Source organism: Nordella sp. HKS 07 (genome assembly GCF_011046735.1).
Taxonomy (GTDB): domain Bacteria; phylum Pseudomonadota; class Alphaproteobacteria; order Rhizobiales; family Aestuariivirgaceae; genus Taklimakanibacter.
Genome location: NZ_CP049258.1, coordinates 2424778 through 3333769, shown reverse-complemented (window position 1 = coordinate 3333769; position 908992 = coordinate 2424778). Strand labels below are relative to the sequence as shown.

General features: G+C 62.2%; 833 protein-coding genes, 5 tRNA genes and 28 pseudogenes (2 of these 866 running past the window's edge). 410 read left to right on the top strand and 456 right to left on the bottom strand.

The window, feature by feature from the left end:
* The 4 genes from G5V57_RS15620 to G5V57_RS15605 form a co-directional block, all read left to right on the top strand.
* A protein-coding gene (locus tag G5V57_RS15620) for a LuxR C-terminal-related transcriptional regulator (RefSeq protein ID WP_165168481.1) crosses the window boundary here: on the top strand, positions 1-102 show its end. 747 nt of this gene lie to the left of the window's left edge; the window shows 102 of its 849 coding nt (coding positions 748-849); its start codon lies off the left edge, out of view; the stop codon is at positions 100-102.
* Positions 103-320: 218 nt separating this feature from the next.
* Positions 321-1040: a ferric reductase-like transmembrane domain-containing protein gene (locus G5V57_RS15615; RefSeq protein ID WP_165168479.1), complete on the top strand. Its 720-nt coding sequence runs from the start codon at positions 321-323 to the stop codon at positions 1038-1040.
* A 62-nt stretch (positions 1041-1102) separates the two neighbouring features.
* Complete coding sequence (locus G5V57_RS15610) at positions 1103-1300, top strand: hypothetical protein (protein WP_165168477.1); 198 nt, start codon at positions 1103-1105, stop codon at positions 1298-1300.
* A 346-nt stretch (positions 1301-1646) separates the two neighbouring features.
* Positions 1647-3185, top strand: a complete 1539-nt coding sequence (locus G5V57_RS15605; protein ID WP_165174137.1) for a trimethylamine methyltransferase family protein — start codon at positions 1647-1649, stop codon at positions 3183-3185.
* Positions 3186-3281: 96 nt separating this feature from the next.
* Here G5V57_RS15605 and G5V57_RS15600 read toward each other — a convergent pair whose 3' ends face one another.
* Entirely contained in the window at positions 3282-4121 is an 840-nt protein-coding gene (locus G5V57_RS15600) for a DNA polymerase beta superfamily protein (RefSeq protein WP_246737641.1), read from the bottom strand.
* 244 nt (positions 4122-4365) lie between these two features.
* Between G5V57_RS15600 and G5V57_RS15595 the strand changes: the two genes are divergently transcribed.
* Positions 4366-5313, top strand: coding sequence for a glycine/sarcosine/betaine reductase selenoprotein B family protein (locus G5V57_RS15595; protein ID WP_165168475.1), 948 nt, complete (start codon positions 4366-4368; stop codon positions 5311-5313).
* A 439-nt stretch (positions 5314-5752) separates the two neighbouring features.
* Entirely contained in the window at positions 5753-6262 is a 510-nt protein-coding gene (locus G5V57_RS15590; RefSeq protein ID WP_165168473.1) for a DUF4142 domain-containing protein, read from the top strand.
* A gap of 144 nt (positions 6263-6406) precedes the next feature.
* Here the strand turns inward: G5V57_RS15590 and G5V57_RS34850 are convergent, their stop codons facing one another.
* Positions 6407-6586, bottom strand: coding sequence for a MarC family protein (locus G5V57_RS34850; RefSeq protein WP_256378672.1), 180 nt, complete (start codon positions 6584-6586; stop codon positions 6407-6409).
* Between the two features lie 124 nt (positions 6587-6710).
* Positions 6711-7067, bottom strand: a pseudogene (locus G5V57_RS34845) (MarC family protein); the annotation flags it as partial.
* A gap of 742 nt (positions 7068-7809) precedes the next feature.
* Between G5V57_RS34845 and G5V57_RS15580 the strand changes: the two are divergent.
* The 4 genes from G5V57_RS15580 to G5V57_RS15565 all read left to right on the top strand — a co-directional run bounded on the left by G5V57_RS15580 (position 7810) and on the right by G5V57_RS15565 (position 13728).
* On the top strand, positions 7810-10110 hold the full coding sequence (locus G5V57_RS15580) for a tetratricopeptide repeat protein (protein ID WP_165168471.1): 2301 nt from the start codon (positions 7810-7812) through the stop codon (positions 10108-10110).
* Between the two features lie 264 nt (positions 10111-10374).
* Positions 10375-10806, top strand: coding sequence for a DUF2721 domain-containing protein (locus G5V57_RS15575; RefSeq protein WP_246737640.1), 432 nt, complete (start codon positions 10375-10377; stop codon positions 10804-10806).
* 377 nt (positions 10807-11183) lie between these two features.
* Entirely contained in the window at positions 11184-12209 is a 1026-nt protein-coding gene (locus G5V57_RS15570; RefSeq protein WP_165168469.1) for a transporter, read from the top strand.
* Positions 12210-12264: 55 nt separating this feature from the next.
* Complete coding sequence (locus tag G5V57_RS15565; protein WP_165168467.1) at positions 12265-13728, top strand: arylsulfatase; 1464 nt, start codon at positions 12265-12267, stop codon at positions 13726-13728.
* A 278-nt stretch (positions 13729-14006) separates the two neighbouring features.
* Here G5V57_RS15565 and G5V57_RS15560 read toward each other — a convergent pair whose 3' ends face one another.
* Positions 14007-14303: a hypothetical protein gene (locus G5V57_RS15560; protein WP_165168465.1), complete on the bottom strand. Its 297-nt coding sequence runs from the start codon at positions 14301-14303 to the stop codon at positions 14007-14009.
* Between G5V57_RS15560 and G5V57_RS15555 the strand changes: the two genes are divergently transcribed.
* Positions 14302-15207, top strand: coding sequence for a hypothetical protein (locus G5V57_RS15555; protein ID WP_165168463.1), 906 nt, complete (start codon positions 14302-14304; stop codon positions 15205-15207). The two genes, G5V57_RS15560 and G5V57_RS15555, sit on opposite strands and share 2 nt — an antisense overlap.
* A gap of 170 nt (positions 15208-15377) precedes the next feature.
* A complete protein-coding gene (locus G5V57_RS15550) occupies positions 15378-17837 on the top strand; it encodes an arylsulfatase (protein WP_165168461.1) in 2460 nt (819 codons plus the stop codon).
* Between the two features lie 205 nt (positions 17838-18042).
* Here the strand turns inward: G5V57_RS15550 and G5V57_RS15545 are convergent, their stop codons facing one another.
* Entirely contained in the window at positions 18043-19539 is a 1497-nt protein-coding gene (locus tag G5V57_RS15545; protein ID WP_165168459.1) for an arylsulfatase, read from the bottom strand.
* A gap of 609 nt (positions 19540-20148) precedes the next feature.
* On the opposite strand from G5V57_RS15545, the gene G5V57_RS15540 reads away from it, so the two are divergent.
* The gene (locus G5V57_RS15540; protein WP_165168457.1) at positions 20149-20553 is read left to right on the top strand and encodes a hypothetical protein; all 405 of its coding nucleotides are present in this window, start codon (positions 20149-20151) and stop codon (positions 20551-20553) included.
* 369 nt (positions 20554-20922) lie between these two features.
* On the opposite strand, the gene G5V57_RS15535 is transcribed toward G5V57_RS15540, so the two are convergent.
* Complete coding sequence (locus G5V57_RS15535) at positions 20923-21366, bottom strand: cupin domain-containing protein (RefSeq protein ID WP_165168455.1); 444 nt, start codon at positions 21364-21366, stop codon at positions 20923-20925.
* Between the two features lie 125 nt (positions 21367-21491).
* Here G5V57_RS15535 and G5V57_RS15530 point away from each other — a divergent pair, with 125 nt between their 5' ends.
* The 3 genes from G5V57_RS15530 to G5V57_RS15520 all read left to right on the top strand — a co-directional run bounded on the left by G5V57_RS15530 (position 21492) and on the right by G5V57_RS15520 (position 26408).
* A complete protein-coding gene (locus G5V57_RS15530; RefSeq protein WP_165168453.1) occupies positions 21492-23033 on the top strand; it encodes a winged helix-turn-helix domain-containing protein in 1542 nt (513 codons plus the stop codon).
* A gap of 114 nt (positions 23034-23147) precedes the next feature.
* Positions 23148-24179 carry an IS110 family transposase gene (locus G5V57_RS15525; RefSeq protein WP_165165892.1) on the top strand — a complete coding sequence of 344 codons (1032 nt, stop codon included), beginning with the start codon at positions 23148-23150 and terminating at the stop codon, positions 24177-24179.
* A 489-nt stretch (positions 24180-24668) separates the two neighbouring features.
* On the top strand, positions 24669-26408 hold the full coding sequence (locus G5V57_RS15520; RefSeq protein WP_165168451.1) for an adenylate/guanylate cyclase domain-containing protein: 1740 nt from the start codon (positions 24669-24671) through the stop codon (positions 26406-26408).
* 5 nt (positions 26409-26413) lie between these two features.
* On the opposite strand, the gene G5V57_RS15515 is transcribed toward G5V57_RS15520, so the two are convergent.
* Positions 26414-26833 (bottom strand): DUF4440 domain-containing protein, encoded by a 420-nt coding sequence (locus G5V57_RS15515; protein WP_165168449.1) that lies wholly within the window; start codon positions 26831-26833, stop codon positions 26414-26416.
* 227 nt (positions 26834-27060) lie between these two features.
* Positions 27061-28461 (bottom strand): FAD-binding oxidoreductase, encoded by a 1401-nt coding sequence (locus G5V57_RS15510; protein ID WP_165168447.1) that lies wholly within the window; start codon positions 28459-28461, stop codon positions 27061-27063.
* A 107-nt stretch (positions 28462-28568) separates the two neighbouring features.
* Between G5V57_RS15510 and G5V57_RS15505 the strand changes: the two genes are divergently transcribed.
* From G5V57_RS15505 to G5V57_RS15485, 5 genes are all read left to right on the top strand, one after another.
* Complete coding sequence (locus G5V57_RS15505) at positions 28569-29210, top strand: TetR/AcrR family transcriptional regulator (RefSeq protein ID WP_165168445.1); 642 nt, start codon at positions 28569-28571, stop codon at positions 29208-29210.
* Between the two features lie 394 nt (positions 29211-29604).
* Positions 29605-29928, top strand: coding sequence for a hypothetical protein (locus G5V57_RS15500; protein WP_165168443.1), 324 nt, complete (start codon positions 29605-29607; stop codon positions 29926-29928).
* A gap of 705 nt (positions 29929-30633) precedes the next feature.
* Positions 30634-31113 carry a type VI secretion system tube protein Hcp gene (locus G5V57_RS15495; RefSeq protein WP_165168441.1) on the top strand — a complete coding sequence of 160 codons (480 nt, stop codon included), beginning with the start codon at positions 30634-30636 and terminating at the stop codon, positions 31111-31113.
* 42 nt (positions 31114-31155) lie between these two features.
* The gene (locus G5V57_RS15490) at positions 31156-32541 is read left to right on the top strand and encodes a tetratricopeptide repeat protein (protein ID WP_165168439.1); all 1386 of its coding nucleotides are present in this window, start codon (positions 31156-31158) and stop codon (positions 32539-32541) included.
* 134 nt (positions 32542-32675) lie between these two features.
* The gene (locus tag G5V57_RS15485) at positions 32676-35003 is read left to right on the top strand and encodes a molybdopterin-dependent oxidoreductase (protein WP_371744793.1); all 2328 of its coding nucleotides are present in this window, start codon (positions 32676-32678) and stop codon (positions 35001-35003) included.
* Between the two features lie 449 nt (positions 35004-35452).
* Here the strand turns inward: G5V57_RS15485 and G5V57_RS15480 are convergent, their stop codons facing one another.
* Positions 35453-35869 carry an ester cyclase gene (locus tag G5V57_RS15480; protein ID WP_165168436.1) on the bottom strand — a complete coding sequence of 139 codons (417 nt, stop codon included), beginning with the start codon at positions 35867-35869 and terminating at the stop codon, positions 35453-35455.
* A gap of 513 nt (positions 35870-36382) precedes the next feature.
* Positions 36383-36487, bottom strand: a pseudogene (locus G5V57_RS35255) (adenylate/guanylate cyclase domain-containing protein); the annotation flags it as partial.
* A gap of 211 nt (positions 36488-36698) precedes the next feature.
* Between G5V57_RS35255 and G5V57_RS15475 the strand changes: the two are divergent.
* Both G5V57_RS15475 and G5V57_RS15470 read left to right on the top strand, forming a co-directional pair.
* Complete coding sequence (locus tag G5V57_RS15475; RefSeq protein ID WP_165168434.1) at positions 36699-37394, top strand: NADPH-dependent F420 reductase; 696 nt, start codon at positions 36699-36701, stop codon at positions 37392-37394.
* 134 nt (positions 37395-37528) lie between these two features.
* Positions 37529-39259, top strand: a complete 1731-nt coding sequence (locus tag G5V57_RS15470) for an adenylate/guanylate cyclase domain-containing protein (RefSeq protein WP_165168432.1) — start codon at positions 37529-37531, stop codon at positions 39257-39259.
* 107 nt (positions 39260-39366) lie between these two features.
* On the opposite strand, the gene G5V57_RS15465 is transcribed toward G5V57_RS15470, so the two are convergent.
* Together G5V57_RS15465 and G5V57_RS15460 are read right to left on the bottom strand one after the other, a co-directional pair.
* On the bottom strand, positions 39367-39540 hold the full coding sequence (locus G5V57_RS15465) for a hypothetical protein (RefSeq protein WP_165168430.1): 174 nt from the start codon (positions 39538-39540) through the stop codon (positions 39367-39369).
* Between the two features lie 385 nt (positions 39541-39925).
* Positions 39926-40423, bottom strand: a complete 498-nt coding sequence (locus tag G5V57_RS15460) for a sugar O-acetyltransferase (RefSeq protein ID WP_246737638.1) — start codon at positions 40421-40423, stop codon at positions 39926-39928.
* A gap of 405 nt (positions 40424-40828) precedes the next feature.
* Between G5V57_RS15460 and G5V57_RS15455 the strand changes: the two genes are divergently transcribed.
* From G5V57_RS15455 to G5V57_RS15445, 3 genes are all read left to right on the top strand, one after another.
* Positions 40829-41650, top strand: a complete 822-nt coding sequence (locus G5V57_RS15455) for a trans-aconitate 2-methyltransferase (RefSeq protein WP_165168428.1) — start codon at positions 40829-40831, stop codon at positions 41648-41650.
* Between the two features lie 256 nt (positions 41651-41906).
* Complete coding sequence (locus G5V57_RS15450; protein WP_165168427.1) at positions 41907-43655, top strand: adenylate/guanylate cyclase domain-containing protein; 1749 nt, start codon at positions 41907-41909, stop codon at positions 43653-43655.
* 280 nt (positions 43656-43935) lie between these two features.
* On the top strand, positions 43936-45828 hold the full coding sequence (locus G5V57_RS15445) for an adenylate/guanylate cyclase domain-containing protein (protein WP_165168425.1): 1893 nt from the start codon (positions 43936-43938) through the stop codon (positions 45826-45828).
* A 333-nt stretch (positions 45829-46161) separates the two neighbouring features.
* On the opposite strand, the pseudogene G5V57_RS15440 reads toward G5V57_RS15445, so the two are convergent.
* Positions 46162-47362: pseudogene (locus G5V57_RS15440) on the bottom strand (pyridoxal phosphate-dependent aminotransferase).
* Positions 47363-47434: 72 nt separating this feature from the next.
* Positions 47435-47863 carry a large conductance mechanosensitive channel protein MscL gene (gene mscL, locus G5V57_RS15435; RefSeq protein WP_165174133.1) on the bottom strand — a complete coding sequence of 143 codons (429 nt, stop codon included), beginning with the start codon at positions 47861-47863 and terminating at the stop codon, positions 47435-47437.
* A 331-nt stretch (positions 47864-48194) separates the two neighbouring features.
* Between mscL and G5V57_RS15430 the strand changes: the two genes are divergently transcribed.
* The gene (locus G5V57_RS15430; protein ID WP_371744791.1) at positions 48195-51125 is read left to right on the top strand and encodes a PAS-domain containing protein; all 2931 of its coding nucleotides are present in this window, start codon (positions 48195-48197) and stop codon (positions 51123-51125) included.
* The gene (locus G5V57_RS35250; protein ID WP_371744790.1) at positions 51091-51744 is read left to right on the top strand and encodes a hybrid sensor histidine kinase/response regulator; all 654 of its coding nucleotides are present in this window, start codon (positions 51091-51093) and stop codon (positions 51742-51744) included. The genes G5V57_RS15430 and G5V57_RS35250 overlap by 35 nt, the downstream gene beginning before the upstream one ends.
* On the opposite strand, the gene G5V57_RS15425 is transcribed toward G5V57_RS35250, so the two are convergent.
* On the bottom strand, positions 51745-52401 hold the full coding sequence (locus G5V57_RS15425) for a response regulator transcription factor (protein ID WP_165168423.1): 657 nt from the start codon (positions 52399-52401) through the stop codon (positions 51745-51747).
* Positions 52402-52494: 93 nt separating this feature from the next.
* Between G5V57_RS15425 and pip the strand changes: the two genes are divergently transcribed.
* The gene (gene pip, locus G5V57_RS15420; protein WP_165168421.1) at positions 52495-53445 is read left to right on the top strand and encodes a prolyl aminopeptidase; all 951 of its coding nucleotides are present in this window, start codon (positions 52495-52497) and stop codon (positions 53443-53445) included.
* Positions 53446-53773: 328 nt separating this feature from the next.
* On the opposite strand, the gene G5V57_RS15415 is transcribed toward pip, so the two are convergent.
* Positions 53774-54175, bottom strand: a complete 402-nt coding sequence (locus tag G5V57_RS15415; protein ID WP_165168420.1) for a hypothetical protein — start codon at positions 54173-54175, stop codon at positions 53774-53776.
* A 118-nt stretch (positions 54176-54293) separates the two neighbouring features.
* Between G5V57_RS15415 and G5V57_RS15410 the strand changes: the two genes are divergently transcribed.
* The 3 genes from G5V57_RS15410 (at position 54294) to G5V57_RS15400 (ending at position 57319) form a co-directional block, all read left to right on the top strand.
* Positions 54294-55454, top strand: coding sequence for a DNA recombination protein RmuC (locus G5V57_RS15410; protein WP_165168419.1), 1161 nt, complete (start codon positions 54294-54296; stop codon positions 55452-55454).
* Positions 55455-56196: 742 nt separating this feature from the next.
* Positions 56197-56952 carry an IS5 family transposase gene (locus G5V57_RS15405; protein ID WP_371744825.1) on the top strand — a complete coding sequence of 252 codons (756 nt, stop codon included), beginning with the start codon at positions 56197-56199 and terminating at the stop codon, positions 56950-56952.
* A gap of 52 nt (positions 56953-57004) precedes the next feature.
* Entirely contained in the window at positions 57005-57319 is a 315-nt protein-coding gene (locus G5V57_RS15400) for an EthD family reductase (protein WP_065775243.1), read from the top strand.
* Positions 57320-57561: 242 nt separating this feature from the next.
* Here the strand turns inward: G5V57_RS15400 and G5V57_RS15395 are convergent, their stop codons facing one another.
* On the bottom strand, positions 57562-59142 hold the full coding sequence (locus tag G5V57_RS15395) for an MFS transporter (protein WP_165168416.1): 1581 nt from the start codon (positions 59140-59142) through the stop codon (positions 57562-57564).
* 86 nt (positions 59143-59228) lie between these two features.
* Between G5V57_RS15395 and G5V57_RS15390 the strand changes: the two genes are divergently transcribed.
* Entirely contained in the window at positions 59229-60020 is a 792-nt protein-coding gene (locus tag G5V57_RS15390) for a helix-turn-helix transcriptional regulator (RefSeq protein ID WP_165168414.1), read from the top strand.
* A 362-nt stretch (positions 60021-60382) separates the two neighbouring features.
* Here G5V57_RS15390 and G5V57_RS15385 read toward each other — a convergent pair whose 3' ends face one another.
* From G5V57_RS15385 to G5V57_RS15375, 3 genes are read right to left on the bottom strand one after another with little or no spacing between them, the layout of a single operon-like run.
* Entirely contained in the window at positions 60383-61903 is a 1521-nt protein-coding gene (locus tag G5V57_RS15385) for a DHA2 family efflux MFS transporter permease subunit (RefSeq protein ID WP_165168412.1), read from the bottom strand.
* A 40-nt stretch (positions 61904-61943) separates the two neighbouring features.
* Positions 61944-63092: an HlyD family secretion protein gene (locus tag G5V57_RS15380; protein ID WP_165168410.1), complete on the bottom strand. Its 1149-nt coding sequence runs from the start codon at positions 63090-63092 to the stop codon at positions 61944-61946.
* The gene (locus G5V57_RS15375) at positions 63079-63552 is read right to left on the bottom strand and encodes a MarR family winged helix-turn-helix transcriptional regulator (RefSeq protein WP_165168408.1); all 474 of its coding nucleotides are present in this window, start codon (positions 63550-63552) and stop codon (positions 63079-63081) included. The genes G5V57_RS15380 and G5V57_RS15375 overlap by 14 nt, the downstream gene beginning before the upstream one ends.
* 336 nt (positions 63553-63888) lie before the next feature.
* On the opposite strand from G5V57_RS15375, the gene gap reads away from it, so the two are divergent.
* The 5 genes from gap to G5V57_RS15355 all read left to right on the top strand — a co-directional run bounded on the left by gap (position 63889) and on the right by G5V57_RS15355 (position 68364).
* A complete protein-coding gene (gap, locus tag G5V57_RS15370; protein WP_165168406.1) occupies positions 63889-64896 on the top strand; it encodes a type I glyceraldehyde-3-phosphate dehydrogenase in 1008 nt (335 codons plus the stop codon).
* Between the two features lie 2 nt (positions 64897-64898).
* Complete coding sequence (gene rpe / locus G5V57_RS15365) at positions 64899-65573, top strand: ribulose-phosphate 3-epimerase (RefSeq protein ID WP_165168404.1); 675 nt, start codon at positions 64899-64901, stop codon at positions 65571-65573.
* Between the two features lie 109 nt (positions 65574-65682).
* Positions 65683-66909: a propanediol/glycerol family dehydratase large subunit gene (locus G5V57_RS34390; protein ID WP_246737637.1), complete on the top strand. Its 1227-nt coding sequence runs from the start codon at positions 65683-65685 to the stop codon at positions 66907-66909.
* A 7-nt stretch (positions 66910-66916) separates the two neighbouring features.
* Complete coding sequence (locus G5V57_RS34385; protein WP_246737636.1) at positions 66917-67948, top strand: propanediol/glycerol family dehydratase large subunit; 1032 nt, start codon at positions 66917-66919, stop codon at positions 67946-67948.
* Positions 67945-68364 carry a diol dehydratase small subunit gene (locus tag G5V57_RS15355; RefSeq protein WP_165168402.1) on the top strand — a complete coding sequence of 140 codons (420 nt, stop codon included), beginning with the start codon at positions 67945-67947 and terminating at the stop codon, positions 68362-68364. The genes G5V57_RS34385 and G5V57_RS15355 overlap by 4 nt, the downstream gene beginning before the upstream one ends.
* Here the strand turns inward: G5V57_RS15355 and G5V57_RS15350 are convergent.
* From G5V57_RS15350 to G5V57_RS15295, 12 genes are all read right to left on the bottom strand, one after another.
* Positions 68358-68843: a hypothetical protein gene (locus tag G5V57_RS15350; RefSeq protein WP_165168400.1), complete on the bottom strand. Its 486-nt coding sequence runs from the start codon at positions 68841-68843 to the stop codon at positions 68358-68360. The two genes, G5V57_RS15355 and G5V57_RS15350, sit on opposite strands and share 7 nt — an antisense overlap.
* A gap of 71 nt (positions 68844-68914) precedes the next feature.
* Positions 68915-69451: an NADPH-dependent FMN reductase gene (locus G5V57_RS15345; protein WP_165168399.1), complete on the bottom strand. Its 537-nt coding sequence runs from the start codon at positions 69449-69451 to the stop codon at positions 68915-68917.
* Positions 69452-69776: 325 nt separating this feature from the next.
* Positions 69777-71336 (bottom strand): alkaline phosphatase family protein, encoded by a 1560-nt coding sequence (locus tag G5V57_RS15340; RefSeq protein ID WP_165168398.1) that lies wholly within the window; start codon positions 71334-71336, stop codon positions 69777-69779.
* Positions 71333-72358 carry an ABC transporter ATP-binding protein gene (locus G5V57_RS15335; RefSeq protein ID WP_165168397.1) on the bottom strand — a complete coding sequence of 342 codons (1026 nt, stop codon included), beginning with the start codon at positions 72356-72358 and terminating at the stop codon, positions 71333-71335. Before G5V57_RS15335 ends, G5V57_RS15340 begins: the two co-directional genes overlap by 4 nt.
* Positions 72355-73146 (bottom strand): ABC transporter permease, encoded by a 792-nt coding sequence (locus G5V57_RS15330; RefSeq protein ID WP_165168396.1) that lies wholly within the window; start codon positions 73144-73146, stop codon positions 72355-72357. The genes G5V57_RS15335 and G5V57_RS15330 overlap by 4 nt, the downstream gene beginning before the upstream one ends.
* A gap of 6 nt (positions 73147-73152) precedes the next feature.
* The gene (locus G5V57_RS15325; RefSeq protein WP_165168395.1) at positions 73153-73995 is read right to left on the bottom strand and encodes an ABC transporter permease subunit; all 843 of its coding nucleotides are present in this window, start codon (positions 73993-73995) and stop codon (positions 73153-73155) included.
* Between the two features lie 133 nt (positions 73996-74128).
* The gene (locus G5V57_RS15320; RefSeq protein WP_165168394.1) at positions 74129-75187 is read right to left on the bottom strand and encodes an ABC transporter substrate-binding protein; all 1059 of its coding nucleotides are present in this window, start codon (positions 75185-75187) and stop codon (positions 74129-74131) included.
* Positions 75188-75607: 420 nt separating this feature from the next.
* Positions 75608-76390, bottom strand: a complete 783-nt coding sequence (locus G5V57_RS15315; protein ID WP_165168393.1) for a DeoR/GlpR family DNA-binding transcription regulator — start codon at positions 76388-76390, stop codon at positions 75608-75610.
* Between the two features lie 139 nt (positions 76391-76529).
* Entirely contained in the window at positions 76530-77351 is an 822-nt protein-coding gene (locus tag G5V57_RS15310; protein ID WP_206530270.1) for an ABC transporter permease, read from the bottom strand.
* Positions 77348-78208, bottom strand: coding sequence for an ABC transporter permease (locus tag G5V57_RS15305; protein ID WP_165168392.1), 861 nt, complete (start codon positions 78206-78208; stop codon positions 77348-77350). The genes G5V57_RS15310 and G5V57_RS15305 overlap by 4 nt, the downstream gene beginning before the upstream one ends.
* Positions 78205-79290 (bottom strand): ABC transporter ATP-binding protein, encoded by a 1086-nt coding sequence (locus G5V57_RS15300; RefSeq protein WP_165168391.1) that lies wholly within the window; start codon positions 79288-79290, stop codon positions 78205-78207. Before G5V57_RS15300 ends, G5V57_RS15305 begins: the two co-directional genes overlap by 4 nt.
* 31 nt (positions 79291-79321) lie before the next feature.
* On the bottom strand, positions 79322-80503 hold the full coding sequence (locus G5V57_RS15295; protein WP_165168390.1) for a PotD/PotF family extracellular solute-binding protein: 1182 nt from the start codon (positions 80501-80503) through the stop codon (positions 79322-79324).
* A gap of 140 nt (positions 80504-80643) precedes the next feature.
* Here G5V57_RS15295 and G5V57_RS15290 point away from each other — a divergent pair, with 140 nt between their 5' ends.
* Genes G5V57_RS15290 through G5V57_RS15275 form a run of 4 tightly spaced genes read left to right on the top strand, consistent with a single transcriptional unit; the run spans position 80644 to position 84873 of the window.
* Entirely contained in the window at positions 80644-81405 is a 762-nt protein-coding gene (locus tag G5V57_RS15290; protein ID WP_165168389.1) for a DeoR/GlpR family DNA-binding transcription regulator, read from the top strand.
* Between the two features lie 32 nt (positions 81406-81437).
* Positions 81438-82100 (top strand): class II aldolase/adducin family protein, encoded by a 663-nt coding sequence (locus tag G5V57_RS15285; RefSeq protein ID WP_206530269.1) that lies wholly within the window; start codon positions 81438-81440, stop codon positions 82098-82100.
* Between the two features lie 2 nt (positions 82101-82102).
* Positions 82103-83566, top strand: coding sequence for an FGGY-family carbohydrate kinase (locus G5V57_RS15280; protein ID WP_165168388.1), 1464 nt, complete (start codon positions 82103-82105; stop codon positions 83564-83566).
* 5 nt (positions 83567-83571) lie between these two features.
* Complete coding sequence (locus tag G5V57_RS15275; RefSeq protein ID WP_165168387.1) at positions 83572-84873, top strand: sn-glycerol-1-phosphate dehydrogenase; 1302 nt, start codon at positions 83572-83574, stop codon at positions 84871-84873.
* Positions 84874-84984: 111 nt separating this feature from the next.
* Here the strand turns inward: G5V57_RS15275 and G5V57_RS15270 are convergent, their stop codons facing one another.
* Positions 84985-86403 (bottom strand): deoxyribodipyrimidine photo-lyase, encoded by a 1419-nt coding sequence (locus tag G5V57_RS15270; RefSeq protein ID WP_165168386.1) that lies wholly within the window; start codon positions 86401-86403, stop codon positions 84985-84987.
* Positions 86404-86518: 115 nt separating this feature from the next.
* Here G5V57_RS15270 and G5V57_RS15265 point away from each other — a divergent pair, with 115 nt between their 5' ends.
* Together G5V57_RS15265 and G5V57_RS15260 are read left to right on the top strand one after the other, a co-directional pair.
* Positions 86519-87490 carry an MBL fold metallo-hydrolase gene (locus tag G5V57_RS15265; RefSeq protein ID WP_206530268.1) on the top strand — a complete coding sequence of 324 codons (972 nt, stop codon included), beginning with the start codon at positions 86519-86521 and terminating at the stop codon, positions 87488-87490.
* 98 nt (positions 87491-87588) lie between these two features.
* On the top strand, positions 87589-89109 hold the full coding sequence (locus G5V57_RS15260; protein WP_165168385.1) for a tetratricopeptide repeat protein: 1521 nt from the start codon (positions 87589-87591) through the stop codon (positions 89107-89109).
* A 156-nt stretch (positions 89110-89265) separates the two neighbouring features.
* On the opposite strand, the gene G5V57_RS15255 is transcribed toward G5V57_RS15260, so the two are convergent.
* The 6 genes and pseudogenes from G5V57_RS15255 to G5V57_RS15230 all read right to left on the bottom strand — a co-directional run bounded on the left by G5V57_RS15255 (position 89266) and on the right by G5V57_RS15230 (position 97792).
* Positions 89266-90906 (bottom strand): ABC transporter ATP-binding protein, encoded by a 1641-nt coding sequence (locus tag G5V57_RS15255; protein WP_165168384.1) that lies wholly within the window; start codon positions 90904-90906, stop codon positions 89266-89268.
* A complete protein-coding gene (locus G5V57_RS15250; RefSeq protein ID WP_165168383.1) occupies positions 90896-91795 on the bottom strand; it encodes an ABC transporter permease in 900 nt (299 codons plus the stop codon). The genes G5V57_RS15255 and G5V57_RS15250 overlap by 11 nt, the downstream gene beginning before the upstream one ends.
* Positions 91792-92760, bottom strand: a complete 969-nt coding sequence (locus G5V57_RS15245; protein ID WP_165168382.1) for an ABC transporter permease — start codon at positions 92758-92760, stop codon at positions 91792-91794. Before G5V57_RS15245 ends, G5V57_RS15250 begins: the two co-directional genes overlap by 4 nt.
* Positions 92761-92816: 56 nt before the next feature.
* Positions 92817-94418 carry an ABC transporter substrate-binding protein gene (locus G5V57_RS15240; protein WP_165168381.1) on the bottom strand — a complete coding sequence of 534 codons (1602 nt, stop codon included), beginning with the start codon at positions 94416-94418 and terminating at the stop codon, positions 92817-92819.
* 675 nt (positions 94419-95093) lie between these two features.
* The gene (locus tag G5V57_RS15235) at positions 95094-96668 is read right to left on the bottom strand and encodes a cisplatin damage response ATP-dependent DNA ligase (RefSeq protein WP_165168380.1); all 1575 of its coding nucleotides are present in this window, start codon (positions 96666-96668) and stop codon (positions 95094-95096) included.
* A gap of 115 nt (positions 96669-96783) precedes the next feature.
* Positions 96784-97792: pseudogene (locus G5V57_RS15230) on the bottom strand (ligase-associated DNA damage response exonuclease).
* A gap of 384 nt (positions 97793-98176) precedes the next feature.
* Between G5V57_RS15230 and G5V57_RS15225 the strand changes: the two are divergent.
* The 4 genes from G5V57_RS15225 (at position 98177) to G5V57_RS15210 (ending at position 101082) form a co-directional block, all read left to right on the top strand.
* Positions 98177-99250 carry a GNAT family N-acetyltransferase gene (locus tag G5V57_RS15225; RefSeq protein WP_165168378.1) on the top strand — a complete coding sequence of 358 codons (1074 nt, stop codon included), beginning with the start codon at positions 98177-98179 and terminating at the stop codon, positions 99248-99250.
* 439 nt (positions 99251-99689) lie between these two features.
* The gene (locus tag G5V57_RS15220) at positions 99690-100205 is read left to right on the top strand and encodes a ParB/Srx family N-terminal domain-containing protein (RefSeq protein WP_165168376.1); all 516 of its coding nucleotides are present in this window, start codon (positions 99690-99692) and stop codon (positions 100203-100205) included.
* Positions 100202-100483 (top strand): hypothetical protein, encoded by a 282-nt coding sequence (locus tag G5V57_RS15215; protein WP_165168374.1) that lies wholly within the window; start codon positions 100202-100204, stop codon positions 100481-100483. Before G5V57_RS15220 ends, G5V57_RS15215 begins: the two co-directional genes overlap by 4 nt.
* Positions 100480-101082: a DUF5681 domain-containing protein gene (locus tag G5V57_RS15210; RefSeq protein ID WP_165165505.1), complete on the top strand. Its 603-nt coding sequence runs from the start codon at positions 100480-100482 to the stop codon at positions 101080-101082. The genes G5V57_RS15215 and G5V57_RS15210 overlap by 4 nt, the downstream gene beginning before the upstream one ends.
* 43 nt (positions 101083-101125) lie before the next feature.
* On the opposite strand, the gene G5V57_RS15205 is transcribed toward G5V57_RS15210, so the two are convergent.
* From G5V57_RS15205 to G5V57_RS15160, 10 genes and pseudogenes are all read right to left on the bottom strand, one after another.
* Positions 101126-102994, bottom strand: coding sequence for a tetratricopeptide repeat protein (locus tag G5V57_RS15205; RefSeq protein WP_165168372.1), 1869 nt, complete (start codon positions 102992-102994; stop codon positions 101126-101128).
* Between the two features lie 284 nt (positions 102995-103278).
* A complete protein-coding gene (gene phoB, locus G5V57_RS15200) occupies positions 103279-103977 on the bottom strand; it encodes a phosphate regulon transcriptional regulator PhoB (protein ID WP_165168370.1) in 699 nt (232 codons plus the stop codon).
* A complete protein-coding gene (phoU, locus tag G5V57_RS15195) occupies positions 103977-104693 on the bottom strand; it encodes a phosphate signaling complex protein PhoU (protein ID WP_165168368.1) in 717 nt (238 codons plus the stop codon). Before phoU ends, phoB begins: the two co-directional genes overlap by 1 nt.
* 17 nt (positions 104694-104710) lie before the next feature.
* Positions 104711-105445 (bottom strand): annotated as a pseudogene (pstB, locus tag G5V57_RS15190) (phosphate ABC transporter ATP-binding protein PstB); the annotation flags it as partial.
* A gap of 101 nt (positions 105446-105546) precedes the next feature.
* Positions 105547-107076, bottom strand: coding sequence for a phosphate ABC transporter permease PstA (gene pstA / locus G5V57_RS15185; RefSeq protein WP_165168364.1), 1530 nt, complete (start codon positions 107074-107076; stop codon positions 105547-105549).
* The gene (pstC, locus tag G5V57_RS15180; RefSeq protein WP_165168362.1) at positions 107069-108442 is read right to left on the bottom strand and encodes a phosphate ABC transporter permease subunit PstC; all 1374 of its coding nucleotides are present in this window, start codon (positions 108440-108442) and stop codon (positions 107069-107071) included. Before pstC ends, pstA begins: the two co-directional genes overlap by 8 nt.
* Positions 108442-108702: a hypothetical protein gene (locus G5V57_RS15175; RefSeq protein ID WP_165168360.1), complete on the bottom strand. Its 261-nt coding sequence runs from the start codon at positions 108700-108702 to the stop codon at positions 108442-108444. The genes pstC and G5V57_RS15175 overlap by 1 nt, the downstream gene beginning before the upstream one ends.
* 110 nt (positions 108703-108812) lie before the next feature.
* The gene (locus G5V57_RS15170) at positions 108813-109850 is read right to left on the bottom strand and encodes a PstS family phosphate ABC transporter substrate-binding protein (RefSeq protein WP_165168358.1); all 1038 of its coding nucleotides are present in this window, start codon (positions 109848-109850) and stop codon (positions 108813-108815) included.
* Positions 109851-109960: 110 nt separating this feature from the next.
* A complete protein-coding gene (locus G5V57_RS15165; RefSeq protein ID WP_246737635.1) occupies positions 109961-111049 on the bottom strand; it encodes an ATP-binding protein in 1089 nt (362 codons plus the stop codon).
* Positions 111050-111197: 148 nt separating this feature from the next.
* Positions 111198-111737 (bottom strand): L,D-transpeptidase, encoded by a 540-nt coding sequence (locus G5V57_RS15160; protein ID WP_246737634.1) that lies wholly within the window; start codon positions 111735-111737, stop codon positions 111198-111200.
* Positions 111738-111884: 147 nt separating this feature from the next.
* Between G5V57_RS15160 and G5V57_RS15155 the strand changes: the two genes are divergently transcribed.
* From G5V57_RS15155 to G5V57_RS15140, 4 genes and pseudogenes are all read left to right on the top strand, one after another.
* Positions 111885-113900 (top strand): CocE/NonD family hydrolase, encoded by a 2016-nt coding sequence (locus G5V57_RS15155; RefSeq protein ID WP_165168354.1) that lies wholly within the window; start codon positions 111885-111887, stop codon positions 113898-113900.
* Positions 113867-114290: pseudogene (locus G5V57_RS15150) on the top strand (VOC family protein). The gene G5V57_RS15155 and the pseudogene G5V57_RS15150 overlap by 34 nt, the downstream one beginning before the upstream one ends.
* The gene (locus tag G5V57_RS15145) at positions 114287-114709 is read left to right on the top strand and encodes an NUDIX domain-containing protein (protein WP_165168352.1); all 423 of its coding nucleotides are present in this window, start codon (positions 114287-114289) and stop codon (positions 114707-114709) included. Before G5V57_RS15150 ends, G5V57_RS15145 begins: the two are co-directional and overlap by 4 nt.
* On the top strand, positions 114706-115449 hold the full coding sequence (locus G5V57_RS15140; RefSeq protein ID WP_165168350.1) for an SDR family oxidoreductase: 744 nt from the start codon (positions 114706-114708) through the stop codon (positions 115447-115449). The genes G5V57_RS15145 and G5V57_RS15140 overlap by 4 nt, the downstream gene beginning before the upstream one ends.
* A gap of 45 nt (positions 115450-115494) precedes the next feature.
* On the opposite strand, the gene G5V57_RS15135 is transcribed toward G5V57_RS15140, so the two are convergent.
* Together G5V57_RS15135 and G5V57_RS15130 are read right to left on the bottom strand one after the other, a co-directional pair.
* Positions 115495-117258: an adenylate/guanylate cyclase domain-containing protein gene (locus G5V57_RS15135; protein ID WP_246737633.1), complete on the bottom strand. Its 1764-nt coding sequence runs from the start codon at positions 117256-117258 to the stop codon at positions 115495-115497.
* A 125-nt stretch (positions 117259-117383) separates the two neighbouring features.
* The gene (locus G5V57_RS15130) at positions 117384-117914 is read right to left on the bottom strand and encodes a GcrA family cell cycle regulator (RefSeq protein ID WP_165168348.1); all 531 of its coding nucleotides are present in this window, start codon (positions 117912-117914) and stop codon (positions 117384-117386) included.
* Between the two features lie 386 nt (positions 117915-118300).
* Between G5V57_RS15130 and G5V57_RS15125 the strand changes: the two genes are divergently transcribed.
* From G5V57_RS15125 to G5V57_RS15115, 3 genes are all read left to right on the top strand, one after another.
* The gene (locus G5V57_RS15125) at positions 118301-119497 is read left to right on the top strand and encodes an aspartate aminotransferase family protein (protein WP_206530309.1); all 1197 of its coding nucleotides are present in this window, start codon (positions 118301-118303) and stop codon (positions 119495-119497) included.
* 10 nt (positions 119498-119507) lie between these two features.
* A complete protein-coding gene (argF, locus tag G5V57_RS15120; RefSeq protein ID WP_165168344.1) occupies positions 119508-120443 on the top strand; it encodes an ornithine carbamoyltransferase in 936 nt (311 codons plus the stop codon).
* 68 nt (positions 120444-120511) lie between these two features.
* Positions 120512-121465, top strand: coding sequence for an Hsp33 family molecular chaperone (locus G5V57_RS15115; RefSeq protein ID WP_165168342.1), 954 nt, complete (start codon positions 120512-120514; stop codon positions 121463-121465).
* 25 nt (positions 121466-121490) lie between these two features.
* On the opposite strand, the pseudogene G5V57_RS15110 reads toward G5V57_RS15115, so the two are convergent.
* The 3 genes and pseudogenes from G5V57_RS15110 to apaG all read right to left on the bottom strand — a co-directional run.
* Positions 121491-121892: pseudogene (locus G5V57_RS15110) on the bottom strand (YccF domain-containing protein); the annotation flags it as partial.
* A gap of 289 nt (positions 121893-122181) precedes the next feature.
* Positions 122182-123342, bottom strand: coding sequence for an acetylornithine deacetylase (argE, locus tag G5V57_RS15105; protein ID WP_165168338.1), 1161 nt, complete (start codon positions 123340-123342; stop codon positions 122182-122184).
* Between the two features lie 6 nt (positions 123343-123348).
* Positions 123349-123741: a Co2+/Mg2+ efflux protein ApaG gene (apaG, locus tag G5V57_RS15100; RefSeq protein WP_165168336.1), complete on the bottom strand. Its 393-nt coding sequence runs from the start codon at positions 123739-123741 to the stop codon at positions 123349-123351.
* An 85-nt stretch (positions 123742-123826) separates the two neighbouring features.
* On the opposite strand from apaG, the gene G5V57_RS15095 reads away from it, so the two are divergent.
* Positions 123827-124951, top strand: a complete 1125-nt coding sequence (locus G5V57_RS15095) for a 2'-deoxycytidine 5'-triphosphate deaminase (protein WP_165168334.1) — start codon at positions 123827-123829, stop codon at positions 124949-124951.
* A gap of 41 nt (positions 124952-124992) precedes the next feature.
* Here the strand turns inward: G5V57_RS15095 and G5V57_RS15090 are convergent, their stop codons facing one another.
* Positions 124993-127188 carry a mechanosensitive ion channel family protein gene (locus G5V57_RS15090; RefSeq protein ID WP_246737632.1) on the bottom strand — a complete coding sequence of 732 codons (2196 nt, stop codon included), beginning with the start codon at positions 127186-127188 and terminating at the stop codon, positions 124993-124995.
* Positions 127189-127448: 260 nt separating this feature from the next.
* Here G5V57_RS15090 and G5V57_RS15085 point away from each other — a divergent pair, with 260 nt between their 5' ends.
* From G5V57_RS15085 to G5V57_RS15045, 9 genes are all read left to right on the top strand, one after another.
* A complete protein-coding gene (locus tag G5V57_RS15085) occupies positions 127449-128642 on the top strand; it encodes a patatin-like phospholipase family protein (protein ID WP_165168332.1) in 1194 nt (397 codons plus the stop codon).
* Positions 128643-128890: 248 nt separating this feature from the next.
* Positions 128891-129562 carry a CBS domain-containing protein gene (locus G5V57_RS15080; protein ID WP_165168330.1) on the top strand — a complete coding sequence of 224 codons (672 nt, stop codon included), beginning with the start codon at positions 128891-128893 and terminating at the stop codon, positions 129560-129562.
* Between the two features lie 101 nt (positions 129563-129663).
* A tRNA-Gly gene (locus G5V57_RS15075) sits at positions 129664-129738 on the top strand.
* A 388-nt stretch (positions 129739-130126) separates the two neighbouring features.
* Positions 130127-130585 (top strand): host attachment protein, encoded by a 459-nt coding sequence (locus G5V57_RS15070; RefSeq protein ID WP_165168328.1) that lies wholly within the window; start codon positions 130127-130129, stop codon positions 130583-130585.
* A 235-nt stretch (positions 130586-130820) separates the two neighbouring features.
* On the top strand, positions 130821-131165 hold the full coding sequence (locus tag G5V57_RS15065) for a hypothetical protein (protein ID WP_165168326.1): 345 nt from the start codon (positions 130821-130823) through the stop codon (positions 131163-131165).
* Between the two features lie 19 nt (positions 131166-131184).
* The gene (locus G5V57_RS15060; RefSeq protein WP_165168324.1) at positions 131185-131634 is read left to right on the top strand and encodes a helix-turn-helix domain-containing protein; all 450 of its coding nucleotides are present in this window, start codon (positions 131185-131187) and stop codon (positions 131632-131634) included.
* A 7-nt stretch (positions 131635-131641) separates the two neighbouring features.
* Positions 131642-132145 (top strand): hypothetical protein, encoded by a 504-nt coding sequence (locus G5V57_RS15055; RefSeq protein WP_165168322.1) that lies wholly within the window; start codon positions 131642-131644, stop codon positions 132143-132145.
* Positions 132127-132825 (top strand): CBS domain-containing protein, encoded by a 699-nt coding sequence (locus G5V57_RS15050; RefSeq protein ID WP_165168320.1) that lies wholly within the window; start codon positions 132127-132129, stop codon positions 132823-132825. Before G5V57_RS15055 ends, G5V57_RS15050 begins: the two co-directional genes overlap by 19 nt.
* 553 nt (positions 132826-133378) lie before the next feature.
* Positions 133379-134221 carry a universal stress protein gene (locus G5V57_RS15045; RefSeq protein ID WP_165168318.1) on the top strand — a complete coding sequence of 281 codons (843 nt, stop codon included), beginning with the start codon at positions 133379-133381 and terminating at the stop codon, positions 134219-134221.
* On the opposite strand, the gene G5V57_RS15040 is transcribed toward G5V57_RS15045, so the two are convergent.
* Positions 134213-134383 carry a hypothetical protein gene (locus G5V57_RS15040; protein ID WP_165168316.1) on the bottom strand — a complete coding sequence of 57 codons (171 nt, stop codon included), beginning with the start codon at positions 134381-134383 and terminating at the stop codon, positions 134213-134215. The genes G5V57_RS15045 and G5V57_RS15040 overlap by 9 nt on opposite strands.
* 50 nt (positions 134384-134433) lie before the next feature.
* On the opposite strand from G5V57_RS15040, the gene G5V57_RS15035 reads away from it, so the two are divergent.
* Positions 134434-134961 carry an Hsp20/alpha crystallin family protein gene (locus G5V57_RS15035; protein WP_165168314.1) on the top strand — a complete coding sequence of 176 codons (528 nt, stop codon included), beginning with the start codon at positions 134434-134436 and terminating at the stop codon, positions 134959-134961.
* Between the two features lie 343 nt (positions 134962-135304).
* Positions 135305-136072: a trypsin-like peptidase domain-containing protein gene (locus G5V57_RS15030; protein WP_165168312.1), complete on the top strand. Its 768-nt coding sequence runs from the start codon at positions 135305-135307 to the stop codon at positions 136070-136072.
* 99 nt (positions 136073-136171) lie between these two features.
* Here G5V57_RS15030 and G5V57_RS15025 read toward each other — a convergent pair whose 3' ends face one another.
* Both G5V57_RS15025 and G5V57_RS34380 read right to left on the bottom strand, forming a co-directional pair.
* Entirely contained in the window at positions 136172-136804 is a 633-nt protein-coding gene (locus G5V57_RS15025) for a LysR substrate-binding domain-containing protein (RefSeq protein WP_246737631.1), read from the bottom strand.
* A 125-nt stretch (positions 136805-136929) separates the two neighbouring features.
* Positions 136930-137007: pseudogene (locus tag G5V57_RS34380) on the bottom strand (hypothetical protein); the annotation flags it as partial.
* A gap of 113 nt (positions 137008-137120) precedes the next feature.
* Between G5V57_RS34380 and G5V57_RS15020 the strand changes: the two are divergent.
* Together G5V57_RS15020 and nikR are read left to right on the top strand one after the other, a co-directional pair.
* On the top strand, positions 137121-137741 hold the full coding sequence (locus G5V57_RS15020; protein WP_165168310.1) for a 5-formyltetrahydrofolate cyclo-ligase: 621 nt from the start codon (positions 137121-137123) through the stop codon (positions 137739-137741).
* A 78-nt stretch (positions 137742-137819) separates the two neighbouring features.
* Positions 137820-138287 carry a nickel-responsive transcriptional regulator NikR gene (nikR, locus tag G5V57_RS15015; protein ID WP_165168309.1) on the top strand — a complete coding sequence of 156 codons (468 nt, stop codon included), beginning with the start codon at positions 137820-137822 and terminating at the stop codon, positions 138285-138287.
* Here nikR and nikE read toward each other — a convergent pair.
* The 16 genes and pseudogenes from nikE to G5V57_RS14935 all read right to left on the bottom strand — a co-directional run bounded on the left by nikE (position 138280) and on the right by G5V57_RS14935 (position 157921).
* The gene (gene nikE, locus G5V57_RS15010) at positions 138280-139866 is read right to left on the bottom strand and encodes a nickel import ATP-binding protein NikE (protein ID WP_165168308.1); all 1587 of its coding nucleotides are present in this window, start codon (positions 139864-139866) and stop codon (positions 138280-138282) included. The two genes, nikR and nikE, sit on opposite strands and share 8 nt — an antisense overlap.
* A complete protein-coding gene (nikC, locus tag G5V57_RS15005) occupies positions 139866-140735 on the bottom strand; it encodes a nickel ABC transporter permease subunit NikC (RefSeq protein ID WP_165168307.1) in 870 nt (289 codons plus the stop codon). Before nikC ends, nikE begins: the two co-directional genes overlap by 1 nt.
* A complete protein-coding gene (gene nikB / locus G5V57_RS15000; RefSeq protein WP_165168305.1) occupies positions 140732-141676 on the bottom strand; it encodes a nickel ABC transporter permease subunit NikB in 945 nt (314 codons plus the stop codon). The genes nikC and nikB overlap by 4 nt, the downstream gene beginning before the upstream one ends.
* Positions 141677-141687: 11 nt before the next feature.
* On the bottom strand, positions 141688-143253 hold the full coding sequence (gene nikA, locus G5V57_RS14995; RefSeq protein WP_165168303.1) for a nickel ABC transporter substrate-binding protein: 1566 nt from the start codon (positions 143251-143253) through the stop codon (positions 141688-141690).
* Positions 143254-143349: 96 nt separating this feature from the next.
* The gene (locus G5V57_RS14990; protein WP_165168301.1) at positions 143350-146094 is read right to left on the bottom strand and encodes a WD40 repeat domain-containing protein; all 2745 of its coding nucleotides are present in this window, start codon (positions 146092-146094) and stop codon (positions 143350-143352) included.
* Between the two features lie 33 nt (positions 146095-146127).
* Positions 146128-146451, bottom strand: coding sequence for a hypothetical protein (locus G5V57_RS14985; RefSeq protein WP_165168299.1), 324 nt, complete (start codon positions 146449-146451; stop codon positions 146128-146130).
* 13 nt (positions 146452-146464) lie between these two features.
* A complete protein-coding gene (locus G5V57_RS14980) occupies positions 146465-146809 on the bottom strand; it encodes a hypothetical protein (protein ID WP_165168297.1) in 345 nt (114 codons plus the stop codon).
* 73 nt (positions 146810-146882) lie between these two features.
* Positions 146883-148043 (bottom strand): hypothetical protein, encoded by a 1161-nt coding sequence (locus G5V57_RS14975; protein WP_165168295.1) that lies wholly within the window; start codon positions 148041-148043, stop codon positions 146883-146885.
* 74 nt (positions 148044-148117) lie between these two features.
* Positions 148118-149143, bottom strand: a complete 1026-nt coding sequence (locus tag G5V57_RS14970) for an ABC transporter ATP-binding protein (RefSeq protein WP_165168293.1) — start codon at positions 149141-149143, stop codon at positions 148118-148120.
* Positions 149140-150117, bottom strand: coding sequence for an ABC transporter ATP-binding protein (locus G5V57_RS14965; protein WP_165168291.1), 978 nt, complete (start codon positions 150115-150117; stop codon positions 149140-149142). The genes G5V57_RS14970 and G5V57_RS14965 overlap by 4 nt, the downstream gene beginning before the upstream one ends.
* Positions 150114-150995, bottom strand: a complete 882-nt coding sequence (ddpC, locus tag G5V57_RS14960; RefSeq protein ID WP_165168289.1) for a D,D-dipeptide ABC transporter permease — start codon at positions 150993-150995, stop codon at positions 150114-150116. Before ddpC ends, G5V57_RS14965 begins: the two co-directional genes overlap by 4 nt.
* The gene (locus tag G5V57_RS14955; protein WP_165168287.1) at positions 150995-152011 is read right to left on the bottom strand and encodes an ABC transporter permease; all 1017 of its coding nucleotides are present in this window, start codon (positions 152009-152011) and stop codon (positions 150995-150997) included. The genes ddpC and G5V57_RS14955 overlap by 1 nt, the downstream gene beginning before the upstream one ends.
* Positions 152012-152038: 27 nt before the next feature.
* Positions 152039-153595, bottom strand: coding sequence for an ABC transporter substrate-binding protein (locus tag G5V57_RS14950; RefSeq protein ID WP_165168285.1), 1557 nt, complete (start codon positions 153593-153595; stop codon positions 152039-152041).
* Positions 153596-153722: 127 nt separating this feature from the next.
* Complete coding sequence (locus tag G5V57_RS14945) at positions 153723-155336, bottom strand: serine hydrolase (RefSeq protein ID WP_165168283.1); 1614 nt, start codon at positions 155334-155336, stop codon at positions 153723-153725.
* A gap of 21 nt (positions 155337-155357) precedes the next feature.
* On the bottom strand, positions 155358-156821 hold the full coding sequence (locus G5V57_RS14940; protein ID WP_165168281.1) for a M81 family metallopeptidase: 1464 nt from the start codon (positions 156819-156821) through the stop codon (positions 155358-155360).
* A gap of 19 nt (positions 156822-156840) precedes the next feature.
* Positions 156841-157921, bottom strand: a pseudogene (locus G5V57_RS14935) (NAD(P)/FAD-dependent oxidoreductase).
* A 199-nt stretch (positions 157922-158120) separates the two neighbouring features.
* Between G5V57_RS14935 and G5V57_RS14930 the strand changes: the two are divergent.
* Positions 158121-158729: a helix-turn-helix domain-containing protein gene (locus G5V57_RS14930; RefSeq protein WP_165168279.1), complete on the top strand. Its 609-nt coding sequence runs from the start codon at positions 158121-158123 to the stop codon at positions 158727-158729.
* A gap of 18 nt (positions 158730-158747) precedes the next feature.
* Here G5V57_RS14930 and G5V57_RS14925 read toward each other — a convergent pair whose 3' ends face one another.
* A complete protein-coding gene (locus G5V57_RS14925) occupies positions 158748-159641 on the bottom strand; it encodes a LysR family transcriptional regulator (protein WP_165168277.1) in 894 nt (297 codons plus the stop codon).
* 101 nt (positions 159642-159742) lie between these two features.
* On the opposite strand from G5V57_RS14925, the gene G5V57_RS14920 reads away from it, so the two are divergent.
* Positions 159743-161242 carry a CoA-acylating methylmalonate-semialdehyde dehydrogenase gene (locus G5V57_RS14920; protein WP_165168275.1) on the top strand — a complete coding sequence of 500 codons (1500 nt, stop codon included), beginning with the start codon at positions 159743-159745 and terminating at the stop codon, positions 161240-161242.
* An 82-nt stretch (positions 161243-161324) separates the two neighbouring features.
* Here the strand turns inward: G5V57_RS14920 and G5V57_RS14915 are convergent, their stop codons facing one another.
* A complete protein-coding gene (locus G5V57_RS14915) occupies positions 161325-162359 on the bottom strand; it encodes a DUF1254 domain-containing protein (RefSeq protein ID WP_165168273.1) in 1035 nt (344 codons plus the stop codon).
* Between the two features lie 375 nt (positions 162360-162734).
* On the bottom strand, positions 162735-162938 hold the full coding sequence (locus tag G5V57_RS14910) for a hypothetical protein (RefSeq protein WP_165168271.1): 204 nt from the start codon (positions 162936-162938) through the stop codon (positions 162735-162737).
* Between the two features lie 186 nt (positions 162939-163124).
* Here G5V57_RS14910 and G5V57_RS14905 point away from each other — a divergent pair, with 186 nt between their 5' ends.
* From G5V57_RS14905 to G5V57_RS14885, 5 genes are all read left to right on the top strand, one after another.
* Positions 163125-163622 carry a hemerythrin domain-containing protein gene (locus G5V57_RS14905; RefSeq protein WP_165168269.1) on the top strand — a complete coding sequence of 166 codons (498 nt, stop codon included), beginning with the start codon at positions 163125-163127 and terminating at the stop codon, positions 163620-163622.
* Positions 163623-163746: 124 nt separating this feature from the next.
* On the top strand, positions 163747-164184 hold the full coding sequence (locus G5V57_RS14900) for a host attachment protein (protein WP_165168267.1): 438 nt from the start codon (positions 163747-163749) through the stop codon (positions 164182-164184).
* A complete protein-coding gene (locus tag G5V57_RS14895; RefSeq protein WP_165168265.1) occupies positions 164174-164584 on the top strand; it encodes a hypothetical protein in 411 nt (136 codons plus the stop codon). The genes G5V57_RS14900 and G5V57_RS14895 overlap by 11 nt, the downstream gene beginning before the upstream one ends.
* 41 nt (positions 164585-164625) lie before the next feature.
* Complete coding sequence (locus G5V57_RS14890) at positions 164626-166149, top strand: bifunctional aminoglycoside phosphotransferase/ATP-binding protein (RefSeq protein WP_246737629.1); 1524 nt, start codon at positions 164626-164628, stop codon at positions 166147-166149.
* A gap of 205 nt (positions 166150-166354) precedes the next feature.
* Complete coding sequence (locus G5V57_RS14885) at positions 166355-167197, top strand: universal stress protein (protein WP_165168261.1); 843 nt, start codon at positions 166355-166357, stop codon at positions 167195-167197.
* A gap of 49 nt (positions 167198-167246) precedes the next feature.
* On the opposite strand, the gene G5V57_RS14880 is transcribed toward G5V57_RS14885, so the two are convergent.
* From G5V57_RS14880 to G5V57_RS14870, 3 genes are all read right to left on the bottom strand, one after another.
* On the bottom strand, positions 167247-167570 hold the full coding sequence (locus G5V57_RS14880; RefSeq protein WP_165168259.1) for a cytochrome c: 324 nt from the start codon (positions 167568-167570) through the stop codon (positions 167247-167249).
* A 25-nt stretch (positions 167571-167595) separates the two neighbouring features.
* A complete protein-coding gene (locus tag G5V57_RS14875) occupies positions 167596-168009 on the bottom strand; it encodes a universal stress protein (RefSeq protein WP_165168257.1) in 414 nt (137 codons plus the stop codon).
* 359 nt (positions 168010-168368) lie between these two features.
* On the bottom strand, positions 168369-170153 hold the full coding sequence (locus tag G5V57_RS14870; RefSeq protein ID WP_165168255.1) for a glycosyltransferase: 1785 nt from the start codon (positions 170151-170153) through the stop codon (positions 168369-168371).
* Between the two features lie 255 nt (positions 170154-170408).
* On the opposite strand from G5V57_RS14870, the gene G5V57_RS14865 reads away from it, so the two are divergent.
* The 3 genes from G5V57_RS14865 to G5V57_RS14855 are packed head-to-tail and all read left to right on the top strand — an operon-like array spanning position 170409 to position 173056.
* A complete protein-coding gene (locus G5V57_RS14865; protein WP_165168253.1) occupies positions 170409-171173 on the top strand; it encodes a YbaY family lipoprotein in 765 nt (254 codons plus the stop codon).
* 11 nt (positions 171174-171184) lie between these two features.
* The gene (locus G5V57_RS14860; protein WP_165168251.1) at positions 171185-172126 is read left to right on the top strand and encodes an alpha/beta hydrolase; all 942 of its coding nucleotides are present in this window, start codon (positions 171185-171187) and stop codon (positions 172124-172126) included.
* 42 nt (positions 172127-172168) lie between these two features.
* Complete coding sequence (locus tag G5V57_RS14855; RefSeq protein WP_165168249.1) at positions 172169-173056, top strand: transporter substrate-binding domain-containing protein; 888 nt, start codon at positions 172169-172171, stop codon at positions 173054-173056.
* Here the strand turns inward: G5V57_RS14855 and G5V57_RS14850 are convergent.
* Positions 173032-174111 (bottom strand): quinone-dependent dihydroorotate dehydrogenase, encoded by a 1080-nt coding sequence (locus tag G5V57_RS14850; protein ID WP_165168247.1) that lies wholly within the window; start codon positions 174109-174111, stop codon positions 173032-173034. The two genes, G5V57_RS14855 and G5V57_RS14850, sit on opposite strands and share 25 nt — an antisense overlap.
* Entirely contained in the window at positions 174108-174452 is a 345-nt protein-coding gene (locus G5V57_RS14845) for a DUF952 domain-containing protein (protein WP_165168245.1), read from the bottom strand. Before G5V57_RS14845 ends, G5V57_RS14850 begins: the two co-directional genes overlap by 4 nt.
* Positions 174453-174620: 168 nt before the next feature.
* Here G5V57_RS14845 and G5V57_RS14840 point away from each other — a divergent pair.
* Positions 174621-175257, top strand: a pseudogene (locus G5V57_RS14840) (helix-turn-helix transcriptional regulator).
* Between the two features lie 110 nt (positions 175258-175367).
* On the opposite strand, the gene G5V57_RS14835 reads toward G5V57_RS14840, so the two are convergent.
* From G5V57_RS14835 to G5V57_RS14780, 12 genes are all read right to left on the bottom strand, one after another.
* A complete protein-coding gene (locus G5V57_RS14835; protein WP_165168243.1) occupies positions 175368-177011 on the bottom strand; it encodes a lysine--tRNA ligase in 1644 nt (547 codons plus the stop codon).
* Between the two features lie 85 nt (positions 177012-177096).
* Positions 177097-178131, bottom strand: coding sequence for an aldo/keto reductase (locus G5V57_RS14830; RefSeq protein WP_165174121.1), 1035 nt, complete (start codon positions 178129-178131; stop codon positions 177097-177099).
* Between the two features lie 214 nt (positions 178132-178345).
* A complete protein-coding gene (locus tag G5V57_RS14825; protein WP_165168241.1) occupies positions 178346-179209 on the bottom strand; it encodes a dienelactone hydrolase family protein in 864 nt (287 codons plus the stop codon).
* A gap of 234 nt (positions 179210-179443) precedes the next feature.
* Positions 179444-179965 (bottom strand): RidA family protein, encoded by a 522-nt coding sequence (locus tag G5V57_RS14820; protein ID WP_165168240.1) that lies wholly within the window; start codon positions 179963-179965, stop codon positions 179444-179446.
* Between the two features lie 18 nt (positions 179966-179983).
* Entirely contained in the window at positions 179984-181243 is a 1260-nt protein-coding gene (locus G5V57_RS14815) for a D-amino acid dehydrogenase (protein WP_165168238.1), read from the bottom strand.
* 27 nt (positions 181244-181270) lie between these two features.
* Positions 181271-182422 carry a DSD1 family PLP-dependent enzyme gene (locus tag G5V57_RS14810; protein WP_165168237.1) on the bottom strand — a complete coding sequence of 384 codons (1152 nt, stop codon included), beginning with the start codon at positions 182420-182422 and terminating at the stop codon, positions 181271-181273.
* The gene (locus G5V57_RS14805) at positions 182415-184382 is read right to left on the bottom strand and encodes a hypothetical protein (RefSeq protein WP_165168236.1); all 1968 of its coding nucleotides are present in this window, start codon (positions 184380-184382) and stop codon (positions 182415-182417) included. The genes G5V57_RS14810 and G5V57_RS14805 overlap by 8 nt, the downstream gene beginning before the upstream one ends.
* Positions 184372-185664, bottom strand: coding sequence for a DUF4038 domain-containing protein (locus tag G5V57_RS14800; protein ID WP_165168235.1), 1293 nt, complete (start codon positions 185662-185664; stop codon positions 184372-184374). The genes G5V57_RS14805 and G5V57_RS14800 overlap by 11 nt, the downstream gene beginning before the upstream one ends.
* Positions 185665-185726: 62 nt before the next feature.
* Positions 185727-186824 carry an ABC transporter ATP-binding protein gene (locus tag G5V57_RS14795; RefSeq protein WP_256378671.1) on the bottom strand — a complete coding sequence of 366 codons (1098 nt, stop codon included), beginning with the start codon at positions 186822-186824 and terminating at the stop codon, positions 185727-185729.
* A 10-nt stretch (positions 186825-186834) separates the two neighbouring features.
* Positions 186835-187707, bottom strand: coding sequence for a carbohydrate ABC transporter permease (locus G5V57_RS14790; protein ID WP_165168234.1), 873 nt, complete (start codon positions 187705-187707; stop codon positions 186835-186837).
* Entirely contained in the window at positions 187707-188663 is a 957-nt protein-coding gene (locus G5V57_RS14785) for a carbohydrate ABC transporter permease (protein ID WP_165168233.1), read from the bottom strand. Before G5V57_RS14785 ends, G5V57_RS14790 begins: the two co-directional genes overlap by 1 nt.
* Before the next feature lie 17 nt (positions 188664-188680).
* Positions 188681-190021: an extracellular solute-binding protein gene (locus tag G5V57_RS14780; protein WP_165168232.1), complete on the bottom strand. Its 1341-nt coding sequence runs from the start codon at positions 190019-190021 to the stop codon at positions 188681-188683.
* Between the two features lie 236 nt (positions 190022-190257).
* Here G5V57_RS14780 and G5V57_RS14775 point away from each other — a divergent pair, with 236 nt between their 5' ends.
* Positions 190258-191676, top strand: a complete 1419-nt coding sequence (locus G5V57_RS14775; RefSeq protein ID WP_165168231.1) for a PLP-dependent aminotransferase family protein — start codon at positions 190258-190260, stop codon at positions 191674-191676.
* Between the two features lie 21 nt (positions 191677-191697).
* On the opposite strand, the gene G5V57_RS14770 is transcribed toward G5V57_RS14775, so the two are convergent.
* Positions 191698-192105 (bottom strand): RidA family protein, encoded by a 408-nt coding sequence (locus G5V57_RS14770; protein ID WP_165168230.1) that lies wholly within the window; start codon positions 192103-192105, stop codon positions 191698-191700.
* A gap of 255 nt (positions 192106-192360) precedes the next feature.
* Between G5V57_RS14770 and dctP the strand changes: the two genes are divergently transcribed.
* From dctP to G5V57_RS14755, 3 genes are all read left to right on the top strand, one after another.
* Entirely contained in the window at positions 192361-193386 is a 1026-nt protein-coding gene (gene dctP, locus G5V57_RS14765; RefSeq protein ID WP_165168229.1) for a TRAP transporter substrate-binding protein DctP, read from the top strand.
* A 95-nt stretch (positions 193387-193481) separates the two neighbouring features.
* Complete coding sequence (locus G5V57_RS14760; RefSeq protein WP_165168228.1) at positions 193482-193922, top strand: TRAP transporter small permease; 441 nt, start codon at positions 193482-193484, stop codon at positions 193920-193922.
* A 12-nt stretch (positions 193923-193934) separates the two neighbouring features.
* The gene (locus G5V57_RS14755; protein WP_165168227.1) at positions 193935-195242 is read left to right on the top strand and encodes a TRAP transporter large permease; all 1308 of its coding nucleotides are present in this window, start codon (positions 193935-193937) and stop codon (positions 195240-195242) included.
* 13 nt (positions 195243-195255) lie between these two features.
* Here G5V57_RS14755 and G5V57_RS14750 read toward each other — a convergent pair whose 3' ends face one another.
* Positions 195256-196041 carry a PhzF family phenazine biosynthesis protein gene (locus G5V57_RS14750; protein WP_165168226.1) on the bottom strand — a complete coding sequence of 262 codons (786 nt, stop codon included), beginning with the start codon at positions 196039-196041 and terminating at the stop codon, positions 195256-195258.
* Between the two features lie 195 nt (positions 196042-196236).
* Here G5V57_RS14750 and G5V57_RS14745 point away from each other — a divergent pair, with 195 nt between their 5' ends.
* The 10 genes from G5V57_RS14745 to G5V57_RS14700 all read left to right on the top strand — a co-directional run bounded on the left by G5V57_RS14745 (position 196237) and on the right by G5V57_RS14700 (position 207662).
* Positions 196237-197784 (top strand): ABC transporter substrate-binding protein, encoded by a 1548-nt coding sequence (locus G5V57_RS14745; protein WP_165168225.1) that lies wholly within the window; start codon positions 196237-196239, stop codon positions 197782-197784.
* 33 nt (positions 197785-197817) lie between these two features.
* Positions 197818-198756, top strand: a complete 939-nt coding sequence (locus G5V57_RS14740) for an ABC transporter permease (protein ID WP_165168224.1) — start codon at positions 197818-197820, stop codon at positions 198754-198756.
* Positions 198753-199634 carry an ABC transporter permease gene (locus G5V57_RS14735; RefSeq protein WP_165168223.1) on the top strand — a complete coding sequence of 294 codons (882 nt, stop codon included), beginning with the start codon at positions 198753-198755 and terminating at the stop codon, positions 199632-199634. Before G5V57_RS14740 ends, G5V57_RS14735 begins: the two co-directional genes overlap by 4 nt.
* Positions 199631-200611, top strand: coding sequence for an ABC transporter ATP-binding protein (locus G5V57_RS14730; RefSeq protein WP_206530266.1), 981 nt, complete (start codon positions 199631-199633; stop codon positions 200609-200611). The genes G5V57_RS14735 and G5V57_RS14730 overlap by 4 nt, the downstream gene beginning before the upstream one ends.
* Before the next feature lie 8 nt (positions 200612-200619).
* The gene (locus G5V57_RS14725; RefSeq protein WP_165168222.1) at positions 200620-201633 is read left to right on the top strand and encodes an ABC transporter ATP-binding protein; all 1014 of its coding nucleotides are present in this window, start codon (positions 200620-200622) and stop codon (positions 201631-201633) included.
* Positions 201634-201642: 9 nt separating this feature from the next.
* Entirely contained in the window at positions 201643-202086 is a 444-nt protein-coding gene (locus G5V57_RS14720) for a hypothetical protein (protein WP_165168221.1), read from the top strand.
* A gap of 11 nt (positions 202087-202097) precedes the next feature.
* A complete protein-coding gene (locus G5V57_RS14715; RefSeq protein WP_165168220.1) occupies positions 202098-202874 on the top strand; it encodes an SDR family NAD(P)-dependent oxidoreductase in 777 nt (258 codons plus the stop codon).
* A 231-nt stretch (positions 202875-203105) separates the two neighbouring features.
* Positions 203106-205934 carry an ATP-dependent DNA helicase gene (locus tag G5V57_RS14710; protein ID WP_165168219.1) on the top strand — a complete coding sequence of 943 codons (2829 nt, stop codon included), beginning with the start codon at positions 203106-203108 and terminating at the stop codon, positions 205932-205934.
* Positions 205931-206512 carry a methylated-DNA--[protein]-cysteine S-methyltransferase gene (locus G5V57_RS14705; protein WP_165168218.1) on the top strand — a complete coding sequence of 194 codons (582 nt, stop codon included), beginning with the start codon at positions 205931-205933 and terminating at the stop codon, positions 206510-206512. The genes G5V57_RS14710 and G5V57_RS14705 overlap by 4 nt, the downstream gene beginning before the upstream one ends.
* A gap of 16 nt (positions 206513-206528) precedes the next feature.
* On the top strand, positions 206529-207662 hold the full coding sequence (locus G5V57_RS14700) for an amidohydrolase/deacetylase family metallohydrolase (RefSeq protein WP_165168217.1): 1134 nt from the start codon (positions 206529-206531) through the stop codon (positions 207660-207662).
* A gap of 39 nt (positions 207663-207701) precedes the next feature.
* Here the strand turns inward: G5V57_RS14700 and G5V57_RS14695 are convergent, their stop codons facing one another.
* Together G5V57_RS14695 and G5V57_RS14690 are read right to left on the bottom strand one after the other, a co-directional pair.
* Positions 207702-208517 carry a hypothetical protein gene (locus G5V57_RS14695; protein WP_165168216.1) on the bottom strand — a complete coding sequence of 272 codons (816 nt, stop codon included), beginning with the start codon at positions 208515-208517 and terminating at the stop codon, positions 207702-207704.
* A gap of 12 nt (positions 208518-208529) precedes the next feature.
* Positions 208530-210080 (bottom strand): annotated as a pseudogene (locus tag G5V57_RS14690) (amidohydrolase).
* A 461-nt stretch (positions 210081-210541) separates the two neighbouring features.
* Between G5V57_RS14690 and G5V57_RS14685 the strand changes: the two are divergent.
* The 4 genes from G5V57_RS14685 to G5V57_RS14670 all read left to right on the top strand — a co-directional run bounded on the left by G5V57_RS14685 (position 210542) and on the right by G5V57_RS14670 (position 213370).
* Positions 210542-211666: a linear amide C-N hydrolase gene (locus G5V57_RS14685; protein ID WP_165168215.1), complete on the top strand. Its 1125-nt coding sequence runs from the start codon at positions 210542-210544 to the stop codon at positions 211664-211666.
* A gap of 176 nt (positions 211667-211842) precedes the next feature.
* A complete protein-coding gene (locus G5V57_RS14680) occupies positions 211843-212757 on the top strand; it encodes a hypothetical protein (protein ID WP_165168214.1) in 915 nt (304 codons plus the stop codon).
* Positions 212679-212858 carry a helix-turn-helix domain-containing protein gene (locus G5V57_RS35245; protein ID WP_371744824.1) on the top strand — a complete coding sequence of 60 codons (180 nt, stop codon included), beginning with the start codon at positions 212679-212681 and terminating at the stop codon, positions 212856-212858. Before G5V57_RS14680 ends, G5V57_RS35245 begins: the two co-directional genes overlap by 79 nt.
* Before the next feature lie 98 nt (positions 212859-212956).
* The gene (locus tag G5V57_RS14670) at positions 212957-213370 is read left to right on the top strand and encodes a tellurite resistance TerB family protein (RefSeq protein WP_165168213.1); all 414 of its coding nucleotides are present in this window, start codon (positions 212957-212959) and stop codon (positions 213368-213370) included.
* A gap of 3 nt (positions 213371-213373) precedes the next feature.
* Here G5V57_RS14670 and G5V57_RS14665 read toward each other — a convergent pair whose 3' ends face one another.
* Positions 213374-214699: an MATE family efflux transporter gene (locus G5V57_RS14665; protein WP_165168212.1), complete on the bottom strand. Its 1326-nt coding sequence runs from the start codon at positions 214697-214699 to the stop codon at positions 213374-213376.
* 107 nt (positions 214700-214806) lie between these two features.
* Here G5V57_RS14665 and G5V57_RS14660 point away from each other — a divergent pair, with 107 nt between their 5' ends.
* Positions 214807-217296 (top strand): ligase-associated DNA damage response DEXH box helicase, encoded by a 2490-nt coding sequence (locus tag G5V57_RS14660; protein ID WP_165168211.1) that lies wholly within the window; start codon positions 214807-214809, stop codon positions 217294-217296.
* A complete protein-coding gene (gene pdeM, locus G5V57_RS14655) occupies positions 217289-217972 on the top strand; it encodes a ligase-associated DNA damage response endonuclease PdeM (protein ID WP_165168210.1) in 684 nt (227 codons plus the stop codon). The genes G5V57_RS14660 and pdeM overlap by 8 nt, the downstream gene beginning before the upstream one ends.
* On the opposite strand, the gene G5V57_RS14650 is transcribed toward pdeM, so the two are convergent.
* Complete coding sequence (locus G5V57_RS14650; protein ID WP_165168209.1) at positions 217965-218402, bottom strand: DUF3429 family protein; 438 nt, start codon at positions 218400-218402, stop codon at positions 217965-217967. The two genes, pdeM and G5V57_RS14650, sit on opposite strands and share 8 nt — an antisense overlap.
* Before the next feature lie 198 nt (positions 218403-218600).
* A complete protein-coding gene (locus G5V57_RS14645) occupies positions 218601-221765 on the bottom strand; it encodes an SEL1-like repeat protein (RefSeq protein WP_165168208.1) in 3165 nt (1054 codons plus the stop codon).
* Positions 221766-222072: 307 nt separating this feature from the next.
* On the opposite strand from G5V57_RS14645, the gene G5V57_RS14640 reads away from it, so the two are divergent.
* Positions 222073-222525, top strand: coding sequence for a MerR family DNA-binding transcriptional regulator (locus tag G5V57_RS14640; protein ID WP_165168207.1), 453 nt, complete (start codon positions 222073-222075; stop codon positions 222523-222525).
* A gap of 114 nt (positions 222526-222639) precedes the next feature.
* A complete protein-coding gene (gene nudC, locus G5V57_RS14635) occupies positions 222640-223509 on the top strand; it encodes an NAD(+) diphosphatase (protein WP_165168206.1) in 870 nt (289 codons plus the stop codon).
* A gap of 4 nt (positions 223510-223513) precedes the next feature.
* Here nudC and G5V57_RS14630 read toward each other — a convergent pair whose 3' ends face one another.
* Together G5V57_RS14630 and G5V57_RS14625 are read right to left on the bottom strand one after the other, a co-directional pair.
* Complete coding sequence (locus G5V57_RS14630) at positions 223514-224380, bottom strand: prephenate dehydratase (RefSeq protein ID WP_165168205.1); 867 nt, start codon at positions 224378-224380, stop codon at positions 223514-223516.
* Positions 224381-224394: 14 nt separating this feature from the next.
* Positions 224395-225147, bottom strand: coding sequence for a 3-deoxy-manno-octulosonate cytidylyltransferase (locus tag G5V57_RS14625; RefSeq protein WP_165168204.1), 753 nt, complete (start codon positions 225145-225147; stop codon positions 224395-224397).
* A 124-nt stretch (positions 225148-225271) separates the two neighbouring features.
* Between G5V57_RS14625 and G5V57_RS14620 the strand changes: the two genes are divergently transcribed.
* The 7 genes from G5V57_RS14620 (at position 225272) to G5V57_RS14590 (ending at position 234601) form a co-directional block, all read left to right on the top strand.
* Positions 225272-225814: a cytochrome c family protein gene (locus tag G5V57_RS14620; protein ID WP_165168203.1), complete on the top strand. Its 543-nt coding sequence runs from the start codon at positions 225272-225274 to the stop codon at positions 225812-225814.
* A gap of 296 nt (positions 225815-226110) precedes the next feature.
* Positions 226111-227988, top strand: coding sequence for an extracellular solute-binding protein (locus G5V57_RS14615; protein ID WP_165168202.1), 1878 nt, complete (start codon positions 226111-226113; stop codon positions 227986-227988).
* Positions 227985-229799 carry an extracellular solute-binding protein gene (locus tag G5V57_RS14610; protein WP_165168201.1) on the top strand — a complete coding sequence of 605 codons (1815 nt, stop codon included), beginning with the start codon at positions 227985-227987 and terminating at the stop codon, positions 229797-229799. Before G5V57_RS14615 ends, G5V57_RS14610 begins: the two co-directional genes overlap by 4 nt.
* A gap of 10 nt (positions 229800-229809) precedes the next feature.
* Entirely contained in the window at positions 229810-230922 is a 1113-nt protein-coding gene (locus tag G5V57_RS14605) for a microcin C ABC transporter permease YejB (protein ID WP_165168200.1), read from the top strand.
* 3 nt (positions 230923-230925) lie between these two features.
* The gene (locus G5V57_RS14600) at positions 230926-232029 is read left to right on the top strand and encodes an ABC transporter permease (RefSeq protein ID WP_165168199.1); all 1104 of its coding nucleotides are present in this window, start codon (positions 230926-230928) and stop codon (positions 232027-232029) included.
* On the top strand, positions 232026-233654 hold the full coding sequence (locus G5V57_RS14595; RefSeq protein ID WP_165168198.1) for an ABC transporter ATP-binding protein: 1629 nt from the start codon (positions 232026-232028) through the stop codon (positions 233652-233654). Before G5V57_RS14600 ends, G5V57_RS14595 begins: the two co-directional genes overlap by 4 nt.
* 2 nt (positions 233655-233656) lie before the next feature.
* Positions 233657-234601 (top strand): glyoxylate/hydroxypyruvate reductase A, encoded by a 945-nt coding sequence (locus G5V57_RS14590; protein ID WP_165168197.1) that lies wholly within the window; start codon positions 233657-233659, stop codon positions 234599-234601.
* 728 nt (positions 234602-235329) lie between these two features.
* On the opposite strand, the gene G5V57_RS14585 is transcribed toward G5V57_RS14590, so the two are convergent.
* From G5V57_RS14585 to G5V57_RS14575, 3 genes are all read right to left on the bottom strand, one after another.
* A complete protein-coding gene (locus G5V57_RS14585; protein ID WP_165168196.1) occupies positions 235330-236175 on the bottom strand; it encodes a C40 family peptidase in 846 nt (281 codons plus the stop codon).
* Between the two features lie 11 nt (positions 236176-236186).
* Positions 236187-236531 (bottom strand): MarR family transcriptional regulator, encoded by a 345-nt coding sequence (locus G5V57_RS14580; RefSeq protein WP_165168195.1) that lies wholly within the window; start codon positions 236529-236531, stop codon positions 236187-236189.
* A 78-nt stretch (positions 236532-236609) separates the two neighbouring features.
* Positions 236610-238004 carry a M17 family metallopeptidase gene (locus G5V57_RS14575; RefSeq protein WP_165168194.1) on the bottom strand — a complete coding sequence of 465 codons (1395 nt, stop codon included), beginning with the start codon at positions 238002-238004 and terminating at the stop codon, positions 236610-236612.
* Positions 238005-238213: 209 nt separating this feature from the next.
* Between G5V57_RS14575 and G5V57_RS14570 the strand changes: the two genes are divergently transcribed.
* Complete coding sequence (locus G5V57_RS14570; protein WP_165168193.1) at positions 238214-238972, top strand: tetratricopeptide repeat protein; 759 nt, start codon at positions 238214-238216, stop codon at positions 238970-238972.
* Between the two features lie 45 nt (positions 238973-239017).
* On the opposite strand, the gene G5V57_RS14565 is transcribed toward G5V57_RS14570, so the two are convergent.
* The 9 genes from G5V57_RS14565 to G5V57_RS14525 form a co-directional block, all read right to left on the bottom strand.
* Positions 239018-239983 carry a type II secretion system F family protein gene (locus G5V57_RS14565; protein WP_165168192.1) on the bottom strand — a complete coding sequence of 322 codons (966 nt, stop codon included), beginning with the start codon at positions 239981-239983 and terminating at the stop codon, positions 239018-239020.
* 17 nt (positions 239984-240000) lie between these two features.
* Positions 240001-241008 (bottom strand): type II secretion system F family protein, encoded by a 1008-nt coding sequence (locus G5V57_RS14560; RefSeq protein WP_165168191.1) that lies wholly within the window; start codon positions 241006-241008, stop codon positions 240001-240003.
* Positions 241009-241050: 42 nt separating this feature from the next.
* The gene (locus tag G5V57_RS14555) at positions 241051-242574 is read right to left on the bottom strand and encodes a CpaF family protein (protein WP_206530265.1); all 1524 of its coding nucleotides are present in this window, start codon (positions 242572-242574) and stop codon (positions 241051-241053) included.
* Positions 242574-243827 carry a CtpF protein gene (locus G5V57_RS14550; RefSeq protein ID WP_165168190.1) on the bottom strand — a complete coding sequence of 418 codons (1254 nt, stop codon included), beginning with the start codon at positions 243825-243827 and terminating at the stop codon, positions 242574-242576. The genes G5V57_RS14555 and G5V57_RS14550 overlap by 1 nt, the downstream gene beginning before the upstream one ends.
* 22 nt (positions 243828-243849) lie before the next feature.
* Positions 243850-244290 (bottom strand): CpaD family pilus assembly lipoprotein, encoded by a 441-nt coding sequence (locus G5V57_RS14545; protein ID WP_165168189.1) that lies wholly within the window; start codon positions 244288-244290, stop codon positions 243850-243852.
* 14 nt (positions 244291-244304) lie between these two features.
* On the bottom strand, positions 244305-245735 hold the full coding sequence (locus G5V57_RS14540; RefSeq protein ID WP_165168188.1) for a type II and III secretion system protein family protein: 1431 nt from the start codon (positions 245733-245735) through the stop codon (positions 244305-244307).
* Between the two features lie 18 nt (positions 245736-245753).
* Positions 245754-246575, bottom strand: a complete 822-nt coding sequence (cpaB, locus tag G5V57_RS14535; RefSeq protein ID WP_165168187.1) for a Flp pilus assembly protein CpaB — start codon at positions 246573-246575, stop codon at positions 245754-245756.
* A gap of 104 nt (positions 246576-246679) precedes the next feature.
* Complete coding sequence (locus G5V57_RS14530) at positions 246680-247180, bottom strand: prepilin peptidase (RefSeq protein ID WP_165168186.1); 501 nt, start codon at positions 247178-247180, stop codon at positions 246680-246682.
* A gap of 226 nt (positions 247181-247406) precedes the next feature.
* Positions 247407-247580 carry a Flp family type IVb pilin gene (locus tag G5V57_RS14525; protein ID WP_165168185.1) on the bottom strand — a complete coding sequence of 58 codons (174 nt, stop codon included), beginning with the start codon at positions 247578-247580 and terminating at the stop codon, positions 247407-247409.
* Positions 247581-248224: 644 nt separating this feature from the next.
* Between G5V57_RS14525 and G5V57_RS14520 the strand changes: the two genes are divergently transcribed.
* Positions 248225-248314, top strand: a tRNA-Ser gene (locus G5V57_RS14520).
* 279 nt (positions 248315-248593) lie between these two features.
* Here the strand turns inward: G5V57_RS14520 and G5V57_RS34375 are convergent.
* The gene (locus G5V57_RS34375) at positions 248594-248722 is read right to left on the bottom strand and encodes a hypothetical protein (protein WP_246737693.1); all 129 of its coding nucleotides are present in this window, start codon (positions 248720-248722) and stop codon (positions 248594-248596) included.
* A 200-nt stretch (positions 248723-248922) separates the two neighbouring features.
* Here G5V57_RS34375 and G5V57_RS14510 point away from each other — a divergent pair, with 200 nt between their 5' ends.
* Together G5V57_RS14510 and G5V57_RS14505 are read left to right on the top strand one after the other, a co-directional pair.
* Positions 248923-249858 (top strand): ABC transporter ATP-binding protein, encoded by a 936-nt coding sequence (locus G5V57_RS14510; RefSeq protein ID WP_165168184.1) that lies wholly within the window; start codon positions 248923-248925, stop codon positions 249856-249858.
* Positions 249842-250654 carry an ATP-binding cassette domain-containing protein gene (locus tag G5V57_RS14505; RefSeq protein ID WP_165168183.1) on the top strand — a complete coding sequence of 271 codons (813 nt, stop codon included), beginning with the start codon at positions 249842-249844 and terminating at the stop codon, positions 250652-250654. Before G5V57_RS14510 ends, G5V57_RS14505 begins: the two co-directional genes overlap by 17 nt.
* A 42-nt stretch (positions 250655-250696) precedes the next feature.
* On the opposite strand, the pseudogene G5V57_RS14500 reads toward G5V57_RS14505, so the two are convergent.
* Positions 250697-251211, bottom strand: a pseudogene (locus G5V57_RS14500) (UDP-glucose 6-dehydrogenase); the annotation flags it as partial.
* Positions 251212-251369: 158 nt separating this feature from the next.
* The gene (locus tag G5V57_RS14495; protein ID WP_165168182.1) at positions 251370-252632 is read right to left on the bottom strand and encodes a DegT/DnrJ/EryC1/StrS family aminotransferase; all 1263 of its coding nucleotides are present in this window, start codon (positions 252630-252632) and stop codon (positions 251370-251372) included.
* 867 nt (positions 252633-253499) lie between these two features.
* Here G5V57_RS14495 and G5V57_RS35240 point away from each other — a divergent pair.
* Positions 253500-254114: a DUF922 domain-containing protein gene (locus G5V57_RS35240; protein WP_165168181.1), complete on the top strand. Its 615-nt coding sequence runs from the start codon at positions 253500-253502 to the stop codon at positions 254112-254114.
* On the opposite strand, the gene G5V57_RS14485 is transcribed toward G5V57_RS35240, so the two are convergent.
* Positions 254030-254224 carry a hypothetical protein gene (locus G5V57_RS14485; RefSeq protein ID WP_165165504.1) on the bottom strand — a complete coding sequence of 65 codons (195 nt, stop codon included), beginning with the start codon at positions 254222-254224 and terminating at the stop codon, positions 254030-254032. The genes G5V57_RS35240 and G5V57_RS14485 overlap by 85 nt on opposite strands.
* Positions 254225-255056: 832 nt before the next feature.
* Between G5V57_RS14485 and G5V57_RS14480 the strand changes: the two genes are divergently transcribed.
* Complete coding sequence (locus tag G5V57_RS14480) at positions 255057-256004, top strand: NAD-dependent epimerase/dehydratase family protein (protein WP_165168180.1); 948 nt, start codon at positions 255057-255059, stop codon at positions 256002-256004.
* A 4-nt stretch (positions 256005-256008) separates the two neighbouring features.
* On the opposite strand, the gene G5V57_RS14475 is transcribed toward G5V57_RS14480, so the two are convergent.
* Positions 256009-259149 (bottom strand): methyltransferase domain-containing protein, encoded by a 3141-nt coding sequence (locus G5V57_RS14475; protein WP_165168179.1) that lies wholly within the window; start codon positions 259147-259149, stop codon positions 256009-256011.
* Between the two features lie 143 nt (positions 259150-259292).
* Here G5V57_RS14475 and G5V57_RS14470 point away from each other — a divergent pair, with 143 nt between their 5' ends.
* The 3 genes from G5V57_RS14470 to G5V57_RS14460 all read left to right on the top strand — a co-directional run bounded on the left by G5V57_RS14470 (position 259293) and on the right by G5V57_RS14460 (position 262654).
* Positions 259293-259688 carry a hypothetical protein gene (locus tag G5V57_RS14470; RefSeq protein WP_165168178.1) on the top strand — a complete coding sequence of 132 codons (396 nt, stop codon included), beginning with the start codon at positions 259293-259295 and terminating at the stop codon, positions 259686-259688.
* Between the two features lie 278 nt (positions 259689-259966).
* Positions 259967-261886, top strand: a complete 1920-nt coding sequence (locus tag G5V57_RS14465) for a hypothetical protein (RefSeq protein ID WP_165168177.1) — start codon at positions 259967-259969, stop codon at positions 261884-261886.
* Positions 261887-261922: 36 nt separating this feature from the next.
* Positions 261923-262654 carry a glycosyltransferase gene (locus G5V57_RS14460; RefSeq protein WP_246737627.1) on the top strand — a complete coding sequence of 244 codons (732 nt, stop codon included), beginning with the start codon at positions 261923-261925 and terminating at the stop codon, positions 262652-262654.
* Positions 262655-262858: 204 nt separating this feature from the next.
* On the opposite strand, the gene G5V57_RS14455 is transcribed toward G5V57_RS14460, so the two are convergent.
* The 8 genes from G5V57_RS14455 to G5V57_RS14420 all read right to left on the bottom strand — a co-directional run bounded on the left by G5V57_RS14455 (position 262859) and on the right by G5V57_RS14420 (position 270224).
* Positions 262859-263554, bottom strand: a complete 696-nt coding sequence (locus tag G5V57_RS14455; RefSeq protein ID WP_165168175.1) for a methyltransferase domain-containing protein — start codon at positions 263552-263554, stop codon at positions 262859-262861.
* 780 nt (positions 263555-264334) lie between these two features.
* Positions 264335-264793, bottom strand: a complete 459-nt coding sequence (locus tag G5V57_RS14450) for a hypothetical protein (RefSeq protein WP_165168174.1) — start codon at positions 264791-264793, stop codon at positions 264335-264337.
* 90 nt (positions 264794-264883) lie between these two features.
* A complete protein-coding gene (rfbB, locus tag G5V57_RS14445; RefSeq protein WP_165168173.1) occupies positions 264884-265945 on the bottom strand; it encodes a dTDP-glucose 4,6-dehydratase in 1062 nt (353 codons plus the stop codon).
* A complete protein-coding gene (rfbD, locus tag G5V57_RS14440; RefSeq protein WP_165168172.1) occupies positions 265938-266795 on the bottom strand; it encodes a dTDP-4-dehydrorhamnose reductase in 858 nt (285 codons plus the stop codon). Before rfbD ends, rfbB begins: the two co-directional genes overlap by 8 nt.
* A complete protein-coding gene (gene rfbC / locus G5V57_RS14435; protein ID WP_165168171.1) occupies positions 266792-267337 on the bottom strand; it encodes a dTDP-4-dehydrorhamnose 3,5-epimerase in 546 nt (181 codons plus the stop codon). The genes rfbD and rfbC overlap by 4 nt, the downstream gene beginning before the upstream one ends.
* Complete coding sequence (gene rfbA / locus G5V57_RS14430) at positions 267334-268215, bottom strand: glucose-1-phosphate thymidylyltransferase RfbA (protein ID WP_165168170.1); 882 nt, start codon at positions 268213-268215, stop codon at positions 267334-267336. Before rfbA ends, rfbC begins: the two co-directional genes overlap by 4 nt.
* Positions 268216-268744: 529 nt before the next feature.
* Positions 268745-269737 carry a glycosyltransferase family 2 protein gene (locus tag G5V57_RS14425; protein ID WP_165168169.1) on the bottom strand — a complete coding sequence of 331 codons (993 nt, stop codon included), beginning with the start codon at positions 269735-269737 and terminating at the stop codon, positions 268745-268747.
* 190 nt (positions 269738-269927) lie between these two features.
* On the bottom strand, positions 269928-270224 hold the full coding sequence (locus tag G5V57_RS14420; protein WP_165168168.1) for a glycosyltransferase family 2 protein: 297 nt from the start codon (positions 270222-270224) through the stop codon (positions 269928-269930).
* A gap of 656 nt (positions 270225-270880) precedes the next feature.
* Here G5V57_RS14420 and G5V57_RS14415 point away from each other — a divergent pair.
* Positions 270881-271312, top strand: a pseudogene (locus tag G5V57_RS14415) (glycosyltransferase family 2 protein); the annotation flags it as partial.
* Between the two features lie 398 nt (positions 271313-271710).
* Here the strand turns inward: G5V57_RS14415 and G5V57_RS14410 are convergent.
* A pseudogene (locus G5V57_RS14410) lies at positions 271711-271829 on the bottom strand (IS5/IS1182 family transposase); the annotation flags it as partial.
* Positions 271830-271891: 62 nt separating this feature from the next.
* Between G5V57_RS14410 and G5V57_RS35235 the strand changes: the two are divergent.
* The 4 genes and pseudogenes from G5V57_RS35235 to G5V57_RS35230 all read left to right on the top strand — a co-directional run.
* A pseudogene (locus tag G5V57_RS35235) lies at positions 271892-272050 on the top strand (hypothetical protein); the annotation flags it as partial.
* 31 nt (positions 272051-272081) lie between these two features.
* A complete protein-coding gene (locus G5V57_RS34365; protein ID WP_246737626.1) occupies positions 272082-272381 on the top strand; it encodes a hypothetical protein in 300 nt (99 codons plus the stop codon).
* 310 nt (positions 272382-272691) lie between these two features.
* The gene (locus tag G5V57_RS14400; RefSeq protein ID WP_165168167.1) at positions 272692-273615 is read left to right on the top strand and encodes a sugar nucleotide-binding protein; all 924 of its coding nucleotides are present in this window, start codon (positions 272692-272694) and stop codon (positions 273613-273615) included.
* Positions 273616-273940: 325 nt separating this feature from the next.
* Positions 273941-274033, top strand: a complete 93-nt coding sequence (locus G5V57_RS35230) for a GlsB/YeaQ/YmgE family stress response membrane protein (RefSeq protein WP_371744823.1) — start codon at positions 273941-273943, stop codon at positions 274031-274033.
* An 86-nt stretch (positions 274034-274119) separates the two neighbouring features.
* On the opposite strand, the pseudogene G5V57_RS14395 reads toward G5V57_RS35230, so the two are convergent.
* Positions 274120-274518 (bottom strand): annotated as a pseudogene (locus G5V57_RS14395) (transposase); the annotation flags it as partial.
* A 513-nt stretch (positions 274519-275031) separates the two neighbouring features.
* Here G5V57_RS14395 and G5V57_RS14390 point away from each other — a divergent pair.
* The 3 genes from G5V57_RS14390 (at position 275032) to lptB (G5V57_RS14385) (ending at position 279310) form a co-directional block, all read left to right on the top strand.
* A complete protein-coding gene (locus G5V57_RS14390; RefSeq protein WP_165168166.1) occupies positions 275032-277182 on the top strand; it encodes an LPS-assembly protein LptD in 2151 nt (716 codons plus the stop codon).
* A 101-nt stretch (positions 277183-277283) separates the two neighbouring features.
* Positions 277284-277412, top strand: a complete 129-nt coding sequence (locus G5V57_RS34840) for a hypothetical protein (RefSeq protein ID WP_256378669.1) — start codon at positions 277284-277286, stop codon at positions 277410-277412.
* Positions 277413-278488: 1076 nt separating this feature from the next.
* Positions 278489-279310 (top strand): LPS export ABC transporter ATP-binding protein, encoded by an 822-nt coding sequence (gene lptB, locus G5V57_RS14385; RefSeq protein WP_246737625.1) that lies wholly within the window; start codon positions 278489-278491, stop codon positions 279308-279310.
* Between the two features lie 381 nt (positions 279311-279691).
* On the opposite strand, the gene G5V57_RS34835 is transcribed toward lptB (G5V57_RS14385), so the two are convergent.
* Positions 279692-279820, bottom strand: coding sequence for a hypothetical protein (locus G5V57_RS34835; protein WP_256378668.1), 129 nt, complete (start codon positions 279818-279820; stop codon positions 279692-279694).
* Between the two features lie 2278 nt (positions 279821-282098).
* On the opposite strand from G5V57_RS34835, the gene G5V57_RS14380 reads away from it, so the two are divergent.
* Positions 282099-282716, top strand: a complete 618-nt coding sequence (locus tag G5V57_RS14380; protein ID WP_165168164.1) for a recombinase family protein — start codon at positions 282099-282101, stop codon at positions 282714-282716.
* A 656-nt stretch (positions 282717-283372) separates the two neighbouring features.
* On the opposite strand, the gene G5V57_RS14375 is transcribed toward G5V57_RS14380, so the two are convergent.
* The 7 genes from G5V57_RS14375 to G5V57_RS35225 form a co-directional block, all read right to left on the bottom strand.
* Positions 283373-283996, bottom strand: coding sequence for a hypothetical protein (locus tag G5V57_RS14375; protein WP_165168163.1), 624 nt, complete (start codon positions 283994-283996; stop codon positions 283373-283375).
* A gap of 227 nt (positions 283997-284223) precedes the next feature.
* Positions 284224-284934 carry a hypothetical protein gene (locus G5V57_RS14370; RefSeq protein WP_165168162.1) on the bottom strand — a complete coding sequence of 237 codons (711 nt, stop codon included), beginning with the start codon at positions 284932-284934 and terminating at the stop codon, positions 284224-284226.
* Positions 284934-285329: a hypothetical protein gene (locus G5V57_RS14365; RefSeq protein ID WP_165168161.1), complete on the bottom strand. Its 396-nt coding sequence runs from the start codon at positions 285327-285329 to the stop codon at positions 284934-284936. The genes G5V57_RS14370 and G5V57_RS14365 overlap by 1 nt, the downstream gene beginning before the upstream one ends.
* Positions 285330-285641 (bottom strand): hypothetical protein, encoded by a 312-nt coding sequence (locus G5V57_RS14360; RefSeq protein WP_165168160.1) that lies wholly within the window; start codon positions 285639-285641, stop codon positions 285330-285332.
* 223 nt (positions 285642-285864) lie between these two features.
* Positions 285865-286077: an excisionase family DNA-binding protein gene (locus G5V57_RS14355; RefSeq protein ID WP_165168159.1), complete on the bottom strand. Its 213-nt coding sequence runs from the start codon at positions 286075-286077 to the stop codon at positions 285865-285867.
* A gap of 713 nt (positions 286078-286790) precedes the next feature.
* Entirely contained in the window at positions 286791-287678 is an 888-nt protein-coding gene (locus G5V57_RS14350) for a tyrosine-type recombinase/integrase (RefSeq protein ID WP_371744787.1), read from the bottom strand.
* Positions 287588-288019: an integrase arm-type DNA-binding domain-containing protein gene (locus G5V57_RS35225; protein WP_371744786.1), complete on the bottom strand. Its 432-nt coding sequence runs from the start codon at positions 288017-288019 to the stop codon at positions 287588-287590. Before G5V57_RS35225 ends, G5V57_RS14350 begins: the two co-directional genes overlap by 91 nt.
* A 626-nt stretch (positions 288020-288645) precedes the next feature.
* Here G5V57_RS35225 and G5V57_RS14345 point away from each other — a divergent pair.
* Positions 288646-289350: an outer membrane protein gene (locus G5V57_RS14345; RefSeq protein WP_165168158.1), complete on the top strand. Its 705-nt coding sequence runs from the start codon at positions 288646-288648 to the stop codon at positions 289348-289350.
* Between the two features lie 232 nt (positions 289351-289582).
* Positions 289583-290419, top strand: a complete 837-nt coding sequence (locus G5V57_RS14340) for a FecR domain-containing protein (protein WP_165168157.1) — start codon at positions 289583-289585, stop codon at positions 290417-290419.
* Positions 290420-290552: 133 nt separating this feature from the next.
* Here G5V57_RS14340 and G5V57_RS14335 read toward each other — a convergent pair whose 3' ends face one another.
* The 3 genes from G5V57_RS14335 to G5V57_RS14325 form a co-directional block, all read right to left on the bottom strand.
* Positions 290553-291002, bottom strand: a complete 450-nt coding sequence (locus tag G5V57_RS14335) for a hypothetical protein (protein WP_165168156.1) — start codon at positions 291000-291002, stop codon at positions 290553-290555.
* Positions 291003-291254: 252 nt separating this feature from the next.
* Positions 291255-292055 (bottom strand): class I SAM-dependent methyltransferase, encoded by an 801-nt coding sequence (locus G5V57_RS14330; RefSeq protein WP_165168155.1) that lies wholly within the window; start codon positions 292053-292055, stop codon positions 291255-291257.
* Positions 292056-292094: 39 nt separating this feature from the next.
* Positions 292095-294209, bottom strand: a complete 2115-nt coding sequence (locus G5V57_RS14325; protein ID WP_165168154.1) for a glycosyltransferase family 2 protein — start codon at positions 294207-294209, stop codon at positions 292095-292097.
* A 273-nt stretch (positions 294210-294482) separates the two neighbouring features.
* Between G5V57_RS14325 and G5V57_RS14320 the strand changes: the two genes are divergently transcribed.
* The 4 genes from G5V57_RS14320 to G5V57_RS14305 all read left to right on the top strand — a co-directional run bounded on the left by G5V57_RS14320 (position 294483) and on the right by G5V57_RS14305 (position 296878).
* A complete protein-coding gene (locus tag G5V57_RS14320; protein WP_165168153.1) occupies positions 294483-294683 on the top strand; it encodes a hypothetical protein in 201 nt (66 codons plus the stop codon).
* Between the two features lie 107 nt (positions 294684-294790).
* On the top strand, positions 294791-295174 hold the full coding sequence (locus G5V57_RS14315) for a cupin domain-containing protein (RefSeq protein ID WP_165168152.1): 384 nt from the start codon (positions 294791-294793) through the stop codon (positions 295172-295174).
* Positions 295175-295599: 425 nt separating this feature from the next.
* Complete coding sequence (locus G5V57_RS14310; RefSeq protein WP_165168151.1) at positions 295600-296082, top strand: DUF992 domain-containing protein; 483 nt, start codon at positions 295600-295602, stop codon at positions 296080-296082.
* 61 nt (positions 296083-296143) lie between these two features.
* A complete protein-coding gene (locus G5V57_RS14305) occupies positions 296144-296878 on the top strand; it encodes a pentapeptide repeat-containing protein (protein WP_165168150.1) in 735 nt (244 codons plus the stop codon).
* Positions 296879-296881: 3 nt separating this feature from the next.
* Here the strand turns inward: G5V57_RS14305 and G5V57_RS14300 are convergent, their stop codons facing one another.
* The 3 genes and pseudogenes from G5V57_RS14300 to G5V57_RS14290 all read right to left on the bottom strand — a co-directional run bounded on the left by G5V57_RS14300 (position 296882) and on the right by G5V57_RS14290 (position 302253).
* Positions 296882-297877 carry an adenosine kinase gene (locus tag G5V57_RS14300; RefSeq protein WP_165168149.1) on the bottom strand — a complete coding sequence of 332 codons (996 nt, stop codon included), beginning with the start codon at positions 297875-297877 and terminating at the stop codon, positions 296882-296884.
* Between the two features lie 81 nt (positions 297878-297958).
* Positions 297959-301146: pseudogene (locus tag G5V57_RS14295) on the bottom strand (efflux RND transporter permease subunit).
* A 15-nt stretch (positions 301147-301161) separates the two neighbouring features.
* The gene (locus tag G5V57_RS14290) at positions 301162-302253 is read right to left on the bottom strand and encodes an efflux RND transporter periplasmic adaptor subunit (protein ID WP_165168148.1); all 1092 of its coding nucleotides are present in this window, start codon (positions 302251-302253) and stop codon (positions 301162-301164) included.
* A 153-nt stretch (positions 302254-302406) separates the two neighbouring features.
* On the opposite strand from G5V57_RS14290, the gene G5V57_RS14285 reads away from it, so the two are divergent.
* Positions 302407-303069, top strand: a complete 663-nt coding sequence (locus tag G5V57_RS14285) for an EI24 domain-containing protein (protein WP_165168147.1) — start codon at positions 302407-302409, stop codon at positions 303067-303069.
* On the opposite strand, the gene nth is transcribed toward G5V57_RS14285, so the two are convergent.
* Positions 303041-303697, bottom strand: coding sequence for an endonuclease III (nth, locus tag G5V57_RS14280; protein ID WP_165168146.1), 657 nt, complete (start codon positions 303695-303697; stop codon positions 303041-303043). The two genes, G5V57_RS14285 and nth, sit on opposite strands and share 29 nt — an antisense overlap.
* A gap of 157 nt (positions 303698-303854) precedes the next feature.
* Between nth and G5V57_RS14275 the strand changes: the two genes are divergently transcribed.
* Entirely contained in the window at positions 303855-304331 is a 477-nt protein-coding gene (locus tag G5V57_RS14275) for a DUF2244 domain-containing protein (protein ID WP_165168145.1), read from the top strand.
* 76 nt (positions 304332-304407) lie between these two features.
* Entirely contained in the window at positions 304408-305277 is an 870-nt protein-coding gene (locus G5V57_RS14270) for a bifunctional helix-turn-helix domain-containing protein/methylated-DNA--[protein]-cysteine S-methyltransferase (protein ID WP_165168144.1), read from the top strand.
* A 6-nt stretch (positions 305278-305283) separates the two neighbouring features.
* Here G5V57_RS14270 and G5V57_RS14265 read toward each other — a convergent pair whose 3' ends face one another.
* From G5V57_RS14265 to G5V57_RS14250, 4 genes are read right to left on the bottom strand one after another with little or no spacing between them, the layout of a single operon-like run.
* The gene (locus G5V57_RS14265; RefSeq protein WP_165168143.1) at positions 305284-305901 is read right to left on the bottom strand and encodes a 2,3-bisphosphoglycerate-dependent phosphoglycerate mutase; all 618 of its coding nucleotides are present in this window, start codon (positions 305899-305901) and stop codon (positions 305284-305286) included.
* A 3-nt stretch (positions 305902-305904) separates the two neighbouring features.
* Positions 305905-306705, bottom strand: coding sequence for a 4-hydroxy-tetrahydrodipicolinate reductase (gene dapB, locus G5V57_RS14260; protein ID WP_165168142.1), 801 nt, complete (start codon positions 306703-306705; stop codon positions 305905-305907).
* Positions 306702-306995, bottom strand: coding sequence for a DUF1330 domain-containing protein (locus G5V57_RS14255; protein ID WP_165168141.1), 294 nt, complete (start codon positions 306993-306995; stop codon positions 306702-306704). The genes dapB and G5V57_RS14255 overlap by 4 nt, the downstream gene beginning before the upstream one ends.
* The gene (locus G5V57_RS14250; RefSeq protein ID WP_165168140.1) at positions 306995-307282 is read right to left on the bottom strand and encodes a DUF1330 domain-containing protein; all 288 of its coding nucleotides are present in this window, start codon (positions 307280-307282) and stop codon (positions 306995-306997) included. Before G5V57_RS14250 ends, G5V57_RS14255 begins: the two co-directional genes overlap by 1 nt.
* A gap of 170 nt (positions 307283-307452) precedes the next feature.
* On the opposite strand from G5V57_RS14250, the gene G5V57_RS14245 reads away from it, so the two are divergent.
* Complete coding sequence (locus G5V57_RS14245) at positions 307453-308220, top strand: potassium channel family protein (protein ID WP_165168139.1); 768 nt, start codon at positions 307453-307455, stop codon at positions 308218-308220.
* 17 nt (positions 308221-308237) lie between these two features.
* On the opposite strand, the gene nhaA is transcribed toward G5V57_RS14245, so the two are convergent.
* From nhaA to dnaK, 3 genes are all read right to left on the bottom strand, one after another.
* Positions 308238-310076 (bottom strand): Na+/H+ antiporter NhaA, encoded by a 1839-nt coding sequence (gene nhaA / locus G5V57_RS14240; RefSeq protein ID WP_165168138.1) that lies wholly within the window; start codon positions 310074-310076, stop codon positions 308238-308240.
* 208 nt (positions 310077-310284) lie between these two features.
* A complete protein-coding gene (dnaJ, locus tag G5V57_RS14235; RefSeq protein WP_165168137.1) occupies positions 310285-311442 on the bottom strand; it encodes a molecular chaperone DnaJ in 1158 nt (385 codons plus the stop codon).
* Positions 311443-311551: 109 nt separating this feature from the next.
* Positions 311552-313483, bottom strand: a complete 1932-nt coding sequence (dnaK, locus tag G5V57_RS14230) for a molecular chaperone DnaK (protein WP_165168136.1) — start codon at positions 313481-313483, stop codon at positions 311552-311554.
* Positions 313484-313759: 276 nt separating this feature from the next.
* Between dnaK and G5V57_RS14225 the strand changes: the two genes are divergently transcribed.
* Positions 313760-314362, top strand: coding sequence for an alpha-ketoglutarate-dependent dioxygenase AlkB (locus G5V57_RS14225; protein ID WP_165168135.1), 603 nt, complete (start codon positions 313760-313762; stop codon positions 314360-314362).
* A gap of 150 nt (positions 314363-314512) precedes the next feature.
* On the opposite strand, the gene fabI is transcribed toward G5V57_RS14225, so the two are convergent.
* From fabI to fabA, 3 genes are all read right to left on the bottom strand, one after another.
* Positions 314513-315331: an enoyl-ACP reductase FabI gene (gene fabI, locus G5V57_RS14220; RefSeq protein ID WP_165168134.1), complete on the bottom strand. Its 819-nt coding sequence runs from the start codon at positions 315329-315331 to the stop codon at positions 314513-314515.
* 90 nt (positions 315332-315421) lie between these two features.
* Positions 315422-316639: a beta-ketoacyl-ACP synthase I gene (gene fabB / locus G5V57_RS14215; RefSeq protein ID WP_165168133.1), complete on the bottom strand. Its 1218-nt coding sequence runs from the start codon at positions 316637-316639 to the stop codon at positions 315422-315424.
* 18 nt (positions 316640-316657) lie between these two features.
* A complete protein-coding gene (gene fabA / locus G5V57_RS14210; protein WP_165168132.1) occupies positions 316658-317173 on the bottom strand; it encodes a 3-hydroxyacyl-[acyl-carrier-protein] dehydratase FabA in 516 nt (171 codons plus the stop codon).
* 171 nt (positions 317174-317344) lie between these two features.
* Here fabA and irrA point away from each other — a divergent pair, with 171 nt between their 5' ends.
* The 7 genes from irrA to G5V57_RS14175 all read left to right on the top strand — a co-directional run bounded on the left by irrA (position 317345) and on the right by G5V57_RS14175 (position 324905).
* Complete coding sequence (irrA, locus tag G5V57_RS14205; RefSeq protein WP_165168131.1) at positions 317345-317755, top strand: iron response transcriptional regulator IrrA; 411 nt, start codon at positions 317345-317347, stop codon at positions 317753-317755.
* Between the two features lie 195 nt (positions 317756-317950).
* Positions 317951-319216, top strand: coding sequence for a M24 family metallopeptidase (locus G5V57_RS14200; RefSeq protein ID WP_165168130.1), 1266 nt, complete (start codon positions 317951-317953; stop codon positions 319214-319216).
* Positions 319217-319307: 91 nt separating this feature from the next.
* A complete protein-coding gene (locus tag G5V57_RS14195) occupies positions 319308-320975 on the top strand; it encodes a peptide ABC transporter substrate-binding protein (RefSeq protein WP_165168129.1) in 1668 nt (555 codons plus the stop codon).
* Between the two features lie 89 nt (positions 320976-321064).
* Positions 321065-321979 (top strand): ABC transporter permease, encoded by a 915-nt coding sequence (locus G5V57_RS14190; protein ID WP_165168128.1) that lies wholly within the window; start codon positions 321065-321067, stop codon positions 321977-321979.
* Between the two features lie 12 nt (positions 321980-321991).
* Positions 321992-322906 carry an ABC transporter permease gene (locus G5V57_RS14185; RefSeq protein WP_165168127.1) on the top strand — a complete coding sequence of 305 codons (915 nt, stop codon included), beginning with the start codon at positions 321992-321994 and terminating at the stop codon, positions 322904-322906.
* 2 nt (positions 322907-322908) lie between these two features.
* Positions 322909-323937 (top strand): ABC transporter ATP-binding protein, encoded by a 1029-nt coding sequence (locus G5V57_RS14180; RefSeq protein WP_165168126.1) that lies wholly within the window; start codon positions 322909-322911, stop codon positions 323935-323937.
* Positions 323934-324905 (top strand): ABC transporter ATP-binding protein, encoded by a 972-nt coding sequence (locus G5V57_RS14175; protein WP_165168125.1) that lies wholly within the window; start codon positions 323934-323936, stop codon positions 324903-324905. The genes G5V57_RS14180 and G5V57_RS14175 overlap by 4 nt, the downstream gene beginning before the upstream one ends.
* A gap of 89 nt (positions 324906-324994) precedes the next feature.
* Here G5V57_RS14175 and G5V57_RS14170 read toward each other — a convergent pair whose 3' ends face one another.
* The 3 genes from G5V57_RS14170 to G5V57_RS14160 form a co-directional block, all read right to left on the bottom strand.
* On the bottom strand, positions 324995-325756 hold the full coding sequence (locus tag G5V57_RS14170) for a glutamine amidotransferase (RefSeq protein ID WP_165168124.1): 762 nt from the start codon (positions 325754-325756) through the stop codon (positions 324995-324997).
* Positions 325757-325864: 108 nt separating this feature from the next.
* Positions 325865-326869, bottom strand: coding sequence for a LacI family DNA-binding transcriptional regulator (locus G5V57_RS14165; protein ID WP_165174109.1), 1005 nt, complete (start codon positions 326867-326869; stop codon positions 325865-325867).
* Positions 326870-327038: 169 nt separating this feature from the next.
* The gene (locus tag G5V57_RS14160; protein ID WP_165168123.1) at positions 327039-327653 is read right to left on the bottom strand and encodes an SH3 domain-containing protein; all 615 of its coding nucleotides are present in this window, start codon (positions 327651-327653) and stop codon (positions 327039-327041) included.
* A gap of 182 nt (positions 327654-327835) precedes the next feature.
* Between G5V57_RS14160 and G5V57_RS14155 the strand changes: the two genes are divergently transcribed.
* Both G5V57_RS14155 and G5V57_RS14150 read left to right on the top strand, forming a co-directional pair.
* Positions 327836-328825 carry a D-glycerate dehydrogenase gene (locus G5V57_RS14155; protein WP_165168122.1) on the top strand — a complete coding sequence of 330 codons (990 nt, stop codon included), beginning with the start codon at positions 327836-327838 and terminating at the stop codon, positions 328823-328825.
* A gap of 46 nt (positions 328826-328871) precedes the next feature.
* A complete protein-coding gene (locus tag G5V57_RS14150) occupies positions 328872-329531 on the top strand; it encodes a LysE family translocator (RefSeq protein WP_165168121.1) in 660 nt (219 codons plus the stop codon).
* A 7-nt stretch (positions 329532-329538) separates the two neighbouring features.
* On the opposite strand, the gene G5V57_RS14145 is transcribed toward G5V57_RS14150, so the two are convergent.
* The 9 genes from G5V57_RS14145 to G5V57_RS14105 all read right to left on the bottom strand — a co-directional run bounded on the left by G5V57_RS14145 (position 329539) and on the right by G5V57_RS14105 (position 338482).
* Positions 329539-330525, bottom strand: coding sequence for a hemolysin family protein (locus G5V57_RS14145; protein WP_165168120.1), 987 nt, complete (start codon positions 330523-330525; stop codon positions 329539-329541).
* A complete protein-coding gene (ybeY, locus tag G5V57_RS14140; RefSeq protein WP_165168119.1) occupies positions 330522-330989 on the bottom strand; it encodes an rRNA maturation RNase YbeY in 468 nt (155 codons plus the stop codon). The genes G5V57_RS14145 and ybeY overlap by 4 nt, the downstream gene beginning before the upstream one ends.
* Positions 330986-331963, bottom strand: a complete 978-nt coding sequence (locus G5V57_RS14135) for a PhoH family protein (protein ID WP_165168118.1) — start codon at positions 331961-331963, stop codon at positions 330986-330988. Before G5V57_RS14135 ends, ybeY begins: the two co-directional genes overlap by 4 nt.
* A gap of 101 nt (positions 331964-332064) precedes the next feature.
* Entirely contained in the window at positions 332065-333396 is a 1332-nt protein-coding gene (gene miaB / locus G5V57_RS14130; protein WP_256378667.1) for a tRNA (N6-isopentenyl adenosine(37)-C2)-methylthiotransferase MiaB, read from the bottom strand.
* Between the two features lie 74 nt (positions 333397-333470).
* Positions 333471-334241 carry a 1-acyl-sn-glycerol-3-phosphate acyltransferase gene (locus G5V57_RS14125; RefSeq protein ID WP_165168117.1) on the bottom strand — a complete coding sequence of 257 codons (771 nt, stop codon included), beginning with the start codon at positions 334239-334241 and terminating at the stop codon, positions 333471-333473.
* Positions 334238-335341, bottom strand: a complete 1104-nt coding sequence (gene tsaB / locus G5V57_RS33960) for a tRNA (adenosine(37)-N6)-threonylcarbamoyltransferase complex dimerization subunit type 1 TsaB (protein ID WP_206530264.1) — start codon at positions 335339-335341, stop codon at positions 334238-334240. The genes G5V57_RS14125 and tsaB overlap by 4 nt, the downstream gene beginning before the upstream one ends.
* Before the next feature lie 66 nt (positions 335342-335407).
* Positions 335408-335965, bottom strand: a complete 558-nt coding sequence (locus G5V57_RS14115; protein WP_165168116.1) for a NifU family protein — start codon at positions 335963-335965, stop codon at positions 335408-335410.
* A gap of 129 nt (positions 335966-336094) precedes the next feature.
* The gene (gene trpS, locus G5V57_RS14110) at positions 336095-337132 is read right to left on the bottom strand and encodes a tryptophan--tRNA ligase (protein WP_165168115.1); all 1038 of its coding nucleotides are present in this window, start codon (positions 337130-337132) and stop codon (positions 336095-336097) included.
* A 252-nt stretch (positions 337133-337384) separates the two neighbouring features.
* Positions 337385-338482, bottom strand: coding sequence for a DUF937 domain-containing protein (locus G5V57_RS14105; RefSeq protein ID WP_165168114.1), 1098 nt, complete (start codon positions 338480-338482; stop codon positions 337385-337387).
* Between the two features lie 226 nt (positions 338483-338708).
* Between G5V57_RS14105 and G5V57_RS14100 the strand changes: the two genes are divergently transcribed.
* The gene (locus tag G5V57_RS14100) at positions 338709-339248 is read left to right on the top strand and encodes a GNAT family N-acetyltransferase (protein WP_165168113.1); all 540 of its coding nucleotides are present in this window, start codon (positions 338709-338711) and stop codon (positions 339246-339248) included.
* Here G5V57_RS14100 and murJ read toward each other — a convergent pair.
* From murJ to mutS, 3 genes are all read right to left on the bottom strand, one after another.
* Positions 339217-340782 carry a murein biosynthesis integral membrane protein MurJ gene (murJ, locus tag G5V57_RS14095; protein ID WP_165168112.1) on the bottom strand — a complete coding sequence of 522 codons (1566 nt, stop codon included), beginning with the start codon at positions 340780-340782 and terminating at the stop codon, positions 339217-339219. The two genes, G5V57_RS14100 and murJ, sit on opposite strands and share 32 nt — an antisense overlap.
* 104 nt (positions 340783-340886) lie before the next feature.
* Entirely contained in the window at positions 340887-343631 is a 2745-nt protein-coding gene (locus tag G5V57_RS14090) for a [protein-PII] uridylyltransferase (protein ID WP_165168111.1), read from the bottom strand.
* Positions 343628-346324: a DNA mismatch repair protein MutS gene (mutS, locus tag G5V57_RS14085; RefSeq protein ID WP_371744784.1), complete on the bottom strand. Its 2697-nt coding sequence runs from the start codon at positions 346322-346324 to the stop codon at positions 343628-343630. The genes G5V57_RS14090 and mutS overlap by 4 nt, the downstream gene beginning before the upstream one ends.
* 285 nt (positions 346325-346609) lie before the next feature.
* On the opposite strand from mutS, the gene G5V57_RS14080 reads away from it, so the two are divergent.
* Positions 346610-348886 carry an NADP-dependent malic enzyme gene (locus tag G5V57_RS14080; protein WP_165168109.1) on the top strand — a complete coding sequence of 759 codons (2277 nt, stop codon included), beginning with the start codon at positions 346610-346612 and terminating at the stop codon, positions 348884-348886.
* A gap of 58 nt (positions 348887-348944) precedes the next feature.
* On the opposite strand, the gene G5V57_RS14075 is transcribed toward G5V57_RS14080, so the two are convergent.
* The 3 genes from G5V57_RS14075 to G5V57_RS14065 all read right to left on the bottom strand — a co-directional run bounded on the left by G5V57_RS14075 (position 348945) and on the right by G5V57_RS14065 (position 352493).
* Entirely contained in the window at positions 348945-349763 is an 819-nt protein-coding gene (locus G5V57_RS14075) for a GNAT family N-acetyltransferase (RefSeq protein ID WP_305849389.1), read from the bottom strand.
* 190 nt (positions 349764-349953) lie between these two features.
* Complete coding sequence (locus G5V57_RS14070; RefSeq protein WP_165168107.1) at positions 349954-351816, bottom strand: ATP-binding protein; 1863 nt, start codon at positions 351814-351816, stop codon at positions 349954-349956.
* Positions 351817-352043: 227 nt separating this feature from the next.
* Positions 352044-352493 carry an Lrp/AsnC family transcriptional regulator gene (locus tag G5V57_RS14065; RefSeq protein ID WP_246737692.1) on the bottom strand — a complete coding sequence of 150 codons (450 nt, stop codon included), beginning with the start codon at positions 352491-352493 and terminating at the stop codon, positions 352044-352046.
* Positions 352494-352595: 102 nt separating this feature from the next.
* Here G5V57_RS14065 and G5V57_RS14060 point away from each other — a divergent pair, with 102 nt between their 5' ends.
* The 5 genes from G5V57_RS14060 to G5V57_RS14040 all read left to right on the top strand — a co-directional run bounded on the left by G5V57_RS14060 (position 352596) and on the right by G5V57_RS14040 (position 358199).
* A complete protein-coding gene (locus G5V57_RS14060; protein ID WP_165168105.1) occupies positions 352596-353465 on the top strand; it encodes a DMT family transporter in 870 nt (289 codons plus the stop codon).
* A 182-nt stretch (positions 353466-353647) separates the two neighbouring features.
* Positions 353648-354325, top strand: coding sequence for a hypothetical protein (locus tag G5V57_RS14055; protein ID WP_165168104.1), 678 nt, complete (start codon positions 353648-353650; stop codon positions 354323-354325).
* Complete coding sequence (locus G5V57_RS14050; RefSeq protein ID WP_165168103.1) at positions 354322-356256, top strand: hypothetical protein; 1935 nt, start codon at positions 354322-354324, stop codon at positions 356254-356256. Before G5V57_RS14055 ends, G5V57_RS14050 begins: the two co-directional genes overlap by 4 nt.
* A gap of 2 nt (positions 356257-356258) precedes the next feature.
* A complete protein-coding gene (locus G5V57_RS14045) occupies positions 356259-356507 on the top strand; it encodes a hypothetical protein (protein WP_165168102.1) in 249 nt (82 codons plus the stop codon).
* Between the two features lie 12 nt (positions 356508-356519).
* Positions 356520-358199: a hypothetical protein gene (locus G5V57_RS14040; RefSeq protein ID WP_165168101.1), complete on the top strand. Its 1680-nt coding sequence runs from the start codon at positions 356520-356522 to the stop codon at positions 358197-358199.
* 448 nt (positions 358200-358647) lie between these two features.
* Here the strand turns inward: G5V57_RS14040 and G5V57_RS14035 are convergent, their stop codons facing one another.
* The 3 genes from G5V57_RS14035 to G5V57_RS14025 form a co-directional block, all read right to left on the bottom strand.
* Positions 358648-359184 carry a hypothetical protein gene (locus G5V57_RS14035; RefSeq protein ID WP_165168100.1) on the bottom strand — a complete coding sequence of 179 codons (537 nt, stop codon included), beginning with the start codon at positions 359182-359184 and terminating at the stop codon, positions 358648-358650.
* 280 nt (positions 359185-359464) lie between these two features.
* A complete protein-coding gene (locus G5V57_RS14030; RefSeq protein ID WP_165168099.1) occupies positions 359465-360997 on the bottom strand; it encodes a YifB family Mg chelatase-like AAA ATPase in 1533 nt (510 codons plus the stop codon).
* Positions 360998-361205: 208 nt separating this feature from the next.
* Positions 361206-361445 carry a hypothetical protein gene (locus tag G5V57_RS14025; protein ID WP_165168098.1) on the bottom strand — a complete coding sequence of 80 codons (240 nt, stop codon included), beginning with the start codon at positions 361443-361445 and terminating at the stop codon, positions 361206-361208.
* A gap of 295 nt (positions 361446-361740) precedes the next feature.
* Here G5V57_RS14025 and G5V57_RS14020 point away from each other — a divergent pair, with 295 nt between their 5' ends.
* From G5V57_RS14020 to G5V57_RS35220, 7 genes are all read left to right on the top strand, one after another.
* Positions 361741-362418, top strand: a complete 678-nt coding sequence (locus G5V57_RS14020; protein ID WP_165168097.1) for a winged helix-turn-helix domain-containing protein — start codon at positions 361741-361743, stop codon at positions 362416-362418.
* Entirely contained in the window at positions 362405-363778 is a 1374-nt protein-coding gene (locus G5V57_RS14015; RefSeq protein ID WP_165168096.1) for a sensor histidine kinase KdpD, read from the top strand. The genes G5V57_RS14020 and G5V57_RS14015 overlap by 14 nt, the downstream gene beginning before the upstream one ends.
* A 102-nt stretch (positions 363779-363880) precedes the next feature.
* Complete coding sequence (locus G5V57_RS14010; RefSeq protein ID WP_165168095.1) at positions 363881-364483, top strand: hypothetical protein; 603 nt, start codon at positions 363881-363883, stop codon at positions 364481-364483.
* 1 nt (position 364484) lies between these two features.
* Positions 364485-365147, top strand: coding sequence for an ABC transporter ATP-binding protein (locus G5V57_RS14005; protein WP_165168094.1), 663 nt, complete (start codon positions 364485-364487; stop codon positions 365145-365147).
* Positions 365140-365811 (top strand): ABC transporter ATP-binding protein, encoded by a 672-nt coding sequence (locus G5V57_RS14000; RefSeq protein WP_165168093.1) that lies wholly within the window; start codon positions 365140-365142, stop codon positions 365809-365811. The genes G5V57_RS14005 and G5V57_RS14000 overlap by 8 nt, the downstream gene beginning before the upstream one ends.
* The gene (locus tag G5V57_RS13995) at positions 365808-368462 is read left to right on the top strand and encodes an ABC transporter permease (protein ID WP_165168092.1); all 2655 of its coding nucleotides are present in this window, start codon (positions 365808-365810) and stop codon (positions 368460-368462) included. The genes G5V57_RS14000 and G5V57_RS13995 overlap by 4 nt, the downstream gene beginning before the upstream one ends.
* Before the next feature lie 55 nt (positions 368463-368517).
* Positions 368518-369408 (top strand): S9 family peptidase, encoded by an 891-nt coding sequence (locus tag G5V57_RS35220; protein WP_165168091.1) that lies wholly within the window; start codon positions 368518-368520, stop codon positions 369406-369408.
* Here G5V57_RS35220 and gshB read toward each other — a convergent pair.
* The 3 genes from gshB to rsmI are packed head-to-tail and all read right to left on the bottom strand — an operon-like array spanning position 369311 to position 371433.
* The gene (gene gshB / locus G5V57_RS13985; protein ID WP_165168090.1) at positions 369311-370255 is read right to left on the bottom strand and encodes a glutathione synthase; all 945 of its coding nucleotides are present in this window, start codon (positions 370253-370255) and stop codon (positions 369311-369313) included. The genes G5V57_RS35220 and gshB overlap by 98 nt on opposite strands.
* Position 370256: 1 nt before the next feature.
* Positions 370257-370637 (bottom strand): YraN family protein, encoded by a 381-nt coding sequence (locus G5V57_RS13980; RefSeq protein ID WP_165168089.1) that lies wholly within the window; start codon positions 370635-370637, stop codon positions 370257-370259.
* Complete coding sequence (rsmI, locus tag G5V57_RS13975) at positions 370597-371433, bottom strand: 16S rRNA (cytidine(1402)-2'-O)-methyltransferase (RefSeq protein WP_165168088.1); 837 nt, start codon at positions 371431-371433, stop codon at positions 370597-370599. The genes G5V57_RS13980 and rsmI overlap by 41 nt, the downstream gene beginning before the upstream one ends.
* Before the next feature lie 218 nt (positions 371434-371651).
* Here rsmI and G5V57_RS13970 point away from each other — a divergent pair, with 218 nt between their 5' ends.
* Together G5V57_RS13970 and G5V57_RS13965 are read left to right on the top strand one after the other, a co-directional pair.
* Complete coding sequence (locus G5V57_RS13970) at positions 371652-372731, top strand: penicillin-binding protein activator (protein WP_165168087.1); 1080 nt, start codon at positions 371652-371654, stop codon at positions 372729-372731.
* A gap of 442 nt (positions 372732-373173) precedes the next feature.
* Positions 373174-373863, top strand: a complete 690-nt coding sequence (locus G5V57_RS13965; RefSeq protein WP_165168086.1) for an outer membrane protein — start codon at positions 373174-373176, stop codon at positions 373861-373863.
* A gap of 383 nt (positions 373864-374246) precedes the next feature.
* On the opposite strand, the gene hemW is transcribed toward G5V57_RS13965, so the two are convergent.
* The 4 genes and pseudogenes from hemW to rph form a co-directional block, all read right to left on the bottom strand.
* Entirely contained in the window at positions 374247-375392 is a 1146-nt protein-coding gene (gene hemW / locus G5V57_RS13960; RefSeq protein WP_165168085.1) for a radical SAM family heme chaperone HemW, read from the bottom strand.
* Entirely contained in the window at positions 375379-375984 is a 606-nt protein-coding gene (gene rdgB, locus G5V57_RS34350; RefSeq protein ID WP_371744822.1) for an RdgB/HAM1 family non-canonical purine NTP pyrophosphatase, read from the bottom strand. Before rdgB ends, hemW begins: the two co-directional genes overlap by 14 nt.
* Positions 375985-376077: 93 nt before the next feature.
* A pseudogene (locus tag G5V57_RS34345) lies at positions 376078-376443 on the bottom strand (VOC family protein); the annotation flags it as partial.
* On the bottom strand, positions 376440-377153 hold the full coding sequence (rph, locus tag G5V57_RS13950) for a ribonuclease PH (protein WP_165174103.1): 714 nt from the start codon (positions 377151-377153) through the stop codon (positions 376440-376442). The gene rph and the pseudogene G5V57_RS34345, both read right to left, overlap by 4 nt.
* Positions 377154-377401: 248 nt before the next feature.
* Between rph and hrcA the strand changes: the two genes are divergently transcribed.
* The gene (gene hrcA / locus G5V57_RS13945; RefSeq protein ID WP_165168083.1) at positions 377402-378493 is read left to right on the top strand and encodes a heat-inducible transcriptional repressor HrcA; all 1092 of its coding nucleotides are present in this window, start codon (positions 377402-377404) and stop codon (positions 378491-378493) included.
* A complete protein-coding gene (locus G5V57_RS13940; RefSeq protein ID WP_165168082.1) occupies positions 378490-378897 on the top strand; it encodes a GFA family protein in 408 nt (135 codons plus the stop codon). The genes hrcA and G5V57_RS13940 overlap by 4 nt, the downstream gene beginning before the upstream one ends.
* On the opposite strand, the gene G5V57_RS13935 is transcribed toward G5V57_RS13940, so the two are convergent.
* On the bottom strand, positions 378894-379571 hold the full coding sequence (locus tag G5V57_RS13935; protein WP_206530262.1) for a glutathione S-transferase family protein: 678 nt from the start codon (positions 379569-379571) through the stop codon (positions 378894-378896). The genes G5V57_RS13940 and G5V57_RS13935 overlap by 4 nt on opposite strands.
* Before the next feature lie 150 nt (positions 379572-379721).
* Between G5V57_RS13935 and grpE the strand changes: the two genes are divergently transcribed.
* Both grpE and G5V57_RS13925 read left to right on the top strand, forming a co-directional pair.
* A complete protein-coding gene (gene grpE, locus G5V57_RS13930) occupies positions 379722-380294 on the top strand; it encodes a nucleotide exchange factor GrpE (RefSeq protein WP_165168080.1) in 573 nt (190 codons plus the stop codon).
* A gap of 738 nt (positions 380295-381032) precedes the next feature.
* Positions 381033-381272 (top strand): YdcH family protein, encoded by a 240-nt coding sequence (locus tag G5V57_RS13925; RefSeq protein WP_165168079.1) that lies wholly within the window; start codon positions 381033-381035, stop codon positions 381270-381272.
* Between the two features lie 81 nt (positions 381273-381353).
* On the opposite strand, the gene G5V57_RS13920 is transcribed toward G5V57_RS13925, so the two are convergent.
* From G5V57_RS13920 to G5V57_RS13895, 6 genes are read right to left on the bottom strand one after another with little or no spacing between them, the layout of a single operon-like run.
* Positions 381354-382157, bottom strand: coding sequence for a molybdopterin-synthase adenylyltransferase MoeB (locus G5V57_RS13920; RefSeq protein ID WP_165168078.1), 804 nt, complete (start codon positions 382155-382157; stop codon positions 381354-381356).
* The gene (dut, locus tag G5V57_RS13915; RefSeq protein ID WP_165168077.1) at positions 382157-382597 is read right to left on the bottom strand and encodes a dUTP diphosphatase; all 441 of its coding nucleotides are present in this window, start codon (positions 382595-382597) and stop codon (positions 382157-382159) included. The genes G5V57_RS13920 and dut overlap by 1 nt, the downstream gene beginning before the upstream one ends.
* Entirely contained in the window at positions 382594-383838 is a 1245-nt protein-coding gene (gene coaBC, locus G5V57_RS13910; protein ID WP_371744783.1) for a bifunctional phosphopantothenoylcysteine decarboxylase/phosphopantothenate--cysteine ligase CoaBC, read from the bottom strand. The genes dut and coaBC overlap by 4 nt, the downstream gene beginning before the upstream one ends.
* Before the next feature lie 36 nt (positions 383839-383874).
* Positions 383875-385437 carry a 2-polyprenylphenol 6-hydroxylase gene (gene ubiB / locus G5V57_RS13905; RefSeq protein ID WP_165168076.1) on the bottom strand — a complete coding sequence of 521 codons (1563 nt, stop codon included), beginning with the start codon at positions 385435-385437 and terminating at the stop codon, positions 383875-383877.
* Complete coding sequence (gene ubiE / locus G5V57_RS13900) at positions 385437-386201, bottom strand: bifunctional demethylmenaquinone methyltransferase/2-methoxy-6-polyprenyl-1,4-benzoquinol methylase UbiE (protein ID WP_165168075.1); 765 nt, start codon at positions 386199-386201, stop codon at positions 385437-385439. The genes ubiB and ubiE overlap by 1 nt, the downstream gene beginning before the upstream one ends.
* Positions 386202-386257: 56 nt before the next feature.
* A complete protein-coding gene (locus G5V57_RS13895) occupies positions 386258-387148 on the bottom strand; it encodes a LysR family transcriptional regulator (RefSeq protein ID WP_165168074.1) in 891 nt (296 codons plus the stop codon).
* A 427-nt stretch (positions 387149-387575) separates the two neighbouring features.
* Between G5V57_RS13895 and ampC the strand changes: the two genes are divergently transcribed.
* From ampC to G5V57_RS13880, 3 genes are all read left to right on the top strand, one after another.
* Positions 387576-388748, top strand: coding sequence for a class C beta-lactamase (gene ampC, locus G5V57_RS13890; RefSeq protein ID WP_165168073.1), 1173 nt, complete (start codon positions 387576-387578; stop codon positions 388746-388748).
* A gap of 132 nt (positions 388749-388880) precedes the next feature.
* Positions 388881-389774, top strand: a complete 894-nt coding sequence (gene mutM, locus G5V57_RS13885) for a bifunctional DNA-formamidopyrimidine glycosylase/DNA-(apurinic or apyrimidinic site) lyase (protein WP_165168072.1) — start codon at positions 388881-388883, stop codon at positions 389772-389774.
* Between the two features lie 42 nt (positions 389775-389816).
* Positions 389817-390590, top strand: a complete 774-nt coding sequence (locus G5V57_RS13880; RefSeq protein WP_165168071.1) for an enoyl-CoA hydratase — start codon at positions 389817-389819, stop codon at positions 390588-390590.
* On the opposite strand, the gene G5V57_RS13875 is transcribed toward G5V57_RS13880, so the two are convergent.
* From G5V57_RS13875 to G5V57_RS35210, 3 genes and pseudogenes are all read right to left on the bottom strand, one after another.
* The gene (locus G5V57_RS13875; RefSeq protein WP_165168070.1) at positions 390577-391329 is read right to left on the bottom strand and encodes a sulfite exporter TauE/SafE family protein; all 753 of its coding nucleotides are present in this window, start codon (positions 391327-391329) and stop codon (positions 390577-390579) included. The genes G5V57_RS13880 and G5V57_RS13875 overlap by 14 nt on opposite strands.
* A gap of 18 nt (positions 391330-391347) precedes the next feature.
* On the bottom strand, positions 391348-391695 hold the full coding sequence (locus G5V57_RS35215; protein WP_371744821.1) for an Hsp70 family protein: 348 nt from the start codon (positions 391693-391695) through the stop codon (positions 391348-391350).
* Positions 391696-391999: 304 nt separating this feature from the next.
* A pseudogene (locus G5V57_RS35210) lies at positions 392000-392473 on the bottom strand (Hsp70 family protein); the annotation flags it as partial.
* 405 nt (positions 392474-392878) lie between these two features.
* On the opposite strand from G5V57_RS35210, the gene G5V57_RS13865 reads away from it, so the two are divergent.
* From G5V57_RS13865 to G5V57_RS13815, 11 genes are all read left to right on the top strand, one after another.
* Positions 392879-393589: a hypothetical protein gene (locus tag G5V57_RS13865; RefSeq protein ID WP_165168069.1), complete on the top strand. Its 711-nt coding sequence runs from the start codon at positions 392879-392881 to the stop codon at positions 393587-393589.
* A 129-nt stretch (positions 393590-393718) separates the two neighbouring features.
* Positions 393719-393982, top strand: coding sequence for a 30S ribosomal protein S20 (gene rpsT / locus G5V57_RS13860; RefSeq protein ID WP_165168068.1), 264 nt, complete (start codon positions 393719-393721; stop codon positions 393980-393982).
* A gap of 615 nt (positions 393983-394597) precedes the next feature.
* Complete coding sequence (gene dnaA / locus G5V57_RS13855; RefSeq protein ID WP_165168067.1) at positions 394598-396037, top strand: chromosomal replication initiator protein DnaA; 1440 nt, start codon at positions 394598-394600, stop codon at positions 396035-396037.
* Between the two features lie 139 nt (positions 396038-396176).
* Positions 396177-397289, top strand: a complete 1113-nt coding sequence (dnaN, locus tag G5V57_RS13850) for a DNA polymerase III subunit beta (protein ID WP_165168066.1) — start codon at positions 396177-396179, stop codon at positions 397287-397289.
* Positions 397290-397538: 249 nt separating this feature from the next.
* Positions 397539-398678, top strand: coding sequence for a DNA replication/repair protein RecF (gene recF, locus G5V57_RS13845; RefSeq protein WP_165168065.1), 1140 nt, complete (start codon positions 397539-397541; stop codon positions 398676-398678).
* Positions 398678-401104, top strand: coding sequence for a DNA topoisomerase (ATP-hydrolyzing) subunit B (gyrB, locus tag G5V57_RS13840; protein ID WP_165168064.1), 2427 nt, complete (start codon positions 398678-398680; stop codon positions 401102-401104). Before recF ends, gyrB begins: the two co-directional genes overlap by 1 nt.
* 407 nt (positions 401105-401511) lie before the next feature.
* Positions 401512-403230: a 30S ribosomal protein S1 gene (rpsA, locus tag G5V57_RS13835; protein WP_165168063.1), complete on the top strand. Its 1719-nt coding sequence runs from the start codon at positions 401512-401514 to the stop codon at positions 403228-403230.
* A gap of 271 nt (positions 403231-403501) precedes the next feature.
* The gene (gene sppA, locus G5V57_RS13830; protein ID WP_165168062.1) at positions 403502-404452 is read left to right on the top strand and encodes a signal peptide peptidase SppA; all 951 of its coding nucleotides are present in this window, start codon (positions 403502-403504) and stop codon (positions 404450-404452) included.
* 21 nt (positions 404453-404473) lie between these two features.
* Positions 404474-404761: an integration host factor subunit beta gene (gene ihfB, locus G5V57_RS13825; RefSeq protein WP_165168061.1), complete on the top strand. Its 288-nt coding sequence runs from the start codon at positions 404474-404476 to the stop codon at positions 404759-404761.
* Positions 404758-405096 (top strand): lipopolysaccharide assembly protein LapA domain-containing protein, encoded by a 339-nt coding sequence (locus G5V57_RS13820; protein WP_165168060.1) that lies wholly within the window; start codon positions 404758-404760, stop codon positions 405094-405096. The genes ihfB and G5V57_RS13820 overlap by 4 nt, the downstream gene beginning before the upstream one ends.
* Positions 405093-406013: an ornithine cyclodeaminase family protein gene (locus tag G5V57_RS13815; protein ID WP_165168059.1), complete on the top strand. Its 921-nt coding sequence runs from the start codon at positions 405093-405095 to the stop codon at positions 406011-406013. Before G5V57_RS13820 ends, G5V57_RS13815 begins: the two co-directional genes overlap by 4 nt.
* Before the next feature lie 60 nt (positions 406014-406073).
* Here G5V57_RS13815 and G5V57_RS13810 read toward each other — a convergent pair whose 3' ends face one another.
* From G5V57_RS13810 to G5V57_RS13790, 5 genes are all read right to left on the bottom strand, one after another.
* Positions 406074-406757 (bottom strand): fumarylacetoacetate hydrolase family protein, encoded by a 684-nt coding sequence (locus G5V57_RS13810; RefSeq protein ID WP_165168058.1) that lies wholly within the window; start codon positions 406755-406757, stop codon positions 406074-406076.
* 30 nt (positions 406758-406787) lie between these two features.
* Complete coding sequence (locus tag G5V57_RS13805) at positions 406788-407543, bottom strand: ABC transporter permease (RefSeq protein ID WP_165168057.1); 756 nt, start codon at positions 407541-407543, stop codon at positions 406788-406790.
* A gap of 10 nt (positions 407544-407553) precedes the next feature.
* The gene (locus G5V57_RS13800; protein WP_165168056.1) at positions 407554-408348 is read right to left on the bottom strand and encodes an ABC transporter ATP-binding protein; all 795 of its coding nucleotides are present in this window, start codon (positions 408346-408348) and stop codon (positions 407554-407556) included.
* On the bottom strand, positions 408345-409157 hold the full coding sequence (locus G5V57_RS13795; protein ID WP_165168055.1) for an ABC transporter permease: 813 nt from the start codon (positions 409155-409157) through the stop codon (positions 408345-408347). Before G5V57_RS13795 ends, G5V57_RS13800 begins: the two co-directional genes overlap by 4 nt.
* 94 nt (positions 409158-409251) lie before the next feature.
* Positions 409252-410235, bottom strand: a complete 984-nt coding sequence (locus G5V57_RS13790; RefSeq protein ID WP_206530261.1) for an ABC transporter substrate-binding protein — start codon at positions 410233-410235, stop codon at positions 409252-409254.
* Between the two features lie 197 nt (positions 410236-410432).
* Between G5V57_RS13790 and G5V57_RS13785 the strand changes: the two genes are divergently transcribed.
* The 7 genes from G5V57_RS13785 (at position 410433) to G5V57_RS13755 (ending at position 417399) form a co-directional block, all read left to right on the top strand.
* Positions 410433-411116 carry a FadR/GntR family transcriptional regulator gene (locus G5V57_RS13785; RefSeq protein ID WP_165168054.1) on the top strand — a complete coding sequence of 228 codons (684 nt, stop codon included), beginning with the start codon at positions 410433-410435 and terminating at the stop codon, positions 411114-411116.
* A 307-nt stretch (positions 411117-411423) separates the two neighbouring features.
* Positions 411424-412134, top strand: a complete 711-nt coding sequence (gene pyrF, locus G5V57_RS13780; protein WP_165168053.1) for an orotidine-5'-phosphate decarboxylase — start codon at positions 411424-411426, stop codon at positions 412132-412134.
* Positions 412124-412774, top strand: a complete 651-nt coding sequence (locus G5V57_RS13775) for a phosphoribosylanthranilate isomerase (RefSeq protein WP_165168052.1) — start codon at positions 412124-412126, stop codon at positions 412772-412774. Before pyrF ends, G5V57_RS13775 begins: the two co-directional genes overlap by 11 nt.
* Positions 412775-412838: 64 nt before the next feature.
* Positions 412839-414056 carry a tryptophan synthase subunit beta gene (gene trpB, locus G5V57_RS13770; protein ID WP_165168051.1) on the top strand — a complete coding sequence of 406 codons (1218 nt, stop codon included), beginning with the start codon at positions 412839-412841 and terminating at the stop codon, positions 414054-414056.
* A complete protein-coding gene (gene trpA, locus G5V57_RS13765; protein ID WP_165168050.1) occupies positions 414053-414871 on the top strand; it encodes a tryptophan synthase subunit alpha in 819 nt (272 codons plus the stop codon). The genes trpB and trpA overlap by 4 nt, the downstream gene beginning before the upstream one ends.
* 277 nt (positions 414872-415148) lie before the next feature.
* Complete coding sequence (gene accD, locus G5V57_RS13760) at positions 415149-416054, top strand: acetyl-CoA carboxylase, carboxyltransferase subunit beta (protein ID WP_165168049.1); 906 nt, start codon at positions 415149-415151, stop codon at positions 416052-416054.
* A gap of 4 nt (positions 416055-416058) precedes the next feature.
* Positions 416059-417399, top strand: a complete 1341-nt coding sequence (locus tag G5V57_RS13755; protein ID WP_165168048.1) for a folylpolyglutamate synthase/dihydrofolate synthase family protein — start codon at positions 416059-416061, stop codon at positions 417397-417399.
* A gap of 30 nt (positions 417400-417429) precedes the next feature.
* Here the strand turns inward: G5V57_RS13755 and G5V57_RS13750 are convergent, their stop codons facing one another.
* The 4 genes from G5V57_RS13750 to G5V57_RS13735 form a co-directional block, all read right to left on the bottom strand.
* Positions 417430-418230, bottom strand: a complete 801-nt coding sequence (locus G5V57_RS13750) for a transporter (RefSeq protein WP_165168047.1) — start codon at positions 418228-418230, stop codon at positions 417430-417432.
* 55 nt (positions 418231-418285) lie between these two features.
* The gene (locus G5V57_RS13745) at positions 418286-419101 is read right to left on the bottom strand and encodes a phosphatase PAP2 family protein (protein ID WP_165168046.1); all 816 of its coding nucleotides are present in this window, start codon (positions 419099-419101) and stop codon (positions 418286-418288) included.
* Between the two features lie 72 nt (positions 419102-419173).
* On the bottom strand, positions 419174-420385 hold the full coding sequence (locus tag G5V57_RS13740; RefSeq protein WP_165168045.1) for a hypothetical protein: 1212 nt from the start codon (positions 420383-420385) through the stop codon (positions 419174-419176).
* Positions 420386-420499: 114 nt separating this feature from the next.
* On the bottom strand, positions 420500-421531 hold the full coding sequence (locus tag G5V57_RS13735) for a DUF1254 domain-containing protein (RefSeq protein WP_165168044.1): 1032 nt from the start codon (positions 421529-421531) through the stop codon (positions 420500-420502).
* 244 nt (positions 421532-421775) lie between these two features.
* Between G5V57_RS13735 and G5V57_RS13730 the strand changes: the two genes are divergently transcribed.
* The 5 genes from G5V57_RS13730 (at position 421776) to G5V57_RS13710 (ending at position 425801) form a co-directional block, all read left to right on the top strand.
* On the top strand, positions 421776-422453 hold the full coding sequence (locus tag G5V57_RS13730) for a Crp/Fnr family transcriptional regulator (protein WP_246737622.1): 678 nt from the start codon (positions 421776-421778) through the stop codon (positions 422451-422453).
* Between the two features lie 160 nt (positions 422454-422613).
* Positions 422614-423381, top strand: a complete 768-nt coding sequence (locus G5V57_RS13725; RefSeq protein ID WP_165168042.1) for an MFS transporter — start codon at positions 422614-422616, stop codon at positions 423379-423381.
* Between the two features lie 373 nt (positions 423382-423754).
* Positions 423755-424486 carry a DUF2092 domain-containing protein gene (locus G5V57_RS13720; RefSeq protein ID WP_246737621.1) on the top strand — a complete coding sequence of 244 codons (732 nt, stop codon included), beginning with the start codon at positions 423755-423757 and terminating at the stop codon, positions 424484-424486.
* Complete coding sequence (locus G5V57_RS13715) at positions 424483-424809, top strand: hypothetical protein (RefSeq protein ID WP_371744820.1); 327 nt, start codon at positions 424483-424485, stop codon at positions 424807-424809. The genes G5V57_RS13720 and G5V57_RS13715 overlap by 4 nt, the downstream gene beginning before the upstream one ends.
* Before the next feature lie 206 nt (positions 424810-425015).
* A complete protein-coding gene (locus tag G5V57_RS13710; RefSeq protein WP_371744782.1) occupies positions 425016-425801 on the top strand; it encodes a hypothetical protein in 786 nt (261 codons plus the stop codon).
* Positions 425802-425961: 160 nt separating this feature from the next.
* Here the strand turns inward: G5V57_RS13710 and G5V57_RS13705 are convergent, their stop codons facing one another.
* On the bottom strand, positions 425962-426342 hold the full coding sequence (locus G5V57_RS13705) for a hypothetical protein (protein ID WP_165165503.1): 381 nt from the start codon (positions 426340-426342) through the stop codon (positions 425962-425964).
* 539 nt (positions 426343-426881) lie between these two features.
* Between G5V57_RS13705 and G5V57_RS13700 the strand changes: the two genes are divergently transcribed.
* Positions 426882-428057 (top strand): serine protease, encoded by a 1176-nt coding sequence (locus G5V57_RS13700; protein WP_165168040.1) that lies wholly within the window; start codon positions 426882-426884, stop codon positions 428055-428057.
* Positions 428058-428248: 191 nt separating this feature from the next.
* Here G5V57_RS13700 and G5V57_RS13695 read toward each other — a convergent pair whose 3' ends face one another.
* The 13 genes from G5V57_RS13695 to G5V57_RS13635 all read right to left on the bottom strand — a co-directional run bounded on the left by G5V57_RS13695 (position 428249) and on the right by G5V57_RS13635 (position 446555).
* Entirely contained in the window at positions 428249-429115 is an 867-nt protein-coding gene (locus G5V57_RS13695) for an alpha/beta fold hydrolase (RefSeq protein WP_165168039.1), read from the bottom strand.
* Between the two features lie 322 nt (positions 429116-429437).
* Positions 429438-429761 carry a thioredoxin TrxA gene (gene trxA / locus G5V57_RS13690; RefSeq protein ID WP_165168038.1) on the bottom strand — a complete coding sequence of 108 codons (324 nt, stop codon included), beginning with the start codon at positions 429759-429761 and terminating at the stop codon, positions 429438-429440.
* Between the two features lie 188 nt (positions 429762-429949).
* Positions 429950-433285 carry a double-strand break repair helicase AddA gene (addA, locus tag G5V57_RS13685; RefSeq protein WP_165168037.1) on the bottom strand — a complete coding sequence of 1112 codons (3336 nt, stop codon included), beginning with the start codon at positions 433283-433285 and terminating at the stop codon, positions 429950-429952.
* Positions 433282-436281 (bottom strand): double-strand break repair protein AddB, encoded by a 3000-nt coding sequence (addB, locus tag G5V57_RS13680; RefSeq protein ID WP_165168036.1) that lies wholly within the window; start codon positions 436279-436281, stop codon positions 433282-433284. Before addB ends, addA begins: the two co-directional genes overlap by 4 nt.
* 12 nt (positions 436282-436293) lie before the next feature.
* Positions 436294-437007: a nucleotidyltransferase family protein gene (locus tag G5V57_RS13675; RefSeq protein ID WP_165168035.1), complete on the bottom strand. Its 714-nt coding sequence runs from the start codon at positions 437005-437007 to the stop codon at positions 436294-436296.
* The gene (gene tsaE / locus G5V57_RS13670) at positions 437004-438521 is read right to left on the bottom strand and encodes a tRNA (adenosine(37)-N6)-threonylcarbamoyltransferase complex ATPase subunit type 1 TsaE (RefSeq protein WP_165168034.1); all 1518 of its coding nucleotides are present in this window, start codon (positions 438519-438521) and stop codon (positions 437004-437006) included. The genes G5V57_RS13675 and tsaE overlap by 4 nt, the downstream gene beginning before the upstream one ends.
* Positions 438522-438544: 23 nt before the next feature.
* On the bottom strand, positions 438545-441040 hold the full coding sequence (locus G5V57_RS13665; RefSeq protein WP_165168033.1) for a PAS domain-containing sensor histidine kinase: 2496 nt from the start codon (positions 441038-441040) through the stop codon (positions 438545-438547).
* A 163-nt stretch (positions 441041-441203) separates the two neighbouring features.
* Positions 441204-442607 (bottom strand): adenosylhomocysteinase, encoded by a 1404-nt coding sequence (gene ahcY, locus G5V57_RS13660; protein ID WP_165168032.1) that lies wholly within the window; start codon positions 442605-442607, stop codon positions 441204-441206.
* A gap of 86 nt (positions 442608-442693) precedes the next feature.
* Positions 442694-442969 carry an HPr family phosphocarrier protein gene (locus G5V57_RS13655; protein WP_165168031.1) on the bottom strand — a complete coding sequence of 92 codons (276 nt, stop codon included), beginning with the start codon at positions 442967-442969 and terminating at the stop codon, positions 442694-442696.
* Positions 442970-443368 carry a PTS sugar transporter subunit IIA gene (locus G5V57_RS13650; protein ID WP_165168030.1) on the bottom strand — a complete coding sequence of 133 codons (399 nt, stop codon included), beginning with the start codon at positions 443366-443368 and terminating at the stop codon, positions 442970-442972. It lies immediately after the preceding gene.
* 212 nt (positions 443369-443580) lie between these two features.
* On the bottom strand, positions 443581-444039 hold the full coding sequence (locus G5V57_RS13645) for an HPr kinase/phosphorylase (RefSeq protein WP_165168029.1): 459 nt from the start codon (positions 444037-444039) through the stop codon (positions 443581-443583).
* Complete coding sequence (locus tag G5V57_RS13640) at positions 444032-445837, bottom strand: sensor histidine kinase (RefSeq protein WP_165168028.1); 1806 nt, start codon at positions 445835-445837, stop codon at positions 444032-444034. The genes G5V57_RS13645 and G5V57_RS13640 overlap by 8 nt, the downstream gene beginning before the upstream one ends.
* Before the next feature lie 19 nt (positions 445838-445856).
* On the bottom strand, positions 445857-446555 hold the full coding sequence (locus G5V57_RS13635; protein WP_165168027.1) for a response regulator transcription factor: 699 nt from the start codon (positions 446553-446555) through the stop codon (positions 445857-445859).
* A gap of 113 nt (positions 446556-446668) precedes the next feature.
* Here G5V57_RS13635 and G5V57_RS13630 point away from each other — a divergent pair, with 113 nt between their 5' ends.
* On the top strand, positions 446669-447397 hold the full coding sequence (locus G5V57_RS13630) for a HugZ family protein (RefSeq protein ID WP_165168026.1): 729 nt from the start codon (positions 446669-446671) through the stop codon (positions 447395-447397).
* A gap of 128 nt (positions 447398-447525) precedes the next feature.
* A complete protein-coding gene (locus G5V57_RS13625; protein WP_165168025.1) occupies positions 447526-449121 on the top strand; it encodes a phosphoenolpyruvate carboxykinase in 1596 nt (531 codons plus the stop codon).
* A gap of 59 nt (positions 449122-449180) precedes the next feature.
* Here G5V57_RS13625 and G5V57_RS13620 read toward each other — a convergent pair whose 3' ends face one another.
* Positions 449181-449762: a MarR family winged helix-turn-helix transcriptional regulator gene (locus G5V57_RS13620; RefSeq protein WP_165168024.1), complete on the bottom strand. Its 582-nt coding sequence runs from the start codon at positions 449760-449762 to the stop codon at positions 449181-449183.
* A 311-nt stretch (positions 449763-450073) separates the two neighbouring features.
* Between G5V57_RS13620 and G5V57_RS13615 the strand changes: the two genes are divergently transcribed.
* Positions 450074-452215, top strand: a complete 2142-nt coding sequence (locus G5V57_RS13615; protein ID WP_165168023.1) for a transglycosylase domain-containing protein — start codon at positions 450074-450076, stop codon at positions 452213-452215.
* Between the two features lie 20 nt (positions 452216-452235).
* Here the strand turns inward: G5V57_RS13615 and G5V57_RS13610 are convergent, their stop codons facing one another.
* The 11 genes from G5V57_RS13610 to zwf form a co-directional block, all read right to left on the bottom strand.
* Entirely contained in the window at positions 452236-452748 is a 513-nt protein-coding gene (locus G5V57_RS13610) for an META domain-containing protein (protein WP_165168022.1), read from the bottom strand.
* Between the two features lie 69 nt (positions 452749-452817).
* Positions 452818-453597 (bottom strand): M48 family metallopeptidase, encoded by a 780-nt coding sequence (locus G5V57_RS13605; protein WP_246737619.1) that lies wholly within the window; start codon positions 453595-453597, stop codon positions 452818-452820.
* A gap of 102 nt (positions 453598-453699) precedes the next feature.
* Complete coding sequence (locus G5V57_RS13600; protein ID WP_165168021.1) at positions 453700-454932, bottom strand: polyhydroxyalkanoate depolymerase; 1233 nt, start codon at positions 454930-454932, stop codon at positions 453700-453702.
* Between the two features lie 176 nt (positions 454933-455108).
* Entirely contained in the window at positions 455109-455711 is a 603-nt protein-coding gene (locus G5V57_RS13595; protein ID WP_165168020.1) for an SCO family protein, read from the bottom strand.
* 67 nt (positions 455712-455778) lie between these two features.
* Entirely contained in the window at positions 455779-456234 is a 456-nt protein-coding gene (locus tag G5V57_RS13590) for an RbsD/FucU family protein (RefSeq protein ID WP_165168019.1), read from the bottom strand.
* A gap of 62 nt (positions 456235-456296) precedes the next feature.
* Positions 456297-458675, bottom strand: a complete 2379-nt coding sequence (locus G5V57_RS13585) for an aldehyde dehydrogenase family protein (RefSeq protein WP_165168018.1) — start codon at positions 458673-458675, stop codon at positions 456297-456299.
* Between the two features lie 3 nt (positions 458676-458678).
* Positions 458679-459671, bottom strand: coding sequence for a deoxyribose-phosphate aldolase (gene deoC / locus G5V57_RS13580; protein ID WP_165168017.1), 993 nt, complete (start codon positions 459669-459671; stop codon positions 458679-458681).
* A 50-nt stretch (positions 459672-459721) separates the two neighbouring features.
* The gene (gene eda, locus G5V57_RS13575; protein WP_165168016.1) at positions 459722-460360 is read right to left on the bottom strand and encodes a bifunctional 4-hydroxy-2-oxoglutarate aldolase/2-dehydro-3-deoxy-phosphogluconate aldolase; all 639 of its coding nucleotides are present in this window, start codon (positions 460358-460360) and stop codon (positions 459722-459724) included.
* Positions 460360-462180, bottom strand: coding sequence for a phosphogluconate dehydratase (edd, locus tag G5V57_RS13570; protein ID WP_165168015.1), 1821 nt, complete (start codon positions 462178-462180; stop codon positions 460360-460362). The genes eda and edd overlap by 1 nt, the downstream gene beginning before the upstream one ends.
* A 29-nt stretch (positions 462181-462209) precedes the next feature.
* Positions 462210-462866 carry a 6-phosphogluconolactonase gene (gene pgl, locus G5V57_RS13565; RefSeq protein ID WP_165168014.1) on the bottom strand — a complete coding sequence of 219 codons (657 nt, stop codon included), beginning with the start codon at positions 462864-462866 and terminating at the stop codon, positions 462210-462212.
* A complete protein-coding gene (gene zwf / locus G5V57_RS13560; protein WP_165168013.1) occupies positions 462863-464344 on the bottom strand; it encodes a glucose-6-phosphate dehydrogenase in 1482 nt (493 codons plus the stop codon). Before zwf ends, pgl begins: the two co-directional genes overlap by 4 nt.
* A 112-nt stretch (positions 464345-464456) precedes the next feature.
* Here zwf and hrpB point away from each other — a divergent pair, with 112 nt between their 5' ends.
* The 3 genes from hrpB (at position 464457) to G5V57_RS13545 (ending at position 468686) form a co-directional block, all read left to right on the top strand.
* Complete coding sequence (gene hrpB, locus G5V57_RS13555) at positions 464457-466919, top strand: ATP-dependent helicase HrpB (RefSeq protein WP_165168012.1); 2463 nt, start codon at positions 464457-464459, stop codon at positions 466917-466919.
* A gap of 82 nt (positions 466920-467001) precedes the next feature.
* Positions 467002-467928: an ABC transporter ATP-binding protein gene (locus G5V57_RS13550; RefSeq protein WP_165168011.1), complete on the top strand. Its 927-nt coding sequence runs from the start codon at positions 467002-467004 to the stop codon at positions 467926-467928.
* On the top strand, positions 467925-468686 hold the full coding sequence (locus G5V57_RS13545) for an ABC transporter permease (RefSeq protein WP_165168010.1): 762 nt from the start codon (positions 467925-467927) through the stop codon (positions 468684-468686). The genes G5V57_RS13550 and G5V57_RS13545 overlap by 4 nt, the downstream gene beginning before the upstream one ends.
* Positions 468687-469071: 385 nt before the next feature.
* On the opposite strand, the gene G5V57_RS13535 is transcribed toward G5V57_RS13545, so the two are convergent.
* From G5V57_RS13535 to G5V57_RS13490, 10 genes are all read right to left on the bottom strand, one after another.
* A complete protein-coding gene (locus G5V57_RS13535; RefSeq protein ID WP_165168009.1) occupies positions 469072-469269 on the bottom strand; it encodes a type II toxin-antitoxin system VapB family antitoxin in 198 nt (65 codons plus the stop codon).
* Positions 469270-469419: 150 nt separating this feature from the next.
* Positions 469420-469833 (bottom strand): hypothetical protein, encoded by a 414-nt coding sequence (locus tag G5V57_RS13530; RefSeq protein ID WP_246737618.1) that lies wholly within the window; start codon positions 469831-469833, stop codon positions 469420-469422.
* A 402-nt stretch (positions 469834-470235) separates the two neighbouring features.
* A complete protein-coding gene (locus G5V57_RS13525; RefSeq protein WP_165168008.1) occupies positions 470236-471417 on the bottom strand; it encodes a phosphopentomutase in 1182 nt (393 codons plus the stop codon).
* 5 nt (positions 471418-471422) lie between these two features.
* Positions 471423-472733, bottom strand: coding sequence for a thymidine phosphorylase (gene deoA / locus G5V57_RS13520; protein ID WP_165168007.1), 1311 nt, complete (start codon positions 472731-472733; stop codon positions 471423-471425).
* Positions 472733-473530 carry a purine-nucleoside phosphorylase gene (locus G5V57_RS13515; RefSeq protein WP_165168006.1) on the bottom strand — a complete coding sequence of 266 codons (798 nt, stop codon included), beginning with the start codon at positions 473528-473530 and terminating at the stop codon, positions 472733-472735. Before G5V57_RS13515 ends, deoA begins: the two co-directional genes overlap by 1 nt.
* Entirely contained in the window at positions 473527-473928 is a 402-nt protein-coding gene (locus G5V57_RS13510) for a cytidine deaminase (protein ID WP_165168005.1), read from the bottom strand. The genes G5V57_RS13515 and G5V57_RS13510 overlap by 4 nt, the downstream gene beginning before the upstream one ends.
* Position 473929: 1 nt before the next feature.
* Positions 473930-474901, bottom strand: a complete 972-nt coding sequence (locus G5V57_RS13505) for an ABC transporter permease (protein WP_165168004.1) — start codon at positions 474899-474901, stop codon at positions 473930-473932.
* Positions 474902-475055: 154 nt separating this feature from the next.
* Complete coding sequence (locus G5V57_RS13500) at positions 475056-476168, bottom strand: ABC transporter permease (RefSeq protein WP_165168003.1); 1113 nt, start codon at positions 476166-476168, stop codon at positions 475056-475058.
* Positions 476165-477673 carry an ABC transporter ATP-binding protein gene (locus G5V57_RS13495; RefSeq protein WP_165174093.1) on the bottom strand — a complete coding sequence of 503 codons (1509 nt, stop codon included), beginning with the start codon at positions 477671-477673 and terminating at the stop codon, positions 476165-476167. The genes G5V57_RS13500 and G5V57_RS13495 overlap by 4 nt, the downstream gene beginning before the upstream one ends.
* A gap of 31 nt (positions 477674-477704) precedes the next feature.
* Entirely contained in the window at positions 477705-478697 is a 993-nt protein-coding gene (locus tag G5V57_RS13490) for a BMP family protein (protein ID WP_371744819.1), read from the bottom strand.
* 268 nt (positions 478698-478965) lie between these two features.
* On the opposite strand from G5V57_RS13490, the gene G5V57_RS13485 reads away from it, so the two are divergent.
* Together G5V57_RS13485 and G5V57_RS13480 are read left to right on the top strand one after the other, a co-directional pair.
* Positions 478966-479391: an Hsp20 family protein gene (locus tag G5V57_RS13485; RefSeq protein WP_165168001.1), complete on the top strand. Its 426-nt coding sequence runs from the start codon at positions 478966-478968 to the stop codon at positions 479389-479391.
* Positions 479392-479394: 3 nt separating this feature from the next.
* On the top strand, positions 479395-479661 hold the full coding sequence (locus tag G5V57_RS13480) for a DUF1150 family protein (protein WP_165168000.1): 267 nt from the start codon (positions 479395-479397) through the stop codon (positions 479659-479661).
* A gap of 209 nt (positions 479662-479870) precedes the next feature.
* Here the strand turns inward: G5V57_RS13480 and ptsN are convergent, their stop codons facing one another.
* The 8 genes from ptsN to G5V57_RS13440 all read right to left on the bottom strand — a co-directional run bounded on the left by ptsN (position 479871) and on the right by G5V57_RS13440 (position 485887).
* Positions 479871-480338 (bottom strand): PTS IIA-like nitrogen regulatory protein PtsN, encoded by a 468-nt coding sequence (gene ptsN, locus G5V57_RS13475; RefSeq protein WP_165167999.1) that lies wholly within the window; start codon positions 480336-480338, stop codon positions 479871-479873.
* A 43-nt stretch (positions 480339-480381) separates the two neighbouring features.
* Positions 480382-480963 carry a ribosome hibernation-promoting factor, HPF/YfiA family gene (hpf, locus tag G5V57_RS13470; RefSeq protein ID WP_165167998.1) on the bottom strand — a complete coding sequence of 194 codons (582 nt, stop codon included), beginning with the start codon at positions 480961-480963 and terminating at the stop codon, positions 480382-480384.
* Positions 480964-481159: 196 nt separating this feature from the next.
* Entirely contained in the window at positions 481160-482665 is a 1506-nt protein-coding gene (gene rpoN, locus G5V57_RS13465) for an RNA polymerase factor sigma-54 (protein WP_165167997.1), read from the bottom strand.
* Positions 482666-483055: 390 nt separating this feature from the next.
* Positions 483056-483877: an LPS export ABC transporter ATP-binding protein gene (gene lptB, locus G5V57_RS13460; protein WP_246737617.1), complete on the bottom strand. Its 822-nt coding sequence runs from the start codon at positions 483875-483877 to the stop codon at positions 483056-483058.
* A gap of 60 nt (positions 483878-483937) precedes the next feature.
* A complete protein-coding gene (locus G5V57_RS13455; RefSeq protein ID WP_165167995.1) occupies positions 483938-484459 on the bottom strand; it encodes an LptA/OstA family protein in 522 nt (173 codons plus the stop codon).
* Entirely contained in the window at positions 484456-485103 is a 648-nt protein-coding gene (lptC, locus tag G5V57_RS13450) for an LPS export ABC transporter periplasmic protein LptC (protein ID WP_165167994.1), read from the bottom strand. The genes G5V57_RS13455 and lptC overlap by 4 nt, the downstream gene beginning before the upstream one ends.
* Positions 485087-485698 (bottom strand): ribonuclease D, encoded by a 612-nt coding sequence (locus G5V57_RS13445; RefSeq protein WP_165167993.1) that lies wholly within the window; start codon positions 485696-485698, stop codon positions 485087-485089. The genes lptC and G5V57_RS13445 overlap by 17 nt, the downstream gene beginning before the upstream one ends.
* Before the next feature lie 104 nt (positions 485699-485802).
* Positions 485803-485887, bottom strand: a tRNA-Leu gene (locus G5V57_RS13440).
* A 132-nt stretch (positions 485888-486019) separates the two neighbouring features.
* Between G5V57_RS13440 and G5V57_RS13435 the strand changes: the two genes are divergently transcribed.
* Complete coding sequence (locus G5V57_RS13435; protein ID WP_165167992.1) at positions 486020-487018, top strand: complex I NDUFA9 subunit family protein; 999 nt, start codon at positions 486020-486022, stop codon at positions 487016-487018.
* Between the two features lie 173 nt (positions 487019-487191).
* On the opposite strand, the gene G5V57_RS13430 is transcribed toward G5V57_RS13435, so the two are convergent.
* Positions 487192-488016, bottom strand: a complete 825-nt coding sequence (locus G5V57_RS13430) for an undecaprenyl-diphosphate phosphatase (protein ID WP_165167991.1) — start codon at positions 488014-488016, stop codon at positions 487192-487194.
* A gap of 184 nt (positions 488017-488200) precedes the next feature.
* Here G5V57_RS13430 and G5V57_RS13425 point away from each other — a divergent pair, with 184 nt between their 5' ends.
* The 4 genes from G5V57_RS13425 to G5V57_RS13410 all read left to right on the top strand — a co-directional run bounded on the left by G5V57_RS13425 (position 488201) and on the right by G5V57_RS13410 (position 491805).
* Positions 488201-488884, top strand: coding sequence for a glutathione S-transferase family protein (locus tag G5V57_RS13425; protein ID WP_165167990.1), 684 nt, complete (start codon positions 488201-488203; stop codon positions 488882-488884).
* Positions 488885-488961: 77 nt separating this feature from the next.
* Positions 488962-490074: a tRNA epoxyqueuosine(34) reductase QueG gene (queG, locus tag G5V57_RS13420; RefSeq protein WP_165167989.1), complete on the top strand. Its 1113-nt coding sequence runs from the start codon at positions 488962-488964 to the stop codon at positions 490072-490074.
* 1 nt (position 490075) lies between these two features.
* Positions 490076-490906 (top strand): SDR family oxidoreductase, encoded by an 831-nt coding sequence (locus tag G5V57_RS13415; RefSeq protein WP_165167988.1) that lies wholly within the window; start codon positions 490076-490078, stop codon positions 490904-490906.
* 119 nt (positions 490907-491025) lie between these two features.
* Complete coding sequence (locus G5V57_RS13410; protein WP_165167987.1) at positions 491026-491805, top strand: sulfite exporter TauE/SafE family protein; 780 nt, start codon at positions 491026-491028, stop codon at positions 491803-491805.
* On the opposite strand, the gene G5V57_RS13405 is transcribed toward G5V57_RS13410, so the two are convergent.
* On the bottom strand, positions 491783-492586 hold the full coding sequence (locus tag G5V57_RS13405; RefSeq protein ID WP_165167986.1) for a carboxylesterase: 804 nt from the start codon (positions 492584-492586) through the stop codon (positions 491783-491785). The two genes, G5V57_RS13410 and G5V57_RS13405, sit on opposite strands and share 23 nt — an antisense overlap.
* A 116-nt stretch (positions 492587-492702) precedes the next feature.
* On the opposite strand from G5V57_RS13405, the gene infC reads away from it, so the two are divergent.
* Positions 492703-493260: a translation initiation factor IF-3 gene (infC, locus tag G5V57_RS13400; RefSeq protein WP_165174092.1), complete on the top strand. Its 558-nt coding sequence runs from the start codon at positions 492703-492705 to the stop codon at positions 493258-493260.
* 187 nt (positions 493261-493447) lie between these two features.
* Positions 493448-494404: a DMT family transporter gene (locus G5V57_RS13395; protein WP_165167985.1), complete on the top strand. Its 957-nt coding sequence runs from the start codon at positions 493448-493450 to the stop codon at positions 494402-494404.
* Between the two features lie 3 nt (positions 494405-494407).
* Here G5V57_RS13395 and G5V57_RS13390 read toward each other — a convergent pair whose 3' ends face one another.
* Positions 494408-495040 carry a LysE family translocator gene (locus G5V57_RS13390; RefSeq protein ID WP_165167984.1) on the bottom strand — a complete coding sequence of 211 codons (633 nt, stop codon included), beginning with the start codon at positions 495038-495040 and terminating at the stop codon, positions 494408-494410.
* A 243-nt stretch (positions 495041-495283) separates the two neighbouring features.
* On the opposite strand from G5V57_RS13390, the gene G5V57_RS13385 reads away from it, so the two are divergent.
* Positions 495284-495976, top strand: a complete 693-nt coding sequence (locus G5V57_RS13385) for a YafY family protein (RefSeq protein ID WP_165167983.1) — start codon at positions 495284-495286, stop codon at positions 495974-495976.
* Between the two features lie 123 nt (positions 495977-496099).
* Here G5V57_RS13385 and G5V57_RS13380 read toward each other — a convergent pair whose 3' ends face one another.
* Together G5V57_RS13380 and G5V57_RS13375 are read right to left on the bottom strand one after the other, a co-directional pair.
* The gene (locus G5V57_RS13380) at positions 496100-496801 is read right to left on the bottom strand and encodes an SDR family NAD(P)-dependent oxidoreductase (protein ID WP_165167982.1); all 702 of its coding nucleotides are present in this window, start codon (positions 496799-496801) and stop codon (positions 496100-496102) included.
* Positions 496802-496818: 17 nt separating this feature from the next.
* Complete coding sequence (locus G5V57_RS13375) at positions 496819-498825, bottom strand: acyltransferase family protein (RefSeq protein ID WP_165167981.1); 2007 nt, start codon at positions 498823-498825, stop codon at positions 496819-496821.
* 233 nt (positions 498826-499058) lie between these two features.
* Here G5V57_RS13375 and rpmI point away from each other — a divergent pair, with 233 nt between their 5' ends.
* From rpmI to pheT, 4 genes are all read left to right on the top strand, one after another.
* Positions 499059-499250, top strand: coding sequence for a 50S ribosomal protein L35 (gene rpmI, locus G5V57_RS13370; protein ID WP_371744781.1), 192 nt, complete (start codon positions 499059-499061; stop codon positions 499248-499250).
* 22 nt (positions 499251-499272) lie between these two features.
* Positions 499273-499626, top strand: a complete 354-nt coding sequence (rplT, locus tag G5V57_RS13365) for a 50S ribosomal protein L20 (RefSeq protein ID WP_165167979.1) — start codon at positions 499273-499275, stop codon at positions 499624-499626.
* Positions 499627-499717: 91 nt separating this feature from the next.
* On the top strand, positions 499718-500788 hold the full coding sequence (pheS, locus tag G5V57_RS13360) for a phenylalanine--tRNA ligase subunit alpha (protein ID WP_165167978.1): 1071 nt from the start codon (positions 499718-499720) through the stop codon (positions 500786-500788).
* Positions 500788-503196, top strand: a complete 2409-nt coding sequence (pheT, locus tag G5V57_RS13355) for a phenylalanine--tRNA ligase subunit beta (protein ID WP_165167977.1) — start codon at positions 500788-500790, stop codon at positions 503194-503196. The genes pheS and pheT overlap by 1 nt, the downstream gene beginning before the upstream one ends.
* A 441-nt stretch (positions 503197-503637) precedes the next feature.
* Here the strand turns inward: pheT and G5V57_RS13350 are convergent, their stop codons facing one another.
* From G5V57_RS13350 to mbfA, 3 genes are all read right to left on the bottom strand, one after another.
* On the bottom strand, positions 503638-503961 hold the full coding sequence (locus tag G5V57_RS13350) for a low molecular weight protein tyrosine phosphatase family protein (RefSeq protein ID WP_165174091.1): 324 nt from the start codon (positions 503959-503961) through the stop codon (positions 503638-503640).
* Positions 503958-505106 (bottom strand): AAA family ATPase, encoded by a 1149-nt coding sequence (locus G5V57_RS13345; RefSeq protein ID WP_165167976.1) that lies wholly within the window; start codon positions 505104-505106, stop codon positions 503958-503960. The genes G5V57_RS13350 and G5V57_RS13345 overlap by 4 nt, the downstream gene beginning before the upstream one ends.
* A 71-nt stretch (positions 505107-505177) precedes the next feature.
* Positions 505178-506134 (bottom strand): iron exporter MbfA, encoded by a 957-nt coding sequence (gene mbfA, locus G5V57_RS13340; protein WP_165167975.1) that lies wholly within the window; start codon positions 506132-506134, stop codon positions 505178-505180.
* Between the two features lie 100 nt (positions 506135-506234).
* Here mbfA and lepA point away from each other — a divergent pair, with 100 nt between their 5' ends.
* Positions 506235-508037 (top strand): translation elongation factor 4, encoded by a 1803-nt coding sequence (lepA, locus tag G5V57_RS13335; RefSeq protein WP_165167974.1) that lies wholly within the window; start codon positions 506235-506237, stop codon positions 508035-508037.
* Positions 508038-508115: 78 nt separating this feature from the next.
* Positions 508116-508793, top strand: a complete 678-nt coding sequence (locus G5V57_RS13330) for a lytic transglycosylase domain-containing protein (RefSeq protein ID WP_165167973.1) — start codon at positions 508116-508118, stop codon at positions 508791-508793.
* A gap of 1 nt (position 508794) precedes the next feature.
* Here G5V57_RS13330 and G5V57_RS13325 read toward each other — a convergent pair whose 3' ends face one another.
* Positions 508795-509790 carry an NAD(P)-dependent oxidoreductase gene (locus G5V57_RS13325; protein WP_165167972.1) on the bottom strand — a complete coding sequence of 332 codons (996 nt, stop codon included), beginning with the start codon at positions 509788-509790 and terminating at the stop codon, positions 508795-508797.
* A gap of 157 nt (positions 509791-509947) precedes the next feature.
* On the opposite strand from G5V57_RS13325, the gene G5V57_RS13320 reads away from it, so the two are divergent.
* Positions 509948-510556 (top strand): TetR/AcrR family transcriptional regulator, encoded by a 609-nt coding sequence (locus G5V57_RS13320; RefSeq protein ID WP_371744818.1) that lies wholly within the window; start codon positions 509948-509950, stop codon positions 510554-510556.
* Here the strand turns inward: G5V57_RS13320 and G5V57_RS13315 are convergent.
* From G5V57_RS13315 to choX, 5 genes and pseudogenes are all read right to left on the bottom strand, one after another.
* Positions 510522-511403, bottom strand: coding sequence for a DMT family transporter (locus G5V57_RS13315; RefSeq protein ID WP_165167971.1), 882 nt, complete (start codon positions 511401-511403; stop codon positions 510522-510524). The genes G5V57_RS13320 and G5V57_RS13315 overlap by 35 nt on opposite strands.
* A gap of 73 nt (positions 511404-511476) precedes the next feature.
* A pseudogene (locus G5V57_RS13310) lies at positions 511477-512272 on the bottom strand (AraC family ligand binding domain-containing protein).
* Positions 512272-513465: a choline ABC transporter ATP-binding protein gene (gene choV, locus G5V57_RS13305; protein ID WP_165167970.1), complete on the bottom strand. Its 1194-nt coding sequence runs from the start codon at positions 513463-513465 to the stop codon at positions 512272-512274. The pseudogene G5V57_RS13310 and the gene choV overlap by 1 nt, the downstream one beginning before the upstream one ends.
* Positions 513462-514316: a choline ABC transporter permease subunit gene (choW, locus tag G5V57_RS13300; RefSeq protein WP_165167969.1), complete on the bottom strand. Its 855-nt coding sequence runs from the start codon at positions 514314-514316 to the stop codon at positions 513462-513464. Before choW ends, choV begins: the two co-directional genes overlap by 4 nt.
* Positions 514317-514424: 108 nt before the next feature.
* A complete protein-coding gene (choX, locus tag G5V57_RS13295) occupies positions 514425-515309 on the bottom strand; it encodes a choline ABC transporter substrate-binding protein (protein ID WP_165174089.1) in 885 nt (294 codons plus the stop codon).
* 291 nt (positions 515310-515600) lie between these two features.
* Here choX and betI point away from each other — a divergent pair, with 291 nt between their 5' ends.
* Together betI and G5V57_RS13285 are read left to right on the top strand one after the other, a co-directional pair.
* Positions 515601-516179 carry a transcriptional regulator BetI gene (gene betI, locus G5V57_RS13290; protein ID WP_256378666.1) on the top strand — a complete coding sequence of 193 codons (579 nt, stop codon included), beginning with the start codon at positions 515601-515603 and terminating at the stop codon, positions 516177-516179.
* A gap of 23 nt (positions 516180-516202) precedes the next feature.
* Positions 516203-517192: a Gfo/Idh/MocA family protein gene (locus G5V57_RS13285; RefSeq protein ID WP_165167967.1), complete on the top strand. Its 990-nt coding sequence runs from the start codon at positions 516203-516205 to the stop codon at positions 517190-517192.
* A gap of 80 nt (positions 517193-517272) precedes the next feature.
* On the opposite strand, the gene G5V57_RS13280 is transcribed toward G5V57_RS13285, so the two are convergent.
* From G5V57_RS13280 to G5V57_RS13245, 8 genes and pseudogenes are all read right to left on the bottom strand, one after another.
* Positions 517273-517668 carry a cupin domain-containing protein gene (locus tag G5V57_RS13280; RefSeq protein ID WP_165167966.1) on the bottom strand — a complete coding sequence of 132 codons (396 nt, stop codon included), beginning with the start codon at positions 517666-517668 and terminating at the stop codon, positions 517273-517275.
* A 32-nt stretch (positions 517669-517700) separates the two neighbouring features.
* Positions 517701-518612 (bottom strand): ROK family protein, encoded by a 912-nt coding sequence (locus G5V57_RS13275; protein WP_165167965.1) that lies wholly within the window; start codon positions 518610-518612, stop codon positions 517701-517703.
* Positions 518587-518913: pseudogene (locus G5V57_RS13270) on the bottom strand (phosphomannose isomerase type II C-terminal cupin domain); the annotation flags it as partial. The pseudogene G5V57_RS13270 and the gene G5V57_RS13275, both read right to left, overlap by 26 nt.
* 24 nt (positions 518914-518937) lie before the next feature.
* Positions 518938-520545: a GMC family oxidoreductase gene (locus tag G5V57_RS13265; RefSeq protein ID WP_165167963.1), complete on the bottom strand. Its 1608-nt coding sequence runs from the start codon at positions 520543-520545 to the stop codon at positions 518938-518940.
* Position 520546: 1 nt separating this feature from the next.
* A complete protein-coding gene (locus G5V57_RS13260; protein WP_165167962.1) occupies positions 520547-521662 on the bottom strand; it encodes an ABC transporter ATP-binding protein in 1116 nt (371 codons plus the stop codon).
* 3 nt (positions 521663-521665) lie between these two features.
* A complete protein-coding gene (locus G5V57_RS13255; protein WP_165167961.1) occupies positions 521666-522547 on the bottom strand; it encodes a carbohydrate ABC transporter permease in 882 nt (293 codons plus the stop codon).
* On the bottom strand, positions 522544-523464 hold the full coding sequence (locus tag G5V57_RS13250) for a carbohydrate ABC transporter permease (RefSeq protein WP_246737616.1): 921 nt from the start codon (positions 523462-523464) through the stop codon (positions 522544-522546). The genes G5V57_RS13255 and G5V57_RS13250 overlap by 4 nt, the downstream gene beginning before the upstream one ends.
* Before the next feature lie 220 nt (positions 523465-523684).
* Positions 523685-524926 (bottom strand): ABC transporter substrate-binding protein, encoded by a 1242-nt coding sequence (locus tag G5V57_RS13245; RefSeq protein ID WP_165167960.1) that lies wholly within the window; start codon positions 524924-524926, stop codon positions 523685-523687.
* 346 nt (positions 524927-525272) lie between these two features.
* On the opposite strand from G5V57_RS13245, the gene G5V57_RS13240 reads away from it, so the two are divergent.
* From G5V57_RS13240 to G5V57_RS13195, 11 genes are all read left to right on the top strand, one after another.
* Positions 525273-526325: a LacI family DNA-binding transcriptional regulator gene (locus G5V57_RS13240; RefSeq protein ID WP_165167959.1), complete on the top strand. Its 1053-nt coding sequence runs from the start codon at positions 525273-525275 to the stop codon at positions 526323-526325.
* 121 nt (positions 526326-526446) lie between these two features.
* Positions 526447-527178, top strand: a complete 732-nt coding sequence (locus tag G5V57_RS13235; RefSeq protein WP_165167958.1) for a FadR/GntR family transcriptional regulator — start codon at positions 526447-526449, stop codon at positions 527176-527178.
* A 47-nt stretch (positions 527179-527225) separates the two neighbouring features.
* Entirely contained in the window at positions 527226-528734 is a 1509-nt protein-coding gene (locus tag G5V57_RS13230; RefSeq protein ID WP_165167957.1) for an ABC transporter substrate-binding protein, read from the top strand.
* Positions 528735-528795: 61 nt separating this feature from the next.
* Positions 528796-529743 carry an ABC transporter permease gene (locus G5V57_RS13225; protein WP_165167956.1) on the top strand — a complete coding sequence of 316 codons (948 nt, stop codon included), beginning with the start codon at positions 528796-528798 and terminating at the stop codon, positions 529741-529743.
* On the top strand, positions 529740-530618 hold the full coding sequence (locus G5V57_RS13220; protein ID WP_246737615.1) for an ABC transporter permease: 879 nt from the start codon (positions 529740-529742) through the stop codon (positions 530616-530618). Before G5V57_RS13225 ends, G5V57_RS13220 begins: the two co-directional genes overlap by 4 nt.
* A 13-nt stretch (positions 530619-530631) precedes the next feature.
* Complete coding sequence (locus G5V57_RS13215) at positions 530632-532413, top strand: gamma-glutamyltransferase family protein (RefSeq protein WP_165167955.1); 1782 nt, start codon at positions 530632-530634, stop codon at positions 532411-532413.
* 2 nt (positions 532414-532415) lie between these two features.
* Entirely contained in the window at positions 532416-534272 is a 1857-nt protein-coding gene (locus G5V57_RS13210; RefSeq protein ID WP_165167954.1) for an ABC transporter ATP-binding protein, read from the top strand.
* Positions 534273-534615: 343 nt separating this feature from the next.
* Entirely contained in the window at positions 534616-535467 is an 852-nt protein-coding gene (locus G5V57_RS13205) for an SDR family oxidoreductase (RefSeq protein WP_165167953.1), read from the top strand.
* Between the two features lie 246 nt (positions 535468-535713).
* Positions 535714-536763, top strand: a complete 1050-nt coding sequence (locus G5V57_RS13200) for a hypothetical protein (protein ID WP_165167952.1) — start codon at positions 535714-535716, stop codon at positions 536761-536763.
* Positions 536742-536984 carry a DUF3592 domain-containing protein gene (locus G5V57_RS35205; RefSeq protein ID WP_371744780.1) on the top strand — a complete coding sequence of 81 codons (243 nt, stop codon included), beginning with the start codon at positions 536742-536744 and terminating at the stop codon, positions 536982-536984. Before G5V57_RS13200 ends, G5V57_RS35205 begins: the two co-directional genes overlap by 22 nt.
* A gap of 284 nt (positions 536985-537268) precedes the next feature.
* Positions 537269-539029: an adenylate/guanylate cyclase domain-containing protein gene (locus G5V57_RS13195; protein ID WP_165167951.1), complete on the top strand. Its 1761-nt coding sequence runs from the start codon at positions 537269-537271 to the stop codon at positions 539027-539029.
* A gap of 210 nt (positions 539030-539239) precedes the next feature.
* On the opposite strand, the gene G5V57_RS13190 is transcribed toward G5V57_RS13195, so the two are convergent.
* Positions 539240-540340, bottom strand: a complete 1101-nt coding sequence (locus G5V57_RS13190; RefSeq protein ID WP_165167950.1) for an IS630 family transposase — start codon at positions 540338-540340, stop codon at positions 539240-539242.
* A gap of 436 nt (positions 540341-540776) precedes the next feature.
* Here G5V57_RS13190 and G5V57_RS13185 point away from each other — a divergent pair, with 436 nt between their 5' ends.
* A complete protein-coding gene (locus tag G5V57_RS13185; RefSeq protein WP_165174086.1) occupies positions 540777-542426 on the top strand; it encodes an adenylate/guanylate cyclase domain-containing protein in 1650 nt (549 codons plus the stop codon).
* 33 nt (positions 542427-542459) lie between these two features.
* On the opposite strand, the gene G5V57_RS13180 is transcribed toward G5V57_RS13185, so the two are convergent.
* Positions 542460-543269, bottom strand: a complete 810-nt coding sequence (locus G5V57_RS13180; RefSeq protein ID WP_165167949.1) for an aldo/keto reductase — start codon at positions 543267-543269, stop codon at positions 542460-542462.
* A gap of 235 nt (positions 543270-543504) precedes the next feature.
* Here G5V57_RS13180 and G5V57_RS13175 point away from each other — a divergent pair, with 235 nt between their 5' ends.
* Positions 543505-543978: an SRPBCC family protein gene (locus tag G5V57_RS13175; protein WP_246737614.1), complete on the top strand. Its 474-nt coding sequence runs from the start codon at positions 543505-543507 to the stop codon at positions 543976-543978.
* Between the two features lies 1 nt (position 543979).
* Here G5V57_RS13175 and G5V57_RS13170 read toward each other — a convergent pair whose 3' ends face one another.
* Both G5V57_RS13170 and G5V57_RS13165 read right to left on the bottom strand, forming a co-directional pair.
* The gene (locus G5V57_RS13170; protein WP_165167947.1) at positions 543980-544951 is read right to left on the bottom strand and encodes a helix-turn-helix domain-containing protein; all 972 of its coding nucleotides are present in this window, start codon (positions 544949-544951) and stop codon (positions 543980-543982) included.
* Positions 544952-544980: 29 nt separating this feature from the next.
* Positions 544981-545307 carry a DUF1330 domain-containing protein gene (locus G5V57_RS13165; protein WP_165167946.1) on the bottom strand — a complete coding sequence of 109 codons (327 nt, stop codon included), beginning with the start codon at positions 545305-545307 and terminating at the stop codon, positions 544981-544983.
* Between the two features lie 185 nt (positions 545308-545492).
* Here G5V57_RS13165 and G5V57_RS13160 point away from each other — a divergent pair, with 185 nt between their 5' ends.
* The 15 genes from G5V57_RS13160 (at position 545493) to G5V57_RS13090 (ending at position 560474) form a co-directional block, all read left to right on the top strand.
* Positions 545493-546188 carry a helix-turn-helix domain-containing protein gene (locus tag G5V57_RS13160; RefSeq protein ID WP_165174084.1) on the top strand — a complete coding sequence of 232 codons (696 nt, stop codon included), beginning with the start codon at positions 545493-545495 and terminating at the stop codon, positions 546186-546188.
* A 133-nt stretch (positions 546189-546321) separates the two neighbouring features.
* The gene (locus G5V57_RS13155) at positions 546322-547272 is read left to right on the top strand and encodes a carbohydrate kinase (RefSeq protein ID WP_165167945.1); all 951 of its coding nucleotides are present in this window, start codon (positions 546322-546324) and stop codon (positions 547270-547272) included.
* A 3-nt stretch (positions 547273-547275) separates the two neighbouring features.
* Positions 547276-548907, top strand: coding sequence for a glucose-6-phosphate isomerase (pgi, locus tag G5V57_RS13150; RefSeq protein WP_165167944.1), 1632 nt, complete (start codon positions 547276-547278; stop codon positions 548905-548907).
* 49 nt (positions 548908-548956) lie between these two features.
* On the top strand, positions 548957-549808 hold the full coding sequence (locus G5V57_RS13145; RefSeq protein WP_165167943.1) for an ABC transporter permease: 852 nt from the start codon (positions 548957-548959) through the stop codon (positions 549806-549808).
* Positions 549808-550728 carry an ABC transporter permease gene (locus G5V57_RS13140; RefSeq protein WP_165167942.1) on the top strand — a complete coding sequence of 307 codons (921 nt, stop codon included), beginning with the start codon at positions 549808-549810 and terminating at the stop codon, positions 550726-550728. Before G5V57_RS13145 ends, G5V57_RS13140 begins: the two co-directional genes overlap by 1 nt.
* A 49-nt stretch (positions 550729-550777) precedes the next feature.
* Entirely contained in the window at positions 550778-552397 is a 1620-nt protein-coding gene (locus G5V57_RS13135; protein ID WP_165167941.1) for an ABC transporter substrate-binding protein, read from the top strand.
* Between the two features lie 202 nt (positions 552398-552599).
* Entirely contained in the window at positions 552600-553532 is a 933-nt protein-coding gene (locus G5V57_RS13130; RefSeq protein WP_165167940.1) for an acetamidase/formamidase family protein, read from the top strand.
* Positions 553529-554503 carry an ABC transporter ATP-binding protein gene (locus G5V57_RS13125; RefSeq protein ID WP_165167939.1) on the top strand — a complete coding sequence of 325 codons (975 nt, stop codon included), beginning with the start codon at positions 553529-553531 and terminating at the stop codon, positions 554501-554503. The genes G5V57_RS13130 and G5V57_RS13125 overlap by 4 nt, the downstream gene beginning before the upstream one ends.
* Entirely contained in the window at positions 554500-555465 is a 966-nt protein-coding gene (locus G5V57_RS13120; RefSeq protein WP_165167938.1) for an ABC transporter ATP-binding protein, read from the top strand. Before G5V57_RS13125 ends, G5V57_RS13120 begins: the two co-directional genes overlap by 4 nt.
* A gap of 222 nt (positions 555466-555687) precedes the next feature.
* The gene (locus G5V57_RS13115) at positions 555688-556137 is read left to right on the top strand and encodes an Rrf2 family transcriptional regulator (RefSeq protein WP_165167937.1); all 450 of its coding nucleotides are present in this window, start codon (positions 555688-555690) and stop codon (positions 556135-556137) included.
* Positions 556138-556261: 124 nt separating this feature from the next.
* Positions 556262-556450, top strand: a complete 189-nt coding sequence (locus tag G5V57_RS13110; RefSeq protein WP_165167936.1) for a hypothetical protein — start codon at positions 556262-556264, stop codon at positions 556448-556450.
* 122 nt (positions 556451-556572) lie between these two features.
* On the top strand, positions 556573-557574 hold the full coding sequence (locus tag G5V57_RS13105) for a sulfate ABC transporter substrate-binding protein (protein WP_165167935.1): 1002 nt from the start codon (positions 556573-556575) through the stop codon (positions 557572-557574).
* Positions 557575-557851: 277 nt separating this feature from the next.
* A complete protein-coding gene (gene cysT, locus G5V57_RS13100; protein ID WP_165174082.1) occupies positions 557852-558622 on the top strand; it encodes a sulfate ABC transporter permease subunit CysT in 771 nt (256 codons plus the stop codon).
* 5 nt (positions 558623-558627) lie between these two features.
* Positions 558628-559437: a sulfate ABC transporter permease subunit CysW gene (gene cysW, locus G5V57_RS13095; protein ID WP_165167934.1), complete on the top strand. Its 810-nt coding sequence runs from the start codon at positions 558628-558630 to the stop codon at positions 559435-559437.
* A complete protein-coding gene (locus G5V57_RS13090; protein WP_165167933.1) occupies positions 559434-560474 on the top strand; it encodes a sulfate/molybdate ABC transporter ATP-binding protein in 1041 nt (346 codons plus the stop codon). Before cysW ends, G5V57_RS13090 begins: the two co-directional genes overlap by 4 nt.
* A 172-nt stretch (positions 560475-560646) precedes the next feature.
* Here the strand turns inward: G5V57_RS13090 and G5V57_RS13085 are convergent, their stop codons facing one another.
* The 7 genes from G5V57_RS13085 to G5V57_RS13055 all read right to left on the bottom strand — a co-directional run bounded on the left by G5V57_RS13085 (position 560647) and on the right by G5V57_RS13055 (position 567927).
* The gene (locus G5V57_RS13085; RefSeq protein WP_165167932.1) at positions 560647-561768 is read right to left on the bottom strand and encodes a DUF1513 domain-containing protein; all 1122 of its coding nucleotides are present in this window, start codon (positions 561766-561768) and stop codon (positions 560647-560649) included.
* Positions 561758-562777 (bottom strand): imelysin family protein, encoded by a 1020-nt coding sequence (locus tag G5V57_RS13080; RefSeq protein WP_165167931.1) that lies wholly within the window; start codon positions 562775-562777, stop codon positions 561758-561760. Before G5V57_RS13080 ends, G5V57_RS13085 begins: the two co-directional genes overlap by 11 nt.
* Entirely contained in the window at positions 562777-563991 is a 1215-nt protein-coding gene (locus G5V57_RS13075; RefSeq protein WP_165167930.1) for a di-heme oxidoredictase family protein, read from the bottom strand. The genes G5V57_RS13080 and G5V57_RS13075 overlap by 1 nt, the downstream gene beginning before the upstream one ends.
* Positions 563992-564092: 101 nt before the next feature.
* Positions 564093-565547 carry a multicopper oxidase family protein gene (locus G5V57_RS13070; protein WP_165167929.1) on the bottom strand — a complete coding sequence of 485 codons (1455 nt, stop codon included), beginning with the start codon at positions 565545-565547 and terminating at the stop codon, positions 564093-564095.
* A 63-nt stretch (positions 565548-565610) separates the two neighbouring features.
* Positions 565611-566096 (bottom strand): bacterioferritin, encoded by a 486-nt coding sequence (bfr, locus tag G5V57_RS13065; RefSeq protein WP_165167928.1) that lies wholly within the window; start codon positions 566094-566096, stop codon positions 565611-565613.
* A gap of 269 nt (positions 566097-566365) precedes the next feature.
* Positions 566366-566638 carry a transposase gene (locus G5V57_RS13060; protein WP_165167927.1) on the bottom strand — a complete coding sequence of 91 codons (273 nt, stop codon included), beginning with the start codon at positions 566636-566638 and terminating at the stop codon, positions 566366-566368.
* Positions 566639-566649: 11 nt separating this feature from the next.
* The gene (locus G5V57_RS13055; protein ID WP_165167926.1) at positions 566650-567927 is read right to left on the bottom strand and encodes an imelysin family protein; all 1278 of its coding nucleotides are present in this window, start codon (positions 567925-567927) and stop codon (positions 566650-566652) included.
* A 435-nt stretch (positions 567928-568362) separates the two neighbouring features.
* Here G5V57_RS13055 and G5V57_RS13050 point away from each other — a divergent pair, with 435 nt between their 5' ends.
* Positions 568363-569289, top strand: coding sequence for a sugar kinase (locus G5V57_RS13050; RefSeq protein WP_165167925.1), 927 nt, complete (start codon positions 568363-568365; stop codon positions 569287-569289).
* Positions 569290-569340: 51 nt separating this feature from the next.
* Here G5V57_RS13050 and G5V57_RS13045 read toward each other — a convergent pair whose 3' ends face one another.
* Positions 569341-570255 carry a 2-dehydro-3-deoxygalactonokinase gene (locus G5V57_RS13045; protein ID WP_165167924.1) on the bottom strand — a complete coding sequence of 305 codons (915 nt, stop codon included), beginning with the start codon at positions 570253-570255 and terminating at the stop codon, positions 569341-569343.
* 95 nt (positions 570256-570350) lie between these two features.
* Between G5V57_RS13045 and G5V57_RS13040 the strand changes: the two genes are divergently transcribed.
* The 6 genes from G5V57_RS13040 to G5V57_RS13015 all read left to right on the top strand — a co-directional run bounded on the left by G5V57_RS13040 (position 570351) and on the right by G5V57_RS13015 (position 576837).
* Positions 570351-571136 carry a FadR/GntR family transcriptional regulator gene (locus G5V57_RS13040; RefSeq protein WP_165167923.1) on the top strand — a complete coding sequence of 262 codons (786 nt, stop codon included), beginning with the start codon at positions 570351-570353 and terminating at the stop codon, positions 571134-571136.
* 103 nt (positions 571137-571239) lie between these two features.
* The gene (locus tag G5V57_RS13035; protein ID WP_165167922.1) at positions 571240-572250 is read left to right on the top strand and encodes an ABC transporter substrate-binding protein; all 1011 of its coding nucleotides are present in this window, start codon (positions 571240-571242) and stop codon (positions 572248-572250) included.
* A gap of 125 nt (positions 572251-572375) precedes the next feature.
* Positions 572376-573833, top strand: coding sequence for a sugar ABC transporter ATP-binding protein (locus tag G5V57_RS13030; RefSeq protein ID WP_165167921.1), 1458 nt, complete (start codon positions 572376-572378; stop codon positions 573831-573833).
* A gap of 190 nt (positions 573834-574023) precedes the next feature.
* Positions 574024-574965, top strand: a complete 942-nt coding sequence (locus G5V57_RS13025; protein ID WP_165167920.1) for an ABC transporter permease — start codon at positions 574024-574026, stop codon at positions 574963-574965.
* Entirely contained in the window at positions 574962-575912 is a 951-nt protein-coding gene (locus tag G5V57_RS13020) for an ABC transporter permease (protein WP_165167919.1), read from the top strand. Before G5V57_RS13025 ends, G5V57_RS13020 begins: the two co-directional genes overlap by 4 nt.
* Complete coding sequence (locus G5V57_RS13015; RefSeq protein WP_371744777.1) at positions 575884-576837, top strand: NAD(P)-dependent oxidoreductase; 954 nt, start codon at positions 575884-575886, stop codon at positions 576835-576837. The genes G5V57_RS13020 and G5V57_RS13015 overlap by 29 nt, the downstream gene beginning before the upstream one ends.
* A 137-nt stretch (positions 576838-576974) precedes the next feature.
* Here G5V57_RS13015 and G5V57_RS13010 read toward each other — a convergent pair whose 3' ends face one another.
* Positions 576975-577952, bottom strand: a complete 978-nt coding sequence (locus G5V57_RS13010; protein ID WP_165167917.1) for a CoA ester lyase — start codon at positions 577950-577952, stop codon at positions 576975-576977.
* 336 nt (positions 577953-578288) lie between these two features.
* Entirely contained in the window at positions 578289-578927 is a 639-nt protein-coding gene (locus G5V57_RS13005; protein WP_165167916.1) for a response regulator transcription factor, read from the bottom strand.
* Positions 578928-579110: 183 nt separating this feature from the next.
* Here G5V57_RS13005 and G5V57_RS13000 point away from each other — a divergent pair, with 183 nt between their 5' ends.
* Genes G5V57_RS13000 through sucD form a run of 3 tightly spaced genes read left to right on the top strand, consistent with a single transcriptional unit; the run spans position 579111 to position 582378 of the window.
* On the top strand, positions 579111-580301 hold the full coding sequence (locus tag G5V57_RS13000; RefSeq protein ID WP_165167915.1) for an aminotransferase class V-fold PLP-dependent enzyme: 1191 nt from the start codon (positions 579111-579113) through the stop codon (positions 580299-580301).
* 2 nt (positions 580302-580303) lie between these two features.
* Positions 580304-581491 carry a malate--CoA ligase subunit beta gene (locus tag G5V57_RS12995; RefSeq protein ID WP_165167914.1) on the top strand — a complete coding sequence of 396 codons (1188 nt, stop codon included), beginning with the start codon at positions 580304-580306 and terminating at the stop codon, positions 581489-581491.
* On the top strand, positions 581488-582378 hold the full coding sequence (gene sucD, locus G5V57_RS12990) for a succinate--CoA ligase subunit alpha (protein ID WP_165167913.1): 891 nt from the start codon (positions 581488-581490) through the stop codon (positions 582376-582378). Before G5V57_RS12995 ends, sucD begins: the two co-directional genes overlap by 4 nt.
* A gap of 193 nt (positions 582379-582571) precedes the next feature.
* Here the strand turns inward: sucD and G5V57_RS12985 are convergent, their stop codons facing one another.
* The 3 genes from G5V57_RS12985 to hppD form a co-directional block, all read right to left on the bottom strand.
* Positions 582572-583039: a PIN domain-containing protein gene (locus tag G5V57_RS12985; RefSeq protein ID WP_165167912.1), complete on the bottom strand. Its 468-nt coding sequence runs from the start codon at positions 583037-583039 to the stop codon at positions 582572-582574.
* The gene (locus G5V57_RS12980; RefSeq protein ID WP_165167911.1) at positions 583036-583281 is read right to left on the bottom strand and encodes a type II toxin-antitoxin system Phd/YefM family antitoxin; all 246 of its coding nucleotides are present in this window, start codon (positions 583279-583281) and stop codon (positions 583036-583038) included. Before G5V57_RS12980 ends, G5V57_RS12985 begins: the two co-directional genes overlap by 4 nt.
* An 81-nt stretch (positions 583282-583362) precedes the next feature.
* Positions 583363-584475 carry a 4-hydroxyphenylpyruvate dioxygenase gene (gene hppD / locus G5V57_RS12975; RefSeq protein WP_165174080.1) on the bottom strand — a complete coding sequence of 371 codons (1113 nt, stop codon included), beginning with the start codon at positions 584473-584475 and terminating at the stop codon, positions 583363-583365.
* Positions 584476-584584: 109 nt separating this feature from the next.
* Between hppD and G5V57_RS12970 the strand changes: the two genes are divergently transcribed.
* Positions 584585-585037, top strand: coding sequence for an Lrp/AsnC family transcriptional regulator (locus G5V57_RS12970; RefSeq protein ID WP_165167910.1), 453 nt, complete (start codon positions 584585-584587; stop codon positions 585035-585037).
* Between the two features lie 78 nt (positions 585038-585115).
* A complete protein-coding gene (locus G5V57_RS12965; protein WP_165167909.1) occupies positions 585116-586078 on the top strand; it encodes a phosphatase PAP2 family protein in 963 nt (320 codons plus the stop codon).
* A 131-nt stretch (positions 586079-586209) separates the two neighbouring features.
* On the opposite strand, the gene G5V57_RS12960 is transcribed toward G5V57_RS12965, so the two are convergent.
* A complete protein-coding gene (locus G5V57_RS12960; RefSeq protein WP_165167908.1) occupies positions 586210-587058 on the bottom strand; it encodes a methyltransferase domain-containing protein in 849 nt (282 codons plus the stop codon).
* 628 nt (positions 587059-587686) lie between these two features.
* The gene (locus G5V57_RS12955) at positions 587687-588718 is read right to left on the bottom strand and encodes an IS110 family transposase (RefSeq protein ID WP_165165892.1); all 1032 of its coding nucleotides are present in this window, start codon (positions 588716-588718) and stop codon (positions 587687-587689) included.
* A gap of 227 nt (positions 588719-588945) precedes the next feature.
* On the opposite strand from G5V57_RS12955, the gene G5V57_RS12950 reads away from it, so the two are divergent.
* The 3 genes and pseudogenes from G5V57_RS12950 to G5V57_RS12940 all read left to right on the top strand — a co-directional run bounded on the left by G5V57_RS12950 (position 588946) and on the right by G5V57_RS12940 (position 591805).
* Positions 588946-590163, top strand: coding sequence for an epoxide hydrolase family protein (locus G5V57_RS12950; protein ID WP_165167907.1), 1218 nt, complete (start codon positions 588946-588948; stop codon positions 590161-590163).
* A 338-nt stretch (positions 590164-590501) separates the two neighbouring features.
* A complete protein-coding gene (locus G5V57_RS12945; RefSeq protein ID WP_165167906.1) occupies positions 590502-591080 on the top strand; it encodes a VOC family protein in 579 nt (192 codons plus the stop codon).
* Between the two features lie 36 nt (positions 591081-591116).
* Positions 591117-591805: pseudogene (locus G5V57_RS12940) on the top strand (glutathione S-transferase family protein).
* A gap of 556 nt (positions 591806-592361) precedes the next feature.
* Here the strand turns inward: G5V57_RS12940 and G5V57_RS12935 are convergent.
* The 3 genes from G5V57_RS12935 to G5V57_RS12925 all read right to left on the bottom strand — a co-directional run bounded on the left by G5V57_RS12935 (position 592362) and on the right by G5V57_RS12925 (position 594548).
* Positions 592362-593330, bottom strand: a complete 969-nt coding sequence (locus tag G5V57_RS12935; RefSeq protein WP_165167905.1) for a DedA family protein/thiosulfate sulfurtransferase GlpE — start codon at positions 593328-593330, stop codon at positions 592362-592364.
* Positions 593331-593463: 133 nt separating this feature from the next.
* The gene (maiA, locus tag G5V57_RS12930) at positions 593464-594102 is read right to left on the bottom strand and encodes a maleylacetoacetate isomerase (protein ID WP_165167904.1); all 639 of its coding nucleotides are present in this window, start codon (positions 594100-594102) and stop codon (positions 593464-593466) included.
* Positions 594099-594548 carry a MarR family winged helix-turn-helix transcriptional regulator gene (locus G5V57_RS12925; RefSeq protein WP_165167903.1) on the bottom strand — a complete coding sequence of 150 codons (450 nt, stop codon included), beginning with the start codon at positions 594546-594548 and terminating at the stop codon, positions 594099-594101. The genes maiA and G5V57_RS12925 overlap by 4 nt, the downstream gene beginning before the upstream one ends.
* Before the next feature lie 97 nt (positions 594549-594645).
* On the opposite strand from G5V57_RS12925, the gene hmgA reads away from it, so the two are divergent.
* Positions 594646-595956, top strand: a complete 1311-nt coding sequence (gene hmgA / locus G5V57_RS12920) for a homogentisate 1,2-dioxygenase (RefSeq protein ID WP_165167902.1) — start codon at positions 594646-594648, stop codon at positions 595954-595956.
* Positions 595953-597005 carry a fumarylacetoacetate hydrolase family protein gene (locus G5V57_RS12915; RefSeq protein WP_165167901.1) on the top strand — a complete coding sequence of 351 codons (1053 nt, stop codon included), beginning with the start codon at positions 595953-595955 and terminating at the stop codon, positions 597003-597005. The genes hmgA and G5V57_RS12915 overlap by 4 nt, the downstream gene beginning before the upstream one ends.
* A 110-nt stretch (positions 597006-597115) precedes the next feature.
* Here the strand turns inward: G5V57_RS12915 and G5V57_RS12910 are convergent, their stop codons facing one another.
* From G5V57_RS12910 to G5V57_RS12840, 15 genes and pseudogenes are all read right to left on the bottom strand, one after another.
* Complete coding sequence (locus G5V57_RS12910; protein ID WP_165167900.1) at positions 597116-598087, bottom strand: substrate-binding domain-containing protein; 972 nt, start codon at positions 598085-598087, stop codon at positions 597116-597118.
* A 14-nt stretch (positions 598088-598101) separates the two neighbouring features.
* Complete coding sequence (locus tag G5V57_RS12905) at positions 598102-599397, bottom strand: ABC transporter permease (protein ID WP_165167899.1); 1296 nt, start codon at positions 599395-599397, stop codon at positions 598102-598104.
* On the bottom strand, positions 599394-600989 hold the full coding sequence (locus G5V57_RS12900) for a sugar ABC transporter ATP-binding protein (protein WP_165167898.1): 1596 nt from the start codon (positions 600987-600989) through the stop codon (positions 599394-599396). The genes G5V57_RS12905 and G5V57_RS12900 overlap by 4 nt, the downstream gene beginning before the upstream one ends.
* 515 nt (positions 600990-601504) lie before the next feature.
* Positions 601505-602494, bottom strand: a complete 990-nt coding sequence (gene dhaK, locus G5V57_RS12895; protein WP_165167897.1) for a dihydroxyacetone kinase subunit DhaK — start codon at positions 602492-602494, stop codon at positions 601505-601507.
* The gene (locus tag G5V57_RS12890) at positions 602491-602925 is read right to left on the bottom strand and encodes a hypothetical protein (RefSeq protein WP_165167896.1); all 435 of its coding nucleotides are present in this window, start codon (positions 602923-602925) and stop codon (positions 602491-602493) included. Before G5V57_RS12890 ends, dhaK begins: the two co-directional genes overlap by 4 nt.
* Positions 602925-604517 carry a phosphoenolpyruvate--protein phosphotransferase gene (ptsP, locus tag G5V57_RS12885; protein WP_165167895.1) on the bottom strand — a complete coding sequence of 531 codons (1593 nt, stop codon included), beginning with the start codon at positions 604515-604517 and terminating at the stop codon, positions 602925-602927. The genes G5V57_RS12890 and ptsP overlap by 1 nt, the downstream gene beginning before the upstream one ends.
* Positions 604501-604803 (bottom strand): HPr family phosphocarrier protein, encoded by a 303-nt coding sequence (locus G5V57_RS12880; RefSeq protein WP_165167894.1) that lies wholly within the window; start codon positions 604801-604803, stop codon positions 604501-604503. Before G5V57_RS12880 ends, ptsP begins: the two co-directional genes overlap by 17 nt.
* On the bottom strand, positions 604800-605192 hold the full coding sequence (dhaM, locus tag G5V57_RS12875; RefSeq protein ID WP_165167893.1) for a dihydroxyacetone kinase phosphoryl donor subunit DhaM: 393 nt from the start codon (positions 605190-605192) through the stop codon (positions 604800-604802). Before dhaM ends, G5V57_RS12880 begins: the two co-directional genes overlap by 4 nt.
* Positions 605189-605791 (bottom strand): dihydroxyacetone kinase subunit DhaL, encoded by a 603-nt coding sequence (gene dhaL / locus G5V57_RS12870; protein ID WP_165167892.1) that lies wholly within the window; start codon positions 605789-605791, stop codon positions 605189-605191. The genes dhaM and dhaL overlap by 4 nt, the downstream gene beginning before the upstream one ends.
* A complete protein-coding gene (locus G5V57_RS12865; protein ID WP_165167891.1) occupies positions 605788-606804 on the bottom strand; it encodes an ABC transporter ATP-binding protein in 1017 nt (338 codons plus the stop codon). Before G5V57_RS12865 ends, dhaL begins: the two co-directional genes overlap by 4 nt.
* 236 nt (positions 606805-607040) lie before the next feature.
* Entirely contained in the window at positions 607041-608129 is a 1089-nt protein-coding gene (locus G5V57_RS12860) for an ABC transporter ATP-binding protein (protein WP_165167890.1), read from the bottom strand.
* Between the two features lie 239 nt (positions 608130-608368).
* Complete coding sequence (locus tag G5V57_RS12855; protein WP_165167889.1) at positions 608369-608557, bottom strand: hypothetical protein; 189 nt, start codon at positions 608555-608557, stop codon at positions 608369-608371.
* Positions 608554-609509: pseudogene (locus tag G5V57_RS12850) on the bottom strand (carbohydrate ABC transporter permease). Before G5V57_RS12850 ends, G5V57_RS12855 begins: the two are co-directional and overlap by 4 nt.
* Positions 609506-610405: a carbohydrate ABC transporter permease gene (locus G5V57_RS12845; RefSeq protein WP_246737688.1), complete on the bottom strand. Its 900-nt coding sequence runs from the start codon at positions 610403-610405 to the stop codon at positions 609506-609508. The pseudogene G5V57_RS12850 and the gene G5V57_RS12845 overlap by 4 nt, the downstream one beginning before the upstream one ends.
* Before the next feature lie 262 nt (positions 610406-610667).
* Positions 610668-611990, bottom strand: a complete 1323-nt coding sequence (locus tag G5V57_RS12840) for an ABC transporter substrate-binding protein (RefSeq protein WP_165174078.1) — start codon at positions 611988-611990, stop codon at positions 610668-610670.
* A 536-nt stretch (positions 611991-612526) separates the two neighbouring features.
* Here G5V57_RS12840 and G5V57_RS12835 point away from each other — a divergent pair.
* Complete coding sequence (locus G5V57_RS12835) at positions 612527-612844, top strand: hypothetical protein (RefSeq protein WP_165167887.1); 318 nt, start codon at positions 612527-612529, stop codon at positions 612842-612844.
* On the opposite strand, the gene G5V57_RS12830 is transcribed toward G5V57_RS12835, so the two are convergent.
* Positions 612834-613139: a hypothetical protein gene (locus G5V57_RS12830; RefSeq protein WP_246737612.1), complete on the bottom strand. Its 306-nt coding sequence runs from the start codon at positions 613137-613139 to the stop codon at positions 612834-612836. The genes G5V57_RS12835 and G5V57_RS12830 overlap by 11 nt on opposite strands.
* A 15-nt stretch (positions 613140-613154) precedes the next feature.
* On the bottom strand, positions 613155-614564 hold the full coding sequence (locus G5V57_RS12825; protein ID WP_165167885.1) for an amidohydrolase family protein: 1410 nt from the start codon (positions 614562-614564) through the stop codon (positions 613155-613157).
* A gap of 504 nt (positions 614565-615068) precedes the next feature.
* Here G5V57_RS12825 and G5V57_RS12820 point away from each other — a divergent pair.
* The 3 genes from G5V57_RS12820 to G5V57_RS12810 are packed head-to-tail and all read left to right on the top strand — an operon-like array spanning position 615069 to position 616409.
* Positions 615069-615347: a hypothetical protein gene (locus G5V57_RS12820; RefSeq protein WP_165167884.1), complete on the top strand. Its 279-nt coding sequence runs from the start codon at positions 615069-615071 to the stop codon at positions 615345-615347.
* Positions 615344-616099 (top strand): gamma-glutamylcyclotransferase, encoded by a 756-nt coding sequence (locus tag G5V57_RS12815; protein ID WP_246737611.1) that lies wholly within the window; start codon positions 615344-615346, stop codon positions 616097-616099. The genes G5V57_RS12820 and G5V57_RS12815 overlap by 4 nt, the downstream gene beginning before the upstream one ends.
* Positions 616089-616409 (top strand): hypothetical protein, encoded by a 321-nt coding sequence (locus G5V57_RS12810; protein WP_165167883.1) that lies wholly within the window; start codon positions 616089-616091, stop codon positions 616407-616409. Before G5V57_RS12815 ends, G5V57_RS12810 begins: the two co-directional genes overlap by 11 nt.
* A gap of 128 nt (positions 616410-616537) precedes the next feature.
* Here G5V57_RS12810 and G5V57_RS12805 read toward each other — a convergent pair whose 3' ends face one another.
* Positions 616538-617035 carry a DUF5681 domain-containing protein gene (locus G5V57_RS12805; RefSeq protein ID WP_165167882.1) on the bottom strand — a complete coding sequence of 166 codons (498 nt, stop codon included), beginning with the start codon at positions 617033-617035 and terminating at the stop codon, positions 616538-616540.
* A 314-nt stretch (positions 617036-617349) separates the two neighbouring features.
* Here G5V57_RS12805 and G5V57_RS12800 point away from each other — a divergent pair, with 314 nt between their 5' ends.
* From G5V57_RS12800 to G5V57_RS12790, 3 genes are read left to right on the top strand one after another with little or no spacing between them, the layout of a single operon-like run.
* Complete coding sequence (locus G5V57_RS12800) at positions 617350-618522, top strand: ROK family transcriptional regulator (RefSeq protein WP_165167881.1); 1173 nt, start codon at positions 617350-617352, stop codon at positions 618520-618522.
* Positions 618519-619307, top strand: a complete 789-nt coding sequence (locus G5V57_RS12795) for an ATP-binding cassette domain-containing protein (RefSeq protein WP_165167880.1) — start codon at positions 618519-618521, stop codon at positions 619305-619307. The genes G5V57_RS12800 and G5V57_RS12795 overlap by 4 nt, the downstream gene beginning before the upstream one ends.
* Positions 619308-619329: 22 nt before the next feature.
* On the top strand, positions 619330-620373 hold the full coding sequence (locus G5V57_RS12790; RefSeq protein ID WP_165167879.1) for a sugar ABC transporter substrate-binding protein: 1044 nt from the start codon (positions 619330-619332) through the stop codon (positions 620371-620373).
* A 248-nt stretch (positions 620374-620621) separates the two neighbouring features.
* Here the strand turns inward: G5V57_RS12790 and G5V57_RS34340 are convergent, their stop codons facing one another.
* Positions 620622-620975, bottom strand: coding sequence for a hypothetical protein (locus tag G5V57_RS34340; protein WP_246737610.1), 354 nt, complete (start codon positions 620973-620975; stop codon positions 620622-620624).
* Here G5V57_RS34340 and G5V57_RS12785 point away from each other — a divergent pair.
* From G5V57_RS12785 to denD, 4 genes are all read left to right on the top strand, one after another.
* Positions 620956-621636, top strand: a complete 681-nt coding sequence (locus tag G5V57_RS12785) for an ABC transporter permease (protein ID WP_246737609.1) — start codon at positions 620956-620958, stop codon at positions 621634-621636. The two genes, G5V57_RS34340 and G5V57_RS12785, sit on opposite strands and share 20 nt — an antisense overlap.
* Positions 621633-622403: an SDR family oxidoreductase gene (locus G5V57_RS12780; RefSeq protein ID WP_165167878.1), complete on the top strand. Its 771-nt coding sequence runs from the start codon at positions 621633-621635 to the stop codon at positions 622401-622403. Before G5V57_RS12785 ends, G5V57_RS12780 begins: the two co-directional genes overlap by 4 nt.
* Before the next feature lie 152 nt (positions 622404-622555).
* Positions 622556-623338 carry an SDR family NAD(P)-dependent oxidoreductase gene (locus tag G5V57_RS12775; RefSeq protein WP_165167877.1) on the top strand — a complete coding sequence of 261 codons (783 nt, stop codon included), beginning with the start codon at positions 622556-622558 and terminating at the stop codon, positions 623336-623338.
* Between the two features lie 36 nt (positions 623339-623374).
* Positions 623375-624346: a D-erythronate dehydrogenase gene (gene denD, locus G5V57_RS12770; RefSeq protein WP_165167876.1), complete on the top strand. Its 972-nt coding sequence runs from the start codon at positions 623375-623377 to the stop codon at positions 624344-624346.
* A 465-nt stretch (positions 624347-624811) separates the two neighbouring features.
* On the opposite strand, the gene hutX is transcribed toward denD, so the two are convergent.
* Entirely contained in the window at positions 624812-625324 is a 513-nt protein-coding gene (gene hutX / locus G5V57_RS12765) for a heme utilization cystosolic carrier protein HutX (RefSeq protein ID WP_165167875.1), read from the bottom strand.
* Positions 625321-625665, bottom strand: a complete 345-nt coding sequence (locus G5V57_RS12760; RefSeq protein ID WP_165167874.1) for an antibiotic biosynthesis monooxygenase — start codon at positions 625663-625665, stop codon at positions 625321-625323. Before G5V57_RS12760 ends, hutX begins: the two co-directional genes overlap by 4 nt.
* A 302-nt stretch (positions 625666-625967) precedes the next feature.
* Here G5V57_RS12760 and G5V57_RS12755 point away from each other — a divergent pair, with 302 nt between their 5' ends.
* From G5V57_RS12755 to G5V57_RS12740, 5 genes are read left to right on the top strand one after another with little or no spacing between them, the layout of a single operon-like run.
* Positions 625968-626165 (top strand): hemin uptake protein HemP, encoded by a 198-nt coding sequence (locus G5V57_RS12755; RefSeq protein ID WP_165167873.1) that lies wholly within the window; start codon positions 625968-625970, stop codon positions 626163-626165.
* 11 nt (positions 626166-626176) lie between these two features.
* Positions 626177-627079 (top strand): hemin ABC transporter substrate-binding protein, encoded by a 903-nt coding sequence (locus tag G5V57_RS12750; protein ID WP_165167872.1) that lies wholly within the window; start codon positions 626177-626179, stop codon positions 627077-627079.
* The gene (locus tag G5V57_RS35200; RefSeq protein WP_371744775.1) at positions 627076-627459 is read left to right on the top strand and encodes a hypothetical protein; all 384 of its coding nucleotides are present in this window, start codon (positions 627076-627078) and stop codon (positions 627457-627459) included. The genes G5V57_RS12750 and G5V57_RS35200 overlap by 4 nt, the downstream gene beginning before the upstream one ends.
* The gene (locus tag G5V57_RS12745; RefSeq protein WP_371744817.1) at positions 627359-628147 is read left to right on the top strand and encodes a FecCD family ABC transporter permease; all 789 of its coding nucleotides are present in this window, start codon (positions 627359-627361) and stop codon (positions 628145-628147) included. The genes G5V57_RS35200 and G5V57_RS12745 overlap by 101 nt, the downstream gene beginning before the upstream one ends.
* Positions 628147-628935: a heme ABC transporter ATP-binding protein gene (locus G5V57_RS12740; RefSeq protein WP_165167871.1), complete on the top strand. Its 789-nt coding sequence runs from the start codon at positions 628147-628149 to the stop codon at positions 628933-628935. The genes G5V57_RS12745 and G5V57_RS12740 overlap by 1 nt, the downstream gene beginning before the upstream one ends.
* Before the next feature lie 204 nt (positions 628936-629139).
* Here G5V57_RS12740 and G5V57_RS12735 read toward each other — a convergent pair whose 3' ends face one another.
* From G5V57_RS12735 to G5V57_RS12710, 6 genes are read right to left on the bottom strand one after another with little or no spacing between them, the layout of a single operon-like run.
* Entirely contained in the window at positions 629140-631410 is a 2271-nt protein-coding gene (locus tag G5V57_RS12735) for a N,N-dimethylformamidase beta subunit family domain-containing protein (protein ID WP_165167870.1), read from the bottom strand.
* Positions 631411-631428: 18 nt separating this feature from the next.
* Positions 631429-631752, bottom strand: coding sequence for a hypothetical protein (locus tag G5V57_RS12730; RefSeq protein ID WP_165167869.1), 324 nt, complete (start codon positions 631750-631752; stop codon positions 631429-631431).
* Between the two features lie 2 nt (positions 631753-631754).
* Positions 631755-632426, bottom strand: coding sequence for an HAD family phosphatase (locus G5V57_RS12725; protein ID WP_246737608.1), 672 nt, complete (start codon positions 632424-632426; stop codon positions 631755-631757).
* Positions 632423-633931, bottom strand: coding sequence for an FGGY-family carbohydrate kinase (locus G5V57_RS12720; RefSeq protein ID WP_165167868.1), 1509 nt, complete (start codon positions 633929-633931; stop codon positions 632423-632425). The genes G5V57_RS12725 and G5V57_RS12720 overlap by 4 nt, the downstream gene beginning before the upstream one ends.
* A gap of 13 nt (positions 633932-633944) precedes the next feature.
* Positions 633945-634745, bottom strand: coding sequence for a BtpA/SgcQ family protein (locus G5V57_RS12715; RefSeq protein ID WP_165167867.1), 801 nt, complete (start codon positions 634743-634745; stop codon positions 633945-633947).
* A gap of 32 nt (positions 634746-634777) precedes the next feature.
* Entirely contained in the window at positions 634778-635638 is an 861-nt protein-coding gene (locus G5V57_RS12710) for a DeoR/GlpR family DNA-binding transcription regulator (protein ID WP_165167866.1), read from the bottom strand.
* 147 nt (positions 635639-635785) lie between these two features.
* On the opposite strand from G5V57_RS12710, the gene G5V57_RS12705 reads away from it, so the two are divergent.
* Complete coding sequence (locus G5V57_RS12705) at positions 635786-636574, top strand: SDR family NAD(P)-dependent oxidoreductase (RefSeq protein WP_165174072.1); 789 nt, start codon at positions 635786-635788, stop codon at positions 636572-636574.
* Positions 636575-636583: 9 nt separating this feature from the next.
* Here G5V57_RS12705 and G5V57_RS12700 read toward each other — a convergent pair whose 3' ends face one another.
* Entirely contained in the window at positions 636584-637795 is a 1212-nt protein-coding gene (locus G5V57_RS12700) for an ROK family transcriptional regulator (protein WP_246737606.1), read from the bottom strand.
* A 270-nt stretch (positions 637796-638065) separates the two neighbouring features.
* Here G5V57_RS12700 and G5V57_RS12695 point away from each other — a divergent pair, with 270 nt between their 5' ends.
* Genes G5V57_RS12695 through G5V57_RS12675 form a run of 5 tightly spaced genes read left to right on the top strand, consistent with a single transcriptional unit; the run spans position 638066 to position 643515 of the window.
* Positions 638066-639502 (top strand): extracellular solute-binding protein, encoded by a 1437-nt coding sequence (locus G5V57_RS12695; RefSeq protein ID WP_165167864.1) that lies wholly within the window; start codon positions 638066-638068, stop codon positions 639500-639502.
* Positions 639503-639559: 57 nt separating this feature from the next.
* A complete protein-coding gene (locus G5V57_RS12690; RefSeq protein WP_165167863.1) occupies positions 639560-640468 on the top strand; it encodes a carbohydrate ABC transporter permease in 909 nt (302 codons plus the stop codon).
* Positions 640468-641301 carry a carbohydrate ABC transporter permease gene (locus G5V57_RS12685; RefSeq protein WP_165167862.1) on the top strand — a complete coding sequence of 278 codons (834 nt, stop codon included), beginning with the start codon at positions 640468-640470 and terminating at the stop codon, positions 641299-641301. The genes G5V57_RS12690 and G5V57_RS12685 overlap by 1 nt, the downstream gene beginning before the upstream one ends.
* Position 641302: 1 nt before the next feature.
* Positions 641303-642364, top strand: coding sequence for a Gfo/Idh/MocA family protein (locus G5V57_RS12680; RefSeq protein ID WP_165167861.1), 1062 nt, complete (start codon positions 641303-641305; stop codon positions 642362-642364).
* Positions 642364-643515, top strand: coding sequence for an ABC transporter ATP-binding protein (locus G5V57_RS12675; protein WP_165167860.1), 1152 nt, complete (start codon positions 642364-642366; stop codon positions 643513-643515). The genes G5V57_RS12680 and G5V57_RS12675 overlap by 1 nt, the downstream gene beginning before the upstream one ends.
* A 32-nt stretch (positions 643516-643547) precedes the next feature.
* On the opposite strand, the gene G5V57_RS12670 is transcribed toward G5V57_RS12675, so the two are convergent.
* Genes G5V57_RS12670 through G5V57_RS12660 form a run of 3 tightly spaced genes read right to left on the bottom strand, consistent with a single transcriptional unit; the run spans position 643548 to position 645753 of the window.
* Positions 643548-643967 carry an OsmC family protein gene (locus G5V57_RS12670; RefSeq protein WP_165167859.1) on the bottom strand — a complete coding sequence of 140 codons (420 nt, stop codon included), beginning with the start codon at positions 643965-643967 and terminating at the stop codon, positions 643548-643550.
* 44 nt (positions 643968-644011) lie between these two features.
* Entirely contained in the window at positions 644012-644899 is an 888-nt protein-coding gene (locus G5V57_RS12665; RefSeq protein WP_165167858.1) for an ROK family protein, read from the bottom strand.
* On the bottom strand, positions 644896-645753 hold the full coding sequence (locus tag G5V57_RS12660) for a cupin domain-containing protein (protein WP_165167857.1): 858 nt from the start codon (positions 645751-645753) through the stop codon (positions 644896-644898). The genes G5V57_RS12665 and G5V57_RS12660 overlap by 4 nt, the downstream gene beginning before the upstream one ends.
* Before the next feature lie 60 nt (positions 645754-645813).
* Between G5V57_RS12660 and G5V57_RS12655 the strand changes: the two genes are divergently transcribed.
* Complete coding sequence (locus tag G5V57_RS12655) at positions 645814-646443, top strand: TetR/AcrR family transcriptional regulator (protein ID WP_165167856.1); 630 nt, start codon at positions 645814-645816, stop codon at positions 646441-646443.
* 7 nt (positions 646444-646450) lie between these two features.
* On the opposite strand, the gene G5V57_RS12650 is transcribed toward G5V57_RS12655, so the two are convergent.
* On the bottom strand, positions 646451-647341 hold the full coding sequence (locus tag G5V57_RS12650; RefSeq protein ID WP_165167855.1) for a LysR substrate-binding domain-containing protein: 891 nt from the start codon (positions 647339-647341) through the stop codon (positions 646451-646453).
* A 114-nt stretch (positions 647342-647455) separates the two neighbouring features.
* Here G5V57_RS12650 and G5V57_RS12645 point away from each other — a divergent pair, with 114 nt between their 5' ends.
* Positions 647456-647644 carry a hypothetical protein gene (locus G5V57_RS12645; protein ID WP_165167854.1) on the top strand — a complete coding sequence of 63 codons (189 nt, stop codon included), beginning with the start codon at positions 647456-647458 and terminating at the stop codon, positions 647642-647644.
* A 159-nt stretch (positions 647645-647803) separates the two neighbouring features.
* Here G5V57_RS12645 and G5V57_RS12640 read toward each other — a convergent pair whose 3' ends face one another.
* The 5 genes from G5V57_RS12640 to G5V57_RS12620 form a co-directional block, all read right to left on the bottom strand.
* Positions 647804-648247, bottom strand: coding sequence for a transglycosylase SLT domain-containing protein (locus G5V57_RS12640; RefSeq protein WP_165167853.1), 444 nt, complete (start codon positions 648245-648247; stop codon positions 647804-647806).
* Between the two features lie 90 nt (positions 648248-648337).
* Entirely contained in the window at positions 648338-649285 is a 948-nt protein-coding gene (locus G5V57_RS12635) for a branched-chain amino acid ABC transporter permease (RefSeq protein WP_165167852.1), read from the bottom strand.
* The gene (locus G5V57_RS12630) at positions 649285-650190 is read right to left on the bottom strand and encodes a branched-chain amino acid ABC transporter permease (RefSeq protein ID WP_165167851.1); all 906 of its coding nucleotides are present in this window, start codon (positions 650188-650190) and stop codon (positions 649285-649287) included. The genes G5V57_RS12635 and G5V57_RS12630 overlap by 1 nt, the downstream gene beginning before the upstream one ends.
* The gene (locus G5V57_RS12625) at positions 650187-650924 is read right to left on the bottom strand and encodes an ABC transporter ATP-binding protein (protein WP_165167850.1); all 738 of its coding nucleotides are present in this window, start codon (positions 650922-650924) and stop codon (positions 650187-650189) included. Before G5V57_RS12625 ends, G5V57_RS12630 begins: the two co-directional genes overlap by 4 nt.
* Positions 650921-651679, bottom strand: a complete 759-nt coding sequence (locus G5V57_RS12620; RefSeq protein ID WP_165167849.1) for an ABC transporter ATP-binding protein — start codon at positions 651677-651679, stop codon at positions 650921-650923. Before G5V57_RS12620 ends, G5V57_RS12625 begins: the two co-directional genes overlap by 4 nt.
* Positions 651680-651798: 119 nt before the next feature.
* On the opposite strand from G5V57_RS12620, the gene G5V57_RS12615 reads away from it, so the two are divergent.
* The 12 genes from G5V57_RS12615 (at position 651799) to G5V57_RS12560 (ending at position 664870) form a co-directional block, all read left to right on the top strand.
* Positions 651799-652158 carry a TIGR04076 family protein gene (locus G5V57_RS12615; RefSeq protein ID WP_165167848.1) on the top strand — a complete coding sequence of 120 codons (360 nt, stop codon included), beginning with the start codon at positions 651799-651801 and terminating at the stop codon, positions 652156-652158.
* Positions 652159-652160: 2 nt separating this feature from the next.
* Positions 652161-653213, top strand: a complete 1053-nt coding sequence (locus G5V57_RS12610; protein ID WP_165167847.1) for an aldo/keto reductase — start codon at positions 652161-652163, stop codon at positions 653211-653213.
* A complete protein-coding gene (locus G5V57_RS12605) occupies positions 653210-653605 on the top strand; it encodes a DUF4440 domain-containing protein (protein ID WP_165167846.1) in 396 nt (131 codons plus the stop codon). Before G5V57_RS12610 ends, G5V57_RS12605 begins: the two co-directional genes overlap by 4 nt.
* Before the next feature lie 39 nt (positions 653606-653644).
* Positions 653645-654907 (top strand): ABC transporter substrate-binding protein, encoded by a 1263-nt coding sequence (locus G5V57_RS12600; protein WP_165167845.1) that lies wholly within the window; start codon positions 653645-653647, stop codon positions 654905-654907.
* A 197-nt stretch (positions 654908-655104) separates the two neighbouring features.
* Positions 655105-656559, top strand: a complete 1455-nt coding sequence (locus G5V57_RS12595) for an aldo/keto reductase (RefSeq protein WP_165167844.1) — start codon at positions 655105-655107, stop codon at positions 656557-656559.
* Entirely contained in the window at positions 656556-658574 is a 2019-nt protein-coding gene (locus G5V57_RS12590; protein ID WP_165167843.1) for a CocE/NonD family hydrolase, read from the top strand. The genes G5V57_RS12595 and G5V57_RS12590 overlap by 4 nt, the downstream gene beginning before the upstream one ends.
* Positions 658575-658620: 46 nt before the next feature.
* The gene (locus G5V57_RS12585) at positions 658621-659193 is read left to right on the top strand and encodes an NADPH-dependent FMN reductase (RefSeq protein ID WP_165167842.1); all 573 of its coding nucleotides are present in this window, start codon (positions 658621-658623) and stop codon (positions 659191-659193) included.
* A gap of 184 nt (positions 659194-659377) precedes the next feature.
* Entirely contained in the window at positions 659378-660937 is a 1560-nt protein-coding gene (locus tag G5V57_RS12580) for an ABC transporter substrate-binding protein (protein WP_165167841.1), read from the top strand.
* A 205-nt stretch (positions 660938-661142) separates the two neighbouring features.
* Positions 661143-662087: an ABC transporter permease gene (locus G5V57_RS12575; RefSeq protein ID WP_165167840.1), complete on the top strand. Its 945-nt coding sequence runs from the start codon at positions 661143-661145 to the stop codon at positions 662085-662087.
* Positions 662068-662934, top strand: a complete 867-nt coding sequence (locus tag G5V57_RS12570) for an ABC transporter permease (RefSeq protein ID WP_246737604.1) — start codon at positions 662068-662070, stop codon at positions 662932-662934. The genes G5V57_RS12575 and G5V57_RS12570 overlap by 20 nt, the downstream gene beginning before the upstream one ends.
* Positions 662931-663905: an ABC transporter ATP-binding protein gene (locus G5V57_RS12565; RefSeq protein ID WP_165167839.1), complete on the top strand. Its 975-nt coding sequence runs from the start codon at positions 662931-662933 to the stop codon at positions 663903-663905. The genes G5V57_RS12570 and G5V57_RS12565 overlap by 4 nt, the downstream gene beginning before the upstream one ends.
* Positions 663902-664870, top strand: coding sequence for an ABC transporter ATP-binding protein (locus tag G5V57_RS12560; RefSeq protein ID WP_165167838.1), 969 nt, complete (start codon positions 663902-663904; stop codon positions 664868-664870). The genes G5V57_RS12565 and G5V57_RS12560 overlap by 4 nt, the downstream gene beginning before the upstream one ends.
* A 28-nt stretch (positions 664871-664898) precedes the next feature.
* Here G5V57_RS12560 and G5V57_RS12555 read toward each other — a convergent pair whose 3' ends face one another.
* Entirely contained in the window at positions 664899-666095 is a 1197-nt protein-coding gene (locus G5V57_RS12555; RefSeq protein WP_165167837.1) for an alpha/beta fold hydrolase, read from the bottom strand.
* A gap of 249 nt (positions 666096-666344) precedes the next feature.
* Here G5V57_RS12555 and G5V57_RS12550 point away from each other — a divergent pair, with 249 nt between their 5' ends.
* The gene (locus G5V57_RS12550) at positions 666345-667820 is read left to right on the top strand and encodes a class I adenylate-forming enzyme family protein (RefSeq protein ID WP_165167836.1); all 1476 of its coding nucleotides are present in this window, start codon (positions 666345-666347) and stop codon (positions 667818-667820) included.
* Here the strand turns inward: G5V57_RS12550 and G5V57_RS12545 are convergent.
* From G5V57_RS12545 to G5V57_RS12535, 3 genes are read right to left on the bottom strand one after another with little or no spacing between them, the layout of a single operon-like run.
* Positions 667765-669636 carry a TRAP transporter fused permease subunit gene (locus G5V57_RS12545; protein WP_165167835.1) on the bottom strand — a complete coding sequence of 624 codons (1872 nt, stop codon included), beginning with the start codon at positions 669634-669636 and terminating at the stop codon, positions 667765-667767. The two genes, G5V57_RS12550 and G5V57_RS12545, sit on opposite strands and share 56 nt — an antisense overlap.
* A gap of 13 nt (positions 669637-669649) precedes the next feature.
* Positions 669650-670636, bottom strand: a complete 987-nt coding sequence (locus tag G5V57_RS12540) for a TAXI family TRAP transporter solute-binding subunit (protein WP_165167834.1) — start codon at positions 670634-670636, stop codon at positions 669650-669652.
* A gap of 14 nt (positions 670637-670650) precedes the next feature.
* On the bottom strand, positions 670651-671304 hold the full coding sequence (locus G5V57_RS12535) for an outer membrane protein (protein ID WP_165167833.1): 654 nt from the start codon (positions 671302-671304) through the stop codon (positions 670651-670653).
* Between the two features lie 187 nt (positions 671305-671491).
* Here G5V57_RS12535 and G5V57_RS12530 point away from each other — a divergent pair, with 187 nt between their 5' ends.
* Positions 671492-672229, top strand: a complete 738-nt coding sequence (locus G5V57_RS12530; RefSeq protein ID WP_165167832.1) for a FadR/GntR family transcriptional regulator — start codon at positions 671492-671494, stop codon at positions 672227-672229.
* Positions 672230-672238: 9 nt separating this feature from the next.
* Here G5V57_RS12530 and G5V57_RS12525 read toward each other — a convergent pair whose 3' ends face one another.
* The 3 genes from G5V57_RS12525 to G5V57_RS12515 form a co-directional block, all read right to left on the bottom strand.
* Positions 672239-673012 carry an SDR family NAD(P)-dependent oxidoreductase gene (locus G5V57_RS12525; protein WP_165167831.1) on the bottom strand — a complete coding sequence of 258 codons (774 nt, stop codon included), beginning with the start codon at positions 673010-673012 and terminating at the stop codon, positions 672239-672241.
* Between the two features lie 120 nt (positions 673013-673132).
* Positions 673133-674071, bottom strand: coding sequence for a dihydrodipicolinate synthase family protein (locus G5V57_RS12520; protein ID WP_165167830.1), 939 nt, complete (start codon positions 674069-674071; stop codon positions 673133-673135).
* Positions 674072-674221: 150 nt separating this feature from the next.
* The gene (locus G5V57_RS12515; protein ID WP_165167829.1) at positions 674222-675901 is read right to left on the bottom strand and encodes a GMC family oxidoreductase; all 1680 of its coding nucleotides are present in this window, start codon (positions 675899-675901) and stop codon (positions 674222-674224) included.
* Here G5V57_RS12515 and G5V57_RS12510 point away from each other — a divergent pair.
* Complete coding sequence (locus G5V57_RS12510) at positions 675894-676997, top strand: mandelate racemase/muconate lactonizing enzyme family protein (protein WP_165167828.1); 1104 nt, start codon at positions 675894-675896, stop codon at positions 676995-676997. The genes G5V57_RS12515 and G5V57_RS12510 overlap by 8 nt on opposite strands.
* 613 nt (positions 676998-677610) lie before the next feature.
* Here the strand turns inward: G5V57_RS12510 and G5V57_RS12505 are convergent.
* Positions 677611-678270: a GntR family transcriptional regulator gene (locus tag G5V57_RS12505; RefSeq protein ID WP_165167827.1), complete on the bottom strand. Its 660-nt coding sequence runs from the start codon at positions 678268-678270 to the stop codon at positions 677611-677613.
* A 174-nt stretch (positions 678271-678444) separates the two neighbouring features.
* Between G5V57_RS12505 and G5V57_RS12500 the strand changes: the two genes are divergently transcribed.
* From G5V57_RS12500 to G5V57_RS12450, 11 genes are all read left to right on the top strand, one after another.
* Positions 678445-679284 carry an ABC transporter substrate-binding protein gene (locus G5V57_RS12500; RefSeq protein WP_165167826.1) on the top strand — a complete coding sequence of 280 codons (840 nt, stop codon included), beginning with the start codon at positions 678445-678447 and terminating at the stop codon, positions 679282-679284.
* A gap of 194 nt (positions 679285-679478) precedes the next feature.
* Positions 679479-680144, top strand: a complete 666-nt coding sequence (locus tag G5V57_RS12495) for an amino acid ABC transporter permease (RefSeq protein ID WP_165167825.1) — start codon at positions 679479-679481, stop codon at positions 680142-680144.
* On the top strand, positions 680141-680800 hold the full coding sequence (locus G5V57_RS12490) for an amino acid ABC transporter permease (RefSeq protein WP_165167824.1): 660 nt from the start codon (positions 680141-680143) through the stop codon (positions 680798-680800). The genes G5V57_RS12495 and G5V57_RS12490 overlap by 4 nt, the downstream gene beginning before the upstream one ends.
* A complete protein-coding gene (locus G5V57_RS12485; protein ID WP_165167823.1) occupies positions 680797-681555 on the top strand; it encodes an amino acid ABC transporter ATP-binding protein in 759 nt (252 codons plus the stop codon). The genes G5V57_RS12490 and G5V57_RS12485 overlap by 4 nt, the downstream gene beginning before the upstream one ends.
* A 14-nt stretch (positions 681556-681569) precedes the next feature.
* Positions 681570-682691 carry a mandelate racemase/muconate lactonizing enzyme family protein gene (locus tag G5V57_RS12480; RefSeq protein WP_165167822.1) on the top strand — a complete coding sequence of 374 codons (1122 nt, stop codon included), beginning with the start codon at positions 681570-681572 and terminating at the stop codon, positions 682689-682691.
* Positions 682692-682693: 2 nt separating this feature from the next.
* Positions 682694-683458: an SDR family NAD(P)-dependent oxidoreductase gene (locus G5V57_RS12475; RefSeq protein WP_165167821.1), complete on the top strand. Its 765-nt coding sequence runs from the start codon at positions 682694-682696 to the stop codon at positions 683456-683458.
* A gap of 114 nt (positions 683459-683572) precedes the next feature.
* Positions 683573-684562 carry an acetamidase/formamidase family protein gene (locus G5V57_RS12470; protein ID WP_165167820.1) on the top strand — a complete coding sequence of 330 codons (990 nt, stop codon included), beginning with the start codon at positions 683573-683575 and terminating at the stop codon, positions 684560-684562.
* 209 nt (positions 684563-684771) lie between these two features.
* A complete protein-coding gene (locus tag G5V57_RS12465) occupies positions 684772-685470 on the top strand; it encodes a response regulator (RefSeq protein WP_165167819.1) in 699 nt (232 codons plus the stop codon).
* A 161-nt stretch (positions 685471-685631) separates the two neighbouring features.
* The gene (locus G5V57_RS12460; RefSeq protein ID WP_206530256.1) at positions 685632-687206 is read left to right on the top strand and encodes a gamma-glutamyltransferase family protein; all 1575 of its coding nucleotides are present in this window, start codon (positions 685632-685634) and stop codon (positions 687204-687206) included.
* A 2-nt stretch (positions 687207-687208) separates the two neighbouring features.
* Positions 687209-688726 carry an acyl--CoA ligase gene (locus G5V57_RS12455; protein ID WP_165167818.1) on the top strand — a complete coding sequence of 506 codons (1518 nt, stop codon included), beginning with the start codon at positions 687209-687211 and terminating at the stop codon, positions 688724-688726.
* A complete protein-coding gene (locus G5V57_RS12450) occupies positions 688726-689709 on the top strand; it encodes a 2-dehydropantoate 2-reductase (RefSeq protein WP_165167817.1) in 984 nt (327 codons plus the stop codon). The genes G5V57_RS12455 and G5V57_RS12450 overlap by 1 nt, the downstream gene beginning before the upstream one ends.
* Here G5V57_RS12450 and G5V57_RS12445 read toward each other — a convergent pair.
* From G5V57_RS12445 to G5V57_RS12410, 8 genes are read right to left on the bottom strand one after another with little or no spacing between them, the layout of a single operon-like run.
* Positions 689694-690581, bottom strand: coding sequence for an amidohydrolase (locus tag G5V57_RS12445; protein WP_165167816.1), 888 nt, complete (start codon positions 690579-690581; stop codon positions 689694-689696). The two genes, G5V57_RS12450 and G5V57_RS12445, sit on opposite strands and share 16 nt — an antisense overlap.
* The gene (locus G5V57_RS12440) at positions 690578-691681 is read right to left on the bottom strand and encodes a VWA domain-containing protein (protein WP_165167815.1); all 1104 of its coding nucleotides are present in this window, start codon (positions 691679-691681) and stop codon (positions 690578-690580) included. The genes G5V57_RS12445 and G5V57_RS12440 overlap by 4 nt, the downstream gene beginning before the upstream one ends.
* Complete coding sequence (locus tag G5V57_RS12435; protein WP_246737603.1) at positions 691678-692544, bottom strand: MoxR family ATPase; 867 nt, start codon at positions 692542-692544, stop codon at positions 691678-691680. Before G5V57_RS12435 ends, G5V57_RS12440 begins: the two co-directional genes overlap by 4 nt.
* Positions 692537-692845, bottom strand: a complete 309-nt coding sequence (locus G5V57_RS12430; protein WP_165167813.1) for an EthD family reductase — start codon at positions 692843-692845, stop codon at positions 692537-692539. The genes G5V57_RS12435 and G5V57_RS12430 overlap by 8 nt, the downstream gene beginning before the upstream one ends.
* Before the next feature lie 27 nt (positions 692846-692872).
* Positions 692873-693874, bottom strand: coding sequence for a xanthine dehydrogenase family protein molybdopterin-binding subunit (locus G5V57_RS34830; protein WP_165167812.1), 1002 nt, complete (start codon positions 693872-693874; stop codon positions 692873-692875).
* A gap of 1 nt (position 693875) precedes the next feature.
* On the bottom strand, positions 693876-695243 hold the full coding sequence (locus tag G5V57_RS34825; RefSeq protein ID WP_165167811.1) for a xanthine dehydrogenase family protein molybdopterin-binding subunit: 1368 nt from the start codon (positions 695241-695243) through the stop codon (positions 693876-693878).
* An 11-nt stretch (positions 695244-695254) separates the two neighbouring features.
* Entirely contained in the window at positions 695255-695746 is a 492-nt protein-coding gene (locus G5V57_RS12415) for a (2Fe-2S)-binding protein (RefSeq protein WP_165167810.1), read from the bottom strand.
* A 12-nt stretch (positions 695747-695758) separates the two neighbouring features.
* The gene (locus G5V57_RS12410; protein ID WP_165167809.1) at positions 695759-696562 is read right to left on the bottom strand and encodes a xanthine dehydrogenase family protein subunit M; all 804 of its coding nucleotides are present in this window, start codon (positions 696560-696562) and stop codon (positions 695759-695761) included.
* A 104-nt stretch (positions 696563-696666) separates the two neighbouring features.
* Between G5V57_RS12410 and G5V57_RS12405 the strand changes: the two genes are divergently transcribed.
* Complete coding sequence (locus G5V57_RS12405) at positions 696667-697308, top strand: GntR family transcriptional regulator (protein WP_165167808.1); 642 nt, start codon at positions 696667-696669, stop codon at positions 697306-697308.
* A 4-nt stretch (positions 697309-697312) separates the two neighbouring features.
* Here the strand turns inward: G5V57_RS12405 and mgrA are convergent, their stop codons facing one another.
* The 4 genes from mgrA to G5V57_RS12385 all read right to left on the bottom strand — a co-directional run bounded on the left by mgrA (position 697313) and on the right by G5V57_RS12385 (position 702357).
* Positions 697313-698341, bottom strand: a complete 1029-nt coding sequence (mgrA, locus tag G5V57_RS12400) for an L-glyceraldehyde 3-phosphate reductase (RefSeq protein WP_165167807.1) — start codon at positions 698339-698341, stop codon at positions 697313-697315.
* Between the two features lie 178 nt (positions 698342-698519).
* A complete protein-coding gene (locus tag G5V57_RS12395; RefSeq protein WP_165167806.1) occupies positions 698520-699722 on the bottom strand; it encodes a sugar ABC transporter permease in 1203 nt (400 codons plus the stop codon).
* Positions 699715-701253 carry a sugar ABC transporter ATP-binding protein gene (locus G5V57_RS12390; RefSeq protein ID WP_165167805.1) on the bottom strand — a complete coding sequence of 513 codons (1539 nt, stop codon included), beginning with the start codon at positions 701251-701253 and terminating at the stop codon, positions 699715-699717. Before G5V57_RS12390 ends, G5V57_RS12395 begins: the two co-directional genes overlap by 8 nt.
* Before the next feature lie 36 nt (positions 701254-701289).
* Positions 701290-702357 (bottom strand): substrate-binding domain-containing protein, encoded by a 1068-nt coding sequence (locus G5V57_RS12385; protein WP_165167804.1) that lies wholly within the window; start codon positions 702355-702357, stop codon positions 701290-701292.
* Between the two features lie 179 nt (positions 702358-702536).
* Here G5V57_RS12385 and G5V57_RS12380 point away from each other — a divergent pair, with 179 nt between their 5' ends.
* Entirely contained in the window at positions 702537-703568 is a 1032-nt protein-coding gene (locus tag G5V57_RS12380; RefSeq protein WP_165167803.1) for a LacI family DNA-binding transcriptional regulator, read from the top strand.
* Positions 703569-703648: 80 nt separating this feature from the next.
* Here G5V57_RS12380 and G5V57_RS12375 read toward each other — a convergent pair whose 3' ends face one another.
* Positions 703649-704536: an alpha/beta hydrolase gene (locus tag G5V57_RS12375; protein ID WP_206530255.1), complete on the bottom strand. Its 888-nt coding sequence runs from the start codon at positions 704534-704536 to the stop codon at positions 703649-703651.
* A 266-nt stretch (positions 704537-704802) separates the two neighbouring features.
* Positions 704803-707199 carry a transketolase gene (locus tag G5V57_RS12370; RefSeq protein WP_165167802.1) on the bottom strand — a complete coding sequence of 799 codons (2397 nt, stop codon included), beginning with the start codon at positions 707197-707199 and terminating at the stop codon, positions 704803-704805.
* 131 nt (positions 707200-707330) lie between these two features.
* On the opposite strand from G5V57_RS12370, the gene G5V57_RS12365 reads away from it, so the two are divergent.
* The 5 genes from G5V57_RS12365 to G5V57_RS12345 all read left to right on the top strand — a co-directional run bounded on the left by G5V57_RS12365 (position 707331) and on the right by G5V57_RS12345 (position 712693).
* On the top strand, positions 707331-707792 hold the full coding sequence (locus G5V57_RS12365; protein ID WP_165167801.1) for an Lrp/AsnC family transcriptional regulator: 462 nt from the start codon (positions 707331-707333) through the stop codon (positions 707790-707792).
* Between the two features lie 19 nt (positions 707793-707811).
* Positions 707812-709545: an L-arabinonate dehydratase gene (araD, locus tag G5V57_RS12360; RefSeq protein ID WP_371744816.1), complete on the top strand. Its 1734-nt coding sequence runs from the start codon at positions 707812-707814 to the stop codon at positions 709543-709545.
* Positions 709546-709632: 87 nt separating this feature from the next.
* Positions 709633-710322: a L,D-transpeptidase gene (locus G5V57_RS12355; RefSeq protein WP_165167799.1), complete on the top strand. Its 690-nt coding sequence runs from the start codon at positions 709633-709635 to the stop codon at positions 710320-710322.
* A 21-nt stretch (positions 710323-710343) separates the two neighbouring features.
* A complete protein-coding gene (locus tag G5V57_RS12350; protein WP_165167798.1) occupies positions 710344-710871 on the top strand; it encodes an OmpA family protein in 528 nt (175 codons plus the stop codon).
* Between the two features lie 346 nt (positions 710872-711217).
* Positions 711218-712693 carry an aspartate aminotransferase family protein gene (locus G5V57_RS12345; protein WP_206530307.1) on the top strand — a complete coding sequence of 492 codons (1476 nt, stop codon included), beginning with the start codon at positions 711218-711220 and terminating at the stop codon, positions 712691-712693.
* A gap of 4 nt (positions 712694-712697) precedes the next feature.
* On the opposite strand, the gene G5V57_RS12340 is transcribed toward G5V57_RS12345, so the two are convergent.
* The gene (locus tag G5V57_RS12340; RefSeq protein ID WP_165167797.1) at positions 712698-714158 is read right to left on the bottom strand and encodes an ATP-binding protein; all 1461 of its coding nucleotides are present in this window, start codon (positions 714156-714158) and stop codon (positions 712698-712700) included.
* Positions 714155-714874, bottom strand: coding sequence for a response regulator (locus G5V57_RS12335; protein ID WP_165167796.1), 720 nt, complete (start codon positions 714872-714874; stop codon positions 714155-714157). The genes G5V57_RS12340 and G5V57_RS12335 overlap by 4 nt, the downstream gene beginning before the upstream one ends.
* A 178-nt stretch (positions 714875-715052) precedes the next feature.
* Here G5V57_RS12335 and G5V57_RS12330 point away from each other — a divergent pair, with 178 nt between their 5' ends.
* Positions 715053-715724: an adenylate/guanylate cyclase domain-containing protein gene (locus tag G5V57_RS12330; protein ID WP_165167795.1), complete on the top strand. Its 672-nt coding sequence runs from the start codon at positions 715053-715055 to the stop codon at positions 715722-715724.
* A gap of 315 nt (positions 715725-716039) precedes the next feature.
* On the opposite strand, the gene G5V57_RS12325 is transcribed toward G5V57_RS12330, so the two are convergent.
* From G5V57_RS12325 to G5V57_RS12310, 4 genes are all read right to left on the bottom strand, one after another.
* Complete coding sequence (locus tag G5V57_RS12325; RefSeq protein WP_165167794.1) at positions 716040-717566, bottom strand: PLP-dependent aminotransferase family protein; 1527 nt, start codon at positions 717564-717566, stop codon at positions 716040-716042.
* A 481-nt stretch (positions 717567-718047) separates the two neighbouring features.
* Positions 718048-719040: an AraD1 family protein gene (gene araD1 / locus G5V57_RS12320; RefSeq protein ID WP_165167793.1), complete on the bottom strand. Its 993-nt coding sequence runs from the start codon at positions 719038-719040 to the stop codon at positions 718048-718050.
* A gap of 447 nt (positions 719041-719487) precedes the next feature.
* Positions 719488-719844: a hypothetical protein gene (locus G5V57_RS12315; protein WP_165167792.1), complete on the bottom strand. Its 357-nt coding sequence runs from the start codon at positions 719842-719844 to the stop codon at positions 719488-719490.
* 201 nt (positions 719845-720045) lie between these two features.
* Positions 720046-721272 carry an MFS transporter gene (locus G5V57_RS12310; protein WP_165167791.1) on the bottom strand — a complete coding sequence of 409 codons (1227 nt, stop codon included), beginning with the start codon at positions 721270-721272 and terminating at the stop codon, positions 720046-720048.
* A gap of 71 nt (positions 721273-721343) precedes the next feature.
* Between G5V57_RS12310 and G5V57_RS12305 the strand changes: the two genes are divergently transcribed.
* The 8 genes and pseudogenes from G5V57_RS12305 to G5V57_RS12270 all read left to right on the top strand — a co-directional run bounded on the left by G5V57_RS12305 (position 721344) and on the right by G5V57_RS12270 (position 728974).
* The gene (locus tag G5V57_RS12305; RefSeq protein WP_165167790.1) at positions 721344-722300 is read left to right on the top strand and encodes an AraC family transcriptional regulator; all 957 of its coding nucleotides are present in this window, start codon (positions 721344-721346) and stop codon (positions 722298-722300) included.
* Positions 722301-722402: 102 nt separating this feature from the next.
* Positions 722403-722819: a ParB/Srx family N-terminal domain-containing protein gene (locus G5V57_RS12300; protein WP_165167789.1), complete on the top strand. Its 417-nt coding sequence runs from the start codon at positions 722403-722405 to the stop codon at positions 722817-722819.
* A 283-nt stretch (positions 722820-723102) separates the two neighbouring features.
* Positions 723103-724581, top strand: coding sequence for an ABC transporter substrate-binding protein (locus tag G5V57_RS12295; RefSeq protein ID WP_165167788.1), 1479 nt, complete (start codon positions 723103-723105; stop codon positions 724579-724581).
* Between the two features lie 79 nt (positions 724582-724660).
* Positions 724661-725092, top strand: a complete 432-nt coding sequence (locus G5V57_RS12290; protein ID WP_256378664.1) for an endonuclease domain-containing protein — start codon at positions 724661-724663, stop codon at positions 725090-725092.
* 225 nt (positions 725093-725317) lie between these two features.
* Positions 725318-725539 (top strand): annotated as a pseudogene (locus tag G5V57_RS12285) (DUF559 domain-containing protein); the annotation flags it as partial.
* The gene (locus G5V57_RS12280; RefSeq protein ID WP_165167787.1) at positions 725536-726675 is read left to right on the top strand and encodes a carbohydrate ABC transporter permease; all 1140 of its coding nucleotides are present in this window, start codon (positions 725536-725538) and stop codon (positions 726673-726675) included. The pseudogene G5V57_RS12285 and the gene G5V57_RS12280, both read left to right, overlap by 4 nt.
* On the top strand, positions 726672-727721 hold the full coding sequence (locus tag G5V57_RS12275) for a carbohydrate ABC transporter permease (RefSeq protein WP_165167786.1): 1050 nt from the start codon (positions 726672-726674) through the stop codon (positions 727719-727721). Before G5V57_RS12280 ends, G5V57_RS12275 begins: the two co-directional genes overlap by 4 nt.
* 200 nt (positions 727722-727921) lie before the next feature.
* Positions 727922-728974 (top strand): ABC transporter ATP-binding protein, encoded by a 1053-nt coding sequence (locus G5V57_RS12270; protein ID WP_165167785.1) that lies wholly within the window; start codon positions 727922-727924, stop codon positions 728972-728974.
* On the opposite strand, the gene G5V57_RS12265 is transcribed toward G5V57_RS12270, so the two are convergent.
* The 7 genes from G5V57_RS12265 to G5V57_RS12235 form a co-directional block, all read right to left on the bottom strand.
* Complete coding sequence (locus G5V57_RS12265; protein WP_165167784.1) at positions 728964-729767, bottom strand: FadR/GntR family transcriptional regulator; 804 nt, start codon at positions 729765-729767, stop codon at positions 728964-728966. The two genes, G5V57_RS12270 and G5V57_RS12265, sit on opposite strands and share 11 nt — an antisense overlap.
* Before the next feature lie 363 nt (positions 729768-730130).
* Entirely contained in the window at positions 730131-730520 is a 390-nt protein-coding gene (locus tag G5V57_RS12260) for a RidA family protein (protein WP_165167783.1), read from the bottom strand.
* 104 nt (positions 730521-730624) lie between these two features.
* Entirely contained in the window at positions 730625-731599 is a 975-nt protein-coding gene (locus tag G5V57_RS12255) for a TRAP transporter substrate-binding protein (protein ID WP_165167782.1), read from the bottom strand.
* Between the two features lie 111 nt (positions 731600-731710).
* Positions 731711-732982 carry a TRAP transporter large permease gene (locus G5V57_RS12250; protein WP_165167781.1) on the bottom strand — a complete coding sequence of 424 codons (1272 nt, stop codon included), beginning with the start codon at positions 732980-732982 and terminating at the stop codon, positions 731711-731713.
* Positions 732979-733584 carry a TRAP transporter small permease gene (locus G5V57_RS12245; RefSeq protein WP_165167780.1) on the bottom strand — a complete coding sequence of 202 codons (606 nt, stop codon included), beginning with the start codon at positions 733582-733584 and terminating at the stop codon, positions 732979-732981. Before G5V57_RS12245 ends, G5V57_RS12250 begins: the two co-directional genes overlap by 4 nt.
* A gap of 121 nt (positions 733585-733705) precedes the next feature.
* Positions 733706-733936: a hypothetical protein gene (locus G5V57_RS12240; protein WP_165167779.1), complete on the bottom strand. Its 231-nt coding sequence runs from the start codon at positions 733934-733936 to the stop codon at positions 733706-733708.
* A 100-nt stretch (positions 733937-734036) separates the two neighbouring features.
* The gene (locus tag G5V57_RS12235) at positions 734037-734975 is read right to left on the bottom strand and encodes a bifunctional enoyl-CoA hydratase/phosphate acetyltransferase (protein ID WP_165167778.1); all 939 of its coding nucleotides are present in this window, start codon (positions 734973-734975) and stop codon (positions 734037-734039) included.
* Positions 734976-735174: 199 nt separating this feature from the next.
* Between G5V57_RS12235 and G5V57_RS12230 the strand changes: the two genes are divergently transcribed.
* Positions 735175-736221 (top strand): IS5 family transposase, encoded by a 1047-nt coding sequence (locus G5V57_RS12230; RefSeq protein ID WP_165167114.1) that lies wholly within the window; start codon positions 735175-735177, stop codon positions 736219-736221.
* Between the two features lie 250 nt (positions 736222-736471).
* Here the strand turns inward: G5V57_RS12230 and G5V57_RS12225 are convergent, their stop codons facing one another.
* Positions 736472-736648 carry a hypothetical protein gene (locus G5V57_RS12225; protein ID WP_165167777.1) on the bottom strand — a complete coding sequence of 59 codons (177 nt, stop codon included), beginning with the start codon at positions 736646-736648 and terminating at the stop codon, positions 736472-736474.
* A gap of 199 nt (positions 736649-736847) precedes the next feature.
* Here G5V57_RS12225 and G5V57_RS12220 point away from each other — a divergent pair, with 199 nt between their 5' ends.
* A complete protein-coding gene (locus tag G5V57_RS12220) occupies positions 736848-738728 on the top strand; it encodes a tetratricopeptide repeat protein (RefSeq protein ID WP_371744773.1) in 1881 nt (626 codons plus the stop codon).
* A gap of 4 nt (positions 738729-738732) precedes the next feature.
* On the opposite strand, the gene G5V57_RS12215 is transcribed toward G5V57_RS12220, so the two are convergent.
* Genes G5V57_RS12215 through G5V57_RS12195 form a run of 5 tightly spaced genes read right to left on the bottom strand, consistent with a single transcriptional unit; the run spans position 738733 to position 742903 of the window.
* A complete protein-coding gene (locus tag G5V57_RS12215; RefSeq protein WP_165167776.1) occupies positions 738733-739503 on the bottom strand; it encodes an ABC transporter ATP-binding protein in 771 nt (256 codons plus the stop codon).
* Positions 739500-740537 carry an iron ABC transporter permease gene (locus tag G5V57_RS12210; protein WP_305849388.1) on the bottom strand — a complete coding sequence of 346 codons (1038 nt, stop codon included), beginning with the start codon at positions 740535-740537 and terminating at the stop codon, positions 739500-739502. The genes G5V57_RS12215 and G5V57_RS12210 overlap by 4 nt, the downstream gene beginning before the upstream one ends.
* On the bottom strand, positions 740534-741205 hold the full coding sequence (locus tag G5V57_RS12205; RefSeq protein ID WP_165167775.1) for a hypothetical protein: 672 nt from the start codon (positions 741203-741205) through the stop codon (positions 740534-740536). The genes G5V57_RS12210 and G5V57_RS12205 overlap by 4 nt, the downstream gene beginning before the upstream one ends.
* The gene (locus G5V57_RS12200) at positions 741195-741821 is read right to left on the bottom strand and encodes a hypothetical protein (RefSeq protein ID WP_165167774.1); all 627 of its coding nucleotides are present in this window, start codon (positions 741819-741821) and stop codon (positions 741195-741197) included. Before G5V57_RS12200 ends, G5V57_RS12205 begins: the two co-directional genes overlap by 11 nt.
* 5 nt (positions 741822-741826) lie before the next feature.
* The gene (locus G5V57_RS12195; protein WP_165167773.1) at positions 741827-742903 is read right to left on the bottom strand and encodes an ABC transporter substrate-binding protein; all 1077 of its coding nucleotides are present in this window, start codon (positions 742901-742903) and stop codon (positions 741827-741829) included.
* A 149-nt stretch (positions 742904-743052) separates the two neighbouring features.
* On the opposite strand from G5V57_RS12195, the gene G5V57_RS12190 reads away from it, so the two are divergent.
* Positions 743053-743601, top strand: coding sequence for a gamma-glutamylcyclotransferase family protein (locus G5V57_RS12190; protein ID WP_165167772.1), 549 nt, complete (start codon positions 743053-743055; stop codon positions 743599-743601).
* A gap of 1 nt (position 743602) precedes the next feature.
* Here G5V57_RS12190 and G5V57_RS12185 read toward each other — a convergent pair whose 3' ends face one another.
* From G5V57_RS12185 to G5V57_RS12175, 3 genes are read right to left on the bottom strand one after another with little or no spacing between them, the layout of a single operon-like run.
* Positions 743603-744292 (bottom strand): gamma-glutamylcyclotransferase, encoded by a 690-nt coding sequence (locus G5V57_RS12185; protein ID WP_165167771.1) that lies wholly within the window; start codon positions 744290-744292, stop codon positions 743603-743605.
* 8 nt (positions 744293-744300) lie between these two features.
* Positions 744301-744570, bottom strand: a complete 270-nt coding sequence (locus G5V57_RS12180; protein WP_165167770.1) for a hypothetical protein — start codon at positions 744568-744570, stop codon at positions 744301-744303.
* On the bottom strand, positions 744567-745805 hold the full coding sequence (locus G5V57_RS12175) for an FAD-dependent monooxygenase (protein ID WP_165167769.1): 1239 nt from the start codon (positions 745803-745805) through the stop codon (positions 744567-744569). The genes G5V57_RS12180 and G5V57_RS12175 overlap by 4 nt, the downstream gene beginning before the upstream one ends.
* Positions 745806-746647: 842 nt before the next feature.
* Here G5V57_RS12175 and G5V57_RS12170 point away from each other — a divergent pair.
* Entirely contained in the window at positions 746648-747661 is a 1014-nt protein-coding gene (locus tag G5V57_RS12170; protein WP_165167768.1) for an AraC family transcriptional regulator, read from the top strand.
* A 66-nt stretch (positions 747662-747727) separates the two neighbouring features.
* Here G5V57_RS12170 and fghA read toward each other — a convergent pair whose 3' ends face one another.
* On the bottom strand, positions 747728-748573 hold the full coding sequence (fghA, locus tag G5V57_RS12165) for an S-formylglutathione hydrolase (RefSeq protein WP_165174054.1): 846 nt from the start codon (positions 748571-748573) through the stop codon (positions 747728-747730).
* A gap of 391 nt (positions 748574-748964) precedes the next feature.
* Here fghA and G5V57_RS12160 point away from each other — a divergent pair, with 391 nt between their 5' ends.
* The 6 genes from G5V57_RS12160 to G5V57_RS12135 all read left to right on the top strand — a co-directional run bounded on the left by G5V57_RS12160 (position 748965) and on the right by G5V57_RS12135 (position 754989).
* A complete protein-coding gene (locus G5V57_RS12160) occupies positions 748965-750074 on the top strand; it encodes an S-(hydroxymethyl)glutathione dehydrogenase/class III alcohol dehydrogenase (RefSeq protein ID WP_165167767.1) in 1110 nt (369 codons plus the stop codon).
* A gap of 37 nt (positions 750075-750111) precedes the next feature.
* Positions 750112-750684 (top strand): S-(hydroxymethyl)glutathione synthase, encoded by a 573-nt coding sequence (gene gfa / locus G5V57_RS12155; RefSeq protein ID WP_165167766.1) that lies wholly within the window; start codon positions 750112-750114, stop codon positions 750682-750684.
* 449 nt (positions 750685-751133) lie between these two features.
* Positions 751134-753017: a methanol/ethanol family PQQ-dependent dehydrogenase gene (locus G5V57_RS12150; protein ID WP_165167765.1), complete on the top strand. Its 1884-nt coding sequence runs from the start codon at positions 751134-751136 to the stop codon at positions 753015-753017.
* A 98-nt stretch (positions 753018-753115) separates the two neighbouring features.
* Complete coding sequence (locus G5V57_RS12145; protein ID WP_165167764.1) at positions 753116-753622, top strand: c-type cytochrome, methanol metabolism-related; 507 nt, start codon at positions 753116-753118, stop codon at positions 753620-753622.
* Complete coding sequence (locus tag G5V57_RS12140; RefSeq protein WP_165167763.1) at positions 753610-754455, top strand: substrate-binding domain-containing protein; 846 nt, start codon at positions 753610-753612, stop codon at positions 754453-754455. Before G5V57_RS12145 ends, G5V57_RS12140 begins: the two co-directional genes overlap by 13 nt.
* 276 nt (positions 754456-754731) lie before the next feature.
* Entirely contained in the window at positions 754732-754989 is a 258-nt protein-coding gene (locus G5V57_RS12135) for a hypothetical protein (RefSeq protein WP_165167762.1), read from the top strand.
* A gap of 86 nt (positions 754990-755075) precedes the next feature.
* Here the strand turns inward: G5V57_RS12135 and G5V57_RS12130 are convergent, their stop codons facing one another.
* The 15 genes and pseudogenes from G5V57_RS12130 to G5V57_RS12055 form a co-directional block, all read right to left on the bottom strand.
* Entirely contained in the window at positions 755076-755696 is a 621-nt protein-coding gene (locus G5V57_RS12130) for a hypothetical protein (RefSeq protein ID WP_246737601.1), read from the bottom strand.
* Complete coding sequence (locus G5V57_RS12125; RefSeq protein WP_165167761.1) at positions 755693-756553, bottom strand: ABC transporter permease; 861 nt, start codon at positions 756551-756553, stop codon at positions 755693-755695. The genes G5V57_RS12130 and G5V57_RS12125 overlap by 4 nt, the downstream gene beginning before the upstream one ends.
* On the bottom strand, positions 756550-757323 hold the full coding sequence (locus G5V57_RS12120) for an ABC transporter ATP-binding protein (RefSeq protein ID WP_165174050.1): 774 nt from the start codon (positions 757321-757323) through the stop codon (positions 756550-756552). Before G5V57_RS12120 ends, G5V57_RS12125 begins: the two co-directional genes overlap by 4 nt.
* A 28-nt stretch (positions 757324-757351) precedes the next feature.
* Entirely contained in the window at positions 757352-758320 is a 969-nt protein-coding gene (locus tag G5V57_RS12115; RefSeq protein ID WP_206530254.1) for a PQQ-dependent catabolism-associated beta-propeller protein, read from the bottom strand.
* 20 nt (positions 758321-758340) lie between these two features.
* On the bottom strand, positions 758341-759543 hold the full coding sequence (locus tag G5V57_RS12110) for an ABC transporter substrate-binding protein (protein ID WP_165167760.1): 1203 nt from the start codon (positions 759541-759543) through the stop codon (positions 758341-758343).
* Between the two features lie 49 nt (positions 759544-759592).
* On the bottom strand, positions 759593-759925 hold the full coding sequence (locus G5V57_RS12105; RefSeq protein WP_246737686.1) for a hypothetical protein: 333 nt from the start codon (positions 759923-759925) through the stop codon (positions 759593-759595).
* Between the two features lie 2 nt (positions 759926-759927).
* A complete protein-coding gene (gene pqqE, locus G5V57_RS12100; RefSeq protein WP_165167758.1) occupies positions 759928-761058 on the bottom strand; it encodes a pyrroloquinoline quinone biosynthesis protein PqqE in 1131 nt (376 codons plus the stop codon).
* Positions 761055-762076 (bottom strand): annotated as a pseudogene (pqqC, locus tag G5V57_RS12090) (pyrroloquinoline-quinone synthase PqqC). The gene pqqE and the pseudogene pqqC overlap by 4 nt, the downstream one beginning before the upstream one ends.
* A pseudogene (pqqB, locus tag G5V57_RS12085) lies at positions 762073-762977 on the bottom strand (pyrroloquinoline quinone biosynthesis protein PqqB). The pseudogenes pqqC and pqqB overlap by 4 nt, the downstream one beginning before the upstream one ends.
* A gap of 37 nt (positions 762978-763014) precedes the next feature.
* Positions 763015-763092: a pyrroloquinoline quinone precursor peptide PqqA gene (gene pqqA, locus G5V57_RS35195; protein WP_119272414.1), complete on the bottom strand. Its 78-nt coding sequence runs from the start codon at positions 763090-763092 to the stop codon at positions 763015-763017.
* Positions 763093-763286: 194 nt separating this feature from the next.
* Entirely contained in the window at positions 763287-764639 is a 1353-nt protein-coding gene (locus G5V57_RS12075; protein WP_165167754.1) for a sorbosone dehydrogenase family protein, read from the bottom strand.
* A gap of 458 nt (positions 764640-765097) precedes the next feature.
* Positions 765098-765259, bottom strand: coding sequence for a hypothetical protein (locus G5V57_RS12070; protein ID WP_165167753.1), 162 nt, complete (start codon positions 765257-765259; stop codon positions 765098-765100).
* An 84-nt stretch (positions 765260-765343) separates the two neighbouring features.
* On the bottom strand, positions 765344-766444 hold the full coding sequence (locus G5V57_RS12065) for an AI-2E family transporter (RefSeq protein WP_165167752.1): 1101 nt from the start codon (positions 766442-766444) through the stop codon (positions 765344-765346).
* Between the two features lie 234 nt (positions 766445-766678).
* On the bottom strand, positions 766679-767071 hold the full coding sequence (locus tag G5V57_RS12060; RefSeq protein WP_165167751.1) for a hypothetical protein: 393 nt from the start codon (positions 767069-767071) through the stop codon (positions 766679-766681).
* Positions 767072-767240: 169 nt separating this feature from the next.
* The gene (locus tag G5V57_RS12055) at positions 767241-767492 is read right to left on the bottom strand and encodes a hypothetical protein (RefSeq protein ID WP_165167750.1); all 252 of its coding nucleotides are present in this window, start codon (positions 767490-767492) and stop codon (positions 767241-767243) included.
* Between the two features lie 752 nt (positions 767493-768244).
* Between G5V57_RS12055 and G5V57_RS12050 the strand changes: the two genes are divergently transcribed.
* The 3 genes from G5V57_RS12050 to G5V57_RS12040 are packed head-to-tail and all read left to right on the top strand — an operon-like array spanning position 768245 to position 770666.
* Complete coding sequence (locus tag G5V57_RS12050; RefSeq protein ID WP_165167749.1) at positions 768245-769525, top strand: DNA methyltransferase; 1281 nt, start codon at positions 768245-768247, stop codon at positions 769523-769525.
* Complete coding sequence (locus tag G5V57_RS12045) at positions 769522-770088, top strand: DUF5681 domain-containing protein (protein WP_165167748.1); 567 nt, start codon at positions 769522-769524, stop codon at positions 770086-770088. The genes G5V57_RS12050 and G5V57_RS12045 overlap by 4 nt, the downstream gene beginning before the upstream one ends.
* Positions 770085-770666: a DUF5681 domain-containing protein gene (locus tag G5V57_RS12040; RefSeq protein ID WP_165167747.1), complete on the top strand. Its 582-nt coding sequence runs from the start codon at positions 770085-770087 to the stop codon at positions 770664-770666. Before G5V57_RS12045 ends, G5V57_RS12040 begins: the two co-directional genes overlap by 4 nt.
* Positions 770667-771094: 428 nt before the next feature.
* Here G5V57_RS12040 and G5V57_RS12035 read toward each other — a convergent pair whose 3' ends face one another.
* From G5V57_RS12035 to G5V57_RS12025, 3 genes are read right to left on the bottom strand one after another with little or no spacing between them, the layout of a single operon-like run.
* On the bottom strand, positions 771095-771490 hold the full coding sequence (locus G5V57_RS12035; protein ID WP_165167746.1) for an Hsp20/alpha crystallin family protein: 396 nt from the start codon (positions 771488-771490) through the stop codon (positions 771095-771097).
* A gap of 31 nt (positions 771491-771521) precedes the next feature.
* Positions 771522-771815, bottom strand: a complete 294-nt coding sequence (locus G5V57_RS12030) for a helix-turn-helix domain-containing protein (RefSeq protein ID WP_165167745.1) — start codon at positions 771813-771815, stop codon at positions 771522-771524.
* Positions 771793-772797, bottom strand: a complete 1005-nt coding sequence (locus G5V57_RS12025; RefSeq protein ID WP_165167744.1) for an ABC transporter ATP-binding protein — start codon at positions 772795-772797, stop codon at positions 771793-771795. The genes G5V57_RS12030 and G5V57_RS12025 overlap by 23 nt, the downstream gene beginning before the upstream one ends.
* 123 nt (positions 772798-772920) lie before the next feature.
* Between G5V57_RS12025 and G5V57_RS12020 the strand changes: the two genes are divergently transcribed.
* The 17 genes from G5V57_RS12020 to G5V57_RS11940 all read left to right on the top strand — a co-directional run bounded on the left by G5V57_RS12020 (position 772921) and on the right by G5V57_RS11940 (position 786793).
* Positions 772921-773607 (top strand): pentapeptide repeat-containing protein, encoded by a 687-nt coding sequence (locus tag G5V57_RS12020; protein ID WP_165167743.1) that lies wholly within the window; start codon positions 772921-772923, stop codon positions 773605-773607.
* Positions 773608-774275: 668 nt separating this feature from the next.
* Positions 774276-775526, top strand: a complete 1251-nt coding sequence (locus G5V57_RS12015; protein WP_165167742.1) for an OmpP1/FadL family transporter — start codon at positions 774276-774278, stop codon at positions 775524-775526.
* A gap of 555 nt (positions 775527-776081) precedes the next feature.
* Complete coding sequence (locus tag G5V57_RS12010; protein WP_165167741.1) at positions 776082-776555, top strand: host attachment protein; 474 nt, start codon at positions 776082-776084, stop codon at positions 776553-776555.
* An 11-nt stretch (positions 776556-776566) separates the two neighbouring features.
* Positions 776567-776977, top strand: a complete 411-nt coding sequence (locus G5V57_RS12005) for a hypothetical protein (protein ID WP_165167740.1) — start codon at positions 776567-776569, stop codon at positions 776975-776977.
* A gap of 24 nt (positions 776978-777001) precedes the next feature.
* Complete coding sequence (locus G5V57_RS12000) at positions 777002-777976, top strand: zinc-dependent alcohol dehydrogenase family protein (RefSeq protein ID WP_165167739.1); 975 nt, start codon at positions 777002-777004, stop codon at positions 777974-777976.
* A 15-nt stretch (positions 777977-777991) separates the two neighbouring features.
* The gene (locus G5V57_RS11995) at positions 777992-778699 is read left to right on the top strand and encodes a DUF1003 domain-containing protein (protein ID WP_246737599.1); all 708 of its coding nucleotides are present in this window, start codon (positions 777992-777994) and stop codon (positions 778697-778699) included.
* 101 nt (positions 778700-778800) lie between these two features.
* Positions 778801-779331, top strand: coding sequence for a hypothetical protein (locus G5V57_RS11990; RefSeq protein ID WP_165167737.1), 531 nt, complete (start codon positions 778801-778803; stop codon positions 779329-779331).
* Complete coding sequence (locus tag G5V57_RS11985; RefSeq protein WP_165167736.1) at positions 779279-779647, top strand: universal stress protein; 369 nt, start codon at positions 779279-779281, stop codon at positions 779645-779647. Before G5V57_RS11990 ends, G5V57_RS11985 begins: the two co-directional genes overlap by 53 nt.
* A gap of 77 nt (positions 779648-779724) precedes the next feature.
* A complete protein-coding gene (locus G5V57_RS11980; RefSeq protein WP_165167735.1) occupies positions 779725-781284 on the top strand; it encodes a PAS domain S-box protein in 1560 nt (519 codons plus the stop codon).
* Between the two features lie 76 nt (positions 781285-781360).
* Positions 781361-781621: a hypothetical protein gene (locus tag G5V57_RS11975; RefSeq protein ID WP_165167734.1), complete on the top strand. Its 261-nt coding sequence runs from the start codon at positions 781361-781363 to the stop codon at positions 781619-781621.
* Between the two features lie 533 nt (positions 781622-782154).
* Complete coding sequence (locus tag G5V57_RS11970) at positions 782155-782865, top strand: helix-turn-helix domain-containing protein (RefSeq protein WP_165167733.1); 711 nt, start codon at positions 782155-782157, stop codon at positions 782863-782865.
* Complete coding sequence (locus tag G5V57_RS11965; RefSeq protein ID WP_165167732.1) at positions 782862-783371, top strand: hypothetical protein; 510 nt, start codon at positions 782862-782864, stop codon at positions 783369-783371. The genes G5V57_RS11970 and G5V57_RS11965 overlap by 4 nt, the downstream gene beginning before the upstream one ends.
* A complete protein-coding gene (locus G5V57_RS11960) occupies positions 783353-783526 on the top strand; it encodes a hypothetical protein (protein WP_165167731.1) in 174 nt (57 codons plus the stop codon). The genes G5V57_RS11965 and G5V57_RS11960 overlap by 19 nt, the downstream gene beginning before the upstream one ends.
* Before the next feature lie 78 nt (positions 783527-783604).
* Positions 783605-784447: a universal stress protein gene (locus G5V57_RS11955; protein ID WP_165167730.1), complete on the top strand. Its 843-nt coding sequence runs from the start codon at positions 783605-783607 to the stop codon at positions 784445-784447.
* Between the two features lie 393 nt (positions 784448-784840).
* A complete protein-coding gene (locus tag G5V57_RS11950) occupies positions 784841-785386 on the top strand; it encodes a hypothetical protein (protein WP_165167729.1) in 546 nt (181 codons plus the stop codon).
* Positions 785387-785498: 112 nt separating this feature from the next.
* Positions 785499-786026 (top strand): Hsp20/alpha crystallin family protein, encoded by a 528-nt coding sequence (locus G5V57_RS11945; protein ID WP_165167728.1) that lies wholly within the window; start codon positions 785499-785501, stop codon positions 786024-786026.
* 293 nt (positions 786027-786319) lie between these two features.
* Positions 786320-786793, top strand: coding sequence for a hypothetical protein (locus tag G5V57_RS11940; RefSeq protein ID WP_165167727.1), 474 nt, complete (start codon positions 786320-786322; stop codon positions 786791-786793).
* Positions 786794-786914: 121 nt separating this feature from the next.
* Here G5V57_RS11940 and G5V57_RS11935 read toward each other — a convergent pair whose 3' ends face one another.
* The 5 genes from G5V57_RS11935 to groL all read right to left on the bottom strand — a co-directional run bounded on the left by G5V57_RS11935 (position 786915) and on the right by groL (position 792911).
* Positions 786915-787430: a hypothetical protein gene (locus G5V57_RS11935; protein ID WP_165167726.1), complete on the bottom strand. Its 516-nt coding sequence runs from the start codon at positions 787428-787430 to the stop codon at positions 786915-786917.
* Between the two features lie 324 nt (positions 787431-787754).
* Positions 787755-789494, bottom strand: a complete 1740-nt coding sequence (locus tag G5V57_RS11930) for an ABC transporter ATP-binding protein/permease (protein WP_165167725.1) — start codon at positions 789492-789494, stop codon at positions 787755-787757.
* A 438-nt stretch (positions 789495-789932) separates the two neighbouring features.
* Positions 789933-790772: a universal stress protein gene (locus tag G5V57_RS11925; RefSeq protein ID WP_165167724.1), complete on the bottom strand. Its 840-nt coding sequence runs from the start codon at positions 790770-790772 to the stop codon at positions 789933-789935.
* 91 nt (positions 790773-790863) lie between these two features.
* Complete coding sequence (locus tag G5V57_RS11920; RefSeq protein WP_165167723.1) at positions 790864-791121, bottom strand: ChaB family protein; 258 nt, start codon at positions 791119-791121, stop codon at positions 790864-790866.
* 167 nt (positions 791122-791288) lie between these two features.
* Positions 791289-792911, bottom strand: a complete 1623-nt coding sequence (gene groL / locus G5V57_RS11915; protein WP_165167722.1) for a chaperonin GroEL — start codon at positions 792909-792911, stop codon at positions 791289-791291.
* Between the two features lie 1178 nt (positions 792912-794089).
* Between groL and G5V57_RS11910 the strand changes: the two genes are divergently transcribed.
* The 5 genes from G5V57_RS11910 to G5V57_RS11890 all read left to right on the top strand — a co-directional run bounded on the left by G5V57_RS11910 (position 794090) and on the right by G5V57_RS11890 (position 801143).
* A complete protein-coding gene (locus G5V57_RS11910) occupies positions 794090-794869 on the top strand; it encodes a universal stress protein (protein WP_165167721.1) in 780 nt (259 codons plus the stop codon).
* A gap of 40 nt (positions 794870-794909) precedes the next feature.
* Positions 794910-796910 (top strand): protein-L-isoaspartate(D-aspartate) O-methyltransferase, encoded by a 2001-nt coding sequence (locus G5V57_RS11905; protein WP_165167720.1) that lies wholly within the window; start codon positions 794910-794912, stop codon positions 796908-796910.
* Positions 796910-797815, top strand: a complete 906-nt coding sequence (locus G5V57_RS11900) for a hypothetical protein (RefSeq protein ID WP_165167719.1) — start codon at positions 796910-796912, stop codon at positions 797813-797815. Before G5V57_RS11905 ends, G5V57_RS11900 begins: the two co-directional genes overlap by 1 nt.
* A gap of 1151 nt (positions 797816-798966) precedes the next feature.
* Positions 798967-799944 (top strand): NAD(P)-dependent oxidoreductase, encoded by a 978-nt coding sequence (locus tag G5V57_RS11895; protein WP_165167718.1) that lies wholly within the window; start codon positions 798967-798969, stop codon positions 799942-799944.
* A 77-nt stretch (positions 799945-800021) separates the two neighbouring features.
* On the top strand, positions 800022-801143 hold the full coding sequence (locus G5V57_RS11890; RefSeq protein ID WP_165167717.1) for a DegT/DnrJ/EryC1/StrS aminotransferase family protein: 1122 nt from the start codon (positions 800022-800024) through the stop codon (positions 801141-801143).
* A gap of 1 nt (position 801144) precedes the next feature.
* On the opposite strand, the pseudogene G5V57_RS11885 reads toward G5V57_RS11890, so the two are convergent.
* Together G5V57_RS11885 and G5V57_RS11880 are read right to left on the bottom strand one after the other, a co-directional pair.
* Positions 801145-801495: pseudogene (locus G5V57_RS11885) on the bottom strand (IS5/IS1182 family transposase); the annotation flags it as partial.
* Between the two features lie 210 nt (positions 801496-801705).
* Complete coding sequence (locus tag G5V57_RS11880) at positions 801706-802554, bottom strand: sulfotransferase (RefSeq protein WP_165167716.1); 849 nt, start codon at positions 802552-802554, stop codon at positions 801706-801708.
* Between the two features lie 648 nt (positions 802555-803202).
* On the opposite strand from G5V57_RS11880, the gene G5V57_RS11875 reads away from it, so the two are divergent.
* The 3 genes from G5V57_RS11875 (at position 803203) to G5V57_RS11865 (ending at position 805738) form a co-directional block, all read left to right on the top strand.
* Positions 803203-803562, top strand: a complete 360-nt coding sequence (locus tag G5V57_RS11875; RefSeq protein ID WP_371744772.1) for a DUF1214 domain-containing protein — start codon at positions 803203-803205, stop codon at positions 803560-803562.
* A gap of 245 nt (positions 803563-803807) precedes the next feature.
* Positions 803808-804050, top strand: a complete 243-nt coding sequence (locus G5V57_RS11870) for a DUF3489 domain-containing protein (RefSeq protein ID WP_246737598.1) — start codon at positions 803808-803810, stop codon at positions 804048-804050.
* Entirely contained in the window at positions 804047-805738 is a 1692-nt protein-coding gene (locus tag G5V57_RS11865) for a recombinase family protein (protein WP_371744769.1), read from the top strand. Before G5V57_RS11870 ends, G5V57_RS11865 begins: the two co-directional genes overlap by 4 nt.
* Positions 805739-806014: 276 nt before the next feature.
* On the opposite strand, the gene G5V57_RS11860 is transcribed toward G5V57_RS11865, so the two are convergent.
* Together G5V57_RS11860 and G5V57_RS11855 are read right to left on the bottom strand one after the other, a co-directional pair.
* Positions 806015-806090 (bottom strand) — tRNA-Ala (locus tag G5V57_RS11860).
* Between the two features lie 223 nt (positions 806091-806313).
* Positions 806314-806742 carry a TIGR02300 family protein gene (locus G5V57_RS11855; protein ID WP_165167714.1) on the bottom strand — a complete coding sequence of 143 codons (429 nt, stop codon included), beginning with the start codon at positions 806740-806742 and terminating at the stop codon, positions 806314-806316.
* Between the two features lie 150 nt (positions 806743-806892).
* On the opposite strand from G5V57_RS11855, the gene aroA reads away from it, so the two are divergent.
* Both aroA and cmk read left to right on the top strand, forming a co-directional pair.
* The gene (gene aroA / locus G5V57_RS11850; protein WP_165167713.1) at positions 806893-808227 is read left to right on the top strand and encodes a 3-phosphoshikimate 1-carboxyvinyltransferase; all 1335 of its coding nucleotides are present in this window, start codon (positions 806893-806895) and stop codon (positions 808225-808227) included.
* On the top strand, positions 808224-808850 hold the full coding sequence (gene cmk, locus G5V57_RS11845; protein ID WP_165167712.1) for a (d)CMP kinase: 627 nt from the start codon (positions 808224-808226) through the stop codon (positions 808848-808850). Before aroA ends, cmk begins: the two co-directional genes overlap by 4 nt.
* Before the next feature lie 7 nt (positions 808851-808857).
* On the opposite strand, the gene G5V57_RS33955 is transcribed toward cmk, so the two are convergent.
* Positions 808858-809682 carry a lysozyme inhibitor LprI family protein gene (locus G5V57_RS33955; protein WP_206530253.1) on the bottom strand — a complete coding sequence of 275 codons (825 nt, stop codon included), beginning with the start codon at positions 809680-809682 and terminating at the stop codon, positions 808858-808860.
* Positions 809683-809953: 271 nt separating this feature from the next.
* On the opposite strand from G5V57_RS33955, the gene G5V57_RS11835 reads away from it, so the two are divergent.
* From G5V57_RS11835 to G5V57_RS11810, 6 genes are all read left to right on the top strand, one after another.
* Positions 809954-811159 (top strand): Tm-1-like ATP-binding domain-containing protein, encoded by a 1206-nt coding sequence (locus tag G5V57_RS11835; RefSeq protein WP_165167711.1) that lies wholly within the window; start codon positions 809954-809956, stop codon positions 811157-811159.
* Positions 811156-811989, top strand: coding sequence for a phosphoenolpyruvate hydrolase family protein (locus G5V57_RS11830; protein ID WP_165167710.1), 834 nt, complete (start codon positions 811156-811158; stop codon positions 811987-811989). Before G5V57_RS11835 ends, G5V57_RS11830 begins: the two co-directional genes overlap by 4 nt.
* 87 nt (positions 811990-812076) lie before the next feature.
* Positions 812077-812538, top strand: coding sequence for a pilus assembly protein N-terminal domain-containing protein (locus G5V57_RS11825; RefSeq protein WP_165167709.1), 462 nt, complete (start codon positions 812077-812079; stop codon positions 812536-812538).
* 117 nt (positions 812539-812655) lie between these two features.
* A complete protein-coding gene (locus G5V57_RS11820) occupies positions 812656-813189 on the top strand; it encodes a TadE/TadG family type IV pilus assembly protein (protein WP_165167708.1) in 534 nt (177 codons plus the stop codon).
* Between the two features lie 4 nt (positions 813190-813193).
* Positions 813194-813757, top strand: a complete 564-nt coding sequence (locus G5V57_RS11815; protein ID WP_165167707.1) for a TadE/TadG family type IV pilus assembly protein — start codon at positions 813194-813196, stop codon at positions 813755-813757.
* A 56-nt stretch (positions 813758-813813) separates the two neighbouring features.
* Entirely contained in the window at positions 813814-814656 is an 843-nt protein-coding gene (locus tag G5V57_RS11810) for a DMT family transporter (protein ID WP_165167706.1), read from the top strand.
* A 462-nt stretch (positions 814657-815118) separates the two neighbouring features.
* Here G5V57_RS11810 and G5V57_RS11805 read toward each other — a convergent pair whose 3' ends face one another.
* Both G5V57_RS11805 and G5V57_RS11800 read right to left on the bottom strand, forming a co-directional pair.
* Entirely contained in the window at positions 815119-816285 is a 1167-nt protein-coding gene (locus tag G5V57_RS11805) for a pyridoxal phosphate-dependent aminotransferase (RefSeq protein WP_165167705.1), read from the bottom strand.
* Positions 816286-816475: 190 nt separating this feature from the next.
* Positions 816476-817342: an NAD(P)-dependent oxidoreductase gene (locus tag G5V57_RS11800; protein WP_165167704.1), complete on the bottom strand. Its 867-nt coding sequence runs from the start codon at positions 817340-817342 to the stop codon at positions 816476-816478.
* Between the two features lie 72 nt (positions 817343-817414).
* Here G5V57_RS11800 and G5V57_RS11795 point away from each other — a divergent pair, with 72 nt between their 5' ends.
* Positions 817415-818854 (top strand): aldehyde dehydrogenase family protein, encoded by a 1440-nt coding sequence (locus G5V57_RS11795; RefSeq protein WP_165167703.1) that lies wholly within the window; start codon positions 817415-817417, stop codon positions 818852-818854.
* A 33-nt stretch (positions 818855-818887) separates the two neighbouring features.
* Here the strand turns inward: G5V57_RS11795 and G5V57_RS11790 are convergent, their stop codons facing one another.
* Entirely contained in the window at positions 818888-819592 is a 705-nt protein-coding gene (locus G5V57_RS11790) for a fumarylacetoacetate hydrolase family protein (protein WP_165167702.1), read from the bottom strand.
* Positions 819593-819606: 14 nt separating this feature from the next.
* The gene (locus tag G5V57_RS11785; protein ID WP_165167701.1) at positions 819607-819759 is read right to left on the bottom strand and encodes a hypothetical protein; all 153 of its coding nucleotides are present in this window, start codon (positions 819757-819759) and stop codon (positions 819607-819609) included.
* Positions 819760-819831: 72 nt separating this feature from the next.
* On the opposite strand from G5V57_RS11785, the gene G5V57_RS11780 reads away from it, so the two are divergent.
* Positions 819832-820197 carry a VOC family protein gene (locus G5V57_RS11780; RefSeq protein WP_165167700.1) on the top strand — a complete coding sequence of 122 codons (366 nt, stop codon included), beginning with the start codon at positions 819832-819834 and terminating at the stop codon, positions 820195-820197.
* 67 nt (positions 820198-820264) lie between these two features.
* A complete protein-coding gene (locus tag G5V57_RS11775; RefSeq protein ID WP_165167699.1) occupies positions 820265-820675 on the top strand; it encodes a GFA family protein in 411 nt (136 codons plus the stop codon).
* A 44-nt stretch (positions 820676-820719) separates the two neighbouring features.
* On the opposite strand, the gene G5V57_RS11770 is transcribed toward G5V57_RS11775, so the two are convergent.
* The 7 genes from G5V57_RS11770 to G5V57_RS11740 form a co-directional block, all read right to left on the bottom strand.
* Positions 820720-821889: a Gfo/Idh/MocA family protein gene (locus G5V57_RS11770; RefSeq protein WP_165167698.1), complete on the bottom strand. Its 1170-nt coding sequence runs from the start codon at positions 821887-821889 to the stop codon at positions 820720-820722.
* A gap of 67 nt (positions 821890-821956) precedes the next feature.
* Positions 821957-822349 carry an endonuclease domain-containing protein gene (locus G5V57_RS11765; protein WP_246737597.1) on the bottom strand — a complete coding sequence of 131 codons (393 nt, stop codon included), beginning with the start codon at positions 822347-822349 and terminating at the stop codon, positions 821957-821959.
* Between the two features lie 55 nt (positions 822350-822404).
* Positions 822405-823460 (bottom strand): sugar phosphate isomerase/epimerase, encoded by a 1056-nt coding sequence (locus G5V57_RS11760; RefSeq protein ID WP_165167697.1) that lies wholly within the window; start codon positions 823458-823460, stop codon positions 822405-822407.
* A 68-nt stretch (positions 823461-823528) separates the two neighbouring features.
* The gene (gene xylA, locus G5V57_RS11755; RefSeq protein ID WP_165167696.1) at positions 823529-824842 is read right to left on the bottom strand and encodes a xylose isomerase; all 1314 of its coding nucleotides are present in this window, start codon (positions 824840-824842) and stop codon (positions 823529-823531) included.
* Positions 824839-826296: a xylulokinase gene (xylB, locus tag G5V57_RS11750; RefSeq protein ID WP_165167695.1), complete on the bottom strand. Its 1458-nt coding sequence runs from the start codon at positions 826294-826296 to the stop codon at positions 824839-824841. The genes xylA and xylB overlap by 4 nt, the downstream gene beginning before the upstream one ends.
* Before the next feature lie 11 nt (positions 826297-826307).
* Positions 826308-827333 carry a LacI family DNA-binding transcriptional regulator gene (locus G5V57_RS11745; protein ID WP_165167694.1) on the bottom strand — a complete coding sequence of 342 codons (1026 nt, stop codon included), beginning with the start codon at positions 827331-827333 and terminating at the stop codon, positions 826308-826310.
* Between the two features lie 81 nt (positions 827334-827414).
* Positions 827415-828359 carry a glucokinase gene (locus G5V57_RS11740; protein ID WP_165167693.1) on the bottom strand — a complete coding sequence of 315 codons (945 nt, stop codon included), beginning with the start codon at positions 828357-828359 and terminating at the stop codon, positions 827415-827417.
* Positions 828360-828488: 129 nt separating this feature from the next.
* Between G5V57_RS11740 and G5V57_RS11735 the strand changes: the two genes are divergently transcribed.
* From G5V57_RS11735 to G5V57_RS11715, 5 genes are all read left to right on the top strand, one after another.
* Positions 828489-829496 carry a BMP family protein gene (locus G5V57_RS11735; protein ID WP_165167692.1) on the top strand — a complete coding sequence of 336 codons (1008 nt, stop codon included), beginning with the start codon at positions 828489-828491 and terminating at the stop codon, positions 829494-829496.
* Between the two features lie 240 nt (positions 829497-829736).
* Complete coding sequence (locus G5V57_RS11730; RefSeq protein WP_165167691.1) at positions 829737-831257, top strand: ABC transporter ATP-binding protein; 1521 nt, start codon at positions 829737-829739, stop codon at positions 831255-831257.
* Entirely contained in the window at positions 831247-832296 is a 1050-nt protein-coding gene (locus G5V57_RS11725) for an ABC transporter permease (protein ID WP_165167690.1), read from the top strand. Before G5V57_RS11730 ends, G5V57_RS11725 begins: the two co-directional genes overlap by 11 nt.
* 8 nt (positions 832297-832304) lie before the next feature.
* Complete coding sequence (locus tag G5V57_RS11720; protein WP_165167689.1) at positions 832305-833246, top strand: ABC transporter permease; 942 nt, start codon at positions 832305-832307, stop codon at positions 833244-833246.
* A gap of 98 nt (positions 833247-833344) precedes the next feature.
* On the top strand, positions 833345-834220 hold the full coding sequence (locus tag G5V57_RS11715) for an SMP-30/gluconolactonase/LRE family protein (protein WP_165167688.1): 876 nt from the start codon (positions 833345-833347) through the stop codon (positions 834218-834220).
* Positions 834221-834266: 46 nt separating this feature from the next.
* Here G5V57_RS11715 and G5V57_RS11710 read toward each other — a convergent pair whose 3' ends face one another.
* Positions 834267-835103 carry an N-acyl homoserine lactonase family protein gene (locus G5V57_RS11710; RefSeq protein WP_246737596.1) on the bottom strand — a complete coding sequence of 279 codons (837 nt, stop codon included), beginning with the start codon at positions 835101-835103 and terminating at the stop codon, positions 834267-834269.
* Between the two features lie 135 nt (positions 835104-835238).
* Between G5V57_RS11710 and G5V57_RS11705 the strand changes: the two genes are divergently transcribed.
* Positions 835239-836114 (top strand): AraC family transcriptional regulator, encoded by an 876-nt coding sequence (locus G5V57_RS11705; RefSeq protein WP_165167687.1) that lies wholly within the window; start codon positions 835239-835241, stop codon positions 836112-836114.
* Positions 836115-836188: 74 nt separating this feature from the next.
* Here G5V57_RS11705 and prmB read toward each other — a convergent pair whose 3' ends face one another.
* Complete coding sequence (prmB, locus tag G5V57_RS11700; protein ID WP_165167686.1) at positions 836189-837097, bottom strand: 50S ribosomal protein L3 N(5)-glutamine methyltransferase; 909 nt, start codon at positions 837095-837097, stop codon at positions 836189-836191.
* 147 nt (positions 837098-837244) lie between these two features.
* On the opposite strand from prmB, the gene G5V57_RS11695 reads away from it, so the two are divergent.
* Positions 837245-839041, top strand: a complete 1797-nt coding sequence (locus G5V57_RS11695; RefSeq protein ID WP_165167685.1) for an IlvD/Edd family dehydratase — start codon at positions 837245-837247, stop codon at positions 839039-839041.
* Complete coding sequence (locus G5V57_RS11690; protein ID WP_165167684.1) at positions 839041-840042, top strand: aldose epimerase family protein; 1002 nt, start codon at positions 839041-839043, stop codon at positions 840040-840042. The genes G5V57_RS11695 and G5V57_RS11690 overlap by 1 nt, the downstream gene beginning before the upstream one ends.
* A gap of 156 nt (positions 840043-840198) precedes the next feature.
* Here the strand turns inward: G5V57_RS11690 and G5V57_RS11685 are convergent, their stop codons facing one another.
* Positions 840199-840951, bottom strand: a complete 753-nt coding sequence (locus tag G5V57_RS11685) for an SDR family NAD(P)-dependent oxidoreductase (protein ID WP_165167683.1) — start codon at positions 840949-840951, stop codon at positions 840199-840201.
* A gap of 94 nt (positions 840952-841045) precedes the next feature.
* Between G5V57_RS11685 and G5V57_RS11680 the strand changes: the two genes are divergently transcribed.
* A complete protein-coding gene (locus G5V57_RS11680) occupies positions 841046-841612 on the top strand; it encodes a DinB family protein (protein ID WP_165167682.1) in 567 nt (188 codons plus the stop codon).
* A gap of 69 nt (positions 841613-841681) precedes the next feature.
* Here the strand turns inward: G5V57_RS11680 and polA are convergent, their stop codons facing one another.
* Both polA and G5V57_RS11670 read right to left on the bottom strand, forming a co-directional pair.
* The gene (polA, locus tag G5V57_RS11675; protein WP_165167681.1) at positions 841682-844621 is read right to left on the bottom strand and encodes a DNA polymerase I; all 2940 of its coding nucleotides are present in this window, start codon (positions 844619-844621) and stop codon (positions 841682-841684) included.
* A gap of 23 nt (positions 844622-844644) precedes the next feature.
* Positions 844645-845709 (bottom strand): acyltransferase family protein, encoded by a 1065-nt coding sequence (locus G5V57_RS11670; protein ID WP_165167680.1) that lies wholly within the window; start codon positions 845707-845709, stop codon positions 844645-844647.
* A 247-nt stretch (positions 845710-845956) separates the two neighbouring features.
* Here G5V57_RS11670 and G5V57_RS11665 point away from each other — a divergent pair, with 247 nt between their 5' ends.
* Positions 845957-846496, top strand: coding sequence for a GNAT family N-acetyltransferase (locus G5V57_RS11665; protein WP_165167679.1), 540 nt, complete (start codon positions 845957-845959; stop codon positions 846494-846496).
* On the opposite strand, the gene G5V57_RS11660 is transcribed toward G5V57_RS11665, so the two are convergent.
* Genes G5V57_RS11660 through G5V57_RS11640 form a run of 5 tightly spaced genes read right to left on the bottom strand, consistent with a single transcriptional unit; the run spans position 846469 to position 853454 of the window.
* Positions 846469-847185, bottom strand: coding sequence for a hypothetical protein (locus G5V57_RS11660; protein WP_165167678.1), 717 nt, complete (start codon positions 847183-847185; stop codon positions 846469-846471). The two genes, G5V57_RS11665 and G5V57_RS11660, sit on opposite strands and share 28 nt — an antisense overlap.
* 22 nt (positions 847186-847207) lie before the next feature.
* Entirely contained in the window at positions 847208-848407 is a 1200-nt protein-coding gene (locus G5V57_RS11655; RefSeq protein WP_165167677.1) for a hypothetical protein, read from the bottom strand.
* Entirely contained in the window at positions 848404-849159 is a 756-nt protein-coding gene (locus G5V57_RS11650) for a TfuA-like protein (RefSeq protein ID WP_165167676.1), read from the bottom strand. Before G5V57_RS11650 ends, G5V57_RS11655 begins: the two co-directional genes overlap by 4 nt.
* Positions 849160-849163: 4 nt before the next feature.
* Entirely contained in the window at positions 849164-850303 is a 1140-nt protein-coding gene (locus G5V57_RS11645) for a YcaO-like family protein (RefSeq protein WP_165167675.1), read from the bottom strand.
* A complete protein-coding gene (locus G5V57_RS11640) occupies positions 850290-853454 on the bottom strand; it encodes an AAA family ATPase (RefSeq protein WP_165167674.1) in 3165 nt (1054 codons plus the stop codon). Before G5V57_RS11640 ends, G5V57_RS11645 begins: the two co-directional genes overlap by 14 nt.
* A gap of 616 nt (positions 853455-854070) precedes the next feature.
* Between G5V57_RS11640 and G5V57_RS11635 the strand changes: the two genes are divergently transcribed.
* A tRNA-Arg gene (locus G5V57_RS11635) sits at positions 854071-854147 on the top strand.
* Positions 854148-854614: 467 nt separating this feature from the next.
* Here G5V57_RS11635 and G5V57_RS11630 read toward each other — a convergent pair.
* Positions 854615-855565 (bottom strand): hypothetical protein, encoded by a 951-nt coding sequence (locus G5V57_RS11630; RefSeq protein ID WP_206530252.1) that lies wholly within the window; start codon positions 855563-855565, stop codon positions 854615-854617.
* A 226-nt stretch (positions 855566-855791) separates the two neighbouring features.
* Between G5V57_RS11630 and G5V57_RS11625 the strand changes: the two genes are divergently transcribed.
* Positions 855792-856103, top strand: coding sequence for a very short patch repair endonuclease (locus tag G5V57_RS11625; protein WP_165167670.1), 312 nt, complete (start codon positions 855792-855794; stop codon positions 856101-856103).
* Between the two features lie 325 nt (positions 856104-856428).
* On the opposite strand, the gene G5V57_RS35190 is transcribed toward G5V57_RS11625, so the two are convergent.
* Both G5V57_RS35190 and G5V57_RS11620 read right to left on the bottom strand, forming a co-directional pair.
* Positions 856429-856671 carry a hypothetical protein gene (locus G5V57_RS35190; protein ID WP_371744815.1) on the bottom strand — a complete coding sequence of 81 codons (243 nt, stop codon included), beginning with the start codon at positions 856669-856671 and terminating at the stop codon, positions 856429-856431.
* Complete coding sequence (locus G5V57_RS11620) at positions 856554-857093, bottom strand: hypothetical protein (RefSeq protein ID WP_246737595.1); 540 nt, start codon at positions 857091-857093, stop codon at positions 856554-856556. Before G5V57_RS11620 ends, G5V57_RS35190 begins: the two co-directional genes overlap by 118 nt.
* 138 nt (positions 857094-857231) lie before the next feature.
* Here G5V57_RS11620 and G5V57_RS11615 point away from each other — a divergent pair, with 138 nt between their 5' ends.
* Positions 857232-860678, top strand: a complete 3447-nt coding sequence (locus G5V57_RS11615) for an AAA domain-containing protein (protein WP_165167668.1) — start codon at positions 857232-857234, stop codon at positions 860676-860678.
* A 493-nt stretch (positions 860679-861171) separates the two neighbouring features.
* Here the strand turns inward: G5V57_RS11615 and G5V57_RS11610 are convergent, their stop codons facing one another.
* The gene (locus tag G5V57_RS11610) at positions 861172-864642 is read right to left on the bottom strand and encodes an autotransporter outer membrane beta-barrel domain-containing protein (RefSeq protein WP_165167666.1); all 3471 of its coding nucleotides are present in this window, start codon (positions 864640-864642) and stop codon (positions 861172-861174) included.
* Between the two features lie 399 nt (positions 864643-865041).
* Here G5V57_RS11610 and G5V57_RS11605 point away from each other — a divergent pair, with 399 nt between their 5' ends.
* Complete coding sequence (locus G5V57_RS11605; RefSeq protein WP_165167664.1) at positions 865042-866253, top strand: ATP-binding protein; 1212 nt, start codon at positions 865042-865044, stop codon at positions 866251-866253.
* A gap of 97 nt (positions 866254-866350) precedes the next feature.
* Here G5V57_RS11605 and G5V57_RS11600 read toward each other — a convergent pair whose 3' ends face one another.
* From G5V57_RS11600 to G5V57_RS11585, 4 genes are read right to left on the bottom strand one after another with little or no spacing between them, the layout of a single operon-like run.
* Positions 866351-866794 carry an SRPBCC domain-containing protein gene (locus tag G5V57_RS11600; RefSeq protein WP_165167663.1) on the bottom strand — a complete coding sequence of 148 codons (444 nt, stop codon included), beginning with the start codon at positions 866792-866794 and terminating at the stop codon, positions 866351-866353.
* 27 nt (positions 866795-866821) lie between these two features.
* On the bottom strand, positions 866822-867292 hold the full coding sequence (locus tag G5V57_RS11595; protein WP_206530358.1) for a DUF1801 domain-containing protein: 471 nt from the start codon (positions 867290-867292) through the stop codon (positions 866822-866824).
* A 2-nt stretch (positions 867293-867294) separates the two neighbouring features.
* On the bottom strand, positions 867295-867522 hold the full coding sequence (locus G5V57_RS11590) for a hypothetical protein (RefSeq protein ID WP_165167660.1): 228 nt from the start codon (positions 867520-867522) through the stop codon (positions 867295-867297).
* Entirely contained in the window at positions 867519-867839 is a 321-nt protein-coding gene (locus tag G5V57_RS11585) for a helix-turn-helix transcriptional regulator (protein ID WP_165167658.1), read from the bottom strand. Before G5V57_RS11585 ends, G5V57_RS11590 begins: the two co-directional genes overlap by 4 nt.
* A 110-nt stretch (positions 867840-867949) precedes the next feature.
* On the opposite strand from G5V57_RS11585, the gene G5V57_RS11580 reads away from it, so the two are divergent.
* The 8 genes from G5V57_RS11580 to G5V57_RS11545 all read left to right on the top strand — a co-directional run bounded on the left by G5V57_RS11580 (position 867950) and on the right by G5V57_RS11545 (position 875049).
* Complete coding sequence (locus tag G5V57_RS11580) at positions 867950-868285, top strand: helix-turn-helix transcriptional regulator (protein WP_165167656.1); 336 nt, start codon at positions 867950-867952, stop codon at positions 868283-868285.
* Positions 868282-868728: an SRPBCC domain-containing protein gene (locus tag G5V57_RS11575; RefSeq protein WP_165167655.1), complete on the top strand. Its 447-nt coding sequence runs from the start codon at positions 868282-868284 to the stop codon at positions 868726-868728. Before G5V57_RS11580 ends, G5V57_RS11575 begins: the two co-directional genes overlap by 4 nt.
* On the top strand, positions 868725-869594 hold the full coding sequence (locus tag G5V57_RS11570; RefSeq protein ID WP_165167653.1) for an alpha/beta hydrolase: 870 nt from the start codon (positions 868725-868727) through the stop codon (positions 869592-869594). Before G5V57_RS11575 ends, G5V57_RS11570 begins: the two co-directional genes overlap by 4 nt.
* 134 nt (positions 869595-869728) lie before the next feature.
* Entirely contained in the window at positions 869729-870751 is a 1023-nt protein-coding gene (locus G5V57_RS11565; RefSeq protein WP_165167652.1) for an LLM class flavin-dependent oxidoreductase, read from the top strand.
* A 405-nt stretch (positions 870752-871156) separates the two neighbouring features.
* Entirely contained in the window at positions 871157-871954 is a 798-nt protein-coding gene (locus tag G5V57_RS11560) for an ATP-binding cassette domain-containing protein (protein WP_206530250.1), read from the top strand.
* Positions 871951-873093, top strand: coding sequence for an ABC transporter permease (locus tag G5V57_RS11555; RefSeq protein WP_206530249.1), 1143 nt, complete (start codon positions 871951-871953; stop codon positions 873091-873093). Before G5V57_RS11560 ends, G5V57_RS11555 begins: the two co-directional genes overlap by 4 nt.
* Positions 873094-873153: 60 nt before the next feature.
* Entirely contained in the window at positions 873154-874143 is a 990-nt protein-coding gene (locus G5V57_RS11550; protein ID WP_165167650.1) for a substrate-binding domain-containing protein, read from the top strand.
* A 159-nt stretch (positions 874144-874302) separates the two neighbouring features.
* Positions 874303-875049, top strand: coding sequence for a 2'-5' RNA ligase family protein (locus tag G5V57_RS11545; RefSeq protein ID WP_246737594.1), 747 nt, complete (start codon positions 874303-874305; stop codon positions 875047-875049).
* Between the two features lie 80 nt (positions 875050-875129).
* Here the strand turns inward: G5V57_RS11545 and G5V57_RS11540 are convergent, their stop codons facing one another.
* The 4 genes from G5V57_RS11540 to G5V57_RS11525 form a co-directional block, all read right to left on the bottom strand.
* Positions 875130-876431, bottom strand: coding sequence for an MFS transporter (locus G5V57_RS11540; RefSeq protein WP_165167648.1), 1302 nt, complete (start codon positions 876429-876431; stop codon positions 875130-875132).
* Positions 876432-876585: 154 nt separating this feature from the next.
* Complete coding sequence (locus G5V57_RS11535; RefSeq protein WP_165167647.1) at positions 876586-877704, bottom strand: SGNH/GDSL hydrolase family protein; 1119 nt, start codon at positions 877702-877704, stop codon at positions 876586-876588.
* Between the two features lie 138 nt (positions 877705-877842).
* Positions 877843-878373, bottom strand: coding sequence for an SRPBCC family protein (locus G5V57_RS11530; RefSeq protein WP_165167645.1), 531 nt, complete (start codon positions 878371-878373; stop codon positions 877843-877845).
* On the bottom strand, positions 878374-878685 hold the full coding sequence (locus G5V57_RS11525) for a helix-turn-helix transcriptional regulator (protein WP_165167644.1): 312 nt from the start codon (positions 878683-878685) through the stop codon (positions 878374-878376).
* Positions 878686-878852: 167 nt separating this feature from the next.
* Here G5V57_RS11525 and G5V57_RS11520 point away from each other — a divergent pair, with 167 nt between their 5' ends.
* Positions 878853-879116 (top strand): hypothetical protein, encoded by a 264-nt coding sequence (locus tag G5V57_RS11520; protein ID WP_165167642.1) that lies wholly within the window; start codon positions 878853-878855, stop codon positions 879114-879116.
* 26 nt (positions 879117-879142) lie between these two features.
* Here the strand turns inward: G5V57_RS11520 and G5V57_RS11515 are convergent, their stop codons facing one another.
* The 8 genes from G5V57_RS11515 to G5V57_RS11480 are packed head-to-tail and all read right to left on the bottom strand — an operon-like array spanning position 879143 to position 886190.
* A complete protein-coding gene (locus G5V57_RS11515) occupies positions 879143-879877 on the bottom strand; it encodes a GNAT family N-acetyltransferase (protein ID WP_165167640.1) in 735 nt (244 codons plus the stop codon).
* Positions 879878-879919: 42 nt separating this feature from the next.
* Complete coding sequence (locus G5V57_RS11510; RefSeq protein ID WP_165167638.1) at positions 879920-880846, bottom strand: cation diffusion facilitator family transporter; 927 nt, start codon at positions 880844-880846, stop codon at positions 879920-879922.
* Entirely contained in the window at positions 880840-881724 is an 885-nt protein-coding gene (locus tag G5V57_RS11505) for a transporter substrate-binding domain-containing protein (protein ID WP_165167637.1), read from the bottom strand. Before G5V57_RS11505 ends, G5V57_RS11510 begins: the two co-directional genes overlap by 7 nt.
* A gap of 34 nt (positions 881725-881758) precedes the next feature.
* The gene (locus tag G5V57_RS11500; RefSeq protein ID WP_165167635.1) at positions 881759-882490 is read right to left on the bottom strand and encodes an amino acid ABC transporter ATP-binding protein; all 732 of its coding nucleotides are present in this window, start codon (positions 882488-882490) and stop codon (positions 881759-881761) included.
* Positions 882477-883127 carry an amino acid ABC transporter permease gene (locus tag G5V57_RS11495; protein ID WP_165167633.1) on the bottom strand — a complete coding sequence of 217 codons (651 nt, stop codon included), beginning with the start codon at positions 883125-883127 and terminating at the stop codon, positions 882477-882479. The genes G5V57_RS11500 and G5V57_RS11495 overlap by 14 nt, the downstream gene beginning before the upstream one ends.
* Positions 883124-883795, bottom strand: a complete 672-nt coding sequence (locus G5V57_RS11490; protein ID WP_165167632.1) for an amino acid ABC transporter permease — start codon at positions 883793-883795, stop codon at positions 883124-883126. Before G5V57_RS11490 ends, G5V57_RS11495 begins: the two co-directional genes overlap by 4 nt.
* 44 nt (positions 883796-883839) lie before the next feature.
* Positions 883840-884994 (bottom strand): Xaa-Pro peptidase family protein, encoded by a 1155-nt coding sequence (locus G5V57_RS11485; RefSeq protein WP_165167631.1) that lies wholly within the window; start codon positions 884992-884994, stop codon positions 883840-883842.
* Positions 884994-886190, bottom strand: a complete 1197-nt coding sequence (locus tag G5V57_RS11480) for a RidA family protein (protein WP_165167629.1) — start codon at positions 886188-886190, stop codon at positions 884994-884996. Before G5V57_RS11480 ends, G5V57_RS11485 begins: the two co-directional genes overlap by 1 nt.
* A 95-nt stretch (positions 886191-886285) precedes the next feature.
* On the opposite strand from G5V57_RS11480, the gene G5V57_RS11475 reads away from it, so the two are divergent.
* Positions 886286-886885: a TetR/AcrR family transcriptional regulator gene (locus G5V57_RS11475; protein WP_165167628.1), complete on the top strand. Its 600-nt coding sequence runs from the start codon at positions 886286-886288 to the stop codon at positions 886883-886885.
* 26 nt (positions 886886-886911) lie between these two features.
* Positions 886912-887406 (top strand): DUF1772 domain-containing protein, encoded by a 495-nt coding sequence (locus G5V57_RS11470; protein WP_206530248.1) that lies wholly within the window; start codon positions 886912-886914, stop codon positions 887404-887406.
* Between the two features lie 12 nt (positions 887407-887418).
* Here G5V57_RS11470 and G5V57_RS11465 read toward each other — a convergent pair whose 3' ends face one another.
* The 3 genes from G5V57_RS11465 to G5V57_RS11455 all read right to left on the bottom strand — a co-directional run bounded on the left by G5V57_RS11465 (position 887419) and on the right by G5V57_RS11455 (position 890448).
* Positions 887419-887643: a hypothetical protein gene (locus G5V57_RS11465; RefSeq protein ID WP_165167627.1), complete on the bottom strand. Its 225-nt coding sequence runs from the start codon at positions 887641-887643 to the stop codon at positions 887419-887421.
* Between the two features lie 193 nt (positions 887644-887836).
* Positions 887837-888460: a cupin domain-containing protein gene (locus G5V57_RS11460; RefSeq protein ID WP_165167626.1), complete on the bottom strand. Its 624-nt coding sequence runs from the start codon at positions 888458-888460 to the stop codon at positions 887837-887839.
* A gap of 347 nt (positions 888461-888807) precedes the next feature.
* On the bottom strand, positions 888808-890448 hold the full coding sequence (locus G5V57_RS11455) for an amidohydrolase (RefSeq protein WP_165167624.1): 1641 nt from the start codon (positions 890446-890448) through the stop codon (positions 888808-888810).
* Between the two features lie 399 nt (positions 890449-890847).
* Between G5V57_RS11455 and G5V57_RS11450 the strand changes: the two genes are divergently transcribed.
* Both G5V57_RS11450 and G5V57_RS11445 read left to right on the top strand, forming a co-directional pair.
* Positions 890848-891945, top strand: a complete 1098-nt coding sequence (locus G5V57_RS11450; RefSeq protein ID WP_165167623.1) for a TRAP transporter substrate-binding protein — start codon at positions 890848-890850, stop codon at positions 891943-891945.
* A gap of 258 nt (positions 891946-892203) precedes the next feature.
* Positions 892204-893301: a TRAP transporter substrate-binding protein gene (locus tag G5V57_RS11445; RefSeq protein WP_165167622.1), complete on the top strand. Its 1098-nt coding sequence runs from the start codon at positions 892204-892206 to the stop codon at positions 893299-893301.
* A gap of 72 nt (positions 893302-893373) precedes the next feature.
* Here G5V57_RS11445 and G5V57_RS11440 read toward each other — a convergent pair whose 3' ends face one another.
* From G5V57_RS11440 to G5V57_RS11430, 3 genes are read right to left on the bottom strand one after another with little or no spacing between them, the layout of a single operon-like run.
* Complete coding sequence (locus G5V57_RS11440) at positions 893374-894414, bottom strand: methyltransferase (protein ID WP_165167621.1); 1041 nt, start codon at positions 894412-894414, stop codon at positions 893374-893376.
* Positions 894415-894470: 56 nt separating this feature from the next.
* Entirely contained in the window at positions 894471-896405 is a 1935-nt protein-coding gene (locus G5V57_RS11435; protein ID WP_165167620.1) for a TRAP transporter large permease subunit, read from the bottom strand.
* A gap of 15 nt (positions 896406-896420) precedes the next feature.
* On the bottom strand, positions 896421-896969 hold the full coding sequence (locus G5V57_RS11430; RefSeq protein ID WP_165174032.1) for a TRAP transporter small permease subunit: 549 nt from the start codon (positions 896967-896969) through the stop codon (positions 896421-896423).
* A 184-nt stretch (positions 896970-897153) separates the two neighbouring features.
* On the opposite strand from G5V57_RS11430, the gene G5V57_RS11425 reads away from it, so the two are divergent.
* Entirely contained in the window at positions 897154-897624 is a 471-nt protein-coding gene (locus G5V57_RS11425; protein ID WP_165167619.1) for an MmcB family DNA repair protein, read from the top strand.
* On the opposite strand, the gene G5V57_RS11420 is transcribed toward G5V57_RS11425, so the two are convergent.
* The 6 genes and pseudogenes from G5V57_RS11420 to htpX form a co-directional block, all read right to left on the bottom strand.
* Complete coding sequence (locus G5V57_RS11420) at positions 897617-898162, bottom strand: ActR/PrrA/RegA family redox response regulator transcription factor (RefSeq protein WP_165167617.1); 546 nt, start codon at positions 898160-898162, stop codon at positions 897617-897619. The two genes, G5V57_RS11425 and G5V57_RS11420, sit on opposite strands and share 8 nt — an antisense overlap.
* A gap of 67 nt (positions 898163-898229) precedes the next feature.
* Entirely contained in the window at positions 898230-899606 is a 1377-nt protein-coding gene (locus G5V57_RS11415) for an ActS/PrrB/RegB family redox-sensitive histidine kinase (RefSeq protein ID WP_165167616.1), read from the bottom strand.
* Positions 899607-899858: 252 nt separating this feature from the next.
* Positions 899859-901443: pseudogene (gene purH, locus G5V57_RS11410) on the bottom strand (bifunctional phosphoribosylaminoimidazolecarboxamide formyltransferase/IMP cyclohydrolase).
* A 325-nt stretch (positions 901444-901768) separates the two neighbouring features.
* Positions 901769-903349: a heparinase II/III family protein gene (locus G5V57_RS11405; protein WP_165167615.1), complete on the bottom strand. Its 1581-nt coding sequence runs from the start codon at positions 903347-903349 to the stop codon at positions 901769-901771.
* 207 nt (positions 903350-903556) lie between these two features.
* Entirely contained in the window at positions 903557-904867 is a 1311-nt protein-coding gene (locus G5V57_RS11400) for an RsmB/NOP family class I SAM-dependent RNA methyltransferase (RefSeq protein ID WP_165167613.1), read from the bottom strand.
* Entirely contained in the window at positions 904858-905772 is a 915-nt protein-coding gene (gene htpX / locus G5V57_RS11395) for a zinc metalloprotease HtpX (protein ID WP_165167611.1), read from the bottom strand. The genes G5V57_RS11400 and htpX overlap by 10 nt, the downstream gene beginning before the upstream one ends.
* 68 nt (positions 905773-905840) lie before the next feature.
* Between htpX and G5V57_RS11390 the strand changes: the two genes are divergently transcribed.
* Entirely contained in the window at positions 905841-906029 is a 189-nt protein-coding gene (locus G5V57_RS11390; protein ID WP_206530247.1) for a DUF1674 domain-containing protein, read from the top strand.
* Here the strand turns inward: G5V57_RS11390 and gluQRS are convergent.
* Positions 906026-906874, bottom strand: a complete 849-nt coding sequence (gene gluQRS / locus G5V57_RS11385; protein ID WP_165167607.1) for a tRNA glutamyl-Q(34) synthetase GluQRS — start codon at positions 906872-906874, stop codon at positions 906026-906028. The genes G5V57_RS11390 and gluQRS overlap by 4 nt on opposite strands.
* 38 nt (positions 906875-906912) lie before the next feature.
* Here gluQRS and G5V57_RS11380 point away from each other — a divergent pair, with 38 nt between their 5' ends.
* A complete protein-coding gene (locus G5V57_RS11380; RefSeq protein WP_165167606.1) occupies positions 906913-907557 on the top strand; it encodes a DNA-3-methyladenine glycosylase in 645 nt (214 codons plus the stop codon).
* A gap of 50 nt (positions 907558-907607) precedes the next feature.
* Positions 907608-908192, top strand: coding sequence for an HNH endonuclease (locus G5V57_RS11375; protein WP_165167604.1), 585 nt, complete (start codon positions 907608-907610; stop codon positions 908190-908192).
* Between the two features lie 206 nt (positions 908193-908398).
* On the opposite strand, the gene G5V57_RS11370 is transcribed toward G5V57_RS11375, so the two are convergent.
* Entirely contained in the window at positions 908399-908860 is a 462-nt protein-coding gene (locus G5V57_RS11370; protein WP_165167603.1) for a disulfide bond formation protein B, read from the bottom strand.
* Between the two features lie 30 nt (positions 908861-908890).
* Positions 908891-908992: the 3' end of a YqaA family protein gene (locus G5V57_RS11365; RefSeq protein WP_165167602.1), read on the bottom strand. The gene runs 507 nt beyond the window's last position; 102 of the gene's 609 nt are visible here — the last part of the coding sequence; its start codon lies beyond the right edge, outside the window; it ends in the stop codon at positions 908891-908893.

Below are 908992 nucleotides of genomic sequence, written 5' to 3'. Positions count from 1 at the left end.
TATTTGAAACTCGGTATCGGTTCGCAGGGGGAATTGTTCTCGCGCTTCGTCGCCTCGATCCCGCGCGGGCTCGGCCCCGACGACGAGGGCGTCGCTGAATGACACCGGCAGATGTCCCATTCATCAAGTGAAATCAAGGAACTGTGATGATGGGTTCGCCGGGAACCGGCGTATTCAGGCAGCCCGCAACATCCAGAACCGACCCTAGCGCGGGATGCGAAAAAGTGGATACCGGTTTTTCGCGAGAATCCCGCGCTAACCACTAGAATCGATCACGTTTATCGATTCGATCCAAACTCATCGTGATCTAAGGACCTTCAATGCATCTGGGCTTTCTTCTGCGCTCCGCTCCCTGGCGCCATATCCTCGCCATCGTCCTCGCCGCCTTGCTCGTGTATCTGTTCGGCGCCGTTCACGGCCAGTGGAGCCCCATGCACAGATGGAACCGGGCGACGGCGGATGCGTCCCTGCTCCTCTTGACACTGACGATGGCGATCGGTCCGGCGGCGCGCCTTCTGACCCGGCTGCGTCTGCTGGTTCCGCTGCGCCGCGAGTTCGGCATTTATGCCGTGCTTCTGGCGCTGATCCACACGCTGATCATATTCGACGGCTGGCTGGAATGGGATCTCGCGCGTCTCGTCGGGCTGGCATTCCATCCCGATCTCGCCCGCTATGTCATGATCGAGCATGGCTTCGGACTGGCCAATATTATCGGCCTTGCCGCGCTCCTCTATGGGTTGGTTCTCGCAATGACCTCCGCCGACCGCGCGGTGCGGTTCCTGGGCGCCGCCACCTGGAAGTTCGTCCAGAGTGCCGCCTATGTGCTATGGGCGCTTGTTCTGGCGCATACGGCGTATTTCCTCTTCATCCATTTCCTCCATTTTCACCGGCAGACACCCGACGCAAACCCACTTCAGATTTGGTTTGCCGGGCTTGTTGTGCTCGTTCTCGTGCTCAGGATCGCCGCTTCCATCCTGACCTGGCGCCGGCGCCAAGGGTCGCCCGGACCGGGAGAAACCCGGATGAGTCCGGTCGGATGATCGATGAATTGCACCAAGGGACCCCTGCCTTGGCCTACTCAGCATATCGATTGATGAAGGGAATGGCGGTTTCGCTGGTCGCCTTCGGCATGCTCGGCACTGTGGCGGCGCTATGGGAGAATCCGCTCTTCATCCGGATGACGCCCGTCGGAGGCTGGGAGATCGGACTGTTGGGAATGCTCTCGCTGCTTCTCGGCGTCTATACGGTTGTCAGGCGTCCGGCATGCTCGCTTCGTGCGGCGGGCGTCGGCGGAACATAGGGCTTTCTCGGTGTCGCATGTTCGGTCTGCAATAAACTGCTCCTTCTCGCCTTCGGCGCGGATGTTCTGCTCACCTATTATGAACCGGTCCGCCTCTATGTCACCCTTGCCGGCATCGTGCTTCTGGGATTGGCCGTCCTGCGCGAATGGCGCCGCGGCGCCGGGCAGGCGGGAACCGCCGGACCGGATGCCGAGAGCACGGCGCTGTCCTCTTCCTCCTCCTGATCTATACCGCTCACGGGGCGGTAAGTGCGGATTCGCGTCGTTTTGCGGAAGACAGACCGGCGCGGGCGGCGTTAGGCTCCATCCCATGGAAAACACCCGCCCCGCCATCGACACGCATGAAATGTCCAAGCAGGTCTCGGCCCAGGGACGGCGTAGCGGCGGGCGCGAAGGCCGGCGAAGCTTGCGCGCCCGGGCGATGCCGTCTTTCCCGGCGCTCACCCGCAATATTCCCGTCTATGAGATCGTGCCCGCCGAGGCGATCGAGCTCATCCATGAGGAGTCGCTGAAGATCCTCGAAGAGGTGGGCTGCGAGTTCCGCGATGCCGAAGCGATCGCCATGTGGACGCGCGCCGGCGCCGATGTGCGCGACACGCGGGTGCGCATCGACCGCGCCTTGCTCATGGGGCTCGTCAGCCAGATCCCGCCTGAATTCACCCAGCATGCGCGCAATCCGGAGCGCTCGGTGACCATCGGTGGCAAGAATTCGGTCTTCGTGCCGATGTATGGCGCGCCCTATGTGCGCGATCTCGACAATCAGCGTCGCTACGGCTCGCTCGCCGACCTCAACAACTTCCACAAGCTCGCCTATATGTCGCCGACGCTTCACTCCTCGAGCTCGATCATCTGCGAGCCGATGGAGGTCGCGGTGCCGAAGCGGCATCTCCATATCATCCATTCGGCGCTCAAATATTCGGACAAGCCCTTCATGGGCATTGTCACCGCCAAGGAGCGGGCCGAGGATGTCATGAAGATGGCGGGCATCGTCTTCGGCGACGATTTCGTGCGCGACAATACCGTCGTCGTGTCGATCACCAACTGCAATTCGCCCCTGGTGTGGGACGCGACCATGCTCGATGCGCTGAAGGTCTATGCGGCGCATAACCAGCCCTGCATCCTGGCGCCTTTCGCGCTGTGCGGCGCCTCGACATCGGCCTCCTCCGTCGGTGCCGTCGCGCAGGTCAATGCCGAGGCGCTGGCCGGCCTCGCCTTTACCCAGCTGGTGCGCCCGGGAAGCCCACAGCTCTACGGCCAGTTCATGGTGACGGTCGACATGAAATCGGGCGCCCCCATGGGCGGCACGCCGGAAGCGGCGCAGATGATGTACCTGATGGGTGCGCTGGCGCGGAAATATAACCTGCCCTGGCGCACATCCGGCTTCCATGTCGGCTCCAAGCTCAATGACGCGCAGGCCGGCTATGAGGCGAACATGCTGATGCATGCCGCCATTCTGTCCGGAGCTCATTATATCTGGCATGTGGCCGGTTGGCTCGAGGCGGGCCTGTGCGCCGGCTATTCGAAATTCGTCACCGATACCGAGCAGCTCGCCTCCTGGTACAAATATGGGCAAGGCGTGTCCTTCGCCGATTTCAAGGACGCGATGCAGGCAGTGCGCGAAGTAGGCCCCGCCGGCCATTTTCTCGGCACCCAGCATACGCTCGAGCATTTCGAAAGCGCCTTCTTCATGCCGACGCTCATGGACTTCAATTCCTTCGAGCAATGGTCGGCCGAAGGGGCCAAGGACCACGACCAGCGCGGGCGCGAGAAAGCGCGCGCGATGCTCGCCCAATATGAAGAGCCGAAGCTCGACGAGGCGGTCGAGGAAGCGCTCAACGATTTCATCGCCAGGCGCGAAGCGGAACTCCCCAACAGCGTGAATTAGAGCATCGGACCGAAAAGTGCGTGCGGTTTTCGGGTAAGCCGATGCGCAATAAAGGAGATAGAGCGCCGGACCGATTCTACGAGAGCGTCCGGCGCTCTAGCCCCGGATCGTCGCCTGGAAAAAGGCCTCGACGCGCTCGCGGCGCTCGGGTTCTATGTCGTGACGCAGACGCGGAAAAACTTTCCGTGCCTCCTCGTACTCGGCATCGATGAAGGTCAGGACCGGCTCGGGCATCGGTCCCGATCCCAGCTCGCGCGTGACCGCCTTGCGGACCATGAGCTCGGCTACGATCTCGACCACCGAAGGCGGCACATCACAATGGTGCAGCAAAGTCGGAAAATGCATCGGCGCTACCGCCTCCTGCGGATGGTGGCGCAGCCAGCGCAGCGCAGCGGCCGGCCGCAGCGCGTAGAATATCTTCTTCTGCGCCACGATCCGGCCGTCGCCGAAAAGCTTGCGCCGCTGATCTTCACCGAGATGCAGATAGTGGCGGGCGATGAGACGCCGGTCGGCGACTTCGTGAGCGAGATTGAGGAACGCGTCGCGGAAGCCGGCATCGACGCCATAGGCGATCGGCGATTTGAGCCATTCGACGATGACGGCATTGCCCTTCAAGAGAAGCTTGAGCGCCTTGCCGAGGTCCCAGCCATTGACATCGAGCACACCGTCCATTTCCGTCTCGATGACGTCGCGGCGTTGCCAAAGGGACAGGTAATGCTGGATCGGCCGGACGAAGACGAAGCGGCAATCATAATCGCTGTCGGGCGAGGGAAAGCCCCAGGCCCGGCTGCCGCTCTCGATCGCGAGCGGTATCGTCACCTGATGATCGCGCGCTATATCGGCAAGCCGCGCGTCGATCCGCGCGACCACCGTTTCATCCATGCCCGCATCGACAGTCCTCAGCCTCTCACCGTTGGCCATTTGCGCCCCGCTCATTAGCGCGCATCCCGGCGAAGTGGAATCACTTCGCCGAAGAGGATCCGCGCCAGATCAATATTCTGGAGCAAATCCTTGACGCCAAAGTCTTCAACTTTGGCGGGATTTGCTTAGCGCGCATCCCGGCGAAGTGGAATCACTTCGCCGAAAAGGATTCGCGCCAGATCAATATTCTGGAGCAAATCCTTGACGCCAAAGTCTTCAACTTCGGCGGGATTTGCTCTAGAATGGCAAGGTCCCTATCATGACGGATGCCCTGCGAACAGGTGAGCGCACAGAAGTCTTCGGCTTCGCCGAGGTGAGCGATATCCCCATTCCCTATCTCGCCAGGACCCGCAGCTATTATTCGGCGCTGGGTTACGGCGCGCCCTATCAATGGGCGCATTACGCGCACGTACCTTTCACGCCCCTCGCCAAGCCGCTCGGCGAATGCCGCATCGCGCTCATCACCACGGCCGCCCCCTATAAGCCGGACAAGGGCGACCAGGGACCGGGCGCTCCCTACAATGCGGCGGCGAAATTCTACCAGGTCTATTCCGGCGACACGGCCGTGGATCACGATCTGCGCATCTCGCACATCGCCATAGATCGCGCCCACACGACGGCCGAGGATCAGGGCAGCTATTTCCCGCTCGGGGCGATGCGGAGGGCGCTGAAGCAGGGCCGCATCGGCGCGCTCACCCGGCGGTTTCACGGCGCGCCGACCAATCGCAGCCATCGCACGACGATAGAGACGGATTGTCCGGAAATCGTCCGGCACTGCCGCGAGGACCGCGCCGACGCGGCGATCCTGGTACCCAATTGTCCTGTCTGCCATCAGACGGTGAGCCTTGCCGCGCGGGCGCTGGAAGAAGCCGGCGTCGCAACGGTCATCATGGGCGCGGCCAAGGACATTGTCGAATATGTCGGCGTGCCGCGCTTCCTGTTCTCCGATTTCCCGCTCGGCAATTCCGCCGGACGCCCCGGGGACGAGGCATCGCAGGACATGACGCTGGATCTGGCCGTGCAGCTGCTCGCGGCCGCGCCGGCGGCGCGCACCACCGTGCAGTCGCCCTTGCGCTGGAGCGCCTCGGCGGCGTGGAAACTCGATTACTGCAATATCGACAGGCTCTCGCCCGAGGAGATCACGCGACGGCGCGCCGCTTTCGATGCGCAGAAAGCCGTCGCCAAGGCGCTGCGGCAGCCGGATTAGATGTCTTCGTGAAAAATGGGCGGGGGCAGACGGGCGCAACCATTGACCAGCCTGCCCCCTGGTGCGGAGAGGGCGGAACCCCCGAGCACCTGAGTTGCGCAATCGTCGCTTGAGGAGATGGGAGGAACCCCAATGACCATATTGCGATGCAATAACCCTAGCAACCGTCGTGCCAGATCTATAGAGACAAACAGATTTTGTCTATATCATTGAAATTACTTATAAAAAGATGTCGGACAAATCTTGCTCGCTCACTTTGGCTAGTCATCCCCTGCCCGTCCATTGTGCAGCGCAGCGCCTTTTCGGGCAGCACCGGTCGTGCCTGCGGAATTTTTGATCAGACCGGTTTCGGCCTGCCCGCGCAAGGCGGCGAGAGCGCGATGGAACCTAGACGGCTGGGAAAACTTGATGATGGGTCATCCATGCTGAGGACTTGGCCATGAACCGACAGGACTTTCTTCGCGCGACAGCGCTGACGTCACTCACTGCCATAAGCTTTTACTACAATTCCTGGCCGGCTGCGGCCGGTGTGCCCTCGCCGGCTGAATTTGTCGAAAAGGCAGGTATAGCGGGCAACTTCGAAATTCTCTCGAGTGAACTGATGCTCGGTTCAACCAACCCGGAAATCAAACCCTTCGCACAAAAAATGATTTCCGACCACAAAGCGGCTGCGGAAGAACTGAAAGCAGCTGCGGGCGGCAAATACCCTGTGCCCGACAATCTCGACAAAAAACATCGCGAGCTGATCCACAAGCTTAAAGCCGCCGACAACCGAGAGGAAACCTACGTCAAGATGCAGGTCAAGGCGCATCAAGAGGCTGTCGAGCTGTTTGGCAAGTACATCAAAGAGGGAAGTGATGCGGAACTTCAGGCCTTTGCGGCCAAGACTTTGCCTACTCTGCAAATGCATCTCGATATGATCGAGAAGATCAGTTCACAGAGTAGCTAGCGATATCCCGGATTGTAAATTCGCTGCGGTTGCCTGACCAGTCCGTGAAGCCATGAATCTGCCGGCGGACGGCTCCCCCGAGTCCGTTATGCACGGATGGCGGCCAAATTCCGCGGCGCCGCGAAATGACGCGATGGGCCAGATTTAGTGTAATGATTTAAGCCCGTGCAATTCCAGGGCTTCTATCACTCCATCGAAGATCAGGCCGACTCCTATCGCGGAAACAAAGACTCCGACAATGCGAGTAGTCGCATCGATGCCCATGGGTCCTATGCGCCGCGTCAACCTCTCCGCATAGGCCAGGCAGAGGTAGGTGACTGCCATAGTCGCCACAATCGCTGCCGAAATTGCGACAAGGGAACCGATTTCGGACGTGGAAATCCTTGATTATCGAAGTCATTCCGATGATCGTGGCGATCCCCCCTGGTCCGAACATGAGCGGCATCGCGAGGGGAACAAAGGCGATGTTGGCGTCTCCTGCGTTTGCGCCGGACATGTCCAAGTCGCCGCCCGACTTTTTGGGCATGAACAGCTCAAAACCAATCTTCATCAGAATGATTCCGCCGACGATGCGAAGCATGCTGAGCGGAACGCCAAATAGCCGAAGGATGAATGCGCCGAAAATGAAGAAGAAGAAGAAGCAGAGTAATAGCGAATATAGGCAGGCCTTCCAGGCCACTGCGCGATGTGTCGCCTCATCTTTGCCGACCAACAGCTTAAGGTAGACGGGGAGGACTTCGAGCGGATTGATGATCGCGAGCAAGGTCGTGAACGTTCCCACGAATAGTGATAGCTCGCGTCCCATCGGTTCGGTCCCTCCTACTGCGCTGTGCGATGAGTGTCCAAGTAGCAGAAGATACGGACAGAATAAAGGTTGGACCGGCAATCAGTTGTTACCGGCCGGCGACACGATACGGGAAACTTGATCGTATAGGCGAGATTCTGGACCGCTCGGAGCAATGCGCGTTGCTACCTAAGGAATGGACTTGCTAGCAGTGGTGAGAGATGGCGCCCGTGGCGGATACAAACATGGCACGCTTTGCCTCGTCTGCAGCGAAGAGGTGACTCCTCCGCTCAACAAGCCGGCGACTAGCGCAAAGAACACGATGCTGAAGAGCTCGAGTCTGCGAATAATCTCCGTCTCCCTTACCATCTCCTCTAGCCACGCGTCTGTGGCACGACTGCAGCTGCTGGAAACGAGGAGTAACAAGGGCCGTCGACCAATTCATCAGCTACCCCCGCGAAGGCGTTGGCGATGGTCACGCCGAGATCCTGGAAGCCTCCTCAGTGCAGGACGTGACTCTTTCAAGCTACAGCTATTTGACGCCGGTGCAGGATGAAGGTAACGTTCCCGAGCGTCGAGCCAGCGACATCTCATGTCGGAACGGGGGATGAGAGGTCGTAAGACGGCTTGGATGGATCATGACTCGTCTGAACTACAACATGATCCCGATGGAACGGCTTATGGAACAGCACGGTTGAGATAGGTCATCACTGCTATCGTTTCACCGCCGATTCCGACTCGCGGCGCAAAAAGATCATTCGGCATGTTATCACTCAAGAATGGCAAAACAGTCTCGCGTGAACAGGATAGCAAGTCCCTCGGCCGCCACTGTCCTGCCCTGCTTGGCGCCCTCATCCTTTGCCTCCTTGCGCTTGCATCGCCGAACAGCTGCATTGCCGCAGAGAACGAGTATGTGGGGAGCGCTGTATGTGCCGGATGTCACGAGGCCCAGCACAAGGCATGGAGAAATTCACATCATGGGTGGGCGCTGCGCGAGGCGACGCCGGACAATGTCATCGGCGATTTCAATGATGCGGCATTCACCCACAAGAACGTCACCTCCCGCTTCGTCCGCAAGGATAATAAATTTTTCGTGGAGACCGATGGGCCTGATGGACAACTGGCGACGTACGAAGTGCGCTTTACCGTCGGAATCGCGCCACTTCAACAGTATCTGGTCGAGACCGACAAGGGGCGCCTGCAGGTCCTCGACATCGCTTGGGATGCCGAAAGAAAGACCTGGTATCACCTCTATCCATCGGCGGATGTTTCTGCCGGCAACGGTCTGCACTGGACCGGAAGCTACAAGAACTGGCAAAGCCGCTGCGCCGAGTGCCACCAGACTGGGTTTGTCAAAGGTTACGACCCGCAAACCAAGAGCTATCAGAGCCGCTGGGCAGAGCTTACCATCTCATGCGAGTCCTGCCATGGGAGTGCCAAGGCTCATGTAAAGTGGGCGAATGCCCCTGCCCGTGCGGGCAAGCCTGATCCATGGCACGATTCCCTGAAGCTCGGCGCAGGTCAGCAGACCAGCGAGCTCAGGGTGTGCGGTCCATGCCATGCCAGACGCGCCGCCTTTACGGGCGACAGCCCCCCACCCGGAGAGATCCTGAGCGACCACTACAATCTGGCACTCCTTTCACCCGGTCTCTATTTCGATGATGGTCAGCAGCAGGACGAGGTCTATGTCCTGGGCTCCTTCCTGCAATCGAAGATGATGGCGAAAGGCGTCACGTGCTCAAATTGCCATGAACCACACGGTGCAAAGCTCGTGGCGGATGGCAATGCGATCTGCACGCAGTGCCACAGTGAAGCGGGGCGCCAGGAGTTTCCAACTCTTACCAAGGCGAACTACGACACGCCCGCCCATTATCACCACAAGGAGGGCACAGAAGCCGCGCGGTGTGTGAGCTGTCACATGCTGGAGCGAACCTATATGGGCATCGATAAGCGGCGCGATCACTTCTTCCGCCGGCCGGACCCGCTCCAGTCAAAGGCGGCGGGGGCACCCGACGTCTGCACGGGCTGTCATGGGGACAAGACGCCCGATTGGGCAGCTCAGCAGATCGGATCCTGGTTTCCCCATCCCGATCACGCCTGGCAGGACCGCTCGGCCTTCCTGACATTTGACCGGGAAGTTACGCAGAGGTCGGTGGCGGCACTCGCGGACTATGCCCTCAAGCTGGACAATCCGCCAGTCGCGCGCGCGACCGCGCTCGAGAGAATAAGTGGCTACGCGGATGCAGCGCTCGTTGACAAGCTTGCATCGCTTTTCTCGGATCAGAGCGAGATCGTGCGCGCGGCGGCAATCCCTTCTGCGCGTGCGGCAGATCCGGACAGGCGGCTTTCGATCCTCAAGCCGCTGCTCAGCGATCCCGTGCGGAGCGTGCGTCAAGCGGCGGCAGCGGAGCTTGCCGGCGAATCCGACGCGATCACGGACGCAGAGACGCGGACCGCGTTCGAACGCGCTTTGAGTGAATATCGCGCGGCCCGGGAAGCTCTCGCCGATACGCCGGAAAGTCAGATGGCGCTCGCAGGACTGGCGTTGTCTTTGCGCGACTGGGCTGCGGCGGAGGCATCCTTCAGCGAGGCTGTCCGCCTCGACGCGCAGATCGTGGGCGCCTGGGTTATGCTTGCGCGGCTTCGTTCGGCGCTCGGCGATGATGCCGGCGCACGCAGCTATCTCGAGGCCGGTCTTGCCAAGTCTCCTAAAAGCATCGAATTGCTGCTGGCCCGCGCCGAGGCTGAGATCCGAATCGGCAACGACGCTAAAGCCATCGACTGGTACCGCCGCATCGTAGCCATCGAGCCTTCCCAGATAAATGCGCTGGAAGGGCTTGCGGTTTCGGCCCTGCGTGTGCGCAACGCTGGTCTCGCCCAGGATGCAGCGAATACGCTGCGGAACCTCGATCCACCCCAGGCTGAAGCGCTGGTGGTATCGGCAATTGTCGCCTATACGCTTGGTGATCGCAGGCGCGTGGTAGAGGATGCCAAACGAGCGCGCGCTCTGAACCCCTCCGTTACCTTACCTGCGGAGATTGAACAGATCCTCACACAGCCTTGACCTATTCCCCTGGTCGACTGCGAAAGCTCCTGCCGAGCCCGATAGCGCAAAAAGTACCCCGTTTCCGAGGCGCCCTTCTTATCAGTGAATGCCGACGATACGCAGAACCAACAGCACCAGAGGCAAGCGCGTTGCGAGCAACGGTGCCCCAGTGGACCCGTTCCAGCGTGACTAGTGTCAGGATTCAATTTTGACTCGAATCTGGTCGCCTTCCGGATAGAATCACATGAAATCAAACCCCGGTGGGAGGCGCATAACATGGCCTTGACGATTGAGCCCGGATCGATCGATCACCTGTCGCAGGTGATTGGTCATGTGGTGGCGCCGGCCTTTCTACTCGGCGCGGTTGCGAGCTTCATCTCCGTCCTGACGACGCGGATGAGCGGGGTTGTCGACCGCATACGCAGCATCAACGACGTCCCCGATGAGGGTCATCCCAAATCGCGGCTTAAGGCCGATCTGCCGCGCCTGCGGCGGCGGGCGGCGCTGCTCCACCGAGCGATTTTCCTGGCGATCAACAGCGGCATTGTCGCGGCAATTCTAATCATTGCCGCTTTCGCATTTGCATTGGCGGGGAGGTCCCATGCATGGACCGCCGCTATTCTCTTTATCTTTTCCTTGGGGCTGCTCTGCGCTTCGCTTGTGGTGTTCGCCCTGGAAGTCAAAATAGGGCTCGACGAGCATGATCACTATTAGCACGGAGATAGCGGGGAAAACCGCCCAACGCAGCATCTTCGTCGTTGTTCATCACAGAGTCGTCACTAGCATTTTCTACCGGATTCCTCCGGAGGCTGCCCGATCGTTTATGACGATTATTTAATCGTCGCTCAGGACGCGCCTGCAGTCTATTGCCCTTGAGGACATTGCCGAAGGAGGGAAAAGGCGGTATTTTTTTGGGTCGGAGGGGTACGATTGTTGATGCAAGCCGTGCCAGAACATTGCTTGCGGCAATCAGCCCCCACGCGGAAGAAAGCCCACGCGACATTCTGAGGACGCCGTGTTGGTACGCAGCCTGCACTGCACGGGTCGTGTGTTTGTCGAGTTGAGCTTCGGCACAAGCGAAGGTCCAGACAATGGCCTGGCGCAATTCGACAAGGCGACATGCAGCGGCGCTCCGTTGGCGCACAGCGGGGAGGACTGGAGTCGGTCGGCTCGCGGTCTCGATTTCGCTCGTCGCCCTGGCAACAACCAGCCAGACCGCGCGTGCGGACGAGGGTGGTGTCAGCTTCTGGGTACCGGGGCAGTATGCGAGCTTCGCCGCCGTCGCGCCGACCCCTGGGTTTTCCCTGCCGATGTTGTCCTACTATTATTCGGGCAATGCAGACGGGGACGTGGAGCTGGACCGCGGTCACACAGTGAGCTTCGGCGTCGATGCCGATTTCTTCGGCCAGTTCATCGCACCGACCTATACCCCGGATACGACCATCGTGGGCGCGCGCCCGAGCTTTTCAGTCACGTTCTTCCCCGGCTGGAACCAGACGTCCGCCGACGTCAGAGTGGGGCCGCTGTCCGCGAGCCGGACCGACGAAATCACCGGCTTTGGCGATCTCTATCCCACCGCACAGCTCTTCTGGAACCAGGGCGTGCACAACTGGATGGCCTATGTCACCGGCGGTATCCCGGTCGGCGACTATGACCCCGACCGGCTCGCCAATCTCGGGATGGGCCACGCCGCGATCGATGCGGGTGGCGCCTACACCTATCTCAATACCGAGACCGGCTGGGAGTTCTCGGCGACCGCCGGCCTGACCTACAACTTCGAGAACCCCGATACCGACTACACCAGCGGCATCGATTCGCATCTGGATGTCGGCACATCGCGCTTCCTGAACGAGCAGCTCTTCGTCGGCGCCGTCGGCTATGCCTATGTGCAGCTGACGCCCGACGAAGGACAGCGGGCCGCACTCGGCGACTTCGAGAGCCGCACCTTCGCGCTCGGTCCGCAGGTCGGGTACAATTTCACGATGGACGAGGTGCCGATCTACACCAACCTGCGCGGCTACTACGAGTTCGACGTCGAGAACCGGACCGAAGGTGGCAGCGTGTTCCTGACCATCGATCTGCCGATCTCGGCACTGGCGAAGGCGAAGGACCAATAATCCTGTAGCTTCGACCTCGCTGGACTGGCTGAAAGCGCTGCAAACATGGGAGGCGATGATGCAACTACGCGAGCGCCTATGCACCCTTGGTTGCGCCCTGATCGGCGCAACGACGCTGGCCGCGCTTCCGGCGCTGGCGCAGGTAAAGAAGCCCAACGTCGTGTTCTTTCTGGTGGACAACGTCGGCTGGGGAAACTTCGGGGCTTACGGCGGCACGATACCCACGCCGCGCATCGACGCGCTCGCCAGGGAGGGCATCCGCTTCAACAACTACAATGTCGAGGTGCAGTGCACCCCTTCGCGCGCGGCCATCCTCACCGGACGGCATCCGGTGCGCTCAGGAACCTCCTCCGTCCCATTTCCCGGGCAGGGCAAAGCCGGATTAGCGCCGTGGGAATACACCATCGCCGAGCTGCTTTCCGACGCTGGCTATGACACCGCCCTTTATGGCAAGTGGCATTGTGGCAACACCCAGGGGCGGCTGCCGAACGACCAGGGCTTCGACGAGTGGTGGGGCATCGAGAACAGCTGGGACGAGGCGGGCTATACCGCCTGGCCGCAGTTCAAGGACACCGGCGTGCCGGTGCCCATGATCTGGGAGGGGGTCAAGGGCAAGCCGTCGACGCCGGCGATGCCGCTTGACCTAGCGGTGCGGCCGATCGTCGACGAGAAGTACATCATCCCGAAGACCGTCGACTACATCAAGCGCGAGGCAAAAGCAGACAAGCCATTCTTCGTCTATGTGGGCTATTCCGAGATGCACATGCCGGTCATGGTGAACCCGACCTTCGGCACCGAGACTGAGCGTAGCAGGGTATTTGAGGACGTCATTGCCGAAATGGACTACCGCGTCGGTCAGGTGCTGGATGCCGTAAAGGAAGCAGGCGTCGAGGACAACACGATCTTCATCTTCAGCAGCGACAACGCCAGCGGCGGGGCGCTCCCGCAAACCGGGCCGGGTTCGAACGGACCCTGGCGCGGCGACTTCTTCTACACGCCGTTCGAGGGCAGCATGCGGGTGCCTGCGGTGATCCGCTGGCCGGGTAAGGTCTCGGCTGGTGTCGTCACGCAAGAGATGCTGGGGGCGGTGGACTGGCTGCCGACGCTGGCGGGGATGGTGGGTGCGTCGAGTCGAGTGCCCAAGGACCGACCGATCGACGGCGTCGACGCTTCAGCCTTCATGCTGGGAAAAAGCGACACCACGGGGCGCGACAGCTACATGTTCTTCGGCAATGACGGCGAGCTGATGTCGATCAAATGGAAGTCTATCAAGACGGTGTTCCGCTACGCGGTTAACAGTCCCGATCCCGCCATCCAAAGTGGCTATATCAAGCCGCAGCTTCCCATGATGTACGACTTGAGCAGCGATCCGCACGAGGACAACAATCTGTTTTACACCGATCTGACCAACGGCGCGCTGCTGGCGCCCGACTTCAAGCTCATCGAGGAATATGAACGGAGCATCAAGGAATACCCCAACATCAAGGTCGGCGAGGATTTCACGGGCTATAAGAAATGAGTACCCGATCAGGCCACCCGCCATGCTCCGGGCGGATGGCGCCGTCGACGTGCAAAAAGTTGTCTCCATGGCCACGGGGCTGAAGGACATCGAGGAGCCCTTCCCTGCCCGGCGGCACCAGGAGGGGACGCTGCTGGATCCGCACTCGCCGATGCGCTGGCTCTTTTACGCCACTTTCGGCAGGCCGAACGCTGATGGCAAGATTGAGAAATGGGTCGACGTGGTCCGCTCGGTCGAGCCGGCCCCCCAACGGTCCCGCAGGGCACCAAGTGCAATACTCATCGATGCTCCCCCACATCAAAGGAGCTATCAAAATGCCAACGAATCAACTGAACCTTATCGCGGAATCCGGTGCCGGCAAGCTGTACGACACCGGCGACAAGGCGATCTTCGTCTGCCGGCTTAAGGGCGACTGGCGCGAAATGGGCAAGCAATATGGCACCTTCGCCAAAGACAAGGTCCAGCCGCTGTGGGACCATTGCGTCAAGCCGGTGCTCGACAAGGGCTGGATGACCGAAGCCGTGGCGCGCGCCACGTTCGGCACCCGTGTGTTCAGAATCCTCCTCGGCGCGCATGCAGGCTTTCTACAATGGCGTCTCCGATGCGATGGGCTGGCCGGTCGACAAGGTCGTGCTGCTGGACCAGTCCGGCTTCCTGGACGTCTACCAGGCCAAGATCCACTCCTTCGCGGGATGCTCGTCGCTGTTCTGCTGGGGTGATGCAACCAGGGACGGCCATACCTACACCGCGCGCAACCTCGACTGGTTCAAGGCGTTTTGCGACTTCCCCCTCTTCTTCACCGTCTTCAACCCGACCGACGGCACCAACAAGGTCGCCAATATGAACTGGGCCGGCTGGATATATGCCCAGAGCATCCTCAACGACAAGGGCGTTTACACCGACGTGCACGATGGCACGTCCATGGGCGGCCAGGTCATCTCGGTTGACCGCCCCTCCTTTGCCAACACCATGTTCGATTGGCTGGTGGAATCCTCCAGCGCCCAAGCCATCGGTACCCGTTTCGGTGGGGCGCGGACGGACATGCCGCTCATCTGGGGGATCGCGGACAAGAGCGGCAATTGCTTTTCCTTCGAGACCGCGCTCTATGCCAACATGCGCGTGGATCCGACCGCGTCCTACCTCGGCGTGGTCAACACCTTCCTGAGCCCGAACTGGGGAATCCACATTCGCGACACCGCCAGCAACTCGCTGACCCGGCTCAAGAATGTGCGCGAGCGGGCGGCCGAGGCGCTTGGCAAGATCGACGCCGCGAAGATGATGGAGATCTTCGACCTGACGCTGTTCACCGACGACGGATTGTTCAGGGAGAGGGGTGGCCCCACCAAACCGACCGTGCAGGACATTGACCTCACGAACTACCAGATCGTCACCGATCTCAATGCGTTGCAGGTCTGGCTGAAGATCCCGCAAGAGGGGGACTGGCGCCTTATCGATCTCAAAACGTTGTTCGCCGGGTGAGGAGCGGGATCGTGGTGCGGGAGTAATAACAAAGCGAAAGGGAAGAGTGAGGCAATTACCTACTTTTCATTTGGTTTTCCTCGACGGTGTCGTAGAGTCCCGTGCCTTCGCTGAACACGCATGAGCCGTCACTCACTCCAATCCTGAGGCAGGAAACACAGGAGGGCATCATGAATTCGCGTAAGCTGCTTTTCTCATATCTGATTGCGTCCGGGCTCTGCAGCGTCGCGGCCCACGCGCAAACGATTACCGGCACGCCGGGCTCGCCCGACGCAACGACGACGATTGATGGGCGATACCTGCCCCCACAGCCGCCACCGTTCGGCGGCGTGATCAATCTCGAGGCGACGAAGTCCACGCCCTATTGGCCGCCCCAGGTGGTGCCGCCCAAGGGTGCTCCCAACATCCTCCTCATCATGACCGACGATCAGGGCTATGGCGTTTCAGGCACGTTCGGCGGCGTCATCCCGACGCCGACAATGGATCGCATAGCGCAAATGGGGCTTCGCTATACTCAGTTTCATTCGACCGCGCTTTGCTCGCCGACGCGGGCCGCGCTGATCACCGGACGCAACCACCACTCGGTCGGCTTCGGCATCATTTCCGAGCAATCCACCGGCTATCCCGGCTATGACAGCGTCATCGGCGTCGACAGTGCCACCATCGGCACGATCCTCAAGCAAAACGGCTACGCGACATCCTGGTTTGGCAAGAACCACAACACCCCGAGCTACCAGTACAGTTCAGCCGGGCCATTCGACCAATGGCCGATCGGCATGGGGTTCGACTATTTTTACGGCTTCATGGGCGGCGAGACCGACCAGTGGACGCCCTATCTTTATCAGAACATGACGCAGATTTTCCCCTGGGTCGGAAAGTCCAACTACAACCTCACCACCGATCTGGCGGACGAAGCGATCCGTCATTTGCGGCAACTCAACTCAGCCGCGCCCGACAAGCCGTTCTTCCTCTATTATGTCCCAGGCGGCACCCATTCGCCGCACCAGCCAACCAAGGAGTGGATCGACAAGTTCAAGGGCAAGTTCGACATGGGTTGGAACGCCCTGCGCGACCAGATCTTCGCCAACCAGAAACGGCTCGGTGTGATCCCCGCGAACACCCAACTGACGCCATGGCCGGATGATCTGAAGAAGTGGGACACGCTGACCGCTGACGAGAAGCGATTGTTCGCGCATCAAGCGGAAGTGTTCGGCGCCTATGCGGCCTACACCGACCATGAGATTGGCCGCGTCATCCAGGAGGTCGAGGATGAGGGAAAACTCGACAACACTCTGATCATCTATATCAGCGGCGATAACGGCACCAGCGCGGAAGGCACCACGGTCGGCACGCCAAACCAGATGACCGCCTATAACGGCATTCTCGATCTTCCCATCGCGGAACAGTTGAAGGCCTATGACGCCTGGGGCCTCCCCCCAACCTATCCGCACATGTCGGTCGCATGGTCATGGGCGTTTGACACGCCGTTCAAATGGACCAAGCAGGTGGCGTCGCATTTCGGCGGCACCCGCCAGGGTATGGTCATCGCATGGCCAAACCACATCAAGGATGCGGGCGGGATCCGCACGCAGTTTCACCACATGATCGACATCGTGCCGACCATCCTGGAGGTGACCGGCATCCCGGCGCCTCTGGTTGTCAACGGCATTGCGCAAAAACCCATCGAGGGGGTGAGCATGGCCTACACCTTCGACAAGGCCAACGCCAACGCTCCCTCGAAACGCACCACGCAATATTTCGAGATGTTCGCGAACCGCGCGATCTATCATGATGGCTGGATCGCGGCGACGACCCCGCCTGCCCCACCCTGGCTCCTCGGTACCGTCAAGCTCCCCGAAGATGTCATCAACGGCTATAAATGGGAGCTCTACAACCTCAACGAGGACTATTCGGAGAACAACGACCTCGCCGCGAAAATGCCCGACAAGCTGCGCGAGTTGCAGCAGCTTTTCCTGGTGGAGGCGGAGAAATACAATGTCTTCCCTCTCGACAACTCCGTCCTGCCACGCATCATCGCGCCACGGCCCAGCGCGACAGCAGGGCGAACCCTCTTCACCTACCCGGGCGAGGTGTCCGGGCTACCCGTCAGTGACGCCCCCAGCATCCTGAACAAGTCTTACACCATAACCGCCGATGTGGATGTTCCCCAGGGCGGTGCGGAGGGAATGATCACCACTTTGGGCGGCCGCTTCGGTGGTTATGGCCTCTATCTGCTCAAGGGCAAGCCGGTGTTCCTCTATAATGCCCTCGACCTTGAACGCTTTCGCTGGGAAGGGCAGGACGCGCTGGCACCGGGCAAGCACACCATCGTTTTCGACTTCACCTACGACGGCCCGGGCTTCGGAAAGGGCGGCACCGGCGTGCTGAAGGTGGACGGCAAGGACGTTGCAAACCACAAAATCCCACACACCGTGCCCTTCATCATGTCAATCGACGAAACCTTCGACGTGGGCGTCGATACCCGCACTCCGGTCGACGATGGTGACTACAGCGTGCCTTTCCCCTTCACCGGAAAGCTCGACAAGGTTGCCTTCAAGCTGGGGCCAACACAGCTCGGAGCAAATGATCAAGCTATTATCCGTAGTCAGCTCGCCAAAGCGAACAACTAGGCTGCGCACTGATGAGGCGTCCTCGAAGCCGGCATAGCAGAGATGCTCGCGATGTCCGCGAGCGCGGGATGCGAAAAAGTGGGCACCGGTTTTTCGCATCCCGCGCTAGAATATTAGAAACGATCACGTTTATGAGTTTGGATTGACTCAATCCAAACTCATCGTGATCTAGTGACCCGAAGCGGACGACGGTGCTGTGGCCCGCTCAGTCACGCGCCCGGAATACCGTGATGTTGGGCGCGGGCGGATTGGGGTATTTCTTGACCGATGCAAGGTATTCCTCGACCACCTTGAATGCGGGCTCCCCTGCCCAGCCAAATAGGCCGCCGACCACGAGGTCCTCGTGCGGGTCCATTTCGACGTTGTAGACGAGGGGGTAGCCAGCGAGCGGCGCGCTGGCTGAAAAGAGGCCGGGTTGGCGCTGCGGACCGATCCCGGTTGGATGGACGTCGGTGAAGTAGATGCGCCACTGCTTCCAGCGCGCTGCGACCAGGTCGCCGCCGATGAAACTGAGCAGGCTCTCGCGGTGCCCCATCGGGCTCTCGCCCAGCAGCACGTCATACTGATCGATGCCGTCGATCGGCCGGTCGGTCGGCAGGGAGCCGCCAACGATGTGGGCGAAGGTGGGCAGGAAGTCCATGATCGAGAACATCGCGTACGACGTGGTATCCGGCTTTACCTTGCCGGGCCAACGGATGATCGCGGCGGTGCGGATCGCCCCTTCGGTCACCTCGCCCAACTCGCCGCGATACGGGCCTGCATTGCCCATGTCGGGCGTGCCCTCGTTGCCGAACTCCCGCGCCGTCTCGCCATACGGTCCGTTGTCGGAGGCAAAGACGACGACGGTGTTGTCCTCGATGCCGAGTTCCTTGAGCGTGTCGAGAATTTGCCCGACGTGATGGTCGCCCTCCATCAGCTTGTCGCCGTAATTGCCAATCCGCGACTTCCCCTTAAACTCCGCCGAGGGCAGGTTCGGCACGTGCCCCATGGAGAACGGCAGGTAGAGGAAGAATGGCTTTCCGGCCTTTTTCTGCCGCCGCATGAAGTCGATCGACTTGTCGGTCAACTCGTTGTCGATCTCGGCGCGCACCGCCGGTGTGAAGGGCTTCACGGTCCGCAGTGGCCCGCCGGCCGTCGCCTCGACGATCTGGGGACCCTTTGCCAGGAGTTCCGCGGGCGGCACCGGGATCGAGTGCGTCAGCTCCATCGTGCTGACATACGTCGCCGAGTCCCAGGAGATGTCCGGCGGAATGCCGTAGAACTCATCGAATCCATGCGCCGTCGGCAGGCTTTGCGGGTCGACGCCGAGATGCCACTTCCCAAATATTGCCGTTTCGTAACCGGCATCCTTGAACAGCTGCCCCATCGTGAACGCCTTAGCGGGCAGTGTGGAGGGCGTGCCCGGGAGGATGATCAGCGACAAGCCGTTGCGGATCGAGTACTGCCCGGTCATCAGCGCGGCTCGTGACGGCGAGCAGGCCGGTTCAACCAGAAACTGCGTCAGCCGCAGCCCCTCTCGGGCCAATTGGTCGAGGCGCGGCGTCGGCGCGCCCCGAAGCTCTCCACCGCCATAGGAGCCGAGGTCGCCATACCCCATATTGTCGGCGAGAATGAAGACGACGTTCGGCTTCTGCTCCTGCTGGGCGACGCCTGACGTTGCCGCAGCGATCAACATGAGTGCTGCCAAAGTGGGTCCACGCATGATTGAATCTCCCAGTTGCCGCATTCGGCGCGCAAAGCAGGTGAGTTCGAATTGGCCGACTATATACCCACGTCCGTTCCGCTTCTACAGCTGAACAGCACACTACAACTTCGAAACGCCGCCACCGGAAGTCAGCGGGGACGGAACCATCACACCCTACCCACCCACCGACACGCGGACCACGACCGTGCTTGGAGGACAGTCGGCTTCAAGAGCATGATCCGGAAAGGTTCAAAGCGGTTTTCCGAAAAGATCATGCGCAAACGAGAAGATAAAGCGTGATGGCGATGCTGCTGCTCGACCTCGGTAGCGAATGACCCGAAGCGGACGCTGGCTACAGCATCGGACCGAAAAGTGCGAAGCGGTTTTCGGATAATCCGATGCACAAATCAAAGAGCTAGAGCGCCGGACCGATTCCATGTGAGCGTCCGGCACTCTAGCTAGGTTGTAGGGCCTGCTGGCGATCGCATCGCGCTGCCCTCATCGATTTTGGGTAGCCGTTGGGCGACAGGATGTTGTGGCACGAGTTGCTGCATGGGTATTGCCAGTTGACGGTTTTCGCGCCACCATCTGCCCTGATTGAATATCCGGGGCACAGGGAGGGAATTCATGCGTTACTTAATTTGTGCCAGTCTATCTCTCATTATTTCGACCTCAGTGGCATCGGCCGCCGATTTAACCGGCGATCAAATCAAAGAAAAGCTCATCGGGCATACACTCAAATGGAAGGCAGAAAAATACAAGGTTAGTGGCGTCACCAAATACAACGCTGACGGAACTGCAACATCCAATATGGACGGAAAGCCCGAAGTGGCCGGAACTTGGCGCATCAAAGGCAACAACCTTTGCGACAAATTCGGAAAGCAGAAAGAGTCTTGCACTACGCGGATCGACCAAATAGACGATAAGGTTTTTATGTGGAGCCGTACCAAGCTGTGTCGATCATTGTCGATTAGCTGTCCATTGATTATGCCTTGGCCCCCATCGCAAAGGCGCTCAGTAAATCTGGAATGAGGTAGCCGACAAGCTCTAATGAGAGCGAAGAAAGCCCGCATCATCACCGTCATACCGTGAAAGCCGCGTCAGCTCTGGCCGCAGTCGCTGGGTTAGTATCAGGTGTCGCTCAGGATCGATAACCAAGGTGAAGCCTTGCCTCGACGACTTGCGCCCGCCGAAGTCTCCAAGCGAAGATATGCCAAAGCAAATTATGGAAGGCGTCAGTCAGCTCGAGCAGATGCAATGGCAGCGTGCACTCTTGCCCCGAGCGGAGCTTTGGAATTGACTAATTCAATGTCCGAGTCTGACCCAGAGCAGACATTGATCAGCGTGACTGTCCCACAGAGGAACTCCCGGCGGGGTCAGCGATTGATTAAGATGTGAATGTCAAGGCACCTTTCGGTCCATCTCTGGACGTAAAACCAGGCTTTCCTGGGCAGTGGCTTCATTGCGCGAGCCCATAAACACGGCGGGATGCACGCCTCGGTTCACCGCAACGTGCAGCATGTTTGCAGGAATGAAGATATAATCTCCCGGCCGCACCATGTCGCGATACTGAAGTTGATCGCCAGTCCACAATTCCATTTCATCGCCGCTGAGCATGTAAAGCGCGGTTTCATGATGCTCATGCACATGCGCCCACGTTCGTTTTCCTGGCGGCAGCGTGATCATCCCAAGCCAAAGCGATTTTGAGCCGACCGTTTCCGCGCTTACTCCGGGCTCGTAATCGCTACCTTGTTCTGCGCGGTACCCCGCACCGCTCTTGACGACCAATGCTTTATGGGGAGCAGTGACTGAATTGTCGGCCTTAGTAGCCTCAAGGATAGTCATGGCAAGCTCCTGTACTATGCGTCGGAGGCGCATAAGCTCACCGGAGGGTACTCAAAAGTCTTGAATCCAAGACCGAAATGCTCCGAAATGTTCCGAAATCTTACGAAAATCACCGGTCTCGAAACATGTCTACCGATTTCGCCTTCGGCCCGTTCGTCCTTGACACGCGGCGCGGACAGCTTCTCCGCGAGGGGCTGCCGGTATCCGTCAGCAGCAAAGGGCTGCGCCTGTTGGAAGCGTTTCTTGCGTCATCCGGTCGAGTCCTCACGAAAGCTGAGCTCATGCAAGAAGCATGGGGTGACGCCGCGATTGAGGAAAGTAACCTCTCGGTCCAGATCGCGGCGCTCAGGAAGCAGCTTGGGCCGACGCCCGCTGGCGGCGAGTGGATTGCAACAATTCCACGTGTCGGATATCGTTTCGTCGGGCTTCCTGTGCACGGTCTGGCAGGAGCTGGCGATACGAGCAAGACCCCGCCTGCGGAGCGTCAGCACAGACCGTCAATTGCCGTGCTGCCTTTTGCCAATCTGAGCGGCGACAAAGAACAAGAATACCTCGCCGACGGTATCACCGAAGACATCATTACAGCCTTGACGCGTTTTCGCTGGTTCTTCGTCATCGCGCGCAACTCAAGCTTCGCCTACAAGTACAAGTCGCTTGACGCAAAGCAGATCGCACAAGAACTTGGCGTACAGTATCTGCTCGAGGGAAGTGTGCGAAAGTCAGGCCAGCAAATTCGTATATCCGCACAACTCATCGAGGCCACATCAGGCCAACACATCTGGGCTGAGCGCTATGACCTCGAACTGACTGAGGTTTTTGCTATTCAAGACGCAATTGCAGAGCGCGTGGCAGGTGCTATCGAACCGGAGCTGCTCAGGACTGAAGGGGCGCAGGCAGCGGCTCGACACACCGGCAATATCACGGTTTGGGACCTGGTCCGTCGCGGGACCTGGCACTTCCATCAGGTGACACGTGACAACCATCTGAAAGCCCGAGAACTATTTCGGCAAGCCTGCAAACTCGATCCCGAACTTCCCGAGGCTCATCTTTGGCTTGGGCGAGTGAGTGCCGGAGTGGTCCCGTATGGCTGGTCCGACAACCCTGTCGCTGATTTGCAGGAGGGCCTGGAGGCGGCCCTAAAGGCGGTGCGTCTTGACGAACGAAACCCCTATACGCACTACGCACTTGCAATCGTCAGTGTGTATTCGGAGCGGCTTGAGCAGGCGATCAGAGCCGCTCGAAAGGCCATCGAAATCAGTCCCAGCTTTGCATTGGGCCATTGCGTTTTGGGGATGGCGTTTCTTTTCAGCGGTCGTGCAGCGGAGGCGACTGCGCCGCTCGAATATGGGCTACGGCTGAGCCCATACGATCCACAGAACTTTGTGTGGTTCAATATTCTTGCACTCGCGCGCCTTTTCTCTGGACGTGGGGAAGCCGCGCTTGAAGCTGCCGCACGTGCCTTACAGGTTCGGCCCAATTGGTCGACCAGTCTGGAAGTTCTCGTCTACTGTTATGCTGCGCTCGATAAATGGGACGAAGCACGCCGCTGCGCGCAACAGATGGCCAGCGTTGCAAAACAACCCGGCGACGTACTAGCCCCCCTTAGGGCTCACAACCCGGCATGGACAGAGCAGATGAGCAGCGCGCTTCGTCGGGCAAATATTTAATAGCCGACGCAAATCGCCTGTCCGCTTATGATGCTGTGGACGGCTCCTCCACCTGGTGCGCAAGTGCCATAGGATTGGTGGCCAAAAGGTGACCACGATTCGGAGGAGCTCGATATGCAAGCGGTGACGACAATCGGTTTCGACATTGCGAAGTCTGTTTTCCAGGTTCACGGCATTGACGCAGACGGCCAGGGGGTTATTCGCCAGCGTCTCAAGCGGTCACGGGTTCTCGGTTTCTTCAGGAAGCTTTCGCCTTGTGTGGTTGGTATCGAGGCATGCGCGTCCTCGCACCACTGGTCGCGCGAGTTGCAGGCACTCGGGCACACGGTTCGATTGATGCCGCCGGCCTATGTGAAGCCGTATGTGAAACGCCAGAAGAACGATGCGGCCGATGCCGAGGCCATTTGCGAGGCGGTGCAGCGGCCAAGCATGCGGTTCGTGCCGACCAAGACACCCGACCAGCAAGCCTGTCTGATGCTCCACCGTACGCGGCATCTGTTCATTCGCCAGCAGACTGCGCTGATCAATGCGATCCGCGCCCACCTTGCCGAGTTTGGCATTGTCGCACCAGTCGGCCGCAATGGCGTCGAGAAGCTGCTCGATGTGGTTGCCGATCCCGACGATGGACGCGTGCCCGAGATTGCGCGCGAGTGCCTGGAGGCACTGGGCCGTCAACTATGGCAGCTGAAGCGGCAGATCCTGACGTTCGACCAGCATATCAACGCCTGGCATCGCTCAAACGAGACCAGCCGTCGGCTCGACGAACTCCCCGGGGTCGGTCCGGCGCTGGCAACCGCGCTGGTCGCCAGTATTCCCGATCCGAGGGCGTTTCGCTCGGGACGCGACTTCTCAGCCTGGATTGGGCTGGTGCCGAAGCAGAACTCCAGTGGAGGCAGGGAGAGGCTTGGCAATATCACCAAACAGGGCGATCGATACCTGCGCTCGCTGTTCTGTGCTGGCGCGTTGGCGGTGATCCGATACGCGAAAATCCACGGCACCAAGCATCGGCCATGGCTTGCCAAGCTGCTGGAGCGGCGGCCGACAAAGGTGGCCGCGATCGCGTTCGCCAACAAGATTGCCCGCATGGCCTGGGCGATGATGGCCAAGGGCGAGCGTTACAGGGAACCCGTCGCGCTGGCTCGCTAGGGCACGGCGACTTTGGACGAGATCGCGCCGGCAACGGCGTGATGTGAAGGCTGGAAAGGACTGACAGCAGGTAACGCAGAACCGGTCGATCCGGCGATCAGGACAACCCACATGGGCCACAGCATTGTCGAATGCGAGCTTTTGACCGGGACCTGATCCGCGGAAGGCATTATGGCCAGCGGCCCTATGAGCCGCGCTCAAAGGCCGAACACATGGCTGCTACGACCAGCGCTGCGACATGCAAAAGAACCTTGACAGCCCGGAGCCGTCCACACATGGCCCTTCGCGTCATCGTGCTGCGCTGCGAAAATTGGCCGCTATCGGGGGCAAAGCTGACATGGCCGGACTTGCGGCTGGCTCGGCCCGGTCGCGAATGACCCGAAGCGGACAGTGCCCCCAAGCGCCTTGACGGCGAAGGAGCAAGAGGAGAAGCTAACCTTGTAAAATCAGACAGTTGCCTGGCGGTCGGAGGGTTCGCCGGAGGCTTATATGACACGACAAGAGCGAAAGCTTGCCGCGATCCTGGCAGCAGATGTTGCCGGATACTCTCGCTTGATGGCCGCGGATGAAGCCGGAACACTCGTTCGGCTAAATGGCTTACGTGCAGATCTGATCAATCCCAAGATCGCACAATATCAAGGGCGAGTGGTGGGGTCCGCTGGTGACAGTTTGTTGATTGAGTTCGGGAGCGCTGTTGATGCCGTGCAATGCGCAGTCGAAACCCAGGAGTGGATCGCGCTACGCAACACAGAGTGGCCCGACCACAATCGTATGGTATTCCGCATTGGGATCAATCTAGGAGACGTCATTTCTGATGGTGGGACGATTTATGGCGATGCTGTTAACTTGGCAGCTCGCCTGGAAAAGCTGGCGGCGCCCGGTACTGTCGTTGTCGGGCGCAGCATCTATGATCAGGTCAAAAGCAAGCTTCCATACGCATTCGTCGACCTAGGTGAACAACTCTTCAAAAATATTGCCGAGCCGGTGCGCGCCTTTGAGGTCGCGCCGGCAGAGCAGCTTAACACACCCTTGCCGACCTCTGATAATCTGCCCCTTCCGGCGAAGCCCTCTGTCGCGGTGCTTCCTTTCAACAACATGTCTTCCGATCCGGAACAAGAATATTTTTCGGACGGGATCACGGAGGACATCATTGCCGAACTCAGTCGTAACCCCAGCCTCTTTGTCATCGCTCGCAATTCTTCATTTGTGTTCAAGGGGCGCGCCGTGGATATCGCTGAGGTCGGGCGGAAGCTGGGAGTACGCTATGTCGTTGAGGGCAGTGTTCGGAGAGCTGGCAAACGCATTCGAATTACGGCCCAATTGATCGAGGCTTCCTCGGGCAACCATGTGTGGGCCGAACGCTATGATCGCGATCTCGATGATTTATTTGCTGTTCAGGATGAAGTTACCGATCAAATCGTCTGGGCACTTGCCGGGCGGGTCGGCGCCGCTGAAATCGATCGTTCTAAACGAGAGAAGCGGGGGCGCCTCGATGCCTACGATACACTTTTGCGCGGGATAGAGGCCTTTCACCGCTTCTCCGAAAAGGACAATGCAAATGCGATTCAGCATTTTGAGTCGGCCATAGAGCTGGACCCGACCTCAGCTAGAGCTTATGCATGGTTGGCAGAGGCGAATGGCTACGCATCTGTGTTCGCGGCCGACGCCTCGCGTCGGGTCCTATCTCTTCAAGCCGCTCAACGATCTATCGAATTGGGCGAGGCAAGTGGACACGCCGAGGCTATAATAGCTAGCAATTGTCGGTGGAACGGGGATTTCGAAGCCGCCGAAGCTCATTTGAACCGTGCCATTGTGCTCGGGCCGCGAAATCCTTACGTGCTTGCTTGGATGGGATATTTTCGGCTTTGGCAAGGCCGAACGGTCGAAGCTCGAGATATTGGGGAGCGCCTTCGCCGGCTCGATCCACTCGATCCGGGTTGGGTTCATGAACTCCTTGCCTGTGCCTATTACTTGCTCAGCGACTACGCGGCCTCGCTAGAATCATTCCGGAGGTGGCGAAACAATGAGCACTACCGTGGCCTCGCCAATCTCACTGCATGTCTCGGTAAACTTGGGCGGATCGACGATGCTATCGTCGCTTGGCGGAAATGCATCGCTGCGAGACCAGGCTTCACAATCGAAGAATACAAAATGGGGTCGCCATATCTGCGGAAGGAGGATTTGGAACATTGGCTCGATGGTCTAAACAGGGCAGGTATCTTGGAGTGATGAACTCACTCCTTAAGTTGTAGGCCGCCCAAGGTGGTTATGTGCATTCGGACAATCTTCCAAATATCATTCCGCCGATACCAGACATTAGTTTCACAATACGATCGATCCCACTCGGCGCCATCGGCTGCCCGAAACCGCTGCCGCCACTCGAAACTTGTTGTCGCGGCATCACCTAGGGCGCTGATCACGATGTCATCTGCGGGCGGAAGATCAATTGATAGAGGACCGCCGCCGACTTCTAAAACTGCCAGCCACCACTTCCGCAAATCAGGCAACGTCGTCCGCTCCCCGACAGCGAAGATAACGGCATCATTCCAGTAATACGACAAATACAGTTCGGGCTCTCTACGCAGCCAATCTTCGCCCCTCCTCCTGTGAAGTTCGCGTACCTCAGCGATGATGGCAAGCTCTTCCGCGTTCATCTGGCCTCCATGTCGACCAATGCTCGGTCATCTGGAGAGAACATACTGTTTCCCAGGTTCGATAGCCAATCTGGTTATGATCTCATGTCCGGTATTGGCCTCAAGGCGACATCCCAGCTATCAAATACGATGCCCGGTTTTGAGGGGAAAGCTGCCGTGCAGCGGACATGGTCATGAAGTCCGAATCTGACCCAAAGCGTACATGAGGCCGGCGTCCGCTCCATTGCCTATACGATTTTTCCGGGATTCATGATGCCGTTCGGGTCCAGCGCATTCTTGATCGCACGCATGGCTTCGATAGCGCTACTGCCATGCTCCGCTTCCAGGAAATGCTTCTTGCCTTGGCCGATACCGTGCTCACCGGTGCAGGTGCCCTCCATAGCAAGCGCACGTTCTGCGATACGCTCAATGAACGCCTGAGTGCGAGCGACTTCATCGGCGTCTTCCATCATTACCAAGACGGACGCATGAAAATTTCCGTCACCCGCATGTCCAACGATTGGCGCAACAAGACCGCTTGCTTCAATGTCTCGTTTCGTCTCGGTGACGCATTCCGCCAAGCGTGAAATAGGCACGCAGACGTCAGTCGCAACGGTCCTTGCGCCAAGGCGGAAAGATGAATTTGCCCAAAAAACGTCATGACGAGCCTGCCAAAGGCGTGTCCGCTCTTCAAGGCTTGTAGCCCATTGGAAGCTACTGCCATCATAGTCGCGTGCAACCTCGCCGAAACACTCAGCTTGCTCGGCGACGCTGGCGTCCGATCCGTGAAATTCAAGGAACAGCATCGGTGTTTCCGGCATGCTGAGCTTTGAATATGCGTTGAATGAGCGAATCTGAACTTCATCGAGAAGTTCGACGCGCGCGACAGGGATACCTACTTGAATTGCAGCTATGGCGGCGCCGCAGGCAGCCTGGACCGAAGGGAATGCACAAACACCGGCCGAAATCGCTTCCGGAATCGCATGAAGCTTCAGTGTCATCTCGGTAATAACGCCAAGTGTACCCTCTGCACCGACAATTAGGCGAGTTAGGTCGTATCCAGCCGATGACTTTCGTGCCCGCCTGGACGTGGTCATGACCTCACCGCTCGCAAGCACAACCACCAGCGCGAGGACATTATCCTTCATGGTCCCGTAGCGAACGGCGGTCGTTCCTGAGGCGCGCGTCGAGGCCATTCCACCAAGCGAGGCGTCCGCTCCCGGATCAACGGGAAAGAACAATCCCTGATCCCGCAGATGCTCATTGAGCCGCTTTCGCGTAATACCGGGCTGAACGACACAATCAAAGTCCTCTGCGTGCACTTCTAGGACCTGGTTCATATCCTTCAAGTCGATGGAGACACCCCCAAACGGCGCATTGACGTGGCCCTCGAAGGAGGTGCCGGCACCGAACGGAATAATCGGAACGAAGTGACGAGCGCAAATTTGAACGATCTGCTGAACCTCAGCGGAGGACTGCGGGTAGATGACCGCGTCCGGCGGCTCGGAGACGATCCAAGTGGTGGTATTGCCATGCTGTTGACGGACAGGTTGTGAGGTTACCAGCCGATTGCCGAATGTTGCGGCTAGTTCTGCAATGGCTTGCGCGCGCGCGGCGGGTGCAAGGCGCGACCGTGTCGTCTCGTTCATAGGAATATTCCTGACCTGAACAAGCAGCGTCACGTTCTACCAGAGGCCTCGGCGGTCGAATTGTAAACTCACTAGTCGGTATACATAGGATTGGCTTAATGTAAGGCATGCCCAGATCCGCAGAGCGCACCCGGCGACAAATTCTCGACGCAGCCTATGAGCTCTTCTACCGGAAGGGGTTTAGCCGCGTCGGGGTCGACGAGGTCGCTGCTTTCGCAGGTTTGACCAAGCGTACATTCTACTACCACTTCACCAGCAAGGATGAACTGCTTGGATCAGTGCTGGCCTTGCATAGCGAGCTGTCATTGGCGCGCATCCGGAAGTATGAGGACCGTTATTCTGGAAGCGCTGACGAAATAATAGACGTCCTCTTCTCCGAGCTCGCCAGGTGGTCGGCGAAGCCCGGTTGGGCGGGAGCCGGATTCACCCGCATCGTTATGGAACTGGCCGACCTCCCCGGCCATCCGGCTCGGGCGATTGCTCATCGCCACAAAGCAGCTGTGGAAGCGTGGTGGGCAAGTCTTCTTGAAAATGCGGGCATCTCGGCCCCTCTGGAACGGGCGCGCGAAGTCGTACTCCTTATGGAGGGAGCGACAGCGTTGATCCTCATTCATGGTGATCGAACCTACGCCAAGGCCGCGTGCCAGGCCGCAAAGAAACTTGCTGGCGAATCTTCGCCGACCGCATCCACCTGCACGTGCCGGCATGCCAGCTCACGGAGATCGAGGAGTAGTGCGAAGCGATCTTGAGAAATAGGAACTCAACTGAAGACCCACTTCGTCCCCGTAGTCTTCTATCGGCCCTAAGGCGACATCCGAGCTGCCAATTGCTATGCCCGGTTTTGAGGAGAAAGCCGCCGTACAGTGGACATGGCCATGAAGTCCGAATCTGACCCCTAGCCGACCTCAGGTGGCCGTGATGCGAACCTTCAGTCGAAAACGCAAAGCAGGCTTCCTTGAGGCCGTCTTCCTGTTACCAGTCAATGCGACCGTCGACCTTTCCGGACAGGCTTTCGATATCCCCGCCAACTAGACTAGCGCATCGACCTATCAGGGCAGGCTCCAAAAGTGATAAAATGGCGACGCTGCGGCATGGGGCACCACCGTTCCCGACCTGACTCAGTATCATCTCAGGGAGGTGATTATGTCTGTTCCCTTTATCATGCAGGGCAATTTATCGCCTGTGCGGAATCTATTTGTCTGTTTGGCTCTATTGTACAGCGCAGCGAGCATCTATGCGGCCGAGCCGCAGAGATGGTGCACTGATGCCGGTGGTCAGCGGGCTGAGCTGGTCTTCGCCGATGACGGGCCTCCTATCATTAAGATCAAGGATAAAGTCACGGAACGTCTTGATGAGGCGACATGGCGTGGGCATGTCATCTTCGGGACCATGGACTATGAACTCGGCGAGATGTCCTACGAAGACCAGAAGGTGGTAATCTATGACGACCGCGTATTCTGGCCCTAGTGTCCCGAATCCGAAGTTCGCCACAGCCAGCGGGAACACCCGAGCGAACTTCGGATTCGGAAGGACACTAGAAAACTCAATGATTCTAGTGTGCTTTTGAACGTGAAGTTCCTGTCGGTGCTACCCGCCTGATATCAGGAACTTCGCGTTCAGCACACTAGCTCTCGTGAACGCCCCGGCTGGTCATAGGCATTCTGGAGTCGTAGTTCAGCGCGTTGGCCGCCTTGGCGATGGCTTGTAGGGCAATCCCCAATATGCTGCACCGCATGAGTCGGCTTCTGGTCCATCGCATCGTCTCGCCGCACTGCAAAAATCAATCGCTGTCGGGGCATAGCTGACATGGCCAACCTTACCGCTGGTTCGACCCGGTAGCGAATGACCCAAAACGGACATTGCTCCTCCTTAGGAATCGGCGCTCGGTTGTCTGCCACTTCTCGTTCGCTGCCCAGTGGCAAAGTGCTAGGCTGTGTATATCGCACATGGCGTGTTCCCAGGAGAACCACGAAACGGCGCGAAGCCCAAATCACCACCGCCACGGCCGACGCCGATTTGTAAGGGATCGTGAAATCTGTCTCCCTGTCTTTATGTCACAGGTTTGCTGCCGCCACAGGAAATCTCTACGCCCGAAGGCCTTGACTCCCAAAAAATCGAGGTCTCTACTCCTCAGGTGGCTTTTGTGGCGTGTCTGAGCGTTGAGGTGACCAGATGGCATCAGACATCTTTGCAAAGATCGGGGACATCAAAGGGGAATCCCTAGATGTCAAACACAAAGACGAAATCGAGGTGCTGTCGTTCTCCTGGGGTGTCGCAAATACCGGGAACATTGGCACCGGCGGTGGCGGCGGCGCCGGCAGGGCGACCTTCCAGGATCTCTCCATCGTTCACAAAATCGACAAGGCGACTCCGAGGCTGCTGGAGGCGTGCGCGACGGGCGGGCATTTGAAGGACGCCACCATCACACAGCGCAGAGCGGGCAAAGGCCAGCAGGAGTACCTCATCATCAAGATGAACGACGTCATCATCACCGGTGTCGCGCTCGGCGACACCAGCGACGACACGGGATCGGAGACCGTTAGTCTGGCGTTTGCCAAGGTCGATTTCGAGTACAGGCCGCAACGGGCAGACGGGTCCCTCGATGCGGGGATTCACTTCAAGTTCGACATCAAAGCCCACAAAGGCGGCTAGTGTGCTGAACGCGACGTTGGAGGAAACCTGCCTGGACAGGTCATGGAGCCGTCAGAATCATTGACGCGTGAGTTGTCGCTCGAGGAGGCGGTCTCGTTCGCGATCCTTCTGCAGAAAAACCAGCAGTTCGACGAGGCCCACGCAATGTACCGCCGGGTGCTCGAGACAGCGCCTGATCATCCACGTGCGTTGCACTACGCCGGCGTGCTCGCGCATCAACGAGGACGGAACGACGAAGCCCTCACGCTCATCGAGCGGAGCCTCGCGCTCGTGCCCGATAATGCGGACTGGTTCAGCAACCTCGGCATCGTCTTCCAATCGGACGATAGGCTGGACTCCGCCATCGACTCGTACCAGCGTGCGATCGCCATCGATCCGAGCCACGCGAACGCCCACAACAATCTAGGAGTGGTCCTGCGGGCGACCGGACAGTCGGTCGAGGCGGAAGCAGCGTATCGCGCAGCCATCCGATTGAATCCCGAACATATCGACGCGTACACCAATCTGGGCATTCTGCTCAACGGGTTGAAGCGCACTGAAGAAGCCGCGGTGTGTTACTGCAAAGTCATCACGCTCAGACCAAAGCACCGCGAAGCGCGAAAACTGCTGGCCCTGGCGCACTGCACGCTGGGCCAGATCTGTGAGGCGGTAAAAATCTACGGAGAATGGCTCGAAGAAGAACCAGGGGATCCGATTGCGCGGCATATGTTGGCGGCCTGCACAGGTCGAGATGTGCCCGAACGCGCATCAAATGAATTTGTCGAGACAACCTTTGACGGTTTTGCATCGAGCTTCGAATCGAAGCTTGGGAGGCTGTCGTATCGTGCGCCATCGCTCGTCGCGGCAACTCTGGAAGAGTCCGGCATTGAGCCTTCGCATCGCCTTGACGTGCTGGACGCGGGATGTGGAACGGGACTCTGCGGCGCAATCATCGCGCCTTTTGCACGCCGGTTGGTCGGCGTGGATCTGTCCGAAGGGATGCTGGCACACGCTAAGGACAAGAACATCTACCACGCACTAATGAAAGCTGAGTTGACCGAGTACCTGCGCGACAACAGTCAAACCTTCGACCTGATCGTGTCGGCCGACACGCTCGTGTATTTCGGCGACCTGAAAGGCGTCATCGCGGCGACCGCAGGAGCATTGCGCCCAAGCGGGCTCTTCGTGTTCACGCTCGAACACGCGGTCGGAGACAGCGCGGGTGTCAACTATCGCCTTGAGCCACACGGGCGTTACAGTCATGCCCAGGCTTACGTCGAGCAGTTGCTCAACCTCTTCGGCCTGCAGTCGAAAGTCATCCAGGCCGAATTACGCATGGAAGCAGGCGCGCCAGTGCAGGGCCTGGTGATTCGTGCGGCGAAGTCTGCGGCTGGCTCGCCGGGTAGCCCAATCCGGCCATCACTAACAACCCGCGTTGACTCTTCTTGAGGGTAATGATTTTCTCGATCTTTGAGGTGCCATGTCGATCCGAGATAACTTACGGCGCCTCTTTGACCATTGGACGGCGGTTTAGCCCAAGAGCCAGAATGCGAGGCTACTGATTGGCAATAAAAGTTTGAGTCTTGTCGGAGGCGAGTTTGTTTCCTGTCCCAAAGCGAAGGATCCTGTCGACCCACTGGGGCACATATGTCGCGGTATCTGAGGGTAGTGAGTTAGTGGGGCTGGGTCCATTTGAGGGTGATCCGGCGCCGTCCCCAATCGCGCGTTCGATTATCGATGCGATGCATAGTCCGGCCCGAATATTGCGACCGATGGTCAGATCTTCATTTCTCGAGAAAAGACACAAAGCTGGCGGTGAGCTTCGTGGCCGCGAACCGTTCGTCGCGGTCAGTTGGCCGGTCGCAATTGCCTTAGTCGCCAATGAGCTCGACCGGGTCCGCTTGGCCCACGGAAACTCTGCGATTTTCGGAGGCTCATACGGGTGGGCGAGTGCGGGCCGGTTTCACCATGCCCAAAGTCAGATCCATCGCTTTCTCAATATCATAGGGGGTTATACCCGCTCCGTGAACAGTTACAGTTTTGGCGCCGCAGAAGTCATTCTTCCTCACGTCATAGGAGACCATCGTGGATTGTTCACGGAGCTGACGACGTGGCAGACAATAGCCAAGCACTCGGAGCTCGTAGTCGCGTTCGGCGGTCTCTCAAGCAAGAACGCACAGATCAATGCCGGGGGGCTTCGTCGGCACGGCCTCACTGAGAATCTAGAGCGTCTGCGGCAGTCTGGGGTCGACATCCTGTCTGTAAGTCCTATCCGCGATGATACGGATCCGGCATGCAACGTAGCCTGGTTGCCGATCAAGCCGACGACCGATGTTGCTCTCATGCTGGCAATCGCCCACGTCCTGATCGCCGAGGATAGACACGACATGACTTTTCTGGAGCGCTACACCGCTGGTTTTCCGGCTTTCCGCGCTTACGTGATGGGTGAGAGCGACCAAATGGCCAAGACGCCAGAATGGGCCTCGCCAATCTGCGCAGTCCCGCCGGCCACTATTCGGGACCTTGCTCGGCGCATGAGTAGTCGCCGGACGCTCTTGACGATGTCGTGGTCGCTCCAACGGGCCGAACATGGCGAACAGCCCTACTGGATGCTGATCACGCTGGCCGCGATGCTTGGACAAATCGGTTTGCCGGGAGGCGGCTTTGGGTTTGGGTACGGTTCAGTTGACGGCGTCGGCAACGCTGCGCAGAGCATCAAGTGGCCATCTTTGCCACAGGGGCGCAACCCGGTAGAGACGTTCATCCCAGTTGCGCGCCTAGCGGACATGCTGCTTTCTCCGGGCGGCGCGTGCGACTACAATGGCCAGACACTGACTTATCCTGATATTCGTCTGATCTATTGGGCTGGTGGCAATCCGTTTCATCATCATCAGGATCTCAATCGGTTGCTAAGGGCATGGAAGCGCCCTGAGACTGTCATCGCTCACGAGATGTTCTGGAATGGTCTCGCCCGCCATAGCGACATCGTGTTACCCGTGACACTCCAGATTGAGCGGAATGACATCACATGCTCCCCGCGAGATCGGGCACTGATCGCCTCCCATAAGTTGGTTGAGCCTCCCGGCGAGGCCCGTGACGACCATTGGATATTCGCAAGCTTGGCACGTGAATTGAGCCTCGAAAGCCTCTTCACTGAAGACCGTGACGAGGAGGGTTGGCTGCGTCATCTGTACGACTTGATAGTACGTGAAAATATCCGGTCTGACATGACGCTGCCCGATTTCGACGAATTTTGGATGAACGGCATGGTATTGTTTCCCGAAGAGACGAGCTCGCCACCATTACTCCAGGCATTCAGGTCCGACCCTGCGGCCCACCCTCTCTCCACGCCGTCAGGGCTCATCGAGATCTATTCAGAGCGGGTCGCTAGTTTCTGCTACACAAACTGTCTTGGGCACCCGGTTTGGATGCAGCCGAACGAGTGGCTGGGAGCGTCCACGACAAAGCGCACCCTGCATCTTCTTTCAAATCAGCCCAAGACGAAACTTCATAGCCAGCTCGATCACGGGATCAATTCTCGTGAGTCCAAGATACAGCAGCGCGAGCCGATCCGCATGCATCCTTTGGATGCCGCATCGCGTGGCATTTCCGACGGAGCGGTCGTCCGGGTGTTCAACGAGCGTGGTGCTTGCCTGGCCGGTGCCCGCCTGTCGACGGAAGTGATGCCAGGTGTTGTGCAGCTTTCGACCGGCGCATGGTACGATCCATTGATGCCAGGTTCACCTGGAAGTTTGGACAAGCATGGAAACCCGAATCTTCTGACTCAAGATCGCGGCACGTCCAGTTTGGCTCAGGGTTGCAGTGCCAATTCCTGCCTTGTCGAAGTGGAATTGTTCGTCGACGATCTTCCTCGCATTACTTGTTACGATGCACCCGATATCACCCAATAGAGCATCGGCCCGAAAAGTGCGCGCGGTTTTCGGGAAAGCCGATGCGCAATATCAAAGAGATAGAGCGGGCTGACTCCACCCTCGTACCAAAGGTCGAATTTGCGAAAGAGAAAGCTGTCGGCCAAGTTATTGGGGATCCTGCTGCTGATCATCAATCATAATAGGCGAACCAGGCAAACAGTGGATCGTAGCGCCACCGACAATCGCGACGCCGTCGAGCACCAAATCTCTAACGTTTCTTTCGTCGGTCGAAGTTCCGCTCATGGCCCTTCGCGTCATTTCGCTGCCCTGCGGGAATTGGACGCTATCGGCGCATAGCTGACATGGCTGGACTTGCGCTGGCTCGATTCGGCCGCGAATGACCCAAAGCGGTCATGGACCGTTAGACCCGGTATCATGCACCTCACTGAGGCAAGTAACGCCGTCGTCGGTTCGCGCACGTTAACGCATTACGCCCAGCCGAGCGCCTTCATGGCGAGACCTGCGTGCCAGATTTTCTGCATGTGCTTGATCTTGTCGCCATCGAACTGCATGACATAGACATAGTCCGTAGCCACTTTCTTGCCTGTCGGCGGAACCGGTCCGCCGTGGCCGGTATGCGTGGCATGGAAGACGGCATAGGCCGAGACATTGCGCCGCTTCTCGTCGGTGGCAAAGGACACGACCTCATAGTGACCGTCGGGCATGAAGCCAAGCAGACCCTTCATCCAATCACAGTACTGCTGCAGGCTCTTTACGTCGGCGAGCGGCTCGGCTTGCGCGGCGAATGTCGCTTCTGGCGTGCAATAGGCCTTGCACCCCTCCCAGCCCATACCGGTCTCACAGGCGACGAAGAACTTGTCCGCGATTTCGGTGATCAATGCCACGTCAGGAGTCTCCTTTGACAATCAATACCGCTGTTTGATGATCTGCCGAGAGTGGCTGCGCTCCACCTTGGAAGCCTAGCACAACTGAACGCGTCCTCGCAAAAACAGATCTCTATTCGCCCAGCGACAGGCGGCCGAAATTCATGGTGGGCGAGCAGATGCCGCTTACTCTCCCCGCCTAGTGTGCTGAACGCGAAGCTCCTGATATCAGGCGGCTTGCGCCGACAGGAACTTCGCGTTCAAAAGCACACTAGAATCATTAGATTCACTAGTGTCCTTCCGAATCCGAAGTTCGCTCGGATGGTCCCGCTGGCTGTGGCGAACTTCGGATTCGGGACACTAGCCCACTAGCCCATATTGTGCCGGAACAGCAGGTTTCCAGTGTAGCGCTTACCCTGTTACAGTATCACTTATGGAGGACCATCTTAGCAGAGACAATTGATCGAGGAGCCGGAGCAATGAGCACGAGCCCACTACGCGCGGCGGTCGCTGGCGGCGGCTATTGCAAAGCGGGGCCGCCCGAATGATCTCCAACCGCCGCGTCGCCGCGACATTAACGCCATCACCGTAGATGGTGTCACCTTCGACAATAGCATCGCCGAAATTGCCAATGCCTACAGCATCGGACCGAAAAGTGCGAAGCGGTTTTCGGATAATCCGATGCGCAAATCAAAGAGTTAGAGCGCCGGACCGATTCCATGTGAGCGTCCGACGCTGTAGAGGACCCAAAGGCGAACGCCGTCCCGCGGATGTGATCGGCAAGATGAACCGGTAAGCGGCTAAATGACAAAAACGCGAATCCAACGGTAGCTCGAATTGGAGAAAAGCAATGAAGATTGGCATCATCGGAGCCGGGCAGATCGGCGGCACACTAACCCGTCGCTTCACGGCGTTGGGACACGAGGTTTTCGTAGCCAACTCGCGCGGCCCCGAAACGCTCTCCGATCTGGCCGCCGAAACCGGCGCCACTGCCGTATCGGCCCCCGAAGCCGGTCGCGGCGTGGACCTCATCGTGGTCACCATTCCAATGAAGAATATCCCGGACCTCCCAGCCGGTTTGTTCGCCGATACGCCGGAACATGTGGTCGTCGTCGATACTGGCAACTACTACCCGCGCCAACGCGATGGCCGCATCGAAGCGATCGAGGCGGGCATGGCGGAGAGCCAGTGGGTCGCGCAGCAACTGGGTCGCCCGGTGATCAAGGCGTTCAATAACATCTACGCCCGACACCTCCTGGAGATGGGCCGACCTAAAGGCACGACCGGGCGCATCGCTTTGCCTGTTTCCGGTGACGACGAGGCAGCCAAGGCGATCGTGCTGAAGCTCGTCGATGAACTGGGCTTTGACGGCGTCGACGCTGGGGGACTGAAGGAGTCCTGGCGGCAGCAGCCCGGCACGCCAGTCTATGCCAAGGATTTCGACGCAGAAGGTGTGCGGCGTGCTCTGTCCGAAGCCAGCAAAGAGCGCACTCCGGAATGGCGCGGGACGGCAAATAGCCCCGGTAGCTTCACCGCGCCCAATTGAGGCGCCGCCCTGACGCGGTTTGCTGCCGCCTCCGGAAGCCGATGACGCGATTGACCCGGAGCAGACTCGCAATTCCGTGGTCCCGGGTCTAGGATTTCGCGATCGTAACGCCGCGGTTACCTAGGCAACGCCCGATGGAACGCCGCCTTGCTGCTATCCTGGCCGCTGACATAGCGGGCTATAGCCGCCTCATGGGCGGGGACGAGGAAGGCACGCTCAAGACGCTGAACCTCTATCGCAGCGTGATGACCGATCTGATCGCGGAGCATCAAGGGCGCGTCGTCAATACTGTCGGCGACAGCCTGTTGGCCGAATTCGGCAGTGCTGTGCTGGCCGTACGCTCCGCCGTCGCGGTGCAACGGGCGCTCGATCGGCGCAATGCCGATCTTGACGAGGCGCGACGCATGCATTTCCGCATCGGCATCAATGTTGGCGATGTCATGGTCCAGGGTGCGGATATTATGGGCGACGGCGTCAACATCGCCGCTCGTCTGGAGCAGATGGCCGAACCGGGCGGCATCATGGTGTCGGGGACGGTCTGGGAGCAGATCGAAGGAAAGCTCTCATTTCCGTGCAGGTTTGTGGGCGAGCAGACCGCGAAGAATATCGCCCGCCCGGTGCGCACCTACCGGATAGCCTGGGAACAGCCGGACATGGAAGGCGGACGTCTGTGCAGCCCGCCCGCTGCGCCGCCGTCCGACAAGCCATCCATTGCCGTTATCCCTTTTGTCAACATGAGCGGAGACCCCGAGCAGGAATACTTCAGCGACGGCATCACGGACGACATTATCAATGCGCTTTCGCGCTTCCGGACGCTGTTCGTGATAGCCCGGCACTCTTCGTTTCAATTGCGCGACAAAGCCATCGGGACAGTCGAGGCGGCGTGCCGGCTCGGCGCCAGGTACATCGTCGAGGGGAGCCTGCGCAAGCACGATGGTCGAGTCAGAATCAATGTTCAGCTTGTGGACGCAGCCGCCAACAGCAATCTCTGGTCAGACTGCTACGATCGCGAACTGAAGGATGTATTCGCCATTCAAGATGAGGTCACACGGATCATCGTATCACGGCTCGTGGGAAGACTGGAATCTGCGGAGTTGACGCGCGCCCGGCATCGGCCGACAGAAAATCTCCAGGTTTATGAGTGCCTCCATCGCGCCATTTCGCTGATGGGCGCCACCGGCGACAGCAAAAACGAAACAGTTCAAGCGCTGTTGCTAAGGGCGATTTCGCTCGACCCGAACTGCGCCCGCGCCCATGCAGAGTTGACCTTGACCTACGTCTTCGACTGGCTACGCAGCGATGCCCTCGAGGATCTGGACAAGGCGTTTGATGCAGCGAGGGCAGCATTGACCGCCGATGATCAAGACAACCGGGGCCATCTTGCCTTCGGTTTCGCCTGCATGCACCGGCGCCTGTTCCAGCAGGCGCAGGACCATTACGAGCTGGCTTTGGCGCTTAATCCCAATGACTCCGAAGCCATCGCCAATATGGGCGAACTCCTGAATTACAGAGGAAAACCGGAGGAAGCGATCGACTGTATCAAGCAGGCGATGCGTCTCAACCCCTTACATCCGGAATATTATTGGAATGACTTGGCTGGGGCATATTACAATTGTCACCGTTACCGCGATGCCATCGCTGCGCGCCTACGAATGCTGCAGCCGTTTTATGCGCACGACATATGTTTGGCGGCCTGTTACGGCCAACTCGGCGATACCGCCCATGCCAAGCAGCATGCTGAAATAGTTCTAATGAACATCCCGGATTTTTCGGCGCGAGGTTTCGTTGCCGGTGAACCTTTCGAGAGAGAAGCGGATCAATTGCATTTGCTCGAAGGCCTGCACAAGGCGGGACTGCCAAATTGAAGTTTGTGGCGACTTGCGGTTCGGTTCGCACCAGTACCGAATGACCCGGACCGGACTCACATTCAAAGCAGACGTCCGGCGGGAGCCGCCGCGCCGTACGGATCTACTTACCGCGCCCACAGGAAGAGCAGCAGCACCAAGGCCACCGACATGCAGACCACCAGCGCGGTGACAAGGCCTCGACTCGGGCGCGGGCGGTTGTGCGGTGCGGGATCAATCTGCGGAAAATCGGCGCCGGCATGGTTGAAGGCGTCGAAGCGGGAACGCTCGGGGCTGTCCATCGGTTCAACATCCGGTGAGGGTAGATCGGTATGGCAGCGATGTCGGCAGGCGCCTCACACGCCGCCGCCATCTCACCACACAGCGCAGAAACCGCTACATGGTGAGGGCCGAGATTACCAACCAGCCGCCGAGGCGGCAAGCTGAGCTTTCCGTGGCTAGATATTTGCCGAAAGAGCCGCTGGAGCGCCCCGATGACCTGCAATAGTTGGCGGACGGACTGCGCAAGGCGGGCTCCCGGAATGACAGTACTGATGTCCGGAATTGGCCCTAAGGCGACATCCCAGCTACCAAATGCGATGCCCGGTTTTGAGGGGAAAGCTGCCGTATCGCGGACATGGCCATAAGTCCAAGTCTGACCCATAGCGGATCATAGGCTGGGGCACATCAGATCGGCCGTGCCGGATTGCCCACCACACGCACACCGGGAGCCACATCGCGTGTGACGACCGCGCCGGCGCCGACGATAGCACCCTCCCCCACCGTTACGCCCGGCAGAAGGATCGCACCGCCACCTATCCATACATCCTCACCGATGCTCACCGGCAACGCTCGCTCCAAGCCGCGGCGTCGCTCGTCGAGTCCGTGGGCATGGTCGGCGCAGTAGATCTGCACTGCTGGTCCCAGCATCGTCCGCCGTCCGATCCGGACGGGCGCAGTGTCGAGAACAACGCAGTCCGCGTTTATGTACACCCCGTCGCCAAGTGCGAGGTTCCGGCCGTAGGCGACGTGGAAGGGAGCCTCAAGGAAAACCCCCTCACCGATAGCGGCGAAAAGCGCCGCGAGCTCGGGCGCACAGGGACCACGCAGTGCGGGGTCCATGGTGGTGTGACTCCAGCAGGCCTGCCGCGCCGTATCGCGCAGCGCCTCGAGCTCGGGCGTCATGCAGGAATACCAACGTCCGTCGGCCACTTCGGCCAACGCCGCGGGCGGCGGATGGATGGCTGTTATGTGCGCTGTCACTTGGCGGTGACGCGGCCCCCTACCGGGCGGGTTGCTCATGGAGAGACTGTAGCCGAAGAAGATCGCCGCCGGGTACAAATCTCTTCGCTCTGCCGCCGCCGAATTGGAAATGTCCGATTGTGGCCCTAAGGCGACATCCCAGCTATCAATTGCGATGCCCGGTCCTGAGGGGAAAGCTGCCGTACAGCGGACATAGTCATGAAGTCCGAGCCTGACCCACAGTAGACATGATGGGCCTGCCGGCGGTATGGGCACGTGGATCGCCAAGCACTTAGCGCAGCCGTATATTGACACGCTTATCCAGCTAACCGCGGGGGGAGAACAGCCATGACAAATCCAGCCTACGTGCTCGGCCATTCGGCATTCGAGCTGGAACGCTTGGCTCGCCAGGAACGCCTGATCGGACCATCGACACGGGATTACTTCCTAGCTGCCGGCATCGCACCGGGCATGCGGGTGCTCGACGTCGGCAGCGGGACCGGCGTCGTTGCCTTCCTTGCGGCGGAGCTGGTCGGACCGTCTGGAGAAGTGATCGGAACCGACTTGTCGCCAACCGCCGTGGCGAGGGCAAGCGACGCGGCGGTGGCCCGTGCGCTTCGACAGGTGTCTTTCCACGAGGGCAATCCGGCCGAGATGACCTTCGGACGGCCGTTCGATGCCATCGTCGGCCGCTATGTCCTGCTGTTCCAAGCCGACGCGAGCGAGATGCTGCACCGGCTCGCCAAGCAGCTGCGTCCCGGAGGCATCATCGTCTTTCACGAGCCGGATTGGAGCTTCGTACGCTCCGATCCAGTGGCGCCGACCTATGACCGCTCTTGCCGGTGGATCATCCAGTCTTTCGATCGCGCTAACACGAGCACGAATATGAGCGCGAAGCTGCACCGCGCCTTCGTGGGCGCCGGCCTTCCCCCGCCGACTATGCGGATGCAGACCGTCATCGGCGATGCCAACACCGCCGCGGAGTGGTTGCGGGCAGTTGCCGATCTCGCCATCGTGCTGGCGCCAACGATGGAGCGGCAAGGTGTGGCTACCTCGGCCGAAATCGCTAGCGACACTCTCGCCGACCGCATTGTCCAGGAGGTAGCGGCCGGCGGAGGCATCGTTGTCGGTCGCGCTGAGATCGGAGCGTGGGTGCGGATTCAGCCCTAATCCAGTAGGCTACACCAACCGAAGCCACGCTCCTCTAGGCGACAAGCGAGCGAACCTGTGAATGGCAGCTTCTGGCCCCAGGGCGTCATCCCAGCTACCAATTGCGATGTCCGGTTTTGAGGGGAAAGCTGCCGTGCAGCGGACATGGTCATGAAGTCCGAATCTGACCCACAGCGGAAGTGGGCGTGATAGACTCCCTGTCAGGCCCCTCTTACAATCCCACCGGGTAGGATCATCTGCGAAAGCGATCATCCCTATGGCCGAAGGACAAGTTCAGCGCCGACTTGCCGCCATTCTGTCTGCGGACGTGGCCGGCTACAGCCGGCTCATGGAGCAAGACGAGGCGGGCACGCTGGCGGCGTTGAAGGAGCGGCGGAAGGACATTCTCGATCCCCTGGTGGCGGCGCATCACGGTCGTATCGTTAAGCTGATGGGCGATGGGGTGCTGGTGGAATTTGCTAGTGCCGTCAACGCGGTTGCCTGCGCAGTGGAGCTACACAAGCGAATGGCGGCAGCGAGCGACGGTCTACCTGAGGAGCGGCGAATTTTGCTGCGCATTGGCATCAATCTTGGCGATGTGATGGTCGAGGGCGGTGATCTCTACGGCGACGGCGTCAATATAGCGGCGCGTCTGGAGAAGCTGGCGGACCCGGGCGGCATCTGCGTTACCGGCAAGGTGCATGACGAGGTGCGCCGCAAGCTTGACCTCGTATTCGAGGACGCAGGCGAGCAAACGCTGAAGAACATGACCGAACCGGTCCGCATTTATCGGAGCGGGGGTGAGCGGGGCCGAGCGCCCGCGACACAGCAGGCGCCTTCGCCGGAGAAGCCTTCGATTGCAGTATTACCTTTCGTCAACATGAGCAGCGATCCGGATCAGGAGTACTTCAGCGACGGTATCACGGAAGACATCATCACCGAGTTATCGCGCTTCCATTCGCTATTCGTCATTGCGCGTAACTCCTCATTTCAATACCGGGGCAAGGCCGTCGATATGCGACGGATCGGGCAAGAGCTGGGCGTGCACTACGTCGTCGAGGGCAGCGTTCGCCGGGCAGGCGACCGCGTGCGCATCACGGCGCAGCTGCTCGAGTGCGAAACTGGCACCCATTTGTGGGCGGAGCGTTACGACCGCGCTCTCGACGACATTTTTGCGGTGCAGGAAGAGATTACACGAGCGATCGTGTCGGGATTGCCCCGAATGCTCGGCGAGGCGCAGATAGAGCGTAAGAGACGCAAACCGACCGATCACCTCAGCGCGTACGATTTCGTGTTGCGCGGAGAGTGGCACGTGAGTCACGGTGATGCCACGGGTAATCCACAGGCTTTGGCCATGTTCGAGCAGGCGCTTGCCATCGATCCCGATTGTGCGCGTGCCCACGCCAATATCGCCTATCAGTACGCTTACAACGTCTTTCTGACGGGGATAAGGAACGACAAGGTTTTGCAACACGCGCGCAAACACGCCGAGCGCGCGCTAGCGCTGGACGACGACGACGCAACCGCGCACGAGATTGCAGCATTTGTGTACATTATGGCGGGAGAGCTCGAGCTTGCCGAGAGTCATGCCGCGAGGGGGGTGATGCTCAATCCGAACGATCGGCACGCTGTCGGCATGCGTGGTACAGTCGCCAACTTTCTCGGCGATGCGCAGCTCGGAATCGAATGGCTCTTGAGGGCGCGGCGCCTGGATCCCCGCTCCTTCGATGCAGGCCGCGAACCATTGATCGAAGCCTACTACGCGTCCCACCAGTACGCGGCGGCGATCGACGAGTTCAAGCAGTGGCGCCGGCCGCCGGCTGGCATGTGGCTAGTGGCGGCAGCCTGTCATGCGCAGCTCGGTCGCATGGATGAATCGCGCGCGGCCTTGCGACGCTTCGAAACTGAGCGACCGCATGAATTCAATTTTGCCGAATCCGTGGCCGCTCAGGTTGGAATGTACAAGCGGCAGGAAGACCGCGACCATTGGCTAGATGGCTATCGCAAGGCGGGGCTGCCGATATGAGGATGAGCCTTCGCTCGGTCCGCAACTCTTCACACTGCAATTGAAAATTTGAAATCGTGAGTCCGCCCGTACTAACGGCCTCGGTTGCTCCTGGCCCATCGCGTCATTTCGCTGCGCTGCGGAATTTGGCCGCTATCGGGGAATAGCGGACATGGTTGGACTTACTGCTCGCTCAGCCCGGTCGCTTATGACCCAAACCGGAAGTCCGCCCTGATAGACTCCACGACGGGGTACCCATACAATCTGGGCCACTGCGAGTTCCGAGGACGAATCGCTCCGCATGGCCGAAGAACGCGTCCAACGGCGCCTTGCCGTCATCCTCGCCGCTGACGTCGTCGGCTTTAGCCGGTTGATGGAGCGGGACGAGACCGCCACGCTTGCCGTGCTCAAGGACCGCCGCAAGAAAGTGTTGGAACCCTTGGTCACGCGCCATCAGGGACGGGTCTTCAAGGTTGCCGGCGATGGCGTGCTGGTCCAGTTCGGCAGTGCGGTCGATGCCGTGCAATGCGCCATCGACCTGCAGCAGGAGATGGCGAGCGCATCCGCCGACTTGCCAGAAGATAGCCGTATTGTCCTGCGCATCGGCATCAATCTCGGTGACGTTATGGTCGAAGGCAACGATCTCTACGGCGATGGGGTCAATATAGCGGCCAGGCTGGAGCAGATGGCGGATCCAGGGGGCATCCTCGTAGCTGGTACTGCCTACGATCAGGTCAAGAACAAGATCAAATCGAGCTTTGAGGACGTCGGTGCCCAGAACCTGAAAAACATCCAGGAGCCGGTGCGGCTCTACCGCGTCGTCGGCACGCCACAAATCGCCCGCGCGGCAGCGGTGGCTCCGACCGACAAACCCTCGGTCGCCGTTCTCCCGTTCACCAATATGAGCGACGATCCCCAGCAAGAATATTTTGCCGATGGGATAACCGAAGACATCACTACGGACCTAAGCAAGGTTTCGGCACTCTTCGTTATCGCGCGCAATACGGCGCTCACGTTCAAGGGTAAGAGCGAGGACGTTCCACAGATCGCGAGACAACTCAAGGTCAGCAATATTTTGCAGGGCAGCGTGCGCAAGGCGGGTGGCCGGGTAAGGATTACCGCGCAGCTGGTTGATGGAAGGAGCGGTGGACACATCTGGGCAGAGCGGTTTGACCGAGAACTCAACAACATCTTCTCGCTTCAGGACGAGATATCCGAGGCTATTGTGAATGCATTGCAGCTCAAACTGTTGCCTGAAGAAAAGAAGGCCATCGGGCAACGCGGAACGGACAATGTCGAGGCCTACAATCTCTATTTAATGGCACGCCAGAGCTATATCGTCGACAATGAAGGTGACGAGAAGTCGGCGGAAGCGATTATCCGCCTCTGTCGCAGGGCCACGGGAATTGACCCAAACTATACCCTCGCCTGGACGCTTATGGCGCTGGGGCAAACGAAATTGCGCAACACAAGAGGAGGAAGCGGTGATGACGGTTTGGCGGCTGCAGAGCGGGCACTTGTGCTTGAGCCCAATCTGCCTGAAGCTCATGCCGTAAAAGCCAGAATCTTGGCCGAAGAGGGCCGAACGGATGAAGCATCGGTCGAGATAGCGATCGCTCTTCGCCTGGATCCCGAATCTTACGAGGTCAACAGATCGGCTGGCCTATTGAACTATAGACAGCATCGAATTGGGGACTCTATTCCCTATTGGGAAAGAGCAGTGCGGCTTATGGAGTCTGATATCAATTCTGTGGCCATGCTGATCAGCTCCTATAACTCCATCGGAGACGCCGAAGGTGTCCGGCGCGCGGCGCATATTGCGCTCACGCGTGCCGAAAAGGTGTTGGCGCGGGATCAGAACAATGGCGCGGTAGTGAGCTACAGCGCATATGCTCTAGCTGCGCTTGGTGAGGCCGAGCGCGCAAAGGAGCGAATGGACCGCGTATTGCTGATTGAGCCCGACAATTTAAGTAGGCGCTACAATTTTGCTTGTGCCCTCACAGTATATTTGAACGACACGGACTCGGCGATCGAGTTTCTGGGCCCCGTCTTCGCAAAGATCGCCGCTGGCTTCCTCAAACACGGCAAGGCTGATCCTGACCTTGATCCGCTTCGCGATGACGCACGCTTCAGAGAGATGGTCGCCGCTGCCGAGGAGCGTTTGGGGCAGCGTGGGGCGGGTCTGCAAAAATAGCGGCACGCAGGATTAGCACTACAGTCGCCGGTTGTCCGAGCATCGTCTTGTAGGAGGTTAGATTTGAAGGTCAGCTCATGGCCCTAAGGCGACATCCCAGCTACCAAATGCGATGCCTGGTTTTGAGGGGAAAGCTGCCCTGCAGCGAACATGATCATGAAGTCCGAATCTGACCCATAAGAGACTTAAGCCGAATCGCAATCCCGAAGTCCGATGAACCTTCCATTGCTGCGCTAACTTTCGGTCTGGAAGCCGACAGCGCCCCAAAGGTCTGTTCACCCTGACCATGCGTGGTCACCTGCTAATCCCCATTCGCTCCTGCAGAATTATGGATCAAACCGGCTTCGATGTTTTCAGCCATGTGCCGAAGCGGTCCATCGCTTCGGCGAGCTTCGCGGGATCGCGCAGGAAACACATGCGCAAAAATCCCTCGCCACCCGGTCCGAAGGTGCCGCCGGGCGCCAGGCCGATGCCGGCCTCGTCGATAATGCGAAAAGTGGTGGCGAGCGAGTCCGTCATGCCGTCGAGCGCGAAGAACATATAGAAGGCGCCCCTGGGCAGCTCGAAGCGGATCTGCGGATGCTGGCGCAAGGCGGCGGCCACGAGATCGCGATTGGAGCGCGCCTTCGCCACCTGCGCGGCGATGATCCTCGCCCTCGTCGAGCGCCACGGCGCAGCCCTGCTGCAGAAAGGCGGCCGTGCCCGAGGTGTTGTATTGGATGATGCGCTCGATGGCGGGCCCTACCGCTTTCGGCGCCTGCAGCCAGCCGACCCGCCAACCGGTCATTGCCCAATTCTTGGAGAAGGTGTTGGCGAGCAGGAGCCGCTCCTCGGTGTCGCAAATATCGAGGAAGGAGGGCGCCCGGGTCTCGCCCTTCGCGCCATAATAGAACCGCGCATAGACCTCGTCGCCGACGATCCACAGTCCGCGCTTGCGGCATTCATCGCGCACCGCCTTCAGCTCATCGAGGCTCGCCGTCCAGCCCACCGGATTGGACGGCGAATTGAGCACGATCGCCTTGCTGCGCGGTGTGATCGCCGCGAAGAGCCTGTCGAGATCGAGATGCCAGCGGCCATTGGCGAAATCGAGCGCCACCTCGACGGGCCTGGCGCCCGCGAGCCGCATGGGACCGGCATAATTCGGCCAGGCGGGGGTGGGCAGAATGATCTCGTCACCTGCGGCGGCGATCATTTGCAGGATGGTCTGGATCGCCTGCATGCCGCCACCGGTGACGAAGAAGGTCTCCGCCTCGAATACCCGGCCATAATGGCGCGTGTGGTAACGCGCCAAGGCTTCGCGCAAGGGCGGGATGCCACGTTGCCAGGTATAGAAGGTCTCGCCCCTGAGCAGGCTCTCGATCGCCGGACGGCAGAAGGCTTCCGGCGTCGGCACATTGCCTTCGCCCGACCAGAGCGGAATGACGCCGGGCCGTCCGATGCCGTGATTGACCGCCGCCATGATGCCTGAATCGGGCTCGTCGCGGCTGGCAGGTGTGATGGAGGAGAGAAGCGCGCCGGCGGAATGCGGGGTCATACGAAATGTGTCTCGACCAAAAAGAACCCGGGTGACGAGCACCCGGGTCCCGGGAGGGATTGTCTGTGGAATCTATTTCTTCTTCGCCGCCTGCGGGTTGTTCACCAGCGCGTCGCGGATCTCGCCCAGGAGCTTCTCGGTGGGCGTGGGCGCCGGCGGCGGCGCGGCCTGCTCGGCCTTGCGCACCCGGTTCGAGACCTTCACCAGCTGGAACAGGATGAAGGCGACGATCAGGAAGTTGACCAGAGCGGTCAGGAAGCTGCCATAGGCGAGGACCGGGCCCTGATCCTTGGCGGCCGCCAAGGTGGTCGCGTTCACTTTCGAGGACAGGCCGAAGAAGTAGTTGTTGAAATCAAGGCTGCCGAAGGCCCCGATGATCGGCATGATCAGGTCATCAACGATCGACGACACGATCTTGCTGAAGGCGGCGCCGATGATCACGCCCACCGCCAGATCAAAGGCGTTGCCCTTGAGGGCGAAACTCTTGAATTCCTGCCACATGCTCATCCCACTTGCCTTTCATGAAACGCCGGTTGCCCCGGCCCCCAAACGAAGAATTTGTACCTCAGTCACACATTGGTTGAAAGCCATGGCCGCATATAGCCAGAGCATATCCCGCTAAAGTTGCAGACTTTGGCGATGAGGATTTGCTCCAACATATTGATTTGGCGCGAATCCTTTTCGGCGAAGTGATTCCACTTCGCCGGGATGCGCGCAAAAGCGTGATGGCTTTAGGACGAGTCCCCATCACGCTTCATCTTCTTGTTTGCGCATGATCTTTCCGGAAAACCGCTTCGCACTTTTCCGGATCATGCTCTAAAGTGCGGCAAAAGTGACCTGGGGTCCGATGTTCCATAGCTGGACCGTATTATTCGTGGGCCTCGCTTATGTCGGCCTGCTGTTCGCGGTGGCAAGCTTCGGCGACCGCCAGGCGCGTGGGCGCGCGCCCGGAACGCCGCGGCCCTTCATCTATGCGCTGTCGCTCGGCGTCTATTGTACCTCCTGGACCTATTTCGGCAGCGTCGGCGTCGCCTCGCGCTCCGGCCTCGATTTCCTGCCCATCTATATCGGCCCCATTCTGGTGTTCGTGGTCGGCTGGAAACTGCTGCAGACGATCGTCGACATCTCGAAGCGCCAGAACATCACCTCGATCGCCGATTTCATGTCGGCGCGCTACGGCAAGAACGAGATATTGGGCGCCATCGTCGCCCTCATCGCCGCGGTCGGCATCATCCCCTATATCTCCATACAGCTCAAAGCGGTGTCCTTCGCCCTCGAAACCATGATGGCGATGCCCGGCTGGTCGACGGCGGGTGGCGTTCTCCTGCCGATCACCGAGGACATCGCCTTCTTCGTCACCGTCGCCATGGCCGCCTTCGCCATGCTGTTCGGCACCCGCCATATCGACACGACCGAGCATCAGGACGGGCTGATGATGGCGATCGCGGTGGAATCGGTGGTCAAGCTCTTCGCCTTCGTCGCGGCCGGCCTGTTCATCACCTTCGTGATGATGGGCGGCCCCGCCGCCCTCATCGATCAGGTGCGCCAGACGCCCGATATCGCCGCCCTCTTCAGCAAGGGCTTCGCCGGCGGCTCCTGGCTCACCCAGACGCTGCTCGCCATGATCGCCATCATGCTGCTGCCGCGCCAGTTCCACGTCACCGTCGTGGAGAATGCCAATTCCGGCGATATCAGGCGCGCCGCCTGGCTGTTCCCGCTCTATCTCGTCGCCATCAACATCTTCGTCGTGCCGATCGCCATTGCCGGCCTCATTCTGTTCAAGCCGGGCGTCACCGATGGCGATACCTTCGTCCTGGCGCTGCCGGTGCTGGCCGGCAGCCCGACCTTCGCACTCATCGCCTTTCTGGGCGGCCTGTCGGCGGCGACGGCCATGGTGATCGTGGAAGCCGTGGCGCTGTCGATCATGGTCTGCAACAATCTGGTGATGCCGATCATGCTGCGCCGGCGCATGGAGCGGGCGCAGATCCATCACGACATGGGATCGGTGCTGATCACGATCAGGCGCATCGCCATCGCGGTCATCCTGCTCCTCGCCTACAGCTACTACCGCATGATCGGCTCGACCGCGGCGCTGGCCCAGATCGGCCTCATCTCCTTCGCCGCGGTGGCGCAGTTCGCACCGGCCTTTTTCGGCGGGCTCGTCTGGAAGCGCGGCACCGCCCGCGGCGCCATGGCCGGCGTCACCGCCGGCTTCGCACTTTGGGCCTATACGCTGTTTCTTCCCTCTTTCGCCGATGCCGGCTGGATCGACCGGAGCCTCATCACCGACGGACCGTTCGGCATCGGCCTGTTCCGCCCGCGCATGCTGTTCAATCTCGGCTTCGACCCCCTGACCCATGGCGTCATCTGGAGCCTCCTCGTCAACAGCGCCGTCTATGTCGCGGTGTCGTTGCTCAGAGCACCATCGCCGATCGAGCGGATGCAGGCGGCCGTCTTCGTCACCCGCGACATTCCCCTTGGCGCCGCACCCGGCTTCCGCCTGTGGCGCACCGCGGTGACGGTAGGCGACGTCGAGGCGACCGTGGCACGCTATCTCGGCGCCGAGCGGACCTCGCGTGCCTTCGCCGAAGCCGCCGCACATCGCCAGATTCCGCATGATCCCAAGGCGGAAGCCGATATCCGCATGCTGCGCCTCGCCGAACATCTTTTGGCAAGCGCGGTCGGCACGGCCTCCTCACGCCTGGTGATGGCGCTCCTGCTCGAGCGCCACTCCAAAAATCCGCGCGGCGCCATGAAGCTTCTCGACGACGCTTCGGCCGCCATACAATACAACCGCGACATCCTGCAGTCGGCGATCGACAATGTCGGCCAGGGCATCGCGGTGTTCGACAGCGAAGGCAAGCTCGTCTGCTGGAACGAGCGCTTCTGCAGCCTGCTGGCGCTGCCCACCGATCTGAGCCGCATCGGCACGCCGCTCGAGGAAGTGATCGATGTGATGTTGCGCGCCCAGTCCGTCGAGCCCGCCCGCCTGCCGCAGATGCGGCTCGACCGGATGAGCCGGATCACCGCGACGCATGAACCCTTGATCGAGAATCTCGGCCATCGCGGCGTGGTGCTCGAGCTTCATGCCAGCAGGATGCCGGAAGACGGTGGTTATGTGGTGACCTTCACCGACATCACCCAGTCGGTGCAGGCGGCGGAGGCGCTGAAGCGCGCCAATGAGACGCTGGAGCGTCGCGTCGAGGAGCGCACGGCGGAGCTGACCCGGCTCAATACGGAACTGGCGCGCGCCAAGTCGGAGGCCGAGGCCGCCAATCTCGGCAAGACCAAGTTCATCGCGGCGGCGAGCCACGACATCCTGCAGCCGCTCAATGCGGCGCGCCTCTTCACCGCCAGCCTGGTCGAGCGCAAGGTGCGTGGCGAAAGCGGCGAACTGGTGCGCAATGTCGATGCCTCGCTGGGCGCCGTCGAGGACATATTGTCGGCACTGCTCGACATATCGCGTCTCGATGCCGGCGCGCTCAAGCCCGAACCCACCATCTTCCTGATCGATGACCTGCTCAAGGCGCTCAAGCTCGAATTCGCGCCCGCCGCCCTCGAGCGCGGGCTCAGCCTGACGGTCGTCCCGTCTTCGCTGGCGGTGAATACCGACCGCAAGCTTCTGCGCCGCGTGCTGCAGAATCTCGTCTCCAATGCCATCAAATATACGCGCAGCGGCCGTGTCCCTGATGGGCTGCCGCCGCACCGGGGACGGCTTGCGGATCGAAGTGCACGATTCAGGGCCCGGCATCGCCGAGCATGATCAGACAGTGATCTTCCAGGAGTTCGAGCGCCTTGGCCAGGACAAGGGCGTCGAGCCGGGCCTCGGTCTCGGCCTCTCGATCGTCGAGCGCATCGGCCGGATGCTCGAGCATCCGATCCACCTGATCTCGCGGCCGGGGCGCGGCTCGTGCTTCGCGATCACGGTGCCGCTGGCGTCCCGCCATGAGCTGGTGCAGAAGCGTCCGCGCGCCGTTTCCCGCCTGCATAACCGTGTCGGCGGGCTCACCATTTTCGTCGTCGACAACGAGCCGCAGATCCTGGATGCCATGCAGGCGCTGCTCGGCGGCTGGGAGGCGCGCGTCATCACCGCGCGCAGCGCCGCCGAAGCGCTCGACCGTTTCGCGGCGGAAGCGGAGGCGGTCGACGTCATCCTCGCCGATTATCATCTCCACCGGGACGACGGGCTCATCCTGATCGAGCGCCTGCGCGAGATCGCCGGGCGACCGGTGCCGGCGATCCTGATCACCGCCGACCGTTCGCGCCTTGTCCAGGAACGCGCGGCGGAACAGAGCGTTCAATATCTGCGCAAGCCGGTGAAGCCGGCGGCATTGCGCGCCACGTTGGCGCAATTCGCCGCCCAGGCCCAGGCGGCGGAATGATTATCCGGCGGCCGCGTGGCCTTCACCGTCGATGCGGGCCGCGGCGATGACCGCCTGGGTGCGGCTGCCGACATCGAGCTTCTGCAATATGGCCGAGACATGCGCCTTGATGGTGGCTTCTGAGACGCCGAGCTGGAAGGCAATCTGCTTGTTGAGAAGCCCTTCCTTCAGCATCATGAGGACGCGCATCTGCTGCGTCGTCAGCGTGGCGACACGCTGCGCCAGGGCATCGCCCTCGCGGTCCGCCGCGCTGACGGCATCGAGCCCCTCGGGGGCCCAGATACCTCCTTCCAGAATGGCGGCGATCGCCCGGCGCATCTCCTCGACGGCGAGCGATTTCGGGATGAAGCCGGAGGCGCCGAGATCGAGGGCGCGGCGAATGATATGGGGTTCGTCGCTCGCCGAGACGATGGCGATCGGAATTGCGGGATACTGGGCGCGCAGGAACATGAGGCCGGATAGCCCCTGGACGCCCGGCATCTTGAGATCGAGCAGGATCAGATCGACGTCGCTGTCACGATCGAGGTGGGCCGTCACGGCATCGAGCGTGCCCGCTTCATCGAGCTTGATGCCCTTGAAAGCCCCGCTCAAGGCCTGTTTCAATGCGACGCGAAACAATGGATGATCATCGACGATGATGACCCTATAAACTGGCATTCCGCCCCATCCTCCCTTAACCGGCCAGTTGCGCTGGCCTTCTCTGTTTTCCGCAATCTATCGCTTCACCTCCCAAAGGCCAAGGCTTGCCGCATGAACGCCCACAGACTGCTTTATCCCGAAACAGAGCCCTATCGCACCGGCAGGCTGAAGGTCTCCGCCTTGCACGAGATCTATTATGAGGAGTGCGGAAATCCGTCAGGCAAACCGGTCGTGGTGTTGCATGGCGGACCCGGTGGCGGCATCGTGCCTTTCCTACGCCGCTTCCACAATCCGCAGGCCTATCGCATCATTCTGTTCGATCAGCGCGGCTGCGGGAAATCGACACCCTTCGGCGAGCTGCGCGAGAACACGACCTGGGATCTCGTCGCCGACATGGAGGTCCTGCGCGCATTTCTCGGCATCGAGCGCTGGCAGGTGCTGGGCGGCTCCTGGGGATCGACGCTGGCCCTTGTCTATGCCGAGACCCATCCGGAGCGGGTCAGCGAGCTCATCCTGCGCAGCGTCTTCCTTTTGCGTCAGGCCGAGCTACGCTGGTTCTATCAGGACGGTGCCAGCTGGCTCTTTCCCGATGCCTTTGAGGCCTATCAGGCGCCCATCCCGGAAGCCGAGCGGCACGACATGATCGCCGCCTATCACAATCGGCTCACCGGGGACGACGCGGCGACGCTCGGCGCCTGCGCCCGCGCCTGGAGCGTGTGGGAGAGCACCTGCCTTTCGCTGCTGCCCAACAAGGAGCGCATCCTGCAGGCTGCCGACGACCGCTTTGCCTATGCCTTCGCCCGCATCGAATGCCACTACTTCATGAATCGCGGCTTCTTCCGCGAGGATGGGCAAGCGTTGAAGGAGGCGTGGCGCGTGAAGGACATTCCGGGCGCCATCATCCAGGGCCGCTACGATGTCGTGACGCCCGTGGCGAGTGCATGGGCGCTGCATAAAGCCTGGCCGAAAGCGCGTTTCGAGCTCGTCACCGAGGCCGGACATACGGGCACGGAGCCGGCGCTTGCGTCGTCGCTCGTTAACGTTACGGACGCCTATAGTTGAATATTCAACCAATTGTCCTTGGTCCCGACGCGAATATGCCCGATGTTTGCCACAGTCTCACCCCGATGTGACCACGAACGGAGATCAACCTGCTCTCTGATCCAGCGGGGGATCATCGGCTATTCATGTGCCAAGGGAAGGGGGGCTTCCCATCTGAGATCCTTCGCATTTACGAGTTGGCGCGCGCGGCTCCTGTCGCCGTCCCGAGCTTGCGTGTGCCAATGACCCGTCCGTCCCGTTGTGGACGGACGGGTCTCATTTTTTCTGGACGGGCGTCCAGCAACCGATGAATTGATTTAGCGCTCCAGCGAGTTGACGAACACTTTCGTCACAGCGCGGTACCGTCCTTGCCATCCATCTCGCGCGCGAAATCGAGGAAGCGGTCGAACATCTTGCCGAAGATGTCCATCATGCGGTCGACCTCCTGGTCGCTCGGCAATTTTGTGGTGGCGCCGCTCTTCTCGAGCTCAGCGACACGCTTCTTCAAGGCGTCGTTCTCGCGTCGCAGCCGGGCCAGTTCCTCGGTCCCGTCGAGGCCCTGATCCTTGACGGCCAGGCATTCCCAGACACCGGCGCGGGCGGCGCATAGCGACATGACGCCGGTCTCGGAATCGAGCCTGAGATAGCCCTGCTCCACTTTCTCCAGAACATAACGGCCGGTGATCTCGGCGGCCCCGGCCGTCGATGCGGCAAGCGCGATCGTCAGCGATACAAGCAATGGGCGCAGCATGGGGGCTCTCCTTTTCATCCCTATGTTACCGCAAAACCTGCCGGCTTTATGAAGATTGTCCCGGACGACAAGCGTTCTTGTTTTGTATTTGGCGGCCCGAATCGCGTAGGATGGGGCCATGACCCTCGATCAGACCGGCCTCCAGATCGGCAGCCAGGCTTTCAGCCTGGGCCAGATCCTGCTCGCCGGCGCCGCTTTGGCCTTTCTCCTTCTCATCATCACCGCGGTCATGGCCTGGCGCGGTCAGAAGCAGCGGCGCGAGGAAAGCCTCGAAACCCTGCGCCGGGCCTCCGAGCTCGAATTCCGCCTGGCCGAAATGGCGGGCCAGCTCAGGAGCTTCACCGACCAGGCGGCGAGCGGCCAGCAGCATCTGGCGCGCACCCTCGATGAACGGCTCGACCAGGTGAGCCACAGGCTGGGGCGCGGCCTCAATGAGCAGTCCGAACGCACCCACCTCTCGCTCAAGCATCTCTATGAGCGGCTGGCGGTGATCGACACGGCGCAGGCCAATCTCACCCAGCTTTCCTCCGAGATGGTCTCGCTGAAGGACATCCTCGCCAACAAGCAAGCGCGTGGGGCCTACGGACAGGCCCGCATGGAAGCGATCATCCGCGACGGGCTGCATGCCCAGGCCTATGAATTCCAGGCGACGTTGTCGAACGGCTCGCGGCCGGACTGCCTGATCAAATTGCCCGATTCCGAATTGCGCCTGGTGCTCGATGCCAAATTCCCGCTCGAGGCCTTCAACGCGCTGAAAGTCGCCAGCGGCGAGAACGACATCCGCTCGGCCGAGACGAGATTGCGCCGTGACGTCATCCTGCATGTGAAGGACATCGCCGGCAAATATCTCATCGCCGGGGAGACGCATGAGACGGCGATCATGTTCGTACCGTCGGAATCGATCTATGCCGATCTCTATGAGCGCTTCGAGGACGTCCTCCAGAAGGCGCATCGCGAGCGGGTGATCATCGCGTCGCCCAATGTCCTGATGCTGCTGATCCAGACCATGCAGGCGATCTTCAAGGATGCGCGCATGCGCGAGCAGGCGGGCGTCATCAAGATCGAGGTGGCGCGGCTGCTCGAGGATGTCGTCCGGCTCAAGGACCGGGTGCTCGACCTGCAGCGCCATTTCGGCCAGGCGAGCACGGACCTCGAGAAGCTCGGCCTCTCCGCCGACAAGATCACCAAACGCGGCCTGCGCATCGAGCAGCTCGATGTCGAGGAGCCGGCGAAGATCGCCGGCGAGGATGCCCAGCTCCGGCTGGTGCAGGGCAGCTGACATTCCGCATCGGTTACTCCCCCGCGGGTCGTTTAGCGGAACCCGTGAGCGTTTCGACATGCCGTAACGCCCGCGCGGCGAGGACGGCCAAAATCGTGATGCTGACAGCGCTGAATGCAGCCGCCCCGTTGAAGCCTATCGTGAATGCAGCCTTCGCCTCCTCGATCAGACCAGCCGGCAGTTCTGACGTCACAGAGCTGAGTTTCGGTGACAGTGCACTTAATTTGAGTTTCTGAGTTTCGTTCAGTTTCGGTGACAGTGCACTTAATTGATCGTGAGTTTCGGTGACAGTGGTGTTTCGGTGACAGTGGAGAGTTTCGGTGACAGTGCACTTAATTGATCGTGAGTTTCGGTGACAGTGGTGTTTCGGTGACAGTGCACTTAATTGATCGGCTGCGCCGAACGGCATGGTATTGAATGCACTGTCACCGAATACCCGAAATACCCGAGCAAGCCGCGCGGGGTGCCTCGGGTTGATGACTGCAGTTTCGGTGACAGTGCACTTAATTGATCGTGAGTTTCGGTGACAGTGGTGTTTCGGTGACAGTGCACTTAACTGATCGGCTGCGCCGAACGGCATGGTATTGAATGCACTGTCACCGAAATACGCTGGGTGTTTCGGTGACAGTGCACTTAATTGATCGAGAGTTTCGGTGACAGTGCACTTAATTGATCGTGAGTTTCGGTGATAGTGGGTGTTTCGGTGACAGTGCACTGGTTTCGGTGACAGTGCACTTAATTGATCGGCTGCGCCGAACGGCATGGTATTGAATGCACTGTCACCGAAATACCGAACGGCATGGTATTGAATGCACTGTCACCGAAATACCGGACCGGCTCGCCGTGGGCGGACATTCCCGAGCGCTGCGGCCCGTATACGACCTGCTACAACCGCTTCGTCAGATGGCGCAAGGCGGGCGTCTGGGACCAGCCCTTCGATGCTGTATCAAGGGCTTACGATGGCGATATGCAGATGATCGACAGCTCGTCGATCCGGGTTCACCAGCATGGTGCCAACGGTAAAAAGGGGGCGCGCCGGATACCGCCCCCGGGGCGTGAGCCTGACGACAGATGCATGGGGCGTTCGCGCGGTGGACTGACCACCAAGATCCACGCGCTGGTCGATGCGCGCGGCCTGCCGATCGCGCTCAAGCTGACGCCCGGACAAGCACACGATGGCAGGAGCGCCGCCGGCATGCGCGATACGCTCGGCGGCGGCGACGTGCTGCTCGCCGATCGCGCCCACGACAGTGATGCCTTGCGCCTCGAGATGGCCGCGCGCGGCGCATGGGCCAACATCAAGCCGATGCCCGGCCGCAAACGCCGCCCGCCGTTCAGCGCCTTCCTCTATCGGTACCGTAACCTCGTCGAATGCTTCTTCGGCAAACTCAAGCACTTCCGTGCCGTCGCCACCCGCTTCGAAAAGTACAGCGAAAACTACCTTGCTCTCGTCAAACTCGCTTCAGCCAAAATCTGGATGCGCTTTACGAGTCGGTGAGCTAGGAAGGCCCCTCGAACGCTCGGAGAGGCGTTCATGCAGGAGCCCGACGATGATCAAGATGAGTGTCTACTATCCGGCCGATGGCGGTTCGAAATTCGATCACGACTACTACCGCACCCGCCATATGCCACTGATCCAGGAACGGCTCGGCGATGCCTGCCTGCGCTACGAGATCGATAAGGGCCTTGCGGGTCGCGAACCTGGAAGCGCGCCGGAGTTCGTCGCGGCGTGCCACGTCTACTCGCCGAGTCTGGCGACATTCCAGGAGGCGTTGGGTCCCCACCGCGCGGAGATCGCCGCGGACGTCGCCAGCTATACGGACATCGCCCCCATCGTGCAGATCAGCGAAGTCGTTGAAGGGTAGGGGCTTCGGCGTAGGCGTAGCGTTGAACTCTCCGGGATCGGCGTAGTGCTGGCCCATCTGATCCATGGTGACGTAGCCGGTGCCGAACCGGTCGACGATCGGGAACGTGTAGTTACCGTCGAAGCGAAAACTACCTTGCTCTCGTCAAACTCGCTTCAGCCAAATCTGGATGCGCTTTATGAGTCGGTGACCTAGAGTCCGAGCTTCGCTTCCACTCACTGTGCAAATAGGCGGCGCATCGGTTACTCCCTCGCCGATGGCCCGGTGGAAGCGGTGAGCGTCTCGACATGGCGTAGCGCCCGTGCGGCGAGCACGGCCAAGATCGTTGCGCCAACCGCGGTCAATGTGGCAGCCCCGTTGAGGCCGGTCGTGAATGCAGCCTTCGCCTCTTCAATCAAGCCAGTTGGCAGCTGTGACGTCACAGAGGAGACCGCCCATAGACTGTCGCTGACGGCATAACGTGCTTCCTCGCTGAGAGTCTCAGGCAAGTGGCCGAGTATCGCCTGACGATAGACGGTGGTGGAGAAGCTGCCGAGCAAAGCGATGCCGAGGGAAACACCGAGATCCTGCACGGTCTCTGTCATGGCCGAGGCGGATCCCGCCTTTTCTGGCGGCGCCGATCCGACCACGAGGTCCGTGCCGAGCGCGGCGATGGTGCCATTGCCGAGATAAGCCAGCGCCAAACCGGCGACGGCCATGGCAACGCCGGACGTGTCATTGCTCAGCAGGCTGAGCAACAAATAGCCCAACGCCGACAATATCAGCGAACCGGCGACGACGAAGCCGGGCCGGACATGCCGGGCGATAAGGGGCGCGCCAAGACCGCCAGCGATCATGGCGAGTGCCGCCAATCCCATCCAGAGGCCGGCGGCAAAAGGAGAGTAACCGGCCACCAGCTGCAGATATTGAGCGACGAGCAGCATGGTGCCGCCAACGGCGATCAGTCCAACCAGCAGTACGATCAGCGCCACCGAAAAGGCCCGGTTGGAGAAGAGCGTCATGTCGAGCAGCGGATCGGGAAGCCGCCGCTGCCGCCTGACGAATAGAATGGCGAACAAAACGCCCACAATGAGAGCACCAATCGCATCTGGAGAATGCCCATATTTGGCGATCTGCTTGATACCGTAGATCACCGGCAGCATGGCGGCGAGCGACAGGGCGACGCTGGTGAAATCCAGCTTTCCACTGTCCGGGGCGCGATATTCCGGCAACAGGACGGGGGCAAGCAGCAGCAGCAGCGCGACGACAGGTACCGCTATGAGGAAGGTCGCGCCCCACCAGAACTGTTCCAGCAGAAAGCCACCTGCGATCGGCCCCAGCGCATAGCCGACACCGAACATCGTCGCCCAGATGCCGAAGCCAAGCGCGCGCTGGCGAGGGTTGACGAACATGTTGCTGATGAGCGCCAGCGTCGAGGGCATCAGGGTCGCGCCTGCCACGCCCAGCGCCGCCCGCGCGGCGATCAGCAAAACGGCACTGGTTGAAAAGGCGGCGAACACGGATGCGGCGGCGAAGGCGGTTGCGCCGATCATCAGCAGCTTGCGCCGGCCGATACGGTCGCCGAGCGTACCCATGGTGATGAGGAAGCCGGCGATCATGAAGCCATAGGCGTCCATGATCCACAGTGCCTGCGTGCTGGTCGGCTGCAAATCAACGGCGAGTGCCGGCAAGGTCAGATGGAGAAGCGTCAGGTCCAAACCCAGCAGCATGGTTGGCAGGGAAAGCAGGGCCAGGCCCAGCCATTCGCGGGTACCTGCCTGAACGGGCGCCGGCGTCGGCGCGTCGCCCGGATGTGTCGTCAGTGTTTCGCGGTGAGATGTCATATCGCCTCCTTGTCGGAAGCGGACAATCCGGGCAGAATGTTACTGTTACAATGTAGGAAATTATCCTATTAGTGAAGGTAATAGCCTTGCCCGCCCAGCCCCTCGCGCGCACGCGACATGATCTCTCCGATTTCCTCACCCGCCACAGGAGGAAGCTGCTTCCGGTCGATGTCGGCTTGCCGACCACCGGTGGTCGCCGCACGCCGGGTTTGCGGCGCGAGGAAGTCGCCCACCTCGCGGGTGTCGGACTCACCTGGTACACCTGGTTCGAGCAGGGCCGCGATATTCAGGTTTCCGAGAGCTTTTTGCTCAAGGTCGCAAAGGCTCTGAAACTGGATGATGCCGAATGCAGCCGGCTGTTCCTGTTAGCCCACCGTCGCCCGCCTCCGCCGGAAGCCTATCAATGGCCATCGGTCGGCCCGCTCATCCAGCAGTTGCTGAACGATCTGGTCGCGCGCCCTGCCTATGTCCTCAACCTTCGTTGGGACGTTGTCGCCTGGAACGCGGCGGCTGATGGTCTATTCGATTTCTCCGGCCGTGAGCAGATAGACCGCAACATCCTTCGCATGGTCTTCGCCGATCCCGAGCTGCGCCGCCGCCTGCCGGCATGGGGAGAGGATGCGCCACGCCTGCTCGCGCAATTTCGCGCCGACTTGGCAACCGCGCCTGACGATCCCTCCATGCATGTGCTAATTGACGAACTGAAGAGGCTGTCCGCGGACTTCCGTCGCTGGTTCGAACGTCCGAGCATGGATAGCTGCGGCCGGGGCATAGGAGCGATACTCGATCCTGACGGTAAACCGTTCCAATTCAAACACGAGTTATTGACGGTCGACGAGCACCGGCATCTGCGAATGATCGTGTATTTCGCGTGTTAGGGTCAAACCCGCACAGAGACGGTCATCCGCGACGGATTTCATGTCTTGCAATCGCGGCCGAAATCCTGGGATGTTGGGAAATTCCAGCATGAGAGATTGCGTCTGACGGAAATGTCAGTGAACCCATGCGGCTGTGATTCCAGATGTAAGGTTTGGGAAACTTTGCAAGTCGGGAAACACACGGCCCTTGGCATTGAGAATTCCCTGCGCCGGCAGCTCTCTTATCGCTAAGCTCTTGAACTTGCTGGGTTGGAGAATTTCCAGCGAGAATTTCCCTGCAAATCCCTGCATCCGGTTCGTCGCGGACGTGCGCCGAGAGACTTCTTCGACGAGCCTAATTGCCTACATTTATCTTTTCATTCTCAATCGGCGGCGACAGCCGGAGCACCACCGCTACTCTTGGACGGCTTGGACAGAAGGAAGGCCAGCGGCAATGTGGCGAGCGCCACATACATCATCAGAAGATAGTCATTGGCATAGGCGATGACGGCGGACTGCTTGGTCACTTCGGCATTGAGCGCCGCCTTGCCCGAAAGCGTCGTCATATCCCAGACCTGATTGAGACCCGGCATATGCAGGCCGAGATTGAACGGCGTCACCTGGGCGGCAAGATCGGCATGCATGACCGCGGTGTTGCGGGTCAGCAGGAAAATGACGATCGAGATGCCGATGCTCGAGCCGATATTGCGCATGAGGCTGAACAGCGAGGTCGCCTGGGTGCGATAGCGCGGCTCGAGTGTGGCGAAGGTGATGGTCGAGAGCGGCACGAAGACGAAACCCAGGCCCATGCCCTGAATGATGCCGGTGCGGATGATGGTCCCCTGTGAGACGTCGGTGGTGAAATACATCATCTCCCACAGAGTGAAGGCGATGAGCAGCAGGCCGAAGGCAAAGAGGAAACGCGGGTCGACACGCGAGATGAGACGGCCGACGATCATCATGGCGACCATCGTGCCGATGCCGCGCGGCGCCATCACGAGGCCCGCGGTCAGCACCGGATAGCCCATGATCTGCTGCAGGAACGGGGTGAGCAGCGCCATGGTGGCGAGGAGGATGATGCCGACGATGAAGATGGCGATGAGACCGATGGAGAAATTCCGGTCGGCGAAGATCTTCGGATCGATGAAGGGATTGTCGGCCGTCATCATGTGGACGACGAACATGTAGAAGGCGGTGATGGCGATGCCGGCCTCGATCATGATCTCGGCCGAGGAGAACCAGTCGAGATTCTCACCGCGGTCGAGCATCATCTGGAGGCCGCCGATGGCGAAGGCGAGGAGCAGAAAGCCGGTCCAGTCGAAGCTCGCCTTGGTGCGCGGCGAGTCGGAAAGATAGGTCATCAGGCCGGCAATGGTGAGGATGCCGACCGGCACGTTGATGAAGAACACCCAGCGCCAGTTGTAATATTCGGTGAGCCAGCCGCCCAGTGTCGGGCCCAGGATCGGCCCCACCATGACGCCGATGCCCCAGATGGCCATGGCGGAACCATGCCTTTCGCGCGGATAGGAATCGAGCAGCACCGACTGCGACAAAGGCACGAGCGGCGCGCCGAAGACGCCCTGCAGCAGGCGATAGAGCACCATCTGCTCGAGCGAAGTGGCGAGACCGCACAGAACGGAAGCGACGGTGAAGCCCAAAACCGCGATCACGAAGACGGGCTTGCGGCCGAAGCGCGTCACCAGGAAGCCCGTCACCGGGATCATGATGGCGGCGGCGACGATATAGGAGGTGAGGACCCAGTTGATCTGGTCGAGCGTGGCTGAGAGCGAGCCCATCATGTAGGGCAACGCGACATTGGCGATGGTCGTGTCGAGCGCCTGCATGATGGTGGCCAGCATCACGCAGACCGTGATGATTCCACGATGGGGAACGGCGTCGCTCATGTTGTCTTCCGATCGCGCATCGAGCTCTCCGATGCGCCCCTTATTCCGCCGCGGCCGCCGTCGAGCCGAAAAGCGACCACAGGCTGCGGCTATGGCCGGTGTCGATCGAGACGTCGACGCTCATGCCGGAGGTCAGCTTCGGCGCGCCCGCTGCGTTTTCAATGGCGAGCTTCACCGGCACGCGCTGCACCACCTTCACCCAGTTGCCGGTGGCGTTCTGCGGCGGCAGCACCGAGAATTCGGCGCCGGTCGCCGGGCTGAGACTCGTGACCTTCGCCTTCCAGGTCTTGCCCGGATAGGCATCGACGCTCACCTCAGCCTCATCGCCGACCTTGAGATAAGTGAGATCGGTTTCCTTCGGATTGGCCTCGACCCAGAGGTCGTTGCTGGCGACGAGGCTCATGGCAGGCTGGCCGACCGTCACATAGGAACCGACGCGCAGATTCTCGACATTGGCGACAGTGCCCGGCCAGGGCGCCAGAATGGTGGAGCGGGTGAGGTCGCGCTTGGCCTTGTCGACCGCCGACTTGGCCTCGAGCATGCGCGGATGATCATCGACGGACCCATCGGCCTTGCCGCCCAATTGCGACAGCGTGGCGTCGGCGGCGCGCTGAGCGCCGCGCAATTGCTCGGTTGCGGTGTCGAGATCGCGCCGCGCCTGATCGAGCGAGGCTTGCGCCGCGACGCCGCGCTGCTGGAGATTGAGCTGGCGGTCATAGGTCGTCTGAGCGTAATCGAGCGACGACTTGGCCTGATCTATGGCGGAGAGGTTCTGCCGGTAGGTCGCCTGCAGTGCGACGAGATCGTTGCGCACCATGCCGAGCTGTGCCTCGGCGCCGGCGAGCGCGATGCGGAACGGTTCGTCGTCGAGCTTGAACAGCAGAGCGCCCTTCTCGACATAGTCGTTCTCTCGCACGGCGACCTCGGCGACGGTGCCCGGCACGTCGGTCGCGACATTCATGATCGCGGCCTGGATATAGGCATTGTCGGTTTCGACATAGCGGCCACCGGCAAGATACATCTCGCCGGCGACGGCGAGCGCTACAAGCGGGCCCAAAGTAAGGAGGCCGAGACGAATGAGCTTGCGCTTGTTGCGCCGCTTCGGCGCGACTGGCAGCTCGACGACATTGCGTTCTTCTCGGGGCTCGCGGGTTTCGCGGGCTTCTGTCTTGGCTTCAACGGCGGACATTTCCAACTCTCCGCTCATCGCCGGCATCACTCATGATGGCGACGAGATTATCTTTCATCCTGGCGAGGAGGCGCATTGTCTCATCGATCTCGCCATCGCTCATACCCTCGAGGAGCTCGGCGCGGGTTTCCGCGGCGATGACTTTCAGCGTCTCCAGAAGGGGGTGCGCCGCAGGCAGCAGATAGAGCGACCAGGCACGGCGGTCGGTCGGGTGCGGACGGCGCTCGATGAGGCCGGCCTGCTCGAGCCGGTCGACCAAGCGGCCGACGGTGATCGGCTCGACCTCGAGAAGCTCGGCCAGGGCGCCCTGATTCAGGCCCTCCTGAACATAGATCTCCTTCAGGACCTGCCACTGCGCCCGGGTCAGGCCGGTGCCGCGGACATTCTGCTCGAACCGCTTGCGCAGGAGGCGCCCGGTATCGATCAACAGAAGACCTAAGGATGCATGTTCGGGTTTCATAACGTCAGAAATTTAAGATGCCGGGATATACTAAGCAAGCTTATTATATCCCTATCTAATGTAAGCTCAGCTATGTTTTGAGTGCATGCCTGACATAGAGCCTTTCCCGTTTTGATCGAATCAAGGGATTCGATCAAAATGGGATAAAAAGGCTCGATTACATAATATCTGGAGCGCTTCCTTGTCGCGAAAGTCGAGCAACTTTCGCGGGAAGCGCTCTAGGGTCGCACGGGGCACCGTGCCGCCCTCTCCGATGGCCGTTGGCCCTTCCCCCTGCCGGCCAGTCGTCTATAAAGCGGGCCCTGTTCAATAAAGTCTGCGGAAGAGGAGAAAGACATGGCTGTACGCGTCGCGATCAACGGATTTGGCCGCATTGGCCGCAATATCGTGCGGGCCATCTTCGAATCGGGGCGCAAGGACATCGATGTCGTAGCCGTCAACGATCTGGGCCCCGTCGAGACCAACGCCCATCTCCTGCGTTATGACAGCGTGCATGGCCGCTTCCCGCATGAAGTCGCGGTCGCGGGCGACACGATCTCGATCGGCAACGAAAAGTTCAAGGTCACCGCCATCAAGGACCCGGCGCAGCTGCCCTGGAAGGAGCTCGGCGTCGATATCGCGCTCGAATGCACCGGCATCTTCACCTCCAAGGAGAAGGCCTCGGCCCATCTGACCGCTGGCGCCAAGAAAGTGATCGTCTCGGCGCCCGCCGACAATGCCGACCTCACCGTCGTCTACGGCGTCAATCACGACAAGCTCACCAAGGACCATGTCGTCATCTCCAACGCGTCCTGCACGACGAACTGCCTGGCGCCTGTCGCTAAGGTGCTGCATGACGCGATCGGCATCGACAAGGGCTTCATGACCACGATCCACGCCTATACCGGCGACCAGCCGACGCTCGACACGATGCACAAGGATCTCTATCGCGCCCGCGCCGCGGCCCTTTCGATGATCCCGACCTCGACGGGTGCGGCCAAGGCGGTCGGCCTCGTGCTGCCCGAACTCAAGGGCCGCCTCGACGGCGTCTCGATCCGCGTTCCGACCCCCAATGTATCGGTGGTCGATTTCAAGTTCGTCGCCAAGCGGGCGACGAGCGTCGAGGAAGTCAATGGCGCCATCAAGCGCGCGGCCGAGCAGCAGCTCAAGGGCATTCTCGGCTACACCAACGATCCCAATGTCTCGATCGACTTCAATCACAACCCCAATTCCTCGACCTTCCATATGGACCAGACCAAGGTCATGGACGGCACGCTGGTCCGCGTGCTCGCCTGGTACGACAATGAATGGGGCTTCTCGAACCGCATGGCCGACACGGCCGTCGCTTTCGCCAAGCATATCTGACCATGACCCGCCCGCTTCATATCGCGCCGTCGATCCTCTCCGCCGATTTCGCCAAACTCGGCGAAGAGGTGCGCGCCGTCGATGAAGCGGGCGCCGACTGGATCCATATCGACGTGATGGACGGGCATTTCGTGCCCAACATCACTTTCGGCCCGCCGGTGATGGCTTCGATCCGGCCGGTGACGAAGAAGACCTTCGACGTCCATCTGATGATCGCGCCGGCCGACCGCTATCTCGAGGCTTTCGCCAGGGCCGGCGCCGACATCATCACCGTACATACCGAGGCGGGTCCGCATCTCGACCGCTCGCTGCAGACCGTCAAGGCGCTCGGCAAGAAAGCCGGCGTGGCCCTCAATCCCGCGACGCCGGTCGATCACATCAAGCATGTGCTCGACCGTCTCGACCTCATCCTCATCATGACGGTCAATCCGGGCTTCGGCGGCCAGAGCTTCATCCCTGCGATGATCGACAAGATCCGCGAGACGCGCGACCTCGTTCAGGGCCGCGACATCGATATCGAGGTCGATGGCGGCATCACCGCCGAAACCGCACCTTTGGTGGTCAGGGCCGGCGCCAATGCGCTGGTCGCGGGCTCCGCCGTCTTCAAGGGCGACGCCAAAGCCTATGGCAAGAACATCTCGCTGATCCGGACCGGCGCCACCACAATCGCCGCCTGATCGCAAAACCTGACGCCGGATGACGCGCTGGCGCGCCGGTTGACAGCCCCACCAATCTTCGTGTTCTTCGCCAGTGTGTCCGCGGCAGACTGAACGAAAGGTGGCAGCCATGGCCGACAACCCTCGATGGCGTCGCTTCGACGAATGGAATGCGAGACCTTTGCGTCACGACCAGTTCGCCGCCGAAGACCCTGAGGCCGGTTTCGCCACTTTCCACAGTCCGTGGGATCCCTCCCCTTCCGCGCGCGTGGAGAATGGAAGCGTGGTCGAGATCGACGGCAAGCCGAAAGCCGATTTCGACATCATCGACACCTTCATCGCTGATCATCATCTCGATCCCGACGTGATCGAGGAAGCCATGGCGATGGAGCCGACGGAGCTGGCGCGCATGCTGGTCGACATCAACGTGCCACGCGAAAGGCTGGAAAGACTGGCGCGCGGCATGACACCGGCGAAACTCGCTTCCGTCGTCGCCACCATGTCGTCGCTGGAGATCACCTTTGCCTACGCCAAGATGCGCCAGCGCCGGACTCCGGGCAACCAGGCGCATGTCACCAATGCCAAGGATGATCCGCTGCAGCTCGCGGCCGACAGCGCGACCGCGGTAGCCCTTGGCTTCGATGAGGTCGAGACGACGATGCGCGTCGCCTCCAACGCCTGGGCCAACGCCATGGCCTGCACCGTCGGCGCGGCCGTCGGGCGGGGCGGTGTGCTCTTCCAGTGCTCGATCGAAGAGGCCGAGGAGCTGCAGATCGGCATGGCGGGCCTCACTTCATATGCCGAAACGGTTTCCGTCTACGGCACCGAAGGCGCTTTCCTCGATGGCGACGACACGCCGTGGTCGAAGGCCTTCCTGACCGCGGCCTATGCGTCGCGCGGGATAAAGGCGCGCTGCACTTCAGGCGCCTCCGCCGAGCTCTTGATGGGCTTTCACGATCGCCAGTCGGTGCTCTATCTGGAAGCGCGCTGCCTGTGCCTGCAACGCGCCATGGGCGTCCAGGGCACCCAGAATGGCGGCATAGACGGGGCGCCGCTCACCGCCTCGATGGCAGGGGGTTTGCGCGAGCTCATGGCGGAGAACCTGCTCGCCGCCTGGCTCGGGCTCGAATGCGCCTCCGGCAACGACACCCGGATCAGCGAGTCCGAGATCCGCGTGGGCGCCAAGATCACGCCCTATCTGCTGGCGGGATCTGACCTCATCTGTTCGGGCTTCGGATCGATCCGCAACTACGACAATTCCTTCAACGCCTCGCTCTTCAACGGCGAAGACATCGAGGACTATCTCGTCCTGCAGCGGGATTTCGAGGCGGGATGGCGGGCTGACGCCGGTAAATGAAGACGAGGTGAGCCGTCTCCGGATGCGGGCGATACGCGCCATCGCGGCGGTGTTTGAGGAACTGGAGCTGGCAAAGGTGCCCGAAGCCTGGATGCAATCGGTCGCGGCCGCGTCGGGATCGCAGGAAACACAGAGCTTCACGGCGGGCGAGGTCACGCGGATCAGCGAAGCGATCCGAAATCGCGGTCTTACCGCCGTCAATGTCGTGCGCGCGCTTGCCCGGCGCGGTTTTGCCGATGAGGCGGAGAACCTGCTGCTCATGCTGCGCCAGCGCATTTCGGGCGACTATCTGCAGACCTCCGCCATTCTGCGTGACGGCAAGGTGAAAAGCGCCCTCAATGATCCCAACGACTATCAAGGACCCGGCAGCGGCTATCGCATGTCGGAAGCGCGCTGGCAGGCGGTGCGCGGCATCCGCGATATCCAGACTCGCGATAAGGTGATGGAGCGCGAACGCCGCGCCGATCCGACTGCACCGCCCTGGCTGGTGAGCAAGGGAAGCGCCGCTAAAGGGCACGACCCCACAGAGATCGTGATCGGTGTCAGCCCGGCCTTCGGATCCGAACTGAACCGGACGACCGCCGGGCATGAGCTGATCGACGTGCTTCTGGCCTTGACCGAAGGTATCAGGGAAGGAGGCGGCGTGCCGCGGCTCGTGCGCATCCGGCACACGGCCGATACGTCCTTTCTCGGCCTCACCGCGGCGCGGCTTTCCGGCTCGCGCTACGGCATCGGCATTCAGGCCAAGGGCACCGCTGTCATCCATCGCGCCGATCGATTGCCGCACCTGAATATCGAGTTGTTCTCCAACGCGCCGGTGACCACGCTCGATCATTATCGGGCGATGGGACGCAACGCCGCTCTCCATGCGTTGGGGCAGTCACCCGAGCCGGTCGTCGTGCCGGTGGATGGACGCGCTTTGGGCGCGCGTCACCATGTTCATGTCGCGATGCTCTACGCGATCGAAACGGAACTGGCGGATCCCGATGCCGCGCCTCTCGAGCTCACCATGGTCCTTGGACAGAGAACATTCGCATGACCAATCCCCTAGACCTCTATCCCGTTTCCGAGCGCGCGCCGGAGCGCGCCGTGTCGTCGTCGGGCGTCCCCATCGGCCGTTTCACCGTGGAAGAGGTGATGGCCGGCACTATCGGCCCCGGAGACATTCGCATTTCGGCCGATGCCTTGCGCCTGCAAGCCGAGATCGCGCGCGCTGCGCAGCGCGAATGCCTGGCGCGGAATTTCGAGCGCGCCGCCGAGCTCGTCGCCATACCGCAGAACATCATCCTCGAGACCTATGAGATGCTGCGCCCCGGAAGGGTGACAGATCCGGGCCTTCTGTCGCAACAAGCGGAGATGCTGCGCCGGGACTACGGCGCCCACAGCATAGCCGCGCTGGTCGACGAGGCAGTTGCGGCCTATACCCGCCGCGGCCTTTTCCGCCCCCGCTATTGATGCGCTGAGGATATCGCGCGACGGAACGCACCAATACCGATCACGATGAAGATGGCCAGTGTGACGAGCTGCGTTATGGCGAAGGGCGCCTCACTTCCCGTCGGCGCCAAGGCCCGCAGGAACGGGATCTTCAGGAAGGCCTGAGCGATGGTCACGAAGATCAGGAGATAAAGGCTCGCGACGATGGCGAGGGCATGGATCCAGCGCCAGGCGCCGACGAGATGGCGAAAATGCGCCACGAGCCAGGCCACGAGGATCGCCGTCGAGACGATACCTGTCGCGAAAGCGGGCGTCACGCCGGTGAAGGGAAAGATGAAACCGGTGAAGGTGACGGCTGCGGCGGTCAGGAAGAACCATCGGGTCCAAGAGGTGGAGTGCCTGCCACTGAACAGCCCGGCGGTCGCGGCGATGCCGATAACGATGGCGATGAAGCTCAGGATCGTATGCACGACGGTCAGGATCCAAACATAGCTGGACATACGCAACCCCTATCCTTTGCCAATCCGAGACTAGCCGAGTCGCATGATCGGGACCAGCGGCCGGGTGGCGTTCAGCCCTTGGCAACCCATTCCTTGAAGGCGGTGAGCCAGGTCGTGATCACCTTTTTCGTCTCCTCATCCGTCAGCCTGCCGCCGGAGAATTTCTTGTCCGCCGGACCGACGAAGATCTCGGGCTTCGGCATGGTGATCGCCTCGAGGCCGACGAGGTTCTGGCGCAAGTGATACTGCGCGCGGGCGGTACCGACCGGACCTCCCGAGGCGCCCATGACGCCGACCCGCTTCCACTTGAACGGATTGCCGGACCGCGACAGCCAGTCGAGGCCGTTCTTCAGCACGCCGGCGACCGAGAAGTTGTATTCGGGCGTCGAGATGATGATGCCATCGGCCTCACGCACGCGCGCCTGAAGCGCTTTCACGCTCTCGGGCACCCCATGCTTGTCTTCCTCATCGCCATCATAGAGAGGTATGCCGTGCAAGGTGACGATCTCGATCTCCATGTCCTTCGGCGCCAGCTCACGCACCGCTCTGAGGAGCTGGGTATTGTAGCTGTCCTTGCGGAGGGCGCCGCTGATGGCGAGGATCTTCATTATGTAATCTCCTATGGCAGATCGAAGGGCAGGATCTCGGACCGGGATGTGGCCCTAAGGGTGAGGCTCGCCTCTTTTACGATGGCGAGCCCGTCTCTTCCATGACACTTTGCCATTCGGGTCAAGCGTGCCTTTGGCGACCTCAAGCCGGTAGGGCGGCTTCACCCCCTGTTTTTTCCTGAATGATCCATATCTGGAGGTAATGGACGGCATCGGTCTTGGACGCATTGAATTCCGAATCGCGCATGCCGATCAAGTCCGTTTCCGCGACGACGTAGCTGACAACGACCTCACGGCGCGGCGCGGGTGTCAGCTCAGGTTCTGGTCATTTTCGTTCGAACACGCCGCCTTCGCCGACATGCATGTTGGTGAGCAGCCGCTCCTGGTTGATGAGTCGCCATGACAGGAGCTTTTGCGCATAGCGGAGCTCCGTGCCCAGATGCTCGGGTCGCCCGGCCAGATTGGTGAATTCATGCGGGTCATTCATGACGTCGAAGAGGAGCGGCGGCAGTGCGGCAAAATGCACATACTTGTACTTCCGGTCGCGGATCACGGCATAGGAGCATTCATCCGATGAGATGCCCAATGCCTGTTCCACCCTTTGGCTGCGCACATTGCGGAAATCATGCTCGAAGAATACCGCATCGCGCCAGTGGTCCGGCGTCTTACCCCTGAGGAACGGCACGAGCGAGCGCCCGTCGCAGCTCCGCGGAATGTCAGCCCCGAGCCAGTCGAGGATGGTTGGCATGATGTCGATGGCTTCGGTGAAGGCCTCAACTGCGCTGCCTCGGCTCGCCTTCGCCCCGGGTCGCGGATCGCGGATCACCAGCGGCAGGTGGAAGGAGCCGTCGAAATAGATTTCCTTGCCCCACACATAGTGATCGCCCAGCATCTCGGCATGATCGCTCGTCACGATAATGAGCGTGCGCTCATATTGCCCGCTCTCCTTCAGCTGATCGATCACGCGGCCGAGATGATAGTCGGTCTCTTCGATCAGGCCGTAATAGGTTGCCTTCATCTGGCGGATCTCGAGATCGTCGGCGCGCACGAGATCGAGCGGATTGTGCTCGTCATAGGCGTCGGGCCGTGCCACGTTTGAGATCTCATGCGCCAGCAACGGATGCTGCTTGCCTTCCGCTTCCGGGCTCGCCGCACGGTGCGGGAAATCTACATCCTTGGGGTGCACATTCCCATTATAGGGTTCAGGGGCGATGATCGGCGGATGCGGCCGGAAGAACACCAGATGCGCGAACCACGGACGCGTACGCCTGACCGACAGCCATTTGATGAACTCGTCGGTGAGAAAGGCGGTCTCGCTGTGTTCGGCCTTGTGCTGGGTCGGGATGAAGCGGAAGCCACGATCCGGCGGCTTGACGAAGCCCTGGCGCGGCCGGAACGCGTCCGCGCGCCCCTTCGGCAGGTCATAGCCCAGCGCGATCAACTCCGAGATCCAGCGGCCCATGTCTTCCGGCAGATGCAAGGGTGTGACAAAACCCGGTAGCACACCCTCGTCATAGGCGGTGAGCGCCGGGTCGTTCGGATGGTGCCGGCGCGGATCGGGTGTCGTGTCGGTATAACCGAACAACGCCGGCTCATAGCCGAGCTTGCGCGCTTCGAGCGCCAGGTTTGTATGCCTCCCATCGAGTGGCGTCCCGTTGCGCCCCGAGCGATGGCTCATCAGATAAAGGCCGGTCAGGAGGCTGGTGCGCGACGGGCCGCAGGGCGTGCACTGGCCGAAATGGTTGCGAAATGTCACGGCCTCCTTCATCAGCGCATCGAGATGAGGCGTGCGTACATTCCGGTGTCCGAGTCCCGAAATGCAGTCGCTCCGCCACTGGTCGGCGCAGATCAGAAGGACATTGGGCTTGAAAGGTGCAGCGGTCATTCGTTCATCTCGGCTATGGCGTTCTTGGCGATGGATATACGGGCCTTCTCGCCGATCTTGAACAAGCGCTGGCCCGGCTTGTTCAGGAGATCGACCTTGATCGTGACGTCCTGCGCTCTGGTATAGTGCCGCACCATGGCGCCCAGCACCTGCACCGCCGTCACCGTGACCTCCGTCTCGACTATCCCGCCATTGGCCGAAGCCTTGTGATCGGTCGGCGAAATGTCGATCGCCTCCGGCCGCACAGCCCAAGACGTGGTCTGCGCGGTGACGCCGAACAGGTGCTTCACTGTCGCGGGATCGAAGATATTGAAGTCGCCGATGAAGTTGGCGACCGCCAGATTGGCCGGGTGATTGTAGATCTCGGCCGGTGCGCCGATCTGCACAAAGCGCCCCGCCTGCATGATCGCCACGTGATCGCCCAGCATCAGTGCTTCCTCCTGGTCATGGGTGACGAAGATTGCCGTGAAGCCCACATCATGCTGCAGCCGCTTCAACTCGTCACGCAAGCGCTTGCGAATCTGCGCATCGAGCGCCGAGAGCGGCTCGTCCAGAAGGAGCAGCTTAGGCTCGAGCACCAAAGCGCGAGCCAATGCCACGCGCTGCTTCTGTCCGCCAGACAGCGCAGCAGGCCTTGCCTTGGCGCGCGGGCCGAGGCCCATCAGCTCGATCACGCCGTCGACCTTTTTCCTGATTTCCGACCTGTGCAGCTTTTTCTGCTCGAGCCCAAAGGCAAGATTCTGCTCCACCGTCATATTCGGGAAGAGCGCATAATGCTGGAACACCATGCCCACGCCGCGGTTCTTGGCTTCGACCTTCGTCACGTCGCGTTGGTCGAGCCTGATCACCCCGCTGTCGGGATGGGTGAGGCCGGCTACGGCGCGCAGCAGCGTGGTCTTGCCGCAGCCCGAGGGGCCGACCAGCACACAGATCTTGCCTTCATCGACGTCGAGATTGATATTCTCGAACACGGTGGTCGCGTCGAATTTCTTGGTGAGCTCCCGGATCTCGACATAGCTCATGCTTCGTCTCTCCGCGATGTCACCCACACGACGATGGCCGTCGCCACGAAGATGACGACGAAATAGGTGGTGATGAGCACGCTCAATTTGCGGCCGCTGCCGCCACTTAGGACGCCCATGAATATTTGCAGTGTCGGGAAGTGACCACCGACCAGCAGATTGGCATAGACGAAATCGCTGATCGCCAGCGTGAAGTTCATCACGAGCCCGATTATGAGCCCCCGCTTCACGCAAGGCAGGACGACCCGCCGCAGGATCAGGGCATCGGATGCACCCAGCAGCCGACCCGCCTCGAAGAGCTCGGTCACGCGCAAGGCCCGCAGGTTGTTCTTGATCGGCACATAGTAAAGCGGCGCAGCGAGCGGCATATAGCCGAAAATCAGGATCCAGGGCGAACCGTTGAGCACGATTCCGTAATTGCCGGAATAGATCCGCAGGAGACCCAGCGCCAGCACGATACCCGGCACCGCGTAAGGCAGGATCACCAGCCCCGCCAGATACTTGTCCAGTGTCGGGAAGTAGCAATGTGCCACCAGGATCGTCGGCACCACGACGAATGGCGTCACGAGGAGCGAGCCGAAGCCGACGATGAGCGAGTTCTGAATCGATTGCAGGAAGCGCGGGTCCTTGAGGATGTTCTGGACATGGGCCAGCGTGTAGCCGTCAGGCAGGATCGTGCCGGCCCAGTCGATGGCGACGGAATTGAGGAAGATGGCGACGATGGGAAGAAGCTGCAGGCAAACCAGGAGTCCGACCCACATCCAGTCCTTTGCGCTGCGCTCATGCATCGGGCATCACCGCTCCCTGTCTTTGGTCTTCAGGAACAACTGCTCCACGACGATCGGCAGGATGAGGCTCACCACCAGCAGCATCGCCAGCGCATCGGCGAGATAGGGATCGGAGAACACATCGCCCGCGGTGAGCTCGCCGATGCGGATGGTGACAACATTGGCGCTGCCGCCAACCAGCGCCCACGCGGTGGCATACGTGCCCATCGCATTGGCGAAGAGAAGGAGGAAGGAGCCCAGGAGGCTTGGCGCCAGAATGGGGAGCCCGATGCGCCGCCAGAAGGCGAAGCGGCTGGCGCCCACCAGATGGGCCGCCTCCTCGATCTCGACGGTGATGGCGGCGAGGCTCGGCAGCACCAGAAGGATCGCGAACAGGATCTGGAAATAGGAATAGGCGATGACGAGACCCGAGGTCGAATAGATGTTGAAGTTCTCGAGGAGGCCGATCCGCTGCAGCAGGAGCGTGAAGGAACCGCTCACCCCGAGCATGATGACGAAGGCAAAGGCGAGCGGGAAGCCGGTGAAATTGGCCCCAATATTAGAGCAGATGACGATGAGTTGCTGTACCCGTCCGGGCATGCGCTTGAGGAGCACCGCAGCGGGGAGGCCGATGCCGAGGCCAATCAGTGCAGTGGCGACCGAAATGAGAAAACTCACCTTGAAGGAGCCCAGATAGAATTTGCTGGTGAGAATCTCGCGATAGTTGGAGAGCGAGAAGCTCGTCTCGGTCTGGATACTGTTGGCGGCGACCGCGAGCAGAGGCGCGATCTCGAACATGAGGATTACAAGGAGGAAAGGCACTGTGGCAAGCCATGCCAGAATCCGCGTCCTTGCCGATATGTCGATCATCGCCCCTCGTCCTGCGCGCGCGGCAAGGCTGAGAGAATGGAACAGAACGGGTGAGGTGCTCGGACGATCGAGGTCCGCTCCGTCCCCTCACCCTCTCCTTGCCGTACAACGAGGCTCATCGAGGCTCGGAGCGCTACATCTTCGACAGCACCTGGTCCTGCCAGGCGCGCCCGAGCTGTTTGGCTGCGTCCATCCACAGCGCGGAATTGACGGGCCGCGCCTTCGCATATTGCTCCTTGGGCAGAACATTTTCCGCCGCATCGGGAGGCAACGTGATGTGATCGATGAGGATCGGCCGCGCGAATCCTCGGGCGAAATTGATCTGCCCCTCTTCCGAGAAGATAAATTCGCGTGTCATCTTGGCGATGTTCGGCCGCTTGCTATACGCGTTGATTGTCGTCGTATAGCCGCTGATCACCGAGCCTTCCGCCGGGATCCATACGTCGAATTTTTCCTTGCCGACAAGATTGCGGTAGTTAAGCGCGTTGAAATCCCATACGATACCGACCTCGATCTCGCCCTTCTCCATGTTTCCGGGATTGGCACCGATGGTGAGAAGGCGCTTCTGCTCGGCGAGTTTGGCGAAGAGATCGAGGGCCGGCTGCAGGTTGTCTTCGCCGCCGCCGAGCGCGATTGCCGCCGCCAGCACCAGCGCATTGGATTGCGCCGCTTTGCCGACATCGCCAACCGCCACCTTGTAGTCGCCCGAGGCGAGATCGCTCCAGGTCTTGGGCGGGTTCGCAACCTTCTTGGAGACGAGGAAGGAGATCGTGCCGGTGTAACCCAGCATCCAGTGACCTTCGTCATCCTTGGCCCAGGCCGGGATCTTCTCCCAGTTGGTGGGCTTATAGGGCTGGCTGATGCCCTTCTTCGCCGCGATCGGCCCGAACTCGATGCCGATCTCGCCGAAGTCGGCCGAGGCATTGGCCTTCTCGGCTTCGAATTTCTGCAGTTCCTCGGCGCTGCTCATATCGGTATCGGTATGCTTGACACCATATTTGGCCATGATGCCCTTCCACTGGGCGCCCCAATTGGCCCAATCGTCGGGGCAACCGAGACTGACGATTTCGCCTTCCTTGCGCGCCGCCTCCTCCAGTTCGGCGAGCGTTTCGGCGCCGGCTGGCGCGGGGAGGAAAGCGAGGCTGGTCGTCGAGAGAAGTCCGAGAAGTGTGGTCCTGCGTGTGATCAGCATCTTGAGTGACTCCGGTTGACGGTACGGCGAACCCTATTTGCTACCCGCATGTCAGTTGCATGTGGGTTTGGCGACGGCAGACCTTGCGGGCCGCAAAATTGCAGGAGTCGAGCGTTCGCCGATGGCCTGCCGAGCGAGGAAAGTCGCTGGACGAAGCCCGGCAGGCTATTGGGATCAGTCTCCGGCAAGTGGGCAGCCGGAGAAAGAAGTCACGAACGCTTAAATCCACCCGCGAGCAAAGATTAAGCCTTCCCCTTGAGCTTGCGGCGGACTGGCCACCGCATGCAGTGCGCTCTGCACACACCGATCAAATGCCCAAACGGTCAATCTGTCAATTCAAAATGGCTGTTCAGTCATGGATATTTGGGCGGCTGGCCAGGACTGCTCCATTCCTTGGATGGGGAGGAAATTCACTGTCGCTCATGCCTCCTCATCCGCCACGATAATCTCGACGCCGGCGAGCTTGAGGACGCTTTCGAGCGCCGCATCGACGGGCTTGTCGGTGATGAGGCGGTCGATCCGCTCCGGCCCGCAAATCTGGAGGAGCGCATTGCGGTTGAGCTTGCTCGAATCCGCCAGCACCGTGATGCTTCTGGCGCTCTCCGTCATGGCGCGCGCCACATGGGCCTCGTCTACGCTGTAATCCATGATCTTGCCGGCCGAGCTGACGCTTCCCACCGCCAGCACGGCATGGTCAGCATGGATCCTCTGGATCTGCTCCACCACCTGCGCGCCCAGTGTTTCGAAGGCATCGCCATAATAGCTGCCGCCCATCAGGTAGACGGGACCGCGCTGCGGCGCTTTCCACATCTCGGCCGCCACCGGCGTGGCATTGGTCATAATAGTGAACGGACCGTACTGTGCCAGCTGTTCGGCGAAGAAGATGGTCGTCGTTCCACAATTGATGAGGAGACTATCGCCTGGCTCGAACAGCTTCGCCGCTCGTTTTCCGATACGGATTTTCTCCAGCCTTGCGGTGGCGCGACGCTCGTCGAGCGGACTCTCATGCGCCGACTGGGTGGCGGGCGCCGTCGTCGCCCCGCCATGGAATTTGCGCAAGAGCCCTTGCTCGGAGAGGCGAGCCAGATCACGCCGGACCGTCTCGCGCGAGATGTCGAGATCTTGCGCCAACTCGTCCACCGTCACGCGGGCGGATTGCTGCACCAGCTCGAGGATTTTGCTCCGGCGGTCGGCAGGTCGCATCTTGAAGGTCTCCTATTCGGCGCAATCGGGCGGTCCGCCAGCATGGGCGGATCGGGGCGACAGTTTTCCCTGCTCTTCGCAAAACGGTCAACAGACGGAACAAGGCGCGGGAAAGATGGCGGCTACACAGCCGGGTCGGTCACACGCCGCGATAGCCGAATTTGACGATGCCGGTGCGCATCAAAACATACATGAGAGTGAAGACGGCGAAGACCAGGCCGTTGGTGAGTGCGGCGAGAGCAAATAGCTCGGGGCCGAGACCGAAGCGTAGCGAGCCCCAGGCGACCGAGGGCAAGGTCGGGATGGCGCCCAGATTGTAGAAGGAGATTTCGAGATTGTTGAAGGCGAGGATGAAGCTGATGAGAAAGGCGCCGAAAAGGCTCGGCCAGATGGTCGGCAAAGTGACTTCCCAGAAGCAGCGGGCCGGACTGGCGCCGAACACCATGGCGGCGTCATCCATCTGCCAGTCGTAGCGCACCAGTTGGGCGAGCACGATGAGGAAGGCGAAGGCGGTGCCCTCGACCGCATTGGCGGCGATCGCCGAAAAGAGATTGCCGGGAAGCCCGAGCAGGCGGGCGTTGAAGGCGAGCGATGAAATTCCGATCAGCAGCTCCGCCACGAAAAGCGGCGCCAGGAAAGCGATCAGGATCAGCGCTCGGCGGCGCGAGGGAAAACGCAATACGCCGATGACGCCGGCGGTGGCGAGCAACGTCGAGAGGATGCCGCTCCCCAGGCCGATGATAAGGCTGTTCTTGAGCGCATCGGCGTAAAGCGAATTGTCCAGAAGCTCGACATAGGCGTCAGTGGTGAAGGAAGGTGGGAACGGCCAGACGATGTCCTGCGAGAAGGAAGCATAAATGACGAACAGGATCGGCGCATAGAGGAACACATAGAGGAGACAAAGCAGGAAGCTCATCGCCAGGCGCCGCCAGCCCTCCGCCTGATCGCCGACCGACGTCATGGCGCCCCCATGCCGGTGAAGCCGCTGCGCTTGAGATTGATGGTGAAGCCCATCACCGCGAGCACCAATAGCGAGAAGGCAAAGAGGACGACGCCCATGGCCGAGCCCAGCGCCCAGGTGCCGGTCTCGCCGAATTGCTGACCGAGGCTCATGCCGAAGGAGGTGGCGCTGGGCCCGCCGAGGAAACGCGGCGTCACCGCCGAAGCGAGGCAGGGAATGAACACCAGCGCCAGGCCAATGGCGGTGCCGATCCAGTTGAGCGGCCAGGTCACCTCGATGAAGGCACGCCACGGGCCGGCGCCGTTGATCTTCGCCGTCTCGAGCAAGTCAAAGTTGAAATTGACCAGCGACAGATAGATCGCCGTCACCATGAAGGGAACGAAGAGATAGACATGGCCGATAGTGGCCGCGAGCGGCGTGTACATCAAGGCGGCGATGGGCGGCATGCCGAAGATGCCGAGAGCCATATTGATCAGGCCGCCAGGACCGAAGATACCCTGGAGGGCGGCGATGCGCAGGATAACGCCGGTGAAGAAAGGCGCCGCCAGCAGCAGCACCAGCAGCAGGCGGTAACGTCCGCCATGGCGGGCGATGAAATAGGCGACCGGCCAGGCGTAGAGAAGACAGAGTAGCGACGTCACCAGGGCGCCGACGAGCGAGCGCAGCAGGAAGGTGCGATAGGCAGGCTCGGTGAAGAGCACGCGGTAATTGTCGAGATTCCAGTCGGGATAGAGCTCGTAGCTCTCGGTGCGCCAGAAGCTGAACATGAAAATCGCCAGAAGCGGCAGCAGCAAGGTCACCAGGATGAAGAGAACACCCGGCCCGGCCAGCAGCAGCAAGGGTGGAATGCGCTTCACGACCTGAAACACATGCCGGCGGTCACCGACCACGCGACCGACACGGCCTCGCCGATCGCCACTTTCTGATCGCGTGAGGAAGCACTGGCGACGATCTCGCTGCCGTCGGCGAGGCTCACAATGTAATTGGCGGTCTGGCCCTTGAAGATGATGTCGCGCAGGCGGCCCGCGAGATGATTGCCGTTCGCCGTGCGCTCGGGCGTCACTTCGATATCCTCATATTTGATGAAGAAGCGGATATTGTCGCCGGCCGCGATGCCGCCCGGATGCGGCAGATGCAGCCGATGTCCGCGCCACGTCAGAGCCAGGCTGTCCGGACCGACCATCTCAGCGCGCCCCGTCAATTGGTTCGACTGGCCGACAAACGCGGCAACGAAGGCCGTGGCGGGCTTCCGATAGACGTCGTTGCGGGGACCTATCTGCTCGAAGACGCCATTGCGCATGACGGCAATGCGATCGCTCATGGTCAAGGCTTCTTCCTGATTGTGTGTCACATAGACGAAGGGGATATCGAGCTCCTTCTGATAGCGGCGAATCTCGACCTCCATCTCGGCGCGCAATTCGCGGTCGAGATTGGCGAGCGGCTCGTCGAGGAGGAGAAGGGCAGGTCGGGAGATGAGGCCGCGCGCCAGCGACACGCGCTGCTGCTGGCCGCCCGAAAGCTCATTGGGATAGCGCTCGGCGAGGCCGTCGAGCCGCAAAAGCTTCATCGCCCAAAGCAGGCGCCCGTCGCGCTCGGCGCGTGCCACCTTCTGCATGCGCAACGGAAAGACGATGTTCTCCGCCACCGTCTTGTGCGGAAAGAGCAGGAAATTCTGGAACACCATGCCGATGCGCCGCTTATAGGGCGGCATGGCGGTGACATCCTGGCCACGCACCAGGACGCGGCCGGCCGTCGGGCGCTCCAGGCCGGCAATAATGCGCAGCATTGTCGTCTTGCCGGAACCGCTCGGGCCCAGAAGCGAGAAGAACTCGTCCTGGCCGATATCGAGATCGATGCCGTCGACCGCCTTGACAGGTCCGAAATGCTTCGAGACGGATTGAAGCGACAACGATGCCGGCCGGTCGTCTGCCTTCGTCATCGCCTCTTCCGCCGTTTGCAGTTGTTCTGTCTTAAGACGCTTCAACATCCGACCAGATGCGTTCCCATTTTTCCGGCGACGAGGGCTGATCGAACATGTGGAGTTGACTCGCTTCGGCGCTGCGATTCTGGAAATAGAGCGCGATCTCGTCTTCCGACATCAAAGAGCGCACATCGACCACGCCGCCATAGCCGGTCGAGCGCACGACACGTACATAGTTCTCCTTCTCGAGGAAGAGATTGATCCAGGCATGGGCGAGCTCGGTGCGCTCGCTGTCGGCGTCGGCGCTCACCATCCAGGTATCAACCCAGCCGAGGCCGCCTTCCTTCGGCTTCAGCACATGCTCGACATCGAAGTCGATCTTGCCGTCCTTGCGCAGCACCGTGAGCTTGCGATAGCTCTCGGCGAATTCGGGCGCCGCCCAGACCGACTTGGCACGCATCAGGCGGTCGAGCGCGTCATAGTCCTGATAGCGGGTGAGCAGCAGCTTCTTCTGCTCGATGAGCAAGCGTTTCGTTTCGGCGAGTTCGTCGTCGGTGAGCTGATAGGGATTGAACGACTTGCCGTCGGGCCGCGAGCCGTCCCTGGTGCCGAGCTTGGTCGCGGCGAGGATGCCCATCAGCGCGATATTCTCCTCGAAGCGCGAATTGGTAGAGAAATGCCCGGCATATTTGGCGTTCAGCAAGAGATCGATCGAGCCTACATCCTCCTTGGCGATCATCGAGCTGTTGATGGTGATGCCGTAGCCGCCCCAGCAATTGGGCGCAGCGACATTGTTCTTGCCCTCGTCGTCGGAGAGAAGGACGAACTTGTCGGGATGGAAGTCGGCGAACACTCCGCTCATATTGGGGATCTTGCCGTAATCGAGCGCTTTGGTGAGACCCTGGCGGAAATACAGGCGCGGCCAGAAGCCGTCGGCCATCACCATGTCGAAGTCCTTGGTGCCGCCGACCTTCAGCTTGTTGAAGGCTTCGGAATTTCCGTCGAAAAAAGTCGGCGCGAACTTCGCTTTGAACTTGTCCTCGAAGGCGGCGATCGTCTCGTTGATCGCATAAGGCTGCCACATGAGAAGCCGCAATGTCGGCGTCGCGGCTTGCGCATCGCCGATGAACGGTCCCGGGCGGCCCAGAACGAGCGCGCCCAATGCCGCCGTGGCGGCGCCCCTCTTCAGCACGGCGCGGCGCGATAACTTCCCTTCCTTCACGGTCGGCATGTTCCTTCCCTCCTTTGTGCTGTTTATTTTTTCCACAAATTACAACATTATTGCTACAGAATGCAAGAAAATGCTATAAATCGCACAACAAGCCACAACGAAAAATTTGCCCAATCTTTTCAAATGACTAGGAGACGGCCGTGCTTGCAGAGGAGCGCCAGAATCACATTCTATCGCTGGTGAGGGCCCATCGGTCGATCTCGATCACCGAAATCCAACGCCGGCTGAATGTCTCGCGCGAGACGATAAGGCGCGATCTGGTAACGCTCGCCGAGCAGCGCAAATTGCGTAAAACCCATGGCGGGGCGATCTCGCTCGAAACGCACGAGCCGGAAATGGCGGTGCGCCAGGTTACCAATGTCGGCGGCAAACAGGCGATCGGCCGCCTTGCCGCCAGCATGATTCCCGACGGCGTCTCGATCATCCTGGCCGGCGGCACGACCGTGCAGAGCGCCTCAGATAATCTTGCGACACAGCAGAATCTCACCGTCTTCACCAATTGCCTGGCCAGCGCCATGAAGCTCTCGGGCCGCAACGGCAACCGGGTGCATCTCATCGGCGGCGAGATCCAGGCGCAGAACCAGGCCTGCCTCGGCCGCGACGCCACGCAGATGCTCGCCAATTACTTCGCCGACTTCGCCATCATCGGCGCCGGCGCCATCTCGCCGCGCGGCACCCTCATGGATTTCAGCCGTGAGGAAGCGGAACTGCACAATCTCATGCTGCAGTCGGCGCAGACCGTGATCGTCGTCGCCGATCACCAGAAATTCGGCCGCTACGCGCCGGTGCAGGTGCAGAGCCTCGAGCGCACGCATTATCTCGTTACCGACCGCGAGCCCGACGCCGATATGGCGGAAGCCCTCTCGCCGCTCAGCGTCGAGGTACTGGTGGCCCACAACTAGCCAGACAATCAAGAGATGAATGGGAGAGACTGATGAAAGACGAAGCGCTGCGCCGCGAGATGATCGCCACCTGCATATTCATGAATGAGCGCGGCATCAACCAGGGCACGTCCGGCAACATCAGCGTGCGCGTCGAGGGCGGCTTCCTGATCACGCCCTCGGGCGTTCCCTATGCGGACATGCAGCCGGAAGACATCGTCCATATGAAGCTCGACGCATCGCATACGGGGCCGCGCAAGCCCTCGACCGAATGGCGCTTCCACCGCGACATCATGAAGAAGAAAAAAGAGGTCGGCGCCGTCATCCATCTGCATTCGATGTTCTGCACCTCGCTCTCCATGCTGCGGCGGGAGATCCCCGCGGTCCATTACATGATCGCGGCGGCGGGCGGACCGACGGTTCCTTGCGTGCCCTATGTCACGTGGGGGACGCAGGAGCTTGCCGATTACATATTGGCGGCGCTCGAAACCCGGCACGCCTGTCTCCTCGCCAATCACGGCATGGTCTGCGTCGGGCCTAATCTCAAGAAAGCGGCCTGGCTCGCGGTCGAGATCGAGACGCTCGCCGCGCAATATTGGCGGGCGCTGCAGATCGGCGTGCCGCATATCCTGCCCGACGAGGAGATCCAACGCGTCATGGAGAAGTTCAAAAGCTACGGCCAGGGCAAAGAGAAACGCGTCCCCACCTGCTGCTGATCATGCTGGTCGGCGTCGATATCGGCACACAGAGCCTGAAGGTCGCGGTGGCGGATGCGACGCTCGCCGTGCGGGGCGAGGCACAGCGTACATATTGCACAGACTTCGCAACGGCCGGCCATGCCGAGCAGGATCCCCGCCTGTGGGAGGAAGCGCTCAGGCCCGCCATCGCCGAGGCGCTCGCCGCGGCGAGGACGCCGCCGCGGCAGGTGACGGCACTGGCGCTGTGCGGCCAGCTCGACGGCTGCATTCCGGTCACGGCGCGCGGTGAAGCGCTCACCTCCTGCCTCACCTGGATGGACCGCCGCGCCGACGCGGAAATCGCCGATATCGACCACCGGCACTTGCATCGCACGACCGGCCTCATCGCCGATGCGAGCCATCTCGGCGCCAAGATCCGCTGGCTGAAGCGGCAAGGCGGCGTTCGGGCGGCGCGTTATCACCAGCCCGTCTCCTATCTTGTCGAAAGATTGACCGGCGCAGCCGTGATCGACCACGCGCTCGCCTCGACCAGCATGCTCTACGGCCTGACGGCCTGCGACTATGACGCGTCCTTACTGTCGGCCTTCGGCGTGGATAGAACTGAGCTGCCGAGAATAGCGCGCGCCGACGAGATCGCCGGCAACCTCACCGATCAGGGCGTCGAGCTGACCGGGCTAATGCCGGGCCTGCCGGTCGCGGTCGGCACGGGCGATGATTTCTCGACACCGCTTGGCGCCGGCCTCGCCGAACCGGGCGCGGTCTCGGTCGCCGTCGGCACCGGCGAAGTGGTGGGCGCGCTTTTCGCCGCGGCCGTCATAGATCCCGAACGGCTGGTCGAGACACATGCCTATCCCTCAGGCGGCTATTTCGTCGAAAATCCCGGCTGGCTGGCGGGCGGCGCCGTCGCCTGGCTCAAAGACCTGTTGCGACTTTCCGATTTCGCCGCCTTCGACGCGGAAGCGGCCAAGGCGCCGGCCGGCTCGGACGATCTTCTGTTCCTGCCGGCGCTCACCGGAGCCATGGCGCCCGAATGGAATGCCGGGGCACGCGGCTGCTTCTACGGCCTGACGCCCGCTCATGGCGCCCGGCATCTCGCGCGCGCGGCGCTCGAAGGCTGCGGCTTCGCCATGCGCGACGTGCTCGATCGTCTCATCGCACTCGGCGCGGCGCCCCGGCACATCACGCTCCTGGCCGGCGGCGCCCGCAGCCGGCTGTGGGCGCAGATCCGTGCCGATATCGCCCAGCTGCCGGTTGCCCTGCCTCCCACTACACATGGCTCGGTGATGGGTGCGCTCATGCTGGCGGGCGTCGCTTCCGGCCGCTTCAGCCATCTCGCGGACGCGGCACGCCGGGTGGCGCAGCCTGCCGAGTTTCTTGCCCCCGATCCCGCCAACGCGGCCAGGCTCGATGACGCCTATCGGCGCTACCGGCAGCTCTTCGCCGCACTGAAGGATCTTTTCCCGCAACCCAGCCGGACGAGCTGAACCCCATGCCGAGCCCAGACAAGATTACCCAGCTTCTCGACGGCACCTATGAAGACCCGGACGGCCTCGGCAAGCAGCGTGTCGATACGCGCTTGCTCGTCATCGCGCCGCAGCTCGACGGCATGGAGCGCGATCTCATCAAGGCGCTCGATCTCGGCCGCCATGTCGCAGTGGTGAGTGATCAGACCACCCACGCGATTTTGGGGCAGAGAGTGGAGCGGGCGCTCGCCGGCCTGTGCACGGTCCATAGCCTCGTTCTTCCCGAAGCGCCGCATCCCGACGACGATACGGTGGGCGCGATCCGCAAGGAGACGACGGGAGCCGATGCGCTCATCGCCATCGGCTCCGGCACCATCAACGATCTGTGCAAATATGCGAGCGCCCAAGACAAGAAGCCCTATGCCGTCTTCGCCACTGCGCCGTCGATGAACGGCTATACGTCGGTCAATGCCGCCATCACCGTGCACGGCCACAAGAAATCCTTGGCAGCGCAAGCTCCGCGCGGCGCGTTCTTCGATCTGGCGATCCTTGCCGCCGCACCCAAGCGTCTCATCCGCTCGGGCCTCGGCGACAGCCTGTGCCGGGCGACCTCGCAGGCCGACTGGCTGCTCGCCCATCTCCTCCTCGACCAGCCTTACCGGCGGCTTCCCTATGCGCTCCTCAAGGACGATGAAGCCCCGCTCTTCGCCCAATCGGCGGCGCTGATGGCGGGTGATCTCGCCGCCATGGAGCGGCTGGTGCGCACCCTGGTGCTGTCGGGCTTCGGCACCGCCATCCACGGCAGTAGCCAGCCGGCGAGCCAGGGTGAGCATCTCATCAGCCACTATATCGACATGCTGGGCGATCCGGAGCGCCCGCTCGTCTATCACGGCGAGCAGATCGGCGTGACGACTCTGTCGATGGCACGGCTGCAGCATGAGATGCTCAAGCGCCCTCCCCGCCTCGCCGCCGATAACGAATCTCAGGCGAGCTTCACCGCCCGCTACGGCCAGACACTCGGATCTTCCTGCTGGGAGGACTTCGCCCATAAGCGACTCAGCGCCGAAAAAGCCGAGGAGCTCAATGACCGCATCGCTCGTTCATGGCCGGACACCGCCGAAAAGATCGCCGCCATATCGCTCACGCCCGATCACCTTGAAAAGGTACTCAAGACGGCCGGCGCACAAGTCATGCCGGAAGCGATCCACCTGCCGCGCGCCTTCTATCATCAGGCGCTGCTGCGCTGCCGGGAGATCCGCAACCGCTACACCTTCCTCGATCTCGCCGCGAATGCCGGCATGCTCGCGCCTATGCTGGCGAAGCTCTAAAGTGATGGCTTTAGGATGAGTCGCCATCGCGCTTTATCTTCTTGTTTGTGCATGATCTTTTCGGAAACCGCTTCGCATGGTCGGGTCAAGCCCGACCACAAGCTTTCCGGATCATGCTCCAGACCGGCCCAGGCTCTTCAGTGCCAACAAAGCGCGATCGCGTGCCGCGGCATGGTCGACGATACGCGCCGGGTAGCCTTTGACATCCGTCTCATGCTCCCAGGGCCGATGAAGGACGGCGTTGGGGAGATCCCTCAGCTCAGGACACCATTTGCGCACATAATCGCCCTGCGGATCGAATTTCTCGCCCTGCAACACGGGGTTGAAGATGCGGAAATAGGGGGCCGCATCGGCGCCGGATCCCGCCACCCATTGCCAACTCGCCGCATTATTGGCGATGTCGGCGTCGAGAAGCGTGTCCCAGAACCACTTTTCACCGGCCCGCCAGTCGATCAGCAGATCCTTGATCAGGAAGGACGCCGCGATCATGCGCACTCGGTTGTGCATGTAGCCGGTTGTCCATAATTCGCGCAGTCCCGCATCGACGATCGGATAGCCGGTTTCGCCCCGTTGCCACGCCGTCAGGGCCTTGGGGTCATGGCGCCAGGGAAAATCATCGAACTTCGCCTGGAAGGCCTTGTCGGGCAGATCCGGCCAGTGATGCAGCAGGTGACAGGAGAATTCACGCCACAGGAGCTCGCTCAGGAATTTCTCACCCGGCCGGTCGAGCCGGCCATGGGCCGCGGCCATGGCGCTGCGCAACGCGGTCCAGCATTGGACCGGGCTGATCTCGCCCCAGTGAAGATGCGGCGAAAGCCGCGAGGTACGTTCCAGATCCGGCCGGTCACGGCCGTCGGCATAATCGGCGAGCGCATCGGCAATGAAGCTTTCAAGCCGCCGCCTCGCCCCCTCCTCGCCTGGCGACCAGTCGGCGAAACCCGTCGACCAGTCGGGGTGGCGCGGCGACAATCGCCAATCCTCCAGCCTGTCGCTGTGGATATGGCCAGACGACGGCGTGATGTTCCGGGGCGCCGGACGTGGCGCACGCGGATCACCCACTGCGAAGCAGGCGCGGGAAAACGGCGTGAAGACCTTGTAGGGCTCGTTCTGCCCGGTCCTGATCGCCTCGGGCTCATGCAGAAGGAAGCCGCCATAACGATGGCAGGCCACATTCTCGGCCTCGGCGGCGTCCTTGATGCGTTTCTCCAGCGCACCCGCCCAGGGCGCATAGTCGCGAGTGAAATGGAGGGATGCGGCACCCGACTCGCGCAGCACATCCGCGATGACCTTATCGGCAGCGCCGCGCCGCAAGATGAGAGGCGTTTTGAACCGCGCCAATCGTTCCGTCAGCTGAACCAGGCTCTTATGCAACCACCAACGGCTGGCGCCGCCCCAGGCCCAGACGCCCGGCGTCACATCGTCGAGCACGTAAAGGCAGATGAGCGGCCCTGCTTCGGCGGCCCGATGCAGCGCCGCATTATCGGCAAGCCGCAGGTCCTGGCGAAACCACATCACGGCCGGCTTCGACATCGTCTCAAAATCCTTTCCTATCGCTCACAACACCGTGAAGCCGGGATGCAAATCAGGATTTTAGGCCGACGGCAGGCGTAAAACACCTATCCACATTCACACGGAGGAAAACGACATGCCGATGCAACTCGACCGCCGCACCCTGCTGACCGGCAGCGCCGCCCTTGGCCTTTCGTCCGTCGCCTTCGCCCCCGCCGCGCGCGCCGCCGCACCCATGAGCAACAGCGTTGGTGCGCCCTATATGCGCTACAAGCTTGGTGAGTTCGAGATCACCGCCTTCAATGACGGCACCCGCGTCACGCCGAATCCTGAGAAGGTCTTCGGCGTCAACCAGAAACCGGAAGACGTTGCGGCGGCGACGGCCGCGAACTTCCTGCCCGCCGACAAGATGGTCAACAGCTTCACGCCGGTCCTCGTCAATACCGGCAAGGAGCTCGTCCTGTTCGACAGCGGCAACGGCGCCAATGGCCGCCCCGCCACCGGCCACCTCGCGAGCCAGCTCAAGGCGGCCGGCTTCTCGCCCGAGCAGATCGACGTCGTCGTCATCACCCATTGCCATCCCGATCATATAGGTGGGCTGATGGAGGATGGCGCGGCACTTGCCCCCAAGGCGGACTATGTGATCGGCGAGGCCGAATATGCCTTCTGGTCGTCGCCCGACCGCGCCAATGGACCGACCACCAATGCCGCCAAGGTCGTGCAGGCCAATGTGGTGCCGCTCAAGGACAAGATGACCTTCGTCAAGAAGGACGGCGAGGTGGCGGCCGGAATCCACGCCGTCGAGGCCTTCGGTCACACGCCGGGCCATATGGCCTGGCATGTCGAGAGCCAAGGCAAGCGGCTCCTGATCGGCGCCGATTTCTGCAATCACTATGTGCTGTCGCTGCGCTATCCGAAATGGCATGTCAGCTTCGATGCCGACAAGGACAAGGCGGTCGAGACCCGCCTCATGCTGCTCGACATGCTGAGCGCCGACAAAATTCCCTTCACCAGCTATCACATGCCGTTCCCCGCGGTCGGCTTTGTCGAGAAAGGCGCCGATGGCGGCTATCGCTTCGTGCCGGCGAGCTATCAGCTCATGCTGTAGTTCGCGTCCAACAATCGGGTTGCGCTTTTCAAACTTGACATCTCGTCAAGATTGTTTCCATTATGTTCTCCCATGCCGTTTGTGGGAGAACTTGATCCATGTCCCGGCCGGAGACTTCGACACCCCCCGATGACCTCGTCCACTTGGCGGAGACGGGCAACGCCGATGCGCAATGCGATCTGGGCCGTTGGTATGCGGAGAATTTGCCCGAGACACCCTATGCACGAATGTGGTTCCGCCGCGCGGCAGACCAGGGCTTGCCCAGAGCTCTTCACAATATGGGCGTCCTCGCCGCCAGAGCCGAAGACAATGAACTTGCTATAGAATGGTTCAGGAAGGCTGTCGCGGCGGACTGGCTCAACTCGATTTTCCCCTTGGGCAAACTGCTGCAAGAAAGCGGCGACATGCAAGATGCGCTCGAGATCTATAATCAGGGAATTGTAAGGGGCTGCGCCGACTCCATGCATGCGATGAGCGAGTTGATCCTCGATAATGAGATCAGCAGGCTCTACGAGAATGCACATGATTGGTGCGAAAGGGCGGTCGCCGAAGGTCATCTTGGTGCTCACATGCAACTCGCCCGGATGTACCATGAGGGCCTGGGCGTGCAACCTGATCCGCGGCAGGCCGTCTCATTGTGGTTGCGGGCCGCGTGGCAGGGACATCGAGGCGCACAGCTGATGATCGGCATGGCCTGCGACGTCGGTCGCGTCCTGAAGGAGGATCGGGTCGCGGCCATGCGTTTTCTCTCCGCCAGCGCCGCTCACGGATATGATGCGGCCGAAGCCTGTTTGAGCAGTGTGGAGCGCAAGCTCACGCGCGAGGAAAGAGCGCGGTTCGAGGCTGATCCGATCCTGGGCACGCGTCCGGACTCTGAGGCTTCAACCAACGCTCCCCCTTCCCATCTTCTGTGGGCCGCAGAGGCCGGTGACGTGGAGTCTCAGAACTATGTCGGTGTCTGGTACTCGAATAACCAGCCTGATACAGCCCAGGCCGTTATGTGGTTCAGCCGTGCCGCGGATCAGGGCGATGGCAACGCCTTTCACAGTCTGGGCGTCGAGGCCTTCAATTCAGGCGACATGCCTCTCGCCACCGAGTGGTACAAGAAGGCGATTGCGGCGGGAGTACGGGATTCTCTCTATAACTTGGGTTGGATTCTCAATGAGAATGGGGAGACTGCCAAGGCCCTGGAGCTATTCCAGCAGGGAGCAGAGCGGAACTGTCCCAGTTCCCAATGCGCCCTCGGCCGCCACGCCTTTTACGAGAGAACGCCGGAGTCGTACAAAAAAGCGCGCTATTGGGACGAGAAGGCGGCGATGCAGGGCGTCGCCGACTCGCAGGCGCGCCTGGGCACCATATATCACGAAGGCCTGGGGGTCGAGCCCAATGAGGAAGAGGCGATCCATTGGTGGCAACAAGCGGCGCGCCAAGGACATCACATCGCTCTGTATAAAATGGGTGTCGCGCGTCACAAGGGGATCGGCATAGCCAAGGATCTGCTCGCCGCAATGCTGTTTCTCAGGGCCAGCGCGGCTCACGGCAACGAGGACGCCAAAAACTACTTGCCGCAGGTGGAGGCCGAACTGACGCCTGACGAAAAACTCGAGCTCGAGGCCTAGACGAGCTCAATCATGCATTGATCGGGACAGCGGTCGATGGCGCTAGATCACGATGAGTTTGGATTGAATCAATCCAAACTCATAAACGTGATCGATTCTTATATATTAGCGCGGGATTCTTGCGAAAAACCGGTGCCCACTTTTTCGCATCCCGCGCTAAGCCTTCACCTTCGCCTTGGCGGCGGCGCGCTTGTCGAGGAGGCGCGTCAGCCAGTCGGGATCCATCTCCGGCACGGAGGAGAGAAGCAGCTCGGTATAGGGCGGATGCGGCGGCGAGAGCACTTCCGTCTTGAGCCCCTGCTGCACCACACGGCCCTGATACATGACCACGATCTCGTCGGCGATGGCGCGCACCGTCGCGATGTCATGGGTGATGAAGAGATAGGAGACATTGGTCTCTTTCTGCAGCTTGAGCAGCAGCTTGAGGATGCCTTCCTGGACGATCTGGTCGAGGGCGGACGTCACTTCGTCACAGATGATGAGCTCGGGATCAGCGGCAAGTGCGCGCGCGATGCAGATGCGCTGCTTCTGGCCGCCGGACAGCTCGCCCGGCAGGCGGTCGATCAGATCCTCGCTGAGCTCGATCTGCTCGAGAAGCTCGACCACCTTGCGGTCGCGCTCCTGGCCCTTGAGACCCAGATAAAAGTCGAGCGGGCGGCCGATGACATCGCGCACCCTCTGGCGCGGATTGAGCGCCGTATCGGCCGACTGATAGATCATCTGGACGCGCCGCAGCGTCTCCTTGTCGCGATCCTTGAGCGCCCGCGGCAGGGGCTTATCGTTGAAATAGACCTGGCCCTTGCTGGGCGGCAGAAGTCCGGTGATGACGCGCGCCAGGGTCGATTTGCCGGAGCCCGATTCACCCACGACCGCTACCGTGCGCCCGCGCGGCACCTGGACCGTCACATTCTCGAGCACCTTGACGACGCCGCCATAGGTGGCCTCGACATCGTGGATGCGCAGCACCACGTCCTTGGCCGCGCGTTCCGGCATGGCGAGACCGCGCACCGCCCAGAGCGTCTTGGTATAGGCCTCTTTCGGATGCGCGAGCATTTCACGGGTCGGCGCCTCCTCGACCAGATTGCCGTAGCGCAGCACCATGATGCGATGCGCCATCTGGGCGACGACCGCGAGATCATGCGTGATGTAGATCGCCGCGGTATTGAATTGCTCGACGATATCGCGCATCGCCGCCAGGACGTCGACCTGGGTGGTGACGTCGAGCGCGGTCGTCGGCTCGTCGAAGATGATGAGATCGGGCCGGCACGACATCGCCATGGCCGTCATGGCGCGCTGCAGCTGGCCGCCCGACACCTGATGTGGGTAGCGATTTCCGATGGTGGCGGGATTAGGCAGCTTGAGCCTTGTATAGAGATCCTTGGCGTCGGCTTCCGCCTCATTGCGCGGGCGCACATCATGTCCGACCGCCGTCTCAACCGTCTGGTCGATGATGCGATGCGCCGGATTGAAGGACGCGGCCGCGCTCTGCGCCACATAAGCGATGCGCGAGCCGCGCAATGCTCGGCGCTCCTCCTCGCTCGCTTTGCGCAGGTCCATGCCGTCGAAGATGATGCTGCCGCCGGTGATGCGGCAGCCCGGCCGGGCGAAGCCCATGGCGGCAAGTCCAATGGTCGACTTGCCCGCTCCCGACTCACCGATCAGGCCGAGAACCTCGCCGCGCCGCAAGGTGAGGCCGACGCCCTTCACGATCTGGTGCCAGACATCGTCGCTCTGACCTTCGATCCTCAGATCCCTGATCTCGAGGAGTACCTCGCCCTTGGTGCGTTCACTTTTCATCACGCAATCCGCTCGTTTTGTGTAGGAACCAGTCGACCACGAAATTGACGGCGACGGTGAGCAGCGCGATGGCGCCCGCCGGTATCAGAGGCGTGATGTCGCCATAGGTGATGAGGGTGGCGTTTTCGCGCACCATCGTGCCCCAGTCGGCGGTCGGCGGCTGGATGCCGAGACCCAGGAAGGACAAGGAGCTGATGGTGAGGAAGACGAAGCAGAAGCGCAGGCCTAATTCGGCGACCATGGTCGGCATGATATTGGGCAGGACTTCCCTGAACAGGATCCAGCCCAGTTTCTCGCCGCGCAATTTGGCCGCCTCGACATAGTCCATGACCACGACATTCATGGCGACCGAACGCGCCAGGCGGAAAACGCGGGTCGAATCGAGCACCGCGATGATGATGATCAGATTCTTGACCGAGGAGCCGAAGATCGACAGCAGGATGAGCGCGAAGATGAGCAGCGGAATGGCCATCAACGCGTCGACGGCCCGCGACAGGAGCTGGTCAACCCAGCCGCGGAAGATCGCGGCGATGATGCCGAGGCCGCCGCCGATGGCGAAAGCGAGCAAGGTGGTGGCGAGCGCGATGCCGAGCGTGTTGCGCGCGCCATAGAGGATGCGGGTGAACATGTCGCGGCCGAGTTGGTCGGTGCCAAGCCAGTGGGTGGCGCTCCATAATTCGAAGGGCTGCTGGCTCACCACCTCGGCCTCGCCATAGGGCGCTATCCAGGGCGCAAAGAGTGCCACGAAGATATAGATGGCGATGACGATCATGCCGAACCAGGCGCTATACGGCGCCTTCTTCAGCGTCCGCCAGACATTCTGCGCCACTGTGCGGCGGGCTTTGACGCTGCGCGGTCTGGCGGGATCGGCTGTCTGGTCCGTGCTCATCGCGGGTGCAAAAGCCTCGGATTGGTGGCGATGGAAATGATATCGGCCAGCAGGTTGAGCAGGATGTAGGCGACGGCGAAAATCAGCGCGCAGGCCTGCACAACCGGGATGTCGCGCGAGCGCACCGCGTCGACCATGGCCTGGCCGACGCCCGGATAGACGAAGACCACCTCCACCACCACCGCGCCGACGATGAGATAGGCCATGTTGAAGGCGATGACAGTGGCGATCGGCGCCCAGGCATTGGGCAGCGCATGGCGCAGGATGATCTGGCCGGGCGACACCCCCTTGAGCCGTGCCATCTCGATATAGGGACTGGCGAGAAGGCTGATGATTGCGGCGCGCGTCATGCGCATCATATGGGCGACAATGATGAGCGTCAGGGTCAGAACCGGCAAAGCGGTGCGCTGCAACCGCTCGAAGAAGGGCATGTCCGCCGTCACATTGGACAGCGAGTGAAAGATCGGGAACTTCACCGCCAAAAACAGCATCAATATGTAGGCGACGAAGAATTCCGGGAAGGAAATCGTGGTGAGCGTCACCGCATTGACGGCACGGTCGAAGAAGCTGTTGCGATAAAGGGCGGCAAGCAGGCCCAATCCCAAGGCCAGAGGAACCGCGACAAGCGCGGTGATGCCGGCGAGAAACAAAGTGTTCAGAAGCCGCGGGCCGATGATCTCCATCACACTGCGGCGGAAGCCGACGCGGGACGAGAAGGACGAGCCGAAATCGCCCTGCAGCACGCCGCCGATCCAGTTGAGATAGCGCTCATGCGCCGGCTTATCGAGACCGATCTCCTTCTGGAAAGCCGCTACCGTCTCAGGCGTCGCCGACTGGCCCAAAATGGCCTTGGCGAAGTCGCCAGGCAGGAATTCGATGGCCGAGAAGATGATGAGAGACACGACAAAGAGCGTGATGAGTCCCAGCCCCAGACGCTGCAGTACCGTTCTCAGAAGTGGATGCATCGGCATAATCCAAAAAAACCGGGCCGCTCTCGCGAACGGCCCGGAACCCAATAATATTATGCAATCCACCAGCGCTCGGCGATCTTCAAGCCGTCATTCTCCCAGTTGGGAGCGACGTCGCCATGCGCGAGTTTCTTCGAATTGGCGGTCACGAAGTTGTTGAAGACGAGCACGATGGTGCCGCCGTCGTCATGCACGAGCTGTTGCATCTCGGCATAGATGGCTGCGCGCTTGGCCTCGTCGAGCTCGGCGCGCCCCTGAACCAAGAGCTCGTTGAAGCGTGGATTCTTCCAGAACGTCTCGTTCCAGGCGGCGTCCTTCGCATAGGCGATGGAGAAGGCCCAGTCGCAGGTGGGACGACCGCTCCAATAGCCGGCGCACCAGGCTTTCTTGAGCCAGACATTGTCCCAGTAGGCGTCCTCGGCCTCGCGCACGACATTGATGTCGATGCCGCATTTAGCCGCCGTCTCCTTGATGAGGACGCCGGCATCGACGGCACCGGCGAATGCCGCATCGGCGACCGAGAGATCTACCTTCAGGGTCTCGTAGCCCGCCTTCTTGAGATGGAACTTGGCCTTGTCCGGATCGTATTTGTATTTCGGCTCCGGATCGATCGCATACTTCACCGCCTTGGCGATCGGGTTGTCATTGCCGACCGTGGCATGGTCCAGGAAGATCTTCTTCTGGATCTCCTCGCGGTCGATCGCCCATTTCATGGCGGTGCGCACGTCGTTGTTGTCGAAGGGCGCCATGGTGGTGTTCATCGGCAGCACATAGTGGCCATAGCCCGAAAGCTCGAGGATCTCGACATTGGGGTTGCGCTTGAGAAGATCGAGCGTCTTAAGGTCGGCACGGCCGATCCAGTCGACATCGCCGGTGGTCAGCGCGTTGGTGCGCGCGGCGACATCGGTGATGGCGATGAACTCGACCTCGTCGAGATAGGGCTGGTTCGACTTGAAGTAGTTCGGATTGCGCTTGAACTTGGCCGACACGCCCGGCTCGAATTTCTCGAGCACGAAGGGGCCGGTGCGCACGCCCGACTGCCAATCCGACTTGCCGTCCTTCACCGGCATGATCGGAATGTGATAGTCGCTCACCAGATAGGGGAAGTCGGCGCTGCCGTCCTTGAGCGTGAATATGACCGTCTCCGGACCGTCGGCCTTGATATCGGCGATCGGATCGAGAAGCGACTTGGCGGCCGATTTGGAATCGGGTCCCATATGGTGGCGGAAGGAGGCGACGACGTCGTCGGCGGTCACCGTCTTGCCGTCATGGAACGTGGCGCCCTTGCGCAGCTTGAACGCCCATTTCTTGGCGGCGTCGGACGGCTCGTAGGATTCGGCGAGATCGGGCACCACATTGCCTTTGGCGTCGATCTCGGTGAGGCTGTTCGACAAGGCGCCCCAGAAGGCGCATTGGGTGAAGGTGTCGGGATAGCCGACGGGGTCCAGCGTATCGGTCGTGGCGCCATGGGCCAGACCAAAACGGGCGGAACCGCCCTTCTTCGGCTCGGCACGCGCCGCCTTGACGAACATCATATTGCCGGCCGCCGCGGTGAAGCCCGCCAGCATGGCGAGCTGAACGAAATCACGACGGGAAACCTTGCCCTTGCCGGCAAGGCTGGTGGCTAATTTAAGTTTCTGCTCTAATTCGCTCATTGCGGATGTCTCCTTCGAATGTGCATTTCCAAATCGAGGAGGGGCCGCAATCCGTGCGCCTAATACCGGAGCCTGCGCTCACTGCATAGCCGGCGCGCAGTCACCGTCTCCTCCCCGATACCGTCCAGTTAAGCCCTGTATTCGTTTTTATCATTTTCGGTATGCAAAACTGTCATGATGCCAGCACCTCGTCAATGGTTCTGACGCCTCGTGGCGCCTGTCATACGACAAGTTTAATGCCCAGGCTCGATTACGACATGTTAATGCAAAAACCGTCTCGCATCCCGCGCTAGGCCGCTGTCAGATTCACAAATGTCACGAGGGATGCGGTTCTCCCCCTCGCCCCTCAAAGAGGGGAGAGGGAGGGGCCCAACGCGCCAGCGTTGGGAGGGTGAGGGGCATCCTTGTTACCCCTCCTTCTAGCTAACGCAGCAATCGCGATAGATCCGCTAATCATTCCGCCAAGAGACCGGGTGCCCCTCACCTTCCCATTGCTTCGCAATGGGCCCCTCCCTCTCCCCGCTCCCGCGGGGCGAGGGGAAGAACGGCACTTCTCGTGAAATATGTGCATACGATAGCGGCTTTCGCCGGGATGACGAAACTGGTGGTGAAATCGGCGATTTCCTGGCCGGCTGGCGAAACTCCCTCCTCCGTCATTCCGACGAGGTCGTCGCGCTAGGAGGGGATCAACGCCTTGACCGCCTCCAGGGTCTCGGCCTCCGGGGCGGGCTTGTCCCAGCGGATGCGGTGCACGCGCGGGAAGCGCAAAGCGACGCCGGACTTGTGCCGGCTGGAGGGTTGCACGGCATCGAAGGCGATTTCCAGAACGAGGTGCGGCGCCACCTGCCGCACGGGGCCGAAACGCTCGACCGTATTGGTCCTGATCCAGCGATCGAGACGCAGGAGCTCCTCGTCGGTGAAGCCCGAATAGGCCTTGCCCACCGGCACAAGCTCCTCCGGCGTCTTCCACACCCCGAATGTGTAGTCGGAATAATACGAAGAGCGCTTGCCCGAGCCACGCTGGGCATACATCAGCACGCAATCGAGGGTGAGCGCGGCGCGCTTCCATTTGTACCAATGGCCCTTCGGCCGGCCGGCCAGATACGGGCTGTCCTTGCGCTTGAGCATCAGCCCCTCGATGCCGTTCTCGCGCGCCCGCTGCCATTTCTCCTCCAGCTCGCTGAAGGCCGCAAATGGCACGAGCGCGCTCACATCGGCGAGACTGGGCGTGAAGCGCTCATACCAGGCTTCAAGCCTGGCGCGGCGCTTGAGGTAGCTCAGTTCGCGCATATCCTCATCGCCATCGAAGAGGATGTCGTAGAGGCGGATATGAGCCGGATAGTCCTGCAGCATCTTGCCCGTCACGCTCTTGCGGTTGAGGCGCTGCTGCAGATCGTTGAAGGGCGCCACCGCCCCGTCGCGCAAGACGAGAAGCTCGCCGTCGAGCACCCCCGTCGTATGCGCGAAGGCCTGGACGATATCGGGAAAAGCGCTCGAAATGTCATCGCCGGCGCGCGAGAAGAGACGCACATCGCCAGGACGCGCCGAAATCTGCACCCGGATGCCGTCCCATTTCCATTCGGCGGCGATCTGCTCGGGCGCCAGTCCCTGCCAGTCGCCCGCCTCGATCGGATGGGCCAGCATCACCGGCCGGAAGGTCGCCTTGCGGCCGGGATCGGGCCGCTCTCCCCGTCCCTCCAGCCAGGCGAACATTTCGTCGTAGGGCGGCGCCACGGCGTGCCAGACCTCCTCTATCTCCTCGACAGTGCGACCGAAGCTCTGCGCGATGGCCGTCTTGGCAAGGCGAGCCGAGACGCCGACGCGTAAGGCGCCCGACAGGAGCTTGAGCAAGGCGAAGCGGCCCTTGACGTCCAGCCGGTCGAGCAGGCGTTCCAGCACACGGGGAAACTCACGCGACGAGGCGGCGCTCACCTCGGCCACGACATCGCCGATGCTGGGCGGCGGCGCATTGGCGCGGGAATCCGGCCACAGAAGTGAGACCGTCTCAGCCGTATCGCCGACATAATCGCGCGACAGGCGATAGAGCAGCGGATCGACATGCGGCTCGAGAATGGTCTGCAGTGTCTTGCGGAGCGGAAGGCGCAAAGGCAGGCCGTCGGTCAGCGCCGCCAGCGCCCAGCCGCGATCGGGATCGGGGACCTTGCGGAAATAGTCCTCGAGCAGCTTGAGCTTGGCGTTGCGCGCCGTGGTGTAGACGAGCCGATCCAGAAGCTCGGCAAATTCCTGCATATGCTCTCTCTATCACGTCGCGATCCGAGGACCGCATCACGAAAGGATTCGCACCAAATCAGTATGTCGGAGCAAATCCTTGTCGCCAAAGTCTGCAACCTTGGCGGGATTTGCTCTAATCACCTTCATCCTCGAAACCGATGAGCGCCAGCGCCCGGCCGCGGCGACCCATGAGGCCGATCTGATGCACCAGCGCATCCTCGCGGCCATGGGTGACCCAGATCTCCCCTGCCCCGGTTTCCTCGATCGTCCTCAAGAGTTCCGGCCAGTCGCAATGATCGGACACCACCAGCGGCAGCTCGACGCCATGCTGGCGGGCGCGCCCCCTTCACCCGCATCCAGCCCGAGGCATAGCAGGTCAAAGGATCGGCAAGCCGCCTTGACCAGCGGTCGCTCAGGGCGCTCGGCGGGCAGAGCACCAGGGCGCCCTTGAGCTCCGCCGGTTCGCTGTCCGCCACGTCGCGCAATTCGCCGAGATCGATGCCGAGGCGTATATAAAGGTCGCAGAGACTGCGCAGACCGCCATGCAGATAGATGGGGCGGTCATAACCCGCCTGGCGGGCGAGCGCGATCATACGCTGGCACTTGCCGAGATTATAGGCGCCCAGAAGATGGGTCCGTTCGGGATTGGCCGCCAGCGAGGCCAGCAGCCTCAGCGCCTCCTTCTCCGCCGGCTCATGGCGGAAGACCGGCAGGCCGAAAGTCGCCTCGGTGACGAAGAGATCGCAGGGCACCAGCTCGAAGGGCGCGCAGGTCGGGTCGGGCGAGCGCTTGTAGTCACCCGACACGACGGCGCGAGCCCCCTGCCAGTCGAGCACGATCTGGGCCGAGCCCAGAATGTGACCGGCGGGAACCAGTTTCACGGTGACGCCATTGATCGACTGGGCACCATTGGCGGGCGAGAAGCTGCCGGCGCAGTCGGCGCCATAGCGCACTTTCATGATCTCGATGGTTTCCGCCGTTGCGAGCACAGCGCCGTGCCCTGAGCGCGCATGGTCGCCATGACCGTGGGTAATGACGGCGCGATCCACCGGCAGATGCGGATCGATATGGAACTGACCCGGCGCGCAGTAAAGGCCGCGTTCGGTCGGATAGAGCCAGCTTTCCGGGCGGGGTGTCGGCATGGGACCTCAATATCGGGTTTTGCCCAGCTAAGACCATACCGATGTCAGTTTCTGTCAGGACGTCGCGTGCGCGAAATTGGGGGCCCCCGCCCACTGATAGAGCTGTTCCGCGCGGTTCCTCGCCGCTCAGATCAAACGCCCCGCTGCGGCTGGCATCAGGATTGCATTCCGATGAGATCAGATGTGGGTTTCAGATCTGCAAAAACCGACATTCCGCCTTGATACACTTTCCTGTGATCCAGGGATCTGGACGAGACAAGTGCGTAACCGTTGTTGCAGATGCATAACCAACGGGTCTTCGGAGTTTTTGCAATCATGTCATCGGCTCAAGCCATAATAATTTCAGACTTTGGGCGCGCCCCGGCGGCCGATGGCCCCCAAATCGTGACAAATCTGAGTGGCGACGAATGGGATAGAACAATCTCCGATTTCGCCGATGTATATTACGAGCAGACAGAATGCCTCCAGGGCATGCAATGGGGCGACAATCGGGTGCGCAGGGTCGCCATAACGATCAACGGAAAGATCGCGGCGATGGCGCTGGTCCTCGTATTCACCTTACCCGTAGTGAAAAGAGGTCTCGCCCTGATCAAATACGGTCCGCTTTGGCGCCGCAAGGGAGAGCCCGCGGATCGAAGAATTCTCGGCCTGGCACTGGACGCGCTTGTCGATCAGTTTGTGACACGCGAAAGGCTGGCCCTGTCGATCATGCCGCCTCCGGATCCCCGGTTTGCAGATATCTACGGCGAGGAGCTCCGCCTGAGGGGCCTCAAGCATCGCGTTCCAGATGGCGCAGAACGGTTTCTCGTCAATATGACGCTCACACCCGATCGTCAGATGGCCAGTCTCGACCAGAGATGGCGCCGCAATCTGAGAAGCGCCTTGAAAAGTGAGCTGACAATAGGAGTCGAAGCGCCTAGCACTTCCGTTGCCGAATTCACGGCACTCTGCATGTCCATGAAAGAGAGAAAGAACTATTCGAACCCAGTCTGGCCGCTGTTCGAGAGAGCATTATCGGATTCTCGGTCGACGGAGACCTCATCGATTGTCGTTCTGGCGCGCGAGAACGGAACACCCGTCGCCGGCGCCGTCGTTTTTCAGATCGGTGACACGGCCTATTATGCCGTCGGGGCGAGCAGCGACAGAGGCGTCGACATCAAGGCCGGATACGCGCTGCATTGGTGGATCATCGACTGGCTGCGCGGCAGGCAATGCCATTGGTACGATCTCGGCGAAGCGACGCCGGAGAGCGGCTTGTGGCAGTTCAAAAAGGGCCTGGTCGGCAAGGAAGGGACTATCGCCCTCTCGCCTGGGGAATATACGCGCGCACCCGACCTCCCGGGCATCCTGGCGGCCCACCTCCTGCTGGGCGTGCGGCGAGCGCGCCTCGCGGTGAGAGCGCTGGTCCGTGATTTCAAGGAACTCGTCCGGTCGCGGCGGCGAGAGCAGAAGGGCTAACCCTGCACGGTAGCAGGGCTGTCCGGGGAAATTCACTGTAATACGCAAGGCCCTACCAGTTTTCCCCTTCTCCCGCTTGCTTGCGGGAGAAGGGGAATGAAGGCGAGTTCTGAGTCTGGTTAGAGAAGACGGTCTCGAATCCCATTCTTTGGGTGATTTTCTCGGGCAGTGACGATGCGGTACTCACGCAAATACAGCGTAGATACAGGGTAAAGATCGGAAACGAGCCGCCAGACTCTCAGTCCGCGCCAAAACCTCTCGCAATTGCAGCGGCTTGCACGACACAGCCTGGTCGCTCGAACAGAGAAGACAGAACCACGGACGCAGGGAAACTGTTGCGTGCAAGACACCCCTTGAAGTCGTGGGCCAAGGGCGCCTAGTTGACATACCACTTCAGTCACCCCCGTTCGCCCGCGCGACGGCAAAGAGGAGAAGTGGGATGCCCGACATTCGAAACGTGCCTGTGGCCGAGCTCAAGCCCTGGCCCGGCAATGCGCGTCTTCATTCACGCAAGCAGGTGAATCAGCTGGCACAGAGCATCCGCCGCTTCGGCTTCACCCACCCGATCCTGATCGATGAGGAAAACCGGATACTCGCAGGTCATGGCCGGGTGCGGGCGGCCGGGGAACTCGGCCTTGCCCAAGTGCCGTGTCTCAGGATCGATCACCTCAGTCCGGCGGAAAAGCGCGCCTATGTCCTCGCAGACAACAAGCTGGCCCTCAACGCTAAATGGGACCAAAAGCTTCTCGCCGATGAACTCACAGGCCTCATCACCGAAGACGTCACGTTCGATATCGGTTTCTCGCTTGCCGAGATCGACGGGCTCATCGCCACCAGCCCAGCCAAAGCAAACGACGACGGCAAGAAAGTCGGTATTCCACATGCCCCCGGCGCTGCCGGACCGGCGATATCTGGCGACTTGGCCCGCACTGGCTGGTCTGTGGCGAGGCATTGAAACCCGACACGGTGAGCTTGCTGATGGAAAGCCAGGCGGTGCAGATGCTCATCGCCCGTCCCGCAGGCGCCAATTCGAGTGCCGCGGCGAAGGAGGATGGCGACTGGGCAGGCGCAGCGCTGCTTTCGGCCGAGCAAGCCGGCCGGCGCGTGGCCATGAGCGAAAGCGACATCCGGCGCGGCGACCGGATCATCCAGCGCTGGGAAGCCCGCACCAAGATCGCGGCCTCCCTATTCAATCCGGAAGTCCGGAATGACACCAGGAAGGTGACGGCATGAACAAGAACGACGACGACGACAGGAAAAGCGCTCCGGCCGCCTCCGCCAGCTATGAGATCGGCCGCGGCAAGCCGCCGGTCGCGACACGCTTCGCCAAAGGACAATCCGGCAATCCGAACGGCAGGCCCAAGGGGGCGCGCAACAAGATTCCCGCCACCAATGAAGAGCGATTGAAGGAGATCATTCTCGAGGAGGCCTATCGTGACATCAGGATCAATGACGGCGATCGGCAGGTAACCGTCCCGATGGTGCGGGCGATCGTCCGTTCGATCGCCATGGGAGCGGCCAAAGGCCAGCCGCGCGCCCAGGTGCTCTTCACGACGCTTCTCGCCACGATCGAGCAGGAGCGCAAGGAGCTCCATGAAAACTGGCTGGATGCCATGATGGTGTACAAGCTCCGATGGGAAAAGGAGATCGACCGCTGCAAGGAGCTCGGCCTCGCGCCGCCCGCTCTGCTGCTGCATCCCGATCACATCGTCATCGACCTGGTTAATGGCACCGCCCACGTGAAAGAACCGACGCCGGAGGAGAAGGCCCTCGCGGAAAAATGCCAGGCGGCCGCGGAAGCAATGGGCTGGGCTTGCCCATCCGGCGATTGAGTTCCGACCCACAAGGCGTTGCATGTTGGCGGCCGGGGGATCGTTATGCGATCAGCATCAGCAGATCCGTATAGCGTGGGTGATTGCGGAGGGGATCAAGGTCGGAATCGTTCTTGATCCACAGTTTCATCTCCTCGCTGCCCGATTGCCGCAGACATGTCTCGAGGAGATCGATAGCACGGTCCGCCTCGCCCAGCAGCGAATAGGTGCAGGCGGCATTGTAACGCACGAAGGTGCTGTCCGGATCGATGGTCAGGGCGCGCGCCAGCCACTCCCTGGCCCGTTCCTTTTCGCCGAGAAGCGCCAGCGCAACCGCGCCATGCTGCGCCGGATCGGAATTCTCCGGATGCGCCTTCAGCGCTCGTTCGGCCCGCTCCAGGCCCAGCCGCGCCTGCGCGACCTCCTCGTCGAGGCGACCGAGCGCGTGCAGGGCGTTGGTGATCAGGAACGGCGCCCGGTAGTCGTCGGGGTCTATCTCGGCGCAACGGCTGTAGAGCGCGACCGCCTTCTCGAAATCCCCCGCGGCGAAAGCGTGGCGGGCGTAGAAATAATGGCCCTCGTAGGAATTCGGGTCGAGCGCGATGGCGCGCTCGAAGGCAGCCACCGCCTCCGTCGGGCGGCCGGCGGTCGACAGAGCGAGGCCGTGCGAGGCATGCGCCTCGGCGAGGTGGGGATCGAGTTCCAACGCCTTGGCGCAGGTCGCGAAAAGCGCCTCCAGCGATATGCTTGCGCCGTGCCAGGCGGCGAGGATCGAGTCGCAATCGGCGATGCCGGCATAGGCGCGCGCATAAGCGGGGTCGATGTCCACCGCCCGGCTGAACAGCCGGCGCGCCAGTTGCAGAGAGTCCTTGGCGCGTGTGCGGAAGAACTCCCGGGCCTTCAGATAGGTGGTATACGCTTCGATATTGCCCGTCGGCGCCCGTCCGAGCGCCGTCTTCTCCTCCGACAGCAGCCTGACCTTGAGCTGGTCGACGATCGTCCGGGTGATCTCGTCCTGGATCGCGAAAATATCGGTAAGGTCCCGGTCGTAGCGTTCAGCCCACAGATGGCCGCCGGTCGCGCCGTCGATCAGCTGGGCGGCGATGCGCACGCGCGGGCCGGCCTTGCGCACGCTGCCCTCGAGCACGAATTTCACGCCCATCTCGCGGGCCGCCGCCGGCACGTCCACCGCCTTGCCCTTGTAGGTGAAGGCGGTGTGGCGGGCGACGACATGCAGCGCCGAAATCTTCGACAGGTCGGTGATGATGTCCTCGGCGATGCCGTCCGAGAAATAGTCCTGCTCCGGATCGCCGCTCATATTGCTGAATGGCAGCACGGCGATCGAGGGCTTTCCGTTGGCCGATTCCGCCTTGCGCCCCGGCGCATCCGCGGCCGCCGGCGGCGGGGCGCCGGCGAAGACGTCGACGGTGTAGACCCTGACCGGCCGCTCGATGTTCTTCAGCATCTGCTCGCCGGCGTCCTCGAAGACAAGGTCGAGCCGGTTTCCAACGCTGTCGCGGACGGTTCCGGACACCGCGACGCCGCCCGGCCGGGCGAGGCCTTCGAGGCGCGCCGCGATATTGACGCCTTCGCCATAGATGTCGTTGTCGGCAGCGTCGAAGATGATGTCGCCGAGATGGATGCCGATGCGGAACTCGAGGCAGCGCTCTGCCGGCACGCCGGCATTGCGCTGACGCATCCGGCGCTGGATGTCGGCCGCGCAAGCCACCGCGTTCACCACGCTCGCGAACTCGACCAGCATTCCGTCGCCCGTGAGCTTCACGATGCGGCCCGCATGCGCGGCGATCCGGGCGTCCGCCATCTCGCGGCGATGCGCCTTCAGGGCCGAGAGCGTGCCCTCCTCGTCGCGGCTCATGAGGCGGCTGTAGCCGGCGACGTCGGCGGCCAGTATCGCGGTCAGGCGGCGTTCCATGGTCCGTCGGCCTTGCGTGTTTCGCGGGTTATACCCCGGCCATCCCCAGGCGTAGCAAGTGGTATTTCGTCCGGGATCTCTCGCGCCGCGACGCATGTGAGCCCTTGGCGATCCGCTGGCGGTGTTGGTGGCTCACAAGCGCCTGGCGGAGCGCCAGGTAGCGGCCGTAGCACGGGATGCGTCGGATAGCGGCGGAGATCGGCATGTGCGTGACGCCTAGCAGGCGTGGCACGGATGGGCTGGATGGCCGCCTCAAGGGCGGCCATGACGGGTGGGATGAGGGCTTAACTCCGCCCGAAACGCTCGTCGAAGGAGTAGCCCATGCCGCGCACGGTGCGGATCGGGTCGATCTCGCGGCCGCGCTTCAAGCATTTGCGCAGGCGACCGACATGCACGTCGACGGTGCGCTCGTCGACATAGATGTCGCGGCCCCAGACAGCATCAAGAAGCTGCGAGCGGCTGTAGACCCGGCCCGGACTCTGCATGAGATATTCAAGCAGGCGGAATTCGGTCGGGGAGAGCGTTATGTCGCGCGTCGCCCTGGTCACGCGCCTGGTGCGCCGGTCGAGCGCGATGTCGCCGGCCTTGAGGAGTTCGGCGATCGCGTCGGGGTTGACGCGGCGCAGGATCGTCTTGATGCGGGCGAGCAGCTCCGGCACCGAGAAAGGCTTGACGATATAGTCGTCGGCCCCGGTGGCGAGGCCGCGCACGCGCTCATTCTCCTCGCCCCGCGCCGTCAGCATGATGACCGGGATGTCGCGGGTTTCGGCGCGCGAGCGCAGCAGGCGGCAGACCTCGATGCCCGATATGCCCGGCAGCATCCAGTCGAGCACGATGAGATCGGGGCGTTCTTCACTGACGAGATGGGCGACGTCCTCGCCATTGGCGGTGCCGCGCACCCGAAATCCTTCCGCCTGAAGATTGTAGGTCAGCAGGATCTGGAGCGGTTCTTCGTCTTCGACGATGAGGATGGACGCGGTCATCAGCGCTCGTTCATTGCATCAAAAGGCATCGTGCTAGTGGTGTCCTTCTTCGGACGTTCGCCGCGCATCGGCTGGCCCGACACCAGATAGTGGATATTCTCCGCTATGTTGGTGGCGTGATCGCCGATACGCTCGAAATTCTTGGCACCGAAGAGAAGATGGGTACACGGCCCGATCATGCGCGGGTCTTCCATCATGTAGGTCAGAAGCTCGCGGAAGATCGAGTTGTAGAGGGAATCGAGCTCACCGTCACTGCGCCAGACTTCCAGCGCCTTGGCATCGTCGGCCGTCGTATAGGCATCAAGCACATCCTTCAGCTGCTCGAGCGACAGCCTGCCCATCCGATTCAGCCCGGTGGCGAGCTTGCGCGGCAGCTGCTCGGAAATGGCATGCGAGCGCTTGGCGATGTTCTTGGCGAGATCGCCGATGCGCTCGAGATCGGAGGCGATGCGGATCGCCACCATGATCTCGCGCAGGTCGCGCGCCATCGGCTGGCGCTTGGCGATGGTGAGGATGGCGCGCTCCTCGATCTGCAGTTCGAGGGCGTCGATCTTTTCGTCCTGCGCGATCACGATATCGGCAAGCTTGGTGTCGCGCTTCGCCAGCGCCTCGATGGCCTTGGCGAGATGGTCCTCGGCGAGACCGCCCATCTGGGCGAGCATCGTCTTGAGGTTGGCGAGGTCCTCGTCATAGGCTTTGACGATATGGTCCGACATAGTCCTTAACTCCGCGGTCAGCCGAAGCGGCCGGTGATGTAATCCTGGGTGCGCTTATCCTTGGGTGCCGTAAAGATGTCGTCGGTGTCGCCGACCTCGACCAGATTGCCCAGATGGAAAAACGCGGTGAGCTGCGAGACGCGCGCGGCCTGCTGCATCGAATGGGTGACGATGACGATGCAGTAATTCTGGCGCAGTTCGTCGATGAGTTCCTCGATGCGGGCGGTGGCGATCGGATCGAGCGCCGAACAGGGCTCGTCCATGAGGATCACTTCCGGATTGACGGCGATGGCCCGCGCGATGCACAGGCGCTGCTGCTGGCCGCCGGACAGGCTGGTGCCCGAATGATCGAGCCGGTCCTTCACTTCCTCAAAGAGACCGGCCTTCTTCAAGCTCGTCACCACGATCTCCTCGAGATCGGTCTTGTTCCTGGCGAAGCCGTGGATGCGCGGACCATAGGCAACGTTCTCATAGATCGATTTCGGGAAGGGATTGGGCTTCTGGAACACCATGCCGATGCGGGCGCGCAGCTGCACCACATCGAGGCTCCTGTCATAGATGTCGCGGCCGTCGATCTCGATATTGCCGGTGATCCGGCAGGACGGGATCGTGTCGTTCATGCGATTGATCGAGCGCAGGAAGGTGGACTTGCCGCAGCCCGAAGGCCCGATGAAGGCCGAGACGGCGCTGTCGGGGATGTCGATGCTCAGGTCGTTGATGGCATGCTTGTCGCCATAATAGACGTCGACATTGCGCGCCCTGATCTTCAGAGGCCGTTCGCGGGCGATGCGCGGGGCATTGTCGGCGACCGGCGTCTTGATCATGGCATCCATGGCGGGTGACCCTTTCATACTTACCAGCGGCGCTCGAAGCGCTTGCGCAACAGGATGGCGACCGCATTCATGACGAACAGGAAAACGAGAAGAACGATGATGGCGCCCGCCGTCTTGGACTGGAAGGCGATCTCCGGAAGATCCGACCAGAGAAAGATCTGGATCGGCAAGACGGTGGCGGCATCGGTGAAGCTCGTCGGTATGTCGACGATAAAAGCGACCATGCCGATCATGAGAAGCGGCGCCGTCTCGCCCAAGGCGTGCGCCATGCCGATGATGGTGCCGGTCATGATGCCGGGCATGGCCAGAGGCAGGACGTGATGGAAGATCGCCTGCTGGTGCGAGGCGCCCACCCCGAGTGCGGCCTCCTTGATCGAGGGCGGCACGGCGCGCAGCGCCGCGCGCGAGGCGATGATGATGGTGGGCAGCACGAGCAGCGCCAGCACCAGGCCACCGACCACCGGCGCCGAGCGCGGCAGGCCGAAGAAGTTGAGGAACATCGCCAGGCCCAAGAGGCCGAAGACGATCGAGGGCACCGCCGCGAGGTTATTGATATTCACCTCGATGATCTGGGTCAGGCGGTTCTTGGGGGCGAACTCCTCGAGATAGATCGCGGCGGCCACACCGATCGGCAAACAAAGGAACAAGGTCACCAGAAGTGTCAGGATCGAGCCCATCAAGGCGCCCCTGATGCCGGCGAGCTCCGGCTCGCGCGAGTCGCCCGAGGAGAAGAACCGCCAGGCGATGCCGCTTTCGGCGACGCCCTTCTCCTTCAGCTGCTCGAGCCACAGCGCCTCCTGGTCGTCGATGCGGCGGTTGTGCTCAGGCACCGTGAAACGAAAGATATCCCAGGCGCCGGCAGTAACCGGATCGAGGGACTTGGGCGCGGTGACCTGCTCGGCCAGGAAGGCACCCTTGTCGGTCGACACGACGCGGAAGGCGCCGCCATTCATCCGTACGATGTCGCCCGCCATCAGGAGCGCAGTCTGGTCCGCCGCCAGCTTGAACTTATCGCCGTCGGCCGTCGCGGTGATCGCGCCTTGGCCGGGGAATTTCTGAACCGCGGTCTGACGACCCTTCAAATACTGATCGGCATCGTCGGAAAGGAGCACCGGAACCTTGATGTCCTGGCCAATCAACGCCGGATCGTTCATCACCATGGCGCGGAAATCATCGGCGGCGCCCGAGCTCAGCAGGCCCAGAAGCTTCTTGCGGTCGCCACGCGAGGTCACATCCGGAAACATGGCGCGGAAGGCCTCGCGGATCGGCGCATCGAAGTCACCGGCGCGGATGACCTTGAGGTCCTTGCTGTTCTGCGGGTCGATCGCCTTCTGCGAAACATTGATCGGCAGCGTGAGGCGATGCTCGGTAAAGGCCGGCAAACCCTTCACCAGGATGTCGGCGAAGAGCAGCACGAGGAAGACGGCCGTCACCGCGATGGCCGCGATTCCGTAGAACTTGAACCGGCGCTCGGCCCGATAGCGCCTGGCGACCAGCGCGTTGTTGTCGCCGACACGGCGGGGGGCGGCGGAGATCGCGGTATCAGTCATATTGTTCCCTGTATCTCTGCACGATCTTGAGCGCGATGTAGTTCAGGGCCAGCGTAAAGAAGAACAGCACCAGGCCGAGCGCGAAGGCGGAGAGCGTCTTGGCCGAGTCGAATTCCTGGTCGCCCACCAAGAGGGTCTTGATCTGCACCGTCACAGTGGTGACGGCGGCGAGCGGGTTGAAGGTGAGATTGGCGGCGAGACCGGCGGCCATCACGACGATCATCGTCTCGCCGACGGCGCGCGAGATCGCCAACATGAAGGCCGAGACGATGCCCGGCAGAGCAGCGGGGAGAACCACCTTCTTGATGGTCTCGGACTTGGTGGCGCCCATCGCATAAGAGCCGTCGCGCAGCGACTGCGGCACGGCATTGATCACGTCGTCCGACAAGGACGAGACGAAGGGGATGATCATCATGCCCATCACCAGACCGGCGGCAAGCGCCGATTCCGACGCCACATCGAGGCCAAAGGTCTGTCCCCAGCCGCGGATGAGCGGCGCCACCGTCAAGGCGGCGAAGAAGCCCAGAACCACTGTCGGGATGCCGGCGAGTATCTCGAGGATCGGCTTGACCACGGCGCGGATCTTCGGCGTCGCATATTCGGCCATGTAGATCGCCGAAAAGAGGCCCAAAGGCCCCGCCACCAGCATGGCGATGAGGGTGATGAGCAGCGTGCCGGCGATCAGCGGAACGATGCCGAAGGCGCCCGACGAGCCGACTTGGTCGGCGCGCATGGCTGTCTGCGGCGACCATTGCAGGCCGAAGAGAAAGTCGATCGGCGAAACCATGCTGAAGAAACGCGCCGCCTCGAACACCACCGAGAACACGATGCCGATGGTGGTGAGAACCGCGACGCCAGAGCAGGCGAGCAGCACATATTTGGCGAAGCGCTCGAACTGGTTGCGGGCGCGCAGCTCCGGCGTGATCCGGCCGAGCCCCCAGAAAATGACGGCGAGGCCGGAAAGTGTGCCGAGGCCATTCATGCCCCAGTAAACAAGGTTCGATGCCGCGCCGTAAGCGGCGGCGGCCGCTTTCAGTTTATCGCCGGGCTCGCCCTGATAGGTGCCGGCGATGAGATTCTGGATGTCGCGCAGGGCGGCGTCGCGCTGGAGCGGGGTGGCGATTTCCGACGGATCGAGGGAGCCCAGGCCCTGGCTCACAATATGATGCGAGCCCAAGGGGGCGACGACGACAAAGATCGCCATCATCACAGTCAGGACGGCGGAGGCGATAAGGAGACCATGATAGGCGGGTAGAGAATGGAGCGACTGACCGGGGCCGCCCCTCATTGCGCGAGCCCGCTGGGCGCCCAGGAAGAAGCCTGCCAGCACCAGCACCGCCATGATTGAGAAATAAGTCCCCGACATCACGCGCCCTGTTCTATCTCGCCCGCCATCTCATCTTCGGGCGTTGTAATTTGAAAGAGTGTGCGAGGCGGCCGGTACATCCGCGGACCGCCCCGACTGGTCGCGGTCACTCCGGTTTGATCCGAAGTGACGCGACCGGTTTCATTGACATGGCGCGCGATCACGGAAATACGGTATCCAACTTCCTGACCACGCGCCGCTTTGTCATTTTGTCTGCGCATGATTTTTCCGGAGAACTGCTTCGCACTTTTCCGGATCATGCTCTAAAGCGTGATGGCTTTAGGACGAGCCGCCATCACGCTTCATATTCTTGTTTTGCGCATGATTTTACCGGAAAACCGCTTCGCACTTTTCCGGATCATGCTACAGCTCACATCAGCTGGTCGCCCTTGATCGTTTCCATCGTTTCCGCGGCGGCCTTGGTCTTGTCGGCCTCGTCGCCGGGCAGCGTCACCAGGCCCTTGGCGGCCAGATAACCGTCTTCGCCCAGCGCCTTGTCCGACACATATTCCTTCACGAACTCGACCATACCGGGGATGGTGCCGACATGCTGCTTCTTCGCATAGATGAAGAGCGGGCGGGACACTTTATAGTCGCCGCTGGCGATCGACTCATAGCTGGGCGACTTGCCCTCGATCGTCGCTCCCTTGATCTTGTTCTGGTTCTCCTCGAGGAAGGAGTAGCCGAAGATGCCGACCGCCTGCGGATTGGCCTCGAGCTTCTGAACGATCAGATTGTCGTTCTCGCCGGCATCGATATAGGCGCCGTCCTCGCGGATCGACTTCCACACCGTCTCGAAGGCCTTGGCGTCGGACTTCTTCAACGCCTTGAGCGAGTCGACGCCTTCCGCGCCCTTATCCATCACGAGCTCGACAAAGCTATCGCGGGTACCGGAGGTCGGCGGGGGGCCGAGCACTTCGATCTTCTCGTCGGGAAGCGACGGGTCGACATCCTTCCAGGTCTTATAGGGATTGGCGATGAGCTTGCCATCCTTGTCGGGCACTTCCTTGGCCAGCGCCAGGAAAAGCTGGGTCTTGGTGAAGTTCAGGTCCGGGCCAGCCTTGGAATTGGCAACCGTGAGGCCGTCGAAGCCGACCTTGATCTCGACGATCTCGGTGACACCGTTCTTGACGCAATCGTCGTACTCGCTCTTCTTGATCTGGCGCGAGGCATTGGTGAAATCGGGACTATCGGCGCTGATGCCGGCGCAGAAGAGCTTCATGCCGCCGCCGGTGCCGGTCGATTCGACCACCGGGGTCTTGAAGCCGGAGGTCTTGCCGAATTGCTCGGCAACGGCCGTGGTGAAGGGATAGACCGTCGATGAGCCGACGATACGAATCTGGTCGCGGGCTTGCGCGAAACCTGCCGTCAGGGCCAGAAGGCTCGCAGCCAAAAGTAAGCGTTTCATTTCTTGTCTCCTCTGTGTGACGCCTAGCTTCCCTTAGGCATCCCGCATGAGCGTTATGTGACACTCACACTACAGAAATATGACAAGTCAACCCTATGAAATAGCTTGGTTTATTTTACAGCCGGGACGCGTATGACAAAGCTGCTGCCGGCGCCCAGCTCGGACTGGATGCGCAGCTTGCCGCGGTGGCGGTTGAGGATGTGCTTGACGATGGCGAGGCCCAGGCCGGTGCCGCCACGCGAGCGGCTTTCCTGCGCATTGGTCCGGTAGAAGCGCTCGGTGAGCCGCGGCAGGTGTTCCTCGGCGATGCCCGGCCCATGATCGCGCACCTCGAGCTCGCAATCCTCGCCCACCCGCTTGCCCGAAATCTCGATCAGCTTGCCGCTGGCCGCGTATTTGATGGCGTTCTCGACCAGATTCTGGATGACCTGCACGAGCTCGTCCCAGTCGCCCTGAACCAGAAGCGGATCCGTATCGTCGATCTTGATCTCGACCCCTGCATCCTTGGCGAGGCCGGCCAGGGTGTCGCGCACATGAAGCGCGATCTGGTGAAGATCGGCGGTGCCGGTCGGGCGCTGATGGGCGTTCATCTCGATGCGGCTCAGGGACAGAAGATCGGCGATCAGCCGTTTCATCCGCTCGGCCTGCGTCTGCATCAGAGCGAGGAAGCGCTCGCGCGAGGCCTCGTCGTTCTTGGCCGCCCCCTGCAGGGTCTCGATGAAGCCCAGCAGCGAGGCCAGAGGGGTGCGCAATTCATGGCTCGCATGGGCCACGAAATCGGCGCGCATGCGCTCGGTCTGCTGCTCGCGGGTGAGATCCTTGAGAAGGACAAGAGCAGCAGCTTCCGGGCCAATGACGTTCATGGCGGCGACGAAGGCCTCGAAATGACGCGGCACCGGAACATGCTGCTCGTAATTCACGCGCAGCTCGCCGCCATGCTCGAGGACGTTCTGCACCGCCTCCAGGATCGCGGGCGAGCGGATGGCGGAGGAGAGATGCTGACCGACCGGATCCATGTTGAGAAGATCCTTCGCCCGGACGTTGGCGGCGCGCACCAGTCCGTGATCGTCGAGCAGCATCACGGGATCGGGCAGAGCGCCAATCAGGGCCGTCAGGGCGTCCTCAGCGGAGTTCCGTTCACGCAGGTCTGCAGCGGCGGCGGCAGTCCCATTGGTCTTTTTCCAGGGCCAGATCATCATACTCGGCAAAGCGGATCAGTTGTCCGCACAGTCCACTTTGCTTATGACAAATTCCTGACGATTGAGATAGAGCGCTTCAGCTGGTTCCGAAAGCAGCTGGATGGCCGGGTCAAGCCCGGCCACAAGCTTCTCGGGCTGATGTGTGGGATCAGACGACCGTCACCTTGGCGCCCATCTTCACATGCTGGAACAGCTCGCTCACATCGGCATTGTGCATGCGGATACAACCTGACGATGCCGCTTTGCCGATCGAGGCCGGCTCGTTGGTGCCGTGGATGCGGTAGATCGTGCTGCCGAGATAGATGGCGCGCGCGCCGAGCGGGTTTTCCGGGCCGCCCGCCATGAAGGCCGGCAGTTCGGGGCGGCGCTTGCGCATGGTCGCCGGCGGGCGCCAATCGGGCCATTTCACCTTGGCCGACACCGCATTGGTGCCTGACCATTCGAAGCCGCGCTTGGCGGTCGCGACCTTGTATTTCACCGCCTTGGCATCGCCCAATATGTAATAAAGCGCGCGATCCTTGGTGACGATGACGATCGAGCCCGGCTGCTGGCTGGTCGCGAAATCGACGACCTGGCCGCGCTTGAACTGTGCCGGCTCGGCCCTGGTGGCGGTGCCGAAGGCGAGGGCGGTCATCAGAACGGAAGCGGCGATCAGGCTGCGGGACAGGGTGGCAAAGCGGGTGGTCACGGATAGTCTCCTCTCAAACATGGCGCCGAAACTAGGGCGAGAGGGCTGAACCCGTTCTGAAACCGGCGTTCATCCGGCGTTTAGGAGTTTTGACACCGGACGGCCGGGGCTCTATTTCCGTTAGCACGCCCAGAAGGATCCCCGTCCATGCAGACCGTCACCACCTTCCCGCGTCAGGTGAAGGAAATCGAGAATATCTGGATTCCCCTGTCCGACGGCACGCGGCTCGCCGCCAGGGTCTGGCTGCCGGAGGATGCCGAGGCAAGGCCGGTGCCGGCGATCCTCGAATATCTGCCCTATCGCAAGCGCGACGGCACGATTATCCGCGACGCGCTGACCCATCCCTATTTCGCCGGCCATGGCTATGCGGCGATCCGCGTCGACATGCGCGGCAATGGCGATTCCGAGGGACTGCTGTTCGACGAATATACGAAGCAGGAACAGGATGACGCGCTGGAAGTGATCGCCTGGCTCGCAGGCCAAACATGGTGCTCGGGTTCCGTCGGCATGATCGGCATATCGTGGGGCGGCTTCAACGGGCTCCAGGTGGCGGCGCGCAAGCCCCCTGCCCTCAAGGCCATCGTCACCTTGTGCTCGACGGATGACCGCTATCAGGACGACATCCACTACAAGGGCGGCTGCGTCATCAACGAGCATATGGCCTGGGCCGCCACCATGTTCGCCTATTCGTCCCGCCCGCCCGATCCGGTCCTCGTCGGCGATGCGTGGAAGAAGATGTGGATGGAGCGGCTCGAGAACCTGCCGATGCTGATCGTGCCTTGGCTCTCGCACCCGCATCGCGACTCCTACTGGAAGCATGCGAGCGTCTGTGAGGATTTCGGCGCCATCGAAGCCGCCTGCCTGATTGTCGGCGGCTGGAACGATGCCTATTCCAACGCCATACCGCGGCTGATGACCGGCCTGCGCTCGAGCTGCAAGGCGATCATCGGTCCGTGGATCCACAAATATCCGCATTTTTCGATGGTGGGTCCGCGCATCGGCTTCCTGCAGGAGGCGCTGCGCTGGTGGGATTTCTGGCTCAAGGGCGAGCCGACCGGCGTGATGCGCGATCCCGCCTACCGCATCTATGTGATGGACGCGATCGAGCCCGGCAATGGCGGGCCCGACGAGTGGCCGGGCCGCTGGATCAGCGAAGAGGTGTGGAATGCCGGCAATACCGAGATCAAGCAGTGGTATCTCAATGAGGACGGCATAGGTGGTGCCGGCCAGGCGGAGACGCCGCTCACCGTTTCGTCGCCCCAGGATATCGGCCTCGATGCCGGCGACTACTGCATCATGTTCAACGGTTCGGGCTTTCCGGGCAACCAGACGCGCGACGATGCCGGATCGCTGACCTTCGATTCCCCGGCTCTCGTCTCCGACATGGACATTGTCGGCCGGCCTGCCGTGGAGCTCGACTTCTCGGTCGACAGGCCGGTCGCCTTCGTGGCGATCCGGCTCAACGATGTGTGGCCCTCGGGCGAGGTCACGCGCATCACCTATCAATTGCAGAATCTCTGCCAGCGGGTGAGCCGCGACTACCCGTCGGCGCTCGAGCCCGGCAGGCGCTACAAGATGAAGATCGCGCTCGACGACATCGCCTGGCGCATCCCCAAGGGCCATAAATTGCGGGTCTCGATCTCGACCACCTACTGGCCCCTGATGTGGCCGGCGCCCGAGCCGGTGCGGCTGACACTCTATGCCGGCTCATCGCGTGTCCATGTGCCGATCAGGCGGCAGATCGCCAATGAGGCGGGCCCGAGCTTCAAGCCGGCGGAAGGTGCCGAGCCCGCGAAACTGAAGGAACTCGCGCGGCCGAGCGCCAGCCGCAATGTGCGCATGGACGAAGCTACGGGCGAGACGGTCATCGAGGAGAAGGACGACAACGGCCGCTTCGAAATCGAGCCGCATGGCCTGGTGATCCGCTCCGTGATCGAGAAGACCTATCGCATCAAGCAGGACGATCCTTTGTCGGCCCGCATGGAGACGCATTGGACCGAGGAAGTGGGACGCGGCGACTGGCGGACGCGGGTCGAGACGTATACGCGCCATGAGTCGACGAAGACGCATTGGATCATCTGGGGCCGCATCGAGGCGTTCGAGGACAACGAGCAGGTGTTCAGCCGCGAATGGAACGAACAGGTCGAACGCAAACTGAATTGATCGTACGGCGCGAACTTGGCCTCATCACGCTCGTCGTGCGCGATTACGACGAAGCCATCGGCTTCTATGTCGGCAAGCTCGGCTTCGCGCTGCGCGAGGACAAGCGGATGTCCACTACCAAAAGATGGGTGGTGGTGGCGCCCAAGTCCGAGGGGGACCGGACTCCTGCTGGCGCAGGCGGCCAATGAGAGCCAGCGCGCTGCCATCGGAAATCAGAGCGGCGGCCGAGTCTTCCTGTTCCTGGAAACGGACGACTTCGAGCGCGATCACGCGATCTTCGCGGCACGCGGCGTGCACTTCCTCGAAGCGCCGCGTCACGAGGCCTATGGTACGGTGGCTGTCTTCGAGGATATCCATGGAAATCGCTGGGACCTTATCGAACGCAAATGACGACGCCACAAGACAGCCCAATCTGTATCGCGGCCGCGATCATCTTCAACGAGGCGGGGCATGTTCTCGTGGTGCGCAAGCGTGGCGCGTCCGTCTTCATGCAGCCGGGCGGCAAGATCGAGCCCGACGAGACGCCGGTCGCGGCCCTGAGGCGGGAGCTCCGCGAAGAAATCGCTCTCACGATCGGCGAGGATGCGCCGGTCTATATCGGGCGTTTCATGGCCGAGGCGGCGCATGAAGCCGATCGGGTCGTGGTGGCCGATGTCTTCGAGGTGCCGCTCACCGGCGCCGTCGCCGCCGCGGCGGAGATCGAGGAGATCCGCTGGGTCGATCCATTCGCGCTCGACCTGCCGCTCGCCGTTCTGAGCCGCGCGCATATCATGCCGGTCGCCCGCTCGAGGAAGGGGAATTTGAGATGAAGAATGTGCTGATCACGGGGGGAAGCCGCGGCATAGGCCGGGAAGCCACGGTCCTCTGTGGCGAAAGGGGCTGGTCGGTCGGCGTCAACTATGTCGGCAACCAGGAGGCGGCGGAGGAAACGGTCGCCATGGTCCGCCAGGCCGGCGGCCGGGCGGTGGCGATCAAGGGTGACGTTGCCGTGGAAACCGATGTCGCCGCCATGTTCGATACGGCGGAACGCGCCTTCGGCCCGCTTACCGGTGTCGTCATCAATGCCGGCATCGTCGCTCCTTCCCAGCCGCTCGCCGAGATGAGCCTCGACCGGCTCAAGCGCATATTCGAGGTCAATGTGCTGGGCGCCTATCTGTGCGCGCGCGAATGCGCCAGGCGTCTGGCGCGCGACCGTGGCGGCGAAGGCGGCTCAGTGGTGCTGATGTCCTCGGCCGCCGCGCGGCTCGGTGCTCCCTTCGAATATGTCGACTATGCCGGATCGAAAGGCGCGCTCGACACCCTGACTATCGGCCTTTCCAAGGAGCTCGGCCCGCAAGGGGTCAGGGTCAATGCGATCCGGCCCGGTCTTATCGAGACGGATATCCATGCGAGCGGCGGCCAGCCGGACCGGGCGCACCGGCTCGGCGCCACGGCACCGATGGGGCGGCCCGGCACGGCGCGCGAGGTCGCGGAAGCCATCGTCTGGCTGCTCAGTGATGCCGCATCCTACACGACGGGCGCTATTATCGACGTCTCCGGCGGGCGTTGAGTTGCGTGGCAATAATGAAGGAACCTGGGTCTTTGCGGCCGTCCTTCACCCCGGCAAGCCTGCTTTGCTCAATCCCTCGGCTAGTTTGGCAAGGTCGCCTGAGCTGCGCACGGGGAAAAGATCGGTAATCCGTGATATCCGAAGTCCCGGCTCCTGAACCCGCAAGCGCGCCACGGCGGCCCTGGCTATGGCCGGCCTTTCGCAATGGGCCGCACTCGCGGCAAGAATGCTATTTGCCAGAGCATAATTTGGCTGATTTTCAACGGCTGCCACCGCCATCACGAGTGCCTCCTCATGGCGACCGGCGAGAAAATGTGCCGCGGCGGTCGCCGCTTGCATGTTGAACATATTTGGGTCCTGAGGGCTCAAACGCATGGCGCGCGACACATGGTCGATCGCCGCGACAGGCTCGCCTAGCCACACTTTCACCCAACCGCTGAACAGCCAAGCCGAGGCGAAATTGGGATTGAGCGAGAGAGCGCGCGTGATCATGGCATCGCCGCTGTCGAGATCGCCGATTACATAAGCGAGAGCAACGCCAGCCGCGGTCAGCGCCGTTGCATCATCCTTGCCGAGCGCCGCGGCGCGCCGTGCCAGCCGCTCCGTTTCGGCCATCTCCCACGCGTCGATGGAACGCCAGCCGAAGGCCTTACGCTGGGCATAACTGCGCGCCGCCATCCCATAGGCAGATGCAAAATTCGAATCGAGTTCGATTGCCCGGTAGAAATGCGTGAACGCCGACTGGTTACTCTCCTCACTCATTTGATAGAAGGCAGCCATGCCCCGCATATAGCATTGATAGGCATCAAGGCTTTCCGTCGGTTTGCTCTTCACCCGCGCGATCTCGGCTTCCTCCAATTTAGGGAAGATGGCGCCGACAACCCGCATGGTCACCTGGTCCTGCAGATCGAAAATATCCTCAAGTGCGCCTTCGAAACGGTCGGCCCAGATCTGGATGCCGGTCGCGGCATCGATGAGTTGCCCAGTGATGCGCACCCTGCTTCCCGATTTGCGCACACTGCCTTGAAGGACATAACGCACGCCAAGCTCACGCCCGACCTGCTTTACATCGACCATCCGGCCCTTATAGACAAAACTCGAATTGCGAGCGATGACGAACAACCACTTGATCCGAGACAGCGCGGTTATGATCTCCTCTACGATCCCGTCGGCGAAATACTCCTGCTCGGGATCGCCACTCAGATTGTCGAAGGCGAGAACCGCGATGGAGGGCTTATCTGGAAGCGGCAAAGGCTGAGGCGAGCGCGGCTCCGCCGGCGCGCCATAGCGCAGCACATAGGCGCGCACCGGCCGGGCGATGTTCTTGAGTTGGCACTCGCCTAGATCCTCTGCGGCCATAGCGATCTTACCGAAGACCGCGTCGTGGACGCTCGCGGCGATGCAAATGCCGGCCGGCGGCGCCAGAGCTTCGAGGCGGCTGGCGATATTTACGCCATCGCCATAGATGTCGGAGCCTTCCTCGACGATGTCACCGAGATTGATGCCGACGCGCAGCAGATTTCGGTTCTCTTCCGCTGCCGTGGCATTGGCTTCGGCAGTTTGGGCCTGGATCGCTTGAGCGCATGCTACCGCGTTGACGGCACTGGTGAACTCGATCAGCACCCCATCGCCCATGACCTTGACAATCCGGCCGGCATGCTCGCCGACCAGCGGCCCAAGGATCTCTTCGCGCCATTGCTTGAGTGCGACCAGCGTGCCCGCCTCATCGGCCTCCATCCGGCGCGAATAGCCGACGATATCCGCGACCAGGATAGCGGCAAGACGGCGAAGCGGTCGCGTTTCGGCCATGTGAGCGGACCAGGGAATATTTCCCCGATACTAGATCACGGCAACCCGCGACGAAACCGGCAAAAGCCGTCACCTGTCAGCGCGTTTGGATCGTAGACAGGCGACTTCCGGCTGGATGACGAGTGTCAGCCGTTGACCACCTTGCGGTGGCGGCGGTCCTGCAGCGGCTGATAGGCAAGGCGCGCGTGATATTCGCAATAGGGCGAGCTATCGCGCGGCCGGTGACCGCAGAAGCAGAAATCCTCGGCCCCCGGGTCGCCGATCGGCCATTTGCAGGTCTTGTCCGAGAGATGAAGGATGGTGACGCGGCCATCCTTGGGCAGGTCGACCAGCCGCAGGGGCTGGGGTTCCGGCATCGGCAAGGACCGCGGCTGCACTTCGCTGCGCAAGGTCGGCTTGAGCGCCGTGGCGCCTGCGGTGGGCAGATGGATGGAGGGGGTGACCCGGCCCGGCGGGCTTGGCTCCCTGGCGCGGCGGGGACGCGGCACGGAACTGCGGGGCTGGGGTGCCCGGCCCGACAGATTGAGACGGTGAACCTTGCCGATGACGGCATTGCGCGTGACCCCATTGCCAAGGCGCCCCGCGATCTGGCTGGCGCTCAGCCCTTCCGTCCAAAGCCGCTTCAAGAGCTCCACCCGCTCATCCGTCCAGGACATCTTATCGCCTCCGTGGCTGGCCCCAATCTCGCTATTCACCGCTTCGAATCCCTCATCTTTCACCGACCCGCATGACCGGCGTACTTTGCCCAGAACTGACAAGATTAACGCTACATCTCGTAGCTTGATGGCCCCACCATACAATATGCCGTGACTCGCCATCAAGAATCAGGCGCCGACTTTATGAGGTTTTCCCCAACTTCCGGAGTTTCCCCCTCAAGTCGCCCCAGCGCCGCGTGGTTAAAGAAAGCCTAACAGGCACGGGAATCCAGGGTCTATGCGGCGGTTTGACTCAGGTGGGGCCGCGATTGACCCACAGGGAGGGAACCCATATAACCGCTTCAGGGATTTGCTGCGCCGCCACAGAGCCTCGTGGCGGCATTTTCATTTGGACCACGACGATGATCACGCCTGTCCTGCCGACCTATAAGCGCACGCCGCTGGCTTTCGACCATGGCAAGGGCATGCGCGTCTATACGGAAGACGGGAAGGAATATCTCGATTTCGGCGCCGGCGTCGCGGTCACAAGCCTCGGCCACGCCCATCCGCGCCTCGTCCAGGCCCTGACCGAACAGGCCCAGAAGCTCTGGCATACCTCCAATCTCTATATAATCCCCGGACAGGAGAAGCTCGCCAGGCGCCTGACGGAAGCAACCTTCGCCGACACCGTCTTCTTCACCAATTCCGGCGCCGAGGCGCTCGAATGCTCGATCAAGATGGCGCGCAAGTATCATGCGGCCAAGGGACATCCGGCCCGCTTCCGCATCATCACTTTCGAGGGCGCCTTCCATGGTCGAACCCTCGCCACCATCGCCGCCGGCGGCCAGGCCAAATATATCGAGGGCTTCGGCCCCAAGGTCGACGGTTTCGACCAAGTTCCCTTCGGCGACGAGAAGGCGCTGCTTGCCGCGATCACGCCGGCGACCGCCGGCATCCTGATCGAGCCGATCCAGGGCGAAGGCGGGTTGCGCCCGGTTCCGCCCGGCATGCTCAAGCGGCTGCGCGAGATCTGCGACGAGCATGGGCTCCTGCTGCTGCTCGATGAGGTGCAATGCGGCGTCGGACGCACCGGCAAGCTCTTCGCCCATGAATGGGCGGGCGTCACACCCGATATCATGGCCATCGCCAAAGGCATCGGCGGCGGCTTCCCGGTCGGCGCCTGCCTCGCCACGGAGAACGCGGCGCAAGGCATGACGGCGGGCACGCATGGCTCGACCTTCGGCGGCAATCCTCTTGCCATGGCGGTCGGCAATGCGGTGCTCGATGTCGTGCTCGCCGACGGCTTTCTCGACCTTGTCCGTCAGCGCGGCCTCAGCCTCAAGCAGAAGCTCGCGGCGCTGAAAGACAGCCATCCCGACATCATCGAGGACATCCGCGGCGACGGTCTGATGATGGGCCTCAAGACGAAGGTGCCGAATACCGATCTCATCGCGGCCGCCCTCGACGAGCAGCTCCTCACCATCGCCGCCGGCGACAATGTTGTGCGCCTCCTGCCGCCGCTCATCGTCACCGACGAGGATCTCTCAGAAGCCGTGGCGAAGCTCGACCGCGCCTGCCAATCCCTCAAATCCAAGCGCGGCTGAGTGACCTGTCATGGCCGGCGACATCCGTCATTTCCTCGATATTTCAGATTTCACCGCAGCTGAGCTCAGAGCCATCCTCGACCGCTCGCTGGCGATGAAGAACGCGCGCCGGAATCAGCCGAAAGGAACGGTCGAGCAAGGCGCTCCGCTCAAGGGCCGCATGCTGGCGCTGATTTTCCAGCGGCCCTCGACGCGCACGCGCGTCTCCTTCGAAGTGGCGATGCGGCAGCTCGGCGGCGAAGTGCTCGTCATCTCGGCCAACGACATGCAACTCGGCCGCGGCGAGACGGTGGCCGACACGGCGCGTGTGCTGTCGCGTTATGTCGATGCGATCATGATCCGCGCCAAGAGGCACGATCACCTGATGGAGCTCGCGGAGCATGCGAGCGTCCCTGTCATCAACGGCCTCACCGACAAGTCGCATCCCTGCCAGGTCATGGCCGACATCATGACCTTGGAGGAGCATCGCGGCGCCATCGACCGGCAAACGGTCGCCTGGGTGGGCGACGGCAACAATGTCGCGACCTCGTGGATCCATGCGGCGACCAAACTCGGCGGCGAATTGCGGCTCGCCTGCCCGGCGGAACTCGCTCCCGACAAGGAAGCGGTGAGCTGGGCGGCGCGCCACGGGGGCAAGATCAAGGTCACGACATCGGCCGAGGAAGCCGTCACGGACGCCTCCTGCATCGTCGCCGATGTCTGGGTCTCCATGCATGACACCGACGGCGCGGCGCGCCACAATATGCTGAAGCCCTACCAGGTGAATGAAGCCCTGATGCGCAAAGCCCGGCCCGATGCGCTGTTCATGCATTGCCTGCCCGCCCATCGCGGCGAGGAGGTCACCGCCCAGGTCATGGATGGCCCGCAATCGGTGGTATTTGACGAAGCCGAGAACCGTCTCCATATCCAGAAGAGCATTCTTCTCCGCTGCCTCGGCGCTGAATGACGCCATAAATTACAGCTAGCACTCAAGGGCGAGAGCCTCTCTTGCCCCTGCAAAAACACGTGAACAGCATGACCAACCTTCCCGACAACACCGTGATGCCTTTTGAAATCAAGCCCTTGGGCGTGCGCGGGCGGATCGTGCGTTTAGGGAACGTGGTCGACGACATCCTGCACAAGCACGATTATCCGGCCCCGGTCTCGGCCCTTCTCGCCGAGGCCGTCGCACTCACCGCCATGCTGGGCGCTTCGCTCAAATTCGACGGCAAGTTCATCCTGCAGACCAACAGCGACGGACCGGTCGACCTGCTGGTCGCCGACTTCTCCGCCCCTGGCGGGATCCGGGGCTATGCGCGCTTCGACGCCGACATGGTGGCGAAGCTCAAGTCGCCGACACCGCAGGCGCTGCTCGGCAAGGGGCATCTCGCCATGACCATCGATCAGGGTGTCGGGATGGAGCGCTATCAGGGCATCGTGTCGCTGGGTGGCGTGTCGCTGACCGAGGCGGCCCTCGGCTATTTCCAGCAATCCGAGCAGATCCCGACCCGGCTCCGGCTCGCGGCCGGCGTGCTGGCGCAGCGCGGCGCCCGGCCCGAGGCCTGGCGCGCCGGCGCCATCATGGTGCAGCATCTGCCGCGCCACGGCGGCATCAGCCCCATGCCGCTCCATTCAGGCGATGTCCCGGAAGGCAAGGAAGAGACGGTGGTCGAGGATGATCACTGGGTGAAGGCGCGCCTGCTCCTCGACACCGTCGAGGACCATGAGCTGCTCGACCCGCTGGTGACGCCCGAGGAACTGCTCTATCGGCTCTATCACGAGGATGGCGTGACGGTCTATCCGGCGGTGACGCTCGAGCGGCACTGCACCTGCTCGCGCGACAAGGTCGGCGACCTGCTCAAGAGCTTCTCAGATGACGACCGGGCGGCGATGAAGACCAACGGCATCATCGACGTCACCTGCGAGTTCTGCTCTACGCACTACCAGTTCGCGCCGGAGGAAGTGGAGCCTGAGACGCAGCCGCAGTAGGGCCGCGTCCGGCGCGTACGCGCTCGATGGTCTCGTAATCGACGACCATCTTGCCAACCGGAAGCAGCGAGGCGACCGCGAGCTTCAGATGCTGCACGGCGAAGGGTATGCCGATGATGGTGATGCCAAGCGCCACGGCGGCGGTGATGTGCCAGACCGCCAGCCACCAGCCGCACAGCACGAACCAGATGATATTGCCGACGAGCCCCAGCGTGCCGGTGCCGAGATCGTCCTGGCCGGTGAGCTCCTTGCGCGAGATCACGTCGCGACCGAAGGGCCAGAAGGAAAACATCGCCAGATTGAAGCAGGAGCGCACCCACGGGATGCCGACGATGGTGATCGCCATGAGCACGGTGGCCAGGAGCCAGCCGAGCCCCGACAGGAACCCGCCGAGGATGAACCACAGGATATTGAGAAGCAGGGTCATGTCGGCCTCATGTGAAAATCCGCGCCAGATATGGGGAGAATGACAAGCGAGCGCAATAGCACCCCCTTCGCCCCGCTTTAGCGGAGGGCTGTCCGGGGAAACTTGCGACATGCCAGAGAAAATCACATTAGGAATGGGATCGAGTCACATCTTCTCTAACGAGACTCAGAACTCACCATCATTCCCCTTCTTCCGCAAGCAAGCGGGAGAAGGGGAAAACAGGTAAGGCCTTGCGTATTGCAATGAATTTCCCCGGACATCCCTGCGCTTTAGCGGGGAGAGGGTGACCTCAGTTCACGCAGTGGCGGATGAGCCGCTTCATGAAGGTCTCGCATTTCTCCATTTCGGAAATGGCGATGAACTCGTCAGGCTTATGGGCCTGCTCGATGGAGCCCGGGCCGCAGATGATCGCGGGGATGCCGATCTCCTGGAAGAGGCCGGCCTCGGTGCAATAGGACACGGCTTCGGCGCCGTTGGCTTCGGCCAGATGCAGCGCCAGATGCTCCGCGGGAGAGTCCTGCTCGGGGCGCAGCCCCGGCACGACATTGGTGCGATCGGTCCTGATGCCGGTATCGGATGACACGGCATGCATTGCCGGCTCCAGTGTTCTGGCGAAGGCGTTGAAGCGCGTCGGCACTTCTTCCGGATCGGCGCCCGGCAGAAGCCGCGTCTCCCACCGAAAGCCGCAGCGGCGTGGAATGATATTCTTGGCGGTACCGCCTTCGATCAGACCGACATGCACTGTCGTGTAAGGCGGGTTGAAGCGGCCCGACGGGTCGCCCCGCTCGCGCATGTCAGCCGCGATGCGGCCGATCTCGGTGAGAAGCTCGCCCGCCACCAGGATGGAATTGACGCCGAGATGCGTGCAGCTCGAATGCGCTTCGAGGCCGGTCACCTCGGTCGCGAAAGTGTGCGCCCCCTTATGGGCGTTCACCACCTTCATCAGGGTCGGCTCGCCGACGATGACCGCCTTGGGCTTCGGCAGATGCTCCTTGATATAGGCGACGAGCGGGCGCACGCCGACGCAGCCCACTTCCTCGTCGCAGGACAGCGCCAGATGGATCGGGACTTTGAGCTTCGCCGCCTTGAAATCCGGCACCAGCGCCAGAGCGGTGGCGAGAAAGCCCTTCATGTCGCAGGTGCCGCGGCCATAGAGGAGACCGTCCTTTTCCGTCATCGTGAAGGGATCGGTCGTCCAGTCCTGGCCGTCGACCGGCACCACATCGGTATGGCCCGACAGAACGATGCCGCCCAGATCCTCGGGGCCGATCGTGGCATAGAGGTTGGTCTTCTTGCCCGACTCGAAATCGACGCGCAGGCTCTTGACGCCCCAGTCGGCGAGATAGCTCTCGACGAAATCGATGAGCGGCAGATTGCCGTCGCGGCTGGTGGTGTCGAAAGCGACGAGACGAGCCAGCATGTCGCGTGGCGTGAAGCGGGTTCCAGTCATGAAAAGTCAGTTGATCTGTCGGTGGGATTGGGGGGAATCGAGTGAAAAGGCGGGAATGGCCACATCGAAGCGCTCGCCGCCCGAGGTCTCCATCTCATATGTCCCGACCATGATGCCGGACGGCGTCGCGAGCGGTACGCCGGACGTATATTCGAAGCTCTCGCCGGGCGCCAGGGTCGGCTGCTCGCCGACAACACCGTCGCCTTTCACCTCCTCATGGCCGCCGCGGTCATCGGTGATCTGCCAATGGCGGCTGCGCAAGGTCACGATCTCCACGCCCCGGTTCTCGATGGTGATCGTATAGGCCCAGAAGAAATGATCTTCGTCCGGCCGCGACTGGCTTTGCAGATAGCGCGGCTGAACGACGACACGGATATTGCGGGTGGTGCTTTCATACATGGGGCCACTTTAGACGATGCGGCCGGGTTTTCCACTGGGGCCAGATTAAGCTTGCCTAACGCCGGAGAAGCCCCTCAATAGCGCCATGCCGCAGCTCAACACCAAGCTTTCCACCCTTGAAATGCCGCGCGGGATCCTGCCCGCGATGACGCTGGTCGATTTCTGCCAGAAAGGCTTCATCCGGACCGGCCGGCCCCTGGCCGACGGGCAGGTCCAGCCGGCGAGCCTGGATTTGCGGCTCGGCGAATGGGCCTACCGGGTGCGCGCCTCCTTCCTGCCGGGCCCCGGCAAGACCGTGGCCGAGCGCCTGGAGACGCTGCAGCTGCACAAATTCTCGCTGGCCCAGGGGGCGGTCTTCGAAGCGGGCTGCGTCTATATCGTGCCGCTCCTCGAAAGCCTGGCGCTGCCGTCCCGAATCTCGGCGGCGGCCAACCCCAAGAGCTCGACCGGCCGGCTTGACATCTTCACCCGCATCATCGCTGATGACGCGCGCGAATTCGACAAGATCTCGGAGGGCTATGAAGGCCCGCTCTATGCCGAGATCTCGCCCCGGAGCTTCTCCATCCTGGCGCGCACCGGCTCGCGCCTGTCGCAGATCCGTTTCCGCTCCGGCCCGCCGCTCGCTTCCGACGAGATCATCGCGATGCTGCATGAAAGCGAAGCACTGATCTCGAGCGCCAACGCCAATATCGACAACGGCCTCGCGCTGTCGGTCGATCTGTCGCCGCAGCCGCCCGGCCAGCCGGTGGGCTTCCGCGCCAAGAGGCATTCGGGCCTCATCGATGTCGACAGGATCGGCGTACTAGAGGTCTTGGATTACTGGGAGCCGATCTGGCAGAAGGGGTCGCTCATCCTCGACCCCGACCAGTTCTATATCCTGGCGTCGAAGGAGGCGGTGCGCGTGCCGCCGACACATGCGGCCGAGATGGTGCCGTTCAATCCGCTGGTCGGCGAATTCCGCGTCCATTATGCCGGCTTCTTCGATCCGGGCTTCGGCCACCAATCGGGCGGCGGCGAAGGCTCACGCGCGGTTCTTGAAGTGCGCTCGCATGAGGTGCCCTTCATCCTGGAGGATGGGCAGATCATCGGCCGGCTCATCTACGAACCCCTCACCCAGATGCCGGACCAGGTCTATGGCCAGGGCATCGGCTCCAACTATCAGCGCCAGGGGCTCAAGCTCTCCAAGCATTTCAAGCCTTTCGTGCCGTGAGCGAGTCCCGAAGGTAAAAGCTCCCGTGCCAGCGCCAGCGGTCAGCCGCCGCCCGCCGCGTTTGCTGCTGCTGCGTCAGCCTGCTGCTTCAATCGCATCCTGTGGGCCGCCGCGGCTTTGGGGTCATCATCGCCCGACACCTGCACCGTCGGCACCGCGATCTTGATGCCGTTCTCGTCGAAGGCCTGCTTGATCAGCATGAGGGCGCGGCGCTTGATGGTGAACTGCTCGCCGGGACGCGTCTTGAGTTTCATCTTCATCAGCATGCCGGTGTCGCCGAACTGATCGACGCCCTGCATCTTGAGGGGTTCGATGATGCTGCGCGCGAATTCCGGATCCTGCGCCAGCTCGAGACCGATCTTCTTGACGATCTTGCGGGCTTTGTCGATGTCGGAGTCGTAGGTCAAGGTGAGGGTGATCTTCTCGATGACCCAGTCGCGGCTCATATTCTGAACGGCGCCCAGGTCGCTGAACGGAACGGTGTAGACATAACCGCGATGATGCCTGAGCTTCACCGATCTGAGGCTGAAGGATTCGACCGTCCCCTTGTACGAGCCGCTCTGAATATACTCGCCGACGCGGAAGGCGTCGTCGAGCAGGTAAAAGACTCCGCTGATGACGTCCTTGACCACCGTCTGCGCGCCGAAGCCGATCGCCACGCCGACAATGCCGGCGCCGGCGATGAGCGGACCGATCTGCACGCCGAGGGAAGACAAGGCCATCAGCAGCGCGACGATCGCGACCACGATCATCAAGACGTTTCGCATGATAGGCAGCAGCGTCCTGATCCGCGAATTGCGCCGGGCCAGCTCCGTCCCCGGCTCACCGCCTGAGGAAGCGGAGGCGATACGCTTGTCGATCAGGGTCTTGGCCACATGCCATATGAAGTCCGCCACCAGAAGGATGACGATCGCGCTCAGCGCGCCGCGCATGACCCGGGTGAGGAAGGTGTCCTGCGCCGTCATGGCGGTGAAATCGACGTCCAGCTTGTGCGCCAGAAAGACCACGGCGGCGATGATCAGCCCCGCCCTGACGCCACGCTCGACGATGGCCGCGAGAACACTCGGCACCTCCTTGCCACTTTGAGCCGATCCCGGCGGCCGGAAGACATTGTTCACCGCGCGTTGCGCCAGCATGACCGCGGCAGGCAGGGCCGCCAGCACGACAAGCAGCCAGAAGGGTTTCATGGCTCCAGCGATCCAGAGCAGAAACAGGAAGACGAAATACGCCGAAAGCAGCCAGGTCCTGGCGCGCTCGTCTATCGTGGCGCGCGCCGCATCCTGCGCCGGCGCCGATGTCTGGACGGGTCTGCGCCAAACAGCCTCGATGCCCATGCCGAGCAGGACGAGCCCGAGCGCATAGGCGATCAGCTGGCGGGACGGTATCGTGAAGCCGAGCATCGACAAGAGGACGACCGTGACCCAGCCAAAGGCGAACCAGCCCACCGCATAAGACAGGCGCTTCACCCAGAACGACGCGCTCGGATCGGAGACGGGCAGCACGCGAAAGCGCGCCGCCTTGCCGAAATCGGCGAGCTCCGGCGGCGAGAAAAGGAAATCCAGCACGACGCGCGCCAGCCGGAAGATCAGCACCGCCATGAGATAGCCGAGCAGGATCGGGCGCAGAAGCGGCGGCCAGCTGAAGACGAGGAAGGCTCCTATGCTGCCCAGCGCGAACATCGCGACCGATCCCGCGCCATAGACGAGGCGCGCCGCCATGGCGATCAGCCGATCGCGCACGGTCTCGAGCTCGGACGCGGCAATCCAGGCGCGCAGCCCGGTGGTCCAGCGCCGGAACAGCCACTGGGCGGCGAAGCCGGCGGCGACGAAGACGGCAAATATCAGCGCGAAGCCGAACAGGCCATAGCCTTGCAGCGCCATGCCGACCGTGGTGGCGGCGGCGGCGACCTCAGCGGGAAGCCCTGGGATCGCTGCGGCGAGGTCCGAGAAATGCTGATGAATCCGCATCAAGGCCGAGGTGAAGACCATGCCGTCATCCATCTGGCCGGGCGCGCTCGCTTGCGGCGCGGGCTGAGGCGCCTTTTGCGCATCAATCCACTTCTGCACCTCGGGATCGCCCAGCAGCTTGAGCAGATCCTGGACTTTCTGGGGCGGCACGGCCGGCTCGGTCTGAGCGAGCGCACCCGTCGCCAGCATGCCGAAGACCGACAACATGGCGGCCATCAGCACGCAGCGGCGCAGCAAGCCGATAATGGATCCCATCTGACGCGCGCTCATTGCCGTCTCCCCAAAACGCCCATTTCTTCCCCGTGGCCCGTCCCCGAGGCACTGCCGCGGATGTCGGTACCAATCCTGTCTCAAGGGAATACCAGATCGCACAAGCCGATGCACGCCCGGGAGGCGGCCTAAAAGTGACGCGCCCTAACAATGAGTTAGCTTGGTAAAGGCTCCTGGATTGGACCAAGGTCCAACACGTTTTTCTTGCTCGAGCGCAGTATTGGGTGCACTGGTCTCTCAATCTGTACTTGGTAAAATCGATGGCGGGTCGACGTCTATTCTCTTCATTCCTGATTGGCGCGGCGGGACTTTTCCTGCTTTCCGGCTGCGGAGCCTCGCTCGAAGAGCTGCGCACTCCGGTGCCCGAGCCGCTGGTCGCGGTGGCCCATGTTCCCGGCTATAAGCAGGTGCGCTTCTGGGGGGATGACGGCAACAGCGTCACCCCTGCCTATATCGAGGCGGGAGCGGCGCAGATTATGCGCGCGGCGAAGACCGATCGCACCATCAACCCCTACGACCGCAAATTCCTGGCCATATCGGGTGGCGGCAGCAATGGCGCCTTCGGCGCCGGCTTGCTGGTCGGATGGACGGCGGCCGGCACCCGCCCGCATTTCGATATCGTCACCGGTGTCAGCACCGGCTCGCTCATTGCCCCCTTTGCCTTTGTGGGCTCCGCTTATGACCGGCATTTGCGCGAGGTCTATACGGAAACCAGCGGCAAGGACATTTACAAGACCAAGGGCATTCTGAGCATCATCGGCAGCGAGTCGGCCGCCGACAACACGCCGCTCAAGAACATGGTCGCTCGCTATATGACTGACCGGCTCATCGCCGATATCGTCCGCGAGCATGCCAAAGGTCGCCGCCTTCTGATCGGCACCACCAATATCGACGCCGAACGGCCGGTCATCTGGGATATCGGGGCGATCGCCTCGAGCCGCGATCCGAACCGCGTTCAGCTCATCCGCGACATCCTGGTGGCCTCGGCCTCGATTCCCGTCGTGTTTCCGCCGGTGCGCCTCAATGTCGTCGCCGACGGCCATCGTTATGACGAGCTGCATGTCGATGGTGGGACCAGCAATCAGTCCTTCCTGTTCCCCTCCAACTTCACGGCGACGAACGCCAACATACTGATCGGCCGGACGCCAAAGCGCACCCTGTATGTGATCCGCAACGGCAAGGTCAATCCGGAATGGAGCGCCGTCAAACCGCGCATCGCCGCCATTGCGGGCAAGTCGATCGCCTCGCTGATCAAGACGCAGGGCATCGGCGATCTCTACCGGCTGTACAGCAACGCCCAACGCGACAAGATCGACTACAATGCGATCTGGGTGCCGGCGAGCTTCGAGCTCAAGGAAAAAGAACCCTTCGACCCCGTCTATATGCGGGCGCTCTACAAGCTGGGTTATGAGATGGGGAAGAACGGCATTCCCTGGGAAAAGCATCCGCCGTAATGACGCCGCGAGAGGCGGCGGCGCCTCAGATCAGCTCATAGTTTCCAAGGCTGTTCCTACGCGGCGGGCGGCGGTTGATCTGGAGCAAGGCTGGGAACAGAGCAAATCCCGCCAAAGTTGAAGACTTTGGCGATGAGGATTTGCTCCAATATTTTGATTTGGCGCGAATCCTTTCCGGCGATGTGATTCCACTTCGCCGGGATGCGAGCTAAAATTGAGCGATATGGCATTCTGAAAGGAATCCAGAAATGCGGATACGGGATCTCGAGTCGTCTCAAGTGACCACGATCGGGCCGGAAGCCAGCGTGCGGCAGGCGGCCAAGATCATGCTCAAGCACGGTATAAGCGGGCTGCCTGTTGTCGATGACGACATGAAGATTGTCGGCATCATCACTGAAGGCGATCTCATCCGCCGATCCGAGCTTGGATATGACAAGATCCAGGATTTCGGCCAGTCTGGAGAAGGCGTCGCAGACCCCCGTGATTATGTCAGACGCCATAGCTGGAAAGTCGGTGATGTGATGACCCGGGATGTCGTCGTCGTCGAGGAAGACGGGAGCATCGCCAAGGCGGCACGGCTTCTGGAAAAGCACAATGTGAAGCGGCTTCCCGTGGTGCGCGACGGCAAGCTGGTGGGCATGATCAGCCGGTGCGACCTCCTGCGCGTGATCGCCACGTCGGTGCCGGAACAGATCGCAGCCGGCGACGAGGCGATCCGCCGGAGCATCAAGACCAGATTGCATGAAATTCTGGGCTCCCGGGATGCCCATGTCGATATAGCGGTCGTCGACGGCGGCGTGCGCCTGTCGGGCCAGGTGGCGACGGCCGACGAGCGCGACGTCGTGCAGGTGATCGCCGAGAACACGCGGGGCGTCAGATGCATCGAGAACCATCTGAAGCTGACCTCGGAAAGGCAATGATGGGCCAGCCGACTGCCGAGCCGCCTGACAAATGATTGTGTTCAGGCCTCAATCAGCCCGTTGAAGATTCGCTGCGCCTGCTCTAATGTCGCGCCGGCTGAGCGGGCGTAGTTCAGTGGTAGAACGACAGCTTCCCAAGCTGTATGTCGAGGGTTCGATTCCCTTCGCCCGCTCCATACTTGGGAACTTTCACGTTTATCGTTGTACATGGCGGAAGCGCCAAGCTCCGCCCCCGCCCCCTCGAGCTCAAGTCCGCATAGATCTCACGCCACCTGTCGCTGCACTTCCTTCCCTTGAGCCTCGAAAGGGTTGCGCCGCCCAGACGGACCGGAAACTTCTCCAATGAGCATTCACGGCGTGAGGAACGGCTAGGCTTTGCGCTTGATCTAGGTCAAGCCCTCGCAACCGCTGCAAACGGGATAAAGTGGTATTGGGCCACAAACCCTTATGACCGGATGCTGAGTACCGGAAACTGCCATCTCCCGGCCGCTTCATCCATTGATGTAAATCAAAGGTTCCCGCCTCAGGACCGGTAGATATGAGGAGGTAGAAGGAGTGCCAATCATGCGAGCACCTAAGACGCTTTATATCGTCGCGGATGGCGGCCGGGTCCGTTACATCGAGCGAACTATCCTCGGGCATTTCACGACATTCCGGACCTTCGTCTCAGCGCATATTCACGACAAGTCATCAGCACTCACCCGCCGCAAGCCGGCTCGCGTTCAGGAAAGCGCTACAAGCGCCAGACATGCGATAACGGCGAAACTGGACCCGCGGGACAAGATCGAAAGCGCGTTCATTCAATCAATCGCCGACGATCTGCGCAAAAACAACACACTCGAGCATTACGACAACCTGGTTATCGTCGCTCCGGCACGATTGCAGCATTTGATCTCGGATTCACTATCTCCGGCGCATGCCAGCAAATTGATCAAGACCATCGACAAAGACCTGACCAAAGTGCCGGATGAGGATCTGGATCGGCATCTGCCGGAGTTTCTCGTCGCTCGTTCCGCCAGCTGAAATTATCCGAGCATCGGAAGGATTTCGCCCTCATGAGCGGGACCAAGCCGGATGAGGTGCTGCTTGAGGCTGGCTATGCCGTGGCAAAGCCGCTGAACGCCCATCTCTCGCGCCGAAGGTCATTTCGGCGACCGGTTGGCGCGAATTGCCACAAACTGGCACAATCGCGGCAAAGGCCTGCGACGCATATATGCGCCTAATTTCCTCCATAAGGTCACTCGCTCGGGAGGGAATCATGTTGGCATCAGCCGCAAATCCGGAACACAAGCACTTCTCCCCGTCCTCAGCCACCCGCCTGGAAGGCCCCACCAATCCTCTGAAAACATTCGAGGAAATTCTGTGGGGCGAAAAGCTGCATAAACTCGATCCGCATCAGCATCTGTTTCACCAAGGTGACGACGACAAAAAGATCTACAAGATCGAGATCGGGCCTCGTACAGCTCTATCGCGTCCTGTGCGACGGCCGTCGGCAGATCATTTCCTTGCGCTTCGCCGGAGACATCCTGGGCCTAGAATCCGCCTCGGAGAGGTATTGCAGCGCCGAAGCCGTCACGCAAGCGAGCTTCCGCAGCCTGCATGAGAGCAGCGCATATCGGAGATTGCGGGACGAGCCAGCACTGGCGCCGCAACTCGTGAGCCTTCTTTCGCGCGAACTCGAAAATGCCAGGGGCCAGATCGGTGTCCTCAATCGGCGGTCGGCGATCGAAAGATCGTCGGCGTTCATTCTCGAACTCCATCGCCGCCAAAACAACTCTAGAGCGCCGGACGCTCACATAGAATCGGGCCGGCGCTCTAACTCTTTGATTTGCGCATCGGATTATCCGAAAACCGCTTCGCACTTTTCGGTCCGATGCTCTAGTACAATCCGCCTTGATCTGAGCAGGTCCGATATTGCCGACTTTCTCGGGCTTACGATCGAGACGGTGAGCCGCAATCTCACCAAGCTGAAGGTCAAGCGAATCATTCACCTGCCGGAGATCCACAAACTCGTCATTCTCAATATAGGCCGCCTGGAAGCCCTGGCGGCGGGCGGCAACGAGGAATGGTAAGAAGTCCATGGAGAATACGGCACACAGGCGGTTTGCGGTCCCGGTTGTCGCTGGTCTCCACGATGCCCTGCATATCGCGCAGGAATTGAAGCATTATGAGATTCGATCTCGGCTGACTTCCATCGTCGGGCGGGAAGCGGGTTTCAGCCGCAGCCGCGAAAAATCCAACGAACTCAGCGCCATCGTGAACGGCAAGCCGCAATCTCTCAAATTCCAAACCGGCTCGGACGCAATCGTGGCGCTTGTCTATGGACCAGACCCACCGAATGCCATTTCTTGGAGTATTGCGGCATTCGAAGTCTCTCTGAGCCGCTGGCTGATTCCCGCACATGCCCGACGACTCGCCCTGGCGGTCGCTACTGGCGAATTTCTTTTCCTGGTGAGACTCGCAAGGATGGAGGAGGAGCGCATTGCGACACGCGCCTTGCTGCACAGCTGCCCGGACTCTGTCCATGATCTTGTCACAGAAGACGATACCAAGGAGTTTTTCCCATGCGCGCCAAAGACTTGATGACAACCGAACTTGCAACCATTTGTCCCACCGCTTCGGTTCTCGAAGCGGCGGAAATCATGCTCCAACGCCATGTCAGCGGTCTTCCTGTCGTGGACTCTTCGGGTAATCTCGCAGGCATGATAACGGCAGGTGACCTCTTGCGCCGGGCAGAGATCGCAACAGTGGCGGCTCGCGGCGGCTTTGCCGAATTCCAGGCCGGCTATGAGCGCCTTGCCGCTGACTATGCGCAGTCTCATGGCAAACACGTAGGCCGCGTCATGACAACGGCGCTGCATACAGTCGACGCAGATGCCCCAATTCAGTTAATCGTCGACATCATGGATCGGCATAATGTGAAGCGGGTACCAGTGACCCAGCAGCGAAGGCTGCTCGGCTTGGTGAGCCGCACCGACATCCTGCGCGCTTTCGTCGAAGCCGCTCGGCGTGCCGCCGATGACTGCTGTGACGACAATGAGATAAAGAGAAGGCTCTTCGCGATCTGCACACGAGAGTCCTGGGCGCCCTTGGCAGACATTGACATTTCTGTCCGAGATGGCGTCGTCGAGCTTGTCGGACGCATTTCCAGCGAAGCCCAACGTCGCGCATTGACAGCCGCCGCCGAGTCGATTCCGGGTGTCAAATCAGTCATCGATCATCTGGTTCTCGAAAAAGGCCTGTCGCCCCGCGCCCATCCTTGACATGAGTCAGGGCTGAGATGCCTCGCCGGCGCCGTTGTCGGCCCACTTGAAAAATTACACGTGGAAGCGGCGTCCGATACGCCTTGTTCGGCGATCCCTTTCCCCGGCGAGAGTGGCTACCAAGTCACGAGAGCGGTCAAGCTCCCTATCCTCGACTGATCCAGTAGAAGCGCAAGCACCCTAGCGAATGCGAACACGCGATCAATCCCGACCGATCCGACCTCCGCAGCAGTGCTGTCGCGATAAACAGTTCTGTGCACGGCTTGTCAATCGGCGGCTCCGGCGCAGCGATCGAACATGCGGCGTATCTGCGGGATTTCGAGGAGAGCGCGGCTTTGGACATGCTTGCGCAGGCGGGAAAGCTTGGCCTGAGATCATTTAGGATCTTGCCGCCGTCGGGTCGAAGGCACATGCCGAGTTGCGTCCAATACTCAACTCCATAGCCGATCATCTGGGTGCCTGATGTTTGACCTCGGTCTTTGACCTCTGTCAATTCGATCGGGGCGCTCACAGCTATTCTCGCAAATCCCAGATCCGACCTGAGGAAATGTCCATGACATACAAGACGATTCTAGTGAGCCTCAACGATCTCAAGCGCAATGAAGCTCTCCTCACAAGCGCCGCGGAGCTCGCCCGCAAATTTGATTCCCATCTCCGCGGCCTGTATGTCATCCCCGCAGTCGAGGTCTATGCCGGAATCGATTTCGGAATGCCGATCGTCTTCGAAGGCAATCGGGAGACCTACCAGAAGGCCGAGAAGTCCGTGCGGAACCTGTTCGATTCAATAGCACAAGTTGCCGGCATCAGAAATGACTTCATCGTGGTAGACTCGAGTTTTCCCAACATAACAAACCACGTAGTCGATTACGTCCGCTGCTCCGACATCGCAATCATAAGTCAGGCGCCGGAAGGGGTTGAATTGTCCGTCACTGGCCGCGATTTCGTCGAGCAGATGCTGCTGGCGACCGGCAGGCCAATCATTGTCCTTCCGAGAAAGGATCGCTCGGATCTCGTCGCCGATCTGGTCATCATCGGCTGGAGCGGACGGCGTGAATCGGCTCGTGCCGCCTTCGACAGTATACCGCTGTTGACCTGCGCCAATGAGGTCCGGGTGGTGTGGGTCGATCCGGAAAAGGAACGTCCCAATCCGGGCAGTCTGCCCGGCGCCGACTTGGCCACAACCCTGTCACGTCATGGCGTCAAGGTGTCGATCGAGTCTCTCTCCACCGGAGGGAAAGAAGCTGGTGAAGCCTTGCTGACGAAAATAACGGATAGCGGCGCTGGCCTCCTGGTCATGGGAGCTTACGGGCATTCTCGCCTGAGCGAACTCATCCTTGGTGGAGCGACCCGATCGGTCCTCAACGCCATGAATTGCCCAGTGTTCTTCTCACATTGAGGCGGTAACCTCGACCTTCAGGATGCGGAAGTTGCGTAGTCGGGACGATGCACGAAATTGACTGGACGGCGGCAGAAATTCAAGCCCGACCCGGATCAGCGGCATGTCATCGCTCGCCGCCGCGGTTGGACAAATCGGCCCGGCTTGACCGAGATCAAGCATTAATCTGACCGATCAGACATGATGCATATCCTCAGTGGAAGGAGGATACCATGACACAATCCGTAACCAGACCGCCCATCACGAAAGAGGGAAAGGCTCCTCCCGAGCGGGCGCCATGGCTACCGTTCCTGAGCCTGCAGCGTGAGATCAACCAGGCTTTCGATGAGTTTGATCGGAATTGGCGACCGTTCTTCCAGCGCTCAATCTTCGATTGGGAGCCGCTGGCTCGAATGGAGACCTCATGGTCGTCGCCCGCCGTCGATATCATCGACAAGGAAAAGTCGTACGAAATAACAGCCGAGGTGCCCGGCATGACCGCCGAAAACCTCGAGCTCAAACTGGTGAATAATCAACTATTGATCAGGGGCGAGAAGAAGGAGAGCCGCGAGGAGACGAAGGGCGACAGTCATCTGTCGGAGCGCCAGTATGGAGCGTTCGAGCGAAACTTCCGTATCCCCGATGGGGTCGACTCCGGAAAGATCGAAGCGACCCTCAGGAACGGCGTGCTGACTGTCGTCCTGCCCAAGACGGCAGAGGCGACGATGCCGACCAAGAAGATTGAAGTAAAAGTAGCCTGAAGTACTCGAAAATAGACTCTAAATGAGCCTGGAACGCGAGCGCCGGTCGTCCTGTCGTCTCGCGTTCCAGGCTATCCGTCTATGCAGGCCATCGGACATGGAGGCGCTTACCGGCTATAGCAGTTCGTACTGCATTGGTCTGTCGCTGCTCATCCTGCAACTTGCCCTGGCGAGTCTCACAGATGTGCCCGCTTGGCTCAATCAGCGGCTCATTCGCCTTGACCCTTGTTAATGCCGCCAGCTTTCATCTCGCGCCATTAATGAGCCGAGGCTTCTTGATCCACGTCAAGATCTTTGACCATGGGTGCGATAAGTTGCGTAAAGATTGAGATAGGATATTCCGATGTCTGGCTTCAGATTCCTATTGATCTTGGTCCTCAGTGCGCAACTGACCGGAACCTCTTTTGCGCAGACTCCCGATCAGCGGACGCCTAGTTTGGCGCCGATACTCGAGAAAGTCTTGCCGGCAATTGTCAGCATAGCCGCTCACGGGCGGGCTCCTGACGAGCAGGACCCTCTTCTGTCCGATCCACATGTCAGAAAATTCTTCGGCCTGCCTGAGGACGCCTCTCCAGGGGACCATGAGTTCTGGACTGCGGGCTCAGGAGTTATCACCGAAGCGCATGAAGGCTTGGTGTTGACCAGCCGTCATGTGGTGGATGAAGCGGATGACATTACGGTCGTTCTGGCAGATGGAAGACGACTGCCAGCCGCTGTCGTCGGCGCAGACGAAACCACAGATCTGGCGCTCGTCCGAGTTGTCCCGGAAAATTTGGTCGAGCCGATATTCGGTGATTCCGACAAGCTCAGGGTCGGCGACTATGTCGTAGCGGTTGGAAACCCATTTGCACTTGGCCAAACCGTAACCTTAGGCATCGTTAGCGCACTGCGCAGAAACCCGCCGGACGAAGACCTTATTCAGACGGATGCCTCGATCAATCCCGGCAATTCCGGCGGCGCCCTCGTAAATCTGAAGGGAGAGATTGTCGGCATCAACAGCATGATATTCGCGCCATTGGGCACCAATAGTGGGATCGGTTTTGCAGTTCCCATCAATACCGCTCGCAGTGTCGTGCGCGAGATCATCAAGCAAGACAAAGCATCTCAGTGAATGGTGGAATGAACTCGCTCCGGGCTCGGTTCTCTTCGCCCGCTCCATTTCATCATTCCCTGAGACTGCGGCGCATACATGAACACCCGGGAAGGCGCGTCAGCGCGCGATTTCCTTGAGACCGCGCAGCGCTTCCTGCACGTCGGCGCGGACATCAGTGGAGTCCGGATAGACGGCATAGGCCGGATAGGTGAATTGTGGAGCCCCTTCCAAGAGAATGAGCTCGCCCGCCTCGAGATGCGGCGTCACCGCGCCTTTGCGGAAATAGCCCATGCCGCCGGCGCGCAGAATGTAGTTGAGGCCGAGAGGTCCGTGCTCGACCAGAAGGCCCGGTTCCTTGAAGGCGGCCTGGCCGAAACCGCCAAGCGCTGCAAATTGAGGCCCCCAGTCGACATGAACATAGTCGAGTGACTCTTCATCTCCATCCGGGCTCCTGACAAGGACAAGCTGTTCCTCCTCGATCAGCTCGACCTTGAAGCCGGGCAGGAGCTTCGGCGCGTAGAGGACCGCGATGTCGAGCACGCCGGTGCGCAGCTGCTCCAGCAACTGGTCGGGCATACCGACATGGGCATGGACCGCGATCATCGGCTGCCGCCTCTTCATCCAAACGAGCCAGTCGAGCAGCAGCGGGTTCCAGAGGCTGAGCTCGCTCCCCAGCGCCACGACGCTGGCGCGTCCCGGCGGAAGTGAGAGCTGTTGGCGGGCGCGTTCCCAGATCTGTACGAAGGACAACGCGAAACGTTCGAATTCTCGCCCCGCCGCGGTGAGGCTTGCACCGTTGCGGTTGCGGACGAAAACCTGACGGCCAAGCTCGTCCTCAAGCGTCCGATGCGGGCGCTCACCGTCGTCTGCGTAACGTGAAGGCGCTCGGCCGCCTTCAGGAAGCTGCCCGTATGGACGATTTCCAGAAAAGTACGGGCGCGGTCGATATCCATGAGTAGCTATCTTAGTGCAATTTTCTTGCACTAAGATAGCATTTAATCTCGTTTGTCTTGTTGTTTTCGACGATGCAGTCTCGCCAACCCGGATGCCGATCGAGCAGGATGAAATGCAAGCTGAGTCAGCCCAAAACGCGTCACCACCGCGCGCCCTGCACGGTTCGGCGCCACGGCCGGATGATTGGAGCGCGGTCTCGATTTGGAGAAAAGCGGAGCGCCGGCGGCTGATCGATAAACGTCTGGCGCTCGATGCCGAGGGACGGCAGGCCCGCTCCGGCCTGATCGTAACAGAGCTCGACAAGACCATCGGCAAGCCCGGCGGCCGCATCGTCGGCACCTATTGGCCGTTTCGCGGTGAACCCGACCTGCGCAACTGGGCGATCCGTGTCATAGCGCGCGGCGGGCGCATCGCGCTCCCCGTCGTCATCGCAAAGGGCCAGCCGCTCGAATTCAGGAGCTGGAGGCCCGGCGATTCTTTGGAGCGCGGCGTCTGGAACATTCTCGTTCCCGCGCGGGGGCCCGCCGTCCATCCCGACATCGTGATCGCACCCGTGGTCGGCTTCGATGCAGCGCATTATCGGCTGGGCTATGGCGGCGGCTTCTTCGACCGCACGCTGGCAGCCATGCCGCGCAAGCCGCTCGCCATCGGCGTCGGCTATGCACAAAGCCGGATAACAACCATCTATCCGCAGCCGCATGACATCGCCATGGACGTGATCGTCACCGCCTGACCGTCCGCCGAAGGCGATTGACGGGCCGCCGCATAACCTGCGATCAGAGCCTGACCACCCAAACTCCGAGGCAGGCCCATGCAACGCGTAACCGTCACCCTGGATGATGATCTCATGAGCGAGCTCGACCGCGTCATCGAGATGAAGGGCTACCAGAACAGATCCGAGGCGATCCGCGATCTGGCGCGCGCCGGCATTCGCGAGGCCGTCGTCAATGCGCCCGATACCGGAAACTGCGTCGCCGCCTTGGTCTATGTCTATGATCACGGCGCCCGCGAACTCTCAAAGCGGCTCGTCGAGACCTTCCATGAGCATCACCATTTGTCGATCTCGACGATGCATATCCATCTCGACCATGACAATTGCATGGAAGTCACCGTGATGAAGGGACCGACGCGGGAAATCCGGCATAGTGCGGAACATGTGATCGCCGAGCGCGGCGTGCGCCACGGCCAGCTGGTCATGATCCCCGTCGAGATGGAAGCGCACAGCCACAGCCATGGCGAGCGTTCGCCTCACCGGCATATGCATATTAAAGTCAAATAGGTCGCGCATCCACAGGAGTGTTAGGAGGCCGCGCCGGCAGCATAGCGGCGGCGAGCAGCCGCGACGCGGGATGCTGAAGGACGGAGAAAACCTTTCCTTCCTCCACGATCCGACCCTCGTCCATCACGAGCACCCTGTCGCACAGGCGGCGCGTGAGCCGCAGATCATGCGTGATGAAGAGGAAGGCCGTTCCGAATTGACGGCGCAGCGCTGAAAGCAGATCGAGAATCTGCAGCTGCAGCACGAGATCGAGATTGGAGACCGCCTCATCGAGGACGATCAGCTCCGGTCGCGGCGCCAGCGCCCGGGCGATGCAGACACGCTGCAACTGCCCGCCGCTCATCTGTCCCGGAAGCTTGCCGGCATCCTGGCGGTCGAGGCCAACCAGGGCCAGCAGTTCCACCACGCGCGCCGCCATGGCGTCCTTGCCAAGCCCGGTTAGATGCCTGAGCGGCTCGCTCAACGTCCTCGCAATGGAGTGGCGCGGGTCGACGGCGCCGATCGAATCCTGAAAGACAAGCTGTACCGCAGCCCGGAAGTCCCGCCGCCCGGACTTGTCGAGGCGGGTGACATCCTGGCCGCGAAACAAAACCCGTCCGGCATCGGGCCTTTCGACGCCCAGCATCAGCCTCGCCAGCGTGCTCTTTCCGCAACCGCTGCGGCCGAGCAGGCCGACACATTCGCCGGGCGCGATCATGAGATCAATATCCCGCAGCACCGTCTTTGCCGCCCCGCGGCCGAGCAAAGAGCCGGCGCGATAGGTTTTTCCCACACCCTCGATCGCGATCAGGCTCATGCGACCTGCTCCTCGGGATAGAGTGCCATGTGCGCCGCCAGAAGGGCCCGGGTCGCCGCATGCCGGGGGGCTCGAGAATATGTCCCGGACACCGCCACGTTCGACGATCTGCCCGGCCTCCATCACGGCAACCTCATCGGCCGAATGCGCGACCACGCCCATGTCATGCGTGACGAGCAGAACGCCAAGACCGTGCGTCGTTACCAGACGCCCGATCAAAGTGAGCACGCGCGCCTGCAGCACGAGATCGAGATCGGTGGTCGGCTCATCGGCAATGAGGAAGGGTGCCTCCGAAAGCAGCGCCAAGGCGATCATCACACGCTGCTGCATGCCGCCGCTCATCTGAAAGGGATAGAGTTGCTGGATGCGCTCCGGCTCCTCGAGGCCGACCTCCTCGAAGGCGGCCAGAATCCGCGCTTCGTCATCCCGCCCATGACGGCCGACCGCCCTCATCGTCTCGACCGCATGGGCCCGCATGGTCAGCACGGGGTTGAAGGCGCTGCGCGGATTCTGCATCACCGTCGCCACCTGCCGGCCGCGCAGCTCCGGCCCCGATTTCGGCTCACCGTCGATCGACACGCGGCCCGCAAGACGCGTGACGCCCGGCGGCAGGCTGTCCTGCAGGCCGAGACAGGTCAGCGATTTGCCGCAGCCGCTGGCGCCCACCAGCGCGGTCACAGCGCCGGCGCGAACACTCAGATCGAGACCGCGCACCAGCTCGACCGGGACACCCTGTCGCGTCGTCGCCAGCGTCAAAGCCTCGACGGCAAGGACCTTCGCCATCAGCAGTGCTCCGCCTTGAATGCCGGGTCGAGGTGATCGCGCAGCGCATCGCCGAGCCGGTTGAAGGCCATGACGCTCACCAGGATCATCATGCCGGGCCAGACGAGAAGGAGCGGCTGCGTCCATACGAACTGCCGCGCGTCGTTGATCATCACGCCCCATTCCGGTGTCGGCGCGGCGATGCCGAGCCCGAGGAACGACAGGCCCGCGACATGTAGCATCATATGACCGATATCGAGCGTCGCCAGCACGACGAGCTGCGCCAGGACGCCCGGCATGATGTGCTCGACGAATATTCTGAAGCGTCCGGCGCCCGCCATCTCGGCGGCGGTGACGAAATCGCGCTCGCGTATCGACAACACCAGCCCCCGCACAATGCGCGCATACCACGCCCAGTGCGAGAGCACGACGGCGACGATGACATTGACCATTCCGGTGCCGAGCACGCCGATCAAGAACAGCGCCAGTACGAAAGTCGGAAAAGTCAGGAAGACGTCGCAGAACCGCATGATGAGCTGGTCGACGCGCCCGCCGATATAGCCCGAGACGCCGCCCACGCCGATACCGAGCGCCAGGATCAGCACCAGGATGATGGCGACGGAGCCGAGCGAGACCCGCGTTCCATAGATCAGGCGCGCCAGCATGTCGCGGCCGAGATGATCGGTGCCGAGCCAATGCGCAGCACTCGGCCCCTGCAGTTTGGCCGCCAGGTCCACCAGATTAGGGTCATGCGGGACGATGAGTGGTGCGGCGACAGCAAGGAAGGCGAGCACGGCAATCATCGTTGCCGCCAGCCGCACCTGCCAGACGCCGCGCCGATGACGATGGAGCGATGATGCCGGCCTGTCGAGCGTACTGTCGATGCTCATCGCGCCTTCTCCGCGTACAGCCGGATTCTCGGATCGAGCCAGGCATACAGAATATCGATGAGCAGATTGCACAGGACGAAGATCACCGTCATGAGCAGAACGAAGCACAGAAGCACCGGGAAATCGCGATTATAGATGGCCGAGACCGCATAGCGGCCGAGACCGGGCCAGTCGAAGATGTTCTCGACGACGAGCGTGCCGCCGATCAACTCGCCGACATGCATGCCGGTGGCGGTGACGATGGGCAGCATCGCGTTGCGCAGAATGTGGTTCTGCGTGATGCGCCTGTCGGACAGGCCGCGCAGTCTGGCATAGAGGACATGCCGCTGCGCCCCCACCTCGAGCATGCTGGCGCGCAGGAGGCGTGCATTGATCGACAGCGACATGAGAGACACGGCAACCGCCGGCATGAGCACGTGCTCGAGGCCGCCCTTGCCGAGCGGCGGCAGCCAGCCCAGCCATAGCGAGAAGGCGATCACGAGCAGGAAGCCGAGCCAGAAATTCGGCATCGAGACGCCGATGAAGGCGATGCCGCGGACGATGTGATCGGGCAGCCTGTCGGGATGGCGCGCCGCCCAGATGCCGAGCGGAATGCTGACGACAAGCGTGATCAGAAGCGCGAAGGCCGCGAGCTGCAGCGTCGCCGGCAGGTAATAGAGGAATTCGTCGAGTACCGGCCGCCGCGTGACATAGGAAACGCCGAAGTCGAGGCGCATGGCGTCCCAAAGCCAGCTGAAATACTGCTCGAGCAGCGGGCGGTCTAGTCCAAGCAGGATGCGAACCTTGGCGATCGCCTCATCGGTCGGCGGAATCTGCGACAGCCGCAGATAGTCGAGCGCCGGATCGCCGCGCCCGAGGCGCAGCATCAAAAAGACGACGGCCGAGACGCCGAGCAACATCGGCGGCAAAAGCGCAATCCGGCCTACTATGAAGCGCAGCATCGGGCCCCGCCTCACTTCACCGGACGAAATGTCTCGAACGGGATCTCCGAGACCGTGGCGCCAAAGCCGATATCGCCGAGCTTCGGCCCGGCCACCAGCAGCGAGGTTCCGTAGGTGAGCGGCAGATAGACCGCCTGCTCATGCAAGGTCGACAGGATCTCTTTATAGAGTTGCTGCCGCTTCGCCTCGTCCACCGTCACCAGCACCTGACTTATCTTGGCATCGATTTCGGGCTTCATGGCCAGACCGGACTGCGCCTGATAGTCGGCATGGGAGGGAACGCGCATCGAGCTCAGGAAGGAATGCGGATCATAGGGCGCGCCCCATGTCTCCCCGAGTATCATGCCGAACTCGCCGCTGCGCTGACGCGCATCGAGGGAATTGGCTTCCTCGCCCACCAGCACGGCGTCGATGCCCACTTTGCGCAGATCGGCCTGGATGACCTCGGCAATCGCCTTCTGCTGCGCGTTGTTGCCGACATAGTTGAGCTCAATACGCAGCGACACGCCGTCTTTCGCGCGGATGGATTGGCCCTCCGCGCGCACCCATCCGGCCTCATCGAGCAGCGCCTGCGCCTTGGCCGGATCGTAGCCGTAAGGTGCGAGCCCGACATTGGTGTAAGGGAAATTCGGCGCGAAGAGCGTATCGGCGCGCTTCTGCGTGCCATAAAGGACGCCGGCCACAATGGCGTCCTTGTCCACCGCATGATTGATGGCCCGGCGGACCGCCAGGTCGTTGGTGGGCGCCCGCTTCGTGTTCAGCGCCGCCATTTGCGTCATCAAGGGCTCCGACAGTCCGGTCCGTCCCGGATACATCGCCTGGAAACGGGCGAAGGTATCGGGAGAGATCTGGCCCTCGCCATAGATCAGGTCGATGTCTCCGGTCTCGAACGCCACGGCGCGGCTGTTCGGGTCGGAAATGACCTTCACGACGATGCGGTCGAAAGTCGGCTTCGGCCCCCAGTAATCCTCGTTCCGGGCGAAGACGTCATATTCGCCGAGCCTCGTCTCCACCAGCTTCCAAGGCCCGGTGCCGACGGGCGCCACGATCTTGTCGGCGGTGCCTTCGGCAGGAATCGCTTTGGGCGAGATGAATCGGAACGGCCTGATCAGAGCCAGCTCCTGCAGAACCGGATAGTATGAATTCTTCAAGGTGAGGCGGAAGGTCGACTCATCGAGCGCTTCGGTCTTCACCACCTGGTTGGCGAGTTCCAGCCAGCTGTGACGGTCACGGCTTGCCAGGACAGTATCGAAATTGGCTTTGACGGCGGCGGCGTCGAAGACCGACTCGTCCGAGAACCTAACGCCCTTGCGCAGCGTGAAGTTGTAGACATGTCCGTCGCCCGACACGGTCCATGCCGTCGCCAGCCAGGGCTTGATCGTGCCATCAGCCTGATATCTGACCAGCGGCTCATAGAGCATGGCCTGGGCGAACATTTCGTTCGGGGCATAGGCATGTGGGTTGAGAGGCCCGACATTGGAAGGCCATGAATAGGTCAGCGTCGTCTCGGCCCGCACCGGCCCGGAGGCGAGCAGCGCCAGAATGGCCAGACCAGCCAAGATCCTCGCAATCCGCATCGCCCACTCCCCGCTTCGTTCACGCCGAGCGGGAACCTATACAGGCGAGAGTATGATGTCTATCAATATTCATCATACTTGCTTAGAGCGATCGGGCTATTTGAAAGCGAGGCTCGCCGCAGCCGCCGCAAGCTTCTCCTTGCTTTCGCCCGCGAGGCGCGCTGCGACAAGATCCGGGCGATGAAGCATCCTCGCGACGTCCGCCTCCGGCACGCTTTCCTTCTCTCCGAGGCGGACGGCGACTTTCCGGCCGGCCGCAGCGGTTCCTGTGTAGAAACCTTCAGGCGTGAGCGTAATCCATTCACCATTGGCGAACACATGGGTGCTGGCAAGTAGATCGCCGTTCGCCGTGTCCCAGATGCGGAATGCGCCATCGGCCGTCTGTCCGGAATATTTTATCGTCGAGATGGAATAGAGCCTCCGGCTATCGGCGGAGAAGCGCAGGGTGCCCGGCAGGCCGTGGTTATCATAGAGCGTGCTTCGGATGTTTCCCGTTTCCACATCAAGAATGAGAATGAGCCCGCCCGCATAACCGAGCGCGACAAGGTTTCCGTCCGGCGACACGACACCCTTGTCGGCGCGCGCCGGTATCTCGATCACGGCGCTTGGATCGGAACGCCCGGCGGAAAAGCGGAGCATGAAGGCCTTCGAGCCGAAATCCGATTCGAGCACCGCCAGGAAATCGTCGCTGGCGGGAAGGGGAAGCACCAGCCGGGGAACAGAAGCGCCGCGCGCGCCGGCTTCGGCCACTTCCGGATCCCATCCGTCCTTCTTGCCGAGGCCGGGGCCTACTTTTTTCGCGGGAATGCCCCATTTCTCGTAGGTCAAAGACGTATTGTATATGGTCGCGATTTCACCCGTCTCTGCATCAATGGCCGAAATCGCCGGTTCCCAATAGCCCGCGAGAACGTATTTGCCGGATCCGGTGAAGGTGATGTCGGTGGCGTAACCGAACATGTTTCGCGCGATTTCATGGGTGGTCTGCAGGCTGCGCTGCTTGCAGACGGTCCCGAACCACAGGCATGTGAGGCCAACAGCGCCGTGGGTTTGCGGGTAGAAAGGAAAGTTCGCCTTTTCCTTGCCGGTGGACACGTCGACGATCGAGACGAACGCTTCGGCATCCTCGCTTTCACGCTCCCTTTGATACCCGTTCACCGCAAACCGGCCGTCCGCCGAAAGTGCCGTGCCGACTATACCATAGTAGCCGTTCTCGACCGGCGGCGTCGTGATGCCGCGAATATCGACATTGCCGGTGCCTGGGTCGATCGACAGGACGCGCGGCGGCGTCTCGGACTCCTGGCCCCTCGCCGGCACATAAATATCCTCCCGATCTATAATCTTGCCCGAAACCAGATCGAGTGCCCGCAGCGAGAGCGCGGGCTTGCCAGCTTCCGCTGGGGGCAACCCTTTGAGGGGGATGAAACTGACCTCGCCCGTGACCAGAGAAAGGGAGGCGAGCTTGTCCTCGAAAACTCCGAGATAGGCGGTCTTGTTCTCGTCATTGACGGCAAAACGGTTGATGTACTCCGCTTTCAGGGTCGGCGTCGCCACCGTCGTGCCTGCCGCCATGTCGAAGAATACGAAATTGCCTTCATATGACCACTCGTTGGCGGGGACTTGCGCAAGCGCGCGGCGCCCGCCGGCGTCGATCGCATTGACGAGGAGGTTGGATTTGACTGCCGCGGTCTTCTCCAGGCTGCTCATGTCGTAAAGGCTCACTTCACCAGCCCTGGGGTCGGACGCGGCCAGGAGACCGCCGGCGGATGCCGCCGCGAATACCACGGGCACAGCGTCGATCCGGCTGACTTTTCCACTCGCCACGTCAATCTTTTGAATTACCGGCGTGATGACCTGGAAATCGTTGCCAATTCTCAAAGCGGCGACAGTAATCGAGGCGCCCTTGCTGTCGAAAGCAATCATCTGCCGTTCGGTCGAGCCGATGGAGTCGTCGGCGGCATCGCCTCCCTTGTTCTCAGGGAATAGCTTCACCTCGCGCTGCAGCTTGCCTTTCGCCAGGTTCCATATTTTCAGCTTGCCGTCATAGGCCGAAAGCGAGGCCACGAGCTTGCCGTCGCCGGAGACCGAAAGGCTTTTGATCTCGCCAGCGCTCGTAGGGTCTTCCTTCGGCGGAATATGATTGCCCACCAGACGGGATTTGCCGCCGGTAAGCGGATGGAGCGTGATACTGCCCTCATCGTCGGCGATCACGACGGCATCGTTCGATGGCATGAAGCGGATTGTGGATGGATCGCGATCCGACCCATCCGACCCCTTGGCAAGCGTGAACACGGCCGCAAACTTCCCCGTGGCCGTATCGACCATCCTGACAGTCGATTCGTTATCGATGAAAGCAGCAAGCTTGCCGTCCCCGCTCAGGCTGGCGGCCGTCACGCAGCAATGATCGTATAGCACGCGCAAAGGCCGTCCGGTGGCGGCGTTCCAGATGACGATGGATGACTGCGTCCCCGTAAGCGCCGTCGCTCCATCTTCGGAGAGATGGAGGTCGTCAGACCAGCGGGAGGGGCCGTTGGGGGCCAGAAATATATCCCTTCCGCTTGTGCGGCGATCACCTTCGGCAGCCAGGACCTTGCGCAGGATGGCGCGGTCGGCGCCGAAGGAGATAAGGGGCAGCGGCAATTCCACTTCCGAGGCAAATCGCATCGCCGCCTCGATGGTGGTCTTGTCCCATTTTCCCGTTGCTTCGGATCTGAGATAGCCGAGCTTGCCCAGAGTGGTCTGGACGTCCCTGGCGGCATCGGGAGAAGGATCATCTGCCCGGACGGTTTCAGAAGCAAACGAGACGAGCAGCCCGATCAGGGCGATCCTGGCCAGTAACGTCATTCCCTCATGCCTCCAGCTTGTCAGATCCTCACATCAGCGACAGCTAATCTTGCTCGCCTCGATCGCATCCATGTCGCCCGCCTCCTTGACACAATCGCCGAGCCAGTCGCAGAAGTAGAAAATTCCCGTCACGGTGAGCGTCCCGCCGACCTTGCAGGCGCCTTTGCCGTTGTTCTTGGCGTGAACGAGAATCCGGCACTCCTCGAGACCGAAGAAATACGTGGCGCCCTGCCGGTCGGCGTAGAAAATCCTGCCGGTGACCGTCAGGCGCTTTCCGTCATCGGGATCACCTGGGCATTTTGCCTGGGCCGCGGTCGCGGCGGTGCAGAACAGCAGTACAAGGATGAGATTCTTCACGCGTGTCCTCCCGCTACCGGCAACTGACGCTGTCGGCGCCCGGCAGCACGAGGGGTGTGAAGCTGATGACGAAGGTCTTTCCCTTCGCCGTTGCGCTCCTGCCCTTGGCACATCCCGGAGCGCGGCGGGCCTGCACATAAGCGACGCAGCCGCGCTTCTTGTCTTCGATGGCAACCACTTTGCGATAGCCCATCTCGGCGACAAGGTCGTTCGCTGCGCCGGCCTGGAGTACTGTACCCGCCACGGCAAACGCCTTGCCGGGATCGGCGAATTCGCAATCGGGGGCCGCCAGTGCCGAGGCACAGCACAAAGTGGTTGAGAGCGCCGCCCATGGCGCCAGACTGAGGGTTCGCAACATCGATTCCTTCCTGAACGGTGCCAGCTTGCAGAAATCCGCAAGGCGCTGACCACTCCCAAATGGGAGTGGGCGCTCAGTCCAATCGTGACAGGAGCAGCATGAGCTGACTCTGCCGCGCCGTGCCGGTCTTGTGCAGGATGGCCTTCAGCCGGGTTCGGGCGGTGCCCTCCGTTATGGCGAGCCGCTCGGCGGCCTCGGCCACGGATTCCCCCAGAAGCAGCCGCCGGCAGAAGGCGATCTCCGCCGGCGTCAAAGCGAAGAGGCCCGCGAGGACCGCCAGATCGCCGGTTTCAACTACCCGCGGTCGGAGATCGGCGACCATAACCAGGATCATCCGGCGGGGCGGCAGCAACGCGGCGATGGCACCGGATGACGACGGCGGCGGAATGGCGGCGAGCGAGGTCTGCCAGGCGCCGGCCGATGTGCGGAAAGCGAGACGGGACGCATTGGTCGGGATTCCTCCAGCCAGCTTTTCCAGCGTCGCGCCGAAGCGGACATCCGCCTCCTTGTCCGTGAGGTGGCAGCGGCCGTTGCGCGTCACCACCGCCTCTCCGGCCGACAGCAATCGCTCCGCTTTCGAATTCGCGTCGCGCAGCAGCCGGCTGCCATCGACGACGAAGGCGGCGCAACGGCCGCGTTGCAAAAGCGCCGTTTCGGTCAGCGCCGCTTCGACGTCGGAGCGCAACAGGCGCGCCAGATTGATCGAGCGCTCGAAATTTCCACGAACCCGGCTGAGAACTTCCTTCCCCACCTTGTCATAGAGTTCGGATTTCGTCAGCGGGAAATGAAAGAGAAGATGCACCGCCTCATCACGCTCGCCGACGATCTTCATTCCGGCGGCGGCCTCAGACTTGTTCTGCGGCAGAAGCCAGTCATTGTAGAACTCCGACTTGGCGAAAGTGCGGGCGGGATAGACCTCCTCCGACGCGGCAATGAATGCGCTTTTCTTGGATATCCAGAATGGCGCCCAAGGATTGATATAGGCAAAATGCTCGGCCAGGGATGTCGCGAAGATCGGGTCGGTATTCTGCACGGAGAGGAAATTCAGCCGCTTCTCCGGGAAATTCATGTTGTAGATAAGACCGAAGGAACCGGGAAAGGCGCGGCTCAGCGTCAACGGCACGTCGTCCCAGGAGCCCGCGCCGAAGGTCGCGGCATCGATCGCCCCGGCGACGTCCCGGCTGATGGCCGTCACCCGGCCTTCGTCGTAATGATCCAGAAGCTCTTGTCGCATCCCGTCAACACGCCCACGGACACTGCCGGGACCCGGCTCAGAATTCCCTAAAGGAATCTCTTAGTCCAGCAAATTCAAGAGCCGGTCGCTTGCTCAATCGACGGGATCATCGAATGGGTCGACCGGATCGCCTCGGCGCGGTGGCACCGTACCGCGCGGCCATCGCTCATCGGACGCAAAATCTGTGGCGCGTCGCAGCCGGCGGCGGCGAAGGCGCAGCGCTCGCGGAAGAAACAGCCGGTGGGGAGCCGGCGGTTGCTCGGCAGCTCGGCGGCACGCGCCGCGGTCACATGCGGCAGCGGATGGTCGAGGCTCGGAACCGCATCGAGCAAGGTGCGCGTATAGGGATGACGCGGATCGGCGAGCACCTCCTCCGCCGCGCCGGTCTCGACCACCTGGCCCAGATACATCACCGCCACCCGGTCGCAGACATGCCGGATCAGCGCGACGTCATGCGAGATCAGCAGATAAGTGAGACCGAGATCGCGCTGGAGCTTCAGCAGCAGGTTGACGATCTGCGCCTGCACCGAGACGTCGAGCGCCGAGGTGGGCTCGTCCAGCACCAGAAGGCTGGGCTCGAGCCCCAGGACACGCGCGATGGCGATGCGCTGGCGCTGGCCGCCCGAGAATTCATGCGGATAGCGATCGATCTGATCCGCCCTCAGGCCTACCGCCTCGGCGAGTTCGGCGGCGCGACCGCGCAGCGCCGAAGCGGAGAGGCCACCCTGAATCTGCAGCGGCTCGGCAATGAGCCGCCAGACCGGCATGCGCGGGTTGAGAGACGACTGCGGATCCTGGAATACGATCTGCATGCGCCGCCTTATGGCGCGCGCCTCCTCGCGCGGCAGGGCAGCGATGTCATGACCCTCGAAACTGATGCGGCCCTGGGTCACCGGCGCCAGCCCCATGATCGCCTGGCCGAGCGTGCTCTTGCCGCAACCGGACTCGCCGACAATTCCGAGCGTCTCACCGCGGCGCAGCTCCAGATCGACGCCGTTCACCGCGTGGACATGAATCCTCGGACTGATCCAGCCGGACGCCACCGGAAAGCGGACGCCCACTCCCTCGAGTTGCAAAAGCGCCATGTCCGCCGTGGTCATGGGACGAGCTCCCGGCGACGCCAGCAGGCGACATCATGACGCGGCGCCGGAGTGAAGAAGGGTGGCGTGGCACCGCACGCCTCGACCGCCTCGGGGCAGCGTGGGCGGAAGAGGCAACCGGCGGGCGGCTCGATCAGGCTCGGCACCGTACCGGGGATGGCCTCGAGCGGCTCCTTATGCGCCGCCCGTTCCGGCAGGCAGCGCAACAGGGCCCGCGTATAGGGATGCTGCGGATGGCGCAGCACGTCGGCGGTAGCGCCGCGCTCGACCACGCGGCCGGCATACATGACGGTGATCCGGTCGCAGAGCTGCGAGATCACCGCCATGTCGTGCGAAATGAAGATCACCGCGGTGCCGGTCTTGCGTGCGCGCCCGCGGATGAGCTGCAGGATCAGGGCCTGGACGGTGACGTCGAGGGCCGTCGTCGGCTCGTCGGCGATGATGAGCTTCGGATTGCAGGAGAAGGCCATGGCGATCAGCACGCGCTGGCGCATGCCGCCCGACAGCTCGAAAGGATAGGCGCGCATCACGCCGTCGGGGTCGGCGATCTGCATGTCGGCCAGGAGCTCGCGCGCCCGTGCGGCGGCCTGCGTCTTGCTCATGCGCTGGTGCCTGAGGATCACCTCGGTGATCTGCCGGCCCACCCTCAAGGTCGGATTGAGCGCATTCATCGGCTCCTGGAAGATCGTCGAAACCTGACTGCCCCGCATCTCCTGCAGGTCGCCCTCGCTCATCGTCATCGGGTCGCGGCCGAAGAGGCGGATGCGTCCGCTCGTGATGCGGTAGCGGCCTTCCGGCAGAAGCCTTGTCGCCACCATTGTGGTGACCGACTTGCCGCAGCCCGATTCACCGACGAGGCCGGCGATCTCGCCGGGCCCGACCGACAGGCTGACATCGGTCAGCGCCTGCACGGGGCCGCGGAAGGTGGGGAATTCCAGCGACAGGCCGGCGATATCGAGGAGCGGTTCGGTCATCTGGGGCCGAGCTTCGGATCGAGCAGGTCGCGCAAGCCGTCGCCGACGAGATTGAATCCCATCGCGGCGATCAGGATGGCGAGGCCGGGGAAGGTGGCGTACCACCATTGGTCGAGGAAATAATTGCGACCGCTCGACACCATTGATCCCCATTCCGCGGTCGGCGGCTGGGCGCCCAGTCCGATGAAGCTCAAGGCCGCGGCGATCAGGATGGTGCCGCCAAGGTCGAGGGTCGCCTGCACCACGATCGGCGACAGCGCGTTGGGCAGGATGTGCCAGCGCAGGATATGCAGCGGCGAGGCGCCGAAAGTGCGCGCCGCCTTCACATAATATTTGGCGCGCAACGACAAGGTCTGGGCCCGGGCGAGGCGCACATAAGCGGGGATGCGGACGATCGCCACGGCCAGCATGGCGTTGAAGAGGCTGGGGCCCAAGGCCGCGGCAAGGGCCATGGCGAGGATCAGGGCCGGCAGGCCGAGCAGCACGTCCATCAGCCGCATGATCACCGTGTCGGTGCGCCCGCCGACGATCCCCGAGAAGCAGCCGGCGGTGACGCCGATCACGGTGGAGAGCAGCACGATCGAGAAGCCGGCGCCGCAGGACGCGCGGGCGCCGTAGATGACCCGCGAAAAGATATCGCGGCCGACCTCATCGGTGCCGAACCAATGCGCCGCACTCGGCGGCAAAAGCCGCGCCGTCAGGTTGATGGCGTCCGGATCGTAGGGCGCCAGGATCGGCGCCGCCACGATCAGGACCAGGACGAGAAGACAGATGGCGCCGCCGACGAGTGTCAGCGGGCTCTTGCGCACCCGGTACCAAAGGAAACGCAAGGACGGCAGGCGGGTGGCGGCCGAAGCCGGAAGCGTCGACAGGCTCATCAGCCCACCTCACGGATCTGCGGGTCAAGCAGCATATAGATCAGGTCGACCACGAGATTGACCAGGACATAGCCGATCGAGGCGACGACGGTGAAACCCATGATCGCGGGAAAATCGAGCGTCTGGATCGAGGTCACGACATAGCTGCCCATTCCGGGCCAGGCGAATACGGTCTCGGTCAGGACGGCGCCGTAGAGGAGATCGCCGAAAGCGAGGCCGAGAAGCGTGACCGACGGGATCAGCGCATTGCGCAGCGCGTGCCCCAGGATCACCGCCTTCCGGCTCAGACCGTTGGCGCGGGCGGTGCGGATGTAATCCTCCTGCAGCACCTCCAGCATCGAGGCGCGTATCTGGCGGGTGATAATGCCGAGATTGACGAAGCCCAGCACGAAGGCAGGCAGGATCAGGTGGCGCGCGGCGCTGCGGAACGCGTCCCAATCGCCGGCGAGGATGGTGTCGATCAGGTAGAAGCCGGTGACCCGGTCGGGCGGCAGTACATCGAGCGCGATGCGGCCGCTGCCCGGCAGAATATTCAGCTTGGCGTAGAACACGATGATCAGCGCGAGGCCGAACCAGAAAGCCGGCATGGAGATGCCGGCAATCGAGACGGTGCGGGCGATCTGGTCGATCGGCCCGTCCTTGTAGACGGCGGAGAGGACGCCCAGCGGTATGCCGGCGAGAACGGCGAAGATGAGCGCGAAGAGGCCCAGTTCCAGCGTCGCCGGCATGAAGGTGCGGATATCCTCCGCGACCGGGCGGCGGGTATGCAGCGAGATGCCGAGATCGCCGTTGAGGAGGCCTTTGACATAGGTCACGAATTGCTCCGGCACCGGCCGGTCGAGGCCGTATTCCTTGCGGATATTCGCGATCGTCTCGTCGCTCGCCCGATCCCCCGCGATCATCCGCGCCGGGTCGCCCGGAATCAGATGCGAGATGGTGAAAGTGATGATGACGACGCCCAGCACCACGAACAGCAGCAGCGCCAGGCGTCTCACCACGATCTGGATGAACGGCATCGGCCTATCCCTCCCAGGCCTTCGTGCCTACTCGCTCTTCGACATCTCGGCCAGGTTATAGACCTGCAGGAGCATCGGATTGTAGACGAAGCCCTGGACCGAAGCACGGCGCACGAAGATGTCGTTCTTCTGCAGGAGCAGCAGATAGGGCGCATCCTCGATTGCGATCTTCTGGGCCTCGATATAGAGCTTCTCGCGCTCCGCCTGGTCGGTGAGATCGGCCGCCTTGCGCACCAGCTCGGTGACCTTGTCGTTCTTGTAGAAGGCGCGGTTGCCGGGGCCGCCCATACGGTCGGGATCGAACCAGTAGTTCATGAACATGTAGGGGTCGGCGTAGTCGGGCGTCCAGGCGCCGGCGGTCAGGTCGTAATTGCCTTTGGCGGCCTGCTCACGCTTGGCGGTGTCGGCGAGATTCTGCAGCTCGAGCTTCACCCCGATCTGCGCGAGCCCCGCCTGCAAGGCGATGCCCACCGGTTCCCAGATGGGATCGGCCTGCGAAAATGTGTAGGTCAGCTTGAGGTCCTTGACGCCGGCTTCGGCGAGCAGCGCCTTCGCCTTGTCGAGATCGTAGCTGTATTGGAAGGCATTGGGGTCATGGCCCCACAGGCCCTGCGGTACGGGTCCGCGCATCTGCACGGCCTGGCCCTGCATGACGCCATCGACCAGTCCCTTGTAATCGACGGCATAGGAGATCGCCTGGCGCACCTTCACATTGTCGAGCGGCGCCCGCTTGTTGTTCATATAGACGTAATCGACATAGAGGCTCGGATTGCTCTCGACCACGAGGTCCTTATTGCTCTTCATCGCCTCGGCCTGGTCGACCGGCACCTGCTCGATGAGATCGACATCGCCATTCTCGAGCTGCAGGCGGCGGGCCGAGGTCTCGCGTACGATCTTGAACACGATCCGCTTCAGCGCCGGCTCGGGCCCCGCATAATGCGGGTTGCGGTCGAGGATGATGGTCTGGTTGCGCTCCCAGCTCGAAATGCGATAGGCGCCGCTGCCGGCGCTGTTCACGGCGAGCCAGCCTTTGGCATTGTCGCCGTCCTTCGCGTGCTCCATCACTTTCGGATTGACGATGGCGGCGCCGGTGGTGGCGAGAGCCGAGAGGAACGGCGCAAAGGGCTTCGACAGCGTCATGCGCACCGTCATGGGATCGACCACATCGACCTTGTCGAGGGTCGGGAAGGCGTCGCCCGGGCCTTCACCCAGCGCCTTGAGGCGATCGAAGCTGAACTTGACGGCGGCCGCATCGACCGGCGAGCCGTCATCGAATTTATTGCCTTCGTTCAAGGTGAAGGTCCAGACGAGGCCGCTGGGATCGCTCGTCCAGCTCTTGGCGAGCTCGGACACGACATCGGTTGTACCACCCTTGTATTTCACCAGCCGCTGATAGGCGGCATAGGTGAGCGTGTAGCCGTTATTGGAGATCTCGACGCCGGGATCGGCGGTCGGCGGATCCTCCGCCTTGGCTACCACCAGCACATTTTTCGCCGCCTCAGCGGGAGATCCGAAAAGCACCGGCATCATGGCGCCCGCCATGACGACGGCCAATCCAAAGGCCTTCATCTGTAGCTTGATCATTTTCGTCCTCTCTGGAGCACGTTTCACAACCTGTTTCTGCTCGGCGCAGGATTGTCGGGTTTGCCGATCGTTTAATTTTTTTCTTAACCGCTAATTTCTTGAGACTAAACACTAAGACATCTGCCCGTCAAGCGCGCAACATCATCAGCTGCTTGGTGCGGTCGTCGTTAAGCACGATGCCGCCCGCGACGCTGCGGATGGTGAACAGCCAGCCGCCGGCGGAGACGGGCGGCGGCTCCGTGTCGGCGATGATACGGCGCGGTAACGCCAGATAAAGGTCCGGTGCGCGGGCCTCGAGCTCCGCTTCCCAGATTCCGTAGGGTGTGCTGAGACGGATCACGGTCCTTTCGGTGTCGCTGCCGATCTCCGCCGCGAAGCCGGTGGCCGGGTCGGCGTATCGCCCGCAGAGCGACGGCGATGTTGGCAGTGCTGTATCGGACAAACGCCTGAAACGCCGCTCGCTACCGAACCAGCGCGTATCGATATCGCCATCGTCACGCGGGATGAATTCGAGTGGCAGGATGCCGCGTTCCGGCATGAAGGCGCCCTCCTCCGTCTGCCCGATCGGCATCGCGCCCATATTGGTGACGAAGACCGGCTCGCCCTTGTCGAAGGCGATGCCGAACACATCATCACTCTCTTCGGCGCGGTAGAGTCCTTGCGCCTTCCTGAGCCGCTCCGCGGCACCTTGGGCACGCGGAGGTCCCTGCTCATGGCCGAGCAGGATATCGACGATCCGGCGGGCGAGCGAGAACGGGCCCATGTCGTCGGTGTTGCCAAGAATGACGATGCCGATGCCGGCTTCGGGAAAGCGCACCGATTCGGAGCGGCCGCCGGCCACGCCCCCGCCATGACCAATGCTCGTCAGGCCGCGATAGCGGCACGCGACGAGCCCCATGCCATAAGTCGTCGGGATGCCGTTGATCACGGCGCCCGGGGCGGACATGCGCGCATAGATCTCAGGCGTCCCGACCTTCGGTGCATCGAGATTGGCGAGCCAGAGCTTCATGTCCTCCAGCGTCGAAACCATGCCGCCTTCGCCGCCGAGCACGAGGCCCCATTGCGCCTTGTGCCAGCGACCGTCGGGACCTCGCGTATGATGGTCGGCGAGCCGCCGCTGGATTTCCGAATCCCAGCGCATCAACCGCGTGTCGCGCATTCCCAACGGGCCAGTGATTCGCTCCTCCAGAAGCTCGTTGAAGCTCCGCCCCGAAACCTGCTCGACGATCTCGGACAGAAGAAAGAAGCCGGTGTTGCAATAGATGAGATCGCGGCCCGGCCGGAAATTCACGCCGCGATGGCCGGCGATGATGCGGCGCGCGAGGGCACGGGTCGAGGGCGCGCCGATCGGCAGCCCGCCGAGGATCATGATCTCGAGGAAATCGCGCAGGCCCCCGACATTGGCGGCGAGATGGTGCAAGGTGACCGTCTCGGGATATTCCGGCAACCAGGGCAAATAGCGGCGGACATCGTCCGCCATCGAGAGCTTGCCCTCGGCTTCGAGCATCAGCGCCAGGAGCACGGTGAACTGCTTGGTCTGCGAGCCGATGCGGATGACGGTGTTTTCGTCGATCGCGACGCCATGCGCGATATCGGCCATGCCATAGAAACCGCGATGGATCTCGCGCCCGTTCAACGTTACGCCGACCGCGGCGCCGGGCGACTCCGGCTTCGCCCAGGGCGCGAAGAGCGCATCGATCCGTGCAGTGATATTGGACGGCAGGCGGCTTTGCTTTGTCATGGCGTCCTTTCGCGGTGAAGGTCAGGTGAAGGGATTTTCGACGCGTGGCCAGAAAGGCAGGCGGCGCTTGGTGTAGGCGATGGCGGCATAATCGGGCGGAATGGCGCCCGGCGTGGTGACATAGCGGATCTCGGAGGCGATCGGCGCGAAACCGGCATAGAAATGCTGGGTCGACTTCACCACCACGATCGCCTTGCGCGACACGTCTATGCCGAAGGCACTGTAAGCATCGGGGGCGAAGGTCTGGCTGCGCAAAGTCACCAGGACCAGGTCGACATCGTCGGCCGCCTGCACCCACACCCCACGACCCAAAGGCGCCCAGTCCTCGCTCAATCCGCTCTGCAGCACTTCCGGCAGCAGGCGCTTGACAGTGATGCGCAGATCCACCGGATCGCCCGAAGCCTTGCCGCATTTGCCGCCGATGCGCAGATCGAAGCTCGCCCCCTCGCCCGCTTCCTCGCACAGGGCCACGGCCTGCGGGTCCCAGTAGCAGCCGCTTACCACATTGCCGATCCGGCGATCGATGATGCGGCGCAGGATAAAGGTGCTGTCGCCGGGCGCGCCGCCGCCGGCATTGTCGGCGACATCGGCGAGCACCACGGGACCGTTGCGCGCCTTGAGCGCATGGTCGAGAGCCTCGTCCACCGTGTCATGGCGCGTCCCCGTGGCGTGGCGCATGTCCCATACCTCGCGCGAGAGCTCCTCGGCCACATGGCGCGCCTTGTCGCGGTCGCCGTCGGCCACCACCAGCATCCGGGCGCCGACATCCTCGACATCGCCCCAGGGGAAACCATGGCCGAAGGTGACGGAGAGAATGCCGTCGCGGCCCTCGAGCGCCCGCATGCGCTGGACGAAGCCGCGCATCGGCTCGACCGGCGTGCGCCACATATTGATCATGCGACAGTCATGGAGCGCCATCACCGGCCGGATCTCACCGCGCCGCGCCTTCAGGCACAGATCATAGAGCTCGGCCGCGCGCGGCTCCATGTCGGTATGCGGATACTCCTTGAAAGCGATGATCACCGAACAATTGTCGATCATGCGGTCGGTCAGATGGCAGTGAAGGTCGAGCTCCATGCCGACGGGCACGTCGGGGCCGACAATGGCGCGGACCTTCTCGGCCGTGTCGCCCTCACAATCGTCATAGCCGTCGGCTACCATCGCGCCATGCATCAGCAGGAGAACGATGTCGACGGGCCCCGCCTTGCGCAGATCATCGAGGATGGTGTCGCGCAGTTCTTCATAGAGCGGCCGTATGGTGGTGCCGGCCGGCTGGGCGATGGCGGTGACGCTTTCGACGATTTCATGCCCGTCGCGCTCGGCGAGCCGGCGCCAGGTCTTCTGGCAGATCGTCTCGGCCGCCGTGTCGTCGAGACTTGCATCCCGGCGGCGATAGGTGTCGGCGGCGTAGAAGCTCGCCGCCCCGGTGGGCAAGGGCGAGAAGGTGTTGGTCTCGGTGATGAGGGCGGCGATGAAGATCTTCATTGGCGAGGCGTCCTGCTCATCAAATGCGGGCGTTCATGCGGAAGCGGTCGGGCGACAAAGCCGCGGCGGTTATACCGAGCCGGGCGAGATCCTCAGGCATCTGGGCGCTCGCGATGAGGGCTGCGCCGAGCCTGGACATTGCCGGTGAGGTCTGGAAACCGTATCCGCCCTGGCCGGCGCACCAGAAGAAGCCGGGCATGTCGGGATCGAATCCCACGACCGGCGTCTTGTCGGCAACGAAGCTGCGCAGCCCCCGCCCAGCGATGCGACAGATGCGTGACCTTCAACGTCGTCGCCGTCTCGATCCTGTCTACCGCGATGGCGACATCGAGTTCCTCGGCTTGCGCATCGCAAGGCGGTGAGGGCGTTTCATCGGCAGGTGAACCCAGGAGCTTGCCGGCATCGGGCTTGAAATAGAAGGTCTCGTCGAGATCGACCACCATCGGCCATTCGTCGACCGAGCGGCCCGGCACGTCGAACAGGAAGGCGGTACGCCGTTTCGGCGCGAGACCGACCGGCGCCACGCCCGCGCGGGCAGCGATCTCGTCGGCCCAGGCGCCCGCGGCATTGACCACTATGCCGGCCTCGACCACCCCGGTCCGCGTCTCGATCCGCCAGCCGCCGCCCGAAAGCGGCGAGAGCTTCAGAACCTCGGCATCTGTGCGGATCTCCCCGCCCTGCCGACGCAGGCCGCGCAGCGCGCCCTGCAGAAGACCGTTGGTGTCGAGATCGAGCGCGTCCGGCTCGAATACGGCACCGGAGATATTCTGAGACTGAAACACGGGTATGAGTGCCGCGGTTTGGACGGCAGTGAGCCGGCGCACACTCTGGACCAGGGCAGAAAGCGTCTCGGACCGGCTGGCGAGCAGCGCTTCCTGGCCGGTCCGCCCGACATGCATCGCACCCCTGGGCCGGGTCAGAACGAAACCGGCGTAATCCTCGGGCGGGCTCGTGAAAAAATCGCGGCTGCCGGTCGACAGAGCCCGCACAATGTTGTTGCCATAGGTTTCGGAAAAGAGCGCGGCGGAGCGGCCGCTCGCGTGATAGCCGGGCTGGCTTTCGCGTTCCAGGAGCAGCACCCGGCGTCCTTGAGCGAGCATCCGCGCCAGCGATGCGCCGGCAATGCCTCCCCCAATCACGACGATATCGACAATATCCATCCCAACTCCCTTTAGCGGAAACTTGAATGGATATAGTGCTTATGTCAAATTGATTTTCCTATAGGAAAATTAATAGTTCTTGCGTTAAGCTCCGGCTGCGCCATAGGGTGGCCCGTCGTCAACCGGTCCGGAAAGCCTCATGTCCAAACAGCCCAAGCTCGGAGAATGCCTGAAGGCGCTGCGCCGGCGGAATGGGTGGACTCTTCAGGACGTTAACAAGCGCACCGGCGTGGCGGTCTCGACCCTGTCAAAGGTCGAGAATGATCAGATGTCGCTGACCTATGACAAGCTGCTGCAAATCAGCGAGGGGCTGGGCATCAATCTGGCCGAGCTTCTGGCGCTGCCTGTGGATACGGGCCTGGCGCTGGCCCGACGGTCGGTGAGCAAGCCCGACGAGGGACTACTTCAGACCACGCCCAACTACGACTATCTCTATCTCTGCACCGAGATTCAGCGCAAGCGCATGGTCCCGGTGATCGCCCGGGTCAAAAGCCGGGACATCGGCGAATTCGGCCCGCTGGTGCGCCATTCGGGAGAGGAATTCATCTACGTCCTCGACGGCGCCATCGACGTCCATACCGACCACTATGCGCCGGTCCGGCTCGAAAAGGGCGGCAGCATCTATATCGACAGCACCATGGGTCATGGTTATGTCGCGGTAGGCCCGCAAGACGCGACAGTCCTCGCCGTCTGCTCGAGCCCCGATCCCGACCTCGAGGGAACGCTCAGATCCTTGTTCGCCATGTGACGCGCGCGCCGCGCCCCCTCACGCAGACGACTTGATGAAGGTCGCCTTGGCACTCGTCACCGCCTTGGCGATGAAGCCATAGACCTCCGAGACCCGGCGCATGTGATGCGTGTCGGGATGCGACATCAGCCAGTAGGTCCGGGTGAAGCGAATGGCCGGCAGCAATTGCTTCAGCTCGGGAAACTGGCTCGCCGCATAATCATGCAGGATGCCGATGCCGTGGCCTGAACGCACCGCTTCCATCTGAGCGACCACGCTGCCGCACTCATAGTGCCGGTTCATCAGGCGCCCGAGTTCGGCCGCATAATCGAGCGCGCGGCTATAGACGAAATCCTCGACATGGGTGACGAAGAGGTGACCCGCCAGATCCTCCGGCGCCGAGATCGGCGCCGAATGCGCGAGATACTCTTCGGACGCGTAGACGCTGAGCGTGTAGTCGGTCAGCTTCTTGACGATGAGCCGCCCTTGCTTGGGGCGGTCGAGGGTGACAGCGATATCGGCCTCGCGGCGCGGCAGTGAGAAGGTGCGCGGCAGCGGCACGAGCTGGATCGTCAGTCCCGGATGCTGCATGGCGAGCGCGCCTAGAGCGCGCGACAGAAAGTAATTGCCGAGGCCGTCCGGGGCGCCCACCCGCACAGTGCCGGTGAGGCCTTCGCCCGCGCCTGAGATCTGCGCACCCGCCTGGAGGAGCTCGGATTCGACCCGCTCGGCGGCGCGCAGCAGGACTTCGCCTGCCGGCGTGATCAGGCAGCCATTGGTTCGGCGCTCGAGCAGCCGGGCATTCAGGCTCGCCTCGAGCGCGCTCAGCTGGCGGCCGACCGTCGTGTGGTTCACCTTGAGCTGGCGGGCCGCTTCCAGGATCTGACCCGACCGCGCCACGGCCAGAAACACTCTTATATGATCCCAATCCATGGCTGATATCTATTTTTGCACAACGACAGTGCAGTTTCCTTCATTGTTGTGCGCAAGCCTAAAGCCGATAAGCGGCAATGGCAACTCTCGGGAGAGCAGAAATGGCTAAGACTATCCCTCATTATATCGGCGGCCGTGAGGTCGAAGGGCGCTCCGGGCGGCAGGCGCCGGTCTTCAATCCGGCGACCGGCGAGGAGAGCGGCCGCGTCGGCCTGGCTTCGACGGCGGACGTGAATGACGCCGTGGCCACGGCGCGCAAAGCCTTCCCGGAATGGGCCGCCACCACGCCGCTCAGGCGCGCCCGCATTCTCAACAAGTTCCTGCGTCTCCTCGAGGAGCGCACCGATGAGCTCGCCGCCGTCATCACCGCCGAGCACGGCAAGGTACTTTCCGACTCCGTGGGCGAGATCCAGCGCGGCATGGAAGTGGTGGAATTCGCCACCGCCGCCCCGACGCTGCTCAAGGGCGAGATCACTGAGAATGTCGGCACCCGTGTCGACAGCCATTCGGTGCGCCAGCCGCTCGGCGTCGTCGCCGGAATCACGCCGTTCAACTTCCCGGCCATGGTGCCGATGTGGATGTTCCCGGTGGCGCTGGCCGCCGGCAACTGCTTCATCCTCAAGCCGTCGGAGCGCGATCCTTCAGCCTCGCTGCTGCTCGCCAAGGGGCTCGAAGAAGCGGGCCTGCCGCCCGGCGTCTTCAATGTCGTGCAGGGCGACAAGGAAGCCGTCGACGCGATCCTCCACCATCCTGAGATCACCGCCGTGAGCTTCGTCGGATCGACGCCGATCGCGCGTTATATCTACGAAACCGCGGCGCGCACCGGCAAGCGCTGCCAGGCGCTGGGCGGCGCCAAGAACCACATGATCATCATGCCCGATGCCGATCTCGATCAGGCGGTCGACGCTTTGATGGGGGCGGCCTATGGCGCGGCCGGCGAACGCTGCATGGCGATCTCGGTGGCGGTGCCGGTCGGCGACAAGACGGCCGACGCCCTGATGGCCAAGCTCGAACCCCGGGTGCGCGGCCTCAAGATCGGACCCGGCACGGACCGCGAAGCCGAAATGGGTCCGCTGGTCACGCGCCAGCATCGTGACAAGGTGAAGGGCTATATCGATGCCGGCGTCGCCGAAGGCGCCAAGCTGGTGGTCGACGGCCGCTCCTTCAAAATGCAGGGCTATGAGGATGGCTATTTCCTCGGCGGCTCGCTCTTCGACCATGTCACGCCGGAAATGAAGATCTACAAGGAAGAGATCTTCGGCCCGGTGCTGTCGGTGGCCCGCGCCCCCTCCTTCGAGACGGCGGCGCGCATGATCAACGAGCATGAATTCGGCAACGGCACCGCCATCTTCACCCGCGACGGCGACGCGGCGCGCGAATTCGCGCATCAGATCCAGGTCGGCATGGTCGGCATCAATGTGCCCATTCCGGTGCCGATGGCGTTCCATTCCTTCGGCGGCTGGAAGTCCTCGCTGTTCGGCGATCACCACATGCATGGGCCGGAAGGCATCCGCTTCTATACGAAGCTCAAGACGATCACGACGCGCTGGCCGACGGGCATCCGCGCCGGATCTGAATTCGTCATGCCGACGATGAAGTAAATCACGCGACGCTTGCGAGATCATCGGCGCCCGGTCTCAGGACCGGGCGCTTTTTCTTTGCCTGACGGCCATAACGAGAGAGTTATCGCTTCGGCTCAGGCTCGGGGAATTTCCAGCTTCCGTCGATGATCGGGGATTTCGGCCGGTAGAGACGCACGGTGTAGTTCCAGCCCTTCATGATCGGCAGGCAATTGGGGATCTTGCCGTCGCAGCCGCCGAACTGTATGGCGACCGAACCGTCGTCGCTGCGCTTCGCCGTTACGCTGTTGACGGAATATGCATTGTAGTCGTTCTTCTCGTAGTAGCCCTTCGCATCGTAGAGGCTGACCGACCAGAAGGCGTCGACCGGCACATCCTTCACGCGTAGATTATAGACGGTCGTGCCGTCGTTTCCGGCCGGCACGATATTGAGATAGATGGCGTCCTTGTCGGGATTACCGCCCCAGCCCAGCGCCGTGCCGATGAGATGACGGACGGGATCGACCTCCGCCTTGGTGCCGAAAGCCTTCCTGAAATCGGGCAGGGTGGAACCGAGCACCAAAAGCGCGTCGCGCACCTTCTTCTGGCTGTCTTGATCCCAGGCCGGTATCTCGAAGTTGCCGGGACCACCGGCCTGCTCGACCGTGATCGCATCCTGGAGCGCATGGACCTTCTTTACGTCTTCCGGATCATTGGGATCGGCCAAGGTTCGAATCCCCACGATCACATAGCGTGTGCCGACCTTTTCCTTGTCCAGCTCATAGGTGCCAGCGCCATAGACGACCTCGGGCACATAATGGTCCTCGCTGATCACCTGCATCGACATGAAGCGCTTGCCGGCATCGGGCAAGGTGATCGAAACCGGCCCGGCATCGAGATCGAAAACGCCGGAAGAATAGAGCGTGTCGCGGTTGAGCCGGATGACGATCTGATTGTCGACCGAGGCAGGTTCACGCCGATGGAAGAGCTTGCCGAGGCCGCCCTCCTTGACGGAGTTGCCGAGATAGAGATCGGATTCGGCACGGACGAAATTGTCGACCGTCACCGGGACGGCGTCAGCAGCAAAGGCTGGCGTGGCAAGGCCGCAAAGAGCGATCAGACACGTCAGGACTGTGCCGAATTTCATATGGGCTTCCATTTATGCCGTCTCCCGTCTGTAGGAATCGATGCCCGAAGCTAGAGCACGCGCCGGCGCCGGGTCTATTGGGCCATGGGCCAATAGGGTTCGACGGTGTTGATCCAGATCAATGCCGTCTTAGACAGCACTCCTATAGCTATCGTGTCATTTAATTCCGAAGAGACCACTCATGACAACGAGCGAAGGATTCTATCTGGTTCTGGTGATCGCCGCCTTCCTGGCCTTTGGCGCGACCTTGTTCATCACCAGCCGGCGGAGCCGGCGCTGAACCCTATCACGTGATCGGCGGCGACAGGTGCCGTGCCGGGACTGGAGCGCGTCTCATCCCCTTGGGATGCGCTCCAGTTTCCTCGCATACGGCGCGATGCGATGGATTCAATCGCCAAGCCGGCGCGAGATGAAGCCGATGATCACTCCCGCCACCGCGACAAGCGAGCCCCAATAAATCCAGGGCGTCTGATTGATCATGAAGCTCGAGGCCGGATAGGGGAAATAGCCGCTTCCCTGGCCGATCCATACGAGCCCGAGCAGCACCATCAAAACGCCGAGTATGGACAAGAAAAGGCGGATAGCTCGCATGAGCATGGCTCCCATTTGCTCTGGCTTGCGAAACTAGCACTCCGGCCTCCATCCGGCCAGCTGCAAAGGCCGGACGCCGCGAGCGCTCGACTTTGATCTGTGTCAATGCGCCGGGCACCTCGATCGATCATCATCGCAAGGATGGAGTTACATGCGCCATGAAGACAAGCGGGAACGGATCATCCGATGACGCCACGAGGCGCGGTCCGCTGCACGTCATCGAAGAGGACCATCTGGCGCAGGCGCAGCTCTGCGACTGCCTGGAGAGGATCGCTGACGGCCTCCCCCGACAATGTCGATCGCCGGCTTTGTGCGACGGTGATAGAATCGCTCAGATTCGACATGCCCCGACATCACCGCGATGAGGAACTCGGCCTGTTTCCGCTGATCGAGAAGCGGGAGCAGGCTGGCGACAATATTATCGACATTCTCGCCCGCCTCGCGCTCGAGCACGCAACCGACGAGAGCTTCGCGGACGAGCTGCTGGAGAGCCTGGAACTCCTGCGTGATGGCGGCAAGCTCAACAACCCGGAGATGGTCGGCTACATGTTGCGCAGCTTCTTCGAATGCTACCGCCGCCATCTTCTGTGGGAAAATGCGATCGTGCTGCCCTTGGCGCGGGCACGTCTCACAAGCGACGACCTGAAGGAACTCGGTCGCAAGATGCTGGATCACAGCGCATAGCGCGGCGCGCTCCGCCCTGATAACATATTGCCTGCGCCGATGGCGGTGCCGCCTTCCCCGTTTGACGTAAATCAAGGCTCCGCCCGCCGAAGCCAATAGAATGGCCGGGCAGAGGAGATGCGCCATGCCTGTGCCAAGGACGCTTTACATACTCGCCGATGGCGGCCGCGCCCGCTATATCGAACGCATCGGGCCGGGGCGGTTCAGTACGTTCCGGGATCTTGCTTGCGCACATAGGCATGACACGTCGCCGGAGCTAACGCGCGGCAGGCCCGGGCGTGTCCGCGAGAGCGCAACGAACGCGACGGCGTTCCTCCGCTCGATCGCCGAGGACTTGGTGGCGCATAAGAGAATCGGCGACTTCGACAATCTTGTCCTCGCCGCTCCGGCCAGGCTTCAGAATATCCTCCTCGACGCCCTGACACCGGCGCTGACCGACAAGTTGGCCAGCTGCATCAACAAGAACCTCACCAAGGTTCCCGACAGCGACCTCTACTCGCATCTGCCGGTATTCCTGGCGCCTAACCGAACACCTAATCCTGGAGCCCCCCATGTCGCCTGAGAAAACAAACAAGAGTCCGAACCACAAATTTCCCGACGGCTTCTCGAAAATCCGCCTGCGCCTGGCGCGCGAACCCGACTACCCGCAGGGAAGCCAGCAGCATGGCTATGATCTCGTCGTGCCGCTCGATAGGAATGGCCGGATCGACGCGGCGCAATGGAAGTCACACCGCGATCTCTGTCGCGTGGTTCACTACCGGTCCGATGAAGAGCATGACATCGGGCATCTGGTTCGCCAGCCGGGCGGCCAATGGAAATTTCGCTATGACATCCAGGGCGACGAAGAGGAAGCCGCAGGATATCATTTCGCCGACGAACGCTTCACGGTCGGCGAGTATGTTTCACTGATAGAGGACGACGGCACGCACACCTATCGCGTCGTCACCGTCGAAACCCTGTAATGTCCATTGAAACAAGCCCGGGAGTATCCCTTCAGGAAGAGGTGCTCGACTTTCTTGGCCGCGCCGAGACGCATAATCTGACGTCACCGCCGGCGCGGATCGATACCCATGCCTCGGTCGTCTTCCTGGCCGGCGACGAGGTGTACAAGGTCAAGCGCGCCATCAAGCTTGCCTTTCTCGACTACTCTTCTCTCGAGAAACGTCGGCATTTCTGCGAACGTGAATACACGATCAACCGCAAGCTCGCACCCGGCATATACAAAGGCGTCGTCGCGATCAGCAGAACGCCGGCGGGCTTTGAGCTCGGCGGCTCCGGCGAGGTCGTCGAATGGGCCGTCCATCTGCGTCGGTTCGACGAAAGCCGGACCTTGGACCGCGTCGCCGAACAGGGAGGACTCGACGCCCAGGTCATCCGCGACCTTGCCGCCGTCATCGCCACGGCGCATGCGGCGGCGAAACCAGTTCGCGACGGTCAGGCGACCGAGGCGCTGGCTGGCGTCATCGATGAGACGCTGAACGCGCTCCTCCAGGCCACGCCACTCTTCCCGTGCGAGAAAGTGGAAGAATTCAGCCGGGCGATGCGGGCGTCATTCCATGAAATCCGAGGCCTCCTCATGACCCGGGAGGCGACGGGACATGTCCGGCACTGTCATGGTGACATGCATCTGCGCAACATCGTGCTGCTCGACGGCAAACCGACGCTTTTCGACGCGATCGAATTCGACGACAGGATTGCCACGACCGACACGCTTTACGACCTCGCCTTTCTTATTATGGATCTGTGGGGCAAACACCTCACCGGCGAGGCGAACGAGGTACTCAACCGCTACCTCTGGCTCACGAAGGATCTTATCGATGAACTGAACGGACTCGCGGCACTGCCTCTGTTCCTGAGCCTCAGAGCGGCGATCAGGGCCAAGGTTGCGGCGCTCAACGCGGCCAAGTCCCCGGCCGCGCCGGGGGCGGCAAACGAAGCTCGCCTCTACTTCGAGACGGCACAGGAGTTCCTGAGGCCGGAGCGGCCATTCCTGATCGCCATCGGCGGGCGTTCCGGCACCGGCAAGAGCACGCTCGCCCGGGCGCTTGCGCCGCGCGTCGGCCGCGCGCCCGGTGCCATACATCTCAGAAGCGACATCGAGCGCAAACGCCAGTTTCATGTCCCCGAAACCGAACGGCTTCCCGCCTCCGCCTACAAGCCGGAAGTCTCGCATCGCATATATGAGGCCCTCGACAAACAGGCCTGCTCCGCCTTGCAGGCGGGACAAAGCGTCATTGTCGACGCGACCTTCCTCAACGGATTCGAGCGGAACGCCGTGACGCAGCTCGCCAAACAGGCGGGAGCGGATTTCCGCGGCTTCTGGCTCGAAGCGCCGACCGGACTGCTGATCGACCGCCTTATCACACGCATCAATGACGCTTCGGACGCGACGCCAGAAATAGCGCGCCGGCAGCCGGTCACGGAAACCCCGCCCGGTTGGACCTTTCTGGATGCCGCCAAGGTGACGGCGGAGCTTCGTGACTTGGCCTTGCAGAGTCTCGGATCGCGACCCGGCCGCTCCGGCTAGATCACGATGAGTTTGGATTGAGTCAATCCAAACTCATAAACGTGATCGATTCTTATATGTTAGCGCGGGATTCTCGCGAAAAACCGGCGCCCACTTTTTCGTATCCCGCGCTATCTGCCGACTGACGGCTTGACCTCGATCAAAGACTTTCCTGGTCCCGCCCCGTATTCGTCCGGTACCCCGTGTCACTCCGAAGGAGAACGCAATGTCCTACAGGACGATCCTGTTGAGCCTCAATGACCTCGATCGCAACTCTGTCCTTCTGGAATGCGCGGCAAAGCTCGCCCACGATCTCGACGCCCATCTGCAAGGTCTCTATGTCGTCCCCGCCGTCGAAATCCTTGCGGGGATCGGCTTCGAGCCGGTTGTTCTCGAAGAGAAACGCGATCTGTTCAGAAACGCAGAGAGATCCGTCCGCACCAGCTTCGAAGCCGTTCTCGAGGAAAACGGTATTCGCGGCACATTCGACGCCGTCGAGGCGAGCGGTCCCGACATCACCAACCATGCGATCGACCGCGCCCGCCATTGCGATATCACCATCGTCAGCCAGCCCGCGAAGGAAAGCGCACTGTCGGTTACCGACCGCGGTTTCGTCGAGCGGGTCATGCTTTCCTCCGGCCGGCCGACGATCGTGGTGCCGAGAACAGGCAAAAGGACGAGCCTTAGCGCGGACTTCATCGTCGTCGGCTGGAGCGGGACACGCGAGGCCGCACGGGCCACCTTCGACAGCCTGCCGCTCTTGAAACGGGCCAGGAAAGTTCAGCTGTTCGCGGTGGATCCTGAGAAGACGCACTCCTATACGCGCGGCGTACCCGATACCGAGCTCGCCACCACGCTCGCCCGGCACGGCGTCAATGCGGTTTTCGACCCGATCTCCACGGGAGGCCGGGAGGCGGGTGAGGTTCTGCTGGACGTGGTCTCAGATAGCGGCGCCGAATTGCTCGTGATGGGCGCCTATGGGCATTCGCGCATCAGCGAAATGATCCTGGGTGGGGCGACGCGAACGGTGCTCGCCGGCATGAGCTGCCCGGTGCTCTTCTCGCATTAGAGCGCCGGACATTCTCGTAGAATCGGTCCGGCGCTCAAACGGTCCGATGCTAGCGGCCGAGGCTGTCGATGAACATCGAAAGCGCCGCGGCTTCTTCGCCCGACATCGTGAATTCGGGCATCGCCGGATGCCCCACCACGATGCCTTCTACAAGGGCTTCCTCGAGATCGGACGCCGCATACATTTTCGCTATCACCCGAAAGGGAGGAGCCGGTGGGAACGGACTGTCACCACTCTTCTCTAAATTGTGGCATCGCGCGCAATTGGCCTCGGCGATGGCGCGCCCCTGTTGCAGGGACGCCTCTGCGCTCCGTGCCGAACCGGCCAGGACGAAAGCCGACGAAAGTGCCAAGGCGGCACCGGCAATGTTCATGGATCTTGTGCGTTTCATCGGAAGCTCAGCGCGCCACGGTGACGGTGCAGCGCGCCCGGCGCGCAATGTCGGCCGCAACGGAACCAAGTACAAGGCGCGAGACTCCTCGCTTCTCGCCGGTACCAACGACAATATGATCGATCTTCTTCTCATCCGCATATTGGATAATTCCAATATCGGCCTCACGGCTGGCGATGACCACCTCCGAGACTGCCTTTACTCCGTCGCGGCGCGCCTCCTCGGCCGCCTGACGCACGATCTTTCCCGCCTCCTCATCTTCGAACATATAGAGCAGCGGACCACGGGCGCCTCCCAGCGCTACATTCACCAAGGCGATCACCAGTTCCGCGCCGGTCCGGCCGGCCAAGTGAACGGCATAGGCGACGGCGATCCTCGAGTGCTCCGTACCATCCGTCGCCACCAATATGCGCTTGTCCATGTTTCGCTCCGTGAGTTCCGTTGACCGTATTTTACAACTATCGGTTTCGCCGGTCCTCGACCTTGACCTAAGTCAAAGGGCGCCACGCAAGATCGCTCCCTCCGCGTCAGGTTCGCCGGCGAAGTTCCAATTTGCAGTGCAACATAATGACTTTAGAACGAAAGGCCGGCGCGACCAACCTCGGAGAGGCCCTCCGCAGGGCCGACATAAACGCCGCTCCCGCATCCGGTCGGCGACGTAATCGCCCAGATCACGATGAGCTTGGATTAAGTCAATCCAAACTCATTAACGTGATCGATTCTTATATGTTAGCGCGGATTTTGCGCGAAGAACCGGTGCCCACTCTATCGCATCCCGCGCTAGCCCGCCGGCTTCATTTCCGGCTTGGACGTCGGCGGTGATGGCGAGGGCGACGGCGCCGCCTTCCCCGCCTGAGCGGACTGCGGCTTGACGCGGCTCACGCCATGCGCCGTCTTGGACCAGCGCCGGCTCTTGGTGAAGAATTGCAGCACCGCGATCCAGGTGGCGAGGGAGATCATCAGCCAATAGACCGGCAAAGTGGCGAGCGCCATCGCCCAGCCAAAGCCGCGGCCGAGGGCCAGCGCGGCACGCACGGAGATTGCCAATGCAGCAAGGCCGGCAAGGACCGCGACCAGCCCATAGAGCGCGAGCAGGAATAGCCAGAGCCGTCCTGTCACCGGCTGGCCGATTGCCCCCAGCGTGAAGGCAAGTGCAAACCAGACTAGGAAGACGGGATGCAACAGCGCCACGATAATGGCGCCGCCGGTCAGCGCCTGGGTCAGAAGGAAGTTGCGCGAGCCCAATTCGCGCCACATCCGGAACGGCGTGCGCGTATTGACCAGCGCCGTCTGCAAGGCACCCTTGATGGCACGCACGCGCCGGGCCATCCATTCCTTGTGGCGGCACGGCGCCTCGCTGCGTGTCAGCATGGGGAAGAGCGCGGTACGATATCCGAAACGCGCCAGCCGCACCGTCAGCCCCGAATCGGGCGCCAGATTATGTGAATCGAAGCCGCCGAGCTGGCGCAGCACCGCGACGCGATAGTGACACGCGGCGCCCCCGGAGATCAGCGGCGCGCCGAAGCGGGCCAGGCGTGGAAACAGGAGCTTGAAGCGGACGGCCTGCTCGATGGCGCTCTGACGCGTCAGCCAGTTCTCATGACGGTTGTAGAAGACCACCTGCGACTGCAGGCAGACCGCCGTCTTCGGTGCCAGCGCAAAGGCACCGGCGACACGGCGCAACTGGTCCGCGGGCGGCATGTCGTCGGCATGATAGACGGCGAGCAGGTCGCCGCGCGCAAAGGTCAAGGCATAGTTCAGGGCCTTGTGCCGCGTCTCCGGCGCCCGCCGCGGCACCATGATGATTTCCACATGAGAGGGCAGGCGCATGTCCTCGAAGGCCTTGAGGGTGGCGCGGTCGCCCTCTTCGAGGACAAGCTTGATGTCGAGCTTGGCCTTGGGATAATCGAGAGTACCGAGGACGCTCACCACTCGTTCGGCGAGCCTGGCCTCGCGCAGCAGCGGTACGAGAACCGTGTAGACCGGCAGCCCGTCGTCAGGAATGGCGTTGAGCGGCGGCGCCTTCGGCAGCCGCGCCGGCAGTAGGCACCAGATGTCGAGAGCGGCCACCAGCGCAAGCACCGCCAGCATCACGGAAAAGCCCGCGACCTCAGCGGTCGGACGGTCCCACATCGCGGCGAAGGCGATAAGCCCGATACCGAAGACAAGCCACAGCGCCTGATCGGCCGTGAATCCCTGCGCGGCCGAATGCTGAGGAAATCGCTCCTTGAGCCCGGAAGCCGCCTGATAAATTAGCTCGCTTTCACGCCCTCGCTGCAGTTCGCGCAGCAAGGTGCGCTCGTTGGTCACTGCCGAGACAGTGAGCCCTTGCCCCGCGGCATAGGTCTTGGCGCGTTCGCCCGCCGCCACATAAGCGACGCGGCCCGGTTCCCAGGCGATCGGCAGCACGCGATGGCGGAAGGCTTGCTGGGATTCCGAAGGCGTCATGCGCGCGATCGCTTCCTGCAATTCGGCGGCGGTGGGAATGGCGGGCAGCACATAGCGTGGCGCAGACTTCTCGCCCCCGCCCTCTCCGCGCGCAGTTTCCTTCGGCCCCGTCGCCACTTTTGCCGCCCCAGGCTTTTCCCCTAGATCACGATGAGTTTTGATTGAGGCAATCAAAACTCATAAACGTGATCGATTCTAGTATTTTAACGCGGGATTCTTGCGAAAAACCGGCATCCACTTTTTCGCATCCCGCGCTATGCCGAAGCTTGAAGAATTTCGCGCCAATTGCAACAAGTTTCACCGCGCGCCAATGCAACTAAGCCCCCTTGCAACCTTATTTTGTTGTATAGAAAGATCGGGCAGGAGGCGTGCATGAGCCATCGTAGATGCGTTAACCCTATATCGCGGCGTAAGCTCATGGGCCTTGCCGCAATGCTGGCGCTTCTACCGGTATCGCCGGCGCTTGCGGCAACCCAGAGTCTTAGAGGCAGCGTCTCTTACCGCGAGCGCATCGCCTTGCCGCCGCATGCCATATTGGAAGTACGCCTGCTCGATATCTCGCTCGCCGACGCTCCGGCGAAGACGATCGCGGTCACCCGTGTCAAGACGCGCCACCGTATGCCCATTCCTTACCGGCTGCGCTATGACCAAGACCGCATCCGCCGCAATCGGTCTTACGCGCTGCAGGCGCGCATTACCGTCAACGGCAAATTATGGTTCATCTCGACGACCCGTCATTCCGTATTCACCGGCAAGCCGAATGTGACGGACATCCAGGTCGAGCGCGTCGCGAGCGAGACCTCCAATCCCAGCGGCAAGTGGCTGGCGGAATCGATCCGCCGGCGTGGCGTGATCGACAGTCTGCAGACAGTGCTCGACATCGCCGCCGATGGCAGGGTGTCGGGCAGCGGCGGCTGCAACCGGATCAGCGGCAAGGCTGATATTTCCGGCGAGCGGATCACCTTCAGCCCGCTGGCCTCGACCCGGATGGCCTGCGCGCCGGCCGTCATGGACCAGGAGTCCAAGTTCCTCGGCGCCCTCAACGATGTCCGGAAGTGGCGGGTCGACAACCCGCGCGGCAAACTCTTCCTGCTTGACGCGCAGGGCAACGAAGTGCTGCTCCTCGCCCGCATGTGATGAAGCCGGCCGTGAGAAAACTCGTCATCGCTATATCCCTCCTCACCGCGGCCTTCCTTCTCTATATCGTAGGCAGCGGCTGGATCATCGCGCGCAGTGCCAGCGATCTGCTCACCGTCTCGCAATCGAGCCGCCCGACGCATCCGGTGCTCAATCCTTATGCCGTCGGTTTCCGCGGCGACCCCCAGACGGCCTTCGGCTATCCGTTCGAAGAGGTGATGATCGCGACCGAACTCGGCCTGGCGCCCGCCTGGCTGGTGCCGGCGCCGGGCGCCACCGACCTGGCGGCCGTCTATGTCCATGGCATAGCGGGCATCCGGGAGAACGGCTATCGTCACCTCTCGGTGCTGCATGACGCCGGCGTCCCCGTCCTGCTCGTCAGCTACCGTAACGATACCGGCTCGCCGCTGTCGGCCGAGCGGCAATATTCCTTCGGACTCACCGAATGGAAGGATCTCGATGCCGCCGTCGCCTTCCTGCGCCAGCGCGGCGCCAAGCGGATTATCCTGGTGGGCGAATCGATGGGCGGCGCCATCGTGGGACAGTTCCTCATGCGCTCCTCTCAGGCAGACACCGTCACCGCGCTGATCCTCGATTCTCCCGCCCTCGACAGCCGGGCCATCATACGCAATCTGATCAGCCAGCTCGGATTCCCGCTGCCGGCGGTAATCGAGCCGGTGGTGCATAGCATACTGGCCCTGCAGCTGCCCGTGGACCTGACGGAGGCGAGGAGCATCGACGCCATTGCCAACTTTCCCGGCCCCCTGTTCATTGCCCATGGCACGGGCGACCGTCTGGTGCCGGCGAGCATCAGCGATGAGGTCGTAACGACCCGGTACGGCGCCACGACCTATGTCAGGACCAGGGCGACCCACCTGCAATCCTGGCATGAGAATCCGGCCCGCTATCGCCATGAGCTCGGTGCTTTTGTCGGCCAGTTGCTGCGGATGTGACGGACTTTTTTTTGCCGCTGGGAGGTTGTAGGTCTGGCGGCAATGTTCCGGGATCCGCGTCAGCAAAAAGCCGCCCTCATCCTAGCCCTCCTCGCCATGAGCCTGGCGGGGTCCCCTTCCGCCTGGGCGCAGGATCAGAACACCACCGCGAGCATCGGGACCGCGGCCGAAGAGGCGCCGGCGCTGCCTCGCTTCAGGCATATCGATCTCGGCGGCAAGCCCGCCGCATTCACGCGCGAATCCATCATTGTCAGGGTGGACGACGATTTTGCCCCCTTCAGCTACACGGGCCCGGCGGGGGAGGCCAAGGGCATCGCGGTCGAGACGGCCGAGGCGGTCTGCGCGGAGCTGCGCACCAAGTGCAATATCGTGCTTCTGCCTTGGGAAAAGCTGGCCGGCGGACCGGACAATACCGACGGTGTCGTGGCGGGGCTGCGCCTCGACGAGAAGACGCTCGCCAGGTTCCAGGCAACGCGGCCGATCTATCGCGCCATAGGACGCTTCGCGGCGCGCAAGGAAAGCGAAATGAAGGCGGTGACGCCAGAGGAAGTGGACGGCAAGCGCATCGGCGTCGTCGCCGGCAGCGGCTACGAGACCTGGCTCAAGCGCAATTTCGCCGATGCGGAGATCGTTCCCTATCCGACGCTGAGCGATGCCCAGGACGCGCTGCGCACTTCCAAGGTCGAGCTTCTGTTCGGCGACGGGCTGCAGATGGTCTATTGGCTGCGCGGCGATGCCTCGCAGGGCTGCTGTAAATATGTCGAAGGCGCCTATTACGACGACGCGCTGTTCAGCCGGCCCTATGCCTTTCTGGTCAGCCGCGGCGACGAGGAGTTGAAGCAGGCCTTCGACTACGCCCTCGACCAACTGCAGGAATCGGGCGCCTATGCCAAAATTTTCGGACGCTACATTCCGGGCCGCTTCTGGTAGGCCCGGGCCTGCCGCCCGACGGCCGCGGCGATGCTTGCGAGCCCCGAAGACCGGCTTTTCACCGCCAGCCCCGCGATGATCTCGGCGATGAGCGAAGGCCCCTTGAAGACGAGCGCCGAATAAATCTGCAAAAGGCTGGCGCCCGCCTCGATCTTGGCAAAGGCGGCCTCGGCGCTGTCGATGCCGCCGGCGCCGACCAGCGGGATGCGGCCATCGAGCCTCAGATACATGAGGGCCAGCATGCGCGTCGACAGGTCGAACAGCGGCCGTCCCGAAAGGCCGCCGGTCTCGCTGGCAAGGGCCGAGCGCAAGCGCGGCCGGCTGATCGTGGTGTTGGAAACGATGACCCCGTCGACCCTCTGGTCGAGCAGGACAGCCGCCATGTCGTCGAGATCCGCTTCGGCGAGATCGGGTGCGATCTTGACCAGTAGCGGCGGCGACGGTTTGCGCGCGCGGACCTCATTCAGGCGGCCAAGCAAGGCCTCGAGCTCGGCTTTGGACTGGAGATTGCGCAGGCCCGGCGTGTTGGGCGAGGAGATATTCACCGTCACATAGCTGGCGAGATCGCGGAAGGCTTCGAGGCCCTTCACATAATCGCCGATGCGATCGTCGGTATCCTTGTTGGCGCCGATATTGACGCCGACAATGCCGCCCTTCGCGCGGCGTGCCGCGAGTCTGCGACGCAAAGCGTCATGGCCTTCATTGTTGAAGCCCATGCGGTTGATCACCGCCTCATCCTCGCTCAGACGGAAGAGGCGCGGCCGCGGATTGCCCTGCTGCGGCCGAGGCGTCACCGTGCCCACTTCGACGAAGCTCATGCCCTCCGCCAGCATGGCGTCAGGCACCTCGCCATTCTTGTCGAAGCCGGCGGCAAGCCCCAACGGGTGCGCGAAGGAGAGACCGAAAAGCTGCATCGCGAGCTCGGGTGCCGGAGCAGCGGGCCGAAAGGCGGGAGCCAGCTTCATCGCGGCGATAGTCAGACGGTGCGCCGTCTCGGCATCGAAAGCGTGCAGCAGCGGGCGGATAAAGGGGAAGGTATTGCGGGCGAGGCTCATGCGGGAATGTCCACCGGGAAATCATGAGTCTCTCCGAGCCAAGGCAAGGGTGCCGCCTGAGTGATTTTATCGAGGGAAAGCACCGAATAGAGATGAGGAAAGAGATCGCCACCGCGAGATTCTTCCCATTTGAGATCAGGCCCCAGCACCGAAGAATCGACAGCGGCGAGGATCAGGTCGGGACGCGCGGTAAAATGCCGGCGCACCGTTTCGCGCAGTTGCTGTGCCGCCGAGAAATGAATGAAGCCATCCCGCCGATCGACTTCGGACCCTTCGAAAACGCCTCGCGCCAGCGCCTTTTCCCATTCGTCACGGCCCAGGACCTTGTAGATCGTCGTCATATTCACTCCTTCGCCGCGTGCCTTAGACCATGTCGGCCAAGCCGGAAACCCTTACCGGAGCGACATTTGGCGAGACTCGACAAAGCCCTCTACTTAAGGTATTATTCCTATAAACACGAAAACACAGAACTGCATCGCACGCCCTAAGCTTTTTCAAGGAGCGCGGCCATGTTCACGCATAAGCAAGTCTGGACTGCGATCGACGTCATCGCCGAGCGCTATGGGTTCTCGGCATCCGGCCTCGCCAAGAAGGCCGGTCTCGATCCGACGTCCTTCAATCCGTCGAAGCGGCATGGACCGGATGGGCGTCCGCGCTGGCCCACCACTGAAAGCATCGCGCGCGTCCTCGAGGCCTCGGGCGCCTCGATCGAGGAATTCAGCGATCTCCTGAGCGGACGCAAGGGTCAGCCGCCGAAGCGCCGGCAGATTCCCCCTCATTGCCTATTCGCAAGCGGGCAAGCCGGGCTTCTTCGACGATTCAGGATTTCCTACCGGCACCTCCTGGGACGAGATCGAGTCGCCGGGCGTCATCGACCAGAATGCTTACGCGGTCGAAATCCAGGGCGAGAGCCTTCTCCCTAACTATCGCGAAGGCGACATCGTCATCGTCTCGCCGAGCACGTCGATCCGCAAGGGCGATCGGGTGATCGTACGCATGACGAATGGCGAGGTGGTGGCGCGCATCCTGCACCGCCAGTCGGCAAAAACGGTCGAGCTCTCCTCCTTCAATCCGGCCGAAGAGCTCAAGAGCATCGATATGAAGGACATCGACTGGATCGCGCGCATTATCTGGGCTAGCCAGTAAAGAGAGCGAACAGGAGCGAAGATGGCCGGCGAGGATTATCGCAAGCCATGAGTTCTGGCTCGGACGTGATCGCTTGCGCGATTGCGTCCGTTGCAACCAGCGAACAGATCTCAGCCGAGCTCGCCCTTCAGCGCCTTGCCGATCAGGGCCCGCGTATTGTCGAGGCCGTACAGCGCGGCGAAGGACCCGAAGCGCGGGCCTTTCTCTTCGCCCAGCAACACCTGATAGAGCGTGTTGAACCAGGCCAGCGACACGCCGGTCGAGCCGTCCTTCTGCACCGTCTTGTAGGGATCGCGGCGGCCGACATCATACACGGTCTGCTGGATCGCTTCCGGTGTCGCCTCCTTGGGCAGACGCTCGAGTGCCGAAGACAATTCCTCCAGGGCCTGGCGCTCCTCCGCGGTGGCCTGGCGGTATTTCTTCTGCGGCTTCACAAAGTCCTGGAAGTAGCGGATGGCATAGCCAACCAGCGCGTCGAGGCGCGGATGTGTCTCGGGCGACACCGACGGCGCATAACGCTTGAGGAACGCCCAGAGCACATCCTTGCTCTCGGCATTGGCGACCGCCACGAGATTGAGAAGGAGCGCGAAGGAGACGGCCTGGGTGCGCCCGCCCTGTTCGGAGACCAGCACTTCCGGCTGAGGCGGCGAGCCCGTATGGATGTGCCACACCGGGTTCATGAGCTTCTGCGCCAAATCCTGGCGCGGATAGGCGTCGAGGAAGGCCTGGTAGTCGTCGACGGCGCGCGGGATCACGTCGAAATAGAGCTTCTTCGCCTCGCGCGGCTTCGAATACATGAAGAGCTGCAGGCTCTGCGGATCGGCATAGGTCAGCCATTCATCGATGGTCAGGCCGTTGCCCTTCGACTTCGAGATCTTCTGACCCTTCTCGTCGAGGAAGAGCTCGTAATTGAAGCCGTCGGGCGGCGGAGCGCCCAGTACCTTGCAGATGCGGCTCGCAAGCTTGACCGAGTCGATCAGGTCCTTGCCCGCCATCTCATAGTCGACGTCGAGCGCATACCAGCGCATGGCCCAGTCGGGCTTCCACTGCAATTTGCAGTGCCCGCCGGTGACCGGAGTCTCATAGGCCTTGCCGGAAGCCGGATCGCGCCAGACGATGGTGCCCGCCTTCACATCGCGGCTTTCGATCGGCACCTGCATGACGACGCCCGAATCCGGATGAACCGGCAGGAAGGGCGAATAGGTCTGCGAGCGCTCCTCGCGCAGCGACGGCAGCATGATCGCCATGATCTCGTCATAGCATTCGAGCGCCCTGAGCAGCGCCTTGTCGAAGCGGCCGGCGGTGTAATATTCGGTCGAGCTGGCGAACTCGTAGTCGAAGCCATAGGCGTCGAGGAAGCGGCGCAGCATGGCGTTATTGTGATGGCCGAAGCTCTCATATTTCCCGAAGGGATCGGGAATGGTGGTGAGCTTGCGGCCAAGATGCTGGGCGACCAGTTCCTTGTTGGGGATATTGTCCGGCACCTTGCGCAGGCCGTCCATGTCGTCGGAGAAGCACAGGAGCCGCGTCGGGATATCCGACATGGTCTCGAAGGCATGGCGCACCATGGATGTGCGGGCCACCTCGCCGAAGGTGCCGATATGCGGCAATCCCGACGGACCGTAGCCGGTCTCGAACAGGACCTCCTTGACCGGCTGTTTTTTGCCCTTCACGCGCTCCAAAAGCTTGCGGGCCTCTTCAAAAGGCCACGCCTTGCTGTCGAGAGCGGCGGCGCGAAGGAGCTGGTCTGTCATTGTCCTGACTTTGCTGGATAAGGTTAAAAAGCCCGGCAATCCAATGTTTGCCGGGCCCCTGCTGTAGAATTCGTATCCGTCCCCGTCAACCTCGGTCGACCGGGAAGGGGTTGCGCTCGACGAATTCGAACTGATGCCAATAGGGATAGGGGGCGGTGGTGAGGCTCGCGGCATCGAGTTTCGCCACCTGATCCCTGGTCAGGTTCCAGCCGACGGCGCCGAGATTCTGGCGCAGTTGCTCTTCATTGCGGGCGCCAATGATCACTGTCGACACGCTCGGGCGCTGCAAGAGCCAGTTGAGGGCGATCTGCGGAATGGTCTTGCCGGTCTCCTTGGCGACCTCGTCCAAGGCATCGACGACCTTGTAGAGATACTCGTCCGGCACCGGCGGGCCGTTATCGGCGGTCTTATGCAGCCGGCTCTGCTTTGGCAGGGCCGCGCCGCGCCTGAGCTTGCCGGTGAGGCGGCCCCAGCCGAGCGGGCTCCACACCACGCAGCCGACCTTCTGGTCGAGCGCCAGCGGCATGAGCTCGAGCTCGTAATCGCGCCCGATCAGCGAATAATAGGCCTGATGCGCGACATAGCGCGCATAGCCGTAGCGATCCGACACGGCGAGCGACTTCATCAGCTGCCAGCCGGAGAAATTCGAGCAGCCGACATAGCGGATCTTGCCGGCGCGCACGAGGTCATCGAGCGTCGAAACTGTTTCCTCGATGGGGGTCTTGGCATCGAAGCCATGCAGCTGGAAGAGATCGATCACATCGGTGCCGAGCCGCTTCAGGCTGCCTTCGACTTGCTTGATGAGGTGCCGGCGTGAGGAACCGACGTCATTCGGCTCGTCGGAGAAACGGAAGGTGGCCTTGGTGGAAATGAGGACCTTGTCGCGGCGGCCCTTGATGGCCTTGCCGAGGATCTCTTCGGCGAGGCCTTTGGAATAGACGTCGGCACTGTCGAACATGTTGACGCCGGCCTCGAGACAGATGCTGACGAGCTTCGTCGCCTCATCCACGCCGCTCTCGCCCCAGGCTTTAAAGAACTCGTTGCCGCCGCCGAATGTCCCCGTCCCCAAGCTGAGCACCGGGACCGTCAATCCTGAGCCGCCAAGCTGCCTGAACTCCATCATCGCTCTCCTGTGAAACTAAGCGCGCATCCCGGCGAAGTGGACTCACTTCGCCGAAAAGGATTCGCGCCAATTAATATTCTGGAGCAAATCCTTGTCGCCAAAGTCTTCAACTTTGGCGGGATTTGCTCTAGGGGGCGCCATGATGAAGGCGCCCCCGCGCGAGGCAAGCACGAAATGCGGAGAGGAGCTATTCCGAATAAGTGCCTAAAGTTCAGGCAACGGCAAGATTCTTCTTAAGAAACTCGACCGTACGGCTCCAGGCCAGTTCAGCCGCATCCTTATTGTAGCGCGCTTCGTTGGTGTCGTTGTTAAAGGCATGATTGGCCCCCTCATATATGAAGAGCTCGTAGGATTTGCCGTTGTCCTTCAGCGCCTTTTCGAAGTCGGGGATGCCGGCATTGATGCGCTCGTCGAGCCCGGCATAGTGGAGAAGCAGCGGCGCCTTGATCTTGGCGACCTGGTCGGCCTTGGGCTGCGCCCCATAATAAGCAACACCCGCGGCGAGAGAGGGCTCGGCCACCGCCAGCTCATTCACCTTGCCGCCACCCCAGCAGAAGCCGACCGCCGCGACCTTGCCGGTGCAATCGGGACGCGCCGCCAGCGCCGCGAGGCTGGCCCGCGATATGGCGACGGTCTCCTCGGGCTTCAATGTGCCGATCATGTCACGCGCTTTGTCGGCGTCCTCGGGCGTGCCGCCCCTGATGCTCAGATAGTCGGGGGCCAGCGCCAGGAAGCCCTCGGTGGCGAGCCTCCTCGCCACATCCTTGATATGCGGATTAAGTCCGCGATTCTCGGAAATGACAACCACACCGCCGGCCTTGGGAAATTCCTTCGGCTTGACGAGATAGCCCGACACATTGCCCGCGGTCGACTCATAGGTGATCGTTTCGGGCAGGATGCGCGTATCGTTCTCGGCGACCATTTCGGCCCGGGCATAATTGTTCTCGAGCACTGGCAGCAAAGCGGTCGCGGCGGCGGAACCGCCCGCCAGCACCGCCAGCCTTTCGAGGAAGTCGCGGCGCTTCATCTGGCCATGCGTATAGCGGTCGAAGAGGTCGATATATTTCTGGTCCATCGGGTCACCTCCTGCTGGAGAAGGGACAATGCCCCGCGTTTATGTCGTGTTCCAGAGCGACCGGATCACTTTGTGCTGATCAGACGGGTTAACCGCTCCCAATACAATCAAGAAGAGCGACGCACGAGGCTGCAACGGGATCGACCAACACATCCCAACGAGCCAGCGCGACTTTCCGCAAGGATGGCACAGCCGCACTCACAATGCCAATCGCTCGACAAGGTCTGAGGAAGGCTAAGGACGAGCAGACCTGGGCTTCCTCACGACGAGCGGTTTGTAAGCCGTTACCTTTATCTCGACACGGCAATCGAACATGAAATCGATGCGAAAGATGGACCGGGTCGGCTGGTTCTTCGTGAAGAACTCTCCATAGGCGCGGTTCATCTCGGCGAAGTCACGCGGATCGCGCAGCCAGACCGAGGTGTCTACGACGTCGGCCAGGGTGCAGCCCGCCTCCTTCAAGCTCGCTTCGATATTGCGCAAGGTCGCGCGTGTCTCCTCGGCCATGCTGCGCGGCGGCAAGGTATTGCCGTCGCTGACGACAAGTCCTTTCTCGTCATATACCACATCGGCCGGGTTGAAGCCGTGGTCGCCTTGCGCCGAGGTGAAGACGAAGTCGCCCGCCCGCATCGCCAGGGAGATGGGGAAGCCGGGCTCACTGCCGAAGCCTTGCACCAGAAGCCGTTTGCTTGTGGCGCGTGGTTTCCGGAGTGTCGGTTTCCTGCCGCGCGGGGTTTTCTTTGTCGCTTTTGCCATCGCTTCCCTTCCGTTCTATCAATGATCATCGAGTGCAAAGCCCGCGACATCGATCGCCGGCGGATCGCCGGCCACCATCGCCGCCACGACCTCGCCTGAGCCGCATCCCATGGTCCAGCCGAGATGGCCATGTCCCGCGGCGATGAAAAGATTTGCCAGCGGCGAACGGCCGAGAATGGGCGTGCCGCTCGGCGTGACGGGCCGAACGCCGGCCCAGTATTTCGCGGTCGCGGGATCGACGCATCTGGCGAAATCGGGAAACACGCTGATGACATTGTTGACGATGGCCTGGCATCGGGCCGGGCTCGGCGTCGTGTCATATCCCGCCACCTCGGCTGAACCCGATACCCGCATCCGCTCGCCTAGGGGCACGAGACCGAAGATACGCCCGTCATCGATGACCGGGATCGGCGGACGCTCGGGCCAGGCCTGAGCTGGCACGGTGATCGTGACCCCCTTCACCGGATAGATCGGAACACTGATGCCGAGGCGGCGCAGGACGAGTGGCGTGAAGCTGCCGAGCGCCACGACGAACTTGTCCGCGCGCAACGCGCCGCGGCTGGTGACAACGGACGTGACCCCGCCGCCGCCGCGCTCGAGCCCCTGGACCGTCGTCCCATAATGGAATGTAACGCCCAGCTCAGCGCATCGCTGTGCCAGGCCGGTCGTGAATTTGTGACAGTCACCGACTTCATCGCGCGGAAAATAGATGCCGCCAGCCAATGTCGATTCCGTGGCCTTGAGTGCCGGCACGCGCCGCACGCATTCCGCCACATCGGCCTCGGCGAAGGTCAGGCCGGAGCCCGACAGGAATTTCGCGGTGGCGATGCCGGCTTTCAGCGACTGCGGATCGGTATAAATCTTCAACACACCTTGCGTGCGCAGGTCATATTCTATGCCGGTTTGCGCACGGATCTGCTGAAGTACGTCAAGACTGTGCAGGGCGAGCCGCAAATTGGCCAAGGTGTTGCGGCGGAAATTCTCCGCCGTGCAATTGGCGATGAACTTCAATCCCCAGCGCCACATCTTGGGGAGAGCGCCATAGCGCACGAGGAGCGGCGCATTTTCCTTGCCCAGCCATTTCAGGATCTTGATCGGCATGCCGGGTTGCGACCAGGGCTCCACCTCGCTCGCATGGATGACGCCGCCATTGCCGAAACTGGTTTCGAGCGCCGCTCCTGGCTGGCGTTCGATCACTTCGACCTCGAAGCCGCGGCGGGCAAGGAAATAGGCCGTGGCCGTACCCACGACGCCGGCTCCCAGTACGATGACCTTCATGACGCCTCCCCTTCCCGGTCTGTCATTCTACCTGCCTCTCGCATCCACCGGCCATATGTCGACGAGTGTATCGCCGCGCACGCAGTGATAGCGGTCATAGAGATTGATCGTCGGATCGCAATGCGGGGTCAGGAACTCGACGACATCGCCGATTCTCAGTTCAGCCTTTTGCGCATCATATTGGACACCGCCATGCTCATCGCCCATCAGACGGTAGCTGGCGCCGGGAAGCTCCGGGGAGGCGACAACCGGTGGGCCGCCTTCGGTCGCGAAGGACTTATATCCGGCATTGACGATGGCGAAACCCTCGCGATTGGCGCTCACCACCGAGGTCTGCACGAAAAGGGCGGCGGCAAAGGGCGAGGCGCCGCCCGCCGTCATGGCGATTTCTAGATATTCGCGATCCATGAAGGGATAGGATCCCGCCTGGACTTCCGTATAGACGCCGCCATCGGGATCGATGTCGAATGTGCCGGTCCCGCCGCCAGTGACCAGGGCCGGTGCAAGATCCGCCGCCTTCAGGTGATCGAGAAGCGCCCGGACGCGGTCCATCTGCGCGGCGGCCGCCGCCTTGCGCTCGGCATGAGCGGGAATGTGCTGAAGATGTCCGTAGTAGGCCTGCACGCCGGCATAATGGAGATGCAATGAAGCCTTGATCTGCCGCGCCAGCGCCGCCGCCATCTCGACGCTGGTCGTGCCGGTGCGGCCCTGGCCCACATCGAATTCAACGACCAGCGACAGGCGCCGGCCGGCATTGGCGCTGGCGGCAGCCAGCGCATCGACATTGGCGGGGTTGTCGGCCACGAGCATCAGCCCCTGGCTTTTGAGATTGAGCGCAATCAGCCGATCGATCATTACCGGCGTCACGACCGGTGAGGTGATCAGGAGATTGGCAATGCCGCCCGATGCCAACGCCTCCGCCTCGCCCAAAGTCGCGCAACATATACCTATGGCGCCTGCCGCGACTTGCCGGCGGGCGATCTCGACCGATTTCGCACCCTTGCTGTGCGGACGCACATGGATGCCGACCTTCTTCGCATGCGCGGCCATCGTCGCGATATTGCGCTCGAGCGCATCAAGATCGAGCAGCAAAGCGGGCGTATTGAGCCGCTTGCGTCCGCCTTTGACGCCGATGAATGTTGCGTTCGGCCCGAGAGTCGCTTTGTGATGCTCAACCATTCCTGTCCCTCATCTCTATACGGGCGACGCCATACGCCCTGATTTCGATCTCACGGCTCGCAAGGTTCGTGCTTGTGTTGTCGAGGAAAGCCGGATCGACGGCCGCTTCCTCGAAAGTCTCCTCATCAAGGCGGCTCATGGCGAAATCGCCCGTATGGTCCGGCAAGACCACGCGTTGCGATTGGTCGCTGAGATTGGTGATCCACAGAATCTTGTGGCCTTTCGCGTCGCGATAGGCGGTCGCCCGTATCCGGGCCGAATGTGACGACAGCGCGTCGAAGCAAGGCTGTCCGGCTGCCCGCGCCATGCCTCGCACCACGTGATAGAGCGGATAGACAGAGGGATGCGCACTGGCATCGAACCACGGCTGACCGTGAGACATCCGGCGATGAATGATCCCGAGCTCGCCCGCCAAAGCGGCAGGACTGACAGCAGCTATGCCGGCTTGCGCTGCCTCCGCGAGCGCCGCCAGCGTCCAGGCCGCCGCGAAGAGACCGCGCTGGCGCGGATCCATGCGCACCATGGTGCGGCGCGAGTTATCGGGGTTGGGTGACGGCTCACTATAGGGCCCGCTCTCTAAGCCCAAGCCCACGGCAATCAGGCGATAAGGCTTGGCTCCTGCAAAGGCCCGGATCGTCCGCGTCATGGCGCGGAAAGAATCCAGATTCTCCATCATCGTCCGGTCATCGGCCGCGTGAACGACGCTACAGGTGATGTGGGTGACGTAGTCGATCAAGCCAATGGGTGGCCAATTGCGGTTGAGCTCGGCGAAGAAGCCGAAAGTCCCGCCGCCGATCGTCATGCCCGGCAAGGCGGCGCGCGCCGCACGATGTACCTCACCCAGCAGCGCCAGCGATGGCGGCGGCGGACCCGGCTCCAGGCGAATGCGGTCTTCCGCCACGGCGACCGCGATTGATTCCAGTTGCGCGCCGGACTGGCCGAGCTGGTCGGCAAACTCCGCCAGCTCTACCGCGGCATCGCGCCGGCAAGGCACGACCAGTTCCAGCGCCAGGCCCGCATCCATCCGTTGCGCCAGATTGGCAAATTTTTGCAGCTCGCGGACACCGTGGCCCTGGCGCGGGTCGAACCGCGCATTGAGCAATTGCGCGCCCGCCTCGCGCCCAAGCCCCTCGACCGCATTGACCTCATCGAGCCACTGGACCGGTGCACGCAGACCGATCAAGGGCATCCGCGTGGTTCCCGTGGAGAGTGTGATCTCGACCGGTCTATCGCCCGCCGCCTTCGGCGATCTCGACCCCTTTCCGGAAAAGTTTAGCGTGACGCTCTGGGTCACGCGGCTGCCGCCGGCGATCGTATAGGGAAACGGCAAAGCGAGCGGCCGGACATAGGTCTTGAAGGACGCATCGAGCCAATTGCGATGGTCTTCCATCTCCCACATATCGCCTTCCATGGTGCAGGTCGCCCACACACCAGGTGCCGTCTCGTGCGACAGGCTGCGAATATCGAAGAAGCATTGTTCGGGGTCGATGAAGTCGGGAAAGCGCGCTTTTCGCTTTACGCCGCTTGTATGCGTGACCTCGACCGGACAGCCGGCAACGCCCTCAAGTGGATGCAGAACGACGAAGCCGGTGCGGTTGGTGATGAAATCCTGACGCGGGCTGGCGGTGCCGGTGAAGCGTAGCGTTCCGTCCGCCTCACCCACGATCTCGGCCGACCAGGGCAACTCACCGTCACTGGTGCGACAGAACGCGTCAAAGCTGACGCGAAACCCGTTCTTGTCCTGATCGACCATGACATTCGAAAGATGCGGCTCAGGCGTATCCCAATTGCGGTCGCGCACAAGGAAGGCGATGGCGCGGAGCACCTCGATGTCGCCCAAGTGGATCCAGCGCAGCGCCCCGTTTTCCAATGTCACCGAAAGCGGTCCTGCCTTCAGCTCGATCCTGTCGGGGATGGGCTGCGTTGTGCCGAAGAGCGCGATCGAGCGTTCAATCATCATCGTCCCCGATCGATCTCAGAACGAGCATTGAATCTTCCGTGAAAGGCGGCGCCAGCACCGCCGACCCTTTTGCCAGCAAGATGCCGCCGGAAACCTGCCGGCCGCTCGCCGGATCGAACCATTCGACGGAAAGCCTGGGGCCTTTCAGGCTGCCAAGCTGCACTTCGACGGGTCGGCAGACGGGCAGATATGCAGCACCGAGACGCTCATCGGCGGTGCGTGCTACCGTCACACGGTCGAGGCCGCGCGCTTCGCCCAAACCGGCTGAAACCAGCTCGCGCTCGAGGTCGGGCACGAGTTCGCTCCAGGGCAGCTTGCGGAAAAAATCTCCCCACCGCTCCATGGCCAGCGAGCCCGGCAGGTCGAGCGCATCTTGCCAGCCCTCGCCGAAAAGCCAGATCGGATGATTGCCCATGCAATGGCCGTTGCCGCCACACAGAACCGACCAATAGGCTTGGCGGCGGATCTGCTGATGGCTGGCATTGTGCTCGCTTTCATAGGTCGACTCGATGAGGAAGAACGGCATGACCGGCCGGCGCTGCCAGTCCTCGATCAGCAGGCGATGGACGATGCCGTACGTGTAAGTGATGTTGAGGTCGAGCCAGTCGGAGCCTTCGAAAGTATCCGCGGCCGAGAATTCGGGATGCGTATGGCCGGTGAAGAGCGTACGCACGCCCGCTTCACGCAGACCCTGGGCCACGGCATCGAGCCCCGGCCGCGTCTTCTCCGGATGCCAATCGCCGCCGATGCACCAGATGATATTGGCGAAACGTCCGAAGCGGCGGCCGAGATAATTCCCATATTTGCGGCAGCCTTCGGGACCCGTCGCAACGATCTCGTCGTACCAACCGTCGAGATGCGGCGAGATGCCTTTGCCGCGGTCGCGCCGGTAGCCGATATAGGCCGGCGCGAGGATGACGGCAATGCCGCGCTCGGCTGAAGCAGCGAGGACGCGCTCGGCCGCATCGAAATAGGAGTCGTTGGGCGTGCTCATGTCGCCAGGTGTGGTGAAAGGTTCGCGCCCCGCCAGATCGCGCGGCGGGTCCTGCGAATAGCAATGCTCGACAAGGCTGACGATGATGGTGTTGAAGCCTTTTGCCTTGCGGTCGTCGAGATACCGCACGGCATCGGTGTAATCGAGATTGGCGATGAGCGACCAGGCGGCATCGCCCTGGATCAGGAATTGCCGGCCATCGGCATCGAGCAGGCGCCGGTGGTCGGCAGAAATCGACAGCGGATAGCGGGCCGTCGGCACCGGATCGGGAAGAACCGTTTTACCCATTGTCGGCTCAGTTGGATGAACCTGATGGTAACGATGCATCGCCTGGCCCTCTCTCCCGATCATCACGCTTTCCCCATCACGAGATTGCCCGCCGCATCGAACAGGCGAAGATGCTGCGTCGAAAAACGGAGCCAGATGCGATCGCCTTCGCGCGGTGTCGTCGCGCCATCAACACGGGCGGTCAACGCAACACCCTGAGGGCTCGTCGCCCGCAAATAGGCATCGGGGCCAACGCGTTCCACAGCATCGATCACGGCGGCAAGGCCTGCTTTGACCTCGCTGTCGCCGACCTCGACATGCTCCGGCCGGATGCCGATCGTCACCGGCCCGGCCGGCGCTATTGTGTCGATCACGACCTCGAATGGACCTCGGAACATCATCTGCTGTCCGCTGCGCTCGAGGTTGCCCTTGAACAGATTCATCGGCGGACTGCCGACGAAGGTCGCCACGAAAGTATTGGCGGGTGTCGAATAGATCTCGGCGGGTGTCCCGACCTGCTGGATGATACCGCGATTCATCAGCACGATGCGACTCGCCATGGTCATAGCCTCGACCTGATCATGGGTCACATAGATTGTCGTGCGCCCGACGCGCTTGTGCAGCCTGACAAGCTCGGCGCGCATCTCGACACGCAGCAGCGCATCCAGATTGGACAAGGGCTCGTCCATCAGGAAGACATAGGGCTCGCGCACGATGGCGCGGCCGAGCGCCACGCGCTGGCGCTGGCCGCCCGACAATTCATCAGGAAACCTGTCGAGCTGGCCTGAGAGCTGAAGCAGGCCGGCGGCGGCCTCCACTTTGGAGCGCACCACCTCACGCTCGACACCGCCCATCTTCAACGGGAAGCCGAGATTCTCGCGCACCGTCATATGAGGGTAGAGCGCATAATTCTGGAACACCATGGCTACATCGCGGTGGGCCGGCTTCAGGTAATTGGCCAGGCGGCCACCGATGTAGATTTCGCCGCCGCTCAATTCGTCGAGCCCGGCGATGAGCTTGAGGAGCGTGCTCTTGCCGCAGCCCGAGGGGCCGAGGAGAGCGATGAACTCGCCCGGCGCTACGGTAAGAGTGACGCCCTCAAGCACGGTGACATTGCCATAGTGTTTAGCGACCTCGATCAGCTCTATGGCGGGTTCGTTTTGAGTGTCGATGGCGGTCAATGGACGATCCTCATTGTTTCAAGGCACCGGCCAATGAACGCGCCAGGAACTGGCGCTGCAGCACGAAGAAGAATATGCCGATCGGGACCAGCGACATGACGGCGGAGGCCGACCACAAGCCATAATTGGCACCGCCATGGGCGCGCAGCGCCGCAATGCCGACGGTCAGTACCTGCAACTCGTCGCTGGTCGTGGCGATCAGCGGCCAGGTGAAGCTCATGAACTGATCGGTGAAGATGATGACCGCAAGAACCACGAGGCCCGGCTTGATGAGCGGCAGAACAATGCGCCAATAGATCGCGAATTCGCTCAATCCGTCGAGGCGCGCGGCATTTTCGAGATCGCGCGGCAGACTTAAGATGAATTGCCGCATCAGTATGGCACCCAAGGGATTGGCCAAGGGCGGCAGGATCAAAGCGAGATAGGTGTTGATGAGGCCAAGCGACGAGACGAGCGACCAGAGCGGCACGATCAAGGCCCCGATCGGCACCATCAGCAGGACCAGCATCAGCATGAAGACGATGCGCTTGCCGGTGAACTCGATCTTGGCCAAGGCATAGCCCGCCAGCGAATCGAGGAAGACCTTGAGCACGGTCACGCTCGTCGCGACGAACAAGGTGTTGAACATCCAGCGCAGGAAGCCGGTGTTCCACAAGAGATCGCTGTAATTGCCGAAATAGAGCGGGATCGGCAGCAATTTCGGCGGATAGCTGAATATCTCGGTGCTGTCCTTCAGCGAGGCAAGGAGAACATAATAAAAAGGCGCCACCAGGATGAAGGCGACGAGCGCCAGAACACAATGCCGCGCGAATTCCTTCCAGCGTCGGCGCCTCAGCCTGATGCGCGCATGTTCTTCAGCACTATGATGAGCCGCCGCTACCATCAGTCTCCCCCTCTCCTGCCGCGCAGAAGCCGCATCTGGACCAGTGTGAGGAGGAGAATGGCCACGATGAGAACCAGAGAGATCGCCGAGGCAATGCCGATCTTATTGGTGGCGCCGAACATATAGAGCCAGATGCGGTAGATAACCGTCGTCGTCGCCGTACCGGGGCCGCCGCTGGTGAGAACGAGGGCTGTGTCAAAGACCTGCAAGCCCCAGATCGTCGCCACGACGACCGCGAAAAAGATGATCCGGCGCAACAATGGCAAGGTGAGATAACGAAAGCGCGCCCAGGCGGGAGCCCCGTCGAGCTCGGCTGCCTGATAAAGCTCCTTGGGCAGGCCAATGATCGCCGCGACGAAGAATAGCGCCCAATAGCCGACATTGCGCCAGACATCGAGGATGGCGAGGACGATCAAGGCGTTGTCGGCGCCGAGCCAAACGACCGGCCTGCCGCCGAACCATCGCGCCACCTGATTGAACAGCCCGAAGTCGACATTGGTCATGAACAGCCAGATGAGCGCGGCGACGACGCCCGGCACGAGGACCGGGAAATAGATGAGAAAGCGGTAGACCGAGCCGCCGCGTTCGATGCGCGCCAGGATGAGCGCAATGGCGAGCGCGCCGATGAGGATCAGCGGCACCGAGATCAGCGCGAAGAGCAGCGTGTTCCCGATTGCCGTCGAGGCGCCCACAATATCGGGAAGGTCAGTGAAGTTCTTGAGGCCGACGAATTTCGTATCGCCGCCGAGGCCGCCCGAGCGCAAACTCCACCATAGGGTGCCGATGACCGGCAGCACGAGAAAAATCACGAAGCACGCAAACATCGGTCCGAGAAACGCCCAGCCGAGGATCTCGCGACCGAGCCTCGCTTTGCGCCGCAAGCGGCGATGGTCTTCGGCCGACAGGCGCAGCCGGCCGGGATGCGCGCTTGGCATAGTCGCGGCATCAAGACTCATGCCGGCATTCCCTGTGCTTAGAGTCCGACTTCGCTTTTCACGATCTTCTCGACATTGGCGACGGCCTCGGCCGCCGTCACCTTGCCGGCATAGCAGTTCTGGATCTCGGCCTCCGCCAGACCTTCGACAGTCGCCCATTGCGGGAAGTTCTCGATGCCGACCGCGTATTTTACGAATAGCGGCAAGGCCTCGGCAAGCTGCGGCGCGGCATTGGTGCCGTAGCCATTCTGGGCGGCATCGGAGCGCGCCGGATAGGTGCCAGAATTGTCCGCCCAAAACGCATCATTGGTACCGTTCGTCCAGAATGTCATGACTTCCCACAACAGGTCCTTGTCCGGCGACTTGGCATTGGTCATGTAATAGGTCAGGTCGTTGAAATTGACTTGGGCGACCGGCCCGGGCGGATAAGGCAGAAGTTTCCAGTCGAAGGGGACCTTCTTCGGCAACACGGTCGTGCCGGCAAGATCCGAAGACAAGATGGCGAGCTTGCCGGCGGCGAAAGCGGCAGGCGCCGCGTCATAGCTGTAGGTGCCGAGCGGCGGCGCTATGCCCTTCTTGAAGAGATCTGCCATCTGCTCGGTGACCTGCACCACTTCCGGGCGATTAACATTGGGGGCCTTGAGATCCGGTGTCAGATAGGAGCCGCCGGCGGAGCGCAAGCGCTGATACCATTCGCCATAGCCGCCGAGCTGAATGCCGATCCCCAAACCATAGGTCTCACCTTCCTTTGTCATCTTGCCGATGCAATCGACGAATTTGTCCCAGCTGTTGACGAAGTTCTCGTCGTGCCCCGCGGCGCGGACCTTATCCATATTGACGAACAAGGCATCCTCGACATGCCAGCTGATGGGCAGGCCGAGAAGTTTTGGTCCATAGCTTTCGGTACGATCCCAATAGAGGTACTTGGCCTTTTCGGTGGCGAACGCCGGATCATTGATCCGCCCGGTCCAGTCCTCGAAGCCCGTACCGGCCTCATAATCGGGATACGAGCTTTCAGTCGTCATATAGATATCATGGCCGCCCCCAGCCACGGAGGCACTGATCTCTTGGGCCGCTGTCGCCCACTGATACAGGCGGAAATCGAAGGTCACGTCGGGGTGAAGCGCGTTGAATGCCGCGGCGATATGCTTGTGATTGTCGACCTCGCGTTCCGACCATGGACCGACCAGGAAGCGCACATGACCCTTGAGGCCCTTGCTCGCCGCATAGGCCGGGCGGAACTCGGCAGCAATGGAAGCGACCGCCGCGGTCGTCAGGCCCATTTGAAGGAGCCGCGTGACAAAGGCGCGGCGTGACAGCTTTCCAGCCAGATGGGAATCGGAAAGCGCATGGATTTGCCGATGAATTCGCTGATTCATGATGCTGTTTCCACCCCTCTTTGTTGCCTCCGGATGACCAGAAAGGTCTCTGGATGACTTATGTACTGATCCTGAGTACAATCTTGTTGTACGCCTGTGCAGGCGGGGCTGTCAATCGAATGAGTTGACATTTATGCGGGATTTCTTGTTTCTAGCGCTGATTGTACTAAGATTCGATCATTGCCAATGGGCCGCGTCCGGAAAATGTACCTGCATAGAAACAATATGGGGTTTGAATGAGCGAGTGGTATTCCGGCTGGCCCGTCCGGCGTGACGATGTCGCCACTTCGCTTGCCGATACACTGGAAGAGGCAATCCGCAGCGGCCGTCTGGCGCCCGGTGCGCAATTGCCGACACATCGGGAATTGTCCAAACGCCTCGGCGTCGCGGTCAGCACAGTGTCGCGCGCTTATGCGGAAGCCGGCCGACGCGGCCTCATCGGCGGCACTGTCGGGCGCGGCACTTTCGTGCTGGCGAGCGACAAGGACAACGACCTCATCTCGAACCGCGAGGTGCTGCGCCCCCTCGAGCGGCTCTATCTGCCCTTGATGCAGCGCGAAGACGCGATCAATCTCAGCCTCAACGAACCTCTGTCGGACGGCACGGGCGAACGCTTGCGCGAAGCGCTCAAAGCCATCGCGAAGAAGCCGGATCTCGACGACCTCGCCCATTACCAGCCGCCGCAAGGACAATTGGAGCATCGGACAGCCGGCGCCGCCTGGCTGCGCGAGCTCGGGGTCGACGCGCCGGCCGACGACATCTATGCCGTGTCCGGCGGCCAGACGGCGCTGATGACCATCTTCCTGGCGCTGGCACGGCCCGGCGATACGGTGCTCACCGAGGAATTGACCTGGCCCGGCGCCTTGTCGGTCGGCCGCCTGACCGGCATCCGGCTGATGCCCGTGGCGATCGATAGTGAAGGCCTGGTGCCGGAAGCATTCGAAGCAGCCTGCCTGTCGCATCGGCCGCGCTTCGTCTATACGATGCCGACGCTGCACAATCCGACGACGGCGACAGCGAGCCTCGCGCGCCGCCAGGACATCGTGCGCATCGCGCGCGCCCACAATGTGCTGATCGTCGAGGACGACGCTTATGGATTTCTGGTCGAGCCGCGCGCCACGCCCTATTGCCAGCTGGCGCGCGACATCACCATCTATCTGACCAGCCTGTCGAAATCGATCGCGCCGACCTTGCGGATAGGCTTCATGGCCGTGCCGCCGCGACTCCATAAATCCATGCGCGCCTCGACGCGGGCGACGACGGCGATGGTGTCGCCTCTGCTCCTCGAACTCACCACCCATCTGATCAATAGCGGTGCGGGCCGCGAGGCGATCAAATTTCAGACCGCCGCCGCCCGCCGCCGCCAACTGCTCGCGGCATCGATCCTTGGTGAAGCCGGACCGGCGCCCACCTCGATGCATTATTGGCTGAGGCTGCCCTCCGACATGCGCAGCGCAGTTTTCGTCGCCGACGCCTTGGCACGCGGCGTCGCGGTCACGCCCGGCGATGCCTTCACAGTCGTGCCCGGTAAAGATCCGGGCGGGGTGCGTCTGTGCCTGTGCAGCGAAACGAGCGAGGCGCGTGTCAAGCAGGCGCTGGCGACCCTGGCGGAGCTGGTGCACTCCGATCACGCCGCCGCACTTCCTATCGTTTAGGCGAACCCGGCTCCGGCTCACTCAAGAGCCCTGCGGGACAACGGCCGTCACAGCAATCTCGACACGGAACGGATCGACGCCGCCCGACACCGTAACGCGCGCCGGGAAAGGCTTCGGCATCACCTCTTGAAACGCGGCATCGAATGCCGGGAAGTCGATCAGCGTGTCGACGAAGACGTGGACCATCACGATATCCGCCAGGCCTGAGCCCACTTCGGCGAGGATGATCTCGATGTTGCGGATGGCCTGCCGGGTCTGCTCGCCGATGTCATCGCTGATCGCCTTGCCCGTGACGGCGGCGGTGTTGCCGACCTGCCCGCATACCCAGACGAGGCCATTGGCGACAATCGCTTGCGAATAACTCGCCGTGGGTGCCGGCGCCTTGCTGGTGCTGATCGCTCGCTTGGTGGCACCGCGCTGCGCTGTCATGTGAATCTCCCTGTTGTCGTTAGTCTCCCCGTGTTTCAGCAAAACGTGATTTTGTACTTCCGTCAAGTACAATACTTAACTCTCATATTCATCATACTCAAATACCTTATTTTAAAAGCTTTCTTCTAATCAAGAATGTCAGCCTACTTTTTTCTTGTGTTTGACCCCGAGTAATGTACTTTTATGAGGACAATCCTGACTGCGTCCGGGGCTCCATCGTCAGGGGCGTACAAAAGACCAAATAGGGAGAGACCCATGACCGACAAGCACACATCATCTCGGCATCATTTCTCGCGTCGGACCATATTGACCGCAGCCACAGCCGCGCTCGCCATGCCTTTCGTCATAAAGGCCGGGCGCGCCGCTACGCAGCTACGCATGTCGACCCCTGGCCCCGCGGACGACTGGCAATCCAAAGGCCTCGTCAAATTCAAGGAAGTACTGGAGCAGGAAGCCCCCGGCGCCTTCGACGTGCAGATCCACTACAACGGAACCTTGTTTGCGCAGGGCACCGAAATCGAGGCCATGCAGCGTGGCAATCTCGAATGCGGCGTGATTACACCGCAGGACTATGCCGCCCTCATTCCGGAATATTCCATCTTCACCACTGGCTACATCTACCGCGACGCGGCGCATCTCGATGCGGTCTTCGACGGCGATATCGGTACCGAGTACAAAGCACGGATCGCGAAGGACATCGGCGTGCAGATCCTGCGCAGCCAGTATTTCGGAGCCCGACACGTCATATTGCGACAGGCGCGAGATGTAAAAACGCCGGCCGATCTTGCCGGTCTCAAGCTACGTATGCCGGCGGCGGAATCCTGGCTGTTCCTCGGCAATGCGCTCGGCGGCAATGCGACGCCGCTGGCTTTCGAGGAAATCTACCTCGCCTTGCAAACGGGCACGATCGACGGCCTCGAAAATCCCCTGCCCGACGCGATGGCATCGAAGTTCTACGAAGTGACGGAGCAAGTGGTGCTCACCGGCCATCTGATCGCCAGCAACTTCGTCACCGTCGCCGGCAAATTCTGGGACGGCCTTTCGCCCGAGCTCAGGACCGCCGTCGAGAAGGCGGAAGCGGCCGGCAAGAAGCTCAGCGACGAAGGCGTCGCCGCGACTGAGAAGGACGCCAAGGCTTTCTTCGAGAGCAAGGGTGTCAAGGTCACCACACCCGATGTCGCCGTCTTCCGCGATCAGGTGCAGAAGAAATTCGTCGAATCGGATTTCGCCAAGGCCTGGCCGACGGGCATGCTCGAGCGCATCAATAAAGCCGGCGCTTGATCGCCTCGGTGGCGGGGGCGTCACGCAAAGTGGGCAAAACATAAGGGCTCGGTGACGTGGAGCGTTGGATCCCGCGGTGGAAGAGATTTGTTGAGATGGCGGCGGCCGCCATGTTCATAGTGATGTTTGCGTCGTTCATGGCGCAGATCCTCAGCCGCTATGTATTCAATGCTCCCCTCTCCTGGACGCTCGAAATATGCTCGATTGCCTATATCTGGGTGATCTTCTGGTCTTGCGACATTCTGGTGAGCGAGCGTCAGCACATCATCTTCGACGTGCTCTATCAGAAGTTTCCGCCGGCGCCGCGGCGTGCCGTGGCCATCGCCAACACCGCCGCGGTCGGTTTCATTTTCCTCGCCGCCCTTCCCGGCACTCTCGATTACATAGCCTTCCTCGGCCGGCGCCACACGATGGTTCTGCACCTCCCCTTCGACATCGTCTATTCCTGCTTCGGCATCTTCATGATCGCCGCCATCGTCGGCGCCGCTATCAGACTGCGCCGGCTCCTGAGTTCCTCTTGGAAAACACATCTCTGACGGATAGATCCGATGAGCCTTGCCGCCTTCGTCATGTTCGCGCTGTTTTTCGCTTGGTCGTTCCTCGGCATGCCGATCGGCCACGCCATGATCGCGGCGGGAATAATCTATCTCTTCATGACCGGCCAGGACATCGGTCTTGTCGCCTCGCAGAGCCTCAACGGGCTTTACAGCAACTTCGTCCTGATGGCGGTGCCCCTCTTTATCTTCGCCGCCGAGATCATGAATGAAAGCAAGATCACCGACCGGCTGTTCGGCTTCGCCAATCTGCTCGTCGGCCGGCTACGCGGCGGCCTTGCTCACGTGAATATCGTTTCCAGCATCATCTTCTCCGGCATGAGCGGCAGCGCCCTTGCCGATGCCGCGGGACCCGGCAAACTCGAAGTCGACATGATGGTGAAGGCGGGCTACTCGCCCGGCTTCGCCGCCGCCCTCAGCACAACATCGGCCATCATCGGCCCGATCATTCCTCCATCCATCCCGATGGTGATCTATGGCGTCATTTCCAACACCTCGATCGGCTATCTCTTCATGGCTGGCGTCATACCGGGACTTCTGCTCGGCCTCGCCCAGATGGCAGTCGTCGCGGCGATCGCGAAACGGCGCAACTTCCCGATCGAAGCGCGGCCGACGCGGAGACAGGCCATCGCCACGACACTGGACGCCTTCCCAACACTCATGCTGCCCGCCATCATGCTGGGCGGCATCTATTCGGGCTCGGTCACACCCACCGAAGCAGCCGCCGTCGCCAGCTGCTATGCACTCATCCTCGCGCTCTTCTGGTATCGCTCACTCAATTTTCGCGCGCTCATCAACGTGCTCGTCGTGTCATCGCGGGCGACGGCTACCGTCGCCATCACCATCGCCGGCGCCCTGGTGATGAACTGGATCGTTGCTGCCGAGCAGATCCCTCAGGCCATGGGCGCATGGATGAGCTCGCTCGACATGTCGCCCGCCATGTTCCTGCTCATGGTCAATATCCTGTTCCTGATCCTGGGCGCCTTTCTCGATTCGCTCCTCATGCTGCTCATTATCGTGCCGATGCTCTTGCCGACGGTCGCTCATCTCGGCATCGATCCCGTGCATTTCGGCGTGACTGCGATCATCAACATGATGATCGGCCTCGTTACGCCACCCATGGGTGAGCTCGTCTTCCTCATCGCTGGCGTCTCGGGCATCCCGCTCGCGGCCATCACCAAGGAGCTGTGGATCTTCCTCGTGGTGCTGATCGCGCTCCTCTTCGTCCTCGTCTATGTGCCCGAGATCACGCTCTGGCTTCCCATGCAAATGGGCTATGAGCCGGTCAGCCTGGCGAAATGAACGGCGCAGCGAGCTAAATGTGAATCGTGCCCTGCATATAGAGGACGCATCTTCCGGCGAGCCGCACCTCGTCGCCGCGCAACGAACAATGCAACTCGCCGCCGCGCGGCGACAACTGCAATGCCAGATGCTCCGTCCGACCCAGGCGGGCCGACCAGTATGGCACGAGCGCCAGATGCGCCGAACCGCAGACCGGATCTTCCGGCAGGCCTTCCTTCGGCGCGAAAGCCCGTGACACGAACTGGCTGTGTTCGCCAGGAGCGGTGACGATGACGCCATCGCGGTCGAGCTTCATCAGCATATCCATATCGGGCGCCAGCGATGACACATCGGACTCGCGCGCCAGGACAGCGAAATACTGATTCTGATTGACGTGGACTTCGGTGACAGCAACGCCCAGGGCGTCGTCGAGCCCGGCCGGCGCCTCGCAACCGCGCGCCGGAAGCACGGGCAGCGTGATGGCGAGCAATGCGTCGCTCAAGCGTGAGACTTTGAGCGTTCCGCTGCGGCGATCGAGGGTTGCTTCCAGCAGATCGGGCCTCAGGATGCGCAGGACGACATGGGCCGCCGCAAGCGAGGCATGTCCGACCAACCCCAATTCCCCAAGCGGCGTGAAGTAGCGAATCTCGAAGCGCTGACCGCGGTCCACCAGGAAGGCAACAACCGGGGCATTGTGCTCCGTCGTGATGGCCTGCAGCAGCCCATCGTCAGGCCAGTCAGCGAGACAGCAAACCAAGGCCGGGTTTCCCGCGAACACGCGGTTCGCAAAGGCGTCGATCTGGAAGACATCAAGCTTCATGGGCTGCTGTTCCTGTGAGGGGTTATTGTCATGTTCTCAGGGCACTTGTCAAAAATTCCCAATTTCTCTCGTATTCCAGCTTTTAATCCATTGACAGATAAATATTACATCCTCTAACTTAACTTTGTACCTATTATCGGTACATCAAACCAAGAATAATACGCAATAGGGTTCGGAAACAACGAGGAGGCCGCAATGACTGCACGGCTCGGCGGACTACTGGCGCTCATGGCGAGCGCTCTCATCCTTCCAATCAACGCTCACGGACAGGATGCCACGCCACAGAAAGGCGGCACCCTCACCATGGCGCGGGACAGCGAGCCTTTGACGCTCAATCCGATCGGCGCCAATGACAACGGGTCGATCTTCATGATCGTTCAGATCTTCGAGACGCTGGTGGAAACGCAGGACGCGCCGGTGCCGCAGCCCGCCATCGCCACGAGCTGGACCGTGTCGGATGATTCAAAGACCTGGACATTCACGCTGCGCGAGGGCGTGAAATTCTCCAATGGCGACCCTTTGACCTGCAATGATGTCAAATTCTCCATCGACCGCTTTGCCGATCCGAAGGTGAATACCAACTATGGCGGCTTCGGTGCCGCGATCGCCGCGACCGAATGCGCCAACGCTTCGTCCTTCATCGTGAAGCTCAAGGAGCCGCAAGGCGCCTTCCTGGACTATCTCTCGACCTTCATTCCCTCGATCGTGCCAAAGGCGGCCTACGAAAAAATGGGCGACAAAGCCTTCAGCGAGCAGCCGATCGGATCCGGCCCCTTCGTGGTCAAGGAATGGGTGCGCGGCCAACGCCTGGTGCTCGAACGCAATCCTTATTACTGGAAGAGCGGACAGCCTTATCTCGACCGCATAGTCATCGATTACGTGCCGGACGAGAACAGCCGCATGCTCAAGGTCGAATCCGGCGAAGCGCAGATCGCGACCGAAGTCCCCTATTCGCAGATCGAACGCATCGCGGCATTGGCCCATGTCGATGTCCAGATCGAAGACGTCATGGCGTGGGATGCCGTCTGGTTCAACAGCCGCAAAGCCCCGTTCGACGATCCGGAGGTCATCCGGGCCTTGAATTACGCAACGCCCAAGGAAGCAATGCTCGCGAGCCTCATGCATGGGGCGGGCGAAGTCGCCAACCATGTTATCGCCAAGGTCAAATACTGGGATCCGACGGTCCCCGCCTATCCCTATGATCTCGATAAAGCGAAAGAGGCGCTGGCCAAATCAAAGAGTCCGCAAGGCTTCACCTTCTCCTGCCTCATTGTCGCGGGCGACCAATTCGAGCTCCAGCAGGCCCAGATCCTGCAATCGGAATGGGCCAAGATCGGCGTGAAGATGGAGGTCCAGGCGGTCGATACGGGCACGATCTGGACGCGCTGGGGCAGCGGCGATGAGAGCTGTTTTACCTTCACCGGATCCGGCCTCTCGAGCGACGCCTTGTCCGACGACAATCTCGCGGTCGTCTTCTTCGACTTCACCGGCGGCATCGAATCCTTCTGGACCGGCTGGAACAACAAGCAGGCGACCGAACTCGTCAAGCAGGCTGGCAGTACCATCGATGAAAACAAGCGCCAGGCGGCCTTCCATCAGCTGCAGCGGCTGGTGATGGCCGAGTTTCCTGCCGTGCCGCTGTTCTTCATCAAGGCGCGCACAGCCGTGTCCGCCGACGTGAAAGGCTTCAAGACCTTGCCGGTCAAATGGTGGAATCTCGAGAATGTCTGGCTTGCCCCCTGAGCCCGGAACGGGCCGGATCACGGAGACCCACTTTTGTCGCTCATAGTTTTCACCGGCCGACGATTGGCACAATCCATTCCAGTGCTGATCGTCATTACCCTGGCCGCATTCTCCGTGATCCATCTCGTGCCCGGCGATCCGGCCCGGGTGATGCTGGGCTCGCGCGCTACCGATGAGGCGATCGCCGTCCTGCGCACGCAGCTCGGACTCGACAAGCCACTGGTGACGCAGTATCTCGATTTCCTGCGCAACGCCCTACGGCTCGATTTCGGCGAGTCGCTCTTCCAGCGTGCCGCCATCGGCCCCATCGTGGCGGCGCGTGCGGTGCACAGCCTGGCGCTCGTCACCTATGCCATACTGATTTCGCTCGTCATCGCCGTCCCCCTGGCGCTTCTCTCCGCCGTCCGGCGAAACCTCATGGCCGATCATGTCGTAAGGGCGCTCAGCACGCTTGCGTTCTGCATGCCATCATTCTGGACCGCGCTCCTGCTTGTTCTCTTGTTCAGCATACGTCTCAAATTCTTCCCGACATCCGGACTGGGTGAAGGATTGACCGGCTACATGGCGAGCCTCACCCTACCGGCGGTGAGCATCGCTCTCTATCTCACCCCCATCCTGCTGCGCAGCTTGCGGGCGAGCATCATCCAGACCTTGACCGCGGAATTCGTCGAAGCGGCGCGGGCGCGCGGTTTCAGCGAAGGCCGCGTCCTCTTCAAGCACGTGCTGCGCAACTCGCTCATCGCGATGCTGACCATCCTCGGCGTCAATGTCGGGTATCTGATTTCGGGCGCCGTCGTCATCGAGAACGTGTTCTCCATACCGGGCCTCGGGTCCCTCATGGTCGCAGCGATCGTGCAGCGCGACTATCCGGTTATCGTGGCACTGACCCTGGTCTTCGGCGTCGTGGTCGTGGCCGCCAACTTCCTGGTCGATGTCTGCTACGCGATCCTCGACCCGAGGATCCGTCAATGAAATCTCAGCCCCCTCACGGCATAGCGGACGGCGTCTGGTCGCGTCTGCAGCGGCGCGCCCTCCTCGACCGCCGATGGGCCACGATCTCGCTCGTTGCCGGCATCGCGATTGTCACCGCCATATCGGCATTGAGTCTCGCCGCCCCCTTTCTCGGACTGAGAGACCCCAATGCCACGGACCTCATGAACGTCCTGAAGCCTCCTTCGGCGCACTTTCTTTTCGGCACCGACGATCTCGGCCGCGACATCTTCAGCCGTGTCCTGCATGCCGGGCGGGTCGACCTCACCTTTGGCATCGTCACGACCTATGTTTCGCTCGTCATCGGCCTCCTCGTCGGCTCATTCGCCGGCTATTTCGGCGGCATCATCGACACGATCATCATGCGCGTCGTGGATCTGGTGATCTCGTTCCCCTTCATCATTCTCATCCTCACCATCGCCGCGATCGTCGGGCCGGGCCTCGCCGGCGCATATATCGGCGTGATCGCGGTGAGCTGGGCCCTCTATGCCAGGCTTTCGCGCGGTGAAATGCTGGCGATCCGGCGCCGGGAATATATCCGCAATGCCGAGACGCTCGGCTACAGCACGCCCCGCATCGTGTTCGTGCATGCCGTACCCAATCTGCTCCGCGCCAATCTCGTCTTCTCGATGTCGGACATCGTGCTCAACATCCTGACGCTGGCGGCACTCTCCTATCTGGGCCTCGGAGCCGCGCCGCCGACCGCCGAATGGGGCGAAATGATCGCGCAAGGACAGAAGAACCTGCTCAATGCCTGGTGGATATCCACCCTGCCGGGCCTTGTCATCGTCATTACCGGCATCGGCTTCAGCCTGATTGGCGACGGGCTGGCCGACAGGCTCGATGGAAGGAGCCGATGATGCAGCGATCGACGCCACTCCTCGATGTGCGCGACCTCTCGGTCGGCCTTACCAACCGCCACGGCGCCTTTCTCGCCGCACATCGGGTCGGTTTCGCCGTCGCACCCGGCCAGAGCATCGGCCTTCTGGGCGAGTCGGGATGCGGCAAGAGCATCACGTTGCGAGCACTCCTGGGACTCGTCCCGCATCCAGGCGAGATCGTCGGCGGAAGCGTTCACTGGAAAGGACGCGATTGGCGAAGCCTCACCAGGCAGGAGGTCAGACGGATCCGCGGCAAGGAGATCGCGATGATCTTCCAGGATCCGGCCGCTTGCCTCAATCCGGTATTCACCATTGGCGACCAGATCAGCGAAACACTGCGCATCAAGCTTGCGATCAAGTCCAAGGCAGCCCGGGAGCTGGCAGCCGATCTGCTGAGCCGCGTCGGCATCCCGGCGCCGAGGGAGCGGCTTAGACTCTATCCGCACGAACTCTCCGGCGGCATGCGCCAGCGCGTGATGATCTCCATGGCGGTCGGCGCCGAGCCCGACCTGCTGCTTGCCGATGAGCCGACAACGGCGCTCGACGTGACCATCCAGGATCAGATCCTGACATTGCTGGCCGGGCTCAAGGACAAGACCTCCATGTCGATGATCCTGGTGTCGCATGATGTGGGCGTCGTAGCCCAGAATTGCGACGTGATCCTCGTGATGTATGCCGGTCGCATCATGGAGTCGGGCCCTGCGCTGGAGGTCCTCCGGGCGCCCCGCCATCCCTATACAAGAGGCCTCCTGGCGGCGATCCCGCATCTGCGTGTTGGCGCCGCGCGCCATCCCTTGCGGACGATCGCAGGGCAGCCACCCAACCCGGCCAACCTCCCTGAGGGCTGCCCGTTCCAGCAAAGGTGCTCCTTTGCCCGCCCGGAATGCCGGACGATTGCCGTGACGCTTGACCGCGCTCTGCCTGGCCACGGCTCGGCATGCCCGGTCGTGACATGAGCAGCCCCATGGCCACCTCCCAGGAAAACCCGATTCTGGCGGTGAACGGTCTGAGCAAGAGCTTTGCCGGCCGTCACTCAGCGCTCAAGGCTGCCTGCGGAATACCGGTGCCCAGGCTTGTCGCCCTTGATGACGTCTCGCTGTCGGTCGGCCGCAATGAGGTTCTGGGGATCGTCGGCGAATCGGGCAGCGGCAAATCGACGATCGCCCGTTCCATTATCAGGCTCGAACGGCCGGATCGTGGCACTGTCAGCTTCGACGGCCAGGATGTGTGGCAGGCAAAAGGCGCCGGCCTTCGGCAGATCCGCAAGGATATGCAGATGATCTACCAGGACCCTTATGGCTCCCTCAATCCGCGCATGAGCATCGGACGCGCCATCAGCGAGCCGGCCCTGGTGCATGGGCTGATCGACCGCGCCGGCGTCCGGTCGCTGGTCCGCGACCTGCTTGAGCGTGTCGGCTTGCCGCAATCCTCGGCCGAGCTTTCGCCGCATGCGCTTTCGGGCGGGCAGCGCCAGCGTGTCGCGATCGCGCGTGCCCTGGCGCTCAAGCCGCGCGTGATCATCGCCGATGAGGCCGTCAGCGCGCTCGATGTTTCGATCCAGGCGCAGATCCTCAATCTGTTCAGCGAGCTTGTGCGCGATCTGGGCCTCAGCATGATCTTTATTTCGCATCAGCTCTCGGTCATCGCTCATCTCGCCGATCGCGTCGCTGTCATGTATCTCGGCCGCATCGTGGAAACCGGAGGCACCGCCGATGTCTTCACCCGCCCACGGCATCCCTATACGGCGGCGCTTCTCAAGGCCCATCCCGATCTTGCCGCCAAGGCGTCGCGTGAAGCAGCGCTCACCGGCGAGATCCCCTCTTCATTCGCCATTCCGTCCGGCTGCCGGTTCAACACGCGCTGCCGGTATGCCGAGGCTCGATGCTTCGCCAGCGAGCCGCCGGCCACTGAATTCGAAGCCGGACATCGCACCTGGTGCCATGTCCTGCCCACACTCGCAGGAATCACCGCCACATAGGAGGAAGCCATGTATCCGATCAACTATTCGAAATTCGCTTATTACAAGATCGACAATGACGATCTCGATTCCGTCGAGCCCAAGCCGATCGATTTTCTGGGCGGCGGGCTGCATCGCATGGTGGGCGTCGGCATCGAGGAGCCGTGCTGCCAGGTCGTGTTCGAAGATTTCTTCCCCGGGCACGAATATAAATGGACAACCTGGGTCGACCAGCTCGATTTTGTGACTTCGGGCAAGGCCGAGATTACCTTTTACCAGCCGCCGTCACTCGAAGAGAAGCGGACCGTCCTGGTCGAAGCGCCGTGCATCTACCTCATCCCGCGCGGTACGCCCCTGGTCTGGAAGGTAATCGGCGATGAGGTCTTCCGGCATTTCTCCTTCGACGTGCCGCATCCGCAATTTCCTTCCGACCTCGCCAAGAGTGTGAAAGCAAAACGCGCCGCCGCAAAGTAAGGAAACTCACCATGACGACCATGAACAAGCGTTTCGCCGGCCGTCGTGCCGTCGTTACCGGCGCCAGCGCCGGGATCGGTCGCGCCACGGCATTGCGTCTCGCGGCCGAGGGTGCCCGTGTCGGGCTGGTGGCGCGAGGGCGCGAAGCACTCGAAGCGACGGCTGATGAAATCCGGGCGAATGGCGGCGAGGCCCTGGTCCTTGTCGCCGACGGTTCAGTCGAAAGCGAGATTGCGGCGGCGATGGATATGGCGGCCGGAAAATGGGGCGGCCTCGACATCATCGTTTCCAATGCCGGGATCGAGCTCCTCGGTCAGGATGACCGCGTCGATCGTCTCGAACTCGCCATCTGGGACAAGCTGATCACGACCAACCTGACCGGCCAATTCCTCGCTTGCAAGCATGGGGCGCGCCATTTGCTGGCGGCGGGCGGCGGCGCCATCGTCTGTCTCGGCTCCAATTGCGCCTATCTCGGCATGGCGACGAATGAGCCCGCTTACAGCGCCAGCAAAGGCGGTATCCTGGCAATGATGAAGGTGATGGCGATCGACTATGCGAGGCTCGGCATTCGCGTCAACATGGTCATACCGGGATTCATCGACACGCCCATGAATGCCCCGGTGATGAAGGACGCCAAGGAGCTCGCTTATTGGAGCAACCAGATTCCGATCGGGCGCGCCGGCACGGCGGAGGAATGCGCATCCGCCATACTGTGGCTCGCCTCCGACGAAGCGAGCTACTGCATCGGCACAACTCTTGTCGTCGACGGTGGGCAGGCTTCAATCTAGATCACCAGCGCCAAGTGAAGGCGCCCACGAATACCCTGCTCTGACGGCAAGGGCGGTCCGTCACCGCTGCGGCATGCCATCCCCTGTTCCAATGCGCGGAGGCCGATCCCAGCACCGCTCGGCGGTGTCCTATTTCCCGCGTCTCCAGCTTGTGCCAGCTACACTGCATCCCCGGAACAATCGAGCTTTATCCCTGTACCGGCCGCTTTGATCACTGTATGTTCACGGCCAATGTCCTTGTCCTCCACTCTGCTTTTTCCCCAGAACCAGACGGCGCCCGTGGCCGTCCTCGACGGCATTGCGCTGAAGCTCGGCCCCGGCAGGCGGGTGGAGGCGGCGGAAGCGCTCACGCATCTCATCCGCGAGCCGCATCTCATCTGCCATTCGGCCTTCGTCATCGAGCGGTTGGGCTTCGCCGCCGAAGCGCCGCGCGCGGTGATCCGCCAGGCGCGCGAGCAGAAACATGTCGACGTCGCCGAACTCTTCGCCTTCGTCTGTCCGGCCCGCTTCGCCACGCCGACGCCAAAGGGTCTCGGCCGGGCGCTCAATCTGGATGTTTCCGTCGACGAGACCGAGCTCCTCAGGGCCATCGCCGATGATCTCCTGGGCCGGCTCGCCAGCCCCAACTATCCGCTCATCCGCGAGACGGCCGAAAATGCGGCCTTCCTCGCCCGCGCCAACTGGCCGTGGGCGCGCGCCGTGATGACCGCCTTGACCAAGGCCAATCCGCGCCTCGATATCGGCACCTTCGTTACCGGCCTCAATGTGTGGGACCGGATCGACGAATGGGAGGACGACGGCGGTCGCCCACCGGGCTCGCATATCGGTGTGACGCCTGACGAAGCGAAAGACTTCCTCGCGCAGGTGCTGGGTTCGGGTGCGGAAATGCGCGTCGAGCAGAAGGACTATGCGGCCACCACGACGCATGCCTTCCAGCCGCGCGATGACGGGGCCGCCAACAACATCCTGCTCGCCGAAGCCGGAACCGGCCTTGGCAAGACGCTCGGCTATCTCTCGCCCTCCTGGCTGTGGGCGCGCAAGAACAATGCACCGGTCTGGGTGTCGACCTATACCAAGAACCTGCAGCGCCAGATCGACCAGGAAACGCAGCGCATCGTCGCCGACCCGGCGGAGCGGCGCGATCGCATCGTCATCCGCAAAGGCCGCGAGAATTATGTCTGCCTGCTCAATCTGCAGGAGACTTTCGCCAAGATGAGCTCGGCCAATGCGCGCTCGGCGCTCCTGGCCGCCCTCATCGCGCGCTGGGTGAGGGCAAGCCGCGACGGCGACATGGTGGGCGGCGACTTCCCATCCTGGCTTCTGCCGTTGTTCAACGACGTGACGCTCGACGGCGAAGGCCGCGCACTGTCCCCCGCTTCCCTCGGCCTCACCGACCGGCGCGGCGAATGCATCTATGCCGCCTGCCCGCATTACCGCAAATGCTTCATCGAGCGCGCCATGGTGCAGGGCCGCCGGGCCGATCTCGTCATCGCCAATCATGCGCTCGTCCTGCGCAAGGCGGCGGTCGATCAGGCCATCGGCTATACACAGACGAAAGAAGAGCAGTCCGCACCGCAGGATCTGCGCCGGCTCGTCTTCGACGAGGGTCATCATCTCTTCGACGCCTCGGATTCGGCCTTTTCCGGCCATCTGACCGCGCTCGAGACGGCGGAGCTCCGGCGCTGGCTCAGGGGACCGGAATCGGCCGGCCGGCGCGGGCGCGGCCTCAGGGAACGTGTCGGCGATCTCGTCGGCGACGACGAGACGGCCGAGAGGCATCTGAATGCCGTGCTCTCCGCCGCCAACGCGTTGCCGGGCCCCGGCTGGACGCGGCGCATCCAGGCCGGCACGCCGGAAGGGGCGGCCGAAAGCTTCCTCAGTCTGGTGCGTCAGCAGGTGCTGGCCCGGGCCGAGCAGAATTCCGGCCAGACGCTCGAGACCGATTGCATGCCGCTGGTGGACGGCCTCGGCGCCGCGGCGGGCGAGCTTGCCGCCGCCCTCATCGATCTGAAACGGCCGATGGCTTCGCTGGCCAATGCTCTCGCCAAGAAGCTCGACGACGAGGCGGCCGAACTCTCGACCTATGACCGCGGCCGCATCGAAGCGGTGGCGCGCTCGCTCCGAAGGCGCGGCGAGCTCATGGTCGGCAGCTGGGTCGACATGATCGAGCGCCTCCTCGACAAGCCCAATCCTCTCTTCGTCGAGTGGTTCTCGGTCGACCAGATGTTCGGGCGCGAGGCCGATGTCGGCCTGCACAGCCACTGGATCGACCCGACCGAGCCCCTGGCGCTCGTCGTCCTGAAGCCGGCGGACGGTGTCGTCATCACCTCGGCGACGCTCAAGGACCGTCCGCCCGAGGCGCCGGAGGACTGGACCAATGCCGAAACGCGCACCGGTGCCGTGCACCTGCCCTATCCGGTCCGGCGCATCAGCTACGAGTCGCCCTTCGACTACAAGAGCGCCAGCCGCATCATCGTGGTGAACGACGTCAATCGCGAGGACATGGACCAGCTGGCCGCCGCCTATCGCGAATTGTTCCTGGCGGCGCAAGGCGGCAGCCTCGGCCTCTTCACCGCCATTTCGCGATTGCGCGCCGTCTATAAGAGGCTGGTGCGGCCCCTGGCGCAGAAGGGTTTGCCGCTCTACGCCCAGCATGTCGATCCGATCGACACCGGAACCCTGGTCGACATGTTCAGGGCCGAGCGCGATGCCTGCCTGCTCGGCACCGACGCGGTGCGGGACGGCGTCGACGTGCCGGGCGATTCCCTGCGGCTCATCGTGCTCGACCGGGTGCCCTGGGGCACGCCCACCATTCTCGAACGCGCCCGGCGTCAGGCCTTCGGCGGCCAGGCCTATACCGACATGACGGTTCGTCTCAGGCTGCGCCAGGCTTTCGGCCGCCTCATCCGGCGCGAGGGTGACCGCGGCGCCTTCGTGGTGCTCGATCCGCGCCTCGCCTCGCGCTTCTGCACCGCCTTTCCGCCCGGCATGCGGATCGAGCGCGTCGGCCTCGTCGATGCGATCGACATGGTGCGCGACTTCATCCAGAGCCCCGCATGAGCAGCCGAGTCGCCTATACGTTCTTCGACACCGCCATCGGCACCTGCGGCATCGCCTGGGGCCCCGACGGCATCGTCGGCGCAAGCCTGCCGGAAGAAAGCGGCGATGATCTCAAGGCGCGCTTCACTTCACGCCATCCTGACGCGCGGGAAGGCGCACCACCTCCTGACGTCCAGGACGCGATCCGGCGCATCCAGGCGCTGCTTAGGGGCGAGGCCGACGATCTCTGCGATATCGCGCTCGACGATACCGGCCTCTCCGATTTCAGCCGGCGCGTCTATGAGATGGCCAGGCGGATCCCGCCCGGGACCACGCGCACCTATGGCGAGATCGCCAAGGAAATGGGCGGCCTGCATCTCGCCCGTGAGGTCGGCCAGGCGCTCGGCCGCAATCCCTATCCGATCATCGTGCCCTGCCACCGGGTGCTGGCGGCGGGTGGCAAGACCGGCGGCTTCTCGGCAACGGGCGGCATCCAGACCAAATTCCGCATGCTTGCCATCGAGCGCGCAAAGACCGACACTACGCCGTCCCTCTTCGACGAGCTTCCGCTCGCCGTCCCGCCCAGAAGATCGCATTGAAACAAAGCAAGAGACTATGACTCACGAACTCATCCTCACCGGCGGGCGCGTCGTCGACCCGTCGCAGTCGCTCGACGCCGTCACCGAAGTCGGCTTCGCTCAGGGCAAAGTGTCGGGCATCGGCCCCAGCCTCAAGCGCGACACCCAAACGCAGGTCAAGGATGTGAGCGGCTTCATCGTGACGCCGGGCCTCATCGACCTCCATACTCATGTCTATTGGGGCGGCACCTCGCTGGGCGTCGATCCCGATCTCTATGCGCTGAAGAGCGGTGTCACCACCTCGGTCGACACGGGCTCGGCCGGCCCCGGCAATTTCCCCGGCTTCGCCAAGCATGTGATCGCCCCGGCGCGCCAGCGCATCTATGCCTATCTGCATGTCTCGCATGCCGGCATCTACGGCTTCTCGACCAATGTGCATGTGGGCGAGAGCGAGGACATGCGGCTGATGGACCCCAGAGGCGCGGTCGAGGTCGCGGCCAAGTACCCGGACGAGATCATCGGCATCAAGGTCAGGGTCGGGCGGCACGCCTCGGGAGATCAGGGCATCGCGCCGCTCGACGTCGCGCTTGAGGCCGCCAATGAAGCAGGCCTGCCGCTGATGGCGCATATCGACGAGCCGCCGCCGACCTACGAAGACGTGCTGGCGAGGCTCCGGCCCGGCGACGTCCTGACCCATGCCTTCCGCCCCTTCCCCAATGCGCCGGTGACAGCGCAGGGCACGATCAAGCCGGGCGTGCTCCAGGCGCGCAAGCGCGGCGTGCTGTTCGATATCGGCCATGGCATGGGCTCCTTCGCCTTCAAGACGGCGCGCGCGATGCTGGCCAATGGCTTCGAGCCCGACACGATTTCGTCCGACGTGCATGCTTTATGCATCAACGGCCCGGCCCATGACCTCGTCACCACCATGTCGAAATTCCTTTGCCTCGGCATGGGGCTCAACGACATCATCCGTTCAGCCACTGAGACGCCGGCGCGCGCCATCAAGCGGCATGATCTTGGCACGCTGAAGCCGGGCTCGCTCGGCGATGCCAGTTTGCTCAGGATCGATGATGGCCAATTCGACTATCTCGATGTGACGGGCGAGCATCTCCTCGGCGCCAAGCGCATTTCGGCGCATGGCGTCGTCATCAAGGGAGAATGGTGGGCGTGAGCGGCCGGCCTCGGCCGCTCAGCCCTTGCAGACACCTCGTCAGAAAGTAAAGACGCCGCCGACGAAGGCGCCCTGTTCGACCACGTCGAAGACGAAGCCGTCATGGCTGTAGTCGACGCCCATGGCGCGATAGCCGACCACGGTCGAGAAGCCGCTGGTCCACTGATAGCCGAGGCCGCCTATCACGTCCCAGGAGAGATCGGAGCCGATGCCGGCGCCGCCGATCATGCCCCAGCCTTCGAGATAGAGCGGTGTTTCCGTGTTGATGCGCGTCTTGAACCCGACCATCGGATCGACCCAGGTCTCGCTGTCGTCACCGCCATGCTCGGCCACCTCGGTACCATCGGCCTTGAGCCTGGCGGAAATGTCGTTGGCGACATGCCAGAGGCGCGCGCCCGCCATGAGGTCGAGCTTGACGACCTCGTCATTGACGAGGCGATACTCGCCCATCAGCGTGGCGGCGATATTCTCGGTATCGACCGTCGCCTTCAGGGCGACAGGGATGTTCTCGACGGTGCGCGAAATGCCTTCCTCGGTCTCGGTATGGACATACATGATGTCGCCGAAGATGCCGTAGGTGCCGTTATGCGCCTCGACGACGCCCATCGCCGCGAATTTGAGATCGTCCAGAATGTCCGAGAAGCTCATATCCAGGTCGACAGACTCGCGGCCGAACAGGCCGACATCGCCGGAGAGGCCCGCCGCCCAGGCATAGGGCGCCACGCTGATGACCCATTCGTCGGAAGCGGGCTTGGCGGTGATATCGGCCGCCGCGGCGGACAGGCTCATGGCCGCCCAGAGTGCCGCCGTCCCGACGCACAGCCGCAATCCATGTCTTGATGGTCTGATCCCCATTATTCTCTCCAATTAGGCCGAATGCCGCTGTTCGCCGGCCATCCAGGTTTCGCTGACTTTGATCTTGCTGATGGCCACGGCGTCCGCCGTCGGATCCTGCTCGAGTATCGCCAGGTCGGCGAATTTGCCGGCTTCGAGACTGCCGGCCTTGTCGTCCATGTGACAATGCCACGCCGAGTCTATGGTCACGGCGCGCAACGCCGCTTCCACCTGGATGCGCTCCTCGGGATAAAACACGTCACCGCCCTCGTTCATCACGCGGGTCACGGCATCCTCGACATAACGCAAGGGCTCGATCGGTGTGACGTTCCAATCCGAGTGGAGAGAGATCTTGAGGCCGGCGGCGAGCGCCGACGCGCAGGGATCGTAGAAACGCGCCCTTTCGGGACCGAAGATGCGGTCCTGGAAGGCCTTGCCCCACCAGCGCACATGGCCGATCAGGAAGGACGGCGACAGACCGAGCTCGCGCATTTTCTCCATCTGGTCGGCATGCAGCATGCTGCAATGCTCGATGCGATGGCGCAGATCCGTCGGCGGCGCGTCCTTCAACACGGCCGCATAGGCCTCGATCGTCGTATCGATGGCGGCATCGCCATTGGCATGGACGCCGACCTGCCAGCCGCCCCTATGCGCGCGTCCAATGGTTTCGATCAGCTGCTCCAGGCTGTAATTCAAGGCGCCACGGCTGTCGGTGCCGATATAGTTCTCGCGCTGATAGCCGGTCTTCGCCTGGTTCGAACCATCGGCCCAGGCCTTGATACCGTCGACGGAAGATGTCATTGCCGTGGCCGGGTTTCAGCCCCATCTTCTCCCAGTCGTCCATGATCGTGGAGATCAGCCGCGATAGCGGGCGGGCGAATTGTCCGCCGTGACCGCATCGAGCAATGCCAGATCATTCACGCCGGCCATGAGACCGACGCCGCAATCATGCAGCGTCGTGCAGCCGACGGAAGAGGCGAGGCCGATCAGACGGCGCATGCGCCCCTGGATTTCCGTCGCCGGCGGTTGCGGCATCTTGTCGATGAACGGCACCTGCGCCGCCATTTCTTCGAGCCTTCCGGTCAGATCGCCGTTGGCATCGCGCACGAAGCGCGCACCCGACGGATCAGGCGTGTCGCGGCTGATGCCGACGAGCTTCAGCGCCACACTGTTCGCATAGGCGATATGACCGTTGCTCTCCTGCATGAAGAACGGATTGTTCGGCGCCAACTTGTCGAGATCGTCGAGCGACGGGATCCTGGCGCCTTGCGTGATGCTCGGATCGAACTGCTGGGCGCGGACCCATTCGCCTTCCTTGGCCTTGGCGACACCCTCACGCAACTTGGCCCATACGTCGGTGAAATTCGCGATGATGATCGGACTGACATTGATCCAGTCGTCAAACACGACAAAGGTGGAATGCATATGCGGCTCGACGAAGCCCGGCATCAGCGTACGGCCTTTAAGATCGACGACGCGTGTCTTGGGTCCGCTCACTGCTTGCGCCTCCGCCTTGCTTCCAACGAGCAAAATGCGGTCGCCGCGAATGGCGAGCGCTTCCGCACGCGGCGCCTTGTCGTTCATGGTCAGAACAGGGCCGCCCGAGAAGATGACATCCGCGGGATCGCCGGCCTGGGCAAATGCCCGGCGCGACGCAAGTGCCGTAGCGGCAATGGCTGACGTGGTCGCAACGCCCATATATTTGAGGAAGTCACGGCGCGAGGCCGCGTTCCTGAGGACCGCCACCATTCCGGGATTGCATGCGAGACACATGGTTACATTCCTTGTCAGTGTGATGCGCGATCCTGGAAAACCGTGCGAAAACCCGCCGCGAGGCTGCATGAATCGCGCGAAGGCCGCTTCACGCCACGTCTCATTTCCCTATGCCAGGAGTCTCACGGTCTCAGATGGGCATTGAGACGGCGCGCCGGGATAAATGAGACACTCAGCCTATCGCCCACGCAGCTCCCGGGTGCTAACAGGCACCCAGCGCGAGGCGATCTGTGCCGCGCAGTTTCTCAATTCTGTCTCAAGGTAATCTGACGATGACACAACTCACGCAAGGAAAGTCCTGGCGCAAGCTCGTTCGTGGCGGTTTAGCGATGATCGCCGCAACGGCGATCGCAACGCAGTCGGCACTGGCCTGCACCAGCTTCCTGCTGCGCACCACGGATAATGGCGCGGTCTATGGCCGCACCATGGAATTCGCCATGCCGCTCAAATCCTCCTTCATCGTGGTGCCGCGTCACTATGCCCTGAACTCGATCGGCGCCGACGGCAAGCCGGCCATGACCTGGCAGAGCAAATATGCCGCCGTCGGCCTCAACGCTCTCGGCGTTTCGGCGCTGGTGGACGGCATGAACGAAAAGGGCCTCGCCGGCGGCATCCTGTATTTCCCGGACTATGCGGGCTATGCCGATCCGGCCAAGGCGGATAGGGCAAAATCCCTGGCGCCGTGGGATTTCCTCACCTGGGCGCTCACCAATTTCGCGACCGTCGATGAGGTCAAGGCGGCGCTCGCCGACATTTCCGTCATCAATGTCGTCCAGCCCGAGATGGGCTTCGCGCCGCCGGTGCACTACACGCTGCACGATGCCAGCGGCAAATCCCTGGTGATCGAGCCGGTCGACGGCGTATTGAAGGTCTATGACAATCCGTTGGGTGTCATGACGAACTCGCCGTCCTTCGACTGGCATCTGACCAATCTGCGAAACTACGTGAAGCTCTCCGGTCACAACGCCCCGCCCCTGGTCGTCGAAGGCCAGGAATTTGCGCCGCTCGGACAAGGCTCGGGCCTTCTCGGCATACCGGGCGATCCGACGCCGCCGTCGCGCTTCATCCGCGCCCTCGGCTACACGCTTTCCGCCGAGCGCAAGCCCAGCGGAATCGAAAGCGTCCGCCTCGCCGAGCACATCCTGAACAACTTCGACATTCCCAAAGGCTGGATCAGAGACCAGCAGGCCCAGGATGCCCCCAAGACGCCGCTCGAATACACGCAATGGTCGACGGTCGCCGATCTCAGCAACAAGAAATTCTACGTGAAGACCTATGAAGACCCGGTGCTGCGCAGCATCGACCTCATGAGCTTCGATCTCGACGCCAAGGCGGTGGCGAAAGCGACGCTCGAAGCCGGCATGACTGCGCCGGCGCTGAGCTTCGCCAAGCCGTAACCTGAGCGGGGATCGGCAAGGCTCTTGCCGATCCCTCGACCATTCGATTCAAATCCGGACGAAGAACTGCCCGACATTTCGCTTCATGGCGCCAAAGAGTCTTGCCGGTCGTTGAAGTCGAGCGGAAATCACCTTAAGGCTACGGGACGAGGTGAGGTACGGCAGACGCCCCGATAATGCAGAATGAATTGTTTCTGTCGACGGATTTCGTCGAGCCGGATTTACGGGACGATCTCTGGCGCAGTCTCTCGCAGCCCTTCTTCGAGACTACGCGACGTGAAGACGCCGATGCGCCCACGCTCGAGGGAACGGTGCGCTCGCGCCCGCTCGCCTCGCTCCTGATCGGCCCGACCAGCTTCAACCGCCAGCAACTCAGACGCGACCGCCGTCTCATCCTGCAGAGCGGCCTCGATCTCTACCTCGTCCAACTGCTCATGAGCGGCGCGATCGACGGCGACTGTGACGGGCATGCAACCTCGATCCGTCCCGGCGACATTTACGCCTGCGACCTCGCCCGGCCGCTGGCGATCCATCTCAGCACCGGCTCGACGCTGTCGATCCTCCTGCCGCGCGAGCGCCTGGACAAGGCGGCTTCGGGGCGCAGCCTCCATGGCACAGTGCTCAAGGCCGGCTTGCCCCTCACGAAACTTCTGTCCGATTTCATCACGAGCCTGTCGGAGGCCTCGGCGGATATGGAAGAGGCCGACGCGCTCGCCATCGAGGACGCGACGATTTCTCTGCTGGCCGCAGGCCTTGCTCGCCAGGTCCCCGACAGGGTGTACGATGATCCGGTACTGGCTTCCATCCTGCGCCGGCGCGTCCTGGAATTCATCGATCACAATCTCGCCGAACCCGGCCTCGGTCCGGCTCACCTGATGCGCCGCTTCCGGGTTTCGCGCGCGCATCTTTACCGAATGTTCCTGATGGACGGCGGCGTCGTCACCGTAATCCGCGAAAAAGACTCGAGGCGGCCTATCGGCAACTCACGCAGCGCGGAAGCCAGGCGCATTCGATCACCAAGATCGCCTATGACCTCGGCTTTTCGGGCAGCAGCCAGTTCCTCAGGGCATTTCAAAGCCGTTTCGGCATGACGCCCAGCGAAGCCCGGCAGCAAGGATCGGCTCTCGTCTTCACCGACCGCCATATCGTCAGCGTGCAGGCCCACTTCGCCAAATTCGCCCGGCCCCGGTGAAGCTCGCGTTCAGTTGCCCCCCTCTGCGGACCACGCGCTGGACAAAGTCCGCGTGGCTCGCTAGCCAGTCGGCATCGCGCCCTTCCGTGGAGTTTCCGGTGACCAAAACCATCAGCACACATCACGCCTTGATCTATGTCATGGTCACGATCGCCGCCGTCGAAGGCCATCTCGGCGACCGCGAGCTCAAGGCAATCGGCCGCATCGTCAAGCAATTGCCGATCTTCCGCTCCTTCGACGCTGAGAAGCTCACCCATGTGGCGCAGGAATGCGGCGAGATCCTGCAGGACAAGGAAGGGCTCGAGGCGGTCTTCGGCCTCGCCGCCGAGGCGCTGACGCCGAAACTGCGTGAGACCGCCTATGCTCTGGCGGTCGAGGTGGCGGCTTCCGACCTCGCGGTCGGCAAGGAGGAACTGCGCTTTCTGGCCATGCTGCGCGATCATCTGGGCCTCGACAAGCTTGTCACCGCGGCCCTCGAGCGCGGCGCCATCGCCCGTTATCAGACTGAATAAGAACTAGCTAAATGCCGTGCGCCGCAGCGCCGGCATGCGCAGCGCGAACAATATGCCGCGCGACACGAAGAAGACGATCATCGCCGCCCACAGGCCGTGATTGCCGTAATATTGCTCGAGCGGCCACCAGGCCGCGAGGGTGATGAGCATCGAGAGCAGCATCATGTTGCGCATGTCGGCGGTCTGGGTGGCGCCGGTGAAGATGCCGTCGAACTGGAAGCAGGCGATGCCGGTCAGGGGCGCCAACGCGGCCCAGAAAAGATAGGTCCGCGCGGTCGCGCGCACTTCCTCATCTGCCGCCATGAGATCGATCAGGAACGGCCCGCAGAACCAGATGACCGCCGCGGTCAAGACCCCGGCGATCGTCAGCCAGATCGAGGTGAGACTTATCGCTCGGTTGAAGCGCGCACGGTCGCGGGCGCCGACCGCCTGGCCGACCAGCGTCTCGGTGGCGAGCGCGAAGCCGTCAATCAGAAAAGCCGCGAAATCAAAGAAATGCATGAGGACGGCATTGGCCGACACGATTACGTCGCCCGCTTGCGCGCCCCTGGCGGTGAACCAGGAAAAGACCAGGACGAGACAGATGGTCCTGATCATGATGTCGCGGTTGATGGCGAAGGTGCGGATGAGCTTGGCGCGATCGAAGACGCGGGCGCTTTCGAAGCGCGCCCCCATCTCCCGCAGCCGGCGCCAGGCGATGAAGAGGCCGAGCAGGGCCGCCGAGACCTCGGAAATGAGAGCGGCAAGCGCCACGCCATCGGACGTCATGCCAAGCCCCAGCACGAAGATGAGGCTCAGGGCGCCATTGGTGAGATTGAGAAAGACCTGGAGGAGGAAGGCGACGCGGGCGCGGCCCTGCCCGACGAACCAGCCGATGAGACAGAAACTCGTCAGCGCGAAGGGGGCGGAAAAGACTCGGATGTAGAAATAGGTGGCGGCATGGCTTTCCACTTCCTCCGACCCGTTGATGAGGCTGAAGGTGAGCCTGCCGATGAAGGGCGCCAGCAGGATAATCGCCACCCCGGCGATGCCGGCGATGATGAGGGAGCGCATCAGCACCGCGACCAGCTCGGCGCTGTCGCCGCGTCCGGTCGCCTGGGCGGTCAGGCCGCCGGTGCCGAGCCTCAGGAAGCCGAATCCCCAGTAGATGAAGTTGAAGATCAGGGCGCCGACGGTGATGGCTCCGATGTAATAGGCGCCGGGCAGCTGGCCAACCACCGCCGTATTGACGATGCCGATGACCGGCTGCGTCACATTGGACAGCATGATCGGCACGGCAATGGCGAGTACGCCTCTATGCGTGACCGGCGTCGATTGCGGGGAATGCATGGGCCTGGATTATTAGAGCGATTCTGGTTGCCGCGCAGTCAGAGTCTTGCAGCGCTGCTGACAAAATCTGGCACCAGCAAGCCGCCAAATGCGGCTATGGTCGCGCCATGGACGACCGCCCGACCAGGCTGCCCGAAGTCTTCACCGACTGGTTCCGCGCGCGCGGCTGGAGCCCGCGGCCGCATCAGCTGGCCGTGCTGGAGAAGGCCCAGGCCGGGCTCGACGTGCTGCTGATCTCACCGACAGGCGGCGGCAAGACGCTGGCGGGCTTCCTGCCAAGCCTCGTGGAACTGACCCGGCAAACCGAGCGCAACGGCATCCATACCCTCTATATCTCACCGCTCAAGGCGCTGGCCGTGGATATAGCGCGCAATCTCGAAACACCGGTCAGAGAGATGAACCTGCCGGTCAGGGTCGAGACGCGCACCGGCGACACGCCGCATTCGCGCCGCAAGCGCCAGCGCGAGAAGCCGCCCGACATCCTGATCACGACGCCCGAGCAGGTCTCGCTGCTCATCGCCGATCCGGGTGCCGCGCATATGCTGAAGGACCTGCGCGCCATCGTGCTGGACGAGCTGCATTCCCTCGTCACCTCGAAGCGCGGTGTTCTCCTGTCGCTGGCGCTTTCCCGCGTCAGAAGTCTGGCGCCCCGGATCCACCGCATCGGCCTTTCCGCCACCGTCGCCGATCCCGATGCGCTCAGGGCATGGCTGACACCGCAAGAAGAGGGAAGCCGGCTCGCCGAGCTCGTGATGGGCAAGGCCGGGGCGGCGCCGCAGATCAGCATTCTCAAATCGGCCGAGCGGGTACCCTGGTCGGGGCACATGACCCGCTATGCGATACCGGAGATTTATGAAGCGATCGGCCGGGCGCGCATGACGCTCGTCTTCGTCAATACGCGTGCCCAAGCCGAGATGACCTTCCAGGCCTTGTGGTCGGCCAATGAGGACCATCTGCCGATCGCGCTCCATCACGGCTCGCTCGATGTCGGACAGAGGCGCAAGGTGGAAGCGGCCATGGCGGCCGGCAAATTGCGTGCTGTCGTCTGCACCTCGACGCTCGATCTCGGCATCGACTGGGGCGATGTCGATCTTGTCATCCATGTCGGGGCGCCCAAGGGATCAAGCCGCCTGCTCCAGCGCATCGGCCGCTCTAATCATCGCCTCGATGAGCCCTCGCAGGCGCTCCTCGTGCCGTCCAACCGCTTCGAGGTGCTCGAATGCGAGGCGGCGCGCCAGGCTGCCGGCGAAGGCGCCCAGGACACCGAATATCCTTCCGTCCTCAAACTCGACGTCCTGGCCCAGCATATTCTGTGCCGCGCCTGCGCCGGCCCCTTCCATCCCGATCAGCTTTTCGCCGAGATCAGGACCGCCTGGACCTATCGCCATCTCACGCGCGAGGATTTCGACCGCGCTGTCGAATTCGTCACCAATGGCGGCTATGCGCTCAAGGCCTATGAACGCTACGCTAAACTGAAACCCTGGGGCGATGGCGAGCTGCGCCTCGCCCATCCGCGCCTCGCCCAGCAATACCGGCTCAATATGGGCACCATCGTCGAAGAGGAGATGCTGAAGGTCCGTCTCGCCAGCATCAAGAAGCGCCTGGGGCGGCGCGTCGTCACCGGCGGGCGGGTACTGGGCGAGATGGAAGAATGGTTCCTGAGCCAGCTCAGCGGCGGCGACACCTTCCTCTTCGGCGGTGAGGTGCTGCGCTTCGAAGGGCTCGATGAATTCGGCGCGCTCGCCTCGCGCACGCAAGCGAGCGATCCCGCCATTCCCTCCTATGCCGGTGGCAAGTTCCCGCTCTCGACCTATCTGGCCGAGCGCGTGCGCCGGATGCTCGCCGATCCCAAGTCCTGGCCGGCACTGCCGCAACAGGTGCGCGACTGGCTCTCGGTACAGCGCTGGAAGTCGATCATCCCGTCGCCCCGCCAGATGCTGATCGAGACCTTCCCGCGGGCGCAGCGCCATTACATGGTGTGTTATCCCTTCGAGGGCCGGCTCGCGCATCAGACACTCGGCATGCTGCTCACGCGCCGGCTCGAGCGCATGGGCGCGCAGCCCATGGGCTTTGTCGCTTCCGAATATGCGCTCGTCGTCTGGTGCCTGCGCGACGTCTCCTTGATGATCTCGACCGGCCGGCTCGATCTCGGCCAGCTCTTCGGCGAGGACATGCTGGGCGACGACCTCGACGCCTGGCTCGCCGAATCGAACCTGATGAAGCGCACCTTCCGCAACGCCGCCATCATCGCCGGGCTGATCGAGCGGCGCTGGCCCGGCAAGGAGAAGACGGCACGGCAGATGACGGTGAATTCCGATCTCATCTATGACGTACTTAGGCGTCACGAGCCCCAGCATCTGCTGCTGCGCGCTGCCTGGGACGATGCGGCGGATGGGCTCATCGACGTGCACCGGCTGGGGGCGCTGCTCAAACGGATCAGGGGTCAGATCGTGCACCGGGCGCTCGATACGGTGTCGCCGCTCGCGGTGCCGGTGATGCTTGAGATCGGCAGAGAATCCGTTTACGGCGAGGCTGATGACGCTCTTCTCGCCGAAGCCGAAGATGAACTCATCGACGAGGCCATGCGCCTTGTCTAGAGCGGCATCCATACAGCTGGGCGGACTTGACCTGCTGCCCGATCTCGCCGGCGCCCTCTATGTGCCGGATTTCGACGCTCTGCTCGTCGCCGACCTCCATCTCGAGAAGGCCTCTTCGCTCGCCAGGCGCGGCGTCCATCTGCCGCCATACGACACGCGGGCGACCCTCGAGCATCTGTCCTTCTCGCTCGCCGCCGCCCGGCCGAAACGTCTCATCCTGCTCGGCGACTCCTTCCATGACGACGACGCGCATCTGCGCATTGATCCCTCCGATGTCGCCGAGATGGCCCGGCTTACGCGCGGGATCGACGTGATCTGGCTCGCCGGCAATCACGACCCCTCCCCGCCCAAGGCGCTGGGCGGGCATTTCGCCGAGGAGATCGCGCTCGGCCCGATCACGCTGCGCCATATTCCGGGCGCGCTGTCGGAAGGGGAGTGCGAGATCGCCGGGCATCTGCATCCCGCCGCCTCGCTCGCGCAGCGCGGTCGATCGCTAAGGCGCAAGTGCTTCATCGGCCACGAGCGCCGCCTCGTGATGCCGGCCTATGGCAGCTTCACCGGCGGACTGAGCGTTCAGACGGCGCCTTTCCAGGCGATCTTCCCGGACGGCCAGTTCGATGTGTGGATGATCGGCGGCAAGGCGATCCACCGATTTCCGGCAGGCCGGATCAACTGAAGACGCGGATCAGCGTCAGGATCGCGGTCACGACTGCACCGGCGGCGACATAGGCGCGCAGGGTAGCAAACCAGTCCGGCAGGCCAGTGGCTTCGGCGCGCAGCGTATCGCGCAGGATCAGGAGAAGATAGGCCGCGATCAGGATCATCAGACCGAAGTCCGTCGGCACCAGAAGCGCCACCCAGGCGACGATCAGCGCCGCCACGGCCGAGAAGCCTTCGGCGGCGATGCGGGCTCTGCCATAGGGGCCTGTCGCTATCAGCCAGTGGGCGCCGCCCAACAAGGCCAGCACCAGCGCCGCATAGGACTGGAACGCCATCACCATTCCCGCCTGCGACATCCAGACCAGGACCAGCAGGATTGGAAAAGGCAAGAGCACAAGCGCCAAGACGAAACGCAGCGGTCGCGGTATGGCGGACCCCATCGGCATGGAGGGAGCTTAGCGCGCATCCCGGCGAAGTGGAATCACTTCGCCGAAAAGGATTCACGCCAAATCAATATGTTGGAGCAAATCCTCATCGCCAAAGTCTCCAACTTTGGCGGGATTTGCTCTAGCAGACCTTCTGGCCGAAAAGTGGCTTGAGACCGGCGCCCGATCGGGCGGAAACCGGTCCCCCCTGAGCAGACGCTATCCGAGCTTGGCTTTGAGTTTGGCCAGGAGCTCCGGCGTCACATCGCCGGTAAGGCGCATGCCCGATTGCAGCTCGAATAGGCGGATCGAGTTCTTGGTGCGGGAGCTCATGGCGCCATCCTCTTCGCCGGCATCGAAGCCGAGGCGGTTGAGAAGCTGCTGGGCCTCGAGAACCTGATTGGCGCCGGTATCGGTGGTGACCGCCGCGCCGATCATCGGCAGATCGAATTTCGCCGAGGCGGCGGCGGCCGGACGATCCTGCCAATCGGGGTTGGATACCGCCACGACATTGGCCGCTTCGATGTCGCGCTTGGGGGTCCAGCCGGCGAGCCGCGCCTTGACCTCGGCGGTCACCTTCTGGGGAAGTGTGTTTTCGAGCGTCTTGGCCTTGGCCGCGGCGTCGGCATCCTGCTGGCGGGCCGCGAGCGTGTACCAGAACAGGGCTTCCCCCAGATCCTGGCCGACGCCTAGTCCGCGTTCATAGAGGAGCGCCATGTTGAACTGGCTGTCCTTCAGATTATGGGCGGCGGCTTCGGCGAACCAGCGCGATGCATTCTCATACTTGCCCTTGGTTGAACGCGAATTGGCATAGAGCACGGCGGCATTGTGCATGGCCCGCACATTGCCAGCCGCGGCCGCCCGTTCATACCACTGGCGTGCCGCTTCCACATCGAGCGGAACACCAGTACCGCGCTCGAGGATGGCACCCATCCGATATTGCGCCGGCGCCAGTCCCTTGGCGGCGGCGGCCCCGAACCAGCGCGCCGCGGCGGCGAGATCCTGCGGCACTTTCTTGCCGTCAGCGAAACGGCTGGCGATGATGAACGCGGCGCGCGCATCGCCGTCGAGTGCGGCCTGCCGCAAGCTTGCCGTGCCGATGGCGGCCGGCAGGGCATCGGCGTCGGTTATGGTGATCTCGTCCACGGCCGCCTTGGTCGCGCCCGGCAACGAGCTGGCGAAGATGCCGGTACCGAGCATGGCGTCGGACTTGGCGAGAGCGCGGTTGAGATGCTCGAAACTGTTCCAGCTGCCGGATTTCGGCTGTTCGACGGCGGGCGGCGTGGTCGGTGCAGTGCCCTTGGGCTTGTTGACCAGCGTATTGAACGCCAGCGCCGCCGCAGCGGCCAGAACCACGAGCCCGATCAGGATCAGCCGACGGCGCTTGCCGGCATCGGCGGATTTGGACGTCGCCGCTGGCGTTGCCGTGGCTGTGGCTGTGGCGGAGCTCGCCGGCTGGGCCGGCTTCTCTTTCCGGCGGAAACGCAGCGAGAAGCGCGAAAACGCCTTGGCTCCGGCTTCCTTCGATTTCTTGCGGCCGAGGAAGCTCGCGGCCGAGGGGCCGGGCGCCTGCTGGGCGGCGGCCTGGGCGGCGCGGCGCGCGGCGGCGATGAAATCGTCCTGAATCGGGGCTTGTGCTGCTTCCGCCCGGGCGGCAGCGCTCTGCGGCTCGAGCGGCTGGTCGGGCAAAGCGGCCGTGTCGGCCCGCAGATCGGGCCACGCCTGGGCCGGCGCCGGCTCGGTCGGGATCTCGGGGAACGGCGCGGCGAAAGCCGGCGCGGCCTGAGCGACTGGTTGTTCGCGCACTTGCTCGAGCTCGGTCAGCTTGCTGACGATCTGCTCGAGCGTTTCGTGGACGGCGCCCAAGGTGTCCTGGTTGCGCTGGTCGGCGGCTTCGTAATTGCTCCTGACCGTGGCGAGCGCGCTTTCGAGCGCCCGCAATTCCGGTGACGGCTCGGCAGCCGTCTGGGCGCGCTCCGGCCATTCCTGCATGAGACGGCTTGCCATGCGGCTGGCGGCGTCCTCGGCCATGTCGCGAGCCCAGTTACGGCTCTGCTCCATGCTCTCATAGAGCTGGTGGATGGACTGCTCGAGCGTCGCGATATGCTGGAGCTGCTGCTCCGTATTGGCGAGACGGCCGGAGACGCCGGCGAATTCCCGCTCGATGCCGGCCCAGGCCTGGGCCGTCTGATCCTGCTGCATCGCCTGGGCGATCCGGTTGTCGAGATCGAAGACGCGCTTTTCCAGATCGGCGATCTGCGTGCCGACCTGATCGCCCCGGCCCTGCTCCAGCCACTTGGTGATCTCGGTCAGGCGCCGGTCGAGGTCGGCGAGCGGTCTCAGATCCGGCCCCTGCGCGACACGCGCGGAAAGCTGCTCGATCACCACGCGCAGGGAACGCAAATCATGCTCGGAGGCGGCTTGTGCCTTCAGGTCGTCGACGCGCTGGCCGAGGCTTTCCATCTCGGCGCGCAGGCGGCCGATGTCGCCGCCATCCTGGCGCTGCGCGGCAGCCTGCTGCTCCTTCAGGAAGTCGAGCATGCGGCTTTCGAATTCGTGCTGTTCCTTCTGGGCCTGTTGAACGGCCTGGCTCTGGGCGCGCTGGGCGGCGGACTCGGAAGCCTGCTTCACCTGGTCGATGCGCTGGGCGAGTTTGCCGAATTCGCCCTGGACGAGCTTGTGCAGCTCCTCCTCGGCGGTCTCGCGATGGCCGCTGACCCTGTTGGTCAGATCGGCGATGCGATTCTCGAGACGCGTGATCACCGGCGCGTCGGCCAGCAGGCGGTCGCTGTCGATAGGGGCGGTGGCGGTATAGGCGACGTCGTCGAGGCGCTGCTGCACCGCCTTCAGCGTCTCCCGCGTCTTGCGCTCGCTCATTTCGATATGATCGACGATGTTGCGCACCGCCGTCTCGAGCGAGCGATAGCCCGGCACGTCTTCCGGATTGGTCGGAAATCTGTCGGCGCCCTTGCCAAATCTGTCGCCGAGCGTTTCCAGGCGTTCGCTGAATTGTGCAAGATTTTCAGCCGTCTGGCGCTCACCCGCCTCGACCCGCGCGAGGATATCGGCCAGCGCGTGATCCTGGGCCGGCCGCGAACGCTCATAATAGCGCCCGGCGGCGGTGTCCTGCTCCTGGTGCACCATGCGGGTCAGCTGGTCGGACAGATGATCGAGCTTATCCTGGATGTCCTGCATCGCATTGCGGGACTGCGGCTTCGTCGGCCGCCGCGGCGCCGGCTGCGGGTCGCCCTCCTCGGCCTGCTCGCGGATGACGGTATTCAGCCATTCACCCAAAGTCATGCCGGAACGGCGCGCGGCATGCTTGGCCGCCTCGCGGGCCTCGCTGTCGATGCCCTTTACGCTCCATGGAATTCCCGGCTTCATCCCGTTTTTCACCCTCTTGGTCCGCGTCTCGACCCCCACAGCAGCGGATGGCGTCCACTACTGCCCCCTAAAAGTTAACTTTTTAGGTAAAATTTCCGTTAAGCCCCCGCCACGCCTTCGCCTTTATTCGCCTCTAGCCAAACGGCAACCCCTGGTTCCAGCCATGCGGTGACCCTATGGCAGCGTTGTGCCGCCAATCCATAAATTTAGGGGTACCAGGGGTTATGAATCGTGGCGATCTGCCTATATAATGGCGACGCGACGGCAATCGCCCCTTAGGGCACTAAAAAACGAACGGAGAGCAAAAATGGCTCAGTCGACGGTTGCTGACCGGTCGAATCGGGATCGAACCTATTCCATCACGGAACTCTGCAGAGAGTTCGACGTGACCCCGCGCACCTTGCGCTTCTACGAACAGAAGGGCCTGCTGCACCCCGATCGGCGCGGCTGGACCCGCCTGTTCAGCTATCGCGACCGTGCCCGCCTGCAATTGATCCTGCGCGGCAAGAAGGTCGGCTTCTCGCTGGAAGAGATCAAGGAAATGCTCGATCTCTACAATCTGCGCGACGGCCAGCTCACTCAGCTGCGCGTATCCTCCACCAAGTTCCGCGAGAGGCTGGAAGCGCTCCGCAAGCAGCGCCTGGAGCTCGAAGACGCCATCAGCGACCTCGAAAAGACCATCACGGTCGTCGACGGGATGCTGAAGGAGCGTGAAGCCGCCGAGACCGCCGCCCCCCGGCGCGCCGCTAACGGTGAATGACACGGGATCGTTAAGGGTTCCGAACGCTGGGTCATGACCACTTCAGACCCACGGTCTGAAGTGGTAGAGCTGAGCGGAACCTTCAATTGAGCGTGTGATTCGACGGAAAAATCTGTGCCCTTTTTTCCTGACCACGCGCTTGGCTTTTGCGGCGGCTCGCTTGACCGAGCCGCCGTTTTTCGTGGTGATGCGGACTGGGTCGCGAAGAAGCGGGCCGAACCGACCGCGAAGCTGCTGCGCCTCAACGGCGACAAGGTGCGTATCGAGGCGGGCGCCCTTCACTATGAAACGACCATCGACGCAGAGGCCATATTCCTCGGCATCGACCCCGACGGCCATGCCGTCTTCGCCGGCGAAGCGGTCGAGCCTCTCGACAACGCCCAGGATCTGAGAAGCCTCGCCACCGAGGCCAAACTGCCGGCGAGCGATCTGGCCATGCTCGCGCAGGCCCGCTCGCTGCTGCATTGGCACCAGCGCCGCCGCTACTGTTCCCATTGCGCGCATGAGCTCCAGGTGAAGGATGGCGGCTATCGCCGCCACTGCCCCAACTGCACCAGCGACCATTTTCCGCGCACCGACCCGGTGGTGATCATCGTCGTGCGCTCGGGCGATGACGTCCTGCTCGGCCGGCAAAGCTCGTGGCCTGAGGGACGCTATTCGGCGCTCGCCGGCTTCATGGAGCCCGGCGAGACGATCGAGGAGGCGGCGCGGCGCGAGGTTTTCGAGGAAACGGGCATCCGCGTCGACGCCATCCGCTATGTGGCGAGCCAGCCCTGGCCATACCCATCGAGCCTGATGATCGGTCTCATCGGCGAAGCGCTCAACCGCGACATCGTCATCGACGAGAAGGAGATCGAGCAGGCGCGCTGGTTCAGCAAGGTGGAAGCGCAGACGATGCTCAACGGGCGCCATCCGGATGCCCTGAGCGTTCCTCCGCCCATGGCCATCGCTCACAAGATTTTGATGGACGCGCTTTTGAAGTAAGTGATTACTGCCCGAAGCCCGCCATGCGGCGGGCGATCTCGGCGCGATAGGGGCTCGCCTTGTAGACGCCGAGCACGCGCAGATGCGAGGTGAAGAATTCGAGCTCCTCGAGCGCCAGCCTGACATTACGCTCGGAGGGGTGGCCCTCGACATCGGCATAGAATTGCGTCGCCGAGAACTGTCCCTCGAGCTGATAGGATTCGAGCTTCGTCATATTGACGCCATTGGTGGCAAAGCCGCCCATCGCCTTGTAAAGGGCGGCCGGCACGTTGCGCACCCGGAAGACGAAGCTGGTGACGACCGGCGCCTCCTCGGGCTCGGCATCGCGTGGTGTCGCCGAGAGCACGATGAAGCGGGTGGTGTTGTGCTCTTCGTCCTCGATATTCTCCTTCAGAATCTCGAGGCCGTAGATCTCGGCGGCAAGCCTGGTGGCGATCGCCGCGCGCGTCTTGTCCTTCGCTTCGGCAAGCTCGCGCGCCGCACCTGCGGTATCGGCGGCGACCACCGCCTTGAGCTTCATCTCGCGAATCACCTTACGGCACTGGCCCAGCGCGTGGACGTGGCTGTGCACAGATTTGAGGCTTGCGTCGTCGGTCCCGGGCACCATGAGGAGCTGGTGGTGGACGCGCAGGAAGTGCTCGCCGACGATATAGAGATTCGAGGCCGGAAGCAGGTGATGGATGTCGGCGACGCGGCCCGCCACCGAATTGTCTATCGGGATCATCGCAAGGTCGACATCGCCCTCCTTCACGGCGGCAAAGGCGTCCTCGAAAGTGCCGCAGGCCACTGGTTCGTGGTCGGGATAGGCTTCGCGACAGGCAATATGCGAGTTGGCGCCGGGCTCGCCCTGATAGGCGATCTTGGATGTCATCTCAATCCCTCAAATTAAAAGCGGCTCGCCTTCATCATCTGGCGCGCCGCCTCAAGATCGGCCGGAGTATCGACACCCAGAGGCACCGAGTCAACGCGTACCACCGCGATGCTCATGCCATTGTCGAGCGCGCGCATCTGCTCGAGACGACGCTCGATCTCACGCTCACTGGGCTCGAGCTTGACGAAGCGCTCGAGCGATTCGCGGCGGAAGGCATAGATCCCGATATGATGCCAGAAGCGAGGCCCGAGCTCAGGCCCTGGCAGGCGCTGGAAGTCGCGCGCAAAGGCGACCTCGCGCTCATCGCTCAAGGGCGCTATCGCCTTGACGATGTTCGGATTGGCGACATCGGCTTCATCGGTGATGGGCGCCGCGATGGTGGAGATGTCGATGCCCTCATTGACGAGGCCGCCCAGGCAGCGCTGGACGTCGAGGGGCGTCACGGTCGGCAGGTCACCCTGCAGGTTGACGATGAAGCGGAAGCGACGCTCGGGATCGCGCAATGCCAGCGCCGCCGAGATCCGATCCGAGCCTGACGCGAGCCCTGGGCTGGTGACGATGGCATCGCCGCCATACGCCTTGATAATGCGGGCGATTTCCATCTCAGCACAGGCCACGAGTACCTGGCCGACATTGGCCTCGATGGCGCGCTTCCACACATGGACGATCATCGGAACGCCGTTGATATCGGCCAGGGGCTTGCCGGGAAGCCTGGTCGAGGCCATCCGGGCGGGAATAATGACTATCGTATTCTGGTGCTCAATCATGGGGTTAAGGCAGGGCGCGGCAAATTGGACAGGCGAGCTTTAACGTATTGCGGGCAATTCGAGAAACAATTAGTTTCCGCGGCCAATGGCGAAATTGAGGGAACCGGGGAGCCGGCCTACCAATATGAACAGTTTTGAATTCAACAAAATTGCCGGTGCCCTGCTGGCGACGGCGCTCGTGGTGTTCGGCCTCAACCAGGCCAAGAGTATGATCTACCACGCAGAAAAGCCGGACAAGCAAGGTTATGCCATCGAGGTTGCCGCAACCGGCAGCGGGGAAACCGGCGGCGGCACCGCAGTCGCCGAATCGCTGGGCACTCTGCTGGCCAAGGCCGACCCGGCCAAGGGCCAAGCGCAGGCCAAGGCCTGCCTCGCGTGCCACTCCTTCGAAAAGGGCGGCCCCAACAAGACGGGTCCCGACCTCTGGGATGTCGTCGAGCGCCCGATCGCCGCGCATGAGGGCTTCGCCTATTCCGATTCGTTGAAGGAGCACGCCTCCGACAAGTGGTCCTTCGAGAACCTCAACAAGTTCATCACCAATCCGAAGGGTTTCGCGCCCAAGACCAAGATGACCTTCGGCGGCATCAAGCGCGATCAGGCGCGCGCCGACCTTCTCGCTTATCTGCGGACGCTGTCGGACAGCCCGAAGCCGCTTCCAGCACCATAAACGGCTGAATTTGTTAAGCTTATTTTTCGAGAGGCCGGCTGCCACGCCGGCCTCTTTGTTTTGCCGCGGAAATAACGCAAATCTCACAAAGATTTAACCGCTATCAAAGGCGCGGGATGCGAAAAAATGGACCCCGGTTTTTCGCGCCAAACCCGCGTTAAATTATTAGAATCGATCACGTTTATGAGTTTGGATTGCCTCAATCCAAACTCATTGTGATCGATGCTGCGAGGTTTTGCTTTCCGGCCAGGAATGCGTATCTTCGGGGAAACCAAACCAATGGAGTGCCGTCAGCAATGATCCTAACCCGGCGTGGCCTTATTAAAACGGCATCCCTTCTGGGCTTGAGCTCGCTTTCAGGCTTCAAGGTGCTGTCGGTCGTGCCTGCAGCGGCGCAGGAACGGGTGTTCGTGCATGGCAACTCGATCTACGGCAAGCTGAAATATCCCGCCGACTTCAAGCATTTCGACTATGTGAATCCGGATGCTCCGCCAGGCGGAAGGCTCAGGATCGGCACGGTCGGGTCCTTCGACAGCCTCAATCCCTTCATCATCAAGGGCGAGCAGGCCGCCGGCATCGGCTATATTATAGAAACCCTCACCACCCAGAGTTTCGACGAAGTCGGCTCGGAATACGGGCTGTTCGCCGAGAGCACCTATCATCCGGACGACTATTCGCTGGTCTCCTTCCGCCTGCGCAAAGAGGCGCGCTGGCATGACGGCGCGCCGATGACGGCCGAGGACGCCATCTACACCTTCAACTTCCTGAAGGAGAACCATCCGCAGTATCAGTTCTATTACAAGAACGTGCAGAAGGTGGAGCAAACCGGCGACAGCGAGATCACGTTCTTCTTCGACAGCAAGGGCAACCGTGAACTGCCGGGCATCATGGGTCAGGCGATCGTGGCGCCGAAGCATTACTGGGAAGGCACCAACGCCCAGGGCAAGAAACGCGATATCTCCGCGACGACGCTGGAGCCGCCGTTGGGTTCGGGCCAATACCGCATCAAGACCGTGAAGCCCGGCCAGTCGATCATCTTCGAGCGCGTCAAGGACTATTGGGGCAATAGCCTGCCGGTGAATATCGGCACCAACAATTTCGACGAGATCGAAATCATCTATTTCCGCGACCGCAACATCATCTTCGAAGCCTTCAAGGCCGATCAGGTCGACATCAGGCTAGGCGGCGGCAGCAAGGAATGGGAAACCCAGTATGATTTCCCGGCCTACAAGAAGGGCAACGTCATCAAGACGACGTTCTATACCAAGGACGCCGAGCCCATGCAGGGCTTCGTTTTCAATCTCCGCAAGCCAAAATTCGCCGATCCGCGCGTGCGCCAGGCCTTCAACCTCGCTTATGATTTCGAAGGCCGAATGCGCATCCTCTCCTTCGGCAACTACAACAAGCGCACGCAGAGCTTCTTCCAGAATTCCGAGCTCGCCGCCACCGGCCTGCCGCAAGGCCGGGAGCTCGATATCCTCACCGAGTTCAAGGGCCAGATCCCCGACGAGGTCTTCACCACCGAATACAAGAATCCGGTGAACGGAACGCCGCAGAATATCCGCGACAATCTGCGCAAGGCGGTCGGGCTGCTAAAGGAAGCCGGCTGGTCGATCAAGAGCAATGCGCTCACCAACGACAAGACCGGCGAGGTTATGAGCATCGAGTTCCTGCTCGACGATCCCGGCTTCGAGGATGTGGCGCTCGCCTTCAAGCCTAGCCTCGAAAGGATCGGCATCAAGGTCACGGTCAGAACAATCGATTCAGCACAATACGAGAACCGGACGCGCGATTTCGACTACGACGTGATCACCGGCCTCTTCGCTCAGAGCCTTTCGCCCGGCAACGAGCAGCGTGAATTCTGGGGATCGGCCGCCGCCGACCGGCCAGGCAGCCGCAATTCCATCGGCATCAAAAATCCGGTGGTCGACAAGATCATCGACCTCATCATCTTCTCGAAGAGCCGCGAGGAACTGGTGGCGGCGACCCGCGCGCTGGATCGCGTGCTGCTGTGGAACTACTATATACTGCCGGATTTCTATCGCGCGGAGAAATGGTATCCGCACTGGAACCGCTTCGGCTTTCCAGAGAAAAATCCCGATTACAGCGTCGGCTTCCCGACACTGTGGTGGTGGGACGACGCCAAAGCCAAGGCCACGGCGGCCAACAAATGAGATACCTGGCGCCTGCCTTCCTAACCCTAGCCTTCCTCGTCACCCCCGCCTTGGCCGAACCGCGCCAGGGGCTGTCGGCGTTCGGCGACCTCAAATATCCGCCAGACTTCAAACATTTCGACTATGTGAACCCGGATGCTCCCAAGGGCGGGCGCCTCGCCAGCCGCGGCACATTGGCGATCGACACGTTCGATTCATTCAACAACTACATTCTGAAAGGCAATCCCGCCCAGAATCTCGAACTGCTGTTCGACACGCTGATGGTGCGCGCCAATGACGAGCCTGATGCCGTCTATGGGCTGGTCGCCAAAAGCGCCGATCTGGCGCCCGACAAGAAGAGCGTGACCTTCCAACTGCGCGAGGAAGCCCGCTTCTCGGACGGCTCCAAGCTCACGGCCGAGGATGTCTGCGACACGTTCCGCCTCATCTCGACCGAGGGAAATGAGCGGATCCGCATCGTCATCCGCGATGTCGAGAAATGCGAAGTGCTGTCGCCCTATGAGGTGCGCTACAGCTTCAAGGGCGAGAACACGCGCGATCTGCCGCTGATGGTCGCCGAGCTGCCGATCCTGTCCAAGGCCTATTACGCCAAGGTCGACTTCACCAAATCGACGCTCGATCCGCCGCTCGGCTCCGGCCCCTACAAGATCGGCGATTACAAGCAGGGCGAGTATGTCTCCTATCGCCGGCGCCCCGACTATTGGGCCGCCGACCTGCCGGTCAACAAGGGCCGCTACAATTTCGATGAAATTCGCCTGGAGTATTTCAAGGATCGCACCGCTCTGGTGGAAGCCTTGAAGGCGGGAGTCCTCGATCTGCACGAGGAGATGACGTCGCGCGACTGGGCGACCGCCTACAATACGAAATCGGTGGCCGAGGGGCGGCTCATCAAAGAGGTTCTGCCCGATGGCACGCCGTCCGGCGCCCAGGGCTTTTACCTCAATATGAGGCGCGACAAGTTCAAGGACATCCGCGTGCGCAAAGCGCTCGACCTCGCCTTCGATTTCGAATGGACCAACGCCAATCTCTTCTACGGCTCCTATAAGCGCACCGCGAGCTTCTTCGAGAACTCCCCGCTCAAGGCGGAGGGCAAGCCTTCGCCGGAGGAACTCAAGATCCTCGAGCCCTTCCGCAAGGATTTACGGCCCGAGGTCTTCGACGAAGTCTATGTGCCGCCGGTCTCGGATGGATCGGGCCAGGATCGCAAGCTTCTCCGGCAGGCCGCCCAACTTCTCACCGAGGCCGGCTGGACGCGCAAGGGCACGGAGCTCGAGAACGCCAAGGGCGAGAAGCTCACCATCGAATTCTTCATCGATGATCCGGCAAGCGAGCGTTTCATTGCCCCCTTTGTCAAGAACCTCAAGCTCCTCGGCATTGGCGCCACCATGCGCAATATCGATCCGGCGCAACTCGAGGAGCGCATGAAGGACTTCGATTTCGATATCGAGATGGTCAGGCTGGTAGGCGGGCAGACGCCCGGCGTCGAATTGCGCGGCTCGCTCGGCTCTGAATCGGCCAATGCCAAGGGCAGCTACAATCTGTCCGGCATCGCGTCGCCCGTGGTCGACGCGCTCATCGACAAGATGATCGCCGCGCAATCGCGCGAGGAGCTGCTGTTCACCGGGCGGGCACTCGACCGGGTGCTCAGGGCCGAGCACATCTGGATCCCGCAATGGAGCAAGGCCAGTCACTGGATCGTGCGCTGGGATATCTTCGAAAGGCCCAAAATCAAACCCGATTATGACAGAGGCATCCTCGATACCTGGTGGATCAACGCCGACAAGGCGAAGACACTGAAACGCGGAAACTAGGACTGCATAGATGGGCGCTTATATCGCCAAACGCCTGCTGTTGATGATCCCGACTCTGTTCGGCATCATGCTGATGACATTCGCCATCATCCAGTTCGTCCCCGGCGGGCCGATCGAGCGCGTCATCGCGCAGATCCAGGGCACCGCGGTCGATGCCACCGCGCGCTTCGGCGGGCAGTCCGGCGGCGAGGTCGGGCGCGGCCAGGAGGCCGGCGGCATGGGCGACAGCTCGATCGGCGTCAAATATCGCGGCGCCCAGGGCCTCGATCCCGAATTCATCAAGAAGCTCGAGGTCCAGTTCGGCTTCGACAAGCCCGCCCCCGAGCGCTTCTTCCTGATGATGAAGAACTATCTGACCTTCAATTTCGGCGACAGCTATTTCCGCGATAAGCCGGTGGTCGATCTCATCATCGAGAAGATGCCCGTATCGATCTCGCTCGGTATCTGGCTGGCGCTGATCACAAATTTCGTCTCGGTTCCGCTCGGCATCCGCAAGGCGGTGAAGGACGGCAGCACCTTCGATATCTGGACATCGGGCGTCATCATCGTCGGCTATGCCATTCCGAGCTTCATCCTGGCGATCTTCATGATCGTCATGTTCGCTGGCGGCAGCTATTTCAACTGGTTCCCGCTGCGCGGGCTCACCTCGGACAATTTCTCCGACCTCTCCTTCTTCGGCAAGATTACCGACTATGCCTGGCATCTCGTCCTGCCGCTGATCGCACTCGGCATCGGCGGTTTCGCCACGACCACGCTCCTCACCAAGAACTCTTTCCTCGACGAGATCCGCAAACAATATGTCGTCACCGCGCGCGCCAAGGGTCTGTCAGAGAGACGCGTGCTCTATGGCCATGTCTTCCGCAATGCGATGCTGATCGTCATCGCCGGCTTCCCCGGCGCCTTTCTCGGCGCCTTCTTCACCGGCTCCCTCCTCATCGAGCAGATCTTCTCGCTCGACGGCCTTGGGCTCCTCACCTTCAATTCGGCGCTCAACCGGGACTACCCCGTCTTCTTCGCCAATCTCTACATCTTTACCCTTGTCGGGCTGCTGGTGGCGCTAATCAGCGATCTCACCTACACATGGGTCGACCCCAGAATCGATTTCGAGTCCCGAGACCTCTAATTCATGGCCTTGTTCAAGCTCTCCGGATTGAATCAGCGTCGCTGGACCTTGTTCAAGGCGAACCGGCGCGGCTTCTGGTCGCTCTGGATATTCCTCGTCCTGTTCGTGGTCAGCGTCTTCGCGCCGGTGATCGCCAATGACCGCCCGATCCTTGTCTCCTACAAGGGGGAATTGCTGTTCCCGCCCTTCACCGACTATCCGGAGGAGAAATTCGGCGGTTTCCTCGCCCGCACCGACTTCCGCGACCCCTTCATCCAGGAGGAGATCAGCGCCAATGGCTGGATGATCTGGCCGCCATTGCGCTACACTTACAATACGGTCAACAACGATCTGCCGTCCCCCGCCCCCTCCAGGCCCGCCTTCGATATGAGCCGGGAGGAGGCCTGCGCCAAGTACCCGCAGCAAACCGCCGATCCCAATTGCGTGGCCGGCAACCTCAACTGGCTCGGCACCGACGATCAGGGCCGCGATGTCATCGCGCGGCTGCTCTACGGCTTCCGCATCTCGGTGTTCTTCGGGCTGATCCTCACCGTGATCTCCTCGGTGCTCGGGGTCGCGGCGGGCGCGGTGCAGGGCTATTACGGCGGCTGGGTCGACCTCCTGTTCCAGCGCTTCATCGAGATCTGGACCGCCATCCCCACTCTCTATCTGCTCATCATCCTCGCGGCCTTCATCGAGCCGAGCTTCTGGATCCTGTTGTTTATCCTGGTGCTATTCTCCTGGACGTCGCTGGTCGGCGTGGTCAGGGCGGAGTTCTACCGGGCCCGCAATTTCGAATATGTGCGGGCGGCGCGCGCGCTCGGGCTCACCAACACCAAGATCATGTTCAAGCATCTCCTGCCCAATGCGGTGGTCTCGACCGTCACCTTCATGCCCTTCATCGTGGCGGCCTCGGTAACGACGCTGACGGCCCTCGATTATCTGGGCTTCGGGCTGCCCCCCGGCTCGCCGTCGCTGGGCGAGCTTCTCAATCAAGGCAAGCAGAATCTGCAGGCACCGTGGCTCGGAATCACCGGTTTCGCCGTCACCTCGGTCATGCTGTCGCTGCTCGTCTTCATCGGCGAGGCGGTGCGCGACGCGCTCGACCCCAGGAAGACCTTCCAATGAGCGCACCGCTTCTCGATATCCGAGACCTTTCGGTCGCCTTCAAGCAAGGCAATTCGACCAGCCTCGCGGTGGATCGTGTCTCCTTCTCGATCAATAAGGGCGAGACACTGGCACTGGTCGGCGAATCGGGATCGGGCAAGTCGGTCTCCGCCCTTTCGGTGATGAAGCTCCTGCCCTATCCGGCGGCGTCGCATCCGTCCGGCGAGGTGTTCTTCAAGGGGCAGGAACTGCTGCACGCGGACGAGAATACGCTCCGCAAGGTGCGCGGCAACGACATCACCATGATCTTCCAGGAGCCGATGACCTCACTCAACCCGCTGCATACGGTGGAGAGACAGATCGGCGAGATCCTCGAACTGCATCAGCGGCTGTCCGGTCCGGCGCGGCGCCAGCGCATCATCGAGCTCTTGACCAAGGTCGGCATCCGCGATCCCGAGACGCGGCTCGAGGATTTCCCGCATCAGCTGTCTGGCGGCCAGCGTCAGCGCGTGATGATCGCCATGGCGTTGGCCAACAATCCCGATCTCCTGATCGCGGACGAACCGACCACGGCGCTCGATGTAACGGTGCAGGCGCAGATCCTGAAGCTGCTGAAGGATCTCCAGGCCGAGACCGGGATGGCGCTGCTCCTGATCACACATGACCTCGGCATCGTGCGGCACATGGCGGACAGGGTCTGCGTCATGCAGCAGGGCAAGATCGTGGAAGCGGGCGAGACGGCCAAGGTCTTCGACAATCCCCAGCACGCCTATACCAGGATGCTACTTGCCGCCGAGCCCAAGGGCAAACCGCCGGCGAGCAATGCCGCCGCGCCCGTCGTCGTTTCGGCCGACAATCTCAAGATCTGGTTCCCGATCAAGCGTGGCTTCTTCCGCCGTGTCGTCGGGCATATCAAGGCGGTGGATGGCGTCGACGTCACGGTGCGCTCCGGCCAGACGCTCGGCATCGTGGGCGAATCGGGCTCCGGCAAGACGACGCTGGGCCTGGCGATCCTGCGCCTCATCGCGTCGGAGGGAGCGATCGTCTATGCCGGCCAGCGGATCGACGGCTTCAACGCGCGCGCCATGCGGCCGCTGCGCAAGGACATGCAGATCGTCTTCCAGGATCCCTACGGATCGCTGTCGCCGCGACTTTCCATCCGCCAGATCGTCGAGGAAGGTCTCATTGTCCAGGGCAAGGAATATAGCGACGCGCAGAGACGCGACCGGGTCGCCCAGGCGTTGACCGAGGTCGGCCTCGACCCTTCCGCGATGGAGCGCTATCCCCACGAATTCTCCGGCGGCCAGCGCCAGCGCATCGCCATTGCGCGCGCGCTGGCGCTCGAGCCCAATTTCATCGTTCTCGACGAGCCGACGAGCGCGCTCGACATGTCGGTGCAGGCGCAGATCGTCGATCTGCTGCGCCAGCTCCAGGAATCCCACAATCTCGCTTATCTGTTCATCAGCCACGATCTGAAGGTGGTGCGCGCGCTCGCTAACGAGGTCATCGTGATGCGCAACGGACTTGCGGTCGAATCCGGTCCGACGGCGAAGATTTTCGATTCGCCTCAGACCGACTATACCAAGGCCCTCATCGCCGCCGCGCTGCATCTGCGCACGGCTCCCGCCGGAATCGTCAAGCAATAATCATGGCCCTGCTCTATCTCATCAATTCCTGGTCCGTCGCCGAGTGGACGGAGGCAATGCGTCGACTCGCTCCCGATCTCGACATCAGGACCTGGCCGGAGATCGGCAATCAGGCCGACATAACCTATTCGGTGGCCTGGCTCCCACCCGCCAACGTGCTCAGGAGCCTGCCCAATCTCAAGGTGATCTTCTCCCTGGGCGCCGGGGTCGATGCCATATTGAAAGACCCGACGCTGCCTGACGACGTGCCGATCGCCAGGGTCAACGAACCCGACCTCACCATGCGGATGACCGAATATGTCGTTCTGCAGGTCCTAATGCACCATCGCCAGCAGCGCCGGATGGACGAGAGCCAGCGCCAACGCCGCTGGGATTCATTCGCCACCCATTCCGCCTCCGCCATGTCGGTGGGCATCATGGGACTTGGGGTACTCGGCAGCGACGCGGCGCGGAAACTCGCCTCTCTCGGTTTCAAGGTGGCGGGATGGAGCCGATCACGCAAATCCATTCCGGGTGTTGAATGTTTCGCCGGCCCGCAGGAATTCGATTCGTTCCTGGAACGAACCGATATTCTCGTGAGTCTGCTGCCACATACGCCGGAGACGACCGGCATCATCAACCGTGACCTCATCGCCAGGCTGTCGCGAAAAGGACCCTTCGGCGCCCCAATCCTGATCAATGCCGGGCGCGGCAAGCAGCAGGTCGAGAGCGATATCCTGGCCGCCCTCGATTCGGGCGCGCTCCATGCCGCCACGCTCGATGTCTTCGAGACCGAGCCGCTGCCCGAGGCAAGTCCGTTCTGGAGCCATCCCAAGGTGACGGTGACACCGCATATGGCGGCCGATTCCGACCCCGACACGATCTCGGCTTATGTGCTGCGGCAGATCCGGCGCCACCAGGCGGGCGAGCCGGTCGAGAATATCGTCGATCGGAGTCGCGGCTATTAGAGCAAATCGCGGGATTCTTGCGAAAGCCGGTATCTACTTTTTCATATCCGGACTACCTGGCCGCCTTGCCTAGTTTACGTAGCGACATCTGCTAGCGGACTTGTTGCTGGCCGACTTTGAATTTCCGGCAACTGCTTCTCCTGCTGCGGAGCTTTTTTGGCCAGACGGAAAATGACTCCGCCATGTCCGGGCGGGGTGGTCTTTGCAGTTCCGCAATGCCCCATAACCGTCGGCATAAGGCATCGATGCTCAACGGCACGCAATCCGGCCGCATTCAATGGCCGGCCATGGATGGTCTGTACATTCGCCAGCCGTGATGGAGTTCCGGGCGATTGACTCGCTGCTCCATCGCCTGTCGTTACGCCCGGCTGTGATGGGGGGGAAAATCCCGTAGCTGCAAGCGCACTTCCATCGCCAGAGGCCGTGCTGATTTGTGCGGTATTCTCGAGGAGATTACCCTCATCCTTCTTGTTCCACACGCGTAGCAAAGCTTGCACGACTTCAAGGATTATTCGGAGGCCGAGAGCCATTCGGTTGATCCTATCGGAGTTCGGATAGTGGGGCCTGTTCGGCCAGACTGAGGAGTTGAAGTCCGAACGCAACTCCTCAACTTGATATTTCCAAAATCCTGCCATCTGGCCCACGATGTCAAGCGCCCATCGCGGCGCCGGCAATGATTTGGCGAGAATCCTTTTCGGCGACGTAACCCCACTTCGCCGGGATGCGCGTTAAAACCGCTTGATTGAGGTGATCCGGCCGTAGCGCGCGGCGATGCGTTCGACAGCGTCGGCCAGAGGCTCGAGCGTCACCTGCATGAAATAGCCGTTGGCATGCAGCAGCATGCGCGGATCGGCCATGATGCCGACATGGCCCTCCCAGAAGATGAGGTCGCCGCGCCGCAGATTCTCGATATCGTCCGTAGGCAGAGCATAACCAACCGCCTTCTCCTGCATGTCCGTATCGCGCGGGCATGCCCGCCCCGTCGCCTGGAGCGAGAGCTGGACCAGACCCGAGCAGTCGAGGCCCAATACAGATTTGCCGCCCCACAGATAGGGCACATGGCGATAGGCCTCCGCCACCGCGACGAAATCCGTTGCGAACATGCCGACGGGCTGAAGGTGACGGGCGACGACGAAGCGGCCATTGGCGAGATGCGCAAATCTCTCATCCGCGCGCAGCACCGCGACCTTGGCATTGAGGGTCACCGTTATCACCGGCTGCGCCTTGATGTCGCGCGCCGGGAACATGAAGGTCGAAGGAACCGCGACGCGATGCGTCGCCCCCGGGCCGGGCGGCGTCAGATCATCCAGGGCGGCATAGCCGACATAGCCGTCGCTCTCGAGCTGCAGCCAGGCCCAGCCTTCACGCGTATCGAAGACACGCGCCCGCTCGCCGAGCAAGGCCTGGGTATCAATGCGCGAGTCGAACCTCGGTTCGCGATGAAGCGACAGGATCGGAGTCGCGACCTCCCGCACCTCTCCTTCGACAGGACGCGCGGCGCCGACAGCCGCGCCCAGGCGGGCGTCGGCAATATCGGGGCGGATGGCATGCAGGCGCGGATCGAGCTCGTTCATGGGAGACCGGTCTAAACCTGCTTGGCGAGCTTGCCAACGGTCTCGGCCAGGCGCTCGAGATAGAGAACGCCCTGCACTGTCCTCTGCACGAGTACATTGCGACGGTCGGCCTCGTCGCGGCGGCGCGCCAAGAGCTCAATCTTGCCCAGCGAATCGAGCGCCCGCGTAATCACCGGCTTGGAGACGCCGAGTTTCCTGGCGAGATCGCGCACCGTGTGGGGCGGCGCCTCCAGATAGATGGTGAGCAGCAGGGTGATCTGCCGCGTCGAGAGATCCGGCTCGTCGCTGCGCACCAGATGAAGGTTGACATCATGCCAAAGCTGCAAAGCCTGCGCCGCCGACAAAGTGACGCTCATGGAACAGGTCCGGTTTTAATCGTTACGGAGCCGTTTCATTCTGCCCCAGCGCAGCGAGGCCTGCAAGCACTTCCGCTTTTACGCTTTGCCGTAGCGGTCCGCGATCACCCCGTAGAGCGCGTGGATCGCCTGGGCTTCGCCACCCCGGGGCCGTCCGGGCTTGGCGGTCGGCACCCAGGCGAAAATGTCGAAATGCACATAGGACCGGGCGCGCTCGACGAAGCGCTTGAGGAACAAGGCGGCGGTGACCGATCCGGCGAAGCCCGATTCGCCGGCATTGTTGAGCTCGGCGACCGAGGAATCGATCAGCGCGTAATAGGGCGTCCAAAACGGCATGCGCCAGATGGGATCGTTCATCGTCGTCGCATGGCGCGCGAGATCCTGAGCGAGCGTATCGTCATCCGTGTAGAAGGGCGGCAGATCGGGGCCGAGCGCCACACGCGCAGCGCCGGTGAGCGTCGCCATATCGACGAGAAGTTCCGGCGCCTCCTCATCGGCAAGTGCGAGGGCATCGCCCAGGACCAAGCGTCCTTCGGCGTCGGTATTGCCGATCTCGACCCTGATTCCCTTGCGGCTGGTCAACACGTCGCCCGGACGGAAGGCGTTGCCGGAGATCGAATTCTCGACCGCGGGGATAAGCACCCGCAGTCTCACCTTGAGCCGCGACTCCATGATCATCCGGGCAAGCCCCAGGACGTTCGCTGCCCCGCCCATGTCCTTTTTCATGGTGAGCATGCCGGAAGCGGGCTTGATGTCGAGACCGCCGGTGTCGAAGCACACGCCCTTTCCGACCAGCGTCACCTTCGGCGCGCGCGCCGGGCCCCAGGTGAAATCGATGAGACGCGGCCGTCGGGGACTTGCCTGGCCGACCGCATGAACCATAGGAAAATCACGGCGCAGGCGATCGCCGGCGACGACGCGGAGCTTGGCGCGGTGGCTGGACGCCAGTTGGCGCGCGGCCTTCTCGAGTTCATCAGGTCCCATATCGGCCGAGGGCGTATTGACGAGATCGCGCACCATGAAATGTGCTTGCGCCGCGTGCAGCAGCGCCGCGTGGTCGAGCTGCGCCGGACAGACGAGGCGCGGCGGCGGCCCCGACGGCTTGCGGTAGCGCTCGTAACGGTAGGTTTCGAGCAACCAACCCATGACGGCGTTGCGCGGATCCGGAAGTTCGCCCGCGATACGATAGGTCGCCTCCGGAAGAAGGCGCGCCAGCCTGCCGAAGTCGAAAGCCTCGCCGGCCTTCGCCGTCTCGGCCATACCGTAATAGACCGTGTGCAGATGGCCGGAGCTGTCAGGCAGGAGCGCATGCTTGCCCGGCTGGCCGCTGAAACCCGTCGCCTTGAGCCATGCCTTGGCCGGCTTGTCGAGGGCGCGCTCGATGCCGGGCCAGGATCTGAGTGTCACGGGGATAACCGGTATGGCGTCCTGGGCACGGCTGGGGGGCAGAAGCGGAAGTGGCTCTTTCGGCATGGGAAATCCTCGAGGCGGGTGTCGGTTCAGTCGAACCGGGGGAACTCATCGTGATCTATAGCAAAGCCCGCTCATGGTTAATGGTTTATTGAGGACTGTTTTCCACAATGACCCGCAAAAGCGGATAGCGGGTTCACGAGCCGATCGCCGCAGAAATATCGGAGTAAGGGCGAATGCCGGCTACCTGTCGATCTTCCTTCACGAGGCGCTTGAGCCTCGCCGCCCTCCTCATCAGCTCTGCCCTTGCTCTCGGCGCCTGCCAGAACAAGGATGGACTCGATGGCGTGGATCCCCTGGCCACCGGCAGCACGTCGCCGGCATCGCTCAAGGAAACCGCCAAGCTCGGCGAGCGCTGGCAGTCCGACCCCAAGAACCTGCAGCTCGGGCTCGCTTATGCCGGCCAGCTCAAGAAGCTCGGCCAGAGCACCCAGCAATTGCAGGTGCTGGGGACGCTCACCCAATATCATCCCGAAGATCAGAAGCTGCTGACGATCTATGGCCGCGAACTCGCGCAGGCCGGACAATCGCAACAGGCTCAAACCGTCCTCGCCAAGGCCATCACCGCCGGCAGCACCGACTGGAAAGCCTATTCGGCCATGGGCTCGACGCTCGACCAGCAGGCCAAATACAGCGAAGCGCGCGAGTACTACCAGCGCGCGCTGAAGATCTCGCCGGGCAATGTCGCCATCCTCAACAATCTCGGCATGTCCTACGCCCTCGAAGGCGACCTCAAGCAGGCAGAGACGGTCCTGAAGCAGGCATCCGCTTCGCCGGAAGGAAAAAAGGAGCCGCGGCTGAGGCAGAATCTGGCGCTCGTCGTCGGGCTTCAAGGCCGCTTCGACGACGCCAGCCAGATCGCCAGCACCGATCTGCCGCCCCAGCAGGTCGAGGAGAATATGGCCTATCTGCAGAAAATGCTGGCGCAGCCCAATACCTGGCAGCAGCTCACCGACAAGCCGGCGGGCTGAAGAGCGCACGCACCACACCAGCTTTCCATTTCTTGAGTCGACGCGCTACTTGTTGGCCGCCATCACCAGGATAATTGATGGGCCGAGGATCACGACGAAGATCACGGGAAGGAAGAACAGGATCATCGGCACGGTGAGCTTCGGCGGCAGACCGGCGGCCCGCTTCTCGGCCTCCATCATGCGCATGTCGCGGTTCTCCTGGGCCAGGACACGCAAGGCTTGGCCGAGCGGGGTGCCGTAGCGTTCCGACTGGATAAGACTGGTGACGACGGATTTGACGATCGGAAGCCCGGTGCGCTTGCCGAGATTCTCGAAGGCCTTGCGCCGGTCGGGCAGATAGGAAAGCTCGGCGCAGGTCAGTGTCAGTTCCTCGGCCAGAGGAACCGACTGGCTGCCGATCTCGCGCGACACCCGCTGCATGGCGGCCTCGATGGACATGCCGGACTCGACGCAGATCAGCAGGAGATCGAGCGCATCGGACCAGGCCCTTTTGATCGAAAGCTGGCGCCGGTTGATCTTGTTCTTCACATAGATGTTCGGCAGATAAAAGCCGGCGACCAGGCCGACAATCGCGGCGGCGAATCGCATATTGGTCGGAATGCTGTCGCCGAAGACCCGGGTCGAATAGATGAAAAAGATCGCCGCCAGGATGATGGGCGCGATGAAGCGTGCGGCGAGGAAATAGACCAGGTGGTTTTCACTGCGATAGCCAGCCTGGCGTAGAGTGTCGCGCGAGGTTTCGGCTTCGAGGACCTTCCTGAGGTTGAGCCCTTCGACCAACTGCGTGAGTAGCCCCGGCTTGGCGCGGTCGCGCAGTCGGGCGCCGTCGGCAAGAGAGGCCCGATGCGCCGCGCGCAGGCGATCACGTTCCGTGGCGACGCTCTTCATGCGCGCCTTCATCTGGTCACCCTGAAGCAAGGGGGCGGCGATGGTCAATATGGTCGCAAAGGCGGAAAGACCGACAAGAAGGGTGATCAGAGTCTCGGGTTTCGTGAATAACTCGATATCCATGTCAACAAACGCCTTCGTCAGAAATCAAAATTGATCATCTTGCGCATGATCAGGATGCCTATCAGCATCCAAACGCCGGAGCCGATCACCAGGAAATTGCCGATGGTGGTATCCCAGAGCGGATTGAGATACGCCGGATTAAGGACGGTCAGCGCGCCCATTATGACGAACGGCAAAGAGCCGATGATCGCGGCGGAAGCCTTGGCCTCCTGGCTCATGGCGGTGATCTTGGCCTTCATCTTCTTGCGGTCGCGCAGGACCTTGGACAGGTTGTTCAAGGCTTCGGCGAGATTGCCGCCGGTCTTGGACTGGATGTTCATGACGATGCCGAGGAAGTTCACTTCCGCGAGCGGCATGCGTTCATACATGCGCTCGATGCCCTGATCGATGGAGATGCCGACCCGCTGACCCTCAACGATCTCGAGGAATTCGGGACCGACCGGTTGCGGCGTCTCGGTGGAGATGATCCTCATCGCGTCGGTGACCGGAAGGCCGGATTTAAGGCCGCGCACCATAATATCGACGGCGTCTGCAAAATCGTTGAGGAATATCTGTTGTCGGCGCCGGACCAGGAACTTCAATATCCAGCGCGGAAGCCCGAGCATGCCGGCAATGCCGGCGACGACCGCGACATACCAGGGCATGCCGGCGACGAACGCGCCGAAACCGATGAGTATCCCGACGATCAGTGAGAACACGTGGAAGAGCCTCGGCGAAGTCTCAAGGCCCGCTTGCATGAGATGAACGCGGAGCGTCAGTTTCCGGCGGCGCTGACGCTCCCGCTCCTCGAGCTGGTTCAGCGACTCCTGCAACTGCTTGCGGCGGGTGTCCTTCGGGTCCTCAGCCATGAGCCGGGCGCGCAGGCTTTGCCGTACCGGAGCCTTCGCGTCCAACGTTACAGCCTTGACGCGCTTCTCCGTCTGCTTGGCACCGGAGAAATAGGGATACAGGATCGCCAGCAGGAGGCCGCCGACCGCCAGCGCCACCAGCGCCAGAAAGCCCATTTGCTGCAGACCATCACCCATAGACGAACTCCCTAACGCCGACCTTCAGCCCTGGGGCCGGCTCTATCCTTCGTTGCGAGACTCGGCGCGCTCCAGCGCCTCGGCCAGGCGTTTCTCTTCGTTGAAATAGCGGGCACGGTCCCAGAAATGCGGCCGGGCGATGCCGGTCGAGCGATGCTTGCCCATGATGCGGCCCTGGGCATCTTCGCCAACAACCTCATAGACGAAGAGGTCCTGGGTAATGATCACCTCGCCCTCCATGCCGATGACCTCGGTGATATGAGTGATGCGCCGCGAGCCGTCGCGCAGGCGCGAGGCCTGGATGATGACGTCGATCGAGCCGACGATCATCTCCTTGATCGTCTTGGATGGCAACGCAAAACCGCCCATCGTGATCATGGATTCGAGACGTGAAATCGCCTCGCGCGGGCTGTTGGCGTGCAGCGTGCCCATCGACCCGTCATGGCCGGTATTCATCGCCTGCAGAAGATCGAAGGCCTCGGGTCCGCGGACCTCGCCGACGATGATGCGCTCGGGCCGCATGCGCAGGCAGTTCTTGACGAGATCGCGCATCGTCACCTCGCCTTCGCCCTCGAGATTGGGCGGTCGGGTTTCGAGGCGCACGACATGCGGCTGCTGGAGCTGAAGCTCAGCGGCGTCCTCGCAGGTGATGACGCGCTCGTCATGATCGATATAGCCGGTGAGGCAATTGAGGAGCGTCGTCTTGCCGGAGCCGGTGCCGCCCGAGATCAGGATATTGCAGCGCACGCGCCCGATGATCTCGAGAATGGTCGCCCCTTCCGGGGTGATGGTGCCGAACTTCACCAGATTGGGTAGCTTGAGCCGGTCTTTCTTGAATTTGCGAATGGTCAACGTGGGGCCGTCGATGGCCAGAGGTGGCACGATCACGTTGACACGTGAACCATCGGCGAGGCGCGCATCGCAGATCGGTGAGGCTTCATCGACACGGCGTCCGACCTGACTAACGATACGTTGGCAGATATTCAGAAGCTGGCCGTTGTCGCGGAAGCGGACGCCAGTCCTTTCCATCTTTCCGCCGACTTCAATGAAGCAGGTATTGGCGCCGTTGACCATGATATCGGCGATGTCGTCGCGCGCCAGGAGAGGCTCGAGCGGCCCATAGCCCAGCACGTCATTACAGATGTCCTCGAGCAGGTCCTCCTGCTCGGCGATCGACATCGCCACATCCTTGAGCGTGATGATCTCGTTGACGATGTCGCGGATTTCGTCGCGCGCGCCCTCGCGATCGAGCTGGCTCAGCTGAGTCAGGTCGATAGCATCGATCAGCGCATTGAAGATGGTCGACTTGATATCGTAATAGTTCTCAGACCGGCGGGGAGGCGCGCCGGCAAGGGGCTTCGTCGGCGACGTCGCTAAGGTCTGCGGTAGGCCGGTGCGTGGCGGCTCAGCGGCGCTGCGCGGCGGCACGGCGCCGGACTGGATCTTGAGATCCGGAATCGGCGGATGAGGCGCAGCCCCATGCAGAGGCTGCTGCCCATTGGCCGGTCGTAGAGGTTGTATCCCGCTTGACGGGAATTCGGTCTGTTCGCCGCGCTTTCCGAACATCACTTCTTCCTTAGCAATTTACTGGCAAAGGTCAGCGAGAATTTGGACGGCTTGGGCTTCTCCTGGCCGATGAGCATCTGCGCCAGATTGGCCACGGCTTCAGCCGCCTTGGCCTTCGCGGATACTTCGGCCAGCATCTGGCCATTGCTGGCGGCGGTGCCGAAGGTCTGTGCGTCATAAGCGATGATCAGGGCCGGCTCCAGTCCGATCGCCTTGGCGAAATCAGCCACCGGTATTTCCGGGCGCTTGGGAACGCCGACCTGATTCATCACGAGTCGCGGCGGGCGATCATTCGGGCGCGCCTGCTTGAGCAGGTCGACTAGGTTCTTGGCATTGCGCAGGCTGGCAAGTTCCGGCGTCGCTGTGATGACCACCTCGTCGGCCTGCAGCAGCGTGAGCTTGATCCAGGGGGCCCACATATTCGGTACGTCGACAATGACACATGGCACGCTGTGGCGAACCGTGTTGAGGATAGTCTCCACAGCGGTGGTATCGATATGCACGTCACGGTCGATGGCGCCGGGTGAGGCCAGCAGACTGAGCTTGTCGCCACATTTGGTCAGAAGACGGTCGAGCAGCGTCTGATCGACGCGGTCAGGCTGGCCCAGCGCGTCGGCGATGCCCTGCGACGCATCCTGGTTGAAATTGAGCCCGGCGGTGCCGAAGGCCAGGTCGAAGTCGGTGATAATCGTATCGGTATCAAGATGGCGCGACAGATACCATCCAATATTATGGGCGAGCATGCTCGACCCGACGCCGCCTTTCGAGCCGACAAAGGCGAAGATGCGGCCGAGCGGCTTCGCCTTCGGATCATGAAACAAGGCGGCGATCGCTTCGATGAGCTGAAGCTGATGGACTGGCGCCACCAGATACTCGCTCACCCCCTGGCGCATCAGCTCGCGATAGAGCAGCACGTCGTTCAGGTGACCGATGACGATGACCTTGGTCTCGGGACCGCAGACCTGCGCCAGTTGCGCCAGTTCCGTGAGGACGGTTTCGCGGCTGCCGGCGGTCTCGACGATCAGGACATTGGGCGTGAGCTCGCTCTGAAAGACTTGAACGGCGGCAGCAATTCCGCCCATATGCATCTGGACATGTGCCCGTGACATGCGCCGGTCGGTAGCGGCGGCCTGAACGGACTGAAGCGTCCGCTCATCGCCGCAGAAGGCACGGATATTGATATGGGGTACCGATGCGACCACCGGTTGGGCGGCATCAAAGTCAAATTCGGCGTTCAAGACGGCTTGGTACATTTCGTAAGGCCCCTTGCCCGTTTTACTGGGCGATATCGGAAATCTTTGCTTTCTGCTGCTGCTCTTCGGTCGCCGCGGAAGTAGCCGTGCCGTTGCGGTAGTCGTCGATGACCTTGCTGCGCCGCATCGGATCGGACGGCGTCTGGGCTCTCGGTCTGATGAGATCCTGCGGATTGGCGACCATCGCGGCAATATTGCTCTGCTGGGCGCAGCCGAAATTCTGATATTGGTCGTTCTGCGATGTCCGGGACAAATCCTTCGGCCACTCGCCACAATCTTTGACGTACGCGCCCGTCTTGGTCACAATGATCGGATGACGTTCATAGTGCGTCGCCGCCGGCTGATAGAGATCATCGAGCGTGGGGCCGCCGCTCTTGCAGGCTGCGGCCGAAAGGACGATGCCCGCCAGCGTCAGCATCTTCAACCATCCGTTACCCGAGACTTTCATGGCCATGCTTTTCATGTTCTTTGCCCACGTCACTCGACGATGTAACCGACATTGCCGTGATAGACGCCATTCGGCCCCTTGCCTGGCGTCCCGTAAATCTTGTTGAGGCGGCCGAAGAGAATCGCCTGCTTGTCGGTGGCATTTTTTAGCCCATCCGTCGGCATCGCCAGCTGCTGCTCATTGACCGGATTGACGACATAAGGCGTCACGATGACCACGAGCTCGGTCTGATTCTGCTGGAAGTCGCGGCTTCTGAACAAGGCGCCGAGGATCGGCAGATTCTTGAGGCCGGGCGTGCCCGTGATGTCCGCACGCGCACTGTCCTTAATCAGGCCCGCCATCGCCAGGGATCCGCCGCTGGGCAGTTCGACGGTCGTCTCGGCGCGGCGCACGCTCAGGCCCGGGACGGTGATACGATCGACAGTGACCGAGATATCATTCGATATCTCGCTGACCTCGGTGCTGATTTTGAGCGAAATGCGTCCTTCCGACAGAACCAGCGGCGTGAAGCCCAGGCCTACGCCGAATTTCTTGAATTCGACCGTGATCGTGTCGTTGTCCTGCGCGACAGGGATGGGGAACTCGCCGCCGGCGAGGAAGTTGGCCGCTTCGCCGGAAACTGCTGTCAAGGTAGGTTCCGCCAATGTGCGCAGCAGGCCGTCACGCTCCATCGCCCGGACGAAAACATCGACGGAGTCACCGCCGCTCGACCAGCCGGCCCCGTAACCGCCGAGCAGGCTAATAGGCGCGCTCGTGAAGGGATTGATGTTGGCAAGGTCGAAGGCGAATTTGCCGATCGAGAAAATCGCCGTCGTGTTGATGCCAAACTGCTTCAGAACGTTGCGCTGCACTTCCGCGATGCGCACCTTCAGCATGACCTGCTCCTTGCCGAGCACGCCGATGCTGGAGATCACCTTCTTTTCATCGCCGGTGAACCTCACCGCGAGGTCGAAGGCAAGCTTGGCATCCGCGGGAGATTTGGCGGTGCCGCTCAGGACGACATTGTCGCCGATGGTATCGACCACGATGCGCGATCCTGGAATGGTACGGCGGACGAGCTTCTGCAGCGCAGCCTTGTCCTGCGTCACCTCCAGATCGAGAGCGAGGATCTGCTGGCCATTCGCGTCGAAGAAGAAGATATTGGTCTGGCCGATGGCGCGGGCGAAGAGATAGGCGGTGTTCTTGGTGCGCACCACCGCATCGACGATGTCGGGATTGCCGACCAGCACGTCGCGCGCCTCACCCGGCAGCTTGATGACGATGGACTTGTTGAGACCGATGCGCACCAGGCGCCCGTCGCCACCCGCCGCCGAAATGCTGTTCTCGGCGGCATGGGCAGGCTCGACAAGCGCACAGGTTGGTGCAATGAGCAGAGCCACCGCCAGCACGATGCCGCAAAACATCTTCCGTCCGAGTGCAATTCCCCCGCAGCGGCCAATGTCCGTGATATCCTTCGTCATCCCTGCCATCCCAATCGTTCAATTCAGTGTGACGCGCCGCGGAATGCCATATCTGATGATGGTCATCTCGCTGTTTTCGGTTCCGTTCGCGTATTTCTCGCTGAGCCGCGGAACGATGTCGGCGAGCGGAACGCCGTCATTCTCGCGGATCGAGCGCAGGGTGAGGGAAAGCTGCCCGACATCCTGCGTCATGGAGATCACCTCGGTCTGGCGCGGATCGAGCTCGAGCGTAGCGGTCTTGTCGGCGACGACATATTCCTTGTCGTCTTCGCCTTTCGGCCGGAAGGTCTGATCGATCGCCAGGACGCGCACATTGGTGAGCACGGTCTCGCTGATCGAGGATTTCTGGTTGGATCCGTCATCGATCTTGCGGGTCAGCAGCACATCGACCCGGTCGTTGGGAAGAATGAAGCCGCCGGCGCCGGTTTCGGCCGAGACCGGAACCGAAACGGCACGCATGCCCTTCGGCAGAATGGCCGACATGAATCCATTTTCAGTCGGCAGAACCAACTTCTTTTCGATGACCGGCTCGCCTTCATAGATCGCCGTGCGCGCGCGTGCCGTCTCGTATTTCGTTTTGGCTTCGGGATTCGCCTCACTGGTGATCATCGTGGCCGCGACGGTCGCCTTGGGCCAGGATTGCCAGCCGATCGAGCCGCCGACCAGCTTCTCGCCCATCTGCAGGTTCTTGGTGGCGACCAGGACGTCGACGGTTTCGACCTTGCTGACTTCGACCGTCTTGACCTCCTTCTTCGTGCCCACCAGGCCCTTAGCCATATAGATGGCGAGCCCGGCGGAACCAAACGCCACGGCCAAGACAAGAAGACGCGTCCTATTCATGCTACACCCTCACCTCACCCGCACATCGGCAGACGGCGTGTTTGCCGTTTCACTTTCACCATGAATGGTCAAATTACCGTTAAGCTTTTGCCGTCTTTTGAAACTTACGTCGTCACCGACATCCACCAGCTGCCGGGAAAAGCCAGTATCGTTCCCGCCGCGATGGCGACGCCATAGGGCAGATCCATCTTGAAGCCGAACAAACGCTTCGCCCAGCCGACTTCATGCACCTCTCCCTCGACTTGGAGCAACTGCCAGGCCTTCATGAGGATGACCAAGACACCGCCGGCGAGCGCGGTGAAGACGAGAAATGGCGGCAGGTGCGCCCAACCGATCCATAGCGCGGCCGCGGCCAGGAGCTTGGCATCGCCACCACCGATGAAGCCCGACGAGAAGAGGCCGAAGCCCACGACCAGGACGACGATACCTGCCAAGCAATGCCACAGAATGGCCTCTCCTGACATGCCGCTGGCAAGTGCCATCGGGAAAAAGGCCAGCACGATGATCGCATTCAGCCAGTTGGGGATGCGCAAAGTCAGGAAATCGCTGATGGCGGCGGCGACCACCAGTATGGGGAAAAGTGTCTGGGCCAGGAGAGTGATCATGTTTGTCTGTCCTTCGGCCTTTACCCGCGCTTCACCGTGAGAGCAGGCATTCCAGGCGTGATGCCGGGCACAGTTTCACGGCTGGCGTAAAAACGGCGTTACCGCCTGCCGCGGGATGCAAAAAGATTGGCACCGGCTTTGATCCGGCATCGCGCCGAATAAGAAGACCGCCGGCTTCCACCGGCGGTCTTCGAGCCTCCCTGCGATCGTATCTTGCCGCAGGCTATTACGCCGTGAACGCGTTCAGCGCGTTGGTGATTGCCGTGAACACGCCGCTAAGCGCGGTGGCCAGCAACGGCATCACGAGAACGAGCATCAGGCCAATGGCGGCGGCGATCAGACCATATTCGATGGCGGTCGCGCCGGACTCATCTTTCACAAAACGCATAAGCTTGTTCATCTGACTCTCCAGTTGACTTCTCTGTAACAGCACCGGCTCACGTCAGGATGCGTTTTGCACGGCTGTTGTCGTGAACCGAGGACAACCCTAGGCTTCAGCCATTAACGGGTAGTAAATCGGGCGGCATTGCGGGACCTAACGTCGAGTTTCTAAAATAAATGGTTAGCCGACGGTTTCATCAATAGGTAAAATTCGAATTATTTATTTAACATAGCGTTGATCTATGGAAATTTCTATTATCATCCTCGATATTTTTTAAGTATCTACTTGGTAAATATTTATTTGATCTTACTTTCTGGAAATATATACTTGATCTCATCTAGTACTTTCGCATTATGATGACCTGCGGCCGCAGATGAGCTCACAGTCAAATCGGCGGTACAAGTGAGAACAGCGCCGGCTGAACCATAAACACCCGATGGGATTCTTTGCCGGATACTGCCGATGGCCGCGCCGTGCGAAGTAAAACGCCCCAGTTGCGGCGGCCTCTTGAAGCTGAAAGCCCGCGGATTTCTGAGAAACGACGGGGCGGACATTGTTTATGCAACAATGCTTGAACGGCGCGGCGCTCTGGCTATATTGCACCCCGAAATCGGGCTACGAGCCCGTCCGGCGGGACATAGACATATGGACCCGCTTGCTGGGGAAGGGTGGCCGAGTGGCTTAAGGCGCACGCCTGGAAAGTGTGTATACGTGAAAGCGTATCGAGGGTTCGAATCCCTCCTCTTCCGCCAAGTTCGATACTTATGTGTTTGTTTTTGCTTGTTATTCCATATTCACTTCTTTTTTCGTCCTAGTCTGTGTCCTAGTTTCGGCTTCTGCCGGTTCCATTTGAGTGCTCGTCAAATGGGCTCTCGTTGTCCTCGGTCGGTCGGCAGGCTGCCATTCTGTGGTTATCGGTTCGGCGGGTCTGAATTTGGCCCATAGTGCTTCCCTCGATTCGTCTGAGAATGGTGCACCATCAAAGTCCGGGATCAAACACCTAGCCTGGGCCGTCGTCGGTATTCGACCGATTACAGTGCGCTGCAGATAAGGCCGCGGAGCCGTTCGCCGAGAATTATGCCGCCCTCCCCGGCGAGTTCCCGGCTTGCCGCGTCATAAGTGGTTTCACGGCGCTCGACACCGCCCCCGGCAAGAGCCAGCCAGGGGCATAGCTATGCGGCACCAGGAAGATGCGGTCCTCGGTATCGATGACTGCGGCACGTATCCCTTGCGTCATGCCCCGGCTGAGCCTGAACCAGGGCTGCATCATAAGGAGGAGGATTCGGCTTAACATGGGCTGTCCTTGAGTCGAGCGCGCAATCACGGTAAAGCCAACCGCACAATGAAACAGATATTTCGCATGTTTCTGGCGGCCGAAGGAGCCCGGCCCTGGGCAGTATTGCTGTGCCTGCTTCTATCCGGCTTCACCGAGGTGGTTGGTATTGCCGCACTTTTGCCCACAATCCAGTCGATTTCCAATCAGGGACTTGAGTCCGGCGGCAGCTCACCGGCCGTAATCTTCATTCACAATTTCATGGCGACGCTGGGGGTTACGCCCAATCTTTCCAATCTCATTCTCCTCGTCTTGGTATTCTTCACACTGAAGACGATATTGTTATTCATCGCCTTGTCTTACGCTGGCTATACGGTCGCCCGCGTGTCCACCGGACTTAGACGGCGGCTCATCAAGGCATTGTTCGGTGCGCGCTGGAGCTTCTACACGCAATTGCCAGCCGGCCGCGTTGCCAACGTCATGAGCGGCGATGCCACCATGGCTGGAACGGCCTACTTTGTGGCGGCCCAGACTATGGCCTTTGCCATCCAGGGTGTCATCTACACGATTGCCGCCTTCTTGATCGATTGGAGAGTGGCTATTGTCGGCCTGATTGTCGGAGCGGCTATTGCCGGCTCGCTCGGGCGGCTGGTGACGATCACCAAGAAAGCCGGCTACGAGCGCGGCGGCCGGACGTCCGACCTCACTGGCTTCGTCACCGACTTGATGAGCAACATCAAGCCGTTGAAGACAATGCACCGCTATGACAGCCTGGTCGGTGAGATGGGACTTCTCCTCAGGCACTTGCGCAAGGCCTTGGTTATCAGGGAACTCGCCCGTCAGGGGGCTCTATCAGGGCGGCGACCTGCTCATTACCTTGACCCTCGGCATCGGTGTCTATCTCGCGGTGACCGTCTGGAACACCTCGCTGGCGGAGCTTGTCGTTCTCGCTGTCGTCTTCTTCCAGGTGATTACCATCACCAACAGGCTGCAGAAGATGGCGCAGATGGCGGCGGAACTTGAAGGCGCCTATGTCAGTACCGTGCAGCTCATCGACAGCGCGAATGCTCAGCGCGAAACGCATACCGGCACGCTCGCCCCCATCCTCGAGAAGGAATGCCGCTTCGAGAACGTCACCTTCGCTCATGCAAAGACACCGGTGGTCAGGAATGTCAGCTTCACCATCGCGAAGGGCTCCATAACCGTGCTGCAGGGGCAATCCGGCGCCGGCAAGACGACATTGATAGACCTGCTCACCGGCCTCCACACGCCCCAAGAGGGATCGATCACGCTGGACGGCGTTTCGCTCGCCGACATCGACATGAAGCAGTGGCGGCACTCGATCGGCTATGTGGCGCAGGAGCTCAGTCTGCTCCACACGACGGTCAGGGAGAATATCGTCCTCGGCGACACCAGCATCAGCGACGCGGATCTGATGGAGGCGCTCGATCAGGCGGGCGCGCGCGATTTCATCATGGCGATGCCCAACGGCATCGACACCGAAGTGGGACCCATGGGCTTGAAGCTATCGGGCGGCCAGCGCCAGCGCATTGCCTTGGCCCGCGCCTTGGTCGTGAAGCCGGCGCTGCTCATCCTCGATGAGGTCACGAGCGCGCTCGATCCGGAATCGGAGTTGGCCATCTGCCAGAACATCGCGGCCTTGCGCGGCAAATACACGACGGTCGCGATCACCCATCGTCCGGCCTGGGCTGAGGTGGCGACCGAACTCTACAAGGTCGAGCGTGGCGGCGTCATCAAGACGACAGCATCGCAGACCACGAACAAGGACAGTGCCGGATGGAGCGTGATGAGGATGTGAGCCGGAATGCGCTGAGCCGTCTCGGCGCCCGCCTCATGCCGCCGGATCGCAGAATTTCATCCGTGCTCCGGCATCCTGCAGCGCCGTGATCACGCCGATGGAGGGAGCGTCGCGCATGTCGGCCATGTAAGGCTTGAATGTCGGGCCGGGCACCGCGATGCCTTGCCGCTTACGGACCCCCCAGGCCAGGATCACCTTGCGCCCCATGGCGCGCTTGTGCTGGCTGTCTTCGGAAAACACGAGCCACCATTGCCGGGGCCGGCATGGAGGAACTTCGCGCGGACGCGGTTGTCGAGGCCGATGCCGCGGGGTTGGCGCCCAGCGAGTAAGGCATTGGCGGGGCGGTAGAGCTCGGTCATCACACGCTCAGGCCCCGCTGGTCGTCGGCGGCGATGACGATTGCGGTCCCGACGCTTGAAGTCGGCCATCGGTGCACCTTCGCGCAAGAATTCCGGATTGGACACCGCGGCAAAATCCGCATCGGGCCGAGCCTCGCGGATGATGCTCTCCACCTTGTCGCCGGTGTCCACTGGCACCGTCGATTCGGTCACGAAAACCGGCCTCAAAGCCCCGCTTTCCGGCAAATCAAAACCTCACAGCCCCTCAATCATTCAATGCCGTCAATGCGTCGGGAATAGTTCAGGGCCGACAAATTATAGGCGAGACCTTCAGGCCGCCCTCTTCCTCGTAATCATCGCCCAGACAGCGAGCACCATTACAGCTCCAATGACCGCTCCAACAAAGCCGGCGCCTTCTTTGATTCAATTAATTGAGGTTCTACGGGCTTCTCCGCGAGCCGTTTGATGATCTCTGCCTGGCGGGCGAGTTCCGTATCCGGCATCGAGTCATAACAGGGAATGACCACGAGATCGCGCATTACACCGGCCGCCGTCCGCGGCTCGAGTTCGGGCCGGTCCTTGGGTGCGGCGATATGCTGCGAGCGCGGCAGGTCGGCGGCATCGAAGCCCTCAGCCCTCAGCCCGTCGATGAACTTGCGCGGCTCCTCCACCAAGAGCGGGAACACCCAGTAGTCGTGGTGCGCATTGCCCTGCGCCGGCATCGCCACGGCGCCGCCGATCAGGTCGCGCAGCGTCTCGCCCTTGCTCGTCCGCACACGGATATCCTGGATGTCGAATTCCTCGAGCCTGCGGTTGAGCAGCGCCAGCATCGCGGTCGAGGGCTGGAAGCGCAGGTTCTTGGCCGTCTTGAGCGGGGCGACATCGCGCACCCGGTCGGCGAGCGAGTCCTCATAGTCCTGGCCGCGCGCATGATAATATTTGTAGATGGCGCCCAGCAAAAGTCGCGATGTGACGAGCTTGAGCCCCATGAATTTTAGGATACGCTTCAGATGCTTCTTGTCGGGCTGCACCGGATAGTTGGCCTGGACCGTCCGCATGCGGCCGCGCAATTTGTCGTCGCGCACCCGGATCAGGGCGCCGCCCAGCGCGGTGGAGGTCTTGATCGGGCCGAAGGAGAACAGGCTCAGATCGGCCTTGCCGCTGCCCGGATAGGCCCTTCCATTGAAGGCCTGGGCGCAGTCCTCGACCGCGACAATGCCTTTGGCCCGCACCAGGTCGAAGAGCGGATCGAGATCGAGCCGGGCTCCGAAGAGATGCGCGGCGACGAAAACACGTGAACGCGGCGTAATGACCTTTTCGAGCCTTTCGAGGCTCGGCCCCATCGAGCCGACATCGAGATCGACGGGAACCGGCACCAGGCCGGCATCGCGCACGACTCGCACCATGCCGCGGACATTGAGGGCCGAGAAGATCACCTCGTCGCCGGGCTTGAGGTCGAGGGCCTGGATCAGGAGATCGAAGCCCGAGCGTACCGAATAGGCTGCGATCGTGTCATCCGTATCGGAAAAAAAGCCTTCCACCGAGCGCCGCAGGGCCTCGCGGTCGTTCGATTTGAAGCAGTTCCAGGCTCCCGCGAGGAGATCCAGCCATCCGATCTTGAGTTGCGTTCTGACCCACATTTGCCTAAATACCCTTCGTCAACGGACATCCCTTAGCGCCAGAGCCAGCACGATGCCACCCCGTGCCACGATCCGTTACACGAGATAAGGTGAAAATTCGGGTGGAATGTTATAGGCAGGGAACCTGTAAAGTTACCCTCATTGGTTAAAGTATTTGCGCTCCCCTTCATTGGGCTCGCTTGTCTTTTTGGTTTCCTGTCATGAGGAAACCTCTCATCGCGCCGGACCGTGAAGGGCCATAGAGGACCCAAGAGAGGCCACTTCGACGGAACCCGCTTTCCACCAATTTAGACACTTATCTTATTGTTATTGCTGGCTATTGTTTATGCGATTCTTTTTTCATCCTAGTAGCGTCCTAGTATCGGCGTCTAGCGATTGGGTTTGAGTGTCCGTCAAGTAGGCTCTCACTGTCCTCGCTCCCGCCGGATCGAGTGATACCCGCAGGTTGCCGTTATGTGGATACTGGCTGGCGGCTTCGTCGTCTTCGCAGTTGGTGGGCAATTGACTGATAATCCGTAAGCCGAACCGGTTCGTGGCCGCGCAGTATAAACGCCAGCTGAAGAATATCCACACAGCGCCAGCCTTGGAGCTGTTGAAATCACAGTAGCGATAAAGCCAAGAAGGCCGAAACACTGCCTCCTACAGCTTGCCGGGTCTGCTACGCTATCCTACCTTCCTTTCGCAACTTCGAGAGGCGTCGATGCAGTTGTTCCAAGGGCTGGCGGTTGGAGCGACCGCATTGCTGTCGCCATGGGGGGGCTATACAGGCACAGGCGGGACCGGCCTTCTCCACCAAGTATGCCTACTACAAGGTATCAGGCGACTCCGTGGCAGACATCTATATCTCAATGCTGAAACGCGGCCCTCATGGGAGGTGCTAAGGCCTACGCGGCGACTTCCGCGGAATCATCGCAGCGCGGCAAGCTTGAGCTCAAAAGAAGCTGCCGCCTCATTAATTATCAGTATTCCGTCAATTTTATCATCCGACTGCCGAAGCTCACCGATGAGACACCTCTCCCACCGAGTGCTCGTGCGCGCTGGCAGCAATTCTCCGCCTTCCTGCGCAATCATGGAGAAACACATCGTTCGATCTGGATGGGCTGCGCCAACGAGATCCAGACCCGGGTAAGCGCTGTGCGCGGGCGTAGCTGCGAGGAAGTCGAGAGGAAGGCTGAAGCGATGCGTGAGGACGTACAGAAGGCGTGCAACCGCAAGCATATAGCTTTCGATGCCGCAGAAAAGAAAAAGCTGGCTAAGCACCCCTTCGTGAATATGGTCTTGGCGCCGATCTATAAGCCGCTCAAGCTCGATGCTGCCCCTCTTGCGGCGAAGAAACGCAAGAAAGCTGCAGAGCCGGTGAGACCTCAGGCCGCGCGCCGGTCGCAAAGCGCTCCGTGTCAGACTTGCGAGTCGATCGGCAGGAGTTCCACGAGGTCGGCGACGAACCGCCGGCGGAACCCCGTTTCGGGCTCGTCCCGGTAGCTGACGATCTCGCCGTCCCGCACCCGTCTCCCAGACGATCCTGCCATTCGGATCAAGAAGACGCGGTAGCTGTTGGCGGGAGCGACGCCGGTCGCCACTGTTTCGTGCAAGTCGGCAACTTTTTGATAGTCTCGTGTGTCACTACAGTGGCTCGACACACCGAAGCTCCAGCGTGGTCCTCCTTCGCCTCGATCAGTATCCTAATCCCCGCGCTGAATTTTGTCGTGCTTCAGCTTTGGGTTTTTGCGCGGCGCCCCGCGCCCTGAACCGCAGCGGTTTTGGTGCCACGACTGGTTCGTCAAGCATGCCATAATAGGGCTCCTCGTCTTCGGATCCTTTCGATGCGTTGAAGAATTCCCCGACGGGTGAACCAGTCGACCCATTCCACGGTGGCAAAATTCAACGGCTTCGGAGTTTGCGTCACCGGGCTCCTGCCGACACCGCCGACTGAGGGCTCGATCCCGGCTTTAGCCAGTCGCTCAGTGTATCTGTTTGAGAGAACTAGGCAGATTCAAGCGGTCCGCAGTACCGTCTCTGTTCTTGGATAAAAATAGCTGGTCAAGCGCTTCTACGGGCGCTCCTGCGTGCGCCCCTCAAAACCCGACAACACCCGCCCGGTTTTCGCAAGCAGTCCGCGAGTTCGTCGCGCAGCGCTGCTCGGCCTTGAACGAAGAGCTTCCTGATAGATGGCTTCGTGGCTAATGCACATCGTCTTGTCGTCCGGGAGGTTTTACGGAAGTGCCGGGCGATCTGCTTCGGGGCTTCATGCCTCGGCCCTTCGACGGCCCTGGCGGCGCTTGCAAGGCACGGTGGCTAGAATGGCAACGCCGCCGTTGACATGCGCGGGGTCGCGCGATGGCGACGGTTTGGTCTATGATAGCATCGCAAAGTCGGATTCGACAGCTTTGAAGCTACAGCTATAGTTACAGGATGGGTTGTGGAATGAAAGTGCTCGTGATCGGCGGATGTGGTTTCATCGGGTCCCACATCGTGGACCGACTTCTTGCACATGGTCACTCCGTGAAGGTTTTTGACCGGCAGGCGGAGCGCTTCCGCCCTCCTCTGGGGGGAGTCGAATACATTCATGGTAGCTTTGGAGATACAATGGCGGTGATCGATGCTCTAGCGGGCGTCGATGCCGTCATGCATCTTGTGAGCACTACCTTCCCCGGCACGGCGGATGTCAACCCTACAATTGATGTTCAAGACAACCTCATTCGCACTTTGTCCCTGCTGGACGCTATGATTGGATTGGGGATCCGGCGCATATTATTTTTGTCTTCTGGCGGCACTGTTTACGGCCACCCCGATGAAATGCCGATTCCGGAAACACACCCTCTACGTCCGATAAATTCCTATGGCATTGTGAAAGCGGCGATTGAGCATTATTTGGAAATGTACCGCCGGACACGGGGCATTTCTCCGATCGCCATCCGGGCATCCAATCCCTATGGACCTCGTCAAGCACACACAGGTGTACAGGGCGTCATCTCAACATTTCTGTCGCGCTTGCGTGACGGTGAAACTATCGAGATATGGGGTGACGGAAGCGTCGTGCGCGATTACGTACACGTCGCTGATCTTGCCGAGCTTTGCGCACGTGCCATCGTGACTGACAAAATTGGCCCTTACAATGCTGGCAGCGGGAAAGGAACGTCGCTTAGAGAAATAGTAGAAATCCTGGCGAAGGTGACGGGGCAGCGCATTAGCCCGATCTATAAGTCAGCGCGCACGATCGACGTCGCGCAATCGGTGCTTGATGTCAGCAGAGCACGCGCAGATTTCGGGTGGGAAAGCACCATATCGCTTCTCGAGGGCATAGAGCTGACTTACGAATGGTTGAGGGCGGTGTCCCCCAGTGGGTCGACGCCGAGTGTAAATTCCCGCTAGGAAGCTATCTAAGTTTTCGTTTGGCCTCGCCGTTTTTTGTGGTGGATCGAAGGGTGATCGAGAAGGCGTGACCGTGTATACGTAGCCATCTAGCCACCTTCGCTTTGAAAGGCCCGCATCGGCGAGCGATGATTTCGTCGTAAAGATTGCGGTACCGGCTAGCAAGGACATCAATATCGAAGCGAATCGCCGACTTGCGCGCGTTTGCGGCTAGTCGAGCACGGTGCTTGGGATCGAGCATCTTTTCCATGCTCGCCACTAGTGCATCAAGATAGGCGCCGTCATCGGAGGAATAGGGTATGATCTCGCCCGCCGCGCCATCCTCCAATTCAACCATAGACCGGATGTCGCCTATGTCGGTCGCTACGCAAGGCAAGCCCATTTGCATCGCTTGAATCAAGCAGAGCGGGTATGATTCGCCCGGGAAACGCGTAGGCAAAAGTGCTACGTCGGTGAGCTTGTAGACCCCGTGAACGTGCGGAACATAGCCTAGGAAATGGACGCTAGGATCGCTGTCGGCAAGTACCTTGGCGCGTTCGGTGGCGGGACCTTCGCCCACGGCAAGGACCGCAACCTTTTGTTCCGGATGACGGTCTTGGAGGATTCTGAGTGCCTGGACTGATTCTTCCCATCCCTTTCCGTCTATGCCGCGAGCTACCAAGGTAAAAACGACAGTATGTTCGTCGATGCCCAGATCCTCGCGCGTCTTTCCAAATGGTGTGGAGTCAACAGGCATAGCATTGGGGAGTTTGACGAACTTTTCATCTGCAAGGTTTAAATCTGCGAACGGTTGACGGTTTCTATCTGCCGTATAAACGAACTGATCGACGCGCGCTGCCCACTTCCCAAGTTCGCTGCTCGAAATTTTCATTGCTTCATAAGATCCATGAAGCGTAGCAATATACGGAACGTCCGCTCCACCCTCTTCGATCAGAAATCGCTCAACGCTTGCAAAATGGGAATGAACAACAGAAACCTGAGCGGTTCTGATGAAATTCCGAACCCCCATGTGGCTCAAGGTTTTCGCGCTATAAACAGGAATGGCCGGATTCAGCATTGCACGCACATTCGGGTGGTCATGTGTGTCCCTCATCTGCAATATGGACACATTTACCCCCTGTCGGCGAAGGGCATTTGCCAAATGAATCGGAAATATCTCGCCCCCTCCATAGGAAAAGCCGAGTATGCCAATTAGTACATGCGGAGCATCACGACGGACCCTGCGGAGCTCCCATAACCTGAGCAGTTCTTCAAAGCTACCCTCTACATCGCGCCCTTGGTAGACGCGGCGACAGCTATCAACAAACTTGTCAAACGTCGCATCCGGAATCTTCCAGCGATGCTTCAAAGAGGTCATCAATTTTGCATATTCGAGGTAGTATTCAGGTGTTGATTGCGCTGACGATCCCGAAGTGTTAGCGCAATGCACGCGGAAAAAGGACACCGCGTCGGGATTATAGGCAATCTGCCCCCCGGCCGCGAGGGCCCCATAGAGGTACCAATCTCCCATAATACGATACGATGCGGCATTATCCCAGATCGCGTCCTCGATGGGAAAGCGGCGCCAGATGCTGCCGCCTACGTTTGCAATAACATTCTTGACACCGAAGCCACCTCCAAACCAACGTGCAGCAGGTCGGACCAAAGGATCGCTCCAGATGCCAGCTTCGCTGCTTTCGCGATATCTATCCATGCCAGGCATGAATTGGCCAGTCGTGTCTGCAAATTCGATGCGACCGAACGCGATCATTACGCTTGGATCCCGAAAGGCGTTGACAAGATGTTCAACAAAACGGTTGTCGCAGAAGTCGTCGCTTTCGCAAATCCAAACCAGATCGCCGGTTGCCAACCCATGACCCTTTTTCCATTGCTTGAATACGCTACCGGAGTTCTCTTCATTGAAGACGGCCCGAATACGTTCAGGATAACGTTTGACATAACTGTCGATCACTTTTCGACTTCCATCGGTCGAACAGTCATCCAATATTAATATATCGATTAACGAATAGCTCTGATTTAGTATGCTTTCTATGCGTTGTGGAAGAAAGGCAGCATGATTGTAGTTTGGGACAATGGCCGTTACTCGAATGCCGTAATTCGCGAGTTGCTGAGTTAGCCAAGGGGCGGGGCGCAGTGGGAGGCGCAGTGGGTCGCGTTTTTCGGCGGAGCGCTTATAGCGCGCTCGGGCGCGTTCGCTTAAGAAGCTGGACTTGGATAGCGTATAGAACAAGCGAGTTTCAATGAGGCGCCAGATCAAGTTTATAAGTGATTTCTTGCCTAATTTATTTAGCTTGGCCTCAAACTTCTTCTCCCGCTCGTCCCACTTCAGCGCTGCCTTTTTCTCCCACTCGGCCCACTTCAGCGCTGCCTTTTTCTCCCACTCGGTCCACTCAAACTCCACCCGTTTTTGCACAGGCTCAGAAGCCATGATCTCCTGACTGAAAAGACCACTAAACCCTGTCACGGCAGCCGCAGTATCGGAGGCCACCGCTATCAAATACATCGGCGATATCAGACCAAGGGTCGTTTCCGACGTTTCCGATTTGGTCTCGAAAAAGCTCGTGCTGTCGGTCTCCGGGGCGATGACCGAGCCGAAGCCTATGCGCTGCCCATGCATCTGGACATGCGCAAAATATTGCCTAATCAGGCCGTCGAACTCATGCCGGTAAAGCTCCCTCACGTGAAATGTGTTAGTGTTGCCGGAGGCGTCCGTGTATGTGGCCTTGTCTGGCGTCGAAATAATAAGCAACCCGCCGGGACGGAGAACGCGCTTGATCTCCGCCATCATCTCTTCGTGCTCAGCGATATGTTCTATTGTCTCGAATGAGACAACCATATCCACGCTATGATCTTTTAACGGAATCTTGGTGACTGAGCCGAGCCTGAAATACGCTTTTTCGGAGGCGTACTTACGGGTGGCGTGGGTGACAGCGTTCTCGGATATATCGACACCGACCACAGACTTAGCTGAGCGGGCAAGGATGTTCGAGCCAAAACCTTCGCCGCAAGCAATGTCAAGCACATCTTTTCCCTTGGCAATACGCTCGGCCAGAAAGTAGCGGTGCATATGCTCTAGGAATATGTTGCCGCCGATGGCTGGAACATAACGCTCGCCTGTAAATTCTAGTTCTGTGTCGCCGGGCATCAATGCTTCCGTACGTGTCTAACGAATTGTTTTGGTCATGCGTTGAGGCAGCCTTGCATTGTCAGTTCAAAAATTTGGCATTCAATCGAACCTAGTAGCGAGACGCGGATGGCCCGTCTAGCCCTTTCATAAAGGCCAAAAGTTTGGCCCGACACGAAAAGGCCGACACCGTCGATCAACTATTGGATCAATTCCTTGCCCATCATCCGCGGCCAACGGCGGTCTGGACCAAGGAGGTTACCCGCATCTTCAAGAAGGATGTTCGGCCGCTGATCGGCAGTGTCAAATTGCCCGATCTGTCGCGCGCGCACATTCGCGGCGTTTTAGTTGCCGTCAGGAGGCGACGGGCGACGGTCACGGTGAACCGGACGCTTGCAGCTATCAGGCGAGCTTTGGCTTGTGCCGTCAGCAAAAGACCTTATCGACGCAAATCCGGCAATGAAATGCCGACCGATACTGAAGAAAGGCACAAAGAGCGCGCCTTGGGCATCGGAGAAAACCGCGGCTTTTGGACTGGGCTCGAACTCGCCATCACCTGAAGGAAAATCCCATCGTCCCCTGCTAGTTCTGTTGAGCACAAACCCTAGTGACGGCGGGTCCCGTTCATGTTAACCAACAAATGCCTTAGGAGGGTTTTCGCGTGTACGCTTGTGTTACCGACTATGCTGCAATCTACAACGACGCATATCGCAAGCGTCGCGGAGAGCACACGAGCTTTGATCGCACGGTCCTTCCGCCACTTATTCTGAGTTATTGCCGACAGATCGAGTGTAGTCGACTACTGGACGTGAGCGGAGGTCAGGGGGGGTTAGGCCGCTTGCTCCGCGAGCAAGGGATTGAGAGTGTCACGACAGATGTTAGCGCGCTCCCCGGTTCTGAAGTGATAAGCTTCGATCTTTCAAGATTCTCCGAGGCAGCGGTTGATGATATTCTTCAAGCCATCGATCCTACGAAAGGAGCTTACCTGACCACATGCTTCGACGTACTTGAACATATTGATCGCGAGCACGTCTCGGACGCAGTCAGCAACTTACAAAGATTGACCAACCGGTATCTTGCCGTCTCAATATCAACTCGACCTAGTGCCCACGATAATCTGCTTCATGCGACCCTGCTGCCGATTCAGACTTGGATTCGTGTTTTCGAGGCAGTCGGCTTTCGTCTCGTTGAGCTTGACGCATTTTCCCCTGCAATCGCGCGGCGGGCCTTTCCCGTCAACGACGAATTAAAGCTGATTAACAGATGGGTGGCGGCTGACATATTTGCCGATGTATCGGCAGGCGAGCCACGTTATATCATTTTCGAGAAGGTGGCCGCGAAGGACCGTTCCTCCGCTTCATCACAGATCAACCTCCTCGTTGACGTCAGTTATCGCGCCGAAAAACGCCGTCAATTTTCCCACGGTGCGCGCGGTTTCAACTTAAGCTTACATCATCATCAGGAATGGTCACTCCTTCGACCTCTTCTCGATGTAATCCCAAGAGCGCAGGCGCGCTTTCTTGTTCGCCCTGAGGGAGTGGAACAGGATACGCTTCGTGCAGTCCGGAGCTTCCTCACGAGGTGCGGTGTTCAAGTCATTGAATATGACGACGTACGAGAACTCCCTTGGTCTGAGATGAAGGGTGAAGTGCTTATCTCTGGGGCCGAGTCGAGTGTCGGATGGGGTCACCTTTTGGGGTACGAAACGGCCGCAATAGCACGCCTTCACGGTTGCACAACGTATCTTCTTCAACACGGCATTTGGCCCCGAGCTTTTGAACACCGTGTTGTTACTTTCGCGTCGGAACGCGTCCTTACATGGGGACGAGAGGACGAACATCGACTGAATGAGCGAGTACATCGCTTCATTTCAACGGATGTACCATGGGGCGCATTTCCCTCCGAACAGGCCTTTCCAATAGGTTCCGCTAAATTTTGCGACCAACAATTTGGACCATTCCCGGGACTGGATATTCAGTTTGGCCACGATCCATCGAAGTTTGAGCAGTCAGTCCTCGTAGGCGTGAAAGATCTTCGCGGAAGGTGGGGGGTGCGCAATATAGGCGCGGAGTTCGTGGAAAACCTTGGCGCACTGATTTCCGCTCACCCGACTACGCTATTCGTGATCAGACCGCATCCGTCGGATAGCGCGGAGACCTTCTCCACTCTACCACGCTCGAATACGGTGCTGTTTGACAACCTCGCTGGCATTGTGGCGGACCTGCCGCTCAGCCGCGTGCTGCCGAACATAGATCTAGTCTTGACTTCACCTTCTAGCCTAATGGTCGATGCGGCGGTCTCTTCGATACCGATCTCAGTGTATGATACTGGTCAGCCCATCGAGTTTGATGGAATTAGCGTGGTGCCATTCGAGGCTATCGGAGATCATATCAGATCAGGCACCAGTATGATGAATCTCAAAGCAATGAGCGAGCAAATCCGGGGTCGGTACGCGGAAGCAGTCGATGATACATTCTATTCCAAGTTCTCCGGTTTGCTCGAAGAACCAAGCCGCAACCCTGTTGATCAGTATGTAGCTGCATCTGCGAGTTTGGCGGTGCAAGCGGTGGAGCAGGCGAGGACTGCGAAGGAGGCATCTGATGAAATTGCGGCACTCAAAAAGCAACTTGTTCAGGTTAGAGAACGTATGACTACCCTGGAGCACGAGAACGTTGCGATGCGGAATAGCACGGGCTGGCGGATTTCCGGACCACTCCGAAATATCATCAAGACTGTTCGCGGGCGTTCCCGCAGTTAACAGGTGCCCCTACCAGTCGAGACACAGGAGATGCTCATGACCCTTCCTATCTTTATCGGATGGGATCCACGCGAGTCTGACGCTTACGACGTTTGTGCGCATTCCCTTCGCCGTTACTCAAACGCCACTCTCGCCATTTATCCGATCAAGCTTTCTGTGTTGCGCGAAGCTGGTCTGTACACACGCGCTACCGAAATCCGCGAGGGACGGCTCTGGGACGTGATTTCAGAAGCGCCGATGAGCACTGAATTCGCAATCTCGCGCTTTTTCGTTCCGATAATGGCGGACCGAGCGAAGTTCAATGCTGAGTGGGCGCTCTTTTGTGATTGCGACTTCCTCTGGACGGGAGATGTGGCCGAACTCTTTGCTGAGGCCGACTCAAGTAAGGCGCTGTGCTGCGTGAAGCATCAATACGAGCCAAAAGAAAGCGTGAAGATGGATGGGCAGATTCAGTTGCTCTACGCGCGCAAGAACTGGTCCAGCATGATGCTCTTCAATCTCAAGCATCCTGCCAACAATAAGCTTTCTGTTGACCTCCTCAACGGAGTTCCAGGCCGCGATCTCCATCGTTTCTGCTGGTTGGAGGACAATCAGATCAAAGGCGTGTCGAGCGATTGGAATTGGTTAGAGGGGACGTATCCCCGCATGGAGCCGCCGCCCCGGGCCGTACATTTCACCCGTGGTGGACCATGGATGGCAGGATGGGAGCACGTTGAATTTGGCGACCTTTGGCTAAAGGAATATGCAGCTTTTAAAGCGCAGTGTTAGAAGGCCGATCAAGCGAGTCTCGCCCTGTGCCCCTTCGTTTCGAATCGGATCAATTTGACCATCTGACGCCGATAATCCGGCGGGTAGGCGCTTCGAAAACGGGGCATAGGATACTCCCGAATATGAGTTCAAGGGTGTCGACAAAATCGGGACCGACGACAAATTTCGTCACCCACATTCGCTCATGGCTCCTCCACCAAGGTCCTATGGTCCTAGCTGCTTTTCCGCGCAGATCGCTAGCGCCGAGGGGTAATCAACCGCGTTGATTCTGACTGAAGAGAACCCCGCTTGCATTACATAGGTCCACATGTCAGCGCCGAATTCAGTATGGACAACAAAGTCGTCAGCCGCAGTCTGGGCGGACCCGTGATAGCTGTTTGGCAGCCCTGCTCTACTTCGAGTAAGACGACCAACTATAGTTGGAATTGTAAAGCAGAGTGCCCCTTGAGGTTTAAGAACTCGCCAACACTCTGCCAAGGCGCGTACGGGACGGGGAACGTGCTCTAACGTATCCGAGTGTACTACGATATCGAAGCTATCGCTCGAGTACGGCAGTGACTGCATATCAACCGTGGGATACGCAGCCATGACGTGGCCCGGGAATTGCTTTAGCGTAGTGCTCAAATTGCCAGCCTCGTTAATCTCCAAAATGCTAACTTGGCCCGCCTCTGAAGTCTTTGCGAATTCCAGTAATGTCAAGTTAGTTCCGACCGTGGCGCGGATCGCGTCAGCAAGTGCAATCGAGCGCAAGTTCGATCCACAGAATGTGCAACAAGTACCTTGCTGTTTATCAACATAAGCCCGTTCGTGGGGAGCAAGTTGCCAGTCAGAGACCAGCTCATCCCAAAGAATTGCGCGATCAGCAAAATCCGTCCTGCCGCATATTGAACAAGTGATCATAGCAGAGGAGTCTCTCCAGACTTAGGTCGCCAACGATAGCGCAATAGACCTTCAAGGCCAAGCTTGCTCGGCTTGATTGACTTGCACAACGTGTCCGCTAGCACCAACGGTTTTGCTTTCAACCCGCATCCGGGGCCGCCTGTGGATGGCGACCTGACATCCGGCGAGGCATCGATGACAACGGAGCGGATCGAGAGAGGTAATTTCCGGGACTCAAGATGCGTCGGCACGATGCCAACTACCGATCCCCTGCAAACGCTTGTGGTGCTGAAACTGCATTAAGTCTGATACCAAAGTCCGACCGAAAATACGCCGCTGCGTGCGCGGCGCTGGCGCGCTGGCCTATACTGAAGGCGGACCTGTTTAGTTCTTTGCAGACTTCACAGGTTCCGGTCCTCCCAGAGGTTTTTTTCGTCGCCGTCCTGTACCGGTCCAACAGCCTAAAACAATTCAACGAGGCTTTCGGTACAATGTTCACCGATTCTGACCCTGTGGTGAGCCGCATACGGAACGACGGTCGCCCCGAAAGTCGCGGCTGACAATGCCTATCAAAACGCCAAGGCGAACACGCTTCATGCAGCGCGCATGGCGCACGATCACGCCCCGAGCAAGGCGCGACGGCCTCGAAGCTGCGCCATGGCCCACGCCGATGGATCACCTCGGCCTTGTAGAGACCGTTGACGATCGGCAAGACCTTGCAAATCGGCTCGGCCCCATGCGCCCCACGATGATCGTCGATAAAGGCGATCATGGCTTGTACCGACGGTCGAGCTCTTGTTCTCATGCGGCATGGCGCCAATTCCGATGAGGCCCCCATGCCCCTAGTCTAATTGCCGGGCCAGCACCGCGCGTCAGGCGGCCTTTGCCTTGAGCGTCTTGTAGACCATTCCCCTGCTGCAGCCCAGCGCCTTCGCGATCTCCGCTACCGGCAACGACGGCCTGCCCGCCGGGGCCAACGTTCACATACTGGTGCTGAACAATGACATGTTGCTTTCCGCCTCTGCGCAACTGGGCGAGGGCTAGGAGACCGTCGTTGAATGCCTGCATCATTCGGGCGGAGGCATTGCAGAGACGCGCCGCTTCGCTCGATCTGGATGTCGTTATGGGCCTTCTGCTGCGCAGGCAACGGCCGGCATCGAGATGCACAAGGCTGTGCCCCAGCATCTGGTCCTTGTTGCCGGTGCCGAGTCCTACATTGACGGTCAGGTCGAACTCGCCCTTCCAGGTGGCGGGCTCCATCGTCACCCACTGCTTGTTGCGCAGGCGAATGGTGCGCTTGGCCTGGTCGTGATAGCGCCGGAGCAGCCACAGGATGTGCGAGAATGTCCTTCACGCCCCACGCTTTATCAGCGGCTTCCACCAGCCTTCGTTAGTCAGGTACCAGGCGAGCGTTTTGGCAAATCCCCGGGGGAAATTGCGCGCGGGCTCGTAGCCCAGCTCGCTGCGTATCTTGGTTTCGTCGATCGCATAGCGGCGGTCGTGGCCCTTGCGATCGGTCACGAAGGTTTTGAGATCGGTGCTCGGACGACCCTTTGCGGCGGGAGCGTTAGGGTAGCGCTGGGCGAGATTTGGGTCGGCCGCGAAGGCGGCATCGACCGCACGGCAGATCTCTTCGATCACGGTCAGATTTGGCAGTTCCTGCCCACCTCCGATATTGTAGGTCTCGCCCGGCCGCCCTTTGCGAAGCACTAGCTCAATCCCGCGACAATGGTCCTCGACGTGCAGCCAATCACGCACATTCAGGCCGTCACCATAGATTGTCAGGTTGCGGCCATTAAGCGCGTTGATCAGGAAAAGCGGGATCAGCTTCTCGGGAAATTGATAGGGCCCGTAATTGTTTGAGCAGTTGCTCGTCGTCGTCTCGAGCCCATAAGTGTGGTGGTAGGCGCGCACGAGGTGGTCGGAGCCGGCCTTCGAGGCTGAGTAAGGCGAGTTCGGCGCATAAGGCGTGTTTTCGCTAAATGCGGGATCCTCGGGCCCGAGCGAGCCGTAAACTTCGTCGGTCGAGACGTGGTGAAAGCGGTGCGGGCGTCCACTGCCCTCATCGAGCCATACCGATCGTGCCGCCTTGAGCAGGCTGTGCGTGCCGATCACATTTGTCGTTACGAAAGCGTCGGGACCCGTGATTGACCGGTCAACATGGCTCTCGGCCGCGAAATGGACGATTGTCGCCACCTCACGTTCTCGGAGAAGCCTGGTCACCAGATCTGTGTTGCAAATGTCACCGACGACCAGCTCGACGCTGTCCAGTCCGTTCAGATTGGCGCGGTTTCCAGCATAGGTCAGCGCGTCGAGCACAATGATAGAGTCGTCAGGCGATACCTTGCGCCAGTGATGCACAAAATTGGCGCCGATGAAGCCTGCGCCACCAGTCACGATGATGTTAGCCATTGGTTTTGATGGTCTCAATCATAGCGCGCAGCTGCGCGCGCCAGTGGGGAGCTGGCGCGCCGAGCGCAACGAAGGTGGTTTGCTTGTCTAGCACCGAATAATGCGGGCGACGTGCCGGCGTCGGGAACTCGGCAGTCGTGATCGGGATCACAGGCACCGCCCAGCTCAGAAGGCCTGCCGCGAGCGCCTCCTCCTGGATTGCCACGGCGAAGTCATACCAGCTGGCCGCACCGCTATCCGTATAATGGTAGATGCCGGTCGCGCCCAGTTCGACCAGCCTCCACAATGCGGCGGCAAGGCCGGGGGCATAGGTCGGTGTACCGATCTGATCGCTTACGACGCGCACCTCGGGCCGCTCGCTCATCAGCCGGAGCATGGTGCGAACGAAATTGCCTCCGGTTGGCGCATAGACCCAGGCCGTACGCACGATCAGCGCGTCGGAACCCGCCGTCGCCTCGCCCGCCAGTTTAGTGCGACCATAAGCATTAACCGGCGCGGTCGGCGCATCAGGGGCATAGGGCACGCCTGAGATCCCGTCGAAGACGAAATCGGTCGAGACTTGGACAAAGCGGGCACCCGTCGCGCGGGCACCTGCGGCGAGATAGCCAACTGCCGTGGCGTTGGCGGCCAGCGCCTTGTCCTCTTCGCTCTCGGCTCTGTCGACCGCCGTGTAGGCAGCGGCATTGAACAGGATGTGGGGCTGGGCAGCAGTCACCGCTGCCATGACCGCGTTCCCGTCGGTGATGTCGAGAGTATCGAGATCGTGCGTCACGAGTTCCGCGCCGGCGGGTGCGGCCGCCTGTAGGCAACGGCCAAGCTGGCCATAGGCGCCGACGATCATCGCCTTCATGGGTAACCCTCGATCGCGCTGAGCAGCCTGCCCACTTTATCCTTGGCCGACAGCTGCGGCTCGATATCGCGGAGCGGCCATTCGATGCCAACGGCCGGATCGTCCCACTGAAGCGAATGCTCGCTCGCCGGGTCGTAGAGAGCGGTACATTTGTAGAGAAAGTCGGTCCCGTCCTCGAGGCTGAGGAAACCGTGTCCGAAGCCGGGCGGGATCCAAAACATTCGCTTGTTCTCGGCCGAAAGCTCGACGCCGGCCCATCGGCCGAAATGTGGCGACGAACGCCGCAGGTCGACCGCCACGTCCCATACGCGACCCGCGGTCACCCGTACCAGCTTGCCTTGCGGATTGGGATTCTGGAAATGGACGCCGCGCAGCACACCGCGAGCCGAGCGGCTGTGATTATCCTGGACGAATCGCACATCGAGCCCTGCCTCGGCAAAGCGCGAGGCGTTCCAGGTTTCCATGAAGAAGCCACGATCGTCACCGAACACTTTCGGCTCGATAATCATCGGCCCTGCAATGGCAGTCTCGATGATATTCACGGATGGACCTTCCGATCAAGCAGACCGAGCAGATATTTGCCGTAGCCGCTCTTGCAAAGTGGAGCGGCGATTCGCTCGAGCGCGGCGTCATCAATGAAGCCCTTGCGCCAGGCGATCTCCTCGGGGCAGCATATCTTCAGCCCCTGTCGCTCCTCGGTGATGCGCACGAAGGCCGCGGCGTCGATCAGTGAATTGTGTGTTCCGGTGTCGAGCCAGGCATAGCCGCGCCCCATTAGCTCGACCGACAGCGTGCCAGCCTCGAGGTAGAGACGGTTGAGATCGGTGATCTCCAGTTCGCCGCGTGCCGATGGTTTCAGATCGCGCGCGAATTCAACGACTCGGTTGTCGTAGAAATAGAGACCGGTTACCGCATAGTTCGATTTCGGCTCAGCGGGCTTCTCCTCGATCGTCTCAGCCCGCCCCTCGGCGTCGAACGACACCACGCCATAGGCTTTGGGATCGCTTACATAATAGCCGAATACCGTTGCTCCCGCCGACCTTTTGTTGGCACGTTCGAGTAAATCGGGCAGACCGTGACCGTGAAAGATGTTGTCGCCGAGAACGAGCGCCGAGGGATGATCACCCACAAAGTCGGCGCCGATATGGAAAGCTTGCGCAAGGCCGGCCGGCTCGGGCTGCACCGCATATTCAAACGCGATGCCGAAGTCGGTGCCATCGCCCAACACGCGACGAAATGCTTCTTGGTCCTGCGGCGTAGTGATGATGAGAATATCGCGGATGCCGGCCATCATCAGCGCCGACAGCGGATAGTAGATCATCGGTTTGTCATAAACCGGCATCAGCTGTTTGGAGACACCTTTGGTCAACGGGTAAAGGCGTGTACCGCTCCCGCCCGCTAGAATAATGCCTTTGCGCATCCCGCCCCCGTCTCCGTCCGGCGCCCTTTCAGCTGATCAGCCGGCATGGCGCAAGAGCAAGCGCGTCGTTCATAAACGCACAGCCGCCGTCCCGCTGCGGCAAATCCGCCTGTGGTGGACCAAGCTTCGTCGATGAACACCAACCGTTTGGGATTAAGGTCGTCCGAGTCCTCTTGCTCACTTGTGGCCCTTGATTCAGTACGAGCTAACAACCGCAGTAGCGTCGCGATGCCTCCGTGACCGGCAAGCGACGAGCGCAACTCGTCGAGATAAACCGCATCGTCTCGCGGCAAATCTCGATGTCGTGCTCGAGAGCAGAACCTGGAAGAGCCGCAGCGACAGCCGAAAGCGCATATGCATAACAACGAGGTGGTAACATCGGTGACAAGTAAAGAATCCAAGAATTGTGGTGGCAGGCCTGAGAGGATGAGACATCCCGCTGGCCTATTCATTTCCCTTACACCAATTTCCAATTTATTTCTAATAATACTCGCGCCCGCAAATCAAACATACAAAAAGACTATTCCTGTTATTTCAATAATCTAATCTCCAACGAGCAGTCGCCAAATCGCCGCAACGCATAATCCATCAAGCCTCTTCGAAAGGCTACGACAGCATTATCTCGACTTTTAAAGAAGCGCGGCAGCCATAGCCATCGGCGACGCCCCTTGCCTCTTACCAGGCGTCGCGCGCGGCGATAATACGCACACCAGACCCGATAACGCTGTCTCAAATTTCCGTGTCGTTCGGAAAAGAGAAGTCCATTCCGAGTCAAAAAATACACATTCAACGGCGAAACTTCTCCCCCGATCGAAGCGGAGCCAATATGCCGAATGACCGCATCTCGGACCATGTAGGACCGGAAGCCAGCCCTCCTTGCCCGAAATGACCAGTCGGCCTCATCATAGTCCAGGTAGAACGCATCATCAAAAAAACCAATTTCTACGAAATGACGACGATGAACAAATAAGCCAGCGCCTTGTATATACGCCGTTTCGTAGACCGAATCCAAATCTTGCCGAGTGACACCCTCACACGTCATCTTCCGTGGCATACCGGTCAGATCATCAATGTACTGTCCAACGAAGCTGTAGCTACTGCCGTCAGGAACGGTATGGACCGGACCCAAGATCGGCATCTCATCTTGACGATCCAAAAATGCTTTCTCCAATACGTCAAGCGTATCCTCCAAAACCTCGGCATCGTTATTCAGTATAAAAAAATGGTCATAGCCAAGATCGAGCGCCCTTTGGATGCCAAGATTATTTCCACCTGTCCAACCACCATTTACTGGCGACTGAATCAAAGTTACTTTCTCGCCAAGATCCGATAAATGCTTTATCGAATCATCCGATGACGCATTATCAACCAAGAAGAGATGCCATTCTCTTTGCATCTTGCGCAGAGAGTTCACGCAATCCAGCGTATGCTGCCACCCATTCCAATTGATAACGATCACGGCAATGCGGTCAGGGGCACCCTTACTAGCGTCACTTTCCGCAACACCAGATTCCCGGTTCACTTGACGCCTCTAAATTGTCGCATCATTGACGCTACTAATTCGCTTTACCACGCACCCAATCAGCGGAATTTTTCTGGCTTCGACCAGCAACGGGTAAGCAAAAACCGCAAGCGCTCCGCCCAGAGCCCAACGGATCGAAGCGCCCCAACGTCAGCAACCCTATCAAACCCTAACAAATGCGTCGTCGGCGTCAAGCAACTGCAATCCACTCGCCTCGTGCTGCCTGGAAACCAGCGTTGCGCGCTCCGCCGGGGGCCTGATTGACAGGAAGTCGGATAAGCCGGAGGTCATCGCGCGTTCCATAACGCGCCTCAACTGCATCGGCGGTGTGCAGCGGGCAAGCATCTTCTACGACAACAACTTCGAGGTACACCCCGCTTAGCTCCGGAGCGGAATTGATTGCCCTGTCGATAAAGCCTGAGGAACGAAAAGCCGGTAAAACAACAGAGATGTCAATAGGTTGTCTCAATTTCAAGTGAGCTTTCATAGTTTCCTCGATCGTATGAAGCTGCCAACTATCTCGAGTTGAGTTCCCATCGGCAACGCGGTTCTCGGGTAAATAACACAGAAGCGCCGGTCCCGGCCAGCGGCGTAGTCGTCAATGGCGACCGGGAACAAGCCGGGAACTGAAATTATGCGTTGAGAGACACCGGCTACCGCAGCTCCCGGCTTGTCGTAGACATCGCCCCCGAGGCAGCGCCGGGCAACCCCTTTCGCTCAGCCACTTGTCTTAGGAGATCGGGGAGCCCACGGTCGCCGCCTATCATCAACAGAGCGTCACGCTCATAGTCGACCCGCAGATCTAGGTATAGCTTCCAGGTTCGCCTTCAGCCGTTCAAAGACCTCGATTTGACCGCGGCAATGCCGATCCTTCGGGTTTTCGTCGGAATTGTCTGAATTTGAGCAGACGCGGCCAGCTCCGGGCTGTCGCCAAAGAGGAATAGTTCGTGGCGCTGGCCGACTATGCTATGTTTGCATTATGCGCTATGTTTGCATTATGCTCACACGGGGTTTCGGGATGCCGCCTGGCTAAGGATTTCCCCAATGGTTGAGCGACGGAGCTGACGTGCAACGGATAGCCGCAATGACTGATATCGATCGTTGTTTGTCGCGTCCGTGCTGGTACTCTCGGGGTTTAAACGAATGGGGGGCGATATGGCAAAAACCGATTTCCCAAGCCCGCGTTGCAATGTCAGCGTGATCATCCCGGTCTATAACCGGGCCAAATTGCTGGGCTGGCCGCTCGCATCCATCGCGGCGCAGACTTTGTTGCCGCACGAAGTCATCGTCATCGATGATCATTCATCTCCGCAGGAAGCGGCAAAAATCCGGGAGCTCGTCAATAAATTCGCTCCATTACTGAATATCAAGCTCATTGTCGCCGAGCGCAATGGCGGCGTCAGTGCCGCCCGCAACCGCGGTATCCGTGCCGCATGTGGGCAACATCTGGCGATGCTCGACAGTGATGATTTCTGGCTACCGCATTATCTTGAACGCCTGATGTGTGCGATCCCCTACAAGAACGACCGACCAGTCTTCGCCGCCAGCGGCCTTTACCGCGTCGATGAGCGCGGCGCCATCCTGTCATCCAAATACTGCAAGCTCGTCCATGACGGCGTTCACAACCTCGCCAATGGCACCATCATCATCGAGGCTGCCGCAGCGCGCACCATCAACGGCTACGATGAGAGCGTGCTCATCGGCGAGGACTGGGATTTCCTCAAACGTCTTGTCGGGCGCGTGCAGTTTATCGCCGTGCCCGAGCCATTGTCCGTCTATGTGCAGCACCGCGGCGATCGGCTCAGCCAGCACAGCAGCAAGCTCTGGCCATCATCGCCGCTGGCGCGCCTGCGCGCCGCCGTCTCGGCGCTGCGCCGCAAACATTCCGACCGGCGGCGCGATCCGGCCCAATGGGACCGCGACCAGAAAGTGATATTAAGCATCATGCAATCAAAAATAGGGCCTGTTGAGATTCATCGAGAGTTTATGATGGCGGCGAAACTGCTGTCGGTTTTGTCGGCATGCGTTGGAACTCTCTGAGCTTGCAAAAGTAATTCTCTATCAGATGGCACCATTTGTACATCTCGGCATCGACGGCGAGCGCCTTCGTCAACCCAAGATGTTACCTTTTCTTGAATAGATAACAACACATAGATAAGGCTCTGGAGGAAAAGGCAATGGCAAAGGAAATTAAGAAGGCGGTCGCCTATCTTCGGACCTCGCAGCGCTGTCGGGCAGGACAAGGATAGCGATAAGCGTCAGCGGGCGGCCATTGCCGCCTTTGCCAAGCGCGAGGGCTTCGCCCTGGTCGATGAGTTTCGCGATGAGGCGGTGAGCGGCGCCGATGCCATCGAGGCGCGTCCGGGCTTCGCTGCCTCTGCTGGACCGCATCGAAGGCAATGGCGTGCGGACTGTGATCGTCGAGGATGCCAGCCGGTTCGCGCGTCATATGCTGGTCCAGGAGCTCGGCGTCGTCGCGCTGCAGGAGCGCGGCGTCCAAGTGTTCACCGCCGGCGGCGATGAGACACGGCCACCGATGATCCGAGCAAGGTCATGGTGCGCCAGGCGATGTGATGAGCCTTCGGGCTATTGCGGGCAATACTCTTTGACGCTATCAATGCAATATTTGCGGGGAACGATCTGAAAGACGTACCTGCCTATGCCCGCCTTGCCCGTGTTAGTTCGGACTGCAAAGGGTGCCCGTCCGGAGGTGAGCTGTATGTTTGCGAATTCTGCGGTGGTGTGCAAAAGCCGGCCACGCCGCGGAGCAGCTCTTGACACTCGCGATGGCAGGCTCAAAAACGTAGTTCCGACCTCATTGCCGAAAGTATGAGGGGAAATCATGACGGCTGGAGCCACATCACTGTCGAGGCTTATCGCAATATGCGCGAGAAGGTGAATCTGATGTATTGGCCACTGACCTGCCGGGCTTTCCATAGGCCTCAGGAATGGGAATGGATCTTCAAGACCTGCGGCTATCGCGACGATTGGGGTTTTCATCTATTACGAATGATGCGATGAGCCGCCGCGCCCTCATCATTGGTTCATCTGGTCTTGTAGCGCCGATATTGTCACGGAAATTGCAAGGCGCCGGCTGGCGCGTCTATCTCACATCGCGGTCGGATACGGGAAAAATCCGCTTTGATCTGGCGCGGCCCGATCCAGGCGTGTTGCCCGCGGATATCGATGCGGTCTTTCTCATCGCTGCTGAGACATCGCTCAGGCGCTGCGAGAATGAGCCTGAGGCGACATACGGGATCAACGTCCTGGCACCGGCCGCGATCGCGCAGCTTTATGCCTCGGCGGGTGCGCATGTCCTGACGCTTTCCACCAATCTCGTCTTTGACGGATCTGCTCCTTTCATGCCGCCCGTGTCGGCGCGCCATCCGGCCTGCATGTATGGAAAGCAAAAAGCCGACCTTGAGGATGCCTTGATGCGATTGCCGGTGCCGGCGACGGTCCTGCGCATCACCAAGATCGTGGAATCTCTGGAGAGGCTTGCAACGGAATGGTCGCGCGATCTGCTGGCTGCAAAGCCGATCAAGCCTTTTATCGATCTTGTCTGCGCGCCGGTCAGTTTGTCTCGGGTGGTGGAGATCCTTGCTTATTCGACTGAGCATCGTTTGCCCGGGCTATATCAGCACAGTGGCGACCGTGACATCGATTATGCGGAGATTGCCAGGATGCTATGCCGAAGGATGAAGCTCGGGGAAAATCTGATTGAGCCCTGCCGAAGCGCTGGTCTTCCGGTTCCTCCCGTCGCCGTGCCGGCACATACGACGCTTGACGAGGCCGTTCCATCGGGTTTCGCGCCGCAACAGCTGGAAGACATATCCGTCGTGCTAGCGGGTTTCTTTCACAAGTACCGGCCAAGTTGACCGCGTCAACGCGGGTAACCGATGGTCCGGGGAGTGTCCGATGTCGGTGGATCGGCGCCGCCGGCGGCGCGGGATGTCGAAGATGCCTCATTGTGGCCGCGGTGACGGAAGGCACGCCGCAGGAGATCGTGCGCAATCCCGACGTGCGGTGCTTCTATCTGGCGGAGGCTTCAGCCTCTGATATTCCCCCGCCCGGCGGCCGGCGTCATGCGCGATCTGGTCGTCATTCCCTGCTATGACACGATGCCGGATACGGAACTCGTCCGCGAGGCAGAGATTAATTAAACGGCTCGCGGAGATGCCCCGTAGAACCTCAATTAATTGAATCAAAAAAGGCGCCGGCTTTGTTGCAGCGGTCATTGGAGCTGTAATCGTGATCGCTGTGTGGGCGATGATTACGAGGAAGAGGGCGGCCTGAAGGGTCTCGCCCATAATTTGTCGGCCGCAACGCATTTGGCTTTCTTGCAAATTCGATTGTCGACCATGAACAATCGGATTTTCACGTGATTGCGGATCGCGGCTGAGCAAGAGCGCGATCAGGAAGAGACGCAAGAAAAGCCTCAGCCAGGTGAGGCGGCGGCGGAAGTTATAGCCGGCGGCGGCGAGGATGGCATTGAGCGCATCGCCTTGCTCATGGGCGAGATAATTGCGCCCCATGCGATGCTCGTTCTTGAGGTGGCCGATGACCGGCTCGACCGCCGCCCGCCGTTTCATCTCGCGCTTGATGTCCGGCGTCATGCGCCGTTTCTGGCCTGAGGTGAAGACCTTGAACCTGTGGCTCAGCGGGGCGTTGTGGCCGCGGTATCCGGCATCAGCGAGAAGGCGTTCGATGCGGTTACCGATCATGGCTTCCATCTCGGTGATCACGCTCGCCAGCGTGTGGCCGTCATAAGGATTGCCGGGCTTCGAAGCTGATCGCCTTCACCGCCCAGGAAAGATGACCGCCGCTACGTTTTGGTCGTTCTTTGCCCCGAGGGCGGAAAGCTCTCGGCATCGCGGCGGAGGCCGACAAGCGCGCCGGCTTTTGGCTGCCCGGGCAGCGAATGTCACATACATGCATGAATCCTGCTGAGAAAAATCGGAGGTATTTTCATCAGTGGCAAAGACGGAAGCGGTTCAACTCCTGTAATGGTTTGTTAATTATGCCAATTTCCTGCCTTGGGACTGCCCAAAGAAGCGTTACATTGAAAATGGAAAAGCACTTTGCGCGCCCGATCAAACCGGGTTAAAAACTGTAAAATAAAGTTATTCGGGTAGTACTTAAATCTCATGACGACGGGGCGTCGAAGGGGAAAATTGGCGCGCTTCGGGCTTATGCCCGGAGGCGTGTGCCTTGCTGCACTTTTCGCGGCGAGCCTTTGCTTCGGGACGGGTCTCGTTTCGCCGCTTGTGCCTGCTTTTGCGGCCACGGGTGATATGCGCAATAACAAAATCAAGACGCCGCCAAAAGATGCGCGCGTCAATGTGGTGGCCAACAAGATCACTTATGACGCGCAGACGAAGACCGCAGTCGCCATCGGCAAGGTCGTCCTGACCTATGGAGACTACGAACTCGTCGCCACGCGCGTGACTTACGATCAGCGCAACGACAAGATGACGGCAGAGGGCGACGTCAGGCTGACGGAGCCAGGCGGCAACATCCTCGAGGCTGAGCGCGCCTCGTTGATGAACAAGTTCAAGGATGGCTTCGCCGAGCATTTGCGCCTGCTGTTGACCAACGACGTGATCATCACCGCCGACTATGCCGTGCGCCAGGATGGCTATCTGACGGTCTACACCAATGTCGTCTACAATGCCTGCAATAACTGCCGGACATCGGGTGGCAAGCCGCTCTGGCAACTCAGATCGCGCCAGGTGACGCATGATGAAAAAGAAGGCGTCATCTATCACAAAGACGCCACCTTCGAGTTCGCCGGCGCCGATATCATCACCCTGCCCTCTTTCTCGCATGCCGACCCGACGGTGCAACGCCGGACCGGGTTCCTCACTCCGGGCTTCAACTATGCCAGCGTCTATGGCTTCGGCGTCGAAGTTCCCTATTTCTGGAATCTGGCGCCCAATTACGACTTCACCTTCTCGCCGGTGATCACGTCCGGGCAGGGCCCGCTGCTCAAGGGGGAATGGCGTCACCGTCTGGCCAATGGCAGCTACAATGTCAATGTCGCCGGCATCTATCAGCTCAGTACGGGCAGCGACGACGCGGGAAATTCACCCTTGCGCGGCTCGGCGCAAACCAAAGGCCGTTTCGACATCAACGACAACTGGAAATGGGGCTGGGACGGCACGCTGGTCAGCGACAAGAACTTCATGAACAAGTATCAGATCGACAGCCGCGACGAGGCTATCGACCGGCTGTACATCACGGGCATCAACGATCGCAATTACTTCTCGGCCCAGGCGTTGCATTTCCAGACGCTCGACACCAACGATAACGAGGACATCTTCCCGACGGCCCTGCCCTACATCGAGCACAGCTATACATTCGACCAGCCAGTGCTCGGGGGCGAATTTGGCTATGACTGGAACCTCTACAGCATCAGCCGCAATGATGTGGTGTTCGCTAACGATCCCACGTTGCCGCTGACAAACGTGAATCTCGGCACCGAGCAGACCCGCGCCGTCGCCAATCTGCGCTGGCAGAAGCAGATCATCAACAGCATGGGCCAGGTCATCACGCCTTTCGGCAATCTGCGCGGCGACGCCTACGTCACCCAGAACCTGCCCGATGACGACGATCTGACGCAAGAGAACGAAACGACGACCCGCTTCCAGCCGACCGCCGGTCTCGACATGCGCTGGCCTTTCCTGACCAACACGGAGGGCGGCCAGCATATCCTGACGCCAGTGACCCAGGTCATCGCCTCGACCGACGAGGAGGACATCGACAAGAAGGGCAATGAAGACGCGATCAACCTGAATTTCGACGCCAGCAACCTGTTCCTGCACGACCGCTTCAGCGGTCTCGACCGCTACGAGGGTGGCACGCGCGTCAATACCGGCCTGCTCTACACGTTCCTGTCCGAAAATGGCGGATTTCTGAGGGCCAGTCTCGGCGAATCCTTCCATGTCGCCGGCAAGAACAGTTTCGATGTCCAAAGCGGACTCGGAGAGACCAGTTCCGACCTCGTAGCCGCCCTCGCGCTCCAGCCCTGGGACAGTTTGCGCTTCTCTTACCAGGTCCGCATGGCGGAGGACTTATCGGCCATCAAAACCCAGGAGGCTGGCTTAAGCTTCAGTTTCGACAGGTTTTCCGGGTCATTCTACTATGCGGACGTTGACGCTGACCCGGATGCGGGGCGGCCGAATAACGAAGAGCAGGTCTGGGGCGACGCCGGCTGGAACTTCTCCGGCGGGTGGAGTCTTTATGCCGGGGCCCGGTACGACCTCAAGGCAAGCAAGCTGATCCGGGACACCGTCGGTGTCGGCTTTCATTGTGAGTGCTTTAATTTCCGCGTCTTCCTTGCGGAAGATCGCGCCAATGAGGATCAAGGGGTTGACCGTTCAATTCAGTTCGCGATCGACCTCAAGTCGCTCGGCAACGTTATGGCCTCGCTGCCGAGCTTTTAGGGGCTGATACGGATATGAGATTCGGCATTCTGTTCGCCGCGGCGCTCAGCGCTTCTCTGTAGGTATCCGCTCCCGCCGCTATTGCGGCGGCCGACGAAGGCGTGCTGGTCACGGTCAACGACTTTCCGGTCACCGGCTTCGACGTCGACCAGCGCATGAAGCTCAATGCCATCCTCGGTAAGCCGCAAGGCACCGCCGCCGAGCAGCGCAAGCGCGCCCGTTGGGAATAGTTCACGGTCGACTACTTAGTGCTGCCGATGCGGCCGACGCCTCTTCGTCCCCGACCTCCCCTGCGCGCATCAGTTCGGTACAGTTCACATGGGTCCCTGCCAAACCGGCAGAATATTCCATCTGCCATCCCACCAGGGACCACGAAGCCTTGAACCCGGGTCTTTGCCTCCTGCTGGGGGCGGTTCACTCCCCCGGCTATCAATATTGTATAGAGGGAGCGGGACGATCTTGGCCCGGTTGGCTTGCGTCCAGGCCAACAGATCGGCATGTTCGAAGGTGCGGTCCGGGCGGGTCGACGTTCAGACAAAGCATCAACGACCGGCTCGCCAAGTCGCCGCGCGGCGGAAGGACGGCGATGTTCTTCCTGACAATCACCTCTGCAACAACAAGTGACTCAAGTGAGAACCAGCCTCAATGGCGATGCTACTGCAAAAGCGCGATCTGCCGGCAGGAGACAAGACCGACTGCATAGGTCTCAAGCCTGAGCGTCCGTTCCAATCCTGGGAATTACGACCGCGGTCACGCTGGGCGATCTGATCGGGAATGTCGTGTTTCTTTCGACCCTTGCCTACAATTTGACCATGCGAGGCTGCATATCAAGTATCGCGACGTCCGCCCTTTTTCGCGGGATGTCCTGTCACTTTCACCATTGATTGATTTGGGCGAACCGTTGCCCGACGAATGGCCGAAGATCGTCCCTCGCTTCAAGCCCAATATCGAACCCCGCCGATATCCGACGTCAGCCGGCTCAATGGCGGCCGCGCTTATTATGACATCGTGGTCACCAACCAGATGGCACGATCGGCGACCACGGGCGACAACCCATAGTGTACGGCATTGGGTCGGTAAGTAGACGTCCACAGAGGGTGTACCCTTAGTGGTCAGTAACGGCACCGCCTGGAATAGCTCCCGATCGCTTATGGCGAGTCACCACCCAGAAGCTGGCGAGCTTTTGATGATGCAGCCGATCACTCCGCCTGCTAGAGCGAGTCGGACCATGGGCAGTTTCGTTCCGAAGTTTCACCCAATATTAATCTAAATGAGCGGTAATCAGGTGACGCAGAAGGGTGAGGCAATGACGGCCGCACGGCCCCGCAAGCCGGTAAAGGTATTGGGGCACGGCCAGCGGATAGCGGAGCAGGCGCCGAGGCGCCGCGCCGAGGATTCGCGTCCCGATGACGGTCTGGTTGCCGTGGGGCTCCGTAAGAGCTTCGGACAGCAGCCGGTGGTCAAGGGGGTCGACCTCTCCGTGAAGCGTAGCGAGGCCGTGGGGCTGCTTGGACCCAATGGCGCCGGCAAGACGACGGTGTTCTACATGATCACCGGGCTCATCGCGTCGGACCAGGGAACGATCAGCCTCGACGGGACGGATATCACCACCCTGCCGATGTATCGGCGTGCCAGGTTGGGTATTGGATATCTGCCCCAGGAAAGTTCAATCTTTCGCGGTCTCACGGTTGAGGACAATATTCGTGCCGTGCTGGAGCTCGTCGAACCCGATCGTCAGCGGCGCGAAAGTGAGTTGCGTGAGTTGCTCGATGAGTTTTCCGTCTCGCATTTACGGCATTCGCCAGCTGTGGCGTTATCTGGCGGTGAGCGTCGCCGGGTGGAGATCGCCCGTGCCCTCGCCACCCATCCGCAGTTCATGCTCCTCGACGAGCCCTTCGCCGGAATTGATCCGATTGCGATCGGTGATATACGCCAGCTGGTGCGACAGCTTACCGCTCGGGGAATCGGGGTGCTTATTACGGATCACAACGTCCGAGAGACCCTCGAGCTCATCGACCGCGCGCTCATCATCCATGAGGGCGAGGTCCTGACCGAAGGCACGCCGCAGGAGATCGTGCACAATCCCGACGTGCGGCGCTACTTTCTAGGCGAAGGCTTCAGCCTCTGATTGAGATGGACGTCGATCAGCCGGCGCCCGTCGACATCCCAGGGATGAGATAATAGGCCTCGCGCCGGTCGATGACGAGATCGACGCCCATGCCCTGCCAGTCCGAGGTCTTGCCGGGATTCCAGAATTGTTTCGACCGGGCGATGAGATGCGCTCATGCCATCCTGGCCGCCTCTGGCTACAACTGCCGCCTCCTCCCTCACCTGGATGAGGCTTCTCTTGCGTCTCTTCCTGATCGCGCTCTTACCTCAGCCGCGATCCGTATTCACGTGAAAATCCGATTGTTCACGGTCGACACGCTACGCCAACCTTTTGCGATCTAATGCCAGGTTCCCTGCGCGCTTTCAGGTGCCGTCAAGACGGCAAGCTATGCGCACGACATTAGCGTCCGAAGGCCCACACTTTCACCACCCTGTCGAGCGTGATTTCCTTGTTCAGGGAACACCAAGCCTTCTCGGCGAGCTCCTGCAGGTTGAGAACGCTCTCGCCGTCCGGCGCGATGACGGTCACCTCGACCGCTCGGTCATAGGAGCCGGTCCGCGATCATAATCGCTCGCGTTCTGGCTGCCCTATCGAGGTCGCCTTGCAGCCCGATATAAGGCCCCGTCCAGTCGTATAGAGGTTCGACAAGATCCGCAGCCTGTGCCCCCGCTCACCATCAGTGCCGACGCAGCGCCAGCCAAAATTATCTTGCTGAACATGTTGCTTCCCCATGATTCTCAACCATAGGTATCAAGACGCGGTCATACGCCCAGTTCATAATCACGAACTGCGATTGTAAGAATGCCGACCGGGTGTGATCACAAAGCCAAAAGCGGCAGCCTTGTTGCCGGATTTCATCTCAGAAACGACAAAGGGTGTTCAACCAGAAATTGTTAGGCGCGCATCGATTCCCGTCACATGCCCCAAGGTCCAATAGGTAACCTCGTGCGGATGGCCTATCTTGGGTTGTCCTCTCTTTTTTGCCAAAGGAGCGGACGGAACCCAAGTGCCCCGTCCATCGGCCGCCCTGCCTTGGACGGGGTTTTCTCATAAACCCAAGGTCCAATATCCAGCCGTCGCGATCGGAAGAGGCTAAGCTGTCCGCTCCGCAGCGGACATCTCCCACAGGTCCTGGGAGGGAAGCCCGTCGACGAGGTACCGACCCGGGCGGGGCTTTCTCATTGGCGAATTGGTCCCACAGCGTTGTGATCTGTTTACGCCACCTACGGACTTCCGCTAGGCTGGTGGTGTCTGCCCCGCCATACCCCCGGAGGGGCCGACACCCGAACCTGGCCCCGCCCTTGGCCCTCACGCTAAGGCGGGGTTTTCTATCCACCAAGGTCGCATATTCGCACGCCGCGATTCGAGAGTGCGCAGAGCCGTCCGCCCCGCAAGGACGACTACTCTCCCCTGCGAGGGAAGCCCCGCTCCGCCGGGCGGGGCTTTTTCATTAGTGGGAGCCGGCGTTGTGATCTTCTTAAGCAATCAAATTGCGCGCACTTTATGCTGCGTACGGATTCCCGCTAGGGTGGTGATGTCCGCCTCGCCAATCCCTGGTGGGCCGGCACCGAAGGAAAGCCCCGCCTGGCCGCCCTCGCCTTGGCGGGGCTTTCTCAGCGCCCGAACGCACGCACCTTCACTGTCACCTGGCGGACGGTGATCGTCTTGTTCACCGACCGCCACGCCTTCTCGGGCCAGCTCCTGCAGGTTGAGAACGTGCCCTCCCGCGTGATGACAGTCGCTCAACCGCGCAGTCATAGGGCCGATCCGGGATCGCGAGCGTTTCCTTGAAGGTCGGCATTGCGTTCGCAGAATTGCCTGATCAACCGGTTTATGTCGATCGGCTTGCCTCCAAGGTCCAACAGTCGCGGCCTGTTGATCGCCTATGCTGGGTTGTCAGCTGTCCAACCCCCGGATGGACGGACGCCCGAAGAACCCCGCTAGCCTACGGCTGAGGGCGGGGTTTTCACGGGTGGCTGCGGCGAAACCTTTCACTAACCGACGAGATCAAGGTCCTCTTTACCCGCTCAGAATTCCAGTTAGGTTTTAAATGTGCGCTGGGCTACGCCCTGGTCTGGCGGATACGGAAGCCCCGCCAGTCGCTCGCGCCTAGGCGGGGTTTCTCGTACAGGGTGGCCGAGGCAGTACCGTGCCCCGGGCGAGTTGGTCGGGCCGGTTGTGACCGTGAACTTGTCGAGGTGGAAACAGAAAATGAGAGCCGCCCGTCGAAGACGAGGGGGCCTCTTCATGGTTTAGATCACCATTGGCTTGTCGTCATATATCTATCCTTGAGCCTGAGGAAACATGCGATGCGATGACGCGACCACCCCTCAATTGGGATCAGGTCAATGAGTGAGGACTGACGCAAAGAGTACGACCCTCCCTGGCTAACTCGAGCTCAGCTTTACTGACCCTGGTAGTGCCGTCCGCTCGCCAATGCCCCCGGCTAGGGCGGACGCACAACGGAAACCCCGTCCTTGGCTTGCCGTCTCGGCGGGGTTTTCTGGTTTGAGGCTTATGGTCCGAAGGCCCGCATCTTCACTGTCAGGTGGTCGACCGTGACTTGCTTGTTCATCGACCGCAAGCCTTCGCTGCCAGATTCTACAGGTTCGTAACGCTCACGCCTTCCTCAGGCCCAGCCGAAGGCATTTCCTTAGGCTGGGAATGAAGCCAAGTGGCGGGCATGGTTCTCTTTGGGTCTACCTCAGCAGAACCAAACATTGAGTGGTTCGCTAAACATCCCTTGACCACTTAAAACGTACCAACTATAAGAGAACCACTTAAAACAAACCAAAGGGATTTGACAGTGTTCGTGCGCGCCTATCTCAGAGCCTCTACCAAGGAGCAGGACGCGACCCGTGCCAAGGCCGACCTTGACCGCTTCGCGAAGGAACACGGCCTCAAGATTGCGGCGTACTATAGAGAGAACGAGAGTGGGGCCAGTCTCAAGCGGCCCGACCTGTTCAAGCTACTGTCTGATTGCCAGCCCGAGGACGTACTGCTGGTCGAACAGGTCGATCGGCTCTCCCGTCTCAACGCCGCCGACTGGGACAAGCTAAAGGCCGAGTTATCGGCGAGACAGGTGCGTGTTGTAGCGCTCGACCTGCCGACATCGTGGATGATGGCGACGAGCCACCACGACGAGATGACTGCCCGCATGTTTGACGCCATCAATGGGATGTTGCTCGACATGCTCGCCGCTGTGGCGCGTAAGGACTATGACGACCGACGCCGTCGCCAGGCTCAGGGGATAGCGAAGGCGAAGGCAGCCGGGCTTTATCGCGGGCGGAGGGAGGACACAGATCGGAACGCCGCCATCCTGCAGATGCTCAAGAAGGGGCAGAGCTGGAATGACATTGTTGCCGCAACCGGTTGCTCCCGTTCGACGCTCAGCAAGGTAGCCAAACGCATGGCTCAGCAATGAGTCTACCTAGGCCAAGAGAGTGTCATTTCCCGTCTGCGTGGGTCGGCAAGGACGGCGATTTAGGGAATTTCGCTACCAGGTAGCCCCCGACACGATCGGCCGTTCTAGAGACGTTTGCAGACTCTACCAGATACATGACGGGGAAGAAGGTCCCGCCGATATTGGCCTTGCTTCGGATATTGCGACTCAAGCTATTGATAATGTGGATCACTCTTCGCACAAACCGGTAGTTGCATTGTTAAGATATTTTTTACCATGCGGCATCAACCTGTAATTGTTGCTGCAGTCTAAGGCGTACGTACGGGTGAGCTGAGACTACCCGGCCTCAGCTCGCCCGTTCGACGTTCCTTCAGAGAAGATGAGGCCGGAGCAGGTGGACAAAGGCCCGCCAGAGCAGAGAAACCTTGTGGCCCTTGTCCTTTTCTGGATCGCCATTGTGGCGCTGTCTGCGCTCAGTTGGACTCTCGTGATTTGGTGGGTGCTGGCAGTCTGGGATTAAATCAGTCGGCCAGTAGGGCCCTCGGGTGCCCGCGCGCGTATTGCTGACAAAATTGCCCCACCAATGATTTCCTTTGTTTTCAACCCGCAGGGCGAGGGGTTCGCGCGCGTACTGCTCCGAGTATTGTGGCAGAGCCATTAGGCGAGAGAGAAATACCCTAGCCGAACATGCGCTTTATCATCGCGTCCTCGGTCTCGCCCGGAAAGCAGACCCGTAGAAGGCGGGAGGAAAGCTCCGCGTCCGCCGCCACCTCATAGGCCTGCGCTCTCTCATCTAGCCGGTTGTAGGTCTTATGGCGCATCCAGGGCGGCCTCGGCGGGAAATCCCAATCCGCGTATTCTTCCTGCCACTCATGCGGCCCCTTTTTGAGCACGCGCTTTGCGAGCTGATGCGCCCCGTGCTGATAGCGATTGATCGGCGACAGTCGCTGAGATTGATATTGGAGGCGGCAGCGGAAGCCCCAGCGAGAGCGAAAGCGCATGGCGCCGGCAGGCTGATAAAGCACCCGGCAATGCCGATCCGTCGCCGGGCAAATGAAATACCAGCGATAGCCACCGAAGGGCTGCGAGAAGCGGTGCAATGTGAACGTCTCGGCAATGTGCTGAGCCTCGCCGTAGGCGTCTTCAACGCTATATGCGAGCCGCAGCAAGCGGAAGTCGGGTCTAACACTTTCTGGGCGACAACGGAGATCCAGCCGAAAACCGCTAGGCCACGTGATGTAGGCGTCCCATTCGACTCCATCGCCCAGCATGCGGTTCGTGGAAATGTCGCTGATACGCAATTGGCGGCAATCTTCGATAGCGGGTAATAGTCTCGGCTTTCCCATTTTTATCGAAATCCTGTGGCTAACCCCATAGATCCGGAGCGCAGAGGGCCCGGATCGATTTGTGACGCCAATCGAAGCGTTACGGTCTTGTTGGATGCAGGCAAACCTGATTTTCTTTTATCACGACGCGAACGCAATTATCCGAATGCAGAGGCGCGACACGAACGCGAGCCAAGATTTTCTCATTCTGCCGTTTTCCCATTTGCGGAAACTTTGAGAAAAGGAGTTGCGAGCAGACGAGCAACGGGGGGGTTCGCCTCGGCGCCGTTGGGTGGCGCGCTCACCCCCGCTACTGAGGGACCGGTCATGTTAAGAGAGGTAGGCTCAGAAGAGAGCCCCCTAGTTGATGGTATAATAGATATGCACCTATTTTCGAGACGGTCAGAAAGCGAATTTGGGCCAAATCCGTCCTCATTTTCGGGACGGGTGTCCTCATTTTCGGTGCGGGGTGTCCCGATTTTCGGGACTATTTGTCCCGATTTTCGGGGCGGGGTTTTGTTTTTTCTCGGCTCCCATTGCTGATAATCCCGGGTCGGCCGCTCGCCCCTGTAACCAATTTCGGTCAAACGCCAATACGTGGCGGACGCATGACCATCTGTCCCGAGAAAGGCCCCTTGGGTCTGGCGGATAAAGCCATGGTCCTGCAGCTCTCGAAACCAACGCTCTGTTGATGACTGCACGGCGCCGAGCAGGGTGGCGGCCTTGCGCACTCCGAGAAAAATGTTCCCGTTGTTGCTGCCGTTGTAGAAACTCTTCAGGGTGATATAGAGGCAGCGAGCACCGTAGGACATCGCCAACCATGCCGGCTCTTGAAGCATTGGCTTCAAGACAGCGACAAAAGGTTGGGATGGCGTCGCGTCCCAGCTCTCGCGTGTCTTATTCTTCTTCGCCATTAAGCGGCCTCCCTTCCGAGCGCCCTGGAAGCCTGCGCAGCGCGCCTAGAACGGCCGGTCTGGATTTCAGGCGTATCGCAGGCCTCGCTTTCCGAATCGCCGTCTGTGACGCGCTCCACATACTTGCGGAGGCCAATGCCGTTTTTATCCTCGGCAACCGTCAGGCGGGCCAGGCGCTCAATATCGCCCTGCATTCGGCAGAACGACCGGGTGAAGTCCCAGAGTTCGAGCTTGCCAGTAATACCCCGAGCCAGAAGGACGCGAGCCGCTGCGAACAGCGGCTCTCTTGTTGATTCAACGATAATCATGCCGTCAGGCTTGTTCATCCTGACTTGATAGCGAGGCCCGCGGGCGCCGAAGCCCCGAAGCTCCATAAAAGCGCGAAGAGCGTCCATTTATGCCGCCTCCTTCTGCTCATCGTCGGACTTGACGATCAACGAGACGGGCGAGCGCAAGATATACCGCGCATGATGGCCGGCGAACTGACAGCCGTGGTTCTCGGTCATCGTCTCGATGTCGAGGCCCTTCTTGCGCAGCTTGTGAACATAGCCGCTCCAGCGCGGACCAGGATTGTCGATCGGCGTACAGCCTCTGACGCCGGCCTCTTGGAGCTGCTGAAGTGCCCAGACGTCGCGACCCTTGACGGTGAACGGGAAGCCGTCAGGCAGGATGCGAGCAACTATGGTGAGGCTGGCGAACTTACCCATGGCGCACCTCACCGAAGGCGAGAGCATCAATTGCGGAAGCGGTGCTGATTGGCACTGCGCACTTGCGTGAGATCCAGCGCGACCGCAATGGCGGGCGTGGATTATCCTTGAATGCAGGAAAGGTGGGGGGTATAGAAGTCATTGCGATGATTACTTTCTGCCCCGCCGTTGGCCCCCAAGCCCCGTGCGGGGCTTTTTCTTTTGGGCTCGGGGATTGCGGGGGTTAGGCGGCCTCGCCAAGTACCGGCAGGCTGGAAATGAAGGCGTCTGCATCAACACGCAGAATGCGGGTTGAGCGCCCCATCTTCAATGCCCGGAGTCGGCGCTCTCTGATGGCTTTCCAGATAGTGGATTCACCTGCGCCAAGGTAGGCGGCAGCTTCGCGCACCGACATGGTGACGGGCTGAAGCGGGAGGATTGTAGGCTGCGAGTCCATTTGCTGCTGCTCCTTTCTGAGTAATCCAGAACGAACGACGCAGCGAACTATTTATGCGGGATGGTGGCCGAAAGCGACTAGTTGCATCACGCTCTGTAGGTCACTTTTTCCGTTTGGAGGCGCGGGCCAAGGTGGCTGAGTTTGTACGGCCGTATTTCTGATTCTCGCCCGCTTGCTCCATTCTCTCCCGGATAATCTCAGCATCAATGTCGCCAGGGCCAAAAATGCCGGCTCGCGCTTTCTCCACCAGCTCCGAACAGTGGTGCGGTCGGCGGCATATGCCTCGCTGATTGTCTTTGTTGGATTCGCGTCTGAAATGCTGATTAACTGTCCATTGTGGAGCAGTCCCGACGTAGCCGCGGCATGGTAGGCAACGGCATAATCCTATGTCTCTGCGTTCATCCGGCCTAATTGGCCTTCTGCCTTCTGTCAGGGCGTGGGCAATGGGTTCAGGGAGATGTCCGACAGCGACATAACCCGCGAAGCCAGACATCGCGTAAATGACCTCGGCCGGCGGTGGTGCAAGGGCTCGCCCCTGACTAGGGAAAGCGAATAATGCCAGAGTATCTTCTCTACGAGCCCCCACCATTCGCGCAAAGGCTCTGCGTTTGACTTGCCAGCGTCTTGTTGAAGCGATGCCCTTATGAGCGCCTCAGCCTTCAGAAGTTCGGTCCAGTCACGGGGGTCCAGTGGTTCTTGTGATCCACCGTCGCTCATGACTGCCGCCTCTTGGAAAAGGGCACCACCGTGGTGCCCTTCGGCTCGCAATATTGTGCCCATGTCGCCATGAGCTTGCGGCGTTTGTCAAACATGGTGGCGCGCCGGTACGCGGCCTCGGCTTTGTCCTTGACGACATGCGCCAGCGCGGCCTCACTGACCTCATTGGCAAAATTGGTCTGCTCGCCAGCCCAGTCCTTGAAGCTGCTCCGGAAACCATGAGTGGTGATATGACCGTAGTCTAGCCGGCGTAGCACCATGGTCATGCTCATGTTGGATAGGTGTTTCTTGTTTGTCCTCGAACTCGGGAAGATATATTTCCCGTCTCTGATTTTCCGGAGGGTTTTGAGCACTGTCACCGCACGATCGGGCAGCGGAATGTGGTGCTCGACGCCCGACTTCATGCGGACCGCCGGGATTACCCATTCCTTCTTGTCGAGGTCGATTTCGTCCCACTGGGCCGCGAGCATTTCGGTGGTTCGCGTGGCAGTCAGAATGCAGATTTCTAGCGCCATCGCAGAGAGGCCTTCGACGGCGCGCAGCTTCGCCATGAACTCGGGCAACTCGCCATACGGAAGGGCGGCATGGTGGCCGCGGGTGAGCTTCTGGCGCTTTGGAAGGAGGAGCTTGAGATGTCCGCGCCAGCGCGCCGGGTTCTCGCCCTGGCGCTCGCCGTGGGCCTTCGCCCGATCAAACACGGCCTCAATCCTGCCGCGGAGCCTGCTGGCGGTCTCCGGTGTCGTCCGCCACAGCGGCTTCAGGACATCGAGGACTTCGGCTGTGCCGATCTGATCTACTCGCAGGGGCCGCAGGGGCTTCGCCAGCACTTCAAGGGTATATTTCCATTGGGCCTTGTGCTTGGCGTTCTTCCATTGCGAGGCCATGGCCTGGATATGCTCATCCGCAACCTCCCCGAAGGGGCGTGCTTGAGCCTGAGCGGAAGTCTGAAGCCTTGTGGCGCGCGCGGCCATCGGATCTTGACCGGCGGCGAGGTCGTCCCTGGCTGCTTGCGCGGCCGATCTGGCATCGCCCAGGAGACCCCGCCCGGCTGGGCGGAACCTAGCCCCATCTCGCGCTGGCGGCCGGCGCGGGCATACATGAACACCCAGCGCTTGGAGCCGTCAGGGGTGATTTTGAGATAGAGGCCTCCGCCGTCGCTATGGCGCCCGACCTTCTTGAGGGTCTCGACCTGCCGGAATTTAAGCTTATGAATTGCCCGAGCCATACTGTCCTAGTTTCGTCCTAGTTTCGGCGCGATATTACCAGAACAGACTGTGAAGGACCATAGAGAGAGGCGAAGGAATATCCAAATAAAAAGGCGCCAATCGTAACGAACGGCACAGCCCAACAGGGGCCCATAGAGTTTAGTTCGACGGACTCCTCTTCCGCCAGATTTAAATCCGATCAAATACATAGCCATTCGGCGGCGTTTCGATGTCGTAATTCTGTCAGCGGCTCTGTTCGCCGCAGTCCGTTCGACAGCCGGCATCATCGAAGTAGCCGAGATCAAATTCCATGAGGGAGACGACCAGATGCGCCCTACCGCCTGTTCGTTGCCAATCTTCTGGCTAGCGTAGATCTGCCTGACATTGATCTTGCGGCGGTGCAAGCAAATGCGCCAATGGGCTCCGGCTTGATCAGGCCACTTTGGAAGGCCGTCCCCAAATTGGTCCGCCAAACCAGATGGCTCCAATCGGGATTAATCCTTCATTAAGGTTAACTGTGGCCTAAAGGTCACAATCTCCAAGAATCATCCTGCCTGCAAAATACCAATCACATCACACCATACGAGGCCGTGACAGATCACTCAGGGCACATGGCTTCCATGATCAAGGGAGTTCCAGGGGTTCCATGCTCAAGACATGTCTTCTCGTTGGCGCCGCCATCACCTTTGCAGCCTCGCAGGCGCTGGCCGCTGATATCGCGGGTCCGACGACCTATGATTGGAGTGGCCCCTATATCGGCCTCAATGCCGGGTATGGCGAAGCCGATGTCGAGTATCAGTTTCGAACCATTGGCCACTACAACAACGATCCGGGCGATGACCTCTCGCAGACCCTCGACGGCTTTGTCGCTGGCATTCAGACCGGATATAATTGGCAGATCGACAGTTTTGTGCTTGGCCTCGAAGGCGGCTTCACATGGCTGAACTTCGACCAGGAAAAGGACAGCCCCTTCTTCGATAGCGACAAGTTCATCACCAGGGTCAATTGGGTAGGTTCCATTACGCCACGCCTTGGCGTCGCACTGGACAATATTTTATTCTTCGCCAAGGGCGGCGTGGCTTTCGCCGGCATCGATGCCCGCATCGAAGATACGGCGGACTTTGTTGAAACCAACAAAACCCAAGTTGGATGGACGGTCGGCGGCGGCATTGACTACGGCCTCTCCGAGCGTTGGACGGTCGGCGCCGAGGGCAATTACTATGACTTCGGCTCCTTCGATGCGGGCAAGACGGTTCAGGATTTCGACGGCTCACCGCGCACTGATCGCTCAGATCATGACGTCGACACTTCGGTCTGGACAGTGTTGGCCCGCGCGAATTTCAGGTTCTAGTTTCCTGGAAGACTTTGCCGGCAGGCAGGCGCATTCGCAAGGCGGCCAGGCTGGCCCTGCTCAAGACGGCTTTCAATCAAATCGGGGCACCGTCGCCCTCTCGCTGCAAGTCGTTGGGCCCATACCCTCGCGGACAGCCATTTGACAATCCGACCACATCTAACGTAAGGTTAAAAAATTACTAACCGGAGGCAGCTGCGACGAGGGGCTTCAACCCAGAAAGTGATATGTCATGCGTATATTGCGCCTGTTCGCGATCGTTTTGTCTTTTGCCGCGATAGCCAGCAGTCCCGTCGCTGCCGAGCCGATCGGCAACACGGTGCAGGCCTCCACATCCGTAAGTGCAAAAGGGACGGCCGGATCGCGGATTCTGCAGAAATCCTCGCCGCTCTTCTTCAACGACCTCTTAAAAACCAACGCCACCGGCATCGGGCAGTTCATCTTCGATGACGGCGCGAAGCTCGCCATGGGCCCATCCGCCCAAGTCGTCATCGACAAGAATATCTATAAGGGCGGCAAGAGCCTCACGCAGGCCAGCATTCAAGCCACCAAGGGCGCGTTTCGCTATATCAGCGGTTCGACGTCGGGCCACAAGATCGCGACCCCCTATGGCACGATCGGCATTCGCGGCACCGCCTTTGATTTCACCATTCAGAATGGCAAAGTCTATATCCTGCTGTTCCGCGGCAATGTCGATTTCTGCACCCGCGGTTCGTGCAAAACGCTGACGCGCGGCTGCGACTATCTGGTCGCGGGCGGGGGCGGAATCAGCACCCCGAAGCGGCTTGGCAGCGGTGGGAAAAAAACCGACGTGGATATCGATACGATCTTCCCGCTGCTCGTCAATCAGGACAAGCTTAACTCAAAGTTCCGAGGCGGCAGCGGCTGCGACAGTCGCCAGGCACAGAGGAAGGCGGACAGGAGGAACAGCGCGGACAGGCTTGCTCCCCAGCCTTCGCCGGCTGTGGCGTCTGTTCGGACGGTACGAACCCGCGGACCAGATGGCAGAGGCGGCGGAGGGGATAACGGACCGGGCGGGCAAGACTCCGGCGGTGGCGGGGGCGACTAATAGGAAGACAGCTTTCCGCGCAAGGCTCAGATCACGATGAGTTTTAATCGACGCAATCCTCGTAAACACGACGCGTCGGATTAGTCGATGGCCGGGTCGGGCTTGGCCATGCGCCTTTCGGTCCGAGCGGGTGTCAGCTGCTTGAGTCAGGTCCAGGGTCCGGAGCAGTCGCCGGACCCAACTCCATATTCGCCAGTTCGTCGGCGCAAAGACTTGCTGCGGTGGCGAGCGGCTCATCCATGCCCGCCAAGGTGACCCAGCCTTTTTCCTGCAGCATGCTTTCCCGATTCGGCTCGCCTACTTCCTTGAAAGCGGCCAGCCGCGCCTCGAAATCGGGGCCGCTGGCGAAGTTCCTCACACAGGCGGTGGCCACCAATTCCGCACGCGCAATGTCGGCGGCGCGCATAGCCATGCTTTCCGCGCTCCCTCTCGTCACCCAGCCGCCGGAAGTGAAGCCGATTGCGGCCGTCAGGATCGCGGATCCGACACATGACCATAGCCAAAGCGCCTTGGAGGGACTGTAGTCGTCCCAGCGCCGCTGCCACTCTTCCCAACGCTGAGCAAAGCTCTTTTCCTCGATCATTCCATCCCTCTCGCCGCATCGATGCCCGTCGATGCAATATCGCGGTTGGCGCGAATCGGAAAGGCTTTAGCGGCTAGTGTCCCGAATCCGAAGTTCGCCACAGCCTGCGGAACCTTCCGAGCGAACTTCGGATTCGGAAAGACACTACAAAACCTAATGATTCTAGTGTGCTTTTGAACGCGAAGTTCCTGTCGGTGCAAGCCGCCTGATATCAGGAACTTCGCGTTCAGCACGCTAGCGTGACGAGCACTTTTACGGCACCTGTCCGCGACAGGCCCAGGCGACGGCGACGAATGACCGTGGCCCATCGGGCTGGCCTGCCTCGTAGGCGGACCTCACCACTGCGTCCGCCGTCGCCCGGCGCGCTCCTTCGAGTCCCCCAACATAGATGCCGATCGGTCCTTCGCCGGCGGCGATGGGTCCCCAGAAATCATCGAACGAGTCGTAATCCATGCGGATCAGCATCGATGCCTCCGCCACATCCGCGAGTCCTTCCGCGATGAAGGCTTCCCGCATCTCCCCGGGCCGCATCATGGGCTGGAAGCAGTAATGGCCGCGCAACCGCGCCGCCGCCTCATCCAGCGGGGCCAGACTGTCGAGGACCATGCGCATGCCCGGCATCCCGCCGAGATGGTCCCAGACCGCCGCCGCGACCACGCCGCCGGGACGAACGACCCGGCGCATCTCGGCAATCGCCTTGGCCGACTCCGGCACAAAATGGAGAACCAGAAGCGACAAAGCGCGATCGAAGCGGTCGTCGGCAAAGGGGAGCGCGCAGGCATCGGCCTGCCGAATGCTGATCCGCTGATCGCTGTTCCGCCGCGCCGCCTCTTCCACGAACACCGGCGAATAGTCGATGGCGGTTATCTCGGCGATGTTCGCCGCTTGCGGTAAAGCGAAGGTGAGGCTGCCGGTGCCGCAGCCCACATCGAGAATGCGCTCGCCGTCCGTCACGCCTGCGAATTCGATGAAGGGAGGAGCGAGCCTGCGGCTCCACCGTCCCATCAATCTTTCATAGCCGGAAGCTTTCTGGACATTGAAGCTCGATGTCATCGCGGTCCTCCAATGATGCTCATATGACGGCCTGATACCTCACTTGCCCCAATCGATCGATTGCATGATGCGGTAGCGGATGAAACTCTTCGGTCCCCGATAGCGTCGCGAATGGGGATGATAGAACTCGACCTTCGGCATCTCCGCCATGCGTTCGTTGATCAGGCGATAGGCTTCCGATCCGGAGTCGTGCTGACCTTCCCGCTCATAGCGGGCACTGCGCTCGATGAAATCATCCAGCAGCTTCAGATGCAAGAAGGCGCTCTGGGGGGCTCGCTGGCGCCAGTCCACCGGCCAGATCCAATGCTGATTGACGATGGCCTTGTTCGCCTCCATGCGGAAGAAGGGATATTTGGAGATCCAGTGCCGATAGGGGACGGCCCGGCCAGGATTGAACATCCGATGGCGCGGCCCCCCGGTCAAAAGCCAGCCGCCGGGCCCTGTCTGGAGCGTATAACCCTCGCTGTCGAACCAGCAATCCTCGATGAGAAAGTCCTCGATCGCGCGAGGTTCGGTGCCAATGGCGCGCGAGGGATAGACATCCACCATCATGGTGAACAGGCGATCGCGCCCATGCAGATCGAGCCAGCGCGCCAGTTCAGGCAGCCCGCGGCTCTCCATGCCGTCATAGACCAGGAGCTCGTCGGCATCGGCATTGAGGACCCAATGACCCTGGCAATATTTCCGCGCCAGCCCGTTGCTCCAGAAAAGCCCCTGATTGCCATCGGCAAAGGAAGCATGGGCGACAAACACATCGGCCTTCGGTTCGGCGAGCAGCACCTCATGGCTGCCATCCTCGGAGCAATTGTCGATCATCAGGAAGCGGCTGACCCCCAGCCGCTTATAGTGATCGAAAAACAAAGGCAGGCGCGTCACCTCGTTGCGCAGCACGCAGACGACGGCGATCTCGCCCGGCGCCAGAGGACCTGCGGTGCGTACGACCTCGAGCTGCGTCTCGAGCGAAGCCTGTGACAGCCGATTATATTCATCCAGGCGATCCCAGATCAGGCAGGATGCCGGCAAGGTGGCGAGCCAGTTCCGCGGCACCTCCTGCGCCGGAGGCGGCGCGGCGGCCGGAGCATTGTCTCTCCTGTCCTGCTCCTCCCAATCGATGGCGGAGAGAAAGCCCTGGTGGATGAGACTGGCCGGGCCCTCATAGCGACGCGACCTGTCGTCGATGGCGACCAGCTCCGGCAATTCCTCAAGGCGCAGATTGATGACGCGGTAGGCGGCCGAGTCGAACGCATGCTCGTTCTCCCGTTCATTGACCGCGCAACGCTCGATGAAATCGTCGAGTATCTTCAGATGAAGTAAGGCGGCGTCGGGGGCGCGGTAGCTCTTGTCCCACGGCCACAGGAAATGACTGTCGAAGAGAACGGTTTCTTCTGTCATCCGGAAGAATGGATATTTCGACACCCAATGGGGATGGTGCCTTTCCTGCGTATTGAAGAGTCTCTCGCGCGGTCCGCCGATCAAGATCCAGCCTGAAGGATAACGCTCGATCCGATAGCCCCGGGCATCAAACCAGGCATCATGGGCGAGGATTTCCGCCATCGACCGCTTGCGGCTGCCGATGGCGCCGGACGTATAGAGATCGACCATCGGCGCATAAACGCGGTCGGCACCCTGGCGCTCGAGCCAGCCGGCGAAAGCATGGATAGTGCGCGCCTCATAACCGTCATAGACGAGCAGTTCGTCCGCATCGGCCATCAGGATCCAGTTGCCGCTGCAATGGGCCTGGGCGATGGCATTGTACCAGTAGAGACCATAGTAGCTGCCGTGATAGGAAGCCTCGGTCACGAACACGTCCGCCATGGGCTCGGCCAGCAGCAATTCGCGCGAGCCGTCAGTGGAGCCGTTGTCGACCATGAAGAAGCGGTCGAAACCGAGTTTCTTGTAATGCTCGAAAAACAAGGGAAGCCGGGCGGCCTCGTTGCGCAACACGCATATGACCGCGGCCTCGCCCGGCGCGAGCCCGCCGCGGAAGCGCAGGTGTCTGAGATCATCCCGGTAGGCTTGCGCCGAAGCCTCGTTGAATGCCTGCCGGGCTTCTTGCTGCCGGTATGGATCGTGGAAAAGCGTGCGCCATTCAGGTCTCAGCGACCTGTCTTGTACCTTCTGCTGCCGAACCCGCGATATCGAACCCTGATCCATGTTTCCCCTGTTTCGGACAGCACCGAGCCGTTGCACCATGCCCCGTCCGGAACGGGACCACCTCTCCATATCCCTGTCCAATAGATGAGCTCAACCCCCGGAGGCCTCTTCGACCGCGACCTTCCACCGCCTTGCGGCACGGCGCGGCACGCCAGGAACAAATTGCTCCTGACAGAACCGCGAATAATGGCCGCCACTCCACTCCGGGTTGCTGACAGCTTCTGACGGTCTCGCCCCCTAATGAAGATCCATGCAAAAATCAGCATGCGGATCATGGACCGGATCGTAAGCGACCTGCATCTGGGGCGAAGACCCGCCATTTCGAGAGCCTATGCAGGGCTGCGCAAGCGCGGCTACATCGTGTTCGCCGACGCAACGCGCCCCTCGCTCTATTGGGTGAACGGCAACCGGCTCACCGCCTATCAGCTCGTGGTCCTTGCCCTCAGGCGTGGCGTCAGGCTGAAGGGCCTATAGGCGATTGCGCCGCCCCGGATCGATGCCGCACACGCCCGACGGCATGCTTGAACCGAGCTCAGCCGGCGCAGTTGAGGCGCGGCGCTATCGCGGCTAGGATACAGGTCATGAGCACCTGCAAGATCGTCCGCCGCCAGCGCAGCGAAGTCTTTCACGGCAAGCAAGGCCTGGACTATTTCTCCGGCATCTCGGCCGAGACGGCGGGCGCCAAGGGCATCTGTCTGCATCTCCTGACCATGCTGCCCGGTGCGGAGGCAAAGCCGCATTTGCATGAGGCTCATGAGACCGCGATCTATATGCTCGAAGGCGCCGCCGAGTTCCGCCATGGACCAAACCTCGAACACCATGACCACGTCGAGGCGGGCGACTTCATCTATATCCCGGCCGGCGTGCCGCACCAGCCCTTCAACCCGACACAGCAGGTCGCGCGAGCGCTGATCGCGCGCACCGATCCACATGAACAGGAAAGCGTCGTCCTGCTGCAGAGGTGAAGGAACGTCGCGCGGCAATCGCGATATGCGTGCCAGCAGTTCTGAGACGTCCAAACTGTCGATTATCGAGCGGTTGCAGAACGGTCACGCGTCTCAGCTCGCGATGGATGCTGAAATGCAGGTTTGCTCCAGAGGCTACACCAACGAGCACCCCCGGCATTCCAAACCATTTCAAGGCAAGACGAAGGCAAGGGAGAGGCTTTGCGCGGTCGCCCGACGCGTCCGGCATGTGACGAAAATTTCATGCGACCCGAGCGAAGATTCCCGACGGAAGTCCTTGGAATTTGAATAGAAATCCGTGCAAGTTGGGGCGTCCGGCCTCCACAATTCCGCCAAGGTGTTAGCCGCTTCTCAGAGGGGCCGGGAACCTGAGGGCCGCCAGACCGTTCTGGTATCTGGAATAAACTCTAAACGAGGACTAACTCATGAAAAAATGGATGATATCGGCGGGCGCTGTCGCCATTGCCACAGCGCTGCTTGCCGTAAGTCCGGCTTCGGCGAAGAGCGGTGTCAAGGTCGGCTCCCTGAACTGCACCGTGGCAGGCGGCGTCGGCCTCATTCTCGGCTCCTCCAAATCGGTGAAATGCCGGTTCACCCCAATAGGCGGCGGCAAGGTCGAGCGCTATACCGGCTCGATCACCAAGCTCGGCATCGATATCGGCTTCACCAAGAAGAGCTACATCACCTGGACGGTCTTCGCCGGCGGCAAGACCAAGCCGGGCGCGCTCGCCGGCTCCTATGGCGGGGCCTCGGCCGAAGCGACCATCGGCGTGGGTCTCGGCGCCAATGTGCTCGTAGGCGGGTTCAAGAAGACGATCGCGCTGCAGCCGCTGAGCATACAGGGCCAGAAAGGTCTGAATGTCGCGGCGGGCATCGCCGGCCTCAAACTGAGCTATGCCGGAAGCTGATCGCCGGCATCGCAGCCTGTTACAATCCTGTCGATGAGACGCATGGAGCTTTTCCGGCTCCATGCGTATACTTGCAACCCACAGACTCAATGGTGCGGAGGATCGGGTGTTGCGCGCATATCTGAAGAGAGCGGGATCGGCTCTTCTATTCCTGGGCCTCTTCATTCCGGTCGCCGAGGCCAGTTGCAAGGACGGACCGGCGCCGGCAGTCGACTGGTCCAATTGCAACAAGCAGCTGCTGCAGCTCGACGGCAGCGATCTCTCCGGTGCCAATCTCGAGGGCGCCTTCCTTTCGGGCACCGGCCTCGGCTCGGTCAATCTCGCCAAAGCCAATCTGCAGCGCAGCGAGCTGGTGCGCACGTCGTTCAAGCAAGCCGATCTCTCCGGCGCCAATCTCGAAAAGAGCCTGTCGAGCCGCGCCGATTTCGAAGGCGCCAACCTCGCAGGCGCACGCCTCGTCAAAGCCGAGTTCCTGCGGGTGAGCTTCGACGGCGCCGACCTGACGGGCGCGGATCTGTCCGATGGCGAGTTCTCGCGCAACACGTTCAACAAGGCCAATCTCACCAACGCCAATCTCTCGGGCGCTATGCTGCAACGCGCAAGTTTCAAGGACGCCAATCTTGCCGGGGCATCCTTGAAGCGTACTTATCTCTATTGGGCGCGCCTTGAAGGGGTCGATCTCAGCCAGACGCGAGACCTGACCCAGCCGCAGATCAATATGGCCTGCGGCGACGCGCAGACCAAATTGCCGGCCGGCCTCACCCAGCCATCCAACTGGCCCTGCGCCGATGATTGATAATTAAAGAAGCCCCTGCGCTTTCGCATGGGCGTTGAGCGACAGCTCAGGCCGGGCGCCGACATGCGAGATGACCTCGGCCGCCGCAAGCGCGCCAAGCCTGGCGCACTGGACCAACGGCAGATCGCGGGTGAAGCCATAGAGGAATCCCGAAGCGAACAGATCGCCGGCGCCCGTGGCATCGACCAGCTTCTCCACCGGATGCGCCTCGACGACATGGATCTCGTCGCCCTTGACGATGACGCAACCGGCCTCAGAGCGCGTCAGTGCCGCGATGGCGCAGTCTTTGCGCACGCGCTGCAGCGCCTCGTCGAAATGCTCGACCTGATAGAGCGAGGTGATCTCCTTCTCATTGGCGAAGACGATGTCGATATCGTTGCGGATGAGGTCAAGAAAGCTGTCGCGATGCCGGTCGACGCAGAAGGAGTCGGAAAGCGTGATGGACACGAGGCGGCCGGCGTCGCGGGCGATACGCGCCGCCTTTTTGAACGCCTGCTTGGCGAGCGGCGGATCCCACAGATAGCCCTCGAGATAGGTGACCCTGGCCTGGGACACGATGGCCTCGTCGATGTCGCCGGGGGACAGATGCACGCAGGCGCCGAGGAAGGTGTTCATCGTGCGCTCGCCATCGGGCGTGATGAGGATAAGGGAGCTCGCGGTCGTCGGTCCCGCTGTCGCATGCGGCGTTTCGAAATGAACGCCGGCCGAGCGCGTGTCGTGGCTGAAAACGCGGCCCAGCGCATCGGCCTTGACCTTGCCGATGAAGGCGACCTTGCCGCCGAAAGAGGCGACGCCGACCGCGGTATTGGCGCCCGACCCGCCGGAGATCTGGGTCGAGGGTCCCATGTCCTCGAACAGCTCGGCGGATTCCTTTTCCGAAACGAGCCGCATCATGCCCTTGGTGACATTGTGGCGGGTGAGGAAGCCCTCGTCCACGCGCGAGAAGACATCGACGATGGCATTGCCGATGGTCAGGACATCGAAAGTCGGCTGGGTCATGTTTTCCTATGGGGAAGGTGAGTTGAAGGCCGAGCCCCTACAGGATCGGCCCGTTGCCCGCAAGTTGGACATGGGTGGCCCTCACGCCTCGGGCTTAGCTGGCGTCGGGGCCTCCGGCACAGCCGGAGGCTCCGGTACGGCCGGCGCGCCAGACGCCCCGCCAAAACGGCGATGGGTGAATTCACGGCTTCTCTGAGCGATGACATAGAGGCCGGGAATGACGAAGATGCCGAGAAGGCTCGCGGCGATCATGCCGCCGAAGACCGCGGTGCCGACGGCGCGCTGGGTCGCCGCACCCGCGCCCGAGGCGATCACCAGCGGCACGAGGCCGAGGATGAAGGCGAAGGACGTCATCATCACCGCACGGAAGCGCAGATTGGCGCCCTCGATCGCCGCCTCGACGATGCCGGTACCCTTACGCCGCTGCTCCATGGCGAATTCGACGATGAGGATGGCATTCTTGGCGGCGAGCGCGATCAGCACGACGATGCCGATCTGGGCATAGATGTTGTTGTCGAGGCCGGCGAATTTCAGCGCCAGCATGGCGCCCATCAATCCGGCCGAGACCGAGATGAGCACCGCCAGCGGAACGGTCCAGCTCTCATAAAGCGCGACGAGGAAGAGATAGGCAAAGAGCACGGCGAGCACCAGGATGCCGGCCGTCTTGCCGCCCGCTTCCTTTTCCTGGAGCGCGGTGCCCGTCCATTCATAGCCAAAGCCGACCGGCAACGTCGCCTGGGCCACCTCCTCCATCGCGGCAATGGCCTCGCCGGAGGAATGGCCGGGTGCCGGCGAACCGTTTATGGTGACGGAACGCAGATTGTTGTAGCGGGTAATGCCGGCCGGCGCGAAGGACATCTCGACATCGGCGAGCGCCCTGAGCGACACGAGCTCGCCGGATGAGCTGCGCACCCGCACCAGATAGATGTCGTCGGGCGTCATGCGGCTTGTCGCATCTGCCTGCACCTTGACCTGCCAGGTGCGACCGAAGAGGTTGAAGTCGTTCACATAGGTGCCGCCGAGCGCGGTCTGCAAGGCATTGTAGATATCGACGATGGGGACGCCCAGGGTCTGGGCACGCTCACGATCGACCTTGACGGTCAATTGCGGCGTCGAGGCACTGAAGGTGGTGAAGACGCCGGTGAGCCGCGGATCCTGATTGGCGGCGATGGTCAGGCCGCGCGCCACGGCGGCGATGTCGGCGGGTGCGGCGCCGGCATTGCTCTGCAGCTGAAATTCGAAGCCGGAGCCGGTGCCAAGACCCTGGATCGGCGGCGGATTGAAGGGGAAGATGCTGGCGGCGGCGATGGACTGGAAGTCTCGCCGCAATTCCGCGATGGCCGCGAAGGCCGTCATGTCGGGGCTCTTGCGGTCCTCGAAAGGCTTCATCAGCACGACGAAGAAGGCCTTGTTGGGCAGAGCCAGGCCGTCGAGCATGCTGTAGCCGCTCACTGTGAAGTAGGACTCAGCCCACGGCTTCTCGGCAATGAGCGCCTCGACGCGCTTGACGACGGCGGCGGTGCGCTCGGTCGAAGCAGAATCCGGCAACTGAATCTCGCCCATGAAGGCGCCCTGATCCTCGTCGGGCAGAAAGCCGGTGGGAATCATCTTGGCGAGCCAGCCGGCGGAACCGGCGAAGATGCCGACCAGGAGCAGCGCCAGGATGGCGCGGCGGGCCAGCGGCCGCACCAGCGCCACATAGCCGCCCTTGGCGCCCTCAACGCCGCGGTTGAACAGCTTGAAGATGCCGCGCGGCGGCCCGCGATGCTTCAGAAGGAGCGAACACAGCGCCGGCGACAGGGTCAGCGCGTTGATGGCGGAGATCACCATCGACACCGAGACGGCGACCGCGAACTGCATATAGAGTTGGCCGGTGATGCCCGGGATGAAGGCGGTGGGCACGAAGACCGAGAGAAGAACCAGCGTGATGGCGATGATCGGCCCGGTGATCTGGCCCATGGCCATTTCGGTCGCCTCGGCGGGCGACAGCTCGGGATGTTCGTGCAGCACATGCTCGACATTCTCGACGACGACGATCGCGTCATCGACGACGATGCCGATCGCCAGCACGAGCGCCAGGAGCGAGATGGTATTCAGCGAGAAGCCGAGCGCCAGCAGCACCGCCATGGTGCCGATAAGGGCGACCGGCACGGCGATGATGGGAATGAGGGTGGCGCGGAAATTGCCGAGGAAGACCAGGACAACCAGCGCCACCAACACAAACGCCTCGATCAGCGTATGCTTGACGCTTTCCATCATCTTGTCGACGAAGACGGTGGAATCATAGGCGACGGCGTAATCGACATCCTCCGGGAAGCTGGCCTTCAGGGCGTCGAGAGTCTTGCGGACATTCTCGGCGGTCGACAGCGCATTGGCCCCGGGCGCCTGGTAAATGGCGATGCCGGCGGTCGGTTTGCCGTTGAACTGCGCATCGGAATCGAGTGTCTTGGCCCCGAGCTCGACACGAGCGACGTCCTTGACCCGGACCAGGCCGCCGCTCTCGGTGGCGCGGATCACGATGTTCTCGAACTCGGCCGGATCGGAGAGCCGGCCCTTGGCGTTGAGATTGATCTGCAGCGCCGTATCCTTGACCAGGGGGCCGCGCCGATGCGCCCGACGGCGGCCTGCACATTCTGCTGCTGGACCGCCGTCACCACATCGGCCGTGGTCAGCCCCAGGCTCGCCAGGCGGTCGAGGTCGAGCCAGATGCGCATCGAATAATCCTTGGCGCCGAACAGCATGACCTCGCCGACGCCCGGCACGCGGGCCAGGCGGTCGAGGACATTGATGGTCACATAGTTCGACAGGAACAATCCGTCGCGCGAGCCCTTGGGCGAATAGATGCTCAGGACCTGCAGCATCGCCGATGATTTCTTTTTCACCACGATGCCGTTGCGCTGCACCTCCGCCGGCAACTGCGAGAGAACCTGATTGACGCGGTTGGAGACGTTGACGGCATTGAGGTCCGGATCCGACCCCACCGCGAAGCTGACGCTCAGATTATACGTACCGTCGGCGCCGGAGGTCGACTTCATATAGATCATCTTGTCGACGCCATTGACGGCCGGTTCGATGATCTGGGCGACGGAGGCCTCGACCGCGGCCGCATCGGCGCCGGGATAGACGCCGGAGACCTGCACCTGCGGCGGCACGATATCAGGAAACTGGGCGACGGGGAGAGCGTAATAGGCGATCAGGCCAGCAATCGTGATGACGATCGAAATGACGAAGGCCAGTCGCGGCCGGTGAATGAATACCGAGGAAATCATGCTTGCCTCCGGCCGTCAGTTGACCGTTTCGGCGCGCTGCGGAGCGACTTCCATGCCCGCCCGCACGCGTTGCAGGCCCTCGACGATCACGAGCTCGCCCCCCTTCAGCCCTTCCGTCACGGCGATGCGGCCCTCGCGCTGCGGGCCGGTCTTGATGCGGCGCTGCTCGACCTTGTTCGCCTGATCGACGACGAATGTGTAGGAACCGGCCTGGTCGACGGCGACCGCCGCCTGCGGCACGGTCACCGACGGCTTGTCCTCGGCCCGCTCGATGACGACGCGGATGGTCTGCCCATCGGTCAGAATATGATCGGGGTTGGGAAAGACCGCCCGCACGAGCTGGCTGTCGGTCTTCTGATCGGAGACCACGTCGATGAAATCGAGCTTGCCCGGCTTGTCATAGAGGCTGCCGTCGGCAAGTCTGAGCCTGACGGTCAGCGCGCCGCCGCCGCTCTTGCGATAGTCGAGAATCTCACGCTGGGTGACATTGAAGACGGCACGCACTTCATCGTCGCGCACGATCGTCGCCAGCACGCCCGAGGACGGATCGACCAGATTGCCCCTGGTGAAGGCGGTGCGTCCAATGCGTCCCGATATGGGGGCCTCGATCGTCGTATAGGAAAACTGAATTTCCGCCTCGCGCAGAGCGGCCTCCATCTGGAGCACGGAAGCACGTGCTTTCGCGGCATCCGCCTGGCGCTGATCGACCTGGGCCTGGGCGACCGCATTGGTCTTTACCAGATCGAGGGAGCGCTTGAGGTTGATCTCCGCGTTCTGGAGTTCGGCCTTGGCGGAAGCGAGTTGCGCTTCGCGCTGATCAATCGCCGCCTGAAACGGCTCGGGCTCGATCTCGAACAGCGTCTCGCCTTCCTTGACCCGGTCGCCTTCCGTGAAAGTGACCTGCTTCAGGAAGCCGGTGATGCGGGCGCGCAACTCGACCTTTTCGATCGCCTCGATGCGGCCGACGAAATCTGCTCGCTGCGCGATCACCTGCATTTCGGCGGGTTCGACGACGACAGCCGGCGGCGGCGCCGCCTGCTGCTGGGCATGCGCCGGACCGAGTAAAAGGGCTGTCGCCAGGACCAGACCGCTTGCCAGATTCTTCAATTCTTGACCTCACTACCGCCTGGCGCCACGGCATGCAGGGCGCCCAAATATTGGTGCTCGAAGCTAGGCGATTACGCCTCCTGGCGCAACTTGAGCATTCGGTCTGCATAGCTGCCCTTCAATCCGGCACACCGATCCATTATCTATGCCGCCATGATCAAAGCCGCCTTCGCCGCCTTCGCCGATGTGCTCTCCCCCGACTTCCGCAGCGTCCTGTTCAAGGCGATCGGCCTTGCATTGGTGCTCCTCGTCGCCGTGGTCGCCGGGACGGTGCTGCTGCTCGACATGCTGAAGCTCGCCCCCTGGGGCTGGGGCAACAACATCATCGAGGTCGCGGCGGGACTCGGCATGGCCGTGCTCGCCTTCTTCATGATCCCGCCGGTCACCGCCCTCTTCGCCGGGCTCTATCTCGACCGCATCGCCGGCCTCGTCGAGCGCAAGCATTATCCGTCCGATCCGCCGGGCCGCGAATTGCCGACGACCAAGGCCATCCTGCTCGGCCTGCAATTCGGTTTCCTGGTTCTCGTCGTCAATCTGGCGGTGCTGCCGATGCTGCTGTTCGGCATCGGCGCGCTCGTGCTGCTGCTCGTCAACGCCTATCTGCTCAGCCGCGAATATTTCGAGATGGCGGCGATGCGCCATATGCCGGTGGAGGAAGCCCGGGAGCTGCGCCGGCAGAACTCACCGCACATCCTCGCCGCCGGCTTCATCCCGGCGGCCTTGGCGCTCGTTCCCTTCGTCAATCTCGTCGTGCCGTTGTTCTCGACCAGCTACTTCGTCCACATCTTCAAGGGACTGAAACGGTCTTCTCCTTGAAGAGACAGATATCGTTGATGAGACAGCGCTTGCATTCGGGCTTTCTCGCCTTGCAGACATAGCGCCCGTGCAGAATGAGCCAGTGATGCGCGTGCCGCTTGAATTCGGCAGGCACGGCCTTTTCGAGCTTGAGCTCCACCTCGAGCGGCGTCTTGCCCGGCGCAAGCCCGGTGCGGTTGCCGAGGCGAAAAAGATGCGTGTCGACGGCAATGGTCGGCTCGCCAAAGGCGATATTGAGCACGACATTCGCGGTCTTGCGGCCAACCCCCGGCAATTCCTCGAGGGCGGCGCGGTCGCGCGGCACCTCGCCCGCATATTTGTCGAGCAGGATCTGCGACAGCGCGATCACATTCCTGGCTTTCGTCCGGAAGAGGCCGATGGTGCGGATATGGGAAATGAGCTCCGCCTCGCCGAGTTCGACCATCTTGGCTGGCGTATCGGCGATCTTGAACAGCGGCCCGGTCGCGCGGTTGACACCAGCATCGGTCGCCTGAGCCGACAGCGCGACGGCGACCAGCAGCGTATAGGGATTGACGTAATCAAGCTCGCCCTCGGGCGCGGGATCCGCCGCCTCGAAACGGCGAAACATCTCTGCGATCTGATCCGGTTTGAGCCTGCGCGGCGCCATGATTCCTCCTAGAGTGGATTGACTCAATCCAAACTCATAAACGTGATCGATTCATATATTGCAGCGCGGGATTCTAGCGAAAAACCGGTATCCACTTTTTCGCATCCCGCGCTGGTGTTCAGATGACCTGAGCCCAGCTCGGGATTAATATCAAGCCATGGAACAGCCCGCTCACCAGACTTTCCGCGCCACGTTGAGGCCCTATCGTTCGCTCAGCCGGAAGGGCTTTCTCATTCTCATGAGCGTCTTGATCGGCCTCAATTTCGCGGCCGGCACGGCCTTCTATCTGCTCGGCGCCTGGCCGGTGGCGCCGTTTCTCGGCCTCGATGTCGCCCTGGTCTGGTGGGCCTTCCGCAAGAACTACGCCGATGCTCTGAAGGAGGAGCAGATCGAGGTGACGGCGCATGAACTGATCCTCAGGCGCTTCGACCATGACCGGCAGCGCGAGGAGCTGCATTTCACGCGCGCCTGGGTCAGGGTCGAGCTGGAAGAGGACAAGGACCGCGAGCTGATCGGCAGCCTGTTCCTGCGCTTCAAGGGCCAGCGGACCGAGATCGGCCGCTTCCTCGGCGCCCATGACCGGAAAGAATTCGCCGCCACCCTGCGCGGCGCGCTGGCGCAACCACGTGTATAATATCTAGTCTTTATAATGAGTTAGGATGCGCAAGAATCGGGTGGTTTCAGCGCCCGGAGCCTCCTAAATTCCGGCCATGAGCGAGATCGAAACCCTGTCCACCCCTGCCCGCGATTATGAAATCGTGAAGAAGACGCTGGCCTTCATTCACGAGACCTGGCGCGAGCAGCCTTCGCTCGAGGAGATCGCCGAGCAGGCGCAACTGAGCCCTACTCATCTGCAGCGGCTGTTTACCCGCTGGGCGGGCCTCTCTCCCAAGGCATTCCTGCAGGCGGTGACGCTCGACCATGCGCGTAGCCTGCTGCGCGATTCCGCCTCCATCCTCGACACCGCCTATGAGGTGGGCCTGTCGGGGCCCGGCCGCCTGCACGACCTCTTCGTGACCCATGAGGGCATGACACCCGGCTTCTACAAGCTCGGCGGCAAAGGCCTCACCTTGCGCTTCGGCTTCCACGATTGTCCTTTCGGGCGCGCTCTGGTGATGATCACCGATCAGGGCCTGGCCGGCCTCGCTTTCGCCGATGACGGGGCCGAGAAGGACACGCTCATCGACATGCAGTCGCGCTGGCCGGGCGCGGCCTATATCGAGGACTGGCTTCAGACCAAGCCCTATGCCGACCGCATCTTCAAGCCGGAGAACTGGCGCCGCGACCAGCCCTTGCGCGTCGTCTTCATCGGCACCGATTTCGAGATCCGCGTCTGGGAAACGCTGCTGCGTATCCCGATCGGCAAGCGCTCGACCTATTCCGATGTCGCCGCCCATATCGGCAATCCCAAAGCAGCGCGCGCGGTTGGCGCCGCGGTCGGCCGCAATCCGGTCTCCTTCGTGGTGCCCTGCCATCGCGTGCTCGGCAAATCCGGCAGCCTGTGCGGCTATCACTGGGGCCTCACGCGCAAGCGCGCCATTCTCGGCTGGGAGGCCGGGATCACCGCCAAGGCCGCGTAAGCCAGTTCAGGTGAGAATCTCCACCGCCTCCGGGCGCGAATCGCTCCTGAGGCGATAGAAGACCGGCACGCCGGTCTCGAGCTCGCGCTTCAGGATCTGTTCTGGCGTCAATCCCTCGATCGCCATGATCAGCGCACGCAGCGAATTGCCATGCGCCGCCACCAGCACGCTCTTGCCCGACAATACGTCCGGCTGAATAAGCTTCATATAATAAGGCAGAGCGCGCGCCAGCGTGTCCTTGAGGCTCTCGCCGCCCGGCGGCGGCACGTCATAGGAGCGCCGCCAGATATGGACCTGCTCCTCGCCCCATTTCTTGCGCGCCTCATCCTTGTTGAGGCCGGTCAGATCGCCGTAATCGCGCTCATTCAGCGCCTGGTCCCTGACGGTCTCGAGGCCGGTCTGGCCGAGCTCGGCCAGCATGAGGTCGAGCGTATGCTGAGCGCGCTTCAGGACGCTCGTATAGGCGATGTCGAATTTAAGTCCCTTGCGCTTGAGGCGCTCGCCCGCCGCCTTCGCCTCGGCGATGCCCTTCTCGGTGAGACCCGGGTCTTTCCAGCCGGTGAACAGATTCTTCAGATTCCACTCGCTCTGCCCGTGGCGGACAAGCACCAATATGCGATCCATCGATTACTCCAGTCCCAATACGTCGGCCATCGAATAGAGACCGGGTTTCTTGTCTTTCGCCCACTGCGCCGCGCGCACCGCGCCGCGCGCGAAGAGGTCGCGGCTCGCGGCCTTGTGGGTCAGCTCGATGCGCTCGTCGGGCCCGGCGAACATCACCGTGTGCTCGCCGACCACGCTGCCACCGCGCAATGTGGCGAAGCCGATATGGCCTTCCGGACGCGCACCCGTATGACCGTCGCGCGAGCGCACCGAGGATTTCGCGAGATCGAGCTTGCGGCCTTCCGCCGCCGCCTGGCCCAAGAGCAAGGCGGTGCCCGAGGGCGCGTCGATCTTGTGCCTGTGGTGCATCTCGAGGACCTCGATATCGAAATCGGGTCCGAGGCTCGCCGCCACTTTGCGCACCATCGCGGCCAGGAGATTGACGCCTAAGCTCATATTGCCCGATTTCACGATGCGGGCATGACGCGCCGCCGCTCTGATCTTCTCGTCGCCTTCCTTGTCGATGCCGGTGGTGCCGATGACATGGACGATGCGCGCCTGCGCCGACAGCTCGGCGAGCGCCAGCGTCGCCTGGGGCACGGTGAAGTCGATGACGCCTTCGATCCGGGTGAAGAGCGGCAAGGGCTCGTCGGTGATCTTGATGCCGAGCGGTCCGATGCCGGCGAGTTCGCCCATGTCGGCGCCGACGCAGGCCGTGCCCTTCGGCTCGAGGCCGCCGGCGATTTCGAGACCCTCCGTCTCATGCACGATACGGGTCAGCACGCGGCCCATGCGGCCGCCCGCTCCGGCTATGGCGATCTTCATGATACTCCCTCGACGATGACGACATCGCTCTCGGCGCAGGTCTCGAAGATCTTGAGTGCCGCCTGATAGTCGGGCGAGCGGAAGCAGGCTTTCGCCGCTTCGAGCGATGGGAATTCGATGATCACATGACGGTCGCGCGAGGCGCCCTTGACCACCTCATGGGCGCCGCCGCGCACCAGGAACCTGGCGCCGTATTTCTCGAGCGGCGCCTTGTTGGCGGCGATATAGTCCTTGTAGCGCTCGGGATCCTTCACCGTGACGCGGACCATCCAATAACCTTTGGCCGCCATCACACGCCCTCGACGATGACGATATCGGCCTCGCCGGCGCCCTTGCGCTTGGCCTTGGCGGACTGATATTCGGGCGAATTGTAGCAGGCGACCGCGTCCTCATAGGACGGGAATTCGATCACCACGTTGCGCGGGCGTCCCTCGCCTTCCATCTGGCCAAAGCGGCCGCCGCGCGCCAGGATGGCGGCGCCAAATTTCTTGAACGCCAGGGGCGCGCTTTCGGCATAAAGCTTGTACTGGTCGGGATTGGACACGGTGACTTGCGCAATCCAATAGGCCTTGGGCATGCTACCTCTCCCCTTCGCTATCGGGGACAGGCTCTAGAGCAAATTCCGCCAAAGTTGAAGACTTTGGCGATAAGAATCTGCTCCAAAGGTGTTGTTTGTCGCGAATCCTCTTCGGCGCAGCGATTCCGCTTCGCCGGGATGCGCGATAAGTGAAAGGTCCGGACCGGTCAATGGCGTTGAAAAATCTCGTTCGGGAACTCTACGAAGGGGCATCGAGCCGGGCGCACCGCTTCCGTTACGGCCTCATCACCTTCGATGTCGCAACGATCATCTTCCTGGTGGTGTCATCCTTCCTCCCGCGCAGTCCCTTCATCGGGGTGATCGATGTCGTCATCGGGCTTCTGATCCTCTGCGATTTCCTGGCGCGCTTCTGGATCAGCCACAACCGGCTCGGCGACCTCATGAACCCCGCCAATCTCGCCGACATCGTGGTCATCGTCTCGCTGCTCGCCCCACTTCCGGGCGAAGGCCTCGCCTTCCTGCGCGTGGTGCGGGTGCTGCGCGTCATGCGCTCGCCGCTCGTCCTCATGCGCATGCGGCGCGATTCGCGCCTCTTTCGCGAGAACGAGCAGACGGTGATGGCCGCCCTCAATCTCGGCCTCTTCATCTTCGTCACCACGGGAATCGTCTATGAGAGTCAGCGCGGCCTCAATGAGCACATCACCAACTATGCCGACGCGCTTTATTTCACCGTATCGACGCTGACCACAACCGGCTTCGGCGACATCACGCTCCAAGGCCATTGGGGCCGGATGCTGTCGGTGCTGATCATGATCTTCGGCGTGTCCTTGTTCCTGCGCCTGATCCAGATCCTCATCCGGCCGCACAAGGTCGATCACAAATGCCCGGATTGCGGCCTCCTGCGCCACGATGCCGACGCCGTCCATTGCAAGCATTGCGGGCGCGTCCTCAATATCGAGGATGAGGGGGCGGTGTAGCGCGGCCGCAGCGGCGATCAATCCGCGCTCTGGCCGCCATTCGCCTGCGTTCTTCGCCCGGCAACCCACAGGATTGCGCAGCCGATCATCGCCGAGGCTATCGAGCCCGTGAAGACGGCGATCTTGGCGGCGGCGAAATCCGCCACCGACGGGAAGGCTTGGCCGGCGATGAAAAGCGACATCGTGAAACCAATTCCGGCCAGAGCGCCAGCCCCGACCAGTTGCGTCCAGCTGTACTCATCGGGTTTCGTCGCCCATCCGAGCTTGACCGCGATCAGCGACGCCGACACCAGGCCGAGCGGCTTGCCGATCACGAGGCCGGCGACGATCGCCGTCATCAGGCCCTGGTGGCTCGCCAGTCCGGACAGATCCAATGCGACACCGCCATTCGCCAGCGCGAACAGGGGAAGTACGACATAACTCGATCGCGCGCCGGCATGCCGCAGCAGCCGATCGGCGGGGGACTCCAAACGCTCATGCAGCGTATCGAGGGCGCGCATGGCAGGAAGCGAGGGTCCGTGGCGCAGGACTTCGCCGCTGCGCCGCGCCTCGGCGGTCAGGATCGCATCGGCCTGCGCCATGATCGCCAGCAAATCCGCCGGCGGCCGCGTCGGGATGAACAGCGCAAGAATGACGCCGGCCATCGTGGCGTGCAGGCCACTGGCGAGGATCAAGCACCAGAGAAGCACGCCCAGCAGCACATAGGGCGTCACGCTGTAGATGCGCCAGCGATTGAGGAGCGCCAGCATGGCGATGACTGCGGCCGCCGCGGCAAGTGCCGTGAGATCGAGCGCGCCGGAATAGAAGATGGCGACGACGACGATAGCTCCGATGTCGTCGACAATGGCGGCGGCCGTCAGAAAGACACGCAGCTCCGTCGGGGCACGAGAGCCGAGCATCACAAGCAGGGCGACCGCGAAGGCCGTGTCCGTCGCCATCGGCACGCCCCAGCCATGCGACCAGGGCCCTGCCGGCGTCAGCGCCAGATAGATGCCGGCCGGCACAGCCATGCCGCCGATGGCGGCAGCGACGGGCAGCGCGCCCGACCTGAAGCTGGCAAGGCGGCCGACGGTGAACTCGCGCTTGATCTCGAGGCCGACGACGAGGAAGAAGATCGTGAGCAGGCCGTCATTGATCCAATGGAGCAGCGACATCCTGAAGTCCAAGGCGCCAAGCGAGACGCCCAGATATTGCTCCCAGAGGGCCGTGAATGCGCTGCCGAGGCCGGAGTTGGTCAGCACGACCGCGGCGATCGTCGCGACGAGCAGGAGAACGCCCGCCGACGGCGCCCAGCCCGCGAAGTCGAGCGCCGCCTCGCGCAGCCGGCGCCCCGGCGCACGCACCATCGCGTCCGTGAATGAGCCTTCGTCCCAGGGGCCGTCATAGCGGCGGCCGTTGATGAAGAATGTCGGCGTCACCATCGCGTGGCTGGCGCGCGCGCTGCGAATATCGGTGGCAACGCGAGCTTTCGCGTATTCGCCTTTGCCGGCGCTCATGCCGGAGACCCCGAGGTCGCGGCCAACCGCCTCGAGGTCGTCCTCGGTGAGGGTCTGGGACCTCGTCATCAAGGCGATATGCGCATCCCAGAAGCTTTTGGAGTCCGCGGCGTGCTCGACGAGTTCCGCGGCCCTCTGCGCAATGTCGCTGCCGACAAGCGGGTAGTGGCGAAACACATAGCGCAGGCGGCCGCCGAGCTCGTCGCGGACCTGCGCTATCTTCTCGTTTGCGGCGCGACAATAGGGGCAGGCATAGCTGCCATACTCAACCAGCGTGATATCGGCGTCGGCGGCGCCGAGAATGTGATCGCGATCATCGACAGGGCGATCGAGCCTGCTGCTGAGCTTAGCCTGCGACATCTGCCACACCCCTCAGTGAGGAGCTGCGGGCTCCTCCCGCGCTCCAGCAGTAGTGGGACGATCGACGGTCTCGCGAAACCACCCGCGAGCCCTATACCACCTCCGGAAGCGCCCGACGCTCTAACTCATTGAGTTGCGCATCGGATTGTCCGAAAACCGCTTCGCATGGTCGGGTCAAGCCCGACCACATGCTTTTCGGTCCGATGCTCTAGCTCCCGAAGCCTTCCCAGAATGCGCGCGCCTTGGCGAAGAAGCCGTCCGACTCGGGCGAGTTGTTGCGAGCTTCCTTCTCGAAGTCCTTGAGCAGCTCGCGCTGCTTGCGTGACAGGTTGACCGGCGTCTCGACCGTCACCTGGATATACATATCGCCCATCTGGGTGGAGCGCAGGATCGGCATGCCCTTGGCCTTCAGGCGGAACTGCTTGCCGGTCTGGGCGCCCTCCGGGATCGACACGCGCGCCTTCTTGCCATCGATGGTCGGCACTTCGATGTCGCCGCCGAGCGAGGCGACGATCATGGAGACCGGCACCTTGCAGAAGAGATCGGCGCCGTCGCGCTGGAAGAATTCATGCGGGCGCACCGAGAGGAAGATGTAGAGGTCGCCGGCCGAGCCGCCGCGCAGACCCGCCTCGCCTTCGCCCGCGAGCCTGATGCGGGTGCCGTCCTCGACGCCCGCCGGGATGTTCACCGACAGCGTGCGCTCGCGCGTGAGACGGCCCTGGCCGCCGCAATTGCCGCACGGATCGGAGATCACCTGGCCGCTGCCATGGCAGGAAGGACAGGTGCGCTCCACGGTGAAGAAGCCCTGAGCCGCCCTGACCGCGCCCTGGCCGCCACAGGTGCCGCAGGTCTTCGGGCTTGAGCCGGGCTTGGCGCCCGACCCCTTGCAGACCTCGCAGGCGGTGGCGGTCGGCACACGGATCTGGGCGGTCTTGCCGGAGAAAGCTTCGGTGAGGCTGATTTCCATGTTGTAGCGCAGATCGGAGCCACGGGCGGCCGAGGATCCCCTGCCGCCGCCGCGGCCACCGCGGCCACGTCCACCGCCCATGAATTCGCCGAATAGATCCTCGAAGATGTCCGACATCGAGGAGGTGAATTCCGGACCGAAGCCCGGCCCGCCGGGACGCGCGCCCATGCCGCCTTCGAAAGCCGCATGGCCGAAGCGGTCATAGGCCGCCTTCTTCTGCGGATCCTTCAGAACGTCATAGGCTTCGTTGATTTCCTTGAACTTGTGCTCGGCCGTCTTGTCGCCCGGACTGGCATCGGGATGAAATTGCTTGGCGAGCTTACGGAAGGCGCTTTTCAGCTCCTTCTCGTCGGCACCCTTCTGGACACCCAGGATTTCATAATAGTCGCGCTTGGCCATTCTGACCCGTCGTCCCAGCTCTTTTTAGCCTGCTTGCCCGGCCCCAAAAAGAATCTTCTCCCCGCCGAAGCGGGGAGAAGGTTTTTCAGACCCTTGCAGAACATATACGTCAGGCCGACTTCTTGGAGTCGTCGTCCTTGACCTCAGTGAAGTCGGCATCGACAACATCGTCGGCGCCGCCCTGGCCACCGGAAGCGCCGGCGCCAGCATCCGGACCGTCGCCGCCGGCCTGGCTCTGCTGCGACTTGTAGATCGCTTCGCCGAGTTTCATAGCGGCCTGCGCCAGAGCGTTGGTCTTCTCCTTGATCGCCTCGGCGTCCTGACCTTCCATCGCCGTCTTGAGATCGGCAATGGCGGCCTCGATCGTCGACTTGTCGGCCTGGGCAACCTTGTCGCCATGCTCGGCGAGCGACTTCTGCGTCGAGTGGATCAGGCTCTCGCCGTGATTCTTGGCCTCGACCAGATCCTTGCGCTTCTTGTCCTCGGCGGCATTGGCTTCGGCGTCCTTGACCATCTTCTCGACTTCCGAGTCGGAGAGACCGCCGGAGGCCTGGATGCGGATCTGCTGCTCCTTGTTGGTCGCCTTGTCCTTGGCCGACACGTTGACGATGCCGTTGGCGTCGATGTCGAAGGTGACCTCGATCTGCGGCATGCCGCGTGGCGCCGGGGGAAGGCCCATGAGATCGAACTGGCCGAGCAGCTTGTTGTCGGCCGCCATCTCACGCTCGCCCTGGAAGACGCGGATCGTCACGGCGGTCTGATTGTCGTCAGCCGTCGAGAAGACCTGGCTCTTCTTGGTCGGGATCGTGGTGTTGCGCTCGATCAGGCGGGTGAACACTCCACCGAGCGTCTCGATGCCGAGCGACAGCGGGGTCACGTCGAGAAGGAGGACGTCCTTCACTTCGCCCTTGAGCACGCCGGCCTGGATCGCGGCACCCATGGCCACGACTTCGTCCGGATTGACGCCCTTATGCGGCTCCTTGCCGAAGAACTGCTTCACCGTCTCGATGACCTTCGGCATGCGGGTCATGCCGCCGACGAGGACGACCTCGTTGATCTGGCCCGCCGTGATACCGGCATCCTTCAACGCCTGGCGGCACGGCTCGACCGTCTTCTGGATGAGATCGTCAACCAGAGCTTCGAGCTTGGCGCGGGTCAGCTTGAGAGTGAGATGCTTCGGCCCCGACTGATCGGCGGTGATGAAGGGCAGGTTGATTTCCGTCTGGGTCGAGGAAGAAAGCTCGATCTTCGCCTTTTCGGCGGCTTCCTTCAGACGCTGGAGAGCAAGCTTGTCCTTGCGCAGGTCGATGCCCTGCTCCTTCTTGAACTCGTCCGCGAGATAATCGACGATGCGCATGTCGAAGTCTTCGCCGCCGAGGAAGGTGTCGCCATTGGTCGACTTAACCTCGAAGACGCCATCGCCAATCTCGAGAATGGAGATGTCGAAGGTGCCGCCGCCCAGGTCATAGACCGCGATGGTGCCGGCTTCCTTCTTGTCGAGGCCGTAGGCAAGCGCTGCCGCCGTCGGCTCGTTGATGATGCGCAGAACCTCGAGGCCGGCGATCTTGCCGGCATCCTTGGTAGCCTGGCGCTGGCTGTCGTTGAAATAAGCGGGAACGGTGATGACCGCCTGGGTGACGGTTTCGCCCAGATAGCGCTCCGCCGTCTCCTTCATCTTCTGAAGTATATAGGCCGAGATCTGGGACGGGGCATATTTCTGGCCGCGGGCCTCGACCCACGCATCGCCATTGTCCGCCTTCACGATATGATAGGGGACGAGCTTCTTGTCCTTCTCGACCATCGGGTCGTTCCAGCGCCGCCCGATCAGGCGCTTGATGGCGAAGAAGGTGTTCTCCGGATTGGTGACGGCCTGGCGCTTGGCCGGCTGGCCGACGAGCTGTTCGCCGTCGGCGTTAAACGCAACGATCGAAGGGGTGGTACGCGCACCTTCCGCGTTCTCGATGACCTTGGGCAGCTTGCCCTCGATCACGGAAACGCAGGAATTGGTGGTACCAAGGTCGATCCCTATGACTTTTCCCATTTACAAAACCTCCTAGCGGCAGACCCTGGTGGAAGCCCGATCCGGCACTTCCGCCCCGGACTCGATATCGGGGTGCGGGGTCCCCTATTACGTTGTACCGGACATCCTCGTTCCCGAGGAAAATCCGGCGTTCGTCGGCTATATAAGGTTGGAAACCGGGCCTATCAAGTTTTGGTGAGGGCAAAAGCCGGTATTCCGGACGGTTTTCGGGTGGCCCGGGCGCTTCTTCCTCCGCCTTATCGAGCCGGGCAGTGAATCGTGGCCCCAAAGGACTTCATGACCAGCGGACTCAGATATATTCCTTCCTATTTCGACCGTACAGCGCAAGAGGCCTTGGTCGCGACGCTCGAGAAGGCCCTCCTCCAGGCCCCCTTCTATACACCGGTGATGCCGAGGAGCGGCCGGCCCTTCACGGTCAGGATGAGCAATCTGGGCGAGCTCGGCTGGGTGTCGGACCGGGCCGGCTATCGCTATCAGGCTCAGCATCCCGAGACCGGCGCCCCCTGGCCCCAAATCCCCGACATGGTGATGGAACTCTGGCGCAAGGTCTCGGACTATGCCCATGAGCCGGAAGCCTGTCTTGTGAATTATTATCGCGAGGGCGCCAAGATGGGGCTCCATCGCGATGAGGACGAGGAGGATTTCTCGGCCCCGGTCGTCTCCCTTTCGCTCGGCGACACGGCCATCTTCCGCATTGGCGGCCTCGAGCGGGCCGGCAAGACCGAGACGCTGAAGCTTGCCTCGGGCGATGTCCTGGTCATGGGCGGGGCGTCGAGGCTGCGCTATCACGGCATCGACCGGGTGCTCGCCGGCACCTCGACGCTGCTCAGATCGGGTGGGCGGATCAACCTCACTTTGCGGCGGGTGACCAGACCATGAAGGCGACCGGCTCTTTCGCAACGCCTTTGTGGATTATCAAAGCCTGATCGCGGGTCGCCCGAAGACCTGACATTCATCAGAGCGCGAGCCCACGCGGCGCAAAAATTAGGGCAATCGATCCCGCCCGCTCTCCCGAATCAACGCGCTGAATCAGTCGTCGCCTTCCTCGAAGGCGCGCTTCAGGTCTTCCGGGCGCGGCGTCGAGATGATGTTGTAGCCAGAATCGACATAGTGGATCTCGCCGGTGACGCCACCCGACAGCGGCGACAGGAGATAGAGAGCGGCACCCCCCACTTCATCGAGCGTCACGGTGCGGCGCAGCGGCGAATGGCGCTTCTGGAAACTGAACATGGCGCGGGCATCGCCGATGCCGGCCCCCGCCAACGTGCGCATCGGGCCCGCCGAGATGGCGTTCACGCGAACTCCTTGCGACCCGTAATCGGCGGCGAGATAGCGTACCGAGGATTCGAGCGCCGCCTTGGCGACGCCCATCACGTTGTAGTTCGGCATCACCCTGACCGAGCCGCCATAGGTCAGCGTCACCAGTGCGCCGCCATTGGGCATGAGCGCGGCCGCCCGGCGGGTGATCTCCGTGAAGGAGAAGCACGAGATGATCATCGTGCGGACGAAATTGTCGCGGCTAGTGTCGGCATATTTGCCCTTGAGCTCGGACTTGTCGGAGAAGGCGATGGCGTGGACGACGAAATCGATCGTCTGCCATTCCTTCGCTATGGCGGCAAAGGCCTCGTCGACGGTCGCAATATTCTCGACGTCGCAGGGCAGCACCAGTCTCGAGCCGACAGTCTCGGCGAGTGGCTTCACGCGGCGCCCGAAGGCCTCGCCCTGATAGGTGAAAGCAAGCTCGGCGCCCTGCTCGTGCAGAGCCTTGGCGATGCCCCAAGCAATCGAATGATCGTTCGCCACCCCCATGATGAGGCCGCGTCGGCCCTTCATCAAACCGTCTTTCATCACTCCCCTACACTCCCCGATCGCTCCAGGCTCCAGCGGCCCGGCGCGCCAAAAAAATCATCTCACTGAAACTTATAACCGTCTCACGCGCTAGCCGTTGTAGAGCTGCAAGGCCAGCGTGGCGTTGGTGCCGCCAAAACCGAAGCTGTTCGAGATCGCCACATTGACCTCCACATCGTCGCGACGCTGGCGGACGATGGGAATGTCGGCGAATTCGGGATCGAGCTCCTCGATATTGGCGCTTTCGCAGATGAAGCCGTTTTTCATCATCAGCAGGCAGTAAATGGCCTCCTGGACGCCGGTGGCGCCCAGCGAATGTCCGGTCAGCGACTTGGTGCCGGAGATCGGCGGAATATTCTTGCCGAAGACCTCGCGGATCGCCTCGATCTCCTTCTTGTCGCCGATCGGCGTCGAGGTCGCATGCGGATTGATGTAGTCGACCTTCTCCTTCACGGTCGCGAGCGCCTGGCGCATGCAGCGCGCCGCGCCCTCGCCCGAGGGCTGGACCATGTCATAGCCGTCGGAGGTTGCCCCATAGCCGACGATCTCGCCATAGATCTTGGCGCCGCGCGCCTTGGCATGCTCGAGTTCCTCGAGCACGACCGTGCCGGCGCCGCCGGCGATGACGAAGCCGTCACGGTTCTTGTCATAGGCGCGAGACGCCTTTTCGGGCGTGGCATTGAACTTGGTCGACATGGCGCCCATGGCGTCGAAGAGGACGGACAAGGTCCAATCGAGCTCCTCGCCACCGCCGGCGAACATGACATCCTGCTTGCCCCACTGGATGAGTTCGGCGGCATTGCCGATGCAATGGGCCGAGGTGGCGCAAGCCGATGAGATCGAATAATTGACGCCCTTGATGCCGAAAGGCGTCGCAAGCGTCGCCGAATTGGTGCTCGACATGGCGGCCGGCACCGCGAAGGGACCGACGCGCTTGGGGCCCTTCTCGCGCGCGGTATCGGCGGCGCTCACAATGGTGCGGGTCGAAGGTCCGCCCGAGCCCATGATGATGCCGCTGCGCTCGTTCTTGATATCGCTCTCTTCGAGGCCCGAATCAGTGATGGCCTGGCGCATCGCCACCCAGTTCCAGGCCGCACCATCGCCCATGAAGCGGCGCACGCGGCGATCGACCGCGCTGTCGAGATCAAGGGTGGGGGCGCCATGGACCTGGCAGCGGAAGCCGAGCCGGGCATAGTCTTCCGCTTTCACGACCCCGGATTTGGCCTCCCGCAACGATGCCAGGACTTCCTGGGCATTGTTGCCAATACTCGAAACGATACCAAGACCGGTGACGACGACTCGGCGCATGACTGTAAATTGCCTCCCTCAGGCCTTTGCGGGCATGAACAAACCGACCCGGAGATCGGCAGCGGTATAGATAGTCTCCCCATCCGCCTTGAGAAGACCATCCGCGATGCCGAGATTGAGCTTGCGCAGGATGACGCGCTTCAGATTCACGACATATTCGACCTTCTTGACGGTGGGGACGACCATGCCGGTGAATTTAACCTCGCCTACCCCAAGCGCGCGACCCTTGCCGGGCGCGCCCAGCCAGCCCATGAAGAAGCCCAGCATCTGCCAGAGCGCATCCAGCCCTAAGCAGCCCGGCATGACCGGATCGCCAGGGAAATGCGGGGGGAAGAACCAGAGATCGGGCTTGACGTCAAGCTCTGCGACAATCTGGCCCTTACCAAATTCACCACCATCTTCGGAAATATGGGTGATGCGGTCGAACATCAGCATCGGCGGAAGCGGCAATTGGGCATTGCCTGGACCGAACAGGTCTCCCCGGGCACAGGCGATCAACTCATCATATAAAAAACGCGATTTCCGTTCGGCCATCTTTTCCGCTATTCCGCTCCGCTTAGTCCAACACCGCGACCAGCTTCCTAACATACCGATCCCCGGCTTGAAAGACGAACGGTTCGGTCACCAAATTACCCTTTTTGGGCACCATTGCAGGTACCCGGGGATTGTCGCTATACTAATTGCGCTGGATTAAAAGGGTAATTGATGAATTCCGAGACTGTTGCGACCAGATTGCGCGGGGCCGGACTGCGCCCGACACGTCAGCGCTTGGCGCTGGCCGAGATTCTGTTCGGTTCCGGCGACCGGCATATCACGGCTGAGCAACTGCATGCCGAGGCGGTCGTCGCGCGCGTGCCGGTTTCGCTGGCCACCGTTTACAATACGCTGAATCAATTCACCGATGCGGGCCTCCTGCGCGAGGTAGCCATCGAAGGCGACCGCACCTATTTCGACACGAATACCTCCAATCATTATCACTATTATGTCGAGCGCGAGGGCCGGCTGTTCGACATCGCCTCCGACAACCTGACGATCAAGGGCCTGCCCGAGCCGCCCCCGGGTATGGAAGTCGGTCGCATCGACATCATCGTCCGGCTCAAGAGCCGCCAGGGCTGATATCCCGCCGCCGGCACGCCTCTCCAAAATCGTACCTTATACAAGCCCCGAGCCGTAAAACCGGACCGCCGACTAAACGTTTATCTTGACAGTGCGCCAGCTTTCGCGGAATGCTCCATTCATCTCAAAGTGGGGGAGCCGGCCGGACGAATTGCACCCGCAATTGCCGCCGCTGGTGGGAAAATGGAACGGGCAATGCATGATCTGACGCCTTCGCGACCGCAGAACCGGCCGATAATTCTGCCCGTGCGCGAGCAATCCCCTCAGATCACCGAAATGGTGCGCGGCAGGCTCGACAGCATTCTGCCCGCCGCCATGCGAGACGCCGGCCTCGATATGTGGATCATCCTGTGCCAGGAGGACGATCCCGATCCGATCTACCGGACCATGATCCCGATGGACAACTGGTCGCCGATTCTGTCGATGCTGGTGTTTGTCGACGAAGGCGACCGCATCCGCCGCTACAATGTGGCGGGCGTCGACACGAAGGACCTCTATGAGCGGCCCTACGCCGGCCAGCTGGAAGAAAAACAGTGGCCGATCCTCATCGATCTCATCGCGAAGCGCGATCCGAAGACCATCGGCATCAATATCGGCGACATCGCCTGGGCCGCCGGCGGGCTCACCTACAATCTCCATCGGCAGCTCACTGAGCGCCTGCCGGAGAAATATCGCTCCCGCCTCGTCTCGGCCGAGAAGGCCGGGGTGCGCTGGGCCAGCACGCTCACCGATCACGAAACGGTGCTGTTCAGGCGCGTCACCGAACTCGGCCAATACATGATCGGCGAATGCTTCCATGCTGGAACGATCACGCCTGGCGTCACCACCATCGACGATCTCGTCTGGCATTATTGGCAGCATGCGCGCGATCTTGGACTCGAGACCGCCTTCCGGCCCTATTTCCGCATCCATCGCGATCAGCGCGAGACGAGTTATCCGGGCAATGTCGTAAGTCCCGGCGACGTCATCCATTGCGATGTCGGCATCAAATATCTCCGGCTGAATTCCGACCATCAGCACCTCGCCTATGTACCGCGGCCGGGAGAAAGCAAGGTGCCGGCAGGCCTCGTCACGCGGCTCGAGGACACGCTGAGGCTCCAGGACATTTACATGTCGGAATTCCGCCATGGCATCAGCGGCAACGAGCTGCAGCAGACCATCCTGCATCGGGCGCGCGCCGAAGGCGTGCCGACGCCGAAAGTCTATTCGCACAATCTCGGCCTGTTCCTGCACCAGCCCGGCCCTTTGATCGGCCTGCCCTGGGAGCAGGAAAATCCGCTGCCCCGCGGCGAAGTGCGGCTGGAATACAACAGCGCCTTCGTCATGGAGCTGAGCACCGAGGCGGAAGTGCCCGAATGGGGCGGCCAGCGGCTCGTCATGGCGACGGAAGAGCCCGTCCTCTTCACGCGCGAGGGCTGCCGCACGCTTTGTCCGCGGCAAACCGAATTTTATGTGATCTGAGCCCCGGCACGGGCGCGTAACCGACCAGGCGTAGCCGCAAGTTCAAACCAAGCCGACGAGCCGAAAACATAACGTTAAGGGAGTGACCACCATGACCTTCAATCTCACACGCAGAAGCTTCACCGCCGCCTTGCTGAGCAGCACCATTGCGGCGGCCGTGCCCATGAGCGCCGTCTTCGCACAGGCGAAGAAGACCCTGACGATGGCGATCGGCACGGCGGGCGGCGAAAATTCCGTCGGTCTCGACAATCTCGATCCGCGCGTCCTGACCTCGACCAACCACATGGCCGTCCAGACCGCCATGTTCGAGTCGCTGGTGCGCGCCAACGGCAACAAGATCGAGCCGGGCATGGCGGAGAAATGGGAAGTATCCGCCGACGGCAAGACCTACACCTTCACCTTGCGCGACGCGAAGTGGTCGGACGGCAAGCCGGTGACTGGCGGCGATTTCGTACATGCCTTCGTGCGCATGTTCGAGACCTCGCCGGCGAGCTCGATCTATGACGACATTCTGAACGGCGCCGAATTGCGCGGCAAGACGGCCAAGCGCGAGGATCTCGGCGTCAAGGCGCCCGACGACAAGACAGTGGTCATCACGCTCAAGAATCCGGTGCCGTATTTCCTGGGACTGGTGAGCTCCACCTTCGCCTCGCCCGGCCGCGAGGACCTGGTCACGAAATTCGGCGACGCCTATGGCGCATCGGTCGAGTCGCTGCCCTCCAACGGCCCCTTTGTCCTCGTCCAGTGGGAGAACGAGGACAAGCTCGTCCTCAAGAAGAACCCGGACTATTGGAACGCCGCGAACATCAAGCTCGACGAAGTCGTGTTCCTCGTGGTGCCGGAGGACGGCACCAAGCGCAACATGTTCGACAATGGCGAGATCGACCTCTACATCCCGGTCACCGAGACGGAATCAAGCCAGTATGAGACCGAGGGCAAGCTCGTGCGCTATGATCGCGGTGGCGTGCGCGACGTGCATCTGAACCGGCATGGCCAGAACGATCCGGTCAAGGCGAAGCTGCTTTCGAATCCGAACTTCATGAAGGCGATCTCCTACGCGGTCGACCGCCAGGGCTTCGTCGACAAGGTGCTGCAGGGTGCCGCCATTCCGGCCACCGTCCAGACGCCGCGCGCCACCGCCATCTATCCCGGCAAGTCATGGGGTGAGGTCAGCCCGAACTACGGCAAGTTCCATCCCGAAGCCGCCGACATGGCGAAATCCAAGGAATATCTCGACAAGGCGCTTGCCGAGGCCGGCGTGGCACTCGCCGATCTGCCGAAATTCGATCTCCTGACCTCGGAAAGCCCCGAGAATCCGAAAGTGATCACGCCCTATTTCTTCAGCGTGCTCACCGCGCTTGGCCTCAAGGTCGAGATGCACCAGGCGACCGGCAAGCAGTTCTATAACAACCTCTACAAGCCGGCGCTGGCCTATGACTTCGCTGTTGCCGGCTGGGGCCCCGATTTCGACGATCCCTATACCTATATGGGCTATTGGAATTCGAGCTCCATGGATATGGGCGTCACCTATGAGAACAAGGAATTCGACGACCTCCTGAACAAGGCCAATGCCGAGACCGACCTCGTCAAGCGGGCCGAAATCCTCGGTCAGGCGGAAGCCAAGTTCTCCGACGACGCGCCTTGCATTCCGCTTCTGCACTGGAAGGGCGCGATGGCGCTGCAGCCCCGTGTGAAGAACCTGACGACGGCGATGTTCGGCGCCACCTTCAACTACATCCATGCGGATGTGACGGAATAAACAGGCGCGCGATTTAAGGCTATACTTCCCGCATGTGCGGCGTCTTCCATACGCCGCACATGGATTTTTCATGAGGCAAGACAGTGGGCATGCTGAAGTACATCGTGAACCGGCTGATGGTTGCGCTGGTGGCGATGTTCGTGCTGGCAAGCCTGACCTTCTTCCTCATGCGGCTCGTGCCGGGCGATCCGTTCGCCGGTCCCAAGGTGACGGTCGAAGTGAAGGAGAGGCTGCGCGAGCATTACGGCCTCGATAAGCCGCTGGCAGAGCAGTATCTGATCTATATGGGCAATCTCGCCAGGGGCGATTTCGGCTATTCGCTCGCCAAGCGCGGGCACCGTGTGAACACCATCATCGCCGACGCCTTTCCCGCCTCCCTCGATCTCGGCATCAGGGCGATGGTGATCGCCATCGTCTTCGGCCTGTTCTTCGGCGTCGTGGCCGCCCTCAACCGCGGCAAGCCGCTCGACTATCTCACCGTCGTGCTGGTGCTGGTGGGCATCTCGGTGCCGAGCTTCGTGCTCGCCGGCATTCTGCAATATTATCTGGGCGTCCATCTCAAGCTCCTGCCGGTCGCCCGTTATGAGAGTTTCTTGCACACGCTGATGCCGGCCTTCGCGCTGAGCCTTGGCACCATGGCGACGATTGCGCGCTACATGCGCGCCTCGATGCTCGAGATCGTCAATGCCGACTATATCAAGACCGCCAGGGCCAAAGGCCTGAACCAGACCCAGATCGTATGGCGCCACCAGTTGCGCAACGCGCTGTTTCCCATCCTCACTATTCTCGGGCCCGCCGTCGCTTCGGTGCTCACCGGCTCGTTCGTCATCGAGACGATCTTCGCCATACCGGGCCTTGGACGCCATTTCGTGCTCGCCATGCAGAATCTCGACTACACCCTCGTTCTCGGCCTCACCATCTTCTTCGGCTTCTTCCTGATCGCCATGAATTTCCTGGTCGACATCGCCTACGGTCTGATCGACCCGCGCATACGGCACCGCTAGAGACCGCGAATCATGGCCGAACCCGACCGCTACCTCTTTGTTCCCGACGACACGCCGCCACGCGATGCGCTCGCCGGACGCCGATCCGTCGCCTTCTGGAGCGATGTATGGCGGCGCTTCCGCCAGAGCGGCCCCGCCATGACCGGCATGGCGATCCTTCTGCTCTTCATCGCGCTGGCGATCCTTGCCCCGATGCTGTCGCGCTACAATTACGACCAGGTCGACCTTCTCAGCACTTATCAGCCGCCGAACGCCACCCATTGGTTCGGCACCGACGCGCTCGGGCGCGACATCTGGGTAGCGATCTGGGTCGGCGCCCGGGTCTCCCTTACCGTGGGCCTCGCCGCTGCGCTCTGCCAGATGCTGATCGGCGTGGTGATCGGCTGCTTCTCTGGACTTCAGGGTGGCAAGACGGACATGCTGCTCATGCGCTTCGTCGACATCATGATCGCCATCCCCTTCCTGATCTGGGTCAGCCTATTCATGCTGATCATGAGCCCCGGCATCACCTCGATCGTCCTGGCCTTCGCGCTCACCCAGTGGACCGAGATCGCGCGCCTGGTGCGCGGCGAAGTGCTCAAGCTCAAGGAGACCGAATTCATCGTGGCGTCGCGGTCCATGGGCGCGTCCGCCCTGCGCCTCATCGGGCGCCATTTCTTCCCCAATATCCTGCCGGTGGTCATCGTGGCGGTGACCTTCCAGGTGACCAACGCCATATTCGGCGAAGCCTTCCTCAGCTATATCGGGCTCGGCATCCAGCCGCCGCTCACCTCCTGGGGCAAGCTCATCGCCGGCGGCATCAAGGAGATGCGCGATAATCCCTATCTCCTGATCTTTCCGTCCATCGTCATCAGCGCCACCATGCTGTCGCTGCAGCTGGTGGGCGACGGCCTGCGGGACGCCACCGACCCGAAGCTGAGGCGATAACCGTGACGTCGAAGCAACCCATCCTCTCGGTCGAAGACCTGGCCGTGGTTTTCCATACGCATGAAGGGCTGGTCGAGGCGGTGCGCGGCGTCAGCTTCACCCTCGGCAAGAGCGAAGTGCTGGCGATCGTCGGCGAATCGGGCAGCGGCAAGAGCGTCACCATTCAGGCCGTCATGGGACTGACGCCCAGGCCGCCGGGTGAAATCACCTCGGGCCGCGTCGACTTCGGCGGGGTCGATCTCCTGCAGGCGTCCGAGAAGGAATTGTCCCGCATCCGCGGCAACCGCATTTCGATGATCTTCCAGGATCCGATGACGTCGCTCAACCCATCGATGACGGTCGGCGCCCAGATCCGCGAGGTGCTGCACCAGCATCGCAAGATGAGTCGGGCCGACGCCCGGACGCGCGCCATCGAGCTCCTCGGCCTGGTCGGCATTCCGCAGCCGGCGCAGCGCATCGGCCACTATCCGCATCAGTTCTCGGGTGGCATGCGCCAGCGTATCGTCATCGCCATCGCGATGGCCAACGATCCCGATATCCTGCTGGCCGATGAACCGACCACCGCGCTCGACGTCACCATCCAATCACAGATCTTCCGGCTGATCCGCGACATGCGGGAGCGTTTCCACACCGCGATGGTGCTGATCACGCATGATCTCGGGCTCGTCGCCGGCTCGGCCGACCGGATCATCGTCATGTATGCCGGGCGCGTGGTCGAGGAAGGCGTCACCGACCAGATCTATTACGATCCGCAGCATCCCTACACGGTGGGACTTCTCGGCGCCGTCCCCAGTCTCGACGATGCCGGCGAGGCGCCGCTCAGGACCATCGAGGGCCTGCCGCCCCTGCTGATCGATCCGCCCAAGGGCTGCCCCTTCGCCGATCGCTGCCCGAACCGCATGCGCATCTGCCGGGAGCAGGATCCAGTCTACTTCAGCCCGGTCGCGAACAACCGAACCGCCTGCTGGCTGCATCATGAAGCCGCGGGCGAGCTGCGCCAGGCCTTCCTCAGTGCACGGGGTGTCAAATGAGCGCCAGTCCGCTTCTGCGCATCCGCGCGCTGACCCGCCGCTTCAATGTCGGCGGCGGCCGTGTGCTGCAAGCCGTCAACGGTGTCGATCTCGAAATCGCCCGCGGCGAGATCTTCGGTCTGGTGGGCGAGTCCGGCTGCGGAAAGTCGACGCTCGGCCGCACCATCAAGGGCATTCATCCCCCGTCATCGGGATCGGTCGAGTTCGACGGCCAGGACATCACGCGCCTCGACCGGCGGCGGGCGCGTGACTTCGCGCGGCGCATGCAGATGATCTTCCAGGATCCCTACTCCTCGCTCAATCCGCGCATGACGGTGCGCGAGCTGATCGGCGAGGGCCTCGAGATCCACAGGCTCGGCACCGCCGGCGAGCGGCAGGCGCGCATCGTGGAGATGATGCGGCTCGTCGGACTCAATCCCGAATACCAGAACCGCTTCGCCCATGAGTTCTCCGGAGGCCAGCGCCAGCGCATAGCCATCGCCCGCGCCTTGGTGGTGGCGCCCGATTTCGTCATTTGCGACGAGCCGATCTCCGCCCTCGACGTGTCGATCCAGGGCCAGATCATCAATCTCCTGAAGGAGCTCAAGCAGCGGATCGGCCTGACCTACCTATTCATCGCGCATGACCTTTCGATGGTGAAATATATCAGCGACCGCGTCGGCGTGATGTATCTCGGCCGGCTCGTCGAAGTGGCGACAAAGGAAAAGCTCTTCTCCGGTCCGAAGCATCCTTATACGCAAGCCCTGTTGTCATCAGTGCCGATCCCCGATCCGGTCAGGGAGCGCGCGCGCATCGAACTGACGCCAAAGGGTGAGCTGCCGAGCCCGATGGAAGTGATCTCGGGCTGCGCCTTTCGCACCCGCTGCCCGCATGCGGGCCCGCGCTGCGCCGAGATGCGGCCGCAGCTGACCGAGGCCGAACCCGGTCACTTCGTCATGTGCACCTTGCACGGCACGCCAATCGCCTGATCTCTTCCGGAGCTGGCGACTTCATACGGCAGTACAGGCATTCAGCGGTATGCGCGCGCCGGATCTCGAAAAACTGAGGGGATGACGCTTCAGGGCTTGCCGGCGAGCCAGCTGAAGAAGCGCGTCCAGAACGGCACGAAATGCGGCCATTCCTGGAAACGCGGCGAGCCCCAATGCGGCAGGATGTCGGACGCGAAGCAGGCGAGCCGGCCCTTTCCAAGCTCATCGACCACCAGCAGCGGGTCGCCGGTTTCGCGGAAGCGCAGCAAAGTCTCGCCACGCCGCGCAGCGAACCGGTTGTAGCCCAGGAAGTCCGGCCATGATTGCGGCAGGCCGGCAAGGATCGGGTGATCGGCGCTGAGCATCTCAGGATAGACGCCCTCCGGCGTCTCCATGCGGTCGTCGCCCGCCTCGATCACGACCGGCAGGATGTCGGCCAGGGGCGAATGCGAATAATGGGCCTTCCCGTGGAAGCCGCCGAAGGACATCCAGCCGCCGATCATGGCGAGCCCGCCGCCCTGACGCACATAGTCGCCCAAAAGCTTCAAACGGTTGGGCATGATCGCGCCGGCGAGGCTGTCGGGATGAAGCAGAAATGAATCGGCCGGCGCATCCGACAGAACGATCGCGTCATAGCGGGCCATCTCCGCGAGGCTGAGCGGAAAGCGCGGCGACACTTCGTGATTCGGCATGAAATCGAGGGCGACCGGAGTGTCGGCGAAGCGCTTGATGAAGGGGTCCAGCGAGAGCGTGCAATATCCCGTCTCGTAGGAGGCGAAGCCCTTGAAATGTGTATGTATTTTGAAGACGGACTCGCCGACGAGCAGGATGTTCACGGACTTGGCGGACATGGGGCTTCCTTCAGATGAGCGGGAGGGCGGGCGCCAGAGATCCGACACCCCAGCCACTCGTCACCATAACGTTTAGCTAACGAATTTCCAGTGTTTTTTGAAGTTTCGCTATGGCTCGACCGTCACGTTCCGGCAGGACTGGCGAATGATCAAACGACCCTTCAGGACGATGTGGCGCGGCGGGGCGGGCGTCTTGTCGGCAAGGCGGCGCAAAAGCAGCTTGGCGGCCTGTTCGGCAATGACACGGACCGGCTGCGCGACGGTCGTCAGTTGCGGGCTGAAGACGTCGGCCCAGCGGAAATCGTCGATCCCGGTCACCGAGACGTCATCCGGGCAGCGCAGGCCCAGATCCCTGATCGCCCGCATGACGCCGATCACCATCATGTTGTTCGATGAGAAGACGGCGGTGGGCGGCACCGGGCTGGTCAGCAGCTGGATGGCAGCGTTGTAGGCATCCTCCTCGCGATAATTCCCCAATTGCATGAGGGTGTCGTCGCGCGCGATGCCGGCCTCGTCGAGCGCCGCATAATAACCCTTCAGGCGCTCGCGGCCGGTGAAGCTGTCCAGCTTGCCGGAAATGAAACCGATGCGGCGATGGCCGAGGCCGACGAGATAGCGCGTCGCCTCCATGACCGCCTCGCGATTATCGAGGACCACCGAATCGCAGTCGTAGCCTTCGAGGATGCGGTCGACGAGAACCACCGGAATACGCGTGTCGGTAAGGGTCTTGCGCAGATTTTCGTCATCGCCGGTGGGCGAGATGATGAGGCCGTCGACCATCCGGCCCTTGAGCAGTTCGATCTGCTCGGCCTGGAGCATGACGTCCCGGTCGTTGCAGCACAGCATGACGGCATAGCCCGCGATGTGCAGGTTTTGCTGAATGATCGAGACGAGGTCGGTGTAGAACGGGTTGGTGATATCGCCGACGGTCAGGCCGATGGTGCGGGTCTCGCCGGTCTTGAGACTGCGGGCGAGAATATTGCGCTTGTAGCCGGTCGCCAGCACCGCCTGCTCGACCCGGCCGCGCAGATCGTCGCTGACACTTGCCGATCCGTTGAGGACCGCCGACACCGTATAAATGGACACGCCGGCGACCTCGGCGACCTGCACCATGGTCGGAGCGGATGATTTCCTCGAGCGGCTGGACGCCTTCGGCGGCATTTATGTCCCGGCAAATTGCGGATGTTTCAATCGCGGCGCAGCGTAGAGGCATCCGGCGGCGAGCAAAAGAGGGGGCACGGTCTTCGCCGTTCCGCTCGGCCGAATGGAAGGTTGCTGGTGCCTATTTCTCGATCTGCTCGCCAGGATAGGCGCCCCAGAGCATGGATTGGGTGATCCAGCCCTGATAGCCCGACGCGCTGAGATTGCACCAATCGCCGGTGCAGTCCTCGATCGTCGCCACGACGCCGGCCTTGACCATGGCGACCAGGCCGGCCGAATCACTGGGGCTCGCATACATCGGCACCGCCTCCTGCTTGCGCCAGGGCGCCACCAGCGCCATGCGTTTGCCGGACAGCATGCTCTGGTAGACCCAGCCCTCGTCGCCATCGCTGTCGCGGATGCGCCGCCAGTTCTCGAATTCGGCGGTGATCTCGACCGGCAGACCCCGGCGCTGATAAACCCAGGCAACCTGGTGCTCGCTGGAGGGGCCGCGCCGGACATTGATCTTGTCGGCCTTGAGGGACACGAATCGCGGCAGTGGCAGGCCAGAACGGCCGAAAGCCTTGTCGACGGGGGACGTCGAGCCTGTGGTGATGTCCGAGGCAGCCTTGGCGGATGCGGGACTATCCGTCTGCCCAGCCGCCAGCGACCACGCCGTGGCGCCGGCGATGGCTATGCATGCTATCCCCAGAAGCGCAGGCCCTATCCTGCGCCGCGGTGCAGCTGTGTTGACCATATGCATTCCCCTCGGTCGATGCACGGCCGTGTTCGGCTCTGGACTTGTCTTTGCCATGACCTCTGCTAGACAGCAAAGATCATCGACACGAGCCGGACAACGATAATATAGACCCTCCGCCTAGCCTTGGCTATGCAAGGTTAAGATTATCTCAATGGCCCGGCCTCGCGGAGTTACATTTTATGTCCAAGCGCAAACCCCTGGTCATTGTCACCCGCAAGCTGCCCGACGTGGTCGAGACCCGGATGATGGAGCTGTTCAACGCCAAGCTGAACTCCGACGACCACCCGTTCAGCCGGGCCGAGTTGATCGAGGCAGTCAAGCAGGCCGAGGTCCTGGTGCCCACCGTCACCGACCGCATCGACAAGGCGGTGATCGGCCAGGCCGGCGACCAGCTCAAGCTCATCGCCAATTTCGGCACCGGCGTCGACAATATCGATGTGGAGACGGCGGTGGCGCGCGGCATCACGGTCACCAACACGCCGGGCGTCCTCACCGAGGATACCGCCGACATGACCATGGCGCTCATCATGGCGGTAGCCCGGCGCATCACCGAGGGTGCGTCCGTCATCGGGCCCGACAACAGCTGGCAGGGCTGGTCGCCGACCTGGATGCTCGGCCACCGCATCTGGGGCAAGAGGCTCGGCATCATCGGCATGGGCCGTATAGGCCAGGCGGTCGCCCGGCGCGCCAAGGCCTTCGGCCTGCAGATTCACTATCACAATCGCAAGCCGGTCCATCCCAAGATCGCCGAGGAGCTCGACGCAACCTATTGGGAAAGCCTCGACCAGATGCTGGCGCGCATGGACATCGTCTCGGTCAATTGCCCGCATACGCCCGCCACCTATCATCTCCTGTCGGCGCGCCGCCTCAAGCTGATGCGCAAGGACGCGATCATCGTCAACACCGCGCGCGGCGAGGTGATCGACGAGAACGCGCTTGCCCGCATGCTTGAAGCCGAGGAACTGGGCGGCGCCGGCCTCGACGTGTTCGAGCACGAGCCGGCCGTCAATCCGCGGCTCCTCAAGACGAGGCGCGCCGTTCTCCTGCCCCATATGGGTTCGGCCACCATCGAAGGCCGCATCGACATGGGCGAGAAGGTCATCATCAACATCAAGACCTGGGTCGACGGGCACAAGCCGCCCGACCGTGTCCTGCCGTCCATGCTGTGACGTGATCGGCTCCGCTGGGATTGACGCGTGATCGGACGGAAAACCGGTGTCCACTTTTCCTGATCACGCGCCGGGCCTGGAGAGCCTCATACCTTTCGCCGCCTTCTGGCTGGTGGCGGTCCTGACGCCCGGCCCGAACATGCTGCTCTTCACCTGGCTGGCGGTCAGCGCGCCGCGCAAGGTGGCGGCTGCCGCGGTCGCCGGCATACAGAGCGCCATGCTGATCTGGGCCTTCGCCGGCCTTTTCGGCCTCGCCTGGTTCATCGAGCGCTTTCCCGGCGCCTTCCAGGCGGTGCAGGTCATAGGCGGCCTTTATCTGATCTGGCGCGGCTTCGTGCTCGCGAAGTCCGCCTGGGCGGGTGGTCCCGGGGCGCTCAGGCCCCTTCGCCCCGCCCGGGATTTCACGCCGCGCAGCGCCTATCGCGCCGGCTTCCTCACCAATATGTCGAACCCCAAGACGCTGGCTTTCGTGGCGAGTCTGTTCGCCACCACCTCGGTCATCTCCGGGCCGCCGTGGCTCGGCCTGCTCGGCGTCGCGCTGATGATCGCCATGTCGCTCAGCTACTATCTCGCCTGCCTGTGGCTCTTCACGCGACCGGGAGCGCTTGCCGCCTATGCGCGCTCGGAGCGCTACATCACCGGCGGTGCCGGCGCCATCTTCGCCTTCTTCGGCCTTGAGCTCCTCAGGAGCGGGCTCTTCGCCTGATAAGGCGCTACCCCGTCGTATCCTTCTCGGCGGCCGCTTCCGCCGGCGTCTCCGCTTCCGGCCGGGCGGAGCGGATCTTGACCCGCTTGACGCGGCGTGGATCGGCCTCGAGGATCTCGAATTCGATACCGCTGTTGTGGCGCAGCAACTCGCCGCGCACCGGCACACGGCCGAACATCGAGAAGATGAGGCCACCCAGCGTGTCGGTCTCCTCGTCGCGCTCCTCGGGCAGGAAGTCGACGCCCAGCATCTGCTCGAGCTCCTGGAGATCGGCGCGGGCGCTGGCGGTGAAGGTGCCGTCGCCATTGCTGACGATCAGTTCCTCATCGGAATCATGCTCGTCGGAAATATCGCCGACGATCTGCTCGACGAGGTCTTCGATCGAGACGAGCCCGTCGGTGCCGCCATATTCATCGACCACGATGGCGATATGGATGTGGGTCGACTGCATCTTGATGAGCAGATCGGCGGCCGGCATGGACGGCGGCACGAAGAGAACCTCGCGCACGATGCCGAGCGTGCTCACTTCGGTCGCGAGATCGGTCGCCGACAGCGACAAACCGGCGAGCACCGAATCCTTGGCGCCCTTGCGCCGGCGCGTCTTGGCGCCCTTCTGGGCGAGCCAGCGCACCAGATCCTTGATATGGATCATGCCGGAAAGGTCGTCGAGCGTCTCGCGATAGACCGGCATGCGCGAATGATTGGCGTCGATGAAGCGATCGAGCAGCTCCTTGATCGTGGCGCTGCTCTCGATCGCCACGATGTCGGCGCGCGGCACCATCACGTCATCGACACGCAGATCGGCGAATTTGATGAGATTGAGCATCATCGACTTCGCCTCGGCGCGCATCATGTCGGCCGGATTCTGCGCGTCGTGGCTGGCGATGACGCCCTCGAGGCTCTGCCTCAGCGTGGCGTCGCGGTCGGAGGAGAACAGGCCCTTCAGCCTGGAAAGCAGGCTATCGGGCTTGGGAGAGGGGCCTATGTCGCTCATGAGTGATACGGATCCGGCACGCCGAGTCCTCTGAGGATGGCGATTTCCGTCGCCTCCATGTGCTCGGCTTCCGCTTCCTCGATATGGTCGAACCCTAGCAGATGCAGGGTTCCGTGAACGATGAGATGGGTCAAGTGTGAGGTCAAAGGTTTTCCTTGTTCTTCTGCTTCGCGCGCCACGGTTCCGGCGGCCAGGATCAGATCGCCGAGCGGTCTTGCTTCGCCCCCGGGTAAATCACGCACAGTCGGCGCGGGGAATGACAGAATATTGGGCGCATAGCCCTTCCCGCGCCATTGCTCGTTCATTCTAGCCGCCTCTTCGTCGCCCGCAAAGAGCACGCTTATCTCGACATTCCGGTCGGCGTCGACATGGGCAAGGGTGGCGCTGATGGCGCGTTGGGTGAGCGGCTCCAATCCGGCGACGCGCGCCCATGCGTCGTCGGCGATGTCGATGGCGGCAATCATTTCGTGCCGCGCGGGCTCCCGGCCTTCGGCGTGTGTTTGTCATAGGCCGTGACGATGCGGCCCACGAGAGCATGACGCACGATATCGGCGGCGGTGAAGGCGATATGCGATATGCCCTCGACCGACCTGAGGATGACGAGCGCGTCATCGAGGCCGGAACTGACGCCCGATGGCAGGTCGATCTGCGAGGGATCGCCAGTCACCACCATGCGGCTGCCCTCGCCCAGGCGGGTGAGGAACATCTTCATCTGCTGCGGCGTGGTGTTCTGCGCCTCATCCAGGATGATGAAGGCTGAGCTCAGGGTGCGGCCGCGCATGAATGCAAGCGGGGCGATCTCGATCGTGTTCTCGGCGAGGCCTTTCTGCACGAGCGGCGCCGGCATCACGTCATAGAGCGCGTCATAAAGCGGACGCAGATAGGGATCGACCTTCTCCTTCATGTCGCCGGGCAGGAAGCCCAGGCGCTCGCCCGCTTCAACGGCCGGGCGGGAGAGGACGATGCGGTCGACCTCGCCATTCATGAGGGCCGCGGCGGCGCAGGCCACCGCCAGATAGGTCTTGCCGGTGCCGGCGGGGCCAGTGCCGAAAACGAGCTCATGGGCGCGGATGGCCGTGACATAGGCCTTCTGCATCGGTGTCCTCGGCGTCACCAGCTTGCGTCTGGTGCGCACGGAAGATTCATCGGCCGCCGCATCGCCATTGGACGAGAGATTCATGCGGATGGCACCTTCGACATCGCCGCGGGTCACTTCGAGTCCGCGCCGTACCCGCTCGTAGAGCGAGGTCAGCACCACCTGGGCATTGTCGCGCGCGGCTTGCTGGCCCTTTACCGAAATGCGATTGCCACGCGGCGTGATATCGACGCCGAGACGGTGCTCGATGAGGGCCAGATGCTCGTCATGCTCGCCGAAGAGAGGCGCCAGCAGGCGATTGTCGTCGAATACCAGCGTGGTGATGTCACGTTCTTCTGTCATGGGGCCGGATCTCGAGCCGGCCGCGTCACGGGCATTGGCGCGCGAACTCAATGAGAAGCTGCTCCTTCGGCTACGGGTATGATGGGGAGAATCACTGGCATCTAGGGATGAATATGGGCCGAAAGGGCGTTCGATCCAACTGCGTCGATGGTCACGTTCACCATGTCCCCAATAGCATGCCCCCTGGCGTCAAAATAGACGCTTTGCAGGTAGGGTGAACGGCCGATCATCTGGCCCGGATGACGGCCCGGTTTTTCCAGGAGAATGGCCATATCGCGCCCCAGGCAGGCCTGGTTGAACTCCTTCTGCTGGCTCCCCAGAAGCGCCTGGAGCCTGGCCAGACGGTCGGACTTGACGTCCTCGGCAATCTGATCGCTCCGGTCAGCGGCGGGAGTTCCCGGCCGCGGCGAATATTTGAAGGAAAAGGCGCCGGCATAGCGGGCCTCGCGGGTGACGGCGAGGGTTTCCTCGAAGTCAGCCTCGGTCTCGCCCGGGAAACCGACGATGAAATCCCCAGACAAAGCGATATCCGGCCTCGCCATTCGGATGCGCGTGACGAGCTTCAGATAATCCTCGGCGCGATGACCGCGATTCATCTCTTTCAGCACCCGGTCGCTGCCGGCCTGGATGGGTAGATGCAGATAGGGCATCAGTTTGGGATTCTCGGCATGGGCGGCGATGAGATCGTCCGACATGTCACGCGGATGCGACGTGGTGAAGCGCAGACGTTCAATGCCATCGATACGTGACAGCTGTGTGATGAGTCGGGCCAGCGGCCAGATTTCACCGTCCAGACCGGCGCCGTGATAGGCATTCACATTCTGGCCGAGCAAGGTGATCTCGCGCACGCCGGCGTCGACCAGAGCGCGCGCCTCAGCTTCGATCTGCGCCACGGACCGCGAGAACTCGGCGCCACGTGTATAGGGCACGACGCAGAAACTGCAGAACTTGTCACAGCCCTCCTGGACGGTGAGGAAGGCGGTGACGCCGCGCTTCGGCGCGGTCCTGGCCAAGTGCTCGAACTTGTCCTCGGGCGGGAATTCGGTTTCGACGACGGCCCGGCCGGAGGCGGCATGGGCTTTGAGCAGATCGGGCAGGCGGTGATAGGTCTGCGGGCCGAAAACGAGATCGACAGCTTTCTCGCGGCGCACGATCTCCTCGCCCTCGGCTTGCGCGACACAACCCGCCACCGCGATTACCGTCTCGCCGCCCTGGCGCGCGCGCTCCTGTTTGAGCTGGCGCAACTTGCCGAGTTCCGAATAGACCTTCTCGGCCGCCTTCTCGCGGATATGGCAGGTGTTGAGAATGATCAGATCCGCCTCGTCCGGCGCCGCCACGGCCTCATAGCCCAGGGGGCCCAGGAGATCGCCCATGCGCTGGCTGTCATATACATTCATCTGGCAGCCATAGGATTTGATATGGACCTTCTTCACGCGCCTTTTCCACCTGTGATCCGGGCGTGGTCTAGACCATTTCCCCCCGTCTGTGAACCGGCCGGGGCTACCGGTCACAAAGACGCGCCAGACATTGCCGCTACGAGACCCTTGCGCACCGCCTCCTCGGCCTGTCGCGCCAACAGCTTGCGGTTGCCGGCCTCCGCGAGGCTCAACGGCTTGTGGCAGATGACGTCGACCTCGATCGGCCCGAGCGCCAGCGCCTGCCACAGATGCGGCCCCATTTCCATGTCGCCATACCAGGCGAAGTAAGGTCTCCGGCGGCGCGTCATGGGCGTGCCCCAATGGCCGCGATAGGCGAGCGTCACCGGCTGCACCACCACATCGGGGCGTTCGGCGGCGGCGAAATAGGCGCTCTTGAAGGGCAGCACGCGATAGCCGTCGCTCGATGTGCCTTCGGCGAAGAGCACCAGCGTCTCCTTGGCGGCGAGGCGCTCCTGCATCTCGTCGCGGGACACACCGGTGGTGTGGCGCCGGTCGCGATCGATGAAGACGGTGCGCTGCAAGCGCGCCAGCGTGCCGAAGCCCGGCCAGTTGTTGACTTCCTTCTTGGCGATGAAGGAGAGCGGCGTCAGCGCGCTCAACACCGTGATGTCGATCCAGGAGACGTGATTGGCGGCGATGAGGCAGGCCTTGTCCTTGACCGGCTCGCCGATGATGTTGAGCTTGATGTCGAGCCAGCGCGTGACGGCACGGTGATAGACATGCGGGAAGCGCCGCGCGCCCCGGGGCGAAAAGGCGATCAGCGCGCGCTGCACCGGCAGGCCCGGAAGCGTCATGGCGATAAAACCCAGGAGCTTCACCGCGGCGCGCAGGGTCGTCATCTGGCGAGCGCCTTCATCATCACGACCGCATCCTCGCGCTTGCCCCCCGGCTTCTCATAATAGGCCTTGCGTCTTCCCGTCACGGCGAAATCCTGCTCGGCATAGAGGGCGCGCGCCGCGGCATTGTCCGCCGCCACCTCGATGAAGAGCTGCGCCAGACCCGCCTGCCGCAGTTCGTGAGCCAGATGAGACATGAGTTTCTTGGCGATCCCGCGACGGCGGGCAAAAGGCCTGGTGCCGATGGAGAGGATCTCGGCCTCGTCGGCCGCCCGGCGAGCCAGGAGAAAGGCTAAAGGCTCTCCGCCTTCGACGGCGAGAAAGCTGAGCGCGCCCGGCATCGCCATCAGCTTGGCGAATTCGGTGGCGCTCCAGGCATTGTCGAAGCATTCGGCATGGAGGGCTGCGAGGATCTGCGCCTCGCCGACGGAGGCCTGACGGATTGAGACGGAATCAGCACTCGGCACCTGGTGATGCTGCGGCTTGGCATCGGGCGGGCGCAGGTAAAGCGGCTCAGGCGCCGCGTCCTCGACAAGGCGCGCCGCAAGGTGAGCGGCGAAGTTCCTGGCATCCGGCATGTCGCCGTTGCTGAGCCGAACGAGACGGTCCCCTGAAGCGGCGGCGATCAGCGCTTCCGAGCCGGTGCCGAGCACGAAGCCCCGGCCTTCGGGCAGACGGCGCACCGCTTCGGCGACAGGCAGCACCATCGGCGCTTCGCCTGTGGCTCCGCGGAAATAGATTTCATCGCGGCGCGCGTCGGCGGCGATCACCAGAGGCCTCTTGTCCGCGGGCGCGTTGGCGGCAATGGCGCTGAGCGTGTCGAGGCTTGCGATCTTCACGTCGAGCGCCAGAGCGAGGCCGCGCGCCATGGCGATGCCGGTGCGCACGCCGGTGAAAGTGCCGGGCCCCAGCGTGACGCCGATGCGGGTGAGATCGCTGAATGCGAGGCCGGCCTCGTCCATGACCGCCTTGATCATCGGCGCCAGGGCATCGGCATGGCCGCGTTCCATCAGCGCGAAGCGGGCTGCGAGCACCCGCCCCGCCATCATGTCATAGGCCGCGGCCGAGCAGGCGGCCATGGATGTGTCGAAAACCAGGAGCATGCGGCCGACTTATCGCATGAGCGGAAGGATAGGAAAGCGGGTTTCGCGAATTGTCTCCGCGCCGGATCAGACGGGACGGACCTCGGTCACTTCCGGAATGAAGTGGCGCAGGAGATTCTCGATGCCGTGCTTCAAGGTGGCGGTCGAGCTCGGGCAGCCCGAGCAGGAGCCCTTCATGTTCAGGAAGACGACGCCATCGTGATAGCCCTGGAAGGTAATGTCGCCGCCGTCCTGGGCCACCGCCGGACGTACGCGCGTGTCGAGCAGCTCCTTGATGGTGGAGACGATCTCCTTGTCGGCTTCGTCGAAATCCTCATCCGTCGGCTGGTCACCGGCGGCGGGCTTGCTGAGCACCGGCGCGTCCGCCAGATAGTGCTCCATGATGAGGCCGAGAATAGCCGGCTTCAGATGCTGCCACTCGCCGCCGCTCTTGGTGACGGTGACGAAGTCCTGGCCGAGAAACACACCGGACACGCCTTTGACCGAGAACAGGCGTTCGGCCAGGGGCGATTCCGCAGCCTCATCGGCGGAGCGGTAATCGCGGGTCGAGCCCGGCAGCACCGGCTTGCCGGGGATGAACTTCAGGGTGGCCGGATTGGGGGTGGCTTCGGTCTGGATGAACATGACAAATCCTTTCGAGCGCTCAGAAACCGCTCACGGGCCTAATTTAGAATGATTTTAAGCTATGTCAAATTTCCTGGCGTGTGACCGGAAAAAGCGACAGCTGCCCTTCGGTTCCGGGCACACACCAATTTATGCCGACACGAAACCCACGATCTCCTTGACCTGCCGGTAGATCGGGGCCGCGATGGCCCGCGCCCGCGCCGCGCCGTCGGCAAGCACCCCATCAATATAGGTGGGATCTTCCTCGAGCCTACGCTTTTCGGCGGCGATGGGGCTCAATTTCGCGACGGCCAGGTCGATCAAGGCCGGCTTGAAGGCTGAGAACTGCGACCCGCCATGCTCTCTCAGCACCTCGGCGGCTGACCGCCCGGCAAGGGCCGCGTAGATGCCGACGAGATTTTCTGCCTCCGGCCTGCCTTTCAGCCCCTCGACCTCGCTCGGCAGCGCGTCGGGATCAGTCTTGGCCTTCTTGAACTTCTTGGCGATGGCATCGGCATCGTCGACGAGATTGATGCGGGCGAGATCGGAAGGGTCGGATTTCGACATCTTCTTGGTGCCGTCGCGCAGGCTCATCACTCGCGTCGCCGGCCCGGTGATGAAAGGCTCGGGCAGCGGGAAGAAACCGTCCTTGTAGCCCGCGGCGGCGATTTCCTCGGCATAGTCGACATTGAACTTCTGGGCGATGTCGCGGGCGAGTTCCAGATGCTGCTTCTGGTCGTCACCCACCGGGACATGGGTGGCGCGATAGAGCAGGATGTCGGCTGCCATGAGCACCGGATAATCATAGAGGCCGACAGAGGCCGCCTCCTTGTCCTTGCCGGCCTTTTCCTTGAACTGCGTCATCCGGTTGAGCCAGCCGAGCCGCGCCACGCAATTCAGCACCCAGGCGAGCTCGGCATGTTGGCCGACCTGGCTCTGGTTGAAGATGATCGAGCGCTTTGGATCGAGGCCGCAAGCGAGATAGGACGCGGTCACGTCGCGTATATGCTGCCGCAGCGCCTTGGGCTCCTGCCACAGGGTGATGGCATGCATGTCGACCACGCAATAGATGCATTCGTGTGTTTCCTGCATCTTGATCCAGTTGACCATGGCACCGAGATAGTTGCCGAGATGCAGATTGTGCGTCGGCTGCATGCCGGAAAAGACGCGAAGTGTCGGAGCGGTCATTCTGGGGGTCCCCTTGAAAACGGGCTGCTTATGCCCGCAAAATCCCGGCAAGTGAAGGGCTGTCGAATTTACGGTTCAGGCCAGGCCCGCGAGCATGGCGATGACGGCTTTTGAGCGCCCGGCCCGGCACCTCGCGGCACCCGATAATGACTGCGAGCCGATACGGAAAATCAAAGAGATAGAGCGCCGAGGTACTTCCATCAGAAGGCCCGGCGCTCCAATCAGGGCAAATCGATGCTCTACACTATCGGGTCAAGCGGGCGCGGCAAGCGCTTCAAGTTTGGCAATCACGGTGTCGACCGCCGGTTTGGCCACATCGCCGACACCCTGAATGGCAAGTACTTTGGCGGCGGCTTCCTTGATCGCCGGAAGTGCTGCCGTCACGAGCGCCGCGAGAGCCGTCTTCTGCGCGGCGGAGAGCTTCGGCATCATGCCGGTCACACCATCAAGGGCCGTGGTGGTCGCCTGAAGTTTCGGCAACGCGGCCTGCGCCGAGGCGACGTCGGTAATGCTGCCCAGCGCGGTCTTGAGACCATCGAGCGTGGTCGTCATCTGCTTGCCGACGTCAACACCATCCACGACCATGTCGGTCACGGCAGGTGTCGTTACTCCAGTGCCCGTGGTCACCGGCGGCTTGGTGCCTTGGCCCATGAAGTACCAGATCGCCGCCAAAGCGATGATCAGCGGTATCAGCCACATCAGCCAGTTGGTGCCTTTCTTGGCCGCTGCTGTGGCCTGTGCTGAGGTGGCCGTCGCCGTCCGGCTGGCTTCAGTTGCCATCCTCGCAGCCTGCCCCGCGAAGCCACTGCCGACAACACCCGCGCTCGACAGCAGGTTACCAAGGCCAGCCGGAAGCGCCGCTTTGATGTTGCCCTGCTGCGAAGTCAGGAGTCCCGCGAGGCCCGAGGCATCGAGCCCCGAACTCTGCGCCGTCTTGGCCAAGGCTCCCGTGACAAGCTGGCCGGCGATAGCCATCAGGGACGGTCCGGCATCCCCTCGCAGGCCAACCTGCTGCGCTACCGCTCCAGTAAGTCCCTTCAAAGTACTGTCGTCCAGCAGCGACGCGAGGCTTCCCCTGCCGCTTTCGACGAACTGCTCGCCCTTGGCGCCCGTCAATGCTGCCGAAAGCTTGCCAGCAATGTCGGGATCAGCCTGAGATACGGCATCCATCAGGCGGCTGGCGCCGACCTGCGATGCTCCTTTGTTTGCCAAAACGGCAAGCAACGCGGGCACTGCGGCCGCGAGCGCCTTCCTCGTCGCATCGCTGCCGAGCCCCAAGGCCGCAGCAATCCTGTCCAGCGCCGCTGGCGTTATCAGACTGAGAATCTCCGACACGATGTTCATTGCCATGACAAGGCCTCCAACAATCATCGGCCTTAGATAGATGGTCTATCCACCTTCATTGATCGAGAGCAACGCGTTCGGCACCATCTACCAAACCGAATTGTGACGACAGTCTTTTCACAGTACCACGTTTCGAACTCACGGGCCATGCTCTGGACCTGATTGCAATCGGTGCCGGAGACTGATTTGCTGCCGGTTCAGTTTGACACACATATGATTGGATCTACTCACAATGCAGCGTCCGACCCCACCATTCACCTTAAGATGCGCGACCGAGGCCGACATGGAAGGCGTGCAGCGCATCTATGGCGATCATGTCACCCATGGCCTTGCCTCCTTCGAGGAAAGTCCGCCCGATCTCGAAGAGATGCTGGCCCGTTTTCGCAATCTCAAACACCATTCCTTTCCTTATATCGTCGCCGAACAAACAGGAGAAATCCGCGGCTATGCCTATGCGGGACCCTACCGCACGCGCTCGGCCTATCGTTTCACAATCGAGAATTCCGTCTATGTCGACCGCGCCTGCGCAGGCCGGGGCATCGGCCGCGCCCTTCTCACCCGACTGATCGAGGATTCCGAGAAAGGCCCGTGGCGACAGATGATCGCCATCATCGGCAATAGCGGCAACACGGCCTCGACCGCGCTGCATCAAAACCTCGGCTTCCGGATGGTCGGTACGCTTCGCGAGGTCGGCTTCAAGCACGGTCAATGGATCGACACCGTTCTGATGCAGAGAGAACTCAAGCGGGACTGCGGCGCATCATCCTCCTGAGCTCGCCGAGCGTCATTGCGCCGAAGAGATGAGCGCAGATGAAATAGACGACGGCCCCCAGGGTGACGAGCCCCATCAGCACGACGGCGCGCAGCCAGAGCGGCTGGCCATCGGTGAAGATGGGAGCCGCAAAGTAGAACGCGCCCAGCAGGAGCGCTCCCATGGCGAGGCTCGCCGCGATGATCCGCGGCAGGCGCGCGCGCAGACGTTCGTCGGCGGTGAAATGCCCGTGGCGGGCGAGCGTCACGCCGAGCAATGACGCATTGATCCAGGCGGCGAGCGCCGTCGAGAGCGCGATGCCGACATGGCCGATATAGCGCGACAGGATGAAGCTGCCGAGCACATTCACAACCACCGAGATGATGGCGAACTTCATCGGCCGCTTGGTGTCCTCGCGCGCGAAGAAGCCCGGCGAGAAGACCTTATTGATGACGAAGGCCGGCAGGCCCATGGCGAAGGCGGCGAGCGCATAGGCGGTGGCGAACGAATCGCTACGCGTGAAGACGCCATGCTCGAAGCAGACATTCACGATGGCGAAGGGAATGGCGATGAGCGCTATGGTAGCGGGCAAGGTTAGGAAGAGCGCAAATTCGAGCGACCGGTTCTGGCTCAGAAGCGCGCCCGCCTCATCGCCGGCCCTGAGCTTGCGCGACATTTCAGGCAAGAGGACGACGCCGATGGCGACGCCGACGACGCCCAGCGGCAATTGATAGACGCGGTCTGCGTAATAGAGATAGGAGACGGCGCGATCGATCGTGGTGGCGATCATCGTGGCGATGAGGAGGTTCACCTGCGTGATGCCGCCGGCGATGACGCCCGGTATGCCGAGCCTGATGAGGCGCTTGGCGTCGGGCGTGAGCTTCGGGAATTTGAGGCGCAGACGCATATTGGCGCGGCTGCAGGCGATATAAAGCAGCAGGAACTGCGCGATACCCGCGGCGCACACGCCCCAGACCAGCGCATAGCCGGTCACGGCGCTGTCGCCCCAGCCCTTGAAATGCACGAAAAGCAGGGTCGCGATCATGACCAGATTGAGCAGGATCGGCGCGCAGGCCGCCGCCACGAAACGGCGCAGACTGTTGAGCACGCCCGACTGCAAGGCGGTCAGCGACATGAACAGCAGATAGGGAAAGGCGATGCGGGTGAGCGCCACCGAGAGATCGAACTTGTCCTGATCGCCGGCAAAGCCGGGGGCGATCACATACATAAGCAGCGGCATGGCGATCTGGGCGACCGCCGTGAACAACAGGAGCCAGGCGAACATCACCGCGAAGATGTCCTCGGCGAAGCTTCTCGCCTCGGCCTCGCCGCCGCCTTCGAGCTTCTTGGCGAACATCGGCACGAAGGCCGAGTTGAAAGCGCCCTCGGCGAAAAGCGAACGGAAAAGATTGGGGAAGCGGAAGGCGACTACGAAGGCCTGCGCCACCGGACCGGTGCCGAGCACCGAAGCGGTGAGCATGTCGCGGATGAAGCCCGCCGCCCGGCTCACCAGAGTGAGCCCGCCCACGGTCGCGGCAGATTTGAAGAGGGTCATGAGGAGGGTTCTATTTGATCGATCCCCTCCCCCTTGCGGGAAGGGTAAACGCAGTATGACCTCACCGTCAGGCTACTCCAAGAATAAATCGTTTCCACTCCGTCTCACCCCTTCTGCTCGGCAAGTACGGCCAAAAGCTGGCGCTCGATCTGGGCATGGCGGGTGGCGCTCACAATCTTGGCGCCGGTCAGGTCGGTCACATAGAAGACGTCGATGACGCGCTCGCCATAGGTGGTGATGTGGGCCGAGCCGATATTGAGGTTGAGACGATAGAGCGCCTCAGTCAGGTCATAGAGGAAACCGACGCGGTCGAGGCCGTTGACCTCGATGACGGTGAAGCGGTTCGACGAATCGTTGTCGATGATGACGCGCGGCGCCACCGTGAAGGCCTGCAGCCGTGCCTCCGGATGCTGCACCTTGGCGATCAGGTCCTTGATCCTGACCTCGCCCTTGAGCACCTGCCGCACCAGCGTGGCCACCCGCTCGGCGCGCCGGCGCTCGTCCTCGCTATTGGCGAATTGCCGCTGGATCAGGATCGTATCGAGCGCCAGGCTGTCGGCAGTGGTGAAGATCTGGGCGCCGACGATGTTGGCATTGGCGGCGGCGCAGGCTCCGGTAATGAGCGCCAGGAAACGCGGATGATCCGGCGCATGAATGGTGAGTTCGGTGATCGCGGTGAATTCGTCGGTCCTGACTTCCGTCGTCACCGGCTCGCCCTCCGCCCTGGCGCGCGCCATCAGTTTCTCATGCGCCACCTGCTTGTCGGTTTCGACATTGAGCCAGTAATTGTCATAGTGGCGGGCCGCATAGGCCGCTTTCTGCGCCGGCGTCCAGTCGGGATAATGGGCGAAGAACTTCGCCTGCGCCTCGGCGACCCGTTCCTTCCGCGAAATGCTGGTATGGCCGCCGGACAAGACCGGCTCGGTCTCGAAATAGAGCGTGCGCAGGAGCTGGCCCTTCCAGCCGTTCCAGGCCGAGGGCCCGACAGCGCGGATGTCGGCCACGGTGAGAATGAGCAGGAGCTTCAAGCGCTCCGGGCTTTGCACCACATTGGCGAAATCGAGAATGGTCTTGAAGTCGTTGAGATCGCGCATCTGCGCCGTCTCGCTCATCAGAAGATGATGGCGGATGAGCCAGGCGACGGTCTCGGTCTCGTGCGCGGTCAAGCCCAGGCGCGGGCACAGCGTCTTGGCGACGCGCTCGCCGGCGATCGAATGGCTTTCCTTGCGACCCTTGGCGATGTCGTGCAGCAGCACCGCGACATAGAGCACGCGCCGGCTCGACACAGTGGGGAAGATCTCGGTCGACAGCGGATGGTCCGAGGAGAAGCGGCCACGCTCGATCGCCGCCAGAATGCCGACGGAGCGGATCAGATGCTCGTCGACGGTGTAATGATGATACATGTTGAACTGCATCATCGCGACGATCTTGCCGAATTCGGGAATGAAGCGCCCGAGCACGCCTGCTTCGTTCATGCGGCGCAGCGCCGTCTCGGGGTCGCGGCTGTCGATGAGCATGCCGAGGAACAGCGCGTTTGCTTCCGGGTCGGCGCAGACGTCCTTGTTGATGCGCGCCAGATTGCGCCTGATCGCCTTCAAGGCGTCAGGATGGATCTCGAGATCCTTGTCCGCCGCCAGCGCGAAGAGGCGGATCATATTGACCGGCGTCGCGATCAGCACCTGCTCGTCGACGACGGTGAGACGGTTGGCCTCGATGCGGAAATCCGGGGCGCCGGCGATGGCGCCCGACCGCTTGGCGCTGAAGCGGCCGAGCACGCGGCCGAAAACCGGCGTCGCCTTCATCTGGCGCGCCTCGAGGGAAGCCGAGAATATGCGGGTCAGGTCGCCGACATCCTTGGCGACGAGGAAGTAGTGCTTCATGAAGCGCTCGACGTGCTTCAGTCCGCCATGCGCCTTGTAGCCCAGCCGCTCGGCGAGATCGGGCTGGCGGTCGAAACTTAAGCGATCCTCGGCGCGCTTCGCCACGAAATGCAGATGGCAGCGCACCGCCCAGAGAAAATCCTCGCTCTTCTCGAACAGCGCCAGCTCCTCGCGCGTGAACACCCCCTTCTCGGCGAGTTCCCTGGTCGAATTGGCGCCCGAGAGGAACTTCGCAATCCAGAACAGAGTGTGGAGGTCGCGCAGGCCGCCCTTGCCGTTCTTCACATCGGGCTCGACCAGATAGCGGCTCTCGCCAGCCTTGAAATGACGCTCGTCGCGTTCGGCGAGCTTGCTGGCCACGAATTCCTTGGCGCCCTTGGCGGCGATCTCCTTGCGGAAGCGCTTCGTCAGGGCCTCGAACAGCGGTTGCTCGCCGCATATGTAGCGGGCCTCGAGGATCGAAGTGAGGATGGTCGAATCCGACTGGGCCAGCCTGATGCAGTCATCGACGCTGCGGGTGGCGTGTCCGACCTTGAGGCGGGTGTCCCACAGCGAGTAGAGAATGAATTCGATAACGCTTTCGGTCCAGCCGGTCTGCTTGTAGGGCAGAAGGAAAAGCAGATCGATATCGGAACCCGGCGCCAGTGTGCCGCGGCCATAGCCGCCGACGGCGACGATGGCGAGCTTCTCAGCTTCCGATGGGTTCGAGGCGCGATAGAGTTTGCGGACAGCGAAATCATAGAGCGCGTGGATGATCTCGTCCTGGGCGGCTGCGAGTTGCATGGCGCAGCGCGTGCCGCGGCCGTCGGCCATCAGCTGGCGTTCCGCCTCGGCGCGTGCTGCGGCGAGCGTCTCCTTGAGGACGGCGACGACGCGGGGCCTCAGATCCTTGCCGGGCGGCAGTTCCGAAAGCCTGGCGCGCAATGCCGCGCCATCGATGAGAGCGGCGGATCTCTTGGCTGTCGTCATGGTTCGCGCAGCTTGGGCGACAGCAAGGCGCGCAGCTCATAGAGAAGATCGAGGGCCTGGCGCGGCGCCAGTTCATCGGGCGAGATGTCGGCCAGACGTTTCTCGACCTCGCTCGGCCCCGTTGGCGCGGTTGTCGCCGCCGCGCGCGGGCGCGCCGCAGAGAAGAGCGGCAGATCGGCGAAGAGCGAATCGGCGCTGGCGCCGGGCTCGTCCTTCTTCTCCAGAAGAGTGAGGACCTCCGAGGCGCGCGTGATCACCGACGGCGGCAGCCCGGCGAGCTTCGCCACCTGGATGCCGTAGGAACGGTCGGCGACGCCCGGCGCCACCTCATGCAGGAAGACGACGTCACCTTGCCATTCGCGCACCTTGACGGTGGCATTGGCGACACCGGCGAGCCGGCCCGCAAGAGCCGTGAGCTCGTGATAATGTGTGGCGAAAAGGGCGCGGGCGCGGTTGATCTCATGCAGATGCTCGACCGCCGCCCAGGCGATGGAGAGACCGTCGAAAGTCGCGGTGCCCCGCCCAATCTCGTCCAGGATGACGAAGGAGCGAGCCGTCGCCTGATTGAGGATGGCGGCCGTCTCCACCATCTCGACCATGAAGGTGGAGCGCCCGCGCGCCAGGTCGTCGGCCGCGCCGACGCGGCTGAACAGGCGGTCGACAATGCCGAGATGCGCCGACTTGGCAGGCACGAAGGCGCCCATCTGCGCCATGATCACGATCAGCGCGTTCTGGCGCAGGAAGGTCGATTTGCCGGCCATGTTCGGACCGGTGAGCAGCCAGATGCACTTGTCGTCGCCGGCGAGCCGGCAGTCATTGGCGACGAAGGGTGTCGCGTCCTTCTGCGCCAGCATCGCCTCCACCACCGGATGGCGGCCCTGCTCGATCTCGAGGCGCAGGGAGCGGTCGACGACGGGGCGGACATAATTGCGCCTTGCGCTCACTTCGGCGAGACCCGCCGCGACATCGATCAGGGCGACCGCCTCGGCGATGGCGGCAAGGCGGCGCGCCTCGGCCTTGGCCGCTTCGCTCAGCCGCTCGAAAATCTCGAGCTCCAGCGCCAGAGCGCGGCTGGCGGCCGAGGCGATGCGTTCCTCGAGGCTCGACAGTTCCTGGGTGACGAAGCGCACCGCGCTGGCGATCGTCTGGCGGTGGAAGAATTTCGCGTTGTGGGGAGCGGCCTGGAGCTGGGCGGCGTTCTGCGCCGTAACCTCGATGAAATAGCCCAGCACATTATTATGCCGGATCTTCAGCGACTTCACGCCGGTCTCGGCCGCATAGTCGGCCTGCAATTGCGCGATGACCTTCTTGGTGTCGTCACGCAGCTGGCGGTGATCGTCGAGCTCCTGCAGATAGCCGGTCCGCACGAAGCCGCCATCGCGCGCATAAAGCGGGAGCTCATCGCCCAGGATCTGCGCCAGGTCTCGAAGCAGTTGCGCCGGCGGGTCGGCGAGTGTCGATTGCGCCGCGGCGAGCTCGGCCGCCAGCGCCGCCAGGCCCTGCGGATGGCCAAGCTCTTCGTTCAGATCCCTGGCCGCGGTCAGACCGTCGCGGATCGCCGCCAGATCGCGCGGACCGCCGCGCTCCAGAGCGAGGCGCGACAAAGCACGCTCGATGTCCGGGAAGCGACGCAGGCTCTTGCGCAGCTCATCGCGCAGATCGCGCGCCTCGACGAAGTAGCCGACCGAATCGAGACGGCGCGCGATCGCGTCCGGATCGGTCAGCGGCGCCGCCAGCCGGCGTGCCAGCAGCCTGGCCCCGGCCGCGGTGACCGTGCGGTCGAGGGTGGCGAGAAGGCTCGTGCCCGTCTCGCCACTGAGGCTCCTGGTCAGTTCGAGATTCGTGCGCGTGGCCTGATCAATGATCATCTGGCCCGACGGCTCCTCGCGCCGCGGGGCGCGCAAGGCGGGCGCGCGGCCGACCTGGGTCAGGAGCACATAATCGAGAAGCGTGCCGAGGGCCGAGACTTCCGCGCGCGTAAAGGCGCCGAAACCGTCCAGAGCCGAGACACCGAAATGCGCTTTCAGCCGGCGCTCCGCTTCGGTGCTGTCGAAACGGCTGGCCGGCAAGGGGGTGACAGCCGCTCCCGTCGCTTCGAGCTGGGCATCGAGCCCCTCCTGGCCAAGCGTGTCGGGGTGGACGATCTCCCCCGGCTCGAGCCCGGCGAGATCGGCCGCCAGCCGATCGGCCGAGACCGGCATGGCGACGAATTCGCCCGAGGAAATATCGGCATAGGCGAGCCCGAGGCTGTCGTCGCCCTTGATGCGCGAAAGGGCCGCGATGAAGTTGTTCCTGGCGCTCTTGAGAAGCGAATCCTCGGTGAGGGTGCCGGGGGTGATCAAGCGGATGACGTCGCGTCGGACGACGGATTTCGAGCCGCGCTTCTTGGCCTCGGCCGGATCTTCCATCTGTTCGCAAATGGCAACGCGGTGGCCGGCCCGGATCAGGCGCTCCAGATACTGGTCGGCGGAGTGCACCGGCACGCCGCACATTGGGATCTCCTCGCCCTGATGGCGGCCGCGCTTGGTGAGCGCTATTCCCAAAGTCCGGGAAGCGGCTTCCGCATCGGTAAAGAATAATTCGTAGAAATCACCCATGCGGTAGAACAGGAGGCAGCCGGGATGGGCCGCCTTGATCTCGAGATACTGGGCCATCATCGGCGTCGCGGCGACAGCATCCCTGGGCGCGTTCATGTCGTTCATCGCGCCTTGATACGACAGATCACGACGGAATCAATGACCTTGAGATCAGGCAGAGCTGCCTTTACTGTCGGCGGCGGATGCCGGAGGCTTTCCGGCGCTGGCGCGTGGCCCAGGAAATGCCGGTACCCGGCTTTCCGGTCGAACACGCGCCCAACATAAAAATCGATCACGTCTATCGCTACAGGGTCGATCTGTGGCGAGCGTGAGTGAGTCTAGCTGAGCCTTTGGTCCCGTGGATTATTCCAAGTCCGAGGGAAAAGGCTCCATGGGGAAAAAATGAGCACTGAAAAACGGTCGGCCCGGCCGAGCTTTACCGAACAGGAGGCGCTGCGCTTCCACCAGCGCGGCAAACCGGGCAAGCTGGAAATCAATCCGACCAAGCCGATGGCGACACAGCGCGATCTGTCGCTGGCCTACAGTCCGGGCGTCGCCGTGCCCGTCCGCAAGATCGCCGAAGATCCCGACACGGCCTATGACTACACCGCCAAAGGCAATTTCGTCGCCGTCATCACCAACGGCACCGCCATATTGGGCCTGGGCGATCTCGGCGCCCTCGCCGCGAAGCCGGTGATGGAAGGCAAGGCGGTGCTGTTCAAGCGCTTCGCCGATGTCGATTCGATCGATCTTGAGGTCGACACCAAGGACGTCGACGAGTTCATCGGCGCGGTGCGCTATCTCGGCCCGACTTTCGGCGGCATCAATCTCGAGGATATCAAGGCCCCCGAGTGCTTCATCATCGAGCAGCGCCTGCGCGAGCTCATGGACATCCCCGTCTTCCATGACGACCAGCATGGCACGGCGATCATCTCGGCTGCGGCCCTCATCAACGCGCTCGCCATCACCAAACGCGATATCAAGAATTTCAAGCTCGTCTGCAATGGCGCGGGGGCGGCGGCCATCGCCTGCATCGAGCTCATCAAGTCCATGGGCGTGCCGCCGCAGAATGTCATTCTCGCGGATTCGAAAGGGGTGGTCTACAAGGGCCGCACCGAAGGCATGAACCAGTGGAAATCAGCGCATGCGATCGAGACCAAGGCACGCACGCTGGCCGAGGCGATGGAAGGGGCGGATGTATTCTTCGGCCTTTCCGCGGCGGGCGCCCTGACGCCGCAAATGGTCAAGAGCATGGCGAAGAACCCGATCATCTTCGCCATGGCCAATCCCGATCCCGAGATCACGCCCGAGGAAGTTGCGAAGGTCAGAAGCGACGCCATCATGGCGACGGGACGCTCCGATTATCCCAACCAAGTCAACAATGTCCTGGGGTTCCCCTATATCTTCCGCGGCGCCCTCGACGTTCGCGCCCGTACCATCAACGATCAGATGAAGATCGCCGCCGCCGAAGCGCTTGCGGCGCTGGCGCGCGAGCAGGTGCCGGACGAGGTGTCCACCGCCTATCACGGCTCGCGTCTGCAATTCGGCCCCGGCTATCTCATCCCGGTGCCCTTCGATCCGCGCCTCATCTCGCGCATACCGGTCGCCGTCGCCCGCGCCGCGATGGAATCGGGCGTGGCGCGCAAAGCTATCGCCGATCTCGACGAATATGCCCACGAGCTCTCGGCCCGCCTCAATCCGATCGCCGGCACGCTGCAGAATATTTTCGAAAGCGTGCGCTCCAATCCGAAACGCGTCGTCTTCGCCGAAGGCGAGGAAGACCGGATGATCCGCGCCGCCAACAGCTTCGCCAGCTCCGGCCTCGGCAAGGCAATCCTGATCGGGCGCGAGGCGCAGATCGAGGCGGCGCTGAAAGCCAATGCCGTCGAGCTGCATGAGAATGTCGAGATCACCAATGCCAGGCTCTCGGCGCGCAATGTCGATTATGCGAACTATCTCTATGAGCGTCTGCAACGCAACGGATTCCTCTTCCGCGACTGCCAGCGCCTCGTCAACAACGACCGCAACGTCTTCGCCGCCTGCATGCTGGCGCTCAACGATGCCGATGCGGTGGTGACGGGCCTGACGCGCAATTTCTCCGTCGCCATCGACAATGTCAGGCGCGCCATCGACAACCGGCCGGGCCACAGGCCGATCGGGGTCTCCATGGCGCTGGTGCGCGGGCGCACCGTGTTTATCGCCGACACTTCGATCCACGAGCTGCCTTCGGCCGAGGAGCTCGCCGACATCGCGCAGGAAGCCGCCGGCGTCGCGCGCCGCTTCGGCTACGAGCCCAAGGTCGCCTTCCTCTCCTATTCGACCTTCGGCTATCCGAAGGGCGAGCGCTCGGAATATGTGCGCAAGGCGGTGACCATCCTCGACAAGCGCAATGTCGATTTCGAGTATGACGGCGAGATGGGCGCCGATGTCGCGCTGTCGCGCGAGGCGATGGCGCTCTATCCATTCTGCCGCCTCACCGGCCCCGCCAATGTGCTCGTCATGCCGGCGGCCCATTCGGCCTCGATCTCGACCAAGATGCTGCAGCAGCTGGGCGGAGTCACTGTGGTCGGGCCGCTATTGACCGGCCTCGACAAGCCTGTGCAGATCGCCTCCATGTCGGCGACGGCGACCGAGATCGTCAACCTGGCGGCGATCGCGGCCTACGACATCAATCGGTAGCGCATCGCACAGCAATTCCGCCGGACGGTGGCACGGCCGCCGTCCGGGCCACGGGTTATCACGATTGCGCGAGGGGATCCTCGTCCGGCTGACCGAAATAGGAGAAATAGCGCGGATTGATCGCCGAGACCGGCAGGATGATCAGCACATCGATGGTGTTGAACTGATGATCGATCACCGCGCCGTCGCCGATATAGCAGCCGAGCCGCAAATAGCCCTTGATGAGCGGCGGCAGGATGCGCAGGGCCCGCTTAGCATCGACCCCGGAGGGCGGCAGAAGATTCATCTCGACCTTGCGCGACGGCAGCGCGCTCACCTGCCATTCGGGCGGCGCGGCGCAATTCTGCGCCATGAAACTCAGCCCCAAGGCGTGGTGGTCGGGATCGGTGCCTTCGAGGCTGGCGCAGCCCAGCATGACGTCGAGGTCATACAGGCGCACATAATTCCAGATGCCCTGCCAGAGTAGTTCGACCACCGGCTTAGTGCGATAGGGCTTCAATACGCAGGAGCGGCCGAGCTCGAGGAATTTTAGCCCGCTATGGCGCTCAATCAGCGGCCTGATATCGAATTCGTCCTGGGTGTAGAAGCCGCCTGAGCGCTCGGCGACCGACTGGCGCAGGAGTCGGTAGGTGCCAACGAGCTCGCCGTCGCCAACCTGGATTTCGTCGGGGCCGGAAGCGGCGCCATTGCGCACGACCAGCAAATGATCGCAGATCGCGTCATAGCGGTCGGCGTCGCGCCGCGCGGCTTTGGCCGCGTCGTCCGGCCTGGCCTCGAGTTCCTCATAGAACACGCGGTAGCGCAGATGCTGGGCCGCATCGATATCAGCCGCACCGTCGGCGAGCCTGACGGTGAGATCGGCCTTCGTGCCGAGCACCGAGCCCGGAACTATCCCTTCTCGCCCTGCCGCCCCGCCGCGGGGGCGAGGTGCTAGAGAATGTACGGCCATCAAGCCCTGCCTCCGCAAACCGGCTTGCTGCCGGCCCGCGCACAGTGCCACAGACCGGCACACAAGGAAAGTTCGCCCATCTGCGCGTGAAGCGATCGTGATCCAAGTTTCCCGTCCGTCAAGCGGCGGGACGGCGCGCGGTCAGCGCGGCGATTGCCTCATCGAGATCCTGACGGTCGAAAGGCTTGGCCATGTGGCCGTTCATGCCGGCCGCCAGACAGGCCGCCTGATCGGCGGAGCTCGCATTGGCGGTCAAAGCGAGGATGGGAATATCGCGAAAGAGCTTGCCGCTCCTGATCCGGCGCGCGGTTTCGAGACCGTCGAGTTCCGGCATCTGGACATCCATGATGATGAGATCGGGCCGGCCGCCCTTCTCGATATAATCGAGCACCGCTTGACCATTGGTCACATGATGGACCGAGTGATCGGATTTCTCGAGCAAGGTTCGGGTGAGCAGTGCATTGACCGGATTGTCCTCGGCCAGGAGGACGTTGAGATGCGCAGTCTTCTTCCTGGCCGCGGTCATGCGGCGTAGATCGTTCACGGCGCTGGCGATGGTGTGATCGTCGCTCTGCAGAAGCTGGCGCTGCAAGGTGGCGCGCCGCAGCGGCTTGAGAAGATAGCCGGCGAAGGGGCTGCCAAGAAAATCACGCAACGCGCGGCGCTCCTCGGCCTGGAGCAGGGTGAAAACGGGCTTGCCGGCCGGCCGCTTGCCGTTCTGCGCCACGCGCCAGACCGCCAGCGTGGCGGCGAAGCTCGAATCACAGATGAGGCCATTGGCGGAGTGCGGCTGGCGCAGAGCCCGGCGCAGCTCCGCATCGTTCGCCACATGGCGCGTGTCGGCGCCCAGCCCTTTCAGCGTCGCCTCAAGGCTCGCGAGAGTGGGTCCCGCCGGCAGCGCCAGCTCGTAGACGCGCCCTTTCAGCGGCTCATTCGGATTCTCGTTGCGCACGCTGACACAAGGCAAGGTGACGCGGAAGAGCGATCCCTTGCCGCGCTCGCTTTCCACCATCACGCTGCCGCCCATGCTCTGGGCGAGATTGCGCGAGATCGACAGACCGAGGCCCGTGCCGCCATAGCGGCGCCTTGTGTCCTCGCCGGCTTGCGCGAACTCCTCGAAGATGCGCGCCTGCTCCTCGGCCGTCATGCCGATGCCGGTATCGGCGATTTCGGCGATGAAGTTGATCCGTTCGGAATCGCCTTCGCAGGCCGCCGTCGACAGCGTGATCGTCACGCCGCCGGTTTCCGTGAACTTGATGGCATTGCCGGCGAGATTGAGCAGGATCTGGCGCAGGCGCAGCTCGTCGACCAGGATGCGCGGCGGCAACCGGACGGTCCCCAGGCAGGTTATCTCGATGCCCTTGGCATGCGCGCGCGGCGCCAGCAGCTCTGTCACGCTTTCCGCCAGGATCAGGGGATCGATCCAGTCCGGCGTCAGCGCGACGCGGCCCGATTCGATCTTCGAGATATCGAGTATCTCATCGATGATCGACAGGAGGGAGCGCGCCGAGGCATCGACGGCGTCGGCGTAGTTGCGCTGTTCGGGGTTCAGATCGGTGTCGAGCAGAAGTCCGTTCATGCCGATGATGCCGTTCATCGGCGTGCGAATCTCATGGCTGGTGGCGGCAAGAAAGCGGCTTTTCGCCTGGCTCGCCGCCTCGGCTTCAGCGCGCGCCTGCTGCAAGGTGTTGAGCACGGTCTCGATGCTCTTGCGGCGCGTGTCGGAGGTGCGCCTGCCGAAATAGACGACGAGCACGACCACGAATGTAAGAAAGAGACCGAAGGGCAGCCATGCCCGGGCGAGTCCCTCGGCGCCGAACACGGCAACGATGCACAAGACCAGCCCCGCCGCGAAAAGCAGCGTTCCGCCGGCGAATTGCCGCGGACCGAAGTGAATGCCGGGCTTGGCCAAGGCGACGATCGCCGCGCGGAGCGCGGCGGCGCGATCGGCCAAACCAACCTGTTTCCGGGTAGACTCCATATGGGCCTGCCACTTGTTCTTTTGACGCCTGTTGTCCGCCAAACTCGCATGGGCGTCTTAGGAAAATCCTACCGCGTAAAATGAGCGTCAATAAAGGGTAAATTCGCGGCCAGATCACGATGAGTTTGGGTTGAATCAATCCAAACTCATAAACGTGATCGATTCATATATTTTAGCGCGGGATTCTTGCGAAAAACCGGTGCCCACTTTTTCGCATCCCGCGCTTTTCAGGTGAATTTAGGCGCCCTGGGAGAGAGCGGCGACGACTGGATGATTGCGGTGTTGGTCTGAGCATAGGGCAGCAGACGGTCGATGACGCGCTCCAGTTCCTCGATGCGGGCGACGAACACCTTGGCGATGAAACAGTCATCGCCGGTGATGCGGTCGCATTCGACAATCTCGGGGATGTCGGCAAGGAGTGCGGCGACGCGCGGCAGTTCGCCCATGGCGGGACGGATGCGGATATAGGCCCCTATGGCGAGGCCGAGCGCCGCCGGGTCGAGCTTCACGGTATAGCCGGAGATCACGCCCAGATCCTCGAGCCTGCGCGTCCGCTCGGCGGCACTTTGCGCCGACATGCCGAGAAGCCGGCCGAGATCGGCAAGGGAAATGCGGGCATTGTCGGCCAAGGCGGTCAGGATCATCCGATCGGCAGCGTCGAGAGCCACGCCTGGCATTCCCCGATTTTTCTTCATCTCAACCTCCGGAATCCTGGAATTCTAGCATAAATCTTGCCGATTATCAGTCAAATCCGGTCATTTTTCCTTCATTCTAAAGACATGAAACAGCTCGCCGAGAAGCTGCCCCCGCATGCCTATTTTCTGACCAGCGCCCTCTTCCATTATCTGGGGCCGTCCTTCGCGGTGCTGCTTTTCGCTCACCTCTCGCCTTTGGGCGTCGCCTGGCTCCGGATCGCGTCCGCCGCCCTGCTCTTCGCCCTCTGGCGCAATCCGGCCCGGACGCTCGCCCGGGCGACGCCTCCGGCGCGCCGCCTCATCCTGCTGCTCGGCCTCGTCCTGGCGGCGATGAATATCTGCTTCTATCTGGCGATCGCGCGGCTGCCGCTCGCCAGCGTCGCCGCGATCGAATTCGCCGCCACCATCGCGGTGGCGCTCTTCGGCCTCCGGACCTTGCGTAATTTTACCGCGCTCGCGCTGGCGGTGGCGGGCGTATTCCTGCTCATCGGCTTCGAATACGCAGGCGATCCGTTGGGACTCGGCTTCGCCTTCGCCAATGCCATTCTCTTCGCGCTCTATATCGTCGTCGGTCATAGGCTGGCGGCGCAAGGCGGCGCTTCCGGCATTACGCGCCTGGGCGCCGCGATGGCGGTCGCCTTCATTGTTGTCTCTCCCATTGGCCTCGGCAACGTCGCGACGCTCCTCAGCCATCCGCTCCTGATCCTTGCCGGAATCGGCGTCGGCCTTTCCTCCTCCGTCATTCCCTATGTCTGCGATCAGATGGCGATGGCGCGGCTGCCGCGTGCGAGCTTCGCGCTGATGCTGAGCCTGCTGCCCGCCATCGCCGCCGTGACGGGGGCGATCGTGCTGCGCCAGATTCCGGGGCCTGTCGATCTTGCCGGCATTCTTCTGGTGGTCCTGGGGGTCGGCCTGCATCGGCCGGTGACTGTGGAGCAACAGCCCGCCGCCTGACGCGAGAGCTTTCTGTTTGGCCTTTGCGTAGCGACAATGTTACCGTCCCCCGCCAATCGAGACGCAACACGGGTTGAGGTTTCATGAGCAGGGGACTCCTTTCTCGGCGTGGTTTCATAACTGCATTGCCACTCGCCTTGGCTGCAACGGCGGCAGGCCTTCGTTCTGCAGCGGGGCAAGAGGTGGAGGCGCCCACGGACGATCTCCTGAGCCCGGTCACGGTGCGTTATGGCGAGCTTTCCTCCTATAGCGACGCCGGCACGGTCGAGGTCAGATATCAGTGGCCCGGCACGCCGATACTCGAGGAGCGCCACAGCTTTCAGACCCTTTTCCGGGCGCCGCGCAATTTCTTCTTCCGCTTCGACGAGGATCCCGCCGCCGGCAGCGATGCCATGGTCATCTGGTGCGATGGCGGACCGTTCCAGAGCTGGTGGAAAGCGACCGGCGTCCACAGCGTTCATGACGGCGGCAAGGGCGCCGTTGCCTTTCTGAACGCGCAATCGCCCACCAAGGACGCGGCCAATCTCGTCGCCCCGCATTTCTTTCCGCAGGCCAAGCTCCCGGGTCCCTCCTATGCGCTGATCGAGCCGCGTGCGGATGGCGATGAGACGCTGGACGGCAGACGCTGCCGCAAACTTGCCGCCGATCAGCGCGTGACCGGCGTCGTGACGGTGGAGAAGCGGCCGACCATTTTGTGGATCGACGAGGCAAGCGGTCTCATCCGCAAGGTCCTCGTCGATACGGAGCCTGGAAGTGCCGACGGTTTGATCGACCAGCGCATCTTCCTGATCGAACCCGTCGCCAATCCTGAGCTGACCGACGACCGTTTCACCTTCACCCCGCCGGCGGGAACGCCATGAAGCCTTTCGCCGCGCTCGCTCTTCTGCTCGCGCTCGCGGGTCCGGCCGCCGCCCAGGATGCGGGTGGCAGCCAAGAGGTCCGGATCTATCTCGACATCGCCATCGCCGATGTGCCGGACGGCGCCGTCACCATGCCGGGGGAGAAAACCGTCACCGTGCCCGGCAAGGCTGTGAGGATCAGCGGCATCACCTCGCGCGATCTCGCCGGCAAGGCGCTCGAGATAACCGTGACGCCGCCGCAGGAGGCGGAAGCACCGGAGCCCGAGCCCGAGCCCGAAAGCAGCTGTCCGGAGGACAAGGACAAATCGACGGCCAAGGTGATCGGCCTGTTCAAGCCGGAAAAGCCCAGTGTCTTGAGCGCAGCCGTCAGCCAAAGCGGCAGATTCGAGGTCACCTTCACGCCCAAGGCGACGGGAACGCATGAGGTCGCGGCGAGCGATCCCGACAAGGCCTATCAGGGCAACGCCGAATTCGAGGTCAGCGAGCTCGAGCTCGAAGAGGAATGCGAAGAGGTTCCGCAAGATGAGATCGAGGAAGAGACCGCCGGGCTCTCGGAAGTGATCTGCGAGGCGGTCGACACGCTCGCGGCGCGCATCGTCGAGTTGCCGCCTTCGCCCGCCAAGGATGAGTTGGGCAAGAAGCTGAAGGAGCTTTCGGCCGAGCTCAAGGAAGCGCAGCCTTGCGGCGAAGCTGCCATCTGGGCGAATGGCACTTATCACCTGAAGAAGTTGCAGAAGGATGTGCCTGGAGTAAGGCCAGCCGTGGCGCCGGCGGTCAGGCAGATCAAGGAGTGGCTCCGGGGCGCCAGGCAGGCACGCGCCGAAGCGCCCAAGGCCTTGGCGAAGATCACCCAGGGCAATGTCGTCTGCGACCAGCTCGATGTCATCGTCAACGGGCTCAAATTCGTCGATTTCTATCTGGGCCTCATCATCGAGCCCGCCAAGTTCCTGGGCGACTGGGCGAAGGAGAACATCCCGACCAAGCTCGTTGGGATGATTCCCGCCGTCAGCCAGACTCCGGCCGTCAAGGATGCGGTGGAGCTCGGCTGGAAGGGCGTCACCAGCTATCAGCCGAAGCTCGAAAAGGGCAAGATCAAGATCAGCACGCAAGGCTTCGACCGCGCGCTGGCGGCGGGCAAGATGGTGAATGGCGTCGCGGCTTACGCGGCGAGTCGCATCTTCGAGGCGCTGTGCCAGACCTTTCAGGGTCCGGTCGCGGGCACGATGGCGGCGGAATTCATGCGCGAAGGCACTCAGCAGATCTGGTGGCAATATTCGATCGGCATCACCGGTCAGCTCATTCTGCGTTACCCCAAGAACGCCAAGGGCAATGTCATCGCGCTGACCGGCGAGTTCATCGGCAATGCGCAGAGCATCAAGTCCTGGGACAATGCGGTGCCGGTTCTGTTTCCGGGCCTCGCTCAAGGGACCGTGTTCCGCACCATGCGCATCGAGCCGATCGTGATGGATACGATCCCCTATGTCTATCAGAAGAATCTCGGCGCCAGCCAAAGCCAGACCGCGCCCGACTTCAACCCGCTCAAGTCGATGATCGACCAGGGCGGCGTCATCACCCAATATGTGATGACGCCAGCCTTCTACCGGGTGCCGGTCAAGGCCGAATTGCGCGAGAAGACCTTGCGCCTCGAGTTGCAGAAGGCGGCGACTGATTTCGACGATCTGCGCGTCAAGGTGATCCAGATCGTGCTGCCGGTGTTGAGCCTGTGGCCGGAAGTCATCGACTACGCGCTGCCCTATAAGGGCGCGCATTTCATCATGACGCGCGCCATGAATGACAGGCCGGTCGAGTTCCAGGTGGAACGCGTGGGCGAGACGATGAAGATCACCAAGGTCTTCACGCGCGAGCGCAAGACGTCGGAGACGAAAGGCATCTACAAGCTCAATGTCACCGCCTGCAATCCGGGATGCTGATCATGCGGGCTCTGCTGGCTGTCCTCCTTCTCCTGACGAGCTGCGCCACGCTTCGCGCTCAGACGGCCGCGCCTGCCGTGCTCATCTTCGATTCCTCCGGCAGCATGGCGGCGAAGGAGCCGGACGGGACGGTCAAGCTCGATGCGGCGCGAAAAGTCATCGCCGATACGCTCAAGTCCTGGCCGGTCGGCGGCGAACTCGCGCTCATCGCCTATGGCCACCGGCGCAAATCGGATTGCGCCGATATCTAGACGCTCATCGACATGGCCCCGATCGCGGCCGACAAGGTGGCCGCCAAATTGAAAGGCCTCAGAGCGCGCGGCAAGACGCCGATCTCGCAATCGCTGCGCCAGGCAGCTTCCCTTTTGCCGGCCGATGGCGGCGGCACCATCATTCTCGTCAGCGACGGAATCGAGACCTGCAGCGCTGATCCTTGCGCCGTGGCGCGCGATCTCAAACGGGCCAATCCGGCGCTCACCATCCATGTGGTGGGTTTCGGTTTGGCCAAAGGCGAGGCGGCGCAACTTTCCTGCATCGCCGAGAATGCGCAAGGCAGGTTCTTCGACGCCGGCACCGCGAGACAGCTGGCGGATAATTTATCCACCATCACCGAGACGATCGCCACCACGCCGCCGCCGCAACCCGCACCGGAGCAACAGCCGGTGCCGCAGCCCGAGCCGCCGCGCATCCAGCGCATCGGCCTCGCCGCCGTGATCGAAGGCTCAGGCCCGATCGTCGACGCGCCGGTGCGCTGGACGGTCCGCAATGAGAAACAGGATACCGTCTATGCGGGCGAGAGCCGCGGCCTGTCGCTCGACCTCGTCCCCGGCACCTACAAGGCCACCGCCGAGGCCGCCAATGCACAAGGCGATGCGAGCTTCACCGTCACGGACGCGGAGGGGCAGGCTTTCGAGATCAAAGTGGGAGCCGGCCGCCTCGACCTGACTTTGGCGGCGAGCAAATCAGCGGCGCCGTTCAGCGATCTCGAAGCGGCCGGCGTGAAGTGGACGCTCGAGCCCCTCGACGGCCAGGGCAAGGCCGACATTCCCTCGCTCGCCCGCCCGTCGCTCCTCTTGGCGCCCGGCCGATACAAGATCGGTGCCCGGCTCAAAGGGCTCGCCGGCACGGCGCTCGCCACCGTAACGCCGGGGGCGCCGCAAGCCGTGACGCTCGATTTCAAGCTCGGCACGGTCGTGCTGGAAGCGGTGCTCGATGGCGATGTGCAGCAGCCGATCGATGACGCGACCTTGCTCGCCTGGCGTGTCGGCGACGGCGACAAGGCGCAAAGCATAGAGGGACAGACGCGGCCGCGTCTCGTCCTGCAGGAGGGCACATATCCCGTTTTCCTGTCTATCGCCGGGAGCGAGGTGAAAGGAAGCGCCGACGTGCGCGCAGATGAGGAGCGCGTCGCCCGTATCGTAGTCAAAGGCGGCGAGCTGATGCTGTCGGCGCGGCTCGGGCCGCAAGCTCAGCCGCTCGAGGATTGGCGCGATGCTTTCTGGACACTTCAGCCCATCGGCACCGTCGGTGAGACGAAGGCCCTCGAGATCCAGGAAGCGGCCCCTACCGTGCCCTTGCCGCCGGGGCGCTGGCGCCTCATCCTCAAGAGCGGGACGGTGACGGTGGAGCAGGATATCCAGGTGTCGCCCGGCAGCAAGATGCCCCTCGCCATCGATCTCGGCGGTGCACGCCTCACGGCACGCGCCATACCGGCGAGCGGCGAGCCCGCGGCCAATATCGTCTATTCGGTCTTCGCGCTCGATGCGGCGGGCCTGCCCGCCGCGTCGCCTGTTTACGAAGTCGGATCATCGGGCGACGCGGCGTCGATCCTCAGCGCCGGCAGATGGCGGGTGATCGCGCTCGATTCGGAGGGGCGTCAGGCGCAAACCAACATCGAGCTCGGCATCGGCGAAGAGCGCACCGTGGAGATGACGCTCAACTAAGATTGGTGGAATCGGACTTCGCCTTTATGCAGGAAACAGCTCTTGTCGAAGAGCGCCAGAGGTCTTGCCGTGACCGGGTCGCGCGCCGACCAGCACAAATCGCCAGACTTCAGGCGCGCGAGCAGATCGGCAGGCGACACACGCGCCGGGCCTTTGGCCGCCAGCAGGCTCCAGCTTGTGAAGCCCTCGCCCGCGGCGACATGATCGAGCGCCGCATGGAGGGCGGTGCTCTTGTCCCGCGACAGACGCCTGGCCTTGCGCTTCAGATGATAGATTGGAGGGGGGAGGCATGGGCCGTGCCGGAATCAGATCACAGCGGGACTCTGGGTGTGCCCCCGGAAATGATGTAGTCGCCATCGCGGCAACAATTAGTGTAACCCGATCACCGCCGCGAGGTTTCACGGTTCAATCGTGGAACCCTCTGCATCCTGCATGATCCTCATCGTTCCTAGGTTGGACGTGTAGTCGTTGTGCTGTCGGTCGCGACCACGACTCTCGCATCGTAGCTGAAAAGCGCCATTACTTTGTTCCAGAATTCGCCGCCAAGCATGATAAGGCTCACGATGATCCCCACGTCACCGACGATACTCCACAAGAGCTCGTTGGATTTCCAGTCCACGAAAATGCCGGGAAAATACGGAAACAATAACTGGAACATGATCGATAGTGCGAACAAGGCAATCCCAAAGCGATAGCGGGTTCGGCTTACTCGATCTTGCCAAATGCGTCCGAAGAATCTGGCCACATATTGCTTGACCAGATTAAAACCCGATTTGCCCATCACGGCTACCGCGGCGATTTTCGAGAGAAACGGCGTGATCGCAAGAAGTCCCGAAAGCGATGTCTTGACGCCCAGGTGCAAATTGGAATTGGTCACAAGTGGTATCAGCGCCAGTGCAACGTAGCCACCAACTATCAGGGCTACGCCAATGCCGAAACGCCAGCCCAGTTGTGTCGTACTTGCTTCTAATGTCACGTTGTTCACGAAGCTCATCCAGCTTCTTGATCGCGAATGGCAGTGCGCCAGAATCAAACTGATGATGCTGATTGGCCCGCACGCATAATGCACGTCCACGTTACTTATGCTTACCACCCGGAATGTACCGATACAAGCACACCTATGTGTCTGCGCCTGTGCTAGGTTATCCCACTAGAGTTTTCGTGATATTGCCCGCCTTTCAGCTAATGCAGTTGTTGCAGGCGGCTCTTCTTGCTTACTGAATCAGCTGGTGCCAGCAGCCCAAGCAACAATGATGCGACCACCCTTACGCCGCCTGGCGGAAGGCGGCGAGCTTCTGGCGGTAGCTGAGCGCCTCGACGATGTGAATGCGGCCGACGCGGTCCTGGCGATCGAGATCGGCGAGCGTGCGGGCGACACGGAGCACACGGTGATAGCCGCGCGCTGACAACATCATCTGATCGGAAGCCTCCTGCAGGATGCGCAGGCCCGCCTGGTCGGGTGTGGCGATCTCATCGAGCACCTGGCCGTCGGCCTCGGCATTGGTGGCGAGATGGCGCAAGCCCAATTTTGCGAAGCGGGCGCGTTGACGGTCACGCGCCTCGGCGACGCGGGCCGCCACCTCGGCGCTGCCTTCGGACGGCGATGGACGCGCCAGATCGGCAGCGCGCACCGCGCCGAGTTCGATCTGGATGTCGAGACGGTCGATGAGCGGCCCCGACAGGCGCGCCTGATAATCGCTCGCGCAGCGTTGCCCCTTTGCGCAAACATGGCCGGGCTCGCCCGCCATGCCGCATCTGCACGGATTCATCGCGGCGACCAGTTGGAAACGCGCCGGATAGGTCACGTGATAGTTGGCCCGCGCGACCTGCGTCTCGCCGGTTTCAAGCGGCTGGCGCAAGGCCTCGAGCACGCGCGGTTGAAATTCCGGCAATTCGTCGAGGAACAGCACGCCGTGGTGGCTGAGCGAAATCTCGCCCGGCTTGGCGCGCAAGCCCCCGCCGACAAGCGCCGGCATGCTGGCCGAATGATGGGGCGAGCGGAAGGGCCGCTTGCGGGTGACCTTGCCGTCCGGCAATTCACCGGCCAGAGATGCGATCATGCTCGTTTCCAGCATCTCGCGCGCGTCCATCGGCGGCAGGATCGAGGGCAGGCGCTGCGCCAGCATGGACTTGCCGGCGCCGGGCGGCCCGACCATCAGCAGATGGTGCGATCCAGCTGCCGCGACCTCGAGCGCGCGCTTGCCGGCTTCCTGGCCCTTGATGTCTCTCAGATCGGGCAAGCGGCTTTGCGCCTCGGCAATCCCCGGCTTGGGGCGCGACAGGACCTGGGCGCCTTTCACATGGTTGAGGATCTGGATGATCGTCTGTGGACTGAGGATATCGACTTCCTCCCCCGCCCAGGCTGCCTCGGGGCCGCAGGCTCGCGGGCAAATCAGACCCAGCCCTCGCGCATTGGCGGCGATCGCGGCGGGCAGTGCCCCGGTCACGGCGCCGAGCGCCCCGTCGAGGCCCATCTCGCCGATCACCATATAGCGGTTGAGGAAATCCTGCGGCAGCACGCCCAGAGCGGCGAGCACCGCGAGAGCGATCGGCAGGTCATAATGGCTGCCTTCCTTGGGCAGATCGGCGGGTGAGAGATTGACGGCGAGCCGCTTGCCCGGCAGCGCCAGGCCCACGGCGAAGAGCGCCGCCCTCACCCTTTCGCGGCTTTCCACCACCGCCTTGTCGGCAAGGCCCACGATGTTGAATTGAACCTGGCCCGCCAGGAACTGGGCCTGGACATCGACCGGCACCGCCTCGATGCCCTGAAAGGCGACCGTCGTTGCACGCGCCGTCATGAACGCCCCCTCTCAAGCTTTCAGAGGATAACCTGCCACAACGGAAAGATCAAGAACATTTAAAGAACGAACTGCTTGTCGCGCATTTTGTTGGCTTAATGCACCAATAAAGCCGCCTGTTTTGGATATAGGCGCCGAATAGTGGAGACGACGATAATCCGGACCCTCTTATTTCGAACCAAATTTGATCTCGTCAAATCGAACCTCGCTAAGGGAGGTTTGGCGCGGGAAATACAGCAGCCGCGATCCGGCACGCCATGGCGGCCGGATTTTGCACATCCGTGACGATCATGTCGCTGAAGTCGCGGCTGGCATAGCCTTCCTCATATATCTCGCGGATGCGCACGCGCTCTTCGTCATCGAGCGCGCGCGAACCGCGGTCCTCCAGAACCACCTCCAGGGTCACCACGACAAGTTTCGCGCCACGTTTCGCGCTCGCTTCCTGCAACCTCGAGAAATCCTCGTGCCGCAGCGGATAGGCGATGGCGAGAATTTCGCGGCCGTTCTCTTCGATGAGCCGCGCCAGCCTGGGGCAGGAAAGGTCTGTCCCAGTTACCGGGCAAGGGCTTCCAGATCAAGTTCCGAGTGGCGGCCGTCGTCCATATGAGCCTGAGGAAAAGCGACGAAGACGGCGCGGCCGCGGCATTCACCGCCGACCAGCCCGCCATTCCCGGCCTACTATTTTCGCTCTTGCGGTGGTAATTTCACCCGCGCATGCGAGGTGATCGAGAGCGAATACGGCCATGCGGCTGCTAATCGTCGAGGACGACCAAAAGACCGCCACCTATATCGTCCGTGGGCTGACCGAGGCCGGGCATGTCTGCGACTGCCTGGCCGATGGTCGTGACGGGCTGTTTGCCGCGACGCAGAACGGTTACGACGTGATCGTGGCCGACCGCATGATCCCGGGGTTGGACGGCCTGTCGATGGTCAAGGCAGCACGCGCGGCGGGCGTCAAGGCGCCGGTCCTGTTCCTCACCTCGGTCGGCGGCATCGACGACCGGGTCGAAGGGCTGGAAGCGGGCGGCGACGACTATCTGGTCAAGCCTTTCGCCTTCTCGGAGCTGCTCGCCCGCGTCAATGCGCTCGGCCGCCGACCGCCCCCGCTGAAACAGAAATCCATGCTGCGCGTCGCCGATCTCGAAATGGACCTGATCAAGCGCCGGGTGACGCGGCAGGGCCATGCGATCGAGCTTCAGCCGCGTGAATTCAGGCTGCTCGAGGTCCTAATGCAAGGCGAGGGGCGGATCATCACCCGGACCATGCTGCTGGAGCGGGTCTGGGATCTTAATTTCGATCCCAAGACCAGTGTCGTCGAGACCCATATCAGCCGGTTGCGGGCGAAGATCGACAAGCCTTTCGCAACATCGCTCCTCCATACCGTACGCAATGTAGGCTACAGCTTGCATGCGCCGTCTTGACCTGTGGCGCAGCACGCCGTTCCGGCTGGCCCTGAGCTTCGCATTCCTCGTCGTCCTTGTCTTTCTCCTGTCCGGCCTGATCGTTTATCAGCTGATGCGCGCCGATCTGTCAGCTCGCCTCGATGCGGCGGCGCACGAAGCCTTTTCGGTGATTTCCGCCACCTATGCCGGCGGCGACCTCGAAGATCTCGTCGCCGCGGTCGACAGCCACAGCCGGCTGGTGCCCGGGAAGGAGCAGCTTTTCTCCTTGACCGGTGCCAAGGGTGAGCATCTGGCGGGAAATCTGACGGTAAGCGATGTGCCGGCGGGGTTTTCCATCATCGATGACCGGACGACCGGCGTGCCGGAAGGAAGCAGCTACCGGGCCTATTCCGGCAAGGTGGGGGACAACAGCCTGACCGTGGCGCTCGGCGTCTCGCGGACCGAAGCGCTGGAAGGCATCATGCTGAAGGGCTTTGGCTGGGCGACGGTGATCATCAGCTGCCTCGCCGTGGCGGCGGGCGCGCTCCTCGCTTTGCGCCTGCAGCGCCGGCTGGATGCGATCGCCCACACCATGGGCGAGGTCTCGCAAGGCCGGCTCGCCGCGCGCATTCCCCTGATCGGCAATGGCGACGACATCGACGGCGTGTCGGCGCAGGTCAATGCCGCGCTCGATCGCCTGTCGGCGCTGGTGGACGGCATGCGGCAGGTCTCGAGCGACATCGCGCATGATCTGAAGACTCCGCTGAACCGCCTGCAGATGACCCTCGAGGCGGCTGACGAAAAAGCGGCCGCGGGTAAGGATGTTTCGGGAGAGATCGTCGAGGCCCTGGCGGAAAGCGGACAGATCAACGAGACCTTCGAAGCCTTGCTGCGCATCGCCCAGATCGAGGCGGGAGCGCGCAAGGCGCGTTTCGCCGACCTTAGTCTGGACAGCGTGATGGACACCATCGCCGAGATCTATGCCGACGTCGCTGAAGACAACGGAATGACGCTTTCGGTGCGCAAGACGCTGCAAGGTCCGGGCGGGCTGGTTCATGGCGACTCCGAGCTTCTGACCCAGCTTTTCGCCAATCTGGTCGAGAATTCCCTTCGCCATTGCCCGCGCGGCACTCAAATCGAGCTGGCGGTGAGGCGGGACGGCGACCTGGTAGTCGCGACCGTCGCCGATAACGGGCCGGGCATTCCCAAGGACGAGCACGACAAGGTGTTTCAGAGACTTTATCGGCTCGACAAGAGCCGCAGCACGTCCGGCAGCGGCCTCGGCCTCAGCCTCGTGCGCGCCATCGCCGATCTGCATAGCGCGGTGATCAGGCTCGAGGATCGCGCACCGGGGCTCGCCGTCAACGTGGATTTCCCGGCCGCGGACGGCGGCAGATAGCTCATCGGGCGCTTACCGATCCGTATTATTCCAGCGAACCGCCCGCAAACTGGCGCTCCTACCCTCGGCACATCTCTTCTCTTCGCACGGAGGATCGCAGCGATGGAAATCATCTCCGCCAAGGCGTCCCGGGTGGCCCTTGCGACCGCCCTCTTCTCGCTGGCCTGCCTTGGCACCGTTCTCTCCCTTGCCGGCACGTCGCCGGCCTTTTCCGCCGAGAAAGCGGTTCCGGCGGAAAAGAACCCTCCCGGAGACATTCCGGATAGCCAGGTCTTCATCGACTACGCGTCGCCACAGGGCTTCACCATGAAGGTCCCGGAAGGCTGGGCGCGGTCCGACCGCGCCGACGGCGCGAGCTTCGTCGACAAGCTGGACGGTGTCATCCTCCAGGTCGCGAAGACCGATGCGGCGCCGACCGTCGCGAGCGTCAAGACGAACGAGGTGCCGAGCCTCAAGAGTGCCGAGCGGGCGGTGACGGTGGCGTCCGTCAGCCTGGTGAAACTGCCCGCCGGACCGGCGATCCGCATCGTCTATACATCGAACTCGGAACCGAACGCGGTGACCAGCAAACAGGTCCGGCTGGAAAACGAGCGCTACCTGTATTTCAAGGACGGCAGGCTGGTCACCCTCGAACTTTACGCGCCGAAGGGGGCCGACAATGTCGACCAGTGGCAATTGATGTCCAGGTCGTTCCGCTGGAACTGACATGGCCACCCTCGTCGCGCATGAGCTCTACCGATTCTTCCATGTCGGCGAGGACGAGATATTCGCTCTGCGCGGGGTGAGTCTGCGCCTCAGGCCGGGCGAATTCGTCGCCTTGATGGGACCTTCGGGCAGCGGCAAATCCACGCTGCTGTCATGCCTGACGGGATTGGACGAACCGGATGGCGGCCACGTCCTGGTGGACGGCCTGCGCGTGACCCGGCGGCCGGAGGCAGAGAGGGCGCGTATTCGCGCCACCAGCTTCGGCATCCTGCTTCAATCCGGCAACCTGTTCCCCCATCTCAGCGTGGAGCAGAATATCCGCTTCCAGATGCGGCTCGCCGGCAAGGCGGACGACGCGCGCGTCGGCCAGCTTGTCGACATGGTCGGCTTGCGACATCGCGCGCATGCTTTCGCCACGCAGCTTTCCGGCGGCGAAACAGCGCGCGCCGGTCTTGCCGTGGCTCTCGCCGCCAACCCTCCGATCCTCGTCGCCGACGAGCCCACCGCCGAGGTCGACGCAGATACAGAGGGGCGGTTGATCGATCATTTCGAATCGCGGCGCCGCGCCGGTCTCACCACGTTGCTCGCAACCCACAGCCGCGCTTTGGCGCGCAAGGCCGACAGGATCATCCAGCTCTCCGACGGGAGGGTGGTGGATGACTGATATGCTGGCGGTCTGCCGGAAGGTCGGCCGGGAATTCTCAAGCGGCAGAGAGCATGTCTCCGTGCTGCGCGGCGTCGACTGCGAGATCCGCAAGGGCGATCGCATCGCTTTGGCCGGCCCCTCGGGCTCCGGCAAGACGACCTTGCTGCATATTCTTGGCGGGCTGGACCGCCCGACGAGCGGCGCGATCGAATGGCCCGCTCTAGGCCCCGTCGAGCAGCTTCGCCCGCGCCGGATCGGCGTCATGTTCCAGTCACCCAGCCTGTTTCCGGCCTTGACGGCGGTCCAGAATGTCGATTTGCCCGCGATCCTCGCCGGCGTGGGCCAACCGCCAGGCTACGGCCACGGGTTGCTGTCCTGCTTCGGCCTTGGCGAGCTTGCCGACAAGCTGCCCGAGGAATTGTCGGGCGGCCAGGCACAGAGGGTCGCGATGGTGCGCGCCTTGTCCCTGCGGCCTGATCTCGTCCTGGCCGACGAACCGACCGGGCAGCTGGATGGCGTCACGGCACAGCTTTTCATCGATGCGGTGCTGGAGGAACTCGAAGCGACGGCAGCGGCTCTGGTCGTCGCCACCCATGACGAAGCGATTGCCGGCCGCATGGCGACGCGCTGGACGCTGGATCATGGCCAGCTGACCTGCGGTGAAATGAAGGTCCCGGTATGATTGTCATTCTGTGGCTGCGCGGCGTCCTTGCGCACCGGTTCGCCCGCGTCGCCGGTTCCGCGGCTGGCATCGCGCTCACCGTGGCGCTGCTGGCCATGCTCGCGCTGTTTCTGATCGATGCGGGAGCTTCCATGACCTCTCGTGCGGTATCGGCCGTCCCGATCGACTGGCAGGTTCAACTCGTGCCGGGTGCCGATCAAGAGGCGATACGAATGACCCTGGATCAGACAATGCTTGTCCAGGCCGTGCATCGGGTCCGCTATGCGGATGTCGCCGGATTCGAAGCCAGCACGGGCGGCACGGTCCAGACGACCGGACCGGGACAGGTGATCGCTCCGGACGACTTGTATCAGCGTGACTTTCCTCTGGAAGTCCGATGGCTGTCGGGCAGCCGCGACGGCGTCCTCATTGCACAGCAGACCGCGGCCAACCTGCATGCCGGGCCGGGAGACATCGTCACGATCAAGCGGATCGGATTACCGTCCGTGACAGTGAATGTCACCGGCGTGGTCGATCTTCCCGATGCGGATTCGCTGTTCCAGTCCGTCGGCCTGCCGCCGCAGGCCGCGCCGCAGGCGCCGCCGGACAATGTGATCGTTCTGCCTCAGGCGGCATGGGAGCAAACATTCGCTCCCCAGGCGAAAACCCGCCCCGACACCGTCCGCCTGCAGCTGCATATCCGGCTCGCCCGCGATGCTTTGCCGGCGGACCCGGTATCGGCGCTCACCTTCGTTACAGGCGCGGCACGAAATCTGGAGGCAAAGGTTGCCGGACAGGCGCTGGTCGCGGACAATCTCGGCTCAAGACTCGACGCGGTGCGCGAGGACGCGCGATACGCTTCCGTCCTGTTCCTGTTCCTTGGTGTGCCAGGCGTCGCGCTGGCCCTCGTTCTCACCGTCGCGATCACATCCTCGGGCGCCGCGCGCCGCCGCCTCGAGCAGGCGCTGCTGCGGGTTCGCGGCGCCACATCCGCGACGGTCCTCGCCCTGTCAGCCGCCGAGGCCGCAGTCGTCACGATCACCGGAACGATGCTCGGAATGGCCGCCGCATGGGGGCTTTGGTCCCTGCTGGCAGGGGCGGCAATTATTCCCGGGGTGACCATCCCCATCCTGAGCCTCGTGGCCCTCACCGGGCTCGCCGCCGGGTTTATCGCCTATCTCTATCCGGCCTGGCGCGACATGCGCCGCGGCACGGTCAGCGCGGCGCGGCGCACAGTCGAGCTGGCAGGGCCGCCGCCGTGGCAGCGCCTGTGGCTCGACATGCTGCTGCTGGCGGCGGCAGGCTTGTTCTTCTGGCAATCGGCAAGTACCGGATACCAGATCGTCCTGGCGCCGGAAGGCGTTGCGGCCACGGCCGTCGACTACAAGGCGTTCATCGCGCCGGCTCTGTTCTGGCTCGGCCTCGCCTTGCTGGCGCTCAGACTGTCGAACCGGGTGATCGCGGACAATGGCCCGCTGCTTAGAACTCTCATCAGGCCGGCCTGCGGTGCCCTCGCCCCGATCGTTGCCGCAGCCCTTTCCAGACAGGCCCGTCGGCTCACCGCCGGCATCGCGATGACCGCGCTCGCGATCTCGTTTGCGGTTTCAACCGCGATCTTCAACGCCACCTACAATGCCCAGTCGCACGTCGACGCCGAACTCACCAATGGCGCCGACGTCACCGTGTCCGGTACTTCCAGCACTCCCGCCGGCGCGCATCTGGCCGCACTTGCCGCCTTGCCGGACGCGGCCGCGGCGGAACCCATGCAGCATCGCTTTGCCTATGTCGGAGCCGACCTCCAGGATCTCTATGGCATCGACCCTCGGCGCATCGAGCGTGCGACGAGCCTCTCGGACGCCTATTTCAGCGGTGGCGACGCCGCCGCCACGCTCGCCGCACTGGCCGCAACGCCGGACGGCGTGCTGGTCTCGGAAGAGACGGTGCAGGATTTTCAGCTCGAGGAAGGCGATACGATCAACCTGCGCCTGATGAATGCCGGCGACCGGAAATATCACCCGGTGCCGTTCAAGTTCATCGGCGTCGCCCGCGAGTTTCCGACCGCGCCGAAAGACTCCTTCCTCGTCGCCAATGCCCGTTACATCACAGAAACGACCGGCTCGCCTTCCGCCGAATATGTGCTGCTGCGCGCCAAGGGCGACCCGGCGCGGCTCGCCGCGCAGGCAGCCTCCGCCGTCGCCCATGACCCGGCGCTGAAAGTAACGGATATCAGCGAGGCGGCCCACCTGATCGGCTCGAGCCTGACGGCCGTCAGCCTGGCAGGCCTCACGACGATAGAGCTGGTGTTCGCCGTGATCATGGCCGCTGCCGCGGGCGGCCTGATGCTGGCGCTCGGCCTCATCGAACGGCGCAGGAATTTCGCCATACTGAGCGCCATCGGCGCCACCCGCCCGCAATTGTCGGCCTTCCTGTGGAGCGAAGGTGTTCTCGTTATCGTCGGAGGCGTCCTGTTCGGCACGCTGTCAGGCGCTGCGACCGCCTGGATGCTGGTGAAGCTCTTGACCGGCGTGTTCGATCCGCCGCCCGAAAGCCTGTCGATACCGTGGGCCTATCTCGGCATCGTCCTGCTTCTGATGGTCGCCGCGGTCGGCGCGGCGGTGTTCGCCGCGAGACCATCGCCGGGGCATGACGCGGAATATCTGAGGGATTTCTAGACTAGCGCTTCCAATCGATCGCGACTTCCGTGAATGAAATACCTATAGAGACCTCATGCCCGCATCCTACGCCTTCATCCCCTCGCCCGAACCAGACGCAAGACTGAAGATAATGGTAGCGCGTCCGCCATCTGACGGTCCGCATCCCACGATCATCTTCAATCATGGCTCGACCGGCCGCGGACACAACAAGGCTTTGTTTTCAAGACGGTGGTGCCCGCCTGTCGTGCAGGACTATTTCACCCAGCGCGGCTGGATGGTCATCTTCCCGCAACGCCGGGGCCGCGGCGGGTCGGAGGGCGTCTATGGCGAAGGCCTCGCCGCCGATGGCAGCGGCTATTCCTGCCAACCCGATATAGCGATCGCGGGCTTCGAGAGGGCGATCGCGGACATCGATGCCGTCATGGCCCATCTCAAGACGCGCAATGATGTCGATTTCCGGCGCGTCGCCATTGGCGGAGCCTCGCGTGGCGGCATATTGTCGATCGCCTATGCGGGCATGCGGCCGGGAAGCTTCGTCGGCGCCGTCAATTTCAATGGCGGCTGGCTGGGCAAAGCCTGCGCCACGCATGAGATCGTCAATCCGGCGCTCTTCAAAGGGGGGCCGCCGGCGGCAATCCAACGCTCTGGCTGCATGGCAGTTACGATCAATATTACCGCATCGCTCACTGTCGCCGAAACTTCGAAGAGTTTGAGGCGGCTGGCGGGAAGGGCACCTTCGTCGCCGCGCCGATGGGTCACAGCCTACTCTTCAAACCGCCTTTGTGGTGCAAGCATCTCGATGCCTTTATGGAGCGGCTGGAAATATGAGAATGACGCTTGTTCCTGTGCGGTGACAGCTGCCGTGATCAGCGCTTTCGCTTCCTCTCGATCGCATCCCAGATCAGCGCGGCGATATCGGCGCCGCCGAAACGTTTCACCTCGCGGATGCCGGTCGGCGAGGTGACATTGATCTCGGTCAGCCAGTCGCCGATCACGTCGATGCCGACAAAGATAAGTCCCTTGGCCTTGAGATCCGGCCCCAGCCTTTCGCAGATCTCGCGCTCGCGCTTGGTGAGTTCGGTCGGCTCAGGCCTGCCGCCCACATGCATGTTGGAGCGGTTCTCGTTCGCCGCCGGCACGCGGTTGATGGCGCCAGCGAATTCGCCGTCGACCAGGATGATGCGCTTGTCGCCCTTGCGAACTTCCGGGAGATAACGCTGGGCGATGAAGGGCTCGCGGAAGCTCTGCGTGAAGAGCTCGACCAGCGCGCCGAAATTCTGGTCCTCGCCACCAAGCCGGAAGATGCCGGCGCCGCCATTGCCATACAGCGGCTTCAGGATGATCTCGCCATGCTCCTCGCGGAAGGCCTGCAATTCTCTCGGATCGCGGGTGATGAGGGTCGGCGGCATCAGGTCGCGATACTGCATCACATAGAGCTTTTCCGGCGCATTGCGCACCTCGCGTGGATCGTTCACCACCAGCGTCCTGGGATGAATCTGCTCCAGCATATGGGTGATGGTGATGTAGTTCATGTCGAAGGGCGGGTCCTGGCGCATATGCACAACGTCGAACGCACCGAGATCGACCCGCTCTTCCTTGCCCAGCGCGAAATGATTGCCCTTCTCGTCGCGCACCGTGACCCAATGGCCGGTGGCATGGAGCCTGTCGCCCTTCAAGGCCAGCGCCTTGGGCTGATAATAGAAGAGCGTGTGGCCGCGTGCCTGCGCCTCGAGCATGATGGCGAAGGTCGAGTCGCCCGCGATATTTATGCTCTCGATCGGATCCATCTGCACGGCAACACGAAGCGTCATATCAGTCTTCCACGATGATGGCGTTGGGGATGTGTCGCGGCCACTGGTAGGGGGAGACCGCAACGATGTCAAAGCGGCAGATTCCAAGCGCCGCCCTGGGATCGCGCGCCATCCAGATGCGGGCCGCGGCGGCCATGCGGCGCGACTGATAGTTCGTCACCGCCTCGACGGCGCGGTCGGCATCCGCCCTGATCTTCACCTCGATGAAGGCGGTCACCTCGCCTCTGCGCATGATGAGATCGATTTCACCCGGCCCCGATTTAAAGCGGCGCGCCAGGAGCCGGTAGCCCTTGAGGCGCAGGCTCGCTTCGGCGACCGCCTCGGCCCAGCGGCCGCGGCGCTCATTCCGCCGTCTTGTCTTTGAGGGCGATGAGGCGGGCATAAAGCTCCTTCCGGGCGAGGCCGAAACGGTGGGCGATCTCGGCGGCGGCCTTGCCGGCCGGCATGGTGGCCGAGGCCTCGATCAGGGCCCGGTCGACATCCTCCGCGGCGGGCGGATTCTCGTCGCCGGGCGGCGACACCACCAGGGTGATCTCGCCCTTGATCGTCTCGCGTTCGGCGAGAAGTGCCCCGACGGCCCCCGCCTGGCCCCGGACCGCCTCTTCATAGAGCTTGGTCAGCTCCCGCGTGACCGCCACGTCACGATTTCCCAGGACCTCGGCGATATCGGCCAAAGCGGCGGTGATACGGCGCGGACTTTCGAAGAAAATGAGCGTGGCCGGCACTTTCCTGAGGTTTTCCAAGAGGCGGCGGCGTTCGCCCTGCTTTTCCGGCAGGAAGCCCGCGAACATGAAACGGTCGGAAGGCAGGCCCGACAGAGTGAGCGCCGCCAAGGGCGCGGAAGCCCCCGGAATCACATGCAGCGGCAGGCCCTCCGCGATCACCGCGCGCGCCAGCTTGTAGCCCGGATCGGACACCAGCGGGGTCCCCGCATCGCTGACCAGAACCAGGCTTTTCCCGGCCTTCAGGTCCTCCAGGATGCGGGGCCGCAGTTTCGCCGCATTGTGATCATGATAGGGGAGAAGCTTGGCTGTAATGCCGTAGCGATGGAGCAACTTTCCGGTAACCCGCGTGTCCTCGCATAGAACCTCGTCCGCCGCCGCCAGAGCGTTAACCGCCCTTAACGATATATCGGCAAGATGACCTATCGGCGTGGCGGTGACGTGAAGGCCGGGCATCAGGCTTTCTGCCTCGAAAACGACCCCCTTTATGGTATAGCGGCGGCCGGACGGGGATTTTGTTGATATTGGTGGAGTTGGGGACATTGAGTGGACAAAGTGGATCTATGGCGGCAGCGACAATAGCGCCTCGCGCGGGACTTTGGCAGTGGCGCGTTCTTCTTATCGGCTTGCTGGGCCTGATCCTCTCCGCCTGCACCTCCTCCAAAATGGGCGACATGTTCAGTGACGCTGGCGTCAAGGGCCAGCAATTGACCAAGCAGGCGGCAAGCGGGCGCAAGGTGGCGCTGCTTCTGCCGCTGTCCGGCCCCGGCGAGACGAAGCGCATCGCCCAGGCCATGAAACAGGCGGCCGAGCTCGCCTTGACCGATACCGGCGGCTCCGGCGTCACCCTCATCACCAAGGATTCGGGCGGCAATGCCGGCACCGCCCAGGCCGCCGCCCAGGCCGCCCTCAATGAAGGCGCCGAGCTCATTCTGGGCCCGCTCCTCGCCCCCGAAGTGCAGGCGGTCAAGACCGTGGCTCAGGGCCGCGCCAATGTCATCGCCTTCTCGTCGCAGATCGGCGTCGCCGGCGAGGGCACCTATCTCATGAGCTTCCTGCCCGAGGAGGAAGTGGCGAATGTGGTGCGCTATGCCGCTTCCCAGGGCAAGCGCAATGTGGCCCTGCTCTACCCGCAGACCCAGTATGGCGCCAATGTTCAGACTGCCCTCAACCGCGCGGCCGGGTCGAGCGGCGTTCAGGTCGTGGCCTCGCAGCCCTTCGCCCGCGGCCAGTCGAGCGCGGCGGCGGCCCAGCGCATCGCCCAGGATCTGAACGATCCGAGCCGCGGCATCAACGCGCTCCTTATTCCAGAAGGCGGCGAGGCTCTGCGCTCCTTGAGCGGCGCGCTCGAGCAGAACGGCATTACGCCGGAAAAGGTGAAGGTTCTCGGCACCGGCCTGTGGGACGACAACGTCACGCGCACGACGCCGATAGCGCAAGGCGGCTGGTATGCCGGTGTGGCGCCCGACATGGTGCAGCGCTTCGACAGCAAATATTCGAGCGTCTATGGCGCGAATCCGCCGCGCATCGCGAGTCTCGCTTATGACGCGGTGAGCCTCGCCGCGGGACTTGCCCGCAAGGGCGACTTCTCGTCCACGGCGATCACCGATGCGGGCGGCTTCCAGGGCCAGAACGGCCTGTTCCGCTTCCGTTCCAACGGCGTCATCGAGCGCAGCCTGTCGATCCTCGAAATGACGCCCAACGGGCCGCAGGTGGTAGCGCAGTCGCCGAGCCGATTCGGCGCGGGATTCTAATCACTGCTTCTCTTTCCGGCGCATGACGGACGCGCTTTACACTTGCTCCCAGTGGGAGCGCATCCCGGCAAAGTGGAAACACTTCTCCGACAAGGGCTCGCGCCAACTTTGGCGGGCTTTGATCAACGGGAAAAAGGCGTGTTGTTTTAGGCTGCTTTGCTATCGCTCAGGTTTATAAGCACGGAGACACTCGGTTAAATAGCGACCCTCCCCCTCGACCGAGCCCCTATTAAAGACACTTTCCAAAAGTTGTTCTTATTTAGAAACGATCCCAATCGCCTAAATTGAATGGAGCAATATTGGCGCGCGCAAGCAACCGCCAGCCTCACCTTATTGTTGCAGAAATATCACGCCCAACGAAGAATCTCTCGAAATATGCCCCCGCGTAATTGAATGGCGACCCGGCTTTGAGTAACCATAGGTGGAGTCGGAGGGGACGCACATGAGAAGATTGTTGCTTGTTGCCGGCCTAATTGTGGGGCTGAGCGGGGTTTCGTTGGCTGCGGATGTCGTTGAGCCGATGCCGGCCGCCTATGATTGGACGGGTGTGTATGTTGGTGGCCAGGTTGGATGGCAATGGTTCGAGGGGGACATTTCGGATCCGGCAACCAATCGTTTTGGCAGCGTTGATGACGATGATTTCGTCTATGGCGGTCACATTGGCGCGAACTATCAAATTGATTCGATCGTTCTTGGTATTGAGGGGGATATTGAAGGGACAAATATCAGCGCGAGTTCATCTGAGCCCGACCTCATCGATGTTGCAGCGGAGGCTGACATAGACCTGCAGGGTTCGATACGTGCGCGCCTTGGTTGGGCAATCGATAACATCTTGATCTATGCGACCGGCGGTTATGCTTGGGCAGACGCAGACTTCGACTATAAATTCCCTTCGATCGGCGGCGTCACCAGTTCGTTCTCTGAGACTTTGGATGGCTGGACGGTGGGCGGTGGCCTGGAATGGGGCTGGGACCAATGGTCCACTCGCATTGAGTACCGTTACACTGAATACGACGACGAGTCCGGGGATATCACGGAATGCTGCGCGCCTCCTCCGAGCGAGCAGCTGTGGGATGACATGAGCACCCAATCGCTACGTCTCGGCATAACATATCGGTTCTTCGCCCACTAAGGCCAACAACATAACGGTAAAGCCCGCTGCATTTTGCTTGGCAGGCTTTGTCGTTTTTCACATCCTTTTGAGCTTTACCCCGGCTCCCGCCGCCGTTCGCGGGGACGACTTTGGTGACGCCAGCCTCGTGGAGCGGAAGGTCGCCTCAAAGTCGAGATTCTTCTTAGGATTCGGCGATCCAACGGAGCATTGCATCGCCAGCGTCTAGCGCGCCGGACGCTCACACAGAATCGATCCGGCGCTCTATCTCTTTGATTTGCGCATCGGATTCTCCGAAAACCGCTTTGCACTTTTCGGTCCGATGCTCTAGCGGGGAGCGAGACTGTGCAGTTGGGTTCCCCACGAGGGATTGATGTATTATTGGGAATTGCGCGCGCTTCCGTTCAAGCCGCGAGCTGCGAAATCACCGCATTGAGGACACGGCGTCCGGCCTGGGTGGCGATCAACCGGTCGCCGCGCAAGCTCACCAACCCCATTTCGGTGAGTTCGGAAAGATGCGACGGCTCGCGCCCGCTCAAGCGGCGGTAGCGGGCGAGGTCGATGCCGTCGGCGATGCGCAGTCCCATCAGCAGATATTCGGCCGCCTGATCTTGTGTGGCGACCACCGTCTCCTCGATGACACCATTGTCCCGCGCCTCAACGAGGCCGCGCCAGGTCTCGGGATGCCGCTCCGTCGCGAGCGCCAGGCGCCGGCCGGCTTCGGTGATACGGCTGTGGGCGCCAGGCCCGGCGCCGGCATAATCGCCATAGCGCCAATAAATGAGGTTGTGGCGCGATTCATGCCCCGGACGCGCATGGTTCGACACCTCATAGGCGGCGAGTCCGGCCGCAGCGGTCAGCTCCTGCGTCAGGTCATAGAGATCGGCGGCGAGTTCCTCATCGGGCACGATGAGCTGGCCGGCGCGATGGAGATCGGCGTAGCGCGTGCCTTCCTCGATGGTGAGCTGATAGAGCGACATATGGCCCTGCTGCTCGGACAGCGCGCGGGTGAGCTCGGCGCGCCAGGCGGCCAGTGTCTGGCCGGGCCTTGCGTAGATGAGATCGAAGGACACGCGCGGAAATGTTCTGGCGGCGAGACGGAAAGCCTGCAGCGCTTCCGCGACCGAATGCTGGCGGCCCAGCGCCTTCAGATCGCGCTCGTCGAGCGCCTGCACGCCGACCGAGACGCGATTCACGCCGGCTGAGCGGTAGCCTACGAAGTTCTCCGCCTCCACGCTCGTCGGATTGGCCTCGAGCGTGATCTCGGCGTCGGGTGATACCGGCCACAGGCGGGCGATGGCGTCGAGCACATGGCCCACCGCTTCAGGCGGCATCAAGGACGGCGTGCCGCCGCCGAAGAAGATGCTCTCGACCGCGCGCTTGCCGGTGCGGTCCGCGAACCAGGCAAGCTCGCGCGCCAAAGCGTGCGCGAATGACAGCGCATCGACCGGCTGATGGCGCACATGCGAGTTGAAATCGCAATAAGGACATTTGGCCTTGCAGAAAGGCCAATGCACATAGATGCCGAAGCCTGGTTCAGAAGAGCGCATCGACGAGCTTCCGGAAGGCCACGGCACGATGCGAGATCTCGTGCTTGGCGTCGGGATCCATTTCACCAAAGGTTTCCTGCCGGCCGTCGGGCAGGAACATCGGATCATAGCCGAAACCGCGCTTGCCGCGCGGCGGCCAGACCAGCGTGCCCCACACGCGGCCTTCGAAATTCTCGACCTGGCCGTCGGGCCAGGCGACCGACAGCACGCTCACAAAATAAGCGCGCCGCTGTTCTGGTGTCGTCGCCCCTATCGCCTGCAGTTTCTCTTCGACATTGCGCATGGCGAGCACGAAATCCTTGGAGGGGCCGGCCCAGCGCGCCGAATAGATGCCGGGATCGCCACCGAGCGCCTCGACGCACAGGCCCGAATCGTCGGCGAGCGACACGAGCTTGGCGCCATCAGCAGCGGCGCGCGATTTGAGCTCGGCATTGGCCTCGAAGGTCTCGCCGGTTTCCTCTGGCTCAGGCAGCCCCAGGCTTGCGGCCGAGATCGCCTCGACGCCATAAGGCCCGAGAAGCTCGTTGATCTCCTTGACCTTGCCCGGATTGTGCGACGCGACGACGAGTTTCTGATCGCGCAGTGATCTTATTTGTTGACGCGCTTCCTTATCGCCAAAGTCGAGCAACTTTGGCGGGAAGCGCTCTGGGAGGCCCCAGATGCGCGGCTCGGCGAATTCGACCGAATTACCGGCGGGATCGCGGCAATAGATCGAGTGCCCGCCTCCCGACCATTCGAAATCGGCTTCCAGCGCGATGCCATGACGGCTGAGATGCTGGCGCCAGCGCGCGAGCTCTCCGGCCGTGGCGGAAAAGCAGACATGGCCCGCACCCGTGGCGCCATGCGGCGGCGCCGAGGTGAAGGACTTCGGCTTCACCGCCGAAGCGACCTGATTGAAGACGAGCAGCATGCCGTCGCCGCAATGGAAGAAGACAAACTGATCCTCGAGCTCGCGGCGCACCTCGAGCCCGATCACGCCTTCATAGAAACGGCGCATGGCGGCGATATCCTCGCCATAGAGGATGGTCTCGAGGATCGCCGTCGCTCTCATGCGACGGCCTTCTTCTGAAGCTCCACCAGTTCGCCGATGCCATTCTGCGCGAGATTCAGCAGGTCGAGGAAGCGCTCCTTCGAGAAAGGCTCAGCCTCGGCCGTGCCCTGGATCTCGACAATGCCGCCCTGGCCGGTCATCACGAAATTCGCATCCGTCTCGGCGTTCGAATCCTCGTCATAGTCGAGATCGAGCACGACCTCGCCATTATGGATGCCGCAGGAGATCGCGGCGACATGATCGCGCAGCGGATTTCTGGCGAACATCTCGCGCGCTTCCATCCATTTGAGCGCATCATGGAGCGCGATCCAGCTGCCGGTGATGGCGGCGGTGCGGGTGCCGCCATCGGCCTGGATGACATCGCAGTCGAGGGTGATCTGCTTCTCGCCGAGCCCCACGAGATCGACCACGGCCCTGAGCGACCGCCCGATCAGGCGCTGGATCTCCTGGGTGCGGCCCGACTGCTTGCCCTGCGCCGCCTCGCGCCGCATGCGATCGCCGGTGGCACGCGGCAACATGCCGTACTCAGCCGTGACCCAGCCCTTGCCGGCGCCCTTGAGCCAGGGCGGAACCTTTTCCTCGACAGTGGCGAGGCACATCACATGGGTGTCGCCGAAGCGGACGAGGCAGGAGCCTTCCGCATGTTTTGAGAAGCCGCGCTCGAAACTCACCTTGCGCAATTCATGGGGCTTTCGCCCGGACGGCCGCATCATTTACTCTCTTTCTTAGAGCTCTTCCCGTCTTGATCGAATCGGAACGATTCGATCAAGACGGGTAAAAGGGCTCGAATAACTTACAATCCGGAGCGCTTCCTTATCGCCAAAGTCGAGCAACTTTGGCGGGAAGCGCTCTAGAAAACGGGCCCGGTTCTAGCCCGGATAGAGACCCTGGGAAACTCATTTTAGGGGCCACAATACCTTCAGTTGACCGCCCTGCCCCCTGTTCCTAGATTTGCCGCATGAGCATCCATCCCCAGAGACCCCTTGTCGATGAGCGCCTGCAGGGCCTGGCCCAGCTCGATCAGCGCTCGCGCGACATCTTCCGGCGCCTGGTCGAGACCTATCTCGACACCGGCGAGCCGGTCGGCTCGCGCACCATCTCGCGCATCCTGCCGTCCAGCCTGTCGCCGGCCTCGGTGCGCAATGTGATGATGGATCTCGAGGAAACCGGCCTCATCTATTCGCCCCATACCAGCGCCGGCCGCATGCCGACCAATGCGGGCCTGCGTTTCTTCGTCGATGCGCTGCTCGAAGTGGGCTCGATCTCGCCCGAGGAGCGCGCCCGCATCGATGCGCAGATGACCGGCACCAACCGCTCGCGCCGGGTGGAAGACGTGCTGGGCGAGGCGACGACATTGCTCTCCGGCCTGTCGCATTGCGCCGGCCTCGTGGTGGCGCCGAAGCTCAATGCCAGGCTGAAACATATCGAATTCGTGAGCCTGGCGCCCGGCCGCGGCCTCGTCATCCTCGTCGCCGAGGACGGCACGGTCGAGAACCGCACTATCGATCTGCCGCCCGGCCTGCCGCCATCCTCGCTCATCAAGGCGTCCAACTATCTCTCCGCCCGCATGCAGGGCAAGACGATCGCCGAAGCGCAGCGCCTGATGCAGGAGGAGATCACCACGCTCAAGACCGAGCTCGACGAGCTCACCGCCAAGGTCGTCGCCGACGGCGTCGCCACCTGGTCCGGCAATGTCGAAGAGGATGACCGCACGCTCATTGTCAAAGGCCAGGGCAACCTGATCGAGAATCTCACCGCCTTCGACGATCTCGAGCGCATCCGCCGGCTCTTCGACGATCTCGAGAACAAGCGCGAGCTCATTCAGCTCCTGGGGTCGGCCGATATCGGCGAGGGTGTGCGGATCTTCATCGGCGCGGAGAACAAGCTGTTCTCGATGTCGGGCTCCTCGCTGATCGTCGCGCCCTATCGCAACAGCGAGGAGAAGATCGTCGGCGCGCTCGGCATCATCGGCCCGACGCGGATGAACTATGCCCGTATCATCCCGATGGTCGACTATACCGCGCGCATCATCGGGCGGCTGATCACGTGACGACGTCACGTGAGGCCAGTTGCGTCTGCGGCCAGTTGCGGCTCACCTGCCAAAGCGAACCGATCCGCATCTCCATCTGCCACTGCCTCGACTGCCAGAAGCGCACCGGCAGCGTATTTGGCACGCAGGCGCGTTTCCGCCGCAGCGATGTGACCCGCATCGAAGGCGAGAGTACGCGCTTCACGCGGCCTGGCGACAGCGGCGGCACGGTGACTTTTCATTTCTGTCCGCAATGCGGCTCGACCGTTTATTGGGAATTGAGCAGCGTGCCCGAAGCCTATGCCGTCGCGGTCGGCGCCTTCGCGGATCCCGGTTTTCCGGCGCCGCGCGTTTCCGTCTATGAGGCGCGGCGGCATGACTGGGTCGATCTCGACGATCTCAAGGACCTCGAGCGCCCGGGTTAGCTCAGAAGCTCCTGCATGAAGTCCGGCAGCGGACGGCCCTGCGTCAGAAGGAAGCGTGCCATGGCGCCGGCAACCTGGCGCACCGCCGGCCGCGTCGACATGCGCCGGCGCCAGGCGAGAAGCCGTGGCGTCGCTTCCGTCATCGGCGCCCCCATGCGGGCGGCGAAAAGCTGCGCCATGTAGAAGGCGATATCGGCGAAAGAATAGGTTCCGGCCAGAAACTCGGCCGGGCCGAGCTGCCGCTCCATCTCATCATAAAAGCGTGCCGATGCGGCGCAGGCCGCGACTGCCGTCGGGTCTGCGAGGCGGTCCTGCAGGCCCATCAGCCTGACGATCGGCGGGAAGAAGACCTCGTCCGATTTAAGCTCGAGAAGCCGGGCAATGGCTCGGTCCGCCGGTCCCTCGGGCCACAAAGCGGGCGCAGGCCGCAGATGGTCGAGATACTCGAAAATCTGGGTCGAATCGAAGATTTCCACGGCGCCATGGACGAGTACCGGAACCTGGCTTTTGGGGTTGATGCGGGCCACATCGGGATGCTTGGGCTCATAGAGCCGCGCCATGTCGAAGGGCACCATCACCAGGTCGATATCGAGGCCTTTTTCCCGGGCGGCGATCTCCGCCTTGGCGCCAAACATGCTCAAAGGGCCGGAATAGAGGCGGATGCGGCTGGACACGGGCTTTTCTCCTAAAAATGGACCTTGGCCCGTCATAGGCCCGGCAAGTGTCGTCCTGTGTCAGTTGAGCCGAAAGACTTGATTTTTCTTATCCGAACCCTGATATCCGGGCCCGAAACCCAATCCATCGATCGACAATCCAGGATCGTCATGACTGCAAAAGCGACCAAAGAAACCATGGCTGAAGAGGCTCAGGCGCCGGAAGCCGACCCGGTGACCCTGTCCGACATGGAGGCAGATCCGCGCGAGGCCGAGATCATCGATCTCAAGGAAGAGGTTGGCCAGCTCAAGGACCAGCTGCTCCGCACCTTCGCCGAGATGGACAATCTGCGCAAACGCATGGAGCGCGACAAGGCGGAAGCCACGCTCTATGCCGCGACCAATTTCGCCCGCGATATACTGAGCGTCAGCGACAACATGGAGCGGGCGCTTGCCACCGCCGAGGCGGACCATCTCAAGGAGGCGACCGAGCCCGTCAAGAATCTCGTCGCCGGCGTCGAGATGACCAACCGCGAGCTGCTCAATGTCTTCGAGCGGCACGGCATCACCCGCGTCTATCCGATGGGCGAGAAATTCGACCCGCATTACCACCAGGCGATGTTCGAAGTGCCGACCAATGACGCCGCCCCCGGCACCGTCGTGCAGATCATGCAGGCGGGCTTCAAGATCGGCGACCGGGTGCTCCGGCCTGCCATGGTCGGCGTCGCCAAGGCGGCGGGATAACCCGCATTTCACCTTCGTCATCCCGGCGAAAGCCGGGATCGACTGAATTTTTTCCGCGCGAACAGCGCCGCCCGCTTTTGCTTATTCAGTGGATCCCGGCTTTCGCCGCTGCCGTATTCACACATCCGCTTTTTCCCGTGCGGGCAGTGAGCAGCCCTCCCGTTTCTGCTTCTGCGCGCTTGCGGCGTCGCTCTTCCCTGCTCGGACAACGGGGCTCTGTCACACAATCCACAACCAATGCAATGAGTTGTACCGAAGACCGGGTCTGGAGAAAGCCGTTCTTCGCAACTACCCTGTATCTACCCTGTATCCGAGCCGGGGCGGGACGTGGGTGGCCAGGTGGGGCCCCGGACTTTGGCCGGGCCGGGGGAGCCGCGTTCCCCACAAGGGGACGAAGGAAGATGTGTGAATCCGATAGCGGCTTGCGCCGGGATGACGGTTTCAAGCATGCACGCGAGGTCGCATTCACTGGCGGATTGTCGATGGTGATGACAGCAATGCCTTCTTCGCAGGTAAGGGATACGGGCGCTGTTGCCTCCTGAATTCGTCTTCCCGGCGAAAGCCGGGATCCAATAAACTCCTTCCGCGCGAACAGCGCCGCCCGCTTGCGCTCATTCAGTGGATCCCCACTTTCGCCGGGATGACGGTCAGGCGTTGCGTTTCGGTTTGATCAGGATCAAGTCCGGAACGGTGGGAGCGCACTAAGCTTGCTTTGACACAATGCAAGGAGACGACAGAATGTCGAACACGCCTCACACGCTCGGCGAAGAATTCCCCGGCCAGCTCGAAGCCATCCACGCGCTCAAGGCGAAGAATGAACACTTCGCCCGCGTGCTACGGGAATATGACGAGGTGAACGACCAGATCCACCGAGCCGAGACCAAAATCGAGCCCGTCAGTCAGGACCATGAAGTCACCTTGCGCAAGCGCCGTCTGGCGCTGAAGGACACGATCGCGGGTGCGCTCGCTGCGAACTGAGCCCCTGGAGCCGCGAGCGCACCGGCATAGGCCGCTCGCGTCCCCACACATCGTCATCCCGGCACAACGCCGGGGTGTCGTTCAAGAGTGATGCGACAGATCCCTGATCGTCGCATTGCGGCCATTGAGCAGGTTGTCGGGATTCCACGGCAATGTCGTCACATAGGCGCGTGCCAGCAGCGCGTCATACATGAAGAGCCGGCCGGCAAGACTGTCGCCGATGCCGAGAATCTCCTTCATCACCTCCATCGCCTGGATCGAGCCGATGATGCCGGTAAGCGCGCCCACGATGCCGGCTTCCTCGCAGGCCGGCACGAGACCGGGAGGCGGCGCCTCCGGATGCAGGCAGCGATAGGTCGGATAGGGCACGCCCTGCGCATCCTTGAGATACGGCTTGAAGGTGGAGAGCTGACCGTCGAACTGCCCGACGGCGGCAGCGACCAGCGTTTTCTTCGCCAGGTAGCAGGCATCGCTCACTAGGAAACGGGTGGCGAAATTATCCGAGCCGTCGGCGACGATGTCATACCGCCCGATGATGTCGAGCGCATTCGACGCGACGAGGCGCATCTTGTGGCCGATCACATTCACATGCGGGTTGAGATCGTTGAGCGTCTGGGCGGCGCTGTCGGTCTTGGGCCTGCCGATGCGCGATGAGGCGTGGATGATCTGGCGCTGCAGATTGGAGAGCGTCACGTCATCGTCATCGATGACGCCGAGCGTGCCGATGCCGGCGGCGGCGAGATAAAGCAGGACCGGCGCGCCCAAGCCGCCGGCGCCGATGACCAGGACCTTGGCGTCCTTCAGCTTTCCCTGGCCGGGACCGCCGACTTCCTGCAGCACGATGTGGCGTGCATAACGTTCGAGTTCCTCGCCCGAGAGCTTCATCAGGTCCGTCCCGTCGAACCGAAGCCCCCCGCGCCGCGCTGGGTGTCGGTCAGGCTCGCCGCTTCGGCGAGCCGCACCTGCGTAACGGGCGCCACGATCATCTGGGCGATGCGGTCGCCGCGCTTGACGGCGAAGGCCTCGACGCCATGATTGATCAGGATCACCTTGATCTCGCCGCGATAGTCGGCATCGATCGTGCCCGGCGCGTTGAGCACGGTGACGCCGTGCTTGGCGGCAAGGCCGGAGCGCGGCCGCACCTGCGCCTCGAAGCCATGCGGCAAAGCGATGGCGAAGCCGGTCGCCACCAGGGCGCGGCCACCGGGCGGCAGGATGACATCCTCGGCGGCTCTGAGATCCATGCCGGCGGCATGCTCGCTCTCATAGGCCGGCAGCGCCAGGCCCTCGGCATGGGGCAATCTCTGGATCTTCACTTCAGTCATGACATGGCTCCGATGCGGCGGGCGAAATCTTCCATCAGGCGGCGCGCCACCTCGCTCTTGTCGAGCTCGGGCCAGCTTTCCACGCCCGTCGCCGACACGAGATGCACCTTGTTGCGATTGCCGCCCATCACCCCGCTCTCAGCGCTCACATCATTGGCGACGATGAGATCGCAGCCCTTCCGCTTCAGCTTCGCCTTGGCGTTCTCGATGACATTCTCGGTCTCGGCGGCAAATCCCACAACCAGCTTCGGCCGCTTGGACCTGGCCTCGGCGACGGTCTTCAGAATATCGGGATTCTCGGCAAGCTTGAGCTCGGGCGAGCCCATCTGCCCCTTCTTGATCTTCTGACCCGCCGTGTCGGCGACGCGCCAGTCGGCGACGGCGGCGGCGAAGATCGCGATATCGGCGGGAAGCTCCGCCTCGACGGTCTTCAGCATGTCGGCGGCCGTCTCGACAGGCATCATCTGGGCGCCGGGCGGAATGGAGAGATGCACCGGCCCCGAGACCAGGATCGTCTCGGCGCCGAGCACCACCGCCGCCTCGGCGAGCGCATAGCCCTGCTTGCCGGAGGAGCGGTTGGCGATATAGCGCACCGGATCGATCGGCTCATGCGTCGGTCCGGCGGTAATGATCACCTTGCGGCCCGCCAGCGGACGGGTCGCGGCACCGCCTGCCAGCGGCAGCGCGCCGCCGGCGAAAAACGCCTCGATGGCGGCGAGAATCTCGACCGGCTCCGCCATGCGGCCCGGCCCATATTCGCCACAGGCCATCTCGCCGTCATTCGGGCCGACGATACGCACACCATCGGCCTTCAAGAGGCTGAGATTGCGCGCCGTCGCCGGATGCTGCCACATGCGGACATTCATGGCGGGGGCGATGAGGATCTTCTTGTCGGTGGCGAGCAAGGTGGTGGAGGCGAGATCATTGGCGAGGCCCTGCGCCATCTTGGCCATGAGATCGGCACTCGCCGGCGCCACGACGATGAGATCAGCTGAGCGCGACAATTGGATATGGCCCATCTCGACCTCGTCGGTGAGGCTGAAGAGATCTGTATAGACCTTCTCTCCGGTGAGGCTCGCCAGCGACAGTTCGGTCACGAACTGTCCGGCCGCCTTGGTCATGATCGCCGTGACCTTGGCCTGGCGCTGTTTCAGAAGCCGCACGAGCTCGAGGCTCTTATAGGCGGCGATGCCGCCGCCGACGATGAGGAGAACACTTCTGCCGGATAGATTGGTCATCATGTCATTATGCCATAATCGGGAAGCTGGACATCCATTTCAAAAGATCAGAGACAATGCGATGGCGATCAAGGCTACCGCCCCTGCGACCAGCGCATAGCGGCCCGCGCGCGAATGCCGGGCCTGGGCGGCGGCGAGCGCCTCGGTCGTCGTCCTGTCGAGCTTGATGCCGCCGGCACTGGCCATGTCGGCGAGCATGGTCGTGGCGGCCTGGGCCTGGCCCAGCATTTCGGGCAATGTGGTGAAGAGGCGCCCGAGCGAGGCGGCGCCTTCCGCGGCACCTTCGAGCTGGCCCAGGGGGCCGAGCTTCTTCTCGATCCATTCGCGCACGACCGGCTCCGACGAGCTCCACATATTGAAATTCGGATTGAGCATGCGCGCCACGCCCTCGACCACCACCATGGTCTTCTGCAGCAGCAGCAATTGCGGCTGCGTCGCCATATCGAACTGGCCGGTCACTTCGAACAGCTGGGTGAGCAGGCGCGCCATCGAGATCTCATGCGCGGGACGATCCATGATCGGCTCGCCGATGGCGCGCAACGCCTGCGCGAAGACAGCCGGATCCTGATGCTGAGGCACATAGCCCGCATCGAAATGCACTTTCGCCACACGCGCATAGTCACGCCTGATGAAACCATAGAGGATCTCGGCGAGGAACAGGCGCTCCTTGGCATTGAGCCTACCCATGATGCCGAAATCAACGGCGATGAGATTGCCCTGGGCATCGGCGAAGAGATTGCCCTGATGCATGTCGGCATGGAAGAAGCCGTCGCGAATGGCGTGCCTGAGGAAGCTCTGGATCACCGTGTCGGCGAGGCGGTCGAGGTCGAGCCCCTTGGCTTTGAGCGCCGCCAGGTCCGAGAGCGGCGTGCCGTCGATCCAGTCGGTGGTCAGCACCTGCTTGGCGGTGAAGGGCCATTCGACTTGCGGAACGCGGAAGTCCGGATCATCGGCGACATTGGCGGCCATCTCCCGCATGGCCGCGGCTTCCATGCGCAGATCCATCTCGAGCTTGACCGACTGCGCCAGCGTCTCGGTCGCATCGACGGGGCGCAAGCGGCGGGCCGGCGCGCTGACCTTCTCGATCAGACGCGCGGCGAAGAAGAAATCGGAGAGATCGCGGGCGAAGCGCTGCTCGATGCCGGGGCGCAGAATTTTCACCGCCACGTCGCGGCCCTCGCGCGTTCTGGCGCGATGCACTTGTGCGATCGAGGCAGCGGCGAGCGGCGGGCCGAATTCGGCGAAGAGCTCATCCGTATCGCGGCCGAGATTGGCTTTGATCACCTGGCGGGCCATGCCCAAATCGAAGGGCGGCAAGCGGTCCTGCAGCGAGCGCAATTCAGCGGCGCGCGCCGGGCCAACCATATCGGGCCTGGTCGCCAGGAACTGGCCGAGCTTCACATAGCTCGGCCCCAATTCGGCAAGAGCGGCGCTCAATTTGCCATTGCCGTGCGATTTGACGGCGATGAGCTGCCCCAGACGCAATCCGATGCGCGCCGGCAGCGGCAGGGCGTCCGCATCCTCGGGCGGCGGAAAGGCGTCATGGCGCGCCAGCACCCAGCCGGCGCGGGCGAGACGGAAGAGGTGGCCGAAAAATGCCATCAGATGCGCCAACCCCAGTGGATGGCGACGATGCTCCCTGAGAGCGAGCGATGGCCGACACGGCTGAAGCCCGCCTCACGGATCATCGTTTCGAATCTCTCCGGATCGGGGAAAGTGCGGATGCTTTCGACGAGATAGCGATAGGGAGCGCCATCGCCGGTCACCACCTTGCCGATGGCCGGAATGGCGGTGAAGGAATAGGCGTCATAGATGGCGTCGAGGCCCGGCACATCGACATGGGAGAATTCGAGGCACTGGAACTTGCCGCCCGGCTTCAGCACCCGATAGGCCTCTTTCAGCGCGCGGTCGATATGGGTGACATTGCGGATGCCGAAGGCGATCGTATAGGCATCGAAGCTCTTGTCCGGAAAAGCCAGCGCCTCGGCATTGCCGACGCTGAAGCGGCATCGGCCCTCGAGCCCATCCGCCGCGGCACGTTTTGCCCCTTCCGCCACCATCTCCGGCGAAATATCGGCAATGGTGATGCGCGTGCCTGTTCCCCCGGCCCGGGCGATGCGGAAGGCAATGTCGCCGGTACCGCCCGCCACGTCGATCACCTCGAAGCTCTGGCCGCCTCTGGGCGGCGACAGCAGCGTCACGAAGTCGTCCTTCCACAGCCGATGCATGCCCGCCGACATCAGATCGTTCATCTGGTCGTAGCGCTCGGCGACCTTGGAAAAGACCTCGTTCACGAGGCCCTGTTTTTCACCTTCCGCGACCTCGCGAAAGCCGAAAGGGGCGGTTTCCTTCTGGGGCTCTGTCATGGCGGCGGACCATAGAACAGGCTGGCCCCGAATGCCATGCCGGGCGACAATTTCGCTTAGCCGACCGTCCTTTGGGGCGAGCGTTCGATGTCGGTGAGGAGCCAGCGGCGAAAAGACTGCATAGCGGCGGTCTCGGTGCGCGTCTTGAGCCGCGTCAGCCAGTAGCCGCCGGTTTCGATGGTGATCGAAAAAGGCTGAACGATCCGCCCCGCCTCGATCTCCTGCTCGAACATGACGACCGGCACGAGCGCCACACCGACGCCGCGCGCCGCCGCCTCGACGAGCGTCAGGGAGGAGTCGAACATCCAGCCGCGCAGATTGGGGGCTGCGATGCCGGCGGCCCTGAACCAGAGCGGCCACTCATCGATCCGGTAGGAGCGCAGGAGCTCGACATGCGCGAGATCCTCCGGCCGGCGCAGGCGCTCGCGCAGCATCGGCGCGCAGACGGGAGACAAGGGCGCATCCATCAGATGATAGGCTTCCGTACCGTGCCAGGCGCCGTCGCCGAAGCGGATGAAGAAATCGAGCCCGTCGAGCAGGATGTCGGAGCGGTTGTTGTTGGTCTTCAGACGCAGATCGACATGCGGATAACGCTCCTTGAACGACGTCAAACGCGGCAGCAGCCAGCCGATCGCGAACGTGCCGACCATGCCGACGGTCAATATCTCGCGGAAATTACCTTCCTCGAACTGGCTCAGCGTGGCGCTCATGCGGCGGAAGACATCGCTCAGCACCGGCAGGAGCGCGTGGCCCTCATCGGTCAGAGCGAGGCCGCGCGGCAAGCGCTTGAACAGGCTTACCCCAAGTACGTCTTCAAGCGCCTTGACCTGATGGCTGACTGCCGTCTGGGTAACGCGAAGCTCGAGGCCGGCGCGCGTGAAGCTGCTATGCCGTGCGGACGCTTCGAAAGCGCGCAGCGCATTGAGCGGCAGCTGTGAAATTTCCATGATTCATCTAGTGTCCCGAATCCGAAGTTCGCCACAACCAACGGCACCTTCCGAGCGAACTTCGGATTCGGAAGGACACTAGAAAACCTAATGAATCTAGTGTGCTTTTGAACGCGAAGTTCCTGTCGGTGCGAGCCGCCCGATATCAGGAACTTCGCGTTCAGCACACTAGATCACGATCACTTCAGGTCGAATCGACCTGAAGTGATAAACGTGATCGGATTCTTCAATTTAGCGCGTGATCGGACGGAAAACCGGTACCCACTTTTCCTGATCACGCGCTAGGCCAGATTTTTCTCATGTCTGAGCGCAGAATTGATCATTTGTCCAGGGCTGGCATCCTCTTCATAGTCCGTCGCGAAGGGCGGACGAGATCCTGCGGCGGCTCGCGCACTTCCCTCCGATATCAATCGACATGGAAGACAGAATGACATTGTACTTGTCGCGCCGGCAGGCACTTGCCGGCAGCTTGCTTGCTATTCCGACACTTGCCGCCTTTGCCAGGCAAGGACGCGCCGGCGATGGCGGCGGCGATCTCGATCGCATCGTCGCCGAGGCGATCCGGCCGGTCATGAAAGAACACGATGTGCCGGGCATGGCAGTGGCGATCACCATCAAGGGCAAGCGCCGTTTCTATAATTTCGGCGTTGCGTCGAAAGCCAGCGGGCAGAAGGTCAGCGAGGACACGCTCTTCGAGATCGGCTCGATCAGCAAGACTTTCACCGCGACGCTCGGCGCCTATGCGCAGGCGAAGGGCGCCCTGTCGCTCTCCGACATGGCGAGCAACTATCTGCCGGCGCTCGCCGGCACGGTCTTCGACCAGATCAGCCTGCTCGATCTCGCCACCTACACCGCGGGCGGCCTGCCCTTGCAGTTTCCCGACGACGTCACCGATCACGACAAGCTGATCGCCTATTTCAGGAGCTGGCGTCCAGAATTTCCCGCCGGCAGCTACCGGCGCTATTCCAATCCGAGCATCGGCCTTTTCGGCCATCTCGCCGCCAGAAGCCTGAACGTGCCTTTTGATGTGGTGATGCAAGGCGATATCTTCCCCGCCCTGGGCCTCACGCGCAGCTACATCAAGGTTCCGCAGGACCAGATCGGCAATTACGCCTATGGCTATTCGAAGAGCGGCGAAGCGGTGCGGGTGACGCCCGGCGTCTTCGATTCCGAGGCTTATGGTGTAAAGACGACCGCGGCCGACATGCTCCGCTTCCTCGAAGCCAATATCGACAGCTCAGGGCTCGATGACACCTCTCGACGCGCGATTGCCGCGACCCATATTGGCTATTACAAAGTCGGCCCGATGACTCAAGGGTTGGGCTGGGAAAGCTATCCCTTCCCCGTCGGTCTCGAGCGGCTGCTCGACGGCAACTCCACCGATATGGCCCGCAAGGCCAATGCGGCGGAGAAACTCGACCCGCCGGTTCCGGCCAGCGACGATACGCTGATCAACAAGACGGGCTCGACCAGGGGGTTCGGCGCCTATGCCGCCTTCATTCCCACCAAAAGCATCGGCATCGCGCTTTTGGCGAACAAGGCCTATCCGATCCCGGCGCGCGTGACGGCGGCGCATCGAATACTGACGGCGCTGAAGTAACCTGACAGAGGCGCCCCCCGCCACGCGGCGATCTGGCGCGTGGCGGGCATCCCTGCTGACACTAATCGTCGCGAAAGGCTATTAGGAGGGATAAGCTTCATTCATCGCGTCAAACGGGTCTGACCAAGCGCCATGCCGGAACTTCCAGAAGTCGAAACCGTGATGCGCGGCCTCGAAACGGTGCTCACCGGACAGCGCATCACGCATGTCAGGCTCGCCCGCGACAATCTGCGCTTCCCCTTCCCGCCCGATTTCGGCAAGCGCATCGAGGGCCGCCTGGTACTGCGCCTGCAGCGGCGGGCCAAATACATCCTGGTTTTCCTGGAAGGCGGCGATGTGATGATCGTGCATCTCGGCATGTCCGGCCGCTTCACCATCATCGACGCGCGGGGCCGCATGACCGGGCTCGGCGAGTTCTATGACGAGACGGCCACGGCCGAGAGCGGCTCGGGCCCGCATGACCATGTCGTGTTCACGCGCAGCGACGGCCTGCGCATCGTCTATACCGACCCGCGCCGCTTCGGCGTCATGGATCTGGTGGCGGAGGAAGGTCTCGGCACCCACAGGCTGCTCGCCCAGATCGGCGTCGAGCCGCTCGGCAATGAATTCGGCGCCGCCACGCTGGCCCAAGGCTTCCGCGGCAAGAAGGCGCCACTCAAGGCGGCACTTCTCGACCAGACGCTCGTCGCCGGCCTCGGCAACATCTATGTCTGCGAAGCGCTGCACCGCGCCGGGCTGTCGCCCAAGCGGCGGGCCAGCAGCCTCGTCAAGAAGACCGGCTATGATTCCCGGCTCGAGGATCTCGCCCGCAATATCCGCGCCGTGCTCACCGAGGCGATCGCCGCCGGCGGCTCCACTTTACGTGACTTCGTCCATCCCCAGGGTGAGAAGGGCTCGTTCCAGCAGGTCTTCGCCGTTTATGACCGCGAAGGCGAGAAATGCCCGAAACGCGGCTGCGGTGGCACGATCAGGCGCATCGTGCAATCGGGCCGTTCCACCTTCTATTGTCCCAAGTGCCAGAAATAGCCTATCTCTCGCCCGCGAAACCGGATCAGCGAGAGACCAGCCATGACCTATGAGAATATCCTTGTCGAAACCCATGACGGTGCGGGCCTCATCCGGCTCAACCGGCCGCAGGCGCTCAATGCGCTGAATGCGGCGCTCATTGCCGAGCTCGGCCAGGCGCTCAGCGCCTTCGACCAGGATCCGAAGATCGGCGCCATCGTCATCACCGGCAGCGAGAAGGCCTTCGCCGCCGGCGCCGATATCAAGGAAATGGCGTCCAAGTCCTATATGGAAGCCTATCTCGGCGACTTCCTCGCCTCCTGGGACAAGGTGGCGACCCAGCGCAAGCCGGTAATCGCCGCAGTGGCGGGCTTTGCGCTGGGCGGCGGCTGCGAGCTCGCCTTGATGTGCGACTTCATCATTGCCGCCGAGACGGCCAAATTCGGCCAGCCGGAAATCCAGCTCGGCGTCATGCCGGGCGCCGGCGGCACCCAGCGTCTCACCCGCTATATCGGCAAGTCGAAGGCGATGGACATGGTTCTTACCGCGCGTTTGATGGATGCGGCGGAGGCCGAGCGCTGCGGCCTCGTCTCGCGCGTGGTGGCGGTCGACAAGCTGGTCGAGGAAGCGCTCTCAGCGGCGAAGAAGATCGCCTCCTTCTCGCAGCCCATCGCCATGATGGCGAAGGAATCGGTCAATCGCGCCTTCGAGACGACACTCGCCGAAGGTGTGCGCTTCGAGCGCCGGCTGTTCCACGCGATGTTCGCCAGCGAAGACCAGAAGGAAGGCATGGCGGCCTTCGTCGAGAAGCGCAAGCCGGCGTTCAAGAACCGATAACAGCCTGCACGATCAGGAGCGCGCCGCCCAGGATCACCACGGCATCCAGGATACTGGTGTGCGCCTTGAGCGTCAGGCGGTTGGCCAGGCGCCTGGCGATGAAGGCGCCGGGCATGGCGGCGACGCCGATCACCGCCGCCATGATCCAGGAGGACAGCGGCAGCATGCCGGTCGACTGGAAGACCAGTGTCTTGACGGCGCCGATGACGATCGAGATGCCGGCATCGGTGGCAATCACCGCCGGGCCCTGGAGGCCCGCCGCCAGCAGGATCGACAGGAGCACGACGCCCGAGCCGGTGGTGCCGCCGACGAGGAGCCCATAGGCAGCCCCCGCCGCGGCGACGCCCTTGTTCGGCAGATGGCCGCGTAAGCGGATGAGGACGCGGCGCACCGGCACCAGAAGGATCAGCACGATGCCGATCAGCATGGCGACATGGGGGCCCGACAAAAGCGTGTAGAGATAGGCGCCGACGAGGCAGAAGGGCACAGCGCAGAGCGTGATCAGAAAGGCGCGCGGTGCATCGAAAGACTTCCGGAAGGCGAGAAGCCGGCTCGAATTGGTCATCAGCGCCGCGACCGCGATGACCGGCACCACCGCCTGCGGCCCGATGATCGGCACCAATACCGGCGGCAGCAGCAGGCCGGTGCCATAGCCGGTGACCCCGCCAATAATGGCGGCGATGAAAGCGGCCAGCGCCACCAGGGCGTATTGCGGCAGGCTCACATCGCCGTCGAGCATCAGGCTTCCCCTCCTAAGCTAATTCCTCATCGCCCAATCCTCGGGCCGCTCGGCGCGCCCGATCAGCGCCAGACCATAGGTGATCGATTCGAACTGGTCGCCGGTCATCAGCTTGTCTTCGCCGAAGCGCTCGCCGAAGACCTTCCATATCGCCGGGATGAAGGACGTGCCGCCGGTCAGAAAGACCTTGTCGATCTGGCACTCGGTGAGCCCGGCCTTGGCGAGCGCCTCGTCCACCGTCTCGGCGATGCGCGCGACATCCTCCGCGATCCAGTCCTCGAAATCGGCCCGCGTGATCGTCTCCTCTATGTCGATGCCGTCGCGCTGGAAGCGGAAACCGGCCTCGCTCGCCGATGACAAAGCCACCCTTTGCGGCCGAGACCGCGCGATAGAGCGCGAAGCCCAGATCGTTCTCGATGATGTCGATGAGCTTCTGAAGCGCTGACGGATCGACGGCGGAGCGCTCGAGCTCGATGAGCTCCTTCAGGTCGCCATTGGACTTCATCATGGCCAGCTGGTTCCAGCGCGCGAAATTGGCGTAATAGCCGTTCGGAATGGCGAGCCGCTTGCCGAAGGAGCGATAGTCCGAGCCCTTGCCGAGCCGGGGCGAGACGACATTATCGATGATGCGGTAGTCGAACGTGTCGCCGGCGATCCCGATGCCGCTGTGGCCGAGGGGCTTCGCCTCGATGCGGCCCTGCCGGCGCTCGAAGCGCATCACCGAGAAGTCGCTGGTGCCGCCGCCGAAATCGGCGACCAGGATGGTCGTATCGTCGCGCACCTGGCGGGCATAAAAGAAGGCGGCGCCCACCGGCTCATAGACATAATGTCCCTGCTCGACGCCCAGCCGGCCGAATGAGGCGCGATAGCGCTTCATCGCAAGCCCGTCATCAGGATTGCCGCCGGCGAAGCGCACGGGGCGGCCGATCACGATGTTCCTCGAGTCCAGGGCAAGTGCACGGTCGGCATGGCGCAAGAGGCTGCGCAGAAATGCGCTGAGCAGGTCCTCGAAGCGGAAATTCTGCCGGAAGATGCGCGTCTGCGCGAAGGACGAGCTGGCGGCGAAGGTCTTGAAGGATTGGATGAAGCGGTGGGCGGAGGAACCTTCGAGGAACTGCTCGACAGCCCAGGGCCCGCCTTCCATGCGCAAGTGCGTGCCCGCGCCGTCATGCTCCTCCCAGAAACACAGCGCCGAATTATAGGTGCGGTGGACGACGCCGTTCTGGGTGAAGCGCAAGGCTTCCGCCTCGCCATCGGGGCCCGCCAGAGCGATCACCGTATTGGTCGTGCCGAAATCGATGCCGATCGAAATATCGTCAGGTGTGCTGTTCATGGCCGCTCGGGGAATGGGGGCGCTTCCATAGAGCAAATCCCGCCAAAGTTGAAGACTTTGGCGAGAAGGATTTGCTCAAAATTACTTGGCGCGAATCCTCGTCGGCGAAGTCAGTCGACTTCGCCGGGATGCGCGCCGGCCACGCCAGGCCGGGAGGGCAATGCCTCAGATGCAGGATGGCGGGAAATATGCTAGAAACGCGAGAGGAGAGTGCGCATGCTTCTCTTTCGGTCATGGCGAATAGACGTGCGTTGCGCGGCCCTGCTGCTGGCGGCAGGCCTCGCCGCCGCGCCCGGCCTCGCCAATCCGCAGCCATTGCCCGTCGAAGCGCCCTGGACATCGAGCGATTATGTGCGCGCCATCTTCGCGGTCCAGAACGGCGTGATCACCTTGCCCCGGCGCGGCAACCCCAAGACGGAGGCTCTCTTCGACCGCCTCATCGACCGCGCCAATATCGACCGGCTGATGGCGGAAGAGGCCAGCCCTACGGCGAAGCGCCAGCAGATTCTGCTCATCCTGTCGGCGACCGGCGAATTCCGTAGCCGTTATGGTTATGCGGTGGCGCTGGGCGACGATGTCCAGAACGAGCTGATCGACATCCAGATCTTCCGGCTTGCCCTCATCGACCGGCTCGCCACGCTCGACATGCCGGACCAGACGACCTGGCAGCGCTTAACGAGCGCCATCGCCACCACCCTCCACGGCACCTTGGATACGCTGGCCGAGGCCCCCATCTTCACCGGCGACCAGCTCAACGCTCTGGCCGCGGCGCTCGCCCGGCATTACCCGATGATCCGGACCAGACTCAGCGCCGAAGAGAACACCGCGATTGCGCGCCGCCTGGAAAGGATGGCCGTCAGCGAGAGCGATCCCGGCCTCAAATCGGCGCTCCTGGCCGCTCTCGAGGCCTCTCGACACGACAATTGACGGGCCGACCCCATGCGACTATAAGCCCGCAATCCGATTAGGGGATAGGCAGCCGCATGCGCTTTTCGGCGCCGGCGGCATTTTGCATTGAACCGAAATCGACCGATTTCAACTTTAGGAAGTGATTTCATGGCGAACACAAGTTCGGCGAAAAAGGCGACACGCGTTGCGGCTCGCCGTGCCGTCATCAACAAGAACCGCACCACCCGCGTGCGCAGCACCGTACGCAAAGTGGAAGAGGCGATCGCCTCCGGCAACAAGGGCGCTGCGGAAGCCGCTTTGAAGGCTGCTCAGCCCGAGCTGATGCGCGGCGCGCAGAAAGGTATTCTGCACAAGAACGCGGCCTCCCGTAAGGTGTCCCGTCTCGCCAAGCGCGTGAAGGCAATCAAGTAACAGCCTGATATTTAGCCGGTTTTCCGGCCATCCACAGACGGCGCGCCGGGAAACCCCGGACGCGCCGTTTTTCTTGTTCAGGCCACTGACGGTTTGGCGCAAAAATTACCGTCACATTTCAATAACTTAGAAGAGTGCGGCGAAAGAGTTAGGCGAAGGCCGATGAATCCGCGCGCGCCCAATAATGGGAATCGAGTTTTTGTGGCGGTAGTGATCTTTCTGCACCTGTACCGGACGGACGATTGATTCAGGCATGCGAGTCAACGACTTGTCGACCCACCTCCTGACGTGCAGGACAAGCCGGGCACCACCTAAAGAAAAATCCGTACACGGAAAAGCGGCCAAGTTCTGTTGTCACGGCTTGGGCCTTGTGAGTATGGTCATTGGGCGCTGCCGAAGAGCTGCGGCACGAAGTGATGGGTAAGGCAGTCAGTAAGCAGTCAAGGTCACGACAGGGGCACAGAAGTGACCGGAATTTCTAATTCAGGTTCACCTTAGGTTCAGCCGAACCGGAAAGGAGTTGAACTTGCGGATCAGTCGATCCGCAAGATGGTAGTTGCGTGCCGAAAGCGCGGCCAATCGCTGTGAGTACAAGAAAATAGGGGTTTAGGTGTGATGACAGATGCGGCGGGGATCGAACTCAAGCAGAGCTGGAGCAGAATTGCGCAAAGGCTCAAGGCTGAACTGGGCGATGATCTCTACACAAGCTGGTTTGCGCGGATGGAGCCCGAGGAGTGTGTCGATGGACGCCTCGCTGTTTCAGTCCCCACCCGTTTCCTCAGAAACTGGATCGAGACGCATTACGCCCAGAAACTTCTGAAGGCGAGCGAGGCCGAGCTCGGCCATCTCGACAATGTCCATGTGAAAGTGCGCACGCGCGGCGTGCCGCAACGCCCGCAAGACGTCGCCGAACGGCGCATCCTGCGCGAGGATTTTCAGCAGCCCCTGATCCGCGCCGCAACACCGCAGCCGGCACAGGCAACGGCGCAACAGCCGTCGACCGAACGCGGCTCGCCGCTCGATCCCCAGCAGACCTTCAACAGCTTCATCACCGGCGGTTCCAACCGTCTAGCGCATGCGGCCGCCCAGCGTATCTCGGAATCGCAGCCGGGCATGCCGGTTAGTTTCAACCCGCTCTTCATTCACTCGGCGGCAGGCCTCGGCAAGACGCATCTTTTGAATTCGATCGCCTGGCGGGTGCGCGAGCGCCACCCCGAGCGCAAGGTGCTGTTCATTACCGCCGAGCGCTTCATGTATCATTTCATCGGCGCTCTCAGATCGCGCGACACGATCGGCTTCAAGGATTTCTTCCAGTCGATCGACGTGTTGCTGATCGACGATTTTCAGTTCCTGCAGGGCAAGTCGATGACGCAGGAATTCTACCACACCTTCAATTCGCTGGTGGACGCCAAACGGCAGATCGTCATTGCCGCCGATGCGCCGCCCGCACAGCTCGATGCCATCGATCAGCGCATGCGCTCCAGGCTCATGGGCGGCCTCGTCGTCGATATCGAGCTGCCGGAACTCGATCTCCGGCGCGAGATCCTGGCGCGCCGCCTCGCCGAAGTGGCCAAGCGCGATCCGCAGATCCGCGTCGATCCCGATGTCGTCGAATTCATCTCCAACAAGGTCCAGGGCGGCGGGCGTGAGCTCGAAGGGGCTCTCAACCGCGTCATCGCGCATCAGCAATTCTCGCATGCGCCGCTGTCGATCGACCTCGCCGCCATGGTGCTGCGCGACATGTCGGCCAATCCCGACCAGTGCCGCGTGCGCATCGACGACATCCTCAAGGTGGTTGGGCGTCACTACAATGTGGCGCGCGCCGACCTCCTGTCGCCGCGCCGGGCCCGCTCCGTGGTGGTACCGCGCCAGATCGGCATGTACCTGGCCAAGAAGCTCACGCCGCGGTCGCTCCCCGAGATCGGCCGGCGGTTCGGCGGCCGCGACCATTCGACCGTGCTGCATGCCGTGCGCAAGATCGAGGAGCTCATGAAGAGCGACGACCGGCTGGCTCGGGAAGTCGCCCTCCTGATCAGGCTCATCGAACAGCAGTAGCTCCGGGCCGGCCCGCGGCAGCGGATCCCGCGCTTTTGGCTGCGCCAATACTTGGATCGGTGCCGATCGCAAGTCTTGCGCGCCGCCATCAAAGGCGCCAATGTATCCGGCCCAATTGAGCTTACAGGATTGCGATACTATGCGTGTGACTATCGAAAGATCGGCCTTTCTCAAGGCGCTCAACCATGTGCAGAGCGTGGTCGAGAGGCGCAATACCATTCCAATCCTGTCCAATGTGCTGGTCCAGGCCAAGGGCGATGCCGTGAAGCTCACCGCCACCGACCTCGACATCGAGATCATCGAGACGGTTCAGGCCGAGGTGGCCCAGGATGGCGCCGTCACGGTCGCCGCCCATATGCTCTATGACATCGTGCGCAAGCTCCCCGACGGGGCCCAGCTCGAGCTCGACCAGGGGCCCGATACGGGTCGTGTCGCCATCAAGGCGGGGCGCTCGCGCTTCGCCCTGCAGGCGCTGCCGCCCGAGGATTTCCCCGATCTCAATGCCGGCGAGCTCGCCAACCGCTTCACTTTGTCGGCGGCCGACCTCAAGGGTCTGGTGGAGAAGACCCGCTTCGCCATCTCGACCGAAGAGACCCGCTATTATCTGAACGGCATCTATCTGCATGAGGTGGCGGCCAACCAGACCTTGCGCGCCGTCGCCACCGACGGCCATCGTCTGGCCCGGGCGCAGGTGCCCTTGCCGGACGGCGCCACGGGCATGCCCGGCATCATCGTGCCGCGCAAGACGGTGCTCGAGCTCGTCAAGCTGATCGATAGCGACGAAGGCGAGGTCGAGGTCGCCCTCTCCGCCTCCAAGATCCGCTTCACCTTCAACGGCCTGACGCTGACCTCCAAACTGATCGACGGCACCTTCCCCGATTATGAGCGGGTTATCCCGCGCAATAATGACAAGACGCTCGATGTCGATACCAAGCTGTTCTCGAGCGCTGTCGACCGGGTCTCGACCATCTCCTTCGAGAAGGGTCGCGCCGTGAAGCTCAATGTCGGCGACGGGCGGGTGATCCTCACCGTCAACAATCCGGATTCGGGCTCGGCGGAAGAAGAGATCGCCGCGACCTATGATGCCGAGCCCATCGATATCGGCTTCAATTCGCGCTATCTCCTCGACATCGCGGCGCAGATCAAGAGCGACACCGCGCGCTTCCAGCTCGCCGATGCGGGATCCCCCACCATCGTGCTCGATCCTTCCGACGAACAGGCGCTCTATGTCCTGATGCCGATGCGGGTGTGAGGACGGGAAACCGCAAGACGCCCTATCATTCCCCCTTCTTCCGCTTGCGGGAGAAGGTGCCCGAAGGGCGGATGAGGGTGTCTTTGGACGATTTGGCGACCTTTCAGATTATCCCGATTTCTCCATCAAGCAGGGACCGCTTGATCTCGAATCTGACGACAGGATTGCGCGACGTGGAGGCACACCCTCACCCGGCCTTCGGCCACCCTCTCCCGCAAGCGGGAGAGGGGGGAACAACGGGCGGTGTGAATGTCTTCGGCTGCCTACATCGTCACGCGGCTCACCCTCACCGATTTCCGCAATTACGACGCGCTGCGGCTCGATCCGGGGCCGGGCCTCGTGGCGCTCACCGGCCCCAATGGCGCCGGCAAGACCAATCTCGTCGAAGCCATTTCCCTGCTGACGGTCGGACGCGGCCTGCGCGGGGCCCTGTTCGAGGATCTGGCCCGCCAAGGCGCGCCGCGCGGCTGGGCGATAGCCGCCGACATCGCCTCGCCGCCGGGCGAGGTCAGGCTCGGCACGCAATGGATACCGGAAGGCGAGGCAGCGAGCCAGTCCCGCCAGGTGGTGGTCGACGGCGTGCCGCAACGGAGCCCCGGCATTCTCGCCCATCATATGCGGGTGATCTGGCTCACCCCGGCGATGGACCGCCTGTTCGCCGGTCCTGCTTCCGACCGGCGCCGCTTCCTCGACCGGCTCGTCGCCGCCAACGACCCCGAACATGCCTCGCGCGTCCTCGTCTTCGAGAAGCTGATGCGCGAGCGCAATCTCCTGCTCGAGGAGCCGCGCCCCGATGCCTTGTGGCTTTCGGGCCTCGAAGCGCAGATGGCGGAAGCCGCCGCGGCCATTGCCGCGGCCCGTCTCCATGCCGTCGGCGCCTTGCAAAATCATATAAAATTCCTACTTAAGGGGAGTGCTTTTCCTGCCAGCATCCTGGGTCTGCAAGGCGATCTCGAAGATCGCCTCGCGACCATGCCGGCCGTGCAGGCGGAGGACGAATATCGTAGACTCCTCCTCGAATCGCGAGGGCCGGACAAGGCGGCGGGACGCACGCTCAACGGACCGCATAGGAGTGACTTCTTGGTGACGCATGAACCCAAGGCCATGGCCGCGGCTTTGTGCTCTACTGGTGAGCAGAAGGCGCTGCTTATCGGGCTGATCCTGGCGCAGGCGTCATCGGTGAAGGCGGAAAGCGGGGCAGCGCCCGTCCTCCTTCTTGATGAAGTCGCGGCGCATCTGGACGGTCTCAGACGTGCCGGACTGTTCGAGACGCTCCGTCAACTGGGAGCCCAGAGCTTCATGACGGGCACCGACCGTGCACTGTTCGACGGGCTTGGCAAGACGGGCGATTTCCTCCATGTGGAGGCTGGAAAAGTGACGAGGCATTAATGGCTGATCCGATCAAGAAACAGGCCGAGGATTACGGCGCCGACTCGATCAAGGTCCTGAAGGGCCTCGATGCGGTGCGCAAGCGCCCGGGCATGTATATCGGCGACACCGACGACGGATCGGGCCTCCATCATATGATCTATGAGGTGGTCGACAACGCTGTCGACGAGGCGCTCGCCGGCCATTGCGACCGGGTGATCGTCGCTCTCAACGCCGATGGATCATGCACCGTCGCCGACAATGGCCGCGGCATCCCCACCGACATCCATCCGAGCGAAGGCGTGTCGGCGGCCGAGGTCATCATGACCCAGCTCCATGCCGGCGGCAAATTCGACCAGAATTCCTACAAGGTGTCGGGCGGCCTGCATGGCGTCGGCGTGTCCGTCGTCAACGCACTGTCGATCTCGCTCAAGCTGCGCGTCTGGCGCGGCGGCAAAGAGCATGCGATGAGCTTCACCAACGGCGAGGCCGATGCGCCGCTCGCGGTGGTGCGCGACAGCCATGACAAGCGCGGCACGGAAGTGACCTTCCTGCCCTCACCCGAGATCTTCACCAAGACCGAATTCGACTACGGGACGATCGAGCATCGCCTGCGCGAGCTCGCCTTCCTTAATTCCGGCGTGCGCATCGTGCTCACCGACAGGCGCGGCGTCGAACCCAAGGAAGTCGAGCTCTATTACGAGGGTGGCATTCAGGCCTTCGTGCGCTATCTCGACCGCACCAAGCAGGCGCTGGTCGACGAGCCGATCATGATGAGAGGCGAGAAGGACGGCATCCTCGTCGAATGCGCCCTGTGGTGGAACGACAGCTATCATGAGAACGTGCTGTGCTTCACCAACAACATCCCGCAGCGCGACGGCGGCACCCATCTCGCCGGTTTCCGCGGCGCGTTGACCCGCGTCATCAACGGCTATGCCACGTCGAGCGGCATCGCCAAGAAGGAGAAGGTGGCACTCACCGGCGATGATGCGCGCGAGGGCCTCACCTGCGTGCTCTCGGTCAAGGTGCCGGATCCCAAATTCTCGTCCCAGACCAAGGATAAGCTCGTCTCATCCGAGGTCCGCCCGGTGGTCGAAAGCCTGATCGGCGAGGAGCTCGCCGCCTGGTTCGAGGAGCATCCGCAGGACGCCAAGCAGATCGTCGGCAAGGTGGTGGAAGCCGCGGCCGCGCGCGAAGCGGCGCGTAAGGCGCGCGAATTGACAAGGCGCAAGGGCGCGCTCGATATTTCCTCGCTGCCCGGCAAGCTCGCCGACTGCCAGGAGCGCGATCCGGCCAAATCCGAACTGTTCATCGTCGAGGGCGACTCGGCCGGCGGCTCCGCCAAGCAGGCCCGCAACCGCGAGAACCAGGCGGTGCTGCCGCTGCGCGGCAAGATCCTCAATGTCGAGCGCGTGCGCTTCGAGAAGATGCTGTCCTCGGCCGAGATCGGCACCCTCATCACAGCGCTGGGCACCGGCATCGGGCGCGAGGAATTCAATCCCGACAAGCTCAGATACCACAAGATCATCATCATGACGGACGCCGATGTCGACGGCGCCCATATCCGCACCTTGCTGCTCACCTTCTTCTACCGGCAGATGCAGGAGATCATCGAGCGCGGCCATCTCTACATCGCCCAGCCGCCGCTTTACAAAGTGAAGCGCGGCTCGTCCGAGCAGTATCTGAAGGACGGCAAGGCGCTCGAGAACTATCTCATCGAGACCGGCCTCGAAGGCTCGAGCCTGGTTCTGGCGTCGGGCGCGGAGCGCGCCGGCCACGATCTGCGCCAGATCGTCGATGAGGCGCTCTCCGTGCGCGCTGCCCTCGATGCGCTGCATTCGCGCTATTCGCGCGCCGTCATCGAGCAGGCGGCGATCGCCGGCGTCCTCAATCCGGAAGTGCTTTCCAACACCGAGAACGCGCTCGCCGCGGCGAGCTATATCGCCAAAAGGCTCGATGCGATCGCCGAGGAGACCGAGCGCGGCTGGACCGGCGTTCACGCCGCCGACGGCAGCCTGGTGTTCGCCCGCGAAGTGAGGGGCGTGAAGGAAAGCTGGACCATCGATGCCAGGCTCATCGGCTCGGCCGATGCCATCCGCCTCGACAAGAAGGCGGCGCATCTCCAGGAAATCTACGCCAAGCCGGCCAAACTGCGTCGCAAGGATTCCGAGAAGGTCATCCACGGCCCGATCGATCTCCTGGAAGCGGTATTCGCCGCCGGGCGCAAGGGCATCACCCTGCAGCGCTACAAGGGCCTGGGCGAGATGAACCCCGAGCAGCTCTGGGAAACGACGCTCGACGCCAATGTGCGCTCACTCTTGCGCGTCAAGGTCAGCGAGCTCGACGAGGCCGACGACCTCTTCACCAAGCTGATGGGCGATGTGGTCGAGCCCCGGCGCGATTTCATCCGCGAAAACGCCCTGTCGGTGGCCAATCTGGACGTGTGATTTCCATGATCTGGTAACCCCGGCGAAAGCCGGTGGCCATTAAATTCCTATCACGCGGGCAACGCCGCCCAGACTGGTATCATTCAATTGGTCCCGGCTTTCGTCGGGATGACGCGGGGTAGCGGCTGCGCAGAAGACTTGCCGCAAGCCCCTGCTTTCGCTATAGGACCCGCATTCCAGGCCGCCCGCGCGTACGGGCGCGTTCACGGGGCGCCTTCGGTTGAACTGGAACCGGGTGCGCCCTCAACTGTTTCCGGACCATACTCGAGCTCAAAGCCTGGTTGGCCCTGTGTGCCGGAAATGACGTGGTTTGCCCGCCTGGCACCTATTTTGGTGACGGCGCCTTGCGGGAGGTCCTGCGGATATAGCCGTGGGCCAGCCTCGATTACTCAGGAAACCGAAAACACATGGCAAAAGCTGCCGAATCTCTCAATCCGACCCGCGCCGACTTCGAAGCCCTGCTCGCCGAATCCTTCGGCACCCAGACCTCCGCGGAAGGCTCCGTCGTTAAGGGCCGCGTGGTCGCCGTCGAGAACGACTTCGCGATCATCGATGTCGGCCTCAAGACCGAAGGCCGCATCGCGCTCAAGGAATTCTCGCAGCCCGGCAAGGACGGGACCCTCAAGGTCGGCGATGAGGTCGAAGTCTATCTCGAGCGCATCGAGAACGCGCTCGGCGAAGCCGTCCTGTCGCGCGACAAGGCCCGCCGCGAAGAAGCCTGGACCCGGCTCGAACAGTCCTCGGCCAATAACGAGCGCGTCGACGGCGTGATCTTCGGCCGCGTCAAGGGCGGCTTCACCGTCGATCTCGGCGGTGCGGTGGCCTTCCTTCCCGGCAGCCAGGTCGATATCCGTCCGATCCGCGATGTGGGCGCGCTGATGAATGTCACGCAGCCCTTCCAGATCCTGAAGATGGACCGTCGCCGCGGCAATATCGTCGTCTCGCGTCGCGCCATCATGGAAGAGACCCGCGCCGAGCAGCGTTCGGAGCTGGTGCAGAACCTCACCGAAGGCCAGGTGGTCGACGGCGTGGTCAAGAACATCACCGACTACGGCGCGTTCGTCGATCTGGGCGGCATTGACGGCCTGCTCCACGTCACCGACATCGCCTGGAAGCGCGTCAACCATCCCTCCGACGTCCTGTCGGTCGGCCAGACGGTGAAGGTGCAGATCATCCGCATCAATCCGGAGACGCAGCGCATCTCGCTCGGCATGAAGCAGCTCGACAAGGATCCGTGGGAGGGCGTCGCCGCCAAGTACCCGATCGGCGCCAAGGTCAAGGGCCGCGTCACCAACATCACCGATTACGGCGCGTTCGTCGAGTTGGAAGACGGCATCGAAGGCCTCGTGCACGTCTCGGAGATGAGCTGGACCAAGAAGAACGTCCATCCCGGCAAGATCCTCTCCACCTCGGAAGAGATCCAGGTGCAGGTGCTGGAAGTCGATCCGGCCAAGCGGCGCATCTCGCTCGGCCTCAAGCAGGTCCAGCAGAATCCGTGGGAGAGCTTCTCCGACAAGCATCCGGCCGGCTCGACCGTCGAAGGCGAGATCAAGAACATCACCGAATTCGGCCTCTTCGTCGGTCTCGACGGCGATGTCGACGGCATGGTGCATCTCTCCGATCTCGACTGGAAGCGCTCCGGCGAAGACGCGATCAAGGAGTACAAGAAGGGCGATCACGTGCGCGCCCAGGTTCTCGACGTCGATATCGAGAAGGAGCGCATCTCGCTCGGCATCAAGCAGGTCTCGGGCGATCCGCTCGAAACCCTGGGCGGCATCAAGAAGGGCGACACGGTCACCTGCGAAGTCACCGCCGTCGAGGAAAACGGTCTGCATGTGAAGATCACCGGTTCCGAGATCACCGCCTATATCAAGCGCGCCGATCTGGCCCGCGACCGTTCCGAGCAGCGCCCCGAGCGCTTCGCGGTCGGCGAGAAGGTCGACGCCAAGGTCACCCAGATCGACACCAAGAGCCGTCGCATCTCCGTCTCCATCAAGGCGCTTGAAATCGCCGATGAAAAGGCGGCGGTGGCGCAGTATGGCTCCTCCGACTCGGGCGCTTCCCTCGGCGACATCCTCGGCGCCGCGCTCAACAAGGCGAAGAAGGATGCCGAGTCGAAGGACTGACGATAACCGGGCCGGGCGACAACGCCCGGCCCCACTTTCCTGTAGTGTCGGGTCATCCGAGTGCCGGCCCCTAATTCTCGGCCCGATGCCTTAATTCTCGCATCGAATTGTCCGATAACCGGCATCCACTACGGACCGATGCCTCAACCTTCGCATCGGTTTGTCCGAAAACCGGTTTCCACTTTTCGGACCGATGCCTCTAATATTCGCATCGGTTTGTCCGAAAGCCGGTCTCCATATTTCGGACCGATGCTTGTAAAGGGCCCCTGCCATGGCGACCGAAGCTGAACTCATCATCGACCGCCGGCGGCTGAAGCGCCGCCTCACCTTCTGGCGCGTGGCGTCCGTGCTCCTCTTCATCGGCGCCCTGCTGGCGCTCGCCGCCGCCGCGGGCGGCTTCGATATCGAAAAGCGCAAGGATCATATCGCGCGGGTCTGGGTCACCGGCCTCATCACCGGCGACCAGCCCACCCTCGACCTTCTCGACGAGATCGCCAAGGCCGACCATGTGAAGGGCCTGATCCTGCGTATCGACAGCCCCGGCGGCACCACCGCGGGCTCTGAAGCCATTTACGAGTCGGTCCGCAAGATCGCCAAGGACAAGCCGGTGGCCGCGGTCATGGACACGGTCGCGGCCTCGGGCGGCTATATCACCGCCATCGCCGCCGACCATATCGTCGCGCGCGGCAACACCATCACCGGTTCCATCGGCGTGATCTTCCAATGGGCGGAAGTCTCGAAGCTGCTCGAGACGATCGGTGTCCAGATGCAGGAAATCAAGTCGGGCGATCTCAAGGCCGAGCCCTCGCCCTTCAAGCCGCTTTCCGAGAAAGCCCGCGAGGTCTCCAATCTGATGGTGCAGGACAGCTTCACCTGGTTCACCGGCCTCGTCGCCGAGCGCCGCAAGCTGCCCCTCGACAAGGTCAAGATCCTCTCCGACGGCCGCGTCTATACCGGCCGCCAGGCGGTGGCCGAAAAGCTCATCGACGAGCTGGGCGGCGAGGAAAAGGCGGTCGACTGGATCAAGAAGGAAAAGAAGCTCCCCGACGGCATAGAGGTAAAGGATTGGGCGGTGCCGGCCGAGGACAAGGGGCTGTTCGGCCTGGGCCTCAAGATCACCTCAGGGGCCCTCAAGGCGCTGGGGCTGCCGGACCTTGCCGAACAGGCGCAATTACAGAAACTTGACGGTCTCGTTTCGGTTTGGCACCCTTCTCTGCAATAAAGGGGGCGAGAGGGGAGTAACATGATCAAATCCGAACTGATCCAGAAGATCGCCGAAAAGAACCCGCATCTCTATCACCGGGATGTGGAGCGCATCATCAATACGATCTTCGACCAGATCATCAATGCCATGAAAGGCGGCGACCGGGTGGAGCTGCGCGGTTTCGGCGCCTTTTCGGTCAAATCGCGACAAGGCCGGCAGGGCCGCAATCCGCGCACCGGCGAGCCGGTGACGGTCGAGCCGAAGCACGTGCCCTTCTTCAAGACCGGCAAGGAATTGCGCGAGCAGCTCAACCGAACCGAGCCGTGACTTTCCGCCGGGCCATCAACTGGGCGATCGGACTGCCGATCGTCATCATCGTCATCGCCTTCTGCGTGGCCAATCGGCAATGGATCGAAGTCTCCTTCGATCCCTTCTCGCGGGCTGCGCCCCTGGCCACGATGTTCATGCCGCTCTGGGCGCTGTTCTTCGCCGGCATTTTCTTCGGCTTGATCGCCGGATGGATCGCCTGCTGGTTCGCGCAAGCCAAATGGCGTCGCGCCGCGCGTCAGGCGCGCATAGACCTCCAGCGTGCCCAGGACGAAGCGCAACGCTTCAAGCGCGAACACCCGGAACTTCTCAACGCCCCGCCTCCCGCTCCATGAAAATCATCTCCGCCGACCAACTCGCCGAAGCCGCCTCCTATCGCGATATCGTCGAAGCCCTGCGCCAGGGCTTCCGCGAGGATATCGCGACTCCGACGCGCCATCATCATGACACCTCGCCGGTCGCCACGCTGCTTCTCATGCCGGCCTGGTCGCAAGCTTTCACCGGCATCAAAACGGTGGTCGTCAAGACCGACAACCCGGCGCTCGGACTTCCCACCGTCACGGGCAGCTATCTCCTGATCGACAACCGCACCGGCGCTCCGGTCGCCATGATGGACGGCACCGAACTAACGCGGCGGCGCACCGCCTGTGCCGGGGCGCTCGCGGCCGATTATCTCGCCCGCCAGGACGCGGAGACCCTGTTGATGGTCGGCACCGGCGCGCTCGCCCCGCATTTCGTGCGCGCCCATGCCGCGGTGCGCCCGATCAAGACCGTTCTGCTTTATAACCGCACCCCCGCCAAGGCGGAGGCGCTCGCCGGCGATCTCGCCCGCGACGGCTTCGCCATCGAGATCGTCCGCGATCTCGAACAGGCGACGGGCAAGGCCGACATCATCTCCTGCGCCACCACCTCGACCCAACCGATCCTGCGCGGCCAGTGGCTCAAGCCCGGCACCCATATCGACCTCGCCGGCGCCTTCAAGCCGACCATGCGTGAGACCGACGGCGAGACGATCGCCAAAGCGCGCGTCTATGTCGACACGCGCGAAGGCGCCGAGGCTGAGGCGGGCGACCTCCTGCAGGCTGAGGCCGAAGGCAAATTCCGCATGGAAAATATCCAGGGCGATCTCTTCGGCCTCTGTCGCGGCAAGACCGGCGGCCGGCGCAACCGCGAGGAGATCACGCTCTTCAAATCCTGCGGCACCGCGCTGGAAGACCTCGCCGCCGCGGCACTGATCTATTCGCGGAGCTGAGCCCCATCACCTTCATTCCCCTTCTCCCGCTTGCGGGAGAAGGGAAAAGAGGTAAGGCAATCACACGACGCTGACCGCCAGATCGCCGATGCCGTCGATATGGCCGAGCAGCTTGTCGCCACGCTTGACCGGTCCGACGCCGGAGGGAGTTCCGGAGAAGATGACGTCGCCCGGCTGCAACACGAACAGGCCAGACAGGTAGCTGATCATTTCCGGCACCTTCCAGATCATCTGGTTGAGATCGCCGGTCTGCCGGCGCTCGCCATTGACATCGAGCCAGATCGCGCCGGCCGCGGGGTGGCCGATCTCGGCCGCCGGCACCAGCGCCGAGGCGGGAGCGGAGGATTCGAAGGCCTTGCCCACTTCCCAAGGCCTGCCGGCATCCTTCGCCTTGCCCTGCAGATCGCGGCGCGTCATGTCGAGCCCGACGCCATAGCCATAGACGCAGTCGAGCGCGGCGCTGAGCGGAATGTCCTTGCCGCCCGCCTTCAGCGCCACCACCAGCTCGATCTCATGATGCACGTCGTTCGAGGCGGGGGGATAGGGGAACGTCCCGTCCAGAACCAGATTGTCCGGATTCTTCTGGAAGAAGAAAGGCGCGTCGCGATTGGGATCGCCGCCCATCTCGATCGCATGCGCGGCATAGTTGCGCCCGACGCAATAGATGCGGTGCACCGGAAATGCCGCCTTCGACCCCTTGATCTTGAGGCTGGCCTGCTGCGGCTGGGCGATGACGAAGTCCATTGAAATCTGCTCCTTGTTGGACCGATGGTTTCAGTTGCGCGATGAGGCGAAATAGTCGACGCGCCGCTCGAGCCACGCCAGCACCTCGTTGATGGTGAAGGCGAAGGCGAAGAGTACGAAGAGCAGTGCCCAGAAGTGCTCCATCAGGAAGCGCGACGAATAGAGCTCGAACAGTCTGCCGAAGCCGACGATCGACACCAGCATCTGCCCGATCACGACGCCTTTCACGGCGCGGATGAGGCCTAATCTCACGCCCGACAGGATTTCCGGCAGTCCCGCCCAGACAAAAATCTTGGTGAAGGCCTGCCAGCGCGTGGCGCCGAAGCTCCAGGCCATTTCGACGAGCGAGGGCGTGATGTTGCGCACCCCGGCGCGGGCGTCGAGCACGATGATCCAGATGGCGAAGAGCACGACGGTGAGAATGATCGTGGTTTGTCCGGCGCCGAAGATCACCATGATGACCGGCACGAGCGCCGACAGCGGTGCCGAGAGAAACAGATTGACCCAGGGCAGCAGGATACGGTCGGCGATCTGCGACCGGCCCATCAGCACGCCCAACGGTATGCCGATGAGAATGGCGATGAGATTGCCGATGATGAAGGCCTTGCCGGTGATCCACAGCGCCTCGCCGAAGAACGGGGTCGGCACGATCTCCACGATGCGCGCGAAGATGTTCGACAAAGGCGGGATGACGAAACTGGCACCCGTGCGGCCGACGATCTCCCAGAGCAGCGCCCAGATGAGGAGCGACGTTGCCATGGGGAGGCGGAACTTGCCGATGGTCATGTCCGCCTCCTCAATCGAGATAGCGCTTGAGGCTTTGCCAGATCGACTCCACCGTATCGAGATAGGCGGAATCGCGGCGGATCTGGTCGGGATCGCCGCCGCGTCCGATCTCGGGTTCGATGATGGCGGACACCTGGCTCGGGCGCCGCGACAGAATCACGATGCGGTCCGAGACATAAACCGCCTCCTCGATCGAATGGGTCACGAACAGGAAGGTCTTGCGTTCGCGCGCGATGAGCTCGAGCAGATCCTCCTGGAACTTGCGCCGCGTCTGCTCGTCGACCGCCGAGAAGGGCTCGTCCATGAGAAGCACCTTGGCGTTGACGGCAAGCGCGCGGGCAAGGCCGACGCGCTGGCGCATGCCGCCCGACAGTTCATGCGGGAAGGCGCGCTCGAAACCTTTGAGACCCACGCTCGCGATGTATTTCTCCGCCACCGCCTCGCGTTCGCCGAGGCTGACACCTTTGAGCTCGAGCCCGAAGGCGACATTGCGCATCACGGTGGCCCAGGGCATCAGGGCAAAATCCTGGAAGACGAAAGCGCGTTCGGGCCCGGGACCCGTCACCGGCCGGCCATCGACCACCACCTCGCCGGAGGTCGCCGGAATGAGGCCGGCGATGATCTTGAGCAGCGTGGTCTTGCCGCAGCCGGAGGGCCCGAGCAGCGAGGTGAGCTGGCCTTCGGGGAAATCGACCGAGATGGCGTTGAGCGCTTCGACCCCGCCCGGATAGACCTTTGAAACGCCCCTCACCTCGACGATGGGCCGTGGCGCGATAGCGGTTTTGCGGGCGACGGTGGCGCTCATGATTGGGCTCGCTTTTCGGGGCGGAAGAGAGTGGTCTCGACGATCTCGAGCAAGGAGATGAACAGCACCGACAGAGCGATGATGGCGAAGATCGCGGCATACATCTTCTCATATTCGGCGACCGACTGGTTGTAGGTGATGATGTCGCCGATGCCGGTCGGCGTGATGAGGAGCTCAGCGAGCACCACGCCGATGAAGCCCGCGGCACAGCCGAGCCGGAGGCCGGCGAAAATCATCAGGCTCGCCGCCGGCAGGATGATCTTGAGAACCATCTGGCGCCGCGAGGCGAGGAAGGCATGTCCCATGTCGATGAGGCTCTCCGGCGTATGGCGCACGGCGTTGAGCGAATTGAGCACGATGACCGGCATCGCCATGATGCAGACGGTCAGAACTTTGGCGGTCAGGCCGATGCCATAGGCGAAGGTGAGAATGGGGATGAGCGCTGCGAGCGGTGCCGATTGCGCGATGACGAAGACCGGCGAGCAGAGCCATTCGGCCAGGCGGTTGAGGCCCATCAGCACGCCGAGGCCGACGCCGACGAGGACCGATGCGATGAGGCCGATGGCCAGAGGCTCCAGGGTGATGAGCAAAGCCTTGGCGAGCGAGCCGTCGGCGATGAGCCCGGCGAGCGCTGCCATCGTGTCTGAGAAGGGCGGAAAGGCGGGGCTGATCGGCCAGCGCCCGGCGATCTCCCAGGCGCCGAAGACGATCATCGCCGAGAGGAGCCACAATGTCGCCGGATGGCCGAGGAGATCTCGCCAGCGGGGCTCCTGTCGGGCGGCGAGTTTTGTCGCGGCGATAAAGGTCATGACGGTCCGTGCATCTCTTCTCTCTCCCCTTTCGGGAAGTTTCACCCATCGCTGCCCCTTCTCCCGCAGGGCGGGAGAAGGGAAACGGTGTGTGTCAACCGCCCAACGCCTTCTTGGCGGCGTCGAGAGGGCCCAAATCCCAGAACTCCTCCACTTTCAGCGTTTCCGCCGGTCCGGTCATCATTCCGGCTTCGGTGTAGAAGAGGAAATCGACTTTGGCGACGTCTTCCGGCGTCTCGAGCGGCGCATAGACGCCTTCCTTGGTCGCCTCGGTGTAGAAGGGCACGACCTCGGCGATCACTTCCTTCGGCTGGTCGGCGAGCAGATTGCGCTTGGCGCGCTCGGTCTCGATGATGGTCGGATCGGCCTTCATCTCGCGCCACAGCTTTTGCAGTTCCTCGACCACGATATTCGCCGTCTCGCGATTGTCCTTGAGCCAGGCGTCGCTGGCGAAGACGAGCTCGTCGCTGGCCGGCTCATCGAGGCCGGGCAGTACATGGAAGCGGTCGCCGGCCTTCTCCATGAGCATGTTCTTGTTGGCGAGATCGACGACCGTCGCCTTGATCTGTCCGTTCATCATGGCGATGATGCGGTTTTCCGAACCCGGCACATAGCTGCGATCGCCGAACTCGATGCCCTCGCGCTTGGCGATGATATTGCCGATGGCCTCGGTCCCGGTGCCGCGGGCGTGGAAAGTTATCGGCTGGCCGTTCATGTCCTTCCAGGTCTTGTATTCCTTGGAGGCCACCGGAAAGAAGACGAGGCGCGACATCTGATAGATGTTCTTGAGCGGCAGCTTCGATTTCTGGATGACCGCATAGGGCGTGCCGACGCCGAGATCGGACTGGCCGTTGATCATCGACTGGATGGCGAGTTCCTCCTTGGCGAAGGAGGTGAGCTCATAATCGACGCCGCGGTCCTTGGCGCGCTCCAGCGCCACCACGAAGGCGAGCGTCTCGACCGAGACGACATCGCCAAGCGCGACGCGAACCTTCTCCGCGGCCGCTGCGGCCGTGGCCAGGCTGAGCATAAGCCCCGCCGCGGCGAGGCCGGACAGGAATTTCGGAACTGGATTCATTGACGTCCTCCCGTGTGCTTCCTCAAGCAATCTCAAGGAGCCTCCTTGCGCTTTCAGCGTCTGGGCCCCCCTCACCATCTAACCAATTCTTGATTGGTTTGGCAAGATATGTAAATTGGTATAGATATTGATGTCCATAGGTTGAGGCTCTATGCGCTTGCCGGCAAATATATCCACGGGCTTGGGACACCTTGAACATGAGCGATGAGGTTGGCGGCGCGCTGACACAACTTCGGGCCTATCTCGCCCAGCTCGATCTGCCGGCGAATGCGCAACTGCCGCCGGAGCGCGAATTGTGCGACCTCCTGGGTGTCTCGCGCGGCGAGTTGCGCAAGGCGTTGGCCGTGCTCGAGGGCAATGGGGAACTCTGGCGCCATGTCGGTAAGGGCACCTTCATCGGATCGCGCCCTGTTGATGAATTCAAGAGCGTCGCCGACATCGCCGCCGGCAGCAATCCGCGCGAGGTCATGCAGGCGCGGCGCGCTTTCGAGCCCATCCTCGCCCGCGAGGCGGCGCTTCATGCGACGTCCGCCGACATCGCCGAGATGCGCCAGTGCCTGACGGCGTCGCGCCTCGCCGCGACATGGCGGCAATATGAGAATTGCGATAACCGCCTGCACCGGCTGCTCGCCGAAGCAACGCATAACAGCGTTCTCGTCGCCCTGTTCGACACGCTGAACGCGGTCCGCCGCACCGTCGTCTGGGGCCGGCTGCGCAGCAACAGCCTGAGGCCGCCCGCCGACCATCACAGTTTCGCCGAGCACGACGCCCTGGTCGACGCCATTGGCGAGCGTGATCTCGATGCCGCCGCGTCCGCCATGGACCGGCATCTCCATTCCGTCGAGATAAATCTGCTGCGCCTGCGCCAGGCGGCGGAGTAGCGGACGCCCCCAGCAGCGCTCATCGCGCGGAGCATAAGCTCTTTTAGCGCAAAGGCTGCGTAAAATCCTCTCGCCCGCGGAGCGGGGAGAGGAAGGGGCCCAACGCGCCAGCGTTGGGAAGGTGAGGGGCATCCCTGTTACCTCTTCTTCGTCGCTGTAGCGTTCGTGCTTGTTCGCCATCGTCGCCCAAAGAGACCGGTTGCCCCTCACCCTCCCATTGCTGCGCAATGGGTCCCTCCCTCTCCCCGCTCCCGCGGGGCGAGGGTGATTTGCACCCTGTCCCATTTCGCGGTAAGGGGCCTTCGCCATGATCAAGAACCCCATCTGCGTCGCCCTCGACACGCCGGACGTGGCGCGCGCCCAGGAGCTCGCCCGCCTCGTCAAGCCGCATGCCGGCTATGCCAAGCTCGGCATGGAGTTCTTCTACGCCCATGGCCCGAAGGGCTATGAGACGGTGGCGAAGGAAGGTCTGCCGATCTTCCTCGATCTCAAGCTGCACGACATTCCCAACACTGTCGCCTCGGGCTTGCGCTCGCTGATGCGCCTCGATCCCAAGCCGGCGATCGTCAATATCCATGCGACGGGCGGCGCCGACATGATGCGTGCCGCCGCCGACGCCGTCGACGGCCGCGCTTTGTTGATCGGCGTCACCATCCTGACCAGCCTTGCCGATGCCGATATCCATCAGGCGGGCTTCGCCCGCGAGCTTACCGGGCGCGAGCATGCTGCGGCCCTGGCTGTGCTGGCGCGCCAATGCGGGCTCGATGGCGTCGTATGCAGCGCCCCCGATGTGCGCGCCGTCAAGACGGCGACGGCGCCCGATTTCATCACCGTGGTGCCCGGCATCCGCCCGGCCGATGCTGCGGTCCAGGACCAGAAGCGCGTCGCGACGCCACGCGCAGCGCTCGATGAAGGGGCCGATATATTGGTGATCGGCCGGCCGATCACGGGGGCCAGCGATCCTGCGGCAGCGGCACGCGACATCGCCCGCAGCCTCGAGGCGAGTCATGCCCACTAACGTCAAGATCTGCGGCCTGTCGACGCCCGAGACGGTCGAGGCCGCGCTCGCCTCTGGCGCTGATCTGATCGGCTTCGTTTTCTATCCAAAGAGCCCACGCAATGTCTCGGTCGCCACGGCAAAGGCTTTGGCCCGGATCGCGCGCGGCAAAGCGAAGATCGTGGCGCTCATTGTCGATGCCGACGACACGCTCATCGACGAGATAACCGGCGAAGTGGCGCCCGATTTCTTCCAGGCGCACGGTGCCGAGACGCCCGCGCGCATCGCCGAGATCAGCCGCCTGAGCGGCAAACCGGTAATCAAGGCGATCAAAGTCAGGACGGACGCAGACGTCGTCCGGGCCAAGGCCTATGAATCGGTGGCCGCCCTCATCCTCTTTGACGCAAAGGCGCCGGAGACACTCGCGGGCGCCCTCCCCGGCGGCAACGGCATCGCCTTCGACTGGACGCTCGTCGGTTCGGGAGGGGCGCCCTCCTCATTCATCCTCTCCGGGGGGCTCGATCCCGACAATGTCGCGAGAGCCATCGAGGCGACCGGTGCCGGCATTGTCGACGTTTCGTCAGGCGTCGAAAAATCACCTGGAATCAAAGACATAAATCTCATTCGGGAATTCGTCGCGGCGGCCAAGGCGGCGCCTTGATTAGCCCCTCAGATTGTCCGAAAAGCGGTTCCTGTTTTTCGGCCTGATGCTATAGAAAGCCGCCATGAACCAGATCGCGCCCAATTCCTACCGCACCGGTCCCGATGAAAAGGGGCTGTTCGGCATCTATGGCGGCCGTTTTGTCGCCGAGACCCTCATGCCGCTCATTCTCGACCTCGAGAAGGCCTATGAGGAGGCCAAGGCCGATCCCGCCTTCCAGGCCGAGCTCGATGGGTTCCTCGAGCATTATGTCGGCCGGCCGAGCCCGCTCTATTTCGCCGAAAGGCTGACCGAGCATCTGGGCGGCGCCAAGATCTATTTCAAGCGCGAGGAGCTCAACCACACCGGCGCGCATAAGATCAACAATGTGATGGGCCAGATCCTGCTGGCGCGCCGCATGGGCAAGACCCGCATCATCGCGGAGACCGGCGCCGGCCAGCATGGCGTCGCCACCGCGACCGCCTGCGCCCGCTTCGGGCTCAAATGCATCGTCTATATGGGCGAGGTCGATATCGAGCGGCAGATGCCCAATGTGTTCCGCATGAAGCTTCTCGGCGCCGAAGTGGTGCCGGCCCTTTCGGGCTCGCGCACGCTGAAGGACGCGCTCAACGAGGCGCTCCGCGACTGGGTCGCCAATGTCGAGGACACCTTCTACTGCATCGGCACGGTGGCGGGCCCGCATCCCTATCCCGAAATGGTGCGCGACTTCCAATGCGTCATCGGCAATGAGACGAAGAAGCAGATGCTGCGGCACGAAGGCCGCCTGCCCGATTCGCTCATCGCCGCGATCGGCGGCGGCTCCAATGCCATGGGCCTGTTCCATCCCTTCCTCGACGATACAAGCGTCGAGATCTACGGCGTCGAAGCGGCGGGCAGCGGCGTTCACAGCGGCAAGCATGCCGCCTCGATCACCGGCGGCCGGCCCGGCGTGCTGCATGGCAACCGCACCTATATCCTCATGGACGATGACGGGCAGATCACCGAGGCGCATTCGATCTCGGCCGGCCTCGATTATCCAGGCATCGGGCCCGAGCATGCCTGGCTCAACGACACCAAGCGCGTCAGCTATGTCTCGGCGACCGACCAGGAGGCGCTCGAGGCGTTCCAGCTCTGCTGCAGGCTCGAAGGCATCATTCCGGCGCTCGAGCCCTCGCATGCGTTGGCTCATGCGATGAAGCTTGCGCCGAGCAAGCCCAAGGACCATCTGATGGTCATCTGCATGTCAGGGCGCGGCGACAAGGACATCTTCACAGTCGCCGATCATCTCGGGGTGAAATTGTGACGACGCGCATCGACCAACGTTTCGCCGACCTCAAGAAGGAAGGCCGAGCCGCGCTTGTCACCTTTCTGACGGCGGGCGATCCCGATTACGCGACCTCGCTCGCGATCATCAAGGGCCTGCCCAAGGCCGGCGCCGACATCATCGAATTCGGCATGCCCTTCACCGATCCGATGGCGGACGGCCCGGCGATCCAGGAAGCGGGCCTGCGTGCCCTCAAATCCGGCCAGACGCTGGTCAAGACGCTCGCTCTGGTGCGCGACTTCCGCAAGGACGACGACGCGACGCCTGTCGTCCTCATGGGCTATTACAATCCGATCTACATCTATGGCGTCGAGCGCTTCCTCAAGGAGGCGAAAGCGGCGGGCGTCGACGGGCTCATCATCGTCGACCTTCCGCCTGAGGAGGACGAGGAACTGTGCCTGCCGGCGATCAAGGCCGGGCTCAATTTCATCCGCCTCGCCACGCCGACGACCGACGACAAGCGGGCGCCCACGGTGCTCAGGAACACGTCGGGCTTCGTCTATTATGTCTCGGTGCTCGGCATCACCGGCACCAAGGCGCCCGACCTCAAGAGCGTCGAGCGGAATGTCACCCGTCTCAAGGGCCACACCAAGCTGCCGATCGCCGTCGGCTTCGGTGTCCGGACGGCGGAACAGGCGCGCAGCATCGCCAGGAGCGCCGACGGCGTCGTGGTGGGCTCGGCCCTCGTCAATGCCGTGAAAGCGAGCCTTGGTCCCTCGGGCCAGGCGACAGCCGATACCGCGCCCGCCGTGCACCGGCTGGTGAGCGAGATCGCCCAAGGCGTGCGGTCATGATTACACGGCTCGACAATCGCGATGCGTCCCCCCTCATTCCCCTTCTCCCGCTTGCGGGAGAAGGTGGCGCGAAGCGCCGGATGAGGGTGTCTCTGCGACGCGACGCAGAGCCTGACAGAGAATTCGACATTGGAGCCAACACCCTCACCCGCCCTGTCGGGCACCCTCTCCCGCAAGCGGGAGAGGGGGAAAATTGGACAAGGCTCGCCAATCTGGAAAAATTGATGTGTGATCGCCCTGCCCCGCGGGGCGAGGGCGTAGCAGCGAGTACCCACCGATGAACTGGATCAAGAACTTCGTCCGTCCCAAGATCCGCGGCCTGCTCGGCTCGAAGCGCGAGACGCCGGAGAATATGTGGGTCAAATGCCCGGAAACCGGGCAGATGGTGTTCTACCGCGACCTCGAGCACAACCAGTTCGTCATTCCGGGCTCGGGCTATCACATGCGCATGGCACCCGATGTGCGCCTCAAATCGATGTTCGACGGTGGCACCTATGAGACGATCGCGCTGCCGCAGGCGGCGATCGATCCGCTCAAATTCCGCGACGAACGGCGCTATACCGACCGCCTCAAGGAAGCCAAGCAGAAGACCGGGGCGGAGGACGCGATCCTCGCCGGCGTCGGCACGCTCGACGGGCTTTCCCTCGTCATCACCGTCCAGGATTTCTCCTTCATGGGCGGCTCGCTCGGCATGACGGCCGGCGAAGGCCTCATCACCTCGATGCGCGCCGCGGTCGATCGCAAAGTGCCCTATGTGCTCTTCGCCTCTTCCGGCGGTGCGCGCATGCAGGAGGGCATCCTCTCGCTCATGCAGTTGCCGCGCACGACCATCGCGGTGCGCGAATTGCGCGAGTCCAAGCTGCCCTATGTGGTGGTGCTGACCAATCCGACGACCGGCGGCGTCACCGCCTCCTATGCGATGCTGGGCGATGTGCATATCGCCGAGCCGGGCGCGCTGATCGGCTTCGCGGGTCCCCGAGTGATCGAGCAGACGATCCGCGAGAAGCTGCCGGAAGGCTTCCAGCGCGCCGAATATCTGGAGGAACACGGCATGGTGGACATGGTGATCCATCGCCATCAGATGCGCGAGACGGTGAGCCGCGTGGTGCGCCTGCTCGCCAAGGCGCCGCCCATTCTCAAGAACAGCAGCGAAGAGACGGCGCTGGTTCCGGCCGACAGCTGATCCCATGGCCGTCAGCGATGCCATCCTGAAGCGGCTGCTCTCGCTTCACCCGAAGATCATCGATCTCAGCCTCGAGCGCATGTGGCGGATCCTGGCGCGGCTCGGCGATCCGCAGGAGAAGCTGCCGCCGGTGCTGCATGTCGCCGGCACCAACGGCAAAGGCTCGACCGTCACCTATCTGCGCTCGGCCATGGAAGCGGCGGGGCTTGCCGTCCATTGTTACACCTCGCCGCATCTGGTCAAATTCCACGAGCGTATAAGGCTCGGCAAGACGGGCGGCGGCGATCTCATCTCGGAATCAGCGCTCAATACGCTGCTCGAGGAATGCGAAGCGGCGAATGGCGGCGAACCGATCACCTTCTTCGAGATCACCACGGCGGCGGCCTTTCTCGCTTTCGCGCGCCATCCGGCCGACTATCTGGTGCTGGAAGTTGGCCTCGGCGGAAGGCTCGACGCCACCAATGTGATCGCCAAGCCGGCGATCAGCATCATCACCACGATCGACTACGACCATCAGCAATTTCTCGGCAACACCCTGACCGAGATCGCGCGCGAGAAGGCCGGCATCTTGAAGCGCGACGTGGCAGCGGTCATCGCTCCCCAGCCCGACGAGGCGCGCGACGAGATCGAATACTGCGCCGCGCAAGTCGGGGCGCCTCTCCTCATCGCCAATCAGGACTGGCAGGTCTATGAGCAGCATGGCCGGCTTGTCTATCAGGACGAGAGCGGGCTTCTCGATCTGCCGCTGCCGCAATTGCCGGGCCGCCATCAGATCGACAATGCCGGCACCGCCATCGCTGCCTTGCGCAGCCTTGACGATGCGCGTATCGGCGAAAGCCATATCGCGCAGGGATTGAAGACGGCCTCCTGGCCGGCGCGCATGCAAAGGCTCGGGCCTGGCGAGCTCTGGTCCCTGATCCCGAAGGAATCAGAGCTCTGGCTCGATGGCGGACACAACCCTTCAGCCGGACGCGCTCTGGCGCGCGCCTTCAGCGAGCTCAATGAGCGCGTGTCGCGCCCTCTCGTGCTCATCTGGGGCATGCTCAACACCAAGGCGACCGATGATTTCATCGCGCCCTTCTCCGGCATCACGCATCGCGTGGTGACGCTCACCATCCCGGAGGAGGAGAATGCGGTTCCGGCGCGCGATCTCGCCGAGACGGCGCGCCGCCAGGGCTTGAGCGCCGAGACCGCCGACAGCCTGGAGGACGCCTTGAAGCAGGCGGCCCATATCACCCCGGCGCCGCGGATCCTCATTCTCGGCTCGCTCTATCTCGCCGGCCGCGTGCTCGCCGGCCATTCCGGCGAGCCGATGTCGCAAGTATCGGGCGCCGGACGGCGCTGAGGCCCGGCGAAGGGACACCTGGCCGCCGGCCTATTTCGCCGGGAACAAAAGCGTCGCCCCGCCACGGAAGCCCAGTCCGTCAGGGCCGCCGTCGGGGCTCTCGGCCCAATAGCGGACGCCGACCGTGAAGCTCACCGGCTGCTTGTCGATCTGGACCAGCTTGCCGACCGTGAAATTGACCGGAACCGACCACTCGCTGGTTTCCCAGTTATAGGTGCTTTCCGTGTTGAGGCCGAAGGTCCATGCGTCGGCTGTCGTGTAGGAGACGAAAGGCTGCAGGTATGTCGAACTGATGTCCGAGCGGTGGTCGTCGCCCGCAAAGGACCAGATGTGGTTTCCCAGCGCGCCGACCGTCCAGCCGCCCATCTGTTTCAGGACCACGGCGGTCGGACCCGCCCCCCATTTCTCGCCGCCGAGCAGATCGTCGGTGGCGGTCGGAACGAGAAACACCGGACCCGCGCCCCAGACGATGCCCGACGGGCCGGGGTTCTTGGGCGAGAAGAACAGGCTTTGAGTGATGTCGCCAAGGCCGGATTGTTCACCGGACGGGCCGGCTATGTCTTTCTGCGAGATCACCGGCAGGATGGTGCGGGAGATCACGGTCCAATCGTCGTTCAACGAAAAAGGCACGACGGGCTGGATGTTGAGCACAGCCCTGTGGCCATTGCTCGGCCCGTATCCTTCGTCGTAGTTGAATTGGAACGGGACGCTGATGAGCGCCGCCACCGGATTGGATAGTTGCTTGGCGAGGTAATGGCTGTCGCCTTCGGCGAAAGCAGATGTCGGCAACAAAACCGCACAGGCGGCCAGAAAGTAACGATACTGATTCATTTTTCCGTTTCTTGTATAACACAAATGATATCGCGAAAGCGTATGTCCAACGTCTCTATTTTTCAGAGAGGGCGGCAGCTTCGGCGGAACAGTCAGTTTTTGGGGTTTCGCCTGCCGCCTTGGCCTTCTTCACTTCCTCACGGGCAGCTTCGACGTCTGCGAGGAAGACAGGGTCGGCATGAAGTCTGGCTACTGTGGCGGCCCCCATGATTCGTCCTGCATCAACGTCGCTCTGCCAATGCGCATTGCAGATCACGCGACTTTGCCCGAACGAAATGCCAGGGCTCAGCAGTTCATTTGAACGCTGCGGATTGATTTCCGCCAGAACAAGGCCCCAAGCCCATCCCGCCGCAGTATGGCCTGAAGGATAAGACCCGTCGCTTCGCAAAAGCGGCTCTTGATCGGGCCAGCACGTTCCTTCGTTGTGAACAACGAAAGGCCTGACCCGGTTGTATTTATTCTTCACACCATATGTCGACAGTCCGGCATCTGTCAGAACTCTCTGCATCAGCTTGTAGGTGTAAGGTGTCTTCTGCTCATCGATCTGCACGCCCATCGCACAGGAGAAATTCTCCGCCGGCTGCGGGAAATTGAGATCGGCATCACGCCTCGCCAGATCCGATCGCGCGGTTCCGCGCAGAGGAATCGTCTTTTGCCTGGCCTCTTCGTCGCGCGCGAGCGCGGCACTGCCCGCTGAAGGGGGCGATCCCAAAAGCTGCAGGCTGTCGGGGAGATCCGCCTTGTTCAGGTAACCTGGGGCCAGCTGGAAATGCGGGTCGGTCACTTTGGCGGCCGGCACTTCGTCGCCAAACGCACCAGCGGTCGAGATGCAAAGCGACAATACAGCAAGCGCCGCGGATTTATTCAGCATCGATAACCTAGACATATGGGAAGCCCTCATAAAAATTCTGATCGGATCTGCCAGCGCCAACGCCACTTCGTCCTAGAGCAACAGCAGCTTTTTCAGGATCGAAACGATGTCTTTGAAGGGCAACCGGGTTGCTCCCTCGATGGCGAAGGGAAGGAGCGCCGCCAAAGCGACGGGTAAAGCCGCTTTGCGGCTGACAAGCATTGTCGAGAGTTTTTTCGCCACCTCGTGTTGCTTCGAGGGATCAACGATCGCTCGCTGGCTTGCGGTTTCCTCATCGTTGTTGGCGACCACGTTGCGACCAAGAACCTGGCGTTCGGCGAGCCTCTGGTAGCGCGTCGCCTGGGCTGAGAGCGCGAGGAGTGTGGCCGCCTTCAAATCGGCAAGCGGTCTTGAGAAGGCGTAAAGCGGGCATGCAAACACCGCAAGCACCACCACCAGCCATCCGGCCATGGTGGCGGTGAGGCTGGTCGCATCAAGGGTCTCCATGTCGAAATGCCTGCCGGCGGCCACCGCCACAGCGGCACTGACACCGAAAACAAACGTCATATAGGCATTGGGATATTCCGAGATGAAGGCGAGCCCGCCCTGTCCGTCGGGATGTATCGCGACCAGCCTCAGTTCCAGCCTTGCCACCTTCCGGAGTAATCGCGACCAGACGAAGTGACGCCACAGCACGCGCAACATCAGGAACCAGAAGAGGGGCACGCTTACGACCACAGACCACCAGCCTGACATGGTGATGCCGTCGCCTTCAGGCGCGACATTGACGGCCCAGGACGCCGAGGGGGTAAAATCGAGACGCATCCAGTAGAGCAACGCGGAAGCGGCCGCCAACGCCAGGCACAGGATCTCAGCCAATCTGGAATCGCGCTGTTTGAGCGCCGTCACGGCCGCCCCGGCAGCTCTCTCAATCGAGGCGGGAGCAATGATCGGCGCTCTCGAGAATTGCCGGAGCTTGATGCGCAGGCCGCTTTCGACCTGCTGCTCGACCAGAATGAATGCTCCGATGGCGACAAAAAACATCGCCCAGGCGTTGAGATCGCGGAGATAAGCTCCTGCATCTGCGATTGACAGGCTGCCGGGCAATGCCAGCAGGAAGGGAACCGCCCAAGCAATCGCGATGAAAATCACCGCTCTGCGACCCGCATTGAGCGCGTTTGCGCGCAGCAATCTCAACCGGCGTTGAAGCTCGTAGAAAGGCCCGCCATGCGATGCATCAAAATCCCGGATCGCCTCGTCCGGGCCTGGGCCGAGACCCTGGGAGAATTGCGAATTATCTGGCATCGATTGCCCAAAGCATGTCGGTCAGCGCGTATGCCAAATTGGTGTGATTGGAAATTAAGGGGCGGCCTTTGGGCGCCGCCCCCGCAGGGTTTGTGAGTCCAGGACCGTCGTGCCTTACGGCAGGAGCTGGGCCTGCGGGAAACTCCACTGGCCGCTCAGGATCTCGGCGCGCGGCTGGTAAAGCCTCACCGTATAGTTCCAGCCGGGCACGGTCGGCAGGCAATTGACTACCTTGCCGTCGCAGCCGCCGAACTGGATGACGATCGAGCCATCGTCGCTCTTCTTCGCCGTCAGGTTGTTCAGCGAGTAGGCATCGTATGGGTTTTTCTGGAAGTAGCCGTCGGCGTTGTAGACACTGATCGACCAGAAGCTGTCGACCGGAACGTCACCGACCTTGAGCGTGTAGACGGCCGTGCCGTCGTTCTTAGGCACCGCGCCGCTGAGATAGATCGCATCCTTGGCGGGATTTCCGCCCCAGCCGGTGGCGGTCCCAAGCAAATGCTGGATCGGATCGACGGTCTCCTTCGTGCCGAAGGCCTTGTTGTAATCGGGAATCGTCGCGCCAAGCACGGACAGCGCTTCACGCACCTTTGTCTGGCTCACCTGGTCCCAGTTCGGCACCTCGAATTTTCCGGCGCCCGCCTGGCTGACCTTGATCGCGTCCTGAAGCTGATGGACCTGCTCGATGTCCTTCGGATCGGCCGGATCAATGAGGGTGCGCACCGCGACAAACACGTAACGCGTGCCGACATTCTCCTTCGTCAGGGTGTGGCTGCCGGCGCCGTAGAAGACCGCAGGCACGTAGTGATCCGCGCTGACCACCATCGTCGACATGAAGCGCTTGCCCGCATCGGGGAGCGTGACCGTGACCGGGCCGGCATCGAGATCGAACACCGCCGATGAATAGACCGTGTCGCGATTCATGCGGATGACGTTCTGGTTGTCGATCGAGACCGGCTCGCGACTATGGATGAACTTGCCGAGGCTGCCATCCTTCACCATCTTGCCGATATAGAGATCGGACTCGGCGCGGACGAAATTCTCGACGCCGACCGGGATCGCGGCATCGGAGGAAGTCTGTGCGTTCGCACTCCCAAGCGCCGCCAGGGACGCGGCAACAATACAGATTGCAGGCAAGTATGACATTAAAACTCCTCGATGATGCGAAACGTCACTCGAATTTCCCGGCCTTGGGCTTTTCCGAGCGCGGACCTTCCGGGCTACAGCAATTCCTCTCCGAAACACCATTGCCAGTGGCAGAAACAGTGGCGGCCGTAGCGGCGGTTGCAGCTGTGGTTGCAGCAGAGAAATACCCGACTCACAAAATAAGATTGTCCCGATGGAACAATTCGTAAGATAATTTGGGCTACAGTCGCCTATGAGCACAACATTGATCAAAAGAGATGCAGCCGAGGCCGTCCTGCGGCAGAACGGATGGCTGTCTCATCAACCTGAGGACTTCCAGAACGAGGTCCTGCGACGGTCCATCCTGCTGTATTACTCACCCGGAGAGGTGATCTATCGCTTCGGCGACGATCTGGGCGGCATCCATGGTCTCGTGGACGGCATAGTGACGGTAAATATCGCTCCGCCGGACAGTGCCCCGCGATTGATTCACATGGGCAAGCCTGGCGGCTGGACCGGAGAAAACTGCTTTCTGACTCGCCAACCGCGGCGGGTCGAACTGCGCGCGGTTTCGGAGGCCTGTCTGATACATCTTCCGTTGGACCAGATGGACCAGATGGCCAGCGCCGATCCGACGGTCATTCGTAACTTCAGCCACATTCTCATGAACGCCGTCGAGGTCCTCATCAGGGTCATCCACGACCTGCAGAAGCCCGATCCTGATCGCCGGATAGCTTCCGTCCTGCAACGCATTACATGGACCGCAGAACAGCCTATCCCATTGACGCAGACCGAGATCGGCACCATGGCCTGCGTCTCACGCAGGCAAGTCAATGCTGCATTGAAGCGGTTTGTGGAGAACGGATGGGTGAAGACCAGCTATCGCTCCATCATTGTCCTCCATGCCGAAGAGCTGCGGCGCTTCGCGGCAGAGGATGATTGAGCGTACGCAGCGGAAGAGTTGCGGGCCAGCCTTGGTTCGGTGCTTGACGGCGAAGTGATGTGACGCCACAGCGGGCCACAATTTCAGCGCTGGAAGACGATTCGGACTAAAAAATGCGTGGCCCAGTTCAAGCACTGAGGCGGCACGTCATGGGGAGAATATGGAAGCCCGATCGCGCACGACGAAAGCACAGTTCGCACTGTCTCTGAGCCTGACCATCAATACCACCGGACAAACATTCCTTCTCGTCGTGCTGCCACCTCTAGGTCGCCGCCTTGGCTTCACAGATATCCAGACTGGCATAATCCTCAGCATCTCCGCGCTGCTTCTCATGGCGTCGGCACCAGTCTGGGGATATCTCAGCGAACGGATAGGGCGCAGACCAGTCCTGCTGACGGCGCTCGCCGGAGCCGCCATTGCGGCTGCCGGGTTCGGCGCGATTGTAGACCTCCGCTTGGCGGGAACCATGAGTGCTGTCTTGACGCTCGGCCTGTTCATACTGATCAGGGCTGCGCAGTCCATTGCCTGCGGCGGCATCTTACCTGCCGCGCAGGCGTACATGGCTGACATCACAACGCCGGCGCAGCGGGCCGGCGGAATGGGCATCCTCGGGGCGGCTATTGGCTTAGGCGCCATCCTTGGCGCTGCGCTCGCCTGGCAAGTCGCCCCCACCGATCCTGCCCTGGCTTTCGCCATCGTGGCCGCGCTCGCCATCTCCGCCTTCGCGAGCGTCCTCCTGCTGGCCAGGGAGCCTGCCCGCGGAGCGCCGAACTATGTCGGCCGACGCCCGCCTGCCGCTTGCCAGGATATGGCCCCTTCTCCTGATCACGGAGATCGACCAGGCGGGCCAGGGCGAATCCCGCAACCTACTGATTTGGCGCGGATCCCTATCGGCGAAGTAACTCAACTTCGCCGTGATGCGCGCTAAACATCCAACTACGCCGCGTCTCCTTTGCCCAATGCCGTGTCCACTCGAGCCTTTCCCGTTTTGATCGAATTATTCGATTCGATCAAAACGGGATAAAAAGGCTCGATTACATAATCTGGAGCGCTTCCTCCTCGCGAAAGTCGAGCAACTTTCGCGGGAAGCGCTCTAAGCGCACGTAGCAGGATTTTTTTGCGGATTGTTCCATTGGGACAATCTCATTCCGCGCACCCTGTATTTCTGTGCCGCAAGTAAGCGGTATCTCCCAACGTTTCAGTTATCGAGGAGTTTCACTTTGAACAGGTGGATATTTGGACGGCTGCGTACAGTGTCGACGTCGCGCATGCGCGTATTGTCGTTGAGCATGGCTGCCGGCGTGGCGCTGGCGCCGTGGTCGGCCTCGGCGCAGGTTGCGATCGACCCGGAGGCGCACAAGATTCTCGCCGCCATGACCGAAAATCTGAAGGCGCTTCCGACGCTCAGCGCCGACTACGACGCCGATCAAGAGATCATCACCCATGAGGGCCAGAAGATCCAATACAGCGCATCGGGTTCCATCGCGCTCGACCGCAGCAAGGGTTTCCGGCTGACTCGCAAAGGGCCTTTTGCCGACGTGGAAGTGATATTCGACGGCAAGACGGTATCGCTTGTTGGCAAGGCAAAGAACGTCTACGCGCAGATCGCAAGCCCCGGGCCCAGCATCGAAGAAGCAACCGAGGAGTTTCGCACCTCTACCGGCCTCGATGCCCCCGGTGCCGACCTGCTGGCAAGCGATCCCTATTCGGTCCTCACCGACGGCGTGACCAAAGGGGCCGTGGTTGGATCGGCCCTTGTCGGCGGGGTCGAATCCCATCACCTCGCGTTCAGGACCAATGTCGTCGATTGGCAAATCTGGATCAGCAAGGGCGACAAGCCGTTGCCGCTCAAATACGTCATCACGACCAAATGGGTGACCGGCGCGCCAGAATACTCACTGCGGCTGAGTAACTGGAAGACCAATGGGATCGATGTCGCCCAGTTCTCCTTCTCGCCGCCTGCGGGCATGAAGAAGCTCGACCAGGTGAATGCCGACATCACTGGCGAACTGTCACTCGATACGGGGAAATAAAGATGCGCAAGCTGTACCGCAAATTCGCTCTGGCCGCGATCGCCACACTCGCCGTGCTCGCTGTTGACCGTGTCGTCCCGCTGCCGCTCGGCCCCTTCGTGTCCGAGGCGCAGGCGGTCATTGGGCGGCCCCTGACCGTGGTCAGCGTAGCCGGCGTTGCCCGCCGCACCACGCGCCGCGCGATCCGTCGTTCCACCATATATGTCGCCGCTCTGCCCGCCGGCTGCATCAGCACCAGCTTCAATGGCGTCGTGGTGTGGAGCTGCGGTGGCGCCTACTACCAGCCCTATGATGGTCGTTACGTCGTCGTCTATGTCGACTGAATGTGCGGCTACAGCATCGGACCGAAAAGTGCGAAGCGGTTTTCGGATAATCCGATGCGTAAATCAAAGAGTTAGAGCGCCGGAGCGATTCTATGTGAGCGTCCGACGCTCTAACGGGCAGGTCATATGAGAAATCGGGTTTTTGTCGGGGCCGGCGACGCCAAGAGCTGCTCGCGTGCCGCAGAAAGAGCGCCATGATGATTTCAATGAAGAATATGACCGCTGGGGCCGCACTGCTGGCCATTGTGGCATTGAGTTCACCTGCGCGCGCTGCCGACACGGTTTCGTTCCTGGCGCCCGAAGCACAGACCACTGAACAGAACGGCTGGACGTATTCCGTCACGCCATATTTCTGGGCTGCGATGCTTTCCGGCGAGATTGCGCAGTTCAATTCGCCGACCGTTGATGTCGATGCGAGCTTCAGCGACATTCTGGATAACCTGGATTTTGCTGCAATGGCGATCGGTGAGGCACGCAACGGGCGCTTCAGCCTGGTCGGGGACCTGATCTACACCAAACTTTCCAGCGGCAGCGCAACGCCTTATGGCATCGTCGCGGAAAGCGTGGATGTGCAGTCCTCGACTTTCGCCGCACTGGCGGGCGCCGGCTATTCTGTCCTCGAAGGCGCGTCGGGCCGATTGGACGTCGTCGCCGGCCTGCGGGTTTGGTCAGTTAATTCCGAGATTTCCTTCAGCGGGGGAATCCTCCACGACAAAACGCGCGGTGATGGCGCAACCTGGGTGGACGCCCTGGTCGGCGTGCGCGGCAACTATGCGCTCACGCCGCAATTCCACCTTATGGGCTGGGGGCTTGTCGGCGCCGGCGGAGCGGATCTCGATTGGGATGTAGCAGCTGGCGTTGGATACCGCATCAACGACACTTTCTCGGCGACGCTCGGCTACCGCGCGCTCGGCGTGGATTACAGCAACGACGGCTTTCGCTTCGACGTGGTGCAGCAAGGCCCTATCGCCGGACTGACGGCCCACTTTTAGGCTTTGCTGATGTGAGAGCGGCCTTTCTCGCATCGTCGACAGCCTGGAGGGCATCACCCCTGGCATCAAGGATCCTGATTGTGGGCTCGCTCTATCTCGCCGGCCACTACGGCGATGCGATGTCGCATGTGCAGGGCGCCGGCCGGCGCTAGGCCGCCGGCTAGGCGCCTGGGTGCGTGTCTCCCCCGTAGCCCTCGCGAGTATCCCGTGGCAGCGGGCGGTGAATATTTCGGCGGCCCGCGCCGGGAGCGATGACGCCGCCGACGGTATGGACCGCCAGTTCCTGTACGAAGCCGGACTGCGGGGCGCAGATTTCGTTGGTGAGCATCAGCTCGGCGTTGTACGTGGTGAACGACCGCATACCCTGCTCCCGACAAATCAGTTTGGCGCCAATATCGGGCTCCTCTTCAGTCCAGCAGCGGCAAGCGCCATTGTGGCGCATGGCAATCATTGTGGCTGAGCCCTGACGACGACCGGGCATTACCGGCAGCAGGAGATTGAAATGTAACGCCGCCTCGCCGCGATCCTGGCCCTTGGACATAGCTCGCTCATTAAACAGGATGAGGCGGGCACGCGGGCGACCTTGAAGGAGCGAAGCCGGGCCATCCTGCAGCCGCTCGTCGCCAGGCATCACGGCCGCATCGTCATGGTCATGGGGACGACGTGGTCGTCGGGCAGAAGCCCATGAAGACGGCGCTGGCAGCAAATCGCAGGAAATTGGCGGATAGCCGTAAGCGTTTCTGATAAGGAGCGCTTATTTGATTGTAAGCGTCGATTGCTACTCGCGTTGGGTCGCGGCAACGCAACATCGCGGGTCATTGACGTTGTCTGGAAGGTTGTACCCAGGCCGTAAAGAGCGGGCCGGTGGTAACGGCACACCGGCCCGTTTCTTGTCGGTGCTTACCCCTTGCAGGACGAGGAACAATGAACAACCACGCGAGCGCGCCCGGTCTACGGCGGAACAGGAACGAGGCTTAGGAAGCCACGACGGCCTCTAGAGCAATCCCCCATGCGCAGCCGCTAACCTGCTGAGCATGGGGGAATGCTTAACCCACCACCAACCACGAAAGGGCCACCGCCATGGCCAACGCTCGCGCCTTAAACCGCGCGATGGTCAGCGTCTTTGCCATCGCCGGAGTTTCGATGTTGCTCAGTGAGCAACCCGCCCATGCCGACAGCGCGCTCACCTGCGTGATGACCGACACCAAGGGCGGCAAGATGACCTACGGCTTCGTCAAGGGTACTGACAATTCGATCCACGAGTACAGTGTGATCACACCGCAGGGCAATCGCATCAACCATCAGTATCCCAACCTGCCGGGCTGGGGCGCCAACTGGGACAACACCAAGTTCTGGATCGTCCCGGACAGCAACCCCGATTATCAGCTAGTTGCCACCAAGCTCGGGCCGATCACCAATGGCTGGCGCTATAGCGATGCCGTGGTGTGGAAGAACATCAACGGCCGCTCGGTTCTGGTTTCGCAGGGCGTGTGCGGCACCGAGGGACGGGCATGGGAGCGCGACAACAACTCGCCGACATATCCCGTGACGCAAGTCGCCCAGCCGTGGCAGCCGACCCATATCGAGCCTGCCGGTGACACGTCTGACTCTCAGGAGAAACCCAAGAGTTGGAGTGGAACTGGCTTCAGGATTACTTCTGACAATCACGTACTTACAAATGAACATGTAGCCGGCAATTGCGGACGGTTAACGGTCTCAAGACCGGGCGATGTTCCGGTAGATGCCGAATTGGTTGCATCAGATCCCACAAATGATCTGGCCCTGATAAAAACGAAATCGCCGCTCTCTGGTAGCGTTGCCAAGTTCAACAATGGCGCCGCGCCAAAAGCGGGCGAGGAGATCGCCGTGTACGGATTCCCTCTGGCCGGTGCTTTGGCGTCAAGCGGAAACATTGTAGCCGGAAATATTGCAGCGCTTGCAGGCTTAGAAAATGACAGCCGGCATTACCAAATTTCTGCGCCTGTGCAGCCGGGGAATAGCGGCGGCCCGGTATTGAACAATAAGGGAGAAGTGGTTGCCGTCGTTTTCTCCAAGTTGAACGCCATAAAAGCGGCAAAAGTGACCAGCGATATTCCCCAGAACATTAATTTCGCGATCAAAGGAAGCGTGGCGGTCAATTTTCTCGAGAGTAACGGGATCTCCTTTGAAACCCAAGCGGGTCAGACCAAATTGGATGTTCCTGCAATTGCAGAGAAGGCAAGAGCTTTTACGTTCCTGATAGAATGTAAAAACTAATCTTGGTGGGGAGCCGGGGCGTGCTTGTGACAGCAATCGCTCTGGCATTGCATCAGGATTGTGCCGCTGGTCCCCCCTCGCCCTGACGCTCATCCGCGGGGGAGAGGGGATCGTTCAATAGCCACAATTTATCCTCTGGCAGTAGGGAAACGCCGCTCCGACGTAATCGAAGCGGCGCAAGCCTTGCAGTACTACTGGAACATCCCCTTCGGCGTCTCGCCTTTCAGGAACGGTTCGATGATGCCCATGAGCAACTCCGTCTGGCCGATGACGGCGGTATGCGAGGTCGCCGGCAGGATGGCGAGGCGCGAGGCAGGCAAGGGCTTGCCCATGTCGCCCATACCGCCGCCGCCGAGCAGGCGGAACATTGCGACCGCATGTTCGAGCGTCGCCACATCGGCATCGCCGGCGATGATCAGCACCGGCGTCTTCAGCGCCTTGACCTCAGCGCCCCAGGCCATCGGCTCATGCTCGAGCGCGATCAGCTTCTTGACCAGAGCCGGGAACCCGTCGGGATTGGCGGCGAGCTTCTTATAGTCTTGAGCGAACGGCATGTTGACGAACATCTCGACCGTCATCTGCGGTTTGAAGGCGGTGAATTCCGGCTGCCAGCCCGCGGCATCATAGGCGGCGGAGGCCGCGACGAGCTTGTTCACCTTATCGGGATGACGGATGGCGAGCTGGAGACCGGCGGCAGTGCCCATGGAGTAGCCCAAGACATCGGCCTTCTTGAGCCCCACCTTGTCCATGAAGACGGCGACATCGTCGGCCAGATTGGGATAGGTGATCGGCCGGTCGATATCGGTGGTGCGGCCATGGCCCTGGAATTCCAGCGCATAGACCTTGTGAGTCTCGGCTAGCTTGGGGATGATCGCCCCCATCGTCTCGATATTCATATAGGCGCCGTGCAGCACGACCAGCGGCTCGCCCTCGCCTGAGACCTCGTAATACATCTGCATGCCGTTGACCTCGACCCGGTCGCCTTTGGCTTCGGGCTGGGCGAGCGCCGGGCCTGCCAGGAACAGCAGGATCCAGGCGATCAGCGTTGTTCGGAACATCGGTATCTCTCCTCGTCTATGCGCGGCTCAATGCCGGGCTTCACCCACACGACGAAGGACGCCTCGCGATTTCGACAACGTGCTCGAGAATTTTTTGTTGCAATCGCGGCCGCGCGGGCGCCATGGCTAGGTCGCGATCAGTTCGAAGAGGGAGTCCATATCCATTCCATTTGCACATCACGCGCCTGGATCGCCCCAACTGGAATTCCGGTGTTCTTGGGGCTTTCGCGAAATCCGCCGAAATTCCCTGTAAATTCCCTGCAAAAAAACACGGCCCGGAAAACCGGGCCGTGCCTACCTGAGTCTTGAAATGTTCGTGGGCTCAGACGATCGATTGCTCGATCCAGGACTGGAGCTGGCCCTTGGGCGCCGCACCGACCTTGGTGGAGGCGACCTTGCCGCCCTTGAACAGCATGAGGGTCGGGATGCCGCGTACGCCATATTGCGACGGCGTCTTCGGGTTCTCGTCGATATTGATCTTGACGACCTTGACCTTCGGCCCGAGCTCCTTGGCGATCTCCTCGAGCGCCGGGGCGATCATCTTGCACGGCCCGCACCATTCGGCCCAGAAATCGACGACCACCGGGCCGTCCGCTTTCAGGACATCGGCGTCAAAGGAAGAGTCGGAGACCTTGTGGGTAGCCATGGAAACCTCGTGGGGAAAATAGGAATCGGTTGATCAAAAGGTAGGGACCGGGACCCCAAGGGTCAAGGGCGGCGAGCGCGGGATGCGGAAAAGCGGGTCCCGGTCCTTTGCGGGTATTCCGCCCTAAATATTGAAATCGATCAGGTTTATGAGTTTGGACTGATGCAATCCAAACTCGTCGCGATCCACTACATGGCAGGCATGACCCGGTCGAGCATCTCCGACGGGATGACCATCAGCCGGGGAGCCTCGGTCCACAACAAGGCCGCCGTGACCCGCCTTTCCGGGAACATCCGGGTGAGTGCGGCCCGATAGGCCGCGAGCTGGGCGATATAGGCTTCGGGCACGGCCGAAAGCTCAGCCGGCGGGACACGGTCGCTCTTGTAGTCGAGAATCAGAACTTCTTCTTCCCCAACGACAAGCCGATCGACCTGGCCGGCCAGGAGGCCCTGCGTCCCGAGTTCCGCCATCAAAGGGATCTCGGCAAAGCCATTGCCGACGAAATAGCGGGCATATGCCGGATCCTCGATGATGGCGGCCACCTTGTCCGCCAGGCTCTGCGCCGCCGCTCCGGTGATGCCGCGACGGTCGAGAATCTCGAGGGCGGCGTCCTTCCGCCGCTCGGGCGGCAGGTCGGGGAGAAGCTGGAACAGGCGGTGCAGGGCCCGCCCCTGCTCCATGGCGGCCGACGGCGCCACCGGCCCCTTGCGGACCAGACGCGACGGGTTGATCCAGTCATGGCCGGCGAGCTCGCGCGGCGGCTTCTCCGTGAGCCAGGCCGGACTCTCCGTCGCGGCCTCAGGCTCGGGCGCGCTTTTCACTGCTGCTGCGGGCGGCACCGCCTGGACATCCGCGATGCGCAGGAGACCGTCGCCATCGCGCTCGCCCGCGAGGCTCGCCTCGACCAGCGCATACCAGCTGCCGGCCTTGGGCTCGTCATCGCTCGTATAGCCGCAGATATAGAGTTCATCGCGCGCCCGGGTCAGCGCCACATAGAGCTGACGGCGATATTCGTCGAGACGCTGGACGCGCAGCAGTTCGCGCTTGGCCGTCACCTGCGGCGCCTCGACGCCGCCGCCGAAGCGCCAGAAGGGGATGAGCTTGCCCTCGGGCGCCGGCAACATCAGCGGCTGCACCTCATTGCGGTCGTCGGGTGGCGCGCAGGTATCGGGCAGGAAGACGATATTGGCCTCGAGCCCCTTGGCGCCATGCACGGTCATGATGCGCACCACATCGCCGCTCTGGTCCATGTCGCGGCGGATCTCGGTGTCGGCGGAGGTGAACCAGTGCAGAAAGCCCTGCAGGCTCGGCGTCTCGCGCTGCTCGTAATCGAGCGCCAGATTGAGAAAGGCGTCGATGAGATCGACGGCCTCGGGCCCGAGCCTCGACAGGATGTTCTGCCTGACACTCGGCATGTCCTCGCCCAGCACCCGGGCATAGAAGCCGAACGGGGTCTCCTTGCCGCCCCAGTCGATCCAGCGGCGGAGTCTCGCGACGATTGTGTGCAGCGCCGCGTTCTCGGCGAGACACTGCCAGAGGCTGCGCCGGCCGCGGCCAAAAGCAAGAGCGAAGAGATCGTCGTCATCGAAAGCGCGGCCATCCGGATGCGAGATCAGCGGGCTCTTCAAGAGGCAGGCGAGCGCGTGATCGTCTTCCGGCAGCACGATGAACTGGCCGAGCGCCAGGAGATCCTGGATGGCGATATGGTCGTTCAGCGTGACGCGATCGGCGCCCGCCACCGGCACGCGGCAGCGATTGAGCTCGCGCAGCATGCTGGAGAAGAAGTCGTTCCGGCTCCTGACCAGGATCAGGATATCGCCCGGCGTGACCGGCCGGCCGAGCGCCGTGATGATGCGCTTCTCGCGCAGCCATTGGGCGATGGTCTCGGCGATGCGCTGCGCGAGCTTGCGGGCCGGATGATTGCGGTCGATACGGTCGACCGGCACGAGCCAGGGATCGTAGTCGGGCTTGTCGTCCTTGCGCGTGACCGGCCACAGCTCGATGAGCCCGGCATGACCCTTGCGAACCGCCTGGTGCAGGACATCGCTGTCGCCTTCGCTGATGAGTCCCTGACGCGCGACGCCGCCCGCGAAGACCGCATCGACCGCTTCCAGAACCGTCCGGGTCGAGCGGTAGGAAATGCTGAGCGACACCGTATCGAGGCCATCGGCCCCGCTGAGACGGGATTCGAAATAGGTCCGCGTCTCCTCGAAGGCGGCGGGATCGGCGCCCTGGAAGCTGAAGATCGACTGTTTGCGGTCGCCGACGACGAAGAGCGTGCGGACGGCTTCGCCACGCGCGCCCGCGCCCGAGAAGAATTCCTGCGCCAGCGCCTTGACGATCTGCCATTGCGCCGGGCTGGTATCCTGGGCCTCATCGACCAGTATGTGGTCGATCCCGCCGTCGAGCTTGAACAGAACCCAGGCGGCGGAAACCTGTTCGACCAGGAGCCGTCTGGTGCGCAGGATGAGATCCTCGAAGTCATAGCGGCCGTAAAGACGCTTCAGCCGCTCATAGTCGTTGATGATGCCGGCCGCCAGCGTGACGAGCGCCTCGGTCGCGAGCATCATCTCGTCGGTCGCGAGCTTGCCGAGCAGCGTGACGACGCGATCCATCTCGCACTCGAGCGCCTCGGCGAGCCACGGCTCGGCCGTCTGCATCTTCTTGCCGACGACCGAGGACAGTGCTTTGGGCTTGAGGTCCTTCTTGAGGAACAGGTCCCTGAGAGTCTCGCGGTCGCCCGCCTTGACGCGCCTGAGCGCCAGCGCCGATTTCCGGTCGGTCGCCGCGGCGGAGCACTCCAGGGTCTCGATCATCCGCTCATAGAGCGGCGCATCGACTTCCATCAGCTCTGCCTCGAGGCTCGCCGCCGTATCCTCAACTCCCAAGCCCAGTTCGCGGCGCAGATAGTCGAGATCGAGGGACAGATCGGAGCGCTTGATCAGGATGGTGCGCAGCAGCTCGTCGAATGCTTCCGCCTGGGCGCGTGCCACGATGCGCTTCAGCGCCGGGTCGTCCGCCGTCTCGGCCTCGGCGATGATGCGCCGGCGCGCCTGATCGAGCAGCTCGGCCGCACTCCTCTCATCCATCACCTCGAAGCCCGGCACCACGCCGGCCTCCACCGGGAAAAGCTGCAGCAGCCTTTCGCAGAAGGCGTGAATGGTCTGGATCTTGAGGCCGCCCGGCGTTTCGAGCGCCAATGTGAAGAGCTCGCGGGCGCGCCTGAGCGTCTCGGCGGTCACGTCGGCATGCCCCATGGCGCGGATATGCTGGACGAGATCGGCGTCCTCCAGCACAACCCATTTACCGAGACGGCCATGCAGGCGGCTCGCCATTTCGGCGGCGGCCGCCTTGGTGAAGGTAATACACAGGATCTTGTCGGGCGGCGTGCCCGACAACATCAGCCGAATGACGCGGTCGACCAGAACATGCGTCTTGCCCGAGCCGGCATTGGCCGCCACCCAGACCGAGCGTTGCGGATCGGAAGCACGGCGCTGATCGTAACTCGCCACCGAGAGCTTCATGACGCGTCCTCGGCGAGCGACCATTCGCGCCATCGCGAGAGATGGTCGAAGGGCGATGTATCCTGCTCCTTCTCCATCGCTGCGCGCGGCAGATAGCCCTTGGTGACATCGTCATAGGCGCGGATCAGCGCCTTGAATTTCTCCAGATGCTCCTGCGCCTTCTCCATGATCTCGAGATCGGCGATGGGCTGCAGCAGACCCGGCGGCGCCCCGCCGGAGAGCTTGATATAGAGGAGCGCCTCAGTCTCGGCGGGCTCGACGCCCTTGAAGCTGCCTGCCGCGAGAAGTGCGGCCTCGAGGGTCAATTGCGGGGCAAGCCCGGTCTTGACCTGGGAGCCGGTGGGAATGCGTCCGGTCTTATAGTCGATGAGCCTGGCCTTGCCGGACGCCATGATGTCGATGCGGTCGGCGCGGCCGGTCAGCGTGAAGCCGTCGAACTCGTGGGCGGCCGCGACCTCGGCATGAATGCGCAGGAGGCCCTGGCGCAGATTCCGCTCCTCGGCGACGAACCAGGGCACGATACGCAGGAAGCGCGGCCACCAGAAGCCCGCCACATCGGCGTCGGCCATATGGGGCGCGAAAACCTCCGACCCGAGCCGCTTCAGCTCGCTTTCCGCGTCCACGGGCAAGGTCACCGGATAGGCGCTGGAGAACAGATTGAGCGTGTCATGGATGAGATTGCCTCTGAGCCCCAGATCGGCGGCGGCGCCGATCGGCGGCAAGGGCTCGAGGCGCAGCACCTTCTCCGCATAGATGCGATAGGGATCGCGCATCAGCTTCTCGACCTGGGTAATGCTCAAGGAGCGCGGTCTGGCGGCGACCGGCGGCCTTGGCCTCGGCATCACGACACGTCGATCACCGCGCGCGTCGTCGAACGTCCTCGCCCACTGACGCCAGGCGGCGCCGTCGTCGAAAGCCGTGCCGGTCGCCTCGAGGATCATCCTGAGGCGCAGGATCCAGCGCGAGGCGACGGCGGGCTGCTCCTTGACGCGCTTCGACCAGGTGAGCACCACCTTGGGCGCGCCGAGACCTTGCGCGAAGTCATGCGCGGTGAGGCCGATGCTGCGCTCGGGCGGCGTCATGCCCAGGCTCTCGCGCATCGGCCGGTTGATCCACGGGCCGGGATCGGGCTGGGCCGGCCAGCTCGCCTCGGTGAGGCCGCCCATGATGACGACGTCGGGATTGATCAGGCGCGCTTCGAGCAGTCCCAATATCGAAAGGCGCGGATGATGGACGGAGAGCCGCACCGGCAGGCGGCGCAGCCACCCGGCCAGGAAGAGTGCTGCGCGTTCCGGCCCGCACTCCGGCAGGAAGCGCTCCGCGGCTGCCAGCGACTGGACGAGCAGATCGATCGCTTCCGCCGCCGGGGCATCGGCAGTCCTGTCGGCGACATGCTCCAGTGCGGCGGTGAAGACGCCGGCATGCTGGGCGAGCGAGGCCTCGCCGCCTGGCATCAGGCTTGCCAGCGCGGCGCTGGCGGCGCGCGCCTGATCTTGCGCCAGCGCCCAGTCCGGCTCGCTCAGGCGCTTCAGCGCCATAAGGGTGTGGATGTCCGTCTCGGCCTCGCGCCGCGCTTTCACCAGAGCGTCGACGATGGCATCGGGCGCCAATCGATCCAGCCCTGAGCGCAACAGCGCCAGGTCGATGATGCCGGCCGCCTTGCGCGCCGCCTCGGGCGGCTGCCCGAATATGGCCAGCGGATGATGCAGCAGTTTGGCGAATTCGTGGATGGCGAAATCGGAGAGCCGGTAATCGATGAGGGCGGACAGCAGCGAGCCCATTGGCCGCCTGTTCAAGGCCACACCGGCCGAATCGTCGATCTCGACGCCCCAGCGCTTCAGCGCGCTGACGACGCGGCGCGCCAGATCGCGGTCGGGCGTCACCAGTGCGGCGGTCTTGCCCGGCTCCTCCAGAACCTCGCGCATGATGAGGGCGATGGTCTGCGCCTCCTGATGGTGATCGGCACGCTCGATCAGGCTGACGCCCGCCATGCCGCGGACGATCTCGTCGCGCCCGGCGAAAAGAGCCTCGCGCCAGCTGCCGGCCGCCGCCGTCGGCCGCATGATCTCGGAAGCGAGCCAGCTGCGCGCCGGGTTACGCGGACTATCGTCGATACCGGGCAAGGGCCGCACGTCGCTGCGTCCCTGGTTCCATGAGTCGAGAAGGCGCTTCAGGCCGAATTGTGGATGCTGCGGAGAGACATGCTGCCAGGCTTCCTCGCTCATCGTCTGATCGAGGCCCGGCAGGACCACCGCGCCGTTGGGCAGCGCGGCGATCGTCTTCATAAGCTCCGACGCCGCCGGAATGGAGCCGGTGGAGCCCGCCACGATGATCGGGCTTTCGGGGCGCAACTCGGCCAGCCGCTTCGCTTCGAGCCGCAAGAGACGGCTGCGCCTTTCCATGGGGCCGAGGAGGCCGAGCGTTTCGAGCTCGTGGGGCAGCCTCTCGCGGACGATCGCCAGAAAACCCAATATCGCCGTGCGGTGCTCTGCGAGATCGGCGGCGAAGAGATCGGACAGCTTCGCGAGATCGGCCTCTTCCGTCTCGAAAGTGTCGACGAGCTCGCTGAGGCTTTCGGCCAGAGCGATGGCCTGTGAAGGGGAGCCGGCGATCTCGCGCGACAGGCGCTCGTCGGGATAAGCCACGACCCACTCGTCGATGAGACGGATGAGCAGCGCCTCCCGCTCCAGCGCCGAGATGGCGGGCGCCAAGAGATCATCGGCGGGTGATGAGTCATCGGGCACCAGCAGGTCTTCTTCCACATCTCCGATCGGACGGATGCGCGGCAGGAGCATCGCCTCGCGCCCCGCCACGGTGAGAAAGCTGCGCTGCAGGATGCGCACGGCGCGCCGCGTCGGCAGAAGAATGGTCCAGCGCGGCAGCTCGTCAAGCGATGGCGGCGGCAGGTCGGCCGGGAAATTCCCGGCGAGGATCGCGCGCGTCAAAGCGGGCAGAAACGCAACGTCGGGTGGAATGTTGAAAAGGCGAAGGCTCACGCCGCGCCCTCATCATGCGCGCAGCGCGCATTCGGCCAGAGGGATGGCCTCAGGCGTGCCGACATGCAGCCACAGGCCCTGATGCTCGATCCCGAAGAGGCGTCCTTGCGCAATAGCCTTGTCCCACAGAAGGTTCACGGAGAATTTCGACACGCTTATATCGGCGAAGAGGCGCGGATGCACAAGATAGGCGCCGATATAGGCAAGTCCCGCCGCGCCCTTTGCCGACCTGCCCGTGATGCGGCCATCACCCTCCAGGTTGAAATCGCCGTGGCCGTCATAGCCGATGGTGCGCGCCGGATGGCAGAGCAGAAGCAGGCAATCCATGCGGGTTTCGTCCCAGCCTTCCTTGAGGCGCGCGAGTGCCGGCTTTTCCTGGTCGATCCAGATCGAGTCGCTGTTCACCACGAAGAAGGGCGCTTCACCCAGGAGCGGCAGGGCCTTGACGATGCCGCCGCCCGTGTCGAGAAGCTCCCGGCGCTCATCCGACACGACGATGCGCGGCGACGACTTGGCCTTGGCCCAGGCCTCGATCTGATCGGCGAGATAATGGACATTGACGACCGCGAAATCGCAGCCCGCCTCCGTCAGGCGCGACAGGCCGTAGTCGATGAGGGGCGTGCCCGCCACTTCCACCAACGGCTTGGGCTTGCCATTGGTCAAGGGGCGCATGCGCTGGCCCAAGCCCGCCGCCATGATCATCGCCCGCTGTCCGAGACCGGTCATTGCGGCAGCGATTCCCTGAGCGACGGCGGCAGATGACGGTCGTACCATTGGCGCAGGCGCGCCAACCTTGGATGGCCGAGATTGCGTTCGAGATAGCGCGACACCCGCGGGATGTGGCGCAGATAGCCGCGCTTGCCGTCGCGCTTGAAGAGGCGGGCGAAAATGCCGAGGATCTTCGAGGAGCGCTGGGCGCCGAAAAAGGCATAGGCCGACCGGAAGCCGGCTTCGTCGAAACCCGGATCATCCTTGCGCAGCGCGCAATAGCGATCGAGCAGCTCATCGGCGAGCGTGAAGTCGATATCGACGCGGGCATCCTGGAGCAGCGAGGCCAGATCGAAAGCTGGATGGCCGAGCACGCAGTCCTGCGTGTCGATCAGACCGACGCGTTTTATGCCGGAACGCTCCGGCAGCCACATGAGATTGGGAGAATGATAGTCGCGCATGATCCAGACCGGCTGCGCCGTGTCGCTCAGCGCGAAGAGCTCGTGCCAAATATCGAGGAATTCGCGGCGATCCTTGTCGGATGGCGTCGAGGCCTTGGCGAAGGGCCAGAACCAATCGAGAATCAGCTCGACCTCGATGGTCATCGCCTCGCGGTCGTAGCCCGACACATGATGCCAGTCGTCGTTCGGGATCGGCGCCTTGGCCGGCCATTCCCGGCGTGCCATGTCGACCAGGAGACGCATCGCCTCGTCGAGGGGCGCCGTCATGTCGTCGCCGCGCAGCATCATCCGGCCATAGACATCGGAGCCCATGTCCTCGATGACGGCGAGCCCTTCCTTGGCGCGCGCCGCCAGGATGCGGGGCGCGCTGTAGCCGCGCTCGACCAGGAAACTGTTCACCGCGAGCACCGCATTGATGTTCTCGGCGAGATGGGCGATGGCGCTGTAGGGCTTGCCGTTCTTGACGACGGGACCGTCGGGGCGCTCCGCCATGTCCATGAGAACGGCGGTCTTTCCGTCGAGCATCAGGCGTTCATAGCGCCGGAACGAGGCATCGCCTTCGAGGAACAGGCGAGTGGCGCGGGCCCAGTCGGTGTCCTTGAGGAAATCGGCAATGGCGGCGAGGCGCCGCAAAGCGAGCGCCCAGGCGCCATGCCCCTGAAGCTCGGCCTCGCGCGCCTTGCCCTTGGAGGTCAGGCGGACATCAAGGCGATCAGCCGGCAGGCTGCCCTCCAGACGCTCCGGCCATTCGACAATGAGCTGATGGGACTTGAGCAGCTCATCGAGGCCGAGCTCGTCGAGCTCCCCCGCCGATGCCAATCGATAGAGGTCGACATGCGCGACCGGGATTCGGGTCGCATCATAGGTCTGCACCAATGTGAAGGTCGGTGAGGGAACCTCGATCTCCTCCCCGGCCAGCGCCTGGATGAAGCTGCGCGCCAGCGTCGTCTTGCCGGCCCCCAGGTCGCCATGAAGGCAGATGACGCTGCCGGCCTTGGCCATCAGGGCCAGTTCGGTGCCCAGGGCGGCGGTCGCTTCGGCGTTTTTCAGGGATCTGTGCAGGGAGGTCATGCTGTCCGTATCGTGGGTCTCTTTTAGGCGGCGACGACGCGCCTGTGCTCCTGAAGGGAACCGCGGTCCTGGGCGTGGGGGCCACGCATCGGGAAGCGGCAGATGACGGTCGTGCCCTTGTTGACCTGGGAACGCAAGGAGACTCTTCCGCCATGCAGCTCCACGAAGCTCTTGACGATGGCGAGGCCGAGACCAGGGCCGCGATGGCCGCCCGGCATGGGTTTCGACTGGAAGCGGTCGAAGGCACGCTTCTGGAACTCGGGTTCGATGCCGCGGCCGGTGTCGGCGACCCACAGCAGGATGTCGTCGCCGTCATGCGCCGCCCCCATGCGGATGATGCCGCCCTGCGAGGAGAAGCCGATGGCATTGGTCAGGAGATTATGCAGGATCTGCGCCACGCGCTTGGGATCGCCGATGAAATGCTGGGCATCGTCGGCGACCTCGATATTGAGGGTCAGATCGCGCTTGGTCATCCACTGGCCGAGGGCTTCCCCCGATTCCTGCATGGTGGCGACGACGTCGATTTCGGAAAGCTTCAACTCCATGGCCCCGGCGTCGATGGTCGTCAGGTCGAGAATGGCGTCGATGATGACGAGCAGGTCCTGGGATGAATCCTGGATGTCGCGCAGATATTCCTGCTGCTTGGGCTTGAGCTCGCCGGCGATGCCGAGTGACAGGCTTTCGGCGAAGCCCAGGATATTGGTGAGCGGCGTGCGCAATTCATAGGAGACGTTCGACATGAAGCCGGTCTTCAGCCGGTCGGCAGCCTCGAGGGCCTCGGCGCGCTCGCGCAGCGCATTCTCGATGCGCGACGAATCCGTCACGTCGACATAAGTGAGCAGCGTGTTGCCGTCCGGCAAAGGCACGAAAGCATATTCGAGCGCCAGTCCGTCGGGCCGGTTCAACCTGCCCTTTTGCGGCTTGCGGCCGGTATCGAGGCTGGTCATGCCGTATTTGAGCTCGTCCCAGACGATGTCGTCGGCCAAGAGCTTGCGGCACTGGTCGATCACCGGGTCGATATGGGGCTGGCGGTCGAGGAAAGCGGGATCGAGCGACCAGAAACGGGCGAAGGCCGGATTATGCAGCTTGAGACGGCCATCGGTGCCGAAGAGAGCGACGCCTTCGTGCAAATTGTCGAGCGTCTCGCGCTGCACGTCGATCAACTCGTTATAGCGGCTTTCGAGCTGGATCTCCTTGGTCGCATTCTCATAGAGATAGGTGGTGCCGCCGAAGGGGTGCTGCTCGCAGATGACGCGCAAGGAACGGCCATCCGGCAGATACCACCAGCTCTCGCGTGTCTCGAGCGTCGTATAGGCCTGCAATTGCTTGGCCTTCCAGTCGCGGTAGTTGGCTTGTTCTGGCAGGCGGCGCAATTCGCGCAGGCGGTCGAGGATTTCGCCGTCGGTCGGCCCATGCGCCAGCCAGTCGGGGTCGAGGGACCAAAGCTCGGCATAGGCCGAATTGTGGAATCTGAGGCGCTGATCAGGACCGAAGATGGCGATCGCCGTGTCGAGCTTGTCGAGCGTGTTGGCGTGGCCCTGGATATGGCGCTTCAATTCCTTGCGCGCCGTCTCGATGGCGGTGACGTCGATGGCGAAGCGGGCGGAGCCGTCGGCGAGCTTGATCTCGTGCACGTCGAGCGCGCATTTGGTACCGGCGATGACCGAATGGCTGCGGCCCCTGAGACTGGCGGCGCGCGCGCCCTCGCGCGGCGGCTCGATCTTCGCATCATCGACGATCTCGATGCGGTTGGCGATGACGGTGTCGACATCCGGCGCCTCGACCGCCTTGATATAGGACTCGTTCACCCAGATCGTCTCGCCGGAGGTGTCCTTGAGCCAGATCGGAAAGGGCGCGGCATCGAGCACGGCGCTCAGACGCTCGACCTGCTTGCCGAGACGGCGCGCATCATAGGCGAATTCGCTAAGCTGGCGACGCTCGCCGGAGAGCGGGCGCAGACGCAAAGTGGTGGAGCCGCCGGCGGTGCGGCCGTCGGCCTCGAGCAACTCGCCGTCCAGGGTCTGGATGCCGATATTGAAGGGCGTGCCCTGGTCGCGCATCACGGTCACTGCCGCGATGAGCGCGTCGGCCGATTCGGAATCGAGCCAGGAGCGAAAATCGAGAAGGGCATCGGCGTCGGTGGGCACCTTCACAACGCCCTTCATGTCGCCTGCGATCTTGTTGGGCGCTCCGTCGCGGCCATGCCAGATCACGAGGATGGTGGGCTCGGCCGTGAGTATCGCCTGGCTCTCATTGAGCTCGCTTTCGAGCTCGCGGGCGCGCCGCTCCGCCGCCTGCTCCTCGCGGACGAGCTTGCGGATGACGAAGAACGCCCAGAAGAACACCGCCACCGCGGCGAAGATAGCGGTGAAGGTCAGCGGATCATCGGCAAAGCTCGTGACGAGCTGGCTGCCCAGGATCTCTTCGGCATGAGCCGGCGCGGCAGACAAAGCCAGGACCACAAACCCCGTTGCCCAATTGCAGGCAAACCCGGATGTGGAGGCAGCATCTATCCGCATCGTTTCTTCCGATTATCCTCTTGGGTAGGGTCGGGCCCGTCCGCCAACCCGCTCTGTGACGCATGCCCACTAACATCTCAGCGGGCGGGCCGAATCACCGGCCGCCCGCTGACAGGCAGATATACAAGCAAACATGCGGCACCGGAATCCCGGCACCGCGAACTTAATAGCGGTAGTAGTCGGGCTTGTAGGGTCCCTGCTTGGTGACGCCGATATAGGCCGCCTGCTCTTCCTTGAGCTCGGTCAGCTTGACCCCAAGCTTGGCGAGGTGGAGACGGGCGACCTTCTCGTCCAGCGCCTTGGGCAGGACATAGACCTCGTTCTTATATTTGCCATTGCCGGCATTGGCGAAGAGCTCGACCTGGGCCAGCGTCTGGTTGGTGAAGGACGCCGACATCACGAAGCTCGGATGACCGGTGGCATTGCCGAGATTGACCAGGCGGCCCTGCGACAGGAGGATGATCCGGTTCCCTTTGGGGAAATGGATCATGTCGACCTGCGGCTTGATGTTGGTCCACTGGTAGTTCTTGAGATCGGCGACCTGAATCTCGTTGTCGAAATGGCCGATGTTGCAGACGATCGCCATGTCCTTCATCTGGCGCATGTGATCGACGGTGATGACGTCCTTGTTGCCGGTCGCGGTCACGAAGATGTCGGCGGTCGGCAGTGCGTCCTCGATGGTCGACACGGCAAAGCCGTCCATCGCGGCCTGCAGCGCGCAGATCGGGTCGATCTCGGTGACGACGACGCGGGCGCCGGAGCCCTTCAGCGACTGGGCCGAGCCCTTGCCGACATCGCCATAACCGCAGACGACGGCGACCTTGCCGGCCATCATCACGTCGGTGCCGCGGCGGATCGCGTCGACGAGCGATTCGCGGCAGCCATATTTGTTGTCGAACTTCGACTTGGTGACGCTGTCATTGACGTTGATCGCCGGGAAGGGAAGCTCCCCCTTCTTCTGGAGATCATAAAGACGATGAACGCCGGTGGTCGTTTCTTCCGAGACGCCCTTGATCGAGGCCTTGATCTTGGAGAACCAGCCGGGGCTCGAGGCGAGGCGCTTCTTGATCTCGGCGAAGAGGCACTCCTCTTCCTCGTTCTTCGGGTTGGCGATGAGGGAGGGATCCGTCTCCGCCTTGGAGCCCAGGAGAATGAACAGCGTGGCGTCGCCGCCATCGTCGAGGATCATATTGGCGGGCTCGCCCGGCCAGTCGAAGATGCGACCGGTGTATTCCCAGTATTCCTTGAGGCTCTCGCCCTTGAAGGCGAAGACGGGGATGCCGCGCTTGGCGATCGCGGCGGCGGCATGATCCTGGGTCGAGTAGATGTTGCAGGAGGCCCAGCGGACCTCGGCGCCGAGCGCCACGAGCGTCTCGATGAGCACGGCGGTCTGAATGGTCATGTGGAGCGAGCCCGAAATGCGCGCGCCCTTCAGCGGCTGCTTGGGCCCCAGCTCCTCGCGGGTCGCCATCAGGCCCGGCATCTCGACCTCGGCCATCTCGATCTCTTTGCGGCCCCAGTCGGCCAGGCCGAGATCGGCAACGTGAAAGTCCTTGGAGCTCGCCATGTTCAAACCCTGCATCGTTATTGGAATGGCGCCCCTATAGCAGGGGCGACCCGGCATGTCCACAAGGACATAAAGAAATCTTTATATCATTCCTCGCCGAATTTTTCGGCGATCAGGGTGCCGAGCGCCTCCAGAGCGGCCAGCGCCTGGGGCCCCGCGGCGGTGACCTGGATGGAGGAACCCGGGGTGGCGGCCAGCATCATCAGCCCCATGATCGAGGTGCCGGGAACGGTCTGGCTGTCGCGGCTGACCTGGATATCGGCGTCGAACTGCTCGGCGCATTTCACAAATTTGGCCGACGCCCGCGCATGAAGGCCGCGGCTGTTGACGATCATGAAATTTCGGGTGTGGGGCTCGACCATCTAACCGCTCAGAATCTGGCTGGCGATATTGATATATTTGCGTCCAGCCTCCTGCGCCTTGACCACGGCGGTCTCGAGGCTGGAATCGTCGCGAATGCGGGCAAGCTTCACCAGCATCGGCAGATTCACACCGGCCAGCACCTCGACGCGGCCATTCTCGAGCAGCGAGATGGCGAGGTTGCAGGGTGTGCCGCCGAACATGTCGGTCAGCACGATGACGCCCTTTCCCGTATCCGCCGTCTGGATGGCGGCCATGATATCGGCGCGCCGCTTCTCGAGTTCGTCATCGGGACCGATCGATACGGTGACCAGATGTTCCTGGGGGCCGACCACATGCTCCAACGCAGACCGGAATTCCTCCGCCAGCCGTCCATGGGTGACCAGAACAAGTCCGATCATGAATTCAAATGCTCCACCGGAACATACCTACATACTTATGTGATTACAGGGGCCGCGAATGTGCCGGGAACTCTCGACATATGCAACACCAAGGATCGGCGCGCGTTTTGCCACCGGTTCTCCGTCGGATCGCACGTCAAATCTAGGATTTCGATCACGTTTATCAAGACAGGGCGATTTGACGTGATCGGGCCTGCGGAATTTGCCGCACTTCACGAATGAGGCACCGCCGTCAGAGCGGCGCGGATGCGCGCCGGGGCCGAGGCCTTGCGGGGGTCGATCCCGATCTCGCGCAACGCGATGCCGGCGATGTGGCGGAAGGCCGGTTCGGGCATCCGCTCGATTTCAGCCGCCGGCAAGAGCTTTACCGCAAGAGCAAGCTTCACTTCCGGCAAGTGGGTCACCTTCACGACGCCCTGCCCCCTGATCTCCAAAAGGCCGGCGATCGGCTTCGGGCTCGTGGCGAACAGAGCGGTTCCCCGCTTCTCGATGATGGTCTGATCGTCGGAGACGAGCCGGCCGCGCAATTCGAGATTGCCGAGACCGTAGCCCGGCTCATCGAGGAGGCGCAACAGCAGATCCGACTTGCCCGACCCCGGAGGCCCCTCGATCAATATGCCCGCATCGCCAAGCGCCACGCAGCTGGCGTGGATCGTGACGGCATCAGGCATCGGGGGCGACCCAGTCCTGCGGAATGGCGGGAATGCGGACGATGAAACGGGCGCCAAGGATCGGGCGCTCGCCGCCTGAAGGCGCCTTGCCGTAGCGGTTCTCGGCCCAGATGCGCCCCTTATGCGCCTCGACGATCTGGCGCGAGATCGAAAGTCCGAGGCCCGAATTCTTCCCGAAGGAGCCTTCCGGACGATCGGTATAGAAGCGTTCGAAGATGCGCTCGAGGTTTTCGGGCGGAATGCCCGGACCTTCATCCTCGACGCGGAACTCGATGTAATATTGCAGGCGCCGCACGCGCACCCTGACCGTCGAGCTCGGCGGCGCGAAGGAGCGCGCATTGTCGATGAGATTGCGCACGACCTGGCCGAGCCTGGTGTCGTGGCCAAGAATGACGAAGGCCCGGTCGCGCGGGATCGCCGCGGGGGGCGGCTGCACGTCGAGCGTGATCGCCGCCTGATTATCCTTGCGCGTCTCGTTGGCGAAGGACACCAGCGTGTCGAGCACCTCGGCGACATTGATGGGCTGGGCCTCGGAGCGTGCCAGCTCGGCGTCAAGCCTGGAGGCGCCGGAAATATCCGTGATGAGGCGATCGAGCCGGCGCACATCGTCCTTCACCACCTCGATGAGGCGGGTGCGCTGCTCGTCGGTCTTGGCGAAAGGCAGCGTCTCGACGGCGCTGCGGAGGGAAGTCAACGGGTTCTTGAGTTCATGCGAGACGTCGGCGGCAAAGGCCTCGATCGCCTCGATACGGTTGTAGAGCGCCGTCGTCATGTCGCGCAGCGCACCCGACAGATGACCGATCTCGTCGCGCCGTTGCGTGAAGTCGGGAATCTCGACACGCTTGTTGACACCGCGGCGCACCCGCTCGGCGGCACCCGCCAGCCGCCGGATGGGCTCGGCGATGGTGCCGGCGAGAAACACCGAGAGCAGGATGGTGACGAGGGCCACGAAGCCAAAGGTGAACAGCACGATCTTGCGCTCGGCCAGGAGAACATTGTCGATCTCGCCGCCCGAGGTCGAGAGCACGAGCGCGCCCAGCACGGCGCGGAAGCGCTGGATCGGCACCGCGACCGAGACGATGATCTCATTCTGGTCGTTGACGCGCACGATCGACACCGAGGCGCCGTTAAGCGCGGCGAGGATCTCCGGGAACTCCTTGCCGTTGTCGACGCCGTAATCTTTCTGATGCGGATAGTCGTTGGTGAACAGCCAGTCGTTGAGGCGCTTCCACAAGCGCATCCAGATGGTGTCCGGCTTGGCGTCGAAAGGCGGCAACTCGCGCTGGGTGATCTCGCCCCGGCCATAGAGATAGCGGCTGTCGACGACCAGGTTGCCGTCGGGATCGATGATGCGGGCGCGGATCGAGGTCGCGGCGAGAAGGCGGCGCAGAATGGGTCCGGCATTCTCGGGGTTGATCGGGAAATCGAGATCGCGCAACTGCTCCGCGTCGGCGGCGGTGTCGTCCTGCGAATTCATCAGCGCATCGGGATCGATGACGATCGAGCCCGTGTCGACCGTTGCCGAGCCCGCCACCGCGGCGGCGATGATATTCGCCTGCGGCATCAGGCTCTGCACGCGGGCGTCGATCAGGCCCTGTCGGAACTGATTGAAATAGAGGATGCCGAGAACGAGGACGATCAGGCCGGCGATATTGAGAAGGACGATGCGGCTGGTAAGGCTCGCCGGCGCCAGGCGGTGTATCCACCAGGCCAGGCCCCGATCACGCTCGACGACCGCTTCGGATGCGGCAGTGTCATCGACCTCGATCCGATCGGGTGTTTCGACGCCCGTAACCATGCCGTGCCCAGCCTATCGGTCACGCCTCCTTGAATCGATAGCCGACGCCATAGAGCGTCTCGATGCCATCGAAATCATCGTCGACGAGTTTGAATTTCTTGCGCAGCCGCTTGATGTGGCTGTCGATGGTGCGGTCATCGACATAAACCTGATCGTCATAGGCCGCGTCCATGAGCGCATCGCGGCTCTTGACGATGCCGGGACGCTGGGCGAGGGACTGCAGGATGAGGAACTCGGTCACCGTCAGGGTCACCGGCTTCGCGTCCCAAGTGCAGGAATGACGATCGGGATCCATCGAGAGTTTGCCACGGTCAATGGTCTTGGCAGCTTCCTGCGGCTGCACCGTACCGTCGCGCGGGGTGGCGCGGCGCAGCACGGCTTTCACGCGCTCGACCAGAAGGCGCTGCGAGAACGGCTTCTTGATGAAATCGTCGGCGCCCATCTTGAGGCCGAAAAGCTCATCGATCTCGTCGTCCTTGGAGGTGAGGAAGATGATCGGCAGATCGGATTTCTGGCGAATGCGGCGCAGAAGCTCCATGCCATCCATGCGCGGCATCTTGATGTCGAAGATCGCCATGTCGGGCGGCGTGTCCTGCAGGCCTTGCAGGGCGGCGGCGCCGTCGGAATATTTCTGGACCTGATAGCCTTCGGCCTCCAGAGTGATCCCGACGGAGGTCAGAATGTTGCGGTCGTCATCGACAAGAGCGATCGTCGGCATGTGGCCCTATACGTCTGTGGTTAACACTATTGCGGCTCTAGCCACGGAACTAGCGTAAAGTATGGCGCGCCGTTCCCAGCCCAAGGCCCTTCTATTAGGGAAATCATCTCTCAATGACAACTCCTGCGCGGCGCAGCTTCACTGGAACCGAGGCCCGTCAGCTGCTGCGACGAGCCCGAACGGCAGCACTTGGAACCAGCAATCTTGACCCTTCGGGACCTTATATCTCACTCGCCAATATCGCGACCGACGGTTGCGGCTACCCCATCATCTTCATCTCGAAACTGGCCTGGCATACCCGCAATATCCTGGCCGACCCTACAGGCAGCCTCATGGCGAGCGAAATACCGGCCGCGGGCGACGCCCTGACGGGGCAGCGGGTCACCATCATGGGCGCTTTTCAGCCGGTTCCTGCGGCGGAGGTCGCGGAACGCTATGCCGCGCAGCATCCGGCGGCCCGATTCTACCTCGATTTCCCGGATTTCTCCTTCTGGCGGCTGGTTCCGACGAAAATTCACGCTGTAGCGGGCTTCGGGCGCATCGAGACGATGGAACCCGATGAGGTCTTCCTGCCAGAAAGTACAGGGGCGGCAGTCATGGCTGGTGTCCCCGGCGCCATCGCCCATATGAACGAGGATCACGCCGATTCGATCGAGCTCTATGCGACGAAGCTCCTGGCGGCAGAGCCGGGGAAGTGGCGAATCACCGGCATCGACCCCGACGGCGCCCATCTCTGTCTCGCCGACAAGGTCCTCAGGCTCGACTTCGAGGAACCGGTGACAGGCGCGGACGGGCTCAGGAAAGCCTTCGTCACTCTAGCCCACAAAGCCAGAAATTCCTGATGTGAATACATCAGTGAAATGAGGTTCGATACCGCAAAAACTGTGATTTAATACCATCTTTCCGGCTCGTTTGCTGTTATACTCCCTCCCGGCTAAGCCATTCCGGCGATAATCTGTGGGAGGATTGTGTGCATCATACGGGCCGATTTAACGCGAATATCTCTCTTATCGTGAAGGAGCCGCGCTCCGTCGCTTTCAACTCCGGCGCCGCCCAGCTCTATGAAGAGGCGCTGCGCCGGGGCGAGGGACGCGTCGCCGATGGTGGCGCTCTGGTCGTCTCGACCGGCGCCCATACCGGCCGGTCGCCCAACGACAAATTCATCCTGCGCGACAAGACCACCGAAAAGACGATCTGGTGGGACAACAACAAAGCCATCTCGCCCGAGCATTTCGCCACGCTCAAGCAGGACTTCCTGGCGCACGCCAAGGACAAGCACCTCTATGTGCAGGATCTCCATGGCGGCGCCGATCCGGCCCATCGCCTCTCGGTGCGCGTGGTGTGCGAATATGCCTGGCATGCGCTGTTCATCCGCCATCTTCTGATCCGCCCCGAGACGCAGGACCTCGACGGCTTCGTTCCGCAACTAACGATCATCGACCTGCCGAGCTTCAAGGCCGATCCGAAGCGCCATGGCGTGCGCAGCGAAACGGTCATCGCCTGCGACCTGACGCAAGGTCTCGTCCTCATCGGCGGCACGCAATATGCCGGCGAGATGAAGAAGTCCGTCTTCACCGCGCTCAACTATCTGCTGCCCGACAAGGGCGTGATGCCGATGCATTGCTCGGCCAATGTCGACGCCCAGGACCGCAGTGCCGTGTTCTTCGGTCTTTCCGGCACCGGCAAGACGACGCTTTCCGCCGATCCCGCACGCACGCTGGTCGGCGACGACGAGCATGGCTGGTCGAATGACGGCATCTTCAATTTCGAGGGCGGCTGCTATGCCAAGGTGATCCGCCTGTCGCAGAAGGCCGAGCCCGATATCTACGCCACCACGCAGCGCTGGGGCACGGTGCTCGAGAATGTCGTGATGGACGAGGCGACCCGCCGGCTCGATCTCGACGACGGCTCGCTCACCGAAAATACGCGCGCGGCCTATCCCTTGCCTTACATTCCCAATGCCAGCGCGAGCGGACGCGCGCCCATTCCACAGACGATCGTGATGCTGACCGCCGACGCCTTCGGAGTCATGCCGCCGATCGCCAGGCTCACGCCGTCACAGGCGATGTATCACTTCCTCTCCGGCTATACGGCAAAGGTCGCCGGCACCGAACGCGGCGTCGTCGAGCCGCAGGCCACCTTCTCGTCCTGCTTTGGCGCCCCATTCCTGCCGCGCCATCCGAGTGTCTATGGCGCGCTGCTGCGCGAACTCATCGCACGTCATAAGGCGCAATGCTGGTTGGTCAATACCGGCTGGACCGGCGGCGCTTACGGCCAGGGCCAGCGCATGCCGATTGCGGTCACCCGCGCGCTTCTCGATGCGGCGCTGTCGGGCACGCTCGATAAGGCGGCGATGCGCAAGGACGCGCATTTCGGTTTCGAAGTGCCGCTCGCCGTCGCGGGCGTCGATGCGAAGCTGCTCAGCCCGCGCGACACCTGGACCGACAAAGCGGCCTATGACGCGCAGGCGCACCGGCTGGTGCAGATGTTCATCAAGAATTTCGCCAGGTTCGAGGAGTATGTCGGCGACGATGTGCGCGCCTCGGCGCCGGCGATGAGTGCCTAGATCACGACCACGTCAGACCGGTTCGGTCTGACGTGGTATCCACTTTTCCCCAGCAGGCGCTAATTCGCGGGCTCGTGCGCGATGCAGATCTGCGCCACTTCGGTGGTGCTGATCGGCAAATCGAACAGCATGCACAGATGCGGGCCCAGCGCATCGTCGCCGCGGCCCTGCTCGCGCCAGAAGCGGCAAGAGTCGCAGGCGCCGAAGGACGGGCTCTGGCGGCGGGCGGTCTCGCCCGCCAGCAATTCGGCAAGCCCCTTGTCCATGCGCCGGCGCGTCTTGCCGCCGAGCTCTCCGCACGCCGCGGCCAGCGCCATCCATGGGTCCTTCGCCATCATCGCGTGGCCGGCCTCGGTCAGCTCGAGCACGATCGAACGCTTCTCGCCCGGCCGCTCCGACTTGACGATGAGCTTCTTGCGCTCGAGTGCCTTCACCGTCTGCGAGATCGTGCCTTTGGTGGCGCCGAGATAGCGTGTCAGAGCCCCCGGCGAATTGGAGAAGCGGTTGGCGCGGGCCAGGAAGCGCAAGGCCTCCCACTGGGCGGGATTGAGCCCCTCGCCGAATTCGCCGCCGCGCATGAGCCGTGAAAGGCGTTCGAGCGCGTAGGCGATCTCCCTGGATTCGGCCTCTGTCTTTACCATAAGTCGGCCTCGGTATCGCGCCCCGCCCCAATCTTGACACGCGCCGAAAGTCACCGCAACGATCAGCGCGGAATGCGAGAAAGTGGGTGCCGTTTTTTGCAGCCCCCGAGCTGAAATAATAAGAATCGATCACGTTTGTGGGTTTGGATCGATTCGCCCCAAACAGATCGTGATCGAGCAGGAAATCAGCAAAAATCAAGCCATCATGACGACATGATTGAACGTCATTTCTGCCGGGACGCGGCATTTAGACGAGCTTAAGCCGGCTCGGCGAAGCTGCCGGTTCGGATCACTTAGGGCAACGCTCGGTAATGGGAAGCAACGGCAGGGGTGGGAAGCGCGGCCAGCGGCAGGAGCGCCGGGAACCGTCGCTTTTCGGCGGCCGCCAGAGTAGCAGTAGTGGTGGCGGCAGGCAGGTTCCGCATGGCCGCGTGCCGCGGCGCAAGCGCCGCTCCGGCTTCCGCTTCGTCAGCCTTTTCCTCACCCTCGTCTTCTGGGGCATCTTCGCCGGCGCCGCCGGCTTCGGCTATCTGTGGCTGACGCTCGACCAGAAGGGCCTGTTCCAGATCCCGGCTCGCGAGCCCGGCATCATGGTGCTGGCGGCCGATGGCTCGGTTCTCGCCGAACGCGGTGCCTTCTTCGGTGACGATGTGCGAATCGCCGATCTGCCGGCCTATGTGCCGCAGGCGATCATCGCCATCGAGGACCGCCGCTTCCGCTCGCATTTCGGCGTCGACCCCATCGGCCTGATCCGCGCCATGGTCGAAAATCTGCGCGCCGGACGCGTGGTTCAGGGCGGCTCGACGCTCACCCAGCAGCTCGCCAAGAATCTGTTTCTGAAACCCGACAGGACCATGGGCCGCAAGGCGCAGGAAGCTGTGCTCGCCATCTGGCTCGAGACGCAATTCAGCAAGGACGAGATCCTGCAGCTCTACATGAACCGCGTCTATTTCGGCGCCGGCGCCACCGGCATCGAGAAAGCGGCGCAGAAATATTTCGGCAAATCGGCGCGCGAGGTGACGATCGCCGAGGCCGCCATACTGGCGGCCGTGCTGAAGGCGCCCACCACTTACAATCCGATCACCAACCCCGAGGCCGCCAACAAGCGCGCGAATGAAGTGCTGAACGACATGGTCGATGCCGGCTTCATCGAGGCGGGCGACGCACAGATGGCGCTTACCGCGCCGGCCACGGTGAAGGCTTCCGACTACGTGCCCGCGACGCAATATATCGTCGATTATGTCGGCGAAATTCTGCCACAACTGGTGCGCAACTACGATCAGTCGATCGTCATCCAGACGACGATCAATCCGGACATCCAGGCGCTCGCCGAACGCTCGCTGCGCAAGCGGCTCAATCAGGACGGGCCAAAATTCAACGTCTCGCAGGCCTCCTTCGTGATGCTCGATCCAACGGGCGCCATCATTTCGATGGTCGGCGGCAAGTCCTATGTCAAAAGCCAGTTCAACCGCGTGACCAAGGCGAAGCGCCAGCCCGGCTCGGCCTTCAAGCCATTCGTCTATCTGGCGGCGATCGAACAGGGCTATGGTCCCGATTCGGTCGAGGTCGACGAACCGGTGCGTATCGGCGATTGGGAGCCGGAAAACTACAAGCGCCAGTATATGGGCCCGGTCACCCTGACCAAGGCGCTGGCGCTCTCGCTGAACACGATCGCGGCCAAGCTCGCCTTCAACGTGTCGCCCGCCGCCGTCATCGCCACCGCGCATCGCCTCGGCATCACCTCCGACCTCGCCGACAATGCCTCGATCGCGCTCGGCACGTCGGAAGTTACCCTGCTCGAGCTCGTCTCCGCCTTCACGCCCTTCGCCAATGGCGGCGCCCCGGTGCAGCCCTATATCGTCTCACGCATCACGACGCGCGACGGCGCCCTCCTCTACGAGCGCTCGGGCGATGGGCTTGGCCAGGTCGTCTCCGCTTACGATCTCGGCTCCATGAACCGGATGATGCGCGCGGTGATCACCGACGGCACCGGACGCAGCGCCCAGTTCAGCGACTACGAGATCGCCGGCAAGACCGGCACCAGCCAGGATTACCGCGACGCCTGGTTCGTCGGCTATACGGCGCATTACATCGCCGGCGTCTGGGCCGGAAATGACGACAACTCGCCTACCAAGAAAATGACCGGCGGATCGATCCCGGCCGCGATCTGGAAGGATGTGATGGAGCAGGCCCATGCCGGACTCTCCAATCTGCCGTTGCCGGGCGACAACAATCCCTATGGCGACGGGTCCGGCGCCATGGCCTCCTATTCGGAGACCTATCAGAATGCCGGCGACGACCAGGAATATCTGCCGCGGCCGCGGCAGAGGCGCGGCTTCTTCGAGAGCCTGTTCGGCAGTTCGTCCGACGACGAGTACACGCCACGCCAGCGCCGGAACGAAGACAGCGGAAATTCAGCGCAAAGGCTGCGCGAACGCGGCAACAGCAAATAGAGCATCGGCCGAGGCGCGCCTCACATCCTGAGCAGACGCAGGATGGTGACGCCTTTCGCATCGACGAGGATGAGCTTGTCGCGCTGCTCATCGATGCGCCATAGGCGCGCATCACCGAGCGCCAACAGGAATTCGCTCTCTTGATCAAGAATTGCCGGCGCGCAGGTCATTTTGGTCGAAATCATCGGGCTGAAGCTGATCCGAGCCTCGCTCACCGTCGCTCCGCCGCTGATGCGGTTGCAGCCGCCGCTTCCGGTTACTTTTCCATCGGCGGTGATGTCGATCACCGTCTGCACATTGTCGATGACGCCGCGATTGCGGATCGACTCGGCAATCCAGCGGCCGATCAGCGCGGCGGGAGCCGCACTGGCAGACCCGACGAGCTCGACCGCCGGGCCCCGCACCGCAGCGTCGGCGAGCGAGACATCGACAAGCCGCATTTCCAAGGGTGCCGCAGGCAAAGCCAGCGCTAAAGCGACGAGACCTATGAGCCTCCGCCGAGAGCGGAACAGGCGGACTCTTCCCGCTTTCATGCCGGTTCTCCTCATGTCATCACTCGGGCGAAACATTACGCCATTACTGGCGGGCGAATATATGAAACTTCACGGCCCCGCCGCATAGGCGTGCAAACGGGCGCCGTGCTGCTTAAGCCAGGTCTTGGCGCGCGCCGCATGCGGACAATGCGTGAGCACCAGCCGCCAATACTGACGCCCGTGATTCATGTGCTTGAGATGCGCCACTTCGTGGGCGGCCACATAATCGAGGACGAAGGGCGGCGCCAGCACCAGCCGCCAGGAATAGGACAGCGTGCCGTCGGAGGAACATGAGCCCCAGCGGCTCTTCTGATCGCGCACCGTGAGACGGTGGAACTTCACGCCCATGGCCATGGCATAGGCTTCGCTTGCCCGAACCAGGTCGTGGCGCGCTTCTACCTTCAGCCAATCGACGAGACGGCGTTCGAGATGGGCCGCATCGCCCGCCACCAGGATGGCATCGTCCTGCAGGTTTACCGTGCCGCGGCGGCTTCCGGACTGCACGATCCGGTGCTCTTCGCCGCGCAGCAGGATCGTCGAGCCCGCAACGACGGGCCGGGCCGCGGGTTCCGCGGCGAGTCGCTCGGCAATCCAATTGGACGATCGCTGGGCGAAATCGAGCGCTTCCTTGCGCCCGACACGGGGCGGCAAGGTGACGATGACGCCGGAGCGGTCGCGCGACAGCCGCAAGACCAGGCGGCGGGCCTTGGCATGGCGCCTGAATGTGACGGAGATCGATCTGCCATCAATGGCGAGAAGCGCCGGCTCGATCGGTTTCGGTTGCTTCGCCGGCTCGATCGGCTTCGATCGCCTCGCCAATCCCAACGCGCGATCAAGAAAAGTGGGCACCGGTTTTCTGTCCGATCGCGCGCCAATGCAAGAATGCGATCACGTTCATCACTTCAGGTCGATTCGACTTGGAGTGATCGTGATCTCCTTCGAGCATCCGGCTCACGCCTGCTTATGGATGAAGTCGACGATACGCGGCACGGCATCGGCGCGGAAGCGCGAGCCGTTGAACACACCATAATGGCCGACGCCGCGCTGCAGGAGATGCAGCTTCTTCTCCGACGCCAGGGACGAACAGAGATCATGCGCCGCCTCGGTCTGGCCGACACCCGAAATATCGTCGCGCTCGCCTTCGATGGTCATCAGCGCCGTTCTGGTGATCGCCGCAGGATCCACCAACTCGCCGCGATGGCGGAAAATACCGCGCGGCAGCTCGTGATTGACGAAGACCTTCTCGACCGTCTGCAGATAAAACTCGGCCGTGAGGTCCATCACCGAGAGATATTCGTCGTAGAAATCCGTGTGCTTGTCGGCCGCATCGCCATCGCCCTCGATCAGGTGCCAGAACAATTCGCGATGGGCGTTCATGTGGCGATCGAGATTCATGGTCATGAATCCGGTGAGTTGCAGGAAGCCCGGATAGACATCGCGCAGCGCGCCCGGATGCGGGAAGGGCACCTTCACCACGGCATTCTTGCGGAACCAGTCGACGCCGCGCGCCACCGCAAGGCGGTTGACGACGGTGGGGTTGCGGCGCGTGTCGATCGGGCCGCCCATCAGTATCATGGACTTCGGCTGATTGGGGTCCTGCCGCTTCGCCATCAGCGCGATCGCCGCGAGCACCGGCACGGAGGGCTGGCACACCCCCATGACATGCGTGTCGGGCCCCAGGAACTGCAGCATCTCGATGACGTAGTCGATGTAATCGTCGAGATCGAAAGCGCCGCTGCTCAGGGGAACCTGGCGAGCGTCGACCCAGTCGGTGATATAGACATCGGCATGCGGCAGCATCGCCTCGACGGTGCCGCGCAGCAGCGTCGCATAATGGCCCGACATCGGCGCCACGATGAGGAGCTTGGGCTGCGCGACCTTCGTTTTCTCGTCGGCCCAGCTCTTGGAAAAATGAATGAGCGAGCAGAAGGTCTTGTCGAAAACGCGCTCTTCGACGACCGGGACTTCATCGCCGGCCACGACCGTGTAATCGATGCCGAAAGAGGGCTTGCCGTAGCGTCTTGTGACGCGCTCGAAAAGATCGAGCGAGGCCGCCATGGAGCGGCCCATATAGGTCTGTGCGAAAGGATTGCCCGGGTTCTTCCAGAAGAAATTCGCGGTATCCGCCGCCGCCCGCCAAGGCGCGATGGCGGCGTGATTCATCTCATAAAGATAGTAGAGCAATTCCCATTTTCCTTGAGGGTAAGGGTGCGCCGCAACATTACAGGCACGTTAACAAGGCTCGCTGCGCCGGGCAACCCGACCAATATCCAATAGCCATGCAAAAAGCGGGCAGCCGACAGGCGCGCGAAATAGACGATATCACATTGATGTTAATGAAATTTCCTTTGGGGAAGCGCCTATTGAACAACCCCTCGCAAGCCGTCGGTCAGCGTCTTGACGTCGGTGCCATAGGTGAAATGTTTCACGAATCTGCCGTCCGGACCCATGAGATAGAGGATGGTCGAGTGGTCCATGAGATAGTCGCCGGGGGCCGCACCCTCGGACGCCTTGGCCTTGGCGTAATAGACGCGATAGGCCTTGGCCACCGCCGCTATATCGTCGGGCGAGCCGGTGAGGCCCACCATACGGGGGTGGAAATTCGCCACATAGAGTTTCATCGCATCGGGCGTGTCGCGCTCCGGGTCGATGGTGATGAAGACCGGCTGAATCTTGTCGCCCGCGGGCCCCAGCTGATCGAGGGCTGCCGTCATCACCTGCAGCTCGCTCGGACATACATCCGGACAATAGGTGAAGCCGAAGAAGATCAGCATGTATTTGCCGCGGAAGTCCTGATCGGTGACCCGCTTGCCGTTCTGATCGGTCAAAGCGAAAGGCCCGCCGATCAACGCCTCGCCGCTACCGCCCGGGCCAACGCGGGTAAGCCACAAGGCGCCGGCCCCCGTCACCATGGCGATGAGGAGAACGACGATGGCGAAGATCAGTTTCTGGCGTGATGGCATGGCAATCAGTTAGTCAGGCTTACCCGATTGTGCCAGGAGTTTGTGCACTCTTGACGAGACTTTAATGTCACGCCTGATCGGGCGCGATGACGCCCTTCTTGAAGGCGAAGCAGCCATAGAAGCGGCGCTCGCCGGTGACGATGACGCAATAGGCCTTGCGCGCCAGGTCATAGAAGGCGAAGCGCTCGATCGAGCCCATCGGCCAGGAGCGCCCCTCGGCAAGGTCGATCTCCGCCTGCACCTCGGCCTGGACCGGCGGGACGTCGTTCGGCTTGCCGACGATCTCCATCCTGAGCGCCGGATGCTCGACGAAGCTGTCGAGCGGCATGACAGAGAGCACGGCGCGGGCGGCGCGCGCCGCCGTCACGTTGTCGATGCGCAGCAGCTTGCCCAGCACCGTCTGGCGCGCCACCGAGTCGGCCGGAAAATTCGTGTCGCAGATGATGACGTCATCACCATGGCCCATGGCGCGCAGCGCATAGAGGACATCGGCATTGAGCGCCGGATCGATCGATTTCAGCATGAGATTTCCCGCGTTGTCATTTTGGCTTGCGCATCCGGCATCCAATTTTCCGGATCACTGCGTTACTCGCCATAGGGTATCCAGACATTCTTCACTTGCGTCGCGTGACGCAGGAAGACCGGCCCCTCGCCTTGCGCCGGATCGAACCAGTCGGTCATGAGGCCATGATCGACCAAAGTGCGTTTGAGATTGGCGGCCGAGAGCCGCTCGGCCTCGACCGAGGCCTTGTCCGAGCCGAAGACCCAGAGGGCATCGACATCGTCATGCTCGGCGAGCGTCCTGCTGAGGCTCAGGCGATCGCCGGTGACGATATTGACGACACCCGCCGGCACGTCCGAGGTCTCGAGCACCGAATAGAAATCGGTGGCGGCGAGCGGATGGCGCTCGCTCGGCACGGCGACGACGCGGTTGCCCATGGCGATGAGCGGCGCCACTAGGCTGACGAAACCGAGAAGCGGCGCTTCATCCGGACAGACGACGCCTGCGACGCCGATCGGCTCCTTCAGCGCCAGAGCGAGGCCGCGCAGGGGCGGCGTGTGGATGTCGCCCTCGAACTTGTCGGCCCAGGCGCCATAGGTGAAAAGCCGTCTGATGGCGGCATCGACCTCGGCCAGCGCCGCGGCGGTGCGGGCTCCCGTCATCGCGGCGATGCGACCCGCGAATTCGGCGCGCCTCCCGCTCAGGTTTTCGGCGATGTAATAGAGAATCTGCGCGCGGTTATGGGCCGTCGCCTTGGACCAGGCTTCGGCGCCTCGGGCGGCCGCTACCGCATTGCGGATGTCCTTACGGTTGCCCTCGCCCACTTCGCCCAGAATGTCGCCCTTGGGTGAAAGCACCCGCCGCGAATAATTGCCATCCGGCCGCGCTTGCTTGCCACCGATGAAGAGTTTGGCGGTACGGTCGATCGTCGGCAGGTCGGCATCGGCCCTGGCTTTCGCCGCAGGCAGCGGCTTCGCCGCAGCGCGTGGCTTGCGCTTCGCCCACGCCTTAAGCTTGAGATACTCATAAACACCTTCGCGGCCGCCCTCGCGGCCGAAACCCGATTCGCGATAGCCGCCGAAACCGGCGCTGGCGTCGAAGAGATTGGTGGAATTCACCCAGACCACGCCCGCCTGCAATTTGGGCGCGATGTCGAGGGCGAGGCCGATCGTCTCGCTCCACACACTCGCCGCCAGGCCATAACGCGTGTTGTTGGCGAGCATCACCGCCTCGTCCGGCGTGCGGAAGGTCATCGAAACCAGAACCGGGCCGAATATCTCTTCGCTGGCCACGGTGGAGGCCGGATGGACATTGGTGAGCAAGGTCGGCGGGTAGAAGAACCCTTTGTCGGACACCGTATCCGCGGACTGATGGCAGTGCGCACCTTCGGCGACACCCTGCTTCACGAGTCTTTCTATGCGCTCGAGCTGCACCTTATCGACGATGGCGCCCATATCCATCGCCTTGTCGAGCGGAGGACCGACGCGCAGCTTCGCCATGCGCGCCTTGAGGCGGGCGATGAAGGTCTCGGCAATGCCTTCCTGCACCAGCAGGCGTGATCCGGCGCAGCAGACCTGGCCCTGATTGAACCAGATGGCGTCGACCAGTCCCTCGATGGCGCCGTCGATATCGGCATCGTCGAAGACGATGTAAGGCGACTTGCCGCCCAGCTCCAAGGTGAGCGACTTGGCCGTGCCGGCGGTCTCCTTGCGGATGAGACGGCCGACCTCGGTCGAGCCGGTGAAGGCGACCTTGTCGACATCCTTGTGCTTGACGAGGGCCGCGCCGGTCTCGCCGTCGCCGGTCACGATGTTCAGAACACCCTTGGGCAGGCCCGCCTGGTCGGCGAGCTCGGCGAACAGCAATGCCGAAAGCGAGGTGAATTCTGCAGGTTTCAGGACCACCGTATTGCCGAGCGCCAGAGCCGGCGCCACTTTCCAGGCAAGCATCAGGAAAGGAAAGTTCCAGGGAATGATCTGGCCCACGACGCCGACCGGCTGATAGTCGGCGAATTCCGTCTCCTGCAGCTGCGCCCAGCCGGCATGATGGTAGAAATGGCGCGCCGCCAGCGGCACGTCGAGATCGCGCGTCTCGCGGATCGTCTTGCCATTGTCGAGGCTTTCGATCACCGCGAAGAGACGGGCATGGCGCTGGATGAGACGCGCCAGCGCATAGAGATAGCGGGCGCGGCCATGGCCGCCGAGTTTCGCCCAGCCACTTTGCGCCTTGCGCGCCGCCTTCACCGCCGCATCGACATCATGGCTCGAGCCTTGCGACAGCTTCGCCAGCACCTTGGCCGTAGCCGGCTCCAGCGTATCGAAATGGCTTTTACCGTTGATCCACTCACCGCCGATGAAATGGCGGAAGCCCTTGTCGTGCTTGGCGAGCCAAGCGCGCGCTTCCACATCGCTCTCGGGTGCTGGACCATAGTCCATCGTGTCGAAATAATGCGCGACGCTCATACTCTACCCGGCCGGATGGCGGTTGAAGGCCGAATACCGGCCGGTGACATGATGCTCGAGCTGGCGCTCGATATCGGCGAGCAATGACGACGCGCCGATGCGGAAGAGATCGGGCTCGAGCCATTCGCGGCCGAGTTCCTCCTTCATGAGGATCTGGTAATTGAGGATGTCCTTGGCGGCGGAGATGCCGCCCGCCGGCTTGAAACCGACCTTGAAGCCGGTGAGCGACTGATAGGCGCGGATCATGCGCAGCATGGCCAGGGTGACGAGCAAGGTCGCGTTCACCGTCTCCTTGCCGGTCGAGGTCTTGATGAAATCGGCGCCCGCCATCATGCAAACCATCGCCGCCTTGGCGACATTGCGCAGGGTCTTGAGATCGCCGGTCGCCAGGATCGCCTTGACATGGGCATCGCCGCAGGCGGCGCGGAAATCACGCATCTCGTCATACAGCGCCCGCCAGTTCTGGGTGAGCGCATGCTCGCGCGTGATGACGATGTCGATCTCGCGCGCGCCATCGGCGACCGAAGCCTCGATCTCGCGCAGCTTCACGTCATGCGGCACGAGGCCGGCCGGAAAGCCGGTCGAGACCGCGGCGACCGGAATCTCGCTTCCTTTCAGCGCCGCGACGGCGGTGGCGACGAAACGGTGATAGACGCAGACGGCGCCGGTGGTGATCCGGCGGTCGGCCATGCCGAGTGCTGCGAGGATATCGGGACGCACCGGGCTTCGCGCTTTGGCGCAGAGCCTCTCGACGCGCGCCGCCGTGTCGTCGCCGGACAAGGTGGTGAGGTCGATGCAGGTGACGGCCTTGAGCAGCCAGGCGGCCTGAGCGTCCTTCTTCACCGACCGGCGGCCGGGAAGAGCGGCAATGCGGCGCTCGGCGGCCGGGAAATTCAGACGGATGTCGTCGATCACATCGAGGGCGAGCGGCATGCCCTCATTGCGGGGCGAAGCATTGTGCCCCGATTTCACTAATGGCAGGATCGCTACAGACATTATCACTCCTCACGAAGGGCGATGGTAGTTTGCCCTGCTTATGGGCGCAACTAGCCTTTCAATTGGGCGGCGGCGGCCGCGAGCTTCGTGATCCCGGCCCAGTCCCTGGCCGCCAGCAGCGCCTTCGGCGCCATCCATGAGCCGCCAACGGTGATGACATTGGCGAGCTTCAGATAGGAAGGCGCGATCTCGGCGGTGATGCCGCCGGTGGGGCAGAAGCGGACCTGCGGCAAAGGCGAGGCGAGTGCGCCGAGATAGGCCGCCCCGCCCGACTGCTCGGCGGGGAAGAATTTCTGCAGGCGATAGCCACGCTCGAGGAGAAGCATCGTCTCGCTGGGCGAGCGCGCGGCCGGCAGCAAGGGTGTGCGGCTCTGTTTCGCGGCATCGAGCAGCGTCGCTGTGGCACCCGGCGACACGGCGAAGGCGCAGCCCAGTTCCTCGCTGAGCCTCAAGCCTTCCGCATCGAGCACCGTGCCCGAGCCGACGATGGCGTCTTTCACCTCGGCGCGGATGGCGCGGATGCAATCGGGCGCCGCCTTGGTGCGCAAGGTGATCTCGAGCACCGGCAGGCCGCCCGTGACCAGGGCCCGGGCCAGCGGCACGGCCTCAGCCACATCATCGATCACCAGCACCGGAACGACGGGCGCCTGCTTCAGTATCGCCTCGAGACCTGCTTGGCGTTCGCTCATCACTGCACTCTGAATATTGTGGCGCCTTCATCGGCGCGGTTGACCTGCGCCCTGAAGGGCAAAAAGAGCTCGCGCCCGACGCCGAAATCATTGCCGGAGAGATCGGCGGTGGCGCATCCGCGCGCCGCCCATTCGTCCGCATCGACCAGCACTTCGAGGAGGCCCTGAACCGCGTCGAGGCGGATCATGTCGCCATCGCAGATCTTGGCGATGGCGCCGCCATCGGCAGCCTCCGGCGTCACATGGATGGCCGCCGGCACCTTGCCGGAGGCGCCCGACATGCGCCCGTCGGTCACCAGCGCGACGCGGAAGCCGCGATCCTGAAGCACGCCCAAGGGTGGCATCAGCTTGTGCAGTTCGGGCATGCCATTGGCTCTGGGGCCCTGGAAGCGGATCACGGCCACGAGATCGCCGGTGAGCTCGCCCGCCTTGAAGGCCTTCTGCAACTGCTCCTGCGAATGAAAGACACGCGCCGGTGCCTCGATCACATGGCGGTCCTTCGGCACGGCGGAACTCTTGATGACGGCGCGGCCGAGATCGCCCTCGAGCAAAGCGATGCCCCCCGTCCGGTCGAAAGGCTCGTCGCAGCCGCGCAGGATCGCCCGGTCGCCGCTCTTTTCGGCCGCTTCGGTCCAGGCGAGACCATCACCCTTGAGGCGCGGCTCGACCAGATAGCCGTCGAGGCCGGTTCCCCACACCGTCTTCACATCCTGATGCAGGAGACCGGCGCCCAGCAATTCGCGGATGAGGAAGCCCATGCCGCCCGCGGCATGGAAGTGATTCACATCCGCCTTGCCATTCGGATAGATGCGGGTCAGCAGGGGCACGGCGGCCGAGAGCTCGGCCATGTCATCCCAGGTGAGATGAATGCCCGCCGCCGCCGCCATGGCGATGAGATGGATCGTGTGGTTGGTGGAGCCGCCGGTGGCCAGAAGACCGACCACGCCGTTCACCACCGTGCGCTCGTCGACGATGCGTCCGATCGGCGTGTAGTCGTTGCCGGACGCGGTGATCGCCAGAGCCCGCTTCGCCGAGGCGCGGGTGATCGCGTCGCGCAGGGTCGTATTGGGATTGACGAAAGTCGTTCCCGGCAGATGCAGGCCCATGATCTCCATGAGCATCTGGTTCGAATTGGCGGTGCCGTAGAAGGTGCAGGTGCCGGGACCATGATAGGACTGGCATTCCGCCTCGAGCAGCGCGTCGCGGTCGACCTTGCCTTCGGCATGGAGCTGACGGATGCGCGATTTCTCGTCATTGGGAAGGCCCGAGGTCATCGGGCCCGCCGGGATGAAGATCGAGGGCAGATGGCCGAAGCTCAACGCGCCGATGACGAGGCCCGGTACGATCTTGTCGCACACCCCCAGATAGACGGCGGCGTCGAACATCTGATGGGAGAGCGCCACCGAGGTCGACAGCGCGATGACATCGCGCGAGAACAAGGACAATTCCATGCCCGCCTCGCCCTGGGTGACGCCGTCGCACATAGCCGGCACGCCGCCCGCGACCTGCGCGGTTGAACCCGCCTCGCGCGCCGCCTCGCGGATGATGTCGGGGAAACGCTCGAAAGGCTGATGCGCCGAGAGCATGTCGTTATAGGCGGTGACGATCGCCAGATTGGCGCAGGCGCCCTCGCGCAGCATCGCTTTGTCGTTGGGGCCGCAGGCCGCGAAACCGTGAGCGAGATTGGCGCAGCCGAGCTTCGAGCGGCGGGGGGCCATGCTGGCCGCTTTCTCGATGCGATCGAGATAGCGCCGCCGCGAGGTTTCACTGCGCGCGACGATCCTCTCGGTGACGGCGGAAATACGTTCGGTGACGGGCATGATACATCTCCTCGTCAGGTCAGGTCAGATCAGGGGCACCAGTATAAAATGACAGGCTCGCGCGCCCTGAGCACGGCGCGGATGGGCATGTCGAGGACAGGCCCGGGAAGTTCCGCCGTGGCGAGCACCTTCTGCTTCTCGGCACCTTCGATATGGAGGGCGATGAAGCCGCTGTCGAGCAGCACCGGCAAGGTGAACGTCATGCGTTTCTCAGGCACACTCGGCGCCGACATGGTCACAATCCGCTTCGTGCCTTCGAGTTCCAGCGCCGCCGCCAGATTGTCGCCGCCCGGGAAGAAAGAGGCGGTATGGCCGTCGAGCCCCATGCCGAGGGTCACCACATCGAAGGGGCCGAGCCTGTCGGCATGGCCCTTGCCGAAGAGCGGCACGAAGGTGGCGGCCGCCGCTTCGGCCTCGAGCAGGTTCTGGCGCACCAGTCTGGCATTGGAGCGCTCATCGCTTTCCGGCACGCAGCGCTCATCCACGAGCGTGATGGTGACGCGCGCCCAGTCGATCTTGGCGCGAGCGAGGAAATTGAAGAACAAGGTCGGCGTGGTGCCGCCCGAGACCGCCAGCAGCGCCTTGCCGCGATCGGTGATGGCATTGGACAGGCAGGCGGCCACATCGCCGGCCAAGCCCATGGCCAGCTTCTTCTTGCTCTCGAACAGCTTCCGCTCGGCAATCAATTCGTACCATCCTCATGCCAGGTGCGGCCGTCGCGCTCGATCAGCGCCACCGCCGCGGCGGGACCCCAGGTTCCGGCCGTATAAGGCTTGGGCAAATCCGCGGATTCGGCCCAGGCGTCCAGGATGGGATCGATCCAGCTCCAGGCCGCCTCGACTTCGTCGCGGCGCATGAACAGAGTCTGGTTGCCGCGCACGACATCGAGAATGAGGCGCTCATAGGCATCCGGATTGCGCACGCCAAAGGCTTCCGCGAAGCTCATATCGAGGGGCACATGCTGAAGGCGCATGCCGCCGGGGCCCGGATCCTTGATCATCAGCCAGAGCTTCACCCCCTCATCGGGCTGCAGGCGGATGACCAGGCGATTGGCCTCGATGGGTCCGGCCGAATCATCGAAGACCGAATAGGGAATGGGCCGGAAAGTGACGACGATCTCGGAAAGGCGGTCGGGCAGACGCTTGCCGGTGCGCAGATAGAAGGGCACGCCATTCCAGCGCCAGTTGCCGATCTCGGCCTTGAGCGCCACGAAAGTCTCGGTCTTGCTGGTGGGCGAGCCCAGTTCGTCGAGATAACCCGGCACAGCACCACCCGCCGAAGCCCCAGCGCGATACTGGCCGCGCACCGTCAAGTTGGCGCCGTTATGGGCGATCAACGGCTTCAGCGATTTCAGGACTTTCAGCTTCTCGTCGCGTAGCGCATCGGCCTCGATCGAGGTCGGCGGTTCGACGGCGACGAGGCAGAGCAGCTGCAGCATATGATTCTGCACCATATCGCGCAGCGCGCCGGCGGTGTCGTAATAGCCGGCGCGGCCCTCGACGCCCAGCGTTTCCGCCACGGTGATCTGCACGTGATCGATATGGGCATTGTTCCAGACCGGCTCGAAGAGCGCATTGGCAAAGCGCAGCGCCAGGAGGTTCTGGACGGTTTCCTTGCCGAGATAATGATCGATGCGATAGACGCTGCTCTCCGGGAACACCTTGCCGATCGCGTCATTGACGGCGCGCGCCGATTCAAGGTCCTTGCCCAGCGGCTTTTCGATCACCACGCGGGACTTAGGTGTCACCAGCTTGTTCTTGCCGAGCCTTTCGCAGATCGGTCCGAAGAGGTCGGGCGAGGTGGCGAGATAGAAGACGCGGATGCGGTCCTCGCCTGGCTTCAAGGCCTTGGCGAGCGCGTCCCAGCCCTGATCCTGGGTGGCATCGAGCGTCACATAGGACAGACGCTTGAGAAAGGCGTCGACTTCGCCGCCCTGGCGCTCCTTCTCCGGAATATGTGCCTCGAGCGCCCCCTTGGCGAAGGCGGCGAATTCCGCATCGCTCATGGCGCGGCGCGACACGCCGATGATGCGGGCGCCTGGCGGGATCTGCCCGGCCTGGTCGCGATGATAAAGCGCGGGCAGAAGCTTGCGCTGGGCGAGGTCGCCGGTCGCGCCGAAGACCGCAAGATCGAATATATCGACAGGAATGATGCGCGTGGTCATACTTTTGTGCAGTGCAATAGAGGGAGCCGTCTGTATTAGTCCGTACCGGCCGTAGAGACAACCGGAAAGGCGGGCTTGACGGCGCAGGGTTAAGCCTGTTTGACCGCACTGCATGTCCGACCTGCCGATCACCGCCATTCTGCCGAGCCTCGCCAAGGCATTGGCGAGCCACGCCAATGTCGTGCTGGCGGCCGAGCCGGGCGCCGGCAAGACGACGCTTGTGCCGCTTGCCCTTCTGGCCGAACCATGGCTCCAGGGACGCAAGATCGTCATGCTGGAGCCGCGCCGGCTGGCGGCGCGTGCCGCCGCTTCGCGCATGGCCCAGACTCTCGGCGAACCGGTTGGCGCCACGGTCGGCTATACGGTCAGGCTCGATCGCAAGATTTCGGCCCAGACCCGCATCGAGGTAGTAACCGAAGGGATACTGACCCGCCGGTTGCAGACCGATCCGGCCCTCGGCGATATCGGCCTCCTCATCTTCGATGAATTCCACGAGCGCAGTCTCGACGGCGATCTCGGCCTCGCTCTGGCGCTCGATGCGCAATCGGCTCTGCGCGAGGACCTGAAGATCCTGGTCATGTCGGCGACCCTCGACGAGGCGCGGCTTTCCACGCATCTGGGCGATGCCCCGGTGCTCTCCGCCCCCGGGCGCACATTCCCGGTCGAAACCCGCTATGGCGACCGGCCCGAGCGCGCGACGCTCGCTCGCGACATGGCGCGCGCCATCCGCGGTCATCTCGGTGAAGCCAAAGGCGGCATACTGGCCTTCCTGCCGGGCGAAGCGGAAATCCGGCGCACCGAAGACGCCCTGAAGGAGACGGCGCTTGCGGCGAATGCCAAGGTCATGCCGCTCTATGGCGCGATGGCGCTCGCCGACCAGGACCAGGTGCTGAAGCCGGCGCCCGACGGGACCTGCAAGATCGTGCTCGCCACCACCATCGCGGAGACCAGCCTCACCATCGATGGCATCGACATGGTGGTCGATTCGGGCCTGAAACGTTCGCCGCGTTTCGATCCCGCCACCGGCATGACGTCGCTCGCCACGGTGCGCGTCTCGCAGGCTTCCGCCGACCAGCGGCGCGGCCGAGCCGGAAGGCAGGGCCCAGGCATTTGCATCCGCCTGTGGCCAGAGCAGGAGATGCGCGCGCTCAAGGCGCATGACGAACCCGAAATCCTCATAGCCGACCTCGCCCCTCTGGCGCTGGAGCTCGCCAATTGGGGCGTGAATGACGCGACAGCGCTGCGTTTCCTCGACCCGCCGCCCGCCGCCGCTTTCGCGCAGGCGCGCGATCTCCTGGGCGAACTCGACGCGCTCGACGGCTCGGGCGCCGTCACCCAGATGGGCAAGATGATGGCGCGGCTGCCGCTGCATCCCCGCCTCGCCCATATGATCGTGCGCGCCCGCGAGCTCGAAGCCGGCGCGGCGGCGGCCGATCTCGCCGCCCTGCTCTCCGAGCGCGATCTCCTCGGGCGCGAGGCAGGCTGCGATCTCGGCGAAAGGCTCGCCGCACTCAAGCGGGGCAATGTCAACAAGGCCTTGCGCGAACGTATCAGATCGGCGGCGCGGCAGATCCGCGGCATCGCTGATATCGGCGAGGACGACAGCGGCCTTTCGCCGGGCGTGCTCGTCGCTTTGGCCTGGCCCGACCGCATCGCGCAGTCCCGCGGCGCCCGTGGCCGTTTCCGCCTCTCGGGCGGCGGCGGCGCGGTGCTGCCTGAGCATGATCCGCTGGCGCGCGAGCCTTTCCTCGCGGTGGCGACGACCGACGGATCGAGTGGCGATCAGAAGATTTTTCTTGCCGCCGCTTTAGCGCGCGAGGATATCGAGACCTATTTCGCCGGCCACATCGGCGAGATCGACATCGTGCGCTGGGACAGCCGCGCACAGATCGTGGTGGCCAACCGGCAGCGCAAGCTGGGCGGCCTCATTCTAGAGGACCGGGCGCTCGCCGCACCCGATCCAGAAGCGATCGCCGAGGCGATGACCAAGGGCGTCGCCGAAATGGGTCTGGCCGCCCTGCCCTGGAGCGATGCGGCGCAAAACCTGCGCAACCGCCTGCGTTTTCTGCGCCGCGTGCTGCCCGAGAAAGGCTGGCCCGATCTCTCCGATGCAACACTGCTCGCGACCTTGAGCGAGTGGCTGACCCCCTATCTCGCCGGCATGGCGCGGCGGGCCCATCTCGACCGGCTCGACATGTTCGGCATCATCTCCGGGCTCATCCCGCATGAGCTGAAGCGCCGCCTCGATAAAATGGCGCCACGCCATGTCGCCATTCCGTCGGGCGCCGACATCACGATCGATTATGAAGGTGACGGCGATCCGGTGCTGAGGGCGCGGCTGCAGGAGATGTTCGGCCTCGCCGAGACGCCGCGCATCGCCGATGGCAAGGCGCTGCTACGCATCGAGCTGCTCTCACCGGCGCGACGCCCCCTGGCGGTGACCCAGGACCTCAAGAGCTTCTGGGCCAATGCCTATCCGCAAGTGCGTTCCGAGATGCGCGGGCGTTACCCGAAGCATCCCTGGCCGGAGGATCCGATGAACACGCCGGCGGTGAAGCCCAATCGCGTCAGGTAAGGTCCGTCTCTGGCGCGCGGGCGCGCAACCATATAAAAGGGCCCGGCATTTCCCGGGGCACGACCAATTCCGACATGATCCCATGACATCGATCGTTTCCATATCCGGCATCTCGAAGACCTATGCGTCGGGCTTCGCGGCGCTGAAGAACGTCTCGCTCGACATCCGGAAGGGCGAGATCTTCGCGCTGCTCGGGCCCAACGGCGCCGGCAAGACGACGCTGATCAACATCATCTGCGGCATCGTGCGCGCCTCGACCGGCCATGTCGTTGCCGATGGGCACGACATCGTCAGCGACTACCGCAATGCCCGCTTCAAGATCGGACTGGTGCCGCAGGAGCTGACGACTGATGCTTTCGAGACTGTATGGGCGACGGTGACGCTGAGCCGCGGCCTGTTCGGGCGCGGGCACAATCCCGCTCATATCGAGAAGGTGCTGAAAGACCTGTCGCTGTGGGAGAAGAAAGACAGCAAGATCATGACGCTGTCGGGCGGCATGAAGAGACGCGTGATGATCGCCAAGGCGCTGAGCCATGAGCCGACCATCCTGTTCCTCGACGAGCCCTCGGCCGGCGTCGATGTCGAGCTTAGGCGCGACATGTGGGACATGGTGCGCTCGTTGCGCGCCTCGGGCGTCACCATCATCCTCACCACGCACTATATCGAAGAGGCCGAGGAGATGGCCGACCGGGTCGGGGTCATCAACAGGGGCGAGATCATCCTGGTCGAGGAGAAAAAGACGCTGATGAGCAAGCTCGGCAAGAAGGAGATCACGCTCGAGCTGTCGCAGCCTTTGCTGGCGATCCCGGACAGCCTCGCTCATTACCGGCTTGAACTGTCCCACAATGGCCATGAGCTCACCTACAGCTATGACACGCAGGGCGAGCGCACCGGCATCACCGGCCTCCTGCAAGACCTGGCGCAAGCCGGCATCCGCTTCAAGGACCTCAACACCAGGCAAAGCTCGCTCGAGGACATATTCGTCAATCTGGTGAGAGGCCGGTCATGAATTTCTACGCCGTCCGCGCCATCTACAAATTCGAGATGGCCCGCACCTTCCGCACGCTCCTGCAAAGCGTCGTGTCGCCGGTCGTGTCGACCTCGCTTTATTTCGTCGTCTTCGGCGGCGCCATCGGCTCGCGCATCGCCGAGATCGACGGCGTCACCTATGGCGCCTTCATTGTGCCGGGCCTCATCATGCTGTCGCTCCTGACGCAAAGCATCATGAACGCCTCCTTCGGCATCTATTTCCCGAAATTTATCGGCACGATCTACGAGATCCTGTCGGCGCCGATCTCCTCGCTCGAGATCGTCATCGGCTATGTCGGGGCGGCGGCGACCAAGTCGGTCATGCTGGGGCTCATTACGCTCGGCACCGCGGCGTTGTTCGTGCCGCTCCACATCGCGCATCCCTTCTGGATGCTGGGCTTCCTGGCGCTCACCGCCGTCACCTTCAGCCTGTTCGGCTTCATCATCGGCATCTGGGCGAAGAGCTTCGAGCAGTTGCAGGTCATCCCGATGCTGATCGTGACGCCGCTCGCCTTCCTGGGCGGCAGCTTCTACTCGATCGACATGCTGCCGCCGCTGTGGCGGACGATCTCGCTCGCCAATCCGGTGGTCTATCTGGTGAGCGGCTTCCGCTGGAGCTTCTTCGGCACATCAGACGTGGCGATCGAGGTCAGCCTCACCATCACCTTGCTGTTCCTGTTGGCCTGCCTCGGCATCGTCGCCTGGATCTTCAAGACGGGATACCGGCTGAAGAACTAGTTCCGGATACAGGGAATTTACAGCGAATTACAGGAAACTCGAGTCAGGCCCTGTATTTCGATCTGTCCATGAACCGGCACCATCAACGATGCCCCGCGGCTTCGCTCCAGCTCAAGTTCATTCGCTCCGCGACATCCAGCAATTTTCTATCACGCGTCCACAATGCAGAGCCCAAGGTCAGGCGGGTGGATGTCAACAGATGGGCATCCACATAACCGATACCTAGGCCTGGGAGAGAGGTCTGCTCAATGAATAGCTGCACTTCGGTGTCCGTAGCGACCGTCGCTTGAGGCAGGTCCCGCATCGCCGCTAGTATCGTTTCACGCTGCCGGCGCTGCATCACTACTCCGCAAATGACCGACCCACAGCGACATGTTGACAAGGATCACGCGGGATTTGTCCGCCGTCGTGGAGCGGCCTTCACTTCCGGCTCACTGCCAACCAGGCGCGCCAATCGACGCGCGCTTTCGCGCTCGATCAACGCCTTCAGCGCCTCGCGGACAAGCGCGGATTTTTCCTGCAGGCCGGTAAGAGCCTGGGCCTTCCCCAAAAGCTCGTCGTCAAGGGCCAACGTTGTGCGCATGGTGCGATCCTCATATTTCAGGCACGAAATATTGCGTCATTTGATGCGTAAATTCAGCACGACGGAAAAAGACGCGTGAGCTCGCATCAAAGACACGACGATGTGGGCGTGAGTAGGCAGATGATCCACGCTCAGCCACTGGGGGCGCGATCAGCGCCGACATGCGATCAGCTCGCGCAGCCTCGGGAAAAGCAGGCCGGTAGCCATTAGCAGCAAGGCGCCGATCGCCCAAACAACGACAATGGCCGGCTTCAGTACGAGCTGCAGCAAGCTGATGAACTGGCCCAGCAGCCCGCTTATGCCGATTGTGTCAGCGATGGGGACGAACTCCTTGGCCCCCATTGCCGTTGCGACATCCTTGCCGCTTTCGACGAGAAGGCCAGCACTCGAAGCCAACCAGGTCAGCAGGGGATCTACAAGAATGTATCCAGACCAGGCCAAAAGTGACCAGGCGAGTACTGCGGCGGTGACCCAGATGCCCAGCCGAGACCTTGGTCTCGCAGGAGAGGCATCCGGCCGGGGCCGGTTTTCAATGGGTAAGCCGTCAAGGAGGCGTTGGCTCATCGGAATGCTCCTTTTCTGTTCCGGACCAACATAAGATCTCTAGTCACTAGAGCTTCAAGGGGATCAAAAAAAACGGCGGGGAACAGCGCAGGTAGTTCGACCAGGTTCCAATCGTGCCGATCTGCGCCAGCGCATAGCCGAATGTCGCGGCTAGCTCCGCCTAGCTGGCGCCGTCTGCTTAAAGGAGGTGAATGGATCGCGTGCGGTGCCATCCTTGTAGAGAAGGAAGGATCGCGACACGGCTATGCCAACAATCAGGGTTGGTCTCGCGGCTGGCGATATCGCGAACGTCGCCGGGTTCGATGATGATCCGTTCATCTTTAGAGGCAGGCATAGCTGCGTGAGGGGCTTCCTTGGCGAAGAGCTCATCGTCAACGACAAATCTGATGCGCATTTGTATGTTCACAGCCACGACTTTCCCGCCGCCAGCGGCGCGATGCCGAGATGCGCCGCGATGGTCTGGCCGATATCGGCGAAGCCGTCGCGCCTCCCGAGGCTTCCCGGTGCCATACCGGGCGCGAAAGTGAGGATCGGCACGCATTCGCGCGTGTGATCACTGCCGCGCCAGGTCGGATCGCAGCCGTGATCGGCGGTAATGACGAGGAGATCGCCCGGCTGCAGCCGATCGAGGGCTTGCGGCAGCTGCTCATCGAAGGCCTCGAGCGCCGCGCCGTAACCCTTGGGATCGCGGCGGTGGCCATAGAGCATGTCGAAATCGACGAAATTGGTCAGCAGCAACCCGCCGTCGCGCAGGCCCGGCATGGCCTCTAGCGTCGCCTCGAACAGCGCGTCATTGCCGACCGCCTTGATCTCGCGGCCGGTGCCGGAATGGGCGTAGATGTCACCGATCTTGCCGATCGAGACGACGTCGCGGCCGGCCGCTGAGAGCCGGTCGAGCAAAGTCGGCGACGGCGGCGGGATCGAATAATCCTTGCGGTTGCCGGTGCGGGTGAAATCGCGTGCATCGGCGCCGACAAAAGGCCTGGCGATGACGCGGCCGACATTGAGATCGTAGGACAGTTCGCGCGCCACCTCGCAGACTTCGTAGAGACGGTCGAGGCCGAAAGTCTCCTCATGTGCGGCGATCTGGATCACCGAATCGGCCGAGGTGTAGATGATCGGCTTTGCGTTCTCCATATGCGCCTCGCCATGTTCGGCGATGATGTCGGTGCCGGAGGCGTGCTTGTTGCCGATGAGTCCCGGCAATTCGGCGCGCGCGATCAGCGCGTCGGTGAAGCTCCTAGGGAAACAGGGAACCGTCTTCGGGAAATAGCCCCAGTCGAAGACGACCGGCAAGCCGGCGATCTCCCAATGGCCGGAGGGCGTGTCCTTGCCGTTCGATCTCTCGACGCCGAAGCCCCATTGGCCCTTGAGGGGCGTTTCAAGAGTGAACCCCTTCGGCAGATGGCCGCTCGCCGCCTGCGCGGCATGGCCTAGCCCCAATGAGCTGAGATTCGGCAAAGCGAGCGGTGTCTGCGCCGCGACATGGCATAGCGTGTTCGCTCCCTTGTCGCCGAACCGATCGGCATCGGGCGCACCGCCAATGCCGACGGAGTCAAGGATAAAGAGGAAAGCACGGCTCATGAGATCTAGGCTCCGATACGCGTGAGCACCGGCGATGATACAGGAGGCGCTTCGCCTAAGCGATAGGCACCGCGCACCATCGCGGCGGCGCGCGCGAAAGAAGCCTCGTCGCGCGCATGGATGAGAGCGAGCGGCCGGTCGCGTCCGACGGAAGCCGTTTTGCCGGCAAGTTCCGTCAGGCCGACCGCGTGATCGATCCTATCGCTGGCGACACGCCGGCCGCCGCCCAGCTCGATCACCGCGAGGCCGAGGGCCCGCGCGTCGATGAGAGTGACGACGCCCTCCTCGCTCGCCATGACCGGACGGATGACGGGCGCCTTCGGCAGATGCGATCTGAACTTCGCCAGGAGGTCCTTGGGTCCGCCCAGCCCCGACGCCATGGCCTGGAAGTGTTCCGCCGCCTTTCCCGAGCTCAAGACCTGCTCCAGCATGGCTCTGCCCTCCGCTTCGCTCCCGGCAAGGCCGGCGAGCCGCAGCAGCTCAGCGCCCAGCGCGATGGTGACCTCATGCAGGCGTGGATCGCGCTTGGCGCCGGTAAGATAGTCGAGCGCATTGATGACCTCGACGGCATTGCCGGCCGCACTCGCCAAGGGTTCGTTCATGTCGGTAATGAGCGCCGAGGTCTTGAGGCCGGCGCCATTGGCCACCGCGACAAGGCTCTCGGTGAGCTCGCGCGCAGCTTCCGGCGTCGCCATGAAAGCGCCGGTTCCCGTCTTCACATCGAGGACGAGTTGTCCCAGGCCCGCGGCCAGCTTCTTCGACAGGATGGAGGCGGTGATCAGCGGCACCGATTCGACGGTTCCGGTCACGTCGCGAATGGCATAGAGGCGCTTGTCGGCGGGTGCGAGATCGGCCGTCTGGCCGATAACGGCGCAGCCCGCCTCGCGCACCACTTTGCGAAAAAGATCGAGGCCGGGCTGCGAGACATAGCCTGGGATGGAATCGAGCTTGTCGAGCGTGCCGCCGGTATGGCCGAGGCCGCGCCCCGAGATCATCGGCACGGCGCAGCCCAGAGCAGCGAGCATCGGCGCCAGCATCAGGGAGACATTGTCGCCGACGCCGCCGGTCGAATGCTTGTCGACGACGGGTCGGTCGAGATCCTTCCAGTCGAGCACTGTTCCCGAATCGCGCATGGCCTCGGTGAGCGCCACCGCCTCGTCGCGCGACATGCCACGCAGGAAGACCGCCATGGCGAAAGCCGCGGCCTGGCCTTCCGAGACGCTGCCGCTGGTGAGACCGCCGATGAACTCGGCGATGTCGGCGGGCGCCAGCGCCTTGCCGTCGCGTTTCCGGCGGATGAATTCCTGGGCGAGCATCAGATGCCTCCGGCGCAGAAGCGCGACAGAAGCCTCGTCATATCGCCTGCCGCCTTCATGCCTTCGCTCTTGGTTTCCTCATGGCTGGGGCTTGCCCCTTCGATGCCGGCGCCGAGATTGGTGATGACGGAGAGCCCCGCGACGCGCAAGCCAAAGCGGCGCGCCATGATGACTTCGGGGACCGTCGACATGCCGACGGCATGAGCGCCCCAGCTTTGCGCCATGCGGATCTCGGCCGGGGTCTCGAAGCTCGGACCGGAGAACCAGACATAAACGCCTTCATGCAGCCTGATCTGCTCAGCCTGGGCGGCGCGGCGCATCGCCTCGCCGAGCTTCGCGTCATAGGCGGCGGTCATCGGCACGAAGCCCTTGTCCCCCTCTTCCCCGACCAGCGGATTCATGCCGGAGAAATTAATGTGATCGGTGATCAGCATGAGGCTGCCCGGCCGCATCGCCGAGGTCAGCGAGCCCGCCGCATTGGTGAGGATCAAGGTCGTCACGCCGAGGACCTGAAGCGCCTCGATGACCGGGCGCATGACGGCGGCGTCGCCACGCTCGTAAGGATGGCCGCGCCCGCGCAGGACCAGAACGGGCCGGTCCGCCAGATGACCGGCAAAGACCTCGCCCGAATGACCGGAGATGCCGGGCACCGGAAAGCCCGGCAGATCGCGATAGGGAATGCGCACCGGCGAGGCGACCGCTTCGGCGACCGGTCCCAGGCTCGAGCCGAGGACGATGGCCGTCTCAGGGCGCAGCGTGCCGAGCCGCTGGCGCAGGATATCGACGGCCCGGATCATGACGACAGGTTCTCCGGACCGAAGGATGCGGGCAGCAATTCGCCGAGCGTGAAGCTCTTCCTGACGCGGCCCGTCTCGTCGCAGACATGGATGGCGAGATCAGCGCTTCCGAATTCGCGTAGTTTCTGCCGGCAGCCGCCGCAGGGCGTCACCAGCCCCTCGCCGGCGCCAACCACCACGGCCTCCATGATCCTGCGGCCGCCGGCCAGAACCATGGCGGCAATGGCGCCGGCCTCGGCGCACGTGCCTTGCGGATAAGCGGCATTCTCGACATTGCAACCCGAATGCACGGCACCCGCCTCGTCCTTCACCGCCGCTCCGACAAGGAAGCGCGAATAGGGCGCATAGGCTTTGCCCCGCGCCGCGACCGCCGCGGCGATGAGAGATCCGTCAGCCATCTTATTTTTCCTTCACATAGGGCACGCCGCCGGCCTTGGGCGCCACCGCGCGGCCGATGAAGCCCGCCAGCAGTACAACGGTCAGGATATAGGGCACGGCCTGCATCAGCTGCACCGGCACAATGCCGATGCCGGTAATCGGCACGCCCTGCAGCCGGATCGCAACGGCTTCGAGCACGCCGAACAGCAGGCAGGCCCACATGGCCGGGACCGGACGCCATTTGGCGAAGATCAGCGCGGCCAGCGCGATGAAACCTTTGCCCGCCGTCATATGCTCGATGAAACCGGCGCTCTGCGCGATGGAAAGATAGGCGCCGGCAAAGCCGCAAAGCACGCCGCAGCAGGTCACCGCCGCATAGCGCATGGCGGGCACCGAAATGCCGGCCGTGTCCACGGCAGCCGGATTCTCGCCGACGGCTCTGAGGCGCAGGCCGAAGCGGGTGCGGTAGAGCAGCCACCAGGTGAGCGGTACGGCGAGGAACGCGAAATAGACGAGAATATTCTGGCCCGAGAGGATCTGCGAATAGATCTGGCCGATGACGGGAACGCCGCGCAGCGTCTCGGCATAGGGCCAGGCGATCACCATGAAGCGGGCGTCATTGGGGAGCTGCGGCGTCTGGCCGCCGAGGTCGAACCACGTCTCGCCCAATTGCGCGGTGAGGCCGGCGGCGATGAAATTGATCGCCACGCCGGACACGATCTGATTGCCGCGATGGGTGATCGAGGCGAAGCCATGCAGCAGAGCGAAGAATACCGAAGCGAGGATAGCGGCGAGAAGTCCGAGCCAGGCGGAGCCGGTCAGCGCCGCGACGGTGCCGGCGGCGAAGGCGCCGACCAGCATCTTGCCTTCGAGACCGATATCGAAGACGCCGGAGCGCTCGGAATAGAGCCCGGCAAGACAGGCGAAGAGCAAGGGCACCGAGAAACGGATGGCGGAGCCCGAGATCTGGGCTATGAGATCAAGCCATTCCATGGCGCTGGCATCCTGAAGCCGAAATTTGTCTCGTCATTTACTTTCGTCATCCCGGCGAAAGCCGGGATCCCCTAAATTCCTTCCGACCGAACAGCGCTGCCCGTGTTGCGCCTATTCAATGGATCCCGGCTTTCGCCGGGATGACGGGTTTCCGCTAAGCCTCCTTCGCTTTCAGTCGCGAGCCGGAGAAAAGACGCGCGATGTGCGGCCGGAACATGTGCTCCAGCGCGCCGGCGAAAAGAATGACCAGGCCCTGGATGACGACGATCATGTCGCGGGTTACGCTCGGCCTCTCGAAGGAGAGATCGGCGCCGCCCTGATAGAGGACGCCGAAGAGAAGCGCCGAGAGCACGATGCCGAAAGGATGCGATCGGCCCATCAGCGCCACAGCGATGCCGACGAAGCCGTAGCCGGCGGTGAATTCGAGGAGCAGACGGTTCTGCGCGCCCATGATCTCGTTGAGAGCGAGAAAGCCCGACAGCGCGCCCGAGATCAACATGGCGATGATGATGAGGCGTTGCGGCTTCATTCCGGCATAGGCGGCGGCGGCGGGATTGGCGCCGAGCACGCGCAGCTGGTAGCCGAGCGTGGTGTGCCAGAGCAGTAGCCACACGGCGACGGCGCAGACGAGCGCCCAGACGAAGGATAGATTGAGCGGCGAACTGGCGATCTCGATGCCGAGGCCGGCGAAGACATCATGGATGAGCGGCAGATGGGCGTTGGGATCGAAAGTGCGCGTCTCGGGATTCATTGAGCCTTTCGGCGACATGACATTGACGAGCAGATAGATCATCAGGGCCGAGGCGATGAAATTGAACATGATGGTGGTGATGACCACATGGCTGCCGCGCTTGGCCTGGAGATAGGCCGGGATGAAGGCCCAGCCGGCGCCGAACAGAGCGGCGCCGAGTATGGCGAGCGGAATGATGACCACCATGGGCAGGAAGCCCAGCGGCAGGCAGACCAGCGCCACGCCCAGGCCGCCCAGATACGCCTGGCCCTCGGCGCCTATGTTGAACAACCCGGCATGGAAGGCGACGGCGAAGGCGAGGCCGGTGAAGATGAAGTTCGTGGTGTAGAACAGCGTGTAGCCGAGCCCCGAGCCATAGCCGAAAGCACCATTGAGCATGATGGCGACGCTGCCGACGGGCGATTCGCCGATGGCGAGGAAGACGATACCGGTGACGAGGAAGGCGGCCAGCAGATTGATCAGCGGGATGAGGCCGATGTCGACCCAGCGCGGCAGCTCTCGCGACGGTCCGCTCATGCCGCCGCCCCCGCCATCATCAGACCGATCTGCTTCTCCGGCGTCTCGGGAGCGCATTCGCCGGTAATCTTGCCGCCGCACATGACCAGCACGCGGTCGGCGAGGCCCCGGATCTCGTCGAGCTCGACAGAGACGAGAAACACCGCCTTGCCGCGGTCGCGCATGGCGATGAGGCGCTTGTGGATGAACTCGATGGCGCCGATATCGACCCCGCGCGTCGGCTGGCCGACGATGAGGAGATCGGGATCCTGCTCGATCTCGCGCGCCAGCACGATCTTCTGCTGGTTGCCGCCGGAGAAGAGCCCAAGGCGCAGATGCGGGTCCTGCGGGCGCACGTCGAAATCCTGCATCTTCTTCTCGGTGTCGGCGATGATGGCGCGGCGGTCCTGGAAGATGCCGCGCTGATAGAGCTCGTCGCCATGATAGCCGAGAATGACATTCTCACAGGCGTCGAAGGACGTCACGATGCCGAGGCGGTGACGGTCTTCCGGCACATGGGCGAGCTTGCGGGCCCTGGCCGCCGCCGCATCGCAGGGCAGAGGCTTGCCATTGAGCAGGATCTCGCCGGAGTAGGGCGCCCTGATGCCGGTGATCGCTTCCAGCAACTCGCTCTGGCCGTTGCCGGCGACGCCGGCAATGCCGACGATTTCTCCGGCGCGCACGACGAAGGAGACGTCATCGACCTTCACCGTGCCGGCATCATCCTTCACCATGAGGTTCTTCACCTCGAGCACGGCGCGCTCGGGCGCGCGCTCGGACTTGACGACGCGCAGCAGCACGCGGCGGCCGACCATCAGTTCGGCGAGCTCTTCGGGCGATGTCTCGCGCGTCATGAGCGTCGCCACCATTTCGCCACGGCGCATCACCGACACACGCTCGGTCACCGCCATGATCTCCTTGAGCTTGTGGGTGATGAGGACGATCGTCTTACCCTGGTCTTTCAGCTGCTTGAGGATGCGGAAGAGATGCTCGGCCTCGCTGGGCGTGAGGACTCCCGTCGGCTCGTCGAGAATGAGCACCTCGGCGCCGCGATAGAGGGCCTTGAGGATCTCGACGCGTTGCTGCAGGCCTACGGCCAAGTCGTCGATCAGCGCGTCGGGATCGACCTGCAGGCCGTAATCCTTCTCGAGCCGCACCAGTTCACGGCGTGCCCTGGCCATCCCGCTATTGAGCAGGAACCCGCCTTCCGCCCCCAGCACGATATTCTCGAGCACGGTGAATTTGCCGACCAGCATGAAATGCTGATGCACCATGCCGATGCCGGCTTTGATCGCGTCGGTGGGCGTAGCGATGCGGGTAGGCTTGCCGTCGATGCGGATCTCGCCTGAATCGGCCTGGTAGAATCCGAACAGGATCGACATCAAGGTGGATTTACCGGCGCCGTTCTCGCCGACAATGCCGTGGATGGTGCCCTTCTCGATGTCGAGCGAAATGTCCTTGTTGGCGTGGACCGGCCCGAAGCGCTTGTCGATATGGGCAAGCGCGATGGCGGGGTGAGCCGCCATCGCCTTGTTCGCTGTCATGGTCAAAACCGGATCAGTATGGGCAGGCGGAATCTTCCATATAGTCATGGACCTTGATGGTCCCGGCCTTGATGTCGGCTTCCGCTTTGTCGACCGCCGCCTTCATCTCCGGCGTGATCAACGGCTTGTTGTTGTCGTCGAGCGCCCAGCCGACGCCGCCTTCGGCGAGGCCGAGAACCGTGACGCCCGGCTTGAAGGTGCCATCCTGGCCGGCCTTGAAGACGTTGTAGGTGGCGACATCGACGCGTTTCAGCATCGAGGTCAGCACCTTGCCCGGATGCAGCATGTTCTGATTCGAATCGACACCGATTCCAAGCTTGCCGGCATCCGCCGCCGCCTGCAGCACGCCGATGCCGGTACCGCCAGCAGCGTGATAGACGACGTCGGCGCCGCGGTCGAACTGCGACTTGGCGAGTTCGCCGCCCTTCACCGGGTCGGTCCAGGCGGCACCCGTGGTGCCGGTCATGTTCTGAAACACCTCGGCGTCCTTGTTGGTGGCCTTGACGCCACCGACATAGCCGCAGGCGAAGCGGCGGATCAGCGGGATGTCCATGCCGCCGACAAAGCCCACCTTGCCGGACTTGGAGGCGAGTGCCGCCAGCACGCCGACGAGATAGCTCCCCTCCTGCTCCTTGAACACGATGGAGGCGACGTTCGGCGCATCGACCACCATGTCGATGATGGCGAATTGAGTCTTGGGAAATTCGGCGGCGACTTTCTTCACCGCTTCGGCATGGCTGAAGCCGATGGCGACGACCGGCGAAAAGCCGCGTTCGGCGAATTTGCGCAGCGCCTGCTCGCGCTGGCTGTCATTCTGAATCTCGAAATCCTGGAAGGCGATCCCGGTATCGGCCTTGAACTTCTCGGCGCCCATATAGGCGCTTTCGTTGAAGGACTTGTCGTTGCGTCCGCCGAGATCGTAGACGACCGCCGGCTTGACTTCCGCCGCCCAGCTTGCGCCCGCCATCATTGCCGTCATGGCAACGGCCGCAAACAGCTTCCTGATCATGAAAACCTCCCTGTTGGTCCTTATCTTTGCCGAAGGCGTGGCGCGGAACCGGAGGATGGGGAACTCGCCTCATCCGGACCTGCCCTTCCTCGGTACCGGGTCACCCCCCGGATGGGACAGTTGACGCCAGCCACGTGGCATTTGCAAGCCAGCCTTTGTGCGGAGCCCACAGGCTTGAAACCCGGGGGCTCCGGCAACATATTAGCCACAATAGTCCGGTGCCTATCAGGGCCGGACAAATGAGCTGCTTTTTCAAGGGCCCCTCATGACTCGCCTGTCGCTGTTTTCCAGTCCGTATCTGCTTGGTTTCGATGATTTCGAACGCGTCGTCGACCGGGCGGCGAAATCGGCAAATGACGGCTATCCGCCCTACAATATCGAACGCGTGGCGCGCGGCGAAAACGCGCCCGAGAAATTCCGGGTCACGCTCGCGGTTGCCGGATTCTCGCGCGACGAGCTTGAAATCACCGTCGAGGAAAACCAATTGATTATCAGGGGCCGTCAGATCGACGATGGTTCCCGGGCCTATCTCCACCGCGGCATCGCCGCACGCCAGTTCCAACGCGCTTTCGTCCTGGCAGACGGTGTCGAGGTGAAGGGGGCTCAACTGGAGAACGGCCTGCTCGCTATCGATCTCGAGCGGCCGGAGCCGCAAAAGATCATACGTAAGATCGAGATCAAAGGAGTCTGAGCCATGACCGGACCCGAAACCGAAAAGAAATTCGAAATCGCCACGGATGAATTGGCGGTGCTGGGCAATGGCGCGCTTGGCTATATCCGCGAAATCGAGCCTGGCCATGCGGCCAAGCTTCTGGAGCCGCAGAAAATCGACATGCCGGGCAATATCAGGCTTTATTGTCTCTATGGCGCGGACGGCACACCGATGTCCATCTCGGCCAGCTTCGAGGCGGCTTTCGCGGCCGCGCGCGAACATGAGCTGACGCCGGTTACCGTTCACTAAGCGGTTTCGCAGAGAGTTCTGCCGGAACGCCCTTTCGAGAGATCGGAAGGGCGTTCTGCTTTCTGGGTTTATTCCGTCGGCGTGAGGACGTTTCCCTAGATCACGATGAGTTTGGATTGAGTCAATCCAAACTCATAAACGTGATCGATTCTTATATGTTAGCGCGGAATTGTTGCGAAAAACCGGTGCCCACTTTTTCGCATCCCGCGCTATGCCGCGTGCGGCGTCGCAGCAGGCTCGGTGAGAATCGCGTAGAGCCCCTCCGCCGTATCGGTGCCGCGTAGCTTTGCCACGACTTCGTGATCGCGCAGCAGACGTGAAATCCGGGCCAGCGACTTCAGATGATCGGCGCCGGCATGCTCGGGCGCCAGAAGCAGGAACACCAGATCGACCGGCTCGTTGTCGACCGCATCGAACTCGACCGGCGTCGCCAGACGCGCGAACAGTCCGTAGACGCGCGTCAGAGTCGGAATCTTGCCGTGCGGTATGGCGATGCCGTGGCCGAGCCCGGTGGAACCGAGCTTCTCGCGTTGCAGGAGCGTCTCGAAGATCACCCGATGATCGATGGCGGTCAGCTTGCCCGCCGCATGCGCGATCTCCTGCAGAAGCTGCTTCTTGTTCTGCACTTTGAGGGTCGGCAGGATCGATTGTGAATCGATGATCTCGGCTAAGTTCATTTCTTGGTATTCCTTGTTGCGCTCGAGGGCGAGGCGGCAGGCTTCAGGAAGCCGCGCCGAGATGAGGATCGATCCATCCGATATTGCCGTCGGAGCGACGGTATACCACGTTCAGGCCGCCGTCGCGCGCATTGCGGAACAGCAGGAACTGGCCGGTGGAGATATCGAGCTGCATCACGGCCTCGCCCACCGAAAGCTCCGGCACATCGGCGGAGCTTTCCGCGATAATGACAGGATTGAGATCCTTCGGCTCCTCGGCATCGTGCTCTCCCGCGCTCGCAATGACATAGTCGGCCGCGGCGCGCCGGCGCACAGGCTCGACACGGCTGTCATTGTGATCCTTTAGCCGGCGCTTATAACGCCGGAGCTGCTTTTCGAGATGACTGGCCGCCTTGTCATAGGACTGGGTGGCCTCGGCGCCCTGACCATGTGCCTGGAGCACGAGACCGGTCGCCAGATGCAGCGTGCAGTCGGCCGTGAACTGCGAGCGCTGCTTCTCGAGGGTGACATGGGCGGAGACGGTTCCGTTGAAGAACTTCTCGGCGATATCGAAAACTCTATTCTCGATATGCGCCCGCAATGCTGCGCCGATGTCCAGATTTTTGCCAGTGATCTTGACCTGCATTTTACCTGACAGTGCTTATCGACTTGGCCCATCCAATGTGGGCGGTGCGGCGTCCGGCGTCAACTGCCGAAAGTTTCTTATCCCGGCCTTCGGCTTCCGCTATGTCACCAGAGAGGACCAGCCCCCTCCAAAACGGCGCGGAAACTAGTCGTGGGCGCCGGTTAAGTCAACCTTAATCCGAGCCCCGGCCGGAGCATCAGGAGCCGAAGGTGTTCTTCTCCCGGCGGCGCTGTACCGACGAAGGAATTCCTAGCGATTCCCGATATTTGGCAACTGTGCGGCGGGCGATTTCGATGCCTTCCGCCTTTAGCATGTCGACGAGGGTATCGTCCGACAGGACGTTGGCGGCGGACTCGCGCTCGATCATCTCGCGCAGGCGATGGCGCACGGATTCGGCCGAATGCGCTTCGCCCCCCTCGACCGAACTGATCGCCGTGGTGAAGAAATATTTGAGCTCGAAGATGCCGCGCGACGTGGCGACATATTTGTTCGAGGTCACCCGGCTCACCGTCGATTCATGCATCTCGATGGCTTCCGCCACCGTCTTGAGATTGAGCGGGCGCAGATGCTGGACGCCATAGGCCAGGAACGCATCCTGCTGGCGCACGATCTCGCGCGCCACCTTGAGTATGGTCTTGGCGCGCTGGTCGAGGCTGCGCACCAGCCATGTCGCGTTGGCGTGACACTCGGAAAGATAGGTCTTGTCCTCACTGCGCATGGCGCCGCGCGAGACCTGGGCCATATAGCGGTTGTTGACGAGCACGCGCGGCAGCGTGTCGTTGTTGAGTTCGACCAGCCAGCTGCCGTCGGGCGCCGGCCTGACCGACACGTCGGGAACCACCGGTTGAACCGGCTCGGCGCCGAAAACGTGGCCAGGCTTGGGATTGAGCCGGCGCAATTCCGTGATCATGTCGCGGATGTCGTCGGCATCCACCTTGCACAGGCTCTTGAGGGCGGCGAAATCGCGCTTGGCGACAAGATCGAGATGATCGACGAGGACCATCATCGCCGGATCGAGCCGATCCAGTTCCTTGAGCTGCAGCCTGAGGCATTCCTTGAGATCGCGGGCGAAGACGCCGGCCGGATCGAAACCTTGCAGAACGGCGAGCACACGCTCGACATGCGCCACATCGGTGCCCAGCATCTCGGCCACCTGGGCCGGATCGCTCGTGAGGTAGCCCGCCTCGTTGACCATGCCGATGAGGTTCTGGCCGATCAGCCGGTCAGCCGGATCGGCGATGGCCAGTGTCAACTGCTCGGTCAGATGTTCGGCAAGCGTCGTCTCGCGGGTAAGTGCTGCGCCAAAATCGAGATCGTCCTGGTCGAGCGACACGCCACGCGAGGATTTGAGCGATGCCCAGCCCGAATCGACGGGGGACATCTGGGCACGGTTCGCCGCATCGGCGCGGCTTTCGCCCTGATAGACATTCTCGAGATCGGTATCGAGCGTGGCGAGCTTTTCGCTGGCGCTCGCCCCATCCTTCATCGCGCTGGCAACGTCGCGCTCTTCTGCCACGTCGCCGGCGGCGGGCGCCTCGCGCTTCTCGTCGCGCTCCAGCAACGGGTTCTTCTCGAGTTCGCTCTCGACGAAAGCCTGGAGCTCGAGATTCGACATTTGCAGAAGCTTGATCGCCTGCTGCAATTGCGGAGTCATGACCAGGGACTGGCCCTGTCTGAGTTCCAAACGTGGAGTCAGCGCCATCCAAGCGCCCCCTTCCTACCCTGGATCACGATCACTTCGGGCCGGATCAGCCCGAGTTGATAAACGTGATCAGAATCTTAAGCTTAGCGAGCGATCGGACGGAAAAACCGGTGTCCGGTTTTCCTGATCACGCGCTAACGGAGCGGGCGCCTTCACAATCCTTGAATGCCGGAAAACGCCCGCAACTCGGCTTGCGCGTAGCATAACCGAACTTAAAATGCACTACGGCATCCGACTGATAAGGCGCGAAGCGGCTTTCGGACAATCCGATGCGTGAAACAAGGAGATGGATCGCCGAGGTGATCCCTTGAGAACGCCCGGCCGCAATCACGACTTCGTGTGATGGGCCGCAACCGGCCTCTCACGCTGCGCGCAGGAACAGGGAGGATATCAGAGGCTGAAGCCCTCGCCCAGATAGAAGCGCCGCACGTCGGGATTGTGCACGATTTCCTGCGGCGTGCCTTCGGTCAGGACCTCGCCCTCATGGATGATGAGCGCGCGGTCGATGAGGTCGAGGGTTTCACGGACGTTGTGATCCGTAATAAGCACCCCGATTCCCCGAGCGGTAAGCTGTCGCACCAGCTGGCGTATATCACCGATCGCAATCGGATCAATTCCGGCGAAGGGCTCGTCGAGGAGCATGAATTGCGGATGGGTGGCGAGGGCACGGGCGATCTCCACCCGGCGACGCTCACCGCCAGATAACGCCACAGCTGGCGAATGCCGTAAATGCGAGACGGAAAACTCATCGAGCAACTCACGCAACTCACTTTCGCGCCGCTGACGATCGGGTTCGACGAGCTCCAGCACGGCACGAATATTGTCCTCAACCGAGAGACCGCGAAAGATTGAACTTTCCTGGGGCAGATATCCGATACCCAACCTGGCACGCTGATACATCGGCAGGGTGGTGATATCCGTCCCGTCGAGGCTGATCGTTCCCTGGTCCGACGCGATGAGCCCGGTGATCATGTAGAACACCGTCGTCTTGCCGGCGCCATTGGGTCCAAGCAGCCCCACGGCCTCGCCACGCTTCACGGAGAGATCGACCCCCTTGACCACCGGCCGCTGTCCGAAGCTCTTGCGGAGCCCCACGGCAACCAGACCGTCATCGGGGCGCGAATCCTCGGCGCGGCGCCTCGGCGCCTGCTCCGCTATCCGCTGGCCGTGCCCCAACACCTTTACCGGTTTGCGGGGCCGTGCGGCCGTCATTGCCTCACCCTTCTGCGTCACCTGATTACCGCTCATTTAGATTAATATTGGGTGAAACTGTCACTGCTCCGGAACGAAACTGCCCTTGACCCGACCACCGGTCATCTCGCTCTTATTGGTCTTGAGATCGACGAACAGCTGCTCGCCGTTCATCACCGTCTTGCCCTGCAGCACCTTGGCGCCGCCCTTCACCCAGAGCTTGTTCGCTTTGACGTCCATATGGGCGGTCTTGCCGGTAACCGTCTGCTTGGCTGTGACGATCACCACATTGCCGTCGGCGTCGAGCAGGGTGACTTCGGTCTTCTTCTCGCCCTTGGCGTCGAGCTGCTCCTCATAGGTCACGACCAGCGTATCGGTCTTAAGCGTCACATCTCCGCGCTTGGCGTTCACATTGCCCTTGAAGATGGCCTTCTTCTGCTCATCGAGGATTTCCATCGTGTCGGCCTCGATATCGACATTGCGAGGCGTCTTGCTCTCCTGCGTGGCAGCCGACATATCGACCGTCTGGGCGGAAGCCCCAAGCCCGCCGAAAGCGAGCCCAGCAAGCGCGGAGAGTACGGCGAGGCTGGCGCGGCGGTTCATGGGGTGCGGTCTCCTTGAGAGTTCGAGCTTCCAAAATGGGCCTTCACCCCATTCAAGAACAGAATATTGTTGCCGTCATTGGTTATTTGCACGCCATTGGCGTTGATCGTCCCGTTCGACAACTCGACCGCGACCGGGACATCGCTGGTCAGTCGTTTCTCGCCGACGACCACATGGGCCTTGTCCATGCGGGCGGTGAAGCGTCCTTCCGACCGGATCACCACTTCGGTGTCTAGATCGAGCGTCTTGACGTCGGAATTGTAAAGGCCCTTCTTCGACTGGAAGGTGATGGCCTCGCCATTCTTGCGGCTGGTGGCGCCGGAAACCTGATCCAGCTTGATGAATTTCGGCTCGGCCTTGTCCTGGATGCCCGTCACGGCCGAGATCGAATAGGGCTGTTGCTGGCGGTCCAGGCCCGTGATGGTGGAGGTGGTGACCGTCACGTGGTCGGCAGGAACGACGGCCTCCTCGACCGGCGCCGGCGCCGGCGTGAAGGCACCGGTCTGGTAGAGGAATGCCAGGACCACTCCGATCAGGACGAGTCCGAAGGCAGCCGAGACATAGGGCGCCAGACGTGCGCGCGTGGCCGCCCGCGCGTTGCGCCGGCGCGCCCCGCGCGGCATGGCGTCAATGCGCGAAGACATCGTCTTCGGTCCAGCCGAGAAGATCGAGCTCGGCCCGCACCGGGACAAAATCGAAACAGGCGCGCGCCAGGCCCTTGCGGCCCTCGCGCTCCAGCATCTGATCCAGCCTGGCTTTGAGTTCGTGCAGATAAAGGACGTCCTGGGCGGCGTATTGCTTCTGCGAATCACTCAGGACATGGGCGCCCCAGTCGGAGCTCTGCTGCTGCTTGTTGAGCTCGATGCCGAGCAGCTCCTTGACCAGATCCTTGAGGCCATGCCGGTCGGTATAGGTGCGCGAGAGCTTGGAGGCGATCTTGGTGCAGTAGACCGGACCGGTCACCACGCCCAGATAATGCTTCAGTGTGGCGACATCGAAACGCGCGAAATGGAAGATCTTGAGCGCTTCTCTGTTCTCCAGCAGTGCCTTGAGGCGCGGCGCGTCATAGGCCGAGCGGTCGAGCTGGACCAGATGAGCATTGCCGTCGCCCGACGACAATTGCACCACACAGAGCTTGTCGCGCAGGGGGTTGAGCCCGAGCGTTTCGGTATCGATCGCGACTTCCGGTCCGAGATCGAGCCCCGCCGGCAAATCGCCCTTGTAAATTTTTACTGCCATCCGTCAATCGATCGCCGCATTCCGCTCCGGAATGCGACTGCCCAATTTCATATGCTTCGGTCAGATCGAGGGCTCGCCGAGCCGAAGCTCGGGGAGTGAAAAATTGGTGCCCAGAAGAGGACTCGAACCTCCACGCCTCTCAGCGCTAGTACCTGAAACTAGTGCGTCTACCAATTCCGCCATCTGGGCATTGCGGGCGTTCATAGATATCCATTGCATCAGTGTCAACTGACTGCCTTGTGAGGGGCGATTTGGGCTTTGCAAAGGCGGCGGCCCGCCGGTAAAAGGCCCAAATCCTGTCAACATGATGGATTTGACGGCGTGACGCTTGCTCCTTCCGAAACACTGATTACCCTCATCGGCGGCTCCGGTTTTCTCGGCCGGCATGTCACCCGTGCCCTGGCCAAGCGGGGTTACCGCATCAGGGTCGCCTGCCGCAGGCCCGATCTGGCGGGCCATGTCCAGCCCCTGGGTGTGCCGGGCCAGATCATGCCGGTGCAGGCCAATGTGCGCTATCCGGATTCGCTGGCGGCGGTCTGCGAAGGCGCGCAAGCGGTCATCAACCTGACCGGCGTGCTCTACAGTGCCGGGGCGCAAAGCTTTGATGCCATTCATGTTTTTGGCGCAGAGGCAACCGCGAGGGCGGCCAAGGCGGCGAAAGCGAAGCTGTTCATCCAGATGTCGGCGATCGGCGCCGATGCGGGTTCGACCAGTGACTACGCCAAGTCCAAGGCGGAAGGCGAAGCGCGCGCCCGCGCCAATTTCCAGGGTGCGATCGTGCTCCGGCCGTCGATCGTCTTCGGCCCGGAAGACCAATTCTTCAACCGATTCGCCGCCATGGCCCGTTTCTCGCCGGCCTTACCGCTGATCGGCGGCGGGGAGACGAAATTCCAGCCGGTCTTCGTCGGCGACATCGCCCGGGCGGTGACGCGGCTGATCGACGCCAACGTCGCCTCGGGTAAGACCTATGAGCTGGGTGGCCCGGAGGTCCAAAGTTTCCGCTCGCTCATCGATTTCACCCTGGAGACGATCGGCCGCAAGCGCCTGCTCGTCCCCGTGCCGTGGTCCGTGGCGCGCGTCCAGGGCATGATCATGGGCCTTCTGCCCAAGCCGCTCCTCACCAGCGACCAGGTCGAGCTGCTCAAACACGACAATGTGGTGAGCCCCGAAGCCATCGAGGAGGGCCGCACCTTGCAGGGGCTCGGCATCACGCCGCGCGGCATCGAGGCCATCGTGCCGTCCTATCTCTATCGCTACCGTAAGGCCGGCGAATTCTCCGGCCCGACGGGCAAGCCGAAAGAGATCGTCGACCTCAATTAAGGTTCCCGCGCAGGCACGTTTCGGCGAAGCGATTTCACTTCGCCGGGATGCTAGAGCGCTTCCCGCGAAAGTTGCTCGACTTTCGCGACAAGGAAGCGCTCCAGATATATGTCATCGAGCCTTTTTGTCCCGTTTTGATCGAATCCACTGATCCGATCAAAACGGGAAAGGCTCTAATGCACCGTGCCGAAGCTGTAGCCGGAATAGATGAGCGCCAGGAGTATGACGCCGAGCGCCACGCGATAGATCGCGAAGGGCAGGAAGCTCGTGACCTTGACCAGCTTCATCAGCACCGCGATGGTGGCGAGCGCCACGATGAAGGTGAAGGCGGCGGTGAGCAGCTGGTCGCCGGAAATCGGATGGCCTTCGCTGATCGCGGTGCCAAGCTTGAGAACGCCGGCGCCGGCGATCGCCGGAATGCCGAGGAGAAAGGAGAAACGTGCCGCCTCGGGTCGCTCGAAGCCCAAGGCGCGGCCCGCCGTCATGGTGATGCCGGAGCGGCTGGTGCCGGGAATGATGGCAATGGCCTGGGCGACGCCGATGATCATCGCTTGGCCGAACGTCATGTTCTCCATGCGCTTCACCCACAGGCCGTAGCGGTCGCACAGATAGAGCAATATGCCGAAGATGATGGCGTTCCAGGCGACGAGCTGCGGCATGCTGCGGGCCGCATCCATGAAACCGATCTTATCGAGAATGGGCCCGAGAATGACCGCCGGTATGGTGGCGGCGATGATGAACAGCGCCAGCTTGCCCCATACCGTCATGCGGCCGCGCAGGAGGTCGATGGCGCCGCCGATGAGCTTGAGGATGTCACGCCAGAAATAGACAACGACGGCGAGGAACGATCCCATATGCACCATGACGTCGGTCATGAGTCCCTGATCGGGCCAGCCGGTCAGCAAAGGCACGAGTAGCAGATGGCCCGAGGAGGAGATCGGCAGGAATTCGGTAATGCCCTGGATCAGGGCCAGAATCAAAATTTGTTCGATGGGCATGTTGAGACCATGTTCCCGGGGAATCGCTTGCCGCCCGCTTCTCGGGGTTCTATATGCGACATGACGGCCCGGCAATGGCGGCGCGGTATTTCGCCGCTGTATTACGACGATTTAAGATGGAATTCCGCCCGGATCACAAGCTGATCATTTTCCAGCGCGAGTTTCGCAAGTTACAAGGATGCTGATGCCCCGTCTCCATCATTTCACGCTCGATCCCTATTCCCGCCGCATGCGGCTCGCCCTTAACGAATATGGCAGCCCGGCCGAATTGCGCGACGAGCAGCCCTGGGCGCCATCCGCGGACCTGTTCCGCTTCAATGCGGCGGGCACGCTTCCGGTTCTGGTTGAAGACGACGGCTCGGCGGTAAGCGGCGTCGAGGCGTTGAGCGAATATCTGGAGGAGACACGCAACGGCGCCACCTCCCTCATACCCGGCAATGCCGCGGCGCGCGCCGAAGTGCGCCGCCTCACCGGCTGGTTCGACACGAAATTCTACGCCGAGGTCGCCGAGCCGGTGCTGACCGAGAAAGTGGTGCGCCGCTTCATGCCGCGCGAACAGGGCGGCGGCTCGCCCGAGATGACGCGGGTGCGCAAGGGTCTCGACCTGCTGAAGGCCCATCTCGATTATGTCGGCCGTCTGGCCGACGGCCGCAACTGGCTGGCGGGTGATCATCTCTCGCTCGCCGATCTCGCCGGCGCGGCACATTTCTCGGCGATCGACTATATCGGCGATGTTCCGTGGGCTGATTTTCCGTCCGCCAAGGCGTGGTTTCAGCGCCTCAAATCGAGGCCCTCCTTCCGACCGCTCCTCGCCGACAGCGTGCGCGGCATGCCGGCGTCCAAATCCTATACGGATCTCGATTTCTGAAGAGCCGGCGAGCTGTATCCGATTTTCTCAATTTCCGGCTTTTCGCCCCGCTGACGGAAAAGAGATAGAATAGCGGGATGACATCGCTCGAGGACAGACTGAGGGAAAGGGCCAAGGACGAAGGCTTCGCCGAACTGCGCATCGCCGATCCCGCCGCGGCGCCGCAAGCGGGAGGGAGGCTCGGGGAATTCCTGGACCTCGGCCGCGAGGGCGACATGGGCTGGCTCAAGGAGACGGCGGACCGGCGCGCCGACCCGCATGTGCTCTGGCCCGAGGCGCGCTCGGTCATCCTGCTCGCCATGAGTTACGGTCCCGAGATCGATCCCATGAGCCGGCTCGCGCACAAGGATACCGGCGTCATATCGGTCTATGCGCTGGGGCGCGACTATCACGACGTCATCAAGGGCAAGCTCAAGCATGTGGCGCAGTGGCTGGCGCGTGAGACGCAACAGGACGTCAAGGTCTTCGTCGACACCGCCCCTCTCATGGAGAAGCCGCTGGCGGAAGCCGCCGGTCTCGGCTGGCAAGGCAGGCACACCAATCTCGTCTCCCGGCAACTGGGCTCGTGGTTTTTCCTCGGCGCGATACTGAGCGCCGCCGAACTCAAGCGTGACGAAGCGGAGAGCGATCACTGCGGCTCGTGCCGGGCCTGCCTCGATATCTGCCCGACACATGCGTTCCCAGCGCCCTATCAGCTCGATGCGCGCCGCTGTATCTCCTATCTTACCATCGAGCATAAGGGCCATATCGACCGCGAATTGCGCGCCGCCATCGGCAACCGCATCTTTGGCTGCGACGACTGCCTCGCGGTGTGTCCGTGGAACAAGTTCGCCGGCATTGCCCGGGAGGCGAAGCTCAAGGCGCGTGGCGACCTCATCGCCCCCCGGCTCGCCGATCTCGCCCGCCTCGACGATCAGGCCTTCCGCGCGCTGTTCACCGCTTCGCCCGTCAAGCGCAGCGGCCGCGACCGCTTCATCCGCAATGTGCTGATCGCCATCGGCAATTCGGGCGACGCCGGGCTGGCGCCGGAAGCCGAGCGCCTGCTCGGCGACACCTCCGCTCTGGTCCGCGCGATGGCGGTGTGGGCGCTGTCTCGGCTGCTGCCCGAGGGGGATTTCTCACACCTGCGTGACAAACATGCGCAGCAGGAAACGGATGACGCGGTCGCGGCCGAATGGCAGAAGGCCTGACATGCCCCATCTCTTCTGTTTCGGTTTAGGATTCACGGGCCAGGCCCTGGCGCGCCGGCTCACCGCCAAAGGCTGGACGGTCACCGGCACCAGCCGTTCAGGCGAAAACGGGACGCTGGCCTTCGACGGCAGCACCGCGCTTCCTCAATCTGCCTTCGACGGTGTCACTCACCTATTGATCTCGGTACCGCCCGGACCGCAAGGCGATCCCGTGCTGAGCCGTCATGCCGACGATCTCCGCCAGCGCGCGCGGCAATTCCAATGGGCCGGCTATCTCTCGACCACCGGCGTCTATGGTGACCGCCATGGCGACTGGGTGGACGAGACGTCACCGCTCACCCCCACCACCGAGCGCGGCCAGCGCCGCCTCGCCGCCGAGACGCAGTGGCATGAGCTCGGCCTGCCGCTTCACATCTTCCGTCTGGCCGGCATCTATGGTCCGGGGCGCAATCAGCTCGTCTCGATCCTCGACGGCACGGCGAAGCGTATCGTGAAGCAAGGCCAGATCTTCAGCCGCATTCATGTCGAGGACATTGCCGGCGTGCTCGAGGCCTCGATCGCCAGGCCCGATCCGGAACGCGCCTACAATGTCTGCGACGATGAGCCGTGCCCGCCGCAAGAGGTCGTCGCCTTCGCGGCCGAGCTCCTCGACCGGCCGCCGCCGCCCGAGATCGCCTTCGACGCCGCCGCTCTCTCGCCGATGGCGAAGAGCTTCTATGCCGAATCGAAGCGGGTCTCCAACAAGCGCATCAAGCAGGAGCTCGGCTACCGGCTGCTCTTTCCGACCTATCGCGAGGGACTGACGGCGCTGCTGGCGACCCTGCCCTCGTAGTCTCTTGAGTATGAAGAGCGGTTCAAGCAAGCTGCTCGGCGCATTGAGGCTGACGAATCTGGGCGGGCATTCGATGACGCATTCAAACGACTGGCGCCAGAGAAGCGCTGTCCGAAAACATGAAATCTAAAATCGCTGCGTTCGGCTCTGGGACGGCAGTTGGCACGCTCGGCGGATTGATCGGACTGGGTGGCGCGGAGTTTCGCCTTCCCATCCTGATAAGCCTGTTTCGGTTTCCCGCTCTTGAAGCCGTCATTCTCAACAAAGCCATGAGCCTGGTTGTCGTGGCGACCGCCTTGCCATTCAGGGCGGCGACTGTGCCCTTTGACACAATCGCCTCCCATTGGTCCATCATCGTCAATTTGCTGGCGGGTAGCCTTCTGGGAGCATGGGTCGGGGCCAGTTGGGCAACCAAGCTTACGTCACAGACCCTATATCGCACCATTGCCGTGCTGCTTGTCGTGATGGCTGCCGTTCTCCTATGGGGCCATGCTCTGGACGGCGGACAGTCATTGCTCAACGGCACGGCCCAGATGATCGCGGGCGCCCTTGCAGGCTTTGCGATTGGTGTCGTCGCCTCGCTCATGGGCGTCGCTGGCGGTGAACTGCTTATTCCAACCCTGATGCTCCTGTTCGGCGCCGACATAAAGCTCGCCGGAAGCCTGTCCCTTGCCGTGAGCCTCCCGACCATGCTTGTGGGTTTTGCGCGTTATAGCGGTGACCGAAGCTTTGTTGTCATTCGCGAGCACTGGCGCTTCGCATTGACAATGGCGGCCGGGTCAGTGGTCGGGGCAATCATAGGCGGTAAGCTGTTAGGGTTAGTCCCTGATGCGGTCCTGCTCCCTGTCCTCGCCCTGATTTTAATCCTTTCGGCCATCAAGGTTTGGGGGCATCAGTGAGTTGGCTACGCCACCTATATGCGCTTGCCAGCTCCTCGGCGGCGCGGTGGATGGCCAGGATATCCTGATCGCGCGACAGGCGGTGATCGCCATCCTTGATCAAGGTGAACTGCGCGTCGGCGGCGCGGACCGCCTGAAAGGTCCTGAGGCCGAGCTGCCAGGGCACGTCGGGATCCTGGTCGCCATGCAGTATGCGCAAAGGACAGGAAAGATCGAGCCCCTCCTCCAGGACGCAGTGCCGGCGCCCGTCCGCGATGAGGTTGCGCGTGATCGGATAGGGATCGCCGTAGCGGCTGGGCCTCTGCCAGATGCCGTCGCGTTCCAGCGCGGCCAGCGCCTCGGGCCTCGCCGCGATCTCGGCCTCGATGTGGAGGGTCATGTCGGCGGCGGGCGCAACCAGGACCAGCCCGGCGACATGGCCCGCCCCCTCGCGCGCCAGCAGCAGGGCCAGGAAGCCGCCCATGCTGGAGCCGATGAGGATCATCGGACGATCGCCTGCAAGGCTCAAGGCGAGCCGCGCCTCGGCGAGCCACAGGGACAGGTTGCCGTCCTCGAAGCGGCCCTCGGAAGCGCCGTGGCCCGAATAGTCGAACCGGATGAACAACCGATCATCCCTCTCCGAAAGTTCCCGAAGCCGTTCGGCCTTGGTGCCGGTCATGTCGGACTTGAACCCGCCAAGCCACAGGAATCCCGGTCTTTTCCGGTCGGCGTCGCGGGGCTCGCGGCGGTCGACGGCGATACGAATTGCCGGACGGGTTTCCATCATTTCGAATTGTGGCATCAGGCTTCTCTCTCCTTGACTTGCGACCCATCTTCACGGTCTATACAGGGTTCGCAACGCGCTTCGGGGTTCTTGCCATATCCCAGCGCCTTTCAGGAGACGACGACCACTTGAGCATACCACCCCGCAGGCCAGCCAACAGCCGCTCGGCGCAGCCCCAGCCGAACAAAGAAGAGGGCCACAAGATCAACAACCGTATCGATGCCCGTGAAGTCCGCCTCATCGACGCCCAGGGTGAGAACCACGGCGTCGTTCCCATCCGCCAGGCGCTCATGATGGCCGAAGAGGCCGGCCTCGACCTGGTCGAGGTTTCGCCCGATGCGAAGCCGCCGGTCGCCAAGATCCTCGATTACGGCAAGTTCAAATATCAGGAACAGAAAAAGGCCAACGAGGCCCGCAAGAAGCAGAAGGTCATCGAGATCAAGGAGATCAAGATGCGCCCGATGATCGACGACCATGACTATGACGTGAAGATGAAAGCGGTGAAACGCTTCTTCGAGGAAGGCGACAAGGTCAAGGTCACATTGCGCTTCCGCGGCCGCGAAATGGCGCATCAGGAGCTCGGACGGCAATTGCTCGACCGGGTGAAGGGCGACACGGTCGAAATCGCCAAGGTTGAGTCCGAGCCGCGTTTCGAGGGCCGCCAGATCGTCATGGTGCTGGCGCCGAAATAGGCGCTCTGTTATCGCGCGCGCATCCCGGCGAAGTAATTACTTCGCCGAAAAGGATCTGCGCTAAATCAGTACCAGGAGCAAATCCTTATCGCCAAAGTCTTCAACTTTGGCGGGATTTGCTCTACGAGACATGGACCGCTCTATCGTCACGATGGGGCGGTCTTCATTTTCGGAGTCCCATCGCCCGATGATCGATGACCAGGAAGCGCGCCGCCGCCAGCTGATCGGCGTGGCCTGCATGTGCATCGGGGTGGTCGCCTTCACCTTCCAGGACCTCATCATCAAGGGAATCTCCGCGACCTATCCGGCGCATGAGATCGTCTTCGTCCGCAGCTTCCTGGCACTGCCCTTCACGCTCGTCATCGCCCATTTCGAGACGGGCCTCGGCCGGCTCAAGACGCCGCGGATCGGCGCGCATCTGCTGCGCGGCTCCGTCCTGTTCCTCGCCTATACGACCTATTATCTCGGCATCGCCGCCCTCCCCCTCGCCATGGCGGTGGCGATCTCTTTCGCGGCGCCGCTCTTCATCACCGCGCTTGCCGGGCCCTTGCTCGGCGAGAAGGTAGGCCGGGTCCGCTGGTTCGCCGTGCTGCTCGGTTTTGTCGGCGTCCTCATCGTCATGAAGGACGGGCTCGGCATGCTGGAATGGGCGGTGCTGCTGCCCGCCCTCTCGGCGCTCTTCTACGCGCTGGCGCAGTTGCATGGCCGCTATATCGGCGCCACCGAATCGGCCTCGACCATGGCGGTTTATATCAATCTCACCTTCTTCCTGCTGTCCGGACTCGCCGGCCTCCTCATCGGCAACGGCGCCTTCTCCGAATGGAGCCATCCGAGCCTCACCTTCCTGCTGCGGGCCTGGAGCTGGCCGACAACCCAGGACTTCCTGCTCATGCTGGGCTGCGGCGTGGCGGCGACCATCGGCAATTATTGCCTGAGCCAGGGCTATCGCATGGCGGAAGCCAATCTCGCCGCCATCTTCGAATATACCGCCCTGCCCTGGGCCATCTTGTGGGGCTTCCTGTTCTTCGCGCAGCTACCCGGCTATTCGACGCTCGCCGGCGTCGGCCTCGTCATCGTGGCGGGCGTGACCATCGCCATCCGCGAGCGGCCCAGGCGGGCGCCGTTGCGCGGCAATGAGGCGTGACGGTCACAGCTCCAGGCCGCGCCACAGAGTGAAAAGCGCGGCGGCGATCAGCAGCAATCCGGCGATGCGGCCCGACCAGATGGTGAATCCGGGATTGCCGGTCATGGCATTGCGGCCCGCGGCGGCGAGCAGGCCCAGCCCGCCATAGACCGCGAATTGCATCGCCGCCACCATGATGCCGATCACCAGGGCCTGCGACCACAGCGGGCCGAAGGCCGGCCGGATGAACTGCGGATAGACGGCAAGTACGAAGATCCAGGCCTTGGGATTGAGGATGCAGGTGAGGACGGCCTGCGTGAAGATGGCGAGCGACGACCGCCGGCTCTCCTCCGCCACTTTCCCCATCACGATCGTGCTGCGCGCCAGCGTCACGCCGATCCAGATCATGTAGAGGGCGCCGGCGATCAGCATGGGCATATAGAGCTGCGGCACCAGTTGGCTCATGCCAACGACGGCGAAGACGCCGAAGGCGGTATGGAAGGCGCCGCCCGTCATGATGCCGAAGGTGGCGGTGAGGCTGGCTTTGCGGCCGCCCGCCAGCGCATTGGCCATCACATAGATCATGTCCATGCCCGGCACGATGATGATGCCGGCAAGCAGGATGAAGAAAATCCATAGGGCTTCGGGATAGGTCATGGCGTCCGCCGTTTCTCATCTGATCCTAGTGTGCTGAACGCGAAGTTCCTGATATCAGACGGTTGGCACCGACAGGAACTTCGTGTTCAAAAGCACACTAGAATCATTAGGTTTTCTAGTGTCCTTCCGAATCCGAAGTTCGCTCGGAAGGTCCCGCTGGCTGTGGCGAACTTCGGATTCGGGACACTAGCGGGCTATAAGGCTGGCCAATGGCCAGGGCTGTGTCAGTTGCGATGAAGGATCATGCGGAAGGCATCGAGGCTCTTTGAGATCATCCAGATCCTGCGGGTGGCGAAGCGCCCGGTCACGGCCGCGGCGATCGCCGAGCGGCTCGAGGTCACGGTGCGCTCGATCTATCGCGACATCGCGGCGCTGCAGGCGACGCGGGTGCCGATCGATGGCGAGCGTGGCATCGGCTATATCATCCGTCCCGGCTTCGACCTGCCGCCCTTGATGTTCACCATCGAGGAGACCGAGGCGGTCGTCCTCGGGCTCGCCCTCATCGAGCGCACCGGCGACAAGGAACTGACGGCGGCGGCCAGGAAAGTGACGCAGAAGATCGCCGCCGCGGTGCCCCAGCCCTTGCGCCAGGTCGTATCGGCGCGTGCGCTGCATGCCTGGGGGCCGATCGCGCCCCAGCCCGCGAATGTCGATTTCACGCTGATCCGCCGCGCCATCCGCGAGGAGGAGAAGCTCGCTTTGTCCTATCAAGACGAGCAGGGCCAGCTCACCGAGCGGGTGATCCGCCCCCTGGCGCTCATCTATTATCTCGATGCCGCGATGATCGTCGCCTGGTGCGAATTGCGCCAGGCCATCCGCAATTTCCGCCTCGACCGGACTCGGAACTGCACGCGAACCGGACTGCATTTCCGCAACGAAGGCGATGCGCTCAGGGATGTGTGGATATCCGGCTGGAAGACCAAGCCGGCGGAGTGACTCCGCCCCGATGACATCATTCAGCTATCCTTCCCCCTTGCGGGGAAGGTGGCGCGCGAAGCGCGCCGGATGGGGGTCGGGTGGTCTGGCCGAGTGGAAGGAATGTGCGGAGGCGGATCTGTTTCAGAACTTCTCCACCCACGGCCTGAGCTCGATCTCCCAGGTCCAGGCGCTTCGTGGCTGCAGCAATATGTCGAGATAGCTGCGCGCGATCGCATCGGGATCGAGCATGCTGTCGGGCTTGTCCGCGGGCTCGCTGCGGCCGGGATTGCGGATGGCGCCGTCGATGACGAAATGGGCGACATGGATCCCTTGCGGCGCCAATTCGCGCGCCATGCTCTGGGCGAGGCCACGAAGCGCGAACTTGCCCATGGCGAAGGGAGCGGAGAGCGGATAGCCCTTCACGCTGGCGCTGGCGCCGGTGAACAGGATGGCGCCGAAGCCGCGCTTCAGCATGCGCTTGGCGGCCTGCTGGCCGGCGAGGAATCCGCCATAGGCCGAGACCTGGATGGCCTGCGCCACATCAGCCGGGCTGAGCTCGACCAGCGGGCCGCGCAAACGGCCGGAAGCATTGTAGATGACCACATCGGGCTCGCCGATCGCCTTGTCGGCCTCGGCGAACAGCTGTTCGACCTGCGCCGGATCGGCGGCGTCGCAGGCAAAGGTCCTGGCCCTGGTCTCGGCGGCGAGGCTCGCCAGCTTCTGCGGGTTGCGGGCGGCAAGGCCGATCCGCAAGCCCTGCTCGGCGAGAAGCCGCGCCAGGGAGGCGCTGAGACCCGAGCCCGAGCCGATGATAAGGGCGGTGGTGAAGCGCAGCTTGGACATTGAGTTTTCGCCTGCAGCTAATCCTGATCGGCAAAGATAGCATCTACCAGAAATTTGGATCCAATGGTCGACAAATGATTGTCGTCGACATAGTAGGGCACGCCGGCAAATTGTACGGCGCAGCGGCCTTTGACGAAGGTGTCGCAGAAATATGCGCGCGGCTTGATGGGCACGAAATTGGGTCGGGATTCGAATTCCGACAGAATGGACGACACGAACTTGTTCCGCTCGTCATAGTCCCGCATGTCGACGGACAGCTGATCGAGGACTTTGCCCGTGCTCAAATAGTGCCACAGATTCATGCGGGTGGCGTCCCAGCCGATTTCGGGAATCGGATAGACGACATGAACCTTGACGCCAAGCGACAGCATTCCTTCGATGAACTGCCTGAGCGCCTCGCGCTTGTCGCCGGCGGCAATGCTCATTTTTCCATCGGGCGAGAGCGTGAAATACTCCCGGTAGGTCAGCCGATCCGTCGCCCCGTCGCTATTGGTGAAGGCCAGATTCTCGACCTCGCCCTGCGTCGGATACATGCGAATGGTCCACCGCATGGCGATGACGATATGGATGGCGTTCCTCTTCTTGAAATAGGTCAGAAGATCCTGGAACAGCTTCTGACAATGGGCTCGCCGGCTCAGTCCTTCCTTCTGGAAGAATTGCGGGATGATCTCGCAGCGTTCGTCAACGTCGAAGAGTATGCCCCTGATGTTCTGATCTTTAAGGCGCTTGTCCATCTCCCGGGTGAGCGAGCGCGAATGTGAATCGCCATAGACGATATATGCTCGGGTGGCAGTTTCGTCGCCGAACTCGCATATTCTGATATCGGGATTTTCCGGTAGACGGCTTCTCGGCCGACAGATGGAGTGCCCATCTTCTTGATTGGCGGCCATTATGGGCGGCAGTCGCTGTGGAAATCCCCCATTGGCGCTGCCCAGCAATCCGACCGCCAATGTGATCGCGGCACCCGCGCCGGCAAACTTGAAGATCTGCGTCCGGCTGAACAGCTGCCGGTTCCGGAACGGCTTCTCGACAAATCGCCAGCTTATATAAGCCAATATGAATGTCGCGGCGATGAGGCCGACAGCCAAGGCGGCCGACGGTTCGGACTGACCGCGGTAGCGCGCGAAAGCGAACAGCGGCCAATGCCACAGATAGGCGCTGTAGCTGATCAAACCTATCCAGACGAAAGGCTTGCTGCCCAGGATCGCGCTGGCGATGGTTCCCGGCCGGGCAAAAGCGATAATCAGGGCCGTCCCCAGCGTCGGCGCCATAAAATGCAGGCCTGGAGTCGGCGTGTTCCCATCGAAGGTCAGGATCGCAAAGAGAACAAGTACGATACCCAGGCTGCTCATGATCTGAGCGTGCCGCATCGCCGCCGGGGACGCTTCGTGTCCGGCGAGATAGATCGCCAGGATCGCTCCGACCAGAAGCTCCCAGGCCCGTGTCGGAAGGACGAAGAAGGCGAGTTCCGGCTCGTGGACCGTGGCCCATTGGGCAAAACCGAGGCTCGCCAGCGCCGCCGCCGCGACGATCCAGATCAGCCACCGCCGTGAGAAATACCAAGCCAGCATGAGCAGTGGCGGGTAGAACAGATAGAACTGCTCCTCGACCGCGAGGCTCCAGGTGTGGAGCAACGGCTTCAGCTCTGCGACGGGATCGAAATATCCCTTTTCACCGAGAAAATGAAGGTTCGAGGTGAACCACGATACGGCGGTCACGCTGCGCGAGAACGCCACCAGATCCAGCGGCGTCAGCCACCAGTAGGCGAAGGGGATACATATCGCCACGACAAAGAAGAGGGCGGGCAGGATGCGCCGCGCCCGGCGCTCATAGAACTCCGTGATCGAGAAACTGCCGGCTTCCTTCTCCGATATGATCAGAGAGGTGATCAAGAAGCCGCTGATGACGAAGAAGACATCGACACCGACAAAGCCGCCGGTAACGGGTCCGAAACCCGCATGGAACAGGATGACCGACGAAACGGCCACGGCCCTGAGACCGTCGATCTCTCTCCTGTATTGCATCGCCACTGTATGTTCCCGGGCAGGCTTCTAGCCATCTGGCCCGGCGCTGTTAAGCGCAAAAATGAACCTTACGTTGGGGACCCCTCTATTTCCTGTTACGTCAGGTTGGGCGGGCCCACTTGCATTTTCCCCGGGCTTCCGCCATAACCCGGCCCGTTCAAACCGCCTGGCCTGTAAAGGGCATGCCAGGGCGGTCTTTTATTGTGCACCGAAAGGATAGCGAAATGCCCAAAATGAAGACGAAATCGTCGGCCAAGAAGCGATTCAAGGTCACGGCGACCGGTCGCATCAAGGCCGGTCAGGCTGGCAAGCGCCACGGCATGATCAAGCGCACCAACAAGCAGATCCGCAATCAGCGGGGCTCCATGATTCTGGCCGAGGGCGATGAGCGCCTGGTCAAGATTCATATGCCTTATGCCCGCTAAGCCGCTGCAAGGAGTTTAAGACATGTCCCGCGTAAAGCGTGGTGTGACGGCCAGAGCCGCCCACAAGAAAGTCATCAAGAGCGCGTCCGGCTATTTCAGCCGCCGCAAGAACATCTTCCGCGTCGCCGTCCAGGCGGTAGAGAAGGCGCAGCAGTATCAGTATCGCGACCGGCGCAACAAGAAGCGCAATTTCCGCGCTCTGTGGATCCAGCGCATCAATGCGGCGACCCGCGAACTCGGCCTCACCTATGGCCGATTTATCAACGGGCTCGGCAAGGCCGGTATCGAGATCGACCGCAAGGTTCTGGCCGATCTCGCCGTGCGCGAGCCTCAGGCTTTCGCCGCTCTCGTCGAAAAGGCGAAAGCGGCTCTCTGAGCCTCGTCAGCATCCATCGGTTCGGGCCGGGCTTTCGCTGGCGCTCCATGAAGCGCCATCGGCCCGGCCTTTTTCGTTGAAAGACCCACAGATGAGTCTGCAAAATCTGGAACAATCGCTGATCGACGGCATCGCCAGCGCGGCGGACGAGACCGAGCTCGAGAGCTTACGCGTCTCGGCTCTCGGCAAGAAGGGCGCCATTTCCGAGCGCATGAAGACGCTGGGCGCCATGGCGCCGGAAGAGCGCAAGACGGCCGGCGCCGAGCTCAATGCGCTGAAGGAGAAGGTCACGGAGGCGCTCAGCGCGCGCAAGGCGGCGCTTCAGGCCACGGCGCTCGAAGCCCGTCTCGTCACCGAGAAGATCGACGTAACCCTGCCGACGCGTCCGGAAGCGCAAGGGACCATTCACCCGGTGAGCCAGGTGTGGGAGGAAGTGGTGCAGATCTGGGGCGATCTCGGCTTCTCCGTAGCCGAAGGCCCCCATATCGAGAACGATTTCTACAATTTCACCGCGCTCAACATCCCGCCGGAGCACCCGGCGCGCCAGGAGCACGACACCTTCTACTTCCAGCCCAAGGCTGACGGCTCGCGGATGCTGCTGCGCACCCACACCTCGCCGGTGCAGATCCGCACGATGCTCGAGGGCAAGCCGCCGATCCGCATCATCGCGCCCGGGCGCACCTTCCGCTCCGATTCGGACCAGACGCACACCCCGATGTTCCACCAGATCGAGGGCCTCGTCATCGACGAGGAGACGCATCTCGGCCATCTCAAATGGGCGCTCGCCGAATTCTGCAAGGCGTTCTTCGAGATCGATGACGTCAAGATGCGCTTCCGCGCCTCGCATTTCCCCTTCACCGAGCCGTCGATGGAAGTCGACATCAACTGCTCGTGGGAAGGCGGCCAGGTGAAAATCGGCGAAGGCTCGTCCTGGCTCGAAATCCTCGGCAGCGGCATGGTGCATCCGAGCGTGATCAAGGCCGGCGGCCTGGACCCTGAGCGCTATCAGGGCTTCGCCTTCGGCATGGGCCTCGACCGCATCGCCATGCTGAAATACGGAATCCCGGATCTGCGCGCCTTCTTCGAGGCCGATCTGCGCTGGCTGCGCCATTACGGCTTCCGCGCTCTGCAAGTCCCCACTCTCGCCGGAGGGCTCTCCTGATGAAATTCACCCTCTCCTGGCTCAAGGACTATCTCGACACCGACGCCACGCTTGACCAGATCGTCGACGGCCTCATCGGTATCGGCCTCGAGGTCGAAGCGGTCGAGGACAAGTCGAAGCCGCTCGCCCCCTTCACCGTCGCCTATGTGAAGGAAGCGCGTCCGCATCCCAATGCCGACCGCTTGCGCGTCTGCGACGTCGTCACCCGTTCCGGCCTCATCCAGGTCGTGTGCGGCGCGCCGAATGCCAAGACCGGCATGAAGGCGATCTTCGCGCCGCCCGGCGCCTATATTCCAGGCACCAAAATGACGCTCGAAAAGGGCGTCATCCGTGGTGTCGAATCGAACGGCATGCTCGTCTCCGAGCGCGAGCTCATGCTCTCGGAGGAGCATGACGGCATTATCGAGCTCGACCAGACGGCGCCGATCGGCTCACCCGCGGCGGAAGCGCTCGGCCTTGCCGACCCGATGATCTACATCAAGGTTACGCCGAACCGACCCGACGCGCTCGGAATCTATGGCATTGCCCGCGACCTCGCCGCCAAAGGTCTCGGCACGCTGAAGCCGCTCGCCGCACCTGTCATTCCAGGCCGCTTCAAATCGCCGGTCGGCGTCTCGCTGATTTTCGACGGCGGCGATGTCAGTCCCTGCCCGCTCTTCGTCGGGCGCTACATCAGAGGCGTCAAGAACGGCCCGTCGCCCGCATGGCTGCGGAACCGGCTGAAGGCAATCGGGCTCAGGCCGATCTCCGCCCTCGTCGACATCACCAATTACATCACTTTCTCCTATGGCCGGCCGCTGCATGTATTCGACGCCGACAAGATCAAGGGCTCGCTGCATGCGAGACTCGCCAAGCGTGGCGAGTATCTGCGCGCGCTCGACGGCAAGACCTATTGGCTCGACGGCAATATGACGGTCATCGCCGATGAGCGCCGGCCCGAGGCTCTGGGCGGCATCATGGGCGGAGAGGAATCGGGCGTGTCTGACAAGACCGTCAATGTCTTCCTCGAAGCGGCCTATTTCGATCCGCTGCGCACCGCCGCGACCGGGCGCAAACTCGGCGTGCTGTCCGATGCGCGCTACCGCTTCGAGCGCGGCGTCGATCCGGAATTCACGCAAGCGGGCTCGGAATTCGGCACTGAGATGATCCTCGAACTGTGCGGCGGCGAGCCGTCCGAACTCGTCATCGCCGGGCATGCGCCCGACACCAAGCGCAGCTATCTGCTCCGCCGCGGGCGGGTGGCGAGGCTAGGCGGCGTCGAAATCCCGGAAGCCCGTCAGAAGGCAATCCTCACCGCCCTCGGCTTCGCCGTTACCGAGACGCCGGACGGGCTTTCCTGCGCCGTTCCCTCCTGGCGGCCCGATGTCCATGGCGAGTCCGATCTCGTCGAGGAAGTCTGCCGCATCTATGGGCTCGACAGAGTGCCCTTCGCCGAGATGCCGCGGCTTTCACCGATCGCCAAGCCGGTCTTGAGTTCGCTGCAGCGGCGTATGATCCAGGCCAGGCGGACGCTGGCGACGCGCGGCCTCAATGAGGCCGTCACCTGGTCGTTCCTGCCCGAGGCGCATGCCAGGCTCTTCAATGACGGCCAGCGCAACCGCGATCTCGTGCTCGCCAATCCGATCTCGTCGGAATTGTCCGACATGCGGCCGTCGCTTCTGCCCAATCTCATCGCCGCGACGGGGCGCAATATGGCGCGCGGCGTCCAGGACGTGGCGCTGTTCGAAGTGGGCCAGGCCTATGCCGGCGACAAGCCTGAAGATGAGACTCTGCGCGCCGCCGGCACGCGGCGCGGCGATGCCGTGCCGCGCAACTGGATGGGCGGTCAACGCGCTGTCGACGTCTTCACGGCCAAGGCCGACGCGCTCGCGGTGCTCGATGCGGCCGGGGCTCCTGTCGCGACCATGCAGATCGTGGCAGAAGCGCCCTCCTGGTATCATCCCGGCCGCTCCGGCACGATCCAGATGGGCCCGCAGAACAAGCTCGCGACCTTCGGCGAGATCCATCCGCGCATCCTGGCGGAAATGGACGTGAAGGGACCGCTGGTCGCCTTCGAGGTCAATCTCAGCGCCATTCCGGGGACCAAGGGCCGGGGCAATACCCGCGCGGCTCTCAAGGCGTCGGACCTCATGGCGCTGAAGCGCGACTTCGCCTTCGTCGTCGACGAAACGATCGAGGCCGACAAGGTCGTGAAAGCCGCCAAGGGCACCGACAAGCAGCTGATCTCGGATGTCGTCGTGTTCGACCGTTTCGCCGGCGGCACGCTCGAGGCGGGCAAGGCGTCGCTCGCCATCGAGGTGACGATCCAGCCGCGCGAGAAGACGCTGACCGAGGAAGAGATCGACGCCCTGTCGCAGAAGATCGTGGCGCAGGTCCACAAGGCGACCGGCGGCGTGCTCAGGAGCTGAGCCCGCGCCCTATACCATCGTCATCCCGGCTTTCGCCGCTATCGGATTCACACATCTGATGGCCGGCTTGCCGCTTTACCCTCGCCCTGCAAGCGAAGCGCAGCGGGGAGAGGGAAGGGGCCCGACGCGCAGCGGCGGGAAGGGTGAGGGGCACGGCCACCGACGCAGTGAGGGCATGCTTGTCGCGAGAGCGTTCAGTTGTCTGAGGTCGAACTCAATCTCGCAAAAGCCCCTCACCCTCCCATTGCTGCGCAATGGGCCCCTCCCTCTCCCCGCTAAAGCGGGGCGAGGGTAAGGGCGCATCCCTCAGGAGATGTGTGCATATGATAGCGGCGAAAGCCGGGATCCATTCAATAGAGTGAGCCAGGCAAAGTTGCCTGGGCTTCACCAATTTATTGGCGCCCCGGCTTTCGCCGGGAGACGGAACCTGGAAGGGCGGGGTTACGGCAGATAACGCGACACTTTCTTCTCGAGCAGGCGGACGAGCTTCGGGTCCATGAGCTCGAACTCATCTGGTATATCGAGGCAGATGACGTGCGCCTTCTTGAGCTGCGGCCGAAAGCGCTGCAGCAGCTTGCTGCGATGTGCCTTCTCCATCACGAAGATGATGTCGGCCCATTCGACGAGTTCGGCGGTGAGCGGATTGTCGGCGTTGTGATTGGTACCGGCCGAAGCGACCTCTATATCGCGGCGCGTCGAGAAGACCTGCTCGGCGGTCGGACTGCGCAGGCGGTTCTGGCTGCAGACAAAGAGGATGTTCTTCAACGTGAAGGCCATTTCCAGGGCGGCGCCGTCCGATCCGGCACGATTGTCTCGCCGAGCTCCTTCTCGAGCCGGACGAGCAGGCTCTCCGGATGGCGGTCGAGCGCGGCGACGAGCTCGGAGGAATGCGAGACGAGGATGATCTGGCAGCGCTCGGCCGCTTTGGTCACGAGGCGGGCCAGCGGTCCGAGAAGATCGGGATGCAGGCTCGCTTCCGGCTCGTTGAGAATCATGAGCTCGGGCGGGCGCGGCGACAAGAGGGCGGCAATCAGCAGGATGTATCTGAGCGTGCCTTCGGAGAGCTCCGCGACATTCAGCTCGCGCAGCAGTCCATGCTGCTTCATCTCGATCTCGAAACGGTCATTGACGCCGAGGCTCGCGCCGTCGAAGGCGTCGGCGACTGCCTCTTCGAGCGCTGATCGGTTGCCCACCTCGATGATCGTCTGAAGAGCGGCGCCGATATCGCCACCGTCGCCGGCAAGGACCGGCGTGAAAGTCCCGACCTGCGGCCGGCGCGCCGGCGCTTCGCGATCGGTGCGCAGATTGTCGTAGAAGCGCCACTGGCGCATCCGCTCGCGCAAAAGAAGCAGCTCCCAGCCATCGAGCGGGTCGGCGCGATGGGTCATCATGCTGTCGAAATGCGACAGATGCTCGGTGCAGTCGCGCCAGGTTCCGGATCTACTCTCGCGCAGGCGGGAATGCGCGCCATGCCGCTCGGCGATGACATTGGCGCGGCCGAGAAGCTCGCCAGTCCACACCGCCTCGACCTTGATGATGGGATCGCGGGCGAAACGTGACGGCGACGGCGGAGGCAGGCCGAGATCGATGGCGTAGCCGTAGTCTTCCGAGGAGAAGCCGAGCTTGAGGCTGATGGGACCCGAGCGGCGCGTACCCTGTACCGGATGCTGGCCGCTTTTCATCTCACGGCTGAATTTCTCCGGCCCCGCCCACAGTGTCGATGACAGGCCGCCCTCGGCGGCGAGCGAGGCCACCACGCGCCCTTGCGCGACATCCGACAGCAGGCGCAAGGCCCGATAAAGGCTCGACTTGCCGCTGCCATTGGCGCCGGTGACGATATTCAGCCGGCCGAGCGCCAATGTGACGTCACGCAGGGAACGGTAACCGGAAATGGCAAGCCGCGTGATCATGCCCGTATCAGTTCTGTAACAGCCCCATCTAAGCGCGGGGGACTATAGCCGGACGCGGCGATTGTGCCAATTCACGAGCTGCCGATGAAGATGCCGGCGAGAAACACCAGGGCGCCGCCCACCGCCACCTGGAAGGCGGCGCGCAGGAAGGGCGTGTCCATGTATTTCCAGCGGATCCAGGATATCGCCCACAGCTCGAAGAATACCACGATCATGGCGACGACGGTGGCGGTCCAGAAATCCGGAATGAGATAGGGCAGCGTATGGCCGAGGCCGCCGACCATCGTCATGAGCCCTGAGGCGAGGCCGCGGATCAGCGGACGTCCGCGTCCGGAGAGCTTGCCGTCATCGGACAAAGCTTCGGCGAGCCCCATTGAGATGCCGGCACCGATCGAAGCCGCAAGGCCGACGAGGAAGGTCTCCCAGGTGTTGTGGGTGGCGAAGGCCGCGGCGAAAAGCGGCGCCAGGGTCGAGACGGAACCATCCATCAGGCCGACGAGGCCCGGCTGGATCACCTGCAGAAGGAAGAGTTTTTGTCTGGCGTCGGCCTCTTCGAGCCTGGCGTCGGGGGTGAGGTGCTTGAGGCCGAGCCGGTCGGCGAGCGAGGTATGCTCCTTCTCGGCCAAGGCCAGCTCCTGCAGCAGTTTCTGGATGGCCGGATCCACCGCCTGCTCGGCCGCCTTGGTATAGAAGCGCATATTCTCGAGTTCCAGCATCTCGGCACGCTGGCGCATCGTCTCGAGCGTCATCTGGCGCGACAGCCACACCGGCGTGTGCTTGACAAAGCCCAGCACGTCGCCGCGCCTGATGAGCGGAATGAAATCGCCGAATTTCTTCCGATAGGCGTCGGTGAGGCTCTCCTTGTGCGCCTGCTCCTCCTCGGCCATCTCGACGAAGACCTTCGCCGAGGCCGGGAACTTATCCATCAGCGCATGGGCGAAGGCCAGATAGGTGCGGGAATCGTCCTCTTCGCTCGATATTGCCAGCGCGAGGATCTCCTGTTCGGTCAAGTCTGAAAAGGCTTTCATGCCCCATAATTAGAATGATTCTAAATTATAGTCCACCCCTGGCTTTCTGCCTTTCCGCGGCGCTTGACGGGGCGGGACGCGCCTGCCATCAAGCGCCCCAATGACCGATCTCAGCCATATTCGAAATTTCTCCATCATCGCCCATATCGACCACGGCAAATCCACGCTTGCCGACCGGCTGATCCAGCTGTGCGGTGCCGTCTCCGACCGCGAAATGGTCAGCCAGATCCTCGATTCCATGGATCTCGAGCGCGAGCGCGGCATCACCATCAAGGCCAATACGGTGCGCCTCGATTACACCGCCAAATCGGGCGAGAAATATGTGCTGAACCTGATCGACACGCCCGGCCATGTCGATTTCGCCTATGAGGTATCGCGATCGCTCGCCGCCTGCGAGGGCTCACTCCTCGTCGTCGATGCGAGCCAGGGCGTCGAAGCCCAGACGCTCGCCAATGTCTATCAGGCGATCAACAACAACCACGAGATCATTCCCGTCCTTAACAAGGTCGACCTGCCGGCCGCCGAGCCGGCGCGCATCCGCCAGCAGATCGAGGATGTGATCGGTATCGATGCCTCGGATGCGGTCGAGATTTCGGCCAAGACCGGGCTCGGCGTGCCGGATGTTCTGGAAGCCATTGTCAACCGGCTGCCGCCGCCGAAGGGCGACCGCAACGCCCCCTTGAAGGCGCTCCTCATCGACAGCTGGTACGATCCCTATCTGGGCGTCGTCGTGCTTTTGCGTATCGTCGATGGCGAGATCCGCAAGGGCCAGAAGGTCAAGATGATGGCGACGGGCGGCTCCTATCAGGTCGAGCGCCTCGGCATATCCAGGCCGAAGCGTGAAATGGTCGACAAGCTCGGCCCCGGCGAGATCGGCTTCTTCACCGCCGCCATCAAGGAAGTGGCCGACACCCGCATCGGCGACACGGTGACCGACGAGAAGAACCCGACCAGCGCGCCGTTGCCCGGCTTCAAGCCGGCCCAGCCCGTGGTTTTCGCCGGCTTCTTTCCGGTCGATGCGGCGCGCTTCGAGGACTTGCGCGAGGCGATGGGCAAATTGCGTCTCAACGATGCGAGCTTCTCCTATGAGATGGAGACCTCGGCGGCCTTGGGCTTCGGCTTCCGCTGCGGCTTCCTGGGGTTGCTTCATCTCGAGATCATCCGCGAGCGCATCGAACGCGAATTCAACGTCGATGTCATCACCACGGCGCCGTCGGTCATCTACAAGGTCAATCTCAATGACGGCACCCAGATCGAATTGCACAATCCGGTCGACCTGCCGGAGGCCAATTACATTACCTCGATCGAAGAGCCGTGGATCGAAGCCACCATTCTAGTGCCGGACGAATATCTGGGTTCCATCCTCAAATTATGCGAGGACAGGCGCGGGCGGCAGAAGCAGCTGACCTATGCGGGCGCGCGCGCCATGCTGGTCTATGACTTGCCGCTCAACGAGGTGGTGTTCGATTTCTACGACCGGCTCAAATCGGTGAGCCGCGGCTATGCCAGCTTCGACTACAAGATGGTCGGTTATGAAGAGGGCGACCTGGTGCGCATGGGCATCCTGGTCAATACCGAGCCGGTCGACGCGCTTTCCATGATCGTGCATCGTGGCCGCGCCGAGCAGCGCGGGCGCGTGATGTGCGAGAAGCTCAAGGAGCTTATCCCGCGGCATATGTTCCAGATCCCGATCCAGGCGGCGATCGGCGGCAAGATCGTCGCGCGTGAAACGCTTTCCGCCTTGCGCAAGGACGTGACCGCCAAATGTTATGGCGGCGACATCTCGCGCAAGCGCAAGCTTCTCGACAAGCAGAAGGAAGGCAAGAAGAAGATGCGCCAGTTCGGCAAGGTCGAGATCCCGCAGGAGGCCTTCATTGCGGCCCTCAAGATGGACGAGAACTGACCGGGTTTCGCCGGCCGCAATTTTGAGCCAATTGAATGCGAGGGTCGGTGGCCTGAGCAATCACCGATATCGATATATATGGCGCGGCGTGCGATTTTTTCGGGAGTGATCGGCCTGGTCCTTCCCTTTGTGGCGGGAGACGCGCTGGCGCGCCCGCCGCTCGAGGAGACGGCGAGCGGCCAGGTGCTCTATCAGAGCATCGGCAAGGCGGAAGCGAAGCGCAACCAGATCCCCTTCGAGATCGTCGATGCGGTCATGCGGGTCGAAAGCGGCTACGACCCCGGCGCCCTCGGCAGCGTCGGTGAAGTGGGCCTCATGCAGATCCTCCCCTCCACCGCCGACATGCTGGGCTTCAAGGGCACACGCGAGGCGCTGGCCAGGCCCGAAACCAATATCGCCTATGGCACACAGTATCTGGCCGAGGCCTGGCGGCTCTCGGGCCAGGACATCTGCACCACGGTGATGAAATACCGCGCCGGTCATGGCGAGACGCGCTTCTCGGTCAGGTCGGTCGAATATTGCAAGGCCGTGCGCAGCCACCTGGCGGCGATCGGCTATCCGGTGACCGGCGATGTGCCGAAGCCGACCTTCGGTTTCAATGAAGGCGGCTCGGGCGGGGTGCGGATCAAAGGCCGCGTTCGGGTCAGGTTCGGTGGCAGCGGCGCGTGTTTCGGCCGTGTCGTTCAGCCAGGACGCAATTTCGGCGGCTGCATCACGCGCGCCGTCCTGGTGGAGAAGGGGCTGCTGAAGAAATAATTCATGCGTCGATGCGCATGCCGAATTGCTTGAGCCGCGCCATCATGTGCTCGGGCGCGATCAGCTGATCCGGGAAATAGAGACCCGGTGCCGGCGGGGCCCTGCCGTCGAGGCCGGCGAGCCGCTCGATCGCCACTGCGATGCCCGCCGCGGTGACCGGCGCCTGGCCCTGCGGATGCGACAGCACATGGCGCGCTTTATGCGGCTTGCCGTCTTTCCCGCCGTCGATGTCGATGATGATCTCGGCGACGATATCGGGCGACTTTTCGTCCGGCTGGCCGAGTGCCAGGTCGAAGCGCAAGTTCTTCGCGGCGGTCACCGCCGACAGGCTCAAGAGATCGAAGGGCGAATAGGGCGTGGCCGGCAGCTCGACGCCGTCGCTCATACGCACGATCCGCTTCTTGTCCGCATCCGTTGTCCAGGTCCATTTGCCGTCCTTGAGATAGGACGTCTGCGGGGCGGCCATGAGAAGCCGGTCGAAATCGGCTGAAGCCGCGGGACCACCCATGTCGCGCGGATCGAGCACGGCCGACAGCGTGATGCTCTCGACCTCGTCGAACGCCTTGGCGAAATGGAGCGCCGGCAGCAATGTGGCGCCGGCAAGCCAGGTGCTGTTCATGAGGATCGCGGAAGCGTGCGGCCGATGGGTAAAGAGCGCCACCTCCGGGCCCATTTCATAGACGCCGGTCGAGACGCCGACATAGGCAGCGCCCTTATCCTGTGCGTAGCGCATCGAATTGAGCGTGTGATCCTTGACGAACATGGCGATGGCGGAGAATTGCCGCTCCGCGCCGAGCCCGAGATCGCGCCGGTCGAGATCGATGACGGCGGCATCGGCCTCGCCGAGCGTCGCGGCAACCGCTTCCGCTTTTTTCAGATCGCGCCCGCCAAGGGTGATCGGCACATCGGGATAGAGCTTGCGCAAGGCCTGCGCCGCCTGGGCGCCGACAAAACCGGAGCCGCCAATGATGAGGACGGATTTGTTCGAACGGGTCATATCATTCTCCTTGAGCCGGCCGGACGCTTCACCAGATTAATTTCGCGGGCGATTTTGGGCATAGAGTCCTCCTGCCCGGAAACGCCTGTTTCCGGGGTTGATTTATCATGTTACAAATAGTAAGTTACTAGTTGTAAATATGTGAGGACCCGGCAGACTGTCAAGGAGGGCAAAGACCCTGGCGCAAAAATTATCCAATGCCGACCGGCGGGCGCAGCTGCTCGAGACCGCGCAGGCAATCGTGCGCGAACAGGGCACCGATGCCCTGACGCTGGGCGCCCTTGCTGAGCGCGCCGGGGTCAGCAAGCCCATCGCCTATCGCCATTTCGAGACGCGCTCCGGCCTGATGATCGCACTCTACAAAGAGATCAATGAACGCCAGAGCATCGCCCTCGATGACGCGCTCAAGAACACGCCGGCGCGATTGCCCGATGTCGCGCAGGTGATCGCCAGATCTTTCATGGACTGCGTCATCGCGGTCGGACCGGAATTCCATGCCATCGCCGCCGCCCAGAAGGGTGATGCGCAAATGAACGCCTATCAGCGCGAGCTCATCGAGCACTACGCCCTCTCCTTTTGCGCGGTGCTGACGCCCTTGACGTCGCTGCCTAAGGAAACGGTGCGGCGGCGCGCTTTCGGTATCGTCGGTGCCGCGGATGCCCTGTCTGTCGAGATGATGCGCGGCGCCATCAGCAAGGACGAAGCGGCGGCCGATCTCGCCCAGTTGATCGTCAGCTGGCTTTCGCCTGAGCGAAACCCAGGCTGATGACGGCGAGCAGCACCGCGCCGATACCGATGAGCTGATGGAGGCTCACCGTCTCCCCCAGCACGAGGAAAGCGAGGAGCACTGCCGAGACCGGCGCCATGGCGGTAAAAAGGGCCGCCTCCGCGCCGGCGACACGGGCAAGGCCCGCATACCAGAGCAAATAGCCGCCGACCGTCGGCACGATGGCGTAATAGACCACCGCCCAGAACGATGACGGGGTCGGGGACGCCGTCCATGGCATTTCCAGCACCGACGGCACCAGGGCCACCGCAAGGCCAAGGCCGGTCATCAGCGTCGATTGCGCCAAAGGCTCGATCGGCACGCGCAGCCGCTTGTTCAGCAGGATGAACAGGCCTTCACAGAGAATGGCCGCGAAGATCAGCACATTGCCGATGAGCGAGGACGTCTCTCCCGCACCCGGCTCGAAGGCGACGGCGAAGACGCCCGCCGCGGCCAAAGCGATGGCGAAGAGCACGGCCGGGCGCGGCCGCTCGCCCAGAATGATAATGGCGATCGCCGCCGAGACGACCGGCAAGGTGCCGATGATGACGCCGGCATTGGCGGCGGAGGTGTAGGTCAGGCCTGAGATCAGCAAGGCGGTATAGAGCACGCTGCCCGAGGTCGCCTGCAGGAGCAGGAGCACGCCGTCGCGACCGCTTGGACGCGGCCAGGGGCTCGCGGTCATGCGCATGAGAATGACGAAGAAAGGCAACGCCATGGCCAGGCGCAGCGCCGTCGCGGTGAAAGGCGGCAGGCCGCTGCCGGCGATCTTGCTGGCGATCACCGTGCTGCCGACCGTCGCCATGGCGAGGGTCAGATAAATATAACCTTGAAGGTGTTGCGGCATTCTCGTCCTCGTGTTGCCGCGGCGAGAAGAAGCCGATCAGGACTTCAGGGTCTTGAACGAAATTGCAGGACGGTCAGTTTATCGCGTCGGCATAGAGGCCTGGCGACAAGCCATAGGTCCTGACGAACAGGCGCGTCATATGGCTTTGATCGGCGAAGCCCGCCGCGATTGCCGCTTCGACCAGCGGCATGCGCCGGGCGATCAAGGTCCTGGCCAACGCCACGCGGCGCTGCACCAGATAGGCATGCGGCGTGAGGCCGGTCGCCCTGAAGAAACCGCGCAGCAGTTGGAACTTGCTCAGTCCGCATTGGCAAGCGAGCTCGGCCAGGGTGACGGCACGCGCCGGATCAGCCTCGATCATCTCGCGCGCCTGGGCAATGAAAAGAGGAATGCCCTCTTGGCGCTGTGGCTTCGGCCGCAACGCCGCGAGCAGAAAAAGCAGCATTTCCTCGCGCCTGAGCATGCCTGCGTCGGCTTCTGTCATCGCGGTGTAGAGCCCGCGGAAGCGGTCAGCGATCCGGCCGTCATGCATCACCGGCTGGTGGAATTCGAACTCCTTCGTCCCCCCTTCGCTGATCGGCGACCGCTTCGGCGATCACGTCCGGATCAAAATAAAGTATGCGCCAAGAGCGGCCGAAATCGCCGATGGGCGCCCCGTCATGGACCTCGCCCGGATTGACGGTGATGGCATCGCCCGGTCCCGCCTCCACGGGCCCGCGGCCGCTCGCCGATTTCTGGGCGCCCTGATGGATGACGCCGATGCCGAACTGGTCATGGGTATGGCGCGGGAAGACATGGCGCGTCCGGGCCTCGACGGCCCCGACACCGGCCATTCCGCAGCGGCGCATCGTGAATTGTCGAGGCCGCATCAATCCGGCTGGCGGCGCAGCACCGCCTGCAGCACGTCGCGCACGCCGATGGCGCCGACGAAGCGCTCAGCCTCATCGAAAAGGGCAACCGGCGCCGTCTCGGCGCGATGCATGGCCAGCATCACGGTGCGCAGAGGCGTGCCGGGCGTCGCCCAGAAGACCGGCCGCGCGGCGGGATCGACCGGCTTCTCGGCCTCGGAACAGGCCACCCAGGTGGCCGCCTTCTTGTCGCGCTCGGCGGCGACGACCTTGCGGTCGGCGCCGATCTTGAAACGCGTGGTGCGGCGGCGGTCGAGCCAGATCCAGCCCTCGCCCGCATTCTCGAGATCGCGCGCGTCGCGCATCACATTATAGGCGGTGAGCACGCTCAAGGGATTCACATTGGCGATGAACTCGCGCACATAGTCGTTGGCAGGCCTGAGCACGATGTCCTCAGGGCGGCCGGTCTGCACGATACGCCCGCCCTCCAGGATCGAGATGCGGTTGCCGAGCTTCAGCGCCTCCTCGAGATCGTGGCTGACGAAGATGATGGTCTTCTTGAGCTTCGACTGCAGCGACAGCAATTCGTCCTGCAGCTTGGTGCGGATCAGCGGATCCAAGGCCGAGAAGGGCTCGTCCATGAGCAGGATCGGCGCCTCGGTGGCGAAAGCGCGCGCCAGACCGACGCGCTGCTGCATGCCGCCAGACAATTCATGGCCGTATTTCTTTGACCACTGATCGAGACCGACAAGCTTCAGTTGCTTGTTGACGCGCTCGGCGCGCTCGCCGTCCGCCATGCCGGCGAGCTCCAATCCGAAGCCGACATTCTCGGCGACGGTGCGCCACGGTAGCAGACCGAATTGCTGGAACACCATGGCGACGCGATGCTGGCGCAGGCGCCGCAAAGTCTCCGGCGAGCAGGTGACGACATCGACGGGCTTGCCGTCGTCATTGACGATGACCTCGCCGCGCGACACTTTGTTGAGGCCATTGACGGCGCGCAGTAAGGTGGATTTGCCGGACCCCGACAGCCCCATGAGCACGCTGATCTCGCCTTCCTTCACCGCTAGACTGGCGCCGGCACAGCCGAGCACCGCGCCGGTCTTCTCCAGGATCTCCGAGCGCGAGGCGCCCTGATCGAGAAGCTTCAGCCCCTCGGCCGCGCGTTCGCCGAAGACGATGTCGACATTCTTGAATTCGACGGCGCTGGTCATACGGCTTTCCTTTCACCGACGCGGCAGACGCGGTCGAGAATGATGGCGAGCACTACGATGGCAATGCCGGCTTCGAGACCGAGCGGGATGTTGACCGAGTTCAAAGCGCGCACCACCGGCTTGCCGAGGCCGTTGGCGCCGACGAGAGCCGCGATGACTACCATGGAGAGCGACAGCATGATGCATTGGGTCAGGCCCGCCATGATGGTGGGCAGGGCCGCCGGCAGCTCCACCTTCCACAGCAACTGCCGCTTGGTGGCCCCGAAGGCCTCACCCGCCTCGATGAGCTGCTTCGGCACCGAGGTGATGCCGAGATGGGTGAGGCGGACAGGGGCGGGAATGGCGAAGATCACCGTGGCAATGAGGCCCGGCGCCATACCAAGGCCGAACAGCACCAGCACCGGGATCAGATAGACAAAGGTGGGCATGGTCTGCATGAGGTCAAGGACGGGCCTGAGGACCCTGAACAGCCACGGGCGGTGCGCCGCGGCGATGCCGAGCGGCACGCCGATCGCCATGGACACTCCGGCGGCGGAAATGACCAGCGCCAGGGTCTCGATCGTTTCCTTCCAGAAGCCCAGATTGATGATGAGAAGGAGCCCAAGCGCCACAGCGATGGCGAGCTTGACCGAGCGCTGCAGATACCAGGCAAGAAGAGCGACAAGGAGGACAACGAAAATCGGCGGCACCATGAGCACAAGGCCGATCAAGCCTTCGAGCACGACAGTGAAGCCCCGCGCGATGCCGTCGAAGAACCACTCGAAATTGCTGGTCAGGAAGCCGAAGAACGCCTTGCCCCAGGCTCCGATCGGAATCTTCCAGGCGGTAATGAGTTGCGTGACTGGATCCACCTCGGCCCTCCCCTATGCGTTCTTCTTCTCGTTGATGCCCGCGAGCCTAACAAAAAGGCGACCCGCCGTCACCTCACGGGCCGCCCTCGCATTGCCATTAGGCTGGCCTCAACTGCCGAGCTTCTCCTTGACCGCCGCCGCGGCATCACTGCCGTCGAAGGTCGTGACGCCTTCCAGCCACGGCTTCGCGGCATCGGGATTGGCCTTCAGCCAGTCGGTCGCGGCGGTGTTGGCGTCGGTGCCCTTCAGGATCACGTCCATGAGATGGTTCTCCATGGACAGGTTGAATTTGAGATTGCTGATGAACTTGCCGACATTCGGGCATTCGGCGACATAACCTTTACGCACATTGGTGTGGACAGTCGCCGCGCCGAAGCCTGAATCACCCATGCCGTCGAGATAGGTGATCTTCATCTCGCCCATGATCGGATGCGGCGTCCAGCCGAGGAAGACGATCCATTCGTTGTTCTTCATCGATTTCTCGGCCTGGGACAACATGCCGGCTTCCGAGGATTCGACCAGCTCAAAGCCGTCGAGCCCGTTAGCCTTGTTGTCGATCATGCCGAGCACAATGCGGTTGCCATCATTGCCGGGCTCGATGCCGTAAATCTTGCTGTCGAACTTGTCCTTGTTCGGTCCAACGTCCTTGAGGCTCTTCACGCCGGCATCGGCGACATAGGTCGGCACGACCAGACCGTAGCCTGCGCCCTCGAGATTCTGCGCGATGGTCTCGACCGAGCCGTCATCGGTGAAGGGCTTCACATCGGCGGCCATGCTCGGCATCCAGTTGCCGAGAAATACATCGATGTCCTTGTTCTTCAGCGCCTGGTAGGTCACCGGCACCGAGAGCACCTGCACTTCCGGCTCATAGCCGAGCGCCTGGAGGAGAACGTTGGCGACGCCGGTGGTCGCCTGGATATCGGTCCAGCCGACATCGGAGAAACGCACCTTCTTGCAGCTCTCGGCATCGCCGGCGGCAGCGGCTTCCGCCATCGCGGCCAGGCTGGCGCCCAGCGCCAACACGCCCAGCAACGCCCTGAACTTCGTGGTCATCTTAATCCTCCCTATGGCTATCTTTGGCGGAAAGACTACTCTCATTTGCCGGGGGATCGTCAAGCTTTATATTGGACGGACGTCCAAGGAAAACGATAGGCTAAAGCATCGGGCCGAAAAGTGGGACGCGGTTTTCGGATAACCCGATGCGCAAGACTAAAAAGATAGAACGTCGGGGCGACTCCAACGGAGCGCCCGGCGCTCAGGCGGCCCAGGCATTAAGAGGCACGAATGCCAAAGAGGGGAATGAAACCGATCCGGCGCCAGCAGCTGATCGATGCGGCCATCGCGTCGATCCATGAGCACGGTTTTTCGAGCGCCACGGTGGCGCGCATCGCCCGCAAGGCCGGTGTCTCGACCGGTATCGTGCATCATTATTTCACCGACAAAACCGACCTGCTCGCCGCCACCATGCGGGCGATGCTTGATGTGCTGCGGCGCGAGGCGGTGGAGCGCATGCGTTCGGCCAAGACGCCGACCGATCGGATTTATGCGATCATCCACGCCTCCTACGGCGATGCGCAATTCGCCGAGGAAGTGTTCAGCGCCTGGCTGGCGCTTTATGGCAATGCGCGCGAGTCGGAAAAGCTGCAGCGCATCCTGCGTATCTATCATAGAAGGCTGCACAGCAATCTCGTCCACAGTCTCATCCCGCTCATCGGGCGCGAGCGCGCGCCGGATGTAGCACTTGGCATCGGCGCGCTCATCGACGGCCTGTGGCTGCGCTATGCCTTGACCGGCCGCCCCGTCGATGCCGAAGTGCCGCGCGCCATGACCCGCGCCTATGCCGATGCGATGATCGCCGCATAATCACAACCAAGGGAGTGAATGGAATGAAACCAGTCAAGTGGGGCATCATCTCGACCGCGAATATCGGCGTGGCGAAGGTCATTCCCGGTATGCTGAAGAGCAAGGAGATCGACATCGTGGCGATCTCGTCCCGCGACCAGAAGACGGCGGACAAATGGGCGAAGAAGCTCGGCATTGCGCGCGCCTATGGCTCCTATGAGGCGATGCTCGCCGATCCCGAGATCGAGGCGGTCTACAACCCCCTTCCCAATCATCTGCATGTGCCCTTGACGCTTGCCGCCGCCAAGGCCGGCAAGCATGTGCTGTGCGAGAAGCCGATCGCCATCACCGCCAAGGAGGCCGGGAAGCTCAAGAAGGCGCGCAAGGGACTCTACATCGCCGAGGCCTTCATGGTGCGCCATGCGCTGCAATGGCAGGAGGTGCGCAAGCGCGTGGCGAAGGGCGAGATCGGCACGCCGCGCCTCATCCAGGTGTTCTTCTCCTATTATCTCGACGATCCCAAGAATGTGCGCAACGACGCCAAGATCGGCGGCGGTGGACTTCTCGATATCGGCTGCTATCCGATCACGGTCGCGCGTTATGTCTTCGACGCCGAGCCCAAGAGGGTGACGGCGGTGTTCGACCGCGACCCCGAGTTCAAGATCGACCGTACGGCGAGCGGGCTTGCCGATTTCGGCAAGGGGCGGCAGCTATCCTTCGCGATTTCCACCCAGACAGCGCCGTTCCAGCGCGTGCAGATCGCCGGCACGAAAGGCCGCATCGAGGTCGAGATCCCCTTCAACGCCCCGCCCGACAAGCCCAACCGCTATTTCGTGCAAGGCATGGTGATGAATGAAGGAAAGACGCACGAATTGCCGGTAAGCGATCAGTATCAATTGCAGGCGGAAGCCTTCAACCGCGTCATCCGCGGACAGGAGAAGGCGGATTATGGCGTCAAGGACGCGATCCAGAACATGAAGATCCTCGATGCCTTCTTCCGCGCGGAAAAAAGCCGCAAGTGGGAGAAGGTGTGAGGCGATGCCTTTACCCTCTCCCCCGTCCGGGGGAGAGGGGATAAATCGTGCCGTTACTTATTGTGCGAAGGCAATTCCTTTCACCCGCGATATTGCTCGTCGCTGACCTTCTCCAGCCACTCGACGGTCTTGCCGTCCTGCGCTTCCTGGATGGCGATATGGGTCATGAAATTGGTGGGGGACGCGCCATGCCAGTGCTTCTCGCCGGGCGGAAACCACACGACATCGCCGGGGCGGATCTCCTCGATGGGTCCGCCCTGGCGCTGCGCCCGCCCCAGCCCCGCGGTGATGATCAGCGTCTGGCCGAGCGGATGTGTGTGCCAGTTGGTGCGCGCGCCCGGCTCGAAGGTGACGCTGAGGGCGGCGACGCGGGCGGGCGCCGCCGGCTGAATGAGAGGATCGATGCGGACGGTGCCGGTGAACCAGTCGGCCGGTGCCTTGCCGGAGGGCTGCGTGCCCAGGCGCTTGATCTCCATGGCCTTGATCCTTTTGTCGTGGAAAGTCGTGATTACCACAGGCGCGCGGCGCCGCGCACGCCGCTTTTCTCGCCATGGCGGGCGCGGGCGACCTTGACCTGGGCGGCGCCCGAAAAGGCATAGCGCCCGGCGCGCGGGCCCAGTTCCTCGACGAGCTCGGGCAGGCCCGACAGGCCGCCGCCAATCACGAAGATGTCGGGATCGACAACATTGACGATCGCGGCGGTGAGACGCGCCAGCCGGTCGGCGAGACGGTCGATCGCCGCCTGGGCCTGCGCCTCCCCTGCCCGCGCGCGCTCGACGATTTCCGGTCCTTTCAGCGCCATGCCGGTGACCTTGGCATAATCACGAGCCAGCCCGGTACCCGACACATATTGCTCGACACAGCCGGCTTTGCCGCAGAAGCAGGGAAAAAGCGGCCACTCGCTGTCATTGGGCCACGGCATCGGCGTGTGGCCGAATTCCGCCGCTTCATTATTGGGCCCATGGCGCAAGGCACCGTCGATGACGAGCCCGCCGCCCAAGGCAGTACCGATGGTGAAGCAGGCGACCACGCCATGGCCCGCCCCCGCCCCGTCGAGGGCCTCCGCGAGAGCGAAACAGTTGGCGTCGTTCTCAAGCCGCACCGGCCGTCCCAGCAGGCGCTCGATGTCCTGTGGAATGGGCTTGCCGTTGCAGTCGAGGATATTGGCGTTGCGCCAGAGGCCGGTCCGCGGCGAGAGCGAGCCCGGCGCGCCGATGCCGACAGAAGCATCCGCGCTCGCATGGGCGCCGGCCTCGCTTACCAGATCGGCGATCGCCGTCAGTATCGCGGCATAGGTCTTGGGCGTCGCGACGCGCTTCTCGAAGCGCACACCGCCGTCATCCGCCAGCACGATGGCGTCGATCTTGGTGCCGCCGAGATCGATGCCGATCCGGTCAGCTGCGGTTGTAGATGTCGTCATAGCGCACGATGTCGTCTTCGCCGAGATAGTCGCCGAACTGCACCTCGATGATTTCGACCAGGCCGTCATGGAGATTTTCCAGCCGGTGCCTGGCGCCCTGCGGAATGTCGATCGACTGCGCCCGCGTCAGCGCCACGATCCTGTCGTCGACCGTCACGGTGGCGGTGCCCGCGACCACCGTCCAATGCTCGCCGCGGTGCTTGTGGCTTTGCAGCGACAATTTTCCACCCGGTGTCACGACGATGCGCTTCACCTTGAAGCCCTGGCCTTCGTCGAGCACATGGAATGAGCCCCAGGGGCGTGTCTCGCTATACATATCTGTCTCCTAATTCACTGCGAGCGGCGCACGGCCGCGTATGATATCCGCCGCCTTCTCCGCGATCATGATCGTCGCCGCATTGGTGTTGCCGGTGATGACATTGGGCATGATCGAGGCATCGACGATACGCAAGGCATCGATGTCGCGAAAGGTGAGATCGGGATTGACCACCGCTTCCTCATCGGTCCCCATCCGGCAGGTTCCCACCGGATGATGATCGGTCTTGGCCGACGTACAGGCATAGTCGGCGAGTTGGGCATCGGTTGCAACATCTGGTCCCGGCACGCGCTCGGCCAGGACGAAGGGCTTGAGCGCCGGCTTGCGCATGATCTCGCGCGCCAGACGCAGGCCCCTGATCGACATCTCGCGGTCGTAAGGATCGGACCAGTAATTGGGATCGATCAGCGGAGCCGCCAGGGGATCGGCCGATGCCAGCCGCACGGTGCCCCGCGAGCGCGGCCGCATGAAGGCGCTGTTGAGGGTGACGCCGGCATTCTCCAGCTTGGCTATGCCGGCTTCGATGCCGGATCCGAAGCCCAGATGAAACTGCGTATCCGGGCGCTCCGCCGCGGCATCGGCATACCAGAAGCCGCCGGTGACGAAGAGGCTCGAGGCGGCGGGGCCATCGCGGAACAAGGCGTAGCGGGCGCCTGCCAGCGCCGCCCAATGAGGCTTCGCATATTTGTCGTAGGTGTGATCACCGGTGCATTCGCAGATGACACAGAGATCTAGATGGTCCTGCAGATTCGAGCCGACACTTTTGGCGTCGCAGACAGGGGCAATGCCGAGCGACTTCAGATGATCGGCAGGGCCTATCCCTGAGAGCATCAGAAGGCGCGGCGAACCGATGGTGCCTGAGGAGACGATCACCTCGCGATCGGCATGCAGAACCTCCCGTCCTTCGGACGGCGAGGCGATCTCGACGCCGATGGCGCGGCCTTTCTCGACCAGGACGCGCAGAACGGGAGCATCGCGGATGACGGTGAGATTGGTCCGCCCGCGCGCGGGTTTGAGATAAGCGGTCACTGTCGACGAGCGGCGGACATTCTTCTGCGTGACCTGATAGAAGCCCACCCCTTCCTGGCGGGCGCCGTTGAAATCCGGATTGCGGGGAATGCCCGCCTCGCCCGCCGCCGCGAAGAACGCCTCGCAGATCGGCAAGGTCGCGACCGGATCGCCGACACCCAGGGGACCGTCGGTCGAGTGAAATTCGTCATCGAGACGGCTATTGCCCTCGGCGCGCCTGAAATAGGGCAGGACGTCGCGATAGCTCCATCCCCGGCAGCCCGATTGCGCCCAGAGATCGTAGTCGCGGTCATTGCCGCGCACATAGACCTGCGCATTGATGGTCGAGCCGCCGCCCAGCACCTTGGCCTGGGTGAAACGGAAGACGCGGTCCTTCATGTGTTTCTGCGGCACGGTGGACCAGCCCCAGCTCGCAATGCCCCTGGTCATGCGGGCAAAACCCGCTGGTATGTGGAAGAGCGGATGCGCGTCGCCGCCGCCGGCCTCGATCAGAAGAACGCTGACGTCGCGATCTTCCGAGAGCCGCGCCGCCAGCACGCAGCCGGCAGATCCACCGCCGGCGATGATATAATCATAACGTGCCGGCATCTCAGGCGATGCGCTGCTGAGTGCCGGGATCGAAGAATACCGCCTTATCGAGATTGAAGGCGAGCTTCATCTTCTTACCGGCCGCGACCTTGGCGTCGGCCCGGAGCCGCGCCACCACCTGTTTGCCGCCGAGATAGGTGACGGCGAAAGTATCGGAACCGGCGGGCTCCACCACTTCGATCTGGCATTCCGAAGTGACGACGCCCGTCGATGTCCGGTCGGCGCCGTCGGGATCGGTGAGCGCTTCCGGCCTGATGCCGAAAATGACATTGCCGCCGGCATGCTTGGCGATCTTCCGGGCGTCGTCCGGCAGCGCGAGCGTCAGGGGATCGCCGGAGCGCTGGGGCATCGAGAGACGGAAGCCCGTGCCGTTCGCCTCGACGCTGACCGGAATGAGATTCATCGCCGGCGAGCCCATGAAATCGGCGACGAACATATTGGCCGGGTGGTTGTAGATCTCGGCCGGGGTGCCGAACTGCTGCAGGACGCCGTCTTTCAGGACGGCGATGCGCGTAGCGAGCGTCATCGCCTCGATCTGGTCATGCGTCACATAGACGATGGTGGTCTTCATCGCCTGATGCAGGCGCTTGATCTCGGTGCGCATGTCGACGCGCAGTTTGGCGTCGAGATTGGAGAGCGGCTCGTCGAACAGGAAGACCAGTGGCCTTCGCACCAGGGCACGGCCCATGGCGACGCGCTGGCGCTGGCCGCCCGACAGCTGGCTCGGCTTGCGGTCGAGCAGATGCCTGATCTGCAAGGTCTCCGAGACCTCGTTCACCGCCTTGTCGCGCTCAGGCTTGGGCACGCCCCTGATTTCCATGCCGAAGGCGATGTTCTGCGCCACGGTCATATTGGGGTAGAGCGCATAGGACTGGAACACCATGGCAATGTCGCGCTCGGAGGGGTGGAGGTCGTTCACCTTGCGGCCGTTGATATGAATCTCGCCGCTGCTGATCGACTCCAGGCCGGCAATGGTATTGAGCAAAGTCGACTTGCCGCAACCCGAAGGGCCGACCAGTACGAGGAAGCCGCCCTCCTCGATGGCGAGGTCGATGCCCTTCAGCACATCGACGGTGCCGAAGCGCTTTTCGAGATTGCGGATTTCAAGAAAGGCCATGTTTCACCCTTTGACCGCGCCCGCCATCAATCCGCGCACGAAATACCGGCCCGACACGACATAGACGATGAGGGTCGGCAGCGCGGCGAGAATGGCGCCGGCGAAATGCACATTGTATTCCTTAACCCCGGTCGAGGAGCTGACCAGATTGTTGAGCGCCACCGTCATGGGCAGCGAATCGAAATCGGCGAAGGACACGCCGAACAGGAAGTCGTTCCAGATATTGGTGAACTGCCAGATCACGGTGACGACGATAATCGGACCCGAGCTCGGTAGCAGGATGCGGCGGAAGATCTGGAAGAAACTCGCGCCGTCGATCATCGCGGCGCGCACCAGCTCGGTCGGGAAGGCCTCATAGTAATTGCGGAAGAACAAGGTCGTAAAACCAAGGCCGTATACGGCATGGACGAGCACGAGACCGCGGGTGGTGCCGGCAAGGCCGACTATCCCCAGGACCTTGGCCATCGGAATGAGTACGATCTGGAAGGGAATAAAACACGACAAGAGCATTAGCGTGAAGACGAGATTGTCGCCGGGAAAGCGCCATTTGGTCAGCACATAGCCATTGAGCGCGCCGAGCAATGTCGAAATGAAAACGGCTGGCACGACCATCATGATCGAATTGATGAAATACGGACGAAGCCCGGTCGGCTCGACGCCGATCTGGGCCGTCGACCAGGCGCTGAGCCAGGGATCGAAAGTAAATTGCCGCGGCAACGCCAGCATGTCGCCTTCGCGAATCTCATCGAGCGGCTTCACCGAATTCACCAGCATCACATAGAGCGGGAGCAGGTAATAAACGGCAAAGATGATGAGGACGGCGTAGATCAGGATGCGGGTCGGCGACGCCGTACTGACCGCGATTTCGGGCGACCGCGCGCTCATGACCGACGCCCCGTTCGCAATTCAGAATAGAGATAGGGCACGATGATCGACGCGATCATGATGAGCATGACGGTAGCGGAGGCCGCACCTATGCCCATGGAATTGCGGGTGAAGGTGTAAGAATACATGAAAGTGGCGGGAAGCTCGGTCGCCTGGCCGGGGCCACCGCCGGTCAGCGCGATCACCAGATCATAGGCCTTGATGGCGAGATGGGCGAGCACCACGAAGGCCGAGAGGAAGACCGGACGCATCAGCGGGATGATGATGCGGCGATAGATGGTGAAATTGGAGGCGCCATCGATCTGCGCCGCCTTGATGATCTCATTATCGACGCCGCGCAGACCCGCCAGGAACATCGCCATGACGAAGCCCGAGGACTGCCAAACGGCGGCGATCACCAGTGTATAGATCGCCATGTTGCGGTCCTTGATCCAGTTGAAGGCGAAACTCTCCCAACCCCATTGATGCATCGTGTGCTCGAGGCCAATGCCGGGATCGAGGAACCATTTCCAGGCGGTGCCGGTGACGATGAAGGAGAGCGCCATCGGATAAAGATAGATCGGGCGCAAAACGCCTTCAGCCCGAATCTTCTGGTCGAGCAGGATGGCGAGGCCGAGCCCCAGCACGGAGCAGATGACGATATAGAGCGAGCCGAAGATGAAGAGATTGTTCACCGCACGCCACCAATGTGGCAACGCCCAAAGCTTCGAATAATTCTCGAGGCCAACCCAGCCGAAGGACGGCAGCATTTTGGAATCGGTGAAAGAGAGGTAGCCGGTGAACAGAATGAAGCCATAGACGAAAAGCAGTATGGCGGCGAAGCTCGGCGCCAGCACGATGCGCGGCAGAAGCTCCTGCAGGTAGTTCCTCGCTGAGGTGGCCGGCGGGGCTGCCGTCGGAGCGATGGTTTCACTCAATTCTCAACACTCCCTCATGCTGAGCTGGCTATTCCCCAACTCGTCATGGCCGCCCTTGAGGCGGCCATCCAGTCATTCAATGCAACGACTGTATAGTGTCGAAGTCTGGATGGCCGGGTCGTGGCCCGGCCATGGAGCTTGCCCGCTTTCGGGGCCTTGTTCCAGAGAGAAAGCAAAGGCCCCGGTCTTCCAGCCGGGGCCTTGCAAACTTATGCGTCCGTCACTTCGCCGCGGCGACCGCGGCGGCCAGTTCCTTCGCGGCGGCAGCGGAATCAAGCTCGCCATTGAAGTGCCGGGTGAGGACGTCATACATGGCATTCTTCACTGCCGACGGATTGGCGTGACCATGCACCATCGAGCCAAACAACTTGCCGTTGGCGTCGGCCTCGGCAAGGTCGGCGATCGCCTTCTTGCCGCAGTCGTCGAACGCATCGTTCGGGACGTCGGTACGGGCGGGCGCTGATCCCTTCACCACATTGAAAGCCGATTGGAATGTGGGGTTTTCGACAGCCGATGCCATGAGCATCTGGGCGGGTTTCTTGTCGTCTCCGACGTTGAACATGGCGAATTGGTCGGAGTTGAAGGTGACCGATCCCTGGGTTCCGGGGAAACGAACGCACACGAAATCAACGCCCGGCTTCTGGCCGGCCTTGAGGAACTCACCCTTCGCCCAATCGCCCATCAGCTGGATGCCCGCCTTGCCTTCGATGACCATGGCCGAAGCAAGGTTCCATTCGCGGCCTGCCCTGTTCGCGTCGACATAGTCGCGGAGCTTCGCAACTTTGTCGAACACCTTAACCATTTCCTCTCCCCCAAGCGTATCCGGATCGAGATCAATCATGGCCTTCTTGTAGAATTCCGTGCCATTTGCCAGCACGACGTCCTCGAAAGCGTGAGACTCCACCCACGGAATGCCGCCCATGGCCAAAGGCGTGATCCCATTGGCCTTCATCTTGTCCAACACGACAATCAGTTCGTCCCACGTTTCCGGCACTTTGCCGCCCGCTGCGTCGAGCGCCTTCTTGTTGATCCACATCCAGTTCGTGGAATGAACATTGACCGGGGCGGCAACCCAATGACCATCATACTTCGCGAATCTCTGGAGGGCCGCCGGGATCACTTTGTCCCAGCCTTCCTTGTTTGCTACTTCGTCAAGATTGCCAAGAGCACCTTGCTTTGCCCAATCCTGAATATCGAAGCCGAGCAACTGCACGGCAGTCGGCGGATTGCCGGCCGTCACACGGGCGCGCAAAACGGTCATCGCCTGCTCACCACCGCCGCCGGCGACCGGCATGTCCTGCCAGGTGACGCCCTTCGACTCGAGGTCTTTCTTAAGCACATTCAGCGCCGCCGCTTCGCCGCCCGAAGTCCACCAGTGGAGCACCTCCACCTGGTCGGCCGCCTGGGCGGCAAGTGCAAAGCCTGTGGCGAATACGCTGGTCAGCAGCAATCTGCGCAACATGAAATCCTCCCTAAGTTGCGATACGCATTCCGGCGCCCGAGCGGGCACCGGTCAATCACGGCAAAGCTGGAAGTCCGAGCCCGTCAGCGCTTTCATCAGGGATTTTGGCATCCCTGAGCTTCGCGCGATGCGGCAGCCCTGGCAAATGAATAGCCTCCTCCCTCGGCCTTGGTTTTGCTTTTGTTATTCCTGAAACCGTGCCGTGACCTGTAACGTTACAGATTTTTCTTGTCAACTGGGCGATGAAGCCTGTTGATGGTAGGGGCCCGTAATTGTTGGATCATTGACAGAAGAGTCAGAAGACTCAATATGTCATGCGCCCCAAATTCTGAAACGTTGCAAGCCGATGGACCGCTCCAGCACAAAGCCGCCGCGACGGACCTCAAAGGGACCGCCGACGCTCCGGACGCTCGCCGGCCTGACCGGCCTCGGCGTGACCACGGTATCGCGGGCGCTGAAGGACGGGCCCGAGCTCTCTCATGAGACAAAGGCCAGGGTGCGCGCCGTGGCCGACGAGATCGGCTACCGCCCGCATCGCGCCGGCGTGCGCCTCAAGACCGGGCGCACCTTCGTCATCTCCTTCGTGCTGAACCAGGCCGACGACATGAGCGATTACGCCAAGCGGCTGATCATGGGCATCAGCGAGGCGTTGCGCGGCACGCAATATCACCTGCAGGTGCTGCCGCAGAATATCGACCAGGACCCGATCGACCCGGTGCGCTACATCGTCGACACGGCGGCGGCGGACGGCCTCATCCTCACCCATTCCGAGCCGCAGGATCTGCGCGTGAAGATGCTGCTCGAGCGCGACTTCCCCTTCATCACCTTCGGGCGCACCGAGCTCGCGACACCGCATCCCTATATCGACACCGACAATTTCGATTTCGCCTATCGCGCCGCGCAGGCGCTCATCGCACGTGGGCGCAAGCGCATCGTCATCGTGCTGCCGCCCAAGCAGTTCACCTATAGCGGCCATCAGCAGGCGGGCTATCGCCGCGCTCTGTTCGAGGCGGGACTCGAACCGCGCATCGCCGAGGGCGTCAACCTCTACTCACCCGCCTTTACCTTGCGCGACTACGCCAACCGTCTGGCGCGCGAGACTTCCGCCCCCGACGGCATCATCTGCGGCTCGGAAATGCAGGCGCTCGGCATGATGCTGGGCTTTCAGGACGCCGGCTTCGTCATCGGCCGCGATGTCGACATCGTGAACAAGAAGACCTCGAACATCCTCGACCTCGTGCAGATGCCGACCTTGCAGTTCTTCGAGGACCTGGTGCGCGCCGGCCATGACTGCGCCGAGTTCCTGCTCAAGCGCATCGAAGGCCGTGAACCGGTGAGCGCGCTGCAGCGCCTCGATCTCACGAGCTTCACCGAAGGCAGCGCGCAACCCGCGGGATGACGGCGACGGTCGCGAGCGTAATGACGTGGTGCAACCAGAATTCGCTTGACCCTTCGCCGATTCCGCCGTTCTGTACCAATCCCGAATTGGTTCGTACCATTGGACGGCACCGAGAGCGCCCATGGCTGAAGACCCGCCAGGAAATTCGAACTACGCGCTCGAAAGACTGCGCGATCTGCTGCGCGGCCTCGACGGCAATGGCCGGCTGCCGACCGAAAGAGCGCTCTCGGAAGACCTCGGCGTCGGACGGCGCGCGGTGCGCCGCGCTCTTGAAGTGCTCGAAACCGAGGGGCTGATCTGGCGGCGGCAAGGATCGGGGACCTATGTCGGGCAGCCCCGCGACGGCCTCGACCGGCATTTCGGCGACATCCTGGGCAAGACCGATTTCATGGAAGTGATGGAAGTGCGGCTTAGGATCGAGCCGCCTCTGGCGCAGCTCGCCGCCTTGCGGGCCAAGCCCGACGATGTCGAGCGCCTGCACGAGCTCGTCAACAAGATCGCCGAAAGCGCCGATGCGGACGGGCATGAATTGTGGGACGGCGCGCTGCATCGCCTCATCGCCCAATGTGCCGGCAACGGGCTCTTCCTCGCCATTTTCGACGTGGTCAACCGGGTCCGCCAGGACCGGGCCTGGCTGAATATCCGCGAAAGGGCGCGCAAGGTCGCCGGCCCCGCCGGCTCACGTGAACTGCTCAACCGGCAGCATCGCCAGATCGTCGAGGCGATCGGCGCGCATGATCCGGGCCGCGCCGGTGAAACGATGCGGCAGCATCTGCTGACGCTGCAGGAGAATCTCATCCGTGTCACCTCGCCCGACCGCGAGGCCGAGGACGGCGAAGCCCGCAGCGCCTGACAACAGAAGGGTCATGAGACCCTCGAAACACAAAAGAGGAGAACGCCATGAAACCACTGACATTCCTAGCGACGACAACCACCGCCCTGCTCTTCGCCGCCACAGCGCAGGCGGCCGAGCTGAAGATCGGCCTCGCCAACGACGCCGACGTGCTCGATCCGGCGCAGTCGCGCACCTTCGTCGGCCGCATCATCTATACGGCGATGTGCGACAAGCTCGTCGATGTCGGGCCCAAGCTCGACATCGTGCCGCAGCTCGCGACCGAATGGTCGTGGGGTGCTGAGGGCAAGGAACTGAAGATGAAGCTGCGCGAGGGCGTCAAGTTCCACGACGGCACGCCACTTGACGCGGCCGCTGTCGTGGCGACGATCGAGCGCAATAAGACATTGCCGGAATCGCGGCGCAAGAGCGAGCTCGCCTCGGTCGACAAGGTCGAAGCCACCGGCCCCCTCGAGGTGACCTTCAAGCTGAAGAGCCCCGACGTGACGCTGCTCGCGCAGCTCGCCGACCGCGCCGGCATGATCGTCTCGCCCAAGGCGGCGAAGGAGCTCGGCGCCAATTTCGGCAGCCATCCGGTCTGTGCCGGCCCCTTCAAATTCATCGAGCGGGTGCAGCAGGACCGCATCGTACTGGAGAAATTCCAGGACTACTGGAACAAGGACAATGTCTTCCTCGACAAGGTGACCTATCTGCCGATCCCGGACAGCACCGTTCGCCTCGCCAACCTGCGCGCCGGCGATCTCGACATGGGCGAGGAAATGGTCGCCAGCGACGCCGCGGCGATCAAGGCCGACGCCAATCTCAACTATTTCGACGCGGTCAATCTCGGCTATCTGGCGCTCTATGTGAATATCGCGAACGGCCCCGCCGCCGACAATCCGCTCAGCAAGGACAAGAGGCTGCGCCAGGCCTTCTCGCTGGCGCTCGACCGCGAGGCGATCATGCAGGTCGTCTATGAGGGAACGGGGCTCGCCGGCAACCAGTCGGTGCCGCCGAACAGCCCGTGGTTCAACAAGAACGTCCCCGTGCCCGCCCGCGATCTCGACAAGGCAAAGGCTTTGATGAAGGAAGCTGGCGTCGAGCACCTCAAGCTCGAATTCCTCGTCACCAACACCCCCGTCATCCTTCAGGCGGCGCAGATGATGCAGGCGATGGTGGCTGAGGCCGGCTTCGAGGTCACGCTGAAGTCGATGGAATTCGCCACGCTGCTCGACGAGCAGACCGCCGGCAAATATGTGCTGGCGCGCACCGACTGGTCCGGCCGCGTCGATCCCGACGGCAATATCCATCAGTTCGTCACCTGCAAAGGTGGCCTCAACGACATGAAATATTGCAATCCGGAAGTCGACAAGCTCCTCAACGAGGCGCGCGAGTCGACCGACACCGAGGCGCGCAAGCAGAAATACGACGCGGCGGCGGTCATCCTGAACGACGACTTGCCGGTCATCTATTTCGGCCACCAGGCCTGGATCTGGGGCTTGAACAAGAAAGTGACGGGTTTCGCGCCGACGGCCGACGGCATGATCCGCCTCATCGGGGTGAAGAAGGCCGATTAGTCACGGCGCCGCGCGGGCTGCCTAAGGCCGGCGCGGTGTTCCCGAAAAGGCCTGGAGACTCATGTACACTTACATCGCCAAGCGGCTCCTTATCGCCATACCGACGCTGCTGATCGTCTCGATCTTCGTCTTCTCGCTGCAGAAGCTCCTGCCGGGCGATCCCGTTCTCGCCATGGCGGGCGAAGAGCGCGATCCCGCCGTGCTCGAAGTGCTGCGCGAGAAATACCGGCTGAACGACCCCGTGCCGATGCAATATGCCTACTGGCTCGGCAATGCGCTCACCGGCGATCTCGGCATCTCGCTGCGCAGCAACGAGCCGGTGCTCTCCCTCATCGCGGCGAAACTGCCGGTGACGATCCAGCTCGCGGTGATGGCGATCTTCTTCGCCTTCGTGATCGGCATTCCGATGGGGATCCTCGCCGCGGTGAAGAAAAACACCCCTCTCGACTATCTGGCGAGCTTCATCGCGCTCTCCGGCCTGTCGATTCCCAATTTCTGGCTCGGCATCATGCTGATCCTGCTCGTCTCGGTCAGCCTGGGCTGGCTTCCGGCTTCCGGCTACGAGCCTTTCACATCGGATCCCATCCGCTCGCTCGAGACCATGGTCATGCCGGCCTTCGTCCTCGGCAATGCGCTCGCGGCGACCCTCATGCGCCATACGCGCTCGGCCATGCTGAGCGTTCTCAGCACCGATTACATCCGCACCGCGCGCGCCAAAGGCCTCGCCGAGCACGCCGTCGTGCTCACTCACAGTTTCCGCAACGCGCTTTTGCCGATCGTCACGCTGAGCGCGCTGCTGTTCGGCGAATTGCTGGCGGGTGCGGTATTGACCGAGCAGATCTTCACCATTCCGGGCTTCGGCAAGCTGATCGTCGATGCCGTCTTCACCCGCGACTATGCCGTCGTGCAGGGTGTCGTGCTGTGCACTGCCGTCGGCTTCATCCTCATGAACCTGCTCGCCGATGTGCTCTATTTCGTGCTCAATCCGCGCATGAGGGCCGTGCTGTGACGGCGGTCACCCCCGCCGATGCCGCAGGCCTGCCGGAGAGGCGGGCGCCGAGCCGCGCATGGCGCAAGCTCAAGGCCAATAAAAGCGCCATGGTGGGCTGCGGCATCGTCCTGTTTCTGACGCTTCTCGCGCTCAGCGCGCCGTTCCTGCCGATCGCCGATCCCAATGCGACGAGCTGGACGGCGATCCGCAAGGCGCCGTCGGCGCTCTATTGGCTCGGCACCGATGATCTCGGGCGCGATAACTTGGCGCGCATGATCTGGGGCGCCCAGGCCTCGCTGATGGCGGGCGTCGTGTCGGTCGTGATCGCGGTGGCGGTAGGCGTGCCCTTCGGCCTGATCGCCGGCTATTTCGGTGGCTGGACCGACATGATCATTTCGCGCATCACCGACGCGCTCCTGGCGATGCCGTTCCTGATCACCGCCATCGCGCTCGCGGCATTTCTCGGACCGAGTCTCACCAACGCCATGATCGCGATCGGGCTTTCCGGCATGCCGGTCTTCATCCGGCTGACGCGCGGACAGGTGCTCTCCGTCAAGACGGAGGACTATGTCGAAGGTGCCAGATCGATCGGGCTTCGCCATTTCAGCATCATCACGCGCTACATCCTGCCCAATGTGCTGGCGCCGATCCTGGTCCAGGCGACTTTGACCGTGGCGACCGCCATCATCGCCGAGGCGAGCCTCTCTTTCATCGGTCTCGGCCAGCAGCCGCCGGCGGCGAGCTGGGGCTCGATGCTGAATGTCGCCAAGAACTATCTGTCGCAGGCGCCGTGGATGGCGATCTGGCCGGGGGTGGCGATCTATCTCGCGGTGATCGGCTTTAACCTTCTCGGCGACGGCCTGCGCGATGCGCTCGATCCGCGCGAAACTTGACAGGGGAAATTGTATGAATGCCTTCACCACCCGGCCCGAAATCCTCGGCACTTTCGGCGTCGTCGCCTCGACCCATTGGATCGCTTCGGCGGTCGGCATGAGCATGCTCGAAAAGGGCGGCAATGCCTTCGACGCCGCGGTGGCGGCAGGCTTCGTGCTGCAGGTGGTCGAGCCGCATCTCGTCGGGCCGGGGGGCGATCTGCCGGCGATCGTCTACTCTAAGAAGAAGGACAGGATCGAGGTCATCTGCGCGCAAGGTCCAGCACCGGCGGGCGCCACGATCGAGCATTACCGGGCCCAGGGCCTCGCCAAGATCCCGGGCGACGGCCTGCTCGCCACCGTCATTCCCGGCGCCTTCGACGGCTGGATGCTGATGCTGCGCGATTACGGCCGGCTCTCGCTGCGCGACGTGCTCGAGCCCGCGATCCACTATGCCGATGACGGGCATCCCGTATTGGCGCGCGTCGCCGACACGATCGCCAATCTCGCCGACTTCTTCGCCCGCGAATGGCCGACATCGCACCAGACATGGCTGCCGGGTGGTGCGGTGCCCAAGCCACGCGCGATTTTCCGCAACCCGGCTCTGGCGCAGACATGGCGCCGCGTCCTTGCCGAAGCCGAGGCGAAGCGCGGCCGCGAGGCGCAGATCGAGGCGGCGCGCGACGCCTTCTATCGCGGCTTCGTCGCCGAGGCCATCCAGGACTATCTCGACACGGCCGAGGTGATGGATGAGAGCGGCCGGAGGCACAAGGGCGTGCTCACCGCCGCCGACATGGCGCGCTGGACGGCGACGGTCGAGGCACCGCTGACCTATGATTATCACGGCTGGACGGTCGCCAAGACCGGTCCGTGGGGACAGGGTCCGGTCTTCCTGCAGACCCTGGCGCTCCTCAAGGACTTCGATCTGGCCGGGATGGATCCTGCTGGCACGGAATTCGTCCATACGGTGACCGAGGCGATGAAGCTCGCTTTCGCTGACCGCGAGGCCTATTACGGCGATCCCGAATTCTGCGCCGTGCCGCTCGATCATCTGCTGTCCGATAGCTATGCGGCCGAGCGCCGGCAGCTGATCGGCAGGCAGGCCTCGCTCGATCTCCTGCCCGGCGCCGTTCCCGGTTTCGACGCACAAGTGCAACACATGCTGGCGATGCTGGCCGCGGATACAAGCGGCGCAGTCTACGAGCCGACCATGGCGCATCTCGCCAAGAAGCGCGGCGACACCGTCCATATCGATGTCATCGACCGGGAAGGCAATATGGTGTCGGCGACGCCGTCGGGCGGCTGGCTGCAATCCTCGCCGATCATCCCCGGCCTCGGCTTCTGTCTCAATTCACGCGCCCAGATGTTCTGGCTGGAGCCCGGCCTGCCGAGTTCGCTCGAGCCCGGCAAGCGGCCGCGCACCACCTTGACCCCGTCGCTGGCGCTGCATGAAGGCCGGCCGACGCTGGCTTTCGGCACGCCCGGCGGCGATCAGCAGGAGCAGTGGCAGCTGGCCTTCTTCCTGCGCCATGTGCATCATGGCCGCAATCTGCAGGAAGCCATCGACCTGCCGCTGTTCCATACCGCGCATTTCCCCGCCTCGTTCCATCCGCGCACGCGCGATCCCGGCAGCCTGATCGCGGAAGCAAATTTCGCGCCTCAGGTGCTTGACGAGCTCCGCTGCCGCGGCCACCGGCTGACCGTCGCCGAACCGTGGACAATCGGGCGCATGACGGCGGCGCGCCGCGACGCGGACGGGCTCTTACGCGCTGGAGCGACTCCGCGCCTCATGCAGGCCTATGCGGTCGGGAGATAGAGATGGGCACCTCCGCCGTCTCCCGTAACCCGGCAAGCGGCCGCCCCGCCGCCGATGCGGCGCCGGTGCTGTCGGTCCGCGATCTGTCGGTATCCTTCCAGGTCGACAATCGGTGGTCGACGGTGGTCCGCAACGTGTCTTTCGATGTGCGCCCTGGCGAAACGCTGGCGATCGTCGGCGAATCGGGCTCGGGCAAGAGCGTCACCGCGCTCGCCGTCATGCGGCTCCTGGCCCGGGGCGCCACCCGCGTCACCGGCAGCGTCAGGCTGAACGGCAAGGACATCCTCGCGCTACCCGAGAAAGACATGCGGCAGGTGCGCGGCAACGACGCCGCCATGATCTTCCAGGAGCCGATGACGAGCCTCAATCCGATCTTCACCATCGGCCGGCAGATCTCCGAAGCCCTCACCTGCCACCGTGACATGGCGCAGGCGGAGGCGCGGGCCGAGACGGTGCGGCTGCTCGAGAAGGTGCGTATTCCCAATGCCGCGGCGCGCTTCGATGACTATCCCCACCAGTTTTCCGGCGGCATGCGCCAGCGCGTGATGATCGCCATGGCGCTGGCGAGCCGTCCGCGCCTCCTTATCGCCGATGAGCCGACCACCGCACTCGACGTCACCATCCAGGGGCAGATCCTCGACCTCATCAAGCTCCTGCAGCAGGAAGAGGGCATGGCGGTCCTCTTCATCACCCATGACATGGGCGTCGTTGCCGAGATCGCCGACCGGACCGCCGTCATGTATCGCGGCGAAATGGTGGAGCAGGGTCCGACCGGCGACATCTTCGCCAGAAGCAAGGAACCCTATACGCGGGCCCTGCTCGACGCGGTGCCGCGGCTCGGCTCGATGACTGCGCATCGCAACCCGCTCAGATTTCCGGTGGTGGACCAGGTGACTGGGTTCCGCGAGGAGGCGCTCGAGGAACGCGACACGGTGCGGCGCCACGCCGAACCGATCCTTGCGGTGAAGAATCTCGTCACCCGCTTCGACATCCGCGGCGGCCTCTTCGGCCGCAAGATAGGCGCCATCCATGCGGTGGAGAACGTGTCCTTCGATCTTTTCCAGGGCGAGACCCTGGCGCTTGTCGGTGAGTCCGGCTGTGGCAAGTCGACGACCGGCCGCTCCATCATGCGGCTGGCGCAGCCCAAGAGCGGCGACATCAGGCTTGGCGATTTCGACGTATTGCGGCTGAAGGCGGACGAGCTGCGCCGGATGCGGCGCAGCATCCAGATGGTGTTTCAGGATCCCTATGCGAGCCTCAATCCGCGCATGACGATCGGCGCCACGGTGGCGGAGCCCATCATCGAGCACGGTCTCGCGAGGCGCGCTCAGGCGCGTGAGCGGGCAGCCGAGCTTCTGAGGCAGGTGGGGCTCGACCCCGACATGATGTCGCGTTATCCGCATGAATTCTCGGGCGGTCAGCGCCAGCGCATCTGCATCGCCCGCGCCCTGGCGCTGGACCCCAAGGTCATTGTCGCGGATGAGAGCGTCTCGGCGCTCGATGTGTCGATCAAGGCGCAAGTGTGCAATCTGCTCATGGATCTGCAGCAGAAGCTCGGCATCTCGCTGCTGTTCATCTCGCACGACATGGCCGTGGTCGAGCGCCTATGTCACCGCGTCGCCGTGATGTATCTGGGCGAGATCGTCGAGATCGGTCCCAGACGCTCGGTATTCGGCAATCCCAGCCACGCTTATACGCGCAAGCTCATGGCCGCCGTGCCGGTGCCCGACCCGTCGCGGCGAAGGCTTCGCCGCAACGTCGCGGTCGATGAGATCAAGAGCCCCATGCGCCCGCTCGGCTACACGCCTCCGATGCGAAAATACCGCGTCGTCGACGAGGGACATTTCGTGCAGGTCTGAAGGGATGGGTAGTCTTCGCGTACACATATAATTCACCTCCCCCTTGTGGGAATGAGGGGCGTGCTTTCTGGTGCATGCGGATGATGTACTGCGCTGCATAACCGGCGTCGCTGCCGTTTATCAACGGCATGAGCTTGTTGAAGAGCGAAAAGAGGTATTAAACAGGTGGGCCGCGCATATTCAGTTCCTTGCCCTCAATCGGGGCGTTTCACGCTCCGCATGATTCCATTGGAGATACATCCAATCCAATATTGTGGATTGATGGCAGAGTTGACATTTGGCTAGGCCTACGCCTGCGACCCTGCCCCTGAAGGACTTCGCAACAAGAGGTTGAATTGTATCTATGATACTGATCACCGGGGCAACGGGGCAAGTCGGAGGCGCAGCATTGAATGCCCTTGTCGCGGCTAGTGCCGAGGTTCGCGTACTTGTGCGAAGGTCATCCGGATTCACCGGGTCCGAAGGTGTCGAGGTTATGCAGGGCAGCTTCGACGATGACAAGTCGCTCGCCAGAGCGCTCGAGGGCGTTTACGTCATGCTTCTGGCGGGCCGGGATAGCCCGGACTCGGTTTCACAGCATCAGCGCGTGCTCGCCCACGCCCGTCGTGCCGGGGTGCGGCACATAGTTAAGCTATCCGCTATCGGCGCATCCCCCGAGTCTCCAATAGCGTTGATGCGCGAGCATCACCAAATCGACGAAGAAATCCGAGAAAGTCCCGGAGACTGGACGCTCCTTAAGCCGCACCTCTATATGCAGAACCTGCTGCGCGCCGCAGATGCGGTTCGACGCGAAGGACGGCTTTCAGCTCCGATGGGGCGCGACCGTTTTCCCCTCGTCGACGCCAGCGATGTAGGCGCTGCCGCAGCGGTCATTCTCGTCAATCCCACCGCACACGCTGCCAAAGAGTATAAGCTGACCGGGCCTGTCACGTACAACTACGAACAGGTCGCGTCTGCGTTAGCCGCGGTTGCCGGCCATGCGATCGCGTATGAGCCAGTCGCGCCTGAAGATTTCGAAGCCCGTTTGCTCGCGATGGGGATTCCAACCTGGCGCGCGTTTGATCTGGCCCACATTGCGTCTGCGTACAGCGCCGCCGAGAATGCCATCTCGCCCGATCTTCCGATGCTCCTCGGCCGAAAGCCCAGGTCGCTCTACGAATTTATCGCAGATAACCAAAACGCCTTTTCCTCCTGATCCGGCCCACTGCCCCAAGGATTAGCAATCCGGGGGTCAATTCCTGGCACCAAGGCGACATCCCAGCTATCAAATGCGATGCCCGGTTTTGAGGGGAAAGCTGCCGTGCAGCGGAAATGGTCATGAAGTCCGAGTCTGACCCCAAGCGGATATGCAGATTGGTTGAATGCTGCTTCCACCGTGATAATCTGGTAATACTCCTGAGTTCGGAGGATCATTGATTAGGGACGACTCGTTGGGGGCTAAATGATTGCTGATCAGTCAAGCCAGCTGCCATTGTTCCAGCCGTTCAGCAAGTCTGGCGCTGTGGTGCTTTTTCGCGATACGTGGCGTGCAGTCTTGCTCGGTTGGCGGGTTCTCGTGCCACTGTTGCTGATCCTAACGTTCATCCCGGTCATTCAATTTTCGATCGAGTTCGATCTTAGCCAAGGTTACGGCGAGATTGGGTCGTGGATCACAGTCTTCTTCGACTTCCTCCGCACATTCTGCAGTTGGCTCACTGCAGTCGCAGTAGTAGTTGCTACAGACGCTACGTCGGAGCGTCGCAGCGTGTCTCTATGGAAAGCCTATTCTACCGCCGCGCGTCGGTTCTGGCCCTACATTGTAACACTGGTCCTCGTAAACTTGATCGCGCTGGAAGGAAGCGTCTTGCTCGTAGTTCCCGGCTTACTCCTCGCCCTTGCACTTTATCCAGCAATCTATGCGACCATCATCGAGGGACTGAGGCCTCGCGAAGCGCTTGCCCGAAGTCATTTTCTGACGAACGGACAGAAAGGATCGATTCTAGGTAGTGTCGTTCTCTTCTGGATTTTCTGTTTGGCACTGCTCTGGATTCCATTGATCGTCGTCGTGGGGTATCCGGACTGGCGGTGGATTGAGTTGCCGCCCGTTAACGTCATTTGGGGACCAGGCAGCGACTCGCTTGATCCAGATTGGTTTCCCTATGTGATGGTTCCAGGGGAGGCGATTTGGACTCTACTTTTCAGCGTGTTCATGGTTCTAGTCTTCAAGAGCTTGCGGGCTGAGCGTGGCGAGGGTATCACGTCTATACCGCTCTGGCCCGCAGCTGTTTTCATTGCGATCGGCGTTGCGCTTTCATTTTTGTCGTTGCTACGTTTTGTCGAGACGAAAACATTCGTGGAACGGGCGGTTCCAGCCACGGGTACTCTGATAGCCCCGACGGCCACCAGTTATTGGGGTGGTGCCATAACTTTGCAAAGTGCGTTACGGCAGAGTTCAGCACACCCGACGGAATCAAGCACCAACTGCATACGATGTTCTCCCAGGAGGGCGTGACCGACAAGCCACTTGGTTCACCGATCCCGGTGCTGTTCAACCCCGCTGATCCCTCTGACGCTCGGATCGAGAGCTGGTTTTTTGTGTGGGGTGTTCTTGCAGTGAAATGCGTACTTGGCATCGGCCTATTTCTCGTTGGCATGGCACAGTGGATGTACTTACGCCGTACCGTCGCAACGACCCCGTCGGCGAGAGGCCTGCACGGGACCATGTCTCAATGATGCCGGCACGGCCAAGCAACCTCACTTCCAGTATTGACTCAAAAAGACGCACAACCGACGCAGATCACTCGCCAAGAGAGACAGGGGATAGAGCGGCCGCTCCTGGCCCTAAGGCGACATCCCAGCTACCAAATGCGATGCCCGGTTTTGGGGGGAAAGCTTCCCTGCAGCAAACATGGTCATGAAGTCCAAATCTGACCCATTCCAGAAGTCCAGGTTGATAGACTCTCCAGCAGCCTGGGCATAAAATCTCCCGCCAACGGCATGCTTGGAAAGAGCGCCAAATGGCCGAAGAACCCGCTCAACGCCGCCTTGCCGCTATTCTTGCGGCCGATGTGGCCGGCTATAGCCGCTTGATGGGTGCCAATGAGGACAGGACGCTGGCTGGGCTGAAGGCATACCGGCGCGACCTCATCGACCCGAAGATAAGCGAGCATCGGGGACGAATCGTGAAGACTACGGGCGACGGTCTGCTGGTAGAGTTCGCGAGCGTTATCGACGCACTCCGATGTGCGGTCGAGGTCCAGCGCAGCATGGCTCAGCGCAATGGTGACGTGCCGCCGGAACAGCGGATCGAGTTCCGCATCGGCCTCAATGTCGGCGACATCATCGCCGAGGCCGACGACATCTATGGCGACGGGGTCAATGTAGCGGCGCGGCTAGAGGGGCTTGCCGAGCCCGGTGGGATATGCGTATCTGGCCGTGTCCAGGAGGATGCGCGCGGCAAGGTTGATCTCGCCTTCGATGATATCGGCGAGCAGCGGCTCAAGAACATCGCCTGGCCCGTGCGGGTCTATCGTGTGCAACTCGGCGTGGAAGAAGCAGCGGTACGGCATACTCGATCGCTCTCCGACAAACCGTCAATCGCCGTGCTGCCGTTCACAAACATGAGCGGCGACGCTGAACAGGAGTTCTTCGCCGATGGCCTCACCGAGGACATCATCACGGCGCTATCGCGCATAAGCGGCCTGTGGGTGATCGCGCGCACCTCCACTTTCACCTACAAAGGTAAGCCTGTGGATGTGGAGCGGGTCGCGCGTGAACTCAGCGTGAGCTATGTGATGGAGGGCAGCGTGCGCCGGGCGGGCGGTCGCTTGCGGGTGACGGCGCAACTCGTCGATGCCACGAGCGGACGGCATGTCTGGGCCGAGCGCTACGATCGCGCGTTGGCAGATCTCTTCGACATCCAGGACGATATTACTCGTAGCATCGCCGCTTCGACCCAAACGCAGGTCACTTTGGCGGAGGGCGTGGCAGCCGGGTCGAGGGCCTCGACCAACCACAAGGCAATTGATCTTATAGCACGGGCCTGGGCTCGGTGTTACGGCCAGACTGCCGAAGCAGCCGCAGAAGCATCGAGCCTCGTCGAGGAGGCTATTGGCATCGATCCGTCGAATCCGGTAGCCCACCGAGTGCGAGCGGCAATATTCTTCGACCGCATATGGTCGGAAGATATTTCCCCCGACGCTACGAACATGGCTCGGGCTGCGGCGCTGGCGAGAACCGCCCTGCGCCTAGGCCCCGGTGACGAGTACGCCCATTTGGTTATGGCGTGGGCATGGGCCTATTGCGAGGGTCGCATGGAAGAGGCCATTGCAGAATGCGAGCGGGGGCTGGAGATCAATCCTAGCTGTTCCATTCTCTATGGAAATATAGGGGCCTACCTTGCAGCCCTGGGGCGCCCGCAAGAGGCCATCGAGGCGTGCCAGTTGTCTCTGAAGTTAAATCCCCGCGACCCATCGAATTTCTGGCGCCATTATGCCATCGCGACTGCGCATTTCGTGGCGGGGGACTATGAGGCGTCCCTAAAGGAGAGCAAGAGGATTGCTCGGTCGCGACTGCACTTGCCGAGCGCCATTATTTGGGCAGCATCGGCTGCGGCTTTGAGCGAAACCCAAGAAGTACAAACAGCCGTGGCTGACTGCCTTGCTCAACGACCCAACCTAAGGACCGACAGCGTAGTGCCGGGCATGTTGCGCTTCACACGCGAGGAGGACCACCAACGGCTGCTGGCGCTGCTTCGCAAGGCGGGGCTGCCAGAGTAAACTTCCACGAAGCTACGACGCTGCCACCGAGTCAGCTTATGGCCCTACGCGACCTCCCGGCTATCAGTTTCGGTGCCCGGTCTTGAGGGGAAAGTTGCCGTATGGCGGATATGGCCATAAGCCCGAATCTGACCCAAAGCGGTCGTCGGGCTGCTCGGGTCAATTGACCTCAACCTTACTGGTCAGCTCCGTTAATACCCATCTTGCCTTCTAGCGATATCGGACATCCTTGCAGTTGTTCGTAACCGCGAATGCGGCGGGCACTCGCTCCTGTTTCCAAATCGAACGTCCGGCGCGTCGAGGTGTAATGGCGAATGAACGGTTTCGGTCTTCCAGGTAGCGAGTGATCGCGGCCTGGGCGTCGCCCACAGTGGCATAGTCGCTATTGTGGATGACTGCTCGAGCCATTCCACTGAATACTGACTCAATCACGTTAAGAAATTGCGCCTGGGCCGGTAATGGCAATATCTCGATGAGGGGTGCCCCGTCATGCGCTGCCCAACCGTTTAGGAATTCGACGTGCTCCAGGAGGTGCTCAGACGAGTGCCAGGGCGCGGCATCCCACGAAAGGTAAATGCGACGATAGCCTTTGTACTGACGCCTCAACAGGTCAATCAGTTTGCACGTCTCCGTGCTGTTCTTTCGACCAGAATAGAAATGGATGACTTGATTATGCGACAGTTCTAGCGCAGCCGTCACAGTGATTGAGCCCTTTGACTTTTGCCATTGGGGTAGATGACGTACCTTGCCGCGCGGCTGAAGCGCTTTGCCACCGCGCATCTTTACGGCAAAAGGCCCGAATTCGTCGATCGAGAAGAACGCCTCGTCGTTCTTTAGTTCTGAAAGCACCTTCTTTATTGCGTCCACCTTCTCGCGATAGAGAGGATCAGAGCTGGTCAACGTGATGCGTGCCTTCTTCCACTGATATCCCGCCTTTTTAATCACCGCGCTGAGATTGTTCGACGTTGTTATCACTCCCTGCGCCTTCAGAGCAGAGTGGAGATCGGCTAGTCGCCAAGTCGTCCGGTTGAAGCCGCTATCACGAGGTGGCGTGTGCAGCAGCGCGAAAACAGCATCGTTCAGAGGCTTGCCGGGTTGCAAATTGCGGCGCGCGATCCGATGCGGCCGAGAACTTCGATCGTCAAGGCCACCTGGACCCTCGACACAAAACCGCGCGATCCACTTGAGGACAGTCTTGGTGCTAACTCGGAAATCCCGCGCCACCGATGTGGTCTTCTGACCATCCAAGACCCTGGAAACGATAAGACAGCGGCAGTGAGGGCAAGTTTGAGCATTGGCGTGCAGCTTCATGACACGATCCTTTCGGATGGAAGATGACCAATTTTATCCCTAGGGGAATACAGGTCCATGGACAGCCGCACTTCCGGAAGTGGTCCGTGGTGTCACTTTACTGTGCTGTAGAATTTAGTTGCTGTCAGGGCACAACTGACATGGGCCGAACTTGCCGCTGGCTTGACCCGGTAGCGAATGATCCCAAGGCGACGTCCCAGCCACCTAATGGAATAGCAGACCGGCCCGTCCATCACCATGATCAGCCGAATCTGACCCGACTCGGATATTGCCATCAATTACCGATCGACGACTTGCCTTGGAGTTGCCCTTGGTTCGGTCTGTTCTTTGGCGTAGCATTCAGCTGGGTCGGATCGGCCCGCCTGAGGGAGGCACGGACTTGGAACGTCGGTTAGCCGCCATCCTCGCCGCCGATGTTGTGGGCTACAGCCGGCTCATGGGCGAGGATGAGGCTGGGACGCTGGCCGCGGTCAAGGCGCTGCGGGCCGAGTTAGTCGGCCCCAAGATAGCCGAGCACCGCGGCCGCATCTTCAAGACCACCGGCGACGGCGTACTTGCTGAGTTTCCGAGCGTGGTGAATGCGGTAGCATGCGCGGTCGAAATCCAGCGGGGCGGCAAGACGCGCAATGCCGATGTGCCCGATGATCGTGCGATTCTGCTTCGTATCGGAATAAGCCTTGGTGACGTGGTAATCGAGGGTGATGATATATTTGGAGACGGGGTGAATGTCGCAGCGAGGCTAGAGGGCATTGCGTTGCCTGGTTGCGTAGCCGTATCCGGAGTTGTCCGTGAGCAGGTCGGCAACCGATTGGAGCTCCAGTTCGAAGATATAGGCGAAAAGGAACTCAAGAATATACAGCGTGCGATCCGGGTGTTCAGAATCCTGCCCGATACCCATCGAAGCGAGGCACCAAAGCTCGCACTTCCTAGCAAACCGTCGATCGCCGTTCTTCCCTTTATTAATATGAGCACCGACCCCGAGCATGAATCTTTCGTAGACGGGTTGACTGAGGACTTGATTACCGATCTTTCTCGGAATGATGACCTGTTCGTCATCGCTCGAAATTCGACCTTTGCCTACAAGGGTAGGTCGGTGGATGTGCGCCGGATCGCAAGCGAATTGGGCGTTCGCTATCTTCTGGAGGGTAGTGCGCGGCGATCAGCGGGACGAGTGCGCGTTAATGTTCAGCTTATCGATGCAACTGGCGGCGGGCATTTGTGGGCTGAGCGCTTTGATCGCAGTCTCGAGGATGTCTTTGCGGTTCAGGACGAGGTCACCTCTAAGATTATCCAAGCGCTGATCGGCCGGTTGAAGGAACAACCTGTCCGCAACAGACCTGCAAATATGCAGGCTTATGATCTTTGCGTGCGCGCCCGCGGCTTGAGCATACAGACCGCGCTCGCATGCCGCGAAGCAACCTTTCTTATGCAACGCGCGATTGCGATCGATCCGGAGTATGCTGAGGCCCATCGTTGGTTGGCGCTTAATTTGTGGTTGAGCTGGGAGTTCTGGGACGAACCGATGGACCCCAATCGGGTAAAGGCCGTCGAGGAAGCACGGCGCGCGGTAGCGCTCGATCCTAACGACGCTGGGAACCGCTGGGTGCTAGCTGTCATTCTTGGGCATGATCTCCAGTGGGAAGAATCAGACGCTGAGTTTGACGCCGCCTTCGCCATAGATTCGAACAACGCTGATGCGTGGGCGATGCGCTCCGATCTGCTAACTGGGAGCGGTCGGCCGGCTGACGCGATTGAGCATGTTCAAAAGGGGCTCAGGCTCAACCCGCATCCCCCTGGTTGGTACTATTGGCTATTGGGGCAGGCCCAATATGCGCTTCGTGACTACGAAACCGCTGTTCAGACATTTCGCAGGCCCGAAACCTATCGAACGACTTCCCGCCGTATGCTCGCCGCTAGCCTAGCGCAACTTGGGCGCCTCGAAGAGGCGCACCAAGAGGCAGAACTGTTTATGATGAGCAATCCGCATTTCACGATTCGATACTGGGCTGAAACCCAGCCCTTCCGCGACGGTTCGACCCTCGAGCGGTTTGTCGAGGGCTATCGCAAAGCGGGGCTGCCCGAATGACCGCCAACGGCCTGGGAATCAGAATAACTTCTCTCAATCCCACTTCGGCGCCCAACCCAGGGGCGAGACCAGGCGGCGATTCTGTTGCGACGCCTGCGAGAGTCTCGCCATGTCGGCGGGCGACAGTTCGAAATCGAGAACCCGCATGTTGCTCCTGGCATTCTCGCGCCTGGTCGTCATCGGCACCGCCACCACGCCCTGCTGGATGATCCAGCGCAGGGCGATCTCCGAGGGCGGCCGCTTGAGGCGGGTCGCCACTTCGAGGACCACCGGATCCTTCAGCACCGCGCCCCGGCCCAAGGGACTATAGGCCGACAGCACCATGCCGAGCTTTTCCGCCTCGGCCTTCACCTGCGACTGGTCGAGCAAGGGATGGAATTCGACCTGGTTGTTGACGAGCTTATGCGAGGCGCGTTTCGCCGCCCGCTTCATGAGTGCTATGGTGAAGTTGCTGACGCCGATCTGACGCGCGAGCCCTGAGGCCTGGGCGGCGCAGAGCGCATCGATGGCCTGGTCGAAATCGGCTTCCGCCGGCGGCCAGTGGATGAGCAGGAGATCGACCTGCTCGACACCCAGCTTGTCAAGGCTCTCCTCGACCGAATGCGTGAAATGGCGGCGGTCCAGATTGTCGCGCGCGACTTTCGTCACCAGGAATATCTCGTCGCGTTTGAGGCCGGATCTGGCGACCGCCTGACCGACATCCTTCTCATTGTCATAGAGCTGGGCCGTGTCGATATGACGAATGCCGAGATCGAGCGCCATGGCGACGCCGTCGCGGCATTCCGCGCCGGTCAGCGGGTAAGTGCCATATCCCAGAAAAGGGATGCCATTGGCCGTGTTCATGGCCCGTCTCCCTGAAGCTACTTTTTCCTATCGGCACATTAATCGACCGATTTCCATTGAGCCAGACAATTTACGCCCGGCGCCAGATCCGAAGCCCCCAATACGACCGATGCGCCACCTTCGTTTGCGGCCATCTCGCGCTTCGCTTGCGCCCAAGCCGTCCAGCACCGGGTCCGATAGATATCGCCCGCGAATTCGAAAACTCGAAGCCTCGCTTGAGAAGATGGAGACGGAAATGCGTTTGATAGGACTGGTCGCCGCCATGAGCGCGACATGTCTCGCGCCACAGGTTGCGGAAGCGGCTTCGGTGTCGAAGAAGATCGAGATCACGGCCGCGCCCGCCAAGGTCTGGGCGGCGATCGGCGAATTCTGCGACATCGGGTCGTGGCTTCCGATCGTCGCGAAGTGTGAGATGACCGAAACGGACGGCAAGAAGTTCCGCACCCTGACCACGGGCGACGGTGGCGTGCTGGTCGAGTCGCTGGAGCGCTGGGACGATGCCGGAATGTCCTACACATACCGCATCCGCTCGAGCCCGCTGCCGATCGAGAACTACATCGCCACCATCAAGGTGTCGGGCGCGGGTGGAACCAGCACCGTCGAATGGTCGTCGAGCTTCGATCCCAAGGGCGCCCCGGAAGCCGACGTCGTGAAGACCATCACCGGCATCTATCAGGCCGGCTTCGCGGGATTGAAGAAGAAGCTTTAGCTCATCGCGCCCCGGCCGCCCGATGCCTCACGTCGGACGGCCTGGCGCCATAGGCACGGCGAAAACTGCGGACGAAATGAGACAGGTCTCCAAAGCCGGCATCGAATGCCGCCGCCGCGATGCCGCGGTGCGGGACATTGGGATTGGTCAGCAGGCGATGGGCGCGGGCAAGCCGCTCGCCGAGCACGAACCGGGTGAATGTCGTGCCCTCGCTCTCGAACAGCATCTGGATGTAGCGGGGCGTGACCCGCTGACGTGCCGCGAGCCTGCCAACCGATATGTCGCAGCCGCGATGAAGACTATCGGCAATGTCCGCCTTGATGGAACACAAACGCGCCGCGGCCAGGCCGCGCTGGCCGGCTTGATCGGCAATGTCGCGTTTCGCCCCGACCGCCAGAGCGATAAGATCATAGACATGAGCCACCACGGCGCGACCCAAAACGGGGTCGGCGAGAAGCTGATCGTTCTCCAGCACCGACAGATAGTCTTCGAGCAGCCGCAGAGCGTCGTTGCGCGGCACTGGATTTCGATGGGAAGCATCGATATCGCCCAGCAGCGGTTTCAGCGGGGCGCGCGGAAAATTAAGGGCCAGGACTCCCGCCCCCGACGAAAACAGGAATGTCCCGGCATCGGCACTCGACAGCAGGATGCTGTCGCCGGCGGCAACCGGGATCTCCCGATTGCGGCGCAACAGGACACCACCACCGGTTCGCACGAGCAGAACCAGATCGTCATGGCCATCGGCAATCGGTTCCCGCGACCTTCCCGCCTGGAAGGGCGAATGCGGCCCTGAGACGATGCCGAGGCCGGGCACTATCCGCAGTGTCAGATCGGCATGGAAAGGATGTCCCGGCACCGCCTCGACATCGAGCCGCATCACGTGCCCGAGCGCCTCACGCAAGACCCTGATGCGATCAGCCTCGGGCACGCCATTGGTCGAAAGCGAAAATGTGCCAAAACTAGTGCGGGCCATCCTTGGCATCGGGACAAATTCCCCGGCACTCAGCCCTTGGGCAAATAGGGTATCGTTCCGGCCACGTCGGTGTCGTCGATCAACTGGAAGCGGCTTTCGCTGCCTTTCTGGCGGGCGGCGAGGTGAGGGGCGTATTGCGGATCGGCGGCGAAGGCCTTGACTGCTTCCGGCGAGGGAAACGCGATGAGCGCGATGAGGCTGGTATCCAAAGGCCTGCCTTCCAGTGTCTTCACATTCCCGCTGCGGGCCAGATACCTGCCACCATGCTTGTGCACGAGATCATGCACCGACGCCGCATAGGCCGGCACCCAGCCCGCATCGGTCACCTTGATATCCGCTATCATATAAACCGTCATTGTCTTCATGCTCCTGCAATCGGTTGTCCGGGCACAGGATGCCCTGTGACCTGCCCCAAGCCTGGCAGAAGAGGGCCGGAACATTCCAGTCCAGGAAGCGTAACGGGCCGGTACAGTTTCCTTACTAGATGCGCGGCGGCCCAAGCGCCTATGGTTTTGCCACATCGCCCGGAAAGGCTGAAAACATGACCCATCCTGGATATAAGCAGTTCTGTCCCGTCGCCATGGCCGCCGAGCTCCTGTGCACGCGCTGGACCATGGTGCTGCTGCGCGAGCTGGTGGCCGGAACCACGCGCTTCAACGATCTCCGCCGCGGCGTGCCGAAGATGTCGCCGACGCTTTTATCGCAACGACTCAAGGAACTTGAGACCGCCGGCGTGATCGAGCGGAAGGCCCACCGGTCGGATCGGGGCGTGTTTGAATACCACATGACAGAGTCAGGCAAGGACCTCCGCTCGGTTGTCGAGGCGGTGGGATTCTGGGGACAGAAATGGGTCGAGGCGCGCCAGTCACTCAAGAATCTCGACCCGTCCTTGCTGATGTGGGACATGCGGCGCAATCTGAACCCCTCTCCGCTGCCCGACAGGCGGGCGGTGATACAATTTTTGTATGCGGAACTCCCGGCTTCGAAGCGGTTCTGGTGGCTGGTCGTCGAACCGGATGGCGAGGTGGATCTCTGCTGGTCCGACCCCGGATTCGATGTCGATCTGTATGTCGCAACGGACCTGCGCACGATGACGGCGATCTGGATGGGACATACGACGGTTGCGAGAGAGCGCGAGAAAGTCGTCCTGACCGGAGATCGCGATATCGCGAACAGCATGCAGACATGGCTCGGGCTCAGCCCGTTCGCGATCGAGCCTAAACGCGTTGCGGCGTAAGTCGTAATATCGAAGCATAATTCATCCCCCGATACGAATCGACAAATGAACTTGCCCCGGTTTATGTGTTGATTCGCAATCGCGCCGCTTGCATCCTGAGAGGCAGGCGGCCGCCGCGGTATGAGGGGATGATATGAAGCCGAATACAATTCTCTGTTGCGGCGAAGCGCTCACCGATTTCATCCCGCGTCTCACGCAGGAAGGCGCTCCCGCTTTCGAGCCCAAGGTCGGCGGCTCGGTCTTCAATACGGCGATCGCGCTCGGCCGGCTCGGCATCGCATCCGCTTTCCTCGGCGGCCTGTCCAGCGACTTCTTCGGCGATGAATTGCGCAAAGCGCTTTCAGCCAGCCATGTCGATATTTCACTCGCCCCCGTGTCCGAGCGCTACACGATCGCGGCCTTCGTCAAATTCGAGGACGGCCAGGCGCGTTATTCCTTCATCGATGAAGGCTCGGCCTGCCGGATGCTGGCGCCGGCAGATCTTCCGGTTCTTCCCGAGCCCGTCAGCGCGCTGCATCTCGGCTCCTTCCCCCTCGCCATCGAGCCCTGCGGCGAAGCCTTCGAGACGCTGTGCCGGCGCGAGCATCAAAGGCGCGTGATCCACTTCGATCCCAATATCCGCGCCAATCTCATCAAGGACCGTGCCAGCCACAGGGCCCGCGTCGAGGGCATCGTGGCGATGGCCGATATCATCAAGATGAGCGATGAAGATCTCGCCTGGATGGCTCCCGGAAGCAGTGCCGAAGCCTTCGCCAAAGATTGGCTGAAGCGCGGCGCCAAGCTGGTCGTCGTCACCCGCGGCAAGGACGGCGCGCTGGCGTTCACGTCAAGATTCGAATGCGGAATTCCCGGCGTCCAGGTGAAAGTGGCCGATACGATCGGGGCGGGTGACACGTTCACCGCCGGGCTTCTCGCCTGGCTCCACGGCGAAAACCTCCTGAACAAGCCTGCCATCGCGGCACTTGACCAGGAGCGCGTGGTCGCGGCATTGAAGTTCGCTGTAAAGGCGGCCGCGGTCACGGTGTCGCGGCCGGGCGCCGATCCGCCATGGGCTCACGAACTGGCCCACAAACTCGAAGGATAATGCATGACCGTTTCCAAACGCGCTCTCGATGCCCTGCTCCAGCATCGCGCGACCAAAGGCGTGCGCGACATGCGCCAGGCCTTCAACGACGATCCGCTGCGCTTCAAGCATTTCTCGCTTTCTCTCGGCGATCTCTTGCTCGACTGGTCGAAATGCGCGGTGACGGCCGAGACCATGAAGCTTCTGCACGCGCTCGCGGCGGCGAGCGACGTCGAAGCCAAGCGCGACCAGATGTTCGCGGGCGAGCCCATCAATACCAGCGAGCAACGTGCCGTGCTGCATGTGGCGCTGCGTAACCGCTCGAACCGTCCGATGCGCGTCGACGGCAAGGACGTCATGCCCGAGGTCAATCACGTCCTGACCCAGATGCGCGACTTCGCCACCGGCCTGCGCTCGGGCGCCATGGCCACCGCGAGCGGCAAACGCATCACCGATGTGGTCAATATCGGCATCGGCGGCTCCGATCTCGGCCCCGCGATGACGGTGCTGGCGCTCTCGCCCTATCATGACGGACCGCGCCTCCATTTCATCTCCAATGTCGACGGCGCGCATTTTGCCGATACGATCAAGAATCTCGATCCGGCGCGCACCTTGTTCCTCATCGCGTCGAAGACCTTCACCACCATCGAGACGATGACCAATGCGCATTCGGCGCGCGAATGGATCGTCAAGCATCTGGGCGAGATGGCGGTGCCCAAGCATTTCGCCGCGATCTCGACGGCGCTCGACCGGGTCAAGGGCTTCGGCATCGGCGAAGAACGCACTTTCGGATTCTGGGACTGGGTGGGCGGGCGTTATTCGGTATGGTCAGCCATCGGCCTGCCGCTGATGATCGCCATAGGGCCTGAGAATTTCGGCCATTTCCTTGCCGGCGCGCATGAGATGGACGAGCATTTCCGCTCGGCCCCGCTCGAGCAGAATCTGCCGATCACTCTCGGCCTCATCGGCGCCTGGCACCGCAATATCTGCGCCTATGCGACACGCGCCGTCATCCCTTATGACCAGCGTCTCGCCAGGCTTCCGGCCTATCTGCAGCAGCTCGACATGGAATCGAACGGCAAGGGCGTCGAACGCGACGGGACGCCCATCGAGACCGAGACCGGCCCGGTGGTGTGGGGCGAGCCCGGCACCAACGGCCAGCACGCCTTCTTCCAGCTCATCCACCAGGGCACCAGCGTGATCCCGGTCGAATTCCTGATCGGCGCGCAATCGCATGAGCCGGCCTTGGCCAACCATCACAATCTTTTGATGGCGAATTGCCTGGCGCAGTCGGAGGCGCTGATGCGCGGACGCACGCTCGCGGAAGCCACGGCGCAAGTGCTGGCGCAAGGCAAGAGCGAGGCGGAAGCGGCACGGCTGGCGCCGCACCGCGTCTTCACCGGCAACCGGCCCTCGCTCACCATCGCTTACAAGAAGCTCGACCCGCGGACGCTCGGCCGCCTCATCGCGCTTTATGAGCACCGTGTCTTCGTCGAGGCGGCGATCTGGAACATCAATGCCTTCGATCAGTGGGGTGTCGAGCTCGGCAAGGAGCTGGCGACCGGCCTCCTGCCGGTCGTCGAGGGCAAGGAGGACGCCCAGATGCGCGACGCCTCGACCCAGGGCCTCGTCGCCCATCTGCGGAATTTGCGCTAGGGTTAAGGCGTATTGACAGTCTCGGGCCCTTCGGCCTCACTCAGGGGACATGTCCTCCTTCTGGAAGAGATTCAGCAAAGACCGGGTCGCGCTCTTCGGCCTCGCGGTCATCGTCATCGTCGTGCTGGCGGCCCTCCTGGCGCCGGTCGTCGCCCCCTACGACCCCAGTGAGCAGTTCTTCGACGGCCTCACCCTCGAGGGCGCGCCCCTGCCGCCCAATGAGCGCTTCTTGTTCGGCACCGACACCAATGGCCGCGACCAGCTCTCGCGCCTTCTCTATGGCGCCCGCACGTCGCTCCTGATCGGCCTCGTCGCCAACGGCATCGCGGTTCTGATCGGCACGCTGCTCGGCGTCGTCGCCGGCTATACGCGGGGCTTCGTCGGCGCCGCCATCATGCGCTTCACCGACCTGATGATGGCCTTCCCGCCCCTGCTGCTGGCGATCGCGCTCACCGCAATATTGAAGCCTGGCCTGTCGATCGTCATCGTGGTCATCGCGCTCGTCAACTGGGTGCAGATCGCGCGCGTCATCTATACCGAGACGACCTCGCTCGCCGAGCGAGAATATATCGAGGCGGCCCGGGCGCTCGGAGCCTCGGGCCCGCGCATCCTGTTCCGCCACCTGATCCCGCATCTGGTACCCACCATCATCGTCTATGCGACGCTCGGCATCGCCACCACGGTGCTGCTCGAAGCCATGCTCTCCTTCCTCGGCCGCGGCGTGCAGCCGCCGACTCCCGCCTGGGGCATGATGATCTTCGAGAGCCAGTCCTATTTCCTCAACGCTCCCTGGCTTGTCTTTATACCTGGGGCGGCGATCCTGATCGTGGCGCTCGCCTTCAACCTGGCGGGCGACGGCTTGCGCGACGCGCTCGACCCGACGCAGAGAGGACGGCGCTGATGCTTCTCTATCTCGCCAGGCGCCTATCGGCATCGGCCCTCATCCTGGTGGGGGTGACGATCGTAACCTTCTGCCTCACCTTCCTCATCCCGGCGGATCCCGTGGCGATGATCGCCGGGCGCAATTCGACGCCCGAAATGCGCGAGCAGATCCGCATCCAGCTCGGCCTCGACCGGCCGCTGGTCGAGCAATATGTCCGCTATGCGCAGAAACTGGCGCGCGGCGATTTCGGCATCTCCTATGCGCGCAAGAGCGAAGTGGGCCCGCTCATCGCCTCCAGGCTTCCGGCTACGCTGCTGCTCATGCTGGGGGCGATCATCGCCGAGCTCCTGATCGGCATCCCGGCCGGGCTCTATGCCGCGGCGCGGCGCGGACGGAGCGGCGACAAGGTGGCGATGACGCTGTCCTTCCTCACCGTCTCGACGCCGCAATTCGTGCTGGGCCTGAGCCTCCTCTATTTCTTCTCCTATCTGCTCGGCTGGTTTCCCCTGAGCGGCTATGGCTCGCTCAGTCATCTCATCCTGCCGGCGGTCACGCTGGGGCTCGCCGGCGGCGGCTGGTATTCGCGCATGATGCGCTCCTCGATGATCGAGATCCTGCGCCAGGACTATATAAGGACGGCGCGCGCCAAGGGTATGAGCGAGAAACGGGTGATGCTCGTCCACGGCCTGCGCAACGCCATATTGCCGATCATCGCCATGATCGGGCTCGATGTGGGAATCTTCATGTCGGGCGTGGTGGTGGTGGAGAATGTCTTCGGCTGGCCGGGCATCGGCCAGTTGATGTGGCAGGCCATCCAGTCGCTCGACATTCCGATCATCATGGGGATAACGACGGTCGCCGCCTTGTTTATCGTGGCGGGAAACCTTCTGGCCGACCTCGTCGCCCCCCTGATTGACCCGCGCATCCGCTTGCGCTGATATGCGGTGCGATTTTAGTTCATATATAAAATAACAGGGAGATTTGACCATGCGAGCCTTTCTGATTTCGACCGCCGCCGCCTTGGCCCTCCTCGCCTCGGCCCCGTACGCCTTGGCGCAAAGCCCCAAGCAAGGGGGTGCGGCCGTCGTGACTTTCAACAACGACCTGACCACGCTCGACCCGCAAGTGGGCTATGACTGGCAGAATTGGTCGGTCATCAAGTCGATCTTCGACGGGCTCATGGATTACAAGCCCGGCACCACCGAGCTCGAGCCCGATCTCGCCGAAAGCTACACCATTTCCGATGACGGCCTGACCTACACCTTCAAGCTGCGCGACGGCGTCAAATTCCACAATGGCCGCGCGATGACGCCGGCCGATGTCAAATATTCCATCGAGCGCGCCGTCAATCCGGCCACGCAGAGCCCGGGGGGCGGCTATTTCAGCGCCATCGACGGCTATGACGCGATGGCGGGCGGCAAGGCCACCGAGCTTTCCGGCATCCGCATCGTCGACGACAAGACGGTCTCCATCACCCTCACCCGGCCCGACGCCACCTTCCTGCATCTGATGGCGATCAACTTCGCCTATATCGTGCCGAAGGAGGAAGTCGAGAAAGCGGGCGCCGACTGGGGCAAGAAGCCGGTCGGCACCGGCGCCTTCAAATTCACCGAATGGGTGCCGGGCCAGCGCATCGTGCTCGAGCGCAACAAGGACTATTACAAGCCGGGCGTGCCCTATCTCGACAAGCTCACCTTCGAATTCGGCCAGGATCCGACCGTCGCCATCCTCAGGCTCAAGAATGGCGAGGTCGACATCATGGGTGACGGGATTCCGCCCGCCCAGTTCACCGAGATCATGGCCGATCCCGCCAACAAGGATCTCGTCGCCATCGGCGATCAGCTGCAGACCGGCTATGTGACGATGAATGTCACCCAACCGCCCTTTGACAATCTGAAAGTCCGTCAGGCGGTCAATATGGCGATCAACAAGGACCGCATCGTCAGGCTCGTCAATAATCGCGCGGTTCCGGCAACCCAGGCGCTGCCGCCCGCCATGCCCGGCTACAACAAGGACAACAAGGGCTATCCGTATGATCCCGAGGGAGCCAAGAAGCTGCTCGCCGAGGCCGGACAGCCGGAAGGTTTCACCACCGAGCTCTATGCGATGAATGTCGATCCCAATCCGCGCATCGCCCAGGCGATCCAGCAGGATCTCGCCGCGGTCGGCATCAAGGCCGAGATCCGCTCTCTGGCGCAGGCCGAGGTCATCGCCGCCGGCGGCTCCGGCAAGGCGCCGATGATCTGGTCGGGCGGCATGGCGTGGATCGCCGACTTCCCGGATCCGGCCAATTTCTACTACGGCATCCTGGGCTGCGCCGGCGCCGTCGAAGGCGGCTGGAACTGGTCGAAATACTGCAACAAGGAGCTCGATGGACGCGCCGAGAACGCCGATACGATGGTGAAGGCCGACCAGGCCGCGACCCGCATCAACGAATGGAGGAGCGTGTTCGACGACGTGCTCAAGGACGCGCCGTGGGCGCCGATCTTCAACGAGAAGCGCTTCACCTTTCATTCGGCAAGGCTCGGTGGTGATCCGATCCTCTATACCGATCCGATCCATATTCCGATCCACTACGACTATATTTTCGCGAAAGACGCCCAATAGCGTGGCCATGACGCGATGACGGCTGAATCCCCTCTCCCCCCACGGGGGAGAGGGTTAGGGTGAGGGGGAACAGGCCGAGCGAACTGCGCGAGGCGCGAGAGAAGTTCACCGCCGGTTCCCCCTCACCGTCCCAATGCTTCGCATTGGGCCCCTCCCTCTCCCCCGTTGGGGGCGAGGGTAAAAAGGACAGGACTCATCAAGCATGAAACATAATCACACCATCCATCAGTGCCATTTCGGCTGGTCCAATGCGAACAAGCCGGTGGTGACGATCGCGCCCGGGGAATCGATCGAGTTCGACCCGCTCGATTCTTCCGGCGGCCAGATCACGCCGCAATCGACGACGGCGGAGCTCGGCCGGCTCGATTTCGGCAAGCTCAATCCGGTGGCGGGTCCCGTCTATATCGACGGGGCCGAACCCGGCGACGCGATCAAGGTCACGCTGCTCTCCTTCACGCCGTCCGGTTGGGGCTGGACGGCGAATATCCCAGGCTTCGGGCTGCTCGCCGACCAGTTCAAGGACCCGGCGCTGCATATATGGAAATATGACCCGGGCACGCTCGCACCGGCCATGTTCGGCCCGGGCGGGCGCGTGCCGCTCAAGCCCTTCTGCGGCACGATCGGCCTCGCCCCCGCCGAGCCCGGCACGCATTCGATCGTGCCGCCGCGCCGCATGGGCGGCAATATGGACATCCGCGATATCGCCCAAGGCGCCGAGCTCTATCTGCCGGTCGAGGTGAAAGGCGGATTGTTCAGCGTCGGCGACACGCATGCGACGCAAGGCGACGGCGAGGTCTGCGGCACGGCGATCGAAAGCCCGTGCAAGGTCGCGGCCAAGTTCGAGCTGATCAAGGGCGCCAATCTGGCCTTCCCGCGCTTCACGACACCCGGACCGGTCTCGCGCCATCTCGATGCCAAGGGCTATGAGGTGACGACCGGCATCGGCCCCGATCTCTTCGAAGGCGCGCGCCAGGCGGTGATGGGCATGATCGACCTCTTGACCAAGCGCCACAAGATGAGCGCCGTCGAGGCCTATATGCTGTGCTCGGTCTGCGCCGATCTGCGCATCAGCGAAATCGTCGACATGCCGAACTGGGTCGTTTCGCTGTATTTCCCGCGCGTCGTGTTTGAATGACCGACGCGTTGCCCGCGCTCCTCTCCGTCCAGGGCCTCTCGATCGGCTTCACGACGGAAGAGGGGCCGATCCGGGTCGTCGAGGATGTCTCCTTCACCGTCGCCGCCGGCGAGACCATGGGCCTCGTCGGCGAATCGGGCTGCGGCAAGAGCGTTACGGCGCAGACCATCATGCGGCTCCTGCCGTCGCCGCCGTCGCGCATCGAGGCGGGGCGCATCGCCTTCGACGGCAGCGATCTGGCGCAGGCGGACGAGATGACGATGCGCGCGATCAGGGGCGACAAGATCGCCATGATCTTCCAGGAGCCGATGACGAGCCTCAATCCGACCATGACGATCGGCGGGCAGATCGCCGAGGCCTTGCTCTTGCATCGCGGACTCAATGCACGCAACGCCAGGCCGCTGGTGCTCGATATGCTGACGCAAGTCGGCATCGGGCGGCCGGAGAAGCGCTATGCGCAATATCCGCATGAATTGTCGGGCGGCTTGCGCCAGCGGGTGATGATCGCCATGGCGCTCATCTGCGGGCCGAAGCTGCTGATCGCCGATGAGCCGACCACCGCGCTCGACGTCACCATCCAGGCGCAGATCCTCGAATTGATGAAGGCGCTGCAGCGCGAGCGCGCCATCGCCATCCTGCTCATCACCCATGATCTCGGTGTCGTGGAGGAGATGTGCGATCATGTCGTCGTCATGTATGCCGGCCGCATCGCCGAGACGGCGAAGGCGAGTGAGCTCTTTGCCAGGCCGCGCCATCCCTATACGGCGGGCCTTCTCGCCGCGGCGCCGCGCCATGCCCGGCGTGGCCAGACGCTCACGACCATTCCGGGCACGGTGCCGCCGCCCGGCGAGCGCGGTCGCGGCTGCAGCTTCGCCGAGCGCTGCGACCGGGCGCTGCCGCGCTGCCGGCACGATGTGCCGTCGCTCACCGGCGACGGCCATCGCGCCGCCTGCTGGAATCCGGTGCCATGACCAGCCGCCCCCTCCTCGTCGCCGAAAATCTCGTCAAGCACTACAAAGCGCGCGGCGGCGAAGGGGTTGCGCGCGCCGTCGACGGTGTCAGCCTGACGCTCAAGAAGGGCGAGACGCTGGGCATTGTCGGGGAATCGGGCTGCGGCAAGTCGACTTTGGCGCGGCTTGTGCTGCGCCTGATCGAGCCGACCTCGGGGCGCGTGCTGCTCGACGGCGAGGATATTCTGGCGCTCAAGCCGGGCAGCCTGCGCAGGAGGCGGCGCGACATGCAGATCGTCTTCCAGGATCCCTTCGCCTCGCTCGACCCACGCATGACGGTCGGCCAGATCATCGCCGAGCCGCTCGACATCCATGGCGTGGGCCAGCGCGGCGATCGCCGGCACAAGGTGGAGGATCTGCTCCTGATGGTGGGCCTCGACCGCTCGGCAACCGGACGCTACCCGCATGAATTTTCGGGCGGTCAGCGCCAGCGCATCGGCATTGCCAGGGCCATCGCGCTCGAGCCCAGGCTGCTCGTCCTCGACGAGCCGGTCTCGGCGCTCGACGTCTCTATCCAGTCGCAGATCCTCAATCTGCTGATCGATCTCAAATCGCGCCTCGATTTGTCCTATATCTTCATCTCGCATGATCTCTCGGTGGTCGAGCATGTGAGCGACCGTGTCCTGGTGATGTATCTCGGCCGCATCGTCGAGGAAGGAGCCGCATCACAGGTGCTGCGCCAGCCGAACCATCCCTATACCGAGGCACTGGTCTCGGCGGTGCCGGGGGCGAAGAAGGGCCGGCGCATCGTGCTCACGGGCGATCCGCCGTCTCCCGAAGCGGTGCCGGAAGGCTGCCGCTTCCATCCGCGCTGCCCGAAGGTCATGGAAATCTGCCGCCGGAGCGCGCCGCCCACCGTCACGGGCGCCGGCAGCGCCCGGGTCGAATGCCATCTCTACGGGCCGGCGGCGCCGGGGCCTTGAGTGGATTCGAGTGAGCGCGCGTCGCAGCGAAATGAAAATCCGGGTGCAAACGCTCGTCGCCAAAGTCTGCAATCTTGGCGGGTTTGCTCGCGCGCATCCCGGCGAAGTGGCTCACTTCGCCGAAAGGATTCGCGCCAATCAATATTCTGGAGCAAATCCTTATCGCCAAAGTCTTCAACTTTGGCGGGTTTGCTCCAGACGCAAAATGCTCTAGGAAGTGTCATGATCTCACGCCAAGCCAAATATGCGCTGCGCGCCCTCATCGCGCTGTCGCGCATCGCGCCAGGAAGTGCCGCGCAGACGTCCGACATCGCCGCGGCCGAGAAGATTCCGAAGAAGTTTCTGGAACAGATTTTGCTGCGCCTCAAAAACCAGGGCATGGTGCAGAGCCGGCGTGGCAATCGCGGCGGCTACGCGCTGCTGAAGCCCGCTTCCGAGATCACTTTCGCGCAGGTCCTGCGCACCATCGACGGGCCGATCGCGCCGCTGCCCTGTCTCAGCATCATCGCCTATGCGCGCTGCGAGGACTGCAAGGACGAGTACACCTGCGAGATACGCAAGGTCTTCGCCCGCGTCATCGAGCCGACCCGGCTAGTGCTGGAGCGCACCACCATCGCCGATGCCGCCGCCGGACGCGCCATCGACCTGGAATCCTTGCCGCAAATGGCGTGATATTCGGGTCATCCCCCCCAAAACATTGATATAACTCAGTAAAATTTGGTTAGCAGATTATTGCTTGACTAACCCTATAAAGCCAGTAGAGTTTCTCGTGTTCTAGCCGCTCAGGAGAAATCCGATGGCCTCACTTAAATCTTTCCTGCCGTTCTGGCGGAAGAAGATCTCGGGCAGCGAGGCCGGTATCCCCGCCGCCCCGCCGGACAATTTCGGCGCCGCCTCGAGCTTCGAGCTCCAATTCGACCGACTGATGGACGACCCTGCCGCCCCGCGTGACGCACTGTTTCCCGTCCGCAGCTGTAGAGGCTGATTTTCGACCGGGCGCCCAGTCGTCCCGGAACATTCAAATCTCCTGAACGTTGCCGCTCAAGGCGTGAAATCTCTACGCCGGGACCGGCGAAGCTTTGACTAACTCATTCACGGAGTAAGCTCATGTTTCGACGCAGTTTCCTCGCATTAGCCGCAGTCTCGGCGCTGTTCACCACAGCCGCCCGGGCCGACACCGAACTCCTCAATGTCTCCTATGACCCGACCCGCGAGCTCTATCAGGAGCTGAACGAGGCCTTCGCCAAGCAGTGGCAGGCCAAGACCGGCGAAACGATCACCATCCAGCAATCGCATGGCGGTTCCGGCAAACAGGCGCGCGCTGTCATCGACGGCCTCGAAGCCGATGTGGTGACGCTGGCGCTCGCCTATGACATCGACGCGATCGCCAAGAAGGGACTGATCGCGGCGGACTGGCAGAAGCGGCTCGCCAATAACAGCGCGCCTTACACCTCGACCATCGTCTTCCTGGTGCGCAAGGGCAATCCCAAGGGCATCAAGGACTGGTCCGATCTGACGAAGCAGGGCGTGCAGGTGATCACGCCCAATCCGAAGACGTCGGGTGGTGCGCGCTGGAACTACCTGGCCGCCTGGGGCTATGCGCTGCACAAGAACAACAAGGACGAGACCGCGGCGCGCAATTTCGTCGCCGACCTCTACCGTAATGTGCCGGTGCTCGACACGGGTGCGCGCGGCTCGACCGTGACCTTCGTCGAACGCGGCATCGGCGACGTTCTGCTCGCCTGGGAAAACGAAGCCTTCCTGGCGCTCAAGGAATTCGGCACCGACAAATTCGAGATCGTGGTGCCGAGCGAGAGCATCCTGGCCGAGCCGCCGGTGGCGGTCGTCGATGCGGTGGTCGACCAGAAGGGCACGCGCAAGCAGGCCGAAGCCTATCTGAACTTCCTCTATTCGCCTGAAGCCCAGGAGATCGTCGCGAAGAACTCCTACCGGCCGCGCGATGCGGCGGTCGAGGCGAAATACAAGGACGCCTTCCCGAAGATATCGCTCTTCACCATCGACGACGAGTTCGGCGGCTGGAAGGCGGCGCAGGAGAAGCACTTCGCCGATGGCGGCGTGTTCGACCAGATCTACAAGCCCAGCAATTGAGGCGTGGCATGACTGGCCCTGAGGATGCCGAGACACCCTCTCCCCCCGCGGGGGAGAGGACTGGGGTGAGAGGGAACAAATGGAACGGCTTCCGAGGGAAGCTCCGGAAGCTGACCGCCCTTCCCCCCTCACCCTCCCTCGCTCCCGAAGGGGGCGAGGGTAATTCTTCCCCTCCCGTCTTCTCTCTAGGTCTTATCCCACAGTGACCCCTCTCCCCAGACTGTGGCGAAAGCCGAGCGTGGTCCCAGGCTTCGGAATCACGCTCGGTCTTACTTTGATGTGGCTCAGCCTGATCGTGCTGATCCCGCTCTCAGGGCTCGTGCTGAAGGCGGCCACTCTCGGCTTCTCGGGCTTCTTCGACACGATCCTCACGGCGCGCGTGCTCGCCTCGCTCAAGCTCAGCTTCGGCCTGTCTCTCATCGCGGCGGCGATCAATGTGGTGATCGGGCTCCTCATCGCCTGGGTCCTGGTGCGTTACGACTTTCCGCTGCGCCGCATCCTCAGCGCCATGGTCGACATCCCCTTCGCCTTGCCGACCGCCGTCGCCGGCATCGCGCTCACCAACCTCTATGCGCCGAATGGCGCGTTGGGCTCGCTCTTCGGTCTCGCCGGCATCAAGATCGCCTTCACGCCGCTCGGCATTCTCGTCGCCCTCATCTTCATCGGCCTGCCTTTCGTGGTGCGCACCGTCGAGCCGGTGCTCGCCGACATCGACAAGGCGACGGAAGAGGCCGCCTCCTGCCTGGGTGCCACGCGCCTCGCCATTTTCCGGCGCGTCATCCTGCCCAGCATTCTGCCCGCCCTCCTCACCGGCTTCGCGCTCGCCTTCGCGCGCGCCGTCGGCGAATATGGTTCGGTGATCTTCATCGCCGGCAACCTGCCGATGGTGTCGGAGATCGCGCCGCTGCTCATCGTCATCAAGCTCGAGGAATTCGAGTATGAGCAGGCGACCGCCATCGCGGTGGCGATGCTCATCGCCTCCCTCGCTCTGCTCTTCCTCATCAATGTGCTGCAGGCCTGGGGCCGCAAACGTCAGGGAGCCGCCTGAGCCTCATGAACCGCGACCCGCTCTTCTTCCGCATCCTGCTGATCACGCTCGCCTTCCTGGTGATGGCGCTCCTGATCGGCCTGCCGCTCGTCACCGTTTTTGCGCAAGCCTTGTCGAAAGGCTGGGATGAATATGTCCTGGCGCTCATCGACAAGATGACGCTCTCGGCCATCCGCCTCACCTTGATCACCGCGCTCATCTCGGTCGCGGTCAATCTCGTCTTCGGCGTCATGGCCGCCTGGGCGATCGCCAAATACGAATTCAAGGGCAAGAGCTTCCTGCTCACGCTGATCGATCTGCCTTTCTCGGTCTCGCCGGTGATCGCGGGCCTCGTCTTCGTTCTCCTCTTCGGTCTGCAGGGGTGGCTTGGCCCGGCGCTCCAGGGCTCCGGCATCAAGATCATTTTCGCGCTGCCGGGCATCGTGCTCGCCACCATGTTCGTGACCTTTCCCTTCGTGGCGCGCGAGCTCATCCCCCTGATGCAGGAGCAAGGCACCGAGGACGAGGAAGCCGCCGTGTCGCTTGGCGCCTCAGGCCTGCAGACCTTCTTCCGGGTGACGCTGCCCAATATCAAATGGGGCCTCCTCTATGGCGTGCTTCTCTGCAATGCCCGCGCCATGGGCGAGTTCGGCGCCGTCTCGGTCGTTTCGGGGCATATCCGCGGCAGGACGAACACGATGCCGCTCCATGTCGAAATCCTCTATAATGAGTACAACTTCACGGCCGCCTTTGCCGTCGCCTCGCTGCTGGCGCTGCTCGCCTTCGTGACGCTGGCCGCGCAAAGCCTGCTCGAAAGGAAGAAGGGACACGCATGAGCATCGATGCCATCGACATCAGCAAGGGGTTCGACAGCTTCGTCGCCTTGAAGAGCGTCAGCCTGTCGGTCAATCGCGGCGAGCTCCTGGCGCTGCTCGGCCCCTCGGGTTCCGGCAAGACGACGCTCTTGCGCATCATCGCCGGGCTCGAATGGCCGGATGCCGGCGACGTAAGGATTGAAGGCAAGAGCGTGCTGCGCGTCGATGCGCGCGAGCGCGGCGTCGGCTTCGTGTTCCAGCATTATGCCCTGTTCCGCCATATGACCGTGTTCGACAATGTCGCCTTCGGGCTCACCGTCAGGGCGCGCAACGTGCGGCCGTCCACCGCCGAAATCGCCAAGCGCGTTCAGGAGCTGCTTGATCTCGTGCAGATCGGCAGGCTGATCAATCGCTATCCCTCCGAACTGTCGGGCGGCCAGCGCCAGCGTGTGGCGCTCGCCCGCGCCCTCGCCATCGAGCCGATCGTGCTCCTTCTCGACGAACCCTTCGGCGCGCTCGACGCCAAGGTGCGCAAGGAGCTCAGGCGCTGGCTGCGCCGCCTCAACGAAGAGACCGGTATGACCTCGATCTTCGTCACCCACGACCAGGAAGAAGCGATGGAGATCGCCGACCGGGTGGTGGTGATGAGCCAGGGCCGCATCGAGCAGATCGGCAAGCCGCGCGAGATCTACGAGAACCCGGCCAATCCCTTCGTGTGCGAATTCCTCGGCAGCGCCAACCGCATTCCCCTCACCTGGGCGGACGGCCGGATGACGCATCCGGCCATCGATCTCGACGCCATCACGGTGCGGCCTTCCTCCGTCGGCGCCGAGAACATCTATGTGCGTCCGCATGACATCGACATCGTCAAGGATGCGGCGGGCGTGGGCACGGTGCGCTTCCTGTCGGTGGTAGGGCCGATGGCCCGGGTCGATGTCGAGATCAACACGATCGACAAGCCGGTCGAGATCGAGATGCCGGCGCACCGGCTGACCCGCGCCGGGATAGAGATCGGCGCACCGGTGCGGCTGTCGGCGCTGAAGGGGCATATGTACTAGAGCATGCGTACTACCCTTACCCTGAGGTGGCCGCGAAGCGGCCCTCGAAGGGTCTCCTGCGGCATTCTCACTCTATCCTGGTGGAGGCTTCGCCTTCGGCGAAGCACCCAAGCATGAGGGTGTGAGTTAGAGCGCGCGGACCCCTTCTATGAGAGCGTCCGGCGAAAACGCTTCACAGATTGATCGGCAGCAGGTGATTGTCCCAGATCCATTTCTGCAGCCTGTCGGCGGCGATGCGCGTCAGCGTCTCGGCGCCTTCGACATAGGTGCGCACGCCATCATTGCCGGACGTAAGCAGGAACTGGCGATGATCGGGAAGAGCGGCGACGCCGCAGACATCGCTCATCCGCTCGCTCCCCAGGAACTCGCCGTTGCGCCGGTTCCATAGAGCGACGGCGCCGCCCTGCGGGCTCGTCGCGGCGATCATGTCCTCGCTCTTGTCGAGCGCGATGGAGCCGACATAGTTCGACATGCCCATGAGCTCGACTTCCGGCATTTCCAGAAGAGCGATCTTGCCGTCCGGGCTCACCGTGCCGACGAGCGGCGGCAGATCGTTGGGATTGCCCTGATACTGGCAGCCGAAGGCCACCGTGCGATCCTGCGCCACCGCCATGTGGCGGATGGACAAAGCGCGGTAAGGCTGGTCGAGCTGCAGCACCGCCAAAGTGCGGTCATGCGCCGCCTCGATGAGCGCGATATTGGGCTGGATGTCGCCGGGATTGAGCACCTCGCGGCCGGTTTCGGGCAAGGTGCGCAGGCCGCCATTGGCGACGACCAGCGTCGCGCCGTCCGGCAGGAAGGCCAGATCATGCGGACCGACGCCGCGCGAGGAAACCTCGCCGATGCGACGGAATGAGTCCGTCGCATCATAGATGCCGAGCACACCGTCGCCGGTGCGCGCATTGTTTTCCGTCGCATAGAGCAGGCGGCCGTCGGGCGTGAAGGCGCCATGGCCGTAGAAATGCCGGTCCGTGGCGGCGAGGACGGTTTGCGTCTCGCTCTTGCGGGTGGCATCGATGACGGCGAACCAGTTTCCGGGCCGTCGGGCGAAGACCACGATCTGCGATGTGGCGGGACGTGCGGTCGCGTCGTGGCCGCGCGACGGCAGCAGGGTCGAGAAGATCTCTTCGCCGTCGAGCGCGAACATCACCGCCGAAGCTTTGCCCTCCGCGTCCATGCGGCAGGACACGTAAAGCGGGACCCTGGCGCGCGCCGCCAGGCTTGCGCCGGGCATGACGCTCGCCGCGAGCGCCGCCGCCATCCCACGCAGAATGTCGCGTCGATCAATCACCATCGCGGCTGTTGAACCCCACGGTAACGCCGAGCAAGGCCGGAATCTCGTCATGCGCCTTGTCGCGCGCCGCGGCAATCGCATCGAGCACCAAGTAGAATTGCTGGCGCGCCTTGGCATCGACGACCGCCTTGCCGAAATCCTCGGGCAGGTTATCGGCAAAGCTCGCGGCCGTCGCTATGGTCGATATCGTGTCGCCTTCCTTCTCCGCCATGATGATCTTGCTCACATCGAGAAGCGCTTCGAGATTGAGCGTCAAGGCGCGCTTCGAGCGGGTGCTGCGCCAGCCCTCGGCCAATTGCGGGCGCGCCGAGCCGGCGTCCTTGCCGAGCACGGCGCGCAATTTCGCGTCCCTCATATAGCCGAAGGAAGCGAGGAAATCGGTGGCGATGCGCTGCGTCGCCTCCTTGGCCACGGCTTTCTCGGCGAGCTGGTCCTCCAGCTCATTGGTCCAGCCGAGGCGCACATCATGCGCGATCATCACGATGTTCCAGGCAATCGCCTGGCCGACCGCGCAGCGCCGGGCGCGGCGCTCACCGCTCAGCATTTCGGTTTCGGCATTGACGTCGAAGAGCAGACGTTCGAGGGCCGGCAGGCCTTGCGCCGCGACGCTGTTCTTGACGAAGAGCTCAGGTGTCAGATCGGCGACGCCGTCCTTTTCCAGGAGCAGCGCCAGGCCCTTGGCGGTGGCGTTCTTGCGCTCGGGCCAATAGGACAGGCGCTCGGCGCGGAACTCCTCGCTGACCGGTCCATAGCGCAGGAACTCGATCTGCGACCAGGAATCGGCGGTGGAGAGATAAGCGCGCTTCAAGAGCTTGAACCCTTCCGGATCGGGCTTGGCGCAGAAATCCGACCAGGCCTTCTCCTGCGCGTCGGCGGTCAAGGCGAGCGCTTGATAATGCGGAATGATGAAGCGCTCGACCAGCCGGCTCAGCACATCCTCGACAGCATGCGCCGGCGTCGCCGCTGCGATCAGCGCCAGACAGAGGAACAGCCGCCGGGAAAGCCGCATCACAGCGATCCCAGATAGTCGATCAGTTTGGCGCGGTCCGACGCGGACAGATTCATATAAAGGTCCTTCGCTTTCGCGGCCTCGCCACCATGCCAGCGTATGGCTTCATCGAGGGTGGCGGCACGCCCATCATGCAGATAGCGCCGCTTGCCGTTGCGCGACGCCAGATCGATCAAGGGAGCGGTGCGCCATTCATTCGCCGAGGCAAAGCCATCGGGGAAGCCGCCCGCCAGACCATCGCCCATATCATGCAAGAGGAGATCGGTGAAGACCGGCAAAGCGTCGCCGCTCTCCGATTTGAGGCTTTCGGTGTGGCAGGCCGCGCAGCCCGTTGCGGCAAGAAGACGCGCGCCTTCGGGATTGGCGGGAACCGGGCGCGGCGCGAGTGCTGCGACATAGGCCGCGACCATGTCGACCATTTGCTTCGAAATTTCCTCACCGTCAGTTTCCGGGCTGCGGCCATTGGCGTTGGCGAGGCATTTGATCTCGGCCTTGGTGCAGTCGCCATAAGGGAAAGGCTGGAATGGCGAAGACAGCCCCATATCGAGCATCATGGCGTCGGCGGTCTGGTCGGCGAGGCTCACCCCCGTCGCCTTGAGGCCGAAGCGGCCGATGCGCGAGCCTTCCGGTGTCGACACGATGCGGGCGCGGCCGGTGATACCGTCGCCATTGCGATCCTCGCTTTCGGCCTGCTTGAGGATCTCGGCCTCGGCCACGCGGGCGATGAGGCCGCGGCCGATGAGAGACGGCGCGACGCGGAACTCGGTGCGGGTCTCGGGCGCTGGCTTGGCGTCGTTAAAGGTGATCCTGGCGCGCATCAGCGGCAGGCCGTTCGGGCTTTGCTCGAGATAGGGGTCAATGCGCGCCTCAGGCGCCAGACCCGGTATGGCATGTTCCTGCAGCTGGCGGCCGAGAAACGGATCGGCATGGCCTTGCGCGTCGCCGAGCCGCACGACGAAGCCGGCCACACCGAGCACGCCATCGATCATCGAGAAGCGCGCGCCATTGCCGTTCTTGTGGCAGGAGGCGCAAGCGCCGGCATTGAAGAGCGGGCCCAGCCCGTCGGCGGTATTGGTGGAGGCCGGCGCCTGCACCCAGCGACGCTCGAACAAAGCCTTGCCTACCGCCGAATCGAGCTCCTCGGGCGCGGGATGCGAAAAAGTGGATACCGGTTTTTCGCCAGAATCCCGCGCTAAATTAATGGAATCGATCACGTTTGTGAGTTTGGATCGATTCGATCCAAACTCACCGTGATCTTGCGCGAGAGAGCTGGCGGTGAGACAGAGAAAGGTGGCGCAGGCCGTGCGGAACGCCGTCATGTGTTCGCGAAATAACCCATCATGCCGGTCTCCAGATGTTCCAATATGTGGCAGTGGAACATCCACCTACCGGGCGTTGCAACGAAGGCGATCTCGATGCGCTCCTTAGGGAGAACCAGAACTGTGTCGGCATAATGGACAGGCAGGTTGCGCCTGGAGGACGAGAGCACCTTGAATGTATGTCCATGCAGATGAATCGGATGCGGATGCGGCGTCGCGTTCTGCAGCATGAACCGGTAGCTCTTGCCCGCCTGAAGCCGTGCCAGCGGCGGCGGCAGCTTGCGATGTCCATCATTCGGCCAGGACCGTTTGTTGATCGCCCAGAAGGTACGCTCGGCGGTGCACAATTCATCCAATATGACCTTGGATAAAGGATCATTCGGGTCGAGCGTATCGACGAAGCTGGCGATCGAATCGGAGGCCGCGCCGAAGACATAGGCCTGCCGCTCTGCCGCCGAAAGATCGGCCTCGGGCAGGCGCGCGGCATAAAGCGGAGCCGGGTCGAAGCCGCCGGCCTGGCGGTCAGGTCCTTCCACCTCGAGCTCGGCCAGATCGAAGATCTCGGCCGGAAAATAGTCGCGGATGAGCACCTTGCCGCCGGCCTTGGGCGTGCGCAGCACCAGATCGACGCGCGAGGCGGCGCCGAGGCGCCAGCTGCAGAGCGGCAAAGCGGGGAGCGGATTGCCATCGATGGCGATGATGTGGGCTTCGGCCCCTTCCACGCCCACATCCATCATGCGGGTCGAATCGAGATTGAGAAGGCGCAGGCGGATGTCCGCGGAAGCTGGAACCTTGCGCGTGAGGCTGCGCTGGCCGTTGACGGTACGAACCGTGCCGAACGTGCCGGCGCGCGCCGCCCCGCTGTCGGTCGTGAAGGGTAGGAAGCTGCCATCGGCATCGAGGCGCCAGTCCTTGGCGATGAGAACCAGCTCGTCGTCGAAAGGCCGGCTTTCATCACCCTCGACGATGAGGACGCCAACCAGCCCATGGCCGACCTGTCCCGTTTCGTTGCAATGAGGATGAAAGAAGAAGGTCCCGGTATCGGGAAGCGGGAAATCATAGACGAAGCTGTTCCCCGGCTCCACCGGTTGCTGCGTCACATACTGGACGCCGTCCATCGCATTGGGCACGCGCACGCCATGCCAGTGAATGGAGGTGTGCTCGGCGAGGCTGTTTCTGAGCGTGGCGCGCAGACGATCGCCGCGCCGCGCGCGCAGTATGGGAAAGAGCTCATCGCCATAGGTCCATAGCGTGCTTTTGGGTCCGTCGGCGCCGAACAACTCGACGCTGCGTGCCTTGGCTTCGAGCGTCACCTCATGCGTGGCGGAGGCGCCGACGCGTGGGGGCGCTTCGGGCAGCGGCTTCGCCGTGTCGGCACGCGACAGCGACAGCAAAGCGGGGGCGGCAAGGCCCCCGGCAGCGGCGGTGAGAACGGCCCGGCGCGTCAGCATGGGAGATAACCTCCCTCCGCCGTGCGAAGCGCGGGGAGGGAGACGTGGTCCGTGGCTTTCGCGCTACTCTTTCTTGTCGCTCGAATCGGCCTGGAGCTGGCCGTAATTCTCGAGCCCGATCTTCTCGAGCAGGCTGAGCTCGCTTTCGATGAAATCGATATGGCCTTCCTCATCGGCGAGAAGCTCCTTGAAGAGCTCCATGGAAACGAAATCCCCGGCCTCGTGGCAGACCGTGTAGGCTTCGCGATAAAGATCACGCGCGCCGTATTCGGCCTTCAGATCGCATTCCAGGACTTCCTTAATATTCTGCCCGATCATCAAGGGATCGAGTGTCTGCAAATTCGGGTGTCCTTCGAGGAACACGATGCGGGCGATGAACTTGTCCGCATGATGCATCTCCTCGATCGATTCCTCGCGCTCCTTCTTGGCAAGCTTCGAGAAACCCCAGTCCTCCAGAAGCCGGAAATGAACCCAATACTGGCTCACCGCGGTCAGCTCGCTGCGCAGACCCCTGTTCAGATACTCGATGACCTTCTTGTGACCCTTCATCCGCCTTCTCCACATACTCAGCTTCTTCGGCGGAGAATGGTGCAGATTGGTCCATTTGGCAAGGCGGCGAACCGCGCACTTCGAGAACTGCCGCTTCCACATGCTGCACCAGATGCGGCATGCAGCCGCCGCATTGCGGCCGCTGGCCGCAGCAGCGAAAGACCGCGCCCGGAGTCACCACGCGGAACTCGTCAAACTCCATCAGGCGGTTGACGGCCTCCTTGATGTGGCGCGAGGTAATGACGTTGCACTGGCAGACGATCATGATGTTAGCTCTGTGCCGCTCCGGCGATACCGGCCAGCGATTTCACCGCCCGCTTCAGCTGCGCGTTCTCGCGGCGCAGGCGGCGCAATTCCGCATCGCCCGAGCGGGGCTTCTCGGCCCGCTTCAGCCAGTTGTAATAGGTCGTGTCGGTGACGCCGAGAACACGGGCGATTTCATAGACCCGCTTGCCTTCGCCGCGCAGTGTCTCGGCCACTTTGAGCTTCTCGGCGATCTCGGCTTGCGTGAAGGACTGGACATGTCGTCTATATCTGAGCATGAGCGCGTTCCTCACTGCACCGCGGAAGGATTGTCGAGACTGTCGGAGCCCTCGACCGTGATCTTGAGATTGAGGGCGGCGACCACCGCTTCGATGCCGCGCGTCTGCGCGACGAGCGCGTCGATCCCTGCCTGAATCAGCGCATTGCCTTCCGGATTGTCCTGGCCGATCATCTGATCGTAGGACTCCTTGCCGTTTTCCGCCCGGTCGCGGATCGCACCAAGTTTCTTCTCGGCATCGGCCATCAGCCCATCGAGCTTCTTGGCCTCGGCGGGCGCCTTGCCCGCGGCAAGTGCTGCAAGACCCGGACCTTCGAGGCTGGCGCCGTCGCGGCGCTTGAGCGTGCCGCCATAGATCGAGATCATGCCGGCCTGGTCGAAATAATGCGAATTGTGCGTGTTGTCGGAGAAACAGTCATGCTCCTCTTCCGGATCATGCAGGATGAGGCCGAGTTTCATGCGCTCGCCGGCGAGTTCGCCATAAGACAGACTGCCGAGACCGGTGAGGATGGTCGACAGACCGCCATCCGCGCCCTTGGCCGCAAGATCCTTGCGCGCGGCACCCTCGGCCTTCCAGCTCGCGGCCATTTCGGCGAGATCGGCGGCAAGCAGATCGCTCGCGGCCTTGAGATAGGCGGCGCGCCGGTCGCAATGGCCGTTGCTGCAGTTCCTGGTGTCGTAGTCGGTGGCGGGGCGGTTGCCGGCGCCGGCCTTGGTGCCGTTCAGATCCTGGCCCCAGAGCAGGAACTCGATGGCATGATAGCCGGTCGCCACATTGGCCTCGTTGTCGCCCGCCCCTTGCAGCTTCTGCAGGAGAGCGGCATCGATCTTCGTCGTGTCGACGGTGTCATTGCCGATGCGGATGGACGTGTTGGCGATGACATTGGCGGCATAGAGCGGGTTCTCGTCGGAGGTCTCGCCATAGGTCCCCTTGTCGGTATAGTCGATGAGGCCTTCGTCGAGCGGCCAGGAATTCACCTTGCCCTCCCAATCATCGACGATGCTGTTGCCGAAACGATAGCCTTCGGTCTGCTGATACCAGGGACGCGCTTCCTTCCAGGCGGCGCGCGCGGATTTCAGCGTCTCTTCCGACGGATTGGCGATCAGGGCGTCGATCGCCTTGCCCAGATCGACGGCAGCCGCATGGGCGTCGGTATACATGGCCTCGGCGACGTCGCCATAGTGCTTGAGAACGGCATCCGCCGTCACTTCCGCGCCGCGCGCGATCGAGATGACCGAGGCCAGCGTCAGGACCGTGCCGGCGGTGAACGCCAGGAGATGCCGTTTCATGATGGTAAGTCCCCTTCTGAGATCGCTCTGCATGGTTGGCTCAATGGAGTGTCCCCGCGGCCGCGCCGGTGGGAACGCTCAAGAGCTTCTGGCCGGCTTGAACCAGCGTATCGGCATAGGACCGTTTCGATCCAAACTCATCGTGATTGAGGAGCTGCAAAGGACAGCTCGCGGGACAGAATTGGGCGCTCATGGCGAGACCATTGGAAACCAAATAATCCGACTGATTTAGTCAGTTATTCGATGGAGGCCGCCTCTGTCAATCGCGATTCCAGGGGCGCGGCAAAAAATTCAGCATGTTCAATAGATTAGAAGTGTTCTAGATCGGCTACCGGTTGCCGTCGACGCAAAAACCTGTTCGAAATCTTGAGTTTAGCGCCCGCTCAATCGGAAAATCGGTATCCCCTTTTCGGGATCGCAGGATAAGAAGCCACCATGACAAAGCCCCTGACCCTCGCCGCCATCGGCGAACCGATGATCGAGCTGGCCCGATCCCTGAGCGGACCGCTCACCTATGACCGCCGCATCGGCGGGGACACGCTCAACACCTCCGTCTATCTGGCACGGCTGCTCAGACCTGAGACGGCGCGCGTGCAGTATGTGACCCGGCTCGGCGATGACCCGCTGAGCGATTGGATGATCGAGAGTTTCGCGAATGAAGGCATCGACTGCCGCCATATTGCGCGGGTGCCCGGCCGCCGGCCCGGCCTCTACATCATCGATACCGACGACAAGGGGGAGCGCTCCTTCAGCTACTGGCGCGGTGAGGCACCGGTCCGGCAATTGTTCGAGGAGCCTGAGCTCGCCGAAGGGCTCGCGGCAAGTGATGCGGTGTTCACCAGCGGCATCACGCTCGCCGTGCTGGGTGCCGCCGGCCGCCGGCGGCTGATCGAGTTGTTGCGCCGTGTCAGCTCGGCGGGACGTCCCGCCGTCTTCGACACGAATTACCGTCCGCTTCTGTGGACCGACCGAACCGAAGCCGCGACATGGATGCGGGAAGCGATCGCGGCGGCGAGCCATGTGCTTCCCTCATCCGACGATCTCGAGGCGATCTTCGCCAAGACGCAGAGCGCCGAAGACTGGGTTGGCGAGATTGCCGCGCTGGGTCCCCGCGAGGTCGTGGTCAAGACCGGCGGCGGGCCGGTTCACACGCAGCTGGGCAGCATCATGCTCGACAGGATCAGCCAGCCGCGCGACACGACCGGCGCCGGCGACAGCTTCAATGCCGGCTATCTGGCAGCGCGGCTGTCCGGCGCCTCGGTCCAGGACAGCGTGCGCAAGGCGCATCTTCTGGCGAGCCGCGTCATCCAGTATCCGGGCGCCGTCATCGCGCGCGAAGCGATGGTCGACCTCATGCCATAGCGCGGGATAGCCGCCGGTCTTCCGTCCGATCACGCGTTAAATTTAGAGTTTCTAAAGACCAGCATCGCGGGCGATCATGTGCAGCGCCGGCGGCAATAGCGCGCTGTTGTCATGTGCCTCGAAAGCGAGGCCGAATTCCCCGGCGGCGATCCGGTAGTTCTCGAGAAGCCTCGGCGAGCCGACGGCGATCACCGCCCTCGCCGTCGACCAGGCGAGTGCATCGCGCATTTCGGTACCGATGAGAAGACCCGAAAGATAGGAGCTGAGTCCGGCGCGCGGCAGGGCATTGAAGAGACCCAGCGTGCGCACGCCGAAGAGCAGATGCGGGAGGGCGCCCGAGCCCGGCTCGCGGGCCCGCGCCAGTCCCCGGCGGAACGCCTCGGGATCGGCCTCGCCTTTTTCCATGAGCTGCGCCAGCGTGCCGCCTGAGGTCAGCGCATTATAGAGCTCGCCCGTCATATAGGTTCGAAAGCTATCGAGCCTGCCGTCCTTCACCTGGACCCATTTGGAATGCGTGCCCGGGAGGAGAAGACAGGCGTCGCGCATCTGGCGCTGCGTCAGGACGGCGAGAACCTGGCACTCTTCGCCGCGCATCACATCCGGCACGCCGTCATGGATGCAGGAGACACCCGGCACGATGGCGATGCGCGCCGGACCGTCGAACGCGATCGCGTAAAGATTGCGCGAAAGGCTTGCGAGATCGGCGGGGGCGGCGATATAGGGCACCTCGGCCCAGCCCATCTTGCTGCCGACCATGCCGCACATCAGCACCGGCACGACGCGATCGTCCGTCAGCCAGGGGGCGGCAAAATCGGCGAAGGAGCGCGCGAAGCCGCCCGCATCCACCTTGAGCAGGCCTTCGCCGTCACCCATTTCGGCCAGCACGCGGCCGTCGCTGTCGAGCGCCCAGGCGCGCCGGTTGGATGTGCCCCAATCGACGGCGATCATCGCGATCCGGTCTGTCATCTCGATACCCTGGATATACAGAATAATCTCATTTGTCTGATGATTGAACTGCTCTATGCTGCGGACGAATTTCAGGTAAGTCGAGGACGGAAATAATGGCGGGGACGAAACGCAAGCAGCCGGATAAAGGAGCGCGACGCAAAAGTCTCTATAACAAAGTGGCGCATGATCTGGGCCAGCGGATCGTCAGGGGCGACTACAAGCCGGGCGCCCTTCTGCCCAATGAGGCCGAATGCGGCCAGATCTACAAAGTCAGCCGCACCGCGGTCAGGGAAGCGGTGAAGATGCTGTCGGCCAAGGGGCTGATCCAGTCGCGCCCCAAGATCGGCTCGCGCGTCGAGCCGCGCAGCGTCTGGAACCTGCTCGATCGCGACGTGCTGGGCTGGTATTGCACCACCGTTGATTTCCAGCGCTTCGCCACTGACGTGCAGCAGATCCGCATGATGATCGAGCCCGAGGCGGCCGCACTCGCGGCAACCCATCGCACGGCCGTGCAGATCGCCGAGATCGAGGCCGCCTACCAGGCGATGGCCGAGGCGGTCGGCGACGAAGCGGCGTGGAATGTGGCGGATGTGAAATTCCATCTCGCGGTGCTCAACGCGTCGGGCAATGAGTTCATCCCACCTTTCGGCCGCGTCATCGAATCGCTGCTCGCCAATCTCTTCTCGGTGACGGTGGCTCATTTGCGCAACCGCGTGAAAGTGCTGCCGATGCACGAGGCCATTCTCGAGGCGATCCGGGCCCGCAAGCCCGAGCGCGCCCGCGCCGCCGTGCGCCGGCTGCTGCAGAGCACCCAGAAGACTATCGATGAGGGCGGCAAACTCGGTCCCGGCGCCCGTGCGCGCAGCCGCAAAGGAGGCAGAAACGCCGCCGCCGCGTAAGGAAAGACCGTTGCGCCGCCGCGCGACTTTGCTAACATGTTAGCGGGGTATCCACCACAAGAACGCCGTGCATCCGACAAGCACCCTTTGGGAGGAGTCCATCATGAGAAAGACTTCGCTTATCCTTGCCGCCGCACTCGCCACCCTCGCTCTGGCCATGCCGGCAGCGGCCGACACCAAAGACAAGAAGATAGCGCTCTCCAACAATTATGCCGGCAATTCCTGGCGGCAATCGATGCTGAAGAGCTGGGACAAGGTGACGAAGCAGGCGGTGGCCGACGGCATCGTCGCGGCGGCCGATCCCTTCACTACCTCGGAAAACCAGGTGACCGAGCAGGCGGCGCAGATCCAGAATCTCATTCTGCAAGGCTATAACGCCATCGTCATCAACGCCGCCTCGCCCGACGCGCTCAATGGCGTCGTCAAGCAGGCCTGCGATGCCGGCATCACCGTCGTCTCCTTCGACGGCATCGTGACCGAACCCTGCGCTTGGCGCATCGCCGTCGACTTCAAGAAGATGGGCGCCGTCCAGCTCGACTATCTCGCCGAGAAGATGAAGGACGGCGGCAACCTGCTCGAGATCAGGGGCCTCGCCGGCGTGTTCGTCGACGACGAGATCCACAAGGGCATCGAGGAAGGTGTGGGCAAGCACAGCCAGTTCAAGGTCGTCGGCTCGGTGCATGGCGACTGGGCGCAGGAAGTGGCGCAGAAGGCGGTCGCCGGCATCCTGCCGTCGCTACCGGAAGTGAAGGCGGTGGTGACGCAAGGCGGCGACGGCTATGGCGCCGCACAGGCCTTCAAGGCGGCCGGCCGGCCGACCCCGCTCATCATCATGGGCAACCGGCAGGATGAGCTCGCCTGGTGGAAGGAGCAGAAGGACGCCAATGGCTATGAGACCATGTCGGTCTCGATCGCGCCCGGCGTATCGACGCTCGCCTTCTGGGTGGCGCAGATGATCCTCGACGGCAAGGAAGTGCCGAAGGACCTGGTGGTGCCCTTCCTGCAGATCAACCAGGCCGATCTCGAAAAGAGCCTCGAGACGACGGAAAAAGGCGGCGTCGCCAATGTCGAATATTCGAAGGCGGACGCCGAGAAGGTCGTCACCGGGAAGTAGATCGCTCAGCGTGAATGGCTCAGACCTCACCTCATTTCCCCTTCTCCCGCGCGTAGCGTGGGAGAAGGTGCCCGACAGGGCGGATGAGGGCTCTATGGTCAGAGCAAAAATGCTGCATGTTCACGATGTCTGAGCCTGCCGTAGCCCTCACCGCCATCGACAAGAGCTTCGGCGCCGTCCGGGCCTTGGCCGGCGTCGATCTCGTGCTGGCGCCCGGCGAATGCCTCGGTCTCGTGGGCCACAATGGCGCCGGCAAGAGCACGCTCATGCATGTGCTGGCCGGCACGCTCAAAGCCGATCGCGGACGCCTCCTCATCGCGGGCGAGGATGTGAGCGGGCATTACAGCGCCGCCAATGCCTCCGCGCATGGCATACGCTGCGTGTTCCAGGAGCTGTCGCTCTGCCCCAATCTCACCTTGGCCGAGAATGTCCGCATTGTGCATCGCGCGCTGAAGGGTTTCGGCTGGAAGACGAAAGCGCGCCGCCTGATCCACGCCAAGCTCGACGAGATCTTCCCCGGCCACGACATCGATGTCGATGCGGAAGCAGGCGATCTCGCTATTGGCCAGCGCCAGATGGCCGAGATCGCGCGTGCCTTCACCGTCACCGACGAGCCCTTGCGCGTCGTCATACTGGACGAGCCCACCTCCTCGCTCGACGCGGTGACGGCGAAGCAGCTTCTGACCTTCATGCGCCAGGAAGTCGCGCGCGGCGTCAGCACCATTCTCATCTCGCATCTGCTCGGCGACGTGCTCGACCATTGCGACCGTATCGCGGTGATGAAGGACGGCAGGGTGGTTGCCGAAAAGCCGGCCAGGGATTTCACCCGCCAGTCGCTGGTGGCGGCGATGGGCGCCACCGCCGAGAAACCCGGCGCCCATGCCACGGCGCGCCGGCATGTCGAAAGTGCGTTCGCCGTCGAGGCGATGCCGCTGACCGCCGCCCGCACCGACAGGCTCGCGGTGCGCAAAGGCGAGATCGTCGGGCTTGCCGGTCTCGCCGGGCATGGCCAGACGCGCATGCTGATCCAGATCTTCGAAGGCGCCCGCAAGGCCAAAGCGGCGACCAGGGTCGACGGCCGCGCCGCCTTCATCGCCGGCGACCGGCAGTCGGACGGCGTCTTCAATCTCTGGTCGATCGGCGAGAATGTCACGGTGAGCGCGCTCAGGCAGCTCAAGCACGGGCCGCTCATCACGCCGGAGCGCGAGCAGGGCATGGCGCGTGACTGGAAGGACCGCATCGGCATTCGCACGCCCGACATGAACAACAACATCCTGACGTTGTCGGGCGGCAACCAGCAGAAGACGCTATTTGCCCGGGCGCTCGGCTCCAATGCCGATATCGTGCTGATGGACGATCCGATGCGCGGCGTCGATATCGGCACCAAGCTCGAAGTCTATGAGATGATCCGCGCGGAGGCGGCAGCGGGGCGCAGCTTCATCTGGTATACGACCGAGATCGACGAGCTCAAGCATTGCGACCGCGCCTATATCTTCCGCAACGGCGCCATCGTCGCCGAATTGCAAGGCCATGAGCTCAGCGAAGACAAGGTGCTCAACGCGTCCTTCGCGGAGAGCGCCTGATGCAATCACTTTCAATGCCCCGTGTTCGCGCGAGCTCTATCCAGCTTTCCCCCTCTCCCGCTTGCGGGAGAGGGGGCCCGACAGGGCGGGTGAGGGTGTTCGCGCCGATCACACATCCTCTGACACCATACGAAGGACACCCTCATCCGGCGCTTCGCGCCACCTTCTCCCGCAGGCGGGAGAAGGGGAAATGACCACGCTCGCGCTCAACCGCCAGACGCTGCGGGCGCTTCTGCCTCTGGCCTCGCTCGCCCTCGTGCTCGCCGCCACCTTCTATGCGCAGCCGCGCACCATGAGCTATTTCGGCCTCAACCTCATGCTGCAATATGCTGTGCCGATCGCGCTCGCCACCATCGCCCAGATGTTCGTCATCACGGTGAACGATCTCGATCTCTCGATCGGCCCCTTTGTCGGCCTCGTCGGCTGCATCGGCGCGACACTTCTCCATGACAGCCCGGTCCTCGGTCTCCTGGCGCTTTTGCTCTGCATCGCCGCCTATGCCGCCATGGCCGCCCTCATCTATCTGCGCAACCTGCCCTCGATCGTGGTGACACTCGGCGCCTCCTTCATCTGGCTCGGCATCGCCGTGTTGATCCTGCCCTCGCCCGGCGGCAAGGCGCCCGACTGGCTGAAGGCGATCATGTCGCTGCAGATCCCCCTCGTGCCGTTCCCGATCGTCGCCGCGCTGCTCATCGCCGCCCTCGTCCATATCGGGCTCATGACTTCCTCCTATGGCGTCATCATGCGCGGCACCGGCGGCAATCCGCGCGCCATGGCGCGCGCCGGCTGGTCGGAGCTCAGGACCAAGATGGCGATGTATGCGCTGGCGGGCTTCTTCGGCGTTTTGTCCGGCCTCTCCCTCATCGGCCTCACCACCTCGGCCGACGCGCATATCGCCGACCGTTATACGCTCTATGCCATTGCCGGAGTCATACTGGGCGGCGGCGAATTCGTCGGTGGCCGCGTATCGCCTTTCGGCGCGGTGATCGGGGCCCTGACGCTGGCGCTCGCCGGCTCGTTCCTCATCTTCATGCGTATCTCGCCCGACTGGCAGATCGGCGCGCAAGGTGCCATCCTGATCATCGTGCTGGCGCTGCGCGCCCTCATCGCGACCGGGGAGGCGCGGCGATGACCGATATCTGGACGAAGCTGCGCGGCCAGCCCTGGATCTGGTCCTTTATCGCGATGCTCTCGGTGTGGCTCGCCACCATCGCCTTCACCCGCGGCCAGGGCGCGGGCGAGATCCTCACCGCCGCCCTGTCCTTCGCCACCTTCACCATCATCATCGGATTGGGCCAGATGATGGTCATCACCACCGGCCCCGGCAATGTCGATCTCTCCATCCCGGCGACGATCACGCTTTCCGGCGTCGTGGCGATGAAGATCATGGATACCGACAATGCCAGGCTGCTGATCGGCATCTTCGCCGCCCTGGGCGCGAGCTTCCTGGTCGGCCTGTTCAACTACGGGCTGATCCGGCTGCTGCGCATCCCGCCAATTATCGCCACACTCTCCTCGAGCTTCCTCATCCTGTCGACGGCGATCTCCTATGGCCGCGGCATCCGCATCAAGCCGCCGCCGATGCTGGCGGATTTCGCCACCGCGCGTGTCATGGGCGTGCCGCTTCTGGCGGTCTTCGTTCTTATCCTGTCGATCGGCATCGCCATCGTGCTGAGGCGCACGCTTTACGGGCGCACTGTGCTCGCCATCGGCCAGAATCCGCGCGCCGCGCGGCTCGCCGGGCTCAATGTCGACCTGACCCGCTTCGCCACCTATATGCTGAGCGCGCTGCTCGCCGGCGTCACCGGCATCGTGCTGTCCGGTTTCTCCGGAGGTGCCGCCCTCAATATGGGCGAAGGCTTCCTGCTCGCCTCGATCGCCGTCGTCGTCATCGGCGGCACGTCGGTAGCGGGCGGGCGCGCCAATGTGCCGGGCGTGTGGGGGGCCGCACTTTTCATCTATCTTCTCGACACGATGCTCAATACATTCGGCGCCAGCGCCGGCATCCGCCTGATCATGACGGGTATCATCATCATCGCGGTCATCACCATTGCCGGCGGCGACCGGCAGCAACGCTAACTCATCTCGATACGACAGGAGCACAGCGGCCATGACGAAGCAGAAAGTCGGATTGATCGGCGCCGGCCTCATGGGTCACGGCATCGGCAAGAATATCGTCACCAAGGGCTACGAGCTCACCGTTCTCGCCCATCGCAACCGGGCGCCGATCGACGATCTCGTCGCCAAGGGGGCGAAGGAGGCCAGGAGTCCGCGCGAGATCGCCGAAAAAAGCGACGTCGTGATCCTGTGCGTCACCGGCTCGCCGCAGGTGGAAGAGACGCTGTTCAGCAAGGATGGCCTCCTCGAAGGGCTTCGCTCCGGCATGATCGTCGCCGACTGCTCGACGGCGGAGCCCGAATCAACGCTAAAAGTGGCCGCCGCCATCGAGGCGAAGGGTGCCCGTTTCGTCGATACGCCGCTGGTGCGCACGCCCAAGGAGGCGGAGGAAGGCAAGCTCGGTGTGATGACCGGCGGCGACGAGAAGGTGCTGGCCGAGATCCGGCCCATCATCGAATGCTTCGCCGACACGATCATCCATGCGGGCGGCGTCGGCGCCGGCCACACGCTGAAGCTCATCAACAACTACATCGCCATCGGCACCGCGGCGGTGGTGGCGGAAGGAATCGTCGCCGGCCTCAAGGCCAAGGTCGACATGAAGGCGCTCAACGACATCGCGATGGCGGGCGGCGCCCGCTCGGTGATGTTCGAGCGCATCATCAAGGTGCCGCTCAGCGACGACGACACCGCCGCCAAATTCGCCATCGACAATGCGCGCAAGGACATGCGCTATTACACCACCATGACGCAGTCGTTGCCGCTCTCTTCCTTCGTGGCGGAAGCGGTGCATCAGACACTGGTGCTGGGCGCGACGCACGGCTATGGCGACAGATATGTCCCGCGCCTGGTCAATCTCCTGTGCCAGCTGAATGGGGTGAAACTGTAGAAGGTGTAGCGGTTTTCCCCACCCGGCTCGCTACGCTCGCCACCCTCCCCGTTCCGAGGAGGGAGATTCTTCGCTGATTTCTCCCTCCTCACGCGTAGCGTGGGGAGGGTGGCGCGAAGCGCCGGGTGGGGCATTCCTCACCCCTTGGCGATCTGTTCGGCCTTCTTGACCAGCACCTCGGCCTGGCGGATCGAGGCATAGTCGATGAGGCGGCCGTCGAGCGAGACCGCACCCTTGCCGGCTTTCGCCGCTTCATCCATGGCCACGAGAATCCGCTTCGCACGCGCGACGTCCTTCTCGCTCGGGCCCATCCCCTCATTGGCGAGCGTCACCTGCGAGGGGTGGATGGCCCATTTGCCTTCGCAGCCCAGGACCGCGGCGCGGTGGGCGGCGGCCTTGTAGCCCTCGCCATCCGAGAAATCGCCGAAGGGTCCGTCGACCGGGCGCAGGCCGTTGGCGCGCGCCGCCACGACCATGCGGGCCAGCGCATAATGCCACATATCGCCCCAATGGGTAGCGCGCGAACCGTCTTCGAGCTTGTCCGTCAGGATCGAATAGTCCGGATTGGCGCCGCCGATATTGGTGGTGCGGGCGCGCGTCGAGGCGGCATAGTCGGCGACGCCGAAATGCAGCGATTCGTTGCGGCGGCTCGCGCGAGCAATCTTCTCGATATTCTGCATGCCGAGCGCCGTTTCGATGATGAGCTCGAAACCGATCTTCTTCTTGCGTCCCTTGGCCGTCTCGATCTGCGTCACCATCATGTCCAGCGCATAGACGTCGGAGGCGGTGCCGACCTTGGGGATCATGATGAGATCGAGGCGGTCGCCCGCCTGCTCGAGAACGTCGACGACATCACGATACATGTATTGGGTGTCGAGACCGTTGATTCGGACCGAGAGCGCCTTCGTGCCCCAGTCCACTTCATTTATCGCCTTGATGACGTTCTTGCGCGCCTCGACCTTGTCGTCCGGGGCGACGGCGTCCTCGAGATCGAGGAAGATCACGTCGGCGGCCGATTTAGCCGCCTTTTCAAAAAGCTGCGGCTGGCTGCCGGGGACGGCGAGCTCGCTGCGGTTAAGCCTTGCGGGCGCCTGTTCGACGGTATGGAAGCTCATGGAAGACCTCTCGGGTGACGTGACAGGGGAGTGAGACAACAGGAGAAGCGGGCGCCGCGTCAAGCGGCAATTCGGTCGCAGCGGTGAAATGATCCGTTGGCGGATGAATATCTTACCCTCGCCCCTCGCAGAGGGGAGAGGGAGGGACCCATTGCGCAGCAATGGGAGGGTGAGGGGCCAATGTGACGCGATCTCGCAGTTCTCAACACCTCCGTCCGAGGCAAAGCCGGCAACAATTTACCTTTGCTGATACAGATGCCCCTCACCCTTCCCGCCGCTGCGCGGCAGGCCCCTCCCCTCTCCCCGCTGCGCTTCGCTTGCAGGGCGAGGGTAACATCAGCGACCGTTTTCATCGCGATGCGCGCCGGAGGAATAATAAAACGCGATGGCCTGGGCGCGGCTCGACAGATTGAGCTTCTCATAGAGATTGCGCAGATGGAATTTCACCGTGTTCACCGAAATATCGAGTTCGCGCGCCAGTGACTTGTTGTCGAGACCGCGCGCCAGAGCGGCGAGCAAGATGCGCTCGCGCGCGGTCAGGGCGCCGGCGGGATCGCGGGTGAGTTCGCGCACATCGAGGAACGGGAACATCATCTGGCCTTTCGCCACCGCGCGCGCCATCACGAGAAGCTGCTCCGGCGACTGATGGCGTGGCGAGAAGCCGGCCGCGCCCGCCGCCATGGCGCGGCGCAGGATCTCGGGCTCCTCGGGCGCGCCATAGACGATCATGCGCGGCGGTGACGGCCTGAGCCGCAGCGTATCGAGCAAACGTTCGCCGCCCATCGCCGGCAGAGTCCACTCGATCAGGCCGACCTGGACCGGCACGCGGGTGACCGCGGCGAGGAAACCCTCGGCAGTGGCGGCGGTCGCCACCAGGCTGAAGTCCTTGTCGCGGTCGATGAAGTCGGAAAGGGCGGCCAGCATCAGGGGATTGCCGTCCCCCAGAGCGATGTCGATCGGTGCCTGATCTGTCATATCACCCTCAAACCCATACGAATGGGTAGGATCCTGAAAAGACCGATACCATAAAACCATCTTAAAGGATAGGAACTTTCCTACCCATATGGATATTCAAAGGCAGGTGATTGGGACGTTGCGGTCCCGACCCTACCCGGTGAGATAATGCCCACCAGCAAATCACCAGCGAGGGAGGAAACCATGCCAGGTGTCCGCGGCCTGTTCATACCAGGGCCCACCAATATTCCGGACGCCGTGCGCCGCGCCCTGGATATCCCTATGGAGGACCAGAGGGCGCCCGACCTGCCGGACTTCACGCTGCCGCTCTTCGAGGATGTGAAGAAGGTTTTCAAATCCAGGACCGGGCAGGCCTTCCTCTTCCCCTCTTCCGGCACTGGCGGCTGGGAAGCGGCGCTGACCAACACGCTGTCGCCCGGCGACAAGATCCTTGCCGCCCGCTTCGGGCAGTTCTCGCATCTGTGGATCGACATGTGCATCCGTCTCGGCTTCGAGGTCGATGTGGTCGATGCGCCCTGGGGCGAAGGCGTGCCGGTCGACATCTTCGCCCAACGCCTCAAGGCCGACCGCGGCCACAAGATCAAGGCGGTGCTCGTCACCCACAACGAGACCGCGACCGGCGTCACCAGCGATGTGGCCGGTGTGCGCAAGGCGCTCGATGAGGCCGAACATCCGGCCCTTCTCTTCGTCGACGGCGTGAGCTCGATCGCCAGCATCGATTTCCGCATGGAGGAGTGGCGCGTCGATGTCGCGGTATCAGGATCCCAGAAAGGATTCATGCTGCCGGCCGGGCTCGCCATTCTCTGCGTCAGCCAGAAGGCGCTGGCGCAAGCCCGGAACGCGCAATCGCGGCGTTTTTATTTCGACTTCGCCGACATGGGGCGCGCCAACAAGGACGGCTATTTCCCCTATACGCCGCCGACGCATATGCTGCGTGGCTTGCGGGCCTCGCTCGATCTTCTCTTCGCTGAAGGCCTCGAACATGTCTTCGCGCGTCATCACCGCCTCGCCGAAGGCGTGCGCAAGGCGGTAGCGGCCTGGGGCCTCAAGCTTTGCGCCGCCGAGCCGCGCTGGCAGTCCGACACGGTGAGCGCGATCCATCTGCCGGACGGGTTTGATTCCAACGTCTTCGTGCGTCATGCCTATCAGGCCTATGGCCTGTCGCTCGGCGTCGGCCTGTCGAAGGTTGCCGGCCGCGTCTTCCGCATCGGGCATCTGGGCGATCTCAACGAGCTCATGGTGTTGACCGCGCTGTCGGGCGTCGAGCTCACTCTGCGCGATCAAGGTGTGCCTTTCACCGTCGGCAGCGGCGTCGCCGCGGCGATCGAGCATTTCCACCACACGCAACCGGCGCAACTCGCCAAGGCAGCTTGAAGATGGATATCCACGAATATCAGGCCAAGGAAATCCTCAGCCGTTTTGGCGTGGCGGTGCCGCAGGGCGGCCTCGCTTACAGCCCCGAACAGGCCGCCTATCGAGCCCGCGACATCGGCGGCAGCAAATGGATCGTCAAGGCGCAGATCCATTCGGGCGGCCGCGGCAAGGCCGGCGGCGTCAAGCTCTGCCAATCCGAGCATCAGGTCGAGGAAGCCGCCGACGACTTGTTCGGCAAGCGCCTCGTCACCCATCAGACGGGCCCCCAGGGCAAGACCGTCTATCGCGTCTATGTCGAAGGCACCGTCGCCATCAAGCGCGAGATCTATCTGGGCCTGGTGCTCGACCGCAAGTCGGAGCGCGTGATGGTGGTGGCCTCGAGCGCCGGCGGCATGGAGATCGAGGAGATCGCCCAGCGCGAACCCCATTCGATCATCCGCAGTGTGGTCGAGCCGGCGGTCGGCATGCCGGCCTTCCAGGCGCGCGAGATCGCCTTCGGCCTCGGCCTCGAGCCGGCTCTGACGCAGCAGGCGGTCAACACCATTCTCGGCTGTTACAAGGCCTTCGAGGAGCTCGACGCGACAATGGTGGAGATCAATCCGCTGGTCGTCACCGAGGACAACCGGCTCATCGCCCTCGACGCCAAGATGACCTTCGACGACAATGCGCTGTTCCGCCTGCCGCATATCGCCGAATTGCGCGACAAGTCGCAGGAGGATCCGCGCGAGACGCGCGCCGCCGATCGCGGGCTGTCCTATGTCGGGCTCGATGGCTCGATCGGCTGCATCGTGAATGGCGCCGGCCTTGCGATGGCGACCATGGACATGATCAAGGCGGCTGGTGGCGAGCCCGCCAACTTCCTCGATATCGGCGGCGGCGCCACGCCCGAACGCGTCGCCAAGGCGTTCCGGCTCGTCACCTCGGACCAGAATGTGCGCGCGATTCTCGTGAACATCTTCGCCGGCATCAACCGCTGCGACTGGGTGGCGGAAGGCATCGTGATGGCGCTGCAGAAGACCCCGATCAACCTGCCGGTCGTGGTCCGCCTCGCCGGCACGCATGTCGAGGAAGGCCGCAAGATCCTGGCGCGCTCCGGCCTGCCCATCATCCGCGCCGCGACGCTTGCCGAAGCGGCGAACCGAGCGGTTGCCGCATGGCGCAATGACAGTCTGATAAAGGTGGCCTCATGACGATCCTTCTCGAGCGCGCGACACCGGTTCTGGTCCTCGGCATCACCGGCAAGATCGGCAGCTTCCACACCGAGGAGATGATGGCCTATGGCACGAATATCGTGGGCGGCGTGACGCCCGGCAAAGGCGGAGCCAAGGTTCACAATGTGCCGGTCTTCGACACGATCAAGGAAGCGGTCGCCAGCGCCGGTGCGGAAGCGGCGATCGTCTTCGTGCCGCCGCCTTTCGCCGCCGATTCGATCATGGAGGCGGCCGATGCGGGGCTGAAGCTCTGCGTCGCCATCACCGACGGCATTCCCGCCAAGGACATGATCCGGGTGAAGCGTTATATGCGCCGCTACGCGCGTGAGAACCGCATGCGGCTCATCGGGCCCAATTGCGCCGGCATCATTTCACCCGGCAAGTCGCTGCTCGGCATCATGCCGGGCCATATCTATCTCCCCGGCCATATCGGCGTGGTCGGGCGCTCCGGCACGCTCGGCTATGAGGCGGCGGCGCAGATGAAGGAACTCGGCATCGGCATCTCGACCAGCGTCGGCATCGGCGGCGATCCGATCAACGGCTCGTCCTTCCGCGACATTCTCGAGCTGTTCGAGCAGGATCCGGACACCCATGCGGTGATGATGATCGGCGAGATCGGCGGGCCGCAGGAAGCCGAAGCCGCTTCCTATATAAGAGAGCACATGACGAAGCCGGTCGCCGCCTATGTGGCGGGGCTCTCGGCGCCCAAGGGACGGCGCATGGGCCATGCCGGCGCCATCATCCAGGCCTTCGGCGAAAGTGCGAGCGAGAAAGTGGAATTGCTGCGCGATGCAGGCGTCGCGATCTCGCCGTCACCCTCGGAGATCGGCCGCACCATGGAGACATTGTTGAAGAAGGCGGCGTAGCAGCAGGCACACTGCACTACCACTTCGTCATGGCCGGGCTTGACCCGGCCATCCAGTCTCGCCGTCAATGATCGCTCAGCGGAAATATTGGATGGCCGCCTCCATGGCCGGGTTAAACCCGGCCATCCGGGCGGCCATGACGATGTAAGATAACGCAGCTTCCGCGCGATGGTCGGGACTGTGGCTACTCTTCCTAGCGACCTTCTTGTTGTTTGGCGCTTTCCAGAAACGCCTCCAGCAACGCATGATGCGATGACGCGAATGGGTTGACGACCGTCACCCCAGCCCAAGTAAAGCCATCCTGCAGGTCTTCGGAGAGAAGTAGCCGGCAGCCCGCTTGAGAGGCTGCGGATAGGATGACCGCATCCCAGATTCCGAAATGATGATCCGTCGCAAGATCGGCGGCGGCCAGCATGATCTCCGGCGAGGTTTCGACAAGCGCGAATGTATCGCGCCAGCCCAGAATGGCCCCGCGAGCATCTTTCCGCGACTTGCCTCCCTTGCGGACCAGGACACTGAACAATTCTCCGAGAACCTGAACGGGGATGACGACTGCTTCCTGTGGAAGCCGGCGCACCAGATCAAGAGCTATGTCGCGCTTGCCCGCTCCGTTGACGTTCTCCGCATAGACAAGAATGTTGGTGTCGAGCGCAACCTTCACCGCTCATCCTCATAAAGCTCATCGCGCGTCCAGCGCCCGGCACTGATGGGGGGCTGAGCTTCGAGGCGGGACAACAAGGCTGATCGCGCGCCCGACAACGTTATCTCATGCTCATTGGCGGGGACGATACGCGCTACCGGGCGACCATGACTGGTCACAACATAGCTGTGGCCTTCGCGCACGCGACGCAGAAGCAGGGAAAATTTGCGGTTGGCATCTGCTGCCGAAACGGCCTCATCCATGGCAAGAATTCCATAGTAGTTATTTTCACTACTATAGTGATTGTAGGCGCATTTTGCAAGTGGTGGCGTTGATTACAGAGGTTAAGCCGCCCTGGGCGGCCCCAGCACGCCGCGACGCACCTGGTCTGCCTCGATGCTTTCGAACAGAGCGCGGAAATTGCCTTCGCCGAAGCCGTCGTCGCCCTTCCTCTGGATGAACTCGAAGAAGATCGGGCCGATCACCGTCTTCGAGAAGATCTGCAGAAGCACCTTGGTCTCACCGCCATCGACGACGCCTTCGCCGTCGATGAGGATGCCGTGTTTCTTTAGCCTGTCGACGGGCTCCTGATGGCCCTTCACGCGCGCCGCGCATTTCTCATAATAAGTCTCGGGCGGCGGCGGCATGAATTTCACGCCGTTCTCAGCCAGCGCGTCGGTCGCGGCATAGATGTCCTCGGCGGCGATGGCGATATGCTGGATGCCCTCGCCCTTGTATTTGCGCAAGTATTCCTCGATCTGGCTCTTGTCGTCGGCGCTCTCGTTGATCGGGATGCGGATCTTGCCGCAGGGCGAATTGAGGGCGCGCGAGAACAGCCCGGTATATTTGCCCTCGATATCGAAGAAGCGGATCTGGCGGAAGTTGAAGAGCTTGGCATAGAAGCCGAACCACTTGTCCATGTTGCCGCGAAAGACATTGTGGGTCAGGTGGTCGAGATAATAAAAACCGATGCCCTTGGGCTTTGGATCCGCCTCGCCGAGCCAGTCGAACTCTTTGCTGTAGGGCGAGCCTTTGGCGCCATAGCGGTCGACGAAATAAAGAAGGCTGCCGCCAATGCCCTTGATCGCCGGCACGTGGAGCGTCTTGTCCTCGCCCTCATAGGGCTCGGCGCCGAGAGCCACGGCATGACGGTAAGCATGATCGGCATCGACGACGCGCCAGGCCATGGCGGGCGCGCAGGGGCCATGTTGCTTGACGAACTTCATGCCGAAAGATTGGGGCTCGGCATTGAGGATGTAGTTGATGTCGCCCTGGCGCCAGACGGTGATGTTCTCCGTCCTGTGGCGGGCAACCGGGGTAAAGCCGAATTTGCGGAAGAGCTCCGAGAGCCTCGCGGGCTCGGGATGGGCGAATTCGACGAATTCGAAACCATCGGTGCCGGCCGGATTGTCGGCGCTGATCTCGGGCGGCGGGGCGTCATGCGGATAGGGGCCCATGGGTGAGTCTCCGGTGAAGCGATTGCCACCATAATAGGTCGCCAAAGGCACCGTTTCCGGGCATAATGGGGCGATATCCACCCTCTCTTTGCACGGAAACGGGCATAAAATGGATGAATTCGACCGGAAGATCCTGGATTCGCTCCAGCGCGACAGCGCCCTCGCCCGCGCCGATCTCGCCACCGCGGCCGGGCTTTCGGAGTCACAAGCGGCCCGGCGGCGCCAGGCGCTTGAGCAGTCGGGCGTCATCCGCCGCTACCGCGCCGATCTAGACGCGCGGGCCTTGGGCTTCGCCGTCACCGCTTTCGTGCATGTGAAGCTGAAAGGCCATTCCGACGGCAATGCGAGGCGCTTCCGCGACCTGGTGCGCCTCACGCCCGGCATTCTCGAAGCCCATGCGGTGACGGGAGACTTCGACTATCTGCTGAAGGTCTGCGTCGCCGATCTCGACGGCCTGCGCGATCTCGTCAATGGCGTGCTGCTGATGCACCAGACCGTCGACCGCGTGCGCTCGGAGATCGTGCTGGAGATCCTGCGCGACGATCAGCTGCTGGCGCTGTAGCGCACATCCCGCCGCCGGAACAACTTTCACTATTGAATTAAGAGATTTCTAAGTCCCGCATGCCACCGTCCCGGCGTCATGCGGAACATCCGGTCCATCCTTGTCTTTCATCCAGCACTGTGGGCCCTGATCGCCCTGCAGGGCGCCATCATCGCGATCTGGATCGGGATAGACCCGCGCATATCCTTTAACCTGACCAATGCCGGCCAAACGTCTCTTGCCGTCAGCATATGCCTGCTGATCGCCGCCGCCATCACCCATTTCCTGCCTGTCTCGCGCCGCTCGGCATTTGCCGAACGGGCCCGCATCATGGCCGTCGGGCTTGCCTTCCTGCTCGTCGCCTTTGTCGGCATCCGTCTCCTCAACTACCTGACGATGTCACTGGCCTTTCCATTGGCCGACGAGTGGCTTGATTCCTGGGACAAGCTTCTCGGCATCGATTGGTACGCCTATGCCTTGTGGATGGGCGAGTATCCTGACCTCCTGTCCTTCAGTGAGCTGCCCTATGGCATGACCATTCAAACGGTGGGCGTCATCTTCGTTGCGCTGGTGCTGTTCGGCCGGATCGAGCGCGCCAAGGAACTCGTCACGCTGCTCTTCCTCGGCGCTCTTATCACCGTCAGCATCAGCGGCTTCTTTCCGGCGACGGCGGCGATGGTTCACTATATGGACGACAACCTGCGCGCCCTGTACGGCGCCAATGTCGGCGTCTATCACATGGCCGCCTTCACGGATGTGCGCGAGGCGCAGACCATCGTGCTGAACCTCGTCGAACGTCCCGGCCTCGCGACATTCCCGTCCTATCATACGATTGCCGGCCTGCTCATCGTATACGCCTTGCGTGACAATCTCATCATGCTGCTGGCGGGCAGCGTCTGGAGCGGCGCCATGCTGCTGGCGACCCCGATCTTAGGCGGTCATTACTTCATCGACATCATTGCCGGTACGCTCGTCACAGTTGCTCTCGCCGCCGCCTATGCGACGGTCGGCACCCTCAACTTTTTTCCATATCAGGTTGCGGCGCCGGAGCCGGTGCCCTGAAGAGGAAAGTCCTCGGGCGCGCTCATCGCGATGCTCTGAATCGAACAAAAAAGTGGCAGAAGCTGCTTACTCCATCTGCCCATCATCTGTTCATAAATCACAGCATTGTCTGCTTTGTACATTGTCATTCCTCATGTCCGGATTGCTTTAATACCGGATGCGGGGTGCCGGGGGAGCTTCGTCCAGGCGCTGACCCAACGCGGTGAAAATACGGTTAGGCGCCTGACGACCGCCTCTTCTCGCAATCGTGCTTCGAGGGTATCGATGTCAACCTCATCCGAAGCAGCAAGGCCAAGCCGCACGATATGTGGTAATACCGCCCTGGTTGTCTCGGCAAGCAACCAGTAGAATCCATCCGGCCCACAACAAACCTTCTGAAACGACATCATCTGAGGCCATGGTAAACCAGCATCGTGAAATACCGACCCAAGCGCAGAGCCCAATGAGGGATTGATCTTGTCGCTGAATGCCTTTGTCATCCAGTCGGAGACCTTTCGGAATAGCGGCCCCTCTGGCACACTACATATTTTGGTCACATCGAATTCTAGGAATGCGACCACGCCTCCCGGGTTCAGATAGGACGCCAGGTGCCGCAATGTGGCCGACGGATCGGCCAAATATGGCAGGACGAAACGCCCAACCAACGCATCGTAGCGGCCTCTTGGAGTGTAACTGTCGAGGTCAGCTACTTCGAATCGAACCGGCAAATTGCCAGCGGCAGCAACTCGCTCCGTGGCGAGAGTCGCGGAATCTGCGGATCGTTCAATTCCAAGAACACTTCCTATGGGTCCAACGATTCGGCCGACAAGCATTGCAACATCTCCGGCTCCACTGCCGATCTCCAGCACGTTCATCCCGGCCGAGATGCCACTCCTTCGGAATAGGTCCTCCGTCTCTGGTTCGATCAGCGCCGCTTGCCGAGCGAGACGGTGCAACTCTTCTGCTGTCCGACCAAGGAGATAATTGTCATTGGAAGACATTGTACTGCTCACTAGTGGACTTGGACCCATAGTATGGGGCAAGGGCTTGACCCAACCAACGCCAGCCGGCAGTAACCAACCACATCCGCTTGCATGAGTGCCGTAAGCCGCCGCTCAACTTGCATTCCGCCCTTCGCCGGCCCCCACACTTGATCCAGGTTAATCAGTTAATGGGGAGTCGGACAATAGCCGTTCGAAAATCGAGCGGAGTCCACTTTGGGTCATTCGCATCGACCTCGCCATGTATTCGCTATTTCCGGTTGGGCGTTACCGTCGGAAGTGCTGAGGACGCCGGGGCCTCAGCAAAGCGCCGAAGAATTTGCCCGGCGTAGCGAAATGACACGATGGGCCATGTGTGGACGGCTCCGGGCTGTCAAGGTTCTTTTGCATGTCGCAGCGCTGGTCGTAGCAGCCATGTGTTCGGCCTTTGAGCGCGGCTCATAGGGCCGCTGGCCATAATGCCTTCCGCGGATCAGGTCCCGGTCAAAAGCTCGCATTCGACAATGCTGTGGCCCATGTGGGTTGTCCTGATCGCCGGATCGACCGGTTCTGCGTTACCTGCTGTCAGTCCTTTCCAGCCTTCACATCACGCCGTTGCCGGCGCGATCTCGTCCAAAGTCGCCGTGCCCTAGCGAGCCAGCGCGACGGGTTCCCTGTAACGCTCGCCCTTGGCCATCATCGCCCAGGCCATGCGGGCAATCTTGTTGGCGAACGCGATCGCGGCCACCTTTGTCGGCCGCCGCTCCAGCAGCTTGGCAAGCCATGGCCGATGCTTGGTGCCGTGGATTTTCGCGTATCGGATCACCGCCAACGCGCCAGCACAGAACAGCGAGCGCAGGTATCGATCGCCCTGTTTGGTGATATTGCCAAGCCTCTCCCTGCCTCCACTGGAGTTCTGCTTCGGCACCAGCCCAATCCAGGCTGAGAAGTCGCGTCCCGAGCGAAACGCCCTCGGATCGGGAATACTGGCGACCAGCGCGGTTGCCAGCGCCGGACCGACCCCGGGGAGTTCGTCGAGCCGACGGCTGGTCTCGTTTGAGCGATGCCAGGCGTTGATATGCTGGTCGAACGTCAGGATCTGCCGCTTCAGCTGCCATAGTTGACGGCCCAGTGCCTCCAGGCACTCGCGCGCAATCTCGGGCACGCGTCCATCGTCGGGATCGGCAACCACATCGAGCAGCTTCTCGACGCCATTGCGGCCGACTGGTGCGACAATGCCAAACTCGGCAAGGTGGGCGCGGATCGCATTGATCAGCGCAGTCTGCTGGCGAATGAACAGATGCCGCGTACGGTGGAGCATCAGACAGGCTTGCTGGTCGGGTGTCTTGGTCGGCACGAACCGCATGCTTGGCCGCTGCACCGCCTCGCAAATGGCCTCGGCATCGGCCGCATCGTTCTTCTGGCGTTTCACATACGGCTTCACATAGGCCGGCGGCATCAATCGAACCGTGTGCCCGAGTGCCTGCAACTCGCGCGACCAGTGGTGCGAGGACGCGCATGCCTCGATACCAACCACACAAGGCGAAAGCTTCCTGAAGAAACCGAGAACCCGTGACCGCTTGAGACGCTGGCGAATAACCCCCTGGCCGTCTGCGTCAATGCCGTGAACCTGGAAAACAGACTTCGCAATGTCGAAACCGATTGTCGTCACCGCTTGCATATCGAGCTCCTCCGAATCGTGGTCACCTTTTGGCCACCAATCCTATGGCACTTGCGCACCAGGTGGAGGAGCCGTCCACAGCATCAAAAGCCAACATTCATGCAGCTAAAGAAATCGTAATGAATCGCGGTTTGGTTTCACGTTAATCTGCTCGGCTGCGGGGACCTCGGGCCGCTAACGCGGCCAGTCTCGACCCGACGGTGTAAACACCTCAAAGGGAAAACGCCATGACCACGAGCGCACACCGCAGCACGCAACCCGCCGAGGCAGCCGCCATCCGTGAATATCGAATAAATTTTCCCGACTCGGACCTCGTCGATCTGCGGCGGCGCATCAACTCAATGAGATGGCCTGACCGAGAGCCGGTCACGGACGCATCACAAGGTGTCCAATTGGCAACAATTCAGGCGCTCGCACGCTATTGGGGCGGCGACTACGATTGGCGGCGCTGCGAAGCGAAGCTTAATGCACTTCCGAATTTCGTCACCGAGATCGATGGACTCGATATTCACTTTATCCACGTTCGATCAAGTCATGAAAACGCGTTGCCGCTCATCGTCACCCACGGGTGGCCCGGCTCGGTGATCGAGCAGCTGAAGATTATCGAACCGCTGACCAATCCCATGGCACATGGCGGAAGCGCTTCCGACGCCTTCCATGTGGTGATCCCGTCGCTCCCCGGCTACGGCTTTTCCGGAAAACCGACCGCGACCGGCTGGGATCCTCCACGCATCGCACGCGCCTGGGTCGAGCTGATGAAGCGTCTCGGCTACGCGCGATTTGTGGCGCAAGGTGGCGACTGGGGTGCGATGGTCACCGATGTGATGGCGACACAGGCGCCGCCGGAATTGCTGGCCATTCACGTCAACTGGCCCTTCACCATTCCACCGGACATCGATATGGCGGTCCAGACCGGCAAGCCGCTGCCCTCCGATCTCTCTCCCGACGAACGGCGCGCCTGCGATCAGCTGAGTTTCTTCTACAAGCATGAAACGGCCTACGCCCAGGAGATGGCGAACCGGCCGCAGACGCTTTACAGTATCGCGGATTCGCCGGTGGGACTTGCCGCCTGGCTCATCGACCACGACGCCGCGAGCTACACACTCATCGCACGTGTCTTTGACGGTCAAGATGAGGGGCTGACGCGAGACGACATCCTCGACAATGTCACGCTCTATTGGTTGACGAACACGGCGGTCTCTTCAGCGCGTATTTATTGGGAAAACAAGTTCGCCTTCTTTGCACCGAAACACGTCGCCATCCCGGTCGCCGTGAGCGCCTTTCCGGACGAGGTCGTTCAAACCCCGCAGAGTTGGGCAGAAAAAGCGTATCCCAACCTCATCCACTACAGTCGCCCTGACCGCGGCGGCCACTTTGCGGCCTGGGAGCAGCCGCAACTCTTCACACAAGAGATTCGCGCGGCTTTCAGGTCACTCCGAAAGTAGCATTGTACCGATATACGGTAAGAGTGGAGGTGTTATCCTTCAGCGCGCATGCTTGAACGCAGAACAATGTCGCACGGATCGTTCACACGGCCAGTCTCAAAAGTGGAGCCGTCACGTTGCCACCGCCCACGCTCCAGGCAACACCCGCCGGCGAAGAAATGAACGCCGCCGATCGTACAAATCCTTGGGTTATGTTCGATAACCACATCGACCGGGTCGTGGTGAGTTGCGTGACTGCTGTCACACCGTAATCGAGGGGAGGCGTACACTGGCGCGAAGTGCCTGAATGATTTACTCTAGATTAAATCGGCTCAGTATTGAGTTGCAGGAGCCTTCATATGCGAAAGCTGCAAAGTCAGGGTATTCACCACATCACGCTGGTGGGCTCCAACCGCCAAACTTCGATCGATTTTTGGGAGGGCCTGCTTGGCATGCCTTTGGTCTTCGAACAACCCAACCTCGATGTTGCCGAAGAGAATCATCTCTATTTCGATCCTGGTGACGGGCGATTGATAACGGTCTTCACCAATGAGACTCGTAAGCCCGTGGCACGAAGGACACCGACGGATCCGGGTTGTGTGCACCATGTCGCCGTTTCGGTATCGCGAGTCACATTTCTCCAGGCGATCACCCGCCTCGATGAGCGCAAGATCAAGCACAGTGGCGTCAAAGATCGCGGTTTCATGGATTCGATCTATTTCGAGGATCCGATGGGCCTGCTGATCGAGTTGGCTTCTTACCGGTTTAACCCTCCCGCTGGATATACGCATACGGATGTGCTCGTCGAAGCGCACAAAATCCGGCTCGCAAGAGGCGACTACAACATTGCCGAAGCCCATTTAGCCGATGCCATTGAGGCCCTGGCCGCGTGGAGAAACCCGGTATTCTCCGAGGGCCGGAGACCAAAGAACCCGTGACAAAGACGTCAACCGTCAACCCAAGAGGAGGAATCAATGGCCGAGGTCAAGTTGCATGTGCTGAAACCCAGTGTGAACAATCTGGCGGCGCGGGTGTTTGTCCGTGCCGCTAAACTCGATTTTAGCGAGGACGATGCTTGGGGCAAGACCCGCTCGCCGGAATTTCTTGCAAAGAACCCCGCTCATATGACGCCCATGATTGAAGCCGATGGTCTGCCCAAGGGGGGTTGTGGGAAAGCTGCGCCATTATGCAATTTCTTTGCAACAAGCATGATCTCTCGCAATTCTACCCAAAATCCCCTGGACAGCGGGCGATGGTCGACAGTGCGATGTTCTACTTGATCGGTACGCTCTATCCGCTGGTCGCGCGTGCCACTTATCCCGCCCTGAGCTTTCCGCAGTATGCGGGCGAGGTAGGATCAAGCGCCGCGAGCCCAGACATGAAAGCTGAGGCGCAAAGGGCCGCGGCGGAGGCGATCGCCGAACCGCTGGAAGTCTTCCGAAGCTTCTACATGGACGGCAAGCCGTTTATCGGCGGGGCAAGTCCATCGATTGCCGATATTCGGCTAGCAGCCTCACTCGAATTTCTCTCTGTTATTGACTACAAGCTTCCGAGTTGGGCGAAGGAATACATGACCGCCATCGAAAGGTCGCTCGGCGCGGCCTACTCAGATCCAGCCGCCGATGTGCGCGGCTACATTGAGCACGTAAGATCGCAGAAGTAACCATCAGCACCGCACCTTCATAAGCAACATTGGCTTGATTTACGGACTGCCTTCAACTCGATCGGGCGAGGATTCCGGTAGAGATTCGTACGGGCTGCTTCGGCGGTGCTATCAATGCTGCTCTTACGCATTCCAATATCGCGGAGTGTGAGATTTCCTATGAGCCTCCGTTTGAAGGCCAAGGTCGTCAACCGGGACTGAAACTGTGCTCCGCAGATAGCCGAGTGCCGCGCCGGTAAGAATGGCATGCGTGCATTAAACAGCGTCAGCTGAACTTGGAAACTCTGCGACGACACCGTCTCCTGCGGTGTTGGCAATGCGTCCGGAATATTCGCAAATGGTACTGACTAAGCCAGCTGAGTTAACACAGCAGCGCCCGACATGTCAGATGTTGCGTCGCACCTGTGATGTCCGAGTCGGGTCATCCGCTACCGGGTTCGAGCCAGCCGCAAGTCCGACCATGTCAGCGTTGCCCCCGAAAGCGGCTGAATTCTGCAGGGCAGCATAACGACGCGATGGGCGAAGAGGAGATATCACCCCGGCGCCGCGCACTAGCTCAGTGTCTGGCGGCCTGGAGCGCGCTTGTGGCGGCGCCCATCCCAGCGACCTCGATCGGCCGCCCCGCCTGGCCCCAGGCCTCTATGCCGCCCAGGAGCGGGCGGATCTTCTTGAAGCCGGCGCGTTTGAGATGCAGCGCGGCCATGGCGGCGGATGCCTCGTTGGGGCAGGAACAGTAGACGATGATCTCGGCGTCGCGCGCAAAACGCCCCGCCACCAGCGCGATCTCGTCGGGATGGGCGTTGATGGAGCCCGGTATGACGCCCTCATTCCGGCGCGCCTCGGCGGTGCGCACATCGAAGATGATCGGATTCCGGCCGGCGTCAATGAGGCCGGCAAGCTCCTGGGCGGAAATGCGCGCCATTCTGAGCCGCCGGATGAAGAGCTGACGGTCGAGCAGACGCAGGATCACATAGAGAGCGAGAGCGCCGATGACCACGGCGGTGCCAAGTTCTCCCCACTGCGTGACCGTCGCGAGAGCGGAATCGACGGCATCACGGAAAATATTACCCAGGATGACGGGCAGCGCCACATAGGCGGCGGCGCCGATCCCGTCGAGAAGGACGAACAGCGGAATGGCGAGCCTTGTTACACCGCTCAGAAGGATCAGCACCAGCGCAAATCCGGGCAGGAATTTCACGAACAGGAGCGCCCACGGGCCGAAGCGGGCGAACTTGTCCTCCGTCCGGCGCACGCAATTGTCCCGGGCCATGCTCAGCCTGCAGACGACCGACAAGGCGCGACGCCCAAAACGCACACCGGCGGCATAGACGACGAGATCGCCCAGCACCACGCCCACAGCCCCAACCGCTATTATGAGCGGGAGGGGATCACCACCGGCATGACTCAAGGCGCCCGCCAGCACCAGCACCGGATAGGACGGAATGGGCAGACCGAGCTGCTCGATGAAAGCGCTCGCGAAAACGAGAATGAGCCCGTATTGCAGGAGTAGACTCGTCAGGTCCATCTTGGCTCCTCTGGCGGAATTTGAGCATCGGACCGAAAAGTGCGACGCGGTTTTCGGATAATCCGATGCGCAATCATAAATGCTCCACCAAACTAACCACCTGCGAGCACCGGCGACAGAAGAATTTTCTCCGTCATTCCGCGTCGGGCTGGCGGGCCGGATGCGCCGCGGCAAAGGCCGCCAGCGCGGTGCAGTGGCTCTCGACCGCGGCGATCTTGCTCAGATGCGTAATATCGATCTTATAACGACGGGCATTGAAGACCTGAGGGATGAGGCAGATATCCGCTAGCGACGGGCGGTCGCCGAAGCAGAAGCGCTCGCCATCGATCATCCGCTCGACCGCATCGAGCCCGCCGTCGCGGATCCAGTGGCGGTACCACTCATCCACCTCCTGCTGCGTGTGCTTGAGCGGTCCTTTGAGATAATTCAGCACGCGCAGATTGTTCAGCGGATGGATGTCGCAGGCGATGGCGAGCGCCACGGCGCGGGACTTCGCCGCCAGGACCGGATCGGCGGGGATCAGGCGCGGCTCGGGCGCGATCGTCTCCAGATAGTCGATGATGGCGAGCGACTGGATGAGGACGGTGCCGTCATCGAGCTCGAGTGCCGGAACAAGTCCTTGCGGATTCTTCGCCTTATATTCCGGGCTGTGCTGCCTGCCGCCATCCTTCACGAGATGGACGGCAATCTGCTCGACCTTCACACCTTTGAGATTGAGGGCGATGCGGACGCGATAGGCGGCGGAAGACCGGAAGTAGTCATGGAGCTTCATCGCAGCCCCTCCTCGAGCTTGAGCGCCCGCTCGAGCGCCGTGATGCCTTTTTCGAGCGCGTGGCCTTCGCTGTCGGCGAGGCGCGCCAGGAGCTTGCGCTCATAATCGAGCACCAGCGGCTCGAGCTGGCGGAACAGGCGGCGACCTGACGCCGTCAGACGCAGGCGGAATTCCCGCTTGTCGTCGGGCGACCGGATGGCCTCGATCAAGCCGCGTCGGCTCAGCGCCTCGACGGCGCGGCTGATGGTCGATTTATGGGTGCGGGTCGAGGCGACGATAGCCTTGGCGGTCCAGCCGTCGCCTGCGGACAGGGTGGCGAGCACGCGCCATTGCGGGATGTCGATGCCGAAACGCTCGGCATAAAGGCCCGCCAGCTCCTCCGAGATCTCCGCCGCCAGGCGGTTCAGCCGAAAGGGGAGGAAACGGGTGAGGTGAAAATCCGCCATGCCGGCATCTTGACAAGATATAGTTTCAAGCGCAACCATCATATGGTTGCAGGTGAAACTATAGAGACAAGAAGACGCTCAAGAAACGGAGGCGGCGATGAAAAGCGCGATCCTTCACGGCTATATGCCGGGCTTCGGCAACGACTTCGAGACGGAGGCGCTGCCGGGCGCCCTTCCCCACGGCCAGAATTCGCCGCAGCGCTGCGCCTATGGGCTTTATGCCGAGCAGTTGTCGGGCTCGCCCTTCACGGCCCCGCGCGGCATCAATGAGCGTTCCTGGCTCTACCGCATCAGGCCCTCGGTCAGGCATACGGGCCGCTTCACCCCGACGAGCCTCCCTTTCTGGAAGACGGCGCCCTGTCTCGATGATCACGATCTTTCTCTCGGCCAGCTGCGCTGGGGCCCGCCGCCCATACCCAACGAGGCGACGAGCTTCGTCTCCGGCATCCGTACTATGACGACGGCGGGCGACGTCAATACCCAGACCGGCATGGCGGCCTCGGTCTTCCTCGTGAACCGCTCGATGGAAAACGAATATTTCTTCAATGCCGATGGCGAGATGCTTGTAGTGCCGCAATCGGGCGGACTGCGATTCTTCACCGAGCTCGGCAAGATCGACGTCACGCCCGGCGAGATCTGCGTGATCCCGCGCGGCATGAAGTTCCGCGCCGAATTGCTCGACGGGCCGGCGCGCGGCTATCTGTGCGAGAATTACGGCGCCAAGTTCACGCTGCCCGACCGCGGGCCGATCGGCGCCAACTGCCTCGCCAATCCGCGCGACTTCAAGACGCCCAACGCCGCCTATGAGGACAAGGAGACGCCCTCCGAGCTCACCGTCAAATGGTGCGGCAAGTTCTACATCACGAAGATTGGCCATTCACCGCTCGATGTGGTGGCCTGGCACGGCAATTACGCGCCCTATAAATATGACCTGCGCACCTTCTCACCCGTCGGCGCCATCCTGTTCGACCATCCCGATCCGTCGATCTTCACGGTGATGACCGCACCCTCCGGCGAGGAAGGCACCGCCAATGTCGATTTCGTCATCTTCCCCGAGCGCTGGTCGGTCGCCGAGCATTCCTTCCGCCCGCCCTGGTTCCATATGAACATCATGTCGGAATTCATGGGGCTGATTTACGGGCAATATGACGCCAAGCCCGACGGTTTCGTGCCGGGCGGCATCAGCCTGCATAATTGCATGCTGCCGCACGGTCCCGATGCGACGGCCTTCGAGAAAGCGAGCACCATCGAGCTGAAACCCCACAAGCTCACCGACACGCTCGCCTTCATGTTCGAGACGCGTTATCCGCAGCATCTCACCTCCTACGCCGCGAGCGTCGAGACCCTGCAGACCGACTATATCGACTGCTGGGCCGGGCTCGACAAACGGTTCAATGGAAAGCCATGAAGCTCGCGACACTCAAAGACGGCACGCGCGACGGCAAGCTCGTTGTCGTCTCGCGCGATCTGACGCGCGCCACCGAGGCCTTCAATATCGCGGCCACATTGCAGGGGGCGCTGGACGACTGGGAGCGGCTGGCGCCCAGGCTCGCCGATCTCACAGAGCAGCTCGAACATGGATCGGTGCCGTCCTTCCGCTTCCATGAGCATGAATGCGCCTCGCCGCTTCCCCGCGCCTATCAATGGGCGGACGGCTCGGCCTATGTGAATCACGTCGAGCTGGTGCGCAAGGCGCGTGGCGCCGAGATGCCGGCGACCTTCTGGACCGATCCCCTGATGTATCAGGGCGGATCGGACAGCTTTCTCGGCCCCCGCGAACCAATCGGCATGTCGGACGAAGCCTGGGGCATCGACATGGAGGGCGAGGTCGCGGTGGTGACGGGCGATGTGCCGGCGGGCGTCTCGGCGGACGAGGCGCGCAAGCTCATCCGCCTGGTGATGCTGGTGAACGATGTTTCGCTGCGCGGGCTCATCGCAGGCGAGCTCGCCAAGGGCTTCGGCTTCTTCCAGTCGAAACCGTCCTCCGCCTTCTCGCCGGTGGCGGTGACGCCGGATGAGCTGGGTGACGCCTGGGACGGCGCTAAGCTTCATCTGCCGCTGCATATCGATCTCAATGGCAGACCTTTCGGGCGCGCCGAGGCCGGAGAGGACATGACCTTCGATTTCGGCCGGCTCATTGCGCATGCCGCGAAGACGCGGCCGCTCTGCGCCGGCTCGATCATTGGCTCGGGCACCGTGTCGAACAAGGACGCCGATGGCGGGCCCGGCCGGCCGGTCGGTGAAGGCGGGCGCGGCTATTCCTGCATCGCCGAATTACGCATGATCGAGACGATCCGGAACGGCAGCGCCCGCACGCCCTTCCTGCGCATCGGCGATACTGTCCGGATCGAAATGATGGACGGAAACGGCCGCTCGATCTTCGGCGCCATCGAGCAGAAGGTGGAGAAACTCACCCTCGCCCCTCGAAGAGGGGAGAGGGAGGGACCCATTGCGTAGCAATGGGAGGTGAGGGGCTTGTTTAAAGGCTACGCACAGGCCCCTCACCCTTCCCGCCGCTTCGCGTCGGGCCCCTACCCTCTCCCCGCGCTTGCGGGGCGAGGGTGATACTACAGCAGCCCGTTCTCCTTCATGATCTGATCGGCGTTTTCCTTGGTCACCGTCATGGTGGGCAGCACGATCTTCTTCTCGATCTTCTCGCCATTGAGGAGCTTGATCGCCTGGCGCAGGCCCTCGGCGCCCGGTGTCGGATAGAGGAAGGTGGCGGTGAGCTCGCCATTATGGACCCAGGTCACGCCCTCGTTCGGCAGAGCGTCGACGCCCAAGAACATCATCTCCTTCTCGCGCCCGACATCCTTGGCGGCGAGATAGGCGCCATAGGCCATGGGGTCGTTGTGGCCATAGACGAGATCGATCTTCTCGTGGTTGCGCAAGGCCGTCGCCATGATGTCGTAGGCCGCCGCCTGCTTCCAATCGGCCGACTGCTGGTCGAGCAGGTTCTCGATGCCCGCCTCCTTGTCGGTGAATTCGTGGAAGCCGTCATGGCGGTCATGCGAGGCCTGGGTGCCGAGACCACCCCAGATCTCGACCAGCTTGCCCTTGGCAGCACCAGGGCCGCCCAGGAGCTTCACCGCATGCTCTCCGGCGGCGCGCCCGATCACCACATTGTCGCCGCCGATGAACTGCGCGTAGCGGTCGGTCTCGACATTGCGGTCGAGCACGATGACCGGGATCTTGGCGTCGATCGCCTGCTCGACGACGCCGGTGAGGCCCGCCGATTCCTTGGGCGAGATGAGCAGCGCGTTGATCTCCTGGCGGATCAGGTTCTCGACATCGGCGACCTGCTTCTCCGTCTTGTCTTCGCCATCGGTGATGATGAGCTCGACCTCCGGATGTTTCTTCGCTTCCGCCTCGATGTCCTTGTTGAACTGGACGCGCCACGGCTCGATGGTGGTGACCTGCGAGAAGCCGATCTTCCATTTCGCCTCGGCACGGGCGGGGCTGACGCCCAGCGGCAGGTAGATGGTCAAGGGCGCACCGGCGGCAAGCACGGACAGTCTGACGAAATCACGACGTTTCATGTGTCTTCCTCCTGTCATGAAGATTCCTTGCTTTTACCCGGCTGAATGGCAGCCGACCCCGCTTGCGCCTTCCGGTCCTGGCCCTTGAATGACCAGCTGCCGAACAGCCCGTCGAGATTGCGTTCCTGCACCAGCACAGTGACCACGATGATCAAACCCTTGAGCACCAGCTGGAGATTGGAATTGATATTGTGGAGCTGCAGAATATTGGAGAGCAGCCCGAAAATGAGAACGCCGACGATGGTGCCGGCGATGCTGCCGCGCCCGCCCATCAGGCTGGTGCCGCCGATCACCACCGCGGCAATGGCGTCGAGCTCGAGCCCCGCCCCGGCATCGGGCTTGCCCTGGCGATATTGCGCCACATAGAGGACGCCCGCGATCGACGCCAGCATGCCGGAAAAGGCATAGACGGTGATCTTCACCCGGTCAACCTTGACGCCCGACAGCCTTGTCGCCTCCTCATTGCCGCCGATGGCATAGACATAGCGGCCGAAAGCAGTGAACCGCAGCAGGGCGCCATAAATGATCGCCGCGGCGATGAAGAAGAGGCCCGGCACCGGCGCCACGCCCCACAGCATGGAGCGCAGATTGTTGAAGTCGGCGGTGGCGTTGGAGCCCGGATAGACCGGCAGCACCGCGCTGTTCTGTCCGGCGGTGAGCCGCGCAATGCCGAGCGCCGCCACCATCATCGCGAGCGTCACGATGAAGGGCTGCAGCCTGCCGCGCACGATGATGATGCCGTTCAGGGCGCCCAGCAGAAGTCCGAGCGCGGGCACGACGAGCAGCACGGCGACGACGCCGAACTTGGTCGGGACATGGCTTGCGGCATAAAGGGCGGCGAGAATGGCCGCGACAGTGCCGGCGGCGAGCGGAATCCAGACGCGGCGCAGGGGATCGAGGATCACCGTCTCATGATGCCCTACCGCCTCGTCGCCGCGCGCCAGATTGGTGAAGATGAACCGCGCGAGGCCGGCGAAGATCAGGAAGGCGACGATCGCCAGCGCCGGCACCGCCATAGTGGCTGCCGGCGTCCAGCCTTCCTGGGTGAGCAGCATGCCGGTGACGACGGAGGCGAAGGCCATCAGCGAGCCGACCGAGAGATCGATGCCGGCGATGAGGATGACCGTGGTCATGCCGACGGCGGCGAGACCGATGATCGACACCTGGCGCAGGACGTCGGTGAGATTGCCATAGGAGAGAAAAATGTTCTTGCCGCTCGAGGTCTCGGGCGAAAATACGACGCCGATGGCGAAGAGCAGTAAGAGGCCCCAATAGAGCTTGGTCGCCGACAGAGTGCGCCACAGCTTCATGACGGCAGTTCCTCCACGGCTATCGTCGCATCGCGATGACCTCTCGCGGCGAGGCGCATGACCGCCTCCTCGCTCGCCTGTGCCCGGCTCAGTAGACCTTGCGGCCGGCCCTCGCTCATCACCAGGATGCGGTCGGACAGATGGAGCAGCTCCGGCAATTCCGAGCTCACCACCACGACCGCGAGACCGTCGCGCGCCAGCGCCAGAATAAGATCGTGGATTTCCTGCTTGGCGCCGACATCGATGCCGCGTGTCGGTTCATCGAGCAGGAGGACCCGCGGCCGGGTCTCGAGCCATTTGCCGAGCACGACCTTCTGCTGGTTGCCGCCGGACAAGGTGGCGCTGTTCTGCCTTGGATTGCGGCAGACGATGGCAAGGTTGCGGATCTGCCGCGCCGCGGCACTCTCCTCGCGCGCGATGCGCCGCATCCCGAAGCGCGACAGCTCGGCGAAGGACGGCAAGGCGACATTGTCGGATATCGTGTCGGACAGCACGAGACCTTTCAGCTTGCGGTCTTCCGGCACGAAAGCGAGCCCCAGAGCGCGCGCCCGCTGCGGCGAGGATATGGCGACGGGTTTTCCGCCGATGGTGATCTCGCCACCACCGCGGCCCACGCTGGCGCCGAAGATCGTCTCGAGAATCTCGGTGCGGCCGGAGCCCAGTAGTCCGCCAATGCCCAGAATCTCGCCGGGCCGCACGGCGAAGGAAACGCCGTCGATGACGCGCCGCGCGCCACGCCGCGTCATGATGTCGAGCGACAGATCCTTCACGGCGAGGACGGGGGCCTCCAACTCGGAGCGGTGAAGCTGGCGCGCCGAAATCACTTCGCGGCCGACCATGGCGGTGATGATGCGGTCACGCGTCAGGTCGCCGATGGGTGCTGTCAGCACATGACGGCCGTCGCGCAGGATCATGACCTGATCGGCCAGCGCCATGATCTCGTCCATGCGATGCGAAATATAGATGACCGCCACCCCTTCCGCGGCGAGGCGGCGGACGATCGCGAACAGCGTCTCGGTCTCGGCCGGCGACAGCGCCGAGGTCGGCTCGTCCATGATCAGGATGCGGGCGCCGATCGAGATGGCCTTGGCGATCTCGACGAGCTGCTGCTCGCCGATGCGCAGGCGCCCGAGCTGCGCGGACGGATCGATGCGGATGCCGAGCTCGGCCAACAGCCTGCTGGCGGCGGCGCTCAGCCTCTTGCGGTCGACCAGGACGCCGAAACGCATCGGCTCGCGGCCGAGATAGATATTCTCGGCGACGGAGAGGCCCGGAACGAGATTGAGCTCCTGGTGGATGATGGCGACGCCACGGCGCTCGGCATCGCGCACGCCGGTAAAGCGCACGGCCCTGTCGAACAGCTCGATCTCGCCGTCATACTCGTCATGGATGCCGGCCAGGATCTTCATCAATGTGGATTTGCCGGCGCCGTTCTCACCCACCACGGCAAGGATCTCGCCAGCTTTCAGATCGAGCGACACATCCTGGAGAACGCGGGCAGCGCCGAAACTCTTGCCGATGCGCCGGGCGCGCAGGGCGGCATCGGATGATTCCGAGGGGGTCTCCGGTGCGCGATCAGCAAGAGCGGGCATCGGCGTGTGACCCGGTCACGCGCGCAATGGCAGAAAGGCGAGGAGACGCCTCACTTGAGAACTGGCCGGGCTGAAAAAATCGTGATCGAGGCGCCAGAGCGGTGCCGCCACTTGATCCTCCCACCTTATCCGTTCGGCGCGATCCTACCCCAACCGCCATCCCGGCGAAAGCCGCTATCGGATTCACACATCTCGTGAGGGATGCGCCCTTACCCTCGCCCCGCTTTAGCGGGGAGAGGGAGGGGCCCATTGCGTAGCAATGGGAGGGTGAGGGGCTTTTGCGAGATTGAGTTCGACCTCAGACAACTGAACGCTCTCGCAACAAGTATGCCCTCACTGCGTCGGTGGCGGTGGCCGTGCCCCTCACCCTTCCCGCCGCTGCGCGTCGGGCCCCTTCCCTCTCCCCGCTGCGCTTCGCTTGCAGGGCGAGGGTAAAGCGGCAGGCCGGTCATTAGATGTGTGAATCCGATAGTGGCGAAGCCCCGGGTGACGAAATGAAATGATGAGGCGCTTGCCTACATCCCCCATCTCAACCCCGGCGTATGCACCGGCGCATCCCAGAATTTCAGCATTTCCGCATCGAGCGCCGTCACGGTGATCGAGCAGCCGGCCATGTCGAGCGACGTCACATAGGAGCCGACCAGCGAACGCGCGATCGTCACGCCGCGCCGGGCAAGCGCCTCGACCGCGGCGTGATACATGAGATAGAGCTCCATCGCCGGCGTGCCGCCGAAGCCATTGACGAAGAGCAGCACATCGCCGGACTTCGCCGCCTCGAGATCAGCCAGGATGGCGATAATCATCTCTTCGGCGATGGCATCGGCGGGCATCAGCTTCACGCGCCGGCGTCCCGGCTCGCCATGGATGCCGACGCCCATTTCCATCTCGTCCTCGCCCAGGACAAAGGTCGGCTTGCCGGCGGCGGGCACGGTGCAGCTCGTCAGCGCCACACCCATCGAGCGCGAGCGCTTGTTGACCTTCTCGCCCAGGCTTTTCAGCGTCTGCAGATTCTGTCCGGCCTCGGCGGCGGCGCCGACGATCTTCTCGACCACCAGCGTGCCGGCGACACCGCGCCGTCCCGTCGTATAAAGCGAATTCTCGACCGCCACATCGTCATCGGTGATGACCGTCTCGATCGTGCGGCCCGCCATCTCTTTCGCCATCTCGAAATTCATGAGGTCGCCCTCATAGTTCTTGACGATGAAGAGGATGCCCGCCCCCTGGTCGACCGCTTCCGACGCGGCGATCATCTGGTCGGGTGTCGGCGAGGTGAAGACCTGGCCCGGGCAGGCGGCATCGAGCATGCCATGGCCGACGAAGCCGCCATGCAGCGGCTCATGGCCGGAGCCGCCGCCCGAGATCAGCGCCACCTTGCCGGGCTTCAGGCTCTTGCGGCGGATGAACTTGCGATCCTCGCCGAGCGACACCAGATCGGCATGGGCGGCGGCGAAACCGTCGAGGCTTTCGGTCAGGACATCATCGACGGCGTTGATCAGCTTCTTCATCGGCGTTTCCCTTTTGGCGGTTCATCCTCGATCAGCTTCGCCACCTGGCGGACGAAGTCGCTGATCAGCGTATGGAGCCTGGCATTCCTGTCGTCATCGCCGAGATCGGGCAGATAGACGGTATGCGCCTTCACCTTGTGGGCGGCATGGATTGGGGTGGGGCGGTTGGGATGGGCGGCGAGATAGAGGCCCAGGAAGTTCCGGCGCTCCTCGAGCGAGAAATGACAGACCTCGAAGATGAGATCGAGATGGACGACCGGAATGGGCACCGCATAGACGGGATTGGTGATCTGCGAGACGAAGCTGCGGTTCTTGCCGAGGGCGGCCGCCAGACGCTGGCGCGTGCCGGAGGGCCTCCTGTCGATGACGTCGCTCAGAAGCTTCTTATAGGCGGCGACGGCGGCCGGCGTCTGGGGCTGGGCTTCGGCCATCAGCCGATATCCGCCAGAGCGGCCTTGACGCGCGCGATGGATGCGGGCGAGACCGACAGCGTTCTGAGTCCTGCCGCGATCAGCGCCTTGAGATGCCGGGGCTCGCTCGCCATGTCGCCGCAGAGACTCACCGGAATGCCCTGCTCGCGGCCAAAGCGCGTCACATTGGCGATGAGGCTGAGCACCGCCGGATGCGCCGGATCGCTTAAGTTCGCGACCGCCGCCTCATCGCGCGCCGCCGCCATGACATATTGGGTCAGGTCGTTGGAGCCGATCGAGAAGAACGCGGCTTTCGCCAGGAGCTCCGGCGCCACTGCGACGGCCGGCACCTCCACCATGATGCCGAGCGGCGGGCGTTTCGCCGCGATGCCTTCCCGCGTTAGCTCGGTCATCACCTCGTCGAGCAGCGCCGCCGAGCGGTCGAGCTCGTCCGCGATGGTGACCATCGGCAGCATGATCTTGAGATTGCCGTGGACGGCGGCGCGCACCAGAGCGCGCAGCTGCGCCTTGAATACCGCGACATGCTCGAGTGTCAGGCGCACGCCGCGTTGACCCAGAAACGGATTGCGCTCGCCTTCCGGCGTAAATCCCTTGATCGGCTTGTCGCCGCCGATATCGAGGGTGCGGATGGTGACGGGCCGGCCCTCGGCCCAGTCAAGGAAGCTGCGATAGGCGCTGTACTGCATCTCCTCGTCGGGCAGCTTCTGGCCGTCGCGAAACAGGAACTCCGAGCGCATGAGACCGATGCCGTCGCAGAAACGGGGATCGAGGCTTTCGAGCTCCTCAGGCCCCGCGACATTGATCAGAAGCTCGATCCGGCTGCCATCCTTGAGGCGCGCCGGCTCGGCGAGGAAGCGGGCCTCGCGGGCGCGCTTTGCCGCCAGCGCCTCGGCCTTCTTCGACCACAGCTTCTTCTGCGCCATGTCGGGGCTCAGCACCAGGAGGCCAAGTGCCCCGTCGATCACCGCTTCGGCATGGCCGGCACTTACGATGTCGCCGAGCCCCACGACCATCGGCACGCCGCGCCCGCGCGCCAGGATGGCGACATGGCTCGAAGGACTCCCGTGGCTTAGCGCGATGGCGCCGCCCTTGGACCAGTCGGCTTCCAGGAACAGCGAGGGCGGAACGTCATCGCCGATCAGGATCGCGCCGGCCTGCGCCAGGCTCGCACTCTCGCCGCTCAAGGCGCGCAGCACGCGGTCGCGCATGTCTTTCAGATCGGCGGCACGGGCGCGGAAATAATCATCGTCCGACAGTTCATAGCCGACGATCTCGGCTTCGACGGTCTTGCGCCAGGCCGCGTCGGCCTCGATGCCCTGGGCGATCAAGGCGTGCGCCGGCTCGAGCAGCGCCTCGTCCTCGAGGAGTGCGATCTGGAAGCCCAGCATCTCGGCGCCCTCGGCCGGCGCGGTCTCGACCAGCGTCGTCAGGCCGGCAATGGCCGCCGCGACCGCCGCGTCAAGGGCGCGCCGCTCGGCCTCAGCGTCGCCGGCAACCCGGCGCCCGCTCCGGGTCGCGCCCAGAAAGAAGATCGGCCCGGCGAATATGCCGTCCGAAGCGGGCTTGCCTTTCAGCTCAACCGCTTGCCGCATGCGCCGCATCCTCGTCGAAATCACGCTCGACAAGTTCCTTCAGCGCCGCGACCGCGGCGGCCGCATCGGCGCCCTCGGCGCGCACATACAAGATCGAGTCCTGCTTCGCCTTCATCGCCATCACCTTGACGATGCTCTTGGCATTGATCCACGGGCCGTCGGGCTCACCCGCGATCTCGATCACCGCGGCAAAGGTCTTCGCAAGCTTGGTGAGCTTGACCGAGGGCCGCGCATGCAGCCCGACATCATGCCGGATCGGCACCGAGTTGGAGATCCATGCGGTCATTGCGGCGACAGCTCCTCGGCGGTGCGCCGGACATCCTCGAGCGACGCGCCGCCCCAGGCCTCGGTCGCCGCCATCACCGCACCCTCGACGATCGGCGCATTGCAGATCACGACCTTGCCCTGCCGATCGGCGTCCAGCATCTCGACCGCCATCTCGCTGTTGGTCTCCGCACCGCCGAGATCGACAAGGATGGCGACGCCCTTATCCGACCAGGCTTCCTCGATGGCTTTTACGATCTTGGCGACATCGGTGCCGAGCCCGCCCTCGGGATTGCCGCCGCAGAAGCCCAGCGGCACGTCCTCGCCCACCATCTGGCGGACCATGTCAGCAGTGCCGCGCGCCACATCGGGCGAGTGCGAGACGATGACGATGCCGACCTTGTCCTTCATTCTCTTCCCTCCAATACGTCGCATATCGCGGCGATCAGCACTTCGCTCGAGCGCGCACCCGGGTCCATATGGCCGATCGAGCGCTCGCCCAGGAAGGACGCCCGCCCCTTGAGCGCCTTCATCGGCACGGTCGCCTCGGCCCGGCTGCGGGCAAGCTCCCGCACGCTGTCGAAGCTCGCCGTGCCATTGCCGATATGTTGGGCGACCGGGCCCCAGACATCAAGCATGGTCTTGTTGTCGAAATCGGCCTTGCCGCGGGCCTTGACCGCCGCGACCGCAGCGTCGAGTGCCCGCGCCAGATCGGCGAGGCCGGGCTCGGCCGGCAGCTCCTTGCCGAGCGTCAAAAGCAGGGTTCCATAAAGCGGCCCCGAGGCGCCGCCCACCTTCATCACCAGCGTCATGCCCATGGCTTTCAGCGCCTCGGGCAAGGGTTTCGCCAGAATATTCGCCCGGTCGGCGAGAATGGCCTCGAAGCCGCGCTTCATATTGAGACCGTGATCGGCATCGCCAATGGCCGAATCGAGCGTGGTCAGCTCCTCCGCATGGGCGATGATGCGGCCCGCCGCGACATCGAGCAGTTGGCCCAGATCCGGCGTCATGGCGCACCTCTCAGTCTTTGGCCCTGGGCGTCGAAATAAAGCGGTTTCATCAGTTCCACCGCCACCAGGTCACCGGATTTGAACATCGTATCGGGCGGCGTCAAGGTGGTGATCCGATGCTCGCCGAGGCGCAGATGCAGATGGTTCTGATCGCCCAGATGCTCGACCCATTCCACCTGGGCTTGCCCGGCTCCATCCTTGCGCAACCCCAGATGCTCGGTGCGCGCGCCGACCGTGGCGGCGCCCCTCGGCAGGGCGCCATTGGGCAGGAGCCCGGCAGGGAGGAGATTGATCTGCGGCTGGCCGAAGCGCTGGGCGACATAGACGGAATCCGGGTCCTCATAGATCTGGCGCGGCGAGCCTAGCTGGATGAGGCGGCCCTTGTCGATCACGCCGATGCGGTTGGCCATGGTCATGGCCTCGATCTGGTCATGCGTCACATAAAGTATGGTGGCGCCCAGCTCCTGCTGGATGCGCTTGAGCTCCAACCTCAGATCGGCGCGCAATTTGGCGTCGAGCGAGGACAGCGGCTCGTCCATCAGATAAACCGACGGGCGCCGCACGAGAGCCCGGCCGATGGCGACGCGCTGCATCTCGCCGCCCGAGAGCTGGGTCGATTTGCTGGCGAGCTTATGGCCGATGCGCAGCAGTCCCGCCACCTCCTCGACGCGCCGTCTGATCTCGGGCTCCGGGATACCCCGCGCCGGGCTGCGCAAGGGGAAGGCCAGATTGTCGAAGACGCTCAAATGCGGATAGAGCGAATATTGCTGGAACACGAAGGTCACATCGCGCGCCGCGGGCGCGAGGCCTCGCGCATTGCGGCCATCGATCCACACCTCGCCCTGATCGGGCGTCTCGAGACCGGCGACGATACGCAAGGTCGTCGTCTTGCCGGCCCCCGTCGGACCTAAGAGCACGGTGAACTCGCCGTCGGCGATATCGAGGGTAAGGCCGTCGACGGCGGTGACCGATTTGAACCGCTTGGTTACGTTGCGGAGCGCGATGTCAGCCATGGGCGCCGCCCACATTTCCCCTTCTCCCGCTTGCGGGAGAAGGTGGCCGAAGGCCGGATGAGGGTGTCTGTTTGAAGCGATGATTGCGCGTAGGCGACGGGAGCGTTCGATTGCGGTCCTTCACTCTCCGCAAAGCTGAACCAACACCCTCACCCACCCTTCGGGCACCCTCTCCCGCAGGCGGGAGAGGGGGAAAACCTCGAAACTCAGCGAGCGTCATTTCAGTTTCCCCCGCATCATCGCACATCATGCAAAGCAGATCTGAGCGCGCGGCCGGAATCTTTGTCGAACAACGACAGGCGGTCGGCAAGGAAGTTCAAGCCCACCTGCTCGCCGCTGCGCACCACCTGGCTCGCCGGCAGCTTCACCTTGAGCCGGCCCTGCGGCACCTTCACCGTCACGATCTGCAAGGTGCCGAGATATTCGCTGCCGAACACTTCGCCGCGATAGCTGGACGCGTCGTCGAAGCGGATATGCTCGGGCCTCGCGCCCAGAACCAGATCCTCGGCCGGCGCATCCTCGCGCAATTCCGGGATGGCGATGATAGCATCGGCCAGCGCGAGTATCCTGGCGCCTTTGGCCAGCCCGCCCCCGACCTCGATCAGATTCATCGCCGGCGAACCCACGAAATCGGCGACGAAGATCGTGGCCGGGCGGTCATAGATTTCCTGCGGCGAGCCCAGCTGCTCGATCCGGCCTTTGTTCATGATGGCGATGCGGTCGGCCATCGACATCGCCTCGAGCTGGTCATGCGTCACATAGACGGTGGTCGCCTTGATGCGCTCATGCAGCCCCCGCAGCTCCGCGCACATGAGGTCGCGGAATTCGGTGTCGAGCGTGCCGAGCGGCTCGTCCATCAGGAAGGCGAGCGGGCGGCGCACGATGGCGCGCCCGAGCGCCACGCGCTGGCGGTCGCCACCGGCGAGGCCCGATACCGGCTTGTCGAGAAGCTGATCGATGCGCAGCAGTTTCGCCGTCTCCTCGACGCGCGCTTTGATCTCAGCTGCGGCAACGCCCTGGCACAGAAGCGGGAAGCCGATATTACGGCGCACATTCATATGCGGGTAGAGCGCGAAGAGCTGGAACACGAAGGCGATGTCGCGTGCTGAGGCGCGCTTGAAGGCGACATCCTCGCCGCCGAGCAGGATGCGCCCCGCTGTCGGCAGCTCGAGGCCGGCGATCATGCGGAGCGTCGTCGTCTTGCCGCAGCCCGAAGGCCCCAGCAGGCAGAAGAAGGAGGCGTCGGGGACGGTGAAGCTCTCATCCCTGACGGCGGTGAATTCGCCGAAGGACTTGTTCAGATTCTCGACGCGGATCTCGGCCATCAGTTCACTCCATGCTCCCGTTCGTCATGGCTGCCGCATGCCTCCAGTATTCCCCCTCTCCCGCCTGCGGGAGAGGGTGCCCGACAGGGCCGGTGAGGGTGTTGGTTCGGCTGACGCTTTCTTTGCCAGGTTCTCCGATCATGTCACAAAGGACACCCTCATCCGGCGCTTCGCGCCACCTTCTCCCGCATGCGGGAGAAGGGGAAATAATGGTTCCTTCCTTGATCATGTCTGTCACCTCATTCCGGAAACTTCGACACGATGACGAACATCACCGTCCCTGCCAGCATGGTGGCGAAGGACCAGGTGTAGAGGATAAGCGACAAGGGCTGCAGCAGCATGAGCACGCCCGCGGCGATGACAATGGTCGCCAGATTTTCCCAAGGGCCGCGGCGAAGGCGCAGGAAACGGGTGAGGAGATCGCTCATTTTCGCACCGCGCCGAAGGTGATGCCGCGCAGGAGATGCTTGCGCAGAAGCACGGTGAAGACGAGCAGCGGCACCAGGAAGAGCGTGGTGCCGGCGCCGACCGCCGGCCAGTCCATGCCGCCCTCGCCGATGATGGTCGGGATGAAGGGCGGCGCCGTCTGCGCCTCGCCCGAAGTGAGGAGCACGGCGAAGGCATATTCGTTCCAGGCGAAGATCAGGCAGAAGATCGCGGTGGCGGCGATGCCGGTCGCCGCCTGCGGCAGCACCACCTTGAAGAAGGCGTGCAGCCGCGTATAGCCGTCGATCATCGCCGCCTCCTCATATTCCCTGGGGATCTCGTCGATGAAACCTTTGAGCAGCCAGACGGCGAGCGACACATTGACGGCGGTATAAAGCAGGATCATGCCGAGCGCCGTGTCGGAAAGGCCGAGCTTGCGGTACATGAGATAGATCGGGATGGCCACCGCGATGGGCGGCATCATGCGCGTCGACAGGATGAAGAAGAGCAGATCGTCGGCGAGCGGGATACGGAAGCGCGAGAAGGCATAGGCCGCGAGCACGCCGAGCGACACCGCGAAAAAGTCGAGCCGAAGGCGATGATGAGCGAGTTCCAGAAGCGCGGCACATAATTGGAGGGGCCGGCGATGACCATGTCGCGCTTGCGGGTGATCTCGTCGCAGATGCCGGAAGGCGGCCCCAGCGACTGGATGTAGTCGGCCGTCTGGCGCGTGCGGGTGGTGAAGAGATTGCAGTAGCCTTCGAGCGAAGGCTGGAAGACGAACTTGGGCGGATAGGCGATCGAATCGGGTGGCGTCTTGAAGCCGGTCATCAGGATCCAGGCGAGCGGGATCATCGAGACGACGGCATAGAGGATGACGATCGTCCCGGCGACCTTCTTCGACAGCGCCGAAGGGGCGACGACGGAATGGGCGGTGGTCAGGGCCTGGCTCATCTCTGCTTCACCCGGTTGAGCGCCTTCACATAGATATTGGCGAGGCCGAAGACGGCGACGAAAAGGATGATGGCGAAGGCCGAGGAATAGCCGGTGCGCCACTTCTCGAAAGCCTCGCGCTTGAGCGTGATCGAGGCGACTTCGGTGGTCGATCCGGGTCCGCCGCCGGTCAGGAGATTGACCATGTCGAACATCTTGAAATTCTCGATGCCGCGGAACAGCACGGCGAGCATGATGAAGGGCAGCGCCATGGGCAGCGTGATCGACCAGAATTGCCGCCACGGCGAGGCGCGGTCGACCTCGGCCGCCTCATAGATGTAGTCGGGGATGGATCTTAAGCCCGCGAGGCAGATCAGCATCACATAGGGCGTCCACATCCAGGTATCGACGATGATGATCGACCAGGGCGACAGATGAACCGAGCCCAGCATCTCGAAGGACGACGGCTCGATGCCGGTGAAGAACGAGACGACGGTGTTGAAGAGCCCGATCTGCGGCTGATAGAGGAACTTCCAGAAATTGCCGACCACCGCCGGCGACAGCATCATCGGGATGAGGATGATGGTCGTCCAGAAGGCGTGGCCGCGGAACTTACGGTCGATGAGATAGGCGAGGCCGAAGCCGATAAGCGTCTGCAGCAGGATGGTCCAGAAGACGAAATGCGCGGTCGCCTGCATCGCCGCCCACACATCGGGCGAGCTCAATATGTCCTGATACCATCTGGTGCCGACATAAGTGATCGGCCGGTTGGGACGGTTCGCCTGGTAGTTGGTGAAGGAGAGATAGATCGTCCAGATCAGCGGAAAGATGTTGATCACCAGGAGGAGGACGATGGTCGGCGCAATGAAGACCCAGGCGATCGCCTTGTCGGAGAGGCCGCGCATGCGCCGGGCCATGACGGGTGCTGTGGTGCCCGCCGCCTGATCGGCGATCCCGCTCTGTGCTCGATCCTCTGTCGTCGCCATGCTCATATCCAGGGTGCCTCTGGGCGTGCTCTGCCAGGTTTCCCCTTCTCCCGCTTGCGGGAGAAGGGTGTATCGCGCCGCGTGGTGGCTCTCGGCAGTGTTCGGATCGACTGCCTGACACCCTCACCCGGCCTTCGGCCACCCTCTCCCGCAAGCGGGAGAGGGGGAATGACGGGGGAGCGCGAGAGCCGACCTAGTTGCTGATCTTGCCTTCTTCCTTGAAGACCTCGGTCCAGTCGGCGATCAGCTTGTCGAGCGCCTCCTTGGCCGTGCCCTGATCGGCGACGACATAGTCATGCAGGCGCTTCTGCATGGCCTGGAGGAGCGAGGCATAGGCCGGCTCCTGCCAGAAGTCCTGGACGCCGCCCATCGCCTCGAGGAACTGGCCGGCGAAAGGCTGCGAGTCCTTGAAGGAAGGATCGTTCAGCACCGCATTGAGGCAGGAATAGCCGCCCAGCGACCACCATTTCTTCTGCACCTCGGGCTGCGCGAACCATTTGATGTAAGCAAGCGCGCCATCCATGTTGTCGGTGTTGGAGACGACCGAGATGCCCTGCCCGCCCAGCGTCGAGGCGGCGACCTTCTGCGCCGGGTTAACGAAGAAGCCGACATGTTCACCGCCGACCTTCTCGTCCTTGTACATGCCGGGCATGAAGGCGAACCAGTTCATCATCATGGCGACCTGGCCCGATTTGAAGGCATCGAGCCCCTCGCCCATATAGCTGTCGGTGTAGCCCGGCGGCGTGCAGCATTTGTAGAGGGACTTGTAGAATTCGAGGCCCTTGACGGCGTCCTCGGAATTGACCGCCCCTTCCATCCGGTAGGAGCCGGGCTCTGTCTCATATTTGAAACCGAAGGAATAAAGCGCCGAGGTGGCGCCCATGGTGATGCCTTCCGACGCCCGCTCGGTGAAGATCGCCGCGCCATAGACCTTCTTGCCGTCGATCTCGCGGCCCTGGAAGAACTCCGCCACCTGCTTGAGTTCGTCCCAGGTTTTGGGGACGCTGAGATCGCGGTTGTATTTGCTCTTGAACTCGGCCTGGAGCTCCGGCTTGGCGAACCAGTCCTTGCGGTAGAACCAGCCATTGGCGTCGCCCATCGCCGGCAGCGCCCAGTAATTGGGCGTGCCCTTGGGCCAGGTCGAATAGGCATAGACGGTGGCGGGCGCGAAGTCCGCCATCTTGATCCCTTCCTTGTCGAAGAAATCATTGAGCTTCACGTAATTGCCGTTCTCGGCGGCGCCGCCGATCCATTGCGAATCGCCGATCAGCAGATCGCAGAGCTTGCCGCCCGAATTGAGCTCGTTGAGCATGCGGTCGGCGAAATTGGGCCAGGGCACGAATTCGAACTTCATCGTGATGCCCGACTGTTTCTCGAAATCCTTGGACAGCTCGACCAGCGCATTGGCCGGATCCCAGGCCGCCCAGCACAAAGTCAGCTCAGCCGCTTCGGCCCTCGACTGGCCGGCGGCGGCGGCGAAAGCGGCAAGACCGAACGCCGCTGCAGTCTTCAGCATAGTCTTCATGAGGTCTTCTCCCGTTGCCATCCGCATCCGGCCGCCGGAACGGCTTCCGCGATGCGCTTCGGCTCAGGCGCCTCAGGGCGCGCGGCCGAATTTCGTTGTTAAGTAATTTTGTTTATTAAGACACCAATTACTAAACAACACAAGCGCGTAGACGTGCAACTGCGAAGGGATTTTCGCTGCATAACGGTAAGATATTGAATTGAGAAGTTTAGTTGAATGTTTAGCACGTGGCCGCCCTCAAGGCGGCCACCCAGCCTATCCATGCAGCAGGTGCAAGGTGCCGAGACTGGATGGCCGGGTCGACGCCCGGCCATGACGGGCCGGGGCATCGCGCGAAGCACTCTCCATCTCGTCATGGCCGCCCTCGAGGCGGCCATCCAGCCTATCCGCGCAGCAGCTGTATGGCGTCCCAACTGGATGGCCGGGTCGGGGCCCGGCCATGACGAGCGGGGGGCGCGGCCGTTTGCTTAACTCGTCATGGCCGCCCTTGAGGCGGCCATCCAGCCTATCCATGCAACAGCTGCGAGATGTCGAGACTGGATGACCGGGCCATGACGGGCTCGGGCAGCGAGTGGAGCGCTCTCCATCTCGTCATGGCCGCCCTCGAGGCGGCCATCCAGCCTATCCATGCAGCGGCCGCGAGACGTCGAGACTGGATGGCCGGGTCGAAGCCCGGCCATGACGGGCTGGGGCAGCGAGTGGAGCACTCTCCATCTCGTCACCGCCGCCCTCGAGGCGGCCATCCAGCCTATCCATGCACCGGCTGCGAGACGTCGAGTCTGGATGGCCGGGTCAAGCCCGGCCATGACGGGCTGGGAAAGCGTGGAGAAGTCATCACCTTCTGAGACGACGCACGTCGACGACGCGGCCATTATGCCGGTTCACCGCGATCTCATATCGTCTCCCGCCGCGCCAGGCCCGATAGACGAAGAATCGCCCGCTGCAATTGACGCGCCGGACATCGCGAAAACCGCGATTGCGCAGGATCCGCTCGCCGTCCCGGCAGGAGATGGCGCGGCCCTGATTGAGGTTCGAGCCGATATGTATGTTGATCGTGACGGCTTGCGCGGGGGGCGGCAAGGCGACCGGCTCCGCCAGGCTCAAAGCCAGGCCGAAGCAGAGCAACAGATGTGGACGCATGGACATTCTCCATTTTTATTTGGATAAGCCGTCCTTGAATATTCTTCCATCCTTCATGATCACGACGAAGTTCTTTTGCGGATCGGACACCAGATTGAGATCCGCCAGCGGATTGCCGTCGACGAGAAGCAGATCGGCCAGCGCACCCTCCTGCACGACGCCGAGCTTTCCCGGATAGGGATTGATGAAGCCTGAGAGCGCCAGCAGTTCGCCGGCATTCGCTGTCGCGGATTTGAGCGCCTGGGCGGGCGTCATCCACCTGGACAGCATGGCGAGATAGCTGCCCTGGCGGCTGGCGGCGACCGGATCAAAAAGGATGTCGGCGCCAAAGACCGTCTTGATGTCATATTTCACCGCCATCTTGTAGGCGTTTTCCGTTCCGGCGAAGACCTCAAGAGCCTTCTTCTGCGACACCGGGCTCATGCGCGCGAACACCTCCGCGTCATAGCTCAGGGGCTGGAGGCTCCACCAGACGTCCTTCTCCTTGATCAGTTTCGCGGTCGCATCGTCGATCAGCTGGCCATGATCGATGCATTTGACGCCGGCATCGAGGGCGCGGCGGACGGCGGCCGATGTATAGGCATGGACCGTGACATAGGTCCCCCAGTCGGACGCCGCTTCGACGGCGGCCCGCATTTCGGCCGGGGTGAACTGCAGGGACTCGATCGGGTTATGCGGCGAGCTGACGCCGCCGCCCGCCATCAGCTTGATCTGGCTTGCGCCATTGCGGAGCTGCTCGCGCACGCGCAGGCGCACCTCGTCGGGACTGTCGGCGATGGCGGCAATGCCCACCCGCTCGGTGTAGCTCAAGGGGCCGCCCGGCTGGCGCGGCAGCTCGAACAGGAAGCGGAAATCGCCATGCCCTGAGGTTTGCGAGATGAAGGCGCCGGAGGGATAGATGCGCGGCCCCGGAATGATGCCTTCATCGATCGCCCGCTTGAGGCCGAAAGTCGGACCGCCGAGGTCGCGGATAGTCGTGAAGCCGCGCATCAAAGTCGCTTCGGCCTCGCGCGCGGCGCGATAATGCACATAGGACGGATCGGCACTCATCATGACCGGCTGCGGCGTCGCCGCCATGATGGCATGCCAATGCGAGTCGATGAGACCCGGCATCAGGACGCGGCCGTCGCCGGCGATGATCCGCGCCCCAGCGCCGGCGTCGATCTTGGCCGCGGAGATGCGCTCGATGATATTGCCTCGCACCAGCACGTTCGAAGGCGGCGAAAGATCGGGAGAGCTCCCGTCGAAGACCCGTACATTCTCGAAGAGCGTAACACCCTCGGCAACGGGTGCGACCGTCGGTTCGAGTCCCGGAACGTCGATGTCGAAGTCTTCCGCGAGAGCGGGCCCGGCAAAACCGATGCACAGAAGAAGGCCGATGGCGGCGGCGCATCCGGCGGCTGAGACAAGTCGAAGAACGGCCATTCACGGTTCTCCTCTCGGACTTTTGATTATGTCGCGGCGCTGATGAAGCACCACGCCGCATGGGGCTCAGGTCATCACGTCGAGACTTCGCCGAAGAACGCGACCTGCCGGTCATCGCCTTTGGCGCTGTCGCAGCCTGCTCCTCGGATCGCCAGCACCTGTCTCGTCCTAGCGCGGGATGCGAAAAAGTGGGCACCGGTTTTTCGCAAGAATCCCGCGGTAACATATAAGAATCGATCACGTTTATGAGTTTGGATTGATTCAATCCAAACTCATCGTGATCTAATACGATACCGCCTTGAAAGGTTCCTGCCAATGGTTAGGAGGTCCGGAATTGCGCCTTCCGTCCCATATTGGGATATTTCTCCGTGTCGTCCGAAAGCCCCGCGTCTGGACAAAGGGTGGAAACCTAAAGCGACCTCGAGCGTAATAGTCAGGGCATCCGGCGTGGTATTTCCACATCGCCGGGATGTACGCTAAACTTAGGCTTTGGAGTTGACGACCATGAAGACGCTCGCCGCCCTCGCCGTTACGGCCTCGCTCTTTGCCCTTGCGGTACCCGACACGGGCGCCGAGGCGAATACGACCAAGCTGCGCGTCAAGAACCATGACAACTATAAGATATCCTGCAACACGGCGCGCCATATGGTGCGCGAGCAGGGCTACAACCCGGTCAGGGTCAAGAGCTGCACGTCCACCGTCTTCTCGTTCTATGCGCAGAGGAACGGCCGCACCTACGTCTTCTATGTGCATTCGCGCACCGGCTTTGTATGGCGCGCGTGACGAAGGCGCCGAAACGGCGCGTCATGACGCTCACCTCAGATCTGGTCGCGCTCTGCGCCAGGCCCGCCGTGGATCTGGGCCCCGACCTCAAATATGAATATTTCGACGATGACGACTACCGTGCCGCGGCGGCGTCCCTGCTTGGACGTCGGCCCGACAGCGAAGGCGAAGGCGCCGTATGGCTCTTCGCCTACGGATCGCTGATCTGGAAGCCGGAAGCGCAATATGCCGAGCAGCGGCGCGCCGTCATCCATGGCTGGCACCGGTCTTTCTGCATGTCGCTGACACGCTGGCGCGGCACGCCCGAGCAGCCCGGCCTCATGATGTGCCTCGAGCGCGGCGGCAGTTGCGAAGGCGTCGTCTATCGCCTCGCCCCCAGCAACGAGGTACATGACCTCGATCTCCTGTTGCAGCGCGAGCTCGGCAGCCATGAGGCGCTCGACAGCGTGCGCTGGGTATCGGCGCGCACCGCGCAAGGCCCTGTCCCGGCGCTTGCCTTCTACGCCCATCCCTCGCGCCTAGACACCTATGTCGGCAAATGGCCCTTGAGCAAAGTGGCGCACAATCTCGCCCGCGCCTGCGGACATCTGGGCTCGGCGGCTGAATATCTTCAGCAGACGGTCGCGAAGCTGGAAGAGCTCGGCATCCGCGACCGCAATCTCTGGGCGCTCCAACATCTGGTGGCGGAGGAGATTGTGCGGATGAGGGAGGGCGGGATGATGCAGGAATCATGCGCCGTCGGTGGAGGTTGAGAGCGGGGCGGTATTGCCGAATGAGGTCCTCTTTGAGCGCTTCGAGCATTTTGTCCGACATCTCGTCCCGCACAACCGCCTCGGCTTCGCTGGCGCAGAACGCTTTGAAGAAAGTGGCCTGCCCCCGCGCCCGATCTCGTGTCGCGATTCAGGGGCATCGGACATAAGCGGATATGAAGCGACCTTCGGATATTGGGATATCCGCCTCGACATGACTTTCATTGCATTTTCCCAACAACTCACCAATAGGCTTTGCCAGCTGGCCTATTCTGTGACGACGGCGACGAGGGTGACATTTTCGATCGCCTGAGAGACTTTTGATGCTGGTTCGCGGCGTTGAGCAATAGGGCGTGACCGCCTTCGCCTCAACCATCGGCATAGGCTAGTCGGGTGACCAAATGCCGACCGCAAGCCTCAATGACATCAGCTCCCGAAACTTCACCCGCCAGTTCGCGTCCCCTCACCATTCTCCTCCAGCTCGTCCGGATAAATCACCTCCGCCGGCACAGGACGGCCGTCGACGACATCGACAATTTGTATCTCGAACTCCGGCACTTCCGGCTCGGGCATTTCATCGGGCGTCTCTTCCTTCGCCGCTGCCGCGGCCTCGGCCTCGCTGGCGCTCAGCATCTTGAAGAAAGTGGTCTGCGCCCGCGCCTCGCCTTTGGTGGCGGCGTCGGTGAGTGATCTGATCACCGCCTGGGCCAGCGGCATGGTGACCTCCTTCCGTCCGACCTTCACCTTGACCGGCCGATAGGCCTCCTTGAGCAACAGCGCACGCAGCTGCTCGCCAGGAAAGTCACGCCGGTTCCGGGTCCCCTTGAGCTTTCCCGCCGGATTGCCCGACTGGCCCTTGCGGAAACGTGTCGATTTGGGCGGGCGGCCATAACCGACGTGAGTTTCGTCGCCTTCGGTGTTCGTTGCGTCGCCGGCCATGGCCACCTCCCTTTTCCACTTTCATCCGTGGTTTTTTCTGTTCTAGTTATGTCCAACAAGTCAAGGGATGAGGAGTTCCGCGCATGATCGATGGGATGGTTGGACGACCGCCGAAGACTGAAGGCACACAGACGCAATTCCCTGCTCCGGACGGCTCGATTCCGATCAAGTCCTTGATATTGTTATGTACCCATCGCAAAAACGCGAAAATACCCTGCAAATCCCTGCAATTCCCTGCATCCGGGTTTTTTTGAAATCCATTTGACTTAATCTTTTTTCCAATGATAGCCTTACGCCAGGGAGACGCCAGGAACATGGTGCTCAGAGGAACCAACCAGGAAACGGGAAGGCCGTACAACCGCAGGATCGTGCTGGAAGCGATCCGGCTGCACGGCCCGATCGCGCGGGCAGAGATCGCGCGGCGCGTCGGCCTCACCGTCCAGACCGTCTCGACCATCATCCGCGAGCTCGAGGAGCAGGATTTCATCATCGGCGCCCGCGAAGAGCCGAAGGGCCGCGGATATCCGGCGACCGCGCTCACCCTCAATCCCGACGGCGGCTTCGCCATCGGCGCCAATGTGTCGCCCCTCGGTGTCGACGTTGCACTGGTCAATCTCGCCGGCGACATCATCGGCGCCCAAGGCCGCGAGATGGCCAATCCCGATCCCGCTGCCACCTTCGCCGAGATCGCGCGCATCAGCGCCGAACTGCGCGCCCTTCGTCCCAAGGGCCGCATGCTGGGCCTCGGCATGGCGATGCCCGGTCCCTTCGATGTCGAAGCCATGAGCTTCGTCGGGCCGACGACGCTCGAAGGCTGGACAGGCGTGCCGATCGCCGAACGGCTCCATGCCGCGACCGGGCTTCCGGCCTTTGTCGGCGGCGACGTCGCCTCGGCGGCGCTGAGCGAGCGCCTCTATGGCGCCGGGCGGGCCTTGCACGAATTCTATTATCTCTATCTCGGCTTCGGCACCGGCGGCCGCCTCGTCCATGAAGGCCACGTCCTGCGCGGCTCGCGCGGCAATGCCGGCGAGATCGGCCATGTGCCCTTCATCCCCGATGGCGAATTCTGCCCGTCCTGCGGCAATCGCGGCTGCCTCGAGCGTTATCTTTCCGTCGAGGCGCTGGAGCGGCGCTCGAAGATCGTCGGCGAAGAGGGGTGGATCGCGGAAGCGGCACCGCTTCTGCGCACGGCGATCCTGGCGATCGAGAATCTCTTCGATCCGGAGACGATCATTTTCGGCGGCCTCGCCCCCGAAGGCATCATGAAAAAGCTCGTGCGCGCCGCCGAACCGTTGCTGCCGTCGGTCTCCGCCAGGCGCGACCGCCAGGTGCCGCGCCTCATTCTGTCGATGACCGGCAAGGCGGCGCTTTTACGCGGCGCCGCGGCGCTTGCCTTCTCCAGCGTCATGGCGCCGCGCATCGGCTCGGCCGGCGACGACGACCCCGATCCTCTGATGCAGAAACCCAAAGCGGAGCAAGCGGCGTGAGCGACCAGGTCCCCCTCCTCAGGCTCGAAAACATCACCCGCAATTTCGGCGCCATCGAGGCGCTGCGCGGCGTCAGCTTCGACATCTCGCGCGGCGAGGTGGTGGCGCTTCTGGGCGACAACGGCGCCGGCAAGTCGACCCTGGTCAAGATCATAGCGGGTGGCCTACAGGCTACGTCAGGGCGCATGCTCTTCGACGGTGAGGAACGCAAGTTCTATTCGCCCGCCGAAGCCAAGGCGGCCGGCATCGAAACCGTCTATCAGGACCTGTCGCTGTGCACGAATGTCGACGTCGTCGCCAATTTCTTCATGGGCCGCGAGATCGTGAAGCACTATTTCGGCATTCCCGTCCTGCAGGAAAAAGAGATGTATGACGCGGTCGACAAGGCGCTCGCCAGCGCCGGCACGCGCATCCCGTCGCTCCGGACCAATGTCGAGCATCTCTCGGGCGGCCAGCGCCAGGCGATCGAGCTCAACCGCTTCGTCCATTGGGGCGGCAAGCTGGTGCTGCTCGACGAGCCCTTCGCCGCTTTGGGCGTCGAGCAGACGCGGCGCGGCCTCGACATGATCAAGCGCGTCGCGGCGCAAGGCATCGGCGTCGTCATCATCACCCATATCATGGCGCAAGCCTTCCAGGTGGCCGACCGCATCGTGGTCATCCGCCAGGGCAAGGTGGCGGGTGATGTCAGGCACGACGCGACGACCCCCGAGGAAGTCATCCGCATGATCACCGGCGAGGCCACGATCGGCCGCGCCCAAGAAAAGAAGCCACAACTGCATGCCTGATTCAAAACCAAGGAGGAAACCCATGAGACGCCTGCTGAGTACCCTGCTGGGCGCGCTGGCCATCGCGGCAATCGCGCTCACGACGCCGGCCTTCGCGCAGTCGAAGGGCAAGATCTATTACATGGTGCCGACGCTGCTCGACGAGTTCCAGACGGAGTCGGTCAAGGCCCTCGAGAAATTCCTGAAGGATGTCGGCTATGAGACGGTGACGCTCAATGCCGACAACAAGACCGACATCCAGCAGAGCCAGATGAACGACGTCATCAATCTGAAGCCCAAGGCGATCATTCTCGCCGCCGTCGACTTCAACGCATTGGTGCCGTCGATGGAGAAAGCCCGCGCCGCCGGCATCCCGGTCATGATCTTCGACCGCCAGATCACCTCGTCGCCGTCGGACTTCACGTCCGTCGCCGGCACGGTCGAGATCGGCCATGTCGCGGCGGGCGAGATCCAGCGCCTGCTGAAGGAGAAGAAGGGCGATGTGAAGGGCAAGGTCCTCCAGGTGCTGGGCGATCCGGCCGATCCCTATACGCTCGACATCCAGAAGGGCTTCGAGGAGAAGATGAAGGACTTCCCGGGCGTGCAGATCATCTCGCTGCCCGCCATGCAGTGGGAAGCCTCCAATGCCGGCACGATCGTCGCCGACCAGCTCGTCGCCAATCCCGACATCGACCTGATCTTCGTGCATGCGGCGCATCTCGCCGTCGCCGCCGTCGCCTCGCTCGAGGCCAAAGGCAAGAAGCCGGGCGACGTCATGCTCGTCTCGTCGAACGGCGCGCCCGTCGGCCTCGATCTCATCCGCAAGGGCTGGGAGAATGTCGAGGTGGAGCAGCCGCTTTATGCCCAGGCCGCGGCGATCGCCATGTTCGCCGACAAGGTGGTGAACAAGCAGGAGATCAAGCCCGGCAGCTACAAGGTGCTCGGCCTCGATTCGACGCTGACCATGGAAAGCTGGGGCCCCAATATCAAGATCCCGGGTGCGGCGATCACCAAGGACAATATCGACGAGCCGCGCTTCTGGGGCAACATGAAGGCCCCAACCGAGCCGGTGAAGCCTGTCGAATAAGCCTAAGCGAAGAACCAAAGCGTGATCAGATTGGTTCCGCCCACACCCCTCACCCTGAGGTGGCCGCGCAGCGGCCCTCGAAGGGTGGCCAGCGGCAAGACCTGTGAAGCTGGATCATGCTTCGAGGCTCCCCCGGCTCAAGGCCGGGGTCGCACCTCAGCATGAGGGTATGGGATCGCCTGATCTTATCATGCGCCGGCAACTGCTCCCCCTCTCCCGTCCGAAGGATGTGAGAGGGGGAAACACCCCTACGGAGTCAAATGATGATCAGTTCCCGGCAGCGGGCGCTTGTCGAATTCGTCCTCGACAATCTCGTCTGGTTCATTCTCGCGATCGTGCTCGCCGTGTTTTCGCTGACGATCCCCAATTTCTTCCAGACCGGGATCTTCGTGAACATCATCGAGCAGTCGACCTTTGTCGGCGTCATGGCCATCGGCCTCGCCATCGTCGTCATCGCCGGCCATATGGATCTCTCGGTCGAGATCGGTCGCCGGCCTCACCGCGATGATCACCGGCATATTGTTCTGCTCCCGCGGCATCGGTTTGGGAATAGAGCTGACGCCCGAATGGCTGGTCATTCCCGTGTCGCTCACCGTCGCCATACTGGTCGGCTCCATCATCGGGGGTGTCAATGGCTGGCTGGTGGTCAAGCTCCGCATGAACGCCTTCATCGTGACCCTCGCCTCCTATATCTATGTGCGCGGCATGGTCGATGCCATTTCAGGCGGCCGTTCCGCTCAGGACCTGGCGCCGGCTCTGCGCGTCATCGGCATCGAGACCGTTCTCGGCATTCCGCTCATCGCCTGGATCGCCATTGCCTGCTTCGTCGTCTTCACCTTCATCATGGCGAAGACGCCGTTCGGCCGCCATGTGATCATGATCGGCGGCAACTCCACCGCCGCCTTCCGCGCCGGAATCAAGGTCGACAAGCTCGTCCTCATCGCCTTCGTCCTCGCCGGCGCCATCGCCGGGATCGCCGGCTGGCTGCTCGCCATCCGCACCTCGGGCGCCACCGCCAATCTCGGCATCGGCATGCTGTTCCGCGCTTTCGCCGCGGTGGTCATCGGCGGCGTCAGCCTCAAGGGCGGCATCGGGCAATTGCCCGGCGTCTATGCCGGCGTGCTCCTGCTCTCGTCCATCCAGACGGCCATGAATGTCATGGCGCTGCCTGTCCATTACACCCAGATGATCCTGGGCGGCATGGTGCTCGCCGCCGTCCTGCTCGACACCGTCAAGCTTCAGATCCGGCAGAGACTCGCATGACCGAAAGACTGAAGAACCGCACCGCGCTGGTCATCGGCGCGGCGCGCGGCATTGGTGCTGCCATCGTCGAGCGCTTCATCGAGGAAGGCGCGCAGGTGGTGCTCGCCGACAATGACGCGGAAGCCGGCAAGGTCACGGCGAAACGCCTCGGCGCCCGCTTCATCGCCGTCAATATCGCGCGTGAGGAAGATGTCGAGCGCGCTGTCGCCGATACGGTCGGTTTTTTCGGCGGCCTCGACATATTGGTGCAGAATGCCGGCATCTATCCCTGGACGCTGATCGAGAACATCACCCCGCAAGAATGGGACAGCGTGCTGGCGGTCAATCTCAAAGGCACGTTCCTCGCGGCACGCGCCGCGCTTGCCGTCATGAAGCCCAAAGGCTACGGGCGGATGGTGTTCACCTCCTCGATCACCGGTCCCCGCGTGACGAGCCCCGGCCATGGCCATTATTCGGCGAGCAAGGCCGGCATCAACGGCTTCATCAAGGCGGCGGCGCTCGAATTCGCCGGTTACGGTATCACCGTCAACGGCATCGAGCCCGGCAATATCCTGACCGAGGCGATCGTCGAGCACCGCTCTGAGGCCTTCATCAGGAACATGGAAGACGCGATCCCGCTCGGCCGGCTCGGAGCCCCACGCGACATCGCCAATGCGACCTTGTTTCTCGCCTCCGACGAGGCGTCCTATATCACCGGCACGACCATCATCGTCGACGGCGGCCAGACCTTGCCGGAAGGCAAGGATTTTCGCATCCATCCGGAGTGAGATTGCCCTCGCCCCACCCGGCTCGCTTCGCTCGCCACCCTCCCCGCGCATTCGCGCGAGGAGGGAGAAGTGAACCATATCTCCCTCCCCGCCTCTTGCGGGGAGGGTGGCGCGAAGCGCCGGGTGGGGTCCGGAAGATCAGGAGAAGGTAGATGTCAAAACGCCTATCCGGACGCGTCGCATTGGTGACCGGTGCCGCGCGCGGCATCGGCCTCGCGGCGGCGAAGCGGCTCGCCGAGGAAGAGGCGCGCGTGCTCCTCTCCGACATCGACGCGGAAACGCTGGCGGAAGCCGCAGCGGATCTCACGCGGCAAGGTCTCGCGGTCGACGCCATTGCCTGCGACGTCGCCGATGCCGCGAGCGTTGAACGCATGGTGGCCAAGGCGGCGAACAACTGGGGCCGCATCGACATCGTGGTCAACAATGCCGCCATTTCCGACGACACCCCGATCGAGGAGCTCGACGAAACGCGCTGGCGGCACGTGCTCGCCATCAATCTCGACTCGGCACTTCTTGTGGCGCGCGCCGCTTTGCCGCTTCTCAAGCAGAGCCCGTCGGGCAGCATCGTCAATATCGCCTCGGTGCAGGGCATACGCGGCCAGCCGCATGCCATGGCCTATGCGACAGCGAAAGGCGGCCTCGTCAATCTCACCCGTTGCATGGCGGTGGATTTCGGCCCATTCGGCATAAGGGCCAATGCGGTGGCGCCCGGCTATATCGACACGCGCATGGCCGAGCAGAAGCACGACACGCCGCATGAGCACAAGACGGACTGGTTCCAGGACATCTATTTCAAATATGGCCGCATGCCGCTCCGGCGCGCCGGCAAGGCGGACGATGTCGCCGGCCCCATCCTCTTCCTCGCCAGCGACGACAGCCTCTATGTCACCGGCACGGTGCTGGTCGTCGATGGCGGCTTCACCGCCACTTATTGACTTGAGCCGAAAGACGGACTGTGGCCCTATAGCATCATGCATATTCTCATCATCGGAGCCGCCGGCATGGTCGGCCGCAAGCTCACGAACAGACTGGTGGCGGACGGCAGCGCCGATCAGTTCACCCTCGTCGATGTCATCGCTCCCGAGACGCCGGCGGGCTTCAAGGGCAAGGTTGTCACGCGCGCCTGTGATCTGGCGGAGGACGGCGTCGCGGAGAGCCTCATTGCGGAGCGGCCCGATTTCATCGTGCATCTGGCGGCCATCGTATCAGGTGAGGCCGAAGCCGATTTCGACCGTGGCTATCGCATCAATCTCGACGCGACGCGGGCGCTGTTCGAGGCGATCCGCCGGGAAGGCATGAAGTCGCCCTACAGACCCCGCGTCGTCTTCACCTCTTCGATCGCCGTCTTCGGGGCACCCTTTCCGGAGAAGATCGGGGACGAGTATTTCACGACACCGCTCACTTCCTACGGCACGCAGAAGGCGATCGGCGAATTGCTGCTCGCCGACTATACGCGGCGCGGCTTCTTCGACGGCATCGGCATCCGCCTGCCGACCATCTGCGTCAGGCCCGGCAAGCCGAACAAGGCGGCGTCGGGCTTCTTCTCCAACATCCTGCGCGAGCCTCTGGCGGGCCAGGAAGCGATCCTCCCTGTTGGCGAGGATGTGCGCCACTGGCATGCGAGTCCGCGCTCAGCGGTAGGATTTCTCACTCGTGCGATGTCGATGGACCTGGCGCCTCTGGGGGCGCGGCGCAATCTCAGCATGCCGGGACTGTCGGCGACGGTGGGCGAGCAGATCGAGGCTTTGCGCCGCGTCGCCGGCGAGAAGGCGGTCCGCCTCATAAGACGCGAGCCCGATCCGGTGATCATGAAAATCGTCTCCGGCTGGCCGCGCGATTTCGAGACAAAGCGCGCTGCTGCTCTGGGCTTCAAGGCGGAAACGACCTTCGACGAGATCATCCGCATCCATATCGAGGACGAGCTCGGCGGCAAGATCGGATAAAAATCTTCGCTTGCAATCATGGGCCAAAATTTGGGAAATTGCAGCATGGGACCTGGTGAGCACGAGGACAAGATCGGGCAGTCCGACATTCCGTCATCCCAGCGAAAGCCGCTATCGGATTCACACATCTGATGACCGTCTTGCCGCTTTACCCTCGCCCTGCAAGCGAAGCGCAGCGGGGAGAGGGAAGGGGCCCGACGCGCAGCGGCGGGAAGGGTGAGGGGCACGGCCACCGACGCAGTGAGGGCATGCTTGTCGTGCGAGCGTTCAGTTGTCTGAGGTCGAACTCGATCTCGTAAAGGCCCCTCACCCTCCCATTGCTACGCAATGGGCCCCTCCCTCTCCCCGCTAAAGCGGGGCGAGGGTAAGGGCGCATCCCTCACGAGATGTGTACATACGATAGCGGCGAAAGCCGGGATCCATTCGGCACGAATTTAATGAGCCCCGGCTTTCGCCGGGGTGACGTCATTGTGTTGCTTTCGCACGCAGCGCCTCGAACAGCGCCAGCTGATCGGCGATGAGCTCGCGCTTCTCGTCGCGGCGGACGAAGACCTTGAACATCGCCTCGCCCTCGCCGTTGATGAACTGCACCGAGCAGGAGCGCCGGCCATGGAACAGCCGGTCGATGAAATAGATCGCGGCGCAGCGGTCGGCCTTGATATGGCCGCCGATCGGGCTGTCGCCATGGATGTTGAAATAGCCTTGCGCAGCTGTGCCACCGGGCAGCGGCCCCTTGCATTCGAGCACGATGTCGGTGGTGTGGACGATGAACAGCACGTCACCCCATTGCGTAAGCGCCTGCCAGATCTCCTCGAAGCGGCTGCCCGCCACGTGGCGCGCGGCCCCTTGCGGCAGCTCGTCGAAGACGCGGCGCAGCGGCACGCCGCATTGCGCCGCGATGACCTCGAGCACGCCGTCGGGCTTCGCCTTCAGGGCATCCGCGACCGAGGCCGGCTTCTCTTTGAGCGCAACGGTCATGCCGCCGCTCCGGCGGACGCCGCGGTGAGCGTCTGGATCGCCTCGAAGCCCTCGAATTGCGGATGGCCGAGGAACAACTTCTTGTTGGAGTTGTCACCGGCACGGGCATGCGCCTTGCGGAAGCCTTCCGAATTGGTCCAGGCCTCGAAATCGGCTTTAGTACGCCACACGGTGTGCGAGGAGTAGAGAATGTGATCCTCAAGTTCCGGCCCGCGCAGCAGGTGGAATTCGACGAAGCCCTGCATCTCGTTCAGATAGCTGTCGCGCTTGAGCCAGACTTGCTCGAATTCGGCACCCGAATCCTTCGGCACCTTGAAACGGTTCATGGCAATGAATGTCATAGGCATCTTCCCTCAGATCTGCGGCCGCGCATCGGCGCCGGCCCTCGAAAGCACAGGGGAACGCGCGGATCTTGACCATCCGTTCGTTCCGTTTCTCATCTGCTCTGGCTGGCTGGCTTGCCGGAATATCTGAGGCTTGCTCGCGGGCTGGCGCATCGGGGGCCGCCGAATTTGCCGGCTAACCCCAGATGATGCTTGACGATTAGCAATAGCCGACCTAATTAGTCAACTATTCTTCCTGACGACTTTCTCGGAACTAGCTGATCGCCACGTTCCGCAAAACCTGCGGAGTGGTGCACCTCATGATCAACCCGACCCCCATTAACGAACCGGCCCCCCAGAAGACCCCGGCCGCCTATGAGAGCGAGGCGGCGAAGGGCGAGACCACTTATTCCTCACGCGATCTGTTCCGCGACAAGACCGAGATCCGCATCGAGCATCAGGGCGAGATGTATCGCCTGAGAATCACCCGCTCCGGCGGCCTGCTCCTGAACAAGTAGGATCACCCCCCATGCGAAGCGTCTCCCGCCGCCGGCTGCTCAGCGCCGGCGCCGCTGCGGTTTTCACGCTGTCGGCTTCCGCTCCGCTTATCGCCCGCAACGTCAAGGATGCGGCCGGCGACGACGTCACGCTCGGCAAGCTCGACCGCATCCTCTCGATCGGCGGCGATGTCACCGAGATCATCCATGAGCTGGGTGAAGGCCGTCGCGTGATCGCCACCGACACCACCAGCACCTTCCCGCCGGCAGTGCTGGCCCTCCCCAAGGTCGGCTATATGCGGGCGCTGTCGACGGAAGGCGTGCTCGCGCAATCGCCGGATCTGATCCTGGCGAGCGCCGGCTCAGGCCCGCCGGAAGTGGTCGCGGCCCTGAAACAGAGCGGCGTCCCGATCGCACTCGTCGACTATAACCCGACCGCTGAGGCGATCGGCCGCAAGATCGCGCTCATCGCCGAGATTCTCGACGTGAAGGAGAAGGGGACGTCACTCACCAGATCGATCGAAGCCGAACTGGCCGCCCTCAAGGCCGCCCTGGGCCACGCGCCGCGCCCGCGCACTCTGTTCGTGCTCAGCCTCATCGGCGGCCGCATCATGGCGGCAGGGGCCAAGTCCTCGGCGAATGAAATCATCACGCTCGCCGGCGGCACAAACGCGGTCGCCGACTTCAACGGCTTCAAGCCGGCGAGCGCCGAAGCGATCATCGCCGCGCAGCCGGAAGCGGTGGTGATGATGGAGCGCGAGGGTGATATCGGCGCCGACGAGCTTTTCGCGCAGGAGCCTTTCTCGAAGATACCGGCGGCCAGGACCCGCAAGCTCATCCGCATGGACGGCTCCTATCTCCTAGGCTTCGGACCGCGCACGCCTTCCGCCGCGCGCGAGCTCGCCAAGGCGCTGCATCCTGGTCTCGCTCTGTGACGGTGATCGACACCTCTCCCGATACGACGATCGGCATGGAAGGCGACCGCAGCGGCCGGGCGAAGCTAGCGATGGTGGGCCTGGGGCTGCTGCTCGCCGCAGCCTGCGTGATCTCGATCATGACCGGCCCGGTGCCGCTTTCGGCCACGACCGTGCTGCAGGTGATCTTCACGCCCGACGCCGTAAGTTTGCGCGACCAGGCCATCGTCTGGAGCGTGCGACTGCCAACGCACCCTGCTCGCCATCCTGGTCGGCGGCGCGCTCGCTTTTTCGGGCGCCCTGCTGCAAGGCCTGTTCCGCAATCCGCTCGCCGATCCGGGCATCATCGGCGTCTCGGCGGGTGCGAGCTTCGCCGCCATTACCGCTATCGTTCTAGGTGAGGCGCTTCTCGGCGCGGCGGCGATGATCTATCTGCTGCCGGTCGGCGCCTTTTTCGGCGGCCTCGTCGCCACGACCTGCCTCTATCTCATCGCCACCCGGCGCGGGCGCACCTCGATCGCCACGATGCTTCTCGGCGGCATCGCCATCGCCGCCTTGATGATGGCGGCGACCGGCGTGCTCATCTTCATGAGCAACGACCAGCAATTACGCGAGCTCACCTTCTGGAGCCTCGGCAGCTTAGGGGGAGCCAGCTGGCCCAAGATTTTCGCCACGACGCCCTTCATCGCCATCGGCCTGCTGCTCGGCCTCGCTTTCGCCGGCGGCTTCAACGCGCTGGCGCTAGGTGAATCGGAAGCCCGTCATCTCGGCATTCCGGTGCAGATCCTCAAGCGCACGGCCATCGTCGCGGTGGCGCTCCTGACCGGCACCGCCGTGGCGGTGAGCGGCACGATCGGCTTCCTCGGCATCGTCGTGCCGCATCTCCTGCGTCTCTTCATCGGGCCGGATCACCGCTTCCTCCTGCTGGCCTCGCTGCTTCTGGGGGCCGTACTGCTGGTCGGCGCCGACATGATCAGCCGCACCATCGTCTCGCCGGCGGAACTGCCGATCGGCATCGTCACCGCCATCCTGGGAGCCGCGTTCTTCCTGTGGATTCTGCTGCGCAACCGCAATCTCGTCGACCTCTGATGTTCTCCGCCGACCATATCTCGCTCAGCTATGGCGCGCGCCCGGTGCTCAGCGACGTGTCGCTCACTCTGGCGCGCGGCGAGCTCGTCATCATCCTGGGGCCCAACGGCGCCGGCAAGTCCACGCTGCTCAGGGTGCTGACCGGCGATCTCGATCCCGATGAAGGCTCAGTCAGTTTCGACGGCAGACCGCTCGCCCGCATTGCGCTCGACGAGCTGGCGCGCGAGCGCGCCGTCCTGTCGCAATCGACGGGGCTCAACTTCCCGTTCACCGTCTTCGAAGTGGTCCGCCTCGGCCTCGAAGCCGGCCGCGCCGGCCTGAGCCGGACCGAAGCGCAGCGGCTTCTGCCGCGCGCGCTCAAGGCCGTCGGCCTCGAAGGCTTCGAAGGAAGGTTGCATCAGCAGCTGTCCGGCGGCGAGCAGCAGCGCGTGCATCTGGCACGCGTCCTCTGCCAGGCCTGGGCCGGAAGACCGGATGGTTCGGGCTTCCTGTTGCTCGACGAGCCGGTATCCAATCTCGACATCCGTCATCAGTTGCAGACGCTGGAAGCGGTGCGCCGCCATGTGACCGGAGGCGGCGGCGCGCTGATGATCCTGCATGACATCAACCTGGCGGCACTCTATGCCGACCGGCTGGTGATGATGGCCGATGGGCGCATTCGCCGCCAAGGCGCGCCGCGGGATGTGCTCGACCGCTCGGCGATCCTCGATGTCTATGGCGTCGACATGCCGGTCGAGATCGCGAAAGCGTCAGGCCGTCCCTTCGCGCTGCTCAGCCGGCCGGCATGAGATTTCCCCCCTTGTCACTTCCCCTTCTCCCGCTTGCGGGAGAAGGTGGCGCGAAGCGCCGGATGAGGGTGTCCTTCGTGAAACCGGAAAAAACTTCGAAGGGTGCGTGACATTCGAACCAACACCCTCACCCGCCCTATCGGGCACCCTCTTCCGCAGGCGGGAGAGGGGGAATGAGTCCGGGGAGGGAAATAAATGCGCGTGTCAGAACGCCGATGGAAATGGTTCCGGATTGGCGAAGCGTCTGAGGACGTTCCAGGTGATCTTCGAGACGTTGTTGTCATAGTTGTTATGCGAGAGCGACCCACACCAGGCGATCGACGACGTCGCGAACAGGGCGCCGCCCGACGGTGTCTCGCCGAAGCTGAGATCGGCGCGCACGCGCTCATTCTGGTCGCCGCCGAGATTGGGCGGCACGATGGTGAATTCTTCATTCACGAGCATCATCATCGAATTGTGGTTCTCCGATGACGCGAGACGCAGCATGTTGGGTGGCGAGCCGAGATTGGTGGTGATGCAGTCGAGCTCGATGCCGGAGGCCGCACCGCCGATCAGGCCGAAATTGCCGATGATGTCGTCCGGGACGCCCTCGAAGATGAAGGCGGCGCGCGGATTGTCGGCATCGGGGGCGCGGCGATAATAGGACGACACGTCGAAGCCCTGGGCGATAAAGCCGACGCCGCAGATCACATTGGGGGCGCGGCCGATGCGCCGCCACAGACCGCCATACTCGCCGGTGAAGGAATGATAATATTCGCCGGGTTCGGCCACCCAGGTGCGGATGCCGTCCTCGGCGCGGCGCACCTCGATGACCCCTGGCAACTCGTCGTGGAAGGCGATGCGCCAGTACCAGCCATTGCCCCCCATATACATGAGCCGGCCGCCGCGATCGATCCACGCCTTCATGGCGTCCCACATCGGCGTCGAATGATATTCGGGATGAGTGCCGGTCACGACGACGCGATAGTCGCGCAGAAGCTCATAGCCGTCCTCATGCAGGTCCTCGTCGGTGATGACGTCGTAGTCGACGCCATGATGGTCGAGCCAGTCATAGAGGTGTGTGTCGGCATTATACTGATAGAGGCCGGAGCCATGGCCGCCGAGCCAGGAATGATATTGCGGCGCATAGTTGAGATTGGGCCTGAGCCGCGACGAATAGCAAACGCCCGATCCGTCGGCATGACAATCGTAGAGCGAGCCGCCGAGCTCGGGATGGTCATACATGTAAAGATCGGTATGGCCGAAGGTCAGAAGCCGCGCCATTTGCCGCTCGGCGCCGCGCGCGGTAATGTGCTCGCCGTGATTGGCGTAAGCGAGATAGGAAGCGGTGGACGCCAGCACAAGGATTTTCGGCCGGTTGGCGCGCGCTTGGCGCGAACGCGGCGGGCGCACGAAGAAAGCGAGATACTGCTCGCGCGTCGCCTCGCGGTCGGTCTCGCCCGAGCGCACATGCAGCGCGTAAGGCCCGCTCTTGATGTCTTCCGGCACGGTGAACTCGACCGAGGTCTCCCAGCCGGCGTCATAGATATCGTCGCTGTGGAAGTGGATGGCGCCGTAATGCTCAGGCTTGCGCAGCCAGCTATGCTCCTCGCCGGTCCAGTTCCAGCCCTTCATGCCGCGCGCCGGCAGATGCACGAGGCGGCCGTGATGGCCAGAAGGGCCGATATCCACGGTCCGCGTGCCGCGGATGTCCCTGGCGAAATCCCAGCGCGCGATGATGGCGCCGAGCAGGGACGGATCGATGACCGGCCGCAGATAGGCGTCCTGGCGGCCGGCCTCATGGAGGCCCGCCAGGATGAGCGGGCTGTCGATCTTGCCGTCGAAATGTCGACCAATCGTCCCGTCGGGTTCGGGACAGCCGGCCATCATCAGGGGCGCGTCGAGCGCCTTGGGCAACACCGCGAGCTTGCCGCTCCTATGTGCACGGTCGGCAATCTGCGCATAAGGTTGGATGGGCCGCTGATCGAGCGCCACTTCGCCGGATTTTGGTTCGATCGATACCGCCACCGCATACCATTGCCGCTCCAGCATGGCCTTGCCGCTCTTGAGGCTCGCGATCTTGCCGGATCCATCTCCGAGAAGGACGGCAAGCTGGCCGCCGTCAGTCACCTCGATACGGAAACCGCTAGAGCGCCTGGCGTCCCATTGCGCCACCAATGTCTGGTCCTGCCGCTTCAGCAAGGTCGGCCAGATCATCGCGAAGAAGGTGAAGGAGTCCGAAGCCAAAGCCGGGAAGTTCTCGACCACCATATGGGAGCCGGCATCGATGCGCTGCGGCTTGCCGGGATAGCGGCCGTCGGCAGCCGATGGGATATGCCGGAATTTGAGCCCTGGGCCTTCGGGGTTGCAGTCGCCATGGATGACACGAACCAGACGGGCGTCGAAATGCGTGCCTTCCTCGAGTGACACATTAAAGGCGATATTCTCGCCAGGCGCCACACTATAGCGATCCGGATAGCCGACGATCTTGAGCATGGTGTTCCCGCTTTCCCGTCAATCGCGATAGGGCGTGTTGATGTCCTCGCCCGTATGCTGGCGCCAGCGCCGGCGGAAGACTTCCCACTCCGCCTCTTCCCGGCTGGTGAAGATCCGATCGTCCTCGACGGCGATCGGACCGTCGAGACGATTGGGCGGCATTGTGCCCAGCACCCATTCGGCAAAGGGCTTCCTGCAGATCAGAATGACCTGATAGCCGGTCGGGTCGTGACGGAGGATATTGAGGACACGCTGGAGGCCGGGACTATGGGCGCCGATCGGCGTGGAACGAAACTCTGCTATATATTGCCGGTCCCGTTCCGCGTCGATCTTGTACACCATTGTCAGGCTCCGCCCGCTCCGCGCTTCTTCTCCGGCCGATGGGCCGCTAGCAGGGATAATATCCGGGACAGATCGTTTGTCACGTAGTCCGCATCGGCAAGCCTGCCACAGCCCAGATCATAGGCGATCACCACGAGGCCGGCGGCGCGCGCGGCGCGGCGGCCGGTGGCACTGTCCTCGACGGCCGCTGTCTGGTCGGGCCTGAGCTTGAGCCTTGCTACGCCGGTGGCATAGGATTCAGGATCGGGCTTGCCCTTCGCCACATCGTCGAGGCTGAGGGTAAACTGCATCACATCGGCGAGGCCGAGAGCGTCGATATTGGCATCGAGAATAACCCGGCCGGCATTCGAGACGCAGATCTGCGTGATGCCCGCTTCGTCGAGCGCCTTGACAGTGTCGATCGCCAGCGGCATGGGCTTCAGGACATGGCGATGACGCACATAATAATCGTCATTGGCGCGGTCCCACTCGTTCCAGGTGGCCGAAGCGGGCATGCGCGGCTGAAGTGCCTTCCACACATCCTTCATATGAACGCCGCGGAAGCTGTCCTCCGGTATGTCGGAAATATCGACATTCCAGTTACCGCAAGCGGCGATCAAAGCATGGTGATGCAGCGGCTCGCTGTCCACCAGCGTACCATCGACATCCCAGGCTACGGCGCGAATGGTCATCATGTCTCCTTGATTTCGAGTGCCGCGATCGGCGGGTAGAGTTCGCGGAAGAGCGCATAGCCCTGAGCATAGGTTTCGGCCTTGGCCGGGTCGGGCTCGAGCCGGTCGGCCAGGCTCACGAAGCGTGATATCGCAGACCAGTCCGTGGCGAGCCCCATGCCCATCGCCGCCGTATAGGCAGCACCGAGACAGGAGCCCGGATGTCCGGCCAGCCGCTGCACCGGCTTCTGCAGCACGTCGGAGACGATCTGCATCCATACCGTGCTCTTCGAGCCGCCGTCGGAGGCGAGATAGGTCTCGGTGGCGTGGCCCATGTCGTTGAGCACTTCGATATGATGGGCGATGCCATAGGCATAGGCCTCGAGCAAAGCGCGCCAGAGATGCTTGGGCTGATGCGCGAGGCTCAGGCCCAGTATCGCGCCCCTGACGTCGGCGTCGTGGACCGGCGTTTTCTCGCCGAGGAAATAGGGCAGGATCCGTACCCCTTGTGCGCCCGGCGGCACGTCCTCGGCCTGGCGGTCGAGCCACTGATGCAAGTTGAGGCCGGCCTCATCCGCCTTCTGGCGCTCGCCGCCGGCGAAATTGGCGACGAACCAGTTGAGGCCGGAACCGCCGGTCGCCATGCAGCCATTGGGCATATAGAGGCCGGGCACCAGGTGATAGTCGAGATACATGCGCGGATCCGGCGCCACGCGGTCGGTGGCGATCAGCACGTCGACGGAGCCGCCGAATTTGAGCAGAACATCGCCGGGCCGGGCTATGCCGGCCGCGAGTGCCGAAGCGATATGATCGGCGGCGCCGCCGACGACCGGCGTTCCCTCGGCGAGGCCGGTTTCCCGCGCCGCCTGGGCGGTAAGGCCGCCCAGCTTATCATGCGACAGGGTCTTGCGCGGCAGCACCTGACGCTGAATGCCGGCGAGCTTTACCAGGTCGTCGTCGATCTCATGCGTGGCGAGATTGATGAAGCCGCCTTCCAGCGCCCAGTTGTGCTCTACGGCGCGCTCACCGGTCAGCCGCCAGTTGATGTAGTCATAGGAGCCAAAGACCGTCGCGATCCTGGCGAAGATCTCCGGCTCGTGTTTCTTGATCCACAGGAGCTTGGCGATGACGAGCTGCTGGTTGACGCCATTGCCGGTTTTCTGCGTGAAGGCCTCTTCATCCACAAGCTTGCGCAGTTCGACCACTTCGGCGGCGCAGCGCGCATCGCTCTGCTGGATGCTGGGCCGGAGCAGCTTTCCATCTTCATCGAGCAATACCACCGCCGGCAGCATGCCGGCGGTGCCGATGGCCTTGATGTCTTGCGGCTTGAGACCGCCCACATCCAGCAACTCGCGGGTGATCTCGCAGACATTCCCCCACCACTGCTCGGGATTTTCTTCGGCCCAAGCAGGATGGGGCGCGGTCAAAGTCACCGGCCGCGAGGCGATATGAACGATGCGGTCGGGCAGGCCGATCAGGATGCCGATCGTCGATGTCGTGCCGATATCGAGGCCGATGACATAGGTCATGGGGTGTGTTCCGTCAGCGGAGCCCTGAGACCTTGTCCATGAAGCGCTTGACGCGAGCGCCATCGACCGGGTTCCACGTATTGCCGTCGACCTTGAAGTGGGTGCCGATGACGACGCCGTCGGCGACCGAGAGCACGTCGGTGACATTGTCGATATTGACGCCGGTATTGGCGAAGACCGGCACGTTCTTCAGCGTATCCTTCACCTTGCGCAGATCGGACTGTACCGCGGGCTCGCCGGTGAGCGGGCCGGACACCAGGATCGCATCGGCGAGAGAGGAGAAGACGGCGCTCTTGGCGCGCAGTTCGATCGGACGCTGATCAAGCGAATGGGCGAATTCGGCATTGATGTTGAAGAGGAGCTTCATGTCGCCGCGGCCGAGATTGCGGCGCATGCGCGATGCGTTGGCGCAGTCGGGCTCCCAGATGCCCATGTCGGACGCGAAGACGCCGGTGAAGATCTCGCGCACGAATTTCGCGCCGGTCACGGCGCCGATCGCCACGCTGGCCTTGGGATCCCAGAGATAGTTGACGCCGAAGGGAACCTTGAGCGCCGGCTTCACCGCCTGGACGACCGCCGACATCGCGGCAATGCCTTCATGGGGAGCCGCGAACACATAGGGGCGGTCATTCTCGTTGCCGAACATGATGGCATCGACGCCGCCGTCCTGCAGTTTTTCGACGTCCTTCAAAACGTCGGCAATGAGCTTCTCGACGCCGCCCGCCGCATCATAGAGCGGGCTGCCCGGCAAGGCCCCGATATGGGCCATGGCGATGACGGGCTTCTTCTTGGCGCCAAAGAAATCGAACGGCATGATAGTCAGTCTCCTGGTGGTGTTCTAATTGTTCAAGACGTGATGGTGGCAGGATTGGCGAGGCGGACCTCGACATTGGCGCTGGCCAATGCGTCGGCGAGCTCACCGGAAGGCGTTGCGTCGGTGATCAGCATGTCGATGCTGTCGAGGGCGGCCACCTGCACGAGCGACAGGCGGTTGAATTTGGCGGCGTCGCAGAGCAGCACCTTGCGGCTGGAGCGGCGCAAATAGACGCGCTTCAGCTCGCTGTCCTCGAGCGAATAATCGAAGAGGCCGGCCTGGGTGAGGCCCGCCGCGCCGATGAAGGCGATATCGAACCACAGCTGCTCGAACTGAGCGACGGCGGTCGGGCCGCAGATCGACATCTCGTCGCCGCGCACCTCGCCGCCCGGCAGATAGACATCCCGTCTTTCACGGCCGAGCAAAGAGGCGACGCGCAGGGAATTGGTGAAAATCTTGATGCCGGTAAGGGCGCGCAAGCGCGCCGCCAGCACGAAGGCGCTGCTGCCGACATCGAGCGCTACCGACTGGCGCGTGCCGAGGAGGCTCGCCGCCACCGTGGCAATGGCTTCCTTGGCGGCGTTGTTCTGGCGCAGCCGCTGCTCGAATGCCGGCTCCTCACGTTCGAATGCGAGTGCGGCCGTACCTTCAGGCGCGATGGCGCCGCCATGGGTGCGGACCAGACGTCCATCGGTCTCGAGATCGATGAGATCGCGGCGGATCGTCATTTCCGAGACAGCAAGAGCGGCGGCCACCTCGGCCACCGACACGAAGCCGGTCTTGCGCAGCTGTTCAATAATATGCGCCTGGCGCAATTCGACCGGCAGACGCCGGCCAGTCTCCGGACGCGAATCTGTTACGTTCGAGTCAGGCGTTTCTGATGGTGATACCATCTGAATCCCCCTGGGTTGCGTGAATTCCCGTGTGAGATAGCACAAACGAGATAGATATCAAACAAATTCGAACACAGTTTACACCGTAATTCTGTCACGCTATGTGTGCTTCCGCACATCTTGAGAGGAATTATGACAGAAACATCAATGACGTCCACGCTCGGATCCGACCTCAAGGGCAAGACCGCCATTATCACGGGCGGTGCTACCGGCATCGGCCGGGCTATCGCCAGCTCGCTTTCCGCCCATGGGGTGCGCATCGTGCTCGCCGATCTCAATCTTGAGGCGGCCAAGGCGACCGCGGCGACACTCGGTCCCGATGCCCTGGCTTTCGGACTCGATGTGAGCAAGCGCGCCGAGGTCGAGAAGACTTTCGGTCTGATCGAGAAGACGGCGGGAAGCTACGACATTCTGATCGCCAATGCCGGCGTGTCGACGATGAACCGCGCCATCGACCTCACTGACGAAGAATGGGACTTCAATTTCGGCGTCAATATAAAGGGCGTCTTCCTGACCAACCAGGCGGCGATCCGCTACTTTCTGAAGACGGCGCGGAAAGGCGTCATCGTCAATACCGCATCGCTCGCCGCCAAGGTCGGAGCGCCGCTCCTCGCCCACTACTCGGCCAGCAAATTCGCCGTTCTGGGCTGGACGCAGGCGCTCGCCCGCGAAGTGGCGGCGCAAGGCATCCGCGTCAATGCCGTGTGCCCCGGCTTCGTCAAGACTTCGATGCAGGATCGTGAAGTCGAGTGGGAAGCGAAACTGCGCGGCATGACACCCGAGCAGGTGATCAAGGATTATGTGGCGCAGACGCCGCTCGGCCGGCTTGAGACGCCGGGAGATGTGGCGAGCCTCGCCACGTTCCTATGCTCGGACGGCGCCCGCTTCATGACCGGCCAAGGCATCAATGTCACTGGCGGCGTGTATATGGGATAACGCCCGCTCTCACAGCGTGAAGTGGAGCAGTTCCGATACAACAAGCCCGGCCGCGCCGCGTAACGCAGCGCGGTCCTCCAAATCTCCCATGACCAGCTCGATATCGCCGCCGGGGCGCCAAGGCACAAGCTCACGGACATGTGCGGCAATCGCCTCGAGCATGCGGGGGCCGCCTCCGACGACATCGCCATGCAGAACGAAGAAGTTCGGCGCCATGGTCTGCTGCAGATTGGCGATGCCGACAGCCACATTGTGTGCGTAGCGACCGAGCAGCTCGGCGGCTCCTCGCACACCACCGTCGGCCAGCGCGACGAGACGCGATGAATCCATCGTCTCGGCCGACGAAAGGCCGACCTGTTCCGCCTCCCGGCGCAGCCATCCTAATGTGGCGATGGTCTCCCAGCAGCCGCGCCGTCCGCAACGACACAGCATGCCGTCCACCTGAACGAAAGTGTGGCCCAGTTCGCCACCAGCGCCGGCCTGTCCGCGATAGAGGCGACCATCCAGGAAGAGCGCGCCACCAAGTACCTCGCCCGTGTAGATGACGGCGAAATTGCGCTTGCCGCGGCCGATGCCGAACCAGCGGTCGCCCACCAGCAGCGCACGCGGATGGTGATCGACATGCGCGGCCAGCCCGAAGCGGCTGGATAATTCTGCGCCGAGCGGGAAGCCGGCCAGCAGAGGCGCGAGATTCACCGCGACGATCGATCCACTGTCGGTGTCGATCATGCCGCCGGCCGCCACCCCGATGCCAAGCGGAGCGCGATGGGATAGCGACAATGTCTGGCGGATCGAATCGAAGATGATCCGCGCCAATGCTTCCACCCGATCTGTATCGGGCGGGAAGGCGGCGCTCACTTCCGCAGTGATCGAGCCATCGAGAGATACGAGACAGCAATGGACGCAGTCATGCATCAGGAGAACCGCGGCGATCGGCGCGGCGTCCTTGGCGAACCAGACGGGCTTGGCCGGCTTGCCGCCGCTCTCCTTCGACGGCAGAGGATCACCGTCGACGAGAAGGCCCTGGTCGATGAGGGGCTGGATGATGCCGGTTATGGTGGCCCGGTTAACACCGACATGGCGGGCAAGCTCTGCGCGACTGGTCGGACCGAGATCGAACAACACCTGCAGCACGCGACCGCGATTGGCGAGGCCGATTGCCGAGGACGAGATCAGACCCCGTGTCCGGCCGCGAGGCCTGACGCTCCCGTCGGTCATCATCACTTTCGATCCCATCCCTTCAACGACTTCTCCGGTCCGTCACAGCCCGACGAATCGCGCCTGCTTGTGCGAGCCGTAGCATCACGGCGACCGCCCGGCGAATCCGGCGGCGCCGGCCCACAGCGAGTGGCTGCGTCTTGACGATATCCTAAGTTTGTGGGAGCCTCAAACAAACAAAAGAATAAAGATCGGACGATTTCCCAACGCGAACGATCAACAAAATGACCCGAACGACCAGTGGTTTGGCGTCACATTGGAGGAGGAACGAGCATGGAAAAAACATTCCCAGTTTCCCGTCGCAACGTGTTGAAAGGCAGTGCTGCTCTTGCCGGTGCCGCCGCCCTCGGACTCAGGCCCCGCGGCGCCAGAGCCCAGGACAAGACGCTGCGCGTCCTTGTCGCCGGCGATCCCTTCTATTACGCCATCGAGGGGCTGGCGGACCAGTTCCAGCAGGCGAGCGGCGTCAAGCTGCAGATCGAAGCCATTTCACTTGAGGCCCTGCAGGCGCGCCTCACCTCGTCCTTCATCAGCAACCAGCCGGATGCCGACGTCATCTCGGTCGACCAGATGTGGCTCGGCCAGTATCTCGAGAGCAAATGGATCCTGCCGCTCAACGAGTTCATCAAGGCGGACAAGGACACGGACATCAGCGACTATGTTCCGCAAGCGCTCTATTCGATGAACACCTGGCGCGGCCAGGTCGGCACTCTGCCTGTCGCCACCTATGGGCAGACCGTGCTCTACCGCAAGGACTATATCGACCAGGCGGGCGTCAAGATTCCGGAGGACGGCAGCTGGAGCTGGGCCGACTATCTGGCCATCATCGAGAAGCTCAATGGCAAGGACTTCGCCGGCAAAAAGATGACCGGCACCGTCGTCGCCGGGCAACAGCCGGCACCGATCGTGCATATGTTCACCCAGCTTGCCGCGAGCATGGGCACCAAGTGGTTCAAGAACTTCCCGACCGGAAAATGGGATTTCGAACCGACCATCGACTCGCCGGAAACACTCGAGGCGCTGAAGACCTTCGTCGCCCTCTACAAGAACTCGCCGCCGGAAGCGGTCGGCTACAACTGGTTCGATGCCGGGATGCGCTTCGCCAAGGGAGATATCGGCATCTTCTACTGGTGGACGCCCTACGCCTATCTCTGCAAGAAGGACGGCTATATGTCGGGCAAGGATTCCGTCATCGCCGACAAGATCGGCATCGTAAGATTGCCGACCGCGCCCGGCAAGCCGCAAACCGTCAGCATCGGCGGCCATAGTCTCGGCATTGCCGCCAACACCGCCAATCGCGACGCCGCCTGGCAGTTCATCAAATGGGCGACATCGGCCAAGACCCAGAAGGAAATGGCCCTCTACAACAAGTTCGGCTATCAATTCTCGGACTTCTCGCGCCCGTCGCTCTACAAGGATCCCGATCTCATCAAGATCTATCCGCATCTGCCGGGCCAGCTCGCCGATCTCGAGCAGGGCAACGGCAAGATCGTGCGGCCGCCCTGCCCGGTCTATACGACGCTCGAAGGCATTTACGGACTCAATCTCAACAAGGTGCTGTCGGGCGAATTGACCCCCGAGCAGGCCCTTAAGGATACTTCGCTGTTCTTCCAGAACATCCTCAAGGGCAATTTCCTCATTCCCTATCAGCAGGCATCCTATGACGACACGCTCGATGCCACAAAGGCCCTGATGGCATCGCTCGCCTGAAGATCACAGGGCGCGCAAGCTTGAGGCTTGCGCGCCTTTCAAAATTTGGATCAGCGCATGTCGTCGACCAGCACATTGCCTCGCCGAGGGCGGCGCCTGCCGTCCTACGTGCCGTGGCTCCTCATCACTCCATCGATCATCCTGCTGGTGGCGCTGATCGCCTTTCCGCTGCTGTTCGCGCTCAAGAACAGCTTCTATTTCTGGAACCTACAGATGAGCCCGACGCCGATGGGCTTCATCGGCTGGGGCAATTACGAGATGGCGCTGTCAGGAGGGCTTTTCGCCGGCGCGCTCTACAATACCCTGCTGATCACCGTGGTCGGCACGGCCATCGAATTCGTCCTCGGCCTCGCCATAGCGCTGCTCCTGGTCCGCCAATTGCCGGGCATGAGCGTCACCCGCGCCTTGCTCATCATGCCGACGACCATCGCGCCCATCGTGGTCGGCTTCCTGTTTCGCTACATGTATGATCCGGGCGGCGGCCTCATCCCCTGGCTCCTCGCCTCGCTTGGGATACCGCTGCCGGCCGCAGGCCTGCTCGGGTCGAGCACCACGGCTCTGTGGGCCATCCTGTTCGCCGATGTCTGGCAATGGACGCCCTTCTTCGCCATCGTGCTCTATGCCGGCCTTCTCTCCATACCGTCCGACATCATCGAAGCGGCGCGCATCGACCGGACATCGCCCTGGGCGATGCTGATGCGGATCAAGATCCCGCTCATCAAGAAGACGGTGATGATCGTGATCATGCTGCGCTTCATGCAGCTGTTCAACACGTTCGATCTCGTCCTCGTGCTTACCAAAGGCGGACCCGGCGCCTCGACCCGGACCCTGGGCTACAGTCTCTATCAATATGGACTTGTAGATTTCAATATCGGCCTCGCCAGCGCCATGACCTGGCTGATGGTCATCGTCGTCAATGCGATCATCGCGCTTCTGGTGTTCTTCGCCTTCAAGGAGCTGGACTGATGGCGACACAGAACGGCAGATTGGGAACGGCGGCGCTTTATGCATCCATGCTGCTGCTGCTCTTCGTCTTCATCGGGCCAATCATCTGGTTCGTGCTGCTCTCCATCCGCCCGGCCGACATGTTCTTCACCATGCCGCCGGTACTCGTCTTCACGCCGAGCTGGGATTCGATCAACTATGCGTTCGGCGATCCCGGCAACAATCTGCCGCAACTTCTGAACAGCTTCATCGTCGCGGCGGGTGCGGTACTCCTCAACCTGCCCTTCTCACTGCCCGCCGCCTATGCCCTGTCGCGCTTCAGGATCAAAGGGCGCAAGCACCTGATGATGTGGTATCTCGGCCTGCTGATGGCTCCACCGGTCGCCTTCCTCATTCCCTATGCGATCCTTGCCAGCGCGGCCGGAATAAAGGGCAGCTATCTCTCGATGATCCTCATCCTACAGACCCTGACCATCCCGTTCTCGATCTGGCTGCTGCGCAGCTTCATCGACGAGGTGCCGGTCGAAATCGAGGAGGCGGCGCGCGTCGACGGCGCCTCAACGGCGACAATCCTCATGCGCATTGTGCTGCCGCTCATCCTGCCGGGCCTCATCGTCACTTCGATGTTCGCCTTCGTCTTTTCATGGAACAACGCCGCCTTTCCGCTGGTGCTCAGCAACCGCGCCACGGCCACGCTCCCGATCGGCACGCTGAGATATTTCGGTACGGCGGGCGTTACCTGGGGATTCATCGCCGCGGCGGCGGTCGCCGCGATGATCCCGCCCATGCTCATCTTCCTGGCGCTCGACCGCTATGTCGTGCGCGGGCTCACCTTTGGTTCAGTAAAGGGCTAATATGCAGGCATCATCCAAGACATCACAGGCAAGAACCCAATTCGGCGTCGTCGGCGCGGGACTGTGGGGATCTTTCCATTGCAAGACACTCAACGCGCTGCCCAACGCCGAGATCGCGGCGGTGTGCGATCTCGACCCGGCGCGCGCCCGATCGATGCAAGAGCAGTTTGGCGCCCGCAAGGTCTATACGGATTATCGTGAACTGATCGCTGATCCGGAGGTGGAGGCAGTGACAGTCGCCACTCCGGATTTCGCCCACGGCGATATCGTGCTCGCAGCGATTACGGCGCAGAAACATGTTTTGAGCGAGAAGCCACTCGCCACGAGCCTGGACGAGGCGCGCAAGATCGCCGAGCTTGCCGCCAAGGGAAAAACCAAGGTCATGGTCGACTTTCACAACCGGGTCAATCCGGCCGTCCATGCCGTCAAGGAGGCGATCAGTGCCGGCGAGATCGGCGCGCCGCTTCATGGCTCAGCCCGGCTCTCCAACACGCTCTTCGTGCCCTTCGAGCTCCTGAGCTGGGCTGCGAAGTCATCGGCTCTCTGGTTTCTCGGCAGCCATGCCGTCGACGCCTTGCGCTTCGTGCTCGAGGCCGAGGTCGTGCGCGTGCAGGCGATGAAGCGGCATGGCTTTCTCGCGGCACAAGGCGTCGACACGGCGGATGTGCATCTGGCATTGCTCGAATTCGACAACGGCGCCGTCGTATCGCTCGAGAACAGCTGGGTGCTGCCGCGCGATCTGCCGCTGATCTTCGATTTCAAAGTGGAAGTCGTCGGCGAGAAGGGCTCGCTCGCCATCGACACGGCGCAGAATGGCACATTCAAGAAATACGCCGGCGCCGGCCTGCGCAGCGGCGATATGCTGGGCGTCACGCCGGCAGGGGGCGGGCGCATCGGCGGTTTCGTCATGGAAGCGATTGCAAGGTTCGTCGATGCGGTGACGCTCGGCACACCGGTGCTCGCCGATGCCGAAGATGGCCTCGAAGTCACCCGCGTCCTCACCGCCATAGAGGAGGCGGCGAGGACGGGCGAGACCGTCAGACTCCCGAAGAGTCGGCACTGATGGCATCGCTCAGCTTCACTTCGGTCGGCAAGCGTTTTCCGGATGGGACACTGGCGCTGTCGCGGGTCGATCTTGAGGTCAGGGACGGCGAATTCCTGGTTCTCGTCGGTCCCTCGGGCTGCGGCAAGTCCACCTTGTTGCGCAGCGCCGCGGGGCTCGAGACGCTGAGCGAGGGGAAAATCGCCATTGGCGGAAAGGACGTCACCGATCTCGGCCCCGGCGATCGCGACATCGCCATGGTGTTCCAGAATTATGCGCTCTATCCGCATATGGACGTGTACGAGAACATGGCCTTCGGCCTTGGCCAGCGGAAAGTGCCGAAGGACGTCATCAAACAGAAGGTCGAGGAAGCAGCGCGGATCCTCGATCTCATGCCCTATATCCGCAAGAGGCCGGGCACGCTTTCGGGCGGACAACGCCAGCGCGTCGCCATGGGCCGCGCCATCGTGCGTGATCCGCAATGCTTCCTGATGGACGAGCCATTGTCCAATCTCGATGCCAAATTGCGGGTCCAGATGCGCGCCGAATTGAAGCTGCTCAATGCGCGGCTTGGCGTTACGACGCTCTATGTGACGCATGACCAGGTGGAAGCGATGACCATGGGGGACCGCGTCGCGGTCCTGCGGCCGGTCAGCGATGAAAATGAGAGCAATCTCCAGCAATGCGCCAACCCGCGCGAGCTCTATGAGAAGCCGGTGAACCTGTTCGTCGCGGGCTTCATAGGGTCACCCGCCATGAACTTCTTCACGGTGCGACCGGCGCGCAATGGCGAGACGATCAACTGCGCCATCGCCGGAACGGATATGGTCCTGCCTCTCACAGCCGCGCAGGAAGCGGCGCGCCCGTTCCTTGCGCAATGGACAGATCGCGATCTCATATTAGGGGTTCGACCGGAGGCCTTTCTCTATCCTAATCCGATTGCCGGAGGATTGAAGAGCAAGGTTCTGATCACCGAGATGACCGGCGCCGATGCCTATGCCTTCTTCGACAATCCGGGCACGAAAAATACTGGCAGTCTGTTATCCGCCAGCCGGATCACGGCGCGCATTGATCCGCGCCATCTTCCCAAAGCCGATGAAGAGATCCATATCGGCGTCGATATGGATCGCGCGCATTTCTTCGATCCGGCGACCGGCTTGGCCTTACGATAGCCACGACCGGCATCCGACCCGAGGCCCGGACCTCACGCTTCCTCTTCCACCGTCCAGGAATGGGTGATCTTCGCCGTCTTGGCCAGCATGATGGAGGCCGAGCAATATTTTTCGGCCGACAGATCGATGGCGCGCTTCACCGCGGCTTCCTTCAGATTGCGGCCCTTCAGCTTGTAAGTGAGATGGATCGCGGTAAATATCTTGGGATCGGTGGGCTCGCGCTCGGCCGAAGCCTCGACATCGCAGCTCGTCACCGCCTCGCGCCCCTTCTCCAGAATATGCACGACGTCGAATGCGGTGCAGCCGGCCAGCCCGATGAGCAGCATCTCCATCGGCCGGATGCCGATATTGCGGCCGCCCGCCTCGGGCGCTCCGTCCATCACAACGGCATGGCCGCTGCCCGATTCACCCACAAAAGTCCGGCCTTCCAGCCACTGAACACGCGCCTTCATTGTCGGGATCACCCTCTCAAGCTCATTCTGCCCGGCCTATAAACCTATGATCGACCATTGGCCAGCGCCGCGCCGATCATGCCAGCTCTGACTTTCAGATGGGACTGACGAATCTGCACGTCTTTCGCCGCGCCGTGCCAGATGCCGAGCCGCGCCGCCTCGCCGATCGCGCGCCAATATGGACCATCGGAACTCACCAGGCCGCCGCCCACAACCACGCCCTGCGGATCGAGCACGTTCACCAGCAGCGCTATGGCGTTGCCGAGAATTTGCCCGCCTCGGCGCAAGAGAAGAACAGCCTCCCTCTCGCCACGATCGGCAGCGCTCAAAAGGTCGCGCGGCGTCGCGCAGGCGAGCCCCGCAGCGCGCGCCCGGCGCAGAAGGCCGGCTCCGCCGGCGCTGTCTTCGATGACATCGGCCTCCCTGTCGTCATGAGCATTCGCCAGGTCGACCGCGCTCATACCAAGACAGATGGCCCAGCCATGCGCGCCATTATAGCATTCCTCGCCCTGCATCAGGACGCTCGCTATGCCGGTGCCGGCATTGACATAAATCCACTGGGTCATGTCGCGGCCGGCGCCGAAGCGCGCCTCGGCCAGAGCCGCGGCATGAACATCCGATTCTATGACAACCGTTTCGAAATCACTGAAGGCTCGACGCAGCTCCCCTTCACCGAGCTTCACGCGATGAGCGCTGACGATCCGTCCCTCATTGTCGACGAGTTCGCAGATGCCGATGCCGACCTTGGCGACGCCCGAATGCTCGCGCAATTTTGCAACGGCGCTTTTCATCCGGGCGAGATAGGCCGGTCCCGTCTCGGCAGGATCCGGCGTGTCGAAGATCTCCTCGGCGAGCACGCTGCCGGTGGTGAGATCGATGAGACCTGCCGCCGTCTTGCTGCCGCCGATGTCGACGCCGATGGCGCGGGTCATGGCTTTGGCTGATAGTGCGGCGCCACGCCGAAGACAAATTCAGCCGGCTCCTTGCCCATGTTCCAATATTGGTGCTTTTCGCCCGCCGGGATGAAGAAACCGTCCTTGGGGTGGATCTCGAACCAGGTCTGGCCATCCTTTTCCGGGACCAGGACGTTGAGCGTGCCGGAGAGGAGATAGAGGCACTCATCACCACCATGCACCTGGAGAGACGAAGCGCGGCCCGGCGCTACGCTGCTGCGACCGACGGTCAGATGCTCGCTCGCGGCATAGAGGCCGGTGAGCACACACTGGTCCTTGCCGTCGAGTTCCCAGAGCAGTTCGGCATCGCGCATCACGCGCATGGTCGCCGACTGGCGGCGCTCTTCCGCGGCCATCGGCCAGCGGCCGATATATTCGCTCTGCTGATATCTCGACTGCTCGACATAGGGCCTGGTGCGGGCATAGGGCCCCGACGTGCCGGTCGAGGGCGGTGGCGCAAAATATTCGAGGACGCGCAGGGGCTCGTCCGACAGGCTGAAGCCATGATGCCAGGTGTTCTTGCGGAAGAAGACGGCTTCGCCCGCTTTCGCGACATGAACTTCGCCGGTCTCGGGATTGGCCGAGCCCAGGGTGCCTTGCAGCACATAGAGGACCTCATCGGCACCGAAGACGGTCGGGCGGTCCGTGGAGTGGCGGAAGGCGCCATAAGGGGGGAGCCCGAAGACAAGCTGATGGATCTTGTCGGTCGAGGCATAGATCCAGTCATCGACGAAGCCTGCTTCAGCATCGCCCCAGAGAAACCGCGTTACTCCGGCATAGGGAATATGGGTGGCGCCGGTGAAGGTGGGGCGCGGCGACGACTTGTAGGACATGAGGGCTCCGTACGGTTCAAGGGCTCTTGATTTGTACTGACTGGACGGTACAATATCAGTATGGGAAAAGGCAAGACGAAACGGAATACCCGCGATCTCATTCTCGATGCCGCCGAGCTGATCGTCGACCGGGATGGCGTGAATTCACTCACCTTCGACGCGCTCGCCGCCGAAGCCAGGGTCAGCAAAGGCACGACGCTCTATCATTTCGACTGCAAGGAGGCGCTCACCTCCGCGATGATCGAGCGCTTCGTCGCGCGCTTCGATACGGCCTGGGCCGATGCGATCCACGAGGACAAGGAAGCGCTCGGCCGCAAGATTCGGGCCTATGTGAAGGCGACCATCCAAGGCGAGGCGATCACCGGCAAGACCTTCGACAAGGTCAATGGCGCCATCACCGCGGCGCTGACCAATTTTCCCGATCGCGTCGAGCCGGTGCGCCAGCAAGGCCAGCGCCACCAGGCGGCCATCGAAGCCGACGGACTCGATCCGGTGTTCGCTACCATCATCCGCATGGCCAATGACGGCCTGTGGTTCGCCGAGAGCTTCAATCTCATGCATTACGACCCGAAGCTCAAACAGGCCGTCGCCGAGCGCCTCGTCGCCTGGACGAAACTGCAGAAGCTCCCGACCGCCGAAACGCTCGGCGCAGGAGAGGCCAAGGACGAGAAACTCGTCGCCCGAGAATGAACGAAAACTACGCCAGCTCCTGGCCGGCTTCCTTCAGGATCCAGTCGCGGAACAGCTTTGTCTTGTTCGGCAAGGGCCCGCCTTCGGGATAGACGAGATAATAGTTGAAGCCGGACGAGGCCATCACGTCGAATGGCTGGATGAGCTTTCCGGTTTTGAATTCCTCGGTGACGAAACCCAGATGCACGAGCGCGAGGCCATGGCCGGCAACGGCGAGGACCATTGCCATCTGCTGCGTCTCGACATCGATGCCGGGCCGCGAGAAGGCCGCCGGCGGGTTGATGCCGGCGGCGGCGAACCATAGCGGCCACCAGTCATCACGCGGACCGATAAAGATGCAGTCGGCGAGATCGGCGGGGGTCTTCGGTTTTCCGATGCGTGCATAATATTGCGGACTGCAGGCGACGGTGAAATTGCCCCCACCGATGCAATGGCTCTTTATACCGGGCCACTCGCCCTTGCCCGAGCGGATGCCGACATCGACGCCATCATCGTGGAAATTCGCAAGATTGGGCGAGATGTCGAGGCGCACGGCGAGTTCGGGATTCTCCATCTGGAAGGAGCCGATACGCGGGGCGAGCCAGGTCGTCGCGAAAGTGTGCATGGTCGAAATGACCAGAAGGTTCGCGGTCTCGGCTTTGGCTGAACGGAAGGCCTGCGCGAGGTCGCCAAGCGCCTGGCGCACCAGAGGCGCCACTGCGCGGCCATGCTCGCTCAGGCCCACGCCCCTCGCCTCGCGCCGGAACAGAGCCGTACCGACATAGTCTTCCAATAGCTTGACCTGATAGCTCACCGCCGACTGGGTCATATTCAACTCGGCCGCCGCCTTGGTGAAATTGAGGTGGCGGGCTACCGCGTCAAAGACCTTCACGGCCTGCAGGGGAGGAGTATCAGCCATCGGAAGCCATTAATTGGTTTGATGCCTAATACCAGAATTCGCGTTGGAAACGAAGGAAAATGCGGATCATATTTATCATCACTTCGATGGCTTACAGCAATCACGAGGCCCAAAATGACCCTCACGACCCGCTTATTCCGGCTGTTTTCGTTGACCGGTTCCGCCTCGGGCCGCACCGCCGTTCCTCGGCTCGACACGCTGCGCTTGAGCAACCACGATCTGGCCGACCTGAACCTGCCACCCTACTACCGCACCAAGCTCGATCTCGACCGGGCCTATGGGCTCAACGACCGGGCTCGGTAAAGCTCCCGTGCAGACAGGTCGGAAGTGTCGACGACGCGCTTCGGGCGCTTGAAACCGGCAACTGACGCCGCAAGCGCCCCGGCAATCCCCTGCTCGCTCACCGCTCTATCCCGAATGATCATTGGCGCATGATTTGTCCAGATCATGCGGTTGCTAGCGCTACGGTTTCAATCCGGTTTCCTCGAGCAGCCCCTTGCGCTTCGCGGCGTAATAATAGCCGCTCGTATAATAGCGAAGCGCCTTCTTCTCGTTGCCGTCGGCGACGAGATAGGCGCCGGCCAGATATTTGACGCCATATTTCAGATTGGTGTCGGCATCGAGCAGCCCCTTGGCGGGGCCGCGATAGCCCATGGTGCGCGCCGTCGCATATTTGATCTGCATGAGGCCCCAGTTGCCGCGATGATAGGCCTTGGGATTGTATTTGCTTTCACGCTTGACCACTTGATGCACCAGCGCTTCCGGCAGACCGTACAAAGCGGCATATTGGGTGATCGCAGCACTGATCTCGGCATTCGCCTGGGCGCGGGCGGAGCCTGAAAAGCCCAGCAGCGACAAAGCCAACAGAAGTGTCAGGCCGAGGACGGCCACTATCCTGGATATCATTACACCTCGCTTACGCACGGTCCGTGCAGTCAATCCCCATACCCAGTACGGCCGGGACCGGCAAGTGATCGTGACCTATGCGTTCCGCCGTCAGTCTTTCAGGAAGCGAGAGATCATTTTTTCCTCGCCGAAAAGACCACGTGGCCGCAAGACCAGCAAGGCGGCGAGCGCCACGCCGATGAGCACGATCTGCAACGCCGCGGCGCGCGCCTGATATTCGCCCGGCACGAAGGCGGCGAGGAGCGCGCCTGTGACGCTCCAAAGGCCCCAGACCAGCACAGCGCCCAAAAGCGCGCCGCGATTATTGCCCGAACCACCGATGATCAGCATGGCCCAGACCTGGAAGGTCAGGGTCGAGACATAATTCTCGGGCGCGATGAAGCCGATGAAATGGGCCTGCAGGGCGCCCGCCAGGCCCATGATGGCGCTGCCTAGCGCGAATGCCTGGATGCGAAAGAGATTGGCATTCTTGCCGAGTGACACCGCAGCCGCCTCATCCTCGCGGATGGCGCGCAGAACGCGGCCCCAGGGACTGCGCACCAGCCGTTCCAGCCCATAGTAGAGAAGCGCCGTAATGGCGCCGATCAAAGCCAGATTGGCGAGATTGAAGGCGACCGGCCGGTCCTCGAGCCCGCCAAAGGCGCGCGGAATGAAGCCGATGCCGAAAGGCCCGCCGGTCACTGTCTCGGCATTGAGGGCGACGAGTTGGATGGCGATAGCGATGCCGAATGTCGTGATGGCGAGATAATCGGCGCGCAGGCGCAAGGTGATGGCGCCGATGAGCGCCGCTGCCGCGCCCGAGACGATCATGGCGGCGATCCAGCCGAACCAGACCGGCAGGCCGAAGCCGCCGAAACGGTCTGCCACGTCGGGCGTGGTGAGGAGCGCCGACACATAGGCGCCAATGGCGACGAAGCCGGCGACGCCGACATTGAAGAGGCCGGTCTGCCCCCATTGCACATTGAGGCCGAGACAGATGATGCCATAGGTGAGCGCCGTGACCAGAAAGAAGGCGGCATAGGCGAGGAGATCGAGCATCAGGCGCGCCCTCCGAAAAGTCCGGAGGGCTTGACCAGCAGCACCGCGATCAGAATGAGAAAGGCAATGGCGGCGCGGTAGTCGGCGCCGACGACCTGTACCGCCGCGGCTTCCGCGAGGCCGACAATCAGGCCGCCCAGAACCGCGCCCGGCACGCTGCCGATGCCGCCGAGGATCGCGGCGGCGAAGAGCGGCAAAAGCAGATCGAACCCCATGAAGGGCCTGATCTGCACGGTGATGCCGAGCATGACACCGGCTGCGCATGCAAGCGCGCCGCCGATCATCCAAGTGGCGCGGATGACGCGATCGACATCGACGCCGGCGACACGCGCCAGGACCGGATTTTCCGACACCGCGCGCATGGCGCGCCCGGTCGGGCTCAGCGCCATGAAGCGCTCCATGACGATGACGAGAGCCAGGGTGAGGAGCAGAAGGAATATCTGATCGGGCGTCAAGCGGATGCCGAAAGCGATGGGTGTGGCGATCTGAATGTCGCGCGAGAAATAAGCGGGCTCGGAAGTGAAGAGGAACTCGAGCAGGCTGCGCAGCGCCATCGAGGCGCCGAAGCTCGCCATGACCATGACGATGGCATTGCCGCGGTCGCGCAGTTTGGCGAAGAGGACGCGATCGAGGGCGAGTGCCAGAAGACCGGTGAGCAGCGCCGCCAGCACGCCCGCCAGGACGACCGGCCAGCCGAAGGACAAAGCTCCGATCGTTCCCGATCCGCCGAACATGGCGCCGAAACCCGAAGCCAGCGCCAGAGTGAAGTAGGTGCCCCAGGCGAGGAATTCGCCATGGGCGAAATTGGCGAAGCGCAGGATCGAGTAAGTGAGCGTGACGCCGACGGCGCCGAGCCCGATCAGCGCGCCCATGATGAGGCCATCGGCAATGAATTGCAGGTTCATGCCGCCCCCCTGGCCGGGGCGACACCCAGATAGAGCTCGCGGATTACCGGATCGGAGGCGATATCGGCGGCTTTGCCTTCATGCGCGGTCCTGCCTTCGACCAGAATGACGGCGCGGTCGGCGAGGGTCAGCGCCGCCTTGGCATTCTGCTCAACCATCACGATGGTGATGCCGGTATGGCGGATCTCGGCAAGCTTGGCGAAGACCTGACCGACGAGCTTGGGGGAAAGTCCGGCGGAGGCTTCATCGAGCATCAGAATGCGGGGGCCTGCAATCAAAGCGCGCGCGACGGCGAGCATCTGGCGCTGGCCGCCCGAGAGACGTCCGGCCGCCAGTTGATGCTGACGCGCGAGATCGGGAAACAGCGTCAGCATCGCCTCGATCTTTTCCGCCCGCTCGACCTTCGGCAGGATATCGGCGGCGAGACGGAGATTGTCGATGATCGACATCAGCGTGAAGACATTCTCCGTCTGCGGCACGAAGCCGAGGCCCTGGCGCGCCAAAAGATGCGCGGGGCTCCTGGTGATGTCGCGGCCGTCCAGCGTCACGGCGCCGGCGGATTTCGACACAAGACCGGCAATGGCTTTGATGAAGGTCGACTTGCCGGCGCCATTGGGTCCGAGAATGGTGACGATCTCACCCGGCGACACCGCAAGGCTGACGCCGCGCACGATGGGGGCGCCCGGCTCATAGCCAGCTTCCAGGCTGTTGATGGCGAGGATCGGTTCTGTCATGCGCTGCCTGTGCCGAGATAGGCGTCGATGACTTCAGGGTTCCTGATGACTTCGGCGGACGTGCCCTCGAACAGCATGCGGCCCGCCGACAGGACGAAGACATGGCCGCAGAGCCGCGCGACGAGATCCATATTATGCTCGATAATGAGAAAGGTGATGCCGCGCCGGTTGATCTCGATCACCCGGTCGATGATGGTGTCGAGCAGCGCCGGATTGACGCCGGCGCCGGGCTCGTCGAGCAGGATGATGCGGGGATCCGCCATCAACACACGGCCGAGCTCGAGAAGCTTGCGCTGGCCGCCGGAAAGCACGCGCGCCGGCTCGCGGGCGAGGCGGGCTAACCCTAAGAAGTCGAGATGCGCCATGGCCCGCTCGGCATTGGCGCGCTCGTCGCTGGCGACACGACGCGGCGTCAGCCAGTTGGCGAAGAGGCTTTCGCCCTTCTGTCCCTGTGCGGCGGTCAGCATGTTCTCGATGAGCGTCATTTCGGCGAAAGGCTTCGGGATCTGAAAGGTGCGTCCGAGGCCCTGCTTCAGCCGCCGATACGCCGCTTCCGTCGTGATCGCCTTCCCTTCGAGCAGGATGTCGCCCGACGTCGGCCGGAAGCTGCCGGCGATGAGATTGAAGAGCGTGGTCTTGCCGGCGCCATTAGGCCCGATGAGCCCGGCGATCGAGCCTTGCCCGACCTTCAACGACACATCCGAAACCACCTCAGCGCCGCCGAAATGCTTCGAGACGGACCGGACTTCCAACATACCTTTCCCCTGACGCAATCCAGTCACCAAAGCCTGTAGCTTCGGCGGGATTTGCTCTAAGAGTCTCAGCTGTTATCATTCCTCCCGCTTCATCACCAGCCCACAGGAAGCAATTTGCCATGGCCGCTGTCTCCGACGACAGTTTTGAGCTTTACGACCTGCGCATCGAAGTCGTCGCCCCCGTGGGTGCCAAGCTCTATTGCGGCGCCAAGGTGGGGGATTATTTCGAGCTCAAGGGCGAGATGCTGTATCTGCCGCCGGGACAAGGCATATCCATCTATTCGCTGGCCTCGGTGCTGCCGCTGCTCGCCGCCAAGCAGCGCGAGACGCATCCACATGACTGGATGTCGACCGATGCCGAGATCGCCTGCCCCGACCCCAATTGCCCGAGCCGACTGCGCATCATCAGGGGCGCCAAGAGGCGCTTCCGCCATTCCGAGACGACGGCAGTTGCGCTCCCCAAGGACAAGACTGTTTGACCATGACTGAATTCTTCGACCTGCGCCCGGGCTATCAGATCTCCCGGGTCATCCGCGGCGGCTGGCAGCTCGCCGGCGGCCATGGCGCCGTCGAACGCCGGGACGCGGTGGCGGATCTCGCGCTCTTCTGCGAGGCCGGCATCACCACCTTCGACTGCGCCGACATCTATACCGGCGTCGAGGAGCTCATCGGCGAATTCAGGTCTGTCTATAAGGACAAGCACGGAGCGGACGCACTCAGGCGCGTCAAGATCCATACCAAATGCGTGCCTGATCTCGATCTCCTGCCGAGGATCAGCAAAGCCCATGTGCAGGCGATCATCGATCAATCGCTCAAGCGGCTCAGGATGGAGCGGCTCGATCTCGTTCAGTTCCATTGGTGGGACTACGACTTCCCGGGCTATCTCGAGACCGCGCTGTGGCTCAAGGAACTTCAGCAGGCGGGCAAGATCGATCTTCTGGGCGGTACCAATTTCGATACGCCGCGGTCGGCCGAGCTCATGGAGGCCGGCTTCCCGCTGGCCAGCATGCAGGTGCAATATTCGCTTCTCGATGCGCGGCCGGAAAATAGCCTCGTCGCGCTCTGCCGGAAACATGATGTGCATCTCCTCTGCTATGGCTCGGTCGCCGGCGGCTTCCTGAGCGACCAGTGGCTCGGCAGGCCTGAGCCCAAGCCGCCTTTCGAGAATCGGTCGCTGACCAAATACAAGCTGGTCATCGATGATTTCGGCGGCTGGGCGCTGTTCCAGGAGCTGCTCGCTACGCTACGTGGCATCGCCGATACGTATGGAAGTGATATCGCGACGGTGGCGAGCCGCGCCATGCTGGAGCGCCCGCAAGTGGGCGCCGTCATCGTAGGCGCGCGAAACCGCCATCACCTCGCGGCCAATCGCGCCATCTTCGATCTCCGGCTGACGCCTGGCGATCATGCCGACATCGCGTCGGTGCTCCGCCGGAGGAAGGGGCCTGAGGGCGACACCTTCACCCTCGAACGCGACCGCCACGGAAGGCACGGCTCGATCATGAAATACAATCTCAACAAGGAAGCCTCATGACGCCGCTTGCGCAAGCTGCCGCCCGCGAGGTGGTCGAACTGCATGCCTTCTTCGTCGAGGCCTTCACCGGCCGCGACCGCGATTTCAGCCGCGCCGAGTTGGCCTTGGCGCCCGATATGCTGATGGTGACGCCGGAAGGCCGGCGCGTAACCCGGACCCAGATCATGGCGGGCCTCGTCAATGCCAAGGCGCGGGCCGATTTCCGCATCACCATCAGTGACATCAGGCCGGTCAGCGAGACTGAGCAAGGCGTCTTGCTCCAGTATGTCGAGGAACAGTATCGTGACGGCGAGACGTCTCAACGCGTATCGGTGGCCCTGTTCGAAGCGGTTCCCGGGGCGCCGTGTGGCGTCCTCTGGCACTATTTGCAGGAAACCTGGATTGCCGACTGACAAGAGGCAGGACGGCCTGCCCCATAGGGAGGAGACAAAATGAGATACGCTTTGCTGGCCATGACCGCTCTCGCGGGTCTGGCCCTGACGCCGGCGGCGAGCCAAGCCGCCTGCGACGTCACCGTCGGCCTCGTGATGGAGCTGACGGGACCCGCCGGCCAGTATGGCCAGGCCGGCGCCAAATCGGTCGAAATGGCTTTCCGCGACATCAATGACGCGGGCGGCGTGATCGATGGCTGCAAGCTTCTGACCGACACGCGCGACAGCCAGAGCCAGGGCAATGTGGCCGTCGATGTTGCGGCCCAGCTTGTCCAGGTCAAGAAAGTGCCGGCGCTGATCGGCGGCATCATTTCCTCAGTCTCGATCCCGATCCTCACCTCGGTGACCGGCCCGGCAAAGGTTGTGCAGGTGTCGCCCGCCTCCTCCTCGCCGACGCTCACCGCGCTCGGCCGCGAAGGCAAGACGAATGGCGTGTTCTTCCGCACCATAACGTCCGATGCGCTGCAAGGCGTGGCGGCAGCTAAATATGCGCTCGACCAGGGCTTCAAGAAGCTCGCCATCATCCATGTGAACAACGACTTCGGCGTCAACATGGTGAAGGAGTTCTCCAAGGCCTATAAGGCCATGGGCGGCGAGATCATCTCGGCAACGCCTTACAACGAGAAGCAGCCGAGCTATCAGGCGGAAGTCACCGCCGCGATGACCGGCTCGCCCGACGGGCTCTATCTCATCTCCTACCCCGTCGATGGCGCCACCATCGCCAGGCAGTGGATCTCGCAGGGCGGTGTCGCGAAGTTTCTGCTCAATGACGGCATGAACAGCCCGGACTTCATCACCAATGTCGGCGCCAAGTATCTCGACGACGCCTACGGCACCTCGTCGGGCACCAATCCGACGCCCTCGACCGATTATTTCATGAAGAACTACAAGGAATTCTCCGGCATCGAGCCGTCCAATCCGGCGGCCGACCGCTCCTATGATGCGGGCGCCATTGTCGGCCTCGCCATCGCGCAGGCCGGCAAGGCGGAGCCCGCGGCCATCAAGGAGGCGATCAACAAGGTGCTCGACCCCAAGGGCGAGGTGATCCATGCCGGCAAGGACGAATTCGCCAAGGCGCTGAAGCTCATCAAGGAAGGCAAACCGATCAAATATGAAGGCGTCATCGGCCCGGTGAGCTTTGATCAATATGGCGACATCACCGGCCCCTTCCGTCTGTGGCGCATCCAGAATGGCGAAGTCACGACGGTCGGCGAAATGACCACCGCCGATGTCGACGCGATCAAGGCCAAGATCGGGAATTAGCGCATATCGGTGTGCGATCGCTCCGTTTTCACTTCTCCCTCCCACGCGCCTCTTGAGGCGTGGGGGAGGGTGGTCGGAGCGAAGCGTAGACCGGGTGGGGGCAACTTGACCAACTGACCCCACCCCCGCCCTACGGGCGTACCCTCCCCGCAAGCGGGGAGGGAGAAGTAATTTCAGACCACGCAGAATTGAGTTTCATGACCCGCCATCCCGACCGCTTCACCCTTGCTCCCGATCTCGAGATCAGCCGACTGCTCGTAGGCCTCTGGCAGATCGCCGATATGGAAAAGGACGGGCGCGTGCTCGACCACCCGGCTCTGGCGCGCGACATGAAAGCCTATGCGGATGCGGGCTTCGACACGTTCGACATGGCCGATCACTATGGCAGCGCCGAGATCATCGCCGGTCATTACCGGGACATCACCCGCGCCGGCGTCATCGCGACGAAATGGTGCCCGACGCCGGGCGCCATGACGCCGGAGGTGGTTCGCGCCGCCGTCGAGCGGGCGCGTGAGCGCCTCAAGGTCGAGAAGATCGATCTGCTGCAATTTCACTGGTGGATGTTCCAGCATCCGGGCTGGATCGATGCGATGAAGGAGCTGGCGCGGCTCAAGACGCAGGGCATCATCGGCCATCTCGGCACCACCAATTTCGACACCGACCACCTGCGTCTTCTGCACGATCACGGCATTCCGCTCGTCACCAATCAGGTGTGCTTCTCGCTGCTCGACCGCCGCGCTGCGGGCCCCATGAGCGAGTTCTGCGCCAAGTCCGGCGTCAGGCTCCTGGCTTACGGCACGCTGGCCGGCGGACTTCTGACCGAGAAGTGGCTCGGCAGGACCAGCCCCAAGGACACGCAGAACTGGAGCCTGATGAAATATCTGCGCTTCGTCGAGGCGATCGGCGGCTGGGACGTCCTGCAGGGCATCCTTGCCGCCGCGGACAGCATAGCGCGCAAGCACAAGGTCTCGATCGGCAATGTCGCGACGCGCTGGGTGCTGGAGCAGAAGGCGGTGGCGGGCATCATCATCGGGGCCAGGCTCGGCGAGCGCGAGCACCGCGCCGACAACCTCAAGATCTTCGATTTCGCGCTGGATGCGGAAGACCACAGCCAGCTCGATGCCGCCTTGGCCGAGGCCAAGCCGATCGGTGGCGATTGCGGCGATGAATATCGCAAACCCCCGTTCCTCACCGCCTCGGGCGATCTCAGCCATCATCTGGCGAGCTTCCCGAAAGTCTATGCAGCGCAAGCCGTGCCGGACCGCCCGTCGCGCCTGCGCATCGACACGGGCAGCATCTGGGAACCGCTCGCCGGCTACAGCCGGGCGGTGCGGGTCAAGGACCGCATCATGGTGAGCGGCACCACCGCGACGCATGGCGCGGGCGAATTGATCGCGCCCGGCAGCCCGGCCAGCCAGACCGTCTATATTCTCGATAAGATCCGCGCCAGCATCGAGGCCTTGGGGGGCACGCTCGAGGATGTCGTGCGCACCCGGGTATATTTGCGCGACCAGTCGGCCTGGGAAGAGGTCTCCAAGGTACATGGCCGCGTCTTCGGCCATATCAGGCCGGCCAATACGCTGCTCGAAATCGGCGCGCTGATCGGCAAATATGACGTCGAGATCGAAGCGGAGGCCATTGTCGAAGAATGAAGACCAGAACCGAATTCCCGCGCGCCATCCGCCTGATCGAGCATGTCGAGATCCCGCTGTCGGACGGCGTCAGGCTGTCGGCGATGATTTGGCTGCCCAAGGATGCCGAGCAGCGGCCGGTTCCCGCCATTCTCGAATATCTGCCCTATCGCAAGCGTGACGGCACCACCGAGCGCGACGCGCTCAATCATCCCTATTTCGCCGGCCATGGCTATGCCGCGATCCGCGTCGACATGCGCGGCGCGGGAGATTCCGAAGGCGTGCTCAGAGGCGAATATCTGAAGCAGGAGCAGGACGACGCGCTCGAAGTGCTGGCCTGGATCGCGGCGCAATCCTGGTGTACCGGGTCGATCGGCATGATCGGCATTTCCTGGGGCGGCTTCAACGGCCTGCAGATCGCGGCGCGCCGCCCGCCCGAACTCAAGGCGGTGATCTCGCTCTGCTCGACGGACGATCGCTATGCCGATGACGTGCATTTCATGGGCGGCTGCCTGCTGGTCGACAAATTCGCCTGGGGCTCGACGATGTTCAGCATCAATGCGACGCCGCCCGATCCCCTGCTCGTCGGCGATAGATGGCGCGATCTGTGGCTGGGCCGGCTCAACGAATCGGGCTTCTGGCTCGAGGAATGGCATCGCCGTCAGCGTCGCGACGATCTCTATAAACACGGCTCGATCTGCGAGGACTATGGCGCCATCCAGTGCCCGGTCTATCTCGTGGGCGGCTGGATGGACGGCTATTCCAATCCGATCTTCCGCATGATGGAGCACCTCACCTGCCCGAAGAAGGCGCTGATCGGCCCCTGGGCGCATAAATATCCGAACTTCGCCGAGCCCGGTCCGCGCATCGGGTTCCTGCAGGAATCCTTGCGCTGGTGGGACAAGTGGCTGAAGGGCATCGAGACCGGCATCCTGGACGAGCCGCCTCTGCGCGCCTGGATCCAGGATCCGGTGCCGCCCCGCACGCATTACGCCGAGCGCCCGGGCCGCTGGGTGGCCGAGGCGTGCTGGCCCATTGCAGAGGCCAAGCCGCTCACCTTGACACTGGGTGACGGCGTTCTCGCCGACAGGGCCGGCGGACCCGAGCTTCGCCTCTCCATTTGCTCACCGCAGACCATCGGGCTCGCCGCCGGCAAATGGTGCCCCTATGGGGTCGAGGCGGATGAGCCGGGCGATCAGCGCGAGGAGGCTGGCGGCTCACTCGTCTTCGACAGCGCGCCGATGACCGAACCGCTCGAGCTCCTGGGCGCACCCATCCTCCATCTCGACGTCGCGGCCGACCGGCCGGCGGCCTTCGTCGCCGCCACGCTTTCGGAAGTGCTGCCCGACGGCTCCGCCACGCGGCTCTCTTACGGGCTTCTCAATCTGACCCATCGCGACGGGCATGTGGATCTGAAGCCGCTGGAGCCCGGCACACGTTACCAAGTGACGATCAGGCTCAATGAACTTGGCCAACGCATTGGCGCGGGAAACCGGCTCAGGCTGGCACTTTCGAACGCCTATTGGCCGATCGTGTGGCCTTCGCCAGAAAAGACCACGCTCTCGGTCGCCACGACCCTAAGCCGCCTCGACCTGCCGGTGCGCCGCGCGCGTCCGGAGGACGCTCAGTTGCGCCCGTTCGAGCCGGTCGAGAACGCGCCCACCTTGCGCAAGACGGCGCTACGCCAGGGCGCCAGTGAATTCACCATCACCCGCGACCTCAAGACCGAAGAAGTCGAGATGTTCAGGCTGCAGGATGACGGGCTCACCCAGATCGACGATTTCAACTGGACCTATGGGGTGAGAGCCGAAAGGCGCTACCGCATCCATCCGGACGATCCACTGTCGGCCAAGGCGGAGACGCGCTGGCGCAAGGAATACCAGCGCGGCGATTTCCACATCGCCATCGAGACCCACACCACGATGAGCGTGAGCGCAACCGAACTCATACTGACCGGCAAGCTCACGGCACACGAGAGCGAAGCGCACACCTTCTCGCGCGAATGGTCCTTCCGCATCCCGCGCGATCATCTGTAAAGGCGAGTGTCCAGAAGGTAGCGAACCGAAGGAGGAACCGTTGGTGATGAAACTGATCGCGCTTTCGGGCAGCCTGCGGCGTGGTTCGCTCAACACGACGCTGGCGCGCGCCGCGGCGCGGCTAGCACCCGAAAGTGTGGACGTCACGGTCGAGACCATTCACGGTATTCCGCTTTACGACGCGGATGTCGAAGCCGGCGAGGGATTGCCCGAGCGCGTGTCGGCGCTGAAGGATGCGATCGCGGCGGCAGATGGGCTCTTGCTGGTTACGCCCGAATACAACAATTCGATCCCCGGCGTTTTCAAGAATGCCGTCGACTGGCTGTCACGGCCCGATGCCGACATCAAGCGGGTCTTCGGCGGCAAGCCCGTGGCCCTGATGGGCGCCTCGCCCGGCGGCTTCGGAACGATCCTGAGCCAAAGCGCCTGGCTTCCGGTGCTGCGCACCTTGCGGGTGAATTTCTGGAGCGGCGGCCGTCTGCTCGTCTCGCGGGCGCATGGAGCCTTCAGCGACGATGGCGACCTCGTCAATGCGGCAACTCAGGAACAGGTCAGAGCCTTCATGGCGGGTTTCGCCAGCTTCATCCGGGCGGCTGATCAGGAATTGCACCCGGATTGAACGGCGCGCCTCCCGAGCGCCGGGCGTTCTCATGGAATCACCTCGGCGCTCTATCTCCTTGATTTGCGCATCGGATTCTCCGAAAACCGCTTCGCACTTTTCGGTCCGATGCTCCAGGGTTGCCAAGCCCGAGAAACTAAGCGCATCCTGTAGGCCTTATAATCAAAAGCACAGGGAGCGGACCATGAGTGGGATGAACCTATCACGCCGTCAGATGCTTGCCGCGTTCGCCGCCGCGGGCTTGTCGCCTGCCTTCTATCAAAGCGCCGCACTCGCCCAAGGCGGCAAGACATTGCGCGTCAGGTCCTATGCCGATATCCAGAATCTCGACCCGGCCTTCCGCAAGGGGGCTCCGGAAGACGACGTGATGCGCAATATCTTCGTCGGCCTCGCCGATATGACGCCCGGCGACACATGGAAATGGAGGCTCGATGGGGCGGCGAAGCTCGAGCAGGTCGACCCGACCCATATCGACTTCACCCTCATGGACGGACTCAGCTGGACCGACGGCCATGGGCCGGTGACGGCGGACGATGTCAAATTCTCCTTCGAGCGCATGATCGATCCCAAGCTCGACTCACCCTACAAAGGCGACTGGGAAGTGCTCGACCACGTCGAGGTGAAGGACGACAAGTCCGGCACCATCGTGCTCAAGGCGCCTTTTCCGCCGCTGTGGAATGTCGGCCTCGTCTTCGGCTCGGGAAAGATCGTGTCGCGCAAGGCGGTGGAGGCCGTGGGCGGGCGCTTCGACACCAAGCCGCCGGCGCAAAGCGGGCGCTATGTCCTGAAGGAGTGGCAACCGAAGCAGCGTGTCGTGCTCGCCCGCAATCCCGACTGGAAGGGAGAGGCGCCCTATTTCGACGAGATCCATGTCATCCCGATCGAAGACGCGAAGACCGCCGAACTTGGACTCGAGGCTGGCGATATCGATTACACATGGCTGGAAGCGAGCTCTATCCCGCGCTTCAAGAAGACGCCGCCCAAGGGCGGCAAGCTCGCCGTCAAGCCGTCGCTCGCTTATGTGTGGCTCGGCATGAATGTGGAGGCGGCGCCCTTCGACAAGCCCGAGGTGCGCCACGCCGTGCAGCAGGCGATCGATGTGCCGAGTGTGCTGGAAGCGGCCTATTTCGGCGCCGCGGAGCCCGCCACCGGCATCATCGCGCCGGGCCTCATCGGTCATCGCGAAAAGAACATCTATAGCTACAATCCCGATGCGGCGCGCGAACTCTTGAAAAAAGCAGGCATGGACTCGGGCTTCGAATGCACGCTCGCCATCCTGAACACCACGGAATTCGCGAGCGCGGCGCAGGCGGTGCAGGCAAATCTCGCCGAGCTCGGCATCACGGTGACGATCCAGCAGCATGATTCCGGCACCTTCTGGAGCCTCGGCGATGAGAAATCCGGCGACAGCTGGAAGAAGCTGCAGCTCATCATCAACCGCTTCTCGATGCAGCCCGACCCCTCCTTTGCCACCGACTGGTTCACGCCCGAGCAGATCGGCGTGTGGAACTGGGAGCGCTGGAACAGCCCGGAATTCGGCGAGCTGAACAAGAAAGCTAAGATCGAGCCCGACACTCAGAAGCGCAATGAGATGTATGTGCGCATGCAGGACCTGATGGAAGAATCGGGCGCCTATGTCTTCCTCACCCATGGCGCGGTGGGGGTGGGCTACAGTGACAAGATCGAACCGGCGCTGATGCCCAATGGCAATCCGATCTTCCATGGGTTCAAGGCCAGCGCGTGATCTCTCTTACGCGCCCTGCAACTTTCCCCCTCTCCCGCCTGCGGGAGAGGGTGCCCGACAGGGCGGGTGAGGGTGTTGGTTCAATAGCAGAATCTCTGCGAGGGATTTTGCCCTCGTCACGAAGGACACCCTCATCCGGCGCTTCGCGCCACCTTCTCCCGCAAGCGGGAGAAGGGGAAGCAAGACGGGGCAAGGGTAAACTGCAATGCTCCTCTACGCCCTGAAGCGTTTAGGTCTCGCCGTTATCATCACGGCGGTCGCGCTGATCATGCTGATCAGCATGATCCAGCTCATTCCCGGCGATCCGGCGGCGGTGCTCTTGGGCCCTCTCGCCTCGCCTGAAATGCGCGAGATGTTCCGCCAGCAGATGGGCCTCGACCAGCCGGCGCTCATCCAGATCGCGCGCTTCTTCGGCCGGGTGCTGACCGGCGATCTCGGCACCGATGTGCTGACCAACCGTTCCGTGCTCGTTACCGTGATGGAGCAGGTGCCTTTTACGCTGGCGTTGATCTTCGCCAGCATCACCTGGTCGGCCTTGATCGGCATCCCGCTCGGCTGCTTCGCCGCCCTCTATCGCGGCTCGCTCGCCGACCGCATTGTCGGCGTGCTGTCGGTGAGCTCCATCGCGTTGCCCTCCTTCGTCATCGCCATCTACGGCCTGCTGCTCTTCTCGGTGAAGCTCGGCTGGTTCCCCACCATCGGCGCCGGCGACAGCGGCGCGCCCCTCGACCAGCTCTATCATCTCGTCCTGCCCTCGCTCGCCGTCGGTCTCGGCTGGGTCGGCTATCTCGCCCGCATGGTGCGCGCCTCGATGCTGGAGGTGCTGACTGAAAATCATGTGCGCATGGCGCGCGCCTTTGGACTCGAGGAGCGCACCATCACCTATCGCTATGCGCTCAAGATCGCCATCATCCCGACCGTGGTGCTGCTCGGCATGGGGGTCGGCAATATGATCTCGAGCGCCGTCTTTGCCGAAATCGTCTTCGCGCGGCCAGGCGTAGGCAAGCTGATCTTCGATGCCATCAGCACCCGCAACTATCCGGTGGTCATGGGCGCCGTGATGGTCACCACCGGCTTCTATGTACTGTGCACCTTGATCGCCGATCTCATCGCGGCAGGACTGGATCCCCGTGTCCGCTCAACCCTTTGACAGCGTGAACGTCCGGTCGAGCCGGCTCGCCCGCATCCTCGGCGAGCCGATGGGACTTCTCGGCATCACGCTTGTGGCCTTGATCGTGCTCGGCGCGCTGTTTGCCGGCTTCACCGGCTACAACCCGGCCAAGCTTGCGATGCGCGACCGCTTCCTCGATCCGAGCTTCGCCCATCTCCTCGGCACCGATCATCTGGGGCGCGATCTCTTCACCCGCGTGCTTTACGGCGCCCGCATCGCGCTCGGCGTCGCCTTTGTCGCGACCGGGATATCCTTCACCGGAGGATTGCTGCTCGGCATGATCGCCGGCTATGGGCCGCGCTGGCTCGATTCTCTGCTGCTGCTCTTCTTTGATTCTCTCCGCGCGTTTCCGACCGTGATGCTGGCGCTGGCGCTGGTGACGCTGACGGGCCCCAGCCTCGCCACCGTCGTGCTGGTGGTGGTGCTCGCGACGCTGCCCGGCTATGCGCGGGTAGTGAGGGCGCAGACCATGTCGCTTAAGACCACCGAATTCGTGCTCTCGGCGCGAAGTCTCGGCGCCCCTTCCTGGCGTATTCTCGCCGTCCATATCATGCCCAACCTCATCGGCCCTCTCGTCATACTCGTCTCGATGGATATCCCGGTCGTGATCACGATCGAGGCCGGCATGAGCTTCCTGGGCCTGGGGGTGAGGCCGCCGACGCCGTCCTGGGGCTCTATCCTCAATGACGGCTATGCCTTCATCCGCGAAAGCGCCTGGCCCGCGATTGCCGGCGGCCTGCCCATCATCATCGCGACGCTCGGCTTCACCTTTCTAGGCGAGACCTTGCGCGATCACCTCGATCCGCGCCTGAGGCAGGACGGATGAGCCCGCTTCTCGACATCAAAGGGCTTTCCGTCTCCTTCCGCACCCCGCGCGGCGAGCTCAAGGCGCTGCGCGATGTCTCGCTCAGCGTCGGCAGGAGCGAGATCGTCGGCATCATCGGCGAGTCGGGTTGCGGGAAGTCGACGCTCATCAATGCGGTCATCGGCCTGCTGCCCGCCAATGTCGGCGCGGTTTCGGGCCATATCGGCTTCGACGGCCAGGAACTTGTCGGCCTGCCGGCAAGCGGCATGCGCAAGCTTCGCGGCGCGCGTATCACCACCATCTTCCAGGACCCGATGACGGCGCTCAATCCGGTACTGACGATCGGCGCGCAGATGACCGCCATCCAGTATCGGCGCCAGGCCAGCACCTCCGAAAAAAGGGGGCGGGCCATCGAGTTCCTGGAGAAAGTGCGCATGCCCGATGCGACGCGCCGCCTCGACCAGTATCCGCATCAATTCTCGGGCGGCATGCGCCAGCGCATCTGCATTGCCATGGCGCTGTTGACCGACCCCGATCTCCTCATCGCCGATGAGCCGACCACCGCGCTCGACGCCACGCTCGAAGTGCAGGTCATCCGCCTGCTCAAGGAGCTGCAGAGCGACATCGGCTGCTCGGTGCTGTTCATCTCGCATCATCTGGGCGCGGTGGCGGAACTGTGCGAGCGGGTTGCCATCATGTATGCGGGTGAAGTCGTGGAAGAAGGAGCGGTACGCGACATTTTCCGCGACCCACGTCACCCCTATACGCGCAAGCTGCTCGACTGCGATCCCGGCCGCATCGCCGAGACGCAAGATATCCTGCCGACCATTGCCGGCGAATTGCCCGATCTCGTGCATATTCCGCAAGGCTGCATCTTCCGCGACCGCTGCCCCGACCAGTTCGCGCTCTGCGGCGAGCGGCCGCCCAACGCGACAGTGAGGCCCGGCCATCAAGCGGCCTGTCACAAAGCACGCGAGCTCGCCGCCACATGAAGCCGCTGCTCGAGGTCAGCGACGTCGTCATCCGGTTCGCGGCGCATAACCGGATCGCGGCAAAGCTTTCGGGCCAGCCGTCATCCATCGAAGCGGTGGCCGGCGTCTCTTTCGCGCTCGAGGCCGGCAGAACCTATGCGCTGGTCGGAGAATCGGGCTCCGGCAAGACCACGCTGGCCCGCGCCATCACCGGCCTCGTGCCCATCCACAGCGGCAGAATCGATTTCGCCGGCCGGACCATATCGGGCCTGACCGAAACCGCCCTGCGTCCGATGCGGCGCGAGATCGCCATGATCTTCCAGGACCCGATCGGTTCGCTAAGTCCGCGCCTCACCGTGCGGTCCATCCTGGCCGAACCCTTCAAGGTGCATGGCGAGACCATGGATATCGACGGCAAGATCGCCCGCCTGCTCGACGATGTCGGCTTGCCCGCCCATTTCGTCCAACGCTATCCTCATCAATTGTCGGGCGGCCAGGCGCGGCGGATATCCATCGCCCGCGCTTTGGCGCTCCGGCCCAAGCTCGTCATCGCGGACGAACCGACCGCCGGACTGGATGTCTCCATCCAGGGCGAGATGCTCAATCTCATGCGCGACCTGCAACGCAAGCTCGGCATTACCTTCCTGATGATCACCCACAATCTCAATGTCGTGCGTCACGTGGCCGAACGCATGGCGGTCATGTATCTGGGCCGCATCGTCGAGGAGGGCCGCACCTCTGAGATCTTCCGCTCGCCGCGCCATCGCTATACGACGGCGCTGCTCTCCGCCAATCTCAAAGCCGATCCCGACGCGGCCTCGTATGTCATCGAGGCGGAGGGCGAGACGCCAAGCCTGTTCAACCGGCCTTCAGGCTGCGAGTTCCATCCGCGCTGCCTGTTCAAGCGCGATATCTGCCGGACGGAAATGCCGAAGGAGCAGTTCATTTCGACCGATCACCGTTTCTCCTGCCACAATCCGGCGTGAGGGCTGCGGACGGTCGCCGGAGACCGGCTTAGGCTTCGTCCTCACTCAGAAACCTCCCAACCTCTTCCTGGAATTTCGGCCAGCCGGGATCGGTTTCCAGGATGAGGTGATTGCGACCCTCGAGCGCCACGAAGCGCGCGCCCGGAATGCGCGCGGCGATATACATGCCCTCGCTCAAGGGCTGGACCGCGTCACCCTTGCAGTGAAGGACCAAGGTCGGCGCCTTCACCTGTGAAAGAAGAGAGCTGACATCCAGCGTGTCGGAAACGAAGCGCATCCTGACCGCATTCTCCGGCGAGGCGGTCGCTTTCTGCAGGTCATTGAACCATTGCATCTGTTCGGGCGTTCCGCCCGGCAGCAGCAGCGATGTGAAGACCTGCCGAAATGCCGGATTCTCCTGCCCCCAGCCGGTACGAATGAGCGTGATCATGGCTTCCGCCTGCTCAATCTCCTCAATCGTTCCGCGGATGCGACGGCCCCGCGCGAAGCCGCCATAGAGGATGAGCTTCTTGACTCGCTCAGGGTGCTTGACCGCATAGGCGATGGAGACGGCGCAACCCTGCGATATGCCGAGCAAAGTGAAGCGCTCCAGATGCGAGGCGTCGGCGACGCTTTCCAGATCACGCAGATAGGAGGCGAAGGAGATGTCGCGGACATCCCAATCGGACATGCCGTTGCCCCGCGCATCATAGCGGATGAGCTGGTTCTCCGACGCCAGCCACTGCAACAGATGACTCCAGATCGGACTTTTCCAGTCATAGTCCAGGTGATTGAGCCAGTTTCCGGCTTTGAGAACGGGGCGCCCCTTGCCGGCAAGCGCATAGGCGATGCGGACATTGTCGGAGGTGGTGCAGAAACGGATGTCCTGGGTATCGGCGGTCTCGGCCGGACGCCGGGTTGCGGCGGGATTCTCCGCCGCCTCGCTCACCTCTGCGACAAAGCGGAAGCCCTTGCGCTGGATGGTCCGGATGATCCTCTGCGCGGCCCCGCTGTCGCCGATCGCCGAGCGCACGCCATTGATGCGGCTGGCCACCGTCGACAGCGACACGCTCCTGCCGGGCCAGATTTCCTCGAGAAGCTCGCTCTGGCTCACCACGCGATGGCGGTTCCTGATGAGAAGGACAAGCAGCCCGAAGACCTGCGGCTCGACCTTGACCACGTCGGCGCCACGCTTCAGTTCGAACAGATCGGTATCAATCTGGTACTCGCCAAACCGAAAGATCAACTCATCCCCCAGCAGAATCCCAGCGCCCACGTGGCGGGGTGATAATCCAACACCACGTCTTGTTCAAGGCATGGCCAATACCTGGCTACTCGCCGGAAACGACCTGAATTCCCGATCCTTGTTCTGGATCAGCGGTTCGATCGAAATGGCGCAGTGTCCTTCCGGTCCGGCGCCGAGATTTCTGTTGCGCGGAAGCGCCGCTTGCCTGAAGGACAAGGGGTACAGATCCCTCGTCCCGACCGGAACTCCATGACGGCCAGAAATCTCTTTGACCTCTTGCGTCCCGCAATCGAGGCCAGCCCGGGCAGCCTCGCCATCGTGGCGCCCGACGGCCAGGAAATCACCTATCGGCGCCTCGGCGAAACCATTGCGCATTTCGCGCGCGAGGCGCGCTCTCGGGGCGTTGCCGCGGGACAGCGGATCGCCATCAGCATCACCCATCCCGCGGCGACCATCTGCATGGTAGTGGCCCTGTCGCGGCTCGGTGCCACCGCCGCCATGGGCGACCGGGCCCGGAACATGATTCAGGCAGGCGTGAAGCTCGACGGAATCATCAGCGACAGTCTGGATTTCGACTCAGGTCCCGGAGCGATCCGCTTCGATCAGAGCTGGGCAGCCGGCGCTGGCGAGGACATCGAGATCAGCGATGAAGCCATCCGGTCGCCGGCTGACGTCGCGATCATCTGCGCCTCCTCCGGCAGCACGGGCGAGCGCAAATTCTTCGCTCTCACTTTTGAAACACAGATCGCCCGCCTCACCTTGCAGGACAAGATGCATGGCACGCAGCACCCCCGACGCCTGATCACGCCCGGCATGTCGGCGCTGTGGGGGTTCCAGAACGGCTTCCGCAGCTTGCGGTCGGGCGGGCTCCTCATCTTTCCGGGCCGCAATGCCGCCCATACGATGGCCGAGGTCGAACGGCTCGCCATCGAGGAGATCATGACGACGCCCAATCTTCTGGTCGACCTCGTCAATGCGCGCGCCGACGATCAGGTTCTCCCGGGACTCAGAAAGATCATCGTCGGTGGCAGCCAGGTCTCAGGCACCCTGCTCGAGCGCGCCCGCCGCAAGCTGTGTCCCGAGGTCGTGATCGCCTATGGGGCGACCGAGACCGGGCCGACCGTGCTCGGCGACGCGGCGGACGTGATTGCCGATCCGGACGCGGTCGGCCGGATCGCGCCCTGGGCCGAAATGCGCATCCTATCGCCGGAGGGGCAGGTCCTCTCCTCTGGAGAAAGCGGGCGGCTGCAGATCCGGGTCACAAGCCAATACCGGCCCGAGACGATGATCTCGCATGGGTCAACCGCATCGCCCTATGACGCCGAAGGCTGGTTCGAGCCGGGCGATGTCGGACAGATCGAAGACGGCATGTTGTTTCTCGCCGGGCGCACGAGCGACCTGATCAATGTCGGCGGCAACAAGCTGTCGGCTCATGCGCTGGAGGAGTTCGCCTCCAAGTCGCCAGGCGTCACGCAGGCCGCCATCACCAGCCACAGGAACGAGGCGGGCTTCGACACGGTGTGTGTCGCGCTTGTCACGCAAGCCGGTTTCATGCTCGCCCAGTTCGACGACAAGTTCTCCCGGCGCATCGGCCGCATAACGCCGCGCAGATACCTTCTGCTCGACACGTTGCCGCTGCTGACGACGGGCAAGATCGACAAGCAAATGCTCAAGACGCTTTTCGCGACAGTCCGCGATCACGGAAGCCGCGTGCTATCGGGCTGAACCAGAGGGCGACCAGCAGCGCGAGGCTTATCCGCGTGATATCGGGCAGTGCCGGCCAGACAAGCAGGACGGATAGCAGCGCATAGGCAAGGCCTTCAGTCAGCATCGCTCGGTTTTTCGCCAGTGCCGCGCTGGCGGTGACCGCCGCCGCTGCCGCGGTGGCGAGCGCCACGACGATCTGCCAAGACGAACCGATCAGCAGGAGCCCCGGATTGTAGATGAAGATAAAGGGTATCCAGAAGATCAGAACCGAGAAGCGCAGGGCCTCGCGGCAGGTCGCGGAGAAGCTGGCGCCGGTCAGGCCGCAGGTGGCGAGGCAGGCAAAGGCGACGGGCGGCGAAATCATCGACAGCATCGCCATATAAAGCACGAAAAGATGGGCGGCGAGCACCGGCACGCCCAGTGCCACCAGTCCCGGCGCCACCAAAGTGGCGCTGATGACATAGACCGCTGCCGTCGACAGGCTGAGGCCCAGAAGATAACTCGCCGCCGCGGCGACCAGAAGCGACAGGAACAGGCCCTTGCCGCCGATCTGCTCGAGGAGGAAAGCCAGCATCACGCCGAGGCCGGTGGTGTTGATGACCGCCAGCATGACGCCGACAATGGACGCCGTCACAACCAACGGCACGAGGATTTCGGCCATGTCGCCGATCTCGCGGCGCAGCGCCGCCCAGCTCAGCGATGTCCACAGGCGCGGCGCGGTGACGGCAGCACACAAGAGAACGCCCAAGACCGCCGTCCATTCCGGCGAGTAGGCATACCAGAACAGCAGGACGCTGACGGCGAGGAGAACAAGCGCGAACAGGCCGAGCGAGACGAAGGCCGCCTTCCGATCGATTGCAGGCATATCATTCGGCGCTGTCGTCGCCACCGCCTTGCCGATACGATGCGCCTCGACCAGCAGCACGAAATAGAAGAGCAGTGCCGGGATCAAGGCGGCCAAAGCGATCTCGGCATAGGAAATGCCGGTGAGCTCGGCCATCATGAAGGCCGCCGTACCCATCATCGGCGGCATCAGCTGGCCACCCGTCGAAGCGACCGCCTCTATGCCGCCGGCGGTGGCGGGCCTCACGCCATAGCGCATCATCAAGGGGATGGTAACGCTGCCGACGGTCAAGACGTTGGAGGTGGCATTGCCGCTAACGGTGCCGAACATGCCGGAGGCGAGGACGGCGGTCTTGACCGGCGCGACAGGATTCCTGCCGCCGAGCAACAGCGCCACATTGTTGATCGCGCCGGCGCCATCGGCGATGAGAAAAGCGCGGCCGAAGAGAACGAAGCAGGAGACGGTCACCGTCACGACGATCAGCGTCTGTCCGATGATCGCATCGCTGCCGAAAGTCATATAGGTGAGGAAAGTCCTGGCGCCGCCGCCGAGCGCGAAGAGAGCGCTGGGGAAATGCAGCGTCAAAAGGCCATAGACAAGGAAGAGTGCGACGAGGCCGGTGAGTGCGCGGCCGGCCAGGAACCATCCGGCGATGAAACAGGCGAGCATCAAAAGAAGGGAAAGAACGAGCGTCTCGTTGCCGCCGTCATACATCGACAGAGTGAGAGCCGGGAAGCGGATGAAGAGCCAGCCGCAAAGGATCGCCGCCGCCGCCGCGGCGGCGCAGGCGACAATCCCCATGTGTGCCGCCGGCAGGCGGGTCACGGCCGCCCAGACGAGGCAGAGTCCCAGCTCCAGCACGGCGAACTGCTCGATCGTCAGCCGCGACTGGATAAGATGGAACGGATCGAGGACCCAAAGAGGCGGCCAGATGATGAGGCAGGCCGCCAGGATATCCGAGAGCGGCGAACGTCTCCTGTCGTCGCTCACGACGCGCCCGCCGTCACGGGCTTGCCGGCCATAGTCCCAATTCGCGATAGGCCTCTTCGGCGGCGGCGTGATAGGGAAGGCCGATATCACCGATAATGGTCTGCCGCCCCAGCCAGGCGTAGGAGGGATAAGCGGCGACCAGCGTGTCCTTCCGATTGAGCAGCGCCGAAATCAGCGGTTTGATGGCCTCGGCGGGCGCGGCCTCATGCGCGTAGAGATAGAAATCATAGGACATGACGCGTGTCGGCCTGTCGATGACCGGGCCGGCATCCTTGGGATCGACTGTCTCGGTGCGCGCCACCGGCAGCACCGCCTTGATCCTGGCGTCCGCCTCGGCGCCGGCCGGTAGCTCGAGCAGCCGGACACCGCCGACCTTGCGGGCGAGCTCCTCATCGACGCCCGAGCCGACGATGAAGACCGTGACATCGGTGCGCCGGTCGAGAAAGGCGTCGCGCATCGACTGGAAGTCGGCGACCTTGACCGTCTTCACATCCGGCAGCGCGAGGCCGGCCGTCGAGATCATAGCGGCGACCAGTTGCTCGCCGGTCGTCGTCGTGGTGAAGCCTGACGGCAATGTCCGCGTCTTGAGATCGGCCAGGCTTTGCGCCGGATCGTCCTGGCGCACCGCCAGCGCCAGCCGGAAGGGGAAGAGACGCGCCACGAGACGGATGTTCTTGCCGGCGCGGTCCTTGAAGACGCCGGTGCCGTTCCAGGCGGCCGCGAGCTCGGCGCCGTTGGACAGGCCGAGCTTCAGTTCGCCGCGCTCGACGAGAGGCAAAGCCTGTCCCGTGCTTTTGAAGGGTTTGGGCAGGACATCGAGTCCCGCCTCTTCCTTCACCGCTTTGGCGATGGCCAAAGCCATGGCGTAAGACGGCGTGCCGGCCGGTGTCGAGCCGATGCCCAAGGGTTCGGCGGCAACCCCGGTGACTCCGCCCACGATGATGGACAGGAGGCACAGGGCCAATGCGGTTGCCTTGTGGCCCTGGCAAAACCAGCGCATGTGAAGATCGTTTCTTAGAAGGTGAACAGCAGGCCGCCGCGCACCGTCACGTCGGACCAGTCGCCGGAATACTGAGTACTGAAGGAATTAAACGTGTCCTCGCTGCCGTAATCGTCATAGAGGATCTCGACACGCGCCTTCAGCAGATCGTTGAACGCCCAATCGACGCCGCCGCCGATCGAGAAGCCGGTCAATGTACTGCTGTGGCTCTCGTCGTCATCGTCTACCGATTTGAACTTGGCGATCGCCAGGCCAGCGGCGATGAAGAGATCGACATTGTCGACGCTGCGGCCCACACGGGCGCGCAAGTGGGCATTGTATTTGAAGTCGGTCCACTGCATCTCATCCATGATGTCATCATCATGAGGATAGTCGCCAAGCGGCAGGCCGATATCGCCTTCCACGCCGAAGAGCCAGCCATTGCTGCGCGTGTCGATGCCGGCAATCGCGCTGAGGATCCCCAGATTATCCGTGGTGACCTCGCTGTCGCTGGTTCCGTTGTTCCTGTTCAGCTCGTGCTCTGCCCTGCCGGACAAATAGCCGCCGGTGGCGCCGACATAGAAATTCACATCATCGAAAAGAGATTGCGCCGACACCGTCGGAGAAAGCGCGGCCATCCCGGCAAGCAGCGCGGGCGTGGCCGAATACTGAAACAGCTTCTTCTTCATAGGAAGTCCCCAGATCTGCACTCGGTCGTCCTATAGACTCCGTCGAGTAAAGATTCCAGGGCCAATTTATGATTGTACTCCTTGCAACAAGCTGCAACCTGAATTAAATCCCGGACCGACACCCACTAATTGTCATATAATTAGACATGCTTGCCAAAATCGCGGAATCTCCATAATCGCAGACTCCATGATCAAGCCGCCGAGACTTGCGCTGGGACGGGTGCAAAAACGCAATCTCTTCGCTCATGTGGTGGAGGATCTGGGCACCCGCATCATCCGGGGCGATCTCAGACCCGGCGATCCCTTTCCGATCGAGGCCGATCTCGGCCGTGAATTCGGGGCCAGCCGCTCGGTGATCCGCGAGGCGGTCAAGTCGCTGGCGGCGCGCGGCCTCATCGAATCGAAGACGCGCACCGGAATCCGGGTGATGCCGCCGACACACTGGAACCTGCTCGATCCAGAAGTGCTCAGCTGGCGCTTCAGCGCCATGCCGCCGGTGCAGTTCTATAGCGAGTTGTTCGAGATCCGGCTGATGATCGAGCCGCAGGCGGCCGCCCTGGCGGCGGAGCGCGCTCATGCGAGCGACATCGCCGAGATCGGAGAGGCTTTCGCCGAAATGACCAAGGTGAGCCCGAGCACCCCGGCCGCCATCGACGCCGATCTGCGCTTCCACCGCGCCATCCTCGCCGCCGGCAAAAACGCGCTCCTGCACCAGATGGGCCATCTGATCGCCGTCGGCCTCTATATCAGCCACCAGACGTCGAGCGAGTCCTTCACCGTATTCCTGCCGCAGCATGGCAAGGTGCTCGACGCCATCCGCGCCCGCGACCCGCAGGCCGCCAGACGCGCGATGGAGAAGCTCCTCGGCGAGACGCGCGATTTCATCACCGGCCATCTGAAGAGCGGAAAAAGAAAAGCGCGCTGACTCCTTGGTTCAACCTAATGACCACCCGCCATCGATGAGCAGATTGGCGCCGGTGATCAGGCCGGCGGCGGGCGACGCCAGGAAAATCACAGCGCCCACCACATCGATCGGATCGCCGATCCGCCCCAGTGGAATATGGTTCAGCGTGGCGTCATGATATTTGGCCTCGCTGAGATAGGGGCGCGTACCGTCGGTCCAGATGAAGGTCGGACCGACGCTGTTCACATTGATCTTGTGCCGGGCCCATTCGAAAGCGAGGCAGCGGGTCAGATGATTGATCGCCGCCTTGGTCATGCAATAGATGGACTCCTTGTGCAGGGCGACGGTACCGGCCTGCGAGCTGATATTGACGATGCGCCCGCCGCCTTGCGCGATCATCAGACGGCCGACAGTCTGCGAGACGAAGAAGGTGCCTTTGAGATTGACATTGACGGTCTGGTCGAAGTCCTCCTCGGTCACATCTTCCGGCGGCGCCTCGGTGCCGATGCCCACATTGTTGACCAGCACGTCGATGCGGCCCATCGCCTTGTGGCCCTCGGCGACGGCGTTACGGATCTCCGCCAGGGTGCCGACATCCATCCTGAGTGCCAGCGCGCGCCGGCCGGCGGCTTGTGCGCCCGCCACGATATCAGCGACACTCGCTTTGTCGCGCACGCCGAGCAGCAGGTCGGCGCCCGAGCGCCAGCAGCCCTCGGCAATGGCGCGGCCGATGCCGCGGGAAGCGCCGGTGATGAGGACGGTCTTGCCGGCAAGGCCGAAATCCGGCTGGTGAGGGTCTGCCATGGCTCTATCCTTCCTGGAGATATAAATAATATTATAAGATAAATTATGATCGACCTGTCAAGCCGGATCCCTGGCGGCGGTGAATCCGAGGCGGCGCGGCGCGCGGGAAAACCGAGATGATCACGCGGCGCGCGCGAGACCGACTTCCGGCAGAGCCGGGCGGGTGGCAAGCGCCGTCTCCATCATCGCGCGGATCTCGGCTTCTTCCACGGTTGTGAGGGCCAGGCGCGGCGGACGCGTAAGCGCCGAGCCGCGTCCGGCGATCTTCTCGCAGAGCTTGATGCACTGGACGAGGTCGGGACGGGCATCGAGATGAAGCAGCTGCATGAACCAGCGATAGATCGCCATCGCCTCGGCGAAGCGTCCCTGCATCGCGAGGCGAAACAAGGTCTCGCCCTCGCGTGGAAAGACATTGGAGAGACCAGACACCCAGCCCTCGGCGCCGACCGCGATGCTTTCGAGCACCACATCGTCGAGGCCGGCGAACAAGGTGAAGCGGTCGCCGGTGAGCGCCTGCAGATCGATGAAGCGGCGCGTGTCGCCGGATGATTCCTTGAAGCAGACGATGGTGTCGACATCGGCGAGATCGGCGAGCATCCGGGGCGTCACATCGATCCTGTAGATGGGCGGGTTGTTGTAGACCATGATCGGCAGGTTTACCGCGCGCCCGACAGCGCGGTAATGCGCCACCGTCTCGAAAGGCTTGGCGGAATAGACGAGCGCCGGCATGACCATCACGCCGTCGAGCCCGATCTTCTCCGCGGCACGCGCCGTCTCGATGGCGAAGGGTGTCGTATATTCGGCGACACCGCCGATCACCGGCACACGCCTGGCGGCCACCGATTTCGCCATCTCATAAACGGAGCGCTTTTCCTGCGGGGTGAGCGAGCAGCCCTCACCTACGGTGCCACAGATGATGAGGCCGGAGACGCCGTCGCGGATCAGGCCTTCGATGACGCCGGCGGTGGCGTCGAGATCGAGGGTGAACTGCCCGTCGTCCTTGAATTGAGTGGTGACGGCCGGAAATACCCCGGTCCAGGAACAGCGGCTCGACGTCATGGCAAATCTCATGGGGACACGCGATATGCCTTAGTGACATAAACAGAGCTCACTGTCTATTGAATATTTTATACAATCTATTCTTTGGAGTTAAAAGGCCGGATTGAGACCCGATTTTTGACGATCAGAGCAAAGTCGCCGTCACACCTGTCAATTGGTCTCCCGCAGGACGAGTCCAGCGCCCTTCTCGCCGACCATAATCGCGGGCGCATTGGTGTTGCCGGAGGTGATGGTCGGGAAGATTGAGGCATCGATGACACGAAGCCCGCCCACGCCATGGACGCGCAGGCTCGGATCGACGACGGCGCGCGCCGGATCGGGACCCATGCGGCAGGTGCCGACCGGGTGGAAGACGGAATATGCGCGATTGCGGATGTCCTCCGCCAGAGCTTCGTCGCTCACCACCTGCGGCCCGGGCTTGAGCTCGGCCTCGATCACCGCGGCGAGGCTCGGCGCCTCGCCAAGCTTGCGGAGGAAGCGCGCGGCCTCGACCATGACGGCGAGGTCATCAGGATCGGACAGATAATTCGGATATATGGCCGGTGCCACGCGCGCATCGGGCGACCGGATCTCCAGAGACCCTGAGCTTTTCGGCTTGCAGGGGGAGATGCTGGTGTAGAAGCCCGGAAACGGGTCCGGGCTCATCAAGGGCCGGGTCTTCGGCGGCGCCTTCTCATAGGTGAGCGGCGAGAAGTAAAGCTGCATATCGGGCGCATTCAGCTCCGGCTTCGAGCGGTAATAGCCGCCCGCCTGATTGAGGCTCAAGGAGAGTGGTCCTTTCCGCGTCATAATATATTGCAGGCCGGCTTTGAGCTTGCCATGCCAGGGATAGAGCACCGTGTTCAGGCTCGGTTCGGAAGTGCGATAGGTGAAGTCGTAGCAGAGATGGTCCTGGAGATGGCGCCCGACCGCGGCGTTGTCGAGCAGCACCCCGATGCCTTGGGATTTCAGAACTGAGGCCGGGCCGATGCCCGACAGTTGCAGAAGCTGCGCTGAGCCGATCGAACCGGCGCTCAGGATGATCTCCCTATTGGCGCGCGCTTCCCGCATCTCATCGCCATGCCGGTAGGCGACGCCCACCGCCTTGCGGCCGTCGAAGAGGATCTTCGTCGTGTGAGCATGGGTGACGATGTCGAGATTGGGTCGCTTGCGCAAATAGGCGGAAGCGGAAGATTCGCGTAAACCTTTGCGTGTGGTTATCTGATAGAGGCCGGCGCCCTCGATCGTGGCGCCATTGAGATCCGGGCTGTAGGGAACGCCAACTTCCTGCGCGGCGGCGATGAAGATGCGGCTCAAGGGATGGGCTTCCCGGTCGATGGTCGTCACATGCAGAGGCCCGCCGGCGCCATGCCATGGGCCTTCGCCCAGATCATGGTCCTCGAGACGGCGATAGGCGGCGAGCACATCCGTCCAGCCCCAGCCCCGATTGCCCATCGCCTCCCATTCGGCGAAGTCCGACTCCTGGCCGCGCGAATAGACCATGGCGTTGATCGAGCTCGAGCCGCCCAGCACCTTGCCACGCGGCCAATAGCTGACGCGGTTGTTGAAGCCGGGCACCGGCTCGGTCTGATACATCCAGTTGACACGTCTGTCGTAGAAGGTGCGGCCATAACCGATGGGCATCCTGATCCAGACATTGCGGTCGGAGGGGCCGGCCTCGAGCAGCAGCACGCGATGGCGGCCGCTCTCGCTAAGCCGCCCCGCCACCGCCGAGCCCGCCGAGCCCGCGCCTATGATGATGTAGTCCCACATGATGAGATGAAAAAACGTTCCGGATGACAGGAGCCTATGCCAGGATATCGCAACAAGGAAGAGCGCCAGAATGATCATCCGGAACCTCGAGACTTTCACCAATGAGTTTGTCGGCTTCGTCCGCGTGACAACGGACACGGGCGATCAGGGCTGGGGACAGCTCTCCACCTACAATGCCGATATCACAGCCGAGATCTTCCACCGCCAGGTGGCGCGCCATGCGCTCGGCACCGACGCGATCGATTTCGCGCCGACACTCGAGCGCATCAACCAGCGCGAGCACAAATTCCCGGGATCATATTTGAGGCGCGCCACGACCGGGCTCGACACGGCGCTCTTCGACCTGCGCGGCAAGCTTGAAGGAAAGCCGGTCGTCTCGCTTCTGGGCGGCAAGCCTGGAAAGATCCGTGCATATGCCTCCTCGATGAAGCGTGACATCAGCCCCGAGAACGAGGCGCGGCGCTTCCTCAAGCTGCGCGACGAAAAGGGCTTCACCGCCTTCAAATGGCGCGTCGGTGCGGAATGCGGGCGCGATGTCGATGAATGGCCGGGCCGCACCGAGGCGATCGTGCCTGTGGTGGCGCGCGCCTTGGGCGACGGCATCGACAAGCTGGTCGACGGCAATTCGGGCTTCTCGCCCCGGCGCGCCATCGAGATCGGCAGGCTTCTCGAAGACGAGGGCATCGGCCATTTCGAGGAGCCCTGCCCCTATTGGGAATTCGCCCAGACCAAAGAGGTGCGCGAGGCACTGAGCCTCGATGTCACCGGCGGCGAGCAGGATTGCGAATTCACCGCCTGGCAACAGATGATCGACATGGGCGCGGTCGACATCATCCAGCCCGACGTCATGTATCTGGGCGGCATGACCCGCACGCTGCATGTGGCGCGAATGGGCTCACAAGCGGGACTGCCCTGCACGCCGCACAGCGCCAATCTCTCGCTCGTCACCTTGTGCACGATGCATCTCCTCGCCGCGATCGACAATCCCGGCAAATATCTCGAGCTCTCGATCGAAGGCCTCGATTATTATCCCTGGCAGGATGGACTCTTCGTCGAGGATCCCTACAAGGTCGTGGACGGCCATGTCGAAATCTCCGACCGGCCCGGCTGGGGCGTCGAGATCAATCCCACCTGGCTCGAGCGTGCCGAATACAAGGTGAGCGAGATCTCTTAAGGCCCTTGCACTTCCGTTGTATAAAACAGAGGAATTTACAGGGGATTTGCAGGGACTTTCGCGATTATCGCGGAACAGGGACTTCTCGCATGCCCCGCAATCTTTGCAATTTCCAACGGCTGAGCCCAAAAAGTGCAAGCCAGCGGGACGAGGATTTTCGCCATTTCGCAAGTCCAGCGGCAATAATGCCGACCGTTTGCGCGATATCTCTCCGCTTTGTCGTCATCTCGGCGAAAGCCGCCATCGGATTCACACATCTGATGCCCGGCCTGCCGCTTTACCCTCGCCCTGCAAGCGAAGCGCAGCGGGGAGAGGGAAGGGTGAGGGGCACGGCCACCGACGCAGTGAGGGCGTACTTGTTGCGAGAGCGTTCAGTTGTCTGAGGTCGAACTCGATCTCGCAAAAGCCCCTCACCCTCCCATTGCTACGCAATGGGCCCCTCCCTCTCCCCGCTAAAGCGGGGCGAGGGTAACGGCGCATCCCTCACGAGATGTATGCATGGGTTGGCGGCGAAAGCCGGGATCCACTAAATTCTCTCCGTGCCTGCGGCTCTGCCGAGATTGCGCCCATTTAGTAGACCCCGACTTTCGTCGGGGTGACGGAGAAGGAAACGCTATCTTCCCCGCAGCCGCAAGATGTGACCCGGAATCTCGCGAAGCAGCGCCTCGACATCGGCGGCGGCGATCAGATCGCGCAGGCGGCGGTGATGCGGACCCATGATGACCGCGTCCTTCTCGTCGCGGATTTCCTGGCCGAAGACGATCAGCACATGGCGGGCGAGCGATTCCCACAGCGTGCGCACGATGGCGTTGTCCGAGGCATCGCAAATGGCGCGGTGGAAACTCAGATCGGCCTTGCTGACGCCCATCCAGTCGAGACGGCCGGCAGCCTGCTCCATCGTCGTGATGATGGCGTCGAGCCGCTTGAGCAGTTGCGGCAGCTCCGTGCGCTTGGCGACCGCATCGCGCAGCGCGAGCTTCTCGAGCGCGATGCGCGCCTCGCAGATCTGATCGATGCGCTTGTCGTCGAAGGCGGGGATGAAGGTGCCGCGATGCGGCGTGCTGGCCACGATGCCCTGCGCCTCGAGGATCTTGAGCGCCTCGCGCAGCGGCACGCGGCTCATCTGCAAGGTGGCGGCGAGATTGGCTTCCACCAGCCTTTCACCCGGCTTGAAGATACCGGCAGCGATGCCGCCGACGATCGCTTCGGCGGCCTGCTCGGCCAGGCTCGGCGAGCGCGCAAAGGGCAGGATCGGGGCATCAGCCATGGTCATTTGTGTTGTTCTTCATAGGTCTTGGGCGATTCTACAATTCCCTATTGCGCATTCAAACTAATTGTATACAAATAGACCATCACGTGCAAGCGATCAGCGCGGGATGAAGGGCCGGCGCCATCCCGGCCACAGACGGTCCGGCCAAGAATGCCGGCCTCATTCAGGGAGTGAACAATGAAGCTGAACCTTTTCCGTCCGGCGGCGCTCGCCATGGCGCTGCTTCTGGGTTTCGCAGGTAGTGCATATGCGGGCGCCGATGTTCCGGCGGCCGGGACCAGTCCCAAGATCGATGCGATCAAGGAGCGCGGCACTTTGAAAGTCGCCGCGATCGGCGAATTCCCGTGGCTGCCTGAAAACACTACGGGCTCGGGCCCGCAATTCTCCGGCCCCGCCTGGCTGCTCGCCGAGGAATATGCGAAGCGGCTCGGCGTGAAGCTGGAAGTGGTGCCGGTCAGCCATGAGACGAAGGTGCCGATCCTGGCGACCGGTGAAGCCGACATCTCCATCGCGCCGCTGGCGGTCACACCGAAGCGCCAGGAAGTGGTGAACTTCGTCGTCTATTCGCGTTCGAGCCTGTGCATGTTCGGCCTCGCTGATAATCCCAAGCTCAAGGATGTGAAGACGGTCGACGACCTCAACCGCGAAGACCTGACCATGGTCTATTTCACCGGCACGCCGCCGGAGACCTGGGCACCGACGCGCTTCCCCAAGGCGACGCTCAAAGGTGTGGCGGGCTCGGGCGCCAATGCGCCGGTCGAAGAGATCCTGGCCAAGCGCGCCGACTTCGCGACGATCGACAATGTCGCCTGGCCGGCGCTGGCACGCCAGGTGCCGGGCCTCGTCTCCTTCCCGTCGGGCGATGACTGCCTGAAGAGCACGGAAATGGCGACCGATGTCGGCCTCGCCGTCGACAAGAAGGATCCGGCTTTCCTCGCCTGGCTGCAGGCCGTCTATGACGAGATCAAGGACCAGGTCACGGCGGAAGAGCTCAAGCTCTTGAAGAGCGGCGGGTAAGCACTCGTCGTCCCGCATCGTTTCCCCTTCTCCCGCTTGCGGGAGAAGGTGGCGCGAAGCGCCGGATGGGGGTGTTCGATAGCCTAACAAAGATTGAGATAATCGAACCAACACCCTCACCCGCCCTGTCGGGCACCCTCTCCCGCAAGCGGGAGAGGGGAAAATGGGAGAGGATTGGGCGAGGATAGCTGCCCATGGACATCAATCTCACACCCATCATCGCGAGCTGGCCGTTCCTCGCCAAGGCGCTCGGCATGACGATCTTCATCAGCGTGATGTCGACGGCGCTCGGCTTCGTCATCGGCGTGATCGTCGGCGCGCTTCGGACCTATGGCGGACGGGCTGCGAATATCGTGCTCGGCTTCTATGTCGACAGCATGCGCGCCATCCCGCTGCTCGTCATTCTCGTATGGACGTTCTTCGCCTTCCCGCTGCTCATCGGTTCGTCGATCAATGCGGTGACCGCCGGTATTGCGGGCCTCGGCCTGCATCTCGGTGCCTATGTGTCGGAGACGATCCGCGCCGGCCTCACCTCGGTACGCCGCAACCAGATGCAGGCCGCACTCGCCCTCGGCATGAGCCGCTTCCAGGCGATCAAGACCATCATCCTGCCGCAGGCGGTCATCCGCATGCTGCCGGCGCTCGGCTCGCTCTTCGTCATCGCCATCAAGGACAGCGCCATCGCCTCCGTCATCGCGGTACCTGAATTGCTGCGCCAGACGCAGATCGTCGCCGGCAAGACCTTCCGTCCCTTCGAGCTCTACACCGCCGCCATGCTCGCTTATTTCGTCCTCTGCTATCCGGTGGCGCGCGGCGTCGACCGGCTCTATCGGCGCCTGGCGCATCTGGGGTCGTCATGAACTTCGACTGGAACATCGTCTGGTCGAGCCTGCCGCGACTGCTCGATGGCGCCTGGATGACGATCTGGCTCGCCTGCGTCACCATGCTGCTCGCCATTCCGGGCGGGTTAGCGCTGGCGCTGCTCAGGCTCTCCGGGATCAAGCCCCTCGCGATGGCCGCCACCGCCTTCGTCGAATTCTTCCGCGCGACACCGCTCATATTGCAGATCTACTGGGTTTATTATGTGCTGCCGGCCTATTTCGACATCCAGCTCTCGCAGATCGCCACCGCCATCGTCGGCCTCGTCTGCAATATCTCCGCCTTCAACTCCGAGACGTTCCGCTCCGGCATCGTCTCGATCAGGCAAGGCCAGTGGAATGCCGGCCTGGCGCTGGGCATGAGCCGGCTCGACGTGTTCTTCCGCATCGTGGCGCCACAGGCCCTGATGCGCGTGCTCCCGGCGCTCGCCTCGACCTGGGTGTCCCTGTTCAAGGATACCTCACTCGTCTCGATCATCGCGGTGTCGGAGCTTTCCTATGTGGCACTGCAGATCCGGGCCGAGACCTATCGCATCCTCGAAGTGCTTACCGCCATGGCCGCCCTCTACTGGCTGATGGGTTATCCGCAAGCGAAGCTCGTCGATTGGATCCACCACCGTTTCAAGGTCGCCGAATGACTGCCGCTCCGATCCTCCTCTTCGAGAATGTCGTCAAGCGCTATGGCGCGCTGACCGCCCTCGCCGGCGTCAGCCTGACGCTCCATCGCGGCGAGGTCGTCTGCCTCATCGGGCCTTCCGGTTCCGGCAAATCGACGCTCTTACGCTGCGCCAATGCGCTCGATCCCATCGATGAAGGCCGCATCACCTTCGACGGCCATGAGGTCCGGAGCACGGAAAGCTCGGTGAAGCTGGTGCGCCAGCGCATGGGCATGGTGTTCCAGAATTTCGAGCTGTTTCCACATCTCACCGTCCTGCGCAACATCACCATCGGCCCGACCACGGTGCTGAAGCTCGCCATGGCGGAGGCGCAAGCGCGGGCGCGCAGGCTTCTCGCCAAGGTCGGCCTCGCCGACAAGGAAACATCCTATCCTTCCGCCCTCTCAGGCGGACAGCAGCAGCGCGTCGCCATTGCCCGCGCGCTTGCCATGGAGCCGGCGCTGATGCTGTTCGACGAACCGACTTCGGCGCTCGACCCCGAGACGATCGGCGAGGTCCTGAGCGTGATGAAGACGCTCGCCGATGAAGGCATGACCATGCTGGTCGTCACCCATGAGATGGATTTCGCCCGCCGCGTCGCCCACCGTGTCGCCGTCTTCGACAAGGGACGCGTGATCGAGGAAGGCACGCCGAATGAGATCTTCACCCAGCCGCGCGTCCCGCGCACGCGTGATTTCCTCAGCCATCTCGGCTGGCACGGCGAAAGCAGCAGATAACGGAAGAGAGCGTCATGAAAGAACACAAAATCGAGAGAGCCGAAGTCTTCGTCGTCGGTCCCGATGTGGAGCGCTATACATGGGCGGAAGGCATGACCGGCCAGTATATGGCCAATATCATCCTGCACCTAACGGCGGCGAGCGGGCTTCAGGGTTTTGCGGGCGCTGCGATGATTACGCCGCATTGCTTCGACCGCGCCGTCGGCGAGACCTTGCGCCATGTGCTGCCCGACGTCATCGGCCGCCATTTCGGCGAGCGCGAGATCTTGTGGCATCAGATGCGCAATCTCGGCACGCCGATGGTGCCGCAGGCGCATTCGCTCATCGACATCGCCCTGTGGGACATGGCGGCGCGCCACGCGCGATTGCCGCTGCATCAGTTCCTCGGCGGGGCGCGCGACAAGATCCTGTCCTATGCCTCGACGCCGCTGCTCGCCGACGACCAGGCCTATATCGACTATGTCGGGGAACGCCATGCGGAGGGCTTCAAGGCGGTGAAATTCCATTGCTGGTGCGTGCCCGAACGCGACCTGCCGATGTGCGAGGCGGTCAAGACCCATTTCGAGGGCAAGGACCTGGCCCTGATGCTCGATGTCGAGCAGCGCTATGATCTCAACGGGGCGCTGCGCGCCGCCCGCCATCTAAGTGAGCTCGATTTCCGCTGGTTCGAGGCGCCGCTCGTCGACACCGATATCGAAGGTTATCGCGAGATCAGGCGGCAGAGCACGGTGCCGGTGATCGCTGCGGGCAATACCTGGACCGATCTGCAGATGCTGACCCAGGCCGCGAAGCTCGGCGCGTGGAGTGCCTTGCGCGTCGATGCCACGATCTGCGGCGGCATCACGCCGCTGCGCAAGATCATGGGGCTCGCCGAGGCGATGGGCATGGATGTCGAGATCCAGTGCTGGGGCTATACGCTCACCCAGGCGGCCAATCTCCATGTGATGCTGGCCTACAGGAATTGTACCTATTTCGAGCAGCCAGTGCCCTATCCCGCCTTCGAATATGGCTCGCATGACGTCATCCGCACCGACAAACAAGGCTATGTCCACGCGCCGAAGGGAGAAGGCCTCGGTATCGGCATCGACTGGAAGGCGGTGGAAAAGGCCGCTATCCTGCAATTCGAGGTCCGCTGATCATGGAACGCCGTCTCGAAGGCAAGAAAGCGCTCGTCTATGGCGGGGGAACCGGCATCGGCTTCGCCATCGCGCAGGCTCTGGCACAGGAAGGCGCCAGCGTCTTCCTGTCCGGCCGCCGCAAGAACGTGCTCGACGAGGCCGTCGCGCAGCTCTCTAATTTCGGCAAAGCCGGCAGCGCTCCGGGCGATGCCAGCCGCAAGGAGGACGTGCGACGCGTCACCGCCGCGGCTTACGAATTTCTCGGCGGTCTCGACACGCTGGTGATGAGCGCCGGCGCGGCCGGCCGCACATCGATCTTCGATACGGAGCCCGAGGAATTCCAGCGCATCATGGATCATACGCTGATGCCGGCTTTCTTAAGCGTGCGCTATGCCGCTTCCCATCTCCTCGCCGCCGGCAAAGCCTCGGTCATCATCATCTCATCGACCTTCGGGCTCATCGGGCGCGCCGAGCGTGTGGCTTATTGCGGCGCCAAGGCCGGCGTGATTGGCATGGTGAAGTCGATGGCGCTCGACTTCGCGCCCCACAACGTACGGGTGAATGCGATGTGTCCCGGCTATGTCGAGACGCCGCTGTCGCTCGAAGTGGCGAAGGCCGAGGCCGATCCGGAAGCGGCAATCCAGGCCAAGCGCCTGATGCATCCCATCCCGCGCGCCGGCAAGCTCGAGGAGATGGGCGAGCTCGCAGTCTACCTGGCGTCGGATCTGTCGGCCTTCATGACGGGTCAGGCGATTGCAATCGACGGCGGCTATTCCAGCCGCTGACGCGCGAGAAAAGCGTGGGCCGCTTCGTTGCGACGCTCGACAAGGCAGCGTTACCCGATGCACAGTCCCGCAATCGGGATCCGCCGAATTGACGGAACGAACAGGGAGGTGAAGATGGGCAACTGGCTTGAGACGAGCTACATGGCGCGCAAGGGCGTCGCGCGCGGCAAAGCCGGCAAGACGCATGAACTGACCGTCGAGAAACAGGGCAAATACCACTATGTCTACGGGCCCTATGCCAAGCCGGTGCTTTCGATCGAACCCGGCGACATCGTCGTCGCCGAAACCCAGGATGCTTTCGAAGGCGCGATCAAGTCGGAAAAGGACAAGCCGAGCGAGCTTCTGCACATGCCCTTCCTCAATCCGCAATGCGGACCGATTTCGGTCAAGGGGGCGGAGAAAGGCGACGTGCTCTGCGTTCATATCCATAGCATCAAGCCGCGCGGTCCGCAGCCGGTCGGCACCACGGCGCTGATCCCGGAATTCGGTGGCCTTGTCGCCACCAACAACACCGCCCTCCTCAACCCGCCATTGCCGGAACGGGTGAAGAAGATGGAAGTGACGGAGGCGGGAATCAAATTCAACAGCAAGATCACGCTGCCCTACGAGCCCTTCATCGGCACGCTCGGCGTCAGTCCAGAGATCGAGGCCGTATCGTCGTTGCAACCCGACTACTGGGGCGGCAATATGGACCTGCCCGATGTCTGCCCCGGGGCCGTGGTCTATTTCCCGGTGCATCACAAGGACGCCTATCTCTATCTGGGCGACTGTCACGGCACCCAGGGCGATGGCGAATTGTGCGGCGTCGCGGTCGAAATCCCTTCGACCACGACCGTGCAGGTCGATCTCATCAAGAACTGGAAGATCGCCTGGCCCAGGCTCGAGAACGAGAAGTTCATCATGGCGATCGGCAGCACGCGGCCGATGGAGGATGCGGCGCGCATCGCCTATCGCGAGCTCATTCACTGGATGGTCGATGATTATGGCTTCGACCAGTATGAAGCCTATTTCCTGCTGACCCAGGCCGGCAAGGTGCGGCTCGGCAACATGGTCGATCCCAAATATACGCTCGGGGCATCCATCCTGAAGAGCTATATCGGGTAGTCCAGACTAGACGAGAGCAATCCTAACCCTCACCCTGAGGTGCGACCCCGGTCCTTGAGCCGGGGGAGCCTCGAAGGGTGTCCTTCAATGCATTCACTCTATCCTGAGGGATGCTTCGAGGGCCGCTTCGCGGCCACCTCAGCATGAGGGTGATTTGGAGTCGTCCTGGAGAATCTTGGACCGTCAACCGGCCGTGCTATCATGGCGCCATGACCAGCGATATTCGCATCCTCGTCGTCGACGATGAGCCCCAGATCCAGCGTTTCCTCAAGCTCGGTTTGACCGCCGGCGGCTTCTCGGTTTCGGCCGCCATGACCGGCGGCGAAGCGATCCGCATGATCGCCACCAACGCGCCCGACCTCGTGCTTCTCGATCTGGGGCTGCCCGACCTCGACGGCAAGGACGTGATCCGCCAGACCCGCGCCTTCTCAGCCGTTCCGATTATCGTCGTCTCGGCGCGCGACCGCGAGGGAGAGAAGATCGAGGCCTTCGATCTCGGCGCCGACGACTATGTGAACAAGCCCTTCGGCATCGGCGAGCTTTTGGCGCGCATCCGCACGGCGCTGCGTCATCACAACCGGTCCGGCAGTACTCAGCCGGTGCTGAGCCACGGGCGGATCAGCCTCGACGTGACCGCTCATCGCGCCAGCAAGGATGGTACGCCGCTCAAGCTTACGCCCAAGGAATTCGACCTCCTGGCCCTGCTGTTGCGTAATGCCGGCCGCGTCCTCACCCATCGCCAGATCCTCACCTCCGTCTGGGGGCCGGCGCATGCCGAAGACATGCAGTATCTGCGCGTGCTGATCGGGCAATTGCGCGGCAAGCTCGAGGACGATCAGGCGAATCCGCGCTATATCCAGACCGAGCCCGGCATCGGCTACCGCCTCAACACGGAAGAGCCGGCCTGAGGCCCAGAAGCATGGGCTGATCGTGCGGGCGATACGATCGCGCTGTCGCCGCCCTTGATCATCACCGGCGAGGAGATCGATGATATGTATCAAAGGCTCGGGCGCACTTTCGACGCCTTCATCCCGCAACTCAGCGCAACCCTCTGATGTGAGGAGGCCCCATGGACTGGAACTTCCCTTACGCGTCTTCACGCATGCCGGTGCTGGCGCGCAATTGCGTGGCGACGACGCAGCCGCTCGCGGCGCAAGCCGGCCTCACTATGCTTGCCAAGGGTGGCACGGCGGTCGATGCGGCGCTCGCCACCGCGATCGCGCTCACTGTCGTCGAGCCGACCATGAACGGGATCGGCGGCGATGCCTTCGCCATCGTGCATGATGGCAAGGCGCTCTATGGCCTCAATGCCTCGGGCCGCGCGCCCAAGGCCTGGCACCGCAAGCGCTTCGACGGGCACGACAAGATGCCGGTGACGGGCTGGGATTCGGTCACCGTTCCGGGCGGGGTCGCTGGATGGGCGGCACTGCATGAGCGCTTCGGCCGCCTTCCCTTCGAAGCCCTGTTCGAGCCGGCAATCCGCTATGCGAAAGAGGGCTTCCTGGTGTCGCCGGTCATCGCGCAGATCTGGCAGAATCAGGTCGAGCGCCTGCGCGATCAGCCGGGCTTCGCCGAAAGCTTCCTGCCGCATGGCCGGGCGCCCACGGCCGGTGAAGTGTTCCGCTGCCCGGGCCAGACCGATACACTCGAGCTCATCGCCCGCAGCAAGGGCGAGGAGTTCTATCGCGGCAGTCTCGCCCAGAAAATCGCGGCAGCAGCAAAGGCGCAAGGCGGGGCTCTAAGCCTCTCCGATCTCGCCGATCACGCGCCCGACTGGGTGGCGCCGATCAGCGTCGGTTTCGCCGGCTACGACATCCATGAATTGCCCCCCAACGGCCAGGGCATCTCGGCGCTGATCGCGCTCGGCATATTGGATCGTCTCGACATCGACGGTCTCGACGCCGACAGTCCCGAGTTCGTGCATCTGCAAATCGAGGCGACCAAGATCGGCATGGCGGAAGTGCGCGCCCATGTCGGCGATCCTTCAGCCATGCGGCTGACATCCGCCGATCTTCTCGATCCGGCAAGACTCGACGCCCATGCGGCACGTGTCACGCGTGACCGCGTCAGCGCGCCCGCACCTGCCCGGCAATCGACCCACGGCACAGTCTATCTCGCCGCCGCCGACCACAACGGCATGGCCGTCTCCTTTATCCAATCCAACTATCGCGGCTTCGGCTCAGGCGTCGTCGTGCCGGGCACCGGCATTGCGCTCCATAATCGCGGCTGCTGTTTCGTCCTCGACAAGGACCATCCCAATATCGTCGGACCCGGCAAACGTCCGCTCAACACCATTATTCCGGGCTTCGCCACGAAGAACGGCAAGACGGTCGCCGCTTTGGGTGTCATGGGCGGCTCAATGCAACCGCAGGGACATGTGCAAGTGGCCTGCCGCATGCTGGCCAGGAATCAGAATCCGCAAGCGGTGATCGATGCGCCACGCTGGCGCTTCGAGGACGGCCAGCTGTCGCTGGAAGCGGCCTGGCCGGAAGCGACCCGCTCCGCACTCGCGGCATTTGGCCATACGACCACCGGCGGCACATATCTCGACTTTGGCGCCGCGCAAATCATCTGTAGACTTGGCGAGGATGGCTGGATCGCCGCCTCGGAAGGACGCCGCGACGGCTGCGCTGTGGGGTTGTAAAAATGACTGCGACTACTCTGATCGAACTTCTGAAAACCGGCGCGAATGGGGATCGGGCCCTCGGCGCGCCGGGACGACCGGGCCTCACGCATGGAGCCTTGCGCAGCCTGTTACACAGGACGATCGAGCGCCTCAATGCGCTCGGCATCGGGCGCAATGACCGGGTCGCCATCGTGCTGTCGAACGGCCCCGAAATGGCGAGCGCCTTCGTGAGCGTAGGTGCGGGCGCCACCACCGCGCCGCTCAACCCCGCTTATCGCGCGGAAGAATTCGAATTCTATCTGGGCGACCTCAATGCGCGCGCTCTCCTGCTCGACGAGGCCGGCAACCCGGCAGCCGAGGAAGCGGCGGCGAAGCTCAAGCTGCCGATCCTGCGCCTTAAGGTACAGGACGGTGCGGCGGCTGGCGATTTCACCATCGAAGGCCAGGCGGTCGGCGCTCCCAAGCAGGATGGCCCGGCGCAGGCAGACGACGTGGCCCTGGTGCTCCACACTTCCGGCACGACCTCCAGGCCCAAGATCGTTCCGCTCAGCCAGAAGAATGTCGCGGCCTCGGCGCACAACATCGCCCGCACGCTGGCGCTGAAGTCCCAGGACAGCGGCCTCAACATCATGCCGCTGTTCCATATCCACGGGCTCATCGCGGCGGTGCTCTCCTCGCTGTCGGCCGGCGCCTCGATCACCTGCACGCCGGGCTTCAACGCGCTCAAATTCTTCGCCTGGCTCGATGAGGCGAAGCCCAGCTGGTACACGGCTGTACCGACCATGCATCAGGCGATCCTCGGCCGGGCGGCGCGCAACGAAGAAAGCATCAAGCGCGCGAGCTTGCGCTTCGTGCGCTCCTCTTCCTCATCGCTGCCGCCACAAGTGATGGCCGAGCTCGAAGCGACCTTCACCTGCCCGGTGATCGAAGCCTATGGCATGACCGAGGCCGCGCATCAGATGGCGTCGAACCCGCTGCCGCCTCTGGCGCGCAAGCCCGGCAGTGTCGGCATCGCCGCCGGCCCCGACGTGGCGATCATGGGCGCGGACGGCCGCCTCCTCAATGCCGACGAGACAGGCGAGATCGTCATCCGCGGCGCCAATGTCACGGCGGGCTATGAGAGCAACCCCAAAGCCAATGAGGAAGCCTTCGCGCATGGCTGGTTCCATACCGGCGATCAGGGCACGATGGATGCGGAAGGTTATGTCCGCATCACCGGCCGCCTCAAGGAGATCATCAATCGCGGCGGCGAGAAGATTTCCCCGCGCGAGGTCGATGAAGTGCTCATGGACCATCCGGCGGTGCAGCAGGTCGTCACCTTCGCCATGCCGCATGACAAGCTCGGCGAAGAAGTGGCGGCGGCGATCGTGCTGCGCGACGGCCATCAGGCGAGCGAGCGCGAGATCCGCGACTTCGCGTCCGGCCGCCTCGCCGATTTCAAGGTGCCGCGCAAGCTCGTCTTCCTCGAGGAAATCCCGAAAGGCGCCACCGGCAAATTGCAGCGCATCGGCCTCGCCGCCAAGCTGGGTCTCGGCTGATGAAGATCTGCATCTTCGGGGCGGGCGCCATCGGCGGGCTCGTCGGCGCGAAACTCGCGCTCAAAGGCGATGCGGAAGTGAGCCTCATCGCGCGCGGGCCGCATCTCGAGGCGATGCGCAAGAACGGCCTGATACTGCGGGAGGCGGAGACCGAGACGACGGTCAAGGTCGCTGCCACCAGCGACGCGAAGGAGCTGGGTCCGCAGGATTACGTCTTTCTGGCGCTGAAGGCCCATTCCATTCCCGGCATTCTCGACAGCTTGAAGCCGCTCATCGGGCCCGACACCGCTGTCGTCACCGGGCAGAATGGCGTGCCGTGGTGGTATTTCTACAAACAGAGCGGCGCTTACGAAAACCAGCGCATCGAGGCGGTCGATCCGGGCGGGTGCATCTGGGACATGATCGGGCCTGAGCGCGCCATCGGCTGTGTGGTGCATCCCGCCGCCGAGATCGAGGCGCCCGGCATCATCCGCCATGTCGAGGGCGACCGCCTGCCGCTCGGCGAGCCGTCGGGCGAGAAGACGGAACGCGTGTCGCGGCTGGCCGAGATCCTGGTCGCGTGCGGGATTCGCGCGCCGGTCAGGCCGCAGATCCGCAGCGAGATCTGGGTCAAGCTGTGGGGCAATCTCTCCTTCAATCCGATCTCGGCCTTGACCGGGGCGACGCTCGAGCAGATCTGCGCCGATGAGGCGGTGCGCGCCGTCGCGCGCGCCATGATGGTCGAGGCACAGGCCATCGCCGAGGCGCTCGGCATCAAATTCGCCATCGATGTCGACAAGCGCATCGCCGGTGCTGCGGCAGTCGGCGCGCACAAGACCTCGATGCTGCAGGACCTCGAACTCGGCCGGCCGCTCGAGATCGACGCGCTCGTCACCGCGGTGCAGGAACTGGGCCGCCTCACGCAGAAGCCGACGCCGACGATCGACACGGTCCTGGCGCTCATCCGCCAACGCGCCGCGATAGCAGCTCAATCGAGTCGATAAACCCGCTTCGCCGTGCCGGACAGGATTTTCTCCTGATCGGCCGGCGCATGATTCGCTAGCGCGGCGCGGTGAGCGGCGATCAGCTCGCCATAGCCTGCCCAGAGCTTCTCGATCGGGAAGTTGGAGCCGAACAAGCAACGCCCCGGCCCGAAAAGTGCCACCGTCTCGCGCGCGATGCCGGCAATGATTTTGCGGTCGACCTTGTGAATGAAGGTGCCGAGGCCGGACAATTTCGAGACGACGTTCGGCTGCACCGCCAGTTTCGCCATGCCGTTCCGCCAGGCGTCCCAGCCTTGCGGCGAAATATCCTCCAGCATGCCGGCATGCTGGAGAATGAAGGTGATGTCAGGAAAATCGGCGGCAAGCTCGGCCGCATCCTGCATCTGGCTGGTGAAAACCTGCAGATCGAAGCTCAGGCCATATTCGGCGACATATGACATGTTGCGCCGGAAGACCGGCTCGCGCATCAGATCGGGGCGCGCGGCGAAACGGTATTGCGGATTGTCGTGCCAGTGCAGCTGCATTCTTATGCCGCGCAGCAAGGGATAGGCATCGAGTCGGTCGAGCTGCCGGCGGACATCCGCCGCCATCAGATCGGCATAGCCGACAATGGCGTGCGGCCAGCCGGTTTCCTCTGCCGTCCGCTGCACCCAGCGCACTTCCTCCTCGAAATCATCCCTGGCCCAGTTGGCCTGGACATAGACCGAGCGGGTCACGCCCGATGCCGCGATATCGGCGAGATATTCGCCAATGGGATAGTCACGGCGGATGGGTTCGTAAGGGCCGAATATGCGCGGCAGCATGGGGCCTGAGAGCCAGGGCAGATCGGACTGACGCCAAATGTGATGATGCGCATCGACGATGCCGGTCATGGCCGCGCCCCTATCTTCAGGGTGTGCTCGACGAGGCTGGCGATCGAGCCGCCACTCCCGAGACGGTCGATGTAATCGAGTATGGCTTTCAGGGCCGCGGTCTCGGGGCGGAAGCGCGGATCGGCGGCCAGGGGCGTCAGCCAGGCGAGGTGCCAGGCGCGCCTGGCGATACGCGCCACGGCTTCCCGCATCGGCGCCGGATCGCCGCGCTCGAGGCCATCCGACAGAACCAGCATCACCGCGCCGCGCAACAATGCGGTATAACGCGGATTGGCAAGGAAGGACTGCAGGGCCGGGCCGATCCTTGTGCCGCCATCCCAGTCGCCGACAAGCGCCGATGCATTTGCGAGCGCCAAATCTCTGCGGCGCCGGCGCAACGCTCCGGTGATCCGGGTGAGGCGCGTGCCGAAAGTGAAGGTTTCGACCTTGCCGGCGAGAGCGGTGAGGGCATGCGCGTAGCGAAGATAGTCCGCCGTATGCGCCTTCATCGAGCCCGATATGTCGATGAGGAGAACGATCGGGCGCAAGGTCGGCTTGCGGCGGCTGCGCATCAGGGCGATGACGTCGCCATCATGCTCGACGATGCGGCGCAGGGACCGGCGCAGATCGAGCCCTTCGCCGTCCTTGCTCGCGACTTTGCGGAAGCTGCGCCGGCGCGGCAGAGCGCGTGCCGCCTCTTTGTTCAGCCGGCCGATCGCGGGGTCATCGGCGCGCTCATCGAAGCGCCGGAGATTCAGCATCTCTCTCGCGGTCGCCGCCTTTCCCGACCGGCTCGTGTCGCCCGCTTCCGGCGGCTTGTCCTGCCCGAGCCCCTTGTCGCGAACAGGTGCCTTCTCTTCCGGCAGGCTCCTGGCGGCAAGGACGGCGTCGCCCTCCTCGCAGAAGAAAGCCCGAAACAACGCGTCGAATTCGGACAATCGGTCGACCGGCGGCGCCAAGGTCGCGAGCGCCGCCTGGCGAATGCTGTCCATGCTATGCGGGCCCAGCAGGCGGACGGCGCCCAGAAACATCACCACCTGCTCATGCGACAAGGGAAAGTCATGCCGGCGCAGCAGCCGGGTGAAATCGACGAGAAGAGCAGCGGCGCGCGGCAGTTTCATGAGGCGCAGGCCTTGTTCAGAAGCTCATCCAGCCCCTCGCGCGCCAGCGTCATGTCTTCTTCATCCTTCAGCGCGACACCGATGGCGCGCCGGAACGCCTCCGGCCAACGGCCGCTGCCGGCTTCGAGCATCTGCGCCGCCTTGGCCCATTCGACCGCCTCGGAAATGCCGGGCGCCTTGGCGAGCGGCAGCCTGCGCAGGCCGTTCACGGCAGCAACGACGGCGCGTGCCGTCGCCTCGGCGAGCTCCGGTGTCCTGAGCATGATGATGCGCGCCTCGCGCTCGGGCTCAGGATAGGCGATCCAGCTATAGACACATCGCCGCCGCAACGCCTCATGCAGCTCGCGCGTGCGGTTGGAGGTCAGGATCACCACCGGCGGCGAGGCCGCTTTCAGCGTACCGCGCTCCGGAATGGAGATCTGGAAATCGGAGAGGAATTCCAGCAGAAACGCCTCGAATTCATGGTCGGCGCGGTCGATCTCATCGATCAGAAGCAGCGAGCGGTCGGGCGCCTTGAGTGCCTTCAGCAAGGGCCGCTCGATGAGAAACTCGTCCGCATAGAGATCGGTGGCCGAGTCGCGCCTGAGACTCAAGAGCTGGCGGGCGTAGTTCCACTCATAGAGCGCATGGCCGGCATCGATGCCCTCGTAACATTGCAGGCGGATGAGCTCGAGGCCGAGACCAGCGGCCAGGGCCTTGGCCGCCTCGGTCTTGCCGACGCCCGGCAGACCTTCGAGCAGGAGCGGCTTGCCGAGCCCGAGCGCCAGGAAGGCGGCGGTGGCAAGCTCCTCGCCCGCGAGATAGAGCTGGCGCTCGAGCCTGGCCGCAAGATCCTCGGGCGATGCGACGTCGCGTTCAGACAAAGACTTTCTCTTCGACCAGGAGATGGAAGCGGCTGACACAATGCGAGGCGGCGTCGCCACCTGCGGCCTTGCCGGCATCGGTCGCCATCGCGGCAAGACGCGCCTCGGCATTGTCGAACCACATCTCGCTCACCGCGTCGTAAGGGTTATCGGGGTTCTCCTCCCTGGCGACATTCATGCGATAGCCGCGCAGCCCGGGAAGCTTCTGGGCGAGGAGCGGATGCTCCGACTGTGCCCATTGCCGGAACTCGGCGAGGCTCATATCGGCGCGGCGGCGCATCAGAGACATGACTTTCAGCATCGTGACTTCCTTTCCGACTTCAGGGTTTCAGGCATGCAAGGCGCGGATGCCGCGCAGAACTTTTTCCGGCGTGATCGGCAGCGAATCGACCCTCACCCCGACGGCATCGAAGATCGCATTGGCGATCGCCGGGATCGGCGAGTTGGCGGTCATCTCGCCGACGCCCTTGGCACCGTATGGTCCGTCCGCCGCCGGGCGCTCGATGACGACATTGGCGAATTCCGGCAGGTCGCCCGGACCCGGCATCAGATATTGATTGAAATCGACGGGTCCGTGCGAGCGGTCCGGATAATAGGGCTCGGTCGTCTCATAGAGCGCGTGCGAAATCCCCATCCAGGCGCCGCCGATGATCTGCTGCTCGACCATGCGCGGATTGAGGGCGCGGCCGACTTCATAGGCGCTTTTGAGCGACAACACCGCGACCTCGCCGGTCTCGGTGTCGACCTCGACCTCGGCCACGGTGCAGGCATGCGCATAGCAGGTGGCGGGCGCCATCTTGCCGGTCTCAGGCTCCGGGTAGGAGCGCGGCTGCAGGAAGATGCCGCGCCCGGAAATCGATTTGCCGTGCTTGAAATGCGCGGCGAGCGCCACATTGAGTACTGATACCGCCTTTTGCGGGCTGCCCTGCACATGGATATTGCCGGCCCCGTCGGTGACAAGATCACCCGCGTCGACCTCGAGCTCCTCGGCCGCCACTTCCAACATGACGGCGCGCGCTTCCTTCGCCGCCATGATGATGGCATTGCCGATGCGATGGGTGCCGCGCGAGGCGAAAGTGCCCATGCAGTGCGGGCCCGTATCGGTATCGGCCGTGTCGATGATGACATTGTCGGTCGGCACGCCCAAGGTCTCGGCGCAGATCTGCGCCATGACGGTCTTGAGGCCCTGCCCCAGATCGACGCTCGACAAGGTCACGATGAAACTTCCCGTGGTCGTCGCATGAATGAGCGCCTGGGAAGGATCGCCGCCCAGATTCATGCCTGTCGGGTAATTGACCGCCGCCATGCCGCGGCCGCGTTTCTTCGTCATGTTACGCCTCCCGCTTCATTGACGACATAGCTTTGTAATGATCATCGAGCGGCCAACCGGCGAGATCAGCCGCCGCCTGGATGCATTCGACGAGGGCCGCGCCCTCCACCTCCTTGCGATGCGCCTTCATGTCGCCGTCGCGATAGGCGTTGAGGATACGGAACGCCATTGGGTCCATGCCGATGCGGCGGGCGAGCTTGTCCATCTGCACTTCGAGGGCGAAGTCGCCAATGGTGACGCCGAAACCGCGCATGGCGCTCGAAGGCGTGCGGTTGGTGTAGACGCAATGGCAATCGATCCAGACATTGGGGATCGTGTAGGGCCCCGGCATATGGGCGGCGGCCTTGGTGGTGCCATAGGGCGAATGACGCGAATAGGCGCCGGCATCGACATAAAGCGTGACCTTGCGCGCAATGATGCGGCCATCCTTCATCAGGCCGTCCTTGATATAGATGCGCTCGGCGGCGCGCGGCGATGAGACCTGCATCTCCTCGGCGCGGCTGAATTCATATTTGACCGGCCGCCGCGTCAGCATGGCGGCGAGGAAGGCGACAGGCTCGGTGATGACGTCGACCTTGCCACCGAAGCCGCCACCGACCGTGCCGCCGACGAGGCGCAGTTTGTGGAAGGGTGATTTGAGGATCAGCGCCGTGTTGTCGAGGGTGAAATAAAGCGCCTGGGTATTGGAATAGCAGGTGTAGCGGTCATTCTGGTCGGGCACCACTATGCAACCCGTGGTCTCGGTCGGCGCATGCTCGATGGGCGAGGACTGGTACATCTCCTCGACGACAAAATCGGCGGCGCCAAAAGCGCTCTCGACGTCGCCATAGCGGACACGGCGGCAGTGATGACCCTCATAGGTGAAGTAATTGCGCCCGTGGTATTCGTTCACCAGCGGCGCCTCGGGCTTCAGCGCCTCCTCGACATCGAAGACGGCCGGCAGCACGTCATAGGTGATCTTCACCCTGGCGGCGGCGTCGCGCGCGGCGGCGTCGCTTTCGGCGAGGATGGCGACGATCTGCTCGCCCTTGTAGCGCACCTTGTCGAAGGCGAGCACCGGCTCGTCATTGGGTTCGACCTGGATGAGGCAAAGGATGGTGTAGATATTCTGCGGCACGTCCTGGGCGGTGAGGATGCGCACGACGCCCGGCACTTTGAGCGCCTTAGCTGTATCGATCGAGACGATGCGCGCATGATGATGCGGACTGCGTACCATCTTGAGATGCAGCAAACCGGCGAAGTGGCGGTCGGCATAATATTGCGTCTTGCCGGTGACATGGCCGAGCGCGTCGGAGCGCTGGCGGGTGACGCCTACTTCGGTCAGTCCTTCCGGGCGGGCGTCGCTGAAATATTCCTTGCGGTATTCCATTTGCTGCTCCCTCACGCGCGCTTGCCGACGGGATCGCGCATCCGCTCGGCCACGCTGAGGATCGCGGCGATGATCGGCTCGTAGCCGGTGCAGCGGCAGATGTTCCCTGAGATCGCGTCGGCGATCTCGGCGCGCGTCGGCTCAGGATTGCGGTCGAGCAGACATTTGGCGGCGAGGATCATGCCCGGCGTGCAGAAGCCGCATTGGGCGGCAAAGCCGTCCATGAAGGCCTGCTGAAGCGGATGCAGCGCGCCGTCGAGGCTGAGCCCTTCGAGCGTGGTGATCTCCCGGCCCTCGCAGCGCTCCGCCAGAGTGAGACAGGACAGATGCGGCTCGCCGTCGATGATGACGGTACAGGCGCCGCATGTCCCCTGATGGCAGCCGGCCTTGGTGGCGTAGAGGTCGAGCCTGTCGCGCAGCATCGCCAGAAGCGTCGAGCCCGATTCGACGAATTCATTCTGCTCTCGCGCGTTGAGCGTGAATTCCACGGCGACCTTGGTCATGACGTACTTCCCTTAAGCGGTGAGAAGGCGGAAGAAATAAACGGGGGCTATCTCGCGGCGATACCAGGCCGAGGCATAGGCGTCGTCGGCGGGCGATGTTTCAGTCGTGATGAGATTTGCCGCCGCCGCTATGGCTTCATGATCGAGTGCGGCACCTTCGAGCGCGGCCTCTGCTTTGCGCGCCCTGACGGCATTCTCCGCCATGGCGCCCAGCGCGATGCGGGCGCCCTTTATCTTTCCCGCCTTGCGCGGCAGCAGCGCCGCGATGGTCACGACCGAGGCGCTCACCGGCTTGCGGCGCACCGCCTTGAAATAGCGAAAGGCGCCTGCCGGGGGAGACGCGAAGGATACCGAGACGATGCAGGTCTTGTTGAGCTTGTGGCGTTGCCTGAGGAAGGCCTCGATCACGAGCTTGCGTGTCGTTTTGCCGTCATGAAGCGTGACCTCGGCATCGAGCGCCAGCAGGGCCGCCGCCATATCGCCATAGGGTGCCGGCGCGAAGAGATTGCCGCCGACTGTCGCCATCGCCCTGACCGCCGGGCCGCCAATCGAATTGGCGACGGGATGCAGGAATTTGAGGCGCCGGTCGCGGGCGATCTTCGCCATGGTGACCATGGCGCCGAGCGTGACCTTGCCCCCCTTCGCCGTGACCTGATCGAAGCCCAGACGGTCAAGGGTGATGAGGGCGGATCCGGATGTCGGCCCCTGATTGAGATCGGCGATAGCCAAGGTGCCGCCGGCGACGATACGTCCACCCTTGGCCTGCAATGCCGGAACGAGGCGCGCCTGTCTGGCCGCCGTAAGCGTGACGGACATTCTGAACCTCCCATTTTTCAGGCTAGTTGGCGCTTTTCAACACGCGTCCAGCCCGTTATTGTTCAAACAGGCTAACTTAACGATTATCGATAATCAATCCACAAATGAACAAATCGCTCGAAGACCGATCCCAGTCCCTCGCCGACCGCATCCGCAAGACCCTGATCGAGCGCATCGCCACCGGCCATTACAAAAGCGGCGAGCGGCTCATCGAGATGCGGCTCGCCGAGGAGTTTGGCACCAGCCAGATGCCGATCCGCGAGGCGTTGCGCGATCTCGAAATGGCGGGGTTGGTGACAGCCAAGCCGCGGCGCGGCTCCTTCGTGAAGCCCTTCGCCAGCAGCGCACAGCGCGAGATCTATCTGGTGCGCGGCGCGCTCGGGGAGGCCGCCGCGCGGCTCGCCACCATCAATCCGGCGCTCGACATCGACGGGCTGCAGGCAGAGGTCGACTTCATGCGCGATGCGGCGCGCAACAAAAATATCGAGCAGATGATACGCCACAGCGTCGCCTTCCATCGCGCCATCGTGGCGGCGGCCGGCAATGAGCTTCTGCTCAAATTATGGGACTCGCTGCATCTCGAAATCCACACAAGGGTCACTCTGTCGGAGCCCGGTATCGATTTCATGGCCGCAGCCGACAGCCATCAGCCCATCGTCGACGCGATCAAGGCGAAGGATGTCGAGCTCGCCTGCCGACTCTCGCGCGAGCACCAGGCCTATTTCGAGCATCGGCTCAATGTGTGAACGATCAGGCCGAACTCGACGCCGCCCAGAGATTGACATTGCTGTCGATGGCGAAGCGATCTATCTCGGCCAGCTCATCGGGTGTGAAATCGAGATTGGCCAAGGCGCCGACATTCTCCTCGATCTGCTCCGGCCGGCTCGCGCCGATCAAGGCTGTCGTCATACGCGGATCGCGCAGCACCCAGGCGAGCGCCATCTGAGCCAGCGACTGGCCGCGACGCTCGGCGATGGCATTGAGGGCGCGCAGACGGCCAAGCACGGCTTCGTTGAGGAATTCCGGCAAAAGCGATTTGCCGGCGGTGGCGCGGCTGCCCGGGGGAACGCCCTTCAGATATTTGCCGGTAAGCAGCCCTTGCGCCAAAGGCGTGAAAGCAATGCAGCCCATGCCTTCCTTTTCCAAGGCCGCGAGCAGGCCGTCACGTTCAGTCCAGCGATTGAGCATCGAGTAGCTCGGCTGATGAATGAGCAGCCTGATGCCGGCGTTCCGTAAAAGCTCCGCCGCTTCCGCGGTGCGCGCCGAACTGTAGGACGAGATCCCGGTATAAAGCGCCTTGCCCTGCCTGACGGCGGTCTCGAGGGCACCCATCGTCTCTTCCAGGGGCGTCTTGGGATCGAAACGGTGCGAATAGAATATGTCGACGTAATCGAGGCCCATCCGTTTCAGGCTCTGGTCGAGGCTGGCCAGAATGTATTTGCGGCCGCCGAATTCGCCATAGGGTCCAGGCCACATGCGATAGCCGGCTTTGGTCGAGATCACGAGCTCGTCGCGGTGGCCGGCAAAATCCGTCCGCAATATCTGCCCGAAAGCCTCCTCGGCCGATCCCGGCGGCGGCCCATAATTATTGGCCAGATCGAAATGAGTGATCCCCAGATCGAAAGCCCGGCGGCAGATGGCGCGGGCATTCTCGAGATGCGAATCCTCACCGAAATTGTGCCACAGACCCAGCGACAGCAATGGCAGATCGAGACCGCTTCTGCCGCAGCGGCGATATTGCATGGTCTGATAGCGATCGGCATGCGGCTGGTAGCTCATTCCAAGACCTCGTCTTAAAAAAACACCCTCATGCTGAGGCACGAGCGAAGCGAGCCTCGAAGCATGATCCAGGTACACAGGCCTTGCCGCTTGCCACCCTTCGAGGCCCGCCTTCGGCGGGCGCCTAAGGGTGAGGGTAGTAGGCGGTACCAATCACATCCTGCTCCAGTGATCCATTTCAAGTAGTCCGACTGCGGCTGCGGCTCAAATGGTCGAGCGCCACCGCCAGCAGCAGCACGATGCCGCGCGCGGTATCCTGAAAGAACGGTGCGACATTCATGAGACTCATGCCGTTATTCAGGCTGCCCATGAGCAACGCGCCGACCAGGGCACCCAGAATGCGGCCGCGGCCGCCGGAAAGGGCGGTGCCGCCGATGATCGCCGCGGCGATGGCATCGAGCTCGAGGAAAAGACCCGCACTCCCGGCCACCGCACCACCGACCCGCGCGGTGAGCGCGACCCCCGTGACGCCATAGGCGAAACCGGCAATGACGAAATTCCAGAAGATCGCCTGTTTGATGTTGATGCCAGCAAGGCGGGCGGCCTCGGGGTTGCCGCCAATGGCATAAAGCTGCGCGCCATAACGCGTGCGGCGCATCACCAGCTCCGCGGCCAGGGCGCAGACCGCGACGAGCAGGACAAGATAGGGAATGCCCTGCCAGGAGACGATGAACAAGGCCACGCCAGCGGCGATGACGACTGGAATAGCCGTCTTGATGAAGATGGATTGCGGCCGCGCGATTACGCCCAACCGATAGGCACGCCTGATTTCAAGCCCGCGCAGAGCCAGGAAGCCGGCAGCGGTCAGCACGACCAGCAAAATCGAGGGCACCGGCGGCAAAAAGGCGGTGGCGAAACGGGTGAGTGGCCGCGGCAAGGAGGCGATCGTCGCCCCGTTGGTGACGATCATCGAGAAGCCGCGAAAATACAGCATGCCGGCCAGGGTCACGATGAAGGACGACACGCCGATGCGCGTGACCCAGAAACCCTGCCATGCGCCCATCAGCAGGCCGACCAGAATACCCGCCGCCACGGCGATCAGCGGATTGACATCATATTGTCCGGCCAGGAGGGCGACCACGACGCCGACAAGGGCGACGGCCGAACCGACCGAAAGATCGAAATTGCGCGTGACGATCAGCATCACCGCGCTGATGGCCGCAAGGCTCACGATCGATGTCTGGAGCGCGAGCAGAACCAGATTGCGCGGCGTGAGGAAGATGCCGTCCGTCGCCACATAGAAGAAGAGCCAGATGGCGGCGAGGATCAGAAGCAGCATCGATTCGCGCAATGAGGACAGGCCGAGCAAGGCGAACCAGCCTCGCGACTCTCGCGCGGGCCCCGCTTCGTCTTTCGACACCGTCAGCACAGGGTCAGACATCGGCGGCCATTCCCAGAATGCGCTCTTCGCTCAGATCACCGCGGGCGACCTCGCCGACGGCTTTGCGGGCCCTGAGGACAAGGACACGGTCGCAGATATCGACCAGTTCCTCGGCATCGGTGGAGGCGATGAGAATACTGCGTCCCGCTTCAGCGAGTCTCGCCCATAAACGCTTGATCTCGCTGCGGGCGCCAATGTCGACGCCGCGCGTCGGATCGACCAGGATGAATATCCGCGCATCGGCCGCGAGCCAGCGCGCCACCTGGACCTTCTGCTGATTGCCGCCCGACAAGGTTCCGATCCAGCTTTCGATCGACCTGGTCTTGATGGCAAGCTCGTGGACGAGGCTGCCTGTGGTGCGCCTAGCCCGCGCCTCATCGATGAAGCCATGAGACGACAGTCTTCCGAGGCTGGCGAGGATCGTATTGTCATGCACGGTCTGATCGAGCATCAGGCAGTCACGCCGGTCCTGCGCCATGAAGCCGATGCCCCGCGAGACGGATTCTTGCGGATCGGCAAGAGCGGCCGGCTCACCCGCAAGGGCAATCGCTCCCTCGCGCTTGCCGGGCCAGGCTCCATAGAGAGCAACAGCGGCCTCGATGCACCCCGAGCCCACCAGACCAAACAGGCCGACGATCTCTCCCTGAGCCACAGTCAACGAGATATCGTTCACCCGCAGCCGCGCCTCGTCATCGGGATCGAAGACCTTGAGATGCTCGACGGAGATGGCAGCCGGCAATCTCGCGGTCATTCGCCTTTCGACCGGCGCCAGGGTGCGGCCGACCATCTGGGCGACGACTTTGGCGCGCGTCACGTCCGCCGTCGCATGCGTGCCGCAGATGCGGCCATCGCGCATGATGATGATGCGATCGGACACCGAGAAGACTTCCGCCAGGCGGTGGGTGACAAAGATGATGGCCATGCCGCGCCGGGCCAGGAGTCGCATGCGCTCGAAGAGCTTCTGGGCCTCGCCTTCGGTGAGCGCCGCCGTCGGCTCGTCGAGAATGAGAAGATCGACGTTCTTCGACAGCGCCCGGGCAATGAGCGCCAGCTGCTGGGTCGCCAGATCAAGCGCCTTCATCGGCAGTGAAGGATCGATATCGAGGTCGAAATCGCGCAAGGCTTCGGCGGTGCGCGCCAGACGCAGCGGGTAATCGAGAAATCCCCAGCGCGACGGCTCGGCATTGAGAAATAGATTCTCGGCAACCGACAGTTCCGGGGCGACGTTGATCTCCTGCGGCACGAGCGCGACGCCTGAGGCCTCCGCCTCCGCCACGTTGCGCGGGTGATAGGGTCGACCGGCGAGAAAAATGTCGCCAGTGAAACTGCCGGCGGGATGCAGGCCGGCGAACATCTGGATCAGGGTGGATTTGCCGGCGCCGTTCTGGCCGAGCAGGGCGACGATCTCACCCGGATTTATGGTGAGGCTGACGTCGTCGACTGCCAGGACGCCGGGAAATCGTTTGCTCAGATGCGCGGCCGTCAGGGCGGCGACGGACGAAGGATCACGTGCCGCGCGATCCGCCGTCATTGTGCCCGCCATCGTCATGGCCGAGTACCGCCGACTTCAGTTGCATTTAGGCATCTTGTCCGGAACGTTCTTGTAGACTTCCTTGATGTCCAGCCAATGCTGGTGGGTGCAGACGAATTCCGGCATTTCCTTCTGGCTGACGAGATAGATCGGCGTCTTCACCCAGGGAATGTCGGCGGCCTTGTTGTTGATCTTGTCGGTGGCGCCGATATCTTCGCATTTCGCCATGGCGATCGCCGCCTTGGCGCCGGCCACCGCCATTTCATCGGGCGCCGGCCACACGCTGCCGAACATGCGGCCTTCGACGATGGCCTGAGCCGCCGCGAGTTCCATATCCTGGCCGGTGACGGGGATCGAGCCTGCCGCGATGCCGGCGCCGTCGATCGCCTGCAGCACGCCCACTGACATGCCGTCATAGGAGACGAGGAAAGCATTGATGGCATTGTTGTTCTGGGTCAGGGCATTCTCGGCATGGGCCTGCGCGGCTTCCGTCTTCCAGCCCGGCGAGAACTGATCGAGGACGATCTTGATGTCACCTTTGGCGACCAGCGGATCGACGATCATGTGATAGCCTTCCTGCATCTGGGTCGATCCGGTCTGCCCCGGGTCTCCGCCGATCAGGGCATAATTGCCTTTGGGGACCGCGGCGATTACGGCACGCGCCGCCGACGCACCGCCTTCGCGCGGGTCGCGGCCGATGAACGCCGTCTGATTGGCCCCGAGGATCAAGTCGTCATAGGAGGCGATCGGAATGCCGGCCTCGTTGGCCTTCTCGGCAATCGAAGCGGCGACGTTGAAATCAACCGGCTGGATGACGATGGCATCGACGCCCTGGGTAATGACATTCTCCGCCTGGGCGACCTGCTTGGCGGCGTCATGATCGGCCGATTGAACGAGAACCTGATAGCCGCCCGCTTCGGCGGTCTTGACGAAGAAGGGCACGTCGGCATTGAGATAACGGAAGGCCTTCTGGTGCTTCAGCATGAAGGCGATCTTGCCGGTCTTGCCCGGCTTGCAGTCCCCCGCGGCCAAAGCGGGCACCGAAACGGCAATTGTCGCGGCGAGAGCCAGAGGCACCATCAACATCGCGAAATGCTTGGTCATGACATCCTCCCATCGAGCGGCCGCCTATAGATGATGACTCGCTTGATGGTAACGCTAACAACGACTAACATATGAGTCAATCCGACAAACTTGTTGAGTTTATTAAATTCTATCTTCGCGCCGGATTGATCTGCTGTTAGATAACGAACATCGATGTTAGCGTAACATCAGGAATGAGGATGGCCGTAACCCTTCGCGACGTCGCCCAGAGAGCCGGTGTCTCGGCAATGACCGTCTCGCGCGTGGTCAACGGCAACAGCAGGGTCGATGCCGAAACGCAGCGCCGGGTCGAAGAGGCGATGCTGGGCCTCGACTACATCCCCAACCGCCTGGCCCGCAGCCTCGTGTCGCAGCAGACAAAGACCATCGGGCTGATCGTGCCGGATGTGGTCAACCCGTTCTTCGCTCCCGTCATGAGAGGTGCTGAGAGCACGGCCCGCAAAGCGGGCTACCGCGTGCTTCTGTGCAACAGCGAGGGCGATCTCAGGCTGGAGCGCGAATTTATCGATGATCTCGTGGCGCACCGGGCCGAAGGCCTGCTGCTGGCGCCGGCCAGCGATCATTCGCGCCTCGCACTATTGCGGCTGCTGAAAGGCGGCTTTCCCCTCGTCCTGCTCGACCGGGCCCTGCCCGATACCGACTGCGATCTGGTGGTCAGCGACAATGTCGCGGGCGCACGGCGCCTCACCGAACATCTGATCGGGATCGGACATCGGCGCATCGCCCACTTCACCGAATCCGATGATGTCTCGACCGGGAGAGACCGCCTCGAAGGCTATCGCCAGGCGCTCGAAGCGGCAGGCATTCCGATCTCCGAGGATCTGATCTTCCGCACGACGTCGGACCGCATCGGCGGCTACCGCGCCGCGCAAATGATGCTCGGTCTAGATCCCCTGCCGACGGCGATCTTCACGGTGAACAACATGACGGCACTCGGCACCATGCAGGCTTTGCGCGAGCGCGGCCTGTCGGTGCCGGAAGAGATCGGCCTCGTCTGCTTCGACGATGTCGAACATCTCGCCATACTCTCACCCTTTCTCACCGTCATCGATCAGCCCGGAGAAACCTTCGGCAGCCTCGGCGCCCAACTGCTATTCGAACGCATATCCGGCAAGGCGGGAAATCGCAGCCGGCGCATCATATTGCAGGCCGATCTGATCGTGCGGCAATCCTGCTGCGTCAATAGCGGCGTGCCGAAGCGAGCTATTTGAGCGCGCTCAACTCATCAGCTTAGGCCGACGGATCGGGCGGCCCCCAAGGCCGGACGGGAGAGGGGGAAGATTGGAGAGGCCTAGCGCTTCGCTGGCAGCACCGTTAGAAGGCCACGCGTGAAGCCGGATGGGAAAACCGTAAGGTGATCCTCACCGTCAACAACGTCCGTTGCGACAGTCAAACCCGGATAGTTCCGCGATTCAAGCTTCTTCGCGAATTTATGCATGTCCCCGACCATATCGATTTCTTTCCGATAGCGCGGCTTGTTCCCGACGGTTTCAAAGGAACCGATATACAAGAAAACGTTGGCTGGAAGGTCGCTATTTGCGGCGGCATATTGCTGCTCGGCCGTGAAAATATAACGCTTGTCGTACCAGAATGACGGGCTCCCGAGGACATAGTCGCTGAACATGGTTGGCTCGGTCAGCAGGACATGCGCCCCGAACAGCCCGCCATAGGAATGCCCCATCAGAATAAGGCGCTGAGGATCCGTGCGAAATTTCTTCTGTACAAAGGGCAGAACCTGATTTTGAAGATAAATGCGATAGGCTTCAGCCTCCCCATGGACGAACGACTGACCTGTGCTCCTGCTCGTAGATGTTCCTGCTGGCGTCGGTGTGTAGTCGCGATTACGGCTGAAGATGGGGCTGTCACCTACGGCATAGGACAAACCGACAAGGATGAAATCTTCCAGCGCCCTGCCGTCATCGCGAACACGATTGGTGATGCTACGGACGACGGGGAAGGCATAGTCGGAATCTGTCACATAGAGAACAGGATAGCTGCGGTCAGGGTTCTGCGCGTAGGAGGCCGGGAGGTTCACGAAAATTTCGTAGGTCCGCCCGGAAACAGGGTCCGGAACGGCCCAGACCTGTGTGCCCTTCAACTCGTAGGGCCGACCATCGGCTAACGCGCCTCCGGTCATAATCATAAAAAAACAAGAAACCAAAGCAACGAGAAATTTCAAAGAGAATCTCCACACCGATTAGACCGAAACCGGGCGCGATATCGTCATTCAATGTGTCGTAAATTTAGTGAAGTTCGAAAAATCTCGGGGTTAACTTAACAAGCTGATAATTTCTAACCTGTGTCGCACCAAACGGAACGTCAATCCCCGCCAATTCAGCCGTCAACCACAATGACTGCGCCGCGCAGCGGTGTCACGGAACTGACGCAGCGCTCGACGTTGCGATCCCTGTAGTAAGCGTAGCGCGGCGCATAGTCGCCACGGGATCAGCTCATCAGCTTGAGCTGGCGGATCGGGCGGCCGGGCGAGACGGCCTGGGCCGCCGCCACGATGCCATTCACATCGATGCCGTAGTGCCGGTAAAGATCGGCGATCGTGCCCGTCTGGCCGAAATGTTCCACGCCCAGCGAGCGGGTGCGGTGGCCATGGACGGCACCGAGCCAGGCAAGCGTCGCCGGATGGCCGTCGATCACCGTGACCAGCGGGCAATGCGATGGCACCTCGGCGAGCAGACGCTCGATATGGCTCTTCGCATGGACGAGGCCATGCTCGCGGGCGCGCTGCGCCGCCGTCCAGCCGGCATTGAGCCGATCGGCCGAAGTGACGGCGAGGAGGCCGACATCGCGACGGTCCTCGGCCATGAGGCCCACCGCCTCAATGGCTTCCGGCGCCAGACAGCCCGTATAGGCGACGACGACCTGCGCATTGGGGCCGGGTTTGCGCATCCAATAGCCGCCATTGACGATGCCCTCGGCGAGCTCGGGCGTCATGGCGCGGGTCGGCTGCTCGATGGGCCTTGTCGACAGGCGCAGATAGATCGAGCCACCCACCGCATCACGCAGCCACGTCGTCTCGTCGACCTCCGCCTCCCCCGAGCGCTGGACATAATCGAAGGCGAAACGCAGGATCACCGCCAGCTCATCGACGAAGGCCGGTTCGAAACTGGCGAGCCCGTCCTGCGCCATGCCGATCAAAGGCGTCGCGATCGACTGATGGGCGCCGCCTTCCGGCGCCAGCGTGATACCCGACGGCGTGGCGGCGAGTATGAAGCGCGCATCCTGGTAGCAGGCATAGTTCAAGGCATCGAGGCCGCGCTCGATGAAGGGATCATAAAGCGTGCCGACGGGGATGAGTCTCTCGCCATTGATCGAATGCGAGAGGCCCAATGCCGACAGCATGATGAAGAGGTTCATTTCCGCGATACCGAGCTCGAAATGCTGGCCTTGCGGCGAGAACTCCCAGGCGAAGGTCGAGGCGATGCGCTCCTTCTTGAAGGTGTCGGCCATCTCGGTGCGCGCGAAGAGGCCGCGCCGGTTGACCCAGGCGCCGAGATTGGTCGACACCGTCACATCGGGCGAGGTGGTGACGATGCGACGCGCCAGATCGCTGTCGCTCTTGCCGATCTCGTTCAGAAGCTGGCCGAAGCCCGCTTGCGTCGAGGTGGTGGCGGGCTGCGCCGTCGTGATCTCGGCCGGCACCTCGATGCGCGGGCTCACGAAACGGCGCGTACCCTTGCGATTGAACGGCGCCTCTTTGAGAAAATACTCGAGAGCCGGAACCGGTGTCGCCAGACCTTCAAAGGGCTCCCATTCATGGCCGGGCCTGACCTGCATCGTTTCGCGCAAGGCTTCCGTCTGCGCCGTCGTCATCAGCCCGGCATGATTGTCCTTGTGGCCGGCGAGCGGCAGGCCGAAGCCCTTGATCGTATAAGAGATGAAGCAGACCGGCCGGTCGTGCGTCTGCGCCGCCGCGAAAGCCTCGAGCAGCGAGGGCAGGTCATGGCCGCCGAGATTGGTCATGAGGCGTGCCAGGTCGGCATCGGAACGCCGCTCGATCAATTGCGAGAGCGGCCCCTGATCGCCGATATCGTCGAGCAATCGCTTGCGCCAGGCGGCACCGCCCTGGAAGGTCAGCGCCGAATAAAGCTGATTGGGACAGGCATCGATCCAGGCGCGCAGGCGCTCGCCGCCCGGCTCCGCGAAAGCCTCGTCCAGAAGCCGGCCATATTTGAGGATGACGACATCCCAGCCGAAATTGCGGAAGATCGATTCGAATCGCTGCCACAGACCCTCGCGCACCACCGCGTCGAGACTCTGCCGGTTGTAGTCGACGATCCACCAGGTGTTGCGCAGGCCATGTTTCCAGCCTTCGAGCAGCGCCTCGAAGATATTGCCTTCATCCATCTCGGCATCGCCGATCAGCGCCACCATGCGCCCTTCGGGACGCTCGGCCGCCCAGCCCTTGGCGCGCACATAGTCCTGCACCAGGGACGAGAAGAGCGTTTGCGCGACACCCAGGCCCACCGAGCCGGTCGAGAAGTCGACATCGTCCACGTCCTTGGTGCGGGACGGATAGGACTGGGCGCCATGCCAGGCGCGGAAGGCTTCCAGCTTCTCGCGCGTCTGGTTGCCGAAGAGATACTGGATGGCGTGGAAGATCGGGCTCGCATGCGGCTTGACGGCGACACGGTCTTCCGGCTTCAGCACCGCGAAATAGAGCGCCGTCATGATGGTGGCGAGCGAGGCGGAAGAGGCCTGGTGGCCGCCGATCTTCAAGCCGTCGGACTTGGAGCGGATATTATTGGCATTGTGAATGGTCCAGGTGGAGAGCCAGAGGACCTTGCGCTCGAGATCGGACAAAAGGGCTAAGCGGGGATCGGTCATCGTCAGCTCCGGAAGGGGGCTTCAAGCTAACAAAACTGACGCACAGTGTTTTACCAATTTCAGCTTGTCCAACAGCTCATATTGGCGATATCCATCAACAGCTCTCTCCATCCTAGCAGAAACAGGCAAGAATGAAATTGGATGATATCGACCTTAGGATCGTGCGCGCTTTGCAGATGGACGGGCGCATGCCGGTGCAGGAACTTGCCGACAAGGTCGGACTCTCGGCCTCGCCTTGCGCCAGGCGCGTGCGCAATCTGGAGAAGGCCGGCATCATCAAGGGATATGCGGCGGTCATCGATCCCGCCAAGGTCGGCCTGCCGATCAGCGTTTTCGCCTCCGTCAAGCTCGAGCGCCAGCGCGAGGAGGAACTCGACCGCTTCGCCCAGGCGATCTCGCGCTGGCCGGAAGTGGTCGACTGCTTCCTCATGACCGGGCAGCGTGATTATCTGATGCGCATCGTGGTGAGCGACCTCGAGGCCTATGAGCGCTTTCTCAAAGAGAAGCTCACGCGGCTCGACGGCGTCGCCTCGATCGAATCGAGCTTCGCGCTCGGCGAGGTGAAGCGCTCGCATGCGCTGCCGGTGAAGTGACGCTGGAAAGGAACGGATGATGGATCGGTCCAAGAAACTCGCGGAGCTGCGCAGCCGGCGCTGGTTCAGCGTCGATGATCTGCGCGCTTTCGGCCATCGCTCGCGGGCGCGCCAGATGGGCTATGACCAGGACGATTGGAACCGGCCGATCATCGGCATCATCAACACCTGGTCCGATATCAATCAATGCCATGCGCATTTCCCCGACCGGGTGCAATGGGTCAAGCGCGGCGTCCTGCAGGCGGGGGGCATGCCGATCGAACTGCCGGCGCTCAGCCTGAGCGAGCCTTTCGTCAAGCCGACGACCATGCTCTATCGCAATCTGCTGGCGATGGAATGCGAGGAACTGATCCGCAGTCACCCGATCGACGGCGTGGTGCTGATGGGCGGTTGCGACAAGACCACGCCCGCTTTGATCATGGGCGCGACGTCGGCCGGCCTGCCGGCGATTTTCGTGCCGGCCGGCCCGATGCTGCGTGGCCATTGGCGGGGCGAAGTGCTGGGCTCAGGCTCCGACAGCTGGAAATATTGGGACGAGCGGCGCGCCGGCAATATCAGCGATGCGGAATGGGCCGGCATCGAAGGCGGCATCGCGCGCTCCTACGGGCATTGCATGACCATGGGCACGGCAAGCACCATGACCGCCTATGCCGAGGCCCTGGGCATGACACTTCCCGGCGCGAGTTCCATCCCTGCCGCCGATTCATCGCATCAAAACATGGCCGCCGCGTCCGGCCGCCGCGCCGTCGAAATGGTGTGGGAAGACCGGACGCCCGACAAGATCCTGACCCGCGAAGCTTTCGATCATGCGACGATGGTGCAGATGGCGATCGGTGGATCGACCAACGCCATCATCCATGCCATCGCCATGGCGGGCCGTGCCGGCATCTCCTATGGCCTCGATGATTTCGACGCCATTTCGCGGCGCATACCGGTGATCGCCAATATCAGGCCGTCGGGCTCGACTTATCTGATGGAGGATTTCTTCTATGCCGGGGGCCTCAGGGCCATCCTGAAACGCCTCGTGCCGCATTTCCACGCCACGGCGATCACCGTCACCGGCCGGCCGATCATCGAAACCGCCGAGACAGCCGCCATATATGATGAAGACGTGATCCGTCCGCTCGACCGGCCGATATATGGCGAAGGCGCCACCGCGGTGCTGCGCGGCAATCTGGCGCCCAATGGCTGCGTGATGAAGCCCGCCGCCGCCGAGAAGCGCTTTCTCAAACATCGCGGACCGGCGATCGTCTTCGAATGCTATGCCGAGATGAAAGCCCAGATCGATCGCGACGATCTCGATGTGACGCCCGATCATGTGATGGTGCTGAAGAATGCCGGACCGCTGGGCGGGCCGGGCATGCCGGAATGGGGCATGCTGCCGATCCCCAGGAAGCTGATCAAGGCCGGCATCCGCGACATGCTGCGCGTTTCCGATGCGCGCATGTCGGGCACGAGCTACGGCGCCTGCGTCCTGCATGTCTCGCCCGAGGCTTATATCGGCGGCACCCTGGCGCTGGTGAAGAACGGCGACATCATTTCGGTCGATGTGGCGCGCCGGGCGATCGCGCTCGAAGTGCCGGAGGCGGCACTGGCGCAGCGGCGGTCGGAATGGTCGCCGCCGCCACCCCGTTATGAGCGCGGTTTCGGCTGGCTCGCCGCCCGACATATGACTCAGGCGCATAGAGGCTGCGATTTCGACTTCCTCGAAACCGGGTTCGGCGCGGCCGTCGGCGAGCCCGCGATCTACTGAGAGCGCGGGGGCCATTTCGGCCCGTCTTGGCAAGTTCTTCCGATCATGTAGACTGGGCGGTCAGAGGGAGCGACACGGGATTCCGGCATGTCATTGACCCGCAGAAATCTGCTCGCCGGCGCGGCCGCGCTCGGCACCGCCAGCCTGGCCGGCGACGCTTTTGGCTATTCGAAGACCTACAGCAAATCGGCGCTGACCTATTTCGCCGGCACGGCGCAAGACAATGGGCACACATACCGCCTGACCAACTGGAAGAAGATCAAGACGCATTGGCGCCGGCAGCTGGTGCAATATTACAGCACCGAGCCGCAAGGCAGCGTGGTGATCGATACCGCCAATCATTTTCTCTATGTCGTCTTCGAGAACCAGACGGCGCTGCGCTATGGCGTCGGCGTGGGCCGCGACGGCTTCCGCTGGTATGGCCGCGCCCGCATCGACCGCAAGTCGCTGTGGCCGCGCTGGGTACCGCCGCCGGAGATGCGCAAGCGCCAGCCTGAACTGCCCGAATCCATGGAAGGCGGTCCGGACAACCCGCTCGGGCCGCGGGCGCTGTATTTGTACCGGAACGGCAACGATCTCGGCTATCGCCTGCATGGCACGACCGAACCCTGGTCGATCGGCTCGAATGTTTCGTCCGGCTGCGTCCGCATGTTCCCCGAGGACGTCATCGACCTCTATCAGCGTTGCCCGATCGGTACACGCGTCCTCGTCATCAAGAATCTGGGCGCGCCTGTCATCGATGAAAGCGCGCCGGTCGACACGCAGCCGCCGGATTAAACCTGAAGAGCGCAACAGGCGATGAAAACAGGCATAGGATATTCGAGCACGGCAGCGGCGCTGGCCCTCCTGCTTCTGCTCAGCGGCTGCACAAGCTCGGGCGACCGCGGCGGCAGCACGTTCACCGGTCCGACATCGGGAACCAACGCGCCGGTGGCGGGCGGCATCAATGTGACGCCCGGCAGCGAAGAAGATTTCATGGTCAATGTCGGCCGCCGCACCTTCTTCAAGCAAAGCTCGGCCGCCCTCGACGACACCGCGCGGGTGACGCTCGACAAGCAGGCGGAATGGCTGAGCCAGTATCCGCAGTGGAAAGTGAAGCTGCAGGGCTCGGCGGACGATCCGGGATCAGCCACCGCGCAACAGTCCCTGTCGCAGAAACGCGCCGATGCGGTGCGTGACTATCTCGTTTCGCGGGGGATCGCGCGCGAGCGACTGCAGGCCAAGGGCTATGGCCGCGAGAAGATCGGCGAGGATTGTCCCGAAATCGAGTGCAAGTCGCAGAACCGGCGCGTCGTCACCAATCTGCAGGAGGCTGCAGCGTTCTGAGACGAGGCGGGGGTGAGTGTTTTCCCTCACCCTGAGGTGGCCGCGAAGCGGCCCTCGAAGGGTCTTCTGCGGCATTCTCACTCTATCCTGTTGGATGCTTCGAGGCTTCGCCTTCGGCGAAGCACCTCAGCATGAGGGGTGTTGAGAGATTATGCGCTACTCCACCCCGATGCGCCGGACACCGTAAATTCCACGAGCGTTTCCACGCTTGCTCCAACGCCTGCACCCTCATTCTATTCCTACATCTTGATGACGAGGGCTAATCGTTGAATTGGAGTGTATAATGGCCGGTATCACAGCGCAGCAAATGAGAATGAGCCTCGCCGCCGCGCCCACGGACATGAAGATGGGACTGTCAGGCAACCCGCAAAGCGAGATCGCCGAGGAGACACTCGATCCGCAGGACTGGGGCGCGCTCAAGGCGCTGTCGCACGAGATCGTCGACGATTCGATCGCCTATCTGCGCGACATTCGCGACCGCCCCAGCTGGCGGAGCATGCCGGCGGAAGTGAAGGCGTTCTTCACCTCGCCTTTGCCGCGCAAGCCCGCCGGGATCGCCGGCATCTATCGCGACGTGACGGAGAAACTGATGCCCTATCCGATGGGCAACAACCATCCGCGCTTCTGGTCCTGGTATATGGGGGCGGGCAATTACACCGGCGCGCTTGGCGACTTCCTCGCCGCCATACAAGGTTCCAATCTGGGCGGCGGCAATCATGCCGCGGCACTCCTGGACCAGCAGGTGGTGAGCTGGTGCAAGGAGATGATGGGCTTTCCCGCTTCCGCCAGCGGCACCCTGACCACCGGCGGCTCGGAAGCCAATCTTCTGGCCCTCACCGTGGCGCGCAACGCCAAGGCCGGTGTAGATGTGCGCGAGCTCGGCATCGCGGCCATCGACAAGCCCTTGCGCTTCTACGCCTCGGACCAGGTGCATAGCTGCCACCGCAAGGCGGTGGAGGCGCTGGGCCTCGGCAATCGCGCCTTGCGTCTTATCCCCACGGAAAAGGACTTCAGGATCGATATCGCGGCCCTGCGCCAGGCCATCGCCAAGGACCGCGCCAAGGGCTTCAAGCCGGCCTGCCTCATCGCCACGGCCGGCACCGTCAACAGTGGCGCCATCGACGATCTCAATGCGCTCGCCGATCTCGCCGCCGAGCAGGATCTCTGGTTCCATGTCGATGGCTGCGTCGGGGCGCTTCTGGCGATCTCGCCCGAGAATGCCTGGCGCGTAGCGGGCATCGAGCGTGCCCATTCGCTCGCCTTCGATCCGCATAAGGGCCTGCATGCCCCCTTCGAAGCCGGCTGCGTCCTGATCAAGGACGCGGCCCAGCATCGCGCCGCCTTCGCCGTCACGCCGGAATATCTCGAAAGCACGCCGCGCGGCCTCGCCGCAGGCGCCTGGCTGCATGAATACGGGCTGCAGACCTCGCGCGGCTTCCGGGCACTCAAGATCTGGCTGGCGCTCAAGGAACAAGGAATAGACAAATTCGGCCGTCTCATCGATCAGGCCATCGCGCAGGGACAGTATCTGAGCGGGCTGATCGAGAAGGAACAGCGTCTGGAGCTTTTGGTGCCGACCACGATCAACATCGTCTGCTTCCGCTACCGGCCGGCGCAGCACCTGACGGAAGAAGCGCTCAAGGCCCTCAACACCGAGATCATGCTGAGACTGCAGGAACAGGGCATCGCCACCTTGTCCGACACCACGCTGCGCGGGCGGCATTGCCTCAGGGTGGCGGTCAGCAATCACCGCACCCGCTACAGCGATCTCGATCTCCTGGTCGGCGAGCTCCTCAGAATTGGCGCCGACCTCGGCCCATGACGCTTCACGCCGCGTCGCGCAGGCGGCCACGCATGTCGATCATCGGCAAAGTGACGATTGCCTGAAGCCCACTTGCATGATTGACGAGGCGGATGTCGCCGCCGTGATTGCGGATGATGTTGCGCGCGATGGAGAGGCCCAGGCCCACGCCACCCGTCTCCTCATTGCGCGAGTCCTCGATGCGGAAGAACGGCATGAAGACCTGCTCGGTCATATTGGCGGGAATGCCGGGCCCGTCATCCTCGATGATGATGTCGATGCCGTCGACATGCGGCTTCATACCGATCCGGGCCCGCTTGCCGTAACGAGTGGCGTTCTCGATCAGATTGCGCAGCGCCCGGCGCAGCGCATCGGGGCGGCAGCGATAGCTGACCTTCAGCCCGTTATCGAAGGTGACGTCATGCCCCATGTCGGTGAGGTCGTCCGACAGACTCTGGACGAGAGCCGAAAGATCGACGGCGCGCGTTTCTTCGGCGGCCGAATCCTCGCGCGCGAAAGTGAGGGTCGCCTCGGTCATCTTCTGCATCTCGTTGATCGTACCCAGCATCTTCTCGCGAATCTCACCGTCGTTCACGAATTCAGCGCGCAATCTGAGCGAGGTGATCGGCGTGCGCAGATCATGGCCGATGGCGGCGAGCATGCGCGTGCGGTCGGCGATGAAGCGCTGCAGGCGCTCCTGCATCCGGTTGAAGGCCTGCGCTGTATGGTGGATGTCGCGGGGACCGGTTTCGGGCAGCGGCGTCACCATCTCGCCCCGGCCAAGCGCTTCGGCGGCGGCGGCCATGCGCCGCATCGGACGCGTTATGCCGCGGATGGCGATGACGAGGATGATCGAGAGCACAATCGCCGTAGTGAGAAAGGTCGAAACGGCGTGCGATGTCCAGAAGCGCTCCTTCCACGGCTTCGCATAGGCGATGTTGAGCCAGTTGCCTTGGGCGAGCTTGACCGACAGGCCAATGGCATTGGCCTTGTCGATCCGCTCGGGACTGGTCCTGTCGAGACACATGATCTTTGCCTGCCGCGGAAAGCTCCACTCATCCTTGGCCGGCGCGCTCCATGCCGAGTTCGCCGCGGCGCTTTCCTTGATGTCCCAGTGAAAAGCCGTCTCGATGCCTTTGGCGATGGCCACTGCGGACTCGGTCGAGGAGAAGGGCTCGATGAGGCGGTCCCAGGCTTCCTTGCGCCAAGCCACCGGATCCGCCGGTTCCGCCGCCGAGACCCAATAGCGTGTATTGAGCGTGTTGTTGGCGCGCGTGATGTCGTTCGCGAGCGACGGCGGCGTCGTCTCGATGAGGCGCGCGACGGTCTCGGCGCGGCTCATCAGCTCTTCGCGATAGGCGGCGCGGATCGCCTGATCGCGCTCGTCGCGCGAGAACAGGAGGCCGATCGCCTGCGACAGGATGAGCGCGAGAATCGCCAGGCAGATGAACTGCGTGGCGATGCTCGATTCCCAGAAGCGCTTCATGCCGCCTCCACCATGGCGGAGAAGCAATAGCCGCCGCCCCAATGGGTCTTGATGAGCGTCGGGGCCTTGGGGTCGATCTCGATCTTCTTGCGCAGGCGCGAGACCTGATTATCGATGCTGCGGTCGAACAGTTCGGCGGTGCGCCCGACGGTGAGATCGAGGAGCTGATCGCGCGTCAGCACGAGGCCGGCATGGTCGAGAAAGGCGCAAAGCAGGCGATATTCGGCGGTCGAAAGCGCGACGGCGACGCCATCCTCGCCGATGAGCTCGCGGCGGCCGGCATCGAGCCGCCAGCGGTCGAATCTGAAGTTTTGTCCGCCGGCGCGGCCGCGCTGCGGCGGCAGGCTGTTGACGCGGCGCAGCACCGCCTTGATCCGGGCCAGCAGCTCGCGCGGATTGAAGGGCTTGCTGATATAGTCGTCGGCGCCCAGCTCCAGGCCGATGATGCGGTCGGTCTCCTCCGTCATCGCGGTGAGCAGGATGACGGGAATGTTGGTGGTGTCGCGCAGATGACGGCAGAGCGAGAGCCCGTCCTCACCCGGCATCATGATGTCGAGCACCACGAGATCGAAGGCGCTGCGCTCGAGAAGACGGCGCAAGGCCTGGGCGCTGTCGGCAGTGGTGACGCGATAACCGTGCCGGGTGAGGTATTTTCCCACCAGGTCACGGATGTCGCGGTGATCGTCGACGACCGCGATATGAGGCGTCGAATTCATGACCGGGGATCTAAGCCCTCCTTGCGGCAAGTAAAGGTCACCTTCGCGTGAAAAGTGTATCAAACTGTGGCGGATACCGCGGCTGTGACAAATCTTGATAGATCGGTCCCTTTTGCGCCCAACTTCCGCGACGCATGGGGCCCATATAGGCCTCGACACAACAGATTGGGCCATCATCATGCATCCGCAATTCACCGCCGAATCCACGCCTGCAAATGCCAATGGCGGCTTCGTGCCTGGCCTCAGGCTGCCGCGCGCTACCGCGGCGGTGGCGCTGTTCGCCGATATCGTGGGTTACACTGAGCATTGCGAGCGCCTCGATCCGGAAGAGGTATTCCTGTTGCTGTCGGAGTTCTATCGCCATGCCGGACGCGCCACCGCCGCCCAGGATGCCGATTTCGTCGATCATTTCGGCGATGAAGTCCTGGCGGTGTGGAAACATGAAGCGCCGCTCGGCCAGCAGGCGCTCAAGGCGCTGCGCTGCGGCTTCACCTTGCAGGCCGATATCGCGCAGTGGAACGAATGGCGGCGGCGCAACGGTCTCGAGCCTGTGAAGGTGGGCATCGGCATCCATGCCGGACCGGTCGTGCTCGGCCGCCCGCTCGGCGGCTATGGCGGCGGCGCCAGCGTGTTCGGCGACACGGTGAATATCGCCAGCCGGCTCGAAAGGCAGACGCGGCTCATCGGCGCCGACATCGTCATCTCGGACCGGCTCTATCGGCTGATCCAGGCGGCATCGCCGGGCGAAAGGCTGCTCGACCGCTTCGCCCGGACCTTGTCGGTCAGCCTCAGCGGGCGGGCGCAGCCGTTGCAAGTGCGCTACGCGGCGGCCAAACTTGAACTATTCTGAGGCGTGCTTCGCGAAATTCGGGCAAACTCGCTAACCATATCGTCATCCCGGCGAAAGCCGGGATCCAATAAAGTGTCGAGGCGCGGGCAGCGCCGCCCGCTGGCGCTTATTCAATGGGTCCCGGCTTTCGCCGCTATCATATGCACACATCTCGTGAGGGATGCGCCCTTACCCTCGCCCCGCTTTAGCGGGGAGAGGGAGGGGCCCATTGCGTAGCAATGGGAGGGTGAGGGGCCCTTGCGAGATTGAGTTCGACTTCAGACAACTGAACGCTCTCGCGACAGCATGCCCTCACTGCGTCGGTGGCCGTGCCCCTCACCCTTCCCGCCGCTGCGCGTCGGGCCCCTTCCCTCTCCCCGCTGCGCTTCGCTTGCAGGGCGAGGGTAAAGCGGCAGGCCGGTCATCAGATGTGTGAATCCGATAGCGGCTTTCGCCGGGATGACTGAACTGTAAACTAAAGCACGACGTAGGACGCGGCGGGGCGGCCGCGGAGGAGATCGGCGAGGATGTCGAGGCCCTTCTGCAGCTCGGCGCGCGAGGGGTGGCGCCGCCGAGACTCACACGTATGGCGTGGCGGGAAGGCCCGTGTCCCACCGCGAAGGCTTCCGCCGGCGTTACCGCCGCACCATGCGTCCTGATCTGCGCGACGAAGCTCTCGGCCCGCCAGGTCTCGGGCAGATCGAGCCAGAGATGAAGGCCGGTCGGCAGTGAGCGGAAGGTCTGGCCGGCGAGCGCTTCGGCGGCGAGGAGCTGGCGCTTGCGCAGCTCTTCGCGCTGCAGATGCGCGAGCCTCTCGGCGGTGCCGTCCTCGATCCATTGACAGGCGATCTCGGCCGCGAGCGATGACGCCATCCAGGTCGTGGCGCCAAGACCCGGAACCAGGTCCGTGGCGCGGCCCGGCGGTGTGGCGATAAAGCCGATGCGCAGGCCCGGGCAGACGATCTTCGACAGGCTCGTCACATAGTAGCTGTGCTCCGGCGCGAAGCTCGCGATCGAGGGCGGCGCATGTTCGATGAAGCCGCCATAAACATCGTCCTCGATAACGAAGACATCGTGCCTCATCGCGATCTCGGCGATGGCCCGGCGGCGCTCGACCGGCATCACCGACAACGTCGGGCTCTGATGATTGGGACAGCAGATCAGCGCGCGCAACGGCCCGCTGCGACAGGCGGCCTCGAAAGCGTCGGGAATGAGCCCCTGGCCGTCGATGGGAAGTCCGCGCAAGGTGAGATGCCGGTTGGCGGCGAGGAACTTGATGCCGGGATCGGTCAATTCCTCGGCGGCCACCGTTTCGCCCGGCTCGATCAACGCCGAGAGAATGACCGAGACGCCTTGCTGGCCGCCATTCACGATGACGACGTCATCCGCAACAGCGGTGACGCCGCGGGTGGCGAGCCAGCGCGCGGCGGCGGCGCGATGTTCCGGCATGCCGATCCAGTCGCGATGATAGGGGAGCAGCAGCGGCAGGCGCGGGCCGCCGGCGATGTCGCGCATCGCCTGGGCCATGGCCTGCTCCTGCGCCGGCAACTGCACCGGGCAGTTGAAGGTGAGGTCGATGAGATCGCTCTGGGCGCGATTAGGCTCGAGGCGCGAAATATCGGAGGCGCGCGAGGTGATGAAGGTGCCGCGTCCGACCTCGCCTTCGATCAGGTGACGGCGCGCCGCCAGCGCATAGGCCTTGCTGACGGTCGAGACGGAGAGCTCCAGATGCCAGGCAAGCTCGCGATGGGTCGGCAACCTCTCGCCCGGACGCAATCTGCCCGCCGCGACATCGTCAGCCATCGCATCGGCGATGGCGACATAGATGCGACCTGGCCGATTTCTGTAATTGGGAACCCACACAAACAGCGCCGTCAAGGAAATGAAAGGGAGCGCAGGCTAGTCGGCGCGCCACACAATGTCTAGAACACGTTATAAATCAATGTTGGAATGTCGCAGGACAATATGGCAATTGACCCGATTGTCCCGCTATGTGCGCCGCATGAACCACACCTTCACCGGCGCGATCGGGCATCCGGCCCGACCTCCGTTTGCGCTCCAGCGCTCGATGCTCAAAAAGGTCCGCCGGACCTTCTTGCCGGCTTCGCCATCGCCTCTCACCCTGCTGGCGGGAGAGGGGGGAAAATCTGAGGTAGCTTCATAGATGGCGGCGATGTGAGTCCAAGGACGGGGTTGTAGAAAATGCCGATTCCCCTTCTCCCGCAAGCGGGAGAAGGGGAAAACAGGTAAGGCCTTGCGTACTGCAGTGAATTTCCCCGGACATCCCTGCGCAAGCGGGAGAGGGGAAATCTGAGATCGACGCCGTTACATTCGACCACGCACTTCACAACATGCGGATAGTGACCGGCTCTTCCTCCGCGATGGCGAGCGGATTGCGCAGAGGCAGGCCGAAGTCGTCGCATTCGATCTCGAAGACGTCGCCTGATTCCGGCTTGATGCCGTCGGCGAAGGACAATGTCGCGGTGCCGAACATGTGAATATGGACATCGCCCGGCTGGCGGAACAGGCGATATTTGAAGTGGTGATGTTCGAGATTGGCGAATGTGTGCGACATGTTGGCTTCGCCGGAGAGAAACGGCTTCTCCCAGATCACGGCACCACCGCGCCTGATGCGCGACGCCCCGCGAATATCGGCGGGCGGCTCACCGAGGCGGATCTCCGGACCGAAGCTCGCCGGGCGCAGCTTCGAATGGGCGAGAAAGAGATAGTTGATCCGCTCGGTCACATGGTCGGAGAATTCGTTCGACAGCGCGAAGCCGACGCGGAAGGGCGTTCCATTATTGGCGATGACATAGATGCCGGCGACTTCCGGTTCCTCGCCGCCATCGAGCGCGAAGGCGGGCGATCGGAGCGGCTCACCCGGTCCGGCGGCGGTGACGCCATTGCCCTTGTAGAACCATTCCGGCTGCACGCCGGTCTTGCCCGCAGCCGGCTTGCCGCCTTCGAGGCCCATGCGGAACATCTTCATCGAGTCGGTGAGCGTCTCCTTGTCCTTCTCGGCAAGGTTCTTGTGCATGGCATCGCGCGTCGCCGCCGACCCCAGATGCGTCAGGCCGGTGCCGGTGACATGCAGATTGGCCGGATTGGGATGGCTTATCGGCGACAAAATCTCGCCCGCCGCATAGGCGCGCGCGAGATCGACCGTGTCGCCGAGTCCATGGGCGGCGATCACATCGGCGAGCCGCCTGCCCTGATCGGCCGCTTCCAGCGCCAGCTCATAGACGCCGCTCGCATCCTTGACGATGCGCCCGGTAGCGCCCTCTTCGCGCGCGACCACGGCCACCGCGCCCTTATGCTTGATTTGTGACAACAGCATTGTCGCAAGACCTCGTTTCGGCCCCTCGCGATTATTGTCATACAATTTGTCCGGATGGCAAGCGGCGCCGTCCTGCCGGTCGTCCTCGATGACGGAGGCGGTGAAGGAATAGGTGCGGCCTGGATCGGATACAGGGAAGATACAGCGAAAATCTCAAAAAGCGGCGCTTCCAATCCCTATCCCTGGTCAAATCTCGTTTTGATTGCGACGACTTGCGCGCCGCAGTCCGGCCGCCCCGGCAGGGAAGCTCGAGCCCCGCGGGCAGGGTATGCAGAGCTTGCCAAGCTGTTTCAACTTTGCCGTTGCCAAACTCGTCATGGCCGCCCGGATGGCCGGATTTAACCCGGCCATGGAGGCGGCCATCCAGCCTATCCACCCGGCAGTTGCGTGATGTCGAGGCTGGATGGCCGGGTCGGGGCCCGGCCATGACGAATAGAGAGCGCTTTACTACAGATCGCGCCATCTGGCGGTCGCGGCCAAAGAGAAGATCTCGGGCGCATCAAGATTTGCGATCCTCACTTCGTTTCCCTTGTATCTGAACGTGTCGCCGTCAATCACACAGTTCCTGGTGTCCTTATCTCGGCACATGGTGAAGCTTGCTTTGATGGCGTCCACCTCGCCGGGCGAATGCGTGCGATAGAAATAGGCGAAGCCCAGGAAGGCGGCAGATAGAAGCAGGACAGCAAAGGCATAGCTCTTGCCCTGCCGTCGACCATCGGTGCCTGGTGGCTTGGGCGAGCGCAAAGGCGGCGCCCGTTCAGGCCGGCGTTCTCTGATGCGACTGTATCTTACGACGATGCCCAAGCGGCGCTCCGCAGTTTGGCGCAGTCAACCGCAAAGCCATTAGGCAAAGCTTGCCAGAATATTTCAAATTTGGCGTTCGCCCTTCGTCAAGCGTAGCAGACGAGTGTCTCCCATGTCTGCGAACACCTGCCACTCATGTCCCCGGAGGGTGGCTCCCCCGGCCAACAGCCCGGGGGAGACGGATGGAAGTGTGGGAAGTTGTTACCCCCTCGGCACCGCGCCGTTGCGGCCCATCGTGAAGACCAGCGCCGCACCGATGAGCGTCGCCATGGCCGCATAGCTCGTGGCCCCCAGCGCGCCGAAGCCGTCGACGAAGACGCCGCCCAGAAGCGCACCCGAGGCGATGGCGATCTGGAACGTCGCGACCAGAAGGCCGCCCGCCCCTTCCGCCTCATCGGGAGCGGCACGCACGATCCAGGTCGAGAGGCCCACCGGCAGCATGCTGAAGGCGAAGCCCCAGATGGTGACGGCGACGGCGGCGAGCCATGGCGAGGCGCCGAACAGAATGAGCAGCAGCGCCATGGCGCCGATGGCGAAGGCGCCGAGGGCGATCTCCACGCGCAGGCTTTTCTCGAGCAGGTAGGCGCCGGCGAAATTACCGAAGAAGCCGCCGATGCCGAAGCCCAGAAGCACCAGCGAGATGGCGGCGACCGACAGCATCGGCACCTCTTCCAGCAGCGGGCGTATATAGGTGAAGCCGGCGAAGTGGCCCGAGACGGCGAGCAGCACGGTGAGCAGCGCCAGTCTGAGGCTCGGCCGCTTGAGGAGCGCTGCCAGCGTGCGCAGATTCGGCGAGCCCATGGGTGGCAGGCTCGGCAAAGTCGCGACCTGCGCGATGAGCGCCAGCAGGCCGACGCCCGCGGCACTCATGAAGGCGGTGCGCCAGCCCCAGATGTCGCCGATATAGGCGCCGACGGGGGCGGCGCTCATCGTGGCGAAGGAGACGCCGGTCAGGATCACCGACATGGCGCGCGGCACCAGCCGCATCGGCACGAGGCGCATGGCCATGGCGGCCGACATGGACCAGAAGCCGCCCAGCGCCACGCCCAGAATGATGCGGGAGGTGAGCAGCATGGTGAAATTCGTGGCGAAGGCGGCGATGAGGTTCGACAGCAGGAGGGCGATGCTGAAGGTCCACATCACATAACGCCGGTCGATGCCGCGCGTCAGAATGGCCATGGTCGGGGCGACGATGGCGCCGACAATGGCGGTGGCGGTCACCGCCTGGCCGGCGGCGCCGACGCTGATGCCGAGATCGGCGGCAAGCGGCGTCAGCAGGCTGACGGGCAGGAACTCCGCCGTGACGAGGCCGAAGACGCCCAGGGATAATGAGACGACGGCGGCCCAGGCGGGGGAGGCCTCATCGGTTTGTGTCTCGGCCTGGCCGGCGCCGAGACTGGCCGTGGCTGTAGCTGCGGTATCGCTCATATCGATCTCCCGAAAGATGAGGGCTGGAAATGGAGATGATTCTCTGGAGTTTCCATGATAGAAACCCCAGGATGCATGATCATTCGTCCAAATCACCCTGCCCGATCGTCTGCGATCCCTTGAGCGAAATGCTGCGCGGCCTGCGCCTCGACGGAGTCGAATATGGCCGCTGCGTGCTGCGCGAACCGTGGTGCGTAGCGATGCCGGCGCAGGCGGCGGCGCGCTTCCATTTCATCGGCGGGCGCGGCTGCTGGCTGTTCACGCCGTCAGGCGAGTGGGTGGAGCTTGAGCCCGGCGATGCGATCCTCTTGCCGCGCGGTGCCGCGCACCGGCTGGCGAGCGCCCCCGACAAACAGGCGCTGCAGACGCAGTGCTTCAATGTCGCGAAGGTCTGCAACAATGTCTATGACATGCAGGGCGGCGGCGAGGGTGAGAGCACGCTGCTCTTCCGCGGCAGCCTGCATTTCAATATCGACGGCGCCCATCCGCTCCTGCGCATGATGCCGGAACTGATGCGCGCCTCCAATCTCGATGCCTATGAACCGGCGCTGCCGCATCTTCTCGACGCCATGGCGCGCGAGGTGACGCTCGACCGGCCGGGCTCGGGCGGCATCCTGGCGCGGCTCGCCGATGTGGTGTCGGCGACCATCATCCGCGCCTGGGTGGAGCGCGGCTGCGGCGACGCCAAGGGCTGGATCGCGGCGGCACGCCATCCCGATATCGGCAAGGTGCTGGCGGCCATCCATCGCGACCCGGCGCAGGACTGGAGCGTCGAGGCTTTGGCGCGCATCATGGGCGCCTCGCGCTCGGGCTTCGCCGAGCGCTTCGCGTCGATCGTCGGCGAAACGCCGGCGCGTTATGTGGCGGAAGTGCGCATGCACCAGGCGCGGCAGTGGCTGATCCGCGACCGCCTGCGCATCTCGGTGGTGGCGCGCAATCTCGGCTATGACTCGGAAGCGGCCTTCAGCCGCGCCTTCAAGCGCATCATGGGCCAGGCGCCGAGCCAGTTCCGCGCCGAGAAGCCGTGAACGTGGCGAGATAGTTCTTGAAGCTTTGGCCTTAAGAGCCATAGAGAGTTTGCCGCTTCAATGTCGCCTCCGGACAGGCGACCGGACATAAGGAGAAGTGGCATGCCTCCCATTCGCTTTGTCGGCCTTGCCGATCTCAAGCCCTGGCCTGGTGCCGCGCGCACGCATTCCAAGGCGCAGATTCGTCAGATCGCCGAGAGCATCCGCCGCTTCGGCTTCATCAACCCGATCGTCATCGATGAAGAGCGGCAGATCCTCGCCGGCCACGGCCGCGTCGAAGCAGCTCGCGCCATGGGCCTTGAGGAAGCACCGTGCCTGCGCATCGACACTATGAGCGAGGCCGAGAAGCGAGCCTATGCCATCGCTGACAACAAGCTAGCGCTGAATGCGGGGTGGGATCGCGAGGTGTTAGGCGATGAATTAGAGAGGCTTCTGGCCGAGGATCTTCATTTCGATATCGGCGCCACCGGCTTCTCGGTCACCGAGACATTCAGCGCCGCCAATCCCAATACTCGCTGAGCTATTCGACACAGGAGAAACGACAAGGCACAGAGCTTCTCATTGTGTCAAAGGGCCTGAAGACTTTCGCTACTCCTAAGCACACAAACCTGAGTATCGATCTGCAGCCTAACGATACTCCGGTTCTCCCCCAATCCCTACAACCCCCTGGACTCCCCTCCCGATTCCCATATTGTATGACAAACTTCCGGGCCGGGCTCGTTCGCGGGGTTTCTCGGCGGGGGTGCTTGTCGCCCGGAGCACAAGAAGTCACGCTTAGAACTTCGCTCAACGGGAGGACTCCATGAAGCTTGCACTATTGCTGGCCGGAATTTCGGCCTTTTGCGCAGCCGCCTTGGCACCGCTTGGTGCCCAGGCGCAGGACAAGCCCTTCGAAGGGGTGACGGTCAATGTCTTCACCCAGACCGGCGCCATCCAGGAGCCGCTGCAGCGCCGGGCGCCCGATTTCGAGAAGCTCACCGGCGCCAAGATCAACATCGTCGCGGTGCCCTTCTCCGACCTCTACCAGAAGGTGCTGACCGACTGGGCGAGCGGCACCAACTCCATCGACGCCGCGGTCTTCGCGCCGCAATGGATGGTCGACTATATCGCCGGCGGTTATCTGGAGGATCTCACCCCCCGCGTCGATGCAGACAAGGACATCAAGCAGGACGATGTCGGCGCCTTCTTCCGCGACTTCTCGGAGAAGTATAACGGCAAAGTCTATATGATCACCCTCGATGGCGACTTCCACATGATGTACTACCGCAAGGACGTGCTGGAAGCGGCGGGGCAGAAAGTGCCCACCACCTGGGACGAATATCTGGCGGTCGCCAAGGCGGTCCACGGCAAGGACATGAATGGCGACGGCACGCCCGATTTCGGCTCGTGCATCGGCAAGAAGCGCAATGCGCAGAGCTACTGGTTCGTCATGGACGTGGTCGGCTCGCTGACGCAGTCCAAGGGCACGAGCCAGGGCACCTTCTTCAACACCAAGGACATGTCGCCTTTGGTCGACAACGAAGCCTTCCGCAAGGCGCTCGACTTCCTGAAGGAGTCGACCCAGTACGGGCCGCCGGACGAGCTCAATCTCGACGTCTCGGACACCCGCCCGCTCTTCGCCTCGGGGCGCTGCGCCCTCAATCTCGACTGGGGTGACGTCGGCACCATCGCCATCGACGCCAAGCAGTCGAAGGTGATGGGCAAATGGGGTGCGGCCATCATGCCGGGCTCCAAGGAAGTGCTGAACTGGGATACGGGCAAGCTCGAGGCCTGCTCGGCCGAGACCTGCCCGCATGCCATCGACGGCGTCAATCACGCGCCCTTCGCGGCCTTCGGCGGCTGGGGCGGCGGCATCAACGCCAAGGCGCAGGACAAGGTCAAGGACGCGGCCTATGCCTATTTCTCCTATATGACGCAGCCGGAGCAGTCGAATTCCGACGTGACCATCGGCGGCACCGGCTTCAACCCCTACCGCACGTCGCAGCTCTCCTATAGCGACCTGTGGAAGAATGCCGGCATGAGCGAGGAAGAGGCGAAGATCTATCTCGGCGCCATCAATCAGAGCATGAGCAGCCCGAACATGATCCTCGACCTGCGCATCCCGCAGAACCAGAAATACCAGCAGGTGATCCTCGACGAGGCGGTGTCGCGCTTCCTCGCCGGCGAGATCGACAAGGAGGCGACGGTGAAAGCGGTCGCCGACGGCTGGAACGAGCTCAATGACGAGATCGGCAGGGACCAGCAGCTGCAATTCTACAAAGCGACAATCGGCGCGAAGTAGAGGAGCGTGATTCCGGCCCGGCGCGGCGAGAGCGGCGCCGGGTTTTCTGTCATCTTCATCCTTCCCCCTTGCGGGGAAGGTGGCGAGCGCCAGCGAGCCGGATGGGGGTTCGGTGTCAAGAGCGAGAGCGCGACAGTTACGCAAAACAATGACGCCGCAAGAGGTAAGGCTGTGGAGCCAGTTGAGACATTTCAACCGGCAGGGCTTCCATTTCCGCCGCCAGGTGCCCATCGGCCGCTACATCGTCGATTTCGCCGAGTTCGGACAAAGGTTGATTATTGAAGTCGATGGATCACAGCACGGATTCGAGAAAGGCGAGGCGGCGGACCGTATTCGCGACGAACAGCTTACTCTCGCGGGGTTTCGCGTCCTGCGCTTCTGGAACAACGACGTTGACCGTAACATGGACGGCGTGGTCGACACTGTGCAAGCTGCCCTACCCCCATCCGTCTCCCCCGGCGCAAGGCCGGCGGAGCCACCTTCCCCGCAAGGGGGAAGGATCAAAAGTTAGGAGAGCGGGGTGACGTCGCGCGAAGTAGGACGATCTGAAAGCGGCCCGGCGCGGCGAGAGCGGCGCCGGGTTTTTCGTCATCTTCATCCTTCCCCCTTGCGGGGAAGGTGGCGAGCGCCAGCGAGCCGGATGGGGGTTCGGTGTCACGAGCGAGAGCGCGACAGTTACGCAAAACGATGACGCCACAAGAGGTGAGGCGGCGGATCGTATTCCGACGAACAGCTTACCCTCGCCGGGTTTCGCGTTCTGCGCTTCTGGAACCACGACGTTGACCGTAACATGGACGGCGTGATCGACACTGTGCAAGCTGCCCTACCCCCATCCGTCTCCCCCGGCGCAAGGCCGGGGAGCCACCTTCCCCGCAAGGGGGAAGGATCAAGGGCGGCATTCGCCGGGGTGACGGGGCGGCGAAAGCGTGAGAGACTGGGCACAGGGGAGGACCATTGACCGCTTCCGCTGAAATCGCACCCGCAGCACCGCAGACCAGCGGCTGGGCCGAATGGCTCGACCGGCATTGCGGGCCGGTGATGGTGCTGCCGGCGGTCATCGTGCTGCTCTGCTTCGCCATCTTCCCGCTCATCATCTCGGCCTATCTGGCGCTGTCGCGCTTCGCGCTTGCGCCCGGCGGCTTCACCTTGCGCTTCACCGGCCTCGCCAATTTCAGGAAGCTCCTCACCGGCTCGCAGCAATATCACCTGCTCGGCACTTTCGGCACGCTGGGCTTCTTCCGGTGGCTGCTGCTGGCGCTTGCGGCCGCCCTCCTGCTCTACGGGCTCTATCGCTATTTCACCCGCGGCAAGCCTTCGGTCATGGGCACGATCGGACGGCTCATCGCCGCCTTGACCGTCATGGGCCTCGCCAGCCTCGCCGTGCTCACCACCGCCACCGGCGGCGTGCCCGGCACCATCGTCAACACGCTGCTCTATGTCGTCGCCGGCGTGGCGGTGCAGTTCGCGCTGGGCCTGGGGCTGGCGCTGCTCTGCGGCCAGCCGATCCGCGGGCGCAATTTCTTCCGCGTGCTGTTCTTCATCCCGTTGATGGTGACGCCGGTCGGCATCGCCTACACGTTCCGCATGCTGGCCGATATGCAGAAGGGCCCCTTCGCACCCGTCACCCAGTTCCTCGGCATCACCGAATGGTCGTGGGCGACGGAAGCCTGGTCGGCCCGCCTCATGGTGCTGGTGGGCGACACCTGGCAGTGGACGCCTTTCATGTTCATCGTGCTGCTCGCCGCGATCGAGAACCAGCCGCGCGACCAGGTAGAAGCGGCCCGCCTCGACGGCGCCAATGGCCTGCAGATATTCCGCGACATCACCTGGCCCGCCATCGCCCCCGTCGCCGCGACCGTGGTGCTGATCCGTCTCATCGAGGCATTCAAGATCATCGACCTGCCCAACGTGCTGACCGGCGGCGGCCCGGGGCTCGCCACCGAATCGCTGACGCTTCATTCCTTCATCGCCTGGCGTACCCAGGATCTCGGCGGCTCGGCGGCGGTCGGCTATACCCTGCTCTTCATCTCGACCGTCATCTGCGTGTCCTTCTTCAATTTCGTGGTCCGGCCGGCGCGCCGGTTCGAAGCATGAGCAACGCTCCCGACAGATCGCTGCTGCGCCGGCTCACCGAGCCGCCCTCCATCGACCGGCAGTCGCCGCTCGGGCGCCTCGTCACCTATGCGCTGCTCTTCCTGTGGTCGCTGGTGGTGTTCGTCCCGCTCTATTGGGTGCTGATCACCTCTTTCAAGGGGCCGGGCGAGGTCGACAACGGGCCGTTCTATATCCCCTTCGTCGATTTCCAGCCCTCGCTCGCCGCCTGGGACTTCATGCTGCTGCAGAACTACACGCTCGGGCCTTATCTCAATTCGGTCGTCGTGGCGCTGGGGAGCACGGTGCTGGCGGTGGCGATCGGGGCGCTCGCGGCCTATGCGCTGGTGCGCATCCGCTTCCAGGTGAAGCTCGTGGCCATCGCCCTCTTCATCCTGCTCCTCGTGCTGATGATCGTGGCGGTGACGAGCTTCGGGGTCGGCTGGTCGGTGGCGCTCACCGTCGCGGTGGCGCTGTTCGTCATCGGGCTCTTCACACTCAGGGGCCGCACACGAGCGGCGGTCGGCAACAGCGACATCGAATTCTGGATCATCTCCAACCGCATCATGCCGCCGATCGTCGCGGTGCTGCCGATCTATGTGATGTTCCAGCAATTGCGCCTGCTCGACACGCAGGTGGCGCTGATCGCCACCTATACGGCGGTCAACCTGCCGATCGTGGTGTGGCTGACGCGCGATTTCTTCGCCGCCATCCCGATCGATCTCGAGGAAAGTGCGGAGATCGACGGCGCGTCGAAACTGCGCGTCTTCCTCACCATCGCGTTGCCTCTGGTGCGCTCAGGGTTGGTCGCCACGTTCCTGCTGGTGCTGATCCTCGCCTGGAACGAATATCTGCTGGCGCTGTTCCTTTCCAATGCCAAGGCGCAGACCATGCCGGTGCTGGTCTCGGCGCAGAACACGACGCGGGGGCCGCAATGGTGGAACATGTCGGTGCTGATCGTGGTGATGATCGCGCCCGTCATCGTCATTGCGAGCGTGCTGCAGAAACATATCGCGCGCGGGCTGCTGGTCGGCGCGGTGAAGGGGTGATGGGGATGGTTGCGAGGCGGCACTCAGCTTTCCCTCCCCCTTGCGGGGGAGGGTACGCCCGAAGGGCGGGGGTGGGGGTCGGGTGGTCTGCCAGAACCTTGTTTCTCTCTATCTGCTCCGCCACCCGACCCCCATCCGGTTTCCCCGGCCTATGGCCGAGGAAACCACCTTCCCCGCAAGGGGGAAGGAAAGGAAAGCGCATGAAGGTCACTCTCTCCCAGATCCACAAATCCTTCGGGCCGGTCCAGGTCGTCAAAGGCCTCGATCTCGAGATCGCCGACGGTGAGTTCCTGGTGCTGCTGGGGCCTTCGGGCTGCGGCAAGACGACGGCGTTGCGCATGGTGGCGGGGCTCGAGACAGTGACATCGGGGCGCATTTTGATCGGCAACAGCGACGTGACGCAGGTGCTGCCGAAATATCGCGACATCGCCATGGTATTCCAGTCCTATGCGCTCTATCCGCATATGACGGTGGCCGACAATATCGGCTATCCGCTCAAGATGCGCAAAGTGCCGGATGCCGAGCGCCAGGCCGCCATCCGCGACGCGGCGCGCAAGGTGCATCTCGACGATTTCCTCGACCGCTTTCCGCGCCAGCTGTCGGGCGGCCAGCGCCAGCGCGTGGCCCTCGCCCGCGCCATGGTGCGAAGGCCATCCGTGTTCCTGATGGACGAGCCGCTGTCCAATCTCGACGCCAAACTGCGCGGCGCCATGCGCTCCGAGCTCAAGCGCCTGCAGGCCGAGCTCGGCGTCACCACCATCTATGTGACGCATGACCAGATCGAGGCGATGACGCTCGCCCATCGCGTCGCCATCATGAACAAGGGCGTGGTGCAGCAGATCGCCGAGCCCCGCCATATCTATGACGACCCGGCCAATCTGTTCGTCGCCGGCTTCATCGGCTCGCCGCCGATGAATTTCCTCGAAGGCGAGCTCGTCCAGGGCGAATTCGTCTGCCCGCAAGGCCGCTTCAAGACCGGCACGACAGAGAGCCGGCAGAAGGTGACGGCGGGCCTGCGCCCCGAGGACTGCCAGGTGACCGGGCCCGACAAGGGAAAGATCAAGGGGCGCGTCTATGCGCTGGAGCTCATCGGCGACCACACGCTCATCATGTGCCAGGTGGGCGAGCGCACGGTGACGGTGAAGGCCGACAAATCGGCGTCCTACCAGATGGACGAGCCGATCGGCATCGACTTCGCCGACCGATCCGTGTTCCTGTTCGATACGGAGACGGGCGCCCGTATCAGGGCTTGAGCGGCTCGTCTCGATCGCCGCCGCTTTCGTGATGGATCACCTCGATGTAAGCGGTCGTCTTGGCCAGCAACCGGTCGATATGCAGCCGCATTCTTCTCTCCGCTTCTTCGGGATCACCGCGCCTGATCGCCTGCGTTATGCTTTCGTGGTCCGTCACCAGAGCAGCGGCGTCCCTTTCCATATCCTCGGTCGTCAGATGCGCCATCGCGGCGTCATGGGAGATCCGGTCGAGCAGCGCCGTGTTGGTCTGCTCCAGCACGAGAAGCCCCATCTCGGTCAGAAGCGGGTGATGCGAGGCGCGCACCAGCTGGCAATGAAAGGAGATGGCCGGATCCACCCGCTCGCCATCGTCGGGCGATGCCAGACAATGGGCGCAGGCAAAGTCATGAAGCAGCTTAATATCCTCCGCGCTCGCCCTGGTGGCGGCGAGCCTTGCCGCCTCGGGCTCGATGGCGCGGCGGACCAGCAGCATGTCGCGCAGCGATTCGACATCGGCGATGCTCGACACCGCCAGCAGCCGGGCCGACCGCTTCTGGCGCAAGTGATCGCTGCGCAGAGTGGCGAGCTTAGTTTTGCCGGCCGTGGTCAGCACACGACCGCGCTTGCCGATCGTATGGGCCAGTCCCTGCGACACCAGCCGCTGCAGAATGCGCCCGGCCGTGGCCTCGGCAATGACGATCCCTTCGGCTTGCAGAGCTGACATCAGCCGGTGATTGCCTACGGGCTCGTCGCTCTCATGGAGAAGCTCGAGCGCGACAAGATCTATGGCCGATTTCGAATCAGACTCCATCATGCTCAAACTGACCGGCGCTCCTCCGACTCCCGTTCACGGTTCCGACTCTATAGCGCCGGGCGCTCTCATGGAATCGGTCCGGCGCTCTAACTTATTGATTTGTGCATCGGATTGTCCGAAAACCGCTGCGCACTTTTCGGTCCGATGCTCTGAATTGGCGACAAGCTATAGCAGCCCTCGCTGCGAATGGCCAAGACAGCGGCCGGCCGGGCCGGCACCCGTCGAATGGGATTGCACGGCCCTGCCTCACGCAGAATCGCGCTAGAGCGCCGGGCGATCTCATGAAGACGCCTCGGTGCTCTATCACTTTGATTTGCGCATCGGATTCTCCGAAAACCGCTTCGCACTTTTCGGTCCGATGCGCTACCGCTTGGATGAGCCGATATGCGCGTAGACCACCATCTCGATGATGGCGCCCGGCATCAGGAGCTCCGAGATGACGGCTGTCGCGCGGTTGGGATAGGGCTTGCCGAAATACGGGGCATAGACCTCGTTCATCACCTTCGCGTCGCTGCGGTTGGTCAGGTAGATGAGGATCTGGGTGACGTCATCCATCGAGCCGTTCGCCGCCTCGAGGCAGGCCTTCATGTTCTCCAGCGTCTGGGTCGTCTGCGACCTGATATCGCCGGTGTCCATGGAGCCGTCAGGCCGCGTCGCGATAAAGGCGCCGTAGAATATGCCATCAGCGGTTATCGCCCATTCGAGGGGGGCGTCGATGGGGGTGAGTTGCGGGGTCTGCACGGCTTGCTTCATGGGAACAGTCTCTCTTTTCTTCATGTTATCTTTTTTGTGTGATGTCTTGTCCAATCGCACCGGAACGCTCGATGACGCTCCGGCGCGCTCTCAATTGAAAAACCTCACTTGGCTTGCGCCGCCGCGACATAATCGCCCGCATTGGGAACGCCCGAAAGGATGGCCGGCCATACTTTGAGGGCGGTTTCCCGGAACGAACCGACATCCGGCGCGATGATCGTGATGCCGGCCTTGCGCATTTCCTCGAGGCCGTCCGCCATCATGCGCTCCTGCGCTTTGATCGCGACGTCCGCCGCCGCGCGCCCGACCTCCAGAACGATGGCCCTGATATCTTCAGGCAGGGAGTCGAGTTTCGCCTTCGACATCACGAAGATCGACGGAAGCTGATGGATGCCGGTCTGCGAGTAATGCGAGATCGCCTTGATGAACTGGCCGGAGACCACCAGGTCCGGGCTGAGGTCGGTGGCATCGACGACGCCGGTCTGCAGCGCCATGAACAGCTCACCGAACGGTATGGGCGTCGGCTGGCTACCGAAAGCCTCGAAGGTGGAGATGTAGCCGGGCGACTGCATCACGCGCACTTTCAGCCCGCTCAGATCCGCCGCCTTCTCCACAGGCTTGGTCGCCGGAATGCCGCGCGTGAAGACGCCCGCCCAGCCAAGCCCGATCATGTTGTGCGCGGGGAGAAGATCGAGAAGCTTCTGCCCGAATTCGCCGCGCAGCTTCTCGACCGCCTGTGCTTCACTGTCGAACAGATAGGGCAAGGACAGGATCTTGTATTCGGGGATCGTGCTTTCGAGCGAGGGCTGGCCGACGATGAATGCGTCGACCGTACCGGTCGTGCCGCCCTGGACCAGACGCAGTTCGCCGCCCAGCCCGCCGGACGGAAAGATATTGACCTTGAACGCCCCATTGGTGCGCTTCGCCATCTCGTCGGCGAAATATTGCAGCCCCACCTGGTAGGAGCTCTTGTCGTTCAGCACATGACCGACATTCATCTCATAGGTCTGCGCGTGGGCCGGGGCGGCCACGGCCAGCGCCAGCGCCAGGCTCATCACCAGGCGTCTTGTCATTTTCATTTTTGTCCTCCCTTTCATTGGACTGTCACTTTCAATTGCGCATCGGTCCGATGCTTTTGAATTGCGCATCGGATTGCCCGAAAACCGCTAGGCACTTTTCGGTCCGATGCATTAGCGGATCAGGAATGTGGTCAGCGCCGGCACATAGGAGATGACCATGAGATTGATGATGATCACCGCGAGGAAGCCGAGCAGCGGCCTGATCATGGCTTCCATCTTGATGCCGGCGATGTGGGAGACGATGAACAGATTGACGCCGACCGGCGGGGTGACCATGCCCGTCGCCAGATTGACGATGATGACGGCGCCGAAGTGGATCGGATCGATGCCGAGCGACATGGCGACCGGCACCAGGATCGGCGCGATGATGACAATCGCCGCCAACGTCTCGATGAACATGCCGACGACCAGAAGCAGGATGTTGACGACCAGCAGGAAGACCACGGGATCGTCGGAGATCGAGCGAATGCCGGCGGCAACCGTCTGCGGCAGCTGGTAGATCGATAGCGCATAAGCGAAAACGGAGGCGAAGGCGACTATGACGAGGACGATGGAGGAGGTGAGTGCGGCGGAGAAGAACAGCTCAGGCAGCTCGCGCAGCCTGACTTCCTTGTAGATGAAGACACCGAGAACAAGCGCGTAGGCGACGGCGACGACCGCGGCTTCGGTGGGCGTGAACAAGCCGCCATAGATGCCGCCGAGAACGATGAGGGGCATGACCAGCGAAAGCGTGGCCTGGCGCAGCGCCGTGCCGACACCGCGCAGCCAGTCCGTGAAGGCAACCTGCGAGACTGTGCCATAGTTCTTCCACCAGGAAATAACCGTGACATAGCCGATCAGCGAGAAGCCGATGAGCAGGCCGGGGATGACGCCGGCGAGAAACAGGTCGGCGATCGATACATTGGCGACAACGGCGTAGACGATCATCGGCACCGAGGGCGGGATGATGGCGCCTAGCTCGGCAGAAGCCGCGACGGTCGCCGCGGCAAAGGGATAAGGGTAGCGGTTGCGTTCCATGGACGGGATCAGCGTGGTGCCGATCGCCGCGGCCGTGGCCGAGGACGAGCCCGACATGGTCGCGAAGATCATGGAGGTCAAAACCGACGCGCTGGCGAGGCCGCCGCGCATCCAGCCCAACAGCGCAACGGCGAGGTTGATCAGCCGGGTCGCTATCCCACCGGCCTGCATCAGCTTGCCGGCCAGGACGAAGAAGGGAATGGCCATCAGCGCGAAGGAATCGAGAGATTCGAAGATGATCTGCGGCAGGATCACCAGCGATATGCCGCGATCCCAGATCGCCCATACGGGGGCGATACCGAGCGCCAGGGCGATCGGTATGCCGAGCGCGAAGAGCGCCAGCAGAAGGAGAAGCGCGATGATCATGTGGCGGCTCCTTCCTCGACCACCGGCTCACGGCGGTAGTCACGGCCGAACATTCCGCGCTCGGCAAGCAAGGCAAGGGTGTTGATGATCATGATCACCATGCCGACCGGCATGGCGAGATACACATAGGCCTTAGGGAACTGCAGAACCGGGCTGACCTCAATCCATCCGAAGGACACCGCCTTGAACCCCATGATCACCAGAAGCCCGTAGAAGAGAATGCACAGAAGGGCCGCGAGTCCGTCCATGACGCGCTCGAGATTCCGCGGGATCATGTCCATCACGAAGGTCAGCGCGATCATCTGCGCGCGCCGGCACGCATAAGCGGCACCCAGGAAGATGAGCCAGATCATCAGCGAGCGGCTGAGCTCCTCGCTCCAGGGCACCGACAGGTTGATCCCGGCGGCACTGAGCGCCAGGCGAACTAGCACCTGCAGAAAGGTGAGCACGCTGATCGTGGCCATCAGGGCGGCGAGAACGTAGAAGATGACCTTGTTGATGCCGTCGACCAGCACGGGCAGAGGGCTCGAGGGGCGATGGGCCGCCGGCGACGCCGGACCAGGCGCCGTCCCGCCCTGCGAAGGGCGATCTTGTTCATGCATAGGGGCCGTCCCTCCCGGAAAGCTCTTTTATTGTTATCATCATCAATGATGATGATATAAAATGAACTGTCAATATGGAAATTGCGAAACGCAGCGCTTTCCGTTTGGGAGATTTCTTAACTTATTGATTTTCTTGATCGTTCAGATTGAGGCGACTGGTGCCGGTTGCGGCGTCTCTGTCGGGGGTGCCGCCCAGGCGCAAAACGGCGGCGAATCCGTCGAAATACAAGGTATCTACCCTGTTCCCTAACAAGGCGGGTCGCTTCCGCGGCGCGGCGCACAGGGCATGCGCCTGTGATGCAATTGCCAGCGCCAGGATCGCGGTGGCGGAGAGACTGCGGGGCGCGCTCATCGGGGTACTTCCCCATAAGATTGCCAAGCTTCGGTCGTCCCGCGCCGATGATACTTGACCGCGCCTCAAGGCCACTGTGGCAAAAACCACAGCGAGCCGTCTACTTCACTTGCCCCTTGCGGCGGGCCGCGGCCATCAGCGCGGCGAGTGCCGTCGACAGGAGGCGGCAGCGCGGGCCATCGGCGCGGCTCGTCAGCACGATCGGCACGCGGGCGCCAAGCACGATGCCCGCCGCATCCGCCCCCGACAGGAAGACGAGCTGCTTGGCCAGCATGTTGCCGGATTCGATATCGGGCACGAGCAATATGTCGGCATCGCCGGCCACTGTCGAAATGATGCCCTTCTCGCGCGCCGCTTCCGAGCTGATGGCGTTGTCGAAAGCGAGCGGGCCGTCGATCACCGCATCGGCGATCTGGCCGCGATCGGCCATCTTGCACAGAGCCGCGGCATCGAGCGTCGCCTGCATCTTCGGATTGACCGTCTCGACCGCCGCCAGCACGGCGACCTTCGGCATCCTGTCGAAGCCGAAGACGACGCGCCAGAGATTGACGGCGTTCTGCACGATATCGGCCTTGGCGGCGAGATCGGGCTCGATATTGACCGCCGCGTCAGTGATGATGAAGGGCTTGGGATAGTTGGCGATGCTCATGAGAAAAGCATGCGAGATGCGCCGCTCGGTCCGCAAGCCCGAAGCGGTGCGCACCACCGCGCCCAGCAGCTCGTCGGTGTGGAGCGAGCCCTTCATGATGGCGCCGACCGCGCCCGATGTGGCGAGATCGACGGCGCGCGCGGCTGCGTCATGGCTGTGCTCGGTGTCGACAATTTCGAAGCCGGCAATCGCGACGCTCGCTTCGTCGGCCGCCTTTTCGATGCGGGCCTTAGGCCCCACGAGCACGGGCACGATCAGCTTCTCCTTCACCGCCTCGGCGACGGCGTCGAGAACATTGGCCTTCACGGGATGGACCACCGCGGTCGGCACCGGCGGCAGCGCGCGACAGAGATCGAGAATGGCCTGATAGTGATCGACAGTCTTCGTCATGGCAGAAGGTCCTTAGCGATTGTAGGGCGCCGGGCGGGCCGGGGGAATCGCCTTGATACTCAATAGATACTCTGCCTCTTCCGGGTAGGGCATTTAAAGTTCATGGCGGGATGAGTCATTTCCCCTTCTCCCGCTTGCGAGACCTTTGCAGAAGTGGGGCATCTGTGATTCTCTGGGGAGAGGAACAGGGGGTCGACGCATGCCGACACGCGTGACTGGTCAGTTTAGCCTGGCTGATGCTCTGGCGAAGCAGCCGAGCCGCTCGGGCGAGACACTTGATCGGGTGCAGAGCCTGATCGATTGGGGCCAGATCGACACCTTGCTCGCGCCGATGCGCGGCTCGCCCTATGGCGCGCCCGGCTACCCGCCACTGCTGATGCTGAAGGCTCTTTTGCTGCAGCAATGGTATTCGCTGTCGGATCCAGGCCTTGAGGAAGCGCTGATCGATAGATTGTCGTTCCGCCGCTTTGTCGGCTTGGCTTTGGGTGAAGACACGCCGGATCACTCGACGATCAGCCGGTTTCGCACGGAGCTGGCGACGAGGGGCCTGAGCGAGGCGGTGTTTGAAGTTGTGAACCTTCAGATTGATGCCAAGGGACTGCTGCTGCGCCAGGGCACGATCATCGATGCGACGCTGGTCGAAGCCCATGTGAAGCGGCCCGAGAAGCCGAAGGAAGACAAGACACCGGCGCCGGCACCCGCCAGCGATCAAGCCCCGCAGCAGGACAAGGCCGGGCCCAAAGGCGAACGGCCGGCAAGCAAACTCATCCTCAGCCCGACCGATCCTGAGGCGAGCTGGGCCAAGAAGGGCCACAAGCGCTACTTTGGCTACAAAGGCCATGTGGCGGTCGACCTGGGCTCGGGCATCATCCGTCGCTGTGTTCTCACCACCGCCTCGGTGGCTGATACGACTATGGGTGATGCGCTGATCATGGGCGATGAGCGGGCGCTCTACGCCGACAAGGGCTATGACACCAAGGCACGCCGCGCGGCCCTCAAGGCTGCCGGGGCCAATGATCGCATTGCTCACCGTCCCAACAGGCACCATCCGCTGAGCAAGCGCCAAGTTCAACGCAACAAGGGCATCTCGCGTCGTCGTAGCGCTGTCGAGCGGGTCTTCGCCATTGCCAAGCGTCTGATGGGATGGCGGCGGGTGCGCTACATCGGGCTTGTGAGGAACGCTGGTCACTTCGCGATGCTGTGTACCGCGATCAATCTCAAGCGCCTGGCGGTGCTCAGTGCATGACCCCGGCAACCAAAATACCTCATACGGGGCATCTCCCGCCGGGCATTGCAAGTTCCCACCGCCCAATCGGGCGCGCGAAAAAACTCCATTCCCCTCTCCAGCCGCAATCCGACCACTTCCGCAAAGGTCTCGCTTGCGGGAGAAGGGGAAAACAGGAAAGGCCTTGCGCATCACAGTGAATTTCCCCGGACAGTCCTGCCGCAAGCGGGAGAGGGGAAATTACTGAGAGGGCTCGCCCACTTGGAAAGCCTCAGTCATCCGGGCTGATGCACTGGGTGTCCCAGGCCGAAGCGGGATATTTCTCCTGGAATTCGGCCATCGCCGTCTGGCACTGCTCATCGTTTTCAAAGGGCATCGGCGTGGTCACCAATCCCCCATCGGGCTCGAATATCACGAAATACCAGAGAAGACCGGCGACAACAGACATTGCACAATTTCCTTCCTCAATGCACGATCTCGGTGATCTTCATCAAATCGCGCCGCGGATCAATCGCTTTTGTGGGCGATAACATGCAGGTTACAAAGGTGCACCGGCGGCGTGGCCGTTGTGAAGGCGTCGCGGTGAATGTTATGCTGCGGATCCGTGCCGTGCCTGATCATCAAGCTCTACGCTGTGGAGAACCGGCTTGCCTGAGGAACAGAGCGCGCGCCGCCTAGCCGCGATCATGGCAGCGGATGTCGTCGGCTATAGCCGTCTCATGGAAGCCAATGAAGAACGCACGCTGGCCGCCCTTCGCCAGTTGCGGCGGGAATTCTTCGATCCGACCATCGCCCGGCACCGGGGACGGATATTCAAGACGCTGGGCGACGGCTTCCTGATCGAGTTCGGCAGCGTGACCGACGCCACACGCTGCGCGGTCGAGGTGCAATCCGGCATGCCGGATCGCAACACGCTTGTTCCCGAAGACCGCCATATAAGATTCCGCGTCGGCATCCATGTCGGCGACATGATCGTCGAGGGCGACGAGATCTATGGCGACGCGGTCAATATCGCCGCGCGGCTCGAAGGCCTGGCGGCGCCCGGCGGGATCGCCTGCTCGGCGGCGGTGCGCGACCATATCGGCAATAAGCTCGACATCGACTTCAGCGACCAGGGCAACAAAGCGGTCAAGAACATCGCCCACCCCTTGCATGTCTATTTCGTCAATCTCAGCAAGGCCGATGGAGGCTCCGGTGAAAGAGTGTCCGAACCGTCGCGGCCCCATGCCTCCGCCGCGAAGCCATCGGTGGCGATCCTGCCCTTTGCCAATATAAGCTCGGACGCCGAACAGGAGTTTTTCAGCGACGGCATCACCGAAGACCTCATCACGGATCTGTCGAAAGTCTCCGGCCTGCAGGTGCTGAGCCGCAATACCGTGTTCACCTTCAAGGGCAAGGCGCAGAACCTGCAGCAGACGGCGCGCCAGCTCGGCGTCGAATATCTGGTCGAAGGCAGCGTGCGCAAATCCGGCAGCAAGGTCAGGATCACGGCGCAGCTGATCGAAGGCGCCACCGACCATCATGTCTGGGCCGAGCGCTACGATCGCGACCTCACCGATATCTTTGCTGTGCAGGACGAGATCACCCGGACGATCGTGGAACAATTGCGCGTCAGGTTGCTGCCCGACGAGCGCGCCGCGATCGAGGATGCGCCCACGCAGAATGTCGAGGCCTATACGAATTTTCTGAAAGGGAAGCAGATCGTCCGGATCGGCACGCGCCTGTCCCTTATCAAGGCGCGGCAGCTCTATGCGCGCGCGCTGGAGCTCGACCCGTCCTATGCGCAAGCCTATGTCGGCCTCGCCAATTGCGCGTCATATTTGCGATCCTTCCATGGCTTCGATATCACCATCGGCGAGATACTGGCGACGGTCGACAAGGCGCTGCAGATCAATCCGGCGCTCGCCGAGGCCCATGCCGCACGCGGCATAGCCTTCAGTGTCGATGACCGGCGGGAGGAAGTGGTCGCCGCCTTCGAGAAGGCCCTGCAGCTGGACCCGAACAACTGGGAGGCCCTCTATTATTACGGCCGCTACTATTTCGCCATCGGCGACTTCAAATCATCGCTCAGCTACTTCATGCGCGCCATGGAGGTGCAGCCCGAGGACTGCGAGTCGGTGTCTTTCACATCCCAGGTGCTGCAGGCGCTGGGCAGATCCGCCGAAGCCGCCAAATATGCCCATATCGCGCTGAAGCGCCTGGAGCAGGCGTTGCGCCAGAACCCCGAAAATCCCCGGCTGGCCCAGCTCATGGCGAATAACTATGCGTATCTCGGCCAACGCCAGTATGCCGAGGATTGGATCAAGCGCGCTTTCGAAATCGATCCGGACGACAATCATGTCCGCTACAATGCGGCTTGCGTCTATGCGCTGCTGGGAGAATTCGACAAATCTTTCGATCTTCTCGATGTCTGGGTCGGACTGGCGGCGCGGGACGCCAGGCTCTGGTTCCTCAACGACCCGGACTTTTCGTCGATGCGACAGCATCCACGCTACAAGGGACTGCTGAAGCAGGTGGAACGGCCCTGACCTGTTATATTCTCTCCGGCCGGATGATGGAGGCGTAGCTCGCCACGATATGAGACGCCTGACCGGCGCCTACCGGATAGTCGAGCCGCTTCATCGGAATGCCGTAGAGCTCGGTGAGCTTCGTCTCCGTGCACATGTCGGTCACGGCGCCCTCCTCGGCCACGCCGGCGCCATGCAGGAGAATGGCCCGGTCGGCGATCTCCAGCGCATGGGTCGGCTCATGCGTCGTCATCACCACGGTCAGTCCGCGCTCGGCGGCGAGGCGGCGTAGCGTCGCCAGCACGGCCGCCTGGTTGTGGAAATCGAGCGCCGATGCGGGCTCGTCGAGGAGCAGGATGTCGGCCTCGGAAGCGAGTGCCCGGGCGATGAGCACCAGCTGGCGTTCGCCGCCGGACAGGCTGGTGACGGAGCGGCGCGCCAGAGCGGTGAGCCCCAGCCGGTCGAGTGCTTCCTCGGCGCAGGCGCGATCGCGGGCACCGGGGCTCGAGAACAGACCGACATGACGGGCACGGCCCATCATCACGATATCGAAGACCGAATAAGAAAAGATCGGCGCGAAATGCTGCGGCACATAACCGATGACGCCGGCGCAGTCGATCTCACCTTGGCTCGGCGCCAGGAGGCCGGCCAGGCATTTGAGCAACGTGGTCTTGCCGGCGCCGTTCCGCCCCAGCATCACCAGCGTCTGCCCTGGCGCCAGGGAGAAGGACAGGTGGGCGAAGAGCCATGGCGATGCCGGAGCATGGCGATAACCGAGGGCGCGCGCCGTGATCATCGTTGCCAGTCCTCCGTCTGGGCGCGGTGCAGCAGCACCATGAAGACCGTGGCGCCCACCACCGCCGTCAGCACACCGAGCGGGATCTCGGCGGCGATCAGCGAGCGCGACATCAGGTCGACCAGCAGCATGTAGCTGGCGCCGAGCAGTGCGGAAGCCGGTAACAGCAGGCGGTGATCGGGCCCGACCAAGGCGCGCGCGAAATGCGGGATCACGAGGCCGACCCAGCCGATGATGCCGGAATTGGCGACGCTCGCGGCGGTGATGCCGGTCACGCAGCATAAAGCGAGCCAGCGCGTCGGCTCGACACGGAGTCCCAGCGCACGCGCCTCCTCGTCGCCCAGCGAAAGAATGTTGATGCGAAAGCGCATCAGCAGCAGCGGCACGGCGAAGACGACGATGACGGGCAGCATGTAGAAAGCGCGCTCGGGCGTGGCTGAGGCGAAGGAGCCCATCAGCCAGAAGACGATTGCCGGAAGCGTGTCGTTGGGGTCGGCGAAATAAGTGGCGAGCGACACGAGGGCCGAGAACAGCGCCGAGACGACGACACCCGACAGCACCAGCATCAGCAAAGACGAGCGGCCCGCCTTGCGGCTCATGATCACGACGAGCAGCAACGCGCCGAGACCGGCGGCAAAGGCCATGCCCCAGAGCGCCACGGCGCCGAGCCCCAGAAGGATCGCCGCGGCGCCGCCGAAGGCCGCGCCGGAGGAAACGCCGATCACATGCGGATCGACCAGCGGGTTGCGGAACACGCCCTGCAGCACAGCACCCGACAGCGCCAGCCCGGCGCCGACGAAGGCGCCGATGAGCAAGCGCGGCACGCGCACCAATTCGACCACGCGCCAGACCGATTCCGGCACGCCGGCACGGCCAGGCCCGATGCCTAGCCAGCCGCCGGCGATGAGCTGCAGATCCTGCAACGAGACGGCATAGCGGCCGAGCGACAGCGACGCGACGGCCGACAGGCAGAGCAGGATGGCGAGGCCGATCATAGCCGCGCCGGCGGTCTTATCTTCCCGGTTCGCGGTCACGCCTTGGGCTCGTCGGAAAAGACCAGCGCGTTCAGGATGTCGTGCAGCAGATTCGGCTGAAAGCGCGGATCGGAGCAGAACTGCTCGATATGGTCGCCATTATGCAGGAACAGCTTGCCGCCGCCCGGCATGCGCCACCCCCAGTCGACCGGGCCTTCATGGAAGGTGCCGTCGGGCGCCGGCCCGCCGATCAGGCACAGATGCTGCGCGCCCTCGGGCGGATCGCTGTAGCCGCGCGCATACTGGCCCAATATGCCCTCGTGACGATGGAAGGTTTCGAAATCCATGCGGCCGAAATAGGCCCCGGGCTGTGCCGGACGGATCATCCAGTTGGTGAAGGGCTTGGGTGACACCGCCTTGAACGGCGACAGGCAGGGCAGCCAGGGCAGAATGATATGGCCGTTGACGAGCAGATGTCCACCAGAGCTCAGATAGTCGAGCAGTTTCGACTCGATGGATTTGAGGAATATCTGATCATGCATTCCCGAAAGGAACAGCACATCGACATCCTGCAATTCACGCCCTTCGAGATCATAGGTATCGGCCACGCTGAAGCGCCAGTCCTGCGGCACCAGTCCGCCGATGCGATCCTTGTTGTAGCTGCGGGTCGAGCGGATATAGAGCAGATGCGGACTGGCACCGCCGCGCAGCGTGACGTCAGCCTTCATCACGACCACACAGTTCCGCTTTGAGCCAGGGATAGAAGCCGTTGAGAAAACGCGTGGTGGCGGGCATGAAGCGGCGACCGTGATGCGTGTGGGGGTCGATCGTCGCGGCGATCAGCCGGCCGTCGCCGACGCGCTGGTCATACATCAGGCAGCCTTCGTCATTGTCGAGATTGAGGATGGGCTCGGCATCGGCGGGAAGCCGGAAGGCGCCGAAGAAATGCCAGCACATATCCGCCAGAGGGATGGCTTTCGCCATCGGATGCCGGGGCTCGGGCTGATAGGCCTCCATGCGCCCGCCCGGCTTCATCCACCATTTCCAGTTCTCGGTCTCGCGCTCGAACCACTGGACCTCGACCACGTCGAGCCATTCATCCATCCGGTTCGGCTCGAAGACGATGAGGAAGCCGCCATGTGCGAGATAATCGCTGATCTGGCGGGCATGGCGGCGCAGCAGATCCTGATTGGAGAAATCCGGAATGACGATCGCCCTGTAGTGGCCAAGATCGACACGGTCGAGATGGCGTAGATAGAGTTGCGCATCGAGATAGCGCTGGTAGTCGGCATAACATTGCAGCTGTGCGCCGTCGCCCGATGTGACGAAGCCGATATCCTTCATGGTTTTCACCGGATTGCGCCGAATGTTTCGGCATAACCGGCGCTCTTGCCGTTCCAGTCCATCTGCAAAAGCTGGTCGATCTGCGCCGCGCTGAGCTCCTTGCCGTAGAGCAGCTTGAAGCCATCCGACACGGTAGCGCGCATTTCGGCGGAGAAGAGGTCCGGATAGGCGATCTCGGCGAACCATTGATAGGCGATCTCGCCGCCCGCCGCCGTCGCCGGATCGATCGCTGGCGTCTTGTAGACCCTGCCCTGCTTGACCGCATCGAGACCGGCGAGTACCGGATGTGCGAAGATGTCCTCAGGCTTGATGCTGTCGTTGTAATAGTTGACGAAGACGATGTCGGGCTTCCAGTCGAGCAGCGATTCCGCGCCGACCTTGACGGAGCCTTCGGTGAAGCCGGCCTCGGTCGCGGCGTTGATGAGGCCCGATGCCGTGAAATAGGCTTCCTCGCGGCCGAAGACGACGAATTCGTTGCCGTTCATGCTGTCGATGAAGACGATGCGCGGCTTGGGCCGGCCGGCGGCCTTGAGCGTGGCGGCGATGTCGGCGACGGTCTTGTCTTCCCAGTCGAGAAAGGCCCGGGCTCGCTCCTCCTTGCCGAGGATCTGGCCCAGCATGGCGATATAGCCGCGCCGCGTCTCGCGCGATTCGGTGCTCACCGTCGCCACCTTGATGCCGGCATTCTCCATCGGCGCCACGCGCTCGTCGCCCTTGGCCTGCCATTGCAGCACCACATCGGGCTCAGCCTTCAGGATCTCCTCGACATTGGGAATGAAATTCGGCGCGACGAGATCGGTGCGGATATTGGCGATCTCGGGAAACAGCTGACCAATGACGCCCTTCATCAGCGCCACCTGGGCGCGCGGATTGATGGCGAGCAGACGCTCCGTGCCGCCGTCGAGGGCGATCAGCGCCTCCGGGATCGGCAAGGGGAAGATGGCGACTTTGCCGACAGGCCGCTCGAGGGCGATCTCGTGGCCACGCGAATCCTTGACGGTAATGCGGTCGGCGGCCGCCGTGCCGGCCAAAGCGGTCACACCGGCCAGGCCCAGCGCCAATGAAAGTGCCCGAAATCTCATGATCCTGATCCCCAAGATTGAAACTGGGGACTGCGCCTATAATTCCCGAGTAAATTAGTCAAGTTCATTTTGAGGGCGGCGGCACTGACTTGGGGCGAGACTCGATCGCTGCTAGGTTCCCGGCAGCGCACCACCAGGCCAGCTCCCTCATGCCGACATGTCTCTATTTCGCCTATGGTTCCAACATGATGACCGCACGGCTCAAGGCGCGCTGCCCGAGCGCCATTCCGGTGGGCGTCGCCTTCGCGGAAGATCACCGGCTGACCTTCTGGAAGAAGGGGCGGGACGGATCGGGCAAGGGCCATCTGGCGTCCTCTCCCGGGATGTCGCAGCCGGGCGTCCTGTTCACCCTCGCCGTGGATGATCTCATCGCGCTCGACGAATTCGAGGGCGTCGGCAATGGCTATCGCCGCGCCGACGATTTCATCGTCCGGCGCAGGGACACCAACGAGATCATGCGCGCCAAGACCTATCTCGCCACCGCGCTCGACCCGGCGCTCGAGCCCTATGACTGGTATCTGGCCCTGGTCTTAGCCGGTGCCCGCGAGCATGGCTTCGACGCCGGGATTGTACGGCAGCTCGCCGGCACGGCCTGCCGGCAAGATCCGGAGCCTGCCCGCGCGACGCGGCACGAGGCGATCGGCCTGTTCACGGCCGCGGGTACGACCATCACCTCCGTGCTGGCTCCCGCGAGTTAGTCTATATGCCCATCTTTTCGATCCGCATGGCGACGAGACGCTGCAGCCGCCAGAGATTGCGATCGTGGATGCCTTTCGCCTCGAGATGGGAGACCGTGTTGAGGAGATACTCGGCGCCGGTGCCCCAATGGCCGCAGGCATGCGCGAGCACATCCGCAACCGTTTCGAGCGGCAGACGTCCGGCATAGAACGGCGAGGCGCGGTTCATGACAAAGGTCAGCGCCGGGACGGGGCCCGCCGCCGTGTCGACCGTGATCCAGCGCGGCGTGTTGTTGATCGGCTTGTGGGTGAACTCGCGACGAAACAGACGGTGGAGCTGGCCCTCGATATCGACGGAAGGCAGATCATAGAGGATACCGGAACAGCGCCCGCCACGATCGAGCGCCATCATGAGCCCGGGCGCCTCCGGCGTGCCGCGGGAACGCAGCAGGCGCAGGCAGAAGGCGCGGTGTCGCCCGCGCGCGACCGCGGGCATTTCACCGATATGGTCGAATTCGGGTTTCCATATCAAGGATCCGAAGGCAAAGAGCCGCACGGGCGCGGCAGGTTCAGGCCGCGTACGAAGAATGAGATCGACCCAATGCGCATAGTCGGCGTCGCTGTGGAGCTCCATTCCATGCGGCACGCCGCCGTCCGGCACGGCGCGATGGATGCGCGCAATATGCTCGGGCGTCAGAGACATCGTTTTCATGTTGTGCGTCACGATTCGGGCCTTGCGGTCAGTCGGTTAGCCTCGCTCAGCGCCCATGAGCCATAATAGACCAGAGCGTCGCGCGCCGCGGGCGGTAATGTCCCGGCGTCGATCCGACCGTTGACTTCCAGGACCTTCTTGTAGCTTTCGAGCATCTTGAGGAGATATTGCTTCCTCTCCTTTTCCTGCGCCTGTCCCTTCACGCTGTGTATCCGGGCATGGGTCCTTTTGGCGCGCCGGATAAGAGCGCGGGGCGCCTGGGTAGGATCGGGATTCACCAACTCTCCAATCCGGCCATCGTCGCATTCTCGTTCATTACAGTCTCCGGCTTGCGGGAGCGTTCCGCCATCTCGCGCTCCTCATCGGTGAGGAGCTGCGCTTCCATGTAGGCGCCAAGATGCCGCCCGCGGCGGACGATACGCTTACCATAGGCCGACCGCTGCGCGCCATACGCCGCAAGCGCCGAGTCGATATCGACCCCAAACGCCAGAATGTCGGCAAGCGCCCTGGCATCGCCCGCCGCCTTGGTCACTCCCATGGCAGGATGCGGCCGTGCAACAAACGCCGCGTCTCCGACGAATGCGACACGCCCTACCACCATGTCGGTAGTTTCAAGATCAACGATTGGCTGCAGCAATGGCTGGCGGGCATTGCGCACCACCTCGGCAAATACCGGCGCCAGCAATCGTGCCGCGTCGGCGCGCATTTCGTCAAGAATGCCGGGATGCAAGCGATCCGGCGGGATGGCGCCCGAATACTGGCGACCGTCCGAGCCCTTGAGCAGACGTGGCAGATCGCGACCAGAATCGGCGGGCCGGTACCATACCCAATTGTAGCGGCGGCCGGCGCGACCATCGAAGCCGGGGCCGCCGTCGACCGGATAACCAAGCATTTGCTCACCGGCGGGCAGGCAAAATCCGAACTTATCAAGGAGCCGTTCGCGGGCTTGATGTGACAGGTTGACTTCGTCGACGAGGCCGCGCCATGCGACATACCCGGCATAGCGCGGCTCGATCTTGGGAAGCAGTTGCCGCCGAACCGTCGAATGAATGCCATCAGCGGCAACAAGGAGATCGGCAACGACCTCGTTCCCGTTGGCAAAACGCGCTACCACTTGCTGATCACGTTGCTCGACGGCGGCAAGCGCGCTGCCATGACGGTAAAGCTCATCGGCAGAGGTCCGCAGCCGCTGCCAGATCCGATCCCAGGACATCATCACTTGCGGGCGCTCGGCCTCGCAAACCACGTCTCCGCTCCGCGCGATGACAACGCGGCCGCTGACAGCGACGCCGATTGCTTCGCTCCGCCCCGCCGCCATCGCGAGCGCATCGTGAAGTTCGTTGTGGGTCGCGATGCCGGCGCCGCGCGAGCCGAGCCGCTCACTGGCGCGTTCATGAATCGACACATCCCAACCGATTTGGCGCAGAAACAGGCCGGCGAACAAGCCGCCGATCGATCCACCAACGACCACGGCGCGTTTTGGTGTGCGCTCAGCGACAGCTGATCCCGCCAAGTTGCGCTCCAGTACCGTTCCAACAGCTTGTCACCGGTTCTGCGACGTCGTTGTGAAGCTTTGTTGATCTGGTGGAAAAATGGGATGCAGCAGGGACAGGCCCGGAACGAAAGAATATTCCAGTTTAGCTGGGCATCGTCAAGAAACCTCACCCCGCCTTTGTCGTAACAGCAGCGTCTCCACGCGCGGAAACTTCACCCGAAAAAGCGCTGTGCTGTTCCTTGCCAGAACAGGCAATCCTCGCTCAGGCCCTCACAAGGCAAGGACCTCGGGGTTGCCATCATGTCCTCGTAGCCGAGTCCGATAGTACTCCAGCATGCAGAAGGGGCCGGACCCTCTCGGCTTTCCGACCCCTTCCCGCTTAGCGGCAAACTTCATCTGCGGCCGTGGTAGCCGTCTTGCACGACGGACCTCATTTGTCCGGCCGAGAGAAACGCCGCTCGCGTGACTTCGCCCTCTATCGGGCGAGAAACGCATGCTGTTGTTGCTGCTTTTTTTGACTAGAATGGTGAAGCTGAATGTCAGACGCGAGAGGTCAATCCCTTATTCGCGGCAATTTACTGTGCTGGTTGCCTCCGGCGAGGGATCCCCGCGCTGGCGCGGTGACAAGCCCAATCGCACCTTCACCGCCCGGACCATGGTTCGCTGTTCAGTCAATTGCCACGCGGTCCATTGCCCTTGATGAGCGGAAATGATGGAAATGCCGGGCTGACTATCAGATCTCCCCGTGGGAAATGCTTATGATCGCCCGCCAATCTCTTGCGATTTAACGCCAGTTGGGTTTCAACTGCGCTCGAGGTTGTTGTTCAGCCCGCCCGACTCGTGCGGAAAGAGGCCTCTCGATGGCAGCAGATACCGGTATTTCGGTCAGGCCATTGTGGACACGCTGCGTAGCCCAGGAGCTCAAGAGCGGGGGCGCGAACGCTGATGCTGCCCTTGCCGAAGCCGGCCTCGAATGGCGGCAACTCGACAGGACCGACGGCTGGATCCCGTTTGTGCGACATGCTGAACTTCTCGAAATTGCTTCCCGCGAACTCAAGAACGACCATTATGGGCTGACGCTGGCGCAGCGGGTCGATGTGCGGGATGGAGACATACTGGCCTATTTGGGTGTGGCCTCCGACACGATTGAGACGGCCCTGCGGAATATGGCTCGCTACTCCAGGATTGTCTCGGAGGCGTTCCAGGCCGATCTGGAGTTGGAAGGCGGCTCAGGCATGCTCAAATTCGCTCCTCAGCAGCCATCGTTCACAGAATATCGTCAGGCTGCTGAATTCAGGCTCGGTCTGGTCACAATGGCCTGCCGGCATTTCACGGGCCAGCGCGTCTTGCCGAATACCGTTCATTTCATTCACGAGCGTCACGGAGGCTTCGAAGAATTCGCCAAATTCTTCGGATGTCCGGTGAAGTTCGGCCAGGAACTTGAGCAGATAGCCTTCAGCAGGAAGGCGCTCACAACCCCCATTATATCGGCTGATCACAGGCTGCTCGCGATACTTCGCAACTATGCAGAGGAGATTCTCCGGAGCAGGCCACAGCCGCGGCCCGATTTCACTGACCAGCTCGAACGGAGATTGACCGAACTCCTTGCCAATGGTGAAGCGCGAGTCAAGGTCGTTGCGGAGGAATTTGGCATGAGCGAGCGCACCCTGGTCCGCCGACTTGCCCAGCAAAACACCTCCTTCGCGGACATCGTCGACCGTCTACGCCATGATCTGGCCCGCAAATATCTAGGCGACGAGAATCTCAGCCTCACGCAAATAGCGTTTCTCCTGGGGTATTCGAGCCAAAGCGCCTTCAGCGCCGCCTGCCGGCGCTGGACGGGAAAGACACCACGCGAGCTCAGAACCGCATAGGCGCCGCGTGGCCGCGTTACGTCCTAGAGGGGGGATTCCATATGGGAGATTCGCTTCCGCTCTTTTTCACCGCTCTTCCGCGACAAGCCTTTTGGCATGCCAGGCGATGTGATCGGCCATGAAGGTGGATATGAAGAAATACGAATGGTCGTAGCCTTCCTGCATCCTGAGCGTCAAAGGAAGGCCGGCTTTTCTGCAGGCATCCTGCAGAAGCTGAGGCCTCAGCCCATCAGCCAGGAACTGATCCGCCGTACCCTGATCCACAAGCAGTTCCGGCAATCGGGCGCCGTCCTCGATAAGCGTCACAGCATCATACTGGCGCCAGCGCGCCTCATCGTCACCCAGATAGGCCTGGAATGCCGGGCGTGACCAGTCAGCCGTGATCGGATGCACGATCGGAGCGAAAGCAGAGCAGCTTCGGTAACGACCCGGATTGCGCAGGGCCCCGACAATCGCACCGTGCCCGCCCATCGAATGACCAAATATGGACTGCCGGGACATGTCCGCCGGAAAATGGGCTTCGATCACGCCCGGGAGCTCGTCGCGGATATAGCTATACATCTTGAAATGGGTCGACCACGGGGCCTCGGTCGCATCGACGTAAAAGCCGGCGCCCCCGCCAAGCTTCCAGTTATCCGCGTTATCGGGCACGCCGTCACCGCGGGGACTGGTGTCGGGGCATACAATGATCACGCGATGCTCCGCGGCCGCCCTTCGATATTCGCCCTTCTCCATCACATTGGCATGCGTGCATGTCAGCCCCGAGAGATACCAGAGCAAGGGCAGTTTTTCGCCGGCCGCATGTTCGGGGACGAACACTGCAAAAGTCATCGGGCAATGGCAGAGGTCGCTCTGATGCGTATAGACACCCTGAATTCCGCCGTGGCTTCTTGTGGTCGAACGCGTCTCGATAGTCATGAATTCCTCGTTGCTGATGCTTACACTTGCTGAGCACTGCCCGCGTTTACGCTGTGCTCACTCCCAAACTGCTGGGCAATCGAACGCAAGTGCGTAGTAACCTGATCGCCACCAACTGGTAACATTGTCGTCGTTTCGCGGCAATCGAACCATTGATACTGTCGAAGATATCGCAGTCAAATTCGAAGACGCGCAGCGCCGCGTCGACCGATCTCCCGCTGTCCGGCGTTTTCCGGTCTTTACATGCGAGTGAGGGAATCCTATTCTCCCCGCACGGCAGAAGTTCTGTCGACAGCGTTCTCCGCATCGAGCTGTCGAAACGTAAATGACGATTCGAAGCCCTCCACTTGGACTTTTTTGATGGAAAGCAGGCGGGAGAGCATCCATGAAAACTCGTGCAGCCGTTGCGTTTGAGAAAGCCAAGCCGCTCGAAGTGATCGAGGTCGATCTCGAAGGCCCCAAGGCCGGCGAGGTGCTTGTCGAGATCAAGGCGACAGGCATCTGCCACACCGATGAGTTCACCCTCTCCGGGGCTGATCCGGAAGGACTCTTTCCGACGATCCTGGGTCATGAGGGAGCAGGCGTCATCGTCGAGGTCGGCAAAGGCGTAACGTCGCTCAAACCCGGCAATCACGTCATTCCGCTTTACACGCCCGAATGTCGCGAATGCGAATATTGCCTCAATCCGAAGACCAATCTCTGCCAGAAAATCAGGGCAACGCAAGGCAAAGGGCTCATGCCGGACGGGACAAGCCGGTTCTCCTACAAGGGCAAGATGATCCATCACTATATGGGGTGCTCGACCTTCTCCAACTATACGGTTCTGCCGGAGATCGCGGTTGCAAAGATCCGCGATGACGCGCCCTTCGACAAGGTCTGTTATGTCGGCTGCGGCGTCACGACGGGTATTGGCGCCGTCATCAACACCGCGAAAGTGGAGCCGGGATCGAACTGCATCGTATTCGGTCTGGGCGGCATCGGCCTCAATGTCATTCAGGGATTGCAGCTCGTGGGCGCCAATATGATCGTCGGCGTCGATCTCAATGACGAGAAGGCAGACTGGGGCCGCAAGTTCGGCATGACGCATTTCGTAAACCCGTCGAAGGTTGCGGGCGATCTCGTCGCGCATCTCGTCGAGTTGACCGGCGGCGGCGCAGACTACACGTTCGAATGCATCGGCAACACGAAGGTGATGCGCATCGCGCTCGAGGCCTGCCACAAGGGCTGGGGAGAATCGATCATCATCGGTGTTGCGGGTGCTGGACAGGAGATCGCGACGCGCCCGTTCCAGCTTGTAACGGGACGCGTATGGCGCGGCACCGCCTTTGGTGGCGCCAGAGGGCGAACCGATGTTCCGAAAGTCGTCGACTGGTACATGAATGGGCGTATTCAGATCGACCCCATGATCACCCACACGCTGAAGCTCGAGGACATCAACCGGGGTTTCGACCTCATGCACAAGGGAGAATCGATCCGCAGTGTTGTGGTTTATTGAGAGGGCGGCAGCAAGACCATCATAGGGAGGAGCCACCATGGCGATAGCGATTCATCCGGCAGTGGACAATGGGATCAAGCCCGCGGCGAAGGATTTTGCGGGCGGCACACTTCAGTGCAAATGCTCGTCGAATCCGGTTACGGTCAGCGTTGGCGCGCAGACCGCCCATAACCATGCCTGCGGCTGCACGAAGTGCTGGAAGCCGGCAGGCGCGGTCTTCTCGGTCGTCGCGGTCGTGCCGCGCGACAAGCTCAAAGTGACGAGCAACGAGAACAAGCTCAAAGTCGTCGACCCCAATGCGACCATTCAGAGATACGCGTGCCAGGGCTGCGGCGTCCACATGTATGGCCGCATCGAGAACACGAAGCATCCCTTGTACGGATTGGACTTCGTCCATACCGAACTGTCCAAGGAGAGCGGCTGGTCGCCGCCGGAATTCGCGGCCTTCGTTTCGTCGGTCATCGAGTCGGGCACGAAGCCCAGCGAGATGGCGGGAATCAGGGCGAGGCTTAAGGAAATCGGCCTCGAACCTTACGACTGCCTTTCGCCGCCGATCATGGACGCGATTGCAACGCACATTGCCAAACAGACGGGTGTACTCAAGGAGTGATCCGGCTTTCCTTGCGCGCAGCTTCCGGCGCGGCTGCCGTGTCGGTTGCGCGCGTGCCGCAACGGAAGGCGTTTCACCGATTGGTGTTGCTGCATTGCGAGATTATCCCACCTAAGTCGAATATGATTTTTCTTGTGAAAGCGCATGGGCGGGAATACCATTCCCGCCGTCAACTGCGACAGTGTCAGCACCAGAGATCGCTGACCTCATGACCGAAGAATGGGAGAGCGCACGCAAGAAGCGCCTTCCTGGTAGGGCGTAGTCGATACGCTTCAACTCGACGGCATCTTTTATTGGACGGGCTCAGTTCGGTTTTCAAAGCCGAGCGGTGTCACTGTTTGTCCACCGACTGCATTCAAGGGACGGCTTTTGGCGAGGCGCTGTTTGGCATTTTTTGCCACGCGGCGAGGCGGATTTGTCCGCGACTGCATCCAAAGGGAGGAACCTTGATGCGTAACTTGCTCCTGTCAGCAACAGTGTGCCTGGGCGCCATGACCGCATTCATGTCGGGAGGGGCCATGGCCAATGACGAACTTATCAAGATGTCGCAGAACCCGAAGGACTGGGTCATGCAGACGGGGGATTATTGGAATCAACGCTATTCAAAACTTAATCAAATTAACGCCGATAATGTCGGCAAGCTGCAGGTGGCCTGGACATTCTCAACCGGCGTCCTGCGCGGTCACGAAGGTGGTCCGCTGGTGATCGGCGATACGATGTATGTCCATGCGCCGTATCCGAACACTGTCTATGCTCTGGATCTCTCCAAGGATGGCGCGATCAAATGGGCCTATGAGCCGAAGCAGGATCCCACGGTGATCGGCGTCATGTGCTGCGACACGGTCAACCGTGGCGTGGCCTATGCCGATGGCAAGATCTTCCTCTATCAGGCCGATACGACGCTGGTGGCGCTCGACGCCAATACCGGCAAGGAAGTGTGGAAGGTCAAGAATGGCGATCCCGCCAAGGCCGAAACCGGGACCAGCGCGCCGGTTGTGATCAAGGACAAGGTGCTGGTTGGAATCTCGGGCGCCGAATATGGCGTGCACGGATCAATGTCCGCCTACAATATCAAGGACGGAAAGCTCGTCTGGCGCGGCTATTCCACCGGCCCGGATTCGGAAACGCTCATGGATCCCGAGAAGACGACACATCTCGGCAAGCCGGTCGGTAAGGATTCCGGAACAAATACGTGGGAAGGCGATCAGTGGAAGATCGGCGGAGGTACGACCTGGGGCTGGTATTCCTACGACAAGGACCTGAACCTGGTCTATTATGGAACCGGCAATCCATCGACCTGGAATCCAAACCAGCGTCCCGGCGACAATCGCTGGTCGATGACGATCTTCGCCCGCGATGTCGATACCGGAATGACGAAGTGGGTGTACCAGATGACGCCGCATGACGAATGGGACTATGACGGCGTCAACGAGATGATTCTCGCCGACCTCGATATCGGCGGGAAGCCGCGCAAAGCGCTCGTCCATTTCGACCGCAATGGTCTCGGATATACGCTGGACCGCGAGACGGGCGAGCTGTTGGTGGCGCAGAAGTACGATCCGACCGTCAATTGGACGACTGGCGTCGACATGGATCCGAACAGCAAGAACTACGGGCGTCCTGCAGTGGTGGACAAGTATTCGACCGACCACAACGGTGAGGACACGAATACCACCGGAATCTGCCCGGCGGCTCTCGGTACCAAGGACCAGCAGCCAGCGGCATTTTCACCCGACACCGGGCTTTTCTACGTGCCGACCAATCATGTCTGCATGGACTATGAGCCCTACAAGGTGGCCTACACCGCAGGCCAAGCCTATGTCGGGGCTACGGTCGCCATGTATCCGACACCCGGAAGCCATGGCGGCATGGGCAATTTCATTGCCTGGGATGCCAAGGAGGGAAAGATCGTCTGGTCGATCCCGGAACAGTTCTCAGTCTGGTCCGGCGCGCTGGCGACTTCGGGCGGCATCGTGTTCTACGGCACGCTCGAAGGCTATCTCAAGGCGGTGGATGCCAAGACGGGGAAGGAACTCTACAAGTTCAAGACTCCGTCAGGCATCATCGGCAATGTCACGACCTATGAGAATAACGGCAAGCAATATGTTGCCGTGCTGTCCGGGGTCGGCGGCTGGGCAGGAATCGGTCTCGCAGCCGGTCTCCTGAATGCCGAAAACGCCGGAGCGTGGCATAAGGCCGTAGATCAAGGCAATATTCCGGAAGACGCAGAGAAGATGGTCGGCACTGCCGGCCTTGGCGCGGTCGGCGGCTATGCGGGCCTTGCCAAATACACCTCTCTCGGCGGCTCGCTGACGGTCTTCGCGCTGCCATAGGCCTCTCTGGCAGACTGAACCAACCAGGGCCCGGTGCGTTCTCAAAAATGTGCCGGGCCTTTCTTTCCGTCACGGATCGGCTGTTTGAAGAGGTTCTCATGTCGCGAAGAGCGTTGGTTGCCGGCTTTCTCGTTCTTTCCACCAGCATCGCATTTTCCGCTCCACCCGGAGACCCCAAATCGGTCAGCAACGAGGATGGAAAGTATGTGGATGCGAATGGTGATCCAACTTACAATGTCGCGTCAGACGGCACGGTCGACTGGTACACGTTCTCGGGCTACCGCCGTTATCACGCCGATTGCCATGTCTGCCACGGGCCTGACGGCTTGGGCTCGAGCTACGGGCCAGCCCTTGTCGAATCGGTCAAGCGGATCGGCTACCCGGAGTTCCTCGAAGTTGTGGCAAGCGGCCGCAAAGACGTAAATACGGCGAAACAGAACGTGATGCCGGCTTTCGGCACCAACAAGAACGTCATGTGCTATCTCGACGATATCTACATCTATCTGAGAGCGCGCTCGACAGATGCCATCGGCCGCGGTCGCCCGCAGAAAAAGGAGGCAAAGCCCGCCTCCTTCACGGAAGCCGAAACAGCATGCATGGGCTAAATCGGGTCCTGACAGCAATCTTCTTCGTGGCAGCCGGCTTCGGGCCACCGGCCGCCGCACAGCAGGACGGTTTGGGCGCGGCAATCGAGCTGGTTGACCCTAAGATCCTGCGCGTATGTGCCGACCCCAACAACCTGCCGTTCTCGAACGAGAAGGGAGAAGGGTTTGAAAACAGGCTTGCGGAACTGATCGCGCGCAAGCTCGGCAAATCGCTCGCCTATACCTATTTCCCGATGACGATCGGATTCGTCCGCAACACGCTTGGCGCTCATAGATGCGATGTCATCATGGGCTATCCCCAGGGCGATGAGCTCGTGCAGAATACCAATCCCTATTACCGCACGGTCTATACGCTGATCTACAAGCCGGACCATGGGCTCGATGGCGTTAAGACACTGGCTGATCCGCGCCTCAGGGACAAAAAGATCGGCATCATCGCCGGAACGCCTCCCGCGACCAACATGGTGATCAACGGGCTCATGGCGAAGGCCAAGCCCTACCCGCTCCAGATTGATACGCGCTTCACCTCCTCCGCCGCGCAGATGATCTCCGATCTTCATGCGGGTGAAATCGATGCCGGGGCACTATGGGGACCGATGGCAGGGTACTACGCCAAAGTGTCCAAGGAACCGATTGTCGTCGTGCCGCTGCTGCACGAACAGAGGGGGTCGCGCATGGTCTTCCGAATCACCATGGGGGTTCGCGCATCCGACCAGGAGTGGAAGCGCAAGCTCAATGGCCTGATCCGCGACAATCAGAAAGAGATCAACGCCTTGCTCCTGGAATTCGGCGTGCCGCTGCTTGATGAGCACGACCGCCCGGTCACGCAGTAGGCGCTGAGGGGGCGACGGCCTCAATCTCGCTAGAGCGTCGGACGCTCACATGGAATCGGTCCGACGCTCTAACTCTTTGATTTACGCATCGGATTATCCGAAAACCGCTTCGCACTTTTCGGTCCGATGCTGTAGATAGCGCGCCGGCCGCGTAGGAGGCATCACTCTGGGTTTGCAACCGGTTCGTCAAAACATCGCCTACCGTAAGATATATGTACAAATCGATTCAAATCCATAAAATTGCCCATGCTTCGCCCTTGGGCGAGAGGTGGCGGCATGCTCGATGCTCTTATCCTGGTCTGTACAATCCTCGTCACGCCAAATCTCGGCGACTGCAATGAAACGAATGCGCGGGTGGTGATGCGGGCGCCGGAAGAATTCGCAAACCCGGTGACTTGCGCCTTGCATGGGCAAGCCTTGGTCGCCGAGACAGCGATCGGACGGACTCTTGGCGAAAGCGATCGTGTCAAAATAATCTGCAGGCCGCACCGATCATCACTGATACCGGCGCGTAGTGGCGAGCTGCATGGCTGAGATTGGCGACGAACCTTTGGCGGCGACATAAATCGACTTTGGAGAACGCGACAATATCCTTGCGCCGGAGCTGAAAGCCTCCGGCGCTATTGAAGCGCGGCCTGGATCGTGCGGGCGAGAATATACAGCCGCTGCTCGATCAGGGCCGGCACTTCGCAGACGAAGCGCAGCGATCGTTTCCGTTCGTCGAAGACGCGCAAGCTCCATGTGAGTTGATCGTTCATCTGGGCGACCTTGGCGGGATCGGCAGCGGCGTCCTTGCGCATGGAATCCAGCTTTGCGGTTTCGTCGCGCAGCGTCTCCGCAAGCTGCTTCTGCTTTCGCCCATAGCGTTCGATCCCTGCGATGACAGCCGAGCGCTCGTCATTGATGGTCTCGAAGAGGCCCGCGAGCAGTACCAGGAGCTTCTCTCGCCTGGCATCTCGTGAAGATGCGGCAAACTCGGCAATGGCCCCGCGGGCTTCATCCTCGCTGGTCCGGCGGGCGGCCAGGCGTCCGACGAGTGTTGCGATATCGGGGTCGGAGCGCCATATACCTGCCGTCGTGTCGAGCGGTGGCCCTGTCCAGACAGAAACGAGCGAGAGTTCGGGCACCTTGGGCTGGACACAGGGCCAATCCTGCGAGGATGCAGCGCTCACTGTACCTGCCGCCGGCAGAACCATGGCAGCGGCGAAGGCGAAACAAAGCCAGTGAGCGTAGCGCATCATTCCGATCCTCCCTGTGTAAGCGCGCCTCGCCGGGCGATGAAACCGCGTGTGGGATCATAAGCGATGATGGCGCCGATGAGGAAAGCCGCTGTCGTTCCCACCACGATGGCAAGTGCCGGCCAGTTGACCTGGGCATAGAGCGAAAAGCGAATGAGCTCGACGGCATGGGTGAACGGATTCCACTGGCAGATGGTGTAGAGAAGCGGACTCGATTCCCGGACCCTCCACAAAGGATAAAGCGCAGAAGAGGCGAAATACATCGGGAAGATCACGAAGTTCATGATCCCGGCAAAATTCTCGAGCTGCTTGATGAGCGATGACAGGAGAAGACCGATCGAGCCGAACAGGAGGCCGGACAAGACAACTGCCGGCAGCATGGCAAGATAGCCGAAGGGCGGCGGCCTGACCTCCCAGAACCAGGCGATCGCCAGGAACACGTAAACCTGCAGGATGGACACGGCCACGCCGGCAAAAAGCTTGGAGAGAAGGAGGTACCAGCGCGGAAACGGGCTGACGAGCAGGGTACGCATATTGCCCATCTCGCGGTCATAGACCATCGACAAAGACGATTGCATTCCATTGAAGAGCTGGATCATCGCCACCAATCCCGGCGTGATATAGACTTCATAGAGAACATAGGTCTCGTAAGGCGGGATGATCGACACGCCGAGGACCTGACGAAATCCGGCGGCGAAGATGAACAGCCACAGGAGCGGCCGCACCAATGCCGCGATGAAGCGCTCGCGCTGGTGCAGAAACCGCAAGCTCTCGCGCCAGGCGATCCCGGTAAGACAGATCATATATTGCCTGGCTGAGAATCCGGCGCGTGGGGTTGTGGCGGGATAGAGCGCTGTCATGCCGCTACCTCGCTTGCCGTCCGCGGCTGGCCGGCGCCGGTGAGCGCGGCAAATACTGATTTGATGTCCCGTCCCTCATGCGCACTCACGACCTCGACGACGGGACCTTCGGCCAGGACGCGCCCCTGATGGAGAATGACGACACGATCCTCCGGCGCCACCTCCTCGATGAGATGGGTCGCCCACAGGACGCCGATGCCTTCCTCCGCGACGAGACGCCTCACATGGGCGATGATGTCGGCGCGCGAACGAATGTCGAGACCGACCGTCGCCTCATCGAGCAGGAGGAGCTTCGGCCGGTGAAGAAGGGCGCGGGCGATTTCGATGCGACGCATCTGGCCGCCCGAGAGGCTGCGCACCTTGTCCCGGCGCCGGTCGGAAAGATCGAACCATTCGAGCATCTCGCTTGCACGCCTACGCCCTTCGGCGCCTGCGATACCGTGAAGTGCGGCATGATAGGTCAGGTTCTGCATCACCGAGAGGTCGAGGTCGACAGTACGCTGCTGAAAAACCACCCCCAGGCGCCGCAGCGCCTCGCCAGGCGCCTGCGCGACATCGTGACCGAAGACCTCGATCCTGCCCTCGCGCGCATCATAGAGACGGGTGATGAGCGCGAAGAGCGTCGATTTGCCAGCCCCATTCAGCCCGAGCAATACAGTGAAGCCGCCGATCGGGACGTCGAAGGACACACCGTCGAGCGCCCGCCGCGCGCCATAGGCATGGCCGACACCGGCCACCGCGAGCGCCGGCTTGGAGCTGTTTGCGGTCATCGACAAGTCGCGCTTCCTCCTCGCCTGATCATTTTGGTGACACGACTATCCCCCACGGAAGCCCGCCGACGGTGAGCGACTTCACCGCTTCGTCGGTCGCGATGTCGATGAAGGTGATGTCGTTCGATACGCCGTTGGTCGAGATCACCGTCTTCTCGTCGGGCGTAATGGCGAGTTGCCAGACACGCTGGCCGACGAGGATGTACTTCTCGACCTCGTAGGTTTCGCCATTGACCACGGCGACGCGATTGGCGGGGCCGAGCGCAACATAGGCCTTCTTGCCGTCTTTGGTGATGCGCACGCCGACAGGCTGGATCGCTTCGGCCCGCAAGCCTGGGATCTCGAAGGTGATCTTCTTCTTGACCGTACGCGTCTTGTCGTCGACGACGCTGACCGTGCCGCCGATTTCGGCGGAGATCCAGACTTCCGAGCCGTCCGCCTTATACTCGGCGAAGCGCGGGCGGGCATCGACGAGCACGTTGTGCGTGATCTCATGCGAAGACGTGTCGATGAAATGAGCCATATTCGTCGTCTCGGATGTGCTGACCATGGTCTTTCCATCCGGGCTGATTCCCATTCCCTCGGGCTCGACGCCCACCGGCACTTCGGCGACCACCGCCTTGCTGGCCATATCGATCACGGTGACGAGGTTATCGTCCTCATTGGCGACATAGAGCTTGCCGCCGTCGGGACTGAGAACGAACAGCTCGGGATCGGGACCCGACGGCAATGTCGTAACCCGCTCGAACGTCGCAGCGTCAATCATCTCAATCGTATCATCGTCGCTCGTACAGACCAGAATATATCTGCCATCCTTGGTGACGGTAATACCCCGCGGCCGTTGCCCCACCGTTATCGTCTTAACGAGCTCCATCTTCTCCGAGTCCACCACGGAAATGGTGTTGTCTTTCTCGTTTGAGACGTAGACCGTGTACGCGCCTGCCGGTGATGCAGCGGCAAGCGCCATGACCCCAAAGTACATCCACTTGAAATGCATCCGGATCCTCCTGCACTGGATCATCGCAATACGCACTTTGTCTCGGGTTGATCGATGCCGAGCGTGTCGAGCTCCGAGAATTGATGCAAGAAGCCTTCCTGTGGCGACACCGACACGACCGAGCGGGCGTCGCTCAGGAGAATCGGCTGCCGGAGCTGCCAATTCCACGCTCTGAACGTGACCTTCTGGCCCTTGAAAGCGGCAATCGAGAACTGCGGAGACTTGATGTAGTCCGCGATCATCCTGGGGTCGCCGGAGCCTGTCCGCTGGGCCGCCTCGCCGATGATCCTGACCGCCGTCCAGGCCTGCATGTCCTTGGACAACATGCGCCGGCCGCTCGCCTTGACGAAGCGGTTCTGGATCTGCGCAGCACCCCACTGCTCATGCGCAGGATGCCAGCTCGAGGGCATGAGGCCCGCGGATCCGGCAACCGGCCGCGGCACCCAGGTACGATAGGGCAGGTAAGTTGCGAAGACTTCGCTCTCGTCCGCCGCAACCACGACGTCATGATCGGCAGCGCCTTGCGTGAAGACGGGCATCTGCTTTTGTATCTGCACCTGGCCGGTGTCGGTGCGCCGGGCACCGCCAGTGTCCTCGAAGACCCGCTCTTCGACGATTTTAGCGCCGAAACGCTTGGCGGCCCGCCGCAGGGCATCGGCCCACAGCTTGTCCGCCTCATGTGATCCCCTGATCAGGAACCAGTTGCGCCATTGCTTCCAGACGAGATATTGCCCCAGTCCGTCCGCAAGCATCGTACGGGTGGGGGCGGTGTGAAAGACATTGGGGCGGCATTCCTCCTCCCGTAATAGATCATCGGTAGCGCCGGCATTGAAGACGAGCACATTGCGCTCGCGCACCGCATCGGCGATCTTGAGCACCATGGCGGCGGGCAGGTCCACAACGAGATAGGAGTAGCCGGCATCCACGAGCTTTTTCGCGGCGGGAAGCGGATCGTCCTGCGGCGCAATCTTCTCCTCTTCCAGAATGAAACGCTGGTTGAGGAACTTGCCTGTTGTATTGTTGTCATTGATGGCGACCTTGGCGCCGGCGATCCCCTCATCTGGCGGCGGGACATCAAGCACGGACAAAGCGAGTTTCTTTTCATCGAGCCGCAAATATCCAATCCGAAACTCTACGGCTTCACTTGCGCGAGCGCCGAGCGCGCCCAACAACCACAACGCCGTTGCGAAAGTGAGCAAAAGACTGATTCTCTGCCGGCACATCGAAATTCAGTTTCTCCCTTCTACCGGCACTGCGTATCGGAGCGCAGCCTCAGAAGCAGCGAATCTCGGCTTCGGCTTCGGCCCGGCGCAGCTCGTCGGTGGCTTTCCGGGCCGGTTCGCTCTGGCGGAAGATAACGCCCCTCTCGCCGACGACCTGGCCCATCCTCATGAATGTTTCCGCGTTCACATAGTGCTCATAAGGCATTAGCGAGGCGATGACGTCGATCGAGCACGAGCATCTGTCCAGCGCCTCACGCGTCTCGCCGTTCACTTGCATGCAGCCATAGACATAGTCGGCCCTGGCGTTTGTCGGATAATCGTTGAAGGACTGCGCTGCGGCAGGCATCGCCGCGACGAGGGCCACAAGCAGCGTTACAGGCATTCTCATGGCACGCCCTCGCGAAGTTTCGTGGCGTCTTCGCTGTGCTTTTCAAAGCCCCGGTAGTGATAGTCCCCGATAGGCTGGGCGGCGTCGGCGGCGGCGAGGGCTTCGATGCGGGCATGGAACGGCGACTTGCAGCAGACGGGATCCGCCTCCCGGGCGGCGCCCGCGATCGCAAGCGCCTGACATCTGCATCCGCCCCAGTCGATCTCCCGGCGCTCGCAGCTGCGGCAGGGCTCACGCATCCAGCCGATGCCCCGGAACGCATTGAAGGCGGGAGACTCGGCCCAGATTTCCGCGAGGCTCCTGTCTCTGACGTTCCAGAATTCGAGATTCGGGATCGTCTCCGCGGCATGACAGGGCAGCACCTTCCCCGATGGCGTCACATTGAGGGACTGCCGTCCCCATCCGCCCATGCAGGCCTTCGGAAAACGGGCATAATAATCGGGCACGACCGTGTCGATGACGATCGTGCCGGCATATTCCCGACGCAGGCGTTCCACGGTCGCGACCGCCGCAAATGTCTGCTCGCGGGTCGGCATGAGGGACCTGCGGTTTCTGAGCGCCCAGCCGTAATATTGCGCGTGGGCGATCTCCACACGTTTGGCACCGAGATCGACAGCCAATCGGACGAAATCCTCGACCTCAGCGATGTTGCGGCGGTGGATCACCGCATTGAGCGTCAGCGGAATGCCCAGGCGGGTCACCAGTCGCGCCGTTTCGAGCTTGTGAGCAAGTGATCCTTCAAGGCCGCCGATCAGATCGTTCGTCTCGGCCGTCGTCGCCTGAAAGGACAGCTGAACATGGTCAAGACCGACCTCGGCCAGAGCCGTTATCCTCGGCTCGTCAACACCGATTCCCGAAGTGATGAGGTTGGAATAGAGACCAAGATCGGCGCATCCGCGCACAATGGCAGCGAGGTCCTTCCGCGCCGCAGGCTCGCCGCCGGAGAGATGCACCTGTATGACACCGAGCCGGGCTGCCTCGGCCAGCACGCGCAGCCAGGTAGCGGTGTCGAGCTCCTGGGAGCGGCGGTCGAGCTCCACCGGGTTCGAGCAATAGGGGCAGCGCAGCGGGCAGCGATGCGTCAATTCCGCGAGCATTCCCGTCGGCGCTGCCATTCTCTCCGTCATAGGTCGAGCATCCGTTTCGCCGCGAGTCCGTTCAGGAATTCGCGCACGTCCAGCGCTATCTCGCCCCGTTCGGCGTTGAATGACCGGGCGAGATCGTCGATGATCGTATCGAGCGTCGCTTTGCCGTCGCAGCGCTTGAGGATTTCAAGCGCGATGCCGTCAGGCTTGAGGATTCGTTCAGGTGCGAGCAGCATCCACTGCGCGCGAACGTCGTCGTAGCGCAATCGCACCCCGCGCGGGAGCCGCGGAACGACGTCGCCGGAAATCGAAGTTGCGTCGGTCATGACGAGATCTCCGGTTTGAACGCGCCGGGCGGAATGTGGCCCGGCTCGACATAGGCGTGATGGAGCGCGTCAAGCTGCGCCCACAAGACGCTGCATTTGAAGGTGAGGGCGGCGAGAACGGCCTCCTGCTGATCGGGCCGGCGCGCATTCGATTTCACATAATCGAGCGCGAAATCCGCATCGCGGGAAGCCTGGGTCAGGCGCTTGTCGAAATAGGAAAGCGTCTGTCTGGAAATGAAATCGTAGTTCGCGAGCATCCCGCTCACACGCTCGGCAATGATGGTCGGAGCGAACAGCTCGGTGAGCGAGGAGGCGATCGCCTCGAGCAGGCTGCGGTCGCGCACGAAGTGCACATAGGCTTCGACCGCGAAGCGCGTGGCGGGGAGGATGCCACGCGTCGAGGTGACATAACTGCGATCAAGGTCCAGCCCATCGGTAAGCGCCAGCCAGCGGACGATGCCGCCATCATTCTCGCTGTCGCCATCATGATCGATGATGCGCTGGCGCCACACGCGCCGCAATTGCGGATCGGCCATTCTTGCCAGGATAGCCGCGTCCTTCACGGGGATCATGCTCTGATAGTAGTAGCGGTTGAGCGCCCAGGCCTGGACCTGACCGCGATCGAGCTTGCCCGAATGCAGAAGCCTGTGGAACGGATGAAGGTGGTGATAGCGCTCAGCGCCGATCGCGCGCAGCTGCCGTTCAAGCTCGCTCGGGCTCAACAGCGCCGTCACAGCTCGATCTCCATTCCGTCATAGGCGATCTCCCAGCCGGCGGCTTCGGCTTGGCGCCGCTCGGGGGATCCATCGATGAGAACCGGATTGCTGTTGTTGATGTGGGTGAACACCTTGCGTCCGATGCCGAGATCGCCGAGCCGGGCGATCGAACCGTCGGGACCTGACATCGACACATGTCCCATTCGGCGGCCGGTCTTGCTGCCGATCTTATGATGGACCATCTCATCATCCCGCCAGAGCGTGCCGTCAAAGAGGATGAGCGGCGCATTTTTGAGGCGGGCGCGCAGCGCGGCATTGATGTCCGCACAGCCCGGTATGTAAAGGAATTGCGCAGCCTTGCTCGACACTTTGAGGCCGATCGTCGAGCCCGATTCCCCGCCAATCTCGATCTCACCGGATTCGAGATAGAGCGGAACCTTGCCAGGTACGGCGAATGGCTCGATCAAAAGCCCGCCGGCGATGGCGAGCGGCTTGTCGAGCGTGATGCTCTGTCGCGGCACGACGCTTTTGTCGACCACGGCGAACATCTGGTTTCGCGCGATTTCCGCAAGCACGGACTCTGTTCCATAGATCGCAAAGGGCTGGTTTTCCCGCAGACTCAGCAACCCCGCGACATGATCGATATCGCCATTCGTGAGAATTACCCCTTCGATCGGGGAGCCGCGCCTTGTCTTGGGATGGAGCGCACGTGTCTGTATGATTTGCGCCCGGACATCCGGAGAGCAATTGAGCAACACCCAGTTATCGCCATTAGCTGTGACCGCAATAGACGACTGCGTCCGCACGGATACTCTCGGATCGCCCTGCCAGAACAGCGCGCAAACATCGCACCTACAGTTCCACTGCGGGGAGCCTCCCCCGCCGCCGAACCCAGCACGATAATCCGTCCCCGAGCCATCAAAGGATGACTCGGGCATTGCAGTCACATCCGAAATTCAGAGTTCGGCCGGGAAGTAATCGTTGATTTCCAGGCCAATGCACACTTCTTCGATAGTCGGTTTCACCCACTTCATGGTGTATCCTCCATCGCATTCCGCCGTGGCAGGCGGTGCTCGAGCCGACCCTGTTTAACGCAATAAAGTATAGCAGTATTGGCGATCGAGTCCACAGATTGCTCTGAAAATAGCGGTGGTTACGAGGCGGAAGCGCGCTCCGGAGGACGGCACCAGCGGTGGCTCATTTTGATCCATCAAGAGCGCCCGATAGGTCAGTGCGCCTTGGCGGAAACCCGCCAGATCGTTCCGCTGCCGTCCTCGCTCACGAACACCGAGCCGTCCTTGGCAACACCAATGCCAACGGGCCGCCCCCACACCGCCTTGTCGGAAATGACGAAGCCGGTCATGAAGTCCTCATACTCGCCGGTTGGCTTGCCGTCCTTGAAATAGAGCCGGACGACCTTGTAGCCCGTTCGTTTTCCACGATTCCATGAGCCATGCAGCGTGACAAACGCATCTCCCTTGTATTCCGCGGGAAGATTGTCGCCTTCATAGAAGGCAATCCCTAAGGGCGCGGAGTGGGCTTGAATGAAGACGTCCGGGACGGTCACGTGTGAAGCGAGGTCAGGGCGTTCGCCCCTGCGACGCGGATCCTCATGATTTCCGTTATAGTACCAGGGCCAGCCATAGAACGCGCCTTTTTGCACACGCGTCGCATATTCAAACGGGACATTGTCGCCCAGCTCATCGCGCTCGTTGACGACACACCAAAGATCCCCCGTCACGGGTTGCACAGTCAGACCAGAGCAGTTCCGCAGACCAGTGGCGAAGATTCGTTCATTCTTCCCTTGCGGATCAAAGGCGAGAATATCCGCACGCCGCTCCTCCGTGTCCCATGTCGCTCCGAGCGGTCGCGTCTTGCTCCATGCATCAAGCCCACCTTCAATTGGCGGCCAGGGGAACATGTCGAGCGCAACATTGGAGCCTGAGCCAACGGACAGATAGAGCGTGGTCCCGTCGGGTGAAAAGGCAATGTCGCGCGTCCAATGATGGGTCTCCGGAATGTGGTCGACAATCACTTCCGACGGTCCCGAAGCCTGCAGATCGCCATTCTTGTAGGGAAAGCGGACGATGCTCCGGCTATTGGCGATATATATCCACTGTGGGTCCGGTCCCGGCGGGTAGAATGCGATGCCGTAGGGTTGATGAAGCTCCGCCGCAAAGACTTCCGCGCGGCTGGGTTTGGCGGTGCCATCGGGAATGCGGAAAACAAGGATCTGATCCGCCCTGCTGTCAGCGACAAACATGTCTCCATTGGGAGCGAAACGGATCACGCGCGGACTCATGAGGCCCGATGCGACCTTCTCGGCGGCAAGGCCCTCGGGCACGCGCGGAATCGCCCCCGCGGGCATCTCCGATGTGTCGGCAAAGTTGGCGACGGATTTCGCGGTGTTGGCCCGCGGCAGATCACTTGCCCGGAGGTGACGACGCACGCCCGGCGCATCACTGTGCCAATCTCCAAAAGCGGCCTTGCCGGTCTTCACCGGCTCCGCGCCAAAGACCGTCGTGGTCGCGGGCACGAGACCAAGTACCAGACAGACTGGAATGTAATATACGCGCCGCATATGCACAGCGCTCCTCGAGGTGATCGACGCATCCGAGCTCTTGATCAATTCATCGGAGGCGCGTTAGTTCCCTAGTGTCCCGAATCCGAGATTCGCCACAGCCAGCGGGGACCTTCTGCGCGAACTTCGGATTCGGAAAGGCACTAGAAAACTCAATGATTCTAGTGTGCTTTTGAACGCAAAGTTCCTGTCGGTGCGAGCCGCCTGATATCAGGAACTTCGCGTTCAGCACATAGCGTGCGATGCGAAAAAATCGACCCCGATTTTCGCAAGAATCCCGCGTCAACAGGCGCTTTTGCTGACCGAGCTGCCCGGTACCTTACGAACAATCTCTGTTCACTCGCATGTAAATTGCGGGATCTCCAATTGCTGGGACAACGCCCGCATCCGGCCTGAGCTATTTTCGCATCAATTTCGGGGTCGGCACGCGGAGCCACCGCTTGCCATCCTTCTCGCCGTCAAGGATCGCCGAAGGCTTTTGGCGCGAGCGGTTCTTCTCCGGCTTTCACCAGTACCTTCACGGCACGCCGCTCACGGCGATGCTCAGCCTGTTTGAACCGCTTGTCGCTTTCGGCTGTGGTGATGCCGAATATCGCCGTCTTCCTGCGCGAACGTGACATGGAAATGCTCCCCGTTCGTTCCATAGCACAGGCGGCTGTCAGTTCCAGCGCCTAGCTATCCCGTCGACGCGGTCGAGACGGTCGTCACCGCTTCGGGCCGTGCGCATCACTTTCCGAAGGCGTGCCTGCCGATGCCTTGGGGACTGCATTCGCCAGTGACTCCCGAAGCACGAAACGCAGGATTACGCCCAACGAGGCTGCGACTGGAATTGCCACCAGGACTCCGATAAATCCGAACAGCCATCCGAATGCGAACAGGGCGAATATCATCCAGACTGGATTGAGCTTCACGCGGCGGCCGATCAGTCGCGGTGACAGCACGTAGTCAGCAACCATCTCCCCAATGATGAAGACACCGCCGACAAGAGTGACGGGTACCCAGTTCGGCCAGAACTGCGCGATCGCGACACACACCGAAACCATGAAACCAGTCGCAGCACCAAGGTAAGGGACGAAACTGATGAGACCCGCCGCGATACCGATCACGATAGCATGTTTGAGCCCTAGCGCCTGCAAGGCCGAGGCATAGAGCACGGCCAGTACGAGGCAAATGAGGACCTGGCCGCGTACGAATCCCGCGACGGCTTCATGAATTTCACTGCCAAGGGCACGTACGTCCCTGCGGTGCTCGGGCGGAAACCAGTCCAGGATCGTGGCTATCATGCGCTGCCAATCAATGGCCAGGTAGATCGCGATGATGGGGGTAATGATCAGCAGCGATAGCAGGGAGATCAGCGCCAGTCCGCTCGACCACAGAGACCCAAGGAAGTCGTCGAGCCAATTGTCGCTCATCGTCCTCGCGACCTCGGCGGTGGACTGTTCGATTGGAATCTCGCTCCCAAGGACGCTGTGGATCCACGGACCGCTTGCCTCGGCAGCGAGCTGCTGAAGCCGCGTCACATAATGGGGGAATTCCCGGGCGAAGAACCTGATCTCGCCAATGAGGAGCGGCAGCATAACGAGGAGGAAGGCAACGAAGCCGGCAACGAGCGGGATGACCACCGCGAGAGCGGCAGCCGAACGATTTATCCCGAGTCGTTCCAGCCGATCGACCGCCGGCACCAACAGGTAGGCGAGCAACGCACCGACGACGAACGGCAACAGGATCTGACGTAGTAGAACGAGCGAAACCAGGGCGACCGCCGAGACGGCCAGCCAGAATGTGGTCGGTCGCACAAACCTCATCGAGTTTTATCCGCTCGCAAACATCAGATCCACTTACCGGACTGTGTGCCGGGTTGGCCGCGCTAGGGCTGACACATGTGATCCATACCGGCGGATTACCGATCATGGATTTGCGGGGACAATGGAAAGGCACGTCACCCGCGCCACATGGTCGAAGGTTATCGAAGCAGCCAGGCTAGTCTAGTGACCAAAGCCATCATGTACAGCATGGCTGCCTCCCAGATGACGCGAACGCTATGGCTGGGCAATCTTGGTTACCGCCATATTGCGCATCTTGATCGTAATTCCCTCAGGCTGAATGTCGGTGAATTGAGATTGCTTGCCGTACTTCTTCCATTCATAACCAAAACCAGCCATCACAGGGCCGACGACAAAAATGATCCGCTTCGGATTCTTTTTTACACCCGGCTCGCATTGATTATTGATGTAGCAGTGGGGTGCCTGATTTGTCGCAACGGCCTCTGCCGAATAGATGACCTTGTCGTCACAACTGACCTTGATCCATCCATGCTTGTCCGTAGTCCAGCGCACCTTCATCGAAAATGAGACCCACTGACCAAATCGTTCCTTCGGCTGGCATTGATTGCCGAGGAACGTAATGCCGTGGATGGTGTCGACTTTCAACATATAGAGAAAATTGTGGAGGTAAGGGCCCTCCCAACTTGCGATCCGCAGTCGGCTGTCAAGCGCGTCCTCCAAGAATCCTATGGAGTGGTCGTTGTAGAAGCCGCCGTAGGAGAGCGATGGATCAATCCAAATGTCGAAGTGATACTCTAAAGCCGAGTTCAGTCGAGCATCAGGTTGGGTAAATCAAGATCGAACGCACATTTCCATTATAGCAGTCGCTTTCACCTCGCCCGTCACCGTAGTCAACTTTGCTGCACTGCTTGTCCTGAATCCGGAACGTCGTCACCCCGCCTTTGGTCACCGGCCTTACGGCATTGAAGCGGTGGTTGGAAAAGCCCTTCGGATGTGGATCGGCAATACTATCCGAGCTAGGCAGAGCCACAAAGAGCCCCACGACCATCGTGGCGAGTAGATTTCTCATGTTTTTTCCTGCCCTCGCCTCAGGCTGACACGCCAGCGCAAATGGTGTCAACAAGCGCTAAGGTCCCGGCCGCACAATGCCCCGCGCGAACTCCCCGTCAGCCCGTTCCGCCGTTTTTCGGGCTCGCAGGTAGTGGAGCAGCCCTCAACCTTCTTGGCAGTCTGTGACTCGCTTTTCAGACCTACTCCTCAATAACTGCACAATCTGCGCAGCCTGGCCGAATCTTCCGAACCAATCCGCGGACCACTCGACTGCCGGGTGCGAGGACGGTGAGCGCCTATTCGAGGGGCTCTCAAACCAAATCGCCGGAATCCGAAACCTTTCACGATATACACGCGTTCCAGGCGTGCGCCTTAAAACACTAAGGCTACCTGGTGGCTAGCATCCTTCGACCGACGGTCTTATCAAAGCTAAATATTTGATTTGAAAAGTGGTGGCGGACGCAGTCTCATGCGAACCGGTCTCGGCGGGCTACCGCCTCAGAACAGGGAAATTCCGTCAAATATCAGGAAAAACGGCCCTTCGGCGGGACGTTTGTGCGCGGCCTAGTTCAATTTAGAGCCTGATGTCAATGGTTTGCGTCTCCGGAAAACCCCCTTCCTGTTATTCGCCGGAACAGGTGATTTAAGGCCGATATCAGGACGCTCAAGGCCGTTATCAGGTAATTTAGTGCCTGTTACCACACAGCAGGTTGTGGATACCCCCGCTCGAATCCCTTGAACTTGTGTGTCCGCGTTTCATATATCTCGCCCATGACAGCGGATATATCGACGGCCCCTCTTCACCGCCTCGCCATAACCTACCGACCTCCCGGCAGCCTTCTCCCAGATCCCCGCAACGCACGCACCCATTCCAGGCGACAGATCGAGCAGATCCAGGCCTCGATAACGGCCTTCGGCTTTACGAACCCAATCCTGGTCGATCCTGACTCCCAGCTCATCGCCGGCCACGGCCGATTGCTGGCGGCAAAGGCTTTGGGACTCGGCGCGGTTCCGGTCATCGAGATCGCCGGGCTCTCGGAAGACCAGAAGCGGGCCCTTCGGATCGCCGACAACAAGATTGCTCTCAATGCGGGATGGGACCTGGAAATCCTCAAAGAGGAGCTCACCGAGCTGGCTGCGCTCGACGTCACCATCGATCCCACCCTGACCGGCTTTTCCGTCGGAGAAATCGACGTCATCCTGCAAGGGTCGGAAGACCCGGACGATGAGGCCGTACCGGTAGTGCCGGCCATACCTCGGACCCGGCCAGGCGAAATATGGATCCTCGGTGACCATCGAGTGGGATGCGGCGACGCCCGCGATCGGGACTTCGTCCAGCGAGTGGTTGGCGAGGGTAGCAGGGTGGATGCCGCCTTCATGGATCCGCCCTACAATGTGAAGATTAGCGGCCACGCCGTCTCGAAGGGGAGCCACCGCGAATTTGCCATGGCCTCGGGGGAAATGAACGAGGGGGAGTTCCGCGGTTTTCTACTCGATACCCTGGGCACGGCGGTCAATATGTCCCGGGACGGTGCTGTGCACTTTGTCTGCATGGATTGGCGGCATATGGACGAGGTATCGGCCGCCGGACGCGGGCTCTATGGCGCCCTGCTCAATCTCTGCATCTGGAATAAGTCCAATGCCGGCATGGGATCACTTTACCGCTCGAAGCATGAGCTGGTCTTTGTGTATCGGGTCGGGGCCACGGCACATCTCAACAATGTCGAGCTGGGCAAGCATGGTCGCAACAGGACGAATGTGTGGGACTATGCCTCAGTGAACTCCCTGAAAGGCAGTCGAAGGGAGGACCTGGCGCTGCATCCAACAGTGAAGCCGACGGGGCTGGTCGCCGATGCCATTCAGGACGTCACCCGCCGGGGCGACCTGGTTCTTGACCTCTTTCTGGGTTCAGGAACGACGCTGATTGCGGCCGAACGCACGGGACGACGGTTTCGGGGCATCGAGTTCGACCCCGCCTATGTCGATGTAGCGATCACCCGCTGGTCCGAGCGCACTGGCCGCGAGCCGGTACTCGAACGGAATGACAGATGACCAAGAAGCAGCAACCTTCATCAAACCGGGGCTGGTTCCAAAAGGGCCAAAGCGGCAATCCCGGTGGCCGGCCAAGGCAGCGACCGGACGGATCTAACTCCGCCTTTGACATCATCATCAACAGGACGCTCAAGGCATCTCGCAATGGTGTCCCGCAAGAGATTACGGTCGAGGAAGCCCTTCAACAGCGCACCTATCAGGAAGCCCTCGCCGGCAAACGCATGGCAATCCGGGAAGTTATGGGCTGGATCCAGAAGCGGGAGCAGTGGCTGGCCAAGAATGAGCCGGCGCGCGAGCCCAAGGTGTCCATTCTCTACGCGGCCGGGGATCCCGACAACGCTGATCAGGCCCTTGTGCTGCTCGGTATCGCCCGCGAGGTGCCTGAGCTGTACCCACACAAAGGAGATAATCGTCCGCCGCTTCGGCTGGAAAGTTGGGCGGTCAAGGCCGCCCTCCGGCGTCGACGCGGCGCGACGGCGCTGACAAAGAAAGATATCGAGGAGATCCGTCGCTGTACGCATGATGACGGAACACTCAAGCTGCCCGAGGGCGTCGATAAATGACGGGAGAGGATCGAGACGAGTTCCCTAAATCCGAGAAAATCGGCTATCGCAATCCCCCACCGTCGACGCGTTTTCGGAAAGGTCAGAGCGGCAATCCTCGCGGTCGGCCAAAGGGCCGTCATCGGCAGGCCCCTTATGATGCGGTTCTTGGTCAGATGGTAACCGTCCGCGAGGCCGGAGCCGAGCGGTGCGTCACCGCAGCGGAAGCCTTTCTTTTGCAAATCACCAAGCGTGGGCTCGAGGGTGACAGCGCTGCTGCCCGCGCAACCATTCGCGCGCTTGACGAACTGAGGGACAAGCGAATTATTGATCAGCCTGGTAAGTTGGCGGTTAGAGTGCGGTTTGTCGCTCCCGGCAGCGTGAATTCGGCGCTCGAGCCGTTGCGCATGGCAAAGCTGATTGATGGTTATCGCGACACCGCCCGCATTCTGCTCGAGCCCTGGCTTGTCGAAGCGGCTTTGGCGCGCCTTGGCGAGCGCCGTCTTACCCGCGAAGAACAGCAGATCGTGCTCCGAGCCACACGCGTGCCACACAAGGTCAAATGGCCGAAGTGGTGGACTGAACTTCCGACTAGCTGAACGGGAACTGGTTTCCGCAAGAAATGCCATGCCGCTCTCTGGTTCGAAGCGGCAACAATGCATTTACCATCGTGCTTACAACCCTCATGGCGGCAGCTGGCTCATGGCCCTATGAGTGATCTCGTAATGCGCTGGAACACCTCCAGTCGATTCGATGAAAAGGTGCAGGCCTATGAACAGGCAGCCGATGCTCAATGGTTGTGACGTCTTCGGCGGATGCTCGTGCCAGGTAGATCATAAGCAACGCAATGGATCGGATAAGGGGCTAATCTCGATCGCGACGGTCCAGCGTGATGATCGCTTACTGCTGCCGCCCGCAGAAGCACATCACGGCATCCTCTGCATACTCATCAAACAAGCGGCTTCGCCCTCATCGAGGGTAGCCCATGGGTCAGCATATATGAGCGCTGTTGCGTGCTTTCTGTAAATCAACCCACCTTAATCTTCCGAGCTTTTGCTGTGTCGGCTTTGGGCAGAACGAGCGTCATCACGCCATCTTTCAGCTCTGCGCTGATTCCGTCTTGTTTGATCTTGCTCGAGATCTCGAAGCTGCGAGCATAATTGCCAATGTTGTATTCGGTATAGACTGGTTGCAACTCCTGGTATTTTGAAAAGTCAATCCGCCCCTCGATTGTCAAAACATCATTCTCGACCATGACGTCCACGTTCTGCTTGTCAACGCCGGGCATCTCCAGAACCACTGTCAGGGCTTCGTCGGTCTCGAAGATATCGGTCACCGGCAAGAATACGCGTGCAGGTATCGTGCGTTCTTGCTTCTTCTCAACTTCACGTTTCTGTTGAACGCTCAGTTCTTGTTCAACCATGGTAGCGTCTCCCATTAATCGTCATGAGACCTTAATCGCTCGCGGCTTCTGGCTTTCCGCCCGCGGTATGAATAGAGCGAGCAACTTTAGCCAGAGACGCGATATCAGGCACTTCGAACGCGCGCGTGTCGATCATACTGATGATCTCTGCCGCCTTGACCCGGGTCAGCTGCCGGCTGACGGTATCGATTGTCAGCCCCGGATAGTCGGCTATATCTGGACACTTGAGGGACAGTGACCGTCTGCCCATCGTGGTTCTAACAATCGGCGACCAGGCGCGATCCCTCTGCTGGACTTCATGATCAGTTTCTCGCTTGCCTGGCATAGTAGTCTCCCTGCATGGGTCCGAGTTTGCTACTGACCATTGCGTAGGCTACAGAGGTATTGGAGATGGCGCGGTAAAAATTAACTAATTCGTCCCATGGATCCGCGATCCGTTGTAGTCCGGAAATGAATACGACGAGCGTTCCGACCTCGGTTTTGCCAGTGATGACGAGATAGCCCCCAACGGTTACCACTATCAACGGCCCAAGGTTTGCAAGAAAATTCCCAAGTTCGGAGAGGAAATATTTTCGCAAGTAAATCCAGACGCGCACTCGATAGAGTCGATCGATGAGCGCGCTTCCGGCATTTCGAAGAATCCGTTCATGCCGCTCGTCGCCATGCTCAGCAATATGACCAAGGAACCGCGTAAGTCTGATCCGCAGGCGAGCCAATCGGTTAATCTTATGCTGTACGCTTGGCACTAGCACCATCTGGGGGAGATAAACGACTATCGCGAGCATGGCGATCTCAGGCTGCACCCATAGGAGATAGCCGACCACGTAGAGTATGGTACCACCGCTGAGCATCGGAACCGCGAAGGCATCGCCAGCAAAGCCGCTCATATCTTCTGTTTCCGCAGATAATATCGAGACTAGTGTTGCACCAGTCACCTGGCTTCGTGACTTCTTTGCCCCTCCGGACATCTCGATTGCCTTTACCATCACGCGGCGGCGGATATCGCGGGCGATTGTTTCGATTGCGATACCCTTTGTCATGTTGAGAGTATACTTGAACGCGCATTTTACGCAGATTACAGCAAGATAGGCAGCGCCGAGCATCGTCAGCAGACGCAAGTTTCGCTGCGTAACTGCCTCATCGACCATGCGCCGCTGCAGTTCGAGGTACGCCATCGGAAGCGGCGCCAGTACCATCGTCAGTATACAGATAAGTATTTGCGAGGATTGGCTCGTGTGCCAAACATAGCGGTATAACGCGCCGACCGGTATCCCCGAACTCATCCCATGACTGTGCGCAAGCACCATCGTAACCTCTGAGAACTGGATCTTCGGCAGATATGCCTATTTGGGGATAATGGCAAGTGGCGCTATGATTACGACGACAAACAGCGGGAGAAATCTTGTAATATTGAAGATAGGAGAATTCGCGTGCGTCGCTGGGCAATTGCGCTGTTTATGGTGGTGACATTTGGCGCCGCGCCGCGGGCAGGCTTGGCCGGTTGCTCCGACTATCCCGCTCCCGGGGTGAATTGGTCGGGCTGTTCGAAGGTGAACCGCATGATGGCGGGATATGACTTTCGAGGCGCCAACTTGGAAAATGCCGATCTCAGCCGGAGCGACCTTACGGGCGCCATTTTCATCGGCGCTAATCTGAGTAAGACAAATCTTTCCCGCGCGCAGCTCAAGGGGGCCATGTTGACTGGCGCAGTCCTTGAAAAGGCGACGCTTGATCGAGCGTTGCTCGCCGGCGCTGATCTTCGCGATGCCAGGCTTGAAGGAGCGAGTCTCGATCGCGCCAACTTAACGGAAGCGATACTTATCGGAACCAACGTGCAGAAGGCGGCGCTGGGACGAACCATTCTTATTGGAGCTGACTTGACCCGCGCGGATCTGAGTGGAGCATTTCTGGGTCGTGCCGACTTGCGGCGCGCAAAGCTCACTGAGGCCAATATGAAAAATGCAACACTGCTATTTGCCGATTTGCGCGACACGGACTTGTCGGAAGCAGTCAATCTGGCTGAAGCACAACTCAACGGGGCCTGCGGTAACGCAATGACCAAATTGCCAGCAACTATGGTTGCCCCAGGCACTTGGCAATGCGCCGGCCGCGAATAGAGGGCACACGACGCGGAACCATACCGTGCCACGGCCATCCTGTCATCGCTGGCCGCATGGAATGAAGCACGCCTTGCAGCGCGTCACTATCTTTACCATCAGTCGCGACATTTCGAAGGTAGTTGACGAGGGCTTACTGGACAATCAACGCACACGTCGCATGAGGACGGCGGAGCGCCGGGTACCGGACGTGGCGAAGCTCACGGCGGCGTGGCGCTTGGCCGACATCGAGTGCGTCGACGAACCGGCGGGCGGCGTGAAAGGACAATACATAGACAATCAGTACCCAGCCCAAGCTCACGAGACTTGCAAGAACGACAAGCGAGAACAGAAGCTTATGCTCCGACATTAATTCCTCCCTCAATTCCATTAGGGTAGAGTGCCCTCACTGCGTCGACTGCGGTTGTCGGAGTTGTGCTTGTTTGTGTCATTGTGTGTCCATCGTTGATGACCACATAGACGGTCATCCCCCCGGGCTATGCCGATAGCGCTGAGCCGCAGGGTCTAAAGCGCTTTGAAAAGGAAGAAACACCTTAATCACGGCCACTTATCGCTTCATCGCAGGATCTTTTGTCTGGAATGGGCACCTTGTATGATGGCTCAGGATGCGCTGCAAAAACCCCAACCATAGCAATCGCGGCCGGCCGTCAGGCGCGGGAACATGCCGCATGTACGTCCTGCTCTTCGCCTCAACCGTGATGACGACAACGTCAATGGCCGCGACGGCAGCGGCAGGAGGGTTCGCCGTTCGCGCGCAATCCGCGTACGGAGAGGGCTCGAGCTTTGCAGGCATGGCCGCCCCCGAGCATTCGATAAGCTCATTATTTTGGAACCCGGCGGCAGCAACTATCGTGACTGGCATAACCGTCGAGGGTAACTTGGCGGTTGTCTTCCCGAATTCGGAGCTTGACGTCGACCCTACGCTTTCCACGCTCACAACGCTTGGCATCACAGGTACTGGCGGAGACGTCGGCGAGACCGGCATTGTACCTACGACCTACTTCGCAACGCCCCTTACTGATAAGGTCTATCTTGGCGTGAGCGTCACAGCGCCGTTTGGCCTCGCTTCAAGTTCGAATGAGCCGTGGGTAGGGATGTTCAGCCATCTTGAGGCAGACGCGTTGTCGCTCAATGTCAGTCCGATACTCGGCATCAAGCTTAACGACATGTTCAGTATCGCATTCGGCACGCAAATCCAGTACTTCGAAATCGACATTAAAACGGCTCTTGCACCGACCGCTTCGCCACCACGGCAACGGTTGGAGGGGGATGACGTTGGCGTGGGTTTCGTTGCCGGCGTGACGTACACGCCCCTGGACGGTACAATAGTGGGTATTGGCTATCGTTCGAAACTCAAATATTCACTGCAAGGCAGTCAGAGTTTCGATATCCCCATTGTTACAAGCATCGGCGCAATTCCCGCAGGAACATTTCCTGTTTCTGCCGAGGTTACATTACCTGAATCCATCTCAATCGGTGTACGTCAACGGGTCAACGAGACGTTCACGGTCATGGCTGGCATGGAGTGGACGAATTGGAGCCGCATGCAGATTGTTCCACTTAAGGGCTCGCCCGCTGGTTCTAGCCTGACTTTCAACTACGAGGATGGTTGGATCTTCTCGCTCGGAGCCGACTACAACATTAACAATGATCTGACGTTCAGGGCCGGTCTCAGCTATGAAATCACACCAACAATTGACCAAGCACGGTCCATGAGATTGCCGGATGCCGACCGTATTTGGGCTAGCGTTGGTGCAAGCTACAAATGTGACGAACGGCTTTCAATTGACGTTGGCTATACGCATCTTTTCGTCGAGGACGCCCCAGTCGACGAGACGACTTTCGGCATCCGCTATGCCGGCACCTCCCAAGGCAGCGTCGACACTATCTCAGTTGGCCTACGTTACCGTTTGCCCTAAGGCGTTGGCGGCACGTAAGGAGCCATCACGATATGGGCGCCAAAAACCACACGTGATAGGACCTCTATTGCGAATTCCTTCCCTGCCAACTTATCAGGAAAGACTGAGAAGCGGCCTGTTTCTTGGTGTCGGACGCCCGGCGACGCTGACATAGAAGCATGCGGCGGAAACGCCATGTCTTTCTGAATTATCTTTCCTTATCTAAATTAGCCGGCCAACCACCCGGCAGGACAGCCACACCGAACACCCTTTCGACGCCAAATTCGAAGCGAGTTTAACCGGCCTCTATGGCCCATCCTCGAAAGATCTATGGCGCAGGGACTCGAACTGCCCCTGACTTGGGTCAGACGCTTATATCCTGTCCGGCACTTCCACCAGGCCTGCGCTGGGAACCGAGAACGTGCGTATTTCGCCTATATTGACGACCAAATCGTGAGTTGATTTCGATGCCTTTTAGCGGCGATGGAGACGCGGCGAGGTCCCCGTGAAAATTGACCCAAGTCAAAGCGCTTTCCTTCCAACACTCTCAAAGTTATGCAAGAAAGGAGGCTCGTCATGCGCGCACCAAGGACACTCTACATAATCGCGGATGGCGGTCGTGTTCGCTATATCGAGCGCATTGGCCCCAACCATTTCAAGACGTTTCGGAAATTCGTCTCGGCCCACATACATGAGAAATCATCCGAGCTCGCCCGCGACAGGCCGGGACGTGTCTGTGAGAGCGGATCGCCTACCCGGCATGCCGTAGAAACGCGCAGCGACCCGCGCGACAAGGTCGAAGCGGACTTCATACGGGCCCTTGCCGCCGATCTTCGCGAAGACGAGACGGTCGCTAGCTTTGACAAACTGGTTTTCGCCGCTCCGGCTAGGCTGGCGAAGGTGCTCCGAGGCTCCTTATCGCCCGCGCTCACGGCAAAACTCGCCGAATGTATCGATAAGGATCTCACCAAGATTCCAGACGATAATCTGAATCTGCATCTGCCGGTGATTCTCACTTTCACAGCCGCCACTGATGCTACCCCCCGCTGAGGAGATGCCCGATGTCCCCGACGAAACCGGACCTGCACACTGGTGCGCATTTTCCTAAAGGCTTTTCGAGAATCAGGCTTCGTCTTGCACGGGAACATGATCACCCCCAGGGAAACCACGAGCATGGCTACGATCTGGTTATCCCGCTTGACAAGACCGGCCGGATCGATGGCGAGCTGTGGAAATCCCACCGAGATCTTTGCCGCGTCGTCCACTACTGCTCCCACGAAGAGCATGACGTCGGCCACATGGTTCGCCGTCCTGGTGGTCAGTGGGCCTTCCATTACGACATAAAGGGTGGCGATAAGGACGTCGCCGGATATCATTTTGCCGACGAGCGCTTTGTCGTCGGTGAGTATATTTCGGTCATCGAGGACAACAGACCGCACACTTATCGTGTGATCACTGTTGAAAGACTGTGAAAGACTGTGATCGTATCACACGCCATGACCCTGGTTGAATATGGTCAGCCGCTAATTATGCGCGAGCGCCCGATGCCCATTCCGCGACGTGGCGAGGTTCGTGTCAGAGTGAGTGCCTGCGGTGTTTGCCGGACCGATCTTCATGTTGTCGACGGTGAATTGCCCAGGGCACCGCTCCCTCTCGTACCCGGCCACGAGATCGTGGGCTACGTAGAAGAACTCGGCCCCGACGTCCGCAGTTTGGAGCTGCATCAGCGGGTCGGCGTTCCTTGGCTCGGCTTCACGTGCGGCAAATGCGCTTATTGCGTGGCCGGGCAGGAGAATCTCTGCGACCATCCACTGTTCACCGGTTACACGCGGGATGGCGGATATGCAACGCACGCCCTCGCAGACGCCCGCTACGTCTTCGCCCTGCCAGAGGGAAAGTCGAATCCGGCCCTGGCGCCGCTGCTGTGCGCCGGTCTGATCGGCTGGCGCTCTCTTCGGATGGCGGGCGATGCTAAGCGCCTGGGACTGTACGGCTTCGGGGCTGCCGCCCATATCATCGCGCAAGTTGCAAAATCGGAAGGAAGACGTATTTTCGCCTTCACACGCACCGGCGATGTGGAAAGCCAGTCATTTGCGCGCCAACTTGGAGCCGTCTGGGCCGGCGCGTCCGATGAGACGCCCCCTGAGCTCCTCGATGCCGCCATAATATTTGCGCCGATCGGTGCCCTCGTACCACGCGCGCTCAAGGCGGTGCGCAAGGGTGGCCGCGTCGTATGCGCAGGCATTCACATGAGTGATATTCCAAGCTTTCCCTACAGACTACTCTGGGAAGAGCGTCAAATCGTCTCCGTCGCCAATTTGACGCGTGAGGACGGCGACAGCTTCTTCCGGCTGGTTCCGCAGATCGGGATTGAGACGCAGGTGTCCACATACGTGCTTGCTGAAGCCAATCAGGCCCTGGCGGACCTTCGCGAGGGCCGATTGATCGGGGCTGCGGTACTGACGATGTGAAGGGAGATGAGAGACGTGAAGAAGCGAATCTCGAGAGCAGAACAAAAATGCGCGATCAGCGGCATCGTATATCCCGCCTCGGAACTTGTTCCGCTGGAACTGCTGAGGCATGCCATCGTCGAGAGGATCAGAAAAGGTCACCCCACGCTGACTTCGGATGCGGTGATCAGCCGTCAAGAGGTCAATCGCCACTGTACCGTCTATGTGGAGGAACTGCTGCGCGCCGAACGGGGCGAGCTTTCCGAGTTCGAACAGCAGGTGGCGCGTAGTCTCACCGAGGGTGATCTGATCTCGGCGAATATCGAAGAGGACTATGGCGCCCAGCGCACGCTCGCGGAGCGCGCTTCGGATGATCTGGCCAGCTTCGGCGGAAGCTGGCGCTTCCTGATTTTCTTCGCTCTCGGGCTGGGTTTCTGGATCCTGGCAAATATCGCAGGTGCCAAGAGCTTCGATCCTTACCCCTTCATTCTGCTCAACCTCATCTTGTCGTGCATCGCCGCAATACAGGCCCCCATCATCATGATGAGCCAGCGAAGGCAGGAGGCCAAGGATCGGATGCGGTCGCTCAACGATTATCGCGTCAACCTGAAGGCGGAGCTTGAGATCCGTCACTTGCAGGATAAGGTCGACCACCTCCTGTTCAACCAGTGGCTAAGGTTGACGGAGATCCAGGAGCTGCAGATCGAGATTATGCAGAATCAGGCCGCATCGGCTGGCCCGTAAGTGCGCCGAATGGCCGTATGTTTGGTCGGAGGTGATGCCTTCACCCAATTGAGCTGGATCACAAGGCCTTCTGTGTTGCGGGCTTTTGAAAGGAGCGGCTTATGCGTCAACTTCACAATATCGAGAATATTCTCATCGGCCTGTCGGTTGAGAACAAGTATGAGCCGACCGCCGCGATCGGCTATGGCCTTTCACTCGCAAAGCTAGCAGGAGCGCAAATTACGGTATACGCTCCGTCGGTGAAGCTTACCCTGCCTCATTCATTTGTCAGCGGTATCGTAGCTGGCATCGTGGCCTCGGAAAATCGTCATGTTGCAGAGTTGGCGCGTACGGTGACCGAGCGCATTAGCGAGCAGGCCCGTGCAATCGGTGTTGCGGCTTCCGTCAGTTCGCCTCAGCTCAAGCGTTTACAGCTGGTCGAAGGGTTTACCAAAGAGACCCGCTTGCATGATTTGTGCATTCTAGACAGCGAATCCGACGCAATCGACATCGACCGGGATCTGATAGAGGCAGCACTGTTGGATAGTGGACGTCCGGTCATCGTTGTTCCTCCTGGCTTCACCTCATTTAGTGCACGGCATGTTGTTGTTGCCTGGGACGGTAGCAGCAAGGCAGCGCGCGCGCTCTTTTGACGCGTTGCCGATCCTGCGCATTGCAGAAATGGTCGAGGTGATCCAAATAGAGGGTGAAAAGGACCTCTCTGGTTCGATCCCTGGCGCGAGGCTGGTCGAACACCTTCTTTCCCACAAGGTGAAGATTATTGCCAAGTCCATTCATGCGGATAACGGCGACGTGGCCCAAGCGTTCAGACAATATGCCCAGCACTCGGCTGTCGACCTGATCGTGATGGGTGGTTTTGCGCATTCGCGGATACGGCAGCTGATCCTCGGGGGCGTTACGCGGGCTCTTCTGCGGCACTGCAATGTGCCGTTATTCCTGTCCCATTAGCTGTCTAGAGTTCCACTACCGCGTTGGGTCAATCCAATGCTACGCTGGCCTATAGAACTCAAATCCAGCCTGGGATCATGCAACAGAAACTGCCGAACGGCGGGCCGGAAGCCTCGAAGCTCGAGGCCATTCTGAACTCGGCTGTCGCGGCTATAATTACGATAGATATCAGCGGAATGATCGATTCGGTCAACCCGGCGACCGAGAGGATTTTCGGCTATCCGGCAGGCGAGCTGATTGGACAGAATGTTCGCATGCTGATGCCTGAACCGTTCCACGGCGAACATGACAGCTATATTTCGAACTATCTGTCCACCGGACGGCGAAAGATTATCGGTATCGGCCGGGAAGTGATGGGCAAACGCAAAGATGGGACCACCTTCCCACTCGATTTGGCGGTCAGCGAGTTTGTTGCAGGAGGAAAACGTTATTTTGCGGGCATCATCACCAATCTCAGCGACCGAAAGCGGGTCGAAGAAGCTTTGCGGGAAAGCGAGCGTAAGCTTGCCCAAGCGCAACGACTGGAGTCAATAGGCCAGCTGACGGGCGGCATTGCACATGATTTCAACAATCTCCTGACTGTGATCACGGGAAATCTGGAACTCATCGAGATGAGCGTACAGGGAGAGCACGTGCACAAAATGCTAAGAGATGCGCAGGAGGCCGCTGACCTTGCAGCGAAGCTTACGTCCCGCCTTCTCGCATTTGCCAGACGCAGTCATCTTGAACCGGAAATTCTTGAAACTAACGACTTGGTACTGAATGTCACCAGTATGCTTCGCCGCACGCTGGGTGAGCATATCTCACTGTCAACCGTCCTTGCGCCGGACCTGTGGCAGGTAAAGGTGGATCCCACTCAGGCTGAAAGCTCTCTGGTCAATTTAGCTATCAATGCACGCGACGCCATGTCAAAGGGCGGGAAGCTTGTCGTCGAAACACGAAATATCCGCATGGAAGAAGTCAAGAGCGGAGACACAATTGAACTGCCGCATGGCGACTACGTGCAAATTTCTGTCTCTGACACTGGCACTGGCATGCCGGCGGAAGTCAGGGATCGCGCCTTCGAACCGTTCTTCACGACGAAGACAAGGGGGCACGGGACCGGCCTTGGCCTTAGCATGGTTTACGGCTTTGCCAAGCAGTCTGGCGGCCATGTGACGATCTATAGCGAGCTTGGTCACGGAACGACTATCAACATCTATTTGCCTCGGGCGAACGGGACGATGGATACCGATGCCGTTCCAGTTGATGCCGAACTGTCGCGAAAGCGCCGCGAAACCGTCCTTGTTGTCGAAGACGACGACGGTGTCCGTGATTTAACGGTTACCCGCCTTGTGACGCTCGGATTCAAGATCCATGAATCGTCGGATGGGGCGAGCGCTATCAAATTCCTTGAAAGCGGGCTCAAGGTGGATTTGCTGTTTAGCGATCTCGTGCTGCCAGGGGGGCTTACCGGATATGACGTTGCCAGAAAGGCAAGGGAAATATATCCCGGAATTCGGATACTGCTGACTTCAGGCTACGCCGAAGATCTCCTCCGGGCGGAGAATCTCGGCAGTATAAAATTGCTTCGTAAGCCATATCGGCTAGCTGATCTACGCAGCGCCTTGGAAGCCGTGCTCAGCGAACCGCCGTGAGGCGGGTTTGATTTGCATCAAACCTTTCTAACGACACTCCGCTTACGTTGGCATTAGAGTTCAACAAGGTGCCGTTATGAAATCGATATTGGTTGCTGTCAGCGGGACGAAAACCGACGATGCAGTGCTCGGCGCTGCGTATGCTATTGCTAAGCCATTGAATGCCCATATCGATTTCCTTCACAGTCCCATTAATGCGATAAATCCTGCGGACTATAATCCTCATGTCGAGTTTGCACGCGGCGACGCCGTAGAACTCGCACTCCGAACGACCCTGCTCAATGCCAAGGACGCAATAGCGAATGCCCGCTCGCACGTGAGCCGTTTCTCAAGATAAATAATATACCGAAAGTGACTTGCGCGGCAGCCATGGACCGAGTGACCGCAAGCTGGAGTTCCAATCCAATAACCGCAGGCATTGAGGGTTTGATCAAGGCAGCTCGCACCCACGATCTGACTATTGTCGGCCGTTCCAGTGCTGAGCGCAGCTGGTCAAAAAACCTTCTTGAAGCCCTGGCGGTGCGCCGCTTCTTCCCGCCTCCGCATGATCGGTAAAAGTAAGATTGAGTGCTTTATGAGAGGGCGCGCTCCAGGAGGATACGCCTGGGAGCCTTCGCCAGTTCAGGATTCGAGGCATTTGGCACCGTTGTCGGGTCCAGTTACTGGGCGAGTATGAGCCTTATCTCGACCAGATCGGAGCGAGCGCGCAAAACGTAGAATCCGAAGGCGTCAGGTGGGACGGCATCAGCCAACCCAATTCCCGCCATTCCGGCCACCCCGCACAATTTGCCACAAACCGGCACAATCGGGGCAAACACGGGCAAAGCAAGGAGAGCTTCCTGAGGCCGGACAGATGCTCAGGAGTGAACCATGCTAACCCTTGCAGCAGATTCAGAACGCGACTACCGCCCCCCGCTCCAGATCGTGAGCGCAGGTGAGTCCTCAAAAGGCCTGAAAACATTCGATCAATTGCTATCTTGCCAATCTTTATGCAGCCTAGATCCTCATCAGCATCTGTATCATCAGGGAGACGATAATCATAAAATCTACCGGATTGAATCGGGACTCGTGCGCATCTATCACGTGTTGAGCGACGGGCGTCGTCAGATTATCTCCCTGCGCTTTGCCGGCGATATCGTGGGCTTTGAAGCTACCTCGGAACGGCATTGCAGTGCCGAAGCGATCACTCATGTGAGATTCCGCTGCTTAGAGCAGAACAGTGCTTATCGGCACATGCGCGACGAGCCAACGCTGGCACCGCAACTCGTAAGCCTTCTATTGAAGAAACTCGAGAATGCGCTAGGCCAGATAGCCGTTCTCAACCGTCGCTCCGCGATGGAGAAGCTGTCTGCCTTTATTCTTGAGTTGCACCGCCGACAGGACAATTCGCCCGCGATCCGCCTTGAGTTGAGCAGGTCCGACATCGCAGATTTTCTGGGGCTGACGATAGAGACCGTGAGTCGGAATCTCACCAAGCTGAAGGTCAAGCGGATCATTCGGCTGCCGGAAGTCCACAAGCTCATTATCCTCGATATTGAACGCCTGGAAGCACTGGCGGCAGGCGATTGCCTAGAGTCATGAAAGAGGCGGCACATCGGCGCTTCGCGCTCGCGGTCGTGGCCAATCTCGACGACGCCTTGCGTGCCCTGCGGCAACTGGTCCACAATGAGCTTGATCCACAAGCGATCTCTATCGTCGGGCGCGAAGCGAGCTTTACTCACGGCCGGGAGAGATCCGCTGAACTCAGCGCCATCGTGAATGGGAAGTCGCGCTCCCTCGACTTCCAGACAGGGCAGGACCGAATTGTTGCACTCGCATGCGGACCTGTCTTGCCGAAGAGCATATCACAGGATGCCTCGGCATTCGAAGGATTGTTGGGACGCTGGCTCTTTCCCGCGCATGCCAAACGTTTGGCGCAAGCCGTTGCCGGCGGTGAATTTCTACTGCTCGTCCAGCTTGATGGCCTGGTCGAAGAACGCCTTGCAACCAGGACATTGCTGCGCAGCTGCCGAGGATCGGTGGAAGTGCATGATTTTGATCTGGCCGACAACATCGAGCAGTTTTGCCTATGCTCGCAAAAGACCTGATCAGCGCCACGCCGGAGGTTCTTCGCGCGCAGCCGACCGCCACTTCGGAAGCCTGGCTCTACGTGGACGCGTCCAAATCCGCGGCCGAAATGTGCTACACGGTGATGAGCGATCTCGGGCTGCACAGACGCATAGCCGATGATCCGGTCTCCTGATCAATTGACCTAAGTCAATGCCACGGCATCGGCCTTGCGTATCCTCGCGAACCCAGTGTTCGATCCAAGGAGAATGGTATGACATACAAGACGATTCTGGTGAGCCTGAATGATCTCGAGCGCAACGAGGCTCTCCTTACATGCGCGGCGGAGCTCGCCCGCAATTTTGATTCCCATCTCCAGGGCCTATATGTCATCCCTGCTGTCGAGATCTATGCTGGGACAAGCTTTGGCATGCCGGTCGTCTTCGAAGGCAATCGGGAGACTTACCAAAAGGCCGAGAAATCCGTGCGAGACTTGTTCGAATCGCTCGCGCAAGTGGCGGGTATCAGTAGCGACTTCGTTTTGGTGGATTCGATAACTCCCAGCATTACGAATCATGTAATTGACTATGCGCGCCGATCTGATATCGCGATCATCAACCAGCCCCCGGAGGATGGGGGATTGTCCGTCACGGGTCGCGCTTTCGTCGAGCAGATCCTGTTGTCTACTGGCAGACCGACCCTTGTCTTGCCAAGGAAAGGTGGGACGAGCGCGGTGGCCGAACTCGTCATCATCGGCTGGAGTGGAAAGCGTGAATCGGCGCGGGCCGCTTTCGACAGCGTGCCGCTATTGACAGGTGCAAATGAAGTCCGCGTAGTCTGGGTCGATCCGGAAATGGAGTATACCAGTCCTGGTAGCCTGCCCGGCGTCGATCTTGCCACGGCTTTGTCGCGCCATGGCGTCAAGGCGGTGATCGAACCCCTCTCCACGGGGGGGAGGGAGGCCGGCGAGGCCCTACTGACCAAGATATCGGATAGCGGAGCCGGCCTCCTTGTGATGGGAGCTTATGGTCATTCGCGTCTGAGTGAGCTGATTCTCGGCGGAGCGACCCGGTTTGTTCTCAGTGGCATGAATTGTCCGGTATTATTCTCGCACTGAGGCGCGAACTCGAATCCCTCCTTCCTGTATCAATCAGCTTCAGCGCCATGCTCGGGCTTGCGTGTTTGTGACTGATAAACGAACATTAGAGGCAACATCCCTACCGCTGTTATCGTCCATCCGATGGCGATGGCGAATGGGCCGGCCCGGCTGCCATATTCTGCGGCGGGCTAAAGACACCGGATCCAACCATGGAATCGATGACCAGTGCCGGGAACAGCGCCGAGCCGTGCTTTGCCGGTTTGGTCGCCGTCGGCAGCGGATGAAATCGTGGTATCGCTAATGGACATGGAAATCCTCCTATAAGTGTCGGAGCATTTCGCAACGGGAGATTTGACCAGGATCAATCTCAATTTGCCCACCGTGCCTAGTCTCCATGGTCGAAGAGAAACCATGGGTACATCCACTGAAAATACGATTGAATTACGGGTCGACGACATTGCACAGTTGTTTGATACGCTCGACCCATATCCGTTTCCCGAACGGGATCTGAATCGAGATGCCGAAGAGTATATTGTGGGCTGGGCACAAGAACTTGCTCCGCAACAGTCTCTGCGGATCATCGTTCATCACCCTGATACGCCGCATCAACGAAGTGCGTTTCTGGCTCTTAGCGAAGCTATGGTCGGATACTTCGGGTCACGGTCTCTGGCCATTCAGCGTGAACTCAATGAGTTATTTCGCATCGGACGATACTCGCTCGCAATAGGGATTGTGACGCTTATTGCGTGTCTGCTCCTGGCACAGCTGGCGGCAGGCCTCTTGCACGACGCGCCTTTCAAGAGGCTTGTCGAGGAGAGCTTCCTCATCCTCGGTTGGGTTGCCAATTGGCGCCCGCTCGACATATTCCTTTATGACTGGTGGCCGCTGGCTCGCAAACGCGACCTGTATCGACGGATCGCCGCCGCGCGCATCGAGGAAAAGCTCTACAAAATTTAGTAGCCTCGCAGAAATACCACCGAAAATTCAGACCGGCTTGATCGAGATCAAGGAACCATCAAACAGAGATGGCATAATTATAATGATAGCCCCTTATTGAAAGGAGGATAAAATGACGCAAACAGTCACCAAACTGCCTGTTGCTAAGGAGGAGACGCAGAGGCAAGAAGCAGCGCCATGGCGGCCACTGCTGAGCCTGCAGCGTGAAATCAATCAGATCTTCGATCAGTTTGACCGCGGTTGGCGACCGTTCTTTCACCACTCGATCTTTGATTTTGAACCACGGGCTCGGTTCGAGGCTTCGTGGTCGTCACCTGCAGTCGACATTGTTGATAAGGATAAGGCATATGAGGTTACTGCCGAAGTGCCTGGCATGAACGCCGACAACCTTGAGGTAAAACTCACCAACGATCGGCTGGTGATCAAGGGTGAAAAGAAGGAAAGCCGAGAAGAGACAAAGGCCGGCAACCACCTGTCGGAACGGCGTTATGGATCCTTTGAACGGACCTTCCGTGTTCCCGAGGGCGTCGACTCTGGAAAGATCGAGGCAACCCTTAAGGATGGCGTGCTGACCGTCATTCTACCCAAGAAGGCCGAGGCAATGAAACCGGCCAAGAAAATTGAGGTGAAGGCAGCCTGATCGACAGTGAGAGCAGACCGCCCCCGACAGGCTGGAGCGCGACCATTTCGTAATTGACTCGCGCTCCAACCCGACAAACCTTCAGAGACCATCATGCGCATTCAAGCTGCGTCGCGCTGTACGGGACTTCAGATCAGCGGGATGGCGGATCAAGGCATGACGGGGACGACCAGCAGACGCATATTATTGCGGCAAACACGCCTTCTTGCCGTCCTCAAGAGCACGCTTACAATCACTGAAGCACAGGCCGAAGCCTTGAATATGCCAAAGCGGTGAAGGCGCAAGCAGTCCCCATGCACGCAATGCTCGCCGACATGATGAAAATAGACAAGATGAGGGCGGCTACCAGAGCATGTGGCCGTGCTATTTTTGCCGCAGTGCTTGTGGTCTCGATCGGTACAGCCCATGCGGGATCCAACAGCGCTCGCGATGACTTCCAGGCCCTCTGCGCCGAATGCCACAATGCGGACGCCAGGGGAAATGGTCCGCTGACGAAGAACCTCACCAAAATTCCACCTGATCTTACACGCATCAAGCAAAGGGCTCATGGCAAATTCGACGAACAGGCCGTATATGACTGGATATTGGGACTCAAGATGACCGGATCCCATGGCACCCGAGAAATGCCGATCTGGGGCGACTGGTTGATGGATGAGGCACTTGAGGATGGCACTTCCCTCGATGCAGCCAAAGTCGCTGAGAGAAAGATCGAACGGCGGGTGATGGAAATTGTGAAATATCTCGAGTCGCTGCAGGTAGAAGAATAGAGCGCGGGGTGAGGAAATCGCTTTAGCGCTCTGGCAAGTCTTTGCATGTCGGCATGAGGCCAAGATTAAGAGGCATTTAGCTCAGATAGCTCTGATTGAGACGGCGAAAGACCGTTACGCATTAGCTTCTGGGAAGCAAGGGCAACGGCGCAACCTGCATGAGCAGGTAACAACCAGAACTGAACTCAAATACAGACTCGTGAAGATCGGGATCGTCCCAACTTTCATCGATCCTGCGAACTGGGCGGCCGGCCACCCTTGCTTTTGTAAAGTCATAGTTCATAGGGTCTTCCATTTGGAGAAGCCTGTCTGCGAGCTCCGATATCGCTTGGCGAGTCCATGAAGTGACATCAAAAGCAAGGATGTCCGAATTGAGGTTAGATGAATTGGAACGCCGACACATGTCGCCGCGTCGCGAGTCCGCCCTCTGGGAATTGGGAGGATTCTGCGTGCTATCAGCATTGTAGTTGGCATAGCACATCATTCCGGCAGACATGCGTCCTTGATCCAGCGAAATTGCCAGAAGGGCACCATGCTCGGCGTAGCGGGTTTCCGCGTGAATGGAACTCGGCAGCGCGAGGACAAACGCCGCGCCGATCACCCATCCCAGACAATAAGAATCCACAACTCTGACCATAGAATAAACTATCCTGCGAGCGTGGGGAGGAGCTTGATCGAAGTCAAACGTGGCAAATTATTGGAGGAGAATTTCAGCGACTTGAGGTCGACGGGGGCACGGCACCCGCTATGGGTACCGGCTTATATTGCAGTTTCCGTGACTGCTGGCGTGCCGCCTCGCCCCGCCACTTCCCTGCAAAATCAAAATCTAGAACCTCAATGATCAATCAAATCAATCAATGAGTTAGGGATAGTTCACGGGAGACTCTGTCGATCCACAACGACAGCCCTCAGCTCGTCAGGGAAATGATCTCGATCACATATCATCGGTGCCGCTGCTCTCCTATCCGCCCAGGTCGCCGCGAGCGCTGTTCGACACCGAATGCGAGACCAGGTGAAATACTCGCGAATAGAAGGCGTGCTGTGGGTCACTGCTGGCAATGCTGAGCACCGCGGCTTTCGCAAGCTCGTTCTTGAAGAGAGAAAACACCATCGTGCGATCATCCTCGTTGAGATTCGAAAGCGCTTCATCGCTGATGATCCACTGGGGACGATGGACCAGGAGTTGGGCGAATGACAAGTACGATCGTTCACTGGCTGTAAGTACCTTATCCCATCGCATGACACGATCGAGGGAAGGCACGAGATGGCCAAGATTGGTCTGACGCAGAGCACGGATCAGATCGGACCGATGAAACTTGCCGGGATCAACTGGATAGGCGAGCACATGACGCAATGAGCCTCCCGCCACGTATGACCGCTGCGGGACAAACATCATGCCGCTTCGCTGTGGCAGCTCAATTGTGCCTCTTCCCCACGGCCACAGGCCGGCAATCGCCCGGAAGAAGAGGCTCTTTCCAATGCCCGGTTTGCCAATGATCAAGACGCGCTCGCCGGGTCGAACCTTTACTAAGGAAGCATCAAGGCTGATCTCACGGTTCGATACGCACACTGTCACATCTCTGAATGCTAGCACTTGCGAGCCGTCGAGAATGTTGATTCTTGTACGCGACCGTTCCGCCTTTTCAATCTTCGAAGCCGCGTCGCGAAAGCTCATGACTCGCAAGAGTGCCGCCTGCCAGTCGGCGATCCCGCTCAGATTGTCCACGAACCAGCGCAGCGACGACTGGACCTGATTGAAAGCGCCCACCGTCATCATCAACTCACCAAATGTGAGCTGCCCTTGAAAATAGCCGGGAACCGCTATAACGATCGGCGCAACTATCGCAAGCCAGCCATAACCTGCGGTCACCCACCTCAGTCGCGTGATCCGGCCCACGAAGCGACCCATCACCTTGATGACCTTGTCCAGCTCATCGTCAAGGTGCCGGCGCTCGTCATGCTCGCCGCCAGAGAGGGCGATTCCGTCAGCCGCCTCGCTCACGCGGACAAGCGAAAACCGCAAGTCAGCCTCCTGGGCGGCGCGAGCCTGGCCGATCCCGACCAACGGCCGGCCGACAAGCCAGCTCAACCAGGATCCCGACGCTGCATAGATCAAGGCGCACCACACCATAAATCCCGGCACGGCGTATTCCTGGCCGCCGAGTGTGACCATAAACCCCTCCGACAGGATCCATAGCACGCCGATGAAACTGCCCAGCAACAGTGTGGATTGAAAAAAGCCGATAGCCAGCGTAACACTCAACTCCGTCAACCGCCGTGCGTCCTCGTGTATTCTCTGATCGGGATTGACGCCGATCTCGCCCGCGGTTGCGATCAGAAAGGGACGTTTGGGAATCAACCATTCTTTTAGCAGATCGCGCGTGAGCCATCTGCGCGTCTCGACTTTGAGAGTCTCATCGAGCCAAGTCTGCGCAACGTTCAGAACTAGAAGGGTAGAAGCAATCACACCAAATACGATTAGTTGGGCGATGAATGCTCCGAAGTCCTTGCGCTCGATAGCATCGAAGAAGGGTTGATTCCAGGCGTTCAACCTAAGCTGCGCGAAAGCGGTCGCACCGATTACAACAACAATGCAAACGGCAAGGGTAAAGAGGCGCGCCCATCCTGCCGAGCCGGCAAGGAGGTTGACCAGATCACGAATATGCCTGATCACGCCGGGAGTGCTGTAGGCCTGTGTCATGGATCGGCATGCCTCGCTGCAGTCATCTATCTCGAATAGCGGCTGACCCCGTGTTTTGGGCCGGCGACCTAAACCCCGCAACCGCTCGGCCTTTGCGGCATTTCCGCCACCGCCTGTTGATCCCGGTCAATCACAGAAGCGCTCTCCCAGGGCTTTCGATCCATATCAATATCCAGAGCGTAGATCGCGATAGTAGAAAATCATATGAGGGTACGCTGCCACAGGCCTATCGCTGTCGTTGATGCCAGGAATTCGGGCGACGCAATGGTCAATCTCAACGGAGAGGTGATCGGCAGCGGACAAAATCGGCGGCCACCTCCTCGATGCCGATCTTGACAGTGGCATATCATCGATAAGCCGGGCTTCGGCAAGGTCGTCACCGCCGGACTGGTCATCACGTCGAGTACTTTCACGGCAAGCCTTTCTGCCGGCGCCGGCTCAATGGGAGAACAGGACGGGGCACCTCATGCCTTTCAGCACGGAACGGGTCGCGCCTCCCAAGATAAACTCGCGCAGCCGCGCGTGACCATAGGCGCCCATCACGATGAGACCGACATCACGGGTTTCAGCTCTTTCAAGGAGAACCTTCCCCGCTTCACGCGAACTGTCGAGATCGATGGCGCGCGCATGGACGCCGTGGCGCAGAAGCGTTCTTACAAGGCCCTCTCGGCGTGTCTCGGCGCGCAATCTATGTTCCAACTCGGTGCCGACGATTGCGACCAGAACCTCATCGGCACGCTGAAGCAATGGAACGCCGTCAAAGATAGCGCGGGCCGCCTCCCGTGAGCCGTTCCAACCCACCAGGATCCGGTCATGAGCAAATCCGCGGTGGCCGTCGCGCGGCACTACAAGCGTCGGCCGGCCGGACCCGATCACCAGCCGCTCGGAGAAATCTGCGCCAAGCGCCCGACTGCTGACGGAACTGGAATAGCCGACGATCACCAGGTCGGCTTCTCTGGATTCCTCTGTGATAGTGGCGGCAATATAAGGCTCCGAGGCCTCGATCACGCGAAATTCACCCTCAATCCCGTCTTCCAGAATCATGCTTTCGAAGGCCGCTTTGACCGCCTTCTCCTGCTGCTTGAAGTATTTCTGCAGCTCATCGTTCTCCACCGGGACAACCTGGATCTCGGAACCGACCTGAAGCTCTATCGCCGGAATGACGTAAAGGCCAATCACATGAGCCATTTCATTGCGGGCGATCGTCGCGGTGGCGCTCAAGACGGTGCGCACCTGAGACACTTCGTTCAGACTAGCAAGGATGGTCTTGTAGGCCATATGTCACCCTTTCATTGGTACACCTTTATACCTATATACATACTTTGAGGCCGCAATCCCTCGTTGACCTGTGTCAAACAGGACCGATGAGTTATCGCGACCGCAACTGGCGCGCAGTGTCTCTGAACGCTCGCCTTGTATCGGCTTTGCCAACCCACTGGCCGCCCAGCTTCATGTATGACCGTTTGACCGCCGCCCAGGCAATGCGGTGCGCCCCCTCTTCCTGGCGCGGGTCTCCGACATGGGCGGCAAAGGCGTGATTGAACGCCTCCCGGTAAATGTCTTGCGCATGCTCAAGGAGATTGTGCCTAACGGCATCAGGAAGGTCGGCATTGTTCGCGTATGGCATCGCAGAACCCCTCTATCGGTCAAGCCGGGTCTGATCTCGACCAGATTTGAACCGGCGCGCAAGACGTAGAATCCCGGCGAGATCGACCGCGTTGGAAACGATAGTAGCGCAACTTCCGCCGCACTGCACGAGCGTGCACGGCGGAAGCTGGGGCCGGCCGATGCGACTTACATGGACATTTCCGGCTCGGCCATTCGCTCCTTGATCGGCTCCGGAATGTCAGTCATTGTCGCTTCGGTTAGCAGCAGTATGCTCGCGACAGACACTGCGTTCTCCAGTGCAATTCGAACGACCTTTGTCGGGTCGATGATTCCGGCCGCAATCAAGTCGACATATTCCTTTCGGCCCGCATCGAAACCAAAATTGCCCTTTCCCTCGATCATCCTGGCGACAACGACGCCGCCATCGACAGCGGAATTCTCGGCAATCTGGCGCACTGGCGTTTCCAGGGCGCGCTTCAGAATTTGCACACCAGTCCGCTCGTCTCCCTCGCAGGTCTTTTCCTCCTCAGTCACCTCGGCGATGCACTTTAACACGGCAAGGCCTCCGCCCGGGACTATGCCTTCCGCGACGGCCGCCTTGGTCGCGCTTATGGCGTCATCAAGGGCTTCCTTCTTGGACTTCATTTCCGCCTCGGTCGGCGCACCGGCACGGATCACAGCCACACCGCCCGCGAGCTTAGCCAGACGTTCCTTCAACTTGTCCCGATCATAATCGCTCGTCGTATCCTCTATCTCCCGGCGCAACTGGTCTGCGCGATTCTTGATCGCGTCCCCATCGCCGGCGCCGCCGATAATAGTTGTATGATCCTTGTTGACGAGGACGCGCTTCGCCCGGCCGAGCTGTTCCATCGTCACATTCTCGAGCTTCACTCCAAGATCCTCGGAAATCACCTGGGCGCCAGTGAGGATCGCGATATCCTGCAAGATGGCCTTGCGTCGGTCGCCGAAGGCAGGCGCCTTCACCGCGCAATTGCGGAAAATTCCGCGCACGTGATTGAGCACAAGGGTTGCCAACGCTTCGCCTTCCACCTCCTCGGCAATCACCAAGAGCGCCGCGCCGGCCTTGGCGACGGCCTCCAGAAGCTTGATCAGATCATGAAGCGTCGATATCTTCCTGTCGACGAGAAGAACCATCGGGTCTTCCAGCACCGCCTCCATTTTCTCTGGATCCGTGACGAAGTATGGGGAAAGGAAGCCGCGGTCGAACTGCATGCCCTCGACGACCTCCATCGTGGTTTCCGTGGTCTTTGACTCCTCGACGGTAATAACGCCTTCTCCTCCGACCTTTTCCATGGCCTCGCCAACGAGCTTGCCGATCGCCGGGTCATTGTGCGCCGAGATCGCAGCAACCTGTTCCTTCTCAAGCCGCGTCTTGACCGGGCGCGAGATTTCCCGCAGCGTTTTGGTTACGCGCAGCAAAGCTCTATCCAAGCCACGCTTGATCTCAATGGCACTTGCACCGGCGACCACGTTCCGCACGCCATCGGCAAACATTGCATGCGCGAGAATCGTCGACGTACTCGTCCCGTCGCCAACCATATCGCCGGTCTTCTCAGCCGCCTGGCGTAGCATGCGGGCGCCGAGATTTTCTTCCGCATCCTTGAGATCGAACTCCTTTGCGATGGTTACACCGTCGTTGCAGACGACCGGCGTGCCCCACTTCTTTTCGATTAGGACCGACTTCGAGCGTGGGCCAAGCGTGATGCGAACCGCGTCCGCCAACTGTGACGCGCCACGAAGAATTTTTTCCCGGGCAGCTGAGTGGAAGAGTACTTGCTTGTGAGCCATGGGTTCACCTTCACGATCATCTTTACCGCAGTGCTTATCCAACTTCCTTTGGTGACAAGTTGACCCAGATCAAAACTGCCCGGCAGCAAGGATCCGAGCAGCCTCCGGATGCGTTGCGCGGAATCAGCCTCGTGCATTTCGGCCGAAGGGCATGGCGATGAAGCACAACGGCAGAGGCATGATTGAACTTTCCCAAGCTGTTGGCCCGAGTTCTCTCGGCATAGAAAGCGAAGCGAGCGCCGCCAAGTTGGTAAGCTATCAGCATTGTAGGTGGCATAGCACATCATTCCGGCAGACATTCGTCCTTGATCCAGCGAAATTGCCAGAAGGGCACCATGCTCAGCGTAGTGGGTTCCGCTTGAAAAGAACTCGGCAGGACAAACACCGCGCCGATCACCCGTCCCAGACCATAAGAATTCATAACTCTGACCATAGAACAATCTATCCTGCGAGCGTGAGGGAGGGGCTTGATCGAAATCAACAAACGCGGCGATTTTATCGGAGGAGAATTTCAGCGACTTGAGGTCGACGGGAACGGTACTCGCTAGGGCTAGGCTATATTCGCTAGATTCAAAGAAAGGGCCGGCAACCTATGGCATATGTCGCCCTGTTAGGTTTCGCAATCCGACTCCTCGGCCAAGCCGAGGGGGCAGCGGTCGAGTTGCTCAAGTGGCCAAAGTCTGCCAAGCCGGACCACGCGGCCAAGCTGGTGGCTGACCCAAAGTCGATGACCGAGTCGGTTAAGGCCTTCGAGGCGGCGGCGAATTAGCCGAAGATGGTTGCGGTGCCGAGGGCGCGAATTCGCGATCCGGAAGGGCGGCGCCGTAGCTGATATCGCCAAGGGGGGCCGAGGCGGATTTCCAGAGTATCTGGCTGGAGGCTCTAGCTGGCCTACACCGAAGTCAAAGACGGCCGTTCTGGCCCACCGTGAGATAGTTCGCAGCGCGCCAATAAGCGTCGATCGTCACGGATCTCGTTTTCTGGCAGGCTATGGCTACCGGCTGATATTGCGGTTTGCGTCATCATTAGAACTCCACGGACGTTGCAAGATCAGACGCAGCAGCAGCCTCTTGGCGCTCACTGAAGGTGCCGACATGCCACGATTTGATCAATGTCAAAGACACCTCCTCTTCATCGTGGCAGAGGGATCAAGGATTGCTGCTGGAGCGGAGCCTGTGATGAGCTATAGGGATATTCTCGTCTTTCTCGATGGTTCGCGCGACAACGAAGCCCGTCTCGATTTCGCGCTCTCGCTCGCGCAAGAATACCGCGCGAGGCTCACCGGCGTCGATGTGAGCTCACCCCAGGCGTTCACAAACGAGTGGTCCGAACGGGCGGAAAATGTGGGAGACGTGTTTGCAGCCAAGGCCCGAGCGTCTCGCCTGGACAGCCGCTTCAAGGTCGCCGACCGCGAAGCGATCGGCTGGAAAAACCTGTATGCGCACTATGCCGATTTGCTCATAGCGACGCAGCTCAACAACGAGTCCGCGGGGAAGATCCTTCCGGCGGTTCCTGAAGGAGTGTTGGTGTCGGCCGGCGTTCCGATGATCGTTCTGCCGCATAGACGGATCCCGAAACCGGCATTGCAGAATATCGTCATTGCCTGGTCCCCGAGCGGCCAGGCCACGCGGGCCGTCCATGATGCGATGCCGATCCTCGCGCAGGCCCGGCAGATATCGCTTTTTGCGTTCGATCCGCCCTCGGACGAGAGGGATGCCGACATCAAGCTGTTGTGTGACCATCTTCTCGCCCATGGACTGAAGGCCGAGGTTGAGCGATGGCCCGATACTGGAGAATTGTCGGTCATCGAGGCTCTGTTTGCTTCCCGGGCAATGGAAGATGCCGACATGGTCGTTGCCGGCGCTTACAGCCACTCCCGCTTTCGCGAGGCCCTGCTGGGTGGCGTGACCAATGATCTGCTGCGCCAATTCTCGGTGCCGGTTTTCGTGTCGCATTAGAGCGGAGGCGATATTGAGCATTCACGAGAGACGGCCGGGCATGCCTGATTTTACTCAATTGCGCCGGGATATGGTCGAGCATCAAATCGCCGCACGCGGCGTCCGGTCGGCTCAAGTGCTCGATGCCCTTCGCGAAGTGCCGCGCGAGGCCTTCGTTCCCCAGGCGCTTCAGGAATTCGCCTATGAAGATTCGCCTTTGCCGATCGAGGCCGAGCAAACCATCTCTCAACCCTATATCGTAGCTTTCATGGTCGAGGCGCTTGGTCTGAAAGGCGGCGAGCGCGTGCTCGAAATCGGCGCCGGTTCGGGATACGCCGCCGCGGTTCTGTCGCGCATTGCCGGCGAGGTCTATACCGTCGAGCGCATCGGACAACTGGCCGAGAAGGCGGCGAGCCGTCTGGCCGACCTTGGGTACGACAATGTTTACGTGCTGCATGGCGACGGCACTTTGGGCTGGGCGGATCATGCGCCTTATGACGCTATTGTCGTGGCGGCCGGTGGCCCCAGCGTGCCCGCCACACTCAAACAGCAGCTGAAGGTCGGCGGCAGGCTGGTCATACCCGTCGGCACGGACGCACGCGCCCAGGAGCTGGTGCGGGTAACGCGGCGATCCGAAACGGAATTCACAACCGAGGACATCGCCGACGTCCGGTTTGTCCCGCTGATCGGTGAACAGGGCTGGTTGCCTGAGGAGGGCGAACTCGCCGCCTTTGCCCGGCCGGTTCGGAAAACCCGGAAACCGGAAGGTGATGTTGCACGGCTCATTGCATCGGCGAGCGTGCCGTTCGACACGATCGACGACGCCGATTTCAGCCCGCTCCTGCACCGGATCGGCAACGCGAAAGTGGTTCTCATCGGGGAAGCAACCCACGGCACTTCGGAATTCTACCGCATGCGCGAGCGCATCTCGCGGGCGCTCATCGAGACGAAGGGTTTCACCTTTGTTGCCATTGAGGGCGACTGGCCTGACGCCGCGCGCATCGACCATTACGTTCGCCACTTCGAATATTCGCCACGCGAGTGGACCGCCTTCGCCCGCTTTCCGCAGTGGATGTGGCGCAACAACGAGGTGCGCAGCTTTGTTGACTGGCTGCGCCACCGCAATCGTGCACACAAGCTGCATCGGCGTACCGCCTTTTACGGGCTCGACATTTACAGCCTCTATACTTCTATCCACGAAGTTCTTCGCTATCTCGAAGGCGTCGATCCCGCGACAGCGCGCAATGCGCGCGAGCGTTATGCCTGTTTGACGCCGTGGCAGACTGATCCCGCCGCTTATGGCTATGCGGCCCTCACCGGCTCCTACCGCACCTGCGAGAGAGATGTCGTAGGAATGCTCAAGGACATCCTGATCAAACAGAATGTCTACATGGCGGAGGGTGGGGAACGATACTTCGATGCCGTACACAATGCCCGGCTCATCGCCAGTGCCGAACTTTACTATCGCATCATGTATTATGGCTCGCGCGCTTCGTGGAATCTGCGCGACACGCATATGTTCGAGACGCTCAACGCGCTGCTCGCCCATCATGGGCCCGATGCCAAGGCCATCGTCTGGGCGCACAACTCCCATGTCGGCAATGCCCGGGCGACCGAGATGGCGGCGCGCGGAGAAACCAATATAGGCGCATTGTGCCGCGAGGCATTCGGCGACGCGCTCTATACGATTGGGTTCGGGACTGACTCGGGGAAGGTGGCCGCCGCCCCGGACTGGGATGGACCGATGGAAATCAAGTCGGTGCGCCCCGCGCATCCCGCGAGCTACGAGCGCCTGTGCCACGAAGCGGCAATTGCGAATTTTCTTCTTCCCCTGGGATCCGCCGCGCCGGGTGACTTGCGACGGGCGTTGATCAAACCACGCCTCGAACGCGCGATCGGCGTCATCTACCGCCCGGATACGGAGCTTGCCAGCCATTATTTCCAGGCGGTGTTGCCGCGGCAATTCGACGAGTACATCTGGTTTGACCGCACCGCCGCGGTATCGCCCTTCGACACCACCGAACTCGCCGGTCTTCCCGACACCTATCCTTTTGGCCTGTGATGCTCGCAGACACCGTCTATGTGCTGGCAAAACTCAGCTGGATGCGCGAGCGCCGCATCTGGCCGAATGGGTTGCGCTATTTGTGGACGGATGCATTCGGCGTCGTTCTCCTCGTCTCGCTGGCCGAAACCCTGGAGCAACCGGAATTCATCGATGAGGCCCATTGGGTCGTCGCTGAGGTCGATCGCGTGCTGGGTCGCCGGCGCGGTATCCGGATCGGCGAGGAGCCCGACCGTGACGGGCAATATTTCCACTATCTCGCCATGTGGATCTATGCGCTGGCCGTGCTCGCGCGTCATGATGGGAGGTACCGCGACAAGGGCATCCAGCTAGTCAAGCAGATTCACCGCGCATTTGTGCTGCCGGGGCGCGGTGTCATCTGGAAAATGAAGGAAGATCTGAGCGGCCCTTATCCGGGCTATGGCCTGGGAGCGCTCGATGCCTTCGACGGCTATGTGTCCTACCGGATGCTCGACGAAGCCGCTCTCGGCGAAGAGATTGCCGAGATGGCGGGGCTTATCGACCGGACCGTCGACGATCTCGTCATTACCCAGGATCTGGGAATCGGAATGATGCTGTGGATGAGCCATTTCTTTCCCGACGAGCCCTGGGCCCGGCAGCAGCGGCGGCGCTGCCTCACGATGCTCGACCGGATGTGGCAGCGGCCAGGTTACTTCTGCCGCGAGCCCCGACAGCCCCGCATTCGTTTCGCTTTTACCAATTACGGCGTGTCGGTCGGCCTTCAGGCGGTCGGCGCAAGCCCCGAGCGGGTCGCGGCGCTCAACCGGTACTTCGAGGAATACCGCTCGGGCGACGATTACGACGCGGCCGCCATTACTCATGTAATGGCGTGCAGTTCGCATTTCCCCGGCCTGCTGACCAGAACGAATGGGTCGTTGGTTTAACGATGCCGTCAACGGCTCTCCCATTTCGTTCGGGGGGAGCATTCCTGATGGTATCATACGTGGGTAGACTTTCCGCGATCAAATTGATCGTGATCAAGGAAGTCGACGGATGGTCAGGCTCACTGTTTGCGATACGAGCGTGGAGAAAGGGAAAGGACATGGGTCAGCTCGCTTTCCTGGATGAAGACAGGTTGTTTGACGGGCAGTGCGTCCGCTTCAGGGGGTCGACGGCAAGTACGAGGTGGCTTGCGGGGTGACGGTCGCGGCGCTCAAGGAATGCGATCCTCTCACGCAGCATTACGGCCTCATTCATCGGAAGCGTTTTTCGAGACTTTTGACAGGCTGATCGTCGCTATCCACGATGCCGCGCGATCGAAATACGAGCGCCGCGAGTTCGAACCAGAGGGTAGCGTGCGGATCATGGTTCATCGCCGCGATCTCTCGCCCTGAAGTCTGTGCGATAGAGCCAATCCCGCCGAAGTTGAAGGCTTTGCGCGGCTAAGCAGGGCATGACACAACCAGCTTGGCGACATCGAAGAACGGCCTATTATTGTCAAAATCGTGCAACTTGGCCGAAGACGGTTCCCACGGTTGTCAGAGCAATGCTAATGCCTAGGAAACGACCGGCAACAAGCGGCTGCAAAGTTACATTTGAAGTCAATGCGGCGGCCCGCATTCATGGTTCTTGCAAATCACAGGTGTTGCTGATTCGCTACAGCGGAAGTGACGCTTTCTTGGCTTAGATAGACTCATTGCCGAGCAATGTGTTTGCCTACCTTGCTGAGCGTCGAACGGGACGATGGAAGGTGACTGCTGGCGTGCCGATCCCAGTTCCTTCTACGTCGCCCCGAGCCCACCGCCGCGCCGATGCCGACAATCCAGAACTCTGACCATTCTTGCGGCTTGATTGAGAAAAAATACGGCGGTGATACGAACAGTCCTACCGTGGGTGGTGAGACGTGGGTGCCGAGGGCATCGCGACAGCATGCCGGTAGGGCCTCTATTGCATGACATTTCGTAAATCGCCTCAAGGACAGCCAGGCAAGCCCGTCGCCGACGCACAGGCGTCCCAGAACGGAATCTCGCGCACGCCTGCGCGTCCGGTTGACGAAATCGCGTGGAGCGCCTAATTCTCCTACCCCGAGGCGACAGTGTCGAAGAAAATGCGAGCTCTGATCACAGGAGGCGCGGGTTTCATCGGCTCACAAGTGGCGCGCCACTTCCTGAGGGCGGGCTACGGGGTGTATCTCTACGACTCGTTCGTCATCTACTCCGTGCCGGACCCGGCCAGCGTGCAGCCCAATTTCGCGTTTCGCCTGAAAGACATCTTTCCGTCGATTCATCTCATTCGCGGCAGCACGCTTCATAAGGATTTCCTGCGGCGCACATTGACGGAGATCGCGCCCGATGTGATCGTTCATATGGCGGCGATGCCGCTCCCCGCGATTGCCATCGACTACACCGAAGAGGCGTTTCAGTCCATTTTGAACAGCACCCTGAACATCCTCGAGATCATGCGTGACGCGCAAACGCAGGCACGTCTCGTGTACATCTCATCGAGTATGGTCTATGGTGACTTCCAAACTCCCGAGGCGGACGAAGACGAGCATCCGAAGAACCCCAAGGATATCTACGGCGCCTTCAAGCTCGCCGGCGAAGTCGTTGTCTCAACATACGGCAGGAACTACGGCATCGATTTCGTCACCTGCCGGCCGTCGGCGGTGTACGGACCGACCGACACTAACCAGCGTGTGATTCAGAAGTTCATTCAGGCCGCCCTGCACGACAAGCCGCTCGTTTTAGACGGCGATGGCAGCATGCAGCTCGATTTCACGTATGTCGAGGACACGGCGCTCGCAATCTATCTCGCCGCGACCACGCCAGCGGCGAGCGGGAAGGTCTACAATGTCACGCGCGGCGAGAGTCGTTCGCTTAAGGATCTGATCGAGATTATCCGGAAACACGTGCCACACACGACGGTTGTGCACCGCGAGGCGCCGAAGTACATGCCCGTGCGCGGATCGCTGAGCATCGCGCGGGCGCGTCGAGATCTCGGCTACGAGCCTCGCGTCTCCCTCGAAGAAGGCGTGCGCCTGTACGTCGAGCATCTCCGGAACAATCCGTACTGACACGCTGCTCCGGCGATTGATTTTCGACTGCGCTTCGATGGTAACTGGCTCTCGCGACTTCTTGGGAGGAAGTCCCCGTGAAGATCCCGTTCATGCGCATTGATCGACAGTTTTCCTCGATTCGCGGCGAGGTGATGCCGCGCGTGATGAAGGTGCTCGAATCGGGGCGCGTCCTTCAGAGCGAGGACGTCGTCGCGCTCGAAAGGCGGCTGGCAGAGCTGCACGGCAAACAGTACGGCGTCGCCGTAAACAGCGGCACGGACGCGCTTGTTCTCGCGATTGCAGGGCTCGGTCTGAAAGAGGGTGCGCGCATCGCGGTCACGTCGATGTCGTTCGTGGCATCGGCTTCGGCCATCGTTCTGAATCGCTGCCGTCCGGTGTTCCTGGACGTCGATCCCAACACGATGCTAATGCGGACGGATCGAGTGCTCGAGCTCGTGAGGGCTCGCGCCGTCGACGCGCTCGTCGCCGTGCACCTCTACGGGCAGCTGCTCGACCTCGACGAAATCGCTTATGAAGCGCGGGAGTGCGGCATCCCCATCATCGAGGATGCGGCCCAAGCCCTCGGCTCGACGCGCGGTGGACGGCCGCCGGGCGGGCACGGTGCCGTCACGTGCTTGAGCTTCGATCCGACCAAGGTGATTGGCGCCTGCGGCTCCGGGGGAGCACTCGTGACGGACCGCGAGGACATCGCAAGACGGGTGCGCCTGCTCCGATATCATGGACACGTGGGCAACCGCGTCTACGAGCTACCCGGTTACAACTGCCAGATGGATAGCATTCAGGCCGCCATCATCGACGTGAAGATCGATCACCTTTCGGACTGGCAGGCGCGCAGAACGGCAATCGCCAAGCGGTACGACGAGGGGCTCGCGGGTTTTGCGGGCATTCGACGCGTTCGCACGGCGCCGGGAAACGTCCACAACCATCACAAGTACGTGCTGCACGTCGAGGATCGGGCGGCTCTCATTCGCTATTTGGACCAAGCGGGTGTTCAAACCAGCATTCACTACACGCTGCCCCTCCACCATCAGCCCTGCTTTGCGAGTGTGGCCAAAGCCGTGAGGCTCCCGGCCGTGGAAGGGGCGGTCGAGACCATCCTTTCGCTGCCGATATACGCCGAGCTCACGGAGGACGAGGTGGATTTCATCGTCGGCGCCCTTTCGGATCACCTTCGTCGACGGCGTGCACCCAAATAAGGAGCTCGGGCTCGCTGGCAATCTGGCGGGAGATGTCGCGGATGGTGCGGCCGAGATAGGTCTTGAGCTTGCGCAGCGCCTTAGCGGCCCGCGTGAACTGTTTGGCATGGGCATAGCGCTGATGCTTGACCAGCACCAGCTTGCCCACCCGCATATAGCTCTGGCGCAGCTCGAGGCCGACCTTTTTGGCCAGGCTCACCAGCTTCTCACGCGCCCGGTGGAGAAGCTTGGCATCGGTAGGGAACATCACGTTCTTCGGCTCGACCGTGGTGTCGACAATCACCCGGCGTGTTTCCTGGGGCGCCATAGCGCCGGTCCTCACCGCAACCGACAAGCTCTCCTGCAATAGCGCCCCGCCACTTCCCTGCAAAATCAAAATCCAGAGCCTCAATGATCAATCAAATCAAGCGATGAGTTGGGGATAGTTCACGGGGGACTAACTCTTTGATATGCGCATCGGATTATCCGAAACCGCTTCGCACTTTTCGGTCCGATGCTCTGGGATTGCCAGAGTGTTGCTCACGGGCACGCTCGGTCGTTCAGGCAGATTGCGCTACTGAAGCTACCTCGGCGAGGCGTCCCGTGGCACGTTTTCAAGCCAACCGGAGAGATCCCGGCCGATGATCTTGCCCAGCTTCTCGGTGTCTTCCGAATAATAGTCAACAAGACGGGCCCGCAGCTCGGTGCTAAGCGGACTGTATTCAACCGGCTGCGAGAAAAGCCGCTTCGCTGCCTTGTAGGCCCTGGTCGATCGAAAAGGTGACGCCATCGGTTTGAGCCACTTCAAATAACCGCTATATCCGCCGCCGACGATCGGCATATTCTTGTCCTTGATGCGGCCCGAGACTGGAGATGCGTAGCTGTCGTTCAGGGCCCCGAGATAGTGTCTTGCTTTGCGCAATTGCGCTTCAGGCTGAACGAGCAGGTCCTCATAGAAGATTACAAGCAATTGGCTCGATGGAAACAGGTCATAATATCGCTCAAGTTGTCTGTGATAGCGGCCGCCGCCGAGGAAGCGATTATCCGCGGCGGTGCGGGGGTCGAGATACTGGCCGATATCGCCATTCACCTCTCCGCGCCGGAAGAGCATGCAGTAGTCCGAATAGGCACGGTCGATCGGATTGCGCAACTGAGCGATCAGTTTCACGTTGCCCAACGAGGCATGTATGCGCGATGCGGCAAGGGGTTCCTCTAGATAGGAGTTTGATTTCTCGCCGACGAACGGTTGACCGCTGTATTCCGGGAATTGAGCCAGATACCAATCCTGCCCACGATGAGACTCTCGACTGAAATAATCCAGTTCCGGATCGGGCATGAGGATGTCCGGATCGTTCTGCAGGGAACGCTGCAGCCAGGTCGTGGCGCTCTTCGTGGCGCCTATGATCAGAAAGTTCACATCAGTGATTTTCATTTCGAGCTCAACCAACCTATGCACCGGAAAGCGTCAGCGGTGATAACTGCTGGGTCGCTAGATCATCGGCCAACTGCGCGTGCCGATTGGCTTTAAGGCCACAAAATCCTCTATAATGCCCTCGCGATACTTTCCACTAGAAATGAGAAATGGAAGACATTCCACATCCTAAGGCCGCTGTCTGCTTCCCCTTTGTGGGCGATGTCCTCGCCGGCAGCCATATATCGGGGCTTGGGCTGGTGAAAAATCTGGCGCCCACCGGGTTCCAACCCCTTGTCGTTCTTCACAAGCCCGAAGGTCCGCTCGCCGAGCTTTTGAGACGGGAGAATGTAACCTTCGTGCCGGCGCCCATAGCCGACACGCCAGAGCGCATGTCGCCCAGGAACGGAGCGGCGGTCGCAAGCGTTCTGCGGCTACTTTTGGGCGAGTGGTCTGAGCGGGCAAGGAGGGTGCGAGAATCGTTTGAATCCAAGGCTGGGGCGGCGGGATTAGCCTCGTCGAGCATCAGGTAGGACATATAGAGCGCTCCCAGACCATAACCGGGATAAGGGCCGCTCAAATCTTCTTCATCTTCCAGATCACGCCGCGCCCTGGCAGCACGGTCCCCGCGATGGAACGGGAACCTTTCCAATTTCAGCGACGCCGGCGATGTCCATCAAAATGATCGGCGTCGGATCACAATACGCGGCTGCCGTTGTCGGTTCGAGGAACCAGCCGCTTGACAGCGGCAAGACATACAAATTGCACCTGCCGCCGGACATCCCGGCCAAGGATTTCTGGTCGCTCGTGCTCTACGAGAACCATAGTCGTTCACTGCTCCAGACGACCAGCGGTTCCGAGCATCAGCAGCCAGAAGTAGGGCGAGGTGGTCAACCCCGACACATCGATGGAGGTCTATTTCGGTTCCACGCCCCTCTGGCAAGGAGAAGAGCATGCCCCTGCGGCTCTACGGTCCGCTCCAGCCGTGGTTCGACAAGACATGGAAGCTCGGCGAGATCGAGAAGGTAAATTGAGCGATCAACTTCCGTTCAGGGTCAGATTCGGCTGTTCATGTGATCGGCGGGACAGTCTGCTTTCCACCTATGAGCGGCCACCAGCTTCGCCCACAAGCGTAACTGGACTTCGCTCGGGAATCGAGCATTGCTGCTGAAGCTGCAGTCCTGAATCTCTTTGGACAAGTGACCGGGCCCGCCATGATTGCGGGCTTTGGGTGGTGAGGGGGCCAGGTGGCTCCCGGAAGAGGAGAACCACCCGTGACAAAGATTTCGAAAAGTTCGAAGAACGCGGTTGCGTCCACCAAGGCTCAGAAGATCATCAGCCTGTTGCAGCGCAACGCTGGTGCAACTATCGCAGAGCTGTCGAAGGCGACCGGTTGGCAGGCACATAGCGTCCGCGGCTTTTTGTCTGGCACCCTGAAGAAGCGGGGATTTCAGATCAAGAGCAGCCAGAAGGAGGGAAAGCCTCGGCGCTACGTCATCGCGGGAGGTGACCAGTGAGTACGACGAAAGAGGCGAGCGTCGATTTCTCGCGCTTGCCGGAGATGTCGATAACTCAATTGCAGGCAGTATGGAGGAACCATCTGGGCGGCTCGCCAGTGGAGGGACTGCCCATGAAGCCTTCAAAAACTGTTTGCTGTGCCATCTACACTCGCGTATCGACGGATCAGGGGCTGGAGCAAGAGTTCAACTCGCTCGATGCTCAGAGGGAAGCCTCCGAGGCATACATCAAGAGTCAAGCCCATGAGGGCTGGACCTGCCTGAAGGACCAATATGACGACGGAGGCTTCTCGGGGGGCTCCATGGATCGTCCAGCCCTTCTGAGGCTGCTGGAGGATGTCCGGCAGAAGAAGCTCGATGTCATCGTGGTCTACAAGGTGGATCGGTTGACCCGGTCCCTGGCCGATTTTGCCAAATTAGTCGAACTCTTCGATGCGAACGATGTGTCCTTCGTCTCTGTGACCCAGAGCTTCAACACTACCAGTTCGATGGGAAGGCTCACCCTCAACGTCCTTCTCTCCTTTGCCCAGTTCGAGCGGGAGGTCACGGGAGAGAGGATCCGGGACAAGATTGCGGCATCCAAGAAGAAAGGGCTGTGGATGGGAGGGGTCGTTCCATACGGCTACCGGGTGGAGCGCCGGAAGCTTATCGTCGACGAAGCCGAAGCCAAGGATGTCCGCCTGATCTTCCAGATGTACAGTGAGCTCAAATCAATCCCGGCTCTCATCCGGGAGCTGGACGAACAGGGTGTCAGGTCACGTATCCGCAAACTGGTCTCCGGCAAGGAAATCGGTGGAATCCCGTTCACGACCGGTCCTCTCTCACACATGCTGGGGAACCGGGTCTATCTCGGCGAGATCAATCACCGCGGCAAGAGCTATCCGGGTGAGCATGAACCGATCTTGTCGCAAGCGCTCTTTGATGCGGTTCAGGCTGTCCGGGCGGAAAGCGACACGATCAAACGGAATGGCTATGAGCGGTCCGGCGCCATGCTGACTGGGCTCATATATGATGCCAAAGGCAACCGGATGACCCCCGTTTATGCGAAGAAAGGCACCCTCCACTATCGCTACTACCAATCTGCCGTGTTGGCGCAGGGGCTGAAGTCAAAGGCGGGTTCCATTTGTCGGGTACCTGCGGCGGAGATTGAGAGGGCTGTGGCGCAAGGCGTTCTGGACCATGGTGCCGATACCCATATCGATGATGGAACGGACGCGATGACCCAAGTCAGAGAGAGGATCCGGCGCATCGAAGTCATGCCTGGGGTTCTGAAGGTGACAACGAGCGCCGCGCAAGCCGATCAGTCTGAAGCATCAGACAACATCCTGACGATCCCTTGGTCAAAGCCGTCCAATGCCCGCAAACGCGAGATTCTTGGATCAAGCTCAGACGATGCTTCACGGCCCATTCGAAGCGAGGCTCGATCTCGACTCCTGAAGGCGGTGGCGCGGGGACACCGATGGCTCAGCCAGCTCATGGAAGGACAAGTTGAAGGGATTAAATCTCTCGCTAACACACACAAAATATCCGAGAAGTCGATCCGCTCGACGCTCACGCTTGCGTCTCTGGCGCCGGACATTGTGGAAGCCGCCATCGCAGGCCGACTTCCGCGTAATATCGGCATCTCGCAGATGATTGACCCTCCTCTGGATTGGTCACAGCAGAAGCAGCAGCTCAATCTGAGCTAGCCTCGCTTTGCTCCTCAAAGCGCTTTCGAATCATGAGCGAGGCACTTCCGCCGAAACAGCCGCCGATCCGAATGTACGAACCGGTCTCGGCTCGCTCGCACGTGAATTCTGAGAAGATGTTTTCAGGAGGCTGAGACAACGGCCGCATTGTCCGGCAAATGGCGCCAAAAAGGTCCCAGCCGAGACCACAAATAGGAGCCCCAGCCTGCGCAAGCCACGGACATGTCGAAGCTATCCGACGCTATGTGGCGAACCTTGAGTTCGCTTAGGAGTGGATGGTGGAGCCAGACGGAATCGAACCGACGACCTCTTGAATGCCATTCAAGCGCTCTCCCAACTGAGCTATGACCCCACACTGGATCGGAGCATTTCCCTTGGCGGGAAGCCCCCGGGTTTTCGAGGGACCGGCAGGCCGGACCCTTGATTTGGGATGCTTCGCGAAACCCGCAGGCGTTGCGAAGCGGGCGGAACCTAGTGCCGCCCCGGTGATTTATCAAGCAAAACTTGCTCAGGCGAGCGAGATTGCTGGGGAGGGCCCGAAAACAAGGCGTTGCCCTCCCTGAGGGAGTCCCGTCTCAGGGCTCTTCCTCACCTTCCTTGGCGCCGCCCGGACCGCTGTCCAGATAGCCCGAAACATCGGAATTCTCTTCCTCGTCCTCGACCAGGAAGGTCGAATCCTCTTCGGCTTCGGCGCCATCCTCCTCCTCGCCCAGATCGACATCGGCGATGGCGGCGGTTTCGTCTTCCGCATCGTCTCCCTCATCGACTTCCTCGAGGCTGACGAGTTCGACATCGGCGACCTCATCGGCATCCTCCGGCGCCGGCTTCGGGATGTCGCGCGGCTTGGCCACCGCCTGCGGCACTTCGCCCTTGGACGGCAGCACCGGCGCGGCGATGAAGCTCACGCCGCATTTCGGGCAAATGATCGGCGATTTCAGCAGATCGTAGAATTTCGATCCGCAGGACGGGCATATGCGCTTGGTTCCGAGTTCAGCCTTGACCACGGTTGATCCTCTTGCAGGGCTAGAAAATGAGATGATGGGGGCTCCATGCCATGGCCCGCCCGCCTTGTCAAAAGCAAAGGTGACAGGTGAAAACCCCTATGTTAGGAGCCCAAGCCAACAGAAGAACCGTTAATTTTTGGACTTTTTCCCGTGCAAGGCTCAACCCCAACGCCGCTCAAATCCTCAGCCTCCCAGGGTCTTACGGGCCGTTTGCGGGTTCCCGGCGACAAATCAATTTCGCACCGCTCGCTCATGCTGGGCGCGATCGCCGTCGGCGAGACCCGCGCTTCGGGCCTGCTCGAGGGCGGGGACGTTGTCGATACGGCCAAGGCGATGCAGGCCTTGGGCGCCAAGGTCGAGCGCACCGACGACGGGGTCTGGCATGTACAGGGCGTCGGCGTATCGGGACTGATGAGCCCCAAGGGCGATCTCAATTTCGGCAATTCCGGCACCGGCGTCCGTCTGGCGCTGGGTCTCATGGCCTCCACGCCCTTGAGCGCGCGTTGCATCGGCGATGCGTCGCTGTCGCGCCGGCCCATGGGCCGCGTCATCGTGCCGCTCTCCGAATTCGGCGCCCGCTTCGAGACGGCGGAGGGCGGACGGCTGCCGCTGACACTTCATGGCGCCCGCAACGCCGTGCCGATCACCTACAAACTTCCCGTGGCTTCCGCCCAGGTCAAATCCGCCGTGCTGCTCGCCGGCCTCAACACACCCGGGCGCACCACCGTCATCGAGCCGGTGGCGACGCGTGACCATACTGAGCGCATGCTGAAAGCCTTCGGCGCCGACATCACGATCGATCACAGGGAAGACGGCCGTCACATCATGATCACCGGTCAGCGCGAGCTCAAGGCGCAGGTCATCGACGTGCCGGCCGATCCGAGCTCGGCCGCCTTTCCAATGGTGGCCGCCCTCATCACCGAGGGCTCCGACATCACCATCGAGAATGTCATGCTGAACGAGACCCGCACCGGCCTCATCACCACGCTGATCGAGATGGGCGGCGATATCACCGTCGAGAACAAGCGTCTCGCGGGCGGTGAAGAGGTCGGCGATCTGCGCATCCGCTCGTCCAGGCTCAAAGGCATCAGAGTGCCGGCGGAACGCGCGCCCTCGATGATCGACGAATATCCAGCACTTGCCGTTGCCGCCTCCTTCGCGCAGGGGGTCACTCACATGGAAGGGCTCGATGAATTGCGGGTGAAGGAGAGCGACCGTCTCGCCGCCGTCGAAGCGGGGCTTCAGGCGAATGGCGTTGCGACGCGCTCCGGTCCTGACTGGCTCGAAGTCACGGGCGGGGCTGTCGCGGGCGGCGGTCTCGTCGCCACGCATCTCGATCACCGCATCGCCATGTCCTTCCTGGTGATGGGCATCGCCAGCGCCAAGGATGTGCGCGTCGACGACGGCGCCATGATCGCCACCAGCTTTCCCAACTTCATCGCGCTGATGAACGGCCTCGGCTGCCGCATGGCGCCCGCGTCATGATCATCGCCGTCGACGGCCCCGCCGCCGCCGGCAAAGGCACGCTCGCCCGCGCTCTGGCGCGCCACTACAATCTCCACTTCCTCGACACGGGGGCGCTCTACCGCATGGTGGGGCTCTCCGTCCTGGCGGCGGGCGGCGATCCGCATGACGGGAAAGCCGCGCTGAAGGCGGCCGAAACGCTCAGGCCCGACCGGATACGCGATGAAGATCTGCGCAGCGAGGCGGTGGGCGAAGCCGCCTCCGTCGTCGCCGTCAACCCACAGGTGCGCACAGCACTGCTCGGCTTCCAGCGCGCCTTCGCCCGCAAGCAGCCGGGCGCCGTGCTGGACGGGCGCGACATCGGCACGGTGGTGTGTCCGGATGCGCAAGCCAAGATCTTCGTCACGGCGTCGGCCGAGGTGCGCGCCAGGCGCCGGCATGCCGAACTCGCCGAACGCGGCGCCGCCCCCGACTTCGCAGCGGTGCTCGCCGATATTCAAGCGCGCGACGAGCGCGACCGCAGCCGCGCCCATGCGCCGCTCATTCCGGCGGCCGATGCCTATGTGCTCGATTCCTCGGCGCTCAGCCGCGAGGAGGCACTCGCCAAGGCGATTGCCTATGTGGAGACGCGCAAGGCGGGATAGGCTCGCCTCACTGCGGCAACGCGCGGAGCGTGTAAGTGACCTTGGGCGCGCCGCTCTTCGGCCACCGATAGGTCGCCCAGCAGGCCTTGTCGCGCCCAGAGAAATTGCAGTTCGTCCTGTCAACCCAGACATCCAGCGACGGGCCGTCCTGAGCCAGAACGAGGGTCGGCACGCCACCCAGTATCTCGACCGGCTCGGCGTATCTGTCGCCGGAGAGCGCGACCTTGATCTGGCAACCGCCATTGCCGCAGAAGGCGGTGGCGGCGCCGCTGCAATCGAGCGGCTGTGGATCGAAGACGACATCCTGCATGCCGTCGCCATCGAGATCGCCCGTCATCAGCGCCGGCATGTCGGAGCCCTCCTTGAGGGTGCCGCCGAGCTTGCGGCATTGCTCGCCAAAGGCGCCGGCGGCTTCCTGCAGCGGCTCGGGCAGGCTTGCGACCGACCAGGGCTCGATCACCGGCTCGGCGTTCTCGCGCTGGGACACATCGTCCATGGCCCGGACTATGCCATCCTTCAGCGCCGCGATACGATCATGATAGACCTTGCGCAGGCAGGCGACATCGCCGCCACAGGCGGCGCGCTGCGTGAGAAAATCCTGGGCGTCGTCCATGCGGGCGCCGCTCGAGCCCATCAACATCGGCACTTTCCTGAAGGCGAACCACAGGCCGCTCATCTCGCTGTCGAGCGCGGAGAGTTCCGGCGTCTTGCAGATGGTAACCTCGTCGGGCTTCACCGCCTTGCCGCAATCGAAGCTCGCGGCAGCGGCACCGGGCGGCAGCGCCGGAAGGATCATCGCGAAAGCCGCCGCGGCAAAGTGAAATCGAAACATCGTGGTCTCCTAGCGCGCATCCCGGCGAAGTGGAATCACTTCGCCGAAAAGGAATCGCGCCAAATTAATATATTGGAGCAAACCCTTGTCGCCAAAGTCTTCAACTTTGGCGGGATTTGCTCTGGATCATGATTCGATTGCACTGCCATAGCAGATCGCACGGGCCAGTGCGCTCATCCACGCCGCGGCGCAGCAAATCAGCGTGGATGAAAGTCATATTGCCCGTGCGCGCCGGCTCATGCACAGTCGGCACATGGCGGGAAACACCAGGATGAAGCGGGCCTATGTCGCCGGCACTTTCGACACCAAGGCCCGCGAACTGCTCTATCTGCGCGACTGCCTGAAGCGGCACGGCATCGACACCGTGACCGTCGATCTCTCGACCTCGGGCGCCAAAAGTCCGGCCGAGGCCGACATCGCGGCGCTCACCGTAGCGACCTTCCATCCGCTGGCAGCCGAAGCGGTCTTCACCGGCGAGCGCGGCAGCGCGGTGGCCCGCATGGCGGAGGCCTTCAGCACCTTCGTGAAGACCCGCGAAGACCTGGGCGGCCTGATCTCGGCCGGCGGATCGGGCGCCACGGCGCTCGCCACGCCGGCGATGCGGGCGCTGCCGGTCGGTATCGCGAAGCTCATGGTCTCCACGATCGCAAGCGGCGATGTCCGCCCGCATGTCGGTTCTTCCGATATCGCGATGCTGTACCCGGTGACCGACATATCGGGCCTCAACCGCATTTCGCGCCGCGTGCTCGCCAATGCGGCGGGCGCCCTCGCCGGCATGATGCGCGCCGAGCCGCTGCCGGGCGAGGACGAGAAGCCCGCCATCGGCCTCACCATGTTCGGCGTGACGACGCCCTGCGTGCAGATGGTGACCAGTCTTCTCCAGGATCGATATGACTGCATCGTCTTCCATGCGACGGGTGCCGGCGGCCAGTCCTTCGAGACGCTGGCGGGATCGGGCTTCTTCTCAGGCGTGCTCGACATCACCACCACAGAAATCGCCGATGAGATCGCGGGCGGCGTGCTGAGTGCCGGGCCGGGCCGCCTCGATGCCTTCGCCGAGCATGCTATCCCCTATGTCGGCTCGACAGGCGCTCTCGACATGGCCAATTTCTGGGCCAGGGAAACTGTGCCGACGACGCTCGCGCACCGCCAGTTCCATATCCACAATGCCAATGTGACGCTGATGCGCACCACGGCGGAAGAGAATTCACGGATCGGCCGCTTCATCGCGGCCAAGCTCAACCGCATGAGAGGCCCGGTGCGCTTCCTTCTGCCGATGAAGGGCAACTCGGCGCTCGATGCGGAAGGCAAGCCCTTCTTCGACGAAGCGGCCGATCAGGCGCTCTTCACTTCGCTCGAGAAGGATTTCCGCGGCGGCGCCGATCATCGGCTGATCAAGCTGCCGCATCATATCAACGACGCCCCTTTCGCCGAAGCGCTGGTCAAGGCCTTCCGCGAGATCACGGAGATGCCATGAGCCGTTTCAAACGCGAAGAGCTGGTCGCCCGCTTCCATGCCATGATCAAGCGCGGCGAACCGATCATCGGCGGCGGGGCCGGCACAGGCCTGTCCGCCAAGGGCGAGGAAGCGGGCGGGATCGACCTCATCGTCATCTACAATTCCGGACGCTACCGTATGGCCGGGCGCGGCTCGCTCGCCGGCATGATGGCCTATGGCAACGCCAATGACATCGTGCTCGACATGGCGCGCGAAGTACTGCCGGTGGTGAAGAAGACGCCGGTGCTGGCCGGCGTCAACGGAACCGATCCGTTCTGCATCTTCGACGATTTCCTCGGACGGCTGACGCAGCTGGGTTTCGCGGGCGTCCAGAATTTTCCGACCGTCGGGTTGTTCGACGGCCGCATGCGCGCCAATCTGGAAGAGACCGGCATGGGCTACGGGCTCGAAGTCGACCTCATCCGCCTGGCGCATCGGAAGAACATGCTGACCACGCCCTATGCCTTCACCGTGAACGAAGCGGTGGAAATGACCAGAGCCGGCGCCGATATCCTGGTCTGCCATATGGGACTGACCACCGGCGGCGCCATCGGCGCCGCCACCGCCGTCACCCTCGAAGACAGCGCCAGGCTCATCAATGAGATGATCAAAGCGGCGCGCCAGCTGCGCGACGACATCATCATCCTCTGCCATGGCGGGCCGATCGCCGAGCCCGCCGATGCAGATTTCATCCTGAGGAGCTGCCCCGGCTGCCATGGTTTCTATGGCGCGTCGTCGATGGAGCGCCTGCCGGTCGAGCGCGCCCTGATCGAGCAGACGCGGAAATTCAAGGCGATCGGGCGGAAGTAGATGGCGAGTGTCAGCGAACCAGGCGGGGTGTAAGGGAAGATTCACCAATCTCGGGTCAAATCGGGCTCTCAAAGAGGGCTCCCCCCGATGATTAAGCTTCCCTTAACCGGTTTCGTCTGCGCCGCGCTGCTGACCGTCCTCGCTACCCCGGCCCACGCCGCGAGTGAGGTCGTGATCTATGCCGACCAGGCCAAGATCATCAGCGTGCCCGGCCAGCCCGGCATGGTGGTGGTAGGCAATCCCACCATCGCCGATGTCACGGTGAAAGGCGATCAGGTGGTGCTGATGGGCCGCAATTACGGGGTGACCAATCTCATCATCCTTGACCGTGAAGGCAACCAGCTCGCCGCGCTCGACGTCACGGTGCAGATCACCGACACGAACGCCGTCCATGTGTTCAAGGCGGGAGGTCGCATGAGCCTCGCCTGCGCGCCCGTATGCGAGCAGACGTTGCAGGTGGGCGATGAACCCTCCAAGGTCTTCGATCCGCTCTCCAAGCAGATGCAGACCAAGAGCGAAATGGCGAGCGGCTCATCCAAGTCGGAATGACCCCGCGGTCCAACTCAATCAAATTTTAGCAAAGTTGTTCAGCCCGCTGCAATCGCCGGCTGTTAATCTGGTCCGTGCGAAAACCAGCAATTGAGCGGCGGACACAGAAAATTCGCCATGGGGTGGCACAATATGAAGAGCTTCAGGCGGCTATTGGCGCGTTTCTGCCGACGGCAGGACGGCGCGACAGCGGTCGAATTCGCTCTCATCGGCCTGCCTTTCTTCGCGTTGCTGCTCATCGTCTTCGAAACGGCGGCCGTTCTTTTCACCGACGCGGCGCTGCAGAACGGCGTCAACAAGACCGCGCGCCTCATCCGTACCGGCCAGGTCCAGACGCAGGGTATCAGCGAGACGACCTTCCGCCGGACCCTGTGCGACAATGTCGCCTCCTATATCGACTGCGCGAAGATACGGCTCTTCGTCACCAAATCGCCTGACCTGCCGATCCCGAACCGCACCGACCTGATGGCGGCCACGGACGAAACGCCGCAGCGCTGGGAAATCGGCGCCGCCTCGGAATGGGTGATGGTGCAGGTAAGTTATGACTGGAAGCTGTTCATTCCGCAGATCAGCATGCTCAACAATATCGGCAGCGACAAGCGCCGGCTCACCGCCGGCGCCCTGTTCCGCAACGAACCCTATGGCGGATAGACCGATGCGGCAGCTCCACACCCATTTGCGCAAGTTCATCCATGACCGGAAAGGCCTCGCAGCGCTTGAATTCGCGCTCATCGCCCCGTTCCTGCTGCTGCTCTATTTCGGTGTCGTCGATCTCGCCAACTGGTACATGATGCATCGCCGCCTGGTTCTGGCGGGCAGTACGATGGCCGATCTCACGACCCAGAGCGCCGGCACAGTGACCGTCGGCGATATAAACAAATACTGGACCGGCGTCGGCGACATCATCGCGCCGATGACGGCCACGAATGTCAATCTCACGATACGCAACTACCGCAAGGACGGCAGCAGTGCGCGGGGGAAATGGAAGTACAACGCAGGCGCATCCTGCAGCGAGCTTCCCCCGGCGGAGCAACTCGTGGCCATCGCCGCAAGCGAGATGACCGAAGGCAATGACATACTGGTCGCGGAAGTGTGCACCACGTTGTCGCCCATCGTCCTGCAGGTGTTCGGCGGGAAAAGTATCGAGCTGAGCTATCAGATCAGCATGCGGCCACGGCTCGGCAAGATGCTCGACTGCCCCTCTTGCCCTCAGTTATAGACCGGCCCACATTGCCAGTCCGGCTGCCCGGCCGGACGCCATGACTGCGGGGCCACGTGGAACTACATATTTTTCTCGCCGTCCTCGTCGCGGCGCTCCTGCATGCGAGTTGGAACCTGCTGGTCAAGCTCGACCTCGACCGCTTCCTGGCGCTGCTCCTCATTTCCTGCGTGATGGGCCTCATGGGCGTGGCGATGCTCGCCTTTTTCCCCTGGCCCAAAGCCGAAAGCTATCCATACCTCCTCGCGTCCGGCCTGCTGCATACCGGCTACAACATCTTCCTGGCGCGCAGCTACCGCACCGGCGATCTCTCCCAGGTCTATCCGATCGCCCGCGGCACGGCGCCGCTTCTCACCTTCATCGGTGCCTGGGGGCTCGCCGGTGAGACAGTAACGGGACTCGGCGCGCTCGGCATCCTGCTCCTCGTCTCAGGCATCTGGCTCACTGCCCGCCCCGGCGCCAAGACGATCCGGCTCGACGGCCTCACACTGTTCTTCGCGCTCGGCACCTCGGCCTTCATCGCCGCCTATACGTTGGTCGACGGTTTCGGCGCCCGTTTGTCGGGCTCGGCCTCGGCCTATGCCGGCATGCTGTTCGTGCTCGACGGCCTGTTCATGGTCATCGCCGCGCTGGTCACCCGCGGTCCCCGGGCTTTCGCACAGGTGTTGCCCTCGTGGAAGAGCGGCGTGACCGGCGCCCTCCTGTCGGCCGGCGCCTATTGGATCGTCATCTGGGCGATGAGCCTCGCCCCCGTCGCGGCGGTCGCGGCTTTGCGCGAGACCAGCATCCTGTTCGTCATGCTGATGTCGGCCTATTTCCTCAAAGAGAAAGTGACGGGATTCCGTCTTCTGGGCGCAACACTGATCGTGCTTGGCGCGGTGGCGCTCCGATTGGCGTGAATCAGCCCAAGAGCCTTTCCCGTTTTGATCGAATCAATCGATTCGATCAAAACGGGACAAAAAAGGCTCGATTGCATATATCTGGAGCGCTTCCTTGTCGCGAAAGTCGAACAACTTTCGCGGGAAGCGCTCTAGTGAGGAGCGAACGTCATTCCCCTGTCATAAATTAAGAGCAGGTTAAAAACACCAGGAGGCGTCAGTTGCGTACCCCGAATCCTGGCATCACCCGACTGCCCCGCCATGCCGGCGCCGACTCTTCACCTTCAGCCCCTAGAGGTCCGAGCGCCCGGCATGGCCCTTTTCCATGTGGCCGAGCTTGACCCGGCCATCCAGCTAAGACTTTCCCTTTGGCGGGATTTGCTGCAATCGAGCTTGCGAGTCACTGGCGTCGGCCTGGATGGCCGCCTCAAGGGCGGCCATGACGAGTTGAGGGATGTTGGGTGCCGCCCCTGTCGGCCCGCCTCAGCCAAGAAAGGTCTTCATCCGCGCCAGCGCTTCCTTAAGCTCGGCCTCGCTCGCGGCATAAGACAGCCGCAGATAGCCGGCGCCATTGTCGCCGAAGCTTTCGCCCGGGATGAGCGCCACATGCGCCTCGCTCAGAAGCTCGCGCGCCAGATCGCGCGAAGCGCGCCCGGTGCCCTTCACATTGGGAAAGGCGTAGAAGGCGCCGCCCGGCATGCGGCACGTGACGCCCTTGAGCGCATTCAAGCCGTCGACGACGATTTGGCGGCGTTTCTCGAAGCTCTTGCGAAAGCCCTCGATCTCGTCCATCGGCCCGGTCATCGCGGCGAGGCCCGCCATCTGGGCGGCGACATTGACGCATGAATGATCGACGGTAATGAGCTTGCGTACATGCTCGACGAGAGCCTTGGGCCAGATGCCGAAGCCGAGGCGCCAGCCGGTCATGGCGAAGGTCTTCGACCAGCCGTCGAGAATGATGGTGCGGTCCCGCAATTCGGGGAAGCTCAGGAAGCTCGTGAACCTGGATCCTTCGAAGACGAGATGGCTGTAGATCTCATCCGACAGGATCGCGACATTGGGATATTTCGCGAGGCCATGCGCGAGTTTCTCGATCTCCTTCGCGTCGACGACGCCGCCGGTCGGATTGGCGGGCGAGTTGATCATGATGAGACGCGTCGCGGGCGTGATGAGGGAGAGCACCTCATCGGCGTCGAAGCCGAAGTCCCTCTCCTCGCGGATCGGATAGGGCACGCCCTTGGCGCCGCCCGAGCGGATCGCCTCGCGATAGGGCGGGAAGCCCGGATCGGGATAGAGGATTTCGGCCCCCGGCCCGCCGAACAGCAGGCAGGCGAAATAGAAGGTCACCTTGCCGCCCGGCACGATGACGACTTCGTCGGCGGAGACCGGGACCTTGAAACGCCCGGCGACATGGGCCGCCACCGCCTCGCGCAGAGGCAGAATGCCGATCGGCGTCGTATAGCCATGGGGCCCGTCGCGCACCGCCTTCTCCGCCGCGTCCAGAATATGGCGGGGCGGCGCGAAATCGGGCTGGCCGATGCCGAGATTGATGACGGGCGCGCCTTGCGCCTTCAGCGCGAGCGCGCGGTCGAGAACGGCGAACGCGCCTTCCTCTTCGATGACGGTGATGTTCGGATTGAGCTTGAGCATTGTTCCGTTCTTCAGTTGGTGGCCTGATGAGCGCTCTCTTCAAGATACCCTTACCCCTGAGGCGCGAGCGCAGCGAGCCTCGAAGGATGTATCGCAACATGGTCGCTTTATCCTGATGGATGCTTCGAGGGCCGCTTCGCGGCCACCTCAGCATGAGGATACGGACAAAGACCACTCATTCCAACCGCCCTCAAGTCACATCGTCAATCGCCGGGTCGAGCAGGTGACTGACATTGCGGCCGGCATGACCTGTGGCGACCGCGTTGGCGAAGATCTGCTCGACCGACTGGGTGAGCGGTGTCAACTGGCCGAGCTCCTCGGCGAGGCTCGCATAATAGCCGATATCCTTGGCGGCATTGGCGATGGAGAATTTATAGCCGTCGAAATCGCCGGCGAGTGCGGCATCCATCATCTTGCGCAGCACGCCTGAATTGCCGGAGCCGTTCTGCATCACTTCATAGAGATCCTTCCAGTCGACCTGCGCGGCATGGGCAGTGCGAAATGCCTCGGAGACGAGACCGATCATGCCGATCACCAGATAGTTGGAGATGAGCTTCGCCACATGGCCGGAACCCGGGGGCCCGAAATATTTGACGCGGCTCGCATAGCTGGAGACGAGCGGCAGGATGGCCTCATAGGTTTCCCATTCGGCGCCGATGAGCACGCCCACTTCCTTCTTCGCCACCTGTTCGGGCCCACCCGCCATCGGTGCATCGGCATAGGAAACACCCCGCATCTTGAGTTCGTGCGCCAGGCGCCGCGTTGTCTCCGGCGCCGTGGTGCCGGTATCGATGATGATCTGGCCCCGGCGCAGATGAGGCTTGAGCCCGGCGAGCACATCCTCCACCACCTTGGCGGTGGTCAGGCAGAGGATGATCGCTTGCGCATTGGCGGCGAGATCGGCGAGATCCTTCGCCTCATGGGCCCCCTTCGCCAGCAGAGGATCGATGAAGTTGCGGTTGCGATGGCCCAGGAGCCACAACTCATGCCCCGACGCCATCAGATGGCCGGCCATGCCGGATCCCATCAGGCCCAGACCGATGAAACCGATCTTCATGTCTCACATCCTTTTCCGCGACTGCTCGACATGGTAGCTTCCGCCGCCGCAATTCGGGAGAGGTTTACCCTAATGACACTGCATAAGAATTTCATCAATGGCGAATGGGTCGGCAATGGCCAGGCCAAGGACAACATAAACCCTTCCGATCTTTCAGACATTGTCGGCTCCTATGCGCAGGCGAGCGGCGCCGACGCCGAAGCCGCGATCGCGGCCGCCAAAGCCGCCGCTCCGGCCTGGGCGGCCACGACGCCGCAGCAGCGCGCCGACATCCTGGAAGCCGCGGGCGTCGAGCTCCTCGCCCGCAAGGACGAGATCGGCAAGCTGCTTTCGCGCGAAGAGGGCAAGCCGCTCGCCAATGGCATCGCCGAGACCATGCGGGCCGGGCAGATCTTCAAGTTCTTCGCGCAGGAAACCTTGCGCCTCGAGGGCGTCGCCGTCGCCTCGGTGCGTCCCGGCGTCGACGTCACCGTGACCCGCGAGCCCATGGGCGTCGTCGGCCTCATTTGTCCGTGGAATTTCCCAATCGCCATCCCGGCCTGGAAGATGGCGCCGGCGCTGGCCTTCGGCAATACCGTGGTGTTCAAGCCCGCCGATCTGGTGCCGGGCTCGGCCTGGGCGCTGGTGGAGATACTCTCGCGCGCCGGTCTGCCCAAGGGCGTGCTCAATCTGGTCATGGGCAAAGGCTCGCTGGTCGGCCAGACGCTGCTCGATTCCAAGGACGTCAATGCCGTCTCCTTCACCGGCTCGGTGACGACGGGGGCGCGCGTGGCGCAGGCCTGTGCGGCGCGCGGCGCCAAGTTCCAGCTCGAAATGGGCGGCAAGAATCCGCTGGTCGTGCTCGACGACGCCCATCTCGACACGGCGGTGGCGGCGGCGGTGGATGGCGCCTTCTTCCAGACCGGTCAGCGCTGCACCGCCTCTTCGCGCCTTATCGTGCAAAGCAAGATACATGACGCCTTCGTCGACAAGACGGTGGCGGCGCTGAAGGCGCTGAAGGTCGATCACGCGCTGAAAGAGGGCACCCAGATCGGTCCGGTCGTCGACGAAAATCAGCTTGCGCAGGACCTCTCCTATATCGATGTCGGCCGCCATGAGGGCGCTGAGCTCGCCTGGGGTGGGGAACTTCTCAACCGCGACACCAAGGGCCACTATCTGAGCCCGGCCCTGTTCGTGAACACCACCAACAAAATGCGCATCAATCGCGAGGAGATTTTCGGCCCCGTCGCCTCGGTGATCAAGGTCGAGTCCTATGACGAGGCGCTCGCCGTCGCCAATGACACGAACTTCGGCCTGTCTTCCGGCATCTGCACGGCATCGCTCAAATATGCCAGTCACTTCCGCAAGGCGTCGCAGGCCGGCATGGTGATGGTGAACCTGCCGACGGCGGGCGTCGACTATCACGTGCCGTTCGGTGGCCGCAAAGGCTCGAGCTACGGGCCGCGTGAGCAGGGCCGCCATGCGGCGGAGTTCTATACCGCCGTCAAGACGTCCTATATCAACGCGATGTGAAATACCGCTCTTCCCGCGGGGGAGAGGGGATAATCAAGCCACCATCACATCCAGCGGGGCGAGACGCGCGATCTCGCCATGCAGCCTGTCGCCGCGATTGACTGCGCCAACACCGGCCGGCGTCCCGGTGAAGATGAGATCGCCAGGCGCCAGCATGAAGAGCTGCGACAGTTCGGCGATGATGTCGGTCACCGGCCAGATCATGTCGGCGATATCCCCCGACTGACGGCGCTCACCGTTCACATCGAGTGTGATCAGCCCTTTGACGAGGAGGCCGGACTGCTCGAGCGGGGTGATGGCGCCGATGGGCGCGGCGCGGTCGAAGGCCTTGCCCGCCTCCCACGGCCGGCCCTGCTTCTTCGCTTCCGCCTGGAGGTCGCGGCGCGTCATGTCGAGACCGACGGCATAGCCATAGATGAGGTCCTTGGCCTTGGCGGTCGGGATATTGTGGCCACCGGCCTTCAGCGCCACCACCAGCTCGATCTCGTGATGGACATCGCCTGAGGCCGGCGGATAGGGAAACACGCCGTCGATGACGACCGAATCCGGCGCCTTCTGGAAGAAGAAGGGCTTTTCGCGCAAGGGGTCATGGCCCATTTCGCGCGCATGCTCGGCATAATTGCGCCCGACGCAATATAGCCGGCGCACTGGAAAGGTCTTTCTGGTGCCCGCCACCGGCACGGCCGGCAGGGGAGCGAGATCGACGACAAAATCGAGAACACGGTCACGGAGGTTCATGTGAGACTGATCCCTTATTCAGCCGCCCTGGTCCGGGCGGCGGCGCCGTTCAAATCGAGAGCGACTTCTTCGACCATGATCGTGTCAAAACCGTGCAAGACGGCGGGACGGCATAAGCCGTTCCGTCCGTCGCTGACCAAATGCACTTCGCCGTCACGCATCGCCATGGCCTCGCGAGCCTCGATTGGGGGTCGCGTGTTATGCTAAATCGCGGGCTGCCGCAAGACAGGAATCATGACATGGGCCTGGTTCAGCTCGACCATATCCAACTCGCCATGCCGAAAGGCGGAGAGGAGCTGGGACGCCGTTTCTACTGCGAACTGCTCGGCCTCGCCGAAGTGGAGAAGCCGGACAATCTCAGGGCGCGTGGCGGCTGCTGGTTCGAGAAGGACGCGATCAAGGTTCATCTCGGCGTCGAGGTGGATTTCCGCCCGGCCCGGAAAGCCCACCCGGCCTTCCTGGTCGAGGGTCTCGAGGCGCTTGTCACGCGGCTCGCACAGGCCGGCGTGACAGCGAAACGTGACGAGCCGCTTGCCGGCTATGATCGCGTTTATGTCGATGATCCCTTCGGCAACCGCATCGAACTGATGGAGCTTGACAAATAATCAACAAAATTGTTGATTATAAACTTATCGCTTGATCATTCTTCCATTTGAACCCGGGAGGATCGCCATGGCGAAATATGTCGGCGGATGCCTGTGCGGACAGGTGCGCTACGAGATCGACGCCGAGCCGATCGTCGGCCTGCAGTGCCAATGCCGCAACTGCCAGAAGCGCAGCGGCACCGGACACGCCTCTTTCATGGCCTTTCCAAAGGCCGCGGTGAAGCTGACCGGCCCCCTCAAATATCACGCGGTCAAGGCCGATAGCGGCCACATGGCGAGCGTCGGCTTCTGCACCGAATGCGGCTCGCATGTGAGCGGCAAGTCGACCGGCGCGCCGGATCTCGTGCCCATCATGGCCGGCACTCTCGACGACCCCGATCTGTTCACGCCGCAAATGGTCATTTTCGCGGCGCGCGCCAACGCCTGGGATCGTGTCGACCCGGCCTTGCCGAAATTTCCCGGCATGCCGCCCATGTAGGCGAAATCCTTTTGGCTAACGGATCAAGCTGATGGAGAGAGCGCTCAGACCTTGGTCCACTTGCCATTCTTGGCCGATGACTTCTTGCAGGCCTCGATGAAGGCCATGCCGGCGACGCCATCCTCTATGCCGGGGAAATTGACCTCCTTGTCGAGCTTCTTGCCCGCGCGCCTCGCAATGATGGCGCGGGCGGCTTCCGTGTAGATATTGGCGAAGCCCTCGAGATACCCTTCCGGATGGCCGGGCGGCACGCGCGTCACGCGGCCGGCGGTCGCACCCGAGCCGGCGCCGCCCCTGGTGATGAGGCGCTTTTCCTGGCCGAAAGGCGTGAACCACAGATAGTTCGGATCGACCTGCGTCCAGTCGAGGCCGCCCTTGGTGCCATAGACGCGCAGGCGCAGGCCGTTCTCATTGCCGGGCGCCACCTGGCTCGCCCACAGCATGCCGCGGGCACCGTTCTTGAAGCGCAGCATCACATTCACATTGTCGTCGACCTTGCGGCCCTTGACGAAACTCGTCATGTCGGCCGCGAGTTCATCGAGCGTGAGACCGGACACGAAGCAGGCGAGCTGATAGGCGTGGGTCCCGATATCGCCGATGGCGCCGCCGCCCGACTGTTTCGGATCGGTGCGCCAGGCCGCCTGCTTCTGGCCGGATTTTTCGATATCCTCGGTGAGCCAGTCCTGCGGATATTCGGCCTGGACCAGACGGATCTGGCCGAGCTCGCCTTTCGCCACCATCTCGCGCGCCTGGCGGATCATCGGATAGCCCGAGTAATTATGGGTGAGCGCGAAGACGACGTTCTTCTTCCTGAGCAGCGCCTCGAGCGATTTCGCCTCCTTCAGCGACAGCGCCAGTGGCTTGTCGCAGATCACATGGATGCCCACCTCGACGAAGGCCTTCGCCGCCGGCACATGGATGTTGTTGGGCGTCACGATGGCGACGGCCTCGATGCCGTCTTTGCGCTTGGCTTCCGCCTTCGCCATCTCGTGGTAATCGGTGTAGATGCGGTCCGGCGCCAGACCCAGCTCCGCGCCCGAAGCGCGCGAACGCTCGGCACTTGAGGAGAGCGCGCCGGCGACGAACTCATATTGATCGTCCATTCGCGCGGCGAGACGATGCACCGCACCGATGAAGGCGCCCTGGCCGCCGCCCACCATGCCGAGCCTGATGCGCCCGCCTTGCTTGGCGTCGCTCCTTCCTTCGATGGCCATGATTGCTTCCTCCTGAAATTGAAATCAATGATTCTCGTTATCCCCTCTCCCCCTGCGGGGGAGAGGGTTAGGGTGAGGGGGATGGACTGCTGCTTCCAAGCTCCGCAAGCACAGCGTCGATCACGCCTTCCATATTCTTGAATATTTCTGCGTTCCATATCCGCAGGACGCGAAAGCCGTGCACCTGCAAATCAGCACTGCGTTTCGCATCATACTCGGTTGTTTCTGAATGCTGGCCGCCATCGAGCTCGATGATCAGCTTTCGTTCGAGGCATACGAAATCGGCTATGTAACCTGCGACAAGATATTGACGCTTGAACTTGTGCCCTTCCAAGCGTCTATCGCGTATCTCCCACCAGAATAGTTTCTCGGCCTCCGTCGGCTCACGTCGCATGCGTTTGGCACGAGCGCGCCTTGGTGCCGCCATTCGCCGGGACAGGGCTGTTTTTTCGAGAACCACGACTTGTTCCCCCTCACCCTAGCCCTCTCCCCCGGCGGGGGAGAGGGGATTTTCACTAGATCCCCAGCATGCGCTGGATCTGCTTCTTGTCGACCTTGCCGCCGGCGAAATCGTCGAAGGCCTTCTCGGTGACCTTGATGATGTGGCTCGAGATGAAGGGGGCACCTTCGGCCGCACCCTGCTGCGCATCCTTCAGGCAGCATTCCCATTCGAGCACCGCCCAGCTGTCATAGTCGTAAGCGGCGAGCCTGGAGAAGACGGCGCCGAAATCCACCTGTCCGTCGCCCAGCGAACGGAAGCGCCCGGCGCGCTTCACCCAGGGCTGGAAGCCCGAATAGACGCCCTGGCGGCCGTCCGGATTGAACTCGGCGTCCTTCACGTGGAAGGCCTTGATGCGCTCGTGATAGATATCGATGAAGGCCAGATAGTCGAGATGCTGCAGCACGAAATGCGAAGGATCGTAATTGATGCAGCAGCGCTTGTGGTTCTTCGCCTGCTCCAGGAACATCTCGAAAGTGGCGCCGTCGAAAAGGTCCTCGCCCGGATGCAGCTCGAAGCAGACATCGACGCCGTGCTTGTCATATTCATCGAAGATCGGCAGCCAGCGTTTCGCCAGCTCCGCGAAGGCCGTCTCGATCATGCCTTGCGGGCGCTGCGGCCAGGGATAAACGAACGGCCAGGCGAGCGCGCCGGAGAAGGTCACCGAGGACTTGAGCCCCAGATTGCGCGAGGCCTTGGCGGCGGCCATGACCTGCCCCACCGCCCATTTCTGCCGATCCTTCGGCTTGCCATGCAGAGCGGCGGGGGCGAACGCGTCGAAACCCTCATCGAAGGCCGGATGCACGGCGACGAGCTGGCCCTGCAAATGGGTGGAAAGCTCGGTGATCTCGACGCCATGGCTCTTGGCGACACCCGTGATGTCGTCGCAATAGGTCTTGGACTCCGCCGCTTTCTTGAGATCGAAGAGGCCGCCGTCCCAGCTCGGAATCTGCACGCCCTTGTAGCCCATATCCCCGGCCCATTTGCAGATCTGGTCCCATGAATTGAAGGGCTTCTTGTCGCCCGCAAACTGGGCCAGGAAGATTGCCGGGCCCTTGATGTTCTTTGCCATTCCGTTTCTCCCTTTTTTGGTTGCGCATGATCATGCCCGAAAAAGTCCGCGACTTTTCGGGATCATGCTTAGAGGTATGTATTGAGCAGATTCTCGAGATATTCCTGCCGGCCCGAATGGGGTTTCGGGTCGATATTGTCCTTCAGCGCGCGGCCGGCGATATCGGCGAGGCTCTCTTTGCCGGCGAGCATCGCCTGGTTCTTCGGTTCGTCCCATTTGGCATAGCGCTTGTCGACTTCCGCCTTGAGGCGGCCATCCTCGATCATCTTCGCCGCCGCGATGAGGGCGCGGGCGCAGGCATCCATCGAACCCACATGGGCGTGGAGCAGATCGTCGGGGTCGATCGACTGGCGCCTGATCTTAGCGTCGAAATTCATGCCGCCGGTGGTGAGGCCGCCGGCTTTCAGGATTTCGTAGAGCGCCAGCGCCAGCTCCGGCACATTCATGGCGAACTGATCGGTATCCCAGCCCGATTGATAATCGCCGCGATTGAGATCGATCGAGCCGAAGATGCCGAGCGCCGAAGCGAGCGCGATCTCATGCTCGAAAGTATGGCCGGCGAGGATCGCGTGATTCTGCTCGATATTGACCTTCACTTCCTTCTCGAGGCCATTGGCTTTCAGGAAGCTGTAGACCGTCGCCACGTCGTAATCATACTGATGCTTGGTCGGCTCCTGCGGCTTGGGCTCGATGAGGATCGGGCCGCTGAAGCCGATCTTGTGCTTGTAGTCGACGACGAGATTGAGGAAGCGGCCGGCCTGAGCCAGCTCGCGCTTGAGGTCGGTGTTGAGCAGGGTTTCGTAGCCCTCGCGCCCGCCCCACATGACATAATTCTCGCCGCCCAGCTCCTTGGTAACATCGAGGCAATGCTTCACCTGCGCCGCGCAATAGGCGAAGACATCGGGATCGGGATTGGTTGCGGCCCCCGCCATAAAACGGCGATTCGAGAACATGTTGGCAGTGCCCCAGAGCAGCTTCCCGCCGGTCTCGTCCATCTTCTTGAGCAGATGGCTGGCGATGGTCGAGACATTGCGGTTGAATTCCTTGAGCGATGCGCCCTCGGGCGCGATGTCGAGATCATGGAAGGTGAAATAGGGAACGCCGAGCAGGCGCAACGTCTCGAACATCACATCGGCCTTGCGGCGCGCATGATCCATCTGGTCGCCCGGCTGATGCCAGGGCCTGAGGAAGGTCTCGCCGCCAAAGGGATCGAGGCCCGGCCAGCACAGAGTGTGCCAGTAGCAGACGGCGAAACGTAAATGCTCGGCCATGGTCTTGCCGAGAAGCTTGCGCTTGGGATCGTAGTAGCGGAAGGCCAGCGGGTTGGCGCTTTCCGGCCCGTCGAATTTGATCGGCTCGCTCAGCGAATAGAATGTCTTCATGTCATGACCTCCCTCACAGCCTTGTAGGCGCGCCGATAGCGGCCATAGGCGTCCTCATAGGCTTGTTTTGTTTTCCCGTCGGGCGTGACCGTCGCCACGAATTTCGGCGGCGTGCAGATTTCCTGGGGCGCAGCCCCCGTCGCGGCGATCAGCCCCAAGCGCGCCGCGCCAAAGGCGCCGCCGAAATCGCCGGCCGCCGGGCAATCGATCGGGATGTCGAGCGCCGTGGCAATGATCTTGAGCCACAGCTTCGATCTCGAGCCGCCGCCAACCGCGGTGGCGCGCGCCACGTCGGTGCCGGCCGCCTTGAGCGCTTCGAGGCAGTCACGGAAGGCGAAGGCGACACCATCGAGCACCGCGTGGGTCAGCGCCTTGTCGTCGCTCTCATGACCGAGCCCCATGAAGCTGCCGCGAATGGCGGCGTCATTGTGCGGGGTGCGCTCGCCCGAGAGATAGGGAAGGAAGAGCAGCGGCGAGGGTCCGGCCAGACGATTGCCCAGAGCGCCGGTGAGCTTCGGCGCCGGCTTCTTCAGAATGCCGCTCAGCCATTCGAGGCTGGCGGTGGCGGAGAGAATGACGCCCATCTGGTGCCAGGTCTCCGGCACGGCGTGGCAAAAGGCATGTACCGCGTTGTCGGTATTGGGCGAGAAGTGCCGATTGGAGACGAAGAGGACGCCCGACGTGCCGAGCGAGACGAAGGCCGCTCCCGGCTTCACCGCGCCGATGCCGCAGGCCGAGGCGGCATTATCGCCGCCGCCCCCCGCCACCGCGGGCGACTTGGCCATCCGCCAGGATCTCGCAAGCTCAGGCCGCAAGGTGCCGGTCGGTTCGGTGCCTTCGAAGAGCCTGGGCATGTTTGCCCGCGAAAGCCCGGTGAGCGCGAGCAACTCATCCGACCAGTCGCGGCGCGCCACATCCATCCACAATGTGCCGGCACTGTCCGACATATCGGAGGCGTGATCGCCGGTGAGTTTGAGACGCACATAGTCCTTGGGCAGAAGCACCTTGGCGACGCGGTCGAAGATCCGCGGCTCGTTTTCCCTGAGCCAGGCCAGCTTCGGCGCGGTGAAACCCGCCATGGCGATATTGCCGGCGATGTTGCGCAGCTCCGGCAACCGCTCCTCGAGCTCGCGACATTGCCTGGCCGATCGACCGTCATTCCACAGGATGGCCGGACGCAGCACATGGTCCTTTGCATCGAGCAAGGTGGCGCCATGCATCTGGCCCGACAGGCCGATGGCTTTCACCGCGCTCAAGGCCTTAGGCCTGGCCCGCTGCAGCCCGGCAATGGCCTTGAGCGTCGCCTTCCACCAGTCTTCCGGATTCTGCTCGGACCAGCCGGGCTCGGGTCTCGATACTTTCAGGGGCGCGGTGGCGCTGGCGATGATTCGCTGTTTCTCATCGATCAGGATCGCTTTTACACCGGAAGTGCCGATATCGAGACCGAGATACATGGCGGATCATCTCATGGCAGGTTGTCGCGCAGGAATATGTCGATACGGATGCGCTCCTGCGCCTCGATCAGAGGCGCATTGTCGGCCTTGGCGAGCAGCACGCGTACAGCACTTCTCACCTCGTGGCCGGCATCCTGATTGATGATGGCATCGACCGTGCCGCGTATAAGCGCCTTGCGCGCATGGTCGGTGAGTTCATGGGCGATGAAGACGATATCGCGCTCGCGCCTGGCCTTCTCCAGCGCCGTGATGATGCCGCGCGTGCCGCCCCCGGCATTGTAGAGGCCGATGAGATTGGGATGCTCCTTCATGAGCTGCGCCGTCACCTCTTCGACGCGCTGCCAGTCGTCGCGGCCCTCGCGAACGGGGAGGATCGAGAGATGCGGATATTCATGCGTCATGATCTGCTCGAAGCCGAATTGGCGCTCGATATGATCGCGCAAGGCGAGGGAGCCCGCAATGAGGCCGACCTCGCCCCGGCGACCGCCCAGAAACTTGCCCATCAGGCTTGCCGCGGTGCGGCCGGCGGCGGTGTTGTCGATACCGGCATAATGGACGCGCTTCGAGCCCGGAATGTCGGAGACCAGCGTCACCACGGTGACGCCGCGCTCGATCAGGCCGCTGATCGCCTCGCGCACGCTCGGGTGATCGAGGGCGACGACGGCGACGCCGTCATAGATGTCGCCGATCTGGTCGAGCGTATGGGCGAGCGCATGGCCGTCGAAGACGTCGGTGAGCCGCATGTCGATCACCACGCGCTCGGGCGCCATGCGCCCGGCGGCGGCGCGCACTTCCTCGCCGAGAGTCACCATGAAGACATTGTTGCCGGTCGGCAGCACGAAGCAGAAGCGGTAGTCGCGCGAGCGGGCGAGGCGGGCGGCGAGCCGGTCAGGCTGGTAATTGAGCTGGCGGATGGCCGCTTCGACGCGCTCCACCGTGATCTTGCGCACGCCGCTGCGCCGGTTGAGGACGCGGTCGACGGTGGCGACGCTCACGCCGGCCGAGTGGGCCACATCAAGGATCGTGATTTTTCCCATTGCCGGGCAATTGAGCCGATGGATGCGATCTTGTCAATTTCTGATGTGCGCCCATCACACCATCCCGCCAACTGATCGTGATCAGATCAGCGCCGCGGCGCAGCCCTTGAAGGCCGGGTATTCGTCCATGATCACATAGATCGGCACATGCTTCAGATCGAGGCGGCCCTTCTCCTCGAAGACCCGGCGAAACGGACCTTTGCGCAATTCGCCGACGATCGAGGGCGCGATACCGCCGGCGAGATAGACCCCGCCATGGGCCTGCATCATCATGGCGGCATCGCCGGCAAGGCGGCCGAGCCAGATGATGAAAAAATCGAGCGTCCTGACCGCGTCGGCATCGGTACCGGCGAGCGCCGCCTTGAGAATGGCTTCCGGCTTGTCGAGCCTGGGCTCACGGCCGGCCATGCGCGCCAGCGTCGTGTAGATGAGATGCAGACCACCGCCGGTAATGGCGAATTCCGATTCGAAGACGGTGCCGGGCTCCGTCATCGCTTCACGCAGATCGAACTCCTCCTGGGTCACCACTGGCAAGGTGACATGGCCGAGCTCGCCCGGCAGCGCCATCCAGCCGCCTTGCGGCAAGGGCGCCAGAGACGCCATGCCGAGGCCGGTGCCCGGCCCCAGAACCAGCTTCACCGACGGCTTCTCCGGCGCCTGGCCACCGATCTGGATGAGATCGGCCGGGTCCAGATAAGGCAGCGACATGGCCAGCGCCTGGAAATCATTGAGGATGATCAGCCGGTCGGTCTTGAGCGCTGCCTTGAGAGGCGCACGACGCACCATCCAGTCGCGGTTGGTGAGGGGGAAATCCTCATTCGTCACAACGCCGGCGACGTCCATGGCGGCGGCGCCAAGCGCGGTGACGCCCTGGCTCTCCAGATAGGCGGCGGCCACCTCTTCCAATGAGGCGAAATCGTCATTCTTGAGCCTCTCGATACGGGTGACCGTCATCGAACCCGGCTCGACCAGACCGAAGCGCGAATTGGTCCCGCCGATGTCGCCCACAAGATTCAAGTTCGCCATGCCGACCGTTCCACCGCTTCACTGCCTGGAGGCATAAAAGAATATTTTGCTGCAAACAACCTGGATGGCCCAATTGACAGTGCGGAAGGGCTTTGATCAACTGGTAAAAATACAACGGAGGAGGGAAATATGCGTCTGTCACGCCGTAAGATTTTGCAGATCACAGGATCGGCCGCGTCGCTGCCCGTGCTCGGATCGCTTGCGGGCCTCGCCAGGGCCGAAGGCGCCATCAAGACCGCCGCCATCTATACGGTGCCGGTCGAACAGCAATGGGTGAGCCGCATCCACAAGGCGGCGCTCGCCGCCAAGGAGCGCGGCGACATCGAATACACCTTCTCGGAAAAGGTCGCCAATACCGACTATGAGCGGGTGATGCGCGAATATTGCGAGGCCGGCCACCAACTGATCGTCGGTGAGGCCTTCGCGGTGGAGGATGCGGCGCGCGCCGTCGCCAAGGACTATCCCGACCGCGCCTTCCTAATCGGCTCGAGCTTCAAGCCCGATGCGGCGGTGCCCAATTTCGCGGTATTCGACAATTACATCCAGGACGCGTCCTATCTCACCGGCATGATCGCCGGCGCGATGACGCAGAAAAACAATATCGGCATGGTCGGCGGTTATCCGATCCCGGAGGTGAACCGGCTGATGAACGCCTTCATGGCCGGCGTCAAGGAAACCAAGCCCGACGTCAAATTCCAGGTCGCCTTCATCGGTTCGTGGTTCGACCCGCCGAAGGCCAAGGAAACCGCCTTCGCCCAGGTCGATGCCGGCGCCGACATCCTCTATGCCGAACGCTTCGGCGTGTCGGACGCGGCCAAGGAGCGCAAGATCCTCGCCATCGGCAATGTCATCGACACGCAGGCCGACTATCCGGAAACCGTCGTCGCCTCGGCCTTGTGGCATTTCGAGCCCACCCTCGATGCCGCCATCAAGGCGATCAAGGACAAGGCCTTCAAGGCCGACGACTACGGCCAGTATTCCTTCATGAAACATGGTGGCTGCAGCCTGGCGCCACTAGGCACCTTCGAAGGCAAGGTCCCGGCCGATGTCATGACCAAGGTGAAAGCGCGCGAAGGCGAGATCAAGTCCGGCGCCGTCACCGTCACGATCGACGATTCGGAACCGAAATCGTCGTAAGATCAGACGCCGCCCATACCCTCTCCCCGCATGAGCGGGGAGAGGGAGGGGCCCATTGCGAAGCAATGGGAGGGTGAGGGGCCATGGCGCAGTCCTGCGTGAGGACAGCTTGAATTCGTACAATCACAGGGTAATTGAAGCACAAGATGCATTCGCTCATTGCCCCTCACCCTTCCCGCCGCTGCGCGGCGGGCCCTTCCCTCTCCCCGCTTCGCTGCGCTCGCAGGGCGAGGGTAAGCCATGACCGCCGATACCGTCCTCCGCCTCGACCGGATCAGCAAGCGCTTCGGGGCGCTTCTCGCCAATGACGCGATCTCCTTCGATGTGAAGCAGGGCGAGATCGTCGCCCTGCTCGGTGAAAACGGCGCCGGCAAGACGACGCTGATGAATATCCTGTTCGGTCATTATGTCGCCGATGAGGGATCGATCAGCGTTTTCGGCAAGCCCTTGCCGCCGGGCCAGCCTCATGCGGCGATCGCAGCCGGCATCGGCATGGTGCATCAGCATTTCACCCTCGCCGACAATCTGACCGTGCTCGACAATATCATGCTCGGCACCGAGAAGCTCTGGCGGCTCTCCTCGCGCAAGACCGAAGCGCGGCAGCGCCTCACCGAGCTCGCTCAGGATTTCGGCCTCGCCGTCGCGCCCGACAAGACGGTGGGCGAACTCTCGGTCGGCGAGCGCCAGCGGGTCGAGATCCTGAAGGTGCTCTATCGCGAGGCGCGCATCCTCATTCTCGACGAGCCGACCGCGGTGCTCACCCCGCAGGAAAGCCAGAGCCTCTTCGCCACGCTCAAGAAGCTGACGGCGCAGGGCTTGTCCATCATCTTCATCTCGCACAAGCTGCATGAAGTCCTAAGCGTCTCGGGCCGCATCTTCGTGCTGCGCGCCGGCAAGCTGGTCGCCGAGCGCGACACGCGCGACACGACGCGCCACGAGCTCGCTGAGCTCATGGTGGGGCGGCCGATCGCCGAACCGCGGATCGAGCCGCAGCCCCGGGGCGACCTCCATGTCGCAATAAATTCCGTTTCGACCGCAGACGGACTCGACCGAGCCGATCTCACGCTCCATGGCGGTGAGATCCTGGGACTGGCCGGCGTCTCCGGCAACGGCCAGACGGGGCTCGCCAATCTGTTGAGCGGCCTCACCCATCCGCAGAGCGGCGTGTTTCGCATCTTCGGCGAGGACGCGGCGCACTGGACGCCCGATCTCGTGACGAAGAAACGCATCGCCCGGATTCCGGAGGACCGGCATGCCGAAGGCCTCGTCGCCGACATGTCGGTGACGGAAAATGTCATCGCCGAAATCTATCGCGAGCCGCGATTCAACAAACACGGCTTCCTCGACTGGCGGGCAGCCGAAGGCTTCGCAAAGGAAATTATCACAGGCTTCGACGTGAAATGCCCTTCGCCGGCGACCCGGGTACGACTGCTTTCCGGCGGCAATATGCAGAAGCTCATATTGGGGCGCACTTTATCGCTCGAGCCACGCTTCATCCTCGCCGCCCAGCCGGCGCGCGGATTGGACATCGGTGCCGTCGCTTACGTGTATCAGCGCCTGATCGAGGCGCGCAAGGAAGGCGCCTCGGTGCTGCTCATCTCGGACGATCTCGACGAGATCCTGGCGTTGTCGGACCGCGTCGCCGTCATCTATCGCGGCCGCATATCCGAGCCTTTGCCGCGCAGCAAAGTGACGATCCAGGAGCTCGGATTGATGATGGCGGGCCATGGCTTCGACAAGGGAGATGCCCATGCGGCTTGAACCGCGCGAGGCGCCCTCGCTCCTCGTCACCATCACCTATCCGGCGCTGGCGATCCTCGTCGTGCTCGTCTTCGCGGGCTTCCTCGTCTCCTTGAGCGGCGCCAATCCCTTCTCGGTCTTCGGCCTCGTCGTCAAGGGCGCGGCCGGTTCGCAGTTCGCGCTGTTCGAGACGCTGACCCGCGCCACGCCCTTGATCTTCACCGGGCTCGCGGCGGCGGTCGCCTTCCGGGCGAAGCTGTGGAATATCGGCGCCGAGGCGCAGCTCTATATGGGCGCCGTCGCCACCGTCGTCTTCGGCACCGGCCTCCTGCCGCTGCCGGCGCCGATCCTGATCCCGATCCTGCTCATCGTGGCAGCCCTCGCCGGCGCCCTTACCTTGCTGGGCCCGACCTTCCTCAAGGTGCGCTTCGGCGTCGATGAAGTGGTGACGACGCTGCTCCTCAATTTCATCGTCATTCTGTTCGTGAGCCTGCTGCTCGAAGGCCCGCTGAAAGACCCGATGGGCATGGGCTGGCCGCAGACCAAGAAAGTCATCGTCGAGGCGCAGCTGCCGAAGCTCATCCAGGGCAAAAGGCTGCATTTCGGCTTCCTCCTGGCGCTCATCGCCGCGGTTACCGTCTGGATCATCAACACCCGCACCGCGCTCGGCTATGAGATGAAGGCGGTCGGCTTCAATCCACGCGCGGCGCGCTTCGCCGGCATGAAGGTCGACCGGGTGATGCTGAAGACGGCGCTTCTCTCCGGCGGGCTGGCGGGACTTGCCGGCCTGTCCGAAGTCGCCGGCCTCAAGGGCAATCTCACCCTCGATCTCTCCCCCGGCTTCGGTTACGCCGGCATCGTCGTCGCCATGCTGGCGCTGCTTCATCCGCTGGGCGTCGTCGCCGCGGCGATCTTCGTCGCCGGCATCTTCGTCGGCGCCGATGCGATGAGTCGCTCGGCGCAGGTGCCGAGCTACATCGCCCAGGTGATGGTGGCGTCGGCCCTGCTCGCCATGGTCACGGCCGTGATGTTCACCCGCTATCGGCTGCGCTGGAAATAGGCCCGCTCATGGACGCGCTCGAACTCCTGTTTTCCGCCAGCCTGTGGGCCGCCGCCATCCGCATCGCCTCGCCTTTGATCTTCGCGACTTTGGGCGAGCTCATTTCGGAACGCGCCGGCGTTCTCAATCTCGGCATCGAAGGCATAATGACGGTCGGCGCTTTCGCCGGCTGGTTCACCGTCTATCAGGGCGGCGATCTGTGGCTCGGCGTCCTGGTGGCGGCGCTGGCGGGTGCGGCTTTCGGCCTCTTACATGCGGTCCTGGTGGTGCCACTCGGCCTATCGCAGCACGTGACCGGCATCGGCATCACCCTCTTCGCCGCGAGCCTCACTTATTACATCTACAGGCTCGCTTTCCCGGAAGTGACCTCGCCGCCCAAGATCGAGCCTTTCCAGCCCTGGCCGGTGCCCATCCTGTCCGACATTCCCTTTTTCGGTGAGGCCTTGTTCCGGCAGACGCCTCTCACCTATCTCGCCTTCATCGCGGCGGGGCTCGTCGGCTGGTTCCTCTACCGCACGCCGGCGGGGCTTGCGGTACGCACTGCAGGCGAGAACCCGGCGGCCGTCGAGGCGCAAGGCATCGATGTGACGCGCGTGCGCATGCTCGCGGTGGTGGCGGGAAGCGCGCTGATGGGCATCGGCGGCGCCTTCCTGACGCTGTCGGCTTTCAACTCCTTCTATTTCGAGATGGTCAATGGGCGCGGCTGGATCGCCATCGCGCTGGTCGTCTTCGGCTCCTGGCGGCCGGGCAAGGCGCTTCTGGGCGCTGTGCTCTTCGCCGCCTTCGACGCCTATCAGCTGCGCCTGCAGCAGCTCGCCGGCGCCTTCGTGCCCTATCAGATCTTCCTGATGCTGCCCTATGCGCTCTCCATCCTGGCGCTCATCGTGATGTCGCGCCGTGCCGCCTATCCGCGAGCGCTGATGATCCCCTATCGCAAGGGAGAGAGATGATTTCGGCCGGCGCCTGACAGCGCAAGCGTGAGCAGGATTGACCGTATTTCCCGGCACCCGTCCCCGATAGACTGCTCCTGCAAGAACGGGAGGACATCATGCTGAGACTAATATTCGCAAGCGTGCTCGTTACTCTGGCCGGCAGCGCCCAGGCGGAAGAGGTAAGCGTCATCAATCCGCGCGCGTTATTCCCGGAAGGCCCGATACTCACCGACGGCAAGCTGTATTACGCCGAATATGCCGGTCACACCGTGATGCGCTGGGATGGCGAGAAGAACACTCAGGTCTGGAAGCAGGATGGCTGCGGGCCGTCCGCGGTGATCCCGATGGGCGATAATTTCGCCGTCACCTGCTATGATTCCGGCAAGCTCGCCGTCATATCGAAGGACGGCAAGGACGTCGCGAGCTATGACAAGGATGAAAATGGCGTTGCTTTCGTCGGGCCGAATGACGGTGTCGCGGATAGCAAGGGCGGTATCTATTTCACGACCTCGGGCCCTTGGGAATCAGGCCCGATCGTCGGGCGCGTGATCCATCTGACCGCCGATGGCAAGCTCAGCGAGGCGGCCGATGACCTGCATTATGCCAATGGCATCACTTTCGGTCCCGACAAGCGCCTCTATGTGAATGAATCCGAAGCGGGGCGCATCATTTCCTTCGCCGTCGCTGCCGATGGCGGATTGTCCGACCGCCGTCTGTTCGTCCGACTCTATGCGCTGGGTGAGCCGGCGGATGCCTATCCGGACGGCATCAAGCTCGGGCCCGACGGCAATTTTTATGTCGGGGAATACAGCGCCGGAAACATCCTGGTGGTGACGCCGGACGGCAAGCTCGCGACGAAATACACCGTGCCGTCAGCCGCCTCGCCCAATCTCACCTTCAGCGCGGACGGCAAGACCATGTATGTCATGGCCGTCGATAACAAGGCCGGCGCCCCCTATGAGGGTAAGGTCTATTCGGTGAAGCTCAAATAGAATGTACGGCCGTACCGGAGCGCGACGCTGACACAGCACTCCAGATTCAGCGCGCACTCTTGGAAAAAGCGGGGAGCTTCCCGATATTCGTCTCGTCGTGCTGAATGATGATGCGCGCGCCAAGCTCGACGGCGATCGCAGAGAGACGGTCCATCGAGGCCAGGCTGTCGCTTCTATCCGCATTGAAGGGCGGCACGCCGCGCCGTGCGAACTGCTCGTGAAAATGCACGACATCGCCCGACAGGATGACGGGGCCGGTCTTCGGGAGACGGACCAGCAGGCTCGTCTCGCCTGGCGTGTGGCCGGGCATCTTCAGCATCGTCACGCTGCCGTCGCCAAAGACATCGTAATCGGCGGTGACAGGCGTGACCTCCGCTTTGCCTTCGAGCCAGGATGATAGAAGAGTCGGCTCGACACCGAAGGGCGGCGGCGACGTCTTGAGCGCGTCGAAATCCGCCTTGCCGATCAACAGCCGCGCGCCGGGAAACGAATTTGCCTGCCCGACATGATCGAAGTGATTGTGGCTGATGCCGATCAACGCGATCTGGTCGGGCTTAACGCCGATGCGCGCGAGCTGACTCGAAATATCGACACTCAGCGAGGGAGCAACGGCCGATTTTTCGTCCGGCTTGGCGCCGATGAGGCTCGCGGGCAGCCCAGCGTCCCACAGCATATATTGCGTATCGTGCCGAACGAGATAGCAGCTGTCCGTCAGGCTCCGTTTCTTTCCGCCGTAGGCAAAACTATCAGAGAAGAAGGACAAATCGCGCACCTCGATGCGGCCGCAATCGAGGCGCCACAGTTCGACATCGGCGGCGCGGGCGGTATTGGTGAAGGGCAGCGCAGAGACACAAGCCATCAGCATCAAGATCAGGAATTTCATCAGGATCTCCTCTGGAACGTCGCCGGCAGTCTGACGGCAAAGGGCCTCCCGGGTGGCCCCGAAACGCCAAAGGACGAGCCCGAAACGCTCACTTGCCCGGTTTTTCGCGGCGGCGCTCCGCGCTAACATCCGCCCATGAACATCCATCAAACCTCGCCGGGCGACCGTCTGCGCCGGCGCCTGCTGGCACGCCTCGAAGATTTCCGGGCGCCTGCCGCTTCCGGCGTCCACAGCCATGCCCGCAATCTTTTCTCTTATTGCGCGCTCAAGCGCGAAAGGCTCGCCGCGATCAAACTGCCGCATCCGCTGATCGGCATCGTGCTCAGGGGGCGGAAGGAAGTGTGGCTCGGCGATGTGAGCCAGGCATTTCAACCGGGCTCAGTGATCGTCCTGCCGCGCGATGTGCCGATGGATGTCGTGAACATTCCGGGCGATGGCGGCGTCTATGAATCGCTCATCCTCGAAGTGCCGAAACTGCCCGAAGGGGTGCCACCCCTGACGCTGGCCGAAAGGCTCCGTCGCGAGGCTGTATCGCGCGCTTTCGGCGTCACGCTGACGGACGATCTGGTCGAGGCGCTGAGCCACGCCGCCACGACGATCCGCGCCGAAGAGATGAGCGAGGCGGTGCAGGCGCTGCGCCTTAGAGAGGTGCTGACGCTGCTGCGCCCGTTGCCCTCAGCGCGGTCTTTGTTCAGCGCACCGCTTCACGAGGAGGTGGCGTGGTTGATCAGCAGCTCGCCGTCGCAAGAATGGTCCGTCGCGCGCATGGCCCGCGAGGTCGGTCTCGGCGCCTCGACCTTGCGCCGCAGGCTTGCACAAGAGGGCAGTTCGTTCCGAGCCATCCTCCGCCAGGAACGCCTTCGGGCCGGACAGGCGGCGCTTGCGGCCGGCGCATCGAGCCTTGGCGCGGCCGAAGCCGCAGGCTATGCCTCACGGTCGCATTTCGCGCGACGCTATCGACAGAGCTTCGGCAAAACGCCGAGTGGACGTGGCTTGCGCAAGGCGGTCTGATCAGACCTCACGCTCATTCTTGATTGGCGCATCGGATTATCCGAAAACCGCTGCGCACTTTTCGGTCCGATGCTCTAGCGACCGAACTTGTCGGCGGTGAGCCAGAAGACCTCGCCTTCGCTTTCCTCGGTGTCTAGCCAGAAGAATTCGAGTTCGGGATAGTCGTCTTCCAGGATCTCGCGGCCGCGGCCGATCTCGCAGAGAAGCCCGCCGCTGGGATTGAGATGGCGTGGCGCCTCGGCCAGGATGCGGCGCACGATGTCGAGCCCGTCCTCGCCACCGTCGAGCGCCATGGCCGGCTCATGGCGGAATTCCGGCGGCAGCTCATCCATCGCCTCGGCGTCGACATAGGGTGGGTTGGTGATGATGAGGTCGTAGCGCTCCTCGGCCACCGGCTGGAACAGGTCGCCCTGGAAGAGATTGAGGCGGTCGGCGAAGCCGGACTCCTCGATATTCTGGCGCGCCACCTCTATGGCCTGCGGCGACAATTCGACCGCATCGACCTCGGCATTGGGGAAAACCCGCGCCGCCAGGATGGCGAGGCAGCCGGACCCGGTGCACAGATCGAGCACACGCCCCACCGCGGAGGTGTCGGGCACCAGGGTGAATCCGTCGCCGCCGAAGAGGTCGGAGAACAGCAGCTCGCCGATGAAGGAGCGCGGCACGATGACGCGTTCATCGACGTGGAACGGCACGCCCTGGATATAGGCCTTGCCGGTGAGATAGGCGGACGGCATGCGCCGCGCCACGCGCTCCTCGATGCGCGTCAGGAGCAGTTCGCGCTCAGGGAGCGTGAGACGGGCCTCGGCCCACGGATTGATGTCGTCGACCGGCAAATGCAGGCTTTCGAGGATGAGGAAGGCCGCCTCATCGACCGCTCCGGTGGTGCCCTGGCCGAAGGCCAGGCCCGCCTCGTTGAAACGGCTGACGGCGAAGCGCAGCAGGTCGCGCAAGGTGAAGAGTTCGTCGGCGAAGTTTTTCATGGGACCAGTGCATAGCGGGCCCGCTCGGCCGCGCCAAGGGGGACCACACCTGGCGCGCGCACCGCCGTGCCCCTGCGCCCTGAAGACGCGCTTGCGGGATATTTCCCTGCTTGCATCCGGCCGGGGGGATCGTGCTATTTGTATGACATGAAAAAATCACCGCTCCGCCTCAGGTCCCAGGCCTGGTTCGACAATCCCGACAATATCGACATGACGGCGCTCTATCTCGAGCGCCAGCTCAATTTCGGCTTCACCCGCGAGGAGTTGCAGTCCGGCAAGCCGATCATCGGCATCTCGCAGACGGGATCCGATATCGCGCCCTGCAACCGGGCGCATCTCGAGCTCGCCAAGCGCGTGCGCGACGGCATCACCGCGGCGGGCGGCGTGCCGCTGGAATTCCCGATCCATCCGATCCAAGAGACGCTGAAGCGGCCGACCGCGATGCTCGACCGCAACCTCTCCTATCTGAGCCTGGTCGAGGTCCTGTTCGGCTATCCGATCGACGGCGTGGTGCTGACCATCGGTTGCGACAAGACGACACCGGCGGCGCTCATGGCGGCGGCGACCGTCAATATCCCGGCCATCGCGCTGTCTTCCGGCCCCATGCTCAATGGCTGGTACAACGGACAGCGCACCGGCTCGGGCACGATCATGTGGAAGGCGCGCGAGCTTCTCGCCACCGGCGACATCGACCACGAAGGTTTCGTCGAACTCGTCGCCTCCTCCGCGCCCTCGACCGGCTTCTGCAACACGATGGGCACGGCGACCTCGATGAACTCGCTCGCCGAAGCGCTCGGCATGACGCTGCCCGGGAATGCCGCGATCCCGGCGCCCTATCGCGAGCGCGGCCAGATCGCCTATCATACCGGCCGGCGCATCGTCGACATGGTGCGCGAAGACCTGACACCCGCCAAGATTCTCACCCGCAAGGCGTTCGAGAACGCCATCGCGGTCAATTCGGCGATCGGCGGCTCGACCAACTGCCCGATCCACCTCAACGCCATCGCCCGCCATATCGGCGTCGAGCTCAATGTAGCCGACTGGGAAAAGCACGGCTATGACATTCCGCTGCTCGTCAATCTGCAGCCGGCCGGCGAATATCTGGGCGAGGACTATCATCGCGCCGGCGGTGTGCCCGCCGTCGTCGCCGAGCTCATCAAGGCGAAGCGCATTCATGCGGACGCGCTCACCGTCAATGGCAAGACGATCGGTGAGAACTGCACGGGCAAATTCTCCTCGAACCGCGACGTGATCAAAGCGTATGACGCGCCGATCAAGAAGCATGCCGGCTTCAAGATGCTGAAAGGCAATCTCTTCGACGCGGCGATCATGAAGACGAGCGTGATCTCGGACGAATTCCGCGAGCGCTATCTCTCCGACCCCAAGGATCCCAATGCCTTCGAGGCCAAGGCGATCGTTTTCGACGGGCCTGAGGACTATCACAAGCGCATCGACGATCCGAAACTCGGCATCGATGAGCACACGATCCTGTTCATGCGCGGCACCGGGCCGCTCGGCTATCCGGGTGCGGCGGAAGTCGTCAATATGCGGGCGCCTGGCGCGCTTCTAAAGAAGGGCGTGCATTCGCTGCCTTGCGTCGGCGACGGGCGGCAGTCCGGCACGTCGGGCTCGCCTTCGATCCTCAATGCCTCGCCCGAGGCAGCGGCGGGCGGCGGTCTGGCGCTGCTCAAGGACGGCGACCGGGTGCGCATCGATCTCAACAAGGGCACTGCCGACATCCTGATCTCGAAGGAGGAGCTGGAGAAGCGGCGCGCCGCGCTCAAGGCCAATGGCGGCTACACCAAGATTCCCGAAAGTCAGACGCCCTGGCAGGAGATCTTCCGCGCCAATGTCGAGCAACTGTCGGAAGGCATGGTGCTGAAGCCGGCCGTCAAATATCAGAAGATCGCGCAGTCCAAGGGCCTGCCGCGCGACAATCACTGATGCCGGCCCGCCTCGCCGAGCTCGAGCCGGGGAGCTTCGCGGGCGAGGCGGCGCGCAATTTCGAGAGCGTCAGCGATGCCGGCTTCCGCGCGACATTCAACGCGGTGGGTGCACGGCTGTTGGCACTCGAATTCCCGGATGGCTTCGATGCCGTGGCGGGGCCTGAGCGCATCGAGGACATACTCGAGAGCGAAGTATATGCCGGGGCCATCTGCGGACGCTTCGCCAATCGCATCAGGAAGGGACATGCCGTCATCGCCGGCAAGACGCATCAGCTGACCGTCAACGAGCCGCCCAATCATCTGCATGGCGGGACGATGGCGTTCCACCGCAGGAACTGGGCGGCGGAGATCGTCGAGGATACGCTCGTCTTCTCGCTGGCGTCGCCCGATGGCGATGAAGGCTATCCGGGCGAACTGAGCGTGCGCTGCGTCTATCGCTTCGACGGGCCGACGCTCATCTGCGAGCTCGAGGCGACGACCAGCGAAGCCACCATCGTCAATCTCACCAATCACGCCTACTGGAATCTGTCGGGGGCGGAGACGGTGGCCGACCACTATCTGGAGCTATCAGCCCAGACCTGGACGCCGACCAATGCGGAGCTGATCCCGACGGGCGCCATCAGTTTCGTCTCCGGTACAAATTACGATTTCCGCGAGCCGACATTGCTCGAAGAGGCTTTGGCCGACGGCACCGGCTTTGACAGCAATTTCTGCCTGGAAGGCGAGCGTCACACGCTGCATCACGCCGCAACCTTGTCGGCCGCGGGTCGCGCTTTCGACCTCTTCACCACCGAGCCCGGGTTGCAGCTCTATACGGCCGGCCATCACGGGCCGGGCTTCAAGGGCAAAAAGGGCCAGTCTTTGCGGCGTTTTGGCTCGGTCGCGCTCGAGCCGCAGAACTGGCCGGATGCGCCTAATCAGCCGTCCTTCCCCGCAGCCCTGCTCGCACCCGGCGAGACCTATCGCCACCGCATCGAGTGGCGGTTCAGGGTGGGGTGACCTCTCCGCCCGTTATGGCCGCCCTCGAGGCGGCGATCCAGCCTATCCGTCTAACGGCCGAACGACGTTAAGCCTGGATGGCCGGGTCAAGCCCGGCCATGACGGAGTGGAGTGGCTGCGCAGTCTACACTTGCAGCTCCAGCTTCAGCGTGTTTGCTACACCCACCCGCCGTCGACGGTGAAATCCTGATTGGTGCAGCCCGACGCCTCGTCGGAAGCGAGGAACAGCGCCATGCGGGCGATGTCGATCGGATAGAGTTTCCGCTTGAGGCACTGGTGTTTCATGATCTCCTTCTCGCCCTCGGGCGTGACCCAGAGTTTCAACTGGCGCTCAGTCATGATCCAGCCGGGTGAGATGGTGTTGACGCGAATGTTGTCGGGACCGAGATCGCGCGCCAGCGACCGGGTCAGGCCGGTGACGCCCGATTTCGACGCCGTATAGGCGGCCATGCCGCCCTGGCCGATCTTCCACGAGGTGGAGCCGAGATTGATGATCGAGCCGCCGCCCGCCTTCTGCATCATCGGTATTATGGCCTGGGCGGCGAAGAACTGATGCTTGATGTTGATGGCAATGCGCTGGTCCCAGTAGTCTGGTGTCATCTTGTCCCAGGCATGGCGCTCGTCGTGAGCGGCATTGTTGATGAGGATAGTGATTGGCCCCAGCACGCGCGCGGCTTCGGCGATCGCCGCTTGCAACGCCTTGATGTCGGTGACGTCGCATTGGCCGAACCAGACCTCGCCGGTGAGCCGCGCTTTCAACGCCTCGCCCGGCTCGCTCGCGATGTCGACAAAGGCCACTTTCGCGCCCTGCTTGGCAAATTCCTCGACGAAGGCCGCGCCGATGCCCATGGCGCCGCCGGTGATGAAGACGGTCTTGCCCTTGAGGCTCGGATAGATAGCCGCTGTCATGACTGCTCCCAATTGTATGATGTATAGTGGGGGGTCCGTTGGTTACAGCGAAAGCCGCCGTCATGGCAAGCTTCATCCGGGAGGACGACCCGACATGACCATCGCGCCGATCACACATCCCTATCTCGTGAGCATGGCCGGCTATAATGGCTGGATGAACGGCAAGGTCTATGACGCCGCGGCGCGTCTGCCGAGGGAAGAGATCGCGCGCGACCGCGGCGCCTTCTTCAAATCGATTCTCGGCACGCTCAATCATCTTCTATTCGCCGATCTGGTCTGGCTGGGCCGCTTCAAGGACGGCCGGTCGCGCGTCAGCGGCGAGAGCAACGTCCTGTTGCATGAGGATCTCGCCAACCTGCGCCAGTCGCGCGATGCGCTCGATCTCGAGATCGTCAACTGGGCGAATACGCTCGAGGAGGAATGGCTGGCGCGGCCTTTCACCTTCAAGACGCTGAAGGGCGATGTCGAGTTCACCTTCCCCGCCGCCCTCCTGGTGATCCAGATGTTCAACCACCAGATCCATCATCGCGGCCAGGTCACGACGCTTCTGACGCAGGCCGGCGAGGATGTGGGCGTGACCGATATTCTCGGCCTGCCGGGATTGGAGGAGATGGTGCATCACTCCCTTGCGAAGAGGGGTCAGAGATGGGGGGCAAGGTGAAGGGTGACGATCATTCTCGCGAATTTGCATGACCGAGTTCCCTCCCCCTTGTAGGGAGGGTAATTACCTTCAATGCGCCGCTTCCCAGTTGTCGGCGGCGCGGGCATCGACCTGCAGGGGCACGGCGAGCTTGACGGCCGGTTCCGGCGCCTTCTCCATCACGTCGCGCACCAACTCCTTCACCGCCTCGATCTCGGCATCGACCGCCTCGAAGATGAGCTCGTCATGCACCTGCAGCAGCATGCGGGCGCCGAGACCGGCCTTGGCGAGAGCCGCCGGCATGCGGATCATGGCTCGGCGGATGATGTCGGCCGCCGCCCCCTGGATCGGCGCGTTGATCGAGGCGCGCTCCATGAAAGAACGTTCGGAAGCGTTTGGCGACGTGATGCGCGGGAAATGGCAGCGCCGGCCGAAGATCGTCTCGACATAGCCTTTTTCGCGCGCCCGCTTCTTTGTCTCCTCCATGTAATCACGGATGCCGGGGAAACGCTGGAAATAGGTCTTGATGTAGTTTCCCGCCTCCTCGCGCGAGATGGAGAGCTGGTTGGCGAGGCCGAAGGCCGAGATGCCGTAGATGATGCCGAAATTGATGGCCTTGGCCTGGCGGCGCACCAGAGGATCCATGCCCTTCACCGGCACGCCGAACATTTCCGATGCCGTCATGGCATGGATGTCGAGCCGGTCGGCGAAAGCCTTTCGCAATTGCGGAATGTCGGCGACATGCGCCAGCACGCGCAATTCGATCTGGCTGTAATCGGCGCTGATAAGCTTGGCGCCTTTAGGCGCGATGAAGGCGGCGCGGATACGCCGCCCCTCCTCGGTGCGCACCGGAATGTTCTGCAGATTAGGATCAGTCGAGGCGAGCCGCCCGGTCGAGGTCGCGGCCATCGCGTAGGATGTGTGGACGCGCCCCGTGTCGGGATTGATGAAGCTCGGCAACGCATCCGTATAGGTCGAGCGCAGTTTGGCGAGCTGCCGCCAATCGAGCACCTTGCGGGCGAATTCGATGCCCTGCGTAGCGAGATCCTCGAGCACATCCGAATCGGTGCTCCAGGCGCCCGTCGCGGTCTTGCGCCCGCCCGGCAGGCCCATGCGGCCAAACAGGATGTCGCCCAATTGCTTGGGCGAGCCGATATTGAAGCGCTCGCCGGCGAGCTCATAGACCTGCTTCTCGATGTCGGCGCCTGAAGCGGCGAATTCCCCCGACAGGCGCGCCAGCACGGCGCGGTCGACCAGAATGCCCTCGCGCTCCATATTGGCGAGCACGGGAACAAGCGGACGCTCCAGCGTCTGATAGACGGTGGTCTTGTGCTCGCGCGCCAGGCGCTCCTTGAACAGCATCCACAGGCGCAAGGTGATGTCGGCATCCTCGGCGGCGTAATGGGTGGCGCGGTCGAGCGGCACCTTGTCGAAGGTGACGCCACTCTTGCCGCTCCCTGCGACCTCCTTATAGGCGATCGGCTTATGGCCGAGATGCTTCTCCGACAATTCCTCCATGCCATGGCCGTTGAGGCCGCTTTCGAGCGCATAGGACATCAGCATCGTGTCCTCGATCGAGGCCACCTCGATGCCGAGGCGGCGGAAGATCAGGAGATCGTATTTCAGGTTCTGACCGATCTTGAGGATGGACGGATCCTCCAGCACCGGCTTGAGCAGCGAGACGGCATCGGCGATCGCCAATTGCGTGATCTCGTTGCCTGAAAAATCGAGCCCGTCGCTGGTGCGGTGGCCCACCGGGATGTAGCAGGCCTGGCCGGCATCGACGCTGAGCGAGATGCCGGCGACATTGGCCTGCATCGGATCGAGCGAGGTCGTCTGGGTGTCGAGCGCCACGTAACCTTGCGCACGGATGCGCTCGACCCAGCGCTCGAGCGCATCCTTGCTCGTGACCGTCTTATAGTCATCATATTTGACCGCGAGCGCGCGGAGCCTTTCCGCCAGGGCGCCGGGCACGGGCTTCACATCAGCAGGCGCAGCCGCGGCTGGCTTCGCCTTTTCCGCCTTGGCCGCAGGCCTCGCGGCAGCAGGTGCGGGCGGTGGCGCTCCCTCGACGCCTTCGGGCGGCCAGCCCTTGATCTCGACCGCGATGGCCTCGATCGCCGCCGCATCGGCCTCGAGATCGGCGGCGACACGACGCATGAGCGAGGAGAATTCCATCGTCTTGCAAAAGCCGATCAGATCGGCGGCACGGGGCTCGTCGACGAGGAACGTATCGAGCTTGTGATCGACCGGCACATTCTGCTCGAGCGTCACGAGCTGCTTGGAGATGCGCGCCTGGTCGGCATATTGGATGAGGCTTTCGCGCCGCTTCGGCTGCTTGATCTCGGCGGCGCGCGCCAGGAGATCCTCGAGCGAGCCATATTCGGTGATGAGCTGGGCGCCGGTCTTGACCCCGATGCCCGGCACGCCCGGCACGTTGTCGACCGAATCGCCGGCAAGCGCCTGGACGTCGATGACCTTGTCGGGCGCCACGCCGAACTTCTCCAGCACCTCGGCCTCGCCGAGTTCCTTATCCTTCATCGTGTCATAGAGCGCCACGCCCTTGCGCACGAGCTGCATGAGGTCCTTGTCGGAGGAGACGATGCGCACCGTGGCGCCGACCTCGGCGGCTTGGCGCGCATAGGTGGCGATGAGATCGTCGGCCTCGAAATCATCCTGCTCGACGCAGGCGACGTTGAAGGCGCGGGTGGCCTGGCGGATGAGGCCGAATTGCGGGATGAGGTCGGCCGGCGGATCGGGCCGGTGCGCCTTGTAGTCGGGATAGATGCGCTTGCGGAAGGTCTGTTCCGACTTGTCGAAGATGACCGCGAGGTGCGTGGGCTTTTCGCCCGCCTTCATGTCCTTGAGCAGCTTCCACAGCATGTTGCAGAAGCCCTGGACGGCGCCGACAGGCAGGCCGTCGCTCTTGCGCGTCAAGGGCGGCAAGGCATGATAGGCGCGAAAAATATAACCGGAGCCGTCGATCAGATAGACATGATCGCCGGATTTGAGGGGGCGATGTTGGGACATGCCCCATAATGCCACCCTCTCTCTTACGCTTCCAGTCTTCCCGGCTGACTGCTGACAAGTTCTGACTTACGCAGGGTCGCAGGCAGGCGCGCCCATTGCGGGCGGATGAAGAGGAAGCTCAGAGGTGTCTTGCGCACCGCGAGATAGAGGAGCACCGGCCCCGCGACGCCCGCCAGGGTGACGATGAGCGAGACGAGGGCCAGATCGTCGACGAGGCCGGTCTTGAGCAGCACGGTGCGGGTGGCGGCCATGAACATGAAGAAGGCGAGATAGATGACGATGGATTGCTGGCCGCAATAGCGGATGACGCCGGCGAGCTTGACGCGCGCCAGGAGAACGCTCGCCGAGATGACGGCGCTGGCGCCGATGAAGCCCAAGGCGAGGCCGATGCCCGGCAGATGCGACCAGCCCCTAACCACCAATATGCCATTGATGGCGCCCCAGGCGAGGAGGCCGGCCAGGATGGCGAGCGGGTTGAGGCCGCCGACCTCGCGGGCGAAAGCGAAGATGTGCGGCGCCAGCCAGTAGCCGGCGAAGAAATAGACGAAGCGGCCGGCGAATTCGTCGATAACGAGCCAGCCGGTCTCGATCGGCGCCATTTCGAGCACAGCGGCCACCGCGAAGACGAGAAGCGGGGGAAAGCGGCGCAGGGCCTTGGCGGCGACGAAGAAGATGGCGAGCAGATAGATGAACCACAAGGTGCCGAAGGGTTGGACGAAGCCCAGGCCATAGGCCTGAAGGGCGGCGAGCGGTCCCTCCGCCTGGATGATGCCCCAGCTCTTCATGCCGTATTGGATGGTCATCCACAGGATGTAGAAATAGGCGAAGTGCAACAGCTTGGTGTCGAGATAGGTGCGCCAGGGGCGGTCGATGCGGGCGGCGAGAAACAGGCCCGAAATCAGGAAGAAGTCCGGCATGCGGAAGGGCCTCGCCCATTCGATGAAGCCGTTGAGCCATGACAGCTCGCCGGCCGCCTTTTCGACGCCGAGCGTCGAATGCATCATGACGACCAGAATGATACAGATGCCCTTGGCGTAATCGACCCAGTCGATCCGCGTTGCCGCCGATGAAGTAGCCCCCGTCAACATGTCGCCTCTCTCCCTGTGCCACCGCGGCACGGACTTTGCCCTGTCCTCGCAAAGTCTATGCCGAAGGGCCTTAACCAATGCCCCTGCTGGTGGTTGGACTATCGCATGCGCAGTTTTCCAACCGGGAGTTGCCTCTCCAATTCTCCCTCCTCTCCCCTCCGATAAAGAGCCCTCATCCGGCCTTCGGCCACCTTCTCCCATTGCTTCGCAACAGGCGAAGGGGAAAGCTGGCGGCCGGCGCATTGGCATGCTCAGATGCGGCATGGACCAGTTGCGGGTGGCGACACCGGAAGACCGGGCGAAAGTGAGCGAATTGCTGGGCCTCTCCTACGCGGCGCTGATGGCGGAGGCCTATCCGGCCGACCTTCTGGTGCGAGCTCTGCCCTCGATCACGAAGGCCAATCTCACCCTTCTCGCGTCGGGGCGTTATGCGGTGATCGAGGAGGAAACAGGCCGGCTCGTCGCCTGTGGCGGCTGGAGCGTCGATCGGCCCGGCTCACACGAGGTGATGCCGGGCCTCGCCCATATAAGGCATTTCGCTGTCCATCCCGAGAGAGTCCGGCACGGACTGGGGCGCCGGCTTTACGCATGGTGCGAAGACGCCGCTCGCGCCGCCGGGATGACGGCATTCGAGTGCCATGCGAGCCTGAATGCCGAAGGCTTCTACCGGGCGCTCGGCTTCGCCCGCAGCCGGGAGATGAGCCTGCAGCTGACCGCGGACGTGACGCTCCCGGCCATCGAGATGAAATCCAGCCTGCTCTATTCGGAAAGCCTGCCGCCGCGATGAGAGAGCGACATCGCCGCCCGATAGGCGGTCGGCGAGCGTTTGCCGGGCATGTTCGCTTCAAGCACGATCTCGTCGACGAAGCCCTGGTTGATCTCGACCTCGACGCATTGATCGAGCTTGTCGACCAGCCAGACGCGATAGCCTTCGTCATATTTGGCGTCATAGCCCGAATCGTCATCGGGGATGCGGCCGACCAGCGGCTGTGACGGCACGAGCATGATCTTCGGCTTGGGGAATTCATAAGTATGCCCTTCATAGGCATAGCCGAACATGATGCCGGAGGAGAGCGTGCTCTCACCCTTCGATTCGGAGCCCAGATAGACGGTGCCGAACAGCTTCATGGTCAATCCCAGCTGGTAGGTACTGCCGACCGGGATGACGATCGGTCCGGGCCACGCCGCGCGGGCTTCGAGGGTCTGGCGTTTCGGATCCTTCCGCAAGGCCTTCAGGACCTCGATCACATGATCGATGTCCTGCCTGGCTTTGTCGGGCTCGCTGAGATCAATACGGATATTCGCCGCGCCGTCGAAAGACGAAATGGCCGCCTTCGGTCCACTGAAGACAAGCCCCGGCTTGCCGGGAATGCCGTAGAGGCGGACCTGCGTCGGGTTATAGTGGCCGTCGGCATTGGTCGGCTCGTTCGTGGCATTCGCCGAAGTATAGGTCGGTCTGTGATAGTCGTCACTCATGGCCTTCTCCCTGAAACTGCCCTCACAAAATCTCTCGCCAGCGGAAATTGGTCTCGAAGCGCTGAGCCAGCGCCGCCGATTGCGCGGCGCCGCGATCGCATAGAATGTCGGCGGCCCCCATGAAGCTGAGCGCGTTCGGGTCGAGGCGCGGCCAGGTCTGTGCCAAAGCCAGCGCCACCTCGTCACGCGCTTCGATGAGCGCCGTCTTGAACAGATAGGGCCTGGCCCGGAAGGCCTCGGCGGTGAATTGCGAGATGGACCGCATCTGGGCTGCGTCGACCTCGCGGATGTCGATCTCGACCAGCGCCTCGTCGGCGAGGCCGCGTTCGGCAAGGCGCCAGTGGAAGCCGTCGACGATGGTGTCGAAGACGGCGCCGGTGAAGGGCCGCGAGCGGTCATGGATCTCGCCCGTCACCTCGCTCAGGCGACGGGCATTGCTGGCGAGACGGATCTGGCGGTCGCCGGTCAGCTCGGCGATGCGGTTGAGCTCGTTGAGGACGAGAAGATTGCCCTGGCAATGGCGCAGCAGACGGTCCAGGCCGGAATCGAAATGCATGAAGGAGATGAGCGAGATCAGATCGGCATTGGCCTCGTGGAAGGCGCCGAAATCGCCATCGCCGAAGCCGCTCTCCGCCACGCCGTAAAGCGAGAACAGGATGGCGTGGCCGACCTCATGGGCGATGACATCGAAATTGAGGGCGAAGGGCGAAGCCTCGCCATTGCCGTCGCGGTCGACGCCGAGCTCGAGGAAGCCGAAGCCCGACTGGGCGTTGCGCCATTCGACCCAGGGGATGATCTCGAGCCGCTCATAGGTGTCGGCGAAATACCACGAGATCTCGCGGCCGAGAAAACTCTCGAAGATATCGAGGACGCGCTGCGCCGAGGCGAAGGCATGCGCCGCGATGAATTGCCGGCTGCCGGGCTGAAGCTGATCGAAATGGCCGTCGGGCCCGGCCTCGGCCGGCGGATGCGTCGCGCCAACAAAAGGGGGAAGATAGGGAAATTCGTAAGGCTCCTTCTCCAGGAGCGGGTCGCGCACATACATGCGCCGGTTGGCGGGGCCGGGTTGCAGCCGGTCGGGCGGCGTCGAGATCCAGACCGGCTCGGGCTTGTCATAACCCGACAGATAGGGGGCTTGCGGATAAAGGAGGAAACGGCAGCCGAGCCCGGAGGACGCCCCATCCTCTTCGGTGACCGACAAATCTCCGTTCTGGCGCCTCATGGCACAAACCTACCATGGGGAAAGTCGGTTGGGAATGTGGCATCGTCCGGCAGCGGGATTTTCGCATGCTCGAGGTCGCGCACGAAATTGGTCGTCCACACGAACTTGTTCCGGCGCGGCGGCGGGTTGACCTTGCCGAGATGGCGCAGTGCCGCGACGGCGTCCTGTTTCTTCTGTTCGACAAGACAGGCCGCCAGCCGGCCCGCCTCGAGCCGGCCCGCGGCGGCGACATTGGCCAAGGTGCGGTCGCGGAAATTGAGCGCGCGCGCCTGCTTCTCCAGCAGGGATCGCTGGCCGGCGTCGATGACCCCCAACCGGCTGCCGCGCCTGATCGTCATCAGAAGGTCGATCAGAGCGACGGTGAGCGCCTGGGCTCCGAGCTCCGGTGGCGTGTGCACTACCGCAACAGCATCATCGGGGGCGCCCGGCCAGCGCCGGTACCAGCGATAGATGAGGCCGACACCGACCATGCCGAAGCGATCGAGCTCGGCCGCCCTGAGCGCGCCCATGCTCGCGGCCCCCAGAACCGCGATGCCCCGGTCGAGCGCCCACAGGATTTCCTTGTGCCGGACGGCCGGTTCGGACTGGAACACACCGTCGATGATCAGGATGGCGCTGGCATCGTGGCGGCGCACCGCGGTCAAGATCGCGCCTTGCGTGGCGGGTGGAAGATAGACGGCATCGGCGATATTACTTGCCTCCGCCACCGAAAGCGTCGGACCTAGAAAGACGACCGGCAACGGCGCTGTCATGCGATCACGCCTCGTCCAAAGGGGCGAGATCGGGAACGAGAACCTTGACGGCCGCGAGATCGGCAAAGGGCGCGGTCTCGAGATCGACGACGAGGATGGATGAAAGTCCCAGCTCCAGGAGACGGGCGAGCCAGTCCTCCCCTGTCCCGGTGAAGAGGGACTCGAAGCGCATCGGGCGCGGGCCGTCGCGCAGCAACCGGCGATGCGCCTCGATCATGTCCCAGTCGGGATAGCGCGGATAGGAAAGCCGCGTGATGTCCTCGCGCGCCCCCGATATCGCGGCAAGGCGCGCCTGCGCCGCTTCCCTGATGGCGCGGCAGGCCGCCCTGGCTGGATCGAGGCCGGCGGCGGAGCCTTCGGCGGGAAAGGGAATGAGCGTGCCGCTCTGCGAATCCGCTTCGAGCAGATGGCACCAGATGACCGGGACGCCGCCAAATGCTTCAGCCTGCCAGAGCCCGGCCAGAAGGCCGGCGCCCTCCACCTTCTCCAAAAGATCGTTGAGATCCCGGTCCGCGATGGTGGCGGGATCGATACGGCGGCGCTGGAAGAAGCCGTGGGTCGCTTGCGCGCGTGACAGCGCGTCGCGCTCGAAACATTCGAGCAGGCCATGCAGCACCGCGTCGTGACGTGTGCCCGCCACCGCAAGGCCGCTGGTTGAGGCCTTGAACCAGGCATCCTGCCGGTCGGGCGGGTGGACATAGGCGGTGTGGACGAGGCCCATCGGAATGTACGCCTTCGAAGAGGAGACCAGGTCCTCGGCGTCGACCCAGGCGATGTTCTGGCCTTGCCAGGATGGCGGGCAGTCTTCCGTCAGATGGCGCGCGAATGTGGCGGGAGCGACGGCGAGAGCCTCCGCCGCGGCGGTCGTCGCCGTGAAATGCGCGACGCGTTCGGCGAAGAAACATTCCGCCGCTTCGAGAATGGCCGAAAGGGCGGCGACTTCCACCGTGGCGCCCTTGCCCTGGCTCACGGAATTGGACAGCGACAGCGGCCGCGCCGCCTGCATGACGGGAATGCCGATGCGGTCGAGGCCGGTGATGTCGCCGAGCCGCGTGATTCCCAAGTCTCCGAGGCGCTGCAGAAGGCTGCGCAATAACTCCGGCGCCGCAGGCCCGATGCGGCCGTCGCGGTCACCTCGATGCATCGGGCGGTGGTTCGGGATGGGCGAAGAGAATGCTGTCCGGCTCCACCATCTTTTCCGCCTCGTGGACATGCGGGCGGTAGCGTTCCAGAAGCTCCTGCGAGAAGCCCAGGGCCACGACGGTGCGATAGGTGCTGATCAGCAAGGTGACGGCTTTCTGCTCGAGCGCGATGCGCAAGGCGCTCTCGGCGGCGTCCATCAGGAGTTCGGGTGCCGCCCCGATCTGCGCCAGAAGCCGCAAGCGGCGGTGATGCAGTTGCGCCAGCCAGTAGGTATGGCCGCTTTCCTCGACCGCGGCGACCGCGGCGGCGACGTGCCGCAAGCCTTCCTCGGCATCACCGGCGAGGCCCAGCACCTCGGCCAGCATCTCGTTATAGACGGGTAGATCCTCGGGCGTGTCGACCTTGGCCTGAAGGGCGAGCCCCTCTTCCATCATGACGCGGCCGGCGCGCGGATCCGCGGTGACGCCGAGGCTCCAGCCGTCGAAGATCATGGTCTTCGCCAGGAGCGCCGGCAGGCCATGCCGTTCGGCGAGTTCGCGCATACGCGCCATGATGACGGCGAGCGCCTCGAAATCGCGCCGGTAGCGATGCAGCATGGCGGCGATGTCATAGGCATGCGCCAAGCTGCCGAGATGGCTGATCTTTTCAGCCCAGGCGACCGATTGCTCCACCGAGTCCACGGCTTCACTGCCCTGCCCGGTCATCCACAGCGACAAGCCGCGCTGGCCGAGGCCGCAGACCTTGGCGTCATGGCCGCCGAACAGCGTGAAATTCTCCGCTCCCCGGCCTTCGTCATAAATCGCCATGCCGGCATCAACGGCCTCGATGCAGGTCTCGTGGTGGCCGACATTAAAATCGATGGCCCAGACGCAATGGCGCGTCTGCAGCTGGACCTCGGCATCGTCGACATCCTTGAGATCGGCGAAGATGGCGCGGGTGCGGCCGAGCCAGGCGGTGAAATCGGGTGCGGTGAACCACCAGCCCCAATAAACCGGGAAGAGCTTGGGTTGATCCTCCGGCCGCTGGCGCCGCGCCAGCGCCACGCCTTGCTCGTAAAGCTCAGCGGCGCGCGGCGACTTCTTGCCCTCGATGCCGGTGAGCACCGGACACAGCGCCGCGATGACCGCGAGCTTGAGCCGGTCCTGGTCCTCAGGCTCGGCGGCGTCCACCAGCGCCAAAGCATGGTCGAGCAGCTGCTTCGCCTCGGCCAGCGCCGAATGGGCGGAGTTCTCCTTGCCGGCCTCGACATAGGCGCCGATCGCCTCGTCGATGAAGCCGGCGCGCTCGGCATGGTCGGCGAGCGCCGAGGAGCCGATCCAGGGGGCGAGATCGCGGTTGTCGGTGACGAGATGGAAGATGCGGCCATGCACGGCCTGGCGCGTCTTGCGCAGGAGGCTGTTGTAGATCGTGTCCTGGATCAAGGCATGGCGGAAGGAATAGGACGGGTAGCCGGGGATGCGGTTGCGCAACAGGATGCCGGCATCGCCCAAGGCCTTCAGCGAATCGAGGATGATGCCGGTATCGAGGTCCGGCAGGACGCCGCAGAGCAGCGAGAAATCGACATCGCGGCCGGCGACCGCTGCATAACGCGCGATATCCGCCGCGGGGCCGAGATTGGCGAGCCTGGCCGCCAGGATGCTCTCCAGCGCGGCACCGCGCGCCATGGTGGTGCTCCTGGTCAGGGTTTCGGTCACCGTGCCCTGATTCTCGCTCATCCACTGGCTGAGCTCCTCGACGAAGAGCGGATTGCCGTTGGTGAGATCATGGATGGGCTCAAGCAGCGCCTTGGGCAGGAGTTGTGCGGCTTCCGGCCAGCTCTGCTCCAAGGCCTGGCGCGTCGCCTCGCGGTCAAGCGCTGTGAGCGCGATGAGGCTGGTCTCGCCATTACCGGGGCGCAGCTGGGGATCGAATTTACGTGAGGTGACAATGAGCAGCACGGGATGGTTGGCCACGCGCCGCGCCAGCGCCGCCAGGATCATCGATGATGTCGGGTCGATCCAATGGGCGTCTTCGATGGCGATGAGGAGCGGGCCGTCGGCGGCGAGCTTGGCGAGGCAGTATTCGGCGGCCTCGATCACCTTCTCGCGGATGGCTTCCGGCGAGGCGCCCTTGAGGCCCAGATCGCCGGCATCCTCAGCACCTAAGAGAAAGGAGAACAGGGCCGTCACCTCACGGTCGGTGATGCCCTGGCGACGAAACAGCGCCTCGACGCGGGCGGCCGTGATGCGGCGCCCGGCCTGGCCGGCATTCTGGGTCAAGGCCTGGAGCAGCGGATGCAAGGTCTCATTCACGCCGCCCGGCGCGCATTGGAAGAGGAGCAGGCGGCGCCTTGTCGGGCGGGCGGCCTTGCGGATCTCATGCAGGAGGCGGGACTTGCCGATGCCGGCCTCGCCTTCGAGGAGGAGGACATTGCCGTGGCCGGCCAGCGCTTTTTCCCAGCAGGCGAGCGACTGCGCGAATTCGCGGTCGCGCCCGACGATGCGGGCCCTGAGCTTGCCGAAGGCGAAGAAGCGGTCGAGCTGGATTTTATGGCGCAGCGCCTGCCAGGCGCTTTCCGGCTCGAAGCCTTTCAGCGTCTGCTTGCCGAGGAAGCGGAAGGAGAAGGAGCGCCCCGCCAGCTGGCGGGTGAGCTGCGAGACGACGACAGCGTTGGGCCGCGCTACCGTCTGCAGCCTGGCGGCCAGTGCCGGGGCGACGCCGGTGACTCTTTCCGGCGTGAGGCTGCCCTGGCCGGCCGGGGCCTGGGCGATGATGGCCATCGAGGTGGCGACGCCAATGCGCACTTCGAGGGGGATGGCGCCGCGCCCGGCCGAGCGCTTCTGGCAGGCTTCGATGAAAGCGAGGCCGGCTTCGACAGCGAGGGAAGCGGTGTCCTTGGGGTCGGTGGGCGAGGCGAAGATCGCCATGCCGCCATCGCCATAGGTATCGGCGATGACGCCGCGGTTGCGGGTGACCGCCTCGGCCGCGGCGGCGTGGAAGGCGGTCATCAGGTCCTGATAGTCCTCGAGATCGAGGCGGCGCATGAGGTCGGTGGACTGGACGAGGTCGTAGCACAAAGCGGTGACCTGCCGGCGTTCGCCGGCGGAGGCCAAATCCGCCTTGCCCGACCGCGCTTGCGCGGCCGGTCCTGGTTTAGATGGTCTAGCCGCCATCGGATCCCCAAACACTATCTTGGGCGTAAGGTAGCACCGGATGCGGGAAGGGGAACCCTCAATCAGGGATATGTATGAGGTGACAGGGGCGGGGGTCTTGTTCGCCCCGAAATCCGGCTCGGGTCGACGGGGCCGCTTGTCAGGCGGCTGCGGCATCGGCTGCGGCTCCGACCGCGCAGGCCTGTCGGGGCTTCGTTTTTGCCGCCGGCGCGCCCATCCTCCGGCGTTCCGGATGACCTGGGAAAGAGCAGGGATTTGCAGGCATTTGCAGGGTATTTTCGCAAAAAAATTCTTTAGGCCCAACAATATCAATGGATTAACGCCAAAGATCGGGGCGGAGCAGGGAATTTGCCGATACGAAGAACGGGGAATACTTAAATTCGACATGCTTGCCTCTCCGGCGCCGGTTCACCGACGCTGGTATCCTGCGGTCCAGCCCACGAATACAAGGGCAATGAGGCAGCCGGACTGCGGATATGCCGACTGCCATCTGCCGATGGGCGGAGGCAGCGTCAGATCTCTTCCTGGACGCGCGCGCCGAGCTCTCGCTGGAATCGTACGTGGACAGGTTGCGGCGCGCCTCCGGCTTCGGCTATATGTCGCCCACTCTTCAGATGCACCCGTAGCTCAGCTGGATAGAGTGCTGCCCTCCGAAGGCAGAGGTCACAGGTTCGAATCCTGTCGGGTGCGCCATTTTCATCGGGGTCTATACCGGAGACATGGGTCACGGATTATTCCGGAGACATAGGTAACACCTTTGGGCCGAATGGGTTCTCCAGTGGTTCTATCCGGCATTCCGTATCATCGAAGTATCCGAGATCATAGTCGATGAAGGTGACGAGCCAGATGCGCCCTGTGGCCTGCTTGATGCCAATCTTCTGGTCGGCAAAGACTTCGCTGAGAATTGCGGTGTATGGACGTCCGCATAGCGCCTGGCAGCTCCATAATCTTGGGAGCTCCTGGCAAAGCTCAGATATCCCGTCGCCGCCGAAAAGCGTAACCTATTCTCCGGCATCACCTGTTACCTATGTCCCGAGTAGGACAGAAACGATAAGTGAACCAGCGAACAGCTTTTGCTCGCTGACGCGATGACAAGCGGTATTTTGGCGGGATCATCATCTTTGGCAGCAAGAGCCGTTGAAGGTCGATGTGATGGAGCATTACGCCAATTTTGCAGGAGCAGTAATCCGCTTTGCTCCCCTGCCTCCTCGACCGCATAATTCCCAAATCTCGTTCATGTCGACTCCATCGCTGATTGCTGTTTTCATTTTTGCGAGCGCGTTGTCGGAGAACCGATCGAACTTTGACTTTCCAAACTCAAATGTGTGCCTGCAGTTTGGATCATTATCGATCCCAAGATGCCGGCGAAGCGCAAGCGACTTCGGGGCACTCAGTTTCGTCGACTCCGCGAGCATTTGGGCACTCAAGTAATACTTCTTCTGCAGATCGACTTGTCGAACAGCCGCCGCACCCTCAGGATCATCGCCACCAACAAACCTTACTGGAGCACCCTGCTTCTTTGAGAAGTGAACGGTGAGAGTCGGCCCTCCACCACTGATCGCACTATCAATCGTATTCAAGCGAGGGAACACTTTGCCAAGTTCAATCCGGTTCTTTATTGCTCGTTCGATACGACTTATGTCCTTTTCCGAAATCTTCACCTCCTCCGCAACAAGCGCTTCCATGGCAAGCAGAGATCGAATGCGTGCGCGGGCTTCGTCGCGCTTGCGATTACCAGGCTTGAGCAATTTTGAAACCAATTGAAATTCGCGGTCTACCAAGTATTCAAAATCGCCAGACGGCATAGTGGAAACCGGCAACACTCTCTGCGGGATTCGCGAATTAAGATCGAAATCAAGAGCGCGTTTCAGATAGGAATCAAAGGCCGTAATTACTGCCCGTGAGTGCATATAAAGAAGGTCTTCTTCGACTATCACAATCCAATGCTGCTCTGCGTCTCTTAGTGCATCAATTGCGCGCATTGTTCCTGCCTCAGATTCGGTCAGCCCGTGATCCTGACGACAGAGATGAAGACATCTATCGAATCCTATGCTCATGCCGCTCGCTTTGTCGAACACTTTGACCCGATGTTGCACCAAGACGGCTTTCAATAGCATCTCGCAAGCATGCTGTAGGTGCAATAGGACCGAGCATATACGGCCCTCATCTTCATAAGAATTAAAGGTGGTCATAGCCATGCGAAGGGATGAGATGGCCTTATTGCTGAGCGTCCGAGTATCTCGAATTAATCGCATTCACTACTCCCTTACAAAAGCGGCCTCGAGCCGACTTCAATCATTCCGTGACTCCCTGCGGGGTGTGCGAGCATAGCTGGCTATGATCGATACTGTGTCTCCTGCGGTCCGCAGCCATATTATGGCTTCTATTCGGGATCGCGACACTCGCCCGGAAATTGCAGTTAGGCGACGCCTGCACGCAATGGGTTTTCGCTATTTGCTCCATAACAATTGTTTCCCCGGGCGCCCTTATTTAGTCATGCCAAAGTTTATGGCTGTGATATGGATTCACGGATGCTACTGGAATGGTCATGATTGCGCAGCAGCGAGGCTGCCGTCATCAAACGAGTCGTACTGGCATCCGAAGATTGCGCGAACCAAGGAGCGAGAAAATAGAATACTCAAGCCATAGCCGCACTTGGCTGGCGCAGTCTCGTAATTTGGGAGTATTGCCTTCGTGGCAAGAATGCACCAAGCATCTATCATATCCTGCAAGACACCGCCATTTGGTTACGGGAGTTAGGGTACTCAACAGAGTTTACAGGTGCTTCAGTTTCCAAACGAGTGCGCTAACGTATCGGTTCAATATTAACAAGACACCGACCCGATCGGCTGACTTTGTCAGCGGTGCTTCGATTTCGCGACGATGTTCCTCAGCCTCCACTTGTGACGCCAGGGCGGCTTTCATCCGAAAAGGGACGACACTCCCAGCTTCGACAGCTCGGTGTGAGTCGGTGTCATTGTCGTCCTGGTCGGGATGCGCTTGTCGGCGGGAACATAGCGGCCGTGGCCCGCAGACCCGCAGAACGACTGGTATTCCGCAATGACTTCCCCCGCAACAGGGTGATCGCCGGCCAGCCCATTATGCCCATCCCCTGACAGGGGGTATAATCGACCGCGTGATGAAGACCGCCATTGTCGATCGTCGTCTCATACTGGTCGTCCCAGATGCAGATATCGGCATCGGACCCGACCGCGATGGTGCCCTTGCGCGGATAGAGGCCGTAAATCTTGGCCGCATTGGTGAATTGAGCGCCACGAAGCGGTTGATGTCGATCCGCCCCGTGGAAACGCCTTCCGAGAACAGGATAGGGGAGCGTGTCTCGATGCCCGGCACGCCGCTCGAGATGCGGTTGAACGGCACGTCGCCGCCATGCGGGAATTTGCCGGATTTGTCGAAGCGGTAGGGGCTGTGATCGGAGGAGAAAACATTGAAGAAGCCGTCCTCGAGCCCCTGCCAGATGGCGGCGTCGCTGCCGGGCCAGCGGGGCGGCGGACTGCACAGCGCCTTGGCACCCTCGAGGCCCGGCCTGTCGAGATCGGTCGAATCGAGTGCGATATATTGCGGGCAGGTCTCGGCGTAGACGGTAACGCCCCGGCGCCGCGCGGCCGCGATAGCCACAACATGTTCTGCGGACTCGTGACGCACGCATTGTCGAATAACAAACCTGCGCCCTGCAGCAAGCTGAGTCCGGCATCACGTGTTGAATCCTTACTAACCGTATGAGAGATAAGTAAACGAATTTACCCTGGGTGAATAATGGCCAAGACGGATGCCGCCATTCTGAATTACTGGCGCTCGGCAGTCGCCGATAGCGCGATCGGAGATGCCTGCCTGAACGGCAAGATGCTCAAGGAGTTTCACAGCCTGTCCCGTGAGGAAGTCGAGACCGGTATTCTTAGACAAGAGGCCGTCGATTTTCTCTTTGACAAGGTGCGGGAGCATGTGTGGCGTATCGCGGTCAGCTACCGTCCGCTCCATGTTCGACGGCAGAGCCGGCATAGCCAATCGCGTCGTGACGGCCTTCCGCTCGAAGTCACCCCGGTCGTGACCGAAGCACAGGTCACGCGCGAGGGCCGAATCCTGCCCAGTCACAGCGTAATTGCACGAGACATCCTCGATCCGCTCGCGCGCGGCGCCTTCTCCATCGGCCGCGCCGCGGATCTCGACAGCTTTCTGACGGCCCAGCCCTTTTCGGTCAAAGAAGAAGACCCGGATCTTTGGCAACGCCATGAGGACCATTGGCGGAAATTGATGGATGAAGTCGGCGGCAACTGGCCAGCCTCGGACCCAGAATACCAAATCGTCGGCCACGGGCTAATTCGATCTGCGACCGAGGCGGCAGAGACGGTGAAACAGATCCTCGCCCTGAGCGATACCTTGATCCACGAACAGCCGGAGAGCCCGCTTCTGGCGAATTTCGCACGCAGGGCTCCGTGCAACATCGAACCCGGGCGCCAAGCCCCCTTCCCATTGGCGGAGCGCCTCGGTCATTCCAACGATGAATTCCCCGTCGCCGATCGTCAGCGCGAAGTCCTTGCACATCTGGCTGCGGCGCGTGACGGCGAGATTCTTGCTGTGAACGGTCCACCCGGCACCGGCAAGACGACGATGCTCCTGTCGGCGATCGCCGGGCTATGGGTGCGTGCCGCGTTAGAGCAGGCCAATCCACCGTTGATCGTCGCGGCATCCACCAACAATCAGGCCGTCACGAATATCATCGACGCCTTCGGAAAGGACTTCGGGCAAGGTGAAGGCCCCTTTGCGGGGCGCTGGCTGCCGGAGATCAAAAGCTTCGGCTTGTTCCTCGCCGCAGTCAGCAAAGAGGCGGATGCTTCGACGAAATACCAGACCGAACGCTTTTTCCAGAAACTCGAAACACCGGAATATCTGAGCCACGCACGTGCGACCTATCTGGAGGCTGCTCGGAGAGCTTTCCCGGACCTGACGCAGACGAATGTGGCAGCGGTTGTTGCTGAACTGCATCAGCATCTGCAAGAGGAAAGCGGATTGCTCAAGCGGGCCGATGAGGTTCACGCAAGATGCCGCGAGGCGGAAAATGCTGTCCGGCGGATTCTGGGGGATAATCCGGAAGCCGCGTTTGCCAGATGCCGCGACGCGATGGAGCGCAACACAGCCGAAAAGGCCGAAGTCGACGCACTTCTGCACAAATGGGAAGATTGGCTTGCGGCTGAGCCGATGCTGTATTCGCTATTCGGTTTCCTGCCGCCGGTGGCACGCAAGCGAGTCCTGCGGGCGCGAGTGTTTCTGCGCGACGCGGGTGCACCTAATGCGCTTTCGGTAGCCGAACGTGTCGGGGCAATCGACGACCGACTGAAGAAGCATTCGCGCGATACCGCGGAGCGGGTAAAAGAGGCTACGGAAGCCTATAACCAGGCCGAACGAGCCGTTGCCGAGCAAAAGGCACGGGAAGAGGAATGGCGCACGCTGGCCAGGACGCTGCTCGCGAACGCAGAGGATGGCACCGATCTGCTGGAGTTCGACCGCGCGGCCGATCGTTTCGTGCGATTCCGTCTCTTCTTACTCGCCACCCATTACTGGGAAGGCCGCTGGCTGCTGGCAATGGAGAAGGCGTTGCCGGCACTCCACCGGGTGCAGCAAAGCGGCCGCGGCGGCAACGATCGCAGCATGGTCGTGCCGATGTGGTCCCGCCGGATGATGCTGACGCCGTGTGCCGTATCTACCTTTGCGACCCTCCCGAGGAAAATGACTTGCCGTGACAACGCTTCGGGCAGCTATCGCACGGAATACCTGTTCAATCACATCGATCTTCTGATCGTGGACGAGGCCGGCCAGGTGCTGCCGGAAGTCGCGGGACCATCCTTCGCTCTGGCAAAACGGGCATTGGTGATCGGGGATATCCAGCAGATCGAACCTATCTCCGTGCTGACCGCCGCCGTCGACACCGGCAACTTGATCGAGGCGGGGCTTCTGCCCCCCGAAGGAGGACGAGAAGCTTTACAGGCGCTTAGTATGGTCGGTCTTACATCGCGCAGCGGAAGCACGATGCGGCTCGCGCAGTCAGCCTGCCGCTTCTATCCCCATCCAGAGCTGGAACGGGGCCTCTATCTCTTCGAGCACCGGCGCTGCCGTGACGAAATCATCGGCTTCTGCAACGACCTTTGCTACAAGGGAACACTGCAACCCATGCGCGGCCCGGTCAAGGATGGCGGGTTACGTCCGATGGGCTATCTTCATGTCAACGGCATGGCGATGTCAGCGGGCGGCAGCCGATTCAATTCGCTCGAGGCGCAAACCATCGCTGCCTGGCTCGCCGCCAATGCCGACGAGCTGAAGGCGCACTATGGCAAGCGTCTGGAAGACATCGTCGGAATCGTCACGCCCTTCGGCCGTCAAGTCCGCGAAATCCGCAATGCCTGTGCCGCCCAAGGCATCGACATCGGCCGACACGGCATGACCATCGGCACCGTTCATGCGCTGCAGGGCGCCGAGCGTGATGTGGTCATCTTTTCGCCGGTCTATTCGAAGCATGCCGATGGCGGTTTTATCGACCTCTCTCCCAGCATGCTCAACGTGGCAGTCTCGCGCGCGAAAGACGCCTTTCTCGTCTTTGGAGACATGGATACGCTGGCTTCCGCACCGCCAGGCAGCCCGCGATCCGTCCTCGCGCGCTTCCTCTGGAAGGATAGTGCGAACGAGATTGCTTTCGAGGTGCCATCACGAACTGATCTGGCCCCGGGGAAACGAGCGATCGAAACCCTGCGCGACGCGGCCCAGCATGACGCCTTCTTGCTGAAGGAACTCGCGAGCGTCCAGCGCAGGCTTTGCATCGTCTCACCCTGGATCAACATCGCGACCATGGAACAGATGGGCTTCACTGCCGCCATCACCGCAGCTCACAAACGCGGCGTCGAGGTGGAGATCTACGCCGATCCCCATTTGACCCGCGCCCGAAGCAAACCAGGACAGGATATTTTCGCAGAAGCCAAAGAAACATTGGCTGGGATCGGCGTGAAGGTCCATGCAGTCGAACAGCTTCACAGCAAGATGGTATGGGCGGACGACACGTTGCTTTCGGTCGGCTCGTTCAATTGGTTCAGCGCCCACCGAACTGGCGAATTTGCCCGTCACGAAACCTCGGTTGTCTATCGTGGCAAGCATTTGGGGCCTGAAATCCAGGTCCTCGAAGACAGCATCAAAGCCCGCACTCTATCCTGCTATTAAAGCGACGGATTTGCTCTTACCGTGAGTGCGGTCTGGCAGATCCAGGTAGAAGCACACGGCATCTGTTCAAGAACTGGCGCCGGTAAGTTCGTATCCGCGGGTCACATTATTCCGATCTTCCGTCACGGCCGGCATAGCCTTGCGAGGCGACTGTCCATAAATCGGCTCGGCACCAAAAGACTTGAAGGCAAAACACGAGATTTCTTGAAACGTGGCTGACTTCGCTCGCGATCATATTTCGGGGCTCAACACCGCGTTCCCCTACTATGCCACTAGAGACATCGGGGCGCGTCGCATCGCCGGACATTTGCTGGGCGGCAGCACTGGTTGATGTGCTGATCGGAGTGCGTGTCTGGGCGATCGTCCGATATGGATTTACACGTCAGCCTTACCACGGCCAAATGTCAGGAGTTATCAGCGGATTGTGGGGATGATGATTTTCGCTGCCCTGAGCGCTGTCGGAAGCCCGACCTTCCGCCGGCGGAGCGTCCGCTCACCACCGGACGCGGAACCCTGCAGTACCATTCAACGCGTAGCTATCGCCGAAACTCTCCAGGCTGGTGTCGACCCAGACTTCGCCATAGATGGAGTATTTGTCGTCGTCCCAATTGTGGGTACCGCCAAGCCCCAGCCCGCCCCACAGCCGCTCGGGGCGGGACTCGACCGCCAAGCCGGCCACGTCCACCTCCGTGCCGTCAAGAAACTCGTAATAGAGATTGGCGATGCCATAGGCATGGTTGCGCCGTGTCTTGCCGTCATCGTCCTTCCAGCTCTGCTCCCAGTCGGCCGAGAGGCCGAGGCGGCCGCGCAGGCTGTCGCCATTCTCAAGTGAAACCTCGGTGCCGAACGCATCGGTGAAGCTATCGAAGTCGACCTGCGAATAGATGAGCTGCGCCTGCGGGGTCAGAGCCCAGTCCCCGTCGAGGTCCACTGTCTGGCCAGCCTCGAGGGAGAGCGCATAGCCGAAGCCGTCATTACCGTCGACTTCCGGGTCGAGGCTGTCGGAGGAAAGATCGCTGTCGAACCAGGTCAGCGCGGCCTGGGCATCGACATAAAAGCCGCTGGTGTCGAGCCAGGTCAGCGTGCCGCCGAAACCATAGCCGTCGCTGGTGATGTCGCCATCGCCGACGGGCGAGTTCACGTCGCTCTTCGCCTGGCCGTAATGCGCGGTGATGCCGCCGATCAGCTTGCTACCATCATCGGCCTCGTGCAGCAGGCCGTCGAAACCGGCCTGAAGCTTCCAGAGGTTGGTGTCATAGTCCGTATCCGTGGTGGTGAGGCCGGGTTCGATATGGCTGTGCGTGCCCTCGATGCGGCCCCAGATCGCCCCACCCTCGATAACGGTCTGACCATCGGCATAATATTTTGCCTCGTCGTCGGTGACGGGGCATTTGAAGTCCTGCGCGGGATCCTTGCAGAACACCGTCTCCGGCGGCCGCGCCCACTGACGGTTGCCGACGCGCTGCTGCATCGTCGGCAGGCCGTTCAGCGCCAGCAGGTTCTGCGGATAAGCCTCATACACCGGAACAGCGGGCTGAACGGTGGGCTCGAGCCCTAGCGAGCGCAGATACCAGTTGCCGTCGGCGCTGTCGGCGCCGACGCCATTTTGGAACAGCGAATAGGCAAAGGCCCCAACCACTATTGCCGGCTGGCCGTTCGAGGCCGTGAAATCACCCTTCAGCACAAAGACGCCTGGTGCCGAGGCGGCCTTGTTGCGCACCTCCACAAGTTCGATGCCATTGCCCGGGGTCAGAGCTCCGCTACCGCCGACATTGGTTACCGAGATGACCGTCGCACCTGTGCCCAGCTGGGTACCATCGACGATCAGCATGTCCGAGAAGGAATTGGTCTGACCCCCGAGTGGTATGCCGTCTTTGAACACAGCATTGAGCAACAACTGGCCGCCATTGGACACATACAGGCCGCTACCCCCTGCACCGCCGGCGGTCGCGTTGGCGGTTATGACCAGTGTATTGCCCACGGCCGGACCCCGCAGGTCCACGATGCCGGCATTGTCGAACTCCTCAAGATTGACCAATTGGCCCTGAACGACGCCCGCGCGGTTGAGGTCGTAGAAACTTGCCTCCAGCGGACGGCTGGGGATGCCGGTGGTCGGAACGTAGTATCCGGTCGCGTCCGTCGTTGTCTCCCCGGTAACCGGCAACAGCCGCACGACGCCATTGGCCGCATTGAGGAACAGGTCGTTGCCGGCGCCGAAATCGGAGATAGCCACGGCTTTGGTATCGCCACTACCGTCACCGTTTGTGTCGGCGAAGTTGCGGATATCGAAGGAATTCGGGGTCAGGTTTTGGAATGTATCGTTGCCGGCACCGAGCGTGACATAGCCGGTGATGGTGCCGTTGTTGACGATGTTAATGTCGCCTGTAAATCCAGCCCGATACGGGTCAACCGACGCAACGGCGCGATCGGACAATGCCCCGACACTGCCATTGTTCGTCAGCGTGGCGGTGCCGCCGGCCGCGCCCAGCATGACGCCAGCGGCCGGCATGCCGAAGTCAGGGCTCGGTCCTGCACCGGTCGCCGATGGCTGCCAGCCGCCCATCACCGAGCCGCCCGCCGCGATGTTGACGGACGTTGATGTGCCGGTGGCCTGGATGCCGGCGCTGAACTCGCCGCTGGTGGTGATTTGAGTCGCATTGACTTCAACGGGGAGGTTCGTCGAGCTGGCCCAGATGCCATGGGATTCAGCCCCACTGGTGGAGATCGCGGCGGTGGCGCTGACCGTGACCGCGCCCGAGGGCGTTCCAGCAAACACCGGGACGGTTCCGAACTCGGGATCGATCGCGAATCGTGCAATCTGGCTATTGCTCTCGGCGAAAATACCCATGGCGACAGAGCCGCTCGTCGTGATGGGACCAGTGGAGGTCACATCGATGCCGCCGCCGCCGGACAGAGCCACGATACCGATGCCGTTCCCACCCTGTGTCGTAATGCCTGGGCCTGTGTACTCCACAATTATTGGCGCATCGAGAGCGCTAAAGGCCCGAATACCATTCGGTCTGTTGAGGGGATCGCTGGCGTCCGCCGGTCCGATGCTCGTAATTCTCGAAGCCACGATCGCGGTTACCGCTCGATTGTTCGCCGCGGTGGCCGAGCCTGCGAAGACATAGACGCCGGGGCCTCCACGAACCGGGCCGCTTGTGTTGATGACCGTGCCGTCATCGGTGATGGCCGTCGCCGATCCGTCGCCGCCAGCCCAGGCGAGGATGCCGCGGGGCGCGTTTCCAACGCTCATGTCGATCGTGCCACTATGGTAAAGTACGGTTGCGTTGCCAAATCCTTCGGTTCCGGTCGGGAAGGGGTCACCGTCATGAGCGAGCAGGCCGTAGCGCCCGTCGACGATCGTGACATTGCCGGAAGCTTCGAGGATGGCGTCGCCATTACCACGGTTGTCCACCTGAATGCCGCCCGATTCAATTCCGCTCGAGCTCAGGCCCGGGCCGCTCCAGACTACGCTCGCGAGATGAGGGGTTCCGGCAGTGTTTGGCATTGCGAATGCCAATATCGCCCAGTCGCTGGCGGTGCCGTTCACATCAATCGTGGTGTTCGTTGCGTTAATAACGGCGTCACCACTGGACTGTATTCGCAGTCCGGTCTGGTTATTGCCACCGGGATTGGCTGTATTGGTGATGACAACGCCGTCTGCAATTATGGAGATGTTGGCGCTGGCCGAAGTCGTGTTCGTCCAGTTGGCGGCGTTGACGGCATTAATGCCCGGTGCGGGAATGACGACGTTGACGCCCGGTTGAAGCGTGATGTTGATGGGACCGCCGCCGTTGCCGGTATCGACGTCAATGCCGCCGGCATAAGGGTTGCCGCCCTGTGTGCAGATGGTGTTATCGGCAGGGCCCGCGCACTGCGCTTGCGCCGATTCCGGAGCAAATATAAAGGAAAACACAAGGGTAGAGGCCGCGACAAGCACAGATGTTCCGGCCTTGATCAATCGGCCCTTCACTGTGCTCCTTCGGCCGCGCGGCAGCTCCAGGAATTCAAGTAATACAGACAAAATACAACCGTGTCGCGAATGCGCGCACGTAGAGGTGTTCTTCGTTTGAACCTCGAATAGGCGCATACGCGTCCTTCCCCAAGGACGTGCGAACCAGACCTAGCTAAGTGGCTGCCGTAGAACCCCTTCCGTAGATGTTCCATGTTCTACCAAAAAGCCCCAACCGTCAATTTCATTGGCCGGCTATATGCAATTTTGCGTTGCATAGTGATTTATTGGCAACACTTGACTCTCTAGAGCGTTCTGATTCGAGCAGGGAAAGGCAAGCTCTCTTCGGACCAGCCCGAGCGGATGTGATTTGGGCACTCCCCCTCATGTGGTATCGTCAAGTGATCCTTGGATTGGCCAGTTCAAATTCACAGCTCCTTTGACGGCCATGATCTGGACTCGACCTCCAAGGCCTGTCTTTGCGATCTGGGTGTGCAGATGGGAAATCGGAAAGCATTGAACCGCCATAGGCTGCCCCCAGACCAGCCCCCCGATCTCGCGCAAATTTACGATACAATTCCCATCGGTCTCGCTTTTCTTTCGCCCGACTGTCGCTACCTCCAGATCAACCAGCGCATGACCGAAATCTGCGGCATTCCGGTCGCCGACCATCTGGGTCGATCCGTAAGAGAGACCTTGCCCCGGCTTGCAGAGCAAGTTGAGAGCATCGTGCAATCGGTCATTGCCACGGGCGAACCGATCACGGGTATCGAGGTCAGTGGCGAGAGGCCCGATGAAACGGGTACCGACCGCTTTTGGACGACCAGTTGGCAGCCACTGAAAGCCGGCGATGGCACGATCATCGGTGTCAACGTGGCGGCAGAGGAAATCACTCATCGGAAACGAACGCAAGCCGCACTGGCGTTCGCCAATATCTCCCGGCAAACCACGATGGATGCGATGACAGCGTCAATCGCCCACGAGATCAATCAACCCCTGGCCGCCGTTGTGACCAACGCAACGGCTGGATTGCGTTGGCTGGCGCACTCGCCGCCCAACCTGGACGAGGCGAAGATGTGCCTTGAACGCGTCGTCAATGACGGGCACCGGGCCAGCGCGATTGTCGCCAGTGTCCGTGGCCTCTTCGGAAAGAACACGTCCGAAAGAGTAAGAGTTGACCCGAATGAAATCATTCGTGAGGTTCTCTCGCATGTCCACGGCGACATTACGAACGGCAATGTGGCGCTGCAAACCGCGCTCGCAAAGAAGCTGCCCCAGGTCCTCGCCGATCGAATACAGTTGCAGCAGGTTCTCTCGAACCTGGTCTTGAATGCGCTGGAGGCGATGAGTGAGGTTGCCGATCGCGAACGAACCTTGATTGTGAAATCGGATCGGCAAGAGCCAGACGCGGTTCTTCTGACATTGGAGGATACGGGTCCCGGAATTGATCCCGCTTATCTGGACCGTATTTTTGACCCGTTTTTCACGACCAAGGCAAAGGGGATGGGGATGGGACTGGCGATCTGCCGCTCGATTATCAAGACGCATGGCGGAGATCTTTGGGCATCGTCAAAAGCTTCTGCAGGGACAATCCTGCATCTGACGCTGCCCATCGCTTGATTATCTAGATTTCCATCCTCGCCGTGGGGCATTACTTCGTGCGCGGCAGGTCTTCATCGCAAAGCAAGTCGAGTACCGACCGGACAAGATCTCGACCTCAATCGATCCGCGCGAGCACCTCTTCGAGCTTCGTCACGAATTGCGGCCAGCCCATGCGGGCGCCGTGGTAGAAATGCGGCCGATCCGGCGCGAAGCCCGACTGCTCCATCCGCAAAAGCGTGCCGGTTGGCGTGGCGGTGAGGCGCCAGGTCACGGTGCTCCGCAGTCCATTGCCTGACTCGTCACCCACCGAATTCCACGTATAGGTCAGCACCTTGTGGGGCTCGACGGCGGTGACCTCGCACGCGAAGACAAAGCTTCTGTCGGGCTGCGGGTCGATCTTCACGGTGAAGCGATGCCCTGTCACGGCATTGAAGTCCGTCTTCGCCAGCCATTCCGCGATGAGATGCGGCTCTGTCAGCGCGCGCCAGATCTTCTCGGGCGGATAAGGCAGCTCGCGCTCGACAATAACGGCGCGCGTGCCGGTCGATGTGTCATTCATGGGTCGTTTTGAGCTCCGCTTCGTCTCTCACATGCGCTCGCCCGGCAGCGCGGCTGCCTGCTTCACCCAGTCCATGAACAACGCCTCGTCGATCTCGTCGTTCTCATAGATATCGAGATAACGCACGTCCTTCTGCTTGGACGGGCCGGGCGGTTGCGGGTTGAAATGCGCGCCGCGAAAGAAGGCGACCTTCACATATTTCGTCATGCAATGAAGCCCCAGAAACCACACACCCTGCTCCGTGCCGTAGAAGGGCGAATTCCATTTGACCGCCTTCTCGACCGCAGGCACGGCCTTGACGATGAGCCTGTCGAGTCTTCTGCCGACGTCGCTTTTCCATCCCGGCATTGCTGCGATGTACTGTTGCACTGGCGCGTCGCCATAGGCCTTGGCGATCTGCGGGTTGCCACCCGAGAGCAGGACGACGCCGTCAGCCGATTTTTTCAGCGGTGCTTTGCCCGGCTTGCTCTTCGCGCCGGCAGTCTTCTTCTGCGTCATGCTCAAACCTCGCTCGGTTTGGGCCGCTGGCCTTGCGTCTTCCGGACATAGGGCAGGAAGAACATGTAAAGGCCGGTGATCATCATGACCAGAAGCGGTGGCAGCGGCAGCATGTAAAGCCATTCCATTGTCTGGCCTGTCGCCACCGCGATGACATTGGCGATCACCGTCACCGTGAAGATAAGGGACAGCCAGCGATGCCCCTGCCTGATGAGCTTGTTCCAGTTCATTTATCCATCCTTTTCAGAAGGCTTTCGAGATCGTCGAAGCGGTTCTCCCAGAAACCGCCCATCTCCCTGGCCCAGTCGACCAGGGGGCAAAGCGCCTCGACCTTGGCACTGTAATAAGTGAGGCGGCCTTCCGGGCGGTCGCGCGCCAAGCCTGCCTGCTTCAGCACCCCGAGATGTTTCGAGACGACAGGCTGGGAAATGCCTGCCCGGGCGGTGAGCGCGCCGACCGTCAGTTCCCCCTCGCGGCACAGCCTTTCGAACAGGGTCCGGCGGGTCGGATCGGCAAGGGCGCGAAAAAGCAGGTCCTGAGGGGTCAAGTCGAATTCATACCTGGCTGGCTATCGATCGAACGTATAGCCAGAGAGGTATGAATGGGTCAAGCGCCAAGCGGCTTGAAATAAACTACACCATATGGTGTAATATATCCATGGATCATCTGAGCGACGTCCTCACCGCCATTTCGCATCCGACGCGACGCGCCATCATCGGGCAGCTGGCGAAGGGGCCGGCCCGCTTCTCGGATGTCGCCGCCCCCTTCGACACCGCGCTGAACGCGGTGACGAAACATCTGAAGCTGCTCGAGAGAGCGGGACTGATCGAACGCCGGAAACAGGGCCGCGAAGTCTTCATATCGTTTCGACCCGAACCGCTGCGCGAGGTGGCGGGATGGGTGAAGGACTATGAGCGCTTCTGGACCCAGCACCTCGACCGCTTCGAGCGATATTTCGCGGACAAAAACGAGAAGAAGGCCAAGGGAAAATGACGATCGTCCCGGCCAGGACTGTCGAGATCAGGATCGAGCGCACGATACCGGCGCCGCGGAACGAGGTCTTCGATGCGTGGCTCGATCCGAATATCCCAGGCTCTCCCTGGCATGAGCATGAAGAGCTGATCGTCACGGCGAAGGCGGGCGGGCTCTGGTACTGGCGATCGCTGGGCGGCACGCCGCATTATGGACGCTTCATCGAAATCTTGGCGCCGGCGCGCCTTCGGCATTCCTGGATGTCGCCCAACACCTTGGGGCTGGAGACGATGGTCACGGTGACGTTCCAGAGCAGAGGAGACGGCACGCTTTTGACTCTCCTGCATTCGGGCCTGCCGGCCGACGAGCCGGCGCGGGCCCATGAGAAGGGGTGGAACGCCATCTTCGGCAGATTCGGCAACATCTTCACCGGCGCGGCTGACAAGGGAGGGTGCACACCATGACCGACACGATGCAAGACGACGTGATCAGGCTCTGGCCCGACGGCCCGCCGACGACGCTCGAAGGCGTCGGCCCCGAGATCGACTATCGGGGACCGGTGGGCGTTACGGCGGATACGGTGCTGCTGCGCAATGTGTCAGATCCGACGCTCAGCGTGTTCCGGCCGCAGACGCCGAACGGTGTCGGCGTGATCGTCTGCCCTGGGGGCGGCTGGCGCATCCTGACCTGGCAGCATGAAGGAACGGATATCGCGCGCTGGCTGATCACACAGGGCTACACCGTCTTCCTCCTGAAATACCGTGTGAGCGCAACGCCCGCGGCGCCGGCGGAATTCGACGCTTATATGAAGAAGCTGTATGCGCAGATGGATCTGACGCGGGAGGCGCGCCATGCGCCGCGGACCATCAGCGACCTCTTTCCCGCTTCCACCGGCAAGGCCCGCCAAGCGGCGGCCGATGACGGGCGCCGGGCGCTCGCCATCGCGCGCCAACGGGCGACGGAATGGGGCGTCGATCTGAACAAGATCGGCATGATCGGCTTCTCCATCGGCGCCTGCCTCGCGGTCGATGTTGCCATCGATCCCGGCGCGGCGCCGCTCGCTTTCGTGGCACCCATCTATGGCGGCGACAGCGGACGCCCGGTCCCTGAGGATGCGCCGCCGCTATTCGCGGTGGTGGCGCAGGACGATCTCCTGGTCTGCCGGCTCGTCGAAACCCTCTATGCCGACTGGACCGATGCCGAGCGTTCCGCCGAACTGCATGTCTTCCGTCGTGGCGGTCACAGTTTCGGTCTGGCGAAGCAGGACCTGCCGTCCGACCGGTGGGCCGATCTGTTCCAGGACTGGCTTGCGGATCTCGGCTTGGCGTAACGGTGCCGGTCCGCGATTGGTTTTGATCGGTTTCCACCCCTTGCGATGCATCCCTGCCCTTCGCGTGAAGCCCTTGCGGATCGATTGCCTGGGGCCCACCTAAGCGCACCAAACGCTTCAGAAACGGGCTCCCCATGAAGAAAATCGGATTCCTCTCCTTCGGACATTGGACGCCCTCGTCCCATTCGCAGACGCGCTCGGCGGCGGATACGCTGCTGCAGTCCATCGACCTCGCGGTCGCGGCGGAGGAGCTCGGCGCCGACGGGGCCTATTTCCGCGTCCATCATTTCGCCCGCCAGCTCGCCTCGCCGTTTCCGCTGCTCTCAGCCATCGGCGCCCGGACGAACCGCATCGAGATCGGCACCGCGGTCATCGACATGCGCTATGAAAATCCCTTTTACATGGTCGAGGATGCGGGCTCAGCCGACTTGATCGCCGGCGGCCGCCTGCAATTGGGCCTGAGCCGCGGCTCGCCCGAGCAGGTCATCGACGGCTGGCGCTATTTCGGCTTCCGTCCGCCGGAAGGAAAGAGCGACGCCGACATGGCGCGCCAGCATACTGAAGTCTTCCTCCAACTCCTGAAGGGTGAGGGTTTCGCCGAGCCCAATCCGCGTCCCATGTTTCCCAATCCGCCGGGGTTGCTGCGCCTCGAGCCACATTCCGAGACCTTGCGGCCGCGCATCTGGTGGGGAGCGGCCACCAACGCCACCGCCGAATGGGCGGCCAAGCTCGGCATGAACCTGCAAAGCTCGACGCTTAAATTCGACGAAGGCGGCAAGCCCTTCCACATCCAGCAGGCCGAGCAGATCCGTGCCTTCCGCGCCGCCTGGAAAGCCGCCGGCCATACGCGTGAGCCGCGCGTCTCGGTCAGCCGCAGCATCTTCGCGCTGATGGACGACCGCGACCGCGCCTATTTCGGGCAGGGCAATCAGAGCGCCGAACAGATCGGCTTCATCGAAGCCGACACGCGCGCCATCTTCGGACGCAGCTATGCCGCCGAACCCGATGTGCTGGTCAAGGAGCTAGCCAAGGACGAGGCCATCGCTGAGGCCGACACGCTGCTCCTCACCGTGCCCAATCAACTCGGCGTCGACTACAATGCGCATGTCATCGAGTCGATCCTGAAGCATGTCGCGCCGGGCTTGGGCTGGCGGTGAGCTGAGCCGTTTGAGTTATGCCTGCTCGATCTCTCGTTCACCTTGAAGAACGACCCCCAGTCTTGAGTCGGGGGATGCTCGAAGGCTGTCGTCTCAACGACGACCATCGACCGGATGGCTAGGGGGAAAACTCGCTCCCTGGGCACGTCTTGGACATTTGCGAAAGCGGCGTTATGGTCTTCCCATTGTGGGCCCGCGCACCAGGCATCGCCGACGTCAGGAACGTGTCGCTTCTAGGTAGGTTCTGGAGAACGGGGATGGCGGAGAAGTCCTCCGTGATGACCTTATGCGTTACCAGGGGCGGTGCAGTTTCCGATTGCCTCGAGAAGTTCCGAATTTCGCCTGTCCTTTGAGAGAGCTGATGTGGCCGTGCATCCAGCCTGACGTCTTCGAAGGAGGAAGCCCTTGTCCACCCCCGTCATCGCCGCCGGAGCTCCCCCGGAGCCGGACATTCAGTTCATCGTGCGGCTGGAGAAGGTCGACAAGTTCTTCGGCGCTGTGCATGCGCTGCGTGGCATCGACCTCGCCATCGGGCGCAATGAAATTGTCGGCCTTATCGGCGACAATGGCGCGGGAAAATCCACCCTCATCAAGGTGATGACCGGCGTTCTGGCGCCGACATCGGGGCGCATCTTCATCCGCGACAGCGAGGTGAATCTGGCGGAATTCTCGGTCCGCATGGCGCACGACCTGTCGATCGAAACCGTCTACCAGGATCGCTCGCTGGCCGACAAACAGCCCCTGTGGCGGAATTTCTTCGTCGGCCGCCAGATCACCGACCGCTTCGGCTTCATCGACATCAAGAAGGAAAAGCGGATCGCCGAGCAGATCCTCAAGAGCACCATCGGCTTCCGCGGTGTCGGCATCACGGTCGATTCGACCGTATCTAACCTCTCCGGCGGCGAAAGACAGGGAATCGCGATCGGCCGGGCCATGCACTATAACGCCGATCTCATCGTCCTCGACGAACCCACCGCCGCCCTCGGTGTCGCCGAAGTGCGAAAGGTCATCGATTTCGTCCGCCGCATCAAGAGCTCCGGACGCGCCTGCATCTATATCGAGCACAATCTCGCCCATGTCCACGAGGTGGCCGACCGGCTTATCGTCCTCGATCGCGGCCGGATCGTCAGCGAAATATCGCCGAAGCAGATGTCGGTCATGGAGCTCACCGAATACCTCATCGAAATCCAGCACCGGCAATGACGGATCGAACGGGCAAGATGCTGCACCAGAAACCCTCGATCTTCCAGCGGGTCGAGGGCCTGCCCATCATTCTCGTCTTCGCCCTGATCCTCATATTGTTCATGTATCTGGCACCGGATGTCTTCCTGCGCCCCTTCCAGTACACGACCTTCCTGTCGACGCTCCCGCCTGTGATCCTTCTCGCGGTCGGCCTCACCTTCATCATCGGGGCCGGCGAGATCGATCTCTGCTTCCCGGCGATCCTCGGATTTTCCGGCTTTATCTTCGCCGTGATCTTCAAGGAAGGCCCGGCCGTGATCGCCAGTCACCTGGGCTTGAGCGATGCCAGCTGGCTGTCGCCCGGTCTCGCCGGAGAGATCGTCCGCATTCTCGCCGTGGTGATCGCGATCGCATCGGGCGTTTTGGTCGGCTTGATCAACGGCGTGCTTGTCGCCAAGATCGGAATCCCGTCCTTCATCGCGACGCTGGGCACCCAGTTCATCTGGTACGGCATGGCGGCGGTCCTCTCCGGCGGCAAATCCTATGCGCTGCGCGGCGCCGAGGAGAGCTCGGTGTGGCATATTCTCGTCGGCCGGCCCTTCGCCAGTTCCAGCATCGACTGGGTCCAGCAGTTGCCCATCCAGGCGCTGTGGACGGCGATCATCGTGGTGGCGATGTGGTTCATCCTCAACCGCCATCGATTTGGGGAGCACACGCTCTTCATCGGCGATTCCAACGAGGTGTCGCGCGTCGTCGGCATCGATGTGGAGCGCGAGAAGATCAAGCTCTTCACCATGATGGGCGCGCTTGCCGCCCTCGCGGCGATTTTTCTGACGCTCGAGAACAAGAACTATTTCGGCAATCAGGGCCAGGGCTATCTGCTGATCGCCATCGCCTCGGTGCTGATCGGCGGCACATCGATCTTCGGCGGCCGCGCCACCATCGTCGGCACCCTGTTCGGCTGCTTCATCATCGCCGTGGTCGAACCGGGCCTGGTCGCCACCGGCCTTACCGGCGCCTGGGTGAATACCGTGCGCGGGCTGATCTTCCTGATCGCCATCATCTTCTATCTGTTTGTCGAGGAACCTCACCGCCGCCGCGATTTTTTCGCGCGCTTCCGGAGGACACAGGGTTTCGGCCGCATACGTCCGGTCGAATGAGCGCCGCGACTTTTGTCATGGAGACGAAAGGCGACGCGGACATCGAAGGGAGAGACGACCATGAGAATGTCAGGACACCTCGTGGCAGCAGCCAGCGCCGCGGCACTGCTGATCACGGCTGGCGCCGCGTCGGCCCAGGAGCCGATCGGCAAGGGCATCACGATGTATATGCAGATGGGCGGCACGGCCGGCGACGGCGCCACACTCGCCCGCCAGACCGGCGCCGCCGAGGCGGCCGCGGCGTTCGGCGTCGATCTCAAGTCGCAGTTTTCCGGCTGGGCGCCGGAGACGATGATCAACCAGTTCAAGGAGGCCGTCGCCGCCAAGCCGACCTGCATAGAGATCATGGGGCATCCCGGCGGCACCGCCTTCCACGATCTCGTCAAGGGCGCGTTCGACCAGGGCATCATCGTCACCGTCGGCAATTCGCCGATGACCGACCTGCAGGCCGAATTCGGCACGAAGGGCATGGGTTATGCCGGCGTCGACCTCTATGCCGGCGGCACATTGACCGCCCAGGCCATGCTCGCGCAGGACCTGAAGGCCGGTGACGAGGCGATGGTCTATGGCGTCTTCAGCCAGGCCGAACGCGGCCAATCCGAAAAGGGCCTCGCCGACACGCTCGAGAAGGCCGGCCTCAAGGTCGACCGGCTCGAGGTCAGCCAGGAGGTGAACACCGACGCCTCGCTGGCGACCAATGTGCTCACCGCCTATATCCAGGCCCATCCCAACCTGAGGGCCATCGGCACCCAGCACGGCAACATCACCGGCCAGATGGGAGACATCCTGAAGAAAGCCGGCAAGAAGCCCGGCGAGATCACCGTCGGCGGCATCGATCTTGCGCCCGCGACAATCGACGGCCTGAAATCAGGCTATGTTTCCGCGACCCTCGACCAGCTCCTCTACCTGCAAGGATTCATGCCGGTCGTGCAATGCGTGATGACGGCGAAATACAAAATGCCCGGCCTCAGCCTCAATACCGGCGCCGGTACCGTCACGCCGCAGACGATCGACGCCCTGGTCACGCTGATCGACGGTGGCTTTAGATAACGCTTCATTTGAGCGCCGGGCGTTCTCATGGAATCACCTCGGCGCTCCATCTCCTTGACTTTGCGCATCGGCTTGTCCGAAACGCCGCTGCGCGTGGTCGAGTCAGGCCCGACCACAAGCTTTCCGGTTCGATGCTCTAAACACTTAGGGAGTAAAGCGATGAAGACTGCCGTTCTGGTAAGCATTCGTCTATGCGCGCGAGTCCTTACAGCCATCGGCCTCGGGCTGGCCTTGGTGCTTGGCTTCGCCCATGGGGCCGTCGCGCAACAAAATCCTGTGACAGCGATCGACATCGCGCTCGAACCCGACGCGACGATGCTTCAGCACGCGAAGGACGCCAACGCTCGCCTGCTCAAGTCGTTCCCGAAGGGTTTTGCTCTGGATGAGACACACCACCCGCACGTTACAATAGTGCAGCAGTTCGTCCACACCGCCGACCTCGATAAGGTATTTTCCGCGGCGAATGCGGTTCTGGCCAAAGAAAAACCTTTGTCATGGAAGCTGAAGGCTTTCAAATATTACTACATCCCGTCTCCACCGGTGGGCCTCGCCGGGATCGTCGTCGAACCGACTAAAGACCTGCATCGGCTGCAAGATGAGCTGATCAAGGCGGTTGCGCCCTACACCGTGAAGACCGGGACCCCGGCGGCGTTCTTCAGCGAGGATGGCGGACGCGATATTCAAAAATCGCTGATCGATTACGTCTCCCACTTCGTTACGATGGCGGCGGGCAAGCACTTCAATCCGCATGTGACGATCGGCGTCGGAACGGAAACCTATTTGAACAAGATGCTGGCCGAGCCATTCGACTCGTTCACGTTCTCGCCGACCGGCGCATCGGTCTATCAGCTTGGCACCTTTGGCACCGCCCGGAAGGAACTGAAGGTGTTGCCGCTGACGCCCTGAGGCGGGACACGAGTTTCGGAAAACCGCTTCGCATGGTCGGGGCAAGCCCGACCACAAGCTTTTCGCGCCGGTGCTCTAGACTAGGTAGTCGCCGTCGCCTCATCCTTCAGCGACCGGTGCCGGCTCTCGCGCACCGACAAAGCCGCCGCCGCCGAGATCGCGGCGCAGAGCATGATGTAGAAGGCTGGCATCGTCGGGTCGCCGCTCGTCTCGATGAGCCAGGTGGCGACCGCCGGCGCCGTGCCGCCGACGAAGCCGAAAGCGACATTGTAGGACGCCGACACCGCCGAGCAGCGCACATGGCGCGGAAACACCTCGCAGAGCGTGATGGCGTTGACCGCGCCATAGGAGCCGATGAGCAAGGTGAAGCCGAGCTGTCCGAGAAAGACATTGATGACGCCGCCTGCCTGCATCAGCACCATCAGCGGCCAGGAGAATAACAACAGCCCGATCGCCGCCCCCGCCAGGATCGGTCTGCGGCCGATGCGGTCGGAGAGGCGCGCCATGACCAGCACCACGCCGAGCAGGATCACCATGTTGAGCGAGTTGATCCACAGCGCCGTGCGCGCGCCCATGTCGGCGGCGAGCTTCAGCCAACTGACGAGATAGACGAAGATCAGATAGAAGGCGACAGCATTGACGAGGCTGATACCCACCGCCTGCAGCATCGCCAAAGGGTGCTCGCTTAAAGCGCGCAGCAGCGGCGAGCCTCCCTTCGCGGCGGGCTTGTCGAAGGGCATGCGCCGGCGCAGCAGGAAACCCGCCACACCCACCAGCACGCCAAACAGGAACGGCACACGCCAGCCCCAGGCCACGACCTCATCGAGCGGCAGAACGTTGAGAACGAGCGCGCCCACGGCCGAGCCGAGCAGGATGCCCCCCGTGGCGCCGAACACCGCCCAGGCCGTCGCCGCACCGCGCCTTTCCGGATGCGCGGTCTCGGCAAGGAAGACGGCAGAACTCGTATATTCGCCGCCCACCGCCAGGCCCTGCATCATGCGGCACAAGATCATCAGGAGTGAGGCCCAGACGCCGATCTGGGCATAGGTGGGCAACAGGCCCATGAGGAGGGTCGGGACCGCCATCGCCACCACCGACCAGAGCAAGGCGGGGCCGCGGCCGACACGGTCGCCTATATGGCCAAAGAGAATGGCGCCCAGAGGCCGCATGAAGAAGCCGACGGCAAAAACCGCATAGGCGGCCAGCAGGGAGGTCAGCGGATCCTCGGCTGGAAAAAAGAGGCTGCCGATGGTGCGGGCGAAGAAGCCGTAAATGGCGAAATCGTACCATTCCATGACATTGCCGACGATGCCGGCCCAGACCACGCGCCTTCGATCGCTTTGGCCTGCGTCAGCCGTCAAGGGCGTGGAAACTTTCGCCATATCGAAAACCCTTGATCACGATCCCCCACGCCACGATATCCCGGAACATCGGCCAGTCACAAGGAGAGGAACAGCCGAAACGTCCTGACAAGCGCGGGATGCAAGAAAGCGGCGCCGGTTTTTCGCAGGAATCCCGTGCTACAATCGATCACGTTTATGAGTTTGGAGTCCGGCGGGTCAGGAAGTCCACCACCTTGCTCGTGCCATAGGCCGACCAATGGACCATATCGACATAATATGACCAGATGGCGAGTTTGCTTTTCCTCGCGTCCGCCTCGCCCTGCGCCAGGGTGCCGATATCGCCCCAGCGAAAGCCCGCCGCCTTGACCAGGCTCTCGAGCTCGGCGCGCTGTTTCTCGCGCCGCGCCGTCGGGCTCCATTCGGAACCATCGATGCGCGTCATTTCGGGCATGACCATATTGACCGTCGGCGCAAACATCACGGTTACCTTGCCGATCTTCTCGCGCGCGACGATTTCCTTGAGCGAGTTCACGACCTCCCCGGGCGTGCCATAGGGAATCTTCTCGTCGAAGTCATTCTCGCAATAGACATAGATGAGCTCATCGATCCGGCCTTTGTAGCGCGCGGTGGCGGCCTCGAGCCGGCAATGAATCTGCGCTGCCGTGGCGCCGGGAACGCCGAGATTGACATAATGGCGCGCCTGATCGCGAGCCTGCAGTTGCGAGGCAATGGTCGCGTCGTCGTCGATCATAGCGCCGAAGGCGACGGAATCGCCCGCCACCAGCACGACGCGATCAGCCGTGACCTCGGGAACCGTAGTCCGCTCGCCCTGCGCATTGGTCGTGAGCGTCGTTGGCGGCCCGCCATATCGCTGAAAGAAGTCCTTAAGCTGCGGATCGAGCTTTTTGTCGACCTGGAAAAAGGCGGTGGGAAAACCCAAGGGGCCGAAGGCGGAGGAACGAAGGATGATGGCGGTCATGCGCAGATTGGGCTTGAGGCCCGGACAACCGTTCTCGAGCTGGCCGACGGCCGAATCCGTGGAGCGCACATCGTAGGGTGTGCCGCCGATGCCGACGTTCTCCGCCTTGATGAGCGGGACAAGCTCGGCGAGCTCCCGGGGATCGGCGAAATAGGGCTGGTAGGCGGACGCATTGTTAAAAGGGGGGGCAAGGCCGGCGAGCGTGCTCAGCTGATATAGGATGCTGCGATGCGGCTTGCGCCATTCGGCGATGGAATAGCCCCCCTCGAAGACCGCCAGCGTGAGAATCGAGAGCAACACGGAGACGAGGACATAGGCTATGGCGTTCTTCACTTTTCGCCTCCGATCTTGCGGCTTTCGTCAATCCAGCTCGAACCGATCCTCATGGGAGCGCTCGAGCCGTCAGCCCCAGGTGCGATGGCGCCACGATAGAGCAGCAGATCGTGCGGTTACAGGGGCGGCGCAGGCCTTTCACTGTCCGGCGAAGACCCTCCGATAGGCGTCGTTGAGCGCCGGCCAGCCATGGTCGAGCGCGTCTTTGCCGACGATGCGGCCGACCGGACGGCCGTCGAGGTATAGCGCCAAGACATCGAGGCAGATATGCCAGCCGGCGGCGAAGCTCGAAATCATATCGGGCGTCTTCGTCCGGTGGCGCAAGGTGAGGCGCGTGCCGTCGCCGTCAGGCTCAAGCTCCCAGGTCAGGAGATCGGCGCCCCATTGAAAGGCGAGACACCGTTGCGACTCCACCACAGTGACTTCGGCCACGCTTTCCGGGCCGTTTTCCTGGTCGGTCATGCGCAAGCTGAACGGACCTACACGGTCGAGGGCGCGGCTCGCGACGAAAGGCATCCATTCGAGCTGCTCTCCAGGCTCAATCAAGGCGCGCCAGACCTTGGCGGGTGGATGACGCAGGCGCCGGATGAAGACGAGTGTCGCCTCGCCATCACCCAATTCACGCGAGACTTCGGCCAGCGGACCCGGTGAATAATTCTTAGGCGTCATTCACTCCTCCATTCGGTCGAGATGCCGTTCCAGCTTATCGAGATGGCGCGTCCACAATTCGCGATAGGGGCCAAGCCAGGCATCGATCGCCTGAAGCCGCGCCGGCTCAAGACGATAAAGCCGCTGCTGCGCGGCGCTGCGGCTTTTGACGAAACCCGCCTCGCGCAGCACCTTCAAATGCTTGGAGACGCTGGGCTGTGGGAGGCGCAATTTACGGACAAGGTCGTTGACGCTCAACTCGCCGTTCCTCAGCGCATCGAGAAGGTTGCGCCGCGCCGGCTCCACCAGAATGGCAAAGGCATCGGTTTGCATATTCGTATATTCCCTGACAAGTATATTCCTGTCAAGGAATATATTGCCTCTAGGCGCCGCATTGACGCCACAGCGCCCAGCTATTGAGTCCACATGACCTGACATCTTTCCCTTCCCGATCCGCGCACCGGCATTCGACAGCCGGATTGCGTCTGAAAGGGAAAGTCATGTCACATACCAAGATCTTTCTGGGCCGCGCGGCCCGCGCCTCGGTGCGCAACACCGATCATCTCGAAAAACTGGCGGCCGATGTCGTCGCCACCATCGCGGTGCCGCCCGGCATCGAATTCGCCCGCTTCACCCATGCGGGTAAGACCTACGCGCTGAGCGCCCGGATGCTGGTCGAGGTCGAGCTCCTGGAGAACCGGGTGCCCAATGTTGTGATCAGGACCGGGCAGATGGCGAAACCAGCCCGGCGAAGACGGGCGTGAACCGGCTCAGGCACCGGGGGGTCGTCTCAGGTGAGCCTGAGGCTGACGCCGATGCGGCGCAGTCCCAGTTTCGTGATGACCCGCTTTGAGGCGAGATTGTCCTGATCGGCACCATAGAAGAGCCGGCGGGATCGGAGCTCCGGCAAGTGCGTCCAGGCGGCGGCGACGCGCGCGGCGAAACCCCGGCCGCGAAATTTCGGCACCGTAACGAGGCCGAGCTCGGCGCCGTCACGCCCAAGACGCGCGGCGAAGGCCATGGCCGCCACCTCACCCGCTTCCAAAAGCAAAACCCAGGGCGCCCAGAGATCCGCGATCCCGCGCACGCCGAGATCAACGAGATGGGGCGGCATGCCGTCCCGCTCGACCTCGGCGATGAAGCGGTCGCCTTCGGCGCTGCCGGAGGCGATCAGCGGTGCGCCCCGCGCATGGTCGAGGCCATGCGGGAGCTCATGGACGAGCTCGAGGCTGCGCACGAGCGGAAGGCCGGCTCCCCTGAGCAGCGCCTCGTAGCGGTCGATGAAACGCGGCAATGCACCCGGTTCGTGGAACGGCTGCTCCTGCGTGAGAGATGCGGCGATCTCCGCCGCCACGCCATCGGATACCTCATGATGCAGCCTTGCGACACGGCCTTCCGCGCAGCCGGCGAGCCAGAATCTCGGACCGGCCGAGCGGTCGGGGTCGTTCTCGCGCGCAATGCGGTCCCAGGACGTCAGCACGAACAGCGTTCGGGCCTCGAGATCGAGCAAATCGAGATCGGACATTGGGCTTTCCCCCACTTTATGTGCCTGCATTTTTCAGGATGGTCAGTCCGCCCATTCGCGGTCGGTGGTGAAGGCGATGGTCAGCCAGCGATCAGGCCCCTCGCCGCCGATCGCCTGGCCGATCTCGTCGCGCAACGCATCCCATTCCTCGATCTTCCGCGCCGGCCAGCCGGTGGGCGCGATGAAATAAAGCTCGATCTGGCGGCCGCGGCCGACCCTGGCGACATAGGCGCGATGGGAGAGGAAGCCGTAGCGCGCGACAATCTCCTGTGCCACCTCATCGACCTGCTGCTTCAAGGAAGCGGGGGTGACGAGAAGGATATCGGCGAGCGCCTGCCTCACCGTGCCGATGGGCATCGGAATGATGACAAGGCAGACCAACGCCAGGACCAGCGGATCGATATAGGGCGAGAGATATTGATAGGACGTGCCCTGGATGAGATAGCCGATGACGAAGGCGACGAGCAGCGCGGCGGTGATACCGCCAGACATCACCCAGGCCTTCTCGTCGAGCTTCAGGAAATCGGATTTGATGCGGCGGTTGGCGCGCCTGTCGAAGATCGCCATGGCGAGACAGGTGACGAGCGTGATCGCGGCATAGAGAATGGCGATATCGAATTCGAGCGCCCGACCGCCGGTCATCAGGCTGCCGACGGCGTTGATCAGCGCATAGATCGCCGCTCCCATCAGCAGCACGCCATTGAGCAACAGCACCATGGGCTCGAGATGCCAGAAGCCCATGGTGAAATGCTCGACAAGACGGGTGCGCAGCGATCCGGAAGCGGTCGACGACGCGATAAGATTGGCGACAAGCAGCGCCACGATGGTCATACCAGCATCGGCCAGGGAATAGATGCCGTCGAAGACGATGGCGAATGAGCCCGAGAGCAGGCCGATGATGATGCCGAAGGCCGCGACGAACACGGTCACGGCAATGGACAGGCGCAAAATACTCCGCTCGCTCAGCATGAGCGTGAGCATACAGTCGAGGCCGGCGGGGGCAATTGATTTCCCCTCTCCTGCAAAGGGAGAGGGGAAGCTTTTGGAAAGGACCGCCCTACATGCTCGGGAAATTGGCCGGCAGCGGCGTGCCGATCCATTTCACGGACAGTGCCGAGAGCGAGCCGTCGAGCAGGCCCAGATGGATATAGGTGTCGAGCCACCGCAGCAGTTCCGGGCTGCCCTGCTGAATGCCGATATAGCAGGGCGAGAATTGCAGGATGAATTTGGGTTTCAACTGCAGCTTCGGGTCCTTGTCCATCATGTCCTTGGCGACGACGTCGGCCGTGGCGAGAAAGCTGCGCCTGGCCCGAGGTGAAGGCCGCCGCGGCGGTCGCGTCATCATCGAAGCGGATGATCTTGGCATTGGGCGCCGCCTTGGTGAGCTCGAGATCCTGGGTCGTGCCGCGGGCCACAGCGATCGTCTGGTCGGTGAGCTCGGAAGGCTTCGTCACCGCGATGCTGTCCGGCCCGAAGACGCCGATGGAGAGCGCCGCATAGGGCGAGGTGAAGGCGATCTGCAGGGCGCGCTCAGGCGTGGCGCCCATGGCGGCGATGACGATGTCGAGCTTGTCGGTGGCGAGATAGGGCACGCGGTTGGCGCCGGTGATCTGCTGCAGTTCGAGCTTCACACCCAAAGCTCCGGCGATGTTCTTCGCCATGTCGACATCGAGGCCGACCGCCTCGTTGTTCTTGTCGACGGAGCCGAAAGGCGGCACGTCGATCGGCACTCCGATGCGCACCACGCCATTCTTGATGATCTGCTGGAGGTCGGCGGCTTTGGCCGGCAGAGCGGCAAAGAGCCCGGCCAGCAGTAAGGCGAATATCAACTTGGTCAGATGTCTCATGTCATTCTCCCTAGGCTTGATATCATTCTCCTGGTTAGTGAAGCACGGCACTCAGAAAGCTTCCGAGTTCCGCCGTACGCGGCTTCTGCAGGATCTCGCGCGCGGGGCCATCCTCATGGATGCGGCCCTCATGCATGAAGATCACGCGGTCGGCGACGTTCCTGGCAAAGTTCATCTCATGGGTAACGAGCATCATGGTCATGCCCTCCTTGGCCACACCTTCGAGGACGCGCAGCACCTCGCCCACGAGCTCAGGGTCCAGTGCGGAAGTAATTTCGTCGAACAGCATCAAAGCCGGCTGCATGGCGAGCGAGCGGGCGATGGCGACGCGCTGCTGCTGGCCGCCCGACAATTCGTCCGGATAGGCATGGAGCTTCTCGGCGAGGCCGACCTTCGCCACGACCTCGCGTGCGATGGCGCGCGCCCTCTCCTGATCGAGCTTCTTCACCAGCTTCAAGGCGAGGGTGACATTGCGCTCGACATCGAGATGGGGAAACAGATTATAGCTCTGGAACACCATGCCGGCCCTCTGGCGCAGCATATTGAGATCGGCGTCCTTGGCGGTGACATCGATGCCGGCGACGAGGATCTTGCCCGCCTGCACCTGCTCCAGCCCGTTGATGCAGCGCAAGAGCGTCGACTTGCCGGAGCCCGAACGGCCGATGATGGCGACGATCTCGCCCTTCTCGACGTTCAGCGACACGTCCTTCAGCACCTCGACCGGGCCGAAGGCCTTGCGGATCCGGGTGAGCTCAACGAGCAGCATGGAGTCTCCTTTCGAGCCGCCGGCTCATTTGCGACAGCGAGAAGCACAGGACGAAATAGACGGCGGCGACGACAAGATAGACGCGCAAGGGCGCGAAAGTGGCGCCCGAGATGATCTGCCCGGCGCGCGTCAATTCGACGAAGCCGATGAGGGCGGTGAGCGAGGTGTTCTTCACGAGCTGCACCAAGAACCCGACGGTGGGCGCTACCGCGACGCGCAGGGCCTGCGGCAGCACGACATAGAACAGGCGCTGGCCATAGGTCAGCCCCAGGGAGGCGCCCGCCTCCCATTGGCGGGGCGACACGGATTGCAGGGCACCGCGCCAGATCTCGCCGAAGAAAGCGGCGGCATAAAGCGAGAGCGAAATCGCCGCCGCCGTCCAGGCGTCGACCTGGATGCCGATGAGCGGCAGGCCGAAGAAAAAGACGAAGAGCTGGCCCAGAAGCGGCGTACCCTGGATGAGATTGATATAGAGAAGTGCCAGCCAGTTGGCGGGCCTGAAAGGCACGATGCGCAGGGCGGCGATGACGAGGCCGAGAAGACCGCCGCCCAGCATGGCGATCAAAGCAAGCGCCACCGTCCAGCGCGCCGCGAGCAGCAGGTAGACGACATCGGCGCCGGCGAATTCGCGGATCATCGGGCCGGCCTCCTGACGAAGACGAGCCAGTAGATCGCCGCGAAGAGGGCGCGGAAGGCCAAGGTGAGCAGGAGATAAGAGAGGGTAATCAGCGTATAGGCCTCGAAGGAGCGATAGGTGCGCGAATCGATGAAGGCGGCCTGGTGAAAGAGCTCGGTGACGCCGATGGAGGAAACGACGCAGGTGGCGAGCATGATGAGCACGAACTGGCTGGCGAGTGCCGGATAGATCGCCTTCATCGCCTGGAACAGCACGACATGGCGGAAGGTCTGGGCGGCGGTGAGACCGAGCGAGCGGCCGGCCTCGATCTGGCTGCGGCGCACCGATTCGAAGCCGGCGCGCAGGATCTCCGCAGCATAGGCGCCCATATTGATCGAGAGGGCGATCACCGCGGCGAGATCGGCGCTGAGCCTTATGCCAAGCGAGGGAAGGCCGAAGAAGACGATGAAGAGCTGCACCAGCAGCGGCGTGTTGCGTATCGCCTCGACATAGATGCGCGCCGGAACATTAAGGGATCTGGCGGGATGGTTCGAGGCGATGGCGACACATAGGCCGATGAGCAGGCCGAGGATCATGGTGAGGACAGAAAGCTGGAGCGTGAGCAGCACGCCCGAAATAATCTCGTCCTGGTAGCGCAGCAGAATCTCGAAGCGGAAATTATAGTTCATCGGCGCAGAGCCCCTTCTGCGACGCGGCAGACTTCTCCAGGTTTCTACACGATGATGAGATCACGGGACACACCGCTGAGAAGTTCCGCCCCGGTCTCGGTCACCAGCACATTGTCGATGATGCGCGCTCCCAATCCTTCCTTTCCGATGAAGACCGGCGGCTCGATGGTGACCACCATGCCGGCCTCCAGACGATGGGCGCTCGCGCCGATCAGCGCCAGGCTCTCGGCCCAGCTCGGCGGGAAACCGGGGCCGAGGCTGTAGCCCGACAGATGCACGCGGTAGGGCTCGAGCCCCGCCGCGGTGATCACGCGCTTGGCCGCCTCATGAGGCACGCTGGCCGGCACGCCGGCGCGGATCGCGGCGATCATCGCGTCGGAAGCGCGACGCACCGTATCATAGAGCTCGCGCATGCGCCGCGTCGGCGGACCCAGCGCAAATTGCCGGCCGATGGTCGCGGTGTAGCGTTTGGCGGTGGCGCCGAATTCGATATTGCCGAAATCACCGGCCGCCAGGCGGCGCCCGGTCGGCGCGCCGTGGCTGAAGGCCGAGCGTGGGCCGGACACGAGATTGATCGGGCTCGCGGCGATACCGCTGTCCTGCTTGAGAAGCGTTTCGTAGACCGCACCCGCCAGCGCCAGCTCGGATGCGCCGGGCCTGAGCTCGGCGATAAAACGTTCGAGCCCCTTATCGCAGAGCGCCGAAGCCTCGCGGATACAGGCCTGCTCGGCCGCAGACTTCACGAGCTTGAGATCGGCGATGAGATCGCTCGCATCGACAACACGGTCAGGCCCCAACAGATCGCGCAGCGCCAGATAGTGATAGGGATGGAGATAGAAAGCCGGCACTTCGAGACCGATGCGCGAGCCCAGGAGCCCGTGCCGGCGTGCAAGACGAGCGAAGGCGGCGATGGGATCCTCTGTCTCGCCGCCGCCGAAGCCAAACACCTCGTCGGCGAGCGAGCAGGTCTCGAATTCATTCACCTCGCCGTGGCGCGTCAATATCCGCAGCGGCTCGCTTGCCGCGCCGATGAGAAGGCACTGGAATTCCTGATAGCTCTTGGCGTCGCTGCCGGTCAGCCAGTGGATGGAGGCCGGATGGACGGCGATGAGCCAGTCAAGGCCACGTTCGGCCATGCGGGCCCTGACGCGGCCGAGTCGGTCGGCGAATTCGGCAAGGGTGAAGTCCTCCTTGGCCATCAGTCGCGTGTCACTGCCAGAGCCTCGATCTCGATCAGGAGATCCTCGAAGGCGAAGCCCGCGACGCGCAAGGCCGTCACCACCGGACCGGGCGATGGATAGAATTCGCGCTGCACGCGGGCGATCACCTCGCGCTCCGCCGCGATATCAGCCCAGCTGCCCTCGGCGTGGTAGTAGATATAGAGCTTGGCGACATGCGTCTCGTCGAGGCCCGCTTCGGCGAGCGTCCGGCGGATGAAATTGAAGACATTGCGCGACTGCGTCTCCATGTCATGGCCCACTGCGCGCGCCCTGGCGTCGGCCGAGATCTGGCCGCCGATGAAAGCAAGCCGGCCGATCTTCCAGCCTTGCGTGAACTGGTTGCCGGGAATGCTCCAGTCCCAGTGACCGGCGGGCTGCAGGCGCTGCTTTTCGTCGCCAAGGACGCCGATGCCTTCGACCTGGATGAGCTCGTCGGCGAGGCTCAGGCTCTCTATGCGCAAGCCGGCGCCGGCGGCCGAGGGCACCGACATATAACGCCGGCGCACGGCCGTCATCTTCTCCCAATAGTCGGTGACGGCGCGGCCTTCGCCGAAGAACCGGAAATAGGTGTTCTGGCGCATCAGATTGCGGCGGTCGCCGCCGCCCGCCTTCAGCATCGTGTCGAGATTGCGGAAGGCCTCATCAGTCTGGATCTCGATATCGCCCAGGCCGAGGAGACGGCCGTCGCGGTCGAGGGCGCGCTGGCCGCCAAGGAACAGCATATTGCCGACCTTCCAGCCGTGGACGAAAGGCGAAGGCTTTGGCCAGCGCCAATGTGCCGGCGGATCGAGCACCTCGCGCTCGGCCCCGATGACGGCCCAGGCATCGATCATGAGGCGGGCGACGGCGCGGTCGAGGCCGCAATTGATCTCGGTCGTGGTGGGGCCGGGATAGGTGAAATAGGTGCTGCGCACCTCGTCGAGCTCGGCCATGAAGTGCGCGATAGAGAGGTCGTCGGGCGATGAGCTGAAATAGATATTGTGCTTCACGACATCGGCCAGCGTGGCGCCGGCCTGGGCGAGAAGCGCTTTCAGGCGCTCGAAGATCGCACCGGCCTCGGCCTTCACATCGGTCGCGCCATCGCCGGCGTAGAGCCCGCCGACAAAAACCAGATTGCCGGCCCGTACGACCTCCGGCGTGTCGCCGTCCGTGGCGGAGAAAAACTCCAAATACACCTGGGGCTCCCTTTTTTCTTTACTTACTTGCAAGTAAGTATTTTGTCAATCGGAGAGCTCTCGGTAAATCAGGCAAATCGCTCTATTACGAGGCCATGAGCGAGATCGACACCCACCAGGCCATCAAGGACACCGCCCTCGAGCTTCTCGTGCGCAACGGCTATCGCGGCGCCAGCTTCGGCCACATCGCCGAGGAGCTCGGCATCACGCGCGCCAATATCCACTACCATTTCGGCGGCAAGCAAGCCCTCGTCGAGGAGGTGCTGGATGACTATGTGCGGGTGACGCTCGTCACCTTGCGGGAGGTCTGGTCGGTGGAGAATTCGAGCCTCGGCGACAAGATCGAGGCGATGATCGGCGTCAGCCGCAAGCGCTTCCAACATTTCAACGCGGCCGGTGAAAGCGGGCAGCCCTGGAGCCTCATCTCGCGTCTGCGCCAGGATGCCGACCTCCTCAGCGCCAAGGGCCGGCAGATGCTCGATCATTTCGGCAGCGAATTGTTGGCGATCTTCGCCGCGGCGCTGGCGACGGCGGCGGCGCGCGGCGAGCTCGCCGACAATGCGCGGCCCGCCGACGCGGCTTTGATCCTGGCGGCGATCGCCGACAATGCAGCGCCAATCACGCTCACCGAAGGAGGCTTCGAGCGCCTGGAAACAGTCTATCGCGGCCTGCAAAGGATGATCGAAAAGGCCTGAAATCGGGACATAATAGGAAGATCCGCATGAGCCTGTTTGCCTTGGTGACCTTTCTCTGCGCGCTTGGTGCCGGCCTCACCGCCGGAATCTTCTATGCCTTCTCGACTTTCGTGATGGCGGCGCTCGCCCGCCTGCCGCCCGCCGACGGCATCGCGGCGATGAATTCCATCAATGTCGCGGTGATCAATCCGTGGTTCATGGCGGTGTTTTTGGGCACGCCGCTGCTCTGCGCTGTCGCGGCCGTACTGGCGCTCACGAACTGGAGCTCCTCGGGCAGCGCCCTCATTCTCGCCGCCGCTCTTCTTTATGTCGCAGGCTCATTCCTGGTGACGATTATCTTCAATGTCCCCTTGAACGACGCGCTGGCCACGGTCACGCCCGCCAGCAGCGAGGGCGCGCTAATATGGCAGCGCTATCTCGCGGAATGGACGTTCTGGAACCATGTGCGCACGGCGGCTCCGATCGCGGCCATGGCGTTCTTCATCATCGGACTGCTGCTGCAGAGAAATTCTGCTGTCTGAAAGAGCCTCAGATCAGCGCATATAGACGTCGCGATAATAGGACGGGCGATAGGGCGCGCGAGCCGGGTGTACCGGCCGCAGCGCCAGTCGGCGCGGCACCATGCCATCTTCAATCCTGTCGACAACCCATTGGGCGGCGCGGAAAGATAGCACATAGACGATCAGCACCCAGCCGAAGCCAAGAAGCGCGGCCAGCGTGATCACCGAAAACAGAACCTTATGTGCCGACAGGGTCATTGACTCCTCCCGCAGGAAACATCCCAGATCTTTTAGTAGTTGCCGTCGGCCCGCCCGGGAAAACCACGGAGCTTCAGGGGCGGGCCGGGCTTCGGCCGGCTCAACGAGCCTTGCCGAAGCACATGCCGATAACGCGATCCCGCGCGAAAGGTTCCGCCCGTTCCGGCCTCGATTGCCTTAAGTAAAGTTCATGTCATTCAGAGGAATGGCCGACGATGCTAGCCGCCCCAGCCCACAGATAGGGCGGTGAGCAGGCAGAAATCGCCACCGTTCTCTCTGCGGAAACATTGCGGAACCGGTGCGGGATGCGGCTGTCGAACAGATAGGATTCGCCCGCCTTGAGGACGCGCACCTGATCGCCCACCGTCACTTCGAGCTCGCCTGCGATGATATAGCCGCCTTCGCTGGAAGCGTGCTGGAGATATGTCGAGCCGGTATCGGCGTCGGGCTCGTAAATTTCATGAAGGATTTGCAGATTGTGGGTTCGGGCATCGCCGATCTGGCGGAAAGACATGCGACCCGTCCCGTGGCCGATCGCATGGGTGGCGATCTTCGAGGTGAGGTCGATGAGATCACCCGGCCCGAAGAAAGGCCCGGCCGGCAGCTGGCGCTCATGCTCGAAGAAATCGGCCATGCTGACGCCGAGCCCGGTGAGGATCTTGCGCAAGGTGGCGACCGACGGGCTGATCTTGTTGCGTTCGACATGGGAGATCTGGGCGTGCGGGACGCCGCCGCGTTCGGCCAGCTCGCGTTGCGAAAGACCGGCAGCGCTACGCATCGCCTTCAGGCGCGCGCCGATATCGAATGACGGTTCCATCTGCTCAGACCTTCCCTTCGCCTCTTTGGGCTAGTGTCCCGAATCCGAAGTTCGCCACAGCCAGCGGGACCTTCTGGGCGAACTTCGGATTCGGAAGGACACTAGATCACGATGAGTTTGGATCGAATCGATCCAAACTCATAAACGTGATCGATTCTTATATGTTGGCGCGGGATTCTTGCGAAAAACCGGTGCCCACTTTTTCGCATCCCACGCTAGAAAACCTAATGATTCTAGTGTGCTTTTGAACGCGAAGTTCCTGTCGGTGCAAGCCGCCTGATATCAGGAACTTCGCGTTCAGCACACTAGTCCCGCTCCGCAGCACGACCGGGACCAGACAGGTAACGTCAGCCCGCCGCGGCGTAGATCCTGCGGCCGCCGAGATAGGTCGCGAGCACCACCGTGCCGAGAAGCTCCTCAGGCGTAGCGGTCGCGAGATCGCGATCGATAACGGCGAAGTCGGCGAGCTTGCCCGCCTCGATGGTGCCCTTGGCCTGCTCTTCGCGACCGGAATAGGCGGCGAGATAGGTATAGCAGTTGAGCGCTTCGATATTCGACACCGCCTCCGCCGCATAAAGCGACTGGCCGCTGTCGGTCTTGCGCGCGACGATGGCATACATGCCGCGGAACGGATTGACCTGGCAGATTGGAGCGTCGGAATGTCCGGGCGCCACGACGCCGTTGTCGTTCAGCGTACGGTGCGGCCACATCCATTGCATCGCCTCAGCGCCGCGATTGCGGACATAGGCATCGCCCAGATCATAGGCGAAGCCGGTCGCCGAGGAGGCGATGACCTTGAGCCGCTTCAGCCGTTCGAGGATTTTGGGCGTCACATAGCAGCAATGCTCCACCCGGAAGCGGTGATCCTCCTTGGGCAGCTCCGTCAGCGCCTTCTCATAGCCGTCGAGTACGAAATCGATGCCGCGGTCGCCGACGCCGTCGGCGCAGACCACGAAGCCGGCTCTGTGCGCCTTGGCCACGTAGTCCGCGAATTCGTCGACATCATGCAGCAGCATGCCGTAATTCGGCACCGGCTCGCCTTCGATGGGAGTACCGACATAGGGCTCGTGATAGGCGGCGGTGCGGCCGCTGGTGCTGCAGTCCGGGCACCATTCGACACCGATGATGCGGATGAAATCGTCACCGAAATAATTGGCCATGCCGGAAGCGATCACCCGATCGATGAAGTCGCCGTCGCGGCCGCTCAGTATCGCACCGACGCGGATACGCAGATCGCCCTTCCTGCTCATCTCCTGATAGGCGCGATAAGCGAGCTCGGTGGTCAGTGAATTGTGGACCGAGGTTACACCCTTGCTCGCATATTCGTCGAACACCATCGTGAGGCCGCGCTTCAGGTTCTCATAGGGGACGGCATCCTGAAGCGGTTTGCCGATCGCCTCGGCGGCGGTCTCGCGCAAAAGCCCGGTCGGCCGGCCATTGGCGTCGCGATCGACGGAGCCGAATTTCAGGTGATCGTCACTGCCCGGCTCGAAGAGCTTGTGCTGCTTCAGGGCCAGACTGTTGGCGAGCCCGACATGGCCGTCGGTGCGCAGGATGAAGACCGGCGCGGCGGGTGCGGCGGCATCGAGCTCGGCGAGCGTCGGATAGCCGCCGAGCTTGACGTCGTCATAGCCGTAGCCCTTTACATAAGCGCCGGCCGGCAGCTTGCCCGCCGCGCTGGCGATGTAAGCCAGAACCTCGGCCTTGCTGCGGAACTTCGGATAGGAGAAGCACACCCATTCGGTGATGAGATTGGCTTCCATATCCGGATGCGAATGCGATTCGATCAGCCCCGGTATGACATGCCGGCCGGCGAGATCGACCTCCTCGGCCAGCGGAAAACGCTGCTTCGCCTCGGCGCGGCTGCCGACAAAGGCGAAACGGTCGCCGATCACCACGAAGGCGTCGGCCTGCATCTGCTTCGGCGCCATGGTCAGCACGCGGCAATTGGCATAGATCACCGGCGCGAAGTCCGTCTGCTGCATCATATTCATCCCGAAATCACCTCATCCGCTCGCGCGTAACCACGAAGCATCCTGCAAAAAGGACGTGCTCAAAACCCAGCCTCCTGGGGTGGATTGAAGAACTGCCCCATCGATCGACGGGCACGCTAACAGCCATCAGCGCCATGTCAATAAATCGGACAAAATATTGAGCGTATTTAATTGATCGCAAAGCGCGATATTGCAGGTGCGAGCGACTTTCTGGTTGAAATCCTTTGGAACTATCGTTCCAGTCCGCTCAAAATTTCATCCGTCACAGGACGAAAAGAGACCGTCTTTTGGCGTATTGGTCAGACGCTCCGGCGCCTCCTATAAAGGCACTCCGGGCCACGCCCGCAATTACAGTCCAATGGCCCATCCCCGGGCCAAGCGAGAGGAAGCCTTATGGATCGCCGTCGTTTCATCACCACTTCCGGAACCCTTGCAGCCGCCGCGACGACGCTCGCCGCGCCCGCCATCGCCCAAATCGCGCCCGAGCTCAAATGGCGGCTCACCTCGAGCTTCCCCAAAAGTCTCGACACGATCTATGGCGCGGCCGAGGTCTTCGCCAAATTCGTCGCCGAGGCGACCGACAATCGGTTCCAGATCCAATGCTTCCCGGCCGGCGAGATCGTGCCGGGCCTGCAGGCCGCGGACAAGGTGTCCGACGGCACCGTCGAGATGGCCCATACCTGCTCTTACTACTATTGGGGCAAGGATCCGGCTTTCGCCTTCGGCACCGCCGTACCCTTTGGCCTCAATTCGCGCCAGCAGAATGCCTGGTTCTATCATGGCGGCGGCAATGAGCTGCTCAACGAGTTCTACGCGCCCTACAACTTCATCGGCATGCCGGGCGGCAATACCGGCGCGCAAATGGGCGGCTGGTTCCGCAAGGAGATCAAGACCGTCGAGGATCTGAAGGGCGTCAAGATGCGCATTGCCGGCTTCGCCGGCGCCGTCATGCAGAAGCTCGGCGTGGTGCCGCAGCAGATCGCCGGCGGCGAGATCTATCCCTCGCTCGAGAAAGGCACGATCGATGCGGCCGAATGGGTCGGCCCCTATGACGACCAGAAGCTCGGCTTCAACAAAGTGGCGCCCTTCTATTATTACCCCGGCTGGTGGGAAGGCGGCGCGGCGCTGCATTTCTTCATCAACAAGGAGAAATGGGAAGAGCTGCCGAAGAGCTACCAGTCGGTCATCACCGCGGCGGCCATGGCGGCCAATGTCGATGCGCAGGCCAAATATGACCAGGTCAATCCGGCGGCGCTCAAGAAGCTCGTCGCCGACGGTGCCAAATTGCGGCCCTATCCGCAGGAGGTGATGGAAGCCTGCTTCAAGGCGGCGAATGAAACCTATGCCGAGATCTCGGGCACAAACGCCGCCTTCAAGAAGCTCTACGAGGCGATGGCGGCGCAGCGCAACGACGCCTATCTGTGGCAGCAGGTCTCGGAAAACACCTTCGACACCTTCATGATGAACCAGCAGCGCAAGAAAGCGTTGTAAGATTTCATTAAAAATTGGTCATTTCTGCCCGCTCCGGAGACGCCGTCTCCGGGGCTTTTTTCATCCGGGCGGCGAGTCCCATTGAATATGCAACCGGCCGCCTTATAAAAGTGGCGGACGGACTCGCCGGATCGAGAGAGCGGGCTGTCGCTGCGAGGAAACATCGGCCGGCGCTGCGCCGCCGGCTCAATCGCGCATGGGCTGATCCGAAAGGCCTGCAATCTTTCGGGCCGATGCGTCCAAGGAAGGAACACCGGAATGGATCGCCGTAAATTCATTGCGTCTGCCGGAACCGCGGCCGCCGCGACGACTGCTCTTGCCGCCCCCGCCATCGCCCAGTCCGCGCCTGAGCTCAAATGGCGCCTGACCTCGAGCTTTCCGAAAAGTCTCGACACGATCTTCGGCGCGGCCGAAGTCTTCGCCAGCAATGTCGTCGAGGCGACCGATGGCAAGTTCCAGATCCAGGTCTTCCCGTCGGGCGAGATCGTCCCCGGCCTCCAGGCCGCCGACAAGGTGACCGACGGCACGCTCGAAATGGCGCATACCGCGTCCTATTATTACTGGGGCAAGGACCCGACCTTCGCCTTCGCCACCGCGGTGCCCTTCGGCCTCAATGCGCGCCAGCAGAATGCCTGGATGTATGAAGGCGGCGGCATCGACCTGATGAACGAGTTCTATGCCGCCTATAACATCCACGCGCTGCCCGGCGGCAATACCGGTGCTCAGATGGGCGGCTGGTTCAGGAAGGAGATCAAGACCGTCGCCGACCTCAAAGGCGTCAAGATGCGCATCGGCGGTTTCGGCGGCAAGGTGATCGCCAAGCTCGGCGTGGTGCCGCAGCAGATCGCCGGCGGCGAAATCTATCCCGCCCTCGAGAAGGGCACCATCGATGCGGCCGAATGGGTCGGCCCCTATGACGACCAGAAACTCGGCTTCAACAAGGTGGCGCCCTATTACTATTATCCAGGCTGGTGGGAAGGCGGCCCCATGCTGCACTTCTTCATCAACAAGGAGAAATGGGAAGGGCTGCCGAAGACCTATCAGGCGATCATCGTCGGTGCGGCGGCGCTCGCCAATACCGATATGCAGGCGCGCTACGACCATCTCAATCCGGCGGCGCTCAAGAAGCTCGTCGCCGACGGCGCCAAGCTCCGCCCCTTCTCGCCCGAGATCCTGGAAGCGTGCTTCGACGCGGCGAAGGAAACCTATGCCGAGATGAATACCACCAACGCCGCCTTCAAGAAGGTGCATGACGCGGTGATGGCCTATCGCGCCGACGCCTATCTGTGGCAGCAGGTGGCGGAAGCGAGCTACGACAATTTCATGATGGCGCAGCAGCGCAAGAAGGCGTTGTAATTTTCCCGCAGCGGCAGGACTGTCCCTTCTCCCGCCTGCCTGCGGGAGAAGCCGGGCAAGACTTTGTCCCCCTCACATCTTCACCGCCTCGACGACGCTGACGGGTGAGGCCGTGGGCACAATACGGGTGAGTTTGAAGCCTGCCTTGGCGAGCAGAGCCTCGTACTCCTCGCCCGTACGCTCCTCGCCGCCCGGCACGGCCAGCATCACCATGTCAAGGATCTTGCCGAAATGCGGCTCGTTGCGGCCGGGCAGCACCATCTCGACGATGAGAAGGCGCGCCTCGGCCGTCATGGCCTTGTGCAGATTCCCAAGGATCGTCAGGCACTGCGCCTCGCTCCAGTCATGCAGGACATGCGAGAGGATATAGGCGTCACCACCTTCCGGCACGGATTCAAAGAAATTGTGGGGCGCTACCGACACACGGTCGCTTACGCCCTTGGCTGACAGGAAGGCCGGCGCGTCCTTCACCACATGCGGCAGGTCGGCCAGGATGCCGCGCAAGCCCTTATGGCGAAGCAGGATCGCGGCCAGCATGTTGCCGGTGGCACCACCGACATCGACGACGGTCTTGAGGCCGGAAAAATCATAGGCCGCGGCGACGGCCGGCGGCTCGCTGCCATGGATGCCGACCATGGTTTCGCTGAACAGCGACGCCGCCTCGTGATGCCGCCCCAGATAGTCGAAGACCGCCATGCCGTTGATCTTCTCGAAGGCGGTGCCGCCGCTGCGCACGCTTTCCGTGAGTTGGTCCATGGCCGTGCTGAACCAGGGAGAAGCGAGAGTGAGAACGGCGGCGCGGGCCGAACCCGCGACGGCCTTGCCTGATTTGAGAGCCTCGCCGAGCGGTGTCAAAGCAAACCGTTTGTCCTCGCCTTCATCGAGAATGCCGAGACCGGCGAGGCTGCGCATCAGCCGGTGCAGTGCCGGCGCATTGAGCCCCGCCTTGCCGGCGATCTCGGCGGCACTGCGCGGACCTTGCGCCAGATGATCGGCGAGGGCGAGCTCGGCCGCCGCATGGACGATGCGCGACACCCAATAGGCGCTCGCCATCTGGATCAGCTGCATGTCTGGCGGAAGGGCCGGTTCCGATGGTTTCACGGCGTCAGGCATGTGGCCTCTCCCTACTCAACGCCCCCGACAATGTTAGGCATCAATCCGCGAAAGGGTCAATCGAAGGACGGCGGGCCGGTGAGATCGCCGCCGCTGCCGTCGGTCGGCACCGTGATCTCGATCGTATTGGGATCGACCGTCGGGCCGGTGCCCTTGTAATGCATGATCATCGCCGGAAAGGCGATGGCGAGCGCCACCATGATGAGCTGGATCACCACGAAGGGTACGGCGCCCCAATAGATCTGGCCGGTGGTCACGGGCGCCAGCGTCGCGCCCGTGATGCGGTCCTTGTACGGATTTCGCGGCGCCACCGAGCGCAGATAGAAGAGCGCGAAACCGAAGGGTGGGTGCATGAAGCTCGTCTGCATGTTGATGCCGAGCAGCACGCCGAACCAGATGAGATCTATGCCGAGCACCTCGGCGGGTCCCGCCAGCAACGGCACGATGATGAAGGCGAGCTCGAAGAAGTCGAGGAAAAAAGCCAGCACGAAGACCAGCAGATTGACGAAGATGAGAAAACCGAGCTGGCCGCCCGGCAGGCTGGTGAGCAGATGCTCGACCCATTTATGACCGTCGACGCCATAGAAAGTGAGCGAGAAGACGCGGGCGCCGATCAGGATGAAGATCACGAAGGCGGAGAGATTGCTCGTCTGCTCCAGCGCCTGACGCAGGAGACCGAGATTGAGCTTGCGGCGCGCCAGCGCCAGAAGCAGGGCGCCGGCCGCCCCCATGGCGCCGCCTTCGGTCGGCGTGGCGATGCCCTGGAATATGGTGCCGAGCACCAGGAAGATGAGAATGAGCGGCGGCAGGAGATCGGCGATGATCTTCCACACCGCGGCCGAGATCGGCCGCGACGGCGCGTTGAGAAGCGACACGCCGCCGCCGACAAGCCCGAGCAAGGCGACAAAATAGACCCATTCGCCGGCGATCCAGGCGATGAGATCGAGCAGAAAGTCGAGGCCGCGCTCCGACGCCGGCGCAAGGGCCGCGAAGCCGGCGGCGAAAGCGCCGGCCGCCTTCCACACCACGCCCAGCGCCAGCACGAGGAACAAGGCGCCGACGATCGTCGCCAGAAACTTCGGCATATAGCGCAGGCAGGCGACATAGACGAGGTAAAGGGCGGCGAAGAGACCCAGCATCGCCAGCATGCGTGGGCCCTCCGCGACGACGCGCGCCTCGATCCACTCGCTGACCCCGGGCAGGAAGGCATTGATGAGATCGATGCCGAGCTTCGGCGCGAAGAGCACGATCATGCCCCAGATGATGAGGACGAGCGGGAAGGCGACGGCGATGATCACCGGACGGTAGTCGGCGCCCTTGCCGAAGGAACGCGCCTCGGCCGGCAGTGCCGGGGCCGATTTCGGATAGATCATCGTCATGATGAAGACGTAGATCATGTAGAGCCCGGTCAGCACGAGGCCCGGAATGATGGCGCCCTTGTACATGTCGCCTACCGAGCGGCCGAGCTGGTCGGCGAGGATGATGAGCACGAGACTGGGCGGAATGATCTGCGCCAGCGTGCCGGACGCCGCGATGACGCCCGAGGCGAGGCGGCGATCATAGCCGTAGCGCAGCATGATGGGCAGCGAGATCAGGCCCATGGCGATCACCGAGGCGGCGACGACGCCGGTGGTGGCGGCGAGAAGAGCGCCGACGAAGATGACCGCATAGGCGACGCCGCCCCTGACCGGACCGAAGAGCTTGCCGGCGGTGTCGAGCAGTTCCTCGGCCATGCCGGATCGCTCGAGAATGAGGCCCATGAAGGTGAAGAAGGGAATGGCGAGCAGTGTCTCGTTCGCCATGATGCCGAAGACGCGGTCGGGCAAGGCTTGCAGAAAACTCGGCGAGAACATGCCGAGCCAGATGCCGAGCGCGCCGAAGCCCAAGCCCACGAAGGCCAGCGAGAAGGCGACCGGATAGCCGAGCAGCAGGAAAATGACCAGGGCGGCGAACATGATCGGCGCCATGTTGGCCATGAGGAAGGCGGTCATGCGATCAGGGCCCTTCTATTCAAGCGGCGCGTGGTGGCCTTGCCCGGCATGGGGGTCGGCGATCAAACCGCGCATGACGGCGATGCGCTTGATGAGCTCGGAGATGCCCTGGAGGAAGAGCAGGAAGAAGCCGGCGAGGATAAAGGCGCGCGCCGGCCAGATGATGAGGCCGCCGGCCGAGCCCGACATCTCGCCCGAATACAAGGCGCGCAGCACGAAGGGCGTGCTCTCATAGATCATCAGCGCGGTGAAGGGCAGCAGCATCAGCACATGGCCGAAGATGTCGATCCAGTTGCGGGCGTTCTGCGACAGGCGGCCGGAAAGAATATCGATCCGGATATGCTCGTTTCTTTGCAACGTATAGGCGGCGGCCAGCATGAAGACCGCGCCGAAGAGATACCACTGCAATTCGAGCCAGGCATTCGAGCTCATGTCGAAGGCCTTGCGGATGATCGCATTGCCGGCGCTGACGATAATGGCCGCGAGAATCAGCCATATGACGTTGCGGCCGATAAAGGCCGTGACCGCATCGATCACGCGGCTCAGAGCGAGCAGTCCGCCCATCTGGAAATCCTTCCCCATCTTGGGGCAAATCCTTATCGACAAAGTCTTCAACTTTGTCGGGATTTGCCTTTTCTGTCAGCAGCGTGCCGTCCGCCGCTGTCGCCCGGGTTGACCGGGTCGGTGATTTGGAGCGAAAGATTAGAGGCAAAGCCCGCGAGGCAAAAGCCTGTTTTGAGCGCCGTTCATGCTACCTTCGATTAACCCCACGATCCGCCCGGACGGACGTCAGTCCCAGACCGCCGCCCTCATCCAGAAGGGGGTGTGCCGTTATCTGCGCGCGGCCGGCTTCGCCACGCTGAGCGAATTCACACTCGCCTCGGGCCGGCGCGTCGATGTCATGGCGCTGTCACCGGCGGGGCAGATCTGGATCGTCGAGATCAAATCGTCGCTCGAGGATTTCCGCACCGATCTCAAATGGCCGGAATACCGCGATTTCTGCGACAGGCTCTATTTCGCCATCACGACCGATCTCAGCCCCGAGATCATGCCGGCGGAAGCCGGACTGATCATCGCCGATGGCTGGGGCGCGGAGGTCCAGCGCAACCCCGCCGAGCACTTGCTGCACGCCTCGCGGCGCAAGGCGATGACCTTGAGCTTCGCCCGCGCCGCCGCTCTCAGGCTGCACGGACTCTATGATCCGGAGAATCTTACTTAGGAGCACGCTTGGCGAGGATGCGCTGCAAGGTACGCCGGTGCATATTGAGACGACGCGCCGTTTCCGAGACATTGCGGTTGCACAATTCATAGACGCGCTGGATGTGTTCCCAACGCACCCGGTCGGCCGACATCGGATTTTCGGGCAATGCGGCGCGCGCCCCGCCGGAACCGGTGAGCGCGCTGTAGACCGCATCGGCATCGGCGGGCTTCGCCAGATAATCGATGGCGCCGAGCTTCACCGCGGTGACGGCGGTGGCGATATTGCCGTAGCCGGTCAACACCACGGCGCGCGCGTCGGGCCTTGACCGGTGCAGCGCCTCGATCACGTCGAGGCCGTTGCCGTCGCCCAAGCGCAGGTCGACCACCGCATAGCCTGGGGGCTCCTTGCGCACCTGCTCGACGCCCTCCGCCACGGTTTCCGCCATGCGCACGACGAAGCCGCGCGTCTCCATGGCACGCGCAAGTCTCGTCAGAAACGGCTTGTCGTCATCCACCAGAAGCAGCGTCAGGTCCTGCGGCAAGTTCGGTTCGGTCATCAAGATTGATCCTTTCAGGTTCCCTTATAGGGGCGAACTTGTCGCATCTCAAATCCTAGGACGCACATTACGGTTTACGCTGGGCGACATCCACCCGCGCGCGTGGCCAGGAAATGCGAACGCTGGCGCCATGGTCGGGGTAAGTGCGATTGGCCAGCGCCACCTGGGCGCCGGAACGCTCGAGCAGCGTCTTGGCGATGAAGAAGCCGAGGCCCATGCCTTCGTGGCGGCCGGCGGCGTCACCCGGATCACCCGGCCCGTAGCCCTTACGCGAGGTGACGAAGGGATCGCCCAGCCGGTCGATGATGTCCTGCGAGAAGCCGGGCCCGTCGTCGCGCACCGTGATGGTGACGTCGTTCGCCGACCAGCGTGCCTCGACATCGACACGGGTCGAGGCGAAATCGGCGGCATTCTCGATGAGGTTGCCGAGGCCATAGGTGATGGCGGGATTGCGCTCGAAGACCGGTTCGCCCTCGAGCTTCGGCTTGCCGTCATCGTCGGCATGGGCATCGACGGCGATGATGACGTCGGACCCGCGCAAGGGCGCCACGATGTCCTCGAGCATCACCGGCAGTTTGGCCCGCGCCAATATGGCGTCAGCCGGCGTGTCGCGATTGGCGAGACGCGAGAGGATCTCGCGACAGCGCGCCGCCTGGCTGATCAGGAGATCGATATCCTCGCCGGTATGACCGCCTTGCGGCAGTTCGCGCTTCAGCTCCTTGGCGACGAGCGCGATGGTGGCGAGCGGCGTGCCGAGCTCATGCGCCGCCGCCGCGGCGAGCCCGTCGAGCGCCGACAATCGCTGCTCGCGCGCCAGCACCAGCTCAGTGGCGGAAAGTGCGGCCGACATCTGGCGCGCTTCCTCGGCGATGCGGCGCGCATAGATGGCGGAGAAGACGACGCCGCTCACCAAGGCCGTCCACATGCCGAGAATATAGATGGTGGGAAGCTCCAGCGGCGCCTCGGCGAACCACGGCAGCGGCAAATGATCATAGGCGAGGAAGCTCGCGCAGATGAAAGCGAGGGCGCCTAAGAACAGGGTCCATTTGATCGGCAGCGAGGTGGCCGACACGGTGACCGGCACCAGGAAGAGGAAGGCGAAGGGATTCTGCAGGCCGCCGGTCAGATAAAGCAGCAGCGCCAATTGCAGGATGTCGTAGCCGAGAAGGGCCGCCGCATTGCGGTCGGTGACGAGATTGCCGCGCCAGCGCAAGGTGAGAAAGATGTTGAGCCAGGCCGAAAGCGCTATGGCGGCAAGGCACCAGCCGACCGGCAGATGGAAGCCGAGGAGCCAATGCACGACCACCACCGCCGCCGTCTGGCCGGCGACGGCCAGCCAGCGCAGGCGCACCAGCGTCTTGAGGCGCAAGCCCTGCTGGCCCAGGCCGAGGCCGGGCAGAAAGCTTCGTTCGTCATCGGCATCGAGGGGGAGGTCGGTCGGCATGGCCCGCTTGTAGCAGAGTGACCGCCGGCCGTCAGCGCCCGCGCAGGTCGTGATTTACGCGCGTGGCGAATTCACGGAAACTCACCGTGATCTAGTGTCCCGAATCCGAAGTTCGCCACAGCCAGCGGAACCTTCCGAGCGAACTTCGGATTCGGAAGGACACTAGAAAACTCGAAGATTCTAGTGTGCTTTTGAACGCGAAGTTCCTGTCGGTGCAAGCCGCCTGATATCAGGAACTTCGCGTTCAGCACACTAGTGGCGGAAGTGGCGCATGCCGGTGAAGACCATGGCGAGTCCGAGCTCATCCGCCGCCTTGATGACCTCGGCATCGCGTAGCGAGCCGCCTGGCTGGATCACTGCGGTGACACCGGCTTCCGCCGCGGTGATGAGCCCATCGGCAAAGGGGAAGAAGGCATCCGACGCCACCACCGCACCTTTGGCCAGAGGCTCGGGCAGTCCGGCCGCTTTGGCGGCCTCGGCGCTTTTCGACGCCGCGATCCGTGTCGAATCGATACGCGACATCTGCCCGGCGCCGATACCGACGGTGACCCCCGCCTTGGCATAAACGATGGCATTCGATTTCACATGCTTCGCCACGGTGAAGGCAAATTGCAGATCGGCGAGCTCCGCCGGCGTCGGCGCCCGCTTCGTCACCGTCTTCAGATCGCTCGCATCGACATGGCCGGCATCGCGCGACTGGAGGAGGAAGCCGCCCGCCACGGTCTTGAACAGCTGGCCGGGGCTTCTGGGATCGGGCAGATCCCTGGTGACGAGAAGGCGGAGATTTTTCTTCTCCGCAATGATGGCGCGGGCGCCATCGCTGGCGCCCGGCGCGATGATGACCTCGGTGAAGATCTTCACGATCTCTTCCGCCGCGGCTTCGTCGATCGGACGGTTGAAGGCGATGATGCCGCCAAAGGCGCTCACCGGATCGCAGGCGAGAGCCTGGCGATAGGCTTCGGCCAAGGATGACCCCAGCGCCACGCCGCACGGATTGGCGTGCTTGACGATGACACAGGCGGCAGCGCCCGCTACGGCGAACTCCGCCACGCATTCGAAAGCCGCATCGGTGTCGTTGATGTTGTTATAGGAGAGCTCCTTGCCCTGGATCTGCGTCGCGGTCGCCACCCCTTCGCGGATCTCGGCACTTCTGTAGAAGGCGGCCGACTGATGCGGGTTCTCGCCGTAACGCAGCGTCTGGATGAGCTTGCCGCCAAGTGCTGCATAATCGGGCGCGTCGTCCTTAAGCGCTCGGGTGAAATATCTGTGCGATGGCCGCATCATACGATGCGGTGCGGGCGAAGGCTTTCGCGGCGTAACGGCGGCGCGCTGCCTCGCCCACCGCCCCTTGATGCGCATCGAGCTCGGCGAGCACGCCCGCATAATCGGCGGGATCGACAATGACGGCGAGACTGCCGTGATTCTTGGCGGCGGCGCGGATCATCGCCGGCCCGCCGATGTCGATATTCTCGATCGCCTCGTCCCACCGGGCGCCCTTCGCGGTCACTTCCTCGAAGGGGTAGAGATTGACCACGAGGAGCTCGAAGGGCTCGATCGCCTGGGTCTGGAGGGCTTCAACATGCTCGCGATTGCCGCGATCGGCGAGCAGACCGCCGTGAATCTTGGGATGCAAGGTCTTGACCCGCCCGTCCATGATCTCGGGGAAGCCCGTCACCACCGATACATCCGTCACCGCGAGGCCTTCGGCCTTCAGCGCCTTGGCGGTACCGCCGGTCGAGACGAGCGCTATGCCGTGCGCGATGAGCGCCTTGGCGAAATCCACGAGACCCGTCTTGTCGGAAACGGAAAGCAAAGCGCGGCGGACGGGTGGGGACATGAGGAGGCCTATGACTTGAGACGTGACATGCCGGATGACCCACACACCCTCACCCTGGGGAGCGAGCGCGAGCCAAGCCTCGAAGGGTATGCCGCAATCGTCTCGCCCTATCCTGATGGATGCTTCGAGGGCCGCTGCGCGGCCATCTCAGCAAGAGGGTATTTCGATCACCCGAAGGTGAGGGGTGATCTAGCACAGGCGATGCGTTGGATCACAATGACTTTGGCGCGTTTTCCGCCCCAAAGTCATTGTGATCCATTCTTAAGGATGGGAGCGGGATTTGTGCGAAAAACCGGTGACCACTTTTTCGCATCCCGCTCTGCCATCAGAAAGGCAGTTCCGGCGCCCGGTTCTGTGTCGCTTCGCGGCGATCGCGCTTCGCCAGGCGCTTGAACGCCCAGTTCACCCGGTCATGCCGGCCGATAACGCCCTTGAGCACGATCTGCTGGGTGCGGCGCGGCTGCGGAAGGCCCGCCAGATGGACACTGTCGGCCAGCTCGACCACGCAACCCTTGGCGGCGAAGCGCCAGGCGGCGCGGTTGGCGAGCATCAACATCACCGTGCCGCCATCCTTGGATAAAGTCGCCTTGACCGAGGGATGAAGATGGAAGCGCAGTGTGTAGGACATGCCGGTGAAGTCGGGATCGCTGGCGCCATCGCGGATGAAACGGTCTTCGCCACGGAAGTCGTCGCCCGCCGCACCGAGATAGAGATCGCGCTCATGCAGGAGATTGCCGTCGAGCACGTTGCCGCCATGGAAGATGGTGCCGTGCTGGCTCGTTTCGCTGATGCCGCGCCGCTCGCTCTCTTTCTTTCGTAGCGCCCCGGTCCAGCGCGCCAGCGCCCCTTGCGCGCGATCGGCGGCACCTGCGTCCAGGCTCAGCGTGTTGTGGGCGGCAGGACCCGAGGCGGCATAGATCCAGCGCTTCGAGCCGTCGGCCGGATAACCGCAATTGACGACGATGCGGGCCGGGCCGTCGGAAAATTCGAAAGCCAGCGGTCCCGAACAAGCGGCATCGGCGCCGAAATCGGCGATCACCAGCGCCGGGCCCTGCGCCATGCGGCAGAAGCCCGAATAGGCGGCGAGCGACACCGGCCGGCCGAGCGTCGTGTCCTGGCCGAAAACCGCCCGCATCTGGCGCACCGCCGGATCGGCGACGCCCTGGATGACGGCAAGTCCGTCATCGCCATGGCTGAAGAAGCGTAGCATCGGCAGCATGCGCTCGATGCCGGCGCTGAGCCGCTGCGGCAAGGGCTCACGCGCGGCGATGATGGCCGAGCGCAACGGCACGAGATCGAGCAGGAGATTGAGCAAGGTCGCGGGATTGCGCGAGACATGGCCGCCATCGGGCAAAATCTGCTCAGCGATCGCGAGCTCGAGGCGCTCATAGGCCTCGGCGCGGAAAGCCAGCGAGGATTCGAAGGCGGTGACCGCATAGGCAAGGGCCAGCGCCTGCTCGATGCGGCCGGGCTCATGCGCCATCTGCGCGGTTTCGCGCGCGACGAGGCGCAGGAACTTATCCTCGAAAGTAGTCCCCGCCCCCCTGAGCAGGAAGGGCGTGTGGCGCACCAGCGCCATCAGCCTGACCGCCGCGACATCCGGGCGGCGCGCCTCCTGGGGCAGGCTGCGCGACGCAGCGAGCCAGTCGAGGATCAGCGTACGGGCGAAAGCGCGGTGCATGGCCGAGCCCGCCGCTTCGAGATGGGCGAGCCAAGTGAAGCCATGCAGCTCGATGAGCCAGGCCGGCTCGAGAACCGGCTTCAGGAAGATGCTGGTCGTGCCGCCCGAGATCGTCTGACCGGCGAGAGTGAAGCGATTGCGGTAGATCTGGCGGCCAAGTTCGGGATTGCCGAGGATCAGCGGGATGATCGGCCGGGCGAGCCGCGAGGGGCGCCAGCGGCGCACCAAGTTCCTGCCAAAATCCTGAGCTTTCTCAATAGGTTGAAGCGCAGCTTCGAGGGCCATGCGAAGGGCGCCGAATAACTCGAAACGGGACTCAAGGGCGCGCAGCATGGCGGTGATTCGACGGGCTCGCTCATGGATGGATGGGGCTCGGTCGCCATTGGAGAGCGGTAAGGTTAAGGATTGGCTAATGCCAGCCTGCTGCCCACCCTACTGGCGTCCGAGACGGGCCGCGTAGAACCCGTCAAGTCCTTGATCTGTCCCGATATTCATCGAGGGCAGGGTGCGCAGGTCACCGGCCTCGGTGATGAAGTGGGCCTCGCCTGCGACATCGGCGGGCGACAGCGCCCGGCGGGCGAAATCGGCGTGGCTTGCCAGGAAGCCATCGACTTGCCGCTCGCCCTCCTCGGGCTCGAGTGAGCAGGTGCAGAAAAGCAGACTGCCGCCAGGCTTCACGAAGTGCCGGGCATGCGCCAGCAGCCGCGCCTGCAGTTCCACCAACTCGGCGAGTTGAGCCTCGCTCTTGATATGGGGCAGCTCGGGATGGCGCCTAATGGTGCCGGTCGCCGAGCAGGGCGCATCGAGCAGCACCATGTCGAAGAGCGGGCCGACAGGGAAATCGAGGGCGTTGATGACGTGCAATTCGGCCGCAAGGTTCAGGCGGTCGAGATTCATCTTCACCCGGCTCATGCGCGTCACCGACTGGTCGATCGCGGTGACAAGGGCGCCACCGCCGGCGAGCTGCGCGGTCTTGCCGCCAGGTGCCGCGCAGATATCCAGCACCGTCTTGCCCGCGACATCGCCCAGAAGCCTGACCGGCAGAGCGGCGGCGGCATCCTGCACCCACCAGGCGCCTTCATCATATCCGCTCAACGTCTCGACGGCGCCGGGCTTCTCCGAGAGGCGCACGGACCCCGTCGGCAAGGCCACGCCACCCAGGGCCTCAGCCCAGATTTCCGGTTCGGCCTTGGGCGTGATGTCGAGCGGCGGCGTCCTGACATGGGCGCGGGCGATGTCATGCGCGGTCTTTTTGCCGTAAGCCTTGACCCAGCGCCGCCACAGCCATTGCGGCACGTTGAGATGCGGCTTGTCGAGCGGCTCGACGCCGACGAGCTTGCGCAGCACCGCATTGATCAGCGCCGAGAAATGACGCGAGTCGCGGTCCTCGCGCGCCAGCGTGACGGCGAGATCGAGGACGGCGTGCGGCGGCGCGCCGAGATAGAGAAGCTGGGCCGCGCTCAAGAGCAGGATCAAGGCCGTCTTGCCCGACTTGCGCGGAAGGCGCTTGGCCATGAAACGGTCGAGCACCGCCTCACATTCGCCTTTGCGGCGCAAGGAGGTCTGCACCAGGGCGGTCACGAAGGCGCGGTCGCGCGGCTCGAGATCGCCTGTATGCTCGCGCATGAGCGCTTCGTCGAACGGCCGGGCGTCACCGAGAATGGCGGCAAGTATGGCGAGCGCCGCGCGGCGCGCCGGCAGTCCCGCTTTGCCGCTCTGCACTTTGAGCGCGCTTAACCCCATGGGCCTTTTTGACGCCGCTCAGCGCCGGGGCCTTGGTTGTTGCGGGGTGCGGCGGCCGTCTGGCCGAATTCCCCGGCGATCTTTTGCAGCGCCTCGATACGGTTCTCGGTCGCGGGATGGGTCGAGAACAAATTGTCCATGCGCGCGCCCGACAGGGGATTGATGATGAACATGTGAGCGGAGGCGGGATTGGCTTCCGCCGTATCGTTCTCGATGCGATGCGCAGCACCCGAGATGCGGTTGAGCGCGGAAGCGAGCGCCATCGGCTTGCCGGAAATCTCCGCACCGCCGCGATCGGCCGAATATTCGCGGGTGCGGCTGATCGCCATCTGCACCAGCATGGCGGCGAGCGGCGCCAGGATGATCATCGCTATCGTAGCGATTGGACCCAGACCCGAGTTGCGGTCGCGGCCGCCGAAGAAGAAGGCAAAATTGCCGAGCATCGATATGGCGCCGGCAATGGTGGCGGTGATCGTCATGATGAGCGTGTCGCGGTTGCGGATATGGGCGAGCTCATGCGCCATCACGCCTTCGATCTCATCATAATTCAGCGACGACAGTAAACCGGTCGTTGCCGCGACCGCAGCATTCTCAGGATTGCGGCCGGTGGCAAAGGCGTTGGGCTGCGGATTCTCCATGACATAGACTTTGGGCATCGGCAGGCCGGCATTCTGCGAAAGGCGCTCGATCATGTCATAGAAGTCGGGTGCGGCGGCGCGGTCGATGGCGCGCGCGCCATGCATGCGCAGCACCATCTTGTCGGAATTCCAGTAGGAAAACGCGTTCATGCCGAGCGAAAAGATGAGCGCCATGACGACACCCGTCTGGCCGCCGATGGCATAACCGACCGCCAGAAACAGGGCCGTCAGCCCCGCCAGCAGAATTGCGGTACGCATCACGTTCATCGGCCTGGTCTCCTCATGCCAAGTCACCCGCCTTGCTGGGGGCGCAATCGGGCCCTTATATGATGGTTATGACAAAGGTCCAGGACAAGACCGAAAAGGCGGTTTCGGACGCCGCCCGGCGCGCGCTGGCCGAAGCCGAAGCCCGGCGCAAAGCGGCGCAGGCGCCTCGACTTCCCACGGAGGTCAATGGCCGCGACGGCCCGGAACCCACCCGCTTCGGCGACTGGGAAGTGAAGGGCATCGCCAGCGATTTCTAGAATCCCAACGCGCGGCGCACATCCTGCGGCGTGACACCTTCGGCGCGCAGATCGCGGAGAGATCTGCTGCCGAGACTCTTCGACAATTTGCGGCCCCGCGCATCGTCGATCAGCCCATGGTGAAAATAACGCAGCGTCGGAAGCGCCAGCAGCTGCTGCAGCACGAGATGGATCGATGTGGCCTGAAAGAGATCGCGGCCGCGCACCACATGGGTGATCGCCTGACGCGCATCGTCGACGACGACGGCGATGTGATAGCTCGTGCCGATATCCTTGCGCGCCAGCACGACATCGCCCCAGGCTTCAGGGCAGGCGCGCTCATGAACAACCTCGCCTGAGCTTTCCTCGCTGAAGGACAGGGGTTCGCCTATGCGCGCCACGGCGTCGTCCATGACGATCCGCCAGGCATGGGGCAGAGCACGCGCCAGGCGCGCCTCGCGTTCATCCTGGCTCAGCTGCCGGCAAGTGCCCGGATAGACCGGCTGCCCCTCGGGATCACGCGTCTCATGCGCCGCAGCCTTCAGCGCGATATCGCGGCGCGAGCAGAAACAGGGATAGAGCAGTCCCGCATCGCGCAGGCGCTGCTGGGCGGCATGATAACGGGCAAGATGGGCGCTCTGGCGCAGCACCGGCTCTTCCCAGGCGAGGCCGAGCCAGGCGAGATCGGCGAGCATGGCCTGGGTGAGCTCGTCGGTGCAGCGCGGCTGGTCGATATCCTCGATGCGCAAAAGGAAACGCCCGCCCGCCTCACGCGCCATCCTCTCATTGAGGAGCGCCGAAAAAGCGTGGCCCAGATGCAGGCGGCCATTGGGGCTCGGCGCGAATCGGAAAGTGGGACGGCTCATGACTGTTCTCGACGGTGAGATGGCCTATAACACGCGCCATGTTCAAGACCATCGAGACGGAAGCCGATATCGCCGAAGGCGTCGCGTGGCTGCGCGCCCGCGAGCCGCGCTTCGGCGCCGTCATCGAGGTGAGCGGCCTGCCGCCGCTGCGGCGCGCCGAAGGCGGGCTGCCGGGGCTTCTGCGCATCATCACCGAGCAGATGATCTCGCTCCAGGCGGCCGAGGCGATCTGGCAGCGCCTCGCCCGCGACCTGGCGCCGCTCGACCCGCCGGCCATCCTGAGGCGGCGACACGCTACCTTGATGAGGCTCGGCCTGTCCGGCGCTAAGAGCCGCACCTTCCACGCCTTGGCGCGGGCCGCGCATAAGGGCGAGTTCACCGTCGAAAGCCTGCATCTTAGGCCGGACGAGGAGATTATCGCCGCACTGGTGGCGCTGCCCGGCATAGGGCCATGGACAGCCGACATCTATGTACTCTCCTGTCTTGGGCGGGCGGATGCCTGGCCGACCGGCGACCTGGCGCTGCAGGCCGCCGCCGCGCATCTGTTCGGGCTGGACAAGCGGCCCGATGCCCGCGCCATGACGCGCCTTGCCGAAGACTGGCGGCCATGGCGTTCCGTAGCGGCAAGATTACTCTGGGCGCATTATCGCAGCCTCAAGGGCCTGCCACAGGCTGTAGTGTGATTAAAAAGCGCTTCACAGGCCTGACACACAAGATGTAGAATATAGCCGTTATGTTAGAGGAGGAAGGTGCCGGAGTTCACCATCCAACCATATCTCCGGAGGCATGCCCTGCATTGGTCCTCAATGCGGATTTTCGGCCTCTGAGTTATTACCCGCTTTCGCTGTGGAGCTGGCAGGACGCCATAAAAGCGGTCTTTCTCGATCGTGTGAATATCGTTTCCGAATATGATCGTGTGGTGCGCAGCCCAGCTTTCGAAATGCGCATCCCCTCGGTCGTGTCGCTCAAGACCTATGTGAAGCCGGCGCGCAACCCGGCCTTCACCCGGTTCAACCTTTTTCTGCGCGACCGCTTCACCTGCCAATATTGCGGCGATCGGAGGGACCTCACCTTCGACCACGTCATCCCACGGTCGAAAGGCGGTCAGACGACGTGGGACAATGTGGTGACGGCATGCTCACCCTGTAATCTGCTCAAAGGCGGCCAGATGCCCAAAGAGGCGCGCATGTGGCCCGAACACAAGCCGGTCCGGCCGACCATCAGCCAACTCCATTCCAATGGCCGCATGTTCCCGCCGAACTTCCTGCATGACAGCTGGCAGGACTATCTCTACTGGGACACCGAGCTGGAGCCCTGATCGCTCATCGGCGCAGCGGCAGACCTCGATATTTCATCCAAGAACGCGAGACGACAGGGAAGGCCATATCAATCGGCCGCCGTGTCATGACTGTTGCGGTATCGGCACAGGCAATGCCACGATGATTTGCGCATCGGACTATCCGAAAACCGCTTCGCTTGGTCGGGTCAAGCCCGACCACAAGCTTTTCGGTCCGATACGGCTAGCTAGATCTTGCGTGACGCGCCCTTTAGCGCGACGACCGCGAGCACGGCGCAGATCACCGCATTCCAGCCGGCGAGCGAGAGACCGAAAATGCGGATCGCTGCCTCCTCGCAGCTCACCACCGGCTCGTTGGTGAGGCTGGGCAGGCCCTCTCCCACGCTGCCGCCGCAGGTCGTCGGACCCGGCCAGAACTTCCATTCGGCGCCGGCGTGATAGATGCCGAAGACGCTGTTGGCGATGAAGATGAGCGCCAGCAGGAGCAATCCCCAGCGGGCGATGCCGGCATTGCTGCGGGCGACGCCGGCGACGATCAGGCTCAGGGGAATGGCGGCGTAGTAAGCCCAGCGCTGCATGTAGCAGAGGGGGCAGGGCTCATAGCCCGCCCACTGGAACAGGAAAGCGCCGATGATCGTCAGCAGGCTGACGATGAAGATGAACATCAGGGCATTGCGTTGGGTGATCATTTGTCCTTCTGCAACTGCTCGGGCCGATGCTCAGCACGCGGCGATCGTGCCGCCGCCGAGATACTTGGCGGCGAAGTAAAGCGCAATGAGTATGGCGGCGGCAAGGCCGGCGAGGAGGCCCAGCCGCTTTTC

Bases quoted from the DNA above. Each gene is read 5' to 3' on its own strand.
- G5V57_RS12790 (WP_165167879.1), top strand. From the start codon at position 619,330: ATGAGACGCCTGCTGAGTACCCTGCTGGGCGCGCTGGCCATCGCGGCA.
- G5V57_RS12605 (WP_165167846.1), top strand. From the start codon at position 653,210: ATGACGCCGCTTGCGCAAGCTGCCGCCCGCGAGGTGGTCGAACTGCAT.
- G5V57_RS13405 (WP_165167986.1), bottom strand. From the start codon at position 492,586: ATGCCACAATTCGAAATGATGGAAACCCGTCCGGCAATTCGTATCGCC.
- G5V57_RS12075 (WP_165167754.1), bottom strand. From the start codon at position 764,639: ATGCGGCGCGTATATTACATTCCAGTCTGTCTGGTACTTGGTCTCGTG.
- G5V57_RS15605 (WP_165174137.1), top strand. From the start codon at position 1,647: ATGTCCAAGCAGGTCTCGGCCCAGGGACGGCGTAGCGGCGGGCGCGAA.
- G5V57_RS14020 (WP_165168097.1), top strand. From the start codon at position 361,741: ATGCGGCTGCTAATCGTCGAGGACGACCAAAAGACCGCCACCTATATC.
- G5V57_RS15490 (WP_165168439.1), top strand. From the start codon at position 31,156: ATGGAGCCGTCAGAATCATTGACGCGTGAGTTGTCGCTCGAGGAGGCG.
- G5V57_RS11545 (WP_246737594.1), top strand. From the start codon at position 874,303: ATGAAGACTGCCGTTCTGGTAAGCATTCGTCTATGCGCGCGAGTCCTT.
- zwf (WP_165168013.1), bottom strand. From the start codon at position 464,344: ATGACCACGCGCATCATTCCTGTCGATATATTCGATCTTGCGGTCTTC.
- G5V57_RS15375 (WP_165168408.1), bottom strand. From the start codon at position 63,552: ATGAAACCCGAACATGCATCCTTAGGTCTTCTGTTGATCGATACCGGG.
- G5V57_RS15280 (WP_165168388.1), top strand. From the start codon at position 82,103: ATGCTGGTCGGCGTCGATATCGGCACACAGAGCCTGAAGGTCGCGGTG.
- G5V57_RS14910 (WP_165168271.1), bottom strand. From the start codon at position 162,938: ATGCGAGCTATCCGCCTTTTCTTGTCCATACTCGGCGTTTTGATGGTG.
- G5V57_RS12710 (WP_165167866.1), bottom strand. From the start codon at position 635,638: ATGGTATCACCATCAGAAACGCCTGACTCGAACGTAACAGATTCGCGT.
- G5V57_RS12440 (WP_165167815.1), bottom strand. From the start codon at position 691,681: ATGAAACTGCCGCGCGCCGCTGCTCTTCTCGTCGATTTCACCCGGCTG.
- G5V57_RS12465 (WP_165167819.1), top strand. From the start codon at position 684,772: ATGACCAGCGATATTCGCATCCTCGTCGTCGACGATGAGCCCCAGATC.
- G5V57_RS14080 (WP_165168109.1), top strand. From the start codon at position 346,610: ATGAGCACTGAAAAACGGTCGGCCCGGCCGAGCTTTACCGAACAGGAG.
- G5V57_RS33955 (WP_206530253.1), bottom strand. From the start codon at position 809,682: ATGTTTCGATTTCACTTTGCCGCGGCGGCTTTCGCGATGATCCTTCCG.
- G5V57_RS12560 (WP_165167838.1), top strand. From the start codon at position 663,902: ATGAAGCCGCTGCTCGAGGTCAGCGACGTCGTCATCCGGTTCGCGGCG.
- G5V57_RS13645 (WP_165168029.1), bottom strand. From the start codon at position 444,039: ATGCCTGATGCCGTCACGATCCACGCCAGCTGCGTGGCGCTTGGCGAT.
- apaG (WP_165168336.1), bottom strand. From the start codon at position 123,741: ATGTATGAAAGCACCACCCGCAATATCCGTGTCGTCGTTCAGCCGCGC.
- ptsP (WP_165167895.1), bottom strand. From the start codon at position 604,517: ATGCGGCAAGCGGTTGAGCTGAAAGGCAAGCCCGCTTCGGACGGCATA.
- G5V57_RS12200 (WP_165167774.1), bottom strand. From the start codon at position 741,821: ATGAAGGATATCGGCTTCGTCACATCGGGCGACGGCGCACAGCTGCAA.
- G5V57_RS12695 (WP_165167864.1), top strand. From the start codon at position 638,066: ATGGAAAAAACATTCCCAGTTTCCCGTCGCAACGTGTTGAAAGGCAGT.
- G5V57_RS13155 (WP_165167945.1), top strand. From the start codon at position 546,322: ATGAAGCCGAATACAATTCTCTGTTGCGGCGAAGCGCTCACCGATTTC.
- G5V57_RS12370 (WP_165167802.1), bottom strand. From the start codon at position 707,199: ATGACCGATCCCCGCTTAGCCCTTTTGTCCGATCTCGAGCGCAAGGTC.
- G5V57_RS13265 (WP_165167963.1), bottom strand. From the start codon at position 520,545: ATGCCGGCACGTTATGATTATATCATCGCCGGCGGTGGATCTGCCGGC.
- lptB (WP_246737617.1), bottom strand. From the start codon at position 483,877: ATGACGGCCGCACGGCCCCGCAAACCGGTAAAGGTGTTGGGGCACGGC.
- G5V57_RS14980 (WP_165168297.1), bottom strand. From the start codon at position 146,809: ATGTTGCGAACCCTCAGTCTGGCGCCATGGGCGGCGCTCTCAACCACT.
- G5V57_RS12405 (WP_165167808.1), top strand. From the start codon at position 696,667: ATGAACAAATCGCTCGAAGACCGATCCCAGTCCCTCGCCGACCGCATC.
- G5V57_RS11615 (WP_165167668.1), top strand. From the start codon at position 857,232: ATGGCCAAGACGGATGCCGCCATTCTGAATTACTGGCGCTCGGCAGTC.
- G5V57_RS11650 (WP_165167676.1), bottom strand. From the start codon at position 849,159: ATGACAGCGCCGTTGCCGGTCGTCTTTCTAGGTCCGACGCTTTCGGTG.
- G5V57_RS12005 (WP_165167740.1), top strand. From the start codon at position 776,567: ATGTCCCCGACGAAACCGGACCTGCACACTGGTGCGCATTTTCCTAAA.
- G5V57_RS14580 (WP_165168195.1), bottom strand. From the start codon at position 236,531: ATGAGCGTCACTTTGTCGGCGGCGCAGGCTTTGCAGCTTTGGCATGAT.
- denD (WP_165167876.1), top strand. From the start codon at position 623,375: ATGCATATTCTCATCATCGGAGCCGCCGGCATGGTCGGCCGCAAGCTC.
- G5V57_RS12530 (WP_165167832.1), top strand. From the start codon at position 671,492: ATGATCAAGCCGCCGAGACTTGCGCTGGGACGGGTGCAAAAACGCAAT.
- G5V57_RS13230 (WP_165167957.1), top strand. From the start codon at position 527,226: ATGAAACCACTGACATTCCTAGCGACGACAACCACCGCCCTGCTCTTC.
- G5V57_RS14660 (WP_165168211.1), top strand. From the start codon at position 214,807: ATGGACGACCGCCCGACCAGGCTGCCCGAAGTCTTCACCGACTGGTTC.
- G5V57_RS15345 (WP_165168399.1), bottom strand. From the start codon at position 69,451: ATGAAGATCCTCGCCATCAGCGGCGCCCTCCGCAAGGACAGCTACAAT.
- G5V57_RS11990 (WP_165167737.1), top strand. From the start codon at position 778,801: ATGCGTCAACTTCACAATATCGAGAATATTCTCATCGGCCTGTCGGTT.
- G5V57_RS12505 (WP_165167827.1), bottom strand. From the start codon at position 678,270: ATGACCATGGCTGATGCCCCGATCCTGCCCTTTGCGCGCTCGCCGAGC.
- G5V57_RS13395 (WP_165167985.1), top strand. From the start codon at position 493,448: ATGATCGATGACCAGGAAGCGCGCCGCCGCCAGCTGATCGGCGTGGCC.
- G5V57_RS15145 (WP_165168352.1), top strand. From the start codon at position 114,287: ATGACGACGCCACAAGACAGCCCAATCTGTATCGCGGCCGCGATCATC.
- rplT (WP_165167979.1), top strand. From the start codon at position 499,273: ATGTCCCGCGTAAAGCGTGGTGTGACGGCCAGAGCCGCCCACAAGAAA.
- G5V57_RS14885 (WP_165168261.1), top strand. From the start codon at position 166,355: ATGTCCTACAGGACGATCCTGTTGAGCCTCAATGACCTCGATCGCAAC.
- G5V57_RS12980 (WP_165167911.1), bottom strand. From the start codon at position 583,281: ATGGATGAGGCCGTTTCGGCAGCAGATGCCAACCGCAAATTTTCCCTG.
- G5V57_RS14950 (WP_165168285.1), bottom strand. From the start codon at position 153,595: ATGATCAAGCTACAGATGAAGGCCTTTGGATTGGCCGTCGTCATGGCG.
- G5V57_RS14750 (WP_165168226.1), bottom strand. From the start codon at position 196,041: ATGAAGCTTGATGTCTTCCAGATCGACGCCTTTGCGAACCGCGTGTTC.
- G5V57_RS13380 (WP_165167982.1), bottom strand. From the start codon at position 496,801: ATGTCCAAGCTGCGCTTCACCACCGCCCTTATCATCGGCTCGGGCTCG.
- G5V57_RS12715 (WP_165167867.1), bottom strand. From the start codon at position 634,745: ATGCCGTTCGATTTCTTTGGCGCCAAGAAGAAGCCCGTCATCGCCATG.
- G5V57_RS14475 (WP_165168179.1), bottom strand. From the start codon at position 259,149: ATGCCCGGCGACACAGAACTAGAATTTACAGGCGAGCGTTATGTTCCA.
- G5V57_RS14360 (WP_165168160.1), bottom strand. From the start codon at position 285,641: ATGGGTAAGTTCGCCAGCCTCACCATAGTTGCTCGCATCCTGCCTGAC.
- G5V57_RS13345 (WP_165167976.1), bottom strand. From the start codon at position 505,106: ATGATCACGCGGCTTGCCATTTCCGGTTACCGTTCCCTGCGTGACGTC.
- G5V57_RS11505 (WP_165167637.1), bottom strand. From the start codon at position 881,724: ATGAGACATCTGACCAAGTTGATATTCGCCTTACTGCTGGCCGGGCTC.
- G5V57_RS13280 (WP_165167966.1), bottom strand. From the start codon at position 517,668: ATGGAGATCAAGCGCCTGGGCACGCAGCCCTCCGGCAAGGCACCGGCC.
- G5V57_RS14855 (WP_165168249.1), top strand. From the start codon at position 172,169: ATGTTCCGGGATCCGCGTCAGCAAAAAGCCGCCCTCATCCTAGCCCTC.
- G5V57_RS15470 (WP_165168432.1), top strand. From the start codon at position 37,529: ATGGAACGCCGCCTTGCTGCTATCCTGGCCGCTGACATAGCGGGCTAT.
- G5V57_RS13525 (WP_165168008.1), bottom strand. From the start codon at position 471,417: ATGAGCCGTGCTTTCCTCTTTATCCTTGACTCCGTCGGCATTGGCGGT.
- G5V57_RS14510 (WP_165168184.1), top strand. From the start codon at position 248,923: ATGTTTCTGGCGGCCGAAGGAGCCCGGCCCTGGGCAGTATTGCTGTGC.
- G5V57_RS15085 (WP_165168332.1), top strand. From the start codon at position 127,449: ATGGCGGGTCGACGTCTATTCTCTTCATTCCTGATTGGCGCGGCGGGA.
- G5V57_RS14790 (WP_165168234.1), bottom strand. From the start codon at position 187,707: ATGGTAGCGGCGGCTCATCATAGTGCTGAAGAACATGCGCGCATCAGG.
- G5V57_RS11375 (WP_165167604.1), top strand. From the start codon at position 907,608: ATGTTAGAGGAGGAAGGTGCCGGAGTTCACCATCCAACCATATCTCCG.
- G5V57_RS14505 (WP_165168183.1), top strand. From the start codon at position 249,842: ATGGCGGCGGAACTTGAAGGCGCCTATGTCAGTACCGTGCAGCTCATC.
- G5V57_RS14565 (WP_165168192.1), bottom strand. From the start codon at position 239,983: ATGGATATCGAGTTATTCACGAAACCCGAGACTCTGATCACCCTTCTT.
- G5V57_RS13225 (WP_165167956.1), top strand. From the start codon at position 528,796: ATGTACACTTACATCGCCAAGCGGCTCCTTATCGCCATACCGACGCTG.
- G5V57_RS13105 (WP_165167935.1), top strand. From the start codon at position 556,573: ATGTTTCGACGCAGTTTCCTCGCATTAGCCGCAGTCTCGGCGCTGTTC.
- G5V57_RS12070 (WP_165167753.1), bottom strand. From the start codon at position 765,259: ATGTCACGTTCGCGCAGGAAGACGGCGATATTCGGCATCACCACAGCC.
- G5V57_RS14595 (WP_165168198.1), top strand. From the start codon at position 232,026: ATGAGCGCACCGCTTCTCGATATCCGAGACCTTTCGGTCGCCTTCAAG.
- G5V57_RS11420 (WP_165167617.1), bottom strand. From the start codon at position 898,162: ATGACCGAACCGAACTTGCCGCAGGACCTGACGCTGCTTCTGGTGGAT.
- G5V57_RS12140 (WP_165167763.1), top strand. From the start codon at position 753,610: ATGCATGGGCTAAATCGGGTCCTGACAGCAATCTTCTTCGTGGCAGCC.
- coaBC (WP_371744783.1), bottom strand. From the start codon at position 383,838: ATGATGACCAATCTATCCGGCAGAAGTGTTCTCCTCATCGTCGGCGGC.
- pheS (WP_165167978.1), top strand. From the start codon at position 499,718: ATGAGTCTGCAAAATCTGGAACAATCGCTGATCGACGGCATCGCCAGC.
- gfa (WP_165167766.1), top strand. From the start codon at position 750,112: ATGGCGATAGCGATTCATCCGGCAGTGGACAATGGGATCAAGCCCGCG.
- G5V57_RS11835 (WP_165167711.1), top strand. From the start codon at position 809,954: ATGAAGCGGGCCTATGTCGCCGGCACTTTCGACACCAAGGCCCGCGAA.
- G5V57_RS13530 (WP_246737618.1), bottom strand. From the start codon at position 469,833: ATGAGCCAACGCCTCCTTGACGGCTTACCCATTGAAAACCGGCCCCGG.
- G5V57_RS12245 (WP_165167780.1), bottom strand. From the start codon at position 733,584: ATGCATGAACAAGATCGCCCTTCGCAGGGCGGGACGGCGCCTGGTCCG.
- G5V57_RS12965 (WP_165167909.1), top strand. From the start codon at position 585,116: ATGCGGAACATCCGGTCCATCCTTGTCTTTCATCCAGCACTGTGGGCC.
- G5V57_RS12195 (WP_165167773.1), bottom strand. From the start codon at position 742,903: ATGAGATTTCGGGCACTTTCATTGGCGCTGGGCCTGGCCGGTGTGACC.
- rfbA (WP_165168170.1), bottom strand. From the start codon at position 268,215: ATGCGCAAAGGCATTATTCTAGCGGGCGGGAGCGGTACACGCCTTTAC.
- G5V57_RS11600 (WP_165167663.1), bottom strand. From the start codon at position 866,794: ATGAATGACACATCGACCGGCACGCGCGCCGTTATTGTCGAGCGCGAG.
- G5V57_RS11970 (WP_165167733.1), top strand. From the start codon at position 782,155: ATGCTAACCCTTGCAGCAGATTCAGAACGCGACTACCGCCCCCCGCTC.
- G5V57_RS12470 (WP_165167820.1), top strand. From the start codon at position 683,573: ATGGGCAACTGGCTTGAGACGAGCTACATGGCGCGCAAGGGCGTCGCG.
- mgrA (WP_165167807.1), bottom strand. From the start codon at position 698,341: ATGAGCTACCAGCCGCATGCCGATCGCTATCAGACCATGCAATATCGC.
- G5V57_RS13920 (WP_165168078.1), bottom strand. From the start codon at position 382,157: ATGAAGCTCTCGGGCGAGGAACTCGAACGTTATGCACGCCACATCGTG.
- G5V57_RS13125 (WP_165167939.1), top strand. From the start codon at position 553,529: ATGACCGACGCGTTGCCCGCGCTCCTCTCCGTCCAGGGCCTCTCGATC.
- pqqE (WP_165167758.1), bottom strand. From the start codon at position 761,058: ATGACGGAGAGAATGGCAGCGCCGACGGGAATGCTCGCGGAATTGACG.
- G5V57_RS34850 (WP_256378672.1), bottom strand. From the start codon at position 6,586: ATGGCAGTCACCTACCTCTGCCTGGCCTATGCGGAGAGGTTGACGCGG.
- G5V57_RS14680 (WP_165168214.1), top strand. From the start codon at position 211,843: ATGCAGAATGAATTGTTTCTGTCGACGGATTTCGTCGAGCCGGATTTA.
- G5V57_RS12830 (WP_246737612.1), bottom strand. From the start codon at position 613,139: ATGCGTCCACATCTGTTGCTCTGCTTCGGCCTGGCTTTGAGCCTGGCG.
- G5V57_RS12460 (WP_206530256.1), top strand. From the start codon at position 685,632: ATGGACTGGAACTTCCCTTACGCGTCTTCACGCATGCCGGTGCTGGCG.
- G5V57_RS14645 (WP_165168208.1), bottom strand. From the start codon at position 221,765: ATGAAGCCGGGAATTCCATGGAGCGTAAAGGGCATCGACAGCGAGGCC.
- G5V57_RS11485 (WP_165167631.1), bottom strand. From the start codon at position 884,994: ATGGCCAAGGAGGACTTCACCCTTGCCGAATTCGCCGACCGACTCGGC.
- G5V57_RS13775 (WP_165168052.1), top strand. From the start codon at position 412,124: ATGCCCACTAACGTCAAGATCTGCGGCCTGTCGACGCCCGAGACGGTC.
- G5V57_RS15450 (WP_165168427.1), top strand. From the start codon at position 41,907: ATGGCCGAAGGACAAGTTCAGCGCCGACTTGCCGCCATTCTGTCTGCG.
- G5V57_RS12510 (WP_165167828.1), top strand. From the start codon at position 675,894: ATGATCATCCGGAACCTCGAGACTTTCACCAATGAGTTTGTCGGCTTC.
- hrcA (WP_165168083.1), top strand. From the start codon at position 377,402: ATGAGCATCCATCCCCAGAGACCCCTTGTCGATGAGCGCCTGCAGGGC.
- G5V57_RS15335 (WP_165168397.1), bottom strand. From the start codon at position 72,358: ATGAGCTATGTCGAGATCCGGGAGCTCACCAAGAAATTCGACGCGACC.
- G5V57_RS12800 (WP_165167881.1), top strand. From the start codon at position 617,350: ATGGTGCTCAGAGGAACCAACCAGGAAACGGGAAGGCCGTACAACCGC.
- rfbB (WP_165168173.1), bottom strand. From the start codon at position 265,945: ATGGCTAACATCATCGTGACTGGTGGCGCAGGCTTCATCGGCGCCAAT.
- G5V57_RS15530 (WP_165168453.1), top strand. From the start codon at position 21,492: ATGTCTACCGATTTCGCCTTCGGCCCGTTCGTCCTTGACACGCGGCGC.
- G5V57_RS11985 (WP_165167736.1), top strand. From the start codon at position 779,279: ATGTTGTTGTTGCCTGGGACGGTAGCAGCAAGGCAGCGCGCGCGCTCT.
- G5V57_RS12145 (WP_165167764.1), top strand. From the start codon at position 753,116: ATGTCGCGAAGAGCGTTGGTTGCCGGCTTTCTCGTTCTTTCCACCAGC.
- G5V57_RS12215 (WP_165167776.1), bottom strand. From the start codon at position 739,503: ATGATCACGGCGCGCGCCCTCGGTTATCGCCATGCTCCGGCATCGCCA.
- G5V57_RS15400 (WP_065775243.1), top strand. From the start codon at position 57,005: ATGATCAAGATGAGTGTCTACTATCCGGCCGATGGCGGTTCGAAATTC.
- G5V57_RS12305 (WP_165167790.1), top strand. From the start codon at position 721,344: ATGCATGATCATTCGTCCAAATCACCCTGCCCGATCGTCTGCGATCCC.
- G5V57_RS15540 (WP_165168457.1), top strand. From the start codon at position 20,149: ATGCGTTACTTAATTTGTGCCAGTCTATCTCTCATTATTTCGACCTCA.
- G5V57_RS14780 (WP_165168232.1), bottom strand. From the start codon at position 190,021: ATGAATCAGCGAATTCATCGGCAAATCCATGCGCTTTCCGATTCCCAT.
- G5V57_RS14735 (WP_165168223.1), top strand. From the start codon at position 198,753: ATGAAATCTCAGCCCCCTCACGGCATAGCGGACGGCGTCTGGTCGCGT.
- G5V57_RS15615 (WP_165168479.1), top strand. From the start codon at position 321: ATGCATCTGGGCTTTCTTCTGCGCTCCGCTCCCTGGCGCCATATCCTC.
- G5V57_RS11500 (WP_165167635.1), bottom strand. From the start codon at position 882,490: ATGCTGCTCGTTGAGCTCACCCGGATCCGCAAGGCCTTCGGCCCGGTC.
- G5V57_RS14045 (WP_165168102.1), top strand. From the start codon at position 356,259: ATGCGGGCTCTGCTGGCTGTCCTCCTTCTCCTGACGAGCTGCGCCACG.
- G5V57_RS12945 (WP_165167906.1), top strand. From the start codon at position 590,502: ATGCGAAAGCTGCAAAGTCAGGGTATTCACCACATCACGCTGGTGGGC.
- G5V57_RS13090 (WP_165167933.1), top strand. From the start codon at position 559,434: ATGAGCATCGATGCCATCGACATCAGCAAGGGGTTCGACAGCTTCGTC.
- G5V57_RS11400 (WP_165167613.1), bottom strand. From the start codon at position 904,867: ATGGGGTTAAGCGCGCTCAAAGTGCAGAGCGGCAAAGCGGGACTGCCG.
- G5V57_RS14370 (WP_165168162.1), bottom strand. From the start codon at position 284,934: ATGGCGAAGAAGAATAAGACACGCGAGAGCTGGGACGCGACGCCATCC.
- G5V57_RS13815 (WP_165168059.1), top strand. From the start codon at position 405,093: ATGAAAATCATCTCCGCCGACCAACTCGCCGAAGCCGCCTCCTATCGC.
- G5V57_RS15035 (WP_165168314.1), top strand. From the start codon at position 134,434: ATGACACAATCCGTAACCAGACCGCCCATCACGAAAGAGGGAAAGGCT.
- G5V57_RS14710 (WP_165168219.1), top strand. From the start codon at position 203,106: ATGTCCTTGTCCTCCACTCTGCTTTTTCCCCAGAACCAGACGGCGCCC.
- G5V57_RS15330 (WP_165168396.1), bottom strand. From the start codon at position 73,146: ATGCATGAGCGCAGCGCAAAGGACTGGATGTGGGTCGGACTCCTGGTT.
- G5V57_RS13725 (WP_165168042.1), top strand. From the start codon at position 422,614: ATGGAAGCCCGATCGCGCACGACGAAAGCACAGTTCGCACTGTCTCTG.
- G5V57_RS14755 (WP_165168227.1), top strand. From the start codon at position 193,935: ATGAGCCTTGCCGCCTTCGTCATGTTCGCGCTGTTTTTCGCTTGGTCG.
- G5V57_RS11645 (WP_165167675.1), bottom strand. From the start codon at position 850,303: ATGCATCGAGGTGACCGCGACGGCCGCATCGGGCCTGCGGCGCCGGAG.
- G5V57_RS15590 (WP_165168473.1), top strand. From the start codon at position 5,753: ATGAACCGACAGGACTTTCTTCGCGCGACAGCGCTGACGTCACTCACT.
- groL (WP_165167722.1), bottom strand. From the start codon at position 792,911: ATGGCTCACAAGCAAGTACTCTTCCACTCAGCTGCCCGGGAAAAAATT.
- pheT (WP_165167977.1), top strand. From the start codon at position 500,788: ATGAAATTCACCCTCTCCTGGCTCAAGGACTATCTCGACACCGACGCC.
- G5V57_RS15095 (WP_165168334.1), top strand. From the start codon at position 123,827: ATGCCGCAGCTCAACACCAAGCTTTCCACCCTTGAAATGCCGCGCGGG.
- G5V57_RS11490 (WP_165167632.1), bottom strand. From the start codon at position 883,795: ATGAACTATAATTTCCGCTTCGAGATTCTGCTGCGCTACCAGGACGAG.
- G5V57_RS13110 (WP_165167936.1), top strand. From the start codon at position 556,262: ATGGCCTCACTTAAATCTTTCCTGCCGTTCTGGCGGAAGAAGATCTCG.
- G5V57_RS15210 (WP_165165505.1), top strand. From the start codon at position 100,480: ATGAACAAGAACGACGACGACGACAGGAAAAGCGCTCCGGCCGCCTCC.
- G5V57_RS12030 (WP_165167745.1), bottom strand. From the start codon at position 771,815: ATGCCAGGCAAGCGAGAAACTGATCATGAAGTCCAGCAGAGGGATCGC.
- G5V57_RS12365 (WP_165167801.1), top strand. From the start codon at position 707,331: ATGAAATTGGATGATATCGACCTTAGGATCGTGCGCGCTTTGCAGATG.
- G5V57_RS14925 (WP_165168277.1), bottom strand. From the start codon at position 159,641: ATGGATTGGGATCATATAAGAGTGTTTCTGGCCGTGGCGCGGTCGGGT.
- G5V57_RS13655 (WP_165168031.1), bottom strand. From the start codon at position 442,969: ATGGTCGAGCCCCACACCCGAAATTTCATGATCGTCAACAGCCGCGGC.
- G5V57_RS11710 (WP_246737596.1), bottom strand. From the start codon at position 835,103: ATGAAATTCCTGATCTTGATGCTGATGGCTTGTGTCTCTGCGCTGCCC.
- dnaN (WP_165168066.1), top strand. From the start codon at position 396,177: ATGCGTGTGACTATCGAAAGATCGGCCTTTCTCAAGGCGCTCAACCAT.
- dctP (WP_165168229.1), top strand. From the start codon at position 192,361: ATGACCGACAAGCACACATCATCTCGGCATCATTTCTCGCGTCGGACC.
- G5V57_RS13595 (WP_165168020.1), bottom strand. From the start codon at position 455,711: ATGCCATCACGCCAGAAACTGATCTTCGCCATCGTCGTTCTCCTCATC.
- G5V57_RS15275 (WP_165168387.1), top strand. From the start codon at position 83,572: ATGCCGAGCCCAGACAAGATTACCCAGCTTCTCGACGGCACCTATGAA.
- rpsT (WP_165168068.1), top strand. From the start codon at position 393,719: ATGGCGAACACAAGTTCGGCGAAAAAGGCGACACGCGTTGCGGCTCGC.
- G5V57_RS12750 (WP_165167872.1), top strand. From the start codon at position 626,177: ATGCGAAGCGTCTCCCGCCGCCGGCTGCTCAGCGCCGGCGCCGCTGCG.
- grpE (WP_165168080.1), top strand. From the start codon at position 379,722: ATGACTGCAAAAGCGACCAAAGAAACCATGGCTGAAGAGGCTCAGGCG.
- G5V57_RS12350 (WP_165167798.1), top strand. From the start codon at position 710,344: ATGAAAACAGGCATAGGATATTCGAGCACGGCAGCGGCGCTGGCCCTC.
- G5V57_RS11625 (WP_165167670.1), top strand. From the start codon at position 855,792: ATGATCGATACTGTGTCTCCTGCGGTCCGCAGCCATATTATGGCTTCT.
- G5V57_RS14460 (WP_246737627.1), top strand. From the start codon at position 261,923: ATGACCCTTCCTATCTTTATCGGATGGGATCCACGCGAGTCTGACGCT.
- rsmI (WP_165168088.1), bottom strand. From the start codon at position 371,433: ATGCCCGGCCTTCACGTCACCGCCACGCCGATAGGTCATCTTGCCGAT.
- betI (WP_256378666.1), top strand. From the start codon at position 515,601: ATGCCAAAGAGGGGAATGAAACCGATCCGGCGCCAGCAGCTGATCGAT.
- G5V57_RS14300 (WP_165168149.1), bottom strand. From the start codon at position 297,877: ATGACCCAGCCGACTTTCGATGTCCTGACCATCGGCAATGCCATCGTC.
- G5V57_RS12630 (WP_165167851.1), bottom strand. From the start codon at position 650,190: ATGAACCTGCAATTCATTGCCGATGGCCTCATCATGGGCGCGCTGATC.
- G5V57_RS14525 (WP_165168185.1), bottom strand. From the start codon at position 247,580: ATGAACAAGCTTATGCGTTTTGTGAAAGATGAGTCCGGCGCGACCGCC.
- G5V57_RS12860 (WP_165167890.1), bottom strand. From the start codon at position 608,129: ATGGCCGAGATCCGCGTCGAGAATCTGAACAAGTCCTTCGGCGAATTC.
- G5V57_RS15115 (WP_165168342.1), top strand. From the start codon at position 120,512: ATGACCAACCTTCCCGACAACACCGTGATGCCTTTTGAAATCAAGCCC.
- G5V57_RS15600 (WP_246737641.1), bottom strand. From the start codon at position 4,121: ATGAGCGGGGCGCAAATGGCCAACGGTGAGAGGCTGAGGACTGTCGAT.
- ahcY (WP_165168032.1), bottom strand. From the start codon at position 442,607: ATGGCGAGCTCCAAGGACTTTCACGTTGCCGATCTCGGCCTGGCCGAC.
- G5V57_RS14955 (WP_165168287.1), bottom strand. From the start codon at position 152,011: ATGCCGTTCATCCAGATCGTGGTGAGACGCCTGGCGCTGCTGCTGTTC.
- G5V57_RS12780 (WP_165167878.1), top strand. From the start codon at position 621,633: ATGACCGAAAGACTGAAGAACCGCACCGCGCTGGTCATCGGCGCGGCG.
- G5V57_RS11785 (WP_165167701.1), bottom strand. From the start codon at position 819,759: ATGGCGATGCGTGACGGCGAAGTGCATTTGGTCAGCGACGGACGGAAC.
- cysT (WP_165174082.1), top strand. From the start codon at position 557,852: ATGTGGCTCAGCCTGATCGTGCTGATCCCGCTCTCAGGGCTCGTGCTG.
- choX (WP_165174089.1), bottom strand. From the start codon at position 515,309: ATGGCGGAAGCCGCTGCCGCCGGCGATGCCGAGAGCTGCAAGAAGGTG.
- G5V57_RS15310 (WP_206530270.1), bottom strand. From the start codon at position 77,351: ATGACGTCGGTCGGCGATCAGGCGGAGGGCTGGCGGCGCCTGGCGATG.
- G5V57_RS14340 (WP_165168157.1), top strand. From the start codon at position 289,583: ATGCGTATATTGCGCCTGTTCGCGATCGTTTTGTCTTTTGCCGCGATA.
- G5V57_RS12835 (WP_165167887.1), top strand. From the start codon at position 612,527: ATGTCGAGACTGGATGACCGGGCCATGACGGGCTCGGGCAGCGAGTGG.
- G5V57_RS13485 (WP_165168001.1), top strand. From the start codon at position 478,966: ATGACTCGCCTGTCGCTGTTTTCCAGTCCGTATCTGCTTGGTTTCGAT.
- G5V57_RS14760 (WP_165168228.1), top strand. From the start codon at position 193,482: ATGGCGGCGGCCGCCATGTTCATAGTGATGTTTGCGTCGTTCATGGCG.
- G5V57_RS11540 (WP_165167648.1), bottom strand. From the start codon at position 876,431: ATGGCGAAAGTTTCCACGCCCTTGACGGCTGACGCAGGCCAAAGCGAT.
- G5V57_RS12380 (WP_165167803.1), top strand. From the start codon at position 702,537: ATGGCCGTAACCCTTCGCGACGTCGCCCAGAGAGCCGGTGTCTCGGCA.
- G5V57_RS14830 (WP_165174121.1), bottom strand. From the start codon at position 178,131: ATGGAGTTCAGGCAGCTTGGCGGCTCAGGATTGACGGTCCCGGTGCTC.
- sucD (WP_165167913.1), top strand. From the start codon at position 581,488: ATGACGATCCTTCTCGAGCGCGCGACACCGGTTCTGGTCCTCGGCATC.
- G5V57_RS14605 (WP_165168200.1), top strand. From the start codon at position 229,810: ATGGGCGCTTATATCGCCAAACGCCTGCTGTTGATGATCCCGACTCTG.
- G5V57_RS12585 (WP_165167842.1), top strand. From the start codon at position 658,621: ATGAAACTGATCGCGCTTTCGGGCAGCCTGCGGCGTGGTTCGCTCAAC.
- G5V57_RS13240 (WP_165167959.1), top strand. From the start codon at position 525,273: ATGGACCGCTCCAGCACAAAGCCGCCGCGACGGACCTCAAAGGGACCG.
- G5V57_RS15320 (WP_165168394.1), bottom strand. From the start codon at position 75,187: ATGCTGATCACACGCAGGACCACACTTCTCGGACTTCTCTCGACGACC.
- G5V57_RS12260 (WP_165167783.1), bottom strand. From the start codon at position 730,520: ATGAAGCAAGCCGTGCAGACCCCGCAACTCACCCCCATCGACGCCCCC.
- G5V57_RS13610 (WP_165168022.1), bottom strand. From the start codon at position 452,748: ATGAAAGCGGGAAGAGTCCGCCTGTTCCGCTCTCGGCGGAGGCTCATA.
- G5V57_RS13050 (WP_165167925.1), top strand. From the start codon at position 568,363: ATGACAAAGCCCCTGACCCTCGCCGCCATCGGCGAACCGATGATCGAG.
- G5V57_RS12190 (WP_165167772.1), top strand. From the start codon at position 743,053: ATGCCGACATGTCTCTATTTCGCCTATGGTTCCAACATGATGACCGCA.
- dnaA (WP_165168067.1), top strand. From the start codon at position 394,598: ATGACAGATGCGGCGGGGATCGAACTCAAGCAGAGCTGGAGCAGAATT.
- G5V57_RS14135 (WP_165168118.1), bottom strand. From the start codon at position 331,963: ATGACAGAAGAACGTGACATCACCACGCTGGTATTCGACGACAATCGC.
- nikR (WP_165168309.1), top strand. From the start codon at position 137,820: ATGCAACGCGTAACCGTCACCCTGGATGATGATCTCATGAGCGAGCTC.
- G5V57_RS12670 (WP_165167859.1), bottom strand. From the start codon at position 643,967: ATGAAGGCGCGTGTTCAGTGGCTGGAAGGCCGGACTTTTGTGGGTGAA.
- pip (WP_165168421.1), top strand. From the start codon at position 52,495: ATGAACGCCCACAGACTGCTTTATCCCGAAACAGAGCCCTATCGCACC.
- G5V57_RS13185 (WP_165174086.1), top strand. From the start codon at position 540,777: ATGGGCGAGGATGAGGCTGGGACGCTGGCCGCGGTCAAGGCGCTGCGG.
- G5V57_RS11920 (WP_165167723.1), bottom strand. From the start codon at position 791,121: ATGCCATACGCGAACAATGCCGACCTTCCTGATGCCGTTAGGCACAAT.
- G5V57_RS12040 (WP_165167747.1), top strand. From the start codon at position 770,085: ATGACGGGAGAGGATCGAGACGAGTTCCCTAAATCCGAGAAAATCGGC.
- gap (WP_165168406.1), top strand. From the start codon at position 63,889: ATGGCTGTACGCGTCGCGATCAACGGATTTGGCCGCATTGGCCGCAAT.
- ihfB (WP_165168061.1), top strand. From the start codon at position 404,474: ATGATCAAATCCGAACTGATCCAGAAGATCGCCGAAAAGAACCCGCAT.
- G5V57_RS13140 (WP_165167942.1), top strand. From the start codon at position 549,808: ATGCTTCTCTATCTCGCCAGGCGCCTATCGGCATCGGCCCTCATCCTG.
- G5V57_RS12170 (WP_165167768.1), top strand. From the start codon at position 746,648: ATGGCAGCAGATACCGGTATTTCGGTCAGGCCATTGTGGACACGCTGC.
- G5V57_RS14820 (WP_165168240.1), bottom strand. From the start codon at position 179,965: ATGGCAAAAGCGACAAAGAAAACCCCGCGCGGCAGGAAACCGACACTC.
- G5V57_RS12620 (WP_165167849.1), bottom strand. From the start codon at position 651,679: ATGTTGGAAGTCCGGTCCGTCTCGAAGCATTTCGGCGGCGCTGAGGTG.
- G5V57_RS15260 (WP_165168385.1), top strand. From the start codon at position 87,589: ATGTCCCGGCCGGAGACTTCGACACCCCCCGATGACCTCGTCCACTTG.
- G5V57_RS12240 (WP_165167779.1), bottom strand. From the start codon at position 733,936: ATGAGCGCGCCCCGCAGTCTCTCCGCCACCGCGATCCTGGCGCTGGCA.
- G5V57_RS13535 (WP_165168009.1), bottom strand. From the start codon at position 469,269: ATGCGCACAACGTTGGCCCTTGACGACGAGCTTTTGGGGAAGGCCCAG.
- G5V57_RS12665 (WP_165167858.1), bottom strand. From the start codon at position 644,899: ATGACCCGCGCCATCGGCGTCGACATCGGCGGCAGCAAGACGGCGGCA.
- G5V57_RS15240 (WP_165168381.1), bottom strand. From the start codon at position 94,418: ATGAGCGAATTAGAGCAGAAACTTAAATTAGCCACCAGCCTTGCCGGC.
- G5V57_RS15300 (WP_165168391.1), bottom strand. From the start codon at position 79,290: ATGACGAAGGCAGACGACCGGCCGGCATCGTTGTCGCTTCAATCCGTC.
- G5V57_RS12495 (WP_165167825.1), top strand. From the start codon at position 679,479: ATGGACATCAATCTCACACCCATCATCGCGAGCTGGCCGTTCCTCGCC.
- G5V57_RS14835 (WP_165168243.1), bottom strand. From the start codon at position 177,011: ATGACAGACCAGCTCCTTCGCGCCGCCGCTCTCGACAGCAAGGCGTGG.
- mutS (WP_371744784.1), bottom strand. From the start codon at position 346,324: ATGAACGCGCCCAGGGATGCTGTCGCCGCGACGCCGATGATGGCCCAG.
- G5V57_RS11370 (WP_165167603.1), bottom strand. From the start codon at position 908,860: ATGATCACCCAACGCAATGCCCTGATGTTCATCTTCATCGTCAGCCTG.
- G5V57_RS12950 (WP_165167907.1), top strand. From the start codon at position 588,946: ATGACCACGAGCGCACACCGCAGCACGCAACCCGCCGAGGCAGCCGCC.
- G5V57_RS14800 (WP_165168235.1), bottom strand. From the start codon at position 185,664: ATGGGTAAAACGGTTCTTCCCGATCCGGTGCCGACGGCCCGCTATCCG.
- G5V57_RS13620 (WP_165168024.1), bottom strand. From the start codon at position 449,762: ATGGTAAAGACAGAGGCCGAATCCAGGGAGATCGCCTACGCGCTCGAA.
- G5V57_RS14555 (WP_206530265.1), bottom strand. From the start codon at position 242,574: ATGTTCGGAAAGCGCGGCGAACAGACCGAATTCCCGTCAAGCGGGATA.
- G5V57_RS12820 (WP_165167884.1), top strand. From the start codon at position 615,069: ATGAAGACGCTCGCCGCCCTCGCCGTTACGGCCTCGCTCTTTGCCCTT.
- G5V57_RS14420 (WP_165168168.1), bottom strand. From the start codon at position 270,224: ATGAAAGCTCACTTGAAATTGAGACAACCTATTGACATCTCTGTTGTT.
- G5V57_RS11930 (WP_165167725.1), bottom strand. From the start codon at position 789,494: ATGACACAGGCCTACAGCACTCCCGGCGTGATCAGGCATATTCGTGAT.
- G5V57_RS12010 (WP_165167741.1), top strand. From the start codon at position 776,082: ATGCGCGCACCAAGGACACTCTACATAATCGCGGATGGCGGTCGTGTT.
- G5V57_RS13675 (WP_165168035.1), bottom strand. From the start codon at position 437,007: ATGACCGGTCTCGGACAGCGGGCGATGATCATGGCGGCGGGCTTGGGC.
- G5V57_RS12295 (WP_165167788.1), top strand. From the start codon at position 723,103: ATGAAGCTTGCACTATTGCTGGCCGGAATTTCGGCCTTTTGCGCAGCC.
- G5V57_RS14875 (WP_165168257.1), bottom strand. From the start codon at position 168,009: ATGGACAAGCGCATATTGGTGGCGACGGATGGTACGGAGCACTCGAGG.
- G5V57_RS12595 (WP_165167844.1), top strand. From the start codon at position 655,105: ATGACCCGCCATCCCGACCGCTTCACCCTTGCTCCCGATCTCGAGATC.
- G5V57_RS13430 (WP_165167991.1), bottom strand. From the start codon at position 488,016: ATGCCCATCGAACAAATTTTGATTCTGGCCCTGATCCAGGGCATTACC.
- G5V57_RS12395 (WP_165167806.1), bottom strand. From the start codon at position 699,722: ATGTCTGACCCTGTGCTGACGGTGTCGAAAGACGAAGCGGGGCCCGCG.
- G5V57_RS12230 (WP_165167114.1), top strand. From the start codon at position 735,175: ATGCCGACACGCGTGACTGGTCAGTTTAGCCTGGCTGATGCTCTGGCG.
- G5V57_RS12255 (WP_165167782.1), bottom strand. From the start codon at position 731,599: ATGAAAATGACAAGACGCCTGGTGATGAGCCTGGCGCTGGCGCTGGCC.
- G5V57_RS12205 (WP_165167775.1), bottom strand. From the start codon at position 741,205: ATGAAGGCTGACGTCACGCTGCGCGGCGGTGCCAGTCCGCATCTGCTC.
- G5V57_RS14100 (WP_165168113.1), top strand. From the start codon at position 338,709: ATGCAGCGTCCGACCCCACCATTCACCTTAAGATGCGCGACCGAGGCC.
- G5V57_RS13800 (WP_165168056.1), bottom strand. From the start codon at position 408,348: ATGAGCGCCACCGTCGCCCGCAAAACCGCTATCGCGCCACGGCCCATC.
- G5V57_RS12490 (WP_165167824.1), top strand. From the start codon at position 680,141: ATGAACTTCGACTGGAACATCGTCTGGTCGAGCCTGCCGCGACTGCTC.
- G5V57_RS13190 (WP_165167950.1), bottom strand. From the start codon at position 540,340: ATGAAGCTGCACGCCAATGCTCAAACTTGCCCTCACTGCCGCTGTCTT.
- G5V57_RS13390 (WP_165167984.1), bottom strand. From the start codon at position 495,040: ATGACCTATCCCGAAGCCCTATGGATTTTCTTCATCCTGCTTGCCGGC.
- G5V57_RS14305 (WP_165168150.1), top strand. From the start codon at position 296,144: ATGCGTATACTTGCAACCCACAGACTCAATGGTGCGGAGGATCGGGTG.
- nikC (WP_165168307.1), bottom strand. From the start codon at position 140,735: ATGAGCATCGACAGTACGCTCGACAGGCCGGCATCATCGCTCCATCGT.
- G5V57_RS15555 (WP_165168463.1), top strand. From the start codon at position 14,302: ATGCAGGCTTTCTACAATGGCGTCTCCGATGCGATGGGCTGGCCGGTC.
- G5V57_RS12415 (WP_165167810.1), bottom strand. From the start codon at position 695,746: ATGACCAAGGTCGCCGTGGAATTCACGCTCAACGCGCGAGAGCAGAAT.
- G5V57_RS11690 (WP_165167684.1), top strand. From the start codon at position 839,041: ATGCCGGCCCGCCTCGCCGAGCTCGAGCCGGGGAGCTTCGCGGGCGAG.
- G5V57_RS14145 (WP_165168120.1), bottom strand. From the start codon at position 330,525: ATGAGCGACATAGGCCCCTCTCCCAAGCCCGATAGCCTGCTTTCCAGG.
- G5V57_RS12185 (WP_165167771.1), bottom strand. From the start codon at position 744,292: ATGAAAACGATGTCTCTGACGCCCGAGCATATTGCGCGCATCCATCGC.
- G5V57_RS11670 (WP_165167680.1), bottom strand. From the start codon at position 845,709: ATGTTGACGGGGGCTACTTCATCGGCGGCAACGCGGATCGACTGGGTC.
- G5V57_RS15495 (WP_165168441.1), top strand. From the start codon at position 30,634: ATGGCATCAGACATCTTTGCAAAGATCGGGGACATCAAAGGGGAATCC.
- G5V57_RS14115 (WP_165168116.1), bottom strand. From the start codon at position 335,965: ATGTTCATCCAGACCGAAGCCACCCCCAATCCGGCCACCCTGAAGTTC.
- G5V57_RS12700 (WP_246737606.1), bottom strand. From the start codon at position 637,795: ATGATGACCGACGGGAGCGTCAGGCCTCGCGGCCGGACACGGGGTCTG.
- G5V57_RS12915 (WP_165167901.1), top strand. From the start codon at position 595,953: ATGAAGCTCGCGACACTCAAAGACGGCACGCGCGACGGCAAGCTCGTT.
- ptsN (WP_165167999.1), bottom strand. From the start codon at position 480,338: ATGAACTTAGCCGAGATCATCGATTCACAATCGATCCTGCCGACCCTC.
- G5V57_RS13865 (WP_165168069.1), top strand. From the start codon at position 392,879: ATGCTTCTCTTTCGGTCATGGCGAATAGACGTGCGTTGCGCGGCCCTG.
- fabI (WP_165168134.1), bottom strand. From the start codon at position 315,331: ATGAAAGACGGTTTGATGAAGGGCCGACGCGGCCTCATCATGGGGGTG.
- G5V57_RS11730 (WP_165167691.1), top strand. From the start codon at position 829,737: ATGACCGCCGATACCGTCCTCCGCCTCGACCGGATCAGCAAGCGCTTC.
- G5V57_RS15355 (WP_165168402.1), top strand. From the start codon at position 67,945: ATGACCAATCCCCTAGACCTCTATCCCGTTTCCGAGCGCGCGCCGGAG.
- G5V57_RS15220 (WP_165168376.1), top strand. From the start codon at position 99,690: ATGCCCGACATTCGAAACGTGCCTGTGGCCGAGCTCAAGCCCTGGCCC.
- G5V57_RS15535 (WP_165168455.1), bottom strand. From the start codon at position 21,366: ATGACTATCCTTGAGGCTACTAAGGCCGACAATTCAGTCACTGCTCCC.
- G5V57_RS13710 (WP_371744782.1), top strand. From the start codon at position 425,016: ATGAAGAATATGACCGCTGGGGCCGCACTGCTGGCCATTGTGGCATTG.
- G5V57_RS12430 (WP_165167813.1), bottom strand. From the start codon at position 692,845: ATGCTGAAAGTCATGTCTCTGATGCGCCGCCGCGCCGATATGAGCCTC.
- G5V57_RS15510 (WP_165168447.1), bottom strand. From the start codon at position 28,461: ATGAACGAGACGACACGGTCGCGCCTTGCACCCGCCGCGCGCGCGCAA.
- G5V57_RS14185 (WP_165168127.1), top strand. From the start codon at position 321,992: ATGGCCGAACCCGACCGCTACCTCTTTGTTCCCGACGACACGCCGCCA.
- bfr (WP_165167928.1), bottom strand. From the start codon at position 566,096: ATGAAGGGTCACAAGAAGGTCATCGAGTATCTGAACAGGGGTCTGCGC.
- G5V57_RS14805 (WP_165168236.1), bottom strand. From the start codon at position 184,382: ATGATGATTGAACGCTCGATCGCGCTCTTCGGCACAACGCAGCCCATC.
- G5V57_RS15235 (WP_165168380.1), bottom strand. From the start codon at position 96,668: ATGCAGGAATTTGCCGAGCTTCTGGATCGGCTCGTCTACACCACGGCG.
- G5V57_RS14610 (WP_165168201.1), top strand. From the start codon at position 227,985: ATGAGATACCTGGCGCCTGCCTTCCTAACCCTAGCCTTCCTCGTCACC.
- G5V57_RS14070 (WP_165168107.1), bottom strand. From the start codon at position 351,816: ATGGAGTCTACCCGGAAACAGGTTGGTTTGGCCGATCGCGCCGCCGCG.
- G5V57_RS13425 (WP_165167990.1), top strand. From the start codon at position 488,201: ATGCCCCGTCTCCATCATTTCACGCTCGATCCCTATTCCCGCCGCATG.
- G5V57_RS13200 (WP_165167952.1), top strand. From the start codon at position 535,714: ATGATTGCTGATCAGTCAAGCCAGCTGCCATTGTTCCAGCCGTTCAGC.
- G5V57_RS12720 (WP_165167868.1), bottom strand. From the start codon at position 633,931: ATGACCTATGTCATCGGCCTCGATATCGGCACGACATCGACGATCGGC.
- G5V57_RS11430 (WP_165174032.1), bottom strand. From the start codon at position 896,969: ATGGGCGGACTGCTCGCTCTGAGCCGCGTGATCGATGCGGTCACGGCC.
- accD (WP_165168049.1), top strand. From the start codon at position 415,149: ATGAACTGGATCAAGAACTTCGTCCGTCCCAAGATCCGCGGCCTGCTC.
- G5V57_RS13025 (WP_165167920.1), top strand. From the start codon at position 574,024: ATGACCACGCTCGCGCTCAACCGCCAGACGCTGCGGGCGCTTCTGCCT.
- G5V57_RS13790 (WP_206530261.1), bottom strand. From the start codon at position 410,235: ATGAATCCAGTTCCGAAATTCCTGTCCGGCCTCGCCGCGGCGGGGCTT.
- G5V57_RS11815 (WP_165167707.1), top strand. From the start codon at position 813,194: ATGCGGCAGCTCCACACCCATTTGCGCAAGTTCATCCATGACCGGAAA.
- G5V57_RS12910 (WP_165167900.1), bottom strand. From the start codon at position 598,087: ATGAAACGTCGTGATTTCGTCAGACTGTCCGTGCTTGCCGCCGGTGCG.
- G5V57_RS11980 (WP_165167735.1), top strand. From the start codon at position 779,725: ATGCAACAGAAACTGCCGAACGGCGGGCCGGAAGCCTCGAAGCTCGAG.
- G5V57_RS35225 (WP_371744786.1), bottom strand. From the start codon at position 288,019: ATGGCTCGGGCAATTCATAAGCTTAAATTCCGGCAGGTCGAGACCCTC.
- G5V57_RS13980 (WP_165168089.1), bottom strand. From the start codon at position 370,637: ATGCCCGCCTCATCGCCCTCAAAGACAAGACGGCGGAATGAGCGCCGC.
- G5V57_RS14620 (WP_165168203.1), top strand. From the start codon at position 225,272: ATGAACAGTTTTGAATTCAACAAAATTGCCGGTGCCCTGCTGGCGACG.
- G5V57_RS11555 (WP_206530249.1), top strand. From the start codon at position 871,951: ATGACGGATCGAACGGGCAAGATGCTGCACCAGAAACCCTCGATCTTC.
- G5V57_RS14720 (WP_165168221.1), top strand. From the start codon at position 201,643: ATGTATCCGATCAACTATTCGAAATTCGCTTATTACAAGATCGACAAT.
- G5V57_RS15325 (WP_165168395.1), bottom strand. From the start codon at position 73,995: ATGATCGACATATCGGCAAGGACGCGGATTCTGGCATGGCTTGCCACA.
- trpB (WP_165168051.1), top strand. From the start codon at position 412,839: ATGAACCAGATCGCGCCCAATTCCTACCGCACCGGTCCCGATGAAAAG.
- G5V57_RS11465 (WP_165167627.1), bottom strand. From the start codon at position 887,643: ATGACCCTGTCGGCACATAAGGTTCTGTTTTCGGTGATCACGCTGGCC.
- G5V57_RS14040 (WP_165168101.1), top strand. From the start codon at position 356,520: ATGGCCCCGATCGCGGCCGACAAGGTGGCCGCCAAATTGAAAGGCCTC.
- G5V57_RS12825 (WP_165167885.1), bottom strand. From the start codon at position 614,564: ATGGCCGTTCTTCGACTTGTCTCAGCCGCCGGATGCGCCGCCGCCATC.
- G5V57_RS14665 (WP_165168212.1), bottom strand. From the start codon at position 214,699: ATGCATTCCCCGCAATCGACGCCGGTCACGCATAGAGGCGTACTCGCC.
- G5V57_RS14715 (WP_165168220.1), top strand. From the start codon at position 202,098: ATGACGACCATGAACAAGCGTTTCGCCGGCCGTCGTGCCGTCGTTACC.
- G5V57_RS15475 (WP_165168434.1), top strand. From the start codon at position 36,699: ATGAAGATTGGCATCATCGGAGCCGGGCAGATCGGCGGCACACTAACC.
- G5V57_RS12500 (WP_165167826.1), top strand. From the start codon at position 678,445: ATGAAGCTGAACCTTTTCCGTCCGGCGGCGCTCGCCATGGCGCTGCTT.
- G5V57_RS13590 (WP_165168019.1), bottom strand. From the start codon at position 456,234: ATGCTGAAATCGATCGATCCGGCGCTCAATGCCGATGTCCTCTATGCG.
- G5V57_RS11495 (WP_165167633.1), bottom strand. From the start codon at position 883,127: ATGATCCGCGAATTCGCCGGCGCCGATGTCGTCTACCTGCTGCTCGCG.
- ubiB (WP_165168076.1), bottom strand. From the start codon at position 385,437: ATGGCATTTTTCGGCCACCTCTTCCGTCTCGCCCGCGCCGGCTGGGTG.
- G5V57_RS12845 (WP_246737688.1), bottom strand. From the start codon at position 610,405: ATGGCCCGGCGCATGCGCGGCCTCTCCGACAAGGCGATCGCCTGGGTC.
- G5V57_RS13145 (WP_165167943.1), top strand. From the start codon at position 548,957: ATGTCCTCCTTCTGGAAGAGATTCAGCAAAGACCGGGTCGCGCTCTTC.
- G5V57_RS13325 (WP_165167972.1), bottom strand. From the start codon at position 509,790: ATGACCCGTTCGAACAAATCCGTCCTCATCATTGGCGGCTCCGGTTTT.
- G5V57_RS12995 (WP_165167914.1), top strand. From the start codon at position 580,304: ATGGATATCCACGAATATCAGGCCAAGGAAATCCTCAGCCGTTTTGGC.
- G5V57_RS14090 (WP_165168111.1), bottom strand. From the start codon at position 343,631: ATGACGACAGCCAAGAGATCCGCCGCTCTCATCGATGGCGCGGCATTG.
- G5V57_RS14815 (WP_165168238.1), bottom strand. From the start codon at position 181,243: ATGAAGGTCATCGTACTGGGAGCCGGCGTCGTGGGTACGGCCACGGCC.
- G5V57_RS15070 (WP_165168328.1), top strand. From the start codon at position 130,127: ATGCGAGCACCTAAGACGCTTTATATCGTCGCGGATGGCGGCCGGGTC.
- G5V57_RS12235 (WP_165167778.1), bottom strand. From the start codon at position 734,975: ATGACGAAGACTGTCGATCACTATCAGGCCATTCTCGATCTCTGTCGC.
- G5V57_RS14685 (WP_165168215.1), top strand. From the start codon at position 210,542: ATGACACAACTCACGCAAGGAAAGTCCTGGCGCAAGCTCGTTCGTGGC.
- G5V57_RS15520 (WP_165168451.1), top strand. From the start codon at position 24,669: ATGACACGACAAGAGCGAAAGCTTGCCGCGATCCTGGCAGCAGATGTT.
- G5V57_RS11530 (WP_165167645.1), bottom strand. From the start codon at position 878,373: ATGACGCCTAAGAATTATTCACCGGGTCCGCTGGCCGAAGTCTCGCGT.
- G5V57_RS11925 (WP_165167724.1), bottom strand. From the start codon at position 790,772: ATGGCCTACAAGACCATCCTTGCTAGTCTGAACGAAGTGTCTCAGGTG.
- lptB (WP_246737625.1), top strand. From the start codon at position 278,489: ATGACGGCCGCACGGCCCCGCAAGCCGGTAAAGGTATTGGGGCACGGC.
- queG (WP_165167989.1), top strand. From the start codon at position 488,962: ATGACATCGCTCGAGGACAGACTGAGGGAAAGGGCCAAGGACGAAGGC.
- G5V57_RS14195 (WP_165168129.1), top strand. From the start codon at position 319,308: ATGACCTTCAATCTCACACGCAGAAGCTTCACCGCCGCCTTGCTGAGC.
- G5V57_RS11945 (WP_165167728.1), top strand. From the start codon at position 785,499: ATGACGCAAACAGTCACCAAACTGCCTGTTGCTAAGGAGGAGACGCAG.
- G5V57_RS15020 (WP_165168310.1), top strand. From the start codon at position 137,121: ATGCAAGCTGAGTCAGCCCAAAACGCGTCACCACCGCGCGCCCTGCAC.
- G5V57_RS13045 (WP_165167924.1), bottom strand. From the start codon at position 570,255: ATGACAGACCGGATCGCGATGATCGCCGTCGATTGGGGCACATCCAAC.
- G5V57_RS12645 (WP_165167854.1), top strand. From the start codon at position 647,456: ATGACCCTCACGACCCGCTTATTCCGGCTGTTTTCGTTGACCGGTTCC.
- G5V57_RS11580 (WP_165167656.1), top strand. From the start codon at position 867,950: ATGGATCATCTGAGCGACGTCCTCACCGCCATTTCGCATCCGACGCGA.
- G5V57_RS13515 (WP_165168006.1), bottom strand. From the start codon at position 473,530: ATGATCCGGGCCGTCGATATCCTGCGCCAGCGGCTCGGCACGCTGCGC.
- G5V57_RS14880 (WP_165168259.1), bottom strand. From the start codon at position 167,570: ATGAACATTGCCGGTGCCGCCTTGGCACTTTCGTCGGCTTTCGTCCTG.
- xylA (WP_165167696.1), bottom strand. From the start codon at position 824,842: ATGAAGACATTCTATTCGCTGAGCGAGCCGATCAAATTCGACGGGCCG.
- G5V57_RS14530 (WP_165168186.1), bottom strand. From the start codon at position 247,180: ATGATCACTCTCCTGGCCCAGACACTTTTCCCCATACTGGTGGTCGCC.
- G5V57_RS11550 (WP_165167650.1), top strand. From the start codon at position 873,154: ATGAGAATGTCAGGACACCTCGTGGCAGCAGCCAGCGCCGCGGCACTG.
- G5V57_RS15030 (WP_165168312.1), top strand. From the start codon at position 135,305: ATGTCTGGCTTCAGATTCCTATTGATCTTGGTCCTCAGTGCGCAACTG.
- G5V57_RS13785 (WP_165168054.1), top strand. From the start codon at position 410,433: ATGAGCGATGAGGTTGGCGGCGCGCTGACACAACTTCGGGCCTATCTC.
- G5V57_RS14050 (WP_165168103.1), top strand. From the start codon at position 354,322: ATGAAGCCTTTCGCCGCGCTCGCTCTTCTGCTCGCGCTCGCGGGTCCG.
- G5V57_RS11910 (WP_165167721.1), top strand. From the start codon at position 794,090: ATGAGCTATAGGGATATTCTCGTCTTTCTCGATGGTTCGCGCGACAAC.
- gshB (WP_165168090.1), bottom strand. From the start codon at position 370,255: ATGACGCTTCGTGTTGCCGTGCAGATGGATCCGATCGAGAGCATAAAT.
- G5V57_RS11740 (WP_165167693.1), bottom strand. From the start codon at position 828,359: ATGGCGAACTTGAATCTTGTGGGCGACATCGGCGGGACCAATTCGCGC.
- G5V57_RS14550 (WP_165168190.1), bottom strand. From the start codon at position 243,827: ATGTACCAAGCCGTCTTGAACGCCGAATTTGACTTTGATGCCGCCCAA.
- rpoN (WP_165167997.1), bottom strand. From the start codon at position 482,665: ATGGCGCTGACTCCACGTTTGGAACTCAGACAGGGCCAGTCCCTGGTC.
- G5V57_RS14940 (WP_165168281.1), bottom strand. From the start codon at position 156,821: ATGAAGATCTTCATCGCCGCCCTCATCACCGAGACCAACACCTTCTCG.
- G5V57_RS15505 (WP_165168445.1), top strand. From the start codon at position 28,569: ATGCCCAGATCCGCAGAGCGCACCCGGCGACAAATTCTCGACGCAGCC.
- G5V57_RS13995 (WP_165168092.1), top strand. From the start codon at position 365,808: ATGATTGTCATTCTGTGGCTGCGCGGCGTCCTTGCGCACCGGTTCGCC.
- G5V57_RS12540 (WP_165167834.1), bottom strand. From the start codon at position 670,636: ATGCGCTGGTTTTGCCAGGGCCACAAGGCAACCGCATTGGCCCTGTGC.
- rph (WP_165174103.1), bottom strand. From the start codon at position 377,153: ATGCGGCCGTCCGGGCGAAAGCCCCATGAATTGCGCAAGGTGAGTTTC.
- phoB (WP_165168370.1), bottom strand. From the start codon at position 103,977: ATGACCGCGTCCATCCTCATCGTCGAAGACGAAGAACCGCTCCAGATC.
- G5V57_RS15445 (WP_165168425.1), top strand. From the start codon at position 43,936: ATGGCCGAAGAACGCGTCCAACGGCGCCTTGCCGTCATCCTCGCCGCT.
- G5V57_RS12060 (WP_165167751.1), bottom strand. From the start codon at position 767,071: ATGTTGAAAGTCGACACCATCCACGGCATTACGTTCCTCGGCAATCAA.
- G5V57_RS12345 (WP_206530307.1), top strand. From the start codon at position 711,218: ATGGGACTGTCAGGCAACCCGCAAAGCGAGATCGCCGAGGAGACACTC.
- G5V57_RS12610 (WP_165167847.1), top strand. From the start codon at position 652,161: ATGACTGAATTCTTCGACCTGCGCCCGGGCTATCAGATCTCCCGGGTC.
- G5V57_RS12725 (WP_246737608.1), bottom strand. From the start codon at position 632,426: ATGATGACCATTCGCGCCGTAGCCTGGGATGTCGATGGTACGCTGGTG.
- G5V57_RS13170 (WP_165167947.1), bottom strand. From the start codon at position 544,951: ATGGCCCGCACTAGTTTTGGCACATTTTCGCTTTCGACCAATGGCGTG.
- G5V57_RS35220 (WP_165168091.1), top strand. From the start codon at position 368,518: ATGCCCGCATCCTACGCCTTCATCCCCTCGCCCGAACCAGACGCAAGA.
- G5V57_RS12130 (WP_246737601.1), bottom strand. From the start codon at position 755,696: ATGATGCGCTACGCTCACTGGCTTTGTTTCGCCTTCGCCGCTGCCATG.
- G5V57_RS12115 (WP_206530254.1), bottom strand. From the start codon at position 758,320: ATGCATTTCAAGTGGATGTACTTTGGGGTCATGGCGCTTGCCGCTGCA.
- G5V57_RS15165 (WP_246737635.1), bottom strand. From the start codon at position 111,049: ATGATGATCTGGCCCTGGAAAAAGACCAATGGGACTGCCGCCGCCGCT.
- trpS (WP_165168115.1), bottom strand. From the start codon at position 337,132: ATGACCGCTCCGACACTTCGCGTCTTTTCCGGCATGCAGCCGACGCAC.
- G5V57_RS14545 (WP_165168189.1), bottom strand. From the start codon at position 244,290: ATGAAAAGCATGGCCATGAAAGTCTCGGGTAACGGATGGTTGAAGATG.
- G5V57_RS13285 (WP_165167967.1), top strand. From the start codon at position 516,203: ATGAAACCAGTCAAGTGGGGCATCATCTCGACCGCGAATATCGGCGTG.
- G5V57_RS12590 (WP_165167843.1), top strand. From the start codon at position 656,556: ATGAAGACCAGAACCGAATTCCCGCGCGCCATCCGCCTGATCGAGCAT.
- G5V57_RS14175 (WP_165168125.1), top strand. From the start codon at position 323,934: ATGAGCGCCAGTCCGCTTCTGCGCATCCGCGCGCTGACCCGCCGCTTC.
- G5V57_RS13255 (WP_165167961.1), bottom strand. From the start codon at position 522,547: ATGAGCGCGCGGTCGCCCGAAATCGCGGTCAGTACGGCGTCGCCGACC.
- G5V57_RS12485 (WP_165167823.1), top strand. From the start codon at position 680,797: ATGACTGCCGCTCCGATCCTCCTCTTCGAGAATGTCGTCAAGCGCTAT.
- G5V57_RS14170 (WP_165168124.1), bottom strand. From the start codon at position 325,756: ATGTCCGCCAAGTCCGTGAACATCCTGCTCGTCGGCGAGTCCGTCTTC.
- G5V57_RS13000 (WP_165167915.1), top strand. From the start codon at position 579,111: ATGCCAGGTGTCCGCGGCCTGTTCATACCAGGGCCCACCAATATTCCG.
- G5V57_RS12275 (WP_165167786.1), top strand. From the start codon at position 726,672: ATGAGCAACGCTCCCGACAGATCGCTGCTGCGCCGGCTCACCGAGCCG.
- G5V57_RS14310 (WP_165168151.1), top strand. From the start codon at position 295,600: ATGAAAAAATGGATGATATCGGCGGGCGCTGTCGCCATTGCCACAGCG.
- G5V57_RS12600 (WP_165167845.1), top strand. From the start codon at position 653,645: ATGAGATACGCTTTGCTGGCCATGACCGCTCTCGCGGGTCTGGCCCTG.
- G5V57_RS12660 (WP_165167857.1), bottom strand. From the start codon at position 645,753: ATGTCCTACAAGTCGTCGCCGCGCCCCACCTTCACCGGCGCCACCCAT.
- G5V57_RS14350 (WP_371744787.1), bottom strand. From the start codon at position 287,678: ATGGCCTCGCAATGGAAGAACGCCAAGCACAAGGCCCAATGGAAATAT.
- G5V57_RS14770 (WP_165168230.1), bottom strand. From the start codon at position 192,105: ATGACAGCGCAGCGCGGTGCCACCAAGCGAGCGATCAGCACCAGCAAG.
- G5V57_RS13055 (WP_165167926.1), bottom strand. From the start codon at position 567,927: ATGAAACGGCATCTCCTGGCGTTCACCGCCGGCACGGTCCTGACGCTG.
- G5V57_RS12705 (WP_165174072.1), top strand. From the start codon at position 635,786: ATGACGTCCACGCTCGGATCCGACCTCAAGGGCAAGACCGCCATTATC.
- G5V57_RS15255 (WP_165168384.1), bottom strand. From the start codon at position 90,906: ATGAAAAGTGAACGCACCAAGGGCGAGGTACTCCTCGAGATCAGGGAT.
- G5V57_RS15315 (WP_165168393.1), bottom strand. From the start codon at position 76,390: ATGCGACCTGCCGACCGCCGGAGCAAAATCCTCGAGCTGGTGCAGCAA.
- rpmI (WP_371744781.1), top strand. From the start codon at position 499,059: ATGAAGACGAAATCGTCGGCCAAGAAGCGATTCAAGGTCACGGCGACC.
- pstC (WP_165168362.1), bottom strand. From the start codon at position 108,442: ATGTCGGGGACTTATTTCTCAATCATGGCGGTGCTGGTGCTGGCAGGC.
- G5V57_RS11425 (WP_165167619.1), top strand. From the start codon at position 897,154: ATGCTACCTTCGATTAACCCCACGATCCGCCCGGACGGACGTCAGTCC.
- G5V57_RS13545 (WP_165168010.1), top strand. From the start codon at position 467,925: ATGAATTTCTACGCCGTCCGCGCCATCTACAAATTCGAGATGGCCCGC.
- G5V57_RS11515 (WP_165167640.1), bottom strand. From the start codon at position 879,877: ATGTCCGATCTCGATTTGCTCGATCTCGAGGCCCGAACGCTGTTCGTG.
- G5V57_RS12675 (WP_165167860.1), top strand. From the start codon at position 642,364: ATGGCATCGCTCAGCTTCACTTCGGTCGGCAAGCGTTTTCCGGATGGG.
- G5V57_RS14850 (WP_165168247.1), bottom strand. From the start codon at position 174,111: ATGAGCCTCGCCCGCAATACCTTCCCCTTTATCCGCCCGCTGCTGCAC.
- G5V57_RS11775 (WP_165167699.1), top strand. From the start codon at position 820,265: ATGGCGAAATATGTCGGCGGATGCCTGTGCGGACAGGTGCGCTACGAG.
- G5V57_RS34340 (WP_246737610.1), bottom strand. From the start codon at position 620,975: ATGGCGACGGTGAGCGACACGGGAATGACCAGCCATTCGGGCGTCAGC.
- G5V57_RS14450 (WP_165168174.1), bottom strand. From the start codon at position 264,793: ATGGAGCCCGCCACCTGGAAGGGCGAGTTCGACCTGACCGTCAATGTA.
- ybeY (WP_165168119.1), bottom strand. From the start codon at position 330,989: ATGATTGCCGCCATCGACATCGCCGACGACGCATGGGCGCGCGTCGCC.
- deoC (WP_165168017.1), bottom strand. From the start codon at position 459,671: ATGTCTGTAGCGATCCTGCCATTAGTGAAATCGGGGCACAATGCTTCG.
- G5V57_RS13455 (WP_165167995.1), bottom strand. From the start codon at position 484,459: ATGAACCGCCGCGCCAGCCTCGCCGTACTCTCCGCGCTTGCTGGGCTC.
- deoA (WP_165168007.1), bottom strand. From the start codon at position 472,733: ATGCTCGCCCAGGAATTCATCCGCCGGAAACGCGACGGCAAGGCGCTG.
- G5V57_RS12625 (WP_165167850.1), bottom strand. From the start codon at position 650,924: ATGACAGAACCGATCCTCGCCATCAACAGCCTGGAAGCTGGCTATGAG.
- G5V57_RS12685 (WP_165167862.1), top strand. From the start codon at position 640,468: ATGGCGACACAGAACGGCAGATTGGGAACGGCGGCGCTTTATGCATCC.
- G5V57_RS12890 (WP_165167896.1), bottom strand. From the start codon at position 602,925: ATGGCCGAAGCCCAGCCCCAGACGCCGGCCGCCGTCGCCGCCTATAAG.
- G5V57_RS12955 (WP_165165892.1), bottom strand. From the start codon at position 588,718: ATGCAAGCGGTGACGACAATCGGTTTCGACATTGCGAAGTCTGTTTTC.
- G5V57_RS12025 (WP_165167744.1), bottom strand. From the start codon at position 772,797: ATGGTGCTTGCGCACAGTCATGGGATGAGTTCGGGGATACCGGTCGGC.
- G5V57_RS13735 (WP_165168044.1), bottom strand. From the start codon at position 421,531: ATGTCATACTTGCCTGCAATCTGTATTGTTGCCGCGTCCCTGGCGGCG.
- trxA (WP_165168038.1), bottom strand. From the start codon at position 429,761: ATGGCTACCCACAAGGTCTCCGACTCTTCCTTTGACGCCGATGTCCTG.
- G5V57_RS11565 (WP_165167652.1), top strand. From the start codon at position 869,729: ATGAAGAAAATCGGATTCCTCTCCTTCGGACATTGGACGCCCTCGTCC.
- G5V57_RS13010 (WP_165167917.1), bottom strand. From the start codon at position 577,952: ATGAGCTTCCATACCGTCGAACAGGCGCCCGCAAGGCTTAACCGCAGC.
- G5V57_RS15465 (WP_165168430.1), bottom strand. From the start codon at position 39,540: ATGGACAGCCCCGAGCGTTCCCGCTTCGACGCCTTCAACCATGCCGGC.
- mscL (WP_165174133.1), bottom strand. From the start codon at position 47,863: ATGTGGCAGGAATTCAAGAGTTTCGCCCTCAAGGGCAACGCCTTTGAT.
- G5V57_RS13070 (WP_165167929.1), bottom strand. From the start codon at position 565,547: ATGCTGACGCGCCGGGCCGTTCTCACCGCCGCTGCCGGGGGCCTTGCC.
- nhaA (WP_165168138.1), bottom strand. From the start codon at position 310,076: ATGTCGCAGGCTAAGCTCAGCAGCAGGCTCGATCGCCCTGTCGATGAT.
- G5V57_RS15395 (WP_165168416.1), bottom strand. From the start codon at position 59,142: ATGACATCTCACCGCGAAACACTGACGACACATCCGGGCGACGCGCCG.
- G5V57_RS12840 (WP_165174078.1), bottom strand. From the start codon at position 611,990: ATGCTGAAGACTGCAGCGGCGTTCGGTCTTGCCGCTTTCGCCGCCGCC.
- G5V57_RS12050 (WP_165167749.1), top strand. From the start codon at position 768,245: ATGACAGCGGATATATCGACGGCCCCTCTTCACCGCCTCGCCATAACC.
- G5V57_RS11820 (WP_165167708.1), top strand. From the start codon at position 812,656: ATGGGGTGGCACAATATGAAGAGCTTCAGGCGGCTATTGGCGCGTTTC.
- G5V57_RS15250 (WP_165168383.1), bottom strand. From the start codon at position 91,795: ATGAGCACGGACCAGACAGCCGATCCCGCCAGACCGCGCAGCGTCAAA.
- G5V57_RS15595 (WP_165168475.1), top strand. From the start codon at position 4,366: ATGACGGATGCCCTGCGAACAGGTGAGCGCACAGAAGTCTTCGGCTTC.
- G5V57_RS11975 (WP_165167734.1), top strand. From the start codon at position 781,361: ATGAAATCGATATTGGTTGCTGTCAGCGGGACGAAAACCGACGATGCA.
- G5V57_RS11900 (WP_165167719.1), top strand. From the start codon at position 796,910: ATGCTCGCAGACACCGTCTATGTGCTGGCAAAACTCAGCTGGATGCGC.
- G5V57_RS14010 (WP_165168095.1), top strand. From the start codon at position 363,881: ATGGAAATCATCTCCGCCAAGGCGTCCCGGGTGGCCCTTGCGACCGCC.
- G5V57_RS14915 (WP_165168273.1), bottom strand. From the start codon at position 162,359: ATGGAAGCCCATATGAAATTCGGCACAGTCCTGACGTGTCTGATCGCT.
- G5V57_RS13665 (WP_165168033.1), bottom strand. From the start codon at position 441,040: ATGCGGATAGATGCTGCCTCCACATCCGGGTTTGCCTGCAATTGGGCA.
- G5V57_RS14000 (WP_165168093.1), top strand. From the start codon at position 365,140: ATGACTGATATGCTGGCGGTCTGCCGGAAGGTCGGCCGGGAATTCTCA.
- edd (WP_165168015.1), bottom strand. From the start codon at position 462,180: ATGCCCGTCACCGAACGTATTTCCGCCGTCACCGAGAGGATCGTCGCG.
- eda (WP_165168016.1), bottom strand. From the start codon at position 460,360: ATGAGCGAACGCCAAGCAGGTCTCGAGGCGATACTGAAGCAGGCGCCC.
- G5V57_RS13445 (WP_165167993.1), bottom strand. From the start codon at position 485,698: ATGGCAGTAAAAATTTACAAGGGCGATTTGCCGGCGGGGCTCGATCTC.
- G5V57_RS14190 (WP_165168128.1), top strand. From the start codon at position 321,065: ATGCTGAAGTACATCGTGAACCGGCTGATGGTTGCGCTGGTGGCGATG.
- pgi (WP_165167944.1), top strand. From the start codon at position 547,276: ATGACCGTTTCCAAACGCGCTCTCGATGCCCTGCTCCAGCATCGCGCG.
- G5V57_RS13160 (WP_165174084.1), top strand. From the start codon at position 545,493: ATGACCCATCCTGGATATAAGCAGTTCTGTCCCGTCGCCATGGCCGCC.
- G5V57_RS12640 (WP_165167853.1), bottom strand. From the start codon at position 648,247: ATGATATCCAGGATAGTGGCCGTCCTCGGCCTGACACTTCTGTTGGCT.
- G5V57_RS11470 (WP_206530248.1), top strand. From the start codon at position 886,912: ATGAGCCTGTTTGCCTTGGTGACCTTTCTCTGCGCGCTTGGTGCCGGC.
- G5V57_RS13115 (WP_165167937.1), top strand. From the start codon at position 555,688: ATGATCTCACGCCAAGCCAAATATGCGCTGCGCGCCCTCATCGCGCTG.
- G5V57_RS13130 (WP_165167940.1), top strand. From the start codon at position 552,600: ATGAAACATAATCACACCATCCATCAGTGCCATTTCGGCTGGTCCAAT.
- G5V57_RS12565 (WP_165167839.1), top strand. From the start codon at position 662,931: ATGAGCCCGCTTCTCGACATCAAAGGGCTTTCCGTCTCCTTCCGCACC.
- G5V57_RS15560 (WP_165168465.1), bottom strand. From the start codon at position 14,303: ATGCGCGCCGAGGAGGATTCTGAACACACGGGTGCCGAACGTGGCGCG.
- G5V57_RS13165 (WP_165167946.1), bottom strand. From the start codon at position 545,307: ATGACGGTTTATATGATAGCGGATATCAAGGTGACCGATGCGGGCTGG.
- G5V57_RS14825 (WP_165168241.1), bottom strand. From the start codon at position 179,209: ATGGACCAGAAATATATCGACCTCTTCGACCGCTATACGCATGGCCAG.
- G5V57_RS13635 (WP_165168027.1), bottom strand. From the start codon at position 446,555: ATGCCGACGATCGCTCTTGTCGATGACGACCGCAACATTCTGACCTCC.
- pyrF (WP_165168053.1), top strand. From the start codon at position 411,424: ATGATCAAGAACCCCATCTGCGTCGCCCTCGACACGCCGGACGTGGCG.
- G5V57_RS14640 (WP_165168207.1), top strand. From the start codon at position 222,073: ATGGCTCAGTCGACGGTTGCTGACCGGTCGAATCGGGATCGAACCTAT.
- G5V57_RS12960 (WP_165167908.1), bottom strand. From the start codon at position 587,058: ATGTCTTCCAATGACAATTATCTCCTTGGTCGGACAGCAGAAGAGTTG.
- G5V57_RS14325 (WP_165168154.1), bottom strand. From the start codon at position 294,209: ATGGATCAGGGTTCGATATCGCGGGTTCGGCAGCAGAAGGTACAAGAC.
- G5V57_RS15175 (WP_165168360.1), bottom strand. From the start codon at position 108,702: ATGATCCGGAAAAGTGCGAAGCAGTTCTCCGGAAAAATCATGCGCAGA.
- G5V57_RS11905 (WP_165167720.1), top strand. From the start codon at position 794,910: ATGCCTGATTTTACTCAATTGCGCCGGGATATGGTCGAGCATCAAATC.
- G5V57_RS11830 (WP_165167710.1), top strand. From the start codon at position 811,156: ATGAGCCGTTTCAAACGCGAAGAGCTGGTCGCCCGCTTCCATGCCATG.
- G5V57_RS15515 (WP_165168449.1), bottom strand. From the start codon at position 26,833: ATGAACGCGGAAGAGCTTGCCATCATCGCTGAGGTACGCGAACTTCAC.
- G5V57_RS12550 (WP_165167836.1), top strand. From the start codon at position 666,345: ATGACGGCCAGAAATCTCTTTGACCTCTTGCGTCCCGCAATCGAGGCC.
- G5V57_RS12455 (WP_165167818.1), top strand. From the start codon at position 687,209: ATGACTGCGACTACTCTGATCGAACTTCTGAAAACCGGCGCGAATGGG.
- G5V57_RS13180 (WP_165167949.1), bottom strand. From the start codon at position 543,269: ATGAACACGGCCAATGGCATCCCTTTTCTGGGATATGGCACTTACCCG.
- G5V57_RS12045 (WP_165167748.1), top strand. From the start codon at position 769,522: ATGACCAAGAAGCAGCAACCTTCATCAAACCGGGGCTGGTTCCAAAAG.
- G5V57_RS13135 (WP_165167941.1), top strand. From the start codon at position 550,778: ATGCGAGCCTTTCTGATTTCGACCGCCGCCGCCTTGGCCCTCCTCGCC.
- G5V57_RS13810 (WP_165168058.1), bottom strand. From the start codon at position 406,757: ATGGACTTCGTCATCGCCCAGCCGCAGCAGGCCAGCCTCAAGATCAAG.
- G5V57_RS12520 (WP_165167830.1), bottom strand. From the start codon at position 674,071: ATGACGTCGAGCCGCTGTTCCTGGACCGGGGTATTTCCGGCCGTCACC.
- G5V57_RS14030 (WP_165168099.1), bottom strand. From the start codon at position 360,997: ATGACGGCGCGTGCAACGACGGTCGCCTTTCAGGGCATCGAGGCGGTG.
- G5V57_RS12160 (WP_165167767.1), top strand. From the start codon at position 748,965: ATGAAAACTCGTGCAGCCGTTGCGTTTGAGAAAGCCAAGCCGCTCGAA.
- G5V57_RS15045 (WP_165168318.1), top strand. From the start codon at position 133,379: ATGACATACAAGACGATTCTAGTGAGCCTCAACGATCTCAAGCGCAAT.
- G5V57_RS12310 (WP_165167791.1), bottom strand. From the start codon at position 721,272: ATGAGCGATACCGCAGCTACAGCCACGGCCAGTCTCGGCGCCGGCCAG.
- G5V57_RS35205 (WP_371744780.1), top strand. From the start codon at position 536,742: ATGTTCTCCCAGGAGGGCGTGACCGACAAGCCACTTGGTTCACCGATC.
- G5V57_RS12865 (WP_165167891.1), bottom strand. From the start codon at position 606,804: ATGGCTGACATCGCGCTCCGCAACGTAACCAAGCGGTTCAAATCGGTC.
- G5V57_RS14270 (WP_165168144.1), top strand. From the start codon at position 304,408: ATGAGCGAGATCGAAACCCTGTCCACCCCTGCCCGCGATTATGAAATC.
- G5V57_RS12250 (WP_165167781.1), bottom strand. From the start codon at position 732,982: ATGATCATCGCGCTTCTCCTTCTGCTGGCGCTCTTCGCGCTCGGCATA.
- G5V57_RS14705 (WP_165168218.1), top strand. From the start codon at position 205,931: ATGAGCAGCCGAGTCGCCTATACGTTCTTCGACACCGCCATCGGCACC.
- G5V57_RS14745 (WP_165168225.1), top strand. From the start codon at position 196,237: ATGACTGCACGGCTCGGCGGACTACTGGCGCTCATGGCGAGCGCTCTC.
- G5V57_RS14540 (WP_165168188.1), bottom strand. From the start codon at position 245,735: ATGACGAAGGATATCACGGACATTGGCCGCTGCGGGGGAATTGCACTC.
- G5V57_RS15425 (WP_165168423.1), bottom strand. From the start codon at position 52,401: ATGCCAGTTTATAGGGTCATCATCGTCGATGATCATCCATTGTTTCGC.
- G5V57_RS14315 (WP_165168152.1), top strand. From the start codon at position 294,791: ATGAGCACCTGCAAGATCGTCCGCCGCCAGCGCAGCGAAGTCTTTCAC.
- rpsA (WP_165168063.1), top strand. From the start codon at position 401,512: ATGGCAAAAGCTGCCGAATCTCTCAATCCGACCCGCGCCGACTTCGAA.
- G5V57_RS13505 (WP_165168004.1), bottom strand. From the start codon at position 474,901: ATGGAATGGCTTGATCTCATAGCCCAGATCTCGGGCTCCGCCATCCGT.
- G5V57_RS14590 (WP_165168197.1), top strand. From the start codon at position 233,657: ATGGCCCTGCTCTATCTCATCAATTCCTGGTCCGTCGCCGAGTGGACG.
- G5V57_RS11510 (WP_165167638.1), bottom strand. From the start codon at position 880,846: ATGCTGAGCGAGCGGAGTATTTTGCGCCTGTCCATTGCCGTGACCGTG.
- gyrB (WP_165168064.1), top strand. From the start codon at position 398,678: ATGGCTGATCCGATCAAGAAACAGGCCGAGGATTACGGCGCCGACTCG.
- G5V57_RS34830 (WP_165167812.1), bottom strand. From the start codon at position 693,874: ATGACGAAGAAACGCGGCCGCGGCATGGCGGCGGTCAATTACCCGACA.
- G5V57_RS12330 (WP_165167795.1), top strand. From the start codon at position 715,053: ATGCATCCGCAATTCACCGCCGAATCCACGCCTGCAAATGCCAATGGC.
- G5V57_RS12385 (WP_165167804.1), bottom strand. From the start codon at position 702,357: ATGACCAAGCATTTCGCGATGTTGATGGTGCCTCTGGCTCTCGCCGCG.
- G5V57_RS13315 (WP_165167971.1), bottom strand. From the start codon at position 511,403: ATGCCGCAACACCTTCAAGGTTATATTTATCTGACCCTCGCCATGGCG.
- G5V57_RS14905 (WP_165168269.1), top strand. From the start codon at position 163,125: ATGACGCCACGAGGCGCGGTCCGCTGCACGTCATCGAAGAGGACCATC.
- G5V57_RS11415 (WP_165167616.1), bottom strand. From the start codon at position 899,606: ATGCCGACCGACCTCCCCCTCGATGCCGATGACGAACGAAGCTTTCTG.
- G5V57_RS15090 (WP_246737632.1), bottom strand. From the start codon at position 127,188: ATGAGCGCGCGTCAGATGGGATCCATTATCGGCTTGCTGCGCCGCTGC.
- G5V57_RS13495 (WP_165174093.1), bottom strand. From the start codon at position 477,673: ATGGCGGCTCACCCCGCCATCGCGCTTGCCCATATCGACAAGCGCTTC.
- G5V57_RS13195 (WP_165167951.1), top strand. From the start codon at position 537,269: ATGGCCGAAGAACCCGCTCAACGCCGCCTTGCCGCTATTCTTGCGGCC.
- tsaE (WP_165168034.1), bottom strand. From the start codon at position 438,521: ATGACCTCCCTGCACAGATCCCTGAAAAACGCCGAAGCGACCGCCGCC.
- G5V57_RS15565 (WP_165168467.1), top strand. From the start codon at position 12,265: ATGATGCAACTACGCGAGCGCCTATGCACCCTTGGTTGCGCCCTGATC.
- dut (WP_165168077.1), bottom strand. From the start codon at position 382,597: ATGACTGAAGTGAAGATCCAGAGATTGCCCCATGCCGAGGGCCTGGCG.
- choV (WP_165167970.1), bottom strand. From the start codon at position 513,465: ATGACCAGCGCCGTCGAATTCAAGAATGTCGACATCGTCTTCGGCGAA.
- G5V57_RS13880 (WP_165168071.1), top strand. From the start codon at position 389,817: ATGACCTATGAGAATATCCTTGTCGAAACCCATGACGGTGCGGGCCTC.
- G5V57_RS12110 (WP_165167760.1), bottom strand. From the start codon at position 759,543: ATGTGCCGGCAGAGAATCAGTCTTTTGCTCACTTTCGCAACGGCGTTG.
- G5V57_RS12880 (WP_165167894.1), bottom strand. From the start codon at position 604,803: ATGACCGCATGGATCTCCAACTCGGTGCCGATCCGGCATGATGTCGGG.
- G5V57_RS11935 (WP_165167726.1), bottom strand. From the start codon at position 787,430: ATGGTCAGAGTTGTGGATTCTTATTGTCTGGGATGGGTGATCGGCGCG.
- G5V57_RS13260 (WP_165167962.1), bottom strand. From the start codon at position 521,662: ATGGCCTTTCTTGAAATCCGCAATCTCGAAAAGCGCTTCGGCACCGTC.
- G5V57_RS14160 (WP_165168123.1), bottom strand. From the start codon at position 327,653: ATGGTCAACACAGCTGCACCGCGGCGCAGGATAGGGCCTGCGCTTCTG.
- G5V57_RS12535 (WP_165167833.1), bottom strand. From the start codon at position 671,304: ATGAAGAAGAAGCTGTTTCAGTATTCGGCCACGCCCGCGCTGCTTGCC.
- dhaL (WP_165167892.1), bottom strand. From the start codon at position 605,791: ATGACGCCGGATCTGGGCCAACTGCTCGATGTCGCGGCGGGCCGCATC.
- G5V57_RS13795 (WP_165168055.1), bottom strand. From the start codon at position 409,157: ATGACCTTTATCGCCGCGACAAAACTCGCCGCCCGACAGGAGCCCCGC.
- G5V57_RS11950 (WP_165167729.1), top strand. From the start codon at position 784,841: ATGGGTACATCCACTGAAAATACGATTGAATTACGGGTCGACGACATT.
- G5V57_RS11805 (WP_165167705.1), bottom strand. From the start codon at position 816,285: ATGCTCAAGCTCAATCCGAACATCACCGTCATCGAAGAGGAAGGCGCG.
- hrpB (WP_165168012.1), top strand. From the start codon at position 464,457: ATGTCCGACCTGCCGATCACCGCCATTCTGCCGAGCCTCGCCAAGGCA.
- G5V57_RS14630 (WP_165168205.1), bottom strand. From the start codon at position 224,380: ATGACATCCAAGATCGCCTATCAGGGCGAGCCCGGCGCCAACTCGCAT.
- dnaK (WP_165168136.1), bottom strand. From the start codon at position 313,483: ATGGGAAAAGTCATAGGGATCGACCTTGGTACCACCAATTCCTGCGTT.
- nikE (WP_165168308.1), bottom strand. From the start codon at position 139,866: ATGGCGAAGGTCCTTGCCGTCGAGGCTTTGACGCTGGCGACGACGCGA.
- G5V57_RS11955 (WP_165167730.1), top strand. From the start codon at position 783,605: ATGACATACAAGACGATTCTGGTGAGCCTGAATGATCTCGAGCGCAAC.
- G5V57_RS12135 (WP_165167762.1), top strand. From the start codon at position 754,732: ATGCTCGATGCTCTTATCCTGGTCTGTACAATCCTCGTCACGCCAAAT.
- G5V57_RS11440 (WP_165167621.1), bottom strand. From the start codon at position 894,414: ATGCCTGACGCCGTGAAACCATCGGAACCGGCCCTTCCGCCAGACATG.
- araD1 (WP_165167793.1), bottom strand. From the start codon at position 719,040: ATGCTGTTGTCACAAATCAAGCATAAGGGCGCGGTGGCCGTGGTCGCG.
- addA (WP_165168037.1), bottom strand. From the start codon at position 433,285: ATGAAGCTCTCGGTGGCGAGTTACGATCAGCGCCGTGCTTCCGATCCG.
- phoU (WP_165168368.1), bottom strand. From the start codon at position 104,693: ATGTCGGACCATATCGTCAAAGCCTATGACGAGGACCTCGCCAACCTC.
- G5V57_RS13245 (WP_165167960.1), bottom strand. From the start codon at position 524,926: ATGTTGCGCAGATTGCTGCTGACCAGCGTATTCGCCACAGGCTTTGCA.
- G5V57_RS35240 (WP_165168181.1), top strand. From the start codon at position 253,500: ATGGGAGGTGCTAAGGCCTACGCGGCGACTTCCGCGGAATCATCGCAG.
- nth (WP_165168146.1), bottom strand. From the start codon at position 303,697: ATGGCGCCGCGCAGGCTCAAACCGGATCAGATCGCAGAGATGTTTCGC.
- G5V57_RS12035 (WP_165167746.1), bottom strand. From the start codon at position 771,490: ATGGTTGAACAAGAACTGAGCGTTCAACAGAAACGTGAAGTTGAGAAG.
- cysW (WP_165167934.1), top strand. From the start codon at position 558,628: ATGAACCGCGACCCGCTCTTCTTCCGCATCCTGCTGATCACGCTCGCC.
- G5V57_RS14015 (WP_165168096.1), top strand. From the start codon at position 362,405: ATGCGCCGTCTTGACCTGTGGCGCAGCACGCCGTTCCGGCTGGCCCTG.
- G5V57_RS15550 (WP_165168461.1), top strand. From the start codon at position 15,378: ATGAATTCGCGTAAGCTGCTTTTCTCATATCTGATTGCGTCCGGGCTC.
- G5V57_RS15455 (WP_165168428.1), top strand. From the start codon at position 40,829: ATGACAAATCCAGCCTACGTGCTCGGCCATTCGGCATTCGAGCTGGAA.
- G5V57_RS15265 (WP_206530268.1), top strand. From the start codon at position 86,519: ATGCCGATGCAACTCGACCGCCGCACCCTGCTGACCGGCAGCGCCGCC.
- G5V57_RS12105 (WP_246737686.1), bottom strand. From the start codon at position 759,925: ATGCCTGTAACGCTGCTTGTGGCCCTCGTCGCGGCGATGCCTGCCGCA.
- G5V57_RS12335 (WP_165167796.1), bottom strand. From the start codon at position 714,874: ATGAATTCGACGCCTCATATCGCGGTCGTCGACGATCACCGCGACATC.
- G5V57_RS14900 (WP_165168267.1), top strand. From the start codon at position 163,747: ATGCCTGTGCCAAGGACGCTTTACATACTCGCCGATGGCGGCCGCGCC.
- G5V57_RS34825 (WP_165167811.1), bottom strand. From the start codon at position 695,243: ATGGAATACCGCAAGGAATATTTCAGCGACGCCCGCCCGGAAGGACTG.
- G5V57_RS12000 (WP_165167739.1), top strand. From the start codon at position 777,002: ATGACCCTGGTTGAATATGGTCAGCCGCTAATTATGCGCGAGCGCCCG.
- G5V57_RS14400 (WP_165168167.1), top strand. From the start codon at position 272,692: ATGGATCTTCAAGACCTGCGGCTATCGCGACGATTGGGGTTTTCATCT.
- G5V57_RS14930 (WP_165168279.1), top strand. From the start codon at position 158,121: ATGTCCAAACAGCCCAAGCTCGGAGAATGCCTGAAGGCGCTGCGCCGG.
- G5V57_RS12690 (WP_165167863.1), top strand. From the start codon at position 639,560: ATGTCGTCGACCAGCACATTGCCTCGCCGAGGGCGGCGCCTGCCGTCC.
- dhaK (WP_165167897.1), bottom strand. From the start codon at position 602,494: ATGAAGAAGCTGATCAACGCCGTCGATGATGTCCTGACCGAAAGCCTC.
- G5V57_RS14355 (WP_165168159.1), bottom strand. From the start codon at position 286,077: ATGGACTCGCAGCCTACAATCCTCCCGCTTCAGCCCGTCACCATGTCG.
- G5V57_RS11460 (WP_165167626.1), bottom strand. From the start codon at position 888,460: ATGGAACCGTCATTCGATATCGGCGCGCGCCTGAAGGCGATGCGTAGC.
- G5V57_RS12445 (WP_165167816.1), bottom strand. From the start codon at position 690,581: ATGACCGGCATCGTCGATGCGCATCATCACATTTGGCGTCAGTCCGAT.
- argF (WP_165168344.1), top strand. From the start codon at position 119,508: ATGGCCGGCGACATCCGTCATTTCCTCGATATTTCAGATTTCACCGCA.
- G5V57_RS12225 (WP_165167777.1), bottom strand. From the start codon at position 736,648: ATGTCTGTTGTCGCCGGTCTTCTCTGGTATTTCGTGATATTCGAGCCC.
- G5V57_RS14245 (WP_165168139.1), top strand. From the start codon at position 307,453: ATGGCGTTGAAAAATCTCGTTCGGGAACTCTACGAAGGGGCATCGAGC.
- G5V57_RS15410 (WP_165168419.1), top strand. From the start codon at position 54,294: ATGACCCTCGATCAGACCGGCCTCCAGATCGGCAGCCAGGCTTTCAGC.
- nikB (WP_165168305.1), bottom strand. From the start codon at position 141,676: ATGCTGCGCTTCATAGTAGGCCGGATTGCGCTTTTGCCGCCGATGTTG.
- G5V57_RS12410 (WP_165167809.1), bottom strand. From the start codon at position 696,562: ATGTCCGTCACGCTTACGGCGGCCAGACAGGCGCGCCTCGTTCCGGCA.
- G5V57_RS12525 (WP_165167831.1), bottom strand. From the start codon at position 673,012: ATGGCAGACCCTCACCAGCCGGATTTCGGCCTTGCCGGCAAGACCGTC.
- G5V57_RS13080 (WP_165167931.1), bottom strand. From the start codon at position 562,777: ATGCGGCTTTCCCGGCGGCTGTTCCTCTGTCTGGCGCTGATCGCAGCG.
- G5V57_RS13120 (WP_165167938.1), top strand. From the start codon at position 554,500: ATGACCAGCCGCCCCCTCCTCGTCGCCGAAAATCTCGTCAAGCACTAC.
- G5V57_RS14810 (WP_165168237.1), bottom strand. From the start codon at position 182,422: ATGGTTGAGCATCACAAAGCGACTCTCGGGCCGAACGCAACATTCATC.
- G5V57_RS11770 (WP_165167698.1), bottom strand. From the start codon at position 821,889: ATGGCCATCGAAGGAAGGAGCGACGCCAAGCAAGGCGGGCGCATCAGG.
- G5V57_RS14285 (WP_165168147.1), top strand. From the start codon at position 302,407: ATGATCAAAGCCGCCTTCGCCGCCTTCGCCGATGTGCTCTCCCCCGAC.
- G5V57_RS13385 (WP_165167983.1), top strand. From the start codon at position 495,284: ATGCGGAAGGCATCGAGGCTCTTTGAGATCATCCAGATCCTGCGGGTG.
- G5V57_RS12755 (WP_165167873.1), top strand. From the start codon at position 625,968: ATGATCAACCCGACCCCCATTAACGAACCGGCCCCCCAGAAGACCCCG.
- G5V57_RS14845 (WP_165168245.1), bottom strand. From the start codon at position 174,452: ATGACGACGATCTACAAGGTCCTGGGCCGTGACGAATGGGAAAAGGCG.
- G5V57_RS11705 (WP_165167687.1), top strand. From the start codon at position 835,239: ATGAACATCCATCAAACCTCGCCGGGCGACCGTCTGCGCCGGCGCCTG.
- G5V57_RS15065 (WP_165168326.1), top strand. From the start codon at position 130,821: ATGTTGGCATCAGCCGCAAATCCGGAACACAAGCACTTCTCCCCGTCC.
- G5V57_RS12580 (WP_165167841.1), top strand. From the start codon at position 659,378: ATGAGTGGGATGAACCTATCACGCCGTCAGATGCTTGCCGCGTTCGCC.
- polA (WP_165167681.1), bottom strand. From the start codon at position 844,621: ATGTCCCAACATCGCCCCCTCAAATCCGGCGATCATGTCTATCTGATC.
- G5V57_RS13875 (WP_165168070.1), bottom strand. From the start codon at position 391,329: ATGCTCGACGGCGATGTGAGCCTGCCGCAATACGCCCTGGTGGCGCTG.
- G5V57_RS13700 (WP_165168040.1), top strand. From the start codon at position 426,882: ATGGCCAACGCTCGCGCCTTAAACCGCGCGATGGTCAGCGTCTTTGCC.
- G5V57_RS14895 (WP_165168265.1), top strand. From the start codon at position 164,174: ATGTCGCCTGAGAAAACAAACAAGAGTCCGAACCACAAATTTCCCGAC.
- G5V57_RS14695 (WP_165168216.1), bottom strand. From the start codon at position 208,517: ATGGGGATCAGACCATCAAGACATGGATTGCGGCTGTGCGTCGGGACG.
- G5V57_RS14495 (WP_165168182.1), bottom strand. From the start codon at position 252,632: ATGTGGGTCAGAACGCAACTCAAGATCGGATGGCTGGATCTCCTCGCG.
- G5V57_RS13480 (WP_165168000.1), top strand. From the start codon at position 479,395: ATGACCGGACCCGAAACCGAAAAGAAATTCGAAATCGCCACGGATGAA.
- G5V57_RS14365 (WP_165168161.1), bottom strand. From the start codon at position 285,329: ATGGACGCTCTTCGCGCTTTTATGGAGCTTCGGGGCTTCGGCGCCCGC.
- G5V57_RS15285 (WP_206530269.1), top strand. From the start codon at position 81,438: ATGAAAGACGAAGCGCTGCGCCGCGAGATGATCGCCACCTGCATATTC.
- argE (WP_165168338.1), bottom strand. From the start codon at position 123,342: ATGACTGGAACCCGCTTCACGCCACGCGACATGCTGGCTCGTCTCGTC.
- nikA (WP_165168303.1), bottom strand. From the start codon at position 143,253: ATGCGGATTGCGAGGATCTTGGCTGGTCTGGCCATTCTGGCGCTGCTC.
- G5V57_RS14970 (WP_165168293.1), bottom strand. From the start codon at position 149,143: ATGACCACGGCGGACATGGCGCTTTTGCAACTCGAGGGAGTGGGCGTC.
- G5V57_RS12925 (WP_165167903.1), bottom strand. From the start codon at position 594,548: ATGGCGGATTTTCACCTCACCCGTTTCCTCCCCTTTCGGCTGAACCGC.
- G5V57_RS13925 (WP_165168079.1), top strand. From the start codon at position 381,033: ATGTCGAACACGCCTCACACGCTCGGCGAAGAATTCCCCGGCCAGCTC.
- G5V57_RS13020 (WP_165167919.1), top strand. From the start codon at position 574,962: ATGACCGATATCTGGACGAAGCTGCGCGGCCAGCCCTGGATCTGGTCC.
- G5V57_RS12055 (WP_165167750.1), bottom strand. From the start codon at position 767,492: ATGAGAAATCTACTCGCCACGATGGTCGTGGGGCTCTTTGTGGCTCTG.
- G5V57_RS14615 (WP_165168202.1), top strand. From the start codon at position 226,111: ATGATCCTAACCCGGCGTGGCCTTATTAAAACGGCATCCCTTCTGGGC.
- G5V57_RS13205 (WP_165167953.1), top strand. From the start codon at position 534,616: ATGATACTGATCACCGGGGCAACGGGGCAAGTCGGAGGCGCAGCATTG.
- G5V57_RS12730 (WP_165167869.1), bottom strand. From the start codon at position 631,752: ATGGTGTACAAGATCGACGCGGAACGGGACCGGCAATATATAGCAGAG.
- mutM (WP_165168072.1), top strand. From the start codon at position 388,881: ATGCCGGAACTTCCAGAAGTCGAAACCGTGATGCGCGGCCTCGAAACG.
- G5V57_RS15500 (WP_165168443.1), top strand. From the start codon at position 29,605: ATGTCTGTTCCCTTTATCATGCAGGGCAATTTATCGCCTGTGCGGAAT.
- G5V57_RS15340 (WP_165168398.1), bottom strand. From the start codon at position 71,336: ATGACCGCTGCACCTTTCAAGCCCAATGTCCTTCTGATCTGCGCCGAC.
- G5V57_RS13085 (WP_165167932.1), bottom strand. From the start codon at position 561,768: ATGGTGATTGATCGACGCGACATTCTGCGTGGGATGGCGGCGGCGCTC.
- G5V57_RS14255 (WP_165168141.1), bottom strand. From the start codon at position 306,995: ATGGCGGCCAAAGGTTATTGGATGGTCCGCGTCACGGTGAAGGATCCC.
- G5V57_RS11660 (WP_165167678.1), bottom strand. From the start codon at position 847,185: ATGAGTGACGACTATCACAGACCGACCTATACTTCGGCGAATGCCACG.
- htpX (WP_165167611.1), bottom strand. From the start codon at position 905,772: ATGAACGTGATGCGTACCGCAATTCTGCTGGCGGGGCTGACGGCCCTG.
- G5V57_RS14990 (WP_165168301.1), bottom strand. From the start codon at position 146,094: ATGACGTTACTGGCCAGGATCGCCCTGATCGGGCTGCTCGTCTCGTTT.
- G5V57_RS13275 (WP_165167965.1), bottom strand. From the start codon at position 518,612: ATGACGACATCTACAACCGCAGCTGACCGGATCGGCATCGATCTCGGC.
- G5V57_RS14390 (WP_165168166.1), top strand. From the start codon at position 275,032: ATGCGCAATAACAAAATCAAGACGCCGCCAAAAGATGCGCGCGTCAAT.
- G5V57_RS15080 (WP_165168330.1), top strand. From the start codon at position 128,891: ATGCGGATACGGGATCTCGAGTCGTCTCAAGTGACCACGATCGGGCCG.
- G5V57_RS11875 (WP_371744772.1), top strand. From the start codon at position 803,203: ATGTCCATCAAAATGATCGGCGTCGGATCACAATACGCGGCTGCCGTT.
- G5V57_RS15050 (WP_165168320.1), top strand. From the start codon at position 132,127: ATGCGCGCCAAAGACTTGATGACAACCGAACTTGCAACCATTTGTCCC.
- dapB (WP_165168142.1), bottom strand. From the start codon at position 306,705: ATGAAGATCGCCATAGCCGGAGCGGGCGGCCGCATGGGCCGCGTGCTG.
- G5V57_RS14155 (WP_165168122.1), top strand. From the start codon at position 327,836: ATGTCCAAGCGCAAACCCCTGGTCATTGTCACCCGCAAGCTGCCCGAC.
- G5V57_RS12120 (WP_165174050.1), bottom strand. From the start codon at position 757,323: ATGACCGCAAACAGCTCCAAGCCGGCGCTCGCGGTGGCCGGTGTCGGC.
- G5V57_RS14975 (WP_165168295.1), bottom strand. From the start codon at position 148,043: ATGCGACAAGAGCTTCTGGATCATTACGACGAAGGCCGGGTGACGGCC.
- ubiE (WP_165168075.1), bottom strand. From the start codon at position 386,201: ATGACAGAGCCCCAGAAGGAAACCGCCCCTTTCGGCTTTCGCGAGGTC.
- G5V57_RS12515 (WP_165167829.1), bottom strand. From the start codon at position 675,901: ATGATCATTCTGGCGCTCTTCCTTGTTGCGATATCCTGGCATAGGCTC.
- G5V57_RS12775 (WP_165167877.1), top strand. From the start codon at position 622,556: ATGTCAAAACGCCTATCCGGACGCGTCGCATTGGTGACCGGTGCCGCG.
- G5V57_RS15610 (WP_165168477.1), top strand. From the start codon at position 1,103: ATGGCGGTTTCGCTGGTCGCCTTCGGCATGCTCGGCACTGTGGCGGCG.
- G5V57_RS13060 (WP_165167927.1), bottom strand. From the start codon at position 566,638: ATGCTCAGATATAGACGACATGTCCAGTCCTTCACGCAAGCCGAGATC.
- G5V57_RS14585 (WP_165168196.1), bottom strand. From the start codon at position 236,175: ATGAACGAGCTCGATCCGCGCCTGCATGCCATCCGCCCCGATATTGCC.
- G5V57_RS12270 (WP_165167785.1), top strand. From the start codon at position 727,922: ATGAAGGTCACTCTCTCCCAGATCCACAAATCCTTCGGGCCGGTCCAG.
- G5V57_RS13510 (WP_165168005.1), bottom strand. From the start codon at position 473,928: ATGGCTGACGGATCTCTCATCGCCGCGGCGGTCGCGGCGCGGGGCAAA.
- G5V57_RS12390 (WP_165167805.1), bottom strand. From the start codon at position 701,253: ATGACGGCGGATCGCGCGGCACGTGATCCTTCGTCCGTCGCCGCCCTG.
- hutX (WP_165167875.1), bottom strand. From the start codon at position 625,324: ATGACCGTTGCGCTCAAAGAGAAGCCGGCCTCGGTCGCGGATGCCCTG.
- fabA (WP_165168132.1), bottom strand. From the start codon at position 317,173: ATGGCCGAACGGAAATCGCGTTTTTTATATGATGAGTTGATCGCCTGT.
- G5V57_RS11525 (WP_165167644.1), bottom strand. From the start codon at position 878,685: ATGCAAACCGATGCCTTTGCCATTCTGGTGGAGCCGGCGCGGCGCAAC.
- G5V57_RS11570 (WP_165167653.1), top strand. From the start codon at position 868,725: ATGACCGACACGATGCAAGACGACGTGATCAGGCTCTGGCCCGACGGC.
- G5V57_RS11455 (WP_165167624.1), bottom strand. From the start codon at position 890,448: ATGATGCAGCAGACGGACTTCGCGCCGGTGATCTATGCCAATTGCCGC.
- G5V57_RS13640 (WP_165168028.1), bottom strand. From the start codon at position 445,837: ATGGTTACGGGCGTCGAAACACCCGATCGGATCGAGGTCGATGACACT.
- G5V57_RS13330 (WP_165167973.1), top strand. From the start codon at position 508,116: ATGGCGCGGCGTGCGATTTTTTCGGGAGTGATCGGCCTGGTCCTTCCC.
- G5V57_RS11685 (WP_165167683.1), bottom strand. From the start codon at position 840,951: ATGACAGCGGCTATCTATCCGAGCCTCAAGGGCAAGACCGTCTTCATC.
- pqqA (WP_119272414.1), bottom strand. From the start codon at position 763,092: ATGAAGTGGGTGAAACCGACTATCGAAGAAGTGTGCATTGGCCTGGAA.
- G5V57_RS15525 (WP_165165892.1), top strand. From the start codon at position 23,148: ATGCAAGCGGTGACGACAATCGGTTTCGACATTGCGAAGTCTGTTTTC.
- G5V57_RS11590 (WP_165167660.1), bottom strand. From the start codon at position 867,522: ATGAACTGGAACAAGCTCATCAGGCAGGGGCATCGCTGGCTGTCCCTT.
- G5V57_RS12150 (WP_165167765.1), top strand. From the start codon at position 751,134: ATGCGTAACTTGCTCCTGTCAGCAACAGTGTGCCTGGGCGCCATGACC.
- G5V57_RS13805 (WP_165168057.1), bottom strand. From the start codon at position 407,543: ATGACCATCGGCAAGTTCCGCCTCCCCATGGCAACGTCGCTCCTCATC.
- G5V57_RS13750 (WP_165168047.1), bottom strand. From the start codon at position 418,230: ATGAATCAGTATCGTTACTTTCTGGCCGCCTGTGCGGTTTTGTTGCCG.
- G5V57_RS14060 (WP_165168105.1), top strand. From the start codon at position 352,596: ATGAAACAGCTCGCCGAGAAGCTGCCCCCGCATGCCTATTTTCTGACC.
- G5V57_RS12065 (WP_165167752.1), bottom strand. From the start codon at position 766,444: ATGAGGTTTGTGCGACCGACCACATTCTGGCTGGCCGTCTCGGCGGTC.
- G5V57_RS12935 (WP_165167905.1), bottom strand. From the start codon at position 593,330: ATGGACCTGACGAGTCTACTCCTGCAATACGGGCTCATTCTCGTTTTC.
- G5V57_RS12760 (WP_165167874.1), bottom strand. From the start codon at position 625,665: ATGACATTCATTGCCATGAACCGTTTCAAGGTGCCGAAGGATTCGGGT.
- G5V57_RS12300 (WP_165167789.1), top strand. From the start codon at position 722,403: ATGCCTCCCATTCGCTTTGTCGGCCTTGCCGATCTCAAGCCCTGGCCT.
- G5V57_RS13210 (WP_165167954.1), top strand. From the start codon at position 532,416: ATGGGCACCTCCGCCGTCTCCCGTAACCCGGCAAGCGGCCGCCCCGCC.
- G5V57_RS14700 (WP_165168217.1), top strand. From the start codon at position 206,529: ATGACTCACGAACTCATCCTCACCGGCGGGCGCGTCGTCGACCCGTCG.
- G5V57_RS12970 (WP_165167910.1), top strand. From the start codon at position 584,585: ATGGATGAATTCGACCGGAAGATCCTGGATTCGCTCCAGCGCGACAGC.
- G5V57_RS15580 (WP_165168471.1), top strand. From the start codon at position 7,810: ATGTTATCACTCAAGAATGGCAAAACAGTCTCGCGTGAACAGGATAGC.
- G5V57_RS14775 (WP_165168231.1), top strand. From the start codon at position 190,258: ATGAGCGAGTGGTATTCCGGCTGGCCCGTCCGGCGTGACGATGTCGCC.
- G5V57_RS13705 (WP_165165503.1), bottom strand. From the start codon at position 426,342: ATGTCCAAGGGCCAGGATCGCGGCGAGGCGGCGTTACATTTCAATCTC.
- G5V57_RS12655 (WP_165167856.1), top strand. From the start codon at position 645,814: ATGGGAAAAGGCAAGACGAAACGGAATACCCGCGATCTCATTCTCGAT.
- G5V57_RS12650 (WP_165167855.1), bottom strand. From the start codon at position 647,341: ATGGCTGATACTCCTCCCCTGCAGGCCGTGAAGGTCTTTGACGCGGTA.
- G5V57_RS12450 (WP_165167817.1), top strand. From the start codon at position 688,726: ATGAAGATCTGCATCTTCGGGGCGGGCGCCATCGGCGGGCTCGTCGGC.
- G5V57_RS13215 (WP_165167955.1), top strand. From the start codon at position 530,632: ATGAATGCCTTCACCACCCGGCCCGAAATCCTCGGCACTTTCGGCGTC.
- G5V57_RS11640 (WP_165167674.1), bottom strand. From the start codon at position 853,454: ATGGCGGCTAGACCATCTAAACCAGGACCGGCCGCGCAAGCGCGGTCG.
- G5V57_RS13175 (WP_246737614.1), top strand. From the start codon at position 543,505: ATGCGTTTGATAGGACTGGTCGCCGCCATGAGCGCGACATGTCTCGCG.
- G5V57_RS11780 (WP_165167700.1), top strand. From the start codon at position 819,832: ATGGGCCTGGTTCAGCTCGACCATATCCAACTCGCCATGCCGAAAGGC.
- G5V57_RS14725 (WP_165168222.1), top strand. From the start codon at position 200,620: ATGGCCACCTCCCAGGAAAACCCGATTCTGGCGGTGAACGGTCTGAGC.
- G5V57_RS12615 (WP_165167848.1), top strand. From the start codon at position 651,799: ATGGCCGCTGTCTCCGACGACAGTTTTGAGCTTTACGACCTGCGCATC.
- G5V57_RS13695 (WP_165168039.1), bottom strand. From the start codon at position 429,115: ATGTTCCGAACAACGCTGATCGCCTGGATCCTGCTGTTCCTGGCAGGC.
- G5V57_RS15545 (WP_165168459.1), bottom strand. From the start codon at position 19,539: ATGCGTGGACCCACTTTGGCAGCACTCATGTTGATCGCTGCGGCAACG.
- G5V57_RS11725 (WP_165167690.1), top strand. From the start codon at position 831,247: ATGCGGCTTGAACCGCGCGAGGCGCCCTCGCTCCTCGTCACCATCACC.
- mbfA (WP_165167975.1), bottom strand. From the start codon at position 506,134: ATGAAAGCCTTTTCAGACTTGACCGAACAGGAGATCCTCGCGCTGGCA.
- hemW (WP_165168085.1), bottom strand. From the start codon at position 375,392: ATGCGCTCTTCTGAACCAGGCTTCGGCATCTATGTGCATTGGCCTTTC.
- G5V57_RS11790 (WP_165167702.1), bottom strand. From the start codon at position 819,592: ATGAACCTCCGTGACCGTGTTCTCGATTTTGTCGTCGATCTCGCTCCC.
- pstA (WP_165168364.1), bottom strand. From the start codon at position 107,076: ATGACTGATACCGCGATCTCCGCCGCCCCCCGCCGTGTCGGCGACAAC.
- G5V57_RS11965 (WP_165167732.1), top strand. From the start codon at position 782,862: ATGAAAGAGGCGGCACATCGGCGCTTCGCGCTCGCGGTCGTGGCCAAT.
- G5V57_RS14965 (WP_165168291.1), bottom strand. From the start codon at position 150,117: ATGACCGAACCGCTCCTCGATATCGCCGGCCTGTCGCTGGAATTCCCC.
- G5V57_RS14920 (WP_165168275.1), top strand. From the start codon at position 159,743: ATGGCTAAGACTATCCCTCATTATATCGGCGGCCGTGAGGTCGAAGGG.
- lptC (WP_165167994.1), bottom strand. From the start codon at position 485,103: ATGTCTTCGCGCATTGACGCCATGCCGCGCGGGGCGCGCCGGCGCAAC.
- G5V57_RS14275 (WP_165168145.1), top strand. From the start codon at position 303,855: ATGGAACAGCCCGCTCACCAGACTTTCCGCGCCACGTTGAGGCCCTAT.
- G5V57_RS15295 (WP_165168390.1), bottom strand. From the start codon at position 80,503: ATGCCGACCGTGAAGGAAGGGAAGTTATCGCGCCGCGCCGTGCTGAAG.
- G5V57_RS11825 (WP_165167709.1), top strand. From the start codon at position 812,077: ATGATTAAGCTTCCCTTAACCGGTTTCGTCTGCGCCGCGCTGCTGACC.
- G5V57_RS14125 (WP_165168117.1), bottom strand. From the start codon at position 334,241: ATGACGACCCTGCGCGCCGCGGTGAAGCTCCTGGGTTTTATCGCCATG.
- G5V57_RS15415 (WP_165168420.1), bottom strand. From the start codon at position 54,175: ATGCTGCGCCCATTGCTTGTATCGCTGACGATCGCGCTTGCCGCATCG.
- hmgA (WP_165167902.1), top strand. From the start codon at position 594,646: ATGAAAAGCGCGATCCTTCACGGCTATATGCCGGGCTTCGGCAACGAC.
- G5V57_RS12355 (WP_165167799.1), top strand. From the start codon at position 709,633: ATGTCATTGACCCGCAGAAATCTGCTCGCCGGCGCGGCCGCGCTCGGC.
- G5V57_RS34390 (WP_246737637.1), top strand. From the start codon at position 65,683: ATGGCCGACAACCCTCGATGGCGTCGCTTCGACGAATGGAATGCGAGA.
- G5V57_RS15130 (WP_165168348.1), bottom strand. From the start codon at position 117,914: ATGTCCTGGACGGATGAGCGGGTGGAGCTCTTGAAGCGGCTTTGGACG.
- G5V57_RS11435 (WP_165167620.1), bottom strand. From the start codon at position 896,405: ATGACCGCCTTCCTCATGGCCAACATGGCGCCGATCATGTTCGCCGCC.
- rpe (WP_165168404.1), top strand. From the start codon at position 64,899: ATGACCCGCCCGCTTCATATCGCGCCGTCGATCCTCTCCGCCGATTTC.
- G5V57_RS14785 (WP_165168233.1), bottom strand. From the start codon at position 188,663: ATGAGTCTTGATGCCGCGACTATGCCAAGCGCGCATCCCGGCCGGCTG.
- G5V57_RS13500 (WP_165168003.1), bottom strand. From the start codon at position 476,168: ATGAGCGGACCGTCGCGAGAGCTGCCGCGCTGGGTCGACATCGGCCTC.
- G5V57_RS15350 (WP_165168400.1), bottom strand. From the start codon at position 68,843: ATGTCCAGCTATGTTTGGATCCTGACCGTCGTGCATACGATCCTGAGC.
- G5V57_RS13755 (WP_165168048.1), top strand. From the start codon at position 416,059: ATGGCCGTCAGCGATGCCATCCTGAAGCGGCTGCTCTCGCTTCACCCG.
- sppA (WP_165168062.1), top strand. From the start codon at position 403,502: ATGGCGACCGAAGCTGAACTCATCATCGACCGCCGGCGGCTGAAGCGC.
- G5V57_RS12340 (WP_165167797.1), bottom strand. From the start codon at position 714,158: ATGAAGCGCTTCTGGGAATCGAGCATCGCCACGCAGTTCATCTGCCTG.
- G5V57_RS12635 (WP_165167852.1), bottom strand. From the start codon at position 649,285: ATGCTCGATCTCCTCGCCTATGCCGCCTTCTTTCTGGTCACGGCGCTC.
- G5V57_RS12905 (WP_165167899.1), bottom strand. From the start codon at position 599,397: ATGAAGCTGTGGCGCACTCTGTCGGCGACCAAGCTCTATTGGGGCCTC.
- araD (WP_371744816.1), top strand. From the start codon at position 707,812: ATGGATCGGTCCAAGAAACTCGCGGAGCTGCGCAGCCGGCGCTGGTTC.
- G5V57_RS13740 (WP_165168045.1), bottom strand. From the start codon at position 420,385: ATGCCAGATAATTCGCAATTCTCCCAGGGTCTCGGCCCAGGCCCGGAC.
- G5V57_RS14200 (WP_165168130.1), top strand. From the start codon at position 317,951: ATGCATGATCTGACGCCTTCGCGACCGCAGAACCGGCCGATAATTCTG.
- G5V57_RS13650 (WP_165168030.1), bottom strand. From the start codon at position 443,368: ATGATCGGACTTGTTCTGGTCACCCATGGACGGCTGGCGGAGGAATTC.
- irrA (WP_165168131.1), top strand. From the start codon at position 317,345: ATGAATTCCGAGACTGTTGCGACCAGATTGCGCGGGGCCGGACTGCGC.
- G5V57_RS11445 (WP_165167622.1), top strand. From the start codon at position 892,204: ATGGATCGCCGTAAATTCATTGCGTCTGCCGGAACCGCGGCCGCCGCG.
- G5V57_RS13970 (WP_165168087.1), top strand. From the start codon at position 371,652: ATGTTCAGTGACGCTGGCGTCAAGGGCCAGCAATTGACCAAGCAGGCG.
- G5V57_RS15170 (WP_165168358.1), bottom strand. From the start codon at position 109,850: ATGAAACGCTTACTTTTGGCTGCGAGCCTTCTGGCCCTGACGGCAGGT.
- G5V57_RS15155 (WP_165168354.1), top strand. From the start codon at position 111,885: ATGCAGACCGTCACCACCTTCCCGCGTCAGGTGAAGGAAATCGAGAAT.
- G5V57_RS14625 (WP_165168204.1), bottom strand. From the start codon at position 225,147: ATGATTGAGCACCAGAATACGATAGTCATTATTCCCGCCCGGATGGCC.
- G5V57_RS13615 (WP_165168023.1), top strand. From the start codon at position 450,074: ATGGGAAGCAACGGCAGGGGTGGGAAGCGCGGCCAGCGGCAGGAGCGC.
- ddpC (WP_165168289.1), bottom strand. From the start codon at position 150,995: ATGAGCCTGTCGACGCTTCCGGCTTCGGCCGCCACCCGCCTGCCGTCC.
- G5V57_RS14165 (WP_165174109.1), bottom strand. From the start codon at position 326,869: ATGGTGCAGGTCGCCGAGGTCGCCGGCGTGTCCATTTATACGGTGTCG.
- maiA (WP_165167904.1), bottom strand. From the start codon at position 594,102: ATGAAGCTCCATGACTACTTCCGGTCTTCCGCCGCCTATCGCGTCCGC.
- G5V57_RS14250 (WP_165168140.1), bottom strand. From the start codon at position 307,282: ATGCCCAAGGCCTATTGGATTGCGCAAGTCACCGTGTCCAATCCCGAC.
- G5V57_RS14865 (WP_165168253.1), top strand. From the start codon at position 170,409: ATGAGCCATCGTAGATGCGTTAACCCTATATCGCGGCGTAAGCTCATG.
- G5V57_RS15135 (WP_246737633.1), bottom strand. From the start codon at position 117,258: ATGGCCGAAACGCGACCGCTTCGCCGTCTTGCCGCTATCCTGGTCGCG.
- G5V57_RS12475 (WP_165167821.1), top strand. From the start codon at position 682,694: ATGGAACGCCGTCTCGAAGGCAAGAAAGCGCTCGTCTATGGCGGGGGA.
- G5V57_RS13585 (WP_165168018.1), bottom strand. From the start codon at position 458,675: ATGAGCGTCGCGCATTATTTCGACACGATGGACTATGGTCCAGCACCC.
- G5V57_RS14480 (WP_165168180.1), top strand. From the start codon at position 255,057: ATGAAAGTGCTCGTGATCGGCGGATGTGGTTTCATCGGGTCCCACATC.
- G5V57_RS14105 (WP_165168114.1), bottom strand. From the start codon at position 338,482: ATGGCAATGAACATCGTGTCGGAGATTCTCAGTCTGATAACGCCAGCG.
- G5V57_RS11520 (WP_165167642.1), top strand. From the start codon at position 878,853: ATGTCACATACCAAGATCTTTCTGGGCCGCGCGGCCCGCGCCTCGGTG.
- ampC (WP_165168073.1), top strand. From the start codon at position 387,576: ATGACATTGTACTTGTCGCGCCGGCAGGCACTTGCCGGCAGCTTGCTT.
- G5V57_RS11880 (WP_165167716.1), bottom strand. From the start codon at position 802,554: ATGAAAATCACTGATGTGAACTTTCTGATCATAGGCGCCACGAAGAGC.
- G5V57_RS11665 (WP_165167679.1), top strand. From the start codon at position 845,957: ATGCTCAGATGCGGCATGGACCAGTTGCGGGTGGCGACACCGGAAGAC.
- G5V57_RS12575 (WP_165167840.1), top strand. From the start codon at position 661,143: ATGCTCCTCTACGCCCTGAAGCGTTTAGGTCTCGCCGTTATCATCACG.
- G5V57_RS13235 (WP_165167958.1), top strand. From the start codon at position 526,447: ATGGCTGAAGACCCGCCAGGAAATTCGAACTACGCGCTCGAAAGACTG.
- G5V57_RS12900 (WP_165167898.1), bottom strand. From the start codon at position 600,989: ATGCCCGCTCTTGCTGATCGCGCACCGGAGACCCCCTCGGAATCATCC.
- recF (WP_165168065.1), top strand. From the start codon at position 397,539: ATGTCTTCGGCTGCCTACATCGTCACGCGGCTCACCCTCACCGATTTC.
- G5V57_RS13745 (WP_165168046.1), bottom strand. From the start codon at position 419,101: ATGCTGAATAAATCCGCGGCGCTTGCTGTATTGTCGCTTTGCATCTCG.
- hppD (WP_165174080.1), bottom strand. From the start codon at position 584,475: ATGGGCCCCTATCCGCATGACGCCCCGCCGCCCGAGATCAGCGCCGAC.
- G5V57_RS14575 (WP_165168194.1), bottom strand. From the start codon at position 238,004: ATGCCGAAAGAGCCACTTCCGCTTCTGCCCCCCAGCCGTGCCCAGGAC.
- G5V57_RS11800 (WP_165167704.1), bottom strand. From the start codon at position 817,342: ATGAAGATCGGTTTCATCGGTCTGGGCCTGATGGGATCCGGCATGGCC.
- G5V57_RS13375 (WP_165167981.1), bottom strand. From the start codon at position 498,825: ATGCAATACAGGAGAGAGATCGACGGTCTCAGGGCCGTGGCCGTTTCG.
- G5V57_RS11960 (WP_165167731.1), top strand. From the start codon at position 783,353: ATGCTCGCAAAAGACCTGATCAGCGCCACGCCGGAGGTTCTTCGCGCG.
- fabB (WP_165168133.1), bottom strand. From the start codon at position 316,639: ATGCGCCGAGTCGTCGTCACCGGTCTTGGTATCGTTTCGAGTATTGGC.
- G5V57_RS13005 (WP_165167916.1), bottom strand. From the start codon at position 578,927: ATGACAGATCAGGCACCGATCGACATCGCTCTGGGGGACGGCAATCCC.
- G5V57_RS14945 (WP_165168283.1), bottom strand. From the start codon at position 155,336: ATGACAAAGCAAAGCCGCCTGCCGTCCAATATCACTGCACGGATCGAT.
- G5V57_RS14600 (WP_165168199.1), top strand. From the start codon at position 230,926: ATGGCCTTGTTCAAGCTCTCCGGATTGAATCAGCGTCGCTGGACCTTG.
- G5V57_RS15385 (WP_165168412.1), bottom strand. From the start codon at position 61,903: ATGAGCGACGCCGTTCCCCATCGTGGAATCATCACGGTCTGCGTGATG.
- G5V57_RS14320 (WP_165168153.1), top strand. From the start codon at position 294,483: ATGGACCGGATCGTAAGCGACCTGCATCTGGGGCGAAGACCCGCCATT.
- G5V57_RS14330 (WP_165168155.1), bottom strand. From the start codon at position 292,055: ATGACATCGAGCTTCAATGTCCAGAAAGCTTCCGGCTATGAAAGATTG.
- G5V57_RS12805 (WP_165167882.1), bottom strand. From the start codon at position 617,035: ATGGCCGGCGACGCAACGAACACCGAAGGCGACGAAACTCACGTCGGT.
- G5V57_RS11655 (WP_165167677.1), bottom strand. From the start codon at position 848,407: ATGAGGCGCCAGAACGGAGATTTGTCGGTCACCGAAGAGGATGGGGCG.
- cpaB (WP_165168187.1), bottom strand. From the start codon at position 246,575: ATGAATAGGACGCGTCTTCTTGTCTTGGCCGTGGCGTTTGGTTCCGCC.
- G5V57_RS11680 (WP_165167682.1), top strand. From the start codon at position 841,046: ATGACCATCGCGCCGATCACACATCCCTATCTCGTGAGCATGGCCGGC.
- G5V57_RS13040 (WP_165167923.1), top strand. From the start codon at position 570,351: ATGGCGGGGACGAAACGCAAGCAGCCGGATAAAGGAGCGCGACGCAAA.
- G5V57_RS11940 (WP_165167727.1), top strand. From the start codon at position 786,320: ATGCACGCAATGCTCGCCGACATGATGAAAATAGACAAGATGAGGGCG.
- G5V57_RS13030 (WP_165167921.1), top strand. From the start codon at position 572,376: ATGTCTGAGCCTGCCGTAGCCCTCACCGCCATCGACAAGAGCTTCGGC.
- G5V57_RS13415 (WP_165167988.1), top strand. From the start codon at position 490,076: ATGCCCCATCTCTTCTGTTTCGGTTTAGGATTCACGGGCCAGGCCCTG.
- G5V57_RS15570 (WP_165168469.1), top strand. From the start codon at position 11,184: ATGGCCTGGCGCAATTCGACAAGGCGACATGCAGCGGCGCTCCGTTGG.
- G5V57_RS12735 (WP_165167870.1), bottom strand. From the start codon at position 631,410: ATGCTCAAGATCGTCGGCTATCCGGATCGCTATAGTGTGGCGCCTGGC.
- lepA (WP_165167974.1), top strand. From the start codon at position 506,235: ATGACCGATCTCAGCCATATTCGAAATTTCTCCATCATCGCCCATATC.
- G5V57_RS11760 (WP_165167697.1), bottom strand. From the start codon at position 823,460: ATGGCAAAGAACATCAAGGGCCCGGCAATCTTCCTGGCCCAGTTTGCG.
- G5V57_RS12265 (WP_165167784.1), bottom strand. From the start codon at position 729,767: ATGATGGAGTCTGATTCGAAATCGGCCATAGATCTTGTCGCGCTCGAG.
- G5V57_RS12855 (WP_165167889.1), bottom strand. From the start codon at position 608,557: ATGAGCGATCTCCTCACCCGTTTCCTGCGCCTTCGCCGCGGCCCTTGG.
- G5V57_RS14560 (WP_165168191.1), bottom strand. From the start codon at position 241,008: ATGGGTGATGGTCTGCAGCAAATGGGCTTTCTGGCGCTGGTGGCGCTG.
- rfbD (WP_165168172.1), bottom strand. From the start codon at position 266,795: ATGAAGGCGATGATCGTCGGCGCCTATGGCCAGCTTGGCCGTTGCCTA.
- G5V57_RS15245 (WP_165168382.1), bottom strand. From the start codon at position 92,760: ATGCATCCACTTCTGAGAACGGTACTGCAGCGTCTGGGGCTGGGACTC.
- gluQRS (WP_165167607.1), bottom strand. From the start codon at position 906,874: ATGAGCCGTCCCACTTTCCGATTCGCGCCGAGCCCCAATGGCCGCCTG.
- G5V57_RS14065 (WP_246737692.1), bottom strand. From the start codon at position 352,493: ATGCCAGGCGTGGCTCTCGACGCTGCCGATCGGATGATCCTGACCGCC.
- G5V57_RS13550 (WP_165168011.1), top strand. From the start codon at position 467,002: ATGACATCGATCGTTTCCATATCCGGCATCTCGAAGACCTATGCGTCG.
- G5V57_RS12125 (WP_165167761.1), bottom strand. From the start codon at position 756,553: ATGACAGCGCTCTATCCCGCCACAACCCCACGCGCCGGATTCTCAGCC.
- G5V57_RS13410 (WP_165167987.1), top strand. From the start codon at position 491,026: ATGAAATCTAAAATCGCTGCGTTCGGCTCTGGGACGGCAGTTGGCACG.
- tsaB (WP_206530264.1), bottom strand. From the start codon at position 335,341: ATGCTCCTGGTTTTCGACACATCCATGGCCGCCTGCTCGGCCGCGGCC.
- G5V57_RS13965 (WP_165168086.1), top strand. From the start codon at position 373,174: ATGAGAAGATTGTTGCTTGTTGCCGGCCTAATTGTGGGGCTGAGCGGG.
- G5V57_RS11390 (WP_206530247.1), top strand. From the start codon at position 905,841: ATGACAAAGGTCCAGGACAAGACCGAAAAGGCGGTTTCGGACGCCGCC.
- G5V57_RS34365 (WP_246737626.1), top strand. From the start codon at position 272,082: ATGCCATCGAGGCGCGTCCGGGCTTCGCTGCCTCTGCTGGACCGCATC.
- G5V57_RS12740 (WP_165167871.1), top strand. From the start codon at position 628,147: ATGTTCTCCGCCGACCATATCTCGCTCAGCTATGGCGCGCGCCCGGTG.
- G5V57_RS11745 (WP_165167694.1), bottom strand. From the start codon at position 827,333: ATGGGAAAAATCACGATCCTTGATGTGGCCCACTCGGCCGGCGTGAGC.
- xylB (WP_165167695.1), bottom strand. From the start codon at position 826,296: ATGTATCTCGGTCTCGATATCGGCACTTCCGGTGTAAAAGCGATCCTG.
- prmB (WP_165167686.1), bottom strand. From the start codon at position 837,097: ATGAAAAACTTCGCCGACGAACTCTTCACCTTGCGCGACCTGCTGCGC.
- G5V57_RS15205 (WP_165168372.1), bottom strand. From the start codon at position 102,994: ATGGAACGCCGCCTGACCGCGATACTGGCCGCCGACGTCGCCGGCTAC.
- cmk (WP_165167712.1), top strand. From the start codon at position 808,224: ATGATCATCGCCGTCGACGGCCCCGCCGCCGCCGGCAAAGGCACGCTC.
- G5V57_RS13895 (WP_165168074.1), bottom strand. From the start codon at position 387,148: ATGGAAATTTCACAGCTGCCGCTCAATGCGCTGCGCGCTTTCGAAGCG.
- G5V57_RS14225 (WP_165168135.1), top strand. From the start codon at position 313,760: ATGACCAGCGGACTCAGATATATTCCTTCCTATTTCGACCGTACAGCG.
- murJ (WP_165168112.1), bottom strand. From the start codon at position 340,782: ATGACCCTCTTCAAATCTGCCGCGACCGTGGGCGGGCTCACTCTGGTG.
- G5V57_RS14335 (WP_165168156.1), bottom strand. From the start codon at position 291,002: ATGATCGAGGAAAAGAGCTTTGCTCAGCGTTGGGAAGAGTGGCAGCGG.
- G5V57_RS15055 (WP_165168322.1), top strand. From the start codon at position 131,642: ATGGAGAATACGGCACACAGGCGGTTTGCGGTCCCGGTTGTCGCTGGT.
- G5V57_RS11735 (WP_165167692.1), top strand. From the start codon at position 828,489: ATGCGTCTGTCACGCCGTAAGATTTTGCAGATCACAGGATCGGCCGCG.
- dnaJ (WP_165168137.1), bottom strand. From the start codon at position 311,442: ATGGCCAAGCGCGACTATTATGAAATCCTGGGTGTCCAGAAGGGTGCC.
- G5V57_RS15460 (WP_246737638.1), bottom strand. From the start codon at position 40,423: ATGACGCCCGAGCTCGAGGCGCTGCGCGATACGGCGCGGCAGGCCTGC.
- G5V57_RS14265 (WP_165168143.1), bottom strand. From the start codon at position 305,901: ATGGATCGCATATTGGTGCTTGTCCGCCACGGGCAGAGCGAGTGGAAT.
- G5V57_RS13630 (WP_165168026.1), top strand. From the start codon at position 446,669: ATGACAACTCCTGCGCGGCGCAGCTTCACTGGAACCGAGGCCCGTCAG.
- G5V57_RS11575 (WP_165167655.1), top strand. From the start codon at position 868,282: ATGACGATCGTCCCGGCCAGGACTGTCGAGATCAGGATCGAGCGCACG.
- G5V57_RS12680 (WP_165167861.1), top strand. From the start codon at position 641,303: ATGCAGGCATCATCCAAGACATCACAGGCAAGAACCCAATTCGGCGTC.
- G5V57_RS14730 (WP_206530266.1), top strand. From the start codon at position 199,631: ATGATGCAGCGATCGACGCCACTCCTCGATGTGCGCGACCTCTCGGTC.
- G5V57_RS14650 (WP_165168209.1), bottom strand. From the start codon at position 218,402: ATGCCGATGGGGTCCGCCATACCGCGACCGCTGCGTTTCGTCTTGGCG.
- G5V57_RS11715 (WP_165167688.1), top strand. From the start codon at position 833,345: ATGCTGAGACTAATATTCGCAAGCGTGCTCGTTACTCTGGCCGGCAGC.
- G5V57_RS11720 (WP_165167689.1), top strand. From the start codon at position 832,305: ATGGACGCGCTCGAACTCCTGTTTTCCGCCAGCCTGTGGGCCGCCGCC.
- G5V57_RS14005 (WP_165168094.1), top strand. From the start codon at position 364,485: ATGGCCACCCTCGTCGCGCATGAGCTCTACCGATTCTTCCATGTCGGC.
- hpf (WP_165167998.1), bottom strand. From the start codon at position 480,963: ATGCAGGTCAAGATCACTGGCAAAAATCTGGACATCGGCGCAGCATTG.
- G5V57_RS11380 (WP_165167606.1), top strand. From the start codon at position 906,913: ATGTTCAAGACCATCGAGACGGAAGCCGATATCGCCGAAGGCGTCGCG.
- G5V57_RS11475 (WP_165167628.1), top strand. From the start codon at position 886,286: ATGAGCGAGATCGACACCCACCAGGCCATCAAGGACACCGCCCTCGAG.
- G5V57_RS11595 (WP_206530358.1), bottom strand. From the start codon at position 867,292: ATGACGCAGAAGAAGACTGCCGGCGCGAAGAGCAAGCCGGGCAAAGCA.
- G5V57_RS15040 (WP_165168316.1), bottom strand. From the start codon at position 134,383: ATGCTTGATCTCGGTCAAGCCGGGCCGATTTGTCCAACCGCGGCGGCG.
- G5V57_RS12480 (WP_165167822.1), top strand. From the start codon at position 681,570: ATGAAAGAACACAAAATCGAGAGAGCCGAAGTCTTCGTCGTCGGTCCC.
- G5V57_RS11695 (WP_165167685.1), top strand. From the start codon at position 837,245: ATGAAAAAATCACCGCTCCGCCTCAGGTCCCAGGCCTGGTTCGACAAT.
- G5V57_RS15140 (WP_165168350.1), top strand. From the start codon at position 114,706: ATGAAGAATGTGCTGATCACGGGGGGAAGCCGCGGCATAGGCCGGGAA.
- G5V57_RS14455 (WP_165168175.1), bottom strand. From the start codon at position 263,554: ATGATCACTTGTTCAATATGCGGCAGGACGGATTTTGCTGATCGCGCA.
- G5V57_RS13035 (WP_165167922.1), top strand. From the start codon at position 571,240: ATGAGAAAGACTTCGCTTATCCTTGCCGCCGCACTCGCCACCCTCGCT.
- G5V57_RS14345 (WP_165168158.1), top strand. From the start codon at position 288,646: ATGCTCAAGACATGTCTTCTCGTTGGCGCCGCCATCACCTTTGCAGCC.
- dhaM (WP_165167893.1), bottom strand. From the start codon at position 605,192: ATGAAGGACAAGGTCGGCATCGTCATCGTCTCGCACTCGCCCGATGTG.
- G5V57_RS12015 (WP_165167742.1), top strand. From the start codon at position 774,276: ATGTACGTCCTGCTCTTCGCCTCAACCGTGATGACGACAACGTCAATG.
- G5V57_RS15270 (WP_165168386.1), bottom strand. From the start codon at position 86,403: ATGTCGAAGCCGGCCGTGATGTGGTTTCGCCAGGACCTGCGGCTTGCC.
- G5V57_RS11795 (WP_165167703.1), top strand. From the start codon at position 817,415: ATGACACTGCATAAGAATTTCATCAATGGCGAATGGGTCGGCAATGGC.
- G5V57_RS11450 (WP_165167623.1), top strand. From the start codon at position 890,848: ATGGATCGCCGTCGTTTCATCACCACTTCCGGAACCCTTGCAGCCGCC.
- G5V57_RS15380 (WP_165168410.1), bottom strand. From the start codon at position 63,092: ATGTCCGCCGTTGAAGCCAAGACAGAAGCCCGCGAAACCCGCGAGCCC.